Genomic DNA, 922746 nt, shown 5'->3' on the forward strand with positions numbered 1-922746 from the left:
CCAACACTAAAAACACAAAATTCTTGTTTTTTTCCCCAGTAGCTTTCTGTTCTAAGTTTGTTACCGTAAGTCCCTTCCACTTCGCCAAAAATTCCAACAGAAGAACCAGTAAAAGTATTGTCTAAAACAAGGCATAGATCTGAATAGCCGATCAAATCAGATATAGAACCTTTCATATCTCTAAATGGAAAAATCTCAGTAAATCGTTCTGATAATTTATAACTTAAACTAGAATCATTTCCTGAAACATAAAATGAAAACAAATCTAAATCTTTGTTAAAACAAATTGCATATAATCTTTCTAACCTTTCAATTAACTCAATTATTATATGACCTCCGATTTTTTGATTAAATAGGCTAGCAAAGAAATACTGTACACCCCAGTTCCTAATGTAGGTTTCGATTTGATCAAAAAAATTAGGTGGGAGATTCCCCCTAAGCAAGCTCAATGACCAAACAGGGAAATCTTGAAATCTTCTTGGAGAGTACATTAAGTTTTTATGGCTATGTATACATTTTAAAATACTATAAAAATGCGTAGCCCAATACGACTTGTTATCAGTGATTATAATTGGGCTGATAGGCGTAAGAATGCTTTTTTTGCCACTTCTCATCGTGTACTTATAATCCTTTCTTTAAGTTGGCTAACAATGTTAATCAACGAGCGATTGAATTGTTTTTCAACCTTAAGTCGCCTCGTTTCTATAAATGATATACTTTTACCATTTATCCTAACTAATTGCTATTTCTGTGTTTTAAATTCAGATGGTTAGCTCGTTTTGGAAAAAAAGATCCAATCGCTCATTTTCCTGACTATACGTGAAGGGGGTAAATAAGTAACCGATAAGGATAGGTGTCGAGCATCTGTTTATCGCTCATATCCAAATGTGTAATAAGTAATTCAAACCCGCCTCGGCGGGTTTTTTATTATTTCTCTGTCAATCGTTTGAATTTCTCATGTAGCGATTGCGGGTAAAGCTCAGTATAAACCTGCCATAGCACATTTAACGATCGGTGCCCTGTTACCTGGGCTACTTCTTCAATACTGAATCCCGCTTCAAATAACCGGCTGGCACCTTCGCGGCGCAAATCGTGGTAGCGCAAATCCTCAATACCCAATGTATTACGAACCCGCTGGAAACCCGCAGACACTGATTTAGGGTTATATGGAAACACTCTTTCATCTGTCCGTGGTTGCCGCTGTAATATCGTCCAGGCATCGCCAAGCAGCGGAACGGACATGTGATTACCGGTTTTTTTACGCGGATCTTTTCTGTCTCTTACCAGCACGCTGCGGTTTTTTTCATCTACATCAGACCACAGAATTTTGCACACTTCCCCGATCCGCATGCAGCTCAGTATGGAAAAATCCAGAATATTGACAAAGGGTATTTTCCCTTCCCGGTGCTCACTGCGGGCTTTTAGTCCTTCTTTCAATCTGGTTAATTCATCGTCCTGCGGCCGACGACTGCGGCGCTGTGATTTTCCGATCAACCCCATCTGCAGGAGCTGTGGCCTCGCTTCGTGAGAAGGGCAATCGGTGTATTCGATACCGTAAACAGGTTTTGCTGATCGCAGTACAGAAGTGAGATAACTTACATCGTGGTTTATCGTTGATGGTGATGCACCGGCAGCCGAACGTGACCGGCAGTGCTCTACTACATGATTAACTGATAACTCAGGGAGAGGCAGCGCGGCCAGTTCTGAATCAAAAAGCATGTTCAGCACGTACTTTTTGGTACGGCCTGCCTTGCCGCCCATTTTAGGATCATTGATATATTTGAAAATCAGATCCCGTACTGTGAGTTTTGTGACATCGTCAGGGTTAGGAATGCCGTGCTGCTCTAATTCAATAACCCGCCGTGTACCCCATGTTTTCGCATGAGCCTGTTTTGTGAATGTCCGGTTTTCCCGGTAGATGTATTTACCTTTTTCTTTTACACCTACCGTACACCGGTACCGATATGAACCATCAGCGCGTTGCCGTTTCTCTATGCTATAATAGGCCATCAGTTATATGTTCCTTTATTCAGGTCCCCAAACATCAGGGGTGCTGGTAGGGGTGCCAATAAAGAAAAAATACACTAAAAAGACCTAGAATGCACCAAAATACACCAACAGAAAAAACCACTGAAAACCAGCAGTTACGCACCACCGGCGGCTATAAGAACCTTAACCGTTTCTCCGTGGCACCGATGCTGGACTGGACTGATCGCCATTGCCGTTATTTTCACCGTAAACTCAGCCGCCACGCGCTGCTGTATACCGAAATGGTGACCACCGGGGCGATTCTGTTCGGGAAAGGGGATTATCTGGCGTATAACGAAGCGGAGCACCCGGTTGCATTGCAACTCGGCGGCAGTGACCCGGCGGCACTGGCTCAGTGTGCGAAAATCGCACAGGAACGCGGTTATGATGAAATCAACCTGAATGTCGGCTGTCCGTCTGACCGTGTGCAGAACGGGATGTTCGGTGCCTGTCTGATGGGCAATGCGTCACTGGTGGCGGATTGTGTCGCAGCAATGCGGAATGTGACAGATATTCCTGTTACCGTTAAAACCCGGATCGGGATTGATGATCAGGACAGTTACGAATTTTTGTGTGATTTTGTCGGTACCGTGGCGGAGCGCGGCGGTTGTGAGATGTTTGTCATCCATGCCCGTAAAGCCTGGCTCTCCGGTCTGAGCCCGAAAGAGAACCGTGAGATTCCGCCGCTGGATTATCCTCGTGTATATCAATTGAAAAAAGATTTTCCGCATCTGACTATGGCGCTTAACGGCGGGATAAAAACATTGGAAGAGGCGAAAACCCATCTGCAGTATATGGATGGCGTGATGGTCGGGCGTGAGGCATATCAGAATCCGTCAATCCTGGCACAGGTGGATAATGCCCTGTTTGATGCGGCACTGCCGGTGACCGATACGGTCGCGGCGGTGGAAGCGATGTATCCTTATATTGAGGCGGAACTGGCGACAGGGACTTATCTCGGCCATATCACCCGCCATATGCTGGGGATTTTCCAGGGGATCCCGGGGGCGCGTCAGTGGCGTCGTCATCTGAGTGAAAATGCCCATAAAGCCGGGGCAGATCTGCGTGTGATTGAAGCGGCACTGGAATTTGTTACCCGAAAAAATATAACTGAATAATTATCAGATGAATAATGAACTCTCTGAACAGAGAGTTTATTTTGTTTCAATTATAATGAATCAAAGAAACGGTTATAGCATGCGATGATATAACTGATTTGTGCATTGAATGCGTCTTTGATTTCGTCTTTCTGTTCCGGTGTTTCAGCTTTCTTTTTCAGAATAAAAAAGCTTTCCTGCATTAATTGTACAGTGACATCTGCAGATTTTTGAAATGCAGATAAGCTATTGTTTTTACCGTAACATTCAAGAATGGCATCAAAGCGTTTATCCGCTTCATCACGAATCATCTGGAATTCAGCGTTTGTGATTCTGTCATCCTGATAGATGAAATCAACAAGATGGTTTATTTCCGTATTATTCATAATCATTCCTTTTATTAGTGAAAGAGAAATAAGAATAAATATCCGGTGTTAAACAATCAATAAAAATAAATATACAAATTTAATATGAACCAGAGGTATTTATTAATAAAAACCCTCATTTAATAACGAGAGTTTTTATTATTAATTAAATAATATATATCTTAAGGAATTAAGATACTGGATCCGGTCGTTGCACGGCCTTCCAGGCGTTTGTGTGCCAGTGCGGCGTCTTTCAGCGGGTAAACCTGATCCGCAGGGATGGAAATAGTCAGCTTACCGCTCAGGATCAGATCAAAAATTGCCTTGCTGGCTTCGTTAAGTTCTTCACGGTTGGTGATGTAACCAAAGACAGAAGGGCGGGTCACATACAGTGAGCCTTTCTTATTTAAGATCCCCAGGTCAACACCGGTGACCGGGCCGGAGGCGTTGCCGTAGCTGACCATCAGGCCGCGGCGCTTCAGGCAGTCCAGTGACGGCAGCCAGGTGTCTTTACCGACAGAGTCATATACCACACCGACTTTTTCACCGTCAGTGAGTGCCAGCACCCGCTCAACAATGTCTTCTTTATTGTAGTTGATGGTTTCCCAGGCACCGGCGGCTTTGGCTTTCTGCGCCTTTTCATCAGAACCCACGGTACCGATCATCTTCGCGCCCAGCGCTTTGGCCCACTGGCAGGCGATTTGTCCGACACCACCGGCAGCCGCGTGGAACAGGAAGACTTCCCCGGCTTTTACCTCATAGGTTTTGCGCAGCAGATAAAACGCGGTCAGACCTTTCATAAAGCAGGCAGCAGCCGTTTCAAAGCTGATACCGTCCGGCAGAATGGCGAGCTTTTCTTCCGGCACGTTATGGATTTCGCTGTACGCACCCAGCGGAGACTGTCCATAAACTACGCGGTCACCGACTTTAATGTGTTTTACGTTTGCACCGGTTTTCACCACCACACCAGCGGCTTCAGAGCCGACACCGGAAGGGGATACCGGCGCAGGGTACAGGCCGCTGCGGAAATAGGTATCAATATAGTTCACACCGATTGCTTTGTTTTCCACCTGAACTTCACCCGGTGCCGGATCTGCCGGCGTAAAGTCACGATAAACCAGCACATCGGTACCGCCGGGTGCATCAAATTCAATACGTTTAGCCATGGAGGGAACCTCATTCGGAAAAAAAGAGTGACCACTTACCTGCAAACAGCGCAGAAACAGTAAGCGGGACAGTTAATCATATGATTTATTGTATTTGGCATAATTGCATGTCACTGAAAATTACTCAAGCTTCGTGCAATCAGCGGCAAAGGAGGGCTATACTACCCGCTCTGTCCCGTTCAGGGACGCAGGTATTCTCCCCGGCAGACGCACTGATAAGTAAGAGAGTTTCATGGCCAGATATCCCAAGGACACCAAGACCGACAAACCCCGTGACCATCAGATGGAAGGGCTGAAATTACCGCCGCATTCCCTGGAAGCCGAGCAGTCCGTTCTCGGCGGACTGATGCTGGACAACGAGCGTTGGGATAATGTCTCTGAACGTGTGACCGGCGAGGATTTTTTCAGCCGCCCGCACCGGACGATTTTCAGTCAGATGCAGCGCCTGCTCGAGCAGGGACGGCCGATTGACCTGATCACTCTGTCTGAAGCACTGGAAACCGGCGGCGAGCTGGAAAATGTCGGTGGTTTTGCCTATCTGGCAGAACTTTCGAAAAATACGCCAAGTGCGGCGAACATTAATGCTTATGCTGATATCGTCCGTGAACGTGCGGTGATCCGCGATATGATTTCTGTCGCCAATGAGATCGCCGATGCCGGTTACGATCCGCAGGGGCGTTCCAGTGAGGATCTGCTCGATCTGGCGGAATCCCGCGTGTTCCAGATCGCCGAAAACCGTGCCAATAAAGATGAAGGGCCGAAGGGGATCGAGGCGATTCTGGAAGAAACCGTCGAGAAGATCGAAAAACTTTATGCTCAGCCGCATGACGGGGTGACCGGGGTATCGTCCGGGTATCAGGATTTGGATAAAAAGACCGCTGGTCTGCAACCTTCTGATTTAATTATTGTTGCGGCGCGTCCGTCCATGGGGAAAACCACCTTCGCCATGAACCTGTGTGAAAACGCCGCCATGACCGAAGAAAAACCGGTGCTGATTTTCAGCCTCGAGATGCCCGGCAACCAGATCATGATGCGTATGCTGGCTTCCCTTTCCCGCGTTGACCAGACCCGTATCCGTACCGGGCAGCTCGATGATGAGGATTGGGCGCGCATCTCCAGCACCATGGGTATTCTGCTGGAAAAGCGCAATATGTATATTGATGACTCTTCCGGCCTGACCCCGACCGAAGTCCGTTCCCGCGCACGGCGGATTTTCCGTGAGCACGGCGGCTTAAGCCTGATTATGATCGACTACCTGCAATTAATGCGCGTACCGTCTCTCTCTGATAACCGTACCCTGGAAATCGCTGAGATTTCCCGCTCCCTGAAAGCACTGGCCAAAGAATTACAGGTACCGGTGGTCGCGCTGTCCCAGCTGAACCGTAGTCTGGAACAACGTGCCGATAAACGCCCGGTAAACTCCGACCTGCGTGAATCCGGCTCTATCGAGCAGGATGCCGACCTTATCATGTTTATCTACCGTGATGAGGTGTATCACGAAAGCAGTGATCTGAAAGGCGTGGCTGAAATCATTATCGGTAAGCAGCGTAACGGCCCTATCGGAACCGTCCGTCTGACCTTCAACGGCCAGTGGTCGCGTTTTGATAACTATGCAGGGCCGAGTTATGACGATGAATAAACCGTCTGAATATAGTACGGACGGCATAATAACCCTGATAACAAACAAGACATCAACAACCCCTAACCAAGGAACCCCTATGAAAGCGGCAACAGCCGTCATTGACCGTGGTGCGCTGCGCCACAACTGGCAGCGGATCCGGGAATTGGCACCGGACAGCCGTCATGTTGCGGTGGTCAAAGCAAACGCCTACGGCCACGGATTAGTCGAAATCGCCCGTGAACTCAATGAGGCGGACGCGTTTGCGGTGGCGCGTCTGAGCGAAGCGCACGCGTTGCGCGCCGGTGGTATTGTTAAACCTATCATCTTACTGGAAGGTTTTTTCGATGCGGCGGATTTGCCGGTGATTGTTGCCAGTCGTCTGGAAGTGGCGGTTCATTTTGAAGAGCAGTTAGTGGCGCTGGAGCAGGTGCAGTTATCGGATCCGGTGAAAGTCTGGATGAAAATTGATACCGGTATGCACCGTCTCGGCGTGCGTCCGGAAGAAGCAGAAGCGTTTTATCAGCGGTTGTGTAAATGCAAAAACGTACAGCAGCCGGTGAATATCATCAGCCATTTCAGCCGCGCTGATGAAGATGACGCACAGCCGACAGAAGCCCAAATCACCCGCTTTATGGCATTTGCTGCTGATAAACCGGGGGAAAAATCGATTTCCGCGTCCGGTGGTATTCTTTACTGGCCGCAGGCGCACCTCGACTGGGTTCGTCCCGGGATCATTCTGTACGGCGTGTCACCGAAAAGCGGTACCGAAGCCGGTGATTACGGCCTCAAACCGGTGATGACCCTCAAATCCCGCCTGATTGCTGTGCGTAAACATAAAGCCGGGGAAGCGGTCGGTTACGGCGGTACCTGGGTCAGTGATCGTGACACCTGCCTGGGTGTGATTGCCGTCGGTTACGGTGATGGCTATCCGCGCAGTGCGCCATCCGGCACACCGGTGGTAATTAACGGGCGCCGTGTTCCCATTGCCGGGCGTGTTTCCATGGATATGATAACTATCGACCTGGGGCCGGATTGCAGTGATAAAGCGGGTGATGAAGTCATTTTGTGGGGGGATTCACTGCCGGTAGAGCAAATCGCAGAAGCCAGCGGTATCAGCGCCTATGAACTGATCACCAAGCTGACCTCCCGCGTGGCAATGGAATATCTGGACGAATAAAATCTGACGCGATATGTTCTGATAGTGAGAAAAATTACAATCAGGAGTATCGCTTGTGTTCGAACATGTAGACGCCTACGGCGGCGACCCGATCTTAACGCTCGTTGAGCATTTCAAACAGGATCCCCGGAAGGAGAAGGTCAATCTCAGTATTGGCCTCTATTACGACGATTCCGGGGTGACTCCGCAACTGAACAGCATCGCACAGGCGAAACAGCGCTATAACGCGCAGGATACCGGGGCCTCCCTGTATCTGCCGATGGAAGGTTTTGCTCCTTACCGCAGCGCGGTACAGACGCTGCTGCTGGGCGATGACAGCGGGCTTATCCGCGAAGGCCGCGTGGCGACGATCCAGACTCTGGGCGGATCCGGTGCACTGAAGATCGGCGCGGATTTTCTGCACCGTTATTTCCCGGGATCGGATGTCTGGCTCAGTGATCCGACATGGGAAAACCATCAGGCGATCTTTGCCGGAGCAGGATTTAAAACTCATTATTATCCGTATTTTGATCCGCAGACCAAAGGTGTGAAGTTTGACGAGATGCTGGCAACATTTGAGACGTTACCGGCAAAAAGCGTCATTTTACTGCATCCGTGCTGCCATAACCCGACCGGTTCCGATCTGACACCGGAGCAGTGGGACAAAGTCGTCGCGGTGGTGAAAAAGCGGGAGCTGATCCCGTTCCTGGATATTGCTTATCAGGGCTTCGGCGGCGGTATGGAAGAGGATGCTTATGCTATCCGCGCCATGGCGGCGGCAGAGGTACCGTGTTTCGTCAGTAACTCGTTCTCAAAAATTTTCTCACTGTACGGTGAGCGTGTGGGCGGGTTGTCAGTCCTCTGCCCGACACAACATGAAGCAGAGCGGGTGCTGGGTCAGCTGAAAGCGGGTGTGCGCCGTGTCTATTCCAGTGCACCGTCTTACGGGGCAAAACTGGTCTCTGAAGTGCTGAATGATACTGCGCTGAAAGCACAGTGGCTGGCGGAAGTGGACACCATGCGCAGCCGGATCGCAGAGATGCGGACAGTGCTGGTGAATACACTGAAAAACACATTGCCGGAGAAGAACTTTGATCATCTTCTGCATCAGCGCGGGATGTTCAGTTACACTGGGTTCAGTCCGGAGCAGGTTACCGCACTGCGTGAGCAGCATGCGGTGTATCTGGTCGGTTCCGGGCGTGTCTGTATGGCGGGGGTGAACCGTCATAATGTGGATGCGATTGCGCAGGCTTTTGCGGCGGTCAGCCGTTAATCCTCAGCAATGAAATGATGATGCGCGGAATAATTCTGTTCCGCGCCTGTTTCAGCGTAGCTGACTGTCTTTACTGCCGCGCCGGTTATAGCCGCTGAATGCGGCCTGCTTTTTATCCGCTTCTGCCTGACAATTCACACACAACTGCACACCGGGTATTGCATCACGCCGCGCCTGCGGGATCGGGTCACCGCACTCTTCACAAAACAGCGCGCTTTCCCCTGTCACCAGCTGGCTGCGCACCCGCGCGACCGCATCATCCAGTGTGGCATCAATCTGCTCCTGAACAGCAGAATCACTTGCCCATCCGCTTGCCATGTCCGCCTCCTGTTTCCGGTGGTTGCCTGATACTTTATTTTATCACGGGTTGCTTATTATTTCACCAGCACGGAAAGCGGACAAAAAAAATACCGCAGCGAACGCTGCGGTATTTTCAGAATCAGAAAAGATTAATATCCTCTTTTCAGGATCGGCTTCAGGAAGCGGGCGGTGTGTGAGCGTTCACATGCCGCCACCTCTTCCGGGGTACCGGCGATCAGGATTTCACCGCCGCCGCTGCCGCCTTCCGGACCTAAATCCACAATCCAGTCCGCAGTTTTAATCACATCGAGGTTATGTTCGATAACCACAATACTGTTGCCCTGGTCGCGCAACTGATGCAGTACCGCCAGCAGTTGTTCGATATCCGCGAAGTGCAGACCGGTGGTCGGCTCATCGAGGATATAGAGTGTCTGCCCGGTGCCGCGTTTGGAGAGTTCCTTCGCCAGTTTCACCCGCTGCGCTTCACCACCGGAGAGGGTTGTTGCCGACTGCCCGAGGCGGATGTAAGACAGTCCGACATCCATCAGGGTCTGTAATTTACGCGCCAGCGCCGGGACGACATCGAAGAATTCGCGGGCTTCCTCGATAGTCATATCCAGCACTTCGTGGATATTTTTCCCTTTGTATTTCACTTCCAGGGTTTCGCGGTTATAGCGTTTGCCTTTGCACTGGTCGCACGGCACATACACATCCGGCAGGAAGTGCATTTCCACTTTCAGTACGCCGTCACCCTGACAGGCTTCGCAGCGGCCGCCCTTGACGTTGAAACTGAACCGTCCCGGTGTGTAACCGCGTGAGCGGGATTCCGGTACGCCGGCAAACAGTTCGCGGACAGGCGTAAACACGCCGGTATAGGTCGCCGGGTTTGAGCGCGGGGTCCGTCCGATCGGGCTCTGGTCGATATCAATGACTTTATCAAAATGTTCCAGACCTTCGACAGACTTATACGGTGCAGGCGTAATGGTGGTCGCGCCGTTGAGCTGTGTCTGGGCAATCGGGAACAGCGTGTCATTGATCAGGGTGGATTTCCCTGAACCGGAAACCCCGGTGATACAGGTAAACAGGCCGACCGGCAGATTCAGGGTCACATTTTTCAGGTTGTTGCCGCAGGCACCGGTGATGGTCAGCATTTTGGCCGGATCGGCCACATTGCGTTTTTCCGGGATACTGATCCTGCGTTCGCCGCTGAGGAATTTCCCGGTCAGGGAATCCGGCGTGCCGATAATATCCTCCAGTGACCCCTGGGCGACAATCTCCCCGCCGTGAACACCCGCGCCCGGGCCGATATCGATAATATGATCAGCGGCGCGGATAGCATCCTCATCATGCTCCACCACAATCACGGTATTACCGAGATTGCGCAGATGAATCAGGGTTTCCAGCAGGCGGTCATTATCGCGCTGATGCAGCCCGATTGACGGCTCATCCAGCACATACATCACACCGACCAGACCGGCACCGATCTGACTGGCAAGGCGGATACGCTGAGCCTCGCCGCCGGACAGGGTTTCTGCGGAGCGGGAGAGTGTCAGGTAATTCAGGCCGACGTTAACCAGGAACTTCAGGCGATCCTGAATCTCTTTCAGGACTTTTTCGGCGATTTTCGCGCGCTGGCCGCTGAATTTCAGGTTATTAAAGAAATCCATCGCATGTCCGATGCTGAAATCAGAAATCTGCGGCAGCGTGGTGTTATCGACAAACACAAAGCGGGCTTCTTTTTTCAGACGGGTGCCGCCGCAGGAAATACACGGACGGTTGCTGATATATTTGGCCAGTTCCTCGCGCACTGCCATGGATTCCGTTTCTTTATAACGGCGCTCCATATTGTGCAGCACACCTTCGAACGGATGATGACGGACTGTCACATCACCCCGGTCATTGGAATATTTAAACTCAATGGATTCACGGCCTGAACCATTGAGGATCACTTTCTGAATTTTGGCCGGTAACTCTGAATACGGGGATTCAATATCAAACTTATAATGATCCGCCAGGGACATCAGCATCTGATAATAATAGAAATTACGGCGATCCCAGCCGCGGATAGCCCCGCCGCCGAGTGACAGATTCGGGTTCTGCACCACGCGATCCGGATCGAAAAACTGCTGAACACCCAGACCGTCACAGGTCGGGCAGGCACCTGCCGGGTTGTTGAAGGAGAACAGGCGCGGCTCCAGCTCACTCATGCTGTATCCGCAGACCGGGCAGGCAAAGTTCGCTGAAAATACCAGCTCTTCGGCGCTGTTATCTTCCATATCGGCGATAATGGCCGTACCGCCGGACAGTGTCAGTGCAGTTTCAAAGGATTCCGCCAGGCGCTGTGTCAGATCATCCCGGACTTTAAAACGGTCAACCACCACTTCGATGGTGTGTTTGATCTGTAATTCCAGTTTCGGCGGATCAGAGAGATCACAAATCTCCCCGTCGATCCGCGCACGGATATAGCCCTGTGCCGCCAGGCTATCGAGCAGTTTGGTGTGTTCGCCTTTGCGCTCTTTGACGACCGGCGCCAGCAGCATCAGGCGTTTGCCTTCCGGCAGGGTCAGAACATTATCCACCATCTGACTGACCGTCTGTGCCGTCAGCGGAATATCGTGATCCGGACAGCGCGGCTCACCCACACGGGCAAACAGCAGACGCAGATAGTCATGAATTTCAGTAATTGTTCCCACGGTGGAACGCGGGTTATGGGAAGTGGATTTCTGCTCGATGGAAATTGCCGGGGAAAGCCCTTCAATATGATCCACATCCGGTTTTTCCATCAGCGACAGGAACTGACGCGCATAGGCGGACAGGGATTCCACATAGCGGCGCTGCCCCTCGGCATAGAGTGTATCAAAGGCAAGGGACGACTTCCCGGAGCCGGATAACCCCGTGATAACAATCAGTTTATCACGCGGAATAATGAGGTTGATATTCTTCAGATTGTGGGTGCGGGCGCCCGTATATCGATATTATCCATGTACCACTTCCCGGGAGTTTCAGATAGCGAACAATTTATTCAGCCTGATATTATTGCACATAATTTACTGAATGGATATCCAGTATCAGAAGAAATCTGTGTATAATCTCAGCAGCATTTGCCTGACAGCTGATTGTATTTTGCGCAGCAGATTTTAGAGAAGACACGCAAATCTGCAAAGGAAATCACGGCAAAAGATTACCGTTTCAAAAAAGCCACTCAGACGTGTTAGACTAGATCCTTATATGTTTTAAACAATTTCATCGGGAGTATTTCATGGCCAGCAGAGGCGTCAACAAAGTCATTCTTATCGGGAACCTGGGTCAGGATCCGGAAGTGCGTTACATGCCTAACGGCGGTGCGGTTACCAACATCACACTGGCGACATCAGAATCATGGCGTGATAAACAAACCGGCGAAATGAAAGAGAAGACCGAATGGCACCGTGTGGTGATCTTCGGCAAACTGGCAGAAATTGCCGGTGAATATCTGAAAAAAGGTTCACAGGTTTATATCGAAGGTTCACTCCAGACCCGCAAATGGCAGGATCAGAGCGGCCAGGAGCGTTACACCACAGAAGTCGTGGTGAATATCGGCGGCAGCATGCAGATGCTGGGCGGCCGCAGCGGCGGTGGCGACAATATGTCTCAGGGCGGCGGCTGGGGTCAGCCACAGCAGCCACAACAATCCCAGCAGTTCAGCGGCGGCGGCAACCCGCGCCCGGCACAGCAGCCGGCAGCAGCAGCGCCGCAAAGCAATGAACCGCCAATGGATTTCGATGACGATATTCCGTTCTGATCCGGATCCGCTGAAAGTACCCTGCATCTGCGGGGTATTTTTTTGGCCGGATTTTCTGACCGCAGCCCGGAACAGACAAAAAAAATACCCTTATGTCGGTGACAGTAAGGGGTGATGTCTCATGCCGTTGGATGAACACATGAGATTGCCCGGGGTTAACAGGCAGTGTAGCTTATGTTTTTATAAGTCCTGTTTTTATCCTGTTCGTCTTATTTTTCATCATAACGGGTGTTTTTATTATAAGTGTCTGTCGTAATCGGATGTATGCTTGCGCTTATTAAAGAAAAAACCCAATAAAATCATTGGGTATCAATAAGTTATATACTCAATTTTTATAAAAATGCGATAAGAGGCTTAAAGAGCATGTGTCGGATTACGTTTTATCGGTAAACCTGAAACGTGACAATCACGATAGTAATTATATGTGATTTAAATCACATAAAAATGGTTGTTTTGGCCTGTTTTGTAATTTTAATGTAATTTTAAAGCTTATTTGTAACAAATGAATCACATTAAAATGATGTTTTTTTCCGGACTGGCCGGATGAGTAAAGCCGGACTTTTATCCCATTGAGCAATAAAACTGATAAAGAAACGGTTTTTAGTGACTGACAGCGATAATGTGAACACACGCTGCTTCCGGTTATTTCACTGCAATATATTCCGCTGCAATTTCCTTAAATTGAGTTTTATAGCTCCGCGTTATGATTACCTTTCCTTTTTTATCGCTGTTTTCCTTGTGAAATAGTGCTGTTTCACACTGCTGAAGTAAATTGGATATTTTAATATATATTTATAAATCAATTTGTTAGTTGTTTTTGGGTTTTATGGCAGTGATTTATCAGTGATGGCGATCACAATTCAGCGGCTGAATAAAAAATAAATGAAAAAAGGCTTGTACAGATTTCATTCTTATGTTTTTTTAAAGTACGAACCGAATTTATTCATACACAATTTACTGTTGAGAGATATCCCGTGAAACCATTCACCCGTCCGCAAAACGTACTACTAACAACCGCGCTATCAGACGCGGTTGTCGTCGTGCGTGTGGTAGTGGTGGTGGTCGTCGGCAGCGCGCCGTAACGGGCTGGGATCAGCAACAGGATCACTAACCCCGCCGGCGTAAACCGAGCGGGGTTTTTTTATGTCAGGCTCCGCGAAACTGAACCGGTTGTTAAGAAAAGGATGATGTTATGGGAGCTTCACAGCAGACTCAGGCAAAAACCCGGATGACGGGGGCGGAATTAATTATCCGCATGTTAGAACAGCACGGGATCACCTCTGTGTCCGGTATTCCGGGCGGGGCGGCACTGCCGCTGTATGATGCGCTGGGCAACAGCCGGATCCGGCATATCCTCGCCCGCCATGAGCAGGGTGCCGGGTTTATCGCACAGGGTATCGCCCGCACCACCGGCAAAGCGGCGGTGTGTATCTCCTCAAGCGGGCCGGGCGCGACCAACCTGATGACCGCCATTGCGGATGCCAAACTGGATTCCGTTCCGCTGGTCTGTATCACCGCCCAGGTGTCCTCGCCGATGATCGGCACCGATGCCTTCCAGGAAGTGGACACTTACGGCATGTCTATCCCTATCACCAAACATAACTACCTGGTGCGCAATGTTCAGGATCTGCCGGGCATTATCGCAGATGCATTCCGTATTGCGGAATCCGGCCGTCCGGGTCCGGTCTGGGTAGATGTGCCGAAAGATGTTCAGGCCGCCATCATTGAGATTGATGAATTACCGCCAATCATGCCGAAAGATCCGTTACCGCTGTTTGATGCGGAAAAAGTCACTGAAGCTGCCGTGATGATTAATCAGGCAAAACGTCCGATTTTGTACATCGGCGGCGGTATTGTGGCTTCGCAGTCCCAGCAGCTGGTGCAGAGCTTCGCCGAGCGTGCCGGGTTGCCGACCACCATGACACTGATGGGATTAGGCACCATTCCGCAGCAGCATCCGCTCTATCTGGGAATGTTAGGGATGCACGGGGCGCGTTATACCAATATGATTTTGCAGGAATCGGATTTGCTGATTGTGGTCGGGGCGCGCTTTGATGACCGCGCGATCGGCAAGGCGGAGCAATTCTGTCCGGATGCCAAGATTATTCATGTGGATATCGACCGTGCGGAGATCAGCAAGATCAAACAACCGGATATCGCGATCAACGCGGATGCCGGTCAGGTTCTCGCCATGCTGCTGCCGCAGATTGAGGTGAATGCCCGTCAGGCGTGGAATGATCATATCGCGCAGATCAAACAGGAGTTCCCGCTGGAGCAGATTAATAAATCCGATCCGTTAAGCCATTTCGGACTGATCGCCGCCGTGGCGGATGCGGTGGATAATGATGCCATCATCACCACTGATGTCGGTCAGCACCAGATGTGGGTGGCGCAGGCGTATCCGTTATGCCGTCCGCGTCAGTGGCTGACCTCCGGCGGGCTCGGAACGATGGGCTTTGGGTTACCGGCGGCGATTGGTGCCGCACTGGCAGAGCCGTCACGCAAGATAGTCTGCTTTACCGGTGACGGCAGTATTATGATGAATATCCAGGAGATGGCGACCGCCGCCGAGCATAACCTGGATATCAAAATTATTCTGATGAACAACCAGGCGCTGGGGATGGTTCACCAGCAGCAGACACTGATGTTCAACGAGCACATTGTGGCATCTGCCTATCCGTATCAGACTGATTTTGTGACAATTGCCAAAGGCTTCGGATTACACACCTGTGATCTGAATAAAGAGAGTGATCCGCATGCTGCATTGCAGGCGGCGATTGAGCGTCCCGGGCCGTGTCTGATCCACGCATTAATCGATGTCAGTGAAAAAGTGTGGCCGATGGTATTGCCGGGTGATGCCAATATCGATATGGTCACAGCCTGATGACGGAGAACAGAATCATGGAAAAAAATAATCAGCCTATCGCTCTGGAACTGGTTGTCCGCAACCACCCCGGTGTTATGACGCACATTTGCGGTCTGTTTGCCCGCCGGGCGTTTAACGTGGACGGTATTCTGTGTCTGCCGCTGCCGGGACAGGATCACAGCCATATCTGGCTGCTGGTGAAATCGGATGATCGACTAAGCCAGATGGTCAGTCAGGTGGAAAAACTGGAAGACGTGCAGGATGTGAAATACAACGAAGACATCAGTATCTTTGAGCAACTGAATAAATACATTCAGTAGAATGATAAAACCGGGCAGATAAGCCCGGTTTTTTGTCTGCGGTTACGGCGATGTCTGGCCGATATGGGAATAGGACATAATCAGCGTGCCGCTCAGCTCGCCTTCCATACAGATATAAGAGTGGGGAATATCACAGGAAAACGCATAGAAATCCCCCGGTTCCAGCAGCACAGTCTGATCTTCATTAAAGCGCATCATCAGCGTACCCTGATGGATAAGAATATGCTCATGGGTGCCGGTGCTGTGCGCGGGGCTGTTAATAATTGCGCCGCGGATCATCTTCAGGTGCCAGATCTCCGAAATATTCCCCATGCCGACACGGAATTTAAAATCTTCCGCATATTCCCCTTTAAAGACTTTATTTTTTTCGTAACGGGGATAACCTTCATTACTGGCGGTAAACAGATCCCCCAGCGGAAAACGCAGTGCGACGGCAATGGCCTCCAGTGTATCGATACGCGGATTGGAATCACCGGATTCCAGTTTGGACAGCGCGGCTTTCGAGATGCCGGAGAGTTTTGAAAGATCATTGAGCGACAGGTTACGCGCCTGACGCAGCAGTTTGACCTTCTGGCCGATGTGGGCACTGGTTTTTAGCATAATGTAATTGATACCAATGAAATTTGCAGGGAAACCCTGTTAGTATTGCACACTTGTTGTACAACGGTAAGCCGTGATTTTCCGGAAAAACAGATCTGACGGGTGATACTATCAGATGAAAGCGTCCGGCATGGTGATAATTAACATATGTCATTAAACGGGTGCTCACCATGATCTATACCCTGCCATGGGCAGATTTTTTCATCTGTTTTACGGTTCTCTTCTTCGGTTATCTGGTCTTCGGCATGGTCGGCTTCGGCTCTGCGCTGATCTCAAGCCCGGTACTGGCCTTCTTTATTCCTGTCTCACACATTGTGCCGATGCTGGCGCTGATGGATCTGGGCGCGGCGGTGATTAATGTCACCCGCGACGGGCGCAAAGCCGATTTTGCCGAGCTGAAGTGGATGGTGCCGCTGATGATAGGCGGCAGCCTGATTGGCGCGGCGATTCTGCTGAAAACACATCCGGATTTGCTGGCCGTGTTCCTCGGGGCATTTATTGTTCTCTATGCACTCTATTCCCTCTTTATTAAGAAGGCGGTGAGGCATTACCCGCAGAAATACATTATTCCGTTCGGGATCGGCGGCGGTATTCTGAGTGCACTGTTCGGGGCGGGCGGGTTTGTCTATGCCATCTATTTTGCCGGGCGGATTGAGGATAAAAACCGCTTCCGCATCACGCAGACTACCCTGATCGGCTTCAGTACATTAACCCGCGTGATTATTTTCCTGATCATGGGGATTTACTGGAACAGCGAAATCGCCATTACCGCGCTGCTGTTTCTGCCCGCCATGGTGGCGGGAATTGTCCTCGGGCGGCATATCACCATGCGCATCCCGAAAGAGGCATTTTTCCGTTTTCTGAATATGGTGATCCTGCTGGCCGGGCTGACGTTGCTTATCAGCAACCTGGTGCACTGACCGCCGTCAGCGCAGCACTTTTTTAGCACATTGCCGGGCACGCAGCTGTTCGTCCGGGGTTTTACTTTTACTGAAGCAGTCGCGGTAGCGGGCGGCATAGGCACTGTATTGCGCCTGTGCCTCCGCCAGCGGCAGGGACAGCAGGTGGTTGATAAAAGTAAAACTGCCGATCTCCGCATGCTGATAATCCACCGGATTTTTCCATTCCCCGCCCCAGCGGAGAAAACCGTGACTGAAAACCAGCGGCAGCACGTTTTCCATTTTTCCGTTACGGATATTTTCTCTGTTGGTCAGCGCTGTGGCAGATTGCGGCGGACTGATGGTCACACGGCCGTTTTTGTCGCGGAAGCGGTAAGGGTTTTGCTGCGGATTAATATCGATCGCCATGCCGTAAGCGTGTTTTGACCAGGCTTTCTGACTTGCCTGACGGCGGCCGTTAAATGCTGACGTATTATTGGCGGCCATGGATGCCTCATCATCGCCGCCGAAGGTCTCTATCGGCAGCACACTGTGCAGCGGGAATTTTTGCCGGTACAACTCATCAAACAGCGCTTCCGTTTCGGGGGCAATAATATCGGCGACAGTAATGGTGCCGGTGCGGGTTTCGCCCTCAAAGGTGATAAACCGGACATCCACATTGACCAGCCGTTCACAGGGCACTGGGTTTTCCGGCGTGATAATACCCAGCGCTGTCATGGCGCGGCAGGTGTCCGGGCTGAGCGGGGTGATCGCCGCCTGTGCTGCCGGTAATGCAGAACAGAGCAGGCTCACAGGGAGGAGAAAAGCGGTCAGTTTCATCATCTATTCCGTCATCAGGCACCGGGACGGATGATGATAACCCGTCAGCGGCACAGAGGTGAAAAAATTCCCGGATTTGGCCTTGATTATCAGGATTTTTCCTAAGATAATCGTTTGCCTCAAAAAATCACATCTTTTCTCTGTAAAAAGCCAAACGTTTGCGTCGTGTGTGTCCGGTTTTTCTATCCGGAAACCGGCGGATTTTTTCTGAAAACGCAATCGGTTACGTGATGTGACACAAAATTCATTAACACAGGTGATGACATGTCTGCGACACAGCCGCAAAGCGGGTGCAAATTAGACCAATTTTTTAAACTGACTGAGCGCGGCACTACTGTCCGCCGTGAAGTTCTGGCCGGGCTGACCACATTCCTGGCGATGGTGTACTCTGTGATTGTTGTGCCGGGCATGCTCGGCCAGGCGGGGTTCCCGCATACGGCGGTCTTTATCGCCACCTGTCTGGTGGCCGGGTTCGGCTCCCTGCTGATGGGGTTATGGGCAAATCTGCCGATGGCTATCGGCTGTGCGATTTCCCTGACCGCCTTTACCGCATTCAGCATGGTACTTGGTCAGAATATCCCGATCCCGGTCGTACTGGGCGCGGTCTTCCTGATGGGGGTGCTGTTTACCCTGATCTCTGTCACCGGTATCCGGACATGGATTTTGCGCAATATCCCGATGGGTATTGCCCACGGCACGGGGATTGGTATCGGTCTGTTCCTGCTGCTGATCGCCGCCACCAATATTGACCTTGTGGTCAAAAACCCGGGTGCGGGCATGCCGGTGTTACTGGGGGATTTCACCTCTTTCCCGGTGATGATTGCACTGGCGGGTCTGGCGGTGATTTTCGGTCTGGAACGCCTGAAAGTGCCGGGTGCAGTACTGCTGGTGATTATTGCGATTTCCGTTATCGGGCTGATTTTTGACCCGAATGTGAAATATCAGGGCTTCTTCAAACTGCCATCCCTCGGTGATGACGGGCTGTCACTCTTTTTCAGCATGGATATCATGGGCGCACTGAAGCCGGTGGTTCTGCCGACGGTACTGGCGCTGGTTATGACAGCGGTGTTTGATGCGACAGGCACTATCCGTGCGGTCGCCGGTCAGGCGAATCTGCTGGATAAAGATAATCAGATCATTAACGGCGGTAAAGCCCTGACGACAGACTCGGTCAGCAGCATTGTGGCCGGTGTTGTCGGCGCGGCGCCTGCGGCGGTGTATATCGAATCTGCGGCCGGTGCCGCGGCGGGTGGCCGTACCGGGCTGACCGCAACCGTGGTCGGGGTGCTGTTCCTGCTGATCCTGTTCCTCTCTCCGCTTTCTTATCTGGTTCCGGCCTATGCCACGGCACCGGCGCTGATGTATGTCGGCCTGCTGATGCTGAGCAATGTCAGCAAACTGGATTTCGGTGACTTTGTCGGCTCTATGTCCGGTCTGCTGTGTGCGGTGTTTATTGTTCTGACCAGTAACATTGTGACCGGGATTATGCTGGGCTTTGCCTCACTGGTTATCGGCCGTATCGCCGGGGGTGAATGGCGTAAGCTGAATATCGGCACTGTTCTTATCGCAGCGGCACTGGTGGCGTTTTATGCTGGCGGCTGGGCAATTTAAGTGATAAATCACCACTTAACGGATGCTGGTGGTGACGATACGCTTTATTTATACGATTTGTCTCAAAATACTAATTAATTGCCCGAATTAATGGCCTGAGAAGATAAAATAGCAGTGGCGGATAACGCATCCGCCGCTGCTTTTTTTTGTATGATAGTGGCAACCGGCGGTAATTTTTTCTCCTCTGGGGTCTTATTGCGGTTTTTTTGCCGTTATTAACAGTATCTTTTTGTCAGCGGGCTGATTAAGCCCTAAGTTCAGTAAGGGTAATATGGAAATATTCTTTACGATTCTTATTTTGATTCTGGTCGTGTCGGTGTCCGGTGTTCTCACCAAAATGATCCCGTATCGTATTCCGTTACCCATCATTCAGATCGCGATGGGGGCCCTGCTTGCCTTCCCGCAGTTTGGTCTGCATGTCACGTTCGACCCTGAACTGTTTCTCGTCCTGCTGATACCGCCGTTGCTGTTTGTTGACGGCTGGAAAACCCCGACCCGGGAATTTATGCAGAAAGGGCGGGAAATCTTCATCCTGGTGCTGTTCCTGGTGCTGGTCACCGTTATCGGCATCGGGTATCTGATCTACTGGCTGATGCCGGGGATTGAGCTGATCCCGGCCTTTGCCCTTGCGGCGGTGCTGTCTCCGACAGATGCCGTGGCGCTGTCGTCGATTGTCGGCAAAGGGCGCATTCCGAAACAGATGATGGGCATTCTGGAAGGGGAGGCGCTGATGAATGACGCCTCCGGCCTGGTCGCGCTGAAATTTGCCGTGGCGATTGTCATGGGCACGATGATTTTCTCCGTCACCGGTGTCACGCTGGAATTCTTCAAAGTCGCAATCGGCGGCCTGCTGGCGGGGGTGGCAGTTACCTGGCTGTACAGTAAGTCGCTGCGCCTGATGAGCCGCTGGAGCGGGGATGACCCGGCCACGCAAATCGTCTTTATGTTACTGCTGCCGTTCGCCTCTTATCTGATTGCGGAACACATCGGTGTGTCCGGTATCCTGGCGGCCGTGGCGGCGGGGATGACCATCAGTAAATCCGGAGTTATCCGCAATGCGCCGCTGGCGATGCGTCTGCGGGCGGATAATGTCTGGGGAATGCTGGAATTCGTCTTTAACGGTCTGGTCTTTATTATGCTCGGCCTGCAGTTGCCGGGAATTTGGCAGGTGTCGGTGATTGAGGCGGAGCTGGATCCGACCGTCGAAACCTGGATGCTGTTTACCGCCGTTATCGTTATCTATTTTGCTCTGCTGGTGCTGCGTTTCTGCTGGCTGTGGATGATGAAAACCGTCAGCCGCCTGACCTTAAAACGCAAACCGCTGGATTTCACCTTCTACACCACCCGTGAACTGTGGCTGGCATCATTTGCCGGGGTGCGCGGGGCGATAACCCTGGCAGGTGTGCTCTCTATCCCGCTGTTCCTGCCGGACGGCACACCGTTCCCGGCGCGTTATCAGATGGTGTTTATCGCCGCCGGGGTGATTATCTTCTCGCTCTTTATGGGAGTGGTATCGCTGCCGTTCCTGCTCAAAGGGATGCATGTCGGGGATAAACAGGCGGATGCCAATGAAATCCGTGCGGCGAAAGCGGCGATGGCGGAAGTGGCGATTGTCAGTATCGGCAAGATGGAAGAGCGTCTGTCCGCCAGTTCGGACGAGGCGCTGGATGCGGAAGCTATCAGTGAAGTGGCCTCCAGAGTGGCCGGGCATCTCAGGCGGCGTACTGCCGGTGATGATGAGATGGAATATAATCTCCAGGTGGAAGATCTGGAACGCCGTTTCCGTCTGACCGCACTGCGTGCCGAGCGCGGGGAGCTGTATCACCAGCGTGCGACCCGTAATATCAGCAATGAAACCCTGCAGCTGCTGCTGCATGACCTGGATCTGCTGGAAGCCCTGCTGGTTGAGAAAGAAACATAACCGATGCCGTTACTGATTATTACCACAATTCTGTGGGCCGCATCGTTCAGCCTGATTGGCGAGTATCTCGCCGGTCAGGTGGACAGCTGGTTCTCTGTGTTAGTCCGTGTGTCGCTGGCGGCACTGGTTTTTCTGCCGTTTCTGCGCTGGCGCGGGATCGCCCCGAAAGTCATTCTGATGTATATGGCGGTGGGCGCCTGTCAGCTCGGCATTATGTATCTCTTTGTTTTCCATGCCTACAATTACCTGACTGTCGCGGAATTCCTGCTGTTTACCGTGCTGACCCCCCTGTATGTGACACTGATTTATGACCTGCTGGAGCGGCGTGGTCTGCGCTGGGGTTATGTGTTCAGTTCGCTGCTGGCGGTGATTGGTGCGGCGGTGATCCGCTATGATCATCTCAGTGATTCTTTCTGGACGGGGCTGATTCTGGTACAGCTGGCGAATATCTTCTTTGCTATCGGTCAGGTCGGTTACAAGCGGCTGATGGAAGTGCATCCGCTGGTGCAGCGCACGGCGTTTTCCTGGTTCTACCTCGGTGCCTGTGTGGTGGCGCTGGCGGGCTGGCTGCTGTTCGGTAATTTCGCCAAAATACCGTCCACGCAGTTACAGTGGGGTGTCCTGCTGTGGCTGGGAATAGGTGCTTCCGGAATCGGCTACTTTATGTGGAACTACGGCGCCACACAGGTGGACGCCGGAACACTCGCGATCATGAACAACATGATGGTTCCGGCGGGATTACTGGTGAACTTTGCCATCTGGCAGCAGCATCCAAACTGGCTCACGTTCAGCATTGGCGCAACCCTGATTGTGGCATCCCTGTGGGTGCACCGGGTATGGATACTGAAGCCGTCTTTACAAAAGGCAGATTGTCCACCGCGTGCTGACGCGTCGCGCGAATAAACGACTCAACAGCCGGCTGGCGCTGTTCCCCGCTGCGGTTTGCGGCATACAGCCGGCTCCACAATCCTTCACCTAAGGTTTTGGTCACCACCATTCCCTGTCTTTCAAAATTCTCCACCGCCCAGTGCGGCAGTGCGGCGATCCCCATGCGGGCGGCGACCATCTGGATCATCAGCAGGGTGTTATCCACGGTTTTTATCTGAGGGGAAACACCGGCCGGTTGCAGGAAACGCCGCCAGATATCAAAGCGCTGACGCTGTACCGGATAAATCAGCAGGGTTTCTGCGGTCAGATCCTGCGGCTGGATATGCAGACGGCGGGCCAGCGGATGATCCGGTGCCACCACCAGTTTCACCTCATAATCAAACAGCGGCGTGTATGTCAGCTTCCCGTTGTGCTGCTCATCAATATCGGATGTCAGCACCACATCGAGTTCGCGTTTCAGCAGTTCCGGCTGCGGATCAAAACTGACCCCGGAAGTGAAATCGACATTAATCTGCGGCCAGCTTTCGCGGAAATGCGCCAGTGCGGGGGTAAGCCACTGAATGCAGCTGTGGCACTCAATCGCCACGCGCAGCGCGGTCAGTCCCGGCTCATTGCATTCACGGATGGCATCTTTCACCAGCGGCAGTACCTGCTCCGCCAGCTGTAACAGTACCTGTCCCTGCGGGGTGAATTGCAGCGGCTGGGTTTTGCGGATAAAAATCCGGTAGCCGAGCCGGTGCTCCAGTTCACTGAACTGATGGGAAAGGGCGGATTGTGTCTGATGCAACGCACCTGCTGCTCCCGCGAGCGACCCTGACTGATTCAGTGCCTGAATCGTTTTTAAATGTTTTATTTCTATCATGAGGAACCTTCAGGTTAGCGATGAAGAATTTGCGCTTGTTTCTTATACAGTACCCGTTGATTATGGATGTGTAAACATCTGGATGGCTAAATGATAGGATTTTTTATGACGACACATAATCACACTCTGGGTTTTCCGCGCATCGGTCTGAAAAGAGAACTGAAAAAAGCGCTTGAAGGTTACTGGGCAGGACAGATTTCACAGGATGAACTGCGCGATAACGGCCGTGAATTACGCCGCCGTCACTGGCAGCTGCAAAAAGAGGCCGGGGTTGAATTATTACCGGTCGGGGATTTCGCCTGGTACGATCATGTTCTCGGCACCAGCCTGCTGTTCGGTAATGTGCCACCACGCCATGCCGGTGCCGACGGGAAAATTGACCTCGATACCCTGTTCCGTATTGCCCGCGGCCGTGCACCTTCCGGTGAACCGGCGGCTGCGGCGGAAATGACCAAATGGTTTAATGCCAACTATCACTACATTGTGCCGGAGTTTCAGCGCGGGCAAACCTTCACCGTGAGCTGGCCGCAGCTGTTTGACGAGGTGGATGAGGCGCTGGAGCAGGGCTTTGCGGTTAAACCAGTGCTGCTCGGCCCGGTAACCTATCTGTGGCTCGGCAAAGTGAAAGGGGCTCAGTTTGACCGCTTATCATTACTGCCGTCACTGTCAGAAGCCTATAAAAACGTGCTGGAAAAGCTGGCGCAGCGCGGTATTGAGTGGATTCAGATTGATGAACCGGCTCTGGTGCTGGATCTGCCGCCGGAGTGGCAGGATGCTTACCGTACGGCATATGATGCTTTGCAGGGACATGCAAAACTGCTGCTGACCACTTATTTTGACGGAGTAAGCCATCACTTACCGCTGATCCGTGAGTTACCGGTGCAGGGGCTGCACGTCGATTTTGTCGCGGGCAGTGATGATATTCAGGCCATCCACGACGCATTACCGGCCGACTGGCTGCTCTCTGCCGGCCTGATTAACGGGCGCAACGTCTGGCGTGCCGATCTGCGGCAGAAATATGATGTAATCGCCCCGCTGGCCGGAAAACGTGACCTGTGGATCGGGACATCCTGCTCATTGCTTCACAGCCCGATTGACCTGCGTGATGAAACCAAACTGGATGAAGAAGTCAAAAGCTGGTTTGCCTTCGCACAGCAGAAATGTGAGGAACTGGCATTGCTGACCCGCGCGGTCAATAGCGGCTCGGCAGATGATATCGCCGCGCTGGCGGAATACAGTGCCCCGATTACCCGCCGCCGTGATTCTTCCCGTGTTCACAATGCTGCGGTGGCTGCCCGGCTGGCGGCGGTAACCGCCCGCGACAGCGAACGCGCCGCGCCGTATGCCGAACGCGCAGAGGAACAGCGCCGCCGTTTTAACCTGCCGCTGTGGCCGACCACCACAATCGGATCTTTCCCACAAACCACGGAAATCCGCGGGCTGCGTCTGAACTTCAAAAAAGGGAATATCGATAAAGCGTTCTACCGCACTAATATCTCTGAACATATTAAGCAGGCGATTAATGAGCAGGAACGGCTCGGACTGGATGTGCTGGTTCACGGCGAAGCGGAACGTAATGACATGGTGGAGTATTTCGGCGAGCATCTCGACGGCTATGTCTTTACGCAGAACGGCTGGGTGCAGAGCTACGGCTCGCGCTGTGTGAAACCGCCGGTGATTATCGGTGATATCAGCCGTCCGGAACCGATCACCGTTGACTGGGCGACCTACGCGCAATCCCTCACCAGCAAGCCGGTGAAAGGCATGCTGACCGGGCCGGTAACCATTCTCTGCTGGTCATTCCCGCGTGAAGATGTCAGCCGTGAAACCATTGCCAAACAGATCGCTCTGGCGCTGCGTGATGAAGTGGACGATTTGCAGAAAGCCGGGATCGGTATTATCCAGATAGATGAACCGGCACTGCGCGAAGGGCTGCCGCTGCGCCGGGCAGAATGGGCGGAGTATCTCACCTGGGCGGTAGATGCCTTCCGGCTGAATGCGGCGGTCGCGGATAATGACACCCAGATCCACACCCATATGTGTTACTGCGAATTCAATGACATCATGGATTCTATTGCGGCACTGGATGCGGATGTGATCACCATTGAAACATCACGCTCGGATATGGAACTGCTGGAAGCATTTGAAGATTTCGATTATCCGAATGAAATCGGGCCGGGTGTTTATGATATTCACTCGCCGAATGTGCCGGAAGTGGAGTGGATTGAAGCCCTGCTGCGCAAAGCGGCGGATAAGATTGCGGTGGAGCGTCTGTGGGTTAACCCGGACTGCGGCCTGAAAACACGCGGCTGGGATGAAACCCGCAAAGCCCTGGCGAACATGGTGGAAGCGGCGCGCCGTCTGCGGGAAAATCCGCTGACATCCCGCTGAGTTTATTTATATATAAAGAAGAAAAAAGCCGGTCAGTAATGACCGGCTTTGTGTTATGTGCTGTCAGCTGACCGGACGGAAATCCGGCCCGCTGAAGCAGCGTGTCGCCCGGCCGCGCTCGATCTGGTGATGTGACCGGTGGCGCTCGCCGTTCAGTGATGCGGACTGCTGTTGCTGATATTGGCTCAGATGCCATTCAATCAGGCGGCAGGCCAGTTTTTTGTTGGCGTGCTGGCTGCGTTCAGACTGCACTTTAACCGAGATACCGGTGGCAATGTGCGTGGCACGGACAGCGGATTCTGTCTTATTCACATGCTGGCCGCCCGGCCCCTGTGATTTCAGACGTTCAAAGACAATCTCACTGTCTGATACTGCCTGCGGTGCAGTAAAACGACGGATGCCGATAAACCAGTTTTTACGCCGGTGTTTCGGGCGGAGCGGGCTGGCACACTGCCACTGCAATGTCCCGCACCAGCGATCCGCCAGAGCATCCGCATGTTCTCCGTCCAGTGACAGCAGGGCGGAATGCAGGCCGTGCTGTGACGGCATTTCCTCCGCAAAGATCACTGTGACCGACGACTGTGCAGCCTCCTGCAAAAAGAGGCGCAGCGCGTGCTTCACCGCCAGACAGCACTCTTCCGGGCCGTGAGCGGCAGAAAACTGTAATAACATCAGCAGCACTCCCCGCTCGTTTTGTAGGTCAGCAACGGTTTCAGCCGCGCCACCACGGTAATCAGCCCGGCACCTGACAGGCTTTCAATCACAGTCTCAATGGATTTATAGGACTGCGGTGCTTCCTCATAAATCAGCTGCTTATTAGCGCAGATCACCCGGCTGCCGAGATCGGTACGGGATAACTGCGCCGGGGTATAGCGGTGAGAAAGGCGTCCTTTGCACTCGGTGCGCATCCATTTACGTCCCGCGCCGTGCGCGAGAGAGTAAAGGCTGTCAGCGGTTGCATGTGGTTTCACCAGATAACTGTAATCACCGCGTGAGCCGGGGATCACCACATAATCATGATCCACCGGGGTTGCCCCTTTCCGGTGCAGCCAGCCGTTACGGCCGTTCACCGTGCAGGCTTCCACCAGGTTGTGATTGATATCGAGTATTGCCTCACCGTTGGTACGCAACTGCTGCATCATCCGCAGTGCAATCAGCGCCCGGTTGTGCTGTGCAAAATCCAGCGCCTGCTGATGTGCTGCCAGATATTCCGCCGCTTCCGGCGTGTTCTCTGTCAGCCCGTCGTGGCTGAACTGCTCAACATGATGACGCAGAACCATCTGCCCCAGCCCGCGTGAACCGCTGTGAACCAGCAGTATCACACGCTGTTTATCCAGCCCGGACGCGGCAAACAGGCCGTCATCACAGACCTTATCGATTTGCTGAAACTCAGCAAAATGATTCCCGCCGCCGACAGAAGACAGAGAAGCGGCAAACGGATGTGATGCGAAGTGATCGCTCACATGCTCTGCCAGCCAGTCTGCGTCCGCATGGTCATGCATGCTGCGCAGTTGCTTTTCAGCTTTGTCCGCGTTGAGTTTGCTGACTTTCAGCTCAGTCTGATACAGCGCCATACCGCAGCCGATGTCGTTACCGACCAGCGCGGGATAAAAACGGCCTTCAGAGAAAAATGCCGCACCCACCGGATAGCCTCTGCCGGGATGCAGATCCGGCATACCGGCAACAGCCGTCATACCCGGTAATTGTGCGGTGGTGATCAGTTGTTGGATCGCGTTACTTTCGATCCACGTCGCATCCGAGGCGATATAAGAGACGCCCGGCGCGACAAAATGCATATAATTGCCCATAATCCATTCCGGAAAATAGTGAAAATTTGGGTTTATGGCGGGCAGTCAGGAAGAAACAGAGAGGTAACAGGGACGGGTAATACGGGGAAATAACGCTGTAATACCGGTGTGATAATCAGTTCTGCAAGAGCCCGCAAAGAGTGCACAGTAATGTTGTCATATGAACCTCCTTACGTTCTGAAAGTGATTGTCAGCACGCATCGCGTGCCGGAATGGTGCGGATAGTAGAGTGAGGCGGATAAAAAATCAACCTGTGTTTTGTTTTTTCAGAGAGCAGTACGGCGACATTTTCAGCATAAACCGTTGTTTATGTGATTTGAATCTCATTTTTATGTAATTGATTCATCGTCATGTATCAATGAAGTGATAATAATCACTAAATTTTGTGTGGTGACACGTTACAGTGTCCTCAATAATCATTTTTTTCGCTAAGGAGTTCAGGATGGCTGATGTATTTCATTTAGGTTTGACTAAAGCAGATTTACAGGGTGCGACGCTGGCTATCGTACCGGGCGATCCGAACCGGGTCGAAAAAATTGCCCGCCTGATGGATAATCCTGTTCATCTCGCGTCTCTGCGTGAATTCACCTCATGGCGCGGCGAACTGGACGGCAAAGCAGTAATCGTCTGTTCAACCGGTATCGGCGGCCCGTCCACCTCTATCGCGGTGGAAGAACTGGCACAGCTGGGGATCCGCACGTTCCTGCGTATCGGTACCACCGGTGCGATTCAGGAAAACATTAATGTCGGTGATGTCCTTGTGACCACGGCGGCTGTGCGCCTGGATGGTGCAAGCCTGCATTTCGCACCGATGGAATTCCCGGCCGTGGCTGACTTTGAATGCACCACCGCGCTGGTCAATGCGGCGAAAGCAGCCAAAGCAACAGTTCATATTGGTGTGACCGCTTCTTCTGATACTTTCTATCCGGGCCAGGAGCGTTATGATACCTTCAGCGGCCGTGTGACCCGCCGGTTCAAAGGATCAATGAAAGAGTGGCAGGAAATGGGCGTGATGAACTTTGAAATGGAATCCGCCACACTGCTGACCATGTGTGCCAGCCAGGGGCTGCGTGCCGGGATGGTTGCGGGCGTTATCGTTAACCGCACCCAGCAGGAAATTCCTGATGAAGCGAAGATGAAGAAAACCGAATCCAATACCCTGGATATTGTGGTGGAAGCCGCCCGTCATCTCATCTGATCGTCACCGGTTTCATGAATCAAGCCGTATCGCCGGGTTTTCCGGTGATGCGGCTTTTTTTTAATCATTCATTCTGTAAATCTGATACAGTGATCGTGCCGAACATACTGATAATAATGATAAAGAGGTATCAATGACCAGACAGCCATTACCGCATCCTTCTGTATTGCCGCTCGACGGCGGGATCAATTTTCGTGACCTGGGAAACAAAGTGCTGCCGGACGGCAGTAAAATCAAACCCGGCCTGCTGTTCCGTGCCGGGGCGCTGGATCGCCTGAGCGACAACGACTTAACCCGCCTGACAGAGCAGAATCTGTTTCAGATCCTGGATTACCGCGACAGCGGCGAAATTGCTGATAAACCGGATCGTCTCTGGAATGGCGCGCTGTACACGAACGCACCGGCAAATCCGATGTCAAAGGAAGTGGATGCTAACCTTGAGAAACTCGGCAATGAAGCGCTGACGGGGTTTGATCCGAAAGCTTTTATGCTGCGCCTCTATGAACTGCTGCCGCTGGGCAACCCTGCGTATCATGCACTCGGCGATATGCTGCGCAACCCGGAAAAAGGCGGCATTGTGCAGCACTGTGCGGTCGGTAAAGACCGGACCGGTGTGGGTTCGGCACTGGTGCTGTTTGCACTCGGCGCGGATACCGATATGGTGATGGAAGATTACCTGCTGACCAATGACACGCTGGCACCTTACCGCCATGAACTGCTGGCGGAACACGCGAAAACCATGCCGGAAGCGGTGGTGGAGAAATTCGCCTATGTTTACTCCGTACAGCCTGATTTCCTGAATACCGCACTGAAAAGTATTCACTCTCATTATGGCAGTATTGATACCTGGCTGGCGAAAGATATCGGGCTGACAACAGCAGTCCGCGACAAAATCCGCAACCATTTCCTTGAGTAATATCAGACAATAAGGGGGATTTTCTGGCACCGGCAGATATTATCACCACCGTTACCGCATTTGTCCGTGAACATGAGATCTGGGCATTGCCGATCGTTTTCGTGCTGGCATTCGGTGAATCTCTCGCATTCCTTTCCCTGTTGTTTCCGGCAACAGTGATTCTGCTCGGAGTCGGGGCGCTGATCGGGGAGGGAGGGCTGAATTTTCTGCCGGTCTTCCTCGCGGCGGCCACCGGTGGCTTTTTCGGCGACTGGATCTCCTATTACATCGGCTACTACTACAAGGATAATGTCCGTCATATGTGGCCGATTTCCCGCTCCCCGCAAACCCTGGTCAGAGGACATCAGTTCTTTGAAAAATGGGGAATATGGGGTGTCTTTTTCGGGCGCTTCTTCGGGCCGTTCCGTGCGGTGGTACCGCTGGTGGCGGGGATCTGTGCAATGCCGCAGCGTCATTTTCAGCTGGCGAACCTGTCTTCTGCCGTGATCTGGGCATTCGGCCTGCTGGCCCCCGGCGCGTTCGGGCTGAAATGGATGGCTGGGCTGATGGGCGGATAGCGCCGCATTTTCACCGGATTACATTGATTTTTGCGTGGCGCGCCGAAAAAAACGGCGGACAGCAAAAAGACAGTGGACATCTGTACAGTGCTATTTTACCGTAAGCGGCGTAAGTGACTCGCGGAGGAGACGGCCATCGTGGATATTCAGTGGCTTTATGGTTTTATCGGCATTCTGAGCGGTATTCTGCTGGGCGGCGGTGTGGTCTGGTTCAGCCTGCAACAGCGGCTGGCGGACAAAAACCGGCTGTTACAGGATAATATTGCGCAACTGGCTCTGCTGGATGAAACCCGGCGTCAGGCTGCATACTGGCAGCAGGCCAGGGAGCAGAGTGAACAGTCACTGGAAAATGCCCGTCATATCAGTGCACAACAGGAAGCGGAAATCCGTGAGCTGACCACCCGGCTGGAAGAAAGCCGCCTGGCCGCCGAAGAAAAACAGCGGTTGCTGCTTAACAGTGAGCAGCGCCTGAATACTCAGTTTGAAAACCTGGCCGCCCGTATTTTTGAACAGAGCGGCCGCCGGACAGATGAACTCAACCGCCAGAGCCTGTCCATGCTGCTGCGCCCGTTCCGTGAACAGCTGGATAACTTTAACCGGCAGGTGCAGGAAAGTTACAGCCAGGAAAGCCGCGAGCGCCACACTCTGACACATGAAATTCAGCGCCTGCAGCAGCTCAATCTGCGGATGGCGCAGGAAGCCGTCAATCTCACCAATGCCCTGAAAGGCGACAACAAAATGCAGGGGAGCTGGGGGGAAACTATTCTTGCCCGTATCCTGGAAGCCTCCGGTCTGCGCGAGGGGCATGAATTCGCCACTCAGGTCAGTCTGAAAAATGAACAGCAAAGCCGTTATCAGCCCGATGTGGTGATTTACCTGCCGCAGAACAAACAGGTGATTGTGGATGCCAAAGTGTCGCTGGTGGCCTACGAGCGTTACTTCAACAGTGACACCCCGGAAGCCCGGCAGACGGCACTGACGGAACACATCAACTCTGTGCGTCAGCACATCCGCGGCCTGAGCCGCAAAGAATATCAGGATCTCAGCGGGATTAACTCGCTGGATTATGTACTGATGTTTATCCCTGTCGAACCGGCATTTCTGGCGGCGGTCGGGCAGGAGAGTGTATTGCTGGATGAAGCCCTCAGAAGCAATATCATGCTGGTCAGCCCGTCCACACTGCTGGTGGCGCTGCGGACAATCGCCAATCTCTGGCGTTATGAACATCAGCATGAAAACAGTCAGGCAATTGCACAGCGTGCCGCCCGTCTCTATGACAAACTCCGCCTGTTTACCGAGGAAATGGACGGTATCGGCCAGGCGCTGGATAAAGCCCAGAATACCTATCACGGGGCGATGAAAAAACTGACCACCGGCCGGGGAAATCTGCTGTCACAGGCAGAAAGCTTCCGTGAGCTGGGCGTTGAGGTAAAACGCCCGCTGGATGAAATTCTGGTGCAGAAAGCCCGTCTCAGTGAACAGCAGGATACCGCTGCGGATGAACTGCCTGAGGAGCAGGCTAATTTCGCAGAACAACACAATGGGCATAGGGTTTTGCGGTAAAGGCTGATACACTTTTCCGATCACTAATTCATGCACACAGGCAAAACAGGCAAGAAGAGAATGGAAGAGCAATCCCGGGATACAATCGATTTTGGTTTTCGTACTGTTAACAGAAACGAAAAAGCAGGTATGGTGGCAAACGTCTTTCATTCTGTTGCCGCAAAATACGATCTGATGAATGACCTGATGTCTTTCGGCATCCATCGTGTCTGGAAACGTTTTACTATTGATGCCAGTGGTGTCCGCCGTGGTCAGCGGGTGCTGGATCTTGCCGGGGGAACCGGTGATTTCACTGCAAAATTCTCCCGTATGGTCGGCGAAAACGGTCAGGTGATCCTCGCGGATATCAACGATTCCATGCTGAAAATGGGCCGGGAAAAGCTGCGTAACCACGGGGTTGTCGGCAATGTGAATTATGTTCAGGCGAACGCCGAAGAACTGCCGTTCCCGGATGACTACTTCAACTGCATCATCATCTCTTTCGGGCTGCGCAATGTCACCGATAAAGACAAAGCACTCCGTTCCATGTTCCGTGTGTTAAAACCGGGCGGCCGCCTGCTGGTGCTGGAATTCTCCAAACCGGTGATTGAACCGCTGAGTAAAGTATATGACGCATACTCCTTCCACGTGTTGCCGCGTATCGGGCAGGCGGTTGTGAATGATGCGGACAGCTACCGCTATCTTGCCGAATCCATCCGCATGCATCCGGATCAGGAAACCCTGAAAGGCATGATGGAAAATGCCGGATTTGAGCATGTTTCCTACACCAATATGACCGGCGGCATTGTGGCGCTGCATAAAGGATTCAAATTCTGATATGGCTGATACGTTTGCAGAAAATATCCCGTCTCCTGTCAGTCCGCAGGCACTTTACCCTGTGGTTGCCGGATTTCTGGAAACGGTACTCAACCGGCTGTTGTACAGTGAAAATGTACTGAAACCGGCCCGCGCCCGTCTGACCGGCAAAACACTGACCCTCAGGCTGACAGAGCCGGATATGCAGTTCACGCTGATCTTCAGTGAAAAACAGCTGGATGTGATTTCCCGCTGGGAAGACCCGGCAGACTGTGTGCTGCAAACCCGTTTTCTCACGCTGCTGAAACTGAAAGACAAACAACAGCTTTCAGCTCTGATCCGGCAGGGTGATGTCATTATTGACGGCGATATGCAGGTCATTCAGCACTTTTCAGCACTGCTGGATATGGCGGAATGGGATCCGGCACATTATCTGGCACCGTATACCGGCGATATTGCCGCACAGACACTGACTCAGATTGCCGTAAAAGGCGGGCAGTTTATCCGTCGGGCGGTATGCCGTCAGCAGGAATATCTGACCGGCGCGCTCACCCGTGAGTGGGCACTTGCTCCTTCCGCGCTGGAAGCCGCTCATTTCTGTGATGAAGTTGCGGATGCTGCACAAACCGCAGATGAACTTGAGATGCGCCTCGCCCGTCTGGAAAAAAAAAAGCAGGAACCGGGTATGAGACCGAGTGAAATAAAACGCCTCTATTTTATCATCCGCACTCTCCTGAATTACGGGCTGGATGAACTGATCCCTAAAAACCGTCTGAGCTGGGCAATCCGTCTCTGGCGCCGTTCACTGTTCTGGATGCCGAACAAGCATAAAGACAAAGTGCTGGGTGAGCGTCTGCGTCTGGCTCTTCAGGAACTGGGGCCGGTGTGGATAAAGTTCGGTCAGATGCTCTCCACCCGCCGGGACTTGTTCCCGCCGGCCATTGCTGACCAGCTGGCACTGTTGCAGGATCGCGTTTCATCATTTGACGGCAATCTGGCAAAGAAAACCATTGAAGATGCCCTGGAAGGGCCGGTGGAAACCTGGTTTGATGATTTTGATATCACACCGCTGGCATCCGCCTCGATTGCTCAGGTGCACACTGCAGTTCTGAAAGAAAACGGGCAGGCGGTGGTACTGAAAGTGATCCGTCCGGATATTTTGCCGGTGATCCAGGCTGATATTCATCTGATGTACCGGCTGGCGAACATGGTTCCCCTGTTACCGGACGGCAGACGTCTGCGGCCGAAAGAGGTCGTTCGCGAGTATGAAAAAACACTGCTGGATGAGCTGAATCTGCAACGCGAAGCGGCTAATGCTATTCAGTTGCGGCGTAATTTTGAAAACAGCCCGATGCTCTATGTGCCGGAGGTTTATCCGGATCTCTGCCGTGAAAATGTGCTGATCATGGAGCGTATCTACGGCATTCCGGTTTCTGATATTGCGGCTCTGCATGAGCAGGGCACAAACATGAAACTGCTGGCCGAGCGTGGCGTGCAGGTCTTCTTCACGCAGGTTTTCCGTGACAGCTTCTTCCATGCGGATATGCATCCGGGCAATATTTTTGTCAGCCGTGAGCATCCGGACGATCCTCAGTATATCGGTATCGACTGCGGTATTGTCGGTTCACTGAATAAAGAAGATAAGCGCTATCTCGCGGAAAACTTTATTGCCTTCTTCAACCGTGATTACCGTAAAGTGGCTGAGCTGCATGTGGATTCCGGCTGGGTTCCGCCGGATACCAATGTGGAAGATTTTGAATTTGCTATCCGTACGGTGTGTGAACCGATTTTTGAAAAACCGCTGGCAGAAATCTCTTTCGGTCATGTGTTGCTGAACCTGTTCAATACCGCCCGGCGCTTTAATATGGAAGTTCAGCCGCAACTGGTTTTATTACAGAAAACCCTGCTGTATGTTGAGGGGCTCGGACGCCAGCTTTATCCGCAGCTGGATCTGTGGAAAACCGCGAAACCATTCCTTGAATCGTGGCTGAAAAGTCAGATTGGCGTGAAAGCCGTGATCCGTAGTATCAAAGAAAAAGCACCGTTCTGGGCGGAAAAACTACCGGAATTACCGGAACTGGTGTATGACAGTCTTAAACAGCAGCGCCGTCTTCAGTCCGGTGTTGAGCGGCTGGCAGAGCAGATGAAACAGCAGCAGGCTGCTCAGCGGAAAGCAAATTTCTCACTGGGTATCGGTGCGACATTGTTTGTCTGTGCGAGCTTATTCTATCTGGCCGGAGCACCGGTTGCACCCTGGGTTCTGATGTTTTTTGGTATACTTACCTGGGTAACAGGATGGTGGCAATCCGGTAAAATGAAGTAAAGATTGAGTTAAAGCAAGGTTTCAGCCTATGTCGTGTATTTCCGTATACGGCTGTGGTTGTATATAATGAAGTAAGTAGGTCCATATCAATTTGAGGTAAAACTAATGGCCGGTATTAATATTTGGCAATTGTTAATTATTGCTGTGATTGTTGTACTCCTGTTCGGAACAAACAAACTCCGTACTCTGGGATCTGATTTAGGTGCATCTATCAAAGGCTTTAAAAAAGCTATCGGTGATGAAGATCAGAACAAAGCAGATACAACAACAGCCGGAAAAGACGCGGATTTTGAACAAAAAAATATCGCAGAAAAGAAAGCTGATTCAGCTGAGCAGCCAGAGAATAAAAACAAAGAGCAGGTATAACCCGTGTTTGACATCGGTTTTGGTGAACTGATCTTAGTATTGGTTATCGGACTTGTGGTTCTGGGACCTGAACGCCTTCCGGTTGCTGTGAAAACAGTAGCCGGCTGGATCCGTGTGATGCGTTCAATGGCTGCCAATGTGCAGAATGAACTGACGCAGGAACTCAAACTTCAGGAATTGCAGGATAACCTGAAAAAGATGGAAGAGCAGGCCGGTAAAGCCATTTCACCTGAATTGAAGGCGTCGATGGATGAACTGAAAGAAGCAGCTGATACATTACGCCGCTCTTATCAGGAACCGGTGGATACACTGAAAAAGCAGCTCGACCCGGAAGCACTGGCCGATCAGGAACTTGAAATTCCGTCTGTCCGTCCGGCATCAGCCGGCACTCCGGCGTCGGAAAATCCGGCTCCGGCAGCACCATCTCCGGCCGTTGCTGAGGAAGCCCCTGTCCGGCCATCACCGGAAGTCAGTGATACAGAACCTGCACCGTCACCGGTAACCGTTGCTGCGTCAGATTCACAGAAACATTAATAGATTACGGTAAAAGTACGTTATGGCTGTTGAAGACACGCAACCGCTGATCACTCATTTAATCGAATTACGAAAACGCATTCTCAACAGCCTGATTGCAGTCTTTGTTGTGTTTGTTGCGCTGGCGTATTTCTCAAATGATATCTATCAGCTGGTATCCTCGCCGCTGGTGAGCAAACTGCCGCAGGGTTCGAACATGATCGCAACGGATGTTGCATCACCGTTCCTGGCGCCGATTAAGCTGACCATTATGGTCTCCATTTTTATTTCGGCACCGTACATCCTGTATCAGGTCTGGGCTTTTATTGCACCGGCGCTGTATAAGCATGAACGCCGGTTGTTAATGCCGCTGCTGTTTTTCAGCACCGTGCTGTTTTATATGGGGATGGCATTCGCGTATTTTGTTGTCTTCCCGCTGGCGTTTGGTTTCTTTACCTCGACAGCACCGCAGGATGTGGTCATTGCGACAGATATTAATAACTATCTCAGCTTTGTCATGGCGCTGTTTATGGCGTTTGGTATCTCCTTTGAGGTGCCGATTGCCATTATCCTGTTGTGCTGGAGTGGTGCGACGACTGTTGCCTCACTGAAGCAGAAGCGGCCGTATATTCTGGTCGGGGCTTTTGTGGTGGGAATGCTGCTGACACCACCGGATGTGTTCTCGCAGACGCTGCTGGCTATCCCGATGTATCTGTTGTTTGAAATCGGTGTGTTCTTTGCCCGTTTCTATGTACCGCGCAGTAAAGCACAACCGCAGGATGAAGAAGCCGAAGAGTAATGCGATACTGCTTCAGGTAAAAACCGCCTTAATAACAGGGCGGTTTTTTGTTTCCGGGTGACGGAGATACTCAGAGTTTCCGGATAAAGCTGGTGTTATCCACTTTTTTGGTCAGCTCTTTACTGATCAGCGTCAGCAGCAGCACGGAGCGGGTGTCGCCGTCCGGCTCCTGATAAATCGCTTCCAGGCCTTTAAACATCCCTTCAGTGATTTCCACAATATCTCCGGGCTGCGGAACATTTTGCTCTGACAGGCTGACACATTCGGCATTTTTCAGCTCTTCAATCAATGATGCGGGAACAACGGCAGGCAGTGGTCCGAAACGGACGAAATGATTGACGCCGCGCGTTGAGTTAATCGTGGTTGTATGAATAGTCTCGGGATCAAAAGAAATAAACAGGTAATTCGGGAACAGGGGCTCATTGACCGTCACACGTTTGCCGCGAACCACTTTTTCAATATTCGCCATCGGTGTCAGGCATTCCACCTGCTGCCGCTGCAAATGTTCCATTGCCCGCGGAAGTTGTCCGCGTTTGCAGTACAATAAATACCAATCCTTCATTACGCTATCCAACACAAACGGGGGCTTATATAAAGCCTGATAATAACAAATTTGTTTTACTATGAATGCAACAAATGGTGATTTAAGACAAATGAGTGTGAATTCAGTCCCTTATTTGAGTTGCTTTTTACCGTAGAATGATGTCATTTAATGAGTTATAAACTAATTATCATATTTATAATGACAGAATAATAAGGGCAATGTCGATGGACATTTTTTTACTCAGTAACGGCAAACTTTCCGGTAATCCGCAATGGCTCAGCTATGCACAGGAGCGCATCCGGGCAATGATAAAAACCCGCGGGATCCGCTCTGCGGTACTGATTGCATATGCCGTTATCCGTGCAGATCACGACCAGCGTGCCCGTGAACTTTCCGAAGCGCTGGGCATTGATGTTACCTGCATCGAACATTTTGATTCCCCGGTTCAGGCTGTCGAAAATGCGGAATGCATTCTTGTCAGCGGCGGAAATACCTGGCTGCTGAATCAGTTACTGCATGAGAATGGCCTGGTTGTGCCAATCCAGCGCGCGATTCGTGAACGGAATATTCCGTATATCGGCTGGAGTGCCGGGTGTAACGTTGCCACGCCGAGCATCCGGACCACCAATGATATGCCGGTACGTAACTGTGTGGTGATGCCGTCTCTGGGGCTGTTCCCTGTTCAGATTAACCCTCACTATATTGATGCGGTCATCAGCGGCCATATGGGTGAAACCCGTGATGAGCGGATTGCGGAATTTTGTGCCATCAATCCGGATGAGATTGTTGTGGCGCTGCGTGAAGGCAGCGGCTTCCATATCACCGGAAATGAGCTGCACTACTTCAGCGGCAAAAATGAAGGATTCAAACTCTTTCAGCACAACAAAACATTCCCGGAACAATTTGATACCAGCGCCCTGGCAGACCGGGTTCCGTTCCGCTGCTGTTGATCCCTGTACTTGTAACAGTGGGCGGGATTCCTATAATGGAGTCCCTTCCACCTGCTGACAGATTAATAACATAATGAAATATCGGGACCTGAGAGATTTTCTCACCATTCTGGAAAGTCAGGGCGAGCTTAAACGGATCAAAACTGAAGTCGATCCTTACCTCGAAATGACGGAAATTGCTGATCGCACACTGCGTGCGGGCGGCCCTGCATTGCTGTTTGAAAATCCGAAAGGTTATTCAATGCCGGTGCTCTGTAATCTGTTCGGCACAACCAAACGGGTTGCGATGGGAATGGGGCAGGAAGATGTCAAAGCACTGCATGATGTCGGTAAACTGCTGGCTTTCCTGAAAGAACCGGATCCGCCGAAAGGGTTCCGTGATCTTATCGATAAGCTGCCGAAGTTTAAGCAGGTTCTCAATATGCCGACCAAACGGCTGAGTTCCGCACCGTGTCAGACGCATGTTTTCACCGGCGATGACGTGGATCTGACAAAAATCCCGGTTATGCATTGCTGGCCGGATGATGCGGCACCGCTGATTACCTGGGGACTGACCGTCACCCGGGGGCCGTTTAAAGATCGCCAGAATTTAGGTATTTACCGCCAGCAGGTTCTGGGGAAAAATAAACTGATTATGCGCTGGTTATCGCATCGCGGCGGCGCACTCGATTTTCAGGAATGGTGTCAGGCACACCCGGGGGAACGTTTCCCTGTTGCGGTGGCCTTGGGCGCTGATCCTGCGACAATTCTCGGTGCGGTGACGCCGGTTCCGGATACCTTATCCGAATACGCCTTTGCGGGGTTACTGCGCGGTAATAAATCCGAAGTGGTGAAATGCATTTCTAATGACCTGGAAGTTCCTGCCGGTGCTGAAATTATCCTTGAAGGGTATATTGAGCCGGGCGAAACCGCACCGGAAGGGCCGTACGGGGATCATACCGGTTATTATAATGAAGTGGATTATTTCCCTGTCTTCACGGTCACACATATTACCCAGCGTGATGAACCTATCTATCACTCAACCTATACCGGTCGTCCGCCGGATGAGCCGGCAACTCTGGGTGTGGCACTGAATGAAGTGCTGGTGCCGATTCTGCAGAAACAGTTCCCTGAAATTGTCGATTTTTATCTGCCGCCGGAAGGGTGTTCATACCGCCTGGCCGTTGTCACCATGAAAAAGCAGTATGCGGGACATGCAAAGCGGGTCATGATGGGAGTCTGGTCGTATTTACGGCAATTTATGTACACTAAATTTGTCATTGTCTGCGATGATGATATCAATGCCCGTGACTGGAATGATGTGATCTGGGCGATCACCACCCGGATGGATCCGGCCCGGGACACTGTCATGATGGAGAATACCCCGATTGACTATCTCGATTTTGCATCTCCGGTATCGGGGCTGGGGTCGAAGATGGGACTGGATGCAACAAATAAATGGCCCGGCGAAACCTCGCGCGAGTGGGGCAAACCGATTGTTATGACCGATGAAGTCAGACAACGTGTTGACGCCATATGGGACGAATTAAATATTCTCGATAATTGAGGGAGCACATGGCAACGTTAAACTGCAAAGTTACCTCTGTTGAATCTATAACGGATACGGTATACCGCATAAAATTATTACCGGATGGTGATTTTTCATTCAAAGCCGGGCAATATCTGATGGTGGTGATGGATGAACGGGATAAGCGCCCGTTCTCAATGGCATCCGCGCCGTCATCCCGGCAGGAAATTGAGCTGCATATCGGAGCATCCGAATTTAATCTTTATGCGATGGCGGTGATGGACCGGATCCTGGATAACCGCCGGGTGACCATTGATATCCCGCACGGCAAAGCCTGGTTCCGGGAAAACAGTGACGCACCGATGCTCCTGATTGCCGGAGGAACCGGTTTTTCTTACACCCGTTCTGTTCTGCTGGCGGCACTGGAAGAAAATTCGCAGCGTGATATCACGTTTTACTGGGGTGCCAGAGAGCATGTTTATCTCTATGACCTCGGTGAATTGCAGGCTCTCGCCGAAACACATCCGAACCTGAAAATTATCCCTGTTGTTGAACAGCCGGATGATACCTGGCGCGGGCGCACCGGTACTGTGCTCAGTGCGGTGCTGGATGATTTTGGTTCACTGGCCGGAAAAGATATCTATATTGCCGGTCGTTTTGAAATGGCCAAAATCGCCCGCGAACGTTTCTGCCAGGAGCGTGGTGCAGATGCCGGCCGCCTGTTTGGTGATGCATTCGAGTTTATTTAAAGAAAATCCCGCCCCCTGACGGCGGGAGTATGCTGATAACAGGTCAGCTAAACAGTTAAAGCAGTATCAGCGACGTATTGTGCCGTGTGATGAAGCAGAAAACGTCGCTGTTATTTATAACGTTCTCAGTGATCAGCTGCGGACACGTTCAATCACGGTTGCTATCCCCTGACCGAAACCAATACACATCGTTGCCAGGCCGAACTGCGCATCCCGCTGCTCCATGACCGTCAGCAGTGAATTGATAATCCGGGTGCCGGAACAGCCGAGCGGATGCCCGAGTGCAATCGCGCCGCCATGCAGATTCACTTTGTCATCATAACAGTCAGATAATCCCATACCTTTCAGGCAGGCAAGTGCCTGTGCCGCAAATGCTTCGTTCAGTTCGATAACATCAATATCTGCCAGCGTCAGCCCGGCCTTTTTCAGAACTGCCTGTGTTGCCTGTACCGGTCCGTATCCCATCAGTGCCGGTTCACAGCCGGTAACACTCATCGCCCGAATCACCGCCCGCGGAGATAAACCATGCTCACGGGCATAGTGCTCCCCGGACAGCAGAGTTACGGATGCACCATCTGAGATTGCTGAGGAATTACCGGCGGTGACTGTACCGCTGACCGGATCAAATACCGGACTCAATGCCGAAAGTTCAGCAAGACTGCCGTTATCGCGTACGGTTTCATCCCGGGTGGCAATGACAGGTACTCCGGCCTGGTTATGACCCTGAACCGGATGGATTTCACGGCTGAATCTGCTATCACGGAATGCCTGTGCGGCCCGCTGATGTGAACGCAGAGCAAATTCATCCTGTGACTCACGGCTGACAGAAAACTGTCGTGCCAGTGCTTCGGCTGTCAGCCCCATCATGCCGGACGCTTTGGCCGTGTGCAGTGCGGCAGCCGGATTGATATCGATACCCTGTGTCATCGGGATATGACCCATATGTTCAACACCTCCTGCAAGTGCCAGTTTACCGTCACCGGTCTGAATCAGGCGGGCGGCATCATGCAGGGCCTGCATTGATGAACCGCACAGGCGGTTCACAGTGACGGCAGGCACGGTGTGCGGGATCTCTGTCAGCAGGGCGGCATGACGGGCTATGTTAAACCCCTGTTCCCCGGTCTGCTGCACACACCCCCAGATAATGTCATCAATATCGGCTGCATTGATATTGTTACGCTTTATCACTGCACTCATCACTTCTGCTGAGAGTGTGTCCGCACGGACATGCCGGAATATACCGTTTTTTGAGCGGCCCATTGAGGTGCGGAGACCATCAATTATCATGACTTTTTCCATATAAACCTCACTGTGCAGTAACAGGGTGACTATCCGGTTGCGGATAATAAGGAGTGTTATTAACAGCATGTGCCCGCAGACTGTCCGGAATGGTATAAAGCGGACCCAGTGTGCTGTATTGCTCTGCTTTTTCACAGAAAGCGCGGGTGCTGGTATCATCCAGATAACGGAAAATACCTCCCCGGAACGGCGGAAAACCAAGGCCGTAGACCAGAGCCAGGTCTGCTTCTGCCGGGCTGCTGATAATGCCTTCCTCGTAGCAGCGGATAACTTCGTTCACCATCGGAATCATCAGGCGGTCGATAATCTCGTCTGCAGTAAAGTCACGGGGCGTGCGTCCCAGTGGTGCAAGCACTTCTTCGAGCTGCTCATCGGGCTGTTTCTGCAGGTGGCCTTTGCCGTCATCAATATGGCGGTAAAACCCGAGGCGGCTTTTTTGCCCCAGCCGTTTCAGTCCGGCAAACAGACTGATGACATTGTGCTCTTCAACGACCATCCGGCCCGGATAGCCCTCAGCCATCACATGCTGTACATGATTAGCCGTATCCAGTCCGACAACATCGAGCAACAGCGCCGGTCCCATCGGCCAGCCGAATTCCTGTTCCATCACACGGTCAACCGTTTTAATATCCGCTCCGCCGGAGACCAGCAGAGAAAAGGCGTTCAGATACGGAAACAGTACCCGGTTGATAAAGAATCCCGGACAATCTCCCACCACAACCGGTGTTTTTCCCATTTTGTGGGCGTAGTGCACCACAGCGGCGATTGTATCGTCTGAGGTTTTCTCTCCCCGGATCACTTCAACCAGCGGCATTTTAGGTACGGGATTGAAAAAATGCATTCCGCAGAAATTGTGCGGGCGTTTCAGCGCCTGAGCCAGTTCACTGACAGGGATCGAAGAGGTGTTTGATGTCAGAATGCAGTGTTCACTAACCTGTTGTTCAATATCTGCCAGCACTTTTTGTTTGATGACTTTGTTCTCAACAACCGCTTCAACCACTATATCGCAGTCACTGAGTTCATTATCATGGCGGACAGGGTGGATAGCGGCGCGTATTCCGGCGGCCTGAACCACGGTCATTTTTCCTGACTGACACTGTTTTTCCAGCAATTTTACGGCTTCATCAATACCGGCCTGCAATGCGGCGGGCTGAATATCTTTCAGGTGTACCGGAATACCGCTGTAAGCTGACTGGTAAGCAATACCGCCACCCATAATACCGGCACCGATAACAGCGGCCTGTTCCGGGGCATCACGTAATACCGTCTGCTGGCGGGTAAGGCCTTTAACATATTGTTCATTCAGGAAAAGTGAGACCAGAGCCCCGGCGGTGAGTGTCCGGGTCAGTGGTACAAAATGCGCGGTTTCGCAGCGCAATGCTTCATCGCGCGGGAGTTTCGCTCCGGCTTCAATTCCGTTTACTGCAGCCATCGGCGCCGGGTAATGTTTTCCTGCCTTTTGCCGGACAAGGGCTTTGGCCGTGATAAGGCTCATCTGTAATTCTGCAGGGTGCAGCTGTAACGCCGCTTTTTTCTGCTGCCGTTGTGCCTGCCAGTTAGTCCGGCCACTGATCGCCTGCTCCAGCAGCATCAGTGAACCGTTAATCAATTCATCATCCTGTACAATGCCATCAGTCAGTCCGAGTTTCAGCGCTTCACCGGCAGTCACAATTTTCCCCTGTGTGATAAGTTCAAGGGCATTATCACAACCAATCAGGCGGGGCAGACGGACTGAGCCGCCGAAGCCCGGCATTATCCCGAGTTTGGTTTCCGGCAGGCCGATACGCAGATCGTCAGTGGCGAGGCGGTAGTCTGTTGTCAGTGCGCACTCGCACCCACCGCCGAGTGTGAATTTCCGCAGTGCGGCGACAGTAGGCACGGGCAGATCTTCAATCCGGTTAAACAACCGGTTGGCGAAATTCAGCCACTCGGTCAACTGTTCCGCCGGTGCATTAAACAGAGTCAGAAATTCTGTAATATCCGCGCCCAGGATAAAGCTCTCTTTGGCGGAGGTAATAATCAGGCCTTTCAGCTGCGGTGTTTGTTCAAGGCAGGCAACGGCTTCATCCAGTGAGGCAATTGTCCGGGTATCCAGTTTGTTTATCGCTCCCTGCGCATCAAAAACAAGTTTTGCAATTCCTTCTTTTTCCCAGCTGACCTTCATTGATTCACTGTGATAAAGCATACGGTTCTCCTTAAATATTGCATCGCTCCCGTAAAGGATGAGAACACCATGTGGTATGACCAGATAGAGTAATTGTGATTTTTTTGTTAACGAAAGCAAATAAAATGATGATTTTTTGCGCTGAAGATCACGCAAAATGTCTCAATATGCAGAAACAGAAAAGAAAAACGTCGTGACGCGCCGAAGATTCCCGGTAAATAACCGGGGATGACATAGCCTGCCATATCCATAATCGCGGAGATCATGCTAAGCTTTTGTCACTATCATAATGAAAAAAGGTCAATTCCCATGGAAAAAATGGCATCCCTCTACCGTGAGCACATCGCAACATTATTACAGCGTACCCGAGATATTCTTGCGCGTGAGAAACTGGACTCGTTACTGATCCACTCCGGTGAACCGATACGCATTTTTCTCGATGATCGTGACTATCCCTTTAAAAGTAACGTGCATTTTAAAGCGTGGGTGCCGGTAACTGATGTACCGCATTGCTGGCTGTGGACTGACGGCGTGAACAAACCGAAATTATGGTTCTATTCCCCGGTTGATTACTGGCACAGTGTTGAGGCGTTACCTTCTTCTTACTGGACAAACGATGTTGAGGTTATTCATCTGAAGAATGCCGGTGATATTGCCTCCATGCTGGCATCACAGGATAAAACCCGCACTGCGTATATCGGGCCGAATACCGATCGTGCCGCAGCGCTGGGGATCAGCAGCAATCATATTAACCCGAAAGCGGTGCTGGATTTCTTTGCGTTTCATCGTTCATATAAAACAGATTATGAACTGGCCTGCATGCGTGAAGCACAAAAAATGGCGGTTAACGGGCATCTTGCCGCACATGAGGCTTTTTTATCCGGCCTGAGTGAATTTGATATCAATATGGCGTACCTGATGGCAACCGGCCATCGTGATACTGATGTACCTTATGACAATATTGTTGCTATTAATGAAAACGCCGCTGTTCTGCACTACACCAAACTGAATAAAAACGCACCGCATACACGGCACAGCTTCCTGATCGATGCCGGTGCGGAATTCAATGGTTATGCCGCAGATTTAACCCGGACATATGCTGCTGATGCTGACAGCGATTTCGCACAGCTGGTATCGGATTTGAATGATGAGCAGCAGTCACTGATCGGTGATATTAAAGCCGGGGTCCGCTATACCGATTACCATATTCAGATGCATCACCGCATCGCGAAACTGCTGAAAAAATATAAAATAATCACCGGAATGTCTGAGGAAGCTATGGTCAGTGAAGGGGTAACCACACCGTTCCTGCCGCATGGGCTTGGCCATCCGCTGGGTCTTCAGGTTCATGATGCTGCCGGGTTTATGCAGAATGATCAGGGTGAGCATCTGGCGGCACCGGCAATGTATCCGTTCCTGCGCTGCACCCGTATTCTGGAGCCGCGCATGGTGCTGACCATCGAGCCGGGACTGTATTTTATTGAGTCTCTGCTGGCACCATGGCGTGAAGGTAAGTTCAGCCAGCACTTTGACTGGAAACGTATTGAGCAGTTTAAACCTTGTGGCGGTATCCGTATTGAGGATAACATTATTATCCATGACAACAGTGTGGAAAATATGACGCGGGATCTGAATCTGCCGTAATGAAATCGTACCTTATACCGGCTGAGCCGGTTATGTTTACTGAAGAGATAAAAAAAAAGCCGTTTCATCACCCTGTTGCAGCATACGGACGGGGTGGATGAAGCAAAGCAATTTATTCAGTCTGTCAAAGATGAATATCCCGATGCCCGGCACCATTGCTGGGCATTTGTTGCGGGGCGTCCGGATGATTCTCAGCAACTGGGATTTTCTGATGACGGTGAGCCGACCGGAACAGCCGGTAAACCGATGATTGCACCGCTGCTCGGCAGCGGAATCGGGGAAATTACGGCGGTGGTTGTCCGCTATTTCGGCGGAATAAAATTAGGCACCGGCGGGCTGGTCCGTGCATACGGCAGCGGGGTTCAGCAGGCACTGAAACTGCTGGTAACGAAAACTAAAATCCCGCAGGTGATCTGTGAAATAACCTGTGATTACAGCTTTATCAGCCAGGCAGAATTAGTGGTCCGGCAGGTGGATGGTACGATAATCAACAGTGATTTCGGTTCGGATGTGACGTTACGTATTTCGATTCCTGCTACCTTACTGAGTGAGGTTAGTGATAAATTACGTGACCTGAGCCGGGGGATGTTTGAGCTTAAATGCCCTGATGACACCACCGGAAACTGATTTCTGAGGACTCTGCTGCAATGCATTTTCGCGCCATAACCCGTATTGTCGGGTTACTTGTCATTATTTTTTCTGTCACCATGATCATTCCCGGGATTGTGGCGCTTATCTATAAAGACGGTGCAGGTAAAGCATTCAGTCAGACATTCCTGGCAGCACTGATTATCGGTCTGCTGCTCTGGATCCCGAACCGCAATAAAAAAAGTGAGTTAAAACCGAAAGAAGGTTTTCTGATTGTGGTGCTGTTCTGGACGGTGCTGGGCAGTGTCGGGGCATTACCTTTTATTTTTTCTGAGCGCCCGAACCTGTCGGTGACAGATGCGTTTTTTGAATCATTCTCCGGGCTAACCACAACGGGTGCCACCACACTGGTCGGGCTGGACACGCTGCCCAAAGCGATTTTATTCTACCGGCAGATGTTACAGTGGCTGGGCGGGATGGGGATCATCGTATTAGCCGTCGCTATCCTGCCGCTGCTGGGTGTCGGGGGAATGCAGCTGTACCGGGCGGAAATGCCGGGGCCGCTGAAAGATAATAAAATGCGCCCGAGGATTGCGGAAACAGCAAAAACCCTCTGGCTGATTTATGTGTTCCTCACCATCGTCTGTGCAATTGCCCTCTGGTTTGCGGGGATGGATGTTTTTGATGCGATATCCCACAGCTTTTCCACTATCGCCATCGGTGGGTTTTCCACTCATGATGCCAGTATCGGTTACTTTAACAGTCCGGCAATTAACACCATCATTGCCATTTTCCTGCTGATCTCAGGCTGTAACTATGGCCTGCACTTTGCGGTACTGACCGGGCGTAGCCTGGGAGTTTACTGGCGGGATCTGGAATTCCGGATGTTTATTTCCCTCCAGTTCGTGCTGGTCGTGATCTGTGCGTTGGTTTTGTGGAAGTTTGATGTCTATGCTACGGAGGGACAAACCCTCAACCAGGCGTTTTTCCAGGTTGTCTCGATGGCGACAACGGCCGGGTTCTCCACTGACAGTTTCTATAAATGGCCGCTGTTCCTGCCGATGCTGCTGCTGTGTGCGGCATTTGTCGGCGGATGTGCGGGGTCAACCGGCGGTGGTCTGAAGGTTATCCGCATTATGCTGCTGTTCCTTCAGGGGGCGCGTGAACTAAAACGCCTTGTGCATCCGAATGCAGTTTACACCATCAAGCTGGGCCGCCGGGCATTGCCGGAACGCATTATCGAAGCTGTCTGGGGATTCTTCTCCGCGTATGCTCTGGTCTTTGTGGTCAGTATGCTGTTACTGATAGCGACAGGTGTTGATGAGTTTTCCGCTTTCTCTGCGATAGCCACCACACTGAATAACCTGGGACCGGGGTTGGGTACGCTGGGTGAGAACTTTACAACCCTGAATCCGGGCGGGAAATGGATTCTTGTCGTGACGATGTTATTTGGTCGTCTGGAAGTCTTTACTTTGCTGGTATTGCTGACGCCGACGTTCTGGCGTGATTAACGGAGTGTTTCATGTCGTACTTGTTGCTTTATTCCGGCCATGACGGGCAGACAAAAAAAATCATTACTGAAATTGCCCTGCATTTACGCAAAGCAGGGGCAGAGTGCGATGTCCGCTCTTTGCAGGATAATCAGCCGCTGAATCTGGCGCCGTATGAGAAGGTGCTGGTCGGGGCATCTATCCGCTACGGTCACTTTAACCGGGCGCTGGATAAATTCGCGAAGTTGCACGCGGTGCAGCTGAATCAGATGAAAACCGCATTCTTTGGTGTGAACCTGACTGCCCGTAAACCGGAAAAACGGACACCAGAGACAAATGTGTATGTCCGGAAATTCCTGGCCGCGACACCCTGGAAGCCGACAGCCTGTACTGTATTCGCCGGGGCATTGCTGTATCCGCGTTACGGCTGGTTTGACCGGATGATGATCCGTCTGATTATGAAGATGACAAAGGGTGAGACAGATACCACCAAAGAAGTGGAATACACGGATTGGCAACAGGTTGAGGCATTTGCTGCAGAGTTTGTTCAGATTTAAAGCAAATCACCGGCATTTTGCCGGATAAAACACCGTTGTGGTGAAAAAATTGGCAAACAGAAAAAAAGTTGAAATAAACACTTGCGTGATCTCAGCGAGTGTCTATAATGCGCCCTCACTGACACGGAACAACACGCTGAGAAGCGCGCCGACAGTAGAGAAAAGCGAAAAAAGTTGAGAAACAACGCTTGACTCGAAGGGGCTGGAAACGTAATATACGCAGCCTCGCAACAACGCAGAAGACCGGCAACGGCAGCGAAGGTTGCAACTGCTCTTTAACAATTTATCAGACAATCTGTGTGGGCACTCGCAGGACATATCACAAAAAATATTATTTTTGAGAAGTCTTGAAGAGTGACCAATACAGCAGCTTAGAAATAAGCAGCAGTAAACAGTTTAATTCTTTGAGCATCAAACACTTTTAATTGAAGAGTTTGATCATGGCTCAGATTGAACGCTGGCGGCAGGCCTAACACATGCAAGTCGGGCGGTAACAGGGAGAAGCTTGCTTCTCCGCTGACGAGCGGCGGACGGGTGAGTAATGTATGGGATCTGCCTGATGGCGGGGATAACTACTGGAAACGGTAGCTAATACCGCATAATGTCTTTCGGACCAAAGCGGGGGACCTCCGGGCCTCGCGCCATCAGGATGAACCCATATGGGATTAGCTAGTAGGTGAGGTAACGGCTTACCTGAGGCGACGATCCCCTAGCTGGTCTGAGAGGATGATCAGCCACACTGGGACTGAGACACGGCCCAGACTCCTACGGGAGGCAGCAGTGGGGAATATTGCACAATGGGCGCAAGCCTGATGCAGCCATGCCGCGTGTATGAAGAAGGCCTTCGGGTTGTAAAGTACTTTCAGTCGGGAGGAAGGTGTCAAGGTTAATAACCTTGGCAATTGACGTTACCGACAGAAGAAGCACCGGCTAACTCCGTGCCAGCAGCCGCGGTAATACGGAGGGTGCAAGCGTTAATCGGAATTACTGGGCGTAAAGCGCACGCAGGCGGTTGATTGAGTCAGATGTGAAATCCCAGGAACACCCGGGAATTGCATCTGATACTGGTCAGCTAGAGTCTTGTAGAGGGGGGGAGAATTCCATGTGTAGCGGTGAAATGCGTAGAGATGTGAAGGAATACCGGTGGCGAAGGCGGCCCCCGACAAAGACTGACGCTCAGGTGCGAAAGCGTGGGGAGCAAACAGGATTAGATACCCTGGTAGTCCACGCTGTAAACGATGTCGACTTGGAGGTTGTGCCCTTGAGGCGTGGCTTCCGGAGCTAACGCGTTAAGTCGACCGCCTGGGGAGTACGGCCGCAAGGTTAAAACTCAAATGAATTGACGGGGGCCCGCACAAGCGGTGGAGCATGTGGTTTAATTCGATGCAACGCGAAGAACCTTACCTACTCTTGACATCCAGAGAACTTAGCAGAGATGCTTTGGTGCCTTCGGGAACTCTGAGACAGGTGCTGCATGGCTGTCGTCAGCTCGTGTTGTGAAATGTCGGGTTAAGTCCCGCAACGAGCGCAACCCTTATCCTTTGTTGCCAGCGCGTGATGGCGGGAACTCAAAGGAGACTGCCGGTGATAAACCGGAGGAAGGTGGGGATGACGTCAAGTCATCATGGCCCTTACGAGTGGGGCTACACACGTGCTACAATGGCGTATACAAAGGGAAGCGACCCCGCGAGGGCAAGCGGAACTCATAAAGTACGTCGTAGTCCGGATTGGAGTCTGCAACTCGACTCCATGAAGTCGGAATCGCTAGTAATCGTAGATCAGAATGCTACGGTGAATACGTTCCCGGGCCTTGTACACACCGCCCGTCACACCATGGGAGTGGGTTGCAAAAGAAGTAGGTAGCTTAACCTTCGGGAGGGCGCTTACCACTTTGTGATTCATGACTGGGGTGAAGTCGTAACAAGGTAACCGTAGGGGAACCTGCGGTTGGATCACCTCCTTACCTATGTTGATACAGAATGTGAGTGTTCACACAGATTGTCTGATAGAAAGAAGCAGATACCGGGAATAGGCTTGTAGCTCAGGTGGTTAGAGCGCACCCCTGATAAGGGTGAGGTCGGTGGTTCAAGTCCACTCAGGCCTACCAAAACCGAATTGATACTGCGTTATGAAAAGACTCGTTTACCTTAGTAAACTTCGCCTTTCCATGCCTTGTCTCAATGCGGTTTCCTCTTTTCATGATGAAAAGGACACGCCCGGAAAACCAAATAATGGGGCTATAGCTCAGCTGGGAGAGCGCCTGCCTTGCACGCAGGAGGTCAGCGGTTCGATCCCGCTTAGCTCCACCATTATCTGATATCTGAAAAATAATTCAGAGTTTACCGGAAACGGTATGCTGTGAATTATTATGCTCTTTAACAATCCGGAACAAGCTGAAAAATTGAAACAATCAATATTATCACCGAGGTAATATTGATGAGTCTCTCAGCCGAACAACACGAAAATGTGAAGACGTTTTTGCGTGAGTTATGAGCGAGCAGTCCTCAGTTCACGAAGGACGGAGCACAGCAAGCGGAGCATACATCAGTATGTGAGCATTGCGAGCACCGCCCGACAAAGAAATGAGGGGCGCGCAGCCATAACCCCACAGAAACACTCAGTCGAAACACCTTCGGGTTGTGAGGTTAAGCGAATAAGCGTACACGGTGGATGCCTAGGCAGTCAGAGGCGATGAAGGACGTGCTAATCTGCGATAAGCGCCGGTAAGGTGATATGAACCGTTATAACCGGCGATTTCCGAATGGGGAAACCCAGTGTGATCCGTCACACTATCATTACCTGAATACATAGGGTAATGAAGCGAACCGGGAGAACTGAAACATCTAAGTACCCCGAGGAAAAGAAATCAAACGAGATTCCCCCAGTAGCGGCGAGCGAACGGGAGCAGCCCAGGACCTTAATCAGCATCAGTGTTAAGAGAACAGTCTGGAAAGGCTGGCCACAGCAGGTGATAGCCCTGTATCTGAAAGCACTGGTGTTGTGAGTCCGATGAGTAAGGCGGGACACGTGTTATCCTGTCTGAATATGGGGGGACCATCCTCCAAGGCTAAATACTCCTGACTGACCGATAGTGAACCAGTACCGTGAGGGAAAGGCGAAAAGAACCCCGGCGAGGGGAGTGAAAAAGAACCTGAAACCGTGTACGTACAAGCAGTGGGAGCACCTTTATGGTGTGACTGCGTACCTTTTGTATAATGGGTCAGCGACTTATATTCTGTAGCAAGGTTAACCGAATAGGGGAGCCGCAGGGAAACCGAGTCTTAACTGGGCGAATTAGTTGCAGGGTATAGACCCGAAACCCGGTGATCTAGCCATGGGCAGGTTGAAGGTTGGGTAACACTAACTGGAGGACCGAACCGACTAATGTTGAAAAATTAGCGGATGACTTGTGGCTGGGGGTGAAAGGCCAATCAAACCGGGAGATAGCTGGTTCTCCCCGAAAGCTATTTAGGTAGCGCCTCGTGAACTCATCTCCGGGGGTAGAGCACTGTTTCGGCTAGGGGTCATCCCGACTTACCAACCCGATGCAAACTGCGAATACCGGAGAATGTTATCACGGGAGACACACGGCGGGTGCTAACGTTCGTCGTGAAGAGGGAAACAACCCAGACCGCCGGCTAAGGTTCCGAAAGTCATAATTAAGTGGGAAACGAAGTGGGAAGGCTCAGACAGCCAGGATGTTGGCTTAGAAGCAGCCATCATTTAAAGAAAGCGTAATAGCTCACTGGTCGAGTCGGCCTGCGCGGAAGATGTAACGGGGCTAAATTATGCACCGAAGCCGCGGCAGCGATATGTAAATATTGTTGGGTAGGGGAGCGTTCTGTAAGCCTGTGAAGGTGACCTGTGAGGGTTGCTGGAGGTATCAGAAGTGCGAATGCTGACATAAGTAACGATAATGCGGGTGAAAAACCCGCACGCCGGAAGACCAAGGGTTCCTGTCCAACGTTAATCGGGGCAGGGTGAGTCGACCCCTAAGGCGAGGCTGAAAAGCGTAGTCGATGGGCAACGGGTTAATATTCCCGTACTGGTGGTAACTGCGAAGGGGGACGGAGAAAGCTAAATCATCCGGGCGACGGTTGTCCCGGTTTAAGCGTGCAGGTGGACTGACCAGGCAAATCCGGTCGGTTGTTAACACTGAGGCGTGACGACGAGCCACTACGGTGGTGAAGTGATTGATGCTCTGCTTCCGGGAAAAGCCTCTAAGCTCCAGGTTACCATTAATCGTACCCCAAACCGACACAGGTGGTCAGGTAGAGAATACTCAGGCGCTTGAGAGAACTCGGGTGAAGGAACTAGGCAAAATGGTGCCGTAACTTCGGGAGAAGGCACGCTGGCATTAGGTGAAGTGGTTTACCCACGGAGCTGAAGCCAGCCGCAGATACCAGCTGGCTGCAACTGTTTATTAAAAACACAGCACTGTGCAAACACGAAAGTGGACGTATACGGTGTGACGCCTGCCCGGTGCCGGAAGGTTAATTGATGAGGTCAGCCGCAAGGCGAAGCTTCTGATCGAAGCCCCGGTAAACGGCGGCCGTAACTATAACGGTCCTAAGGTAGCGAAATTCCTTGTCGGGTAAGTTCCGACCTGCACGAATGGCGTAATGATGGCCAGGCTGTCTCCACCCGAGACTCAGTGAAATTGAACTCGCTGTGAAGATGCAGTGTACCCGCGGCAAGACGGAAAGACCCCGTGAACCTTTACTATAGCTTGACACTGAACATTGAGCCTTGATGTGTAGGATAGGTGGGAGGCAACGAAGTGTGGACGCCAGTCTGCACGGGAGCCATCCTTGAAATACCACCCTTTAACGTTTGATGTTCTAACCCGGGTCCATAATCTGGATCGGGGACCGTGTCTGGTGGGTAGTTTGACTGGGGCGGTCTCCTCCCAAAGAGTAACGGAGGAGCACGAAGGTTGGCTAAGCATGGTCGGACATCATGCGGTTAGTGCAAAGGCATAAGCCAGCTTGACTGCGAGAGTGACGGCTCGAGCAGGTACGAAAGTAGGTCTTAGTGATCCGGTGGTTCTGAATGGAAGGGCCATCGCTCAACGGATAAAAGGTACTCCGGGGATAACAGGCTGATACCGCCCAAGAGTTCATATCGACGGCGGTGTTTGGCACCTCGATGTCGGCTCATCACATCCTGGGGCTGAAGTAGGTCCCAAGGGGTATGGCTGTTCGCCATTTAAAGTGGTACGCGAGCTGGGTTTAGAACGTCGTGAGACAGTTCGGTCCCTATCTGCCGTGGGCGCTGGAAGATTGAGAGGGGTTGCTCCTAGTACGAGAGGACCGGAGTGAACGCACCACTGGTGTACGGGTTGTGATGCCAATTGCATTGCCCGGTAGCTAAGTGCGGAAGAGATAACCGCTGAAAGCATCTAAGCGGGAAACTTGCCTCGAGATGAGTCTTCCCTGACCCTTTAAGGGTCCTGAAGGAACGTTTGAGACTAAGACGTTGATAGGCTGGGTGTGTAAGCGCAGCGATGCGTTGAGCTGACCAGTACTAATGAACCGTGAGGCTTAACCTGACAACACCGAAGGTGTTTTGAGTTGAGAGACGATTAGAGAGATTTTTCAGCACAGTGAAGAGGCAGAAGTCATTCACTGTGAAAGCTTGTTTTGGATTGAAATGAATTTGCCTGGCGGCCGTAGCGCGGTGGTCCCACCTGACCCCATGCCGAACTCAGAAGTGAAACGCCGTAGCGCCGATGGTAGTGTGGGGTCTCCCCATGTGAGAGTAGGGAACCGCCAGGTTATTATTAAGTGAGGGTGCAGATTGCATCAGTCACACAGAGATACGCGGAGCGGTAGTTCAGTTGGTTAGAATACCTGCCTGTCACGCAGGGGGTCGCGGGTTCGAGTCCCGTCCGTTCCGCCAACATTTAGGGGCGTAGTTCAATTGGTAGAGCACCGGTCTCCAAAACCGGGTGTTGGGAGTTCGAGCCTCTCCGCCCCTGCCATTTACTTGATAAGTAATAACTAAAGATCTTTATTTATTAATAGCCCGGTTCGTTATGAACTGGGTTTTTTATTATCTGAATTTCGCCTTCTTATGTATCGTATCCTGCCGAATTTCCTTTCTTTTTTGCAACCACTCCTTTCAATGCAACAGTTACTTACCGCACTATCTATCTTTAAAATCATCAGTAACCGGCGTTATACCGGTATTGCGATTAATTGGCCGATAAGTCCCTGCTGATCACTGTTCTGTAGCCAGACAGCGTACAGAGGCTTTGTAATCAGGTCATTATCCACGGGGTTCAGTTCGGGATATATTTTTTTCCAGTGTGCCGGTAAATAAGTGACAGATGATGTCACTGACAGTAATTGTTTTGCCTGAAAAGCAGACGATGTTGTCAGAACCGGAGACTGGCAGCGGGTGAAAACAGCCTCATCATGCTGCTGAAAATCTGCACTCCATTCCAGGCGGATAAGGCCCGGAGGATTTTCTGCCGACAGCGGTTGTATGCTGAACAGCTGAAGTGTGATTTCTCCGACAATCTCACTTTTCAGTTCATCCATTTTTGGTTGTTCAGTAGAGATCAGTAAATCCAGCTCCCGTGCATGTAATTGTTTTACCAGAGACTGGCGGGATGCGATTCTGGTCTCCAGGCGCAGATCTGCATGTGATTGGTAGATCTGTCCGAGCCAGGGGGTCAGACAAGCTTCCCACAATGATGCAGTCGCTCCGATGGAAAGCGGGTTGTGTACAGAGGCATGATTAATTTCCTGTTTTGCCAGTTGCCAGGTATTGATCAGCGCTTCGGCATAAGGTACTAACCGCTCGCCGGCGGCTGTCAGGCGGATATTATTCCGGTGGCGGGTAAAAAGATTTGCCCCGAGATTTGTCTCTAACTGCCTGATCCTAAAGCTGACTGCAGATTGTGTAAGGTATAAGGATTCAGCCGCACGCCCGAAGTGACGGGTTTTACTGACCTCCAGAAAGGTTTTCAGTAATTCTGTATCCACTGGTATCTCCAAAAATTTTTGTCGTTATGATTTAAATATTTTGTTTTACAGAATCCTAATGCTATCTAATACTCCGCGCCATAAAGAGTATGTCAGTAGAGAATTAGGAGTGTGTCAGATGGCAGAAAGCTTTATCACGACTAATCGTTTTTTTGATAATAAACATTATCCTCGTGGTTTTTCACGCCATGGTCATTTCACCATAAAAGAAGCTCAGTTACTTGAGCGCCATGGTTTTGCTTTCAACGAACTGGATATGGGTAAACGCGCCCCCCAGACGGACGAAGAAAAACAGTTTGTTTCTGTATGCCGTGGTGAGCGTATGCCGGAAACAGCAGAAGAAAAAGTGTGGATTAAGTATCTGGAGCGTATTCGCAAACCAAAACGCTTCCACACGCTGTCCGGTGGTAAACCTCAGATCGATCCGTCGGAAGACTATACCGACACAGATGATTAATATCATCAGAAATAATAAGTTAAAAGGGGCATTCGTGCCCCTTTCTCTTTTTAAGAGACCGCCTGCTGCAATTTATGGATTAATCTGTCCATTACCCGGTAACTGAGTGCTTCCAGTATATCTTTTCGTGATACCTGTCCTCCTTCATCCCGCAGATCGGCAATAGTTCTGCTGACGCGCAGTATACGGTGCCATGCCCGCACAGACAGATTAAGTTGCGTCAGTGCATCCTCAAGAAAACGGGCATCCTGTGCTGATAGTGCACACACCTCCTCTGTTTCTTTGCCTGACAGTCCCGCATTCAGTTTTCCCTGCCCGTTACGGCGGTATTGTTGTTGTCGTGCGGACTGTACCCGTGCTTTTATCTGCTCATGAACCGGCAGATCTTTTTCTGTCCGGCTCAATGTTCCTGGTGGCAGCATCGGTACTTCAATTGATAAATCAAACCGGTCCAGAAACGGTCCGGAGATGCGGGAAAGATAACGCAGAAGCTGCTGAGGGCCGCTGCGGTTATGTATGCCCTGATAGTGGCCTGTCGGGCTGGGATTCATCGCAGCAATAAGCTGTATACGGGCAGGAAAACACACTTTTGCTTTAGCTCTGGAAATAATGATTTCTCCGGATTCAAGCGGTTCACGCAGAGAATCCAGTGATTTACGGGAGAATTCAGGGAGTTCATCAAGAAAAAGGATGCCGTGATGTGCCAGCGATATTTCTCCCGGCAGCGGAATACTGCCGCCACCGGTGAGTGCCGCAGAGGATGCGGTATGATGTGGTGCCCTGAACGGACGCTGGGGCCATTTATTTTGTTCTGATGAGGTTTGGGTCAGGCTCCGGATTATCGCCACGTCAAGAGCTTCCTGCGCGGTTAACGGCGGGAGCAGTGTTCCCAGCCGGCTGGCCAGCATGGTTTTTCCGGTACCGGGCGGGCCGAGCAGGAGCAAATTGTGCCCGCCGGCTGCACTTATTTCCAGAACCCGTTTGGCGTGTTTCTGGCCGGTAATATCATCAATACTTGTACCGTTATCATTTTCTGTTTTTCCCGCCAGGTGGCTGTTTTCATTCAGTTCCTGCTGCTGATGAAAAAAAGCAGCAACCTGCAGTAAATTATCCGCCATCAGCGCCGAACCGGCAGGCAGAATACATAATTCATCATTATGCTGTTTTGATACCACAGCCTGCCTTCCTGACTGACGGGCGGCCAGTACTGCCGGTAATATGCCGCGGCAGAACCGGAGTTCTCCTGAAAGGCCTAATTCCCCCGAAAATTCATAATTCTCTGCTAATTTTGCGTCTATTTGCTCTGAAGCTGAGAGTATGGCAACAGCGATAGGTAAGTCATATCTCCCGCCTTCTTTGGGCAAATCCGCCGGGGCAAGATTGATAGTGACCCGCTTTGCCGGAAATTCAAATCCGCCGTTGATCAGGGCACTGCGGACCCTGTCTCTCGACTCTTTAACAGCGGTTTCCGGTAATCCCACCAGTGTTAATCCGGGCAACCCGGCGCTGATATGTGCCTCGACGGTGACCAGCGGTGCTTCTGTCCCGATCATGGCACGGGTATAAACAATAGCAAATGACATCAGGTCATCCTGCAGTTACATAAACGAATTATCATGATGGTGATTTTTTCCATCATTTCGCAGCAAAATTCCGTTTTTTACGATGTATATCGACAGATTTTATGTATGTTGCATAAAAGTGATTTCTGTTCTGCGTGTTGCATGGAAAAACCGGGCGGCGGGGAATTAATTTCCGGGTTTCAGAATAAAAAATCTGCCACGCTTTCCATTGTGCTCCCGGGAATAGTGTTCAGAGGAAAAGTAAGTTGTACCGGAGAATGCCCCGTTTTTTCGGTGTTGTTCCGGAAGTAACGATTTTGGCAGAGGAGGATACCGCCGGATAAAAAAATAGCAGTGAAACATATCGTTAATAATGGTAGTTCACTGAATTTTATGGATTTTTATTCTTGTTGTTAAAAAAAAGACAAATAGCCGTTGTCAGGAATTCGATAACATGATAACTCTAAAATAAAGAGACCAACTGAATACGGCAGACAGAAGAATTTATCCATGAATAAGATTGTCCGAGTGATTAGCCTAATTATCGTGAGCGTGGTGGTGATTATTATCCCACCGTGCGGGGCTGCACTCGGATACGAAAATGGCTGATACGAGCCAGGATCTCACGAGAACCCCGCACCGAAAGGCGCGGGGTTTTTTTTAACCTTAACTTTATGATTTTTCACTGAAAAGAAAACGGCGGACTAAGGAGTCACACATGAACGGGGCACAGTGGTTAGTGCAGGCACTACGAACACAGGGCGTTGACACTGTGTTCGGCTACCCGGGCGGGGCGATCATGCCGGTCTATGACGCGCTGTATGACGGTGGTGTGGAGCATGTGCTCTGCCGTCATGAACAGGGGGCGGTTATGGCGGCAATCGGCTATGCACGGGCAGGGCAGAGAACGGGTGTATGTATCGCAACATCAGGGCCGGGAGCAACAAACCTTATCACCGGGCTGGCGGATGCACTGCTTGATTCAGTACCTGTTGTTGCCATCACCGGACAAGTAGGTTCATCACTGATTGGTACGGATGCCTTTCAGGAGATCGATGTGCTGGGGCTGTCTTTGTCATGCACAAAACACAGCTTCCTGGTTGAATCAATTACTGATTTGCCGCGAATTATTACCGAGGCTTTCGCGATTGCTGCAGGCGGGCGTCCGGGGCCGGTACTCATTGATATCCCGAAAGACATTCAATTACAGATTAGTGAATTTACCCCGTATTTTCTGCCGGTAAATAATGCAGAACCTCTGTCGCAGACGGCTCTCTCCCGTGCCCGGCAACTGATGCGGGAAAGCCGGAAGCCGGTGCTGTATGCCGGTGGTGGTGTCGGAATGTCAGGTGCCGTTGCACAGCTGCGGGCGTTTCTGGATGAAACCGGGATGCCGGCGGTGAGTACCCTGAAAGGGCTGGGGGCGGTCTCTCCGGATTATCCGTATTACCTCGGTATGCTCGGGATGCACGGGGCAAAAGCAGCGAACTTTGCAGTTCAGGAGGCGGATCTGCTGATTGCGGTCGGAGCCCGTTTTGATGACCGGGTAACCGGCAAGCTGAACGCATTTGCCCCGCATGCAAAGGTGATCCATGTGGATATCGATCCGGCCGAGCTGGATAAATTACGGCAGACACATGTTTCTCTTGCCTGTGATGCGAAACAGGCTCTGCCGCTGCTGTCACAGCCGCTGTCATTCCCCGCCTGGCAGCATCACGTGAAGGAACTGAAAGCAGAGCACGCTCCTGACTATTCACATACCGGTGACAGTATTTATGCGCCGCTGCTGTTATCTCAGGTCTCTGCGGCCAAACCGGCGGATTGTGTGGTGACAACGGATGTCGGACAGCACCAGATGTGGACGGCTCAGCATATGACGTTTGACGGTCCGGAGAATTTTCTGACATCCGGTGGTCTGGGTACGATGGGGTTTGGTTTACCGGCAGCGATCGGGGCACAGATTGCCCGCCCGCAGGCAACCGTGCTGTGTGTTTCCGGTGACGGCTCTTTCATGATGAATGTGCAGGAACTTACCACCATCAAACGCAAGCGCCTGCCGGTCAAAATTCTGCTGCTGGATAATCAGCGTCTCGGCATGGTGCGTCAGTGGCAGGAACTGTTTTTTGATAAGCGTTACAGCGAGACGGTACTGGATGACAATCCTGATTTTGTTGCCCTGGCGCGCTCGTTTGATATCCCGGGACAGCTGGTGACTGAAAAATCAGCGCTGCCGTCTGCGATTAATACCCTGTTACACCATCAGGGCCCGTATTTATTACATGTCGCCATCCGTGAAGAAGATAACGTCTGGCCATTAGTACCGCCGGGAGCGGGTAACGAACATATGTTGGAGAGCTCATTATGATGCAGCATCAGTTAGCAATTCAGGCACGTTCATGCCCGGAAATCCTGGAACGGGTTCTGCGTGTTGTGCGCCACCGCGGATTTAACGTCTGTGCCATGAAAATGGATCTGGCGAAAGGTTCCGAAGGTGATAATGTAAACATTGAGTTAACAGTTTCAAGCCTGCGGCCGCCGGCCCTGCTCTGTACACAGTTAGTTAAGCTGGCGGATGTGGCGGATGTCGAAGTTCTCACAAAAAATACACAAAATTATCAACATATTAGCTGTGCAGTATAAAGGAAAATTACAATGACAAAAAAAGCTGATTTTATTTGGTTCAATGATGAGATGGTTCCGTGGGCAGAAGCAAAAGTGCATGTTATGTGTCATGCCATGCACTACGGGACATCTGTTTTTGAAGGGATCCGCTGTTATGAGTCTCATAAGGGCCCTGTCGTTTTCCGTCATCGCGAACATATGCAGCGCCTGCATGACTCCGCCAAAATATATCGTATGCCGGTAGAATATTCAGTTGATGAATTAATGGAAGCCTGCCGCGCCACGCTGCGCAAAAATAATTTATCCAGTGGTTATATCCGTCCGCTGGTCTTTATCGGTGATGTCGGTATGGGTGTTAACCCGCCGCAGGGCTATAAAACCGATGTCATCATCGCGGCATTCCCGTGGGGTGCTTACCTGGGTGAGGAAGCGCTGGATGCAGGGATTGACGCGATGGTGTCATCCTGGAACCGCGCAGCCCCTAACACCATTCCGACAGCGGCCAAAGCAGGCGGTAACTACCTGTCCTCGTTACTGGTCGGCAGTGAAGCCCGCCGTCACGGTTATCAGGAAGGGATTGCGCTGGATGTGAACGGTTATATCTCTGAAGGGGCGGGTGAAAACCTGTTTGAAGTGAAAAATAACATTATCTTCACTCCGCCATTTACCTCTTCCGCACTGCCGGGTATTACCCGTGATGCGATTCTGACCCTGGCAAAAGAGCTGGGTTATGAAATCCGTGAGCAGACGCTATCCCGCGAATCACTCTATCTGGCGGATGAAGTCTTTATGACCGGTACTGCGGCGGAAGTTACGCCGGTACGCAGTGTTGACGGTATTCAGGTGGGTATCGGCCGCTGCGGACCGGTTACCAAAGAGATCCAGCAGGCATTCTTTGGCCTGTTCACCGGGAAAACAGAAGACAAATGGGGCTGGTTAGATCCGGTAAATCCATAATAACGAAACAGATTTGCAGGCGGGTCGTTCCCCCGCCTGATTTTTGCAAACACGGGAGATTACAATGCCTCAGTACCGTTCGGCGACAACAACGCATGGCCGCAATATGGCGGGTGCGCGCGCATTATGGCGTGCGACAGGAATGACAGATGCCGATTTCGGCAAACCGATTATCGCGGTTGTTAACTCATTCACACAATTTGTTCCGGGTCATGTTCACCTGCGGGATCTGGGTAAACTGGTGGCAGAGGAAATTGAGGCCGCCGGTGGCGTGGCCAAAGAATTCAATACCATTGCTGTGGATGACGGGATCGCCATGGGGCACGGCGGGATGCTTTATTCTCTGCCGTCACGCGAACTCATTGCCGATTCTGTGGAATACATGGTGAATGCACACTGTGCGGATGCCATGGTTTGTATCTCCAACTGCGACAAAATTACTCCGGGAATGCTGATGGCCTCACTGCGCCTGAATATCCCGGTTATTTTTGTATCCGGTGGCCCGATGGAAGCCGGTAAAACCAAACTGTCTGATCAGATAATCAAGCTGGATCTGGTGGATGCCATGATCCAGGGTGCAAATCCTGATGTTTCCGATGCGGACAGTGAACAAATCGAACGATCGGCCTGCCCGACCTGCGGCTCCTGCTCCGGTATGTTTACCGCGAACTCGATGAACTGCCTGACCGAAGCGCTGGGCTTATCTCAGCCGGGGAACGGCTCGCTGCTGGCAACTCATGCTGACCGCAAAAATCTGTTCCTTAATGCCGGACGCCGGATTGTGGAAATCACCAAAAAATATTACGAGCAGGATGATATCCGTTTTCTGCCGCGCAATATCGCCACCAAAGCAGCGTTTGAGAATGCGATGACCCTGGATATCGCCATGGGCGGTTCAACCAACACAGTTCTGCATCTGCTGGCGGCGGCACAGGAAGGGGAAGTTGATTTCACAATGACGGATATTGATCGTCTCTCCCGTGCGGTGCCGCATTTATGCAAAGTCGCGCCGAGCACGCAGAAATACCATATGGAAGATGTACATCGCGCCGGCGGGGTAATTGGTATCCTGGGCGAGCTGGATCGCGCCGGGTTACTGCACCGGGAAGTCAGTAACGTGCTGGGAATGACCCTGCCGGAGTTACTGGCGGCGTATGATATTACACTGACGAAAGATGATGCGGTGAAACGGATGTATTCCGCCGGTCCTGCCGGAATCCGCACAACAAAAGCATTCTCACAGGACTGCCGCTGGCCGTCCCTGGATGATGACCGCAAAAACGGCTGTATCCGCAGCAAAACCCATGCCTACAGCCAGGATGGCGGGCTGGCGGTACTGTCAGGCAATATTGCCGAAGATGGCTGTATTGTGAAAACTGCCGGGGTGGATGAGGGCAGCTTAACCTTTACCGGACCGGCAAAAGTGTATGAAAGTCAGGATGATGCGGTAAAAGCGATTCTCGGCGGAGAAGTTGTTGCCGGGGATGTGGTGGTGATCCGCTACGAAGGGCCGAAAGGCGGGCCGGGTATGCAGGAGATGCTGTATCCGACCACCTACCTGAAATCAATGGGCCTGGGAAAAAGCTGTGCGCTTATCACTGACGGTCGTTTCTCCGGCGGCACTTCCGGGTTATCCATCGGCCACGTTTCGCCGGAAGCGGCCAACGGCGGGCTGATCGGGCTGGTTCAGACCGGGGACATTATTGCCATCGATATTCCGTCACGGCAGATTTCACTGAAAGTGGATGAGCAAACTCTGGCAGCCCGCCGCACAGCGGAAGAGGCACGAGGTGAAAAAGCCTGGTCACCGCAGAACCGTGAACGTCAGGTCTCTTTTGCGTTGCGTGCATATGCACTGCTGGCGACCAGTGCTGATAAAGGCGCGGTACGGGATAAAAGTAAACTCGGGGGTTAGGGATGACCGCAAAACAACCATTGTCTGCTCAGCCGTCAGCGGCTGAGTATGTGAGAGCGGCCTTCAGTGCCTCCGTTTATGATGTCGCTCAGGTCACGCCGCTGCAACTGATGCCGAAGCTGTCGGCACGGCTCGGCAATACCATTTCAGTGAAGCGGGAAGACAGGCAGCCCGTGCACAGTTTTAAGCTGCGCGGCGCGTATGCCATGATTGCGGAGCTGACAGAAGAACAGAAACAGCGGGGCGTAGTGACGGCATCAGCCGGAAACCATGCTCAGGGCGTGGCGTTATCTGCCGGGAAAACCGGGGTGAAAGCCCTGATTGTGATGCCGGTGGCGACGGCGGATATCAAAGTGGATGCGGTTCGCGGGTTCGGCGGCGAAGTGGTTCTCCACGGCGCTAATTTTGATGAAGCAAAAGCACATGCACTGGAGCTGGCCGCATCCCTCGGGATGACGTTTATTCCGCCGTTCGATCACCCGTCGGTGATCGCCGGTCAGGCCACTATCGCTCTTGAACTGTTACAGCAGAATGCCAGGCTCGACAGAGTCTTTGTACCGGTCGGCGGTGGCGGACTGGCCGCCGGGGTGGCGGTGTTTATTAAACACCTGATGCCGGACATTAAAGTGATTGGTGTCGAGGCAGAAGAGGCGGCTTGTCTGAAAGCCGCACTGGATGCCGGACATCCGGTCGAGTTACCGAAAGTCGGGCTGTTTGCCGAAGGTGTGGCAGTCAAACGGATTGGTGATGAGACCTTCCGTCTATGTCAGCAGTATCTGGATGATGTGATTATGGTGGACAGTGACGCCATCTGCGCAGCTATGAAAGATCTGTTTGATGATGTGCGGGCAGTGGCGGAGCCTTCCGGGGCACTGGCGCTGGCGGGGATGAAAAAATACATTCAGCAGCACAATATTCAGGGGGAAAATCTGGCACATGTGCTCTCCGGTGCCAATGTGAATTTCCATGTGCTCCGTTATGTGTCAGAGCGGTGCGAGCTGGGAGAACAGCGTGAAGGCGTGTTCGCGGTGACGATCCCGGAAGAGAAAGGCAGTTTCCTGCGGTTTTGTCAGGCGCTCGGCCCGCGTGTGGTGACCGAGTTTAACTATCGTTACAGCGGTTCAGATGAAGCTTCAGTATTTGTCAGTGTCCGTGCCGATGAGGGCCCGGGCGCACGGAAAACCATTCTGGACGGTCTTTCCGCCGCCGGGTTCAGTGCGACAGATTTGTCGGATGACGAAATGGCGAAACTGCATGTCCGCTATATGGTGGGTGGCCGCCCGTCAGCATCGTTGCAGGAGCGGCTGTTCAGTTTTGAATTCCCGGAAGCACCCGGCGCACTGCTGAAATTCCTGGAAACACTTGGTACACACTGGAATATCACCCTGTTCCATTACCGCAGTCACGGCACGGATTATGGCCGCGTACTGGCAGCTTTTGAAATACAGGAAGGGGATGTGCAGTTTGAGCAGCATCTGAATGCTCTCGGCTACGACTTCCGCGATGAAACCGGCAATGCTGCATTTGCCCGTTTCCTGGCCCCGCAGTTATCCGGGGTGGCGCGGCAGTAGTTGCCAGAAGGCTCTGATCAGCGGCTCATGCAGCCGCTTGTTCAGTGTGCAGACGCCCAGCTCAAACGGCGCAACCATCGAAATATTATCGAGTTGCAGGATCCGGCTGCGGATTGCGTCCGGGCTATTCTCCACTACCACATTCGGGATCAGCGCGATACCGCAGCCCAGTGCCACCATCGATACAATCGCTTCATGGCCGGACACCGTGGCATAAATCTGCGGATCCTGAATCCGGTGTGTTTTAAACCATAAATCAATCCGTTTACGTGACGGGCCATGCTCCGGAATGATAAACGGGATATTTTCCCAGTCGGGCACCGGCTGTACCGCCTGTTGTCTGACCGGGCATGGTAGTGCGGGCGCTATCAGTGACAGCGGGATTTCGCCTATCTGGTGAAAGCGGACATTATCCGGCAGTTTTTCCGGTTTTCCGGCGATACCGAGATCCGCGTCCTGTGACTGCACTTTTTCCACTGCATCCGCCGCGTCCCCGGTGGTCAGCTTGATTTCCACCTGCGGATGTTCTGCCCGGAACTGGTCGAGGATCTGCGGCAGATGGCTGTATGCGGCAGTGACGGAACAAAACAGACGTAATTCCCCGGTCAGTGACGGGCTCTGATGATTAAGCGCATGTTGCAGCTGCTGGTATTGCAGCACTGTTTCCTGCGCAAATTTTTTCAGCTGTTCACCGGCGGCTGTCAGCTGAACAGTGCGGTTATCCCGCAGAAACAGCGGATGCCCGAGAGATTCTTCCAGCCGCTGGATCTGCCGTGAGAGTGTCGACGGGCTGATATACATGGCGGCCGCGGTTTTGCCGAAATGGCAGCTCTCCGCAAGATGTAAAAACAGTCTGAGTTCCCGGATATCCATCACAACCTCTCAGGGGATTACGTTTTAGTCATTATGTTGCATAAATTGCATCGCTATCTTGTGAATATATCAATTTAAGCAATGAAAATCATGACATATAGTCAATATAAATAAAGGGTATATCACCCCGGTAAATAACGAAATCAGTGCTGCGAAGACAGCAATCTGAGCAAACACAATACACGGAGTCACCATGGCGAATTATTTTAATACACTGAATTTGCGCCAGCAGCTGGCGCAGTTAGGCAAATGCCGGTTTATGGCACGCGAAGAATTTGCGGACGAGGCTGGGTATCTCAAAGGCAAAAAAGTGGTGATTGTCGGCTGTGGTGCACAGGGGCTGAACCAGGGACTGAACATGCGCGATTCCGGGCTGGATATCGCCTATGCACTGCGTCAGGAAGCGATCGATGAGAAGCGCACCTCATGGCGCCGCGCCACCGAAAACGGTTTTACCGTCGGCACGTATGAAGAACTGATCCCGCAGGCTGACCTGGTGGTTAACCTGACACCTGACAAACAGCATTCTGCGGTGGTTAAGGCGGTTCAGCCGCTGATGAAATCCGGCGCAGCGCTGGGTTACTCACACGGCTTCAATATTGTTGAAGTCGGCGAAACCATCCGCCCTGATATCACGGTTGTGATGGTGGCACCGAAATGCCCGGGTACAGAAGTGCGTGAAGAGTACAAGCGTGGCTTTGGTGTTCCGACACTGATTGCAGTCCATCCGGAAAATGATGCCAAAGGTGAAGGTCTGGCGATTGCCAAAGCCTGGGCTGCGGCAACCGGCGGTCACCGTGCGGGTGTTCTGGAATCATCCTTTGTTGCAGAAGTTAAATCTGACCTGATGGGCGAGCAGACTATCCTCTGCGGTATGCTGCAGGCCGGTTCTCTGCTCTGTTATGACAAAATGGTTGCTGACGGCGCGGATCCTGCGTATGCAGGTAAGCTGATCCAGTACGGCTGGGAAACCATTACAGAAGCGCTGAAACAGGGCGGAATCACACTGATGATGGACAGATTGTCCAACCCGGCAAAAGTCCGTGCTTATCAGCTGTCTGAAACCCTGAAAGCACAGATGAAGACTCTGTTTGAAAAACATATGGATGACATCATTTCCGGCCATTTCTCCTCAACGATGATGGCGGACTGGGCGAATGATGATAAAAATCTGCTGACCTGGCGTGAAGAGACCGGCAAGACGGCATTTGAAAACTATCCGGATTCTGAGCAGAAAATCAGTGAGCAGGAATATTTTGACCACGGTGTTGTCATGGTCGCAATGGTGAAAGCCGGTGTTGAGCTGGCATTTGAAACCATGATTGACGCGGGGATCATTGCGGAATCTGCCTATTATGAATCACTGCATGAACTGCCGCTGATTGCCAACACCATTGCCCGTAAGCGTCTGTATGAAATGAACGTGGTTATCTCCGATACCGCAGAATACGGCAATTACCTGTTCTCCTTTGCAGCAGTGCCGTTACTGAAAGACTTTATGGCATCACTGCAGCCGGGTGACCTGGGTAAATCCGGCGCGGACCACGGTACGGATAACGCGCAGCTGCGTGATATCAATGAAGCAATTCGTCAGCATCCGATTGAAACTGTGGGTAAAACCCTGCGCGGCTATATGACGGATATGAAACGTATCGCGGTCGGCGGCTGATAACAAAATTGTTTAATGATGAAATGAGACGGCACCTGCGGGTGCCGTTTTCCGTTTTAATGAGCGGCGTCCGGTTACACTTCTGCTGTACCTTTCTGCTACAATTCCCTCCTGTTCCAGTATTGAGTCGAGTTAACAGCGCGTATGAAATTAAATCCCGGTCAGCAGCAGGCCGTTGAGTATGTTCAGGGCCCGTGCCTTGTGCTTGCGGGGGCCGGTTCCGGCAAAACCCGTGTGATCACCAATAAAATTGCGCATCTGATCCGCAATACCGGCTATCAGCCGCGCCAGATCGCGGCGGTGACCTTTACCAACAAAGCCGCGCGGGAAATGAAAGAGCGTGTTGCACAAACCCTGGGGCGCAAAGAGGCCAAAGGGCTGATGATTTCCACATTCCATACCCTGGGGCTGGAGATTATCAAGCGGGAATATAAAGCGCTGGGGATGAAAAGTAATTTCTCCCTGTTCGACGATCAGGATCAGCTCGCGCTGCTTAAAGAGCTGACGTTTGATCATCTGGAAGAAGATAAAGAGTTACTGCAACAACTGGTCAGCCAGATCTCAAACTGGAAGAATGCCCTGCTGACGCCGGAACAGGCAAAAGGACTGGCGCGATCAGAGCGCGAACATACGTTTGCTGAGTGTTACCGCCGCTACGAACTGCATCTGAACAGTTGTAATGTGCTTGATTTTGATGACCTTATCACCAAACCGACACTGCTGTTTGCCCGTGATGAACAGGCGCGGGAGCGCTGGCAGCAGCGTATCCGTTATCTGCTGGTGGATGAGTATCAGGATACCAACACCAGTCAGTATCAGCTGGTGAAATTGCTGGTCGGTAAACGCGCGTATTTTACGGTCGTGGGTGATGATGATCAGTCAATTTATTCATGGCGCGGCGCACAGCCGAAAAACCTGGTGCAGCTGAGCAAAGATTTTCCGGAGTTGCGGGTGATCAAGCTGGAGCAGAATTACCGCTCGTCCGGCTGTATTCTGAATGCAGCGAATATCCTGATCGCTAATAACCCGCATGTGTTTGAAAAACAGCTTTTTTCAAATCTCGGTTATGGTGATCCGATGAAAGTGATCACCGCGAATAATGAAGATCATGAAGCAGAGCGGGTGGTCGGGGAGCTGATCGCCCATCACTTTATCAATAAGACCGATTATAAAGATTACGCGATCTTATACCGTGGCAACCATCAGTCGCGGATCTTTGAAAAAATGCTGATGCAAAACCGGATCCCGTACCGGATCTCCGGCGGAACCTCTTTCTTTTCCCGTCCGGAAATTAAGGATTTGCTGGCGTATCTGCGTGTGCTGACCAATCCGGAAGATGACAGTGCTTTCCTGCGCATCGTGAACACGCCGCGCAGGGGTATCGGACCGGCCACTATCCAGAAACTGGGTGAGTGGGCCAATACGCGGGATAAAAGCTTGTATCAGGCCAGTTTTGACCTCGGACTGGGGCAGACACTTTCCGGTCAGGGGCTGGCGGCGCTGACGAATTTCACCGGCTGGCTGGCGGAGGTGGAAAAATTGGTTGAGCGCGAGCCGCTGATCGCGGTGCGGGATTTACTGCACGGCCTGGATTATCAGAGCTGGCTCTTCGAAACGTCGGCCAGCCCGAAAGCCGCTGAGATGCGGATGAAAAACGTCGATCAGCTGTTCAGCTGGATGGCTGAAATGCTGGAAGGGGATGATCTCAACGAGCCGATGACGCTGGCTCAGGTGGTTACCCGCTTTACGCTGCGCGACATGATGGAGCGCGGCGAGGAAGCAGAGGAGTTGGATCAGGTGCAGCTGATGACGCTGCATGCCTCCAAGGGGCTGGAATTTCCGTATGTTTTCCTGGTGGGCATGGAAGAGGGGATTTTGCCGCATCAGTCCAGTATCGATGAGGATAACGTGGATGAAGAGCGGCGTCTGGCCTATGTGGGGATAACCCGCGCTCAGAAATCCCTCTTTTTTACCCTGTGCCGTGAGCGCCGCCAGTATGGTGAGCTGATCCGCCCCGAACCGAGCCGGTTTCTCTATGAACTGCCGCAGGATGATCTGCACTGGGATGACGGCAAAAAAGTGGTGAAAACCGCCGAAGAGAAACAACAGGCCGGGCTGCGCGGTGTGGCCGGGCTGAAGGCGATGCTGGCTAAGAAAAAGGAAGAAAACGGATGAGGGAATCACTCAGAGCAGAAACGATGATCCGGAATGACTGACGGAAGCCGGATCACGTTGAAAAGGCTCATAAAATTAAAGCCCTGATAGTGTCCGGAAACGGATAATCAGGGCTTATTATTTATCAGCCGAGAGTGGACGGCTTCTGTTCTTCCAGCATCAGTGACCACTGCACATAACTCTGCCACTGAATTTCCTGCTGTAATGCTTCCGCGCGCAGCGGATGCAATTGCTGCCAGCCGACCGGCAGTGTGATAATCAGCCCTTCCGCAGACGCCCGGATGCGCAGTGACGGCAGCGTGTCATCACGGCGGCGGCTGGCAAAAATAATCGCCAGACGCAGCAGACGACACAGGCAACCGGCTTCACGCGGTGTCAGCGCATTTTGCTGATTGAGAGAATGGATATCCAGCGGGCCGCTCTGATTGCGCAACAGCACCGCTAACAGGCGGCGTTGTGCCGGTGTGAAACCGGGTAAATCCAGATTACTGACCAGATAACCGGCATGTTCCGGGCCTTTGCGGAAATCAACACTCAGCCCGATTTCATGGATCAGAGAGGCGCTACTGAGCAGTTCACGGCAGCGGATATCCAGCTGCCAGGCGGTCGCCACCTGCTGAAAAAAGTGATCCGCTAACTGACGGACACGTTTACCCTGGTCGGCATCTATCTGAAAACGCTTCTGAATATTTTTCAGTGTCCGGGTGCGGATGTCCTGCTCTACCGGCAATTCCAGCATGCCGTAGACCAGCCCTTCACGCAGTGCACCCCCGGCGAGTGTCATGCCGTCAATGCCGAGCGTTTCAAAAATCGCGATAAGAATGGCCAGCCCGCTCGGGAATACCAGTGCCCGTTCCAGCGTCAGCCCTTCAATCTCCAGCTCTTCCAGTTTGCCGCACTCAATCGCTTTGCGTTTGAGCTGCTGCAGTTTCGGCAGGGTGATTTGTTCATCCATGCCCTGGGCAATCATGATTTCCTGAAGTGCCTGGACAGTACCTGATGCGCCGACACACACCTGCCAGCCCTGCTCCAGAAGTGCGGGAGCAACCGGGGCGATAATATCGCGGGCAGCCTGTTCGGCACCGGCGAAATTCTCGGTGGTCAGGGAGCGATCGGTAAAATAGCGCTCCAGCCAGGTGACGCAGCCCATCTCCAGGCTGAACAGGGCGGTGGTCCGGGTGCCGCTGCCGGTCACCAGTTCGGTACTGCCGCCGCCGATATCGACCACCAGGCGTTTGTCTGACCCGCCGGTGGTGTGGGCAACGCCCTGATAAATCAGACGTGCTTCTTCCTCACCCCGGATAACTGTGACCGGATGACCGAGGATCTCCGCTGCTGTTTCCAGAAATTCACCGGCATTTCTGGCCAGGCGCAGGGTGGCTGTCGCCACCACGCGGATCTGGGAATCCGGGATATCCTGCAGATGTTCGGAAAACAGACGCAGACACTGCCAGCCGCGGGCCATCGCTGCCGGAGACAGGATATTCTCTTTATCCAGACCGGCCGCCAGACGAACCTTGCGTTTTATCCGTGACAGTACCTGAATACTGCCCGCAATCTCCCGTACCACCAGCATATGAAAGCTGTTGGAACCCAGATCGATGGCAGCATAAAGCGAGGACGATCTCAGCATGGCAGCCTTCAGCGTTTGGTGCGGTTATTGTTATGACGCGGCCCGTTGCTGCTGCGGCGCGGCATATTACGGCGGTTCTGACCACCCCCGGTGCGCGGCGGACGACGGCGGCGCTTCGGCACCGGCAGATCAGTCAGCAGTGCATCGCTGTTGTATTTACTGACCGGAATCGGATGGCCGGTATATTCTTCAATCGCAGGCAGATTCAGTGCGTACTCTTCACAGGCCAGGCTGATGGAGTGACCACTTTCCCCGGCACGCCCGGTACGGCCGATACGGTGAACGTAATCTTCACAGTCATCCGGCAGATCATAGTTAAAGACGTGAGTTACTGACGGGATATGCAGACCACGGGCCGCAACATCCGTTGCCACCAGAATATCCAGATTACCGAGAGTGAAATCCTCGAGAATACGCAGACGTTTTTTCTGCGCCACATCGCCGGTCAGCAGGCCGACACGGTGGCCGTCAGCCGCCAGGTGCGCCCAGATATCTTCACAGCGGTGTTTGGTATTAGCGAAAATAATGCAGCGATCCGGCCACTCTTCTTCCAGAAGTGTCTGGAGAAGGCGCATTTTTTCTTCGTTGGACGGATAGAATAACTCTTCTTTGATCCGGTGACCGGTACGCTGTTCCGGTTCAATTTCAATGTATTCCGGGTTGTTCATCTGCTCAAATGCGAGCTCACGGACGCGGTAGGAAAGTGTCGCGGAGAACAGCAGGTTCATACGCTCGGCACATGGCGGCATATGGCGGAACAGCCAGCGGATATCTTTGATAAAGCCGAGATCGTACATACGGTCAGCTTCATCGAGAACGACAACCTGAATGGCGCTCAGGTCGAGACGGCCCTGTTTGGCGAAGTCGATTAAGCGCCCGGTGGTGCCGATAATCACATCGACGCCTTCATCCAGCACTTTGATTTGTTTGTCGTAGCCGTCACCGCCGTAAGCCAGGCCGGTTTTCAGCCCGGTAAGCTGAGACAGTGGTTCGGCGTCGGAATGGATCTGAACCGCGAGTTCGCGGGTCGGGGCCATAATCAGCGCACGCGGCTGATTGATTTTGCGGCCTTCCGGTGCCGGATGGGTAAGTAAATGATGAAACGTTGACGTCAGAAATGCCAGCGTCTTCCCTGTTCCTGTTTGTGCCTGTCCTGCAACATCCCGGCCGTTGATCGTCAGGGGAAGTGTCAGCGCCTGAATAGGCGTGCAGTTATAAAAGCCCTTAGAATCAAGCGCTTCTACCACTTTAGTATGCAAGGCGAAGTCAGAAAACTTCTTGTCTGTTAAATGTGTTTTGCTCATATTTAGGTAGAATATCAGTTTAATGTTGCGTTACGGAAGTCTATTCGCTGAAATAGGTAAATCCTATCATTAAATAATGGTAGACTAACCGGGTATCGTACAAATTTTGGAGTGGAACAATGAGCGATAAAATTATTCACCTGACTGATTCCGTTTTCGAACAAAGCGTATTAAAAGCAAACGGCCCTGTGCTCGTTGATTTTTGGGCAGCCTGGTGTGGCCCGTGTAAAATGATTGCCCCTATTCTAGACGAAATCGCCGACGAATATGCAGGGAAAATCACTATCGCAAAACTGAACATCGATGATAACCCGCAGACAGCGCCGCAATACGGCATCCGCGGTATCCCGACATTACTGCTGTTCAAAGACGGCGTGGTGAAGGCAACGCAGGTTGGTGCGGTATCCAAAACCCAGCTGAAAACCTTTATCGATAACAATATCTGATAGCCGGTTTCAGCATATGTCGTTAAGATGTCCTGCGGGAACGTGAATTAATCCTTGTTCACCCGCTGGACGTCTTCTCTGAAGCATGATAAGTTAGCGCCAGCTGATCAGGTATCGCTGAAGCTCCTCAGACAGCATAGCATACTGACAACTCTGTAGTGTCTGAAAGTCTGTTATCTCCGGATACATCAAGGTATCCGATATCCCGGTCCCGGTGTCCGGTTATCCCTCGGAGATAAATCTAATTTGCGGGAATGTCACCCAATTTGTTCTCCCAAATAGGATGTGCATCACATCTTGCCCTGTGCCGGGTGTTCACAGTCAGCCTTGCAGACGATTACCTGGAAATGCAAAAATATTCGTATTAACAGTGAAAATCGGTTTTGTAAAAAATTAACCTGGTAACGATAACGTTACCGTATTATTCACGTTCATAATTCGAGATACACCCCGAGTCAAAGAACCCACCATTATGAATCTTACCGAATTAAAGAATACGCCGGTATCAGAGCTGATTACTCTTGGCGAAAATATGGGGCTGGAAAACCTGGCCCGCATGAGAAAACAGGACATCATCTTCTCTATCCTCAAGCAGCACGCGAAGAGCGGCGAGGATATTTTCGGTGACGGTGTGCTGGAAATATTGCAGGACGGCTTTGGTTTCCTCCGCTCTGCTGACAGTTCATACCTCGCAGGTCCTGATGATATCTACGTTTCTCCCAGCCAAATCCGCCGTTTTAACCTCCGTACCGGTGATACCATTTCAGGTAAAATCCGTCCGCCGAAAGAAGGTGAGCGCTATTTTGCCCTGCTGAAAGTTAACGAAGTTAACTTTGACAAACCTGAAAACGCCCGCAGTAAAATCCTGTTTGAAAACTTAACTCCACTGCACGCAAACCGTCGTCTGCGTATGGAGCGCGGTAATGGTTCAACAGAAGATTTAACCGCCCGTGTTCTTGATCTGGCTGCTCCTATCGGCCGTGGTCAGCGTGGTCTGATTGTGGCACCGCCGAAAGCCGGTAAAACCATGCTGCTGCAGAATATCGCGGCCAATATCGCACATAACTACCCTGACTGTGTGCTGATGGTTCTGCTGATTGACGAACGTCCGGAAGAAGTGACCGAGATGCAGCGTCTGGTCAAAGGTGAAGTTATCGCATCCACCTTTGATGAACCAGCTGCGCGTCACGTTCAGGTCGCGGAAATGGTTATCGAGAAAGCCAAACGCCTGGTTGAGCATAAAAAAGATGTCATCATCCTGCTCGACTCCATTACCCGTCTGGCCCGTGCCTATAACACCGTGGTTCCGTCCTCCGGTAAAGTACTGACCGGTGGTGTGGATGCTAACGCCCTGCATCGTCCTAAGCGTTTCTTCGGTGCTGCGCGTAACGTGGAAGAGGGCGGAAGCCTGACTATCATCGCAACGGCGCTGGTTGATACCGGGTCGAAGATGGATGAAGTTATCTACGAAGAGTTTAAAGGTACAGGTAACATGGAATTACACCTGTCCCGTAAGATTGCAGAAAAACGTGTCTTCCCGGCGATTGATTACAACCGTTCCGGTACACGTAAAGAAGAGCTGCTGACCACTCAGGACGAACTGCAGAAAATGTGGATCCTGCGCAAAATTATCCATCCGATGGGTGAGATTGATGCGATGGAGTTCCTGATTAACAAACTCGCGATGACGAAGACCAACGAAGAGTTCTTCGACTTCATGAAACGCTCGTAGCTTTTTGACGACACTTTATAACTAACGCCGCATGCATTGTGGCGTTTTTTTTTTACCGATTATGTCAGAAACCCCTGTGCGGCAAGGCATGGTATGTTTCTTGCATATATTATTTTGCCCGGTAATGGCAGGTTCTGCACGGTGATATCGGCCGGCAGGGATAATAAAAATATCAGAAAGGGTTGTTGTGAATCTCACTATGTTAACTGAACTCCTAATCATATTTGTGTTCGCCACAGCGACGGTCTTTGTTGCCCGTAAGGCTGGCGTCGCTGTCGGTTTGGTGGATAAACCCAATTACCGCAAAAAGCATCAGGGACTGGTCCCGCTGGTCGGCGGAATATCGATTTTTATCAGTGTCTGCTTTGCTTTCCTCATCAGTGATGAGTTTATTGCGCATAAATTTATTTATCTCGGGTGCGCCGGTGCACTGGTGCTGGTCGGGGCGCTCGATGACCGGTTTGACCTCAGTGTGAAACTGCGGGCCGGTGTTCAGGCAGTGGTTGCTATCATTATGATGGTGTTTGCCAACCTGAAAATCGACAGCCTGGGGCATGCATTCGGGCCGTGGGAACTGACACTCGGGCCGTTCAGCTATGTGCTGACACTGTTTGCGGTATGGGGCGCGGTGAATGCGTTCAATATGGTGGATGGTATCGACGGGCTGCTCGGCGGGCTTTCCTGTGTCTCTTTCGGCGCATTGGGGATCCTGTTTGCCCTGAGCGGTAACAGTGGCCTGGCATTCTGGTGCTTTACCTTTATCGCTGCCATTCTGCCGTATATCTGCTTTAACCTCGGACTGTTCGGCCGCCGCTTTAAAGTGTTTATGGGGGATGCGGGCAGTACGCTGATCGGGTTCACCATTATCTGGCTGCTGACATCGGCCTCACAGGGCGGGGAGCCGCATGCAATTAATGCAGTGACCGCACTGTGGATTATCGCCATTCCGCTGATGGATATGGTGGCGATTATGTACCGCCGTCTGCGCAAAGGGATGAGCCCGTTTTCACCGGATCGCCAGCATATTCATCATCTGATTATGCGTTCCGGGTTTACGTCCCGTGAATCCTTTGTGGTGATAACCCTTGCTGCGGCAGTATTAGCGGCCATTGGTATTGCCGGACAGGTCCTCAGCTTTGTCCCTGAGTGGGTGATGCTGGCACTGTTCTTGCTTGCTTTCATTATGTACGGCTACTGCATAAAACGCGCCTGGAAAGTTGCCCGTTTTATCAAACGCCACAGACGCCGCGTGCGTCGCAAATCGGTCACACACTAAATTTTTAACCACAGAGGCACATGTTGATATGCGTTCAGAAAATACTCCGGACCCGCAACAAACGCAGTATGACCAGGAATTAGATATCCGCGCGTTATTTATGTCGTTATGGCGCGGAAAATTATGGATAGCCGGGATGGCGGTTGTGTTTGCGCTGGTTGCATTGGGTGCCAGTTATTTTATGCAGCAGAAGTGGAATTCCACGGCGATCACTGATTATCCGACCGTTAATAATTTAGGCGGATATTATTCCCAGCAGCAATTTATGCGTAATCTGGACACGCATCTGAATGCCGCTCAGGAATCTTCAGCACTGCTGCCGATCCCGAATGAGGCCTACCAGGAATTTATTACCCAGGCGGCATCTTATGATACCCGCCGTGATTTCTGGTTACAGACGGATTACTACAAGTCCCGCATGGAAAATGATGCCAAAGCAGATGCGGCACTGCTGGACGAAATGATCAATAACATCACGCTGACCCCGCGTGATGATACGAAGAAACTGGTGAATGACACGCTGACGCTGACAGCGGAATCTGCAGCGGACTCCGCGAAACTGCTGAGTCAGTATGTGGATTTTGCCAACGCGCGTGCGGCTCAGAATCTTAACGATGAGCTGAAAGGGGCGTGGGCAACGCGGTCACAGTCACTGAAAGCACTGGTCAAACGCCAGAAGATGGTGGCGGAATCACTGTATCAGCGTGAAACCGGACAGCTGAAAAATGCTATCGCGGCTGCACAGAAACAGGGGATCAGCCGCAGCCGGACAGATGTGCCTGCGGAAGAACTGCCGTCCTCCCAGCTGTTCCTGTTAGGTACGCCGATGTTACAGGCGCGTCTGGAGACACTGGAAGCCGCCGGACCGGAGTTTGACAAAGATTACGAGCAGAACATTGCCATGCTGTCGACGCTGAATGTCGGTCCCGCGCTGGAAGATAACTTCCGTGCCTACCGCTATCTGCGGACACCGGATGAGCCGGTAAAACGCGACAGCCCGCGCCGTGCCTTCATGATGATTATGTGGGGCTTTATCGGTGCTCTGACCGGTGCCGGTGTGGCGCTGGTCCGCCGCCGTCCGTAACGGTTGCGGCAGAATAACCGGCCGGGGCGTTGTTCCCGGCCTGTTTTAAGGCGGGTAACCGCCACCGGCCGGAAAGCCGGATATCATATAAAATAAAAGAGACTCTCAGTGAAAGTATTGACTGTATTTGGTACCCGCCCGGAAGCTATCAAAATGGCTCCGCTGGTACATGCGCTGGCAGCGGATCAGGCTTTTGAGGCAAAAGTCTGTGTGACCGCGCAGCATCGTGAAATGCTGGATCAGGTATTACACCTTTTTGAGATCACACCGGATTATGATCTCAATATTATGCGCCCGGGACAGGATTTAACTGATATTACCTGTCGTATTCTTGAGGGTTTGAAGCCGGTTCTGGCCGACTTTAAACCGGATGTCGTTCTGGTTCACGGCGATACCGCAACCACCATGGCAACGAGCCTGGCGGCGTTCTACCAGCGTATCCCTGTCGGTCATGTGGAAGCCGGTCTGCGCACCGGAAACCTGTACTCACCGTGGCCGGAAGAAGCCAACCGCAAAATTGCCGGACACCTGGCGATGTACCATTTTGCGCCGACACAAAATTCACGCGAAAACCTGCTGCGTGAAGGTATCCGCGACAATCATATTTTCGTCACCGGCAATACGGTGATTGATGCGCTGCTCGCAGTCCGTGACCGCATCATGCAGGACAAAGCCCTGCTGGCGCAGCTGGATGCACAGTATCCGTTTATCGACAGCAGCAAAAAAATGATTCTGGTCACCGGGCACCGTCGTGAGAGTTTCGGCGGCGGGTTTGAGCGGATTTGTCACGCGCTGGCGGAGATTGCCACGACCCATCCGGAAGTCCAGATTGTCTACCCGGTTCACCTCAATCCGAATGTCAGTGAGCCGGTAAAACGGATCCTGCATGATATCAGCAATATTGTGCTGATCAGTCCGCAGGATTACCTTCCTTTTGTCTACCTTATGAACCATGCTTATATGATCCTGACCGACTCAGGCGGCATTCAGGAAGAAGCACCGTCATTAGGTAAACCGGTTCTGGTGATGCGTGATACCACCGAACGTCCGGAGGCGATTGACGCCGGGACTGTTCGTCTGGTCGGCACTGAAACCGGCACTATCGTTCGTGAAGTAACGCGATTGCTGACCAATCCGGCGGCTTATCATGAGATGAGCCGTTCACATAACCCTTACGGGGACGGAAAAGCGTGCCAGCGTATTCTTGAAGCATTGAAAAACAATCAGGTGACATTATGAGTTTTGAAACTATTTCTGTTGTCGGTCTGGGTTATATCGGTTTACCAACAGCGGCAGCTTTTGCCTCCCGTCAGAAGAAAGTGGTTGGTGTGGATGTGAACCAGCATGCGGTTGATACCATTAACCGTGGTGAAATTCATATTGTGGAGCCGGACCTGGGTGCGGTTGTGAAAACAGCTGTGGAAGGCGGTTTCCTGAAAGCCTTCACCAAACCTCAGCCTGCTGATGCGTTCCTGATTGCCGTACCGACACCGTTTAAAGGTGATCATGAGCCGGACCTGGCCTTTGTGCAGTCTGCGGCGGAATCTATTGCCCCGGTACTGAAAAAAGGTGACCTGATTATTCTCGAATCCACCTCGCCGGTCGGTGCGACTGAGCAGATGGCTGAGTGGCTGGCAGCGGCACGTCCTGATCTGACTTTCCCGCAGCAGGCGGGTGAAGAATCGGATATCGATATCGCCTACTGCCCTGAGCGTGTGCTGCCGGGCCAGGTGATGGTCGAACTGATTAAAAACGACCGTGTGGTTGGCGGGATGACACCAAAATCCTCAAAACGCGCCAGTGAACTCTATTATATCTTCCTGGAAGGTGAGTGTGTCATCACTAATGCACGTACGGCTGAGATGTGCAAACTGACCGAAAACAGCTTCCGCGATGTGAACATTGCGTTTGCGAATGAATTATCACTGATTTGTGCTGACCAGGGCATTAATGTCTGGGAACTGATCAGCCTGGCAAACCGCCATCCGCGTGTGAATATCCTGCAGCCGGGTCCGGGTGTCGGCGGCCACTGTATCGCAGTTGACCCGTGGTTCATCGTGGCGCAGAACCCGAAACAGGCCCGTCTGATCCACACTGCGCGTCTGGTTAACGACGGCAAACCATTGTGGGTTATTGATCAGGTAAAACAAGCAGTTGCTGATTGCCTGACTGAAACCGGCAAACGTGCCAATGAAGTGACGATTGCCTGCTTTGGCCTGGCATTCAAACCAAATATCGACGATCTGCGTGAAAGCCCGGCGGTTCAGGTCACCAAAATGGTGGCAGAGTGGCATGCAGGGAAAACTCTGGCGGTTGAGCCGAATGTTCATGAACTGCCGGGCAAACTGAAAGGTCTGACAGAGCTGGTCTCCATCGAAAAAGCGATTACTGACGCGGATATTATTCTGCTGCTGGTCGATCACACGCCGTTCAGAGGCATTCCGGGCAGCCAGATCCCGCAGAAATGGATCATCGATACCAAAGGAGTATGGCGTTGAAACGTATTTTAGTGACAGGCGGAGCCGGTTTTATCGGCTCTGCGGTTGTTCGTCATATTATCCGTGATACTGCTGACAGTGTGGTGGTGGTGGATAAACTGACCTACGCCGGTAACCTCGAATCACTGGCACCGGTGGCGGCTGACCCGCGCTATGCCTTTGAACAGGTGGATATCTGTGACCGCGCGGCGCTTGACCGCGTGTTCGCACAGTATCAGCCGGATGCAGTGATGCATCTGGCGGCGGAAAGTCATGTTGATCGCTCCATCGACGGCCCGGCGGCGTTTATCGAAACCAACATTGTGGGCACTTACACACTGCTGGAAGCTGCGCGCCATTACTGGACGGGACTGGATGCGGAGAAAAAATCCGCATTCCGTTTCCACCATATTTCCACCGACGAAGTTTACGGTGACCTCGAAGGGCCTGACGGCTTTTTCACAGAAACCACACCGTATGCACCGAGCAGCCCGTACTCTGCCTCCAAAGCCTCCAGTGACCATCTGGTACGCGCCTGGCAGCGGACTTACGGCTTCCCGTCTGTGATCACCAATTGCTCAAATAACTACGGGCCGTACCACTTCCCGGAAAAACTGATCCCGCTGGTGATTCTCAATGCGATTTCCGGCAAACCACTGCCGGTTTACGGTAAAGGTGAGCAGATCCGCGACTGGCTGTTTGTCGATGACCATGCCCGCGCCCTGTATACCGTGGTGACACAGGCAAATATCGGTGAAACCTACAATATCGGCGGCCATAACGAGCGCAAAAATATTCAGGTGGTGGAAACTATCTGTGAGCTGCTCGAAGAGCTGCATCCGCAGAAGCCGGCCGATGTCGCGAAATACAGTGACCTTATCACCTATGTGACAGACCGCCCGGGCCATGATCTGCGTTATGCGATTGATGCGGACAAAATTGAGCGCGACCTGGGCTGGCGCCCGCAGGAAACGTTTGAGTCCGGTATCCGCAAAACTGTGGAATGGTATCTGAATAATGAAACCTGGTGGCGCCGGGTGCAGGACGGCTCGTATGCCGGACAGCGTCTGGGACTGGGTCAGGATAAGTAAGAGGCTGGTATGAAAGGAATTATTCTGGCGGGCGGCTCCGGAACCCGGTTGCACCCGATCACCCGCGGGGTGTCAAAACAGCTGCTGCCGATTTACGACAAGCCGATGATCTACTATCCGCTGTCCGTGCTGATGCTGGCCGGGATCCGCGAAGTCCTGATCATCTCAACACCGGAAGATCTGCCGTCATTCCGCCGTCTGCTGGGGAATGGTGATCAGTTCGGCATCTCTCTGAGCTATGCGGAACAGCCGTCGCCGGACGGCCTGGCACAGGCCTTTATCATCGGTGAGGAATTTATCGGTGATGACAGCTGCAGCCTGGTGCTGGGCGATAATATTTTCTTCGGCCATGCATTCAGCCCGAAACTGAAAAGTGTCGCAGCCCGGACGCAGGGCGCGACTGTTTTCGGCTACCAGGTGATGGACCCGGAACGTTTCGGGGTGGTGGAATTTGATGATGAATTCCGCGCGCTGTCGATTGAGGAAAAACCGGTTCATCCGAAATCCAACTGGGCGGTTACCGGATTGTATTTCTATGATAATCAGGTGGTTGATATCGCGAAGCAGGTGAAACCGTCTGAGCGCGGCGAACTGGAAATCACCAGTATCAACCAGATGTATCTGGAGCGCGGCGAACTGAATGTTGAGCTGCTCGGCCGTGGTTTTGCCTGGCTGGACACCGGTACTCACGACAGTCTGATTGAAGCCAGCACCTTTGTACAGACGGTTGAAAAACGTCAGGGCTTTAAAATTGCCTGTCTGGAAGAGATTGCCTGGCGCAACGGCTGGCTGAATGACGAACAGGTGGCAGAATCCGCCCGTCAGCTGGCGAAGACCGGTTATGGTCAGTATCTGAAGAATTTACTCCATGTCCGTCCGCGCCAGTATTGAGCATCTCGCCTGGGAAAGTGACTTTTTTGCCCTGAAAACGGCAAAACTGGCATTTTCCCCGGACGCAGCACCACTGTCTGCGGCAGATTTCGCGCCGTATGAGCTGGTGCAGGCCAAAATCAGTGCCGGGGATAACGCGGCACTGGACGGTTTATCGGCACTCGGCTTTTCCCTCGCAGAAAGTGAGGTGGATTTTGCATTGTCACTCAGGAGTGGCACAGAAAATGCAATGTCTGACAGTACACTCTGTTATGCGGATGAAACGGATATCCCGGTGATAAAACAGGCGGCGGCACAGGTTTTCAGCCAGAGCCGTTTCCGTGCGCCGTGGTACCGGCCGGATGACAGTGCCCGCTTTTATGCGGTGTGGGCGGAAAAAGCGGTACGCGGGACATTCGATAAAGATTGTCTGCTCATCCGCAATAAAAACAATGAGATTGCCGGGTTTGTCACTCTCCGTCAGACAGATGAACGCAGCGCCCGTATCGGGCTGCTGGCGGTACTGCCGGGCAATCAGGGTCAGGGTATCGGCCTGAAATTAATGTCGGCGGCGCAACAGTGGTGTGCAGAACATCACTGCCGTGTATTACGGGTTGCAACACAACTCAGTAACCTTGCGGCAATGCGCCTTTATACAAAAAGCGGTGGTGCGGTTGACAGCACTGCCTACTGGTTATACCGAGGATGCAATGATTCCATTTAATAAACCACCTGTAGTCGGCACTGAAGTTGAATATATGCAGCAGGCCATGAAAAGCGGCAAGCTGTGCGGTGACGGTTCGTTCACCAAAAAATGCGAAGAGTGGATGGAAAAACGGTTCGGCAGCGCCAAAGTCCTGCTGACCCCGTCCTGTACAGCCTCACTGGAAATGGCGGCAATTCTGCTGGATATCCAGCCGGGTGATGAAGTTATCATGCCGAGCTATACCTTCGTCTCCACCTCCAACGCCTTTGTGTTGCGTGGTGCAAAAGTGGTATTTGTTGATATCCGTCCGGACACCATGAACATCGATGAAACCAAGATCGAAGCGGCTATCACGGATAAAACCAAAGCGATTGTACCGGTGCATTATGCAGGCGTGGCCTGTGAAATGGACATCATCATGGCGCTGGCGAAGAAATATAACCTCTTTGTGGTGGAAGATGCCGCGCAGGGCGTGATGTCAACCTACAAAGGCCGCGCGCTGGGCTCTATCGGCCATATCGGTTGCTACAGCTTCCACGAAACCAAAAACTACTCCTCCGGCGGAGAGGGTGGTGCCACTCTGATTAACGATCCGGCGATGATTGGCCGTGCGGAAATCATCCGTGAGAAAGGCACCAACCGCAGCGAATTCTTCCGCGGACAGGTGGATAAATACACCTGGCGTGATATCGGCTCCAGCTATCTGATGTCTGACTTACAGGCCGCATACCTGTGGGCACAACTGGAAGAAGCGGAAAAAATCAACGAGCGCCGTCTGGCATTCTGGCAGATTTACTATGATGCCCTGACCCCGCTGGCACAGGATGGCCTGCTGACACTGCCGGTTGTTCCGGAAAATCTGGAGCAGAACGCGCACATGTTCTACATCAAACTGAAAGATGTGGCAGAGCGCACCGCATTCAGCGAGTACATGAAAGCCAATGACGTGCTGACCGTATTCCACTATGTGCCGCTGCACAGCTGCCCGCGGGTATGGAGTTCGGCCGTTTCCACGGTGAGGATATCTTTACCACCCGTGAAAGCGAGCGTCTGGTGCGTCTGCCGATGTTCTACAACATGACAGAAGAAGAGCAGCAGCGCGTGATCCACCTGATTAAGGGCTTCTTCGCGTAGTATGTCCCTCGCTAAAGCCTCTGTCTGGACCGCCGGCTCCACCCTGATCAAAATCGGGGCGGGGCTGCTGGTCATTAAATTAATGGCTCTGACATTCGGCCCGGCCGGTATCGGCCAGGCACTGAACTTCCGCCAGCTGATTACGGTGCTGGGGGTATTGTCAGGTGCCGGTATTTTTAACGGCGTGACCAAATATATCGCCGAGCACCGTGATGATGCGGAAAAACGCCGGGCGGTATTAGGTACGTCCTCAACTCTGATTCTGGTGTTTTCGACACTGCTGGCGATTGTGTTTCTGCTGTTCAGCAGACCAATCAGCATGGCGCTGTTTGACGGCAATGATGCCTATCAGGATGTTGTTGCGGCGGTGGCCTTTATCCAGATGGGTATTGCTTACGCCAACTATTTTCTCGCGATTATCAAAGGATACCGGGATGCGGCCGGCAATGCGCTGGCGCTGATCGCGGGCAGTCTGATCGGTGTCACGGCGTATTATCTCTGCCAGCGCTGGTGGGGCTATGACGGTGCACTGGCCGGGCTGGCACTGGTGCCGGCGCTGATTATTATTCCGGCTTTTGCCATGCTGCTGCGCCGCCGCCATTTCCCGCTTTCTGAGCTGAAACCGGCCTGGGATCGGGCGATTGCATCCCATCTGGGGAAATTCACCCTGATGGCGCTGATGACGGCGGTCACACTGCCGGTGGCGTATATCATGATGCGGAACCTGCTGGCCTCCCGCTACAGCTGGGATGAGGTAGGGATATGGGGTGGCGTGACCAGTATTTCGGACGCTTACCTCCAGTTTATTACCGCGTCGTTTTCTGTCTATCTGCTGCCGACATTATCGCGGTTACAGGCAAAAAGTGATATCCGCCGTGAGATCATCAAATCACTGAAATTTGTGTTACCGGCGGTGGCTGCGGCCAGTTTTATGGTCTGGCTGCTGCGTGATTTTGCTATCTGGCTGCTGTTCACGGATAAATTTACCGGTATGCGCGACCTGTTTGCCTGGCAGCTGGTCGGTGATGTCCTGAAAGTGGGTGCTTACGTTTTCGGTTATCTGGTGATTGCCAAGGCCGCACTGCGGTTTTATATCCTCACGGAAGTGACCCAGTTTGCTTTACTGACGCTGTCCGCGTACTGGCTGATTCCGGCACACGGTGCCGTCGGCGCGGCACAGGCCTATATGCTGACATATATTATCTACTTCCTTTTGTGTTGTAGCGTATTTCTGATCTATTGCAGGCGAGCATGACAACTTTAATTCACGTTTTAGGATCTGATATCCCGCATCATAACCAGACCGTGCTGCGCTTCTTCAATGATGTGCTGGCACCGCAGCTGCCGCGTGAGGAAATGCCTGAATTTATGGTTGTTTCCACTGCCGGGCAGCTTCTGGCGCAATATCCCAACCTGGAACTGGATGTCTGGCCGGATAAAAAAAGCCTGGCGAATGCCGTCACAGCGAAAGCAAAACGTGACCGGCAGTGCCGCTTTTTCTTCCATGGTCAGTTTAATGCCCTGATCTGGCTGGCATTATTATCAGGAAAAATTAAACGTCATCAGTTTTACTGGCATATCTGGGGCGCGGATTTGTATGAGGATTCCCGTCAGCTGAAATTCAGACTGTTTTATCATCTGCGCCGGCTGGCGCAGAAGCGGGTCGGTCATGTATTCGGCACGCGCGGCGATTTAAACTATTTTGCTCAGTTTTGCCCGAAGATCCCGGCTGACCTGCTCTATTTCCCGACGCGGATGGATCCCTCTCTGACGGTTTTAACGCCGCCTGAGCCGCGTGGTGACGATAATATGATGATCCTGCTGGGTAACTCGGGTGACCGTTCAAACCGCCATAAAGAGGCGCTGACGCGCATTCATGAGCAATTCGGGGAGAAGGTGAAAATCATTATCCCGATGGGCTATCCGGAAAACAACGGGGACTATATTGCGGAAGTGGATGCTTTCGCGCAGCAGCTGTTCCCTCAGCAGCAGGCGGAGATCCTGAAAGACAAGATGGATTTTGATATCTATCTGAATCTGCTGAAACAATGTGACCTCGGCTACTTTATTTTTAACCGCCAGCAGGGGATCGGCACACTGTGTCTGCTGATCCAGTTCGGTATTCCGTTTGTGATAAGCCGTCAGAACCCGTTCTGGCAGGATATGACCGAGCAGCAGGTGCCGGTTCTGTTTTACGGTGATGACGTGACGCCGGACGTGGTGGCACAGGCGAGGGAACAGCTGTTCGCCCTCGACCGTGAAAAAATTGCCTTCTTCAGCCCGAACTTTGTGCAGGGCTGGGAGCAGGCACTGGCCGCTGCGCAGGAGACACAGGCATGAGTCAGTTTGATTTCATCGGGCTGTTTGCCGTCTGGTTTATCTCGCTGGCCTTTATTCTGCTGCTGACCTACCGTGAATTCCGCCGGGTCCGCTTCAGTTTTAATATCTTTTTCTCCATGCTCTATCTGCTGACCTTCTTTTTCGGCTTCCCGTTTACCTTTGCGCTGGTGTTCCAGTTTGATGTGCAGGTGGTGCCGCCGTCCGCGCTGTTGCAGGCGCTGCTGGCGTCAGTCAGTTTCTATGCTATTTATTATGTGGCGTATAAAACCCGGCTGCGCAGACCTGACGCGGTTTACAGCGGTACGCCGCTGTTTTCCATGAACAAAACAGAAACCCGGCTCACCTGGCTGCTGCTGGCGGCGATTGCCGTCGCGACTGCCGGTATTTTCTTTATGGAAAACGGGCTGCTGCTGTTTAAACTGAAAACCTACAGTCAGATTTTCTCGAGCCAGGTCACCGGCGTGGCGTTAAAGCGCTTTTTCTACTTCTTTATCCCGGCGATGCTGGTGGTGTTCTTCCTGAAACCCACATTCCAGCGCTGGATTTTCTTCCTGATCACCACGGTGGCGTTCGGGATTATGACCTATGTGATTGTCGGCGGTACCCGCGCCAACATCATTATCGCGTTTGCGCTGTTCCTGTTTATCGGCATTGTGCGCGGCTGGATTTCGCTGTGGATGCTGGTCAGCGCTGGGGTCTTCGGCGTGGTGGGGATGTTCTGGCTGGCACTCAAACGCTACAGCCTGGATGTCAGCGGGGCAGAGGCGTTTTACACGTTCCTCTATCTGACCCGCGATACCTTCTCGCCGTGGGAAAACCTCGGCCTGCTGCTGAATAATTACGACAAAATTGAGTTCCAGGGGCTGGCGCCGATTATCCGTGACTTCTATGTATTTATCCCGTCCTGGCTGTGGCCGGACCGGCCGGATACCGTACTGAATGCGGCAAACTATTTTACCTGGGAAGTGCTGAACAACCATTCCGGGCTGGCGATATCCCCGACCCTGATCGGCTCGCTGGTGGTGATGGGCGGCTTCTGGTTTATTCCGCTCGGTGCGGTGGTGGTCGGGCTGATAATCAAATGGTTCGACTGGCTGTATGAGCTGGGCAAACGGGAGACAAACCGTTACAAAGCGGCCATTCTGCATGCATTTTGTTTCGGCGCGATATTTAACATGATTGTGCTGGCCCGCGAAGGAATGGACTCATTCGTTTCCCGCGTGGTGTTTTTCTGTCTTATTTTCGGCTTTTGTCTGGTGGTGGCGAAATTACTGTACTGGCTGTTCGAAACGGCCGGACTTATCCGCCATTATGTGATTTCAAAGGGCAAACGCACCCGTCTTTCATCGTAAGGAATTAGCATGGAACCGTTATCTTCTGATGCCGGCAGCGCGGAAACTATCCCGCAGTATTCTATCCGTAACCACCCGATTCAGGGTTTCCGGAATCAGGCACATTTTCTGGATTATCTGTTTAAGGACGGACAGATCAGAACCGGTACACTGGTGGCCATTAATGCTGAAAAAGTCATGACCGCCGAACAGGATGAGGCGCTGCACACACTGCTGAGCAACGCGGAATATCTGTATGCGGACGGGATCAGCATTGTTCGTGCTATCCGCCGCAAATACCCGCAGGCGGATGTCTCGCGGATTGCCGGGGCGGATTTGTGGGAAGGGCTGATGGAACGCGCCGGGCAGGAAAACACGCCGGTGTTTCTGGTCGGCGGCAAGCCGGAAGTGCTGGCGGAAACCGAAGCCAAACTGAAAGCACAGTGGAATGTCAATCTGGCAGGCACGCAGGATGGTTATTTCACCGTAGAACAGCGTGATGTCCTGTTTGAGCGTATCCGCGACAGCGGCGCAAAAATCGTGACAGTGGCAATGGGCTCGCCGAAACAGGAAATCTTTATGCGCGACTGCCGTAAGATCCACCCGGATGCCCTGTATATGGGCGTGGGCGGTACTTACGACGTCTTTACCGGTCATGTGAAGCGTGCGCCGAAGGTGTGGCAGAACATGGGACTGGAGTGGCTCTACCGCCTGTTATCACAACCGACCCGCTTCCGCCGTCAGTTAAAACTGCTGAAATTTCTGGGTTATTACTACGGTAATAAATTATAATTGCCCCTGTCCGGGCGGCTTTTTGCGGGAAAATGCTCTCTTTATCAGCAAAGCGGGTAAAGACTGAGCAAACAATACATTTGTGAAAAAAAGCACTGGACAGACGGATGAGAAATCCGTACTATCCTCTCCCGCAACGGCGCAAAGCGCCCGTAGCTCAGCTGGATAGAGCGCTGCCCTCCGGAGGCAGAGGTCTCAGGTTCGAATCCTGTCGGGCGCGCCATTATGCGTGTAAGAGTTACGGTATAGTATTTCGTTGTTGTAAGTAGTAAAATGTTGCGATGTTATGGTGGCTATAGCTCAGTTGGTAGAGCCCTGGATTGTGATTCCAGTCGTCGTGGGTTCGAGTCCCATTAGCCACCCCATTTAATAACATGTAACATGACTGTAGTGATGAACCTGCGAGGGTGGCGGAATTGGTAGACGCGCTAGCTTCAGGTGTTAGTGTTCTTACGGACGTGGGGGTTCAAGTCCCCCCTTCGCACCATCATCATGAAAAGTCAGCCTTTCGGCGAGTAGCGCAGCTTGGTAGCGCAACTGGTTTGGGACCAGTGGGTCGTAGGTTCGAATCCTATCTCGCCGACCATATTCAGAGAAAGCCCCGCTTACAGCGGGGCTTTTTCGTTTCTGCGGTTTCTGTTTTTTCCTGTCCTGCTTTTCTTCCCGCAGCCATTCCGCAGCTGATTTTTGTTTCTTTTGTGCTGATGCTAATGTGGTGTTCAGGCAGACAAAAACACACGCGTTTCCCGTGAAACCGCCGGTACTAATGGTGTTTGATAATTTCGATATAAATCATTATTTTATGATTGTTGTATAGATCCGGCGACAACAGGCATAATGCATGTCGCCAAAATGAGACATTTAATCTATTGATATATAAAGATTTAAATAATGCTGTCAGAAAACGTCGCAAAACAGAGACACTGCGGACAGATTTGCATCAGTGATTGATAAGCAGAAGGCAGGATAAAAAAAATAAACCCACGGGAACCGTGGGAGATCGAGAAGGCGTAAAAGTTGGCACGTCTTGTGCATTACATCAGGGTGTAGATGCTCATCTCATTTCTTATGTTTGCGTAAGCTTCATAAACCCGGAGATGACGCAGAGCTAAATTCGGTGCCTATTGTCCGGGTTATCGATGTAAAAGATCCCGAAATCTTTACATCACCAACAGGACGTAACGTTGAGTGAGGCACCATCCGTCTGTAGACCTGATTGTATTTTATACACCTATCGTTTCGCGATAGGTGTTTTTTTATGTCTCATTCTTGCCATCAATAATGTATTCCGTCAATCCCTTTTAATGATGTTCCGGCATAAAAAAAGCCAATCCGGCAGGATTGGCTCTGTGTGATAAAAAAGAATCCGCCTGTGCTTATTCGCGGGGCGTTTTTTCATCCGGTAACGTCAGGGTATTGAGCAGGGCATTACGGCGGATCATGGCAGATTCCTCATACTTTTTCTGCTTATCCAGCACATCGGCCAGCCAGGCGGCATCATGCGTGTCCTGACGGGCGCTCAGGGCAGATTTAAAGTATTTCTCCGCATCTTCCCAGCGTGTTTCCTGCATGGCTAACTGCCCGAGGGTACTGTTGAGCAGCGGCTGATCCGCATCTTCCTTCTGCATCTGGTTCAGCACCTTGCGGATGGCTTTCGGATTGTCTGTCCGGATCTGCGGCAGCAGCATCAGCAGGCGCTGATCTTTCTGACGCTTCAGTCCGTCGAGCACCACCGCTTCTGCATCCGCCATATCATCACCGGCGATAAAGTGCTGCGCGGCCGCCACGGCCATCTCCGGATTGTGGCGCAGATGGCGGCTGAGATTTTTCCACCAGTGACGCAGGGCATCGCTGCCGTCCTGATCCGCAACCTGCTGCATCATACCGAGCCAGGCACGGATTTCAGTCTGTTCGACCTGCTCATCCGTAAATTCGCCGGATTTTTTCATCTGCGGCAGAATGGCGATCAGGGATTTCCAGGCACCGGAGCGCGCATACACCTGTTCCGCCAGGCGAAGTACTTCCGGATGGCGCGGTGCGACTTCCAGCAGATTGTCGATAGCGGTTCTTGCCGCCGGAATTTCATCGCGGCTCAGCAGAATACGGGCGCGGGTGATATCCACCGGTAGCTGATGGCGCCCGGCCAGCTCGGAAGCCCGCTCCAGATACTGATTGGCGCGGAGATTATCGCTGCGCTGCTGTGCTGCTTCCGCTGCCAGCAGATAGTTGACCAGCGGTTGCTCGGCATTATCTGCACTGCGGCTCAGTAATTTTTCCACCTGACGGAAATCCCCTTCCGCCAGTTTGAGCAGCGCATCGTTGGTCAGCGCACGGGCGCGGTTGCGTTTATGACCGCCAAACCAGCCGAGGGTGCGGGAGCTGCCGCTTTTCAGACGACGCCAGCACCAGCCCAGCAGCATCAGAACCGCCTGAAGTACCAGGAAGATGATGATCAGGCCGGTGACACTGGTTTCAATATCAAAATTATTGGTCTGGATCAGGACATAACCCTGATGTCCGGCCATCAGCGGGCCGACAATAATCCCGGCAATCAGGATAAGAAACAGAATAAAGACTTTAAACATCTGTTATCCCTCCTGTTGCGGTGCGGCTTCCGGCTGTGCCGGTGCAGCAGCAGGTGTTTCCTGCGGTGCCTCAGCCGGTGCCGGCGGCGGGGTTTCATCGTTGAGCAGGCGGCGGATGCGGGTCTGTACCAGTTTATCCAGCAGCGGCTGGCTGGTCAGGCTGTCCGGCGCACTCATTGAGATCGGCTGGGCGGCCAGCGCATCCACTTCGGCCAGGAAGGCGGCGTTGGTCGGATCGCTGTCAGAGAAATAGGCACGGACCCAGGTGGAGACCGCATCCAGTGACTGTTTGTAGCTCTCTTCCTGGTGACGCGGCACCGCCTGAGCAGCGATCAGCAACTGGGCGCGGATATTCTCACGGACATAAATGTCCTGATTCGGTGCCAGCAGCGGAGCAGAGGTGTTGTCACGGCGGCGGATGGTGATGAAATCACTCATAAACCCTTTCCAGCTTTTGGTCAGGTTAGTGCGCCAGTCCGCGACGGAGGAGGTCAGCCCTTCACTGTCACTGCTGTCCATCGGCGCGCCGTCACGGCTGCCGTCATCCAGACGCAGATTATCCACCTGACCGGCAAGCTGGTTCAGGCGCAGGATCGTGCCGTCAAAATCGATCTGACTGACGGCGGAGAGTGCCGTAATGTCATTACGCAGTGCGGTGCGCACATCCAGCAGACCCGGATCGTTCATTTCGGCGAGACTGGCATCGGCATTTTTCAGCAGTACCATCGCGGTGACCACATCCTGGTCATTCCACAGTTTGCGCTCTGCCATTTTGACCAGGAAATCCGCCTGGGCCAGCAGCCAGCTTTTCACATCGGTACTGGACAGCGCGGTGACACGGCTGCGCAGTAAATCCAGCTCGTGTTTCAGAGCCTCTTCCTGCTGCTGATGCTGTGTGCTGAGCGCAGACTGCTGCGCGATAAATTCCTGCATCTGTTTTTGTGTCTGCTGTTGTTCCTGCTGCAGCTGCGCCATCTGAGATTTCAGTTGTGCATTTTCCGCTTCCAGGTTTTTCGACAGGGTCTGAGTACCGGCCTGTGAGGCATACCAGACACCGCCGCCGATCAGCAGGATAACGGCCAGAGCGATAGCACCGCGCAGAAAGCCGGAGGGCTGTTCTTCCTCAGCGGCAGGCGGGGTTTTCCGTGGCTGCGGCGCTTCCGGTGCCGGTTTCGGCGCGGTATCAGCCGGTTTGCTGTCAGCCGCCGGTGTTTCCGCCGGTTTTTTATCAGACGCCGCTTTGTCAGTGACGTTTTTTGCGGTCGCTTTTTTCCCGGCAGTTGTGTCTTTTTTCTCTGCCTGCGGATCAGTACTGATTACGGCATCCTGTGTCTCAGGTACATCAGCCGATCCGGTTTTTTTTTCGTGTTCCGTCATTCGTGGCGTCCCATGTCTGTTCATTGAAGAGCCTGAAGTAAGGCTTCATTATCTGCACCGGCGGCGACATCAATATTCTGCCAGCCCAGTGATTGTGCGATAGCTGCCAGTCTGTCACTGACAACAATAATCCGGCATTGCAGCAGCCAGCCGAGGTGCGCGGCCGGTATCAGCTGCCGCAGCAGGTGCAGCATTTCGCCGCTGGTCACGACCAGCGTCTGAACCTGTTGCTGCTGCCACAACAGGGCGCATTCCCCGCCGTCGTAATTTACGGGTTCGCGGCGGTAACATTCACAGTAATCCACCACTGCGCCCCGTTCGCGCAATGTCTGTGCCAGATGCTCTCTGCCGCCGTTACCGCGCAGCAGAAGTGCGCGGCGGCCGGTCATATCCTGTAAGTCCGGCAGGGTCAGCAGATGTTCGCTGGTTTCCCCGCCGGGCATAAAGGCGGCGGGTAATCCGGTCAGTTGTTCAAAGCAGTTAGCGGTTGACTGACCAATCCCATAATAGCAAAGCTTATCAGACCACAGGTAATTCTGTTGAATAAGCTGTTCATTTGCGTGATAAACCGCATTCTTTGACAGCAGAAAAAGGGCATCTCCGGGAGAAAGTACCTCTGTTTTGGCAATCAGCAGCGGCAGCTCATGTCCCGGGGAAATACGGATGAGCGGGGCAGAAAGGGCATCCTGCCCGCGTGAGCGCAGGGCGCTGACCAGGGCTTCACCGGCCGGTGAGGGACGGGTGACCAGGATGGTCATGCAGGCGTGTGCCCCTGATAGACTTCCGTCAGGATAGCCCGTGCGCCGTTATCCAGCAGTTCCTCTGCGAGAGAAACCCCGGCAGCAGCGGCATCCTGCGGGTCGCACAGGCGTTCACCGCGGACAATTTCACTGCCGTCCGGTGCGCCGACCAGCGCGCGCAGCCAGATTTTATCCCCCTGCCAGATAGCATAACTGCCGATAGGCACCTGACATCCCCCTTCCAGCCGGGTATTCATGGCGCGTTCAGCGCGGACACAGATATCGGTCTGCGCGTGATTCAGGGCGCTGAGTAAAGAGCGGGTGCGTTCATCATCCAGTCGGCACTCAATCCCGACCGCACCCTGACCGACAGCGGGAAGGGACTCTTCCGGCGGCAGCGCACAGCGGATGCGTTCATCCAGTTTCAGGCGCTTCAGCCCGGCAACCGCCAGGATAATCGCGTCATAGTCGCCGTTATCCAGTTTGCCCAGCCGGGTGCCGACATTACCGCGCAGGTCACGGATCACCAGATCAGGGCGGCGTTCGCGCAGCTGGCACTGACGGCGCAGACTGGAGGTGCCGACGATACTGCCGGGCGGCAGGGCATCCACACTGTCATAATGGTTGGAAACAAAGGCATCGCGCGGGTCTTCCCGCTCACAGATAGTGACTAATCCCAGTCCGTCCGGGAAATCGACCGGGACATCCTTCATGGAGTGCACGGCGATATCCGCCCGGTTTTCCAGTAATGCCAGTTCCAGTTCTTTGACGAACAGCCCTTTGCCGCCGACTTTCGCCAGCGGTGTGTCGAGAATAATGTCACCTTTGGTGACCATCGGGACGAGCTCGACGTGCAGCCCGGGGTGGCGCAGTTCCAGTTCCTGTCTGACAAATTCGGCCTGCCACAGTGCAAGCGGGCTTTGACGGGTGGCAATACGCAGAGATTGAGTGGTCATGATAATTATCAGGGATCCTTGTCTTTTTATCCGGTGTTTTTTTATGTGAAACATAGCCGGAAAAATAAGAAAAACTGCCTTTGTTTTATCATTTTGCTGATAATTTTTCCAGTTACGTGACGAGACCTGCCCGGCAGATAACAACGAAAAAAGACGATCAGTGAATAAATAGTCTCAGGCGGGTGGCAGGAGTCTGTCAGTAAATAATTAAAACATATTTTAAATAATAAAAATATTTTGCAATTATAAAATTGTATTAATTAAATCGATTCAATTTAAATAACTATTTCATAGCATTATTAAAATAAATAAAAACGCCCTGAGTGAGTAAGCAGTATTACTTTTTCGGTTAAAAAGTGTACAAAAACAGAAACACACCGGTTTTCCCGAATATTTCCTTAGATTTTTTGTGTGTATCCCGGTGATTTTCAACGAAAATATATATTTTACAATTAGTTATCCGGCTAATAACAACTTTGAGTAATCGTGCCTTTTTTAGTGCGAAGCTTTACCCTTTGGCCCGAAGGTGTTAGATTGATCACGTTTCCGGCAATTTAACTTTGGTTCGATTCTTATCATTTTTCAGTATTACCTTATCAGTCTGTATTCATACACGTATAAAGCCGGGCATCAGGTCGTTTCCAGTTACATGAAATAACATCAGGCGAATCCTTTGTATCTTTATATTGAAACACTCAAGCAGCGTTTGGATGCAATAAATCAGCTCAGATCTGAGCGCGCGACCATCGGGATGAGTCGTGCGTTTAAAGACGTGTACAGTCTGCTGCCGGTACTGCTGCATCATCACCATCCGGATATGCCGGGCTATGTGCCGGGTAATGTGCCGCACGGTGTCTGTTTCTGGGCGTCCGATGATTACCAGTCACACTGGCTGGCGGAGTTTTCCCGTCAGCACGGAGAGTGTCTGCCGTGCAATGCCGGCGGCGAACTGCCGATTACCGGTATCTATTCCATGGGCAGCACCTCGTCTGTCGGCCAGAGCCACTCTTCTGATCTCGATATCTGGGTCTGTCATCAGTCCTGGCTTGATCACGATGAAAAACAGAACCTGCGCCGCAAATGCACACTGATTGAAGAGTGGGCAGCCGCAAAAGGTATCGATGTCACTTTCTTCCTGATCGATGAAAACCGTTTCCGCCACAATGCCAGCGGCAGCCTCAACGGTGAGGACTGCGGCTCGACCCAGCATATTTTACTGCTCGATGAATTTTACCGGACCGCCGTGCGGATGGCCGGTAAGCGTCTGCTGTGGACCATGGTTCCGGCAGAAGAAGAACATCACTATGATGAATATGTTCTCTCCCTTTATGCGCAGGGTGTATTAACCCCGAACGAGTGGCTGGATCTGGGCGGTCTGGGCGAATTGTCCGCGGAAGAGTACTTCGGTGCCAGTCTGTGGCAGCTCTATAAGAGTGTGGATTCCCCGTATAAAGCCGTGATCAAAAGTTTACTGCTGGAAGCTTACTCGTGGGATTACCCGAACGGGCAGCTTCTGGCAACTGAGTTTAAAAAGCATCTGCATGCCGGTGAGATTGTTCACCACGGCCTGGATGCTTACGCGATGATGCTCGACCGCGTCACCCGTTATCTGAAAGCTATCAATGATGAAACCCGCCTTGATCTGATCCGCCGCTGTTTCTACCTGAAAGTGTGTGAGAAGCCACCTGCGGATGTCAGTGAACGTGCATCATGCGGTTGCTGCGGCTGGCGCTGCCAGGTACTGTCTGAGATGGTGAAAGGCTGGGGCTGGTCCCCGGAACGGCTGGCGGTGCTGGATCGCCGTAATGCCTGGAAAATTGAGCAGGTGCGGGATGCGCACAATGAGCTGCTCGACACCATGATGCAGAGCTACCGCAACCTTATCCGCTTTGCGCGCCGCAATAATCTGAGTGTCAGTGCCAGCCCGCAGGATATCGGGGTGCTGACACGGAAACTGTATGCCGCTTTCGAGGCGCTGCCGGGGAAAGTCACCCTGGTCAATCCGCAGATTTCGCCGGACTTGTCAGAAGAGAATCTGACCTTTATTTATGTTCCGCCGGGCCGCGCTAACCGCAGCGGCTGGTATCTGTATAATCAGGCACCGACAATCCATACCATCATCGGCCATCAGCCGCTGGAATATAACCGCTATCTGAATAAGCTGGTCTCCTGGACTTACTTCAACGGCCTGCTGACTGACAGAACCCGCGTCTATATTCATAACGGTGAGTCACACTGCGACGAGCAGAAACTGCACGAACTGGTGCATGATGTATCGCAGAATTTCCCTATCCGCCTGCCTGCCCCGACACCGCGTGCGCTGTACAGCCCGTGTGAAATCCGCCATCTGGCGATTATTGTCAATCTGGAGCAGGATCCGACCGCAGATTTCGCCGAGCAGGTCGTGCATTTTGATATGAGCAAGCTGGATGTGTTCAGCTTCGGTCAGGAGCAGAAATGCCTGGTCGGCAGTATTGATCTGCTGTACCGCAACTCCTGGAATGAAGTGCGCACACTGCATTTCAGCGGTGAACAGTCGGTGCTGGAAGCCCTGAAAACCATTCTCGGCAAGATGCACCAGGATGCCGCACCGCCGTCCGGCGTGGAAGTATTCTGCTACAGCCGCCATCTGCGCGGGCTGATCAGCACCCGCATCCGCCAGCTGGTTTCCGAATGTATTGAACTGCGCCTGACCACCAACCGTCAGGATCCGGGCCGCTTTAAGGCACTGCGTCTGGCCGGTCAGACCTGGGGGCTGTTCTTTGAGCGCCTTAACGTCTCGGTGCAGAAACTGGAAAATGCTGTGGAATTCTACGGTGCGATTTCCAACAACAAACTGCGCGGGTTTCCGGTGAAAATCAGCACGGAAACCGGTCATCTGCCGGATGTGGTGGACGGCTATGCCAGTGAGGGGATTATTCAGTTCTTCTTTGAAAACCGTGATGATAACGGCTTCAATATTTATGTGCTGGATGAATCAAACCGGGTGGAAATCTATTCCGGCTGTGAAGGCAGCAAAGAAGACCTGATCCGGGATGTCAGCCGGTTCTATTCCTCTTCTCATGACCGCTTCACTTACGGTTCCAGTTTTATTAATTTCAATCTGCCGCAGTTTTATCAGATCCTGAAAACGGACGGTAAAACACAGGTTACGCCGTTCCACAGCACGATGTTCTCTCAGCCTGTTGCGGAAGAGCCGCGTGATACCGCGTATCCGGATTTTCATGCTGATGTCCGGCCGTTACAGTATCAGGCCGCCGGGCAGCGCGGCTGATATGCGACGGCACAGAACCTGTGCCGTCAGTCTGACTCTCAGAAGCTGAACGGTTCGCCGCTCTGCTCGCTGATGGCCTGTGCCAGCATGGCAAACAGCTCGCCGCCGCTGCGGTCACAAATCCATTTATCTGATTTCAGATCAAAATGATAGCCGCCGTTACGTGCCGCCAGCCAGATCTGATGAAATGCTTCCTGCTTGTTGATGATAATTTTTGAGCCGTTTTCAAAGCTCAGGGTCATCACACCGCCGTTGGTTTCGCAGTCAATATCCGCATCACCGTCGTAATCATCTAATTTTGCTTCAATATCCTGCAACAGCGCATCCGCTGTCCGGTGAAATTCTGTATCGTTCATCGTCATTTCCTATTTGCTTTTCGACATCTAACTGCGATTATAGAGGGTATTGACCGATGATTAACAGGCATGACTGTAAATGAAGAAAAAAAATGATCTGTGCGGTATCCGCCGTGATGCTGCTGACCCTGTCCGGCTGCGGACTGAAAGGCCCGCTTTACTTCCCGCCGGAAGAGCCTGCCGCCGCGAAAAGCGCGCCTGCAGCCAAGCCTGCGGCAGAGCAGTCTGCTGTGCAGACTGACAACGCTGAGCCCGGCAAAACGCAAAAATGACCACCGGATAACCCCGGTTACTGAGGCGTAAACAGGATCTGAACATGCAGTTCACCAAAATGCACGGCCTGGGTAATGATTTTATGGTGGTGGACGCCGTCACCCAGAATATCTATTTTTCTCCGGAGCTTATCTGCCGTCTGGCAGACCGGCACACCGGTGTCGGCTTTGATCAGCTGCTGGTGGTGGAAGCGCCCTATGACCCGGAACTGGATTTTCACTACCGCATCTTTAACGCCGACGGCAGTGAAGTGGCGCAGTGCGGCAACGGCGCGCGCTGTTTTGCCCGGTTTGTCCGCCTCAAAGGGCTGACCAACAAACGGGATATCCGTGTCAGCACGCAGTCCGGACGCATGGTGCTCACGATTGCCGATGATGACAATGTCCGCGTGAATATGGGCGTGCCGGAGTTTGAACCGGCGCTGGTACCGTTCCGCGCGGTCAAAGAAGAGAAAACCTATATTATCCGCGCCGCTGAACGCACGGTTCTGTGTGGTGTGGTGTCGATGGGCAATCCGCACTGTGTTATCCAGGTGGAAAGCACGGAAACGGCGGAAGTTGAGGTTATCGGCCCTGTTCTGGAAAGCCACGAGCGTTTCCCGGAGCGGGCAAATATCGGCTTTATGCAGATCCTGTCGCGTGACCATATCCGTCTGCGCGTATACGAGCGCGGTGTCGGTGAAACACAGGCCTGCGGCAGCGGCGCCTGTGCGGCGGTTTCTGTCGGGATCCGCCAGGGCCTGCTGGCTGAAAATGTGCAGGTGGATTTACCCGGCGGTACCCTGTTTATCAGCTGGGAAGGTGAGGGAAAACCCCTGTTTATGACCGGCCCGGCCACGCATGTATATGATGGTGTTATCCATCTTTAATCATCATAAAGAGGATAAATAGCAATGGACAGTCAACAGGATACGGCCGTATTTGCCCCTTCCGGAGAGCCGGATGAGGCGGCGGTGCTGGCGTATCTGAAAGCGCATCCGGATTTTTTCATCCGCAATGCCGCGCAGATCACTGACATGACCATCCCGCACCCGGTAAAAGGTGCGGTCTCTCTGGTGGAGTGGCAGCTCGGACGCCAGCGTGAGCGGATAGGCACGCTGACGGATGATCTGATGCAGCTGATGATACAGGCCCGTGAAAACGAACACCTGTTCTCGCGCCTGCTGAAACTGCTGGCGTCGCTGTCCGCCGCGACTTCTCTTGATGATTTTTCCGAACGCCTGAATCAGTGGGCGAAGGGGCTGAAACTCAGTCATGCCAGAATCCGTCTGTTTACTGACAGCTGGCGGCTGGGTGCGCCGTTCCGTCATCAGGATCTGGCCTTATCCCGCGCACACTTTGAAGCCATCCGTCTCTCCCGCTTCGGGGATCGCAACCATTATCTGGGACAACTGACAGCCCCTGAAATTCAGCTGCTGCTGCCGGACAGTGCATTTGTCGGTTCAGCGTCTGTATCGCTGCTGGGCGGACAGCATGACCTCGGTGTAGTGATATTTGTCAGCCGTGACAAGCAGCACTATCAGAAAGATATGGGTACCGCGATGCTGGAACAGGTAGCCTATTTCCTGCCGCAGCTGCTGCAGCGCTGGGTGGAGCTGGCATGACGGACAGCGCGGCAGATGACCTGCTGGTCACGGCAGAACAGTTTCTGCAGTATCTGCGGGTAGAGCGCCGGTTAAGTCCGGTCACGATTACCAATTACCGCCGCCAGCTCACCGCGCTGGCGGAAATGATGGCCGCCGGTAAACTCCGCTGCTGGGCACAACTGGAACCGGCAACAGTGCGGATGCTGGCCGCAAAAAGCCGCCGTAACGGGTTACAGCCCGCCAGTCTGGCGCTGCGTCTTTCCGCTCTCCGTTCATTTCTTGACTGGCAGGTCAGTAACGGCCTGCTGCCCGCCAATCCGGCCAAGGCTGTCAGTGCCCCGAAACAGGGACGGCACCTGCCGAAAAATATGGATGTGGATGATATTACCCGGCTGATGGATATCAGCAGTAATGATCCGCTGACCGTGCGTGACCGTACCATGCTGGAAGTGATGTACGGCGCGGGGCTGCGTTTATCGGAGCTGGTCGGGCTGAATACCGGGGATTTTGACCTGGCCACCGGCGAAGTGCGGGTGCTGGGGAAGGGCAGCAAAGAGCGCAAAGTGCCGCTCGGCAAAACGGCAGTTGCCTGTCTGGAGCGCTGGCTGCCGCTGCGTGAGCTGTATGACCCGGAAGACCGGGCGGTGTTTATCTCCACCAAAAGCGGTAAGCGGATTTCAGCGCGTAATGTGCAGAAACGGTTTGAATACTGGGGCCTGCACCAGGGGCTGAACAGCCATCTGAACCCGCATAAACTGCGCCACTCCTTTGCGACTCATATTCTGGAATCCAGCGGCGATCTGCGTGCCGTGCAGGAATTGCTGGGGCATGCTAATCTGTCCACCACGCAAATCTATACCCATCTGGATTTTCAGCATCTTGCCAATGTGTATGATGTTGCACATCCGCGGGCCAAACGAGGAAAACCGTAATGCGTTTTTACCGCCCCCTTTCACCTGTCCGCGCCATGACGTTCGATCTTGACGACACGCTGTATGATAATCGTCCGGTGATGGATAAAACCGAGGAGGAGGTCATTGCGTTTATCCGTCAGTATGATCCGCGTTTCAGTGAATTACCGGCTGACTATATTAATGTGTTCCGTGACCGGATCCGCCGTCAGCAGCCGGAGATTTTCCATGATGTCAGCCGCTGGCGTCTGCTTTCCTGGCGCACCTTTTTCCTGCATTACGGCTATACCGCCGCCCGTGCTCAGGCTGGGGCGGATGCAGTGATGGCGCATTTTGCGCAGTGGCGCAGCCGTATTGATGTGCCGCAGTCCACGCATGACACGCTGACTGCGCTGGCGGCCAAAATTCCGCTGGTGGCGATCACCAACGGCAATATGGAGCCGGAAAAATGCGGGCTGGCAGATTATTTTACTTTTATTCTCAAAGCCGGTCCCGACGGGCGGGCAAAGCCGTTCTGCGATATGTACCGCACGGCGGCGCAGCGGCTGGCTCTCCCGGCAGAAAATATCCTGCATGTCGGTGATAACCTGAATACCGATGTGGAAGGTGCGCTGTGCAGCGGCATGCAGGCCTGCTGGATCAACCTTGACGGCCGTGATGTTTATCACGACCCGGAAACCCGCCTGCTGCCGCATATTGAAATTACACAGTTGGATTCTTTAACCGGACTGTTATAATTTTATCTGTATAAAAAACCAGTTCTTCCGGATCCGGCTGTCCGGAAGGCGCTTTTTCTTTCGCGGCGCTGCCGCACAAAACACTGATGGAAATTATGGACGTCTCTTATCTGCTTGAAAGCCTTAATGATAAACAGCGCGAAGCGGTGGCGGCTCCCCGCTCAAACATGCTGGTGCTGGCGGGTGCCGGTTCCGGAAAAACCCGGGTGCTGGTGCACCGTATCGCCTGGCTGCTGGCAGTGGAGAATGCGTCTCCGTTTTCGGTGATGTCAGTGACCTTTACCAACAAAGCGGCGGCGGAAATGCGCCACCGTATTGAAGAGCTGGTCGGTACCAGTGAGGGCGGGATGTGGATCGGGACGTTCCACGGCCTGGCACATCGTCTGCTGCGGGCGCATCACCTTGATGCCGGATTACCGCAGGATTTCCAGATCCTCGACAGTGAAGATCAGATCCGCCTGATCCGCCGTCTGATCAAAGCCATGAATCTCGATGAAAAACAGTGGCCGGCCAAACAGGGCTGCTGGTATATCAATGGTAAAAAAGATGAAGGATTGCGGCCTCAGCATGTTGAGAGCTACGGCAACCCGGTGGAAGCCACCTGGCTGCGGATCTACCAGGCCTATCAGGAAGCCTGCGACCGTGCGGGGCTGGTGGATTTTGCCGAGCTGCTGCTGCGCGCACATGAATTGTGGCTCAACAAACCGGCGATTTTACAGCACTACCGTGACCGTTTTACCAATATCCTCGTGGACGAATTCCAGGACACCAACAGCATCCAGTACGCCTGGGTGCGCATGCTGGCGGGTGATACCGGCAAAGTGATGATTGTCGGTGATGATGATCAGTCTATCTACGGCTGGCGCGGGGCGCAGGTGGAAAATATCCAGCGCTTCCTGAAAGATTTCCCGGGTGCGACCACTATCCGCCTCGAGCAAAATTACCGTTCCACCAACAATATCCTGAAAGCGGCGAACGCCCTGATCTCGCACAACAGCGACCGGCTGGGGAAAAACCTCTGGACGGACGGTGAGGACGGCGAGCCTATCTCTCTGTATTGTGCCTTTAATGATCTGGATGAGGCGCGTTATGTGGTCGGACGCATCAGACAGTGGCATGAGAACGGCGGGGCGCTGGCGGACTGCGCGATTCTCTACCGCAGTAACGCCCAGTCCCGTTTACAGGAAGAGGCGCTGTTACAGGCCGCGCTGCCGTACCGTATTTACGGCGGCCAGCGCTTCTTCGAGCGCCAGGAAATCAAAGATGCGCTGGCGTATCTGCGCCTGATTTCAAACCGTCATGACGATGCCGCATTTGAGCGTGTGGTGAACACCCCGACACGCGGGATCGGCGACCGCACCCTGGACGTGGTGCGTCAGACTGCCCGTGAGCGGGAACTGACCCTCTGGGAAAGCTGCGGTGTGCTGCTGGAAGAAAAAGCACTGGCGGGACGCGCTGCCTCCGCGCTGGGGCGCTTCCTCGAGCTGATCAATCTGCTGGCGCAGGAAACTGACGGCCTGCCGCTGCATGTGCAGACTGACCGCGTGATCCGCGATTCCGGACTGCGGGCACACTATGAGCAGGAAAAAGGTGAAAAAGCCCAGGCGCGGATCGAAAACTTAGAGGAACTGGTGACCGCAACCAACCAGTTCAGCTATCAGGATGCTGACGAAGGGCTGACGCCGTTACAGGCATTTCTGTCCCATGCCGCGCTGGAATCCGGCGAAGGTCAGGCGGACCGCTATCAGGATGCTGTCCAACTGATGACACTGCACTCCGCCAAAGGGCTGGAGTTCCCGCAGGTCTTTATCGTCGGGGTGGAAGAGGGCATGTTCCCGGGCATGATGTCGATGGAGGAGAGCGGCCGTCTTGAAGAGGAGCGGCGGCTGGCCTATGTCGGTGTGACCCGTGCCATGCAGAAGCTGACTCTGACCTATGCCGAGACCCGCCGTCTGTACGGCAAAGAGGTGTATCACCGGCCATCCCGTTTTATCGGTGAACTGCCGCCGGAGTGTGTGGAGGAAGTGCGTCTGCGTGCTACCGTATCCCGCCCGGTTAATCATCAGCGGCTCGGCACACCGATCACCGCCAATGACAGCGGTTATACCCTCGGGCAGCGTGTCCGTCATCCGAAATTCGGGGAGGGCACTATCATCAATATGGAAGGTAACGGCGAGCATACCCGCTTACAGATAGCCTTCCAGGGTGAAGGGATCAAATGGCTGGTGGCCTCCTACGCCAAACTGGAAAAACCCTGATCTCCCGCAGAGTAAGGTGTTAATCGGATAATAACCGGTTGACACCCTTTTTCATCTGCGCATAACATGCGCACACTTTTTCTTTTCCTTTCGTTCCCGGAGGCCGCATACCATGCTGAGCGCATTCAGAGTTGACAATAAGCGTTTGCAACGTCTTGATTTAGAAGAGGGCGACGCCCTGACAGATGCGCTGTGGGTGGATATTTCGGAACCGGAAGAGCATGAACGGCAGCTGATTCAGACTCAGTTCAACCAGGAACTGGCAACCAGCCCGGAACTGGATGATATCGAAGCCTCCGCGCGTTTCTTTGAGGACGATGACGGGCTTCACGTCCACTCCTTTTTCTATTACGAAGATGCGGACGACCACGCCGGAAACTCCACTGTGGCATTTACCCTGCGTGACGGGCGTTTATACACGCTGCGTGAGCGGGAACTGCCTGCTTTCCGCCTGTACCGTATGCGCGCGCGCAAACAGACCATGCAGGACGGCAACGGTTACGAAATCCTGCTGGATCTGTTTGAAACCAAAATCGAGCAGCTGGCGGATGAAATCGAAAACATCTACAGCAATCTGGAAACACTCAGCCGGGCGATTATGAAAGGCAAGCAGGATGATGAGTTCGATAAAGCCCTGTCTGCCCTGGCCGAGCAGGAAGATATCGGCTGGAAAGTCCGTCTGTGTCTGATGGATACCCAGCGCGCGCTGAACTTCCTGGTCCGCCGTACCCGTCTGCCTGCGAATCAGCTGGAGCAGGCACGCGAAATCCTGCGCGATATCGAATCCCTGCTGCCGCACAATGAATCCCTGTTCCAGAAAGTGAACTTCCTGATGCAGGCGGCGATGGGCTTTATCAATATCGAACAGAGCCGCATTATCAAAATCTTCTCCGTTGTTTCTGTGGTATTCCTGCCGCCGACACTGGTGGCATCGAGTTACGGGATGAACTTCAAATTTATGCCGGAGCTGGACTGGTCGCTGGGGTATCCTGCTGCGATCGGGGTGATGGTTGCCGCTGCACTCGCGCCGTATCTTTACTTCAAACGCAAGAACTGGCTGTAACAGCCTTCCTCAGAAAAACGTGAACTCAATGCCCTTTGCAATCAGCATGTAAAGGGCGGTCCAGACCCCGGCGGACAGCAGACAGGTCACCAGTACACGGGTCTGTGTGAAACGCAGCAATCCGGCCGCCATCGGGATCAGATAGCGCAGCACCGCAATAAACCGTGAGGTAAACAGGATCAGCAGCCCGCTGGTCTGAAGCCGTGCCTGGGCTTTACCGAGGGCGGTTTTGTATTTCGCCATCAGTCCCGGAAAATAGTTGCGGGTGATAATCAGACGGCCGAGATAATACGAAATCATCGAACCACAGGCCGCGCCCAGCGTAATCACCAGCCAGATAATCACCACCGGAACGACCGGAAATGCCAGCGTCACTACCGTCATCAGCATGACAGAGGCGGGCGGCAGGACAGATGAGAGAATAATCGTGGATTTGCTCAGGGCGATAACAAACAGAATGGCCAGCAGCCAGAGCGGGTGGTCGTGCAGTACCGCCAGATGATGCGTGATCCAGTCCATAATTATCCTCCCGGTGACAGCGCCGGCAGATCCGGCGCTGTCTCACAGGATATCACGCTTTTTTGTAGCGGTGGCGCTGGGTGTACAGTGCATCCAGGGTAAAGACAATCAGTCCCGCCCAGATAAAGGCAAAGGTTACCAGCCGTTCGGCGGAAATAGCCTCGCCATATGCGGTGGTCGCCAGCACAAACATCAGGGTCGGACCGATGTACTGGAAGAAGCCGAGCGTGGAGAGACGCAGATGGTTAGCGGCCTCGGTAAACAGCAGCAGCGGCACGGTGGTGATAATCCCGGCGGCAATCAGCAGCAGATTCAGCGTCAGGCTGTTCATGGTCATATTGCTGGTGGCGCTGTTGGCAAAGAAAAGCAGATAAATACCCGCAACCGGCAGCAGCCACAAGGTTTCCACCAGCATCCCGCCCTGGGCATCCACCCCTAGTTTTTTGCGCAGCAGACCATACAGGCCGAATGTCATGGCCAGACTCAGCCCGATCACCGGCACAGTACCGAACTGCCAGAGCTGGATCAGCACGCCGGTAAAGGCGAGACACACGGCAAACCATTGCATACGGCGGAAACGCTCACCGAGAAAGAGCATTCCGAACAGGACGTTGACCAGCGGGTTAATAAAGTACCCGAGACTCGCTTCCAGCATATGGTTGTGGTTCACCGCCCAGATATAGATCAGCCAGTTAGAGGCGATAATACAGGCGGTCAGCGCGAGGATCATGATTTTCTTCGGCTGGCGGATAATCTGGCGGATACGCGGCCACTGGCGTGACACGGTGATCAGCAGGATCATAAAAAAGAATGACCAGATAATCCGGTGTGTCAGGATCTCATCCGCAGGCACCTGTTGGATCAGTTTGAAATACACAGGGGCAATACCCCAGATAAAGTAAGCGCCGAGAGCACAAAGGACGCCTTTTACGGTCTGTTGCTGGCTCATGATAGTCCAAGTCTGAAAGAAAGAAGAAAAGAAGATGCCTGCCGGCGCGGTCACTCTCGCATTGATACTACATAGTTACAACGTGAATAATCACGTCATTAATTAATTATTCGTAAAATGTGATCGCCTGCGATACGCCGGATGGCGGCAAAGACGTTAAAAAGATGTGAAAGTGTAACGCGCATCACAAAATTACACCAGAAGGTGTGCGCAAAAAAACTCAGCACCGATCGAATATTATCACCGTCCGTGCGGATAGTCTGTTATCTGATGGCAAACTGAGCTAGCATAGAAGCATCTTTTCACCGGCAGAATGCACTGCCCGGATTTCTGTTTCACCTGAGGAGCTGCGTGTCTACCGCTGAAGTCATCAATACCCTGCCCGACGCTGACGCTATCCTGCGCCAGGTCTTTGGTTATCAGCAATTCCGTGCCGGACAGTCCGATATTATCGATACCGTGACCGGCGGACGCGATTGTCTGGTGGTCATGCCGACGGGCGGCGGGAAATCACTGTGTTATCAGATTCCGGCACTGATGCTGCCGGGGCTGACAGTGGTGGTGTCACCGCTGATTTCCCTGATGAAAGATCAGGTCGATCAGCTGCGCCTGCTCGGGGTGGAAGCCGGTTATCTGAATTCGGCACAGACCGCGCAGGAACAGCAGAAGGTACTGGAAGGGTGTCACAATAACCGCATCAAACTGCTGTATGTGGCACCGGAACGCCTGCTGATGAGCAGTTTTATCCGCCAGTTACAGCAGTGGCAGCCGTCGCTGCTGGCGGTGGATGAAGCGCACTGTATCTCTCAGTGGGGACACGATTTCCGGCCGGAATACTGCGCGATAGGCGAGCTTCGCCAGCATCTGCCGGGTGTGCCGGTGATTGCCCTGACGGCCACCGCCGATAATACCACCCGTTCTGATATCTGCTCGCGGCTGCGCCTCAGTGACCCGCTGATCCACATCAGCAGCTTTGACCGCCCGAATATCCGCTACACGCTGGTGGAAAAATATAAAGCGTTTGATCAGCTGTGGATGTTTGTCCGTGGTCAGAAAGGCCAGTGCGGTATTATTTACTGTAACAGCCGTAATAAAGTGGAAGATGTCGCCGCCCGTCTGCAAAAGCGCGGACTGAGTGTCGCGGCGTATCATGCCGGCCTGGATAATTCACAGCGTGAATGGGTCCAGGATGCTTTCCTCAAGGACAACTTACAGGTCGTGGTCGCCACGGTGGCATTCGGGATGGGGATTAACAAATCCAACGTCCGTTTTGTCGCGCACTTTGATATCCCGCGCAATATTGAGTCCTATTATCAGGAAACCGGCCGTGCAGGACGTGACGGGGTCAGTGCGGAAGCGGTTCTGTTTTATGACCCGGCGGATATGGCGTGGCTGCGCCGTTGTCTGGATGAAAAACCGGCCGGGCCGCAGAAAGATATCGAACAGCACAAGCTGAATGCCATGGGCGCGTTTGCCCAGGCACAGACCTGCCGCCGTCTGGTATTGCTCAATTACTTCGGTGAGAACCGCCAGACACCGTGCGGTAACTGCGATATCTGCCTGGATCCGCCGAAACAGTATGACGGGCTGGTTGAGGCACAGCAGGCGCTGTCCTGCATCTACCGCGCCGGGCAGCGTTTTGGTCTGGGGTATATTGTGGATGTGCTGCGCGGCTCGAATAATCAGCGGATCCGTGAATACGGACACGACAAACTCGCGGTTTACGGTATAGGCAAAGATAAAAGCCAGGAACACTGGGTCAGTGTGCTGCGCCAGTTGATCCACTTAGGGCTGATAACGCAAAACATCGCCAATTATTCTGCGTTACAATTAACCGAATCCGCCCGTCCGGTTCTGCGCGGCGAAGTACCGCTGCAACTCGCGGTGCCGAGGATCCAGAATATCAAACCGCGTCAGACTGCCCGCAGCTACGGCGGTAATTACGACAAAAAACTGTTCGCGAAATTGCGCAAGCTGCGCAAATCCATTGCGGATGAGGAAAATATCCCGCCGTTTGTGGTGTTTAACGATGCCACACTCATTGAAATGGCGGAACAATGCCCGGTCAGGGCAAATGATTTACTCTTGATAAATGGCGTCGGAGAGCGGAAACTGGAACGATTCGGCGATGCATTTATGGCCCTTATCCGCGAGCATCTCACCGGATTTGATGACTAAAGGAGCACCCTATGCTGCCACCGGATACCCTGAAAGCAAGCTGGCTGGAACGCGAAGCGGAGTATTCCGCCTTTGTGAACGGCCCGTTACTTGATTTCTGGAGCAACCGGGATGAGCGGACATTTCAGGGCACGGATGATGTCACTATCCGCTATGTGCAGTTTACCGATCCTGCGCATGACAAAGTGCTGGTGATCAGCTCCGGACGCAGCGAAAGCTACGTCAAATATCCGGAAGTTCTGTACGATTTTTTCCACCTCGGTTTTGATGTCTTTATTATGGATCACCGGGGGCAGGGGCTTTCCGGGCGGATGCTGGATGATCCGCAAAAAGGCCATGTCGAGCGTTTTGACGACTATATTGATGATTTTTCTCAGTTCACCAACATCGCGCTGGCGGAGAAAAATTACGCTTACCGCTATGCACTGGCGCACTCGATGGGCGGTGCGATACTGGGCGGTTATCTGTTGCGCGAGCCGGACACCTTCCGTGCCGCGGTATTATGTGCCCCGATGTTCGGTATCAATTTACCGATGCCGATGTGGCTGGCGAATATGATTGTGAACCGGGCTGATAAACGGCCGTCGGAACGCAATGAGTATGCGGTATCAACCGGGAAGTGGCAGCCGTTGCCGTTTTTAATCAACATGCTGACCCACAGTTACCCGCGGTACCGGCGTTACCTGCGCTGTTATGCTGACTATCCTGCTTTACGTCTCGGCGGACCCACGTATCACTGGTTACGCGAAAGCATTGATATCGGACAAAAGATAATTGCGCAGGCGGGAGAGATAAACACCCCGCTGATGGTGCTGATGGCATCAGAGGATAAGGTGGTGGACAATCGGGAGTTGCTGGCTTTCTGCGAAAAGCGCCGTAAAGCCCGGACAGGACAAGAAGAAGAACATATGCCTCTGACGTTTGAGGGAGCTTATCACGAGATCCTGTTCGAAGAAGACGCGTTGCGCGCTGTCGCGCTCAATGCGATTTGTCATTTTTTCGGACTCCACTAATCAATTTTCAGGAATTTGCATATGTATCATGTGGTTGCTTCAGATTTAGACGGAACGTTATTATCACCTGCCCACAGTTTGACCCCCTACACCAAGGAAACCCTCCGCCTGCTGACCATCAATAAAGGCGTGCATTTTGTTTTTGCCACCGGCCGCCATCATGTGGATGTGGCGCAGATCCGTGATGCACTGGGAATTGACGCGTTTATGATCACCTCCAACGGCGCGCGGGTACACAACACCAAAGGTGAGCTGGTATTCAGTCATGATGTGGATCCGGATGTGGTCCGCGAGCTGTGCCTGATGGAGTTTGATAACCCGGATATCCTCACCAACTATTACCGGGGTGACGGCTGGATGATCAACCGGGAAAGCCCGGAACAGAAAGAGTTTTTCCAGGAATCTGTTTTTATGTATGAGCTGTTTGACCGTAATGATTTTCCGGTTGATCAGGTCTGCAAAGTCTACTTTACCTGTGACGATCACGAGAAACTTGTCGCGCTGGAAGCCAAAATCCGCGTGCGTTTCGGCAATAAAGTGAATGTCAGTTTCTCTCTGCGCAGCTGTCTGGAAGTGATGGCCGGAGGTGTCTCTAAAGGTGAGGCGCTGCAGCAGGTCGCGGAATCACTGGGCTACCGCCTGAATGACTGCATTGCTTTCGGTGACGGTATGAATGACCGCGAAATGCTGGAAATGGCCGGAAAAGGCTGCATTATGGCGGGAGCACATCAGCGCCTGAAAGATATTCTGCCGGAAATGGAAGTGATTGGCTCTAATGCGGATGATGCGGTTGCTCATTATCTGCGCCGGTTATATCAGCAGTAATTTTTATATTCAGATCAACAAAAAAGCCGCCGGAAAATAAATCCGGCGGCTTTTTTGTTTCTGGGAGTATTATCAGGAAAATGCCAGGAACGGCGACACACAGAGCAGCATCCCGGTAAAAATAATCAGATACAGGGAGATGCCTTTATATTTATGCAGCATCGGGACTTTATAAACCAGATAAGCCGGAATCAGACAACCGACCATCCCGAAAATCGGACTGCATATTGAGGTAAAGCTCAGTACCGGTGCGTTGAGAATAATGGCGCCCCAGGCCAGCAGCACCGCAAATACCATAATGCCGTATTTCACCAGGGTTTCATTAATCCGCTCCGCAGGCATCATGCGCTGCAGAATATTCATCACAATCCCTTGCGTGGCTTCGCGGAACCCGAGATATACCCCGAAGAACGCCGTCATAACCGCAAAAATATTCAGCATTACGCTGACCACAGTTACCCAGCCGCCGGGGAAGAATTTAGCGGCGATTGCCAGTGCGGAAATATTCTGCTGATAAGCTTTAACCGCCTCGTCATGACCCATTGCCAGGGTAAAGGAAACGGCATAGAAAAAGACGGTACAGAACAGGATAATAAAGGCGATATTCATTGCCCGCAGGGCTTTAAAGCGGGCCACTTCCCGGTTCACATTCTGATTGCGGAATGAAATGACCATCGGGCTGAGAGTCTGAATAAACAGAATGGATGTCAGGGTAAACGGCAGTGTAATAACCGCTTCTTTAATTAAACGGCCAACCGGCGGCAGTGAGCCGATATTATACAGGTGCCACATGCCCACCATCGATATACCGAGTGCGGCGACAATAAACAGCTTGGTCAGCACCATAAAACTGGATAATTTAAATAACAGCTTTTCGCCGCGTGAAGAGATAGCGACCAGCAGGCAAATCAGAATTAATCCGTACCACGGACTGTCGGATAATAATCCTTCTGTCACACCGAAAGTCTGGAAATAAGACGCACTGTCATTTGTGATGGCAGTGGAATAAACAAACATCCAGATCACCAGCATAATAAAATACAGCGCTCCGAGTAATATCCCCCAGTTTTTACCGAGATAACCGGTAATCACACTCGGATAGTCTTTACATTCCGGGGATTCCGCGAGCGTGTTAATAAATAACCGCTGGAACAGATACATGGCCGGATAGCCGATAACGGAGGATAGCAGGAAAACCCATAACCCCATCAGACCGACCTGAACCGGTAAGAAAACAATACCGGCGCCGATAGCCATCCCGATGCTCATAATAACCCAGCCGGCGTCGGTACCATCAAATTTGGTCGCTGCACGCCACTGCTCTTCACTCATTCCGGAATTTTCCGCTGCGGAACGTGTCGTATTTATCGCCATAAATAACATCCTTAATGTTTAAATCTTAAACAATGTTGTTCTTAACGGGTGCGATTTAAACAACGTATTATGTAATAACGTTTTGTTATCAGCAGGCTTATTTTTTAATATCTTTATCATAAAGGATGTAAATCAGAAAAAATAATGCTTTTTAGAGAGAGGTAAAGTGATATCAGGAGAAAAATTTTCTCCCGGACAGCAATAATCATGATTAAACGTGGTATGAAGCAAACGGCGCAATCATTAATATTGCTTATCAGGTATAAATTTACGTGAAGAAGTGATTTTATAAAAAATGAGAGCTCTGTGGCATACGTGATACTGACCCCGGAAATGAACAAAGCGTGAGCTGTTCCTGTAGTATCCGGGGGGCGGTTCTGTTATATAAAAACGATTACGGATAAACAAGGATGTAATATGACGAAGATATTCCGGATGATTTGAATCAGAAGTATGGTCAATAATAAATACTGACTATCAGGAAATATCAGGTGAAAAAAATAGTATTGCTTGTGTGCTTTACCTTTTCGGTCAGTGCATTCGGTTATATTACTTATGACCCGAACGATCCGAATATAAAAGCCGTGTGCAGAGACGGCTCTTATTCTACCTCAAAAGGACGCGGCACCTGTTCACATCACGGCGGAGTGGATCACTATCTGTGATATCACAATCCGCCGGATTTCCGCATCGGGTTACGGCCCGACAGATTTTTTGTGCCGCTGCGCAGAATATTTCCCACCATATCCACACGCGCCTCAAATGGCGGGAACGGCAGGATGATATTGTTTTCCGCGAAGCTGCGCAGGATATTCTGATGGATCTCATGACGCGCCGGCAGGCGGTGTCCCATTTCAGCGGCGTAGGCGCGCAGTTCGAAAATCTGAATACCCTGTTGTAAATCAACCAGATAAGCTTCCGGATTTGGCGTGTCCAGAATCATTGCCGAGTCCTGTGCCGCCATCAGCAGCAGAATAGTGACCTGCTCCGGATTGGCTTCCGCCGGGACCGGGATGGTCAGGACGATACGGGTGACGGTATCTGAGAGTGACCAGTTGATAAACTGCTCGGTAATAAAGGCTTTGTTCGGGACGATAATCTCTTTGCGGTCCCAGTCTGTCAGCGTGGTGGCGCGGGTGTTGATGCGCGTGATGCTGCCGGTCAGGTCACGGATGGTGACGGTATCGCCGATACGGATCGGTTTTTCGAACAGGATCATCAGGCCGGAAACAATGTTGGCGAAAATCTCCTGTAAACCAAAGCCCAGCCCGACACCCATTGCAGTGACAAACCACTGCATTTTCGACCATTCAATGCCGATCAGCGAGAAGCCGACAATCCCGCCGACCAGGGTAATACTGTATTTGGTCAGCGTGGTAATCGCGTAACCGGTACCCGGAGTCAGATCGAGATGCTGTAACAGCGCCAGTTCCAGCAATGCGGGAAGGTTCCGCACCAGCTGCGTGGTGATGATAATCACCAGAATGGCGACAAAGACAGAGCCGAGCGTAATCGGCTGGAGGGTATCCACACCGTTGATACTGCTGCTGACATCCCAGAGCCGGATATTTTCCAGGAAGGAGAAGGCGGTGTGCAGTTCAGACCAGAGCAGAATACAGGATACCAGGGCAATCATGGTCAGAATCGAACGGACCAGCCCGACTGACTGCGCACTGATGGTATCGAGGTCAATGACCTGCTCTTCAATATCAATCACACCTTCCGCGCTGTTGGCATTACTGTTGACGCTGCTGTCATCATCACTTTTTGCCCGTTGTGCCAGGATTTCAGCACGGCGCTGTTTGGCACGTTCAAAGGCGATACGGCGGCGCTGGATCAGCATCCAGCGGGTGATAATGTTGTAGACCACCAGCAGCATAAACCAGATGGCGACCGAGGTTTCCAGGCGGCCGAGCAGTGCCTGTGAAGTCGCGAGATAGCCGAGCAGAGCGGCAATCGCCGCCACTACCGGTGCCAGCAGGAGCAGCCACCACATTCCTTTGCTGACGGCATTGTCGCCGCTGCCGTGGCGGTCAAGATAGAGCGGAACTCCCGCACGGCGCAGGCTGCTGGTAATGATAAATAGCGCGGCACACAGCAGCAGGAAGCAGAGACGGCCGAGTGTCGGGGCAAACTCCCGGTCATTGAAGTATTCAAAGGTGGTCATTGCCATCATCAGCGGCACAATGACAAAAATGGAAAGCTGATAGAAACGCATTGCCCGTTTAACGCGGGCTTCCGGCCAGCGGAACTGTGCGATAAACAGCCCGTTAGGCCGGGCAAAGGTTGCGCAGAACATAAACAGCCACAGCACCGGTGTGGTGGCGCTGACACCGTCACCGATCGCTTTTGCCATCGGGTACTGCCAGGCATTCTGTAACCCGTAGCCGATAGCGGACCACAGTACCGGCAGCGGCAGAGAGACAAGCACAGACCAGAACAGCGTGCGCAGTGTGATGGAAAAGCGATCCAGTGTTACTTTACCGATACGCTGACTGGTTCTGTCCAGAAATGCCTGATAGTGACGGCGGTAGTTCAGGCCGAAAATCGCCAGCAGCAGGGTGCCGATGATATAGAGCGAAATCTCTTTGTTCTGCCACGAGAACATAGTTTTAAATGCACCGCCGAGCTGCGCTAGGGTATCCAGGGACAGCAGCTTGGTCAGGCTGGTCAGTATCTCAATCGGGTAATTGAGGTAAACCGGTGTGGCATCCGCCACCCAGAACAGATAGCGGTGGGTGTCGTCGCGGACTTCAATCAGCACATCACTAAGCTGACTGGTGGTCACTTTGAGCTTGGTCAGCTCCAGAATTTCAGTATCGTAACCGGAGAGCAGGGAGCCGAGCAGCTCTTTGCGGTTCTGAATCAGCTGCTGATAGAGGGAAGCCTGATCCGGCGGGAGGGAGGCTGTTTGTGACGTATCCGGTTCATTATTATTACCGGACAGGGCATCGAGCATATTTTCATATTTCAGACGCTCAACACGCAGGTCGGTAATCTCTTTATCCAGCTGCTGCGGTTTCGGCATGTCCGGCAGGCGGCTGAGCTGTGCCCGCAGGGCTTCCCCCAGTGCGGTTGAGCCGTTCAGCCACTGTGCCTGCTCCTGAATGGTGCCGAGTACCTGACGCGCTTTCTGGATATCGGTTGCCGCCTGGCGCTGCATCTCTCCGATATCACTCATGTGCGCGGCCTGATCATTCAGCACCTGCGACAGTTCGCGGTTAATATCAATCTGTTCTTTCAGGTACGGCGGTAAATCACCGGCCTGTTCGGCCAGCAGTTCGGTGCGTTCCAGCGCCAGTTCCGCTTTCTGCTGACGTTTGCCGTTGAGCACACTGCGCAACTGCTGAAGTTCGAGATCCAGCCGCTGATAGCGTTTACGCAGCAGTTCAAGGCGGATGCGGGTCAGTTCCTGGCGGTTATTGGCAGATAGCTGAGCCAGTTCCAGCTCATTGACCGTTGCCTTGCGTGCCTGCACTTCTGCGGCGGCCAGCGTGGCCTGAGCTTCGGCAAGCGGGGTCAGCGGGGTTGCGAGTCCCTGCTGGCGGGAGGTGGCTTCATTCAGGAGACGGCGGGCTTCGGACTGCTGCTGGGGCAGGAGGGTCAGAGAATCGCTGATTTCGCGGTTTTTGTCCTGCTCCTGCTGTAACAGCCGTCCCTGCTCCAGTAACTGTCCGCTGAGCTGGATAGCCTGCTGCTCAAGGTCGCTGATAGGGCGGGTGGTCAGAATTTTGGCCGGGGAATCACTCTCTTCCAGCAGTTGCTGGCGTAATGCCCTGACCAGCTTCGGGAAGTTATCGATGGTGTCCTGATAGCTTTGTGCGCGTTCATCCGCAGCTTTGCTGTCTGTCAGCCAGTTCAGGGTCGCCTGTAACGCCTGAGCCATCTCAATATCTTTCGGATCTTTGCTGCTCTCAATCCGCTTCAGTTCCTGGCGGATCTGCGGCTCGTTAATATCCGATGCCGCATATACCGCTGTCAGCGGGGAGAAAAGAAAAACCGCCAGTAAAAATGAGATAATCAGGCGCACAGGGGAGAGTCCTCAGTTAGTGGCAGCGGCGTCTGGTTGTGACGGGCATGCAGGGCTTTCTTCCGCGCAGGCGGCATCATCCGCCGTAATGCGGGTGGCCAGCAGTTCACCCATACGGGTGGAAACGCCGTTTGCCAGTGCACTGTTCAGTGCCACTGTATCCGCCGGGAACAGGTTGATCACGGTGGAGCCGAGCTTAAAGCGGCCCATCTCTTCGCCTTTTTTCAGGTTTACCGCACAGACGCTGTCGTGTGCCGGATAAGTCCAGCGGCGGACAATCCCTTCACGCGGCGGGGTGACCATACCGCACCAGACGGTTTCCATACTGCCGACAATCGTGGCGCCCACCAGAATCTGCACCATCGGGCCGAAATCCGTGTCAAATACACAGATCAGACGCTCGTTACGGGCGAACAGGTTCGGGACATTGGCGGCGGTCAGCGGGTTAACGGAGAACAGGTCGCCCGGGACATAGATCATTTCACGCAGATGGCCGTCACACGGCATATGCACGCGGTGGTAATCACGCGGAGATAAGTAAGTGGTTACAAACTGCCCGTTGCGGAACAGATCCGCCAGCTGCCAGTTTCCGGCGAGCAGGGCTTCCAGGGTGTAGTTATGCCCTTTGGCCTGTAAAATCTGATCGTCACGGATAAGCCCCAGCTGACTGATGGTGCCGTCTGCCGGCAGTGCCAGGGTTTCGCTGCCCTGTACGATCGGGCGGACTTCCTCTTTCAGTGCGCGGATAAAAAACTCATTGAAGGTACTGTAAGCGATAAACTCGCTCTCTTTCGCTTCCTGCATATCCACTTTGTAGGCTTTGGCGAATGCTTTGATCACCAGCTGTGTCAGCCAGCCAAGTTTTTTGTTGGCAAAGCGGCCTGCCAGCTGAGTAAGACACTGTTTAGGCAGCAAATATTGTAATTTTATTTTAAGAGTATCCAGCACATCGACCTCTGGTATTGTTTGTTATCTGCCGGTTTTTCCGGCGAATTCTGAACAAAAGGGGGCTATTGTACCTGTGCTTATTGCGCTTGTCAGTCTTCACCGGCCGTAAAATTACGGCGTGGTTTCACCTGTGCCATACTTTCCAGAATACGGTGATAATTTTCAAAGCGTTCCGCACTGATTTCGCCGTTCTCCACAGCTTCGCGCAGCGCACAGCCCGGGTCATCCCCGTGTTTGCAGTCACGGAATTTACAGCCGCCGAGATAATCGCGGAATTCCGTATATCCCTGAGTGACCTGTTCCGGTGTCAGGTGCCACAACCCGAATTCACGCACTCCCGGTGAGTCGATCACATCCCCGCCGTGCGGGAAATGATACAGCCGTGAGGCGGTGGTGGTGTGCTGACCCAGCCCGGAAACATCAGAAACGTTATTGACCAGGATATCCGCGTTTTCCGGCAGCAATGTATTGAGTAGGCTGGATTTTCCGACACCGGATTGTCCGGCGAAGATGGAAATCCGTCCGGCAAGTGCTGCCGTCAGTGCATCAATCCCCTCGTTGGTGTAGCCGGATACTTCCAGCACACGGTATCCGATATTACGATAGATATTCATTAAATCATTGACCTGGTCGCGGCTTTCGTCATTCAGCAGGTCAATTTTGTTGAGCACAATCAGTGGTTCCACACCGAGTGTTTCGCAGGCGACCAGATAGCGGTCAATAATATTGAGTGATAATTCCGGTAAAATCGCGGAAACAATCACGATCTGGTTGATATTGGCGGCGATCGGTTTAATACCGTCATAAAAATCAGGACGGGTCAGTACCGATTCACGTTCATGCACTGCCTCAACAATCCCGTTAACACGGCCTTCTTCGTTATTCTGCAACGCAGCACGCCAGACCACGCGGTCACCGGTGACCAGTGATTTGATAGTGCGGCGCAGGTTGCAGCGCTGTACCGAGCCGTCTGCGGCTTCAATATCCGCATGCTGCCCGAAACGGCTGATTACCTGTCCTTCCTGAGCCTCACCGAACAGGCTGTCCTCAGGCTCCGGGCGGTTCTCTTTGCGCAGTTTGCGCTGCTGGTTTGCCTGAACACGCCGTACCTGACCTTTGGAAAGTTTTTGTTTAGCCAACGAAACCTCGTCTGTTTTGACACCACGTAAAGAAGAAAGTGCCCGCCGGGGTGACTCGCGGCAGGGCGGATTACGCGCTATGATACACCATTCATTTTACCCGTCATCATTCAATCCGTGTGAACAAAAAACAGGCGGATACTCAGGTAACTATAGGATACAACATGGCAAAAAGTGAACAGAACCTTATCTGGATCGATCTGGAAATGACCGGACTTGACCCGGAACGTGACCGGATTATCGAAATCGCCACCATTGTGACAGATGCAAACCTGAATATTCTGGCGGAAGGCCCGGTTCTGGCGGTACACCAGTCTGATGAACAATTAGGTCTGATGGATGACTGGAATGTCCGCACACACGGCGCCAGCGGGTTAACTGAACGTGTCCGCGCCAGCACGTATTCCGACGCACAGGCAGAGCAGGCCACTATCGCGTTCCTGGAGCAGTGGGTGCCGCAGGGCGCTTCTCCTATCTGCGGTAACAGTGTCGGCCAGGATCGCCGTTTTCTGTTCCGTTATATGCCGGCGCTTGAGCAATATTTTCACTACCGTTACCTGGATGTCAGCACCCTGAAAGAGCTGGCCCGCCGCTGGAAACCGGAAGTGCTGGACGGCTTCACCAAGAAAAACACCCACCAGGCGCTGGATGATATCCGCGAGTCAATCGCGGAACTGGCTTACTACCGCGAAACCTTTATCCGCCTGTGATAAAAAACGGTGGCTGATTTTCAGCCGCCGGTCGGTTAATATTAGTTCAGGTTGCGTGTTTTATAGCATATTTGCCGGTTTTATCGGCATCTGAACAAAAAAATTCATTTTTTCGTGCCGGAGGGCTTGCCAGAAAATGAATTTTTCGTATAATGCGCTCCCCGTACCGAGATAGATTTTCAATCGAAAGCGGTGCGGGCAAATTGCAAAATATGCGGGAATAGCTCAGTTGGTAGAGCACGACCTTGCCAAGGTCGGGGTCGCGAGTTCGAGTCTCGTTTCCCGCTCCAATTTTGCAGATTGTCAGGTAATATACCGGTTGTGACGCGGGAATAGCTCAGTTGGTAGAGCACGACCTTGCCAAGGTCGGGGTCGCGAGTTCGAGTCTCGTTTCCCGCTCCAATTTTCAGATAGTCAGGTATATACCGTTGTGATGCGGGAATAGCTCAGTTGGTAGAGCACGACCTTGCCAAGGTCGGGGTCGCGAGTTCGAGTCTCGTTTCCCGCTCCAATCTTTTTCTTCTCTTCAGTCCCCCCGAGCATTATTTTCTGAATAAAATCCTTTGCGTGATTTCTGTTACCGGTTCTGCCGGGAAAACTGCTGTGCGGTGCAAATAATCATCAGTCACAGTTATCCGCAGCACAAAACCGTCCACACTGAACTTTTGCTGATAATTTAATCTGTTAGATGCTTTTTTTTTGTAAATACGGGGAAAAGTCTTGCTAATCCCGGCGTGGTGAAATAGAATTTGCGCCCTCTCTGACGAAGGGCAGATGAACGATCACCAGCGGTGATTATTCAGACAGTGAAAGATTACCACCGGCACTTTCTGCACTATCTTTATGTCAGTTTCTGCTTTTCATCACCTTTCATGGGGTGATTAAGTCAAACAGGGGCAATTTTTTTGTCCGGATGTCATTTTTTATCCACAGCGCTGCGGGGCATGTTATTCACATCCCGGGGGTTCTGACACACTTTTCTGCACAGAGTTATCCACAGGCCGGTTTTGTCGGCTGAATCACAGAATTTCGCGAAATACCGAACGACGGTATATTTAATATATTGATATTTATATGTTAATTTAATTTATGTGAATTGTGTGACGGCTCTCTTGTATTTTTTCTTCACATTGATAGGCAAGGTCTTTTTATATTATTCACAACACTGAATATTGTGGATAACTTAACGGGATTATGAGGCGGGATCAGGCGTCGCGCGGCAAACCTTTGGAAATGGCGCGGATAAGACGTTTTTGCTGTGAAGTCTGTATTTCGATACGTGATTCATCTCTCTTGGCATACTGGCGGGCAACCGCCCAGAGGATATGCTCATCAAGCCAGTCAGCCAGTCCGGTTTTTTCTGTCAGTGCAATAATAATTTTATCTTCATACGGCGCGTTGCCGAGAGCGACACTGATATTTCTCAGCCAGCGCAGATACCCGATGCGCCGGATAGCCGAACCTTCTGTCACCCGCAGGAAGGTGGCTTCATCCCAGGCGAATAAATCCAGCAGTTCCGGGGTGTGCAGACGCTTGCGCGGCGAGAAATCCGCCTCGTCTGTCAGTTGTGAAAAACGGTTCCACGGGCAGATAAGCTGGCAGTCATCACAGCCGTAAATGCGGTTTCCCATCAGCGGGCGGAATTCTTCGGGGATAGCGCCCTCCAGCTCAATGGTGAGGTAGGAGATACAGCGGCGCGCATCGACAGTATAAGGCGCGACAATCGCCTGAGTCGGGCAGGTGGTCATGCAGGCGACACAGCGGCCGCATTGTTCTTCAACCGGGATATCAATCGGCAGCGGCAGGTTGATCAGCAGCTCGCCGAGGAAAAACCAGGAGCCTGCTTCACGGTTTAAAATAAGTGAATGCTTACCAACCCAACCAAGGCCCGCTTTAGCTGCCAGTGGGCGTTCCAGTACCGGTGCTGAGTCAACAAACGGGCGGTAGCTGAGGGTATTTCCCAGAGCCAGTTCATCACACTCAGCCTGAATCCGCTCTCCCAGCTGCTTCAGGCGCTGGCGCAGAAGCTTGTGATAATCACGCCCCAGCGCATAACGGCTGATATAACCCTGCTCCGGGTTTTGCAGTACGGCAGCAAAGGACGCTTTGGCGGGCAGGTAGTTCATCCGCACACTGATCACCCGCAGCGTGCCCGGCAGCAGTTCATGCGGGCGCGCGCGCATCATGCCGTGGCGTGCCATCCAGTCCATCTCTCCCTGATAGCCTGCATCCAGCCACGCCTGTAACTTCGGCTCTTCCGCGCTGAGATCTGTATCGCAGATACCGACCTGCTGAAAGCCGAGTTCGCGTCCCCATTGTTTGATCCGGGCGGCGAGCTGGTGTAAATCAGGGTGAGTGTTCATTGGTGAGTGTTTACTTACATTGCAGGTGTGATGGTGAATGGTGCGGAGTTTATCACAGACCGTCCGGCACAAAAACTGCGCATTATTGTCGTTTTTTCGCACGCCGTTATGCAGGTATGTCACCGGAATGTGGTATGTTTAACGGATTACACGCTCAATTATTTCAATAAAATAACCTGTGACGACAACGAGAATGAAAGAACGTCTGTTTACGCTGGCAGATGAAGCTGCCACTGTCGCGCTCGGCCGTGCACTGGCACAGCAGAGTCAGCGCGGATTTGTCCTGCATCTTTTCGGCGATCTGGGGGCCGGAAAAACCACCTTCAGCCGCGGCTTTCTTCAGGCGCTGGGGCATCCCGGCCATGTGAAAAGCCCGACTTACACCCTGGTCGAGCCCTATGAGCTCTCACCACGTCCGGTCTATCATTTTGACCTGTACCGCCTGGCGGATCCGGAAGAACTGGAATTTATGGGGATCCGCGATTACTTCGGGGAAAACACCGTCTGTCTGGTTGAATGGCCGCAAAAAGGGGCCGGTTTTCTGCCGGATGCAGATTTGGAATTGCACTTACGGTATGATGGTGAAGGACGGGAAGCCCGTTTTACCGCCCGTTCCCCTTATGGTGAAGAACTCCTGGATAAGTTAGCGGAGATGTGAGGAATTACCGATAATGAATGCATATCTGACACGGAAATCTGATGTGGCTGCCGTTTCATGGCTGACGGCGCTGTTTTTCTGCGTGAGCCTGCTGTTAAGTGCAGCCGGGCACGCTGCGTCCCTGACGGGCATCAATGTGAACAACAACGGTTCGCAGGGCACATTACAGCTCAGTTTTGATGGCAAACCGCAATATAAACTGTTTCCGCTGCATGACCCGGAGCGTCTGGTGATCGACATCCGTCAGCCGCAGAAAATTACCGGTCTGCCGATCAATCTGAATAACGGGCTGATTAAAGTGGTCAGAGAGAGCCGTGCGCCGGATGCTCAGCATCAGCGTATCGTGCTGGAACTGGCGGATAAAAACAGTTTCCGCGATGCTGCGGATAACAGCGGCCTGACCATCACGCTGACCGGCAAAAACAGTTATAGCGCAGCCCCGGTGGCTGCCGCACAACCGGTCACCACCACAAGCGGCAAACCGCTGCGCATGAACAGCGGCAGTGCTGCTCCGGCGGCAGCGGCTCCGGCAGCAACCACTCCGGCTGCCGTACCGGCACAGGCAAAAATCCCGGTGGTACCGACAGGTAAACTGCCGAAAAACAGCCGTCAGGTCGTGGTGGCGATTGATGCCGGACACGGCGGGAAAGACCCGGGCGCTATCGGCCAGAACGGCCTGAAAGAGAAAAACGTCACTATCAGTATCGCCCGCAAGCTGGAAAAGCGTCTGAAAGATGACCCGATGTTCAAACCGGTACTGACCCGTGACGGCGATTATTTTATCTCGGTGGCCGGACGCTCCGAAGTGGCGCGTAAATTCGGCTCCAACATGCTGGTGTCCATCCACGCAGATTCCGCACCAAACCGTACCGCGACCGGTTCGTCAGTCTGGGTGCTTTCCAACCGGCGGGCAAACAACGAATTAGGTAACTGGCTGGAACAGAGCGAGAAACAATCCGAACTGCTCGGCGGTGCCGGTGATGCACTGGCAAACGGTGCGGATCCGTATCTCAGCCAGGCGGTACTGGATTTGCAGTTCGGTAACTCCCAGCGTGTCGGTTATGCCGTGGCGCAGGACGTGATCCGTCAGCTGCGCCAGATAGGTAAAGTCCACAAAGGCACGCCGGAGCATGCGAGCCTCGGGGTGCTGCGTTCACCGGATATTCCGTCCATTCTGGTGGAAACCGGCTTTATCAGTAACAGCACTGAAGAACAGCTGTTAGGATCTGACACTTACCAGGAGCAGGTCGCTGCCGCGATCCACGGCGGGTTACGCGCATACTTTACCGCGAACCCGTTACAGGCAGCGCCGTCCAAATAACAGGAGAACGGGGGCAATTATGGCGATCCGGATTTTACCGCCGCAGCTGGCAAACCAGATAGCCGCAGGCGAAGTGGTTGAGCGCCCGGCATCGGTGGTGAAAGAACTGGTGGAAAACAGCCTGGACGCCGGTGCCACCCGTATCGATATTGATATTGAGCGCGGCGGCGAAAAGCTTATCCGCATCCGTGACAACGGCTGCGGTATTGCCAAAGACGAGCTGGCGCTGGCGCTGGCCCGTCACGCCACCAGTAAAATCGCCACACTCGATGATCTCGAAGCCATCATGAGCATGGGGTTCCGGGGTGAAGCGCTCGCCAGTATCAGCTCCGTATCACGCCTGACCTTTACCTCCCGCACCCGTGACCAGAACGAAGCCTGGCAGGCATATGCCGAAGGGCGCGAAATGGCGGTGACGCTGAAACCGGCGGCACATCCGGCGGGCAGTACGGTGGAAGTGCTGGATCTCTTTTTCAATACTCCGGCGCGGCGCAAATTCCTGCGTACTGAAAAAACCGAATTCGGCCACATTGATGAAGTGGTGCGGCGTATCGCGCTGTCCCGTTTTGATGTGGCCATTAATCTCACCCACAACGGTAAACTGATGCGCCAGTACCGTCCGGTTAAAGCGGAAGATCAGCAGGAGCGCCGGCTCGGGGCTATCTGCGGTACTGCGTTTATGCAGCAGGCGCTGGCGGTAACCTGGTCTCACGAAGAGCTGGAGATCCGCGGCTGGGTGGCTTCACCGGCAGAATACAACGGCCCGGCGGATTTACAGTATTGCTATGTTAATGGGCGGATGATGCGCGACCGCCTGATCAACCACGCCATCCGCCAGGCCTATGAAGACCGGCTGAGCGGCGATCAGCAGCCTGCCTATGTCCTTTACCTGACTATTGACCCGCGTCAGGTGGATGTGAATGTCCATCCGGCCAAGCACGAAGTGCGTTTTCATCAGGCGCGGCTGGTGCATGACTTTATTTATCAGGCGGTGCTCAGTGTGCTGAAACAGCATGAGCAGCCGGTCTCTCTGTTTCAACCTGATCCGTCTGCACCGCAGACACAGCATGTGCCGGAAAACCGTGCGGCAGCCGGTAAAAATATCTTTGAGCGTGAGGAAGCACTCACACCGCCGCCGCACCGGGAAACCACTGGGGGCGGCGCGTCTCACAGCGGCCACAGCAGCGGAAAACCGGCATATTCTGCGGATAAACCCGTTTACAGCCCGAAAGAAGCCGGAATATATCAGTCACTGATGCAGACACCGGCAGAAACCCGGCCGCAGCTGTTTCCGGAAAAAAGCACTTTTCTGTCAGAAAACCGGATCAGCGCCGCAAGTGAGCCGGTGACGGAAAAAAGTGAGCGTGTAAGTTTTGGTAAAATCCTTACGCTTTATCCGCCGTGTTATGCGTTAATTGAGACAGATGCAGGTATTGCGCTGTTTTCCCTCAGCAAAGCATCACATTATCTGCGTTGTCAGCAACTGATCCCGGGAGAGCAGGGACTGAAATCCCAGCCGCTGATGATCCCGCTTCAGATGGCATTAAACGCACAGGAGTGTGAGACATTTACGCAGTTTGCCGGGGTATTGCGTACTTTCGGTATAGAAGGCTCAGTTTCCCGTGGAAAAGCGACGATTCGTACGGTATCGTTACCGCTTCGTCAGCAAAATTTACCGCATCTTATCCCTGAATTACTGCGTTTCCTGGCTGATAACCCGGAGGGGGATGAGAAAGCCATTGCGTCGCGGCTGGCAGAGATGCTGGTCAGTGAACCGGCGGCTCAGAGCAAAGCCCAGGCAGTGCAGCTGCTGGCCGATGTGGAGCGGCTGTGCCCGCAACTGGTGCGCAGACCGCCGGCAGATTTATTGCAATTAATTGATTTAACTGAGGTCGTTGCAGCATTACGTCATGAGTGAACAGAATCATCATAAACCCGCAGCCCTGTTTCTGATGGGGCCGACGGCTTCAGGAAAAACCGCGCTGGCGATTGAACTTCGTCAGCACCTGCCGGTGGAAATCATCAGTGTGGATTCCGCACTGATTTATAAGGGGATGGATATCGGGACCGCAAAACCCGATGCTGCCGAACTGGCACTTGCCCCGCACCGGCTGATTGATATTCTCGACCCGTCAGTGGCCTATTCCGCCGCCGATTTCCGCCGTGATGCGCTGGCGGCAATGCATGAGATAACCGCGCAGGGAAAAATTCCGCTGCTGGTCGGCGGAACCATGATGTATTTCAAAGCATTGCTGGAAGGATTATCGCCGCTGCCGTCCGCTGACCCGGAAATCCGGGCACAGATTGAGACGCGGGCGGCACAGGAAGGCTGGCAGGTTCTTCATGATGAACTGAGCCGGATTGACCCGGTCGCCGGGACGCGGATCCACCCGAATGATCCGCAGCGGCTCAGCCGGGCACTGGAGGTATACTATATCTCCGGCAAAACAATGACAGAACTGACGGAAACTGCAGGGGAGAATTTGCCCTTTAATGCTTATCAGTTTGCCATTGCACCGGCAGATCGTAAAATATTGCATCAGCGAATTGAAATGCGTTTTCAGATGATGCTGAAGGCCGGTTTTGAGGACGAAGTCCGTGCGCTGTATCAGCGCGGGGATCTTCATCCGGATTTGCCGTCGATCCGTTGTGTCGGCTACCGCCAGATGTGGTCATATCTGGCAGGAGAAATCAGTTATGATGACATGGTGTATCGGGGCATTTGCGCCACCCGTCAGCTTGCCAAGCGGCAGATGACGTGGTTGCGGGGTTGGGAAGGTGTTCAGTGGCTCGACAGTGAACAGCCTGAACAATCTCTTAAAGCCGTTATGCAGGTTCTTCGTGCATAGCGCCGTTGATTGTGTACAATTAACGGGTTACGAAAGTTTTTGAGTAGTTATTTTTCGAACCCAGCTTGGGTTTCATTTAAAAAACAACAAAATAAGGAAAATACAGAATGGCTAAGGGGCAATCTTTGCAAGATCCGTTCCTGAACGCATTACGTCGCGAAAGGGTTCCGGTTTCTATTTATCTGGTCAACGGTATTAAATTACAGGGTCAGATCGAATCATTCGACCAGTTTGTTATTCTGCTGAAAAACACGGTCAGCCAAATGGTTTACAAACACGCGATCTCTACCGTCGTACCTTCCCGTCCGGTTTCTCACCACAGCGGTGGCGCAAACCCGGGGACCGGCGGCAGCAATTACCACCAGTCAGCCGGTAACGGTGGTGCGCAACAGGATACTGATGGCGCTGAATAAGTCAGTGTGCAGTTATCAATCGCGGAAAAACATAGGTAGGGAGACTTTACCTGTGTTTTTTCCTGCGTGTTTTTCACTCAGCCTGAGAGGTTCTGCCGTTGTTTGACAGGTATGAAGGCGGTGAACGGGCCGTACTGGTCCACATATTTTTCTCACAGGATAAGAACACTGATGATCTCAGTGAATTTGAATCCCTTGTGACATCCGCGGGAGTGACACCTGTTCAGATAGTCACCGGCAGCCGCAGCGCCCCGCACCCGAAATATTTTGCGGGTGAAGGTAAAGCGGAAGAGATTGCCGATGCTGTCACCGAAAGTGAAGCCGATGTGGTGCTCTTTAACCATGCCTTAAGTCCGGCGCAGGAACGCAACCTCGAGCGTTTGTGCCAGTGCAGGGTGGTTGACAGAACCGGGGTTATCCTCGATATCTTCGCCCAGCGGGCACGGACACATGAAGGTAAATTACAGGTGGAACTGGCGCAGTTACGCCATCTTTCCACGCGTCTGGTCCGCGGCTGGACGCACCTTGAACGTCAGAAAGGCGGGATTGGTCTGCGGGGGCCGGGTGAGACTCAGCTTGAGTCCGACCGCCGGATGCTGCGGGATAAAATCAAACAGATTTCAGGGCGTCTCGAAAAAGTGGAACGCCAGCGCGGACAAGGCCGTCAGGCGCGCAGTAAAGCGGATATTCCGACGGTGTCTCTGGTCGGTTACACCAACGCCGGGAAATCCAGTCTGTTTAATCACATAACTGATGCGAAAGTCTATGCTGCGGATCAGTTATTTGCGACACTCGATCCGACCCTGCGGCGGATTGATGTCGATGATGTCGGCACGGTGGTGCTGGCGGATACGGTCGGGTTTATCCGTCATCTGCCGCATGATCTGGTGGCGGCATTTAAAGCCACGCTGCAGGAAACCCGCGAAGCGACACTACTGCTTCATGTGGTCGATGCGGCGGATAACCGTGTGGATGAAAATATTCATGCGGTTAATGCAGTTCTGGAAGAGATTGATGCACATGAAATTCCGGTTCTGATAGTGATGAATAAAATCGATATGCTGGACGATTTCGAACCGCGTATCGACAGAAATGAGGATAACCTGCCGGTCAGGGTCTGGCTTTCAGCACAGACCGGAGCAGGGATCCCGTTGTTGTTCCGGGCACTGACGGAACGCCTTTCCGGTGAGATCGCACACCTGGAATTGTGTCTGCCTCCGTCGGAGGGTCGTCTGCGCAGCCGTTTTTATCAGCTTCAGGCGATTGAACGCGAGTGGCTTGATGATGACGGCCGGATTTGCCTTGAAATCAGGCTGCCCATTGTTGACTGGCGCCGCCTCTGCAAGCAGGAACAACAGTTAGCCGATTACGTTATCTGATTATCAGCGGCGTAATATATTAATTGAGAGCGCGTTTTTGTGCTCTTAGCCCTGAAAAACCGATCATAAAAGAGTGGAGCGAAGGCATGGCGTGGAATCAGCCCGGTAATAACGGACAGGACCGCGACCCGTGGGGGAGCAGCAATAAAGGCGGCAACTCCGACGGTAACAAAGGCGGCCGGAACCGTGGGGCATCTGATCTCGACGATCTGTTCCGGAAAATGAGCAGAAAACTCGGTGGTCTGGGTGGCGGTAAAGGCGGAAACAATAACGGGCAGTCCGGTGGGAACAATCGTCCTCCGGTACAGTTCGCGGGCGGACGTATTATCAGTCTCGCTATTGCCGCCGTTGTTGTTGTCTGGGCCGCAACCGGCTTCTATACGATTAAAGAAACGGAGCGCGGCGTGGTTACGCGTTTCGGTAAATTCAGTCATGTGGTTCAGCCGGGTCTGAACTGGAGACCGACCTTTATTGATCGCGTTACTGCGGTCGATGTGGCGACCGTCCAGGATCTGGCCACCAACGGTATGATGCTGACCGCTGACGAGAACGTGGTCCGCGTTAACATGAACGTGCAGTTCCAGGTAGTGAACCCGGAAGATTACCTCTTCAGCGTCACTAACCCGAACAACAGTCTGCGTCAGGCGATGGACAGCGCGGTGCGCGGGGTTATCGGTAAGTTCACCATGGAGAAAATCCTGACGGCGAACCGTACCGTGGTCCGTAACGAAACCCAGAAAGTCCTCGAAGAGACAATCAAGCCTTATAAAATGGGGATAGCGATTGTCGATGTCAACTTCCAGGAAGCGCGTCCGCCGGCTGAAGTTCAGGCTTCATTCGATGACGTGATTGCCGCGCGTGAAAACGAACAGCAGTCCATCCGTGAAGCGGAAGCTTACTCGAACGAAGTTCTGCCGCTGGCAAAAGGTAATGCGCAAAGTATGATCGAAAGCGCACAGGCGTATAAAGCCAGTATCGTGCTGAAAGCGCGCGGTGAAGTGGCCAGCTTCTCGAAAATGCTGCCGGAATACCGTGCGGCACCGGATATCACCCGTGAACGTCTGTACATTGAGACAATGGAACGTGTGCTGAGCAATACCCGTAAAGTGATTGCCAATGATAAAAGCAACAGCATGATGGTGCTGCCGCTGGATCAGATTATGCGTGAGCAGAGAGCCGCCTCTCAGGCTGCACCGGCGAAAGCTGCTGCCACACCATCATCCGCACCGGCAACACAGGCACCTGCAGGCCGTCAGGCACAAAACAGCAGCCAGAATCCGAATGTACCCGCTGAATACAACAACACGTATGATCTCAGCAGTTCGGGTATCCGTGGTAACACTGAACGCACAGGGAGACAATAATCATGCGTAAGTATTTAGCCGTTATTGTTATTCTGGTTTTAGGCGTTCTGTATGCGTCTGTCTTTACCGTTCAGCAGACCGAGCGTGGTATTGTGCTGCGCTTTGGCAAAGTTCTGCGTGATGCGGATAACAAACCGATTGTGTATGAGCCGGGTCTGCATCTGAAAGTGCCGTTTATTGAAACAGTGAAAATGTTGCCTGCCCGTATCCAGACACTGGATATCCAGGCTGACCGTTTCCTGACAAACGAAAACAAAGACCTGATCGTCGATTCCTACCTTAAATGGCGGATTAGTGATTTCAGCCTGTATTATCTCGCAACAAACAGCGGTAATATTAATCAGGCTGAAAACCTGCTGAAACGTAAATTCAGTGACCGTCTGCGTTCTGAGTTCGGTCGTCTGAGCGTGAAAGAGATTGTGACGGATTCCCGCGGTACATTAACGACGGAAGTCAAAAATGCACTGAACGAAGGGAGCTCCGGTAACGATCCGCAGGCAACTGATGCTGATAACGCTATTGCCGATGCGGCAGCGCGTGTTCAGGAAGAAACCAAAGGCGCACAGCCGCAGGTGAATCCGAACAGTATGGCGGCGTTAGGTATCGAAGTGGTGGACGTCCGTATCAAGCAGATCAACCTGCCGGCGGAAGTCTCCGAAGCTATCTTCCAGCGTATGCGTGCAGAACGTGAAGCAGTGGCGCGTCGTCACCGCTCACAGGGTCTGGAAGAAGCCATGAAGATTCGTGCGGTGGCAGATAAAACCCGTACTGAAATCCTGGCCGAAGCGGAGCGCCAGTCACTCTCCCTGCGTGGTGCGGGTGATGCGGAAGCCGCTAAACTGTTTGCGGATGCATTCAGTCAGGATCCGGATTTCTATGCGTTTATCCGAAGCCTGCGTGCTTATGAGCAAAGCTTCAAACCCGATGGCAACGACATTATGGTGTTAAGCCCGGATACGGATTTCTTCCGTTACATGAAGGCACCGACATCATTGCGTCCGGCTTCAGGCCAGTAAGTCCGGTAACTGCATAACCGGTACTGAAAAATCGTCAGCATGCTGATGGTCGCACTCTGATGAAGAAAGCCCGCTTAGGCGGGCTTTATTATGGACATTGATCAGGTGACTTTCATAAAGTGGATAAAAAGTGCTGAAAGGGCGGTCATGAGATGCTAGAATCCTTTTTTAAGCAACCAGGTAAAAACGAAATGGGTAAGAACGTTGTCGTATTGGGCACCCAATGGGGTGACGAGGGCAAGGGCAAAATCGTCGACTTGCTGACTGAACGGGCTAAGTATGTTGTTCGTTATCAAGGTGGCCACAACGCGGGTCACACTCTGGTTATCAACGGTGAGAAAACCGTCCTGCATTTAATTCCGTCAGGTATTCTCCGCGAAAACGTCGTCAGCATCATTGCTAACGGTGTTGTACTCGCACCCGATGCACTGCTGAAAGAAATGACTGCACTGGAAGAGCGTGGTGTTCCGGTGCGCGAACGTCTGCTGATTTCTGAAGCATGTCCGCTGATCCTCCCTTATCATGTTGCGCTGGATAATGCCCGTGAGAAAGCACGCGGCGCGAAAGCTATCGGCACAACAGGGCGCGGTATCGGGCCTGCATACGAAGATAAAGTTGCCCGTCGCGGTCTGCGCGTGGGTGATCTCTTCGATAAAGAGACCTTCGCTCAGAAACTGAAAGAAATCCTTGAGTATCACAACTTCCAGTTAGTGAACTACTACAAAGAGCCTGCGGTTGACTATCAGAAAACCCTGGACGAAATCATGGCAGTTGCGGATATCCTGACCGGTATGGTTGTGGATGTGTCTGATCTGCTGTACAAAGCCACCGTTAACGGTGAGCTGGTGATGTTTGAAGGCGCGCAGGGTACACTGCTGGATATCGACCACGGTACCTATCCGTATGTGACTTCCTCAAACACCACTGCCGGCGGTGTTGCCACCGGTTCTGGTTTAGGTCCGCGTTATGTGGATTATGTCCTGGGTATCATCAAAGCTTACTCAACCCGCGTGGGTGCCGGTCCGTTCCCGACCGAACTGTTTGATGAAACCGGTGAATACCTGCGTACCAAAGGCCAGGAGTTCGGTGCGACCACCGGACGCAGCCGCCGTTGCGGCTGGCTGGACATCATTGCTATCCGCCGCGCTGTGCAGATCAACTCCCTGTCAGGGTTCTGCATGACCAAGCTGGATGTGCTGGATGGTCTGAAAGAAGTGAAAGTGTGTGTCGGTTACCGTTTACCGAATGGTGAAATCATCGAAACCACACCACTGGCTGCGGATAACTGGGAAGGCATCGAGCCTATCTATGAAGTCATGCCGGGCTGGACTGAAACCACATTCGGGGCGAAGAGCCGCGAAGAACTGCCTCAGGCAGCACTGGATTACATCCGCCGCATTGAAGAACTGACAGGCGTTCCTGTTGATATTATTTCAACCGGTCCGGATCGTTCTGAAACGATGATCCTGCGCGACCCGTTCGACGCATAAGATCGTTCAGGTGATACCAGTCAGGGCCGGGCATGTTTGTCCGGCCTTTTGTTTTCTGACGCCGGGGGTTCTGGCTATGTGATGACAGGAAATCCGGCGTTTTTAACGACAAATTTTGCTTAATAAGCAAAAGACACACATAATGATTATCCATTACTTATCATGTGATCCCCCGCGCGGGATGACAGAATTCCCGGGGTAAAATGTGCAGTTAACCAGTTTTACAGATTATGGCTTGCGGGCGCTGATTTATATGGCGTCACTTCCTGATGGTAAAATGACCAGTATTACGGAAGTGACAGACGTTTACGGCGTATCGCGTAACCATATGGTCAAGATAATTAACCAATTGAGCCATTTGGGTTATGTCGAGGCGATTCGCGGCAAAAATGGCGGGATCCGCCTGGGAAAACCTGCTAATACTATAGGTATCGGTGAGGTTGTCCGCGCGCTCGAGCCGTTAACACTGGTGAACTGCAGCGGTGAATTCTGTCACATTACTCCGGCATGCAGACTGAAATCGGTACTGAATAAAGCCATCCGGGAGTTCTTACAGGAACTGGATAAACACACGCTCGCTGATATGGTGCAGGACAATCAGCATCTTTATAAATTGTTACTGACGGACGAATAACGCCGTTCAGAAACCACGGAGGATACAATGTCAGTGGAAAAACAATCAAACGACCCTTATCGTGAGCGCGAAGCGGAAAAATATGATTCCCCGATCGCGAGCCGTGAATTTATTCTTGAAACTGTCCGCCGCCACACCAAACCGGTGAGCCGCGAAGATATCGCACAGGAACTGGGGATCACCGGTGAAGAGGCTCAGGAAGCCCTGCGCCGCCGTCTGCGCGCTATGGAGCGTGACGGGCAACTGGTCTTTACCCGCCGTCAGTGTTACGCACTGCCGGAGCGTCTTGATTTAATTAAAGGAACCGTGATCGGCCATCGTGATGGCTTCGGGTTCTTGCGTGTCGAAGGACAAAAAGACGATCTCTACATCCCGCAGGATCAGATGAAATTATGCATCCACGGGGATGTGATCCTGGCCCAGGTGATGGGGGCTGATCGCAAAGGCCGCCGCGAAGCGCGCGTTGTACGTGTGACCGAGCCGAAAACCGGCCAGATTGTCGGCCGTTACTTTACCGAAGAAGGCATGGGATTTGTCGTGCCGGATGACAGCCGTTTGTGCTTCGATATTCTGATCCCGAAAGAGTCAATTAACGGCGCACGGATGGGGAATATCGTGGTGGCGGAACTGACCCGCCGTCCGGGCAAACGGGTGCAGGCGCTCGGCGTTATCACCGAAGTGCTGGGCGAGAAAATGGGTACCAGCATTGCGGTGGATATTGCCCTGCGCAAACATGAAATTCCGTTCACCTGGCCTGCTCAGGTGGAACGTCAGGTCGCGGATATCCGCGAGGAAGTACCGGAATCCGCCAAAAAAGGCCGTGTTGATTTGCGCGATCTGCCGCTGGTCACTATCGACGGCGAAGATGCCCGTGACTTTGATGACGCGGTACACTGTGAAGCCAAACGCGGCGGTGGCTGGCGTCTGTGGGTGGCGATTGCTGACGTCAGTTATTATGTGCGTCCGCAGACGGCACTGGATGATGAAGCCCGCAGCCGGGGAACCTCGGTTTACTTCCCGTCACAGGTCGTACCGATGCTGCCGGAAGTGCTGTCGAATGGTGTCTGTTCACTGAACCCGCAGGTTGATCGCCTGTGTATGGTGTGTGAAATGACCATTTCGGCGAAAGGTAAGCTTTCCGGTTACCGTTTCTATGAAGCGGTAATGAGCTCCCACGCCCGTCTGACCTATACCAAGGTGTGGAAAATCCTCGAAGGGGATGAAGAGCTGCGCGAACACTATGCACCGCTGGTAAAACACCTGGAAGAGCTGCACAAACTCTATAAAGCACTGGCGGAAGCCCGTGACGAGCGCGGTGCGATTGCCTTTGAATCCGAAGAAGCGAAATTTATTTTCAATGCGGAAAAACGCATTGAGAGCATTGAACCGGTACTGCGCAACGATGCACACAAACTGATCGAAGAGTGCATGATCATGGCGAACGTTGCGGCGGCACGCTTTGTTGAGAAAAACAACGAACCGGCGCTGTACCGTGTGCATGATCGTCCGAAAGAGGACAGCGTCATCAATCTGCGCACCGTCTTTAATGAGCTGGGTCTGACCCTGCCGGGCGGCCTGACACCGGAGCCGAAAGATTACGCCCGTGTCATGCTGGAAGTGGCGGAGCGTCCTGACCACGAGTTGTTACAGACTATGCTGCTGCGTTCGATGAAACAGGCGATTTATGATCCGGACAACCGCGGTCACTTCGGTCTGGCGTTACCGGCGTATGCCCACTTTACCTCACCAATCCGCCGTTATCCGGATCTGAGTCTGCACCGTGCGATTAAGTACCTGCTGGCAAAAGAACGCGGCGAAGGGAAATCGCAGACCGGCGCGTGGCATTACGATATGCAGAGTATGCTCCAGCTCGGTGAGCACACTTCCATGACGGAGCGCCGTGCCGATGAAGCCACCCGTGACGTGGCAGACTGGCTGAAGTGCGACTTTATGCAGGACCAGGTGGGTAATGTCTTTACCGGGCTTATCACCAGTGTGACCGGGTTTGGTTTCTTTGTCCGTCTGAATGACCTGTTTATCGATGGTCTGGTACACGTATCAACACTTGATAACGATTACTACCGCTACGATAATGTCGGCCAGCGTCTGATTGGTGAATCCTCCTCCAATGTGTACCGCCTGGGTGATGAAGTTGAAATCCGGGTGGAAGCGGTGCATATGGATGAGCGCACCATTGATTTCGCGCTGATTTCCACCACCCGCCGTGCCCGTAATGAAGGCAAAACCGCAAGAACCCGGGCGAAAGCCGGGGAGAAAGGAGATAAGCGCCGGGACGGTAAGAAAGGGGATCCCCGCCGTGACAAAAACTTCGAGCCGGACAGTGCATTCCGTAAGAAGAAAAAAGACGACGGCCCGAAAGCCCCGAAAGGTAAAAAATCAGCCCGGACCAAAAAAATCGAGGCAAATATAAAGGCGAAACGCGCGAAGAAAAAAGCTGAGAAGTAACCGCCTTTGATTTGAATTTTCCCACAATGAGGCATTGCGCCTCATTGTGTTTTATTGTCCCGCAACAAACGGAACGTTATGAGTGAAATTATTTATGGTATCCACGCTGTGGATGCTTTGCTGGCGCGTGATCCCAGCCGTTTTCTTGAAGTCTTTATCTTAAAAGGGCGTGAAGACCGCCGCCTGACCCCGGTTGTGCATGCTCTGGAAGCGGCAGGTGTCCGTGTGCAGATGGCCAGCCGTCAGTGGATGGACAGCCAGACCGAAGGTGCCGTCCATCAGGGGATTATCGCCAAAGTCAGAGGCGGCCGTCAGTATCAGGAGCAGGATCTGCCTGATCTGCTGGCTGAGCATGAGACTCCGTTCCTGCTGGTACTCGACGGCGTGACTGACCCGCATAACCTGGGGGCCTGTCTGCGTACCGCCGATGCCGCCGGTGTACACGCGGTGATCATCCCGAAAGACCGCTCCGCGCAGCTGAATGCCACGGCGAAAAAAGTCGCCTGTGGTGCGGCGGAAAGCGTACCGCTTATCCGTGTCACTAACCTGGCCCGCACACTGCGTCAGCTGAAAGACGAAAATATCTGGGTTGTCGGCACTGCCGGTGAAGCCACCCATGATCTGTATCAGAGCAAAATGACCGGCCCGGTGGCGCTGGTGATGGGCGCGGAAGGGGAAGGCATGCGCCGTCTGACCCGCGACCTGTGCGATGAACTGATCAGCATTCCGATGGCCGGGTCAGTCTCTTCCCTGAACGTCTCGGTGGCAACAGGTGTCTGCCTGTTTGAGGCCGTGCGTCAGCGCGCAAAATAATCCCGCATCACACACTTATTACCTTGTCTTTTGGGACGGGTATGAGTATAGTTATGCGTCAAATTTTTCAGCCGCACTTAAACAAGTTCCTTGCCTCTCAGGGTTGCGGTTGCCCGGACAGGAGGCTAATAATCCGTAAGGAGCACTACTAATGCGTCATTACGAAATCGTCTTCATGGTTCATCCGGACCAGAGCGAACAAGTACCGGCAATGATCGAGCGTTATAAAACTGCTATTACTAACGCAGAAGGTCAGATCCACCGTCTCGAAGACTGGGGTCGTCGCCAACTGGCTTACCCAATCAACAAACTGCACAAAGCGCACTACGTTCTGCTGAACGTTGAAGCTCCGCAGGAAGTGATTGACGAGCTGGAAACTATTTTCCGCTTCAATGATGCCGTTATCCGCAGCATGGTTATGCGCGTTAAGCACGCGGTGACTGAACCTTCTCCAATGGTTAAAGCGAAAGACGAACGTCGCCCGCGCGACATGTCTGACGACATTGAAGAAAATGATGAAGCTGAGGAAACTGAAGAGTAATAACGGTGTCCGCTAACCGTCTGGTGTTATCCGGCACAGTGTGCAGGGAACCCATCCGGAAAGTCAGCCCGGCCGGAATTCCGCATTGTCAGTTTGTGCTTGAGCACCGCTCACAACAGCAGGAAGCCGGACTCACCCGGCAGGCATGGTGCAGAATGCCCGTGGTTGCCAGCGGACAGACGATCCAAACCATTACTCGCAGTATAACGGTCGGCAGTCAGATAACCGTTCAGGGATTCATAAGCACCCATCAGGGGCGAAATGGATTATCAAAACTGGTTCTTCATGCCGAACATATTGAATTGATAGATTCTGGAGACTAGCCATATGGCACGTTATTTCCGTCGTCGTAAATTCTGCCGTTTCACCGCAGAAGGCGTTCAAGAGATTGATTATAAAGACATCGCTACGCTGAAAAACTACATCACTGAAAGTGGTAAAATCGTACCAAGCCGTATCACCGGTACCAGTGCGAAATATCAGCGTCAGCTCGCTCGTGCTATCAAGCGTGCACGCTACCTGTCTTTACTGCCTTACACTGATCGTCATCAGTAATCGGCACAGTCCATTAATGACTTTAAGAGGATAAGGTAATGCAAGTTATTCTGCTTGATAAAGTAGCAAACCTGGGCAGCCTGGGCGACCAGGTAAATGTTAAATCTGGTTATGCACGTAACTACTTAGTACCGCAAGGTAAAGCAGTTCCTGCAACCAAGAAAAACATCGAATTCTTCGAAGCACGCCGCGCAGAACTGGAAGCTAAATTAGCTGACGTTCTGGCAGCAGCACACGCTCGTGCAGAAAAAATCAATGCCCTGGGCGTTGTGACTCTGTCTTCCAAAGCGGGTGACGAAGGTAAACTGTTCGGTTCTGTCGGTACCCGTGACATCGCTGATGCTGTAACTGCAGCAGGCGTTGAAGTGGCGAAAAGCGAAGTTCGTCTGCCAAACGGCGTTCTGCGTACTCTGGGTGATCACGAAGTTCACTTCCAGGTTCACAGCGACGTGTTTGCAGAACTGAATGTGAAGATTGTTGCTGAGTAATCTCTGATTACACGGTAAACATCTTTGAAAGACGCTGGCTCAGGCCAGCGTTTTTTTTTGCAGTAAAAACCGGTGTTAAGAGCGGCGGTAACTGCCGTCTTTCTGTCGCTTAAAGGTGGCGGACTGCCCGTTAGCCTTATCAATCCTCAGCACAGAGACCGTATTTCCCTTTCCTTTGGTCACACTGATTTTATCCCCTGCCTCCACCTGATTAAGCGGCTTCTGCGGCCCCTCAACGGCTGTCATGCGAAATAAGTCATCCACCGGTAACCCGTTGCTGCGAAAGACCTGGGCGATGGTCTGGCCCTTTTTGAGGGTGAAACGCAGTGCATCTGCCTGTGCAGGCACCGCAGCAGGAGCAGACTCTGCACTAACCGGCGGTGGTGTGGTCGCCGGTTGCGGAGCCGGTTCGGTATTCAGTACACCAGGCGGCAGATTATCCGGCAGCGGCAAATCCGGGATATCGGATGGTGCCTCCGGTAGTGTGCCGGTCTGTTCAGCTATCAGGTCACCTAACGGATCTGCCGGTGGCGTCAGTGTGATATTCTGAGGCGGAACGGTCACCGGCGGTTTCTGCGCGGCAGGCCAGAAAAACAGGATCAGCATGATAATCAGCGCAATGGCGGCGATAGCGTAAAGATGGCGCTTTGGCAGTAGTCTCATCATAATCTCCCGCTGTTCAGCATGAATAATTATCATCCGGTATTATTCCAGTGTAGCAGCAGACTTACTGAAATTATTCGGAATTAGTCCTGTTTTATAAATTGATTGTGCTGTTTTCCGGGAATCACCGTGTTGCATCAGCTTTCACTGATTATCGGGTTTACCGGGGTACATCCTGCTGTTATGCTTGTCCGTCTTACTTATTACTCAGGTATCTCTCATGACACAACCGACTTTTGACACGATGGAAGCACAGGCAAGCTACGGAATCGGCTTACAAATCGGCCAGCAATTACAGGAATCCGGACTGAGCGGATTAGTACCGGAAGCCATCCTGGCCGGTATCACCGACGCACTGGAAAATAACCAGCCGGCTGTGGCGGTGGATGTTCTGCATCGTGCCCTGCGTGAAATGCATGAGCGTGCTGATGCTGTCCGCAATGAAAAACAGGCTGAGCTGGTTAAAGACGGCATGCGTTTCCTGGAAGAAAACGCGAAGAAAGAAGGCGTTTCCACCACTGAAAGCGGCCTGCAGTTCTCTGTCATTAATCAGGGTGACGGCGCTATCCCGGCCCGCACTGACCGTGTCCGTGTTCACTACACCGGCCGTCTGATCGACGGTACTGTGTTTGACAGCTCTGTACAGCGCGGCCAGCCGGCAGAATTCCCGGTAAACGGCGTGATCGCAGGCTGGATTGAAGCACTGACCCTGATGCCGGTCGGCTCCAAATGGGAACTGTATATCCCGAGCAACCTGGCTTACGGCGAGCGCGGTGCCGGTGCGGCAATCCCGCCGTACAGCACACTGGTATTCGAAGTGGAGCTGCTGGAGATCCTGTAATCTCTCTTTGTCAGCAATAACAGAATATGCGAAATGGCCGGTTTTCACCGGCCATTTTTATTTCTATACTCAGGTCTCCGGAGACGTGAACAGGATTACGCGACTCACTAACCGTTCTGTGAAAGAGGTGAAGGATGCTCAATCAAATTTGTCTGCTGGCCCGGCGGGCGGGCGATGCAATCATGGATATCTACCATCATCCCGACACACTGACCATCTCCGCCAAAGCGGATAACTCCCCCTTAACCGCTGCGGATTTAGCTGCGCATCACATTATCGTGCAGGAACTGAAGTCTCTGACACCGGACATCCCGGTGCTGTCAGAGGAAGATCCGCAGCCGTGGTCTGAGCGGCAGCACTGGACACAATACTGGCTGGTGGATCCGCTCGACGGCACCAAAGAATTTATCAGCCGCAACGGTGAATTTACGGTCAATATTGCCCTGATTTCAGACGGCGTACCGGTGATGGGCGTGGTGTATGCCCCGGTACCGGACGTGCTCTATCTGGCAGAAGGCAAACACGCCTGGCGTGAGCGGGGCGGGCAGCGGATGGCTGTCAAAGTGGTGAATACAGATCTGCCGATGGTGGTGATCAGCCGTTCACATCAGGATGCGGAACTGGCGGATTATCTGGAGCAACTGGGGCCGCATGAAACCCGTGCTATCGGTTCATCCCTCAAATTCTGTCTGGTGGCGGAAGGTAAGGCGCAGCTCTATCCCCGTTTTAACCCGACCCACATCTGGGACACGGCGGCCGGACATGCCGTTGCACTCGCGGCCGGAGCGCATATTACGGACTGGAGCGGAAAAACGCTCGACTATACACCGCGTGAATCACTGATAAACCCGGGGTTCCGTGTCAGCAGTTTCTGACTGCCATTTTATTCCTGAATAACAGTGTAATTTGCATGGTTATGCAAATTACACTGACTTTTCCCCGCCTGTTAAATTCCGTATCTGCTGACATTAATCCCGTTATTTCAGCCTCACATTATTTATAAAACTTATAGTAATTATGAGGTTATTATTTCATTGTTATAGTGTGACGGGGATCGATTTTCACTCTGATTTGTGAAGTAAATCGTAGTGAAGTGTCATTTTATGTAAAAATAGTGATTAAATCATTTGATTAATGAACCCGGGTGGTAGAATTGAGTCATACCTTAGGCATGAAAGAAAAGGTAAAGGGGAGGACATAAGTACGATGAAAATTTTCGCCCGTTACAACCCGGCTCAGATCGCCCGCTACGTGAAAACCTTATTCCGTGGCCGCCTGTATATACAGGGGATGGGCGCGTTTGAATTTGACTACGGCAAGATTTTACCGCCGAAAATCAGAGACAAACGCCACCTGAGTGCAATGAGTGAAATTAATCAGCAGGTATCGTTGCTGCAGGCGCAGCTGGCGTAACCACAATACCTGTCTGATGAAGAAGGGTTAGTTTTACGGTTTCTGGTGCTGTTCGTTGTGTGCCACGTCAGACTGACCCTCTTTGCCGCTTTCCGCCGCTGACGGACGCGGGACAACCGGTGCATCCGGGATCCGTGTAACCAGCAGCTGGTCAATCTTGTAGTTGTCGATATCCACCACTTCAAACTTAAAGCCCGAGAATTTCACGGAATCGGTCCGTTTCGGGATACGGCGCAACTTATACATCAGGAAACCGGCGATGGTTTCGTAGTTGCTGTCATCCGGGAACTCATCAATATCCAGCACCCGCTGCACATCCTCAATCGGTGTACCGCCTTCAATCAGCCAGGAATTTTCATCACGGGCAACAATCTGTTCTTCCTGTCCCTGACCGACCAGATCCCCCATCAGGGTAATCATCACGTCATTGATAGTGATAACACCCATCACCATGGCGTATTCATTCAGAATGATAGCGAAGTCTTCCCCGGCATTTTTAAAGCTCTCCAGGGTGTCTGACAGGCTCAGAGTGTCCGGGATCATCAGTGCCGGGCGGATCTGCACACCTTCATGCAGATTCAGGCTCTGGCCGTTCAGCACACGGTTGAGCAAATCTTTGGAATCGACATAACCGAGCACATGATCCAGACCGCCGTCGCACACCAGAAATTTTGAGTGCGGCTGCGTGGAGATCTTCTCTTTGATGCTCTCTTCGTTTTCCTGCTTGTCGAAATAGACCACGCTCTCACGGGAGGTCATAGCAGACGGCACAGTACGGGATTCCAGCTCAAACACGTTTTCGATCAGTTCGTGCTCCTGCTTGCGCAGCACACCGGCGACCGCACCTGCTTCCACCACCGCGTAAATATCATCAGAAGTGATATCTTCATTTCGCGCCAGCGGGATTTTGAATAATTTAAAGAACAGGTTGGATAATCCGTTAAACAGCCAGGCCAGCGGGCGCAGTACTGTCAGGCAAAAACGCATCGGCTGGACAATCCGGATGGCGACCGCTTCCGGTTTGATCATCCCGAGACGTTTCGGGGTCAGATCCGCCAGCAGGATAAACATGGAGGTCACGATAATAAATGACAATACTGAGCCGAGCTGCTGTGCGGCGGCATCGGCCATAAAATTGCCGAACAGGGTGCGCAGCGCCGGTGAAAAGGCCGATTCACCGACAATACCGGCGAGGATCGCCACGGCGTTCAGGCCGATTTGCACCACGGTGAAGAACATCCCCGGTGCTTCCTGCAAACGGAGCACATGGGCGGCATTGGTATTGCCTTCGTCAATCATGACTTTGAGTTTGATACGCCGCGAGGCGGCCAGTGATATTTCAGATAACGAAAAGAATGCGCTGATCGCGCAGAGTAACAGGACGATTAATAAACTATTTAACATATAAGTTCCGAATGGCCGGCACGATTGCCTCTGGGCGCGCTGTTGTTGATTATGCGTGGCGACCGGTTATTTTAGATATATAGAGCATAAGTATCGGATATTAAAAAAGAAAGGCGCACAGAACATCCAATTTGTCTGTGCGCGGATGTGCAGTATAGCACCGGAACGGGAAAAGCGGCTAGTTTCTCAGCGAAGGCGGAAGACAAACACCGATCCCGCCGAGCCCGCAGTAGCCTTCCGGGTTCTTATCCAGGTATTGCTGGTGGTAATCCTCCGCCACATAAAACGGGCCGAGCGGGCGGATGGCTGTGGTGATACTGCGGCTGTCGTTGTTCTCATTCATCGCCTGCTGATACTGCTCACGGGAAGCAAGTGCCTGCACACGCTGGCTGTCAGACTGAGTATAAATTGCAGAACGGTATTGTGAGCCGATATCGCCGCCCTGTTTCATGCCCTGTGCCGGGTCGTGGTTTTCCCAGAACAGACGCAGCAGATCGGCATAGCTGATAACGGACGGGTCATACACAATGCGGACGGCTTCAGCATGACCGGTGTTGCCGGTGCAGACGCCTTCATAGGCCGGGTTCTTTGTCGTACCACCGGTGTAACCGGCGGTGGTGCTGTACACGCCCGGCTGCTGCCAGAACAGGCGCTCCACGCCCCAGAAGCAGCCCATAGCGAAATACGCGGTATCAAAGCCGTCAGGCACATGGTTCACATCATGGCCGGTTACGGTATGGCGCGGGCTGATGGTCAGTGCCACAGCGCTGTCCGGCAGTGCATCAGCGGCGGAAACAGGAGATACAACAGTGTCCTGCGGGTATTGAGTGGTGTTTTGTGTCATTTGCGGTGGCTCCTGTTTTAAGAATAATCGGTGCATTATCAGCAGATTTCAGGTTATTTATCTTATGTATCTATAGTAAACTTCAAATTATTTTCATTTATACCCTTATTCATTCACATTACCGCTTCGTTGGCTGTATTCTGAATGAATAAAGGTATATCTCAGTCAAATCGCAGAAATTCAGGAGTTGATGTGATCCGGTACCCTCTTGTTTGTGTTGTCGCTGTGTCTCTCACATCCCCTCTGGCATATAGTGCAAATCTTCGCTTAAAAGTGGAAGGGCTCAGCGGGCAACTTGAAAAAAAATGCAAGAGTCCAGCTTTCCACTATCACGACCGATGAGGTCGTGGCTGACGGCCGTTTTCGTGCCCGGGTGGAAAAAGCCATCAAAGAGGGGCTTCGTCCGCTGGGGTATTATGAGCCGGTGATCACCTTTGATTATCAGGACAATGCACCGCCTGCACGGCCGGTGTTGTATGCCCGTGTCGTCCCGGGGGAACCGGTTAAAATTGCCGGGGTTACCGTGGATATCGAAGGCGCGGCAAAAACCGATCCCGCATTCAAAAAATTCATTACCAAAAATACACCTGAAACCGGGACTGTCGTCAATCACGGCGAGTACGAAAGTTTTAAAAGCGGATTATCCGGGCTTGCCTTAAAACGCGGCTATTTTGATGCCGAAATGGAAAAAAGCCAGCTCGGCATTGCGCTTTCCCGTCATGCGGCCTACTGGGATTTTGTGTTCAACAGCGGCAAACGATACCGTTTCGGGAAAGTGAATTACCAGGGCTCGCAAATCAGCGATGAATACCTGGAAGGTTTGGTGCCGTTTAAAGAAGGCGATTACTACACCTCTGATCAACTGGCAGAATTTAACCGTCTGCTGGCGGAAACCGGCTGGTTCCAGTCCGCGATCGTCACCCCGGATATTGCAAAGGCCCGGGCGGATAACAGTGATTATCTGACCATGGATGCCTCATTCACTCCGCGCGCGCAAAACTTTGTCGAGCTGGGCGGCGGCTTTGCCACCGATGTGGGGCCGCGTGTTCAGGCGAAATGGAATAAGCCGTGGGTGAATTCCAGCGGCCACAGCCTGACCTCCAGTATCAGCCTGTCCGCGCCGGAACAGATTATTGATACCTCTTACCGCATCCCGCTGAAGGTCAACCCGATTGAGCAGTATTACGCCGTCTCCGGCGGGTATAAGCGTACCGATCTGAATGATACCAAAGCCGATACTGCGACAGTCAGTGTTTCCCGTAACTGGGATTTATCCACCGGCTGGCAGTACGGTATCAATATGCGCTGGAGTCTCAGCCACTTTACCCAGGCGGATATCACCAACACCACCATGCTGCTCTATCCGGGGGTGAATGTCAGCCGTGTCCGTTCGCGGGGCGGGATGATGCCGTCCTGGGGGGACAGTCAGCGCTACTCAGTGGATGTTTCCAATGAAATGTGGGGCTCGGATGTGGATTTTTCCATTTTCCGCGCCCGTAACGTCTGGGTGAGAACGCCGTGGGATGGTCACCGCTTTGTGATGCGCGGCAACCTCGGCTGGATTGAAACCAATAATTTCGACAAGGTTCCGCCGGATCTGCGTTTCTTCGCCGGTGGCGATGGCAGTATCCGGGGTTACCGTTACAACAAAATCTCACCGGAAGATTCTGACGGCAAACTGACCGGGGGCTCGCGGCTGGTGGTCGGCTCGCTGGAATACCAGTACAACGTAACCGGAAACTGGTGGGGCGCGGTGTTTGTGGACAGCGGTGAAGTGGTGAACGATATCAAACGGAGTAATTTCAAAACCGGTGCCGGTGTCGGGGTGCGCTGGGCATCGCCGGTCGGACCGATCAAATTTGACCTTGCCGCGCCGGTAGGTGATAACGAAACGAAAAATATCCAGTTTTACATCGGCTTGGGGGCAGAACTCTGATGAAATGGCTGAAGTATCTGAAATGGCCGGCAATCATTCTGCTGGTCCTCATTCTGCTGATTGGCGGCACACTCGGCTGGATCCTGGGCACACAGTCCGGCCTGCATTTTGCACTGAATCTTGCACCGCGTGTGGTTTCCGGCCTGGCTATCGGTCAGGTTGAGGGTGATCTGCGTAATCTGACCCTGAAGCAGGTGAAATACACCATGCCGGGTATTGATGTCAGCGTGGATAAGGTCAACCTGGCGCTGCGCCTGAGCTGTCTGAAAGACATGACACTCTGTGTTGAAAACCTCAGCACGGACGGCACGCGCGTTGCTGTCGATACGGCAAAACTGCCGCCGTCAGAAGAAACTCCGCCGTCAGAGCCGCTGACAGAGCTGAATGCGCCGCTGACCATTTTCCTGGATTCTCTCTCTGTGACCAACACACAGGTCACCGTGGATGATATGGCGGTAAATCTGGATACCTTCCGCACCGCCATGACCTGGCAGGGCGACCAGTTGACCCTGAAACCAACGGTAATTAATGCCCTTTCTGTTGTGCTGCCGAAAAGTGACCCGGCTGCGGCAGAAGAACCGGCGCCGGCAGCGGATGCACCGGAAAAGCCGTTAGGTGAAACTATCAGTGAGATTTTTGCTCAGCCGATGCTGGCGGAACTGCCGGAGGTTATTCTGCCGCTGAATATCTCAGTGGAAGGTATTTCCGGTGAGAACTGGCAGGTGAGCGGTGATGCGCCGGTAACCCTCAATTCCCTGCACCTGGCACTGTTTAACAAAGGGCAGGTGCTGACCCTCAGTGATCTGTCTGCGGATGCGCCACAGGGCAATATCGCGGTCAGCGGGGAAGTGGCGCTCAGTGAAAAATGGCCGGTGGCGTTGTCGGTGAAAGGCCATGTCCGTGATTTTGAGGAATTCAGCGGGCAGGATCTCGATCTCACCCTGAACGGCGGGCTGCTCGATGAGCTGAAACTGGCGCTGGCACTGAAAGGGCCGGTCAATGCCACGCTGGATGCACAGACCAACCTGACACAGGCCGATCTGCCGCTGCTGCTGACCCTGGAGAGTCAGAAAGTCAGCTGGCCGCTGACCGGTGAGGCGGATTATCAGCTTGATGGCGTGAAACTGCGCCTTAACGGGAAAGTGAGCGGTTACGACCTCTCCCTGCGTTCGGATATCAAAGGAAAGGACATCCCGCCTGCGCTGCTGACGCTGGATGCGAAAGGGAATACTGAACAGCTGAATCTTACCCGGCTGCGCCTGAATGCGTTACAGGGCTTTGCGGAAGTGACCGGGGTGGCGGACTGGCAGAAAGCCATCAGCTGGCAGGCGGTTCTGACGCTCTCCGGGCTGAATACCGCAAAAGCCTATCCGGAGTGGCCGGCCAAAGTGGACGGCAAAATCAGTACCCGGGGCAGCCTGTACGGCGGTAACTGGGAGCTTGAAATCCCGGATATCACCCTTGACGGCAAAGTGAAAACCTATCCGCTGAAAGCGCGCGGTAATGTGAAAGGTAACGCAGGCGGTCAGTGGACAATCCCGGATCTGAAACTGGCACTGGGTAACAATAAACTGGATGTGCGGGGCGAGCTGGCAGATGCCTGGAAGCTGGATGCGGATATCAATGCACCGGCGCTCGGCGGCCTGGTTCCGGGGCTGGCGGGAACGGTCAAAGGGAAGCTCAATGTCCGTGGCAATATGGAAAAACCACAGATCCTCGCCGACCTGGCTGTTCACAGCCTGAAATGGCAGAACGATCTGTCGGTGGCGGATGCGAAAATCAAAGGGGATATCACCTCCGCAGAGCAGATCAAAGGCCAGCTGGATGTGACGGTGAATCAGCTGAAGCAGGCCGATCTGGTGATCAGCAACCTGACCCTGAATGCCAAAGGTACCGAAGCACAGCACCAGCTGAAACTGACCATGAAAGGCGAGCCGGTCTCGGCACAACTGATGCTGAACGGCGGATTTGACCGTAAAACCGAAACCTGGAAAGGTACGCTGAATAACACCCGCTTTGACACACCGGTGGGTGAATGGTCGCTCAGCAAGGTAATGGCGCTGACTTATCTGAATGAAAAACAGGAAGTGACTATCGGCACCCATTGCTGGGTGAATCCGGATGCCCGTATCTGTGTGCCGAAACCGATCACCGCAGGAGCTTCCGGTAATGCATCGGTTGCCCTTGAACGTTTTGATCTGGCGATGATTAAACCATTCCTTGGCCCGGATACCCGGCTGGATGGTGTATTCAGCGGTAATGCCAATGTCCGCTGGTTTGCGGACGGCTCACAGCCGGTGGTGGATGCATCCCTGAAAGGCAACGGTGTGAAGGTGGTGCAGAACCTCGACGGCACGAATCTGCCGGTCGCGTTTGACACCCTGACCATGACCACCGCCATGAAGAACGGCAAACTGAATCTTCAGTGGCTGATTGCTATTGCCGGTAACGGAAAGATTAACGGTAATGTCCAGATTTCTGATCTGGAGAAACGCCGTCAGCTGAGCGGGAATGTCGGGATCGATAATATCTCGCTGGATCTGCTGAAACCATTGCTCGGCAAAGGGGATAAAGCTACCGGGCGGCTGAATGCGGGGCTGCGTCTGGGCGGTAATGCTGCATCACCGCTGCTGTTTGGCCAGCTGGGATTATCAGATCTCGCCGTCAGCGGCCGTCTGCTGCCGTTTGATATCACAACCGGCGGACTGACCGTGAATTTTGATGGTGCCCGTTCTGATCTCAGCGGAAACATCAAAACGCCGGAAGGGTATCTCAACCTCAGTGGTAACGCGGACTGGCGCAGAATGGATGCCTGGAGTGCACGGATCTTCGCACAGGGTGACAAACTGCGCGTTTCCCTGCCGCCGATGATCCGGATTGATGTCAGCCCGGATCTGGTCTTTGAGGCGACACCGTCGATGCTGAAACTGGACGGTACGGTCAATATTCCGTGGGCGCGGATCACCGTGCATGAAGTACCGGAGTCCGCCGTCAGCGCCACATCCGACGAAGTGATGCTGGATGACAACTTACAGCCAATCCGTGAGAAACAGACCAGTATTCCGATCCTGAGTAATCTGCGGATCCATATCGGTGATGATGTGCTGCTCGATGCCTTTGGTCTGAAAGCAAAACTCACCGGAGATCTGAAAGTCGCCCAGGATAAACAGGGGCTGGGGCTCAACGGCCAGGTGGATATTCCGCGCGGGCGTTTCCATGCTTACGGGCAGGATCTGCTGGTGCGCAAAGGACAGATCCTGTTCTCCGGTCCGGCTGATCAGCCGTTCCTTAATCTGGAAGCTATCCGTAACCCGGATAACACTGCTAACGGCGTGATCGCGGGTGTCCGGGTGACCGGGCTTGCCGACAGACCGAAAGTGGAAATATTTTCTGATCCGGCCATGTCCCAGGAAAATGCGCTCTCTTATCTGCTGCGCGGTGAGGGGCTGGATTCCGGTGACGCAGACAGTTCGCAGATGACATCCATGCTTATCAGCCTAGGGGTGGCACAAAGCGGGCAGTTAGTCGGAAAAATTGGTGAAACATTCGGTATTTCGGATCTGGCGCTGGATACCCAGGGTGTGGGCGATAAGTCGCAGGTTGTGGTCAGCGGTAAGATAACCAACGACCTGCAGGTAAAATATGGTGTCGGTATATTTGACTCCTTAGCGACCTTAACGTTACGCTATAGGTTAATGCCCAGGTTATATCTGGAAGCGGTGTCTGGTGTTAACCAGGCGATCGATCTGCTTTATCAGTTTGAGTTTTAATATATGCGAGTGATCGTTTATGGCAGTTTGCGGCAGAAACAGGGCAACCATCATTGGATGACCTATGCCGCCCTGCTGGGAGAATATACGCTTGAAGGCTATGACCTGTATGATTTGGGACACTATCCTGCGGTGGTACCGGGAACCGGTTCGATCGAATGTGAAGTGTACCGGATCTCCTCGTCGATCCTGACTGAGCTGGATGAATTAAAAAAAGATGGTCAGGATTACCGGCGTGAACTGGTTTCAACGCCGTACGGCAGTGCCTGGATTTACTTATATCAGCGTCCGGTGGACGGACTGGTGAAGATAAATTGCGGGGACTGGCTGAAACGGCACGAGGCAGAAGGCCCGGAAAGCGAATGATTTCCCTGTGAATAAAAAAACCGCTGTGAAAACAGCGGTTTTTTTTGTCTCTGAAACGGACTGCGGATTATTTTTTCGCAGCGCGTTCGAAAGAAGCAATGATTTCAGCTTTGGCGGCAGCAGCATCTTCCCAGCCGTCAACTTTCACCCATTTGCCTTTTTCGAGATCTTTGTAGTGCTCGAAGAAGTGAGTGATCTGAGCTTTCAGCAGCTCAGGCAGATCGTTCACATCTTTAATGTGATCGTATTCTTTGCTCAGTTTGGTGTGCGGAACCGCAACCAGTTTGGCATCTTCACCGGATTCGTCGGTCATTTTCAGCACGCCGACAGGACGGCAGCGGATCACTGAACCCGGCTGTAACGGATACGGAGTCGGAACCAGCACGTCTACCGGATCACCATCCAGAGATAAGGTGTGGTTGATGTAACCGTAGTTACACGGGTAGAACATAGCGGTTGACATGAAACGGTCAACAAACAGTGCACCGGATTCTTTATCAACTTCGTATTTAATCGGATCTGCGTTGGCAGGGATTTCGATAACAACATAGATATCTTCTGGCAGCTCTTTACCTGCCGGAACATTATTCAGGCTCATGAACGGATTCCTTAATCTTCAGAACAAATAGCGTGGCGGATATTATAACGAAAAAAAGGCGGTGGTATACCGCCTTTTCCTTCGCTTACTGTTGGTTACTTCCCGTTTTCGTCCGGGAATTCCGCCATAAAGCTTTCGGCTTTCTCTACCATTGAGCGGGTACCGACAAAGTACGGTGAACGCTGGTGGAGTTTTTCCGGAATGATATCGAGGATACGGTTCTTACCGTCACTCGCTTTACCGCCAGCCTGTTCCGCGAGGAATGACATCGGGTTGCACTCATACAGCAGACGCAGTTTGCCGTTCGGGTGGCTTGCGGTGCTCGGGTAGATGTAAATTCCGCCCTTGAGCAGGTTGCGGTGGAAATCCGCCACCAGAGAGCCGATATAACGGGTGGTGTACGGGCGGTCAGTGGCCGGATCTTCTTCCTGGCAGTATTTGATGTATTTTTTCACGCCAACAGGGAAACGGATGTAGTTCCCTTCGTTGATGGAATACATTTTACCGTTTTCCGGGAATTTCATATCCGCCTGGCACAGGCAGAACACACCCAGAGACGGGTCATAGGTGAAGGCGTGAACACCGTTACCGGTGGTATAAACTAGCATGGTGGAAGAGCCGTAAACCACATAACCGGCAGCAACCTGGCGGTTACCCGGCTGGAGGAAGTCAGCTTCGGTGACCGGCTGGCCCAGCGGGGTGATACGGTGATAAATAGAGAAAATAGTACCGACTGACACATTCACATCAATATTGGATGAGCCGTCGAGCGGATCCATCAGAACCACATATTTGGCGTTTTCCGCACGGCCGCCCTCAAAAACAACAATGTCGTCTTCTTCTTCGGAGGCAATACCGGCAACTTCACCACGGGCTTTCAGCGCGGCTTTCAGTTTCTCGTTGGCATAGAGATCCAGTTTCATCTGGACTTCGCCCTGCACGTTTGAGATACCATTAGTACCAAGGATATCAACCAGCCCGGCTTTGTTGATATCACGGTGAATAATCTTAGCGCCTAACTTAATCGCGGAGAGGAGTGCAGTCAGTTCTCCGGTGGCGTGAGAAAAGTCCTGCTGTTTTTCGACGATAAATTCGCCTAATGTTTTCATGACGTACGTCCTGAAGTGGGTGAAATAAAAGTATTACGAAAGCGGTTGCCCGTAAACGCGGGTGCAAGTTTAGCCAAAGAAAATCATAATTGATAGGCTAATCCGTTTCAGTTCTTTTGAGAGATGGTTAGAATAGTGACCAACGTCATGCTATTGGATAAAAAATAATGCATATTCATATTCTCGGTATCTGCGGCACCTTCATGGGCAGCCTGGCTATCCTGGCCCGTGCACAGGGGCACAAAGTGACCGGTTCGGATCAGAATGTCTACCCGCCGATGAGTGATTTACTGACAGAGCAGGGGATCGAGCTGATTCAGGGTTATGACCCGGCTCAGCTGACGCCGCGCCCGGATATGGTGGTGATCGGCAATGCCATGAAACGCGGAAACCCGTGTGTCGAGGCGGTGCTGAACCAGGGAATTCCTTACACTTCAGGGCCGCAGTGGCTGCATGACCATGTACTGCCGGAGCGCTGGGTGCTGGCGGTTGCCGGGACTCACGGCAAAACCACCACTGCAGGTATGCTGGCGTGGATTCTGGAAGACTGCGGCTATCAGCCGGGCTTTCTGATCGGCGGTGTCCCGGGGAACTTTGATGTTTCCGCCACGCTGGGTAACAGTCCGTTCTTTGTTATCGAAGCGGATGAATATGACTGTGCATTCTTTGATAAGCGCTCAAAATTTGTTCACTACAGCCCGCGCACACTGCTGCTCAACAACCTCGAGTTTGATCACGCGGATATCTTTGAAAACCTCGCGGCGATTGAAAAACAGTTCCATCATCTGGTACGTGTGGTGCCGGGTGACGGCAAAATTATCGCCCCGGCGCAGGATGCCAATCTGAAACAGGTGCTCAGTATGGGCTGCTGGAGTGAGGAAGAATACACCGGCGACAACGCCCGCTGGCAGGCAGAGAAAGTCACCAACGACTGCGGTGAGTTCGATGTGCGTTATGACGGTGAAATCAGCGGTCGTGTGACCTGGGGACTGGTGGGCGAGCATAATATGCAGAACGCCCTGATGGCGGTGGCTGCCGCACATCACGTCGGTGTGCCGGTCGCGGAAGCCTGCCGTGCGCTGGGTAAATTTATCAATGCCCGCCGCCGCCTTGAGCTGCGCGGTGAGGTGAACGGTATCAGTGTCTATGATGACTTTGCGCATCACCCGACGGCGATTCTGGCCACATTACAGGCACTGCGCAGTAAAGTCGGCGGTACAGCCCGCATCCTCGTGATTCTGGAGCCGCGTTCAAACACCATGAAAATGGGGATCAGCAAAGACGATATCGCGCCTGCGCTGGGTCGTGCGGATGAGGTCTTTATTTTCCAGCCGGCGAATATTCCGTGGCTGGTCAGTGAAATTACCGAACGCTGTGTACAACCGGCATACTGGAGCGGTGACCTGGATGCACTGACCAATATGGTGGCCGAACATGCACAGCCGGGGGATCATATCCTGGTGATGAGCAACGGCAGCTTCGGTGGTATCCACGATAAACTGCTGGAAAAACTGAAGTAATCTGAGCAAGAATAAAAAACCGCGCGGTGCATCAGTACCACGCGGTTTTTTTATGATTAACGGCGGATTACAGTTCCTGCTCGAACAGGGCGAGAATCGCTTCGTAGAGCTGTTCTGTGGTGAAATCTTTGGCCGGTGTCGAGAAAATAGTGTCATCCCCGGCGATACTGCCGAGAATGCCCTCGGATTTGCCGATGGAGTCCAGCAGACGGGCAATCAGCTGTGCTGCTCCCGGACTGGTACGGATAACCACAACCGAGTCATTGTAATCAATATCCAGCACCAGGTTTTTTAACGGGCTGGTGGCTGTCGGAACACCCAGTTCCGCAGGCAGACAGTAAACCATTTCCATTTTCGCGTTACGGGTGCGGACAGCACCGAACTTGGTCAGCATCCTGGAAATCTTGGACTGGTTAATATTCTCAAAGCCCTCTTCCTGCAGGGCGGTGACGATCTCCCCCTGAGAGCTGAATTTCTCTTCTTTCAACAGCGCCTTAAACGCTTTGATCAGATCTTCCTGTTTAGAAGGTGCGCGCATAGTCTTTCCTGCAAATTTGGATACGAACCTTATTATTATGCGGAAAAATGCATTTTTATGCAAATTAAACCCTGTGGTCTGACCGGGGGAAACCGCATTAATGGTCAAAACTGGTGATCAGCTCACGTAATTGACATTGCTTATGACTCTGACTGGGTTATCACCGGAGGTAAATATATTGTTAATTAAATGAGGTTGTTATCAGTTACGCATCGGTATATTAACGTGCATGACTATAAGTGCACTTAAAGTAAAATAATTGTCAAAATAGTGTTCCTTATCTCATTAACAGATAAGCGATTTGTTTAGAATGGATAACAATAGACAAACAGATTCAAATGCGTGAATATGCAATCAGTCTGTTAAAATATTGTATTCACAGCCCTCATGCACGGATTGGCGCCTGATGCGCAATCGTGCTAACCGTCCCAAGTTAAGGAGTCTCAGGATGAAAGTTGCAGTTCTCGGAGCAGCAGGTGGTATTGGTCAGGCTCTCGCCCTTCTTCTTAAAACCCAGCTTCCTTCAGGTTCAGATCTTACTTTATATGATATCGCACCGGTCACACCGGGTGTGGCAAAAGATCTCAGCCATATTCCGACCGATGTCCGGATCACCGGATTCGCGGGAGAGGATCCTACCCCTGCATTAGAAGGCGCGGATATTGTCCTGATTTCTGCCGGTGTGGCCCGTAAACCCGGCATGGATCGTTCTGATCTGTTTAATGTTAACGCGGGGATCGTCCGCAATCTGGTGGAAAAAATTGCCAAAACCTGTCCGAAAGCATTAATCGGCATTATCACCAACCCGGTGAACACCACAGTGGCGATCGCGGCAGAAGTGCTGAAAAAAGCCGGTGTGTATGACAAAAATCGCCTGTTCGGCGTGACCACGCTGGACATTATCCGTTCCAACACCTTTGTGGCGGAACTGAAAGGCAAGAAACCACAGGAGCTGGAAGTGCCGGTTATCGGCGGCCACTCCGGTGTGACCATTCTGCCGCTGCTGTCTCAGATCCCGGGTGTCAGCTTCAGCGACGCGGAAATCGACAGCCTGACCAAACGCATCCAGAACGCCGGTACTGAAGTGGTGGAAGCCAAAGCAGGCGGCGGGTCCGCAACGCTCTCTATGGGCCAGGCAGCCGCGCGTTTCGGCCTGTCACTGGTTCGCGCCATGCAGGGTGAAAGCAATGTGGTGGAATGCACTTATACCGAAGGTGACGGCAAATACGCCCGTTTCTTCGCCCAGCCGGTCGTGTTAGGCAAGAACGGTGTTGAGAAGCGTCTGGACATTGGTTCACTCAGTGCATATGAAGAGAAAGCACTGAACGGCATGCTGGATGTGCTGAAGGCCGATATTGCGCTTGGTGAGAAATTTATTAACAGCTGAATTATTAAATAGTTGTATTTATTTTTTTGAGCCGTAAATAAAACCGCTAATTACGATTAGCGGTTTTATTGTTTTTATAAGTATATATTGAAATTAATTAGTTACCTTCACTCTTATTTTCCTATCTAATAATTCACCTGTGATAGAATTAAAATAACGGCTGGGCCAAATCTCTGACGGATGGACGGCGAGAAAGTCTGCGATGAGCCATTCACCCTTCGGCCACGGCCGGGAAAGCGCGTTAGCAAGCGTTGAGGAGCTGAGTCCCGCACTGCGCGACAAGGCGGCCAGGGTTGTCCCCCGTTTCTTCAGCGATGCAATTATATCAGCAGGGTGCCAGTCAGATTTACCGGAATCCATATATTGAGTCCTTTTTATTTTAGATTAATGTTGTGTTAGTGGTATAAATAACGGGTTGCCATCACATTAAAGATGAACCCAATTCGTTATTAAGAAAATAAAATACCATTATTTTTCTAAATATTTTCTTAAATTTTTTCTTAAAAATATCTTTTTTGAACTCTGTTACAGAATTAAGAAACAGAATGAAAATGGGCAGGTAACACAAAGGAATGAATGAAGTAAGCATATTTACTTACTTAACATAAGGAGTTTGTTGATGAAACAAAAGCGGTTTTTACCTGTTATCAGGCGTGATACGCCAGCAGCAGCACTGAGTCGGATCTCATTTTCTGCCCGGTGGTCATTGTAGTCAGTGTTTACCGTTATTGTAATAAAATATGCCGATTATTCACAAAAAGATGATGTTTTATCCTTGCGTTTGTAAAATATTCTCGTGAAAATCGGAATGAATCCGGAAGCTGTTGAAAAATTCAGTGTAGCTAAAGCATTTGTCATTTTTAGGAAAGTGCCCGGCAAATTCACGCAGTTTAAGCACGGAAATTGCCGATTTTTTGCTGAAAATGGGTTGCAGGAGAAAAGATGAAAAAAGAATGGTATTCCGCGAAGGAATTGGTTGGTTTGGCGGGCTTGCCATCATCTCCTCAAGGTGTCAACCTGATGGCGAGACGGGAAGGCTGGCATCAGCGGCGCAAGCGCGGCGTGCAGGGAAAAGCAGTCGAATACAGTATCGATAGTCTGCCGGATGAAGTTCAGGCGATCCTGCATGCATGTGATAACAGCGCGAGCTATCAGGCGAAACGGCAGGATGCGTTTCTGATCTGGGTGGAAGCCTATTATCAGCTGACCAGAGAGGAACGGGAGAAAATTGTCACGTTCATTCTGCGGGAAGGGCTGGCTAAACTGATCCAGCATCTTGATGCACAGGAGCTTCCGGGCAGCCGGGAGCCGGACGAAAAACCGGAATAAAAAAACGGGATCTGTGAAGATCCCGTTTTCTCATGCAATGATCAGGCTGAGCGGCGGACTGCGATATGGGCCAGGCCGGCCAGTGCATCTTTGTACTGTGAGTCCGGCAGTGCGGACAGGGCTGCGATAGCTTTGTCCGCTTCTTCTTCGGCGCGGGCATAGGTGTAAGCCAGAGATCCGCAGCGCTTCATGGTTGCAAGAACCTGCTCCAGCAGGTGACGTCCGTTACCCTGTTCAATCGCCTGACGGATCAGCGCGGATTCTTCCGCATTACCGTTGTGCATGGCGTGGAGCAGCGGGAGCGTCGGTTTGCCTTCGTCGAGATCATCCCCGGTATTTTTGCCGAGTGTCGCGTTATCCGCATCATAATCCAGAACATCATCGATCAGCTGAAACGCGGTACCGAGAAAGCGGCCGTAATCCTGAAGGGCCTTTTCCTGTTCCGGTGTGGCACCGGCCAGAATTGCCGCAGATTGTGAGGCAGCCTCAAACAGGCGGGCAGTTTTGCTGTAGATAACCTGCATGTAATCCGCTTCGCTGATATCCGGATCGTTGCAGTTCATCAGTTGCAGCACTTCTCCTTCCGCGATCACGTTTGTCGCTTCTGACATCAGTTTCAGCACACGCATGGAATCCAGATCCGTCATCATCTGAAAGGATCGTGTGTAGATAAAATCCCCGACCAGCACACTGGCGGCATTGCCGAACACTTCGTTGGCTGTCTGTTTGCCGCGGCGCATGTCGGATTCATCCACCACATCGTCGTGCAGCAGGGTGGCGGTATGAATAAATTCGATCAGAGCCGCCACCTGAATATGTTTGTCGCCGTCATAGCCCAGAGCCCGGCCGGTCAGCACAGCGATCATCGGGCGGATCCGTTTCCCGCCGCCGCTGATAATGTAGTAACCCAGCTGGTTGATAAGCGATACGTCCGAGGTCAGCTGTTTTTGAATCTTTTGATTGACTGCGGTCATATCATCCGCAGTCAGCGCGATTATTTGTTCTGAGTTCATATGACTTGCTTTAACCTTGTTTTTGACATCCCGATCAAAGGTAATGGTTTATGATAGCAGCGTTTTTTTATATTTTATGATTGTACTGTAAAAAAGCTGCAAATAAACGGCTATCTGTAAAGTGACGTTTTTTTACCATTAGATCGTTTTCAGCACTTGTCATTTGCAGCGTTTTTGCGTAAAATCCGCGCCCTATTGTGAATAATTTTATAGTGCACTCTGAGAATCAAATTTTATGGGGTGTGCGGAAAGCGGAGTTAATATGTACGCGGTTTTCCAAAGTGGTGGTAAACAACACCGGGTCAGCGAAGGTCAAATCGTTCGCTTGGAAAAGCTGGACATCGCAACAGGTGAAACTGTTGAGTTTGACCAGGTTCTGATGGTTGCAAATGGTGAAGACATCAAGATCGGCGCTCCAGTCGTTGAAGGTGTTAAAATTAAAGCTGAAGTGGTTACACACGGTCGCGGCGATAAAATTAAAATCGTTAAGTTCCGTCGTCGTAAACACAGCCGGAAACAGCAGGGCCACCGTCAGTGGTTCACTGATGTTAAAATTACCGGTATCGCTTAAGTTAATAGGAGAGCAGATCAATGGCACACAAAAAGGCTGGCGGCTCGACTCGAAACGGTCGCGATTCTGAAGCAAAACGTCTGGGTGTAAAACGTTTCGGTGGTGAAGCTGTATTAGCAGGCAGCATCATCGTTCGTCAGCGTGGTACTAAATTCCACGCAGGCAGCAACGTAGGTTGCGGTCGCGACCACACTCTGTTCGCGTTAGCTGACGGAAAAGTCAAATTCGAAGTTAAAGGCCCGAAAAACCGTAAATTCATCAGCATCGAAGCTGAATAAGTTTTTCACGTCTTAACCGAGTCCGAAAGCCCTGCAAACCTTTTGCAGGGCTTTTTATATGCGTAAAACGTCATCCCGGGTCATACTGAACCGGTAGTCCGGACACGGCAACGTTACGGAGAAAAGTAATGAAATTTGTAGATGAAGCTAAAATCCTGGTTGTGGCAGGAGATGGCGGCAACGGATGCGTGAGCTTCCGTCGCGAAAAATATATTCCGAAAGGCGGACCAGACGGCGGAGACGGCGGCGATGGCGGTGATGTATACCTCCAGGCCGATGAAAACCTCAATACCCTGATTGATTACCGTTTTGAAAAATCATTCCGCGCTGAGCGGGGTCAAAACGGCCAGAGTCGTGACTGTACCGGTAAACGGGGCAACGATATCACGATTAACGTGCCTGTAGGCACCCGTGTGCGCGATATGACCACCAATGAGGTACTGGCGGACATGTTGCAGCACGGACAGCGTCACATGGTTGCCAAGGGCGGATTTCACGGCCTGGGTAACGCACGCTTTAAATCATCCGTTAACCGTGCACCGCGTCAGCGCACCATGGGTACCCCGGGCGAAACCCGCGAACTCATGATGGAACTGATGCTGCTGGCTGACGTCGGGATGCTGGGGATGCCGAATGCCGGTAAATCCACCTTTATCCGTTCTGTCTCTGCGGCAAAACCAAAAGTGGCGGACTATCCGTTCACCACACTGGTACCGAGCCTGGGTGTGGTGCGGATGGATAATTCACAGAGCTTCGTGGTCGCGGATATCCCGGGACTGATCGAAGGCGCATCTGACGGTGCCGGTCTGGGGATCCGTTTCCTGAAACATCTGGAACGCTGCCGCGTGCTGCTGCACCTGATCGACATCTGCCCGGTGGATGAAAGTGATCCGGTGGAAAATGCGAAGATCATTGTCGGCGAACTGGAAAAATACAGTGAGAAGCTGGCAGAGAAGCCGCGCTGGCTGGTCTTCAACAAAGTCGATCTGATTGATCCTGAAGAAGCGAAAGCCCGTTCTCAGGCGATCGCGGATGCACTCGGCTGGGAAGATAAATTCTATATGATCTCTGCGGTTAATCACGAAGGCGTGAAAGCACTGTGCTGGGATCTGATGGAATTCCTCAACACCCATGCCCGCGAAGCAGTGGCCGAAGTACCGGCTGCGGACGCGAAAGTGGACTTTATGTGGGACGATTACCACAAAGAACAGCTTGAGCAGGCAGAAGACGATGATGACTGGGACGACGACTGGGATGAAGACGACGAAGAAGGTGTCGAGTTCATCTGGCAGAAATAATCGTCAGAATCCTGAGCAAAGAAAAACCCGGTGAATACGCCGGGTTTTTTATTGCCGTTAGTTTTTCAGCAACTCAGTAATTACGGTATAAATCTTTATACAAATGCCCTTCAAAGCGGACCAGCGGCACACGGCGGCTGCGCTGCTCGGCAGGCGGGACGGCATAAGCGGAAATAAACTGCACGAACGCAATGCGCTGTCCGCTGGCGGTGGTGAGGAATCCGGCCAGGTTATACACGCCCTGTAATGAACCGGTTTTGGCGGAAAGCTTACCGTTAACGCCCGCTTCTGTCAGACCGCCGCGGTATTGCAGTGTGCCGTCATAGCCGGAGAGCGGCAGCATTTTGATAAATTGCAGCTGATCATCATGTTTGGCTATAAATTGCAGCACTTCCATCATGGTTGCCGGGGTGATCAGGTTGTGACGGGACAATCCGGAGCCATCCACCATTACGGTATTGCCCATATCAATACCGGCTTTCTCTTTCAGTACCTGACGGACGGCCTGCTGGCCGGAACGCCAGGTGCCCGGCACGCCGTAATAGCTGCGGCCGATGGTGCGGAAAACTTCATCGGCAATCATATTGTCGGATTTTTTCAGCATTTTGGTCAGCAGAGCATGCAGCGGAGCGGATTGTGTTTGTATCAGTACGGTGCCCGGCTGTTCCGGGTGGGTCTGACGGCGGACATTGCCGCTCAGGGTGATCCCTGCATGGATCAGTTCATTTTTGACGATCGCCCCGGCGTAGCTTGCGCCGTTCTGGACACCGAATGCCAGCGGCAGCGGTTCGCTGCGCTGATTCATACAGCCGGTGATGGTATAGCGGTTCAGTTCACCCGGCACCACATCCAGCTCACAGAAACGCCCTTCGGCAGAGCCGCGTTCGAGGGTTTTGACCTCACTGAACATATTGACCGGATAATACTCCGAGGTGCGGATATAGGCGGTATCGCCGGGTTTTTCCCCCGGGTACAGCGTCACTGAAAAGCAGTTACGGTCGATGATTGCAGCACCCGGCGGGGCACTGAAGCACTGGGTTAAATCATTCCACACCCAGCCCGGCGCTTTGTCATGACTGGCAAAGGCAGAGATATCGATCACCAGATCACCGTCGATGGCCTGTACCCCGGCTTTACGCAGTTCATTGACCATATTGCGGATCTGCTGGCGGGTGAGGGTCGGATCACCGGTAAAACGGGTGATTAAATCCCCTTTCAGGGTAGTGCCCTCAACATGTCCTTTGGTTTCCAGACTGGTGGTAAAACGGAAATCCGGCCCCAGCTGTAACAGGGCGGCAAGTGCCGTCACCACTTTCTGGGTACTGGCGGGCAGCGCCATCTGCTGCCCCTGATATTCCACGATTGGCTGAGAATCGCCCACCCGCTGCGCAATCATCGCCAGGTTTGTACCGGCGGGCAGATATTGGGTATATTGTTCGACTGGGGTGGCTGCTGCACCTGCAGCCAGTAATACTGACAATCCCATCGCATATGCGAGCCGGGTAAAAACATTCATTGAGCGACCTATCCATCACAATCGGGGGTGAGAGCCCGTTATACTAAAGCCACGGACCGGTAAAAGTAAACGATGACCCGCATTGCGCTCCGGGATAGAATACCGGGACAGGATCTCAGTTCAGCCCGCGCGGATAACGCGTCAACCGCGCTGACAGCATCCGCAGTGCGATGGCCGTATCAGCGCAGATTTACACGGTTTTACTTAATAGTAGTGTGCCACACATGGCGCATAAGGTACTGTTATCGTTTAATCAGGATGATATGACTATTACTTAGGAATGATTCAGAGGTAGAGAATGAAACAAATCCCTATGACGGTACGCGGCGCAGACCAACTGCGTGAAGAATTAGAATTTCTCAAAAATGAGCGCCGTCCGAAAATTATCGCTGATATCGCGGAAGCCCGCGAGCACGGCGATCTGAAAGAAAACGCAGAATATCACGCCGCCCGTGAGCAGCAGGGTTTCTGTGAAGGCCGTATTCAGGAGATCGAAGCCAAGCTCTCCAATGCGCAGGTGATTGATGTCACCAAAATGACCAACAATGGCCGGATTATTTTCGGTGCGACTGTTACCGTTTTTAACGTCGCAACGGATGAAGAGCAGACTTACCGCATCGTGGGTGATGATGAGGCTGATATCAAATCAAACCTGCTGTCAGTGAACTCTCCGATTGCCCGCGGCCTTATCGGTAAAGAGGTTGACGACGTGGTTGTCATCCAGACACCGGGCGGTGAAGTTGAGTATGAAGTCATCAATGTGGAATACCTGTAAGCTGCGTCGTAAAAAAACAGCACAATACGGATATTTCATCAGAAAAATGCAGTGAAAGGCGTTTTTACTGAACTTTACATTCGGGTGGCAGAGCACTGAGGCGGCCCGGATATGAAGAAAATCTGAAAGGAATGCCACCGGCCGGACGATATCGTCAGAAATCATCTGCCGGTGGCATTTTTTTTTAAATATGCAATTATCATTTAGGTAAAATGATCTTCCGGGCTTCCGACGGACGGTAGAGCACCAGAATTTTACCGATAATCTGCACATTGTAAGCACCGGTTTCACGCACAATCGCATCTGCAATCAAGGTTTTCATTTCACGGTCTTCGCCCGCGATTTTAACTTTGATAAGCTCATGATGTGTAAGAGCCACTTCAGTTTCTGCGAGTACGCCTTCAGTCAGACCGTTGTTGCCAATCATGACAACCGGGTTCAGATGATGAGCGAGTGCTTTCAGGTGCTGGACTTGTTTTTTAGTGAGGTTCATCGTTTTTTTTGCTTAATAACTATTGAAAACGGTGTATTCTACCGCCATATCATGCTTATCACCATCATTAGGTGAGGAGTACTGTCTGCGGTAACGGGACTTTTCGTCCGGTTATGCGAAAAAACTGAGTCAGAAATAACAGGTTAGTCGGAAAACACAATGGCCAATAAAAAACGTTCAGCAAGCTCCGGGCGCTGGTTACAGGAACATTTTAGTGATAAATATGTTCAGATGGCGCAAAAAAAGGGGCTTCGCTCTCGTGCCTGGTTTAAGCTCGAAGAAATTCAGCAGGGCGATAATATTTTCAGACCGGGTATGACTATTGTGGATCTGGGTGCAGCACCCGGCGGCTGGTCACAATATGCTGTTAATCACATCGGTCAGTCAGGGCGCGTTATTGCCTGTGACCTGTTACCGATGGATCCCATCGTCGGCGTGGATTTCCTTCAGGGCGATTTCCGTGACGAAAACGTGCTGAAAGCTCTGCTGGGGCGCGTGGGGGATAAAAAAGTCCAGGTTGTTATGTCAGACATGGCACCAAATATGAGCGGAACTCCGGCTGTTGATATTCCGCGCGCGATGTATCTGGTTGAGCTGGCACTTGATATGTGCCGTTCTGTTCTGGCACCGGGGGGCAGTTTTATTGTTAAAGTCTTTCAGGGAGATGGCTTTGATGAGTACCTCCGGGAGGTTCGCTCCCTGTTCACGAAAGTGAAAATCCGTAAACCCGATGCTTCGCGGGCCCGATCGCGTGAAGTATACATTGTAGCGACAGGGTGGAAAGTGTAGTACCCTGTGCGTTATTTGTTAACACAGATGTAATAAGAGGTTAATCCCTTGAGTGACATGGCGAAAAACCTAATTCTCTGGCTGGTCATCGCGGTAGTGCTGATGTCGTTGTTCCAGAGTTTTGGCCCAGGCGATTCAAACAGTCGTAAGGTGGACTACTCTACCTTCATCACTGAGTTAGCACAGGATCAGGTGCGCGAAGTCCGTATTTCCAATCGTGATCTTAACGTCAGTAAAAAAGACGGCTCCAAATACACGACGTACCTGCCGATGCAGGACAATCAGCTGCTTAACACCATGCTGAACAAAAACGTCACTGTGGTCGGTGAACCACCGGAAGAGCCGGGTATCCTGACAACCATTTTCATTTCCTGGTTCCCGATGCTGCTGTTAATCGGCGTCTGGATCTTCTTCATGCGCCAGATGCAGGGCGGCGGCGGTAAAGGTGCGATGTCCTTCGGTAAAAGTAAGGCACGCATGCTGACCGAAGATCAGATCAAAACCACCTTTGCGGATGTGGCCGGTTGTGATGAGGCTAAAGAAGAAGTTGGTGAGCTGGTGGAGTATCTGCGTGAGCCGAGCCGCTTCCAGAAACTCGGCGGTAAAATTCCGAAAGGTATTCTGATGGTGGGGCCTCCGGGTACCGGTAAAACGTTGCTGGCAAAAGCGATTGCCGGTGAGGCGAAAGTACCGTTCTTCACCATTTCCGGTTCTGACTTCGTCGAAATGTTCGTGGGTGTGGGTGCGTCCCGTGTCCGTGATATGTTCGAACAGGCGAAGAAAGCAGCCCCATGTATCATCTTTATCGATGAAATCGACGCCGTCGGCCGTCAGCGTGGTGCGGGTCTGGGCGGTGGTCACGATGAACGTGAGCAGACACTGAACCAGATGCTGGTTGAGATGGATGGTTTCGAAGGTAACGAAGGTATCATCGTTATCGCGGCAACCAACCGTCCGGATGTGCTTGACCCTGCGTTACTGCGTCCGGGCCGTTTCGACCGTCAGGTCGTGGTCGGTCTGCCGGATGTGCGCGGCCGTGAGCAAATCCTGAAAGTGCATATGCGCCGTGTGCCGTTATCGCCGGACGTTGAACCGTCTGTGCTGGCGCGTGGTACACCGGGCTTCTCCGGTGCGGATCTCGCCAACCTGGTGAACGAAGCTGCGCTGTTTGCGGCACGCGGTAATAAACGCGTTGTGACCATGGTCGAGTTCGAAAAAGCAAAAGATAAAATCATGATGGGTGCGGAACGCCGCTCTATGGTGATGACAGAAGAGCAGAAAGCCTCGACTGCCTACCATGAAGCCGGTCACGCTATCATCGGTCGTCTGGTGCCGGAGCATGACCCGGTACACAAAGTGACCATTATTCCGCGCGGACGTGCACTGGGTGTGACCTTCTTCTTACCGGAAGGGGATCAGATCAGCGCCAGCCGTCAGAAACTTGAAAGTCAGATCTCCACCCTGTATGGCGGCCGTCTGGCGGAAGAGATTATCTACGGGCCGGAAAATGTGTCCACAGGCGCATCCAACGACATCAAAGTGGCAACTAACATTGCCCGTAACATGGTGACGCAGTGGGGCTTCTCTGAAAAACTGGGGCCGTTACTGTATGCGGATGAAGACGGTGAAGTGTTCTTAGGCCGTTCTGTGTCAAAAGCACAGCACATGTCTGATGAAACTGCCCGGACTATCGATGAGGAAATCCGCGGGATTATTGAGCGCAACTACAAACGTGCGCGTCAGATCCTGATGGATAACCTGGATATCCTGCACACCATGAAAGATGCATTAATGAAATATGAAACCATTGATGCACCACAGATTGATGATCTGATGAACCGTGTGCCGGTCCGTGAACCTGCGGGCTGGGAAGGTGACAAGCCGAAAGCGGATACCCGTCCGCCGGAAAGCAGTAACCAGGTTCCGGTTCAGGAAGCACCTGAATCATCAGATGACAACAATGCTGCGCCGTCTGAAGACGACAACAAGCAGTCATAATTCATCATTCAGTTGTATGAAGCAGTAATATGAAAAACCCGGCGGAAAATCTGCCGGGTTTTTTTATATCTTTATCCCGCAGGAGTCAGGCATTACAATCACCTCACGATTGAAATAATAAACAGTAAGAAGGCCGGATTATGAAACTTACCGCACGCGGTCAGACACTTTCGCTGGCAACGCCGCAGGTGATGGGGATCCTCAATGTGACCCCGGATTCATTCTCAGACGGCGGTACACACAACACCCCCGCCAAAGCACTGGAACATGCCCGGAAAATGATTGCGGAAGGCGCGACGATTATTGATATCGGCGGTGAATCCACCCGTCCCGGAGCAGCAGAAGTCAGCCCTGAGCAGGAAGCGGAGCGGGTTATCCCGGTTGTGGCAGCGATTGCCCGTGAGTCGGATGTCTGGATTTCAGTGGATACCTCAAAAGCGCTGGTGATCCGCGAAGCCGCAAATGCAGGGGCTCATATTCTCAATGATATCCGCTCATTTAGTGAGCCGGGGGCATTACAGGCGGCGGCACAGAGCGGCCTGCCGGTTTGTGTGATGCATATGCAGGGAGAACCGCGTACCATGCAGCAGGCACCGCACTATCAGAATGTGGTGCGTGAGGTGTATACGTATCTTGAAGCGCAGGTGGCACGCTGTGTGGCGGCCGGAATTGAAAAAAATCACATAATTCTCGATCCGGGCTTCGGTTTCGGAAAAACACTGGCGCATAATTATCAGTTATTGGATAAATTAGACCTGTTTCATAACCTGGGATTACCGGTTCTTGCCGGAATGTCACGAAAATCTATGATTGGCCAGCTGATGGATATTCCCCCGGATGAACGGGTTGCCGGCAGCGTGGCCTGTGCAGTGATTGCCGCGATGAAAGGTGCACAGATTATCCGTGTTCATGATGTGAAAGAAACTGTCCAGGCCATGAAAGTGGTGGAAGCAACCCGTTTAGCGAAGGAAACAAACGACAATGAGTGATCGCAAATACTTTGGTACTGATGGCATCCGCGGAAAAGTGGGTGACAGCCCGATTACCCCTGATTTTGTGCTCAAACTGGGCTGGGCAGCCGGGAAAGTGCTGGCACGTCACGGCTCACGTAAAATTATTATCGGTAAAGATACCCGTATTTCCGGCTATATGCTGGAATCCGCACTGGAAGCCGGTCTTGCCGCCGCAGGGTTATCCGCTTCATTTACCGGCCCGATGCCGACACCGGCGGTCGCTTATCTGACCCGTACTTTCCGTGCCGAGGCCGGTATTGTTATTTCCGCCTCTCATAACCCGTATTATGACAATGGCATCAAATTCTTCTCCATCGACGGCACCAAGCTGCCTGATCACGTGGAAGAAGCGATTGAAGCCGAGATGGAAAAACCACTGACCTGTGTGGAATCCGCCGAACTGGGCCGTGCAAACCGTATTGTGGATGCTGCCGGCCGTTACATCGAATTCTGTAAAGGGACATTCCCGAACGAGCAGAGCCTGAACGGGCTGAAAATGGTGATCGACTGCGCACACGGCGCAACCTATCACATCGCACCGAACGTATTAAGTGAACTGGGTGCGGAAGTGATTGCTATCGGCTGTGATCCGAACGGTATCAACATTAACGAAAAATGCGGTGCAACGGATGTCCGTCAGTTACAGGAACGTGTTCTGGCTGAAGGCGCAGATGTCGGCCTGGCATTTGACGGTGACGGCGACCGCCTGATCATGGTGGATCACCTGGGTGAAAAAGTGGACGGTGACCAGATCCTGTTTATCATTGCCCGCGAAGCACTGCGCCAGGGACAACTGCGCGGTGGTGCTGTCGGCACACTGATGAGTAACATGGGGCTGGAGCTGGCACTGAAACAGCTGGGTATTCCGTTTGAGCGCGCGAAAGTCGGCGACCGTTACGTGCTCGAAAAACTCCAGGAAAAAGGCTGGCGTCTGGGTGCGGAAAACTCCGGTCACATCATCCTGCTGGACAAAACAACCACCGGTGACGGCATTGTGGCAGGTCTTCAGGTGCTGAGTGCGATGGTGCGCAACAACATGAGCCTGCACGACCTGTGCAGCGGCATGAAACTGCTGCCGCAGGTGCTGGTGAATGTCCGCTTTGCCGGTCAGCACGACCCGCTGACAAGCGAGGAAGTCACCCGCGTGGCACAGGAAGTGGAAAAAGAGCTGAACGGCAAAGGCCGTGTGCTGCTGCGTAAATCCGGTACCGAACCGCTGATCCGTGTGATGGTGGAAGGGGAAGATGAAGCGCAGGTCACTGCAATGGCAAACCGCATTGCAGACGCGGTGAAACGCGTATAATTATTTATGATGTGAATGACAGAGCCGGAAAAAATTATTGCGGTTTCCCCCCGGCTCTGTCAGAATCCGCCCCTTATTGTTGTTTTTTTCCGCAACCGGTGCGCCTGGCTTAAAATAGACTTGCGCGTGCGCGTTTGTTTGGTTAGTATTCTGACCCGCTCAGCAAGGTAATTAGGTTTATCTGTGAGTGTGCAGATTGATACCGAATCAGTCGGTATACCGTACGAGGAATAGGTACACGTTTATGTATACAGCTCTCTTAGTCGTTTTCTTACTTGTTGCGATTGCCTTAGTCGGCATGATCTTAATGCAGCAGGGGAAAGGTGCGGACATGGGTGCTTCGTTCGGTGCAGGCGCGTCTGCAACACTGTTTGGTTCTTCGGGTTCAGGTAACTTCATGACCCGTACCACAGGCATTTTAGCAACACTGTTTTTTGTACTGAGTTTGGTTCTGGGCAATATGACCAGCAATAAAACCGGTACAGGCAGCAAGTTTGATAATCTCGCTCAGCCGGTGCAGACAGAACAGAAAACAGATGTTCCCGCAGCACCAGCAGCTCCTAACAGCGATATTCCGCGCTGATTGTTGCAAGTCTGAAGTAAAAGTTTTAAACGGGATTGATACACACCATCAGTCAGTCCCGTAAAAAAGAGCAGTTCAGTGCCGAGGTGGTGAAATTGGTATACACGCTACCTTGAGGTGGTAGTGCCTACAAAACGGGCGTACGGGTTCAAGTCCCGTCCTCGGCACCATTTAGTTTCACACTTGCGTTTTGCAGGTGATCAGCGTAGAATTTTTCACGTTTCGAACGCGGGATGGAGCAGCATGGTAGCTCGTCGGGCTCATAACCCGAAGGTCGTCGGTTCAAATCCGGCTCCCGCAACCACTTCTTATAACAAATCGTTTTTTCCAATGTTGATTGTATCAACAACTCTTACGTTATCCCTGATTTGGAAAAAAGATTAAGAAGTGTGATGTACACAGGGTCCAGTTGCATAAAGCCCCGAAATTTCGGGGTTTTTTGTTATCAGTCAACAGAGATACTGGGCGTTATGCCCTTTTTTTATGTCCCGGGGGTGGTCTTGTCCACATTAGAGCAGAAATTAACAGAGATGGTCACTGCACCTGTCGAAGCACTCGGTTTTGAGCTTGTCGGCGTGGAGTTTATCCGCGGCCGCGTGTCAACACTGCGTATTTTTATTGATAGTGAAGAGGGTATCACTGTTGATGATTGCGCGGACGTGAGCCACCAGGTCAGTGCCGTTCTTGATGTTGAAGATCCTATTACAACCGTTTATAACCTTGAGGTTTCGTCTCCGGGTATGGAGCGTCCGTTATTTACGGCTGAACATTATCAGCGGTTTACCGGTGAGGAAGTCTCACTGACTTTACGAATCGCAATGCAGAACCGTCGCAGATGGCAGGGTATTATCAAAGCCGTCGACGGTGAAATGATCACGGTTACAGTGGATGGCAAAGACGAAGTGTTCGCACTTGGCAACATCCAGAAAGCTAACCTGGTACCCCACTTTTAATATAAAGTTCAAAAGAGGCAACTAGGATGAATAAAGAAATTCTGGCTGTTGTTGAGGCAGTTTCTAACGAAAAATCGCTTCCTCGTGAGAAAATTTTTGAGGCTCTGGAAACTGCGCTGGCAACCGCCACTAAGAAAAAATACGAACAGGAAATTGATGTTCGTGTGGAAATCGACCGTAAATCCGGTGATTTTGATACCTTCCGCCGCTGGATGGTGGTAGAAGAAGTCACTCAGCCGACCCGTGAAATCACACTGGAAGCGGCTGATTATGAAACGCCGGGCATTCAGTTAGGCGAATATATCGAAGATCAGATTGAATCTGTCACCTTCGACCGTATCACTACTCAGACCGCAAAACAGGTTATCGTACAGAAAGTACGCGAAGCTGAGCGTGCGATGGTGATTGATCAGTTCCGCGAGCAGCAGGGCGAAATCATCACCGGTGTGGTGAAAAAAGTGAACCGCGAAAACATTACCCTCGATCTGGGGAATAATGCGGAAGCAGTCATTATGCGCGAAGATATGCTGCCGCGTGAGAATTTCCGTCCGGGTGACCGTATCCGCGGAGTTCTGTATGATGTTCGTCCGGAAGCCCGTGGGGCACAATTATTTGTGACCCGTTCCCGTCCGGAAATGCTGGTCGAATTATTTAAAATCGAAGTGCCGGAAATCGGCGAAGAGATTATTGAAATTAAAGCGGCTGCCCGTGATCCCGGTTCCCGTGCGAAAATCGCGGTGAAGACCAATGACAAACGCATCGACCCTGTCGGGGCATGTGTGGGAATGCGCGGCGCCCGCGTTCAGGCCGTTTCCGGTGAGCTGGGCGGCGAGCGGATTGATATCGTGTTGTGGGATGACAACCCGGCGCAATTCGTGATTAATGCAATGGCTCCGGCAGATGTTGCATCCATTGTTGTCGATGAAGACAAATGCACAATGGACGTTGCTGTGGAAAGCAGCAACCTTGCACAGGCCATTGGCCGTAACGGCCAGAATGTGCGTCTCGCTGCACAACTGCTGAAAAAACATCGTGGTGATGACAAATGGGAACTGAACGTCATGACCGCGGAGGAACTTAACGCGAAACACCAGGCGGAAGCACACGCTTCCATTGAAACTTTTGTTAAGCATCTCGACATCGATGAAGATTTCGCAACCTTATTAGTGGAAGAAGGTTTCTCCACACTGGAAGAACTGGCGTATGTGCCGGTCAGCGAACTTCTGGAAATCGACGGCCTCGAAGAGGAAACCGTTGAAGTCCTGCGCGAACGTGCAAAAGCCGCTTTAACAACGCTCGAACTGGCACAGAAAGAGAGCCAGTCAGGTACCACACCGGCGGATGATTTGTTAAACCTTGAAGGCATGGACCGCACACTGGCATTCACCCTGGCTTCCCGTGGTATTTGTACCCTTGAAGATCTCGCAGAGCAGGGTATCGATGACCTCACGGATATCGAAGGTCTGAATGATGAGAAAGCAGGTGAACTCATCATGGCAGCGCGTAATATCTGTTGGTTTGGCGACGATGCATCTTAATTTGTAGCGGGAAGGAGCAGCATGACAGAATCGGTAAAATCACTGGCAGACGAAATTCAGACTTCCGTAGAGCGCCTGGTACAGCAGTTTGCTGATGCCGGCATCAAAAAAACGGCGTCTGATAACGTTTCCCAGCAAGAAAAAGAGGCCCTGCTGGCCCATCTGAACCGCGAACAGGGCGGGGCAAGTCAGCCGGGTAAATTAACACTTCAGCGCAAAACTCGCAGTACGCTGAGTGTTCCGGTAACCGGTGGCAAGAGCAAATCGGTTAATATTGAAGTCCGCAAAAAACGCACATATGTAAACCGCGATGCCGCTGAACAGGCAAAAGCCGCGGAAGAGCAGGCACAGCGTGAAGCGGAAGAGCAGGCAAGACGCGAAGCTGAAGAGCAGGCCCGTCGTGAAGCCGAAGAAAAAGCCAGACAAGAGGCGCAAGCCAAACGTGAGGCTGAAGAAAAGGCAAAACGCGAAGCGGCAGCAGCGAAAGTAACTGAACAAGCGGCAGAACCGGCTAAGCGTGAAGCAGCGGAAAAGAATAACGTGAAAGAAAATAAAGCGAAATCAGCCCCGGCTGATACCCGGGAAAACAGCGAAAAAGTGCGCCGCGAAGCCGAAGCCGCTGAAATCAAACGCAAAGCTGAAGAAGAACAGCAGCGCAAACTTGAAGCTGAAGTGAAACGTGCAGCTGAAGAAGCGCGCCGTCTGGCCGAAGAAAACGGCGAGAAATGGTCTGCTCCTGTCAGTGAAGAAACAGAAAGCGCGGACTATCACACCACCACCTCTGCTCACGCCCGTGAAGCGGAAGATGAAAGTGATGCGAAAGTTGAAGGTGATAACCGCGGCCGCGGCCGTGGCGCGAAAAACGTCCGTCAGAAGAAAAATAACCGTCACTCTGAGAAAGCCGATCGCGAAGAAGCCCGTGCGCAACTGCCGCGCGGTAAGAAACAGCGTAAAGGCAGCTCACTGCAGCAGAGCTTTAACAAACCGGTTGCAGCGGTTACCCGTGATGTGGTTATCGGTGAAACCATCACTGTTGGCGAATTAGCCAACAAGATGGCGGTGAAAGGTTCTCAGGTCATTAAAACCATGATGAAGATGGGCGCCATGGCGACTATCAACCAGGTGATTGACCAGGAAACCGCACAACTGGTTGCCGAGGAAATGGGTCACAAAGTTATCCTGCGCCGTGAGAACGAGCTGGAAGAAGCGATCCTGAACGACCGTGACATGGGTGAAGCACAGGCTGAACCACGTGCGCCGGTTGTGACCATCATGGGTCACGTTGACCACGGTAAAACCTCATTACTGGACTATATCCGTTCCACCAAAGTCGCCTCCGGCGAAGCGGGCGGTATTACCCAGCACATCGGTGCTTACCATGTGACCACCGATAAAGGCGCTATCACGTTCCTGGATACTCCCGGACACGCCGCGTTTACCTCCATGCGTGCCCGTGGTGCGCAGGCAACGGATATCGTTGTCCTGGTTGTCGCAGCGGACGATGGCGTGATGCCGCAGACTATCGAAGCTATCCAGCATGCGAAAGCTGCGGGTGTGCCGGTTGTGGTTGCGGTGAACAAAATTGATAAACCGGAAGCCGATCCGGATCGCGTACGTAACGAACTGTCTCAGTACGGCATCCTCTCTGAAGAGTGGGGCGGTGAGACTCAGTTCATCAGCGTTTCCGCGAAGAAAGGTATCGGTATCGACGATCTGCTCGACGCTATCCTGCTGCAGGCTGAAGTTCTCGAACTGAAAGCAGTGCGTGCCGGTATGGCGAGCGGTGTGGTTATCGAATCTTACCTCGATAAAGGCCGTGGTCCGGTCGCCACTATCCTGGTACAGAGCGGTACACTGAACAAAGGCGATATCGTGCTGTGCGGCTTTGAATACGGCCGTATCCGTGCGATGCGTAACGAACTGGGTCAGGATATCACCGAAGCGGGTCCGTCCATTCCGGTGGAAATCCTGGGTCTGTCCAACGTACCGTCTGCCGGTGATGAAGCGACCGTTGTCCGTGACGAGAAGAAAGCCCGTGAAGTGGCACTCTATCGTCAGGGTAAATTCCGTGATGTGAAACTGGCACGCCAGCAGAAAGCCAAACTGGAAAACATGTTTGCTAACATGGAAAGCGGTAAGGTTTCTGAACTGAACATCGTTCTGAAGACTGATGTGCAGGGTACCTGTGAAGCTATCACCGATTCACTGATGAAACTGTCAACTGATGAAGTCAAAGTGAAAATCATCGGTTCCGGTGTGGGTGGTATCACTGAAACTGACGCCACGCTGGCTGCGGCATCCAACGCGATTATCCTCGGCTTTAACGTCCGTGCGGATGCATCAGCGCGCCGCCTGATTGAAAGCGAAAGCGTTGACCTGCGTTACTATTCCGTAATCTACAGCCTGATTGATGAAATCAAACAGGCAATGAGCGGGATGCTGGCGCCGGAATTCAAACAGGAAATCATGGGTCTGGCAGAAGTCCGTGATGTGTTCCGTTCACCGAAATTCGGTGCCATCGCCGGTTGTATGGTGACGGAAGGAACTATCAAACGTAATAACCCTATCCGCGTTCTGCGTGACAACGTGGTTATCTATGAAGGTGAGCTGGAATCTCTGCGCCGCTTCAAAGATGACGTTGCTGAAGTCCGTAACGGGATGGAATGTGGTATCGGTGTCAAGAACTACAATGATGTCCGCCCGGGAGACATGATTGAAGTCTTCCAGGTGATTGAAGTTCAGCGAACTATCTGATCACCTGACGGTATGACATAACATGATATAATTGGGGGGCTTATGGCCCCCCGAATTTTCAGGAGAGAAACTATGGCGAGAGAATTCAGCCGTACTCAGCGCGTTTCACAGGAAATTCAGAAAGAAATTGCGATTATCCTGCAGCGTGAAATTAAAGATCCCCGTGTGGGGATGGCAACGGTATCCGGCGTGGATTTATCCCGCGATATGGCCTATGCCACGGTATTTGTCACCTTTCTGAACTTTATGGATGAAGACCATAATTCAGAGCAGGTGAAAACAGGTATCAAAGTCTTAAATGATATTTCCGGCTACATTCGTTCCCTGCTGGGGAAAGAGATGCGCCTGCGCATTATTCCGGAACTTAAATTTGAATATGACAGCTCTCTGGTCGAAGGGATGCGTATGTCTAACCTGGTGTCTGATGTGATCAAACACGACCTGGATATGCGTAAATCTGCGGACGACAAAGAGGGTAACTGATGGCACGCCGTCGTCGTGGCCGTAATATTAACGGCATTGTCCTGCTGGATAAACCGCAGGACATTTCATCCAATGATGCATTGCAGAAGGTCCGCCGTCTGTTTAATGCCGCCAAGGCCGGTCACACCGGCGCGCTGGATCCGCTGGCGACCGGTATGCTGCCGGTCTGCCTCGGTGAAGCAACCAAGTTTTCACAGTTCCTGCTGGATTCCGACAAACGTTACCGCGTGATTGCCCGCCTGGGGCAGCGTACGGACACCTCAGACTCACAGGGTGAGGTGATCAGTGAGCGCCCGCTGTCATTCACGGCGGAACAGCTTGCGGCTGCCCTGGAGTCATTCAGGGGCGATACCTTACAGGTACCGTCCATGTATTCCGCGCTCAAGCATCAGGGACGTCCGCTGTATGAGTATGCCCGCAAAGGCATCACCATAGAGCGGGAAGCCCGCCCGATCACGGTGTATGAACTGCTGTTTATCCGCCATGAAGGGGAAGAGCTGGAGCTGGAAATTCACTGCTCGAAAGGCACTTATATCCGCACTATCATTGATGATCTCGGTGAGAAACTCGGTTGCGGTGCTCACGTGACTATGCTGCGCCGGCTGCAGGTGGCCACGTATCCGGCAGAACGGATGGTGACACTGGAGCAGCTTCAGGAAATGCGCCGTGTGGCGGATGAGGCTGAAACTCCGCTCGAAACCGCACTGGATCCGCTGCTGCTGCCGATGGATACCGCCGTGTCACATTTCCCGCAGGTCAATCTGACGGACGTGACTGCCGGGTATTTTAAGCTGGGGCAGCCGGTACGGGCTCCGCACGACCTGGCACCGGAGACATTAACCCGCGTAACGCAGGGTGATGATGCCGCCTTTATCGGCCTTGCGGTGATCAGTGAGGACGGGCTGGTGGCACCGCGCCGTCTTGTTGTGGAATACACGGAATAAGCATTGCCGCATCTTGCGTTCAGGGCGCAGGCGGCGTAGAATAACGCGGCAATTTCCCTGAGATGCTGAATTAGAGATCGGCACTCATTTTTATTAATCAAAGTATATTTGGAGTTCTATTATGTCTCTAAGCACTGAAGCGAAAGCGAAAATTGTCGCTGATTTCGGTCGTGGCGAAAACGACACCGGTTCAAGCGAAGTTCAGATCGCGCTGCTGACTGCACAGATCAACCACCTGCAGGGTCACTTTGCAGAGCACAAAAAAGATCACCACAGCCGTCGTGGTCTGCTGCGTATGGTTGCTCAGCGTCGTAAGCTCCTGAACTATCTGAAAGGCAAAGACTTAGCAAGCTATACCTCAATTCTTGAGCGTCTGGGCCTGCGTCGCTAATTCAGACAAGTTTCAGTGGAAAGGGGCCGACGGCCCCTTTTCTTCTGAATGCGGCACACTGAGCTGTTGCCGCAATAATAACGATTCTTCGGTACAGCTATTCGCGCGGCTAATGAGAGCACTTTCCGGCAGCAGGAAAAGGTTGTCATTAGTCGCGAGGATGTATCTGAAGGAACCATTTCACTACTTACCCCTGCCGGGGTGAGAGACCCAGAAGGATATTATTTTGTTAAATCCGACAATCCGTAAATTCCAGTATGGTCAGCACACTGTCACTATCGAAACCGGCATGATGGCCCGTCAGGCGACAGCAGCTGTAATGGTTAACATGGACGACACCGCGGTATTCGTTACCGTTGTCGGCCAGAAAAAAATGAAACCGGGCCAGGACTTCTTCCCGCTGACCGTAAACTATCAGGAGCGTACTTACGCTGCCGGCCGTATTCCGGGGAGCTTCTTCCGCCGTGAAGGCCGTCCGGGCGAAGGCGAAACCCTGATCGCACGTCTGATTGACCGTCCGTTACGTCCGCTGTTCCCGGAAGGTTTCCTGAACGAAGTTCAGATTATCGCAACCGTGGTGTCTGTGAACCCGCAGGTTAACCCTGATATCGTGGCAATGATTGGTGCCTCAGCGGCGCTGGCACTGTCAGGTATTCCGTTCAACGGCCCGATTGGTGCGGCACGTGTTGGTTTCATCAATGACCAGTATGTTCTGAACCCGACCACTGACGAATTAGCGGTAAGCAAACTGGATCTGGTTGTTGCCGGTACCAAAGGTGCGGTTCTGATGGTTGAATCAGAAGCACAGCTGCTGACCGAAGAACAAATGCTGGGTGCGGTCGTGTTCGGTCACGAGCAGCAGCAGATTGTTATCGAAAACATCAACGCACTGGCCGCTGAAGCCGGTAAGCCGAAGTGGGACTGGCAGCCTGAGCCTGTTAACCAGACTCTGCGTGACCGCGTTGCTGAACTGTCTGAAAAAGCGCTGGGTGATGCTTACCGTATCACTGAGAAACAGGATCGTTACGCACAGGTTGATATCATTAAAGATGCAACCATCAGTGCACTGGAAGCTGAATTTGCCGCACGCGGCGAAGAGCTGACCGGCGAACTGAAACATGAAATCAGCGACATCCTGGCTGCGGTTGAGAAATCTGTTGTCCGTACCCGTGTTCTGAACGGCGAGCCGCGTATCGACGGCCGTGAAAAAGACATGGTCCGCGCACTGGATGTCCGCACCGGTGTTCTGCCGCGTACTCACGGTTCTTCTCTGTTCACCCGTGGTGAAACTCAGGCGCTGGTAACAGCAACGCTGGGTACTGCCCGTGATGCACAGACTCTGGATCAGGTAATGGGTGAAATCACTGACACCTTCCTGTTCCACTACAACTTCCCTCCGTACTGCGTGGGTGAAACCGGTATGGTCGGTTCACCGAAGCGTCGTGAAATCGGCCACGGCCGTCTGGCGAAACGTGGTGTGCTGGCAGTGATGCCGTCTCAGGAAGAATTCCCGTACACCGTGCGTGTGGTTTCAGAAATCACTGAATCCAACGGTTCTTCTTCTATGGCGTCAGTCTGTGGTGCATCTCTGGCACTGATGGATGCAGGTGTTCCTGTGAAATCAGCGGTTGCCGGTATCGCGATGGGTCTGGTGAAAGAAGACGACAAATTCGTGGTTCTGTCTGATATCCTCGGTGATGAAGACCACCTCGGCGACATGGACTTTAAAGTTGCGGGCAGCCGTGACGGTATCAGCGCCCTGCAGATGGATATCAAAATCGAAGGTATCACCAGCGAAATCATGCAGGTGGCTCTGAACCAGGCCAAAGGTGCGCGTCTGCACATCCTGGGCGTGATGGAACAGGCTATCAACTCACCACGTGCTGATATCTCTGAGTTTGCACCGCGCATTCACACCATCCGCATCAACCCGGACAAAATCAAAGACGTTATCGGTAAAGGCGGTTCTGTGATCCGTGCCCTGACCGAAGAAACCGGCACCACTATCGAAATCGAAGATGACGGTACTGTGAAGATTGCTGCAACTGACGGCGATAAAGCGAAGATGGCTATCCGCCGTATCGAAGAAATCACCGCAGAAGTGGAAGTCGGCCGTATCTATAACGGTAAAGTTGTCCGTATCGTTGACTTCGGTGCTTTCGTGGCTATCGGCGGCGGTAAAGAAGGTCTGGTGCATATTTCTCAGATCGCTGACAAACGCGTTGAAAAAGTATCAGATTATCTGGAAATGGGTCAGGAAGTACCGGTCAAGGTACTGGAAATCGACCGTCAGGGTCGTATCCGCCTGAGCATGAAAGAAGCAGTCAGTCAGGATGCAGCTCCGGCTTCGGATGCAACCCCTGATGCAAATAACGCTGAATAAAATTTGACGTAAGTCGTGGCGTCCTGTAAAAAGGGCGCCATTCGGCAAAAAAAGCAAAATGCACTCGGTTATTGTCAGTCAGAGGATTATCCTTTCAGGGATCTGACTTCGGGAGTAGGAAATGAATTTTTTTCTGCGTTGGTGGAGCATTGCAGCTATAATTTTTATCGCAGGATGCAGCAGCGGTAAAAACTGGCACTCCGGGGATTTACTTGCAGTACCCCTGCAACCATCATTACAGCAGGAAGTGATCCTCGCCCGAATGGAACAAATACTGGCAAGCCGGTCATTAACTGAGGACGAGTACGCCCAGCTGCTTTATCAGCGTGGTGTGTTGTACGACAGCCTCGGATTGCGTGCATTGGCACGTAACGATTTTACTGTTGCGTTATCAATGCGTCCGGATATTCCGGAGATATTTAATTACCTGGGCATTTATTTTACGCAGGCAGGCAACTTTGATGCTGCCTATGAAGCGTATGATTCTGTATTAGAGCTTGATCCAACTTATAACTACGCGCGTATGAACCGCGGTATTGCCCTGTATTACGGGGGCCGGTATCCGGTGGCGCGGGATGATTTGCTGGCGTTTTATCAGGATGATCCAAACGATCCGTTCCGCTCGCTGTGGCTTTATCTCGTCGATAAAGAGATAGATCCGAAGAAAGCACTGACCGATTTACGTCAGCGCTATCAGCAGGCGAAAGGCGGACAATGGGGCTGGAATATTGCTGAATTCTATCTCGGCGACATCAGTGAAAAGACACTGCTTGATCGGCTGAAGGAATTCTCAACGGATAACACTTCGCTCGCTGAACATCTCAGTGAAACCTACTTCTATTTAGGTAAATACTACCTGAGTCTGGGGGATACGGACAGCGCTGAAACGCTGTTCAAGCTGACGGTTGCCAACAACGCACACAATTTCGTTGAGCACCGCTACGCATTGTTGGAATTAGCTCTGTTAGGTGATGAAGAACAGGACCTGACGGATTCAGATCCACAATAGCTGACGAACACACTTCAACCCGTTAATTTTTCACCATCGCGAAAGTGATGGGGGGATGTTTTGTTCGTTTTATAATTTTATTTGAGCCAGTTCACACTTTTAAATGAAAACAACCGACATGCTTTCCGATGGGTTGTGTAGACTGGCCGCCATTTTGTATGAGGCACCTTTACATGACCACTGAGACTGAAATCTCTTTTGCTGACATTGGTTTATCAGCTGATATTTTGACTGCACTGGACGACCTGGGCTACGAAAAGCCGTCCCCGATCCAGCAACAATGTATTCCGCACCTGCTTGCCGGACGTGATGTCCTGGGTATGGCACAGACAGGTAGTGGTAAAACGGCGGCATTCGGCCTGCCGTTACTGAACAATATTGATCCGAACCTGAGAGCACCACAGATTCTGGTGCTGGCACCGACCCGCGAATTAGCGGTCCAGGTTGCGGAAGCCTGTACTGATTTCTCCAAACATATGCGTAACGTGAATGTGGTCGCCCTGTACGGCGGTCAGCGTTATGACGTCCAGTTACGTGCTCTGCGTCAGGGGCCACAGGTGGTTGTCGGGACTCCGGGCCGTCTGCTGGATCACTTAAAACGCGGCACCCTGGATTTATCCAACCTGAAAGGTCTGGTACTGGACGAAGCAGATGAAATGCTGCGTATGGGCTTCATCGAAGACGTTGAAACCATCATGAGTCAGATCCCGGCAGAGCACCAGACAGCACTGTTCTCTGCAACTATGCCGGAAGCTATCCGCCGCATTACCCGTCGTTTCATGAAAGATCCGCAGGAAGTGCGCATTCAGACCAGCGTAACCACCCGTCCGGACATCAGCCAGAGCTACTGGACTGCTTACGGCGCACGTAAGAGCGAAGCACTGGTCCGTTTCCTGGAAGCGGAAGATTTTGATGCGGCGATTATCTTCGTCCGTACCAAAAACGCGACTCTGGAAGTGGCTGAAACCCTGGAGCGTAACGGCTACAACAGCGCAGCACTGAACGGTGACATGAACCAGGCACTGCGTGAGCAGACGCTGGAGCGCCTGAAAGACGGTCGTCTGGATATCCTGATTGCAACAGACGTTGCAGCCCGTGGTCTGGATGTTGAGCGTATCAGCCTGGTTGTTAACTACGATATCCCGATGGATGCGGAATCTTATGTTCACCGTATCGGCCGTACCGGTCGTGCGGGCCGCGCCGGCCGCGCTCTGCTGTTCGTTGAAAACCGCGAACGCCGCCTGCTGCGCAACATTGAACGCACCATGAAACTGACCATCCCTGAGGTAGAATTACCGGATGCAGAGATGATCAGCCAGCGCCGCCAGGAAAAATTCGCTGCCACTATCCATGCAGAAATGGAAAGCAGCAACCTGGATCAGTACCGTGCACTGCTGAAAAAACTGGTTCCGGCAGACAGCGATGAGTCTGACGCAGATATCGATATGGAAACTCTGGCTGCTGTTCTGCTGAAAATGGCAGAAGGTGAGCGCAAACTGATCCTGCCACCGGATGCACCACGCCGTCCGCGCCGTGAGTTCAATGATCGTGATGATCGCCGCCGCAATGATCGCAACGACCGTTTCGGTGATCGCCCTGAGCGTGGTGATCGTCCGCGCCGTGAACGCCGTGACGTGGGTGATATGGAACTGTACCGCATTGAAGTGGGCCGTACCGATGGTGTTGAAGTCCGTCACATTGTGGGCGCGATTGCTAACGAAGGTGATATCAACAGCCGTTACATCGGTAACATCAAACTGTTTGATACTCACTCAACTATCGAATTACCCAAAGGTATGCCGACTGACCTGTTACAGCACTTCACCCGTACCCGTGTGATGAACAAACCAATGAACATGACATTAGTCGGTGATGCGAAGCCGTTCAACCGTGAACGCCGCAGCGGTGGTAATGACCGTGGTGGTAACGGTGGCCGCAGTTTCGGTGGTGGTAACCGCCGTGACGGTGAGCGTTCTGACCGTGGCAACAGCGATCGCCGTCCGCAGGGCGAGCGCCGCAGCTTCCGCCGCGAAGAAGGCGGAAACTCCGCACCACGTCGTCGTAGCAATAATGATGCATAATTGATTCTCTGAATCATAAAAAGCCCGCCGGGATATCCCTGCCGGGCTTTTTTTATGCGTCCGGATTTTGGTATTAAATCAGCCCCAGCGCTTCCTTCAGGGGTCTGAGGTAGCGGCGGCTGACCGGAATGGTTTCATCGTTACTCAGGATCAGCTCGGCCTGGCCGTTATCGCCCAGCAGGATTTCCCGCAGACGGGTCAGATTGACCAGATACTGCCGGTGGCAGCGCAGCAGCGGGGTACGGGTTTCCAGAGTACGGAGTGTCAGCTCGGTAAATCCTTCCTGGCCGTGTGCGCTCATCACAAACACGCCGCTGATGCGGGAATTGACATACACCACATCCTCAACCGGCATCAGCCAGATACGGTTGTGCCCGCTGCACGGGATATAGCGCAGTTGCTCTGTCTGTTCCGGGGTCTCCGCCGGGCGGATCTGCCCCTGGCGCAGCCGGTTCAGGGTTTTGTCCAGGCGCTCTTTTTCCACCGGTTTGAGCAGATAATCAAACGCATCCTCCTCAAAAGCCTGTAAGGCGTACTCTTCAAAGGCGGTGAGAAAGACAATCGCAGGCCGGTGGCCGGGATCGAGCATACCAACCATTTCCAGCCCGGTGACACGGGGCATCTGAATATCCAGAAACACCACGTCCGGCTTCAGGCGGTGAATTTTTCCGATGGCATCAATGGCGTTGGTGCATTCACCCAGGATATGGATGTCAGGATACGCATCAAGCAGTAATCGCAGGTTTTCCCGGGCCAGTGGCTCATCATCAACAATTAAAACATTCATTGTGTCATTATCATTTTTTTAGTTATCAGGCGGTGCTGCCGCACCTGCCGGTGAGTCGAAGGGTAAGGTCAGAATAATGGTTGTTTTTACTTCCGGCTCGCAGTGAACACTGAGGCCGTATTGTTTACCATAGCGGACTTTGATGCGTTTATCGACCAGCCCCATGCCGAGCCCGTCACTCATCCCGGTCGGCTGATACAGCCCGGCGTTATCGGCAATCAGGATGACAAGCGTATTGCCCTCCGCCCGTGCGCTTATGGTAATTTTTCCCTGCTCAAATATCTGTGATGTACCATGTTTTATCGCATTTTCCACAATGGGCTGTAACGAAAAGACCGGCAGACTGGCTTGTTTCAGCGCATCCGGAATGGCGATATCCACACTGAGCTGCTCACGGAAGCGGGCTTTCTCAATCTGTAAGTAAGCATTCACATGCTCAATTTCGGCCGCGAGAGTGGCTATCTCCCCCGGCCGTTTTAAGTTTTTGCGGAAAAAGGTGGAGAGATTCTGCACCAGATGCCGCGCCTGTTCCGCATCGCGGCGGATCACGGCCTGTAAGGTATTGAGGGCATTAAACAGGAAATGCGGATTCACCTGGGCATGCAGCAATTTTACCTCTGTTTCCAGTAGTGACTGCTTACTTCGCTCAAACTGCCCGGCCAGAATCTGAGCTGACAACAGGCTGGCAATCCCTTCTCCCAGCGTGCGGTTAATGGAGCTGAACAGGCGGTTCTTCACCTCATACAGCTTGATGGTACCGACCACCTGCTTATTCTCCCCGGTCAGCGGGATAACCAGCGTAGAGCCGAGTTTACAGTGCGGATTGATCGAACAGCAGTACGGTGTTTCGTTGCCGTCGGCATAGACCACTTCATTATGGGCAATGGCCTGCCGGGAGTAACGCGAGGCAATCGGCGTGCCCGGCAGATGGTGATCCGCCCCGACACCGATAAACGCCAGCAGTTTTTCCGTATCCGTGATAGCCACGGCGGCGACATTCAGCTCATCATACAGCACCTGTGCCACCTGGCGGCTGTTGGTCTCGTTAAATCCCTGGCGCAGCACGCCGTCTGTACTGATCGCCAGTTTCAATGCCTGGGCGGAAAAGGCACTGGTGTATTTTTCAAAGATAGCGCGTCTGTCCAGCAGGATACGGATAAACATAGCGGCACCGATGGTATTGGCGATAATCATCGGTGCGGCAATATCTTTCACCAGATTCAGCGCTTCATTAAACGGCCGTGCCAGTAACAGAATAATCGCCATCTGCGCCAGTTCGGCAACAAAGGTCACACCGGCCGCTGTCCAGGGATTAAACAGTTTGTTGATCTGCCCGCGCTTCATATAGTAGCGGTGAACCAGGCCGCCGATAAGCCCCTCGACAATAGTGGACACCATACAACTGAACGCCGTCATCCCGCCGAGAGAATAGCGGTGCAGCCCGCCGGTAAAACCGACCAGCAGCCCGACAGACGGTCCGCCGAGCAACCCGCCGAGTACGGAGCCGATAGCCCGTGTGTTGGCGATGGAATCATTGATATTCAGTCCGAAATAGGTGCCCATGACACAGAAAACGGAGAAAATCAGGTAGCACATCAGCTTGTGCGGCAGGCGGACAGTCACCTGTAAGACCGGCAGCACCAGCGGCGTTTTGCTGAGCACCCAGGCGATAACCAGGTACACACACATCTGCTGAAGCAGCAGGAAAATCAGGTTGTAGTCATACATTTTTCTGTCGGATCACTTGCCGGAGGAGAATTATTTGTAACTATCTGAGATTTTATATTAAAAATAGTTGTGTAACAGGTGTGTGAGGCTAAGATTGAAGGTATTATGCTGTGATCTGGCGCACAAATATCTTAACGGTTTCAGCTGAAATCAGTGATACTGAAACCTTCCCCTTTCTTCATCGTTTTATCCAGAACAATTTCATTCGGGATGATTCCATTTCGAATAGTTTCACAAGTGATAGTTAAGGCCGAAATCAAGAATGAAAAAAAAGAACAATCTATCTGATCCTGCTGATGCTGGTCTTAATTGCGATGGCTGCACTTTTTCGTGCCCACAACCAGTATCTTTTATTACAGGGTGAAGTCGATGCACCGGAGGTTATTGTCTCCTCGAAAGCCAAAGGACGTGTTGTTGAGCGTCTGATTGAGCGCGGTGACGACGTTAAACAGGGACAGGCGCTGATTCGCCTGACCAGCCCGGAGCTGGAAGCACAGGTCGCCTCGTTGGTGGCTGCCCGCGATCAGGCTCAGGCGCAGTTAACCGAGTCCCTGAACGGCACGCGGGAAGAGAGCGTGCGCAACTATGCTGCACAGCTGGCGAAGTCTCAGGCTGAGCTGGCGAATGCACAGCGTGATTTTCAGCGCATGAGCAGCATGGCCGGTAGAGGTTATGTGTCAAAAACCGAGCTTGATCAGTCCCGCCGTGCCCGTGATGTGGCGCAGCAGGGTGTACTGGCCGCCAAAGCTCAGCTCGACCAGGCGAAAAACGGCGACCGCACCGAGCAGCGTCAGCGTTACGAAGCGGCACTTCGCCAGGCAGAACAGAAACTGGCGGAATTAAAAGTCCAGCAGGATGAACTAACAGTTACCGCGCCGGTGACCGGGGAGATCGGGCCGGTTCCGGCTGAAATCGGGGAGCTGTTTAATGCAGGCAGTCCGCTGGTAACGATTATCCGCCTGCCGGAAGCGTATTTTGTCTATAACCTGCGTGAGGATATTCTCGCGGATGTGAAAAAAGGCGACAAAATCACCCTGACGGTACCGGCACTGAAAAATCAGGAAATTGAGGCAGAAGTCCGCTATATCGCCCCGATGGGGGATTACGCCACCAAACGCGCCACCCGTGCCACCGGGGATTTTGATCTGAAAACCTTTGAGGTGCGTCTCTATCCGGCACAACCTGTGGACGGGTTAAGACCCGGCATGAGTGCACTGTGGCGCCGGGATAAGTAAGGTGTCACGATGAGAATACCGGTTATCTGGTACAGCTTTCGCCACGCCTTCACACAGGAAACCCGGATGGCTATCCGCAGCCCGGTGTTCCACTGGCTGAGCTGGTTATTTCCGCTGATCTTATTCACACTGATCAGCGCGAACTTTTCAGAGGGAACACTGCTGAATCTGCCGGTCTCTGCGGTGGATTATGACCACAGTCCGCTCTCGCGGACGCTGGTGCGCAATCTGAACGCTGCTTCACACGCCAGTATCACGCCGCGGGATGATCCTTCGGCAGCACTGGAGCGGATGGGCAGTGCGGAAGATTACGCGATCCTGATGATCCCGAAACGTTTTGAAAGTGATGTGCTGGCCGGAAAGCAGCCGACAGTCCGGATGTATTACAACGGGTTATTTTATGCCTCCGGCAGCTATGCGATTCAGGATTTCAGCGGGCTGATAGCAGAACTGAATGCACAGTACCGCACTGTCCTCGCGTCAGAAACGGGCAAGACGCTGCCGAAACTGGCACAGGTGACGATGTCATACGACAGCCTGTTCAATGCCAGCGGCAGTTATATTTATTATCAGCAGTTTGCCGCCACCATCCATATGCTTCAGTTATTTGTTGTCACGCTGACTATTTACAGTATGTCGCGCGGTACCATGCTGCTGACGCTTAAACCGCTGTTCAGTGGTGTTCTGGGGAAACTGGCACCGTATACCCTGTTTTTTACCGCTCTGCTGATGGTGGAACTGGCTGCCCTGGTGACGTTTTCCGGCGCCAAGGTGGCAGGTAACCCGCTGTATATGCTGTTTATCGGCTTCTTTTATGTCATGGCGGCACAGAGTATCGGCCTGCTGCTTTACACATTCACCAGCAATGCGCTGATGGCTTACAGTATGATTGGTATGCTGGTCAGTATCGCCATGGCGTTTTCCGGCATGGCGGTGCCGGAGCTGTCGATGATCCTGCCGGCCAGGATTATCTCTAACCTTGAGCCGCTGACTCACGCACTCAATGCGATGTTTGATATCTTCCTGCGCGAAGTGTCGCTGCTGCATATTCTGTATGTCTGTGCATTATTGCTGATTTATCCGGTAGCCAATGCCTTTTTTGTCCGTAACCGGTTACCGAAACGGCTGGCATTGCAGGGAGGTGCGGTATGAAACTCTATTTTCAGACGTTCCTGAAAGTCCTGCTGGGAATGCTGGCAAAACCGATGTGGATGCTGCTGGTGGTTTCACTGTGTGTGATGAGCCTGGTGTATGTCCGGCCGGTCTTGTGGGATCTGCCTGTCGCCGTGATTGACCAGGATCACTCCGCAGCCAGCCGCTCACTGATCCGGCAGCTGGATGCAACCGCCAAAGTGGAGCTGCACGGTTATGACAACCTGGAGACGGCACGGCGCGATATGATTATGCGCGAGTTATTCGCCATCATTATTATTCCGACTGATTTTGAGCGAAATATTCTCCAGGGTAAAAATATCACTGTCCCGGTATTCGGGGATGCGACGAACCGTCTGGCCAGCGGGCAGATCCAGCAGGAGCTGAGCAAGGCATATCAGGAGTTGCTGGGGGGCTATAACACCCGTATTTTGCAGGATGCGGGCTATACACCGGAACAGGCGTCACTGATTATTTCACCGATACAGTCAGAAACGGTGGCTATGTATAACCCGGGTGTCAGCTTTGCGGCGATTGTGTTCCCCGGTCTGCTGGTCATGTTATTACAGCACTCCCTGCTGATAGCCTGTGTCCGTGTCAGTATCGCGGTGCGCAGTACGCCGAAAGGTAAACCGCCGCTGGCGGTGTATCTGGGGGCGCTGAGCGCACTGCTGCCTATCTGGCTGTTTCTCTCGACGGTCTTCTTTGCCCTGTGGCCGTGGGTGCTGGGATACCGCCAGGAAGCGCCGATGTATGAACTATGGCTGCTGACATTCCCGTTCCTGCTGGGAGTACTGGGACTGGGCAAACTGGTTACTGAATGTCTGCGCAGTGTGGAGATGATTTACCTGACACTGGCCTTTGTCACCACACCGGTCTTTTATATGTCAGGCACCATCTGGCCGTTACAGGCTATGCCGGACTGGGTGCGGTTTATTGCTTCCGCACTGCCGTCCACCTGGGCGACCAAAGCGATTGCCGGGATCAACCAGATGGATTTACCGTTCAGCAGCGTGCAGAACGATATTATTATGATGCTGGTGCTCGGGATTATTTATACGCTGCTCGGGGTATTTATCGGTATGTTGCGTGACGGGGAATTACGGCGTATTACGCATTCCCTGCGACGGTTATTCCGGCGGAAAAAAAGAGCCCGTTAAATAAAGGAAATCCCGTTCTCACGGTTTTTGTGGGAAAAGAGGATCAAGGTACGCAACGTGAGGCATAACGCCGGTAAAAACGGGCGCGCAGATATCGCGCCCGTTCTGTTTTGTTACTCAATACCCGCGATCAGCGATATTTCCATACAGGCGCCGAATGGCAGTTGTGCCACAGTGAGTGCATTGCGGCTGTGATAGCCTTTCTCACCGAAAACATCATGGAAAACCTGTGAACAGGCATTCGCCACCACATGGGGATCGGTAAAATCCTGTGTACCGTTAATCATGCAGTTCAGGTTGATGATCTTTTTAATCTTATTCAGGTCACCAACCGCGCCCTGCAGTGTCCCGAGCAGGTTAACAGCCAGCTGACGGGCAATTTTCTCACCCTGTGCAATGGTCAGATCCGCCCCGAACTTACCGGTATTTAACTGCTCCCCGGTTTTGGATAAATGGCCGGAGAGGGTAATGGTGTTATCAAAAATCACATACGGCTGAAATTCTGCATCCGGTACAACGACCGGCGGCAGTTCAATATTCAGTGCTTTTAAACGGGCATAAACATCAGTCATGGTTATTTCCTTCCGTTATTCCACCAGTTCCAGGCCCGCCACTTTACGCCAGTAGCCATTGCAGTTTTGTGCCTGTACCAGATCCAGCGGCTGTGCGCCGGTTTCATTCTGACGGAAATGGTCGATGACGGCCAGATCGCCCGGCGCATCCGGGGAGATCCGCACGATATCCACCAGTCCCTGCATGGAGCGCAGATCATTGCCGAGGTTATAGCAGTAACCGCTCTGGGTCTGGATCCCGTTAAGGACAAAGACCTGCTGATTTTCCTGCGAGAGGACTTTGCGTCCCTGCGGATAGTTGATACAGCAGGTTTCGCAGTCATCTTTGGCGCGGTTTTCCGAACGGGCGGTGAAGCAGCGGGCGGAATAGGCCAGCGGCAGATGGCCGTAGCTCATCACTTCCACTTCAAATTTGTCGCGGATCCCCAGCTCTTCACATTGCTTCAGCAGGTTCACCAGCCAGTCACGGGACAGCTCCACCGGCATGCACCAGCGTGTCATCCCCTGTTTTTGCAGAATTTTCAGCGCCGGGGCGTTATAACAGTTCAGGCCGTGTCCGGCGACAAACGGCAGCCCGCGCTCGTGCAGCATATTAATCACGCCGAAATCATGGGCTTCGATCATAAATTCGCCGTTATCCACCAGTTTGGCGATCTCTTTCAGCTCGGACGGGGCCTGTAACAGTGCCAGCGTGGAGATAACCACCTGCTTGCCGCTTCCGGCAACTGTTTTAGCGAGATTTATCCAGTCATCCGGTTTCATTTCCCGGCGTTTGCTGCACACGGTTTCGCCGAGATAGATAATATCCGCACTGCTTTGCATTGCCTGCTGATAAAACTGTTCCAGTGTTGCTTTCGGCCAGTAATAGAGGACTGAACCTAATGAAAATTGCATCGTTTTTCTCTCCGTTACTGCCATTTGCGGTGATAGGCACCGAGTGTGGTCTGGCGTCCTTCTGACATGCCGCCGAGGGTCTGCATCCACGCGGCATCTGGCGCATAGTTGTCCGGATCGGCTTTGCAGCGGTCAATCGCCTGACGCCATACTTTCGCCACATCAGTCACATAGGCCGGGCTGCGCTGGCGGCCTTCAATTTTCACTGAGGCGATATTCGCTGCCATCAGTTCCGGCAGCAGTTCCAGGGTATTAAGGCTGGTCGGCTCTTCCAGGGCATGGTAAGGCTTGCTGTCCACGCAGTAGCGGCCTTTGCAGAGTGTCGGGTAACCGGCGTTCTCATCCGCGCCGTAGCGGTCAATCAGCACATCATTCAGGCGTGATTCCAGCCCCTGCGGGGTCTCCTGCCAGCGGACAAACCGTGCCGGAGAGCAGGCACCGACGGTATTCGGGGATTCCCCGGTCAGGTAGGAGGAGAGGTAGCAGCGGCCTTCCGCCATAATGCACAGGCTGCCGAAAGCAAAGACTTCCAGCGGCACCGGGCTGGTGCGTGCCAGCTGTTTTACCTGATGGATAGAGAGCACACGCGGCAGCACAATACGGTGCACATCAAAGTTGCGCTGATAGAAACGGATAGCTTCGGTATTGGTGGCGGATGCCTGTACAGAGACATGACGCTCAATGTGCGGATAACGCTCCGCAGCATATTCCAGCATGGCGATATCCGCGAGGATCAGGGCGTCCGCCCCCAGTTGGGCGGCCATATCCACCGCCCGCTGCCAGCGGCTGAAACCGTCCGGATGGGCAAAAGTGTTAATCGCGATATGCAGGTGACGCCGGTGGCTGTGAACATAATCCACCGCCTCGGCGAGTTTCTTTTCAGTAAAATTCAGACCGGCGAAGTGACGGGCATTAGTATCATCTTTCAGGCCGATATAAACCGCATCTGCGCCATTATCAATGGCGGCTTTCAGTGCGGGTAAATTACCGGCAGGACACAATAGTTCCATGGTGAGACTCTCAGACTGAATAATAAAAATGATCGGAAATTGTAAATGGCAGGCTAAAAAAGGTATTGACCTGAGGCAGGTTAGTGAACATTTACCGCAAAAAATCACCTGGTTTGCGGATATAAAAGCGGGATGTTCTCTGCGGCAGGAAGAAAATCGGGTATATAATAGAAACAATGACACGAAAAATTGACCGGAATCCTGAGTTATTTCTGCAGATTCTGGCACAATGGCGCAGTAATTCAGATTAAGGAGTCAGTACGGTGTTTGCCAAAATTCGTTCCTCGCTCGTACACAACGGGCCGGCGTTATTGCGGTTCCCGCTGAAATTAACGCCGTTTACCCTGCAAAAACAGGTTCTTCAGCAGGTTCTGGCGCGTCAGTTTGAAGAGGCGCTGACAGAAGGCGATCTCGATTTTCTGGAAAATAAATGGCTGAAGGTGGAAGTCCGTGACTTGGCGCTTCACTGGTATATCAGTAACCGTGACGGCCGTCTGGTGGTCAGTGCGGATGAACAGGAGGATGTCAGCTTCAGCGGTAATGCTAATGATCTGGTGCTGATCGCGGCCCGCAAAGAGGACCCGGATACCCTGTTCTTCCAGCGCCGTCTGCGTATTGAAGGGGATACCGAGCTGGGTCTGTATGTCAAAAACCTGATGGACTCGATTGACCTCGATGGTATGCCGCCGCTGCTGCGCAGTGCATTAATGCAGCTGGCTGAGTTTATTCAGGCCGGGCTGGCGGAAGACGGGGATAAATCGCAGGCAGTGGTGACCTCATGCTGATCCGCACAGAAATTCCGGTTGATGCCGCCGGTATCGATGCACTGCTGCGCAGCGCATTCGGGCGTGACAACGAAGCTGATCTTCTGCATACACTGCGGGAAGACGGTCTGCTGACCCTGGGTGTGGTCGCCACCGATGATGAAGGGCAGGTGGTCGGTTACGCCGGTTTCACGCCCGTGGATGTGGAAGGCGAGGATTGTCAGTGGGTCGGACTGGCACCGCTTGCGGTGGCAGAGGCTTACCGTGGTCAGGGCATTGCGAAGCAGATGGTTTATGAGGGGCTGGACAGCCTCAATGAGTTTGGTTACGGCGCGGTTGTGGTGCTGGGGGATCCAGAAGTTTACGGTAAGTGGGGATTTAAACCGGCAGCAGAGTTTGATCTGCACTGCAAATGGCCGGATACCGCACCGTATTTCCTGATCTATCCGCTGGAAAATGATGCCGCAGACCGTTATCACGGGCTGGTTAATTTCTCACATCATTTTGACAGCTGTGAATAATCACCACCGTTAAGATATGTCGTCAAATCGGAAGGCTGGTCACTGACCAGCCTTTCTTTTTTCTGTTTTGTCAGTTGCTTGACCCGGTATTCTTCTTTTGACGCGATTGAACGATCCGCCAGAGCGGCCTGATATACCACATGCAGCCCTGTTTTCCCCCGCAGATATTTCGCCCCCTTTCCGGACTGATGTGTTGCAACTCTTTGTGCGACATCACGGGTGATCCCTGTGTAAAGATATCCGGATTCTGTCCTGATTATGTAAAGGAACCACGTATTTTTGTCTGATGCTATCGTCATTTTTGCTTAATCGTGCCTTTTTATGTTTGTATGAAAGGCGAATATTTTGTTGATTTTAGTCGGGTAATAGTCACGCAAGTAACTAATTAATCAGTAGTATTTCACATGATAGTTCTTCCCGGTGATTAATTAAAATTTTTATCATCAAAATAATTGAATAAGTATGGCAAAAATAGCTAATTTTCTTTCCGCCGGAAAGCGCATAGTATGACTCACATCACAAAGAGAGACAAAAATGTCTCATGATACTAACGATATTCTGAGGAATAAAATTATGAAAATTTCTGCAATCATCCCTGCTGTTTTAGCGTTAAGTGCTGTTTCATTTGGTTCTTTTGCTGCAACTGAAGTTCAGCACAGCACTCAGGCTCCGGTCGGTGTTGTCTCTGTCAGCGATGTTGATACCCTGGCTGATGTGACCGCTGCCTTATCCAAAAAAGCTGATGAAGCTGGTGCAACTTCTTTCCGTATCACCTCTGCAGGTGGTGAAAACCTGATGGGCGGTACAGCAGAACTCTATAAATAATCCCTGAGATTTGTCATACAATACAGCCCGTCTGACGGGACTGTCTGAACCAGCACCGGATGATATACTCTGTCAGCCGGTGTGGTTTTATTGGGGGTACTGTATGGAATTACCGCACGATTCAATCCTGTCTTATCTGAAGAAAAATCATGTCTTTACGCTGTGTGCCACCGCCGGAGATGACCTGTGGTGCGCTTCCTGCTTTTATGTCGCGGACACCGGCGCAATGATGCTTTATTTCCTCACTGAACCGCATACCCGGCACGGTACGCTGATGCAGCAGAATCCGCTGGTGGCGGGAACCATTTCCGCACAGACGGTGACCGTGGCAAAAATCCGCGGGATCCAGTTCAGAGGAGAGATTACGACATTGTCAGCGGAAGAGGAAAAGCAGGCGAGAGCCGTTTACTGCCGACGCTTTCCGGTAGCTATTGCTGCCAAAACCCCGTTGCGGGGGTTGCGGCTGGATGAGATAAAGATGGTGAATAATACGCTGGGGTTCGGAAAGAAACTGCACTGGTCGCGGTTCAGCGCGGGTGTCAGCGCAGATAGTGAATGACCTGGTTACTGCTGCCGCGCCAGATCAGCATCGGGTCATGCAGATCCTGTACAAATTTCCCGTCGACTAACACATTGATATGCTCAATGACTTCCCGCTGGGCATCATTCAGTTCATCCAGTTTATAACCTGTCCACATCCAGATATCTTTTTCCGGCGGGCACTCGCGGCGGATGCGCTGCACCAGTGCCAGAATCTCCGGCACATTGTGCGGATGCAGCGGATCACCACCGGACAGTGTGATCCCCTGACGTTTTACGCGGGTATCACAGAGGTCGGCGATAATCATATCTTCCAGTTCCCGGGTGTACGGCACACCGGAATCAGTGCGCCAGGTGCTCTGGTTATAGCAGCCGCGGCACTGATGCACACAACCGGAGACAAACAGGGTGCAGCGTGTACCCGGCCCGTTGACCACGTCAACGGGATAGTACTGATGATAATTCACTGCATTACCCCAGTTGGCCGTTATTCAGGTGTTTAACGCGGCGCTTCACTTCTTCCTGCTTACCGGCGTTAAACGGACGGGCATCCGGGCTGCCGAGGTAACCGCATACACGGCGGATAACAGAGACGCGGGAAGCATCGTGGTTGCCGCATTTCGGGCAGACAAAGCCTTTGCTGGTACAGTTAAATTCACCGGCAAACCCGCATTCATAACACTCATCAATCGGCGTGTTGGTTCCGTAGTACGGAACTCGGTCGTAGCTGTAATCCCAGACATCTTCCAGTGCTTTCAGGTTGTGCTGGAGGTTCGGGTATTCGCCGTAGCAGATAAAACCGCCGTTCGCCAGTGGCGGATACGGTGCTTCGAAATCCAGTTTATCGTACGGATTGACCTTCTTCTCCACATCCAGGTGGAAGCTGTTGGTGTAGTAACCTTTGTCAGTCACACCCGGGATAATCCCGAATTCGGCGGTATCCAGGCGGCAGAAACGGTCACACAGGTTTTCACTCGGGGTGCTGTAGAGGCTGAAACCGTAGCCGGTTTCATTTTTCCACTCGTCTGTTGCACGACGCAGACGTTCCACGATGGCGACACCGAGGGCGCGGCGCTGTTCGTCGTCATACATGTGCGTTTCAGTGCCGGTCAGGGCATTGATAGTTTCATGGATGCCGATGTAACCCAGTGAAATCGAGGCGCGGCCGTTTTTAAAGATTTCGGTGACGGAGTCATCCGCTTTCAGACGCACGCCGCAGGCACCTTCCATATACAGGATCGGCGCGACACGGGCTTTGACATTTTCCAGCCGTGCGATACGGGTCATCAGGGCTTTTTTGGCAAGCACCAGACGCTCATCCAGCAGTGACCAGAAATCCGCTTCACTGCCCTGTGATTCAATGGCAATGCGTGGCAGGTTCAGACTGATAACCCCGAGGTTGTTACGCCCGTCGTGGATCATTTCACCGTTCTCTTCATAGACACCGAGGAAGCTGCGGCAGCCCATCGGGGTTTTAAAGGAGCCGGTCACTTTCACTACCTGGTCGTAGTTCAGGATATCCGGATACATCCGCTTGCTGGCGCATTCTAACGCTAACTGTTTGATGTCATAGTTCGGATCGCCGTACTGGTGGTTCAGGCCTTTTTTAATGGCGAAAACCAGTTTCGGGAATACCGCTGTTTTGTGATTTTTACCCAGACCAGCAATGCGGTTACGTAAAATTGCCTGCTGGATCATGCGGGATTCTTTTGAGGTGCCCAGCCCGAAGCCGAAGGTGACAAACGGCGTCTGCCCGTTGGCGGTGTGCAGTGTGTTGACTTCATATTCCAGTGACTGGAAGGCGTCGTAACACTCTTTTTCTGTACGGGCATTGGCGTAGCCTTCCGCATCCGGAATCTGCCATTCTTTTGCAGTTTTCAGATGTTTGTTATAGCTGGCAGTGACAAACGGTGCGAGAATTTCGTCGATACGGTTAATGGTGGTGCCGCCGTAAATATGGCTGGCCACCTGGGCAATAATCTGTGCTGTTACCGCCGTCGCGGTAGAGATGGACTTAGGCTGTTCTATCTCAGCGTTACCCATTTTAAAGCCATGAGTCAGCATGCCTTTTAAATCGATCAGCATACAGTTAAACATCGGGAAGAACGGCGCGTAGTCCAGATCGTGATAGTGAATTTCGCCGCGTTCGTGCGAAATTACAACATCACGCGGTAAAATATGCTGTTTTGCGTAGTGTTTGGCAACGATACCCGCCAGCAGGTCACGCTGTGTCGGGATCACCTTGCTGTCTTTATTGGCATTCTCGTTGAGAATGGACATATCACTCTGTTCAACCAGTCCGCGGATCTCGTTATTCAGGCGGCCGCGCAGTTCACGCGCCACGTCACGATCATGACGGTATTCGATGTAGGTTCTGGCTAACTCTTTGTAATCACCGGACATTAACTGGTTTTCAACGGCGTCCTGTATCTCACCGATATCGACCTTTTTCCGGTCACCCAGCAGGGAGGCTACCCGGGAGGCAACCTGAGAGCAGTAGTCATCATCATTAACGCGTGCGGCTTTGGCGGCTCTTTTAATGGCATCCCGGATGCGTGATTCATCAAAATTTACCTGACATCCATCACGCTTAATCACGATAGTGTGCACTTTGCTTCTCTCCGGCAGTTTGGTTATCCACAGGGCAAAACCTGTCATAATGCGGCTTCATGGCGTTGTGGATAACACTGTGAATAAATACTATATCTAGTGTGCTTTGTATTATATAGCACTAGATATAGATTTCCTCCGGAATAAGGCGATTGAAATTGATTTAAGTCAAAGAATTCTGGCGACATCAGGCAAACCGCACACTCCGGTTAAGTGTAAAAATGTGCGGTTTGATTGCTGAAAATTATATTAAAAGTTATTTCTGTCACTTATCAGCGCTGTTTTTATCGTCTTTGAAGACGAAAACATAACCGATGCAGGCGGTGAGCAGTACGCAGATCCCCGCAGCGATAGCCAGCAGGAACCCGGCATCAATGCCGTAAGTATCAATGATCATACCGACTCCGGCAGAGCCGAGTGCCACACCGACCGCCAGCCCGGTGATGAGCCAGGTAAAGCCTTCTGTCAGCATATTAGGCGGTGCTTCACGCTCGACAAAGCCGATAGCGAGGATCATGGTCGGTGAGAAGAAGAAACCGGCGACAAACATGGTCAGCCCCAGCCCGGTCAGGTTGGTGACCAGCAGCAGCGGCAGGGTGGTCAGCAGTGTGGCGGCGGCGGTAAAGACGAACTGTTTTGTGTAGCTGAACGGCAGTCGGATAGCACCGAAGATAAACCCGGCGATACAGGAACCGGCAGCATAGACAGACAGAACGTAGCTGGCACCTTCCGGATACCCCTGTGCATTGGCGAAAGCGACAGCCAGTACATCCACGGTCCCGACAATCACCCCGAGTGCAAGCAGTACCACCATCAGCAGCTGAATCGCAGGCAGGCGCAGCACGGTACCTTTTGCCAGCCCGTCGCGTTTGTGCACCGGCGGTTCAGTCCGTTTCTGACAGACCACCAGCGCGGTACCGATTACCAGAAAAATAATTGCCGCCAGCGGACCGGCCTGCGGGAACAGCGCGATACAGAGTGTGACTGACAGCGGCGGCCCGATAATAAAGCTGATTTCATCCAGCACCGACTCAAAGGAATAAGCAGTCTGTAAACGCGGGTCACCTTTATAGATATGTGTCCAGCGGGCGCGGATCATGGCAGGCATGCTCGGGATCGCCCCGACAAAAACAGCAGACAGCCAGATTGCCCAGTCAGGAGCATCATAAACCGTACATAACAGCAGGGCGGCAGTCGCGGGAACACTGATCACCAGCGTTTTCGGCAGGATCCGGCTCTGTCCGTAGCGATCCACCAGCCGGGCGATCAGCGGGGCGCAGAATGCCGCTGAAAAGGTATAAACAGCCGCAGTTACCCCGGCCATAAAGAAAGAATCACGCAATTGGGCAATCATGGTAATGATCCCAATCCCCATCATGGAGACGGTCATCCGCGCGATAAATCCCGCCCCTGAAAAGGCTTTGGTGCCGGGATGCTGAAAGATGACGCGATAAGAGCTGAACATAACAACCTCACAGATATCCGTTATATTACAGGCGGATATAATTTTTAACTGCCGGAGATAGCCGGCTGTAATGCAATTAACATACATTGCGTATGTGAATCTATTGACATACGCGATGTATGTCAATAAAAAAGTGCTATAATCCCCGGCTGAAAGAGCTGACCGCAGGAGTAATGAAATGAGCCACAAGCCACGTGCAGAGATGATAGAAGAAACGCGGACCAAGCTTATCCGTGCTGCACGCCAGCAGTTTGGTAAGGCCGGGTACGCCGCGACGGTGATGGATGATCTGACGGCTCAGGCGGGCCTCACCCGGGGGGCGCTGTATCATCACTTTGGTGATAAAAAAGGGCTGTTTCTGGCGGTGCTGCAGGATCTGGATCGTGAACTCGATGTGCGCCTGGATACCGCAGAAAAAGATGAAGCTGATGAGTGGTCCGCTTTTAAATTCCGCTGTCAGGGCTATCTGGCAATGAGTCTGGAGCCGGAAGTTCAGCGGATTATGTTCCGTGATGCGGCCTCGGTACTGGATTTTTCCATTCTCAAATCCCACGAACTGGCCTGTGTGCAGGGGATCACCCGGCGTCTGACACACCTGATGGAAACCGGATGGATAAAACAGGTGGCACCGGATGTGCTGGCACTGTTTATTAATGGCGGGCTGTATGAATGTGCGATGTGGATTGTGCACAGTGATGATCCGCAGGCCACTTATGAAAAGGTCAGAGTCTCTTTTGATCAGCTTCTGGAAAATTTACGGGTATAAAAAAACCCCGCACCTGGCAGGGTTTTCATTATCGTTCTCAGAAAGCGCAGTGATTATTTACGGACTGCGATTGCTTCGATTTCTAATTTAACGTCTTTTGGCAGACGCGCAACTTCAACGCAAGAACGTGCAGGGTATACTGCTTTGTGCTCATCAAAGAAAGCAGCGTATTCTGCGTTCACAGTAGCAAAGTCGTTCAGATCTTTAACGAAAACAGTTGTTTTCACGATATCCGTAACTTTCAGACCAGCCTGTTCGATGATAGCTTTGATGTTGTTCAGTGACTGGCGTGCCTGAGCTTTAACATCGTCAGCAACTGCACCTGTTTTCGGATCAACAGGGATCTGACCTGAAGTCATTACCATGTTACCCAGGTCTACTGCCTGTACATACGGGCCGATTGCTGCTGGTGCGTTTTCTGTTGCGATTACTTTAGTCATTACGGACTCCTGTAGGATGATTATTGCTGTTAAGCTTTTAAAAACGCCATCATTATAATCGTCTGATTTTCCCGGACAACTGACCTGGATCTATCTTATTGGTTATTAATGATTGCGTGGTGATCAAATTCTTTCTCACAGTACTTACAGATTAACACAATTTCCTGTGCAATGGACTTAACAGTAAAGCTGCTTTCCACCGGCTCATTGTGACTGATGCAGTTGCCGTTCGGGCAGACAATCACCCCTTCAATGCGTTCCGGCAGGTTAATCGGCAGTTTTTTAACCACCTGATAATCTTCGATAATATTAATTGTGGCTTTAGGGGCATAAAAACCGAGCTGGTTGGCCTGCTCCGGTGTCAGGAAGGTATCTTCCAGTTTAATCAAATCCTTACGACCCATATTGTTGGACGGCAGATTCAGCCCGATAGTGATACGGCTGTCCGTCTCGGTCAGGCGGAAAAAGGAGAGCAGTTTAAATCCCACATTTGCCGGGATATGGTCGATAACGGTGCCGCATTTGATGGCTTCAACCAGTAATTTATGATCCTGAGTCATGATGTGCTCCTTAAGCCGGGAAAGTTTCGTTTAACACCAGAGATAACAGTGCCTGACGGGCAAAGATCCCGTTACCGGCCTGCTGGAAGTAGTACGCGTAAGGCGTTTTATCCACATCCGGGGTTATCTCATCGATGCGCGGCAGCGGGTGCAGCACTTTCAGGTTCGTCTTCACATTGGCCAGATCAGCCGCACGCAGCACAAACTGGGCTTTGACATTGGCGTATTCCGACGGGTCAAGGCGCTCTTTCTGCACGCGGGTCATATACAGCACATCCAACTGCGGAAGTACCTCATCAATAGAATGATGTTCGCTGTACGCCACACCGTTTTCATCCAGCATATGCAGGATGTGATTCGGCATTGCCAGTGCCTGCGGAGCAATAAAATGCAGGTGGTTGCCGCTGAATTTTGACAGTGCCTGTGACAGCGAATGCACAGTGCGTCCGTATTTCAGGTCACCGACCATGGCGATATGCAGGTTTTCCAGGCGGCCCTGGGTTTCCTGAATGGTAAACAGGTCAAGCAGGGTCTGTGTCGGATGCTGGTTCGCACCGTCACCGGCGTTGATCACCGGTACCTTACCGGAAAACTCAGACACCAGCCGCGCGGCCCCTTCCTGCGGGTGGCGCATCACGATGGCATCCGCGTACTGACTGATCACGCTCATGGTGTCCGCCAGGGTTTCGCCTTTTTTGCCCAGCGAGGTGTTACTGCTGTCTGAAAAGCCGACAACAGACGCGCCCAGGCGCTGAATGGCGGTTTCAAAAGAGAGCCGCGTGCGGGTTGAGGCCTCGAAGAAACAACTGGCGATCACCTTTTGCTTCAGTAATTCAGGCTGAGGGCGTTGTTTCAGCGCCGCGGCAGTGTTTAATACCAGTTCCAGCTCATCACGACTGAGATCGTTAATCGAGATGATATCGCGCAGGTATAACGGATTTGCCATTGGGGTCTCCTCATGTTTCGGCCAGGCAAAAAAAAACCCCTCAAATGAGGGGTTCTGAAATAAATACGGGGGAATGGCAGACATTGCCGCGCTGCGGCTGTCCGTGATATGTCACATTGTCCGGCACCGGCTTTACGGTGCTGATAATCACAATGACCATTGTTTCCTCCCGACAAAATTGCGGGGCATTATACGTAACCTGCAACCGGACGCAAGCGTTTGGTATCACTTTTTTGAGTGAAATTTATGCAACGCTGCCGGTGAGTCTAAAATTGTATGTTTTTTGAAAGAGATGCAACCATCACTGCTTTGATGGAATGCAGCCGGTTTTCTGCCTGGTCAAACACCACACTGTGTTTTGATTCAAATACCTCATTGGTGACCTCAATACCGCTGGTAAAACCGTACTCTTCCGCGAGGGATTGCCCCATGGTGGTTTCCGTATCGTGGAATGCCGGCAGGCAGTGCATAAAGATAACATCCGGATTGCCCGTTTTATCCACCACATCCTGATTCACCTGATACGGTGTCAGCAGTTTGATCCGCTCAGCCCAGACTTCTTTTGCTTCGCCCATGGAGACCCACACATCGGTGTACAGCACATCCGCATCTTTCACGCCTTCTGCCACATCGGCGGTCAGGGTGATTTTACCGCCGGTAAGTTCAGCGGCTTTGCGGCACTGTGCGATAAGGGTTTCTGACGGCTGACACCCGGCCGGCGCTACCAGGCGGACATCCATCCCGGTTACGGCAGCCATTTCAGCGATGGTATTGCCCATGTTATTACGGGCATCGCCTAAATATGCAAATTTCACTTCGGACAGCGGTTTTTTCACATGTTCCTGAATGGTCAGTAAATCCGCAATCAGTTGTGTCGGATGAAACTCATCAGTCAGCCCGTTCCAGACCGGAACACCGGCGTATTTCGCCAGCGCTTCGGCGGATTTCTGGGAATAGCCGCGAAACTGAATGCCGTCATACATCCGGCCCAGTACCCTGGCGGTATCTTTGATCGACTCTTTATGGCCTATCTGGCTGCCGGATGAGCCCAGGTATGTCACCTGTGCGCCCTGATCGTAAGCACCCACTTCAAAGGCACAGCGGGTCCGGGTGGAGTCTTTTTCAAAAATCAGCGCAATATTTTTGCCTTTTATCAGCGGCTTTTCCGAGCCGGTTTTTTTGGCATGTTTCAGATAAGCAGAAAGATTGAGCAGTTCTTCGATGTCGGCAGGTTTATAGTCAAGCAACCGCAAAAATGACTGTTGATAAAATGGGTTCATATCCGTATCTCCGATGAATTTATATTCAACATAAATCAATAAAAATTCAATTGCAACACCGGCGGGAAATTCTTTTTTATTATGGGTGGCTCAATTGGCGCGGCTGTGGGAGAATGCGCGGGTATCACTTATCAGAGGACATGGCCATGTCAGAATTAGATGCGTTTTTAGAAGAACAGCGCGAAGAAACCCGTGCGATTATTGCAGAACTGCTGGAAGACGGCAGCGATCCTGATGCGCAATACACCATTGAACACCATTTTTCGAGTGAGAATTACGACAAACTGGAAAAAGCGGCAGTTGAAGCTTTCAAACTGGGTTATGAAGTGACAGATGCCGAGGAGCTGGAAGTGGAAGGCGGCCAGGTGGTGTTATGTTGCGATATCATCAGTGAATGCGGGCTGACGGCGGAACATATCGATGCTCAGGTAGAGCAGCTGGCGCGTCTGGCAGAAAAAATGGATGTGGATTACGACGGCTGGGGCACCTATTTCGAAGACCCGGATGCCGAGGATGAAGATGATGACGATGCTGATGAGGCGCCGTTACACTAATCATCTGCCATGACTGAAAAACCTGCCGCGGCAGGTTTTTTTGTGTCTGTATGTCAGGGGATCAGGCAGTAAAGACTTTCAGCATCCGGACTTCACAGTCGCTGTGGCCGGTGTCACCCAGCGGGGCATCAAGGAAGATAAACCCGAGTTTTTCATACAGCTTAATGGCGGCCTGCAGGTCAGCGGTGGTTTCCAGGTAGCACTGGCTGTAACCTTCCGCTTCGGCAAATTCCAGTGCCTGGAGGGCGATTTGTTTCGCCAGACCTTTGCCGCGCAGGCGGGAGGAGATATACATTTTCTGTAATTCAGCGGTTTTCCCGTCACCACCGGCAAGGCCGGAAACGCCGCCACCGCCGAGGATTTCCCCATCCATCTCAATGACCCAGTATGCGGCACGCGGCTGGCTGTAAACCTCATATAATGAATCAAGAATCGGGTCAGCGACCGCAAAGCCTTTGTCTGCGGTCAGGCCGTGTTCGGCAGAGACCTCACGGATAACCTGTGCGATGCCGGGGTTATCTTCCGGACGGATCAGACGGAGGGTGTAGTTTTCTGTTGTGCTGCTTGTCATGGATATCATTATCTCATTATTTTTATTGTGAAAAGTAAAGCCGGGGGAATAAACCTGAGGGGCGATTACTGTGGATATCGTATGAAACGATAAATAAGATAATAAATAATTATCACGCAAAGTAAATACGCAGAATGGGGGATAAAAAAAACCAGCCCGGAGGCTGGTTTTGCTACTCATTCCGTCAGGATCACAGTGCTGCGATCGTGGCTTTCTGAGCAATCAGTTTTTCTTTCGCTTCACGGTTTGCCGCAAGACGCTCGCGCTCTTTGGCTACAACAGCTTCCGGCGCACGGCTGACAAAGCCGTCATTCGCCAGTTTGCCTTCGATAGCCGCGATCTCTTTCTCCGTTTTTTCCAGCTCTTTATCCAGACGCGCCAGTTCGTCGTCTTTATTGATAAGATCAGCCATCGGGATCAGGATTTCTGCGCCTTCCACCAGCTTGGTCACGCAAACCGGTGCAGTTTCGCCTTCAGCCATCACACGGACGGATTCCAGACGCGCCATCGCTTTCAGGAAGTTGCTGTTTTCCGCGACACGGCGCTGTGCATCAGCACTTGCCCCGCGCAGCATCACTTCCAGCGGCTTGCTTGGTGCGATATTCATTTCAGCACGAATATTACGTACCGCAACGATTGTCTCTTTGATCCACTCCAGGTCACGCAGTGCCTGCTCGTCGTTCAGAGAGGCATCATATTCCGGGAACGGCTGCAGCATGATGGTATCGCCTTCCGCGCCGGTGACGACTTTCACGCGCTGCCAGATAGTTTCCGTGATAAACGGAATAATCGGGTGTGCGAGACGCAGCAGGGATTCCAGTACGGTGATCAGGGTATGACGCGCTGCACGTTTCTGTGCATCGGTACCTTTATGAACGGCCGGTTTGGACAGCTCAAGATACCAGTCACAGAACTGGTTCCAGGTGAATTCATACAGAATATTAGACGCAATATCAAAGCGGTAGGTATCCAGCGCTTCGCGGTATGCTTTCACGGTATTGTTGTATTCCGCGAGTATCCAGCGGTCGGCTAGGGAGAATTCCATCTCACCGCCGTTCTGACCGCAGTCTTTCTCTTCGGTATTCATCAGCACGAAACGGCTGGCATTCCACAGCTTGTTACAGAAGTTGCGGTAACCGGACAGACGTTTCATATCCCAGTTGATGTCACGGCCGGTAGAGGCCAGCGCCGCCAGGGTAAAGCGCAGGGCATCGGTACCGTGGGCTTCAATCCCTTCCGGGAACTGTTTTTCAGTCCGTTTGGCGATTTTTTCCGCCATCTGCGGCTGCATCATGTTACCGGTGCGTTTTTCCAGCAGTTCAGGCAGAGAGATACCGTCGATCATATCCAGCGGGTCAATGACGTTCCCTTTGGATTTCGACATCTTCTGACCTTCCTCATCACGGATCAGACCCGTCATGTAGATGGTTTTGAACGGGATCTGCGATTTACCGTTTTCATCTTTGATGAAATGCATGGTCATCATGATCATGCGGGCGATCCAGAAGAAAATGATGTCGAAGCCGCTGACCAGCACGCTGGTCGGGTGGAATGCTTTCAGTTCCGGGGTGTTTTCCGGCCAGCCCAGGGTGGAGAATGTCCACAGACCGGAGGAGAACCAGGTATCCAGCACGTCTTCGTCCTGGCGCAGTTCAACCATCGCCGGGATATTGTTTTCACGGCGGACTTCGTCTTCGTCGCGGCCGACATACACGTTACCCTGATTGTCATACCAGGCCGGGATACGGTGACCCCACCACAGCTGACGGGAGATACACCAGTCCTGAATATCACGCATCCAGGAGAAGTACATGTTTTCGTACTGCTTCGGTACGAACTGAATATCGCCGTCTTCCACCGCTTTGATGGCTTCTTTTGCCAGCGGGGCAGTGCGCACATACCACTGGTCGGTCAGCATCGGTTCGATAACCACGCCGCCGCGATCGCCGTAAGGTACGGTCAGGTCGTGCGGTTTGATCTCTTCCAGCAGGCCGAGCTCTTCGAACTCTTTGACGATCGCTTTACGGGCAGCGAAACGCTCCATGCCACGGTATGCGGCCGGGATTTCACTGCTGCAGGCGTCAGTCACTTCGCCGTTGGTATCAAACACTTCGGCTTCGGTACGGATGTTGCCGTCGAAGTCCATGATGTTAATCATGGTCAGCTGGTGGCGTTTACCGACTTCATAGTCATTGAAGTCATGTGCCGGGGTGATTTTCACACAACCGGTGCCTTTTTCCATATCAGCGTGTTCATCACCGAGGATCGGAATGCGGCGGTTGACGATCGGCAGAATGATTTCTTTGCCGATCAGATCTTTGTAACGCGGATCTTCCGGGTTAACGGCCACGCCGGTATCACCGAGCATGGTTTCCGGACGCGTGGTGGCGACCACCAGGTAATCTTTACCGTCTGCGGTTTTCGCACCGTCTGCCAGCGGATAACGGATATGCCACATGAAGCCTTTGACTTCGCGGTTTTCCACTTCCAGGTCAGAAATTGCGGTGTGCAGTTTCGGATCCCAGTTCACCAGACGTTTACCACGGTAAATCAGGTTATCTTTATACAGGCGGACAAACGCCTCTTTTACCGCAGCTGACAGGCCGTCGTCCATGGTGAAGCGCTCGCGCTCCCAGTCCACGGAGTTACCCAGACGGCGCATCTGGTTGGAGATATTACCGCCGGATTCCGCTTTCCATTCCCAGATTTTATCGATAAAGCCTTCACGGCCGTAATCGTGGCGGGTTTTGCCTTCTTCGGCGGCGATTTTGCGCTCAACAACCATCTGTGTCGCGATACCGGCGTGGTCAGTCCCTGACTGCCACAGGGTGTTTTTGCCCTGCATGCGCTGGTAGCGGATCATGGTATCCATAATGGTCTGCTGGAAAGCATGGCCCATATGCAGGTTACCGGTGACGTTCGGCGGCGGGATCACGATACAGAAGCTTTCTTTGTCTGTTCTGCCGTTCGGTTTGAAATAGCCGCTTTTTTCCCAGTGGGTATAAAGAGGACCTTCGATTTCCGTTGGATTATAGGTTTTATCCAGGGACGGCTCGCAGGCCTGTTGGGTGTCGGTTGTCTTTTCCATTTTTAATCTTTGTTTATCAGTAAGCTGGCGGCGTGGCCATGGTCATCGTAAAGCCGACGCTGCGATAGATTTTATATCGCTCGCGCGCCAACTGTTTTAAGTGTTCATCGATAGGCACAAAGTCTATCACTTCACGGAAGGTTGTCGCAAAATCTGTGAACTGCGGCAGCAGGGCTATCAGTAAATCCCGCGGGGAATTTCCGCGTTTCTGCGGCCAGCACAGTTCAACCGGTGCGCCGTAACGCGGGCCTTCTCCGGCCAGATTATGCGGAACAAAGGCATCGGGCTCCCGCGCCCAGAGGGCTTCGTCCAGTTTCTCCGCCTGCTGTTGTGACTCACAGGCGATAAGCACCCGTTTCCCGCTGCGCCAGGCTTCACCCGCCAGATGACAGGTCAGCCACTCGTGGGCCTCAAGGTCATCAAAAGGGGATGGCTGTTCCATCAGGTAGAAGGTGGCGTTTTTCATAATATCTCTGATAGCAGAAAAGGGGATTGCTCAGGATAGCACAATCCCCCCCGTTACCTTTATGCTTTTTCCGGGCCGCAAAGGCCCGGTAATTCCGGTCAGTCGTCGGTGCTGATACCCGCACGATTTAACAGGAATTGTGACAGCAGTGCAACCGGACGACCTGTCGCACCTTTGTTTTTTCCGGAGCGCCATGCGGTTCCGGCGATATCCAGATGCGCCCAGTTATAACGGGTGGCAAAACGGGACAGGAAGCAGCCCGCGGTGATAGCGCCGCCGAGACGGCCGCCGGTGTTTGCCAGATCCGCAAAATTGGACTCGATCTGCTCATAGAACTCTTCTGCCAGCGGCAGACGCCATGCACGGTCACCCGCCTGTTCAGAGGCATTCAGTAACTCGTGCGCCAGCGGATTGTGGTTTGCCATCAGGCCGCTGAAGTGGTTACCGAGTGCAACCATGCAGGCGCCGGTCAGTGTGGCGATATCAATCACCGTTTCCGGATCAAAACGTTCGGCGTAGGTCAGGGTGTCACACAGTACCAGGCGGCCTTCCGCATCGGTATTGAGCACTTCCACCGTCTGGCCGGACATGGTGGTGAGGATATCCCCCGGACGATAGGCATTGCCGCCCGGCATGTTTTCACAGCCCGCGAGAATCCCGATCACATTGAGCGGTAAACCCAGCTCCGCCACCACGCGCATCACGCCGTAAACGGTTGCCGCGCCGCACATGTCGTATTTCATCTCATCCATGCTGTCAGCCGGTTTGATGGAAATACCGCCGGAGTCAAAGGTCAGGCCTTTGCCGACTAACACGATCGGACGCGCTTCCGGATCCGGATTACCTTTATATTCAATCACCGACATCAGGGATTCATTACGTGATCCCTGGCCGACGGCCAGATACGCCAGCATGCCCAGCTCTTTCATCTGCTCTTCGCCGATGACACGGGTACTGAGCACCGGAGAGTTGCTGTCTGCCAGCTGACGTGCCTGAGATGCCAGATAAGCGGCATTACAGATGTTCGGCGGCATATTGGCCAGATCTTTCGCGGCTTTGATACCGGCGGCAATCGCCAGACCGTGGCTGATCGCTTTCTCACCGGTCGGCAGTTCGCGGCGGGTCGGTACATTGAAGACCAGCTTGCGCAGCGGACGGCGTAATTCGGTTTTGTTACTTTTCAGCTGATCAAAGACATAGAGAGATTCTTTGGCTGTTTCAACCGCCTGCCGGACTTTCCAGTAGTTATTGCGGCCTTTGACATGTAACTCGGTCAGAAAACAGACGGCTTCCATTGACCCGGTTTCATTCAGGGTATTGATGGTCGTCCGGATAATCTGTTTGTACTGGCGTTCATCCAGTTCACGTTCTTTCCCGCAGCCGATTAACAGGATACGCTCGGACAGGACATTCGGGACATGGTGCAGAAGCAGTGACTGCCCGACCTTGCCCTCCAGCTCGCCGCGGCGCAGCAGAGCACTGATGTAGCCGTCGCTGATTTTATCGAGCTGCTCCACCACAGGAGACAGACGACGCGGTTCGAAAACCCCGACCACAATACAAGCACTGCGCTGCTTTTCCGGGCTGCCGCTTTTTACACTAAACTCCATGCGCTCTCCTGAATCTTAAAGACAAAGACAACTGCTGCCGCTAAAATGTAGCGTTCGCACTAATCTGCACCATCGATTATAAACAGTTTATGATAAGCTGTGTGCGCACTTTATGAGTCCTGAATCTCATGAAAATTCCGTTTCTTTCCTGACAGGAAGGAAAAAGCGTAGTCTGATACCGGAATCATCCTCAGGCCGGCAAAATAATGCACACAAATAGTCAACACAGAACGAAGTTAGCTATTTTCATGCAAAAACACAAGTTTTCACAGGCGTATTAAGCGTGATCATTATTAGATATCTGGTAAGAGAAACATTAAAAGCACAGATTGCGATTCTGTTTATCCTGTTGCTTATCTTCTTTTGTCAAAAACTGGTTGAAGTCCTGGGTGCCGCCGTTGAAGGCAGCATCCCGGCCGGACTCGTCGTGTCACTGCTGGGGCTGGGTATCCCGGAGATGGCGCAGCTCATACTGCCGCTGAGCCTCTTCCTCGGGCTGCTGATGACCTACAGCAAACTCTATACCGAAAGCGAAATCACCGTGATGCATGCCTGTGGTCTGGGTAATAATGTGCTGGTGAAAGCCGCTATGATCCTGGCGTTCTTTACCGCCATCGTGGCGGCTGTCAATGTAGTCTGGCTGATGCCGTGGTCATCCCAGTATCAGGAAAAGGTACTGGAGGAAGTCAGAGCTAACCCTGGTGTGACCGCGATGGTCGGCGGGCAGTTTAAAGTCTCTGATGACGGCAGTATGGTGCTCTATCTCGGGGATGTTGACGGTAATAAGTTCACTAATGTCTTTATTGCCCAGCTCTGGGCGAGAAACGAACAGCGTCCGTCCATTGTGGTGGCGGACGGCGGTCATATGACCGAAAAAGAGAACGGTAATCAGGTGGTGGTGCTGGATAAAGGCACCCGTTATGAGGGAACCGCGTATCTGCGTGATTTCCGGATCACGGATTTTACCGATTATCAGGCAATTGTTGATCACCGTGATGCAAAAACCGGTGACAGTAACTACCAGCAGATGACCTTGTCTGAGCTATGGAAAGAGACAGACAAAGCAGCCCGTGCGGAATTCCACTGGCGTCTGACGCTGATTTTCTCCGTGGTGGTGATGGCGCTGATGGTAGTACCGCTCTCCGAGGTAAACCCGCGTCAGGGGCGTGTACTGAGTATGCTGCCGGCGATGCTGCTGTATCTGATTTTCTTCCTGCTGCAAAGCTCGCTGCGTTCAAGCGGCGAGAAGGGCAAGCTGGATCCGATGGTCTGGCCGTGGGTGGTTAATCTCAGTTATCTGGCTCTCGCGGTGGTACTGAATCTGTGGAATACCACAGCTGTCCGCCGTCTGCGCTTTGGCTCTGCCCGTGTTCAGGGGGTTGCCTGATGTTTAAAGTACTTGTTCTTGACCGCTACATCGGGCGGACGATTCTGCAATCCATCATGATGACCCTGTTTATGCTGGTGTCATTATCCGGGATTATCAAATTTGTCGATCAACTGCGCAGAGTCGGCCAGGGGGAATACTCCACCTGGGATGCCGGGCTGTATACCATCATGAGTATCCCGAAGGATATTCAGATTTTCTTCCCGATGGCAGCACTGCTCGGGGCTCTGATGGGGCTGGGTGCACTGGCGACCCGCAGTGAGCTGGTGGTGATGCAGGCTTCCGGTTACAGCCGCCTCCAGGTGGCGGGTTCGGTGATGAAAACCGCTATCCCGCTGGTGATCCTGACCATGATTGTCGGTGAATGGCTCGCGCCGTCCGGTGAGCAGTGGGCACGTAACTACCGTGCACAGAAAACAAGCGGCGCGTCTCTGCTGGCAACCAACCGCGGGATGTGGGCCAAAGACGGCAGTGACTTTATCTATATCCAGCGCGTTGACAGCGAAACCCAGCTCAAGGGCATCACACTGTACCGGATGAACGACGACCACAAACTGAAATCTATCCTCAGTGCGGCGGCGGCGGACTACAATTCGGATTCCGATACCTGGACACTGAGTCAGGTACAGGAATCCATTCTGCAGGATACTTATGTGATTGCCGGTGAGCAGAAACTGTCCATGACCTGGCAGACGCAGATGACTCCGGAAAAACTGAGTGTGGCCGCACTGGACCCGGAAGCATTGTCGATAAGCGGCCTGTATCAGTATGTTGATTATTTACAGCAGAGCGGACAGGACGCGGGACGTTATCAGCTGAACCTGTGGAAAAAGGTGTTCGCACCGCTTTCTGTGGCGGTCATGATGCTGATGGCGCTGTCGTTTATCTTCGGGCCGCTGCGTTCGGTAGCGATGGGCGTGCGGGTTGTGACGGGGATTGCCTGCGGATTCGTGTTCTACGTTTCCAATGAGATTTTCGGCTCTCTCAGCCTGACCTATAAGTTCCCGCCGCTACTGGGTGCACTGCTGCCGAGCCTGCTGTTCCTGGCGATCAGTTTATATATGCTGATCAAACGTAAGTAAGCAGTTACGGACATCCGAATCCGGAGCCGGTCAGTGCATACTGACCGGCTCTGTCATTTCAGCGGCCGGTAATCTGTTCCCAGCTGAGATTAAAACGGGCCAGATACTTCCGCAGCCGGTCAGCATCATTGGGTTGTTTCTTCTGCTGACGGGAAACGGCAAACAGTGTGCGACCGGCATCAGAAAGTGTCTGTGAACGGCGGCAGACGGCAATTACAGTTTCCAGCTGCTGACGATCAAATAAATCAATTTCACCCACCCCGGCAGGCAACGTCACCGCTGTTTCCGTGCTGTGCCACTGATTTTTCAGCCGTTCGGTTTCTTCCTCCACCAGTGCGGTGGTGATCCGCCCGTTCTCTGCAAAGGTTGCCATCCGCGTGACAGAGGCACTCAGTTCACGGAAGTTACCGCGCCACAAAGCCGGTGGTGAGCAGGCAAAGGCGAGGTAGTGCTGCCTGGCGTCGGTATCAAACCGGACACGGGTCTGCTGATCGCGGCTGTATTTCGCCAGCTCATAATCCACGTTCGGCTCAATATCCTCGCGCCGCTGTGCCAGTCCCGGCAGTGCAAAGGTCCACATATTGATGCGGGCGTATAAATCCTCACGGAACAGCCCTTCGCTGACCCGCTGTGCCAGATTGCGGTGTGTGCCGGCGATCAGGGAAAAATCACTCTCTGTTTCATGATCCGAGCCGTAAGGGAAAAATCGTTTTTCCTCAATGGCTTTCAGCAGCATTGCCTGTTCGTCGGCGCCCAGCTCGGCAATCTCATCCAGAAACAGGATCCCGCCGTCCGCCTCTTTCAGCAGTCCGCCGCGCGCCTGAATTGCTCCGGTGAATGCCCCTTTCTCATGGCCGAACAGGGCGGACATGGCATTATCGCCGCGCAGTGTGGCGCAGTTCACCTCCACAAAACGCCCTTTTACCTGATGGCGGCTGCGGCGCAGTTCATAAATCCGCCGTGCCAGGAATGATTTTCCGGCACCTGTCGGCCCGGTCAGCAGAACAGGGGCGGCGGAGCGCAGAGCAACACGCTCGATTTTATCGATCATGGTATTAAATCCGGCATTGCGCGTGGCGATGCCGGACTTCAGAAACGCGACCTGTGCCTGCTGCTCTTTCTGAAAGCGTCCGGTGATCTGTGTATAGCGGCTGAGATCGAGGTCAATAATGGTATACACCCCGGCAGGATCTTTATCCCGCGCATCATGGCGCGGGGCAGTCTGGATAAGACGCGCGGGCAGATAGCTGGCTTCGGTCAGCAGGAACCAGCAAATCTGCACCACATGGGTGCCGGTGGTGATATGCACCAGATACTCTTCATTTTCAGTATCAAACGGGTAGTGAGTGGCAAAGTCCAGCAATGCGGTATATACCTGCTCAAAATCCCACGGGTCGGCAATATCCACCTCGCGCAGCATCACTTCAGTCTGCGGGGAGGCCTGCTCTATATCCTCTTTTACCCGGCCTGCGGTCTGCATATCACCCGGCTGATAAACCAGCTCAAAGCGGTCAATATGCAGATCCGGCTGCTGACACAGCCCGATACTCGGCCGCCATTTATGCCAGCGGTTGGCTTTCTTGCCGCGCCGGTCAAGTACCGTGCCGAGAACACCAATCACAACGTTTTTCTTTGTGGATGACATGGTTTATCTTTCCGGATAAAAGACGATATTAAAAGATAAAAACAGCATACGGGATTTCAGAGCAGGATGTTATCTTAAAAATCGATGTAATTAATTATTCTTTAAATATCATAAAGATAAATAAATTTTTCCGATTAAACAAAACTGGCACACTTATCGCAATACTACCGGTACCAAACGAAAGGAATGTAAAAATGATAAGTCGTGATTTTAATGAACTGATTCAGGAAAACAGTGCGCCGGTAAAATTGTGGACAAACGGTGTACCGGTGGATCCGAAAGCGGTACTGCAATTGCAGAATACGGCAAAAATGCCCTTTATTTTTAAACACCTGGCGGTAATGCCGGATGTGCATGTCGGTAAGGGATCGACTATCGGCAGTGTTATCCCGACCAAAGGCGCGATTATCCCGGCCGCTGTCGGGGTGGATATCGGCTGCGGAATGATTGCGGTGAAAACCTCACTGACTGCGTCTGATCTGCCGGACAGTCTGCAAAATATCCGCTTTGCCATTGAGGCCGCGGTACCGCACGGACGCACCACCGAACGCCACGGACGGGATAAGGGAACCTGGAAAAATGTCCCGGATATTGTCGATAACCACTGGATGCAGCTGGATGAGCAGTTCCGCCGTATCTGCGATAAATACCCGAAACTGCGTAATACCAACAACTACAAACATCTGGGAACGCTGGGAACCGGGAACCACTTTATCGAACTGTGCCTGGATGAGACAGATTTTGTCTGGGTGATGCTGCACAGCGGGTCACGCGGTGTCGGTAATGCTATCGGCAACCTGTTTATCTCGCTGGCACAAAAAGATATGCAGACGCACATTGCCAATCTGCCGGATCGCGATCTGGCGTATTTCGAAGAGGGAAGCGTGCATTTTAACGATTATATGGAAGCGGTCGGCTGGGCGCAGGATTTTGCCCGTCATAACCGCGAAGTGATGATGCACCGCGTGCTGGAAGCCCTGTCCCGTGAAATCACCAAACCGTTCACCACACAACAGGAAGCCGTAAACTGCCACCATAACTATGTGCAGAAAGAACAGCATTTTGGTGAGGAAGTTCTGGTAACACGAAAAGGGGCGGTATCGGCACAAAAAGGGCAGATGGGGATCATCCCGGGCTCTATGGGCGCGAAAAGCTACATTGTGCGCGGACGCGGAAACGAAGAAAGCTTCTGCTCATGCAGCCATGGTGCAGGTCGTGTGATGAGCCGTACCGAAGCGAAAAAACGCTTCTCAGTGGCAGACCAGCAGCGCGCTACTGCTCATGTGGAGTGCCGTAAAGACAGCGATGTGATCGACGAGATCCCGATGGCGTACAAAGATATCGATGCGGTGATGACCGCACAGTCATCACTGGTGGAAATTGTGCATACACTGCGTCAGGTGGTGTGTGTGAAGGGGTAAGGAAACAGTCACTGCATATACAGAACATGCCCGCGCCTGATGCGGGCATGCTCTTTTGTATCACAGGTAATTACGGGTATGCAGATCTGCCAGGGAGCGGACCAGGTCATTGACACCATTTGGTAACGGACTGAATTTACTGCCGTCTTTGCGGGTCATCACCACGAATACACCGATATTTTTCTCCGGTATCATCGCCATATAGGTATTAAATCCGCCGCCGCCGCCGGTTTTCTGATAAATCGCCGGAATATCCCCGACCGGCGCCAGATACACCCAGCCGAGACCCAGACCGTCAGCCTCACCGGCAACGTCCATCCCTTTAATTTCATTCAGATGACCACGTTTAAAATAGATGGTCTGCTCTTTGGTGGCTGTCGCTTTGCGCTGTGTATTGCCGGAAGAGAGGAAGCGCTGCATCCACTTCTGCATATCCGCCGGGGTGGAATACACCCCGCCGCTGCCGATAGCCGCCAGCGTGCTGTAACAATCACTCGGTTTAAACCCGACCATCAGCCGCTTACACTGCGCGGCAGACGGATTATAGGTCGTATCTTTCATACCCGCCGGTTGTGTCACATAGTGGCGGAACAACTCGGTATACGGACGATTTCCGGCTTTTTCCAGGGCATCTGCCAGTAAATCATAGGCCAGGTTGGAATACGCAGCTTCCGTTCCCGGCTGAGCCGTCAGTTTGGCGGTTTTCAGCCAGGTCCAGCGCTGATCGCGGCTCGGCCAGGTAAACACCGGACGCCCCCATTTCCCGCCGGGCTGCTCACGCGGCAGAATACTGGTATGACTTGCCAGGTGGAACAGGCGGATCGGCTTGCCGTTATAGGACGGCACGGAGGACTGTTTATAACTGTATTTCTGCAGCGGATCATTGAGATTGACCAGGCCGTCATCCGCCATCTTCACCATCACTTCGCTGGTCATCAGCTTACTGACAGACGCAATGCGGATCAGCGAATCCGTCCGTGGCTTAATACCATTTCCGGGACGGGTCTCGCCGTAGCTGCGGTGAAAAACTTCGTTATTATCAATCACCACCATAAACATACCGCGGGCATCGGTTTCGGAGAAAATCTTCTCACCGATCTCATCGACCAGCTGTGGTGCCAGCTTCAGCGCTTCCGGATTGCTTTCAACAATAGACCAGTCAAGCGGCGGACGTTCGGCAGACGCTGTACTGTGTTTCTCCGGCTGCGAAGAACAGGCGGACAGCGCGATAGCCAGCAGCGACAACGGCATCAGGCGCACAATATGACGGTGTAATTTACTCATGATAATTCAACAGCCTTCCATGCAGACACAGGGATATGACACTGTAAGTCAGTTATTTTTTGAAGATACGTAACAGGATACCAATGACGATACCAATAAAAATACCTGTCGCAACCCATCCGGCAAAGCCCATACCCACCTCACATTTATCGGGAACCGGAGAGGATTATATAAGCAATTGTATTGATGTCTATTCATCCGGGGCACAATCGCGGTAAATAAAAAAATATTATTATTCAGTGCGGAAATAAAGCAGAAAGCGCCCGTCGCCGCACAAACCCCGTATCCTGCTGAAACGCCGTCTTTTTAACCACTCAGCAAACCGCCTCTGTGATAGTTGTTGCACCACAGAGTGCCGCAAGTATAATAACGACGTTTTCCAGAACACACTTCTGTGCCGGAGTGGCGGAATTGGTAGACGCAGTTGATTCAAAATCAACCGCCCACGGGCGTGCCGGTTCGATTCCGGCCTTCGGCACCATCGGAACATCAATAGACGTCAACGGACGTCTTTTTTTGTGCCTGAATTCCAGTATCCGCAAGGCTTTCATCGCTTTTTCACTCAACCTAAGTCAACCTGATTCAATCAACATCAACTTACTGATGCGGGTACAACTGCGGGTATATCCCAGTTCGATAATGTTTGTACCCACACAGAACCCTTGAAAGGATACTCATCATGGCTCTGAGTGATGTGAAAGTTCGTTCGGCTAAGCCTGAAGCTAAAGCCTATAAACTTACTGACGGTGAAGGCATGGTGTTGCTGGTTCACCCTAACGGCTCCAAATACTGGCGGCTTCGTTATCGCTTCGGCGGTAAAGAAAAGATGCTCGCGCTAGGGAAGTATCCTGAAGTTTCGTTAGCTGATGCTCGATCGCGGCGAGACGAAGCGCGTAAGCTTTTAGCGAACGGCGTCGATCCCAGTGAAAACAAGAAAGCGGTTAAGGTAGAACAGGAGCAAGAGGCGATAACGTTTGAAGTGGTCGCCAGAGACTGGCATTCCAGTAATCAGAAATGGTCTTCGGCGCATAGCGCTCGTGTATTAAAAAGTCTCGAAGATAATCTCTTTGCTGTCATCGGTAAGCGGAACATTACGGAACTGAAGACACGAGATCTGCTTGTCCCCATCAAAGCGGTGGAGTCATCTGGGCGTCTTGAAGTTGCCGCCCGTTTACAGCAGCGTACTACCGCGATTATGAGGTTTGCTGTGCAGAGTGGTTTAATCGACTACAACCCCGCGCAAGAGATTGCCGGTGCGGTGGCTACGGCGAAAAGACAGCATCGTGCTGCTCTGGAACTCAATCGTATACCTGAACTGCTTCACCGTATCGATCACTATTCTGGAAGACCGTTAACCCGACTGGCGGTTGAACTCACTTTGTTGGTTTTCATCCGTTCAAGCGAGCTGCGTTTTGCCCGCTGGTCAGAAGTGGATTTTGAAACGGCCATGTGGACGATCCCCGGTGAGCGTGAACCACTGGACGGTGTTAAACATTCACAGCGTGGTTCAAAGATGCGGACGCCCCATCTTGTTCCCTTATCGCGGCAGGCTCTAGCCATTTTGGAAAAGATCAAAAGCATGAATGGGAGCCGAGGGCTGATTTTCTTAGGCGATCACGATCCTTGTAAGCCGATGAGTGAGAACACTGTGAACAAGGCTTTACGAGTGATGGGCTATGACACGAAAACGGAAGTCTGTGGGCATGGTTTCAGGACAATGGCCTGTAGCTCATTGATTGAATCGGGTCTATGGTCGAGGGATGCCGTAGAGCGGCAGATGAGCCATCAGGAGCGTAGCTCTGTTAGGGCTGCCTACATCCATAAAGCGGAACATCTGGGGGAGCGCAGATTGATGCTGCAGTGGTGGGCGGATTATCTGGATGCGAATCGGGAGATAGGGGTAAGTCCGTTTGATTTTGGAAAGTAACACCAAAATATTTTTCTATCATGAATTCGCAAGATAAATGAGAATAATCATGAGGTTAGTCAGCCCATGATGCATAGCGACAATGACATCGTGAAAAAGTAGTACGACGCTACTGTTGCATAAATTCTCTGTAACCTGTTATAGTCTTCTCACTGACCTAGTACGACGCTACTACCTAGGTAAGAGAGGGAGTAAATAGCAGCGGCAACTGCTATTTACCCGAAACATTCTGGCCAAAACCGCTATGAGAGGCTCTAACAAAATGAACGAGAAAAAATATCAATCCCTGCGTAAAAAGTCAATAAGTAAGGGGGGGAATATGGCTTGTATTGTTATGCTGGTACACGCGCTCTCCTTTTCCTCATTGCAGATGGATTTAGATGTACGTGTGGGGGATGTGAATTGGAAACACTCGATTGTGCTTAAAACTACTGGAGGAAAGGGAGAGTAATCTCCCTAACTTACTTATGCATAAAACTGTTACATTAGAGAGTGTTGCTGAGATCCGCTTAGGGATGCCCTTTAAATCGGCGATACAAGATGCTGGTGAGCAAGGCTCCTGTTATCTTATCCAGACGAAAGATATTGGACTTGACGGCATTTTAGATCTAAGTGCTTTAACCTCTGTTATCCCAGAGGGTAATCCTGAGAAGCATTATCTTATCCCTAATGATATTTTATTACGTCTGCGGGGGCCTGTGTTTTCTGCTGGGATTATCGAAGGAAATTTAGGCAAACCAATCATTACGTCCAATCAGTTAGCAGTAATTAGATGTAATGATAATCTAATACTGCCACATTATTTACATTGGTATATAAACTCTACTTCTGGAAGTAAACATATTCGCAGTTTGAGTGAAGGTACGAGTATTAGTAAACTTAATTCAAAAACAGTTTCTAAAATGACTGTTAAACTCCCAAGTTTGAGGGTTCAAGAAAAGATTGGTTCTATTAATAGAAACTGGAATAATCAAAAAACAGTTTATAATTCACTAATACAAAATGGCGATATGCTCTTTGATGGTATATGTGAAAGTATCATTAATAGCGAGGAGTTAGAAAATGAGTGAGATGAAGGCGCTTCATGAATCACTTTTACGTGCTTGTGATTTGTTTAGAGGGAAAATTGACTCATCTTCTTATAAAAATTATATATTTTCAATGTTATTGCTGAAATATATTTCTGATGTTAAGGTTGACTATGAATATGATTTAATTAATGAAGAATATTCTGAGTTGTTAGAGATTGTTTCTCGAGTACCAGAGGATGCGAGTTTTTATAAAATATATCATGAGGCTAAGAATCATGGTGATTATATTGGAGAGAGGATTGACGACTCGCTGAAATTAATTGATCAGGCTATTGACTCGGTCTGTCAAAGTAGAGGTGGTTATTTATTCGAGTCTATACAATTTGCGACGGTTAATTTTGGTGCAAGATCAGCGAGAGATCGAATGCTTGTTAATTTACTCGCTATTTTTGCACGTCCTGAAATGAATTTTGGTTATATCCAAGGTGGTAATGAAAAGATAAAAGTAGCATGTAGATATCTTTTTGAAAAGATTGCATCTGACTCGGCGATGAGGGGTGGAGATTTTTATACTCCAGAAGGCATTTCATTACTATTTGCAGAGTTATTGCAGCCTAAGGATGGAGATAGTATTTGTGATCCTACTTGTGGATCTGGTTCTCTTTTAATTACCCTAGGGGAAAAAATAAAAAAATCCTTTAAAAGCAATAACTATACTTTGTTTGGTCAAGAGGCTAATAGATCCAGTTGGGCCTTGGCTAAAATGAATATGATTATCCATAACGAAATTAATAGTCGAATAGAATGGGGGGATGTAATATCTAATCCTCAGCTTCTGGATACAGATAATAGATTGATGCAGTTTGATGTAGTTGCTTCTAACCCTCCATTCAATATTATCGGTTGGAATCATGATGATTTAGTACATAATGATTATGGTCGTTTTAATTTAGGTTTTCCACCTCAGTCTAAGGGTGATTATGCCTTTATTTTGCACATGATTTCAACACTTAAAAGTGCAACTGGTAGAATGGCCATACTGGTATCTCACGGGGTATTGTTCCGTGGAGGTCAAGAGGAGAGTATAAGGAAAAATTTAGTTAGTGAAGGGTTGTTAGATGCGGTAATAGGTCTACCAGATAGGTTGCTTCTTGGGACAGGGATACCATGCGCCATTTTGATCTTCAGGAGAGATAAAAAACATTCTAATGTTGTGTTCATCGACGCATCTGATTTGGCTAAACCCGTAAAGGGGCGCAATTTAATAACAAATGAAATCATTGAGAAGGTATCAGAATGCTACTTTGAAAGAAGTAGTATCAGTAATTTTTCACATGTTGCTTCTTTTGATGAAATACAAGAAAATGATTTTAATTTAAATATATCTCGGTATGTTAAGAAGCATGAAGAGCAGGCTTTTGTTGATCTTGAGAGCTTACGTCAACAGCGTGAGGAACTACTATCAACATTACATGAATTAGAAAGAGAAATGAAAGATTTTATTGATAATTGATAATTGATAATTGATAATTGATGGAGATGGTTGATGCAATAGTATCAACCATTTTCTGATTAAATTTCAATATCCCCAGTGATTATAAGCCAAGGGCATCTTATTCAACTTAGCTCTGTGTTCTCGCCAGTTTGGCAAGTGAATACTCATCAGGCCGATAAAACGCTCATTGTGCTTGCGTTCGTGTAGATGAACTAGCTCGTGAACCACAATGAATTCAAGGCATTCAGGAGGTTTTTTCACCAATTCGAGATTGATCCAGATACGTGCGGTTTGGGGGTTACAGCTACCCCATTTAGTCTTCATTCGCTTGATGCCAACATAACTGGCTTCAACTTTAATTTCCTGCTGCCATTTTGCCATTAACTTAGGCAGTCTTTGTTTTAAAATACCGCGATACCACTGGTTGAGAACAGCTTCCCGCTGGGCCGTATCATAATGTGGAGGTACTTTCATGCGTATCCAACCACCCTGAAGTTTCACTTCAGCGGGCTTATCTACTAAAACTACATCTAGCCGATATCCTCTTCCCCAAAGATAGTGTGTTTCACCACTACACATTTCTCGTTCACTCTGGCGAGGCTGAGCCAGAAATTGTGCTTGCTGCTGTCGAATCCAAACCAGCCTTCTGACTACAGCCATCCTGATCGCTGTGTTTGACAGTGAGACGGGGGCTGATACTCGTACTCGGCCATCCGGAGGCAGTACGCTGATATGCAAGTTTTTAATTGGCTTACGCTGCAAATCGAAAGTGAGCTCACCAAAGGTAACCAATGACATCAGCGGTACTCCTTCTGAGCCTTCACCAGGGCCATTACATCGGCGACCGTCACTGAATAACCTTTGATCTCTTCCGCGATAGCGAAACTAATCTCGCGTTCTTTAAAACGATCCCCATACCAGTCGGCCTTTTTGGTGTGACGGACTGCAGTATCTATCTTTGTCACCAAGACTTCATCCTGCCCGAGGTTGTCAAACAACGCTTTCTTGGCGAGGGTATCAATACTTGCTGGATAAGTACTTTTACTACCTGACTGCGGATGTTTAACCTGCTTCGCCAGTTCACGTACGTGCTCCAGATACTCCTGATAGGAGATAGCCTGTTGACGACGAAGTGCGATCAGTTCATCAAGCAATACCGACATTTTTTCGTAGTATTTCGGGTTGACGGGGTTTTCATCAACAATAGTTCTGCGAACGTTATTTTCAATCGCTTCAGCCATGGCCTCCTGGTTGCCACGCATGTCGGCTGGAAGTCCATCCAGTGCTTCTTCTCCGCGTTCAATAATCAACTCAAGCAGTCCTAGTTCCTCAAAATCCATAAGGGTTTCACTAGGATCGGCATCCACCCAAAGATCCAGCATCTGCCGCATCCCTGGCTCGAATTGCTTCATGTCCACGAAATCGCCACTGGCTATTTTGATTTCATCGCGGACTTTTGTGTAAAACTCAACATCGATGCGGATTTGAGCTGCCTGCTGCTCGCTATAACCAGCATCTGTTAGTTCACCTGCCAGATTGGTAAAAGCGCGAATAAGCTTCGCCACGGATTGGTACAATGTTAGACGTAAAGCTTCTTTCTCAGATATCTGCTCTATTGACGCCCCTGATTCTCCACAGAAATAATGCTGATAATCAAGTTGATTACGTGGCATTTTAACTGGCTCGCAAAGGGTGCGAACGGCATCCAGAGCACCATCCAGATCGATTTTTGCCTGTTGCAATCGATCCTTCAGTAAACCGGCTACATCTTCTTTGTCGTAGCCGTCGAAGGCTTCTGCAGTGTAGTCCTGAACTGTTTTTTCCAATGAGCGGAAAAGGTCTTTATAGTCGACAATATAGCCGTATTCTTTATCTTCACCATCCAACCGGTTAACGCGACATATCGCCTGGAAGAGGTTGTGATCGGCCATTTTCTTGTCGATATATAGGTAAGTGGCTGACGGAGCATCAAAGCCAGTCAATAACTTATCAACGACTATCAGAAGGCGCATCTGGCCCGGTTCTTTGATGAATCGTTGTTTGACCTCTTTTTCGAAATCACTCACACGTTTGGCTGCTTCAGCCTCAGGCTGTTCAAAATACTCCGCAAGCATTTTGCGATAGATGTTGTACTTGGCCAGTTTCTCAGTCAGTCCTTCGCCGCTCTCCTCGCCTTTAATCTCACTGGCATTTGGCTGGTAGCTCGTCACAATCGCACATTTACCGGCAAAACCAGCTTCACTAAACATCTCATAGCATTTACAGGCCTGATAGACGCTGGAACAAACCAGCATGGCGTTACCACGGCCGTCGGCGAGTCGTGGTTTTTGTTCGAAATCGAGAAGGATGTCCGCGACAATCTGTTCTAGTCGCGAGCGGCTCGACAATAGCTTCTGCATTGATGCCCATTTCTGCTTGAGTTGCTGCTGGCCAAGGCGAGAAAGTTTAGATGTCTTAGCATCAAACCACTGGTCGACTTTTTTCTGCGATTTGACCCGCTGATCGATGTCACGAGCTTCGTAGCGCAAGTCCAGTACAACCCCATCATTGACTGCTTCATCAAATTTATAAGTGTGGATATAAGGACCGAAGACCTCCACTGACTTTTTCTTATCCTTCTTCATCAGTGGGGTGCCGGTGAAACCGATAAATTGCGCATCTGGCAGAATGCTTTTCATTGCTGAATGCAATTTGCCGGATTGGGTTCGGTGGCACTCATCCACAAACACGAATAATTTTCCCTTCGGATTAAAATCGGCAGGGATGTTACGTTTTATCTGTTCAATGAAATCGTCAGTGTCTGCATCTTTGTCTTCCTCCTCTTGGCGACCAAATTTATGTACGAGCGAGCATATAAGCCAGGGTTTGGTTTGATTCAGACGAGTCACCAGATCTGCGCCGCTTCTGGTGCGAAGGATCTCTTCTTCCACACCGTTAAACACTTTCTCGATCTGTTCATCAAGTTCTGTACGGTCGGTAATGATCAAAACTCGGCTGTCGGTAATATTTTCTCTGATCCATTTTGCTAGCCAAACCATAGTCAGACTTTTACCACTGCCCTGGGTATGCCAGATAATCCCGCCTTCATTGCGTTGAATAAAAGGTTTCGTTGCAGTGACGCCAAAATATTGGTTATGACGGCAGGTTTTCTTCACTCCAGCATCGAAAACAATAAAGTCGTGGATCAATTCCAGCAGGCGCTGTTTATTGCATATCTGAGCCAGGTGGAGATCAAGCATGTTGGTGTAAGGTGATTCAGCGGTTTCTTTCCATTGAAGGTAATATTTCTCCGGCGTTTCGATTACACCATAGCGAAGCCCTTCTAAATCATTACCGGCCATCACCAGTTGGATGGTAGTGAAGAAGTTGCGAATGAATGCTTTTTGCTGATTATCGAGGTTTTGGCGGATGCCCTCTGAAACTGAAACTGTAGAACGTTTTAGCTCAATGACACCAAGCGCAATACCGTTAACATACAGCACCAAATCCGGGCGCTTTTTATTTTCACCGTTGTAGGTCACTTCTTCAGCTATAGCAAAATCATTGGCTTCTGGATTTTTCCAGTCCACCAACCACACGGTTTGATTCTGCTCACCAGCACCTTCTTTATCCTTCACGCCGTAGCGTAGCAGGCGATACACCTCTTTGTTTGCATCATAGAGGATACGACCTTCACCGAGGCTTGCGGCTCGATCCAGTTGCCGTAATGCTCTGGCTATTAGTACTTCTGAAACGCCGCGCTTTGTTAACCAGGCAGAAACTAAGCCTGGTTCAATATTCCGGTTGTCTTCTCGTTTATGCCAGTTACCAAGATAGTGATAACCGAGATGTTTGGTGAATAACTGGATAACACGTTTTTGTGTTATGCGTTCACGTTGGCCAACACTGTTCATAACACCTCCCTTAATACGCTATCACTACCACCAGCACTGGTTAACACTGCCAGCATTTCCGCTTCGTGAGTGGCGATTTCTTCTTCCCCCCACTGATTGTTCTTCTTCATCAGCTCGATCATGGCGAGCAGTTTCAGACTATCAATTTCATTCCGTTCCAGACTCGCTTCGAAGTGCTCTTGCTTTTGTTTTGGCTGGAAATTACTCAATCGCGAATTCTTGTTGTGGCTAATCAGACTGAGGTTGCCGAAGGTATGCAACGATGTATCTGGTAATGTCCTATAGCCATCCATGGGGTGCTGGGGATAGAAATGCTCTACCGAGCTTCGGAAGGTAAATTCGAAACGTTTGACTACTTCAGCTTTATGTCTGTCACGGCACCAGAGTAAGTAGTCCAGGTAATTGAATACCAGGTTGTTTGCTATCATCCCAAAGCGCATCTTCTTATTAATCTTGTCCGACAGTACCACAGGTTGGAGATGTAGCTCTTTACCGTAGATAATCTCAAAATATGATTTTGGTTCTTGTTCTGCCAGGAAGTTTTGAAAGACAAACGAGGAGGCGAGATGCTCCAGATACCCGAGGTACTTCCTTGCATCTATCTGGTTTTCAGCGGAATGGGCATTAAACAGATAGTATAAAGCTCCATTCAACCAGTGTTTATAAACCAGAGTAGGGGTTGAAACGTGGAATGCGGAAAGCAGCATCAAAATCTGTCGGTTGATGCTGGTACTGTTACCCTCATCTTCATTAAACGTATTGGTATAGCTGGTGCTCTTTTCCGAATACCAACGCAGGCGTTTCAAACTCCAGCTATCGCTACCTTTGGCGAACTCTCGTTTTATCACGAACTGATCAAAAAGATATTTGCATTTGAGAAGTGCAAAGACAAAATCCTGTACTGCTTTAACTGGGTCATTCTGCTTTAACAGCCGAAGCTCGAACTGTTCGATTAATTGTTTGTCGTCAAGCGGAACATCTACTCTGTTCTTGCCTATGTTGCTGCAGACACGCAAAACATGAAGCAGGAAGTTGGAGAAGTTGATAACACTATTAAAACGCTCTGAGCTACCTTCATCTTCGTCACCTCTATCACCACTTATGGTTGAAGATGACTTGATAATGTCAGCCAGTGTGCGGTTTGTTTGGTTCTCTCTTGTACCAAGCGCCGAAGCCGATGGGATAAGCATGCCAGCTAGAGAATTAAAATCAGCAGGCACAAATCGCCCCCAATTTTCCAGCCCAAATAATTGATGACGTTCGGCTGGTGTAAAACCGTACTGGACATAACGTTCCATGTTGGAGCAAGCATCCCAAACTCGTGAGAGGGTGTTCAGGCTGCTCTGTCGATCTTGCTGGTCCGTTATCTCGTTGAGTACCGCCATTAGTCGTGCTTTCACAACCTCATGCTTTTCGAGTTGCTCACCTCGGTTGTTCATCACCTCAAAAAAATGATTGAGGTCGGTATCGGCAGGCACTTCTATTCGGGCAATTTGTACATGGTCGAACAGGTAGGTACAGAAATGATTTAATGACTCGCCAACCAGTTTCAAGTCGCGTAGTACCTTACCAATAAGTTCATAGCCATTGATCAGCCCTTCGTTAAATTCCTTGCTCCGCAGTTTATGCGGTTCCACACCTTGCCAGAGTCGTTCAAATGTTTCGCCAGACTTGGGCCTGCTCTCAAACCCTAAGTTAATCCCTTGGTACCAGCCCATATCCAAGGTGGACCCTGCTTGTTTTTTTAACCAGTTAGCCAGAAGGGATAGGGTAGTGAAACGCTGTTGTCCGTCGATTATCTCTGCGTGCCCATCAGGACGAGTGAACACGACCAACGTACCGATGTAGTAAGTTTGAGGGTATAGGTTATGCAGGCTTTTTTGCTGGTAGTCGAGTATGTCCTGTACAAGTTGAGTGATTTCACCCTCTCCCCAGGCATAGTTACGCTGGTACATGGGGATAAGATAACGAGATGCATCGCCCAGTAATGATCTGACCGTAAAGGATGTTACCTTTGCATCACTCATAGTAGTTCATCTCCTTGAACAGCCTCACCAGCTCATCTTGCTCATAGTTACCGGTACGGCGGTTATTATTATTTTCTGAAGCCCGAATTGTGGGTAATGGTATAGATAGCACATCACCAGGTACTCTGGCTTCTTTGATTACCCGGAACAGATTATTTTCCAGCACGTACTTATCCATAGTCGCTAGCTGTACCACCTGCTGTCGGATTCGGCATCTATAGGCCCAGATAAAGCTTTTTTCAATCGCTGCAGATAAGGACTGCCCGCCAAATTTGTCGATATAAAAGATCAGAGCACAATCAAACATAGTGCGTATATATTGATCCCCTGTTCGATAGCGATTGCGATAGCTATTTAACGTTCTTAGTATCTGAGTTGCCATTTCACCAAGGATTACGCCCTGAATCATTAACGGCTTTTGACTATGAGTGCTGGCATGTTCACTGGCGATAATTGCCGATACCTGTTGCTGGTAGTGTTCTGCCATTTCGAAAAAGCGTCTTCCATTGATAATCATCTGATCGAGATGGAAAGGGAAACGCATTTTCTGGCCGTCAATCTTGCGCTGGTATTGATTGTTATAGTCATCAACAAAATGGTGAGCCATACGCAAAGATTCCACATAAGGGAACTGACCAATCTGGTCAAGGTTGATCCCTTTGAATAAGCCAACCTCATCCTTACCAAAGAAGCGAGCTGAATTCCCCTGTGACCACTGACGTACTCTGTAGAGATAGGATGCGAAAAGATTAGCCAGGTCATCGCTGGGCAATCCTTCCCAATGGGCAACGGATTCAGCTTTTAGCTCTGCCTCATGGCTGGCGAATTCACGTAGATGGAAGGCTTTAAGCAGATCGTGAGGATCCAGATCCCGTCCACGGGCATTTTGTGAGTCGAAAAACTGAAAGGCTTCAGACAAGTCAGTTAGTACAAAGGCCACAACTTGGCAGCGATTGAGAAGAAAATCGATATGCTGCTCGCTAAATTCTCGGTGGCAAACCCGGCGTTTTAGCTCTTGATAATTCTGGTGCAGATTGTGTTCCGAGACCTGGCTAGCAAAGCGCTGTCGCTCCATAAAGCCTTTAACAGTGGGCATTATCTGGACTAGCGTTTCCCGCAAATCTCTGCGTTCCAATCCAGCAAGTCGGGTTTCGATAATGGCCCATACGGCCAGCATTAATGTCAACGTTCGTTGCTGGCCATCGACGATATCGAGCTTGTTTTTTTCATCACTTTCGGTGTGATGAAACACCACTGAGCCCAACCGATAAGCCGATTTATCAAGATGGCTATCAATATCGGCAAACAGTTCGCTGATATTTTTGACCGTCCATTTATAAGGACGCTGATAGGCCGGAATGGTTACGTCAGTCAGGCTCAATAGACTCTTGACCGACAGAACTGTCTTATCAAGGGCATGTGTCATGGTTGGCGATCCAATGGTAAACGAATACGCCCGGTCAGCAGCTGTTGCATCATGCCCTGTTTTATATCGCGAATCTTGGCGAGTTTTTGCTCTAATGCCTCGAGTTCAGCATCCATATCTAAGAGGATGGTGGCGATAGCAGTTTGTTCTTGATCGCAGGATGGCATTGATATTATAAAACCAGATAGGTCTTTATTTGTTATCTGGTTAATAGTCGCCCCCATGGTTTCATCTATTTGGTTGTGAATTAAATTAGATTGAAATTGGTAGAAAATAAAATCATGAGCTTTTGTTCTATATATAGCCATAAAGGCACCAAAAGCGCATCCTTCAGCCGCGTGATCGATTAAAGCACATTTTCCGATTAGTTTGCGGCTCCCATTTCTGACGCAAATTAAAATATCGCCTTTCCTTACGATGACTCTCTCGGGTAAGTCCATATTTACAAAAACGTTATCTTGATATGCTAGCTTGTTATTCTGAACGTTTGATGAACGCAATACTAATGTACCTGTATCGGAAACATCTCGAGGGCTATATGTAAGGCCAATGATACATTGACCTATTTCTCCCAATTTTACGCATATCCAATCTTCAGGAATGAGCCCTAGCTCACTAGGTTTATTACCCTTGAGTACCCCATCCGGGTGTTTAGCGAATTGTGGCAAGCGGGTACGACCAGTCAGCAGCTGCTGCATGGTGGCGGTTTTAATGGCCTGTTTTTTGGCGATTAACTTCTCAAGTTCTGTAATCAGCGCATCTGTATCGGAAAGCACACCAGCGATGGCTATTTGCTCTTTTAATGATGGCCATGCAATTTTGCAATTACCAAGAGCTACTCCAGTTAATTGTGGAACACCGCTACTTTCATTGAATACATCAACTGCATGATTAATATAATTGGACAGAAATATGATATTCCCTTTAGGGAATAAGACGATCAAACGGCCAATTGCGCCGAACCCTCCAGACCTACAAATTGCGGTACCAAGCCCTACACCGCGCCCAACGACGGTGACAGCATCCATTAAATATTCGGCATAATCGTAATATCCATATATACCTGGCTCATCTACAGTATTCGAAAATACTGGATAACAGAATTTATTGTCAAATTCTGTCGACATTCTCTTCTCATTGACGTCTTTACCAACTCGGATGTCAGCAATTTCATGAATTGAAACAACATCCCAATCCTCTGGAATGAGTCCTAATTCAGTTAGTCTAAAGCTTGTCGTAACAGACTGTTGCGGTGAAGCAATCGATTCTTTACTTTGCATTTTTTCTGGGTTATTGATCATTTCTACTCCAGCCCCATCGCCTTCAGATGAGCCGCGACTTTCGCTTCCAACTCAGCCACACTTTGGGTGAGAATAGGTAGTGTAGAGTTATAACGTTCCTCCAGATTTTTTACACGATTTGCCAGCCTCTGAGTTACTCGCTCAATCTCCGCTTCCAGAGCACCTGTCAGGCTTGCTTTCCATTTATCCTGCACCAGAAGAATTTTTATGTCGTTTTCAGTGAGTTTTGAGTAATAAGCAAACACTGCAAGATCAAGCTTTTCCTGCGCTTCTTTATGCGCTTTTTTGGCTTTGGTTTCAGCATCAAACAACGCCTGAGCAGTTTTCAGTACTACTTTTTCGTCTTTATCCGTGGCCACTTTGAATCGTGCTTTAATGCTGGCAGCAGTTACTTTCTCTTTGTCATTCATTGCATCAGAAAGTAGCCCATCATCACCGATGTTTTCTTCAAGGAAGCTTTCAAGTGCTTGCGCAGCGTCATCATAAGCGACTTGAAGTTGATCAAGCATCTGCTGCTCAGAAGCTAAATAGCGAGCCACTAAAAGGGCTGGTGGCAACAGTTCAGCCTTATACTTTTTCTTACCTATCACTAGATCCGGCATTTCTTTTAGTTTTTCGCCTTTTTCGACAATAAGCTCGCGAAGCACTTTGCCCGCCAGCCAGCCATCCTGACTCAGAACATAAACATCGTCCTGCATGACATCCATCCAGTAGTCCATCAGTAACTGATAGATGGCGTAGTTCTCTAGCAGAGGCACATCAGCGGTAGTTTGTGAATCATAAGCAGCAAGAAGCCGCTCGCCAATTTCTTCAATTAGCTGTTTAGGTGAGTCACCGCGAGCAATTTCGTCAAGCTGACAACCAGCAAACCATTTTTCAAAGGGTATCAGTGCACCAGTTTTAAAAGCAGCAAATTCCGGGTGTGCCTGGATAGTGCTCTTAACTTCACTTGCTTCGACCCGGGCATTGCTATAACCAGGCCGGGCAGGTTCGAATAGATCCTGGCGTAAAGTTGGGAAAATTTTCCAGTAAGCACTGAGAGCGTCAATATCGCGATCGGGAATGCCACCAGCCAAATGGCCTGAAAGGTCGTGCAGATCTTCCGGATCGCTGCTGTCGATATAGCGAGGGATATTGAGGTTGAAGTCGTTGGCCGCAATTTCTGACAGCGGGACCATGCGACTGAAGCGGGGGATTTCCTGCTCGCGATTAAACGCATCGACAATTTTATGGATGTCCTGGGCGCGCAGGCGATTTTTATTGCCGTCTTTAATAAAGCCCTTACTGGCATCGATCATAAAGATGCCTTGCTGACTCTCGCCATTAGCGTTGAACGCTCGGAGCTGGGCATCTTCTTTATCGATGACAATGATGCATGCTGGGATACCCGTGCCGTAGAACAAGTTAGCGGGCAGGCCAATGATGCCTTTGATGTAGCCCTGCTTGAGTAGATTTTCACGAATACGTGCTTCAGCATTGCCACGGAACAGAACGCCGTGAGGCAGGATCACTGCGCCCTTACCTGTGCTCTTGAGACTCTTGATGATGTGCAGCAGGAAAGCATAGTCGCCGTTCTTTTCGGGTGGGGTCCCCCAGACAAAACGGTCAAAAGTATCGTTCGCAGCATCCAGCCCGCTGGTCCAGTTTTTGTTGGAGAAAGGGGGGGTTAGCTACAGCAAAGTCGAAGGTTTTAAGGTTATCGTTGCCATCCTTCCAGTGTGGATCGGCTAAGGTGTTACCTTTCCAGATTTTAGCGGTGGCGTTGTCATGCAGGATCATGTTCATGCGTGCCAGTGCGCTGGTCGCATAATCCATCTCTTGGCCATAAATGGTCAGCCCTTTCGGACCGGCTTCGTCACTGGCTTTCAACAGCAGTGAGCCTGAACCACAGGTAGGGTCATAAACGGTAGCATCTTGTGGTGTCTGTTTACTGATGCCAATCACTTTCGCCAAAATGCGTGACACCTCTGCTGGGGTGTAAAACTGCCCCTTGGATTTACCTGATTCTGTAGCAAAGTGACGCATTAAATATTCGTAGGCATCGCCCAGCAGATCGTCTCCATCAACGCGGTTGGCTGAGAGATCCAACCCTTCGAAGATTGCCACCAGCTTGGAAAGACGGTCGATCATTTCCTTGCCTTTACCCAGCTTGTCTTCATCATTGAAGTCGGCAATGTCGATAACACCTTTTAGGTCATTAGCTTCAGCCAGTAATCTGATGGTTTTATTAATTTTTTCGCCAATTTCTTTGTTGCCCTTGAGAGCAACCATATCGTCGAAACTTGCACCTTCCGGCACTTCAATCATCGCGTAAGGGTTGCCCTTAGCTTTGTCAGAGACGTACTTCATAAACAGTAGGGTCAACACATAGTCTTTGTACTGTGAAGCATCCATTCCGCCACGTAACTCGTCGCAGCTCGCCCAAAGGGAGGAGTAAAGTTCGTTCTTCTTGATAGCCATATGGTGTCCGGTGAAAACAATGCATGTAACGCGGCAAAGAGGTGACGACACAATCGTCCAAATAGTTTCTGCCCCGTAAGAATTTACGACAGAGTTTATCAAGTTGGTGGGGCTTCGACCATGGCCTCAGTCACGATAAACTCTGACACCTGATCTCCGCTTCAAATCAGCGACAGGAACCAATGAACATTCAGGTAATTGTAAGTATCCCGATAAAACGGATCATTCACTCCCAAAGCTCAACCACATCATAATTTCTATAATATATTGCATCTTCACACCTTAAACACCTGCTTACGATGCCAGCCGATGTATTGTTCTGCCGGCCATAAGGATTCATCATGCGGCAGATGTAACAACTGGCCGTTTCGCTGCCAGAACAGGTTGTCGACGACAGGGCTGCGGCTGACACCGGCGGATATACGGATAGTCAGATTTTCATCTAATCCGAATGCACCCATATCAAATGCATCGTGGTGAAGAGAACACAATGCCAGACCATTGTGTACCACACACGGGCCACCGTAGGCTTTCCAGTGAATATGCGCAGCTTCAATACCCACCAGCGCACCATCCAGGCGGAGGTCATAGCCGCAGAAAGCGCAGCGGGAGTGATAAGCACGCAGTATGATGTCTCTGAAATGCGGATCGCGGTTCTTTGTCCGGTCAACAAAATCCAGGCCAAGTTGGTTGGCAAGGATCCGCTGGATACTTTCCGGGAAACGGTTTGTCAGAATTTGCTGGGCCAGTTTGTCAATTAATTCCGGGTGTTCACGTAATTGCCGGTAGGCGGCTTCATCAAAGCCGCCTGATACGTGATTATCAATCAACTCTTTCTTTGTCGGCTGCGTGTTACCCCTGCGGTGTTTGCAACCTTCCGCATCGGTGATTTCCCAGAAACCATCACTCCTGAGCCGCCAGAAAGGCATATTAGGGTAGTCAGTGCATCGTTTGGGGCCAAACTCTCTCAGCAGGCGGGTCAGTGGTTCGTGGATTTCCCGGCCATAATTGAACAGACGCGGATGCTCCGCTTTATACTGCGAAAGCACATACAACAGCAGTAACGGCTTATGAGGGGCGCATATGTCACCCTGGCGCCACACTGAAATGCTGGCGATGGCGGATTGCAGTGTTTCGGGAGATATCATGATAAGAATGAACCGGGTAACATATTTATATAACTGCGATCATGCTCGTAAAACTGGTGAATTTCAATGGAGGGTGTCACGTTAACAGGAGGAAAAGACTGATGTTTTCGTCTGGTTATACTCACACAAACATCAAATTCACCGAAAGTATAAGCGCCACATAAGCAGCCATAAAAATATAGGGTGTTATTAACAGGAGTGATAACAGAAACAATATAATACCTAAAAGCCGGTCAGATGAGATGGATGAAAGCCAGAGGATGAACAGGGAGGTGATAAAAATCACTGTGATATCAATGTATTTATAGACAGAAAAAATAGCATCGACCAATATCATTTCTCCCTGATGATTATTATCCCGTTGTCATCCTTAACATACTCAAAAATTGAAAATTTTCAATGTTTTCAGCGCGTTTGCTGTTACAAAAATTATAACAATTTCAATAGAATATTGATTATATTTACCGCATTGATATCTGCTGTAAACCAGACCTCCCTGAAAACAAAAAAAGACGAAGATCCCTCTTCGTCTTTTTACTTACAGCATCTCACAGATTAAAAGCTGAAACGGTATCCGCCGTTAATCTGGTACTGATCAAACCGGTTGCCGGTTGAGCTGTCAGCTTCTGCATACAGGGTATGTTTTTTGCTGATATTGGCGCTGATGCCCAGTCCGTTGTTCCACCAGTTTCCTTTGAAGCTGTGTGCTTCGCGGGAGCCGTTCAGTTTATAGTCGGTGTTGCCCTGAAACTCTCTGACAAAACCGGTTTTCAGGTAAACGTTGATCTGGCTGTCACCGGTGGTGGTTTCATAGCCGATCAGTGTACCGGCGCGTCCGATGGTGGAATCGTAGCTGCCGAGGTCGATTTTCAGGCCGTTGCTGGCGTGAATACCGGTTGAATCCTGATGGCTGTAGGTCAGCTGTGCCTGCGGTTCGATATAGAATCCATTACCGGCCCGGCTCAGGCTGAACTTCCGGCCTGCTTCCGCTGATAAACTGACCCCCGTTGAGCTGCCGTCGCCGCTGACATTATTGTTCTGGCTGTCCGATACGCTGAATTTATTTTTCAGCCGGGAGACCTTGGCAATACCGTCAACATAGAAACCGTTATCCGCCATATAGGTGGTGTAAAGTCCCAGATGGTATGAACGGACAGTGCCGTCCCCGCCGCGATAGTCCGGTGAGCCCTGCGTTAAGCCCGCAAAGGTACCGATATACAGCGGTGTGTCCGGTGAGATACGTTTATCAAAGCCCAGCTGTGTACCGCCGTAGGTCATGTCAAATCCGCTCATTTTGCCGCCGGCAAAGGAGTTGAATTTACCGCCGAAGCCTCTCAGCCATGCATTATTATCCCCGCCGTTCTGACGCAGATCACCCATGCGCTGCATCAGTGTCTGGGTCTCTGCGTAGTTAATCAGATAGCCCACGTTCAGGAAATTACCGCCTGCATCCGCCGTGGTGGTGATCGGTGGTTTTGGTTTTTCCGGTTCCGGCTCTGGTTCCGGATCAGGATCCGGGACTACCGGCGGCGGAACGTAGGCACCTGATGAGTACAGTTCCCAGTTATTGCCGTTCTTGCGCACATCATACAGATAACCGCCTAACTCGACTTCAGACGTTGAAGTAAAGCTGGCTGCGCCGTCTGCGGTTTCCACAACGGTCAGAATTTCATTCCCGGTTGTGGCCAGGCTGCCGCGGTTTAATACAGTTAATGAATAATCACCGGCGCTGGTCCCGGTTACCACCAGTTTGTCACCGGCGTTGTTGACACCATCACCGTCACCGACAATATCAGTCCGCAGCGTGAATGCGCCGTTGCCGCTGAGGTTGGCGATACTCAGCGTTGAGTAACCGGTGTCGGATAATCTGTGCGATAAATCGACGGTGGTATTATTCAGTACCAGATTATCGAGGTTGGAATCATCCGTGACATTCCAGCGGCTGTTGTCCATGGTGACATTCAGCAGGCCGCCGTTGACGTTATCGCTGTAAGCGTTCCCGGTCCACTGTGAGCCGGAAGCCATATCCACATTGATCAGGCCGCCCCGTGACTGAATACCGCCGTTGATCAGCATTTTACCCGTTGCATTAATCCGGCTGGCGGCATAGCCGTCATTGTGCTGGGTGGCGATCGCTATCTGATCAGCGGTTGCCATATTAATGGTCAGGTCGCCGGTCAGATCAATCTGGCTGTTGGTCATGGCATAGACACCACGCGTGCCTGCGGCACCCGTCACCGAGATATTATCACCGGTCATGACACCGCCGCCCAGCGCCCACAGTCCCAAACCCAGGCTGCCGTTGCGGTCAATCGTAATATCGGTGTTTGCCAGGTTGATTTTAGCACCGGAAAACTGTGCTGACGCACCGTAAGAGCCTCCGGAGAAAATTGTATTACGGTTATCCGCCGTACCGGTAAAGTTGATGGTCGTACCTGAGCCGTTGGTGACCAGACCACCGCCCTGTTCAGAATACATATGGCTGCCGGCACCGATATTGGCGGTTCCGCCGCGAACTTCCAGCGCGTTGGCATTGCTTCCGCGGGCGATAATTGTCAGGGCATCTGCTTTGATGTCACCAAAGCTCCAGATACCGTGGGCGTTATCGCCGTTGGTCATAATTTTGCTGTCAGTACCCAGATCAACAATCGAGTTTCTCTGGATATTCATGCCGTATGCACTGGATCCCTGTGCATCGATAGTCAGGTTAGTGGCAGTAAAATAGGAAGGGCCATTGGATGCGGTGCCGTTCAGGCCGTCGATACGGATACCATAGCTTCCGGTACCGTTGGTTTTAATCGTACTGCCGCTGCCCAGATTGACGTTACTGCCGTAGTCTGCGATGGACAAGCCGATACCGTTGTTACCTTTGGTTTCAACAGAAAGGCGGTCAGCGGTCAGGGTGGAGGCATTGCTGACCACGACACCGCCTGCCATGCCGTTACCGGTTCCTTCCACTTTAACACTGCTGCCGGTTCCCAGGTCGGCCTGTACCTTTTTACCGGACAGGCTAATACCGCTGGCACTTTTACCGTTTACATCCACGGATAAACCATTGGCCTTTAATACGCTGTTATCTCCCTGAATAACCACGCCTTTGGCGTATTTGTCCGCGTCTGTCACATTCACAGTCACGTTATTGCCGAGATTGATAGTTCCGGCACCATTGTTGTAGGAGTTCAGGACACCATAGCGGTTTCCGGATCCATCCCCGGTATCGCCGGTGATCCGGTCACCGTCGTTAACCGTAATATTGGTGCCGCTCTGGCTGCCGATATCCGCAGCCTGTGCTGTCTGTAAACAGACCGCAGTACTCAGGCTGAGAAGCCCGGCAGCCGCTAACCAGCCCCGCAGTGAGAGGGCGGTATAGCCAGAATGAGGGGATCGCTGATATCCCCTGATAAACAGATTAATATTCATAACATTCCTTTTCATAATTTTTATTTTCCAAAAACACATAAAAATTATGTAAATAAGATATTTTTATTATCATTATTATTGATGTGAGGCAGGAAACAGGATGTATCTTCCTGATGCATAACAACAATAATTAACGGACTAATTGGCTGGTATTTACCAGTTCCCGGTGGTGTATTTGCTGAAAAAATCATGTTTCGTATCAGATATACGGGTAAAAAATTCAGCAGGTGTTATATTAAATACAGCAAGTATATTAATGAGTGTTGAGACTGATATTTCACTCGTGGCATTTTCATAGCGGGAGATCTGTTGCTGGCTGATTCCCAGTTCTGCGCCAAGAACAACGCCGCTCATTCTTTTTTCTTTACGTAACTTTCGGATCAGTGCGCCTACATCATGCAGTAATATCTGATTATTTTTCATAATAGATTCCACTCCCCGGGCCATAACAGGATTCAGGTGTGATGTGTTTACTTATATGACAGCGGTGCTGATTCAGCAGGGAGAAATATTAATTAACGCGAAAACAAAAACCGTAATATCCTGTAATACATTATTACAAATCCGGATGTAATAATATTAATTGCAGTTACCCGTCTGCTGCGTATAAATAATTACCATCTGGTAATGAAATATACAAGACATGTGAAAACATAAAAAATTGTTATTAACGATCGATATTTCACTTATGATAGGTAAAAACTATCATCAATTGATTATTGATCGGTTTTAGCGATCTTTTACATATTGGCTGAGTAAGTAAAAATCCTTGTATTGCGTTTATTGTTTTCTATCTTTTGCATATTATTCAATTTGTTATATTGTAACCCGTCATTTTGGCTGAAATAAAAAGAAGGGAAAATCATGGTTCGGGTTTTCCGGATCGCGCTCGTAAAAATGTGATACTTTTCACACAAATACTTACACTTTTCTTTCCGGATTAGGCAGATCATTTGTCTGATGTTTACCGTGTGACGTGTTTTCCCCGGCGTTATTGGCTTTTTATATAGCAATCAGCAACATTCCTTACTGTGGCGGAGCGGAATCCGGTTTCTTATGCTTTTCAGGGCCTGAAATCCGTATTTATCGCTGTGTTTTTTCCCCGGGGAATATTGTTTTTACCGGCAGATTAATAACAATAAAATGTGGGTTTTATTGTATTTTTGGAGTGGTTTAAAATGCGTGTTTTTGAAGGGGATAATGAAGTGGTAATGTGATGGCAGTAAGTATTACAATGCATCTGTTTAACGGTTTTTTATCTTTACTGCTATTTTTATTTATTTAACGGGGATGCAGCGCATCTGTCACAGTTACATCCTGAAAGGATATTTACCGGTATATTTATTTTTCTGTCAGCCAGTGGTTATGGGTATTCTCCGTTTGTGGTAACGCATTATTCTGAGTTTGGTTTTCGTCAGGTGAAATATTGCGTGTATTTTCCGGTAATGGTGTCAGTGTGGCTGTAACATAAGTAACCCAGCCGACTCTGGCGCTGGTTATCTGATATCCGCTACCGGCTTTTTCTGCCTGGCGGGCTATTTTGGCTTCTGCGTCAGATAATGTATCCCCCCAGGCAGTAACTGTTTGTGCAAAACCGGAAGCCGAAATAAAAAGCAGAACCGGGAATGCAATTATTTTCAGGGTATTCATTATCATTATTTCCTCTGCCGGTGAGTTACCGTAAAGATATTAATAAGGAAACTGTACTGCGGATAAATGGTAAAAGAAAGTGCATAAATGGCGGATGCTGTATTTTTGCATCCGCCTTATGGCAGGGAGGGTTGCTGTTATTCTCCGGAGAAGGCCGCGGCAAATGCCGGGTTTAACGTCAGGCTGTCTAAATACGCTTTCATGGCCGGAGAGATAGCAATTAAGTCATGTTTGGCCAGGAACATCAGGAAATAGCCGATGTAAACATCAACGGCGGTCATGGTTTTACCGCATAAATACGGTGCTGCATCAGCTAATCCGGTTTCCAGGCAGGCCATTACGCGGTCAAAGGAGCCGAACCCTGACATTTTCTGTTCTTCTTCTGTCAGAACCAGACCCATTTCTTTGGCGGTGAAAGCGGCTTCAACCGGACCGGCGGTGAACAGGAACCAGCGGTAATAGGTGCCGCGTTCCGGAGCATCAACCGCCGGTGCAAAGCCTTTTTCAATGAATTTATCGGCAAGATACATGCAGATGGCGGCTGTTTCAGTGATAACACGGTCGCCGTCGGTTAATGCCGGCACTTTACCCATCGGGTTGATAGCCAGATATTCCGGGGTATGCATATCCGCACCATAATCCAGTTCCACGCGCTGATACGGTACATCCAGAATTTTCAGAAATAAATCAACGGTATTCCCGCGTGACATTGCATTGGTATAAAGTGTCAGTCCGCTCATGATGCTCTCCTGTTTAGTGTGTTGAGGCACCATCATAGGTGAGGGGAGTGTCAGAATCTGTCAGGAGGGATGCAGAGGACTTCTTTACGCCAGCGGTCGAGCAGGTATTTTTTCGGGTACGGCAGTTTATCGGTTAATATTTTACAGGATTGAATTCTGTCGAGCCGGAAGTGCCGGTAGCTCTGACGTAATTCACACCAGGCGGCCAGCACCTGCACCTCTTTCATATAACCGATGGCAATCGGCCAGATAATCCGGTTGCTGGTCTGGGCCTCTTTATCCTGATAACACAGTTTGATTTTCAGCTCTTCCCGCAGACTGCGGCGCAATTCCCCGGCAATGATATTATCGACCTGTGTCAGCTGTGAGGCGGGCACAAATAATGTGCTGTCACTGAATACGGCGCGGGATTCATGTTCCACCACAGCGTTGATTTTATTTGCCGCGCGGGCAGCGGAGGCTTTCAGCTCATCATCCGCATTACTCTGTACCCAGCGTAACCCGAGAATTAAGGCTTCCAGTTCATTGACATCAAATATCATCGGCGGCAGCAGTAATCCGGATTTCATCTGATAACCGAGACCGGCTTCACCGGTAATTTCAGCACCCTGGCAGCGCAGGGTTTCAATATCCCGGTAAACGGAACGCACACTGATTTGTAATTGCGAGGCGAGGGAATCCGCCGTGACCGGATAACGGTTCTCTTTCAGGATCTGTAATAAGGTGAGTAAGCGCTGGGTGCGTGTCATAAGGTATCAGCCTGGCGTGATAGTTAATCCGGAGTCCGTAATACTGCCTGAAACAGCACTGCTTATCAGCCAGGTTTTTATTAATGTCAGCAGCATCGGGTCAGATAATTTTGTTTTCCCGGTCAGGGCACATTCCCAGATGATTAATGTGCGTAACCCCATGCGGTGCAGTTCTGCGATATATTTTTCATCGCGGATTTTATTCTCTGATAATTTTTTTTGCCAGAATGCGGTCCGTGTGGCGGGAAGCCGGAATTTGTCACAATCGTGCATGTGCCAGAAACAGCCGTGAATAAAGATAGCCGTCCGCCATTTTGCCATCCATATATCGGGTTTGCCGGGCAAATCTGCCGGATATAACCGGAAACGGAAGCCGTTATGATGCAACAGCTTTCTGACATGATGCTCCGGTCTGGTGTCCCGGTTGCGGATGGCGCGCATATTCCGGGAGCGGGTTTCTTTGTCATGTACATCCATCGGATTTTCAGCCGCTGATTTCAGGAATAAGCCCAGATTACCCTATTTCGCCGGGAAAATATGCGCCGCGCCGCCGGAAGATTATTTTACCGGCGGTATTGCACCGGCCCGGACTAATGCCGCCGTGAGTTGTTCAGCTATGGCTTCGACAACAGTCATACAGACGGAGTTGCCGAATTGTTTATAAATCTGCCCCTGGGAAACAGAATCGGTAATATAGTTTTCCGGAAATCCCTGGAGGTTCGCACATTCACGCGGGGTGAGTTTGCGCGGGTTTTTACCGTCCCGCGACTGGTCAATCAGGATCTCAGAACCGTCTTTATAATAGCGGGCGCTCAGGGTATTGGTATATTCGCTGTTTTTATTAAACAGGCAATATCCGAAGCCGTTACCTCTGGCTTTATGTTCTCTTTTGCGTTTCTGATGGCCGGCCCATAATTTATCGGAGATGGTAAAACGATCTTTTTTATAGCGCACCGCATCTTCCGCCAGCGCTTTTTTGCTCTGGAGAATATCACCGAGACAGGTAGGCTGATGAGTCGGTTCCGGCCAGGAAAATAAGGTGTCAAAGTCCGCATCCGGAAACTGGTCGCGGTCAAAACCGATAATAAAAATACGCTCGCGGTTCTGCGGAATACCAAAATCGGCAGCACGCAGCACGCGGAAATCAACCCAATAGTTCAGTTTTTGCGACAGCGCGCTGCGGGTCTCTTCACTCAGCGGAATATTATCCGGCACAGTCTGTTCATACTGTCCGCGCAGAATATCGAGGATAGTCTGTAATGTCCGGCCGCCGTCGTGGCCACGCAGCTGTTTGACGTTCTCCAGCAGAAACGCCTTCGGCCGTTTCTCTGTCATGATGCGCTGGACTTCAAAGAACATGGTACCGCGGGTGTCGTTAAACCCCTGACGCGCACCCGCCTGTGAAAATGCCTGGCACGGAAAACCGCCGAGAAGAATATCGTGATCCGGAATATCTTTTGCCGCGATCCTGGTGATGTCGCCGTCAGGCATCTCACCGAAATTGGCAAAATAGGTGCGCTGGGCGAATTTATCCCACTCAGAGGTAAACACACAACGACCGCCCTGTTGCTGAAAGGGCAGGCGGATCCCGCCGATGCCGGCAAAAAGATCGATAAAAGTGAATCTGCAATTATCCTCGGGTGACTGCCGGAAAGGGGCGTCCTCTGGGTGTTTTTTCAAAATCATCTCCGGTTCGGGAAACAGCCGCCGGGCAGTGCGCCGGTTTTATCCCGGCACTATATCACTGCCCGGGGCTCCGGGAAACAGGAAGGCCGGAAAAACAGGTATGTCCGGCGGGCGCGGAAACTGGTATATGTTGTCTCTCTGTATTAATTTGTTCTTAGCGTAACTATTTCAGGGGGAATGAAAATGCCTGTAACCAATCCGGATGTTCTGAAGCTCCGTTTATTAGGCGATATGTATGATGACAGCTATTTCCCGGACCATCTGGTGAAGCAGGGAGAGGAGATTCTTCTGCGTCTGTGTGAGGTGCTGGAAAACAATCCGCCGGACGACCTGGCGGCGCTGTATGTGCTGACACAGCAGGCGACAGAGGAATTTAATGATTTGCAGGATGCGTTTGATGAAGCAGGCAGTGAGATTGAAACCGTTGCCCGGGATTCTATCGGCGAATCCTTTTACCTGATTGCCCGTGCATACGGCTTTGAGGATGCGGACCCGGAGGAGCTTATCGCAACGCGGGACTGGTAATTCAATAACAATAATGAGGTGATCATGAATCACAAATCCGGTGGGCTGAAGATAGACGGAAAGACCTTACTGAATCATTTGCAGGAACTGGGAAATGCCGGGGCGGATCCGGTAAAAGGCGGGCGGACGCGGACAGCGCTGACCGATGCGGAAAAGCAGGGGCGTGACCTGGTGGTCAGCTGGATGAAAGCGCTGGATCTGGTGATCCGTATTGATCAGATCGGAAACATTTTCGGCACACTGCCGTCAGTTTCCGGAAACAGCGATACCGCGCCGCTGATGATAGGGTCACATATCGATACGGTGATTAACGCCGGGGCACTGGATGGCTGCTACGGCGTGCTCAGCGGCCTGGCGGTAGTCCGGGCCTTCCGGGAAGCCGGTGTGCTGCCGTCCCGTCCGATCACGGTGGCGGCATTCACTAACGAAGAAGGTGTGCGTTTTCATCCGGATATGATGGGCTCGCTGGTGTATGCGGGCGGTTATCCGCTGGAAGATGCTCTGAATGCGGTGGCCACTGACGGTGCAGTGCTGCGTGATGAGCTGGAACGCGCCGGTTATGCGGGCAGTATGGTGCCGGGCAGCATTGTGCCGCACGAGTATCTGGAACTGCATATTGAGCAGGGACCGGTGCTGGAGGCGGAAGGATTACAGATCGGGGTGGTGGAGAGCTTACAGGGTATCTCGTGGCAGAAAATCACCATCACCGGCACGGCAAACCATGCCGGAACCACGCCGACACGGCTGCGTCATGATGCCGGATATGCGGCAGCGAAGCTGATCACCTTTCTGCGCGAAGGCATTTCTCAGAAAAACGGGGCCACATTAACCACGGTGGGGACGATTGCTTTTGAGCCGAATGCGGTTAACGTGATCCCGGGCTCGGCAACGTTCACCATTGATATGCGGGACCCGGACGAAGAGCGCCTGCAATGGGCGGAAGGGCAGATCCGCGATTATCTGGCGGTGTTATCAGAGCAGGAAGGGGTTACGGTCTCAGCCCGTCAGTTGGCGCGTTTTCAGCCGGTGGTGTTTGATAAAACCCTGGTCAGCTGTGTGGAGAATGCGGCCAGAGCCGCCGGGAGTGCATACCGTCGTATGCCGTCTGGTGCCGGACATGATGCGCAGATGATTGCGCGGATAGCGCCGGCAGCGATGATTTTTGTGCCGAGTAAGAACGGAATCAGCCATAACCCGGCTGAATATACCGAAGATGCTGATCTGATACGCGGCGCACAGGTACTGCTGGATACGGTGATACTGAGACTGGCAGAGCCGGTGTAAGTTATCCCGGCAAAACGGCGGCATCCGGGCGGATGCCGCCCGGTGAATTATTTTACCGCTGCGGGCTGTTTGCCCCGGCTGACCAGCAGCCAGACTGCCACACAGACAATCAGCGCACCGAGGAAGAAATTCGGGCTGAGTGTCTCATCAAGCACAAGATAACCCCACAAAATACCGAACGGCGGGATCAGAAAGGTCACTGTCAGTGAGCGCATCGGGCCGATATCCGCAATCAGGCGGAAATAGAGAATATACGCCACTGCCGTACAGAGCAGCCCCACCGCAATCACACTGCCCCAGACCATCGGCTGTGCCCAGTTAACCGCCGGGCCGGTCGTGACACTGAAACCGAAAAACGGCAGCAGGAACAGCGTGGCACCGAGCTGGCTGCCGAACGCAACCAGACGGGCATCCAGACCGCCTTTTTCACTGATCCAGCGCCGCGTCAGGAATCCCGCCAGCCCGTAACAGGCGGTGGCAAGCAGACAGGCGGCCACGCCCCATAATAAATGGGCGGAAGACTGACTTTCCCCGACCGTGGTGATCACCACAATCCCGGCCAGTCCCATCATCACCCCCAGCCATTTGCGGGCGGTCAGGGTTTCGGCAAAGAAAGCAAAGCCGATCAGCGCCCCCATCAGCGGCGTGGTGGCGTTGAGAATGGCGGAGTAACCGGCCGGCAGCCACTGCGCGGCCAGACAGTACATAAAAAAGGGAATGCCGGAGTTAATCACGCCCAGTAATAATGCCGGTTTTAATTTTCCGTCAAACCGGAAGGTGCGGCGCATGATAAGGAGGATCACCAGAAGTCCGGCACAGCCGAAAAAGACACGCAGAAAGGCCGTGTTAACCGCGCCGAACTGCGGGGAGGCCACCCGCATAAAAAGAAAGCTGGCACCCCAGATGGCCGCCAGCAGGGTAAGCCGCAGATAGTCCGCAGGTCGCATGGGATTCCTTATCTGAAAATCAGTGAGTTAAGAGGGAAGTATCCGGTTCCGATTATACCACAGTGAATAGTCACCCCCTGAAAATCAAATATAAAAAGCAAGCGGGGAATATTTCTTCTTGTGATAATCATTCTCAGTCAATATTATCAGCAGCCTGATAATGAACTTTTTTGATCTCCACAGGAAAGATACCAATGCGCATCCGCTCTCTCTGTCTTCTGACACCCTGCCTGACCCTGTTAATCACACCGGATGTCCTGGCGGCAACTTCTGCCGATTCCGGCGAACCGATTGTGGTCTCTGCTTCGCGCAGCTACCGGACAGTTTCTGAAATGGCCCAGACCACCTGGGTCATTGATAATGCGGATATCGCGCAGCAGGCGGAAGGCGGCAAAGAGCTGAAAGATATCCTGGCGCAGCTGATCCCGGGGATGAGTGTCAGCGGCCAGGGGCGGACAAACTACGGCATGAATATGCGCGGGCGCTCTATGATTGTGATGGTGGACGGTGTGCGCCTGAATTCATCACGCAGTGACAGCCGTCAGCTGGATTCGATTGATCCGTTCAATATCAATCATATTGAAGTGATTTCCGGTGCGACCTCCCTGTACGGTGGCGGCAGCAGCGGTGGTCTGATTAATATCGTGACCAAAAAAGGTCAGGAAGAAAAACAGGTTGAGGTTCAGATCGGCGGCAAAAGCGGGTTCCGCAACGGTTCGGATCATGATGAAAACGTGGCTGCCGCAGTCAGCGGTGGTAATGATCAGGCTTACGGACGCTTATCTGTGGCTTATCAGCGTTACGGCGGCTGGTATGACGGCAAAGGCCGCGAAATCCTGATCGATAACACCCAGACCGGGCTTCAGTATTCTGACCGCCTGGATGTGATGGGCTCCGGAACTCTGACGATTGATGACCATCAGTCACTGGAACTGATGGCGCAGTATTACAACAGTGAATCTGACGGCAAACACGGGATCGATCTGGGCAAAGATTTTGCGGCGGTACTGGGAAAAGACACTGCGCATAACAGCGACAAACTGGATTCTGACCGGATCCCCGGCACCAAACGCCATATGGTGAACCTGCAGTACAGCAACAGTGACCTGCTGGGACAGGATCTGGTGGCGCAGGCGTATTACCGTGATGAAACCCAGACCTTCTATCCGTTCCCGGCGCTGGGCGGTAAAAAGCCGGATTATGTGGTCAGCAGCATCAGCGCATCAGAGCAGAAAACTGATTTCTACGGCGGTAAAGTCACCTTTAACAGCAAGCCGCTGGATAACCTGACACTGACGTACGGCGCGGATGCCGAGCATGAAAAATTCAGTGCCAACCAGAAGTTCTTTAATCTGCAGAAAGCGAAGGAAAGTAACGGACTGACCCTGGATTCCGCCTACAATACCGGGCGTTATCCGGGCTATACCACCACCACGATGGCGGCGTTTCTGCAAAGCAGTTATGACATCAACCTGCTGGTGACCCTGAGCGGCGGTATGCGTTATCAGTACACGAAAAACAAAGTGGATGATTTCACCGGGTATCAGCAGCAACAGCTGATTGCGGAAGGTAAAGCCACTTCAGCGGATGCGGTACCGGGCGGGGAAACGGATTACAACAACCTGTTATTTAATGCCGGGGTGCTGCTCAACCTGACCGACACACAACAGACCTGGTTTAATTTCTCCCAGGGCTTTGAAATCCCGGATATCGCCAAATTCTACGGCACCGGCAATTACGGTTCGCCGGTCAGTGGTCATTATCCGCTGCTCAACAGTGTGAACATCAATGATACGCGGGTCAAAGGTATCAAAGTCAACTCCTTCGAACTGGGCTGGCGTTACACCGGGGACAGCCTGCAAACCCAGCTGGCGGCGTACTATTCACTGTCTGACAGCAGCTACGACATCAATAAGAAAGATATGACTATCTTCCTGAAAGATGACAAACGCCGGATCTACGGTGTGGAAGGGGCGGCGGATTACGCGATCGCAGATACTGACTGGCGTGTCGGGACTAATTTCAACCTGATCAAATCCGAGACCAAAGCGGGTGATCAGTGGGAAAAATGGAGCGTGAAGTTTGCCAGCCCGTCAAAAGTCACCGCGTATGTGGCCTGGGAGCCGTCAGACTGGACACTGCGTCTGCAAAGCCAGCAATCTTTCAGCCTGACCGATGCGGACGGGGAGAAACTGGACGGATATAACACCGTCGATTTCCTCGGCAGCTATCAGTTACCGGTCGGTAAAGTCAGCTTTGCGGTCGAAAACCTGCTGGATAAAGATTACACCACCGTGTGGGGACAGCGCGCACCTATCCTGTACAGTCCGGCGTACGGCGCACCGGACTTATACAGCTATAAAGGGCGCGGCCGCACATTCGCACTGAATTATCTGGTGACATTCTGAGGCCCGTTTTATGCGTATATTCATAGTAATGATGACGCTGCTGCTGAGCACGGGAGTCCGTGCTCAGACGCAAATTGTCACCGATTTACAGGGACGGTCAGTGGCGGTGAATACGCCGGTCAAGCGGCTGTTTCTTGCGGATGCCCGTGACATTCTGGCGGTGGATATTGCGGCGGGGAAAACCCATTTTTCCTCTCTCAGCGGATGGAGTGATACCCTGGCGCATTATGCGCCGGATCTGGAAGCAGCATATCTGGAGGCCGCGCCGGAACTGGCGCGGTTACCGGTTCTGCCGAAAAGCAAAGACGGTACTTTTACAACGGAAAACCTGTTGGCACTGTCGCCGGATGCGGTACTGATGCACAAATCCTCCTACGGGCTGATGAAAAGTACGAACCTGCTGCCGCAACTGGAAGCGGCGGGTATTCCGGTGATTTTTATCGATTTCCGCAGTGACATGACAGAAAACACCCCGAAAAGTATTCAGCTTATCGGCACACTGTTTGAAACCGAAGGGCGCGCCGCGGAGTTCTCGGAATACTACCGGCTTAAACTGGCCGCACTGCGTCAGCGTCTGCCGGAGCAAAAACCGTCCGTGCTGATTGAAAGCAATGCCGGGTTATTCGGCAATGACTGCTGCCGTTTATACGGACGTACCGGATTCGGCGAACTGGCGGAGATTGCGGGTGGTGATAACCTGGTGCGCGACACGATGCCGGCAAACGGCGCGGAAAGCAGCATTGAAAATATTCTGCATCTCAACCCGCAGTTCTATGTGCTGACCGGTGCGGACTGGAAACAGTATAACCGCCGTTCAGAGGCGGTCACGCTCGGGTACGGCGCACCGGCAGAACCGGCGCAAAAAGTGATGAATGCGCTGATGAACCGCCAGGGATTAGCCTCACTGGAGGCGGTGAAATCACAGCACGTGATGGCGGTTTACCATAATTTCTACAACAGCCCGCTGAATATTTTTGCCGCCGAAGCACTGGCTGCATTTTTCCATCCGCAGGCATTCAGTGACCTGAATCCGCAGGCGGAAATGGTGTCATTCCATCAGCGGTTTACGGCGATCAGCGGTGCCGGGACGTTCTGGGTGACGATGCAGTAATTATCCGTTTATCAGCAAAAACAGCACAAAAGCCCGGCACAGAAAACAGTGTTGCCGGGCTTCTTTTTTTATCACCGGTTAAAAATAAATCAATTTTGCCCCTCAATTTGATCCGCCCCGCAAAGTGACGACTCAACACCCTCAAAAATGTGATGAACATCTTATTTTCACCAGTGAAAATATGACTCAGGCCACATATTCAGCCCGGAAAATAAAAACAGCGAAATTATCAGTAAAAAGTAATTATATGAATTAACTGGATTATTTTTTGCTTTACACGATAAAGCGTTATTTCAGGCAAACGAGATCGGCTTCACATTCTTAAAACCGGAATGTGATCTTCGTCGCTATTTATTTAGGCGTAAATAAGCCATCTTTAAAATAAGAAAAAATCACATCAGGAGTTCGGTTTTGGATATTCATTTTGAGAGCGGGCTGTTATCCCTGAATCAGAATTTTGCATCTCCGGAAGAGGGCATCCGCTATGCCGGTGAGTTGCTGCAAAAATCAGGCGCATGTACCCCTGATTATATTGAGGAAATGATCCGCGTATATCATGAGTTCGGCCCGGTGATTGTGCTGGATACCGGGGTGGCGATGCCCCATGCGAGACCGGAAAAAGGGGCATTAAAAACCGCGTTCTCCGTGGTGGTGACCGGCACACCGCTGGTATTTCATCATGAGGAGTTTGATCCGGTCAATGTCATTATTGCTATCAGCGCGACAGATTCAGATACCCATATTCATCTGATTCAGACCGTGGCTGATCTGATTGAAAATAATATTACTGAGTTTGTAAAAGAGAATAACAAAGAACAGATTTTACAGTTTATCCGGACGTCGATAGAGAGGACAGCATGATTAAAATAAGAACAGTGTGCGGCAATGGTATCGGCAGCTCATTAATGGCCGCCAATAACGTGAAGAAAATTTGTGAGGAGATGGGCATAAAAGCCGATGTGGCTTCAGTGGATTTTGCGAATGCCGTGGGTGAGAAAGCGGATCTGTATGTCACGATTAAAGAGCTGGCATCACAATTTCCGCCGCAGTGTGAAGTTGCCGTGATCCGCAGTTATGTGCATAAAGCCAAAATTGCGGAAGATATTAAAGACGCTTTACTGAAACTGAGTCAGTCCTGATAGTTCATTCTTTTTACAGGAATTAAATTATGGCTTATATTCTCTCATTCCTGACTGAGATATTCAGTCAGCCTGCCTTTCTTATGGGGATTATCTCCCTGGTGGGGTTACTGGCATTACGGTCACCGGTCAATAAATTATTAACCGGGACATTAAAACCGATCCTCGGTTATTTAATGCTGAGTGCAGGTGCCGGTGTTATCGTGGCAAACCTGAATCCGCTCGGTGGTATTATTGAAGCCGGTTTTAATATCCGGGGGGTTATTCCGAATAACGAAGCGATTGTTTCTGTTGCCCAGAAATTACTGGGTGTGGAGACAATGAGTATTTTATTACTCGGCTTTATTTTCAACCTGGCGATTGCCCGTTTCACCAAATATAAATATATCTTTTTAACCGGCCACCACTCTTTCTTTTTAGCCTGTTTATTCTCGGCAGTATTACAGGCCGCGAATTTCAAAGGCTGGGAAATGGTTATTATCGGCGGTTTCCTGCTGGGTGCCTGGTCAGCTATTTCACCGGCAATCGGACAGCGTTATACCAAGCGCGTTACTGAAGACGGCGGTATTGCCATGGGGCACTTTGGTTCCCTCGGTTATTACCTGTCTGCCTGGATTGCGGCGAAAGTCGGTAAAGCAGAAAACTCATTTGCGGATACTGAGATCTCCGAAAAATGGGGCTTCCTGCGCGATACCACAGTAACAACCGGTATTGTGATGGTCGTGATTTATCTGGTGTGCAGCATCGTTGCCGGTTCCGCTTATATCAGCACCATCACTGAGCAGAATATGGTGATCTTCTCCATCCTGACCGGTCTGCAGTTCGCGGTGGGTGTGGCGATTGTCTACAGCGGTGTGCGTTTAATCCTGGGTGACCTGGTGCCTGCGTTCCAGGGTATCAGCCAGAAACTGATCCCGAACTCGATTCCGGCGGTTGACTGTGCTGTCTTCTTTACCTTCAGCCCGACTGCGGTGGTAATCGGTTTTATCAGCTCCTTTATCGGCGGCCTTGTCGGCATGCTGATGCTGGGTGGTCTGGGTATGGCGCTGATTATCCCGGGCATGGTGCCGCACTTCTTCTGCGGCGGTACATCCGGTGTATTTGCGGACAAACTGGGCGGCAAAAAGGGCTGTATTATCGCCTCCTTTATCGGCGGTATTTTCCTCGCATTCTTACCGGCCATGCTGTTACCGGCGCTGGGCAACCTGGGCTTTGAAAACAGTACCTTTGCAGACTTTGACTTCGCGGTGTGGGGCATTGTTATCGGTGAAGCCTTTACCCACTTCGGTCAGATTGCGATTTACCTGATTTGTTTTGTTCTGGTTCTGGCATTACTGGCGCCGTTTGCCTTTAAATCAGTCAAAGTGGTGGGGGATACCCTGAGCTATGACGAATTAATGGAAAAAGACCGCGCACATAAGTAAATATGATACTGACGAAAGGTTTTAAGGAGTTGTTATGGCAGTAATTTCTGTCGGTTTATCCTGCTTCGACCAGTTCTTCTTTCTTAACCGCTGGCCGGAGGAGAATACCAAAAATTTCTCCGGCGATTTTATTGAAAGCGGCGGCGGACCCTGTGCCAATGCGGCATGGTTACTGGGATTGTGGGGAGAGGATATTTATTTTACCGGACACCTGAACCACGATATCTACGGTCAGAAAATTATTGATGAGTTTCATGATGTGGGTGTGAATACCGATTACGTTATTTTTAACGATGAAATGATCACACCGCTGGCATCTGTATTAGTGAATCAGTTAAATGGTTCCCGGACAATTATTACGCGCAAGCTGGTCTCTCCGCCGCGTATGACATTTGAAGAGAAACTGAAAATTGATGAGCTGATTACCCGCCTGACACAGGAGGATAAAGGGGAAGTCATCACGGTATTAATTGATGGTCATGAACCGGAGCTGAGTGAATATATTCTGACCCGTCTGCCTGATGCCCGCGTCGTGATGGACGCGGGGTCACTGCGGGAAAGCAATTTAAATCTGGCGAAATATACCGATTATCTGGTCGCCAGTGAAAACTTTGCCCGTGATCTGATTGAGATTGATAAATTCACCACCGATATTCAGTTAAAAACGGCATTAACGGAACTGAATAAACTGGCCCGGGGTGAGGCATTTATTACGCTGGGTGAGAAAGGCTGTGCGTATCTGCAAAACGGAATGCTGACAATATCACCGGCATTTATCTGTAATGCGATTGATACAACAGGAGCCGGTGATATATTCCACGGCGCATTTACGTACGGAGTTCATTATAACTGGCATATTGAGAATATTATTTTATTTGCCAGTCTGTCAGCAGCCATCTCAATTGAGAAAAAAGGGGTGCGCGAATCAATGCCGGATTTGGCGGATGTCCATAATGCGGTGAATAAATACGAAAGAAATCTGAAACACTATTTTGATTAAATTCTGATTTTGATTAATTCTGGTTTTTGATTAAATTACAGTTATACGCCAACAAGGGGAAATCCGATGTTAGTTTCGATGGAGAATATGCTCAATCGTGCATTTGCACGCCAGTACGCCGTCGGCCAGTTTAATATTAATAACCTGGAGTGGACCGGAACGGTATTAAAAGTTGCACAGCAACTGCGTTCCCCGGTTATTTTAGGTGTCTCCGGCGGAACCATAAAACATATGCTCGGGCTGAAATGTATTCACGATATTGTGGTGAATGCAATGGAGTTTCTGGAAATAGATGTGCCGGTGGCGCTGCATTTGGATCACGGTCAGTCTTATGAAGCCTGTGAAGCGGCAATTAAAGCCGGTTTCAGCTCCGTGATGTTCGACGGTTCACATATGCCGTTTGCCGAAAACCTGGCAATCACCAAACGTCTGGTGACTTACGCGCACCGCCGTGGTGTGTCTGTGGAAGCAGAGCTGGGCACCATCGCGGGCAGTGAGGACGGAATTGTGAATTCTCACGTCATTTATGCGGACCCGGCAGAGTGTCAGAAGCTGGTGGAAGAAACCGGGGTGGATTGTCTGGCGGCGGCGCTCGGCTCGACTCACGGGCTGTATAAAGGCAAGGCGAAGCTCGGCTTTGCGGAAATGCAGCATATCGCGCAACTGGTGAAAGTGCCGCTGGTACTGCACGGCGGAACCGGTATTTCAGACGAGGATATGAAGAAAGCGATTTCACTCGGTACGGCGAAAATCAACGTTAATACGGAAAATATGTATGCGTGGTGCCTGTCCGTGAAAGAGCAGTTTGAACAGCAGGGCGCGCATGATATCAACGACCCGCGCAAAGTGATTATGAAAGGATTGCAGCCGGTCGCGGAGCGGGTGGAAGAGCGGATGCGTTTGTTCGGCTCTGCCGGGCAGTCTCTGTAATCCCGTCAGACTCTGTGGTGGCCGCCGCTCAGGCGGTCACCGGGGATTGGGTCAGATAATCTTTGGCGTTAGTAATAATGGCTTCTGAAATCCGTTGTAATGTTCCTGATTCCGGCTGGTAACGGTGCCAGTAAAGCTGTTTTTGCTGTACCAGTTCCGGCACCAGGTTAATCATCCGTCCGGATTCAAGCTCATGTTTAATCTGATGTTCCGCAATCATACAGCAGGCGGAGTTTTGCAGTACCAGCTGAATATAGGCCTCTGATGACGGCACGATATGGCTGTTCAGGCTTCCCGGCGTTAACCGGAAATACTCCTGCAAAAAGATATGGTGCATATCTGAGGAATGGTTAAAGGACACCACCGGTGCCCGCAGCAGGGCTTCTTTAGTCACTCCGTTACTGAAATATTTTTCCGCAAAAGCCGGGCTGGATACAAAGATATAATCCATCGCGCCCAGATAATCACAGGTTCCGCCGACAGCCGGCAGCGGCTGCATACTGATTGCCCCGACCGCTTCCCCTTTGAGCAGGTAGTCGAGTGTCCGGCTTTCATCATCCACTTTAATATCCAGACGAATGGCGCGGTCATCCAGTATCGGCTTGATAGCGGATAAAAACCAGGTCGCGAGGGAGTCGGCGTTAATGGAGATAGGGATGGTGACCACATGGTTGCCGCTTTCATTATCAAAGGCATCATGCTCAATCAAATCAACATGATACAGAAGGCCCAGCAGCTTTTGTCCGAGTTCGGTCGGTTTCGGCGGCACGGTGCGTGTCAGCAGCAGGGAACCCACCTGATTTTCCAGCTGTTTTACCCGCTGGGACACCGCAGACTGCGTGATAAAGAGTTTCGCTGAGGCTTTCTCGAATCCCTGCTCTTTGATAATCAGATCCAGCAATCTCAGTGATTTATAATCGACATTCTTCATGGAAGCCCTGCGGTGGTGGCGAAAAGTACGGCTATTCTACACGAAAAGGGCGGCGGGAGGAAAAGCGCCGGTACAGAGGCACCGGCGCACAAGCAGAGTCAGTCAATGGTCATAATAATGGATATATTACCGATAAAAGGCCCGGCTTCCACCGGCCCGGTGGTTTCCAGTGTGCTTTTCAGCAGTGCGTTTGCTTCATAATCCCCGCGTACATAAACCGGTACACCACCGCCGGACGAGTTCAGCGGATAGCCGTTCAGTGTCAGTCTGCTGTAGAGATTGTTTTTCAGTCTCAGCCGGGATTCCGTATCACTCACGGAGTAGATCCGGACAGTGGCATCTTTGCTGCATTTCATTCTCAGATACTGGCTGGCCTGATTGCCGTTAATTTCATTATCCGGTATCCGGCCATGATCGAGAATGGCGCTCGGATAGTCAGCCGTAAAACTGCAAATTCCGCCCGGCGGGGGAGCTACGCCGCAGACAGAATCCGGATACATATAACCGTTACCACCGGTCGGGCTGCTGGTTAAAAAGAGGGTCACACATTCGTTACGGATAGCGTCACCTTTGTGATTGGTCTGCCCCTCAAACGGCAGTCCGCCAAAACAGTTATTATAAATATAGTTATAAACAGCTGTGGCATCCGGCAGTGTCATCAGGTTCATATTCCGGCAGCGCCCCTCAAATTCGCTGTTATTACGGGAGGATACCCCACCCCGGTCTGCGTTTGTGTGGCGGTGATTAATATTGGCGTAGCATTTTTTTGTCAGACCGACTTTCACACAAGGATGCACGCTGCCTGCCGGCGGCGGAGTCCAGGCAGTAATCCGGTAGTAATAATCGATATCTGCCGGTTTACCTTCAGAGCGGGTAATATAGCTGTACAGTGTTGCCTGTGCAGGCAGCACAAATAAAAGGAGAGTGGTCAGCACAGTGAGATAACGGAGGATCTTGGTCATACCGGCCTCAGAAATAGTCGATAGTCAGAAACGCGGTGGAATTAAACGCGCCGTACTTAATGGTTTTACCGGTTTTTGCTTTCGGATCAACCTGCAAAAAAGCGGTAAAACGGATGTTGTTCTCACCGTTTCCGGCGATAGTAATGGCGTTGGAAAACTGATTCAGCGGGATCAGCGGAATATTATCTGTCCGCACTCCGATGGCAAACCCGCCTGCGTCACTGGACGGATCCAGCGCCAGATAGGACGGCATATCCGGGGTCCCGGTCCCGGTGAATTTAATCTTAAACCGGTTCATATCCGTGATATCGCAGTCAGACAGGATCAGAGAGAATGATTTGCGGACCTCAACCCCCTCATACAAATCCGGCAGGGAAACATCACTGAAATCCACCACCAGATCTTTATTTTCCGGTAACAGCGTGCAGGGGTCATTGTACAGTTCGCCGATCACGCGCAGGTTATCGGCGGCATGTCCCGCCGGAATAAAGGCAGCGGAGAATATCAGTGCAGCGCTGAATAACAGACTGAAATCAGCAGGGTGGTTCATCAGAAATACTCCATTGTCACAGTGCCGGTGCCGCTGAAGGAGCCGGGCGTGACTTCCCCGTCCGGGTTTTTGGTCAGCACAATGGTCAATGTCAGATGGTGGCTGTTCACCAGCTGTGCCTTGCCCAAATTCAGTCTTACCCCGGCGAGTTCAATATTAAAGCCCAGGTTGTTCTGGTTGGTTTTCACCAGTTTGTTATTGAACTGTGCCCGCGGCCCGTCAACGGTGAGGAAATATTTGAAATTCTCTGAGTCCTGCTCACAGACAAAGGGGATATCCACATCTCTGCGGATATCTGATTTTTCCAGCGTTTTTATCTGGATGCGCTGAAAATCGACCAGGATTTCCTCGTTGTTATTCACTTTACAGGGCGGTGGCGGCTGAAGCTTTCCGGTGATCCGGATATTGGCGGAACTGTGTGCTACCCCTGTACCGGCATACACCGGCAGAGCAAAACAGGACAGCATCAGGGCTGTGATTAAATGTCGCATCACAATTCCTTATTCATAATCGATATGGATGGTGGCCGTGACATTGAATTCACCGGCAGGCAGTTTCACCGATGGTTTTTTTGCCAGAATCACCATAATTTCGGGTTGTACCGGATACTGAATGGTCATCTTTTCATTCAGCGGCATCAGTTTGTTATCTGCCAGGAATTTCACCGCGAGGTCACTGACGCTGGTGGAAAGATAGCGCGAATCGACGGAGGATGAGGTGCCGGTGATATACAGCTTCATGGCCCGGGCGCGGTTATCCTGGCACTCGATCCGGTAATCCAGTTTTTCACGGTAATTATCGTTGTCTATCCGGGTGGTGGTGACATCTTTGAAATCAATCAGGGTATTATTGCCCTGATTAATTTTGCAGGGCGCGATAAATATCTCCCCCCGGACATACACATCGATATAAGTGTAAGAACCGCCGGAGACCATCAGCGGCAGGCACAACAGTGCCGCGCAGCCGGTACGGAAAAGCATGGTCAGTGTCATCGGCGGTTCCTCCTGTTAATTATTTACTGTCTGACTGCACGGTACAGCTGCTGCCGGCACAGCTGAATTTCAGTGGTTTGGTATCACCGTAGTCATTGACGTAATAAACAACCGGCGCATTACCCAGCGCCGGAGCACTGAAAGACGCGGAGGCTTTTGGTGATACCATCACCGGCTCAAATTTCACTTCTTTTCCGCCGGTGGCATCCAGACGGGTAACTGAAAGATGGTACGGCGTGGTGTTTTCAATGGTGTACTGCCCGCCGTTCTGCGACAGACGGATGCCATCCGCACCGGCGATTTTTTCCATCCGCTCCTGAACCTGAATCGCTTTCGGGCGGTAGAACAGTTTGATCTTGGTTTGCAGGGCAATCTGCAGCACGTTACTTTTCTCAACGGCCGGCGGAATTTCACGGACATTCAGATAAAAGACCGATTCGCGGTCAGCCGGTAATGAGGCGGCTTCCGGAGAGAGCTGCACTTTAATCTGGCTTTTGCGGTCAGGCTCAATCCGCTGCACCGGCGGAGTGACAAATACCGGTGATGTGATTTTCTGCCCGGTACTGTTCTCAATCCAGGACTGCGCCAGATACGGTTTGCTGAGGTGCTCATTGGTGACCGTCAGCGGCACAGCTTTATCACCTTCGTTATAAATAACACGGGTTCTGTCGAGTGCGATGGCGGCTCCGGCGGTTACCGGAATGGCGGCCAGGGTAGTCAGTGCGGCACAGAATAAGGTGGTCACTTTTCTCATGTTAAGGTTCCTTACGGATTCATCTGTTAATTCTGTAAAATACATACCGGTGCCGCCGGATTTACTGGCATGGCAGCAGCATATTAAACTGAACGTTATCATCCTTTATTTCCGGGATCCGGACAGTACATTGTGTCTGCCCGTTCCAGGCTACAGTCAGCTTCTGGCCCGGTTGTATCCCGGTCAGATAAGCCGATCCGTTATCGGCCACAATGCCGATCTCCGCATTTTTGTCATTCATGACAGAGGCGCCGAATGGCGGATGAGTATTATCATTCATAGCAATAATACCCATGATTTTATAGCCTTCGACAACATTAAATTTCCGGTAACCGATCGCGCCGGAGGTCAGTGTTGCCTGCTGCACGGATGTCAGGGCTTCGGCATTATCCGGCATGGCATCGAGATCAAGAGACAGCTGGCCGCGTGAGTAGGCCGTCGCGGTCGGGATAATCGCTTTCCCGAAGGCGTTGGTCCGTACTGCTTTGCCGGTACCGCGCACATCAATATCTGATGTTCCGCTGGTATCCACCAGAATGCGCGGTGCCATACTGTTGCCGCTGCGGTGGAATGCCGCGCCTTCACGGGTCAGGGTAAAGCCGCCGCGTGACTGGCCGGATACCGTAAGAACGTTATCCTGAATATAGGTTCCGCTCAGTGAAAGGTAGTTATTCCCCCCTTCATTGGTATAGAAACCGGCGAGGTTGACTTTGCCGTCGCCTTCACCGGCAGACAGTGAATAGTTACTCGAATTATCAATATCAGTGTAATAGTTAACGTTATTACTGTGAGAGTTCTTATTGTAACTGCCGCTGTAGCTGAACATGCCTTTATTATCATCAAGCGGAACAGAGAGGCTGGCGTAGACGCCGTTATCTTTTGTTGAATCCGATTCTGTCCGGTAGGCTGACATACTCATGCTGAGGTTCTTTTTCTCTCCCCAGTCAAAGTTGCGGGAGAGGGTCATGCTGTAGTTATTGATGCTCGCTTTATTCCAGAATGTCTGATGACTGTAGTTCAGATAGACGTTCATGCGCAGAGACGGGAACACCTTGTTAAAGATGATGTTATACATCTCTTTGCTGTTGTCGGTATTACCGCCGCGGTAACGCAGATCGACAAACTGGTTCATGGTCATGTAATCCCGCTCCGAGAAGCGGTAACCGGCGAAGGTCAGCTGACTGTTAATGGCATCGAATTCTTTGGAATAGGTGATGCTGTAAGAGCCGCCGGTTTTATTTTGTTTATCTGCAAAATCACCCATGTTTGCCCGGGAATAGGAGACTTTCGCGGAAAATACCCCGAATGGTGCGATATCCCGGCCTATCCCGAAAGACACGTTCTGGTAATCCGTCGCCGCCAGTACGCCGCCGAACAGCGTGGTGTTGTTGCTCATCCCCCGGGAAAAACTCCCTGTACCGAATTCCGGGCCTTCGGTTTTGTGATCGTCTGACAGCGGTTTACCGGCCGCCAGTTTAAACAGGAACTGGCCGGGACGGGTCAGCATCGACAGGCGGGATGTTTCGATGGTGAAATGCTGTTCGCTGCCATCCTGCTCTTTAATGGTGACATTCAGTGTACCGTCACCGATGTAGTTCATATCACGGATACGGAACGGTCCTTTACTGACCTGCTCCTGATAAATGATACGTTCACCCCGGCGGATGATCACGGTGGCGTTGGTGCGGGCAACCCCGGCAACTTCCGGCGCATAACCGCGCAGCAGCGGCGGGAACATATTTTCATCGGTTTCCATGCTCATGCCGATGTAGCGGAAGCTTTCAAACAGTTCTGAGGTCAGATACTGTTCACCGAATATCAGACGGGCGCTGAGATCCCGGAGTGCCCGGTAAGCGTAGATCTGGTTCCAGCGCCAGCGTTTTGAGTGCTCCGCGCTGTCGCCGCCGGTCGCCTGCCATTCCGCACGCACACGCCATGCACCGAGGTTGACGCCGGTATCACCGTAGCTGACTACATCCGTCTTGCTGCTTTTATCGTTATCACTGCCCGGCTGGTATTTGCTGTGCGTGGCGGTGGCGTTATAGTCGAATAAAAATCCGGCGATACCGTCATCCCAGCGCTCCGGCGGATCCCATGACGGATCGCTGTAGGCCATATAGGCCTGGGGGATCCGGATATTGAGTTTATTATCCGCGATATCACCCGTTGCCTGCATATCAGGAATGGTACGGATATCAAGGCACTGCAATTTATCCTGCGCTGTCCAGCTGACTTTATTCTGCCACTCTTCTTTCATGGCAAGTTATGCAAATAATTCAGGGGTAATACAGGGGACTGTTATTTCAGGATCATATTCCGGGATATAAAAAAGGATATTCTCATCACTGGTAATAACATTATTATTGAGTTTAGTTGCCAGAAGATAAGTACCCGGCATAACATAATTAGCCCGGCTGAATTTTGAAAAATCAATTTCCTGACTGTCTGAGTCTAAAAATGATGTATTAAAGTTAACGGCTTCTTCAGCAAATGCGGTATTTATCTGAATAACTGCAACCACAGAAGCTGTAAATATTTTAATTGTTGTTCTGAGCTTCATGAGATATGCCAGCCACCGCTAATCTATTATGCAGTGGCGGGAGCTATCCTTGCAGACCACTGCATATATTGAAAAGAACTATTCAGTAACTATCCTGTTATTGATAGAAAATCTGGAAGTTAACCGGGGTATCGAAGGGACCGGTAGTAGCCTGTTCACCGGCAACTGCAGACTGGTTACCTTTTACATACGCTGCAAAGTTCAGCGGAGTGATTTGATCACGGCCACCGTTCAGGGTGTATTTTTCAGCAGGGAAACGTGAACCCAGTTCGATAGCTTTACCGCCGCTGTCTGTCAGTGCGATACCGGCATTCTGGATTGAACCCAGACCAACATATTTGGATGTTGCAGTACCGTCTTTCAGTTCAACTGTTGGTGCAGTGAATTGAATCTGCGCAGTTTTATACGTGGTGGTATCACAGTTTTTCAGTTCGATATTGAATGTTTTGCTATCTGTACGGTAAGTACCGGTAGTCAGTTCGTTACGGCTGATTTCACCGAAATCCACTGTCTGATCCAGGAATTTACTGTCGATAGAGCAAGGCACGTTATTAATGAAGCCTTTAAAATGCACGGTACCGAGACCGCTTTTTACTTCTGGTGGTTGCACAGGATCTTCTGCCATAGCAGTACCCGCAGCAAATAAAGATCCCAGAACTACTGAGAGTAATACTTTCTGAAGTTTCATGTTATTTCCTTTATCAGGGATATTCGTCAATATTTAAGAATAATCTGTTTTATTTATATTATTAAATAAATAATCCTGTGAGGCTCAAGTCGGGATAATTTAATAATAATTCTGAGCAATATTCTTTGAATACCGCAGTATTATCATAATTGTTTATTAGAGTGTCAATTGTCATGCAAATACTGCTATTTTTTATATTGCGATAACATTTAAATTTAAATATTATTACCCGGGTAAGAAATGAAATTATATATTGCATATGAACAAAACTCTTTCACGGAAACTGACTAAAAAATAGCGGATTGTTTGGTGTCATTTCCTGTTTGCTTTTTTCATATGTTACATTAAGTCATATTTATAGTGATTAAATGTAATTAGTTAACTAATGGTCATGCATTTAACCACTAATCCCAATTTTAATATGCTCATCACAGGACATAATCACTATTTACAAAAAGTGTTTGATTTTAATCATATACAAAAGTGATTAGTTTTATTGTTTAGTTTTATCGCAATAATTAATCAGAGAGAAAAATGGATTACAGCCGAAAATAAATAATGCAATTTTATTTATAATTATAGCAACGGTGATGTCAGTCACACGGCATACTCATCTTAAGATGTAAGGCGTTATCCGTGATTTAGGATATTGCAGCCTGCATCACAGTTAAGAAAATTTTATTTATTATCCGTGGTGTTTACATGAGGGTATACTCTGATACCGATGTGTTTTTTAAGTAATTATGCGTGAGCAAATGCAAAATATTTCTGAGACCTGATGAAACAGATTTACGGACAGAAAAAGAAACCCACAATCCGGTAACAATTAAGCAACGCAATTAGGCACTCAGCGATCAATTCTGCTGTGTTTACCCGGGTTTTCTGCGTTTGTGTGAAAAACAGCCTGCCGGAGGAATACCAGCGGATGAAACCCGTTCAGTACAACGCGGTTTTCCGGATTTCTGTGCTGAGGGCCGGGTTAATAGTCAATATTGTGACCTGTGTCCATATTGATAAAATAATGTGATCTACATCTGATTTATTCATGTTATCCGTTACAATGGTGATTTTTTACTGCCAGTCAAATATTTTGCCATAACGGTGATTGGAAGGTGTAATAAGATGTTCATCCCGGTACCTCCTGAATAAATTCAGTATTAAAACGGGGTTTTCATCATTATATAAAATCATTCTCATTAAAATCAGCGGACCGGAAAATTAAAAAAACAGGAGCCGCTTCACATTATTGTCTTATTTGAATATTTCTCTTTTTATTTTAATCAAAACCAATATCACTTATCGAATAATGTTTTTCACAAAATTATAGCATTTTATATCACATTGAAATTTAACGAATTATCTATTAATTAGTAACCCGAAATAAGTAGTCAGGACAGGGTTAATCAATAAATATTAATTTATTAATTTATGGCATGCCCAAAAGGCATGGCTGAGGAATTTTCGGAATATTGTCAGGAAAACAGTCCCGCGGGTAGTATGAATATGGAAAGGGTACGTTTTTTATATAAATACACACGAGTAATTCTCAATAACAATTCCTATAAAGGTAACACTATGGATATATTAAAAGATAGTAAGTTGCTTTTGGTTAGCTTATTTATCATTCTTCTTGCGGAAGCGATAGGGCAAATTAAAATCAGTCTGGTGATGGTTTTTCCGATGCTCTACTCCATGCTGATGGGTGGTATTATCAGCTTTCCGAAATTTAAAATCCTCAACGAAAAGAACATGGCGCATGCGACCTCTATCATGAGTGTGGCACTGGTGATCCTGATCGCCAAGCTGAGTACTTCCGTCGGGGCCTCCTGGGAAAAAATCATTCAGGCCGGTGGTGCGCTGGTTCTGCAGGAAGTGGGCCACTTTATCGGTACCATTATGCTGGGTCTGCCGCTGGCGATTATGTTAGGTATGGGCCGTGAAGCGGTCGGTGCCACCTATTCTGTCGGCCGTGAGCCGAACATCGCCATCATCGAAGCCAAATACGGCTTAAGTTCGCCGGAAGGCCGCGGTGTCATGGCAATGTATATCTGCGGTACGCTGTACGGTGCTGTCTGGATGGGGATCCTCGCGAGTGTGATCGCCGGTCTGGACATTCTCAGTCCGCTTGCTCTGGCAATGGGTGCGGGTGTCGGCAGCGGCTCGATGCTGGCGGCGGCGGTTGCCCCTCTGCTGGAACTCTATCCTGACCAGGCTGCGGATATTCAGGCGTTCTCGTCTTCCGCGAACCTGATGTCTTCTGTGTTAGGTCTGTACATCTATATTTTCTTCTCCTTACCGTTTGCGTCTTATCTGTACAACAAACTGAAAAGAAAACGTGCAACGGCGTCTGCGGATACTGAATAAGGATAACTAATCATGAAAAAGATGACAGAAATAGCCATAATCCTGGTTCTGGTGGTGTTCTTTACCGCGCTCGGCGATGCAGTCGGCGGGTCAATGTACGGCCGTGGTGAGTTCGGGCAGGTGTTCAGCGATACACTGCTGGCGATGACACTGCTGGGCGGTATGTCCTTCGCGGCATACCTGATCGCGATGATCCCGCCGTTAGGCAAACTGCCGGTGATCTTCTGGGTTTCCCTGATCGCCGCCGGTCTGTGTTCACCGCTGTTCCCGTATGACAAAGAAATGATTGCCATGACCGGTAAAGTCTCTATCGCGGTTATCAGTACCACAGTACTGGCCTTCGCGGGTCTTTCACTGGGTAAAGATATCGATAAATTCAAAGCGATTTCATGGCGCATTATCCCGGTGTCACTGGCGGTATTCTCCGGGACATTCTTATTTGCCGCACTTATCGGCCAACTGACGCTCACATGGAGTGGCGTTATCTGATCAGAGGGGAATATTCAGCATGACAATGACCAAAGAACAACTGAAAGCCAAAGTCTGCGAAGCGATTGCCGCCCGCAAGGGTGACATTAAAAAACTGGCAGAGAATATCTGGGCAGAGCCGGAGCTGGGTTATAAAGAGACCCGCACAGCGAAGAAAGTCGAAGCGGCATTTGATTCTCTGGGTGTCAGCTACCGTAATCAGCTGGCGCTCACCGGGGTCAAAGCCCGCCTGAAAGGCGGAAAAGGCAATAAACGCAGTGTCGCGGTGATCGGTGAGCTGGATGCCATTATCTGTGCTGAACACCCTGATGCGGATGACCAGACCGGTGCGGCACACTGCTGCGGTCACAATGCGCAGATCGCCAATATGATGGCGGTCACCATGGGGCTGGTGGATTCCGGGGCGATGGAATATCTGGCGGGGGATGTAGTGCCCTTCGCCGTTCCGGCTGAGGAATATGTGGAACTCGCTTACCGCAACAAGCTTATCGAACAGGGCAAAATAAGTTATATCGGCGGTAAGCCGGAGCTGATTTCCCTCGGTGAGTTTGATGATGTGGATATGGCGATGCAGATCCACCTGACCAGCGTCAAACCTGAGCGTGACAACGGATTTATTGAAATCTCCACCACCACCAACGGCTTTATCGGCAAGCTGATTAATTACAAAGGCAAACCGGCACATGCTGCGGCGGCACCGCATATGGGGATTAACGCCCTGAATGCGGCAATGATGGGTATCATGGGTGTGAATGCTATCCGTGAAACCTTTCAGGAGAAGGATTATATCCGTTTCCACCCGATCATCACCCAGGGCGGTGATCTGGTGAACGTGACCCCGAGTGATGTGCGCATGGAAAGTTATGTCCGTGCCTCAAACGTGCCGGCAATGATCGATGCCAACGAGCGTATTACCCGTGCGCTGGTGGCTGGTGCCATGTCTGTCGGTGCCGAAGTGGAAGTGAAAGATTTACCGGGCTATCTGCCGCTGTACAACAATGACGTACTGAATGATCTGTTACAGCAGAATGCGGAAGGTCTGATTGGTGATGAAAATGTCTGGGTTGCCGAGCATATGACCGGCAGTACTGACACCGGGGATCTGTCCCATATCATGCCGGTCAGTCATCCGTGGATTGGTTCAGTGCGCGGCGGGCTGCACGGCAAAGATTATGTCGTTTTTGATGACGACATGGCCTATATCCGTCCGGCTCAGATGATGGCAATGACAATTATTGATTTGCTGTTTGATGATGCCGCCGGTGCGGAATCCCTGATGGCGGAATATAAGCCGCTGATGAGTAAAGAAGAGTACCTCTCGTTTATCAGTTCCTTTAAGAACTGATCATCCCCCTGAAGGCCCGGAAACGGGCCTTTTTTATAGGATATTACTGCCATTACTTCAGCGGCATAATATATTCGATAGCACCGGATTTATTTGCCACCCAGTCATACAGACGCTGGCCACGGGTATTATCTTTATGGGTGTGCCAGTAGAGACGGCCGCACGGACGTGCCAGTGCCTGCTGCTGTACAAACTCAATCAGCTGTTTGCCGATATGCTGGCCGCGCACAGACGGATCCACATACAGATCTTCCAGGTAACAAAACTCTTTTTCCGCCCAGGTGGAGCGGTGATAGAGATAATGCACGAACCCTATGACTTTGCCGTTCATCCGCGCCACGGCGCAGAACATCGGTTCTTTTTCATCAAAGAAACGTGACCAGCTGGTCAGTGTGACTTCTTCCGGAAAGCTGACTTTATAAAATTCCTGATAGGCCAGCCAATGCGGCAGCCAGCCCGCATAATCATTCTGTGTGGCAGGCGCCACTGTCACCAGATCCGGTACGGATGATGTCATTGTATTATTCATGGTGTTTCCCTCATTATTCTGCATTCTGCTGTTGTGAAGAAAACGCGCGTTTTCCGTGATGTGAAGAGTACGTGTTATTTTGGTTCTTTATAAGATACACTTTTTATATTTTTAACAGATCCACTTTAGGCCACTATGCGAAAATCCGGCGCGGCAGCGTTTCCCGAATTACTGACAGGTAACGGGATCATCAAAGATCAGGTGTATCACGCTCTGCGTGAGGCGATCCTCAGCGGCCGCCTGCATGCGGGCAGCAAAGTGCCGTCCGGGCGGGCGCTGGCGGAGATGATGGGGATCTCCCGTAACTCGGTGATTGCCGGGTTTGAGCGGTTGCAGGATGAGGGTTATCTCATCACCCGGCGCGGCGCGGGTACCTTTGTGGCGGATAATCTGCCGGATCACGCCATCAGCGGTCCGGTGGCATCCCCGGCGGATGAAACCGGAGAACTGGTGACCGCCAATATCAGCCCGCTGGCAGAAACATTGCTGTCGCAGCGCGTTGCATCCGGAGCGCCGTCCGATGCATTGTTTATGGTCGGTACCGGATGTGTGGATCTGTTTCCGCATGATGTCTGGGGGCGGCTGCTAGGCCGTGTCTGGCGTCAGTCCCGCTATGCGCTGCATACGCACAGTGAGCCGCACGGCTACCCGCCGCTGCGCCGGGCAATCTGTCATTATGTCCGTGCCACCCGCGGATTGCAGTGCGATGAGGATCAGATCCTGATTGTCAACGGTACCCAGCAGGCGATTAACCTGACAGTGCAGACGCTGTTACAGCCCGGGGATGAGGTCTGGCTGGATGATCCGGGCTATGACGGTGCGCGCGGGGCGTTTTTATCACAGCGGCTGACAGTGCGTCCGGTACGGGCGGATGAAGAGGGCATGGATGTGTATGACGGCCTGCGCCGCTGGCCGGACGCGAAACTGGTGTTCACCGCGCCGTCACATCAGTTTCCGGGCGGCGGTACACTCAGCCTGGCCCGGCGTTCGGCGCTGCTCTCCTGGGCGGCAAAGCACCATGTCTGGATCTTCGAGGATGATTATAACGGGGAGTTCCGTTATGCCGATCGTCCGCTTCAGGCATTGCAGGGGCTGGACAGGCATCAGCGGGTGATTTATGCGGGAACATTTTCCAAAATGCTCTATCCCGCCTTCCGGCTGGGATTTCTCGTCGTACCGAAAGCGCTGATCCCGGCCTTTGAGGTGACAAAATATTATGCCGATACCGGCTGCGGCTATCTGGAGCAGGCCACGCTGACCCGGTTTATTAATGAAGGTCACTATGCACGGCATGTCCGCCGGGTGCGCAAAGCCTGTTATGAGCGGCGGCAGGCGGTGACGGATGCCATTAATCAATACCTTCCTGAACTGCTGGATATTGTGCCGAGTGACTCGGGGATCCACCTGTTATGCAGGATGAAAAACGGTGTTCCGGCACAGACGGTGATTCAGGCAGGACGGCAGTGCGGCATGGGCATGCAGCCGCTGGCCCGTTACTGCCGTCCGGATGCACCGCAGGAAGGGGTATTATTCGGGTTTGCCGCCTATCCGGCGGAGAAACTCACCGATGGCATCCGCCGCCTCGCGGAGGCGTTACAGGCTCAGGGTGTGGTGACGGTTTAGAACAGATTCAGTGTCATCATCACTGCGCTGCACAGGATAAGGATCAGCGTGGCGTACTGAAAAGCGCGATCCGGCATCCGCGTGAGCAGAATTTTGGTCAGCGGCATACTGAGCAGGGACCCGGCAAACAGCCACAACGCGAGACGGACATCCGTGTGTCCGTCCTGCATATAGGCAATAGCGGAAGAGCCGGAGAGCAGGGTGGTGACAAAAATAGAGGTGCCGATAGCCTGACGGATATCCATCTTTGCATAGCGCAGCAGCATCGGCAGCACCACAATCCCGCCGCCGACCCCCGTTGCCCCCAGTACCACACCGGCGGTGATCCCCGGCAGCAAAAGCTCCCGTACTGACATGGGGGTTTCAGCCGTATCCGCCGGTAACGGAGGCGGGAAAAACATCCGCTGAATAAACAGCCACAGTGAAAACAGGATCGCCGCCACGACCAGCAGATTAATACTCTTTTCTGTGATCGCCTGCCAGGCCGGTACCGAGGCAAGCCATGTCACCAGCAGACTGGCACCGAAGGTGGCGGGCAGCATAATCCCCAGCACAATCATGGCGCGCCGGAGCGGAATATTGCCGAGTTTGTAGTGCAGCCAGGAGGAGGCGACCTTCATCAGCATGGAGAGAAGATTGGCGGTGGCGACGGCCATCAGGGCATTCATGCCGTAGAGATACGTCAGGATTGGCAGCACTATCACTCCGCCGCCGACACCGGTGGTGCTGATAATCAGCCCGGTTAAGGCGCCTGTGATCAGTGTTGTGATAATAGCCATTGTCCTTTCCCCGGGCCGGAACAAACAGGGGAGTTATCATACCCCATGGCGGGCGGATAAATACACTTAAGGATAATTCCGGTCAGGATTTCTCATTTTTTGCGCTATGATCACAACGGGTTTCCGGTGATTAAATAAAGGATGAGTCATGAAAAGGGGCGTATTTTTATCTGTGGTGATTGCATTGCTGGCCGGATGTAAGGAAACCCCGCCGCCTGCACCGGACGGATATTATGTGATTGATGATATTACCGTCACGTATGATAACCCGGCGGATAATGCGCCGGAGAACAGTGATCCGGAAAAAAATGTCAAAGCCGCCATCCGTGACACCATGGTCAGCCTGAAAGACTCCACATTTTTCTGGTTTGAGCCGGGCAGAGTCACGGTGGATAACAGCGGCAACCGTTTTGACAGTGATATTCATGGCGATACCTTTGATCTGAATAATATACAGACGACCTGGACATCACCGGACAGCGGACAAACCGTCTATCTGACCACGGAAAAAGAGGGCGCGTGCGGCTTTTTTAACTGCACCCTGAAAATGACCCTTTCCCGCGCCGATCACACCTCCGAAAAACTGGCCGGAATGAAAGCGGTGTCTGATGTCAGAGCCGCCTCCTATGAAGCTTATCTGGAAACACAGCGTCAGTATTACAAAGAGAACGGCTTCCCGCCGGTTCCCGGTGACACCATCAGAATGACAGAAAATATCTCAGTCACCCTGCCGGAAACGATGGCTATCGACCTGAAAAAGCAGGAGGGCGGCGATTATGTCCGCGATATCGGCGGTCTTCATATTGAAAGCGATGATGATAATACGGAGATTTACCGCTTCCGGGATCCGCTCAGTGACGCGGAAGGTATTATTCATCTGGTGAAAGTCCCGAAATACCGCTGGCGTTTTGATGAATGGCTGAATCAGCAGAAAGGCATTATCTATCAGGAAGAGAACGGCGCGATCTATTACAACCGCTGGGGTAAGCCGGAATGCACCTATTTCCGCTATGACCAGAAAGAGCGGCGCTATGTGATTATTGTGGCGGAAACTGCGGATCAGATGATGATGCAGCAGATGTACAGTATTGCGCGATCTGCCGGGAAAAACCCGCCACCTGAAGCGAAAAGCAATAAATAAGTAAAAAAATGCCCGGCGTCGCCGGGCATTTACGTTAATTATGACTCTTTGGTGCTGATATAGATGTTTTTCACTTCGGTATAGGCATCCAGCATCATTTTATGGGTTTCCCGTCCCAGCCCGGAGTTTTTATAACCGCCGAACGGGGCATGAGCCGGCAGCTCATGATAGGTATTCACCCACATACGGCCGGTTCTGACCGCTTTCGCCACACGCAGTGCGCGGTTGATATCCTGTGTCCAGACCGCACCACCCAGCCCGTACTCGGAATCATTTGCCATCGCGACAACTTCATCTTCATCACTGAACGGGATCACCACCAGTACTGGTCCGAAAATTTCTTCGCGGGCAACCCGCATCTGATTGGTGACATTGGTGATAATCGTCGGCTTCATAAAGAACCCGGCATCCAGCCCGTCACTGGTCAGGCGTTCGCCGCCGGTGAGGATGGTGGCACCCTCTTTTTTCGCCAGTTCCACATAGCTGAGGATGGTATCGAGCTGTCCCTGACTGACCTGGCTGCCCATCTGAGTGTCTTTCGCCATCGGATCGCCGACTTTGACAGATTCAAAACGGGCTTTCAGTTTTTTCAGGAACTCATCGTGAATATCTTTGTGCAGGAACAGGCGTGAACCGGATTCACAGGCCTGACCCTGGTTCATCAGGATCGCGATAGCTGCATATTTGACGGCTTTTTCCATATTGGCATCCGGGAACACGATATTCGCCGATTTACCGCCCAGTTCCAGAGTGGCCGGGATCAGTTTTTTCGCGGCGGCAGCAGCAACAGTGTAACCAACGCTGGTGGAGCCGGTGAACGCCACTTTGTCCACATCCGGATGGTCAAGAATCGCCTGGCCGACCACAGAGCCGCGACCGGTAACAATATTAATCACCCCGGCAGGCAGCACATCATTCAGGATGCGGCCCAGTTCCAGCAGGGTCAGCGGGGTCAGGCTGGCCGGGTTTATCACCACGGTATCTCCGGCGGCAATGACCGGCGCCAGTTTCCAGGCTGCCATCAGCAGCGGGAAGTTCCACGGGATAATCTGACCGACAACGCCGAGCGGCTCACGGATCACCAGACTCAGGGTGTTTTCGTCCAGTACATCGGCCTGGTCGGAATGGGCGCGGATAGCCCCTGCAAAGTAGCGGAAATGGTCAATCGCGGCCGGTAAATCGATGGAAATGGCCTCATTATACGGCTTACCGTTATCGAGGGATTCCAGGGTGGCGAAGCGTTCTTTTTCGGCTTCCAGACGGTCGGCAATTTTCAGTAACAGTTGCTGACGTTCCGCAGGAGAGGTATGGCGCCAGGTTTCAAAGGTCTTTTTGGCGGCGGCAACCGCTGTGTTGACATCCTGCGCGGTACCGGCCGGATAATCTGCCAGTAATTCACCGGTTGCGGGGTTAAATGTCTGGCTTTTAGCGTGATCACTGCTTTCGACCCACTGGCCGTTAATCAGCATTTTGTAGGATGGCTGAGGACGCAAAGCCTGTTCTATATCTTTCAGTTTAATCATTATTTTCTCCGTTCTGTCCGGGTGACTGATGAGCGCCGGAACGGCCTCATCGGGACAACAAGGCGTAAATACATGAGAACGTAACTGCACGTATTTATTAACGTCCTTAAACATTACCATATCAAACTATTAACGTGGCAATGAATTTGGCTATAACTGCAAAAGGCAGCATTAATTACCAAATTTATTTTTTTGCCATATTGAATAGAGTTATGGTATACAGTAATCATATTTGATTACATTTGGTGCGGACGATAAACTGAAAAGAAAACATTGGGATGAAGGATGAAGGAAACCATATAATTATTGTGCATGTCTTTCAGAAAAAAAACGCAGAAAACACCAAAGCAGGTGCTAGAGTTAGCACATGAGAGAATGAAAGAAATGATAAGGAGGCTGAAATGAGTCGTAATGATGATTATGATTTAGTCCCTTTTGAAGAGCTGAAAAATACATTACTTAAAGATCCTGAAGTCATTGATGCACTGGATGAAATTCAGGCACGAAAAGTATTGCTGGATACATTAAAAGCAGCGAGAAAAGCCCGGAAAATTACCCAGGCTGAAGTGGCTGAAAAAATGGCGACGCAAAAACAGAATATTTCCCGCCTGGAAAAAGGGGACTATGACCCGCAACTGGGAACATTGATTCGTTATGCAGACGCCATTGGCGGACGATTATCTTTTGATTTTCTGCCTGTAATTTCGGAGTCTGTCTGATAATACCGGCGGTTACCTTGCCGTTATACAGCCAGCAAAAGCCGCCCGGCAAACAGCAGCAGAATAGTGCCGATGACATTGTCGAACAACCGGCTGTGTGCGAGGAACCGCTCACGGATACGCTGGTGTGAGAACAAAACGGAAACGGCCATAAACCAGGCCGCATTCACGCCGCACATCCACACGCCGTAGAACAGTTTCACCGTCACCGGCGTGGACGGACTGACCAGCGTGGTGAACATGGCCAGGAAAAACAGCATCGCTTTCGGGTTGGTGGCGTTGGTCAGAAATCCCATCCAAAATGCCTTGCCGGCCGTTTGTACCGGGGCGCTATCCGGGCTCTCCGGGGCGATAGCGGCACTTGCGCCTTTACTGCGCAGAAACTGAATGCCCAGCCAGATAAGATAAGCCGCACCAATGTATTTCGCGGTATCCATCAGCCACGGTGTGGCCTGCATCAGGGCTGTCACACCAGCCAGCGTGTACACCACATGCACGGAAATCCCGGCGCCAATGCCGAGTGCTGTCATCAGCCCGGCTTTGCGTCCGTGATAAATACTCTGGCGCAGCGTCACGGCAAAGTCCGGCCCCGGCGAGACAACAATGAAAAAATGGACGAGCGCAAGCGCCAGAAATTCACTCTGGTTGAACAGATTCATCATAACCTCAGCAGATTAACAGGGGCGGCGGGAGTGCCGCCGCAGAGAGACAGGCTCCGTCAGATGACGTCGTACTGAACGGACAGAACGCCCTTTTTGGTTTTCACGGATTTCAGCACCAGTGTGCCGATCTCGCCGAGTGACTGCACATGCGTGCCGCCGCAGGAGTAAGGCTCAAAATCCGCAAAACGGATCTGAAACATACCGTCCTCATCCTGATAGTGATGGCAGGGGTGATCTGCGTCGATCAGCGCCTGACAGTGGCGGCGGACATCTTCCGGATCCACGATCACCGGGGAACCGGCAGGAATATATTGGATCCGTCCTTCATCCGGCCAGTGATGTCCTTTGGTCGGCTTCCAGCCGAAAGTTTCCATCACATGAGAGAGCAGGTGCCCGCCGGTATGCAGCCGCGAGTGCAACTGACGTTTCTCTGCATCGACATTCATCTGAACTTCACCGGGGGCGACCGGTATATCGGTGTAATGAATGATACCTTCCGGCATAAAAGCGGTGTGAATAACAGTGGCGTCACCGAGTGTGCCGGTGTCTCCCGGTTGCCCGCCACCCTGCGGATGGAACAGGGTTTTATCGAGGATAACCGCATAGCGCCCGTCCTCTGCCGGACGGCATTCCAGGACAGTGGCGGAGCCCCGTAAGGCGCGGCTGGTCAGATAGCATTTTTCTGTCATGGTGATGTGTGCCTCATTATTATTGTGTCGTGTTGTCTGACATTGTATTGCAGGCACTGTCATATGATAATACGGCAAAAATGCAAAGGATTTATTCCCTGTGATCACAAATGAAACCCTCGCATTACTCGAGGAAATGGCGGTATTTGCCAAAGTGGTGGAAACCGGCAGTTTCTCGGAAGCTGCCCGGCAGCTCGGCGCGACACCGTCTGCGATCAGCCGTGCGGTCTCGCGGCTGGAGCGCGCACTCAATACCCGGTTATTGCAGCGCACGACCCGCAAGCTGCGTCTGAATGAGAGTGGCAAGGCGGTATATCAGCACTGTCAGGCGCTGGTGAATTCTGCGGGAGCGGTGATGAGTGCCAGCGGGCAGTTCAGTGAAACACCTTCCGGGCTGGTGCGTCTGGGCGCCCCGAAAGCACTGGGCTATTTTATGGTGCATCCGCTTATCAATGAATTCCTCGCAACGAATTCCGGTGTGAATGTGATGCTGCGTCTGGAAGATCGCTATATGGATCTGATTGATGAGGAAATCGATCTTGCCATCCGTATTACCAATGAACCGCCGCCGGGGCTTATCGGCAAGCGGCTGTTTACGGTCAGTCATATTTTATGTGCCACGCCGCAGTATCTGGCGGAATATGGCACTCCGTCTCATCCGCAGGAGCTGAAGGATCACAGCTGCCTGTTCCTCAGTGAGGAAGCGGCAGATACCCGCTGGCGTTTTCAGCAGGGGAATAAAGTGGTGTCTGTGAATGTGCACGGGCGTTATTCATCAAACCACAGCGGGGTGCGGCTCGGCGGGGTGAAATCACATCTCGGGATCGGCGGGCTGCCGGTATTTACGGCGCGTAAATCGCTGGAGAGCGGGGAGATTGTGCAGGTTCTGCCGGACTGGACGTTTAAAACCCGTTACAGCGGGGATGCCTGGCTGCTTTATCCGCCGTCGCGTTATCAGCCGCCGCATATGATGGTGTTTATTGATTATCTGGTGAAAAAAACTGCGGACATAAAAAAAGCGCCTTAAAGGCGCTTTTTTTGTATCTGTCTGATTAATCAGAATGCTTTGCTGTATTTTGCAATGATAGCAGCAGCACGGGTCAGATTAGAGAAGAAAGTTTTGATACTTTTCATAATGAACTCCTGCTTTGAATTAGTTGAGTAAGCGTGTTTTGCTTCGATGGGGGTATGATACCAGTTTTGTGATGTGGGTCAACATTAAATTCAACTATTTTTTAATGATTACAAAATCATTTTAATAACAAAAAAGCAGTGAAAAATAGCAAAAGTGAATATCATAACCGGGATAAAACAGTGTGTTTCTGCTGGCTATGATTTACTGAATTGATTTAGCAGGATTTTTTAATCAGTAAAAAGATGTTGAAGATGTTAGCGGCACGTTACTGCATCAGGAAAAGCGGAGAGTGCGTCGTTGTGCCGGTCAGTCGCTTCAACTTTTGTTGCAGGCCGGATCGCAGGCAATAAAAAAGCGCCCTGAGGGCGCTTTTCTTATATCTGTCTGATTTAATCAGAATGCTTTGCTGTATTTTGCAATGATAGCAGCAGCACGGGTCAGATTAGAGAAGAAAGTTTTGATACTTTTCATAATGAACTCCTGCTTTGAATTAGTTGAGTAAGCGTGTTTTGCTTCGATGGAGGTATCATACCAGTTTTGTGATGTGGGTCAATATTAAATTCAACTATTTTTTAATGATTACAAAATCATTTTAATAACAAAAAAGCAGTGAAAAATAGCAGAAGTGAACATCAGAACCGGGATAAAACAGAGTGTTTCTGCTGATTGTGATTTACTGAATTGATTTGTAAGAATTTTTTAGTCGACAGAAAGATGTTGAAAATGTTAGTGACACGTTACGGCGGCAGAGAAACCGGTTGTTTTGCCTCTGAAGCGGTAATCTGTTTCAACTTTTTTTGAAAGAATAACACGGTGATAAAAAAAGGGGTGGCCGGAGCCACCCAAAACTGTGCATTTAAAGGATGAGACTGTTGTTGTTAATTAATGGCGGTTGCGCACTAACTGGTAGCGGCGCGTAATGTATTCAACCGGCGCACTCCAGATATGCACCAGACGGCAGAACGGGAAGATCAGGAACAGTGTCATACCCAGCACCAGGTGCATGCGGAAGATAAAGGCAACCCCTTCCAGATGCTCTGATGCACCCCCCTGAAATGTCACGACAGACTGTGCCCAGCCGACCAGTTTCATCATCTCGCTGCCGTCAGTGTGCTGTGCGGAGAACGGAATGGTGCCCAGTCCCAGAATTACCTGGATCACCAGCAGGGTGATGATCAGGATATCGCCCGCAGATGATGTCGCACGGACGCGCGGGTTGGTCAGACGGCGTTTGAGCAGCAGACCGCCGCCGATCAGCGTCATCACCCCGCAGGTGCCGCCCGCCACCATCGCCAGCATCTGTTTCTGCGCCACAGTGATAAACGGCTCATACATCCAGTGCGGCGTCAGCATGCCGACGAAATGCCCGAAGAAGATACCGAGGATCCCGACGTGGAACAGGTTGGAAGCCAGACGCATCCCTTTTTTATCCAGCATCTGACTGGAACCGGCACGCCAGGTGTATTGTCCGTAGTCATAACGCAGCCAGCTGCCGATGATAAACACCGCGCCCGCGATATACGGATAGATATCAAAGAAAAACGTATTCAGGAAATTCATGGAGTTACTCCTTTCGCCGCAGGGGGAACCGGCGCGTCACCCACCTGAATGTAATTCGGGGCGACACTCTGTGAAAAACGACGCTCATGCTGTGTCAGAACAGAATTGTCACAGCCTTTATCGGCCAGGAATGTCACCTGTTCTTCTTCCCAGACCGCATCCAGTGCAGCCGGGGTGTCATCACGGGCTTCACCGTCCACCTGACGGGTCAGTGAGCTGAGTGTCAGGTCGCTGTCCGCCATGGCCAGCAGCAGGCTGAACAGTTCATGGTAATGACTTTCGCGCTGACGCAGCCGCTCACCGAGCAGGGCGAGGATCGGCGCGATGTCTTTCAGCCCCTGACAGGCCTGTTCCGGCGGCATAACAGAGAGATATTCCAGATAAACCGGCAGGTAATCCGGCAGTTCGCGGCTGCTGAGGGTGATCCCGGCCTGCTCATACTGCTCCAGCAGGGACACCATTGCCTGGCCGCGATCGCGTGACTCACCGTAAACGTGTTCAAACAGCAGCAGAGAGGTGGCCCTGCCGCGATCAAACAGTTCACTGTAGCGTGCCTGACTGTCGAGCAGCGGCTCAGCGGTCAGTTCAGCGACGAAGTACATCAGTGCGGCGGCCTGAGTCAGGCGCAGCTCGTGCGCCTGTTCAATCTCTGCAATCAGTTCGTCGCGGTGTCCCCAGAGCTCCTCATTCGGGTAATCCAGCAGGCAGCCGATAATTTTTAAGCTGATCATGATGAATGCCTCTCTGAGATTGGTGCATCTGCCGGTGTTTTCTGCGTGATATCAATGGCATCGATACGGCGGCTGTTAAACAGGTTAAATTTGGTATCGCTGCCGTGGCAGCCGTCACCGAAGCTGAATCCGCAGCCGTTGCGCTCAGGGAATGCCTCGCGGGCCAGTTCGCGGTGTGATGACGGGATCACAAAGCGATCCTCATAGTTGGCGATAGCCAGATAGCGGTACATTTCCTGTGCCTGGGCTTCTGTCAGACCGACTTCTTCCAGCGCACTGATATCGCGGGTTTTATCCACGGTTTCAGCACGTTTGTAGTGACGCATGGCCAGCATCCGTTTCAGGGCACGCAGTACCGGCGCGGTATCCCCGGCGGTCAGCAGGTTGGCGAGGTACTGAACCGGGATGCGCAGACTTTCCACATCCGGCAGTACGCCGCTGTGCGGCAGCATACCCGCATCGCTGACAGACTGAATCGGTGACAGAGGCGGCACATACCAGACCATAGGCAGGGTGCGGTATTCCGGGTGCAGCGGCAGAGCAAGTTTCCACTCCATTGCCATTTTGTAGACCGGCGATTTCTGTGCCGCGTCAATCACACTCAGCGGAATGCCGTCTTTCTGCGCCTGGCGGATCACTTCAGGGTCGTTCGGGTCGAGGAAGATCCCGAGCTGACGCTCATACAGATCTTTTTCGTTATCCGCGCTGGCCGCTTCTTCAATGCGATCCGCATCATAGAGCAGCACACCGAGGTAACGGATACGGCCCACACAGGTTTCCGAACAGACGGTCGGCTGACCGGCTTCGATACGCGGATAGCAGAAAATACATTTCTCGGATTTGCCACTTTTCCAGTTGAAGTAGATTTTTTTGTACGGACAGCCGGTCAGGCACATACGCCAGCCGCGGCATTTGTCCTGATCGATAAGGACGATGCCGTCTTCCGCACGTTTGTAGATAGCGCCGCTCGGACAGGTCGCGACACAGGCCGGGTTCAGACAGTGTTCACACAGACGCGGCAGATACATCATAAAAGTCTGCTCAAACTGGCCGTACATCTCTTTCTGCATGTCGGCGAAGTTTTTGTCCGCGCTGCGGCGGCTGAACTCACCGCCGAGGTCATCTTCCCAGTTCGGGCCGTTTTCGATTTTTGTCATGCGCTGACCGGTGATCAGTGAGCGCGGACGGGCGGTCGGCAGATTGCCTTCCGGGGCATTTTTCAGATGATCATAGTCGTAAGTGAACGGCTCATAATAATCATCCAGCTCCGGCTGGTCGGGGTTGGCGAAGATTTTTGACAGCAGGCCGATTTTGTTACCCATACGCGGCACCAGTTTGCCGCGGATGTTTTTGATCCAGCCGCCTTTCCATTTTTCCTGGTCTTCCCAGTTATGCGGGTAGCCCAGGCCGGGTTTGGTTTCGACGTTGTTGAACCACGCGTATTCCACACCTTCGCGGCTGGTCCAGACGTTTTTACAGGTGACAGAGCAGGTATGGCAACCGATACATTTATCCAGGTTCAATACCATGCCGACTTGGGAACGTATCTTCATTATGCTTTCTCCTGCCCGCTCAGGGTCTGTTGATAACCATCCTGCTCACCGTCGAGCCAGTCCACATTTTTCATTTTGCGGACTACCACAAACTCGTCGCGGTTGGAGCCGACAGTGCCGTAATAGTTAAAGCTGTATGCCAGGTGGCTGTAGCCGCCGATCATATGAGTCGGTTTCGGGCAGACACGGGTGACGGAGTTATGAATACCGCCGCGCATACCGGTCACTTCCGATCCCGGCAGGTTAATCTGACGCTCCTGGGCGTGATACATAAAGATCATGCCGTCCGGGATACGCTGGCTGACAATCGCACGGGCAGTCAGTGCGCCGTTGCTGTTGAAAGCTTCGATCCAGTCGTTATCCTCAATGCCCAGCGAGCGGGCATCGTCCTCACTCAGCCATACCACCGGGCCACCACGGCCGAGGGTCAGCATCAGCTGGTTGTCGCTGTAGGTGGAGTGAATACCCCATTTCTGGTGCGGGGTCAGGAAGTTCAGGGCTTTCTCCGGATAACCGTTCGGTTTTGCGCCCAGCAGCGGTTGTGCCGCACGGGTATCCACCGGCGGACGGTACACCACCAGAGACTCACCAAATGCACGCATCCATTCATGATCCTGATACAACTGCTGACGGCCGCTCAGGGTACGCCACGGGATCATCTCGTGAACGTTGGTGTAACCCGCATTATAAGAGACATGCTCATCTTCGAGGCCGGACCAGGTCGGGCTGGAGATGATTTTGCGCGGCTGCGCCACGATGTCGCGGAAGCGGATTTTTTCATCTTCTTTATGGATGGCAAGATGCGTATGGTCGCGGCCGGTCACTTTACCGAGCGCATCCCAGGCTTTCACCGCCACATGGCCGTTGGTTTCCGGTGCCAGTGACAGCACGACTTCTGCCGCATCAATCGCGGTTTCAATTGCCGGGCGACCTTCCGCTGCGCCCTCAGTGCGGGTGCGGTTGAGTTTTTTCAGGAAATCGACTTCTTCCTGAGTATTCCAGCTGATACCTTTCCCGCCGTTGCCGAGTTTATCCATCAGCGGCCCCAGCGAGGTAAAGCGGGCATAGGTGTTCGGATAATCGCGCTCCACCACCATCAGGTGCGGTGCGGTTTTCCCCGGGATCAGGTCACATTCGCCTTTTTTCCAGTCCTTCACATCAAACGGCTGCGCCATTTCGGCAGCGGAGTCATGCTGGATTGGCAGCGTAACAATATCCGTCTCTTTACCCAGGTGGCCCGGGCAGAGTTCAGAGAAGGATTTGGCGATCCCTTTGTAGATTTCCCAGTCGGTTTTGGATTCCCAGGCCGGATCGACCGCAGCGGTCAGCGGATGAATGAACGGATGCATATCCGAGGTGTTCATATCATCTTTTTCATACCAGGTGGCGGTCGGCAGCACGATATCGGAGAACAGACAGGTGCTGGACATGCGGAAATCGAGTGTCACCACCAGATCCACTTTTCCTTCCGGGGCATTATCCACCCATTCCGCTTCTTCCGGTTTCACGCTGCCCTGTTCGCCGAGATCTTTACCCAGCAGACCGTTTTCGGTGCCGAGCAGGTATTTCAGCAGATACTCATGGCCTTTACCGGCGGAGCCGAGCAGGTTGGAGCGCCAGATAAACAGGTTACGCGGGAAGTTCTGCGGATTATCCGGCTGTTCCGCCGCAAAGCGGATAGTGCCGCTCTTCAGGGCTTCTGCGGTGTAAGCCTGCGGATCCTGACCGGCTTCTTTTGCTCTCGCCGCGATAGTCAGCGGGTTCACGTTCAGCTGCGGTGCGGACGGCAGCCAGCCCATGCGCTCAGCGCGGATGTTGAAGTCCAGCAGGCTGCCGCTGAAGCGGGATTTATCCGCCAGCGGGGAGAGAAGCTCCTGCGGCTGAACAGTTTCATAACGCCACTGGCTTGAGTGGTTATAGAAGAAAGAGGTGCTGTTCATATGACGCGGTGGGCGTGACCAGTCAAGCCCGAACGCCAGCGGTAACCAGCCGGTCTGCGGACGCAGTTTTTCCTGGCCCACATAGTGTGACCAGCCGCCGCCGCTCTGGCCGACGCAGCCGCAGAACACCAGCATATTGATGATGCCGCGGTAGGTCATATCCATGTGATACCAGTGGTTGATACCGGCACCGACGATCACCATTGAACGGCCGTGGGTTTTCTCGGCGTTATCGGCAAACTCACGGGCAATGCGGGAGATGTGATGCTGGCTGACGCCGGTCACTTTCTCTGCCCAGGCTGGGGTATAGGCCTTGATTTCACTGTAATCCGCCGCGCAGTTCACATCGTCCAGGCCGCGATCGATACCGTAGTTGGCGAGGGTTAAATCGAAAACACTCGCCACACGGACTTCACTGCCGTCTGCCAGACGTACCACTTTCACCGGCAGTTTGTGCATCAGCACTTCATCCAGTGCCACACCTTCAAAGAACTCATTTTCAATGCCGCCGAAATACGGAAAAGCGACATCAGCAACTTCATCGTGCTTATCCAGCAGGCTCAGCTGCATGGTGATCTCATCACCGCTCTTGCCGTCACGCGGCTCTAGGTTCCATTTACGGGATTTGTCCCAGCGGAACCCGATAGAGCCCTGTGGTGCCACCAGTTGCTGACTGTTCTCATCAATGGCAATAGTTTTCCACTCAGCATTTTCTTTCTCGCCGAGAGAATCCACCAGATCAGATGCCCGCAGCATACGGCCCGGCACATAGCCGCCTTCCGCACGCGGATCCAGCATCACCAGCATCGGCATATCGCTGTAAGTGCGGACATAACTGGTGAAGTATTCCGCCTGACGCTTCGCGTGGAACTCATTGAGGATCACATGACCCATCGCCAGTGCAACGGCACTGTCTGTACCCTGTTTCGGGTTCAGCCACTGGTCACACAGTTTGGCGATTTCAGCATAATCGGGCGTGATCGCGACAGTTTTGGTACCTTTATAACGAACTTCGGTGAAGAAGTGCGCATCCGGGGTACGGGTCTGCGGGACGTTGGAACCCCAGGCAATCAGATAAGAGGAGTTATACCAGTCTGCTGATTCCGGCACGTCAGTCTGCTCACCCCAGGTTTGCGGGGAGGCCGGCGGTAAGTCGCAGTACCAGTCATAGAAACTCAGGCAGGCACCGCCGATCAGGGATAAATAACGGGCACCGGAAGCATAGGAGACCATCGACATCGCCGGGATCGGCGAGAAGCCGATAATACGGTCAGGGCCGAACTGTTTGGCAGTCACAATATTGGCTGCCGCAATCATTTCATTCACTTCCTGCCAGTCGGAGCGGACAAAACCGCCGCGGCCGCGTGCCTGTTTGTAGCTTTTGGCTTTTGCTTCATCATTAATAATGGATGCCCATGCATCGACCGGATCCGTGTGCTGCGCTTTGGCTTCGCGCCACAGTTTGATCAGGCGTTTGCGTACCATCGGATACTTCACGCGGTTTGCGCTGTACAGATACCAGGAATAGCTGGCACCGCGCGGACAGCCGCGCGGCTCATGATCCGGCAGATCAGGACGGGTACGCGGGTAGTCCGTCTGCTGCGTCTCCCAGGTCACCAGCCCGTTTTTCACATAGATTTTCCAGCTGCATGAACCGGTACAGTTCACGCCGTGGGTGGAACGGACAACTTTGTCATGCTGCCAGCGGCTGCGGTAACCATCTTCCCAGTCGCGGTTGACATTCAGCTCTTGTCCGTGGTCGCCGGAGAAGGTTTCCCCGCGCTGCTTAAAATAACGGAATCTGTCTAAAAACTTGCTCATTCGGTAATCCCCCGATAAGCGCCGGGCGCTCACATTGCTCTGATTATCAGAATTGAATTAATTATTTTTTACGGCCGTATACCAGCCATGTGGTCAGAATGCAGACCACATAAAAGACAACGAACACTTTCATTGCACCGGCAGGTGAGCCGGTCAGTGTCAGTGAAATACCAAAGGCATTCGGGATAAAGAACCCGCCGATAGCGCCGATGGCAGAGATAAAACCGAGTGCGGCAGCACTTTCGGTGATAGCTTCATGCTGGGCTTCTTTTTCGGTACCGCCCTGTGCCAGCACGCGCTCAGTGGTGATTTTGCGGAACACCACCGCAATCATCTGGAAAGTAGAGCCGCTGCCGAGACCGGCAGTGAAAAACAGCACCATAAAGACGCCGAAGAAGGCGGCAAATGAACCGGCATCATTTTTGCCCGGCAGTGTGAAGAACAGCAGGAATGCGAATACCGCCATGACCACAAAGTTAATAAAGGTCACGCGGATACCGCCGAATTTATCGGAGAGGAAGCCGCCCAGCGGACGGGCCAGCGCACCCAGTAACGGGCCGAAGAAGGCGAATTTCAGGATAACGATATCCGGGAACTGGGTTTTCGACAGCATGGCAAACCCGGCGGAAAATCCGATAAATGAGCCGAACGTGGAGAGATAGAGGAAGCTCAGGATCCACAGATGTTTGCGTTTCAGAACCGGTAGCTGCTCTTTTAACGAGGCTTTGTTGGCAGAGAGGTCGTTCATCCCCAGCCAGGCTGCGGTGGTAAACAGCAGCAGGAACGGCACCCAGATCCACGCGGCATTCTGTAACCACAGCTCAGAGCCGTCCGGCTGGGTCACGCCGGTGCCGCCCATAAAGCTGAACACACCGAATGTCACAATAAATGGTGCGACCAACTGCATCACACTCACTCCGAGGTTACCCAGCCCGCCGTTGATACCCAGAGCTCCGCCCTGTTTCGCTTTCGGGAAGAAGAAGCTGATATTCCCCATACTGGAGGCAAAGTTTGCCCCGGCGAAGCCGCACAGCAGGGCGATAATCACAAACACCGCATACGGCGTTGACGGGTTCTGCACCGCGAATCCGAGCCACACACACGGCACAATCAGGATCAGGGTACTGAACGCAGTCCAGCGGCGGCCGCCGAAAATCGGAATAACAAAGGAGTAAGGAACGCGCAGGAGTGCCCCGGAAACAGACGGCAGCGCGGTCAGCATAAACAGCTGATCGGTGGTAAAGTTAAAGCCGACTTTCGGGAGATTGACGGCAACGGCGCTGAACAGCATCCACACACAGAATGCCAGTAACAGGCAGGGAACGGAGATCCACAGGTTGCGTGATGCAACCCGGTGCCCGCTCTCTGTCCAGAATTTTTCATCTTCCGGGCGCCAGTCGGTAATGACGCCCGCTGATGCCTTGCCTTCGGAGATCTGAGCCATAATACACCTCAAAATTATGCTGAAATTAAAGGCGTTTTACGTGGGTTATAAGGTGCTGATACTGATCTTAATCAAAGGGTGAACCGATTGATTTTTAAGCGCAAAACCGTCATTCTACTTTAGGGGTACGGTTGTTAATCTGATGAAAATACGTAAAATCAAACGGTTAGTATCATTATGATTAGTGTGGGTTATAACAGCTAATCCCTCAAGGTTTTAAGGGGTACTACTTTGGTGGTAAGTGTTTTTTCGGAGAAATCGGAGAGAATAACCGGTCAGTTCAGAGGAGCATCAGTGCATGCTGAAACACACATCTATTCTTACCCAAATCACCGGTTTTATGGTGCTGCTTACCGTCTTTGCGGTGATTGGCATGGGGCTGACCAATCAGATCACGGAAAGTGTGCAGGGCAATGCGCACGCGATTAATAAATCCGGCACATTGCGGATGCAGAGTTACCGTTTCCTGTCTGAAATCCCCCTGACCGCACATTCACAGCAGTATCTTGATGATTTCGAATCCGATTTAACCCTGCTTGCCGGAATGAAAGCAGTCAGTCCGGCCAAAATACAGCAGCAGTTTCTCTCTGTGGAACAGACCTGGCGGCAAAAGCTGCGTCCGGCACTGGAAGCGGCAAAACAGCCGGAAGAGGCCCGAGCGCTGGTGGCCGCGTTTGTCAGTCAGATTGACAGCCTGGTGTCGGCTATCGATCACCAGACTGAATCCACCATCCGGCTGGTGGCGGCCATTCAGCTGGTCTTTATCGCGCTGATGATTTTACTGCTGCTGTTATCGGCGCGGCATTTCCGCCGCCGGATCCTCCATCCGTGGCAGCGGCTGCTGGCGCAGGCAGATGCGATGGGGCAGGGGAATTTTCAGCCGCGCTTTGCGGATTATGACCACCGCGATGAAATCACCATGATCGGCAATACCCTCAACCGTACGGCAGAGGAACTGTCTGCGCTCTACGGGGAGCTGGAATCTCGGGTGGCGGTCAAAACACAGGATTTACAGGAAAAAAACCAGATGCTGGCCTTCTTATATAAGAGCGGGCAGCGGCTGAATAACACCAATGACCTGACCACTCAGCTGACGGATATTCTGCGTGATCTGCATCAAATCATGCCGGAAGGCGCACTGTGCCTGCGGATTTTTGAGGATAATAACGCCACCCGTTTTACAGAAATCGGTGACTGCGGCTGCGTGCCGTCACAGACACAGGAACAGCTGACCTGGAATCTGAGCGGGCCGATTAACCGTTACGGGGTATTGACGCTTCTGTTACCGGCCGGACAGCAGCTGAACAGTGAGCAGCAGAATATGATGCAGATGCTGAGCAAACAAATTATTTCAGCCTTTGCACTGGCTTATCAGCATGAGCAGCAGCAACAGCTGATTCTGATGGATGAGCGCTCAGTGATTGCCCGCGAACTTCACGATTCTATCGCGCAGTCGTTATCCTGTCTGAAAATTCAGATAAGCTATCTACAGATGCATTCCGCGCAGATCCCGGAAAATTGTCAGACACTGCTGATCGAAATGCGCCAGGAAGTAAACGGTGCTTATCATCAGCTGCGTGAGCTTCTGACCACTTTCCGCCTGAAACTGACTGAGCCCGGGCTGCTTGCCGCGCTACAGAGCACGCTGGAGGAGTTTGAGCAGCGGATGGGTTACCGCATCGGTTTTGATTTTCAGCTCTCCGGGCGCCAGGTCTCCGCGCACCAGACCATTCATGTGGTGCAGATTGTCCGCGAGGCGCTGAGCAACATCCTCCAGCATGCCAATGCGTCGAGGGCGCAGGTAATATGCCGGTCAGAAGACCAGATGATTTATATCAGCGTGGAAGATAACGGGGAAGGGATCCCGGAACATCCGGAAAAAAATAACCATTACGGGTTATCCATCATGCGGGAACGGGCAGCCACACTGCACGGAACCTGCCGGATAACCACACGGGAACAGGGCGGCACTCAGGTGCTGATAAGCTTTCCCGCCAATACAACTATAAGAATAAATGAAGACGATTCAGGAGCAAGGTAAACAATGACGAACAGAATACTTTCGGCCGGAGAGATTATACTCAGTGATCCGGATGAAGCCGCTGACCCGGCCTCTCCCTCCACGATCCTGCTGATAGACGATCACCCGATGCTGCGTAACGGCGTCAGGCAATTAATCAGCATGGAGCCGTCACTGACTGTGGCCGGTGAAGCCGGGAATGGCCGCGACGGCATTGCGCTGGCGGAATCACTCGATCCGGATCTGATTCTGCTGGATCTGAATATGCCGGAAATGAACGGCTTTGAAACCCTGGATATTCTGCGGCGCAAACCGCTCTCCGGCCGGGTGGTGGTGTTCAGTGTGTCCAACTACCGGGAAGATCTGATTACGGCACTGCGCCGCGGGGCGGACGGCTATCTGCTCAAGGATATGGAGCCGGAAGAGCTGCTGGTGGCACTGCGTCAGGCGGCCGCCGGTAAAATGGTGGTCTCCCCGGCACTGACCGAAGTGCTGGCAGGCGCGCTGCGTGAGGTGCGCAGTGATGATGAGCCGGATATCAACAGCCTTACCCCGCGTGAGCGCGATATACTGAAACTGATTGCTCAGGGGCAGCCGAATAAAATGATCGCCCGTAAACTGGATATCACGGAAAGCACGGTAAAAGTGCATGTAAAAAACCTGATGAAAAAAATGAAGGTAAAATCACGGGTGGAAGCAGCGGTATGGGTGTTGCAGAACAAATAGTACCGGTATCTATCCGGCCTCTCTGTATAAAGGAACAGATTATGATTATTGCAGCACACCGCGGCTTTGCCGCCCGTGCACCGGAAAACACGATGGCGGCATTCCGGCAGGCTGCGGAGTTTGGCTGTCTGTGGATTGAAACCGATGTTCAGCTCAGCGCTGACGGCGTGCCGGTGCTGATCCACGATGAAACTGTGAACCGCACCACCAACGGCAGCGGGAAAGTGACGGATCTGACCTTACGCGAACTGCGGGCACTGGATGCCGGGTTATGGGCGGGGGAGGTATACCGGGGGGAAAAAATTCCGCTGCTGACCGACCTGCTGGTGCTGGCGGAAGAATCCGGATTGCATCTGAACCTGGAACTGAAAACCGAGCTGACAGACAGCGACCACGCAATTGCCCGGTTGTGTGAAGCCACCGCAGCAGTACTTGAAATGCAGAATTTCCCGGCAGAGCGGATTCTGTTTTCCGGCTTTGATACCCGCACACTGCGCCATATGCACAAACGGATGCCGCACATCCGGCGCGGACAGCTCTGGGAAAAAATTCCGCCGCAGCCTCTGGCACTGCTTCAGGAGATTGACGCGTTCAGTGTGCATTGCGACTGGCTGTTTCTGCGGGAAGAAACGGCGAAATCGCTGAGAAAGGCCGGTTATCAGATCTTTTGCTATACACCGAATTATCCGGAGCTGGTCGCGCATTATGCGGACTGGGGAGTGGGAATGCTGATAACGGATAACCCTGCAATATACAGGGACGAAAATCGTTTTTCTTAATGCTATATTGCATCAGTATTACACCGGCCTCTTCCGACAGGCCGGTGTTTTTATTTTGACTGGCGAAAATACAAGTTATTGGAGTTATATTTAATAAATCATAATAAAATTCTTTTTATTATTATCAGATGAACAAAAAGAGGATAAAAACTGTAACAAAGTGATACAGGTTTAATCATACAGGGAGTTATCTCAAATATCCTTTTTCTGACACCATCATTACCCATCCTGTTTGTTTTTATATAATGAACTGAAATTACATGACTATTTTCCCTGTTATTACTATTTGTGGTTACTCACAGATAGATTTCACCAATTGTTCTTAAGGCAACGAAAGAGGAATGATTATTTGCATGACTGCTCCGGATTCACTTATTCTTTACCCGATCTGATAGTGATGATTTATCGGTATTATTTTGTTATCAGTGATTTTATTGCTGCTGAATAACCAGGATTAAACTCACTTAATTTGTATTTGGCTGAATGATATCAACTGAAAATAAAAGGCAGTGGCTGGCTTCTTTTCCGATAAAGGATGCAGTAATTAACAGGGATCGTTACCTTTCCGGTCTGATTCTCCGGTGGATATAGTGTGTAATAACGGGATTTTTATGTTTATTACTATCGTTAATTATTCCGGATAAACCTAAAAGGAGTTAAATATCCCGGGTAAATCAGGTTTTGCTATGTGTGATAATAATATATCTCTATTGAAAGAAGTTGGTTTTTTCTTAAAAAGAAGGCGAAAAAGTCAGGGATTAACAGGTTCGGAAGTGGCTGAGAAACTGAATATCAGTCAGCAGCAGATATCCCGCTATGAACGCGGGCTGTCGGTGCTCAGTCCGGATGTCATGCTCAGGTATTGTGCGGCGCTGGGAATGACGGAGCGTGAGATCAGCGAACTTTTCTCCATTATCAGCACCCATTATCAGTCTGTTATTTCCGGACCGGAAGATACAGATGACACTGATAACCCGTAATGCTGACTATCCAACTGTTATGACTCTCCCTTTACGCGTGTATTTAATATCACCAACCTTTTTCTGTCTGATGACATCTGAATGCTGTTAATAATATGTTGCATTAACTTCATATCATCAGCAGGCAGGTGTTTTTATTAAACCTGTAATTTCTCTCTGTAAGAGTTAATTTTATAAATAGGAATGAATGAAAATGATGATTAACAAAAAAGCACTCGTTGTAGCCGGGCTTTCACTGGTTATTTCTGCCTGCTCAACATCACCGGTAAAGAAAAACACGGCAGCAGTTAAAAACCCGCCGGTAAAACAGCAAACCCGTTCCGCGACACCTAATGTGACCGGTAATAACGCGGCACAGGCGTATGTGGGAAGTAAACAAATTGCATCTCAGGGGATTGTTATTGCATCCACCAATAACGCCTGTGTGGACGGATTTAATTTTCTTAAAGGCGTAAATCAGGCTGAATTTAATGATTTCTCATCAAGCTACGGACGTATTAATCAGAACTATACCTTCTTAAACGTCAATAAAGAGATTATGGATAAAGACTCCCGTGAAGTGTTATCCATGACACTGAATAAAAAACTGGACACCTTATGTACCAAAGTTCAGTACGCAGGTTTCATTGGTGTGAAGGATAAAATAAAAGCACTTTCTGATATTTAATTTTTTTTTGGATTTTTAATCTTATTTCGGGGATGTATTCATGCCTGTGACTTCGTATTACTCAAAAACAAAGAGGGTAACAGCCTATCTGTTACTCTTTTTGCAGTTATTTTTTCCGGTGTCGACGGCAACATTATCTGTTGCCTACGCGGCAGAACATGACAATGAATTAATCATGTCAGAAACATTTGACGGACTTAATGCATTGATGGATACATCTCCGAGTCCGGCTCCGCCTCCGAAACCACAGGGCGGAAAAACCGCTTCCGGCAGCACTCTGAGCGGTGAGGGATTTACCGTTGAGATGCCGTCCGGCAGTGAATACGGCGTGATGCCGGCTGGTTCGGACAGTGGCTTTATCTCCGGACAGAACGGCATGCCGTTCCCGATGAGTGTCAGCACGCTGCCTGACCCGGCGAACCCGGCACCGCGCGATAATACCGTGCGGACCGATGATATCTTCAGTGCCTTGCCGACCCTCGGTCTGCCGGATATTTCTCCGGAAGATGAAGCGGCACAGAATGAAGCCCGTCTGGCGGGTAACGCCTCACAGGCCGGGCAGATCCTCTCCAGTGAGGATGCGGTGGATGCATCTCTCGGCTATGTGCGCGGTATCGGTGAAAACCTGCTTAACCAGCAGGTGAATGACTGGCTGAACCAGGTGGGCCACGCCCGTATTCAGTTCGGCAGCAATAAAACCGGTGATGCGGATGTACTGGTCCCGTTAGTTGATAATCCGAACAGCCTGTTCTTCTCACAGATCGGGCTTCGCGCTAATGAAGAACGTACCACCACCAACCTCGGTCTGGGCTATCGTCAGTATGAAGACGGCTGGATGTGGGGGGGTTAACAGCTTTTATGACTACGATATCACCGGCAGTAACTCGCGGGTCGGTGTCGGCGGTGAGTTATGGGCCAATTACCTGAAGTTTGCGGCTAACGGCTACTTCAGGGTAACAGACTGGCACCAGTCAAAACTGCACGAAATGCGCGATTACGATGAACGCCCGGCTAACGGGTTTGATATCCGTGCGGAGGGCTATCTGCCTGATTATCCGCAGTTAGGCGCATTTGCAAAATATGAACAGTACTTCGGTGACGGCGTCAGCCTGGCCAGTACCACCTCTTCCGGTGAACTGAAAAGTAACCCGTCGGTCTCCACCATCGGGCTCAGTTACACCCCGTTCCCGCTGATCACGTTCAAAGGTCAGACATCCCGTGGTGATTCCAACGACAGCCAGATTGGAATGGAACTTTCCTACCGTTTCGGCGTGCCGCTGTCACAGCAGCTGGATACCGACAATGTTGATCTGATGCGTAACCTGGCGGGTAACCGTTACGACTTCGTCGACAGAAACTACAACATTGTGATGCAGTACCGTAAGCAGGAACTGCTGCGGATTGCCCTGCCGCCGACACTCAACGGTGAAGCGGCACAGACACTGCCGGTGACGGTCAGTGTGCTGAAAGCCAAATACGGTCTGAAATCTCTGCGCTGGTCAGCGCCTGAACTGCTGGCAAACGGCGGTGAAATCAAACAGACCGGGCTGACCACGGCAGATATTACGCTGCCGGAATATATTTTTATGGATCGTAACGGCGGGCCGCAGGGCTACCGTGTGACCGCTGTCGGTGAAGATAACGAGGGTAACCCGTCCAACACCGCAGAAATGTGGGTGAATGTTATTCCGTCAGTGGAAACCATCACCAAACTGACCGTCACGCCGAACCAATCCTTAATCGCCAACAACAGTGACCAGTTTACCGCTGTGGCGCTGTTACAGAATGACAAGGGCGAAGTGCTGCCGAATAAAGCAGTGACTTTCAGCGTTTCCGGTCTGAAAAATCCGGAAGGCGTGACCATTTATGATGCGGACGGCAACAGCGGCCAGACACTGACCGTGATCTCCGGGCCGGACGGCACGGCAACCGTGAAAATTATCAGTAAATCCGCCGGTAAAGGATTGCTGAAAGCCAAAATGCGTAACGGTAACAGCCGTACCGAAGCAATCACCTATATTGCTGATATCAATACAGCAAAAATTAAAACCCTTGAATTAACCAATAACAAAGCAGTGGCTGACGGCCAGGCGAAAAACATCGCTGTGGCAACGGTGACTGACCAGTTCGATAACCTGGTGGAAAACTTCCCGTTAACGTCCAGAGCGGATAACGGTGCGACAGTCGCGGATCCGAACCAGCAGACTGACAGCAACGGCCAGGTCACTATCCGGTTCAGCAGTGAAACGGCCGGGGATTCCAAACTGGTGGTTGAGGGAACGGGCACGTCGAAGAGTGTGACAGCACAGTTTATCGCGGATATCAGTACCGCGAAGATTCAGAGTGTTGTGGTAACTCAGGATAATTCGGCGGCGGATGGTAAAGCGAAGAACAGTGTTCTGGTAACCGTCACTGATAACCGCAACAACCCGATCGCCGGTGCACCGGTGACAATCAAAGTACCGGGAACTGCCGGTTATCTGACTCAGCCTGCCGGTGGTCTGACAGACAGTAATGGTCAGTTGCGGGTGAATATCACCAATACCAAAGCGGGTCAGGATAACTATACCTTCAGTATCAATGACAGCCGTGAAACTGCGGTTCTGACCTTTGTTCCGGATCTGTCCACCGCAACCATCACGTCCCTGATCAGTGACAAGAAAGCCATTATTGCTGACGGTACTGAGCAGGCGATGCTGACCGTGACGGTGAAAGATGCCTTTAATAACGTGATCCCGGGTAATACCGTTAACCTGACAACCACACTCGGCCAGCTTAGTGATCAGAATGTCGTTACCGGCAGCAACGGTGAGGCAACCTTTACACTGACCGGTACCCGTGTGGGTGATGCGACTGTCCGTGCGATCAACGCCACAGACGCAGCCGGTAAAACCACCGTTGTCCGTATCACACCTGATAACAGCTCGATGGCTGTCCGCAGTGTGCTGTTAAACGGTGATCAGACAACCAAAGTTGCCAACGGTACAGATAACTTCACCTATACCGTCCTGGTTCAGGATAACAATGGTAACCCGATCCAGGGTGTCCCGGTTACTGCATCCGCAGATAATCCGGCAGCAGTTGTACTGGTAACAGGCACTACCAATGCGGAAGGTAAAATCACCATTACCTTAGCCGGTACCAATAAAGCGATGGACAATGTTCTTGTCAGCGCGGCGCTGGACGGCGGGGTAAGTGTGGATGCGGATAAGAGTGTTAACTTTATCTATAACATCGACACCGCGAAGGTCAGTAAAGTCACGCTGAACGGCGATGTCACTCAGAAAGTGGCTGATGGTCTCAGCAGCTTTACCTATACCGCGCAGCTGGTGGATAGTAATGGTAACCCGATCCGTCAGGCAGATCTGGATGTGAAGTGGACGCAGAACAAAGGCAGCGATGTGGTGCTGTCGGCGGAAACCAGCAAAACCAACGCAGACGGTGTGGCGACTATCACTCTGATCTCCACCACCAAAGTGGCGGATAACATCCGTGTCAGTGCGCAGTATGCCGGTACGCCGGTTATTCAGGCGGATAAAGCCGTCAGCTTTATTTATAACGTTGCCTCAGCCAGAGTCAGCAAGGTGGAACTGAACGGCAGTGTGACTGAAAAAGTCGCCGATGGCCTCAGCAGCTTTACCTACACGGCACAACTGGTGGATGAGAACAACAACCCGATCCGTCAGGCGGATCTGGATGTGAAATGGACGCAGGACAAAGGCAGTGATGTGGTGCTGTCAGCCGCAACCAGTAAAACGGATGCGGACGGTAAAGCCGTGATTACTCTGACGTCGACCAAAAAAGCAGCGGAGAATATCCGTGTCAGTGCACAGTACGCAGAAACGGCTGTGGTACCGGCAAACAAAACTGTCAGCTTTATCTTCAACATTAATATGGCCAAAGTCGGCACTGTGGAGCTGAATGGCGCTGTCACGGAGAAAGTGGCAGACGGCACCAGCAGCTTTACCTATACCGCACAGTTGGTGGACAGCAACGGTAACCCTGTCCGCAAAGCAAACCTGGATGTGAAATGGATCCAGGATAAAGGTGCGGCGGTAAAACTGTCCTCCGTTGTCAGTAAAACTGATGCCGATGGTAAAGCGACTATCACGCTGATTTCGACCACCACGGCGGTGGACGATGTCCGTGTCAGCGCGCAGTACCAGGAAACGGCAGTCGTGCCGGCGGATAAAACCGTCAGCTTTATCTATAACATTGCCTCAGCCAAAGTCGGTTCCGTGACTCTGGAAGGCGATGTGGTACAGAAAGTGGCGGATGGTGTCAGCTTCTTTACCTATACCGCGCAACTGGTGGACGGCAACGGGAACCCGGTTCGTCAGGCCGATCTGGTGGTGAACTGGAGCCAGGATAAAGGGACGGATGTTGCTCTGTCGGCCACAACCAGTAAAACGGATGCCACCGGTAAAGCAACCATCACTCTGACTTCCACCAAAAAAGCCGTGGATGATGTCCGCGTCAGTGCGCAGTACGCAAGTACCGCCAAAGTGGATGCGAATAAGCTGATCAGCTTTATCTTTGAACTGACCTCCGCCAAAGTCGGTACAGTTACCCTCAACGGTGATGTGACGGAAAAAGTTGCTGACGGTGTGAACGCCTTTACCTACACCGCACAACTGGTGGACGGCAACGGTAACCCGATCCGTCAGGCCGGTCTGGATATTAAGTGGACGCAGGATAAAGGCAATGATGTGACGTTGTCTGCTGTCAGCAGTAAAACCAACACGGATGGTCAGGCCACAGTCACACTGACGTCGACTACAAAAGCGGTGGATGATGTCCGTGTCAGCGGGCAGTACGAAAGTACCGCCAAAGCGGCAGCGGATAAAACGGTCAGCTTTATCTATAACGTTAATCTGGCCAAAGTCAGCACTGTGACCCTTGACGACGCTGTTATTGAAAAAGTGGCGGATGGTGTGAATACCTTCACTTACACCGCGCAACTGGTGGACGGCAATGGTAACCCGGTCCGTCAGGCCGGTCTGGATGTGAAATGGACGCAGGACAAAGGTAATGATGTCGTGCTGTCTTCGGCAACCAGTCAGACCAATGCCGATGGTAAAGCGACCATCACCCTGAAATCCACCACAAAAGCCGTCGATAACGTCACGGTTAAAGCACAGTACAAAGAAACGGCTGAGGTTGCTGCGGATAAGACGGTCAGCTTTATCTATGAACTGAGTTCAGCCAAAGTCGGTACCGTGAAACTGGACGGCACTGTCACGCAGAAAATCGCGGATGGCACCAGCTTCTTTACCTATACCGCACAGGTTGTGGACGGTAATGGTAACCCGGTCCGTAAAGCGGATCTGGTGGTGAACTGGACGCAGAACAAAGGTAACGATGTTGCTCTGTCGGCCACAACCAGTAAAACCCGTGCTGATGGTACAGCCACTATCACGCTGAAATCGACAACCACTGCGGTGGATAATGTCACCGTCAGCGGGCAGTACGAAAGTACAGCTGCTGTGGCGGCGGACAGAAATGTCAGCTTTACCTATGAACTGACTTCAGCCAAAGTCGGTACCGTGACCCTGGACGGCGATGTGGTGCAGAAAGTGGCAGATGGCGTCAATGCGTTCACCTACACCGCACAGCTGGTGGACGGTAACGGTAACCCGATCCGTCAGGCAGATCTGGTGGTGAACTGGACGCAGGACAAAGGCAATGCAGTCGTGCTGTCAGCGACAAGCAGTAAAACGGATGCCACCGGTAAAGCCACTGTCACACTGACATCGACCACAACTGCCGTTGATAACGTTACAGTGAGTGCACAGTACGAAGATACCGCGAAAGTGGCAGCGAATAAGGCCGTCAGCTTTATCTTTGAACTGACGTCAGCCAAAGTGGGCACCGTGACCCTGGAAGGCGATGTGGTACAGAAAGTGGCGGATGGTGTGAATGCCTTCACTTATACCGCACAGCTGGTTGACGGCAACGGTAACCCGGTTCGTCAGGCGGATCTGGTGGTGAACTGGACGCAGGACAAAGGTAATGATGTGGCGCTGTCGGCGACAACCAGTAAAACGGATGCCACCGGTAAAGCCACTATCACCCTGACCTCCACCAAAAAAGCAGTGGATGATGTACTCGTCAGTGCACAGTATGCCGGTACAGCCAAAGTGGATGCCAATAAGCTGGTCAGCTTTATCTATGAGCTGAGTTCAGCCAAAGTCGGTACCGTGAAGCTGGACGGCGATGTGGTACAGAAAGTGGCGGATGGTGTGAATAACTTCACCTATACCGCGCAACTGGTCGATACCAACGGTAACCCGATCCGTCAGGCGGATCTGGTGGTGAAATGGACACAGGATAAGGGCAATGATGTCGTGTTGTCTGCTGAGACCAGTAAAACCAATGCGGACGGTAAAGCAACCATCACGCTGACCTCGACCACCAAAGCCGTTGATACCATCACCGTGAGTGCGCAGTATGAAAGCACCGCGAAAGTGGCGGCGGATAAGACGGTCAGCTTTATCTATAACCTGACATCCGCACACGTCAGTACTGTGACGCTGAAAGATGATGTAACAGAGAAAATTGCCGATGGTGTGAATACCTTTACCTACACTGCACAACTGGTGGATGGCAATGGTAACCCTGTCCGTCAGGCAAATCTGGATGTGAAATGGACGCAGGACAAAGGCAGTGATGTCACGCTGTCAGCGGCAACCACTAAAACGGATGTCAACGGTCAGGCGACGGTCACCCTGAAATCAACCACCAAAGCGGTGGATACCATCACGGTGAAAGCGCAGTACAAGGAAACCACCGAAGTTGCGGCGAATAAGACTGTCAGCTTTATCTATAACATGGCGTCAGCCAAAGTCGGTACGGTGAAACTGACCGGTGATGTGGTGCAGAAAATTGCTGATGGGGCAAATAACTATACCTTCACGGCGCAGTTAGTTGATAACAATGGTAACCCGATCCGTCAGGCTGATCTGGTGGTGAAATGGACGCAGGATAAGGGCAATGATGTTGCGCTGTCGGCCACAACCAGTAAAACGGATGCGGACGGTAAGGCTGTTATCACCCTGACCTCCACCAAAAAAGCCGTTGATACCATCACCGTGAGTGCGCAGTACGAAAGCACGCCGGTTGTGGCAGCCGATAAGACGGTCAGCTTTATCTATGACCTGGCGTCAGCGCATGTCAGTACGGTCGCGCTGGGCGGTACAGTGACAGAAAAAGTCGCGGATGGCGTGAGTTACTTCACTTACACCGCACAACTGGTGGATGTGAATAACAACCCGATCCGTAAAGCAGACCTGGATGTGAAATGGACGCAGGATAAAGGCACGGATGTGACGCTGTCGGATGTAACCAGCAAAACGGATGCCACCGGTAAAGCGACGATTACCCTGACTTCCACCACAAAAGCGGTCGATACCATTACCGTGAGTGCGCAGTATGAAAGCACCGCGAAAGTGGCAGCGAATAAAACCGTCAGCTTTATCTATAACCTGACATCCGCACACGTCAGTACTGTGACGCTGAAAGATGGTGTGATTGAGAAAATTGCCGATGGCGTGAATACCTTTACCTACACTGCACAACTGGTGGACGGTAACGGTAACCCTGTCCGTCAGGCAAATCTGGATGTGAAATGGACGCAGGACAAAGGCAGTGATGTCACACTGTCAGCGGCAACCACTAAAACGGATGCTGACGGTCAGGCGACTGTCACCCTGAAGTCAACCAAAAAAGCGGTGGATACTATCACCGTGAAAGCTCAGTATCTGGATACCACCGAAGTTGCGGCAGACAAGACGGTCAGCTTTATCTATGACCTGGCGTCAGCCAAAATCGGTACCGTGAAACTGACTGGTGATGTGGTACAGAAGGTGGCCGATGGTGCGAACAACTTCACCTACACCGCTCAGGTGGTGGATGCTAACAACAACCCGGTACGCAAAGCGGATCTGGTGGTGAAATGGACGCAGGACAAAGGTAACGATGTCGCGTTGTCAGCAGCGACCAGTAAAACGGATGCTGATGGCCGGGCAACCATCACCCTGGTTTCCACCACAACAGCGGTCGATACCATTACGGTGAGTGCACAGTATGAAAGTACGCCGGTTGTGGCAGCCGATAAGACGGTCAGCTTTATCCATGACCTGACGTCAGCACATGTCAGCACAGTGATCCTGGATGGTGATCTGGTTGAGAAAGTGGCAAACGGTACGAACAACTTTACCTATACCGCGCAGTTAACGGACAGTCACGGCAACCCGATACGCCAGGCGAATCTGGATGTGAAATGGACGCAGGATAAAGGTACGGATGTTGTGCTGTCAGCGACAACCAGTAAAACGGATGCTGAGGGCCGGGCAGTTATTACGCTGAAATCGACGACCAAAGTGGTTAAAGATATCACTGTGAAGGCTCAGTATGCTTCGACTGCTGAAGTGGCAGCCAATAAGACGGTCAGCTTTACTTATGACCTGGCATCAGCGCACATCGGTAAGGTAACGCTGGATGGTGATCTGATTGAGAAAGTGGCAAACGGCACCAACATCTTTACCTATACCGCACAGCTGGTGGATGCCAATAACAACCCGGTCACACAGGCGGATCTGGATGTGAAATGGACACAGGATAAAGGCAGTAATGTCATCCTGTCAGCGGCAACCAGTAAAACGGATGCGACCGGTAAAGCGGTTATCACGCTGAAATCGACCACCAAAGCGGCTTATGATATCAGTGTCAGTGCTCAGTACCTTGAGACCGCACAGACTGCGGCTGACAAAACCGTCAGCTTCACAGCGGATCTCGCAACGGCGCACATTGCATCGGTCAATCTGAAAGGGGAAGTCACCCGTAAAGTGGCCAACGGGACAAATACCTTTATATTTGTTGCCACGGTACTTGACGGGAACGATAACCCGGTAAGGGATGTCGCGCTCACCTGGGAGGGCAGTGCACCAACAACCACAACACTGACCGCGGCTGCGCCGAAGACGGGTGTTGACGGAACGGTGGAAGCCACACTGACGAGTTCGATGACACCAACGTATGACATTGTTGTTTCGGCCAAAATGGACGGACAGAACAAGGTTAATGCAAATCTGACCGTGTCTTTTGAAGAGTTGTTCAAGAGTACAATCACCGTTGTGGATGCCGGTAAAACAGGTACCGTGGTTATTCCGGGAGCGAGAATTGAAATCTATTCCGAGAATAAAGGTGAAAAACTGGTTGATGAGCTGACACCGTCCAGCGGTAAGATTCAGGTTGAACTGGTGGCAGGACGGTATGCGATTGTTATTACGAAAGATGGCTTCAGAACCTATGATGATTTCATTGAGATTCGCTCAGGTCTCGATCTTAATTACCAGTACGGTCTGATCCAGATGGGTAATAATGATGCCAAGATTATTGTCCAGTGGCTGGAAAATAATCCGAAGGATCCGGATGCCTATATTAAAGTGCCTGACGGAACGGTGGTCTTCCGTGGTAAGAAAGATTATGACGGGGTACATCTCGACAGGGATAACACATCCGCTCCGGGTCTTGAAACGATTACCATCGAGAAGTTTAAGCCGGGCACCTATACCTATGCTCTGGAATGCTACAATTGTACCTGGTCAAACTTTAATAATACCGATACAAAAGTATCAGTACATATTAATGACCGTGTAACGCTGGCATCGGGAACCGCACCTGATACTTATGTTGAATCTCCGCGGAATGCCTCAGGTACGAGCACCAAATTCTGGCGTGTACTTGAAGTTAATGTGGACAGCAATAACGTGGTCAGTGTGAGACTGTTGCAGACATACTCCTCTGCCATGTAACGCAGAAGATTGGTAATGATAAAATAAGCCGTTCAGACCACAGGATAATACGTGATCTGTATCTCATAATCTGATACGACGGTAATATAAGGAAAAGCTCCGGTATGACAGCCGGAGCTTTTTATTTTGTGTGAACAGAGGAATAACATTGGTATCAGCGAAGCAGGTGTGAGCAATCCCGGTGAGCATATAGTATTTCAGATATTCAGATAGTTTTTCCCGGCAGATATACATTTATTCAGAGCAGCAGATTTATATCAGATGATAATACTGGGTGACGGGATTTAATAAGTGAAATACGCGTTTTTATACTACTAATCCGGAATGGAATACCACGGATAATGATAGTTACCAACGCAATAATTTGTTAATAATTAGTGTGTTACAATGGTATTTTTGTGAAAAAACATAATGAATGTGTAACAGAGTGCTTCAAACGTAATCGCGAGAGGAGTGGGGGGGATATTTAGGATAAATCGTATTTATTGTGTAAAAACAGTCACTTCAATTTAACTTACTGATGTAATTAGTAAATTTGACTTATTATGCTATTTTTTGGGTATGAATAAATTTTTATTGATAGGTTTAATCTATTGTTCGATTTGAATGGAGAGGTGAATAAAAATTTGCACACACCGCCATAAGTCATTTACTCTTTACATGAAAATAAAATAACTTATATAAAGAAGGTTATTAACGATAACAGGTAAATGGCGACAAAATGATCTTCGCGATCGTCTTGTAATACCAATTTTCCCGGCGATAAGAAAAAGAAATACAGCTGACATATCAGTGACGATAATGTTTATCCGTACACAGGATAGCAGAGAGCATTAATCTCTGCCGCTCTGATATTGTTATCAATAAAATAGTTAACTACTTAACAAAATGAATGCTGAAAATAGCATTTTTACTCTCACGTGGAGTGAAAATGTATTATCATGCTTATCTTTTTTAACTGAAGAAGGAGGTGTCTTAAACAGGCATGCAGTATATTAGTTTATCTTTTCAGTGATTATCATTATTTCACATGGCATATAAAACAGAATGCATATTGTTTTATTTATAATAAATAGTAGTCAGAGTGTAATGTAGTCGTCAGGAGGATTTGTGATTAAAAATATTCATCCTATTTCCAGCGTAATAGGCCAGGCTCTTAAAAATAAACGCCGACAGCTCGGGTTATCCGGTATTGAACTTTCAAAAATCTTAAGTATCAGTCAGCAACAGATCTCCCGTTATGAAAGAGGCGTGAATTGTTTTAACCTGGATATGCTTATGCGCTATTTTGCTGCTCTTCAAATGACACCAAACGATGTTAATAATTTATTCTCGGTATTAGGAAGCTATTACCATCATAAGGTCGGAGAGCATGAAGGAAGAATAGAACAATCGTACTATAATGATTACGGAAAATGATTTAAACAATAATAAAGTATATTTATACAGAAATAATGCATAAAACCATTATGATGGGGATATCGTCGGTACTTATTGATAAATTATTTTATCATCATTAACTCTGAAAATCCGGGACCGGGACATATTTATGTTTATGTCATATAAAAAATTTAATATGAAAAAAATAAGATTATATCTGCTGTTTTCCTTACCGTTTATTTTTCCGGTTTCAGTTGCAGTATCCTCTGCATCAAAACCGGTGGTCAGACAATCTGAGCCGGTAATATCGGAAACAATAGAGGGTATAGGGGCAGTTGTCGCCGTGTCTCCGGATGATCTCAGAAACCGCTTTTTATCCGGCAGACGGGGCATGCCGTTTCCGATGGATCTGACCACACTGCCGGAGCCTGCCGGAAAAGTGCCGCCCGGCAGCCGGATCCCGCACAGTGATGTGTTCAGTACATTACCGGCGGTTCCGGTGCAGCGCGATGAATCCGGTGATCAGTTTTACTCGGATGAGATCGCCGGTGCCTGGCAGGCATTCTTCGATAACAACGGGTACGATGTACAAACCGGATTCGGCGGTGACCTGGAAAAAGATCTGAAAAATAATCAAAAAAATAACTTATTAAATACCAGCAGTTATATGGTTATCTATGATGAGAAACCATAGGTTTATCTTATGCAGTTCTGTTCAGATGTATTTGTTGTCACTTTAAACCTGAACATCAGGAGGAACTATGATTTTTGATGATATGAAAACTGATTTGGCAAATATAATGAAAAAATTTGTTAAACAGGATTGTGATATTAAATATCACTATGACGGTGATAACGTCGTGTTTTATATCGATGAAGAGAATGGTGTGCATATCCAGATCAATATAAATTGTATCAGTGATGTGCCGGTATACCAGTAAGCATAAAGACGCTGAACGAATGAAAATACATTTGTATTTATACAGTCTCTGGTTTCTCTGGGGAGGAGTACTGATAGCGATTATCTCTTCCGGGAGAAAATTGTATTTTCATATGAGCATCTATTTTTTGCTTCTCTTTGTATTATTTTTCATCACAACAGGAAGGCGTTTTTTTATGGCATTATTCAGACAAGACGATAAAAAAGATAAAGCAGAACCCGTAAAAGCGGAACCGGTAAAAGCAGAACCGGTAAAAAATGAACCAGCCGGTAAAAGTATTACCATTGTGGGAACCGGCTGTGAAATAACCGGCGATATGACTCCCGGGGGGAATATTGAAATATACGGGAAAGTGAAAGGGAATATCAATGCCGGTGCTTTTAAAGTTTCTGTTATGGAAAAAGGCGTTATTGAAGGTGATGTGACTTCGGAGCATGTTTCAATCAATGGTCTTATGATGGGCACCTGCTGTGCTAAAAATACGGAAATTTTACAAAAGGGCGAACTTAATGGCGTGTGCCGCGCTGAAGCATTTTCCATTATTACCGGCGGGCGTTTTACCGGCCAGTCCGAACCTTATAAGAGTAATAAAGTAAACCCTGATATCGTTGTTGCCGGTAAAGAAAAGACAATAAATCAAAAATAATCTTTACCCCGGCACACTGTTAACGGATAAAGGAAAAATGAAAATATATTCCCGGATTTTGATAGCGCTGCTTTTTATCCCGTTACTTTGTTCTGCGGGGACGCCGCCGCAAAATGTTGAGCTGCTGAGTATAAAAGCAGGGCAGGGAGAGACAAATGCTCAGTTTTTACTGGGAACGTTGTATCTCACCGGACGTTACGGTGTGAACAAAGATATTGAAAAGGGAAAGTATTATTTGCTTATTGCGGCCGGAAAAGGCGATTCAGATGCAAAACGTTTTTTGGCGCTTCAGTATTATAATGAAAAAAACTATTTTGCATTTCTTAATCTGTTTTCTGAGTATTGCCTGGATATTATTGAACAGAACCCTGACTGATAATAAACAGAGACTAAAAAGGCTTGTATTAACTGCAAGCCTTTTTTATTTATGAACCGGCATTCAGACTGGATTTTTTCTTGATTGAGCGGAATGCGCTCAGTTTGATATCACTGCATACCTTCCCGAGTTTTATCGTCAGGCTGTTTTTCATATAAATTTTAATATCATTGTCCATGATGCTTTCATTTTCCCGCAGGAAATTAAACTCATTCATCACTTCACTGTATTTTCCGGATAATACACGGTAATCATTGGCATTCGTTTTACGCAGCAGATACATATCATCAATACAGCTGTCGCTGGTGGAATTCTGTGCCGGAGCAGGGAGCAGTTTTACCGGCACGGCCGCAGGTTGCGCGGGCTGAGAGGCCATTTGCCGTGATGGGGTGGTACAGCCGGACAATGTGGTCAGTAATCCCGAAATCAGAATTAATGTTTTAAAACGCATGATAACTCCTCTGGCGGGTATATATTGTATCTGATTTTAAAAACAGAGAGGGCTATACATTAAAGTATGTCTGCGGTGTTTGTATATGAATAGAGTGTGACGAAATAAACATAATATTATCGTGTTTTTATTGGGTATTTGGCAATAAATATACCAATGGTTATGTTTTTTATTATTAAATTTGTCGTAACGCAATATAAGCAATTCCTGGTGCAGAGGATATGATTACATACACGTTATAAGAGTGATAATAAGCATCATAGTATATATATAACCGGTATTTCCCTGCAGAGTAAATAAAAATATGTTCCCGCTGTGCTCTGTTATGTCGTGACAGGAAACAGTCTTTTCCAAAACGGAAAACGTCCTTTTACCAATCATCAGTAGGGTAAGGAAAAACAGATAGTTACAATCCCGCAGATGACTTTCTGACGGGGATAGTGTGATGCTTAAATATGTGATTTTCAGCTTCTGGATTGTGCTGATGTACCCGCTAGGGGTGGATTTGCATCTGACCGGTATTCCGCAGATTGCCGTGGATCTGAATGCCCCGGAAAGCTCGCTGCATACAGCATTCTCCATATATCTTGCCGGAATGGCGGCCATGATGCTGATTGCCGGATGGTGTGCTGACCATATCGGGCGCAGACCTGTGGCACTGGCTGGTGCCGTTATTTTTTGTCTGGCTTCGGTAGCTGCCGGGTCCGCTGTCACCACCGGGTTTTTCCTCGGCGCCCGTTTTGCCCAGGGCGCCGGTGCCGGGTTCTGCTATGTGGTGACGTTTGCCCTGCTGCGTGATGTCCTTCCCGGCCCGGCACGGACAAAAGTCCTCTCTATGATGAACGGAATTACCTGTATTGCGCCGGTGCTGGCGCCGGTAATTGGTTTTCTTATCCTGCTGTATTTTCACTGGTCTGTGATGTTTTACTTTTCTGCGGGCTATGCATTGGTGAGCATTATTTTCTGTCTGTTCTTTATTAAAGAGACCCGGCCGGATAAACACACGGCGGAAACAGCGGCAGCAGCCGGAGACGAACAGCCGGAAGGTTTTCTGAATGCTTTTTTCCTGACACGACTGGTGATTTCCTGCCTGGGAATGGGCGTGATCCTGACTTATGTGAATGTATCGCCGATTATTCTGATGGGACAAATGCAATTTACATCCGGTCAGTTTTCAGCGGCGATGGCGTTGCTTGCCATGGTCAGCATGAGTGTCTCTTTTTCCATGCCGAAAATTATCGCTGCCTTCAGCAGTGATGCCATTTTATATACCGCGCTGGGCTTGTTCCTGCTCAATGCCGCGCTGCTGGGAATATTTTTGTCCGGTGCGGAATACACGCTGATACTGATTATTGTGTTTGGCTTGTGCGGTGCCGGCTTTTCACTGATGTTCGGGATTATCATGAGTCAGGCGCTGTCGCCGTTTGCAAAACGTGCCGGTGTGGCCAGTTCTGTGCTGGCCATTGCCCAACTGAGTTTTGCCTCACTCTATATCCGGCTGATGGCCGCCGCGGAAACCGGCGCGGTGGCAATGCTGCTGATTATTCTGCTGACAACCGCGTTGGCGGGTGCGATATTACTGAGACGATATCCTGTCAGCAGCGGAAACCGCCGGGCGCTTTATGAATAAATCACTGCACCGCCTCGATTTAAATCTGCTTATCATCCTCCAGTATCTGCTGGAAGAGCGGAGCGTGAGCCTGGTTGCGGCCCGGCTGGCAGTGACCCCTTCGGCGGTCAGTAAAGCGCTGACCAAACTGCGTACCTGGTTTGATGATCCGCTGTTTATCCGCAGTCCGCAGGGGTTAATACCGACACCGCTGATGCTGCGTCTCGAAGGCGTGCTGCCGGAATTTCTGCATACTGCCAAATCAGTGGCGGAGATCCGCGACAGCGATAACCCGAAAGGGGTTCAGTTCCGTCTGCTGATGGAAGAACCGCTGAACCTGATCATGCTGCATGATCTGGCGGTCACGATCCTGAATCACTATCCGGAGTCGGCGGTCAGTATCCGTGACTGGGATTATAACTCACTCAGTGAGGTGATTGCGGGAGAGGCGGATATCGGGCTGCTCGGGCGTGAAAGCTACCCGAAGTCGCGGGAGAGCATCAGCGCGATCCCGGATATTGTCAATTTTGATCTGCTGTTCACAGACAGGCCGCTGGCGTTTATCCGGCGCGGACATCCGCTGCTCAGTGAGGCGTGGACAATCAGTAATCTGATCAAATACCCGCATATCAGTACGGAATATGCTAACCGGATCCCGTGGGCGCTGGATGATTTGCTGCATGATCTCGGTTATTCGCGTCAGATCCGGCTCTCTTATTCTTCTTTTGAACAATCATTGCAGATGGCCGCGCATCCGGGACATGAACTGATCACCTGTGCACCGGGCTACTGCCGCCACTATGTGACGAAATTTCAGCTGGATCTGGAGTGCCGCCCGCTGCCGTTTGATGAGTCGTTTTACCGGCAGCTGGATATTCCGTTTCTGATGCTCTGGCATAAACGCAACGCGCATAATCAGAAAACCCGCTGGCTGCGGGAACAAATCCGGCAGAGTGTAACGGCGTTTACCGGGGAATAAAAAAAAGGCATCCGCCCCCGGATGCCTTTGGGTACAACAACTGAACAGCGGACTATTCAGCGGTTCTGGTACTGGTGCGGATCAGGTAATCAAAGGCACTGAGTGATGCTTTGGCCCCTTCGCCTGCCGCGATAATAATTTGTTTGTACGGCACGGTGGTACAGTCACCGGCACCGAACACCCCTTTAATGCTGGTTTCGTTACGGGCATCGACCACAATCTCACCCATCGGGTTCAGATCCAGTGTTCCTTTCAACCACTGCGTATTCGGCAGCAGGCCAATCTGAACGAAAATCCCGGCCAGTGTCAGTGTGTGAAGCTCACCGGATACGCGATCTTTGTACTGTAAGCCGGTCACTTTGCTGCCGTCGCCGAGCACTTCGGTGGTTTGTGCATTCACAATGATATCCACGTTTGCCAGGCTGCGTAATTTCTGCTGTAACACCGCATCGGCTTTCAGTTCCGGGGCAAATTCCAGCAGGGTGACGTGTTCCACCACACCGGCCAGGTCGATAGCCGCTTCCGCGCCGGAGTTACCGCCGCCGATCACTGCCACAGATTTCCCTTTGAACAGCGGGCCGTCACAGTGCGGGCAGTAAGTTACCCCTTTGGTGCGGTATTCCTGCTCGCCCGGAACGCCCATGTTACGCCAGCGGGCACCGGTACTGATAATGACGCTGCGCGCTTTCAGTGTCGCACCGGACGCAGTCTGTAACTGATGCAGGCCGCCTTGTTCTGTGGCCGGGATCAGTGCGGTGATGCTCTGGTTATCAATCACATCTGCAGTGTAATCTTCCACATGCACTTTCAGTGCCGCCGCCAGTTTTGCGCCTTCGGTTTTCGGCACGGAGATATAGTTTTCAATATCCACGGTATCCAGCACCTGGCCGCCGAAACGCTCACCGATAAGTCCGGTACGGATCCCTTTACGGGCGGCATACACGGCAGCGGATGCCCCGGCAGGGCCGCTGCCGACAATCAGCACTTCATACGGCGCCTGCTGATTCAGCGCATCGGCTGCGCGTTTACCGGCGTTGCTGTCCACTTTATTGACGATTTCCGCCAGTGTCATACGGCCCTGACCGAACTCGTTGCCATTCAGGAAAACCGCCGGCACGCCCATGATATTGCGTTCGGTGATCTCATTCTGAAACAGACCGCCGTCAATGGCCGTGTGTGTGATATCCGGATTAAGCACCGCCATCAGGTTCAGTGCCTGCACCACATCCGGGCAGTTATGGCATGAAAGTGAATAATAGGTCTCAAAATGGAATTCACCTTCCAGATTACGCACCTGATCCAGTAATTCCTGTGCTTCTTTCGACGGATGACCGCCGACTTGTAACAGTGCTAACACCAGTGAGGTGAATTCATGACCCAGCGGGGAACCGGCAAAACGGATACCCTGAGTCTGTCCCGGATTTACAATCAGGAATGAAGGCTTGCGTGCAGACGCGCTGTTATCTTCGCGAACAGTAATCTTCGGCGATAACTCAGCGATTTCCTGTAATAATGTCCTGATTTCACCGGACTTAGCACTGTCGTCAAGGGTTGATACCAGCTCAACCGGACGGGTTAATTTTTCGAGATACGCTTTAAGCTGCGCTTTCATTGTGTTATCGAGCATGATTATTCCCTTAAAAAATCGGGTGCAATGCACCCGATAACAGTAAATAAGAAAGAAGACGGAGAGGGGGTCTTAAATTTTACCGACCAGGTCCAGTGACGGAGACAGAGTCGCTTCACCTTCTTTCCATTTTGCAGGACAGACTTCACCCGGATGGCTGGCAACATACTGAGCCGCTTTTACTTTACGCAGCAGGTCAGATGCGTCACGGCCGATACCTTCAGCGGTGATTTCAATCGCCTGGATGATACCCTGCGGGTCAACAACGAACGTACCGCGGTCAGCCAGACCTTCCAGTTCACGCATATTTTCGAAGTTACGGGTCAGTGCGCCGGTCGGGTCACCGATCATGGCATATTTGATTTTGCCGATGGTTTCTGAGCTGCTGTGCCATGCTTTGTGGGTGAAATGGGTGTCAGTGGAGACAGAGTAGATGTCCACGCCCATTTTCTGGAATTCGTCGTAATGGTCAGCCAGGTCGCCTAACTCAGTCGGGCAGACAAAGGTGAAGTCAGCAGGATAAAAGAAGAAAATGCTCCATTTGCCTTCGGTGTCTTTTTCGGTGACTTCGATGAATTCACCGTTTTTGAATGCCATGTTTTTGAAAGGTTTGATTGGGGTATTAATTAAAGACATAGATGATTCCTCCTGTTTCGTTGAAAATAACAATACGGGAAGCTACGCGGGGAAGCCAATGGCTTGCTGCTATCGATGTGATAGGTTTTATCTAACGATGGGTTTATTTTAATAGTTTACAGCGCCAAAACGGCAGATATTGCGCACGGACAATAAGATCGCATTCCTGTTTGAAAATGCATTCAATCAGGGGGATGATTGTTAAGATATGTATGAATAAAGATGAACAAAAAATTAGTGGCGTGATGACGTTTCAGCTTTCATTTTAAGGTCGCTGTGTTTATTATGCCCTCTTCTTTTTTTGACGGCGTAACTGGTTTTGGGCATTGGCCATAAGTAGACCAATCTGCTTTAACAGTCTTTTTTCAGTTACGGTTCTATCTGCATGACCTCCGGGATAGAGTGAATAGCATAAATGACTGAGACAACCTCTCTGACACCACTTGTCACCCTGAAAGGGCTGAGCAAAAGCTTTGATGACAAGAACATAATTAAGCATTTCGACCTCACAATTAATCATGGTGAGTTCGTCACCATTCTGGGTCCGTCCGGGTGTGGTAAAACCACGGTTTTACGGTTAATCGCCGGGCTTGAGGATGCGGATGAAGGCACTATTATGCTCGGCGACCAGGATATTACCCATATCCCCGCTGAACAGCGCCATATCAACACTGTTTTCCAGAGTTATGCCCTGTTTCCGCACATGACGGTCTTTGAAAACGTCGCGTTCGGGCTGCGCATGCAGAAAACCCCGGAAAATGAAATCACACAGCGCGTGGAAGAAGCCCTGAAAATGGTGCAGCTGGAAGATTTCGCCGGGCGCAAACCGGGTCACCTTTCCGGCGGACAACAGCAGCGTGTTGCCATTGCCCGTGCGGTGGTGAATAAACCGGAAGTGCTGCTGCTGGATGAATCCCTCTCCGCGCTGGATTACAAACTGCGCAAACAGATGCAGAGTGAACTGAAAGCCCTTCAGCGTCAGCTGGGGATCACGTTTGTGTTTGTCACCCATGACCAGGAAGAGGCGCTGACCATGTCTGACCGTATCATTGTGATGCGTGACGGCAGGATCGAGCAGGACGGCACACCGCGTGAAATCTACGAAGAGCCGAAAAACCTGTTTGTGGCGCAGTTTATCGGCGAGATAAATATCTTTGATGCGGATGTTCTGCACCGGATCGATGAACAGCGGATCCGCGCAAATGTCGAGGGGCACGAGTGTGATATTTACACCACCCTGGATGTCACACCGGGGCAGCGGGTGCATGTGCTGCTGCGTCCGGAGGATCTGCGCGTTGAAGAGATCCATGATAATGAGCCGATTGCCGGGCTTATCGGCTATGTCCGCGAGCGCAACTATAAAGGAATGACGCTGGACTCCGAAGTGGAGATGGAAAACGGCAAACGGGTGATGGTCAGTGAGTTCTTTAATGAGGATGATCCGGATGTGGATCACTCACTGAATCAGAAGATTGCGGTGACGTGGGTCGAAAGCTGGGAGGTGGTGCTGGGCGATGAAAATGACGCGTAAACCATTCCAGACTATCGTGATCACGGGGATTGTCGCCTGGTTACTGCTGTTTGTTTTCCTGCCCAATCTGATGATCATCGGCACCAGTTTCCTGACACGCAATGACGCGAATCTGGTCGATATGGTCTTTACCCTCGACAATTACCGCCGCTTGTTTGACCCGATGTACGCACAGGTAATGCTGCACTCGTTCAATATGGCGGTGATTGCCACGGTCTGCTGCCTGCTGATCGGCTATCCTTTTGCGGCGTTTATTGCAAGGATGCCGCAGAAGTACCGGCCACTGATGTTATTCTTGCTGATAGTTCCGTTCTGGACAAACTCGCTTATCCGCATTTACGGGCTGAAAATATTCCTCAGCACGCGCGGCTATATGAATGAGTTTTTATTATGGACCGGACTTATCGATAAACCCTTTAAGCTGATGTATACCTCTGAAGCGGTGGTGCTCGGGCTTATCTATATTCTGCTGCCGTTTATGGTGATGCCGCTTTACTCCAGTATTGAAAAGCTCGACAAATCTTATCTGGAAGCGGCGCGGGATCTGGGGGCAAATAAATGTCAGACCTTCTTCCGCATTATTCTGCCGCTGACCATGCCGGGTATTATCGCCGGTTGTCTGCTGGTACTGTTACCGGCGATGGGGCTGTTCTATGTGGCGGACCTGATGGGCGGGGCGAAAAACCTGCTGATTGGTAACGTGATAAAAAGTCAGTTCCTGAACATCCGTGACTGGCCGTTTGGTGCGGCAACCAGTATTTTCCTGACCGCAGCGATGGGGCTGCTGCTGTATGTCTATTACCGTGCGGCAAAAATGTTAAATAAGAAGGGTGAACTGGAATGATAGGACGCCTGTTACGCGGTGGTTTTATGACCATCATCTATGCTTATTTATACATCCCGATTGTCATTCTGATTGTGAACTCCTTTAACTCATCCCGTTTCGGGATCAACTGGCAGGGGTTCACGACTGACTGGTACAGTACACTGGTCAATAATGACAGCCTGTTGCAGGCGGCGGGTCATTCACTGACGATGGCGATTCTGTCTGCCACATTTGCCACGGTTATCGGTTCACTGACAGCGGTGGCACTGTACCGCTACCGGTTCAAAGGAAAACCGTTTGTCGGCGGCATGCTGTTTGTGGTGATGATGTCACCGGATATCGTGATGGCAATCTCCCTGTTGGTACTGTTTATGATCCTCGGGGTGTCGCTCGGTTTCTGGTCATTGTTGTTCTCGCACATTACCTTCTGCCTGCCGTTTGTGGTGGTCACGGTCTATTCGCGGCTGAAAGATTTTGACGTGAAAATGCTGGAAGCGGCACGGGATCTGGGCGCCGGGGAATTTACCATTCTGCGCAAGATTATTTTACCGCTGGCGTTACCGGCGGTGATTGCGGGCTGGCTGCTGAGCTTTACCCTGTCGATGGATGACGTGGTGGTTTCCTCATTTGTTACCGGGCCGAGCTATGAAATTCTGCCGCTGAAAATCTATTCGATGGTAAAAGTCGGGGTTTCACCGGAAGTGAATGCGCTGGCCACGATTTTAATGGCACTTTCGCTGTTTATGGTCATCATCAGTCAGCTTGTGCTGCGTGACCGCTCACACAAACAGCAGTAACCTTTCTGTTACCGGCGCGGTCTTCAGCGGATCCGCCGGTTTATTTTGTGAATAATCCCGTATTGCCGCAGAATTTTCAATTCTGTTACCGTTTTATGACGTAATCGTTGCTTTACCCCCCGCTTTTCCGCTTTTATAATTGCTCTGCGTAATTAACAAAGGGGGCGTTACCGCCTGTGATATTCACTGATTAACCCGGGTTGAGGGAAACACTGAAATGAAAAAGTGGTCCTTACTGCTTGGTGCCGGCATTCTGGCAGCGGGCTTGAGTTCAGCATCAGCAGATGACAGTAAAACACTCTATTTCTATAACTGGACGGAATATGTTCCGCCGGGGCTATTAGAGCAGTTTACCAAAGAGACCGGAATCAAGGTGATTTACTCCACCTATGAATCCAACGAAAGCATGTACACCAAACTGAAGACCTATAAAGACGGGGCTTATGACCTGGTGGTGCCTTCAACCTATTTTGTCGCCAAAATGCGTCACGAGGGGATGCTGCAGAAGATCGATAAATCAAAGCTGAGTCACTTTGATAATCTGGATCCGAATCTGCTGCACAAACCGTTTGATCCTGAAAATGATTACTCGATCCCGTATATTTGGGGGGCAACTGCTATCGGGATTAACGGTGACGAGATAGATCCGTCATCTGTGACCTCCTGGGCCGATCTGTGGAAACCGGAGTACAAAAACAGCCTGCTGATGACCGATGATGCCCGCGAAGTGTTCCAGATTGCCCTGAGCAAACTGGGTTATTCAGCAAATACCACCGACCCGGCTGAAATTGAGCAGGCGTATAAAGAGCTGCAAAAACTGCGTCCGAATATTTTAGCGTTTAACTCCGATAACCCGGCCAACCCGTTTATGGAAGGGGAGGTGAATGTCGGGATGATCTGGAACGGCTCCGCTTATGTGGCGCGTCAGTCCGGCCTGAATATTGATGTTGTCTGGCCTGAGGAAGGCGGTATCTTCTGGATGGACAGTCTGGCTATCCCGGCTAATGCCAAAAATCCGGAAGGCGCACATAAGCTGATTGATTTCCTGCTGCGTCCGGAAATTGCGGCACAGGTCGCACAGACTATCGGGTATCCGACCCCGAACCTGGCGGCGAAAAAACTGCTCCCGGCTGAGATTGTGAATGACAAATCACTTTATCCGGATGAGGAAACTATCCGCAAAGGGCAGTGGCAGGATGATGTGGGTGACGCCAGCGTGCTTTATGAAAGCTATTATCAGAAGCTGAAAGCCGGTCGTTAATGTTACTGACGATAAAAAAAGCACCTTCGGGTGCTTTTTTTATGCCTGCAATAAAGTGACATAACCAAAATGATTTCATTGTAATGAAATTTTTGTGAAGTATGACATCGATATTAAACTAAATTTAAATATTACGTCATAATTAAAACGAAATTATTCATAACTTTTAGTATTTCGCGAGAAATACTTTGTTTTTATTTGAAATTTTAATATATAAAAAATATATCTTTTAAGTAATTTTACTTAATTGAATTTACGACTTATAGAGAAAATAGGCAGACATTATGGAAACTTCCGATTTTTATGCAGTCTTAGGCCACAGAATCCAATCAAGACGTAAAGAACTCGGGATTGTTACGGTTAAATTAGCGCAAAAACTGAATATCAGTCAGCAGCAATTTAACCGTTACGAACGCGGTGTCAGTAAAATCAGTCTGCATCATCTTATTGAATTATCTGAATTATTATATGCGCCGGTCGAATGGTTCCTCAGTGGTAAAGCTGAAGCATCAGAACATCCGCATGAACCGCATATTCAGATGCGTTCAAATCAGTTCAGAGCAGAAACAGTATTACTGAACGGCAAACAATTTATTTAAATCAAGATATTTTTTCTGTTGTTATCAATTCTGATACGACAGGCATTATCAGCTAAACGCAGTAAGCCAGTCATCTTTGTTATTATTCTGGTCAAAATCAGCGGAAAGTACATCCGGTGCTAATCCCAGCTGTTTTTGATTCACCATCTTAAGAAGGTATTGTTGGTAAAAGGCATAATAGTTCACAGCTTCGGCGCCAACCTGGCTTACTGATTTGCACATTTCCGTATCAGAATATTCCGGATTTTTAATTAACTTATTTTCAACAGCAATTAATAACTTTATTTTTTCTTGTATATTATTTCCGGTATTGTAGCCATCAATACCTACTAACCCCATTCCCCGATAAATATCTTCCTTTTTATTATAATTAGTTATAAGCCAGTCATGCAATCGTTTGGATTTTTCATTATTTTCGTCAGGGTTAATATCCGCCTTTCCGGCTGTCATTTCTGTTCTCATATTTATTGTCCTTTTTTGTATAATTATAAATATTCACCGGAGATATCCGCCGGGCTATCCGGAACAACACGGGCATTTATTTGTGTTATTTTTTCACGGGCAAACGTTTCCGGTGTCAGATAAAGTAATTTTTTTCCGGTACGTAATATGATGTTACGACTGAAATGAAAAGAAACCGGTACAGTGAAATCCGGATATTCAGTCATTTCTTTTTTAAGCTCAGCCGGCAGGATTAATTCACATTCACTCTCCGCGGCAAACTGTTCAAGCAACTGATGAATCAGCTGAAAACGTATTTTTGTATCATCAAAAAATGCAGTCAGCTCTTTTTCCAGACCGGAAACTGCAACGGCGAGGTTTTGGTGAATGACAGATTTATACTCATTCACCACACGCATCAGTTCCGGCATCGTCTGTGCCAGCCCCTGCTGAAAACCGGCATCAAATCCGGTTTTGCGATGTTGTTCTGCAGTATCTTCCGCCTGTTTTATCAGGCGGGCAGCGTGCTGGTTTGCCTGCCGGGTCAGGTTACTGAGGCGGCAGAGGGCAGAGACATGGCGATCTTTAATCAGCACACCGTGTCTGATATGTGACAGCAGGGAATCAGGCAGTGAACGGCACATAATGTAATACCAAAGGTAAAAGTGAATCGGGCAGATGCGGAAGCCGGATGTCTGCCGGTGACAAGGATGCATCCGTCATCAGCTGAAAGCGGGCTGCCAGCGCAGGAGAAAAACCGGATAATAACTGTGTCATGGCAATCTGGCCGGACAACGCTGCAGGGATATCCGGCAGTGCCTGTACTTGCGGCCATGCCGGCATCGGCAGCACGGAGATCAGAGATAAAAATGCCTGTTGTGATAAATCCGGCACGGTATCATCCGGCAGGCTGTAAGCCCGGCGGATAAAAATATCCAGGTAACGGCTGGCAGCCGGAAGCTGCGGCCAGTGGCGCATCAGCGGGATAACCAGCGGGGAGAGCAGGTCAAAGTCTTTCTCACGCGGCAGCCGGTAGTGATCCATAATGGCTGCATTCTGCATTCTGCGGTAAGACGCAGATTGTGCCGCCGCCGGTAATCCGCCGAACAAGCGGCTGCTGTGCAGATAATCCGCCGGCTGGTACATCACCCGCGTGACCGCGCCCTGTATATCAAACCGGTCATTCATGCTGTTTTACCTTCCGCCGCATCAGAAATGCCCGTAATTGTGCACGGCAGAAATAACCGGCCGCTGCCAGCATTATTCCTGCCGGAAACAGCAGAAAAAGCGGGGACAGTCCGGCTGCTTCCGGCTGAGGCGGCAGATCAATAACCGGTTTCCCGGGATACAGAAGGACAGAAACGGTTTCTTCGGTCAGCCCGTTAAAGGCATTCATCACAAATGTCTGAATATCCCGGGTGAATTGTGTTTCATCTTCAATACCGGAATGGTAGATCAGCACAGAGGCGCGGGGTGTTTCCGGTTTTTTCCGGGAGTTTCCCGGGCCGGACAGCGGATAACTGAGGTGAACACGGGCTCCGGTAACCGCATCAAATGAGAGCAGCGATTGCTCCAGCCGTTGTTCAATGGCCGAAATCAGGCGGGCTTTTTCTGACTGCGGAGAGGCAATCAGTGAATCTGACGGAAAGATCCCGGCAATCTCAATCCGCTCATTACTGGGCAGGTGATATTCCTGCAAAATATGAATGGCCTGACGGCTCTGCTCTTCCGGTACTGAAATGGTAAACAGCCCTTTTCCCTGCGGGACTTTTACTGCCTGAATCTGGTGTTTATGCAGTGCAGCCAGCACTTCATTCGACTGACGCTGATTCAGCGACGACAGAATCGTACCTTCTTTACAGCCGCCGAGCAGCAGACTTATTCCGCTTATTATTAATATAAATATTATCTTGTGCATCACTGACCTTTAATTACGGTATCTGCAGCATTCAGGGTCAGATGCAGCATACGGGAATAAAAACTGATCTCGGTATGCCATTTGGCCATTACGGCCTGGTTTTCCAGCATCATCATGACATCACTGGTGGCCGGGGCTGTTTTTCCCGTGTTCAGTGCTTGTGTTTTCCGGCGCAGGTCTTTTTTTGCGGTTCCCGGTAATATCAAATTCTGATGAGCTGACTGCTCACGGTCATTGAGATCGGCCAGTAATTCAGTGATCCCGGTGATCGTTGTGACAGGTAAAATCCGGTTAAATGATGACATCATACAATCCTTGTTATGGTTAATGGCAGGCGGGTAACCTGCCATTTTTACGTCATAAATCAGCGCATATTGCCGATTGGTGTTGAGAGGTTTTCTTTATGCTGGCGGATCATTGCTGAAAGTGCCGAGCACTTTATATTCAGCGATGAGGAACAGGCCTGCAGCATTGCCATATCGTAGGCATTGGCCGTGTCTTTATTGCCAGACTGTAAATTATTCATCAGCGTATTCAGTTTCACATTATCTTCATGAATCGGTGATTTGAATTGTTTTAGCAGGGTGGTAAATGTTATTGCATCATTTTTATTTGCTATATCAGGCATAAATATCCTTATTTATTAGTCAGAGGTGAATTGTGTATGACTATCAGACAGGTGAATATAATTTACTGATCCATATACTCCCGGCGGTGTATCACGGTATGGCATTTCCCTGTACTGTACCAGCGTGTTTCCCGGTGCTGAGAATATCGTGGTGTTGATATCCTTTATAATATTGTCTGTTTCCTTATCTCTCCTTTTTTCGCCATAAATGATAATGTTGTTACCTGATTTTTTCACAGAGTATCTGATTAACAGATTGCTGAATCTGTTATTTATTAATTTGATTATATCATCAAATGAAAAATATTGTATGGCAATGTCTTTTCTGAATATATCCGGGATGATTAATGGTTTTTTTTTATCATCGCGGTGTATATATGTAATCTCTTTTTTATGATAAAGATCATGAGTCAGAATGATATCACCATCATTTATTTTTAATTTTGATTTATTTATTATATGAATTTTATAGCTAGGCATTTTATTTCTGATGATATTAATTAATTTTTCATCAGAGGATAAAATAAGAATATTATTTCCGTTAATGATGTAATTATTGTCTTTAATGTACTGACTTATAATATTTTTGCTATCTATATTAGCCGGATTCCCATTTTTATTGCTATCGTACTGAAAGAGCATAAATCCGGTTACCGGTATGATAAATAACAGAAGTATTACAGACAGAAGATAGCGCGGGACAGCGCGCTTTGTCGTTTTTTCATATAACATGATGTTTTTACGCCATTTATCCTGTTGTTTTTTTATGGCGAAAAGGACTTTCCCCTGAAAAATAAAGGGGGCGTTATAATTGATTTCTTGTATTACTAATTCACCATCACAGGTTTTAAAAGAGACGTGATAGTTGTTTTCATATAACTCTGCTTCTGTTTTTTCAGGCAGTGGTTCTGCACCTGTGAGATTCAGGTTAATCAGGTCGTCGTCATGGTTAATTGTACTGTTGATGCAGTATCTTCCGGAGGGAATGGTTATTTCTTCCTTTGGTTCCTTATCGGAAATTGTTATCAGGGTATAAAGGTTTTGCATCAGTGTATCCCGGTCATTAAATCATAAGTATAATAATTTAAATTTATAGTGTATTCTTGGTATTCAAATGGTAGTTAGTTTTATAAAAAAATGGTAGTAAAAGATAGTGTAATGTCTTAAATTCATCACTAAATTTTAGTTCGTTCAGTAACAGTTTGCTGCTTTACAGATGGTTATTATCTATGCTGATACAAGGATGGTTTAATTTATATGAAAAAGGAAAGTCAGATATATATTTATAATGATATATACAAAGTGAATGGATGCGGAGAAAACAGTCAGGCTGACTACTGCTTTCCGCTGTCGAAATGTATAAAACTACTGGCATTTATAGATTGCCATTATCATTTATCCCGGGCAGATAATAATGAAGTTGCGGATAACAAGGTTTGTCCTGATTATGAGATTATTTTTCCGGTTCAGGGGGATGCAGATAATCCGGAATACCGGATTGTCTGTGAAATACTGAATGAAAATAGTGTAATAAAAACATTTTTTAATACACTGCGCCACTCTGAGCATTACTGGCTGGTGAAACACCTGATCAGCGCAGCGGATTGTAAAAACAGTAATATCAGGGATATCAGTCAGCGTTACGGGTTATCCGGTACTCACTTCAGACGCCTGTGCCAGCGCTATATCGGCAATCAGAGTAAATACCAGTTACGTCACTGGCGCGGCGTGGCATCAGTGCTGGATATCCTGGTAAAAGAGCATTCACTGACCCGGATCGCGGCAGATAACGGCTACTGCTCGGCATCGCATTTCTCAAATGAAATCAAAATATTATTTGGCATGTCTCCCCGGAAAATAAGGAATTTAAATCATGCGGTTAAAAAATAGCACCGGGGGGGGTGTTCTGCCTTTTTTTCTGCCTGTTTTCTTTGCCGGTCATGGCGGAACAAACACTGTTATACGAAAAAAAACCGCCGCAACAGGCGCAGTATGTGGCGAAAGAAACACGGCTGGATCATTTTTTTTGATGCGCTGGCAGGAAAGCTGGATGTCATAATTATTTCGTCTGATGCGGTGAAAAAGAAGAAGATCTCCGGCACTTTTGATTTATCCGACCCGCAGGCGGCGCTGTCGCAGATGCTGAAAACCATGGCGCTGGTGTCATACCGGGAAAACCGCACACTCTATATTTACAGCAGCAATGAAGTTGAATCTTCCATGCTGACGCTGAATGCGGTAACCCGCAATGAACTGACGACTTTTCTGAAACAAACCGGGCTGTTTGATGCGCAATACCCGCTGACATCTGACCGGCAACAGCGGATTTTGTATGTAACGGCTCCCCCGCGCTATCTGGCACTGATCCGTTCTGCGGCGGACGCACTGGAGGCACAGTACAGTGTACAGGAGCAGGGAATTACGCCGGAAGATGAGCATATTCAGCTGGTTAAGCTGGAACATAGTTTTGTGCAGGACCGGGAAATTACCTCACGGGGGAAAAGCCTGATACTCCCGGGAGTGGCGTCCGCATTGCGGGAGTTACTGGATTCCGGACCTGCGGCAAAAACCGGACTGGTACCGCAGGATGCTGGACAGGACGATATTCAGCCGGCTGAAACTGTCTGGCTGGGCGGTGAGCGGGTGCGGATTGTGCCGCTGCAGGGGGAAAACAGCCTGCTGTTAAAAGGGAACCGTAATGCACTGCACTTAATCAATCAGCTGATCAGACAACTGGATACTGCCAAACCGCAAATCGAGTTATCACTGTGGATTATTGATGTATCAAAAAATGAAGCTGACCAGCTGGGGATCAACTGGCAGGCAGATTACGGTACAGGAAAAATGAAAGTGGCTTTTAATTTCAGTGAGCTTAATCAGTTCACCGGTTTTTCTTTTTTCAGCAAGATCAGAGCATTGTCCGCAAAGGGACAAGCCAATATGGTGTCCCGTCCGATTATTCTGACTCAGGATAACACCCCGGCGATTTTTGATAATAACACCACATTTTACAGTAAGTTACAGGGCGAGAGAACATCATCTCTGGAAAGCATCACTTACGGCACAAAGGTGAGTGTGACACCGCGGATCGCCAATCAGCGGAAATCCGTGGAGATGATTATTGAGCTTGAAGACGGCGCACAGAAAAAGGACGCTGACGGAGCAGGCGGTGAAGATGCCCTGCCGGTGATTAACCGCACGAATATCAGCACAATAGCCAGGGTCGCACAGGGAAATACACTGCTGATTGGCGGCTACACGCGGGAAAATACCCATCGCCATAACGATAAAATTCCGCTGCTGGGTGATATCCCGCTGGCAGGGCGGTTGTTTCAGTTTGAATCAGTGAAGACAGAAAAAATGGTCCGGCTTTTTTTGTTGCAGCCCCGTATTCTGCAACAGGATTTTTTCAGCGATACAGAAATTACCGGACATATTCCGTTTAATTATAAGAATAAACAAGGTATTAAGATGATTCAAAAACTGAAGCAGGACTATTGATATGATAAATGGTTTACCCGGCGCACCGGTGTTCAGTCCGTTTGTGGCACCACAGAAACAGCAGAATAATGCTGCAGCAGAACAGCGCCCGGCGGAAAACCAGACGGAAAACCATGCCGAGCAGATGATGGATGTGATGGATGATATGGCCATGGCACTGTCACAATTTAACCGGCGGCAGTACGGAAAAGAGGATCACATCAGCCAGTTACCGGCATCAGAGCAGAAAAACAGTGCTGAGGGTGCGGAAACAAAACTGGACCGGGTCGTTAAGTGGTTTGCTGCTTCCGGGCGCTCAGTTCGTGAGTTTCTCGATTATGTGCGCAATTTATTTCCGGATCCCAGTGATTATGTCATGGCACTGCGTTCCCTGTTGCGCAAACTGCCGTTTTCTGCGGAGGAAGCCGCCGAAATTGATGCAGAAATTGAGCAGTTACTCCACGGAGAATTTGCACAGGAAACCCGCGCAGGGATCAATATCGCACTGAAAATCCGCCAGTATGTACCGGTAACACTACTGGATTGCGCGCAGCTGAGAATGGTATACCGCAGTTATATCAGCTGGAAATTCGACATACTGTATCTGTGGAAAGTGTGGCTGGAGCAGTACCGGAAAAGCCGGGTCAGAAGCCTGCTGTGTTATGTCCGTGACTCGCTGGTGTGTGATATGGCGGCAGCACTGCCCAGTTGCAGCCATCACAGTGAGTTCGGGGAATTGACAACCCGTCTGCATACCCTGAATCAGCTGATTTCCCTGAATGATATGTTTCATCAGAAAATTACGTCTCTGAACTGCGCGGAACCGGTACTGGCGGATGAGCAGCGGCTGAATCAACTGCTGATTTCAGGCTTGGGTGATCCGGATGCATTTCAGTCAGAAACAGAATCGTTGCTGGCGGCGGCAGAAAATGACAAAAACAGACCGCTTATTTTACAGCGCCTGATTGTGATTTTTGGTGAGATACCGGATGTCCTTTTTCTGCCGGAAACAGGCAAAGAGCAGGTGGTTTCTTTTCTGAAAGCCCTTATGAGCAAAACTATTAATATCTTATAACTTTCACCGGCAATGGATTGCTATGCTGACAACTTTTATTAATGCGATCAAAAGCAGGCCGGAGATCGCGGTACTGCTGATTATGGTGATGGTGATCGCTATGCTGATCATTCCGCTGCCGAAAATGCTGGTCGATTTTCTGATCGGGCTGAACATCGTTATTTCCATCCTGATGTTACTGCTCTCTTTCTATATCACCCGGATTCTGGGGTTTACCTCTTTCCCGGCACTTTTGCTGATCACCACACTGTTCCGGCTGGCGCTGTCCATCAGTACCAGCCGTCTGATCCTGCTGGATGCGGATGCCGGGAATATCATTCAGTCATTCGGTGAATTTGTTATCGGCGAAAATATTGTGGTCGGATTTGTGATTTTTGCCATTGTCACCGTGGTGCAGTTTATTGTCATCACCAAAGGGTCGGAGCGTGTGGCGGAAGTGGCGGCACGTTTCTCTCTCGACGGTATGCCCGGCAAGCAGATGAGTATTGATGCAGATCTGAAATCCGGCCTGATTGATAATGAAGAGGTGCGCAAACGCCGGAAAGAGCTGGAGCAGGAGAGTCAGATGTACGGTGCGTTTGACGGCGCGATGAAGTTTATCAAAGGGGATGCAATCGCCGGAATTGTCATCATTTTTGTGAATTTTGCCGGCGGAATTGGTATCGGTGTTGCGCAGATGTCGATGCCGTTCAGTGAAGCGCTGAGTACTTACACACTGCTGACGATCGGGGATGGCCTGGTGGCACAGATCCCGGCGTTGCTGATTGCCATCAGCGCCGGGTTTATTGTCACCCGGGTCAGCGGCACAAATCAGAATTTAGGGGCCAATATTGTCAGGGAGCTGTTTTCCCATGATTTTACCCTGATAGTGACCGCTGTTCTGGCGCTGTGTATGGGAATGCTGCCGGGGTTTCCGGCTGGTGTTTTCGGTCTGCTGGCTGCCGGGCTGCTGTTGTTTTACGGAATGCGCCTCAGACAAAATAAGCAGAAGCAGGCATCTGATCCGGCAAAAAGCCGCTCTGACAGCCGTTCTCCGGCGGTATCTGCGTCGTCTGCGGGGGATTTTGCACCGCGCGGACTGACGGCGGAAAATAATGAAGCGATTCCGCTGATTATCACCCTCCACACCTGTTATCAGGCTATGTTTGAAAAACAGAAGATGACGGCATGGTTGCAGGAGGAATTTGCCTTCCGTTTCGGTTTCTTTTTACCCGGCATCATTATCAATTACAGCCGTGAGATACCGGAAAATAAATCGGTGATCTTAATTAATGAGATTCAGTCCGGTGTGATTTACAGCTATCCGGATAAATACAAAGTGACAGAAATAAATGATGCCTTTGAGTCACTGGATATTGAACCGTTCGTGATTGAGCCGGAAGGCGGGGAGAAAACCGTCTGGACGGATAAAAAACACGATGAGATATGCCGGGCAGCCGGCATGAGAACAGAACCCGGTGTTATGGTATTTTTCAATGAATTCAGCCGGATAATGACACAAAATATTCAGGAGCTGCTTGGCATCCAGGAAACCAAAACATTGCTGGATAATATTGAGAATAAATATCCGGAGCTGCTGAAAGAGTGTTACCGCTATTTATCTGTTCAGCGTATTGCGGATGTCTTTCAGCGGCTTATCGCTGAGCAGATCTCTGTCCGTAATATCAAAATTATCCTCGGCGCACTGGTGCAGTGGGGGCAGAAAGAAAAAGATCCGCTGGTACTGGTTGAGCACGTCCGCAGCCACCTGGCCCGTTACATCTCAGCGCATTTTGCCTGTGATCAGGTCCTGCGGGCGGTGGTGCTGTCAAACCCGCTGGAGGAGATGATCCGTCAGGGGATCCGCCAGTCTGCCGGAGGTACTTTTATCAATCTCGAACCGGCGCAGCTGGATCATTTTTATGATGCGATGTCATTGGTGATGACGCCGCTGCGGCACCGGCGGGATATTGTTTTCCTGACGGCAATGGATGTCCGCCGCTTTGTCCGGAAACTGACTGAAATGCACTATCCGGGTATTGCCGTGCTGTCATTTTCTGAAATTGTTCCGTCGGCACAGGTGTCGGTGATTGATTCTGTTTAATGTCATAACAAGGAAACTGAAGATGGATCTTGCAACACTGGTTACAGAAGGAATGAAGCTTATCGGACGCGGCGATTTGGTGCCGGAGACAGCGGCTTTGGATAATCATTCGACAATCTCATTATCGCTGGGGGAACAGCAGGTCATTCATATTGCGGTGGTTGATGAATATCCGGTTATCTGGATGCCGTTGCAGACTGATTTACCGGCATTGCGGCCGGAGGTAAAAGGCGGTTTGCTGGATATTCTGACAGAAGAACCCGCCCCTCTGTTTTATCCGGGCTCACCGGCGCTGCGGCAGACAGATAACGGTGCGGAGCTGGTCGGATGTTTCAGTCACAATGCTGTCAGCGGCGCGGAACCTTTTGTGCAGGCGCTGGATCAGTTTGTCCGCCTCAGTCAGCAGTGTCACACACTGATCCTCAGAGGCTGACGATGCTGAATGCACTGCTCAGTCAGCGGGCATTTCCGGTGCATATCCGCGGGTATTATCTGGAAGCGCCGTTGCCGGATGTCTTTATCGGGGAAATTTGTCTGTTATGGCAGGATGTTACCTGTCGCGTACTGCTCGGCCGGGCTCAGGTGGTGGGCTTTAATGAACACAACACGCTGCTGAGTCTGATCGGACAGGCCGCCGGGCTGACACTGACAACGGTTATCGCACCGACGGGTAGTGCAGTAACACTGACATTCACACCGCAAATTCCGGGCTCGGTGATTGATCCGTCCGGTAATACCCTGGCCCGTCTGAGTGAGATAACAGAGCCGGATAACCGGAGTATCATCCGCCCCGTCAGCGGTGAGGCGCCGGATGTGCTCTCCCGGCAGCGTATCACGGAGATTTTGCCGACCGGTGTGAAAGCCATTGATGCTCTGCTGACCTGCGGAAAAGGCCAGCGGCTGGGGATTTTTGCCGGTGCCGGCTGCGGTAAAACCGTGCTGATGAATATGCTGATTGAGCATGCGCAAGCCGATATTTTTGTGATAGCCCTGATTGGCGAACGCGGCCGGGAAGTGACCGAACTGATTGATGAACTGCGCAACAGCCCGCAGGCGGCAAAATGTATCCTGGTCTGCTCGACATCCGATAAACCGGCGGTTGACCGCTGTAATGCGGCGCTGGTGGCAACCTCACTGGCGGAATATTACCGTGATGAGGGGAAAGAGGTGATCCTCTTTGTTGATTCACTGACACGCTACGGGCGGGCGTTAAGGGATGTGGCACTGAGTGCCGGGGAAGTTCCTGTCAGGCTGGGGTATCCGGCATCGGTATTTGAGCAGTTACCGGCACTGCTGGAGCGCCCGGGGGCGACGAAAACCGGCGTGATCACGGCTTTCTATACTGTTTTACTTGATAGCGAGAATGAGCCGGACGGCTTTGGCGATGAAGTCCGTTCCATTCTCGACGGACATATTTATCTCTCCCGGCGACTGGCGATGCAGAATCACTATCCGGCGATTGATATCCCGGCCAGCATCAGCCGTGTCATGTCACAGATTGTTTCACCGCAGCATCTGGCGGCTGCCGGGCATTTCCGGACACTGCTGGCGAAACAGAATGAGCTGAAACTGCTGGTGGAGCTAGGAGAATATAAACCCGGGCTGAATGCGGAGAATGATAAAGCGGTTGAGCTCACTCTGCCGATGCGCCATTTTTTGTGTCAGTCACCGGCGGAATCCGTTGCGGCGGATGAAACAGGCAGATTACTTGAACAGCTCACACAATGAATTACAGCAACTGATCGCGCATTTCAGTCTGAAAGAGCGCTGTGTCCGGGCGGCACTGGCACAGCTGCACCAGCGCTACCGGCAGGAACAGGAAAATAAAGATAAGCTATTGTTGTTAATCAAAGGATTAGAACAGCAGATCCTTGAGTTTGAATGCCGCGGATTATTATCGTACACCGCACTGAATGAACTCAGGCGCAAACAGGCAATCTATCGTAAACAGATCCCGGATGTCCGTGCCAGAGTGGATGAATCATCCCTTCAGCTGGCGCAAATCTCGGATGATATTGCTGAGAGTAATAAAACAATAAATAATCTGAGAAAGAAACTTATTAAGTTTGAACAATATAATAAACAATGAATTTATTTTTTAAATATAAGCAGGACGCTGTAATGAATATTAATCGTTGTTGCCCGGAAGCTGAGCAAGATTTTCCGGAAGGTCATGTTAATCAACGGGTGACTGATTTTTTATCCGGAATGACAAAAAATAAAAAAGAAAATAAACATGACAGTGCTATCCCGGTGATTTATTCACTATTCTGTCCGTATGATGATAAATGTTATCATGGCGATATATTATATCCCGGGGGGATGATAAAAAATCATAGCAATCATCACCGGAAAGTTCATGATGTTATACTGGTATATCCGGAAAATAATAAAATAAAGAACAGTATATTCAGGGATAATGTCGCCACGGAACCTTCCGGTGATATCTCACATAACATGCCATCAGCGGATAAACCAAAAAACGTTCCGGCAGAGGAGGAAGATTATTCAGGCGCTGATATCTCAGCAGAAGAAAAGATACCGGCGGGCAGTGCAACAACTGAGTTACCGGAAATACCGTTTTTTCTGAACCATCCGCCTCCGGGGATAAAGACGGAAGTAAAAAATCAGCCATTGCGGCATTATGAACAGGGAAGAGGTACTCAGGAAAAAATACCCCTGTTCGTTTACCATACGGAGAAAAATGCGTTATCTCCGGCGTACAGCAGAGCTGATTATTATTGCTCTTATCATTTCAGACAGAAATATCAGCCACCGGAACCGGTTCATATTTACAGAGATAATCCGGGAGGGTTTAAATTAGAAACATATTCAGAATCCCTGAAGCGACGACTGAAATCAGCAGTAAATATAAACGGAATTGATAATATTGATATAATATAAGCGGATGAAATAAATGCATTATGATACCCATCAGATAATGGACTATCTGAGCTGTTATCTGCCGGAAAAAAAAGAAAATACCAAACGAACGATAAAATGTCATTTTATTAATACCCAAAATATACTGGAGGTATTAATTGATGTTGAATCCTTTCTTTCTGAGCTGATTGGCGAAAATACAATTCCCTGGGAAATCGTACCGGAAAATTATCTTATTGAACTGCTGAATGAGAACAGGAAAGAGATCCGGCTGCCTTTTTTTTCAGCGGAGAGTTATTTTCCTGAGTTCCGGACGGAAAACATCGCTGTTAATCCAACCCGTAAACTAGCTTTCTGTCAGGGAAATATTGATTTCACTCTGATTGGCGCCCGTGGCCGGTTTGATATTAATGGCCCGCCACTAACCCCAGATCTCTCTGTTCCGGTGAATGCCGGGATTTATATCGGTTCAACCCGGACATTCACGGGTGTGATTCAGCAAATCAATGAAGGCGATATCCTTTTTATTACACAATACCAGCGATTTCTGAGAGCAGGAGGCTATTTTCAGATGACACTGAAACAGGAGCAGGAGGACACGGTTATCACCGGACGCGGAATTATTCCGGAAGTGCCGGCTACCACAGCGGAAACGGCAGTTTTTGACAGCCGCAGAGTGCCGGTTCAGGTGGATTTCCTGCAGTACCGCAGAGTGTTTCCGTTATCGGAACTGATGGCGCTGCAACCGGGCGATACACTGCCGCTGCCGGCGGCGGATAATCACCTGATCACGCTGGAAATCAGCGGGCAGCGTTTTGCACAGGGGGAACTGGTACGTATCGGGGAACAATACGCCGTGGAAATTCATCATATCTTTCATAAGGGTGAATGATGACTGACAGCGCTGTTTCGATGATGCTGATGCTGGCCGCAGCATCTGTTCTGCCCTTTATTCTGGCGGCCGGAACCTGCTACCTCAAATTTTCCATTGTTTTTGTGATGGTGCGCAACGCCCTGGGGGTTCAGCAGGTGCCGTCAAATATGGTACTCAATGCGATTGCGTTTATTCTGGCGATGGTGGTGATGTTTCCGCTGGTCAGTAAAACCTATGCGTATGTTAATGAAAATCCGGTGGAATTATCTCAGCCGGAATCACTGTCGCGTTTTACGGATGAGGGGTTACAGGATTACCGGGACTATCTCTTCCGTTATGCCGATAAACCTCTGCTGTATTTTTTTGCGCAAACAGACGTTGATGAGGATGCTGAACCGGAACTGAGTGATGCCCGTGATATCGCATTCTTTCCCCTGCTGGCCGCCTATGCGCTGGGGGAAATCAAATCTGCTTTTCTGATCAGCTTCTATCTCTATCTGCCGTTTATCGTGATTGATCTCGTGGTGTCCAGCGTTTTGCTGGCGCTGGGGATGATGATGATGAGCCCGGTCACACTCTCTGTACCGATCAAACTGATCTTATTTATTGCCCTTGATGGCTGGTCGCTGTTATCCACCAGTCTGGTGTCTCAGTATCTCGAACTTATGGACATATAACATGGATGTGATTTATGCAGCGGATAAAGGAATTTATCTGGTGATTATGTTATCGCTGCTGCCGGTGAGTGTGGCGACCGTCGTGGGTCTGACGGTCGGCCTGCTGCAGACTGTCACGCAGATCCAGGAGCAGACACTGCCCTTCGGGCTGAAATTGATTGCTGTGTTTGTCTGCATCCTGATGCAGCTCAGCTGGCTGGGGGATTCGATGCTCAGTTATGCCCGTGAAATGTTCTCACTGGCGCTCAGCGCAACAGCGGCAGGTTAGTTCCCGGTGTCGTTATTCTCCTGGCTTCATGACCTTTTTCAGAACGCGCTGTTAAGTAGTGTGCGGTTATTTGCGGCGTTCTCTTTTTTGCCGTTTCTGAATGATAAATTTATCCTCAGCCGGACCACGCGGGGCATTATTATTTTTCTCATGGCGCAGTGTCTCAGCGGAAATGGAGACTACCCGGCGGCAGAGTTCTCAGTGGTCAATATACTGAGTGAGATCATTACCGGCATGGTAATGGGGTTGGTTTACAGCACGCCGTTTTTTATTTTTTCCGCCTTCGGTGAATATATTGATAACCAACGGGGGGCGAATATCAGTGATACCGCTGATCCGACAACAGGGACCGATGCATCACCGTTTTCCACCTTTATGAATCTGTTTTCTGTCTCGTTTTTTTTGCTCAATGACGGTTTTGTGTTACTGATGACATCCGTTCAGGATAGTTTCCGGTTGTTACCGCCGGGTACATTGCTGACGGAAATCCATTATGCGGCGGTATTTGACTGGCTGACAAACAGCCTGTCACTCTCTTTGCTGTTTTGTATGCCGGTACTGATTATATTATTTATTTCTGAAGTCAGCCTGGGCATTCTGGCCCTGTACAATTCACAACTGAATCCGTTTTCCTTATCACTTTCAATAAAAAGTATTATTGCCTTTCTGCTGGCGCTGCTGCTGTTTCGCAGCACAACAATGACGGATGTGACAGTGCTGTTTGATACTTCCCCTCTGACTCACTTTTTGAGGGGGAACGATGGCTGAAAAAACCGAAAAACCCACCAGTAAGAAACTAAAGGACGAATCGAAAAAAGGGAATACGTTCAAATATAAAGAACTGCTCTCCACAACCGGCTATGTGACGGGAATAGCGTATCTGCTTTACGTTGCTGACTGGTCAGCATTCTCCCGTTTTTATCAGACGGTATTGCGTAATGTGAATCACTTGTCACTCTCTGTTTATATACAGATGTTATCGGATATCTTTTTTCAGATGGTGTTACCGCTGATTATATTATGCGGAGTGAGTGTCAGCTTTGTTTCTCTGATGCAGACCCGTTTTGCTGTTGCGACGGAAGCGATTAAATTTGATTTAAAGAAAATTGATCCCATCGCCGGATTCAAACGGATTTTTACCAAAAAATCCCTGAAAAATCTGGTAAAAGCACTGATATCACTCATTGTGTATTTATCTGCCGGTTATACCTTTATTACTCTGTATACCGGCGATATTTATCAGTTAATTACGGCACTTTTCTCTGAAGTGAGTGAGAGCTTTCTCTATTTCACCGGCCACTATATCTTTATTTTTATCCTGCTGCTGATGCCACTGCTGGTGGTTGATTACATCGTTGAATATTTTTTCTTTTTTAATGACATGAAAATGGAAAAGCATGAAGTTAAACAAGAGTATAAAAACAGCGAAGGTAATCAGGAAATAAAATCAGCCCGCAAACAGCAGCACAGAGAATTGCTGAATGCGGAAACCAAAGCATTGATAAAGAATTCGGATATCGTGGTGGTTAACCCGACGCATATTGCCGTTGCTATCTATCTTGATCCGGAAAACGGCGTTATGCCGCTCATTACCGTGAAAGAGAAAGGCGTGTATGCGCTGGCTGTGCGCTGCTATGCCGAAAAGCACAGGGTGCCGGTTGTCCGGGATATCCGCCTGGCCCGGACGTTATTCCGGAAATATCATGTCTTTGACACCATTATTGATGATGATCTGGATAAGTTTCTCGATCTCTTACTGTGGCTGAATGACGCAGAGCAGGCTGCACTTGCCGATAGTGAACCGCACTAATATGTATCAGCAGGATGGTGCTGAGGCGTATTTTATGAAAGTGATTATCAGCCGGGTCAGATAGTATTGCCTGACTTGATAATCCAATATTATTAAGGGGTTTTTGTTATGGATGACAATACAGATTTTGATATTAAATCTCTGATCGGGAATATTTTTTCTCATCTGGAAAGTGGAAACATTTCTGATCTTCTGATGCCAAAGAATAATGAGGATTTTTCGGATGTTTATTCTCTGGCGTGTGATTATTATGATAAAGGGCTTATAGAACAAGCTGAGAATATTTTTCGTTCACTCTGTTTATATGACTTTAGCAATGTGGATTATTTACTTGGATTAGCTGCAGTTAAACAGGTGCAAAAACAATATCAGAAAGCGATTAATCTTTATAGTTTAGCTATTAATTTAGATGAAAACAATGCATCGATATATTTGTATGCAGGACAATGCTATTTATACACAGGTGAGAAAGAATCAGCGATAAGCAGCTTCAATCATTGCCTTTCATTAGCGTGTAATGATAATGAGCGGGAACAAGCAATACATTATATATCAATGCTGGAAGGTGGATTATGCGTTTGGAAAATAGGTTGAAAGTAAATAAAGAAGTTGATGATCTCAGTTATAATTCCTCATTGCATAATGATTTTATGAGGCTTAGGATAATATATGATGCGCTCACGGTTACAGAGAGAATTCCGTATGATGATGCTGTGAAATATATAAGAGAATACTACGATATAGTAAATGATAGTAACTTTAAGAATAATATTAAAAATAAGGTTATAATGCATGAAGAGTGTGAGGGATTGATTAATAAAACGAGGGTGATTGTTGATAGAATTGAACAAGAACAGATTAAATCTATGGCGGGTAGATTTTGGGAGCACTTTTATGAAGATAAAGTAAAACAAATTTATAGCGAATTAGATAGGATTAATTATATTCTGTCGGATCCTGACACTACAAGAGAACAAGCATTAAAAGAACTTGAAGCATATGATATATTAATGAAGGATAAAGAAAATATAAAGGCAATTAATAATGCTGGTGATAATATTTCAGAGAAAATAAGATTGATAAATAAAGGTATTCAGGAGTATTTTATCATTAGGGATATGGTCACATTTGGTTACTTTGTTGAGAGAATGGATAATGTCAGTGTGTATGCTTATGATATTTCAGTTAAATATCAGCGCGAAGGTATGAACAAATATGTTGATTATTATAAAAGCGTAGCAACAAAATTAAATACATTTGGTGATTATATTGATGAGCCCATCAATGATGGAAAGCAGAATAAGGTATATAAAAGAAAGTTTTATACTGAATTATACAACACTATGAAACCTTATTTTTATTATGGAGATTCTGTTGGCCATACTTTATATACAGGTAGTATGAAGATAGTTAAGGTCGGTGACGATAAATTTAATGTTCTGGTTGATGATAAAGTAATAGAAGAAAATTTATCATATAAAGATGCATATGGAAAAATGGAATATTTCTTTTCTTGTCATGAGCCGGTTATTAAAGGGACTAAATTATGTAAAATATTTAAACCCGTACTGGATGAATTTAATAATGTTATTGGCTTAGAAGGGAAGGTTGAACAGTTTCTATTTCCTTATGAACTTTATAGTTTTATGGACTTAGCAAGCGATGAAAAAGGACTTAATCGTATAAATGAAAATTTTGATAAATGTTTCAAGGATAAATCACCAGATTTATCAAGGTGGAATAATGTTAATGAAAAATCAATAGCGGCTACCAGTGATGTAAAATATACCAGGGAAATTTTGAAAAAAAACTATGATGCAGGATTCATTAGTTATTATGAAAATGAAGAAGAAAGAAATGAATATTCTAAGTTTTATCAACATGAAATAAATAGTATGAATCAAAAAATAGATGGGGCTAAGAAAGGACTTCAATTAACGTTGGATGAATACACTCAGCGGTATAACACTATAAATAGTAACTATGACAATATGCTGAGAACAATTACAACAATGATTAGCGAATTGGCTCAGGAATTAAAGGGATTTTTAAGATTCTGATATAAAAAGGGAATTGTATGACTGTAATTATTGATAAAACATCAGATTTTGGTGTTTTAAATACCACAACGTCAAGTGAAAGTGTAAATAAAAATTCAGGTGCAAATAAACAAAATCGTGTTAACGATCCTATCGGAGAGTTTAGCAAGGTGATGGTTAGTGATGTTAGTAAAAAATCAACATCAGCTAATGATGGAAAGAAAAAATCAGAATTAAATAAACCGAAATTGGATAACCCAAAGTTAAATAAAGATACCGCAGGCAGTGAAAGTACTACGGAAAGTAAAAATACCCCGGAAAGTAAGGATACCACAGACAGTAAAGATACTACGGGTAAGAAAAAAGGTGGATTTTCACTTAATGAATTACATTCATTGCTGACGGTTTTTTATTCTGAAGAGAAATTTAAAATTAATTCAAGAGCTCATGGGTACAATCTTAAATTCATCAAGGAATTATGGTCTGATAATAAAGTAAATCAATTATCAGAGCTTATTTCTGAATCCGGGGATTTGATTAATGACCATATTGAAGCAACGGCAGAGTATTATTTCTCACAAATGGGCAGTGAGCTGTTGGGAAAGATGCCGGATGGTGAGCTGAAAAATAAATTAACCGGTAATGGTGTTGATAAGTTTAAAAGTAAAGATGAAATTTCTTTATATTTAAGAAGTAAAACAAATGCCGATGAAGTTATTAAAAATATCAATTCGGAGTCAGTGCTTTATAAGGATAAAACCAAGTTATTTAAATCATTTTCTGATGAGATGAATAAATTTCCTGTGCTGGGTGATGAACTCGGTTCTCTCATTGCCGGAAATCGTGAGGAGATTACGGCTGAATTAAATTCATTACATGAAATGGCCGCTCTTCAGGATGAAGCGAAAGATATTGTGAAAGATATTTCTGATATATTCGGCTCTCAGCGTAAGTCTGATATGAATTATAGTAAATCATTAACTATTTTGATGGGTAAAATAGCAGATCTGCGGAATAAGCTAGCACAGCGTAAACTTGAAAATGATCGTCTTATAGCCACAATTCAGCAAAAAACATTGCAGGATAAAACCGATGCTGACGGAGCTGAAATGGCAAAAAAAATAAAAAAAGCAGAGCGTTTACAGGCCCTTTTTAAATGGTTAGGGCCATTATTGATCGCATTAATGGTTATATTAACTGCTCTGACTGGTGGTTTACTGGCAAAAGCACTGGCCGCAGTGATTGTGGTTGTCACTATTATTAGTGAAATTGTTAAGGCGGCGGGTGGCCCGGATATTATGGCAACAATAATGACACCGGTGACAAAATTGGTGGAAGTTGTCCAGAAGTTTATTAAAGATATGGCTATGAAAATTGGCCAAAAACTTGGGCTGCCACCGGCTGAGTTAAAAAAACTGGAAGAAAAAATGGAAATTATTGCCATGGTACTTGCAGTTGTTGTTGTGATGGCGGTGTTTGCTGCTGCAGGTGCTGTTGCCGGAAAAGTTATCGGTCAGGTGGTATCAGAATCGGTAAAGGAAATATTGAGACAGGTAATGGTGGAGGTTAAAAGATTATTAATTTCAATGATGCTGACATCTACTGTCGTTAACGGTATAAATTCAGTCACTCAGGCAGAACTTAATAAAGATGTAATGAAATTAAACGCTGATATAGATTTAGATCAGGAATTACTGGATAAGTTGATGGAATTGATGGAAAAAATAATGGCAGCTTTTTCAGAATCACAGCAGGATTTAAATAAAATGAAAGAGCAGTTAGGTAAGATAGGAAAAGACGATTTTCAGCGTAAGAAGGCTATTATACAGTCAGGGCCATTAGCTGTTTAATTTAAAAAGGAATTTATTATGACGACGATAACCACAGCAAATAATACGAAGCAGGTTTATTCACCGGAAATTGATAGTATTATTTCAGTAAAAAAAGATTTACAGGAAATAAATATTGATCCTGAAGTTATAAAAGAGATTACAAAAAATAACAGTATAAAGAGCACAGAAGTTACAGATGAGCAAATTTCTGCTGAGATCCGTACCCGTGCAGGCTCGCTGATGCCCTCTCTGTTATCTGTCAGTGATCAGAAATGGATGAAATTAGCCATAGAATTATGCAAAGTACTGAATGATGATTCACTGAGCCAGCAGGAACGCCAGAATAAGCTGGATGTAGCTGTTATTGAACTGGCAAAAGAATTAAAAAATATGAAATATAAGGAAGCCGAACTTCAGGTCAAAGCAGCCGTCACCGGTGCGTTAGTTTCTATTGGTATTTCTATTGTCGGTGCTGCTATGTCAATAAAGGGGATTGATGTGGCTAATCCGACGGCACCGACACCCGGCGGAATAGCGGGGCAGGCCATGTCCGGACTGTCCCAGCCGGTTAGCCAGGTATTCGTACAATTTATTCAGAAGCAGGTTACTGAGTTACAGGGTGATGCTGAAGTTGTTCGCGCGCAAAAAGATCTGAAGCTGAAAAGCGGTTCCGTTCATGGTAAAGCTTCTAATGACGCGCATGAATTAAATAAAAAAGTAATGGATATGTTTAACCGTTATCTTGATAACAAGCAGGCGACATCTGGTAACTTGCTTAATAATATGCGGACATAATCTCTTCTGTGCTCATAAATCCGGGCCGCTTCTGACAGCGGCTTTTTCATGTTCTTTCTCATCATGAAGAAAATTCATCATGTTTTGCCACTTCGGTTTTGATCCCGGCAGTGAATACCGGTATAACAAAGGAATGTCTAAACGTCTGGACGTCTAAATAAAAATATTCACCTGTGCGGTAAGGAAGAACACATGAAACTTGAAACGCTCTCTGTCCATGCCGGTTATTCACCGGATCCGACCACTAAATCTGTCGCGGTTCCTATCTATCAGACCACCTCCTACGCCTTTGATGACACGCAGCACGGCGCGGATCTGTTTGATCTGAAAGTCCCAGGGAATATCTATACCCGTATCATGAACCCGACCAATGATGTGCTGGAGCAGCGTGTGGCGGCTCTGGAGGGCGGAATTGCCGGGCTGGCGGTGGCATCGGGCATGGCGGCGATCACCTATGCGATCCAGACCCTGGCCGGAGTCGGCGACAATATTATCAGTGTCTCCAAACTCTATGGCGGCACGTATAATTTGTTTGCGCATAATTTTCCGCGCATCGGGATCGACGTCCGTTTTGCTGATCATGATGATTTCGCACAGCTGGAATCCCTTATTGATGACAATACCAAAGCCGTTTTCTGCGAAACCATTTCCAACCCGGCGGGGCATATCGCGGATATTGAAAAACTGGCGGAAATCGCTCACCGTCACGGTGTTCCGCTGATTGTGGACAACACCGTTGCCTCTCCGGCGCTGTGCCGCCCGATTGAATTCGGCGCGGATATTGTGGTGCATTCATTGACCAAATATATCGGCGGACACGGTTCATCACTGGGCGGGATTGTTATCGACTCCGGAAAATTCCCGTGGCAGCAGCATGCGGATCGCTTTGCGGTACTGAATACCCCGGATCCTTCCTACCACGGTGTGAACTACAGTGAGCACTTCGGTGCGGCGGCATTTATCGCCCGCTGCCGCGTCGCGCCACTGCGTAATACCGGCGCAGCTCTGTCGCCGTTTAACAGCTTCCTGATTCTGCAGGGACTGGAAACACTGGCGCTGCGCATGGAACGTCATACCGAAAATGCCCTGCGTGTTGCGCAATACCTGCAACAACATCCGCAGGTTGCCTGGGTGAAATATGCGGGTCTGGCGGATAGTCCGGAACATGCACTGGCGAAGAAATACGTGCAGGGCACGCCGGCATCAATTATGTCTTTCGGTATCAAAGGCGGGGCAGAAGCGGGAGCGAAGTTTATCGATGCCCTGAAACTGATTGTCCGTCTGGTCAATATCGGTGATGCGAAATCCCTGGCCTGCCATCCGGCCACCACCACTCACCGTCAGCTGAATGAAGCCGAACTGGCCCGTGCCGGGGTATCACAGGATATGATCCGTTTATCCGTCGGTATCGAGCACATTGATGACATCCTGGCGGATATCAGTGCGGCACTGGACAGTGCGAAATAATATTGACAATCAATAAAATATAACCATAACAATATGTTCCGGAGATAGTATGAGAAAAATTATTGTATCGGCACTGCTCGCCTGCACCACATTACTGGCCGTGTCCTGCTCGCAGAATGATGATGAAAAACCACTGAAAGTGGCGATTAACACCGGGCCGGATCAGGCTATCTGGGAAGAAGTGGTCAAAGTTGCCAAAGAGAAGCAGGGGCTGGATGTTGATGTTATCGCCTTCAATGACTATGTCCTGCCGAATGAAGCGCTGCGCAACAGTGATGTGGATGCCAATGCGTTCCAGACCGTGCCGTACTATGAGGCGCAAAGCAAAGAACGTGGCTATCAGTTTGAAGTTATTGGTAAAACCTTTATCTTCCCGATAGCGGCATACTCAAAGAAAATCAAATCCGCAGCCGAGCTGCCGGATGGCGCAACAGTGGCTATCTCTAACGAAGCCACTACGCTCGGCCGCAGCCTGCTGCTGTTACAGGCTCAGGGGCTGATTAAACTGAAAGACGGCGTCGGTTATCTGCCGACCACCCTGGATATCATTGAAAATCCGAAGAAACTGAAGTTTGCGGAGATCGATACCCCGCAACTGACACGCACCCTGGATGATCCGGATGTGTATCTCTCCATTATCAACAATAATTTCTCATCTCAGGTCGGATTATCCGCCGCCCGTGACGGTCTGTTTATGGAAGGGGCTGATTCCCCGTATGTGAACCTGATTGTGGTCAGAGCAGCAGATAAAGATAATGAGAAGCTGAAAAAACTGGTCGCGGCATTCCAGAGTGATGAGGTGCTGAAAAAGGCCGATGAAGTGTATAAAGGCGATGCTGTCCGGGCCTGGTAAATGCGCGTCATCCTTCCGCCCATAGCGGTGTTGGCCGCATTCAGGGGCACCTTGCTCTGAACGGAATGATTTAGTGTATTGAGATCTGCAGGCACAGGTGACGGGTAAAGAAAACAGAAAGCATGCGAGCCATGGATGGCGAGCCTGAGCGCACACGGAAGTGTTTACAGCGACTTTCTGTTTTTGCCCGTTGCCGGTGAAGGCACCGTAATCCCGAATCCCGGTTTTACTCTTTCATCCTTATCTTGAATCCCCGGCGGATTGCCTGAATAATAGTCGCCACTGAGATAAGGAAAATACGATGAAACAACTGATTATCGGATTACTGGGTGTGGTGGTGCTGGTCGGCGTACTGCTGGTCTCCAATTACAACAGCATCCAGACACAGGACGAAGCGGTGACTGCCTCCGCCTCTGAAATGCTCAACCAATACAAACGCCGCGCGGATCTGATCCCGAACCTGGTGAAAACCGTGCAGGCTTCCTCTGACTTTGAACGTCAGGTCTTACAGGATGTGGTGAATGCCCGGGCAAAAGTCGGACAGATGAATATCAGTGTCAGTGATCTGAGTGACCCGGCGCTGCTTGCTAAATTCCAGCAGGCGCAGACTGAACTGGGATCCTCGCTCTCCCGCCTGCTTGCAGTATCAGAACGTTATCCGGATCTGAAAAGTAACGCACTCTACAGCGACTTAATGGTACAGCTGGAAGGCAGTGAAAACCGGATCGCTGTGGCGCGCGGCCGCTATATCGAAAGTGTCCGTGAATACAACACCACTATCCGTAAATTCCCGGCCGTGATTATTGCTAACTACATGGGATACACCGGCAAACCTAACTTCAGCGTTGAAAATGAAGCGGAAGTCACAACAGTTCCGGATGTGCAATTTCAAAAATAAACCGGCTGAACATGATTAACTGATGGCAGGATAAATTGAGTTTCCGGGCAAAATCCGTTAGAAGGAGAGGATAATACTAAGGAGTTATCGTGATTACCGAAGAGTTTCTCTCCAATAATGTGCTCAGCCTGATTGTGCTGGTGCTGTGTCTGCTCGGTTCCGGCGGGCTGATGATTTATAACCGCAAACGGGAAAAAGGCGAGCATGCCACATTAGTGCATGTTTCCCAGTTTATCATGTGGGCGCTGGGAGTCATTATCCTCGGCGATTTCGCCGAGCAGGGAATTGACCACTTTCAGTGGCGCTTTATCACTGCAGATACGGTCGGGATGATCTGCACCACACTGATTGTGCTGATGCTGATCCGCAAATTGTTCCTGATGATAAACCGCCTGGCCGCCGCACAGATCAAACGCGGCAGCGATATCACCTCGGCACATATTGTTTCCCGCGTACTGAAAATCCTGATTGTGATTGTGGTGTTCCTGTTCTACGGCGAACACTTCGGCATGAGCCTGTCCGGCCTGCTGACCTTCGGCGGTATCGGCGGCATTGCTATCGGTATGGCGGGGAAGGATATTCTCAGCAACCTCTTCTCCGGCATCATGCTCTATTTTGACCGCCCGTTTAAAATCGGTGACTGGGTCAGTTCGCCTGACCGGCAGATAGAAGGGACGGTGGTGGAAATCGGCTGGCGTATCACCAAAATTATTACCTTTGATCACCGCCCGCTCTATATTCCGAACTCGCTGTTCTCCTCCATCAGTGTGGAAAATCCGGGGCGCATGACCAACCGGCGGATCAAAACCACCATCGGGCTGCGCTATGAAGATGCGGAGAAGATTTCGCAGATTGTCAGTGAAATACGCGCTATGCTGAAAGCCGAAAGCAGCATTGACCAGCACCAGACATTGCTGGTCTATTTTGATGAATTTGGTGATTCCGCCCTCAATATTATGGTGTACTGCTTTACCAAAACCACGGTCTGGGCAGAGTGGCTGGCAGCACAGCAGGCGGTGTATCTGAAGATTATTGAGATTGTACACCGCAACGGTGCGGACTTTGCTTTCCCGAGCCGGACACTCTATATGGAACACAACAGTGTCTCCCGTGAACCGCCGGGAGTGTGATCTGACACCTTGCACCATCCCCCTTGTTTCCGTTATTGTGCCGCCGGTTAATTCCTGAGACGTTCATCAGAGGCGGCACAATATGGCGAAATATTTTTCCATCGGTGAGATGGCAAAGCTCCATAAAATCAGCATTCAGACACTGCGTTATTATGACCAGTTGGGGCTGTTCCGCCCGGTGTATGTCGATCAGGAAAGTAACTACCGCTATTACACTATCGATCAGTTTTCTCAGCTGGATATTATTAAGTATCTGAAATACCTGGGTATGCCGCTGAAAGAGATCAAACACCGCCTGGAAGACAGCGACACACAAATTCTCAGCCTGCTGACCCGGAAAATTTCCGTGGTGGATGAGAAAATCCGCGAGCTGGAGCTGATTAAAAAAGTCCTCTCCACCAAAAAAGAGACACTGGAAAAAGGGATTGATACCGACAGTATCGGCAAAATCACCCGCCGTTATATTCCGCGCCGTCATATTTTATCGATGAATTATGAGCCCGGTCTGAGCTTTGAGGAGACCATGGAGTTCTCACGGCGGCAGATTGCCAATATCCTCGAGGAAAACATTTCTATTTTCTACGGCGGCGTCAGTGGCCTGGTTTCCCGCGAAGAATTTCTGGCCACACAGCAGGTGCATTACCTGAACAGTTTTGTGATTGTCGAGCGCGACCTGTTTAATCCGCAGGTGCAGGACAAAATTACAGAAATTCCCGACGGTGAATTTATCTGCCTGATGTATCAGGGGCCTTACAGCGAAAATACGGCAGCATTTAAGGCGCTGACGGATTATGCGGAATACAAACGCATTCCGGTGGATGACATGATGTATGAAATCCCGGTGATTGACCCGCTTTCCACCAATGATCAGCGCCAGTTGCTGACAGAAATCCAGATCAAAGTGAAGCGGCGTGAAATTGATACCCGCTGCCTGGTGTAAAACTCTACCCCTACTATAGGTATTAATGCTTTCAATACAGAAACAGGCTGATATTCTTCAGCCTGTTTTGCTTTTCTCCACCGTATAATTACCCGTTTTGTGATGCGCATCTACTATCTCTGAATTGACTCTATAGTAGCTGGAGAGTCTATAGTTATCCACATTACAGCAATGGTTAAAAAGGTCGTTACCGCCACACTATTACCCCCGCTGATCCTGAATCAGCAACCCGAACTCACTAATGATAATAAATGATGACATGCGGATCAGAGTGCTGATCTCATGAGGAGTCTGTTGTGCAAAAAAATACTGATTATGATTTGGAAACCAAACTGATCCACCAGGGTCATTCACCGGATCCGGCCACCGGCGCGCTGGCCAGTCCTATCTACCAGACTGCCACATTTGCGGCGCATTCTGTGGAGCATTTCGAAGAACTGTGCCGGACATGGGGCTATGTCTACAGCCGCGAGTGCAACCCGAACCTGACTGAGCTGGAAAGCAAACTGGCGATGCTGGAAGGGGCGGACAGCGCGATTGTCAGCGCATCCGGCATGGGGGCGATTGCCTCAACCCTGCTGTCACTGGTGAAAACCGGCGATCATATTGTCAGTGCGGACGGGATCTTCTCCCACACCCGCCTGCTGATGACAGAACTGCTGGCAAAATTCGGCGTGGAAATCACTTTTGTTGATGCCACGGTCAGTGACAACATCCGCGCTGCCATGAAACCGGCGACAAAACTCGTGTATGTGGAAAGCCCGCTTAATCCGTCTCTGGAGCTGGTGGATATCCGCGCGGTGGCAGACATTGCCCATCAGAACAAAAGCCTGCTGATTGTTGACAGCACCTTCTGTACGCCGATCCTGCAACGCCCGCTGGAGCTGGGTGCAGATCTGGTGGTTCACAGCCTGACCAAGTTTATGAACGGTCACGGTGATACCCTGGGCGGCGCGGTTATCGGCTCCCGTGAGCTGATCGAACTGATCAAATGGCCGGGATTATGCTGCTTTACCGGCGCGGCGCTGGCACCAAACAATGCCTGGATGATTATGCGCGGAATGAAAACCCTCGATATGCGCATGAAAAAACACTGTGAAAACGGTCTGGCACTGGCGGAGTTCCTGACATCTCAGAGCGAAATCGAAGAAGTACGCTACCCGGCACTGAAGAACCATCCGCATTATGAACTGTGTCAGTCACAGATGAACGGCCTCGGCGGCGGTATTGTCTCTTTCCGTCTGAAAGAGGACATTCACGGCCTGACCCGCGACCAGGTGAGCCGCAAATTTGTGAACTCCCTGAAACTGACCACCATTGCCACCAGTCTGGGTGAAGAGCACACCCTGGTCCAGATGAACGGCGAAAACCTGATCCGTATTGCTGCCGGACTTGAATCAGCAAAAGACATTATTGCGGATTTCCGCCAGGCCCTGGATGCAGTTCACGGCTGATAAAAAGAGATAATAATTATGGCAAATCACATGGCAAATCAATCCCGCGTCAGACGGATGCTGATTCTGTTTCTGCTGGCATTCGGCACTACCGCAATGTACAGCCTGCCTTACCTGAAGTCTTCGTTCTATGATCCGATGCAGCAGGCGCTGGGGCTGACACACATTGAGATCGGTAACCTGCTCAGTCTGTATGGCCTGATCGGTATGTTTTCCTACTTTTTCGGCGGCTGGTTTGCGGATCGTTTTTCACTGCGCAACCTGATCACCTTCTCGCTGATCGCCTCCGGGTCACTGGGATTCTGGTTTGCGACCTTCCCGTCGTATAACACGATCCTGCTGATCCACATTCTGTGGGGTGTCACGACGATCCTGACATTCTTCGCCGCATCGATCAAAGTGGTGCGGATGCAGGGTACGGAGAAAGAGCAGGGGCGGATCTTCGGGTTCTACGAAGGGTTATCCGGTGTGTCCGGTACACTGATCTCGTTTGTTGGTCTTTATTTCTTCGGCAAATTTGCCGAGGCGGCAATCGGCTTCCGTTACGTCGTCTGGCTTTACTCCGGCGCTTCTGTGATCTGCGGCGTGCTGCTGTTCTTCCTGATCGCGCACCGCAGCAGTACCACTGACAGCGGCGAACCGGAAGAAAAAACCACATTCCGTTCGCTGATGAGTGTGGTGAGCATGCCGAAGGCGTGGCTGATCGGGCTGATTATTTTCTCCACTTATGTGGTGTTCTCCAGCCTGACGTATCTCAGCCCGTATCTGTCACAGGTATATGTGGTACCAATTACCCTGGTGACGGCGCTGTCGATTATCCGCACCTATGTGATCAAAATGGTGGCCTCTCCGGTGGCGGGGATCGTGACGGATAAAGTCGGATCATCTATCAGTGTGATGTTTGTCGGCTTTATCATCATGGCCGTGAACTGTGCTCTGTTCCTCGTGATCCCGAAAGGTAACGCCTTTATGTGGTTTGCGGTGGTGAATATGGTGGTACTGAGTGCGTTACTGTTTGCCTTCCGCGGTATCTATTTTGCCTCTGTTGCAGAATCGAAAATCCCGATGAAAACCACCGGCGCGGTGGTGGGTTTTGCCTCCTTTATCGGCTTTTCCCCGGACGCGTTCTATTATTCCGTTGCCGGCTACTGGCTGGATAAATACGGCGAAACCGGCTACAGCTATATCTTTATGCTTTCGGTCGCCTGTGCGCTGCTGGGTGTGGTGGCAACCTTCCTGCTGCGTCAGATCAACCGCCGGGAAGCGGCGGGCGGCGGAATGACACTCTCTCCGTCAGTCTGAAGATACAGAAAGCCCCCCGAAACGGGGGGGCTTTGCACAAAAAGCGTCCTGCTGATTAATAGCGGTATTCCACGCCCAGCCAGAAGTTACGGCCTTCTTCCATATAGCCGTTGGTGTACCCGTAGGATTTATCAAACAGGTTATTGACGGAGGCATTGGCGGAAATGCCGTAACCGAAGTCATAATCCACGCGCAGGCCGGTAAGAGCATAACCGGCCACTTTGTCATTATTGTCGTTATACTGATAGCTCCAGGCACGGAACTCTTCGGACAGGGTGATCGACAGCGGCTCTATCGGTGTGACTTTCACCCAGGCATACATTTTATGCTTCGGCAGCCCTTCCGCATGATCAACATCTTTCGGATCACTGTGGATGTAGCTGTAGTTGATCCCGGTTTTCAGCCAGTCACTGACTTCGCCTTTCACGCCCAGATCCAGTCCGGTGTAATCCACACGGCCACTGTTCTGGTTCTGGAAGTAGCGGTCACCGTTTTTAATCACTGTGTGCGCGAGGATCGCATCATCCACGCGGTTGTGATAGATGCTGGCCTGGTAGCCCCATTTATCGGTGATATTCCCTTCATAGGTTAAATCGAAGGTCAGTGCGCGTTCGGCTTTCAGGTTCGGGTTAATGATACCCAGCGAACCGTCTTTTGGTTTTTCAGTGGTATAGCGCTCTTTCTGTGTCGGGAAGCGGCTGCGGTCAGACACGGAAAACCGCACGTTGTCCTGGTTGGCGAAGGTGTATTTTGACATCACTTCCCAGTTAAACGCGTGCTGATCATTATCATCCGCACCTTTATCCGCCTGACGGCTTTCACGCCAGTCATAACCGATGGCACCGATAAAATCGAGATCAGACGTGGCTGCCCACTGGTATTCGGTGGCGACAGAATAAGTGCGATCTTTGTAACGCAGAATATTCCCGTTACGTTGTTTCTGTGCGCGGTGAACGTCATCTTTCCAGTGTGCGGAGAATGACAGCAGATCGCTTTCGCGCATGTCGATCCCTAACTGGAGAGAGGCGCCGTTGCTGAAATCATCGTAATAGCTGTAATCGTACCCTTTGCCGTCTTTTTTATACATCAGCAGGGTATTTTCAAACTTGTCATGGAACAGACGACCCTGGAGATTTACGCCGTCTGTCAGCTGAGTGGTACTGTTGAAATAGTAGCTCTCTTTGTTGTAATCCGGCCATTCCCACCAGCTGTATTTGCCTTTGCCCGGCACCGCAGACGGCGAACTGTCTTTGCTGCCATCCTGCTTCAGATAGGTAAAGACATACTGATCGGTTTCACGCGGGGTCCAGCCCACTTTCACCATGCCGCGTTTATCATCGGATGAGGAGTGCGCACGGCGGCCGTTGCTGCCAGCCAGGGCATTGTCATCATCGGAGCCCGGCAGGCCGAGGAAACGCTGTTTGTACTGGCTGCCGCTGACCTGGATAAACCCGAGGTCGCTGCGTGCGCCGACACGGGCGCTGGTGTTATAGGCATTATCCGCGCCGCGTGCGAAGCCCTGGCTGAATGATACGTTGGCCTCAAACGGTTTTTTCGGGGTGGCGGTGGTGAGGTTGATTGCACCGCCCATCAGGTTCGGGCCCTGTAACAGCGAGGTATAACCTTTGCTCACCTCAATACTTTCCAGTTCGCTGGTCATAAAGCGGCCGAGGTCAAGGTTGCCGTCATACGGGACATAAGTCGGGATCCCGTCGAAGAACACCGGCACCTGGCGGCTGTCAAAACCACGGACTTTAACGGTCAGCTCATTACGATTGCCGGATTTTTCGAGAACCACACCCGGCATGGTGCTGATGGCTGTCGCCGCATTGGTTTTGTTCAGCGACTGCATCTGCGGCTGTGTGATGACATCCGGATTGGAGGCCACCGGGCTGCCCCAGACGGTCAGAATATCTGCGCTTTCTGCCTGTACCGCAGGCGCGGTTGCCAGCAGAATAGCTGAGCAGGGTAGAGTTCGTTTCATTGTTATTTTTCCTGTTACCGATATGTATTTATTTATATAACGACTTGCAAAACAAAAGGATAAAACGGCCGGTTCAGTGACCTGACCGGTTTATCCCTTAACTCACTATAAGGTTGTGTGGTTTTCCGTCAGCGCGGATATAACCGGACTTTAATATCCGCCGGGGACGCATAATACGGCGCGGACGTGACAAACAGCTTCACGCCGGTATCCGCATACTGCCCGATGGTCTCTGCATTCAGCCCGCCTGCAGCAGACAGTGTGCAGTCCGGTGCCAGCACCGCCGCGTCTTTGACGAGACGGCGGATATCATCAGGACTGAATTTATCCAGTTGCAGCACATCAGGGCGGCCTTTCAGCGCCTGATAAGCTTCATCCGGATTGTCCGCTTCGGCAATAATGGTCTTTTCCGGGGCTTCACGGCGCAATGTTGCAATCGCTGCACACCAGTTTTCCGGCTCTGCCAGGAAACGGCGGTGATTGGCAAACAGCAGAATAGTTTCCGCGCAGCCCTGACGGTGAATAATGCCTTTCCCGGCCAGTACAGCAGCGGTTGCCAGCAGCTTGGTACCGGGGATATTTTTACGGGTGCAGGCCAGCTGTGCGTCCGGCTGATACTGACGAAGGGTATCCACCATGCAGCGGGTCATCTGTGTCACGCCGCTGCTCCACTCAATCACATTCTGGACAATCTTCCAGCCCTGATGCAGTGCTTCCGCACGACCGGTTGCGGTCAGCAGCAGAGCGCCTGCTTCCGTATGATCGCCGTCATTAGCGTGTAATTGTGTCTGTAATCCGAGTTTTTCCAGTAACTTCTGACCCAATGTCAGCCCGCTGACATAACCGGCCTGCTTGCGGGAAAAGTGCATTTCCCCGCTCTGTGCGCCGATGCCGAGTGCGCGGGTGGTGAGATCACCGTAATGGATGTCCTCCAGCAGGAGGCTGTCCAGAAAGGCATCACTGTAGTAGATCACTTCTGACCTCCCGGCAGCAGCAGGGCGGATTCCGGTACCACACTCCAGGAAACCATGGCCCAGTCGCGGGTGGCCGGCACCACCGGCAGGCCGTCAGCCGCCTGCTGGTCGTAATAGCGGCGCAGCAGTGTCATTTCATGGTCATCAAGCTGTCCCAGCGACCAGATCACACCTTCGGCAAACTGCTCAAAGGTCATATTGTCGCGGCTCTGGCAGTTCGGACTGCGGATAAATTCCACATCCGGATGAATGCCGAGCTGGTTGAGAATATTCACCGCGTAAATATAAGTCGGCAGTGTGACCGGTGTGCGGCCGATGGCGCGGATCACGCGGATATCGACAAATGTCGGGCTGACAGTGTGGGTGGTGTAAACCCGCAGCCGCGCGTGACGGTTCAGTTTCAGCAGCGCGGCCTGTAAATCCATCACCAGGGTGGAGCGGGAAGCCACAGCGATATCGCACGGCGGCAGGGCTGACCAGTCATCTTCCCAGGCGCAGTGACGGAAGGTGACGTGTGAGCAGCCCTGAGTCTCAGCCCGCTGACGCGCGACTTTCAGCATCCCTTCGCTGTAATCAATACCGGTGACCTGCTCAAAGCTGTCCGCCAGCTGCAACGCGACAGAGCCTGGCCCGCAGCCGACATCCAGCAGCGTTTTCGCGCCGGTGGTATCGACAATCTCTTTAAAGCGGATCAGGTAAGGATCGGCGGGGTTCGCACAGCTTTGTGCCATTTTCTCCGCACGTTTATCCCAGTGTTCCGGATCTTTGCGGGTACGTTCGGCCTGTGCGAGATGGTCGCGGTAGAGTTGTGCGAAATCGATATCATCAATAGTCATGAGCATCCCTTATAAGCTGGCTGCGCGAAGTGGGCAGCAATATGTTCTGGTGTCACATGATAGAGTGCCGCCAGGGTTTCCGGTGTGAGCAGCGCGGCAGGTTTATCCTGGCAGGCGGGGCTGTCTTTGCTGAGCATCACAATGCTGTCTGCCACGGCGGCCGCATGCTGCGGGTGGTGGGTGGACATCAGCACGGTGATCCCTCTCTCACGTAACTGTTCGATTTTATTCAGTAATTTTATCTGATTGCCGAAATCGAGGCTGGCCGCCGGTTCATCCATAATCAGCAGCCCCGGCTGTTGTACAAGGGCGCGGGCAATCAGTACCAGCTGTTTTTCCCCGCCGCTCAGGCAGGAATAGGAGCGCTGTGCCAGATGGGCGATCCCCATATGATCCAGTTCCTGCTCTGCCATCTGCCGTTCAGCGCGTCCCGGGGCGGCAAACAGGGAGAGATGGGCACTGCGTCCGAGTGCGACCATATCCGCCACCCGGAAAGAAAACGGCATATTGTGCGCCTGCGGCACATAGGCAACGCGGCGGGCGAGTGCGGCGGCACTCCAGTCACGCAGCGGTGTGTTATCAATGCGGATCTCCCCGGCCTTTGGTGGTAACAGGCCGAGCAGGGTTTTCATCAGCGTGGTTTTGCCGCAGCCGTTGGCACCGAGCAGACAGATAATTTCTCCCTGATGTAATTGCAGATTTATGTCAGTGAGTATTAACTTCTCTCCGTAGCCGACCGCCAGGCCGCGGGTGGTCAGGACATCGCTCATCCGTTCCTCCGGGTCTGCAACAGCAGAAAAATAAAGAAAGGTGCGCCGACCGCAGATGTCAGAATGCCGAGCGGCAGTTCAATCGGGGCAATGGTGCGTGCCAGTGTGTCTGTCAGCAGCAGCATGATGGCGCCGATCAGCAGTGACACCGGCAACTGGTGGCTGAAGTTAGCACCCACTAACAAGCGGGTGATATGCGGGACAATCAGCCCGAGCCAGCCGATAATTCCCGCGACAGAGACCGCACTTGCGGTGATCAGGGTGGCGGAGGCAATAAAAATCAGCCGCGTCACGGTGACATTCAACCCGAGTGCGCGGGCTTCTTCATCACTCAGGCTGAGCAGATTCATACGCCAGCGCAGCAACAGAAGCGGCACCATCCCGGCGAAAATCAGCGGGGCGGTGGTTTTAATATCATCCGGTGAAATCGCGGACAGGCCGCCGAGCAGCCAGAAGGTCATGGCGGGCAGTTGGGTATAGGGATCGGCCAGAATTTTCATCAGGGAAATGGCCGAGCCGCACAGGGCACTGACAGCGATCCCGACCAGCACCAGCGCCAGTACCGGATCATGCTGACGCGCCAGCCGGGCGACAGAATAGACCAGGGCAACCACACACAGCCCGCCGGTGAAGGCGAACAGCTGGATAGTGAGCATTGACTGACCTGCAAAAATTCCTAGGATCGCACCAACCCCGGCACCTGCGGAAACACCCAGGATATCCGGTGAAACCAGCGGGTTACGGAACATGCCCTGATACGCCGCCCCGGCTATCGCCAGTCCGCCGCCGATAATCAGTGCGGCGGCAATGCGCGGCAGACGGATTTGCCAGAAGACTGTCATATCACGGCTCAGCGCCGGATCATCCGCGCCGCTGTTGCCGGTGATTTTCGCCTGCACCACATCCCACAGTTGCTGCGGAGTCAGTGAGAACTTACCAACATTCAGAGCAATGCCGGTGACCAGCACCAGCAGCACAAGCAGTAACAGGGTTTTGGCGGAGGTGGTCATCGGGCGGATAACAGACTGTTAATCTGTGCCTCCGGCAGCGGAGAGCGATAGAACAGGCTGAAAAACAAACCAGTGTCTGCTTTCAGATCGGTACTCTCCGGTTCAAACTGTGCCTGAAGGCGGCGCAGCCCCAGCAACCGGTTCAGTCCCGGCGGGCTGTCGAGCCAGCCGAACGGCAGCCCGGCATAGTAAAAGACCTGTTTATTCTTCACTGCATCCAGGCTCTGCCAGACCTCACCCTGCATAATGGCATCATACGTCACGGCATCCTGGGCGATAATAAAATCCGGGTTCCACTGCAGTAACTGTTCGAAAGAGACTTCCGCCAGCCCCTGCATATCCGGGACATCCGCGACATTCTCAAACCCCAGTAATTCCGGGGCTTCGCTGTGAATCGAACCACGCAGACCGGTTTGCAGGCCTTTCGCGCCGCGAGCCAGATAAAAACGGCGTTTGTGTGTCTGACGATCAGCAAAAGCAGCAGCATCCAGCAGCCATTTTTCCGCCAGTTGTGCCTGTTGTTCCGTGCGTTCTGTTTCCCCCAGCAATGCACCGGCCTGACGCAGCAGATCCGGGGTTTGTGTCAGATTGCCGGACAACAGAATATACGGAATGCCGGTCTGGCGGCTGAAACGGGCGGCCTGTGAACGGTAAGTGTCATCGGTCAGCCCGCTGTCAACAATCACATCCGGCGCCAGCGCCAGCAGGGTTTCCGGGGAGAGGGTACTGCCGCGTCCGGAGAGGCGTCCGGTGACCGGCAGCGCGCGCCAGCGGGGGGCAAAATACGGGTTATTTTTTACTGACAGGGAGGCGAAGCCCGGCAGTTTTTCCGGGCGACCGCAAACAGCAGCTGATCAGTCGGCGGGCCGCTGCTGACCACACGGTGAATGGCTTCCGGCGGCGGAAGCTGACCATAAATAAAGACCTGAGAGGCAGTTTCCGGCGCGGCAACGGCTGACAATGCCGGGAAAGTGAACAGCAGTGCGCAGCAGAAAAGAAATCCGGAGCAGGGGCGGTTAAGTGTCATCGTGATCAGTCGTCATTATCGTTATATGTATTGTTATACAGCGGGACGTTAGCGCAGAGCATGAGGTGAGTCAATAAAATCAGCGGTAAATAGGGAAGTAAGTCAAAAGAAGGTAAAATTCCGGGTGGAATACGGTATAACTACGGCCTCTTTCGGCGGATATGACGACACACAGACCAGTCTGTATTAAGATAAGCACTATGAAGAAAAAACGCCCTTCGTTACAGGACGTGGCTGACCGCGTTGGTGTAACCAAAATGACTATCAGCCGCTTTTTGCGTAACCCCGAACAGGTTTCCGAAAAACTGCGCGGCACGATTGCCCGTACCCTTGATGAACTGGGGTATATCCCGAACCGGGTGCCGGATATTTTATCCAATGCCACCAGCCGGGCTATCGGCGTGCTGCTGCCCTCGCTGACCAACCAGGTGTTTGCGGAAGTGATCCGCGGTATCGAAACCGTGACGGATGCGGCCGGTTATCAGACAATGCTGGCGCACTACGGCTATCAGGCGGAGAAAGAAGAAGATCGCCTGGTCTCCCTGTTGTCTTACAATATCGACGGCCTGATCCTGGCCGAACGCACCCACACCCCGCGCACCCTGAAAATGCTGGCCACCGCCGGTATTCCGGTGGTTGAGCTGATGGACAGCGTCTCCCCCTGCTATGATTCCGCCGTCGGGCTGGATAACCGGCTCGCGTCATTTGAAATGACGCAGGCCATGATTGCACGCGGCTGCCGCCGTGTGATTTACCTCGGCGCGCGCCATGACGAACGGACATTCATGCGCCTTCAGGGTTATGAACAGGCTATGCGGGATGCCGGGCTTGAACCGGGCAATGTGATGACGCAGGAAAGCTCCTCGTATTCGCTGGGGGCGAGACAACTGCACCAGGTCAGAGCTGATTATCCGGATGCTGACGGGCTGTTCTGTACCAACGATGACCTTGCTATCGGTGCTGTTTTTGAGTGTCAGCGCCTCGGGATCCGCATCCCGCAGGATCTGGCGGTTGCCGGGTTCCACGGCCATGATGTCGGCCGTGTGATGACCCCGAAACTGGCGAGTGTCCTCACACCCCGTGATCTGATGGGCCGCCGTGCGGCAGAAGTGCTGCTGGCACGTCTGCGCGGCGAACTGCCGCCTCAGCAGATAGTGGATGTCGGCTTCGAATTATTACCGGGAGAGAGTATTTAACGGCTCCCGGCCCTTCCTGAAGTGACAGGAATTTCATTTGAGATAACTGTCACAATTTGTTCATCCGAAAACAGTGTTTGATTGCATTGTAACCATATCCGTTGGTAATGTTACCGGTAATAGTTACCGGTAACATATCCGGTGATAATGACCGCATAAGAGGAATTGTTATGAGTGATAGCCAAAAACCACATCACGCCTTTGTTTTGATGGGGGTTTCCGGCTGCGGAAAATCCGCTGTGGCTAACGGGGTTGCTACCGGGCTGAATGCGGCCTTTCTGGACGGGGATTACCTGCATCCGCGTGCCAATATCGAAAAAATGGCGGCCGGGCACCCGCTGAATGATGCCGATCGTGAACCGTGGCTGAAAGCCATCAACGACGCGATTTTTGCTATGCAGCGGACCAATGAGCTTTCGGTGATTGTCTGTTCGGCGCTGAAAAAAAGCTACCGCGATATCCTGCGCCGCCAGAATAAAAACCTGTCATTTATCTGGCTGAAAGGGGATTTTGAGCTGATCGAAAGCCGCCTGAAAGCCCGCAAAGGGCATTTCTTCAAACCGGAAATGCTGATCACACAGTTTGATACCTTAGAAGCACCGGACACTGCCGCAGAGCAGGATGTACAGGTGCTGGACATTCAGCCGCCGCTTGAGGATGTGATCGCGGGCGCGGTTCAGATTATCAGACAGGTTTCCGGAGGTCAGTCATGACAACATTAACCCTGGTGTTAACCGCCGCCGGGTCGGTATTACTGCTGCTGTTCCTGGTGATGGTGGCGCGGCTGCATGCGTTCGTGGCACTGATGATTGTGGCTATCGGCGCGGGGCTGTTTTCCGGCATGCCGCTGGAGCAGATCACACAGACCATGCAGAACGGCATGGGCGGCACGCTCGGTTTCCTGGCGATAGTGGTCGCGCTCGGGGCGATGTTCGGCAAAATCCTGCATGAAACCGGCGCACTCGACCAGATAGCTGTCAAACTACTGAATTCCTTCGGTGAAAAACGGGCGCATTACGCGCTGGGGATCGCCGGGCTTATCTGCGCTCTGCCGCTGTTCTTTGATGTGGCGATTGTCCTGCTGATCGGTGTGGTCTTCGCTGTTGCCCGTCGTACCGGCGGTAACGTGGTGCGCCTGGCTATCCCGCTGTTTGCCGGTGTGGCGGCGGCTGCCTGCTTCCTGCTGCCGGGACCGACCCCGATGCTGCTGGCAGACCAGATGAATGCAGATTTCGGCTGGATGATCCTGATCGGCCTGTGTGCGGCGATCCCGGGTATGATCCTGGCAGGACCCCTGTTCGGTAACTTTATCAGTAAGTTTGTCACCCTGGAGCTGCCGGAAGACCTGACTGAACCGGCTCTCGGACAACACAAGATGCCATCGTTTGGCCTGAGCCTGGCGCTGGTACTGTTCCCGCTGGTGCTGGTCGGTCTGAAAACCATTGCTGCGCCGATGGTGGATCCGGATTCAAAACTGCACGCCTGGCTGGTGTTTATCGGACACCCGTTCCTGGCGATCCTGATTGCCTGTCTGGTGGCGATTTACGGCCTGGCAATCCGCCGTGGCATGAGCCGCAATAAAGTCATGGAAATCTGTTCTGCTGCTATTCAGCCAGCCGGGATTATCCTGCTGGTGACCGGTGCCGGCGGTGTGTTCAAACAGGTGCTGGTGGATTCCGGCGTAGGTCCGGCACTGGGTGAATCACTGATTGGTGCGGGGCTGCCGATTGCTGCTGCCTGTTTTGTCCTCTCTGCCGCCGTCCGTGTGATCCAGGGCTCTGCAACCGTTGCCTGTCTGACCACCGTCGGTCTGGTACTGCCGGTTATCGGTGAACTGGGCTATTCCGGCGCACAGCTGGCGGCTCTGTCTGTTTGTATCGCGGGCGGCTCTATTGTGCTGAGCCACGTGAACGACTCCGGTTTCTGGCTGTTCGGTAAATTTACCGGTGCCACCGAAGCACAGACCCTGAAGACCTGGACACTGATGGAAACCATCCTGGGAACCACCGGGGCGCTTGTCGGTATGCTGTTCTTCGCCTTCCTGTAACACTTCTGTTTTCACTCTCCGGCAGCGGGTTATTAAAATCCGCTGCCGTTTTTATCACTCCCCGCCGTCTGCATAAAGCCTCCGTTTTCTCCGCCGATAGTTAATGTGTCCCCGGCGGCAATCTGCGCTATTTCCCTGAGTTGTGTTATCTGTCTTAACCGGAATTAACATGCTGAATATAATGAAAAAATGGTTTTTTCTGCAAAAGAAACAGTCCGCAATCCCCGGGGAAGTGCCGGCGGTTTTTCCGGAACCGGCAACGCGAGCGGTGATGGCAGACAGTGATGAACAGCAGTGCGTTCACGGTGAAATTTTGTGCCGGCATTTGCTGGAGGGTATGGCGGTGATAGAAATTATCCGCAATTCTCTGCTGGATTCCGGCACCCGGCTTGCCGGGGAGCAGGGCACTCTGGATGAAATCGCGCTGCATAACAGTGAAACACGCCGCTACATGCAGGAGTTGTGCAGTGTGCTGGATGATATCAGTGAGCACGCGGATAAAGGGCTTGATTACACACAAAAGCTGATCTCAGTGCTGGGGCAGATTAATCAGAACATTAATAATATCGAACGACTGGCCAACCAGACGAACCTGCTGGCGGTTAACTCAGCGATTGAAGCTTCCCATGTCGGCAGCCGGGGGGCCGGGTTTTCGGTCATCGCCCGGGAAATAAAACAATTATCCGGCGAAATTCAGAACGAAGCCATCAATATCACCGCTTTTACCGGCAAAATAAAGTCACATGCCAACTCGATTTATACGGATGCGGAAGATAACCAGAAGCTGGTGAGCTGTATCCGTAATATTGCGGTTCAGACGGACGAACGCTTACAGAGTATGATCACCATTTCTTCGCGGATGGAGGCGATCATCCGGTTTGTGGCGGTGCAGCAATTTCTCAATACCGTCAAACTGGATCATGTTATCTGGAAAGGGGATATCTACCGCCGCCTGCTGGACGGAAACGCTGATTTATCGGTTAATGACCACACACAGTGCCGTCTCGGCAAATGGTATTACGCGGACGAAGGACAGCGGTTTACCGGCCATGATGCCTACCGGAAACTGGAAAGGCCGCACCGGCTGGTACATCTTTCCGGGCGCCTGGCGCTGGAAGCCCGGGCGAAGGGCTCACTTCATGATGAAGAACTGCATTTGTCGGCAATGGAAGATGCCAGCCGCGAAGTGATTGAAAACATCGATGATCTGCTGGTATCGATCAGTTACTGAAAGAAAAACCCCCGGAATCCGGGGGCTGAGTGAACATCGCTGTCGGGTAAACGGGCGGTGTTTCAGAGGTGGTGATGTAAAAACTCACTCAGTTCAGAGCGGGTGGGTGCGCCGTCAGAGCCCGGGCGGCTGACCACAATGGCCGCCACCGCATTACCGGTCCGTACGGCATCCGTGAGCGGTTGTCCGCAGGCCAGTCCGGCGAGAACACCGGCACAGTGGCTGTCTCCGGCGGCAATGGTATCGGCTACCGGCACTTTGTACGCCGGGATTCTGACCGGCTGTTGTCCCGGCTGGCACACCACAGCGCCTTCTTTATCAAAGCGGGCGATCAGCGGCAGGCCGTAGCTGTCGGCAAACGCCTGTGCATCGTCTGTCTGTATCTCAGACTGTTTTCCGCCCTGCGGATTGAGCTGTGCCAGCTCATCACGGTTGACGGTCAGCAGCGGTTTTTTCGCCAGCAGCTTTTCAATAAAGTCCGGATCAATGTCCCGCAGACGCGGACCGAAATCCGCAAACAGGGTTTTATCCGCACTCTGTGCCAGCAGCCAGTTGCGCAGCGGCGCGCTTTCCGGACTGACCAGTTCGTAACCGGAGACATAAATCAGGGCATTGTCCGGTACCGGAATTTGTGCGAGCAGCGCGTCACTCCAGTGCTGCTCACAGCCTTCGATGGTGATGAATGTGCGTTCTTTGCTTTCCTCCACCAGCGCCAGACACCAGCCGTTATCGTGCGTCGGATGGCGCAGCAGAACCGGCAGATTTTCCTTTTCCATCGCGGCGGTGACCTGTTTTCCCCAACTGCCGTTTCCGGCGGGAATGCCATTGACCGGTGTAATACCGAGACGGCTCAGCGCGCGGGCGACATTAAAGGCGCAGCCGCCGATCTGCTGCCCGAGCGGCAGGGCGCTGATATCATCCCCGCTGTGCGGCAGTGCATTCACTTCCAGCATCACATCGCCGAAAGCCGCGCCGATAACCACGACCGGGCGCTGTGGTGTCAGTAATGTTACATCCATCAGTTCCGTTTAACTCCGTACCGGTTTTATCATCAGTGTCAGGCGGTACGCCGCCATGCTCACCAGGAAGGAGACAAACAGCCCCAGACTGGAATTCTCAAACACACCGGTGGCAAACGGTCCGTTAATAAAGCCGGTGTTGGTGACCAGCAGCCCGGCAACCGAGCCGCCGAGCCAGCACAGGAAGGTCGGCCAGATAACCCCGGTGTCGCCGTAGAGCGAAACTTCGTCGTAACCGGCGGTTTTGTGTTTGCAGTAGTAATCGGTGATAAAAATCGCCGCCCAGGATGCGAGGAACAATCCGCAGAACACCAGGAATGAAATAAACGGCCCGAGGAAATCACCGGAAACAAACAGAACATAAATCGCGATCGCCAGCACAATCACGCCATCAAGAGCAACGGCGGTGCGCTGTTTGAGTTTGATGCCCATGCTCAGCAGGTTGAGACTGGCGGAATAGAGGCTGAGGACGGCGATAGTGACAATCCCTGCCACCGCAGCGGCCAGATACGGCACCGCCATCCAGGACGGCAGCAGACCGCCGATTGCGGCAATCGGGTTCTCTTCCGCTGCCAGATCAGGCAGTTGCGCGGTCAGCAGAATACCGGTCAGGATCAGAAGTAACAGCGGCAGTGCGGCCCCGCCGACCACTGAGCCGAAAATACGGCTGTGGGATGAGGACGGGCTCTGGTCACGGCTGTAATCTGCCCCGGCAATCGCCCAGCTGATCCCGGTTCCGGCGGCGATAATGGACACCGCAGGCAGGAAACCGGTGATCCAGTTACCGGAAGGACGGCTGATCAGCGCCTGCCAGTCTGCGGTCGCAAGCAGCCAGAGGACGACAAACAGGGTCATCGCCCCGAAAATACGCGTGATCCATTTCTGCATCAGCAAAACGGTGTTCTGCCCGAGAATACTGACCAGCACCGTCAGTCCGCCGAACAGTATCAGCGCGATAGCGGTCATCAGGTGTCCGCTGCCCAGCCCGATGGCGGTGAACAGCGCCGCCAGGGTCAGGGTGCCGGTGATGATATTCACCGCTTCCCAGCCCATCAGGTTAAACCAGCAGAAAGCCGTCGGCGCGATATTACCGCTTTTGCCGAAGCTGGCGCGGGAAAGGGTGAGGGTGGTGGTCCGGCCGATTTTACCGGCGATACTGGTGATCCCCACTAAAATAAAGGAGGCGACACCAACCACTGCCGCTAAAACCGACTGAAAGAAGGACAGCCCGAACGACACAATAATCGCGCCGTAGACCACGCCGAGAATGCCGATATTAGCGGCACACCAGACAAAGAACAGTTCGGCGGGTTTTTTGGTCTGCCGGGAAGGCGGGATCAGGCCGATCCCCAGTTCTTCGATGGTCGGATCGGTTTTGTTCAACGCTGAAGGTACAGATTGCTGACTCATGACATCATCCTGTTCGTCGCGGCATACTCCTGTCTGAACTGTGCCAGACGGCGGGCATACGGCGTAAAATCGATATTATTTGTATGATTTATCAATGCGATACTGTCAGCATCAAAACTGTCAATGCCGTGAATTGCGCCGCAGATGGCCGTCGCCATGGCACCGATGGTGTCCGTGTCGCCGCCGAGATTTGCAGCCAGTACCGCACAGCGTACGGGATTGGTGTTGGCTAAATCCGCGAGTGCAATTGCACACGGGATAGACTCAATATTATCCATACCGGCGCCGACTATCTCATAGAGATCGGTCAGTGCCTGCTCTTCGTCCGTGCGCCCGCGGACCACATTGAGGGCGTACATAATCCTCCGTCCCAGCAATGGGCTGAAGGTGGACTCAAACCGGCGCTGAACAGTGTCAGCCAGCGGTATGACAGCCTGTTTTATCGCAGACCAGTCAGTGCCCTCAACAGCCAGACTAACGGCCCGCGCAATCACAACAGCACCGGCAATGGCGATATCGGATTTGTGGGTCGGCAGACAGGAGAGCCTGACCTGCTCAATAAAACGATCTGTATTATATGATGGCATCAGGCAACCGACGGGCGCGACACGCATCGCGGAACCGTTGGTCACACCATTTGCCTCTATTTTATCTAAAGGTATTCCCTGGTGTATGGCATTCAGCGCAGCTTTTGATGTCGGCCCCAGAATATTTTTTTCAAACGCGTTTATCCGGGTGGCCCACGCCATTATGTGACGGGCGATCGTCTGCGGGACGACAGCACCGTGCTCCTCAATAATGGCATCCATCAGGGCAACACACTGACTGGTGTCATCGGTAAATTCCCCGGCAACAAACTCGTTGGCGGCAATATTCTCCTCAGGCCCCGGCAGGAAAGTATCAATCCAGCCGAAGTGCTGACGGACCCGGCTCTTCGGCCAGAGTTCCGACGGCATGCCCATGGCGTCCCCGGTTGCCTGCCCGTAAAGACAACCGAGAATACGTTTTTCTGTCACATTTAACGGGACTGCTGCTGATTGTGTCATTTATTATTATCTGAACTGGTGTTGAATGAATTAAGAACAACAAATCATATTATTGGTATAAAACTGCTGTGGAGCCTTTGTCTTTATAGAGTATATAATAGACGACAAATAAGTCCAGTTGTAGTCCAGTTGGATTGATTTTAATCAGTATGTGATAGCGGACACAAAAGTTGCTACACTGTTTTCAGCCGTTATCCGCAGCATGACAGGAACCTATTTGTGGAACATGATTTTCTCACTTTTTTACAGCACAGGCTTGATCAGCAATCAACTGTTCCGTTATATCTTCAGCTAAAACAAGGGATTGAAGAAGCCATCACACAAAAGCAGCTGACGCACGGTTGTGTTCTGCCGTCTGAACGCCGTTTGTCGCAGTCGCTGGGGGTATCCCGCGTTACGGTGGTGAAGGCACTGGACTTACTGCTGAAACAGGGCCTGGTGGTGAAACATCACGGCAAAGGCACGCAGATTAATCTGCCGGTGCAGTACAACCTGTCCGGCGGCGGTTTTTCCGCGCAGGCCGCCGGCAGCGGCAAGGTGTCCAACCGCTGGCTTATTCGTCAGCTGGACTCTGTGCCGGACTCACTGGCCCCGGAACTGGAATTATCCGCAGGTGATACGATGGCGGTGATCAAACGTGTCCGGCTGGTGGATGATATTCCGGTCTCGCTGGAAACCATGTTTATCCCGGAGGCGTTTCTGCCGCGTCCTGATCTGCTGGACGGTTCTCTGTATGCGCACTGGCTGGCGCAGGGAATTGAGCCGGATGTGCAGGAATATGCTCTCTCTATCTGTCACCCGACCGCGGAGGAGGCAAAACTGCTTTCTATTCCGCCGACAGCCTCACTGATGAAAATTATCCTCAGAAGCCGCGACAAGCTGGGCAGGGTGCTGGAGTACGGTACGGCTATCTGCCGCAGTGATTTTTATCATTTCCACTTTACTGTAAAAGCCTGAAAGCAAAAAAGCACTGTAAAAACAGTGCTTTTGTTTATATTACGTTGCTGTTTATCAGGCCATCGCAGTGATGGTTTTATTCAGAAACGCATTGGCGAGGGTGTCTGCGGTGAGGGTTTCATTGGTGTTCGCCGCCAGATCCCACAGGCCGACCTGGCCGTCACGGTTGAGCGTCACGATGTAACGGCAGCCGGATTTCAGCGCATTGCTGTGCTGACGCTTCAGTTTGGCACTGGTGAAATCATTGAGGATTTTATATTGCGGCAACTGATGGCGCAGTGTGTTAGCCAGTAACAGCGCTTCCACATTCTGTGCCGGATCTTCATAAGTCACCACAATATCCGGCTGATTCACAATATCTTTATCCAGGCCGAGAGTCTGGATCAGCAGTAACAGCCGTTCGATCCCGATAGCAAACCCGGAAGCCGGTAACTGTTTGCCGCTGAACAATTCAACCAGACCATCGTAACGGCCACCGCCGCAGACTGTCCCCTGTGAACCCAGCTCTTCCGTGATCCACTCAAATACGGTACGGGTGTAGTAATCCAGTCCGCGGACCAGACGCGGGTTGACCACATAAGCAATATTTTCACTGTCCAGCAGACGGCGCAGATCATCAAAGTGCTGCTGTGATTCCTCACCGAGGAAGTCCAGCAGGCGCGGTGCTGCTTCAATCATCTCCTGCATATCCGGGTTTTTGCTGTCCAGGATACGCAGCGGGTTGGTTTCCAGACGGCGCAGGCTGTCCTCATCCAGCAGCGCTTTGTGCTGCATAAAGTAATTCACCAGCTGCTGACGGTGCTCTGAGCGCTCTTCCGGTGTCCCGAGGGAGTTAATCTCAAGGCGGACGTGTTTATCCACGCCGAGCGCCTTAAAGATATCTTTCACCATAAAGATAAGCTCTGCATCCACATCCGCCCCCGGCATGCCGAAGGTTTCCACCCCGAACTGAGTGAACTGACGCAGACGGCCTTTCTGCGGACGCTCATAACGGAACATCGGGCCCTGATACCACAGGCGCTGCGTGGTGTTGTAGCACATGTTGTTCTCAATCACGGTCCGGACGCAACCACTGGTACCTTCCGGGCGCAGGGTGATGTGCTCGCCGCTTTTATCGAGGAAGTTATACATCTCTTTTGAGACGATATCGGTGGATTCACCGACCGCGCGCTCAAACAGGGCAACCGGTTCCAGAATCGGCAGCCTGACCTCCTGATAGCCGTAGCGGGAAGTGATATTCCGGATCCGGTTTTCCAGCCACTGCCAGACCGGTGTTTCTTCCGGAAGCACACTTCTCATCCCTCTGATTGACTGAATCTTTTCCATTTTTAGTCCTCTATATACAGTTTCTCTGTGAGAAATTCCGGCTGTCATCATTGTCAGCCGATAACGCCATCTCAGCGGTCTGCTCAGCGCAGATCCCCGGGATGTACGACAGGGCGAGCCCGGGACGGGGATCAGTAGTGTTTTTTTCGCGGCGCATAATAAAAAACAGATACAGCGGAATGGTAAACATCTGCAGCACCATGCCCCAGAACAGCGGTTTGGTGCCGGCGCCTGTCAGCGCGACCATAATGAATCCCAGACCAATCAGGCTCAGAGTGGCGTAAATAATAAAGGTGCGCCCGTACTGCATTTTTTTGGCGATCATGGCGATCGGCAGGGAAATCACAGCAAATGCATACGGGATCAGACTGGCGGAGACCGCAAGAATAATGATATTGCGGAACTGCTGTTCCAGGCTTGGTGAGATGGTGAGCAGCAGCACGGCGCTCATCATCCCGGCGGTACAAATCAGCCCTTTATACGGCACGCCGTGGCGGTTCACATCAGCAAAAAAACGCGGGAATGTGCCTTCTTCCGCCGCAGAGCTGGGAACTTCAGTCTGTAAAATCTGCCAGCCCGGTAATGCACCGAAGCAGGCAATAATCGCGAGCGCAGAGATAATCTGTCCCGCATGTTCGCCCCACAGATAACGGGCGGTATCAGCAAACGGTGCGGTGGAGTTAACAAGCTGTTCGTGGGGCAGGATCCCCATCATGACATTGGTGGAACTGAGATAGCAGGCGGCAGCAATAACCAGCCCGATAATGGTTGCCAGCGGAATATTGCGGTGCGGATTAGTCACCTGGGCGGATGAAACCGACGCGGATTCAATTCCCAGATAGCCCCACAGCGAAATCGCGGCGGCGGCAAAAATAGCATCTGTGTTACTGGTCTGAGTAACATTAAAACTGGTGATATAACGTGTGTAATCAAAACTGGTCCAGCCGAAAATACTGATGCTCAGAATAACGGTGAGCATACAAAGGCCGGTAAAAATCTGCGCATAGCCGACGACTTTTGCGCCCTGCAAACCCAGCAGAACGAAAGCCCAGAGAATAATAATTGCGGTAATAGCGGCGTAAAGCGGAGTGTGAAGCTGCGGAAAGAAATAAGAGAGATAACCGACACCGGAGATCAGTAAGGCACAGTTGCCTATCCAGGTCGAAAGCCAGTAAAAAAGTGATGTCTGTAACCCGATATACTGCCCGAATGTCCGTCCGATATTGGCAATCACACCGCCTTTACAGGGGGAGATTTCACCGGTCTTGGCGAACACCAGCGCCAGTGCCAGTACGCCGCAGAAGGTCAGCAGTCCGCCCCACAGCGCGATGGAACCGATATGCGCGAGGGAGGAGGGTAACATAAACACGCCGCTTCCCATCATATTGGAAGCCGTCATAATGATCAGGGCTGTCAGGCCCATGCGGTGGGTGGATTTACCATTGGGAACCATACCATTTTGTCCTCACAGAAATACTCCAGCTGCGGATGAGGGAGCAAAAAATCTCACGATCAGAGAACTGAGCCGTGTTTTTTGGTCTTTTTTCTTGCATCATCCTGTGTCGCTGTATAGGTTAGAGAGCGTTGCCGGCAGGATTGGCGTCTGCGCCGGCAACGAACCGTAAGGGGGCAGTGGATAATTACCACTGCCTTTTTTTATGCCGCGTGTAAGTTAAAATCCGCGATAACGTCGTCGATCAGTTTGTCGATCTGCGCGGTATCCAGATGGTGCGCGGTGGTGATCAGGTGAGCCACGTCGCCGGACGTTGCCAGGCAATGTTCTCTCCAGACGCGTTCTGACGGGCAAGGGAACACAACAGTAATGGAGTTTTTGTTGCGCCATGCATTGATACCGGCTTTCTGCATACGGTCAACAGCGTACTGAGCCATATCCAGACTGCGGGTGATGCGGCGTTTCCATTCCTCAGTTGAATGTGAACGGATAGCTTCCCACAGCATCAGTGGTGTGTGACCGTTACGTGAACCGGTGATGGTTTTGTCGTGTGCGGAGATGTAGTCGATTTCAACAGAAATACGATCCACGTTTTCTTTCTTCGCAACAACGATACCGCAAGGGATTGGCGAACCAATCATTTTGTGGCCGGAAACACCGATTGAGTCGATACCGTCAGCAAAAGTGAATGGCTGTGCATCATCAACGAATGGCAGGATCATGCCGCTCAGTGCCGCATCAGCGTGCAGGTAGTAATCTTCACGTTTGATACCGGCTGCTTTCAGGCGTTTCTGGATTTCAGCGATATCATCAATAGCACCGCGGACAGTGGTACCGATGTTAGCGAAAATGATCGGATGCGCTTCTTTATCGTCAGCGATTTTTTTCATCAGATCGTCATAGTCGATTTCGCCGTTTGGCAGAGATTCAACAACCTGAGATTTGATACGCAGTAATTTAACGATTTTCGCAACGGAATAGTGAGTATCTTTTGAATAGTACAGGGTACCGTCAGGGAAGATTTCACGGCCCAGGTAGCAACCGAACATGTTACCTTCGGTACCGCCGTTGGTCACATAACCCCAGCTTTGTTCAAACGGAATTTTGAACAGGTCTGCGAAATACTCCATCACTTCTTTCTCGAAATCGAAAGAGTTCAGCAGGTAGTTGCAATATTCGCCCCAGTCACCGCAGTTGTTGATGGAGAAACGTAAGAAACGTTCCAGGTTGGTGTAATCGAAATCTGCTGATTCAGGATAGCCGATGTTGAAATACTGGTTTTTTACGCAATAAGCCCAGAATGCATCAAGTTTGTTTTGATCATTGATAGACAGAGTCATACTTAATTACCTCTTGTTTTTCAAAAGTTAAGACTGTGAAGCGGAGCAAATCACGCTTTGTTTTGTTCGTCGTTGATGTACAGAATCTCGTTGCCTTTTTTCGCACGGCCTGCGGCCACGAAGCTGAACAGCGGGATAGTGATTGACATCATGACCAGACCCCAGAACATAGAATCAGAACCGGAACCTAACAGGGCAAAGACACAGTAGATAATGCCGATAACCACCAGGACGTTATAGAAAATGAAGGTGCTGCCGCGGTTCATTTTTTTGGAAACCATGATGATTGGCAGAGAAATCAGTGCGTACATGTATGGCAGCAGGGATGCGAAGACAGACATCAGAATGACGATTTCGAACTGTTTGGCCAGGTTTGGTGACGCGGTCATTAACAGCACCAGGCTCATCAGCACACCGGTGAAAATCAGGCTTTTCATCGGAACGTCATTTTTGTTCACATCGGAGAAGAATTTAGGGAACAGACCCTGGTTTGCACCGGCACGCGGACCTTCAGACTGCAGGATTAACCAGCCGGAGATAGAACCGAAGCAGGCGATGATACTCAGGATAGAGGCAACAGTACCGGCAGTTTCACCGAACATGTAACGGGCAGCATCCGCAAACGGCGCAGCAGAGTTAACCAGTTCTTCGTGCGGAACCAGACCCATGATAACGGTGCAGCTGCCGACGTAGCAGACTGACGCAATCAGCAGACCATAAACGGTTGCACGCGGTACAGTGTATTCCGGTTTGTCCACCTGGCCGCTGGAAACCACAGCAGATTCAACACCCAGGAAGCCCCACAGCGCGATAGATGCCGCAGTGATAATGGCAGTGGTATCGCTTTTACCGGTACCGTTATAAACCTGAGTAAACATCTGCGGATCGAACCAGAACCAGCCGATGACACCGACACCCAGAACAACAACCAGCATGCAGCTTGCAGTGAATGACTGCGCACGACCGGCGACACGGGCACCGAAACTGGCTAATACCACGAAGCCCCACAGAATCGCGATAGCAACGACGCTGCCGATAGCAGGGTTTTTCAGTTCAGGGAAGAAGTAGCTGAGGTAACCGACACCGGCAACCAGCAGCGCGACGTTACCGACCCAGGCACTGATCCAGTAACAGACAGTGGTCTGGAAACCGATAAACGGACCGAAAGCATCGCTGGCGTAAGCCACGATACCGCCGTTACGCGGTGTGATAAGACTGGTTTTGGCGAAAACTAAGGCTAATGCGATAACACCAATGATTGTAAATAACCATCCCCATAAGGAGATGTAACCGACGCCCGCGAGGTTAGTCGGCAGCATGAACACACCGGAACCCATCATATTTGATGCGGTTACCAGGGTCAGCGCGACCACCCCCATTTTATGGGCGGAACTGGCACTCATGTTTCCCATAATGCTTTTCCTGTAATGATTGTTTAATTGGAAAGGTGCACCCGATGACAATTACCGAGATACGGGAAACTTAATTTTTAAATGTCGTTCTAAATTTGATATCGATCAAAAAAAAACAGCGCTTCTATAACAGTTTCAGCTGAAAATGAATATTTTATGTGCCGTTTTGCAGTAAGTGACTCTGTCCCCCTTTTTTGACGTGAATAATCGGACTTCTGGTGTGGTTATTATTTTACTTTTGTCATGTGTTAATTAACAAAGCAGGTAAGTAAAAAATAAATATACTTTTTTCAATACGATAAAAAAGAATGGCATTCAAAAATAAAAACGGGTTTTATGATATGAGTTAAAATAATAAAACCGGTTTTATATTATATTACTCATTAGATAAATTTATTATTTTTAGCGATTGGAGCGCTGACCTATGCCAAGAAGAGAGCGCCTTTATTTCCCTGGATTACCACAGCTGATTAAACTTAACGGGCACAATCATGAAAAACTCTTTCAGGAAGAGAATGATTACGCCCGCTTTCTGACCTGTGTGGACAGGTCTTTAGAATCATACAATTGCGAGCTTCATGCCTATTCACTTCAGGCAGATACGGTATTGTTGCTGCTGACACCAAAATCAAAAGAAGATTTAAGCCGCTTTATACAGCACATCGGACGCCAGTATGTTCCTTACTACAATAATAAATATCAGCGTACCGGGGCATTATGGGACCGGCGTTATAACAGCTGCCTTATTGAAGCAAACTCCTATTTTCTTTTAGTCTCTCAATATGTTGATACATTCACATCCGACCAGTCGGAATATAATGATAAACATAACTTAAATTATTCAAGTTACGGTCATAACACCGGGGAATGCACTATTCCGAGAATGACTGAACATCAGTGTTATTTGCAATTAGGTAAAACACCGGAAGAGCGCGGGATCCATTATCAGCATTTTTTATATACCACTATCAGCCAGTCTGTTATTGAGCGTATTCAAATCTGTCTGAATCAGAATTGCGTACTGGGCACCAATCAGTATTGCCAGAAACTGGAATTTGAAGTGAACCGGACAGTACGCCCGCATCAGAGCGGACGGCCGCGCAAACATTACAGTAATGATGTGGCGGACTGGATCTGGCTGGAAAACCGCGCCTCTAAGCTGCTGGCACGCTACTGTTATCAGGAGATCCGCTTTCCGGTGCTGGAATACTGGGATGACCATATGAAGAATGCCGCGGCATTCGCGGATGATAACCATAACGGCCCCAAACTCAACTGCAGCCATCCGGCACTGCTGCGCGGTGAGGGTACGATGGGCTGTCTGCGGGTGATCGCACAGCATCAGCGTTTACAGTCAAAAAGCAAATTATGGTATATCGGTGCGATGTTCCGGAATGTGGCCGGGCAGAAACAGGATTTTGAACAATATCACCAGATCGGTGTGGAAGCATTCGGCTACGATAATATTGATATCGAGCTGGAACATATTTTAATGCAGTATGATTTTTTCAGTTCATTACACCTTACGCCGTACATTGAATTAAAAATAAATACCGCCGGCAGCGAAGAAGAATTCAGCCGGTTTCGTCGGGCACTGAGAGAGTATTATCAGCCGTTTCTGCCATTCTTTGAGGAGCCGTGGCTGGTTAAACTGAAAGAGAAACCGGAGCAGTTATTATCCACACCGCACAAGCTGCTGGATATCGTTAATAAAAAAGCGCCCCGGCTCAGTGAGTTTCTCTCTGAGGCTTCCGCCGCCCGCTTCCGTCAGTTGCTCGAATCCCTCAACCGCCTGAAAATTCCGTACAGTGTGACGCCGGGACTGTATCCGGTGAATAATTACTGTCACACCCTGTTTGAATGGCGCACCACGCATCCTGACAGCCACGATGAGCTGTTATGCCGCGGCGGCCGTTATGATGCCAGTGCGTCGCATCTGCTGGATAAACAGGTGGCGGTCAGCGGTTTTGCGTTTATGCTCGACCCGATTATTTTCCTGATCCGCAAATGTCACAAGCAACTGCTGCGTCAGAATGCGACCGATGTGGTGCTGATCCCGGAAAACACCCGTGCCGCCGGGCATGCGCTGATGGTCGGCCGCCGTCTGCGGATACTGTTCCCGCATTTCACCATTAAAAATGACTGCTCGGGGATGCGGATCAGTACCTGCCGCAAGAATGCGGAGCGCAACGGCAGCCGTTTTATCATTGTGGTGCCGTCAGAGGATGACAAAGCGCTGGAGCTGACTGATAAAGACAACGGAATGATTCAGTTTGTGAATGAGAATGCCATGATCGGTGTGCTGGGACACAGCGTAAACTGCTGAGGGGAGAGGATCCGCAGATATAATCAGCTTATCTGCGGATAACCTGTTACTGCTGGCTGAGGAGAGATTCCAGCGCGTTATAGAGTGCTGTTGCGCTCTTTTCATAACCCGGACCGGAGAGATGGACTTTGTCCGGCCGTGCCAGATCACGCAGCACCCAGCTGTTAATTGCACAGTCGCCGCCCATGAACTGCTGCCAGTCCCAGTAGAGCAGACCTTCACTTTTCGCCACAGACTGCTGAATCCGCATGACATTGTGCAGATTGGCAGGCTGCTGTGAGCGGCAGTCAGGCGCGGTTTTGTTCTTGATACTGTCGCCCGGGCCGACCAGCAGGATCACCGCATCCGGCATGTTGCTGCGGATACTGCGCACCACATTGGTCAGTTGCTGACGGTAGAGATCCAAATCCAGCGTGTCATTAAAGGCTTCATTGGTACCGTAAGCCAGGATCACCATTTCCGGATCGGTCTGTGCCAGGGTATTCACCCACTGCGGCTGCCATTTTCCCGTCATGGCAATTGTCGCGCCGTTGATACCGACAGACGAGAGCATCACGCCCGGATGGCTGCGGGTGATAAACCAGCCGCCGATATTCAGCGGGCTCTGCTCATTCGCGGTGATTTCTGCCGGGAAGGTTACCGGTACACTGTCAGAAAAACGCCATTCTGAGGACGGTGCCAGGTTCAGCGTGCCGCCTTTGCCGCCGCGTACCGTAACGGAGGCCGGGTAGCCGGTCTGGTACAGCACCTGCATATCATACTGATAAGAGGACGGATTGCGCTCTTTCATGGTCAGGGTGCTGTGTGAGGTCAGCGGCGAAATAACAAAACCGCCCAGCGGGAAGTTTGGTGCATCATCTTTCCGGCTGGTCAGGAATGACCACTGATTTTTCGGCTCGGTGAAGACAAAGTTTGCCGTGCGCTGTCCGGCGATAATGCTCGGCGGCACAAAGCCGATCCCCGCGTTGCCGTAACGCGCCTGGAATTTGTCACGCAGCGTGCCGGAGAAAAAATCCGCTGCTGTATGGGAATCGCCAATCTGGACAATATGGACACGCGCGGACGGATCCCGCAGGCGGTGTGCCAGGCGGCTGAGGTTCGGATCGCCGTAGTTGGTCAGATCATTACGCGACACCGGCGGTGGTGTCTGCGGCTGTATCCACGGCTTATCCGCATCGTTCTGGCAGGAGAGCAGGGAGAGCGCTGCGGCAAACAGGGCTCCCGCACCGGCCAGTTTAAGGTGCCACGACGGGCGTTTTTGTTGTTTCATCATGTGTTTCTGTTTTTTCCTGCTGCGCCGGGGTTTCCTCCGGCGCAGCATTAAATTTAATCAGATCAAATACCGTGTCAGCGATGGCTTTCTGACCTTTGTAGGTAAAGTGAATACCGTCGCCGCTGCGCAGCTTGATAGTGCTGCTGCCGTCACCGGGGTAATCTGAATAGATCTTATCCTGATATTTGAAAATGGTATTCGCGGACAGCCAGATTTCACCGGCATTGTTAATTTCCGACTGATAGACCCCGCTCAGATAGTGTACACCATCTGACAGCTTGTCTTTGCGCATATTCGGCGGTCCTATCCATATGACGTCCACATCCTGTATCCGGGCCGTTAACAGAATATCCTGAATCCGTTTACGGTACTGCGCCTCCCACTCCGGAGACATAAAGCGCAGATAGCGCCCGCCGCCTTCCGGCGGCATGTCCCACGGGTCATTCGGGCCGAGGAAAACCACCATCAGGCGGATATCCGGGTTGGCTGCCAGCGTGGTTTTGACAGTTTCCGGCCAGTTGAAAAACTTCGGATACGTCAGGCCGGTACTCTGTTTGCTGAGGTTGATACTTTCAATGCCGTAGGTTTTGGCCAGACGGGATTGTAACACAGGTGCAACGCCCTGCATGAGGGAATCGCCCACGAAGAAGACTTTATCACCGGCTTCCAGATCAATAATTGATTTCGGTGTTTTTTTCGTCAGAATGTGTTCCGCAACCTGCTCCGGGTTCAGTTTCAGCACAGAATTACCGATCACCGGACGCTCCCGGTTCAGCAGCTCAGGGAAGGTCACAGACAGTGCAGCAGCCGGATAACGGTAGCCGTTGATAAAATGCAGCCCGACCTGAAACTCCTCCGGAAACGCGGTATTGCCGGGGACAGCCTCTTCCGCTTCCTCAACGATATGGTTGCCCTGTGCATAGGTCCACAGGGTCTCTCCGGCCGCCACCACGCCTTCCTGAAGGTAACCCCCCAGATCCCACGCGTAATGCCCCTCCAGCTTCGCCCACGGCGCAGGCTGGTGGTAGGTCTGTTCCCAGTAACGGGCCAGCGGGTTCTGGTTCAGCCAGACCAGTGCCACGGTTGCGGTCAGCACAATAAAGACGACCTTCAGTGCCCGCTCGAGATTTTCTGTAAAATCAAAAATTCGCATAGATAAAACCCGGCATTCCTGAAGGAGAGAAAATAAAGACCAGCGTCATAAAGAGCGCGAGCGGTAAAGGATACCAGATCCATGAGATCCGCTGGTAATAGTGTCCGGCGCGGTGATACAGGCTGACACACAGCGGATAGATAAACAGCAGCAGCCAGAAGGCGATAATCAGCGGCGCACTGGCCATGACAGAGGCAATAAAGCCGTCAGCGGTCAGTTGCGTCAGCATGGTGACAGCATCACTGAGCGTGGCGCTGCGGAAGAAAATCCAGGTCAGGCAGAGCACATGGAAGGTGAAAATCCGGGCGGTCCAGACCTCGGTTTTCTGCCACAGGGTTTCCGCAGGTTCTGTGCGCGGCGGCAGCAGTTTGTGTTTGATATTCATCAGCACAATACCCAGGCCGTGCAGTGCGCCCCAGATGATAAACGGCAGCCCGACACCGTGCCAGATCCCTGAAATTACCATCGCGATAAAGGCATTGAGGTTCATCCGCAGCCAGCCCTTGCGGTTACCGCCGAGCGGGATATAAATATAATCGCGGATAAAGGTCGACAGACTGATGTGCCAGCGCGCCCAGAACTCTTTGAGGTTGGTGGCAAGATACGGCGCACTGAAGTTCAGTGGTACCCTGAAACCAAGCAGCATGGCAATCCCGGTCACCAGGTTGGTATAACCGGAGAAGTTAAAATAGATATTCCAGGCATAGGCGTACACCGCCACCAGAATCTCACCGGCGCTGTAGTTGACCGGCGAACTGAAGACCGGGTTGGCAAAGTTTTCTGACAGATAAGCACTGAATAAAAACAGTTTCACCATCGCCAGGGTGATCAGCAGCAGGGCTTTTTTGTAATCAATAATTTCCCGCGAGGCCGCCTGTACTTGCGGCATAAATGCTTTGGCGCGGTTTATCGGACCGGCGACAATGCTCGGGAAGAAGCAGAGATAAAGCACCACATCCAAAAAGGGGGCTTTTTCAATCTCTTTGCGGCAGACCGACACCACATAGCTGACAGAATGGAACGCGTAGAAGGATAACCCCAGCGGTGCCAGCACCGAAAGCACCGGCAGTTCAACCTCCACACCGGCCTGCAACAGCGCACTCTGGAGAGATTCCTGCATAAATCCGTAATATTTGAATACCGTAAAACAGCCGATGATCCCCGCCGCCAGCAGGCTGTACACTGCACGGGCGGACAGGCGGCTGCCCAGGACATTCGTCAGCAGATAAATAAACAGGGTATATCCGGCCAGCACATACGCGAAGCTTGCCTGAAATGAGAAGACAAACAGATAACTCGCCGTAATTAAAAGGATATTCTGTAAACGGGTCTTTTTTTGACAGAGCCAGTAAATCAGAAAAAAGGCAGTAAAGGAGGCAAGAAATTCAAATGAAAAGAAATTCATATCAGGCTCTGTGCAGGCTTGTTGAAAATGTCATAATTAGCGTGCTGAGTATAATATAAGTTATCAACCACGATTCAATAAGAATGATGAGAAGGCATAAAAAAACCCGCGTAATACTCAGATTAACGCGGGTTTTCGGGTGTCTGTTACGGTGAACAGAACGATTATGAGTTTTGGGCTACCTTCTGTGCCGATGTGATCAGTGTTTTGTTACTGTCATACATCTGGCGGAGGTAACGGTTATAAGCATCTCCCTTCTGCGAATAACCTTCCAGCTGACTGATAAGTTCCGGTGTGCTCAGTGAGTCATCATCACCCAGACGCTGTTTTGCCCTTTCTGAACGCAGTGAATTATAAGCACGATGCGTATTCAGATTCTTCATGTAAGCAGTGACACTATCCTCAATAGTGCTGTATGCGTAGTAGCCCTGAACCTGTCCGGCTTTGGCACTACAGCCCCGTCCGCAACGCATACCAAAAAGGTTATTGTTGGACTGAGCCAGTTTTGATGTTCCCCAGCCTGACTCGGTTGCCGCCTGTGTGGCAACGAAGTGGGTGGGCAGGATATCGACACGGCTCAGGAGCGCGTTCCAGTTGGTGCGCTTAGGCGAGCTGCATGTCATATCATAGCTCCGGCAAAGCTTTCCGAGCTTTGCAATATCACTCTGTGACCAGTGTTTGGCATTCCGGCGTTCCAGTAACCAGGTGCGGTCATTCATGATTTCGCGATTCACTTTGTCAATCGCAGGGACAATGGCATTTAAAAACGCTTTCTTACGGGGTGTACCTGACGCGTATTTCTTCAAATCAGGCAGCGTTTTTTGCAGCTGCTTGTTTTGATGCGAATACGGCAAGCTTGTCGTGGTACTGGTTGAGGCAAAGCCCGAACCGGTAAAGAATAGTAAAATCAAGAAAGCGAAGACTGCATTTGTCCTCATCGAAAGAGAGGGCATTGCTTTTTCCTCGTTTTATTGTCTGAACAAAAATCGAACGAATACTAGCAAAATAGAAAAACCAAGGCCAGCCTTATTATCCATCGTTTAATATTAATCGGGTATGCTTTGGCAGGATAAAATTCTGTTTTCTGATTTTATGTATGTCTATTAGTAAGTTAAAACGGACATCAAACGGCTGCGGATTTTAGCAAAAATGGCGGAATTATCCGGAAAATTAATGTTTTTTACGCAGTGTCCTGCCCTGTTTTCACTTTTTTCTGCGGTTTTTACCGGCCATTTTTATCAGAATTTATGATTAGTAGTACTCGAAATTGAGGATTGCCGTGGTATTGATACGGCCTGCACTGAGCCGGGCGGCATCATAGACATAGTAATACGCCCAGAGATTAAAGCCGTTATTTACTTCAATAAATTTGTCCTTTCCCCATTCAAACAGATAGGAATCCGCACGCGGCTGCCGTCCCGGCGGGTTGATCACCAGTGCACTGTTGTCATTGGTATCCGCATAACGGCCGACGCGGATCCCCACCCCCTGTGCCGCGCCCTGTGAGGTATCAATGAGGGTTTTCATATCCCGCAGCCAGACCTGGTTGCTGGCCAGATAGGCTTTTACCGGACGGCTGGTGCGGCCGTTCAGGCGATCCCGGCAGGAGATATCCAGATGGAAACGTGTCATCCCGGCGGTTGTATTACGCAGCAGCTGTGCCCGGTCCACCTGCGGCAGTTCGACTAATAAATCCGCATTATCAAAGGTACAGGTGGTTTCACGGGGCTGATAAATGACATCCAGCGGCTGCAGGAACAGATCCTCATTATGCTCCGGCCAGTGTCCGGTCAGCAGATAAGTGAGGATATCCAGCCCGAGACGGACAAAGAACTGAAGGATGCCGACCCGTGTGGTGTCAGCGGCGATCACCGCGCCGTCAAAACGGTACTGGCTGCCGGGCACCGTCACATCACTGCGTGAGTTCTGCGGTATCACCCGTGCACTGAGGGTGAAACGTGCCTGAAGGCGGTCCGCCGGGTACGGATTCCTGCTGTAAGCGAATTTTTGGGTGCTGCCGGGCTGGAGATCGATTACCCGGAACTCGACCGGATAGCGGCCGTTCTGAAAACCGACCACAATGGAACGTTTTTGCAGGTAAGAGGCGTTGGAGACGCTGCTGCTGTAGCCGTTACAGCTGAATTCCCCGCTGTAGCGGGTATTAAAATAGAGGGTGGTCTCTGTCTGACGGTAAAAGGTTTCCGACAGATCAGCCGTCAGCGGCGGCACCTGTTTGTTGCCGTCGTTGTAGCACTCCGCCTGCGCATAACCAGTGATCAGCATCAGCAGACCGGCAAAAAAATGGGTTTTTCTGAGCATCGGTGATGTCTCCTTTATTCTGCACAGGGCAGAGGCGCACTCTGCGGATCCGGCGTGAGTGTGATGCGGCAGTAGCCGCTGTCCGTATCTGTCAGGCGGACATTGATCTGTTCCGGCCGCGTTTCGCTTCTTATATAAAGGAGGCTGTTCTGCCCGACATAGCCGATGCTGTTATTGTTCCCGTCAGTGACTTCTGTACCGAACGGCAGCGGTCTGCCGTCCCGGCGCACGGCATGCAGATAAAATTCCTGCCGGGTATCCGTTCTGAAGTTCACGAGTGTCACCGCCCCGGCGTAAGGCACGATATCCTGCACATTGCCCAGCAGTTCCGCAGCATCTTCCGGTGCCTGTGAGGCATCCAGGATCAGCGCGTTTTTGCGGTAAGCGGACAGATACGGCACCAGCACCTGTCCCTGTGTGTTGGTGGTGACATTGCGGTCATTGTTCACGATAGCATTGGCGGTGCCCGGTACATTCACCACAGCAAAGGTTTCCCCCGGCTGATTTGCGGTGAGAATACCGCCGGGCCAGGCCACCACACTGCCGGTGGCTCCGGCTCCCAGCTGGCGGTAACGGCCGGATTCACTGTAAGAAGCGTTCAGTGTCGCCGGGGTCGCCCGGTAGGCAGCACTGGTGCTGAAGGTGGTACCGCCGGATTGCTGATGCGCGGCATTCACGTTATAACTCAGCGCGTTACTCTGCCCGGCGGTGCCGCTCAGGCCGATATTGCTGCTCTTATAGCGGCCTTCTTCCGTCATGCTGTTTGCGGTCAGATACACCTTGTGGCCGGACAGGGTCAGCGGAACGGAGAGTGTCAGGTTAATCCGTGTCTCTTCATTATTATTACTGCCGGCGGGATTGTTACTGTCTTTGCTGTAACGGGTCCGGCCTGCGCTGAGGGTATAATTAATATCCTGCCAGTTATTGGCATAACCCAACTGATATTCACGGGTGTTGCCCTGACCGCCCCAGTAATCACGCAGTGTACCGGCGAGATAAACCGAGCCGTAATCCGCACCGATCCGCTGGTTGATATTGATATTAAAGGTACTGCGCTGGCGGTAACTCTGTGACTGCGGGGAGAGATCGCCTGTAATGTCCTGCCGGTTAAGCAGTTCCTGATACTGTACCGCATCTGTCAGGCTGAAATAACCGCTGGTGGAATAACGGTAAGCCGCCAGTGAAAAATTGGTATTGGTCTGATGAATAAAGCGGCTGTAAGCCACTTTGTAGCTCTCACCCCGGTAACGCGGCATGTCCTGACCGAAGCGGGCATCGGAGTGCGTGATATCCACGGATAATGCACCGATCGGCAGGTTAAACCCGCTGCCGAGCAGAAACGCCTGATAATTTTCCGCCGCAATCACGCCGCCGTAGCCGGTCAGCGTGTTATTAATGCCGTACTGAAGATTAAGCTGCGCAAAATCCGGATGATAAGCGGTATCTGTCAGACGGACTTCACCGGCATTCAGCTCATATTTAAAGAGTCCTTCCTTTAACATATTCGGCACAGCGGAGAAGGGCACCATAAAGCGGTTAATTTGCCCGTCCGCTTCATTCACTTCCACCTGCAGATCCCCGCCTGAGCCGGTCGGCAGCAGGGAATCGACCACAAACGGGCCGGGCGGCACGCTCTGCTGCCAGATAAGCTGTGAATCCTGATAGATTCTGACCAGTGCGTTGGTCTGTGCCACGCCGCGCACGACCGGGGAAAAGCCCTGCCAGGCATCGGGATACATGCGCATATCCGTTTTCAGGGTCGCGCCACGGAAACGGACAGAATCGAACAGTTCGTTGGAGGTGTAGCTGTCGCCGGCCCGGAAATCAGATTTGATTGCCGGAAAACCACGCTGCAGGTAACGGGTGTTGTTATTCCATTGCGTGCTTTGTCCGCTGCTGTAGGTCACTGAGGATTGATCCCGCAGCTGCCAGCCGGCCAGATTCAGACCACTGCTCAGGGTCAGATAAGCATTGTCGTTATCACTGCCGTCACGTTTATTGGTGGCGTGATAATAGTTAGCGTTATAACTGACCATCGCGGCATTAATGCCCTGATCCCACCGCGACGGGTCGACATATCCTTTAAGTACGGTATTCAGCATTGCCTGCGGCACATTCAGTGCCAGCTGAAACTGTCCGGTGTTCAGGGTATAACTCTCCGGCGGCACCAGACTGCTCAGCACGACATAGCCGTCTTCATCCGCCTGCGGCGGCGGTGTACTGTCACGAAGTCCCAGTTTCGGTACATCATCCTGCGGGATCAGAATCGTGTGTCCGCTCTGTTGCAGACGCAGCGGAAATCGTCCCTTCCATTCTCCGTTCACACTGATTTCAACGGTGTATTCACCGTCGGGCAGGGTATCGTCGCGATCAAAGCGGGACAAATCCGCTTTGGCGGAATCACCGTAAAGGAAGTTGGTATTAAACCCGGCCCCGGCTGCCGGTGTGCTGAGCAGCACCGGCAACAGTGAAACAAGGGCGGAAAAACGGCGGACAGGGCGCGGCATCAGGCGGCTGTTCAGTTCAGTGACAGCGGATAGGTATTGATGGCACCGAAATCGTCGATCAGTGTCAGCGAATAGTGATTTCCGGCCGGTAATCCGGCTGCGGCAGGCAGCGTAAACTGAGAATAAGGTGCAATCATCGTGCCTTCTTCCGCCAGATCACGGCTGTTCGCGGTCTCTTTCAGGCCGAGAATATTAATATGATACGGAGAATCATTTTTCAGAATATAGTGCTGGCCGTCACGGGTGAATGTCAGACGGGTGTGGGCTTTATCCGCGCTCAGCGTCAGGCCGGAAGGGCGGTAAAACAGTTTGATGCGGGAGCGGATAGCAATCTGCATCATGTTTTTATCGGCACTGTTTTCCGGCAGCGGCGGAATATCCAGTAAATTCAGATAAAACAGGGACTCTCTGTCAGCCGGAAGCTGTACCGGGGTCATTTTCACCCGCAGCTGCTGACCATTTTTACCGTCGATTTTTACCACCGGCGGTGTCAGGATAAACGGAACATTCGCCGTTTCCGGCGTGGAATCGGGGTTGCCGTCATCAATCCATGCCTGGACTAATGCCTGCTGTGCTCCGGTGTTAAATAATTGTACCGGAACCTCTTTACTTCCCTGCGGATAAATAACACGGGTGGAATTAATAATAACGTTTGCCGGACTGACAAATGTCACTGTTAATAACAACAATGTTAAGATGATTTTTTTCATGATGTGTATTTTCAAAAATCAGGCCCCTGAATTAAAGAGGCCTGAAAATATCAGAAGTAAGACAGATTATATGTCAGCATGGTATTGATTTTACCCGGCTGAGCAGGTTCGCTGCCGACTTTGTAATATTTTGCATAGAACTGCATAACACCATTATCAGCAATGATTTTTGTATCGTATGGCGTGTTTAAATTAATAACTTCATCACTTTTCTGTGATGTTAACGCAATACCGACATTTTTATGATTACCTTTCTCATCCGTTTCCTGGTTGATCAGGTAATTACCGTTATTGGCAATAAGGTTGGTGGAGGCGAAATTAATATGCAGTGATTTTTTATCTTTATCACTGGCGTTACAGTCTGATAACTCGAGAGAAAATGCTTTCTTTCCTTCCTCGATTGCGCCGGAATGTGTGATCTGATTGACAGTAATTGGATCTAATAATACCGACATGTTCGCATTACCGTTATTAATGGTGCAGGTAGCATCAGTAATAAAGCCGGTGAAATTGATTGAACCACCGGATGCGGTAGTTGCCGCAGACGCAGAGTTAGCAACAAAAATAAGGGAAAGAGACGCTGCAAGAGCGAATTTTTTATTCATTATCCTCTCCGGGATGGAATATATAATAAATACGGAAACGAAATTAATTACGCTTTCCGTAAATTTATTTTTAGTCATAGTGATTTTTAGCCGATTCTGAAAAAACAAATCAGCAGGGTTTATTTAGTTAGTAGCATCAATAAGAAATAATTTCCCCAGTAATTTTTTATTACCGTTAACGGGAAAGAAGATTCTTATACATCAGAATGGAAGGCATAACTAAAACGAAACAGAGTATATAACCATGAAATGATTAATTGAAGTATTTTTCTGATTTACGAATTAAAAGGTGAGTTTTCTCTGTAATATCCGGATACAGATAGTTACTTATGGTTTTATATACTGCATTTTTATGTTATTGCGATGTTATGCATTGATTGTTGTTAATATTTTTAAATATTCATTTAATATATGTTAAAAAATGAAGTATTTAATATTATTTTTTCTTTATGATTATTGATTGCAACAATTAAGAATAATTATCATTAGCGATATTAACAACGTAAAATCAAGCACTCAGAATGCTCCCGGTAATGATTATCGGCACATTCACAGGGAACTTTAATTATTTTCAACTTTATTTTAAGTGCAGCAGGATAACTATCGGAATAGACTGATAACGAATGTAATTATTTATATGGCGATTATTTCAGGCGGGAAAAAAGCAGCGGGCAGCGTTGCGGCTGCCCGGGCAGGATCAGTTTTTGTTCTGTTTATGGAAAGCCAGACGTTCTTCAAAATAGGCTTTCAGGTGAGATGCCAGCCCGTGGATTTTGTCATCCAGCTGACGAACCAGAAATTCATCGCTGTTCATATCATCAACCCGCTGCATCGCGAGGTCATCAACATATACTTTTTCTTCCTGGGTCAGTTGTGCCATTGTCTGTCTCTCTGAATATAGTGTGAATATGGTATGTTATCACGATTTTAACGGATAACACGCAGGTGTCACGATGGATGAAAAACAACTTTATCATTATGCCATATGGCTGCTGGGACGGCGGGAATATGCCGGCGCGGAACTGACCCGCAAACTGAAACGGAAAATTGCTGAAAAGCAGGAAACCTCCCCGACGGAAGAGCATGTTCTGCCACGGGTGATGGCGCGGCTGACAGACTCACAGTATCTGGATGATACCCGCAGTATCGCGCTGTTTTTTCAGGCCGGTGTGAGAAAACTGCACGGACCGGTGCGGATCCGTCAGGAATTACGTCAGAAAGGGTTTGACGGTGAATTGATTGATGCGGTTTTTTCCGCGCAGGAGACCGACTGGTTTGAGCAGGCCCGTGAGGCAAAAATGAAGAAATTCGGGGAAAGCAGCCCGGCAGACTATAAAGAGAAGCAAAAACAGATGCGTTACCTGATGTACCGGGGTTTCACATCTGATCAGATTTATGAACTGTACTGACGTGCAGGCATTATTTATTTTTATTCAGTGCCTGTTGTATGGCGTCATGGTAACGGTGATACAGAAAATCCGTATTGAGCCCCGCCTGCTGCATCTGTAATGCCAGCAACCGTAACCGCTTGTTTGTCTGCTCATATTCTGCGCTGTCCGGCGGCAGAGCGGACAATAAATCCGCCAGTGAAACCGCCTCCTGCCGGGCCAGTAATGCCGGGGGAAGATATCCTGCATTTTTCAGCAACCGGTAGCCCACCCGCAGTTCAGGGGGAACATGGCTGTCATCATCCAGTGTGAGCGGCTTACCTTCTCCTGCCAGTCCCTGTAATTCTCCGCTTTCAAGCGCCGCCTGAATATGGCGCTCAGCCAGTGTGTCAAAAATCGTCATGCTGCGTCCGTTTCCCCTGTTACCTGTTGTCACTTCCTTATTATAACAGAGCCTGATTTTGCCGTATAAATAACCTGTTTTATGCATAAATGCACTATTTACCGCTGCATAATAACTGAATCAAATTCAGGTCTGTAATGCATGAAAATGCATTTTCTGGTGAAGGGACATTTGTTTTGGGTACGATCTGAGTAGTACCTGCTGTTTGTATCGTTATACGTATTAAATGCGTATTTGATCGTGGGGAAGTGCTCTTCTGCGTTTCTCCTGCACTGCTATTTTTCACTGCTATTTTTGGTTATATGACGAAAATAGTGTGCTTAACCGCTTAAATAAGGCAAAGCTCTTACTTTAAACACTTCAAATAAGTAATTTAGCTTAATGATAACGGAGGTGCCTTCCCGCTGGCAGCGCTTTTTGTTATTTTTTTGTTTTATTTGTGTTTGTTAATTGATCGGCAGTTTACTGTGATTTGTATCACGAAAGCTGCTTGTGAGTTAAAGTCTGTACGCGTTTAATACGTAAAATGAGCTATTTGTGCTTTTTGTAAAAAATAATCCAAAAAAAGCTAAAGTTTTTTAAATTCATATTTCATGAATAAAAATTCACGTAATAATGTAACGGAAGTATGCATTACGTTATGTTTGGAAACAAATTGAATGAATTATACATTGCAAAATGATTAGTTAATAAATCCAAAAATAAATCTTATTATAAATTAAGTATTCGATTATTTTAGTTATTGACACATTAAATGTCAGTGAGTGGCTGTATTCGGGTGAGGGAAATCAAAAAAATAATCAGTACTACCTATAAGTAATTACGCGTCCAATTTGTAATTTTGTGGTTATTTATCTTTTTATGATCATTTTGTAGTGAATTTCGCTTAGGATGATTCCTAAAACCGCTATAGACATTCGAAATCCCCTCTCTATAATACGCCGCCGATTCAACCATAAGTAAAATTTTCTGAGTCCGGATACAGGGCAATTCAGGTGAACGTTAAATAAATTAATTAAATAACCCAATTACGCTGATAACCGTCAGCCGCTCAGGTGACGGCACATTTTTTTTCTGTGATGCATTAAATGCGTCAGGGTTTTCTGCACCTGGAATTTCCTTATTCACGTCCTTCAATTTTGAGAAAAATAAACAATGAATAAAATATTCAAAGTCGTAAAAAATCAACGGACAGGGAATTCTGTTGTCGCATCTGAATTCGCAAAGGGTGCAAAGAAAGGAAAAAAACTGGCGCTGTTATCACTGGCAATGCTGATGGGCTGCGGGCTGAGCGTGTCTGCACCAGCAGCTGACCCTGCGGGCCAGTGGTTAGAAACTGAGTATCGCCCTGCGCAATATGACAGCACAACTAAAACGTGGGTAAATAATTCAAACGAAAAAGAACAATCCCGGGTTATTAATGACGGCAGCGTTAAAGATCTTAATTTAAATAATGAAAAGACGAAATTCACCAATAATCTTGATTATCATGAAACCTGGTTTTCATTGCAGGAATTATGGGCGAAAAACACGGATGCAAATAAGGTTATTTCGATTACCGAATACCGTGATGGTGTGGCAGTTCCGGGTGATGCATCCCTGAATGCGATCGAGGACTGGCAGGTCCCGGACAACCCGTCAGCGATGGAAGAGATTACCTGGAAGAAGGAAGACGGGGAAACTGCCGTCATGCAGGCCTACAACACCGATGCCTTCAAAAAAACCATCGATCCGCAGTTGGGTGTCTATCTGCTGGAAAAACAGCCGGAATTATCCCCGTTCTATCATCTGACACTGGCAGAAGTTAAAGACGGTACGCTGAATATGACAGCGGCTGACAATGTTGACTGGAATATCAATTACATCAAAGACAGTTCACTGTTTGTGGCGGCCGCAGACAGCGGAAAATCCGCGACTATTGATACCACCAGCAAACTTCACGTTACGTTCGGTGAAGCTTACGGCATGTATTTATCTTCCGGTGAATACAAATACACCTTCCAGCCGCAGAATGAACTGGTTGAGAGTGTCGCTATCCCAAAAGAGCTGAACGGGTTCACATCGAAAGGAAAAACGTATGCCCTTGGTGACACTTTTGCCATCGGCAATGCACAGGGACTGGCGGCGTATAACGCGTTACTGATTGACGCAGTAACACATAACGTATTACCCGGGGCGGAATACAAAGCGCTGATTGAAGCGACGGTTGTCCCGCGTCCGCAGGATAAAGATTATTTTGACGTTAATATCGACCTGAAAGGTCTGGAAGATAAAGATATCCGTCTGAATGACGCCATTACCGCCAATATCGGCAGACGCTCCATTTTTGAGGCCGCCGGTGACGGCAGTGTGCTGAATATTAAAGACGGTGCGGATATCCGTGGTGAAACTTCATCAAATTCAGGTCGTTATCGTGCGTACCATATTTTTGCGCATGATGGCGCAAAAGTATTCCATGATGCCACAACCTCTGTGCCGAATTACAAAGGGCAGAATGCGTTAATCGACAATGCGGAATTTACCAACCGCGGTACGTTACTGCTGGGCGACGGTAAAACCCGCATCTACGGTGATCAGGTCACCGGTGAAAATGCACACTATACCAACCTTGGTACCATTGCCGTTGAAGCCTTCAACCTCGTCAATAATGATCCGACAGATAAAGATGTAATTGCCAACACCGGTGTGACTGCATCCGGCGGTTCTCTGGTCACCAACGAAAAGGGCGGCAAACTGCTGCTGGGGCAGAAAGGGATCGGCAAAAATGAAGGAACCGTGACCGGCGTGCAGGTCAAGGGCGCTTCATTTATCAATAACGGCGATATTCTGATGGGTAAAGACGATGTCAGCCTGTCCGGCGGCCGTGAAGACGATACCTGGGATATGCGGATTATGTCGAACGCCGTGGCTGCACTGCTGGATGAAACCGCAAAAGCCGGTGAAAAATATGCGATTGAAAACAAAGGAAAAATCGATATTAACAAAGGTGTCAGTAATGCGGTCGGCATTAACGTGGCATCAACGCCGAACCGTAATGCGGATTCACAGCTGACTGTCGTTAACAACGGTGAAATTGATGTGGCGGGTACCAATACTGTTGGTATGCGGGTGTCAGGCACGAACCGTGTTAAGGATGTTATTGAAAACAACGGCACGATTAATGTTTCCGGGGCAGGCTCGATTGGCCTGCTGGCGCTGGGCGACAGCACGATTACTCACCACGGGCAGGTGATTGCCACCAACAACGGAACCACCACCGGCGGCACCAAACCGGCACGCACTACCGGGGTACGCGCGGATGATGCGAAAGTGATTATCGACGGCGGAACCGTTGAGCTGAAAGGCAATAACACCGTCGGGGTCTTTGCCCGTGTGGGCGGTGAAATCGACCTTAACAGCGGTCACGTTATTTTTGATAAAAACTCCATTAACCAGACCGGTTACTGGATCGCCGGGCGTAAAGGGGCAGATGAAACCTTCAGTTCGCGGATCAATTTCGGCGCAAGTGATGTAGCTCTGACACTGGATAATAACGATTCCACGTTATTCCGTGTTGACCAGAAAGCGCAGTTCCTGGGTGACAGCAGCAAAGGCACAACTTATACCTTTGATATCAACGGCGAAAAAAGCCGTGGTTTCTATATTGCGGATAACGGTACTGAAGTAAAAACCGGCAATATGCAACTGAATGTCAACGGGAACGACGCGACCGGGCTGTATCTGGCTAATGGTGCCGGGGCGGACGGTAAGGTTGTTCTGGATAAAGAGACTACCATCAGTGTTACCGGCGAAGGCGGAACCATCGCGGTGATTGACGGTAACTATTACGATATTAATGGTAATGCGACCGGGAAAAAATCAGATAAAACCACACTGACTTCAAAAGCACACCTGAAATCAGGCGGAACCGATGACAATATCGCGAAAAACGCGATCGGTTATAAGCTGATCAACGGCGGTGTGCTCAATCACGACGGTAATATTGATTTCAGCAAAGCGGATAACGCCACCGGCATCCGTGTGGAAACCGGGACGGTTAATAACACCACCGATATTACCGTGAATGGTGTGGGTGTTGATATTTACGGCCGGAATTCCGTGGTAAATAACACCGGTAATATTACCGCCAATAACGGTACCGCCGCAGTCCGTCTGAATAAAGATGCCTCAATGACCATCGGCGGCAAAGGTAAGATCCTCGGTGAAAACTCGGCGGATGCGGTACGGGCCCATTCCGGCTCAAACGTGAAACTGGATAACGCCAATATTGAAGTCACCGGCAGTGGCAGCGGTCTGCATCTGCTGAATACAGATGATGACAGCGGCGCGTTTAAACTGTCCGGCACCGGCACCATCAATGTCAGCGGTGAGAATGCCTCCGGTCTGAAGCTGGAAGCGGATGACGGCAAAGGCGGGGTGATGATGGCGAAAAGCAAGCTCGACACCTCCGGCGCCGGCGGCACCACTATCAATGTAAAAGATAAGGGCGGCAACGGTATTGTGACCAATACTTCCGGTGATGTTATCAGCGGAATGAATGTGAATATCGAATCAGCAGAAGGGGAATCCGCACTGGTGGTGCTTGGTGGGACTAAAAACATCACACAGAGCGGCAAACTGACGTCAGCATCTGACCACAGCGTGGTGGATCTGACTGCGCTGAGAAACGATTTCAGCTTCACCAACAGCGGCACTGTGACTGCCGGTGCCAGCGGTATGGCGGTGGATGCACATCAGAACAGCAATATCCGCTTCACCAACGGCGGCACGATCAGCGGAAAATCGGTGCTGGGCGGCGGTAATAACACCATCGCGCTGAGCGGTAACACCAGTGATATCGCGACAGGCCACGGTGATAACACCATTGAAATGCTCGGAAAAGCGGTAACCGGCATTCTGACAGCCGGTAACGGCAACAATACCGTGACACTGAACGGCGGTACCAAATTACAGACCGGTACTGTCGGTAATGGTCAGAACAATGTGATTCTGAAAAATGTCTCTGAAGCACAAAGTGATGCCCTGTTCGGCAATCTGAAGGCGGGCAGCGGCAAACAGGATGCGCTGACGCTGCAGGGAAAAGCGAGCCACTATGTATTACAGGACAGCAGCAAAATCAGCGGCTTTGAAAAACTGAATATTGAGGAAGGCCGTTTTGAACTGCGCAATACCGATATCACGCTGAATGAACTGACAGCAGATGACGGTATCACCGTAAAACAGGGCGGTGAGCTGTTTATCAATCAGAATAAAGCCGATACCTTTGCCCATCAGTTGCAGGGGGATGGTCTGGTCACCACCTCAACAGCGGGTCAGGCGTTTGACTTTAATAATAAGAGCGCGGCTTTTGCGGGGGATAACTTCACCGGCACGCTGCGTCTGACAAACGGCACATTTGATATCGCCGGTGACAACACCCGCGCGCTGCAAAAATCCCGTCTGGATATCGGTGATAAATCTGTTGCAACCGTCCGCGCAGGCGTCGGCACACAGTCATTTGATCGCCTGGCAATGAGCGGCGGGACACTGGCCTTTAACGACAATATCACCGGCAGCAGCAAGGCGGATGGTCATCTCAGCGTGAACTCCCTCGAACTGGACAACGCGAAAGGCACTGTTCAGGTGAAAGCGGACGGTTTTGATAATCTGCCAACGCCGTCAGCGGATAACAAAGTGCCGCTGCTGGAGCAGGATGAAGGGGATTCCGTGGTTCAGCTGGTCAATGCCGGTAAAGCCTCGGATTACACCGGCGGGCTGAATCTGCAGCTGACGGATAAAGACGGTAATGTGATCCCGTCAAATACGAAGACAGAACAGGATCTGCGCCAGGACGGCAAAGTGGTGGCGAAAGGCACCTATGATTACGACTTACAGACCAGTGCAAACGCCGGCGGTAAAGCGGACGGGTTGTATGTGGCTTATCAGCTGACCGAAGTGGATCTGCAGGGCAAAGGCAGTGATGCACTGGTGCTGGCAGCACAGTCCGGAAAATCCGGATCGGCGGCTAACCTCGGGGCGAAAATCACCGGACAGGGCGACCTGGCAATTGATACCGCGAGTGAATACGTCACGCTGTCTAATAATAACAATGATTACACCGGCAGCACGTTTGTCCGTCACGGCAAATTACGGGCAGAAGCGGATAATGTGTTAGGGAATACGCAGTTACTGGATCTGGCATCCGGTACCGCAGTTGAACTGACCAGCACAGCCGGTGCCGGTACAGAGCAGACCGCCGGGAAACTCACGTCTGCGGTAAACAGCCTGGTGGCATTGGGTAACGGCAAACTGACGGTGAAAAACGGCGGTGAGGTAAACGGTTCTCTGAGCGGTACTCAGGCGGGTCAGCTGGTGGTGAATAATGACACACTGACTGTCACCGGGGCAAATAGCGGGATGCATTCCGCAGTGACTATCGATCAGCCTGCACAGGTCACTATCCGTAATATCGCGGGTCTGGGAGACAGCCTGGTCGCCGTGGCGGGTACACTGCGCACGGAAGGCGCGCAGGGTCTGCTGCGTAATCAGCTGACCGGCAGCGGCACCACCGAAATCGCACAGAAATCGGATGCTCAGCTGACGGCAGATAACAGCGGGTTCAGCGGACGTTTCACCACGGATGCAGACAGTACACTGCGTGCCTCACAGGCAGAGCATATCGGCAGCGCGGCAATTGAAAACGCCGGTACGCTGGTGCTGACGCACAATGACGGCAAACAGCCGTGGGATCTGACCAACAGCGTCACCGGGGCAGGGACACTGGTGAAACAGGGCGCGGGCCGTATCACGCTGACAGATAAATCGGCGCAGTACACCGGTGCAACGGAGATTGAGAACGGCACATTACAGGCGGGGAGCTATGATTCCGCGCTGGTGATGAACAGCCGTCAGGTGAATATCGGTACTCAGGGAACATTTGCCGGACAGGGTACACTGAAAGGCAGCGTGAATAACGCCGGTCAGTTCTATGTCGGTGAATTGGATAAGAAAGATCTGGGACAGGCAACGGATTACCGCGTTGACGGCAACTTTGTCAACAACGGCGGCAGCATCTGGCTTGCGAGTCAGAAAGAAACTGAAAGCCGTCTGAATGTCGGCGGGGATTTCACTGCGAACGGCGGTTCGATCACACTGAATACCGTGCTGAACAGAGGTCATGAAGACACAATGACTGACCAGCTGGTGGTTGACGGTAATGTGTACACCGGGAAAAACGGCGCGACCACGCTGAACATTAATAATGTTGGTGGCGAAGGTGCAGATACCCTGAAACAGCCGGATGCGATTAAAGTGGTTCATGTCGGCGGAAAATCCGATAAAAATGCCTTTAAACTGGGCGGGCCGGTTGCTATCGGGGTATACGAATACCTGTTACACAAAGGGTATAAAGATGACAGCTGGTATCTCGACTCTTTCGATACCAATGTTTATCCGCCGGATGAAAACAAGGAAGATCCGAACCGTAACGTGAACCCGGAAATCGGCGGACACATGGCTAACCGCACGGCGGCACTGGGCATGTTCTCCATGACCCTGCATGATCGCCTGGGCGAGCCACACTATGCCGACAGCTTTAAAGGGGATGAAAACGCCTCTTCTGTCTGGCTGCGTATCACCGGGGATCGTCAGCGTCAGGATGCGGTCAGCCGTTCACTGCGTCTGAAAGGGGATACCTACACCACCCAGCTGGGCGGCGATATTATCAACTGGAACAATGATGCACAGGACACCACGATCCGCGGCGGTATCATGGGCGCAATCGGTAAGTCTGATTACACCAGCAGCGCCAAACGGACCGGTACGAAAGCTGATGCGAAAATTGATCGTGCTTACAGTGTCGGTTTATACGGCACCTGGTATCAGAACCGCGAAGATGAAAACAATGCCTATGCGGATGTCTGGGCACAGTATTCCTGGTTTGATAATAAAGTCTCCATGGCCGGCAGTTCATCGGATTATAAGAGCCGCTTAGTCAGTGCTTCTGTTGAAACCGGCTACAGCATGGCGGTGTACAAACCGGATGCGGATAAACAGTGGCTGTTAACACCGCAGGCGCAGGTTATCTTTAATTCGTATGATTCTGATGACAGCAGCAGCGGCACCGGTCTGGTGATGAAAGGCGGGCGCAGTAACAGTGTGGATACCCGTCTGGGGGCCCGTCTGACCTACGCAAACCAGAAGCAGTCAGATAAATCCGCGCAGCCGTTTGTTGAGGTAAACTGGCTGCACAGTACGGCGAAGAGTGATATGACCTTTAATAAACACTACACCTTCAGTGATGATCGTCCAGCGAACCGGTTTGAGATCAAAGCCGGTGTGGAAGGGCAGATTTCACCAAACTGGACAGTCTGGGGTAACGTTTCTCATCAGATGGGCGCGGATGATTACTCCGGTGACCGTGCGATGATCGGCGTGAAATACCAGTGGAAATAAGCTGAACCGCTGAGATAAAAATCCCCCTGTGTTGCCACAGGGGATTTTTTTTTATCAATAACGTTCCTGATGTCAGCGCCGCGGCGCGAAAGGGTAACGAACAGTGTGAAATCAGTTTGCAGAAGCAGGTTCTAATTTGATTTTTGTTTCTTTTTCTTCTGACAGTGCCTGCTGGCGGTTACGTTCCAGTTCCAGCGCACCGAAGTGAGACAGAATACAGAAGATGATACAGCAGACGATACCGCCTAACAGCAGATAGAAACCGCCGTGCCAGCCCATACGGTCAACAATGAAACCGAACAGGGTGGTGCCCAGGGTTGCACCCAGGATGTAGCTCATGAAACCGCGTAAACCTACCGCAGAACCGACCGCGAAGCTCGGGACGATTTCCATGGTCTGCACGGATGCCAGGAACTGAGGCACATAAATCAGGCAACCGACAACCGCAGCGAAGAAGGTGACGACGGCCAGGGACTGGCTCTGCCAGTAACCGATCAGGCAGAAGAAAATCAGGGTCATACAGACGATCGCCAGCGGCATTCTGCGGCCTTTGAACAGTTTGTCTGTCAGCCAGCCTGCCAGCAGGGTGGACGGAATCGCAGCCCATTCGAAGAACAGGAAGGCCACACTCATCTGATCTTTGCTGAAGTTTTTCTCGGTCAGCAGGTAAATCGGCAGCCAGCTGATGATCCCGAAACGAACCATGTACACGAACACGTCAACAAAAGAGACATACCAGGCGTTTTTGTTTTTCAGTACATAGGTGCAGAAAATCTGAAATGCAGACATATTTTCCGGAGACTGCTCTTTCTGTGCATCAGATAACACCACTTTTTCTTCCGGCATCATTTCTGCCAGTGCAGGTAAGCCTTCCTGTTCCGGAGAACCTTTACCCAGCAGCAGGACGATCACAGCGAAGACTACGGCGATAACTGCCGGAACCGCGTAGCTTGCCGCCTGCCAGTGCTCGGTACCGAGAACCGCGAAAGCCGCACCCACGATTGGCGCAACGATACCGCCGCCGACGTTGTGGGAGATATTCCAGAAAGCCCCGATACGGCCGCGTTCACGGCGCGGGAACCATTTGGCGATAGTAATAAAAGAAGGACCGACGCCCATGCCCTGGAACAGACCGTTGAGGGCAACGAAACCGACGAACAGCCAGAACGCGCTGCTGAAGCCCATACCGAGGTTAACAACGGCACAGAGGATCAGACCAAAGGCCATAAAGGCTTTCGGGCTGGCTTTATCCGCCAGGCTGCTCATAATCCCTTTGCTGATCCCGTAAGTGATCAGCATGCAGCTGGTTAACATACCGATCTGCGTTGTGGTCAGATCGAGGTTTTCTTTCAGATACGGTGTGGAGAGCGTAAAGTTATTGCGGACAATATAATACGCTAAGTAACCGAGGAACACGCTGAGCAATGCCTGAACACGATAACGTTTGTAAGTGGCGGGCACTTTTCCGGGTGCTACTTTATTTTTTGCCATAGCCGGCTTTAAAAATGACAGCATAATTTCACCTGCAGAAATGTATTTTAAAATAGGATTACTGTGTGTATGGTCGTTTTTTTTCTGACAGGGTTATCATGTTCCGGCTGAATAAATATCTCAATATCATGCTTTTGGGTCACTTTTGACTCAATATTAAATATAAAAGGCATAAACTGACACAAATAAGTTTATTTATATGTTTATTTTGTATCAGTATGAAATGAAAGAAAAAATTAATAAAACAAATGATAAGTGAAAATGAATTAACAGCTTTTATATTGAACTGTAAGGATTTTATTCTTGTTTTGTTGTTATGGTGATTTATTGCTATTATTATTTCCTGCTATTATTATTTCCTGCATTGTTATTATCTGTTTATGGCGATGATTTAAAATATCAGGCCGGTTACCGTTCCTGTTAGTTATTTTATTTAATATCTGCGGCGCAGATGCCGGTAAACAAACGGGTAATATTTGTCTCAAACGGACTTTTGCGACAAACTGAAAAAGATGTCATTTTTATGATGTGAATCACACCCCGCAAACGAATACAGAACCCAGCTTATGCCACAACGCCGAATCCGCCGCTTTGCGGCCAGTATGATAACCGCCGCCGTACTGATGTTCAGTCTGTCAGCCACGGCGAAACCGGATGAACTGGTGATCGCCACCACGTTTTCACCGGAAGCAACAGCCCATATTATCAGCAGCTGGCAGCAGCAGCCCGGTGCTGTCCGTATCCGGACCATTAACCGCACCAGTGCGGCACTGGAGCGTCTGCTGGATACCCCGGCACTGGAAGATGTGGATCTGGTGGTGACATCCTCGCCGATGTTATTACAACATCTGCAGGAACATGACCGGCTGGCGGAACTCACGGATCTGCCGGAGGTCTCCCGGCGTCTGGTACCGCTGCGGCTGCGCGATAATGCGGCAGCGGTGGCGTTTTCCGGTTACGGCATTCTGGTGAATAAACGGCGGATGGCGGAAAATAATCTGCCGGTTCCGGCATCGTGGGATTCCCTGACCGACAGCCGCTATCAGGGGTTGCTGCTGATGAGCAGCCCGTCACGTTCGGATACCTATCATCTGATGGTCGAATCGCTGTTACAGCAGCGCGGCTGGGATGAGGGCTGGGCATTGCTGCTCAATGTTTCCGGGAATCTGGCGACTATCTCATCACGCAGTTTCGGTGTGGCGGACAAAATCAAAGCAGGGCTGGGCGGTGCCGCGCCGGTGATTGATAACTACGCCTGGCTGCTGCTGGGCGATCCGGAGCTGGCCTTTAATTATCTGCCGGATTCCGCGACATCCCCGACCTTCGTCGCGATAAGCCGTCACAGTCTGAATAAAGACAAGGCCCGCGCCTTTATCCGTTTTTTGCTCAGTGAACAGGGGCAGAACGTGCTGGCGGACAGCAGCACCGGTAAATATCCTGTCACACCGCTGCCGCAGGGAAATCCGCGTGAGCCGGTGCAGCGCCGCCTGCTGAATTCCCCGCATCAGATGGATGAGAATCTGGTGCTCAAACGCCAGCGTATGGTACAGCAGCTGTTTGATACCGCGATCACCTTCCGTCTGACGGAATCCATCGACGCCTGGCGTGCCCTGTATACCGCCGAAGCCCGCGTGAAACGCCCGCTGCCGCATATCCGTGCTCTGCTGACCGCCATGCCGGTCTCTGCACAGGAGAGTGCCGACCCGGCCTATTACTCACGTTTTGACGATAACCGCAAAGCGGAGGAAGAGTATATCCGCTGGCAGCAGTTCTTCCGCGAGCAACAGCGCAAAGCGATTTCGGAACTGGAGAAAGTCCGGTGAAACAGCGTATTGCCCGTTATATCGGCCGTTTCAGTATCAGCGCGATCCTGCGCGGCGCGTTTGTTATCGGCACGCTGATGACACTGATTGTCAGTTGTGTGAGCCTGTACGCCTGGCAGGCGCAGAACCGTCAGATCCGCTACGCGCTGGGGGATTATTTTCCGCGTATTCAGGCGTCGTTTCTGATCGAGGGACAACTGAACACGCTGGTGGATGAGCTGAATGAGTTCCTGAAAGCGCCGGATACTGCAGCACGTCTGCAGCTGCGCAACCAGATCACGCTTCATTTATCACAGATCGAAGCGATCAACCGGAAACTGAGCGGCGAGGATCAGGTACAGATCGCCGCGATTGTGCAGCAGGGACAGGCGCTTTTGCAGCGTCTCGATAATGCCCTGTATACCCTGTTTCTGGCGCGGGAGAATGTAAATACGCTGTCTGCGCGGATTGCCTGGCTGCATGATGATTTCAGTACCGAACTCAGTTCGCTGTCACAGGATATCAGCTGGCAGCAGGGCTCTCTGCTGGATCAGACAGAGCAGGATCCGTCCCGGGCTATCGCCCTGCAGGGCAGTCTGCGCAAAGTGCAGGGGGAGTTACAGCTGATTTATACCCTGGCACGGCTGGAGGGGCAGATTATGGATGATCTGACCGGGCGTCTGCGGGATGAACAGAATGAAAGTACGGAAAGCAGCGCAGATTCGCACAGTTATGTCCGTTATCTTTCCTATCTGAAGTCCGGTGCGGAATCAAACGAAACGGCGTCGGATATGTATCCGAGCACCGTGACACTGCGCCAGACTATTGATGAACTGCTGGATATCGGTCTGTCTGACAGCAAAATGCCCGGTGTGCTGAAAGATTACCGCGCGGCGAAAGCGGAGCTGGCGGCCGCCACGGCAGAAAAAGATCGCATTCTGGAGCGGTTCCGCACTCAGCTCGATGTGCAGCTTGATAACAGCCACAGCCAGTTACAGTCTCTGAATCACCATCTGTCCGGCATTATGAGTTACAGCGGCATTATCATTATTATTACTGCGCTGCTGGCGTTATTACTGGCCGTGATCTTTAACCACTATTTTATCCGCACCCGGCTGGTCAGGCGTTTTACAGTGCTGAATCAGGCAGTTGCACGGATAGGACACGGTGATCTGACCGCGGAAATCCCGGTTGAGGGGCGCGATGAAATCGGCCGTGTGGCCATGCTGCTGCGCCAGACACTCGGCCAGATCAACCGGCAGAAAGCGCAGCTGGAACAGGAAATCACCGACAGAAAAGCCATTGAGGCCAATCTGCGGGCTACACAAAATGAGCTGATTCAGACGGCGAAACTGGCCGTGGTCGGGCAGACCATGACCACCCTGGCGCATGAAATCAATCAGCCGCTGAATGCATTATCCATGCACGTTTATATGGCGAAGCGGGCACTGGCGGCGGAAGGAAATACCAATGCCGTGAATGCCCTGAATAAATCCGCGCAGCTTATTACCCGGATGGACGGCATTATCCGCTCTCTGCGCCAGTTTGCCCGGCGGCGGGATGACGGCGCGACACTGCAGCCGATTGATTTGCATCAGAGCATTCAGGATGCGTGGGATATCCTCGCATTACAGAACAAAATGCGCGATGTCACCCTGCACCAGCCGGACTTTCTGCCGCAGGTGCAGGGGGATGCTATCGGCATACAGCAGGTGCTAGTCAATATGCTCTCCAATGCACTGGATGCCTCACCGGCAGCAGCTGAAATTGTGATTGATTTTACAGAGTCCGCCGATGAGATTTCTCTCTTTATCAGTGATAACGGCTGCGGCTGGCCGATGGCGCTGGCGGACTCACTGATGAAACCCTTCACCACCAGTAAAGAAATCGGCCTCGGGATCGGCCTGTCTGTCAGCAGCTCCATTATGCAGCAGCTGGGCGGCAGCCTGCGGATCGCATCCACGCTGACCCGCCACGGATGTGTGATCCTGTGTTTTAAAAAGGTAACTGAATATGCTTGATGATAACTACGATATCTTATTAATAGATGATGATACGGATGTCCTGGAAGCTTACTGTATGCTGCTGGAGCAGGCCGGATATCGTGTTTATGCCTGTCATGACCCGCTGGCGGCAAAAGAGCTGGTTCACCGCGACTGGTGCGGTATTGTGCTCAGTGATGTCTGTATGCCGGGGTGCTCAGGTATCGATCTGATGGCATTGTTCCTGGAAAAAGACAAATATCTGCCGGTGCTGCTGATCACCGGCCACGGTGATGTGCCGATGGCGGTGGAAGCCGTCAAACAGGGGGCGTGGGATTTTCTGCAGAAACCGGTGGATCCGGAGCATCTGCTGACCCTGACAGAAAAAGCTCTGGCAGCCCGCAAACAGCGGGTAACCCAGCGCCGCTGGAGCTCAGAGCAGCTGACACTGAATCTTGCTGGTGAGAGTGAATGGACAGAGCACGTCCGCCAGCAGTTGCGCGGACTGGCGGAAACCCGTGCTGCGGTCTTTCTGCATGGTGAGCCGGGGAGCGGCCGCACCTATCTGGCGCGCTACCTGCATCAGATAAGCAGCAATAAATGCGGGCCGCTGGTCATCAAAACCCTGCTCAGTGATGAGGAGATCCCGCTGGATGCCTGGCTGGATGAAGTGACGGACGGCACACTGGTGATCAAAAATATCGATCTGATGCCGCTCAGCCAGCAGCGCTGGCTGGTACAGCATATCCGTCAGGAGCAGCGGATATTCCGTCTGATCGGGATTGCCGACACGCCGCTGATTATGCTGACCAAACAGCAGAAGATTATCGCTGAGCTCTATTACTGTTTCTCCATGACACAGATTGCCTGCCTGCCGTTGTCCCAGCGCAAAGCCGATATTGCACCGATATTCCGTTACTATCTGGAACAGGCCTGTTCCCGTCTGAATCATCCGCTGCCGAACCTTGCGGAGCCGCTGGTGAAAAAACTGACCCGCCGGCACTGGCCGGGCAATGTCAGTGAACTGGCGAATGCGGCGGAGCTGTATGCGGTCGGGATTATGCCGATGGGCGATACCGCGAACCCGCTGCTGCCGTCCGTGGCACCGACTGCGCTGGACCAGCGGGTGGAGAGCTATGAGCGGCAGATTATCACCGAAGCCCTGAATATCCACCAGGGGCGAATTAACGATGTCTCAGAGTATCTGCAAATCCCGCGTAAAAAACTCTATCTGCGGATGAAAAAGTACGGGCTGGACAAGCATCACTACCGTATATGACATAAATTAATCTGATGGTTTTTACCCGTAAGCCGGTTTGTATAAAATAAACCGGCTTTTTTATTTGTTTTCATCCGGGTTTAATTTAAAATTTTTGAATGATTTATTCGTATTATTTTAACGATGACGTTAATAATCAAATATAACGACTATCACCAATGTTAATATCAAAATTAGCGATTCGTGCGCTTTACCTTATTGCTGTTTAACAATAAATGCTTTGGTTTTGAAACTATTTGTCACATTATCCATGCAATAAGTGCTTTTTTTGACATATCTTGCTATTTAGCGTCAATCGGGGCTGAGATCGTGTTGTAATATGAACTTTCAGGGTGAATAATCTACAAGGCTCTGTGTAAATAGGGTCAGAGAGTAGTGGTTAATATAATAGGAATATAAAATGAAAAAGACATTATTAGCTGTATTAGTCCCGCTCGTTGCATTAAGCGGCGCTGCAAACGCGGCAGAGATTTATAACAAAGACGGTAATAAACTGGATCTGTACGGTAAAGTCGATGTTCGTCATTTATTCAGCGACAATGACCACTATGGTGACAGCCAGAACGGTGATGACTCCCGTTTCCGTATCGGTATCAAAGGTGAAACCCAGATCACTGATCAATTAACCGGCTTTGGTCGTTTCGAAAACGAAATCAAAACCAACGGTACTGAAGGCGACAACAAAAACAAAGTTCGTTTAGCCTACGCTGGTCTGAAATTTGCTGAGTTCGGTTCACTGGACTACGGCCGTAACTACGGTGTTATCTATGACACCAACGCATGGACCGATGTGCTGCCAATCTTCGGTAACGACACCATGACTCAGACCGACGTCTACATGACCGGTCGTGCTGCAAACCTGCTGACTTACCGTAACTCTGATTTCTTCGGTTACGTTGACGGCCTGAGCTTCGCATTACAGTATCAGGGCGCGAACGACGATAACTCTATCTCAAGCCGTGGTACCAGCGATTTCCGTGACCCGACCAGCTATGATAACACTGCTAACGGCGACGGTTTCGGTTTCTCCACCGCGTATGACATCGGCTGGGGTGTGAGTGTTGGTGGTGCGTACTCAAGCTCCGCACGTCCTGACGGTCAGAAATACAACCAGGCAAGCGGCGCTCTGGGTGACCGTGCAGAAGCATGGAACTTCGGTGCTAAATACGACGCTAACAACCTGTACCTGGCAGCAGTTTACGGCGAAACCCGTAACATGACTCACTACGGTACTAACGACGACAACCGTGGCTTAACTGCTAACAAAACTCAGAACATCGAGTTAGTGGCTCAGTATCAGTTCGATTTCGGTCTGCGTCCGTCCATCGCTTACCTGCAGTCTAAAGGTAAGAGCCTGAGCGGCGGTTACGGCGACGACCAGGACCTGGTTAAATATGTTGATTTAGGTGCGTACTACTACTTCAACAAAAACATGTCTGCTCTGATCGACTACAAAATTAACCTGTTAGACGAAAACGACTTCACCCGTGGTTCCGGTATCAATACCGACAACGTACTGGGCTTAGGTTTAGTTTACCAGTTCTGATTTAATTCAGAGAACGTATAATGAAAAAGGAGGCGAAAGCCTCCTTTTTTTATATCTGAAAATCAGTGAAATAATCACTTTTGAAAACTTTTTAATCGTGTGAGTTATTATTCCACTTTTTTTCAGGCAGTAAAAAAGGAGGCGGTTGCCTCCTTTTTTGGCTTATTGCTTGTAATTTGAATCGACACAGACAAATCACCAATAAGAATTTGTTCGAACGTTGTAATAATAGTTCATTTCAGAATAAAACATTTAACTATTGATGTGATTTTAGGGTTTCATTTATTAATTTTTTGCTTATGATTAATTGATACATAATGTAAGTAAATATGAATAATATTTTTGATGATTTGCTCTGTAATGTCAGGCTGGTTACCGATCAGATTACTTTATGTATTGTGCCGGTGAACCGGCACATCAGAAGGGTTATGCAACCCGGACATCCCCGATCCGGCGCAGGGCATCCGTGACCAGATCCCAGAAGCGGGAGTGATCCAGTTTTACCGCCACCTGTGTCGGACAATCCGCCGGAGCCGGCGAACGGAAATCCGCAACGGTCATACCGAGAGTCAGTGTGCCGGTCAGCTCCACGTCCAGCGGTACTTTGCGGGTGGTCATCACGGACGGATCGATCACATACGCGACCGCGCAGGGGTCATGTACCGGCGGGTAATCAAATCCCTGGGCGCTTTTGTACATGGTGCCGAAAAATTCCAGCAGTTCGAGCACAAACTGTGCCGGTGCTGTGCCGACTGCCGCAATTTTGCTGACAACCTCCGGGGTTGCCAGCGCCTGGTGTGTCAGATCCAGCCTCACCATGGTGAGCGGCCAGCCCGCATTAAACACAATATGTGCCGCTTCGGGATCAATTTTGATATTGAATTCCGCAACCGCACTCCAGTTGCCGGTGTGATAGCCGCCGCCCATCAGCACCACCTCTTTGACCCGGTCAATAATACGCGGCTCCAGCCGGGCGGCCAGCGCGATATTGGTCAGTCCGGCTGTCGGTACCAGGGTAATGGTTTTCGGCGGATGTGCCATGATGGTATCAATGATCAGCTGCACTGCATGGCGCGAATCTAATGTCAGCACCGGCTCCGGCAATACCGGTCCGTCGAGGCCGGAATCGCCGTGAATATCCGGCGCGGTTTCAATCTCGCGGATCAGCGGGCGCGGGCAGCCCGCCGCAAAAGGAATACCGGTAATACCGGCAATACGGGCAACCGCCAGCGCATTGCGTGTCACTTTCTCCAGTGTCTGGTTACCGACCACTGTGGTGACCGCCAGCAGATCAATCTGCGGATTACCGTAAGCAAGTAATAGTGCGATGGCATCATCATGGCCGGGATCGCAGTCAAGAATGATTTTTTTCTTCACATATTCCTCTTTATCTGTCCGTTTACATTCACCGCTATGTTACATACTCTGCGCCCGGAAAAATAATAAGCCGCCCGAAAATCTGAGCGGTGCCCGGGTAATCACAGGAATAACACAATAACGGCGGAGAATAATGCCTGTTTACGGGAACAGAGAAAGTTCAGAGACAGGTGGCCGGATTATCCGCGGAGAGGATCCCAGATTTGCTGAAAACGTTTGGAATTACTGGCGGTATAAATAACGGTATGGGAAATATTCCGGTGTCCCAGATAATCCTGAATCAGACGGGTATCACGGCCGAGATCCGCAAGGGAATAGCCGCAGGCATGGCGCAGCATATGCGGATGTGGTGCCACGGATATATTGGCAGCCCTGCCGTACTGTTTTAATAAGGTATGAACCTGCTGACGGGAAATAGCCCCGCTTTTCTGCGATAAAAATACCCATTCCAAATCCCGGTTACGCCAGGTATTTCTTATATTCAGCCACGACACCAGCGCATTATATTCAATATCAATAAGCGGTTGTGTGGTGGAAAGCCCGCCTTTCAGACGCCGGACATAAATAAGGCGGCTGTCCAGATCAATATCAGAAAGTGACAGATGACATAATTCACTGACGCGGAAACCGTGCAGATAGCACATTAAAATCATGCAGTAATTCCGTTCGGCATACCGGCTTTTCCGGGCTTCTTTCAGGATGGCGTCAACTTCATAACGGGTCAGAAACTTACGTTTGTCCATGATTTATTCCTGTTTATTGTCCGATAAGTTCATAAAAACCAGAGATATCACTATAGCAAGTAATAAAAATGAATAAAGACAACGGACAGGAAAGAAAGTACTACAAAGTGTTTACGTATTGACAATATATTCATAAAAACCAATCAGCAATTGGCTTTTTTTAATCTGAGACAGATCAATTTAAGGCCATTGTACAGAGGTAAATATTCTTAATTTTAAAAAAGACAAAATACATCAAATTGTTTGTAATTATCACTAAAGGTTTTCCCTTAGTCAAATATTGATGTGTCAGCCAAATTAGCAACACATAACTCATTAATTTTTAAAAGGTTAATATTTTCTTCTGCCGGGCAGAGGCTGCCTGCTTCACCGCTGTCATTATTTTTGACAGTGCTTAAAAACAGAGAGGGGTAGAAACGCGATATTAACCTGTTTTGCGTGATAAAAAAGAACAGCTTTCTTAATTTTTATTCGATAACAGCCATTCATTCTTAACGGGACATTTTGATGTATTTTGTCCCGTTTTTTCATATATCCGGATAACGGAACAGACATATTCATCAAATAACGATAACGCCGCGCGGTTTCATATTTCCGCGTGTGACCGCGTTATTTTTAATATCAAAAAAGCAGAACGTAATATAGGAAATAACATGACTTTGAATAAATTAGCATTAGTGCTGGGCTTTGGTATGTCTGTGGTTGCAGGTGCGGCATCTGCTGCTGATCAGGGACACGGTACTGTTAAATTCACCGGTTCAATTATTGACGCGCCTTGCTCTATTACGCCTGATACCGAAAACCAGACTGTTCCGTTAGGCCAGATCTCCACTGCCGCACTGAAAGACGGCGGCCGCAGTAATTCCCGTGATTTTAAAATCGCATTAGAGAATTGCACCACAGAAACCTACAAAACGGTACAGACCACTTTCACCGGTTCTGAGGCGGCTGATATTCTGGCCGGTTCCCTGGGTATTGAGGGGATTGCCAAAAACGCGGCGGTTGTTATTACTGATGCGGGCGGCAAACAGATCAAATTAGGCACACCAAGCGCGGCGCAGGCTCTGCGTGACGGTAATAACGACCTGAACTTCGCAGCGTATTTACAGGGTTCTGCTGCTGAAGCCGCTGTTCCGGGTGACTTCACCGCTATCGCAACATTCGCACTGACTTATCAGTAATTAATGCCGGTACGGCTCAGGGATGAACCGTGCCGCTTTTCAGTTGCGTGCGTTCAGCGGAGGCAGGAAATGGTGAGCAGAATCATCCCTCAGGGAGTGCTGATAACAATAGTGTGTTTTTCCTCTTATACAGCGGCAGGTGAAACGAAACAGGATGCAAAAACCAGTCTGCGTTTCGGTGCGGTACAGATGCAGGGCACGATCCTCGAGCCGGTCTGCACTATTTCCACCGCCAGCCGTGAGCAGGCCGTGGCGCTGACCGATGTTTCTGTTCCGCAGTTGCGTGATGAAGGGCAGGGACCCGCAGACTACTTCTGGATCAGGCTGGCGGAATGCACCGTGCAGCCGGTGAAAGGCGGTGCGGCGGATAATCTCCGTTTCCGGGTCACGTTTGAGGGGGCTGAACAGGACGGACGTTTTCAGCTGACCGGCTCCGGCAAAGGGGCTTCCTTATCGATTTCAGACCGCAACGGGAATGAGGCGGTTCCCGGCAAACCCTTACCGCCCGCAGATATTGATCTCAATAATATGGCGCTGCGATATCAGGCGCGTCTCGTGAAAAACAGTGATGAACTTCAGTCCGGTTATTACCGGGCAACAGTGGGTTTCAAGCTGGAATATTATTAAACCGAGCTGACTGGATCCATTATGGTAATTCCGCTGAGTACCGTCTCCCGCCGGAGACTGACAGTGCTGATTTCATTAATTCTGACCGGTATCCCGCAGGCAGCTTATCCGGATAATCAGGATGTTGAATTTAATACTGATATTCTTGATGTAAACGATAAACAGAATATTGATCTGTCCGATTTTTCCCGTGCCGGCTATATCATGCCCGGCACCTACGACTTTTTTTATCCGGGTAAATAACAGTGAGTTACCTGACAGTTATCCGGTCTCTTATATTGTGCCGCCGGATGATCCGAAAGGCAGTGCCGCCTGTTTATCCCCGGAGCTGATAGCGCAGGCCGGACTGAAACCGGAATGGGCAGAGCGCCTGCGCTGGTGGAATAACGGCAAATGTCTGGATACGGCGTCACTGCCGGGTATGTCGGTGTCACCGAAACTGGCGGACAGCGAGCTTATCCTGACACTGCCGCAGGCTTATCTGGAATACACCGCCGCTAACTGGGATCCGCCTTCCCGCTGGGATGAGGGAATTTCCGGCGTGCTGTTTGATTACAACGTGAATGCCGGTATTAATGACCCGGCACACGGCAAACAGACACAGCAGGTCACCGGGAACGGGACCGCCGGGGCAAACCTCGGGGTCTGGCGTGTCCGTGCCGACTGGCAGGCGAATCTCCGTCACACCACCGGTTCCGGGGATCGCTCCGAACATAACTGGACATGGAGTCAGACCTATCTCTACCGGGCGATTGCCTCATTACAGGCAAAACTGACGATGGGGGAAACCTTCTCGCGCTCGGATATTTTCGACAACTTCCGCTATATCGGGGTCAATCTGGCCACTGATGACAATATGCTGCCGCCGAATCTGCGCGGCTATGCACCGGAAGTGACCGGCGTGGCGAAAACCAATGCCAAAATTACCGTCAGCCAGCAGGGGCGGGTGATTTATGAAACTCTGGTCGCGCCGGGGCCGTTCCGTATTCAGGATATTAATGATGCGGTCAGCGGCAAACTGGATGTCCGGGTGGAGGAGCAGGATGGCTCTGTACAGTCATTTCAGATGGATACCGCCAGCATTCCTTACCTGACCCGTCCGGGCCGGGTGCAGTACAAACTCGCCGCCGGGCAGCCGTCCGAAATCGGCCGTCACGGGAAAGGCCCTGTCTTTGGTATGGGGGAATTCTCATGGGGGATCAGTAACGGCTGGTCATTATACGGCGGCTCCCTCGTTGCCGGGGACTATAACGCCGTTTCTCTTGGTGTTGGTCGTGATTTGATGGCCTTCGGGGCCATCTCTTTTGATGCCACCCAGTCTTTTGCCCGTCTGCCGCAGGAAGACAAACAGTATCGCGGCGGCTCATACCGCCTGAGTTATTCCAAACGGTTTGAGGAGCTGGACAGCCAGGTCACGTTCGCCGGATACCGTTTCTCCGAGCGCGACTTTATGAGCATGAATCAGTATCTGGATCGCCGCTACAGCGATAACCGCGCGGATAACAATAAAGAGCTGTACACCATCATGTTCAGCAAGCAGTTCCCGGATATCGGGCTGAGCACCTATCTGAACTACAGCCACCAGACTTACTGGAACCGGCCGGATAACGACAACTATAACCTGTCGCTGGCGAAGTATATGGATATCGGCAGTTATAAGAACATCAATATCAGCTTATCCGCTTACCGCAATAAATATCAGGATAAGAATGATGACGGGGTATATCTCAATATCAGCATGCCGCTGGGGGATCGCGCCACGGTCAGCTACAACAGCATGATCAACCGTCATGGTAATTCTCATAACGTCAGTTATTACGACCGTCCGGATGATAACAACAGTTACCGCCTCGGTACTGGTCTGAGCAGCAACGGCAAAGCCTCCGTTGACGGCTATTACATGCACTATGCTGACAGCGCGCTGGTCACCGCCAGTGCCGGACATATTGACGGGGAATATACCTCCGCATCGCTCTCGCTTCAGGGCGGGGTGACAATGACACCGCAGGGCGGGGCATTCCACCGCATCAATATGCCGGGCAGCGCCCGTCTGCTGGTGGATACCGGCGGTGTGGCGGATGTGCCGGTCAGAAGTACCGGGGCACTCAGCTATACCAACCGCTTCGGGAAAGCCGTTCTGCCGGATATGAATAATTACTTCCGCAACAGTGCCGCCATCGATATCAACAAACTACCGGAAAATGCGGAAGCACGTCGTTCTGTTCAGCAACTGACGCTGACAGAAGGCGCCATCGGCTACCGTCAGTTTGATGTGCTGTCAGGACAAAAAGCCATGGCCGCTATCCGTCTGGCAGATGGCAGCGAGCCGCCGTTCGGCGCGGTGGTGACTTCGGCGGATAACCGCGAACTGGGGATCGTCAATGACGGCGGGCAGGTGTATCTCAGTGGCATTAACAGCGGGGATATTCTGACGCTGCGGCGCGGCAGTGAGGCTGCGTGCCGGATGACGGTGCCGGAGCTTGCGCCGGGACACGCGCTGTACACCCTGTTGCTGACCTGCGGCGCAGAGCCGCAATCCGTCCCGGAAAAACCGCAGCCGGTTGCGCTGCCGTCTTCCCCGCCGCCGGCTGACCGCCCGCAGCAGGGGAAATGGCTGAATATCACAGGCCGGGCAGACCCGGCACCTTCCACACGTAACGAAATGAGTGATTCATTATGATGTCAGTTAAACAAACCCGTCTCTCTGTTCTGGCCGTTGCCGCTGTATTGCTGGCCTCAGCACAGTCGCACGCGGCTATCGCGCTGGACAGAACCCGTGTCATTTTCAACGGGGCAGAGAAATCTGTCAGCCTGAATGTCAGCAATCTGAATAAAGAGCTGCCGTACCTGGCGCAGGGATGGATTGAGGATCAGAACGGAGAAAAAATTTCGTCACCGCTGGTGGTTTTGCCGCCGGTGCAGCGTATTGAGCCGGGTGATAAAAGTCAGGTAAAAATTCAGGCATTACCGGCGATCGCCGCACTGCCGCAGGACAGGGAAAGTGTCTTCTATTTCAATCTGCGGGAAATTCCGCCGCGCAGCAACCGGCAGAATGTCCTGCAAATCGCCCTGCAGACCCGCATCAAACTGTTTTACCGCCCGGAAGCTATCTATGCCTCACAAACGGATCTGACTAATCCGTGGCAGGAAAAAATCACCCTGACGCGCCGTGGTGATCACTATGAAGTCCATAACCCGACTGCGTATTACGTGACGATTGTGGATGCGCTCAGCGGGCTGGGCGGCAAAAGCCTGAACGGGTTCTCCCCGCTGATGGTGGCACCGAAAAGTCAGGGCACACTCGGCCTGAGTGCAGCCGCTCTCGGCAGTGCGCCGGTGCTGAGTTATATCAACGACTACGGCGGCCGCCCGCAGTTGCAGTTCAGTTGCAGCGGCGCAGAGTGCCGTGTGACAAAAACGGCTGCCGGTAACTGAACAGACAGGGGATAAACCATGGATGAGCGGATCAGAAAACAGCGTTTCCTCCGGCGGATACTGGCGGTTGTGCTCTGTATCTCAGCGGGAAGTGCTGCGGCACTGCCGGAGCGGGTGGCCGGTATCCGGGGCGTGCCCGGGATCACCTATGTCACTATCCGCGGCAATGTGATTGCGCCGCCGCCGTGTGTCATCAACAACGGCAATACCATTCTGGTGGATTTCGGGGAGGTGATGAGCACCCGCATTGACGGCCAGCGCTACAAACAGCCGGTTAATTACACGGCGGAGTGCACAAAGATGCCGACCAATGCCATGACGCTGGCTATCACCGGCAATACCGCCGGGTTTGATGCCGGATTATTACAGACTGAAATTGCCGGGCTGGGGGTGCGCATGCTTTATCAGGGACGGCAGCTCAATCCCGGTGAAAAAGTGAAATTTACTTATCCGGTCTTCCCGGCGCTGGAAGCGGTGCCTGTCCGCGATATGACGGCGGTGCTGACCGGCGGGGATTTCTCGGCGGTGGCAACACTGGAACTGGATTATCAGTAAGGAGCCAGACCATGGCAATACATTACCGGCGGTTACTGATGCTGCTGCTGTGTGCCGCAGCGGGCAGCGCAGCCGCCCCGAACATGAAGCTGTTTGGCACGCTGCTGGTGCCGCCTGCCTGCACAATCAGTGATAACGGCGTGATCGATGTGTTTTTCGGTGACAACGTCGGCGTGCATAAAGTGGATGGCGTCAATTACACCCGGGCGGTCAATTACACCCTGGTGTGTGAGGACAATATTAAAGGCTGGGATCTGGGATTGTCGGTTACCGGTCCGGTCAGCGGGTTTGATGATGCGGCCTTACAGACCAATATTCCCGACCTGGCGATTCACCTGACACAAAACGGAAAGCCCTTCACGCTCAACAAACGCATTGCGGTATCACCGGATAACCCGCCGGTGATTCAGGCGGTGCCGGTAAAACGGCCGGGCAGCACACTGCCGGAAGGTGCATTTGATGTGACCGCTACACTGCTGGCGGAATATCAGTAGGAGCAATGCAATGAATGAAACAATAAGGCGCTTTTTTATCAGTACCTGCGGTGTATTTCTGTTATCACTGCCGGGGGCGGATGCCGGGGCGGTTCCTGACAACCTGTATTTTCACGGTACGCTGGTGGATGAACCCTGCACGATACATCCGGGGGATGAAACCGTGGAACTGCCGTTCGGCAATATTCCTGATAAAAACCTGTACGCCTATCAGCGGACACCCTCAAAGGATTTCCGGATCCGGCTCTCGGAGTGTGACACCTCTATCGGCAGGCGGGTGACAGTGATGTTTGCCGGGGATGAGAATCCGTTTATCAGCGGTGCGCTGGCGATAAGTCCGGGCAGTCAGGCGGAAGGCATTGCAGTCGGGCTGGAAAATGCGGACGGCACGGCGCTGGCGGTCAATGAGGTGTCACCGCAGATCACGCTGAATGACGGACTGACGCTGCTGAACTTCCGCGCCTATGTGCAGGGAGAGCCGGATGCGCTGGCAAATAAAACCATTAAACGCGGGCCGTTCAGTGCCATTGCGACATTTCATCTCAATTATGACTGACGGGTAACTGAGGCTCGCTATGAACAGATTTATGAAAATAATTGCGGCGCTCGCGCTGCTCTGGTCCGCTTCGGCGGGGGCATCGATTTTCTCTTATATCACCGAATCCTCGGGGACACCATCGAATGCCATTTACACCTATATTATCGAGCGCTGGGATCCGGAAGATCCTTCGGCTCCCAATCCCTGCTACGGCTGGTCTGTCTGCTGGATCAATATCAACCACAAACACGATGTTGACGGTTCACCGGGCTCTTCCACCAAATCGATTGTCCGTGTGGAAAAGCTGAGAACACTGGCGGAAGTGCGGGATGCGGTTCTGAACAATATCTCGCTGCCGTATAACGGCACAGCGAAGCATGTCGGCCCGGCGCTGAATTCCAATCAGGAATGTGTGGGGCTGTTTTATGAATCTGAATCAGGCGGCTGGTCGAAAAACGGACGTCTGCTGCCCGGTTCACTCTGTGGTATCGCCCCGCCGCCGGTGGGCGCCTGTGAGGTCACCAGCGGCTCTGTGATCCTGGATTACGGGGATATTGATGAAGTCAGTCTGCCGGATGCGGCGCGTAATAAAAGCATCACTGTCACCTGTAATCTGGATATGAATATCCTTGTGATCGCCTCCGGCTCAGACAGCGGCCGTGTCCCGCTGCGGCCGGATAACAGCCTGTACGCGGATCTTTATCTCAACGGCAATCCGGGAGAGCAGGGGGCACCCATTCATGTCCCGGCCGGTGGTGCGACTCAGGTGGATGTGAAATCGGTGCTGAAAGTGAACGGGCGGGTTGCGCCGGGCGCTTTCGAAGGTTCCGGCTCCATCATTCTTGTTATGCCGTAATTTCTTATTTTCTCTCACAGTGCTGCGGAAACCTGCAGCACTGTGAGCCCGGAGTGAGACTGAAATATGATTACAGAAGATACTGATTTAACCGTTAATAAATCTGTCGGCTACCGGATCTTCCGCAAGCGGAAAGAGCTGGGCTGGTCCGGCAGCCGCCTGGCCGATCATCTCGGGATCAGCCAGCAGCAGTTCTCGCGCTATGAGCGCGGATGCAGTCAGATTAATGTCAGCCTGCTGGTCAGGGCGGCAGAAGTGTTACAGACACCGGTCAGCTGGTTTTTCGCTGACTGTCCGGAAGCGCGTTCATACCGGGAGTGCTTCCGGGGAAAAGCGGATATTTATACGGCGGAATCTGTTCCGGAGTATGGATTATCCGCACCCTCCCGGTACAAAAGGAAACCGGATGAAGGAAAACAGACGTAAACACCTGATGCAGTCTGAGGTGGAAAAAATGATGACAGCGGCGGAAAACGGCCGTGATCCGGAGCGGAATACCTGCCTGCTGTGGATGTGTTTTATCCACGGCTTCCGCGTCAGTGAACTGGGACAACTGAGCTTATCGGACATGGATGTTGCTGCCGATAACCTTTATATAAAGCGGCTGAAAAACGGCCTTTCCACCACCCACCCTCTGAGCGGCACAGAAAAAGCCTTACTCACCCGCTGGCTTAACTGCCGCACCCGTTATCCCCGCGCTGCTGAAAATCACTGGTTGTTTTTATCTCATAAAGGCGGACATCTTTCCCGCTCCCGTATTTACCGGATATTAAAAGAGCTGGGGGAAATGGCCGGGCTGCCGGTGGCGGTTCATCCGCATATGCTGCGTCATGCCTGCGGTTATGCACTGGCAGATAAAGGGGCAGACACCAGGCTGATTCAGGATTATCTCGGACACCGCAACATTCAGCATACTGTGCTGTACACCGCAGCAAATTCGGGGCGCTTTCGCGGGCTATGGGACTAGAATAATGTAACATAATAAACCAAAGTGTCGCTATATTATTTGTTGTCTGTTTAATGGGCAATATTTAAATTTAAAATACATCAAAATAAGTTCATAGTTCCGTCAAAACCTCTGTAAGTCTGTTTTTTAATCAAAAATAGTTTATTTTTTAAGTAAAAAATGCCCGTTTTTTATCCTGTGCGGAATTTTCTTAACGATTCGTGCTGGCCGGTTCTGATATAAAATTGCAATATCCCGTCTTTTTTCCGGCCCGTTTCACCTTCCTTTCTTTTTGGTCTCTGCCAAATCAATTTTTGCCATCCGGTAAATTTATACATTTCAGCGTGATACGTAAAACGCAACATTTTGGTTTATTTCGTTGCGTCACGGGGATGAAAAGTAGCCGTCCGGAACGGGCGCTGATGACGAAATAAACCGGATAACCGGGCGGATCATAAATCCGCTGGCGGTGAAACGGTGCAGGCAGTTCCGGAACTGCATCAAAAACGCACAAAAGCAAAACGTTGCTTATATATGCCTTATGTCGGCATTTTTATCTAAAAACGAGCAGATCAGGAATTTTGATATGAGTATGAAAAAAGTGGTTCTCGCACTGGCAGTTTCTTCCGCAATGGCAATGACTGCACAGGCAGCAAATCAGGGCGGCGGCAAAATCAACTTCAATGGTGAAGTGATTGATGCGGCGTGTTCTATCGATGCAAACAGCCTGAAACAGACTGTTGAACTGGGCAGCGTGGCTAAAGTGCAACTGGCGAAGGGCGGTAAATCTACTCCGGTTGATTTCACCATTCAGTTACACAACTGCGATATCACCGACAAAACCACCACAACAGTCACCTTTAAAGGTGTTGCAGGCGGCGCTGCGGCAGACGGTCTGGATAAAGCCTTTGGGGTCAGCGGCCCGGCGACCGGTGCAATGGGTGTGGTCGTGACGGATGCGGGCGGTAAAGTGATCGCTCCGGGGGCAGCATCATCCGCATTTACCTTAAACGAGGGTGATAACACGCTGAACTTTAAGGCGTATATGCAGGGTGCAACAACGGCTGTCACCGTTGCACCGGGTGCTTTCACCGCAACAGCCGACTTCCTGATGGACTATCAGTAATCGGGGTCAGTGTACTTTACCCGTACCGGATATCCGGTACGGGGATCCGGCGGAGAGCAAGCGTGAAGTCAAACATACTCAGTACCGGACTGCTGGCAGTCTGCCTGACTGCTTATGCGGCAGAGGGTGAACGGCAGACCGGGCAGGTCTGGTTACAGGGATTTGTTCTGGACTCCTCCTGCACTATCAATATGCAGGATAAATATCAACGGATTGAAATACCGCAAGTTGCCGCCACCGCATTATATCAGCGCGGATACAGTCCGGCCTTTGCCTTTGCTGTCCGGCTGGAAAACTGTCTGTTGTCAGCGGATGACAAAAATCTGCGGATAACCTTTACCGGACCTTCGGACAGCAACGGATTGTTTGCAGTCAGCGGGGAGGCAGAAGGTGTCGGGATTCAGCTCAGCCGGGAAGAGGGTTCGGTGATCATACCGGGAAAAGCTGTGGCACTCCCGGATATACCACAGACAAAAAATATCACACTGAACTACCGGTTACGGCTGATTGCTGATCGCAAATCACTGAAAACAGGGGCATACCGGTCGACTGTTAATTTCAACCTGGATTATTTGTGATGAATGCCAATGTATTTGCGCCGGGCTGCGGAGTATCACGTCCGGCGGTGCGGTTAAAACCGCTGACATTTCTGATCCTGCTCTCTCTGTTTTCTGCGGCGGTACAGGCAGAGGACATTACAGAATTCAATACCGAGGTATTGGATCTGAATGAGCGCGGAGATATCGATTTATCACAGTTCTCTCAGGCGGGTTATGTGATGCCGGGAACCTATTCCCTGGCACTTAAGATCAATAACAGCATGCTGGCAGAGCGGCAAATCCGTTTTCTGGCCCCGGATAATGACCCGCAGGGCAGCATGGCCTGTATTACGCCTGATATGAGCGAAGAGCTGGGACTGACCTCATCTGCAAAAGGGGATTTGACCTGGTGGCATAACGGAGAGTGTGCGGATCCGGCATCACTGCCCGGGATGACTCTGCGGGCGGATTTTGCTGCCGGGGCACTGCGTGTCAGTCTGCCGCAGGCCTATCTGGAATATACCGCAGATAACTGGGATCCGCCGTCACGCTGGGATGAGGGAATTGCCGGTTTTATCCTTGATTACAACCTTAATACACAACTGACAAAACAGCGCGAGGCCGGACACAGTGACCGGCAGGACATCAGCGGTAACGGCACCACCGGGCTGAATGCCGGTGCCTGGCGTCTGCGTGCGGACTGGCAGGGGCGCTATTCGCGTACTAATCATGAATCGGATCAACGCTGGGACTGGAACCGGTTTTACGCTTACCGCGCCATTGCACCGCTGCGGGCAAAATTAACACTGGGGGAAAATTATCTCACCTCCGGCATGTTTGACAGTTTCCGCTATACCGGTCTGGCACTGGACACGGATGACATGATGCTGCCGCCGAATCTGCGCGGCTATGCACCGGAAGTGTCCGGGGTGGCGAAAACCAATGCGCGCGTCACCGTGAAACAGCAGGGACGGGTGATTTATGAAACCACGGTTGCCGCCGGGCCGTTTCAGATCCGTGATTTAAGCAATGCGCTGTCCGGCAAACTGGATGTGGAAGTGGCGGAGCAGGATGGTTCAGTACAGACCTTTCAGGTGGATGCGGCGAGTGTACCGTATCTGACCCGTCCGGGACTGGTGCGTTACAAAGTGGCGCTCGGTAAACCCTCGGAATATGACCACCGTGTCAAAGGACCGGAGTTTATCAGCAGTGAGTTTTCATGGGGTATCAGTAACGGCTGGTCTGTTTACGGCGGCGGGTTATTTGCCGGTAAATATAATGCTGTCTCGGCGGGTATCGGCCGTGACCTGCTGATGCTGGGGGCATTATCCGCCGATATCACCCAATCCCGCGCGTCACTGCCGGACGGTGAAACCAAAAAAGGCGGCTCTTACCGGCTGAGTTATTCCAAACGGTTCGATGCCACCAACAGCCAGGTCACCTTTGCCGGATACCGGTTTTCAGAGCGGGATTTTATGACCATGTCGCAATATCTGAATGCCCGTTATCACAATTCAGCGGTAACGGGTAACGGCAAAGAGATGTACACCATGACATTCAGTCAATCGCTCAGCTCGCTGAATACCAATGTGTACCTGAATTTTAACCACCAGACTTACTGGGATCGCCCGGCAAGTGATAACTGGAATGTTTCCACCTCTCATTATTTTGATATCGGGCAGGTGAAAAATATCAGTCTGAATTTATCGGCTTACCGCAACCGCCACGAAAACGGACGCGATGACGGGATGTATGTCGGGCTGTCTGTGCCGTGGGGGGAGAGTGGTAGTTTTGGTTACAGCGGACAATTCAGTAAAGGGCAGAACAGTCACTCGGCGGATTATAGTGACCGGATTAATGAGCGGACAAATTACCGTCTCAGCACAGGAGTGACCGGCGATCACCGGGTCACCGGTAACGGTTATATGAATTATCGCGGCGATAAAGCGGAAGTAACCGCAACTGCCGGATTTTCCGGTGAACGCTACAGTGCGGCCGGGCTGTCTGTACGCGGCGGGTTTACCGCCACCGCCGAAGGTGCGGCACTGCACCACAGTGGTGTGATGGGCGGAACACGGATGCTGGTGGATACCGGCGGAGTAGCTGATGTTCCTGTCCGGGGCGGAGGCGCTGAAACCACAACCAACTATTTCGGTAAAGCGGTGGTCAGTGATGTCAGTAACTATTACCGCAGTAGTGTCAATGTGGATCTGAACCGGCTGGGGGAAAACGCCGAAGCCACCCGTTCTGTCGTGCAGGGCACGATGACGGAAGGTGCTGTCGGTTACCGCCGCTTCGGTATTGTCTCAGGACAGAAAGCGATGGCGGTACTCAGCCTGGCTGACGGAGATGTTCCGCCGTTCGGGGCTGTGGTTCAGAACCACGATCATATACAGACCGGGATGGTCAGTGAAGATGGCATGGTCTGGCTCTCCGGTATCAATCCGGAAGAGACAATGCAGGTGTCATGGGGCGGGGATGTTCAGTGTGAAATCCGTTTCCCGGCGACGATCCCGGACGGAAATCTGCTGTTGCCGTGTGTCTCTGCGTCGAATCCGGTACCTGAAAAGTCAGAAAAATCAGTAAAAACAGAAAAAATATCCCGTTGGCTGACAGATGCTGACGCGGAAAACACCAGAGAGAGTAAGCAATGAAGAATCAATACAACCGTTTTACTTCACGAAGCCTTCCGGTACTGATACTGGCCGGTATCCTGGCTGCGCCGGCAGGACAGGCGGCGATTGCACTGGACAGAACCCGTGTCATTTTAAACGGCAGTGAACGGGCGGAAAGTGTTGAAATTTCTAATCAGAATAAAGAGTTACCGTATCTGGCTCAGGCATGGATTGAAGATGCACAAGGTAACAAAATCAAAGATCCGCTGGTGGCGCTGCCGCCAATCCAGCGGGTGGAAGCCGGTGAAAAAAGCCAGGTAAAAATTCAGCCGACAGCGGCAATGAAGATGCTGGCGCAGGATAAAGAGAGTCTTTATTACTTTAATCTGCGGGAGATCCCGCCGAAAACGGACAAAGCCAACACATTGCAGATTGCCTTGCAGACCCGTATCAAACTGTTTTATCGTCCGGCGGGCTTAGTGGTGGCGCAGAATGCAAAGCCATGGCAGGAGAGTATTACCCTGACACGGCAGGGGGATAAATACACGGTGAATAATCCGACACCGTATTACGTGACGATCTCCTCGGCATCGGCGGCTTATAAAGGAAAAGATATCAGCGGTTTCAATGCATTAATGATTGCGCCAAACAGCAGTGAAGTTCTCGGCGGCAATGCCGCATCACTGGGGAGTGCGCCGGTACTGGGTTACATCAATGATTACGGCGGTCGTCCGAAGATGATTTTTGCCTGTCAGGGCAATACCTGCCGGGTGAGTGAAGTCAAACCGGGCTGATGCGAAACCGCAGACCAGGAGCAGAGAAAGTGAAGAGATTCATTCCGTGTATGGCTGTGCTGTGTTCCGGTCTGCTGATGTGTTCAGCGGTACACGGCGCGGATGTTGAAGTAAAAGGACAGTTGGTGTTTGAACCATGCACCTTATCGCAGGCGAGTGAAAATATCTCTCTGCCGTTCGGCACAATAGTCAAAAACTATTTTTATACCGCAGACCGGACGCCGCCGGAGCCGTTCACCATTGAGCTGGAGGGGTGTGATACCACCATTGGCTCTGACGCCTATGTCACTTTCCGGGGGGCCGAAAGTATCGCACTGCCGGGACTGCTGGTACCTGATAACGGAACATTACCCGGGCTTGCCATCGGTATTGAAACGCCGGAAGGAAAGTTGCTTGCACTGAATAAAACCAGCCCGGCATATACCCTGAGTGACGGCACAACCACGCTGAATTTTCAGGGGTATGTGCAGGCAGAGCCGGATGCTATCCGTGATAAGACGTTGGTGACCGGTGATTTATCAGCGACAGCCACATTTGAAATCACCTATCCGTAAGCCTGCCCGGCGGATCACAGACAGGACAGTATTATGACATTCATAAAACGTGCGCATACCTTACTACTGGGCGGGCTGTTATCAGCCGCAGTAAGTCTGACAGCATTTCCCGCATCGGGTAAAACCGGTGATGAAAACCGGCTGAAAATAAATATTTCGGGCACGGTGGTGGCCACCGGACGGTGTATTTTCAATAATCACTCTTCACAGGATATTGATTTTGGTGATGTGCGTTTTTCTTCGGTGGCGGGCGTGAATAATATTGAAGGCCGCTATCTCAGAAAGCTGGATGTGGCAATGACGTGTGTCGGTGATACCGCCGGTACTACCCGCTTTCGCATGAATACAATAAAAGGATCGGCTATCGCTGATGGCAGTTACGAATCGCTACCGGTGACTGTCGGCGGTGTTCAGGCGGCCAATCCAAACCTGGCTGTCCGTTTATTCGTGAACGGTAAACAGCAAAGTATTAATGAGGATTTTATTGTGGATGTTCAGTGGCTGCCGACGCTGGAAGCGGAACTGGTTCAGCTGCATCCGGATGATAATACCTGGACAAACGGTCAGTCGGTTGAATCTCACGCCACATTAGTGATGAGTTTTGATTAGCCGGGGATGCTATGAATAGAAATAAACTGTTATCAGCGCTCACGTTATTAATGACACTTCCTGCTATGGCAGGTGAAGGGCAGCTTGGTACTGATAAAACCTTTAATTTTTCCGGCACATTGCGCGCCATGACCATTTGCCGGGTGAATAATGACCAGATAATTACCGCCGATTTTAAAAATGTCGGTATCAATAAACTGGAAACAGAAGTCTACAGCCTGCCGCTTGATTACACACTGGATTGCCCCGGTATAAAACCGGCCAATACGCTGCGGATGACTTTTATGACATCCCGCCCGTCGGCATCTGATTCTTCGGCGATCGAAAGTGATGTCAGTGGTTTACTGGTACGGATACTGAAAGACGGGCAGCCGCTGGAATTAAATAAATTCTTCAAAATAGATGATGCTGCGCAGCCGCCAAAACTGGAAGCACAGTTGGTGAAAGTACCGGGCACAGACTTAACACAGTCCCCGTTCCGGGCCACCGGTACGCTGGTGGCGGAATATTGGTAGGAGTGAATGATGAATAAATTAATGATACGCGGGGCGGCACTGTTTTTTCTGCTGATAGTGTCGCAGCATGTATTTGCCAGGGGGTGGATGGGGGCTGCTGCCTGTATTCCGGGGATATGAAATCTTTACTGTTTCGGATACCTGCGACTGGCGTTCTTTTAAAAATGCATATTACGCAAAAGGGCAGCCTATTGAAGCCCGCCCTTCGGAAAATAATAAGGGAGATGATACATCGTTTGTACCGAAGTCTGGTAATTATGAAATGAAAATGTATTGGTGCTCACTGCCGTACAATATGGATACATGTAATAAGGCTAATGGTTCCGTTTTATTATCCGGCGGTGTTGTCAGGCTGGAGAGTTCAAAAAACCTGAGGTCACAACAAGTCGTAACATCAGCAAAAAAAACAATAGCACCCAATAAAGGAGGGTACTGTATTACTCTCTCTGATGTCGACACCGGGTATGAATATAAAGGAAAAATGGGCTATGGCCCTGACGGGCGAGGTAAATTTTGTGCTGATGCACATGAATTGCCTGTCGAACCCCCGAAATGCACCCTGAACGGCGGTACGGATCTGGACGTTCAACTGGGAAAATTAGAACGCAGTGACATTCCGGTAAAATCCGGGACATCATCCGCTATGGTGACAAAGGATATTTCGGTCAATTGCGAGGGCAATGTTGAATATAACGCCAATATGAAACTGGAGTTCACCCCGATCTCCGTCAGCAATGAACAGATAATCAGCACGTCAACCACAGGTCTGGGTGTTGCTGTGTTATATAATGGCAGGACGGTTCAGCCCGGAAAAACGTTTCCGCTCAGTTATCAGCCCGGTATTCATACTCTGACCCTGGGGTTTGAGGCAGTACGTGACCCGGCAATGGCCGTGGCGGATCTGAAAACCGGTGATTTTACGGCGAATGCTGTTTTGGTTTTCACGGAGCAGTAATCACAATTTAATACTGCGGAACCGGGCCACATTACTGGCGGTATATAACACGGTGTGCTGAATATTACGGTGACCGAGATAATCCTGAATTAACCGGGTGTCTGTTCCTCTGTCCGCTAATGCATAACCGCAGGCATGGCGCAGCATATGAGGATGTGCCGCAATATTCAGATCGGCGGACAATCCGCTGTCGCGGATAATCCTGAATATTTGCTGGCGGGATAACCGCCCGCCTTTGCGGGAAAGAAAAAGCCAGGGTTCGGCATAATGTACAGATGCATTCCGTTGTTCCAGCCACTGTATCAGTAATTGATATTCAAGGGACTGTAAGGGCTGATTGGTGCTTAATCCGTTTTTCAGCCGGGTAATATGAATGGTTTTTTCATCTATATTAACATCACTGAGCATTAATCCGGTCAGTTCACTGGCCCGTAATCCGTGACTGAAACAAACGGCAATCAGACATTGATTACGAATATGGTTAATTGAGTCAGGTAATGATGCTATTAAGGAATGAACCTCCTGTTCACTCAGGTGTTTTCGTTCTTTCATGGAATATTCGGTATGGTTATTAAGGTCAGGTTTTATTATTTATCTGACGTTATCACAAAATAAACAGATATCCTATTTCGTATTGTTATGGAATTGATGTTGTTAATGAGTGAAATTGATCAATTATTGCTGATTTATCTGATGGTAATAACATTTTTTGTTATCTGACTTTCATTTTATTGTTGTGTATTGTGTTTTTTATTGCTTTTTTTCTTTGTTTTAACCGGAATTATCTGGCTATTGATAGGTGTTTTTTTTATTTTTACTGGTGAGATAAATTTAAATTTATTCAGGTGGTAAATTTAAATTTATTTGTATTTTCTTCCCGAATGTATTTCCGGGAAATGTTATTTCTGAAGGTAATAAATATGACAGATATTCTATATGATTCCGATATGGCATCGGTAAACCGTGCTGTCGGTGACCGGCTTTTTTGCAGACGAAAAGCGCTGGGTTATTCCGGACAGCAGATTGCTGCCTGTCTGGGGATCAGTCAGCAGCAATTATCCCGTTATGAACGGGGGCAAAGCCGGATTAATGTCGGCCTGCTGGTCAGGGCAGCAGATATTTTAAAGACACCGGTCGGCTGGTTTTTTGCCGGGTGTCAGGACAACGCTTTATATGAAGAAAGTCTCAGTGTTCAGTCTGATATTTATACAGCGGCATCAGTGACATCAAAATCAGAATATCTCAACTGAGAGAAAGCGGCTCCGCCGGTATTGCGGAGCCTCAGATTGTTGGCAAAGTCCGGGAAAAAACAGGCCGGGATTTTGTCAGCAATCTTATATCAGAACATCAGCTCTTTTTCACAAACTCAGATTTCAGTTTCATCTGACCAAAGCCATCGATTTTACAATCAATATTGTGGTCACCTTCCACTAAACGGATCCCTTTGACTTTTGTGCCGATTTTCAGCATGGATGAGCTGCCTTTGACTTTCAGGTCTTTGATGACTGTCACGGCATCGCCGTCCGCCAGTAAATTGCCGTTGGCATCTTTGACGATCAGTTCGTCGCTTTCCGCTGCCGGTTCGGCATCATTCCATTCGTGGGCACATTCAGGGCACACATACATTGCACCGTCTTCATAGGTGTATTCAGAATTACATTTCGGACATGAAGGTAATGACATAATGAGACTCTCAGATTTTCACAATGGGGAGCAGCAAATTGTCACACGATGGGGTGATATTTGCCCGTGGTTATGTGCACTGTCTTCAGTGCGGCCGCCAGTATAGCGGGATCGGCACCTTTTTGCAGCTTTTACCGGATAAAGAGTGTGGTTATCGCCTTTTCCGGCTCCCGGACAATAAACAGGTAAATAACGCAATAACAGCCTCCGGTTTCCTGAAAAATCCGCCAGTGCTGATAATCACCGGAGTTTATCTTTTTTTTCGGAATAAGTACTCAGGGGGAGTACATAATTACGCAGCGGACTCTTATATATTGAAACTGCATTATTTTAATAACCGGTTTCTGACTTCTTTATTTATTTGTCTGTGGCACATCAGGAGTGAAATATGCGTAACGTTGTCCGTTCTTTATTATTGTCTGCGGCGCTCGTGGCCGGGTCGTTAAATACCGCCTTTGCCGATCCGCATTTAAATTTTGCCTGGCCGGTGAATGTGGGGCCGCTGAATCCGCATCAGTACGCGCCGAATCAGATGGCCGGACAAACCATGGTGTATGAGCCGCTGGTCCGTTATATGAATGACGGAACCGTAAAGCCCTGGCTGGCGGAATCATGGACAGTTTCGGATGACGGTAAAACCTATATTTTCACATTACGTGAAGATGTGAAGTTCTCCAACGGCGAAAAATTTGATGCCGCTGCGGCCAAAGCAAACTTTGATGCCATTCTGGCAAACCGCGAGCGTCACGCCTGGCTTGAACTGGCTAATCAGATTACGGCGGTTGAGGATATCGCGCCGAATCAGTTAAAAATCACCCTGAAAGATGCTTATTATCCTATTCTGCAGGAGCTGGCGCTGCCGCGTCCGTTCCGCTTTATTGCACCGTCGCAGTTTAAAGACGGCGGCACCAAAGACGGTATTATTAAACCGATCGGCACCGGCCCGTGGATATTAACGGAATCCCGTCTGAGTGAGAAAGATGAATTTATCCGCAACGAATCGTACTGGGGTAAAAAACCGGTTTATGAATCCGTTACGTTTAAAGTAATTCCTGACCCGAATACCCGTGCCGTGGCATTTGAAGCCGGTGAGGTGGATTTATTATATGGCACGGACGGTATTATTTATCCGGACACCTATCAGCGCTTTAAAAATATGCCGGGCTATACCACCAAACTCTCTGCACCTCTGGAATCACTGGTGCTGGCTATCAATACCAAAACCGGGCCGACCCGTGATTTAGCTGTGCGTAGAGCCATTAACCACGCGGTTGATAAAGATAAAATGATTGAAAAGGTGCTGTATGGCACACAATTAAAAGCTGACACCCTTTTCTCAGAAAATGTGCCGTATGCAGACGCCGGTTTAACACCGTATGCCTATAACGTTGAAGAAGCGAAATCCCTGCTGGAAAACGCCGGCTGGAAAGCGAAAACTGAAAACGGTATCCGTGAGAAAGATGGCGAGCCGCTGGTGGTGGAGCTGAATTTTGTCGGTACCGATGCGGTGGCGAAGTCGATTTCTGAAGTGGTTCAGGCCGATCTGCGCCGCGCCGGGATTGATGTGAAGCTGGTCGGGGAAGAGGAAAGCAGTATCTATTCGCGCCAGAAAGACGGGCGCTTCGGAATGATTTTCAACGGCACATGGGGCGCGCCGTTTGACCCGCATGCGTTTGTCAGTTCCATGCGCATTCCGTCTCATGCCGATTATCAGGCACAACAGGGGCTGGCAGATAAAGCGGAAATCGATGCCAAAATCACACAGGTGCTGACCACCACGGATGAAAAACAGCGCCGTGCGCTGTATCACGACATTCTGACCCGTCTGCACGAAGAAGCGGTTTATCTGCCGCTGACCTACATCACCGCCATTGCGGTGGCAAAACCGGAAATCGGCGATGTGCCGTTCAGCGCGATGTCGAATGAGATCCCGTTTGATCAGCTGACACCGGCTGCGAAGTAACAGGTCCGCGATTATGATGCGATTTATTTTCCGGCGGGTGCTGCTGCTGATCCCGATGCTGCTCGGCACCTCGCTGTTTATCTTTCTGATCCTGCGCCTGGGGCCGTCTGACCCCGCGCTGGATTATCTGCGGCTCTCCAAAATTCCGCCGACCCCGCAGGCGGTGGAAAGCGCCCGTGAGCTTCTCGGTCTCGATAAGCCGATCATGACTCAGTATTTTCACTGGCTGTCTGACGCGCTGCATCTGGATTTTGGTATCTCTTATGCCACACAGAAACCGGTGCTGCCGGATCTGCTCTATTTCCTGCCCGCCACACTGCAACTGGCGGGGCTGGCACTGGCGCTGACTATTATTCTGTCTGTGCCGATGGGGATGCTGGCGGCGCGTTACCGCGAAAAATGGCCGGATCAGCTGGTGCGGGTGATTGCGTTTATCGGGGTTTCCATGCCGAATTTCTGGCTGGGGTTCCTGCTGATCCTGCTCTTTTCGATTCACCTCGGCTGGCTGCCGCCGATGGGTAAAGGGGAAGCAAAACACCTGATCATGCCGGTCATTGCTATCTCGCTGATGTCACTGGCGATTAATGCCCGGTTGCTGCGGGCAAGCATGCTTGAGGTGGCCGGGCAGCGCCATGTCCGTTATGCGCGGCTGCGCGGGTTATCTGAAATGACAGTGGAGCGCTCACATATTCTGCGAAACGCCTGGCTGCCGGTGATCACGGCTATCGGTATGCATATCGGGGAACTGCTCGGCGGCGCGCTGATTATCGAGAGTATTTTCAGCTGGCCGGGTGTGGGGCGCTATGCGGTCTCTGCCATTATGAACCGGGATTATCCGGTGATTCAGTGCTTTACCCTGCTGATGGTGGTGATTTTTGTCCTCTGTAACCTGATTGTGGATATTATTTATGCGATTGCGGATCCCCGCATCCGCCTCTCTGCGGAGGGTATCGAATGAGCGATATGATACTGAAAGCCCCTTCCGCCTGGCGGACACTGAGCCGCAATCTTTTGTTGTGGTTTGCGCTGTTTGTGGTGGCACTGCTGGTACTGGCCATGATTGCCGGGCCGTGGATCTCCCCGCATGATCCGGATCTGGTGGAGTTATCAAACCGCCTTCAGGAACCGGACAGTCAGTACTGGCTTGGTACTGACCATCTCGGGCGTGATATTTTTTCCCGTCTGATTGCCGGGGCGCGGATTTCTCTCGGCACTGTCGCTATCACGCTGGTGATTATTATGACGCTCGGACTGGTGATCGGCGGCATTGCCGGGTTTACCGGCGGACGGACGGATCAAATCATCATGCGGTTTACCGATGTGTTCCTGACATTCCCGACACTGGTACTGGCACTGTTTTTAATCGGCATCCTCGGTACCGGGCTGACAAACGTGATTATCGCGATCGCACTGTCACACTGGGCGTGGTATGCGCGGATTGTCCGCGGGATCATCCTCTCGCTGCGCCACCGGGAATTTCTGCTGGCCGCACGTCTGAGCGGCGCCGGGAATGTGCGGATCTTTCTCCGGCATCTGTTTCCGGCCACCATTTCCCAGCTGATCGTGCTGGCGACTCTGGATATCGGCCACATGATGCTGCATGTCTCCGGGCTGTCATTCCTCGGGCTGGGCGTGGCGGCACCCACCGCAGAGTGGGGCGTGATGATCAGCGATGCCCGTCAGTTTGTCTGGACATCACCGATGCTGATTTTCTGGCCGGGTTTAATTTTATTTTTCAGTGTGATGGCGTTTAACATCCTCGGGGATGCTCTGCGTGATCGTCTGGATCCGACACTGAGGGCCGGGACATGTCATTAAATCATTCTGTATTGGAGGTCAGCCATCTGTCGGCGGGGTATCTGCATAATAATCATGCCCATTTCCTGATTTCTGATCTGTCATTTTCACTGCGGCGCGGCGAAGTGCTGGCGCTGGTCGGCGCGAGCGGCTCCGGCAAATCCATGACCTGCTCTGCGCTGCTGGATGTACTGCCGCCGGGTGTGCAGAAAACACAGGGCACTATTTTGCTGGACGGACAGCCGGTCACCGGACAGGCTCTGCGCGGCAGGGAAGTGGCGTCGATCATGCAGAACCCGCGCAGTGCATTTAACCCGGTGCGGACCATGCATCAGCATATTACCGAAACACTGAAGGCCACCCGGCAGCCGCTGCATGATATTGATAAACGCATCCGCGATGTGCTGGCGGAAGTGGAACTGGGGGACAGTGAGCATATCCTGAAGCTCTATCCGTTTGAGATGAGCGGCGGCATGTTACAGCGGATGATGATCGCGATTGCGATCCTCAGCGACGCGCCGTTTCTGTTTGCTGATGAGCCGACTACCGATCTGGATCTGGTGGTGCAGATGAAAATTCTCGATTTGCTGGATCATATAGTATCTGACCGGCAGACCGGGCTTTTGCTGATCACCCATGATATGGGTGTGGTGGCGCGTCTTGCCGATCAGGTGGCGGTGCTGTCAGACGGGAACATTATTGAAACCGGCCCGGTGGAGGATATTTTTTCCCGGCCGCGCTCACCGGTGACCCGCAATCTTATTTCTGCACATCTTTCATTGTATGATCTGGAGCTTTCCGCATGACATTGATCTCTGTTGAACACCTGAGCAAAAGCTACCAAAGCCATTCACTGATGGGAGCGGGAAAGCCGCGCTGTATTCTCGATGACATTTCCCTGACCCTGAATGAAGGGGAGACCGTTGCCCTGCTCGGACGCAGCGGCTGCGGAAAAAGCACGCTGGCACGTCAGATCTGCGGGCTGGAATATCCGGAAAAAGGGGATGTTTTTTACCGCGGAATGCCGGTGCGCAAACTGGATAAAAAACAGCTGCGGCAGTTCCGTTCGGAGATCCAGATGGTCTTTCAGGATCCGCCGGGGGCGGTTGATCCACGTTTTACCCCGGAGCAGATTATTGCCGAACCACTGAAATTGCTGACCTCACTGGATGAAACACAGCGCAAAGCCCGGACTGCGGAACTGCTGGATATGGTGGAACTGCCGCTGTCAGTACTCGGCAAACTGCCGTCGCAGATCAGCGGCGGACAGTTACAGCGCATCTGCATTGCACGGGCGCTGGCCCCGGATCCGCGTCTGATCATCCTGGATGAAGCGGTATCAAACCTGGATATTCATCTGCAGGCATCTCTGCTGACACTGCTCGGGCAGTTACAGAAAACGCAGGGGATTGCGTATCTGTTTGTCACACATGATCTGCGGCTGGTCAGCCGGTTTGCCGCACGCGTGGTGGTTATGGATGAGGGCAAAATTGCAGAAACATCGCCGCAGGGGTGTATTGAGCAACTGCGCCATCCGGCATCACTGGCACTGAAAAATGCAGTATTGCCGCCATTCCCGTCTTCCCACCGGCGAAAAACGGTATCCGTCTGATAAAAAAAAAAAAAGCGCCGTGATATTAACAGGGCGCTTTTACTCATTATTTACGGTTTATACTTTACCGGAGCAACTGCATTTGGCGGCAGTCTCTTTGTTATGATGAACATCTGTGCCGCAACAGGCATCAATGGCTTTATTGATAATATCCGCCAGCTTATTGACGGTGGAAATAATTGAGGAAAGCTGTTCACACACATCGCGGCAGTCTGCATGTGAATGACCGTTATCCGGAATCACCGGCGGCGTCAGGCTGTCACAGAGAATTTCCTGTAATACCAGCAGGAAGTTCGCGATACCGGTGGTGTAGATATAAGAACGCCCGCCGGTCTGCTCTGCCAGCCGCTGATACTCCTTTGTCACTTTGTCTCTTTCCGCAATCGACGGGAAGCGATCAAGGTTTTCCGGGCGGTCATCCGGGGTTCCCTGATAGGTGTAAACTTTGACGCCGTGAAGCTGCGCGACACCAATAGCCTCACTGTTTTTCGTGACAGCGGCACTGGTCAGTATTCCGCCGCCGCCTTCCATGCCTTCATCACCCAGTACAAAAATGGCGCGCCGGGCGCCGGGACGCCAGTCAAAATATTTACTGGCATCAATAACCGCACGGCATAAATCCTCCTTATTCCCGGCATGATCGCGGCCATCGGCTTCGGTAAATGGTTTTCTGGCCTGTAAGTTTCCCTCGGATGCGCCTTTGCCAATCAGATAATCACTCACTGTCTGATCAAACTTTGTTCCGGCCCAGGTACCCTGAATGCCCAGGAAAGTTGCCCGCAACTGAGACGGACAGCGGGCAGCCGCTTTCTCTATCGCTGCGTCTATTTCACGGCTCAGATCGGCGGACTCATCTGACATTGAGCCGCTGGTATCAATAATCACCACCAAATCCAGTGCGATATCACTGTTACCGCCCATGACCTGTACTACCGGGTCAATACCGGCTGCCGGTGCAGACAGATCCTGTGTGTTGAGATCCTGATTCATTGTTTTTCCTCTGTGTTTATTGCAGGTGTGTTTTCTGTGCAATTTGTTGCGCAGAGGGGCAGTATCTTTTTATTTCTCAGGGATGTATTTCCTAAAAAATAACAGAATCAGTTTATTTAGTGAGGGGGAGTCATGGCCCCGGTGACAGTGGCATGGCCGGGGCAGAAGGTGTGGTTATTTTTACAATAAAAAATCGGGTTTATTAATATTTTTATTTAAAAACAATAAATTATCTATGTCCAATAAAGTATGAACAGTATCTGATGAATCATATTGTTTTCTGAGTTCATTCAGAAAAACGATCAGTGAGATATCCAGTGCTGTGAGTATCCGGAACAGCAGGCTGACCGTCAGATTCCCTTTACCCAGCTCATAGCGGGAAACCTGTTGCTGACTGATTTCAAGTGTAAAGCCTAACTTCTCACCGCTTATTTTTTTTCAGCTTACGAAATCTGTACAGCACCTCCCCGATATTTTTATTGAGTAAATCTGAATCTATGCATTGATATTTCTGCACCATTTATCTCCGTAGATTAAATCTGTCATAACAGGAATGGTTGTTATTCCCGGTAAATAATTACCGGTTGTGTTTTCTTGTCTTATTAACATGTCTGGTGTTTTTTTCAAAAAAAAGGAATTGTGTATCTAATGATTAAAATTAAATAACACATGTTATTTTTTGATGCAAATATAATCTTGGTATGTTTTATTATTTTCATAAATTTACATATTTGGTATGTAGTTTAATCACTTTTATTTGACACAGCGCAAAATATAAAGAATTTCTCATGTTTTACATGAATTTTTTGTTGAATTTTTTTTATTCGATCTTTTCGTGACATTGTCTTACAAGACATGTTAAGCAAATCGTGAGCATAAAATGCGTTATTTTGTCTGTAATAATGGGCGTTTTTCAGTATATTTCGCCATCAGTATAATGTGACAATATTAAATTATCGCTTGTTTTACAGTTGTTTGTATTGTTTTTATCACAGGGGGAGTGTGATGGCAGCGGTATTATTTTATTGTTAAATTTTATGCGGTCACGCGTTAAAAAAACAAACATCTGTAACAAAATTCTGTTTGTTTTAATTTCAATGCATTAAATTTTGTGTAAATTGCGATTAAGTAGTATTTCATGCTATTGTTAATCCAATTATAGATAAATAAAGAATAAACATTCTGTGGATTTTGTTACTAAGTAATGTTTACTTACATCTTTCATATTAATTCATTGAAATATCAGTTAAAAATAATCAAAACAATTTATTAACATCATTATCATAAAAATATCTTATCTATTATCGTGGTTGTAATAACAGATAAACACACGTAATGTGTAACGTAAATATAACCTGAATTATTTCTGATAATAATATTTATCTGCTGACTTTATATATTAATAAAGCCGAATGGATTTTATTTAATTGTTTTTTAACTTTTGTATCCTGCTTTTATTTTTGCGCCGGGAGGCTTTCCCTTATGAAAAAATATAAATCTGTAAAAAGATTCGCATTGCCGGTATCTATTATACTGGGGTCGGGATTATATTCACTTCCCGGTATAGCGGATCCCTGTACATCGGTGACAGACGGCGACGGAAAAAAATACCTGACCTGTACCTCCACTATTTATTATTACAATTCCGGTGAGCACGGCGGAACGGCATTATCCGATTATGCGAGTGTGACTATCAATACTACGCCGGAAGCGTCAATCTCGCCACTCCAGGGCTGGGCGGTTTACGGGAACAGCAGCACCTATAATTTCAATGAGCTGAATATTGAGACCAGCGGCGCCAAATCTGACGGTATCGTGACAAAAAACGGTGCCAGTAAAATCAATATTGATAAATTAACCATTAAAACCACCGGTTCTTCCGCTGATGGTCTGAACGTCGGCAAAGAGAGTAACGGCACGGTGATTACCGTGGGTGACGATGCCTATATTGATGCATTCGGGATGGGGGTGCGTGCTAACTCATCAACTACCGGCACCAACGAGAACCTGATTACCCTCGGGAAAAATGCGGTCATTATTTCGCACGAAGCCGGCAGTAATCTGGAATTTCTGGGACGCGAATTAGGCACCGGATATGCGGTTTACGCCGGGAATACCAACTCCGCAGCAACCGGGGATGCCCGTGTGGTGATCGGCGATAACAGCACCATTGTGGCAAACGGCGGCTCTGCGCATGCGGTTTATGCCAACAAAGGCGGTATTATCGAACTGGGTTCAACGAATATCCGCGCCGAAGGCACGACGGCACACGGTATTTATGCCGAAGCCGGATCGAAAAAGGTCGGTGGTGCAACAGTTACTGCGGGCAGTCAGGTATATCTCGGTGGTGATACCACCATTAATGTGGTCAGTGACGGCCGGAAATTTGCCCTGTATGCCAAAGGGGCGGATTCACAGATATCCTCTTCTGATCGTCTGTCCGGTGACAGCATCCGCAGTGTATTCACCGTTGACGGTGATATGAAAGCAGAGACAAAAGGGATTATTGATCTGCAGATGGCGGATAACAGCCGGTTCACCGGCAGTACCAACTCACTGGAATATAACGCGGCAGGCGCGCCGAATACGACCACAAACGGTACCATTAATCTGGATATTGCCGGTGCCAGCAGTATCTGGAATATGACCGCTGATTCAGTGCTGTCAAACCTGACACTGACCGGTGCGACACTCCGTTATAACTCTCCGGATGATCTGAGCGATCCGGACGCCTTTGTACCGAAAACACTGACCGTGGCTGGTGATTACACCGGTAACGGAGGCCACCTGATTATGAATACGGTGCTGAACGGGGATGATTCACCGACTGATAAACTGCTGATCAAAGGTAATTCTGCCGGAACCACTACCGTCAGTTTTGTGAATATCGGCGGGCAGGGCGGGCTGACCATACTCAACGGCATTGAAGTTATCACGGTTGACGGTATTTCTGACGGTACTTTCACTCAGAACGGGCGGATTGTTGCCGGGGCGTATGATTATTATCTGGGACGCGGTAAAAACGGCAATGAGAATAACTGGTATCTGACATCAGATTACAGCCCGGTGACACCGGAACCAGAGCCGGAACCGGAGCCAAAACCGGAACCGGTAGTCCGCCCGGAAGCCGGGGGATATATCAATAACCTGTATATGGCAAATAACCTGTTTAATGTGCGTCTGCATGATCGTCTCGGTGAAACCCAATATACCGATGTACTGACCGGTGAGCGCAAAGTTACCAGTCTGTGGCTGCGGAATGTGGCCGGACATTCAACCGTGAAAAGCGGCGACGGACAGTTAAAAACCGGGACAAACCGTTATGTGGTACAACTGGGCGGGGATATCGCACAGTGGTCTGATAATGATCTTAACCGCTATCATATCGGGTTAATGGCGGGTTACGGCCGCATCAGCGGCAAGACCACAAACCATGTGACAAAGACCAGAGCCAAATCTGACGCAGATGGTTACAGTGCCGGGATCTACGGTACTTACTACGCGAATGAAGCGGATAAAAGCGGTCTGTATGTTGACAGCTGGGTGCAGTACAACTGGTTTAAAAACCGGATTAACGGAGACGAATTACCGGAAGAAAAATATAATTCTGACGGTATCACGCTTTCCGCCGAAGCCGGATACAGTTTCCTTATAAATGAAACACAGGGCAGTGATGGCAGTACCAACCGCTGGTTTATTCAGCCGAAAGCACAGGTGACCTATATGGGTGTGAAAATGGATACCCATACAGAGCGGGGCGGTACCCGCGTATCGGCGACCGGTGAAGGGAATATTCAGACCCGTCTCGGGGTAAGAGTGTACGGACTGGGACAGGCGTTGCAGGATAAAGACAATGATCGTCACTTCCAGCCGTTTGCTGAAATTAACTGGCTGAATAACAGTAAGATGACGGGCGTATCCATGGACGACGATCACGTTGGTCAGTCCGGCACCCGCAATATCGGTGAAATTAAAGTGGGGATTGAAGGACAACTGACCCGCAATGCGGACATCTGGTTTAACGTGGCGCAGCAGGCCGGCAGTGATCATTACTCGGATACACAGGGTATGTTAGGTCTGAAATACCGCTTTTAACTGTCAGTAACATCCGGCCGGGATAACAGGAATACTGTTATCCCGGCTTTTTTGTGTCCGGCGCTGATAGTGACTTAATCATTACCCCAGCGGTTGAGAAATTCAGCGATATCATCGATACGCTGTTTATCGATACCGGCTTCAGCCGCCATCTTTTTCTGGGCTTCCTCACTGATTTCTTCATTGTTCGTCAGACAGGTGATCAGTAACTGAAAATAGTGCGCCAGTCCGTCATACTCCTGCTCTTCAACCGGCTCTTCCGATTCCAGCGCGTACTCATCAGCGATATCGTAGTATTTATCCGGTACTATATTTTCCATAAATTCCTCCGGGGCTAACGCCGGTGTCAGTGGTTTGTATCACACCATTGTATCCGATCCGGATCCATTTTCGCACCTCACCCGGCGCTCCATCGTTATATAATATGATCTTTCCGGAAACGGATGGCGACCAACACGTATACCGGCTCAGGTTTCTTTTCTTGAAAGTTGTGATTTAAAAAAGGAATAAATGAGAGGAAAGATAAAAAACCGGAAAATTGCGCCTTAAAAATGATATCACTAATACAAATGTAGCTGTATTAACCGACCGGTATGCGGCAAAGCAGCGAAATTAAATCACCTGTTGTGCCGGAAGGGCACAGAGTTGATTGTGGTTGTATCCGGCGGGGACAGAAAACTTGTTTTTACAGAACCCTGAAAAGCAAAAACCCGCCATAAGGCGGGTTCTTTGAATAGTGGTGCCCGGACTCGGAATCGAACCAAGGACACGGGGATTTTCAATCCCCTGCTCTACCGACTGAGCTATCCGGGCAACGGGGCGCATTAAACCGTATTCCGTGGTTTGCGTCAATGCCTTTCTGTCAAAAAACCATAAAAAAAGTGTGAGTGTGCTCTTTTTATGCAGAATGCGGACGCAATTTATGCATGTGGTGAATAAATCAGCTGAGTGCGCCGTTTTTACGGCAACGGGCGATAGTCAGCACATCTTCTGCCAGCCGCCGGGCGGTGGCGATATCATCGGTACTGCGGGATATCAGCAGTTTGCTCAGGCATCCTTCCAGAATCAGTTCCAGCTGACGGGCCACCATATCGCAATCATCAATATCCAGCTCTCTGAGCAGCTCTGTGGTAAATGCAAAGGCACTTTGTTTCTGCTGGCGGGATAACTGATGGATAGGGTGATCCGCATCAGGAAAGGCGCTGCTGGCCGCAATAAACAGACATCCCGGAAAACGGTTTTCGCGGACACGTTCCGCCAGTGCCGTGTAACGGGCAAGCAGTTTATCTTCACAGGACAGCGACTCATCCAGCAGAATGCGGCGCTGCCAGATATCAATCTGATTACCGTGGTAACGCAGGCAGTCGTAGAGCAGGTCATTACGGGTCGGCCAGAAAATCCGCAGGCGTTCGGGATCAATGTCCAGGTTATCGTTGAGGGTGGCTTCAGACATCAGAAGGCCGTGGTTTTCCAGCAGACTCAGTGCCTGATTGAGGACGTCTTCACGTTGCACAGCAGGTTCTCCCTGATAAAGGCATATGATCCAGAATAACGTGAGTGCTGATGAAAGGCGAGAGACGCAGGTAAATAAAATCCGCCCCGGAGGGCGGATTTATCAGTGCAGGGAATTACAGAACGACACTGCCGATCAGGAAGCCGAAGCAGACCGACAGTGCGACACCAATGGTGCCAGGGATAAAGAACGGGTGGTTGAAGACCAGTTTGCCGATACGGGTGGTACCGGTGTCATCCATCTGAACCGCCGCGACCAGGGTCGGGTAGGTCGGCAGGATAAACAGACCGGAAACCGCAGAGAAAGAGGCAATGGCAGTCAGTGGTGTAACACCCAGCGCCAGTGCCATCGGCATCAGCGCTTTGGCGGTGGCGGCCTGTGAATAGAGCAGGGCAGAACAGAAGAAGAAAATAACCGCCAGCAGCCACGGATGCTGCGTGATTAAATCACCGGCAGTCAGTTTGATCCACTCCAGATTTGCCTGAACGAAGGTATCGCCCAGCCACGCCACACCCAGGATACAGATACAGGCGCTCATCCCGGCTTTAAAGGTACTGGAGTTCAGGATGATATCCGTCTCTACCTTGCATATCAGGGTAATAAGTGTCGCGACACTGAGCATGATAATCAGAATGGCGTTGGTGGTGGACATAATCGGTTCAGACAACAGCCCGACACTCTTACTGTTGACAACCGCAAAGACCACAACGGACAGGACACCGAGCAGGAACAGGAGAACAGACAGTTTGGCAGCTGGTTTGATGGCAGCTTTTTCACTGCGGTTCAGTTCCACCACGCCTTCAGCAAGACGTTTCTTAAAGACCGGGTCATTGGCGAGTTTGTCATCAAACAGCCAGGACACAATAAAGGACATCAGGATGATCGCGACAAAGGTGGATGGCAGCAGGATCATCAGCAGATGCAGGTAACTGACGCCCATCGGCTCCATGACCGATGACATATACACCACCGCCGCTGAAATCGGTGATGCGGTGATCCCTATCTGCGCGGCCACAACGGCGGTGGAAAGCGGACGGGAAGGTTTAATCCCCTGTTCTTTGGCAACTTCGGTGATCACCGGCAGGGTTGCCAGTGAAATATTACCGGTTCCGGCAAACAGTGTCAGAAAATAGGTGACGATCGGGGCGAGGATGGTGATATAGCGCGGATTGCGGCGCAGCAGTTTTTCAGTCTGCTGAACCAGATAATCCAGCCCGCCCGCGACCTGCATGGCAGAGATTGCAGCGATAACAGCCATTATAATGGAGATAACGTCGAACGGGATGCTGCCCGGTTTCACGCCGATGGCGGCGAGGGCAAGAACCCCCAGTCCGCCGGCAAAACCGATACCTATCCCTCCGAGGCGCGCCCCGAGATAAATGGCCAGCAGTACGATAATAAATTCGATGGCTAGCATAAGTGCTCCTGTAAAATCCCGTAGAAAAATGTTAAATTTTTGTAGTAGGGTAATAAAAAAGCACGTTACCTTGCGATGACGTGCTTTTGTGTTCTATGTATTTCTTATTATTATATTAGTCATCAAAGCGTTTTGCTTTATAGGCCGGATTCTTTAAGTTCTCAATTGAGAAAATATCATCCAGCTCAGCTTCTGTCAGAAGACCGCGCTCCAGAACCACTTCGCGCACACTCTTGCCGGTTTCCGCACAAATCTTACCGACGATATCCCCGTTATGGTGACCGATGAACGGGTTCAGGTAAGTCACGATACCGATAGAGTTGAACACATACGCTTCACAAATTTCTTTGTTGGCGGTAATACCGGAAACGCATTTCTCACCCAGGTTGCGGCAGGCGTTGCTCAGCAGAGAAATAGATTCAAACATCGCCTGGCCGATAGCCGGTTCCATCACGTTCAGCTGTAACTGACCTGCTTCGGCAGCCATGGTGACGCAGACGTCGTTACCGATGACTTTGAAACACGCCTGGTTTACCACTTCCGGAATCACCGGGTTCACTTTTGCCGGCATGATAGAAGAACCCGCCTGCATTTCCGGCAGATTGATCTCTTTGAGACCCGCACGCGGACCGGAGGAGAGCAGACGCAGGTCATTACAGATTTTGGAGAGCTTCATGGCCAGGCGTTTCAGCGCACTGTGCAGCATCACGTAAGCACCGCAGTCAGACGTTGCTTCGATCAGGTCTTCTGCCGGTACACACGGCAGGCCGGTCACTTCCGCCAGTTTTTCCACCGCCAGTTTCTGATAGCCCGGTGCGGTGTTCAGCCCGGTACCAATCGCGGTGGCGCCGAGGTTAACTTCCAGCACCAGCTGAGCGGTGTGATGCAGGTTTCTGATCTCTTCTTTCATCAGGATGGCAAAGGCGTGGAATTCCTGGCCTAATGTCATCGGAACGGCATCCTGTAACTGGGTACGGCCCATTTTCAGGATATCTTTGAATTCATCGGATTTGGCATCAAAGGTGCCTTTCAGATACTCAACAGATTTAATCAGCTGGGTAATTGAATTGTAGACAGCGATACGGAAGCCGGTCGGGTAAGCGTCGTTGGTGGACTGGGCTTTGTTCAGGTGATCATTCGGGTTGAGGAACTCATATTCCCCTTTTTTATGGCCCATCAGTTCCAGGCCGATATTTGCCAGTACTTCGTTTGTGTTCATATTCAGTGAAGTACCGGCACCACCCTGGAAAACATCCACAGGGAACTGATCCATACATTTACCGTGGATCAGGACTTCATCGCAGGCTTTGATGATGGTATCCGCAATCGCACGCGGAATAGTGTGCAGTTCTTTATTCGCCATGGCAGCGGCTTTTTTCACCATCACCATGCCACGGATAAATTCCGGGACATCATTGATTGTACGGTCGCTGATATAGAAATTTTCGATAGCCCGCAGTGTATGGACACCATAATACACATCGTCCGGTACTTCGCGTTTACCCAGCAGGTCTTCTTCGATACGAAAATTATTTGACATGAGAACCTTCTTTGATTGAATGGTTGTCTTACTTAATAGTAAAGACAGCAATTATATTATTTTGTCCGATATTAATAGAGAGTATCACTTAGTTTATTGCATTCTCAGTGATGATATTCTGTATTTGCGTTGAATCCTTTTAGCCAGATCACTTATTAACTGAAATGTTTGCACTATTATCACTCTTATGTGCGATAAATCACAAATATCATGTGCGATTCCGGCACATGCCGCGCTTGAAAACGTCTGAAATGACCCCATCATTATGAACATCCATGACTAAAAATCGAATTTACAGCGCGTCTCTTAGAAGTAGTTCACAAAGGCTGACAAAGGGGCGGTTTTTTACATCACAGTGCACCACATAAGGAAGACGTTATGCGTTGGTTACCCCTTATCCTCATTTGTCTGCTGATCTATATTGAGGCGGTCATTTTTGTTCACGTGGCATCCGCCATCGGTGTGTTTATGACACTGGTGCTGGTGGTGCTGACATCCTGTCTCGGCGTATCTCTGGTGCGCAATCAGGGAATGCGTAATCTGAGTCTGATTCAGCAGAAAATTCAGGCGGGTGAGAGCCCTGCGGCAGAGATGATCAAAAGCGTCTCTCTGGTGCTGGCCGGTATCCTGCTGGTCCTGCCGGGCTTTTTCACCGATTTCTTAGGGCTGCTGCTGCTGCTGCCGCCGGTACAGAAACTGCTGGTGTCCCGTGTGCTGCCGTTTATCCGCGTGTATCAGCCGCGGACGAACCCGTTCGCCGGTAACGCGGCAAACCGGGGGAATGTGTACGAAGGGGAATTTGAGCGCCGGGGTGACACTCCATCTCAGCGGCTCAACCAGTCACCGGCGTCACACAACGATGATAATCCGCAGGATAAACCCTGATATCTGAACAGTTTGGACAGAGACCGTGAAATTTCGTATTTTTTTCATCTCTGCCCCCTTGAACTTGTCCGGAACTGACCCCATCTGCTCAAACATGGCAATGGTATTAGTATCCGGCCTGAACCTTTAATCCACGTTATTTGATACGGATTTTTTTACAGGAGATCTATCAATGAAAATTCGTCCTTTGCACGACCGTGTTATTGTTAAGCGTAAAGAAGTTGAAGCGAAATCAGCGGGCGGGATCGTCCTGACCGGTACAGCGGCAGGTAAATCGACCCGTGGTGAAGTGCTGGCAGTAGGTAACGGTCGCATCCTGGAAAACGGCGAAATGAAACCACTCGACGTTAAAGTCGGTGATATCGTGATTTTCAATGATGGTTACGGCGTAAAAGCTGAAAAAATTGATAATGAAGAAGTGCTGATTATGTCTGAAAGCGACATCCTGGCGATTGTCGAAGCATAATTACACCGTACTGGTTGTACTCAGATCTTCTTAAACCATAAAAGCATTCGAAGGAATAGAAATAATGGCAGCTAAAGACGTAAAATTCGGTAACGACGCCCGTGTTAAAATGCTCCGTGGTGTCAATGTTCTGGCAGACGCAGTAAAAGTTACTTTAGGTCCGAAAGGCCGTAACGTTGTGTTAGACAAATCATTCGGCGCACCGGTTATCACTAAAGATGGTGTGTCTGTTGCGCGTGAAATCGAGCTGGACGACAAGTTCGAAAACATGGGCGCACAGATGGTGAAAGAAGTTGCCTCCAAAGCGAATGACGCTGCGGGCGACGGTACCACCACTGCAACCGTACTGGCTCAGTCTATCATCACTGAAGGCCTGAAAGCCGTTGCTGCGGGCATGAACCCGATGGATCTGAAACGCGGTATCGATAAAGCCGTTGTTGCAGCCGTTGAAGAACTGAAAAAACTGTCTGCACCATGCTCTGATACCACTGCAATCGCGCAGGTAGGTACTATCTCTGCAAACTCCGATGAAACCGTCGGTAAACTGATTGCGGAAGCGATGGATAAAGTCGGTAAAGAAGGCGTTATCACTGTCGAAGAAGGCACCGGCCTGGAAGACGAACTGGATGTTGTTGAAGGTATGCAGTTCGACCGCGGTTACCTCTCCCCGTATTTCATCAACAAACCGGAAACCGGTTCTGTTGAGTTAGAAAACCCGTACATCCTGCTGGTCGACAAAAAAATCTCCAACATCCGTGAACTGCTGCCGGTTCTGGAAGGCGTTGCCAAAGCAAGCAAACCGCTGATGATTATCGCGGAAGATGTTGAAGGTGAAGCACTGGCAACACTGGTGGTTAACACCATGCGCGGTATCGTGAAAGTGGCTGCGGTGAAAGCACCGGGCTTCGGCGACCGCCGTAAAGCGATGCTGCAGGATATCGCAACCCTGACCAACGGTACTGTTATCTCTGAAGAGATCGGTATGGAGCTGGAAAAAGCAACTCTGGAAGACCTGGGTCAGGCAAAACGTATCGTTATCAACAAAGATACCACCACTATCATTGATGGTGTGGGTGACGAAGAGACTATCGCTGCACGCGTTGGTCAGATCCGTCAGCAGATCGAAGATTCAACCTCAGATTACGACCGTGAAAAACTGCAGGAGCGCGTAGCGAAACTGGCAGGCGGTGTTGCTGTCATCAAAGTCGGTGCGGCAACTGAAGTTGAAATGAAAGAAAAACGTGCCCGTGTTGACGATGCTCTGCACGCAACCCGCGCAGCCGTTGAAGAAGGTGTGGTTGCCGGCGGCGGTACTGCATTAGTCCGCGTTGCGGCTGCTCTGACTGCCCTGACCGGTGATAACGAAGATCAGAACGTGGGTATCCGTGTTGCGCTGCGCGCAATGGAAGCACCTATGCGTCAGATCGTTGAAAACGCAGGTGAAGAACCATCTGTTGTTGTTAACACCGTGAAAGGCGGCAAAGGTAACTACGGTTACAACGCAGCAACCGAAGAATACGGCGACATGATCGCAATGGGTATCCTGGATCCGACTAAAGTAACCCGTTCTGCTCTGCAGTTCGCCGGTTCTATCGCGGGCCTGATGATCACCACTGAAGCGATGATCACTGAACTGCCTAAAGACGACAAAATGGATTTAGGTGCAGCTGGTGGTATGGGCGGCATGGGCGGCATGGGCGGCATGATGTAATCATGTAGTCTGACTGCAATTGTTTGCTGAAAAAGCCTGTAAACTTATAGTTTACGGGCTTTTTTATTAACTTCATTTTTTAGTGCATCCCATAATATCCTGATCTCTTCCCCTTCTTCAACTCAAGTATTTCAATTTTTTCCGGCGTGATAGGGGATGCTTTCGGTGTTTTGCACGCTCACTCATCCCGCAACTGTGTCATTGTGGAAAGCCCGATATTTATGGCTTCAGCCGCATCCGCTACCGTATAATTCTGGTCCACAACTAACTGAGTGGATTCACGTCTGAATTCTACACTGAGATTTTAAAGCACCTATGTTGTTCTGAGGCGAGCATATCACCTCTGTTCAGGTAGCCAAATTTATTAAACCACTACAGGTTAACAGAATATTTGAAATGTAGAGCTCTGTAACCGAACAGAAGGTTATCTACTTTTATATTTGTAATATTGCCATATATAAAACGAAGGGTATTATTTCAGTATGTCATATTGTTAATGTGACATACTGTATGCGTTACAATAGTGGATAAAAAACAATTAATCACGTAGTGAAATCATTTATTATTAAGGGCATATGATGTCTGAAACTCTTCACCGCACAGGCGATACTGCTGGAGCCTATGTTCTCAAGTCTCTCGAGGATATGCGTCGTAAACTATTAGACCTTACTGCACGTAATAGATTGCTCAACTTTCCGATTGATAAAAAGCATTCTTCACTACGTATTATCAACGAATTGCCCGATCAGCTTTATAAAACCTTAATAGGCGATAAAGTGATGCAGTTTGTGCCAGTACCCGATCCTACAAAAGCTCAGCTTCAACAATATGGCTATCTGGGGAAAGATGAAAAGCAGTGTGAAATTAGTCTTAAGGCTGCACCGGATGCGAAAGCTTGGGCTGAAAAATTAGGTTTACGTACTGATTTTGAGCTGTTTACTGAGGCTCAGCCTAATGTGTCTAATTATGAGTATCAGGTGATTAAGAAAGCCAGAAATACTATTGAGCAGTATCTGCAAAATAATAATGGCCTGCTTTCTGGAATTCGTCGTGCTGGAGTCAATGCAGATTTACCAACACAACAGCTTGCTATGTTAATCCAAAAACTTGGTTATAAGGATCTTGGTGAGTTTGAGCGTGACACTAAGGCGGGGATACCACTAAGAACTGCAAGTATTCAGGCATCTTTGACTGATGATGATATCCAAACGCTTCACTTCCCATCAGAACTTGAGGCGCTGCTGCGCTCTATTCATGGTAAAGCGAAAACCTCTATCGAGGAGACTGGAGCTGGCATCCTTTATTTGGCCTTAGGATTTCTTGAATGGTATGAGTCTGATGACTCTAATAAGGAAAGATATGCGCCGTTGTTTGTTATTCCGGTTACTCTTGAAAGAGGAAAGTTGGACTCGGAAGCTGGGCTTTATCGTTATCACCTGAGCTATACTGGTGAAGATATTCTACCCAATCTGTCTCTCAGAGAAAAATTACAGAGTGATTTTGGTATTGCGCTGCCTGTACTTGATGAAAATACGCTTCCGGAAGCTTACTTTCAGCAGGTGCAGGCGATCATTGAGAGAAATAAACCACGCTGGTCGGTTCGTCGTTATGGTGCATTGAGCTTACTCAACTTCAGTAAAATGCTGATGTATATCGACCTGGATCCAGCCCGCTGGCCCGCTGGCGAAAAAAAATATTGCTAATCATGAAGTGATAAAACGCCTTTTCACATCGCAGACGGGAGAAGGTGGGAGTTCAGGTGTTTCAGCTGAATACATGATTGATGAGATAAACCAAATCCACCAGCAATTCCCATTGATTGATGATGCTGATAGTTCTCAGCACAGTGCATTGATTGATGCGGTTATGGGGAAAAGTCTGGTGATTGAAGGGCCTCCAGGTACGGGGAAGTCACAAACAATAACTAACCTAATAGCCGCCGCTATTTTAAACGGTAAAAAAGTCTTGTTTGTCGCTGAGAAGCTTGCCGCTTTGGAAGTCGTTAAAACACGTCTGGATAAAGCGGGTTTGGGAGATTTTTGCTTGGAATTACATAGTAATAAATCTCATAAGCGAAAAGTGTTAGACGAAATTCAAAAGCGTATTAATAACCGGTCATTGGATACTCCCCCCCTTCATATTGAGTCAGAGATTGCTCGTTATGAAGAGTTAAAACGCGAATTAAATGATTATGCTTACGAAATTAATCAGCCATGGGAAAATACAGGCCTTACTATTCATGAAATATTCACTGGTGCGTCTCGTTATCGCCGAATGCTCAATATTGAACCGAAAGATTTACATATCGAGGGGTTATCTGGGAAAAAACTCGACCACTTTGCTCAATTGAGACTTAAGGATCAGATCGATTCATTTGTTAAAGTTGTTCATGAATTTCGCTCCCAACTGGGGGAACAAGCACAGCTTTCTGATCACCCGTGGTACGGGGTTAATAATCTAGAAATTCAGCTGTTTGACAGTAACGGTATTGTTGCTAATTTAGAGAAATGGCAATCTGGGTTGAGTAGATGGCAGCAGAGTATTGGAATTTTCTTCGGAAAATATGAATTATCGAAAGAACAGCTGAATACTCTTACTCTGCAGCAGCAGTTTGTCGATGACTCTTGTCGTCTTCCTGCTTTATCTGAATTACTTAACTTTGATGCATTCAAACAACTAAACGAAGATAATAAGCACCAATTAAGGGAATGGTTACATAATTTTGAAGCAGTCCAATCGATCTATAAAGAGATGGCGAATCATCTTATTGCCGAGAAACTTAAAGCTCTAGAGGTTGCTATAGAGCTCCCTTATTTTTCTGATATTCCAAAAGATTTTGGCGTTTCTGAAAATAGCACGATTGGTGATGTTGCCAGATTTATCCTTTCTTTTGAACATCTAAACTCAGCTTTTGAGCAACATTGGGTTAATCTGTCAGATTTAATTAATTCACTGCCTGCAGTGCTGTCTTCAAAAATGACACCCGATCTACAGGGATTTAAATACATTGTTGAACTTATCGATCTTGTCGTTCAAATTCCTCCGGAGTTACTTAAGCAACGTCACGAATGTTTCGATGATGACGAAATAGACGATATATTAGATAATTTGGCAGGGCATATCACGCCGCTGATTAGTGCTCATGAGACTTTAAAAGTGCACTTTAAACTCGACGCAATACCTCATGAGGAAGAGCTCAAAAGTATTGAGTCAGAGTTGGCACGTTCGGGTATGTTCAGTTGGTTAAGTGGTTCGTGGAGACAGGCTAAACAATCATTGTTGAATTTATCCCAAGGGGTGAATGTTCCTTGGAAGGTGCTCTATAATCATTTGCCCTTATTACGTCAGTATGTGTCTGGGCTGCGTGAGTTAGAACAAGAAAATTTCAGTCGTGATTTAGGAGATAGCTATCAGGGTATTGATACTCCGCTTGATAGTTTGAAGCAGCTAAGAAAATGGTACAAAAGCGTCAGGATGACGTGGGGGGTAGGTTTTGGTCCTAATGTTGCGTTGGGCAGTGCCTTATTGGTTCTTGATAGCCAACTGATAAAAGGTATTCATCAGCTCAAGCATCAGGGTATTGCCGATGATATCAATATCAGCATCAGAAAATTATCCGAACTCCATCAGTTTCTACCTAACATCGATGCTTTGAAAGATGGAAAAATAGTATTGATTGGTGATAGCAACGGGTTAAAAGAAATTAATGGAAGGCTGATTAGTGCATTGGCACCTGTGCAGCAATGGTATAGAAATGATGCTATGTCGTTGCGCGATGTAAAAGAAAAAACTGCTTTGCTATGTAAATTACAGCTGATGCAAAACCAGCTTAAGGAAAAACCATCCCCTGAAGAGCTTTTTGGTGCACAAGAGCAGCTTCATTTTGGTTTTGAAAAGAAAAATGATTATGCACATTCGGTGATAGTAAATACTTTGGCATTTGATGATGCAATAAAGAAGAATATTCAATCTGAAGTGCTACTCAGCATCATCAAACGTCTTGGGGATAAATGCCATCTGGATATCCTTTACGATGACTTGCTCCATCTTAGAGAAATATGGCAAAGCCACCTTGCTCAGAGAGAAAACTTTATAGCGGAGACTCAGCTCGATATCGCACAATGGCAGTTCCGTTGTAACGACAGCTTGGCGGAGCTTATTACACGAAATGATGAAGCAATAGTTAAACCCCGCTGGCTGAACGGTTGGCTCAACTTTAACCGTGTGGCAAAAGAAATACACGATCAGGGACTTCAACTTATTCAAAATGCAGTATTTAACCGCGTATTACCGGTTGAGCAGATAGAAACAGGTTTAATGATGACGATTTACGATCAATTGGCTCGAGAGATTGTGATTGCTCGTCCACATTTGGTACGTATTTCTGGTAATCAGAGGTCTGTTTCTCAACAGACCTTCCGTATGTATGATAAGAAACTGAAGCTATTGCAACGCCAGCGTATAGCATCGATTATTGCCCGTAATCAGGTTCCACAAGGGAATTCAGGCGGGAAAAAATCCGAGTACACTGAGCTCGCGCTGATCAATAATGAACTCGGTAAAAAAATGCGCCATGTCCCAATCCGACAACTTATCAATCGTGCGGGGAGGGCATTAATCCAGCTTAAACCCTGTTTTATGATGGGGCCGATGTCAGTAGCTAATTACCTCCAGCCAGGAGAAATTGACTTCGACTTGGTGGTAATCGATGAAGCTTCTCAGGTCAAACCTGAAGATGCACTGGGTGTCATCGCTCGCGGTAAACAAATCGTCGTAGTCGGTGATCCAAAACAGTTGCCTCCAACTAGTTTCTTCGATCGGGCTGATTCGGATGACGGAGAAGATGAGGATATTGCGGCAGTTAGCCTGACAGATAGTATCCTCGATGCTTCATTGCCTCTATTTCCAATGCGCCGCCTTCGGTGGCATTACCGTTCACAACATGAAAATTTGATTGCTTATTCTAATCGTCATTTCTACGACAGTGATTTGGTGGTCTTCCCCTCACCTAATGCGCAATCGGCAGAATATGGCATTAAATTTTCACATGTGAAAAATGGCCGTTTTATCAATCAGCACAATATAGAAGAAGCGAGAGTTATCGCTTTGGCTGTGGCTCAACATGCGATGGAGTATCCTCAGCAATCATTGGGTATTGTGGCGATGAACTCTAAACAACGCGATCAAATCGAGAGAGCTGTTGATGAGCTATGCCGTGAAAACCCACTGATAGATACTGCAATTGGTAAGCTGAGGGAGCATGCCGACCCTATTTTTATCAAGAACCTTGAGAACGTTCAGGGGGATGAGCGAGATGTCATCTTCATCTCCTTTACTTATGGGCCCGGAGAGGCTGGCGGGCGTGTATTTCAACGTTTTGGTCCTATCAACTCAGATGTTGGTTGGCGTCGTTTAAATGTACTCTTCACTCGTTCTCGTAAGCGCATGCATGTATTTAGCTCAATGCATGCTGATGATATCCAAGTAGCAGAAAGTACAAAGCGCGGGGTTAAAGCTTTACGCGGTTTCCTACACTTTGCTGAAAAAGGCAATATGGATGGTGTAGGAATTTCTACAGGAAAAGCTCCGGACAGTGATTTTGAAATATCGGTGATTGATGCATTGAAAACTGCAGGCTTTGACTGTGATCCACAAGTGGGTGTTGCAGGCTTCTTTATAGATATTGCTGTTCGAGACCCAGGTAAACCTGGCCGTTATTTGATGGGAATTGAATGTGATGGGGCAACTTATCACTCCGCAAGATCAGCACGCGACCGAGACCGTTTGCGACAAGAGGTCTTGGAAGGCTTAGGTTGGACAATTTCTCGCATATGGTCAACGGACTGGTTCAGTAATCCAGATGAAGTTCTTGGGCCTATTATCCGAGAATTGAATCAACTCAAAACAACACATACAGAGGCTCAAATAATTGTTGAAGAGCATTTCTCTGGTGTATTGGTCGATGATAAATACTCTAAAGCTGAGGACGTAGTCGATTATAGTCATGTGTCCGAGCCCTTGCATTCTCGTTTAGAAAGATTTGCCCAGGAAATCATTGCAGCTGAGTTTCCAAATGTCTCCTCAGAGCATCGTTTGTTGAGACAATCGATGATTGAAGCTTTAGTTGAGCACCAGCCTCTTTCTAAGTCTGAGTTTGTTGAGCGTATTCCCAAGTATTTACGAGATGCCACTGAACCTAAAGAGGCCAGAATGTTCCTTGATGCGGTTCTCGAAATTATTGATGGGCATGATGTGGCGGTGGGATTTTAATCAGGGGGTTTTATTTTATTTAAGGATTAACTCATTGTAAATCAAAGGATTGGTTGTTTTTGTTCAACATGATGTAATCATGTAGTCTGACTGCAATTGTTTGCTGAAAAAGCCCGTAACCTGATTGGTTACGGGCTTTTTTTTGTCTGTCCGGTTTGTATTTTATAATATCCCACTGTTTATCATCATTATGAGGTATTATTGAGAGATACCGCTGCTGAAATGGGGGAGTGCCGGATATGCTGGATTTTCTGAAGAATTACGACAACTTAACCGTCAGTGAGAAGAAAGTATTAAAATATCTTACGGAAAATATTGCCGATATTCCCTGGTTAAATATTAATGAATTAGTCGCCAAAACGTTTGTTTCCAAAACGGTGATTATCAATTTATCTCAGAAATTAGGTTTCAGCGGGTTTAAAGAACTTAAATTTCAGATTAACAATCATATCCTCTCACAAAATAAAGCAGAGAAAAAAGCACCTGCATCCTATAAAAAACAGCTCGAGAATAATATTCATAAGACCTTCACACTGATTAATGAAGATCAGATCCGCGATTGTGCAAAAACATTGCGCGGTTCACGGAATATCTTTCTGGTGGCACGGGGAACCAGCAAGGCAGTCGGTTACTATCTGGAGCATTTATTATTTTCGCTGGGACTGCACTGCTTTTTTATTAATGATTATAACCTTTCTGACTCCTTTACCCGCCTTGTCAGCAAAGATGACACTGTGATTTTTATCTCCCTCTCCGGCGGAACCAAAAAGATCATTGAAACCGCAAAAATCGTTCAGCTGAAAGATGCCCATATCATCAGTATGACCGCCTTCCACACGAATGAACTGACCACATACGCAAATAACACACTCTTTTGCTTCTCTGACAGTTATGACACCAAACGGGATGACTCAAAGTCTAGAACAGGGTTTTTTATCCTGGTGGATTTATTAATTAATGAGCTGGAAAGTTTGCTGTAAATAAACTCATTATTTAGCTTAAGTTGAATTGAATGCTTTTTGTTCAATAATTCCTGCTGTTTTTAAAAGAATCGTTTATTCAGAAAATCATTAACAAAACGTCTTAAAAATTATTATCATCCTGATTTTTAAATCATTATCGCCTGAAAATGACCCGGGTCATAATTTAAGACCTGAGATAATATTTAAAACCGTACCATCATTTCATTTCAAAAAGGCAATGCTAGTATTCCGAGTAATGTCAATATTCTTCATCGCAAGGAAACACTATGGCTAAAAGAAAATTCGGAGAGTCGATCCAGCGCTTTGGCCGGACACTGCTCCTGCCAATCGGGGTTCTGGCTCCGATAGGTATGATTCTGGGGATCAGTGGTGCATTAGTGCAGACCTACATGATTGCCCGGTTTCCTTTCCTCGGAAATGAAACGGTTAACGCACTGCTTGTCAGTATCCGCTCTATTGCGGGCGTTATTTTTGACAATATTCCACTGCTCTTTGCCATGGGGGTTGCCTACGGGATGAGCCAGCGTGATAAGGGGATCGCGGTCTTTGCCTCTGTGGTGGGGTATTTGTCGCTGATTATCACCATGAATATCTGGCTGGTACTCACCGGTAAACTGGCGGATCCGGCCATTATGGGGCAGGTGGGGCAAATTAAGGTTCTGGGGATCCAAACCTTAAATATCAGTGCCGCCGGGGGGATCATCACCGGTCTGATTGCCGCCTGGGCAACGGATAAGTTCTATAACCTTGAACTGCCGACTGCCTTCGCTTTCTTCTCCGGTAAAAAATCCGTTTCCATCATCATGGTCGGCCTGATGATTATGGTCGGCGCGACATTACCGTTTATCTGGGAAGTGCTGGTTCAGGGGCTGATGAAGCTCTCTGCTGTCTTTCTGAGTCCTGTCGGTCCGTTCTTTACGGCGGGCGGTGAGCGTCTGTTTATTCCGTTCGGTCTGCACCACGTCTGGAACGTGCTGTTCAGATTTACCGAAGCCGGCGGTACCTATGTGATTGACGGACAAACCTATGTCGGTGTTGTTCCGGCGCTGACTGAAGTGTTATTCAAACAGGGCCCCGGAACTGAATACTGGGCGATGATGCCAAGCCTGACGCGCTTTATGGCGCAGCAGCAAATGCTGGTCACACTGTTCCTGTTCCCGGCAATTGCATTAGCTATCTATAAAACATCGAAGAAAGAGAACCGCGCGGAAGTGAAATCCATGCTGGTGACGATGGTACTGACCGCCATGCTCGGTAACGTCACGGAACCGCTTGAATTTACCTTCGTGTTTATCGCACCGCTGCTGTATTTAATTTATGCCATCATCGTGGGTATTGGTGCGGTATTGCTGTCATTCGCCGGTGTCGCGATTGGTTATATCCGCGGAACCATCTTCGATTTCACGATTTTCGGCCTGCTGTACGAACGTACTAACTGGATATTCCTGGTGCTTATCGGTACCGGTCTGGCGGTGGTGACGTTCTTTATCTTCCGCTGGGCTATCCTCCGGTTTGATATTAAAACGCCGGGCCGTGAAGAATCCAGCAATCTGAAAAACACGTTAATTAAAGAAAAACGTTATGGTGAAATTGCGGAAATTCTTATCGAGGCGTTAGGCGGAAAACAAAATATCCGTAACGTTGATAACTGTATTACCCGTATGCGTATCGATATCGCGGAAGTGAATAAGATTGATAAAGAGTTAATGTCGGAATCAGGATGTACTGCATTCTTCTTTCCATCGGCAAACCACGTCCATGTTGTTTACGGACCGAAGGTTGAATTTGTCCGCAATGCTGTTGATGAAGCAATGAAGAAATAAAAGGATATATGATGAGAGCTTTATATGATTCTAAAAGTAAAACCATCGATGACCGCGGTATAAAAGCGCTGCTGTCAGATGAGGCCAAATACAATACCTGGCTGATGTTTGAATCAGTGTTAGCTCAGGCACAGGCGGAACTGGGGTTTATTCCCCGGTCTGCTGCCGATGAAATTAAAGAAAAGGCGGTTATTGAGAATATCGATTTCGAAGAGATGAGCCGTATCTATCAGAAAATCGGTCATGGCTTCGTACCATTTTTAAAAGTATTAGTGAATGCCTGCTCGGAAGAGAGTGGTAAATATATCCATTACGGTATTACCACCCAGAATATTCAGCAGAGTTCACAGCTGTATATGATGAAGACAGTGCATAATAAATTTATGCTGCTGTTAAGCGAGATCCTGGAAAATTTATCGCGTCTTGCAGAAAAAACCAAACACATGGTGATGCCGGGCAGGACACACGGCCGTCATGCCATTCCTATCACTTACGGCTACAAAGTGGCGGTGTGGATCAGCGATTTTATTGATTGCAGCCAGCGCATGAAAGAGTGTGAAAAACGCGTATTCACTATCATGATGGGCGGTGCGGTCGGGGCATTTAACACCATGCCGGGTATCGGTCTGGAAGTCCAGAAACGAGTTGCTGAACTGACAGGCATGCATGCGATGGAAGTGCCGTCCCGCAACCTGAGCACCCATAAACTGGAGTATATGGCGAACCTGGCGCTGATGGCGAATATCTGCCACAAAATCGGTGAGGAAGTTTACAGCACCACGCTGGAAGAGATCGCGGAAGTTTCCGAAGGCTTTACCAGGGGTACTGTGGGCAGCAGCACTATGCCGCACAAAATTAACCCGAAACTGGCCAAAGGCATTATTGCGAACTCCCAGAAACTGTACTCACTGCCGGGTGTCGGCATGTACTCCGCTGTCAGACCGTATGAGGGTGACAGCAGCTCTTATATGTTATTCGACGGACTGATCGAGGAAGCACTCGAACTGACCACCGAAGTGCTGCTGAGAACAGAAGAGCTCACCAGAACCATCGTACCTCATGAAGAGAGAATGCTGCACAACGTCATGAGAAACAAAGGGCTGGATAACACTGAATACGTGATGATGAAAATGGCGGAGAAGCTGGGCAAGGATAAGGCGCATTCATTATTGTATGAGGAAGCGATTAAAACCGCTGCAGATGGTGAGGATTTCTACACAAACCTGACGAAAAACGACACTATTACCGCTGCCTTCAGCAATGAAGAAATCAAAGCAATGTTAGATCCGCGCGCGTATATTGGTCTGTCCGTCGAAATCGCCGAAAAAGAAGCGAAACGTGGTTCAGATGCCGCTCAGAAAATTAAAAAAGACTATCAGTAAATTACCGGGCTGACACAGGAAAAACCAAACCGGCACTCTGAGGAAACTCAGGTGCCGGTTTTTTTTATGCATAATTTGCGGCTGATTGCGATCAGCGGGTGGTTTTCAGCGATTAGTTTTTGAAGTCGCTGCCACAAAGTGGTTAAATTAGCTGTATAAATTTTTTCCAACCGTGAATGAGGAAAACTATGCGGATTAAAATGTTACCCGGTGCTCTGGCACTGTTATTACTGGCAGGCTGTACGACCACGAACGAACTGAGCTCCGCCGGATCACAGGTCCGCTTTTCCGAAGAGCAGCCACCGGCAGAATGTCAGAAATTAGGTGAGGTTACCGGTGTACAGAGCAACTGGATGACCGGCGTCGGTAACGAAAGCAGCTCCATGCGCGGTGCGGCAAATGACCTGCGTAACAAAGCCGCTGCAATGGGCGGTAACGTGATTTATGGTCTCGGCAGCCCGGCAGAGTCAGCGATTGTGTCCAGCCTGATCCCGGTGGATAGCAAGCTGACGGGTCAGGTATTTAAGTGCCCGTAATTTCGCGTCATCCTTCCGTCCATAGCGGCGTTGGCTGCGCTCAGCGGCCCGGGTCACATACTGATGTATGCTCCCCGTGCCTCTTCACTTGCCGCCTTGCTCTGAACGAAATGATTTAGCGAAATGTTTTGATGGGATAAAGAAAAGCCACCGTCAGCATGAACGGTGGTTTTCTTATTCAGATGCGAAAAGCGCGGGCGGCGGGTAAAGAAAACGGAAAGCATGCGAGCCATGGATGGCGAGCCTGAGCGCACAGGGATGTGTTCACAGCGACTTTCTGTTTTTACCCGCCGCTGGCGCAGACTCCGTAATCACAGTCTTAAAGTGCTAGCAGCGACTTTCTGCTTTTACCGGTTATCAGCATGGCACCGTAATCACGGTTTGTTGTATCTGTATTTACAAAAACGCATGAAAAATCAGCCAATCTTCACTGCCGCAGTCGCAATAAATGTCGGCAGATAATTATCGATAACAAAACGCGGGTTCGGTTGCCAGTCCTCATAAAAATCGGTCAGATGAAAACCGGCTTTCAGTTGTCCGCCGATCAAATCTGTCAGGGAATGGCCAAACACAAAAGCTTCCTGCCGTGCCTGCTTCTCTGCCACCTGCTCCGGTGTTAATGCTGTCAGTTCAGAAAACGGCATTTTATATGCTGGTTTTATAATGCCTTCTTCGCGGTATTTCGCATCACGATCGCCGACAAAGACCACTGAATTAAAGAAACTGGCCAATAGTGTGCCGCCGGTTTTCAGTACGCGGTGGCATTCACGCCATACCGGATTCACATCCGGGATATACAGATTGGAAATCGGATGGAACACGCAGTCAAAAGTGCCATCCGCAAATGCGCTGAGATCCCGCATATCGCCCTGTACCGCCTTAAGTGTCAGCCCGTCGCGCCGGGCAACCTGACGATCGTGCTCAAGCTGTTTATCTGATAAATCAAACACTGTCACATCCGCACCGGCGGCAGCCAGTACCGGGGCCTGCTGACCACCGGCAGAGGCCAGACAGAGAATGCGTTTACCTTTTACATCCCCCAGCCAGTCTTTCGGCAGCGGCTGCGGGGTGAGATGCACATCCCAGTTTCCTTGTTTGGCAGCCGCAATCAGCTCTGCGCTGACCGGTGTTGACCACGCCTGTTGTTGTTCCGCCTGTTTATCCCACGCGGCCTGGTTTGAGGTTAAAAAATCCGTCATAATTTTGTACTCCATAATACATAATGTACGCAATTTAACCTGTCTGAAGTTACCTGTAAAATACTATTTCTTCAGATGACCGTGTTTACGTGGTAATACTCAGCTCTGACGCAGACGGAGATCGATCGGTGTTTTACTCGGCTCACCACCGATTTCCCGGGTCAGACGTGGCACCAGATACCCGGAAATACGCGGCAGAAGATCATGCATGATGCGGCGTGCTTCATCATCACTGATCAGAAAATGTCCCGCACCCTGTACTTTATCCAGCACATGCAGGTAATAAGGCAGAATACCGGCGTCAAACAGCGCATTACTGAGCTGTGCCAGCACCTCTGCATTGTCATTCACATCACGCAGAAGAACGCTCTGATTGAGCAGGGTAACGCGGCTTTCACGCAGCTGATTCATTTTTTCTTTCAATGTATCGTCGATTTCATTCGCGTGATTGATATGTGTGACTAAAATTATCTGTAGCCGTGAATCGCGGAAACGCGCGGTCAGTCCCGGCGTAATGCGTTCAGGGATCACGACAGGCAGACGGCTGTGAATGCGCAGCCGCTGAATATGGGGAATCGCTTCCAGTTGCGTCAGCAGCCAGTCCAGTTCATGGTCTTTTGCCATCAGCGGATCACCGCCGGAGAAAATGATTTCATTGAGTTCAGGATGGTTAGCGATATAATCGAGCGCCTGCTGCCAGTTATGTCTGGTGCCTTTATTGTCCTCATACGGGAAGTGACGGCGGAAACAGTAGCGGCAGTTGACCGCGCACCCGCCTTTCACTAACAGCAATGCCCGGTTGTGATATTTATGCAGTAGTCCCGGAACAACACTATGTTGTTCATCCAGCGGATCGTCAGAGAACCCCGGGGTCAGGTCAAATTCAGCCCTGTGTGTCATGGTCTGAAGTAATAACGGATCGCGCGGATTGCCTTTTTCCATTTTGGCGATAAAAGGACGGGGGACACGCAGAGCAAACAACCGGCGGGCATCAGTACCGGCACGCCAGTTTTCGTCCTGTTCCAGACCTAATATTGCCAGCAGTTCTGTTGGGTTAGTGACAGAATCAGTGAGTTGATGCAGCCAGACTTCTCGGGCGGGTTGTTTTTGGGTTACAATATCGACCATTTTTTTGGCTATGCCATTTATTTAAAATTAGAGGATTTCCATGGCTACTTATAGTACCAACGAATTTCGCCAAGGTCTTAAAATTATGTTAGACGGCGAACCTTGCGTGGTTGTTGAAAGTGAGTTTGTTAAACCGGGTAAAGGTCAGGCATTCGCCCGTGTGCGTCTGCGTAAACTGATCTCCAACAAACTGCTGGAGAAAACCTTCAAATCAACAGACTCTGCGGAAGGCGCTGATGTCATGGATCTGAACCTGACTTACCTGTACAACGACGGTGAGTTCTGGCACTTCATGAACAACGAAACTTTCGAGCAGCTGGCTGCGGATGAGAAAGCTATCGGTGATAACGCCAAATGGCTGATCGACCAGGCTGAATGTATCGTTACCCTGTGGGACGGCCGTCCTATCGCGGTTACCCCGCCAAACTTTGTTGAGCTGGAAATCACGGAAACCGATCCGGGCCTGAAAGGTGATACTGCCGGTACCGGCGGTAAACCAGCGACCCTGAGCACTGGTGCAGTGGTTAAAGTACCTCTGTTCGTGCAGATTGGTGAAGTGATCAAAGTTGACACCCGTTCAGGTGAATACGTTTCCCGCGTGAAATAAGATTACGTGATGAATTACAAAACCGCCGCTGAATCAGCGGCGGTTTTTTTATATTCAGTAATATTCATAACGGTAACGCTGAATGGTTTGTAAGACCGGCTCCGGATTGTCATCCGCAGAATAGCCGTAATAATCGGCGATATAATTTTTTTGCAGCAGACAGTTACCGTGATGATCCCATTGTTCACAACGTTCGGTGAGTACATTCAGCAGTTCGCTGCCGCTGTAAATAGAGATCAAAGTGACTGATGGCCACGGCTGAGCAGTGTAAGTAAAGCGGGTCTCTGAGGAACCGGAGCCACGGGAAACGTGTGACAGGCGGCCTTGTGAATCATAGCGGTAAAAGAGACTTTCTGATTTTTCTCCGTCCGTTTTCACCTCATCCATACTGTGGAGCCGGCTGTTTTCCCAATTGATACGGGCAGTAACGGCATCCTCCTGTTCATCGTCACCGGTATTTTTATTCAGTAAGGTATAGCCGGCAATCTGTCCTTTATCATTTATCGTCCGGGTGATGTCTGTCTGTGAATTAATGTGTTTACCGTGAAATTTGTATTCTGCTGTGCCGGTCAGGTGAAGCGGATTATCCGGATCTGTTTTGTACTGTTCTTTCCGGTAAACATCCGGGCTTATCAGATAGTACATCTGCTGCTCATACTGCGTCACGGCACCGCACGGTGACAATGTAATGGTGGTTTCGCTGCTGCCGTAAGATTTTTGTTTGTTATTGCGTGTGGTAACAACGGATTTGACCGGCCCGTTCAGATACAGGCCGGTGATAATATAGGTATTTTCCCGGTTCAGCTGACGCTGTGCGTCCGTACAACTGCTGTCGTCTGCCATTGCTGCGGACAGCGGCAGGCAGAGCGCCAGCAGGGTAACTGTTTTTCTCATCCTTAAATTCTCTCTCTGTATCAGCGGATGAGGTTACTGTATCACCGATAGCAGAGATTATTTTTATTATTAATCCCGCCGTCGGATGATGTCACACCGGAACAGCCGAGAATGGTATCGAATAATTCATGATGGAAAAATGTCCGCGTCCGGCTGTTTTCTTTCAGGTTATCAAACAGGGACGGGTTATTTTTTATGTAGTTATCTGACATCCAGACAATAAACGGCACACGGAACTGCTCCGGCGGGGCAATATGCCGTGGCGTACCGTGCAGGCGCATCCCGTTATTTTCGCCCAGGGATTCCCCGTGATCGGAGGTATAAAAGACAATCGCATTTTTATCTTTTAATTTTTCGGTCAGATCATGCAGAAAATGATCGGTGTATAAGATCGAATTATCATAAGCATTGATCTCTTCCTGTATGCTGCATTTGGTTCCTTCCTCTGTGCATTCCGGCATATATTTGCGGAATTCAGGCGGATAACGCTTGGAATAAAGATGATGTGAGCCTTTGGTATGTAAAATAATCAGGTTCTGCCCCTGTTTTTTACGGGCGAGCATATCATCAACTTCATCCATCAGTAATTCATCACGGATAGCTTTGCCCGGCGTTCTGTTCTGAGCGGTGATCATCTCACGGATCAGATAATTATCCAGGTCGAGCCGGTTATAGAACCAGACTTCACTTTGCATGGAAAACAGCTCGGAATAAAAGCCGTTCTGTTTCATCACAGAGAAAACATTATTTTCGGTAACTGTCCGCTGTTCGTTATCTTTTACGCCGCCTTCACGCACAAACATGCAGCGCAGCGATAATTTGGTGGAGGTATCACAGGACTGACCTTTAAAGGCGATAACGTTTTTATCGGCAGATAATAATGGCGTTGTTTCCCGTTCATAACCGAGTAATTGCATATGATCCCAGCGGGCGGTTTCGCCTATCACGAAAACCACATATAAATCGTCATTCTGCGGCGCCGGAGTGTAAGTAAATTCATCGGCCGGGTCGAATAAATCAATTTCATTAAAGGTATCGTCATATTTGACCACCGCATACTGTACCAGCGGCACAATCCAGTTGGTCGGTAAATAGGAGTAACTCAGCTCTCCGCCATAACTCGACACATCAATACTGCCGTTCATTTCAATTTTTTTCTGATTGGCATCCGCCAGTTTTAAATAACCGAAAATCAGAACCGGAATAACAATAAATGTAAACAGAGCGAGTGCCCGGCGGCGTGATGCCGTTTGTATGCTTGTTTTTTTTGCCGACCAGATCAGAAATAAAGCCGGAATGGAAAGCAGTGAGAACCAGAGATAAAAATGCCCGCCGACCGCTTCCTGTGACAGTTCAACACTGTCCGTGGCCAGCGTGGAGACTAAAATACCATAACCGATAATCACGTCATAAAACATCACGTAGTAACTGACAGCGATACTGACCAGAATAATAAAGCTGCTCAAAATCTTAAAACTCAGTAATCCGGTTTGGGCAATGAGCCGGAACAAGAAGAAGCTGAACAGAACATTGGCAAAAATTTCAGCAATCAGATAAAGGGAACCATAGTCTCCGGCCAGTAATAACTGGTTCTGAGCACGGGAAAAATACACGGTGTAGTTGAGAAAAAAGCCCAGAAACAGGGCAAGAACAGCAGAAACAACAAATTCATTTCTTAGTGTGTTTAATAACGGACGTATTGGCATCGGGTACATCACTTCATCGCTAAAGAGAGTTAGAGAAACGATCGGTTACTTGGTTCAATATTTATTCATTAATCATCTGCATCATAACTGATGACAGCAGACCGCATGACATTTTTGTCGTCATTAGTGTCGAACCGACAGTTATCCGCCCCTGAAAATTACGACAATATACTGATAAATATCCATTTTTACACATGGCATGAAAAATGCTTAGCAAGGGTATCAAACTATATGACTCGTCTGATTTTTCTGGAGGGTGGGGCGAATGAATCGCTTTGTTATTGCCGACCCGCATCTTTGTATCGGATGTAATACCTGTATGGCGGCCTGTTCTGAGACGCATAAACAGCAGGGATTACAAACACATCCGAGATTGAATGTGGTGAAAATCGGGGAACTGACCGCGCCGATGCTTTGTCGTCAGTGTGATGATGCTCCGTGTGCCCGTGTGTGTCCGGTGAATGCCATTACACACGAAAATGACATGATCGTGCTGAATGAAAGCCTGTGTATCGGCTGTAAACTGTGCGGTCTGGTCTGTCCGTTCGGGGCTATCACCCCGTCAGGCAGTAAACCTGTCGATATGCCGGATTTCTTTGAGCAGTATGTGCCGAAAGAGATGCTGCTGGATGTGCCGGACAGCCTGCCGACTATGAACCCGTTCCTGGCATGGAATGCCGGTATCCGTAATATCGCGGTGAAATGCGATTTGTGTGATTTCAGTGAAGAAGGACCGGCGTGTGTGAAAGTGTGCCCGACCGATGCCCTCCATCTCGTTGAAGAGAATCAGCTGGAAAACGAAAGTGCGAAACGTCGTACCGCGTCTGTCGATGCGATGCCGCCGGAGTTCGACATTTTCGTCTCAGGACAGGAGAGCAGAAAATGACATCTCTTGAATTACTCTTATGGTCCGTTGCCCTGTATACCGCCGGCGGTTTTATTTCGCTGCTGTTTAAACAGCAGGAAAAAATGGCAGTGTATGTTGCCGGGATCACGGCGATTGCCGGCGGGATCCTCGGTTTATTCAGCGCCGTTCCGGTGCTGATGAGCGGCGAAACACTGACGTTTTTCGCTCAGGGACCTTTCCCGTTCGCCCATTTTGTCGTCCGCCTCGACAGTCTCGCCGCCTTTATGGTGATGGTGATTTCGCTGCTGGTGACCGTCAGTGCTCTGTATTCCCTGAACTATGTGCAGGAATATCTGGGACGCGGCGCGTGGAGCATGGGTTTCTTCCTGAACCTGTTTATCGCCTCCATGGTTGCTCTGGTGGTGATGGATAACGCCTTCTGGTTCATCATTCTGTTTGAAATGATGTCGCTGGCCTCCTGGTTCCTGGTGATCGCGGATCAGGATGACAAATCCATCCGTGCCGGTCTGCTCTACTTCTTTATTGCTCACGCCGGTTCTGTGCTGATCATGATCGCCTTCTTCCTGATGTGGCGCGAAAGCGGCAGTCTGGATTTCGATTCCTTCCGTCAGCTCTCACTGTCTCCGGCGATGGCGTCAGTGGTCTTCCTGCTGGGCTTCTTCGGCTTCGGTGCCAAAGCGGGTATGTTACCGCTGCACAGCTGGCTGCCGCAGGCTCACCCGGCTGCACCGTCTCATGCTTCCGCACTGATGTCCGGTGTGATGGTGAAAATCGGTATCTTCGGGATTATCAAAGTCGGTATCGACCTGCTGGGTGCAACCCAGGGCTGGTGGGGTATCGTGGTACTGGGCTTCGGCGCGGTCTCTTCTGTTCTCGGCGTTATGTATGCGCTGGCAGAGCACGATATCAAACGTCTGCTGGCGTGGCACACCGTGGAAAACATCGGGATTATCCTGATGGGGGTCGGTGTGGCAATGGTTGGTATGGCGAATGATATGCCGGTGCTGGCGACGATTGGTCTGCTCGGCGCGATTTATCACCTGCTCAATCATGCGGTGTTTAAAGGTCTGCTGTTCCTCGGCGCCGGTGCGGTGATTTACCGTATCCACACCCGTGATATGGAAAAAATGGGCGGCCTCGCTAAACTGATGCCGCTGACCGCAACCGCGTTCTTAATCGGTTGTATGGCGATTTCCGCGTTACCGCCGCTCAACGGCTTTGTCAGTGAGTGGTACACCTATCAGTCACTGTTCTCAATGAGCCATGACGGCACATTCATCATGAAAATCAGTGGTCCGATCGCCATTGTGATGCTGGCGATTACCGGTGCGCTGGCGGCGATGTGTTTCGTGAAAGTGTACGGTGTCAGCTTCTGCGGCGGTCCGCGCAGTGAAGCCGCCACTCATGCCCGCGAAGTACCGTGGACAATGACTGCCGCAATGCTGATTCTGGCTGTGGTGTGTGTGCTGCTGGGTGTTGGTGCGAGTGTGATTGCACCGGTGCTGGCGAAAGTGGCGATGACCCTGACCGCAGGCACGGATGTGACAGTGGCACAGGGCGCGATGCTGGTACCGGATTCCGCTGCTCAGGCCATGATTTCACCGGCCATGACATTCCTGTTACTGCTGGCACTGCCGCTGATCCCGTTCATCATCTATCTGGTCTTCAAAGGCAAACAGATGAACTTCCGCCGCAAAGGCGATGCCTGGGCGTGTGGTTATGCCTGGGAACGCGATATGTCCGTATCTGCCGGTGGCTTTACCCAGCCGCTGCGCTCAATGTTTGCACCGCTGTACCGCATGCGCAAACAGCTTGATCCGTCAGCCCGTCTGGCTCACGCCTTAGACGTGACCAAAGCCGGAGCCGGAAAAGTCGAGCCATTCTGGGATGAACGCATTATTTATCCGCTGGTGCGCGGGATTAACCGTTTCGCCAAACGCATTCAGTGCCTTCAGGGCGGGGATTTCAGACTTTACTGTCTGTATGTCGTGGCCGCGCTGGTTGTTCTGCTTGTTGTGATTGCGGCGTAAGGAGAGAAACCATGTCGATTCAGGATACACCTACATTGATGACGGGGCTCTTCGCAGTGGTTCAGGCGATTTTCCTGCTGCTGCTGACGCCGCTGTTTACCGGCATCTCCCGTCAGATCCGCGCAAAAATGCACTCCCGTCAGGGGCCGGGCATTATGCAGGATTACCGTGACATTACCAAATTACTGAAACGCCAGTCCGTGGCACCGCGTGATTCCGGATTTATTTTCCGGGTGATGCCGTATGTGCTGCTCGGCAGCATGCTGCTGCTGGCGATGGCGCTGCCGGTTGTTACCACAACGTCACTGTTCAGCGGGGCAGGCGACCTCATCATCATCTTATATATTTTCGCGCTGTTCCGCTTTTTCTTCTCCCTGTCCGGTCTGGATACCGGCAGCCCGTTCGCCGGTATCGGTGCCAGCCGTGAGCTGACCCTCGGCGTGCTGGTGGAACCGATCCTGTTCCTCGGCCTGCTGGTGGTTGCGCTGATTGCCGGTTCGACCAATATCGGCAGCATCAGTGCCGTGATGAGTCAGGGCTGGGTATCACCGACCGCTACTTTCCTGGCCATGCTGGCCTGTGGTTTTGCGACCTTTATCGAAATGGGCAAAATCCCGTTCGACGTCGCGGAAGCCGAGCAGGAACTGCAGGAAGGGCCGCTGACCGAGTACTCCGGTTCCGGTCTGGCGCTGGTGAAATGGGGGATCGGTCTGAAACAGGTGGTTGTGGCAGTCCTGTTTCTCTCGATTTTCTTCCCGTTCGGCAGTGCATCCGTTCTGACCGCAGGCAGTCTGCTGCTGGCGCTGGGACTGATGCTGGTAAAACTGCTGGTGATTTTCGTTCTGGCATCGCTGGTCGAAAACAGTCTGGCCCGTGGTCGTTTTCTGCTGACGCATCATGTGACCTGGTTAGGATTCGGCGTGGCTGCGCTCGGATTCGTGTTCTATCTCACCGGTCTGTAAGGAGCGATAAAGCATGTTAGAAAATATTGCACTGGCGACCCTGCTGATTCCGTTTGCCGGGGCGTTGCTGGTCAGTGTCCTGCCGACGCGCATGGCCCCGTGGCTGAGTACCTTAGTCGCGCTGCTGGCCTCTCTCGGTACGGCGGCACTGGGCTGGCTGTATCTCGACGGCGGTAAGATCGCCACCACTCTGGAACTGGTTCAGGCCGGTAATATCGCACTGTTCGGCTTTACCGTTGACGGCGTGAGCACTCTGATTGCGTTCGCGGTGGTGTTCCTCGGCTTCCTGATTTGTCTGTACTCCACCGGCTACCTGACTGAAGGTAACCGCGAGCACGCCCACGGGCCGACCCGCCGCTATTATGCTTTCCTGCTGATCTTTATCGGTGCGATGGCGGGCGTGGTACTGTCATCCACGATTCTGGGGCAGTTACTGTTCTTTGAAATCACCGGTGGCTGTTCATGGGCGCTGATTGGTTACTACCAGACAGAAAAAGCCCAGCGTTCCGCAATGAAAGCGCTGCTGATCACACACGTTGGTTCTCTCGGCCTGTTTATGGCGGCGGCAACCCTGTTTATCAGCACCGGCACGTTTGCCCTGAGCGCGATTAACCAGCTGAATGAAGCACAAAGCCTGATCGTCTTCGGCGGGATCCTGTTTGCGGCATGGGGTAAATCAGCCCAGCTGCCGTTACAGGCCTGGCTGCCGGACGCGATGGAAGCGCCGACACCGGTGAGTGCGTATCTGCACGCCGCGTCTATGGTGAAAGTGGGCGTTTACATCTTTGCCCGCAGCATCATGTCCTCTGACCATGTGCCGGAAATCATCGGCTGGGTTGGCGTGGTGATGGCCGTTATCACGCTGGTGTATGGTTTTATGATGTATCTGCCGCAGAAAGATATGAAACGTCTGCTGGCATGGTCAACCATCACCCAGCTGGCGTATATCTTCCTGGCGCTGTCGCTGTCCATCTTCGGATCCAAAGAAGCCTTTGACGGCGGTATCGCGTACATCTTTAACCATGCGTTTGCCAAGAGTTTGTTCTTCCTGGTGGCCGGTGCACTCAGCTACAGCTGCGGGACCCGTATGCTGCCGCGTCTGCGCGGTCTGTCAAAACGCTATCCGCTGCTGGGGGTTGGTTTCTGTGTGGCTGCGCTGGCGATTGCCGGTGTGCCGCCGCTTAACGGCTTCTTCAGTAAATTCCCGATTTTCGCGGCCGGTTTCGCGTTATCTGAACAGTTCTGGATCTTCGCGCCAATCATGGTGCTGGTGCTGATTGAATCCGTTGCCAGCTTTGCCTGGCTGCTCTACTGGTTCGGCAAAGTTGTGCCGGGCGAGCCGAGCGAAGACGTGGCAAACGGAACTCCGGTTCCGGCAGCAATGCAGTGGGTTATCGGCCTGCTGATTGTGATGTCGTTCTGTTCAAGTGTTATCGCCGTCATCTGGCTCGGTTAAGGGAGAGAAAGTATGACTGGTTCCATTATTGTGAACAATCTGGCGGGGCTGATGATGATCACCTCGCTGCTGGTCATCGGGGCGAAGCGCCCGGTGGCTTCCTGCTGGTTCTATGCACTTCAGTCGCTGGTGCTGGTGGCGATTTTCGCCACACTGTCACAGACACTGGATGCACCGCAGCTGGGCATGTGGGCGATCACTGCCTTCGCGACCAAAGTGGTGCTGGTGCCGCTGATTATGGGCTATGCCTTCCGCAAACTGTCTGATCCGACCGCCAACGGCGGCGTGATAAGCCCGGCCTGGCTGATGCTGGCTGCGGCGGTGATTGTGGTGCTGTGCTGGTTTGTGGTTGAACCTGTGAAACTGCCGATGGTGGCGGATCTGAAACCGGCACTGGCGGTTTCCCTGGGGCACTTTATGCTGGGCTTACTCTGCATCGTGACACAGCGCAACATCCTGAAACAGGCATTCGGTTACTGCCTGATGGAAAACGGATCGCACCTGACACTGGCTCTGCTGGCGTATAAAGCGCCGGAGCTGGTGGAAATCGGTATCGCGACGGACGCCATTTTCGCTGTGATTATCATGGCGGTGCTGGCACGTAAAATCTATCGCACGCTCAACACACTGAACGTGGATCAACTGACCGCGCTGAAGGGGTGATGAGATGAGTCAAACCATGTTGTTAACGTTATTAATGGCAACGCCGCTGGTGATTTCACTGCTGGCATTTGCCTGCCGCCTGGCGGGCGGCGGGGCGAAAGGTGTGGTCACTCTGGTACATACCATCGGTATCTCCCTGATGCTCGTCTTCTCGCTGTGGATGGTGTACACCATCAGTGCGGAAGGTGATTTGCTGATGGCGAACCGCTGGATCCACCTGGACAGCCTGGCCGGATTATTCCTGGCGATCCTCGGGATTGTCGGTTTCCTGACCGGTCTGTACTCTATCGGTTACATGAACCACGAAGTGAATGATGGTGAAGTGAGTGTGGCAACACTCTGTAACTATTACGGTTTCTTCCACCTGTTCCTGTTCACCATGCTGCTGGTGATCACCAGTAACAACCTGATCCTGATGTGGGCGGCAGTCGAAGCCACCACACTCAGCTCTGCGTTCCTGGTGGGTATCTACGGACAGCGCTCTTCCCTGGAAGCGGCGTGGAAATACATCATCATCTGTAGTGTGGGTGTGGCATTCGGTCTGTTCGGTACCATCCTCGTGTATGCGAATGCGGCGAGTGTGATGCCGGATCCGGAACTGGCTATCTTCTGGACCGAAGTGCTGAAACATACCGCGCTGCTGGATCCGACCCTGATGCACCTGGCCTTTGTGTTTGTGCTGATTGGTTTCGGTACCAAAACCGGTCTGTTCCCGATGCACGCCTGGCTGCCGGATGCGCACAGTGAAGCGCCGAGCCCGGTCTCCGCGCTGCTGTCTGCGGTTCTGCTGAACTGCGCACTGCTGATTATCATCCGTTATTACATCATTATCACCTCGGCTATCGGCGGGGAATTCACTCAGACACTGCTGCTGGTCTTCGGGCTGCTCTCTGTGGCGGTGGCGGCGTTCTTCATCCTGATCCAGCGTGATATGAAACGTCTGCTGGCGTACTCCAGTGTGGAAAACATGGGGCTGATTGCTGTGGCGCTGGGTATCGGCGGTCCGCTGGGTGTGCTGGCCGCGCTGCTGCATACACTGAACCACAGCCTGGGCAAAACCCTGCTGTTCTGCGGTTCCGGTAACGTGTTACTGAAGTACGGCACCCGTGATATCACGGTGGTTAAAGGGATGCTGCGCACCATGCCGTTTACGGCAGTTGTCTTTGCGGGCGGCGCGCTGGCACTCGGCGGTATGCCGCCGTTTAACGTGTTCCTCAGTGAGTTTATGACTGTGGTTGCGGGTCTGGCAGCGGATCATTTCTGGCTGACACTGCTGCTTTTGATCCTGCTCACTATCGTCCTCGGCGGGTTGGTTAGAATGGTATCGAAAACCCTGTTCGGCGCACAGCCTGACTGCGTGTCACGCGGCGAGGCAGGGATCCTGACGACATTGCCGATGGCCATCCTCATTGTACTGATGCTGGTGATGGGCACACACATTCCGCAGCCGGTCAGCCGTCTGCTCGAAAATGCCGCCACTATTGTCCTGACGGACAGTGCATTACCAGGTACAGAATTAACCACCCCGGACTACCGCTGGCCGTGGGGTGTTGATACAACATCCACATCATCGCAGGAGAAATAAACGTGAGCTATCAGAATTACACAGATACCCTTCAGGGCGTTCGTAAAGGCGCGGGCTATCTGGCACAGGTCCGCGAGAAATTTCCCCATGCGGTGCTGGAAGAGGAGTGGCAGACTGCCAACCAGCTGACCATCACCATCAAAACAGAAATGCTGCCGGAAGTGGTGGAGTTTCTGTACTACGGCTGCGGCGGCTGGCTGCCGGTGCTGTGGGGTAACGATGAGCGTCCGCTGAACGGGCAGTTCGCGGTTTACTATGCACTCTCTATGGAAGAGGGTGAAAAATGCTGGGTGACCGTGAAGGCGTATGTCAGCCCGATCACCCAGGAATTCCCGTCTGTCACACCGCGCGTACCTGCTGCGGTGTGGGGCGAGCGTGAAATCCGCGATATGTACGGGCTGCGCCCGGTGGGTCTGCCCGATGAGCGCCGTCTGGTGCTGCCGGATGACTGGCCGGATGATCTCTATCCGCTGCGCAAAGACACCATGGATTACCGTCAGCGCCCGGCACCGACCACCGATACCGAAACTTACGAGTTTATCAACGACAGCAAAAAAGATGCGCGCGTTGTGCCAATCGGCCCGCTGCACATCACGTCTGATGAACCGGGTCACTTCCGTCTGTTTGTTGACGGGGAGCGGATTGTCGATGCGGATTACCGGATGTTCTACGTCCACCGTGGTATGGAAAAACTGGCGGAAACCCGTATGGGGTATAACGAAGTCACTTTCCTGTCTGACCGCGTGTGCGGCATCTGCGGCTTTACCCACAGCGTGGCGTATACCACTTCTGTGGAAAACGCCCTGGGGATTTATGTGCCGCAGCGTGCGCACACTATCCGCAGCGTGCTGCTGGAAGTGGAGCGTCTGCACAGTCACCTGCTGAACATCGGTCTCGCCAGTCACTTCACCGGCTTTGATACCGGCTTTATGCAATTCTTCCGTGTGCGTGAAAAATCCATGACCATGGCCGAGCTGCTGACCGGTGCCCGTAAAACTTACGGTACCAACCTGATCGGCGGTGTGCGCCGTGACTTCCTCAAAGAGCAGCGGGTGAAAACCATTCAGCTGGTCCGCGAGATGCGTGCGGATGTCACTCAGCTGGTGGATATGCTGCTGAGCACGCCGAACATGGAACAGCGTACCGTCGGTGTCGGCCGTCTGGATCCGCAGGTTGCCCGTGATTACAGTCCGGTCGGCCCGATGATCCGCGCCAGCGGCTTTAAACGTGACGTTCGTTTTGATCATCCGTTTGCCGACTACGGCAACCTGCCGAAAACCCTGTTTACCATGGACGGCTGTGATGTTTACTCCCGTGTGATGGTGCGTGTCAAAGAAGTGCTGGATTCACTGTCCATGATTGAATACGCGCTGGATAACATGCCGGAAGGGCCGATTCTGACCGAAGGCTTTACCTATCAGCCGCACAAATTTGCGCTGGGTTACACCGAAGCACCGCGCGGGGAAGATATCCACTGGAGCATGCTGGGTGATAACCAGAAACTGTTCCGCTGGCGCTGCCGTGCGGCGACTTACGCCAACTGGCCGGTGCTGCGCTACATGCTGCAGGGCAATACCGTTTCCGATGCGCCGCTGATTATCGGCAGCCTTGACCCTTGCTACTCCTGTACTGACCGCGTGACGCTGGTGGATGTGAAAAAACGCAAAGCGAAAACCGTGGCGTACAAAGAGATCGAGCAATACAGCATCGATCGCAAACATTCACCGCTGAAATAAGCCGGAGGGAATACCATGTTTAAACTGTTTAAAACCCTCCGCAATGCGGGGACAGCAACAATCAAATACCCGTTCAAACCACTGGAAGTGGCGCACGGGTTCCGTGGTAAGCCGGAATATGTGCCGGAGCAGTGCATCGCCTGCGGTGCCTGTATTTCAGCCTGTCCGGCAAACGCCCTGACGATGGAAACTGACCTGGAAAGCGGTGAGCGCCGCTGGCAGTTATTCCTCGGCCGCTGCATTTATTGCGCACGCTGCGAGGAAGTCTGCCCGACCAGAGCTATCCATCTGACTGAGGAGTTTGAAACGGCGGTGATGAATAAGGCGGATCTCTATATGAAAGGGACATTCCGCTTACAGCACTGCCGCCAGTGCGGGGAAGCCTTCGCACCGAAAAAATCCGTGGAATATGCCATGGCGCTGATGGTGGCGTCAGGTGTTGAAGAGAGCGGAATTGAAGCATTGCGGCCGATGTATGAAACCTGTCCGTCCTGTAAGCAGAAAAATAATCTGCTGAACAATGACCGTCAGAACTTCCGTCTGCATATTGAGGGAGAAAAATCATGAGTTTGCCTGAAATTCCGGTGAACCATCATGTCAGCGAACCGCTGAAGGTGGATGAGCAGGTGGCGAAACTGAAAAGCACGCTGCTGAAAGATATTAAACGTTCAGCATATGTTTACCGTGTGGACTGCGGCGGCTGTAACGGCTGTGAGATTGAGATTTTCTCCGCGATTACCCCGGTCTTTGATGCGGAACGTTTCGGGATCAAAGTGGTGGCCTCGCCGCGTCACGCGGATATTCTGCTGTTTACCGGTGCGGTAACCCGCGCTATGCGGATGCCGGCACTGCGGGCGTATGAATCCGCACCGGATCCGAAAATCTGTATCTCTTACGGTGCCTGCGGCTGCGGCGGCGGTATCTTCCATGACCTGTACTGTGTCTGGGGCGGCAGTGAGCACATCGTGCCGATTGATGTCTGGATCCCGGGCTGCCCGCCGACACCGGCAGCAACCATCTACGGCTTTGCTGTGGCTCTGGGTCTGCTGAACCAGAAACTGAAAGGCCAGGATCATGTCGAGGAAGACAATGAACGCGTTCAGCTGCTGCTGCCGTCTATTCCGCTGGCAACCCGCGTGATGATTGAGCGTGAGGCACGCCGCCAGGCCGGGTATTATCAGGGGCGCGAAATCAGTGACCGCTTCCTGACACTGCTGGAAAATGCCACACCGGAGCAGGTGAAAGGCACAATGCAGACCTGGATGGATGAAGAGCAGGATCCGCGTCTGCGCGAAATTGTGAACCGTCTGGTGACCGTATTACAACAAGGAGGCATTCATGCCTGAACAGACACCCGATCATGCAGGTACTGACGGAAAAGTGATCTTCTGGTCGCTGAGACAGAAATTTGTCGACAGTGACGATGATGTGCCGGAAGAGGCTCAGCAGGTGATGTATTACTCACTGGCAATCGGCCACCACGTTGGCATGATCGATTGTCTGAATACGGAGCTCATCTGCCCGCTCAGCGGTTATCAGTCCTGGGTGAATGCGCTTCCCGAAGGGGAGGCGCGCCGCAAATTGCAGGGGCTTATCACCTTCGGTGAAATCAATATCGATTCCACGCATACCAATATGCTGGCACTGGCACTGGATCCGCTGACGAAGAATAAAAATCCGGACTTCCGCGAATGGAGTGCCACGCTTATCCGCCTGCTGGGGGAAATTGAGCGTGAACCGGCAATTTACCTGATAGTGAAGCGCCGCCCATGAGTGAAATGACTGCAAAAAATGTGATGCTGGCGGTCGGTAACAGCATGATGGGGGATGATGCAGCAGGACCAATGCTGTTTGATCTGATGGATACGAATCCGGTTGACGGCTGGATCGCTGTTAACGGCGGCAGTGCACCGGAGAATGTGGCGCACCAGGTGCGGGCACTGAAACCGGAACGTCTGCTGATTGTGGATGCGGCGGATATCGGCCTGAATCCCGGAGAGATCCGCATTATTGACCCGGATGATATCGCTGACATGTTTATCATGAGCACGCATAATCTGCCGCTCAACTTTCTTATCGATCAGCTGAAAGAAGATATCCCGGAGGTGATTTTCCTGGGTATTCAGCCGGATCTGGTCGGGTTTTATATGCCGGTCAATGAGAAAGTCACCCGTGCTGTACAGCAGGTTTATGACGCGCTGCCGGGCTGGGAAGGATTGGGCGGATTTACGTTATTTGAAGGTGAGGAAGAAGACGAGTGAGTCAGTTTCTCTGATTATCACAGGAACCGCCGCAGAAATCCGGCGGTTTTTTTTATGGATATGCGGATTTAAGGCCGGTATTTGATATCCGGCCGGTGCATTTTTTCTTATGGTCTGAGTTTTCTTTCTGAGAGTAAAAATACCATGAAAAAAATCGCTGTTATTATCCCGTTTGTCTTACTGCTGTCTGCCTGTGCCACCAAACAATACCCGCAGGCCGCAGCGGTATCCGGTGAGGAATCTGCCTTAATGAACTGTCATGATATTAAAACGGAAATTGCCAAAACCCGCAGCATTCAGCAGGACATTGAGAAAACCGGTGAATTTGACGGTAAAACGATATTAGGGTTTCTGGGGGATTTTGGTATCGGAAACGGGATTGCCAAAGGGGATGCCCGCGAAAAAGTCTCTGCCCGTCTGGGGCAACTGATGCGTTTACAGGAAAATAACTGCCGCTGATGCATAAAAAAATACCGCAAAATTTTGCGGTATTTTTATCTGAGATCCGTTGTGCGGCTCAGCAGCATTTCGGGCCGCCTTTGCTGCCGTAACGGGCATCCTGACGATCGCGGAAAAACTCTTCATAGGTCATCGGTGTCTGATCAGGATGGGTGTTTTTCATGTGTTGTACATAGTTATCGTAATCCGGCACACCAATCATCATTTTGGCGGTCTGACCGAGATAACGTCCTGCTTTTGCGAGAGTATCAAACATAATTATGACCCTGAACCTGTTGCGTACGGAGGAGCGGCAGTTGCCTGCCGCTCCTTATTTCACCAGTATATCAGATTTTAGTGAGCGGATTTGCTGTTTGCCACTAAATCAAGATAATTTTCCGGCATTGGCTCGTACGGTGTTTCGTTGTCCGTCGGTTTGTCGGATTTCAGAGCTTTCAGCGCGGTCTTCAGTGAGAAGACAGCCAGCACCACCACAACAACCATAAAGAACAGTGTCAGACCGGCATCGAGACGGTTGTTAAACACCAGCTGTGACAGCTGCGACGCGCTGTACTGCGACGGGATGTTACCGCTGTCAATCATTGCCTGGAATTTATTCGCTACCGCCAGGAAACCGACACGGGCATCTTCGCTGAACACTTTTTCCCAGCCTGCGGTCATGGTACAGATTAACAGCCATGCCATCGGCACCAGGGCTACCCAGGCGTAAGCCTGGCGTTTCATCTTGAACAGCACCACTGCGCACAGCATCAGTGCCATACCGGCCAGCATCTGGTTGGCGATACCGAACAGCGGCCACAGGGTGTTAATACCACCGAGCGGATCCACCACACCCTGATGCAGGAAGTAACCCCACGCCAGCACACACAGCGCGGTGGCGATCAGGTTGGCAGGCAGGGAATCGGTCCGTTTCAGCGCCGGGGAAATCACACCCAGTAAATCCTGTAACATAAAGCGGGCGGAGCGCGTACCGGCATCCACGGCCGTCAGGATAAACAGGGCTTCAAACAGGATGGCGAAGTGATACCAGAAGGAGACATCCATCAGGCCGCCGAGCGCCCCGTGCAGAATATAGGCCATACCGACGGCGAGTGTCGGTGCGCCCCCCGCGCGGGAGATAATGCTCTGTTCGCCCACTTCATTGGCGATATTGGTTAAGGTTTCCGGGGTTATCTGGAAGCCCCAGCTGCTGACCACACTGGCGGCAGACGCGACCACATCAGTGGTACCGGCCGGTGCCAGCATTGCCATCGGGCTGTTCATGGCGAAGTACACACCCGGGTCGATCACACAGGCGGCAACCAGTGCCATAATCGCCACGAAGGATTCCATCAGCATGCCGCCGTAACCGATAAAGCAGGCCTGGTTTTCGTTAGCCAGCATTTTCGGTGTGGTGCCGGAGGCAATCAGGGCGTGGAAGCCGGAGACCGCACCACAGGCAATAGTGATAAACAGGAACGGGAACAGATCCCCCGCCCAGACCGGGCCGGTGCCGTCGACAAATTTAGTCAGTGCCGGCATTTCCAGCATCGGGCGCATAATCAGGATACCGATCGCCAGACCGACGATTGTCCCGATTTTCAGGAAAGTCGACAGATAATCACGCGGTGCCAGCAGTAACCAGACCGGCAGAACCGCCGCGACAAAGCCGTAACCGACCAGCATCCAGGTCAGCTGCACGCCGTCATAATCAAAATACGGTGCCCAGGTCGGGCTTTCGGCTACCCAGCCGCCGGAGATAATGGCGAACACCAGGAAAATCAGACCGATAACAGAGACCTCCCCGACACGTCCCGGGCGGATGTAGCGTGTGTAAATCCCCATAAAGAAGGCGAGCGGGATGGTAAAGGCAACGGTGTAGGTTCCCCACGGGCTGTGGGTCAGGGCTTTCACCACGATCATGGCGAGAACGGCGAGGATAATCACCATAATCATAAAACAGGCGATCAGCGCGATAACACCGGCGACATTCCCCATCTCCTCTTTGACCAGTTCCCCGAGGGAGCGGCCGTTGCGGCGGGTGGAAACAAACAGCACCATAAAGTCCTGTACTGCCCCGGCTAACACCACACCGGCGAGCAGCCAGAGCATGCCCGGCAGATAACCCATCTGTGCCGCAAGTACCGGGCCGACCAGCGGGCCTGCACCGGCGATAGCGGCAAAGTGGTGGCCGAACAGCACTTTTTTGTCTGTCGGTACATAATCAAGCCCGTCATTATTTTTAAAGGCGGGGGTCATGCGGGTTGCATCGACTTTCAGCACTTTTTCAGCGATATACAGTCCGTAATAGCGGTATGCCACCAGATAAATACAGACGGCGGCAACGACTATCCAGAGCGCGTTGATCTGTTCGCCTCTGTTCAGTGCGATATACCCGAGGGCAAAGGCACCGACAATTGCGAGCAGCACGCCGGCAAGTTGTTTGAACGCTTTCATAGATTTCACCTGTCCGAATGAGTAAAGAGGAGTAGTTTCAGTTTGTTATTATCCAATTGTACGGGAGAGGAATAACACTTATTTGACTTAGTTCCCAGCAGTAACCTGCGGATAAGATGGATTTATTTCATTATTGTTAGGTTAATCACTGTTAGCGGAATGTAGCGTGATTGTGGTTTCAGGGAGATGATAAGTGTGCGGAGTAAACCCTGATATTCAGAGGGGATATTGGCTGAATAGCCCCTCTGAACCGGGCCGGTATTAAACGTGTTTTACTGCGTTGATCATGACATTCGCTTCAGGATGTCCATGACATGGGTAATATCCTGTTCCGGATAGGATGTTGTCACCCTCGTGCTGAAATCAAATGAACGGTGAACGATATCGTCGATATCTACTGAGCCGGAAGATTTTGCAGGAGATGTGTGTTTTTTCTCTTCAGCGATACGGAGTACCTGTGCTCTTGTCTCTTCTCTGATGGCACTGAAATCCAGAGGCATTTCGGTGTATTTATCACATAACAGTGTATTATAAATATTCTCAGTCAGTGCGTAGTATATATCTGACCGGATTTTCCCCGTCATCATTGTTGTGAGTTTATCATGACTGTTAAGTATGTCAGTTTTATATGCGGAGTATTGTTCAATTAATTTTTTTGTTTCATCATTACTTAACGTTTTTTTTATATGGTTGGCCAGTTCTTTTTTTAAATTATCTGACATTTCAGGCATTTTTTTAGTAAAGTCGTGACTTAACTGTTTTTTTATCCCCGGCTCATTAATTTCGTTAGTCAGGATATTATTAAGCTTAAGAACGGACGGAGTGGAGCAGTTAATCCCGGGTTTTTCCAGCTCTTTGTTTCCGAGATGTTTTTCTTTAACAATATCAATTATTTTGTCCAGTTCTTCTGGTGTTGTCACAAGCTTTTTCTCTGCATACATCAGGTCAACTTCCCGTTTGATAATATTTACCGGTATGATACTTTTTTCCTGGGTAAGCCATTTTTTCACACCATCATTAATTTCTTTTTGTCTGTTTTCTGATTTTTCGTGGTTATTTCCGGCGCCGGGAATTGAGAGTTCTGATTTATAAACAAAGGATAATATCTGCCTGCTCAGAGTTGTGGTGTCGACATCAATATTGACGTAGTTTCCTGTAAGTTTGACATTCGTATTTTGCGGTGCGCTTAACCGATCCAGTAGTTTTTTCAGAAAAGGTATTTTTGACATGTCCTTCAGGTTGTTTTCTTCCGGGATTATTCTTTGAGTGCCGGATAGTTTGTTAACTAAATTCATTTTTATGATTTCCTTCCATATGTAAAACCAATGATTTTATTTTTAATTAAAATAATTTCTTTAATAAAAGAAAGATCATGGATTTTTTATAACTCCTGATTATATTCCAATTATGAAATAAATTTTTAATATGAATAATATATGAAAGTAATAGTAATGACGGTTTGTCATGATGAGATCATCATTTCATTAATCAGGAAACAGAGATGCAGGATTTATCCCCGTTTCACCGCACAGCCATGATGCTGCTGCGCCATATCAGGCTTGACGCCCCTCAGCCCGCTGCTGATCAGCATACATTTATGTTAACAATTGACAGCCGGTATTCATTATCTCTGGCCGTCATTGATGAGACAGACTGGTATCTGTCAGCAAATACCGGGGAATTACCACACATTACGCAAAATAATGAATTGCTGCAGAAAGTCCTGAAGCTGAATACGTTAACACAGCTTTCCGGGCAACCGGTGATTTCCCTGAATGAGAAAAATGAGTGGGTGATCTGGAGTCGTCTGTCACTGAATGGTACAGAAGATAGCCATATTATTGAATTATTTGAATATATTTTAAAGTCAGCGGATTACCTGCTGGATCTTCACTAATCACAGAGGGAGTTACTATGGGACCAATACAGGGACATCAGGCGATTCAGACCCTGAACAATGATATTTACGGTTCAGCGGGCAGTAACAGCTCATCATCGTATGTCAGTTCATCCGGGATTAAATCCGTTTTATTAAATGCATGGAATGCCGTTAAATCCGCTGTTTCCGGTATGTTGTCATCATTTGGTCTGCATCTCAGCGGACAGCAGGGCAGTGATAAACCGGGCAGAGAAATTGTGATGGATATGTCTTCACGGCCGGCGCAGCCGTTACCGGTTGATATTCAGTTTGATAATGATATTTATGAGAGCAGTGGCGGGAATGTTTATGATTCGGTTTCATCACCGGGACAGGGTTCACTGAGTTCGTCATTATCGGCATTTGAATCAGAGAATCTGTATGAGGAAATCGGTACCGGTCAGATACACACTCTGCCTGAGATTCCGCCGCCGGTAAATCTTTCGACCCATCCGTCATTATCTGCATCGGAGTCAGAGCATCTGTATGAGGAAATCGGTGCTGGTCAGATACACACTCTGCCTGAGACTCCGCCGCCGGTAAATCTTTCGACCCATCCGTCATTATCTGCATCGGAGTCAGAGCATCTGTATGAGGAAATCGGTGCTGGTCAGATACACACTCTGCCTGAGACTCCGCCGCCGGTGAATCTTTCAACCCATCCGTCATTATCGCGGTTACCCGGCCCTGATGACGATATTTAGGCAGAGCCGCGTGACAGTCTGAAAACAGTCAATGAGGCGCAATCAGAGGCAATATAGCTGATAAGTACATCGATGGATGATAATTATGCTGTTCCGTAGGATGTTATGAGTGCGGGCAGTACACCGGAGAATGATCCGCGGGGAGACAGTGACTATGATACTCCGTGGAAATTGCAGCCGGATCAGCAATTACAGCCAGGATTCGTGAAAGACTGAACACACTGTAACGTCACAGGTCAGTCTGCCCGTAAAACCCGGGCGGACTGACTGTTTATTCTCTTCAGACCGCTTTTCTGCGGGTCAGCAGTGTCACCAGACGTTTGCCGAATACCGTCAGAATCAGGCCCGCCATAATAAAGCCGAGACCGGCGAACTGCATCATGGTGATGGTTTCCCCCAGCAGCAGCGCACTGCTGGCAATCCCGGCAAACGGCACCAGCAAAGCAAACGGCGTGACACGCCAGGTTTCGTAGCGGCCCAGCAGACGGCTCCATAAGGTATATCCCACAAAGGTGGAGAGATAAGCGAGATACATAATCGCACCCACGGTCAGCAGGCTGATATGGGAAATACTGCTGACAATCGCGTCCGCACCTTCCATCCACAGCGACATCAGGATAAACGGAATAATCGGTACCAGCGCACTCCAGGCCACCAGTGACATCCCGTTACAGTCCGGTGTCTCTTTCATAATGATACGGTTGCAGATATTACCGCAGGCCCAGGAGAAGCCCCCGGCCAGGGTCATCATCAGTGCCATCAGCGGAATGTCGGTCAGACTGCCGCTGTCCCCGCCTTTCGCCAGCACGGTTAAACCGGCCACAGCGACAATAATGCCGATTACCTGGCTGATTTTCAGCGACTCTTTCAGAATCAGGCCACCCAGAACAATGGTGAAAAAGACCTGGGACTGCAATACCACAGAGGCGATCCCGGCCGGCATCCCGGCTTTGACCGCACTGAACAGAAAGGCAAACTGGCCGAAGCAGATGGTCAGGCCGTAAATAACCAGGCGGCTCAGGGCGATTTTCGGGCGCGGAATAAAGAAGACGGCAGGCAGGGCCACAAACAGAAAACGCAGTGCCCCGAGAAACAGCGGCGGAATGCCGGTGACACCCACTTTGATCACCACGAAGTTCACCCCCCAGATCACGGCGACCAGCAGGGCGATTAAAATATCATTAATTTTCATATCAGGTTTTTATCTCTCTTTTATTATTTTGATAATACGCGGAGCCACGCGCAGTATCAGACAGGAAGCGCCGTGAAAAATTAAGTCATTGTTAGTGTCATTGTAAAACAGCACCGGGGAACCGATATCAACAGTCAGCGGGAAATTATTCGTAAACTGTTATGAAATACGGGAAAAACCGGCGGTGCGGATGATTGATCACCATCATATTGTACTTCTTTAACACAGTTATAATTCATCATGCAATTGTAAAATTGTTCTGAAGGGACGTGTCTGCGTCAGTGTCGCTGTCTGACACCGAGCAGAACCGTTCGACATTTTTGACGATCCCGTCGGTGCCATCGCCTGTCATGGTTATAACAAAAAAATTAAAACAAAATATATTCAGTAAGTTAAAAGGATTTTATTTCAGCTTTAAAATTGGCATAAACCCTGCATGACTGGTGGTGATAAGGCGGTATTTATCCGCTAAGAGAAGATATAGGAGCAATGTTGATGGAAAAAGTCATCACCGTCTGCCCGTATTGCGCCTCAGGCTGTAAAATTAACCTGAAGGTGGAGAACGGGAAGATCATTGGCGCGGAGGGCGCGAATGGTCACACCAATGAAGGAGAGCTCTGCCTGAAAGGGTATTATGGCTGGGACTTCATTCATGACACCAAGATTTTAACCCCCCGCTTAAAGACCCCCATGATCCGCCGTCAGCGTGGTGGCAAACTGGAACCGGTCTCCTGGGAAGAGGCGATTGAGTTTGCCAGTTCCCGCCTGTTGGCTATCAAAGAGAAGTACGGCCCGAAAGCGATTATGACTACCGGTTCATCCCGTGGTCCGGGTAACGAAGCCAACTTCGTGATGCAAAAATTTGTTCGTGCAGCAGTCGGCAGTAACAATATTGACTGCTGCGCACGTGTCTGACACGGCCCTTCGGTTGCAGGTCTGCAGCGTTCGGTCGGTAACGGCGCAATGAGTAACTCAATCGTCGAGATTGAGGATACCAAATGTATTTTTATCTTCGGTTACAATGCCGCAGATTCACATCCTATCGTCGCCCGTCGTATTGTTAAGGCGAAAGAGAAGGGTGCACAAATTATTGTCTGTGACCCGCGCTATATTGAATCAGCGCGTCTTGCTGACATTCATTTGGCACTGAAAAACGGTTCAAACATTGCTCTTATCAATGCGTTAGCGCATGTGATTATTGCGGAAAACCTGCACGATAAAGCCTTCATTGACGGCCATACCGAGCAGTTTGAGGAATACCGCAAGCTGGTTGAGCCGTACACACCGGAGTCCGTGGAAGCGATCACCGGTCTGAAAGCTGAGGATATCCGCAAAACGGCCCGTATGTATGCGAAAGCTGAAAATGCGGTCATTCTGTGGGGTATGGGTGTGACGCAGTTCTATCAGGGTGTGGAAACTGTCCGCGCACTGACCAGTCTGGCGTTACTGACCGGCAACCTGGGTAAACCGCATGTCGGTGTCGGCCCGGTCCGTGGTCAGAACAACGTTCAGGGTGCCTGTGATATGGGCGCACTGCCGAACACACTGCCGGGCTATCAGTATGTGGAAGACAAAGCCGCACTGGAGAAATTTGCCAAATTCTGGGGCATCGAAAAAATGCCTGCCGAAAACGGTATTCCGCTGAGTGAGGTTCCGCACTTTATCGACGAAGGCGTACTGAAGGCGCACTACGTGATGGGTGAGGATCCGCTTCAGACTGAACCGGATCTGGCCACTATCCGCCGCACCTTCGATAAACTGGAGCTGCTGATTGTCCAGGATATCTTTATGACCAAAACCGCGTCGATTGCTGACGTGATTTTCCCTGCCACCTCCTGGGGGGAACATGAAGGTGTGTATACCGCAGCGGATCGCGGGTTCCAGCGCTTCTATAAAGCGGTTGAGCCGGTCGGCGATGTGAAACCGGACTGGGAAATTATCAGTCTGATGTCCACTGCCATGGGTTATCCGATGCATTACAACAACACCAAAGAGATCTGGGATGAGTTACGTGAACTCTGCCCTATCTACTATGGTGCGACCTACGAGAAAATGGCGGACCTGGCTTATATCCAGTGGCCGTGCCGCGATGTGGCGGACAGCGATCAGGGTACAGAATACCTGTACGACGGCGGTATCTTTGATACTCCGAACGGCAAAGGTCAGTTCTATACCTGTGAATGGCGTGCGCCGATCGACCAGGTCAGTGATGACTACCCGATGGTGCTGGCAACTGTCCGTGAAGTGGGGCACTACTCCTGCCGCTCCATGACCGGTAACTGTAAGGCACTGGCGGCACTGGCGGATGAGCCGGGCTATATTCAGATCAATACCGCAGATGCTGCGGCACTGGGGATTAAAGATCAGGAACTGGTCTGGGTGGCATCCCGTCAGGGTAAAGTTATCACCCGCGCGAATGTCAGTGAACGTCCTAACAAAGGGGCGGTTTACATGACCTATCAGTGGTGGATTGGTGCGTGTAACGAGCTGGTGGCGGAAAACCTCAGCCCGATTACCAAAACACCGGAATATAAATACTGTGCTGTCCGCGTCGAACCGATTGCGGATCAGAAACAGGCTGAGCATTATGTTGTTCAGGAATATACCGGTATTAAGCGCCGTCTGCGTGAAGCAGCGGAAGGGTGTTAATCCGTTCGTCTTAATATGATAAAAAACCGGCGCTCAGAAATGACCGCCGGTTTTTTTATATTTTCATTTTTTGTTTAATTATGATGTCAGTCGTATTCAGTTTCTGAATTTTGATCACATATTATTGCCTGAAAAATAAATGAACATATTACGACAGATATTCTGTTTCTTTTGCGATATGTTTTTATTTGCGAGATATTCTTATTTCAGTGGCTGCAGTTTAAATATCAGCTTAGTGATTATCTTCTTCGAATATATCCTGTACAGAAATACCTAACCGCTGCATACGGGATAATAATGTTGTCCGTTTCAGTCCCAGACGGGTTGCGGCACCCCGGGCACCGGCAACAACGCCGTTGGTGGCCTTCAGGGCAGCAATAATCCGGTCGCGCTCTTCGTCATCATTCTCCGGTGCAGCTGTCTGCATCCGTTTTTCCAGTGAGCTCGGGGTTTCCAGCGCCGTTTTCAGGCGTGAATGCTTTGGGATATTCAGTTCATGTAACTGAATGTTAAGGGTATTCCCGCGCGTCAGGATCACCGCCCGTTCAATCACATTTTCCAGTTCACGCACGTTGCCGGGCCACGGATAGCGGCTCAGCTGCTCCAGGGCATCACGCGGAATGCAGTCGATATTGCGGTTCATCCGGCGGGCAATCTTCTGTGTGAAGTAGGTCGCCAGCAGCGGAATATCCTCCGGACGTTCGCGCAGCGGCGGGATCCAGATAGGGAACACATTCAGCCGGTAGTAGAGATCTTCGCGGAACTCGCGCTCATCGGTCATGGATTTCAGGTTGCGGTTAGTGGCGGCAATCAGCCGCACATCCACCGGAATCACCTTATTACCGCCGATGCGTTCAATTTCCCGCTCCTGTAACACCCGCAGCAGTTTGGGCTGGAGATCCAGCGGCATATCGCCGATTTCATCGAGGAACAGGGTGCTTTTATCCGCCATTTCAAAGCGGCCGATATGAGTGGTGGTCGCGCCGGTGAAGGCGCCTTTGTCATGGCCGAACAGGTCGCTTTCCAGCAGCCCGGACGGGATGGCCGCGCAGTTCATTTTGATCATGCTGCGGTGATGGCGGTCACTCAGACGGTGGATGGCGCGGGCGATCAGCTCCTTCCCGGTGCCGGTTTCGCCGAGGATAAGCACGGTGCTGTCACTGGCGGCAACCAGATCCACCTGCTCCAGAATGTTGCGCATGGCATCACTCTGGAAAATGATTTCACTGAAACTTTCGTTGTTGTGAATCTGTTCGTTCAGCCACAGGTTTTCATGCTTGAGGCTGTCTTTCAGCCGGGTGATCTCTTCATAGGCCGCAGCATTATCCACCGCAATGGCAAACCGGGCGGCTATCTGCTTGAGCAGATTACAGTTATCGTCAGTAAAAATATGATTATTTTCATGAGATAATATCAGAACGCCCAGCGGCTTATGGTTAAATGCCAGCGGCAGCAGCAGGGTTTCTGTCATGCCCTGCGCACAGACATGCTGATACAGCGGATCCTCTGTGGCACTGTCGAGTGTCAGGCGCATCGGCTGGTTACTGTCCAGAACCTGTGCCAGATCAGGATGCAGTTCATCCAGATGATATAATGTCTTTTCTGCGGGTTTGCGGGCCTGGTAATAGCTGGAATAACAAAGATATACAGCAGAACTGTAATTATCACACAATGCAATGCTTATCTGGCTCAGCCCGAAAAACCGGTGGATCTCGCGGGAGACCTCAGCAACCAGGCCGTCCATCTCCAGATGGGAAAGCACTGAGTTGGTGATATCTACCAATATCCGGTACTGGTCACGTTCATGGCGTATGTGTTCGGTCTTGTCAGTGTTGTCCACAACGTCTCCGCTCGTCTTCGTCTTTCACATTCCTGATCAGGACGGATTGCTCTTAAAATTAATTCCCCTCTGCGTAGTTATAGGTATAAATAAGGTGCAGAGAGGTAATAGCCATTATTGTAATGACTCTGTAAGAAAAGAATATCGCTGTCTGATTTAAGTTTGATCCAATCCCCTATTTTTCGGAGGGATGAAAACCTAATATATTATGACACATATTGATGATAGAAATTATCGTCAAAAATGTCGAACTGTGTGACGAATATTCTCATTATGACACACAGCGCGGCAGCATTATTTATTAATACGCTGATTTCACTGAAATTAAAAAAAATGCCAGACTGGCACGATGCATGCTTATTTCCTGATTATTCTAACCAGAGGACGGCTGCACCGGAGTGCCGGATGTGAAGTCGCCGCGTATCATTCAGGAGAGTATGATGAACCGTTTCATCATTGCAGACCCAAAAAAGTGCATTGGCTGTCACACATGTGAAGTCGCTTGTGTTGTTTCGCATCAAGAGCAGGAAACCGGTATTGAAACAGTGGTGAAAGATGAATTCTTTCCCCGTATTCATGTGATGAAAGGGTACACCATCAGTACGGCGGTTGTCTGCCGTCAGTGTGAAGACGCACCGTGTGCCAATGTCTGCCCGAACGGCGCTATCAGCCGTAAAGATGATTTTGTGTATGTCGATCAGACCAAATGTATCGGCTGCAAAACCTGTGTAATTGCCTGTCCTTACGGCACCATGGAAGTGATCAGCCGTCCTGTTGCACAACAGATCACCGCGCTGAACACCATTCCGCAGTATCGCGCGGAAGCCCACAAGTGTGATTTATGCCATACCCGTGCGGGCGGACCTGCCTGTGTGGAAGTGTGCCCGACTCATGCATTAATGGTGGTTGACCGTAATAAAATGGATGAGATTGTCAAAGAACGCCGCCGCCGCGCCGCATTTGAAATGCCGGCCGACCTGATGTCCTGAGGGCAGACGGATGCATGAGGTGACGTTATGCCAGAATGCGCTTGATATTATCGAGCAGCAGGCAAAACAGAGCGGGGCGCAGCGCGTCACCGCTGTCTGGCTTGAACTGAGTGCGTTATCCTGTATCGAAGAAGATGCCCTGCATTTCTGCTTTGATATCGTCTGCCGTGATTCACTGGCGGAAGGGGCTGAACTGCATGTCACCACCGTCCCGGCGCAGGCCTGGTGCCGGGAGTGTCAGAAACCGGTCAGTGTGGCCGGATTTAACACCGGATGTCCGCACTGCGGCAGCCATAACCTGCAGGTGGACAGCAGTGATGCCATGCAGGTCAGACAAATCGAAATTCAGTAGTCCGGTAAGGACTTATCAGTCAATCAGGAGCCGGTTATGTGTTTAGGTATTCCCGGGCAAATCGTTGCCGTGGGTGACTCTGTAACAGACAATGCGCAGGTGGAAGTGTGTGGTGTCAGACGGGATGTGAACATCGCACTGGTTTGTGAAGGTGAGCCATCAGAAATGCTGGGGAAATGGGTGCTGGTTCATGTCGGTTTTGCCATGAGCATTATCGACGAACAGGAAGCCCGCGATACGCTGGATGCATTACTGGCTATGGAAAGTGTCGAAGAGGATGTGTCGTATTTTTTACGTGGTAATGCGTAGCGGTATGCTGTCCGGTTATCCTGCTGAAACACCTGTTCTGACAGGTGTTTAATTCCGCTGTTTTCTGCCGTATCCCTCCGTTCTGTTATTCTTCCGCAAGACTGTTTTTTTATTCAGGACATGGCTTTTCTGCCGGTCTGATAATGCTGTTACCCATCGGATTCTGAATTATCTTAGAGGGTTGGTGCCAGTATTCAGTACCGTATCTGTGCTTTTATGGTTTCTGAAAAAACAGAACAGGGGATACTCATTATCCCGGCTGGCATACTGCGCCGGTGTGCGGCCTGATGAATGATCCGGCCGGATTTATCTGTCATAACGGCCTCTGGCACCTGTTCTGGCAGTGGAACCCGTTTGGCTGCGAACATAAACATGCGTGCCGGGGGCACTGGTCTTTGGCGGATCTGGTCAGCTGGACAGATCCGCCTGTCGCGCCGCAGTCTGGTCAGTGGTGACTGGCAGCACCGCTACTGGCAGCTTAACCGTGCGGAAGTGGCCTGACGGCAGATAAAAAAAGACCGGCGTTTAAGCGCCGGTCTTTTTATGACAGACAATGATTACAGCGTGATGACACCAATCACGGCCATCACACTGAGGATGGTTGCCAGGCCGTAAAAGACCCAGCGTCCCGCAGGAACATGAATTTTCAGGTCATGCATGCAGTGGTGGATACGGTGAAGCGCACACCACAGCGGCAGGATAATCATCAGCAGCAGGAACGCTTTGCCGATAAAGCCCTGGCAGAAGGCCAGGATACGGCTGTAACTGAGCATATCCGGTGCCACAGCAAACGGGACCAGAAAAGCCAGCAGCACAATAACGGCCGGTGAAACAATGGCACTCCACATGCCGCCTGCGCCAAACAATCCCCAGAAAACCGGTTCCTGTGAGCGTTTCGGATTCGGATTAATCATATCAGTTTCCTTCCTTATCACAGTAACGCAACGGCCAGAATGACGGCGTTAACAATGAGGGTCACCACCCAGAGCAGACGGACAATCGGCTCCGGTCCCATTTTTTCGTCTTTGATAACAATATTGACGGCTTTCGGTGCCAGCTGGAACCAGGTCACCGTGTGCAGCAGGGTACCGGCCAGAGTCAGGATATTAACCAGTACCACCACCGGATTCTGCAGGAAGTGGACATACCCTGCCCAGTCCGCCGGGCCGCCCTTAAGACAGTAAACGCCGTACATAACCAGCAGACTGAACCAGAGCTGGACCACTGCGGTGCCTTCCCGCAGCATGTAAAAACGGTAAAAACCGAGTTTATTCCACCATGTCGGTGTCATTTCACGCACATAAGGCTTACGTTTGGTCGTCATTTCTCTCTTCCTTATTGTGGTTTCAGACGGGCAATAATGTAATCTTCCGCACTGGCGGCTTTACCCTGCTGAATAGCGGCTGCCGGGTCCACATGTTTCGGACAGACTTCCGAGCAGTAACCCACGAAGGTACAGGTCCATACGCCGTTATCGCCGTTGATTTGTTTCATCCGCTCTTTTTTGCCGTGATCGCGGCTGTCGGTGTTATAGCGCTGTGCCAGTGTCAGCACACCCGGGCCGAGGAATTCCGGATTCAGACCAAACTGCGGACAGGCCGCGTAGCACAGACCGCAGTTAATGCAGCCGGAGAACTGATGGTATTTTGCCATCTGTCCCGGAGTCTGGTTATTCGGGCCTTCGGACGGTTTGCGGTCATTGCCGATAATATAAGGCTTGATAGCTTCCAGGCTCTCGATAAAGTGCGTCATATCCACAACCAGGTCGCGTTCGATCGGGAAGTTGCCGAGTGCCTCAATGTCCATGCCCTGCGGATATTCGCGCAGGAAGGTTTTACAGGCGAGCTTCGGCACCTTATTGACCATCATGCCGCAGGAGCCGCAGATAGCCATCCGGCAGGACCAGCGGTAGGAGAGATCCGGCGCCAGGTTGTCTTTGATATAGCCCAGCGCATCCAGCAGTGAGGTCTGCTCATCGTAAGGCACCTGATACGTGACAGCATGCGGCTCATTATCCGTTTCCGGGTTATAGCGCATCACTGACATTTTCAGCATTTTCATCTCAGCCATTGACGTTTTCCTTCTCTTTTGCCGCCTGTTCAGCCGCTGCCGCTTCACCACCGTAGACACGTTTTGCCGGGGCGGATTTGGTTATCTTCACATCACTGTATTCCAGATGCGGCGAACCGTCCGGATTGTGGAAGGCGAGGGTGTGTTTCAGGAAATTGACATCGTCGCGCTCAGTACAGCCTTCATCCAGACGCTGGTGCGCACCGCGTGATTCTTTACGGTTAAAGGCGGAGTGCGCCATACATTCCGCGACATCCAGACCAAAGCCCAGCTCAATAGTGTAGAGCAGGTCGGTATTGAAGACAGAAGAGCGGTCAGTGATTTCAACGCGTCTGAAGCGCTCTTTCAGCTCAGCCAGTTTATCGATGGTTTTCTGCATCAGTTCCGGTGTGCGGTAGATACCGCAGCCTTCTTCCATTGCCTCACCCATCTCATCACGCAGTTTTGCCCAGTTTTCAGAGCCTTTCTGGTTCATCAGCGCTTTCAGATTGTTTTCAATGTCAGCGGTGCGGGCATCGATAGCATTACTGTTGGCAGCGTGTGTTTCCTGTGCGTGCTTAGCCGCTTCTTCCCCGGCCAGACGACCGAAGACCACCAGTTCCGCCAGGGAGTTGGAACCGAGGCGGTTAGCGCCGTGCAGACCGACGGAGGAACACTCACCGACAGCAAACAGCCCTTTGATGCGGGTTTCACAGCGCTGGTCGGTTTCGATACCACCCATGGTGTAGTGCGCGGTCGGACGGACAGGGATCGGCTCTTTGACCGGGTCCACGCCGACATACGCTTTCGCCAGCTCGCAGATAAACGGCAGGCGCTCCAGCAGTTTTTTCTCGCCGAGATGACGCAGATCCAGATAAACCACATCACCACGGTTGGTTTTGATAGTCCGGCCTTTGCGCCACTCGTGCCAGAACGCCTGGGAGACTTTATCGCGCGGGCCGAGTTCCATGTATTTGTTTTCCGGATGGCCGAGCGGGGTTTCCGGCCCCATGCCGTAATCCTGCAGATAGCGGTAGCCGTCTTTGTTGACCAGAATACCGCCTTCGCCCCGGCAGCCTTCTGTCATCAGAATACCGGAACCCGGCAGACCGGTCGGGTGATACTGAACGAATTCCATATCCCGCAGCGGCACGCCGTGACGGAAAGCCATTCCCATTCCGTCGCCGGTAACAATCCCGCCGTTGGTGTTATAGCGGTAAACACGACCGGCGCCGCCGGTGGCCATAATCACGGAATTGGCGCGGATCTGAACTTTTGTCCCTTCCATCATGTTGAGTGCCACCAGACCGCGCACATGGCCTTCATCCACAATGATATCGAGGACAAAATGCTCATCAAAACGCTGGATCTGAGGGTATTTCAGAGAGGTCTGGAACAGGGTGTGCAGCATATGAAAGCCGGTTTTATCGGCGGCAAACCAGGTCCGCTCGATTTTCATACCGCCGAAACGGCGCACGTTGACGGAACCGTCTTCTTTGCGGCTCCACGGGCAGCCCCACAGTTCCAGCTGGGTCATTTCTGTCGGACAGTGTTCGACAAAATACTCCACCACATCCTGCTCACATAACCAGTCGCCCCCGGACACCGTATCACTGAAATGATAATCATAGGAATCATGGGATTGTGTCACAGCCGCAGAGCCACCTTCTGCGGCCACGGTGTGACTGCGCATCGGGTAAACTTTTGAGATCAGAGCAATTTTCAGGTTCGGGTTAGCTTCCGCAGCGGCAATCGCCGCCCGCAGCCCTGCACCGCCTGCTCCGATAATTGCGATATCGGCATTAAAGGTTTGCACTGTGCTTCTCCATTGTTCAGGTAAATCGAAAGTTAAAATGTAAAAACGAAATCTGAAACGGGTACTTAAAATTGTTATCAGTAACCGAATCCTTTCAGTTGATAAAAACGCTAATCATTTTCGGTTACTGACTGGTTATAAAATCACATTCTGTTCAAAGTATAGCGAATAGCTGATCGTTTAAATTTGATATAACCAAGGGTTTTAAGCGCTAATTTTGCATTTTTGCGGATGAATAACCGGATATTTCAGGTAATCACCTAAGTAATTACTTGTGTGTAGTTATTTTGTTTTATTCCGGTTACATAAAATATACAGGGTAAACATATAATTAGCGCTAAAAGCATAGCGTATATCAGCGGCGGCACAATAACTAAATATCAGAGGTGTGAATCAGGCAGAAAACAGGCGGAAAATCAGTCGGTTTACGGGTATTTCCTGCGGGAAAATCCGGATGTTGCGTATATGTGATATTCATCACGACTATGGATTATTTCGCTCTTATTTTTGGTGTTTTGTTTTCGTTTTTGCTCATTATCAATCACAAAGGAAGGAAAAACGGCTAAGCTATAACCATAATAAAGGAACATGACTGAGAGGAACCCATGTCTGATTCACCTGTCAATGAAGCGGATGTCATTATCATCGGCGGTGGCGCAACCGGTGCCGGGATGGCGCGGGACTGTGCCCGGCGCGGCCTGCGCACTCTGTTACTGGAGCGGTTTGATATCGCGACCGGCGCGACCGGCCGTAACCACGGCCTGCTGCACAGTGGTGCCCGTTATGCGGTGACGGATCCGGAATCCGCCCGGGAGTGTATTTCGGAAAACCGGATCCTGCGGCGCATTGCCCGCCACTGTGTTGAGGAAACAGACGGCCTGTTTATCACACTGCCGGAAGATGAGATGGCGTACCAGGCCACGTTTATTGAAGCCTGCCGCGCAGCAGGTATTGATACTCAGGTGATGTCCCCGCAGGAGGCACTGCGTTTTGAACCGTCGGTAAACCCGGCGCTGCTGGGTGCGGTTAAAGTGCCGGACGGTACCGTGGATCCGTTCCGTCTGACTGCCGCCAATATGCTGGATGCGCGGGAGCACGGTGCGCAGGTGCTGACTTATCACGAAGTCACGGATGTGCTGCGTCAGGGCGACCGGGTGACCGGCGTGCAGGTTTATGATCATCAGAATCACCGCCGTTATCCGCTGTATGCGCCGGTGGTGGTTAATGCGGCAGGGATCTGGAGTCAGCGTATCGCCGGTTTTGCCGGGGTGAATATCAGCATGCTGCCTGCCAAAGGATCACTGCTGATCCTCGGGCACCGCCTTAACCAGCGTGTTATTAACCGCTGCCGCAGACCGGGGGATGCGGATATTCTGGTGCCGGGAGATACCATTTCCCTGATCGGCACCACTTCTGTTCATATTCCTTATGATGATATTGACAATATGATTGTCACGGCGGACGAGGTCGATACTCTGATCCGTGAAGGCTCACGGCTGGCTCCGGCGATGGCGCAGGCGCGTATTCTGCGGGCGTATGCCGGTGTCCGTCCGCTGGTGGCGGCGGATGACGACCCGACCGGGCGCAGTATCAGCCGGGGGATTGTGCTGCTGGATCATGAAAAACGCGACGGACTGCGCGGCTTCCTCACGATCACCGGCGGCAAGCTGATGACTTACCGGCTGATGGCGGAGTGGGCGACAGACGCGGTGTGCGCGAAGCTGGGTATAACGGCGCACTGTTCCACGGCGGAGGAGCCGCTGCCGGGCTCGGCGCATTCGGCGGAACAGACATTGCGTAAAGTGATCTCCCTTCCTGCCCCGTTACGCGGATCGGCGGTGTACCGTCACGGCGATCGCGCGGCAGAGTTGCCGCACTCCACGCGGCTCGATAAAAGCCTGGTCTGTGAGTGTGAAGCGGTCACTGCCGGTGAGGTGCGCTATGCCACCGAAAGCCTGACGGTGAATAACCTGCTGGATCTGCGCCGCCGCACCCGTGTCGGCATGGGCACCTGCCAGGGCGAGCTGTGTGCCTGCCGTGCGGCGGAGCTGCTGACTCAGCTGAAAGTCACCACTGCTGAAAAATCCGAGACCGAACTGATGCACTTTCTGAATGAACGCTGGAAAGGTGTGCGTCCGGTGGCGTGGGGAAATGCGCTGCGGGAGAGTGAATTTACCGGCTGGGTGTATCAGGGATTGTGCGGGCTGGAAAACAGCGGGACAGAAGAACAGGGAGAGCAGAATGAAATATGATGTGGTTATCGCGGGCGGCGGCCTTGCCGGTCTCTCCTGCGGTGTGAAACTGGCAGAGAGCGGACTGAGCTGCGCCATTATCAGCGCCGGACAGAGCGCGCTGCATTTCTCATCGGCGTCACTGGATCTGCTCTCGGCGCTGCCGGACGGGCAGCCGGTCACGGAGCCGCTTTCGGCACTGGCGGCGCTGGCACATCAGGCGCCTGCTCATCCTTACAGTGTGATAGGGGAAAGCGCGGTGCGCCGCTGCGTGTCACAGGCAATGTCGCTGTTACAGCAGGATACTTTACCGTTACAGGGATCGGCGGAGTGTAATCACTGGCGTCTGACCCCGGCCGGACAATGGCGGATGAGCTGGCTGACACCGGATGTGGTGCCGGTTCTCTCCGAAAAAATGACGGCAGGCTGGCAGCCGGCTGCGGTTATCAGTATTACCGGTTTTCTTGATTTTCAGGCGGAAATGGCTGCCGCCGCACTGACCCGTCAGGGATATCCCGCGCAGGCGTATACCCTGCATCTGCCGTGCCTGGATAAATTACGCAATAACCCGAGTGAGTTTCGCTCTGTCAATATTGCCCGTGTGCTGGATTTACCACAGAACCGGCAGGAGCTGGCTGATGAACTGGCGCAGTGCGGGATCACAGAACAAACCCTGATTTTACCGGCCTGTTTCGGGGAGGAAAACAGTGACGGAATTACCTTTTTACAGCAGCAGCTGAATAAAGCCGTTTATCAGTTGCCGACCCTTCCGCCGTCACTGTTGGGGATCCGTCTGCATCAGGCATTACTGCGCCGTTTCCGCCGTGCGGGCGGATTTGTGATGCCGGGGGACAGTGTCATTTCTGTCCGCCGTGACGGTGAGCGGATCACACAGCTATTTACCCGCAATCACGGTGATATTCCGGTGCAGGCTGAGCAGTTTGTGCTGGCGACCGGCAGTTTCTTCAGTAACGGGCTGGCGAGCGATATTGATCATATTTATGAGCCGCTGCTGAATCTGAATCTGACTGAAACATTGCCGCGCCGGGAATGGACATCGGCAGATCTGTTTGCCCGTCAGCGCTATCTGGAGGCCGGGGTGGCGACAGATGCATATCTGCATCCGGCGGATGCGCACGGCACTATCACTAACCTGTATGCCGCCGGGGCGGTACTGGGCGGGTATAACCCGTTACAGGAGGGATGCGGGGCGGGTGTTTCTCTTGTCACTGCGATGTACGCAGCGGAACAGATTCTGGCGCAGATTGGCGTGGTGGTAACGGAGGCACAGGTATGAGTACGGGACAAACACAGTTCGAGAACTGCATCAAATGTACAGTCTGTACAACTTACTGCCCGGTGGCGAAGGTGAATCCGGATTATCCCGGCCCGAAACAGGCGGGGCCGGACGGCGAGCGGCTGCGCCTGAAAGACGCCATGCTGTATGATGATGCGCTCACCCTCTGCACCAACTGCAAACGCTGCGAAGTGGCGTGCCCGTCAGATGTCCGTATCGGGGATATTATCGCCCGCGCCAAACTGACGTATTCTCCGTCACGGCCTAAGATCCGCGACGCAATTCTGAGCCACACCGATCTGATGGGATCACTCTCCTCGCCGTTTGCGCCGGTGGTTAATACCATCACCGGCCTGAAACCGGTGCGCAAACTGCTGGATACTGCTCTGAAAATTGATCACCGCCGCGAGTTGCCGAAATATTCTTTCGGTACTTTCCGCCGCTGGTACAAAAAACAGCAGGAAAAACAGGCAAAATTCGGCGAACAGGTCGCGTACTTCCACGGTTGTTATGTGAATTATAACCATCCGCAGCTCGGTAAAGATGTGATTAAGGTCTTTAACAGCATGGGGATCGGCGTGCAGTTGCTGGAGCGGGAAAAATGCTGTGGTGTGGCGCTGATCGCTAACGGTTTTGCAAAGCAGGCAAAAAAACAGGCGGCGGTGAATGTGGAATCCCTCACCAAAGCCATTGTTGAACAGAAGATGCCGGTGATTGCGACATCCTCCACCTGTGCTTTTACCCTGCGGGATGAATATCCGCATATCCTGGATGTGGATACCGCGCCGCTGCGCGATAACATAGAGCTGGTGACCCGTTATCTTTACCGGCTGATGCAGGACGGGCGCAAGCCGGTGCTGCGCCACACGCCGCTGAAAGTCGGTTATCACACGCCGTGCCATATGGAAAAAATGGGCTGGACGGCCTATTCCCTTGAGCTTATCCGCTCAATTCCGGGGGTGGAACTGATCGTGCTGGATTCACAATGCTGTGGTATCGCCGGAACTTACGGGTTTAAAAAGGAAAACTACGAAACATCTCAGGCGATTGGTTCCCCGCTGTTCCGCCAGATAGAGGAAAGCGGTATTGATCTGGCGATCAGTGACTGTGAAACCTGCAAATGGCAGATTGAGATGTCCACCAGCAAAAAATGCGAACACCCGATATCTCTGCTGGCGCGGGCGCTGGCATAAATAAAGGATGACAGAAACCGGCTGAATATTACGTATAAACCGCATTTTCTATTCACTTTCCTCTTCCGCCCGGTGCTAGCATCGGGCGGATTTTTAAAGAAGATGATAAAGATATTGAGAGGAAAATGAACAACTTCGCATCACATTCAGTCACTAAATATATTATTGCCGTCTCCGTGGTATTCCTGCTTTCCGCCTGCTCAAGCCGCCTGCCGGATCACACCGAACAATCTGATTTTCTGAGTGACTATCAGCGCCTGACTGAAACAGAAACAGCTTCCGGCGAGGTGATTAAATCCTGGCGTGCTGACGATTTCACCGCAGAAAGCCCGAAAACAAAGCTTATCTTTACGCCGGTTGTGTTTAAGCCGCTGAATGAAAATAACAAAATGGGTAAACAGTTTATGACTGTACTGCTCAATTACACCAATCAGCAGATCAAAAGTGAGCTGGCAAAACGGTATCAGCTGACAGAAACTGCCGCACCGGGTGTGCTGCGTTTTGAGGGCGTGGTTACTGCCGTTAAGGTCACCAACAAAGATTTCAAACCCTATGAGGTCTTACCGGTGATGCTGATTGTCGCCGGAACACAGCTGGCAATCGGTAACCGTGATGCGGATACGTCAATGTATTTTGAATGGAAAATCACCGATTCCGTATCAAAAAAACCGTATCTTGAAGCGATCCGCAAAAATAAAGGTGAGCAGATGAGTAATAAGGATCAGACCATCACCTTACAGGAACTGAAAGCAGCGGTTGATACGATCGCCGCAGAGATCCTGCCCGCCGCATAATGAATACCGGCGGCGGATTACAGACAATAACGCCCGGTTATCCCGGGCGTTATTGAACAGAATAATAAGCAGATTAATACAGCCAGTCGCGACCCATGCGGTCAGCAGCCATAATAGCGGCATAGACCTGGTCAGAATCGACTTCAAACGGCATGTTGTAGATGGTTTCGTTGTCCGCGCAGCTCAGCTCGGCAACCGCCATCACTTTCTCTTCCAGCTCGGTACCGATGCTGTCCACACCCAGTTCTTCCAGGGTGATTGGCAGACCGACCTGGGCACAGAATTCCAGTACGGTTTCCAGCTCTTCCGCCGGGGCATTTTCCAGTACTAACTGTACGAGGGTGCCGAATGCCACTTTTTCACCGTGGTACATGTGGTGGCACTCTTCCAGCGCGGTAAAGCCGTTGTGGATAGCGTGTGCTGCCGCAAGACCGGCACTTTCAAAGCCCAGCCCGCTGAGCAGGGTGTTGGCTTCAATGATGTTTTCCACCGCTTTGGTGCTGACTCCGGCTTCCACCGCCAGTTTGGCTTTGATGCCGTCGCTGAGCAGAGTATCAAAGCAGAGATTCGCCAGTGCCAGTGCCGCCAGTGTGGTACTGCCGCCGGCCATAGTGGCTTTTCCGGCTGCACTGCATGCACGCGCCTCAAAGTAAGTGGCCAGAGCATCACCCATTCCGGCAACCAGCAGACGTGCCGGCGCGCGGGCAATGATATTGGTATCCATCACCACCACGTTCGGGTTCTGCGGATAGAACAGGTAGCTGTCGAACGCACCGAGTTCATTATAGATAACGGACAGTGCGCTGGTCGGCGCATCGGTTGATGCGATAGTCGGGGCAATGATCACCGGCAGTTTGGCAAAATGCGCCACGGCCTTGGCGGTATCCAGTGTTTTACCGCCGCCCACACCCAGTACCGCCTGGCATTTGTGGTTTTTCGCCAGTTTGGTCAGACGGTCGATCTCCTCGTGAGTACACTCGCCGCCGAAGGTTTCAAAGACACCGCTGACTTCGTATTCGCTCAGGCTGTCATTCACAATATCGCCCACCAGCTCGCGGACAAATTTATCAGCAATCACCAACGTTTTTTCCGCTAATGGTCTGATGTATTTACCCACATGGTAAAGCGCGTCCGGACCCTGAATGTATTTGGCCGGGGATTGGATCACTTTTAACATACTCAAACTCCTGAATGCATTCGCGTTATGGTGTCAGTGAGGGATATTCCGTCTGAATCAGACTAACAGTTACAGTAACGGATATGTGAGAGCTGACGCACTGTACGGGCCGGGAGCACGGGGGCAGATCGGGAAAATGTGATACAGACGACAGCGCAGAGGCAGGATAGCGCCTCTGCGTGTCAGAAAAATGAACAATCAGTGATGCGCGGGCAGGGAGCCGTCAGCGCGTTGCGCAAAAAAAGAGCGCAGGATCAGATTAAGCAGTACGCCGTAAGCCGGCAGGAAGAACAGCATGCAGATAGTGACTTTGAAACTGTAATCCACCAGGGCGATTTCCACCCAGTTTGCCGCCATAAACGGATCGGTACTGCGCCAGAAGGCGATAAAGAAGAAGGCCAGGGTATCGATCAGGTTACCGACAAACATCGCGGCAGCCGGTGCCACATACCAGCGGCGGTTCTGACGCAGGCGGTTAAAGACATTCACATCCAGAATCTGTCCGAGGGCATAGGCCATAAAGCTGGCGGCGGCAATCCGCGCCACAAACAGGTTGAAGTGTGACAGTGCCTCAAAACCGGCCCATTCCCCCTGAAAGAACAGGGCGGAGACCACATAGGAAATCGCCAGAGCCGGGATCATCACCGAGGTAATAATCCGCCGTGCCAGCGGTGCGCCGTAGATACGGACGGTCAGGTCAGTCGCCAGGAAAATAAACGGAAACGTGAAAGCCCCCCAGGTGGTATGGAAGCCGAAAATGGTGATCGGCAACTGCACCAGGTAGTTACTGGAGGTAATGATCAGAACATGAAAAAGTGATAACCAGATAAGCGCAGTGCGCCGCTGGCGGGTAGATAAATCAAACATATTGTACCTTTTTGGTGGTTGGGGTGAGGGAACCCAATAATCTCAGCGCGCAATAATACGCCGTTTGCGCAACAAAAGCAAAGGACTCTCCCGGAGGGAAAACGGCCCGGAAGATTAAAAACACAGAAGCGGCGCCGGGCTTTTATTTCCGGTATAATTCCCGGATTCGTTACTTAACAGGACAATCATGATGTCTGATACTTTTTCCTGTGCCGATAAAACACTCGACACACTCGGGCTGCGCTGCCCGGAGCCGGTGATGCTGGTGCGTAAAACCATCCGCGGGATGAATACCGGTGAAGTTTTGCTGGTGGTGGCGGATGATCCGGCAACCACGCGGGACATTCCGGGGTTCTGCCGTTTTATGGAGCATGAGCTGGTGGCCCAGGAGGCTGAAACCGCGCCGTACCGCTATCTGATCCGCAAAAAAGAGAGTGCGCTGTAATCCATCTTTCAGGGACTGAACCATGCTTGACCGCTTTGATACCTTTCTGCTGGTGCAGAAACGCTCGTCTCTGACCGGCTGGCGCCGGTTTATCCTTGAATTCTGGTTTTTTGGTCTGAAAGAGGCACGGGCGTGCTTGTTTGCCGCCTTCTTTTTCCTCGCCCTGTTTCTGGTGCCTGCCGCCGGTGTCGCCGGGATCCCCCGTTATGATTTTCTGCTGATCCTGGCGGTCCTGTTTCAGGCTGCTATGGTGTGGAAAAAGCTGGAAACCACGGATGAACTGAAAGCCATCTGTATTTTCCATGTGGTCGGTTTTGTCATGGAGTTGTTTAAAACCTCATCCGCTATCGGTTCGTGGAGTTATCCTGATGAGGCGTATACCAAATTATGGAATGTGCCGTTATTCACCGGGTTTATGTATGCGGCTGTCGGCAGTTATGTGATTCAGGCGTGGCGCTTCCTGAACGTCCGGATTGAAAACTTCCCGCCGTACTGGCTGGCGACCCTGATTGCGCTGGCGATTTATGTGAATTTCTTTGCTCATCACTTCACCGGCGATTACCGCTGGTATCTCACCGCCTTTATTCTCGGGCTGTATGCGCGGACCATGGTTTATTACACGCCGTATGATAAAGAGCGCAAAATGCCGTTGTTACTGAGTTTTGTGCTGATCGGCTTTTTTATCTGGCTGGCGGAAAACTTCGGTACCTTTTTCGGTGTCTGGCAGTATCCGAACCAGATCGGGGCGTGGGCGACCGTGCATGCCGGAAAATGGGCATCCTGGTCGCTGCTGGTGATTGTCACCTTCACGATTGTGGCCTATCTCAAGCACATTAAAGCCACGATCCTGGTGGTGAGATAAAAAAAGGGATGCCGCAGCATCCCTTTTCAGTCAGTAACCCGTGGTTATTTTTTCATGACCCGCAGCAGGCGGACAGCGTTGGCGGTCACCAGTGCGGTCGCACCGGAGTCAGCCAGAACCGCAACCCACAGGCCGGTCAGCCCCATCAGGGTGGTGACCAGGAACACGGCTTTCAGACCCAGAGCGATAGTAATGTTCTCGCGGATAATCTTACGGGTGGCCCGCGACAGCGTGATCACTTCGGCAATGCCGGTCAGGCGGTTGTGAGTCAGTGCGGCATCGGCGGTTTCCAGTGCCACATCGGTCCCGCTGCCCATGGCAACCCCGATACTGGCTGCTTTCATTGCCGGGGCATCATTGATACCGTCGCCGACCATCATGGTGTGATGTTCATTATTCAGCGCCATCACCGCTTTGACTTTATCTTCCGGCATCAGTCCGGCACGGAAATCCATGCCGATGGTACCGGCGATAGCAGCGGCTGCACGCGGGTTATCCCCGGTCAGCATCACGGCGCTGACACCCATCGCTTTCAGCTGGCTGATGGCTTCAATGGCATCACTGCGCAGCGTATCCTGCATGGCGATAAGTCCGGTCAGCCGGTTACCTGCAACCACAGCAACGACCGTTTTCCCTTCATTTTCCAGCCGGGTCACTTCTGCCGCAGCGGCATCGGTCAGCAGGCCGTCTGCCAGTTTACCCGGTGCGCTGACCAGGATGGTCACACCGCTGAGTTCACCTTCAACCCCTTTACCGGCATGGGCTTTACGGTTTTCCGCTTCGGTGATAGTCAGCCCCAGAGCTTCAGTGCGCTCCAGAATCGCTTTGGCTAACGGGTGATGTGATCCGCTTTCCACGGCGGAGGCAAACGTCAGCACATCCGCATCACTGTGACTATTCAGGGCAACAATATCAGTCACCTGCGGTTTACCCTCTGTCAGCGTACCGGTTTTATCCAGCGCGACAGTGGTCACGGTACCCAGCTGCTCCAGTGCGGCACCGCCTTTGATCAGCGCACCACGGCGGGTGGCGGCGGCCAGCGCGGAGGTGATAGCCGCAGGGGTGGAAATTACCAGTGCACACGGACAACCAATCAGCAGCAGTGTCAGACCACGGTAGATCCACGGATACCATTCCTGGCCCATAAACAGCGGCGGAATAACAATCACCAGGGCGGAGAACAGCATAATCATCGGCGTATAGTAGCGGCTGAAACGGTCGATAAAGCGTTCGATTGGCGCACGGCGCTCTTCCGCTTCCTCAATCAGTGTCAGAATACGGTCGATGGCATTCTGACCCTGCTCGGAGACCACTTTCATCTGCACTGCGCGATCCACTGACAGCGAACCGGCAGCCACTTTTTCACCCTGTGCCCGCTCAACCGGGACGGATTCCCCGGTCAGGGCGCTTTCGTCAAAGCTGGCAAACTCACTGAGAAGTTCGGCATCTGTCGGCAGACGGCCGCCAGGTGCGATTTCAATAATGTCGCCGGGACGCAGCTGTGCAACCGGCACGGATACTTTCTGCCCGTCCTTAATCACCACCGCATCTTCCGGCACCAGCGCCATCAGCGCGCTGACTCCCCGCCGTGCACGGCCTGCCGCATAGGATTCCAGCATTTCGCCCAGCAGGAACAGCAGGATAACCATGGCCGCTTCTTCAGTGGCGCCGATAATTATGGCGCCGACTGCCGCGACCGTCATCAGCGTTTCAATCGCAAACGGGGTGCCGGAGCGGATAAGACGCAGCGAGCTTTTGGCGATCGGGAACAGCCCGATCAGCGTTGAGGCGATAAAGGCGTATTTGCCGAACTCCGGGTTCACAAACTCCAGCGCGTAGCTGAGGGCAATCAGCACCGCCAGAATCAGCATCGGCGTTGCCTGTTTCAGCAGGCTCTGCTCTTCTTTTTTCTTCGGTGCGGCACTGCTGCCGTTCAGATCCCAGAGGACAAATCCGGCCTGCTGAACAGCACTGGTCACATCCGCGCGGACATCCCCGGCGGCATCCACCACCAGTTTTTCGGTGGCAAACATCACTTTTGCCTGGGTGACCGCCGCAATTTTCAGAACGGCAGTTTCAATCTTGCGCGCACAGCTCGGGCAGTCCATCCCTTCCACCTGCCAGTTGTAACGCTGGCTGCCGCTTAATTCAGGCAGTGCGGTATCATCCGGGGCGGCGTGATCGTGTGAACAGCAGCTGCCGTGTGCGTGTTCATGACCGGCGTGGTCATGGTCATGTTCAGAATGCGCATGATCGTGCGGGGCATGACCATGCGCACGGGACTCATCGTCGTCGTGTTCCGGATGTTCATGCTCACTGTGATCGTGTGCGGTATGGTCGTGTGACTGATGAGCCTGTGACTCACTTTTTCCGCCGGTGGTGCAGGCAGATTTGCTGCCGCAGCAGTTGCTGGTATGAGTATGCTCATGATGTTCTTTGTTCGGGTGCATAAACACCTCCCTGTTCAACGGTGAGTTGATGTTAATTTTTCTCATTAACAGGAAGTGTACACATTGGAGTCTACTCCAGAGTCAACAACAGGGGCGCATAATTATTGGCAAATTGTGCGCTCCTGTTGTCAGGGGCAGAATTACATCAGCGTGATAGCGCGGACAATCAGGAAATGCCCGAGGAAATAGAAGGTGGAATACACCGCTTTGGCCAGTTTAAAGGTAAACAGGAAGCGGTTAATCAGCCACAGGATCAGGTTCAGCACCAGACAGAATGCCCCGATCATCAGGGAGAAGTTGTAATCGGTACCCAGCCCGAAGAACTGCTCTCCGGCAAGCCAGCCCATCACCAGCGCACTGAGCAGCGCCGTCAGCACCGGTACTTTATGATCGCCGAGTTTGTACCAGAGCAGCGCGAGTACCGCGATGGCAATCACCGGCACGGCAATCATCAGCGGAATATAGAAGGTGAAATTATTGAGCAGGGCGAAGCTCAGGGCATAGAGCAGATAAAACACGGCACTGGTATACAGTGACAGGTCGATTTTATTATCAGCAACCAGGCGGATGGTATCGGAGACAATGGCCACTAACAGCCCGACACACACCAGATACCCGGAGATATCCAGCCCGTAATCCCCGCTCCACGCCCACAGCAGCAACAGCAGCAGGGTGACGGGACGGAAAACCCAGCGCTGCCAGTTTGGTCCCCGGTAGGCGGCGTCGATATAGAGCCAGCCGGAAAAAAGTACAGCAATAAATGGCCAATTCATAGGGTGTCCTTGAGGTATGTTGATGGCGATTAACACCTGAATATTTGATAATATCCCGTATTTACAGAACACGATCAACCAGATTGCAGGAAAACAACCATACTCATGAACAAATTCGGTTTGTTAGGTTTTATTGTCGCCGCTTTGATTATTATCCTGGCGACCCGCCGCTTCTTTGAACAGCGCAAACAAAATGAGATAAACGATCATTCTGCGGTGGTGACATATCAGGTCACGGTGACAGAGAAAAAGGATTATCCGTACCCGAATATGCGTTCCCGTGAGCGGGATGTGGTTTTCCCGGAAACCTTCCGTTATGAGGTGCATTTCACGCCGCTGTCGGGGAAAACCATTGTGGTGTACATCAAAGAGGATGAATATAAAGAGATTACCCTGCATTCACGCGGAACGCTGTCAATGCAGGGGACGCGGTTTATCCGTTATGAGCCGCTGCGTTGATCAGGGTTTATCCTGATCTTTCAGTTCTGCCTGCTGGCGGCGCAGCAGGGCGAGCAGTTCAAACACACCGAATAAAAAGACACGTACTTTACCGGCGGCTGTCAGTTTCTTATCCTGCGGCTGACCGGCATTGAACAGCGACATCAGCAGCCCGTGCATCACCACCATAAAAAAGGTGGCGATATGCATAAAGATATTCAGCGGTTTCGGGAACGGATGCACCAGGCTGAAAATCAGAAAACCCCAGACGGCCAGCATCAGTATGCGGCCAATATTAATCAGGAACATACGGACTCCTGTTCAGTCGTCTGCGTCTGACGCAGATAAAGACGATACGCAACCTGGCCGGCCACCTTCTCCCGGTGGCACACCCAGTTACCCGGAACAACCAGTGTGTCTGATTCCGCCTCGGCTTCAATGTAGATCATTGCTTCCGGGCTGAGCCAGTTATTCTGCTCCAGTAAATCAACGGTTTCCTGAAGCAGCCCTTTACGGAACGGCGGGTCGAGAAACACCACATCAAACGGTGTTCCCGGCTGTGCCAGAAACTGTAGGGCGCTCTGATTAACGACAGTCGCCTGTTCACATTTGAGCAGACGCGCATTGGCGCTGATCTGAGCCGCAACAGCGCGGTTGAGTTCCGTAAATGTCACGGCGGAGGCATAGCGGGAAAGCGCCTCAAAACCGAGTGCGCCGCTGCCTGCAAACGCATCAAGACAGCGTGCGCCGTTAATCACCGGCATCAGCCAGTTAAACAGGGTTTCGCGCACGCGATCAGTGGTCGGGCGCAGGCCGTCATGTGTCAGAACCGGCAGTTTACGTCCGCGCCAGAGACCGGCGATAATGCGGATCTGCCCTTGTGGTGCGGTTTGAGCTTTTTTAACCATAACCTTCGTAACTTATTAATTCTGAAATTATTAATTCAGAAATATGAATAACAGACGGGAAAACAGCGGAATATTATACGCAGGTTTTGTAAAAATTCGTTTAAATTTAATATGAAATTACGGAAAGCCGATGCGCAACCATCCTGTGAAATGATAGACTGCGTCTGATTTGCAACTAATGATGATAAAGACGCCATATCTGCTCAGGATTTTCCGGACATACCGTGCCGGAAGGTGACGGGTGGCAGTATGCAAGGAGTATAGTGGCTGTGGCAAAAGAGAAGAAAAAAGGTTTTTTTTCCTGGCTGGGTTTTGGCCGTAAAGAAGAAGATGAACAGGCGCAGCAGGAACAGGCGGCTCAGGAAGAACAGGCACGTTTAGCCGAAGAGCAGACTCGTCGTGATGCAGAGGCGGCTGAACAGGCGCGTTTAGCCGAAGAACAGGCCCGTCGTGATGAAGAAGCGGCTGAACAGGCGCGTTTAGCCGAAGAACAGGCCCGCCGTGATACAGAAGCGGCTGAACAGGCGCGTTTAGCCGAAGAGCAGGCCCGCCGTGATGCGGAAGCGGCTGAACAGGCGCGTTTAGCCGAAGAGCAGGCCCGCCGTGATGCAGAGGCAGCGGAACAGGCTCGTCAGGCAGAAGAACAGGCCCGTCGTGATGCGGAAGCCGCGAAACAGCAGCGTCTGGCAGAAGAAAGACGTCAGGCGGAAGCCGCGAAGCAACAGCGTATCGCGGAAGAAAAACGGCTGGCCGAAGAACAGGCTACAGAGCAGCAGCGCGCCGAAGAAGAACAGCGCCGTCTGAAAGAGCAGGCACTGCGTGACGCGGAAATTGCGAAACAGCAGCGTATCGCGGAAGAAAAACGGCTGGCCGCAGAGCAGCAGCGTGCGGAAGAAGAACAGCGCCGGGCTGAAGAGCAGGCACTGCGTGATGCGGAAGCGGCAAAACAGCAGCGCATCGCGGAAGATAAACGCCGTGCGGAAGAAGAAGCCGCAGAACAGCAGCGTTTAGCACAAGAGCAGAAACAGCGTGATGCCGAAGCCGCTGAACAGGCGCGTCTGGCCGAAGAACAGCGTCTTGCGCAGGAGGAAGAAGCCCGCCGTCTCGCGGAAGCCGAAGCGGAAGCACAGGACGCGGCACTGGTTGAAAATGAATCTCCGGCACCGGCGGACACGCAGGAAAGACCGGCAAAAGAAGGGTTCTTTGCCCGTCTGAAACGCAGCCTGGTGCGCACCCGTGAGAATATCGGCTCCGGTTTCTTCGGGATCTTCCGTGGCAAAAAGATCGATGACGATCTGTTTGAAGAGCTGGAAGAACAATTGCTGGTGGCCGATGTCGGTGTGGAAACCACCCGCAAGATCATCACCAGTCTGACTCAGCATGCCAGCCGCCGTGATCTGAAAGATGCGGAAGCCTTATTCGTTAAACTGCGCGAAGAGATGGGCGAGATCCTGGCAACAGTCGATAAGCCGCTGGAAATTGAAGATAAAAAACCGTATGTGATCCTGATGGTCGGCGTCAACGGTGTCGGTAAAACCACCACCATCGGTAAAATGGCACGTCAGTATCAGGCTCAGGGTAAATCTGTCATGCTGGCTGCCGGAGATACCTTCCGTGCAGCTGCGGTGGAACAGCTCCAGGTCTGGGGCGAGCGCAACAATATCCCGGTGGTGGCACAGCACACCGGCGCGGATCCGGCCTCGGTGATTTTTGATGCCATTCAGTCCGCCAAAGCCAAAGGGGTGGATGTGCTGATTGCGGACACCGCAGGGCGTCTGCAGAACAAAGCACACCTGATGGAAGAGCTCAAGAAAATCGTGCGGGTGATGAAGAAACTTGATGAAGATGCCCCGCATGAGATTATGCTGACATTAGATGCCAGTACCGGACAGAACGCTGTCAGCCAGGCGCGTCTCTTTAATGAAGCGGTCGGCCTGACCGGGCTGACTCTGACCAAACTTGACGGAACGGCGAAAGGCGGTGTGATCTTTGCCATTGCAGACCAGTTCGGTATTCCTATCCGGTATATCGGGGTGGGTGAAGGTATTGAAGATCTGCGTCCTTTCAAAGCCGGTGATTTTATTGAGGCACTTTTTGCCCGGGAGGATTAATCATCCATGATTCGCTTTGAACACGTCAGTAAAGCCTATTTAGGCGGCCGTCAGGCGCTCCAGGGGGTGGATTTCCATATCCGCCCGGCGGAGATGGTCTTCCTGACCGGCCATTCCGGCGCAGGAAAGAGTACCCTGCTGAAACTGATTTGTGGGATTGAGCGACCCAGTGACGGCACCATTTTATTTGACGGCCACAACATCAGCCGTCTGAAAAACCGTGAAGTGCCTTTCCTGCGCCGCCAAATCGGCATGATTTTTCAGGATCACCATCTGCTGCTGGATCGCACGGTATATGACAATGTGGCGATGCCGCTGATCATTGCCGGTGCCAGCCCGGAAGATATCCGCCGCCGCGTCAGTGCCGCGCTGGATAAAGTCGGTCTGCTGGATAAGGCCCGTAACTTCCCGGTCCAGCTCTCCGGCGGTGAACAGCAGCGCGTGGGCATTGCCCGTGCGGTGGTCAATAAACCGATGGTGCTGCTGGCGGATGAACCGACCGGTAACCTGGACAGTGAGCTGTCAGAAGGCATTTTACGGCTGTTTGAAGAGTTTAACCGTGTGGGTGTCACCGTACTGATGGCAACACACGATATCATGCTGATTGAACGGCGTAATTACCGCGTGCTGACACTGAGTCAGGGACGCATGGCGGGAGGTCATCATGGCTAAACAACCGCGTAAACCCGTAAAAAAAAATGCCGTCCAAAGCCAAAGCGCTGAAAGGCGGCTGGCGGGAACAGTGGCGGCATGCGTGGGTAAACACGCTGGGCGATATGCTGCGCCAGCCGCTGTCAACACTGCTGACAGTGATGGTGATTGCAATCTCCCTGACACTGCCGAGTGTCTTTTATATCGTCTGGAAAAACGTCAGCCATGCGGCGGAACAGTGGTATCCGACCCCGCAACTGACCGTTTATCTGGATAAAGGTCTGGATGAACAGGGCGGTCAGAAACTGGCGGACGAGCTGAAAGCGCTCGACGGCGTGGAGAGCGTTAATTATCTCTCCCGCGACCAGGCGATAACCGAATTCCGCGCCTGGTCCGGATTCAGTACCGCGCTGGATATGCTGGAAGAAAACCCGCTGCCGGCAGTGGCTATCGTCACACCGAAAGTGGATATGCAGAGCAGCGAAACGCTCTCCACCCTGCGTGATCGTGTCACGGCACTGTCCGGGATTGATGAGGTGCGGATGGATGACAGCTGGTTTGCCCGGCTGGCAGCACTGACCGGCCTGGTGGGGCAGATTGCCTCGCTGATTGGCGTGCTGATGGTTGTGGCCCTGTTCCTGGTGATTGGCAACAGCGTGCGGCTCAATATTTTCAGCCGCCGCGAAACCATCAATGTGATGAAACTGATCGGCGCGACAGACGGCTTTATTCTGCGTCCGTTCCTCAACGGCGGCATGCTGCTCGGGGCGTTCGGCGCAATATTGTCACTGGTGTTATCCTCTCTGCTGGTCTGGAAACTGGGTGATGTTGTGACCGATGTGTCCAAAATTTTCGGCACCACATTTGCACTGACCGGGCTGGACTGGGACGAAGCACTGCTGATTGTGCTGGTGTCAGGTATGATTGGCTGGGTTGCCGCCTGGCTGGCAACGGTCCGCCATTTACGGAATTTTATGCCGCAGTAACTGTCTCACTATCCGGCGGGGCATTATCCCGCCGGGTATCCCGCATCACCGGTTTACATTCAACCAAATGACAACGCCGGCACTAAGTGATAGGCGTAACTCTGTCCTGTGTTGTACACTATTCACCATTACCGTCTGCCGACGTCATTTTTATTTGTACTGAGGACTGAATGACTAAAGATACGCAATTCCCTGTTTTAGTTCCGCAAGGGAGCATTGAGGCCTATATCCGGGCAGCTAACCAGTATCCGATGCTGACAGCCGAAGAAGAAAAAGAGCTGGCTGAGCGTCTGTATTATGACGGCGACCTTGAGGCCGCGAAAAAACTGATCATGTCGCATCTGCGGTTTGTTATCCATGTCGCCCGCAGTTATTCAGGTTATGGCCTGCCTCAGGCGGATCTTATCCAGGAAGGCAATATCGGGCTGATGAAAGCGGTGCGCCGTTTTAACCCGGAAATGGGTGTGCGCCTGGTGTCGTTTGCGGTTCACTGGATCAAAGCTGAAATTCATGAGTATGTGCTGCGTAACTGGCGCATCGTTAAAATCGCCACCACCAAAGCACAGCGCAAACTGTTTTTTAATCTGCGCAAATCCAAAAAACGTCTGGGCTGGTTTAACCAGGACGAAGTGGAAATGGTGGCGAAAGAGTTGGGGGTAACCAGCAAAGATGTGCTGGAAATGGAATCCCGTATGGCGGCGCAGGACATGGCATTTGATATGTCCGATGACGACGACGGCGATCACCCTGTGGTGGCACCGGCACTGTTCCTGGAAGATAAATCCTCTGATTTCGCGGATGAAATCGAGGAAGATAACTGGGATAACCACGCCACGGACAAACTCACCCTGGCGATTGATTCACTGGATGAGCGCAGCCGTGACATTATCCGTGCCCGCTGGCTGGATGATGACAGCAAAACCACCCTCCAGGAACTGGCGGATAAATACGGCGTTTCTGCAGAGCGCGTCCGTCAGCTGGAAAAAAATGCCATGAAAAAACTGCGCGAGGCGATTGAGGGCTGATAACAATGCTCCCGTTTCCGCCGCAATCTGTTATGGTAGCCATAGTATTTTCTGATAATCACTGACGGGGATATTATGGCTTTTTCGTCTGAAGACAAGGCAGTTTTACTGGCAGTAAAGGGCGTGGGCACGAAAGTTATCGAGCGCCTCGAGCAGATGGGTTTTTCTGACCTTAATCAGCTTGCCGCCGCAGATGCCCAATCCCTGCTGAGTGCCGGTGCGGCACTCACCGGCTCCACCTGCTGGCGCAACAGTCCGCTGGCCAGAAAAGCCATTGAGTCTGCCATTGCGGCAGCACGCCAGGCACAGAATCCGTCCTGATATGACACCGGTTCAGCTCGATCAGCGCACCGCCCGGCTGATTGTTCAGCGGGCGATGCAAATCCTCAGTTACTCCGTGAATGTGATGAACGCACAGGGAGTGATTATTGCGTCCGGTGACCCGCAGCGGGTCAATCAGCGTCACGAGGGCGCGGTGCTGGCGCTGACAGAAAACCGGATTGTGGAAATTGATGAAGCCACTGCTGCCACGCTGAAAGGCGTGAAACCGGGCATTAATCTGCCGGTGATTTTCCGTGATACCATGGTGGGTGTGGTCGGGATTTCCGGCAAACCGGATGAAGTGCGCAACTACGCCGAATTGGTGCGCATGGCTGCGGAGCTGGTGCTGGAGCAGGCCGATCTGCTGGAAAAATCCCAGTGGGATCGCCGTTACCGCGATGAGCTGGTCAGTCAGCTGATAAGCCCGGAGCAGCAGCCACAGTCAGTAAAATCTATCGCCGCCTATCTCGGGATCTCCCCCGATAAACCCCGCATAGCCCTGATCCTCGCGTTGCCCGCGCCGGATCACGAGCAGTTTCATCGTCTGGTGGATTATATTGATAATCTGAAAATGGATCTGCTGGTCAGTATCCGGGGAATAAATTCTCTGGTGGTGCTGAAACCGGTGGCCTGTGATGCGGATTTTCAGCCGGTCTCCCCTGTACAGAAGCAGTTACAGGCGCTGCGGCGTCAGTTGCCGGATCTGCTGATGTATGTCGGTGGTTTCTTTCACGGACATAATGGTCTGCACCGCTCCTGGCAGAGTGCCTGCGCCGTGCAGCAACTGGGACAGACCCCGGCGTACAGTCGCCAGAAAACCATTTTTTATGATGAAGTTAAATTACCCGCGCTGTTACAGGGATTTCAGGAGAGCTGGCAGGCCGCTGAACTGGCTTCTGCCTGGCAGAAACTGAAAGCGGCGGACAGCCGCCGTGTGTTGTGCCATACCCTGAAGACCTATTTTGATCAGAATTGTGATCTGTCTCAAACCACAAAAACGCTGCATATTCACACAAATACTCTCCGTTACCGCCTTCAGCGTGTTGAATCGATTACTGGCTTGAATATCAGTAAATTAGAATCAATGATTCAGCTTTATTTTGGTATTCTGACCGATCTGTGATTTGTACGTTTGTACAAAATACGCGGTTTCAGCCCGTTCTTTTTTGTCGGAACCTCTCAAGCTTAACCTGATGGCTGCCGCCATAATGCATCCTGTTCTGTCCGAATAATCATAACTACAGCAGGAGTCTGCACATGGTGACTGTTTCAGCTTTGGGCGCAATGGTTGCGCTGGTCGTGGCGATAGGGTTAATACTGAAAAAAGTACCGCCGGTATACGGGATGATGGCGGGGGCGCTGGCCGGAGGATTGGTCGGCGGCGCGGATCTGGTGCAGACGGTGACACTGATGGTGACCGGTGCCCAGGGGATCACTAACGCGGTGCTGCGTATTCTGGCGGCGGGTGTGCTGGCGGGGGTACTGATTGAGTCCGGTGCGGCAAATACTATTGCGGAAACCATTGTCCGCAAAGTGGGTGAGAAGCGGGCGCTGCTGGCGCTGGCGGTAGCCACTCTGTTACTGACAGCCGTCGGTGTGTTTATCGACGTGGCGGTTATTACGGTTTCACCGATTGCACTGGCGATTGCGCACCGCGCGGATCTGTCCAAAATGGCGATTCTGCTGGCGATGATCGGCGGCGGTAAAGCGGGTAACGTGATGTCACCGAACCCGAACACCATTGCGGCGGCAGATAACTTTAACGTGCCGCTGACATCACTGATGGCGGCGGGGATTATCCCGGGTATTTTCGGGCTGATCGTGGCATATTTTCTGGCGAAACGTCTGGTTCACCGTGGTTCAAAAGTGACACAGGAAGAGCTGATTGCGGCTCACCATGACGGCAGATTGCCGGGATTTTGGGCAGCGATGAGTGCACCGCTGGTAGCTATTTTTCTGCTGTCACTGCGTCCGATCGCCGGTATCAGCATTGACCCGCTGATCGCGCTGCCGGTCGGCGGCCTGGCCGGTGCGCTGATTATGGGGCGTATCCGTCAGTCCAACCACTTTATTACCTCCGGGCTGAGCCGGATGGCACCGGTGGCGATTATGCTGCTGGGGACCGGAACCCTGGCGGGGATTATCGCCAACTCCGGCCTGAAAGATGTGTTAATTAACGGCCTGACGGCGTCCGGTCTGCCATCCTATCTGCTGGCACCGATTTCCGGGGCACTGATGTCAATGGCAACCGCGTCCACCACAGCAGGTACGGCGGTGGCGTCTGCGGTATTCAGCTCCACGCTGCTTGATCTGGGTGTGAGTGCGCTGGCCGGGGCGGCGATGATCCACGCCGGTGCGGTGGTGCTCGACCAGATGCCGCACGGCAGCTTCTTCCATGCGACCGGCGGCAGTGTCAATATGCAGGTTCATGAGCGTCTGAAATTACTGCCTTACGAAACCATGGTGGGTCTGGTGATCGCTATTGTCTCCACACTGATTTTCGGTGTCTTCGGGTTTGGCGGGTAAAAGGAATTAAGTATGAAAATAGTGATTGCTCCGGATTCATTTAAAGAGAGTCTGACCGCCCTTCAGGTCGCCGATGCGGTGGAAGCGGGTTTCAGAACCGTTTTCCCGGATGCGCAGTACATCAAGTTGCCGATGGCGGACGGTGGCGAGGGCACAGTGGTCTCCATTATTGAAGCCACACAGGGAACACTGAAAGAAACCGAAGTTACGGCCCCGCTGGGGAATAAAGTGACCGGGTTTTACGGGCTGTCCGGTGACGGTAAAACGGCCATTATTGAGATGGCCGCAGCTTCCGGGTTACATCTGGTACCTCCTGCACAGCGGGATCCGCGTGTGACCACCACCTTCGGCACCGGGGAACTTATCCTGGCAGCACTGGATGACGGTGCGGAGAAAATAATCCTCGGCATCGGCGGCAGTGCCACCAATGACGGTGGTGCCGGGATGATGCAGGCGCTGGGGGTGGTATTCCGCGATGAACAGGGGAATTCACTGCCGTTCGGCGGCAGTGCGCTGGCAAAACTGGCTTCCGCGGATCTATCCGGGCTGGATCCGCGTCTGGCGAAAACAGAGTTTGTGGTGGCCTGTGATGTGAATAATCCGCTGTGCGGGCCGAAAGGAGCATCCGCCACCTTCGGGCCGCAGAAAGGCGCGACACCGGCGATTGTCAGCGAGCTGGATGCGGCGCTGCGTCATTACGGGGAGGTAATTGAATCCCTGACCGGTAAGTCACTGAGTGATGTCGCCGGTGCCGGAGCGGCAGGCGGCATGGGCGTTCCGCTGATGGCATGGCTTGATGCGCGGATGCAGCCGGGAATTGAGATGGTGATCGAAACACTGGATCTGAACTCGGTGGTGAAAGATGCTGACCTGGTGATCACCGGGGAAGGACGGATGGACAGACAGACGATTCAGGGAAAAACCCCGGCGGGTGTGGCGAAAGCTGCAAAAGCACGGGGAATTCCGGTGATTGCGCTGGCAGGCGGGATGAGTGACGACTATGCCGTCGTGCATGAGCACGGTATTGATGCCGTGTTCTCCGTGATCCCGCGGATTTGCTCTCTGGATGAGGCACTGGCACAGGCGGCGGTTAATATTGAAGTGGCCGCCCGCAATATCGCTGCTGTACTGGCGATGAAAATAGGATAAATCAGTAATATTCGTAGCGGGATTCCGGCGTGATCCCGCTGCTCTGAATGGCGGCGGAGCCTTCTAACTGAATGGCTTTGATCATGGTCTGTAATTCGCAGTTTCCGTACGGATCCCATTTATAACAGGTGTAGGCGAAACCAGCCGGTTATTCTGATAGCGGTAGCGGGTTTCTGATTGCCGGGATTGGTTATCCGGTATTGTTTTATAGGATTCTGTCAGGCTGACGATCCGGTTTTTCCGGCACGATCTGCGTGGTTTGCGTAATCGTAATCGGCACCTGACCTTCTTCTATCGCCATTTCCCGGTATTCATAATCATATTGTGTCAGATTGCTGCACGGACCGAAGTGCAGTTTTTCTTTCACCCACAGGATAAGCCCCATCGGGCGGTAAGACGTGATAGTGATTTATTTTACCGGCCCGTAATATTTCGCACCGGTAATAATAAATGTATTTTGCCGGTTAATATCCTGTGCCGCATCATCACAGCGGCCGGGGGTTGCGGCCACAGCGGTCAGCGGCAACGCAAAAGTGAGCAGGAGCATGCCCGTTAGTTTATTCATGTCGCGGACCATTCCATCAGTCATAGTGAACAGAAAACCCGGATCAGGATAGATCAATCAGTAAACTGAATCAGATAACGGGTTAATACTTCGCCGGATGAATCTAATAATAAAGAGAGATAATTGCTATCGGAATAGTGGGGAAAACTATTTTTCCGGCGGTGAATTTCCGCATTAAGTTATCCTTAACGAATCATTAACCAGTTTATAACACTGTTTTTTGCCGAAAAAAACACCCGATTTTAACCGGATATTATCCTGTTAATGATGCAATAATCTCCTTTTCTGATTTGCTTTTCAGAATAAAAATCCTGTTTAATGAACTGAAAATAAAGCATTAATTAATGTAATGCGACTCATTATAACGGAATTCCGAAAATACCGCACATGCTGACCGTCCGGTCACTGCAAAGCTAACCGATGGGGATGTTCTGATGAAAAAAACAATGAAAATGGCAATCATTGCCGGAGCTGTATCCTGTGCATTAAGTGCAGCGGCGTACGCTGAAGATATTAAAGTTGCGGTGGTGGGCGCTATGTCCGGACCGGTCGCACAATACGGTGATATGGAATTTACCGGCGCCCGCCAGGCGGTTGAGGACATCAACGCCAAAGGCGGGATTAACGGCAATAAACTGGTGATCACCGAATACGATGACGCCTGTGACCCGAAACAGGCGGTGGCGGTCGCCAACAAAGTTATCAATGACGGCATGCGCTATGTGATCGGGCACCTCTGCTCCTCCTCCACACAACCTGCGTCAGATATTTATGAGGATGAAGGGATCCTGATGATCACCCCGGCGGCAACCAATGCGGATTTAACCACGCGCGGTTACAACCTGATCATGCGTACCACCGGCCTGGATTCTGACCAGGGCCCGACCGCAGCAAAATATATCCTCGAAAAAGTGAAACCGCAGCGCATTGCCGTGGTGCATGACAAACAGCAGTACGGTGAAGGCCTGGCGCGTTCCGTGAAAGACAATCTGAACAAAGCCGGAGTGAAAGAAGTGCTGTTTGAAGGGGTGACGGCGGGTGATAAAGATTTCTCCGCGCTGGTGGCGCGCCTGAAGAAAGATAATGTCGATTTTGTCTATTTCGGCGGCTACTACCCGGAAATGGGACAGATTTTACGCCAGGCAAAACAGGCGGGGCTGAATATCCGCTTTATGGGACCGGAAGGCGTGGGTAACTCCTCACTCTCCAACATTGCCGGTGACGCATCCGAAGGCATGCTGGTGACGCTGCCGAAACGCTATGACCAGGTTCCTGCCAACAAACCGGTGGTGGATGCCCTGGCGGCGAAGAAACTGGATTCCACCGGGCCGTTCGTCTGGACAACCTATGCGGCATTACAGTCCCTGACTACCGCGATGCAGCGCAGCGGCAGCATGGAACCAGCGGATCTGGCCGCTGATCTGAAAGGCAAACCGGTTGACACCGTAATGGGCGAACTGAGCTGGACACCAAACGGGGATCTGAAAGGTTTCGAGTTCGGCGTATTTGAATGGCACAAAGACGGAACCTCATCACCGCTGAACTGATCCGCAGCGGTGACTGATGCGGGCAGTGTGTTTCAGGGGAGTGCGCTATGTCAGAACAATTATTATATTTTACGCAGCAATTGCTGAACGGATTAACGCTGGGAAGCACCTATGCCCTGATCGCCATCGGTTACACCATGGTGTACGGCATTATCGGTATGATTAACTTTGCCCACGGCGAAGTGTATATGATCGGCAGTTACGTCTCGTTTATTGTGATTGCCGGGCTGATGATGCTGGGGATTGATGTCGGCTGGTTGTTAATTACCGCTGCATTTATTACAGCGATAATTATTGCCAGTGCCTATGGCTGGAGTATCGAACGGGTCGCTTACCGGCCCGTCCGTCACTCAAAACGGCTGATTGCCCTGATTTCGGCGATCGGGATGTCCATTTTTCTGCAAAACTTTGTCAGTCTTTCCCAGGGCTCCCGCGATCTCGCGCTGCCCGGGCTGATTAACGGCCGCTGGACCTTCGGGGAGAGCGGCGGTTTCTCGGCCACGGTTTCTGCCATGCAGATCACTATCTGGGTGGTGACGGTGCTGGCAATGCTGGCGCTGACCCTCTTTATCCGTTACTCACGGATGGGACGCGCCTGCCGTGCCTGTGCGGAAGATCTGAAAATGGCCGGTTTACTCGGGATCAACACCGATCGCGTGATTGCACTGACCTTTGTGATCGGTGCGGCGATGGCGGCGGTGGCCGGGGTGCTGCTGGGGCAGTTTTACGGCGTGATCAACCCGTACATCGGCTTTATGGCCGGGATGAAAGCCTTTACCGCAGCGGTTCTCGGCGGGATCGGCAGTATTCCGGGGGCGATGATCGGCGGGGTGATCCTCGGTGTATCAGAAGCCATGACCTCCGCCTACTTCAGTACGGAATATAAAGATGTGGTTTCATTCGGCTTGCTTATCCTTGTGTTACTGGTGATGCCGACCGGGATCCTCGGGCGTCCGGAGGTTGAAAAGGTATGACAAAATCTCACTGGATCAACGCCATTGTCGCCACCGCAACGCTGTTTGTGCTGGCCTCCGTGATGATGGGGCTGCAATTGTCCCTCGATGGCACCCGTCTGATTGTCCGCAACGCCGATGCTGTCCGCTGGGAGTGGATCGGTACCGGCTGTGTGATTGTCTTTATTTTTCAGCTGGTGCGCCCGTCACTGAAAAAACTGACGGCGCGTCTGCCGAAAAGCAGCTGCTCATTGCCGGGTTTTGACGGTTCCACCAATACGCAGAAAATTATTGCCGGGCTGATTATTCTCGCTGCCATTATCTGGCCGTTTATGGTGTCACGCGGCAGTGTGGATATCGCCACCTTAACCCTTATCTATGTGATGCTCGGCCTCGGGCTGAATGTGGTGGTCGGGCTGTCCGGCCTTCTGGTGCTGGGCTACGCCGGATTCTACGCCATCGGTGCCTACACTTACGGGCTGATGAACCACTATTTCGGCTGGGGGTTCTGGCAGAGTCTGCCGCTGGCCGGTATTGCCGCGGCGCTGTCCGGGCTGCTGCTCGGCTTCCCGGTGCTGCGGTTGCGCGGGGATTATCTGGCGATTGTGACGCTCGGTTTCGGGGAAATTGTCCGTATTCTGCTGCTGAATAATACGGAGTTTACCGGCGGGCCGAACGGCATCAGTCAGATCCCGAAACCGACCCTGTTCGGGCTGGAGTTCAGCCGGACCGCCAAAGAGGGCGGCTGGGATACGTTCCATAATTTCTTCGGCCTGGCGTATGATCCGGGCGATCGTATTATTTTCCTGTATTTGGTCGCATTGCTGCTGGTACTGGCAACACTGTTTATTATCAGCCGGTTACTGAGGATGCCGCTGGGCAGGGCCTGGGAAGCGCTGCGTGAGGATGAAATCGCCTGCCGTTCGCTGGGACTCAGCCCGACACGTATTAAACTGACGGCATTCACCATCAGTGCGGCCTTTGCCGGGGTGGCGGGAACCTTATTTGCCGCCCGTCAGGGCTTTATCAGCCCGGAATCCTTTACCTTTACGGAATCAGCCTTTGTGCTGGCTGTTGTGGTGCTGGGAGGGATGGGCTCACAAACCTCGGTGATTCTGGCCGCCGTTATCCTGGTGGTTTCCCGGGAAATGATGCGCGATCTGAATGCTTACAGCATGCTGTTGCTCGGGGCGCTGATGGTGCTGATGATGGTCTGGCGGCCGCAGGGATTACTGCCGGTGTCGCGCCCGCACCTGAAAGTCAGCACAACGGATGCGGAAAAAACCGGAGGTGCGCAATGACCGATACCTTATTGCAGGTCTCCGGCCTGACCATGCGTTTCGGCGGGTTGCTGGCGGTGAACAATGTGTCGCTGGAACTGAACCGGGGCGAAATCGTCTCTCTGATCGGCCCCAACGGCGCGGGAAAAACCACGATCTTCAACTGTCTGACCGGCTTCTACAAACCGGCGGACGGGCAGATCCTGCTGCGCGGAAAACCGGTGCAGGGATTATCCGGACAGGCGATTGCCCGTCTCGGCATGATCCGCACCTTCCAGCATGTACGTTTATTCCGGGAAATGACGGTGATTGAAAACCTGCTGGTGGCACAGCATCAGCATCATAAAAGCGGATTACTCGCCGGGCTGCTGACGCTGCCTTCATTCCGCCGTGATCAGCGCGAAGCCACGGAACGCGCAGTGATGTGGCTGGACAGAATCGGGCTGACGTCACTGGCAAACCGGCAGGCAGGTAACCTGGCGTATGGTCAGCAGCGGCGGCTGGAAATCGCCCGCTGTATGGTGACCCGGCCGGATATTCTGATGCTGGATGAACCGGCGGCCGGGCTGAACCCGAAAGAAACGGACGATCTGGATGCACTGATCGCGGAACTGCGGGCGGAGCACGGCGTGTCTGTCCTGCTGATCGAACATGATATGAAACTGGTGATGGGAATTTCAGACCGGATCTATGTGGTGAACCAGGGAACGCCGCTGGCAAGCGGCACCCCGGCGGAGATCCGCAACCACCCGGACGTGATCCGCGCGTATTTGGGGGAGGCATACTGATGCTGGAATTTAATAATGTCTCCGCGCAGTACGGCAAAATTCAGGCGCTGCATGAAGTCAGCCTGTCGGTGCGTAAAGGGGAAATAGTCACCCTGATCGGCGCGAACGGTGCGGGGAAAACCACGCTGCTCAGCACGCTGTGCGGGGAGCCGCGGGCGACCACCGGCGAGATCCGCTACCTCGGGGAGAATATCACGGCACTGCCGACGGCGCAGATCATGCGCAAAGACATTGCACTGGTGCCGGAAGGGCGGCGGGTGTTCGGGCGGATGACGGTGGAAGAGAATCTGGCCATGGGCGGATTTTTTGCATCCAAAACGCAGTATCAGGCACGGATTGCTCAGGTATATGAGCTTTTCCCGAGGCTTCAGGAGCGCCGCCATCAGCGGGCGGGTACCATGTCCGGCGGTGAACAGCAGATGCTGGCTATCGGCCGTGCGCTGATGAGCAGCCCTCAGCTGTTACTGCTGGATGAACCGTCCCTCGGGCTGGCGCCGATTATCATCATGCAGATTTTCGATACCATCCGTGAACTGCGTGATGCGGGTATGACTATCTTCCTGGTCGAACAGAATGCCAACCAGGCGCTGAAACTGGCAGACAGAGGTTATGTGCTTGAAAACGGGCGGGTCGTACTGGAGGATACCGGTCAGGCACTGCTGGTGAATGAAGCGGTCAGGAGTGCCTATCTGGGCGGCTGATCGGATGACGGTTTTCCGGAAAAAATCTGACGGAATTTGTCCTCATTTTCTGTCAGATTTCTGACCCACGGGCAGGCTTCCGGCTCACCGTTTTCACAGGAGGCTTTCATCAGTGCCACACCTTTTTCGTAATCCTGCGCCACGCCGTGTCCCCGGAGATACATCATCGCGAGGTAAAACTGAGCGGAGCCGTGTGACTGTGCTGCTGCTCTCTCATAAAAACTCCGGGCAATGGCGCAATCACCGCGTTCACAACCTTTTCCGCGATAATACATCACCCCCGGCTGATAAAGCGCATCCGGCTGATTCTGTGATGCGGCTTTCTCGAACCAGACTCTGGCTTCCTGTAATGCTGTCACGGAGTGATTGCTGAGCAGGATCAGTTTTCCCAGCTCATTCTGGGCATAAGGATTGTTCTGTTCCGCCGCTTTCCGGTACCAGTATTTGGCCTGCACAATATCCTGTTTTGCGCGGAAGGTATCGGCCAGCGTTATCTGAGCAGTAATATTGCCGCTCAGTGCTCTGGCTTCGATCTGCTGTATTGCTGTCTGTTTTGCCTGAAGCGGGGCGGCGGCAAACAGTACGGCAAACAGGAGTCCTGCGGTTATGGCGGTTTTCATTACACATCCTGTTATTGATTTTCCTGCGGATATCACGCCCTGAACATGATCAGTGTAAGGGGCGGATAAGTCCGGGTAAATCAGTCCGGGACTACGTATTTATGGGCGGATGCCCTCTGATGGTGCACTGTAATGGTGCAGGGCGGTATTTTCCGCAACGGAAACCGGCGGATCCGGCGGGCAGCAAAAGAGGAATGATTATTGCAGCAATGATAACTGACTGCCGGGGCTTTCCCGTTTGCAGCGATAAGAGGCACTAATGACTGAATATAATTTTGTAATAAAAACGGATGATTTATCCTCACCACAAACCGGCGCACTGATTGCTCTGCATTTACAGGGGATGGCACAGAATACGCCGCAGGAGCATGTTTACGCGCTCGGTAAAAACGGCCTGCGGGCGGATAACATCCGTGTCTGGAGTGTATGGGCCGGTGACCGTATCGCAGCGGTCGGGGCGCTGAAACAAATTTCCGCCGCACAGGGCGAAATAAAATCAATGCGGGCTCACCCGGATTTTCGCGGCAAAGGAGCGGGTAAACTGCTGTTACTGCATATTATTGCACAGGCAAAACAGAGCGGCATGACGTGCCTGAGCCTGGAGACCGGCTGCCATCCGGATTTTGAACCGGCACTGGCACTGTACCGGCGCTGCGGTTTTCAGGCCGGATCGGCGTTTGGTGATTATCAGACCGGTGAACATAATCAGTTTTTCCATCTGGATCTTTGATAACAGGGCGGGTTTACGGAAACCCGCATTTTTATACTTTTTTTTATACCTTTCCCGCCGAATTTTGCGACATCTTTGCACCCGCTTTTCTAGACTCAATGATGAATACCTCACACATGTAAGGACAAGTTATGAGTCTGGCTCTTATTGCAGGCATCGCCGGTACATTACTGCTGCTGGCATACCTCCTTTATGCCCTGATTAATGCGGAGAAATTCTGATGGCCGCGAATGCCTTTTTACTTATCGCCGGGTTTCTGATTGTTTTGCTGATTGCGGCAAAACTGCTCAGTAACCTGCTGGTCTGCTTTATTGACGGTACACCGCTGCCGGTTCTGCGCCGTGTGGAAGGTGTGCTGTGGCGCTTTGCGGGGATTGGCCGCGACGAGATGCGCTGGCAGGGATATCTGACAGCACTGCTGCTGTTTAATGCGCTGGGACTGATTTTCCTGACGGCGATCCTGATGCTGCAGGCGGATTTACCGCTCAATCCGCGTCACTTCCCGGGGATGTCATGGGATCTGGCGCTGAACACGGCGGTCAGTTTTGTCACTAATACCAACTGGCAGTCTTACAGCGGAGAATCCGCAGTCAGCTATTTCAGTCAGATGGCCGGACTGACAGTACAGAACTTCCTGTCTGCCGCCACCGGTATTGCTGTGGCGTTTGCCCTGATCCGCGCTCTGTGCCGCCGTTCTGTGCAGACACTCGGCAATGCGTGGGCGGATCTGACCCGTATCACGCTGTGGCTGCTGCTGCCGCTCTCCGTGATTATTGCGCTGTTCTTTATTTCGCAGGGCGTGATTCAGAACTTCCATGACTACCAGACCATTATCACCCCGGAAGGCGTGCAGCAGGTGCTGCCGATGGGGCCGGTGGCCTCCCAGGAAGCGATTAAACTGCTCGGTACCAACGGCGGCGGCTTCTTCGGTGCCAACTCAGCGCATCCGTTTGAAAACCCGACCGCACTGACCAACTTTGTGCAGATGCTGGCGATTTTCCTGATCCCGGCGGCACTCTGTTTTGCATTCGGGCGCTGTGCCGGTAACCCGGGCCAGGGCCGTGCACTGCTGGCCGCGATGACCATTGTCTTTGTTGCCGCCGCTGTGGCGGTGATGTGGAGCGAAACTCACGGTAATCCGGCTTTTGCGGGGATGGGGATCGACAGCACCTTCAATATGGAAGGGAAAGAGAGCCGCTTCGGTATCCTTGCCACCGGGCTGTTTGTGGCCGTGACCACCGCCGCCTCCTGTGGTGCGGTAAACAGTATGCATGACTCCCTGACTCCGCTGGGCGGTCTTGTGCCGCTGTGGCTGATGCAGATCGGTGAAGTGATCTTCGGCGGTGTGGGTGCCGGTTTCTACGGAATGATGCTGTTTGTTTTCCTCGCCGTTTTTATCGCCGGACTGATGATTGGTCGCACGCCGGAATACCTCAGCAAAAAAATCGAGGTGCGGGAGATGAAACTGACCGCGCTGGCGATTCTGGTCACCCCGGCGCTGGTTCTCGGCGGCACGGCACTGGCGATGATGACGGAGGCCGGACGCGGCGCGATGCTCAATCCGGGCGCTCACGGCTTCAGTGAAGTGCTGTATGCCCTCTCATCCGCTTCAAATAATAACGGCAGTGCCTTTGCCGGACTGAGTACCAACACTCCGTTCTGGAACCTGCTGCTGGCATTCTGCATGCTCGCGGGCCGCTTCGTGGTGATTGCGCTGGTGATGATGCTGGCAGGCTCGCTGGTCAGCAAAACCATCCGGACCGCCGGGGCAGGCACACTGCCGACAACCGGGCCGCTGTTTACCGGGCTGCTGATCGCCGCAATATTGCTGATCGGCGCACTGACCTTTGTTCCTGCACTGGCACTGGGGCCGGTGGCGGAATTTCTTGATTTACTTAAGTGATTGACGGGAGAACACCATGAGTCGTCAGACACAGCGATTATTTGAACCCGCACTGGTGCGCCGCGCACTGCCGGATGCATTCCGCAAGCTCTCGCCGGTGGTGCAGTGGCAGAACCCGGTGATGTTTATTGTCTGGTGCGGCAGCCTGCTGACCACACTGCTGGCCGCCGGGATGTTCAGCGGATTTATCAGCGGTAACGGCGGATTTACCCTCACCGTCGCCCTGTGGCTGTGGTTTACCGTGCTGTTTGCCAACTTCGCCGAAGCGCTGGCGGAAGGGCGCAGCAAAGCGCAGGCCGACAGCCTGAAAGGAATGAAAAAAACCAGCCGCGCACGGCGTCTGCATGCGGCACAGCGCGACAGCGGTTTTGATATGGTCTCCGCTGATACCCTGCGCAAAGGGGATTTGGTACTGGTGGAAGCAGGGGATCTGATCCCGTGTGACGGTACCGTGCTGGAAGGCGGTGCATCTGTGGATGAGAGCGCCATTACCGGTGAATCCGCGCCGGTGATCCGCGAATCCGGCGGCGATTTTGCTTCTGTTACCGGCGGTACCCGGATTCTGTCCGACTGGCTGATTATTGAGTGCAGTGCCAACCCGGGTGACAGCTTCCTTGACCGCATGATCAGCATGGTCGAAGGTGCGAAACGCAGCAAAACGCCGAATGAGATTGCCCTGACCATCCTGCTGGCCGCACTGAGTATTGTGTTCCTGCTGGCGGTGGCGACACTCTGGCCGTTTACCGCCTATACCGGCCATCCGGTCACTCTGACAGTGATGATTGCCCTGCTGGTCTGTCTGATCCCGACTACCATCAGCGGCCTGCTTTCAGCTATTGGTGTGGCAGGGATGAGCCGTATGCTGGCCGCCAATGTCATCGCCACCAGCGGCCGTGCAGTGGAAGCTGCCGGGGATGTGGACGTGCTGTTGCTGGACAAAACCGGCACCATCACACTGGGTAACCGCCAGGCCTCTGCTTTCCTGGCTGCACCCGGTGTGGATGAAAGAACGCTGGCAGATGCAGCTCAGTTGTCATCACTGGCGGATGAAACCCCGGAAGGACGCAGTATCGTGGTGCTGGCAAAACAGCGTTTCAGCCTGCGGGCGCGTGATCTGGAAAGCCTGAATGCGACTTTTATCCCGTTTACCGCCCAGACCCGCATGAGCGGCATCAATGTGGACGGGCGCACTATCCGTAAAGGTTCTGTCGATGCTATCCGCCGCTATATTGAGGCTAACCACGGTCATTTTCCGGCACAGGTCGACAAACTGGTGGAAGAGGTTGCACGCAGCGGCGGAACCCCGCTGGTAGTGGCCGAAGAGCATCGCGTGCTCGGGGTGATCGCCCTGAAAGATATCGTAAAAGGCGGGATCCGCGAACGCTTTGCACAACTGCGCCAGATGGGGATCAAAACTGTGATGATCACAGGGGATAACCGGCTGACGGCTGCGGCGATTGCTGCCGAGGCCGGTGTGGATGATTTCCTGGCGGAAGCCACCCCGGAAGCCAAACTGGCGCTGATCCGTCAGTATCAGAAAGAAGGGCGGTTGGTGGCAATGACCGGCGACGGCACCAATGATGCGCCGGCACTGGCACAGGCGGATGTCGCGGTGGCGATGAACTCGGGCACCCAGGCGGCGAAAGAGGCGGGGAATATGGTCGATCTGGACTCCAACCCGACCAAGCTGATTGAGGTGGTGCATATCGGTAAACAGATGCTGATGACACGCGGCTCGCTGACCACGTTCAGTATCTCCAATGATATCGCCAAGTATTTTGCCATTATCCCGGCGGCGTTTGCGGTGACCTATCCGCAGCTGGATGCACTCAATATCATGCGTCTGCACTCGCCGGATTCCGCCATGTTAAGTGCGGTTATCTTCAACGCCCTGATTATTGTCTTTCTGATCCCGCTGGCGCTGAAAGGGGTGCCGTACCATGCCCTGAGCGCCGCACAGATGTTACGCCGTAATCTGTGGATCTACGGACTGGGTGGCCTGGTTGTGCCGTTTATCGGTATAAAATTGATAGATATGTTACTGACCCTGACAGGGTTAGTATAAGGATAAACAATGAGTCAGATACGTCCCGCAATCATAATATTTCTGGTTCTGGCACTGGTAACAGGGGTATTTTATCCTCTGCTGACCACCTCGCTCGGGGAGTGGTGGTTTGCCCGCCAGGCCAACGGCTCACTGATTGAAGTGAATAACGAAGTCAAAGGCTCGGCGCTGATCGGCCAGCAGTTCACACAGCCCGGTTATTTTCACGGACGCCCGTCAGAAACAGCAGAGCATCCGTATAACGCCCTGAGTTCCGGCGGCAGCAACCTGAGCACCGGCAACCCGGAACTGTTACAGCGGGTGGCGCAGCGGGCAGAAACATTAAGGGCGGAAAACCCGGATGCTTCCCGCCCGGTGCCGGTTGACCTGGTGACCGCCTCTGCCAGCGGGCTGGATCCGGATATCTCTCCGGATGCCGCTTACTGGCAGGCCGCGCGGGTGGCCAAAGCGCGTAATATGACACAGGCGGAGGTGGAGAAACTGATCCGCGAACATATCACCACTCCGGTGCCTGCGTTTACCGGTGTGCCGGTCGTGAATGTGCTGGCACTGAATCTGGCGCTGGATGCACATGCGGCGGACAAAACCAGCCTGAACTAACGGAAGGACAGCATTATGTATGATGAGCCACTGCGTCCCGATCCTGACCAGTTACTGGCACAGGTCACAGAGCGCCCGCGCGGGAAACTGAAGATTTTCTTCGGTGCCTGTGCGGGTGTCGGGAAAACCTACGCCATGCTGAAAGAGGCGCAGCGGCTGCGTGAGCAGGGCATTGATGTGCTGGCCGGGGTGGTGGAAACCCACGGCCGCAGTGAAACCGCTGCCTTGCTGGAAGGGCTGCGCATCCTGCCGCTGAAAAAGCATAACTACCGGGGGCGGCAGGTGGCGGGGTTTGATCTCGACCGCGCGCTGGCGATCCATCCGGCGGTGATCCTGATGGACGAACTGGCGCACACCAACATCCCCGGCGCCCGCCACCCGAAACGCTGGCAGGATGTGGAAGAGCTGCTCAATGCCGGGATCGATGTCCTCACCACCATCAATGTGCAGCACCTGGAAAGCCTGAACGACATTGTCGGCGGCGTGACCGGTGTTCGTGTGCGCGAAACCGTACCGGACCCGGTGTTTGATGCCGCCGATGAAATCGTACTGGTGGATTTAACGCCGGACGACCTGCTCGACAGACTGCGTGAGGGAAAAGTGTATCTCCCTGCTCAGGCGGAGCGGGCGATCGAGCACTTTTTCCGCAAAGGCAATCTGCTGGCACTGCGTGAACTGGCGCTGCGGCGGACCACTGACCGTGTCGATGAACAAATGCGTGCCTGGCGGGAGCGGAAAGGTCAGGAGAAAGTCTGGCACACCCGGGATGCGATTCTGGTCTGTCTGCGTCCGGACGGCGGCAATGAAAAACTGGTGCGTGCCGCAGCCCGGCTGGCGGCACGGCTCGGCAGTGACTGGCATGCCATTTTTGTCGAAACCCCCGCACGGCATAAGCTGCCGTCACCGCAGCGGCGTACTATCCTCACCACCCTGTCGCTGGCGCAGCAACTGGGAGCCACCACGGCAACGCTGGCGGAGCCGGAAGAGGGCCGCGCGGTGATCCGCTATGCGCGTGAAAATAACCTCGGCAAAATTATGATTGTCCGCCATGAGCGGACATCCTGGTGGCGGCGCGACAAATTACAGGAACAGCTCAGCCGTAGTGCCGCTGATCTGGATGTGGTCATGATCGCCCCGCAGGACCGGCAGCCGGAAAACCGTGAGAAATTCAGCGACAACCGGCCGTTCCTGGATAAACACAAAACCGATTTACAGGGTTGTGTTGTCGCGGCACTGATTTGCGCCGTCACTACCCTTATGGCGCATCACTGGCTGATGGCCTTTGATAACGCCAACCTGGTAATGCTCTATATCCTGGGCGTGGTGGTGGTGGCGCGGTTTTACGGGCGCTGGCCTTCTGTGTTTGCCACCATTATTAACGTTATCAGCTTTGATATCTTTCTTATCAACCCGAAAGGCACGCTGGCCGTTTCGGATATGCAGTATCTGCTCACCTTCGCGGTGATGATGACCGTCGGGCTGGTGATCGGCAGCCTGACTGCCGGTGTCCGCTATCAGGCCAGGGTGGCACGTTACCGCGAGCAGCGCACCTGGCATCTGTATGAAATGTCGAAAGCGCTGGCGGTGGCGCGGGAATCTGATGATATTGCCTCTGTCAGTTGCCACTTTATCAGCCACAGCCTGCATGCCCGCTGCGAAATGCTGCTGCCGGATGAGCAGGGTAACCTGATCCCGGCAGGGGGCGGGGTGGCGGATAACGGCCGTGACGATGCCATCATCCGCTGGAGTTATGACAAAGGCCAGCCCGCCGGGTTCGGCACCGGTACTCTGCCCGGTGTGCCGTATCAGATCCTGCCGGTCTGCACGACAGAGAAAGTGTACGGCGTGGTGATTGTGGAGCCGTATAACCGCCGTCAGCTGCTGATCCCCGAACAGCAGCGGCTGCTGGAAACCCTGATCCTGCTGGCAGCGGGGGCGCTGGAACGCCGCACGCTGACAGAACGCGAGGCGCAGTCGCGGCTGGTCAGTGAACGCGAGCAGGTGCGCAACTCGCTGCTGGCGGCGCTGTCCCATGATCTGCGCACGCCGCTGACTGTACTGTTTGGTCAGGCGGAGATCCTGACGCTGGATCTGACCAGCGAAGGTTCACCGTATGCCGCGCAGGCCAATGAGATCCGCCAGCATATCCTCAGCACCACGCGGCTGGTCAATAACCTGCTGGATATGGCGCGGATCCAGTCCGGCGGCTTTAATCTCAATAAAGAGTGGCTGCCGCTGGAAGAGGTGATCGGCAGTGCCCTGCAAATGCTGAAACCGCGTTTTGATACGGATTCGGTGCAGATTGACCTCAATGACCCGATGCAGCTGATTTGCGCGGACGGCCCGCTGTTTGAACGGGTGTTGATCAATCTGCTGGAAAACGCGATAAAATATGCCGGGCCGCAGGCGCAGATTGGCATCCGCTCGCGGTTGTCGGACAATATGATTGATATTGAAGTGTGGGATAACGGCCCGGGCATCCCGGCCGGACAGGAAGCACAGATATTTGAGAAATTTTCGCGCGGCCAGAAAGAATCCGCCATTCCGGGGATCGGCCTCGGGCTGGCTATCTGCCGGGCGATTGCGGAAGTGCACGGCGGCACTATTTTAGCCGGAAACCGTGACGGGGGTGGCGCAAGCTTCCATATCCGTCTACCCTGTGAAGACCCGCCCGTGATTGATGAAGATGATAACCCGTTGTGACCACTGTACTGATTATTGAAGATGAAAAAGGGATCCGCCGCCTTCTGCGCACTGCGCTGGAAGGGGATTCTGTGCGTGTGTTTGAAGCGGAAGACCTGGCACGCGGGCTGGTGGAAGCGGCGACCCGCAAACCGGATCTGGTGATCCTTGATCTGGGTCTGCCGGACGGTGACGGCATCACCTTTGTGCAGGAGTTCCGTCAGTGGAGTTCTGTGCCGGTGCTGGTGCTTTCCGCCCGTGACAGTGAGCATGACAAAATTGCCGCCCTGGATGCCGGGGCGGATGACTATATGACCAAACCCTTTGGTGTCGGGGAGTTACAGGCGCGGCTGCGGGTGCTGATGCGCCGCTATCCCGGCAGTGAAAAAAATGATCCTGTTTATGAATTCGGGGATATCTGTGTGGATATTGCCGGGCGTCAGGTCAGGAAAGGCGGGGAGGAAGTGCATCTCACACCGATTGAATTCCGCCTGCTGACCATTCTTATCGGCCACAGCGGCAAAGTACTGACTCAGCGGCAACTGCTCAATGAAGTGTGGGGGCCGAACGCCGTCGAACACGCCCACTACCTGCGTATTTACATGGGACATCTGCGCCAGAAACTGGAAACGGATCCGGCCCGTCCTCAGCATTTCATCACCGAAACCGGTATCGGTTACCGGTTTGTATCCATCCCCTGAATACTTCCCCGGCGATTTTTTTACCCCCGTCACTGTTATAGAAAAACTGTTCTGTTTTCCGGCAGTTTTTATTGTTTACATCAAAAAATTGTTATTTTGTGCGCTTTATAGTGAAACCAGGTGATACAGACCCACGGATTTTTAAGTACCTAAAAGGAGTTAGTTATGGATTTTGCTATCCAGCTTGTCGTGGTATTGATCTGTCTGTTTTACGGGGCGCGCAAAGGCGGGATTGCCCTGGGTTTGCTGGGCGGGATAGGCCTGGTGGTGCTGGTTTTTGTCTTCCACTTAAAGCCCGAAAAGCCGCCGGTGGATGTGATGCTGGTGATTATTGCGGTCGTGGCGGCATCGGCTACGCTGCAGGCTTCCGGGGGACTGGATGTGATGCTGCAGATAGCAGAACGTCTGCTGCGGCGTAACCCGAAATATGTCTCGATTGTGGCGCCGTTTGTGACCTGTCTGCTGACTATTCTGTGCGGTACCGGGCACGTCGTCTACACCATCTTACCTATCATTTATGATGTCGCGATTAAAAATAATATCCGCCCGGAAAGGCCGATGGCGGCCAGTACAATAGGCTCCCAGATGGGGATAATCGCCAGCCCGGTGTCGGTTGCGGTGGTCTCCCTGGTCGCCATGCTGGGGGATGTGACCATCAACGGCAAACATCTGAGCTTTGTTGACCTGCTGGCGATCACCATTCCATCCACCCTGATCGGGATACTGTGCATCGGTATCTTCAGCTGGTATCGCGGTAAAGACCTGGATAAGGATCCGGAATTTCAGTCATTTATCGCAAAACCGGAGAACCGGAAATACGTCTACGGCGATACCGCCACCCTGCTCAATAAAAAATTACCGGCCAGTAACTGGCTGGCAATGTGGATCTTTCTGGCCTCTATCGCGGTCGTTGCATCACTGGGGGCATTTTCGTGGCTGCGGCCGGTTTTTGACGGCAAGCCGCTGTCGATGGTTTTGGTGATTCAGATCTTTATGCTGCTGGCAGGGGCATTAATTATTATCTTTACCGATACCAAACCGGCATCTATTTCGAAGAATGAAGTATTCCGCTCGGGGATGATCGCGATTGTGGCGGTTTACGGTATCGCGTGGATGGCGGAAACCATGTTCGGTGCTCACCTTGAGCAGATTGAGGGTGTGCTGGGATCGCTGGTCAAAGAGTATCCGTGGGCTTACGCAGTGGTGCTGCTGCTGGTGTCCAAGTTTGTCAACTCGCAGGCGGCGGCTCTGGCGGCAGTGGTTCCGCTCGCGCTGATGATCGGGGTCAATCCGGCTTATATTGTGGCATCCGCACCGGCCTGTTACGGCTACTATATTCTGCCGACCTACCCGAGTGACCTGGCGGCTATCCAGTTCGACCGCTCAGGTACCACCAAAATCGGGCGCTTTGTGATTAACCACAGCTTTATTGCGCCGGGACTGATCGGTGTCGGGGTTTCCTGTGTGTGCGGCTGGTTCTTTTCCGCCATGTACGGTTTTCTCTGACAGCCATCCGGAACAGTGATAACGGGCAGTCATGCCCGTTATCTGCCCGTTAATCATTAAGATACTGAAGACGGCGTTCCGGCAAGCTGAAAGACACCAACCATCTCATTGAGTGTACCGGCCTGCTCATTCAGGGAGGAGGCTGCGGCAACAGACTGTTCCACCAGGGTGGCATTCTGCTGGGTAGCGGAATCAATCAGCCCGATAGCACTGTTGATCTGAGTGATCCCGTCAGTCTGTTCATGACTGGCGTGGCCTATCTCATGCAGTAAATCAGCCATCTGGCTGACGTTACTGACAATACCGCGCAGTGATTCAGCGGCTTCCTCCACCAGTTGCAGCCCCTCGCGGGTCTGACCGGCAGAGTTTTCAATCAGGGTGCGGATCTCACCGGCTGAATCGGCACTGCGCTGTGCCAGCAGGCGGACTTCACCGGCCACCACCGCAAAACCGCGTCCGTGCTCACCGGCTCTGGCGGCTTCCACAGCGGCATTCAGCGCCAGAATATTGGTCTGGAACGCAATAGAATCAATCAGATTGATAATATCTGACATCCGGGTGGCCGTCGTGTTGATCATACGGATTTTATCCGTCACCTGCTCCATCATTTCGCCGTTGTGTTTCACCACCCCGGCGGTATCCGCCGACAGTGCGGTTGCCTTAAGAGTATTGGCGGCGGTATTTTTCACTGTCGCGGTGATCTGTTCCATTGAGGCGGCAGTTTCCTCCACTGACGCGGCCTGTTCTTCCGTGCGGGCGGCCAGGTTCTGGTTACCGGCAACAATCTGCTCTGCGGTGGCAGACAGGCTGACTGCGCCGTTTTTCACCTCTGTTACGATATCCTGCAAATGAACCTGCATTTCAGCCAGGGCATTAAGCAGCACCCCGGTTTCATCATGATGTGTGACATTGACCTGCTGTGTCAGATCCCCCTGTGCAATGGCGCGGGCAAGCGTGACGGCTTTGTCCAGCGGACGGGTGATACTGACCACAATAATCCGCGCCAGTACGGCACTGATGATGGCACTGATGATAGTCAGAGTGATCAGCAGGAGGCGGTTGGTTTTGAAATTACTTTCCACCTGATTTCCCGCCTCTTTCATATGCGCATCCTGAATGGCGATTAACTGCATCACATTGTCGCGGTAAGCGCGCTGAATACCGGCTGTGGTATTCACCATCTCATTGATTGCAGAGGCTTCATCTCCGTTTTGTGAAAACTGAACCATACGGCGCTGTGAGGTGAGGTACTGCTGGCGGACTGAGCGGATCTCTTTCAGGATGTTCTGAGATGCCTCATCCTTCAGCGTCTCATTAAATTCATCCAGAATCAGGGTGATTTTTTTACTGGTTTCAGAAGCACCGGCGGCCAGCTGACGAATCTGAGGATTTTTATCATCCAGCAGCAGGAGTTGCTGAATGCCGACAAAATCATGAAAATAATCAATCAGTAAGTTTGCTTTTACCGTGATCGGATAATCCTCGTCCAGGATATCGCGGATGCCGTCATTGGCGTTATTCAGGCTGACAACCGACAGTGTGGCGCTGATGACCATCAGCAGAATGGAAAAGCCAAAAGCCACGAAGAGTTTCGTACTGATTTTAATGCTGCGCAGAAGCATCATTCCTCCGGATACTCAGTAAATGACTGGTTATCGGAAACTATAGAGAAAACTTTATCAATTAATTAAATTAATTTATAAGCACATGACAATAACAGCAGAGATAACAACGGGTTGGTTTGGTTATTTTTCTTCGGGAGTGATCTTTCCGGGGGATTATTTCAGTGCTTAAGACCTTTATTTTATACTTTGTTGATGTTTTGTGCTGAGTTTTTATGTCAGTACGGCGCAAAAAATGAGGTAAAAACGCGCGGATTTCTTATTTTTTCCTGTCAGAAATCACGGGGTATTTTGCTGAAAAATAAGAATTATTTTCTTTTTTATCCCGGAAGGGAGAATAAACGTGTTTTTTTCCCGGAAAATGAGATGGATTTTATGCTGCCGATTTACAGGTTGATTTTATAATCAGATTATAATGTACTGTATAGTACATTTTTGATATTAACCAGAGAGGCCTGCATGGAAAAGAATAAAAAAATCATTCGCGGCGGCACAATCATCACAATGGATGATGCCACCGGCGATATTATCAACGGCGCGATACTGATCGAGGGCAACCGGATCAGCGCAATCAGTGCGGATATACAGGCATTTGATCACCACACCGATGCGCAGGTGATTGATGCACAAGGGGCGATTGTCACTCCGGGCATGATCGATGCGCACCGCCATAACTGGATGGCACTGTTCCGTGGTGTTTCGGCGGAAGAGTCGTTACCGGCATTTCTTATCAATACCTTCCATGCATTCGGCGCAATGATGACGGCAGACAATATGTATGCGGCGGTTCTGAACGGTAATATCAGCGCTCTGAATGCCGGTACGACAACGGTTTATGAGGTGAATGACTGTGTTAACTCACCGGAACATGCCGCTAATGCTGTTGCTGCTATGAAGGACAGCGGCATCCGTGGTGTCTACGGTTATGGTATGCAGGTGTATGATTTTAAACCCGCCGGTTTTGCTTCCATGGATGCACGGCGTGATTGTGCCCGTGAGATCTCTGAAACCCTGTTCCGCGACCAGGATCGGCTGACAGCCGGGATGCTGATTTCCGATCCCGGTACGGTGCCGTTTGCTGAATCGGCAAAACAGATCCGTCTGGCGGATGGTCTCGGCCTGAAACACGCCTCACACACCGGGGCGGCCAAAACCTCGGTTCTGCTGCGTGGTTTGCGTGAACTGGACGACCACGGTTTACTGCTGCCGGGACATATCCACGCCCACAGTAACGGGCTGACCGGCGAAGACTGGAAACTGATCGCCAAAAGCGGCGGCCATGTGGCGAGCACGCCGTCCAGCGAGTTACAGATGGGGATGGGGTTCCTGCCTTATCAGCCTTGTGCGGAGTATGGGATCCCGTTTGCACTCGGAACGGATTTCACCGGTGTGACAACAGATGATCTGTTCACTCAGATGAATATGGCACTGCAGATTGAACGTGCACTGGCGAATGAAAAAGTACATCAGCGCGATACTATGCCGTTTGAAATTACCCCGACTGTCCGCGAGGCTCTGCACTGGGCGACCCTCGGCGCAGCACAGGTGCTGGGCATGGAAAACGAGATCGGCTCGCTGGTGGCCGGGAAAAAAGCGGACATCATTATTATCCGCCACAGAGATGGTTTTGTGGCACCGGTGCACGCCGCAGGCAGTGTGGTGCAGATGACACATACCGGTGATATCGATACTGTGCTGGCCGACGGTGTGATCCGCAAACAAAACGGCATGCTGACCGGTTTTGATCTTCCGGAAGTGACCCGGTTATCCCGTAACGCTCTGGCTGAGCTGGAAACACGCATCCGCGACCGGAAAATCCTCAATGCACAGGAAGTGGAAGCGTTCTTCCGTCTGGCTGAGCGGATGGCCTCCTTCCACTTCGCACAGGCTTACAGTGATGAATTTTTTACTCAGGCGATGAATAAGGCCTGATGTGCAGTGCGCTGCGGCGGGCAGCGGTCTCTCTTAGTGATCCCGCCTTTTCGGGGATTCCGGTTTATTGCGGAATCCCCCTTTTTATCTGTTTTACCAGTGAAGGGTCAGTGTGGTGGTTATCTGCCGGTCATTGCCCCAACTGCATGCTGCATCCGTAAAGCAGGCAGATACATAGTGTTTATTGAACAGGTTATTGATATTCAGCGCGATCTCCGCATCTTCAAGAGCCGGGAGGTTATCAAGCCGGTAGCGCAGCATCATATCCGCCACGGTATAGGCGGGAACAGTGAAGCTGTTGGCATCATCCCCCTGTGTTTTGCCGTTATAGCGTACGCCGCCGCCGATAGTCAGGCCGCTGAGCGGCGTGGTGTCAAAGGTATAATCTGTCCACAGAGAGGCGGTATGCGCCGGTACCATCGCGGGGTGATGATTGGTATTCTCCGCCTGCTGACGGAAACGGGTATCGGTATAAGCATAGCCGGCGATCAGGTTCCAGTTGTAGGTCAGCGCCGCTTTGGTTTCCAGCTCAATCCCCCGCGAACGGATTTTTCCGCCCTGCACACTGAAAAACGGATTCAGCGGGTCACGGTGCAGGTTATTGTCTTTGGTCAGCTCATAAACGGCGAGTGTGGCAGACAGCGCGGCATTTTCCGGCAGGTATTTCAGCCCGGCTTCATACTGTTTACCCCGTGACGGATCCAGCGGTTTGCCGCTGACCGTGGCCGCAGTACTTGGCTCAAAGGATTCGCTGTAGCTGAAATACGGAGCGAAACCATAAGGCAGCTGATAGTTCACACCGCCGCGCCAGGTAAACTCGTGGTCAGTCTGGTGATGAGTGGTATCACCGCTGATGTTATCGCGGCCGCGGGATTTGCTGGTGTTTTCGTCATAACGGCCGCCGAGGGTGAATGTCCAGTCCTTCAGAAAGAGCTGATCCTGGGCGTAGATCCCGATTTGGTGGTTTTTATTTATTGCTTTCGAATTTATCCCCGGGATGATTGTCAGATTGCCGTATTGCGGGGATCGCAGATCCAGCGGGGCAGCAACACCGACCTCATTAACCATCCGGTTGCGCAGCTGTGAGTAATCCACACCTGTCATCAGGGTATTGCGCCAGCCGTGGCCGCTGATGTTGTGGATGACATGGGTATCAGTGACCAGGCCGGACAGCCGTTCGTCATTACGTATATGGCTGCGGGCAAGCATTGATGAGAGCTCCTGCTTTGGCACGCCGTAACAGGCCGCCGGATTGCTGCTGCATAATCCGCTGCCGTAAATAGTGCGCCAGTTGGTGCTGATCTGCTGGTAACGCACGCCCTGATGCAGTGACCAGTTATCATTGAATGTATGATCAAACTGCCAGCCGATCAGCCGCTGCTGCCGTTCAAAGCGGTTATAGCCCGGCTCGCCTTCGTTAAAACCGGTCGGCAATTTCCCGGCAGCGCCGCCGTCAACGGTACCTTCACGCGGCAGCCAGCCGTAATAGCCGTTACGCGGCGCATTCATGGCCTGGGCGGTAAGCAGTAAAAAAGTGGTATCATCCGGCTGCCAGAGATAAGAACCCTGTAAAGCATAATACCGTTCCCGCTCCCCCTGTTGCTGTTGGTGCTGGTCATGCAGTGTGCCGGTCAGGCGGTAAGCCTGTGTTTCCTCATCATTCAGGGCATCACTGAGATCAAACCCGGTCTGCCACAGGTGGTGATTCCCCGCCTGTAAGCGGATTTCCCGCAGCGGGTTCATCTGCGGCCGTTTGGAGGTCATGGTGACCACGCCGCCCGGATTGGATTGCCCGTAAAGCACAGAAGCCGGGCCTTTCAGCACATCAATCCGCTGCATAAATTCCGGCAGCATCCTGCTTTCCGCATACATATCCCCCTGAACTTTTAATCCGTCCAGATAGATATTCTGGCTGACATTATGGAAGCCGCGCATCATCACACTGTCGAAAACGGATGAACTGCCGGAGGTGCCGGTCACTACGCCGGGTGTGTATCCCAGTGCCTGTTTCAGTGTGGCAGGATTGCGGGCGGTGATTTCCTCCTCACTGATCACGGAGACCGAGGAAGGGACTTTATTCAGCGGCGTGGCCGTTTTGGTGGCGCTGTCGCTGTGTGTGGCGCGGTATGTGCCGTTATTTTCCAGCGGACTGACGGCAGGCGGCGCGGCGGTGACCACGATTTCATCTTCAGCGGCGTGGCAGACACCGGCAACCAGTAAAGCCGCCAGCGAAAGCCGGAACAGGGAAGTGCGGTAAAGTGCAGTCATACATCTTATCTCATTGAATGATAATTATTACCGTCACAAAAGGCATGTGTGCGGATGACGGCTGTGATAAATAATGAAAAAGGCTGCCGGAGCAGCCATCAGGGTTAATACAGGTGATTACGCCGCATCATTCTGCGGATGCGGTTTCTTCAGGAAGAAGGCGAAAACCAGTGATAACAGACCGAGCAGCAGGCTCAGCCAGAATACGGCATGGATCCCCGACGCCAGTGCCGCGGTTGCTGTCTGCTGTGTTGCTGCCGCATCACGGTAAAAAGACATCAGAGAGATGGCCGATGCGGTACCGACGGCGCCGGCTACCTGATAAAAGGTATTCCAGACAGCAGAGCCATCAGCATATAACCGGGCGGGTAAAGCACTCATCGCGGTAGTCTGCGCGGGCATAATCACACAGGTGACACCCAGACACAGGAGCATAAAAGCGGCGACAATCTGCCACACTGGTGAGTTCTCCCCGACGGCATACAGAAACAGCGCAGAACTCATCAGCATAAACAGGGAGCCGCAGACCACAAACGGGCGCGAGTCAAACCGGTTATAGAGAAAACCGATAAGTGGTGAGAACAGTACGTTGATAATATTGCCCGGCAGCAGCAGGATCCCGGCCATTGCCGCGCTCAGCATCAGCACATCTTTCAGGAATACCGGAAGAATAATCGCGGCGGAGAGCACACTCATCATGCTCAGGATCATCATGATCAGGCCAATAATAAACAGCGGATTACGGAACACATCCGGGTGGATCATCGGCATCGCCATGTGCGTCTGACGGCGGGCAAATACGGCAAGGCAGAGAACCCCCGCCAGCAGGGAACCCCAGACAGCGGGATCACGCAGGCTGTGTTCCGCCAGGATAGCCAGCCCGTAGATGATGCCGCTGAATCCGGCGGAGGAAAGCAGGAGAGACAAAATATCAATACGCGGTCTGGTGATATCACCAATCGGCGCAATAGACTTCACGGCAAGTAAAATGATGGCGGCATAGACCAGCGCACTGAGCCAGAAAATGGCATGCCAGCTGAACAAGGTGATAATAAAGCCGGAAATTGTCGGCCCCAGCGCCGGTGCCAGGGTAATGGCAATCCCCACCATTCCCATCACCATCCCGCGCTGATAGACCGGGAAAATGAGCAGTGCGGCACTCATCATCACAGGCAATATCACCCCGGTACCGACGGCCTGAATAACCCGCCCCAGAAGCAGTACCGCAAAACCGGGGGCCAGTGCGGCAATCAGACAACCGGCGAGCGACACACACAGCGCCGTGAGGATCAGTACCCTGGTATTAAACCAGCGCACCAGAAACGCCGACACCGGCACAAACACCGCCAGGGTCAGCAGATAGCCGGTCACCAGCCACTGTGCCTGACCGGCGGAGAGAGAGAACTGGCTCATCAGATTGGTGAGCGCCATATTTAATGCGGTTTCCCCGAACAGACCGGTAAATGTCCCGGCCATCAGTACGCTCAGCATCATTTTCGGGTAGCGTACCTGTATTGCTGCCTCTGTAGTCACATTCTTATCCTATTATTTCATCAACCAAGTTGACGAAAAGGAAAGTAACGCACTTTGCGACAATGGTCAACTTAGTTGACGAAGTGTTTTTGGTATACTGCACAAAAAGGAAAGGGGGAGCGCGTGAAAATTGCATTAAACGACCTGGATTTTATTGACCTTATCAGTGAGCGGCACACACTGCTCCGTGAGCGGATTGATGCGCTCTGGAATGTCCGGAGCGAAATTCACATGAGTAATTCGGAGTGGTACATTTTATCGAGGGTGTATGACCAGCCGGTATCCATAGCCGATATTTCCGCGACAGTGACCATCTCCCGTCAGGCGATTCATAAATTCATCCGACAGATGGAAGAGAAGGGATTAATCACCATCTTTGATGTTCAGGGCAGTAAAAAGCTCAAGGGGGTGAAAATGACACCGCACGGGCAGCAATGCTATGACGCTTATGAGGCCATCAAAACCGGATTGTGTGATGAAATTGGTGCTGCTGTCGGACAGGACAATCTCGCGCTGATCGTCCGGTTATTTCAGCAGCCCTGGTTTGATGAGAAACAGTAACGCCTTTTCTGCTGCGCGGAAAAGGCGTTTTCGTTCAGGTATGGTCTGCGGCAGAGAGGCGGGTGAACAGTCAGCGGAGCAGCACATCGGTCAGTGCGGCATCATCCGCCGGGTTCAGCTTTGCGGCTTCTTTCCGGAAATGCTGCCACAACACCCCATTCTGCGCGGAAATTTGCCGGTGCAGTCGCTGTGCTGCTTCCAGCTTGCCGCTGATATCCTGCGGATCCGGAAAACGCGGCAGCGGCTGCCCGTACAGGCACAACAGGTCATCCTGCAGCTGTGAAATTTGTGACGGTACAAAATTCAGTAATTTCCCGCTGTGTATCAATGCCGGGGAATTCTCCGCCTGAACTGCCTGTAATGATTGATGTAATGCCTGCTGCAGTGTGTTCATTTCTCTCTCCTGATATCCGGGCTGCTGTACCGGGGATAGTAGCGGACAGGAAAATCAATGCTTCGCTGCCCGGCGAAATATCTGCGGTTATCATGGAAGAGGAAAAGAAACAGAACACTCCGGTTGTTGCTTTTTAATTGTGCTTATCCCGGGAGAAGGAAAAGGGGGGATTAAAATTTCTCATATAATCATGCATATAAGAAGCTTCCATATAATAATAGATACTGATTATCCATATATAACTCCCTTTATATTCTGAACAGCGGTGCGTACAGAATCCTGTCCGCTGCGCAAGCCGTTACAGTATTATTAAACACAGCGGGGAGAGGAAAAACAATGAGGCAGAATTACTTATGATAAAGGCAACAAAAAAGCCCTTTCAGTTATCCTGAAAAGGCTTTTCGATTCAATGCATTAAACGGTATTACTTAGTTCATGCCGTATTTTTTCAGTTTTTTTACGCAGAGTACCGCGGTTGATACCCATCATCAGGGCAGCGCGGGTCTGGTTACCACGGGTGTATTGCATCACCATGTCCAACAATGGCTGTTCAACTTCAGCCAGTACCAGCTCATACAGTTCATTAACATCCTGACCGTTTAATTGAGCAAAATAGTTCTTCAGTGCTTGCTTAACTGAGTCACGTAACGGCTTTTGAGTTACCTGATCTTGTGAATTTACAGTAGCAACGGTTAGTACGTCAGAATTTACGCGTTGTTCGAACATAGTTCTGTCAGCTCTTTTCTTTATTTACGCAAAAAATTTTCAAAATATGCCTCCAACGCCTCCAGCTGTTCGCCGGCATCCTCAATGGCGTTGAATGTGCGCCGAAACTGAACATCAGGTGCATGTTCCTGCATATACCAGGAAACGTGCTTGCGGGCTATGCGGGCTCCCTTGCTTTGACCGTAAAAGTCGTGCAATTCCCGCACATGCTCACACATTATGCGTTTCACCTCTGCACCGAGCAGGGGCGGCAACAGTTCGCCTGTGTCCAGATAGTGCTGGATTTCCCGGAAGATCCAGGGTCTTCCCTGAGCAGCACGACCAATCATCAGCGCGTCTGCGCCGGTGTAGTCCAGTACTGCTCTGGCTTTAAGCGGGTCAGTAATGTCGCCATTGGCAATAACCGGGATGGCAACAGTCTGCTTAACTGTCCGGATGTTGTCGTATTCGGCTTCACCATTAAACAGACAGGCGCGGGTCCTGCCATGGATCGTAAGAGCCTGAATACCGCAACGCTCGGCCAATTGGGCAATCGTGACACAGTTCCGTTCTTCCGGTGACCAGCCGGTGCGAATTTTCAGTGTGACGGGCACGTCCACCGCATTAACCACCGCTTTCAGAATCTCTTCCACCAGCGCCGGATAACGCAGCAGGGCGGAGCCTGCCAGCTTACGGTTCACTTTTTTTGCCGGACACCCCATATTGATATCGATGACCTGCGCACCACCGGCAACATTAATCTTTGCCGCGGCCGCCATTTCACCGGGATCATTACCGGCTATCTGCACAGAACGGATACCTGGCTCATCACTGTGTACCATGCGTAATCTCGATTTGTCCGTCTTCCAGACCTGAGGGTTGGAAGAGAGCATCTCTGAGACGGCCATACCCGCGCCCATTTCATAGCACAACGACCGGAAAGGCCGATCGGTGATGCCTGCCATAGGGGCCGCGATAAGGCGGTTTTTCAACTGGTATTGTCCGATACGCATAGACGAAGAAGTGTGGCCATACTGTGACTGCAAGGGCGCGTATATTACGCATTTTTTCAAAGATATGAAAGGACAAACTTTGAGCAAATCGACCTTTACGGCGAAATTTTTTTTTATTGCTTTTTTCAGATTTTATTAATTAATGTTTTGTAACAATAAGTTAGCGTAAAATAGCATACAGTGCGGTTTTCTGATTTAATTTTCAGAATAAAATGCGTTTGCGTGAAACTGCTTAAAATATATTCACTGAATCACGCAAATGCACGATTTATATACCAAAAAGTAAGAATATCAGCCGCATTTTGTCGCGGTAATCCGGCACCATTCTTCTTTTTCGGCAATCTCATCAATCTCAAAGACGTCACGGTAAGCATCTGCCACACCTTCCGCCTGAGTGGCGAGCACACCGGATAACCCGAGTAATCCGCCGGCCTGCGGCAGTGCGCCGATCACCGGAGCCAGTTCACGCAGCGGGCCGGCCAGGATATTGGCCACCACAACGTCCGCAGAGAGCGTCTGAGGCTTTTTATCAGAGAGGTAAAGGGTCAGCCTGTCTGAAACGCCGTTGCGCTCTGCGTTGTCCCTGCTGGCCTGAATCGCCTGCGGATCGATATCGATACCGATAGCTTCTTTCGCACCCAGTTTCAGGGCGGCGATCGCCAGGATCCCGGAGCCGCAGCCGAAATCGATCACGGTTTTACCGTTCAGATCCAGCCCGTCGAGCCATTCCAGGCACAGAGAGGTGGTAGGGTGGGTACCGGTGCCGAATGCAAGGCCGGGATCGAGCATCACATTGACCGCATCAGGGTCAGGGATCTCACGCCAGCTCGGGCAGATCCACAGGCGCTGACCGAAACGCATCGGGTGGAAGTTATCCATCCACTCGCGTTCCCAGTCTTTGTCTTCAATCTGTTCGATCTTATGGACAAAGTTTTCGCCGAGCAGCGGGTGCTGCTGTAATTGCGCAACAACGGCTTTCATGTCCGTTTCAGCGTCATACAGGCCGATCACGTCGGTGTCGCCCCACAGGCGGGTTTCCCCCGGCAGCGGTTCAAAAATCGGGGTGTCGTGGCTGTCCTGAAAGGTAACGGAGACCGCACCGGTTTCAGTCAGTTCATCACCGATAACTTCGGCATCAGCACCGGTGGAATTTAATCGTATTTGGATCCAGGGCATAACATACTCTTTATAAAAAGCTCTTTATAAAAAAGCCCCTGTTTGACAGGGGCCTGAGAAAGAAAAGCGACAGAAAATCAGACCTCGTGCAGGCCGAGTTTCTTCTCCAGATAATGGATGTTGGTGCCGCCTTTACAGAAGTTCTCATCATTCATAATCAGCTGGTGCAGCTCGATATTGGTTTTGATACCGTCGATAATCAGTTCCGCCAGCGCATTCTTCATACGGGCGATAGCAATTTCGCGGGTTTCACCATAGGTGATGAGCTTACCGATCATTGAATCATAATACGGCGGTACAGTATAACCGGCGTAAATATGAGACTCCCAGCGGACACCGAAACCACCCGGAGAGTGGAAGCGGGTAATTTTGCCCGGGCTCGGTAAGAAGGTGTGCGGATCTTCGGCATTGATACGGCATTCGATCGCGTGACCTTTTACTTTGATATCTTCCTGTTTCACAGAGAGCGGCAGGCCGGATGCGACACGCAGCTGCTCTTTGATCAGGTCAACACCGGTGATCATTTCAGTAACCGGGTGCTCTACCTGAATACGGGTGTTCATTTCGATGAAATAGAACTCGCCGTTTTCAAACAGGAACTCAAAGGTACCGGCACCACGGTAGCCGATATCGATACAGGCTTTGGCACAGCGTTCGCCGATGCTTTTGCGCAGCGCCGGAGTGATACCCGGTGCAGGGGCTTCTTCCACCACTTTCTGGTGACGGCGCTGCATGGAGCAGTCGCGTTCAGCCAGATAAACAGCATGGCCCTGACCATCCGCCATAACCTGGATTTCAACGTGACGCGGGTTCTCAAGGAATTTTTCCATGTAAACCATGTCGTTGTTGAAAGCCGCTTTGGCTTCGGCTTTGGTCATTGCAATCGCTTCTTCCAGATCTTCATCATTGCGGACAACGCGCATACCGCGTCCGCCGCCGCCGCCGGAGGCTTTGATGATGACCGGGAAACCGATACGTTTGGCAATGGTGTGGTTCAGCGGCATATCGTCGCTGAGCGGGCCGTCAGAGCCCGGCACACACGGAACGCCGGTTTCTTTCATCGCACGGATAGCAGAAACTTTGTCGCCCATCAGGCGGATGGTTTCAGCTTTCGGGCCGATAAACGTGAAGCCGGAGCGTTCAACCTGCTCGGCAAAATCAGCGTTTTCAGATAAGAATCCGTACCCCGGGTGGATGGCCTGTGCGCCGGAAATTTCAGCAGCAGAGATAATGGCCGGGATATTCAGATAACTTTTCGCAGAGGCTGCCGGACCGATACAGATGGTCTCGTCAGCCAGCAGAACGTGTTTTAAATCACGATCCGCAGAAGAGTGAACAGCGACCGCTTTGATCCCGAGCTCTTTACAGGCCCGCAGGATCCGCAGTGCAATTTCACCCCGGTTGGCAATAAGGATTTTTTCCAGCATGATTCGCCCCGTTATTCGATGACGACCAGTGGCTCGTCAAATTCGACAGCATCGCCGTCTTTTAACAGAATTGCTTTAACCACACCGGCTTTGTCAGCTTCGATCTGGTTCATCATTTTCATGGCTTCGACGATGCACAGGGTGTCACCGACATTGACCTGTTTACCGACTTCAATAAAGGCTTTCGCATCCGGGCTTGGTGAACGGTAGAACGTACCCACCATCGGAGAGCGGACCACATGGCCGGCAATCTCTTTTTCCGGCGCCGGATCAGCAAGACCTGCGGATGGTGCAACAGCGGCTGCCAGGGCAGGCTGCTGAACAGGTGCGCTGTATTGCTGTGGTACGGCCATAGCCTGAACCGGTAAAGCGCGGCTGATGCGTACTGACTCTTCGCCTTCAGAAATTTCCAGCTCAGAAATACCGGACTCTTCGACCAGCTCGATCAGTTTTTTTATTTTACGAATATCCATGAGATGATTCCGTACTCTTAGTGTTGAGTTAATTGTGACAGACGGTGAACCGCTGCCTGTAAAGCATAACGGTAGCCTTCCGCACCCAGCCCGCAGATAACGCCGGTGGCGATATCAGAAAGATAAGAGTGGTGACGGAACGGCTCCCGTGCGTGTACATTCGACAGATGGATCTCGATAAACGGGATGCTGACGGCCAGCAGGGCATCACGCAGAGCCACACTGGTGTGAGTGAATGCGGCCGGGTTTATCAGAATAAAATCGGTGTTTCCCCGTGCAGCATGAATTCTGTCGATGAGTTCGTGCTCGGCGTTGGATTGCAGGTGGCTTAGTGTAACGCCACACTGACCGGCATCGCGGGTCAGCGTTGTAACGATATCCGCGAGAGTGAGCGTCCCGTATTTATCGGGTTCCCGCGTGCCCAGCAGGTTAAGATTCGGGCCGTTCAGTAACAATATATGATAACTTTCGGTCATCCTGCTGCCATCTCCTGCAATCTAACGTAAACGCACAAGATAACGCGATGTTAATGTGTTGTCACCTTTTTCTCACCACCGGTAATATTAATTATTACGGAGGAAGGGCGACATTATAAACATTTCATTGCAGTTCGCAGCAAAATACTGGTCTGAACAGACCGGAACCGGCACAAGGCTGACCAGTTAATCATACGTATTATCTGTCTGCATCCTGTATCCGTTTGCTGATAGTAGTCTGCCTGCCGGTCTTTTAACAGGTACGCCCGGAGGTCAGGGTGCTTTTCTGCCGGTGTGCTCACATAACCGGCGTTCCGGAGGCGGATCTTACGTAAGATGAACAGCGCAGGAATAAGCCGTTGTGAATAGTTGTCTGCCGTTGTGGTGCGTTATAGTGCATCCGCACCGGCAGATTGGCAAGTCCCGGAAATATTATGGCGCTGAATACGGACAGAACGGGATATAACGGGTCTGTATCCGGGATACGGATATTTATATTTCAGGTTATTTTGAGATTATTCTGAGTAAAGGGTGCTGCTGATTCATCATAATCCGGTGAATAACCCGGTATTTTTGCCGTCTTATCTGTGATTAAGCAGATGGTTTTAATGCGAAGATAGAGGTAGCGGGCGTCAGGCCGATTGTAAGATTGCGTATATTATATAGAATCCGGTTGAACTTGATGCATAGTTACAGGTCAACTGTTCGGAAGTTTGCAGGAATTAATGAAAAAAGAGGGCAACTGCCGGATTTTTTACATTAATTTTAATCTGCCTGCGCGTATTTCCTCAAATATGTGAAAAAGTCTGCGTTTTTATGCAGCTTTATACTGCGCAGTATATAAAAATTATCTAGAATAGACCGCTCCCTGATGTGATGTGGACACGCTGTTGGCAAGGTGCAATCTGTGGCTTGTCGCAAAGAAACGTGGTTGGTAAAGTAGACGGGTTTTTCCCCGTCCCCGGCTTGCAGGATTATCCTTTTGTATGTTTAAAAAAAATTCGTGGCATGTTTTCCAACGACCTGTCGATTGACCTGGGTACAGCCAATACCCTGATTTATGTCAAAGGACAAGGCATTGTTCTGGATGAACCGTCTGTCGTGGCTATCCGCCAGGATCGTCCGGGTTCAACCAAAAGTGTTGCTGCTGTTGGTCATGAGGCCAAACGCATGCTGGGTCGTACCCCCGGCAATATCGCAGCAATCCGTCCGATGAAAGACGGTGTTATCGCTGACTTTTTTGTGACCGAGAAAATGCTCCAGCATTTTATCAAACAGGTTCACAGTAACAGTTTTATGCGCCCGAGCCCGCGTGTTCTGGTGTGTGTGCCGGTCGGTGCAACCCAGGTTGAACGCCGTGCCATCCGTGAATCCGCGCTCAGCGCCGGTGCACGTGAAGTTTATCTGATTGAAGAGCCGGTTTCGGCGGCTATCGGTGCCGGTTTACCGGTATCAGAAGCGACCGGTTCCATGGTGGTGGATATCGGCGGCGGTACTACCGAAGTGGCGGTTATCTCCCTGAACGGTGTGGTTTATTCCTCCTCTGTCCGCATCGGCGGCGACCGTTTCGACGAAGCTATCATTAACTATGTGCGCCGTAACTATGGTTCACTGATTGGTGAAGCAACCGCAGAACGCATCAAACACGAAATCGGTTCGGCTTACCCGACTGACGAAGTGCTTGAGATTGAAGTCCGCGGCCGTAACCTGGCTGAAGGGGTTCCGCGCGGTTTCACCCTGAACTCCAACGAAATTCTGGAAGCCCTCCAGGAGCCGCTGACCGGTATTGTCAGTGCCGTCATGCTGGCGCTGGAACAGTGCCCGCCGGAGCTGGCATCTGATATCTCCGAACGCGGAATGGTGCTGACCGGTGGCGGCGCTCTGCTGCGTAACCTGGATCGCCTGCTGATGGAAGAAACCGGGATTCCGGTGATCGTCGCGGAAGATCCGCTGACCTGTGTCGCCCGCGGTGGCGGCAAAGCACTTGAGATGATCGACATGCACGGCAGCGATCTTCTCAGTGAAGAATAAGCGGACTCCCGTCCGTTCAATACTGCAGGCCGGGGGAGTCCGCTCCCCCAGCTCGCCGGATACACACTCTGTCTTCCCGGACGGAATTACTGTAGTGCCTGATATCGCATCCTATGAAGCCGATTTTTAGCCGGGGGCCTTCCCTTCAGATTCGCATTGTTGTTGCGGTTATTTTTGCCATCGGACTGATTGTGGTTGATAACCGGATTGATGCTTTTACCAAAATCCGTAACTATCTGGATACGGCGGTCAGCCCGTTCTATTTTTTAGCCAACGGCCCGCGTCAGTTACTGGACGGTATCTCTGATAACTTTGCCACCCGCGAGCAGCTGGAATTTGAAAACCGCGCTCTGCGCCAGGAACTGCTGGTTAAAAGCAGTCAGAATCAACTGCTTGAACAATTTAAGCAGGAAAATGCCCGGCTGCGTGAGCTGCTCGGTTCACCGCTGCGTCAGGATGAGCACATGATGGTCACCCAGGTGATGGCGGGAGCCAACACCCCGTACCGTGACCAGGTGGTGATCGACAAAGGCAGCCGTGACGGCGTGTATGACGGCCAGCCGGTGATCAGTGATAAAGGTGTGGTGGGGCAGGTGATTGCCGTGTCTCAGTTAACCAGCCGTGTTCTGCTGATCTGCGATACCACTCACGCACTGCCGATTCAGGTGCTGCGTAACGACATTCGCGTCATTGCATCCGGCACCGGATGTACTGACGATTTACAGCTTGAACCACTGCCGAACAATATTGATATCCGCGTGGGGGATGTGCTGGTCACCTCCGGCCTCGGCGGCCGTTTCCCGGAAGGTTACCCGGTCGGGATCGTCTCTTCGGTAAAAGTGGATAATCAGCGCGCTTATACCATTATCAGTGCCAAACCGACGGCTGACCTTCAGCGTCTGCGTTATCTGCTCTTATTATGGGGCGGAGACAGCAACCCGCGTGAGCCTTCCGGCCCGTCTGAGGTGTACCGCGCGGCCAACGAACGTATCATGCAGGTTATGCCGCAGGTGATCCCGTCTGTCCAGACGCCGGAAACTGACCCGGCTGCGGCAGCCCCGGACGCACCTGCCGCTCCGGCACCTTCCGCCGGAACGACACCACCGAAACCGGCCGGACCTAAACCCGCACAGCCAAAACCGGCAGACACGCCAGCCACTGCCGCACCGGTCGCTCAGGATCCGGCTGCTGATTCCGCACCGGCCCGGCCGCTGAGGATGAGGCCGCAACAATGAATACCTACCGGGGACAAAACCGGATTATTGTCTGGCTCTCCTTTCTGATAGCACTGGTACTGCAAATCATGCCCTGGCCGGAGCAGATTCAGTTTTACCGTCCGTCGTGGGCGATGCTGTTTCTTATCTACTGGGTGATGGCGCTGCCGCACCGCGTCAGTGTCGGCTCCGCTTTCTTTCTCGGCATGATCATTGACCTGATTGAAGGTTCCACGCTCGGCGTGCATGCCCTGAGCCTGTCTATCGTCACCTATCTGGTCTCATTCAGACATCAGCTGCTGCGCAATATGGCGCTGTGGCAGCAGTCGCTGGTCATTATGGTGCTGTCAGTGCTGATGCAGTTCTTTGTTTTCTGGTCAGAATTTTTATTGTCCGATATTGTGTTTCATCCGGAAGTCTTCTGGAACAGTCTGGTCAATGGTATCTTATGGCCATGGATTTTTTTATTACTGCGTAAGACCCGCCGTCACTTTTCTGTTCATTAATCAGGGAACGGCGGCGTGATACGTTAACAAAACGTCAGGACCCCTGAATGCTGCCGATTTACCTTGCTTCAACCTCTCCCCGCCGCCGGGAACTTATCCGGCTGCTGAATGTTCAGTGTGAAACACTCTCCCCCTGTATCGATGAAATCCGCCGTGACGGTGAACCCGCTGCGGATTACGTGGTACGTCTGGCGCGGGAGAAAGCACAGGCCGGGGTGGCACTGGCAGCAGAAGAGCGGCCGGTTATCGGCTCTGATACCATTGTGGTGCTCGGTGGTGATATCCTGGAGAAGCCCCGCGATGCGGCACATGCCTTTGCCATGCTCAACGCACTGTCCGGCTGCACACATCAGGTGATGACGGCGGTCGCGGTTTCTGATTGTTTCCGGACACTGAGTACATTGATTGTGACAGATGTGACATTCCGCCGGTTATCAGATGACGAAATAAACGAGTATATTCAGACAGGTGAGCCGATGGACAAAGCCGGTGCTTACGGCATCCAGGGCCTGGGCGGGCGCTATGTCCGCAAAATTAACGGTAGCTATCATGCTGTGGTGGGATTACCGTTAGTGGAAACCGAAGAATTAATTAAGCGGTACACGGATACCCTGAACGGGGTTGTACCGGAACATATTGACGGGAAAGAAATACCATGACAGCCGAGCTTTTAGTCAACGTGACCCCGTCTGAAACACGGGTCGCTTATATTACCGGCGGGATCCTTCAGGAAATTCATATTGAGCGCGAGGCTAAACGCGGTATCGTCGGCAATATCTATAAAGGGCGTGTGAGCCGGGTGCTGCCCGGTATGCAGGCGGCCTTTATCGATATTGGCCTGGATAAAGCAGCCTTTCTGCATGCCTCGGATATTATTCCGCATACGGAATGTATTTCCGGGGATGAAAAAGAGAAATTCCGCACCCGCGATATCGGGGAACTGGTCCATCAGGGGCAGGATATTATTGTGCAGGTGGTCAAAGATCCGCTGGGCACCAAAGGTGCGCGTCTGACCACCGATATCACGCTGCCGTCCCGCTACCTGGTGTTTATGCCGGGCGCCTCTCACGTAGGGGTTTCCCAGCGCATTGAGAGCGAAGAAGAGCGCGAGCGCCTGAAAAACATTGTGGCGGGTTATTGTGATGAGGACGGCGGTTTTATTATCCGCACAGCAGCGGAAGGGGTCGGGGAAGAAGAACTGACTTCTGATGCCGCGTTCCTGCGCCGGTTGTGGACCAAAGTTATCCAGCGCAAAAAACGCAATACCACCCGTACCAAAATCTACGGTGAACTGGCGCTGGCACACCGCATTCTGCGGGATTTTGCCGGTGAGTCACTCGACCGCATCCGGATTGACTCCCGCCTGAGCTTTAAAGAGTTACAGGAATTTGTGGATGATTACATCCCGGAAATGACCGCCAAACTGGAACTGTACCAGGGCAGTCAGCCGATTTTTGATCTCTATGATACCGAAAATGAAATCCAGCGGGCGATGGAGCGCAAGGTCGAAATGAAATCAGGCGGATACCTGATTATCGACCAGACGGAGGCGATGACCACCATCGATATCAACACCGGTGCGTTTGTCGGGCACCGCAATCTGGAAGAAACTATTTTCAATACCAATATCGAGGCCACCCAGGCGATTGCGCGGCAGTTACGTCTGCGCAACCTCGGTGGTATCATTATCATTGATTTCATTGATATGACCGATGAGGATCACCGTCGCCGGGTGCTGAGTTCGCTGGAACTGGCGCTGGCCAAAGATCGCGTGAAGACCACTATCAACGGTTTTTCACAGCTCGGACTGGTGGAGATGACCCGCAAACGCACGCGGGAGAGCCTCGAACATGTCCTGTGCGAGAAATGCCCGACCTGTCAGGGGCGCGGCAGTGTCCGCTCGGTGGAAACGGTCTGCTATGAAATTCTGCGCGAGATTGTCCGCGTGCACCATCTGCTGGATGTTGATCGCTTCCTCGTCTATGCCTCACCGGCAGTGACTGAGGCATTGCAGGGGGATGAATCCCATGCCCTGGCAGAGGTGGAGATTTTTGTCGGTAAACAGGTTCAGGTTCGCGCCGAACCGCTCTACAGCCAGGAACATTTTGATGTCGTCATGATGTAATTCATTGGCGGTATACTGCCGGATATAAGCGGATATCCGGTTCCGCCGGCCTTGACAGCTGCAGGAGAAGGAGAGCCAGTGAGGCGACTGCCCGGGATTTTACTGACATGTGTGATTGTGATGGTGATTGCTGCAGCACTGGTGCTCGGCGGTCTGCGCTATCTGTTGCCTCAGATTAATGAATACCGCCCGCAGATCGAACAAAAACTCTCACAAATGACCGGTGCCACGGTCAGAATCGGTGAAATCAGCGGCCGCTGGCAGGGATTCGGCCCGGCGCTGACACTCCGTGACCTGACTGTTACCGCTCCGGACGCGGACATTTCAGCCGAAAAAATCGACCTATCCCTGGATATCTGGCGGACGTTATTCCGTTTTCAGGTCAGTTTCCGTGATCTGACATTCTGGCACATGAAGCTGGATTACAAACAGCCGCTGAGCAGTGACGGCAGCAGTATTGAAACCGATGATGCGATGTCCGGTCTCTGGCTGGAGCGCTTTGATAATTTTGATCTGCGCGACAGTGAAATCCGTTTTCTCACGCCGTCCGGCGATCCTGCCACTTTGCTGGTTTCCCGTCTGTCATGGCTCAATCAGAGCAAACGCCACCGCGCTCAGGGGGAGATCAGTCTCTCCTCGGTGAATAACCCGCGCGGCTGGCTGCAGGTGCGTCTGGATCTGCGGGATGTGAACGGTCTGCTGGATGAGGGAACGGTCTACCTCCAGGCGGATGATATTGATATGACGCCGTGGTTCAGCCGCTGGCTGCGCGACAACACCGGGCTGAACAAGGCCGGTTTCAGCCTGGCCGGCTGGATGACGGTGGAGAAAGGGATGGTCACCCGGGGCCTGGTCAGACTGAACTCCGGCGAGGCGGACTGGCTGGTCGGCAAGGACACGCACACCCTGGAAGTTCAGGATCTTCTGGTGCAGATGCGCCGCCAGGGGGAAGGCTGGCTGTTTAATATCCCGGATCTGCTGAATCTGAAAACTGACGGGCAGCAGTGGCCGGAGGGCAGTCTGTCACTGCTTTATATCCCGCCGTCGGCCAAATACGGCGGCAATCCGCATCTGCGTATCCGCGCCAATGATATTGAGCTGGCGCGTCTGAGCAGCATTGTGCCGACGTTCTCTTTCCTCACCAATGATATTGTCAAAGCCTGGCAGGAGCGCGAGCCGTCAGGTCTTATCCGCGATTTTGCCCTTGATATCACCCCGGCCGCCCCGGAAAACCTCGAACTGGATGTTTCCTGGCAGGATGTCAGCTGGAAAGCACGGGAGGAATTACCGTCGGTATCTCATTTCAGCGGCGTATTGCGCGGCGGGCAGGCACGCGGCATTCTGCGTTTTGCCCTTGATGACAGTGTGCTGGACTACCGCCCGATGTTTACCGCACCGTTGGCGGTATCAGAAAGCCGCGGACAGGTGCAGTGGAATAATACGGACGGCAACTTCAGCCTCTGGAGTGATAATTTAGATCTGCAATCCGGCGCGCTGCGGGCGAACGGCAACTTCCGCTATCAGCATGATAAGGACCGGCCGCCGTCTCTCGGGATCCTCGGCGGCGTGACCCTGACGGATGCCGGGGAAGCCTGGCGCTATTTCCCGGTACCGCTGATGGGGGAATTCCTGAGCGAATACCTGACACAGGCACTGATTGCCGGGAAAGCGGAAAATGCCACGGTGATATTTCAGGGTAACCCGGCAGACTTCCCGTTCCGCAAAAACGAAGGGCAGTTCCAGATTTGGGTACCGCTGCGTGACGCCACCTTTAAATATGATCAGGAATGGCCTGCCCTGATAAACATGGATGCGGATCTGAACTTCCATAACCAGGGTCTGTGGATCAGTGCACAGGAAGCAAAACTGGGCGAGGCCACTGCCCGCAATCTGAAAGCGGATATTCCGGATTTCATGGTTGAGCGCCTCTATATTCAGTCTGATATTGAAGGCAAAGGCGAATCACTGGGTAAATATTTTGATCAGACACCGATGAAAAGCTCTATCGGCAATACCCTGGAGCAGCTGAAAATCGGTGGTGAGGTTAAGGGTGATCTTAAACTGGAAATCCCGCTTAACTTCAATGAGATGGTGCGGGCGACCGGGCATGTTAATCTGAAAAATAATGATATTGATGTGGTGCCGCTCGGCAGCACACTCAAAGGTGTCAGCGGACAATTCCGCTTTGATAACGGCGACCTGGAAAGTGACCGCATCACGGCGCACTGGTTCGGTCAGCCGCTGAATATCCGCTTTACCACCAAAGAAAATCCGTCTGATTTTGCCGTCAATATCGATCTGGACGGTAACTGGCAGATGAAGGGCATCGACGGCATACCGGCGGCCATAAAACAGCACGTAACCGGTTCGTTCCCGTGGACAGGGGTGGTGAACATTGCCCTGCCGCAGAAAGGGGAAATGAGCTACACCGTGGATCTGGAAGGTCAGACCGGCAAACTGACCAGCAGCACCTTACCGGCTGTCCGGCGCTGGGCGGCGGAGAGCGGCACACTGAATGTGCATGCCACCGGGACAGAACACACCCTGAAAGCCGGGGGAACCGTCGGCAAATCGTTCAGCGTCCTGACGGACTGGCGGCTCGGCGATATTCTCACGCTTAATGGTGCGGCAATCGTTCCGGGCACAAAAGTGCCGGAGAAAGTCACGCCGGATGTTATCAGTATTGCCCTGCCGCCGATCAGCGGTGAGGAGTGGGTCGGTGCGCTGGCCGTTGCCGGTCAGAATCACCAGCAGCCTGCCTCACTGAAACTGCCGGGAAATATTGATATTTCCGCCCCGTATGCGGATTTTGCCGGACAGCGCTGGAATCAGGTGAAACTGCGCATTCATCCGCAGGAAAACGGCTGGCTGCTCAGTTCGGATAGTCAGGAGCTGCGCGGGGATATCCGCATTCCGGCTTCCGGACCGTGGCAGGCAAGTATTGATTATCTCTACTATAATCCGGAGTCGATTCAGAATGCGCTGCCGGAATCGCAGCGTAATCAAACCACCAAAACGGATTACCGCGTCGGCAGCTGGCCTGCGGTCACACTGCGCTGTGAAGCCTGCTGGGTAAGCGGCCTGAATATCGGTACGGTGAATGCGAAAGTCTGGCCGGAAAATAATTCATTGGTGCTGGATGCGGCAACCGTCAAAAACAGTGCCAGTGAACTGACACTCAGCGGCCGCTGGGATGCCGGTCCGGAGCCATTGTCGCACTTTAAAGGTCAGTTTAAGGGGCCGGTCTTTGATAATATGGCCGCCTATTTCGGGGTACTGGTGCCTATCACCGGCTCACCGTTCAATGTGGATTTTGACCTGAGCTGGCGGGATGTTCCCTGGTCGCCGGATGTGGCAACCCTGAACGGTATTATCAGCACGTCGCTCGGCAAAGGGGCGATTGAGCGGATGGGCGGCGGTAACGCCGGTAAACTGCTGCGGCTCGTCAGTTTTGATGCATTACTGCGCAAATTACAGCTCGATTTTACGGATACTTTCAGTAATGACTTCGTTTTTGACAGCATACGCGGTAAAGGCGTGATAAAAGATGGTATTTTAAAGACAACCGATACCCGCGTGGACGGATTAATGGCGGATATCAGCTTCAGCGGTTCAGTTTATCTTGTGGAGCGTCGTATTGATATGTCGGTGGTTGTCACACCGGAACTCTCTGCGACGGTCGGGGTGGCGACAGCTTTTGTGGTTAACCCGATAGCCGGAGCGGCAGTCTTTGTGGCCAGTAAGGTACTCGGCCCGCTCTGGAGTAAAATTTCGGTGATACGGTATCACCTGAGCGGCAGTTTAGAAGAGCCGAAGATAGATGAAGTTTTGCGTCAGTTAAAGGAGACCCGGGAATGAAAAACGCAAATGTGGCTTTATTGCAGCTGTGCAGCGGCACAAATATTAAACACAATTTGGCGCAAATCGAACAACAGATCAAACAACTGCCTGATAATATCAAACTGGTGATGACACCGGAAAATGCGCTGATTTTTGCATCAGGCAATACTTATCAGAAGTATGCGGAAGTGCAGGGCGAAGGCCCGCTGCAGTCAGCAGTCGCTGATATGGCGCGTCGTTACGGAGTGTGGATCCTGGTCGGTTCGATGCCGATGATCAGCCGTGAAGACCCGGCACGTATCACCAGCAGCAGTCTGCTGTTTGATGATAAAGGGGAAATCAAAGCCCGTTACGACAAAATTCACATGTTTGACGTGAATATCGATGATGAGCAGGGTTCATACAATGAATCAAAAATCTTCCAGCGCGGCGAGCACATCACCGTGGTGGATACCCCGGTGGGTCGTCTCGGTATGACCATCTGTTATGATCTGCGTTTCCCGGGCCTGTTCCAGGCACTGCGTGAGCAGGGCGCGGAGATTATCTCTGTTCCGGCGGCCTTTACCCGGCTGACCGGTAAATCCCACTGGGAGCCACTGCTGCGCGCCCGTGCGATTGAAAACCAGTGCATTATCCTGGCACCGGCACAGGTCGGTGTACACGGCACCCGCCGCACATGGGGACACACCATGGCTGTTGACGGCTGGGGCAAAGTGATGAAGAAAAATACGGATGCGGTGGCCGCCATCGGCGTGGATATCCGTCCGGACAGCTTAACCTCAATGCGTGAGCAGATCCGCGTGGTGAAACATAACCGTTTCCGCCCGCAGCTGACCTCACTGATTGAGAAAAACACCACAGGTAAAGAGTAAATTATGAGTTTTTCAACTGTCAGCAATCATCTGCTGACCGCCCATGATCTTGATGAACAGGATCTCTTTTCTGTCCTCACACAGTTAGCGGATCGCCATATTGATTATGGCGATCTGTACTTCCAGAGCAGTTTTCATGAAGCCTGGGTGCTGGAAGATAAAATTATCAAAAACGGCTCTTACAATATTGACCAGGGTGTCGGGATCCGCGCCGTCAGCGGCGAGAAAACCGGCTTTGCCTATGCGGATCAGATAAGCCTGACCGCATTACAGCAGAGTGCATCCGCCGCCCGCAGTATTGTCCGTGAGCAGGGTAACGGTAAGGTGCAGAGCCTGCACCGTGTCAATAACACGGCACTCTATGCTGCACTTGATCCGCTGCGCGCAATGCCGCGTGAGGAAAAAATCGCGCTGCTGCACCGCCTTGACCGTGTGGCCCGTGCGGAAGATCCGCGAGTGCAGGAAGTGAATGCCAGCCTGACCGGTGTCTATGAAGAAGTGCTGGTAGCGGCCACTGACGGCACACTGGCGACGGATATCCGTCCGCTGGTGCGCCTGTCTGTCAGTGTGCTGGTGGAAGAGGACGGTAAACGCGAACACGGCGGCAGCGGCGGCGGCGGTCGTTTCGGTTATGAATATTTCCTCGGTACGGAAGACGGTGAGATCCGCGCAGACCATTTTGCCCGCGAAGCGGTGCGCATGGCGCTGGTGAATCTCTCTGCTGTTGCGGCACCGGCCGGGTTAATGCCGGTTGTGCTGGGCGCGGGCTGGCCGGGCGTGTTACTGCATGAAGCGGTCGGTCATGGCCTGGAAGGAGATTTCAACCGCCGTGGTGCTTCGGTATTCAGCGGAAAAATCGGTCAGCAGGTCACATCATCACTCTGTACCATTGTTGATGACGGTACTATCGGTGATCGCCGCGGGTCACTGGCAATTGATGATGAAGGGGTGCCTGGACAGTATAACGTCCTGATCGAGAACGGTATTCTGAAAGGTTATATGCAGGATAAACTCAACGCCCGTCTGATGGGAGTTGACCCGACCGGTAACGGCCGTCGTGAATCCTATGCTCATCTGCCGATGCCGCGCATGACCAACACCTATATGCTGGCCGGCGAAACGTCGCCGGAAGAGATTATCGCCAGTGTGAAAAACGGCCTGTATGCTCCGAATTTCGGCGGCGGTCAGGTGGATATCACCTCCGGTAAGTTTGTGTTCTCGACATCCGAAGCGTATCTCATTGAAAACGGTAAAATTACCAGACCGGTGAAAGGCGCGACACTGATTGGCTCCGGTATTGAAGCCATGCAGCAGGTATCGATGGTCGGTAATGACCTGAAACTGGATAAAGGTGTCGGTGTCTGCGGTAAAGAAGGCCAGAGCGTACCGGTGGGGGTCGGTCAGCCGACGCTGAAACTGGACAGCATTACCGTCGGCGGAACGGCCTGATGATGCAGAAATACGGCACGCTGGTGATTGTTCTGATTGTGGCGGTCTCCGCCTGGCTGGCGGGGTTACCGGGGCAGTTTATCGAAACCCGTCCGTCAGAGCCGGTACCGCAGCATACAGAACAGCCGCAGAGCATTGATGCCCTGACAGCACAGTCACGGGTGGTCAGCTATGTGCAGCAGCACCAGCGTCTGCCGGATTACTATGTGACGAAAAAAGCCGCCCGTGATGCGGGCTGGCAGCCGTCAAAAGGTAATCTCTGTGAGGTGATGCCGGGTAAAGCTATCGGCGGTGACCGTTTCGGCAACCGGGAAAAAGGGCTGCCGGATGCGCCATCACGCCAGTGGTTTGAGGCGGACATAAACTATAACTGCGGCCATCGCGGCAGTGATCGTCTGCTTTATTCCAGTGACGGGCTGATTTATGTCACCACTGATCATTACCGTTCGTTTCAGCAGGCCAATTAACCCATGACACCTGATATCAGCATTGTGCGTTTTGACTTCCGCACCATCCGGACAACAGACGATTTTTATCAGCAATTCAGTGATAAATTTCAGCTGCCGTACTTCGGGTGTAACACGGATGCACTGTGGGATATGCTGACAGGCGGGATTGATCTGCCGGTGATACTGGCGTTTGAACATATTACCGCACGGCAGCGGCGGCTGTTTTCAGCCATTATCGGTACCTGCCGGGATGCGGAAGAAGAGTGGCCGGGGGATATTCAGCTGGTGCTGACCCCCCTGACCATGACGGCGGATTAAGCGCTTTCTGCCAGTTCTTTCAGATACTGGAACAGCTGGCGGTAAGCTTTCGGCGGTTTATTGCCTTCGCGCTCTTTTTTCGCATTACGGATAAGCGCACGCAGCTGCTGGCGATCAAGGTGCGGGAACAGCGCAACGGCTTCTTCCGTCACGGTGTCATCACCGGTGACCAGGCGTTCGCGCAGATCTTCGAGTTTATGCAGCAGGACAACCTGCTGGTTATGGCGGTTTTTCAGTTTGTCGAGTGCCGTGGTAATCGGCTCCGGGTCACGGGCCCGCAGCAGTTTACCGATGAGCTGTAACTGACGGCGCAGACCTTCGCGCTTGATTTTTTGTGCAAGCAGGATGGCTTCGAGCAGTTGTTCATCCAGCGGAATACGTTCCAGCTGGGTTTTGCTCAGTGCAACCAGTTCAGCGCCGAGTTTTTTCAGGACTTCAGCATCGCGTTTAATTTCGCTTTTGCTGACCCAGATTATCTCGTCATCCTCTTCCTCCTGAGGAAGTGCATCGGGTTCTTCAAACCAGTCTTCAGGCTGCTTTGCCATAATAGTATTTCCTGTGGCGAAACACAGAGCGGCGGGTGCCGGATGATCTCTGTGTTTGTGAGTGTTAACATTTGATTATTGCGTATTGTAACCGGGGAAAAGGCCGGATAACACCTATTCAGCTCTCTGATTAGCTGACGGCCCCTTAATTTATTGAATTGGAACCTGATTGATGAATATCACTTCTCAGATTATGGCGCAGCGTACGCGCCTGGAACAAGCGGTTTCGCAGGCACTGAGTATTGCACAGAAAGGGTGTGACAGCGCCGAAGTTGCTGTCAGCAGAACCACCGGGATGAGTGTGAGCACCCGTATGGGTGAGGTGGAGAATGTCGAGTTTAATAGTGACGGCGCACTGGGGATCACGGTATATCATAACCAGCGCAAAGGCAGTGCATCCTCCACAGATTTAAGCGAAGAGGCGATTGCCCGTACCGTACAGGCAGCGATCGACATTGCGAAATATACATCTGAAGATCCGTGTTCGGGCCCGGCAGATCGCGATTTACTGGCTTTCGAGGCTCCGGATTTACAACTGTTTTATCCGTCCGAAGTGAGCGCTGACCAGGCTATCGACTATGCCGCCAATGCGGAAAAAGCCGCACTGAGTGCCGACCCGCGCATCACCAACACAGAAGGCGGCAGCTTTAACAGCCATTACGGCATCCGTGTGTTCGGTAACACGCTGGGTATGCTGCAAAGCTACTGCAGCAGCCGTCACTCCATGTCCGCTTGTGTGATCGCGGAAGAAAACGGCGATATGGAGCGTGATTACGCCTATACCATCGCACGTAAACTGGATGACCTGAAATCCGCACAGTGGGTGGGTGAAGAGTGTGCCCGCCGGACACTGTCCCGCCTCGCACCGCGCAAACTGGCAACACAGAAAGCGCCTGTGATTTTTGCCCCGGAAGTGGCAACCGGTTTGTTCGGGCATCTGGTCGGCGCGATCAGCGGCACCTCCGTGTACCGCAAATCCACCTTCCTGCTCGACAGCCTCGGTAAACAGATCCTGCCGGACTGGCTGACTATCCGCGAACTGCCGCATGTGATCGGCGGACTGGCCTCCACCCCGTTTGACAGCGAAGGGGTCCGGACAGAAGATCGCCTGATTATCGAAAACGGTGTGCTGAACAACTGGCTGATGACCACCTACGCCGCCCGTAAACTGGGGCTGAAGAGCACCGGCCATGCAGGCGGGATCCACAACTGGCACATTGCCGGTCAGGGGCTGGGATTTGACGACATGCTCCGGGAAATGGGCACCGGTCTGGTGGTTACCGAACTGATGGGACAGGGTGTCAGCGGTATTACCGGTGATTACTCCCGCGGCGCATCCGGTTTCTGGGTGGAAAACGGCGAGATTCAGTATCCGGTCAGTGAAATCACCATTGCCGGAAACCTGAAAGACATGTGGGCCAGCATTATCGCCACCGGCGACGATATTGAAACCCGCAGCAACATTCAGTGCGGCTCAGTCTGGCTGCCGGAAATGAGTATTGCGGGGCAGTAAGTGTGTCACTCCCGGAGCCGGAGTGTCCGCCTCCGGGAGTGAAAATGCAGAAAACAGCAGCGATTATCGCGAAAACAGCCAGTAAGTCCCAGTTTCCGGTACAGACAGGAACCGCCGGTTCATTTCATCCAGTGTCTTCTGCGGATCAACATCAGAAAAGAGATCCGGGTGCAGTTCCCGCGCGAAAAACTCCGCTGCCAGCAGATGCCACGGGCTGAGATAAACATGATGCCAGAGTGCGGCGGTCCGTCCTTCCCGGACAGCAGGCAGTGCGGCAATCACCGGATCTTTCTGTAATTGTTCCTGCAGGCTTTGCCGGGCGGTGTCAGGGCGGAGATCCGGCCCCAGTTGTAACTGCCCCCGGTTATCCCTTCCGCCGCTGCCGGTCACCAGATAATATTCCGGATTATCCGACAATACCTGCTCCGGGCTGAGCCGTCCGAAAACACCACTGAACTTCCCTGCTGCAATGTTATCCCCGCCGGAAAAGGCCAGTAAATCGGCCAGATTTCCGGAAGCTGCAGTCGTGCAGCATTCTGCTTTTTTCCCGAGATGTAACTGCAGCAAAACTTTGGGGCGATGCGGATTGTGCATAGCCAGACGGTTGCGGATCACATCCATATGCTGCTGATAAAACGCAATAAAAGCGGCAGTTTTTTCCTGCCGGTTCAGGACTTCGCCCAGTGTTTTCAGTGACGGAACTGTATTCCGCAACGGATCCACCCTGAAATCCAGGTAAATCACCGGAATACCGGCGGCTGCGGTCTGGTGTGCAAACTGCGTTTCATCAGGACGGGTTTTGGCATACACCGGCATAATAATCAGATCCGGTTGCAGGGCGATGATTTTCTCAATATTAAGCTGTGAAAAATTATCGTTCCCGACAATGGTAATATCCCTGATCGCCGGAAATGCAGCCGCATATTTTCCCCATGTCTGCGAATCGAGTCGCTGTAAATCAGCCGGCCACCCGACGACACGCGCCGCCGGATTACCGGTTTCGATCAGTGCCAGGGTATAGAGCATCCTGCTTTCACCGAGTACTATCCGCTGCGGATCATCCGGAACCGTGACTGTCCGCCCGAGACTGTCCGTAACGGTTTTTGCCCCGCACAGCAGCGAAAATGCCATCAGCAGCAGCCCGGAAAAGAGATGTTTCATATCAGAAGTCCACTGAGGCATTCAGGAACAGGGTGCGCGGCTCTCCGGCGATGACACGCAGGTTTCCCGCGCTGGACGCATAGTATTCCCTGTTCAGCAGATTGTTCACATTCAGTTTCAGTTGGGTCTCATGTCCGCTGACAGTCCCGTTCCACGCGGCGAAAGCATCTGTGACGGTATACGCCGGCAGGTAAAAACTGTTTTCCGGATCACCGGCACGTTTGCCGACATAGCGTCCGCCGCCGCCGAAGCGCAGTTCACCCGGTAAGCCCGGTACAGTCAGGGTATGCGTCAGATACAGGCTGCCCATATTGCGCGGGGCATTGACCAGCTGGTTACCGACATTCTGGGGTTTCAGATTATCTTCTTTAATCTGCGTTCTGTTGAGGCTGTAGTTTGCCGCTATCTGCCATCCCGGCGCAAATTCGCCGTTAATTTCCAGTTCCGCACCTTCCGAGCGGGATTTCGGGATATTCCGGTTCAGGCCGTTCATAAAGATGGACATGTCTTTTTCATCAATACGGTAAAGGGCAAAGGTCGTCAGCATCGTTGGTGTTGTCTGCCATTTTGCACCCAGTTCGTATGTCTGACCTTTTTCAGTGGAGGCCACATTGCCGTCATCATCCACCTGTGCGGAAGGGGTGAAGGATTGGCTGTAACTGCTGTAAAGTGCCAGTTCCGGTGTGAGTTTGTAGACGACCCCGGCCTGCGGAACAAATTCAGAACCGCTGTCATTGAGTGTTGTCTGATGGTTTATCCATCCGCTGCTGCCATTTTGCGTATAGCGCTGCAGACGGCCTCCGAGCACGACAATCCACTGGTCATTCAGATGGATACTGTCTTTGGCATAGAGTGAACTGCTGTACACCGTGGCGCGCAGGTTGCTTTTTGCGTCATCGGCGGTTTTATCTGTGGTGACCGGTGATTCGCCGTATACCGGATGGTACATATTGAATTGTTTTGACGGCTTGCCGCGGAAGGACCAGGCTTTGTAGGTTTCGTTCTTTTCGTAATCAGCCCCGAGCGTGATGTCATGCCGCATACCGGCGAGTTCCGGTGTACCGCTGATATCCCAGCCGATATAGGTGGTTTGATGATTAAAGCCACGGTTGGCATCAGCACGGCGGGTAACAATTCCGGTCTCCGGGTTGATAGCCGTCGCGCGGACCTCATTACTGTCGTAGCGGCGCTGCATCCACGCATACTTAATTCCGGTTTCCCAGATGCCGTCAAATTCCTGCCGGTATTCTGCGGTCAGACGTTTATTTTTCCCGTATGCGTGATTAGCGTTGTCATCTATCCGTTCATTATAAGGAATACGGATCGGGCTGCCGCCGATAAAAGCGGTTCCGCGATCGTAAGGCACATCGAATTTATTTTCGGTATAAGCCACATTGAACGAGGCGCTGTCACCGAGCCAGCTCAGGGAAGGCGCCAGCAACGTGTGCTGATCTTCCCCGAAATTGCGCCAGTAATCTTCATGGCGGCGTTCTGCTATCAGCCGGACTGCCACGCCATTGCCGAGAGGGCCGGTCACATCAATCGTACCGGTACCGCCGCCGTTGCTGTTTGTCCGTCCGCTGATGCGTCCCTGCCACTGATACTGTGGTTTTTTGGAGATCAGGTTTATCACGCCGCCCGGATTCAGAATACCGTAAAGCAGGGAAGAAGAGCCTTTCAGAACATCAACACGTTCAGTAGTGGCATCCATCGCCAGCCCCTGGTTGCTGCGTACCCCGTCGATAAACACAGAGCCGTCCGTATTGGAGCCGAAGCCGCGTTTGACAAACCCGTCCTCAATGCCGCCCAGCGTGTTGCCCTGAGTTACACCGCTGACAAACTTCACTGCGTCATCCACTGAAGTGACATTAAAGTCACGGATCAACTGCGGCGTGACAATACTGATGGATTGCGGCGTTTCATTACGCGGGGTCAGTGTTTTCAGAGTGGAATAGACATTATCCCCGCTGTAACTCCCTTCGCGGTCTTGCGGGGCGGCAGTGACAACCAGAGTATCATCGGCGGCAACCGCATGAAAAACAGGAATAAAGATAAAGGGGAATGTCAGCACAAACCGAGAACAGCAATGCGGTCTGCGTAAATGCGCAGCAGATTTCATGTGTGAGTCTCAATATCAGAAGAATAAACAGCCAAAATAAAAACGGAATGATATTGATAATGATTACTATGCGCAATAATTTTTGTGATAATCATCCGTGAAGGGCGAGGCGGAAATAAAAATGCCGCAGCGGAAGAAGCCGCTGCGGCATGATTAACTTGCGTTATTGAATTGTGTTGTACGGATGATATTCAGACTGCCAGCAGCATAAAGCCCCGCCACAGTAATAACAGCTGCTGTTCAAAACCCAGAATGACCGGAAATCCGCCCGGAGCTCCGCTCATACCAAACAAAGATGTCAAAGAATAGGCAGCCATGATCAGTTTCCTTCAGGAAATAAAGAGAGAAACATCATGCAATAAAGGTGTGAAGAAAGGAACCCCTGAGGAAGCTGCGCCCGCAGATTGCCTGAAACGGACGCAGAACCGGCTTAAAGCGGATTAACGGTGTAACTCACCGGCAGCTTCAGGCTGATAGATAATTTCTGATACTTTTACGCGCGTTGCTTCACCGTTCGGCAGTTCCCATGAGATCTCATCACCGACAGAAAGCCCGAGTAACGCAGCTCCCAGTGGTGCCATCACAGACAGCTGTTCAGCACTGTCTTTCAGTGAAGCCGGGTACACCAGGGTACGGATACTCTCTTTCCCGCTCGATAAATCTTCAAAGCGGATGCGGCTGTTCATCGTCACGACCGTGGCTGGCATTTCTGCCGGCGGCAGGATTTCCGCGCGATCCAACTCTTCATTCAGGGCTTCGGCAACCGGACTGTCAGCATAAGCCGGCTGTTCCAGCAGCATATCCAGACGCTCCGCGTCCAGTTCATTAATAATTATATTGGGCTTTTTCATACCACACTCCAAATCATTTCCAATACAAAAGAACACCCCCCACACCAGAAGGAGGGGGGTGCTCATTTGATAATTAATCTGATAGTAGGCTGTTCTCCCCCGAAAGGAAAGAGATCAGGATCACGAACCGCCGGGCTGCGTGAACGAAACAGCGTATCAGTTTTCTTTAAGTAAAATATTTCGGTTAGTATAACTAATCTTCATCAAAACCTGAATCAAAAAGGGAAATAATTGCCTCAATGGCAGAATTTTCATCAGGTCCTGTTGCTTCCACTTCAATAAAACTGCCCTGTTCGGAATCCAGCATCAGCATGGCGAGCACACTGTCTGCCCGGGCTTCTTCATTTTGCTTATTACGGAATACCACCGTTGACCGGAAGGTCTGGATCAGTTCAAACAGTTTCATGGCCGGCCGGGCATGCAGCCCCAGCCGGTTTTTGATTTCAACCTGACAACGGATAGTCATGGATTATTTCCGCTTTTCCAGTGTCCGGTGGCGCGACTGCACGTTTTTCCCGCGTGAGCGGAAGTAATCCGCCAGTTGCTCCGCCACATAGACAGAACGGTGTTTCCCGCCGGTACAGCCGATAGCGACGGTCAGGTAGCTGCGGTTGTTGGTTTCCAGCATCGGCAGCCACAGTTCCAGATAACTGCGGGTCTGGTAAATAAAGTTATGTACTTCCGTATGGCGGTCGAGGAACGCCGCCACCGGTTTATCCAGACCGGTCATCGGACGCAGTTTCGGATCCCAGTGCGGGTTCGGCAGGAAGCGGACATCAAACACATAATCCGCATCAATCGGAATGCCGTGTTTAAACCCGAACGATTCGAATACCATGGTCAGCTCGCGTTCGCGTTTGCCGAGCAGACGGGTTCTCAGCATTTCTGCCAGTTCATGCACTGACATTTCAGAGGTATCGATAATCAGATCCGCACGGGAGCGCAGCGGCTCCAGCAGATCGCTTTCCTCATCAATAGCGCTTTCCAGCGAGAGATTTTTACTGGAAAGGGGATGCAGACGGCGGGTATCACTGTAACGGCGGATCAGCGTATTGCGATCCGCATCCAGGAACAGCAGCTGGGGTGAGAAACTGTCCGGTAATCTGGTCAGGGCTTCCTCAAACACCTCCGGAGACTCCGGCATATTGCGGACGTCAATACTTACTGCGGCAGAGGTATCGCGTGTTGCCAGGGTAGCGGCAAGCTCCGGCAGAAGAGTGACCGGCAGGTTATCAACGCAGTAGAAACCCATATCTTCCAGCGCCCGCAGGGCAACAGATTTACCCGAACCAGAGCGGCCGCTGACAATCATCAGCACCATGAGGGGACTCCCTATCGTTTCTCTTTCAATGGCAATACGCCATTATCCGTTGTCGTCAGCCGGTTATCATCACTCAGTGATGATACTGTACAGCTCTTCATCGCTTTGCGCCTGACGCAACCGGCGGCAGAGCGCTTTGTCAGCCAGTTTTTTGGCCACTAACGACAGTGTGTGTAAATGCGTCTGACACTGATCAGACGGAACAAATAACGCAAACAGAATGTCCACATTCTGATTATCAATCGCATCAAACGCGATAGGTTGCTCCAGGTGTAAAAATACGCCGCAGGCGGTTTGCGCCTCGCTTTTGTCCAGTTTTCCGTGGGGGATGGCAATCCCGCCACCGATACCGGTTGTCCCGACTTTTTCCCGTGTAAGGAGTGCCTCAAACAGCGTGTTTTCCGGCAGCGCCAGCGCGGTGGCAGCCAGTTCACTGATAATCTCCAGCGCGCGCTTCTTACTGGTACAGTGAATATTATTGCGTGTACAGCTGATACTCAGTACATCGCTCAGGGACAAATTTGCTTCGTTATTCATTTCATTGTTCACTTAGGATCAGAATCCCGGCAACCACCATGGTAACCGGGATCAGAGCACTGCTTTTTCCTGAGAAAATTCAGACTGTTAATTCAGTCATGCACCCGGGTGCAGAAAATTTACCGGTTTCTCAGTTTTTCTTTGTGTTTGGACAACTGACGGCCGAGTTTTTCTGCCATCTCATCAATTGCCGCGTACATATCCTCTTTTTCCGCTGAGGCGTGAAGATCCGCACCGTTTACCTGAGCCGTTGCCTCCGCAATTTTACTCACCTTTTCAATCCGCAGGATCACCTGAACGCTGTTAATTTTATCGAAAAACTGCTCCAGTTTCTTACACTTGGCTGTCACAGTCTCACGTAATGCGTCTGTAATTTCAACGTTGTGGCCGGTAATTTGTAATTCCATAGTGTCTTCCTTCTCAATGTGTATCAAATCAGCTGTTTACGCTGATTTGAGGGCGGGATGGATAACGACTCACGATATTTCGCGACAGTACGTCTGGCGACCTGAATGCCCTGTTCGGCAAGCATATCGGTCAGTTTGCTGTCGCTGAGCGGTTTCGCCGGATTCTCGGCGGCAACCAGTTTTTTCACCAGTGCACGGATGGCTGTGGAGGACGCCTCGCCCCCGCTGTCAGTACTGACGTGGCTGGAGAAAAAGTACTTCAGTTCAAAGATCCCCCGCGGACTGTGCAGAAATTTCTGTGTTGTCACCCGGGAAATGGTTGATTCATGCATCTCAACCCGCAGTGCGATATCTGCCAGCACCATGGGCTTCATATATTCTTCGCCCTGTTCAAAGAACGCCTGCTGCTCTTCCACAATACAGGTCGCGACTCTGAGCAGAGTATCGTTCCGGCTTTCCAGACTTTTAATGAGCCACTTTGCTTCCTGCAAATTGTTGCGGATAAACTGACTGTCACTCTCACTGCGGGCCCGCGAACCCATTGCGGCATAGTGATTATTGACCCGCAGACGGGGAATGCTGTCGGAATTGAGTTCCACTACCCAGCGTTCGCCGTGTTTTTTCACGAGGACGTCAGGAATAACATACTCTGATTCTCCGGTGTTGACTACCAGGCCCGGACGCGGTTCCAGCGACTGGATCAGATCAATAGCGGATTTCAGTGCCTCTTCTTTCAGTTTGGTCACCCGGCCCAGGGTCCGGAAATCCCGGTTCCCCAACAATGCCAGATGCTGATCAGCGATAGCAAGGGCTTCTTTCAGGCTCGGGGTTTCCGGCGGCAGAATTTTCAGCTGCACCATCAGACACTCCCGCAGGTCGCGGGCGCCCACACCCACCGGATCAAAACGCTGGATGCGCTTGAGTACGGCTTCCACATCTTCGGTGGTGACTTCATCGTCACCGATACTCAGGCGGATATCATCGACAGAAACGGTCAGATAGCCGGTTTCATCAATCGCATCGATGATTGAGAAGGCAATTGCGGCATCGGTTTCGGTAAAGGGGGTCAGGCGGGCCTGCCAGATCAGATAATCCTGTAAGGTTTCGGTGGTTTCACCCTGATAGAGCGGCAGTTCATCGTCGCCGTAATCATTGCCGGTGCCGGACGGTGTACCGGCGGTGTAGATTTCTTCCCACTGTGCATCCAGCGGCAGATCATCCGGCATGGCGGTCTGTTCGAGAGCCTCGGCGCTGTCCAGCTCTTTCTGTGGTTCAGATTCAGCCGGCGTGTCAATTTCCTGATGGTTATCATCAAGTTCCAGCAACGGGTTAGATTCCAGCGCCTCGCGGATCTCCTGCTGGAGTTCAAGCGTGGAAAGCTGCAACAAACGGATAGCCTGCTGAAGTTGTGGCGTCATCGCCAGTTGCTGGCTGAGTTTAAGCTGCAGACTCTGCTTCATTACGGACACGGGCTCCTTACGGCATTACAGGCGGAAACCTTCGCCTAAATAAACACGTTTAACCTGCTCATTATTCAGAATGGATTCCGGGCTGCCGTGGGCAATCATATGGCCCTGGCTGACAATATAAGCCCGTTCACAGACATCCAGTGTTTCGCGGACGTTGTGGTCAGTGATCAGGACGCCGAGCCCGTAATCACGGAGGTGCTGAATAATCTTTTTAATATCAATAACAGAAATCGGGTCAACACCGGCAAACGGTTCATCCAGCAGGATGAATTTCGGGTTGGCGGCCAGCGCGCGGGCAATTTCCACACGGCGGCGTTCACCCCCGGACAGTGATTGCCCCAGGTTATCGCGCAGATGGCTGATATGGAACTCTTCCATCAGCTCTTCCGCCCGCTCCCGGCGTTCATCATTGTTCAGATCTTTGCGGATTTCAAGCACCGCCATCAGGTTCTGCCATACCGTCAGACGACGGAAAATAGAGGCTTCCTGAGGCAGATAGCCAATCCCTTTGCGGGCACGTTCATGCAGCGGCAGCAGGGAGATATCTTCATCATCGATGCTTATCGCACCGGCATCACGGGGAACAATACCCACGACCATATAGAAGGTCGTGGTTTTCCCGGCACCGTTCGGGCCGAGCAGCCCGACGATTTCGCCGGAGCTGACTTCAAGCGTCACATCTTCGACGACTTTGCGCCCTTTGTAGGCTTTGGCTAATTTGCTTGCAGTTAATTTTGCCATAAATCGTTACTTACCTTTCTGGCCGGTTGCCGCCGGGCCTTTTTCCTGAAGTTGTGACGGCAGCAGTACGGTAGTCACCTGTTTGCCTTTGTCACTGAATGCCTGCATCTGCTGTGTCGGCACCACGTAGGTAATCTTGTCACCGGTGATATTGCTGTCCAGCTGTTCCAGGTAGGCATTACCGGTCAGCGTGACCAGTTCATTGGCCATTTCGTAACGCAGTTTGCTGCCGCGTCCTTTGATTGGCTTACCGTTATCCTGCATCTGGTAGAAGGTCACCGGATTACCGAATGCTTCGATCACCATTTTATTGGAATCGCCGCCCGGACGGGTGACCACCACTTTGTCAGCGCGGACATCAATTGTTCCCTGTTTTACCACGACATTGTCAGTAAATGTGGTGATATTTTTTTCTAAATCAAGGGCTTGTTTTAATGATGTTACCGTCACCGGCTGCTGTGTATCTTCTTTTAACGCCAAAGCAGGGACACTGACGGCCAGAATTGCTGTTGCAATCAGAGTATTAAGGATGTTTGCTTTCATTTGGGATCTCATAGTAAGTCTGTACATCTTTGATCAGTTCCGCATTACGATTGCGTAAATTACCCCGCATCTGCAATCCGACGGAACGCAGTCCTGTTCCCGTGATGGTGACTTTATCGTCAGAACTCACATCCTGGGTTGTCAGATTGACTTCGGCGTTATCCGTGGTGATCTGCCTGAGCTGTGTATCGGTGGTCAGGCTGTCAACCTGCACATCACCGTATAAATATAACATTCTGTCATTGGTTAATTTGGCCCGCTTTGCACGAATCGTCCAGGTGGCGGTTTTATCAGGGTCGTAGGTGGTCAGCACCGGATTAGTAAACCAGGTTATTTTTTCCTGAGCAAAGTTCTGCACATCATCCGCATTCAGCCGGTACGCCAGCAGCCCTGTCGGCTCGTAAGCCAGGGTTGAGGACGTTTGGGTTTTATACGTCGGCGTACCGTCTTCCACAATCTTACCGTCGGTGTCACCTGAACGGGTGACCGACAGGTTCCAGCCGAGCAGACCGAGGGCGATAAGCGCCAGAATAATGATCAGCCAAAGCTTAAATTTACTCATGAGATCCCTGATAAAGCCATTATAACCAATGAAATTCTCTTCAGACGGACAGGCCTCTGGCCGCATCCAGCTTATTTTGTGCCAGCAGAATCAGATCGCACAATTCGCGGACAGCCCCGCGGCCGCCTGCAATCTGTGTAACATAATCCGCTTTGGGTAACAATAACGGGTGGGCATCCGCCACTGCGGCGGATAAACCGACCTCTGCCATGACCGGCCAGTCAATCAGGTCATCGCCGATATAGGCGACTTCGCCGGGGCGAAGTACCAGTTTATCTAATAGTTCGCGATACGCCAAAAGCTTATCGCTCTGTCCCTGGTAAAGATGTGTAATTCCGAGTGTATTGGCACGATCTTCCAGTAATTTGGCTTTACGACCGGTAATTATCGCCACCTCCACTCCGGAGGTCAGCAGGCAGTGGATACCGTAGCCGTCACGGACATTAAATGCTTTCAGTTCTTCACCGCTGTTGCCCTGATAAATCAGGCCGTCAGACATCACGCCGTCCACATCACAGATAAGAAGCCGTATTTTAGCGGCTTTTTCCATAACTGTTTGCGCTATCGGGCCATAGCAGGTGTCAATAGTGGTAATTTGTGTCATCGTCAGTCCTTACACCACTCCGGCCTGGAGCAGATCATGCATATGCAGTACGCCGAGCAGTTTATCACCTTCTGTGACTAATAAAGAGGTGATATGACGGGACTGCATTAAATTCAGTGCCTCAACCGCCAGGGTATTGGCTTTGATGCGGATCCCGCCCGGGGTCATCACATCGGCAATCTGGCAGTTATTGAGGTCTGTGCCCGCATCGAAAATCCGGCGCAGGTCACCGTCAGTGAAAATGCCCTGAATAATCATGTCATCGTCACAGATAACCGTCATACCCAGTTTTTTACGGGTGATTTCCACCAGTGCTTCGCGCAGTGAGGCGGTTTTCGGCACACGCGGGATATCATCCCCGGTGTTCATCAGGTCGGAAACCAGTAACAGCAGTTTGCGGCCGAGCGCGCCGCCCGGATGTGAGAGGGCAAAATCTTCAGCGGTAAAGCCGCGCGCCTGTAATAAGGCAATCGCCAGCGCGTCACCCATCACCAGTGTGGCGGTGGTGCTGGTGGTCGGCGCAAGGCCGAGCGGGCAGGCTTCCTGCGGGACTTTAATACACAGATGAATATCCGCTGCTTTTCCCATAGTACTGTCCGGGTTGCCGGTCATGCAGATAAACGGGATGTTCTGACGTTTGATAACCGGGATCAGCGCCTGAATTTCTGAGGATTCACCGGAGTTTGAAATTGCGATAACCACATCTTTCTTTGTGACCATCCCCAGGTCGCCGTGTGCGGCTTCACCCGGATGCACAAAGAAGGAAGGGGTACCGGTGCTGGCAAATGTCGCGGCCATTTTGTGGCCGATATGACCGGATTTTCCCATCCCCATGATGATCACTTTGCCTTCACAGCGGAATATCAGTTCACAGGCTTTATCGAAATCATCATTAATATACTGTTCGAGTGACGCGAGACCTTCACGTTCAATCCGGAGGACACGTTTACCTGTTAGTTGAAAATCAGTTCGGGACATCAGTTTTTTCTCACTTTCAGTATCTGTCTGTGTATTAATGGCTGACGCTTATCAGCCGGTAAAAAGGCTTATCAGCCAGGCGGTGAACGCACTGAGCAGAATAATGCCTTTCAGCCGGTTCAGCCGCTGGTTCCGGCCGGCCGCAAAGAAAATAAATAACACACCGGCCGCGATCATCACGGCGAAATCGGTCATAAAACTGTCTGCTGCCATCGGCGCGGTGGCTAATAACGCCGGGATCCCCGCAACGACCGTGGTATTAAACAGTGTCGCGCCGATAAGATTCCCCAGCGCGATATCTTTTTCACCTTTGACCGCCGCCGCAATCGTGGTGCACAGTTCCGGCAGACTGGTACCGACAGCCAGGATAGTCAGTCCGGTGATGCGCCCGCTGATCTCCGCATAGCGGGTGAATGCAGAGGCGTTATCGATCACAATCCGGACCGCCACCGGCATAATCAGCAACCCGGCGACCAGCCACAATAAAGCAACCGGCAAATTATTTTCCTGCGGCAGTTCATGGTTTTGTTCAGTAGTGAAGCCGTCATACTGATCCCGCCGCGCCATTGCGGCAATTTTCACCACCAGCCAGAGACTGGCGAGCCCCGCAAGCACCAGAAACCCGCCCTGAACCCGCGTGATACCGCCGGACCAGATAAACAGCCCGAACAGCGCCATTACGGCCAGCATCAGCGGAAGCTCACGGCGCAGCACCGCCGACTGCACACTCAGCGGGCGGATAAGGGCGGCGAGGCCTGCAATCAGCAGTAAATTGGTAATATTGGATCCGATAATGGTGCCGAGCGCCAGATCCGGCTGCCCTTCAAGCATCGCACCGGCGGAGGTCAGCAGTTCCGGCAGCGACGTACCGGGACCGGCCACCAGAATACCGGTGATAAACGGGGAGATGCCGAGAGAACGGGAGAAAACCGCCGCACCGTACACAATCCGGTCAGAGGCATAAACCAGCAGAATCAACCCGGTCAGTAAAAGGATGCTGGTAAGTAACATGGCTCTCCTCCGGGCTGAAAAACAGTCAGAAATAATGAAGTACGGGAAATTGAGGGTATTGTACGGGCTGAGGCGCAAAAGTAAAACAGACGTTTTGCGCCCGGCGGGGGCGTTAATGTTAAATGCTGATATACTTGTGTATCACGCTGTTTATACCCCGTTACTCAGGGGTGATAAATAATTCAGACAGTAACACCCGCATTTAAAGGCGAAAACTGCCGGATTTTTTTATATTATGATGGGTCAGTCCTGTATGTGTTGCAGAAACACAAAAAACATAACGTTAAGGTTGTGAGGTCATGAACCGACAGACGGAAAATATTATTGAGATCCGGAACATGTGCTTCCGGCGCGGTTCGCGCATGCTGTTTAATGATATCAGCCTGGATGTGCCGCGCGGCAAAGTGACCGCGATTATGGGGCCGTCCGGGATCGGGAAAACCACACTGTTACGCCTGATTGGCGGGCAGTTACGCCCGGACAGCGGCGAGATCTGGTTTGACGGCGACAATATCCCGGCACTTTCCCGCAGCAGACTCTATCAGTCGCGCCGCAAAATGAGCATGCTGTTTCAGTCCGGCGCATTATTCACGGATATGACAGTCTATGACAACGTGGCGTTCCCGCTGCGCGAGCATACCCGTCTGCCGGAATCCCTGATCCGGACAACCGTGATGATGAAACTGGAAGCGGTTGGTTTACGCGGGGCGGCAAACCTGATGCCGTCAGAACTCTCCGGCGGGATGGCACGGCGTGCGGCACTGGCGCGGGCCATTGCTCTGGATCCGGATCTTATCCTGTTTGATGAGCCGTTTGTCGGCCAGGATCCGATTACCATGGGTGTGCTGGTAAAACTGATTGATGAACTCAATCAGTCGCTGGGTGTAACCTGCATCGTGGTCTCTCACGATGTGCCGGAAGTGCTCAGTATTGCGGATAAGGCTTATATCGTCGCGGAGCAGTCCGTTATTGCACAGGGCACCGCAGAAGAGTTGCAGGAGAACACCGAACCGCGTGTGCGCCAGTTCCTGGATGGTATTGCTGACGGACCGGTTCCTTTCCGCTATCCGGCGGGTGATTACCAATCAGATTTATTAGGATAAACGAGACATGTTGACACAGGCACTTGCTGCTTTGGGACGCCGCGCGTTAGCGACATGTGCGTCTTTCGGGCGGTCAGGATACATGCTGTTCCGTGCGCTGTTCGGCAAACCGCAGTTTGCCCGGCAGTGGCCGTTGCTGCGCAAGCAGCTGTACAGCGTCGGTGTGCAGTCCCTGCTGATTATTTCAGTATCCGGGCTGTTTATCGGGATGGTTCTGGCCTTACAGGGATATCTGGTTCTGAAAACCTTCAGTGCGGAAGCCAGCCTTGGCATGATGGTGGCGCTGTCGCTGCTGCGTGAACTGGGGCCGGTGGTGACCGCACTGCTGTTTGCCGGACGCGCCGGTTCTGCGCTGACCGCGGAAATCGGGCTGATGAAAGCCACAGAACAGTTATCCAGCCTGGAAATGATGGCGGTGGATCCGCTGCGCCGTGTGATTGCACCGCGTTTCTGGGCCGGTTTGATCAGTATGCCGTTGTTATCCATGATTTTTGTCGCCGTTGGTATTCTTGGCGGGGTCATGGTCGGGGTGGACTGGAAAGGGATCGATGAAGGTTTCTACTGGGCTTCCATGCAGGCCAATGTGGACTGGCAGAAAGATGTGATGAACTGCATTTACAAGAGTGTGGTTTTCGCCTTCACCGTCACCTGGATTGCCCTGTACAACGGGTATGATGCTATTCCGACGTCTGAAGGGATTAGTCGGGCAACAACACGCACGGTCGTTCATTCATCGCTTGCCGTGTTAGGGTTAGATTTTGTGCTTACGGCACTGATGTTCGGGAATTAAACAATGCAAAGCAAGAAAAATGAAGTTTGGGTCGGGCTTTTCGTCTTAATTGCCATTGCGGCGATTATCTTCCTGGCACTGAAAGTGGCGGATATCCGCTCTGTCGGCAGCGAAAAAACCTACCGCGTGTCTGCCACCTTTGATGATATCGGCGGTCTGCAGGCCCGTTCACCGGTAAAAATCGGCGGTGTGGTGATTGGCCGCGTCAATGACATCCGTCTGGACAAGGACTATAAACCGGAAGTGACGCTGGATATCTACAGTCAGTATGACCAGATTCCGGACACCAGTTCGTTATCTATCCGCACCTCCGGTCTGCTGGGTGAACAGTATCTGGCGCTCAGTAAAGGGTTTGAGAATACAACCGATCCGGATCTGCCGATGACTGAAATGCTGAAAGACGGCAGCCGTATTCAGGACACCAAACCGGCGATGGTGCTGGAAGATTTAATCGGTCAGTTCCTGTATAAGAGCGGCGACGGCGAAGGGGGTAATACCCCGGCACCGGCTGCACAGCACTGATACGAAAAGTAATGTAAAAACGGATATTTTTGCCCGCAGAGGCAGACATCCTGCATAATACTGTTTACCGAAGACACCTTCACGGCGGAAAGTGCCGGTGATTAATCAGGAGTTGATTATGTTTAAGCGTTTACTGATAGCGGCGATGCTGGTGGTGATGGCCCCGTTTGCCGGAGCTGTTGACCAGACAAATCCGTATACACTGATGAACGATGCGGCGGCGAAAACCTTCAGCCGTCTGAAAGCCGAACAGGCGCAAATCCGGCAGAACCCGGACTATCTGCGCACTGTTGTTCAGGAAGAATTACTGCCGTATGTGCAGATCAAATACGCCGGTGCACTGGTGTTAGGCTCTTACTACAAAGATGCGACGCCGGCACAGCGTGATGCTTACTTCAAAGCCTTTGAGGCTTATCTGGCACAGGCATACGGCCAGGCACTGGCAATGTACACTAACCAGACTTATCAGATTGATCCTGCACAACCACTGGGTGATAAAACCATCGTGGCTATCCGTGTGACACTGACAGAGCCGGCAGGGCGTCCGCCAATCCGTCTGGATTTCCAGTGGCGTAAAAATACCAAAACCGGTAACTGGCAGGCTTATGACATGATTGCCGAAGGCGTGAGTATGATCACCACCAAACAGAATGAGTGGGCATCTATTCTGCGTCAGAAAGGGGTTGATGGTCTGACTGCGGAGCTGGAACGCAGCGCGAAAACCCCGATTACCCTGGATCAGAAATAATGACGGCTGCGCTGACGTGGGAAAAACAGGGTGAAACGCTCGCCCTGAACGGGGAACTGGATCGCGATACACTGCTGTCGTTCTGGAATGCACGTCAGCAGCAGATGAGCGCCGTGCAGACGGTGGATGTTTCCGGTCTCAGTCATGTGGATTCTGCCGGGCTGGCCATGCTGGTCCGTCTGCGGGGAGAGCGCCCGGAAGCGCCGTTTGTGTTATCCGGAGTAAGCGCTAACTTGCAGATGCTGATGTCACTCTACGGCGTTGAGTTTGAATTCAGTCAGAACGCGTGAATTTAAAATAATGTAAATAACGGCGCGACAGATACATATTTGCCGTTATTTTCCGTAAGGTAACTGCCTCCGGTTGTGTCACCACAGCCGGAGGCATTTTTAATGGTTTAAGAGCGGGGCATATTCGATTACGATAGTGCCTATAACACACAATCTGATAACCAATTTGAGAAATTATGGATACGAATGAAATCAAACAGGTGCTGATGGATAAGTTAGCACTTACTGACGCAATTGTGACCGGTGACGGCAGCCATTTTCAGGTGATCGCGGTCGGCGATCTTTTTGACGGCATGAGCCGCGTTAAACAGCAGCAGGCCGTGTATGCGCCGCTGATGGAATATATTGCGGATAACCGTATCCACGCGTTGTCTATCAAAGCCTATACCCCGGCTCAGTGGGAACGGGATCGTAAACTGAGCGGGCTGTAACCGCGGCGGCTGACAATGCAGTGACAAGTAACGCGGCAGCAATTAATGATAATGAGAGTGTCTACAGATGGATAAATTTCGGGTAAAAGGTCCTTCCGTTCTTCAGGGCGAAGTGACTATCTCAGGGGCAAAAAATGCAGCATTGCCTATCCTGTTCGCTGCAATTCTGGCGGAAGAACCGGTTGAATTACACAATGTGCCGGAACTGCGGGATATCGACACCTCTGTGAAGCTGTTAACGCGGTTGGGTGCAAAAATTGAGCGCAAAGGAACCACACTGCGTGTGGATGCCTCTGCAATTAATGAATATTGTGCACCTTATGATCTGGTCAAAACCATGCGCGCATCTATCTGGGCGCTGGGGCCGCTGGTGGCCCGTTTTGGTCACGGTCAGGTTTCTCTGCCGGGCGGCTGTGCTATCGGTGCCCGTCCGGTTGATTTGCATATCACCGGTTTAGAGCAGTTAGGGGCGAAAATCACCCTCGATGAAGGGTATGTCAAAGCGGAAGTGGACGGTCGCCTGACCGGTAACACTATCGTGATGGACAAAGTCAGCGTGGGTGCCACCATCACGATTATGTGTGCGGCAGTCCTGGCGAAAGGCAAAACCGTTATCGAAAACGCGGCCCGTGAACCGGAAATTGAAGACACCGCTGCATTCCTGAATGCGCTGGGTGCCAAAATCACCGGCGCAGGGACTGACCACGTAGTGATTGAAGGTGTTGAACGCCTCGGCGGCGGCTCTCACACCGTTGTGCCGGATCGTATCGAAACCGGGACATTCCTGATCGCAGCGGCAGTTTCACGCGGTAAAATTCTGTGCCGTAACGCCAAGCCGGATACACTGGATGCGGTGCTGGCCAAGCTGCGCGAAGCCGGGGCGGAAATCGAAACCGGTGACGACTGGATAAGCCTTGATATGAAAGGGCAGCGTCCTAAAGCGGTCACTTTCCGTACCGCGCCGCATCCGGGCTTCCCGACAGACATGCAGGCGCAGTTCAGTCTGCTGAATCTGGTGGCGGAAGGCTCCGGTATGATCACGGAAACCATCTTTGAAAACCGCTTTATGCACATTCCGGAACTGATCCGTATGGGGGCTCACGCGGAAATCGAGAGTAATTCTGTGCTGTGCCACGGCGTGGAAAAACTGTCCGGTGCTCAGGTGATGGCGACCGACCTGCGTGCATCGGCAAGCCTGGTGCTGGCGGGTTGTATCGCGGAAGGTACCACAATCGTCGATCGTATTTATCATATCGATCGCGGTTATGAGCATATTGAAGAGAAATTACGCGGCCTGGGTGCGGATATCGAACGCATTCATTCAGCGGAGTAATTCTCTGATGTAAGCCATAAACAGAAAAGAGCGGATATCCGCTCTTTTTTTGTGTCTTATTCCTGTCCGCCGGGGGAGGGAGTGAACTCCTCGATGGTCACATCGACAGACCGCATCTGACCATTGCGTAACAGGGTGACCGGCACAACACTGCCCGGGCTCAGTTCCGCCACCTGATCCATCATTTCGAGTGGTGAGGTGCTCGGTTTGTTATTGACGCTGGTGATGATATCCCCGACCTGAATCCCGCCTTTATCCGCCGGGCCGTCACGGGCAACCTGAAAGACCCGCAGACCGGTTATCTGATTGATATCACTGTTGTTAGTCCGGATCGGCGGCAGCTCTTTGGAGGTGATGCCGATATACCCCCGGATCACACGGCCGTCTTTTATCAGTTTATTCATAATGCGCAGGGCAAGCTCTGCGGGGATCGCCAGCCCGATGCTGTCACTCATCCGTGACGGATCATTGCTGTCGTAAGACATGGTATTGATGCCGACTAACTCGCCTTCGGTATTGACGAGTGCGCCGCCGGAGTTACCGGCCATAATCGAGGCATCAGTCTGGAGAAAATTCTGGCGGCGGGTCGGACTCAGCCCGACACGGCCCATTGCACTGATAATGCCCTGGTTAACTGTCTGCCCGACATTAAACGGGTTGCCGATCGCCAGCACCACATCACCCACATGAGACTGACGCTTCGGGTTGATCGGGATCACCGGCAGTTTATCGGTGGTATTGATTTTCAGCACCGCGAGGTCGGTCAGATCATCCGCGCCGATCAGCATGCCTTCATACAGGCGGCCGTAATTACCGTATTGCAGGGCGATCAGGATCTGATCGGCGTTTTTAATGACGTGCTGGTTAGTCAGGATATAACCCTGATCATTCATGATCACACCGGAACCGAGGGAGGTCATTTCGGGACCCTGCTGGGAGAGGCTGCCCATATTACTGCTGTAAACATTGACCACGGCAGGCGCGGCGCGGCGTACCGCTTTGTTGTAGCTGACCGGTTCGTCATTATTAAACAGATGGGTAAACCACTGGGTCACAAATTGCGGGCGAATAGACGGGACACTGACCAGAAGCAGGGCAGCCACGAGAAGTCCCATAAAAACGGAGCGCAATAATTTAAACCACATAGTCCTTAACCGGTGTTGTGAGTACGGGAAGCAGATACTTCCGGCAGAATAGCATAATCCGGGGAAATTATATGTGTGTAATTGCGGTATTTTATGATGTGGTACAAATAAACAGGTGCGGTATCAGACGGTTATTTATCACTGACGGTTATGAGTCTGTCAGCCGCCGGTCACTGACAGTCTCATGTGGTACAGCCGGTTAAACGGGTTTATCCCCCATCACGGTTGCTCTGTGCATAATGCGGTGAAAATCGCCGTAATCAAAACTGGCGAGATGCTGGGTGCAGCGGTTATCCCAGACCGCCACATCGCCGTCCTGCCAGTGCCAGCGGACAAAATATTTCGGCTGTGTGCTGTGTTTAAACAGGAACGTCAGCAATGTATCACTCTCTTCCGGGCTTAATTCACAGATCCGGCTGGTAAAACCTGCGGTCACAAACAAGCCCTTCTTCCCGGTGACCGGATGGGTTCTGACCAGCGGATGACGTCTCGGCGGGAAATCGCGGCGGGCTTTTTCCAGCGCGGCTTTGGCTTCCCCGGTCTGCGCAAAACGGCTGTCCGGAAAAGAGAGGCTGATATCATGTTCCGCCGTCAGGCCGGATAAAAATTCCTGCAACGGCGGTGATAAATCATCATAAGCCCGGGTCAGGCTGGCCCACAGAGTATCGCCGCCGAAAGGGGGAACCTGTACCGCGGATAACACACAGCCCATGGCCGGTTTTTCCAGAAATGTCACATCAGTGTGCCACAGTTCGTTATCCTTCAGATCAAGCAGGTGGCTGTCGAGCACAATCAGTTCCCGCACATTTTTATGTGAAGGAAAAACCGGATGTATATGCAGTTCTCCCAGCGCAGCGGCAAAGTCCCGCTGAGCTTCCGGTTTGATATACTGCTGGCGGAAAAACAGCACCTGATGTTCCAGTAAGGCATCCTGTAATACGGCCAGCGTGGCGGCATCCGGTGTCAGGTTAAGATCAATGCCGCTGACGTGCGCGCCGATAGCGGGTGTTAATTGTCTGATATCCATATTCATTACCTCTCTGTCGGTTAAGATTCTTTGCCGTACCACGGCACTAATGCCTGCTGCAAATGACGCAATGCCAGTTCGATGGCGAGTGCCACCACGGCAATCACTGCGATACCGGTGATGACAATACCGGTGTTAAGAAACTGCGCGGCGGACTGCACCATAAACCCGAGCCCCTGCTGTGCCGCGACCAGCTCTGCCGCCACCAGGGTTGACCAGCCCACGCCGAGACCAATCCGGATCCCGGTCAGCATCTGCGGCAGTGCTGACGGCAGGATCACATATCTCAGTACCTGAAGCCGGTTTGCTCCCAGTGACTGCACGGCGCGGATCCGGTTTCCCGGCGCGGCCATAATGCCCTGCATCGTTGAAATCAGGACCGGAGCGAGAATCGCTAACCAGATCAGCAGGATCTTGGTGGTTTCCCCGATCCCGAACCAGATAACAATCAGCGGCAGGTAGGCGAGCGGGGGAACCGGGCGGTACAGTTCAACCACCGGATCCAGTATTCCGCGTATCCGTGAACTCAGCCCCATCAGTACCCCCAGCGGGATCCCGGTGATAACCGCCAGAAGCAGCGCTTTGAGCATGCGGTCAAGGCTGGCCGCCAGGTGCTGCCACAGCGTGGCATTCATGTAACCGGATTCGGATAACGCCAGAAACTGGTGTCCTATCTGAGCAGGGGCGGGTAAATAGAGCGGATTAACCCACTGAAATGCGGTAATCAGCCACCAGCCGGTAATCAGCACGGATAAACTCACAATGCTGAGTAATAAACGGCTGTGGCGGGGTTGTTTATTTCCGGTTATATCTGCCATTGATGTCACTCCGTGTCCGTTAATTAACCGCGCTGATACGCCATTATTTTGTCTGACAGTGTGTCGCGGTGATGAATAAACGCCGGATCCGATTTAATCTCACGGATACGCCGTCCCTGCGACCATTGTTTATAAAACGGGGGTTCTTCTCCGGATATTATCCGGCCGGGATACGGCGCCATTAATATCAGCTTTGTGGCCATTAACAGTGCCTCTTCAATATCATGAGTAATAATAAAAAAGGCACTCTGCTGTTTTTGCCACAGCGTCAGAATTAAGGATTGCATCTGTTCTCTGTTGGCGGCATCGAGTGCGCCGAAGGGTTCATCCATCAGAATAAAATCAGACTTTACAGCCAGTGCCCGTGCAATACCGACCCGCTGACGCATACCGCCGGAGAGTGACCAGATATTGTCGGTAATAGCATGCAGTAATCCGACTTTTTGCAGGTTTTCTTCGACAATCGCTTTTTCTTCCTGCTTACCGAGCTTTTTAATTTTCAGTCCCAGTGCGACATTTTCATAGACATTCAGCCAGGGCATCAGTGCGTCATTCTGAAATACCACGGCTCTGTCAGAGGCGGGATGCTGAATGTCGTTTCCGTTCCGCGTTATTTTTCCGCCGGAGGGCGTTAAAAACCCGGCAACAATATTCAGCAGCGATGTTTTTCCGCAGCCGGAAGCGCCGAGAATAACGGTAATACCGTTATCCGGAATGGTTAAATTAATACCGGATAAGGTTGTCTGCGGCTGACCGTGATAAACCAGATCAATATTCTCCAGTACGATATCTGCCATTATTATTTCCCCGCCGCTGTGGTGACGGCCTCCGTATTGATATTTCCGGCATAGGAATCTTTAACCGAATCAATACTGCCCTGCTGCTGTAAAAACAGCGCGGTATTGCGGATATCATCCGCCAGGGTGGTCGTCAGGATCTGTTTTTGTTCTTTCAGAACGGGATAATCACTACCCGCCATCACGCCTGGTACATCTTCCGGGCGGGCACCGGTCAGTCGTGCAATTTTGCCTGTGATGTCAGGAAAGTCCGCAATAGTATTTTTGTTCCGCTGATACCACTGAACCTCAATATCAGTAACGGCGGCAAACTGCGCCAGAACATCAGGATGCTGTGCAGCAAATTTGCTGTCCGCGACCCACAGGTCATAGGTTGGTTTACCCCATGCCCGTACGTCGCGGCCGGAAATCAGGATCTGTCCGTTTGCTTTCAGCTGACTTAAGGCCGGTTCCCAGACATAGGCTGCATCAATATCACCTCTCTCCCATGCTGCGGCAATCTCAGCAGGCCGCAGATTAATCAGCTGTACCGATTTTTCATCAACATTCAGGTTCTCCAGTGTCGCAAGCAGGCTGTAATGGGCCGTGGAGGTAAAAGGTACGGCAATTTTCTTACCGGCCAGTCCGCCTGACGGATTACGGTCATTGCGGACAATCAGTGCCTCGGCGGAGTCAGGAATGCCGGAAATATAAAAAACCTCCACCGGCAGTCCGCGGCTGGCGGCAACAGTAAACGGCGCGGAGCCCATATTGGCGATATCCGCCTCACCGGCAGCCAGGGCGGTCAGCACATCCGCGCCGCTGTCGAATTTTTTCCAGATAATCTGTTTACCGGTGGCGGCCTCATAGGCGTGGTTTGCCTGTGCAATTTTGCCGGGATCGATAATCGCCTGATAAGCGATCACCACCGGTTTTTCAGTGGTTGCCTGTGGTGCAGGCGCTTTCTGGCTGTAAATAAATGCGCTTATCACCGCCAGCGCCGCCAGTAAGGACAAAATGACCTTTAATTTATTTTTTTTCTGAGGCTGATATAACGACATTATTTTCTTCCGTTATGAAGTCATGAGTAGTTATCTATTTAGTGTCAGAGAATATATTCCGGGAAAGAATTACTTTTTATATTGAAATGCCTTTTTGTTATACATGAATAATATTCCCGCTGAAGATCATTTTTCAATTAAAAGGAAGGGTGAGAAATTCGTTATTTTTTACGTGTAATTCATTGTTTGTCTAAGTGTGAATTCCGAAAATATACGATTAATGAATAATCGTCATGATATATCAGATTATTTAGTTATGAGTTATGGCTTTATTTTCTTATTCTCAATAAGCCGTAATACGATAACCTGGGAAATAACGGAATAATAACCACAATGAGCAATGCGGGAGTAACAGGACTATGGCAGCACAGATATTACCGGAACAGGTATTTCCGGTTTCTGCGGAGCAGCTTGCGGCTTTGCAGACGGTAACAGCAGATTTTACCTCTCAGCAACTGGCCTGGTTATCCGGTTATTTGTGGGGACGGGGAAGTACGTCTGTGCAGACAGCTATTCTACCGGCATCAAATACAACAGACAGTGACATTATTACCATTATTTCCGCGTCACAAACCGGTAATGCACGTCGCGTATGTGAAGAATTAAAAACGCGTTTTCTCAGTGAAAAATTTGCGGTTAATTTGGTAAACGCCGGAGAATATAAATATAAACAGCTCGCCCGGGAGAAGATTGTCATTATTGTGACATCCACTCAGGGGGACGGTGAACCACCGGAAGAAGCGGTGGCGTTTTATAAATATCTGCATTCATCAAAACGCCCGGATCTCAGCGCAACAGCGTATGCCGTTTTCTCGCTGGGAGATTCGTCATACGAAAAATTCTGTCAGGCGGGTATTGATTTTGATACTCAGCTGGCAAAAGCCGGGGCAACCGCACTTGTGCCGAGAGCGGATGCGGATGTGGATTATCAGCCTGCGGCAGCGGCGTGGACAGACGCACTGACACAGGTGCTGAAAGAGAGAGGTATTGCCGCGGGTAATCCGCCGCCGGTGGTTGTACCGGCGGTCAGTGCCACTGAAAACCGTTACAGCAAAGACACACCGCTGACAGCATCTCTCTCTGTTAATCAGAAAATTACCGGCCGCAATTCCCTGAAAGATGTGCGGCATATTGAAATTTCCGCAGGGGATTCCGGTCTGCATTATCAGCCCGGGGATTCCCTCGGGGTCTGGTTTGAGAATGATCCGGCACTGGCGGATGAAATTATCAGCCTGCTGCATGCAGATGCGGCAACGGAGATCACAGTGTCCGGCAATACCTGCACATTGCGCGAGGCGCTGATCCGGCATCTGGAGCTCACACAGAATAACGGGGTGACGGTCAGCAAATACGCACAGTTATCACAACATGACGCGTTATCTGCACTGATCAGTGATAAGCAGGCCGCGCTGTATTACGCGCAGAAAACACCTGTCGCGGAAATGCTGCGTCAGGCGCCTTCCCGGCCTTCAGCGCAGGCTTTCGCCGGTATTCTCCGGCCGCTGACCCCGAGACTCTATTCCATCTCATCATCACAGGCAGAAGCGGACGATGAAATTCATCTGACCGTCGGCGTGGTGCGTTATGACACAGATGGCCGGGCACGGACCGGCGGGGCTTCCGGGTTTCTCGCCGATCATATACAGGAGGGCGGGGATGTGCGGGTTTTCATTGAGTCTAATGATAATTTCCGACTGCCTGCCGACCCGGATGTGCCGGTCATTATGATCGGTGCGGGCACCGGTATTGCGCCGTTCCGTGCCTTTATGCAGCAACGGGAAAATGACGGTGCCTCCGGTAAAAACTGGCTTTTCTACGGCAATCAGCATTTTACCGAGGATTTTCTGTATCAGACCGAATGGCAGCGCTATGTGCGTGATGGTGTGCTGACCCAGATCTCGCTGGCCTGGTCGCGGGATAAACCGGCGAAAACCTATGTTCAGGACAAACTGCGCGAGCAGGGAGCGGACGTGTGGCGCTGGATTGAGGACGGCGCACATATTTACGTCTGCGGTAATGCGGGCCTGATGGCCAGTGATACCGAAGATGCATTACTGGAGATCATCAGCCGGTACGGTAACCGGGATCATGAATCAGCCGATGAGTTTTTAAGTGAGCTGCGCACAGCGCGCCGGTACCAGAGGGATGTCTATTAATGAGCGATAAATACAACGGGCCTTTAATCGTGGAAGGCAAACTGAGCGACAGCGAAAGAATGAAGCGCGACAGCAACTATCTGCGCGGCACCATCAAAGAGGATCTGAAAAATGGTCTGACCGGCGGATTTGAAGGGGATAACTTCCTGCTGATCCGCTTTCACGGCATGTATCAGCAGGATGACAGGGATATCCGGGCGGAACGCACAGAACAGAAACTGGAGCCGCGTCACGCCATGATGCTGCGCTGCCGTTTGCCGGGAGGTGTGATCACACCGGAACAGTGGCTGAGAATAGACAAATTTGCTGCAGAACAGACGCTGTACGGCAGTATCCGGATCACCAACCGGCAGACCTTTCAGTTCCACGGCATTCTGAAAGGGGATGTCAAACCGGCGCATCAGATGCTGCATGAGGCGGGGCTGGATTCACTGGCAACCGCCAATGATGTGAACCGCAATGTGCTCTGTACCTCGAACCCGGTTCAGTCCGGCCTGCACCGTGAAGCGTATGAGTGGGCGAAAAAAATCTCTGAGCATCTGCTGCCGCGCACCCGCGCTTATGCTGAAATCTGGCTGGATAAAGAAAAAGTGGCGGCAACCGATGAGGAACCGATCTTAGGTGAAACCTATCTGCCGCGTAAATTTAAAACCTCAGTGGTGATCCCGCCGCTGAATGATGTTGATCTGCACGCTAATGATATGAATTTTGTGGCGATTGAGGAAAACGGTAAACTGATTGGTTTTAATGTGCTGGTGGGCGGCGGCCTGGCGATGACTCACGGTGATACCGCGACTTTTCCCCGTCTGGCCAGTGAGTTCGGCTTTATCCCGCTGAAAGATACCCTGGCGGTGGCAGAGGCGATTGTCACCACTCAGCGCGACTGGGGAAACCGGACGGAACGCAAAAATGCCAAAACCAAATACACGCTGGAGCGGGTGGGGGTTGACACATTTAAACAGGAAACCGAACGGCGTGCCGGTATCACGTTTTCCCCGATCCGCCCGTATGAATTTACCCTGCGTGGTGATCAGATCGGCTGGTTAAAAGGGATTGATGACCACTGGCATCTGACGCTGTTTATTGAAAACGGGCGTCTGATTGATTTGCCGGGCAAACCGCTGAAAACCGGCGTGGCGGAAATCGCCAGAATCCACCGGGGAGATTTCCGGTTAACCGCCAATCAAAACCTGATTATTGCCGGTATTCCGGAGGCGGAAAAATCCCGTATCGAATCCCTTGCGCGGGCACACGGCCTTATCAGCGACAATGTCACACCGCTGCGGGAAAACTCAATGGCTTGTGTGTCATTCCCGACCTGTCCGCTGGCAATGGCGGAAGCGGAGCGGTTTCTGCCGGAGTTTGTCACAGAGGTTGAGAAAATTATGTCCTCGCACGGCGTGGGAAATGAAGAGATTGTTCTGCGGGTCACCGGTTGCCCGAACGGCTGCGGAAGAGCCATGCTGTCGGAGGTGGGATTGGTCGGCAAAGCGCCGGATCGCTATAATCTGCATCTCGGCGGTAACCGCACCGGCACCCGTATCCCGCGCATGTACCGCGAAAATATCAGCTCAGCGGTGATTTTATCGGTGCTTGATGAGCTTATCGGACGCTGGTCACAGGAGCGGACGGACGGGGAGGATTTCGGCGATTATCTGATCCGCGCCGGGGTGGTAAAACCGGTTCTGAATTCCGCCGTGGATTTTTATGAGGCAGGTGCTGCCTGAAATAAAAAACCGCGCCGTTTTACGCGGCGCGGTTTCTGTATTCACAGCAAAAATGTATCAGCGGCCGGCATTATTCAGCAGCAGATAAATATTGTCGTCGCCGCGTAAAATATTCAGTGCCAGCACGCTTGGCTTGCCGTCGATAATTTTGCGCAGTTCAACAATGGTCATCACACGCTGGTTGTTGACGCCGATAATCAGGTCTCCCGGCTGAAGGCCGGACATGGCCGCCGGAGAATCTTTCTGTACCGCGTCAATATTCACGCCTTTATTACCCTCTTTATTACTGCCGTTGCTCAGGGTTGCGCCCTGAAGCAGAGTGGTCAGGTTTTCCGCTTTGGTGGTCTGCCCTTCGCTGTCATCCAGGATCACGCTGACTTCCAGCGGTTTGCCTTTGCGCAGCAGACCGATTTTCACTTCTTTACCCGGTGCGGTGGTACCGATTTTGGCTCTCAGTTCCGCAAAGCTGCTGACGCGTTTGCCGTCAACTGAGACCAGCACGTCACCGGACTTAATCCCCGCTTTGGCAGCGGCGGATTTCGGGATCACTTCACTGACAAACGCCCCGCGCTGAGCTTCCACACTCATTGCCTTGGCGATATCTGCGTTCATTTCAGCACCGCGGATGCCGAGGGAGCCGCGTTTGACTTCACCGGTGGCAATCAGCTGTGAGGTCAGGTCTTTGGCCATGTTACTCGGGATAGCAAAGCCGATCCCGATATTACCGCCGCCCGGTGCCAGAATCGCGGTGTTGATACCGATCAGTTCACCGTTGAGATTGACCAGCGCACCGCCGGAGTTACCCCGGTTGATGGAGGCATCGGTCTGGATAAAGTTTTCCAGCCCTTCCACATTCAGACCGCTGCGGCCTAATGCTGATATAATCCCGGAGGTCGCGGTCTGACCCAGACCAAACGGGTTCCCGACAGCAACGGTGAAATCACCGACGCGCAGTTTATCGGAATCCGCCAGGGTGATGGCGGTCAGGTTCGGGGCATTTTTCACCTGTAACAGGGCAATGTCGGTCTGCGGGTCACGGCCGATTAAGGTCGCGTCATATTTGCGGCCGTCATTGAGCTGGATCTGAATTTTATCCGCATTCTGAATAACGTGGTTGTTGGTCAGAATATAGCCTTTCTGTGCATCAATAATGACACCGGAACCCTGTCCCTGGAACGGACGGACACTTTCCTGCTGTGACGGCATATTCGGGCCGAAGAAGAATTTAAACTCTTCCGGCACCTGCTGGCGGGCAACGGCGGTACCGGAAACTTCCACGCTGACCACAGCGGGCAGCACTTTTTCCAGCATCGGTGCCAGGCTCGGCAGAGATTCGCCGGTGGCCATTTTGGCCGGTAAGGCCGCATTTGATACTGCAGGCAGCGTCGCGAGGGATAACCCGAGGCTGATGGCAACAGCACTGAGCAGGTTTTTTTTTTTTTTATTCATCATTCGTTTTGTGTCTCATCAATTAATAAGCTGAATCTGCAGGCATGAGAAGCCGCAGCATACGCAGATACTCCTATGACTCTATGTGTGTGTAAAAGTTCCTCATTCAACGGAAATAAAACAACCTTTACAAGGCTTTACGTGAACTGAAGATTAGTGTGGGGAATGGTTTGGAAGACTGTATTAAGCGGCTGAATTCAGGCGAAAAAAAAACCGCAGTCGCCTGCGGTTTCAATGATTAGCTTTCTTTGTTTTCGACGGGACGGAACAGGCCGGATGAGCCGTCTGAATAATCACGCGGCGGCATTTTTACCGGCGCCTGGTCATTATCGGCCTCAGCTTCCGTCAGGCGGTAGCTGAACGGATTATCCTGTGCGGACAGTTCCGGCATAAGTTCTGATGAACTTTTCGCCATGTGCTGATATAACTGGCGGTAATCTTTCGCCATATTATCCAGCAGTTCTGCACTGCGGGCAAAGTGGCTGACCAGCTCTTTGCGGTACTCTTCCAGTTCGGCCTTGTTTTTTTCCAGGTCCCGTTTCATGGCTTCCTGCTCTCTGAACTTAGAACTGCCCAGACGAACGGCCAGCGCACCAATGATTAAACCAACTGCTAATCCGATGAGTGCATATACCCAAATCATGGCTACTCCTTTAAGTGCATCATGCGCGTTAGAATCTGTTGTCACTATAACCGGATTTGCTGTCCGGGGGGAATAGTGAAGGTAAGGCTTTCCGGCATTATCCCGGATTTCCGGGTATAATACCCGCCGCTACATCATAAAAATCTCAATAAAAACCTCTGATAATATTAAGGGATTACCGTTTATGAGCACAACACCGCGTGAGTTGTATCAGCAGGCACTGAACGGCAGCGGATTTGCGCCGGACGACGTGCAGCGGCGTACCGTTGACCGGCTGACAGAGATGCATCAGGCGCTCCTGATGCGCACACCATGCTCCCCTGAGCCGGAAAAAGGGCTGCGCGGCACCCTGAACCGCTGGCTGAAAAAAGCCCCCGCGCCGGTGAGTTGTCCGCCGGTGCAGGGTATTTATATGTGGGGCGGGGTCGGGCGCGGCAAGACCTGGCTGATGGATCTGTTTTATGACAGCCTGCCCGGGCCGCGTAAGCTGCGGCTGCATTTCCACCGCTTTATGCTGCGGGTGCATGAGGAGCTGACGGCGCTTCAGGGACATGAAAATCCGCTGGAGAACATTGCCGACGGCTTTGCACAGGAAACGGATGTTCTCTGTTTCGATGAATTTTTTGTCTCCGATATCACGGATGCCATGATCCTCGGCACTCTGCTGGAAGCCCTGTTTCAGCGCGGTATCGCGCTGGTGGCGACCTCCAATATCCCGCCGGATGATCTGTACCGTAACGGATTACAGCGCGCCCGGTTTCTGCCGGCCATTGATCAGATCAAAAAATACTGTGATGTGCTGAATGTGGATGCGGGGATTGATTACCGTCTGCGCACGCTGACTCAGGCCCATCTGTGGCTGACCCCGGCGGATGCGGAAACGTCAGCGGCAATGGACAGCATGTTCTCCCGGCTGACCGGCGGACAGAAAGCCGGTCAGGCGGCGCTGACCATCAATCACCGTCAGCTGCCGGTGGTGCGGGAAACGGATGGTGTGCTGGCGGTGACTTTCCGGACACTGTGTGAGGATGCGCGCAGCCAGCTCGACTATATTGCGCTGTCGAAAATCTATCACACCGTGCTTTTGTATGAGGTTCCGGTGCTGACCACGGAAAATGAGAATGCGGCGCGGCGTTTTCTGGCGCTGGTGGATGAGTTTTATGAGCGAAAAGTAAAACTGATTATTCAGGCGCAGAGCGGGATGGATTCTCTCTATCAGGGGCAGTTATTGTCCTTTGAGTTCGCCAGATGCCTCTCCCGGCTGCAGGAAATGCAAAGTGAGGAGTACCTGAAACTGCCGCATCTGGTATAATGCGCCCCCCTGAAAAGGGTTTCGGGGAAATTTTTTTAATTTGGGGTCGATTTTTTGCAGGGACTTCTCTATAATCTTGCGACCCCACGTTACAGCGGTTTTCTTTATTTCCCAAAGAAGACTGCAACTAGCGCCAGATGATTCTGCTCGAAGGGGTAGGTTTACTGGACAAGCGTCGTGTGAGCCTCAGTTTCTGAACATTGGTTCACCAACATGTAACTTATTTATTGGGTAAGCTTTAATGAAAACTTTTACAGCTAAACCAGAAAGCGTACAACGCGACTGGTTCGTTGTTGATGCAACCGGCAAAACTTTAGGCCGCCTTGCAACTGAATTAGCCCGCCGTCTGCGCGGTAAGCACAAAGCGGAATATACTCCTCACGTTGACACCGGTGATTACATCATCGTTCTGAACGCAGAAAAAGTTGCTGTAACCGGCAACAAGCGTACAGACAAAGTGTACTATCGCCACACTGGCTACGTTGGTGGTATTAAGCAAGCGACCTTCGAAGAGATGATCGCACGCCATCCTGAGCGCGTTATTGAAATCGCTGTGAAAGGCATGTTGCCGAAAGGCCCTCTGGGTCGTGCAATGTACCGTAAACTGAAAGTTTACGCAGGTAACGAGCACAATCACGCGGCACAGCAACCGCAAGTTCTGGACATTTAATCGGGATTATAGGCAATGGCTGAAAATCAATACTACGGCACTGGTCGCCGCAAAAGTTCATCCGCTCGTGTCTTTATTAAGCCGGGTAGTGGTAACATCGTCATCAACCAACGCAGCCTCGAAAACTATTTCGGCCGCGAAACAGCACGCATGGTAGTTCGCCAGCCGCTGGAACTGGTTGAAATGTTAGAAAAACTGGACCTGTACATCACTGTTAAAGGTGGTGGTATCTCTGGTCAGGCAGGCGCAATCCGTCACGGTATCACCCGTGCTCTGATGGCGTACGACGAATCTCTGCGTTCTGAGCTGCGTAAAGCAGGCTTCGTAACGCGTGATGCACGTGAAGTTGAACGTAAAAAAGTGGGTCTGCGCAAAGCACGTCGCCGTCCACAGTTCTCCAAACGTTAATCACTGGTTTCGTTGGAATACAAAAAACCCGCCATCGGCGGGTTTTTTTTATAACCGTATAACTGCCGCAAATTATCCCGACATAACCTGTAATTTCATGTTTATTTCATGAATCTGTCCCTGTTAACCCCCATTTTTAGTGTTTTTGAATGATTTTTTGCCCTGACTCACCCTAAGTTGAGCAAAATCTGGTAAACTGGCACAAACATTTTTCTCGCCCCTGAACACACTGCCGCGCGCCCGGATTGGCGCGCTGTGGTTTTCTTTCCCGGATTCAGTGAGAGATTACAGGTAGGAATGGCGTAGTGCGCTGTTCATTCCTTTATTTTGATAAACTTGGAGGTTTTCATGGCTGTCGCTGCCAACAAACGTTCGGTAATGACTCTGTTCTCCGGCCCGACCGATATTTTCAGCCACCAGGTACGGATTGTACTGGCGGAAAAAGGGGTAAGTTTTGAAATTGAGCATGTCGAAGCAGGCAATCTGCCACAAGACCTGATCGATCTGAACCCATACCAGACGGTACCGACACTCGTGGATCGCGAGCTGACCTTATATGATTCACGTATTATCATGGAATACCTTGATGAGCGTTTCCCGCATCCGCCGCTGATGCCTGTTTACCCGGTGATGCGTGCGCAGAGCCGTGTGATGATGCACCGCATCGAGCAGGACTGGTACTCGCTGATGAATAAAATTGAAAAAGGCTCTGCCCAGGAAGCGAACCAGGCCCGCAAACAGTTAACGGAAGAGCTGGTTGCTGTCTCGCCGGTATTCAAAGAATACGCGTATTTCATGAATGAAGAATTCAGCCTGGTGGACTGCTATCTGTCTCCGCTGTTATGGCGTCTGCCGGTACTGGGTATCGACCTGTCCGCACGTCCGTCTTCTGATACCAAACACCTGCAGTTCTACATGCAGCGCGTGTTTGAGCGTGACTCTTTCCTGGCTTCCCTGACGGAAGCTGAGCGTGAGATGCGTTTACAGTCACGGGGTTAACCGCTGATGGATATTCAGGAATTAACACCGCGCCGCCCTTATCTGCTGCGGGCGCACTATGAATGGTTACTGGATAATGAACTGACACCCCATCTGGTGGTGGATGTGAACACCCCCGGTGTGAATGTGCCGATGGAGTATGCTCAGGATGGTCAGATTGTCCTGAATATTGCACCGCGCGCTGTGGGTAATCTGGAAATGACCAACGAGTGGGTCGGTTTTAATGCCCGTTTCGGCGGTGTTCCGCGCCAGGTGGATGTGCCGATGGCTGCCATTATTGCGGTCTACGCCCGTGAAAACGGTGCCGGGATGATGTTTGAGCCGGAAGTGGCTTATGAGGCTGCGGAAGAAGAAGATATTCTGACTCCGGCAGTGGATAACATCACCCTGATCCACGACGAACCGGTAAAACCGGCGGAAGAAAGCACCGACGGGGATGACCCGGAGCCGCCGAAACCACCGCGTGGCCGTCCGAACTTACGTGTCGTGAAGTAACAGACCGATAAATAAAAAAGACCGCGAAAGCGGTCTTTTTTGCATTTAAGGCAGCATGATCAGGTAATTACTCTGCTCATACGTGCAGATAATCGAGAATACTTTCTGCCGCCCGGCGGCCTTCGGCAATGGCGGTAACCACCAGATCCGAGCCGCGTACCACATCCCCGCCGGCAAAAATACCGCTGACGGAGGTTTCAAACGGATAAGTTGCCTGTGCCGGGGCGCTGATCCGGCCCTGCTGATCCCGTGTGACACTGAGAGCGTCCAGCCACGGCATCGCGTGCGGCCGGAAACCGAACGCGATAATGACCGCATCGGCATCAATAACAAAGGCGGAATTATCATCCGTTTCAATCTGACGGCGGCCGCTGCTGTCCGCATCACCCAACCGGGTGGTTAATACGCGGACACCACAGGCGTTACCCGTTGCATCGGTTTCAATGGCGGATGGCTGACAGTTAAAACGGAAATTAACCCCTTCCTCTTTGGCATTTTTCACCTCACGGCGCGAGCCCGGCATGTTCTCCTCATCCCGGCGGTACACACAGGTCACTTCTGCAGCACCCTGACGGATGGCGGTCCGCAGGCAATCCATTGCCGTATCTCCGCCGCCGAGTACCACGACGCGTTTATTCTTCAGGTCAATAAACGGAGCGGAATCATCATCCGGCAACCCCATCACCTGACGGGTATTGCCGATCAGATACGGCAGGGCGCTGTACACCCCGGCGGCATCTTCATTTTTCAGCCCGCCGCCCATCGGCTGATAGGTGCCCGCACCAATAAAGACGGCATCATAATTCTGCTGTAACTCACTGAGCGTGATCTCTTTTCCGATCTCGGTATTCAGCTGAAACTCCACGCCCATCTCTGTGAACAGCTCACGGCGGCGCTGCATAATGGATTTTTCCAGCTTAAACGACGGAATACCGAAGGTGAGAAGCCCGCCGATTTCCGGGTGTTTATCAAACACCACCGGGGTTACGCCGTTGCGGATCAGCACATCGGCACAGGCCAGCCCGGCAGGACCGGCGCCAATCACCGCGACCTTTCTTCCGGTCGGACGGACAGCGGAGAGATCCGGTTTCCAGCCCATCTCAAAGGCTTTATCGGTGATATAACGTTCAATATTGCCGATGGTGACCGCGCCAAACTCGTCATGCAGGGTACAGGCACCTTCGCACAACCGATCCTGCGGACACACCCGGCCGCACACTTCCGGCAGGCTGTTGGTCTGGTGTGACAGCTCTGCGGCCTCAATAATCCGGCCTTCCTCCGCCAGCCGCAGCCAGTTGGGGATATAGTTATGTACCGGGCATTTCCATTCACAGTACGGATTACCACAGCCGAGGCAGCGGGTCGCCTGCTCTTTCACCTGCGGCGGCGAAAACGGCTCATAAATCTCGATAAATTCGGTTTTACGGAGTGCCAGCGGCAGCTTTTGCGGATCCGTACGCTGTAATTCAATAAACTGATAAACATTGCGGCTCATCTTGATTCCCCTTACTGTGCCCGGATCCGTAATTCAGTGTCTGCGTGGCGGGTTACCCCGGCAAGTGCATAAATATCCGCAGATTTCGGCTTGACGAGGATAAACCGCCCGGCCTGCTCTGTCCAATCTCTGAGAAGTGCGTCTGCTCTGGCGGAACCGGTCAGGCGGCGGTGGTCTTCCAGCATGCCGCGCAAATGTTCCTGCAGAACCGGCAGCCCGCTGATATCGCGGGTTTCCGCCATTTCAGGATTGACATGTCCGGCGGCGGTGCCGTCCTCATCATAGAGATAAGCGAATCCGCCGGTCATCCCGGCCGCGAAGTTAATTCCGGTTTTGCCGAGCACACAGACAATCCCGCCGGTCATATATTCACAGCCGTTATCACCGACGCCTTCGACCACCGCCAGTGCGCCGGAGTTACGGACAGCAAAGCGCTCTCCGGCACGGCCTGCGGCATAGAGTTTGCCGCCGGTGGCACCATACAGACAGGTATTTCCGGCAATTGTGGTGTCGTGAGCGGCAAAGGCAGAACCCGGATGCGGATGCAGAACAATCTGCCCGCCCGCCATGCCTTTACCGACATAGTCGTTGGCATCGCCCGTGAGCGTCAGTTCAATCCCGGCGGCATTCCAGACCCCGAAACTCTGCCCGGCGGTGCCGGTAAAATGCAGTTTCAGCGGCGAGGCGGCGATCCCGCTGTTGCCGTACAATTCCGCCACAAAGCCGGAGAGCGCAGCCCCCACCGAGCGGTCGGTATTGCGGATATCATAATAAAAGGCACGGGATTGCTGTGTCTGCACACAGGTCCGGGTATCTTCCAGGATGCGGCGGTTCAGTTCCCCCTTATCAAACGGCGGGTTAGTTTGAGAGCAGAACAGTGCCGCACCTTCATGCGGTACCGGAGAGACCAGTAAATCGGACAAATCCAGTTTCTGCTGCCGGGCAGTGGTGCCTTCAATTCTGACCAGCAAATCAGTACGGCCGATAAGGTCGGTCAGTTTTCTCACACCCAGTTGCGCCATCAGCTCACGGGTTTCCTGTGCAATAAAGCGGAAATAGTTCATTACCCGCTCCGGCAGGCCGTGATAGTGATCGCGGCGCAGCGTTTCATCCTGGGTTGCCACGCCGGTGGCGCAGTTATTCAGGTGGCAGATACGCAGATATTTGCAGCCGAGGGCAACCATCGGGCCGGTGCCGAAACCGAAGCTCTCCGCGCCGAGAATGGCGGCTTTAATGATATCCAGCCCGGTTTTCAGTCCGCCATCTGTCTGTAAGCGGATTTTATGGCGCAGACCGTTGCTCACCAGTGCCTGCTGGGCTTCTGCCAGCCCCAGCTCCCACGGGGTACCCGCGTATTTGACAGAGGTGAGCGGACTGGCGCCGGTGCCGCCGTCATATCCCGAAATGGTGATGAAATCGGCATAGGCTTTGGCCACACCGGTAGCAATGGTGCCGACGCCCGGTTCAGAGACCAGTTTGACGGAAATCAGTGCTTCCGGATTGACCTGTTTGAGATCGAAAATCAGCTGTGCCAGGTCTTCGATAGAGTAAATATCATGGTGCGGCGGCGGGGAAATCAGGGTGACGCCGGGCACCGAATAGCGCAGCGAGGCGATATACGGCGTGACTTTATCTCCCGGCAACTGGCCGCCTTCGCCGGGTTTTGCGCCCTGTGCCACTTTGATCTGGATAACCCGCGCGCTGCGCAGATACCCCGGTGTCACACCAAAGCGGCCGGAGGCCACCTGTTTGATTTTAGAGTTTTTTTCTGTGCCGAACCGCGCCGGGTCTTCTCCGCCTTCGCCTGAATTGGAGCTGCCGCCGAGCCGGTTCATGGCGACAGCCAGTGCCTCATGGGCTTCCGGGCTGAGGGCACCGATAGACATGGCGGCGGTATCAAAGCGGGAAAACAGGGATTCAGCCGATTCAGTTTCATCAATGCTGATGGGGTGCGTGTCCGTGCGCAGTGCCAGCAAATCGCGCAGCATAGCCGCCGGACGACCGTTTACCAGGGCAGCATAATGCTGATAATCCGCATAATGTCCGCTGTGAACCGCTTTTTGCAATGTTGCGATCACATCCGGGTTATAAGCATGATATTCACTGTTATGAATGTATTTCAGCAAACCGCCCGCATCGAGTGGTTTGCGCGGCAGCCAGGCGAGGCGGGACAGATTATGCAGATCCTGCTGAAAATCACTGAAATCCGCGCCGCCGATCCGGTTCGGTACACCCCGGAAGCAGAGCTCTGCCACAGAATCACTCAGGCCGACTGCTTCAAACAGTTTGGCACAGCGGTAGGAGGAGACAGCAGAGATCCCCATTTTGGACATGATTTTATACAGTCCTTTGTTGATACCGTTGCGGTAGTTGAGCAATACCTGTGCCGGTGAGTGCGTGAGGACGTTATCACTGCACAGTTTCAGCAGGGATTCACAGGCAAGATAAGGGTAAATGGCGGTGGCACCGAATCCGAGCAGCACAGCAAAATGATGCGGGTCACGGGCACCGGCGGTTTCGGCGATGATATTGGCGTCACAGCGCAGGCTCTGGCTGACCAGCCGTTGCTGTACCGCGCCTACCGCCATCGATGCCGGGATCGGCAGGGTGTCCGGGGAAATCTGCCGGTCACTCAGTACCACCAGTACAGTACCGGCGCGGACAGCGGCTTCCGCATTATCACACAGGGTGCGGATCGCCTGTTCCAGTGTGGTTTCCCGCGGATCAAAACAGAGTGACAGATGTTCTGCACGGTAATAATCCGGATCACGGCTCAGTAATTGTTCGAAATCCGTGTGCATCAGCACCGGTGAGGCCATACTCAGCCGGTGTGCCTGGCCTTCCGCTTCGCAGAAGACATTCATTTCCCGGCCGATGCTGGTGGCGAGCGACATAACATGGGCTTCCCGCAGCGGATCGACCGGCGGGTTGGTTACCTGGGCAAACTGCTGGCGGAAATAGTCATAAATCAGGCGCGGGCGGGCGGAGAGTACCGCAAACGGGGTATCATCCCCCATTGAGCCTACCGCTTCCTGGCCGTTTTCCCCCAGCACCCGCAGAACCTGCTCCAGCTCTTCCAGGGTGTACCCGAACTGTTTCTGATACACCGCCAGTTGTGCATCACCGAAGGCGCGCTGCGGCGGTGTTTTATTCATCAGATCCTGATACGGCGTGAGCCGCACAACATTTTTCTCCAGCCACGCCTTGTACGGATGACGGGTTTTGAGATCGTTATCGGTCTCGCGGGTATGCAGAATGCGGCCTTCCTGTGTATCAATCACCAGCAGTTCCCCCGGCCCGACCCGGCCTTTTTCCGTGACCTCATCCGGCTGGTAATCCCAGATACCGATCTCAGAGGCGCAGGTGATCAGTTTGTCTGTGGTAATGACATAGCGGGCAGGGCGCAGCCCGTTGCGGTCGAGGTTACAGGCGGCATAGCGCCCGTCAGAGATAACAATCCCGGCCGGGCCGTCCCACGGCTCCATATGCATGGAGTTAAAATCAAAAAAGGCGCGCAGATCATCATCCATATCCGGGTGATTCTGCCAGGCAGGCGGTACCAGCAGCCGCATGGCACGCACCAGATCCATTCCGCCGTTAAGAAACAGTTCCAGCATATTATCCAGTGAGCTGGAATCCGAACCGGTTTCATTAACAAACGGGGCGGCGGTGATGAGATCCGGGATCAGCGGCGTGCGGAATTTGTAAGCACGGGCACGTGCCCATTCGCGGTTACCGGTGATAGTGTTGATTTCGCCGTTATGAGCGAGATAGCGGAAAGGCTGTGCCAGCGGCCAGCGCGGAACAGTATTGGTTGAAAAGCGCTGGTGAAACAGACAGATAGCAGATTCCATTCTTAAATCGGCCAGATCCGGATAAAAACGCGGCAGATCGGCGGCCATGCACAACCCTTTATAAATCGTCACCAGATTGGACAGGCTGCAGACATAAAAATCCGGGTCGCTGATGCGCTTTTCAATCCGGCGGCGCGCCATAAACAGGCGGCGTTCCAGATCCCGTGCCCGCCAGCCTGCGGGAGCATTGATAAAGACCTGCTCAATCTGCGGCATACCGGCGAGGGCGATTTCGCCGAGGATCTCCGGTCTGACCGGCACTTTACGCCAGCCTGCGATAAACAGTGTTTCGTCCGCCAGCTCTTCTTCGATAATATCGCGGCAGGCTTGTGCAATGACCGGATCCTGACTGAGAAACAGCATCCCGACTGCATAATTACGCGCCAGCCGCCATTCATTCTCTGCAGCAATCATCTGAAAGAAGCGATCGGGTTTTTGTAATAACAAACCGCAGCCGTCCCCGGTTTTGCCGTCGGCGAGGATCGCACCGCGGTGCTGCATCCGCGCCAGCCCGCTGATGGCAGTACGCACGACTTTGTGGCTGGGTTGTCCTTCGAGGTGGGCAATCAGGCCGAAACCGCAGTTGTCCTTATCCTGTGACGGGTTATAAAGCATAAGTGGCCCCTTTTGCATGTCTCACATTAGGCCGCATTTCTGCGGCAAAGCTGTTTCCGGGCCTCAGTCAGCCCTGCTGACGACAGATATCTCAGCAAAGGGTATTGTGATGTGTGTTTGTGCCGCGACCGGCAAGCGAATAATTATTATATCGGTGCTGACCACAGGTGATCCGGAACGTCGTTTTTCAACTTACCGGGAAATACGGTGACGGTCAAATATCAGGTAACTGACAGTATGTGAGCATGGTTTTTGCGATAATTTAATGAAAAAAAACTATTTTCAGGATTTTAATCCGCTGTTTCCGCAACCGGAGTACCGATTTTTTGTGTGATGTACATCACTATTTTTTGCGGGTTATTACCGCGCAGCATGGGCATTTTTATTTATAACCTGATTTTATCTGCTCTGTTTCTGCTAATTTGCAGATAAATGTCGTGTTTTTAATTTTATTCAGATAAAAAAACAGTACCGGGTGGTAATCCGGCCATATTATCCGGCTGAGGATGCCTGTAACGCCGGCTGATTTGATTTTTTACTTAATCCGCGCCGGAAACGCTGTGATCCGCCAATTTTACGTTATGATACTAACCCTCATTCAGCGGGTGGAGCAGGTATGAAATTGCTACGCGGTTTAGCACAATATTATGTTGATTTACTGATGAAACTGGGCCTGGTCCGGTTTTCGTTATTGCTGGCATCGGGACTGGTGGTGCTGGCGATGGTGGTGCAGATTGCTGTCACCATGCTGCTTCAGGGGGAAGTACAGAGCATTGACCTGGTGCGCTCTGTCTTCTTCGGCCTGCTGATCACGCCGTGGGCGGTCTATTTTATGTCTGTGGTGGTTGAACAGCTGGAGGAATCCCGCCAGCGCCTGTCCAGACTGGTCAGTAAACTGGAAGTGATGCGCAAGCGGGATCTCGAACTCAATGAACAGCTGAAAGAGAACATTACCCAACTGAATCAGGAGATTACCGAGCGCGAAAAAGTTGAGGATGAACAGGTTGTTCTGCTGGATAAACTGAAGAAAGAGATCAGCCGCCGCGAACAGACCCAGCTCGAATTTGAACAGCAATCTGTCCTGCTGCGCTCCTTCCTTGATGCTTCGCCGGACCTGGTGTATTACCGCAATGAGAAAAATGAGTTTTCCGGCTGTAACCGCGCGATGGAACTGCTTACCGGCCGCAGTGAAAAACTGCTGCGCGGCCTGACCCCGCGCGATATTTATGAACCGGAAATCGCTGATAAGGTGATGGAAACGGATGAAAAAGTGTTCCGTCATAATGTTTCGCTCACCTATGAGCAGTGGCTGGTCTACCCGGACGGACGCAAAGCCTGCTTTGAGCTGCGCAAAGTACCGTTCTATGACAGTGTCGGCAAACGCCACGGCCTGATGGGCTTTGGTCGTGATATCACTGAGCGCAAGCGTTATCAGGAAGCGATTGAAAACGCCAGCCGTGAGAAAACCACCTTTATCTCCACCATCAGTCACGAACTGCGTACGCCACTGAACGGGATTGTCGGGCTGAGCCGCATTCTGCTGGATACGGATCTCAATCCGGAACAGGAAAACTACCTGAAAACCATTCATGTCAGCGCCGTCACCCTCGGCAATATCTTCAATGACGTGATTGAGATGGACAAACTGGAGCGGCGCAATGTCCGCCTCGATACCCAGCCGGTCAATTTCACCGAATTTATTTCTGATCTGGAAAACCTGTCCGGGCTGCTGGTGCAGCCGAAAGGGCTGCAGTTCACTCTCGACCTGATCCAGCCGGTACCGTCTGTGATCATGGCGGATGGCACCCGTCTGCGCCAGATCCTGTGGAATCTTATCGGCAACGGCGTGAAGTTCACCCGCGAAGGCGGTATCACGGTGAAAGTGTGGCGTGAAGCCAATGATATGCTCTGCTTTGAGGTGCGGGATTCCGGTATCGGCATTCCGAAGGATGAGCTGGAAAAAATCTTCGCCATGTATTACCAGGTAACGGACAGCGCGGGCGGACGCCCTGCCACCGGTACCGGTATCGGCCTGGCGGTCTCCCGCCGTCTGGCGCAGGCGATGGGCGGTGATATCACCGTGACCAGTGAGCCGGGCAAAGGCTCCTGCTTCACGCTGTCGGTCTGTGCACCTGCACAGGAGGCTCCGGAGGAGGAGGAAGATGACGGCCTGCTGCTGCCGGCCCTGAATATCCTGCTGGTGGAGGATATCGAGCTGAATGTGGTGGTGGCGCGCTCTGTCCTGGAGAAACTGGGGAACACGGTGGATGTCGCGATGAACGGCCGTGACGCGCTGGCGATGTTCTCACCGGAGGAGTACGACCTTGTGCTGCTGGATATTCAGCTGCCGGATATGAGCGGACTGGATATCGCCCGTGAGCTGCATCAGCGTTATCAGGCGGATGATTTACCGCCGCTGGTGGCACTGACCGCCAATGTGCTGAAGGATAAAAAAGAGTATCTGGACGCCGGTATGGATGACGTGCTGAGCAAACCTCTCGCTGTGGGCGCTCTGACGCAGATGATAGCGAAATTCTGGGGAGACGGTAGTGAGGCACTGCCTGCGGAGGAAAGCGGCTCAGCGGCGTCTGAGGACGTGTATGCGCAGTCACTGGATCTGGAGATGCTGAATCAGTACATCGAACTGGTGGGACCGAAACTGATTGAAGACAGCCTGGATGTGTTTGAAAAAATGATGCCGGGCTATCTGGCGATCCTCAATTCCAACATGGTGGCGAAAGACCGCAAAGGCATTGCGGAAGAGGGACATAAAATCAAAGGCGCCGCCGGGTCAGTCGGGCTTATCCATCTGCGGCAGGTTGCACAGCAGATTCAGTCACCGGAATTACCGGCATGGGACGATAACGTGCAGGAGTGGGTCGATGAACTGAATCACGATTGGGAAAGTCAGGTGGGAATTTTAAGAAACTGGCTGGCAAATCGCAGGTAAAAAATAACCCCAACCGAGGTTGGGGTGCGCGAATACTGCGCCAACACCAGGGAAACTGGTTCACCCGCGACAACTATTTATCGTTATTTAGGCGAGTGATGAAATAGGCTCTTACATCATACAGGCTTCAACATAGCAAAGATAAGTATTTTTGTTACAAGATTCATTAAAAACTGTGATGAAGATTGGTGTTTGCACCTCTAAAGGGTTAAGCATTAATCTACTACAAAAGGAGTCAGATATGAAATCTGTTGGTATCGTTTTAAGCGGATGCGGTGTTTTCGACGGTAGTGAAATCCATGAATCCGTTCTTTCGCTGCTCAGTTTAACCCAATCCGGCGCACAGGTGTATTTTTTTGCACCGGATGAACCTCAACGCACTGTTATCAATCATCTTTCCGGTGAGGAAAAATCAGAAAAGCGCAATATGCTGGAAGAGTCAGCACGGATTTCACGCGGAGAAATCCGTCCGCTGGCCGAAGCGGATGCGTCACAGCTGGATGCACTGATTGTTCCGGGCGGTTTCGGTGCGGCAAAAAATCTGTGCGATTTTGCCGTAAAAGGTGCTGACTGCGAAATAGATAAATATTTTTTACTATTGACGCGTGGGATGTTATCTCAGGGCAAACCGATGGGATTTATGTGTATTGCACCGGTGATGATCCCGAAAATCGTTAATTCATCAGTACAACTTACCATTGGCAATGATTCTGATATTGCGGCGGCGATCGCGGAAATGGGCGGCGTACATGTCAATTGCACGGTGGATAATATCGTCGTAGATGAAACCCATAAAATCGTGACAACCCCAGCCTATATGCTGGCTGAGAATATCGCACAGGCACAGATCGGGATTGATAAACTCGTGAAGAAAGTGCTCGGAATGGCCTGATAAAGAATGAGGAAAATGATGGGGAGGATATTGCGGTTTCTGCGAAAAATAGTTGTTTTTGTTATGTTGTTATGGGTAACAATGATAATTTTGTTCGCGTTCCTCCCTGTCCCTTACTCTATGGTGATGCTGGAAAGGCAGCTTTCGGCATGGTCAACATTCAATTTTTCTTATGTCGCTCACAGTACATGGGCGGGTGAAGACGCTATTTCCCCGCAGATGAAGCTGGCGGTGATTGCGTCTGAGGATCAGAATTTCCCGCACCACCACGGTTTTGACTTTGGTGCTATCTCCGACGCACTGTCAAAAAGCGGTAAGAAAGGCAGGGCGGCACGCGGTGCATCCACACTGAGCCAGCAGACGGTCAAGAACCTGTTTCTGTGGGATGGCCGCAGCTGGGTACGAAAAGGGCTGGAAACGCTGCTGACGCCCGGTATTGAGCTGGTCTGGTCAAAGTCACGGATCCTGACGGTGTATCTCAATATCGCGGAGTTCGGGCCGGGAATTTTCGGTGCCGAAGCGGCGGCGCAGCACTTTTTCGGCAAAAGCGCGAAAAATCTGACGGCGGCTGAGGCTGCATTACTGGCTGCCGTGCTGCCGAATCCCCACCGGTTGCATGCGGATAAACCTTCCGCGTATCTCCGCCAGCGTCAGCAATGGATATTGCATCAGATGCAGTTGCTGGGCGGAACAACGTTCCTGAAGAAAAATAATCTGGCTGATAATTAGCCGCAGTATAATGAATTTATCTTACTGATTTGTTTTTTTACAAAAATGATAAGTAAATATAATAATGACCGTAGCTCAGACTGTTTTGGTATAATATTCTTATTATTTGTTATTTATTGATATATCCTGCATTTTATCTGCATTCAGGCGGATGAGCAGAAAGCAGGCATCCGGCACGGGCATAAAAAAACCTGACATTAAGTCAGGTTTCTTATCGGTTTCCGAAAGCAGACGGAATTAATTCAGCCAGGTAAAGGCGGTGGTGACTTTTTTCGCGCCATCCGTTTCACTGGCTACTTTCGCCGCGGCAGCCCCTTCCTGACGGGTAACCACCCCTAACAGGAAAATCTCACCGTTTTCAGTGATTACCTTGATATTCGCGGATTTTACCGCATCACTGGTCAGCAGCTTAGAACGGACTTTTGTCGTAATCCAGGCGTCTTTGGAGGCAGTCCCCAAATCAATCGGTGTTCCCTGGCGGACTTCGTTATACACCAGTTCGGTACCGTCCACTTTGGCGGCAATCTCTTTTGCCCGCCGAGCCAGAGAGAGATCTTCCGCCTGACCAATCAGCAGGACTTTCCCCTGATAAGCCACCGGAATAATCCGCTGCTGTTTGATATCTTTATCTTTATTGAGCTGGCCGCTGACACGGGCTTCCAGTGTGCCGTCATCGACCTGTGTGCCGACAGAACGGGGGTCTGATGCGGCTTTGGTCGCAACTGCCGCAGATCCGACAAGTGCTGCGCCGATACATCCCTGTAACAGTAACGCGCTGCAGATTAGTGCTGCCACGGGCACAATTCTCATAATATCTCCTTAGTCTTCCTGGTGGGGGAAAAGGGTATTGTCGATTAAATCACATAAACAATTCACCGTCAGCATATGCACTTCCTGTATGCGGACACTGTGCTGTGAGGGTACGCGGATTTCCGCATCACGCGGACCCAGCAGACCAGCCAGCTCCCCGCCGTCGTAGCCGGTCAGGGCCACAATGGTCATATCACGGGTCACCGCAGCTTCAACCGCTTTGATAATATTGCGGCTGTTGCCGTGTGTGGATATCGCCAGCAGCACATCACCGGTCTGGCCGATGGCGCGGACCTGCTTGGCATAAATTTCATCCTGCTGCCGGTTGGCGGCGATTGCGGTCATCACCACATTATCCGTATTCAGTGCCAGTGCGGGCAGGCTCGGGCGTTCGGTTTCAAACCGGTGGATCATACTGGTGGCGAAGCGCGAAGCTGTCGCCGCCGACCCGCCGTTACCGCAGCAGAGGATTTTATTGCCGTTGAGCAGCGACTGAACCATCATCATGGCCGCCCGGGAAATAGCATCCGGCAGGGCTTCTGCGGCTGCAATCTGCGTCTGAATACTTTCAGTAAAACACTGTTTAATTCTGTCTAACACGTATAAGTCCTGCTATCAGCAACGGATAACGACATTAACAAAAGTCGGCGTGACCAAAGGCATTTTTCAGCCAGTCGATATGGTCACCGGTTATGGCGCAAATGTCAAAACGGCAGTCACAGGTCAGCATACTCAGCTGTTGCTGAGATAACCAGCAGGAAGCCGCATAAAGTAAGCGGCGCTGTTTGGTTTTTGTGACACTGGCAGCCGCTCCGCCATAGTGTGCATTGCGGCGGTAGCGGACCTCGGTAAACACCCAGGTGCCGCTGTCCCGCATAATTAAATCAATTTCGCCCCGGCGGAAACGGACATTCTGCGCAACAAATGTCAGTCCCTGCTGTTCCAGCCAGCGCCGGGCAAATTGTTCATGACGACGGCCTGTCAGCCATGCAAGCATAAATACGTTCCCTGTATATCAGCAATATAAAGGTGACATCCTGTCACCTGTAAAATTCAGACAAAGACTAGTTTGCGGCACCCAGCGGGGCAAGATTACCCTGCTTAAACTCCAGCCACGGCAGGTGACGGTAAACGGTGCAGTTATCAGTGACAGTGATGTCTCCGCTGGCGCCATTCATGCGCAGAGTATGACGCTGCATATCACCGAACTGATTCGCCAGACGCCATGCATCCATGCCCATCGCATAGAGGCGGACACGGGTATAGTCGTTGCCGAATTTCCCGGCTGCCTGACTCAGTAACTGCGGATTACCGCCCGCAATCAGCGGGATATCTGTCAGTTTCAGCCCTTCCATTTCAAACTGAAAATCTTTGCCGGTTCCGGCTTTATTGCTGCGGGAGCTGGCATAAAACGCCGGGCGTCCGCGCGCACTGGTGGCAAATTCCAGCGCCGGTTTGATGTAAATCAGCTGATCAGAGGTGGCGATAATATAGACAGAGTCCACACCGCCGCTGACAGGCTGCGGCTGTACCACGGTACCGTCCGGCTGCGCTGCCGCTGATGAGGATGGCTGCACCGGCACGCCGGTCAGTGAAAGTGAACTGCCCGGATTGCCGGAGAAGGTCTGATGCAGTACCAAGCCACCACCATTTTTCTGCCACTCATCGGCAAAGCTTTGTGCGATCCGGCGGCCGAAGCTGTTATCCGGTGTCAGTACCAGAGGAGCAGTTTTATTATCCTGACGGATAAACTGTGCGGCGTTGCGGGCTTCATCTTCCGGTGAAAGTGAGAAGTAGCAGACATTCGGACGGGCGATTGGTGTATCTAATTCATTGAGCGCCAGAATGTTCAGCGGGGTGTTTGCGGTTGCCAGTGTGGCCACATCCCCTTTGAGCAGCGGCCCGACAATCAGGTCCATGCCGTCAGCCTGTGCCTGCGCCAGCAGAGTTGCCAGCGGTTTGCTGTCGGTATCATAGATTTTCACGTCAGTGACAGTGCGGGACTCGCCGCTGTACGGCAGTGCCTGCGGGGCAGATACCGGACTTGCGGCGGTTGCGCCGTCTGCGGTGCTGTCATTTGACGGTGCACCGTTTGCTTCATCCGGTGCGGTGATATCTTTATCCGGATCTGCCGGGCTGAGGGTGGTCTGTGCCGGAACGGCGCTGACCGGCTGTGCGGCCGGAACATCAGCAACCCGGTAACCGGTACTGTATACCGCGCCGTTTTGTGCATCAGTAAAGCCCTGACGGATAGCATCACCCATCAGTTTCGCCTGGCCGCTCAGCGGCAGGAACAGGGCAACGCGGGCATTTTTACCGGTCTGGCCGTAGGTGCTGCTCAGGGTCTGGATAAGGTCCTGCGGCAGGGATTTGGCGGCCGGGTTATCCGGGTAACGGATTTGCCAGTCACCCAGTGCGGCGGAAAGCGCTTTCAGATCCTGCTGGTTGTTCTGATACAGAATAAGCAGATCAACCCAGCCCTGTAAGACGCTTTCATCAGCGTTAACCTGAATGTTATTGCGCTCTTCGGGGGTAAAACGTGTTAGCATCAGCCAGGTTTCATCAATATTCTGCTGATGTGCATCCGGATCAGTGAGCAGCGGCTCCTGAGCGATATAAGCACGGATTGCGTCAACGGACGGCTTTCCGGCGGCTGCATCAATAATCTTCTGATATTGCTGAACCTGTGTTTCCGGCTGGCCTTTGCCGGCTGTGCCCGCATGCCGGTTCTCAAGTGTACAGCCTGAGAGAACCAGCGTGGAAAAGAGTGCGGTACAAAGTAATTGCCTGCGGTAACGCGATAAAGTTAAGGAAAACATACTGTACCCGGTTATAGTTTTCTGAAAGCTCAATTCTAATGTGATCATCTGGACGAAACAATGAATCAACCTAATCAAGCCGTGGTTGCGGCAGCGACACTTTATGTTGTGCCGACACCGATCGGTAATCTGAATGACATCACAGCACGTGCTCTTGAGGTGCTCACGAATGTCGATCTGATTGCAGCGGAAGATACCCGGCATACCGGCTTATTACTTTCGCACTTCGGTATTAATAACCGGTTGTTTGCGCTGCATGATCATAATGAACAGTATAAAGCAGATCAATTAATTACCAAATTACAGTCCGGGATCAGTATCGCATTAGTGTCCGATGCAGGTACACCTTTAATTAACGATCCCGGTTACCATCTGGTCCGCCGCGCCCGTGATGCGGGGCTTACTGTGATCCCGCTGCCCGGTGCCTGTGCGGCTGTCACCGCGCTGAGTGCTGCCGGTCTGCCTTCTGACCGTTTTTGTTACGAAGGATTTCTGCCGGCCAAAACCAAGAGCCGTCAGGACACACTGCGGGCACTGGCCGATGAACCGCGCACGCTGATTTTTTATGAATCCACTCACCGTATTCTGGACACACTGGCCGATATGGTCACCGTCTGGGGGGAAGACCGTTATGTGGTGCTGGCGCGGGAGCTGACCAAAACCTGGGAATCCATTCAGGGAAAACCGGTCGGGGAACTGCTGGCCTGGATTAAGGAAGACGAAAACCGCCGCAAAGGGGAGATGGTGCTGATTGCGGAAGGTGCTAAGCCGGTGCAGGATGAGGAATTCAGCCCGGAAATTCTGCGTGCGCTGGCGATTGTGCAGAAAGAACTGCCGCCGAAAAAAGCGGCTGCGGTGGTGGCGGAACTGTACGGCGTGAAGAAAAATGCTCTTTACCGTTACACCCTGGACGGGGATTCTGCCGCAGAGTGATGCCTTTTCCGCCATCCGCTCTTCCGGAGCGGAGTTATTCTGTACATCAGCGGGAAAGCTGCTTATAATCCGCAGCGGAGTCAGCCAGGCAATCGCTGCTTTATCGTAGTCCCTCCGGGAGACGGGTAAAGGGGAGGAAAGTCCGGGCTCCACAGGGCAGGGTGCCAGATAACGTCTGGGAGGCGCGAGCCTACGACCAGTGCAACAGAGAGCAAACCGCCGATGGCCCGTAAGGGCACAGGTAAGGGTGAAAGGGTGCGGTAAGAGCGCACCGCGCGGCTGGTAACAGTCCGTGGCACGGTAAACTCCACCCGGAGCAAGGCCAAATAGGGGTTCATATGGTGCGGCCCGCACTGAACCCGGGTAGGCTGCTTGAGCCAGTGCGTGAGTGCTGGCCCAGAGGAATGATTGTCCACGACAGAACCCGGCTTAACGGCTGACTCCTCACTATCACAACCCCGCGTCTGACGCGGGGTTGTTTCATTTCAGGCCGTGTGTCAGGCCAGAATATCAATAAGCAGTGCCCGGCAGGGCGTTTTCGCCTGAAAGGTCACTTCCCGGCTGTCCTGAATAAACGCGCCGTCACCGCATTCAATTATCCCCTGTTTCTGCCCGTCATCCGCCGTCACTGTACCGTGAACCGACTGATAGAATGCCCGTTTACCGTACAACGGCAGTGTCAGGGATTCACCGGCAGGAAGCAGGATATGGGAAATCCGCACCCCCTGCTGTAAATCAAGACTGCCGTCTTCACCATCCGGCGAGGCAATCAGCTGTACCGGCTGCTGTGTCAGCATCAGTTTTTGTGAACTGCCGCGCAGGCTGCCGCGTGCAGCTTTCAGCCAGATCTGAATCCGGGTCAGCGGTGATTTCTCACAGGGATTGGTTTCAGTGTAACTGACATCCCTGCGCGGTGAGAAAAACAGACACTCATCCTGTCTGCTCTCCAGATACAGTCCGTCATTATCACGAATATCGTGCTTCCCTCTGAGGATCAGGTTTACAATATCCACATCGGGATAGGATTTGGGCTGGAAACCGGCACCGGGAGCCAGTACCTCCTGATTCAGTGCTTTCAGCGGGCCGTACCCCATAAATCCGGGGTCAAAATAGTGCCCGAAAGAGAAAGCATATTTCGCCTGTAACCAGCCATAGTCGGCGGACCCGGCCTGTCCGGCGGTTCTGTGTATAATCATAATGGTCTGCCTGTTATTCTACATGGTGAAATAATAAAGGGCTGGACGCTGAATTGTTAGCCAGTTAATCTGGTGGCGACATTCAAAATTTCTGACTGAGATAATGATGAGTAAAGACAAAGCGTTAACGCTGGAATCATTGCGCGTGATGGATGCCATCGACCGCCGGGGAAGTTTTGCGGCGGCGGCGGAAGAACTGGGGCGTGTACCGTCCGCCCTGAGCTATACCATGCAGAAACTGGAAGAAGAGCTGGATGTTGTTCTGTTTGACCGCTCGGGTCACCGGACAAAATTCACTAATGTCGGGCGGATGCTGCTGGAGCGCGGCCGCCTGCTGCTGGAAGCGGCGGATAAACTGACCAGTGATGCGGAAGCACTGGCAAGAGGCTGGGAGCCGCACCTGACCATCGTCTGTGAGGCGCTGATCCCGACGGCCTCGCTGTTCCCGCTGGTGGACAAACTGGCACAGAAATCCACCACTCAGCTGACTCTGGCCACCGAAGTGCTTGCCGGTGCCTGGGAGCGGCTGGAAACCGGGCGTGCCGATATCGTGATTGCGCCGGATATGCATTTCCGCACTTCTTCTGAAATCAACTCCCGCCCGCTCTATTCTGTGGTGAATGTGTATGTGGCGGCACCGGATCACCCGATCCACAAAGAGCCGGAGCCGTTATCCGATACCACCCGGGTGAAATACCGGGGAATTGCCGTGGCGGATACTGCCCGCGAACGTCCGGTACTGACGGTGTTACTGCTGGACAAACAACAGCGCCTGACGGTCAGTTCTATTGATGATAAACGTCGTGCCCTGCTTGCCGGACTGGGTGTGGCGAGCATGCCGTACCCGCTGGTGGAAAAAGATATTCAGGAAGGCCGCCTGAAAGTGATCGGCTCCGAATACAGCCATGAAACCAATGTGATTATGGCGTGGCGCCGCGACAGCATGGGTGAGGCCAAAGCCTGGTGTCTGCGGGAAATTCCGAAATTATTCAGCGGAAAATAAACCGGCACTATCACCGGTCATTATCAGATACCTGCCCGGCTATCCGCGGCAGGTATTTTTTTGTGTGCCGGAGGGCGGTTGCGGTATCTGCCGGGAAATGCGTTAATCAATAATAGGAACAACAGCGATTGACCGGTGATATGTATCCGTTAGCATTCAGTGAATATTCACCGGCAATAAAAGGTATGTCATCAGTGTATTTGCAGGAGGCAGCGTGGATCTGAAACGGTTTATGTCAGATGTCAGTTTCGCATTTGAACACGATCTTATCGAAAAAGTGATTTACATTAATCTGGAATCCCGGCCGGATCGCAAAGACGACATTCTGGAAGCACTGAAAAATATTGAAATCCCTTATCAGAAAATTATCCGCTTTGATGCGGTTGAGAAAAAACCGGGATTTCTGGGATATGCGCTTTCTCATGCCGCTGTGATGAAAATGATCGCTGAAAATGACTGGGGACCGGTGCTGGTTGTTGAGGATGACTGCAATTTTTATTGCGATGATGAACATATTCTGCAGGCTAATCTCTTTTTATCCGCGCTTCAGAAAAGAGAGTGGGATGTTGCATTATTAGGCGGAAATTATTACAACGTTTATGAGCATGAAGCGGATATTTGTTCTCTCAGCCTTAAATATGCATATTGTGCCAATGCCTATATTGTGAACCGGGGTTATGCGGAAAAAATGATGCATATTTTTGATAAATCTGTTCAGAAACATCCGCCGGAGCGGATGTTTCACAATAGTATTATTTATTATATTGCTGTGTGGCTTTGCCTGAATGCAATTACCATTTCTTTTTCAGTAAATAATCGATACTGAATTTACCCGGTCCGGTAACAGCCAGCAGTAAATAACCGCCTGCAATGGTAAAGTTTTTCATAAACATTAACTGGTTGGCACCTTCCGCAAAATTACTGTGGAACAGCAGGGCGGTCAGCACAGTAAAACCAAAGGTGAAAATCGCGGTTGTGCGGGTTAAGAAACCAAACAGGATGGCCAGGCCGCCGCCCAGTTCAAGCAGAATGGTTAACGGCAGCAATGCCCCCGGAACACCCATTGCCTGCATATATTGCTGAGTTCCTGCATAAGCATCCCCTAATTTGCCGTATCCGGCCACAATAAATAAGACAGGCATCATGATACGTGCGACTAAAATAGCGTAGTTGTTCATTGTTAGATCCTTATTAGCTCAACAATACTGAATAGTAAATATGACGATTGAGTCACATATTCTTTTGTTTAAATGGCACGATATGCCAATCCGTTTCGTTGGGATAATAGTAAGTGCGAATGAGAAGGATTGTTAGCAAGAATTCTTAATAAACAACATCAAAAATTTTGAATCCGGGGGGCGGGATACGTCAGTTCTGCCTGTTACGGGGGAAACTGCTCTGAAGTGTGCGGAAAACACCCCACAGTCCCAGGGCGCGTTGTCCCCAGCGGATAAGTTTTTTCGGATGGCGGACAGCAAAGACGGAAAACAGGCTGACACCGGCGACAACCAGCGGACGCAGTTGTGACAATGTTTGCCAGGTGCGGTCAAATGATTCGGTTTTTTTCAGCCACTGATCCGTGGCCTGTGACAAATCGCTGCGCTGGGCAGCGATAGTGTCAATCAGTGCCTGCTTTTTGCGGGCGCGTTCAGCACGCAGATGCTTATTCATGATCCTGCTCCTGCTTTTTTCTTTCCAGCAGTTGCCTGTCGATCGCCAGCTGTTCGCGGGTTGCGCCCAGCAGGGATGAACGGCGGGCTTTGCGGACGGCCCACAGGGCGAAAATCAGTGCCCCGCCGAGCAGAACAGATGTCATGATAATCACCGCGGTCAGGCGGTACACAGGATCAACGGCCCACATAACCAGAATCATCAGGCTCATCAGACCGAATGCTGTCAGCAGCAGAGCGGCACCGGCCAGCAGAATCAGCTGGATCAGGTTGGATTTCTCTTCCTCCAGCTCAGTGGCGACAAGCCTGAGCCGGGTTTCTGCCATGCTGATAACGATGGCGGCGATACGTGTCAGTGTATCAAGGAGCCCTTTGCCGGGCCCCTGCGGACGCTCCTGATCGGTCATAATTCAGCGGCGGGCCAGTAAAACACCTAACACCACACCGACAGCGGCACCGATACCGACTCCGGTCCACGGATTTTCGCGGACATAATTATCGGCTTTGCCTGCGATCTCTTTTGTCTGCTGCACAACCTGCTCTTTCCCTTCCGCGAGGCGGGTACGGGAATTTTCCAGCGCGGCCTGTGCTTTTTTCTTCAGTGAATCCACTTCTTCTTTGGACTTACTTTCTGCCGTATTCAGCACAGATTCCAGGGTGTCAGCCAATGATTTCAGTTCAGCGCGTAACTCTTCATTTGTATGATGTGACATAGGAACTCCTCGTGGTGGTTATAGCGTAACAGATTCAAAGTAACCGCTTTTTATCTGCAATTAAAGGTAAATTATAGTTTATTTTCCGGTATTGTTCTGCACACTGCGGGTGATGGCGGGGTAATTCAGAGGAAATGACGCTGAAACGGCGGACAGAGAGATAATGTTTCCCGGCCGGGTGCTGTAATTGCACCGGCCGGAAAAATAGTCTGGTAATTTATTGTGCGTGAGTGTCGTCAGACGTTTTTGTCCGCTTGCGTTTCCACACCACCCACAGGCTGGCGAGTAAACCAAAGACCAGCAGCACCACCGGGATCAGCATCAGAATATTCATCAGATGATGCTCATATTTTCGGAAAATCGGGCTGATACCGAGGCAGTAACCGAGAGACGTTAAAATACCGACCCACAGGAAGCCGCTCAGCCAGTTGAAGAACTGAAAACGGCGTGAATTCAGACCGGCGATCCCCGCCAGCATCGGCAGCAGGGTACGGACAAACGCCAGAAAACGGCCGACTAACAGCGCCGCAAGGCCGTGACGGTGGAATAAACTGTGTGCCCGCTGATGGTAATGCGGCGGCAGATGAGACAGCCAGCCTTTCACTATTTTGGTATTACTGAGCCAGCGCCCCTGTAAATAGCCCACCCAGCAGCCGAGACTGGCACCGGCGGTGAGGACAATCAGGGTTGTCGGGAAATCGAGAGTATCTTTGGCGATCAGTACCCCGACAAGAATCAGCAGGCTGTCGCCGGGTAAAAACGCAGCGGGAAGCAGGCCGTTTTCCAGGAAGAGAATGGCAAACAGCATAATGTAAATCGCCCACAGCAGGGACGGGTTTGACAGGGTTTCATAGTCCTGATGCCAGAGGGCGAAAAAAAGTTGCTGCATTGTTTCCATCAATTATTCCCGGATCTGAAGTAAGCTTATTTCATGTTATGGGGCATTTCTGCGGATATGACCGGAACCCCTGATATATACACTGGTAAATCCGGCCACTTTAGCAAATTAGGGGTAGCGGAGACAGTGAATTTTTCCCGCAGCCCCGAAACAATATTAAGATTAAATTCAGCCTTTTGCAGATTATATTTTACGGGAAATCAATAAGTTCTGTAATGAAATGTCAATTACCGGTCAAACCTGCTGTAAATGAAGGATTTTTCTTAAATAATGTTATGTTGAACATCTGTTTTATTTTCCGGCTGCGGCAGTTGCAGGCGTTCACAGACGGCCTGCGCCACATTATCCAGTAACTGATAACGGCGGCGGTATTCGGCACGTTTTTTACTGGCTATTTCATCAATGGGTTTACGCGGCAGGGTCAGCGGTATTACATATTCGTGCTGCGGATTGGCGGTGCCACCGACAGATTCCCAGAACGAATTATAATCGGCCACCCATTGTGTCAGTTTTTTATGGCGGTAACGGCGGCTGCGGTAAATATGGGTCTCATTACTGGTGGCAATAATCTGCTGACACTGAAACAGTGAGGCGATAAGGCAGATAACTTCCGTCAGAATGCGTTTAGGGAATACACCGTGACAGTTTTTAGTCGCCGCCCGGATAGCATTGTGAGCCTGCTCACTGACGCCGCCCTGGAGCGCGCCGATAAACAGTGACCGTTTTTCATTCAGGTTCAGCAGGGTGAATGCACTGCGGGCCAGGATCTCACCGGCATCATCCCGCATTTCCAGCGTCAGCTCGCCCTCTTTGTTAAATGCATCCTGCACATCCAGCCAGAGGTGACAGAGGCTCTCTTTTCCTTCAACCGGGCAGAGATAAAACTGCTCATTGCTGTAGATACGGCTGAATACAGCCGGTGGCAGAACGGCTTTGGTGATCCGGTAATGGTCGCAGATAGCCGCCGATTTGTTTTTCCGGTGAAAATTAATGCTCAGATACGGGCGCTGTAATTTGGTCGGCAGCAGCGGCTGCTTTTTCAGAATAGCATCACAGCAGGCAGTGTTTGTCAGGCCGGACAGGTATTTCATGGTGGACAGCGGCATAAACAGGCTGCGGGCCGCGAATTTTAAGCGGTTACGGGCGGAGTCCCAGTGCATACCGGGACAGCATTCTTTGGTGAGTAGTTGTTTGAACAGCAGGAGGCCGGACATAGTAGTGCCTTTAATGAATGAAATTATTACACAGTGAAACAATTCACCCATTTTAACGGCAGAATAAAGATAAAAATTAAAAAAAAGCTTATCGCCGGGCAGCAGTCTTAACGGAATTTAAGGATTCCGTGGAAATCCGGCTGTTACAAAAATACAACAATTGGTTGTATTATCACCGGTAAATACGATGAAAATTGAATTATGATTTAAAATCATACTGTTATTCGTGTATTTGCTGCCACTGACGGAAAACGGGCTGCCGGGATTCATTAGTAATATTCAGGGGATTTTTATTATCCGCCGGTATTTTATCTTGCCGGAGGGAATAACCACTGCAAAAAACGGAAAAACCGGCAAAATAACCGTGGTTTTTCAGCAGAAGAGAAATAACAACAGAGAAAAATAGTAATGAAAACTAAACAATATTAATGAACCGCCTTCTTGTTTCTGTTAATAATTTGTAATTTGCTTCGTTTTGCGGGATATAAAACTGTATTTTAACTTAATTTATGAATTTAAAAACTGAATTATGTTTATTTTACAGAGTAAAAAATTGTGATCATGTTGGCATTTATGAAAAATTATTAGTCATCATAAAATGCATTGAATGTATATATGTTATTGATATTTATAATTTTATTATTAATTTCGTAACGTGATTTATAGTTCTGAGATCATTTAAAATGCAATGAATTTGGCGCAAAGTAATGACATTACCTCAGCGTAATTTACTATTTTGGAGCTCATTGTGAATCAGTCAGAACTTATCACGCTCGCCTCTGCGAATGCGTTAAATAAAGATTTCGAAGTTAAATACCAAAACGTCATCAGTGATTTCTTCAGCCGGGATCCCGGCAAATGGCCGATTTTTAATCACCCGCAAATTCAGGCAATTACTCAGTTCCGCCAGACCACCGACGCGGATGTGCAGCAGATCAACCGCTATCCGCAGGGTAAGGATCTTTTTGCACAACTGGCCGGTGAGTCACATGTCCGTCAGAACGTGATCCGTCCGGGAGAAGGGCAGGATGATTTACTGGTGTTTGCGTCCGCGCTGTGCAAAAACTGGGAAAACCCGCTGGCCGTGGAAAACGTTATCGCCATGCCGTCAGACCCGGCAGTTTACGGCTCTATGCTGGGCTTGCTGGGTAACCCGAACATGGTGTACTGCGAATACTCCGGTGTGGCGGATAACATGGAAAAAACCGTTATCCGTAAAGTGGCCAATCTGATTGGCTATGATGCGGACAAAGCATCCGGTCTGTTCACCCAGGGCGGAACCATGTGCAATCTGTACGGCTATCTCTTCGGGATCCGTAAATCGCTGAAACAGTCAAAACATCTCGGGATGTCCGTTGATCAGGATTTCCGGATCATCAACTCACAGGGCGGTCACTACTCCAATATGACTAACCTGTCCCTGTTAGGTGTGGATATCACAAATAAAACAATCCGTATCCGGGTGGCGTCAGATAACACCATTGACCTGGCGGATCTGGAGCAGCAAATCCGTGCCTGCTATACCGTCCACTGTAAGATCCCGGTGATCCTGCTGACCGCGGGAACAACCGATACCTTTGGTGTCGATGAAATCAAACAGGTTTATGATCTGCGCAACCGCCTGTGTGAAGAGTTCGAAATTACAGAAAAACCGCATATTCACGTGGATGCGGCGGTCGGCTGGCCGATTATTTTCTTTATTGATTATGATTTTAACACCAACCCGCTGGCGATTAACGATGCCACCCTGGCTGGTCTGCGTCACAATGTTGAGAAATTTAAACAGCTGAAATATGCAGATTCCATCACTATCGACTTCCACAAATGGGGTTATGTGCCGTATACCTCGAGTCTGGTGATGGTGCGTGACGGTGATGATTTCAAAGCACTGGAAAATGACCCGGAAAACTTCACCTATTTTGAGCATGCGCTGGAAGGACAGACTCACCTGCAATCCACCATTGAATGCAGCCGCAGCGGTGTCGGTGTGTTCGGGGCTTATGCCGGATTGCATTATCTGGGGGTTGAGGGTTATCAGACCATCATTGCGCACTGTCTGCAAAATGCGAACTACATGCGCAACCAACTGCTATCCATGGGCAATGCCTGTGTGATGGTGCCGGAAAACCAGGGGCCGAGTGTCGGTTTCCGTCTCTATTCACCGAAACTGGTGAATGATCCGCAGGCAATGTTTGCACACGAACTGACCTGTGCCGGAGATAAAACGGCCTATGACATGATGGTGCGCAACAGCCGCTGGCATCGTGAGCTGTTCCTGAAACGCGGTAAAGCAGGACTGTTTACCAACTGGGTGGATTCTATCGCCTGCTCGGCCTATGCGGAGCATAACCGGTTCGCGTATATTCCGGGGGAAAAGGCGGTCTTTATGAACCCGGTGACGCAGCGTCATCACATCGATGCGTTTGCAAAAATGCTTAAAACCATGAGTGCAGAATAAAAAAGGGTGTTTTTTTCTTTTCTGTTTGTGGTATAAGAGAAAAAGAGCGTCACGGCAGTGTCATATAACGGCACTGCCTGTGAAGCAAAAATTAATGATTTTCAGAGAAGAGTAAACCGATGAACCGCATGATGAACCGTCAGCTAAGCCTAAACCTACTACTCAGTTAGGTGGCTTCGTTTATCTGTTTTTCTTCATAAGCCACCAGTAAGGTGGCTTTTTTGTGCGTGTAAACCTGCTGGTGGAACTGTTTTTTTCGGGAGAGTTCCTATGATGTCAGGTTTTACCGCAAGGATTATTATCAGCGCAGTTTCACGATCGGTCTGTTGTTCTGCCGCCGCTTCTGTCTCTCAGATAACACAGCAGGAGGCCGTATGAGTCAGCAATGGACATCCCGTTTTGGTCATATCTTAGCCGCTGCCGGGTCTGCCATCGGCATCGGCGCCATCTGGAAATTTTCGTATGTAGCCGCCAATAACGGCGGTGGCGCCTTCCTGGTTGTTTTCCTCTTATTCAGCTTTGTTATCGGTCTCGCGGTATTACTGGCTGAAAATATCCTCGGCAGCAGCACCCGCAGTGAAGCCGTCAACGCCTTTAAAAAAATGATGGGACGCCACTGGGCGTGGATCGGGGTTATCGGCGTATTCAGCTCCTGGTGTATTTACAGCTTCTACAGCGTGGTCGGTGGCTGGACTATCGGTTACACCGTGATGGCTGCCGCCGGAGAGCTGAACATTACTGACAGCAGCCAGCTGACCGGCATTTTCACCCGCTTTATCAGTAACCCGTGGTGGCCGGTGATTGCCCACCTGGTGTTTGCGGGGATGACCTGCTTTGTGGTACTGGCCGGGGTGCAGCGTGGGCTGGAAAAATCCGTGAAAGTAATGATGCCGTTACTGTTTATTATTATGATCGTGCTGATTATCGTCGGGATAAGCTTACCGGGCTCATCCGCCGGACTGAAATTATTCCTGTATCCTGATTTCAGCAAACTGACCGGCAAAGGCGTGCTGGATGCGCTGGGGCTGGCTTTCTTCTCCCTCTCTATCGGTCTGGGGATCCACATTACATACAGCGCGTATTTGTCTGATAACAAAAGCATTGCCAACTCCAGTATGTGGGTGGTGATCCTCTCGTGCATGGTGTGTGTGCTGGCCGGACTGATGATTTTCCCTGCATTAGCGGCGGCCGGTCTGGAAGCGAATGCCGGTCCGGGTCTGACCTTTATGACCATGCCGGTGTACTTTGCCCATCTGCCGGGCGGATCTGTGCTGGCAGTGACGTTCTTTGTCCTGTTGCTGATGGCGGCGCTGACATCTGCTATCTCACTGCTGGAGCACATTGTGGCGTATGTTCAGATGCGTTTTCAGTGGACACGCCGCAGAGCGGGCCTGGTGGTGACGGCATCGATTATGTTGATGGGGATCCCGGTGTCATTATCTTTTGGGCCGTTAAGTGATGTGACGCTCGGCGGGAAAACGATTTTTGATATCCTCGATTACCTGACATCCAATATTCTGATGCCGCTGTTCGGTATTGCTGTCTGCCTGATTTTCGGCTGGTCACGTAAAGCGAATGCGCTGATTCCGGAAAATATTACCGGACTGAAACGTCAGAGTTTATTACTGGTCTGGCGTTATGTGGGACCGATCTGTATCGGTGTGATTCTGGTACACGGTCTGATCAGTTAGTAACAGATAGAAAAACGGCCCGGGATCCGGGCCGTTGTGTTTTACTGACTATCAGAACCGGTAATTCCCCCCGGGAAGCCGCTGAATGAGCGGGCGGCATCGGTTTTGATGCTCATCTCATTAAAAAAGACAGAAAGGATTAAAATGAAATGATTGTTTCAGGTGATCATCACTATTAAAACGAATAATAAACAGAATATAAATTGTCCGCCTACGTATAAATAGCTGACTGTTTTACAAGGATAATCGTCTTATTATGCATTTTCAGGTGTTATTCACTATTTTTACTCTTTTTGTGGTGATAATAGCTGATTAATTAGATTTGATTTATCCCGGAAGAAAAATAAGATATTTAATATTAATTGATTTAAATCAAAACAAATAACTCTCCATATTATGGAAATTGATTTTTTTAGTGATAAATAACTGCGTGACTTTATTGAAAATAGCATTTATTTGAGCTTAACCGATTAAATAACACCGGATGAGAATGTATTTCATTTTTATTTTAAATGGCTGTGGTTATGTGAAATTCATTATTCACCCTGATTCAGTTAATTCTGAAAACACGCAGGGTTGTATCTGAATAACGGGTGAGAAGCAGATGGTAAATGCTGCCTGTTTTCCTGTCGGTAGTGAAAAATTCCGCCATTCTCATTGCGGGTAGCCGGTGCGCTATATATTAAATTGATATAAATTAATAAAACCGATAAATAGATTAAATGTTAAAAATAGAAAAAATTCTCATTATCTGTAAAATAATATTTCAGATTTTATTTTTTTGTTTATTGATTATGTTCCGTGTCTCAGTAATTTAATAATAACCGGATTATATTAATATTAAATTAACACAACGGAATATAGAGAATGATCGAAGATAATACCTTTATTACTTCTGATATCACTTCTGAGGGTATTGACCGGCGAAGCTTTCTGAAACTCTGTGCGGCCTTAGCGGCCACCATGGGTCTCAGTGCAAATGCATCTGCCGAAATCGCGGCGTCCGTCAGCCGTAAGGATTGCCCCCCCGTCATCTGGATATCTGCACAGGAGTGTACCGGTTGCACTGAGTCCCTGCTCCGGGCGACGCACCCGACCATCGAAAATCTCATCCTTGATATGATTTCGCTGGAGTACCACGAGGTACTCTCGGCGGCATTCGGTCATCAGGCGGAAGCCAACAAGCACAATGCGATTGAGAAATACAAAGGCAAATATGTGCTGGTGGTGGACGGCTCTGTACCGCTGAAGGATGACGGCATTTACTGCATGATTGCCGGCGAGCCGATTGCCGACCATATCCGCCGGGCGGCGGAGGGCGCTGCCGCGATTATTGCCATCGGCTCCTGTGCCGCCTGGGGCGGCGTGGCTGCCGCCGGTGATAACCCGACCGGCGCGGCATCACTGGAAGCGGTTCTGCCCGGTAAAACCGTGATTAATATTCCGGGCTGCCCGCCTAACCCGCATAACTTCCTGGCAACGGTTGCTCATATCATCACTTACGGCAAAGCCCCGGGGCTGGATGATAAAAACCGGCCGCTGTTTGCTTACGGTCGTCTGATCCACGAACACTGCGAGCGCCGCGCTCACTTTGACGCCGGACGTTTTGCCAAAGCATTCGGCGACCACGGTCACCGTGAAGGCTGGTGCCTCTATCACCTCGGCTGCAAAGGGCCGGAAACGTACGGCAACTGCTCCACATTGCAGTTCTGTGATGTCGGCGGTGTGTGGCCGGTGGCTATCGGGCATCCCTGCTATGGCTGTAACGAGGCCGGCGTGGGCTTCCACAAAGGGATCCACCAGCTCGCCGGGGTACAGAACCAGACACCGCGTTCTGAAAAACCGGATGTGGAGCTGAAAGAGGGCGGTTCGGTATCGGGCGGCGCTATCGGGCTGCTCGGCGGCGTGGTCGGGCTGGTGGCCGGTGTCAGTGTGATGGCTGTCCGTGAGCTGGGCCGCCAGCAGAAGAAAAACCGGTCCGGCGATCCGCGGGGAGAGTAACTGTGAACAGGCGTGACTTTATTAAAGTGGCTTCCGGCGGGGCATTACTGTTAGGTAATACATCCGTGAGCCACGCGGCGGCGGAGAACCGCCCGCCGATCCCCGGTGCGCTCGGCATGCTGTATGACTCCACTCTGTGTGTCGGCTGTCAGGCGTGTGTGACCAAATGTCAGGATATCAATTTCCCCGGCCGTAACCCGGAAGGGGCGCAGACGTGGTCCAACAATGACAAGTTGTCGCCGTACACCAACAACATTATCCAGGTGTGGATGAGCGGTACCGGCGAACACAAAGACCAGGAAAAGGACGGTTATGCCTACATCAAGAAGCAATGTATGCACTGTGTGGATCCGAACTGTGTCTCAGTCTGCCCGGTCGGTGCGCTGAAAAAGCATCCGGTTACCGGCATTGTGCATTATGACAAAGACATCTGTACCGGCTGCCGCTACTGCATGGTCGGCTGCCCGTATGATATACCGAAATACGATTACGACAACCCGTTCGGTATGATCCACAAGTGCGAACTCTGTAACCAGAAGGGTGTTGAACTGCTCGATAAAGGCGGTTTACCCGGCTGTGTGGAAGTGTGTCCGACCGGGGCGATTATCTTCGGCACCCGCGAAGATCTGATGAGCGAGGCGAAAAACCGTCTCGGGCTGACAGCCGGAGAGGAATATGCCTATCCGCGCCAGACACTGAAAACCGGCGATAACTACAAACATCCCGTGTCTTCCTATTATCCGCATCTGTACGGCGAAAAAGAGGGTGGCGGAACTCAGGTGATGGTACTGACCGGCGTGCCGTATAAAAATCTGCAACTGCCGGAACTGGCAGAGCTCTCTACCGGAGCCCGTTCTGAAAACATCCAGCACACCCTGTACAAAGGGATGATCCTGCCGCTGGCGGTACTGGCCGGGCTCACTGTGCTGGTGCGCCGCAACAGCAAAAATGACACTCACGACGGAGGTGATGATCATGAGTCATGATCCCAAACCCCTCGGCGGCAAATTATTCAGTAAGCCGATCATCATTTTCGGGCCGCTTGTTATCCTCTGTGTTCTGCTTATCGTCAAACGTCTGGTCTTCGGGCTGGGGTCAGTCTCTGATCTGAACGGCGGCTATCCGTGGGGGATCTGGATTGCGTTTGACCTGCTGATCGGCACCGGTTTTGCCTGCGGCGGCTGGGCGCTGGCGTGGGCGGTGTATGTGTTCAACAAAGGGGAATATCACCCGCTGGTGCGTCCGGCGCTGCTGGCGAGCCTGCTGGGATATTCACTGGGCGGATTGTCTATCACCATTGACCTCGGCCGTTACTGGAATATGCCGAACTTCTTTATTCCGGGTATTTTCAACGTCAACTCCGTCCTGCTGGAAACCGCGGTCTGTATGACGATTTATATCGGCGTGATGGCACTGGAACTGGCACCGGCATTCTGTGAGCGTATGGGCTGGAAAGTCTCCCTTAAGCGGTTGAACAAAATCATGTTCTTTGTGATAGCGCTCGGCGCACTGTTACCGGCTATGCACCAATCTTCGATGGGCTCCCTGATGATTGCGGCGGGCTATAAAGTGCATCCGTTGTGGCAGAGTTATGAAATGCTGCCGCTGTTCTCTCTGCTCACCGCCTTTATTATGGGATTCTCCATTGTGGTATTTGAAGGCTCCCTGGTACAGAGCGGCCTGAAAGGCAACGGCCCCGATGAAAAACGCCTGTTCGGCAAGCTGGCACTGACCGTCAGTGTGCTGATGGCACTGTTTCTGGTGCTGCGCTTCGGGGAGCTGATCTACCGCGGCAAGCTCGGACTGGCTTTCGCGGGGGATTATTACTCTGCACTGTTCTGGTGCGAGATTGTGCTGATGGCGATTGCACTGGCGGTCTTCAGTATCCCGGCGTTCCGCCGTGACTCCCGGTTGCTCTACATTGGCGCACTGAGCATGATGCTCGGCTGTGCGGCATGGCGTCTCGCCTATTCATTGCTGGCGTTTGATCCCGGCAATGGCTATCACTACTTCCCGACGACGGAAGAACTGTTAATTTCCATTGGTTTCGTGGCTGTTGAGATCTGCGCTTACCTTTTCCTGATCCGCCTGTTACCGATACTCCCTGCAGTCAATAAAACCGCAGCTCACCCTTATCATGAGGCAAGCAAGTCATGAGCCAGAGAATTACGATTGATCCGGTTACCCGTATCGAAGGACATTTACGCATTGACTGTGAAATCGGCGATGGTGTGGTCACCAAAGCCTGGGCGTCAGGCACCATGTGGCGCGGAATGGAAAAAATTGTCAAAGGGAAAGATCCGCGTGATGCGTGGATGATCCTCCAGCGTATCTGCGGCGTCTGTACCACCACACACGCGCTGGCATCAGTACGTGCCGTGGAAAATGCCCTGAACCTGGATGTGCCGGTAAATGCGCAGTATATCCGCAATATCATTCTGGCGGCGCACACCACCCATGACCATATCGTCCACTTTTATCAGCTCTCCGCGCTGGACTGGGTGGATATCACCTCCGCGCTGAAAGCGGATCCGGCAAAAGCCTCTGCCATGCTGAACGGCGTTTCTGACTGGCCGCTCAACAGTACGCAGGAATTCGTCAGAGTGCAGGATAAAATCAAAGCACTGGTGGAGAGCGGGCAACTGGGGATTTTTGCCAACGGCTACTGGGGACACCCGGCGATGCAGTTGCCGCCGGAAGTGAACCTGATTGCGGTTGCGCACTATTTACAGGCGCTGGAATGCCAGCGCGATGCCAACCGCATTGTGGCACTGTTGGGCGGCAAAACGCCGCACATTCAGAACCTGGCTGTCGGCGGCGTGGCAAACCCGATTAACCTCGATGGTATCGGCGTGCTGAACCTGGAACGTCTGATGTATATCAAATCATTTATCGACAAGCTGAATGATTTCGTTGAGCAGGTTTATAAAATTGATACTGCGGTCATTGCTGCATTTTACCCGCAGTGGTTTGAAACCGGGCAGGGCGCGGTGAACTACCTGAGCACCCCGGAATTCCCGACCGACGGCAAAAACGGCAGTTTCCTGTTCCCGGGCGGCTACATTGAAAACGCTGATTTAGCGACCTTTCGCCCGATCGATTCCCAGACGGATGCTTTCCTGCTGGAAGGGATTCAGGAAAGTTCGCCGCACTCCTGGTATCAGGATGAAGCGCCGCAGAAACCGTGGGAAGGCACAACCGAGCCGAAATACACCGGCTGGGATCCGGACGGCAAATACTCGTGGGTGAAATCGCCGACCCTGTACGGCAAAACCGTGGAAGTCGGCCCGCTGGCCAATATGTTCTGTAAACTGGCGGCAAAACACCCCGGCACAGCCGAAAAACTGAATGAAATTATCGCGGTTTACCAGACCCTGACCGGCAACACCCCGGAGGTGAAACAGCTGCATTCCACACTCGGGCGGATTATCGGCCGTACGGTGCACTGCTGTGAATTACAGGCGGTGTTGCAGAACCAGTATGCCGCGCTGATCGCCAATATCGGTACCGGGGATCATATCACTTATGTGAAACCGGAATTCCCGGCCACCGGCGTGATAAAAGGCGTGGGTTTCCTGGAAGCACCACGCGGCATGTTATCGCACTGGGTGGTGATCAAAGACGGCGTGATTGAGAACTATCAGGCGGTGGTACCGTCCACCTGGAACTGCGGGCCGCGCAATCACGATAATGTGGCGGGGCCGTATGAGCAGTCGCTGGTCGGGCTGAAAATTGCTGATCCGGAAAAACCTCTGGAAGTGGTGCGCACTATCCACTCATTCGACCCGTGTATGGCATGTGCGGTTCATATTGTTGATGTTGATGGCCGTGAAACGGTATCAGTGAAGGTGCTGTAATGCGGATTCTGGTATTAGGTGTCGGCAATATTCTGCTGACTGACGAAGCTATCGGTGTGCATATCGCGGAAGCACTGGCGGAGCGCTATATCCTGCCGGATTATGTGGAAGTGATGGACGGCGGCACGGCGGGGATGGAACTGCTCGACAGCATGGCCGGGCGGGATCATTTGATTATCACTGACGCTATTGTGACGGCGAAAAGCGCCCCGGGCACCATCCGCATTCTGCGGGATGAGGAGGTTCCGGCACTGTTCACTAATAAAATCTCCCCGCATCAGCTGGGGTTATCCGATGTCTTGTCCGCGCTGCGGTTTACCGGGGAATTCCCCGCCAAACTGACGCTGGTGGGCGTGGTTCCGGCCTCGCTGGAGCCGGATATCGGTCTGACCCCGCAACTGCAGGCTGCCGTTGAACCGGCACTGCAGCAGGTGCTGGCTGTACTGCGTGAATCAGGTGTTGAGGCGGTGAAGAAGGAGACGGCAGATGTCTGAGGATATTCAGGGCTTTATGCACAGCCCGGCAGAACAGATCCGCAACGCGTTTGAAAAAGTAGCGGCGGATACTATGCACGATCTCACCTTCCTGCACCCGTCAATGCCGGTTTATGTCACGGAACTGACGCTGTTTGAAGGGCAGTGGACGGGTTGTGTGATCACGCCGTGGATGTTCAGTGCCGTGATTTTTCCGGGGCCGGAGCAGCTCTGGCCACAGCGTAAAGTCAGTGAAAAAATCGGTCTGCGGTTGCCGTACGGCATCATGACATTCACTGTCGGTGAGCTGGAGGGCGTATCTCAGTATCTGGCGTGTTCGCTGCTGTCGCCGCTTCCGCATACACTGTCACCGCAGGAAGGGATGCGGCTGGCGGATGACAGTGCGCGTATGCTGCTTTCACTGCCGGTCACGGACCCGGATGCTCCGGCGATGGCCGGGCGCAGGGCGCTGTTTACCGGAAAACCGGTACCCCGGCATGCATGAGTTATCCCTGTGCATGAGTGCGGCGGACATTATCCGCGAACAGGCTGAACAGCACGGCATTGCGCGGGTAATGGATGTCTGGCTGGAAGTCGGCGCACTGGCGGATGTTGAGGAGAGTGCACTGCATTTCTGTTTTGATATCGCCTGCCGTGATACCGTGGCGCAGGGCTGCACACTGCATATTGATGTTATCCCGGCACAGGCATGGTGCTGGGATTGCAGCCGCGAGGCCGAAATCATGCAGCATGCCGGATGCTGTCCGCACTGCGGCAGTGAACGGCTGCGCATCAGTGAAGGTGATGATTTGCGGGTAAAAAGCCTGGAAGGTGAGTGAGTTTTACGCCGCCGCCGTATTCAGCAGCCAGCGGGCGAATTGCTGCATGGCCGGGGTTTCCGTACGGGACTGTAACCGCGTCAGCCAGTAGCCGCCGAGGGTGATTTCTGCGGCAAACGGCTGTACCAGTGCGCCTGACTGTAACAGGCGGCTGAACATACATACCGGTGCGATCGCTACCCCGGCACCCAGTTGTGCCGCTTCGGCCATGGCCAGTGAGGTGTCAAACACCATGACCGGCTGTGACGGGGAAGGCGGTGTGCCACCCGAACAATCCAGCCAGCGGCTCCATTCATCCCGGCGGAATGAGCGCAGCAGCGTGAAGCGGTGAACATCATCCGGCTGCTGTAACTGCTCTGCAATGGCCGGTGAGCACAGCGGGGCGTGTGGTGCACTGAAAATCAGTTCCGCATCCGATTCATGCCATGCGCCGTTACCGAAACGGATCGTATAATCATGCCCTTCCGCCGCCGGATCCACATGATTGTTATGGGTGGAGATATGCAGATCAATATGCGGATGGCTGTCATAAAATCCGGCCAGACGCGGCAGCAGCCAGCCTGCGGCAAATGTTCCCACCGCACCGACTTTCACCCGCTCACGGAACTGCCCGTGAGAAAAACACTCCAGAGTATCCGCAATCCGGTCAAACGCCTCATTGAGCACCGGCAGTAATCCCTCACCTTCATGGGTCAGCACCAGTCCGCGTGAGACGCGGGTAAACAGCACACAGCCGAGTTGTTCTTCCAGAGCCCTGACCTGCTGGCTGACGGCGGCATGGGTGACATTCAGCTCAATCGCCGCACGGGTAAAACTGAGATGACGGGCGGCGGCCTCAAAGGCGCGCAGCGGGTTAAGGGGGAGATAACGTCTGACCATAATCCACCTGTAAGTTTTTCTTTAGGCTCTTGTTATAATTAACCGTTTGTTCTGTCCGGTGAATCTGACGATACTTGCCGCCGTCACTCACACACGGAAGGTTAATTCTGATGAAAAAATCGTTATCTGCAACACTGATTTCCGCTCTGCTGGCGTTTTCCGCCCCGGGGTTTTCTGCCGCTGATAATGTCGCGGCGGTGGTGGACAGCGCCATTAAACCGCTGATGGCACAGCAGGATATTCCCGGGATGGCGGTTGCCGTCTCCGTAAAGGGTAAGCCCTATTATTTCAATTATGGTTTTGCCGATATTCAGGCAAAACAGCCGGTCACTGAAAATACACTATTTGAGCTCGGATCTGTAAGTAAAACTTTCACAGGTGTGCTGGGTGCAGTTTCTGTGGCGAAAAAAGAGATGGCGCTGAATGATCTGGCGGCAAAATACCAGCCGGAGCTGGCTCTGCCGCAGTGGAAGGGGATCACATTGCTGGATCTGGCTACCTATACCGCAGGCGGACTGCCGTTACAGGTGCCGGATGCGGTAAAAAGCCGTGCGGATCTGCTGAATTTCTATCAGCAGTGGCAGCCGTCCCGGAAACCGGGCGATATGCGTCTGTATGCAAACAGCAGTATCGGCCTGTTTGGTGCTCTGACCGCAAACGCGGCGGGGATGCCGTATGAGCAGTTGCTGACTGCACGGATCCTGGCACCGCTGGGGTTATCTCACACCTTTATTACTGTGCCGGAAAGTGCGCAAAGCCAGTATGCGTACGGTTATAAAAACAAAAAACCGGTCCGCGTGTCGCCGGGACAGCTTGATGCGGAATCTTACGGCGTGAAATCCGCCTCAAAAGATATGCTGCGCTGGGCGGAAATGAATATGGAGCCGTCACGGGCCGGTAATGCGGATCTGGAAATGGCAATGTATCTTGCACAGACCCGCTACTATAAAACCGCCGCGATTAACCAGGGGCTGGGCTGGGAAATGTATGACTGGCCGCAGCAGAAAGATATGATCATTAACGGCGTGACCAACGAGGTCGCATTGCAGCCGCACCCGGTAACAGACAACCAGGTTCAGCCGTATAACCGTGCTTCCTGGGTGCATAAAACGGGGGCAACAACTGGTTTCGGCGCCTATGTGGCCTTTATTCCGGAAAAACAGGTGGCGATTGTGATTCTGGCGAATAAAAACTACCCGAATACCGAAAGAGTCAAAGCCGCACAGGCTATTTTGAGTGCACTGGAATAATTTTTTCCCTGAACAGGCCCCTGCGGATACGCCGGGGCCGTAATTTAAGATTATTCCTTATACAATAATTTGCTTTATGGGCTGTTTTATGGAGGATGAGAGTATCGGGCACTGACAGCTTCCGGCTGAACCGGATTTCACTGTGTGCTGCGGCAAACTGATGTCAGTCTCAACACACAGAGGAAAATGTTGTCATGGACGTTCTGCGTTTTATCCTCCGCTTACCTTTTATTTTGCTGCGTCTGGCGGCTCGCAGTCTTGTTTATCTCTTTACTCTGCTGGGTTTTCTGCTGCGCCCGTTCACCGGACGGATCCGCTGGGCGGTGCCGGGCTGGGTGACCTTTGCCGGTAATCAGCTTGCCCGGCTGGAGCGGGGTGTAAACCGCTATCCGAAAACCATATCTGCCTTATTATTGCTGACTGCTGCGGTGGCAGCGGGCAGTTATTACACCTGGCACTGGTATCAGAACAAACCGAAGCCGGTGGATGTTGCGCCGCTGGTGGTGCAGGATATTTCCGCGTCTGTGCAGCGCCCTTCGGCGGTTAATTATAACCGTGACGATAATTCAGCGCAGATTGTGGTGGTGACATTCTCCCGCTCTGCCGCACCGGTGACACTGATCGGCAAACCGGTCACGGCCGGTATTACCCTGACCCCCGCAATGGAAGGTGAGTGGCAGTGGCGTAATGACCGTAAGCTGGTATTCACGGCGAAAAAAACCTTCCCGATGGGGAAAACCTACACCGTCGATATGGATGCCAAAACACTGCTGGCTCCGCAGGTGGCGTTAACAGAGAAACAAAAAACCTTTACCACCCCTGAGTTTTATTATCGCGGCGGCCGGGCGGAGTTCTATCAGGATCCACAGGATCCGATGAAAAAACACGCCATTATCGGCCTGACCTTCAATGCCCCGGCAGATGTCAAAAATCTGGAATCGCGTCTGTCCATGACCCGTGACGGCAAGCCGGTGCCGTATACCGTCACTTATGATGATAAAAAACTCAAAGCCTGGATCCACTCCGGGCAGCTGGCACTCAATGATACAGACAGCGAAGTGTTGCTGACAGTCAGAGCCGGTGTCGGGGCGGCCGTTCCGGCCAATACCACGGACAAAGATGAAACCTTCCGCGTGATCGTGCCGAACCGCTACAGTCTGGATGTGACGGGCATCGATAGTCAGCTGGTGGAATCAGATGACGGAAAAGATCGCCGCGCCCTGATTGTGTCATTCTCTGACCCGGTGAATGAAAAACAGATCACAAAAGCGGTTCGTGCCCGTCTGCTGCCGGAAAAACACCCTGATTATAATTCTGAGGGGATTTACGACGACTGGAAATCAGACGATATCAGCGAAAAAGTCATCACATTATCAGAGCCGGTCACGCTGACCCCGGATGACAGCGAGCAGGAGAATCAGGCAGCATTCAGCTTCAGTTATAACGCCCCGGCCAACCGCTGGCTGCTGGTGGAGATCACCGGCGGTATGAGTTCGGCGGGCGGTTATTATCTGAAAACATCACGCTATCTGCCGGTACGCATCCCGGATTACCCGAAAACACTGCGTTTTATGTCTGACGGGGCACTGCTGTCGATGAAAGGTGAAAAACAGATCACCGTCGCGGCACGTAACTTCCCGGGCCTGCAGCTGGATGTGAAACGGGTGATCCCGGGCCAGTTACAGCACATCGTCTCCTTTAAGGATAAAAACTTTACCTCAACGGATTTTAACCGCCTGAGTGATGAATACTTTACGGAGCACTTTACTTACCAGACGGCGCTGTCTGCCGCCAACCCCGGCGATATTCAGTACAAAGGTATCGACCTGAGCAAATACCTCTCAGCTGACCCATCCGCAAAACGCGGCATATTCCTGCTGAGCCTGCGGGCGTGGGATCCGGCTAAACCGGCGGAAGCCCCGAAAGCGGAAAGCTATGACGAAGGGGATGAGGATTACGAAGAGGATGCGGTTCTCGACTCGCGCTTTGTGGTGGTCACTGATATGGGGATCATCGCGAAATCCTCCCCCGACGGCTCGCGGGATGTGTTCGTGCAGTCCGTGTATACCGGTGAGCCGGTCAGTGGCGCGAAAGTTTCTGTAGTGGCCAAAAACGGCACCACACTGCTGAGCCGGACAACCGGCAGTGACGGTCACGCCGCATTCCCGCCGCTGCATGATTTCCGCAATGAGCAGATGGCGGTAATGTTCCTGGCGGAAAAAGAGGGGGATGTCTCCTTCCTGCCGGTCAATGCCTGGTATGACCGCCAGCCGGATTTCTCGCGCTTTGATATTTACGGCGACGAAACCCCGGAAGATCCGCGCACCCTCAGCAGCTATCTCTTCTCAGATCGCGGTATTTACCGGCCGGGGGAAACCTTTCATGCAGGTCTTATCACCCGCACCTATGACTGGAAAACTCCGCTGACCGGTATTCCGCTACGGGCGGAGATCCGCGACCCGCGTGATACTCTGATGCATTCACAGCAGATTATTCTGGATGCCACCGGTTTCAGCGAACTGAGCTACACCACATCGGAAAACTCTCCGACCGGCGACTGGAATATCTATCTCTATCTGGAAGGTAAAGATGAGAATGACCTGCGTCTGCTCGGTACCACCACCGTGGTGGTGAAAGAGTTTGAGCCGGACAGCATGAAAGTGGCACTGAAACTGACGCCGGATCGTCAGCAGGGCTGGGTGAAACCGGAGGAATTACAGGCGGCGGTTGATGTGCAGAACCTGTTCGGCACCCCGGCGCAGAACCGCCGTATCGCGACAAAAATGACTATGCGGCCGGTTTATCCGTCATTCACGCAGTATCCGGATTACCGTTTCTATGAAAACAGCCGCAGTACGGATAACTTTGAAACCCAGCTGGAAGAGCGTACCACCGATGAAAACGGTGCCGCCCCGCTGGCGTTAGGGCTGGAAAATTACGCGGAAGCGACCTATCAGTTACAGCTGTTCACCGAAGCGTTTGAGCCGGGCAGCGGCCGTTCAGTCACGGCAGCAGCGCGGGTACTGGTCTCCCCGCATGATTCTCTGGTGGGTATCAAAGCGGACGGCGACACGGATTACATCAGTAAGGATGCAGTGCGGATGCTGAATCTGATTGCGGTGGATCCGTCACTGACCCGCATCGAAAAAACCAATCTGAAACTGGTGCTTCTGGAACAGAAATACATTTCTGTACTGATGCGCCAGCCGTCCGGGGTCTTCAAATATCAGTCCAGACTGAAAGAAACCCGGATTGATGAGCAACCGCTGACTATCAGCAGCGCCGGCACTGATATCACACTGAATACCTCGAAACCCGGTCACTTTATCTTACAGGCGGAAGATGCGGACGGTAATGTGCTGAACAGAACCGACTACACCGTCGCCGGTAACGCGAACATCACCCGCTCGCTGGATCGCAATGCGGAACTGCAGCTGACGCTGAATAAAGAGGAATATAAACCGGGTGAAGAGATTGAAATTGCCGTCAGCGCGCCGTACACCGGCAGCGGTATTATCACCATTGAGCGCGACAAAGTGTATCAGTGGGTATGGTTCCGTGCAGACACCACTAACTCAGTGCAGAAAATCCGCGTACCGGCAGAACTGACCGGCAACGGCTATGTTAACGTGCAGTTTGTCCGTGATATTAACTCCGATGAAATCTTTATGAGCCCGCTGAGCTTCGGCGTGCAGCCGTTCCGCGTCAGCCATGAGGCGTTTAATGCGGGGATCACGCTGGCATCGCCGGACGTCATGAAACCGGGTGAAAACCTGGCGGTTCATGTGAAAACCACCTCGCCGCAGAATGTGGTGGTCTTTGCCATTGATGAGGGCATATTGCAGGTGGCGCGTTACCGCCTGAAAGATCCGCTCGACTATTTCTTCCGCAAACGGGCGCTGGAAGTGAAAAGCACTCAGATCCTCGACCTGATCCTGCCGGAATTCAGCAAAATGATGGCGCTGACCGCAGCACCGGGCGGGGATGCCGGAGAGGGAATCGATCTGCATCTTAACCCGTTCAAACGTAAGCGGGATGAACCGGTAGCGTACTGGTCGGGGATCACCGCCGTTGATGGCGACGCGGTCTTTAATTATCAGGTGCCGGATTATTTCAACGGTAAGATCCGCGTGATGGCAGTATCGGTTTCACCTGACCGCATCGGCCACACACAGAGCAGCACCACGGTACGGGATGATTTTGTGCTGACGCCGAATATTCCGGCCATGGTCTCCCCGGGGGATGAATTTGATGTCTCCCTCGGTATCGCCAATAACCTGACCGGCCTGAACGGTGAAGCGGTGCCGCTGGATGTCACCGTCAGCGCCGATCCGGCACTGGAAATCACCGGCAGCAGCCATGAGCAGATCACGCCCGGTGAGAAGAAAGAAACGGTATTGTCGTTCCGCCTGAAAGCCAATGCGCTGCCGGGCACGGCGGATATTACCTTCCGCGTCACTTCCGGGGATAAATCGGCGGTCCGCACACAGAATCTGTCGGTCCGCCCGGCCTCGGCTTACCGCACCCGTTCGTCTCTCGGACGGATGGACGGTAAACAGCAGCGGGTGACGGCGCTGCGGCAGATGTTTGATAACTATGCCAAGCGGGATGCGCGGGTCTCATACTCGCCGATGGTGATGAGTGAGGCGCTGTCGCAGTATCTGGATAATTATCCGTATAACTGTTCGGAGCAGATCACCAGCCGCGCCATTCCGCTGCTGTTCAGTCAGCGTAATCCGGAAATCAGCACACTGCAGTCACAGACGGAAATCCGCAAACAGCTGCAACAGACCATGACCACACTGCTGACGCGGCAGAACGGTCAGGGTGGTATCGGCGAATGGCAGGCGATGCCGGAAACCGATCCGTTTGTCACACTGTATGTGGTGCAGTTCCTGCTGGAAGCACAGGATGCGGGCTATCCGGTGCAGGAATCGCTGCTCGGCTCCGCCAATATTTACCTGAAGAAAGTGGCGGCGAACCCGATGCTCAATACGCAGGATGATCTGCGGATGCGCGCCTTTGCTGTCTACCTGCTGACCCGTCAGGGCGAGGTGACCACCGGACTGCTGGCTGAAGTACAGACACAGATGCAGAGCAGTTATCCGGACTCCTGGCAGGATGACCCGGGCGCGCTGTATCTCGCGGCATCCTACAAAATGCTGAAGATGGATAAACAGGCGGATATGATGCTGGCGCCGACCTGGAAAGCCCTGAACTCGGCTTACAGCAAAGCATGGTGGACACGGAGCTACCTCGATCCGCTGGTGCAGGACAGCACACGGCTCTACCTGATTGTCCGTCACTTCCCGGAAAAAGTGTCTGCTATCCCGCCGCAACTGCTGGAAAACATGGTGCTGCGCTTTAAAGATGAGCGTTACACCACCTATTCAGCGGCCATGAGTATTCTGGCAATGGAATACTACAGCCGTCATATGCAGCAGAGCGGGGCACAAGCCGGTGAACTCACTATCAGCGTTCTGAAAGGCACAGAAGCGCCTGAAGTGATTTCGGTGATGAAAAATGCCTCTGCGACCGGAAAATTCAGCGACGGTGTCAGTGAAATCCGCTTTGATAATCCGTCGGATAACCCGGCCTGGTATGTGGTGACAGAATCCGGTTTTGATCGCACACCGCCGCAGGCTGCGGTGGCGAAAGGGCTGGAAATCAGCCGTGATTACCTGAATGAAAAAGGTGAGGTGATAACCAGTGCGGCACAGGGCGAAAAAGTCTATGTCCGTCTGCATATCCGCGCCAATGCCAGACAGGGGCTGAATAATATTGTGGTGGCGGATCTGCTGCCGGGCGGGTTTGAGGTGGTGCGTCAGGATCCGGAAGCGGCGGACAGCCTGCAACTGTCACAGCTCCCGTTCAGCACCGGCCGCCGCTGGGTACCGGACTTCAGTGATGCCCGCGAGGACAGAGTGCTTATCTACGGCAGTGCCGCGGCGGATAGTCAGGAGTTTATCTATCAGATAAAACCGGTGAATACAGGGCGATTTATCATTCCGCCGGCGTTCGGCGAAGCCATGTATGACCGGGAGATTCAGGCGCAGTCTGCGGCAGCCGGGGTATTTACGGTTCTGCCGCCTGCCGCAGATAAACCCTGAATGCACGGGCGGTATCGGTCAGAATGAGCGGCATCCGGCGTGTAATACAGAATCTGGCGGCAGTAATTATCCTGCTGGCGCTGTTTCTGACCGGATTCCGCCTCTGGCCGCATCCGCCGCTGTCAGAAGGTGTGCCTCTGTCGGTTGCCTATTATGACCGCAACGGCACACTGCTGCGCCTGACGCTGGCAAACGATGACCGCTACCGGCTGTGGACACCGCTGGAAGAAATGTCCCCGCTGCTGACAGAGGGAACGCTGCGTTATGAGGATCGCTGGTTTTATCTCCACCCCGGCTTTAACCCATACAGTCTCACGCGCGGTTTTTTTGTCAGTTATATCAGCGGGGAGCGGCTTCAGGGCGGCTCAACCATCACCATGCAGCTGGCACGGATGCGCTGGCATCTCAACACCCGCACCCTGCGGGGGAAAACCGAACAGATCCTGCGGGCTGTGCAGCTGGAACTGAGCTATTCCAAACACGACATTCTGGAAGCCTATCTTAACTATGCCCCCTATGGCCGGAATATTGAGAGCGCCGGGGCAGCCTCACTGGTCTATTTCAATAAAAAACCGGCGGATTTAACGCTGCCGGAAGCCCTGACGCTGGCGGTACTGCCGCAGTCGCCGGGATATCGTGTCACACCCGGAGGTGCGGATATCAGCCAGCCGCTGATGCAGGCACGCAACCGGCTCTGGCAGCACTGGCGGCAAGAGCATCCGGACAATGAAAACATGGCGGCACTGTTTGAACTGCCGCTGATGCTGCGTCAGCCGGAACAGATGCCTTACATCGCCCCGCATCTGATTGAGCAGATAGCCCGGCAGAACCGGTTCAGTGCTGAAAAACCGCAGACGGTGGTTACCACGCTGGATGTTAATCTTCAGCGCATTGCCGAAAAACAGGTGGCTGCTTTTATCGCCCGCCGTCAGCAGGCGGGGCTGCATAATGCGGCGGTGCTCCTCGTCGATACCCGTGATATGGGCGTGCGGGCGCTGGTGGGATCGGCGGATTATTACAACACGGAGATCCACGGCCAGGTGAACGGCACCAACGCCAAACGCTCTCCCGGCTCGGCACTGAAACCCTTTATTTACGCTCTCGGGCTGGAGCAGGGCGTACTGCATCCGCTGACCATTCTTAAAGATGTGCCGTCCACTTTCGGCAGCTACGCGCCGGAGAACTTTGATCTGCGCTTTATGGGGCCGCTGCCGGCAACACAGGCACTGAACTACAGCCGTAATATTCCGGCGGTGGATATCGCGGCAAAACTCAGCAAACCGAATCTCTATCAGTTTCTCCGTCTGGCCGGGCTCTCCGGGATGGCGGGAGAAAAACACTATGGGCTGTCGCTGGTCCTGGGCGGCGGTGAAGTGACCGCGCAGGAGCTGGCAAAACTCTATGCGATCCTCGCAAACCGGGGCGTTCTGCGCCCGCTGCGGATGACCGAATCCGAACAGCCCGCTGCGCCGGTCCGTCTGCTGAGTGAGGAAGCGGCATTTATCACCCTGGATATGCTGGGGCAGCACCGTCGTCCCGGTAACACCCTCGCGCAAAAACCGATGACACTGCCGGTGTACTGGAAAACCGGCACGTCCTGGGGATTCCGTGATGCCTGGAGCAGCGGTATCACCGGACCGTATGTGCTGGTGGTCTGGCTCGGGAACTTTGACGGCACCGGAAACAGTGCGCTGATTGGCGCGGAAGCTGCCGCACCGCTGTTTTTCAATATTATCGACAACATTATGGCGGAGTATCCGGCACTGCGGGAACCGGACTTTCCGCTGCCGGAGAACCTCCGTCAGGTGGAGGTTTGTCTGGCCAGCGGCAACCTGCCGACGCAGTGGTGTCAGCGGCGGGGCAAAACCTGGTTTATCCCGGGCAAATCTCCCATTGCGGTTGATTCCATCTACCGCCCGGTGGCGACGGATAAAATCACCGGCGATGTGGTCTGCCCGCCTTATGATCCTGCACAGGTGAATATTGATATCTATGAATACTGGCCGTCTGACCTGGCACGGGTATTTGCCCTGGCCGGTCTGCCGAAGAAAACCCCGCCGTCTGTCGCACACTGCAAAGGCGGCAACAGCCTGATCGGCGGTACTCCGCCACAAATTACCTCTCCGCTGCGCAACACCACTTACACACTGCGACGGACAGCAAAACAGCCATCCTCCCTGTTTTTTACCGCCACCGCCGATAATGACAGCAGTGTGATTTACTGGTTTGCCGGTGATGCATACCTCGGTAACAGCACCAGCCGCCGCCCGCTGGAATGGAAACCGGAAGCCGCCGGACGCTACCGTATCCGCGCCGTGGATGACCACGGCCGCGCAGATTCACGGATTATTCAGGTGGATATTCTGGGGGTGAGGGACAGGTAAATTGTAAACACCCTCCGGAACAAATCACATTCCGGGAGGGTGCTGATAATAAAACCGCTTATTTATTTTTTATCGCTGATACGGGAAAAATCCCACTCTTTTAAAGCTTCTGCGGCATCTTTATTGCCGTATTTTGCCGACAATATCAGGTTATCCCGTGCTTTGCGCAGATCATCATCGCTGCCGGTACCGGCCATTTTGTGATAGTACATCCACGCGACTTTATATTTCGCCATTTCATGATGATTGCCCTGTTCAAGAGAGGTCATTTCATAATAGCGGGCAGCCTGCGGATAATCTTTTTCCAGCCCGGCCTGACCGAAATAGAGCATATCCCCGGCGAGGTGTGCGGTATTGCTGTCACCCAGTTTTGCTCCCGCATCAAAATACGCGAGGGCTTTTTTACCGTCGACCGGGATCCCGCGCTCATTCGGTTTGCGGTAGAGATTACCCAGCACGTTGTAAGCACGGGCGTACCCGTTTTTACCGGCCAGCTCATAGTAATAGATCATTTTTTCCGTATCTTCCGGAACGCGTTCGCCACGGGCATAGTTTACCCCCAGCGAGAATGCCGCCGGGCCGTCACCGCTTTCTGCTTTTTGCCGCTTCGCTTCAATTTCCTGTTCATAACGACCGTATTGCTCATACACCTGCTTTTTCTTAATACGCTGCAGCACGGTTTCGCGTTCTGCATCCGTCAGTGTGGCGATAAGGTCGTCCCCCTCCCGGGAGCTGACACCGGCAAGTGAGCCGTAGTAATAGGCTTCTGATGCATTCTTCTTCGCTATCTGCGCGTCATACATACCTTTCAGGGCATGTGTGTTGTTATACGTCAGTGAGCGGGTATACCACGCGATAGCTTTGTCAGGATCCGGTGCCCGGCGACAGAAGCCTTCAAGCCACGCATCACCCATCGCTTTGGTCCGGTCTTCCGGCGGCATAAGCATATGGTTATCGGTATTTTCCGGATAGTCCGATTTTTTCAGCCACTCCGTCAGATACTGCTCCGCTTTAGCGGGATCGGCATCGTCACGGCGGCAATATTCCGGCGACATATAGTATTCGTAGAGTGTTTCTGTGGCAGAAATATCGCCGTTATCATGGCCTTTTTGCAGATAAGACAGTGCTTTATCCATGTCATTATTCTGCTGGTAATAATAGAACAGGGCGATTTGTGCATCGGTCCGTTTATCTGCCTCTGATTCCAGCAGTGTGAGATATTTTTTGTTGTCTGCCTTATACAGATAGCTGCCGTTGTCATCTCTGAGAGTGCCGCGATACAGCTGAGTCAGTGCTTCAAACGCGGCTTTTGACACCTCTTCATCACTGTTTTTCAGACCGTTTTCCACCCGGGTGATAATACCGGTCCACTCCGGTGAATCCTGTGTAATGCGGTTCTCTCTGAGCTGCATGATGGCCAGCATGGTATCGGAGCAATTGTCACCTTTCTCCGCGCCACGGCGTAATACCGCCATTTTACCGTTATTGGTTTCAGTCGCTCCGGCCAGAGCGCAGAATGCAGGCAGATAACCGCTTTCCGCGCTTTTTTCAAACCAGTAACGGGTGGTATCATAATAGCCGCTGCTCTTATAGTGTTCCCCGGCGGCGTTCATGGCGCTGCTGTCTCCGGCCAGTGCCGGTTTTATCGTGCTCTCATAGAATGCGATATTTTCTGATACATCACGCGGCCCTTTGTAGGCACGTATCAGGACAATGGCTTTATCCCAGTCCGGTGTGATAATCCGTCGCTGTGTCTCTTTATCGTACTCTCCCTTTTCATAGGTATCTGCCAGCAGGATTGTGGCATAGTTATGACCGGCATCTGCTGCCTTTTGCAGGTATGGCAGGGCTTGCAGCAGATCTTTTTGTGTGCCGCGCCCGAGAAAATAAGCATAACCGGTTTCATAAGCAGCATTTGGGCTTTCATCCGCCAGTTTTACATTTATTTCAAACTGATCCATTGCTTTCAGCTAGTGAGCACCGTAATCACCGGCTTTGCTGAAATAATAACGGGCTTTCTGACGATCTGCGCTGACAAGATTGCTGCCCTGCAGGTACTGTGTACCCAGATCACGCAGATAGCTGTTATTGCCGGTTCCCGGGAGTTTGTCATACAGCGACAGAAGCAATTTTTTATCTTCCGGACTGAGCGTGTCTGCGTTTTTGTAGTCATCAATCAGTGTGGTGACAGCATTTTCGTTACCGCCTTCGGCTGCCATTTTCAGGTAATACCGTGATTTTTCCGGATCCTGAATCAGGCCGTGGTTGCCGTTCCTCCAGGCATAAGATAATTCATAGGCGGCTTCAGCATCCCCTTTCTGTACGCGGGCATTCAGGTCTGCCAGGGTGTCACGGCTCTTTTTGACTTTGCTCAGGCGTGATTCTGTGAAACGGTAATCGCGATCAGGAATTTTTTCGTACCAGGCGACGGAGGTATTCAGGTCAGCTTTTACACCGTATTTACCTTCATAATAGATCTCGCCCAATTCATACATACAGGCCCATCCTCCGGCATCGGCACACTGTGTCAGCCGGGGCACAATATCGCGTTCTGTCAGTCCGGTTACCTGCAGAAACGCCTGATTCAGGTTACTTTGTGTGCCGGAGCGGGTCGCGCTCTTCAGACGATTCACAATGTATTCACCGGCGTCCGTGTTGCCCAGCGCTGCCGCTTTCATCATCAGTTCAATATCCGGACGCAGGATCTCATCGGTCATGTCCGGTTTATCTTCCGCATCTTCCAGTTTCAGCTTCGCATAGTAATACGTGACAACCGGATCCTGACCCAGCAGCGGTTCAATCAGTTTCTGCGCTTCAGCGTTATTATCCCGCAGGGCAAGCAGGACCCAGAATTGCCTGGCTAGGAGATTGTTTTTACCTTCGGAGAATACAATCTGCGTGACATCATGCCATTCTTTTTCCGTCAGCAGGGAGCGGGCATATCCGCTTTTCATTATTTCCAGCGCCAGCTTTAAAGCCTGTTCATTATTGCCGGTATTGAGAGAAATAAGCGATTTTGCCAGGTGAACATCGGCACTGGGGGTATATTCGCCGGCTTTCAGATACAGTTCCATAGCCTGTTTACGGTTTTTTACCGGATCTTCCTGCAACAGATAATCGGCATAAAAATACGCCTGGCGGTAGTTATCATTTTCTTCGATATCTTTTTTCAGGAACGCGATAATCTCTTTTTCATCAATCTCACCGCCGGTATCAAAGGAAAAATAGAGATCGGTTAAACGCCGGTAAGCCTTATCCTGAAAATAGGGATCTCTCAGCAGCGATTTATAGATCCCGACCGCTTTTTTCATATCCTGCTCAACACCGATACCTCTGGCATATTTATAGGCCAGTTGATCCTGTGAATCCGGCAGGGGAGATAATTCAGCCGATTTTTTATTCAGTTCAAAGGCGCGAACCGGATCATAAATATTCCCTTCCTGGTCACCGTAACGTGCGGAAGCCAGCATCAGCGCCTCCGGGTCATCCGGATATTTTTCCAGTAGTTTGGCTAAATAGGCAGATACCTGTGCGTTGGTGTCGTTATCCGGAAACTGATAGCTGTCGGCAATATCCTCAATAATGTTGATTAATGCATCGTGATGTCCGGTATTCGCGGCCTGTTTCAGGTATTTCGCCGCCCGCTCCCGGTCATAACCGAAGGCATCATCAAAACGGATATTACGGTGGATTTGATAGAGCAGATAAAGGGCATCGGGATATCCGGCATCAGCTGCGGCTGTCAGATATTCAGGGTTTGTTTTGGTATCAAGATACCAGGTATAAAGGGCTTTCGGATCTTTTTGATTAATCAGCGGCTGTAAATAGCGGAGGGCTTTTTCTTTATCTGCGATAACACCCGTTCCCTGCATATAAGTGTCATAGAGGGCATAACGGGCATACTGATTGCCGTTCTCTGCCATTTTTTCCAGTTTTGCCAGCCGGGCGGTTATTTCATCTGCCGTTTCTGAGCCGAAAAGGGATAATGCTTTCGGCATCAAATCATCTTCATTGAGTGAGCTGATTTGTGAAAATGCCATATAGCGGTATTTTTTTGCCTGTCCCGGATCGGCTTCTATTCCGTGACCGCCTTTTTCATATATTCCGGAAAGCAGCATAGCAGGCAGGGTAAATTGCTCGCTGAGTAACGGTGTCAGAATATCAACCGCTTTTTTATAATCTTTATCATATTCATACGCGATATAACCCAGCGCGAATTTTGCAAAAAACGATCCCTGATCTGCGGCCGCAGTCATATATTTCCGCGCCTGTTCTGCATCTGACGGAATATTGCCGTATTTATCGAGGAGATAAATAGTGCCCAGTAATTCCTGAGCCTCACGGACACCGGCCTGTGCCGCAGCCTTCAGGGAGGTAATACCGTACTGATCCTGTGCGGTATCTTGTGTTATACCGTGATAGCGGTAATAACCGAGGTTGTATAAGGCACTTTTATTACCGGCGTTTGCGGCCCGTTCCAGCCACTGATAACCCAGCAACGCATTGGCCGGTACATCATAGCCGTTGAGATACATTACAGACAATGCATAGGCTGCCTGCGGATTATGTTCCGCCTCTGCGGAAAAATAACGGAATGCCCCGTCAGTATCCCCGGATAAATACAGCTCATAGCCTTTATCTGCCGGGGTGCTGCCGGACGTCACTGAATACGTCAGCCAGGCCCCGCCGGACAGTGCAATAGCAATAAGCAGAGCAAGCCCCAGTTTACGTTGCTTTGTCATATCAGTCCTTATACGGATTAATCTTAAATAAACAGTAAGACAGAAAATAAAAATTTCACTTAGTGTAACGGAATGGAGAGGTAATTCAATGTTATCCGGCCAACAGAAAAATAAATGAAAACAGCCTGTTATTATCGGAGAATATCCGGTGTAATCGGTTTTTTGATGCGGAAAAATCGTTATCTGAATAACAAACGGGAGATGATACAAAGAAGCGAAGTTTGGGCGGAAAATTAACCTGACAAAGAAGATTTAATATATTGCATTCGTTTCCGAGAGATATTCAGAATAACAATATCCCTGAGATTTATGAATATCATTAGTAAGGTTTGCAGGGATATTTGCATTACCTGCCTGATATTGGCACACAAATCAAAAAATTGGTGGATCACTTTTGCGACACTCAGCACCTGATGTAAAAAAGCCACCCTGTGAAGAGTGGCTTAATACACTGATAAATCAGTAAAAATTTGGTGGCCCCTACTGGACTTGAACCAGTGACCAAGCGATTATGAGTCGCGTGCTCTAACCAACTGAGCTAAGGGGCCGAAGTGGGTGAGATTATACTGCCAGTTGTCTGCGGGGTCTAGCGTTTCTTGTCTATCTGACTGTTTTATGAGCGGAATATTGCCTGTCAAAAATGATTTCTGAATATCAATTGTGTAAGTGAATTACTTCTTGTCCGGCAATGAATAAGCATAAAAAAAGGCGCCGTTAAACGGCGCCTGATAATGCTCTGATCCTGAAGCGGATTATTCGTCCAGGAAGCTGCGTAACACTTCAGAACGGCTCGGGTGGCGCAGTTTGCGCAGTGCCTTCGCTTCAATCTGACGGATACGTTCGCGGGTAACGTCAAACTGTTTACCCACTTCTTCCAGCGTGTGGTCAGTATTCATATCAATACCGAAACGCATACGCAGAACTTTCGCTTCACGCGGGGTCAGGCCGGCCAGCACTTCGTGAGTTGCGGAACGCAGGCTCTCTGAGGTGGCTGAATCCAGCGGCAGTTCGAGGGTGGTATCCTCGATGAAATCCCCTAAGTGCGAATCTTCATCATCACCAATCGGTGTTTCCATTGAGATTGGCTCTTTGGCGATTTTCAGCACTTTGCGGATTTTATCTTCCGGCATCAGCATCCGCTCTGCCAGTTCTTCCGGTGACGGCTCACGGCCCATCTCCTGAAGCATCTGACGGGAGATACGGTTGAGTTTGTTGATAGTCTCAATCATATGCACCGGGATACGGATAGTACGCGCCTGGTCCGCGATAGAGCGGGTAATCGCCTGACGGATCCACCAGGTGGCATAGGTTGAGAACTTATAACCACGACGGTATTCAAATTTATCAACCGCTTTCATCAGACCGATGTTACCTTCCTGAATCAGATCCAGGAACTGCAGGCCACGGTTGGTGTATTTTTTCGCGATAGAGATAACCAGACGTAAGTTCGCCTCAACCATCTCTTTTTTCGCACGGCGGGCTTTCGCTTCACCGATAGACATGCGGCGGTTAATATCTTTGACCTGTTCAATGGTCAGGCCGGTTTCTTCTTCAATCTGACGCAGACGTTGCAGGCTGCGTTCAACTTCTTCCGCGACATCCTGCAGTTTTTCAGACCACGGTTTGTTCATCGCGACAGCAGCAGTAAACCAGGAATCACTGGTTTCATTGCCGGTGAACAGGGTGATGAAGTTTTTCTTCGGCATTTTGCTCTGCTCAACGCAGAGTTTCATGATGTAGCGTTCCTGCTGACGGACACGATCCATCATTTCACGCATGTTGTTGACCAGATGGTCAAACTGCTTCGGAACTAAACGGAACTCTTTGAAAACTTCAGAGAGCTGCTGGATTTCCGCATTGGTGTTCGGGTGGTCGCGGCCGTGAATTTTAATCTGCTGACGCGCTTTTTCATGCTGCACACGCAGCGCTTCGAATTTCTGACGAGCCAGTTCAGGATCGATGCTGTTATCGTCATCGCTGTCACTGTCATCCTCTTCTTCTTCGTCTTCGTCGTCGTCATCTTTGTTTAATTCTTCGGCCGGCAGCTCAGAACCGATGTTGGTTGCGGTTGGTGCCAGATCTTCTTCCGCGTTCGGGTCAACAAAGCCGGTAATCAGGTCAGAAAGACGGACTTCGCCTGCTTCAACGCGGTCGTACTGATCGAGTAAATACGTGATTGCCTCAGGATATTCAGCAACGGAACACTGAACCTGATTGATGCCATCTTCGATGCGCTTGGCAATGTCAATTTCGCCTTCGCGGGTCAACAGTTCTACCGTCCCCATTTCACGCATATACATACGTACAGGGTCAGTGGTCCGGCCAATTTCCGATTCTACACTTGAGAGGACTTGTGCTGCAGCTTCGGCTGCATCATCATCGGTGTCTGTTGAATTCTCTGCCAGCATCAGATCATCAGCATCAGGTGCTTCTTCCATTACCTGAATGCCCATGTCATTGATCATCTGGATAATATCTTCGATCTGATCAGAATCGACGATATCTTCAGGCAGATGATCATTGACTTCAGCATAGGTCAGATAGCCTTGCTCCTTACCACGGGTGACAAGAAGTTTCAGCTGTGACTGCGGGTTTTGCTCCATAAGACGGTATCCACACTTCTGAGTATTTAGGTTTGTGTTGGTCGGCAAAACAACTTAGCCAGCAACAATAACAATCAAGGATTTCTTTTCTTCGGCCATGAACCTTGGTGACATGGCATGCAGGGCTGTTCCTGCTGTCTGCGGCACTTAAGCCGTTATATTCATCATAGTTTAATAATAATACTTATTGCCGGACCCGCACGAGAAGACTCACTTCATTGCGCTCTTCAGGGGTCAGACCTTCTGTCCGCTCTTTGGCGATCAGGAAGTTAAATCTGTCATTGAGAGCAGATACCACCAGATGATTTAAGGCATCTTTGAAGGTTTTTTCTGCTATCTCATCTATCTCTATATCGTTCCATCCGGCCAGTTTTTCAAGCTGTGGCGCTAATTTATTATCACGGTAGTGTTCCAGTAACTGACCGGTGGTCAGCCCGGGCTGTGATAAACAGGTATCAATCAGCTCCCTGAATAATGAAAAACCGGCAATACGGCTGGTATCAATGGATTCCAGCGGCGGCACTAATTGTGCAAACTGCGGATTCTGCACCAGCAGGGCAATCAGGATCCGCATGGTAGTCGGTTTCAGTTTCGGAGCCTGATAACCGGGACTGTTTTCACTCTGGCGGACCGCCTGTTTGAGCTGCGTGATATCCGGTAATCCGAGTAAATTGCCCAGATCCTGCAATAAAAACGCCTGTTGGGCTTCACCCGGCACGCGGCTTATCAGCGGCATGGCGAGGGCATTCAGCTTGCTGCGCCCCTCCGGGGTGCTCATATCCACCTGGCGCAGCAGGGTATCGAACAGAAACTGAGACAGACTGTGTGCCTCATTCTGCCGCTGCTCGAAGGCTTCACGGCCTTCGCGGCGCACCAGTGAATCCGGATCGTCGCCGTCCGGTAAAAACATAAAACGAAGCTGCCGCCCGTCATTAAGATGGGGAAGAGCAGTTTCGAGTGCCCGCCAGGCGGCTTCACGTCCGGCGCGGTCTCCGTCATAACAACAAATTATGGTATCAGATGTCCGATAGAGCAACTGTATGTGCTCTGCCGTTGTCGATGTCCCGAGTGAGGCCACCGCATAATCAATACCGAACTGTGCCAGGGCAACCACATCCATATAGCCTTCCACCACAAGGATGCGGGACAGTTCGCGGTTATTCTGCTGCGCTTCATACAGCCCGAATAACTGGCGGCCCTTATGAAAAATATCGGTTTCCGGTGAATTCAGGTATTTCGGCAGTGCGTCATCAAGAACACGTCCGCCGAAGGCAATTACCCGGCCGCGCCGGTCGCGGATAGGAAACATCACACGTTCCCGGAAACGGTCATAGCAGCGGCCGTTATCATTGACCACTAACATGCCGGCATCCAGCAACTGCTGACGATCATCCTCACTGCGGGCAAAGCGTTTGAGAACGTTGTCCCATCCGGCGGGGGCATAGCCGATTGCAAACCGGCTGATAATTTCCTGACTCAGACCCCGGCGGTTCAGATACTCACGGGCATGACCGGCGTTATCGGCCTGTAATGCATGGCGGTAAAAGCTGTCCAGTTTTTCCATCAGCTGATACAGGTTCTGGCGCTGATGTTTTTCTATCTGGCTGCTGCCGCTTCCGGTTTCATAAGGAACATCCAGCCCGTGCATTGCTGCTAATTCTTCGATCGCCTCGACAAACTCGAGCCGGTCATAATTAATTAAAAAATCAATAGCATTGCCGTGGGCACCACAGCCGAAGCAGTGGTAAAACTGTTTATCGCTGCTGACTGTAAAAGAGGGAGTTTTTTCGTTGTGGAAAGGACAACACGCCTGGTGATTTTTACCGTGTTTTTTCAGCGGCACCCTGACATCGATAAGATCGATGATATCGGTTCTCGCTAATAAGTCGTTGATAAATGTGCGTGGAATGCGCCCGGCCATAACCCCTTTTTCGCCTGTCTGATAACGATAATAAGCCGCGCTTCCTTCCGGAAACACGGCCATTAACTGCAACTACTGCGGTCTGACTAAGTTGCGGCGCGGCCGCAGCGATTAGTACAGACGAGTGCGACGTGCGTTTTCGCGAGCCAGTTTCTTAGCGTGACGCTTAACAGCAGATGCTTTAGCGCGTTTACGTACAGTCGTTGGTTTTTCATAAAACTCACGACGACGTACTTCAGCTAATACGCCTGCTTTTTCGCAGGAACGTTTGAAACGACGCAGTGCAACGTCAAATGGCTCGTTTTCACGTACTTTAATTACCGGCATGTGCCTCTCACCTCAATAAATAGGTCTGTACTGGCGTTATGCCAGTTGTCTTTAAAATGGTGCGGAATTTTACTTCAATGTGACCCACGTTGTAAAGTGCTGTGGATAATCAGACAGAGAAATACCCCGGATATGGTCAGGTGTTACCGCCAAGACCGGATCCGCACACCCGACAGGGGTTTTACAGAGGGTGCAGATTATAGCGGATACGCGGCGATTTGTCAGCAACAGAAATCCGTTATGCAGGGGAAAAGTATGTGGATAACTGTGTTCATCCTGTGAATAAGCGGTTTTTGCTGAATAAAAATACGGCAGAAAAGCCCCGTATTTCACCTTAATACCTGTCAGCACGCCATTATGGTGATACACTGCACTCTTTGCGGAGACGGATTTGCTTCCTGCTGTCCGCCGCCAGTCCCGTCAGTTTTTGTTCCAGCGAGTTAAGTCCCATGCGAGTGTTAGGCATTGAAACGTCCTGCGATGAAACCGGAATCGCAATTTATGATGATGAAGCCGGTTTGCTGGCTAATCAGTTATACAGCCAGATCAAAGTCCACGCAGATTACGGCGGCGTGGTGCCGGAACTGGCATCCCGTGACCATATCCGGAAAACGGTGCCGCTGATTCAGGCTGCGCTGAAAGAAGCCGGTCTGACGGCACAGGATATTGATGCGGTGGCCTATACCGCAGGACCGGGGCTGGTCGGGGCGCTGATGGTCGGGGCAACAGTCGGCCGTGCGCTGGCGTTTTCCTGGGATGTCCCGGCGGTGCCGGTTCACCATATGGAAGGCCATCTGCTGGCACCGATGCTGGAAGAACATCAGCCGGAGTTTCCGTTTGTCGCGCTGCTGGTATCCGGCGGTCATACGCAGTTAATCAGTGTGACCGGTATCGGTGAATACACGCTGCTGGGTGAATCTATCGATGATGCAGCCGGTGAAGCCTTTGATAAAACAGCCAAATTACTGGGACTGGATTATCCGGGCGGGCCTGCACTGTCACGCATGGCAGCACAGGGCACGCCGGGACGTTTTACCTTCCCGCGTCCGATGACCGACCGGCCGGGGCTGGATTTCAGCTTCTCCGGGCTGAAAACCTTTGCCGCTAATACCATTCATCAGAATGATGATTCAGACCAGACAAAGGCGGATATCGCCCGTGCTTTTGAAGATGCGGTGGTCGATACGCTGGTGATCAAATGCAAACGCGCGCTGGAGCAGACCGGCTTTAAACGGCTGGTGATGGCTGGCGGCGTGAGTGCAAACCGCACACTGCGCGAATGCATGGCGCAGACACTGCAAAAACTGGGCGGAGAAGCGTTCTATGCCCGCCCTGAACTGTGTACGGATAACGGTGCGATGATCGCGCTGGCCGGGATGATCCGCTTCAAAGGCGGTATGCGCAGTGAATTAGGCGTGACTGTCCGTCCGCGGTGGCCGCTGGCTGAGTTACCGCCGCTGGACAAATAATTTCCGGACACAAAAAAGGCGCTTCAGCGCCTTTTTTAATCCTCTTTTTCCTGCTCTTTCGCTTCCTGGATTATCTCTTTATCCGTTTTGGCCCGCTTTTTCTTCAGCTTCTGCCAGATACGGCTTTCCTGTCCGCGCCACAACCGCTGAATATTGTCATGATGGCGGATAAGCACCAGGCAGGAGAGCATGGCAACCGGGAAGGTAAACTCCGGTTTGAACCACCAGACATAAAACGGTGCTACCAGCGCACTGACAATCGCGCCTAATGATGAGTAACCACTCAGCAGCACGGTCAGCAGCCAGGTTCCGGCGACCAGTCCGGTCAGATCCCAGCCGATGGCGGCAATCGAACCAAATGCCGTTGCCACGCCTTTTCCGCCTTTAAAGTGGAAAAATACCGGATAAATATGGCCTAAACAGGCGGCAATGGCGATAATGCCGAGGTAAAAATACGGTATTTGCAGGAGGTAAGCGAGCCAGACCGGCAGCATACCCTTGAGTACGTCGCAGATAAGGACACCGGCAGCCGCCAGTTTGCCGCCGATGCGCAGCACGTTGGTCGCCCCCGGGTTTCCGGAGCCGTGATGCCGCGGATCCGGCAGTCCCGCAAGACGGCAGATCAGGATCGCACTGGAAATTGATCCCAGCAGATAAGCGAAGATGATCATACCAAGCGCGATTCCACTCATGCTTCTCTCCTGACAGACGGTAAATTACAGTTATTGGCCTCCATGGATAATACGCATATTTCATGGGAAGTGATATCCGATGAGCATAAAAAAAACGAGGTAAATGCGGATGGATGTTGTTTTTATTAAGAAACTTGTTGTTTTTACAACGATTGGTGCTTACGACTGGGAAAAGGATATTACGCAGAAATTAGTGCTCGATATCGAAATGCACTGGGATAACAAACGCGCATCTGAGAGTGACGATGTGGAACATTGTCTCGATTATGCCAGCGTCAGCACTGCAATTCTGGATTATGTGCAGACAAGACAGTTCGCTCTGGTGGAACGTGTGGCGGAAGAAGTGGCGTCATTATTACTGACTGAGTTCGGCACCCCTTGGGTTCGTATCCGCGTGGCCAAACCGGGTGCGGTGGCACAGGCGGAAGAAGTGGGTGTCATTATTGAACGAAGTGCGGCCTGATGTTGTCATAATGCCGTCAGCGGAACTGTCATAAAAGCGCTGAGGGTGTCATGAAATTGTCACACTTGCGTCATATGCTGTTCTCCGTATCCGGCATTCCCGCGTCCGGGAGTGCCTTATTTTATCTGCCATACAGGGCGTTATATGGGCGATATCACAAGTTTACTGCATGCATTGATTCTCGGGGTTGTTGAAGGATTAACCGAATTTCTGCCGGTGTCATCAACCGGTCATATGATTATTGTTGCTGAGCTTATCGGCTTTACCGGCGATAAAGCAAAAACGTTTGAAGTGGTTATCCAGCTCGGTTCCATCCTGGCGGTGGTTTTCCTGTTCTGGCGGCGGATGTTTGCCCTTATCGGTATTCACTTCGGCCGGGTTCCCCATGAAGGACAGACTCAGGGAAAACTGAATTTACTCCACATTATTATTGCTATGTTACCGGCGGTGGTTCTCGGTTTACTGCTGCGGGATCAGATTAAGTCTCTGTTTAATCCGGTGAATGTGATGTACGCGCTGGTTGCGGGCGGTATCCTGCTGATTGTGGCTGAAGTCTTTAAGCCGAAGAAGGTGCAGGCTACTGGTCTTGATGATATCAGCTACCGTCAGGCGTTTGCCATCGGCTGTTTCCAGTGCCTGGCTCTGTGGCCGGGATTCTCCCGTTCGGGTGCCACCATCTCCGGCGGTATGCTGATGGGGATCAACCGTTACACTGCATCAGAGTTTTCCTTTATTCTGGCCGTACCGATGATGATGGGCGCGACAGCACTGGATTTATACAAGAGCTGGCATTTCCTGAGCAACTCGGATATTCCGATGTTTGCGGTCGGTTTCCTGGCTGCGTTTATTGTGGCGCTGATTGCCATGAAAACCTTCCTGTCACTGATTAAACGTATCTCCTTTATCCCGTTTGCTATCTACCGCTTTATTGTGGCTGCTGCCGTTTACGTGGTGTTTGTCCACTGAGTTTCGCGTAAACACATCACTCTTTGCGCAGGGAAAATCCATCTGACCTGCGCAAAGTCAAAGCGGGCACTCCGCAGATTTGCTACTAATATAATTAATAACGGATACATAAAAGCTGGTAATGGTTTACCGGCTTTTATGTGTAATATTTTATTTATGTTGACTGCCCGACACAGCGTGATCAGATGCTCCGCACCTGTCACGAGTCTGACCACAATGCCGCGCCGGAGCCAATAAATCGAGCAGGAGTCAGGATTATGTGCAGCACATGCGGTTGCAGCGAAGGAAACGTGCAGATTGAAGGTCACAGCCACGACCACCACGGCCATGATCACCATCATCATGAACATGACAACCATTCCCGCCCCGTCATCATTCATCACCACCACTATCATCATAACGGCGATGTGAATCACTATTATTATGACGGCCGTGAAGCCGGTGAAGAGCATGCTCACGGATACAGTCATGAGCACAGCCACGGACATGAACACACTCATGATCACGGGCACGGCCACAGCCATTCTCATGAGCACGAACATGCTCACGACCATCATCATTCACATGAACACGACCACGGTCATGACCATGCAGCGGCTTTTGCGCCGGTAATTGATAAAGACAATATGCATTACGGGATGGGCGAAGCGGGCACACACGCGCCGGGCCTGACCCAGAAACGGATGGTGCAGATTGAGATGGGGGTGCTGGATAAAAACAACCAAATCGCCGTCCATAACCGCGAACATTTACAGGAGCAGGGCATTCTGGCGCTGAACCTGGTATCCAGTCCCGGCTCCGGCAAAACCACATTACTGACCCGCACACTCAATTACCTGAAAGACAAAGTTCCATGTGCTGTGATTGAAGGCGACCAGCAAACCACCAATGATGCTGAGCGGATCCGCGCAACCGGCGTACCGGCGATTCAGGTCAATACCGGCAAAGGGTGTCACCTGGATGCGCAGATGGTGCATGACGCCATGCATCACCTCGGACTGAAAGATAACAGCCTGTTATTTATCGAAAATGTCGGTAACCTGGTCTGCCCTGCCGGTTTTGATCTGGGTGAGCAGCATAAAGTGGCAATTCTGTCAGTAACAGAAGGTGAAGATAAACCACTGAAATACCCGCATATGTTTGCTGCCGCAGACCTGATGCTGATTAACAAAATCGACCTGCTGCCGTATGTGAATGTCAATATTGAAGCCTGTGTGAATGCGGCACGCCGTGTGAATCCGGATATCGATGTCATTGTTCTGTCTGCCACTACCGGTGAAGGAATGGATGAATGGGTTGCCTGGTTACAGGAGCGCCTGAGCAAGGTGAATCAGCAGCGCGGTGCGGCGGAATAAGGGATTTCTATGCGTTTTGTTGATGAGTTCCGTGATCCGGCACTGGCAGAAAAACTGCTGGCGCAGATCCGGGAAGAGATGGCTTCGTGGCCGCATCCGCTGAAACAGCCTTTGCAGATTATGGAGGTGTGCGGCGGTCATACTCACGCCATCTTTAAGTTCGGGCTGGATAAACTGCTGCCCGATTCCGTGGAATTTGTTCACGGGCCGGGCTGCCCGGTCTGTGTGCTGCCGATGGGGCGTATTGATGCCTGTCTGGAAATCGCGGCCCGCCCGGGGGTGATTTTCTGCACTTTCGGGGATGCCATGCGTGTTCCCGGTCGCGGCGGTTCGCTGCTGGATGCCCGCCGTCACGGCAGCGACATCCGCATTGTCTATTCCCCGCTGGATGCACTGACTATTGCCCGCGATAATCCGGATAAAGAGGTCGTCTTCTTCGCCCTTGGTTTTGAAACCACCATGCCGGGTACGGCGGCCACGTTACAGCTGGCGAAAAAAAGCGGACTGATAAATTTCACCGTTTTTTGTCAGCACATCACCATTATCCCGACGCTGCGCACACTGCTGGAGCAGAAAGATGTGTTTATCGACGGCTTTATCGCGCCGGGGCACGTCAGTATGGTGATTGGCTGCACGCCGTATCAGCCGCTGTGTGATGAATTCGCCAAACCGTTTGTGGTGACCGGCTTTGAGCCGCTGGATCTGCTGACAGCTATTCTGATGGTTATCCGCCAGCTGAAAAAGCAGGCACAGGACAAACACGCGCCGATGGCGGTGGAAAATCAGTACAGCCGCATTGTGCCGGAGCAGGGAAATCTGCTGGCACAGAAAGCACTGGCGGAAGTCTTTGAACTGAAAGCCAGCAGTGAGTGGCGCGGACTGGGTAATATCGCGGACTCCGGTATTCAGCTGACACCGGCTTACTATGAATTTGATGCTGAACGCCGCTTCCGGCCGCAGCCGCAGTCTGTTGCCGATAACCCGCAGGCGCGATGCGGGGATGTATTAACAGGCCGCTGCAAACCGGCGGACTGTCCGCTGTTCAGCAACGCATGCACACCGGAAACGGCACTCGGCGCACTGATGGTCTCCTCTGAAGGGGCTTGCGCAGCTTATTATCAGTATCGGCGCGGAGAATAACATGAAACCTATTACTGAAATCACCCTGGCCCAGGGCAACGGCGGACAGGGGATGCAGCAACTGATTGACTCCCTGTTTTTGCAGGCATTTTCCAATCCGTATCTGAATGAAAAAGAAGATCAGGCACGAATACCGCTGGCGGAATTACAGGCCGCCGGTGATCGTCTGGCGTTCAGCACCGACAGCTATGTCATTGATCCGATTATTTTTCCCGGCGGCAATATCGGCAAACTGGCCGTGTGCGGCACAGCGAATGATCTGTCTGTCGGTGGCGCAATCCCGCGCTACCTCTCCTGTGGATTTATCCTTGAGGAGGGGTTGTCGTTTGACATTCTCTCTCAGCTGGTCAGCAGTATGGCGGAAGCCGCAAAAGCCAACGGTATTCAGATTGTGACCGGTGACACCAAAGTGGTGCCGCGCGGTGCGGCAGACAAAGTGTTTATCAATACCGCCGGTATCGGTGTGATCCCGCATCAGTTGAACTGGGCAGCAGCACAATGCCGTCCGGGGGATAAAATTATTGTCAGCGGCACACTGGGTGATCATGGTGCGGCGATCCTCAATCTGCGCGAGAACCTCGGGCTGGATGCTGATCTGCGCAGCGACTGTGCGGTTCTGGAGCCGATGCTTGCACCTTTGCGGGCGATTGACGGCATCAGAGCTGTCCGTGATGCCACCCGTGGCGGCGTCACCGCTATCCTGCATGAGTTTGCCGATGCTTCACAGTGCGGTATGAATATCGAAGAACAGAAACTGCCGCTGAAAACTGCAGTACGTGGTGTGTGCGAGCTGTTGGGGCTGGAGGCACTCAATTTTGCCAATGAAGGTAAAGTGGTGATTGTCACAGCCCCGGAAGCCGAAGCCGCCGTGCTGGCAGCCCTCCGTAACAGCCCTCTGGGTCAGGACGCCTGTACCATCGGGCAGGTAACAGAAGCAAAACAGGTGAAAGTGCAGGGGATTTTCGGCGCGACCAGGCTGTTGGATCTTCCGTATAACGAGCCGCTGCCCCGCATCTGCTGATCTGCGAATCTGCGTCATCCTCCGGCCTGTGGCTGTGTTGGCTTCGTTCGGCTACCCCGGTCACATACTGGTGTATGCTCCCGGGGATATCCTCACTTCGCCGCCTTGCCACAAACCGGATGATTTAGCAGATTGATTTTTCTGTTTTCTGTTTTTAACAGAGTTGAAGTACATGAGGGGTTAACCGGCAAAAAAAGGAAAGCGTCAAGCGCCAGGGATGGCGCGATCCGAGCGAACAAGGATGTGTCAGCGTCTTTCCGCTTTGCCGGTTATCCCGCTGCCCGAATCTGAAAGAAGATGGTTTGATGTTTTATTCTTTTCGGCACACAGTGAGTATTCAGAAGACCTGACCGGTAAAAAAAAGAAAGCATAAAGCGCCGAGGACATGCCAGTATTTTTAAAAATATTAATAAGCGAATTATCTTATACAGGAGTATGATTCTCCGGTGGATCACATATAAAGATCCTACTGGTACACACGTACTCCGACATCGATTCCCGACGCTGTCGGGATTTTTTTTGGTAAAAAAATGAACTGGTCTACATTTAAATCAACGTATCTTGTCAGGTTCTGGCAGCCGTTGCCCGCAGTGATCGCCGCCGGCATCTTATCCGCATACTACTTCGGATTAACAGGCACATTCTGGGCGGTCACCGGAGAGTTTACGCGCTGGGGCGGACACATTCTGCAACTGTTCGGTGCTCATCCGGAAAACTGGGGGTATTTTAAGGTGATCGGTTTGCAGGGCTCGCCCCTGGATCGTATCGACGGCATGATGATTATCGGTATGTTTGCCGGTTGTATCGCCGCTGCCTTATGGGCTAACAACGTCAAAATCCGCCTTCCGCAACACAAAATCCGTATCTGGCAGGCCGTTATCGGCGGCATTATCGCCGGTTTCGGGGCACGTCTTGCAATGGGGTGTAACCTGGCAGCCTTCTTTACCGGTATCCCGCAATTCTCCCTCCATGCCTGGTTCTTTGCACTGGCAACCGCCGCAGGCTCTTACTTCGGCGCAAAATTTACGCTGCTGCCGATGTTCCGCATTCCGGTCAAACTGCAAAAAGTCAGCAAAGCCTCACCGCTGACACAGGATTTGCAGCGGGCGAAACGCCGTTTTCGTCTTGGTATGCTGATCTTCCTGCTGTGTGTCACCTGGTCTCTGTTCACGCTGTTTAAATCCCCGAAACTCGGCATGGCAATGCTGTTTGGCATCGGGTTTGGTCTGCTGATTGAACGGGCGCAAATCTGTTTTACCTCCGCGTTCCGTGATGTCTGGATCACCGGGCGTACCCAGATGGCGAAAGCGATTATCCTCGGTATGGCGGTCAGTGCCATCGGCATCTACAGCTATGTGCAACTGGGCGCAGAGCCGAAAATCTTCTGGGCAGGCCCTAACGCCGTGATCGGCGGACTGCTGTTCGGCTTCGGTATTGTGCTGGCAGGGGGTTGTGAAACCGGCTGGATGTACCGTGCCGTGGAAGGTCAGGTGCATTTCTGGTGGGTCGGTCTGGGCAATATTATCGGCGCGACGATCCTGGCTTATTACTGGGATTCCGTGGCACCGTGGCTGGCGACTGACTACGACAAAGTCAACCTGCTGGATACCTTCGGCCCGGCTGGTGGTCTGCTGGTTACTTACGGATTACTCGCCTTTGCCTTTATCCTGTTACTGATGTGGGAGAAACGTTTCTTCCGCCGGAAAAACCAGGCTGACACTGTCGCCGCTGCCGCACATTAAGGAGCACACCATGAATACCGAAAATACTGCAATTGTGCCGGATTACCGGCTGGATATGGTCGGTGAGCCGTGCCCGTATCCGGCAGTGGCGACTCTTGAAGCCATGCCGTCACTGAAACCCGGAGAGATCCTGGAAGTGGTGAGTGACTGCCCGCAATCCATCAACAATATCCCGCTGGATGCCAAAAACCACGGCTACACCGTGTTATCCATCCAGCAGGACGGGCCGACGATCCGCTATCTGATACAGAAATAATGCAGTTCCGGGCGCCGGTTATCTGCCGGTGCCCGTCAGCGTTTCAGTAATGCCACCGCAGCACGGATCCGCGCCTGTACCGGGTAACCCGGTGCCGGTGGTGCCAGTTTCAGGGCAATCTGGCGCAGCGGCTCTGCCATTACCATCGATAACAGCAAATCACTGGTTTGTGCTGCATCCGGCAGCGGCAGAAACGCCTGATGCCGGGACAGCCATTCCGCCAGCAGTGCACGTCCGCGCTCAATACCGCAGGCCTGATAGCGGGTCAGCAATAACTCCCGGCCGGGAAATTCACTGCTCAGCAGACAAAATAATCCCGCCGCCTCAGCACTGAGCACCTTGTGGCTCATGATGGTCAGGTTGTTTTCAAGCAGCTGATAAAATTCATCTTTAGTCTTTGCATCCTGCATAAACAGCGGCACAAAGGAATCCGTCCAGCCGCGCACTATCTGCTCCGCCAGATCTTCACGGTTATCAGCGAACCGGTACAGCGTCTTTTTGGAGACACCCGCCTGTTTTGCCACCGCATCCATCGTCATCGAGGAATATCCCTGTGATAACAAAAGGCTAAGTGATGCCTCCCGGATTTTTGCAATCAGTTCTTCTTCCGGAACAACCGGACGGCCACGTCCGCGGGATTCTGTGGCTGGTTCATTATTAGCCATACGTGCGATCCTCAATTGACAAATGCCCGTTACGGGACAATATTAATTAGGAAACGAATTGCGTTTCCTAATTATGGAGTATACGTCATGTCAGCGAAAAAACAAAATTTACCCCGGGCACCGGATGATATTAACCAGTTATTATCTCCTGAACCACTGTGGATGGAAATGGGCCTGGAACGCAGCGAAGAAGGGCTGCTGACGGTGTCTGTCAGAACCGACCTGCACGGTTGTAAAGGGCGGATGCTGGAGTGGTGGTTCACGTTTTTTGAAACCACGCAGCATATCCGCTGGTGGCACCCGCATGATCATGTGGCACATCACGGCTGGGATTCCGTCTGGAAAAAAGGGGAAAATTATATCGGGGCGACAATCCGCGCGGTTGAGTCTCTCGGGTCGATCCCGCCGGTCGGCGCGACACTGAAATTCAACGATGCACAGGATTTCTTTGATGCGGATAAACTGGCCGCCGCGCGGCAGACTCATCAGATTTCCGGTGCTGTTTGCGCCCATATCGGGTTCGGGGATGATGTGAAAACCGATACGCTGGGTTACCCGATCGACGGAAAAATGCTGCATATAACTTATGATACAGAGTTCGGATGTGTGCTGCGCAGCCGGTTTTTACTCGGAGCGTCACTGGCGGATCCGCTGACGGAACTGCCGGATGAGATTGGTTTCGGGCTGATGAAGCACTGCTATAACGAGTTTACTTACTTGTCCCGTTTTCTGCCGTCGCTCTATTACGGCGAGCACGGTAATGATGAAAAAGCCCCGCTGCCGTGGGCATAACAGCGGATATCAGCGGGAGCCTGTTACCGGGCTTCCCGCAGATCTTATTTTCAGTGTTCCGCTTCACCGCCGAGGGCGGCAATGGTATTGCTGATCAGCGCACTCAGTTCGCCGGTCATCAGGACAAAATCAGCATCAAACCGCTGAGCAAAATCCTCGCGGTCGATATCTTCATTTTTGTCTTTTAAATCATCACTGTATTTCAGGCGTTTAAAGGAACCGTCATCAGACATCAGGAACTGAATCCGCTCTTCCCAGTCCAGTGCCAGTTTGGTGACACATTTTCCGGCTTCAATGCAGGTGGCGATTTCGTCTGATACCAGATCCTGTTTCTTACAGCGGATCACGCCGCCGTCTTCCAGAATGGCTTTCAGTTCAGCTTCATCCATCAGGGCAAAACCGGTTGGTAAATCACCGGAGCGCACCCATTCGGTCAGCGTCAGTTCAATCGGGTCTTTGGTGGTCAGCGGGATCACCGGCAGAGAGCCGAGTGTTTTACGCAGCAGGGCAAGGTTATCTTCCGCCCGTTTGGCACTGGCCGCATCGACGATAATCAGGCCGCGTTCCGCATCAATCCAGATGGCGGTCTGGCTGAAACGGCTGAAGGCACGCGGCAGCAGAGCATGAACCACTTCATCTTTCAGGGAATCTTTTTCCGTTTTCTTCAGTTTGCGATGCTGCTCATGTTCCAGCTTTTCAATTTTCGCCTGCAATTCCTGTTTAATTACCGGCGATGGCAGCATTTTTTCTTCTTTTTTAGCACAGATAAGGATCTGTTTACCGGCAGCGTGAGTCAGTGCATCACCCCGGGAGCCCATCGGCGAAACCCAGCCGGTTTTCATCATATCCTGACTGCCGCACGGCGTGAATGCCATGTGTTCCAGCTGTTTTTCCAGCTCATCGGCAGACAGCGGAAACGGCGAGCTAAGGCGGTAAACGAGTATATTTTTAAACCACATCGGACAGTCCTGTTTTATGATGCGCGGTCATTGCGCGGTGAGAATTGCATCCCGCTATGATAACGGATCTTGCCGCGTTGCTCTAATGCCTTCGCGCGGAAACTTGATTGTCAGGCCGCTGCCCTGCATTATCAGAGGTATGAAAGACAGAGCGTAAATCCACAGCAGAAGGGGACAGTATGCGGATCGGTATTGATTTGGGCGGCACCAAAATTGAAGTGATCGCACTCAGTAATGAGGGGCAGGAATTATTCCGTAAACGAACGGATACGCCGCGTTTTGACTATCAGCAAACATTACAGGCGATTGCCGGGCTGGTTCACGATGCAGAAACCGCCACCGGAGAGACCGGCACTGTCGGAGTAGGGATCCCGGGAACACTGTCGCCGGTCACCGGACGGGTAAAAAATGCTAATTCGGTCTGGCTGAACGGTCAGCCGTTTGATGCGGATCTCAGTGCATTACTGCAACGGGAAGTGCGGGTGGCAAATGATGCAAACTGCCTGGCGGTCTCCGAAGCGGTTGATGGTGCAGGCGCAGGGTTTCCGGTCGTTTTCGCGGTGATTATCGGTACCGGCTGCGGTGCGGGGATTGCCCTGAACGGACAGGTTCACAGCGGTGGTAACGGTGTGGCCGGGGAGTGGGGACATAACCCGCTGCCGTGGCAGGATGAAGCCGACCGGCTGTTTAAAGGAATGGAGGATTGCTATTGCGGCAAACAGGGTTGTACCGAACTGTTTATCTCCGGCACCGGTTTTATGGCTGATTATACCGCGCTGACCGGTGAGGTCTGCAAAGGTGCGGAGATCATCCGTCGTTTGTCACAGGGCGACTTACCGGCTGAACAGGTGATGGTGAATTATGAGCAGCGGCTGGCAAAAGCGCTCGGCCAGGTCGTGAATATGCTGGACCCGGATGTGATTGTGCTGGGCGGCGGGATGAGTAACGTCGATCGCCTGTATCAGACGGTACCGGCGCTGATGCGCTCCCGTGTTTTCGGTGGTGAGTGCGATACGCCGATCCGCAAAGCGGTGCACGGTGACTCCAGTGGTGTCCGTGGTGCGGCGTGGCTGTGGCCGAAAGCCTGATAAAAAAAAGCCCGCACAAGGCGGGCAAGGCATATTTTAACACGATAACAGAAGGTAATAACGGCGCTTTATGACAGGTAAAGCGCCTGATGCGTCCGGGAACAGCTGCGCTTAATACGCGGCTGAGTCCGGAAGATTAGTTGAAGATTCTGAAGCGGCTTTCATCATCCATAAAGGCTTTTTCGCCGGCTTCCTGTTCAATGGAACCGAACACTAACTGTGCGCGCAGTTTCCAGTCAGCCGGGATATTCCAGGCTTTGCTGACCTGCTCATCAATCACCGGGTTGTAGTGCTGCAGGGAGGCACCGATATTCTCTTCGGACAGTGCAGTCCAGACAGCAAACTGTGCGATACCGCTGGCCTGTTCAGACCAGATCGGGAAGTTATCCGCATACAGTGCGAATTGTTCCTGTAAGCCTTTGACAACGGACTGGTCTTCAAAGAACAGCACAGTACCGGCACCGGACAGGAAGGCATTATCAATTTTACCTTCGGTCGCAGCAAACGCGTCTGCCGGGACAATGGCGCGCAGTGCGTCTTTCACGATATTCCACAGTTTTTTGTGGTTCTCACCAAACAGCACCACGACGCGGGATGATTGTGAGTTAAACGCAGTCGGGCTGTGTTTCACAGCTTCTTTGATGAGCGCGGCGATACGATCCTGAGAAACAGGCAGATTATTACCAAGGCTGTAAATTGTTCTGCGTTTTTTAATTAACTCGATAAATGAATTAGACATGTTACTCTCCGTTAAATTTTTTGTCGGAAAAACCGGTTTCCGCGCTCTCTTCAGTTCATGATGAACAGCATATAAGCAATGAATCAAAAAACATACCGAAAATATTTAACCTTATGTTTCAAAAAATTCGGCCGACAGAAAAATTTCCAATAAATATCATTGAATTAATCATTGTGTGCTGACAGCGTGAAAATATCACGCCGTTGTAACACGATATTCCGGCGATAATTTACTGATCCCGAGTCCGTTCATTTTTCTGACAGAGATCTGCACTGCAATACGTTCTTTCATAGCTTCAATATGGCTGATAACGCCGATGGTTTTCCCGGTGGCATTCAGGTTATCGAGCGCATCCAGCGCGATATCGAGAGTTTCCTGATCCAGCGTGCCGAAGCCTTCATCGAGGAACAGGGATTCAATCTGTGTCTTATGACTGACAAGATCAGATAAGGCCAGTGCGAGCGCCAGACTGACCAGGAACGTTTCCCCGCCGGAGAGGGTTTTGGTATCACGCTGAGTGTCTGCCTGCCAGGTATCGGTGATTTGCAGCTCCAGGCTGTCTGCCGTTTTGCGCTGCAACACATAGCGGCCATGCAGTTTCTCCAGCCGCCGGTTCGCCAGGTGGATCAGATAATCCAGCGTCAGTCCCTGAGCAAAGCGGCTGAATTTGGCACCATCGGCAGAGCCTATCAGCATGTTGAGGCGGCTGCGGTCGGTGACGTCCTGCTGATGCCGGGTGATTTTATCCAGTAAATCGCGCTGCTGTACCCGCAGATTGTCATCCGCCGTCAGCCGCCCGCGCAATTCCCCCTGACGGCTGCTCAGTTCCCGCAGTTGCTGTGCGGCGGCGGTATGTGATTCTGTCAGCTGTTGCCGGGACTGTTCGCGGAACGGCTCCGGTTGGGCGGACAGGTGCTGCTCCAGCGCGGTTCTGGCATCCCCGAGACTGGTGGCGGCTTTCAGTTGTGCCTGGTTAAGCGCTGTTTCCAGCGCCTGTAACTGTTGGTGTTCCTCTTCACTGAGCAGGGCGGCGAGGAAATCAGCCTCACCGGCAAACGGGCTTTCTGCCAGTTGCTGCTGAAAAACCTGCTGATTGTGGTGGTGCTGCTCCTGTGCATCCAGAATCTGCTGTTGCAGCCGCTTTTCTTCCCCCCGGAGCCCTGCGAGGTTTTGTTGCAGGCTGTCGCGCTGCTGTATCAGGGTTTTCAGGCGGTTTTCCGTTTCCTGCTGCTGATAAAGCAGTTTCTGTAATTCCGTGCTGATATTTTTATCACCGAACAGTGCCTGCCGTTGTTCCGTGACGGCGTTGTGCTGTTGTTGCAGTGCAGCCAGTGCGGTGGACTGTTCTGCCAGTTGTGTGGTCAGTTTTGCCTGCTGAGCCTCCAGATTTTGCTGCTGTGCGGTCAGTTCCGCGAGTTGCTGTGCACTTTGCTGTATCTGCTGTTCATTTGCGGCGAACTGATCACTTTCCTGCTGACGCTGCGCCAGCCACTCAGCGGTTTCTGCCGGTGAGGGAATGGTGTAACCAAAGGCGGTCACTGTTTGTGTCAGTGAGGTTTCCAGCGTCTGTTGCTGCTGATAAAGCTGCGTCAGACGGGCGGCCCGTTCCGTCTGCTGCTGTGACAGAAACTGCTGTTCCTGAGTATTGCGCTGTAATGCCTGTGACAGCCGTTCACATTCAGCCTCTTCCGCCTGTAACCGGTTTTGCAGTGTTAATACCTGAGTTTCCAGGGCATGGCGGGCTTCCTGAGCCTGCTGTTGCTGCTGATACAGCCCGTCATAATGCTGAGTGATGTCATTCAGCGATGCCGGGGAATCTGTCAGGGAGTCAAATTCGCCCTCAAGACAGATTTTCTGCCACTGTGCGGTATGGGCCGCGAGGATCTCTCCGGTTTCCTGCAGTGTACTGCTCAGTTTTTCGTGTTGTGTGCGGGTAAACGCTAGCTGAGATTGCTTCGCTGCCAGTGTTTTCTCGGCCTCTCTGGCAGTGTGTGTCAGTGCTTCCAGGCGCTGTGCGGTTTCATCCGGTACTACCTGCTGATAGTCTGTGACCGACGGATGATCGGTACTACCGCACAAAGGACAGGGCTCTCCGGCCTGTAAACGCTGACGCTCCGACTCCAGCCGGACAATGGTTTGCTCCAGCTGATAACGGGCTGTCAGGTCACGCAGATGTGTCTGCTGGTCGGTCAGAACCGGTTCCTGATGTGCAATCCAGTCTGTCAGCGTTTTAATTTCTTCCTGAGAGGCATGCTGTTGTTGCAGAAGATTTTCCCTGTTACGGGTCAGCAGGGTGATTTCCGGTGCCAGAGATGCCAGCTTTTGCAGTAATCCGAGCTTTTCACCGGTCTGTTGCAGTTGTGTGGTTAACTGCGGATCCGGTTTAGTCTGCCGTGCCTGCTGTAATGTGGTCTGTAAGGCGGTCAGTTCTGTTTTCAGCGGCAGAACAGACTGATTGCGGACAGCCAGTTTATCTGTCATTTCTGTGTGTGCTGCGGTCAGTGACTGTTGCTGAACCTCCCCCGCCTGCTGCTGTTCTGTCAGTGCGGAAATCTGAGTCCGGTATTCCTGCCGGGTGTGCAGCTCATGCCGCCACTGAGCAATTGCTGACGGAAGTTGTGCTTTCTGCACATTTTCCTGTCTGAATTGTGTGCTGCGCGCATAACTGTCACGGGTTTGCGCCAGTTGTTGCTGAAGTTGTGCTGACTGGTTTTGCAGTGCCTGTTGTTCCTGCAACTGTGCCTGATATTGCTGTTTCAGTGCATCAGACTGGCTGTTGAGCAACTGCAGCCGGTTATCCAGCGGCCTGATTTCGTTCTCTGCCAGTGTTTCCAGTTGCTGATACTGCTGTTTCAGCCCGGTGAGTAACTGTTGCTGCTCCTCACACTGACTGCTCAGCGGCTGCAGCGAACGGGTGGTGCTCTCTGTTGTTTGTGTGAGCTCCTGCATACGGGTGGTCAGCTGTGCACTTAAAGCAGCACTGTTCTGCACCGCCTCTCTGGCCGGGCGCAGTTTTTCCGCAGGTTTGGCGCGGGCAAGCCGGTCAAGCTGCGGCCGGGCATCCTGTATCTGCTGCATAACAGTGGCATGCTGCTGTTGCCGCTGTTCTGTTTCTGTATTCAGTGTGTCGCGGTGCTGCCACCATTGCAGTGCGGTCTGTAACTGTGTCTGGCGGATAAGCTGAGCCTGCTCGTCTGTCTGCAGTGTGGTCAGTTCAGCCTGGCACACGAGCCGTTCATCATCTGTCATCAGCCGGATAGCGCCGGTCTGCGCTTCCAGCAGAGACAACGCCTGTTGTGCGGCTTTGTAGTCTTCATAAACCTGACGGGAAATCAGCCGGTAAATTTCCGTGCCGGTGAGTTCTTCCAGCAAATCTGCCCGTTCATTATCATCGGCATTCAGAAAGGCAGCAAAATTCCCCTGTGATAACAGCACAGAACGGGTAAAACGGGCAAAATCCAGGCCGGTGATCTCAATAATGCTCTCCCTGACCTGAGTCAGTTTGTCAGAGAGGATTTTTCCGGTGGCGCACTCAGCCAGTTCGGCTTTCGGCGGCTGAAGATTACCGTCGGCTTTATCTCTGGCGCGCCGCTGGCTCCAAAACGCGCGGTATGCTTTTCCTTTGACGGAAAATTCCACTTCGGCCAGACATTCCGCTGTATGGCGGGTCATCACATCATTCTGGGATGCGGATGTTTTTACGCGCGGAGTTTCATGGTAGAGCGCGAGACAGATGGCATCGAGTAACGTGGTTTTTCCGGCGCCGGTCGGGCCGGTGATGGCAAACAGTCCGTTTCCGGCAAAGGGTTCTGCCGTAAAATCAATTTTCCATTCGCCCTGCAGTGAATTGATATTTTTAAACCGTAATGTCAGGATCTTCATTCACTTTTTCCTTTCCGGCTGTCTGTACGGGTATTGTTTTTTCTGCTGATACCGGTACTGGTTTCACTGCTGTCACTCTCTGTCCGGTCACGAATCTGCTCACAAACGCGGCGGAAAAGGGTGGTGAGACGCGGAATATCCTCTTCTTCGGTATCACTGAGTGCCAGACGCCGGGCAAAAACATCGTCCGGAGTCAGCTCATTCAGGGTTTCACGCAGGGCTTCGCTGTTGTCTGCGGTTATCTGCCTGCGCTCACGCCGCAGCAGGATCACTTCTGCGGCCAGCGGCTCTGTCAGTGCCTGAATGCGTTTCTGAATATCCGGCAGGTAATCCCGCCCGGCGATTTCGATGTCCAGCCAGACCGGCTGTGTATGTTCATCACGGGGCGAAAACTGTTCAAGCGCCTGACTGATGGCATCCAGATCGCCTTTCAGGCAGACCATCGGCTGAAAACAGGGAACCGGCACCGTATCAATCGCCGTAATGCTGTTGTTATCCAGTGTGAGCAGAAAAACACTTTTTTCCTGGCCGGATTCATCAAAACTGAGCGGGACGGGGGAACCGCTGTAACGGATGGTGCCGCTGTCACCGATGGACTGTGCGCGGTGAATATGCCCGAGGGCAATGTAGTCCGCAGGCGGAAACGCACCGGCCGGGAAGGCATCCAGTGTGCCGATATAAATATCACGGACAGATTCCGATGTTTTGGCACCCACGGTTGTCAGGTGACCTGTCATAATGATCGGAACTTCCGCGCCCAGTTCACTCCGTTTTGCCACCGCTCTGTCATAAAGAGACTGATAATGTGTCTGTATGGCGGTCAGCAGCGCCAGTTGTTTCTCTGCTTCGGATTGTCCGGCCTGACTTTCCAGAATATCGCGCGGCCGCAGAAACGGCACAGCACAGACAATCGCGCCGGGCTTATTCTGCTTATTATAAAGCACGATCAGATCCCGCGCCGGATCCGGCCGGGCAATCACATCCGCATTCAGGCAGGCCATCAGTTCGCGGGATTCATTCAGTGTGGCAACGGCATCATGATTACCGGCAAGCACAATCAGATGACAGCCGGTCTGTTGCAGTTGTGCAACAAAACGGTTATACAACTCACGGGCGTAACTCGGCGGGGAGGCGGTATCAAACACATCTCCGGCGACAATCAGGGCATCTGCCTGCTGTTCTTTTATCAGGTTTATCAGCCAGTCTGAAAACTGCAGATGTTCCTGTAACCGGTTTTTAGTGTAAAAATATTGTCCGAGATGCCAGTCTGATGTGTGAATGATTTTCATATATACGGTTATTCCTGCCGGGCGAACTGAATGCGCATTGCGTTAGGCGGTTTACTGAAAACAGAGTATAACGGAAATCAGGCGGTAAAAATAAATATTGGATGAATATCCAGTATATTACGATCTGACACGCATTTTGTGTGTAGTATGTCAGTTTAATGACATTATCTTTGCGGTGCAGGCTGAGGTATCGGCTGATATTCATAAATCTGTCACAAAAGTGACGCATAATCGCGGCACTGTCTGATGAAATGAAATTAACGGTAAACAGGGAACGCCATGGCAAGACGAATTTTAGTCGTTGAAGATGAAGCACCTATCCGTGAAATGGTCTGTTTTGTACTGGAGCAGAATGGCTATCAGCCTATCGAGGCCGATGATTATGATGCGGCCATTGCCCGGCTGGTGGAGCCTTTCCCTGATCTTGTCCTGCTGGACTGGATGATCCCGGGCGGTTCCGGTATTCAGGTTATCAAACATATGAAACGGGACAGTCAGCTGCGGGAAATTCCGGTGATGATGCTGACGGCGCGCGGTGAAGAGGAAGACCGTGTCAAAGGTCTGGAAACCGGCGCGGATGATTATCTGACCAAACCCTTCTCACCGAAAGAGTTAGTGGCCCGTGTTAAAGCGATTCTGCGGCGCATCTCCCCGATGGTGGCAGATGATCTTATCGCCATGAACGGCCTGACACTCGACCCGGCATCCCACCGCGTAACCAGTAATGAGAATCCGCTGGAAATGGGGCCGACCGAATTCAAACTGCTGCACTTCTTTATGACTCATCCGGAGCGGGTTTACAGCCGTGAACAGCTGCTCAACTATGTCTGGGGCGAGAACGTCTATGTTGAGGACCGTACGGTGGATGTGCATATCCGCCGCCTGCGCAAAGCGCTGGAAGCGGACGGACACGATAAAATGATACAGACAGTCCGGGGAACGGGTTACCGCTTCTCTGTCCGTTACTGATAATAATGTTAAACCGCAAGAGGATCGCGCGTGCTTGAGCGTCTTTCGTGGAAAAAAATTGTACTGGAATTACTGGTTTTCTGCCTGCCGGCACTCTTTTTGTCACTTTTTTTCGGCTATACCGGCTGGTTTCTTGCCGGTGCCCTGTTTGCCGCTGCTGTCTGGCACAGCTATAACTTACTGAAACTGTCTGACTGGCTGTGGCTGGACCGCAGTATGCTGCCGCCGCCGGGCCGCAGCAGCTGGGAGCCGATTTTTTACGGTATCTACCAGCTTCAGCAGCGTAACCGCAAGCGCCGCCGCGAACTCGCCACCCTGATCAAACGCTTTCGCAGCGGGGCAGAATCCCTGCCGGATGCGGTGGTGATGATGACAGAAGACGGCAATATTTTCTGGTGTAACAAACATGCCCAGCACCTTCTTGGTTTTCGCTGGCCGGATGATAACGGGCAGCATATCTTTAACCTTCTGCGTTACCCGGATTTCAGCCGTTATCTGACCGCAGGCGATTATACCCTGCCGCTGACGCTGGAACTGAATAACGGCAGCATGATGGAATTGCGCATCATGCCGTATTCAGAAGGGCAATTACTGATGGTTGCCCGCGATGTGACGGAAAAGCGCCGTCTTGAAAACTCGCGGCGTGATTTCTTTGCCAATGTCAGTCATGAACTGCGCACGCCGCTGACGGTTTTGCAGGGCTATCTGGAAATGCTCGCGGATCAGGATTTTGATAATCCGATGAATAAAAAAGCGATTCTGACCATGCAGGAGCAGACCCGCCGTATGGACGGCATGGTTAAACAGCTTTTGCAGCTCTCAAAAATTGAAGTGGCTGTTAAAAGCGGGCTGGATCAGGTCGTGGATGTGCCGGGGATGCTGATAATGCTTCAGCAGGAAGCCGTGACGCTCAGCCGGGGCAACCATGACATCCGCTTTGCGGTGGATGACAAACTGAAGATTTTCGGGGATGAGGAAGAACTGCGCAGCGCCATGTCGAACCTGGTGTATAACGCAGTGAATCACACGCCGGAAAACACCCTGATTGAGGTCAGCTGGGCGCTGCGTAACGGTAACGCGGTGTTCAGTGTGAAAGATAACGGTCCGGGCATTCCGGCGGAACATCTGTCCCGCCTGACGGAGCGTTTTTACCGTGTGGATAAATCCCGCTCGCGGCAGACCGGCGGCTCCGGTCTGGGGCTGGCGATAGTGAAACACGCTTTACAGCATCACCACACCCATCTGGATATTACCAGCAAACCCGGGCAGGGAACGGAGTTCAGTTTTACCATTCCTGCGCGGCTTATCGCTAAATCTTCTCATTAAAGCGGCTTTTGCCGCTTTCTTTATTTAATCGCTGCTAATTTCAGCAGATTTAAAATGCCTGATTAAAATATAAACAAATCATATAGTGTTTATTGAAGCTTACATAACAGCAATCGCTGCTTTGGAAATAGACTTCGGTATATAGTTCTGGTTTTTGCTTTGACTATTGCCTTTCTGCGCTATAAAAGTTTTACTTGTAGTGAGTTATTGGCAAATATCACTGTTTTTTAAATATAATCACTATAGTTATTAACTTAATATGAATAACGTAGTGCTAACAGATTGTTAAAACAGCAGGAGATAGCGTCGGTGACAGATCAGGGAGTTGGATTTTTATTTCCGATATTTTTATTGAATATTTCACATTAAATTAACAGTAACAGACAAAAATAATATGGCGCATCGTTTAACTTCACGAGATATTTTAGCCTTAGGTTTTATGACCTTCGCGCTGTTTGTCGGGGCGGGAAATATTATATTTCCCCCAATGGTCGGCCTTCAGGCCGGCGAAATGGTCTGGACGGCGGCAGCCGGGTTCCTGATCACCGGCGTTGGTTTACCGGTTCTGACCGTGATCGCACTGGCAAAAGTCGGCGGCGGTATTGAGGCACTCAGTACACCAGTCGGTAAATACGCCGGGCTGCTGCTGGCTGTTGTGGCCTATCTGTCCGTCGGGCCGCTGTTTGCCACGCCGCGTACAGCCACCGTTTCTTATAAAATCGGGATTGCGCCGCTGGTTGGCGGGGAATCTGATATTTCTCTGCTGATTTACAGCGTGATCTACTTTGCCTGTGTGATCGGTATTTCCCTGTATCCGGGGAAATTGCTGGACAGCGTCGGCCATGTGCTGGCACCGGTTAAAATGCTGGCTCTGGCTATCCTCGGGGTGGCTGCGGTAATGTGGCCGGCCGGTGATGCTATTATGGCAACGCCGGAGTATAAAGAAATGGCATTCTCCAACGGGTTTATTAATGGTTATCTGACCATGGATACCCTTGGTGCAATGGTCTTCGGGATTGTCATTGTTAATGCCGCCCGTTCGCGCGGAGTGGAAAACTCCTCACTGCTGACCCGCTATACCATGTGGGCCGGGCTGATTGCCGGTGTGCTGCTGACACTGGTTTATCTGGCACTGTTCAAATTAGGGGAAAACAGCGGGTCGATTATCCCGAACCCTGCCGATGGTGCGGAAATTCTGCATGAGTATGTCCAGTATACTTTCGGTAACTACGGCAGCTTCTTCCTGGCGGTACTGATTTTTGTGGCCTGTATGGTAACGGCGATCGGCCTGACCTGCGCCTGTGCGGAATTCTTCAGCCGTTATCTGCCGATTTCTTACCGTACTCTGGTGTGGATCCTCGGTGCGTTCTCCATGGTGATCTCCAACCTGGGGCTGAGCAAGTTGATTGCATTCTCCATTCCGGTGCTGGTATCCATTTATCCGCCGTGTATTGTGCTGATCCTGCTGAGTTTCACACTGCGTTTCTGGAAAAAACCGGGACGGGTGGTTGCGCCGGCAATGCTGGTCAGCCTGATCCTCGGGACGATGGGTGCTCTGAAAGCCACTAAAATGTTCGGCCCTTATATGCCGTCATGGATTGAGTCGCTGCCGTTCTTTAAATATGACCTGGCGTGGCTTGCGCCGTCACTGGCGGTGCTGGTGGTTTCCATTGTGGTTGATCGCCTGATGGGCGCTGAGCCGGAAGTGAATCACAAACACGCCTGATAGTCCGGATTATAAAAATACCCTGTCATGTGCGGGTATTTTTTTTGCCCGTTATTCAGGCACAAAAAAACCAGCCCGCAGGCTGGTTTTTGTATCTCTTAACTGCCGGAACTTACAGTTTGCCGGAGTTCTTTTTCAGGAAGTCAGCAACGCCTTTCGGAGATGCATTCATACCTTCCTGACCTTTTTCCCACTGTGCAGGGCACACATCACCGTGCTCTTCGTGGAATTGCAGTGCGTCAACCATACGCAGCATTTCGTCTACGTTACGGCCCAGCGGCAGGTCGTTGACGACCTGATGACGGACAACACCGTTTTTGTCCACCAGGAAAGAACCGCGCAGAGCAACACCGGCTTCCGGAAACTCAACACCGTAAGCCCGCATGATGTCATGTTTGATATCCGCAATCATCGGATACTGAACCGGACCGATACCGCCATCGTCGATAGCAGTATTACGCCATGCGTTATGAACAAACTCTGAGTCCATAGACACACCAATCACTTCCACACCGCGTTTTTTGAATTCTTCATAGCGGTGATCGAATGCGATCAGCTCAGAAGGGCAGACGAAAGTGAAGTCCATCGGCCAGAAGAAGATAACAGCCGGACGGCCGTTCAGGTGTTTTTTCAGATTGAAGTTATCAACAATTTCACCGTTACCCATAACGGCTGCAGCTGTAAAATCGGGGGCTTGACGGGTTACCAGAACCATAATTTACTCCTGTAAGATTATATAGAGTATGGCAATAAACAACAGACAGAATAAAGAATCCGGGGATGGTATTAAAGATCATAATACCGATTAATATAATAGGTTTTACCTATCAATAGTTCATTATTCTATCTGCTACCCGAATAAGATAGAGTTATTTGAGTAAAGTTCAAGTGCTAATTGTGTGAATGAACGTAAAAACCGTTACTGACCTGTAAACGGCTTTGTCACACTGTCCATCATCTGCGGATAGAAGCGGAAGAATATCTTTTCAAGAGACTGATAATTATCGGTAAAATCCTGATTTGTCTCCCTGAGCGCGGCAAGTTTCGGACGTCGTTTTGCCATCCCCGCCAACACCTGTCCGATATAGGGGATCTCCTGATAACGGATTAACCAGCGCTGCGGCCACATAAACTCATTCAGCTCCTGAAATTTCACCGGCGTGAACGCCAGTTGCGGTTCAATCACTGCGCGGACGTGTTGTGTGAAATCGGTCAGCGACGTTTTCGGTTCAAACTGAGACCAGTGCAGGGAAAGAAAATGATCCCAGACCACATCCAGCGTGATCGGCGCGTAGCGGCGGTATTCCGGGCGGAACAGCTGACGGGCTTCCCGCACCAGCGGGTGTGAATCGGTCAGGGTATCAATACGCCGGTGCAGCCGGATCCCCGCCGCGACCGGTGCGCTGTACTGTTCTTCCGGTGTGCCGCGGACAAAATCGGCCATCAGATTGCCGAGAAAACTGCTGTTTGCCAGTGAGGCAAGGTGGAGATGTGCGAGAAAATTCATAATACCGCAGCCTTTTATTCCGCCGTCGGCGGGTTATTTCTTGCGCCCTGCTTACCGGGGCACTAGACTATTGCGCCTGTTTTTCTTTTTGAGATGAAACCGAGAATCTCATGCGTGTTGCCGATTTTACTTTTGAACTGCCGGACGAACTGATTGCCCGCTACCCGCAGGCGGAGCGGAGCAAGTGTCGTCTGTTATCGCTTGATGGTATCAGTGGTGAACTGAACCACGGTATCTTCACCGAAGTGCTGAATAAACTCAATCCCGGTGATCTGCTGGTATTTAATGATACCCGCGTGATCCCCGCCAGAATGTTCGGCCGCAAAGCCTCCGGCGGAAAGATTGAAGTGCTGGTGGAGCGGATGCTGGATGAGCACCGTGTACTGGCGCATGTCCGCGCATCGAAAGCACCGAAAGAGGGTGCGGAGCTGCTGCTGGGCGAAGATGAGAGCGTGAAAGCCACCATGGTGGCGCGTCACGATGCGCTGTTTGAAATCCGTTTTGATGATGAGCGCGATGTGCTGACCATTCTGAATCAGATTGGTCATATGCCGCTACCGCCTTATATTGACCGCCCTGATGAAGAGTCGGATCGCGAGTTATACCAGACCGTGTATAATGACCGCCCCGGCGCGGTGGCCGCACCGACTGCCGGGCTGCACTTTGATGAGCCGCTGCTGGCGGCACTGCGCGAAAAAGGCGTGGAAATGGCCTTTGTCACCCTGCATGTCGGGGCGGGTACTTTCCAGCCGGTGCGTGTGGATAACATCGAAGATCACATCATGCACTCCGAATATGCGGAAGTGCCGCAGAATGTGGTTGATGCCGTGCTGGCGTGTAAAGCGCGGGGTAATAAAGTGATTGCGGTCGGCACAACATCCGTGCGCTCCCTGGAAAGTGCGGCGAAAGCGGCACAGGATGCACTGATAGCGCCATTCTTTGATGATACCCAAATCTTTATTTATCCGGGATATGAGTATCAGGTGGTGGATGCGCTGATCACCAATTTCCATCTGCCGGAATCCACGCTGATTATGCTGGTTTCCGCCTTTGCCGGTTATCAGCACACCATGCAGGCGTATGAAGCGGCGGTGCGTGAACGTTACCGTTTCTTCAGCTACGGGGATGCGATGTTTATTACCCGCAACCCGCAGGCGAAATTTGAAAAAGTTGGTCACGACGACTGATATACTACAGAATTATTGATCCGGCAGATTTCAGCGACTGCTGACTGACTGCCGCTAATTAAACATCATCAGACTGTTTTTCTGATGCCGGAGGTTTTGTGAAATATGAACTGCAGACGACAGACGGCCGTGCGCGCCGTGGTCGCTTAATTTTTGATCGTGGCGTTGTTGAAACCCCTGCATTTATGCCGGTGGGGACTTATGGCACAGTGAAAGGGATGACACCGGAAGAAGTGAAAGAGACCGGTGCGCAAATCTTATTAGGCAACACGTTCCATCTGTGGCTGCGTCCCGGCCAGGAAATTATGAAACTGCACGGCGATCTGCATGACTTTATGCAGTGGAAAGGCCCGATTCTGACTGACTCCGGCGGTTTCCAGGTGTTCAGCCTGGGCGCAATGCGCAAAATCAAAGAAGAAGGTGTCCATTTCCGTAACCCGATCAACGGTGAAAAAATCTTCTTAAGTCCTGAAAAATCGATGGAAATTCAGTACGATCTCGGGTCTGATATCGTGATGATTTTTGACGAGTGCACACCGTATCCGGCGGACTGGGACTACGCGAAGAAATCCATGGAAATGTCTCTGCGCTGGGCTAAACGCAGCCGTGACCGTTTCGATGAGCTGGGTAACCCGAATGCGCTGTTCGGTATCATCCAGGGCAGTGTTTACGAAGATTTACGCGATGTGTCTGTGAAAGGACTGGTGGAAATCGGATTTGATGGGTACGCTGTGGGCGGTCTGGCTGTCGGCGAGCCGAAAGAAGATATGCACCGGATTCTCGAGCATGTCTGTCCGCAGATCCCGGAAGATAAACCGCGCTATTTAATGGGCGTGGGTAAACCGGAAGATCTGGTGGAAGGTGTGCGCCGCGGTATTGATATGTTCGACTGCGTGATGCCGACCCGTAATGCCCGTAACGGTCATCTGTTTGTGACGGACGGCGTGGTAAAAATCCGTAATGCGAAGTATAAATCAGATACATCGCCGCTGGATGCGGAATGTGACTGCTATACCTGCCGCAATTATACGCGTGCTTACCTGCATCATTTGGATCGCTGTAATGAAATCCTTGGCGCGCGCTTAAATACCATTCATAATCTGCGCTACTATCAGCGTCTGATGGCGGGTATCCGGCAGGCAATTGAAGAAGGCCGTCTGGAAGCATTTGCCGCTGAATTTTATCAGCGGATCGGGAAACCCGTTCCGCCGTTAAGTGAGTGATTTCCCCGAAACGGGATCACCCGGTGGTGTATAACATAGGCGATACACCACCGGCAGGTTTATCTGCCTGATAATTATGTGAATAACAAGAGGATAGTTTGATGAGTTTTTTCATTTCTGACGCAGTAGCATCAACCGGTGCAGCCGCTTCTCAGGGCAGCCCGATGTCTCTGATTGTTATGCTGGTCGTTTTCGTGCTGATTTTCTACTTCATGATCCTGCGCCCGCAACAGAAACGTGCTAAATCACACAAGCAATTAATGGACTCCATCACCAAAGGTGATGAAGTGTTAACTACCGGTGGTCTGATCGGTCGTGTGGCTAAAGTGTCTGACACCGGCTACATCGTTCTGGAACTGAACGAAACAACTGAAGTAACCATCAAACGTGATTTCGTCGCAGCAGTTTTACCGAAAGGTACACTGAAGGCGCTGTAATCTTCCTGTAGTATGATTTTCCCGAAGGGACTGCCGTGTTAAACCGTTATCCTTTGTGGAAGTATCTGATGCTGATCGCTGCGATCCTCATCGGTTTGCTTTATGCGCTTCCAAACCTGTATGGAGAGGATCCGGCTGTTCAAATCACTGGCGCGCGGGGAACCGCCGCCAATGAACAGACCCTGGATCAGGTCCGGACCATTTTAGAAAAAGATCAGATCGCGAGTAAGTCGGTCGCACTGGAAAACGGTGTGATACTTGCCCGTTTCTCAAATCCTGATATCCAGTTACGTGCCCGTGAAGAGCTGGTGAAAGGCTTAGGTGAGCAATATGTTGTTGCCCTGAACCTTGCCCCGGCGACACCGAAATGGCTGACCGCCGTGGGTGGCGAGCCGATGAAACTGGGTCTCGACCTGCGTGGTGGTGTTCACTTCCTGATGGAAGTGGATATGGAAACCGCGCTGGGTAAACTGCAGGAGCAGAACCTCGACGGTATCCGCTCGCTGCTGCGTGAAAACAGCATTCCGTTTGCGTCTGTCCGCAAATCAGCGGATTACGGCGTGGAAGTCCGCTTCCGTGATGATGCATCACGTTCCGAAGCCAGCTCGCTGTTATCTAAACGCCTGCGCGATTTAGTCTTCAAAGACGGTACAGATAACACGCTGACCGCCGTAATGAGCGACCAGCGCTTAAGTGAAGCGCGCAGCTATGCTGTCATGCAGAACATCACTATCCTGCGTAACCGTGTTAACCAGCTCGGTGTTGCCGAGCCGCTGGTACAGCGTCAGGGTGCGGACCGCATCGTGGTGGAATTACCGGGTATTCAGGACACCGCACGGGCGAAAGAAATCCTCGGGGCAACTGCCACCCTGGAATTCCGTCTGGTCAACGGTGCTGTTGACCCTGCCGCTATCGAAGCAGGCCGTATCCCGGGTGACACTGAAGTGAAATACACCCGTGACGGACGCAAAGTCGCCCTGTACAAGCGTGTGATTCTGACCGGTGACCACATTACTGACTCCACTTCACAGAGTGATGAGTACGGTCAGCCGCAGGTCAGCATCTCGCTCGACAGCGCCGGTGGTAACACCATGTCCGATTTCACCAAGGATAACCTGTATAAGCCGATGGCGACCCTGTTTGTCGAATATAAAGACAGCGGGCGTAAAGATGCCGCAGGCCGCTCAATCCTTGAGAAAAACGAAGAAGTTATCAACATTGCCAATATTCAGTCCCGTTTAGGATCAAACTTCCGTATCACCGGGATTGATAATGCCAATGAAGCACGTCAGTTATCACTGCTGCTGCGTGCCGGTGCCCTGATTGCACCAATCCAGATTGTGGAAGAGCGGACCATCGGGCCGACTCTGGGTCTGCAGAATATCGAGCAGGGCCTGGAAGCGTGTCTGTGGGGGCTGATGGCCTCAATTCTGTTCATGGTGATCTACTACCGTAAATTCGGTCTGATCGCGAGCAGCGCGTTACTGGCGAACCTTATCCTGATTGTCGGGGTGATGTCGCTGTTACCGGGCGCTACGCTGACCATGCCGGGGATTGCGGGGATCGTGCTGACCCTTGCGGTTGCGGTTGATGCGAACGTTCTGATAAACGAACGTATCAAAGAGGAACTGCGCAACGGGCGTTCTGTCCAGCAGGCAATCCATGAAGGGTACAAAGGCGCCTTCTCAAGTATTATCGACGCAAACTTAACCACACTGATTACTGCTGTCATTCTTTACGCGGTCGGTACCGGTTCGATTAAAGGGTTTGCGATTACGACAGCCATTGGTGTGGCAACCTCCATGTTTACAGCGATTATCGGTACACGTGCCATCGTGAACCTGCTGTATGGCGGTAAACGTATTAATAAGCTGTCTATTTAAGGAGCACGTTGTGGCACAGGATTATACTGTTGAACAATTAAACCACGGCCGCAGAGTCTATGACTTTATGCGCTGGGACAACGTGGCATTTACCATCTCGGCACTGCTGCTGATTGCCTCTGTGGCAATCATCGGCGTGAAAGGGTTTAACTGGGGTCTGGACTTTACCGGCGGTACCGTCATTGAAGTTAACTTCAGCCAGCCGGCAGATCTGGATAAAATCCGTGATACCGTTGCGCAGGCAGGGTTTAAAGATCCGCTGATCCAGAACTTCGGCAGCAGCCGTGACATCATGGTACGTCTGCCGCCGGCAGAAGGTACTGCGGGTCAGGAACTGGGTAAAACCGTTATCAATGTGATCAATAAAAACATTGATGAGAGTGCGGTGGTCAAACGTATCGAGTTCGTCGGCCCGAGTGTGGGTGCGGAACTGGCTCAGACCGGCGCAATGGCGCTGATCGCGGCATTAATCTGTATCCTGATCTATGTGGCGATGCGGTTTGAATGGCGTCTGGCGTTAGGTGCGGTTATCGCGCTGGCGCACGACGTTATCATCACCCTCGGCGTACTGTCGCTGTTCCATATTGAGATTGACCTGACCATTGTGGCATCCCTGATGTCGGTTATCGGTTACTCACTGAACGACAGCATCGTGGTATCTGACCGTATCCGTGAGAACTTCCGCAAAATCCGCCGTGGTACCTCGTATGAGATCATGAACGTTTCCCTGACTCAGACGTTAAGCCGTACCATTATGACATCGGCAACCACCCTGTTAGTGGTTCTGATGCTCTATATCTTCGGTGGTGCAATGCTGAAAGGCTTCTCGCTGGTCATGCTGATTGGTGTGTCTATCGGTACGATTTCCTCAATCTACGTGGCGTCTGCGCTGGCCCTGAAACTGGGTATGAAGCGTGAGCACCTGATTGTGCAGAAAGTGGAAAAAGAAGGCGCGGACCAGGAATCTATCCTGCCGTAATTTCTGCCGCGAAAAAACATAAAACACCCTGCATGTGCATGCATGCAGGGTGTTTTTTATGTATAAACAGGGTAAACTACCGCAACAGTTCATTGACCCGCAGGATAATTTATGCATTGCCCGTTTTGCTCCGCCGTTGATACCAAAGTCATCGACTCACGCCTGGTGGGTGATGGTTCTCAGGTCCGCCGCCGCCGTCAGTGCCTGGAATGCCACGAACGTTTTACCACGTTTGAGGTCGCCGAGCTGGTGATGCCGCGTGTGGTCAAAAGTGATGACAGCCGAGAACCGTTTGACGAAGAAAAACTGCGCCGCGGTATGCAGAAGGCGCTGGAAAAACGCCCCGTCAGCTCTGACGATATCGAAACCTCCCTCAGTCACATCAAATCGCAGTTACGGGCTACCGGCGAACGGGAAGTCTCTGCTAAGTTTGTCGGCGAACTGGTGATGAGCGAGCTGAAAAAGCTGGATAAAGTCGCGTATATCCGCTTTGCGTCGGTTTACCGCAGTTTTGAGGATATCCGTGAATTCGGCGAGGAAATTGCCCGCCTGCAGGACTGAACATGATGCATTCTGATGAATTTTATATGGCCCGCGCCCTTGAACTGGCGGCGCTGGGTCGTTTTACCACAGCGCCGAACCCGAATGTCGGCTGTGTGATTGTCCGTGACGGCGAAATCGTTGGTGAAGGTTACCATCAGCGTGCCGGTGAACCGCATGCGGAAGTGCATGCGCTGCGTATGGCCGGTGATAAAGCACGCGGTGCCACCGCGTATGTCACACTGGAGCCGTGCAGTCATCACGGCCGTACACCGCCGTGTGCCGAAGCGCTGATAAATGCCGGCGTCAGCCGGGTGGTGGCCGCTATGCAGGATCCGAATCCGCAGGTGGCCGGGCGCGGTCTGTTTAAACTGCGCGAAGCGGGTATTGAAGTCAGTCACGGCGTACTGATGCAGGAAGCGGAAGCCCTGAATAAGGGCTTCTTTAAGCGGATGCGTACCGGTTTCCCGTATATTCAGCTGAAAATGGCTGCGTCGATCGACGGCAAAACCGCATTAGCCAACGGCGAAAGCCAGTGGATCACCTCAAAAGCCGCGCGGCAGGATGTGCAGCAGTTCCGTGCACAGGCCGGGGCGATTTTATCCACCAGTGCCACGGTTCTGGCAGATGATCCGGGCCTGACTGTCCGCCATGCGGATTTCCCGGCATCGCTGCAGCAGAGCTATCCGGAGACGGATATCCGTCAGCCGGTGCGGATTATCACAGACAGCCGTCAGCGGGTGACCGCTCAGCACCGCGTCACACAATTGCCGGGCAGTTGCTGGCTGGCGCGGACCGCTTCTCAGCCGGATAACTGGCAGGGCAACGTTGAGGAAATGATCCTGCCGGAGAACGGCTGTGGTGTTGATTTGGTTCTGCTGATGATGCAGCTCGGCAAACGCAATATTAATCATATCTGGACAGAGTGCGGCTCACATATGGCGGGCGCACTGCTGAAAGCCGGACTGGCGGATGAAATCGTGCTTTATCTGGCACCGAAGATTCTGGGCAGTGATGCGCAGGATCTCTTTACACTGCCGCCGCTTGCGCATCTGCGTGATGCGCCGCAGTTGCGGATCGACGACTGCACGATGGTCGGGCCGGATCTCCGCCTGCGGCTGACCCCGGTTTATTAACCTCTGAATTTACGCCGGAATTTAATTTTTATTCCGGAGTTTGAAAAACACAGGCGCGGCGACGGAAAGAATGTGATAAAATCCGCGCCCCGCAGTATGAAACTCGTAAGAAGGAAAGGCTATGAACGTCATTAAAGGTGTTGTCAGTGCGCCGGGTGCGCGTATCGCCATCGCAATTGCCCGCTTTAACAACTTCATCAACGACAGCCTGTTAGACGGTGCGGTTGATGCGCTTGAGCGTATTGGCCAGGTCTCCTCTGAGAACATTACAACGGTCTGGGTGCCGGGTGCTTATGAACTGCCTCTGGCAGTGAAAACACTGGCTGATACCGGAAAATATGACGCTATTATTGCACTGGGTACTGTTATCCGCGGCGGCACCGCACATTTTGAATATGTGTCCGGTGAATGCAGCTCCGGGTTATCTGCCGTTGCGATGAACAGCTCGATTCCGGTTACTTTCGGGGTGCTGACCACCGAAAATATTGAACAGGCCATTGAACGTGCGGGAACCAAAGCCGGTAACAAAGGGGCGGAAGCCGCGATGACCGCGCTGGAAATGATTAATGTAATTAAAGCCATCAAAGGCTGAATCCGGATTTTAGTAAGGGGATATGTGTGAAACCTGCAGCTCGTCGTCGTGCTCGTGAATGTGCCGTTCAGGCGCTTTATTCGTGGCAGTTATCCGGCAATAATATTGCGGATGTTGAATCAGAATTTCTGTCAGAGCAGGATGTCAAAGACGTTGATGTCGCCTATTTTCGTGAGCTGTTCTTCGGTGCGGCAACGAATGCGGTGCGCCTTGATGCACTGATGGCTCCGTACCTCTCCCGCCAGCTGGAGGAGTTAGGTCAGGTGGAAAAAGCGGTTCTGCGTCTGGCGATGTATGAATTAAGCTACCGTGAGGATGTCCCTTACAAAGTGGTTATCAACGAAGCGATTGAACTGGCAAAAGTGTTCGGCGCGGAAGAGAGCCACAAATTTGTCAATGGCGTGCTTGATAAAGCCGCGCCAAATGCCCGCAGAAAGTAATCATCTGATACTTTTATGCACGGACATAAATGACATGATATAAAAGAGGCCGGTTTAACCGGCCTTTTGTCTTTATCTGATTGCGGAATTTCTGATTATGGCTTGTGGTGAATTTGATCTCATCCGGCGTTTTTTTGACCGGCAGCACTATTACCGCCGGGACGTTGAACTGGGTATCGGGGATGATTGCGCTCTGATGACCGTAGCGGAAAAACAGCAGGTTGCTGTCAGCACGGATACCCTGGTGTCCGGTATTCATTTTCTGCCTTCCGTTTCTGCCCGTGATCTGGCGTGGAAATCCCTTGCTGTGAATTTAAGTGATCTGGCCGCTATCGGCGCGGATCCGGCCTGGGTTTCCCTGGCGCTGACACTGCCGTCCATTGATGAAGCGTGGCTGGGTGAGTTCAGCGACAGCTTCTTTGAGCAACTGAATTATTACGGTATGCAGTTAATCGGCGGCGATACCACACGCGGCCCGATGAGCCTGACATTGACGGTTCATGGTCTGGTCCCGGCCGGGCGGGCGATGAAACGCGCCGGTGCCCGTAACGGCGACTGGATCTATGTCACCGGCACACTGGGTGACAGTGCCGCCGGACTGGCGATTTTACTGGGTGAGCTGCAGCCCGAAGACCCGGCACACAAAGAATATCTGCTGAAACGCCATCTGCGTCCGCAGCCGCGTATCCTGCAGGGACAGGCGCTGCGCGATCTCGCATCCTCTGCGATAGATATCTCTGACGGGCTGATTTCCGATCTCGGCCATATCCTGAAAGCCAGCCGCTGCGGTGCCAGGATTGAACTGGATAACTTACCGATGTCTGAGGCACTGAAAGCCTGTTCATCACCGGAGCAGGCTCTCGCCCGTGCACTGGCGGGCGGTGAGGATTATGAACTGTGCTTTACCGTTCCGGAAATCAATCGTGGCGCACTGGAAATGGCACTGGCACACACCGGCGCACCTTTCTGCTGTATCGGGCAGATGAAACCGGAGAGTGACGGCATCCGCTATTTCAGTAAAGGTGAGGAAGTAAAACCGGCCCTGAGCGGGTTTGACCACTTTGCGGTGAAAGCGGCTGCGGAGTAAGCGGCAAAGACATTATTGATGACATAAAAAACCCTGCATCAGCAGGGTTTTTTGTGTCCGGAAGGATAATCAGGCTTTTGCCAGATACGCTTCGATCGACTTCTGAATATGCTCTGCATCCAGGCCCATATCGCTGCGGATCTCTTCCTGGTCGCCCTGCGGCACATAGCTGTCCGGCAGGCCGATATTGAGCACGGGCACCGGCTTGCGCTGCGCCATCAGGAATTCATTCACACTGCTGCCAGCACCGCCCATAACGGCGTTTTCCTCGACAGTCACCAGTGTGTCATGGCTCGCTGCCATCTCCAGGATCAGGGCTTCATCCAGCGGTTTGACAAAACGCATATCCACCACGGTGGCATTCAGGTTTTCTGCCGCTTTCAGGACTTCTTCCAGCAGGGTACCGAAGACCAGAATTGCGGTTTTCTCCCCTTCACGGCGCACAACACCTTTACCGATCTCAATCTGAGTCAGTGGCTGGAGTGTGGCACCACAGCCGCCGCCGCGCGGATAACGCACCGCAACCGGGCCTTTGCCGTAGTGATAACCGGTGTGCAGCATCTGGCGGCACTCGTTTTCATCACTCGGGGTCATGATCACCATGTTCGGCAGGATGCGCAGGAAGGAGAGATCAAACGCGCCCTGGTGTGTCGGACCGTCGTTGCCGACAATCCCGGCGCGGTCGATAGCAAACAGGACCGGCAGTTTCTGGATCGCGACATCGTGGATCACCTGATCGTAGGCGCGCTGCAGGAAGCTGGAGTAAATCGCAACAACCGGCTTGTAACCACCGATAGCCAGTCCGGCGGCAAAGGTGACGGAGTGCTGTTCAGCAATCGCGACATCAAAATACTGATCCGGGAAGGATTTGGAGAAGCGTACCATACCGGAACCTTCGCGCATGGCAGGGGTGATCGCCATCAGTTTCGGGTCGTGCTCTGCTTCTTCACACAGCCAGTCACCGAAGATTTTTGAGAAGGTCGGTTTGGACGATTTACTTTTCGGCAGTGTGCCGGTTGACGGATCAAACTGCGGTACGGCGTGCCAGCTGATCGGATCTTTTTCAGCCGGTTCATAACCGCGCCCTTTTTTCGTCATAATATGCAGGAACTGAGGACCTTTCAGGTCACGCATATTTTTCAGGGTCTGGATCAGTGCCAGTACATCGTGTCCGTCTACCGGCCCGATGTAATTGAAGCCCAGCTCTTCAAAGAAGGTGCTCGGCACCACCATGCCTTTGATGTGTTCTTCGGTTTTCTTCAGCAGATCCTTGATAGGAGGCAGGCCGGAGAACACTTTCTTTCCGCCTTCACGCAGTGTGGTGTAGAGCTTGCCGGAAAGCAGCTGCGCCAGGTGGTTGTTGAGGGCACCGACGTTTTCGGAGATGGACATCTCGTTGTCGTTGAGGATCACCAGCATGTCGGATTTGATATCCCCGCCGTGGTTCATTGCCTCAAAGGCCATACCGGCGGTGATCGCGCCGTCGCCGATCACACAGACGGTTTTGCGGTTGCGTCCCTCACGGGCAGCGGCAACCGCCATCCCGACACCGGCACTGATGGAGGTGGAGGAGTGACCAACACTCAGAACATCATATTCACTCTCTTCACGCCACGGGAAAGCATGCAGCCCGTTTTTATGGCGGATGGTGTCAATGCGGTCACGGCGCCCGGTCAGGATCTTGTGCGGATAGGCCTGGTGGCCGACATCCCAGATCAGGTTATCAAACGGAGTCTGATAGACATAATGGAGTGCCACGGTCAGTTCAATCGTGCCGAGACCGGAGGCAAAATGCCCGCTGGAACGGCTGACGCTGTTTAACAGATATTGCCGCAGTTCATCGCAGAGTTTCGGTAAACTCTCTTTCGGTAACAGACGCAAATCATCAGGCGTCTCAACGAGTGCCAAAGTCGGATATTTAGCGATATCAATACTCATGTAATGCTCACTAATTCTTATTAAAGTTTCTGAAAATACCGGAACGTGCCGGACGGATTAGCTGTTACGTTCAATCACAAAATTAGCAAGTTCACGCAGGGTTGCTGTGTTGTAATGATGTTCTTCAAGCTGTGAAAGCGCAGCCAGTGATTCCTGATAAAGCGCCTGTGCTTTATCCTGAGCCGCTTTCAGCCCGAGCAGTGACGGATATGTGCTCTTCCCGTGAGCGGCGTCGCTGCCCTGGCTTTTTCCGATCACATCCGTATGACCGATAACATCCAGAATGTCATCCTGAACCTGAAACGCCAGGCCGATAGCCTGTGCGTAAGTGTCGAGAGCCGGTAATACGGCATAGCCTGCTTCACCGGCACTCATCGCGCCCATACGGACGGAAGCACGGATTAAAGCACCGGTCTTATGGTTATGTATTTGTTCCAGCGCATGAATACCGATGTTTTTTCCTTCCGCTGCCAGATCAAGTGCCTGGCCGCCGCACATTCCGCCAAGACCGGCGGCATCCGCCAGTTCGGCGATCATCGCCAGACGGTCCTGCGGGCGGACATCCGGCATCGGCCGGGCGGCGAGAATTGCAAATGCCTGGGTTTGCAGGGCATCCCCCGCCAGAATAGCATTCGCTTCACCAAAGGCGACGTGGCAGGTTGGTTTGCCGCGGCGCAGTGTGTCGTCATCCATGGCCGGTAAATCGTCATGGATCAGGGAATAGGCGTGAATGCACTCAATGGCTGCTGCCGGGGCATCCAGGTTTTCAGCCGTCACACCAAACATTTCACCGGTGGCGTACACCAGGAACGGGCGCAGACGTTTTCCGCCGAGCAGGGCGCCGTAATGCATGGCTTTACCCATGTCGGTGGCGGCGAACGGCAGTGTGGTCAGGATCTCATCAAGAACGTGATCAACACGCTCTCTGGCCTGTGTCAGTTGGTTGCGGAATGTTTCGGGAGTTTGTTCTGGCATGGTCATTCTCGTTCACACAGGAACCGCCGGATCCGGGCGGTCAGTCGTTTTCAGGTGTAAAATCGCTCAGCGGGGCGTTTTCATCATCATTCAGCAGGATCTGAACCCGCTGTTCGGCTGCCATCAGGGTTTTCTGGCTGGTGCGGGTCAGTGCGATACCGCGTTCAAACTCGGCCAGGGCTTCTTCCAGCGGCAGGTTACCCGCTTCCAGACGGGTGACGATCCCTTCAAGGGCATCGAGTGATGCTTCAAAGCTCAGTGCATCGGTTTTCGTTGCGGATGTTTTTTTGGTCATGGTCTGTTTTTCAGTGATGTTGCATTTATGTCGCAAATAATTCCTAGTTTACACTTTTCAGTGAAAATTGTGCCTTTCATTTACGATTTTTACGGGGCAGATCGAGATATGGTGATATACTGCCGCCTTTCAATTTCATCAACGGGGATTGCCGCTGCCTGACACCGGCTGCTCCGTCCTTTGCAAATCAAGCCGATAGCCAGTAAACCGTTATGAAGTTTATCATTAAATTATTTCCTGAAATTACCATCAAAAGCCAGAGTGTCCGCCTGCGCTTTATTAAAATTCTGACCAGTAACATCCGTAATGTGCTTAAAGATCTGGCCGAAGATGTGGCGGTTGTCCGTCACTGGGACTATCTTGAAGTCCGCGTGAAGAAAGAAGAGCTTGGCGAAGGTGTGGCTGACCGCCTGACCCGTATTCCCGGTATCCACCATATTTTACAGGTGGAAGAGCGCGCATTTACCGATCTGCATAATATTTATGAGCAGACCTTCGAAATGTATGCCGCATCACTGGAAAACAAAACCTTTTGTGTCCGCGCCAAGCGCCGTGGTAAGCACCCGTTCAGTTCCATTGAGCTGGAGCGCTATGTCGGTGGCGGCCTGAACCAGCATATTCCGTCCGCGAAGGTAAAACTGACGCATCCGGATGTGACGGTGAATCTGGAAGTGGAAGATGACAAACTGATCCTCGTGGTACGCCGTCTGGAAGGGATCGGTGGTTTCCCGATCGGGACTCAGGAAGATGTGTTATCTCTGATCTCCGGCGGGTTCGATTCCGGTGTCTCCAGCTATATGCTGATGCGCCGCGGCTGCCGTGTTCACTACTGCTTCTTTAATTTAGGCGGTGCGGCACATGAAATCGGTGTGAAACAGGTGGCGCATTACCTGTGGAACCGCTTCGGCAGCTCGCACAAAGTCCGCTTTGTGGCAGTGAACTTTGAGCCGGTGGTGGCAGAAATTCTGGAAAAAGTGGATGACGGCCAGATGGGCGTGGTGCTCAAGCGGATGATGGTCCGTGCGGCATCCCGTGTCGCGGAACGCTATGGCGTGCAGGCGATTGTGACCGGCGAGGCGCTGGGACAGGTTTCCAGCCAGACGCTGACTAACCTGCGCATGATCGACAACGCGACAGACACCCTGGTGCTGCGTCCGCTGATCTCACACGACAAAGAAACCATTATCAATCTTGCCCGTCAGATCGGTACTGAAGATTTTGCCCGTACCATGCCGGAATTCTGCGGCGTGATCTCGAAAAACCCGACTGTGAAAGCGGTGAAAGAGAAAATCGAAGCCGAAGAAGAGAAATTCGACTTTGCGATTCTGGATGATGTGGTGCTCAACGCGCAGAACATGGATATCCGTGTGATCGCGCAGCAGAGTGAGCAGCAGGTTACTGAAGTGGAGATGGTATCAGAACTGTCTGCCACCGATGTGGTGCTGGATATCCGCTCGCCGGATGAACAGGAAGCGCATCCGCTGAAAATTGAGGGAACGGAAGTGCGCACACTGCCGTTCTACAAGCTCAGCACTCAGTTCGGTGATTTACCGGCGGAGACCACTTATCTGCTCTACTGCGATCGCGGGGTGATGAGCCGTCTGCAGGCGCTGTATCTGGCAGAGCAGGGCTATACCAATGTGAAGGTGTATCGTCCCTGAGTCGCAGCTGTCATTTATTTCTGAACCCCGCCTCTGTGGAGGCGGGGTTTTTTATTGTCTTTTTTCAGAGTTTAAGGGATACCGTTGTGCCGGTTCCGGCACTATGCTGTCCGGCAGCAACCTATATTACTGACGGGGTTTCAGAATGAAAAACAGTGCGCTTCAGGCACCGGCAAGCCGTTTTGTCTATGTTATTGTTATTGTGGTGGCGCTCCTTCAGGGGCTTACACTGAATGCAACATCCGATTACCTTATCCGCAGTTCGTGGCAGGTGCCGGGGTCGCTGGTCTGGCTGCCGATGCTGCTGGCGCTGTTTGTGCCGTCGGTATTCAGTTATCTGATTAACCGTTTTTCTTCGGCGGCACTCTGGGCAGGGCTGCTGCTGACTGCCGTTCTCTGTGTCTGGATGAATTTCTGGTATCTGAGTGAGGCAACGGCGGGCCACACCCGTGAGCTCTCTTCACTCATTCCTCTGATGGTACTGCTGTTCTGGCTGATTCTGCCGTGGTTTCAGTTGCGGCAGTTGTCCGGCTCGTGGAACCCGGATTATGTGCTGCTGACAGAGCAGTATGTCAGAAATACCGTGCTGGGTGCGCTGGCGGGGCTTATCGGCCTGCTGGTGATGGGAATGCTGTTTCTGGCGGTTTACCTGTTCCGGATTGTGAATCTGGAATTTCTCAGTGACTGGCTGAATGATTCTCTGTATTTCTGGATGAGTTTCTGCCTCGGGTTCAATATCAGCCTTGTGTTTATCCGGACGGTATTCACGTTCAGCACCGGAAAAATCGCCGGTTATGTGGCGCGGGTACTGTTACCGCTGCTGACTGTTATCGGTGTGATTGCGGCAGGCGGATTGCTGTTATCCGTGGTGACCGGCGTCCGTGTCAGCGGGCTGGGTTCATTCACCATGATCTGGTTTGTTTCGCTGAATATCCTGCTGCTGAATCTGGTTTACGGTAATGAATGTGTGCCACGTTTCCGCTCATGGCTCAACGGACTGGTACTGGCCGGTGTGCTGTTGCTGAACGTTTTTTCGCTGTTATCGGTTTACGGCATTCTGGTGCGTGTTAATCAGTACAGCTGGAGTATCGACCGGTTATACGGATTTTGTATCGCCCTGTTCCTGGCGGTGGTCGTGCTGGCGTACAGCGCGGCACTGTTATGGAAACGCAGCGGATGGGCCGGATTGCTCGGGCCGGTCAACAAAGCCGGATTACTGATACTGATGGCGATTATCCTGGTGATCAGCAGTCCGCTGGCGGATTTTAAACAGATCACGGCAAACAGTATTCTGGCGGGTATTGAAAAGGGCAGAATCAAAGTCACCTCTGATATCCGCTATACCCTGGAAGACCTGGGTAAACGGGGAGAGGCGGTACTCGCGATGCTGAATGAAAATCCGGAATACAGTAAAGCACTGACATACTCCTCTTATGATCAGGATAACCGCCGGACACTGCGGGAGGTAATGCTCACAGTAGCGGGCAGCCCGGCGCTGCCGGAATCCTGGTGGGAAGGAAAATATGATGTGACACGCGCCTGGTTCTGTACTGAATCCTCCGCAGGCGGGGAGTGTCTCGGCTTTATGGCGGATGCGGATGGCGACGGACAGGATGATGCGCTGGTCTGTGTCAGCGGTTATTCTGATTTATCGTTCTATTGTCAGATCTGGCAGCAAGCCACGGAAGTCACAGACGGTCAGCCGGATAAACAGGTCTGGGAAGAGCGTGATTACCAGGATATTCAGTATGCCTCTGAAGAAGAGAAGCAGGCGGCCTGGGCAGCGCTGAAAGCGGGACATTATTCACTGAAACCCAAAGTCTGGATGATGGTGGTTCCGGAGCCTGAAAAGGGTGCAGAACCGGAACAGGCTCCTGAGGTAATACAGGAGCCCGCAACACCGGCTCCGCTTGTTATTCAGCCCTGATCAGCCAGCGTGCGGTAAGGGGTATCCTGATAATCCCATATCCCCGGCGGCAGTACTAATTCTGCCGCCACTTTTGCTGCGGTTTCCTGTCCGCAAAGACGCTCTGTCAGACGCAGGGCAAAATCGATGGCGGTGGCCGGGCCCTGGCTGGTAAGCAGGTTAACGCGCTCATCAAAATAGACCCGCTGATTGACCCACTGTTTTGCCGGTATTTTATCTTCCAGCGCCGGATAGCCGGTCATATTGCCGAGCGGAAACAGGTTGTGGGTCACCAGAATGACAGACGGCGCTGCGCAGATAGCGGCAACAATGTGCCCGTCACAATGCATACGGCGGATTTTTTCAATCACCAGCGGGCTGTCACGCAGATTCTCCGCGCCTTTCAGGCCACCCGGCAGCACAATGGCATCAAACGGGGTGTCCGCTACCCGCACCAGCGGCACATCGGCCATAATGCGGATCCCGCGTGAGCCGGTGATCAGGCAACTGCCGTCATCATTGGCACTGGCGAGTGTGACCGTTACACCGGCACGCACCAGCAAATCAGCGGTGGTGACGGTTTCGGTTTCTTCGCAGCCGTCAGCGAGACAAATGAGAACTGAAGGGGGCATTTTGTTCCTCTTTTTGTTTGACGAGGCTGTAAACGTGAATATGTTCCGGCAGCAGGATCCCGTGATAACGGGCACGTTGCAGCAGATAGCCGGTGATGTAATCAATTTCGGTATAACGGCCGTAAAGAATATCCCGGCGCATGGATGAGCTGTGATCCGCGGTTTTTTCAATCACATGAAGAATATATTCATAGATATTATCACCGTCAGTGTGGATCCCTTCGCGCAGCATCACTTCAGCAGCTTCATCACACAGTACGCGGATTTGCGGCAGGTGCGCCAACAGTCCGCCGTTTTTGCAGTCATAGATAACGGTGAGCGGAGAAATAACGCAGTTCACGGCGAGTTTTTGCCAGCTGGCCGCATCGATTTCATCATGCCAGGCCACATCCGGCAGTGCATCATGCAGAATATCCGCCAGATGGCCGTAATGACGGGCGCGTTCATTCACAGGGCCAATATGGGTCAGTCCCCGGCGGCTGTGATGCAGCAGGCCGTTTTCTTCATATGCGCCGTGGGAGGTGATGCCGGTCAGCAGCGGATTCGGGCAGGGGGATAACTCACGCGCCACGCCCATGCCATTGTGCAGCAGTAACACCGGGCAGGATTCCGGTATCTGCGGCAGCAACTGATTGACCGCTTCGGAGGTTTGCCAGGCTTTCAGGCAAACCAGTAATAATTCGGTTTGTGCGAGGAATTCCGGATCGTTTGTGGTAAATTGCCCGTAAAACGGCTCCCCGTTCAGAGAGTCAATATTCACATTCAGGTAGGGCTGGGGAATACGCATCCATCCCTGCACCTCATGATTGCCTGACAGTGCAGCGAGCCAGAGTTTCCCGATTGCGCCGCAACCCAGTACTGTTATTTTCATAAGGACTCCGGACAGCGAAAAAGATGTGAGCAATATCACTGAATAGTACCACTTTTTGGCCGTTTGCACCTTAGTAAATATAGCGGGAAATATAGTGCTTTTGTTGGTCTGATAAACCCGGTATTATGCCGGTCAGTTGAATATAGGGAGGTCTTCCGATGCCATCATTTGATATTGTTTCTGAAGTTGAATTACATGAAGTGCGCAATGCCGTGGAAAACGCACAGCGTGAAGTGACCAGTCGCTGGGATTTCCGCAACATTACCGCCACGATTGAGCTCAATGAGAAAAATAACAGTGTTAAAATGACCAGTGAATCTGATTTCCAGGTCAATCAGCTGGTTGATATTATGCGGGAAAAACTGGCGAAACGCGGAATTGACGGTGCGTCTCTGACTGTACCGGATGAGATTGTTCACAGCGGTAAGCTGTACAGTGTTGAGGCAACCCTGTTACAGGGGATCGATGCTGCACTGGCGAAAAAGATCGTCAAGCTGATCAAAGACAGCAAACTGAAAGTGCAGGCGCAAATCCAGGGAGAAGAAGTCCGGGTGACCGGCAAATCCCGTGATGATTTACAGTCTGTAATGGCACTGGTACGCGAAGGAAAACTGGGGCAGCCTTTCCAGTTCAAAAACTTCCGCGACTGAGTGTTATCCGGCAACCTGCATCAGTACGGTTGCCGGTTCCTGTCAGCCCTGTAAAACGGCCTCAAGTTGTTTGCGGTTTGACAGTCTGGTATCTGTTTTCACATACACCGCCCGTTCCTGCGCAATAATCACTACATCACTCACACCCGGCTGTTCGCGTAATTTCACAGCAATATCCGGATTATTTACGTCATTTTCCGGTAACTCCAGACGCAGACTGCTGACATACGGCGGCTGACGCAGTGTCAGACTAACAGCCAGCCAGATGAGTGTCAGTATCAGACCACCGCCGAAAACCGTTACCGCACCATTGATGCCGTAGAGCAGGCCGCCGAGGCTGCCGCCCAGTGCCACGCCGATAAACTGGCTGGTGGAGTAAATCCCCATCGCCGTCCCTTTGTAGCCCGCCGGCGCTTCTTTGCTGATCAGTGACGGCAGAATCGCTTCCATCACATTGAAGGCGATAAAGAAAATCTGTAATCCGCCGTAAAGCAGCCACAGGTTTTTGTCTGCCAGCAGAAACACGATTTCTGCCAGCGCCATCATGATTACGCAACTGACAAAAACCTGCTTCATTTTGCGGTACTTTTCCGCATAAATAATAAACGGCAGAACAGACACAAAGGCGATCAGCATCGTGTACAGATACGCCTTCCAGTGAGATTCCCGCGCCAGCCCGGCATCACTCATTACCAGAGGAAGCGCGACAAAGGTGGCCATCAGCAGGGTGTGCAGGGCGAGGATCCCGAAATTCAGCCGGGCGAGCTGCTTATCCATCAGCACCTGCTTAATCGCGCCTTTTACCACGGCGGTTTCTCTGTTCTGACGGTGCTCTTTGTTGTCCGGCACCACATACAGGGTGACGAGGATCCCGAGGAAGGCGAGCAGGGCAATACCCCAGAACAGGCCGGACAGACCGATGATATCCGCCAGTACCGGGCCGAGTACCAGAGCAACTGCAAAGGTGATCCCGATACTGATGCCGATAAACGCCATCGCTTTGGTGCGGTTTTGTTCGCGGGTGGTATCGGACAGTAATGCCATGACGGCAGCAGATATCGCTCCTGCGCCCTGGAGCGCCCGTCCGGCAATCACACCGTAGATAGAGTGGCTGAGTGCGGCAACAATACTGCCCGCCATAAAAATAATCAGCCCGCCGACAATCAGCGGCTTGCGGCCGATTTTGTCAGAAAGCAGGCCGAAGGGGATCTGGAAGATGGCCTGGGTCAGGCCGTAGACACCAATGGCAAAGCCTATCAGGGTGCTGGTGGCGTCTTTAAAATCGAGTCCGAACGTGGTGATAACAGGCAATACCATGAACATGCCGAGCATGCGCAGAGAAAATACCGAGCCTAAACCCCAGGTCGCGCGACGCTCAAGCGGGGTCATTTTATTATCGTTCATGGGATAACCTCAAAAAGACAGACACCACATTCTAATGAGATTTGTGGTTTTTACTAAACACAAAATGGCAGGGGAGCCCTGCCATTTTGTTATTACAGAAAGTGTGTGTTAACGACTGTAGGCCAGCAGAACATCACCGGAGACGCTGGGGTCAACAGACATCATCACACTGAGTGACGTGATAGCGACAATGGAGAACACGAACAACTTACGCGCCCAGACACGATCATTGGTTGTCTTATAGCCCGATAACGCCATGCCCAGCCACCAGACACTGACCGCTGCGGCGACAATCAGGTACTTATATCCCGCATACCCGCTGATGGCGAGCATCAGTGTGGCAAACATAAAGGCGATGATGTACAGGATAATGTGGTTTTTCGCCACAGAAATACCTTTAATCACCGGCAGTACAGGGATATTGGCCGCCTGGTAATCTTTGAAACGGAAGATGGCAATCGCATAGGAGTGCGGCATCTGCCATAAACTGAAGATTAACAGCAGGATCAGTGCGCCGGTATCAAACTGGTTTGTCACCGCGCAGTAGCCGATAACCGGCGGTGCGGCACCGGACAGACTGCCGACCAGTGTGCCGTAGACCGATTTGCGTTTCATGTACAGGCTGTAAACCCCGACATAAACCACAAAGCCGACAACAGCAATCAGCATTGCCACCGCATTGGCTGCCACTAACAGCAGCACCATGCCGGCAATACCCAGCACAGAGGCATAAACCAGACTGATTTTCGGGTCAATAAGCCCTCTTACCAGAGGGCGGTTTTTCGTGCGTTCCATGACGGAGTCGATGTCGCGGTCGATGTAATTGTTAAAAACACAACCGGAGGCCACGACCAGCGAGACACCGAGCAATGTCGCAATGAACAGGGGGTAATCAATGTCACCTTTGGAGGCGAGCAGGAATCCCCCGACCACAGAAATTAAATTTCCGAAAATAATTCCCGGTTTGGTCACTTGCAGGTATTGCTTCATCATATCGGCAACTCTTAATCAACCATCATATTGATGTTCAGGTTGTACATAATCCACAGTGAACCCACGACCACGATACCGATAATGAGGAGCGTGAACAGGAACGCAATCAGGTTCCAGCGCTCTTCAGACGCGGTATTCATGTGCAGGAAGCACACCAGGTGAACAAGAATCTGAACAACAGCAGTAATCACAACAGTCGCCAGCAGAACAGATGTTGAGGCGGTTCCCTCAATCACCATATAAAACGGGATGACTGTCAGAATGACCGACAATATAAAGCCGATCAGATAGGTTTTCACACTACCGTGGCTTGCCCCGGTACCGGCTGTATTTGAATGACTCATTACAGTGCCCCCAACAGATAAACAACGGTGAACACACAAATCCAGACCACGTCCAGGAAGTGCCAGAACAGGCTTAAGCAGTTCAGGCGGGTTTTATTCACTTCGGTCAGGCCGCGGCGGCTGGTCTGGATGATCATGATGATGATCCAGATAAGACCGGCTGTGACGTGAAGACCGTGTGTTGCCACCAGGGTGAAGAAACCGGACAGGAAGCCGCTGTGGTCAGGGCCGTAACCTTCGCTGATTAATTCATGGAATTCATAGATTTCCATCGCTACGAAGCCGAGGCCGAACAGGAAAGTCACAAATAACCACAGATTAACCTGACCCACCTGATTGCGGTTCATTGCCAGCATGGCAAAGCCGTAGGTGATACTGCTGAATAACAGCAGGAAGGTTTCCACCAGTACAAACTGTAAGTTAAAGATCTCTTTGCCGGTCGGGCCGCCGGCGGTGCCGTCTTTCAGCACCACATAAATGGCGAACAGACTCGCAAACAGAATCAGGTCACTCATCAGGTAGACCCAGAATCCGAAGACCTTGGTCGCACCTGCATCGTGATGCCCATGATTATCATGGGCGTTATTATGTTGAGTCAGGGTATTAGTTGACATTATCCACACCTGCCTTGCTCAGTTGTTCGTAGTGGGCGTTTTCGATTTTTTCGACTTCAGCCACAGGAACATAGTAATCCACATCTTCGTCGAAGCTTTTTGCAATCCAGGTGACGATCATGCCGGCGAAACCGACAATCGCGAGCCACCAGATATGCCAGATCATGGCGAAACCAAAGATCAGGCTGAAACCGGCGATAATCACACCTGCTGCCGTGTTTTTCGGCATATGAATTTCTTCATATTTTGCAGGACGTTTATGCGCGGTGCCTTTTTCTTTCATATCCCACCATTCATCACGGGACTGAACATCCGGTACTTCAGCAAAGTTATAGAACGGAGGTGGTGAAGAGGTTGCCCACTCCAGCGTGCGGCCGCCCCACGGATCCCCGGTAAGGTCGCGGTTCTGGTCACGGTCACGGATACTGACGTAGAACTGAATAACCTGGCACAGAATACCGACACCGATAATCGCCACGCCGACGGCTGCGATTAACAGCATGGTGTGGAAGGTCGGGTCAATGTTCTGGCTGATACGGCGGGTCATTCCCATGAAGCCCAGCACGTAAACCGGCATAAAGGCAACAAAGAAACCGATGAACCAGCACCAGAATGCGCGGACACCCCATTTTTCGTTCAGGGTGAAACCGAAGGCTTTCGGGAACCAGTAAGCGGTACCGGCGAAGCAACCGAAGACCACACCGCCGATGATGACGTTATGGAAGTGTGCAATCAGGAACAGGCTGTTATGCAGGACAAAGTTTGCCCCCGGCACGGCCAGCAGAACCCCGGTCATACCACCGACGGAGAAGGTGATAATAAAGCCGACCGTCCAGAGCATCGGGGTTTTGAATTCGATACGACCCTGATACATGGTAAACAGCCAGTTGAATATCTTCACCCCGGTCGGAATGGAGATGATCATCGTGGCGATACCGAAGAAGGCGTTGACGTTCGCACCGGAGCCCATGGTAAAGAAGTGGTGCAGCCAGACGATAAAGGACAGTACGGTAATCGCGATAGTTGCCCATACCAGTGAGGTATAGCCGAACAGGCGCTTTTTCGAGAATGTCGCAGTGACTTCAGAGAAGACCCCGAAGACCGGCAGAACCAGGATATACACTTCCGGGTGGCCCCATGCCCACACCAGGTTGATGTACATCATCATGTTGCCGCCCATATCATTGGTGAAGAAATGGGTGCCCAGGTAGCGGTCTAATGTCAGGCCGGTTAAGGTGACAGTCAGAATCGGGAACGCGGCGATAATCAGGATATTGGTACAGAATGCCGCCCAGGTGAAGACCGGCATTTTCATCATCGACATGCCCGGCGCGCGCATACGCAGTACGGTGGCGAAGAAGTTCACCCCGGTCAGCAATGTACCGATACCGGATATCTGGAGACTCCACAGCCAGTAATCGACCCCGACGCCCGGGTTATATTCCAGTCCCGACAGCGGCGGATAGGCCAGCCAGCCGGTCTGTGCAAATTCCCCGATACCCAGAGAGATATTCACCAGCATCACGCCGACTACAAAGAACCAGAAGCTCAGGGAGTTCAGGAACGGGAAGGCGACGTCACGGGCGCCGATCTGTAACGGCACAACCAGGTTCATCAGGCCGACAACAAACGGTGTCGCGACGAAGAAGATCATAATAACGCCGTGGGCGGTAAAGATCTGGTCGTAGTGTTCAGGCGGCAGGAATCCGGCTTCACCGGCAGACGAAAGGGCCTGCTGGGCGCGCATCATTATGGCGTCAGCAAAACCACGGATAAGCATCACCATTGAAACGATGATGTACATAATACCGATTTTTTTATGGTCAACGGTGGTCAACCATTCAGTCCATAACCACGTCCATTTGCGGAAGTAGGTGATAAGACCGACAAGTGCAGCACCACCCAGAATGATACCCAGTACCGTAATTACAACGATAGGCTCATGCAGGGGGATGGCATCCAGTGTTAATTTTCCGAACATGCTTTACCCCTCATTCCCGGCATGAGCTGCAGGCATATGGCTGCTGTGTTCATCTGCGCTCATGTTCATCATTGAATGGCTTTCGCCTTCGTGTGTCTTCCCGGCACCGTGGCCGCTGTGACCAAATTTGTTAATGGTGTCCACAAACAGGTTTGGTTTGACAGCGGAGAAATAGACAACCGGGTTGTTCACACTCGGTTTTGCCAGTGCGTCAAACGCTTCGGTGGTGGTCAGGGTGTCCGGTGAGGCTTTCACCTTCGCAACCCATTCATCGAAGGCTTCGCGTGTCGGGGTGGCAGTGGCGGTAAATTTCATGTCAGAGAAACCGTGGCCGCTGTAGCTGGCAGAAATGCCTTTGTACACGCCCGGTTCTTCCGCAATCAGATGCAGTTTGGTCTGCATACCTGCCATCGCATAAATCTGGCCGCCTAACTGCGGGATGAAAAACGAGTTCATCACAGAATCAGAGGTGATTTTGAAATTGACAGGAACACCGACAGGGAATGCGATCTCATTGACAGTGGCAATGCCTTGATCCGGATAGATAAATAACCATTTCCAGTCCATTGAGATAACCTGGATGGTGACAGGCTCCTGGTCACTGACCAGCGGCTTGTACGGATCCAGCTCATGGGTGGTTTTCCATGTAATGGTACCCAGGATCAGAATGATAATGATCGGAACAGTCCAGACGACCAGCTCGATTTTATTGGAATGCGCCCAGTCAGGACGGTAAGTTGCTTTTCTGGTTTCCCGGTAACGCAGGGCAAAAACGATTGCCATGATAATGACCGGAATAACCACAATGAGCATCAGACCAATGGCGGTTAAAATCAGTGTTTTTTGCTCAGCACCGATAGTGCCTTTCGGGTTCATCAGTGCCATATCGCATCCGCCCAGCAAAAGTGCAGATGCGAGCAGCGAGATTACCCCAATACTCTTTTTGTAGTTCATAAGTCTCATCCAACGACCCCAAAAACAAAGGTACTCAAGTACTCTTGTCGTTTCATCAGTCCGCACATATTACGGCAAGGTAAGATCAGTGTAAATATATGTAATAAGATTGGTTGGTTTGTTGCCTCTTTATGTTAAAAGGATCACAAGTGAGCCAATTTTTGTGAAATCGTGAAATAAAAATCACAATTTTAACAATCAGGAGACAAATTTATATTTAAGCTTAGATTAGGGAAGGAAATACCGAAAGGATGAAACACTGATTATTACACTTTATATGACGTAATGGTGAAATTTTTTTGTTCAGAAACAGTTTCCTGGTAAAAAATACGGGGGGATTTTGCCCCCCGCAGCGGAAAAATGTGATCTAGAAGTTATATTTTATGCTGTAAACCACAGCCTGCTGGTAAAAGTCCTCACCCAGTTTGTTATCCGCATAGCGGTACTGAATGCCGGTTGTCACTGACGGAACCGGTGTCCACCATAAGGCCAGCGCGCCGTTGACGCCGTCACGCCCGCCGTTGCCGTAACGATCGTTGCGGTTAAGCTCGATTTCGTTCCAGTTGGTGACGCTGAATTTTTCATTCCACAGGTTAAAGTCATAACCGGCAACCCAGCCGAGAACATAACCGTTGTTACCGCTGTAAAACGTTTGATCAACATAGTGCAGGGCAGCAAACGGTTTAAACCATAACCCGTTGAATTCAGTGTTATAACCGATACCGTACAGGGTGTTCACTTCATGGAAGTTACCGCCGTTACCCGGCAGAGAGTAGGTACCGTAAACATGACCGTAGGCGTTGAAACCGGTATCACCGAGGTAGATACGCGCCGTGGTTTTGAAGGTGTAACGCTGGTTATCACCGGCATCGGAATCGTTTTTACTGTTAAACGCGTTCTCGAGGTCGAAGAAACCATAGAGCTCACCCCAGCTGAAACCGGCACCGCCCTCAAGCTCCAGATACGCAAAGTCATCCTTATGCGTGCTGTTGCCGCTCTTGTGAGTGGTATGCGGAGTCCAGTCCAGATAGTTCATGCTGACGTTAGCAAATCCCCACTGATATTCAGCCTGCGCAGAAAACGCGGCGGTTGCAGCGATCAGGGCTGCAATAGTCGTTTTTTTCATAATTTATTAGCTGTTTATTTGGTCGTTAAAGAGTACAGAAGTCAGAAGTAACAGCGCGAATATAGGGTGAAGGCACAAAAAGGAAAATGGGTGATGTGACGTATTTGTGGTTTTGAATGTAATTTTAAGAAATAAATTACAAAAATTGTGACTTACATCTAAAATTAAACATAAAAAAAGCCGGTAAAAACCGGCTTTATAAACTTTTGATTGAATTTTTTCTGATATTCGTAACAGCCTGTCAGGCCAGTTTATCGCGGCGGAGTGCACAATAATCGAGCAGCCCGCCGAGGAACAACCCGGCAATACCGATATTCAGGCCGTAAATAAACAGGTCGCCTTTCAGCGTGTCCGGAATAAAGCCCGGAGTCAGTTCAAATACCCCGGTCAGCAGCAGGATCAGGCTGGCTGCGAACAGTACTGCGGTGATACCGAGCAGTGACATCGCCGTCCGGTAGCCGTTGCGGAAGTGCTGCCTCGGCAGAAACTGCTCCGTTTTCTGGGTGTATAGCAGCGTTTTGCGGCACAACATCAGCAGCAGCAATCCCGGAATTGCGGCAAACACGGTGAACAGATAGAACCAGCTCCAGCCGTAGGCCTCCACCATCCAGCCGGCAAACGGGCCGGTATAGACGCGGCCGACAGCAGACAGTGCTGACAGCAGGGCAAACTGTGTGGCGGAGAAGGACCGGTTACAGAGTGTCATCAGCAGGGCGACAAAGGCGGCTGTGCCCATCCCGCCGCAGATATTCTCGATAAATACCACGCCGCCCATCATATAGATATTTTGTGGTGTGACAGATAACACCCAGTAGCCGAGGTTGGAAAATCCCTGCAGGATCCCGAAGAACATCAGGGATTTAAACAGGCTCCAGCGCTGCATCAGATAACCGCCGTACAGGGCCCCGACAATCGTGGCGGCCAGCCCCAGGGTTTTATTGATAAGTCCCACTTCGTCCGGACCGAACCCGGCTCCGCGGATCAGAAACGGCGTGCTCAGTGTCAGGGCGAAGGCATCCCCCATCTTATAAAGGACAATCAGCAGTAACAGCAGCCAGGTGTTGTTACGGGAAAAAAACTCCGCCAGCGGCTCCCGGACAGCCTCACGCAGTGTGCGCGGCGGCGGGGCATCGGTTTCCGGCTCTTTTGCGCGCAGTGTGGCGAACACACCAATCAGCATCATCGCCGCCATCAGCAGGTACATATTCTGCCAGCCGGTATAACGGTGGGCGATAAACAGCGCCAGCCCGCCGGAGAGCAGCATGGCCAGCCGGTAACCTAAGGTTGATATCGCAGCCCCGGTACCGCGATCTTTCGCGGACAGCAAATCCGTTTTATAGGCATCAAAAATGATGTCCTGTGAGGCGGAGCAGAAAGCGACAATCGCGGCGGCAGCAGCCAGCCACCAGAGGTGTTCCGTCGGTTTCAGCATCCCCATACCGGCGATACTGACAACCAGCAGGAGCTGGGTGGCGATCATCCAGCCGCGGCGGCGTCCGAGGAACGGCAGCTGGTAGCGATCCATAAACGGTGCCCACAGGAATTTAAACACATAGGCCTGGCTGACAAGGGTGAAAAACCCGATGGTCCTGATATCCACGTTTTCGACGGTGATCCAGGCCTGGAGTGTGCCGCTGGTCAGTGCCAGCGGTAATCCGGATGCGAAACCGAGCAGTAAAAGAATACGGGCATTACGCTCGCTGTAAGTCGCCCAAATACTCCGGAGCATGATTATCCTCACACGCCGCAGACTGCGGCGCATTGACAGTGACTGAAAACTGCGGGCCGCCCGGCGTTATCCGGCAGCAGGCGGCACGGCAGATTAGTAGCGGGTGTTCTGCTTAATGAACTGGCTGATTTGGGTATCCTGAGCCATGTCCGCGACGATATCGCTGAGTGCGCGGTTAAAGGCGTCAGTGATTTTTTCATTGCTGGCGCTTAACGGGCCCTGCACATTATAGCTGGTGCGGAAAGTCCGGCTCTTTGTGCTGTTATTCTGCGCGGTGGCGAGAATGGTAATATCAATATTGACGGTGATATTATGGCGCAGGCTGCCTTCCTGTACATCCGCCTTAAAGGTATTGATGGAAATCTGCACATTGGCATTTGCCGGTGAGCCAATCATAAAACCGCGCGCTGTCATCTGTTTTTCCAGGGTTTCCTGCATCAGGAAACGCAGGTCACGGGATGGGCGCAGCTGTGCCAGCTGGCCGTTACGGCTGAATTCGGCCAGAGTCTGTGACGGGCGTTTATCCACACCGGTAATCGAGATAGTGGCGGCACCGAGCGTCGGATCCGCAGACGGTAATTTCATCACCGGTTCAATGGACAGGGTGTTGGACGGCGCCTGACACCCGGCCAGTAAGAGCATTGCGAACAGCGGGAGGAGGTATTTTTTCAACATAATATGAATCCGTTACAAGTTGTTGAAGTCAGTCACAGCACCGGATAAACGCCGGGGTGTGAGTGTTCGGCTTAACGCATGATGATAATCGGCTTTATCCGCGAATGGTATGGATTTTGATAAAAAACTCACTACACTGAGCTTTCTCTGAAAGCCAGTATTGACCGGAAGGATAGTTATGTCGGCATCATTTCATGCTGTAATGCAGCAGCGTATTGAAGAAAAACTGAATCACGCGCTTGCGCCTCATTATATCAGTGTGGTGAATGAGAGCAGCCAGCACAATGTTCCGGCGGGATCGGAAACCCATTTTAAGGTGGTGGTGGTCAGTGAGACCTTTGCGGGCATGCGCCCGGTGGCACGTCACCGTCATATGTACACGCTGCTGGCTGATGAGCTGGCTGGCGGGGTTCACGCTCTGGCGCTGCATACTTATACCCCGGATGAGTGGAATCACAGTCAGGGCGGGGTGAATCCGTCCCCGCGTTGTCATGGTGGCGGAAAGTAAGCCGCTGTTTGAGTGAAAAAGCAGCGCACAGCACAAAATTTAACAGAAAAAGGGTGAAATTCAGACTCTTTTGTCTGCACTTCTCGACGCGGCCTGTCAGCATCGCTATAATGTCGCGTCTGAAATTCCGTATGGTTTCGGGACGCTTCTGAATATAAGGGAACTCGGTTTTTAAATGCGACCGCCCCGGTTCATTATCGTTTCACACAGGCATCGGGCCGGTGTGAGATATGGAGTTGACCGAGCAATAGACTTTTTTGAGGTAATAAGATGCAAGTTTCTGTTGAAACGACTGAAGGCCTTGGGCGTCGTGTATTAATCACCGTTCCTGCAGCCGATATTGACAAAGAAGTAACTAAACAATTAGCTGAAATCGCCAAGAAAGCACGTATCGACGGTTTCCGTAAAGGTAAAGTGCCGCACAACATCATCAAACAGCGTTACGGCGATGTGGCGGTTCAGGATGCACTGAGCGACCTGATGTCACGTAACTTTGTCAGCGCTATCATCGAAAACAAAATCAACCCTGTCGGCGCGCCTGACTACAAAGTTGATGAGCCGTATAAAGAAGGTCAGGATTTCACTTACACTGTTGAGTTCGAAGTCTTCCCTGAAATTGAGCTGAAAGGTCTGGAAACAATCGAAGTTGAAAAACCGGTTGTTGAAGTTAAAGACGAAGACATCGACGGCATGGTTGAGACTCTGCGCAAACAGCAGGCTGAGTGGAAAGTGACTGAAGGCGCAGCTAAAGCTGACGATCGCATCACTATCGACTTCACCGGTTCTGTTGACGGCGAAGAGTTCGAAGGCGGCAAATCTTCTGATTTCGTCCTGGTCATGGGCCAGAATCGTATGATCCCGGGCTTCGAAGACGGTATCGTGGGTCACAAAGCCGGTGAAGAATTCGACATCGAAGTGACATTCCCGGAAGATTACCACGCTGAAAACCTGAAAGGGAAAGCAGCGAAATTCGCTATCAGCCTGAAAAAAGTGGAAGAGCGCGAACTGCCGGAAATGACTGAAGAGTTCATCAAACGTTTCGGTATCGGCGACGGTTCCCTGGAAGGTCTGAAAGCGGAAATCCGCAAAAATATGGAACGCGAACTGAAAAACGCAGTACGCAACCGTATCAAAACCCAGGTTATCGACGGTCTGCTGAAAGCAAACGAAATCGATGTACCGAAAGCAGCTGTTGACAGCGAAATCGAAGAACTGCGCCGTCAGGCGGCACAGCGTTTCGGTGGCTCTGAAAAACAGGCGATGGAACTGCCTCGCGAACTGTTTGAAGGTCAGGCTAAGCGCCGTGTAATGGTTGGTCTGCTGTTAGGCGAAGTGATTTCTTCTAACGAACTGAAAGCCGAAGACGATCGCGTTAATGCGCTGATCGACGAAATGGCATCAGCGTACGAAGATCCGGCTGAAGTTGTGGAATACTACAACAAAAACAAACAGATGATGGATGGTATCCGTAATCTGGCACTGGAAGAGCAGGCTGTTGAAACTGTTCTGGCGAAAGCAAAAGTGACAGATAAAGAAACCGGCTTCACTGATCTGATGAACCAGGTTCAGGCAGCAGGTTAATCCTCTCTCTTTGTGAACGGCCGAAGGCTGTTTATCTGATATAAAACCGCAGGCAATGTGTATTGTCTGCGGTTTTTTCGTCATTTCTGACAATATTCCTTGAAAACTGCGGTGGTTATCCCCCATATTTGCCATACAGGGTATCTGCCGGACAGTATATGCTGCTTATGTGACCGGATCGCGTATAGCGCATGGTCATCGCACCGGATCTCAAGTAAAATAACCGGTATCCGCCAGGCACCAATAAAATTCAATCAGGAGATGGACATGTCATATCACGACAATCAGGATACTTTCGCACCCAACATGGCGCTGGTGCCGATGGTTATCGAGCAGACTTCACGCGGTGAACGCTCCTACGATATCTATTCCCGTTTATTAAAAGACCGTATTATCTTTTTAACCGGCCAGGTTGAAGATCATATGGCAAACCTGATCGTGGCACAGTTACTCTTCCTGGAAGCTGAGAACCCGGAAAAAGACATCAGTCTTTATATCAACTCGCCGGGCGGCGTGATCACCGCAGGGATGTCCATTTATGACACCATGCAGTTCATCAAACCGCAGGTCAGCACCATCTGTGTGGGCCAGGCCTGCTCAATGGGTTCTTTCTTACTGGCGGCAGGTGCGCCGGGCAAACGTTACTGTCTGCCGAACTCCCGGGTGATGATTCACCAGCCGCTGGGCGGCTATCAGGGACAAGCCACTGATATTGAAATTCATGCTCAGGAAATTCTGAAAGTGAAAGCGCGCATGAATGATTTATTAGCTCACCATACCGGTAAATCCGTTGAGGAAATTCAGCGTGATACCGAGCGTGACCGCTTCCTGTCCGCGAAAGAAGCGCAGGAATACGGTCTGGTTGACCATATTTACACACACCGGTAAGTAACACAGGCACTGCCCGTATCCTGCCGGGCGGCAGGGTACTGCGGTGCTGTGACATTTTTTGCGGCTCACAGGCGGTGAGCTGTACTGATTAAGTGAGGTTTACTGATGACAGACAAACGCAAAGACGGTTCAGGAAAGCTGCTGTACTGCTCTTTCTGCGGAAAAAGTCAGCATGAGGTTAAGAAACTGATTGCCGGCCCGTCAGTGTATATCTGTGATGAATGCGTTGATTTATGCAACGATATTATCCGTGAAGAAATTAAAGATCTGATCCCGGCCCGTGGCAGTGAGCGCAGTGAACTGCCGACGCCTCATGAAATTCGTCAGCACCTCGATGACTATGTCATTGGTCAGGAACTGGCTAAAAAAGTGCTGGCAGTCGCGGTATACAACCACTACAAACGTCTGCGCAACGGCGATAAAACCGCTGACGGTGTGGAACTGGGTAAAAGTAACATTCTGCTGATCGGCCCGACCGGCAGCGGTAAAACCCTGCTGGCTGAAACTCTGGCCCGCTACCTGGATGTGCCGTTCACCATGGCGGATGCCACCACACTGACCGAAGCCGGTTATGTGGGGGAGGATGTCGAAAACATCATTCAGAAGCTTTTACAGAAATGCGACTATGATGTGGAGAAAGCACAGCGCGGTATCGTCTATATTGATGAAATCGATAAAATCTCCCGTAAATCAGATAACCCGTCGATTACCCGTGATGTTTCCGGTGAAGGCGTTCAGCAGGCTCTGCTGAAACTGGTTGAAGGGACTATCGCTGCTGTTCCGCCGCAGGGCGGGCGCAAACATCCGCAGCAGGAGTTTTTACAGGTTGATACCTCGAAAATTCTGTTTATCTGCGGCGGGGCGTTTGCCGGTCTGGATAAAGTGGTCGGTCAGCGTCTGAACACCCGTTCCGGTATCGGTTTCGGTGCGGAAGTGCGCGGCGAGAAAGACAAAGCGACAGAAGGCGAATTACTGGCTCAGGTTGAACCGGAAGATCTGATCAAATTTGGTCTGATCCCGGAATTTATCGGCCGTCTGCCTGTCGTGGCAACGCTCGGTGAACTGAGTGAGGATGCGCTGATTCAGATCCTTCAGGAACCGAAAAACGCGCTGACAAAACAGTATCAGGCGCTGTTCAGCATTGAAGATGTTGAACTTGAGTTCCGCCGTGAAGCACTGATTGCCATTGCGAAAAAAGCCATGAACCGTAAAACCGGTGCCCGTGGTCTGCGTTCCATCGTTGAGGCTGCGTTGCTCAACACGATGTATGATTTACCGTCGATGGAAAATGTCGAAAAAGTGGTTATCGATGAAAACGTGATAACCAACCAGACCGAACCGATGCTGATTTACCGCAAACCGGAAGCTCAGGTTTCCGGCGAGTAACGGAAAGTTAGCGCAGTTGTTATCAATATTAACTAAATGAGGGAATTTTCCCTCATTTTGCTTTTCTTACTAAATAAAGTGTTGAATGTGAGAAATGCATCCCCATATATTGATTATTCTATGGAGTGGAACCCGTGATAACGCGTTTCACGACGTTCCCAACAAGGCGTAAGCTAAACGAAGAGAGTGCTCTATGAATCCTGAGCGTGCTGAACGCATTGAAATCCCGGTACTGCCTTTGCGCGATGTGGTGGTCTACCCCCACATGGTTATTCCTTTATTTGTCGGGCGCGAAAAATCTATCCACTGTCTGGAAACAGCGATGGATATGGATAAAAAAGTGCTGCTGGTAGCACAAAAAGAAGCGTCAACGGATGAGCCGGGCGTCAATGATTTATTTTCCGTCGGGACAGTCGCGTCTGTATTACAGATGCTGAAACTGCCGGACGGCACCGTCAAAGTGCTGGTCGAAGGCCTGCAACGTGCGCATATCAAAACATTAAGTGACAACGGCGATTTCTTCTCTGCCCAGGCAGAGCTGATGGAATCCCCTGTCGTGGACGAGCGCGAGCAGGAAGTATTGCTGCGCACGGCGATCAACCAGTTTGAAGGCTATATCAAGCTGAATAAAAAGATCCCGCCGGAAGTCCTGACATCTCTGCACAGTATCGACGATGTCGCCAAACTGGCTGACACTATCGCTTCCCATATGACACTGAAATTACAGGACAAACAGTCTGTTCTGGAAATGTCAGATGTGGTTGAGCGTCTCGAATATCTGATGGCGATGATGGAATCGGAAATCGATCTGTTACAGGTTGAGAAACGCATCCGTAACCGCGTCAAAAAGCAGATGGAAAAAAGCCAGCGCGAGTACTATCTCAATGAGCAGATGAAAGCTATCCAGAAAGAACTGGGTGAGATGGACGACGCGCCGGATGAAGCAGAAGCGCTGAAACGCAAAATCGAAGAAGCGCAGATGCCGAAAGAGGCAAAAGAGAAAGCCGAAGCGGAATTACAGAAACTGAAAATGATGTCGCCGATGTCAGCGGAAGCGACGGTTGTCCGCAGCTATATTGACTGGATGATTCAGGTTCCGTGGGTCAAGCGCAGTAAAGTGAAAAAAGATCTGCTTAAAGCGCAGGAAATCCTCGACAGTGACCATTACGGCCTGGAGCGGGTGAAAGAGCGCATCCTTGAATATCTGGCGGTACAAAGCCGTATCAGCAAAATCAAGGGGCCTATCCTGTGCCTCGTCGGACCGCCGGGGGTGGGTAAAACCTCTCTGGGGCAGTCCATTGCCCGTGCAACCGGCCGTAAATATGTCCGTATGGCGCTGGGCGGCGTGCGTGATGAAGCGGAAATCCGCGGTCACCGCCGTACCTACATTGGTTCTATGCCGGGTAAACTTATCCAGAAAATGGCAAAAGTTGGCGTGAAAAACCCGCTGTTCCTGCTGGATGAAATCGATAAAATGTCATCGGATATGCGCGGCGATCCGGCTTCCGCACTGCTTGAGGTGCTGGATCCGGAACAGAATATAGCGTTTAACGATCACTACCTGGAAGTGGATTACGATCTGTCCGACGTCATGTTTGTCGCGACATCCAACTCCATGAATATTCCGGCACCGCTGCTGGATCGTATGGAAGTGATCCGTCTGTCCGGTTATACGGAAGATGAGAAACTCAACATTGCCAAGCGCCACCTGCTGCCGAAGCAGATTGAGCGCAACGCACTGAAGAAAACCGAGCTGCATATTGATGACAGCGCGATCCTCGGCATTATCCGTTATTACACCCGTGAAGCGGGCGTGCGCGGACTGGAGCGTGAAATCTCCAAACTGTGCCGTAAAGCGGTGAAACAGCTGCTGATGGATAAGACACTGAAACACATCGAGATTAATCAGGACAACCTGAAAGATTACCTGGGTGTGCAGAAAGTGGATTACGGCCGTGCTGATACTGAAAACCGTGTGGGCCAGGTTACCGGTCTGGCGTGGACAGAAGTCGGCGGTGACCTGCTGACCATCGAAACCGCAGCGGTTCCGGGTAAAGGGAAACTCTCCTACACCGGTTCACTGGGTGAAGTGATGCAGGAATCTATCCAGGCAGCGTTAACCGTGGTGCGTGCCCGGGCGGATAAATTAGGGATCAATAATGATTTCTATGAAAAACGCGACATTCACGTCCACGTACCGGAAGGTGCAACACCAAAAGACGGCCCGAGTGCCGGTACCGCAATGTGTACCGCACTGGTTTCCGCACTGACCGGTAACCCGGTACGTGCGGATGTGGCGATGACCGGGGAAATTACCCTGCGTGGTCTGGTGCTGCCAATCGGCGGTCTGAAAGAAAAACTGCTGGCAGCACACCGCGGCGGCATTAAGACTGTTCTGATTCCGGACGAAAACCGCCGTGATCTGGAAGAAATTCCGGATAACGTAAAAGCGGATCTGGATATTCATCCGGTTAAAACAATAGATGAAGTTCTTTCACTTGCCTTAGTGAATCCTGCTTTTGGTATGGAAGTGGTAAGTAAAAAGGCGTAGGAAATAGTGACCTGCGTCAAGAAGTTCAGATAAATAAAGGGCTGACAGGTACTTTAGGACTTGTCAGCCTTTTTTTGTCCCGCTAATTTAGCGAACATTCTTACGAAACATGCGAAGTCTGCAATCTTGCCAAGAGCGAAAAGGCTTGATATAACGGCTGTGGCTGTCAGGAACATACTTCGTAAATCCGGGCCGAAAATTCTGAAAGGGGATGATAATAGTGAATAAGTCACAATTGGTCGATAAAATTGCTGCAGACGCTAATATTTCTAAAGCTGCGGCTGGTCGCGCGTTAGATGCAATTATTGGTTCAGTAACCGATTCTCTGAAGGGCGGGGATGACGTGGCTCTGGTTGGTTTCGGTACTTTCACTGTTCGTGAGCGTGCAGCACGTACAGGCCGTAACCCGCAGACCGGAAAAGAGATCAAAATCGCCGCTGCGAAAGTCCCGGCTTTCCGTGCAGGTAAAGGTCTTAAAGACGCAGTAAACGGCTGAGTTTTTCCTCAGGCACCGGGATATTTATCTGTCCCGGGCACAAAAACCGTATAAAGCTAAACAGGAAGCGCATCAGAATGATGCGCTTTTTTTTGTTTTAGGGCATAATTTCCCCTGACCTGATTTTTCTTTTACCAAAGCGGAGTTTGGATTTCTTATGATGGAAAACCTGCGCACAGCGGCGAACAACCCTGTGATTAAAATTGTCTTCGCCATCATTATCCTGTCATTTATTCTGACAGGTGTGGGTGGTTACCTCGTCAGCGGTTCTAACTATGCTGCCAAAGTGAACGATACTGAAATATCGGTCCAGCAGTTAGAGCGCGCCTTCCAGGAAGAGCGTAACCGCCAGCAGGCTCAGCTGGGTGATCTGTTCTCGCAGTTAGTCAGCACCGAAGAGGGCGTTAAACAAATCCGTTCTCAGGCGCTGAACCAGATGATTGACACCATTCTGCTGGAACAGTATGCACGGAAATTAGGTATCACCGTCAGTGATGACCAGATTATCAGCGCAATTCGTCAGGAGCCTGATTTTCAGGTTAACGGTCAGTTCAGCCAGCAGGCGTATGAGACATTCCTGTCCCGTAACGGTATCACCGGTGACAACTACGCAACTTATCTGCGCAAGCAGATGATTCAGGCACAGCTGGTTCAGCCGTTTGTGCGTGACTCATTTGTGCTTGATTCCGAAGTGACCAATGCCGCAGCTGTTTTACTCCAGTCACGTACCATCCGTACCGCGACACTGGATCTGGCTTCTGCTCAGGCAAAACAGACCACAACCGATGAAGAGCTGCAGGCTTATTACGCGAAGAATAAAAACAGCTTCATTGCGCCGCAGTCCTTAAAAATCAGTTTTGTTGAGCTGGATGCCGCGAATATCCAGGACAACACATCAGTCACTGAAGAACAGATTCAGGACTACTACGACAAAAATATCCCGCGTTTTACTGTGCCGGCAAAAGGCGAGTACAGTCAGATCACCCTGGCGACGGAAGATGATGCCAAAGCGGTACTGAATGAACTGAAAAACGGGGCGGATTTCAAAACCCTGGCTAAAGAAAAATCCACTGATAAACTGACTGCCCGTAACGGCGGCGTGATCGGCTGGATGGAAGATGCTGCGCTGATCCCTGAAATTAAAGGTGCCGGGCTGACAACCGCCGGTCAGATTTCAGAGGTTCTGAAAGTGGATAACGGCTACGCGATTTTCCGTCTGGATGTGTACGAGCCGGAAACCGTCAGACCGCTGGCGGATGTGAAAGAAGAAGCCACCCGTCTGGCCAAAGGCGAAGCGGCAAGCAAAGCCTTCTTTGACCTCCAGCAGAAAGCCAGTGAAGCTGCTGCGAACGATAACGAATCCCTGATGGGTGTTGAGCAGGCAACCGGCGTTAAAGCTGTACAGACTGACTGGTTTGCCCTGAACAGTCTGCCGGATGCGGTTAACTATCCGGAAGTGTTAAAAGCATTAACGGAAAACAAACTGTTTGATGAGAAAGGACCTTCCGGTGCTAACTCTGACATCATCACCGTTTCCGGTGACCGTGCCTTTGTGATCCGTGTTGATGAATATCGTCCGGAAGCAGTGGAATCCTTTGAAAAAGTGAAGTCAGACATTGACGCGCTGGTGAAGCGCAGCAAAGCGGAAGCCGCGCTGAATGCGGAAGCGGATAAACTGCTGACGGCACTGAAAGAAGGTAAAGGCGACGCCGCGTTAACAGAAGCCGGTGTGAAATTCGGTGCAGAGCAGACTGTTCAGCGCCTGAATCCGTCAGACCCGGTTATCAATGCTGCCTTTACCCAGCCGCATCCTGCGGACGGTAAACCGACCTACAGCCGCACCATTGACGGCAAGGGTAACATTGTTCTGGTACAGCTGGATAAAGTCACAGCCGGTACGGCAACAGATCAGGAAAAAACTGAGCTGCGTACAGTGCTGCGTCAGCAAATGGCGTCCACTGAGCTGGAATCATTACTGCTGAACCTGCGTGCTAACGCAGATATTGATGTGAGAAATATGAACTAAAATTTTTCGATCTGTACCGAAAAATAAAATGTCGTTTTACATCATCTGAAAGGCTGCGTTCGCAGCCTTTCGCATTTCTGTTCTGAAAATCCCCCGGCAGAAAAAAATTTTTGCGACACTCCGTTTCGTGCTAAACACAAAAGGAGAAATAGCATGAAAACAAAATGGACATCTGCATTATTATTAACATCAGCACTGTTAACCGGCGGTTTTTTCAGTACTTCCGCACTGGCTCAGGCTGCACCACCGGCAGACAGTGCGCAGGTTCAGCAGTCTGTTGCACAGGAAACAAACCGCATCAGCATTAATACCGCGACTGCGGAAGAACTGGCCCGGGAACTCAGTGGTGTCGGGCCGAAAAAAGCACAGCGGATTGTGGAGTACCGCACGGAAAACGGACCATTTACTTCTGCGGAACAACTGAAGGATGTATATGGTATTGGTGAGCGTATTTTTACGATGAACAGCGATAAGATAGAGTTGTAATATCAGCAGAGGCTGATTTCCCTTCCCCGGGCTGACGGGGAAGGGAATACCGGAAACAGAGTAAAGGGAGAGATATTATGAGCACCACAATTAAAGTGATTGGCTACCATATTGATGCCTTCGGACATGTTAACAATGCGCGTTATCTGGAGTTTCTGGAGGCCGCCCGCTGGGACTGGCTGGAAAGCTACGATGCTTACCGCTGGTTCAAACAGATGGATATCGCCGTGGTGGTGGTGAATATCAATATTAACTACCGGCTGCCGGTGTATGTGGGAGAGCGGCTGGTGATAGACAGCTATTTACAGCACGCGGGGCAGAAAAGCGGTGTTCTCAAACAGATAATTACCCGTCAGGAAGATAAGCAGGTTGTGGCGGATGCGGAAGTGACCTTTGTCTTTGTAAATATGAAAACCGGTAAAGCGATCCCGATTGAAGGGGAGATCCGCGATAAATTTGAGTTGCTGACGGCACCGAAAGAGGACTGATCACCGTCAGAGCAGAAGAGCGCCCGGCGGGTTGCCGGGCGTAACAGGCACTTAATGCAGGCCGGTAATTTTTTTCATGGCGGCCATAACAGCACTGCGATCAGCAAGATAGCTGTCCAGTCCGTTGCGGCGCAGATGGCAGGCGGCGCATTCCCCGCAGCCATCCCCCTGAATGCCGTTATAGCAGGTCAGTGTTTCTGTGCGGACGGTATCCAGTTGTCCGTAATAATCAGCCAGCGCCCAGGTTTGTGCTTTATCCAGCCACATCAGCGGGGTTTCAAAGCGGATATCACGGGCAAGACCGGCGTTGACGGCTTTGTTCAGTGCTTTGACAAACTCGTCCCGGCAATCCGGATAACCGGAAAAATCGGTTTCACAGACACCGGTGATAATCGCTTCTGCATTGACCTGATAAGCATAAATCGCCGTCAGGGTGAGAAACAGGATATTACGGCCCGGGACAAAGGTATTCGGAATATCACTTTGTTCACTTTCACTGAACCCGGGCACCGGGATGTTATCACGGGTCAGGCTGCTGACCGCCAGTTCATTCAGCAGAGAGACATCCAGCACCTTATGTGCCGCTGCACCCAGTTTCAGGCTGAGTTTACGGGCAACGTCTATTTCCTGACTGTGGCGCTGTCCGTAATCAAACGTCACACAATGCACTTCATCATAGTTGCGTAGTGCCTGAATCAGGCAGGTTGTGGAGTCCTGCCCGCCACTGAATACGACCACAGCACGTTTCATCGGTAAACCTCATTATAAAAAGATAAGGTTTATGGTAACGGCTGCATCACCATTTGGGTAGTGTTGCCTGTGCGTCAGTCAGATCGCCGATGTTGTCTGCCACCCACTGCGGGTTGTAATAGGTGTCCGGATAGCGTTCGCCGCTGTCGCAAATCAGTGTCACAATTGAGCCGGTCTGTTGCTGTTCATGCATCTGTTTCGCCAGTTGCAGTGCGCCCCAGACGTTGGTACCGGTGGAGGCACCGGTGCGGCGGCCGAGCAGTTTTTCCAGCCAGTAAAGGGTGGCGATACTGCACTGGTCACTGACTTTGATCACATCATCAATCACGCCCGGGATAAAAGACGGTTCTGCGCGCGGACGGCCGATGCCTTCAATCTTACTGCCGGTATCGCAGCGCAGATGCGAGCATTTCTGATGGTAGCAGTCATAAAAAACAGAGTTTTCAGGATCGACGACAACCAGTTTTGTGTCATGTCCCTGATAGCGGATAAACCGGCCGAGCGTGGCAGAAGTACCGCCGGTACCTGCGCTCATCACAATGTAACGCGGTACCGGATGGGCTTCCCGTGACATCTGACGGTAAATACTTTCGGCAATATTGTTGTTGCCGCGCCAGTCAGTGGCACGCTCGGCATAGGTGAACTGATCCATATAGTGGCCGCCGGTTTCGCGGGCCAGGTGCTCGGATTCTGCATAAATCTGCGCACTGCTGTCCACAAAGTGGCACTGTCCGCCGTAGAACTCAATCTGTTCAATTTTGCGGCGTGCGGTGCAGCGCGGCATCACGGCGATAAACGGCAGGCCGAGCAGACGGGCGAAGTACGCTTCAGAGACAGCGGTGCTGCCGGAGGACGCTTCAATCACCGGTGTGCCTTCGCGGATCCAGCCGTTACACAGGCCGTACAGGAAAAGCGAACGCGCCAGGCGGTGTTTCAGGCTGCCGGTCGGGTGAGTGCTTTCATCTTTGAGATATAATGAAACCCCCGGGTAAACGGGTAATTCCAGCGGGATCAGGTGGGTGTCAGCACTGCGCTGATAATCGGCCTGAATGGCATTAATGGCGGATGTGGTCCATTGGGTTGTCATGTAGTATCTCCTCACGGTCTGTTGATGCATCTTAGCAATTCTGTGAGAGAAAAGGCTTTTTCTATTTTCTGTATCATGCATGATATGGAGAAATTTATTCTCTCTGGTGGTGATATGTTAGATAAAACAGACCGTAAATTGTTACAACTTTTGCAGGAAGATGCTGCATTATCACTGAACACCCTGTCCGAAGCGGTGAACCTGACATCCACTCCCTGCTGGAAACGGCTGAAACGGCTGGAAGATGAAGGGTATATCCGCAAACGTGTGGCGCTGCTGGACCCGGAGAAGCTCGGGCTGGGACTGACGGTGATCGTCATGATCAAGACACAGCACCACAGCAGTGAGTGGTATACTCAGTTTGTGGAATTTGTTCAGCAGATGCCTGATGTGGTGGAGTTTTACCGGATGGCCGGGGAATTTGACTACATGCTGCAGGTCGAGGTGGTGGACATGAAATGCTTCGATCATTTTTACAAAAAACTGGTTAACGGTGTGCCCGGTTTAATTGATGTGACTTCCAATTTTGCGATGGAGCGCATAAAGTACACCACCGCATTGCCGATTCCGGAGAAATGCAAAGCGGACTGATTATTAACCTGAGATGTTATACGGGATCCTGTGAGATTATTTGCCCAATTAAAATGGTATTTCCTCAGTGAATGGCGGCGCTATACCGGTGCGGTCACTTTTCTGATCATTATCGCGGTGTTACAGATCCTGCCGCCGCGCTTTGTCGGCATCATTGTTGACGGCGTGACCAAAGAGACGATGACCACCACCACGCTGTGGGGCTGGGTCGGCGTGATGCTGCTTATCGCACTGGTGATTTATATTCTGCGCTATATCTGGCGGGTCTGGTTATTCGGTGCCTCCTACAAGCTGGCGGTGCGTCTGCGTCAGGATTTTTATCAGCAGTTCAGCCGCCAGTCTCCGGCCTTTTATCACCGTTACCGGACCGGTGACCTGATCGCCCGCAGTACCAATGATGTGGACAAAGTGGTGTTTGCCGCCGGAGAGGGGGTGCTGACGCTGGTGGATTCTTTTGTCATGGGACTGGTGGTCCTGCTGACGATGAGTATTGAGATCAGCTGGCAGCTGACACTGCTTTCCCTGCTGCCGATGCCGCTGATGGCTCTGGCTATCAAACGTTACGGGCAGCAGCTGCATCAGCGCTTTAAAACAGCGCAGGGTGCATTTTCCTCCCTGAATAACCACGCGCAGGAAAGCCTCAGCAGTATCCGGATGATTAAAGCTTTTGGCCTGGAAGATCATCAGTCTTCCCGGTTTGAATCCGTTGCGGCGGAAGCCGGACGCAAAAATATGCATGTGGCACAGATAGATGCCCGTTTCGACCCGACCATTATAATGGCTATCGGGATGTCAAACCTGCTCGCGGTTGCCGGCGGCAGCTGGATGGTGATGCAGGGCACACTGACGCTCGGCGGGCTGACCAGCTTTATTATGTATCTCGGGCTGATGATCTGGCCGATGCTGGCATTAGCCTGGATGTTTAACATTGTGGAGCGCGGCAGCGCGGCCTACAGCCGGATCCAATCTCTTCTTGAAACCCCGCCGGTACTGGCGGATGGTACAGAATCCCCGCAACCGGGACGCGGCGAGCTGTCCGTTGCCGTGAATGAATTCTGCTATCCGGAAAGCCGCCGGGCGGTTCTGCATGATATCCGTTTTACCCTCAGACCGGGCCAGCTGCTCGGGTTGTGCGGTCCGACCGGCTGCGGTAAATCCACGCTGCTGGCACTAATCCAGCGTCATTATGATGTGACAGCGGGAACCATCTGTTTTCAGGGCAGACCGCTGCCGGAACTGACCTTCGCCGGCTGGCATGCCCGGCTGGCGGTGGTGAATCAGACGCCGTTTCTGTTCTCCGATACTATCGCCAATAATATTGCGCTGGGGCGGCCCGGGGCGACACAGGAAGAAATTGAACACGCGGCCCGGCTGGCCAGTGTTCATGATGATATTGAACGATTGCCGCTCGGTTATGAAACTCAGGCCGGTGAGCGGGGCGTGATGCTGTCCGGCGGGCAGAAACAGCGGATCTCCATTGCCCGTGCTTTGCTGATGGATGCGGAGATCCTGATCCTCGATGATGCACTTTCCGCAGTGGACGGGCAGACGGAATACCGGATCCTGCAAAATCTGCGGCGCTGGGGGGAGGGCCGTACGGTGATTATCAGTGCGCACCGGCTCTCGGCGCTGACTGAAGCCGACAATATTCTGGTGCTGCAACAGGGCGGTATCAGTGCACAGGGGCGTCATCAGGAGCTGATTAATCAGAACGGATGGTATCGCGAAATGTATCATTATCAGCAGTTAGAGGCCGCGCTCGATGAGTGAACAGACCCGCCCGGAAGCGGCAAAAAACCTGTGGCCGTCGCTGAAACGTCTGCTCGGCTATGGCCGTAACTACCGCCGTCCGATGGCCGTTGCCATTGTGATGCTGTGGCTGACAGCCATTGCTGAAGTCGCCGCACCGGTTCTGGTGAGCTATTTTATCGACAATATGGTGGCGAAAAATCAGATTGTCCTGTCAGTGACATTATTGCTGGTGGCCGGGTTTGTCGCCTTACAGATTGCCGCATCGCTGCTGCACTATTTTCAGCTGATTTATTTCAATCAGGCCGCTGTCGGCGTGGTCCAGACACTGCGCGCCGATGTGATGGATGCCGCACTGCGCCAGCCGCTGAGTGCATTTGACACCCAGCCGGTCGGGCAGCTGATCTCCCGTGTCACCAATGATACGGAGATGATCAAAGACCTGTTTGTCAACGTGCTGCCGACACTGTTCCGCAGCGTGGCGCTGATTGTGGTGATGCTGATCGCCATGTACTCCCTGGAGTGGCGGATGGCGCTGGTGGCAACCGCGATGTTCCCGGCGGTGATGCTGGTGATGTGGATCTATCAGCGGCTGAGCACGCCGATTGTGCGCCGGGTGCGCAGTTATCTGGCCGATATTAACGATGGTTTCCATGAAATTATCAGCGGCATGACAGTGATTCAGCAGTTCCGCCAGCAGGCGCGTTTCGGGGAAAGGATGTTTGCCGCCAACCGCCGTCATTATGAGGTCAGAATGGCGGCACTGCGGCTGGACGGCATTTTGCTGCGTCCGCTGCTGAGCCTGTTTTCGGCGGCGATCCTCTGTGGTCTGATGTTATTGTTCGGGGTTGAGGGCACCGGCGTTATCGGCGTCGGGGTGTTATATGCGTTTATCACCTACCTCGGGCGGCTGAATGAACCGCTTATCACGCTGACATCCCAGCAGTCTGTTTTACAGCAGGCGGTGATTTCCGGTGAGCGTGTTTTTGAGCTGATGGACAGCCCGCAGCAGAAATACGGGGCAGATGATCAGCCGCTGACCGGCGGCAGTATCCGTGTATCACACCTGACATTTGCCTATCAACCCGGAAAACCGGTGCTGCGTGATATCAGTATCGATGTGGTGGAGCACAGTTTTGTCGCCTTTGTCGGGCATACCGGCAGCGGGAAAAGCACACTGGCAAACCTGCTGATGGGCTACTATCCGTGGCAGGCCGGGGAAATCAGCCTCGGCGGGCGTCCGCTGGAACAATTCTCACATAAAGCACTGCGGCAGGGCATCGCGATGGTGCAGCAGGATCCGGTCATTATGGCCGCCTCTTTCCGCGACAATATCACCCTCGGACGGGATATTGATGATGTGCGCATTCACCGGGTGCTGGAGATGGTTCAGCTGAGTGAGCATGTCTCACAGCTTGAATACGGGCTGGATACCGAACTGGGTGAGCAGGGTAACACCTTGTCTGACGGGCAGAAACAGTTGCTGGCCATGGCACGGGTGCTGGTGCAGACCCCGAAAATCCTGATCCTGGATGAGGCAACCGCCAATATCGATTCCGGTACTGAGCAGGCTATCCAGAAAGCCTTACAGCTGATCCGCCGTGAAACCACACTGGTGGTGATTGCACACCGACTGTCCACGATTGTCGATGCGGACACCATTTATGTGCTCAACCGCGGCGAAATGGCGGAATCCGGCTCTCACCGGGCGTTACTGGCAGAGAAGGGCCGCTATTACCAGATGTATCAGCTGCAGCAGGTCGGGGAATCACTCAACGCCCCGGAAGAGAACTATACCCCTGCACTATAATTGTGAGATCGTTCACATAAACAGGTGCATGATGCTGTAAAAAAGTGCAATCTCCGCCTCACAGGAAAAGGTGTCTGATGAATCAGACACCTTTTTTATTTCCATCTTTTTGTTATTAATAGATTTAATTTCCATTCTGCTTATTGGCATCACTTTTGCAACTTGCCCTCAGGACACCAGCAACCTGAAGCGGAGAATGCGATGAAAATGATAATGGCCATCATCAAGCCTTTTAAACTTAATGACGTCAGAGATGCGCTGAACGAAGAGGGTATTCAGGGATTAACTGTACTGGAAGTACGGGGTGCGGGCAGACAGAAGGGGCACACTGAGCTGTACCGGGGGGAGGAGTACAGCACGGATTTTCTGCCGAAGACGCAGCTTACGATTGTTGTGCCTGATGATTCTCTTGATCGCATTATTGAGGCAATTTGCCGCTCGGCATATACCGGCAGTATCGGTGACGGGAAAATATTTGTTTCAGACATTACTCAGGCGGTGCGGATCCGTACCGGTGAACAAAATGATGAAGCTATTTAAACCGCGCGGAGATGCTCAGATGATGAAACGAAAAATGGTCTTGCCTGTTGTGATGTCCGCGGTGCTGCCGCTTCCGGCATTCAGTGCAACGGAAGGAATGGAGCGTGCGGATAATGGTTTTATGCTGATTTGTGCCGCACTGGTGTATTTTATGACACTTCCCGGTATCGCGCTGTTTTACGGCGGACTGGTACGACGTGAGAATGTGTTATCAGTCATGACACAGGTGATTGTCAGCTTCGCGCTGGTGCTGCTGTTATGGGTTTTTTATGGCTACAGCATGGCATTTTCTGACGGAAATGGGGTGATTGGCGGTCTGTCTCATGCATTTCTCAGCGGGATCACGCCTGTCAGTAACAGCGGCAGTATCAGCCAGCTGACACATGTTATTTTCCAGGGCTCTTTTGCGGCAATTACTGTTGCACTTATCACCGGTGCGCTGGCAGAACGGATCAAATTCACGGCCTTTCTGTTGTTCACCGTTATCTGGTTCTCTCTGGCTTATGTACCGATGGCGCATATGGTTTGGGGCGGCGGCTGGCTGGCGGAAGATGGTGCACTGGATTTTGCCGGGGGAACCGTTGTGCATATTAACGCGGCGGTTGCCGGGTTAGTTGGTGCTTACATATTGGGACCGCGCCTGTTACCGGGGAAAACCGCGACCAAACCGCACAGTCTGCCGATGGTCTTTACCGGCACGGCGATCCTTTATATCGGCTGGTTCGGGTTTAATGCCGGATCGGCCGGAAAACCGGATGGTATTGCAGCACTGGCTTTTCTGAATACCGTGATTGCGGTGGCGGCGGGCGTGCTGGCGTGGGTGATTGCAGAGTGGTGCATGCGGGGTAAGCCCTCACTTCTCGGTGCGTGTTCCGGCTGTATCGGCGGTCTGGTCGGGATCACCCCGGCGGCCGGGACGGTGGGCGTCGCGGGGGCGATAGTTATCGGCCTTATCAGCGGTATTGCCGGTTATTGGGGCGTCACTGCACTGAAGCGCCGCCTGAAAGCGGATGATGTCTGCGATGTCTTCGGGATCCACGGCGTCTGCGGTATTGCGGGCTGTCTGCTGACCGGCGTGTTTACTGCGTCCGCTCTCGGCGGTACCGGTTATGCAGAAGGTGTCACTATGCTGCATCAGGTATGGATTCAGGCGGAAAGCATCCTGGTTACTGTGCTCTGGAGCGGAGTGATTACTTACATCGCATTCAAATGCGCGGCACTGACAACCGGTGTACGCTGCACAGAAGAAGATGAGATCAGCGGGCTGGATATCAGTACGCATGGTGAACAGGCCTATAACCGCTCATAGCTGAAAAAAAGTAAGCCCCCGCTCACCGATGTACAGCGGGGGCTTTTTTACCGCAGGCGCTTAAATATCCCGCAAGCGCAGAACGCCTTCCTGTACAGTAGATGCAACCAGCACGCCGGTCTGATTATAGAAGTGACCACGGACAAACCCGCGTCCGCCGGACGCTGTCGGGCTTTCCACGGCATACAGCAGCCATTCATCCAGCCGGAACGGGCGGTGATACCACATGGAATGATCAATCGTGGCAATCTGAATTTCCGGCTGCATAAAGCCGTAGCCGTGTGGCTGGAGGGCAGTCGGCAGGAAATTGTAGTCAGAAGCATAACTGAGCAGATACTGATGCAGCGCCTGATCATCCGGTATGGTGCCGTTGGTTTTCAGCCAGGTATAACGCACCGGCGGATTCTCCGGGTTCTGAAACGGGCTGTAAAAACGCACCGGCCGCCATTCAATAGCCTGCTCACGCAGGAACAGTGCCTGCATTTTCGGTGGCAGATTCGCGGCGATCTTGCGGGCAATATCAGTTTCAGAGGCGAGTTCGTCAGGGCCCGGAACTTCCGGCATGGCATTCTGATGCTCAAAACTGCTCTCTTCCCCCTGGAAAGAGGCGGTCATATAGAAAATCGGTTTTCCGTTCTGAATCGCGCTGATACGGCGGGCACTGAAACTTTTGCCGTCACGCAGATTTTCCACATCATAAATAATCGGTTTATGGCTGTCGCCGGGGCGCAGAAAATAGCTGTGGAATGAATGAACGCGGCGATCAGCCGGAACAGTCTGTCCCGCTGCATACAGTGCCTGTCCGGCAACTTGTCCGCCAAAGACCTGCGGCAGGCCGAGATCTTCACTTTGCCCCCGGAATAACCCGTCTTCGAGTTTTTCGAGTGCCATCAGGTTTATCAGATTTTCTAATGCCAGGCTCATGGTTACCCTTATTAAGTATTTTCAGCAGGAACCGGTCATTCTAATCGCTGTCAGTGCAATTGAAAAATGATAAACCGCCGTTATGTGTGGTTCCTGACCGGCAGAGGTATGTCGTTGTGTCAGTAGTGTGTAAAAATACAGCGGTCAGCACCAGTTGCCTTGCTATTTCAGTGCTGATCCCGGATAATGGCACAGCCTCATTATTGAGGGTTCCTATGGGGGCTTTGTTGGTTCTCCCGCAACATGAACTTGTTAACTCGGTCAGGTCCGGAAGGAAGCAGCCATAGCAGGGGAATTGTGTGCCGGGATGTCGCTGGCAAGGCCCCCACCCATTTCTGTTGTACCCGTCTCTGTGATTATCCCGTTATTGATACTGTTTGCCTCTGTTTGCACAGCGAGTTTCTTCCGTTATTCATCCGGCGCATATTATTCATGTATTCATAATTTAACATTATCCCTGTCCGCACAAACTCCGGCATTCAGCGGGCAACATCAGATATAAGGATATAGCAATATAGGTAAAATTTGTTTTATGTTCTTAGTGTAAAAGAGAGAGTTTCACATAAAATCGCATGTTCAGGTAAAAATCTTATTTTTGATTTAACCCATTATAGTGGTAAACAGTGAAAATGAAATTTTCGCTATACATTGAGTTTAATAAATGGGTATCGTCATTTAATAATCTGGTGAGTGAAACAAACATAAAATATATGCTTTTGTTATAAATTATATCTGTATCGTAATATACGTAAAGAATAGCGGGATAAATAGCGGGCATGATCGGAAGCCAAAGTCAGTCAGCTGTGCCTTTGGCCCGGGATCACTAAAAATAAGACTATTGCCTGAAAGAGAGGCGGTTACAGCAGTTTGAATTAACGGACAAATTTCCAGACAGATGCCGGGATTTTGTCATACAGTTTATTCATGGTTAATTCGGCCAGACGATGATCGGCTGCTGAATAAAAAACCTCCAGCTCATCATCAGTCAGTTCATATTTGTTCTTCTCAATGACACGTTCCAGTGTTTCAATAGAAGTGCACTTACGTAAGCGCATGAGATAGTCCAGTTTAGTCATCATATGTTATCTTCTTGCTGAGTTGTTAGTACGCAATATACTGATATATAAATCTGTATTCCGTTAGTGGACGAGATGCCCCTCGCTGGTCAGCATGCTGCTTACCAGTGATGCCATCTTCTTCCATTCCTCAACGTCATTAAACGAAACTTCCATCTGACCAAACAGCGCGTAAGTTTCATCGATGTATTCATCGACAAATGAGATGAGATCCTTATTTTGTGTATGTTTTATCTTAAAACTCCAGGCCACGTCAGCAATGTAACCTAATAATTCGTTAAGTTTTAAGTTTGAATCTGAGGCTAAATCATTAACCCAATAATTATTGCTTCTGATGAGGGTTTGTGTGCCTTCACGGCAAAGTTCATCACACAGATACTTCAGTACCGCAATATCGTAATTTCGTGGAGAATACTCGTCCATAATCACCTCCTGAATGTAACCGGGAATGATAAGGCGCTGAAAAACGTTAAATTATAATTAACACATGAGTAAGTTATTACGTTATCGACGTCGGTGTATTATATATATCATCAGCCTTTAGTTATAAATAAAGGTAATGTAAAGTTCCGTTCAGCACAAGCGGATAACCAGACGCTGATTACGTGTTAATCTGTTTCAGTCAGTGAACGTGATGTTCCGGAAAAAGATGTGAATAAAAAGGTGTGAGTTAACCCTGTTAGTAATATAACACTATTTCCGCTCTTGTCACTAGCCAAAATACAAAAAAAGTAAATTTAAATGCAGAATAAATGCGCTGATACACAGGTTATAATTACTCATCTGCTTAAATTTACTGAATTTTTATGGGAAAGGGCAGGTGATGAATCATAACGTGTTATGACAAAACCTTACATTTGCAAAATGTTATAATTTACATTCATCTATTGTTTATTTAAGTTTTTCTTACTCAAATTTAAAAATATTCATCATGTCAAAAAAATAAAAAAGGTCACTAATGTGACCTTTTTATGTTTAAGCAGGATTAAAATCCGTCAGGACTATCGCTCTTTTGCGTTACCGCATGAGCATGCTCAATGTCCTCATTCTTCTTACTGAAGCGGCGGCGGATAACCACATAGAAGACCGGTACGAAGAAGATAGCCAGTGAGGTTGCGGCGATCATACCACCGAACACACCTGTACCTACGGCGTTCTGTGCACCGGAACCGGCACCGTTACTCAGGACTAACGGAATAACCCCGAGCATAAAGGCCAGTGATGTCATCAGGATAGGACGCAGACGCATCTTAACGGCTTCCAGTGTTGCTTCAATCAGCCCTTTACCTTCTTTCTCCATCAGGTCTTTGGCGAATTCCACAATCAGGATGGCGTTCTTCGCCGACAGACCGATGGTTGTCAGCAGGCCGACCTTGAAGTACACGTCGTTTTCCAGCCCGCGTGCATGGGTCAGCAACAGCGCGCCGATAACCCCGAGCGGAACGACCAGCATAACAGAGAACGGAACCGACCAGCTTTCATATAACGCTGCCAGACAAAGGAAGACGATAATGAGTGAGATGGTATACAGTGCAGGCGCCTGGTTACCGGACATTTTTTCCTGATAAGACATACCTGTCCACTCAACGCCGAAGCCCGGCGGCAATTCTTTTGCCAGGTCTTCCATCAGGTTCATCGCATCACCACTACTTTTACCCGGTGCGGCACTCCCCTGAATCTGCATAGCCGGTAAACCGTTGTAACGCTCCAGACGTGGTGAACCAAATGACCACGGATCTTTCTTCGTATCAACAAAGGCGGAGAACGGAACCATCTGACCGTTGTTATTGCGGACATACTGTTCAGAAATATTCTGAGGAAGCATACGGAATTGTGCATCACTCTGAATATAGACTTTTTTGACACGTCCGCGATCGATAAAGTCGTTGACGTATGTTCCGCCGAACATGGTGCTCATTGTCGCATTGATAGTGCTGATGTCCACACCTAATGCTTCAGCTTTCTGCTGATCAACATAGAGATGATACTGAGATGTATCTTCCATCCCGTTCGGACGAACCTGAACCAGCATATCCGGATGTTTGCCTGCAAGTCCCAGTAACTGGTTACGGGCCTGAGTCAGAGCTTCATGTCCGTGGTTTGCATTGTCCATCAGTTCAAGGTCAAAGCCGCTGGATGTGCCGAGCTCAACAATTGCCGGAATGTTGAACGCATAAATAATTGCGCCTGAATTCTGACTGAATTTCGCGTTGGCACGGCCGACAATAGCTTCCACTTTATCTTCTTTCGCTTTACGTTCATCCCAGTTTTTCAGGACAACGAAAGCCAGACCCATGTTCTGTCCCTGACCGGCGAAACCGAAGCCGTTAACGGTAAAGGCAGATTCCACCACATTCTTCTCAGTATTAATGAAGTAATCACTGACTTCATTAAGGACAACCTGAGTCTGTTCCTGTGTGGAGCCCGGAGGTAACTGAACCATGGCAAGGAATACCCCCTGGTCTTCTTCCGGTAAGAAGGAAGACGGCAGACGGACAAACATCACAATCATGGCTGCAACCAGCACAACATACAGCAGCAGATAACGACCGGTACCGCGCAGCATGCGACCCACGCTGTCAGTATAGTGGTGAGTCTGTTTCTCAAAGATCCGGTTGAACCAGCCGAAGAATCCGGTCTGAGCACCGTGGCTGCCCTGTTTGATAGGCTTCAGCATGGTGGAACACAGGGCCGGTGTCAGAATTAATGCCACTAATACTGACAGGATCATGGCTGATACGATAGTTACAGAGAACTGACGGTAAATTGCCCCGGTTGAACCCCCGAAGAAGGCCATCGGAATAAATACCGCAGAAAGCACCATGGCGATACCCATCAGGGCACCCTGAATCTGCCCCATCGATACTTTTGTGGCTTCTTTCGGCGGCAGGCCGGTTTCCTGCATAACACGTTCAACGTTTTCCACCACCACGATGGCGTCATCCACCAGCAGGCCGATGGCCAGCACCATCGCGAACATCGTCAGGGTATTTATCGAATACCCGAAGGCGGCAAGAACGGCGAATGTACCTAATAACACGACCGGAACAGCGATAGTCGGGATCAATGTTGCACGGAAATTCTGCAGGAACAGATACATCACCACAAACACCAGCATGATTGCTTCGACCAGTGTTTTCACCACTTCGAAAATGGAGATTTTAACGAATGGTGTTGTATCGTATGGATAAACAACCTGCATTCCGTCCGGGAAATACGGTTGCATTTCAGCCAGTTTTTCACGAACTGCGTTTGCTGTATCCAGGGCGTTGGCCCCTGTGGCAAGTTTAACCCCGATACCGGCAGATGGTTTACCGTTATAACGCGCGATAATCCCGTAGTTCTCTGCACCGAGTTCCACATAAGCAACGTCTTTCAGACGGACAACAGAACCGTCAGTATTCACGCGCAGCATGATTTCCTGGAACTGCTCAGGAGTATTCAGCCGGGTCTGTGCAATGATCGATGCGTTCAGACGCTGATCTTTAACAGAGGGCGTTCCCCCGAGCTGACCGGCAGCAACCTGGTTGTTCTGAATTTTAATCGAATTGATAACATCGACAGTGGTCAGGTTGTACTTCACCAGTTTATCGGGATCGAGCCAGATACGCATGGCGTACTGGGTACCGAAGAGCTGGGTTTCCCCCACACCGGTTACACGGCTGAGCGGGTCTTTCACGTTTGAACCGACATAGTCCGCAATATCATCCTGCGTCATGTCTTTATCATCGGAAATAAACGCGGCAACCAACAGGAAGGAGCTGGTTGATTTCTGAACCGTAACCCCCTGTTGCTGCACTTCCTGCGGCAGTAACGGCATAGCCAGCTGCAGTTTGTTCTGTACCTGAACCTGGGCAATATCCGGATCGGCGTCAGCTTCAAAGGTCAGCGAGATACTCATGTTACCTGCTGAGTCACTGGTTGAAGACATGTACACCATTTTGTCGATACCGTTCATGTTCTGTTCGATAACCTGGGTTACCGTATTCTGAACCGTCTCGGCATCCGCACCCGGATAGGTTGCGGAAATCGAAATCGCCGGCGGGGCAACAGTCGGATACTGTGCCACCGGCAGTTTCATGATCGCCAACAGACCTGCAAGCATGGTAATAATGGCGATTACCCATGCAAATATCGGTCTTTCAATAAAAAACTTTGGCATGAATCACTGACTCCTTATTGGGACTTCCTGGCAGATTCAGTTTCTTTCGGCGCAGCTGTTGCCGGCTGTGCATTTAAATCCACCTCTGTTGCCTTAACGACAGCACCCTGCTTGATTTTCTGGAAGCCTTCGACAACAACACGTTCGCCGTTATTCACACCGGCGGTAACCAGCCATTTGTTACCATATGCCTGGCCGACAGTGACCGGACGGACTTCGATTTCGTTTTTGGCGTTAACCACGTTAACCACTGCGCCGCCTTTTGCAGTACGGATAACCCCTTGCTGCGGAACCAGGATAGCGTCAGGACGCACACCTTCATCCACACGGGCGCGGACAAACATGCCCGGCAGCAGGGATTCCTGCGGGTTAGGGAATACAGCACGCATGGTGATGGAGCCGGTGGTTTCGTCGACAGTCACATCGGAGAATTCCAGATAACCTTTATGGGTATAATCTTTGTTTTCAGCTGTCACCAGGCTGACCGCAACTTTGCCCTGTTCTTTATCCACGGCACCGCTGGCGATTTCGTGTTTCAGACGCAGATAATCATCGCTGGACTGGGTCACATCCACATAGATAGGGTCAATCTGCTGAACCAGTGTCAGCGGCTGGCTCTGACCTGTTGCCACTAATGCACCTTCAGTCACGTTTGATTTACCGGACAGACCGGAAATCGGTGAGGTGACTTTGGTGTAGTTCAGGTTGATTTGTGCTGTCTGAACAGCTGCCTGTGCAGCCCGGACCGCAGCCTGAGCCTGTGCATGTGTGGAGACAGCCTCATCATAATCCTGGCGGCTGATATAGTTTGTTCCCAGCAACGGTTTATAGCGGTTCACTGTCAGGCGGGCCAGTTCGGCATTCGCTCTGGCTTTTGCCAGTTCAGCCTGCGCGCTGTTCAGCGTGGCCTGAAAAGGAGCCGGATCAATTTGATAGAGCGATTCGCCTTCTTTGACGTCACTTCCTTCTTTGTAGTTGCGTTTTAAAATAATGCCGCCGACCTGAGGGCGCACTTCCGCGATGCGGTAAGCAGAAGTTCGTCCCGGCAGTTCCGTGCTCACTGTCAGTGGTGCAGCTTTCAGTGTGACGACTTTAACATCCGGCGGTGGCATTTCGCCCCCTTGCTTCTGCTCTTCACCACATCCGGACAGCAGAAAGCTCCCGGACAGAACGAGCATCGCCAGAGGTAGAACGCCTCTGTTTTTTCGCATAGTAAACCTCTATAAAATGTCGATTTTTAACCGGTAAATATGGTTGATTAACTAATAAATCAGCGTGCTATAATACAAACATACACGAATGTATGTAAATTAACTTCAGATGACACAGGCCTTACATGGCACGAAAAACTAAACAACAGGCCGGAGAAACCCGCCGGCAGATTATTGATGCCGCGTTAACCGCCTTCAGTGAGCAGGGCGTGTCTGCGACGTCATTAGTGGATATTGCAAAGCAAGCAGGTGTGACCCGTGGTGCGATCTATTGGCACTTCAAAAATAAAGTTGATCTGTTTACTGAAGTCTGTTCGATAACCGATACGAAAATTGGCTTTATTGAACAAGAGTATCGGGCAAAATACCCGGATAATCCACTTTTAGTGTTTAAGAAAATATTAATTTACATTCTGACGTCTGTGGCTTCTGATCCCAAAATGCGGGCTATTCTGAGCATTTCATTTCATAAATGTGAATTTACCGGTGAAATGAGCGAATTAATTACCATCAGACAAAATTTATATGCTGCGGAATACTCAAGAATAGAGTCGTTCCTGATTGAAAGCGTTACACTGGGGCTGCTGCCGTCAACCCTCGATCTGCGCCGTGCGGCTATCATGCTGCGCGGAATGATAACCGGGCTGTTAGAAAACTGGCTCTTTTCCAGCGAGAGTTTTAATATCAGCGGGCAGGCTGAATATTTGGTTGACGGTTATCTGGATATGTTAATGCTCAGTAAAAATATGCAGCTACCGCCGGCAGACGCCTGATTTACATTTTATAACATTAACCTTAAGGATATCATGTATGAAGCCTGTATTAATTATTGCCAATGGCGCTGCGTATGGCAGTGAATCTTTATTTAACGCACTGCGTCTGGCAATTGCGATTAAAGAGCAGGACAGTCAGGTGCCGATGAATGTTTTTCTGATGTCAGATGCGGTGGTCGCCGGGTTACGCGGTCAGCAGCCGAAAGAGGGTTATAACCTGAAACAGATGCTGGAGATCCTGGTGGCACAGAAAACAGACATCAGGCTGTGTAAAACCTGTACCGATGCCCGCGGTATCACTGAGCTTCCGCTGGTGGACGGCGTGCAGGTCGGGACACTGGCCGAGCTGGCGCAGTGGTCACTTGATGCAGAAAAAATCATTACCTTTTAATCAGATAACCTGAAACAGACAGCCGGGGAAGGGCAGATACAGGTGGATATTATTATGAAGCGAATCAGCCGTGTCCCGGCTTCCGGTCTGCTGAGGCCGATTTTCCTCCGTCTTTTTACCTGTTTCATATTTCTGCTGCCGGTGCTGGTTCAGAACAGCGCGGTGGCGGCCGTACAGGATATTCCTGACCGCAACACCATTCAGACCGAACTCAATGCCCTGAATAACCGCAAAGAACAGACTGCCGCTGATAAGCTGTCAGTGCAGGATCTGGAGCGGGCGCTGGTGTTTTATGACAATCTCGATGCCCTGAAAGAAAAATCACAGGCACTGAAAAAACGGGTGGATGAAGCCCCGAAACTGTCAGATCAGGTCACACAAAAATTAACGCAGATAAAATCATTAACTGATGAAGGACTGGCGGAATACCGGGCCTCCATTGAAAATCTGCCGCTCTCGCAACTGGAGCTGAAACTTAACAGCACCCTTGAGGCGTTGCAGACCGCACAGAATAACCTCTCTTCTTATAATAGTGATCTGATTGCTCTCCAGACTCAGCCTGAGCGCGCACAGAATATTATGTACGGTAATGTGCAGCGTCTGCAGCAGATCCGCGTCCTGCTGAATGATTCGATGGCGGCCCAGAAAGTGCTGCGGCCGACGGAAATTGAAGCCCTTCAGGTGGAGCAGTATTACTTACAGCAGCAGATTGATTATCAGAAACGGGCATTACAGTCGAACACCCAGTTACAGAATCTGCTGCAGGTGCAGCGTGACTATGTGGTGGAGCGCATCAAACAGCTGGAAAGTAATATTGATGTAATTCAGGAAACGGTCAGCGGCAAGCGGCTGGATTATTCGGAAGAGGCGGCCAAAGAGGCGCAGAGTTCGGATGATACCCAGCGCAATATGCAGGATGATCCGCTGGTGCAGCGTGAAATCGCGCTCAACCATGATTTAAGTGAAAAGCTGGTCGCCGCCACCCGCGATAATAACCAGCTGGTGCAGCGCACCATTAAGGTACGCAGTATTCTGGATCGCGCACTGCAATCCGAGCGCAACCTCAAAGAGCAGATTACCGTGCTGCGCGGCAGCCTGCTGCTCTCCCGTATCCTGTTTAAAGAGCAGATCTACCTGCCGCCGGATTTGCTGATTAAAGATTTGCCGGACCGGATTGCGGACATGCGTCTGGCGCAGTTTGAAATCAACCAGCAGCGCGACAAGCTTTATCAGCCGGACAACTTTGTCAGCACCATGATTGACGAGTACGCCAAAACCCATGATATGCCGGCGACCGCAGCAGAGCTGCGGGCTCAGAAACATGCGCTGATGCAGGTGGTGTCTGTCCGTCAGGATTTATTGGATCAGCTGAATACCCAGATGGGTAACCAGATTTCCCAGGCGATTAACCTGCAGCTGGATCAGACTCAACTGGTCACCGTGGTGGCCTCACTGGAGAAAACCCTCGCGCAGCAGATTTTCTGGGTCAACAGTAACAAACCGGTCAACCTGGCCTGGTTCCAGTCCTTCCCGGGCGCGGCCAAACAGGAACTGACGTCACTGGATCTGAACTGGTCGCTGCAAAGCCTGATCAACGGTTTTGTCGATTCCCTCTTTATTACTATTCCGCTGCTGATTATTGCGCTGCTGCTGCGTTTCGGCACCAAGAATATTGATACCAAACTTGCTGAAATTAATGCTGATGTCGGGCGGCTGAAAAAAGACCGCCAGATCTACACACCAATGGCGCTGGGACTGATGCTGATCAAAACCCTGCCGTCCTCACTGTTTGTGATTGCCTTCGGCTATTTCTGCCTGAAAACCGGCAGTGCGGATTCCGCACTGATGTGGACTATCTCCCGCCAGCTGGCTCTCTTCTGGGTGCTGTTCGAGTGGAGTTACCGGATTATGAAACCGGAGGGAATTGCAGTCACACACTTCGGGATCGATCCTGAAATCTGCCGTACCGGCCGCCGCAGACTGGTGCGCCTGGCGCTGCCGCTGCTGCCGATTATGCTGTGGGCGGCTTACGGGATGGAATACCCGCTGCGCCTGGTGGATGATGTGATTGGTCAGCTGGTGGTGCCGGTGGCACTGGTGTTTGTCTTTGCATTCACATTGCCGTTCTGCATTGAAATCTGGCGCGAGAAGGGCTCTCATCTGGTGCGGGCGTTCCTGCTGACTTTACTGACATTCTCCCCGCTGGTACTGGTGGTGCTGGTCGGGCTGGGGTATTACTACACGGCACTGCGCCTGAGCAGCCGCTGGATAGACAGTCTCTATCTGCTGCTGCTGTGGTATATCGTCTATCATACCAGTCTGCGCGGCCTGGCACTGGCGGCACGGCGTCTGACCTATCAGCGTGCGCTGGCCCGCCGGCAGAAACAGCAGGTTCAGCATAAAGAGCAGCATGAGGGGGATGATGTCCCGGATGTGATTGTGGAAGAGCCGCCGATGTCGATGGAGCTGATTAACCAGCAGTCACTGCGTCTGACCTCGATGGTTCTGTTTATTGTCTTTGCAGCGGCGTTCTACGGCATATGGTCTGATTTTATTACCATTTTCTCCTTCTTTGACAGTATCACGCTGTGGCATTACAACGTCGATACCGCGCTGGGGAATGTGGTGGAGGCAATCACGCTCGGGGATCTGATCCTGTCTGTCCTGATTGTGGTGGTGTCCTGGATAATGATGCGCAACCTGCCCGGTCTGCTTGAAGTCCTTGTACTCTCGCGGCTCTCGCTGCGCCAGGGCACCTCGTACGCTATCACCACCATTCTGACTTATCTGATTGTCGGGATCGGGACGATTGCCGCGTTCGGCACCCTCGGGGTGTCGTGGGGTAAATTACAGTGGCTGGCAGCAGCCTTAACCTTCGGTCTCAGCTTCGGGTTACAGGAAATCTTTGCTAACTTTGTTTCGGGTATCATTATTTTGTTCGAACGCCCGATCCGTATCGGCGATACCGTCACTATCGGTACTTTCTCCGGTACGGTTAACAAGATCCGCATCCGTGCGACCACGGTGATTGATTTTGACCGCAAAGAAGTCATTATCCCGAACAAAGCCTTTATGACCGAGCGCCTGACCAACTGGTCACTCTCTGATACGGTAACGCGGATTGTGATTAATGTCGGTGTGGCTTACGGCTCGGATCTGGCGAAGGTGAAAGAGGTCTTGCTGAAAGCGGCTACGGATAACCCGAAAGTAATGACCGACCCGGCGCCGGGTGTGTATTTCACCGAGTTTGGTGCCAGCAGCCTCGATCACCAGCTGCGTTTCTATGTGCGCACTATCGGCGACCGCAGTGCCACCACGGATGAAGTGAACCGCGCGATTGACCGGATGGCGCGCGAAAACGATATTAATATCGCCTTCAATCAGCTGGAAGTGTATCTCCACGATCAGAACAGCGGCAAAGAAGTACAGGTGCAGGGAAAAGAGAAGGATGACGGCGCTCAGCCGGCCTGATCGTTCTCTGTATCGCGCAGTTTGTTTTCATAATCGCGGCGGACAATCTGTAACGCCGCGAGCACGGTTGCGGCCGGGATGCGGTTCTCTTCCAGCAGACAGATAAGATCGACCGCCAGTTTTACCTCATCGGGGGCATTTTCAAGACTCATGGGGTATCCGGTATCTGATTAAAATTCGGTGCCGTCGTGGCGTTCAATCTGCCGCTCTATGCGCTGTAAAGCCTGACGGCAGCGGACAAGGCGTCCGGCCAGAGCCGCCAGCTCTTTCTGGATTTTTTGCTGTTCGGCAAAGGTCTGTGCGCGGCCGAGTGCCAGTTCGCGGTCATCGGTCATCTGAGCCAGGCGGCGCTCATAATCCTGATGCTGCGCCAGACGCTGATACAGATCCACCTGGCTGTCCCGTTTCACATAGCTCTGTTCTTTCTGGCGCAGCGCCTGAGTGGCGGCCTCGCGGTTCAGTGCCGCAATCTGGGCGACAATTTTTTCCGCCAGAAAACGTACCTGTTCAGCCCGGTTTTCATCCGCACACTGCGCCAGCTGGTCAGTATGGTGCAGTAATTCATCCATGCACAGGCGCAGGGTTTTATTACGGGCGGCGAACAGGGTATCATCGAAGCGGCGCTGGCTCAGTTCCCGGTCTGCTATCGGGGCAATCTGCTCTTCCAGCGCGCTGATTTTCTGCCGCAGCGCCTGTAACAATTGTCTGGTGTTCATTATCCGCCTCAGTGAAATGTGCCCGGGATCGTTGTTGAGGATCTGTTGAGGATCTATAGTTGCAGAAGCATTTTTTAGTCTGTTTGATATAAAACAACAAATAATCGGCAAAGTCACGGGATACGGTTGCAATTTTCCCCTGATTTGCATAGATTCTGAGGTTTCGTGTTATCTCTATGGCACCCATTATGAGCGCAACTGCTGAACAACTGCAATTTATTAAAGAAAGTATCCGGACTATCCCTGACTATCCTAAGGAAGGGGTACTGTTTCGCGACATCACCACATTACTGGCCAATCCGGAAGCCTATCGTCTGACGATTGATATGCTGGTGGAGCATTTCGCAGACAAAGGGATCACCAAAGTCGTGGGCACTGAAGCCCGTGGATTCTTATTCGGCGCACCGGTTGCGTTACGTCTGGGTGTCGGCTTTGTGCCGGTCCGCAAAAAAGGGAAATTACCGTGTGGTACCCTCAGCGAGACCTATGATCTGGAATACGGCACTGATACCCTGGAGATGCATAAAGACAGCATCAGCAGTGGTGACAACGTGCTGGTTGTCGATGACCTGCTGGCCACCGGCGGTACCGTCAATGCGACTATCCGTCTGATCCGTCGTCTGGGCGGTGAAGTGCATGAAGCAGCCTTTATTATCGGCCTGCCTGATCTCGGCGGCGCGGAACGCCTTGAAGCGGAAGGTGTGCACAGCTTCTGCCTGCTGGAATATGCCGGCGGCTGAGTCTCTCCCCGTATTAAACGCAAACTCAGCCTCGCCCATTGTGGTGAGGCTGTGGTAGCATGATGGAAAATCATGTTCACTCTCTGCGGAATCCATGAGCTATCAAGTCCTTGCCCGTAAGTGGCGACCACAAACATTTTCACAGGTTATCGGTCAGCAGCATGTTCTGACAGCGCTCGCAAACGGGCTGGAACATCAGCGGCTGCATCATGCCTATCTCTTTTCCGGTACCCGCGGGGTCGGAAAAACCACCCTGGCACGCCTGTTTGCCAAAGGTCTTAACTGTGAACAGGGCATCACGGCCACGCCGTGCGGTAAATGCCAGAACTGCCTGGAAATTGAGCAGGGGCGGTTTGTTGATCTGATTGAGATCGATGCCGCATCGCGCACCAAGGTGGAAGATACCCGTGAACTGCTGGATAACGTCCAGTACGCCCCGTCGCGCGGGCGTTTCAAAGTCTATCTTATCGACGAAGTTCACATGCTCTCCCGTCACAGCTTTAATGCGCTGCTGAAAACCCTGGAAGAGCCGCCGGAGCACGTCAAATTCCTGCTGGCAACCACCGATCCGCAAAAACTGCCGGTGACGATTTTATCCCGCTGCTTACAGTTCCATCTCAAAGCGCTGGATGTGGATCAGATCAGTCAGCAGCTCGATACCATTCTGACCGCAGAACAGATTGAAAACGATGCCCGTGCACGGCTGTTACTGGCCCGTGCCGCAGACGGCAGTATGCGTGACGCGCTGAGTCTGGCGGACCAGGCGATTGCCCTGGGGGCCGGAAAAGTGACCACCGACGTGGTAACGCAGATGCTCGGCACTCTGGACGACGAACAGCCGCTGACTATCCTGGAAGCCCTGGTGAAAGGGGATGGCGTTCAGGTGATGAACGGCGTGAATGATGCCGCATCACGGGGCGCGGACTGGGATAACCTGCTGACAGAAATGCTGGCCGCGCTGCATAAAATCGCCATGCTGCAACTGCTGCCGGTACAGGATAACAGTGCCGGGGTGACAGAAGAACGTCTGCGCATCCTGGCCCGGGCCATTGCCCCGGCGGATCTGCAACTCTATTATCAGACACTGCTGGTCGGCCGCAAAGAGCTGCCGTATGCCCCTGACAGACGCATGGGTGCCGAAATGGCGCTGCTGCGCGCACTGGCATTTCATCCGCGTAATGTGATTGATGAAGTGATCACCGCGCCGTCCGTGGCACCGGTTTCCCTGCCGTCACAACCGCAGACAGCGGCACCGGACGCACCGGCGCGCAGCATACCGCCGGCGATACCGCAGGAAACGGAAAACAACCCGACCGCCCAGTTGCTGAAAGCCCGTGACGCACTGAACCGGCAGGAGATCCCGCCGTCAAAAAAGTCTGAGCCGGTTACCTTAACTGAAAAGGGTAAACCGGCGAACTCAGCACTGGAGCGACTCGCTGCCGTGACTGAAAACCGCCGGGGCCGTGCTGTGTCTGCACCACAGCCGAAAGCATCCGGTAAACCGCAGCCGTATCAGTGGCGTCCGCAGAAACAGGATGAACCGGAAGAGAAACTCCCGGTTGCGCGGCCGAAAGATATCAAAAAAGCCCTTGAGCACGAAAAAACGCCGGAAGTGGCTGAAAAACTGGCTGTTGCTGCCCGGGAACGGGATCCGTGGGCGGCGGATATTGATAAAATGCAGCTGCCGAAACTGGTGCAGCAACTGGCGCTGAACGCGGTGAAAGAGCAGACCGGGGAAGACAGTATCTGTCTGCATCTGCGCACCTCACAGCGCCACCTGAATTCAAAATCAGCACACAGCGTGCTGAGTGATGCACTGAGTGAACTTTATGGTAAAGTTATCAGTCTCACAATTTGTGAAGACGATGATGTCAGCATGAAAACGCCGCTGGAATGGCGGCAGGCTATCTATGAAGAGATGCTGGCGCAGGCGCGTCAGTCCATTGTGACGGATAAAACCATTCAGACTCTGCTGACCTTTTTTGATGCGGAACTGGATGAAGAGAGTATCCGGCCTGTTTAACCACCTTGCGTTAGAATACGCAATTTAGTCAAAGAGAGAAAACTATGTTCGGTAAAGGCGGTTTGGGCAATCTCATGAAACAAGCCCAGCAAATGCAGGATAAAATGCAGCAGATGCAGGAAGAGATTGCAAATACGGAAGTCACCGGTGAATCCGGTGCAGGCCTGGTTAAAGTGACTATCAACGGCGCACATAACTGCCGCCGCGTGGAAATCGATCCAAGCCTGATGGAAGACGACAAAGAGATGCTCGAAGATCTGATTGCTGCCGCATTCAATGATGCCGCGCGTCGTATCGACGAAACCCAGAAAGAAAAAATGGCGTCAGTCTCCAGCGGAATGCAGCTGCCGCCGGGCTTTAAGATGCCGTTCTGATGCAAACCAGTCCGCTTCTTGAAGCACTGATGGACGCCCTGCGCTGCCTGCCGGGCGTCGGGCCGAAATCGGCACAGCGTATGGCGTTTCAGCTGTTACAGCGCGACCGCAGCGGCGGGATGCGTCTGGCACAGGCACTGACCCGTGCCATGTCGGAAATCGGCCACTGCCGGGACTGCCGGACCTTTACCGAGCAGGAACAGTGCACTATCTGCGCCAACCCGCGCCGTCAGCAGACCGGTCTTATCTGTGTGGTTGAAAGCCCGGCGGATATCCACGCGATTGAGCAGACAGGGCAGTTCTCCGGCCGCTACTTTGTGCTGATGGGACACCTGTCACCGCTGGACGGCATCGGTCCGATGGATATCGGGCTGGATAAACTGGAGGAGCGGCTGTCTCAGGAAACCATCACTGAGGTGATCCTGGCTACCAATCCGACAGTGGAAGGGGAAGCCACTGCCAACTATATTGCGGAAATGTGCGCGCAGTATGATGTTTCCGCCAGCCGTATCGCCCACGGCGTACCGGTCGGCGGTGAGCTGGAAATGGTGGATGGCACGACCTTGTCCCACTCCATCGCCGGACGTCAGAAAATCCGTTACAACAGCGATTACTGACGGCGGTTTCTGCCTGTTACCCGGACAGACGGCCTGTGCCGTCTGTCACTTTTCCTCAGAATTGTCACAAAAAATTCCCCGTTTGCCTTGAAAACCCAAAGACCGGCCCCACCTGATTTTTATCCTGTTTTTTTTCGTTGATAAGTCAGTCTGAGGTTATTCATGAGTCTGCAAGAACAAGAAACCCGTGGTTTTCAGTCAGAAGTAAAACAACTTCTGCAGTTAATGATCCACTCACTTTATTCCAACAAAGAAATTTTCCTGCGCGAGCTTATCTCCAACGCTTCTGATGCGGCCGATAAGCTGCGTTTCCGTGCCTTATCCGACAGTTCACTGTATGAAAATGACGGTGATCTGCATGTCCGGCTGTCCGCTGATAAAGAAAAGCGCACTCTGACCATCAGTGATAACGGTATCGGGATGACCCGCGATGAGGTCATCGACAACCTGGGTACCATTGCCAAATCCGGCACCAAAGCTTTCCTGGAATCACTCGGCTCTGACGCGGCCAAAGACAGCCAGCTGATCGGCCAGTTCGGGGTGGGCTTCTACTCCGCTTTTATTGTGGCGGACAAAGTCACTGTGATCACCCGTGCGGCGGGTGTGCCGTCTGATCAGGCGGTGTTCTGGGAATCTGAAGGGGAAGGGGATTACTCCATCGCCAAAACCCATAAAGATTCACGCGGTACCGAAATCACCCTGCATTTCCGTGAAGGGGAAAATGAGTTCCTCGATGACTGGCGTCTGCGCTCGGTTATCGGCAAATATTCCGACCATATTGCGCTGCCGGTGGAAATCGAAAGCAAAAATGAAGAAGACGGCACCGTTATCTGGGAGAAAATCAACAAAGCTCAGGCACTGTGGACGCGCAATAAAAACGACATCAGTGATGAAGAATATAATGAGTTTTACAAGCATCTCTCCCATGACTTTGCGGATCCGCTGACATGGGCGCATAACCGCGTGGAAGGGAAGCAGGAGTACACCAGTCTGCTCTATATCCCGTCCGTGGCTCCGTTTGACCTTTGGCACCGCGACCAGCGCCGTGGCCTGAGCCTGTATGTCCAGCGCGTGTTTATCATGGATGACGCGGAACAGTTTATGCCGAACTATCTGCGCTTTGTGCGCGGCCTGATAGATTCCAATGATCTGCCGCTCAACGTTTCCCGTGAGATTTTACAGGACAGCGCCGTCACCCGCAGCCTGCGCAGCGCCCTGACCAAACGTGTTCTGCAGATGCTGGAAAAACTGGCCAATAATGACGCGGAAAAATACCAGACATTCTGGCAGCAGTTCGGCCTGGTTCTGAAAGAAGGTCCGGGCGAGGACAGCTCCAATGCGGAACTGATCGCCAAACTGCTGCGTTTTGCCAGCACGAAGGAAGACACCTCCGCGCAGACCGTTTCCCTGGCGGATTATGTATCCCGCATGGCGGAAGGTCAGGAGAAAATTTACTACATCACCGCAGACAGCTATGCGGCTGCGAAAAACAGCCCGCACCTGGAACTGTTCCGTAAGAAAGGCATTGAAGTGCTGCTGCTCTCCGATCGTATCGATGAGTGGATGATGAATTACCTCAATGAATTTGAGGGTAAAACCTTCCAGTCTGTCAGCAAAGCGGATGAATCGCTGGAAAAACTGGCGGATGAAGATCCGGCAGCGAAAGAAGAAGCGGATAAAGAGCTGGCTCCGTTTGTTGAGCGTGTGAAAACACTGCTCGGCGACCGTGTGAAAGAGGTGAAACTGACCCATCGTCTGACCTCCACCCCGGCGATTGTCACCACCGACGCCGATGATATGAGCACTCAGATGGCGAAACTGTTTGCCGCCGCCGGCCAGCAGGCACCGGAAGTGAAATATAACTTTGAGCTGAACCCGGAGCATCCGCTGGTGAAACTGGCCGCAGAACAGCAGGACGAAAGCCGCTTTGCCGACTGGATCAATCTGCTGCTCGACCAGGCACTGTTTGTTGAACGCGGAACCCTGGAAGATCCGAACGAATTTGTTTCCCGGATGAATAGTCTGTTATTAGGCTAAAAACAGGCGTTCCCGCGCCGGGTGAGCACAATCGCGCATAACCCGCTTAAAAACCACATGATTTCATGACGATCATGTGGTTTTTTTATTGAAATGAGGAAAAACGAACGTCAGAGTTTCCCCGCTTTTCTTGAGTCCATACCCTGACAAATGGTATGGTAGCTTGTTTTTATCCGAATTATAAAAAAGCAACCAGCAAGGGGTTTACGCAATGCGTATTATTCTGCTCGGCGCTCCGGGCGCCGGTAAAGGGACTCAGGCTCAGTTTATCATGGAAAAATACGGGATCCCTCAGATCTCGACGGGTGACATGCTGCGTGCAGCAGTGAAATCCGGCAGTGAATTGGGTCTCCAGGCAAAAGAACTGATGGACAACGGCAAATTAGTGACTGACGCATTAGTTATCGCACTGGTTAAAGAGCGCATCAAACAGGATGACTGCCGTAATGGTTTCCTGCTGGACGGGTTCCCGCGTACCATTCCGCAGGCAGATGCAATGAAAGAAGCCGGTATCACCGTTGATTTCGTTCTGGAATTTGATGTTCCGGATGAAATTATCGTTGACCGTATTATCGGCCGCCGCGTACATGCGGGCTCAGGCCGTGTGTATCATGTAAAATACAATCCGCCGAAGACAGAAAATAAAGACGACGTGACCGGTGAAGAACTGACCATCCGTAAAGATGATCAGGAAGAGACCGTCCGTAAGCGTCTGGTGGAATACCATCAGCTGACTGCACCACTGATCCAGTACTATCAGAAAGAAGCTCAGATGAGTGACGTGAAATACAATCGTATTGACGGCACCCGTCCGGTAAGCGAAGTCAGTCAGGAATTAGCCCGTATTCTGGGTTAATCCGGCACTTATTTCTGTCAGGCAGCCAAACGGCTGCCTTTTTTTATCCTGCGCCGCCGGTGAACCAGCAGCCAACGAACCTGCGGACAAAAGGATGAAGAACATGAAGAACATGGCAGAAAAGAATAAGAATCATTATATACAATGCATTACCCTGACAATCATTCTCAGTTGCTGACAGGATTTTCTGATGACAAATCAACACAAACGCGGCGTTTTACTGGTTAACTTAGGTACTCCGGATGCACCGGAAACCCCGGCGGTAAAACGCTATCTGAAGCAGTTCCTGAGTGATCCGCGTGTGGTGGATGTCTCTCCGCTGCTCTGGCAGTGTATTCTGCGCGGTATTGTGCTGCCGTTCCGCTCGCCGCGTGTGGCGAAGCTTTATCAGTCTGTCTGGATGGAAGAGGGTTCCCCGCTGCTGGTATACAGCCGCCGTCAGCAGGCGGCACTGGCGGCACAGATGCCGGGCACACCGGTGGAGCTGGGAATGAGCTATGGTTCACCATCACTGGAATCCGCCGTTGATGCCCTTCTGGCACAGGGGGTGACACATCTGGATGTCCTGCCGCTGTACCCGCAGTATTCCTGCTCAACCACCGCTGCGGTGTTTGACGGGCTGGCGGATATCTTTAAACGCCGCCGGACATTCCCGTCACTGCATTTTATCCGCAGTTACGCGACACACCCGCTCTATATTGAGGCACTGGCGCAGTCAGCGGAGGCCGCATTTGCGGAGCACGGGGTGCCTGACCGGCTGATTTTATCCTATCACGGTATTCCTGTCCGTTATGCGAAAGAGGGTGATGTTTACCCGGCAGAATGTGAGGCCACGACGACATTGCTGCGGGAAAGGCTCAATTTTCCGGCTGAACATATCATGCACACTTATCAGTCCCGTTTTGGCCGTGAGCCGTGGCTTACGCCTTATACTGATGAAACAATGAAGTTATTACCCTCAAAAGGCGTGAAATCTGTTCAGGTGATGTGCCCGGGATTTTCGGCTGACTGCCTGGAAACGTTAGAGGAAATTAAGGAACAGAATAAAGCATTATTTTTGTCTTCCGGCGGGGCGGAATATCATTACATTCAGTCCCTTAATGACGCTGATATTCATATAAAGCTGTTGCAAGAGTTGGTTGGCTAGTTTTTTCGCATTCCAATCTGGAATAGTCCGAAATATACCACTGTTATGCGTAGAATTTTAAGAAATTAATGTTAACATTAATCATGTAACAATTAATTAGCTGAAAATGACAGATATTATTGTTCATTTTAAGTGAAATTCAGTACTTCATCGCAGACAGGACAGGTGCTACGGACATGGTGAATGAGAAGGGTTCAGTGAACCTGAATAATGACGAGATCGATATTATTGATCTGCTGAAACTGTTATACCGCCATAAGGTTTTTATCGTCATTGTGACCGTATTATTCGCTGCCGCCGGGTTCGGTGTCTCCAAAATACTGCCGCAGAAATGGACCAGTACCGCCGAAGTGACGGCAACAGAGCTTCGTGACATGCCGGAGCTGGATAAAGTCAGCCAGCAGATGAATGCACTCAATGTGACTGCGGTATCTGATCTGCCGGCTGCATTTAATGTGTTCGGTACTGTCTGGCAGTCGCCGTCAGTACAGGAATCATTCCGCCTCTCACAGGGCGATACTGCTGTTTCCGGCTCTTTTGGTTTTCAGAAAACGGACGGCGATATACTGAAACCGGCTACTGCCAAAGTGACCTTCACTGCGGCAGATCCGCAAACAGCACAGCAAATGTTGTCGGATTACCTCGATTACACCGCACAATACAGTCAGAATGTGATGCAGACGCAGTTACAGGAAAACCTGGCCGCTGCGCTGAGTGCCGGTCAGAGTCAGTATAATGTGGCGCTGGTGAGAGCGGAACATCAGCGGGAGCAAACGCTGGCTTACCTGGCTGCAGCTGAACGGGTTGCACCGGCGGCGGCATCTGTTCCGCCTCAGAATCCGGAAGCTGACCCGGTTGCCTCTTACAGTGCCATGGGGCGTCCGGCAGTGATGCAGATGAGAGACTCCCTGAAAGCTCTGGATTTACCGGCTGTGGATGCGGAACTTCTGGACAGAGCCTATGCGCTGAAAACCATCAAAAGTATCGCGCCTTTCTCACTGAACATTGTTCCGTTCACCGTGACCGAGTCCCCGGATCTGCCGGTGGTGAAAGACGGCCCCGGCACTAAAATGTATCTCATCGCATCCGCCTTTTTAGGGTTTATTCTGTCAGTGATGGCGGTTTTCGCATGGAATATGTTTGTTAACAGAAAAAAATCAGCATAATTTCCGGTTGAGCGGACATTGAGGGTTCTGTCCGCTCACATTCTTCCCCGCGTTATGATAAAATACGCCATCTTTTTTTCCGGCCATGAACCTTTATGAAATTCCCCGGCAGACGCAAATCCAAACACTATTTCCCGGTCAGCCTGCGTGACCCGTTATTACAGCCTGTCCAGCTGATGAAAGATGATGAAAATACCCGCGCGTATATCGTTGGTATTGATCAGACGCTGGTGGATATCGAAGCCAACGTGGATGATGATTTTATCCGCCGTTATCAGCTCAGCCGCGGGCATTCGCTGGTGATTGAGGATGATGTGGCTGAAGAGCTGTACCGTGAGCTGATTGAGCGTTCGCTGATCACCCATGAATTTGCCGGTGGTACTATCGGTAATACCCTTCACAATTATTCTGTTCTGGCGGACGACCGTTCTGTGCTGCTGGGCACCATGTGCAATAATATTCAGATTGGCAGCTATGCCTATTATTATCTGTGCAACACCTCCAGCCGTATGGATCTCAACTATTTACAGGGTGTCGACGGACCGATTGGCCGCTGTTTTACCCTGATCAGTGAAAACGGTGAGCGGACATTTGCCATCAGCCCCGGGCTGATGAATCAGCTGCGTCCGGAAAGCATTCCGGAAGCGATAATTGCTGAAGCCTCCGCGCTGGTGCTGACGGCTTATCTGGTGCGCTGCAAACCGGGCGAACCGATGCCGGATGCCACCATGAAAGCTATCGAATATGCCCGGAAACATGATGTTCCGGTGGTTCTGACTCTGGGTACCAAACATGTGATTGCGGAAGATCCGCAGTGGTGGCGTGATTTCCTTGCGGAAAATGTCTCTGTGCTGGCGATGAATGAAGAAGAAGCGCTGGCACTGACCGGCGTTGCCGACCCGCTGCTGGCGTCAGATAAAGCCCTGGACTGGGTGGATCTGGTGCTGTGTACCGCAGGTCCTGCCGGGTTATATATGGCAGGTTATTCAGAAAAAGAATTTATGCGCGAAACCACCCACCCGCTGTTACCGGGCGCGCTGGCGGAGTTTAACCGTTATGAATTCAGCCGCGCAATGCGTCAGAAAGATTGTCAGGATGCGGCGCGGGTCTATTCCCATATCGAACCTTATATGGGTGGCCCGGATAAGATAATGAATACCAACGGTGCCGGCGACGGGGCATTATCCGCATTGCTGCATGATATTACGGCCAACAGCTATCACCGGATGAATATCCCGAACTCCAGTAAGCATCAGCGCCGTTATCTGACATACTCTTCACTCGCGCAGGTCTGCAAATATGCCAACCGTGTCAGCTATCAGGTGCTGATTCAGCACTCACCGCGTCTGACCAAAGGGTTACCGGACCGGGAAGACAGCCTGGAAGAGTCATACTGGGAACGCTGATAAAATAACTGAAAAAAATGCCGGAATTATCCGGCGTTTTTTTATCAGAAATAACAATATAAATGTCAGACAGAATTAATATTTATATGTTATCGAACATAATTATAAGGTGTGATATTAAAATTAACTTAAATGGAAAATAATTCATCTTATAATGATGTCCAGCGTGATGTAAAAATAATCTGAATCCCGTAAATAAAAGATCATAATATCTGTTATGATCATGTATTCTGATAAATCCATATCATCCGGATGAGTGTCTTTTTCTCCAGAGGAGGTGTGATGCCTGACGCCGGCCAGTATTTTATTGTAGTATTACTGAGTTTTGTAAATGTCATCTGTTTCAGGGGGGTAATACTAAAACAAAAAATAGAGTCATTATATCCATATTTATATCAATATTATTTGTCACTGTATTTCCTCTTTTAAAATTGAGTATATTAAAAGAAATGTATTTCAATTTTTCATTTTTTACAGATATTAATTATGCTATCGCGATCATTACAGGAGGTGTTATTAATCTGATCTCACTATGGGTATCAGACTCTGTAAAAAGGATTAAATAATATGAAATTATTAATTAAGCATCAATAAAAAGCCCGGATAAACCGGGCTTGTATTTCTGTTGATTAAAACAAATTATGCCGACGGATGCGGATTCTGGTTCTCCGGAGCAGCATCTGCTTCAGGTTTGCGCAGCATGTCATGCAGTGAGCGGCCTTCCGTCTCGGTTTCTGCCGCCGGATTGATATTGACCGGGCAGCCGAACTCATGATCCGTCTGGTTTTCAACCAGCAGTGTGCTCATCGCACGGGCAATTTCAAACTCACCAATCACCACACGGTTTGCGCCACGCTCCATAATATAAGTGCGCTCGTCATCATAATGCGCGCGGACAATAATCGTCATATGTGCGTTCATGGCACGGGCTTTGGCGACAATCTCACCGGCCTCATAGCCGTTCGGAATGGTCAGCAGCAGCGCACTGGCGCAATCGGCACGGGCAAGCTCCAGCACATCCTGTGCCACCGCATTCCCCATCACGGAAGGGAAGCCGCGTTCCGCAAGCTCTTCAAAGCGGGCGCGGGTATCTTCCACCACCACAACCGGATACCCTTTATTATGCAGTTTATCCGCCAGCATCGCACCGACGCGGCCATAACCGACAATAATAGTATGTCCGCAGATATTGACCGGCACCTGAGTGATTTCTTCCAGCGTTTCCTCTTCCTGCTGCTCTTCCGGCGTTTCGGTTTTTTCCAGATAGCGGTCCAGCAGCGTGAACAGCACCGGGTTGAGCATGATAGAGACAATAGCACCGGCCAGGATCAGGTCATTGGCCTGGCGGTTGAGGACTTCCAGCGTGACTCCCATTCCCGCGAGGATAAAGGCGAATTCCCCGATTTGCGCGAGACTGACGGCGACTGTCAGGGCTGTCCGCCGGTTATGGCCGAACATCCTCACCAGCAGCAGGGCGGCGGCGGATTTACCGATGATAATAATCGCCAGCACACCGAGCACACCCAGCGGATGGTTAATCAGCACCATCGGGTCAAACAGCATTCCGACAGAGACAAAGAACAGTACCGCGAAGGCATCACGCAGCGGCAGGGTATCCTGTGCGGCACGATGGCTGAGTTCTGACTCATTGAGCACCATACCGGCAAAGAACGCGCCGAGGGCAAACGAAGCATCAAACAGCGCGACAGCGGCATAAGCAATACCCAGCGCCAGCACCAGTACTGCCAGGGTAAACAGCTCGCGGGAGCCGGTAGCGGCTGTTCTGGCGAGTAACCACGGGATCACGCGGCGCCCGATAAAAATCATAATCAGGATGAATGCCACGACCTTACCGATAGTGATGCTCAGGCTTATCAGCAGATCTGATGTGCTGGCACTGGCCTCCGGGTTATTAATGATAGAGGCGGCAGCCGGTAACAGCACCAGGGTTAACACCATGGCGAGGTCTTCAACAATCAGCCAGCCGATGGCTATCTGACCGCGCTGGCTCTCTATCAGCTGCCGCTCTTCCAGGGCGCGCAGCAGCACCACGGTACTCGCGGTGGATAAGCTCAGACCAAATACGATCCCGGCAAATAATCCCCAGCCGAACAGACTGGAAAGGCCGAGACCTAAAATAGTTGCGACGGCTATCTGACAAATAGCACCCGGAATGGCGATGTTTTTAACCGCCAGCAGATCTTTCAGTGAAAAATGGAGCCCGACCCCGAACATCAGCAGAATAACCCCGATTTCCGCCAGTTCCGGTGCCAGTGATGTATCGGCAACGAATCCCGGGGTAAAAGGGCCTGCTAACACACCCGCCGCCAGATAACCCACTAACGGGGAAATCTTTAACCGCTGCGCTAACATACCGAGTAAATAAGCGAGAACGAGACCGCCAACAATAGTTGTGATAAGAGGCGTTGAATGCACTTTTTTCATTCTCCTTTTGATTAGTGGTGTGAACGGATGTGGGTTAGCTATAAATATAATACATGTTTTCGTGACATAAATCGCGTTAAAAATATAACTAATTATGTAAAAAACAGGACTTAACAGCAGATACCATTCAGCTTTGATTATTTTCAGCGTATTCTGCTCTTTGTGATCCCCGTGCGCACCATCATTGATTTACTTTAATCTTCAATATTATTGTTAATTAACAGATTATTAAGTGTCTTTAGTCTGTTTTTGCTATCGATGCAGATGTATTTATAAAAATCAGCTGAAAAATACAGGTTTAATTGCAGTTTTGACGCCGGTAACAGCGTGGTAATATCTCAGCGGTATAAAATAACCACACTGATACGCGGTGGATGAACAGGCATTTATTCTCTGTTGTATATTGATATTTAACGATTTTCTAAGGATGCGTTATCGTATTTGTGCGGATCCGCTAAATGACAAAACATTGAGTCAGATCGCACTTTCTTGCCGTGTTTATCATAACCGGTGTAAAAATTTGTGAATTTTCATCATACTTTCAGCAGAACGCCGGAGAGAGTTGTTTCTGTGCCGGTATCATCATTCAGACACACAGGGAATGACCATGACATTTACACTGAAAACCACAGCCTGTGCGCTGGCGGTATCCGCAATGCTTTTTCCGGCGCTGGCGAATGCCTGGGAAAAAGATAAAACCTACGACATCACTATTTTGCACACCAATGACCACCACGGCCATTTCTGGCAGAACGATCACGGCGAATACGGCTTATCCGCCCAGAAGACCCTGGTGGACGGTATCCGTAAGGAAGTGGAAGAGAAGGGCGGCTCACTGCTGCTGCTCTCCGGCGGGGATATCAATACCGGCGTGCCGGAATCCGATTTACAGAATGCCGAGCCGGATTTCAAAGGGATGAATCTGGTCGGTTATGATGCGATGGCGCTGGGCAACCACGAGTTTGATAATCCGCTGGAAACGCTGCGTACTCAGGAAAAATGGGCCACATTCCCGTTCCTGTCCGCCAATATCTATAAGAAAAGCACCGGTGAACGCCTGTTTAAGCCGTATGCCATGTTTGATAAGCAGGGGGTAAAAATTGCGGTAATCGGCCTGACAACGGATGACACAGCGAAAATCGGTAATCCGGGGAACTTCCCGGACACTGAATTCCGTGTCCCGGCTGAAGAAGCCAAAAAAGTGGTTGAAGCCCTGCGCGAAACGGAAAAACCGGACATCATTATCGCTGCCACCCACATGGGGCACTACGATGACAGCAATCACGGCTCCAACGCCCCCGGGGATGTGGAAATGGCACGCAGCCTGCCGGCCGGTTATCTGGATATGATTGTCGGCGGTCACTCGCAGGATCCTGTCTGTATGCAGCCGGAAAACAAGAATTACAAAATTGCAGATTACGTACCGGGCACCCCGTGTGCACCGGACAACCAGAACGGTACCTGGATTGTACAGGCACATGAATGGGGTAAATATGTCGGACGTGCGGACTTTCAGTTCCGCAACGGCGAATTCACGCTGAAACACTATCAGCTTATCCCGGTGAATCTGAAGAAAAAAGTCACCAAAGAGGATGGCACATCAGAGCGGGTGTATTACACCAGTGAAATCACCGAAAGCCCGGACATGCTTAAACTGCTGACACCGTACCAGGAAAAAGGCAATGAGCAGCTGAATATCAAAGTCGGCTCGGTTGACAGCAAACTGGAAGGTGATCGCAGCAAAGTCCGTTTTGAACAGACCAGTATGGGGCATCTTCTGCTGGCCGCACAGAAAGAGCGCGCAAATGCCGATTTCGCTATTATGAGCGGCGGTGGTGTGCGTGACTCCATCGAACCGGGCGATATTACCTATAAAAATGTGCTGAAAGTGCAGCCGTTTGCCAACGAACTGGTGTATGTCGATTTCAAAGGCAGCGAAGTGCTGCCGTATCTGACCGCCGTGGCAAATATGAAAACGGATTCAGGTGCTTACGCACAGTTTTACAATGTCGGTCTGACACTGAATAAAGACGGCTCTGTGAGTGATGTGACGATTGACGGCAAACCGCTGGATCCGGCAAAAACCTACCGCATGGCGACACTGAATTTCAATGCGATCGGCGGGGATGGTTATCCGAAAATTGATTCTCACCCGGGCTATGTCAATACCGGCTTTGTCGATGCGGAAGTACTGAAAGGGTATATTGAAGCTTATTCACCGCTGAAAGCGGCAGATTATGAGCCGAAGGGCGAAATTATTTATAAAAACAAATAATTGATTATGACTGTCATAAAAAACCGGGGGTGAACTCCGGTTTTTTATTCGTGAGAGTTATGAAATAAGTTAATTATTATATTTTATGTATACAATTAATTGTTTTTTAATGAATTGTTTTTATTGTGAAAATTTAAAATAAAGCGTGTTTTGCTACGATTGGCTCTTCCTGATTTGTTCATTATTTTTAGAATAAGTGCCTGTCCGTGACGAAGATCTCAGAACCGGACAGATATCCCTCCTCTCAAAAGGACACTATTAATGAACAAAACAGAAAACACCTTACATAAAAAAACACCGTCGGTGACGGTACTGGGCAACCGGGGGCAGGCGGTACGCGATATTGTGTATCACCGCCATCCGGATACCCCGGATAAAACTGATGAACGCATTACCCGCCATCAGTTTGATGCGCGCGGTTTTTTGCAGCAGAGTGCTGATCCGCGTATGCAGGCGTCCGGGCTGAGCAATTTCCGCTATATCACCTCACTCTCCGGACAGGTGCTGCGTACGGAAAGCGCGGATGCGGGAACATCACTGGCATTGAATGATGCGGCAGGGCGACCGGTGATCAGCATCAGTCAGATCCGCACGGATAACGGGCAGGATGACCGCAGCCGGGCCGTGACACAGACTTTCCGGTATGAAGGTGCGGATTCAGCCGGGCGCCCGCTGAGTATCACGGAACAGACTGCCGGGCAGAAAGCTCAGGTGACTGAATGTTTTGTGTATGCAGGCAACAGTGAGGCGGAGAAAGCAAAAAACCTCGCGGGGGTCTGTACACACCATTATGATCCGGCCGGACTGATGCAGACGGAGAGTATTGCGCTGACCAAAGTGCCGCTGTCAGTGACCCGTCAGTTGCTGAAAGATGCGGATAATCCGGTTAACTGGCCGGAAAGCAATCCGGAGAGTTTGCTGTCAGCCGAAAAATACACCACACAGACCACGGCAGATGCGACCGGTGCGGTGCTGAACACCACGGATGCGGCGGGTCATCAGCAGAAAGTGACTTATGATATCGCCGGATTACTGAGCACCAGCCGGGTGACAGTGAAAGGCGGCGCGGAAAAAATCATTATCAAATCTGTGACGTATTCCGCTGCCGGGCAGAAACTTCGTGAGGAGCACGGTAACGGCGTAGTGACCACTTACACTTATGAACCGCAAACCCAGCGCCTGATTGCCGTCAAAACCGAACATCCGGCACGGAAAAATGTATTTCAGGATCTGCGCTATGAATATGATCCGGTCGGTAATGTGCTGTGTGTGACGAATGACGCCGAGGAGACGCGCTTCTGGCATAATCAGAAAGTGGTGCCGGAAAATAAATACACCTATGACACGCTGTATCAGCTGGTCAGTGCCACCGGGCGCGAGATGGCTAATGCCGGGCAGCAAAGCGGTTCCCTCCCTGATATTTCCCCGTTTGATAAAGCCAGTTACACCAATTACACCCGCAACTATATCTATGATCGTGCCGGGAATATGACACAGATCCGCCATACAGCACCTGCGACCAATAATAACTACACCACGGATATCACGGTCAGTCAGCGCAGCAACCGCGCGGTACTGAAAACCCTGGCGGACACGCCGGAGAAAGCGGAGGCCCTGTTCACCCCGGGCGGACAGCAGACACAGTTACAGCCGGGACAAACCCTGTCCTGGACAACACGCGGCGAGCTGCAACAGGTCACGCCGGTGGTGCGTAACGGTGCTGCCGGTGATCGCGAAAGCTACCGTTATGATGCGGGCAGTCAGCGTATCCTGAAAACTGCCGTACAGAAAACCGGTAACAGCACACAGACACAGCAGGTGATCTATCTGCCGGGGCTGGAGCTGCGAAGCGGAAAAGAAAATTATCAGGTGATCTGCGCCGGTGTTGCCGGGCGGGCACAGGTACGGCTGCTGCATTGGCCGGATGGTAAAAAAGATCATCAGCGGTTCAGTTACGACAATCTGATCGGCAGCAGCGGCCTGGAAACGGACGGCGACGGTAAACTGCTGAGTCAGGAAGAATATTATCCGTTCGGCGGCACAGCGGTGCTGGTGGCCGGTGCGGACAGCGGCATTGACTACAAAACCCACCGTTATTCCGGCAAAGAGCGGGATGCGACCGGGCTGTATTACTACGGTCACCGCTATTATCAGCCGTGGGCAGGGCGCTGGTTGAGCTCAGATCCGGCGGGAACCGTTGACGGACTGAATCTGTATTCAATGGTGGGGAATAATCCGGTGTCGTTTTTTGATACGAACGGATTAAGCCGGACGCAGCAAATAAATGATTATGCAGAATTTATGGGGGCGGCAAAAGCGGCAATTCATAAAATTCACACCTATATTGATGCTCTGGCGAATCCATCCCGTATGGCCGCTGCTGAGCTACGTTCTGTAGCGAGAAAAGCAACGACGTACGGACTTAAAACAGCCGGCGGTATTGGCGGGGTTGCAGCAGGTGTTGCAATTGCGGCTTCTGTTACTGTTGCTCTTCCTGTCGTGGCGCCGGTTGTTATCGGTACTGCAACTGTGGGGGGGGATCATAGGGGGGGATAGCCGCCGGAGTTGCCAGTGAAAAAGCATTTGATCTGGGGGTCAATGCTATTTTTGACAAAAATAAATTCCAGCCGACCCGGGTTCAGACCAGGAAAATGCAGGAATCACTGGCACAGGCCGGTGGAAATTTCTTTGCCAATCAGGTTAAAGGCCAGCTTGATTTAAGAGAACAAATAAAAACACACGGGTCAGCAAAAGCAGCTTCAGCACTGGAAGAGGTTCTGGATCTGGGCGTTAAGCTTCCTGTAAAAGCACTTTTGGATACAGGATTGGAGCTCAATGATTTCAGAGGAATAACGATAGCAAAAAGGGATAAAATCACAGGTGTTCTGGATGCAGTCTCTTCCGGACTGTCATCTGATAACCACAATGAAATTATGGGACTGTTTGATGATAAAGGGACTGACAGTGTCAGAAAATATGGTACGCTGAACACAGGGCGGATTTTCCGTATGAGTTATACAAAAGATAAACTTTCTGATATGCGGACTGAGTTACTGACCAGAGTCAGTGATGTCAGGAGAATGCTGAATAATCCGGATATTTATAAAGGAAAAGCAGCAAAAGCTCAGGTTTCCGGGGAAGCATTGTTTTTCCATCAGAAAACAATAACCCGCAGAGCATCAATTTGATTAATAAAATATGAATTAACAAACTACGCTGTAATATTTGTAATTATTTTTGAGTAATTGTAATAATCAGAAAGCACTCCGGCTGGAGTGCTTTCTGAATAATAAAATAATGTAAATTTATCTTATTATCCGGCGTTATGATTTTTAATATGTTGATTATAATTATTTATTTTTACTGTCAGTTCCCCGCCATCAGTTTGATATCCGAGAGTTTTTTCAGCATAACACCGGCCCTTGCTATTACTTAGTTACCGTGGGTATTGAATCTAATTTATTATTTAATGCGTGCATTAATATCTTTGCTTTACTATTTAAGGTTAATTTATTGAGTGTTATGGAATTTATTTGTTGAATTATTATCGATGGTTTTTTTCTTGATATTTTTTTTGTTATTTTTTTTTATTTTTCCTAAAATAAACAACTATCCGCCGGGGCAATATCAGATTTGTGCGGATATTTATTCCCTTAATAAGGACACTATTAATGAGCAAAACAGAAAACACGTTACATAAAAAAACACCGTCGGTGACGGTACTGAGCAACCGGGGGCAGGTCGTACGCGATATTGTGTATCACCGCCATCCGGATACCCCGGAGAAAACCGATGAGCGCATTACCTACCATCAGTTTGATAAACGAGGATTTTTAGAGAAGAGTGCTGATCCGCGTATGCAGGCATCCGGGCTGAGCAATTTCCGCTATGTCACCTCACTCTCCGGACAGGTGCTGTGTACGGAAAGCGCGGATGCAGGAATATCGCTGACACTGAATGATGCGGCAGGGCGACTGATGATCAGCATCAGTCAGATCTGCACGGATAAGGGGCAGGATAACTGCAGCAAGGCCGTGACTCAGACTTTCCGGTATGAAGGTGCGGATTCAGCCGGGCGTCTGCTGAGTATCACTGAACAGACCGCCGGGCAGAACGCTCAGGTAACTGAACGTTTTATGTATGCAGGCAACAGTGAGGCGGAGAAAGCAAAAAACCTCGCGGGTATCTGTACACACCATTATGATCCGGCCGGGCTGATGCAGACGGACAGCATTGCGCTGACCGGCGTGCCGTTATCCATAACCCGTCAGTTGCTGAAAGATGCGGATAAGCCGGTTAGCTGGCCGGAAAGCAATCCGCAAACATTATTATCTGCTGAAAAATACACCACACAAACCATTGCAGATGCGACCGGTGCGGTGCTGAACACCACGGATGCGGCGGGTCATCAGCAAAAAGTGACTTATGATATCGCCGGATTACTGCGCACCAGCCGGGTGACGGTGAAAGGCGGGACGGAAAAAATCATTATCAAATCTGTGACGTATTCCGCTGCCGGGCAGAAGCTGTGTGAGGAGCACGGTAACGGTGTAGTGACCACTTACACTTATGAACCGCAAACCCAGCGCCTGATTGCTGTCAAAACCGAACATCCGGCACGGAAAAAAATATTTCAGGATCTGCGTTATGAATACGATCCGGTCGGCAATGTGCTGTGTGTGACCAATAGCGCCGAGGAGACGCGATTCTGGCATAATCAGAAAGTGGTGCCGGAAAACCGATACACCTATGACACACTGTATCAGCTGGTCAGCGCCACCGGGCGCGAGATGGCCAGTGCCGGACAGCAAAGCAGTTCCCTCCCTGATATTTCCCCGTTTGATAAAGCCAGTTACACCAATTACACCCGCAACTATATCTATGATCGTGCCGGGAATATGACACAAATCCGTCATTCAGCACCGAAGACCGGCAATAACCACACCACGGATATCACCGTCAGCCAGCGCAGCAACCGCGCGGTACTGAAAACCCTGGCGGACACGCCGGAGAAAGCGGAGGCCCTGTTCACCCCGGGCGGACAACAGACACAGTTACAGCCGGGACAAACTCTGTCATGGACTGCGCGCGGCGAGCTGCAACAGGTTACGCCGGTGGTGCGTAACGGTGCCGCCGGTGACTGTGAAAGCTACCGTTATGATGCGGGCAGCCAGCGTATTCTGAAAACCACCGTGCAGAAAACCGGTAACAGCTCACTGACACAGCAGGTCATCTATCTGCCGGGGCTGGAGCTGTACCGCGGAAAAGAAAACTATCAGGTGATCTGCGCCGGTGTTGCCGGGCGGGCACAGGTACGGCTGCTGCACTGGCAGGACGGCAAAAAAGATCACCAGCGGTTCAGTTATGACAATCTGATCGGCAGCAGCGGCCTGGAAACGGACGGCGACGGTAACCTGCTGAGTCAGGAGGAATATTATCCGTTCGGCGGCACAGCTGTGCTGGTGGCCGGTACGGACAGCGGCATTGACTACAAAACCCACCGTTATTCCGGTAAAGAGCGGGATGCGACCGGGCTGTATTACTACGGCTACCGCTATTATCAGCCGTGGGCAGGGCGCTGGCTGAGTTCAGATCCTGCGGGAACCGTTGACGGACTGAATCTGTATTCAATGGTGAGGAATAATCCGGTGTCATTTTCTGATGAACAGGGGCTTGTTGCTTATCCGCGCACACAAATTCCCGGAACATCTCTTTATCAACCGGGTATCAGTACAGGCAGTGACAGGGAAATTCGGGGCGCTAAGTTGATACCTCCGGCAGCGAACACGGTTACTGAATTATTTAAAGGAGAACCCGTCAGGCTGGATGATGTATTAGCTGACAGTACATTACAGCAAACACCTCTGCTTACTGACCTGATTAACCCGGCGAAGGTAAAAATGGACAGTTCGACGCGAAGTTCTCTTTCTGCCGTTAAAGGCGGAATAATGGAATTTAATGCTGTTCATATACCGGCCGGAAATAACGGTATCAATGCATTACGGATTATTGATACCGAAACATCGGCTTTCCAGAGGGGGAAAGGAACAACATTAGCATATTGGGTTCCGCAAGGAGGATATGCGGATATTCCTGCCCATCCTGAAAATGGTCAGCCTCAGTTGGTATTCACGCCGGGGTTCAGCGGGTGTTCGTTTGTTGCTGATAAACTGGATGATATGACTATCAGGGTACGACATGTTCAGGGAGGTAAAGAAGATGCCGAGTATAACAGATTACATGCGTCTGAGCATGGGCATGGAATGATTGGAGCAATGGAATATCGCGACTACGGATATCATGAAAACTACAGCGGAACAGTTCTGGAAAATATCCAGGGATCAGCATTTATGAAATATGAAGGAGACTCATGGCAAATTAAATACCAGCGCCTGAAAAATGCACCGGGTATTGTTTCTATGGGTGAAAAAACATCCGGAATAGTAAGAAAACAACAGGGGCTTAAGCTCGAAATCCGCCATAGCAGGGAACGCAGTGTTGTTGGTACTGGTTCTGTTCCTTTAATGCATTGATGAAAGATTGTTGTAATAATAAGCTAAAAAGCACTTCCCCCGGGAAGTGCTTTTTTCTGTGTATCAGTCCCGTTTCGCCACCGGGGCAAATTTCCCGTCCAGCACTTTTGCCAGATCCTGCGGTGCCAGTTCGATATCCAGGCCGCGTTTGCCGCCGGAAACAAAAATAGTGGCAAATTCCTGTGCGCCCTCATCAATCAGGGTCGGCAGACGTTTTTTCTGTCCCAGCGGGCTGATCCCGCCCACCAGATAGCCGGTGACTTTCTGTGCATTCACCGGGTCAGCCATTTCCGCTTTCTTCACACCAAGGGCTTTGGCTACCGCTTTTAAATCAAGCTGTTCTGATACCGGGGTGACTGCCACGGCGAGATGTTTATTATCACCGTTAAGCGCCACCAGCAGGGTTTTGTATACCTGACGGGCATCGAGATTGAGTTTGCGGACCGCTTCATCACCGAAATTATGATCATTCGGATCATGTTCATACGGATGGAGGGTGAATGAAATCCGGTTTTTTTCCAGAAGTTTTACAGCCGGTGTCATAGGTCTTTCCTTGCAGATAATTCAGACGGCAGTGTCACAAGGCCTGCCAGTTTAACACAAAATGGACGGCAGATTATGGTCGCCGTAAAGATGCAGTGCGCCGACCGCTACCACATAATTGCCGGGCGGCAGCTGTATCAGCCTGGTTTTCCAGGCGTCGTTGCGGCTTATCATCAGATGCTGATACGTCTGCTCGCTGAAGGTGGCGGGCAGCGGCTGCGCGAGTTTTTCCGGCCGGTAATCCAGCCACCAGCCGAGCATAATCTGAAGTGCGCGGGCATTGTCATGCCAGTAGGCCAGGGTATCTTCCAGCAGGCTCAGCCCTTCGTCCGGGAAATCCAGCAGCATCTGTAACTGTGCCTGTGTGCCTTCCAGCTCAAAAACGGGGATATTCTGTCCGTGAGCGGCATTGAGCATCTGATAATCAATGCCGTAATGCGGACGCAGCCCCAGGCTTTGTGCCTGGGCGGACTGCAGGATCAGCGCCACCTGCCAGGCGGGCAGGGTATCCAGCGTCTGTACCGGCTGACGCTGTTCCTCACAATAGCGGCGGTAGTCATCTCTCAGGTGCTCCGGTAAGCGCTCACTTACCGGCAGACGGGGGAATTCAGGGTCCTGTCCCGGGAACGGCGGTGCCGGACGGGTGATATCCGCTTCCACAATCAGGCCATCAGCACGATTGATTCTTTCCAGCAGCGGGCCGGGCAGCGGGTACATGGCTTCCGATCCCATATGAATACTGCCTACCAGATGCAGTGAGATATCCCCGGGCAATGTGAGTTCAACCGAAGGCCAGGTGCAGCCACCCTGCGGATCAGGCGGGATAAGGTAATCTTTCAGCCGGCGGAACAGTGTTTTCATGACGACTCCTGTCGTGAAACGATACCTTAGTTGACTGCAAGCGCGGGCTTTTTTCAACCCTGATAAGTAATATCCGGTTAATTAACAGGAAAAAAATAAGGGAGCGAATTATTCGCTCCCTTATCAGGTCAGAGATTAATCTTTCGGTTTAAAACGTAACAACCGGTTGGCGTTACTGACCACGGTAATGGATGACAGCGCCATGGCTGCCCCTGCCACTACCGGATTCAGCAGAGTGCCGGTGAACGGGAACAGCACCCCGGCGGCGATCGGGATCCCGAGGGTGTTATAAATAAAGGCACCCAGCAGGTTCTGTTTCATATTACGCAGTGTCCCTTTCGAGATAGCCACCGCATCGGCCACGCCGTGCAGGCTGTGGCGCATCAGAGTGATTGCTGCCGTTTCGATGGCAATATCACTGCCGCCGCCCATCGCGATCCCCACATCTGCCCGTGCCAGCGCAGGTGCGTCATTGATACCGTCACCGACCATGGCGACACGGCGTCCGGCCTGCTGTAATTTTTCAATGGCAGCGGCTTTGCCGTCCGGCAGTACACCGGCGATTACTTCATCAATCCCGGCTTCTTTGGCGATAGCCCGGGCGGTTACTTCGTTGTCCCCGGTCAGCATCACCAGACGGTAACCCTGTTTGTGCAGACGCGCCAGCGCACTGACACTGTCCTCACGCAGCGGATCACGGATGGAAAGAATCGCCGCGATGTTGCCGTCAACCGCCAGCATCACCGGAGTCACGCCTTTACCGGCCTGGGATTGCACCAGTGCATCCGCCTCACCGGCAGTGCTGATATTCTGTGCCTGCATCAGTGCATGGTTACCCAGCAGCAGTGTCCGGCCTTCAGACTCCCCGCTGATCCCCATACCCGCCAGGGTACGGAACTGAGTAACAGACGGCAGTGTCAGCTCTTTCGCACGTTCAGTGATAGCGCGGGCCAGCGGGTGATTAGAACCGCTTTCCAGCGCCGCCGCGAGACACAGGACATCATCGTCACTGAAACCATTAAAGGTATGGATCTCCGTTACCTGCGGCATGCCTTCGGTCAGGGTTCCGGTTTTGTCGAAAACAATGGTGTCGAGGGTGCTTGCCTGCTGTAAAGCATCGGCATCCCGTACCAGCACACCAAACTCAGCGGCACGTCCGACCCCGGAAATAATTGACATCGGCGTTGCCAGCCCCAGCGCACACGGACAGGCGATAATCAGTACCGTGGTAATAATGACCAGTGCATAGGTTATCTGCGGCGCAGGACCGAAGAAGTACCAGACAGCACCGGCGATCAGGGCGATAACCACCACAACCGGTACAAAAACGGCTGAGATTTTATCTGCCAGTTGACCGATTTCCGGTTTACTGCTCTGAGCCTGACGCACCAGTTTAATGATGCGTGCCAGTGTGGTTTTGCTGCCGACAGCGGCGGCACGAAACAGTACGGTGCCGTCCTGCACGGTGGTTCCGGCAGAAACGGTATCACCGGTGGTTTTCTGCTGCGGGATTGGCTCCCCGGTCAGCATCGCCTCATCCATCCACACTTTGCCTTCCGTGATCTCACCATCGACCGGCACGCGGTCACCGGTGGTCAGGCGCAGGATCATCCCCGGCTGCACATCTGCCAGCGGTACATCCTTTTCCCCTTCCGGTGTCACCACACGGGCGGTCGGCGGAGTCAGATCCAGCAGGCGCTCCAGTGCTTTTGACGAACGCTGGCGGGCACGCTGCTCCAGCATATGCCCCAGGTTTATCAGACCGATAATCATGGCGCTGGCCTCGTAATAGAGGTGACGCGCCTGCGGCGGGAATACATCCGGCCAGAGGTTTACAGTGATGGAATAGAGCCATGCGGCACCGGTGCCGAGAGCCACCAGGGTATCCATCGTTGCACTGCCGTTTTTCAGGGATTGCCAGGCGCTGCGGTAGAAATGCCCGCCCGCCAGAATCATCACCGCCAGGGTGACGATCCCGATAGTCAGCCAGATCCCGTTGTTCGCCGGGGTCAGCATCATATTGTCGCCGATCATCCCCCAGATCATCACCGGGATACCGACCGCCAGTGCCAGAGCAGCCTGCCAGCGGAACCGCTTCATATTGGCGACAGCCACTTCCTGCTGGCGCTCACGGCGTTTGGCGTCATCCTGAATCAGCTCCGCGCCGTAACCGGCTTTCTCCACAGCGGCGATCAGCGCCTCTGCAGAGGCGTGCCCGGTGACCAGTGCACTGCGTTCCGCGAGGTTAACGCGGGCATTTTCCACGCCGTCCACACTGAGCAGCGCTTTGTGTACTTTGCTGACACAGCTTGCACAGGTCATGCCGTCGAGCAGGAAGGAGAGACTGTCGTCATCCTCTTCAATCACCGGCATGGCAGGGGTATTGTCAGGGGTGGCCGGAATGTCGCAGTGCTCCGCTGCCGCAGCCTCAGTCTGAGACGGCGTCAGCGGTTCAGATTTTGGGGAGGCGTTTTCTCCTGCCACCGCCGCCTGAAAACCGGCGGCTTCCACTGCGCTGATTAAGGTCTGCGCATCGGCGCTGCCGTACACTTTTGCCTCTTTGGTATCAACGACCGCAGCCGCAACACCGTCAACCGCTTCTAATGCACTTTGCGTTTTCGCTGCACATTTCATACAATTCAGCCCGGAAAGCTGTAAAATTGTACCGGGTTTGTCTGCAATCTGAGCTTCGTAACCCGCTTCTTCGATAGTACTGATGAGGGATTGCGCATCCGCATCGCCGGTCACTTTGGCGAAATCAAGGGTGACCACCGCAGATTCAACATCCGGGCGGGCGTCGAGAGCTTTTTTCACACTGCCGGTGCAATGTCCGCAGGACAGCCCCTGTAACGCAAGAATAGTGGTATTAGCCATACTTTTTTTCCTTACATGTTTCGCATCATCACGCCGCATATCAGCACACGGCGCAAGAGAAAAAATTCTGTTCGGGGGAACGGGAATTTTGATTTACGATGATGGTAAACCTTCCCTCAAGGGTAAGGTCAAGGAGAAGTTATGAATATCAGCGATATTGCACAAAAAACGGGTTTAACACCAAAAGCAATCCGTTTTTACGAAGATAAATCTTTGATCACGCCACCGGAACGGGGTGAGAACGGATACCGGTATTTCAGTGAACGGCATGTGGATGAACTGACTCTGCTGCGCCAGGCAAAAGAGGTCGGGTTCACGCTGGATGAGTGCCGCGAGCTGTTATCGCTGTTCCGTAATCCGAACCGCCACGCGGCGGATGTGAAATCGGCGACACTGGGCAAAGTGAAGCAGATTGAGAAAACCATTACGGAGCTCACGGCTATCCGTGACCGCCTGCTGGCACTGGCTGATTCCTGTCCCGGGGATGACAGCGCAGAGTGTCCGATCATCGATCATCTCTCCGGATGCCGCCACAGCAAACCTGCCTGCCATAAATAATCCGTCTGTTTTGTGCGTCTGCCCGCCGGGCAGACGCCGTCTTACATCCTGTCAGTTAAGTTTTTCTTATTTCTGCCGATAACAGATAAAAGCACGGCTCTTTTTCATCCGGCGTTATACCGGAGAAAACCGGCATTTCTGTCCGCTGCGGCGGTAACCGGCGTAAAGGATAAGTAAGACGAATTGACCAAACTGCTGACATTATTACGCCGCATATTATTATCAGGGCTGTTTTTTTGCCCGACATTATATGCCGCACCTTTCCCTGCTGCTGCGGAAAATCCGGGCGCTGATGCCTCGCGCCGGGCGATGCAGGATGCCGGACAGCAGGTCAGTGATCTGCTGGAACAGCAGACTTACCGGCAACTGAGCAAGCCGCAGACAACGATCACCCCCACAGAGCCGTTACTGCGTGCGGCAGAGAATGAACACTGTCTGCCGGTCAGCGGCGTGTATCTCTCCGGTATCACACTGTTATCTCAGGACGACCTACGCTCACTTTCGCCATTGCCCGCAGACTGTATCCGCAGCCGTGACATTAATGTGCTGGTGGCGGAACTGATGGAGCGGTATCTGGATAAAGGCTATATCACCGCCCGGATCCGCTTTCTGCCGGTCAACGATTATCACGAGCTGGGGATCGGCGTGACGGAAGGAACCGTGGAGCGAATCGACAGCACGGATCGCGGTGTTAATACCGCTCTGCTGTTTCCCGCTCTGACCGGCAAACCGCTGAAAATCACCGAACTGGAGCAGGGGCTGGATCAGGCAAACCGCCTGAAATCCAACCATGTCACTATGGATATTCTACCCGGCAGCGCACCGGGAGGATCGGTGATCCGGCTGGTTAATCAGCGCGGCACTCCGGCCGGGTTTTCTATCAGTGCAGATAATTACGGGCAGAAAAGTACCGGACGCAATGTTATCCGCGCCGCAGTCACCGCAGACAGCCCGGCAGGATTATCTGATTTTGTCAGCCTGAGCGGCTCTGCCACAACCGATAATCCGGCGGCGCGTTACAGCCGCTCTGGCATGCTGTTTTACTCCGTACCTTACGGCGCACTGACGATCAGCACTTACGGCAGTCTTTCCCGTTACCGCATCACTCAGGCGCTGCGCTATAACCACGTCATTCTTAGCGGGGACAGCGCTCAGGCCGCACTGCGGGCGGATTATGTCATCTTCCGTAACCGCTCACGGATTGATTCCCTGATGGCGCAGATGACTTACAAACGCAGCCGCAACTACCTCAATGACACACTGATTGGCGTCAGCAGCCCGTCCCTGAGTATCGCCGAAGCCGGTTACACCGGGCTGATTCTGGTACCGGGCGGTGTTATCAGCACCTCTTTATCAGCGGAGAAGGGCACCACACTGTTCGGGGCAGCTACCCGGAACACCATGCCGGGCTCGGATCCGCAATACACCAAAGGCAAATTCTCACTCAGTTATATTCAGCAGTTTTCGCTGTCGGAAGACGCGTATCTGTTCAGCAGTCATCTGGCCGGTCAGTACACACAGGATCACCTCCCCGGGGGGGAGTGGCTGACACTGTCGGATAACAGTGCGATCAGAGGGTTTCACGACGGCTCGTTATCGGCGGATAAGGGATGGTACTGGCAAAACACCCTTTCCCGCCGTTTTGTCCGGCAGGGGATCACGGTAACACCCCGCGCCGGTGCGGACTACGGACGGGTTATGGCTCAGACCGGGCAGGCGGGATGGCAGTCTGCCGCGGGTATCGCCGCAGGGGTTAATGTCAGTTACGGCGACGCACAGCTGGATGCGCAAATCAGCCGCGCCCGGACCTCTGTGGCGGCACTGCCCGCACAGGACACCCTGTTTTCCCTGCGCCTGGGATATCAGTTCTGATCTGCTCCGTCAGTCGTTGGATGGTAAGGAAATACAATGAAAAAAGAACGCTTTAAACTCTCTTCGTCAGGTAAGGTGGCCGCGTGGATAGCACTGGCCTTTGTCACGCTGAACAGCGCAGCTGCAGGGATTGTGGCGGACGGCGGCCCGGACGGCCCCGGGGTTTCTCAGGTAAACGGAACGGATATTGTTAATATTACAGCACCGAACAGTAACGGGCTGTCTCATAACCAGTATCTTGATTTTAATGTGGATAACCGGGGCGCGGTCTTTAATAACGCCCTGACCGCCGGGCAGTCGCAACTGGCGGGTATGCTGGAGGCCAACAAAAACCTGAACGGGCAGGCCGCCGGGGTGATCCTCAATGAAGTGGTCAGCCGTAACCCCTCTCTGCTGCTGGGCCAGCAGGAAGTGTTCGGCATGGCGGCGGATCTGATCCTCGCCAACCCGAACGGGATCAGCTGTCAGGGCTGTGGTTTTATCAACACCAATAATGCCGGGCTGATCGTGGGTAATCCGCTGATTGAGAACGGAATGATCAGTGCATACAGTACGCTGGATAACACCAGTTCACTGACGATCGGAAATAACGGGATCACGACCGGTAAAGTGCTGGATCTGGTTGCGCCTGCGATTAATGCCGACGGGGAGATCCGCGCGGCGGCACTGAATGTGATCACCGGGAACAATACCGTTTCCGCTGATATGCAGACTATTTCCGCCGGGAAAAACGCGGTTCCGCTGGACAGCTATTATCTGGGCGGCATGCGCGTCGGTAAAATCCGTCTGGTGAATACCGCACAGGGCAGCGGTGTGAAACTGGCCGGTAATATTGATGCTGTGAATGGTTTCGATGCTCAGTCTCAGGGCGCTCTGACACTCACCGGCGCACAGGTCACCGGCGGGGATATCCGCCTGAGCGGTGATACGCTGCGTACCGAAGGACAGCTGCGCAACGAACATCAGCGGACAGAAGACAAACGCAGCGGGCAATCCGTCACCGGCGAAACCAGGCAGGGGCGCTACACCCGCACCTCACTGGACGGCAAAAACATCACACTGGTGGCACAGCAGGAAGCCCGGCTGACCGGCACTGATCTGCACGGGCTGGAGATCGCCGTTCATGCCGGCTCCATCACGCTCGACAGCGACCAGGTTGCACAGTCAGACACCCGTACCACAAATCAGTGGAAGATGTCGTGGGAAAATAATGAAACCCGCAAAGATGAAAGCATCCGGCAGGAAACCAGCAACCTCCGTGCTGACGGTGATATCCGTCTGGCAGCCAAAACCGGTGATATTACCCTGAAAGGGGCAACACTGGCGGCCGGATCGCATCTCAGTGCGGATGCCAAAGGGGATATCCGGCTGGAGAGCGTGACTGACTCCCGCACTCAGACGGTGTCCGGCAATAAACGCAATGAGACGGCAAAACTGCTCAGCGGCACACACGGCGATGTCACGTCAAAAGAGCAACTGGTGAAAACGGAACTGACCGCAGGCGGCAATCTGGGACTGAATGCCGGTCATGACATCCGGGCTCAGGCGGTACAGGTACACGCCGGACAGGATCTGATCATCAACACCGGTAATAATCTCACCATCGGTACGCAAACGACGACACAGCATCAGGGGCATACGGAGAATATCACCTCCTGGGGCGGTATCGGCGGCGGCTCCCGTGAAAACCGGGCCACCACGGAAGAGACGGCGCACGGCTCTGACGTTACCGCAGGCGGTAAGCTCTGGCTTTCCGGCGGTAACGGCGTCACTGTTACCGGCAGCAAGGTAAAAGGCACACAGGACAGTCTGGTGCAGACCGGACAGGGCGCGCTGGTGATTGAAAACGGCATCAGTCGGACGGCGAAACACATTGATAACCGTGATGGCGGCGCGTTTAACATCACCCGCAGTACCCTCCGTGAAAACAGTGAAGATACCCGCGTTGAGCGCAGCGAGCTGAAATCAGAAGCTGACCTGCGGCTGGCCGGGAAAAATGATATCACCATCGCCGGAAGCCTGATTGAAAGTGCGGGCACACTGAAAATTGATACCCTTGGTGATATCAATGTCCGTGCGGCACAGGCACAAAAACAGTCTGACAAAACAGAAACCACACTCAAAATCAGCGGCTATGCCAAAGAGGATGAGGACAAACAGTACCGCGCCGGTCTGGATATCAACCATACCCGCGACACGCAAAAGCAGGATTCTGTCACGCAGCAGGGCAGTGAACTCAAAGGCGGCAGTGTCTCTGTCACCGCCGGAAATGATCTCACCCTTACCGGCTCTTCTCTGACCACCACGCAGGGGGATGCGGCGCTTTCCGCTGAAAATATCACCCTGAACGCAGCGGATAACCGTGAAACCCGGACACAGCAGAAAGGGGAATCACACGGCGGTATTTATCTGACCGGCGGCATGGATAAACTCGGCGGCGGTCTGAGCGGCGGTCATACTGAAACCGGTAAGACACAGGAGCAGCATCAGGCGGTCACCTCCGGCACACAGGTACAGGGTAACCTCACCCTGACCGCCGGTAAAACGCTCTCGCAGGAAGGCGCATCACACACGGTGGGCGGCGCTTATACGGAAACTGCGCAAAACTCGGCGCACCGGGCGGCTCACAACAGTGATCGCACCACGGAAACCCGTAAAGGCGGCGAAGGCAGCCTTGGTGTTTCGCTGGATTACAGCAAAGTCTCCCGTCCGCTGGCCAAAGCCGGTGAAAATATTTCGGAAGGCAATATTGCCGGGGTGGCGGACAGCACCGCTGCCACCGGACTGCCGGATATCGGCGTTGACCTGAGCGGTAAAGGGGAAAACCGGCAGACCATCAGTGAAAACACACAGGCAAAAACCACCTCTGTTAATGCAGGATCGGTTGCCGTGAACACCACGGATCGTGTTCTTGATGAAGGAACACAGTACCGGGCGGATAACGGCGGTATTGCGATCAGCACCGGCGATTATCAGTCTGCGGCGGCAGCGGATACACATCATCAGTCGGAATCTGTGACTGAGGGCAAAGGAAGTCTGCGTGTGGCAACATCCACCGGACAGGATGTTGCGATCAGCGCGGAAGGCAGCGGCGGTCATCGTCTGGCAACTGAGAGCAGCAGTAAAGCGGTGACCGGTTCGCTGTCGGCGAAAGGGGATATCTCTGTGCAGGCGGGGCGTGATGCGGCATTGCAGGGCGATACACTGCGCAGTGAGGAAGGGCTCGTTTCTGTCCGTGCCGGTGATAATCTGACGCTGGATCAGGCGGGTGATACCCACAGCAAAACCGTCAGCGGCTATGATGCCGGGGCGAAGGTAAATGTGGAATCGCTCAACCTGAAAAATGCCGGTGGCGGTCTCAGCGGCGGACGTGAGGTGTACAACGAAAGCGGCACAACGGCGAAAACCGGCGTGATTGAGGGCAAAACCGGCGTGGTATTACAGGCCGGAAACGACCTGACCGCTAACGGTACTAATGTCAGCAGTGGCGGGGATGTGACGGTGAAAGGCGGACACAACACCCTGCTTGACAGCGCGGAGAGCACGAATACCATCTCCGGCCATCAGTGGCACGGTGGTGTTCAGGCTAATGGCGGTAAAACAGAGATCGGCAGCAAACCCGGCGGCGGTGCGGATTTCAGTATCAGCAAACAATCTGAAAACGTGACTGACCAGCGCGGCGGCAGCCTGCGCAGCGGCGGTACTGTTTCTGTTTCTGCGGACGGTATGCGGGATGATGCGCTGCATCTGAAAGGTACGCAGATTGATGCACAAAATACCGCGCTGACCGCCCGTGACGGCGGTATTGTGATTGAATCGGCACAGAAAACCACGGACAAAGCCAACTGGAATGCGGGCGGAAACCTGAATATCGGCACCTCGCGCAGTACAGAAAATCCGGAAACCGGTTCGCGGCATAATATCAGTGCCGGTCTGAAGGGCGGGATCGATAATCAGCAGACGGTAACGCAGAAAAATGCCCTTGCTGACAGCGGAAATCTCACGCTGAACAGCCGCAATGATACGCAGATCCGGGGTGGAAAACTGACGGCGGATACCATCAGCGGGCGTGTCGGCGGTGATTTGATCGTGGAAAGCCGGACTAACACCGAATCTGTTCTGAAAGTTGACGCGGATCTGTCGGCGGCACATACCAATGATGAGGGCAGCAGTACCACCTCAAAACTGGCCAATGCCGGTACACCGAAGTTTGCAGATGACATCAAAGCGGGTCTGGAAAACGGACTGGATAAAGCGGCAGATTCTGTACGGGAAAATGCCGGAGCCGGTGCTGGTACGGTGGCGGACAAGGTGAAATCCGGCCTGACATCCCCGTCCGGGATGAACGGCAATGTTAAAGCGTCCTTCGAAACCCGTTCCGCAGAACAGGTGGGACAGCAATCCGGTCTGACCGCCCGTGAACAGGGCAAACTGCGTACCGGCGGCAGCACTATCCTGACCGGCGCGGTGCTGGACGGTCTGCCGGATGGCGGGAACACCGAAATGCGCTCTGTGGCGGTCAAAGAGACCGGCACCCGCATTCACGGCGAACTCCCGCTCAATGCCGGACAGGCTGTCAGCGCGGTTAAGGACGGAATTGTAAACGGAAAATCCCCGGTCGGTATTTCTGTCACTAATGATCACAGCAGTGTGAACAGTAAAGTGAAGTAATTATTAGTTTATTCAGTAAGATAAAACGGCTCCCTGCGGAGCCGTTTTTTAATATGACAATCCGGCGTGGTTTAAAAATTGTTTATATAACTGTGGTTATGATCAGGGTTATCAGTTCGGCTGTACTTAATCTGATTGTGGAACGACTACGGTATGACTACACTATCGTCTGTTTATTCACCTGCTTTGAGGGCTGGTTATCTCTAAAGTGGAATATGTCAGAGCAAAAATTGATCCGAAGCTGAAAGCAGAAGCGATTGAAACGCTTGAATCGATGGGCTTAACAGTGAGTGACGCGATAAGAATGTTGATGATTCAGATTGTTGAACAGAAAGCGATGCCATTTTGTGTGAAAAGTACACAATATCGTCATGCTGCACGTATCCGGGCCGCAATAGAAGAGTTGGAGTGCGGGAAAGGCAAAAAATTTGACAGTATTTCAGATTTAATGGCGGATCTGCAGGATGGCAAGGACGATTGAACGTTCATCTCAGTTTAAAAAAGATTATAAACGGGAAGTTAAGGGTATTTACCGTATGATGTTAAATGACAGTCTACAGAACATCCTGAATATATTGGTAAATGATCTCCCTATACCTGAAAAATACGCTGATCATCCGCTTAAAGGAAATTGGCGTACATTTCGTGATTGCCACCTCTATCCTGATTTGATTTTGATTTATAAAAAATAAGGTGATCGCTGTCTGAAATTGGCTCGCCTCGGATCTCACAGTAAAATTTTTTAATTTTTACCTCAGGCAAAATAGATTACCTCTGTTTCTCTTTTTTGTTTCCGATCAATTCCCCGCTGAAAAAATAATCCGTAATTTTAACCAAAACACTTATCCGTGATTAAATCGCAAATTAGTGAAATGCACCATATTTTGCGAATAATTCAGTGATTGACTTTGCATTATGCGATCTGCGTAAAAGAAAATTCAGTGGGTAATGGATAGCGTAAGCGCAATTTATAACTCAATGGAAGGTGTTCTCTATGAAACGTAGTGTTTTATCTCTTGCTGTGGGTGCTGCACTGGTGATTTCTGATGCAACGGCGTGTACCACTATTTTTGTCGGTGAAAATGCGTCTTCAGATGGTGCGCAATATATTGCCCGCAATGAAGATATGAATCCGGCAAACCCGAAAGTTTTGCAGGTGAATCAGGAAAAAGTAAATAAAGACACTGAGTTTAAAACCAACTTAAATAAATTCACCTATACCCTTCCGGAAAAGGCAATGCGTTATACCACTATCCCGGAATGGAATGATAAAGGTCAGTTCCGTTTCAGTTCCAACGGCTTTAATGACGCCGGTGTCGGGATCAGTGCCACAGAAACTATTTTCGCCAATGAAGCTTCATTAAAAATTGACCCGTATGTTGAAGATACCGGGATTATTGAAGATGCTATTCCGGATGTGGTATTACCGTATGTCTCTTCCGCAAAAGAAGGGGTGATGCGGTTAGGGAAAATCATTGAGGAAAAAGGGGCCGGTGAAGGTTTCGGCGTGGCCTTTATTGATAAAGACGGGATCTGGTATCTGGAAACCGGCAGCGGCCACCAGTGGATGGCAGCAAAAATCCCGGCCAATACCTATTATGTCACTGCAAACCAGGGCCGCCTGGAAAAATTTGATATGAATGACAAAGAAAATTACCTGTCATCCCCGACACTGATTTCCTTTGCCGAGAAAAATGGCTTATATGATCCGAAAAAAGACGGTGAGTTTAATTTCAAAAAAGCCTATACCAAAGATGACGCAAAAAGTGACGGTTATTACAACTATCCGCGAGTGTTAGTGCTGCAGAAAATGTATAACCCGGAAATTAAAACTGACTTTAAAGATGTGAAATCCAATGATTTCCCTGTCTTCTTAAAACCGGCGAAAAAACTGGGGCTGGAAGATATTAAAGCCGGACTGCGCAACCATTATGAAAATGTCGGTACATCTCCGTATGCAACCACCTATCCGGATACCACTAAACGACCAATCTCGGTATTCAGAACCCAGCACTCCCATATTTTACAGGTACGCAAAGATTTACCGAAAGAAATCGGGAATGTCCGTTATATTGCCTTCGGTATGCCGACATTATCCGTTTATGTCCCGGTATATTACGGCCCGGACAGCTACGTGGAAGCTTATACCATCGGTTCACCGCAGGCGGATAACGCCTCCGCACACTGGAAATTCCGTAAATTACAGACACTGGCGATGATCGACTTTAATAAATATTCGAAAATTGTGCAGGCGGAATACAGCAAACAGGAAGCTGAGTTTGCCAAAGAACAACAGGCAATGGAAAAAGAGTATCTGAGTATTTATAAAACAGACCCGGCGAAAGCCAAACAGCTGTTACAGGACTTCCAGAATAAAGTCATGCAGGATGCATTAAATACCACGGATAAACTGACCAATATTATTATGCAGGATTTGACCAATTCCGTGAACGAACGCTACCGCTTTAAAGGCGCGTGATGCGGGAGTACATAAAAAACGGCCTCTGTTACCAGAGGCCGTTTTGAGATGGTCTTTCCGGTCAGTTACCGGCTGACAGCCCGGACCGTCAGTGTAATGCCGTCAACGGCAATCACTTCCACTTCCGTACCGGCAGGCAGTGCCGACTGGCTGTAGACACGCCAGCTGCCGTCTGCCAGACGGATGCGGCTGTAACCGTCTTCCGTCTCTGCCAGCAGTGCGGCACGCAGGCCGATCAGCTTATGATTGACCTGATTCGGCGAACTGCTGTCATTACGCTGGCGGCGGCGCTGAAAATTACGCCACAACACCGCACAGATCACCGTCATCACCGCGAAGATAATACCCTGCCACTCGAGACTGAGCCCCGGCATAATCCACACCAGAAGCGCGACAACCAGTGCCGCCACGCCACTCCAGAGCAGATAACCGCCGGTACCGAGCATCTCCAGAATCAGCAGGATGCCGCCGAAACAGAGCCAGAACCAGACCGCCTGTGATGCGATCATCTCAATCATGCGGATTTACCCTGACCTTTAGTGTCTTTTGACACATTGAACATTTCAGCCACACCGCCGATAGCGCCCATCAGGTTGCTTGCTTCCAGCGGCATCATAATGACTTTGCTGTTTTCCGCCGCACCGATTTTGGTCAGTGCATCGGTATATTTCTGTGCCACGAAGTAGTTAATAGCCTGCATATTACCGTCAGCGATAGCATCAGATACCATCTGTGTGGCGCGGGCTTCCGCCTCTGCCGCACGTTCACGGGCTTCCGCTTCCAGGAAGGCGGACTGACGCAGACCTTCTGCTTTCAGGATCTGAGACTGTTTTTCACCTTCTGCTTTCAGAATCGCGGCCTGACGTATACCTTCCGCTTCAAGAATGTCCGCACGTTTGGTACGCTCCGCTTTCATCTGCGCGTTCATCGCGGAGATCAGTTCTTTCGGCGGACGCACGTCACGGATTTCGATACGGGTGATTTTAATCCCCCACGGGTTGGTAGCCTCATCCACAATGTGCAGCAGGCGGGAGTTGATGGAGTCACGCTGGGATAAAATTTCATCCAGCTCCATCGAACCCAGCACGGTACGGATGTTGGTCATGGTCAGGTTGATGATAGCCAGGTCCAGGTTGCTGACCTCATATGCGGCACGCACCGGATCCACCACCTGAATAAAGCAGACGGCATCGATGGTGACGTTGGCGTTATCGCGGGAGATAACTTCCTGTGACGGAATATCGAGAACCTGTTCCATCATATTGATTTTACGGCCGACACGGTCAATAAACGGCACAATAATATGCAGACCCGGTTGCAGGGTTTTGGTGTAACGGCCAAAACGCTCAACTGTCCACTGATAGCCCTGTGACACGGTTTTAACACCGGTTGCCACAATAATAATTGCGATGAGAATAATAATCGGGACAAAACCCAGTGAGAACAAATCCATGAGCCAAAATCCTTATCAGTAATGAGTGGGTTAAATAATTCAGTAAAGCAATTAATTAGTACAGTAACGAGTATAGCTTACGACGATAAGATGCGGCAGTACTGTCTGCGGTTCCCATTGCCGCCATAATATCCATCATGGTTTTGCGCACCTGACCTTCCGCAGCCGCCAGATCCTTCTTCAGGAAGCTGAATAACAGGGCCAGTGCTTCATCATTGCGGTGCACTTCATGCAGTTTCAGTGCCAGCTGTACCGCGAGCTCTGCATTCTCCGGATCCGCCGCAAAGGTATTTTGCAGTTCCTGGATTTCCGGGGTGTCTGCGGCCTGCTTTTGTAACTCAATTTGAGATAAGAGACCATGATAGCGCGTATCCTGATCCTGAATCGGGACGGACTTCAATACTTTTTCAGCTTCTTCTGACAGCTTCACTTCCATCAGTGTCTGTGCCAGCAGCAGGGTGATTTCGCTGTTATTACTCTCAGCCTGGTGTGCTTCACGCAGCAGCGGCAGAGCAGCCTGAAAATCGCCGGCTTCAATCAGTTCAATGGCCTGACCGGTTTTGATTTCAGATTCGGACGGCAGGAATTTGGCCAGGAAATTACGGACAGTCTCTTCATTCTGCGGCCCCTCAAAACCGTCGACCGGCTGCCCCTGATGGAACAGATAGGTGGTCGGCACCGCACGCAGGCCGAACTGTGAGGCGATCATCTGCTCGGTATCGCAGTTCACTCTGGCGAGGATCATCATCCCGGCATAGTCAGCCGCCACTTTTTCCAGAATGGCGCCCAGTTCCTGACACTGCGGGGACTGTGCGGAATGGAAGAAAAAGACCACCGGCACCTGCATTGAAGATTCAATAACCTGGCGTAAATTGGTTTCGTTAACGTCTGTGATATGTGCGTTTGATAACATATTCATTCTCTTAATAAATTGGCGGACTTTCTATTAACATCTGGGCGCAGCGCGGCATTTCAAGCGGCGGCGGATTTTTTGTTCAGTATTTTATCCATCAGCCACAGCGGCAGCAGGCGTCTGAGCCACATCACTATTACGGTAAGACCCGTAACAGGATAGCGTATTTTCGGGTGCGGGTGCTCCAGGGCGTGGATGACTTTTTTCACCACATCCTCCGGTTTACCGGTAAACAGGCTGGCAATTCCCGGATTTTTTACCGGTTTATCCTGCATCGTTTGTGTGACATTTTCGGTAAAGCGGGTAGTGATCGGCCCCGGTTCAATCAGGCTGACGCGGATCCCGCTGCCGGACAGTTCCATCCGCAGGGCATCAGACCAGGCTTCCAGCGCGTATTTACTGGCGGCATAGGCACCGCGCCCGGGCGTGGAAATCAGCCCCATTACCGAGCTGGTCTGGATGATCCGGCCTTCACCGGCCTGTTTCATAGCGGGCAGCAGCAGGGTGGTCAACTGGTGTGTGCCGAACAGATTGGCGGAAAACTGTTTTTCCAGATCTTCACGGCTGACGGTGTCCAGCGGGCCGTACAGACCAAAACCGGCATTATTGAACAGGCCGTACAGGCGGTTATCTGTCAGTGCCAGCACCTGCTCTGCGGCACGGGCAACACTCTGCGGGCAGTCCAGATCCAGCTCCACCGGCTCAAACCCGAGGCGCGCCATTTCAGCCAGATCTGCCGGTTTGCGGCAGGCGGCCAGCACACGGTAGCCCCGCTGTTTCAGTGTGTTAGCCGCGCATAGCCCGATACCGCTGGAGCTGCCGGTGATCAAAACTGCTTTTTGCATTTCTTTACCTGCTTAACTGCTTATAAATTATGGATAAATCATTTAGGATAGTCTGACACCCGTTACTGTAAGTAAGGCAGCAGTGTTTTATCCATCCAGTCAGTCACATAAGGCTGTGCTGCCGCGTTCGGGTGTATGCCGTCATCCTGAATCCACTGCGGATTGGTGACGACCGCTTCCATATAAAACGGGATCAGCGGAACGGCATTTTCCTGTGCCAGCGCCGGATAGAGCGCCGAGAACCGCTCGGTATAGCGTTTGCCGTAATTCGGCGGAATGCGGATCTGCATCAGCAGCGGTTTCGCCCCGGCGGCCTTCACTGCATCAATCGCAGCCTGAAGGTCAGTGCGGGTTTGTGTCAGCGGCAGACCGCGCAGGCCGTCGTTGGCACCCAGTTCAATCAGTACCCATTGCGGCCGGTGCTGCTCCAGCAGTGCGGGCAGACGGGCAAGTCCCTGAGCCGCCGTATTTCCGCTGATACTGCCGTTTATCAGTGTGATACCGTTACCGGCCTGTTGCCAGCGTTGTCCCAGCTGTGCCGCCCACGCCTCTCCGGCCGGAAGGCGGTAACCGGCACTCAGGCTGTCCCCCAGTATCAGTAATGTTCCGGCGGCATACAAATTCCCGCTGAACAGCAGCAGAAAAAGGAAACAGAGATGGCAGCGGAGCCTATTCTTGAAATTGATCATCTTATTAAGCGCGTCGGTCAGGGTGAAAATGAGATCACTATATTGCAGGGTGCCGGGTTGGTTGTCGAGCCTGAAGAAACAATCGCGCTGGTGGGGGAATCCGGATCCGGAAAATCAACCCTGCTCGGCATTATCGCCGGTCTGGATGACGCGACCTCCGGTGAGGTGAAACTGCTCGGGCAGTCACTGCCGCAGCTGGATGAGGAAGCGCGGGCAAAACTGCGGGCGCGGGATGTCGGTTTTGTGTTTCAGTCCTTTATGCTGATCCCGACCCTTAATGCCCTGGAGAATGTCCAGCTGCCTGCGCTGCTGCGCGGTGAGTCCGAATCCGTCAGCCGGGAGAATGCAGAGCAGCTGCTGATCCAGCTAGGGCTGGAAAAACGCCTGAAACATATGCCTGCCCAGCTTTCCGGCGGGGAACAACAGCGCGTGGCCATCGCCCGTGCATTCTCGACCCGGCCGAAAATTCTGTTTGCCGATGAGCCGACCGGCAACCTCGACCGCCGCACCGGCGACAAAATTGCCGATTTGCTGTTTTCGCTCAATCGCGACTACGGCACCACCCTGATTCTGGTCACGCATGATCTGACCCTCGCTGCCCGCTGTCAGCGGCGGCTGAAACTGTCGGACGGTAAGCTGGAGGAACTGGCATGATCTGGCGCTGGTTCTGGCGGGAGTGGCGTACGCCGTCTCTGCTGGTGGTCTGGCTGTCACTGACCCTGGCGGTGGCCTGTGTGCTGGCACTGGGACGTGCCGGTGATCGTATTAATCAAAGTGTGAACTATCAGAGCCGTGACTATCTGGCCGGTGATCTGGTACTGCGCGGCTCGCATCCCGCGGATGAAACCTGGCTGAAAAAGGCACAGGAAAGCGGCCTGGCGCTCAGTCAGCAGATGAGTTTCAACACCATGGTATTTGCCAATGACGTGCCGCAGCTGGTGTATGTCAAAGCGGCGGATGACGCTTATCCGCTGTACGGCGAGCTGGAAACCGACCCGCCCGGCCTGAAACCGGCCCGGGGAGAGATTTTGATCGCGCCGCGTCTGGCAGAGCTGCTCTCGGTAAAACCGGGACAGATGCTGGAAGTGGGGGATACCGATCTGAAAATCGCCGGTTTCCTTATTCAGGAGCCTGACAGCGGTTTTAACCCGTTTCAGATGGCGCCCCGTGTGCTGATCAATTTACAGGATGTGGAAGCCACCGGTGCCGTACAGCCGGGCAGCCGCCTGACCTACCGCGATATGTTTGCCGGTGCGCCGGATGCGGTGGCGGTGTTTAAACAGCAGTATGAAGATGCGCTGCGGATTGACCAGCGCTGGGTCACCCTGAAACAGGAAGGCGGGGCGCTGGCGAAGTCGATCGATCGCGCTCAGCAGTTCCTGGTGCTCTCTGCGCTGCTGACATTGTTGCTGGCGATCGCCGCAGTGGCGGTTGCTATGTCGCATTACTGCCGCAGCCGTCACACCCTGATTGCCGTACTGAAAACACTCGGCGCCGGGCGGCGCGAGCTGCGTTACTGGGTGGTCGGCCAGTGGGCGGTGCTGATGGCGGCAGCAATGGTTGCCGGATCTCTGCTGGGACTGATTTTTGATGCAATCCTGATGAGCCTGCTGGCACCTCTGCTGCCGAAGGCGCTGCCGGATCCGGGATTATGGCCGTGGGCGTGGGCACTGCTGACACTGCTTGCCATCACGTTGCTGGTGGGCGCACGGCCTTACCGCCAGCTGATGCTGACACAGCCGACCCGCGTACTGCGTGATGATGTGGTGGCGCCGGTCTGGCCGCTGCGCTGGTATCTGCCGCTGGCGGTGCTGATTGTGGCAGGCGGGCTGGCGGTGCTGACCAATGCCTCGTTTCTGCTCTGGGCGGTGCTGGCCGGGGTGGTATTGATCGCCGCACTGCTGGCGGTGGCCGGTTACGGCGGATTATGGCTGCTGGCAAAAATCCCGTTCCGTGCGCTGAGTCTGCGCCTGGCTGTCCGCCGTCTGCTGCACCAGCCCGGCCAGACACTGGTACAGACCGGGGCGTTCGCGCTCTCCTTTATGCTGCTGGGATTGCTGGTGATGATCCGCGGTGATCTGATCGGGCGCTGGCAGCAGCAACTGCCGCCGGACACGCCGAACTATTTTCTCGTGAATATGACGGAAGAACAAATAACGCCGGTCAATCAGTTGCTGGCGTCACACAACGTGACACCGTCGGAATATTACCCGGTGGTGCTGGCGCGGCTGTCCGGCATTAACGGCGAAACTGCGCTGGCATGGGCGGATGCGCGTGATCCGGGCAACAACACGGTCCGCCGCGAACTGAGCCTCACCTGGCTGGAATCGCTGCCGCCGCTCAATGAACTGGTGGACGGCACCTGGCCGCCGAAACCCGGGGAAGTCTCCATTGAGATGGAAGTGGTCAAAGAACTCGGGCTGAAAGTCGGGGATACCCTGACCTTTACCGGTGATACCCGGCCGTTTACCGTGACTGTCAGCAGTGTGCGGCAGGTGGACTGGGAAAGTATGCGGCCTAATTTCTTCTTCATCTTTAATCACGCCTCGCTGGAAAACCAGAGCGCCATGTGGCTGACCAGCTTTCACTATGACGGTAATGACGGGTTAATCACCCAGATGAACCGCAAGTATCCGTCCATCAGTATTTTTGATACCGGCTCGATGCTGAAACAGATCCAGACCATTCTCGCGCAGGTCAGCCGTGCGCTGGAAGCGATGGTGGTACTGGTGCTGATTTGCGGCGTGCTGTTATTACTGGCACAGATCCAGGTGGGGATGAACCAGCGCCGGACCGAGCTGGTGGTATACCGCACGCTCGGGGCCGGTAAACGCCTGTTGCGGCGCACGCTGTGGAGTGAGTTTGCCTTGCTGGGCGCGATGGCCGGAGTGGTCGCGGCGCTCGGAGCGGAGACAGCCCTGTGGCTGTTGCAGACCCGCGTGTTTGATTTTCCGTGGCAGCCGCAGTGGCCGCTGTGGGTCGGGCTGCCGCTGGCCGGTGGTTTTCTGCTGTCACTCTGCGGCAGTGTGCTGGGGATCCGCCTGCTCGGGGATTCTCAGCAATACCGCCGCCTGCAGAGTTAGTCCGGCGACGATGTGTATGCTCTGACCGGTTTGTGTTGTGGTGGCCGCATAAAGAATGTGGCCGCCAGAATCACAATCACCGGCAGGGCAATCAGCAGAAACGCAGGGGTAAAGCTGCCGCTGTAATCCTTGACGGCACCGGCAAAGAATGGTGCCAGACAGGCAAAGGTGGAAATCAGGTTCACCACAGAGAACAGCTCCAGATACGGACCACGGCCGAAATAGTTTGCCAGCAGCACGCTGGAGGCCAGGAATGTCATGCCGTAACCAATCCCCACCAGTACGGTAAACAGGATCAGCAGCGGCCAGCTGGTCGCGATACTCAGTGTCAGCACACCGAATGTGATAGTGGCGAGGCTGATAATCAGCAGTTTTTTCGGCTCCAGCCACTCTCCGATAGCGCCGCCCGCCAGACGGGAAAAGGCGTTAATAAAGGCCATAGTACTGAGCAGTGTGGCGGCAACGGTTTCACTGAACCCCTTATCCATAATATGCGGCACGGCAAAGCTGTTTACGGTGAATCCGCACCATAAAAACGCGGTATAAGAGGCGGCGATGACATAAAACTGCCAGGTTCTCAGCGCCTGACGGGCGCTCCAGCGCGCCTGACTGCGGTAGATACGGGAACTCTGTTTTTTCTGCTGCCACATCACGGCACGGGCGTGAGTGATCTCACGGCGGCCTTCCCGCATCACCAGCAGGGTGATCAGAGTGACAACGGCCAGCGTCAGGGCGGAGATCAGCCAGTGGATCCGCCAGGAGCCGAACACATGCGCGGCGAGAAAATAGATCCACGGCCCGACCACACCGCCCAGCCCGCCAAGAGTAAAGTAAAAACCAAACGCCAGCGACTGACGGCTGAACAGCCGCGAAATTACATAAGTGCCGGGAACAGTAGCCATAAAGGTAAAACCAATCCCGAGAAAGGCGGTGCCGATAAAATAGCGCTGAATTGACTGTGTGGTGTACAGGCTGTAAAACCCGGCCAGAAACAGCAGCAGCCCGGCCAGCAGCGTCAGGCGAACATTGGTTTTACGGATGAGAAGACTTGGCAGAAAGCTGGATAGCCCGCAGGTCAGCCCGAGCAGGGTGAATCCGAAACCGGCGTCTGTCCAGCTCCAGTTCAGCTCTCTGAGCATGCCGGGTAAGACCACGCCTAATGAGGTAAAGGTGGTGGCAGTGGTGAGGAAATAAACCAGCCCCAGCAGGGTGAGTATAGTCCATTGATAAACAGGACCTAAGCGGCGATCTGACGAAAACATCCCGGCTCCGGATACGGCGTAAAAAGCAAAATGCCCGGCTGAACACCGGGCATCAGAATGGGGCTATTGTCGCCGGAAACCGTGCCGACTACCAGCTTAATATTGTTTTTGCCCAGTCCGCAGAGGATTGATATTCCGGCGGTAAATCCTGTGCCAGCCCGCTGAGTGCCGAGATAAGCTGTGCCGGATCCGGATGAGTCAGGTTAATGTGACCGACCTTACGCGCCGGGCGCACTTCTTTGTCATACCAGTGCAGATGCGCCAGCGGTTGTGCCAGCCACTGTGTATTCAGCTCTGTGCCGATAATATTCACCATGACCGCCGGGGCGGTGACAACCGGCTGCGGCAGCGGCAGATCCAGAATCGCCCGCAGATGCAGCTCAAACTGGCTGACGGACGCACCGTTTTGTGTCCAGTGGCCGCTGTTATGCACTCGCGGTGCCAGTTCGTTGATCAGCAGGCCGTCTTCTGTGACAAAACACTCCATAGCCATCACACCGGTATAATCCAGCTCAGTGAGGATAGCCCCCAGCATCTGCTCAGCCTGTGTCTGAAGCGGGTTTTGTGTCTGCGGGAAGGCCACGCTCATACGCAGAATGCCCTCTTCGTGATGGTTTCGGGTCAGCGGGTAAAACACACATTGCCCGGCGCGGTTACGGGCACCGACCAGCGACACTTCGCCGGAAAACAGAATGCCTTTCTCGGCAATACATTCGCCGTAAATCTCCGGCGGCAGAGTAGCTTCATCACCGGGACGCACCCGCCACTGACCGCGTCCGTCATAACCGCCGGTGCGGCGCTTGACGATGACAAAGTCCCCGAGACGGGCAAAAATGTCCGGCCATTCATCCGGAGAGGAGAGCGGCTGCCAAGGTGAGGTGGCGAGATGCAGGTCATCCATCAGCTGTTTCTGCGGCAGGCGGTCTGCCAGGCGCGGAAAAATATCGCGGTTGATAAAGGCAGGGTGCTGCTCCAGCACCTGTGTCAGCGCGGTCTGCGGCCACTGCTCGATTTCAGCGGTGATCACGCTGTGCTGATAAGGGACGGCTTCCGGCTCGGCATCTAACCCGACCGGATAAACCGAAATCCCCAGCGGCTCACCGGCCTGGCGCAGCATCCGGCCCAGCTGGCCGTTTCCCAGAACACACACCGGTTTCATCAGTTGGCCTCCCGCGGATCCGGGTGGCTGAGGACATCATCGGTCTGCGCATTGCGCCAGTCTGTCAGGCGGATAAGCAGCGCCTCATCATGCAGGGCGAGGATCTGTGCGGCGAGCAGGGCGGCATTGGCGGCACCGGCTTTGCCGATAGCCAGCGTACCGACCGGAATGCCTTTCGGCATCTGCACAATGGAATAGAGACTGTCGACACCGCTGAGCGCGGCACTCTGCACCGGCACACCCAGCACCGGTACGAGGGTTTTCGCCGCCAGCATCCCCGGCAGATGCGCGGCACCACCGGCACCGGCAATGATCACATCAAACCCGTTCTGTTTTGCGGTTTCAGCAAAGGAAAACAGTTTGTCCGGCGTGCGGTGCGCGGAAACCACTTCTGTGTGATAAGGCACCTGAAGCATATCGAGGATCGCTGCGGCGTGTTCCATGGTGCTCCAGTCACTTTTGGATCCCATAACAATAGCCACTTTGGCTGCCGGTGAGTGTTGTTGCGAAGAGGCGGCGTTCATGTTTTCGGTGCTCCTGTACATCCCGCGTCACGAAAATTGACAGACGTCCGGCCGTTGGCCGGTTAAGAAGACGGGCATAATATCACGGTAAATCACGAAGGAAAACGTTTGCGTCACGGATTTTTCACAAATACGGGGAGATAACGGCTCAGAACGGAAAGAAGATCAGTGAAATGCTGTCCGGGGTGATTTTAAAGGCAGAACCCTGTGAGTGCCACGCGCCGAGGACACCGCGAAAGTGCGTTTCGCCGTCAGCGGAGACATCATGCACCGCAGGACGGTGAGTGTGGCCGTGGATCATCCAGCGGGTCCGGTACTGACGGAATGCCTTCATCACCTCGTTCTGATTCACATCCATAATCGCTTCGCTTTTGCGCTGATTGGCAGACTGACTGCCCGCGCGCATTTTCTTCGCGATTTTCAGGCGCAGCGACAATGGCAGCCACAGAAACAGGCGCTGGATCCACGGAGTGTGAACACGCTGGCGATAATGCTGGTAGTCCGTATCATCCGTGCAGAGGGTATCGCCGTGCAGGATCAGGATCTGATGCCCTTCGGCTTCAATCACCTGTGTATCCGGCAGCAGGGTCATGCCGCACTGACGGGCATAGCGCTCACCCAGCAGGAAATCACGGTTGCCGCAGATAAAGAAGATCTTCACGCCGCTGTCACTGAGGGATTTCAGTGCATCAGCCACGGTTTTATGCAGCGGGTTCGGGTCATCATCACCAATCCAGTAATCAAAAAAATCACCGAGGATATAGAGCTGTGATGCGTGAACAGCCTGTTCCCGCAGGAAACGAAGAAAGCCGGCGGTGATCGCCGGCTCCTGCTCATTTAAATGCAAATCTGCAATAATAAGCGTGGTCATACTTACTCAGAAACAGTCACGCTTTCGATGATCACATCTTCGCGCGGCACATCCTGGTGCATACCGCTGTTGCCGGTTTTGACCGCTTTGATTTTGTCCACAACATCCATACCTTCAACCACTTCAGCAAACACGCAGTAGCCCCAGCCACTTGGTGTTTCTGAACGGAAGTTCAGGTAGTCGTTGTCAACCACGTTAATGAAAAACTGTGCAGTGGCGGAATGCGGATCGTTGGTACGGGCCATCGCCAGGGTGCCGCGGTTGTTTTTCAGACCGTTGTTGGCTTCGTTTTTGATCATACCGAGAGTCGGTTTCTGCTTCATGCCCGGTTCAAAACCGCCGCCCTGGACCATGAAATCATTGATAACACGATGGAAAATGGTGTTATTGTAGAAACCGTCTTCACAATATTTCAGGAAGTTTGCGACCGTTTCCGGTGCTTTATCCGCGAACGTCTTAATGACGATATCACCATGATTTGTATGAAAAGTTACCATAATAATTTCCTGCTGCTTATATTATAAAGGCAATAATCTGCCGTTTTTATCTCCGGGGTGTGTTATATCATACTCACTAATCTGCGTCAGTATTTGTTATAATCACCGGGTTTTACAGGGTCTTTCTTGCATTTGCAGGGTATTCGCGTTTCAATAACCTGACCTGTCTCAGATTATGATCCCCGCAGACAGATATAAAAAATAAAGTATTTATTATCAATTAATTAACAGAAGTCACCATCAACACGTACAGACTTTTAATGGAATAGTCCTATGCTGAAAATTTATAACACCTTATCAAGACAAAAAGAGGAATTTAAGCCCATTAACCCCGGTAAAATCGGGATGTACGTGTGTGGTATCACTGTTTACGACCTGTGTCATATCGGACACGGGCGGACATTTGTCGCGTTTGACACCATCGTGCGCTATCTGCGTCACGCCGGGTATGATGTGAACTATATCCGCAACATCACGGATGTGGACGACAAAATTATCAAACGGGCGAATGAAAATAACGAAACCTGTGATCAGCTGGTGGATCGCATGGTGGCGGAGATGCACCGCGATTTCGATGCCATGAACCTGATGCGCCCGGATTCAGAGCCGCGCGCCACACATCACATCAAAGAGATTATTGAGATCACGCAGTTACTGCTCGATCGCGGTCATGCCTATGTGGCGGACAACGGGGATGTGATGTTTGATATCAGCAGTGACCCGGAATACGGCCTGCTGTCACGCCAGGATCTGGAGCAGCTTCAGGCCGGTGCCCGTGTCGAGGTGGCGGATGTGAAACGCAACCCGATGGATTTCGTGCTGTGGAAAATGTCCAAACCGGGTGAGCCGTCATGGGAATCCCCGTGGGGCGCAGGCCGTCCTGGCTGGCATATCGAATGTTCCGCGATGAACAGCAAACAGCTGGGCACACATTTTGATATTCACGGCGGCGGTTCTGACCTGATGTTCCCGCACCATGAAAACGAAATAGCGCAGTCCACCTGTGCCCACGACGGCCCGTATGTCAATTACTGGATGCACTCCGGTATGGTGATGGTTGATAAAGAGAAGATGTCAAAATCCCTCAATAACTTCTTCACCATCCGTGATGTGCTGGGCTATTACGACCCGGAAACGGTGCGTTACTTCCTGCTGTCCGCACATTACCGCAGCCAGCTCAACTACACAGAAGAGAACCTGAAACAGGCGCGTACTGCTCTGGAGCGTTTCTATACCGCACTGCGCGGCACAGATAAAGATGCGGCGGTCGTGGTGAATGAGGAATTCGCAAATCGTTTCCGCGATGCGATGGATGATGATTTTAACACGCCGGAAGCTTACTCTGTGCTGTTTGATATGGCGCGTGAACTGAACCGTCTGAAACAGGAAGATATGACTGCAGCAAACGGCCTGGCAGCACAACTGCGCCAGCTGGCCGGTGTGCTGGGGCTGCTGACTCAGGATCCGGAGCAGTTCCTGCAAAGCGGTGCGCAGAGCGAAAGTGATGAAGATGCAGCGAAAATCGAAGCACTGATCAAACAGCGCAATGATGCCCGCGCCTCAAAAGAGTGGGCGCTGGCCGATGCGGCCCGTGATGCTTTAACCGACATGGGTATTGTGCTGGAAGATGGCCCGCAGGGTACCACCTGGCGCCGTAAGTAATCGTTATTACATTCTGACTGAAAAGCCCGGCATTATTCACTGCCGGGTTTTTTTATATTATTTTATTTTTACCGGGCAGGCATAACCGCCGGTTATCCGCTATTCTGTTACAGCACCTGCTTTATTGTGTGATGTCTTTGTCGTACTTTTATATTAAAAATAAAGGAAGCATCTGATGAGTAAAAATATGTTAGCTATGCTGGTGGCATCTGTCTGTGCATTCGGCGCAATGACGGCATCTGCCGCCGGACTGTCAGATAATATGAAAACGCTGAACGCGAATCTGCAGATTGTTGAAAAAACAGATGACGCGGCAGCGCTGAAAACTGCACTGACCGACATGCGTGCTGCGGCACAGAGTGCCAGAGAAGAATTACCGGCCAAACTGAAAGGTAAAGCGGCGGACAGCGCAGAAGTGAAGGATTACCATCACGGTTATGATGTTCTGACCGGACAAATTGATGAAGCACTGAAGCTGACGGAAGAAGGTAAAATTCCGGAAGCAAAAGCCATGGCTGAACAATTTAAAGCCACCCGTGGTGAATACCACAAGAAATACCGTTAACAACTGATATAAATACCATTTTCCGTATTAAAAACGCCCGGTCATGATTGCCGGGCGTTTTGTTATTCAGCGGCTGATAATCAGTCCCGTTTGCGCGGCATCATGCGCAGCAGGGTATTATCTTTCCAGAAGTAGTGATGAGCCAGTGCGGCGGCGGCATGCAGGCCGATAATAAAATAACCGGTATTGGCAACGATCTCATGAATATTCTGTATGCTGTACGCGAGATCTTCATCCGGCGCGGCGGAGACCGGCATCGGGATACCGAATAATGACCAGTCATAACCGTTCAGATATTTAATACTGAAACCGAGTACCGGTAACAAAATAAATATCACAAAGATTATCAGGTGCACCAGATGGGATAAGCCGGTTATCATCGGTGACGGTCTGGGAATAATAGCCGGTGCGCGGTGCTTTATTCTGACGGCCAGCCGGACAATCATCAGTATACCGACAGCGATACCGCAACTGTAATGCAGCCCGGCCAAAATACTTCTCAGTGGTTCGTCAGCATTGTCCCGTAACAGGGCGCTGATATAAACGACAATCACAAGCAGGAAAATAAACCAGTGCAGGGCAATCTGCACAGGCTGAAATTTTTGTGTTTTCATTTTTTGCGGCTCTTATTATACGGATAAAAAAACCAGAGGCAGTGCTCTGGTTTATTCGCAGATTACGATTATTCAGCCACCTTTACCTGCTCACCGGCAAATTCCACCACTTTACCGGCGGTGATTTTGCAGCGCTTGCGGGTTTCCGTTTCACCGTCAACAGTCACCTGACCATCAGCGATAAATTGTTTGGCGGCGGCACCGCTGTCGGCCCAGCCCTGAATTTTGAGCAGGTCGCACAGCTCAACATGCGGATGGCCGTCAAGATTAAAAATATCCATTGTTACTCGTCCTTATCGTGAAATTCTTCGCAGGCCTGTAATGTATTCTGAATCAGTGTGGCGACCGTCATCGGCCCGACACCGCCCGGCACCGGGGTTATCCACTCCGCACGTTCAGCGGCTTCGGCAAAATTCACATCGCCGACCACTTTGCCGTTTTCCAGACGGTTAATGCCCACATCAATCACAATTGCGCCGGGTTTGATCCACTCACCCGGAATAAAATTCGGTTTCCCGACCGCCACAATCAGCAAATCCGCGTGTTCAACATGGTGACGCAGATTGGTGGTAAAGCGGTGAGTGACAGTTGTGGTGCAACCGGCCAGCAGCAGCTCCAGGCTCATCGGGCGGCCGACAATATTGGATGCGCCGATAATCACGGCATTCAGACCAAATGTATTGATATTGCAGCGCTCAAGCAGTGTCACAATACCGCGCGGTGTGCACGGGCGCAGATTCGGCGCACGCTGACACAGGCGGCCGATATTATAAGGATGAAAACCGTCGACGTCTTTATCAGGATGAATGCGTTCAATCACTTTGACATTATCAATGCCGGCAGGCAGCGGAAGCTGAACGAGGATCCCGTCGATAGTATTATCATTATTCAGTTCATCAATGAGATGGAGGAGTTCAGCTTCGCTGGTGGTATCGGGGAGGTCATAAGAGCGTGAAATAAATCCGACTTCTTCACATGAACGGCGTTTGCTGGCGACATAAATCTGCGACGCGGGGTTCTCACCGACCAGGATAACGGCAAGACCGGGAGCCCGTTTTCCGCTGGCAATCCGTTGCTGAACTTTTGCGGCAACTTCGGCACGTATGGTCGACGCAATCGTTTTCCCGTCTATAATTTTTGCTGACATCGTGTAAAAATCCATAAAACAGATAAAAGATGGGCACTATTCTGTCAGAACATTTTCCGTCTGTCAGTTATGTTTTATTAAGGTGTCAGAAAGTAACTGCCGAAGATAACTGATTTTCTGATTGACTCGCTGCGTCGCAGCCGTATAATCCACGGTGCATCAAGCAGTTAACCCGCTGTTTTTTTCCTCAGCGCGCCCTTAGCTCAGCTGGATAGAGCAACGGCCTTCTAAGCCGTAGGTCACAGGTTCGAATCCTGTAGGGCGTACCATTCCGAAGTCAATGGACATCAACCGATGTCTTTTTTTATGTCTGAAATTCAGTTAATTAGCTGATTTTAACTTTTCTTCGTTCAACTGACATCCACCTATATCAACCTAAATCAAGTAATATTTGTTGGCATATGCGTTGGTACATACAGGTTCAATGAATTCTTTTACCAACACAAACTCATGGGAGTTCCTATACGGCACTAACAGATGTGAAGGTAAGAACGGCAAAGCCTGCCGATAAAGGATACAAACTAACTGACGGTGAAGGAATGCACCTTTATGTGCATGCTAATGGTTCTAAATACTGGCGGTTACAATAATAGTTTATGGGAAACATATTCGATTTGACGCATGTGTTTTTTAGAGGTAATTTAAAAAAAAGATTACAGAGGTACACATGGAACCATTACAACTGTTTAAAATTTTAGGTGACCAAACCAGACTGGATATCGTGCTATTGCTAAAAGCATCCGGGGAGTTATGTGTCTGTGATATCTATACGGCCTTGAATTTATCGCAACCAAAGACATCCCGGCATCTGGCAATGCTAAGAGAATCAGGTCTTTTGCTCGATTCAAAACATGGCAAATGGGTTCATTATCGTTTATCTCCTGCATTACTACCGTGGGTGAAAAGTATCATTGATGTCACTTACGCCACAGAGAAAAATAGAGTTGCAGATTTGCTTAAGAGCTTGGAGACAAAAGAACCTGCGGGTAGCTGTTCTGTATAAAAATTTTTAAGCTAACATATTTGGAAAAACATATGTAAGGTTGAGCGATGAAAAAACTAGAAGTATTTGATCCCGCATTATGCTGTAGCACCGGTGTTTGCGGAACCGAAGTCGATCAAGCATTGGTAGACTTCGCAACAGATGTGGATTGGTTAAAAAAACAAGGAGCAAGTATAAGGCGTTTTAATTTAGCGCAAGAGCCTATGGAGTTCGTTAACAACACAAAAGCAAAAACATTTTTGGAAACCGCAGGTGCCGGGTCACTTCCGCTATTGATTCTTGACGGTGAGATTGTGCTGACTGGTCGATACCCAAAACGACATGAGCTAGCCAGATGGTTTGGTATTCGACCGAATATTGAAAAAGCTGAAATTGTTAAATCGTGTTGTGGTAATGGTAAAACGTGTTGTTAACAGGAGCAATAAAATGAAATTTTTAGATAACACACCTAATTATTTATTTTTTACTGGAAAAGGTGGTGTGGGTAAAACCTCTGTTTCCTGTGCGACAGCAATTAAGTTGGCTGAAAAAGGGAAAAAAGTTTTACTGGTGAGCACTGATCCAGCTTCTAACGTTGGGCAAGTATTCTCTCAATCGATAGGCAACAATATTAAGCCAATAACATTGGTTCCAAATCTATTTGCTATTGAAATAGATCCTCAAGCCGCAGCCGAAGAATATCGAAACAAAATTATTAATCCAATCAAAGAAAGTTTACCTGAAGCGGTAATTCAAAGTATTACGGAACAGCTATCAGGTGCCTGTACCACAGAGATTGCAGCTTTCGATGAATTTACCGGGTTGTTAACCAATACCGAAATTACAGAGCAATTTGACCATATCATTTTTGATACCGCACCAACGGGGCATACCATCCGTTTATTACAACTCCCGAGTGCATGGAGTGATTTTATTAGTAACAATCCTGATGGCGCGTCATGTTTAGGGCCAATGTCTGGTCTTGATAAACAACGTGAGCAGTACAGCATGGCGGTGGAAGCGTTGAGTGATAAATCACTGACAAGGCTGGTCTTGGTTGCACGACCTCAGTCTGCCGCATTGAGGGAAGTCGCGAGAACCTATAGCGAGTTGTCATCTCTGGGTATCAAAAATCAGCAATTGGTTGTCAATGGTGTTTTCCCTGAAACGGCGGTGACTGAAAATGATAAGTTATCCCATGCGCTCTACTCTCGTGAACAAGCGGCATCAGAGTCTATGCCGGAAGCACTACGCTCGTTACCTGTCGATATTCTTTATTTACAAAATATCAATATGGTGGGTGTCGATGCACTGAAGCAGTTGTTATCTGATGACATGCCACAAATTCCAACTATTACCCCTACAAAACAACCTATTTCTTTACCTACCTTGTCAGAACTGGTTGGTGAAATATCTCAGCAACAGCATGGGCTGATTATGTTAATGGGCAAAGGTGGTGTAGGGAAAACAACGATTGCGGCATCAATCGCAGTTAAATTGGCAGAAAAAGGGCTTGATGTACATCTGACCACATCTGATCCGGCCGCGCATATTGAATCAACCCTCGATGGTGTTTTACCCAATCTTCAGGTTAGCCGAATTGACCCTGTCGCTGAAACTGAGCGTTATCGTAATTATGTCTTAGAAACCAAAGGGAAAGATTTAGATGAAGAGGGGCGTGCATTACTTGAGGAAGATTTACGCTCTCCATGCACAGAAGAAATCGCGGTATTTCAGGCTTTCTCTCGCATCATTAGAGACGCGGGTAAACGTTTTGTCGTCATGGATACTGCACCGACCGGGCATACATTATTACTTCTGGATGCAACAGGGGCATACCATAAAGAAATTGTTAAAAAAATGGGCGAAAAAGGCCACTATTTAACGCCGATGATGCAATTACAAGATCCTGAACGCACTAAAGTTATTATTACGACACTCGCTGAAACTACGCCTGTGCTTGAGGCGGAGAACTTACAAAATGATTTAATTCGGGCAGATATACATCCGTGGGCGTGGGTGATCAATAACAGTCTGTCTATCACGGAAACAATATCACCATTGTTACTTTCAAGAGCAGAACAGGAAGTCGCTCAGATTGAAAAGGTGACATCAACATTGGCAAAACGTGTTGCTATTGTTCCTTTGCTTGAAACAGAGCCTGTGGGGATATCTGCATTAAGTCAGCTCGCAGAATAAGTTTTATTTTCTAAAAATAAAAGGTGCGGAAAAGTACCTTTTAAATGAGGTTGTTATGTTTATTGCCGCATTCATTTTTATTTTAACGATCACCTTTGTTATTTGGCAACCCAAAGGACTGGGTATTGGCTGGAGTGCTACAGCAGGGGCTGTATTGGCACTGATCTTTGGTGTGATCAGTTTCCAGGACATCCCGATTGTCTGGAACATTGTTTGGAATGCCACGGCGACATTTGTTGCCGTAATTATCATTAGTCTACTTTTAGATGAAAGTGGTTTCTTTGAATGGGCTGCATTACATGTTGCCAAGTGGGGCGGGGGTAAAGGAAAACTGTTATTCAGTTATATTGTGTTACTTGGAGCAACGGTTGCAGCCTTATTTGCCAATGATGGCGCAGCATTGATATTAACGCCCATTGTGATTGCGATGTTATTGGCACTTGGTTTCAACAAAGGCACGACATTAGCATTTGTCATGGCTGCCGGGTTTATTGCAGATACGGCGAGCTTGCCGCTGATCGTTTCGAACCTCGTGAATATCGTTTCTGCAGACTTCTTTAATATTGGATTTACTGAATATGCATCGATTATGGTGCCAGTGGATATTGCAGCAATTATTGCAACATTAGCGATGCTGCATTGGTTTTTCCGCAAAGATATTCCTAAACAATATGATGTTACCAAACTGAGTGAACCGACTTTAGCCATTAAGGATATGACAACGTTTAAAACAGGTTGGCTGGTATTGGTACTGCTGCTTATTGGTTTCTTTGTCTTAGAACCATTAGGTATTCCAATCAGTGCAATTGCGGCTATTGGCGCTTTAATTCTTTGGGTAATTGCAGCCAGAGGCCATACGATTAATACCAAAAAAGTATTACGCGGAGCACCGTGGCAAATCGTCATTTTCTCTTTAGGTATGTACTTGGTTGTTTATGGTTTAAGAAATGCAGGGTTAACCGATTATCTTTCTGAAATGCTCAATTACCTTGCAGACAAAGGGTTATGGGTTGCAACAATTGGTACGGGATTTATAACTGCATTTTTATCCTCAATAATGAATAATATGCCAACGGTATTAATTGGTGCCCTGTCCATTGAAGGAAGTGAAGCATCAGGGTTAATTCAGCAAGCAATGGTTTATGCTAACGTGATTGGTGCCGATTTGGGTCCGAAAATCACACCAATAGGTAGTTTGGCTACATTGCTGTGGCTGCATGTTTTATCGCAAAAAAACATGACCATTACATGGGGATATTATTTCAAAACCGGGATTATCATGACTATCCCTGTGCTCATTGTCACACTCGTTGCTTTAGTACTTCGACTTTCACTGTTAAATTAAAGGTAACTTCATGAATGAGATCACTATCTATCATAACCCCAATTGTGGCACTTCGCGTAACACCCTTGCAATGATCCGCAATAGTGGCGTTGAGCCAACGATTATTTATTACCTGGAAACACCTCCGGCTAAGGATGTGTTAGTGCAACTTATTGCAGATATGAAAATTACAGCGAGGGAGCTATTACGAAAAAATGTTGAGCCGTATAAGCAATTAAATTTAGAAAATAACCTTTATTCCGATGAGCAATTGATCGATTTTATGTTGCACTACCCGATACTGATTAATAGGCCGATTGTCGTCACTCCGCTGGGCGTAAAGTTGTGTAGGCCTTCAGAGGTAGTGTTAGATATATTGCCTAATCAGCAACAAAGTGAATTTATCAAGGAAGATGGTCAGATAGTGATTGGTAGTCACGATGTAAAAATGTAAATTTTCCCTTTCTTTGCCCGCGATATCCGTTACAGCAATGATTTTGTCACAGAAGGCAGTGCTGACGGCAAAGTCGATTTTACCTTTATCTGCGAATAAACCGGTGCCGGAAATTCCCCGGATAAAAAAGCATGGTATTTACCAGACAACCGGTCTATATTATTCCGCATGACAGAGGTAAAGACGCAATGACATCAGTAATCACAAAACCGAAACGGGGACGGCCGCCGAAAAATCATGATGCGGGTGCGGATGTAAAAAAAAATGCTGATCCGCAGTGGCATGGAGATGTTTACCGAAAAAGGGTATATGACATCGGATATCAACGGGATCCTGAAAAAGGTCGGTGTACCGAAGGGCTCTTTTTATTATTACTTTGACAGTAAAGAGCAGTTTGGTCTGGAAATCATGCGTAATTACGACAGCTATTTTTCCCGTCTGCTGGATAAATGTTTGTCTGATATCACGCTGCCGCCACCGGAAAGGTTACGGGCATTTTATCTGACCGCCAAAGCCGGGATGGAAAAATACCACTGGCAGCGCGGGTGTCTGGTGGGGAATCTCGGTCAGGAAGTGACCAGCCTGCCGGCGGGGTATTGTGAAATACTCGATGAGATTATTACCGGCTGGCAGAAGAAAGTGGAAATCTGCCTTCTTGAAGCACAGAAACAGCAGCTTATTTCCGCTAAAACAGATTGCAGGCAAATGGCGGCTTTTTTCTGGACGGGCTGGGAAGGGGCGGTAATGCGTGCCAAACTGACCCGCAACAGTGAACCGCTGGATCTGTTTATCACTGTTTTTATGACGCAGATACTGGCTGAGAAAGCCTGAGAGATTGTTGCAGAATAATTTATTAAATATCGCCGTTGTTAACACGTCGGTGAGTATTTAATAAATTTTTTTACAATTAACCAGACAACTGGTCTATATTCATAAAAGGATAACACCATGTTTAACTGCATTCTGATTGAAAATACTGACGGCTATACCGCAAAGCTGGCTCAGCTCGATGAATCACAACTGCCGGATCACAATGTGACTGTGCAGATTGACTACTCCACGCTGAACTATAAAGATGGCCTGGCGATTACCGGCAAAAGCCCGGTTGTGCGCAGTTTCCCGATGGTTCCGGGGATTGATTTTGCCGGTACCGTGACCGAAAGCAGCTCTGAACACTATAAAGTTGGCGACAAAGTACTGCTCAACGGCTGGAGTGTCGGTGAAAAATACTGGGGCGGACTGTCTCAGGTGGCAAAAGTGAAAGACAGCTGGCTGACACCGTTACCGGCCGGGATGAGTACAAAGCAGGCGATGATGATCGGTACCGCCGGTTACACGGCAATGCTGGCGGTTCAGGCGCTGCTGAAACAGGGGATCACCAAAGAATCAGGCAAAGTACTGGTGACCGGTGCCAGCGGCGGCGTGGGCAGCTTCGCGGTTTCTCTGCTGTCAAAATTAGGTTTTGAGGTTATTGCTTCCACCGGCCGTACGGCTGATACCGCGTATCTGATCGATACCCTGGGCGCATCTGAAATCATGGATCGCAACGAGTTATCCGTACCGGGCAAACCGCTGACCAAAGAGCGCTGGGCGGCAGCGATTGACAGTGTGGGCAGCCACACGCTGGCCGGTGTCTGTGCCGGTACTCAGTATGGTGGCGTTGTGGCGGCCTGCGGCCTGGCACAGGGCATGGATTTTAACGGGACTGTTGCACCGTTTATCCTCAGAGGCGTGAGCCTGATCGGTATCGACAGTGTGATGCGCCCGCAGGCAGATCGTGTGGCGGCATGGAAACAGCTGGCAGAACTGACTGATCCGGCACAGCTGGAAACCATCAGCCGTGTGATCCCGTTAAATGAAGCGATTCCGGCGGCACACAGCTTACTGAACGGTGAAATCCGCGGCCGTGTCGTTGTTGATGTGAATAATTAATATTGTCTGACCCGCAGTATCCGTAAAAGAACATCCGGCAGAACCCTTCCGCCGGGTGTCCGGTTTACAAAGTCAGCACTATTAAGTGCTCTTACATACTACTCATAATCACTTATCAGCGATAGATGTATTATCGCTGCCATGAATATACCATAACTGCTGTTCCCGGAATATTGTCCCGGATTGTCCTCTTCCATCAATAAACGTGCTGTTAACGTTATATTTCCCTGTTTTTATACCGGAAGCAGTATTAATGACATGTATTTCCCCTTCTGAAGGCATAATCATCACGGCCGTATCCGGGGCATCCGGTATCACAGATTATTATCATTATTCGTCTGACGGGCTGCATTTGCTCATTTCTGTATTTTATGAATAATAGCGATGTAAAAAGATATGACTAATACATAAAGCAGTATTTATAAAAACGACATTAACTAAGAATTATCTTATAGGGATGAGACATGCAAATGATGCAGGCAGTAAATCCGGTCAAACTGAAGTCAGTTATAAAATTGATTATTGTTGCCGTTATTCTCCTCGTCGCGGGAGTGGTTACTTTTAATTCGTATACTATTGTGCAGGATGGTTCGGTAAAAGTCGGAACCTTTTTAGGTAAGGTCAACCCGGTCGCTTATGATGCCGGGCTGCATTTTCCGATTAACCCGTTTATGACATTTGATACTTATTCAACAAAAGATATCCGCGTATCACTGAAAGAGTTACGTGTACCCTCACAGGACAAACTGAAATCCATCGTGGATATTACGGTAATGCTCCAGTTCGATGGCGCTAAAGCCCCCATTCTCCGTATTAACGGCGGTACAGAAAGTGAAGCACTGGATAAATATGTCCGCCAGAAACTGATTTCCACGATTCTGGAATTCGGGAAAGATGTTGCCAACGCACAGGATCTGTATACCGCAGATACCCAGCGGAAATTACAGGAATCTATCCGTGATGCCATTCAGGGTTATGCTTCACCTTACGGCTATACGATCAAAGAGATTATGATCCAGGATATTACGCTGCCGGAAGTGGTTCAGGAGCAGGTTGTGAATACCAAGATGCGTCAGGAGCAGATAAACCAGGCAAAAGCGGAAGCAGAGAAAGAGCGTGAACTGGCTCAGAAAAAAGTGGTTATCGCACAGGCAGAGCGTGAGTCCGCAGAACAGCAGGCACTTGCCCGTGAGCGTAATGCCCAGGCCAGCTCTTATGCAATGCGTCAGGAAGCCGATGCACGTTTATATGCCGCTCAGAAAGAATCAGAAGCGAACGCCGTGTTACAGCAGACAATCACCCGCGAAATGATTAACTGGAAGCAGCTTGAAATAGAACAAATTAAAGCAGAGAAATACAAAGGTGAAGTGCCTAATATTGTTGTTGGTGCAGACTATGACGGAAAAATGATCATGGATATGCGCTCACAACAATAAAAAATAACTGCCCGTTACCGAAAACCCGTCATATGACGGGTTTTTTATTTATATGGAATTTTTGATGCTTAAATAAGGTATTGGTTTATCTTTATATCAGATAAAAACCTGCCGGGCGATGGTCAGAAAGGAACGGTAACAGCGTTACGATTTCAGTCTCCGGCAAAGCACTGCTGATGTCAGAGCAACACCCGCAGCATGATGATATCAGTACTCTGCTGGCATTATTTTCATCTGAAACTCCGGCAACCTGTGCGGAAAGTGAAATCAACCATGCTTTCTTATGCGTTACAGGCGGAATGCATGGCTGCACTGGTGGCGGATTTCAGATATCGGAGTAATAAATATTGGTTTATCTCTTCATTAAAATAATCAGTAGGATATCGGATGAATAATAGATAATTCTAAAATAATAATTTTATTTGTTATTTTAAAGATTATTTTATTATTCAGATAAAATAACTGATTATTAAAAGGATTGATAATGAAAGAATTAAGTCATGCTGAAATTGAACTGGTTTCCGGTGCCGGATGTGTTCAGGACACTATCACCGACCTCGGAAAAAAACTCGGTGACTGGGGTTTTGAACTGCTCGGGCCTTATCTGACGGCAGACCTGCCGGTGTTCGGTAAAGTCAGCCTCAAAGACGCATACCCGGGGCTGGGCAGGGAAGTCGGCGGAAAAGTGGGTTCGGCTGTCGGCGGTTTTATTGAGGATAAATTAGGCGGCATTGTAGATCTCGGTGGTATTTGTAAATAATACGCTGATAAAGTAATAGTATAAATGGTGATCCTCTGCGGAATATACCACAGAGGATCCTTGATATATAAATAGTTATCATCGGAATCGCCGGTGTTTTTCCCGGCTGACGACAGAGCAGGAATGTTATTTTGATTCATAATAAAACCTGAATATTTTACGATAATATAGTATAATTTCTTAAGAAAATATATACTTGAAAAGTGATGTGAAATTGCAGTTTTTCCTGTTGAGCTGATAAATAATAATTATTTTCTGTCAGTATATTAACTATATTATTTTCCGCTGTAACAACGATTGATTTTTATTACATCCTTCCCTCTGTTCATTATCAGCAGTCAATTCATCTAAAATAAGTACCGTGATGACTATGTTCAGACGAAGTCATAAATAATGAAAGGGAAATCTAAATATGAAAGAGTTAAGTATTCTGGAAATTGAAGCAGTTTCTGGTGCCGGTTAATTAATACTATAACCCGCATTATTGACTGTTCCGCAGTCAATATCATATTTTGAGGGAATTCATTATTTTATGAATTCCCGTTTTTTTATCTTTTCCCTGATACTGACGGCCTTTTATTCACCGGATAACCGCAGGCAGGGTTTATTGTGTTCCGCAAAGCCGCATTCGATAACCGAAAAATGAAATGGCGGGGTAAGGCCTTATTATTACCCGGTATTCCGCTGTGGCTGATTATAGTATGCAGTTTTCTGTTTTTAATGGTTTTTCTGACCTTTATCTTGTCCGGCAGCTATACGCGGCGGGTCAGTGTGACCGGAGAAATCACCACCAATCCCCGGGCTGTTACTGTATATGCAGGTGTGCAGGGATTTATTACCGGGCAATATGTGAATGAAGGGCAGATTATCCGCAAAGGGGATCCGGTTTACCGTATTGATACCAGCAGAGCCACAGCCAGCGGTGTGGTCAGTGAAAATCAGCGCCGTGAAATTGAAAATCAGTTACAGCATATCCGTGATATGACCGCCCGTCTCAGAGATAACAAACAGACCACTCTGGCCTTGCTCGAAAAACAAAAGTCCCTTTATGCACAGGCACAGTTGCGATCTGCCGGGATTATTGAACGGGCACAGGAAGGGATCCGCATTATGAAGCAGAATATGGATAATTATCATCATTACCGGGAAAGCGGGCTGATAAATAAAGATCAGTGGCTGAATCAGGCTGCGCTTTATTATTCTCAGCAAAACAGTCTGCTGGGATTAAGCGGACAGAATGAACAGAATATTCTGCAGGTTACGTCTCTGGAAAGCCAGATCCTGACTCAGGCGGCAGAATTTGATAACCGGATTTATCAGCTGGAATTACAACAGTCTGAGCTGATGAAAGAGCAGGTGAATAATGACGCGGGTGGTGAGATTATCGTTCGTGCCCTGACAGACGGCCGTGTGGATTCCCTTGGCGTGACCGTCGGTCAGATGGTCAATCCCGGTGATACCCTGCTGCAGATCCTGCCGGAAAATATCCGTCAGTACTGGCTGGCGCTCTGGGTGCCCAATGACGCACTGCCTTATCTGAATGTCGGTGACGCGGTGAATATCCGTTATGAAGCTTTCCCGGCAGAAAAATTCGGCCAGTTTGCCGCCACCATTCAGGTGATTTCCAAAACCCCTGCCTCTGCACAGGAAATGATGACCTATGCCGGGGCGCCGAAAGTCAGTCAGATGCCGCAGTCCATCCCCTATTACAAAGTGATTGTACGTCCGGAAAAACAGATGATCGCCTATGACGGCCGCGAACTCAGCCTGCAAAACGGCATGAAAGCCAATACCACCCTGTTTCTGGAAAAACGCAAAATCTATCAGTGGATGGTATCGCCATTCTATGACATGAAACAGAGCGCCTCCGGGCCAACAGGAGCAGACACACCATGACAGAACGGACGCTGTTATCTGACCGGGAGGCTGTATGCGCCGTTTATCCCTGAAAAACCTGCTGGAAAAACTCGATCTCAGTCTGCGTCAGCGCATTCCGGTGATCCACCAGACCGAGTCCTCTGAGTGCGGCCTCGCCAGCCTGGCCATGATTTCCGCCCATTACGGCAAAAGTATCGATCTGATTTCCCTGCGCCAGCAGTTCAATCTCTCCGCGCGGGGCGCGACCCTGGCCGGACTGACCGGCATGGCCGCCGAACTGGGCATGACCACCCGCGCGCTGTCACTGGATATGGACGACCTGCCGAACCTGCGCCTGCCGTGCATTTTACACTGGGATTTCAATCACTTTCTGGTACTGGTGAAAATCAGCGGCAACAAATTTATCCTGCATGACCCGGCCTATGGCCGCCGGGTGGTCGGTATTGAGGAAATGTCGCGCAATTTTACCGGCGTGGCGCTGGAAGCCTGGCCCGGCAGCACCTTCACCAGGCAGGAGGTGGTGAAAAAACTCAGCCTGCGCAAGCTGATCGGCAATATTCACGGGCTGAAAAAAGCGCTGCTGAAAATCTTCGCGTTCTCCGTGGTGATTGAGGCTATCGGCCTGATTATGCCGGTCGGCACACAGCTGGTGATGGACCATGCTATTCCTGCCGGAGATCAGGGGTTACTGTCCCTGATTTGTGTCGGGTTACTGTTCTTTATTCTGCTGAAAGCAGCGGTCAGTATGTGCCGCGCCTGGGCCAGTGTGATTATGGAAACGCTGATCAACGTCCAGTGGCAGTCCGGATTATTCACCCATCTGCTGCGGCTGCCGCTCAGCTATTTTGAGCGGCGCAAACTCGGGGATATTCAGTCCCGTTTCGGCTCGCTGGATATTCTGCGTACCACCTTTACCACCAGCGTGGTCGGGGCGATCATGGACGGTATCATGCTGATCGGCGTGTTTATCATGATGATCCTCTACGGCGGCCATCTCACCTGGATTGTGCTCGGGTTTACCGCCGTATATATCGGGCTGCGGCTGGCGACCTACCGTTATTACCGCCAGCTGTCAGAGGAATCGCTGATCAAAGAGGCGCGCGCCGGGTCGTACTTTATGGAATCCCTCTACGGCATCACCACGGTGAAAACCCAGGGAATGAGTGACCGCCGGGGTAATCACTGGCTGAATCTGAAAGTCGATTCCATCAACACCGGCATCCGCCTGACCAAAATGAACCTGATGTTCGGCGGGGTGAATACCTTTATCATGGCCTGTGACCAGATTGCCATTCTGTGGATTGGTGCGGGTCTGGTGATCGACAACGCCATGACCCTCGGGATGTTTGTCGCGTTCAGCGCCTACCGCGAGCAGTTTTCCGACCGCGCTGCCTCCATCATTGAGTTCCTGCTGCAGCTGCGCATCATGAGCCTGCACAATGAGCGTATTTCCGATATCGCCCTCAACGAACAGGAAAATAAAAAGCCGGATGTGCCGTACGAGCCGCAGATGCAGGCCGCCGGGCTGGAGACCCGCAACCTGGCGTACAGTTACGACAGCCAGTCCGTACCGATCTTCCGCGATAATAATCTGTCGGTTGCCCCCGGTGAAAGTGTGGCGATAACAGGGCCGTCCGGCTCGGGAAAAACCACGCTGATGAAAGTGCTGTGCGGCCTGTTTGAGCCATCGGATGGCAAGGTATTCATTGATAACATTGAGATCCGCCAGCTCGGCGTCAATAACTACCACAAAATGATCGCCTGCGTGATGCAGGACGACAAACTGTTTTCCGGCTCGATCCGCGAAAATATCTGCGGTTTCACCGAAAATCGCGACGAACAGCTGATGATTGCCTGTGCGCAGGCCAGTTATATTCATGACGTGATTATATCGATGCCGATGGGCTATGAAACACTGATAGGAGAGCTGGGCGAAGGACTGTCCGGCGGGCAGAAACAGCGGATCTTTATTGCCCGCGCCCTGTACCGCAAGCCCCGCATTCTGTTTATGGACGAGGCCACCAGCGCACTGGATAAAGAGAGTGAATCTTACGTCAATCAGGCGATCCGCCAACTGCCGATCACGCGGATTATTATTGCGCACCGCGAGTCGACGATTGAGTCAGCGGACCGCATTATTTTTCTCGGCGGGAAAAACAATAAATAAAGCCACGAAAATATAACCGGAAATAATAACCTCAGGATATGTATTTTATATTACCGTTAATATTACAACTCTTGTGGCATTTTCTGAATTTTATGCAGAATATCCGGAATCTGTTGTATTTATCTGGTCAAACCGCTGAACCGGGCCAACGAAGCCCTGCGTGAGCGCTGATCCTGTCAGTCAGCCCCGCATATCACAGTGTGATATGCGGGGCTTTCTCTTTATTTGTCATGTGAATGCTTAACAGTATACTGATACCTTAAGGCAGCCGTCCGCTTGCTGACGGTACTCTCTCACTGACAAGGCAGGTGACACCATGACAGACAGACAAGAGGTCTTACCCCAGCGTATCAGCGCGCGGATTAAAGATGTCGGCGGCGTGCCGGTATCCCGTGCATTACCGGTAAAAGAGCGCCGTCAGATAGGCGCCTGGTGTTTTCTGGATCATGCCGGTCCGGCAGTTTTCAAAGGGGATGACGGCATGAAAGTCGGGCCGCATCCGCACATCGGCTTACAGACGTTCACCTGGATGCTGGAAGGTGAGGTGCTGCACCGGGACAGCCTCGGATCAGAGCAGATTATCCGCCCGGGACAGGTGAATCTGATGACAGCCGGACGCGGTATCACACATACCGAAGATTCCGCCGGCAGAAATGCCCGTCTGCATGCCGCCCAGCTCTGGATTGCCTTACCTCCGGCGGATAGCACCATCGCGCCGCGCTTTGACCACTATCCTGATTTACCTGTCTGGCATCATGACCAGGTGAGTTTCACATTACTGACCGGCGAATATGGTGATCACCGTTCGCCGGTTCTGCATTTTTCCCCGCTGATCGGCATGGATTTGCTGGCACAGCAGGCAACACAAACCACACTCGATACCCGGCCGGACTTTGAATACGGCCTCTTTGTGCTGGAGGGCCAGCTGACATACCGCGGTGAAGTTTATACCGCCAATGAGCTGGTGTATGTCGGTGAAGGGTTGTCCTCTGTCACACTGACACTGATGAAGGGCTCGCGGTTGCTGTTGCTGGGCGGTACACCGGTGCAGGAACGGATAATGATGTGGTGGAATTTTGTCGGCTACGACGTACAGACACTACAGCAGGCTGTCAGTGACTGGAACAATGGCGATATCCGGTTCGGTACTGTTGAAAATGACCCCCGCGAGCCGCTGCCCGCACCATCGTATCCCGCATCCCGCCTGTAACAGGCAATAGCTGATACACTCTGAATGCAATAATTCTTATTAATGATAGTTGAAATGATTGGCATTCAGAGTGCAGTATTATCCCGTATTTCACGCTAGAATAAACCAGTTAATGGTCGTTATGTTGCTGAACTGAACATAACTTTTCTGTTGTTCCATAACTGAGGTGAACTATGAAAGCAGCTGTTGTCGCAAAAAATAAGACCGTAGAAATCAAAGAGAAAACATTACGCCCTCTGAAATATGGAGAAGCCCTGCTGAAAATGGAATGCTGCGGCGTGTGTCACACTGACCTGCATGTAAAAAATGCTGATTTTGGTGATGTCTCCGGTGTGATCCTCGGGCATGAAGGTATTGGTGTGGTGACGGAAATCGCGGAAGGGGTCACCTCACTGAAAGTCGGCGATCGTGCCAGTGTTGCATGGTTTTTCCGTGGCTGCGGCCATTGTGAATACTGTAACAGCGGCAAAGAAACTTTCTGCCGTGAAGTTAAAAATGCCGGTTATACCGTGGACGGCGGTATGGCGGAAGAGTGCATTGTGACTGCGGATTATGCGGTAAAAGTGCCGGATGGTCTGGATTCAGCCGCGGCGAGCAGTATTACCTGCGCCGGCGTCACCACTTATAAAGCAATTAAAGTTTCCGGCATCAAACCGGGTCAGTGGCTGGCGATTTACGGTCTCGGTGGATTAGGCAACCTGGCGCTGCAATATGCCAAAAACGTCTTTAATGCCAAAGTGATCGCTATTGATGTCAATGATAAACAACTGGCACTGGCAAAAGAGATGGGCGCCGATCTGATCCTGAATCCGAAAACCGATAATGTCGATGAAATCATTCAGAAAGACCTCGGCGGCGCGCATGCAGCGGTCGTTACCGCAGTAGCCAAATCCGCATTTAACTCGGCGGTCGGCAGTGTCCGTGCCGCAGGGCGTGTTGTGGCGGTCGGTCTGCCGGTGGAAACCATGGATCTGAGTATTCCGCGTCTGGTACTGGACGGTATCGAGGTTGTCGGTTCGCTGGTGGGAACCCGCGAAGATCTGAAAGAAGCATTCCGTTTTGGTGCCGAAGGCAAAGTGGTACCAAAAGTGGCGATGCGCCCGCTTGAAGACATTAATGCCATCTTTGAAGAGATGGAGCAGGGCAAATTTACCGGCCGTATGGTCATTGATTTTAAAAACAAAAAATAATCGATCCGGTTATTTGCTGCAATATCCTTTAGCCGCCCGCCTGCGGGCGGTTAATGAGATGACCCCCCCCCCCCCTGTGAGCGGTATGCTGACAGGGTGTTTTTCTTTCAGGAGAGGCCATCATGCAAAGCGTTGTTGCACAAAAAATTCACGCGAACCAAACTGATTGAATTTTTAACGGGATGTTCATCAGTGACGATTGTGACGGAAGCCTGTGCCGAAGCTATATATGAGACAGCATCCCGTCCGTCTGTGAGATTTGTAAAACCGCGAACGGAATCCCGGCAGGTTATGCAGGCTTTGCATCCTGGCTCAGTTACTGCTCCGATAGCATGATCATTACCAATATTTAATGGTTCAGATATGGGCGAATGGGCGCTGCTGCACTGGATGGAAAAAGCTCAATATAAATATCAACGGATTAAATTATAAAGAAAAGCCGGTTAATAAAATACTGAAAAACTTTAAGTGCCCGGCGGATATTTAAACAATAGATATTTATAAGTAAGAGTATTCAGTTTCTTATTTAATTGTGAGGTTTTTCTGTTAATTATCAGAGCGATTTTCTTATATTGATAAATGGCTGCTTATTATGAAAATAAAGACAATTTTTTCAGGGTTGGAAAATGGTTCGGGAAGAAATAAAATTAAAGGTAATCAAGTAATTCAGCGTATTAGCCGCCAGTGAAGCCAATTAAATATCAATCAATCGCTTAACAATAGAGTGATTACAAAGCAAATCCCATGGTACTTTGTTGTCCCGGTATCAGAAAAGAAAGACGCGTTTTATCTCGGTGCTTTCAGTTTTCTCTGTGATGATAAATGCGTGGTTCTGTACATAAAGGTTGCGGATAAATGGATAATCAGACACCTGAGTATGGTATCAAATATTATTTTCTGGTGTTCCCGGATAACGATATTACTCTCCGCTGCGGGAATCAGTTCTCCTGAAACCCCGGTTTCAGTTTAATAACAACGGGTATGAACAGTATCAGTGGCCGGGAGACTATGATGAACCGGCTGTCGGTGAGTTTCTGGCGCGTGTCCGCAATGAGGAGCAGGGGGGCCGGGCTCCCGGGCTCCCGGGCTGCCGGTTCCGGTGAAATATACGGTGATACACGGCTATCAATGTGATAACCGGGATTATTAAATTGAGAAGGCAATCGATTGTCATGCCGTGAGTCCTGAAAAATTACATTTCACAGGGGTAATAAAAATGCGGCGGGTATCTCGTTTTTAATGGCAAAATGCGTCAAAAAACCGGAATCCGGTCACGAAACACAGCATTTATGCTGATAAAAAATCGCGCTGGTCTGAATTTTGCTCAATCGTTTAAATGATGAACAGATACCCGGGCCGGGTTCGTCATCATAGTGAGACACCCTGACGCCAGGGGTCATTTTCCGAGATCTTCGAATCGAAGCCGGGGAGTCCCGGTTGTAAGGGAGTCTGTTTCATGAGCAATCATAGTGTGGATCAAGCACAGGAACCGGTTAAGCCCGTTATTGACGAAGTTGAAGAAATATTACCTGCGGGAAAACTGATGATGCTGGGATTACAGCACGTACTGGTGATGTATGCCGGTGCAGTAGCGGTACCGCTGGTTATCGGTGACCGGCTGGGGCTGAGCAAGGAAGTGGTGACACTGCTTATCAGTTCGGATCTGTTTTGCTGTGGTATCGTGACACTGTTGCAGTGTATTGGTATCGGGAAATTTGCCGGTATCCGTCTGCCGGTGATTATGTCTGTGACGTTCGCGGCGGTGACGCCGATGCTGGCTATCGGTGCCAACCCGGATATCGGCCTGATGGGGATTTTCGGCGCCACCATTGCGGCGGGGGTACTGACAACGCTGATAGTCCCGCTGATGGGAAAACTGATGCCGCTTTTCCCCAATATGGTCACCGGTATTGTGATCACCTCTATCGGGCTGAGTATCATGCAGGTGGGGATCGACTGGGCTGCCGGGGGTAAAGGTAACCCGGAATATGGTCATCCGCTCTACCTCGGTATCTCATTTGCGGTTCTGCTGTCTATCCTGTTTATCACCAAATTCTGTAAGGGTTTTCTCTGTAATATCTCGGTATTACTGGGGATTATCTTTGGTTTTGTGTTGTCGCTGATGTGCAATGAGGTCAGTTTCGACGGCTATGCGGATGCGCCCTGGTTCAAACTGGTTACCCCGATGGCGCTGGGAACACCAACGTTTGAGCCGATTTCCATTATCACCCTCAGTGTGGTGCTGCTGATTGTCTTTATTGAATCGATGGGGATGTTCCTGGCGCTCGGGGAAATCGTCGGCCGTCCGGTCGGAAAAGATGACATTGTGCGCGGACTGCGGGTGGACGGGATCGGGACAGTTATCGGTGGTCTGTTCAATAGTTTCCCGCATACCTCATTTTCCCAGAACGTCGGGCTGGTGGGCGTGACAAAAGTCCACAGCCGCTGGGTGTGTGTAGTCTCCGGATTTATCCTGATCATCTTTGGTCTGCTGCCGAAAATGGCGGTGGTGATTGCCTCTATTCCGCAGTTTGTGCTCGGCGGGGCGGGGCTGGTGATGTTCGGCATGGTACTGGCGACAGGGATCCGCATTCTGTCCCGTGTTGATTACAGTGGCAATAATTACAATCTCTATATTGTGGCGATAAGCCTGGGGGTCGGGCTGACACCGACACTCTCCGGTAATTTCTTTGCCAAACTGCCGATGTTCTTACAGCCGCTGCTGCACAGCGGGATCCTGCTGGCCACTGTCAGTGCGGTGATCCTGAACCTGTTCTTTAATGGTTATCATCCGAAAAAAGAAAGCCCGGCAACGTGATCTGACTCACTAAGCATAACCCGGAGTGGTGATTGACACCGATGCAGAAAAGCATCGGTGTTTTTTTATGGACGGGCGTATACTGGATTATCAGTAAGCACAATTATTGGCAATCTAAATCATATCAGTAAGGCCGTACTATGAGTGGAATCATCACGGAGCATGAACCTTTCGGCACATTACTGGGCTATGCGCCCGGCGGTGTGGCTATCTATTCCTCTGACTACGATACCATCACGGAAGCAGAGAAAGAGGATGATATTTCCTTCCGCAGTTATATCGGAAATGAATATATGGGATACAAATGGCAGTGTGTGGAATTTGCCCGCCGCTTCCTGTATCTCAATTACGGTGTGGTGTTTACCGATGTCGGTATGGCGTACGAGATTTTTTCCCTGCGTTTTCTGCGTCATGTGGTGGATGACAGTATTCTGCCGCTGCGTGCGTTTAAAAACGGCTGCCAGCAGGCGCCGGTAGCGGGGGCATTGCTTATCTGGCAGGAAGGGGGCGAATTTAAACGCACCGGTCATGTGGCGGTGATAACCCAGGTGTGTGCGGATAAAGTCCGGATTGTGGAGCAGAACGTCATCCACCATAAACTGCCGCGCGGTCAGCAGTGGACCCGCGAGCTGCCGATGCATGTCAAAGACGGTTATTACACCCTGTCAGATACTTTCACGGATACACAGATCCTCGGCTGGATGATCCAGACAATTGATGATGAGTATGCCTGGACCGAACCGGCGGTTAACCCCGCGCTGATGACACTGCACGCCGCCCGTCTGGATGAGAAAGCCGATTTCACCGGTAAATGGCTGGATGAATCGGATCCGATGGAAAAAGCCTATGTCAAAGCCAATCACGGCCACAATCTGAATGCGGATCCGCATGAATATTTCACCATTTCAGAGACTGCCGAAAATGCACTGATGCAGGCAACCAACGAAGTCCATCTGATGTACCTGCACGCCACGGAGAAAGTGCTGAAAGATGACAATCTGCTTAAATTATTCAATATCCCGGAAATCCTCTGGCCGAGACTGCGGCTCTCCTGGCAGAACCGGCGTCACGATATGGTGACCGGCAGACTGGATTTCTGCATGGATGAGCGCGGTCTGAAAGTGTATGAATACAATGCGGATTCTGCCTCCTGTCATGCAGAAACCGGGGTGATTATTAATAAATGGGCGAAACAGGGCGGGCTGACCGAAGGCTGGGATCCGGGGGAACGCCTGTCAGAAATGCTGGCGGATATCTGGAAACACACCTCGGCCAAGCCGTTTATCCATATTATGCAGGATAAAGACAGCGAGGAAGATTATCACGCCCTCAATATGGCGCGGGCCATCACGGCGGCAGGGTACGGATACCGGGTCATTCACGGGCTGGATGAACTGAGCTGGAACGAAAGCGGACAGGTCATCGACGGTGAAGGGCGCGTGCTTAAATGTGTCTGGAAAACCTGGGCGTGGGAAACGGCGCTGGAACAACTGCGTCAGGAAAGTGAAAGCGACCGGACATACTCCGCACTGCCTATCCGTACCGGCCATCCGCGTCATGGAGATGATGTGCGGCTGATTGATGTGCTGCTGCGCCCGGAAATCCGTGTATTTGAGCCACTGTGGACGGTGATCCCGGGCAACAAAGCGATTCTGCCGATCCTGTGGTCGCTGTTCCCGCATCATCCTTATCTGCTGGATACAGAATTTGAACTCAGTGACGAACTGCGCCGGACCGGTTATGCGGTTAAACCGATCGCCGGACGCTGCGGCAGCAATATCGGGCTGGTGGATCACCGCGACGAAGTGCTGGATGAAACCTGCGGCCGTTTCGGTGAGCAGGAAAACGTCTATCAGCAGCTCTGGTGTTTACCGAAAGTGGCAGGCCGTTATATCCAGATGTGCGCCTTTACTGTCGGCGGCCACTACGGCGGTGTCTGTCTGCGTTCGGATCCGTCTCTGGTTATCAAAAAAGAGAGTGATATTGAGCCGCTGCGGGTTCTGGAGGATAAGGACTTTCTGGCGGAGAATTGATTTCTTACAGTGATACCTTTCCCGGGCAGCTCCCGTATTCACCGGTGGCTGCCCGTTTTTATATCCTTTTGATCTGATTTATGTTTCCTTTCTTTCCGCGATAACACGCCTTTCCCGTATAAAAATCAGGGTTAAAAAACAGTGGTCAACCACGATAAAAATCATTATTGTTATATTATAACATAACAAAGTGAGGCGACCATGAAACCCGATATTCATCCGGATTACCGGACAGTCATCTTCCACGACACCGCAGCAGACGTGTATTTCAAAGTCGGATCCACTATCAGAACGGAAAGAACCATTGAGTTTGAAGGGCAGACTTATCCTTATGTCACCCTGGATGTCTCATCTCATTCTCATCCGTTCTATACCGGCAAACAGAAAACACACTCTCAGGAAGGGAATGTGGCCCGTTTTGCCAAGCGCTTCGGGCGTTTTGTACATTAAAAGAAGAGGAAAAACCGATGCAGGTATTAAGTTCACTGAAAAGTGCGAAACAGCGTCATCCGGACTGTAAAATTGTCCGTCGTCGCGGTCGTATCTATGTGATTTGTAAGTCCAACCCGCGTTTTAAAGCCGTACAGGGGTGATTATGACAGCTAAATCAGTTCTCCCGTTACTGTTACTGGCGGGATTATTCAGCGGTGCGGCGGTGGCACACGGACACCATCACGACAAACCGCAGACAGAAGCACAGCGCAAGGCCGCAGAAGGGATTTTTGCTGATAAGGATGTCAAAGACCGGCAACTGAGCGACTGGGATGGCGTCTGGCAGTCTGTTGAGCCTTACCTGGCCAGCGGCGAGCTGGACCCGGTGATGCAGGCGAAAGCCGCGAAGAACGGCGATAAAACGGCAGAAGAGTATCGCGCTTATTATACAAAGGGATATAAAACCGATGTGGATATGATTGGTATTGAAAATAATATCATCGAATTCCATCGCGGGGATAAGGTGGATCAGTGTGAGTATCAGTATGCCGGTTACCGGATCCTGAATTACACCTCCGGCAAGAAAGGGGCACGTTATCTGTTTGAGTGCAAAGATAAAAACAGTCATGCGCCGAAATATATCCAGTTCAGCGACCATATCATTGCACCGGAAAAAGCGGGTCATTTCCACCTGTATATGGGCAATGAGTCCCAGGAGGCACTCCTGACTCAGCTGGACAACTGGCCGACCTATTATCCTTATACAATGAGCGGAAAAGATATCGTTCACGAAATGCTGCATCACTGACAGCAAAGCTGCGCAGCAATATAAAACCGGCAGCCCGGAAACAATCTCTGTTTCCGGGCTGTTTTGTTATTTCATTAACAGATGAATATAAAACTTGATTAATCGTGTCAGTTAAAAATAAAATAAGAATAAGCGATTCAGCAAGCCAGATTAAACAGATTTTCCGCAATAAACATCAGGTCTTTTTTGTTTTTATTTCAGGCTTATTTATTTGATATCAGTCACAGTATTTATGTAACGATAAAGGGCGCATTTCAGCGTTGTTATTCTAAGGTCATGAAAACAAACAGATGTTTGCTTATATAACAACCCGCACATAACAGATTGATAGATATGAAAATTATTTTTAATTAAATCCTCTTTTTTTGATGGTTATTATTTTGTGTTTTTTATTTTATTTTTGAAGATATAAAAAACATGATCTCCCTCCGGTTTTTCTGCTGAAAACGCACTCTCCTCATTTTACGATCATCCCTTAAATTCCGGCGAAATCTTTATTTCAGCGCTTTACTTTGTAGCGGACAAAAAATAAAACAAGCACATGTTTAATAACCAACAAGTGTCCGCTTATGACCAGTCGAGAAAAACAAATCCTTCAGATCCTCCGGCGTGACCCGCTCATTCCGCAGCAGGAACTGGCCGGTGTATTAGGTATCAGCCGCTCTGCGGTGGCCGGACATATCATGAATCTGATGAATAAAGGCTACATCAAGGGTAAAGGATACATCCTCTCCGAGCACCGCTATGTGGTGACTGTCGGTTCAGCCAATATGGATGTTTGTGGTTATTCTGACCTGAATCTGGTGTATGAAGATTCTAATCCCGGTCACATTAAATGTTCACCCGGCGGGGTCGGGCGCAATATCGCCCAGAATATTGCCCTGCTGGGCTGTGAGTCTCATTTTATCTCCGTTATCGGTGATGATTTCTACGGTAACACCCTGTATGAGCAGGCAAAACTGGCCGGTGTGAATGTCAGTAATCTGCACCGCCTGCACGGGGAAACCACCTCCACCTACCTGTCACTGCTGGATCCGCAGGGTGAAATGATCACCGCGATCAATGACATGCGCATCCTGGAAAAACTGACCCCGGCGTTACTGGCAACCTCCCGCGACCTGATCCGGCACGCCGGTGTGCTGGTGGCGGACTGCAATCTGTCAGAAGGCGCGCTGGAGTGGCTGTTTACCAATGCGGGCAATGTACCGGTCTTTGTCGATACCGTTTCCGCGTTCAAAGCAAACAAAATCAAGCCGTGGCTCAGTCATATCCACACCCTGAAACCGAACCGCTTTGAGGCGGAAATTCTCACCGGTATCAAAGTGGAAAACAAACAGGATGTGGTGCGTGCCGCCAATGCCCTGCATGAGCAGGGGGTACAGCGCATTGCCCTGAGTATGGGCGGCGAAGGTGTTTATTACAGCGAGGCGGGCGGTGAAAACGGCTGGTCGAAGCCGTTCAGTGTCCACATTGTCAATGTGACCGGTGCCGGTGACGCCATGATGGCAGGCCTTGCCCGCTGCTGGCTCGAAGGCGAGCCGCTGTCACAGAGTATCCGTTTTTCCCAGGGCTGCTCCGCCCTGACGCTCGCCAGCGAGCTGACAAATAATCCCGGTCTGTCAAAAGACAGTGTTCACAAACTAATGGAATCACAAGCATGAAAACTCAACAACTGAACGCAGAATATCTGGATATTTCCCCTGAGGTTGCACAGGCGCTCGCGGAGAAAAAGCCGGTTGTGGCACTGGAATCCACCATTATTTCTCACGGCATGCCGTATCCGGACAACGTGAAAATGGCACTGGAAGTTGAACAGCGTATCCGTGACAACGGTGCGATCCCGGCAACGATTGCGGTCATTAACGGCCGCATGAAAGCGGGTCTGTCTCATGATGAGATTGAGATGCTCGGCAAAGAAGGCCACAAGGTGATGAAAGTGAGCCGCCGCGACCTGCCGTTTGTTATTGCTCAGGGCATCCACGGTGCGACGACCGTTGCCTCCACCATGATTATCGCGGAAATGGCCGGGATTGCTGTTTTTGCCACCGGCGGGATCGGCGGTGTGCACCGTGGTGCGGAACACACCTTTGATATCTCAGCGGATTTACAGGAACTGGCGCAAACCAATGTGGCGGTTGTCTGTGCGGGTGCCAAATCTATCCTGGATCTGGGGCTGACCACAGAATATCTGGAAACCTACGGCGTACCGGTTGTCGGCTATCAGACGGATAAATTACCGGCATTCTTCTGCCGTGAAAGCGAATTTCCGGTCACCATCCGCATGGAAACCCCGGAAACCGTGGCAAAAGCACTGCACGCCAAGTGGGCGACCGGCCTGAACGGCGGCATGGTAATTGCCAACCCGATCCCGCATGAGTTTGCAATGCCGGAAGAAACCATCAACAGTGCGATCGCACAGGCAGTACGCGAAGCGGATGAGCAGGGCATTAACGGCAAAGCAAGCACACCGTTCCTGCTGGCCCGTGTGGCGGAACTGACCGGCGGTAACAGTGTTAATTCCAATATTGAGCTGGTGTTCAATAACGCGAAACTGGCTGCCCGTATCGCTTCCGCTTATCAGCAACTGTAAGCGGCTGACCGGTTACCGGTCATAACAACGAATGAAATACCAGACCCGGTAAGGTGCTGATCTCACAATCAGCCTTTACCGGGCATTGCAGCATACAACTGATGAGTATAATAACTACGGGGCCGGATTATGGATTTATTACGGAGTTTGGCGGGGATCGGCGTTTTATTACTGATAGCATTTCTTTTTTCGGTGAATAAACGGAAAATCAGTCTGCGCACTGTCGGCGCGGCACTGCTGTTACAGGTGGCACTCGGTGCCATCATGCTGTATATCCCGGCGGGGAAATGGTTTATTCAGACCATCGCGTCGGGTGTGAACAACGTTATTGCCTACAGTGACGCGGGCAGTTCCTTTATTTTCGGCAGCCTGGTCGGTCCGAAAATGGACGTGTTATTTGACGGAGCCGGGTTTATCTTCGCATTCCGCGTTTTACCGGCCATTATCTTTATCACTTCTCTGATCGCGATTTTGTATTACCTCGGCATTATGCGCTGGGTGATCAACGTTCTGGCGTATGTCTTCCAGAAGACCATGAAAATCAGCAAGATCGAGTCCTTTGCTGCGGTGACCACCATTTTCCTCGGTCAGAATGAGTTACCGGCGGTACTGAAACCCTTTGTCAGCCGGATGAATAACAATGAATTATTCACCGTGATTTGCAGCGGCATGGCCTCCATTGCCGGGTCAATGCTGGTGGGTTACGCCGGACTGGGTGTGCCGATTGAATATCTGCTGGCGGCGTCTCTGATGGCGATTCCGGGCGGGATCCTGTTTGCGCGGATGTTAAGTCCGGCGACACAGGAATCCACCGTGGAATTCACCGAAATCTCCTTTAGTGAAAAACGACCAGCCAGTATTATTGAGGCGGCGGCAGGCGGTGCGATGCTCGGGCTGAAGATTGCCGTCGGCGTGGCAACGGTGGTGCTGGCGTTTGTGGCACTGATTGCCCTGATTAACGGACTGATTGGCGGCCTCGGCGGCGTTATGGGTTTTGAGGGCGTCAGCCTGCAAAGCCTGTTCGGCTATATTTTCTCACCACTGGCGTATCTTATGGGCGTGAGCAGTGAGCACATTGCGCTGGCAGGCAGCCTGATCGGCGAAAAACTGGCGATCAACGAGTTCGTGGCCTATGTGGATTTCTCTCCGCATTTACACGACGGCACACTGGATGCCAAAACGATTGCAGTGATCTCCTTTGCCTTATGCGGTTTTGCCAACTTCGGCTCGATTGCGGTAGTGGTCGGGGCGTTCAGTGCGGTTGCGCCGGAGCGGGCATCTGATATCGCCCGTGTCGGGATCCGCGCACTGCTGGCGGCGACATTATCCAACCTGATGAGTGCCACCATTGCCGGATTGTTTATCGGCCTGGCCGTGGCACCGGGTGTCTGACCGGTTCAGATGAATGTCCGGTATTTACAGACGCTTCCTTATAAAGGAAGCGTCTGTTACCAGCTGATACGATTCAATTTTTTTTATTCCGCTTAAGACCGCGTCAGGTCAAAAAAACAAATCCCGCTCCCCGTTAAAGTAAAAAAAAATCCGGTAGCCCTGTTGCGCGTGTGTTATTGCCTTCCTGCATCCGCAGAATTTGACCCGCCCCGCAAAATGACCATAAAACCGACAAAGAAGGGCCGAATGTGCCCGGTTATTGCATGGTTACCAATACCGAAAACCCGGAAAGCGATAGGTGAACATGAACAAATGTATAGTTGCGGACAGCCAGAAATGCATCGGGTGTCACGCCTGCGAAATTGCCTGCGTTGTCGCGCATAATGATCACCACTGGCCACATGACAGCCGTGATTACGCCCCCCCGTATCCGTGTCATGTTCAAAGAGAGTGACAGCCTCGCTGTCACCTGCCGCCAGTGCGAAGACTCCCCCTGTGCCGCTGCCTGCCCGGTGGATGCCCTGTATGTGGCGGACAATATAGTCAAACTGGATCAGGAAAAATGTATCGGCTGTAAAAGCTGTGTGCTGGTCTGCCCGTTCGGGGCGATGGAAATGGTGATGACGTTCGATCACTCGCACGAACTGGCGCAGAAATGCGATTTATGTGATACCACCGGCGGGTCGCCCGCGTGTGTGGCTAACTGCCCGACCAGCGCACTCAGCATCCTGGATGAACACAAACTGGTGATCCTGCGCAATGACCGCCTGATGCGGGCAGCCACCGGTGCATACAACCAGGCGCGTCAGTCGGAAATCCGTTTTGAGATCCTCAAACGTCCGCCGCGTGAAGGAACAAAGAAACAGAGTGCGGCCCTGCGTAAAAATCATTTCGGCGAAATCTATATCGGGCTGAATGAACAGTGTGCCGGTTATGAAAGTGAGCGCTGCCTGTACTGCTCACAAAAGGCGATGTGTAACCTGTCATGCCCGCTGCATAACGCTATTCCGGATTTCGTCCGTCTGGTGCGCGAAGGCAAAATTATTGAGGCGGCGGAGCTGAGTAACTCCACCAGCTCGCTGCCGGAAATCTGCGGCCGTGTCTGCCCGCAGGACAGATTGTGTGAAAGCCGCTGTACGCTGCGTAACCACGGCGGCGCGGTCACTGTCGGGAACATCGAACGCTATATCACAGATACCGCCTTTGAGATGGGCTGGCGTCCGTCTGTGGCGGAGGATGTGGTTCCGCGTCCGGAACGTGTCGCGATTATCGGTGCCGGACCGGCCGGGCTGGGCTGTGCGGATGTGCTGACCCGTGCCGGGGTGAAAGCTGAGGTGTTTGAGCGCCATCCGGAAATCGGCGGACTGCTGACCTTCGGGATCCCGCCGTTCAAGCTGGACAAACAGCTGATGGCACAGCGGCGGCAGATTTTCACGGATATGGGGATCACCTTCCATCTGAACTGTGAAGTCGGCAAAGATATCCCGTTCAGCCGCCTGATGAGCGAGTATGATGCAGTACTGCTGGGTGTCGGCACCTACGGCATGATGAAAGCCGGGCTGGAACATGAGGATTCCCCGGGCGTGGTGCAGGCACTGCCGTTCCTGATCGCCAGTACCCGCGAAGTGATGGGCCTGCCGGTGGCGGATGAATATCCGTGGATTGATGTGGAAGGGAAAAAAGTGGTGGTGCTCGGCGGCGGTGATACTGCGATGGACTGTGTCCGTACTGCTGTCCGCCGTGGTGCTGAGAGTGTTATCTGCGCCTACCGCCGTGACGAGGCCAGTATGCCGGGCTCGAAGAAAGAGGTGATCAACGCCCGCGAAGAGGGTGTGGAATTCCTCTATAACGTGCAGCCGCAGTTTATTGACCGCACTGAGCAGGGAGCCGTCAGCGGTATCGGGCTTATCCGCACACAACTCGGTGAACCGGGGTCGGATGGCCGCCGTCGTCCGAAACCGGTGGAAGGGTCTGAATTTATCCTTGATGCGGATGTGCTGATTATGGCGTTCGGCTTCCAGTCTCATCCGATGCCGTGGCTCAGCGGTCATAATGTCCAGCTGGATAAATGGGGACAGATTAAAACCGGCGGTAATGGCCGTATGAGTAACCAGACCACCAACCCGAAAATCTTTGCTTCCGGTGATGCGGTGCACGGCGCGGATCTGGTGGTCACCGCTATGGCTGCCGGTCGTCAGGCCGCCCGCGAGATGCTGAGCATGTTCGATGAACAGGCACAGTCACCGCAGGCGATGGTCAGTAACGCATAACAGAGAGCAGTAAAAAAAACCGCGATAATGATTATCGCGGTTTTTTACGGGCAGAAACCAGAAGGGTCAGATAACGCGTTTGTTCTCCGCGCTTATGGCCATATCCGGCAGGTCACGCTCTGCATCCGGGATATCCAGCATGGCTTCCAGCTCGTCAGCCAGCATATCCGGCTCTTCCTCATTAGCCGCACCACGCGGTTGTCCGACAGGGATCAGCAGATTCAGGATAATCGCTGTCAGACCGCCGACACAAATCGGGTTCTCGGCAAGAATATATAAAGACGGCGGCAGGATGCTGAAGATCTGCGGGTCATAAGAAACACCCAGCCCGAGACCCAGGGATGTTGCCACAATCAGGGTTTCGCGGCGGCGCAGGCCGTTGGAGATAATAATGCGCAGCCCGGCAATGGCAATCATGGAGAACATCAGTGTCATTGCCCCGCCCAGTACCGGTGCCGGAATAGTGGTAAAGAACCAGCCGATACTCGGGAACAGACCGAGGAACACCAGGATCACAGCAATAAAGCGCCCGATATAACTGGAGGCCACACCGGTCATCTGGATCACACCGTTGTTCTGGGCAAAGGTGGTCAGCGGCAGCGAGCCGAGAGCTGACGCGATAACGGACACCACACCATCCGCCATTACACCGCCTTTCAGCCGGTTCTGGTACACCTCACCTTTAATCGGCTGATTGGACACCATGGCTGTCGCTGTCAGGTTGCCCACCGCTTCCAGCACGCTGAGGATATAAATAATAGCGACCACCAGGAAGTGGGTGAAATTAAATGAGAAGCCGAATTTAAACGGCACCGGTACCGTAATAAACGCAGTGTTCTGATAGGTGCTGAAATCCACCAGTCCGAGGAACAGTGAGGCGATATAGCCCGCCACCAGGGCAATGGCGATCCCGCCCATCCGCAGCAGCGGGCTCTTGCAGCAGTTAAAGCCGATCACCACCAGCAGGACCAGTAATCCCACACCGATATTTTCATAGTTGCCGTATGTGCCGGCTGATTTGGCGGAGAAACCGCCGCCGAAGTCGATAATCCCGACCTTGATAAGGCTCAGGCCGATCATCAGCACCACCACGCCGCTGACAGTCGGGGTGATTATCCGGCGCAGATAAGGCAGCACAAAAGAGGAACCGACAACCAGGAAAGCACCGGCGAAAGAGACGCCGAGCAGAGAGGACAAAATCAGTTCTTCGTGGATCCCGTCACTGCGCATGGCGGTGCCGATGGCAATCATGGCAGTCACAAATGAGAAGTTGACGGACTGAATGGATAACAGGCCGGAGCCCATCGGCCCGTAGCGGTTAACCTGTATCCAGGTGCCGATGCCGGAGGCAATCATAACCATAGAAACCAGATAAGCTGTGGTATCGGCGGATAAATCCAGGGCTTTGCCCACAATCAGGGCAGGCATCACCATCGGAACAAACAGGGCCAATAAATGGGTTACCGCACCAAGAAGGGCCTGGAAAAACGGGGGCTTGTCGTCCAGCTGATAGATTAGATCAGAGGTTGGATGATTGAGATCTGACATCCTTCTCTCCTTTATAATAAATGGAATGAGAGGTCATACGTCGGCCTCAGCGGATCGTTTGGTACAGGGAATAAAGCAATAACTGAACCAGCGGCGCGACAAAGAAATAAAAATGTGAGAGATCTCTTAAATCATCTGCGATTTGTGAAACGTGTCACCGGGGATTTGCGAAAGGCTTTCCGTACCGGTCAGCCGGGCGGGAGAAAAGCAGAGTGAACAGGGTTTGTACAGTATGAGAATGATATCATCTCATTTTGATAATGAAACGGCAGTGATAATGGTATCCCTCCGGAACCTTATGCCGGAAGGAGATGCAGATACCCTGCAGAGTGACTATCGCGTTAATTAAATTTTATTTAAATAAGATATTTCCATTTTTTGTTAATGGAATTATATTAGAAATTAGTTTATTAAATTATGAATGCTAATTAAGAATGTGCAATTATCTTAAATAAACCGGCAAAGGTAAAAGTGAATTACGTTATTTTGCTGATATTCATTATGTAAATTAATGTTTTCATGTTGTTTTTTTTGTTATGTCATCAGCATGTTATTGTTCAGGGTAAATAATTCCGGTATAGTCAGGTTATAAATATGATTTTTATAATCAATGTGTTGTATGTATTTTGATGAAATTGCGGATTATTCATGAGATGAGTATTATCCTAAAAATACGGCAGTATCATATAAAATAATTTGGCCTTAAATTTTATCAAAATAATCATATGACATGCTCGTCCGGATTTTTTGTCTGTTTGTATCAATAACGCGGTGTTTTATTGTGTGTTTGCATAGTTCATCATTTTTTTATGTCATAAACAAAAGAAGAAATACTAATAAAAGGAATGAAGGTGAAAAATCAAGCTATTTACGCATAAAGCTAATCCATTTCTTATTGACGATATATTTTATGATGATAATTTTTAACTTCAATAGGGACTGAGTTATGTTTATTTTCTTTCTGGTAAATATATTCCTTGTTTTAAACTGAGCATTTTCTTATTGGTCTTTGTGTTTTTTAAATGTAAATTGAAATTGTGTTTACGTTATTATTCTCAGTTTTAATTAAGTATCGGGATGTTGTTTTATAACTCACGCCCGGCGTGAACTGTAAATTAATCTTCAGATATCTCACTGAAAATATTAAAAAATGCAGTTATTACAGATGTTTCTTATAACCGGAGTGTTATAAGTTAATATGCCCGCAAGGATGCGAATATAATCTGACTGACTCGTTATTATCTTAAAAAAATAAAGGAATTATTTTTTAATGATTTAGCGGGATAACGGATATATCCCGCGGGGACATAAACGGATGTTACCGGACAAAGTTGCCCGGTGTAAACGGACTTACCACACGGATGTATTATCAGGGAGCCTGTGTTTTATCATCACAGGTAATAAAAGGATTTACCCCGGGAAGGGAACGGTAAAAGGAATTTACCGTTACAAGGAAGTAAGAGCGGACAGGTGTCATGCCCCGATGCTCTGATGAAAACGGACTTTCACTGCAGTGCGCATGACAAATCAGAGCAGTTAAGTGTTGTCAGTACAAGGTAAAACATCGGTAATTATGGCGATCCTGTTGACGGAATACAGCAAGGTCGCCAATTTTTTTCTGTTACCGGGCGTTTTTCAGACGATTTACCGCTTCCGCCAGCAGTGCACGCGGCGTACCGAAGTTAATCCGCAGATACTGTTCACCATCCGCCACATAATGACTGCCGTCCTCAACCACCACGCCGGTCTGCCGGGCATAATCCAGAGTCAGTTCCGTCGCTGTGCGTCCGGTGGCGCTGATATTCACCCAGGCGAGGTAAGAGGATTCCGGCTGCATCATCTGCCAGTCCGGGAAATGCTCCGCAACGGCCTGTGTCAGATAATCCGCATTGCCTCTCAGGTAGCGGTTCAGCTCATCCAGCCAGTCAGTGCTGTTGTTGTAAGCCTCAATAATGCCCCATACCCCGAACAGATTAGGTGAGGTAATGGAATTTTTCTCCAGCTGACGGCGGAACTGTGCCCGCAGTGCCGGGTCGGGAATGATGCTGTAAGAGGTTTTCAGCCCGCCGAGGTTAAAGGCTTTGTTCGGTGAGGTCAGGAGGATCAGATTCTCCGGCGCTGCACATCCCGGGCGCAGACAGCCGGTGAAGCTGCCGTACAGCACATGTTCCGCATGCACTTCATCAATCACCAGCAGCACACCGTATTGCAGACACAAATCCGAGACCTGTTTTATTTCCGCCGCCGTCCAGATACGGCCGGACGGATTGTGCGGCGAGCAGAACAGCCAGACTTTCGGCCGGTGTTCGCGCATCTGCGCCTCAATATGGTCAAAATCAAGGTGATAGCGGTTATCCCGCGCCACCAGCGGATTGGTCAGCACAGTAACATTTTGCCGGGTCACGGCATGGGCGAACGGATCATACACCGGTGTATTCATCATCACACAGTCGCCCGGCTGACAGAATGCCTGCACCAGATAGTGCAGGGTGGAAACCGTACCGTAACTGAGTGTCACCCACTCCCGCAGAACCGTGACCTGATGGCGCTCTGCCTGGAAGCGGACCACCGCATCGTAAAATTCATCAAAGCACCAGGTGTAGCCGAAGGTACCGTGCTGTGCCACCTGCGTGAACCGCTCAATCACCGCCGGCGGGGATTTGAAATCCATATCCGCTATCCACAGCGGAATGAAATCCTGCGGGACCTCCCCGAAGCGGGAACAGACATACTGATGATCCCATTTCCGGCAGCGGTCACTTTTGCGCTCAATTATTTCATCAAAATCGTACATGCTCAGTTCCTGTTAAATTAAAGCTTCAATGCCGGATTTCACACTCTGCACCTGCGGGCCGATAATTACCTGCACACTGTGGGCATCCAGTACCACCACAGAGAGGGCACCGGCTTCTTTCAGGGTTTTCTGATCCACCTTGTCCATATCTTTCACCACCAGACGCAGACGGGTGATACAGTTATCCAGCGAATCAATATTCTCTTTGCCGCCGAGTGCGGTGAGGATCAGGTTGTGATCGTATTTGGCTTTGCCGCGTGCTTTTGTATTGGCTTTCACCGCCTGTTCGGCACCGTCAGCGGCATCTTCACGGCCCGGCGTTTTGACATCATGCTTCAGAATGTACCAGCGGAAGACAAAGAAGTAGATAGCGAACCAGATAATCCCGACCGGGAACACCAGATACCATTTGGTGGCCGTTCCCTGCATGATGCCGAAGATCAGCAGATCGAGAATCCCGCCATCGGTGTTCCCGATTGTCACGCCGAGCAGTGCCATCACCAGCAGGGCAAGGCCGGACATAATAATGTGGAAGATATAGAGCACCGGTGCGATAAACAGGAACAGGAACTCAATCGGCTCGGAAATCCCGGTCACGACGGAAACCAGTACCCCGGACAGTAATAACCCTTTGATCACCGGACGGTTCTCCGGTTTTGCGGTGCGGTAGATAGCATAAGCGACCGCAGGCAGACCAAAGATAAAGGTCGGCATAAAACCCTGTGACAGGAACGCGGTGACATGCGGGCTGAACGGCAGACCGGCTTTCAGTTCGGCATAGAAAATATTCAGTGCCCCGGCGACTTCATAACCGTCAACAAATTCCGTGCCCCCGGCCGGGGTAAAGCGCACCATCGCCAGCAGAATATGATGCAGCCCGAACGGCTTGAGCAGCAGCACGCCGACACCGTACAGGAACGGGCCGAAAACATCTGTGCTCTGAATAATATGGCCGATCCCGGCAATGCCCATAGCGACATATTTCCACAGGAACGGGATCGCGAGGCCAACCAGTGACAGTGTCAGCGCGGTGATAATCGGCACAAAACGGATGCCGCCGAAAAACGCGAAAGCATCATGCAGAACGGTATCCTGGAACCGCTCATGCAGGAAATAGGTGATAACACCGACCACAATCCCGCCCAGCACGCCCATTTCGAGGGTCTGGATCCCCAGTACCACCGACTGCCCGACCTGCTTCATCATCGCCGGGTCGGCAAGCTGGTGGGTGACGGTCAGGTAATAGTTGATGCTCATGTTCATCAGCATATAGCCGACAAACCCGGCAAAGGCGCCGACCGCTTTGTTACGGTTCGCCAGTCCGAACGGAATAGCCATGGCAAACATCACCGGCAGATAGGTAAAGGCAAAGCCGCCGACCATCGCCATAAAGCCGAAGGTCAGCTGAACAAATTCATTACCGAGAAACGGAAAACTGCTGATAGCGGAAGGACTGGTGACCGAACTGCCTATCCCGAGTAATAACCCCATGAATGCCAGTAACGAGACGGGAAACATAAAGGTTTTCCCGAGACTTTGAAAAAATTCCCAGAGTTTGGATTTAAACGACTTTTCCTGCGACATCGTAGAGTACTCCTCAGCTTCTTTATAATTTATTGGTTAAGGGGTGTTACGGGACAGTATTTTTTATTGTTGTTTTTTTTATTATTTTTTTCGCAGATGAAAAAGGCGGCACTGCGGGGGAACACAGTACCGCCTGACGGGTTACAGAAGCTGACCTTCCGCACCACAGACCCTGATTTTATCGCGGACCACCGCTTTCATGGCATCCATACCGACCCGCATGTAATAGCGCGGATCATTGCCGTCCGGATTCTCCGCAAACCAGGCGCGGACCGCTCCGGCAAAGGCGATTTTCAGCTCGGTGGCGACATTGACTTTGCACACCCCCAGCTCAATGGTGCGGCGGACATCCGCATCCGGCACATCACTCGCGCCGTGCAGCACCAGCGGGATATCCGTAATACTGCGGATTTTTTCCAGCCGGGCAAAATCAATTTTCGGACGGCTGGTATACAGGCCGTGAGCGGTACCGATAGCCACTGCCAGGCTGTCGATGCCGGTCAGTTGTGCAAAACGGCGCGCTTCATCCGGGGAGGTCAGAAAGGCACTTTCCGCATCCACATCCATATCATCCTCAACGCCGCCGAGACGGCCGAGTTCCGCTTCCACACTGCAATCCTGACTGTGGCAGAAATCCACCACGGATTTGACCAGCGCGACATTCTCCTCAAACGGAAAATGACTGCCGTCGATCATGGCACTGCGCACACCCTGACCGACTTTGGTGCGGATATCGTCAAGAGTTTCGTGGTGGTCAAGATGCAGCGCGACCGGCATGGAAAACGAGCGGGAATAGGCGTCACACAGTGCATAAATTTCCGGGAAGCTGATGTGTTTAAAGGTGCCCGGCGTGCCCGCCAGAATCACCGGTGCGCGCAGTTCCGCACAGGCTTCCAGAATGGCCTGAATAGTTTCGGCGTTATGGATATTAAACGCAGGAACCGCGTAGCCGTTGGCCTGTGCATGTGTGAGCAGATATTTGGTTGAGATGATCCCCATGATTACGCTCCTGTGTTCTGGTTATTGAAGGGGTGAATAATCACGCCCTGAACAACGCGGTTAACGGTGCCGCTGGCAGACGGGGTATCCGGTGTGATCCCGGTTCTGACAGACTGACTGAGGGCAAATAACTGTGCATACGGCAGGAAACAGAACAGCAGTTCTGTATCACTGAGGGCATCACCGGCAGGCAGATAGCAGTGTGTCCCGGCGCTGATGGCGTCATCCGGCAGATCGGCTATTGCGACCACCTGTTTGGCGATCCGGTCACGGCGCAGTTCGGCCAGCAAATCCAAATCATACTGACGGGTGTAAGGCTGGTTTGAGATGTACACAACCACCAGAGTGTCGCCGTCGACCAGAGATTTCGGGCCGTGGCGGAAGCCGGTCGGCGTGTCATAAAAGGCGGCGATTTGCCCGGCGGTCAGTTCCAGCAGTTTGAGAGCGGATTCCCGCGCCAGTCCCTGGAAGCTGCCGCTGCCGAGGTAAACCACGCGTTTAAACGAATCATTACCCGGCAGGATTTGTCCGCAGTTTCCGTGAGCGGCGAGAATATCCCGTGCCCGCTGCGCCACAACGGCAAAACGGTCTGTGCTGAACGTCTGCGGGGCGAGGACGGCGAGACAGCTGCACATCATTGAAGTGATGCTGCTGGTCATGGCAAAGGCTTTGTCATTGGTCTGCGGCGGCATCAGCAGAGCAAAACCGTTATCACTTCCCTGTACGCGCTGATACAGATGCCCCTCTTTATTACAGGTGATCACCAGATGAGAGCAGCGGGCAACACACTGATTAGCGAGGTCAAACGCGGCAACACTTTCCGGGCTGTTACCGGAACGGGCAAAGGAGACCAGCAGCACCGGCTGTTGCTCAGGCAGATAATCCGCCGGATTGGTGACGATATCGGTTGTCGGGATCGCCGTGACGCTTTTGCCGGTCAGGCGGCGCAGTACGGGAGAAATCATCTCGCCGATAAAGGCGGAGGTTCCGGCACCGGTCAGAATGATGCACAGGTTGTCCTGAGCCAGCAGCGGTGCCAGAAAAGCATCCAGCTGTGCGCGTTGTGAGTCGATTGAGTGTAATGCACTCATCCAGCAATCAGGTTGCTGGAGGATCTCCGTTTCCGTCCAGGTGGAATAGCGGGGTGTGGCGGCAGAAAGAGGGTCGTGCATAGCTTCATCCTTTACATGACGTTCAGCCGAAAGTGAAATGAATCAAAAGATCACCCGATCCGTCATTACCTTTCAGTTGGTTTCGTTTTGAGGTTTTATTTCAATTTACAGGAAGGAAAACGAAGGATCAATGCAGTAATGAAAAGAAAACGAAAAGTGTGATTTGCGCCACAAGTGAAATGATTAAGCTATTGTTTATTAGTAAGTTATGTAAAAGCACCCGGTGGATAAACATAAGGAAAAGAAAGGCGCGGAGAGATCCGCACCTCAGAATGAAAGGAAATCAGCGTACCGGTTGTCCGTGGATCCAGGTTTGTGTTACCCGCCAGTCACTGTTCAGGTTATTGAAATGCGCCCGTTTTCCCGCCGAGATACTGCCGTGTGTCGCGGTGATCCCCAGCAGTTGTGCCGGTTGCAGGGACGCCATGCGGATGGCGGTTTCCGGCAGCGTGCCGGTATCATTAATCATCCGGCTGACCGCGTCATCCAGTGCCAGGGTGCTGCCCGCCAGGCCGCCGGAGGCCGTCCGGACAATGCCTGCTTTCATCGTGACATCATGGCCGCAGATATCATAAATGCCGTCCGGCTGCCCGGCCGCCCGCATGGCATCGGTGATCAGCACCGTGCGGTGTGCGGCGCACTGACAGACAATCCGCATCACTGCCGGGTGGACATGATGCCCGTCAGCGATAAGTTCCAGCCAGGCGCGCGGGTCGGATAGTCCTGCTCCTGCCATGCCCGGCTCGCGATGATGCAGGCCGGTCATGCCGTTGAAACAGTGAACCAGCCCGTCAGCTCCGGCATCGAGAGCCGCCAGAGTCTGCTCATAGGTGGCGGCACTGTGGCCGAGCATTACATTCAGCCCGCGCCGTTTCAGATGACGGATGGCATTCAGCGCCTCCGGCTTTTCCGGTGCCAGTGCGACTACTTTCAGTGTGCCTGCCGCATCGGTAATCAGCGTGTCCAGCTCACTGATCTGTAATTCACGGAACAGCTCCGGCGAGTGCGCACCTTTGTTCTGCGGGGTGAAATACGGCCCTTCCAGATAACTGCCGAGCACTTCCGCCACCGGCTCTGTGGTGGTTTGCTGCTGACAGTAGCGGGCGATCCGCCCGAGGGTGCTGCGCAGATCCGGCAGCGGGGCGGTCACCGTGGTGGCGAGCCACGCGGCGACGCCCTGTTGTGCTTTGAAAGCGGCAATGGTTTTCAGCGCCTGCGGGTTATCATCCATCACATCCATACCCTGTCCGCCGTGGACATGGGTATCAATGTAAGCCGGGCAGAGCTGCTCTGCATCAAACTGTGTTTCTTTTGCCGCCAGCGGCGTGATAGCGGTAATGATGCCGTCTGATACCGTCACCGCCTGATTTTCCCGCCAGCCGTATTCTGTCAGCACACGGCGGGCGCGGATTTGCTGAATCATATGCCTTCGTCCTCAGTTTCACAGCAGCGTTCGCGTTGTAACTCGTCTGTCAGGCTGGTTAATCCGCGGTGACCACAGGCCAGTGCTTCGCGGCGGAACTCAGCCGGAGAGAGAGAATCCCGCTCCAGCGCCATTTCCAGCAGTAACTGCAGATTAGTGCCGGTGATCACTTCGCGGTCTTCCCGGCCCTGTGACAGGGTGGCCGCCACGCGGAACGGCGTACCGCCGAGAATATCGGTCAGGAAAATCACACTGTCACAGTGTGACATCAGCGCCAGTGTGGCTTCCAGTTCCTGTGTCAGGCGGGCGGTGGTGGATTCCGCCGGAAAATCAACCGCCGCGAAATCCTCCTGTTCCCCGATAATCTGTAACATGGCTTTTTCCAGTCCGGAGGCAAAGCCCCCGTGACCACATAAAATAATTCCCGGCATCAGTGACTCCTTTTATCACAGGAAATGGGCGAATTTACCGATAATACCCAGCGCCACGGTCAGTACAATCAGGCGCAGCGGGCTCCAGCCACGGCGTACCAGCCAGAACATTGACAGGGTGTATACCAGCGGCAGGAAAGCAGGCATCAGCTTATCAATCACATCACTCTGCAATTTCACCACCGCATCACCGGCGGTAATCTCCAGTGTGGTTGAGAGCCGCACATAAGTGGCCACCAGCGCGCCGATCACGGTCATCCCGACAATCGAAGCCGCATGGCCGACTTTTTTGGTATTGGCTTTGATAAGCGGGATGGCGGCAACCCCCATCCGGTAAGCATAGTGCGCCAGGCCGAAACGCAGCCCGAAGTGCACAACGTTAAACATCACCAGGAACACCACAGCACCGAGAATCGAGCCCTGTAATGCGAGACTGGCACCGATACCGCCGCAGATAGGCAGCAGGGTCAGCCAGAACATGGCGTCGCCGATCCCGCCCAGCGGCGCACCCACCGCAATTTTGGTGCTCTGGATGCTGTTTACATCCTGTTTGGAGCGTTCCATTGCCAGGATGATGCCGATAACAAAGGTCACCAGGAAAGGGTGGGTATTGAAGAATCCCATATGGCCTTTCATGGAGCGTGCCAGATCACGCGGATTGGTGTGGATTTTTTTCAGTGCGGGCAGTAAACCGTACAGCCAGCCCGCCGCCTGCATCCGCTCATAGTTAAAGGAGGCCTGTAACAGCAGGGAGCGCCACGCGACCCGGTTGATATCTTTGCGGGTCAGTTCCGCGCCGGTGCTCTGATCTTCATACACGTTCTGGTTACAGTCTGCCGGCAGTAAGGTTTCCGCTTCTGCGGCAGATGAATGATTTTTTTCAGATGCCATCTTCAAATTCCTCGTGTGACGGTTGTGCCGGTTCGCTTTCTGCCGGTTTGCGGACGAAATCGATCATTGCCATCGCCAGTGCGGCGGCAGCGATTGCCAGAACCGGCAGCTGAAGCCAGGCCGCGCCGACAAATCCCAGAATAAAATAAGGAATGTAGGCATTTTTCATCATGATTTTCAGCAGAACGGCAAACCCGATGGCAGGCATAATGCCGCCCGCGACACCCAGTCCGTCAATTAAGCGGGCAGGGAGTACATCAATCAGGGTTTTGGCGTGATCCGCCCCGAAATAGATCGGCAGGAAGGCACAGAGAAAATAGAACGTACCGAGCGCCAGCAGGGCAAGGTAGTTGATGCGCTCAATCCCCCGGGTATCGGCATTGGCAGCCATTTTGTCACAGCGCGACATCACACCGGACATGACCGAGAACAGGAAGGTGATCCCCATCTGCACTGCCACGGCAAACGGCACTGCAACACCGACCGCCACTTCCGGTTTGACCCCGGTGGAGATAGCAAAGGCAGTCCCGACAATGGTACCGATAATCACGTTCGGCGGTTGGGCACCGGCCAGCGGCGCGAGTCCCATCCAGACCAGCTCCAGTGTCCCGCCGGTCAGGATCCCGGTATTGAGATCACCGAGGATCAGACCAACCACCGGCCCCAGCACCACCGGACGGTGAATGTGGGTGAGCCCGTTAAACAGATCCAATCCGGCAATAAAGGCTACCAGCCCGAGAGCGATAGCTTGTAACAGACTGATTTCCATACATGTATCCTCAGAGCAGTTTAAACAGATCCTGCGCCGGTTCTGTCGGTACGCCCTGGATATAACAGGCGACACCGGCCTCGTTAAGCCCGCGGAATGCGGCGATATCCGCCTCATCCACAGACACGGTTTTGGCAATCTGACGCTTGCCTTCGGTATAGTGAATATTGCCGACGTTAATGCGTTCCACCGGAACACCGCCTTTCACCAAGGTCAGAAAATCTGCCGGCGTTTTGCAGACCAGCAGAATTTTCTGGCGGTCAGCAGCTTTATGAATATTGTCGATCACCTTCTGCAGCGGCCAGAAACGCACGGCAATCCCTTCCGTCAGCACCATTTCCATCAGGTTTTGCTGCAGCGGATCTTCTGCCACCTCATCATTGGCGACCAGCACCAGGTTGGCACCGGCAAATCCCACCCACTGGACACCAACCTGTCCGTGGATTAACCGTTCATCAATACGACTTAACACAATATTTGGCATGGCTGTTTCTCGCTCTTATCGGCAGGCATGGTTTTACAGGCATCGTGATAGTGACGCAGCACAGTCTGAATGTGTGCGATGATTAACTCTTCCGGTGCGGCGGAGATCGTTCCGGCACGTACCAGCGGATACTGTAACGGCAGATACTGGCTGATCAGCGGCAGCGGGATCGCCGTTTCTGTCAGGTTTTCCAGCAGACGGGTCACTGCCGCGCTGATGGTCTCATCCGGCCAGTAATAGCGGATGCGATCGGAATAGCTGTAGCTGCGGGCAAGACGGCGGGTCTGCTCATCACCGGTGTAATAACTCTGCCAGTAGCCCGGTTGTTTCAGCATGACATCTTCCAGCACCTGACGCAGCCCGGAACGTACTGCCGGAGCAACCAGCTCATCCTCTATACCGGCGAGGGCATACAGTGCTTCACGCAGGGCGAAGGTCAGACCGGGACCGACTTTCAGAATCGCAAAGTGATCGTCAACTAATTGACTGAGTGCATGCGGGGTCTGGTAATCCGTGGAGTGCGCCTCGTACACCAGATGGTCATGATGTGTGACCATCTCACTCAGGGCGCGGGCTTTTTCCGAGCGGTAATCAATAACATTATTATGATCAAATTCCACCCCCGGCTGTACCACCAGCCCGGTAATGCGCGGCCAGATATCCGTGAGCTGATGCCGCGCAAATGCGTCCTGATGTGCGGCGATAGTGGCGGATGCAGCCTGCGGCGTGGTAACCGCCAGCTCATTCAGCTCTTCGTGAGCCCCGCCCGGCACCGGCACTTCCGTACCAATCACATACACCAGGTCGCGGACGCCGAAATGTTTCTCACAGGTTTCCTCGGCAATTACCGCCAGGCGTGCGGCGCGCTGTGCGACGATTTCATCCGTCAGTGGAACCGGATCACCGGCACAGGACATACTGCAGTCGAGGTGAATCTTTTTGAACCCGGCAGCAACATAAGTGCGGATCAGCTCATCGGCTTTTGTCATGGCGTCTTCAGCCGGCTCATTCTGCCAGCGGTTCGGCCCGAGGTGGTCGCCGCCGAGGATCAGATTTTCACGGGGAAAGTGATGTTCATCAGCCAGCTTCCACATAAAATCACGGAAGTCAGCCGGTGTCATGCCGGTATAACCGCCGAACTGATCCACCTGATTGGAAGTTGCTTCAACCAGTAACGGCGTTTGTTGTTCACGGGCAAAACATACCGCTGCTTTCAGAACATACGGATGGGCGGAACAGACAGCATAAATCCCTGTTTTCTCACCCCGTTTGTGACGGGCAACGATATCAGTTAAAAGTTTCACTTTCCTCTCCTTACAGCCGGATGTGGTTTGTTTTTGTTTCGATGTCTGAATAACATACTGCTATACAGGAAAAAGAAAACAAAATGAAAGGTTGTGAAATCCAGATCTTCATCACAAAAGAAATATAATGAAAGGATTAATTCCTGAGTCATCTGGTGTTCACCCTTTTTATGGGCTTGCATTCCGGACAAAGAAAAGCGTTAATATGCCAAACGAAATGAAACGAAAGATTTTTCAAATGAATGTTAAGGATAAAATCATGAACAGTCCGGATGCCGGGACGGATAACCGGGTGATGGGAACGAGCGGGCGGCGTGAGCATATCATCCAGCTTTTGCGCACCCACGGCAGTGTTCAGGTGAATGAGCTGTCGCAGCAGTTTCACGTTTCCACAGTGACTATCCGCAATGACCTCGCTTTCCTCGAAAAACAGGGGATCGCGGTGCGTGCCTATGGCGGCGCACTGATTTGTGAGGGGGTTTCACCGGTCAGTGAGCCGTCGCTGGAGGATAAAAGTACCCGCCACACCACTATCAAACGCAATATTGCGGCGGTGGCCGCCGAGCTTATCCGGCCGGGGCTGCGTGTGATTCTGGACTCCGGTACCACGACGTATGAGATTGCCCGTCAGCTGCGCCACCATCAGGATACGATCGTGATGACCAACGGCATGAATGTGGCGAATGCCCTTCTGGAAGCACCGGGAGTGGAGCTGCTGATGACCGGCGGCCAGCTGCGGCGTCAGTCGCTCTCTTTTTACGGCGATCAGGCGGAGCAGTCATTGCAGAATTATCACTTTGATATGCTGTTTCTCGGGGTGGATGCGATTGATCTGGAGCGCGGTATCAGCACGCATAATGAAGATGAGGCACGGCTCAACCGGCGGATGTGTGAAGTGGCCGGACACATTGTGGTGGTGACGGATTCCAGTAAATTTAACAGTTCCAGTCTGCACAAAATAATCGATACCCAGCGTATTGATACCATTATTACTGATGACGGTATTCCGGAAGCGAGCCTGACAGGGTTACGCCGGATCGGCACAGAAGTGATTCTGGTGAAGGGATAAGAAAAAACAGTGGTGTATCTGTTCACATACTTTCTGTGTTGTTGTGAATGAATACCCGCGACTCATTTGTGAGTGGCGGGTATTCGCCTTCATTTCATCACTGATGGTAATTAATTACCAGTTATCCCGGTAAGCAAATGCCACCTGATAATCGTATTTACCCAGATCAATTTTATGTTTAAGGTGATTCTGAAGATAAGGCACCCACGCGGAAATAACATCAAACCAACCGTTATTAATGATATTTTCTGTCGGGTTGACTGTCTGAGTAATCACAGTGTCGTCATCCCCTAAATCTACTGAATATTCCTTATCAATAAAGTCTTCCGTTTTTTTATCAAACCATTGTAAATGTACTTTCAATCCCATGATGTTATCTCCTTATAAATATTTTTTGATATTACGTTCCGGATCAGCGGGTTTCAGTTGTTTGCCCGTTTTCGGGTCAAATGCTCCAAGATGCTGGCCGTCACTGGCTCTATACCCCTCCAGCTCACCGTGCTGATAGTCCCACTCGTAGATTTTACGGCCTTTATCCCCAACCCAGCGTGCGCGTTTACCTGCACCACCTTGTTTAGGCGTTTTCTTTTTACCTGGTTTTAATTCCCCCAACCCTTTAATTTCTTCAACATCTGGTTCAGGGTGGTAACTATGACCTTTATCCTTAACACCCTGACGTTTTTTTTTCTTCTTCCGCTTTTTTAGCCTCAACATAAGGCTTTACCTGCCACTCCTTCCGCGTCACCGAAATATAAACCGGCTGATAATCATCGCCGAAAACAATAAACGCATGATGGGTTTTTCCGCTGTCCGGCTGAGGAAGATAATGCTCTGCGGCCGGAAGTTCCACACTTTTTGAGGGGGGAACCTGCTTACCTGATGGTGACACCATTCTTATCCGCAGCGGCTTCATACCCGGGACAACCTCTGCGGTATACACATTCGGTTTCTTCGTTTTTTGTGCCGTGATGACCGGAATATCCGTATTTTCCGCCATTGTGAGTGCAACCGTGTGCTCCTGCTTAACGGCATCCACCACACCCTGTGCCACAACCATTGCGGGAACCGTTTTTTGTCCCCTGATGTCTGCCGGTTTTACCGTGGTGACCAGTTCAGACGGCAGCGTGACAACCATATCCGCCTGCCTCATATCGACAAGTTTCGCACGGTTTAAATCAATAAGGGGTCCGGCACCCTGATATAATTCAGCGTTCCCCATTTTAGTCGGCCACAATAATGCGGCAATACCGGTTATCCGCCCCGCCAGGGGTAATGTATCTCTCAGTCCTGCCAGCAGAGCACTGAAATCGAAAGACTGAATCCAGGATGCAATGGTTGCGGCCAGAGTGCCGTTAACCGGAAAAATTAATGCACTCCGGCCGACTGCTGCGGCACTGCTGAGATAGACCATCCGCTCCGGTTCCCTGCGTGCTTCATCGAGATATTCTTTCAGGATGGACGGGCGGTTGCGACCGGGATACTGGAATACGTTAAAATTATCAATAGACGGCCACTCTTCACTCTCACAAGGGGTGCTGTATACAGTAACTTTAATATGGGGCGTACCGTCTGAAGGGTCATGCTTATCTGACATTAAAAGCTCCTTTTTTATTTAAAAATCCGTTTAATTCGCTATGTCTGTAACCTGTAAAATCTACTGCAAGCCTCACTACTAATAGTATCAAAGTAATTTCGGGGGTAACTTATTTTATATAGTTATCATGTGATTAAATTTTGTTTTATGTTTTTTGCAGATAGGGCTGAATGCCAACAAAGCATTATGTGAGAAAAACGGGTTTTAATATCCGGATGCCGCGGGGGCTGCATCCGGATCACCGGAGAGTTAAAACGAGTACAGTGTTGCTACTGATTCACCGAGTTTTTTTGCCAGATCGGATGCGGCATAGCGCTCCGTAATGATTTCAATATAGGCGGCGCGGTCACCGGTTTCCGCTTCCCGGATTGCCTCATCCAGCTCCGTGCAGGTGGTGACGCGGCGGCAATACCAGTTATCGCATCCCAGCGCCTGTGGCAGTTGTGCGTAACGCCACTGCGGCAGGTCGTTATAAACGGCTTCCGGGTCTTTGCACAGCAGGCGCTCAATGAGATAGCCGTCATTATTCAGCACGAAAATAAGTGGTTTCAGACCAAAACGGCCAAACTGGCTGATTTCCTGGGCAGTCAGCTGGTGTGAGCCTTCCCCGGTGATCAGAATCAATCTGTGATCAGGCGCCGCGATGGCGGCTCCAACGGCCGCAGGTGTTGCCCAGCCGATTGATCCCCATAACGTCTGGTTATGGAATTGCGCTCCTTCCGGCAGCAGTGCAAAGCCAAGCCCCATTGAAACCGTACCGGTTTCAGCGATGATAATGTCGTTTTTTCTGAACAATTGCTCAAAACGGGGATACAGATACGGCGGGGTAATATTACCGGAAGCGTCAGCCACCGGTTTACCCAGCCCGGTTGCTGCCGGAATATGACATTCCCGGTGCGGAAGTCCGGCGGCCAGGGCAGGCAGCAGATCCCGCATATACACATTCTGCCAGATTTTTGCGCCGACCCGGACATGATCCGCCATAATGCTGATCAGCTTTTCCGGTGCGATATCAGCAGTAAAACTGCCGGTGTTAAAGTCTGTCATCACCGCTCCGATACCCAGCACACAGTCACTGTTTTCAACAAATTCCCTGACCTGCGGATTCATCAGATGACCGTTATACATCCCGGCGTAATGCGGGTCGGATTCACTGATGATGGCTTTATCCATAAACATGGTGGCGTATGGCAGCCCGGTCTGACGGATAAGCGCCTGTACGTCATCAATCAGTCCGGAACGTGCGGCCAGCATGCCCGGCAGGATACAGGCGGACGGGCTGTCCGCCAGTTTTGCCCTGATCGCGGCAACCGCTTCAGTGAGCGCGGTTTTGTCACTGACCGGTTGTGCCGGTGCGGTAAGGTGTTCCGGTATCTGAACCGGCTGTGTGGCGTAATCAAACGGGAAACCCATATAGACCGGACGGCGCTCGCGCAGAGCGGCAGCAATCAGGCGTTCTGTCTCCGCCACACAGTTCTCCGGGGTCATTATGGCGTGGGCACAGGAAAGGCGCTGCCCCAGTTCACAGAACAGGCTGAAATTGCCATCGCCCAGGGTGTGATGCACCAGGCGGCCACTCTTTTGTACACCACTGGCAGGCATGCCGACCAGATGAAAAACCGGCAGGTTTTCCGCATACGAACCGGCAATACCGTTGATCGCGCTTAATTCACCCACGCCGAACGTGGTGGAAAGCGCCGCGGCGCCCTTGATACGCGCGTAGCCATCTGCGGCATAGGCGGCGTTCAGTTCGTTACAGTTACCAATCCAGCGTTGTGTGTTACCGTCGCAGACCGCATCTTCAATGGGGAACGCAAAATCTCCCGCGACACCGAAAACATCGGTGATGCCCAAATCTGCCAGACGGCTTAAAACATGCTCAATTACGCTTTTTGTCATTGTTATCTTCTCCGATCACACCGTTTATTCAGAACGAACCACGTGTTATGGCGATCATTTCTAGTGGTTCTGCGGTATAAATGGAAATGGTATATAATCATCAGCGTGATAACTTTTTGTTATAGGACAGCAGAAACATGGATATACGTGCACTCCGCTACTTTACAGAGGTGGTTCAGTACAACGGATTCAGCCGGGCGGCAGAGGCGTTGTTTGTCACGCAACCCGCCATCAGCCGCAGTATTCAGAAGCTGGAGCACGAACTGGGATTTCCGTTACTGGTCCGTGATACCGACGGGGTGACGCTGACCGATGAAGGGGCGATTCTGTATGAGCACGCGCGACGGATTCTGGTGCAGTTTCAGTGTATGAACAAAGCATTACAGGATAAATCCGGCCCGCTGACCGGCACACTGAATGTGGGATTACCGCCGGTTATCGCCTCGACCTGGTTTGCCGGGATCATCATGGCGTTTACGTCCCGCCATCCGCAGGTGGAACTGAAGATTTTCGAACTGGGCACGAAACAGATGGCCGAAGCGATGACCGACGGTACGGTGGAAACCGCTGCGGTGATGCTGCCGTTTGATGAGCAGCTATTTGAGCTGCACCGTTTCGCCACCGACCGGCTGATGCTGCTGGTGAATCATCAGCACCCGCTGGCGGCAAAAAAACAGGTGAGCTTTGCGGAGATTATCCGTGAGCCGTTTGTGTTTTTCTCCGAAGCATTCCGGATAAACGACCTGGTGCGCAGCGCGTGCGGGATTTACAGCACGGAACCGGTGGTAGCAGGACGGAGCAATCACCTTGATCTGATCCTTGCGATGGTCAGGGCGGGGGTGGGGATCACGCTGCTGCCGGACAGCATGTGGCGTGAACGCACGGCTGATGGTCTGGTACTGCTGCCGGTGACCGACCCGGTGCTCTCCTACGATCTGGCACTGGCCGGTGTGCGCGGCGGGTATCAGAGCCGCAGCTGCCGTGCGTGGAATGCACTGGCGATGGAAATACTCGGTATTCCGTATGTAACCGGTGCCGGCCATTTACTGTAAATACAGTATATAAACCACAAATAACAGCAGCATAATGAAAATCAGTGCCGGGCCGGTGAAGTGTAATCTGACCGGGCGCGGCTCCTCTTCCGGGGTCAGCGGGCGCGGTGGTGCTTTTCTGCGGGGATAGGGTGGCGGGGGAGACGGTTCTGCGGAATAGATATCAGACAGTTCGAGGTGATATTTTTTCATAAATATCCGCGCTTTTGAAAAGGCGTTCGCGGCTTCATTCTCATTACCGGCATTTTCGGCAAGAGACATCAGCTTTCTGACTTTTTCAACCACCTTTTCTCTGTCATCCATTATTTCACATCGCACATTTATCCGGCAGATAAGCCTATCATACGGTGAATTAATCAGAGGGGAAGGATGAATACGGCGTTGCGGGATATTCAGCGGTTCATGCCGCTTTCCGGACATGACTTTTTTGAATTGTGTATAAAACGGCCTGACCAGGGGAAATTGCGGATAAAAAAAACGCCGCCTTCATAAGAAGACGGCGGAGTGTATTTATTTACGGGCATCCAGTAACTGCTGCGCGTTTTCTTTGGTGACCTGAGTCCACGGAATCGCGTAACGTTTGTCTTTACCGTCATTCCATTTCAGCTGGTCAGCATACTGAACCCAGATTTTGGACTGTGGCTCATATTTGTCACCTTTGACTGCTTTCATCGCCAGATCGATAGAGCCCTGCATCTGTGCATTTGCGTCCTGGAGGATGGAGACCATTTCGCCTTCCTGAACAGAGCGGATAGCATCAGACACGCCGTCAACGCCGGCAATGGAGAAATCATTCACATTCAGACCGGCAGATTTGATTGCTTCGATCGCACCCAGTGCCATTTCGTCGTTCTGTGCAATAACACCACCGATTTTACCACGGTGTTTCTGTAACCAGTTTTCCATCAGCGGCATCGCTTCCGCGCGTGACCAGTTAGCCGTTTTGCGCTCCAGTACTTTCACTTTACCCGGACCACATTCTGCGATCGCTTTGTCATTACCTTCGCCGCGCTGAATTTCACCGCTGCCGCCTTTCGGCCCTTCGATAATAACCACGTTACCTTCACAGTTCATTTTTTCCAGAACCGCTTTGGCTTCCATATAACCGCCGAGGACGTCATCAGACACCACTTCTGCGGTCATTTTGTCGGTGTTCAGACGGGCGTTGGTGACGATAACCGGGATTTTGGCGTCATTTGCCATAGTGACCACGTCGATATTCGCTTCATAATCCATCGGGTTGATGATGATAGCGTCGGCTTTGGTCTGGATTGCGGTTTCCGCCTGGTTGTTCTGAACCATCGGATCATAACGGCCATCATAAACTGTGATGATCGCTTCACCGTTTTTCACAGCCGGATGCTCTTTTGCGGATTTTTCCATTAACTGGACAAATTCAGCTTTCATGCCGTACATCAGAACGGCAATTTTCACCGGATTGTCCTGTGCCGCAAATGCCTGTCCGCCCATCATCAGGGCTGTCAGTGCAGCGATTTTGGTCAGTTTTTTCATGGTCATTCCTTCATTGTGTAGGGTAGTTTTGCTTTTGTTTTTTGCTGTTTTCGTCTTTTTTACGCTTCATCCTTCAGCCTGTGGCAGACTGAAAGAATCCGCGTGGTGCTGCCATCAGTCACGGCGTTGCTTACGTGACGGATCCAAAAGTACGGCGATCACAATTAATGCGCCTTTGATAATCTGCTGGTAATACGACTGCACGCCCAGCAGGTCGAGACCGTTATTCATCACACCGATAATTAACACGCCGAACAGGGTGCCGACTAACGTCCCCACACCACCGGCCATACTGGTACCGCCGATAACCACCGCAGCGATTGCATCCAGCTCGTAGGCGCTGCCTGCACTGGTCTGTGCTGACCCGGTACGGGCAGTCAGAATCAGCCCGGCAATACCGGCTAACGCGCCACACAGGGTATAAACCAGCACTTTAATTTTAATCACGCTGATACCGGAGGTTCTGGCGCTTTTCGGGTTGCCGCCGACGGCATACACATAACGGCCGAAGGTGGTTTTATTGAGTAAAATCCAGGCCAGAATAAAGATAACCGCCAGGATCACCACCGGTACCGGGATATCCAGGATATAGCCGTTACCCAGCCAGCGGAAATCACTGTTGAGCTGGGAAACCGGGTTACCGTCAGTGGTCAGCAGAGTCAGACCGCGTGCCGCAGACAACATCCCCATGGTGACGATAAACGGCTGAAGGTTGAATTTCGCCAGGATAGTCCCGTTGAGCAGACCACAAATGATACCGATGCCGAGTGCGATAATCATCGGGATCATCACGGCATTCGCGGTATCACCGATAGCCAGGCCGGTGTTGCTGGTGGCAAACCGCGCCGCCACAATCCCGCTCAGTGCCAGCACCGAACCGACAGAGAGGTCAACACCGGCGGTGATGATGACGAAGGTCATCCCGATGGCGAGAATACCGTTGATGGAAATCTGACGCAGGATAATCAGCATGTTGTCCTGACTCAGAAAATAGTTATTGGTCCATTCGCCGCGGGCGACCTGAACTTCACCGACAACCGCCACAATCAGACACAGCACAAAGAACGCCAGAATGATGCCGTATTTGTGCATGTTTTTCTTGTTACGGGCGATAAATGAGACCCCTGGTGCGGGTGCAGTATTTGTTGTAGTCATGGTCACTTCTCTTTATTCATGCATACGTTGGCGGGTGAGATCACACCGCAAGTTTCATTAAATCAGTCTGGGTGGCAGTGGCGGCGGTCAGCTCTCCGGCGATCCGTCCGTCACGGAAAACAATAATCCTGTCACTCATCCCGATAATCTCCGACAGCTCAGAAGAGACCATCACAATGCCTTTGCCCTGTAAGGCGAACTCAGACATAAACTTATAAATTTCTTTCTTGGCACCGACATCCACGCCGCGTGTCGGCTCATCGAGCAGCATCACATCCGGCTCGATCAGCGCCCAGCGTCCCAGAACCACTTTCTGCTGGTTACCGCCGCTGAGGTTCCCGACCAGCTGATCCGCATCCGGGGTTTTGACATTGAACAGTGTGATCATGTCGTCTGCACGGGCACGCTCTTTGCGGTCATGAATAAAGCCGCCGGTACTGATGGCACCAAATGAGGCGATATTGATATTTTCATTGATGGAGCGGCCCAGCATCAGTCCGGTATCTTTGCGGTCTTCAGTGACATAGGCGATCCCGGCATTAATGGAATCTTTCGGTGTGTGTTTGTCGAGGAAGCGGTCACCAATTTTTATGGTGCCTTTATCGGCGTGTTCGATGCCGAAAATCAGGTCGAGGAACTCAGAACGGCCGGAGCCGACCAGCCCGTAAATTCCCAGGATTTCGCCTTTTTTCAGCGTCAGGCTGATGTCCTGCACCTGGTCATCGCGGGACAGTTCCCGGACTTCCATAATGGTTTCATCTGTCGGCTCGTTAAATTTGGCGAACTCATCTTTGATCTCACGGCCGATAATCAGCTCAATCAGCTTCTCGCGGGTAATATCCGCCAGCGGGCCGTCGGTGATAAAGGTACCGTCACGGAAAATGGTGAAGGTATCGGCTATCTGAAAAATCTCGGACAGGCGGTGTGAGACATAAATAATGCCTTTACCTTTTTCCGTCAGGCGGGTGATGACATCGAAAATCTTCTGCGCATCCTCCTCGCCGATGGCGGAGGTCGGCTCATCCATAATGATGATATCCGCATCCGCGTGGGAGAGGGCTTTGGCGATTTCGACCAGTTGCTGTTCCGCCACACTCAGGTTGCGCATTTTTTCTGACGGGGAGATATCAAAATGCAGGTCGGTCAGCAGTTCAGCGGTCTGCCGGTTGAGCTGTTTAAAATCGACAAACCCGAACCGGCGCGGCTCCCGCCCCAGCCAGATATTTTCCGCCACGGTCAGATCAGGAATGGAACTCAGCTCCTGCTGAACAATGGCGATACCGGCGTGCAGGGCTTCGATCGGCTGATGAAACTCACAGCGTTTGCCTTTGACATAGATTTCCCCCGCATCCGGGCGGATAAAGCCCATCAGGATGCTCAGGAACGTGGATTTACCGGCGCCATTCCCGCCGCACAGGGCGTGAATGGAACCTCTTTTCAGTGAAAACTGCGCGTTCTTCAGTGCAACAACCTGACCAAAGGCTTTGCGCACCCCTTCAACCCGCAGTAATTCCTCATTGTCAGCGACAGTGGCTGTCATACGGTGACCTCCGGGTATTCTGATGTCAGTAAAGCAAGGTAGTTCTGATACAGGGACTCATAAACCGCCACATTCGCCGGATCCGGCTGTGTGCGGCTGCTGTCATCCAGTTGCACAAAGCGGTCGCAGAGAGCGGCCAGCTGTGCTTCCGGTGCGCTGTCTGCGCTGAGGGTGTCACACCAGATTGCCTGAACCGCTGCACCCAGCGCTGCCGCTTCCTGGTTGGTGACGCACACCACCGGTGCCGCCATGATATCCGCGACAATCTGACGCCATTTCACGCTGCGGGCACCGCCGCCGGTCAGACGGATCTCACTGGTGGTAATTCCCTGCTGACGGAACAGATCGATACCGAAGCGCAGCCCGTAAGTGGCACTTTCCACCACGGCCAGGCTCAGGTTCTGCGGAGTCAGGTTGCTGCCGTCCATATTGTGAAGGCTGGCGCGGGCTTCGGGTAACTGAGGTACGCGCTCACCATTAAAGAACGGCAGCATAATAAGACCGCCTGCACCGGGTTTACTGCTGTTCAGTGCATCATTAAAGGCCTGAATATCCATGCCTAATAAGGACTGAACCGTAGTGGTGGCGGAGGTGACATTCATGGTGCAAATCAGTGGCAGCCAGCCGTTGCTGGAGGAGCAGAACCCGGCGATCATCGCGGAATCCGCCACAACAGGTTGTTCGGCAAAGGTAAACAGCGTACCGGAGGTGCCGAGGCTCATCGTAGTGATGCCCGGACGGATATTTCCGGTGCCGATGGCGGCCATCATGTTATCGCCGCCGCCGGATGCCACGCGGGTTTCCGGGGAAATACCGAGCTTCGCCGCGATCTCCGGACGAACCGTGCCGATGATTTGCTCTGCGCGCACCAGCGGCGGCAGCGCCTGCCATAAGCGGCCTTCCGGATCGATAAGATCAGCGGCGGCCTGATCCCACTCACGGGTACGGATATTGAGCAGCCCGGTCCCGGAGGCGTCTCCGTACTCGGCACAGGCCTGTCCGGTGAGCCAGAAATTCAGGTAATCGTGCGGCAGCAGTACATAACGCAGCTGTTTCCACAGTTCCGGGTGCTGCTGTTTAAAGCGGATAATTTTTGACACGGTATAGCCGGTCTGCGGCAACACACCCAGGCGGTCAAGCGCGGCCTGTTCACCGCCCAGTGCATCAATAAACCACTGATTTTCCGCACTGGTCGAGGTATCACACCACAGTTTGGCAGGTGCAAGTACCGTACCGTCATGACTGACAGGTACAAAACCGTGCTGCTGGCCGGAAACGGCAAGGGCGCGGATATCCCGCCCGTCAATTCCGGCGTTTTTAATCGCCTGAGCAAACGCGGTTTCCAGCGCATCAGTCCACCAGACGGCTTCCTGTTCACGGCTCCCGTCTGATTCGCTGATCATCGGGTGAGGGGCTGAGCCCTCACCCAGAATACGCGCGGTCCGGTTATCGGCAATAATGACCTTGGTGCTTTGTGTTCCGCAGTCAATACCGGCATAGAGCGTCATGGTTTACTCCATTTCCAGCACAATTTTCACATCAGTCGCACGGCCTTCGGCAGCACGCTCATAGGCTTCGACACTGTCTTTGAACTTGTAGGTTGCGGACAGCAGCGGAGCCACATTCAGTTTGCCGGAGCTCAGCAGACGGATGGTGCGCGGATACATATTGGCGTAGCGGAAAATAGTTTTGAAGGTCACTTCTTTCGCCTGTGCCGCCACGATATCCAGCGGTGCCGGGTCGATAGGCATGCCGACGAGAACTGCGGTGCCGCCCGGGGCGATATGATCAGAGATGGAGGCAATAACCGGTTTCGCGCCGCTGCACTCAAACAGGACGTTCACGCCTTCGCCGCCGGTCAGCTCACGGACTTTATCCGCCAGTGCCTGCTGGTCTTTGCTGTTTACTGCGTGCAGACCCTGATATTTCTCAGCCACCTTCAGTTTTTCATCAAACACATCACAGATGATGACATCTGAACAGCCGCCGGCCAGTGCGCACAGCGCGGTAATGATACCGATAGTCCCGGCACCGATAACCAGACCGATATCGCCCGGTTTGATCCCGGCTTTGGTCGCGGACTGCATACCGATTGCCAGCGGCTCAACCATTGCGCCCTGGGCAAAGGAAACGTTATCAGGCAGTTTAAAGGTGAAGGCGGCAGGGTGGATCACGCTTTCACGCAGGCAGCCGTCGATTGGCGGGGTCGCCCAGAAACGGACGGCAGGATCAAGGTTATAGATACCGGCACGGGATTGCGGGGACTGCAGATCCGGAATACCCGGTTCCATGCACACGCGATCGCCGACTTTCAGGTGTTTCACATTTTTACCGGCTGCAGTGATCACACCGGACGCTTCGTGACCCAGCACCATCGGTGCCTCAACCACAAACGGCCCGATACGGCCATGCTGATAATAGTGAACGTCGCTGCCGCAGATACCGACAGTGTGGATTTTAATCTCAACATCGTCGTCGCCAAGTACTTCATTGCTCTGCCAATCCTGAATGGCGATTTTCCCTGCTTTCTCTAATACTAATGCCTTCATGATCATTTCCTTTCATTAAAATGATATCGATATCATTACTATGATGCGGATAATAGAGCAATATTTATTATAATTATGTGATGATGGTTAAACTTTTATTAAATAAAGTCTGATCTACTCATGTAGTATTCGGCAAAGGGTCTTCCGGGTCACATCTTTGCTATCTGTGACAAGGCTATAATGATAACGATATCATTCAGGAGAGAGGCAGATGAATAAACAGCCGTATATCGCGGAATCACTGGCGGTTCTGGAACAGGCACATATCATTCTGACAGAAGCGGAACAGCAGCATATTGAAATTGCTCACTTTAATCTGCCGGATTATCCCCGCTCGGGCCTGCAACTGCTCACGTACTGCAACAGCCCGCTGTACTGCGCCAAAGAGCTGGTTCTCTTTGCTGACCAGACCTGTCCGGAGCACCGTCATCCGCCGTACAAAGACCGGCCGGGTAAGCAGGAAACCTTCCGCTGTCGCTGGGGTGAGGTGTATCTGTTTGTGGATGATCCTGCGCTGACACTGAATCAGGATGCTCAGGGCAATCCGGTCTGCCGTCCGCCGCAGGGGGATGAGGAATGGTACACCTGTGACCGCTTTATTCTGCTGCGGCCGGGAGAGCAGTACACCATCATGCCGGATACCCGCCACTGGTTTAAAGCCGGGCCGCAGGGCGCGGTGGTGTCGGAGTTCTCCACAGAAAACACCGATGAATACGACATTTTTACCGATCCGCGGATAAAAAGACTCGAGTGTTAAAAAGTTGTTAGTGTCGGTTTAAGTAATAAAAAGCGTGTTTTTCACGTGACTGAATCGATTTAGATGATATTATAATGGTATAAAATGATACGTTGCTGCTAAGGAGAGAAAATTGGCGGAACCCCGGACACAGAAAGTCACACTGGAAAATGTGGCCGCTATTGCGAATGTCAGTAAGATCACCGCATCCCGCGCATTTTCGCAGCCGGATAAGGTTCACCCGGAAACTCTCAGGCGTATTCTCGATGCCGCAGATAAAATCGGTTATGTGGTGAATGCGGCGGCACGCAGCCTGCGCGCGAAATCCTTCCGTACCATCGGTATTGTCAGCCCGGACATGAGCAACCCGTTTTTCGGCGGGCTGGCCAAGCGCATCACCCTGGAAGCCTATAACGCCGGGTATGACACGCTGATGTTTGACTCCTATGAATCCCGTGAAAATGAAGCGCGTATCATTGATAAGCTGATTGGTTACAACGTGGATGCCATCATTCTGTCCGTTGTCTCCGCCGAAAGGGTGTATCGCCCGGCGTATATGAAACAGCTGGAACTGCTCAATATTCCGGTGATCCTGGTTGACCGTGAGCTGGATGCCAAGGCATGCAGCGGCGTTTACATCGATAATCTCGACTGCGGATTGCAGGCAGGGCGCTATCTGCTGTCACAAAAAGCGGATAACGTGGTGATTGTCTCCGGCCCGGAAGATTCCAATGTGGCCCAGGATCGCGTAACCGGCATGGTGGCCGGTCTGCACGGCCAGGTCAGCAGCGTTAATGTGCTGCATGCGGACTTCCTGATGGATGAAGCCTTTAAAGTCACCGATCATTACCTGAAATACCATCCCGCGCCGGATTATTTTGTCGGCTGCAATAACCAGATCTCACTCGGGATTATCAAAGCTTGTATCCGCCACAACCTGATCCCGCAAAAAGATGTCTCGCTGTTCAGCATCGATGAAGTCTCTCATGCCGATATCTACGGATTCAACTTCCCGTGCATTTCTCATGATCTTCAGGAAATTGCCTGGCAGGCCATCAATATGGCAGTGCGGCGGGCGACCGATCGCAGCGCCCCGGCGAGCAAGGTGGTTGTGCGCGGTCTCCTCAAATCCTGAATCCGCGTCATCCTTCCGCCTGTGGCTGTGTTGGCTTCGTTCGTCCCCCCCCGGTCACATACTGGTGTATGCTCCCGGGGAATCCTTCCCTTGCCGCATGCCACAGACGAAATGATTTAGCGAATCTGCGTCATCCTCCACTCTGTGGCTGTGTTGGCCGCACTCAGAATTCCGGGTCACATACTGGTGTATGCTCCCCGGAATTCTTCCTTTGCCGGTTATCCCGCCGCCCTGGTTTGAAAGAAGATGGTTTTATTCTTTCCGGCGGCGGCTGCACTTTGCCGGCACTCAATGTTGGCAGCAATACCCCGCCTCTATGCCATCGCACTGATGGTTTTGCGGAAGCGCAGCAAAGCCGCACCAAAAAACGCGCCGCCGATAATGATCAGATAAATAAACTGCGGCCAGACGATCAGGAAATCCGCGCCCCGGTAGAGAATAGCCTGTGCCAGGCTGACAAAGTGTGTCGTCGGCATGGTCTGCATAATATCCTGCACAAACTGCGGCATACTTTCCCGCGAGGTCATCCCGCCTGATAACATATTCAGCGGCAGCAGCACCATAATCATCAGCAGCCCGAACTGCGGCATCGAACGGGCGAGCGTCCCCATAAAAATTCCGATGGAGGTGGTGGCAAACAGACTCAGCGCCACCCCGCACATAAACAGCGTAATTGAACCCTCTATCGGCACCTGCAGCAGAAAGCGGACAATCAGCAGCAGCGAGCCGAGTGAGGCAAGCAATACCACCAATCCCATCGACCAGACTTTGGACATCATGATTTCAAACGGCGTCACCGGCATCACCAGCAGATGCTCAATTGTGCCGTGTTCCCGCTCGCGGATCAGTGCCGCCCCGGTCAGGACAATCGACAGCATCGTGATATTGTTGATAATCGCCATTACCGATCCGAACCACATCTGATTCAGGTTCGGGTTAAAACGGGCGCGGATATCCAGATCCACCGGCAGCACCGTGTTTTGCCGGTTTTTAGCCAGAAAAGTATTCACCTCCCCGGTAACAATATTCTGAATATAACTGTTGCCGAGAAACGCCTGGCTCATGCGGGTGGCATCAACGTTCAACTGAATGGCGGGACGGCGTCCGGCCAGCACATCACGCTGAAAATTCGGCGGAATATCCATGGTAAACGTGTAGGTGCCGCTGTCCATCAGGCCGTCCATCTGACTGATATCAATATCTGCCGGGGCCAGAAAATAGGGCTCGTAAAAGCTGTTGATAATGCGCTCGCTGAGCTGAGAGCGATCCTGGTCCGCAATGGCAATCGGTGCCAGATGCAGCGAACCGGAGGTCACCGTCGCCGAGGAATAGATTGATACCGTGAATGCAAACACGATCAGTGCCAGCATTGCTTTATCCCGCATCAGGCTGCGCAGCTCTTTCATGCCGAGATAGATAATATTCTTCAGTGTCCGCATGTTATCCCTCCTGCTTTTTCAGGAAAAAGATGCTGCACCCGAGAACAACCGGAATAGTTATCAACAGCGGAATAAAGGCCTGATACAGATCGATAAGCCCCAGCCCCTTGGAGAAGGTTCCCCGGGTAATGGTCAGGAAATGAGCGGTCGGGTAGATGTGCCCTATCCAGTAACCCATACCTTCCAGTGATGAAACCGGGTCAATCATTCCGGAAAATTGGGTGGCCGGGATCAGGGTAATAATCGCGGTCCCGAAAATTGCGGCAATCTGGCTCTTCATAAAGCAGGAGATCAGCAGCCCCATGCTGGTGGCAATGGTGATATAGCAGAATGCGGCGAGTGTCACCGTCAGCAGACTGCCCTTGAACGGCACTCCGAATACCCAGACGGAGAGGGCGCAGAGCAGGAAAAAGTTAAACATCCCCAGCACGATATAAGGCACCTGTTTGCCGATTAAAAACTCTGTTTTGGTCACCGGCGTGACATAGAGATTGATAATCGACCCCAGCTCTTTCTCCCGCACCACACTAAGGGCGCTGAGCATTGCCGGTATCATCATCAGCAGCAGCGGGATCACCGCCGGAACGATAGCAGGCAGACTTTTCACATCCGGGTTATAACGGTAACGGGTTTCGATATCGATGGCAGAGCGCAGCGGGTTTGCCACCGGCTGTTTTGATGCCATGCGGGTCAGCCAGTTGAGATGCATAGCCTGCACATAACCGCGCACCGTTTCAGCCCGGTTCGGCATGGCGCCGTCCACCCAGACACCCAGTTTCACATCATGGCCTTTGGCGATATCACGGGCAAAATCCGGCGGAATTTCAATCGCCACCGCGATTTCCCCGGCGCGCATCCGGCGCTCCATATCGTCATAATTTTGCAGCGGCGGCTGTTCGATAAAGTAGCGCGAACCGGAGAGATCCTGCACATAGTTCTGGCTGGTGGTGGTCTGGTCGCGGTCGAGCACGGCAAAACGCAGATTTTCCACATCCATACTGATGCCGTAGCCCATAATAAACATCAGGATCACTGTACCGAGCAGCGCCAGTGTCAGCCGCACCGGGTCGCGGCGCAGTTCCAGCCCCTCACGCAGACTATAACTGAACAGACGGCGCAGACTGAAACGGCGCTTCAGTGCCGTGGCCGCCGCTTCGCCGCTGTCGGCGGGTAATTCCGGCGCTTCCGGCGGCGGGGCATCATCCTCAATTCCCGAGGCTTTTTTCAGATAATCAATAAAGACGGCTTCGAGGGTATCAAATTCACTGCCGGCAACCAGGTTTTCCGGCGAGTCCGTCACCAGTACTTTCCCGGCGTGCATCAGCGACATACGGTCACAGCGGGCGGCCTCATTCATAAAGTGGGTGGATATAAAAATCGTCACACCGTCTTTGCGTGATAAATCCACCATCAGATCCCAGAACATATCGCGGGCAATCGGGTCAACGCCGGATGTCGGTTCATCGAGGATCAGCATTTCCGGACGGTGAATCACCGCCACGGCCAGCGATAAACGCTGGCGTATCCCGAGCGGTAACCCCTCCGGCATGGCATCGGCGACATCCGTCAGTTTAAAGCGCGTCATCATTTCATTTACGCGGTCATCAATTTCGTTTTCCGGCACATGGAACAGTTTGGCGTGCAGTACCAGGTTTTGTAAAACCGTCAGCTCACTGTAGAGGGAAAATGCCTGCGACATATAACCGACACGCATCCTGGTATTCAAATCTTTCGGATCGACCTCCTGACCAAACAGCCACGCTTTACCCTCTGTGGCCTGCAACAGCCCGGTGAGCATTTTCATGGTGGTGGATTTACCGCAGCCGTTGGAGCCGAGGAAACCAAAGATCTCTCCTTTCGGGATGCGGAAACTGACGTGGTCAACGGCGGTGAAACTGCCGAAGCGCATGGTCAGATCCTGTGCCTCGATAGCAATCTCTTCATTGTCCTGCTCCTTGCGCGGCGGGATCACCACCGCTTTGTGATCTTTGCGTTTTTCTTCCGGCAGCAGAGCGATAAAGGCGGCTTCCAGCTCATCAGTCTGTGTCTGCGCTTTCAGTTCACGGGCGTGTCCTGTCGCCAGGATTTTGCCGTCGTCCATTGCGACCAGGTGATCAAATCGTTCCGCCTCTTCCATATAGGCTGTCGCCACCAGCACACTCATATTTTGCTGGCGTTCGCGGATGCGGTCGATAAGCTCCCAGAACTGGGCGCGGGAGAGGGGGTCAACACCGGTGGTCGGTTCGTCGAGGATCAGCAGTTCCGGGTCATGGATCAAGGCACAGCACAGTCCGAGCTTCTGTTTCATCCCGCCGGAGAGTTTTCCCGCAGGGCGGTCGCGGAACGGGGCGAGCCCGGTGCTGGCGAGGAGATCGTCAATCCGCAGACGACGTTCTTTCTCAGACTGGCCGAACAGCCGCCCGAAAAAATCCACGTTTTCAAACACCGACAGGGTGTGATACAGGTTTTTCCCCAATCCCTGCGGCATATAGGCAATACGCGGACATACCGCGCGGCGGTGCTCTTCTTCGCGGATATCACCGCCCAGCACAATCACATTACCCTGCTGCACTTTACGGGCACCGGCAATCAGGGAAATCAGGGTGGATTTCCCGACACCGTCCGGCCCGATCAGCCCCACCATCTGCCGGGCGGGGATGTTCAGCGTGATATCATCAAGGGCGCACACATCACCGTAATGATGCGTAACCTGTTCCAGGGTGACGATTGCGGTGTCGGAATGCTGTTTTGATGATGTCATTGAGGTAATTTCACCTCCAGGTCAGCCGGCCAGTCCTGCTTCGGGTCAAGCCGGATATAAGCGCGTCCCGGCAGACCGGTTTTCACATATTCCAGATGTTTTTCCAGCAGTTCGGGGGCGATACGCGCACGAACACGGAACATCAGTTTCTGGCGCTCATTATCTGTTTCCACAGTTTTAGGGGTAAACTGCGCGACACTGGCGACATACGAGGTTTTCGCCGGGATCACCAGGTCCGGAGCGGCATCAAGAACAATATGCACATCACTGCCGATGCCCGCCTGTCCGGCCTGTTCGGTCGGCAGGAAGAACGTCATATAGACATCGCTGAGATCGACCATATTCACCACACGGCCACCGGCACCGAGCACTTCACCCGGTTCGGCAACGCGATACTGAACACGGCCGTTGCGCGGCGCTTTCAGCTGGCTGTCATCCAGATCCGCTTCAATCCGGTGTTGTGTCGCCAGAGCGGCATCCACTTTGGTCTGTGCCTGGATAATACCGGACTGTGCGGCATCAATCGCCGCAGAAGCCGCTGCCACCTGAGCTTTCGCCGCTTCCACAGCAGCACGGGCACCCTGCACAACAGCAAGGTCATCATCCACCTGCTGAACAGATACCGCGTTGGTTCTCACCAGTGCCTGTGAACGCGTCAGACGCTTCTGCGCGGCAGTCAGTTCTGCGGTACGCTGGCGTACCATCGCCTCTGCGGCAGCTTTCTCACTTTTCCGCTGAGCCAGTGCCGAGCGCGAGGAAATCACATTACTGTCCGCCTGGCGGTACTGCGCCTGAGCCTCGCTCAGCTGCGCCTCGAGAGTCCGGGTATCCATCTGCGCCAGCACATCCCCGGCGCGGACAAAATCCCCTTCTCTGACATTGATGGTGCTGATGCGTCCGGCGGTTTTGGTTGAGATATCAATTTCCGTTGCCTCGATCCGTCCGTTGCTCTGAGCGAAGCCCGCAGGCAGCCCCGGGCTTTGCAGCATGCGGAACAGGTAGCCGCCGCCGGCAAGGACAATGATCAGGATGAGATAAAAAATCCACGTTTTACGTTTTGATTTTTGCATAGATACCGTGATTACCCTTCTTATGGAAAATAATGAGATAAGCACAACAGCAGCATTTCAATATCAGGCTCGCAAATAATGATGCTTTTAATTTTCAGAACGATGACATTAAATGCTGACAAAGAAAGCATAACCGGATCAGCAGGATAAAGCTGCCGTATATATCACATTCACTGTAAACGGCAGAATACAGCGCCGGGGGATTACACGAATTGCACTGGTTTTTTATCTGACACAGGGATTTTTTACGCCGGAGGCTATCAGTCAGGGGAGTTTGTTTGCTAAAATTTGTCTCTTTCCTTTCCGATAATGACTAATATCTGCGGGATGCAGCCGGAAATATCCTGCTGCATCCTGCTCTTTTGAGTAAATGAGCTTATGTCGCAAAATACCAACACAGTGCCGAAAGTCGGTTTCGTTTCTTTAGGCTGCCCGAAAAACCTGGTGGATTCCGAGCGGATTCTGACTGAACTGCGCACGGACGGCTATCAGGTTGTGCCAAGCTATGATGATGCCGATGTGGTGATCGTCAATACCTGCGGTTTCATTGACAGTGCTGTGCAGGAATCCCTGGAAGCAATCGGCGAGGCACTGGCGGAAAACGGTAAAGTGATCGTGACCGGGTGTCTGGGTGCGAAAGAAGACCAGATCCGTGAAGTGCACCCGAAGGTGCTGGAAATCACCGGTCCGCACAGTTATGAGCAGGTGCTGGCGAATGTCCGTAAATATGTGCCGAAACCGGCGCATGATCCGTTCACCAGCCTGGTACCGGAGCAGGGTGTGAAACTGACGCCGCGCCATTACGCGTATCTGAAAATTTCTGAAGGCTGTAATCACCGCTGCACATTCTGCATTATTCCGTCCATGCGCGGCGATCTGGACAGCCGTCCTGTCGGTGAGGTGCTGAGTGAAGCGCAGCGCCTGGTTGAAGCCGGTGTGAAAGAACTGCTGGTGATCTCCCAGGATACCTCTGCCTATGGCGCTGATATCAAACACCGCACCGGTTTCCGCGATGGTCTGCCGGTGAAAACCAGCATGATCGGTCTGTGTGAGCAGTTATCCCAGCTCGGTGTGTGGGTGCGTCTGCATTACGTTTATCCGTATCCGCATGTGGATGATGTGATCCCGCTGATGGCAGAAGGCAAAATCCTGCCGTATCTGGATATCCCGTTACAGCACGCCAGCCCGCGTATTCTGAAACTGATGAAACGCCCGGGTGCCGTTGAGCGCACACTGGAGCGTATCAAACGCTGGCGTGAAATCTGCCCGGAACTGACACTGCGTTCCACCTTTATTGTCGGCTTCCCGGGTGAAACCGAAGAAGACTTTCAGATGCTGCTGGACTTCCTGACTGAAGCCCGTCTGGATCGCGTCGGCTGCTTTAAATACAGTCCGGTGGAAGGGGCACATGCCAACGAATTACCGGATCAGGTGCCGGAAGAGATCAAAGAAGAGCGCTATCACCGCTTTATGCAGTTACAGCAGCAGATCTCCGCAGAGCGTCTGGCTGAAAAAATCGGCCGCACACTGCCGGTGATCATTGATGAAGTTGATGAAGAAGAGGGCGCTGTCGGCCGCAGTATGGCGGATGCGCCGGAAATCGACGGTATGGTATATCTCAACGGTGAATTTGATGTGCAGCCGGGGGATATTGTGATGGTGAATATTGAACATGCCGATGAGTATGATCTCTGGGGCAGCGTGGTGCGCGAAGCATGACAAACAGTGACAACCGCCTGACCGGACGCCTGATGTTCGGTAATGACCCGGTTCTGCAGGCCGCATGGCTCTATTATCAGTCCGGTCTCAGTCAGACGGAGGTGGCTGATGCGATGGGGATTTCCCGCGTGACCGTGGTGAAATACCTGCAGACGGCCCGGGAAAACGGTGTGGTGCATATCAGCCTGGATATGGCGCGTTACAGCCGCATCGATATGGCGTTGTCACTGAAAAAAAAGTTCAATCTGACCAATGTGCTGGTGGTACCGGACAGCCCGGTTACGGAGGCGGCGGCAGATTCCGCCCGCTGCCGGGAAAACATGGCACAGGCGGCCGGGGTGTATCTCAGTCAGGTGATTGAGGACGGGGATGTGCTCGGCGTGGCCTGGGGACGGACAATTCACCATATGGCGAAGTGTCTGACACCAAAAGTCATCCGCAATATGACGGTATTACAGATGCTCGGTTCCGTGCCGTCGCAGCCGGATTTCACCACGGTGGAATCGTCCTCGCTGATTGCCGGAAAGTTCGGCGGTGAGTGTGCGTATCTGCATGTTCCCGCGATTGTCAGCTCTGCGGAGCTGGCAGATGCACTGCGCCGTGAGCCTATCATTCAGGCAAACTTTGCTCAGCTGGATCGCTGCACCAAAGCACTGTTTGTGGCCGGAAATGTCACGGAAGAGAATCCGTTGATCCGTGCCGGCGTGATTACGGCGGAGGAAATGACCGATTTCCGCCGCAAAGGGGCTGTCGGGGTTATTTGCGGACGTTTTTATGATCAGGCGGGTGAGCCGCTGGATACCCATACGGATGCCCGCATCCTCGGTATCAGGCTGCCGCAGTTGCGGAATATCGCACGGCGGATTTTTATTGCCACCGGTGAACAAAATATCGCCGCCACCCGCGGGGCACTGTATGGCGGATATGTTTCTGATTTGATTGTTGATCCGCTGATCGCAGCACATTTGCTGTCAGATAAATAAGTGCAAAAACCGCCGGAAGGCGGTTTTTTTACATCAGAGCATCAATATCGCCGGTTACTGTTTTTCCGCTGCTGCTTTTTCTTCCGGTGTGCGGGTATCTCCCTTACCGTTGTTCAGCAACTGAATAGCACAGTCCATATATTTATCCGCACCGGCCTGAATCAGCTCGTGGTTAAATGCAACTGCGGGTGCACTGTCCTGCAATGCGGTCACATTGATATCACCGTTAAACTGCTTGTTTAAATCGACTTCGCCTTCAATCGAGACATAGTAAGCAATGCCGTCCGGCAGATAGCGTCCGCACTCTTCAATGCTTTTTTCGCTGAATTGCGGGGATTTTTTTGTGGCGGCACATCCGGACAGGAGAAGAACGGCAGAAGCAAACGCAGCGTAACAAATGACTTTTTTCATAAAAACCTTAAATAACAGATACATTAAGATTTTAATTATATTGCAAATGATTATCATTTAAAATAATTAATTACGTAAGGTGACAAAAAACGACGCATTGCGCCGTTTTCTGCCGCCGGTAATTACTATTTTCCGGTTTTCAGTCCGTAGGTTTTGAATTTCCCCAGCACCCGCTGCATCTCCTCCGCACTCAGTACCGGTACATCCGGCGTGATGGCGCGGACTTTCAGATACAGCGCGGAGAGCACTTCAACCTCATGCGCCAGCCACAGCGCTTTTTCCAGGTTGACTTCCATCGCCAGCATGCCGTGATGCTGCATAATCAGAGCCTTACTGGTTTTAATCCCTTCCGCAATAATATCAGCCAGTTCGTGTGTGCCGAAGGTGGCATACGGCACACAGGGGATATGGTCGGTTCCGGTCACGGCGACCATATAATGGATGGCCGGAATGGATTCATTGAGAATGGATACCGCCGCTGTATTCAGAGCGTGATTATGGACCACCGCATTCAGCTCAGGACGCGCCTGATAGCAGCTCAGGTGAAAGTGCCATTCGCTCGACGGGATTTTATCCGCCTCTGCCTGGCCGGTACTGTCCATATACACAATGCTGTCCGGGGTCAGTTTTTCATAAGGCACGCCGCTCGGGGTGATCAGCATGCCGTCCTGCCAGCGGGCGCTGACATTACCGGACGTCCCCTGGTTGAGCCCGCTTGCGTTCATCTTCAGACAGGTATCGATAATCTGTTGTGCCAGTTCAGTACGGGTCATGATCACACCTCATACTCAGACGGCCACATCTCCGGGAACATGCCTTTCAGCCCGGCCGGGGAGGCATCACAAATGCCGCGTTCGGTGATAAGCCCGGTGACATACTCCGCCGGAGTGACATCAAAGGCATAGTTACCGCAACGGGTGCCCGCAGGTGCAGTATTCACCCAGCTGCGGGTACCTTCCGGTGTGATGCCGAAAACATGTGACTGTTCCTCACCGGCACGCTGTTCAATCGGGATCTCTTTTACCCCGTCCCACACGGTAAAATCGAGGGTCGGTGACGGCAGCGCTACATAGAACGGCACATTGTTCGCTTTGGCCGCCAGTGCTTTCAGGTAAGTGCCGATTTTATTGCAGACATCCCCGCGAGCAGTGGTGCGGTCAGTGCCGACAATACACATATCCACTTCGCCGTGCTGCATCAGGTGCCCCCCAGCGTTATCTGCAATCAGGGTATGCGGCACACCGTGCGAGCCCAGCTCAAAGGCAGTCAGTCCGCCCTGGTTGCGCGGACGGGTTTCATCCACCCAGACGTGAATATTAATGCCTTCATCATAAGCCTGATAAATCGGTGACAGCGCGGTGCCCCAGTCAACGGTAGCCAGCCAGCCGGCATTACAATGGGTCAGGATATTCACCGGCTCACCCGGTTTTTTGCGGGCGGCGATGTCGCGGATAATTGTCAGGCCGTGTTCGCCGATGCGGTGACAAATTTCCGCATCTTCATCAGCGATTTCAGCGGCAATACGGTATGCGGCGTCACCGCGCTCAGCCGCAGGAAGTGGTGTCAGGGCACCGCAGATTCTGTCCAGCGCCCATTTCAGGTTGATCGCGGTCGGACGGGTGGCAACCAGCACGTCATAAGCGTTTTTCAGGGCGGCATCACTGCTGTCACGGTGCATCGCCAGCGCCACGCCGTAAGCAGCCACAGCACCAATCAGCGGTGCGCCGCGTACCCACATATCTTTGATGGACGTTGCGGCTTCCTCCATCGTCGTCAGTGTGATGATACTGACTTCAAAAGGCAGTTTTGTCTGATCAAAAATACAGACATCAATACCATTATCTGCGGGCCAGACGGAACGGTAATGTTTTCCGTTAATTTTCATTATATAACCTCGTGTGCAGGTGACGCTTAACAATAAGAAAGAAAGGCTTCGACATCGGTAAAGCTGTGATAATGGCGCGCGTTGACAATCAGCTCCCGCGCCAGTTTCAGGGCTTTGCGCTCAAGTACCGCGCGTTTGTCCGCATCAGCAATGGTTTTGAAATCAGCAACTCCGGCAAACCCGAGCAGGCGGCGGTTGATTTCCAGCCCGGCATTGACCAGCGTGTCCTGAAACAGTTCTTCGAAGAAGCTGTCCTGAGCGGCTTTCAGGAATTTGTCATCAAACAGGCCGTCCTGGTACAGCTCACGCGGCCAGGCATCGCCCTGTGATTTTTCGGCCCACAGGCGGCGGAATTCAGTCTCAAACGTATTCCAGGTCTGGCTTATCTGCGATAACAGCCATTGCTGATAGCGCACGGTCTCTTCCTCTGTCTTCCGGTGTCCGGGCTGAGAAAACCAGGCCATATATAAGTTACCGGCATAGTTGCCGGTATCAAACGCCATCGGCCCCATAAAACTGAATTCAGGATCAATAACCTGAACAGAGTCAGTGCCAATCATGACGGATCCAGAGTGCAAATCTCCGTGCAGCAGCGCCTGTGACTGTGTCATAAATTTGTACTTATAGCGCATCGCGACCTGCACCATTTCTCTGTCCAGCATCACGGCATTTGCATCGCGGTCAAGCTGCGGAGAGGTGTGATTATTGCGCGGCGCCGGGAAGTAAGGTTCGGTAAAAATCAGATCTTCGGTGATTTTGCATAATTCATGGTTAGCGGAGAACTGTGCGGTCAGGGCTTTTTTCTCCTGTGCCGCCATGCCGATATCCGAGGTATGGAACAGAGTTTGCGCCATAAACAGGCCGATTTTCTCCGCCAGCTGAGGGACATATTCTCCTGCAATCAGTGCTTTACGCAGAATGATATGGTCAGCGAGGTATTCCATGGCAAACAGCGCCATGGCTTCGTCATAGAAATAGACATCCGGCACACTGTCAGGCGCGAAGCGCTTTTCCTGTGATAACGCATGGTATTCGAAATAATTACGCTGCAAAGAGAGTTTCCAGGATTCACCGGCCGCACGGACATACGGCAGTGATTGCTTGACCACCAGAGTCCGCTCACTGCCTCTGACAATAAACACCAGATTGAGATTACCGTCACCGACTTCCTCTGTCTGCCAGGATTCCGGCGTGCCGCCTGGTAAAATGTCATCCGGTAAATGTGCGGACAGGTAAGCGGGAAGGGTGCCACAGGTTAGCGGGGTATATCCGGCAGGGGTTTTTTGCGTCATAAGATAACCTCAGAAACAGAGATAAATGGCTACATATGTAAATTATAACTATACATATGTATTTTTTCTGTGATGCAACTAACACATAGCCGGAAATAGCCTTTCTTAAGCAGGTGATAAGGAAGTAATATAAATATTTCTTAAGTATTTTCACGCAATTATTTTTATGAAATACCGGGGTATATTATTAACCGATATTCAGTGAACGGTATTTTTCAGAAATACGTTTAATCTTATTAAGATTCTATTTTGATATTAATTGTGATCGGGTAGGTATTATTACATTAAACAGACGTATTGATATTGCAAAGAATACACCTATAAGGTTAAATCCCGATTACTAAGACTGAAGATGCCGGTTATTCATGACTGTTGATTTTTATTTTTTAAATTTCATGTTGTTATGAGGTTATTGAGCCGCTGATAAGTAAGCGGATGGCAGACTCTGAAAAACAGAATTTTTTGTTATCACGTTGTCAATATAAGTGAATGAGAATCTTATGGAGACAGGAATCTATATATCCCTGTGTCGGAACACGGATTAAAGAAAAGCGAAAATACTTAGGATTAAGTATCGTCCGGTTAGCGGAAGACATGGGAATAACGCAGCAGCAATTTAACCGTTATGAACGGGGAATAAGCCGGATTAGTATACATTATCTGATGTATCTGGCAGAAATGTTCCATGTTCCGGTGGATTACTTTTTCGATCAGGAATAGTTTATCCCCGCTAAGTAGTGACACCGTACCACCTGTATGTGAGAATAGCCGGCAATTAACATCGCACTGGTTGCTAATTGCCGGTCGGTCATTTGTGGTAATAGGGTCACAGGTATAATGTCACGCGAATTCTTCCGAAAAGTTGCGGATAAGCAACATATAAAACTTACTTACATCACTCATTTCTATTGTAATCAGCAAGATATTTCTGAAGTTATCAATTTGCTTCGTGAATATGAAAGCATGCCAGCATCCGTGCTGGACTATGTTCAGTTTGTCATTGTTGATGACTGCTCCCCGCTTGAGTATGAAATTCCTGAATTTGATTTAAATCTGACATGGCTGCGGATCACAACCGATATTCCGTGGAACCAGGGTGGTTCCCGTAATCTGGGGGTGACCTATGCGGCGTCAGACAAAATTCTGATGACCGACCTGGATCATGTCCTGCCGGTTTCGACGTTTACTTATCTGATTAATGCGGCAAACCCGGGCCGGACATTCTATAAACTCTACCGCCGGGGTGAGCAGGGGAATCTCCGTAAAGGGCATTCCAATCTGTTCTTTATGTCCCGCGCCCGCTTCTTCCGTTTTTACGGTTATGATGAAGAGTTTTGCGGCCATTACGGCGCGGAAGATTACCGTTTTGTGAAACTGCAGAAATATCACGGCTCCCGTCAGCGCTACCTGCCGAAATCGGTGTATGCCACAGAGCGGATTGTGGATCGTGATAAGTCTTATCATACGCTGGACAGAAGTCTGGAATACAACACGCCGGTTGATAAACGCAAGCATGAGGAAGTCTGCACGTATGGTGCGGAATCCGGTCATTCCCGGCTGTTCCTGGATTTTGAATGGAAAATTCTGCGGTCGGTCTGCCGTACATCGCCGGTAGTCCGGGAGAAAAATCCGGGCTGGAAAGCCCGCTGGTGGCTGCGCTGGTTATTTGCGCCGCTGGCAAAATAAAGCAGCATAAAAAAAGCGCCCATCGGGCGCTTCTTTGTATCTGTCTGATTTATCAGAATGCTTTGCTGTTTTTAGCAATAATAGCAGCAGCACGGGTCAGATAAGAAAAGAAAGTTTTGATGCTTTTCATAATAAACTCCTGCTTTTGAGTAAGTGATTAAGCCTGTTTGGCTTTGATGGCGCTACTATACCATTTTTGTGATGAATGTCAAATTTTATATAAACTTTATTTTAAGATATTAAAATTGTCTTTAACTACGGCAGGACTCACAATAACCGGTGATCTGCAGATCAAAAAAAAGCGCCCATCGGGCGCTTTTTTTGTATCTGTCTGATTTTAATCAGAATGCTTTGCTGTATTTTGCAATGATAGCAGCAGCACGGGTCAGATTGGAAAAGAAAGTTTTGATGCTTTTCATAATGAACTCCTGCTTTTGAATTAGGTTGGTAAGCTGTTTTGCTTCGATGGATGTATCATAGCATTTATGTGATGTTCGTCAACTTTTTTATCAAAAATATTTTTAAATATTAAAATTATTTTTTGGTAATATCCGCCGGATTGCGGATTTTCCTGCATTCTGGTTATAACTCAGTCCGATTCAGTCTTACAAAATCCCGCTATATAAGATTTTTCCGGTTTAATATTTTATATCGATATAAAAATGACAGTTAAATTAATAAGTTATTGACTTAATTTGATTAACTTAAACAAAATATTTGTCCGATATGGCCGGAAAATTCACGTAAAGTATCCCGCTGTTACTGAAATGTTATCCGTATGGAACAGCAAAGGGTATTTATCAATGCAATGGAAAAATAGTGCGCAACGGTACGGGCACCTCTCCGTTCTGCTTCACTGGGGCGTGGCAATCACCGTTTACGGGATGTTTGCACTGGGGCTGTGGATGGTTTCGCTGGGTTACTATGATGTCTGGTATCACCGCGCACCGGAGATCCATAAGAGTATCGGGATCCTGCTGTTTATTGTGCTGGCTGTCCGCATGATCTGGCGCTGGCTTTCCCCGCCGCCGCCGGCATTATCCACTTACAGCCGGTTTACCCGCATCAGTGCCGCACTGGCGCACTGGCTGCTGTACGGTATTTTGTTTGCCATTCTGATCACCGGCTATTTTATCTCAACGGCAAATGGTCAGGCGATATCGGTTTTCGGCTGGTTTGATGTACCGGCCACAGTGACAGACGGCGCAGAGCAGGCGGATACCGCCGGTACGGTTCACCTGTACCTTGCCTGGTCGGTTGTTGTGTTATCGGCGCTGCACGCGCTGGCGGCACTGAAACATCATTTCTTTGATAAAGACGCCACATTAAAACGCATGCTGGGCATGAAACCCTGAACGGGCTGCCCGTAATTTTATTATGACGGAGTGAATATGATGCTGAAGAAAGCACTGGTTGGTTTAAGCGCAGGTATGATGCTGCTGGGTTCCGGTGCGGCAATGGCCGACACCTATAAGATAGATAAAGAAGGGCAGCACGCCTTTGTGCAGTTCCGTATTCAGCACCTGGGTTACAGCTGGCTGTACGGGACATTTAAGGATTTTGACGGCACATTTACCTTTGATAAGGCCGACCCGGCAAAGGATAACGTGGATGTGACCATCAAAACCGGCAGCCTGGATACCAACCATGCTGAGCGTGACAAACATCTGCGCGGCGGGGATTTTCTGAATACAGAGAAAAATCCGGAAGCAAAATTTGTTTCAACCAAAGTAGAAAAGAAAGGCGACGACTTTATTATCACCGGTGATCTGACGCTGAACGGCGTGACCAATCCGGTTACTCTGGATGCAAAACTGACCGGTGAAGGCAAAGATCCGTGGGGTGGTTACCGCGCCGGTTTTGAGGCAACGGGGAAAGTCTCACTGAAAAGCTTTAATATTAAAGCCGATCTGGGACCGAAGTCTCAGGATGCTGAACTGATTATTTCCGTTGAAGGCGTAAAAATCTGATTATTTTTACAATCTGAACAATTATCGGGGCCTGCAATAGCAGGCCTTATTAATTTGTGTCACTATCACTTTCAGTGATAACTCAGCGTATCAGAGGAAAGTGCGTGAATAAAAAACTCAGCTTATTATTGGTTCTTATTGTTGCCGTGGTCTTTGCCGGTGCCGGTTATTATATGGGTAAGCGGGATAATGTTTTTTCTGTCACCGCCGTCAGTAAAGACGGAGCGGCAACACAAAAATCACTTGAAGCAGAGATGATGTCGGAATCGATGCAGTTTGTTGAAGTGGTAGGCAAAATTTCCCCGGAAAAATATAAAGGCCTGAAGAGTAATATCAGGAACTATGACACCATGACCCGCGAGCAGAAAGTGGCATGGATGAATGATATCGCCGGGATGACGGCAGTGTTATTAATTGACCGGATCCCGTATGCCTCTGATGATGCCCTGAATGCCTTCGCCGGGGCGGTAAAAGAGCAGGCGGAAGGTTATCTGGTAAAAGATCCGTCCGGACAGCAGTGCTTTAATAACTTTTTCCCGGCACTGAATAAATTCCCGCAGAATAAAGCGCAGTTTACCTATAATGAAGCCGATATCCGGATGCTGAAAACCGTGAATCTGATCCTGACATCATCACTGGAAGACCGGAATACCGGTAATGTCCCGGCGCAGGAAGCTTATAAGGTATTAGGGGATGTTTATCAGAAACTGTCAGAAAAATACGGTGATAAAGTGATGTTGCTGAGTGACCTGAATAAAGGCGCGGAAGACCCGGTCACCACCTGTCTGATTGTCGGCGATTTTTATGACTTATTCACGAAAGAACCGAATAAAGCGGCTACCGCTGAGGCGCTGCGTCTGATTTTGTCTCAGTAAATATCTCCGGGTACCGGATAATAACCGCAGCGTTTATGACTCTGCGGTTTTTTTATGTCCGGCGGACAGAAACGGAAATGTGCAAATCGTGCTGTTTTCTGTATCCGGATAAAAAACAAACACATTTCAGTAAAACACGATACTTTGTTTAAGAATCGGGAAAGGTAAACAGAAAATACTCTGATACCCGAAAATGAACCGGGCAGACGAATAATCAGGGGATTTTTACCGTAATCGCTTTTTATGTGTTCTGTCTCTGTCACTGAGAGTGCAGAAATAAGTATCAAAATATGCAGCGGATATTACTTAAATATCTGATTATTTCCCTATATTCATTTGCTGTTCATCATAATCCGATAAATAAGTTACATATTTTATTGTGTTCAGCAGATGTTTTGTTTCTGTTTATATTGTTTTCGGTTTTCCCCTGTAATATTTCACTTACCGTTACTTTTATAGTGATTCAGGCTATTCTGTGCGCAATATTTTTGGCTTAACTTTATTACCGGGGTATTTTGATGGACAACACATCAGCGCAGTCTTCTGCTGCCCAGCCTTCTGACAAAAAAACATCGTCATCCAATCCCGCCAGACGAAAAATCTGGCTTGCGGGAACGTCACTCCTCTTTATTGTGCTGCTCGCCGGCTATCTTATTTACTGGTTCATGGTGCTGCGTTATCAGGAATATACCGATGACGCCTACGTGGTGGGCCTTCAGGTGCCGATCGTCGCACAAACCACCGGTAATGTGACACAGGTGAATTTTGAGAATACCGATCTGGTGCATGCCGGGGATGTGCTGGTAGTGCTGGATAAAACTAATGCTGAACTGGCTTACGCGCAGGCCCGTCATGATCTCGCGGCCACGGTGCGGCAGACTCAGGAACTCTATTTTAACCGCGACCAGCTCGGTGCGGTTATCGCCCAGAAACAAGTGATGCTGAATCAGGCACAGAATGACTATGCCCGCCGCAGTGTGTTAGGACAGCGGGGGACTATCTCCAAAGAAGATTTACAGCACTCACGGGAAGCGGTTGAAGAGGCGCAGGCATCCCTGAATGCGTCTGTGCAGCAACTGAATGCCACCAAAGCCCTGCTGAAAACCACGGCGCTGGCGGATCAGCCTGCGGTGCTGCAGGCGGCGGATAAAGTCCGTGATGCCTGGATTAACTTACAGCGCACGGAAATCCGCAGTCCGTTTACCGGGTATGTCTCCCGCCGCAACGTGCAGGTCGGGGCTCAGGTCAGCCCGAATGCCTCACTGATGGCGATTGTACCGGTCGAACCGGTCTGGATTGATGCCAACTTTAAGGAAACGCAGCTCAGTAGTGTGCGTATCGGGCAGCCGGTCACCATTACCAGTGATTTTTACGGCGATAAAGTGACCTTTAACGGCACGGTAGCCGGGCTGGATATGGGTACCGGCAGTGCCTTCTCTCTGCTGCCTGCGCAGAATGCCACCGGGAACTGGATCAAAGTGGTGCAGCGTCTGCCGGTCCGGGTAGAGCTGGATCCGCAGCAGGTTGCCAGATATCCGCTGCGTATCGGGTTATCGATGAACGTGACTATCGAAACCAAAAATACCGATGGCCCGGTTCTGGCCAATGTCCAGCGTGATACCCCGGCCTTTAAGAGTGATGTGCTGATCCCGGATCTGGCACCGGTCAATGCGGTGATTGCACAAATCATTACCGATAACGCCAGTTAATCAGCGCGGGGCTTTATTGTGGCTAATCAACCATTAACAGGCATGAAACTGGTCTGGGCGACCATCGCGCTGTCGATGGCCACCTTTATGCAGGTGCTGGACTCCACTATTGCCAACGTGGCGATCCCGACCATTTCCGGCGATCTCGGTGCTTCTGTCTCTCAGGGCACCTGGGTTATTACCTCATTCGGGGTATCCAACGCGATTTCCATCGCGATTACCGGGTTTCTGGCCAAGCGTTTCGGGGAAGTACGGGTGTTTATCTGGTCCACCGGGCTGTTTACCCTGACGTCACTGCTGTGCGGGTTATCAGAAAGCCTGGAAATGCTGATTTTCTTCCGCGTGTTACAGGGCGGGGTGGCCGGGCCGATTATCCCGCTCTCACAAAGCCTGCTGCTGAAAAGTTACCCGCCCGCCAAACAGAATACCGCGCTGGCACTCTGGTCGATGACCATCATTCTGGCGCCGGTGTTCGGGCCGATTATGGGCGGCTATATCAGTGATAACTTCCACTGGGGCTGGATTTTCTTTATCAACGTACCTATCGGTATTGCGGTGGTACTGGTCAGCCTGATGCTGCTGCGCGGTATGGAATCGAAGGTGACAAAGGTTCCGCTCAATGTGATTGGCTTGTCGCTGCTGGTGGTCGGGATCGGCTGTCTGCAAATCCTGCTGGATAAAGGGAAAGATCTCGGCTGGCTGGAGTCAGATGAAATTGTCGCACTGGCCATTATTGCAGCCGTTGCGCTGGTCTTCCTGGTGATCTGGGAACTGACGGATAAAAACCCGATTGTCGAGTTGTCGCTGTTTAAGTCGCGTAACTTTACCATCGGCACACTGTCGGTCAGTCTGGCGTATATGGTCTATTTCGGCGCAATTGTACTGCTGCCGCAGCTGCTCCAGGAGGTGTACGGCTATACGGCTGAATGGGCAGGGCTGGCGCTGGCGCCTATCGGGCTGGTGCCGATACTGATTTCCGCGTTTGTCGGTAAAATCTCCAATGTGGTGGATTTGCGCTGGATTGTAACCTTTAGTTTCGTGGTGTATTCCGTCTGTTTCTACTGGCGCGCCTATACTTTCGAGCCACAGATGGGGTTCTATGCCTCGGTCTGGCCGCAGCTGGTGCAGGGTTTTGCAGTGGCCTGTTTCTTTATGCCGCTCACCACCATCACGCTTTCCGGTCTGCCGCCGGAGAAACTGGCCTCGGCCTCCGCGCTGGCCAATTTCTTCCGGACACTGGCGGGATCTATCGGTACATCGATCACCACCACGCTGTGGAGCCGTCGCGAATCGTTACATCATTCTCAGCTTACGGAATCCATCACCGCGTATAATCCGGAATCGGTACAGATGTATCAGGAGATGGCGCAGCACGGGTTATCAGAAGCGCAGACCTCCGCCTATCTGGCGAAGGAAATTACCGCCCAGGGGCTGATTATCAGTGCCAATGAGATTTTCTGGCTCTCCGGCGGCGTCTTCATCGGATTGATTGTTCTTATCTGGTTTGCCCGGCCGCCGTTTGCCACAAAATCCTGATAAGGACTACAGTAATAAGGAAGCGTAACCGGTAAGCTGCCGGTTGCCGGACGCAATGAAAAGGGGTTTTTCATGACATTTAAGCGAATTATACTTGCCGGTGCGGTCGCGTCGGCCACATTACTGGCTGTCCAGATTGCTTCCGCCTGCACCCGGCTGGTGTATCTCGGGGATGATGCGCAGGTGATCACTGCCCGGTCAATGGACTGGAAAAGTGATGTCGGTACCAATTTATGGATCTTCCCGCAGGGGATGGAACGCGATGGTGCCGCCGGGCCGAATTCCGTGAAATGGGTGTCAAAATACGGCAGCGTGGTGGCTTCCGGCTATGATGTTTCCACCACCGACGGCATTAATGAAAAGGGATTGTCCGCAAACCTGCTGTGGCTGGTCGAATCCGTGTATCCGACACCGGAAAGCAACAAACCAACCCTGAGTATCTCTGCCTGGGCACAGTATGTGCTGGATAACTACGCGACCGTTGAAGAAGCGGTTACCGCGCTGGAAAAAGAGCCGTTCGCAGTGATCACCGATAAAGTCCCGGGTGAAGAGCGCCTGGCGACACTGCACCTTTCATTATCCGACGCTTCCGGTGACAGCGCCATTATTGAATATATTGATGGTAAGCAGGTAATTCATCACAGCCGTAAATATCAGGTAATGACCAACTCTCCGGTATTCAGCGAGCAACTGGCGCTGGACAGCTACTGGCAGCAAATCAACGGCACCGTGATGCTGCCGGGCACCAACCGTTCCGCTGACCGTTTTGCGCGCGGGTCTTTCTATATTAATGCGATTCCGAAAGCGACCACGCCGAATAAAGCGGTGGCGTCTGTATTCAGTGTGATCCGCAATGTGTCTGTGCCGTTCGGGCTGAATACCGAAGAAGAGCCGAATATCTCTTCCACCCGCTGGCGTACGGTGGTGGATCACAAACGTCAGATTTATTTCTTTGAATCGGCGCTGACACCCAATATCTTCTGGGTTGACCTGAAGAAAGTGGATTTCAGCAAAGAAAACGGCAAAGTGAAGAAACTGGATTTGGGTCCTGAACAGCAAAACATTTATTCCGGTGATGTGGCAAAGGATTTCACCGATGCTAAACCGTTTGTCTTTCAGGGGATAAACGAAGTTATCGCCCGTCAGAAATAAAAGTCATTTACGCCTCACCGGAAAGGATATAAGATGTATTTAAAATGCATCTTTAAGGTGAGGCGTAAAATGGAAAACTTAGTCTGCTATAAAACCCTGCCGGTCTGGCAAAAAACCACTATCCCGATGGCCTTTACGGATCGCCATAATACGGCGGAAGGTACATGGGCGCAGCTGACGGTTCTGGCGGGGGAGATGGATTTTGTCGTTTTCGGTGAAAATGGCGAAGAGACCCGCTACCACTTTGATACCGCGCATCAGCCGCCGCGTCTTGACCCGCAGGTGTGGCACAAAATTGAATCCGTCAGTGATGATATTTCCTGTCAGCTTGCCTTCTGGTGTCAGCCTGAAGATGAATTCTATAAAATCCACGGACTGACCCGTCCGCACTCCGAAGTCCGTGAACTGGTGACAATGACAAAACCGGGTAAAACACTCGATTTAGGCTCCGGACGCGGGCGCAACAGCTTTTTCCTGGCGCAGCTCGGTTATGACGTGACGGCCATGGATATCAATCCGCAGCACATTCAGGCGATTGAGGATGTGAAAGCCACTACGGGGATCAGCAATATCCGCACGCAGATGTATGACATCAACCAGCATGCGTTGCAGGATGATTACGATATCATTATTTCCACTGTGGTGCTGATGTTCCTGAAAAGAGAGAATATTGCCGCGATCATCGCCGATATGCAGGCGCATACCCGCCCGGACGGGTATAACCTGATTGTCTGCCCGGTGGAAACAGAGAATATGCCGTATGATGAACTGCCGTTTGACTGCTTCCTGAAACCGGGCGAGTTATCCGGTTATTATGCGGACTGGGAGATCCTGAAATACAACGAAAACCCGGGACATCTGCACCGCACTGATGCGGCAGGCAACCGGATCCGATTAAATTTTGCCACCCTGATTGCCCGCAAAAAAGCCTGATTAATATTACCCCCGCGGCGCGTCACCGGTTTTTTCCGGCGGCGTGCCGTTCTGCATCAGGATCCGCTCCAGCAGTACCGAATACAGCGGACGTCCGCCCAGATACTGCGCCAGCAGTGTTGCCCCCAGACATGTGATAATCATCGGCAGGATCAGCTGATAGTTATCGGTCATCTCCAGTACCAGCACAATACCGGTCAGCGGCGCACGGACGGTGGCGGCAAAGAGCGCCCCCATCCCCGCAATGGCGAAGGTCGCCGGTTCAATCTGATACTGCGGAAACAGCAGCATGGCGGCATAGCCGAAGAAACTGCCGAATAGTGTGCCGAGTGCGAGTGTCGGCGCGAAGATCCCGCCCGGCGCACCGGAACTGAAGCAGATAACCGTGGTGAGCACACGGAACAGGAAGATCATCAGAATACCGGTCAGGGAGTAGTGCAGTGCGGCGACATCCGGGATCACCGCGAATCCGCCGCCGGTTACCTGCGGCCAGTACAGCCCGGCAATACCGCATAGTCCGCCAATCAGACCGCCGGTAGCAACAAAACGGGATGTTTTATCCTGATAAAAACGGCGGAATTGTGTCTGCATGGTGAGCAGAAAGCGGTTAAACATCACACCAATCACACCGAAAACCATTCCCAGCACCAGATAGAGCCAGAGAGTATTCAGCGGGGCGGCATGGTATTTGCCGATATCCAGAATCGGCGCGCCGCTGTTAAAGGTCTGAAAAACAATGCTCGACATGATCACGCCGATAAAAACGGCTTTGATGGAAATCAGGCTGTAACGGAACTGCGGACGCATTTCCTCAATGATAAACAGGATCCCTGCGAGCGGTGCGTTAAAGGCGGCGGTCAGACCGGCGGCGGCACCGGTGGCCAGCAATGTGTGGCGGGATTCCTGGTTTTTCACCCCGGCCAGCGCACTGACCAGCCCGCTGATATTTGCCCCTAACTGCACGGTCGGGCCTTCACGCCCCAGCACCATACCGGAGCCGAGAGTACCCAGCCCGCCGATAAATTTTACCGGCAGCACCCGCCACCAGCGTACCGGGCGGACATCCTGCAATGCCCCTTCAATTTCCGGGATCCCCGACCCGCCGGATTCAGGCGAAAAACGCCGCACCAGCCAGTAACCTGACATGGCCAGCAGGGCGGAAACAATAAACATCAGCGGGATAAGTATTTCTTTATTATCTGTCAGTGAAGACAGAGAGCTGACCCGGTATTCACCAACCCAATTGACCCCGCGTTCAAACAGCACACCGGTAAAACCGGCGAGTGCGCCGACGGCAGCCGCCAGCAGCAGGACAGTAACAGGGGCGAGATTGCGTTCTTTAAGGCGTTTGAGCACACGATAACGGCGTTTAAGCGTGGCTGTCGTATGCGGTAAAGCATCTGACATGGCTGAACATGATCCATTCTAAATAAAAATTAATCACTATTTTAATTCAATTTGTGACAAGTGACACCCTTCACAGATTCAAAAATCCAACGCAAATCCGGACATTTTTTGTTCGCATTCCCGGCATTTTTCCGCTTTATTAATAAATGATAAATAAATGTTATTTATATGTAATGCGTAAAATAAAAAAGTAACAGGGCCGGTCAGGAGGGGTGAATGGATTTGATAACAGAGTGGCTGGGCGCGCTGAACGGCGTGGTATGGGGTGTGCCGATGCTGGTGGGAATACTGGGTGTCGGCTTATATATGCAGATTCGGCTGGGTTTTTTGCCGATTCGTAAACTGGGAACCGGGTTCAGATTATTATTTCAGCGCAATGAATCACGCGGGGAAGGGCAGATCTCCCCGTTTAACGCGCTGATGACGGCATTATCCGCCACTATCGGCACCGGCAATATTGCCGGTGTGGCAACAGCAGTGGTGATGGGCGGGCCGGGGGCGCTGTTCTGGATGTGGATGACGGCACTGGTGGGTATGGCGACAAAATACTCAGAAGCCGTGCTGGCGGTTCGTTATCGTGAAGTGGATAAATACGGGCAGTATGTCGGCGGCCCGATGTATTACATCAAAAACGGCCTCGGCCCGAAATGGGTCTGGCTGGGAACACTGTTTGCGGTATTCGGTGCCTGTGCCGGGTTCGGTATCGGGAACACGGTTCAGGCCAACTCGGTGGCGGATGTGCTGGAGAGTAACTTCGGCATCAATAAATGGGTGACCAGCGTGGCGCTGGTGCTGCTGGTCGGTGCGGTACTGATTGGCGGGATCCGCCGTATCTCAGACGTGGCCGGTAAACTGGTACCGTTTATGACCGTCGGCTACTTTGGTGCCGGTCTTGTGGTGCTCGCGCTGAATATCAGTGAAATTCCGGCGGCGTTTTCCCTCATTATTACTTCTGCCTTTACACCGGTGGCGGCACAGGGCGGGTTTGCCGGGGCGACCGTCTGGGCGGCTATCCGTTTCGGGGTGGCGCGCGGCGTATTCTCCAACGAGGCGGGTCTGGGCAGTGCGCCGATAGCGCATGCTGCCGCGAAAACCCAGAACCCGATCCGTCAGGGGCTGATCGCCATGCTCGGTACCTTTATTGACACCATTATTGTCTGCTCGGTAACCGGCCTGACCATTGTCATTATGGGCGGCTGGCTGACAGCGGAAACCGGTGCCACACTGACCGCTTCCTCTTTCAAAGCGGCGATTCCGGGCGGAAACTATATTGTGGCGATTGCACTGACGATTTTTGCCTTCACTACAATCCTCGGCTGGAGTTTTTACGGTGAGAAGTGCGTCCAGTATCTGTTCGGCGTGAAGGCGATTAAGGTTTTCCGTGTGCTGTGGCTGATAGCACTACCAATTGGCGCCACACAGTCTCTGGAGTTTGTCTGGCTGCTGGCGGATACCCTGAATGCCATGATGGCGATCCCGAACCTGATAGCACTGATCTTATTAAGCCCGGTGGTATACCGTCTGACGCGTGACCACATCCGGGATGTTAATGCGGACAGTATTGATATGGCGAATGAGTTATATCAGAAGAAATAACGGTGGGAATTGTAAATAACGGGCAGGAAACTGCCCGTTATTTTTCTGATGCAGCAACTGATGTGATGATCAGGGTTGCAGCCAGAACAGGCCGCTGCCGTCCAGAGCGGTAAAGGTTTTATGCAGCATCAGGCTGTCTGCCTGCGGATCGAGCTCAGGAAACAGTGCCGGATGCAGCATTTTGGCAATAGCTTCCACCGCAATAATATTGAATGGAGTGTCATAGTATTGCTGATACAGTGCCAGTACCTGTTTCTGCTGATACGCCGTGAGATACTGCAGTTTCGGCCGTGCCATCAGTTTTTCCAGTGCCGGTACAGCCCGCTCCTCAGAGCCGGTATAGCCGAGCGGTACTGAAGCACTGCCTTTGCGGGTATTTTCCCAGTCGGCGACGGTCATCAGATAAAACTGCGGGTCAGCGGCAATAATCTGTTCTTCACTCACCTCACCGCCCATACCGTTTTTAAACCAGTCTGCACCGAGGTTATGACCTCCCGCAGCGGCAACAAACTCCCCGAAGTTACCGTTACCAAAGGTTTTACAACAGCTGTTTTCCCCGGCAAGACCCGCCGCTCGTTCAATAAAGACTGTGGGCTTTTTGTCTTCCGGAATATTTGCAACCCGCGAGCGGATAAGATCCAGCCGCTCGCGGTAAAAATCATTAAATGCTGCCGCCTGTTTTTCCTGCCCGAAGACCTGCCCCAAAAGCGTCATGCTTGGCATGGTGTTTTGCAGCGGATACTGACGGAAATCGATAAATATCACCGGAATACCGCTTTTCTCCAGCAAATCCAGGGTGCCGCTTTCGGTCAGTTTACTTTGCAGTCCGGTATCGAAAATCACCAAATCCGGCTGATAAGTCAGCGCTTTTTCGACACTGAAATCCGATGTGTAAGGGTTCGGAAATACCGGAATATCTTTCAGCTGCGGAAATTGTTTTTCATAAGCCATGCGCAGATCCGGTGCTTTTTTGGTCAGTGCATCATCCCATGCCGCAATACCTTTCAGCGGTTCAGACGGATGCAGAATATTCAGCGCAACCAGTACCCGGCTGTCTGCCAGCATGATACGGGATACCGGGGCATTGACGGTGACTGTCCGCCCGGCAATATCCGTCACCGTTATCAGTTCCGCTGTTGCATTGAGCGGAAACAGTGCCGCGAGTGCGGCACAAAGGGTGATGATAAGGGCCGGAAAACGTCCGGCAGCGTGGAATATGCGTTTCATTATATGAATGACCTTTAAAACTTCACGGAAGCCTGTGCAAAGAAGGTGCGCGGCTGCCCGGCGTAAATGCCGTAGTTATTATCTGTTGAACGGGTAAAGCTGGCCTGATCAAACAGGTTTTTCACCCCGGCGGCAAGTGTCAGATCTGACCATTGCGGGCCGAAATGATACTCCGCACGCGCATCCCACATCATATAGCCCGGAATAATGCCGTAACGTCCGTCTGCACTGCCTTCGGTAATGTAATTTTTCCCGGTTCCCGGTGACTGCTGTTTTGACTGCGCATAGGTGTTGAGATTCCACACCCAGTTTCCGGTTTCATAGCGGGCACCGGCAGTAAAGAGCTGGCGGGAGTAGAACGGCAGATCTTTATCCGCAAAATTACCGCGTTTGCTCACTGCTTTTGTGTAGGTATAAGTGCTGTAGATACTGACGCCGTCGAGCCATTTCGCGGTTTCACTCAGGTCATAATTCAGTGCCAGTTCTACCCCCTGATGGGTGGTCGCACCGAGGTTGGTCCAGCCGGTCGAGTTTTCAATGTATTGCAGCTGATCATTGAAATCGATATAGAACAGGGTCATTTCCGCAGACAGCAGACCATCATCAAACCGTGTACCGGCTTCATAGTTATGGGCTTTTTCCGCACTCAGGCCGTTTGCCGGATCATTACCCGCGCCGCCGGTATTGAGCTGGAAATATTGCAGGCTGCCGAATGAGCTGCCGGCGTTGGCGAACAGTTTCCACTGATCATCAATATGATAAATCACCGACAGTGCCGGTAACGGTTCGCTGTAGCTCTTGCTGCGGAACTGGTTACGGAAACCGTCATCGAGATGAATTTTTATATTTTCATAACGCAGGCCGGGAATAACCGTCCAGTTACCAACATTAATGGTGTCATCGATATAGATGGCATGGGCCTCTGTACCGCCGGAGGTGTGCTGATAGTAGCTGTCGGTCTGAGGGCGTGAGCTTTGAGAACCGGTCGGATACCAGCCGGAGCGGTAGGCTTTTTCATCCGCCGTTTCATTCAGATAGCGGTAACCCAGGGTGATTTCGTGGGACTGGTTATCAAAGCGGAACAGCTGTGAATAGCTCGGTTCAATGGCGTAAGCTGTGTAGTGACGCGGATAGGAAACAAGGCGGCTCTTACCGGCACTCGCATTTGTTCCCTCACTTTCAATATAACTGCCCCGGTAACTTTTGCTGAACCAGGTCAGTAATTCAAACTGTTTATCATCTTCCTGGTGGCGGTATTTAAAGGACATATCCTGACGGTTGCCTTCAAAACGGTCAAACGGACGGACAGACTGGTAAGGATCGGCTTTGTACTGTGCCTCTGTCAGGCCGCCCGGCATCCCGGATTGCGCATGGTAATAGTGAAAGTTTGCCAGCAACTCATCAGTGTCACTGAAGGCATAGCGGGTTTTCAGGATGATGTCATCAATATCGGTATTGTCATTATTCTTGCGGTAGCCCTGGCCGTGCAGACCGGAGTAGAGCAGCAGCGCACCTGCAGAACCGTCTTCTTTTGAGCCACCGACAGAGGCATCGGTCAGGGTTTTCAGCCCGCCGGTGCGTGCACCCTGTGTTTTGACGGACGCGGAACCGCTGAAGGTTTCCGGGATCGGTTTAGTGACAAAGTTAATCACGCCGCCGACGTTTTGCGGCCCGTAGCGGACAGAGGTGGCACCGCGCATCACATCAATGCTGCTGATTGAGCCTAACGAGAGTGGTGACATCGATAACTGCGGCTGCCCGTAGGGGGCAGCGGCCAGCGGAATACCGTCGAACAGAATGGTGGAACGCGGGGAAAGCCGTGCCGGAAGCCCGCGGATACCGACATTGAGTGAAACGTCACTGCCGCCGGTGCCGTTACTGTCCCGCACCTGAACACCCGGAATACCACGCAGGGCGTCCGCTATGGTTTCTGCCCCTGACTCATCGATTTGTTTTTTGGTTTTGATGGTCCGTGCGCCGCCGTGGTTCAGCAGCGTATCGCTGTTATCAGTGTTATCCAGCCAGTTGCCGACAACCACAACCGGGTCTTCGGTATCTGCGGTGGCGGCGATACTGCCACCGCTGATAACAGCGAGCGCCAGTGCCAGCGGCGTGAGGCGGGCAGGGCGGCAGGATGCGTTACAGGAATCAGTCATCACTCAGTTTTCCGTGAGAATTTAAGAAGACAAATGATAATAATAACTATTACCTGTGCGCAATAATTTTTTAACGGAAAGTTACTAATATGCTGATTTTTTGGTTCGAAATTCGGGGGTTAAATGATAGTCGTGAGAATTATTTTTGGTGTGAATGTGATCTTGCTGTTTTAGCGGGGAAAGGGCGGTTTTATGGATTAATCCGCCTGTTTTATTCTTTCGTTCCACATCTGGATGCAAGTGCATTTATCCATCTTCTGGTCAGTTGCCTTACCGGTTTATATCACGCCACCTTACCCCAAAATACCGGATAATTCCTTACTCCATATTGCATCTGTAAATAATGTAAATGTTAATCATTCGCGATAGTGATGTGTCGTGCCGGTTAATTTTTGCTTTAGATCAAGCAAAGGAATGATAGTCAGGAAAACCCCTTTTCACCGGTCTGAAATGGCGTATTCTTATGTTGCATATAAAATACAACTTATAAGGAAGCAAGAGCATGTACTGTGTGCAATGTGAACAAACGATGCGTACACCGGTGGGTAATGGCTGTGCCTATGCCCAGGGCATGTGCGGTAAAACCGCAGAAACATCTGACTTACAGGATCTGCTGGTGGCAGTACTGGAAAGTCTTTCAGCGTGGGCGGTTGCTGCGCGTGAATCAGGTATCATCGATCACGACACAGACAGCTTTGCGCCGCGTGCATTTTTCTCCACATTAACTAACGTTAACTTCGATTCTGAGCGCATCATCGGTTATGCGCAGGAAGCGGTTGTGATGCGTGACAGCCTGATGAAACGCTGCCTGGCGAAAAACCCGGCACTGGTTCTGAATCACCCGTTAGCAAACCTGCAACTGAAGGGCACGGATATTGCGTCACTGGTGAAACAGGCGGATGAATTTGCCCTGAATAAAGATAAGCAGGCTATCGGTGATGATATCCACGGTCTGCGTATGCTCTGCCTGTACGGCCTGAAAGGGGCGGCGGCATATATGGAGCACGCCCATGTGCTGGGCAAATACAGTGATGAGATTTACGGCCAGTACCATGAAATCATGGCGTGGCTCGGTACTGATCCGTCTGATATGGGTGAGCTGCTCAACCAGTCCATGGCGATTGGTATGATGAACTTTAAAATCATGGAAATGCTGGATGCCGGTGAAACCGAAGCTTACGGTCACCCGACGCCGTCTTCCGTGAACGTCCGTCCGGTGGCAGGTAAAGCGATTCTGATCTCCGGTCATGACCTCAAAGATCTGCATATGCTGCTGCAACAGACAGAAGGCACCGGTGTGAACATTTACACTCACGGTGAAATGCTGCCTGCACACGGCTATCCGGAACTGAAAAAATACAAACATCTGGTCGGTAACTACGGCAGTGGCTGGCAGAACCAGCAGACTGAGTTTGCCAAATTCCCGGGCCCGATTCTGATGACCTCCAACTGTATTCTGGATCCGAATCCGGGCAGTTATACCGACCGTATCTGGACCCGCAGTATCGTCGGCTGGCCGGGCGCGAAACACCTGACCGGTGATGATTTCAGCGATATTATTGCGCAGGCTCAGGCGATGGACGGCTTCCCGTACAGCGAAATCGAGCACCTGATCACCGTCGGTTTCGGCCGTGAAACGCTGCTCAATGCCGCCGATACAGTGATTGACCTGGTGGCGACCGGCAAACTGCGTCATGTGTTCCTCGTCGGCGGATGCGACGGCAGCCGCGGTGAACGCAGCTACTACACCGATTTCGCCCGTCAGGTTCCTCAGGACTGCCTGATTATGACTCTGGCCTGCGGTAAATACCGTTTCAACAAACTGGATTTCGGTACCCTGGAAGGATTACCGCGCCTGCTTGATGTCGGTCAGTGCAACGATGCGTACTCCGCGATTATGCTGGCGGTGAAACTGGCTGAGAAACTGGGCTGCGGCGTCAATGATCTGCCGCTGACACTGGTGCTCTCCTGGTTTGAACAGAAAGCGATTGTGATTCTGCTGACCCTGCTGGCGCTGGGTGTGAAGGATATCTTCACCGGCCCGACTGCTCCGGCATTCCTGACTGACAATCTGCTGAATGTACTGAATGAAAAATTCGGTATGCGTCCGATTACCACTGTTGAAAATGATTTACACGCTGTGTTAGGCGCGTAATTGCTGTAACTGTTAGCACCGGAGAGGGCGGTCACGCCTTCTCCGGCACGGAGTCAGGAGAGCCCGATGACAATGCCGACGTCTTTATGTCCGAACCGCATGCAGGTCCATTCTGTCAGGCAGGAAACCCCGGATGTGTGGACTATCAATCTGATTAACCACGATTTTTATCAGTATCACGCAGGGCAGTATGCGCTGGTGAGTATCCGCAACAGTGATGAGACACTGCGTGCTTATACCTTATCCTCCACACCGGGACTGAGCCCGTTCCTGAGCCTGACGGTGCGCCGTCTGGATGACGGACAGGGTTCCGGCTGGCTGACCGGCGAGGTGAAACCGGGTGATTACCTGTGGCTGTCTGATGCACAGGGTGAATTTACCTGTGATGCCCGCCCGGCAGAGCGCTATCTGATGCTGGCCGCCGGTTGCGGCGTGACACCGGTGATGTCGATGACCCGCTGGATCCTGCACCGTCAGCCGGAAAGTCAGGTGACGGTGATTTTCAACGTGCGTGATAAACAGCAGGTGATTTTTGCTCAGGAATGGCAGCAGTTGCTGACTGCATTCCCGGCCCGTCTGCGCCTGATCCTGATGGTGGAAAACAGTGATGAGACGGATGAATTGTTATCCGGCCGCCTGTCAGAAGAAAAACTGAAGGCGCTGATCCCGGATATCGCACGGCACACGGTGATGACCTGTGGTCCGGCGCCGTATATGAAGAATGTGCAGACATTCTGTCAGGCGCTGAATGTGGATCCGGGCAGCTTCTTTATGGAGCGTTTCGGGCCGGAGCCGGAAGCGGAAGCCGGAGAGCAGATGGTCACCATGACCATTCAGTCCCCGCTGCGTCAGGTAAAAGTACCTGTCGGTATGACCCTGCTGGCAGCGATGGAAGCTAACAGTGTACCGGTGATGGCGGCCTGCCGTGCCGGTGTCTGCGGCAGCTGTAAAACCCGCGTCCGCAGCGGTGAATACACCACCACCAGCACCATGACGCTGACCCCGGAAGAGATTGAACAGGGTTATGTTCTGGCGTGCAGCTGTCAGATTCAGGGCAATGTTGAATTAGCCTGATTGAGAATCATTCTGTATAATTGCAAAAAAGCGCCGTTTTCAGCGGCGCTTTTTCTGTTTCCGGCGGATAAACGCCGGGTTTCCGCTATGCTGTAAATGTGATCATAATAAAAAAGGATTTTCAGCAATGAATAAGACAGAGTTTGTAGCCCGCGCCCTGACTGACGTTCTCGGTGAACATATCGGTGATGAATCCCTGGTTGAACAGTATTTTTCCCGTGATTATGTTCAGGTGGTGAATGGTCAGACAATTGAATTCCCCGCATTTCTTGCCCATCTTAATGCCCTGAAAATGGCAACCCGCAGTATTACCATTGAGATTAAATCCATCGCTGAAGGCGGGTCCTGTGTGCACACTCAGCATATCGCGAAAGCTGAAAAAGTCAGTGGCGAGCACGCCGCCTTTGAGGTTTTCGCCTGTTTCCGTCTGGCAGACGGTAAAATTGTCCGCTGTGAGGAAGTGACACGGCAGCTGACCGGTGATGAGAGCGATAATGATCTGGGTTCCCGGACCTGATTTGTAACCTCAATGGTTTCTAAACGAAATAGTAATAGTCCTCGCCATATAATTTCTGAGAGTTATAATTCGCGCCGCATTTAAGGTGCAGTATCTCGTTAGGCGAGGCTCCTATACAAACAAAGGTTGCTGATCTGACGACGTCGAGAGACGCCCAAGATTAGGACAGGTTATATCGAACAGAAGGTATAACCCGAAGTAACTTCCCGCAGTCTGCGGGATACGTTGTATAGTGCTAAAACCGAGACGTGAGATAGCCTACGCATTCTCTCATCTGGTTTCGCCCCTATTGGAGTGCTGTTTGAAGTCCATAACAGACATTAGGGTCACACATCATGAAGTTAACCAACTACGAAAAAGCGGACGCGCTGGTCATTTCCGCGCCATCCGTTAATCCGCCACACCATACCGATCGTCCGCAGCGTAATGATGAAGACGCAGTCAGTGCTTACATGAGTCAGGCGTATATCCGCGTGACCGTGTCAGACACGATTGCTGCCGTCAAACGCACCCTGCGTGAGGAACTGGAAGGTGAGCAGATCCCCACTTATTTATATGTACTGGATGAGGATAATTACCTGAATGGTATCCTGCCGGTCAAAGCCCTGCTGACCGCAGCGGAAGATATGTTTGTCGCCGATGTGATGCGCCAGACGTATTTTTCGGTGTCACCGGAGCAGTCCCGGCACGACGTGTATGAGCTTATCAACAACAGCGGGATTGATACTGTGCCGGTGGTGCAGTTCGGCAAGCTGGCCGGTATTCTGCGTCCGCAGGATATCGCGGAGCTGATTGAGGATGAAAACACCCAGGATGCGGCATTACAGGGCGGCTCCCAGCCGCTGGATGAGCCTTATCTGAGCACCAGTCCGTTCACGCTGTGGCGTAAGCGCGCAGTCTGGCTGCTGATGCTGTTTGTGGCGGAAGCCTATACCGGTACGGTGCTCAAGGCATTCGAGGAGCAGCTGGAAGCCGCTATCTCGCTGGCTTTCTTTATCCCGCTGCTGATCGGCACCGGCGGTAACAGCGGTACTCAGATCACCTCAACCCTCGTCCGTGCCATGGCACTCGGGGAAGTGAGCCTGCGCAATATCGGTGCGGTGCTGCGCAAAGAGCTGTCCACGTCACTGCTGGTCGCCTTTACCATGGGATGTGCGGGGATGATCCGTGCCTGGTTCCTGGGGGTCGGGCCGGAAGTGATGATGGTGGTCAGCCTGACACTGGTGTGTATCACGGTCTGGAGTGCGGTGGTGTCTTCTATTATCCCGATGGTGCTCAAGCGTCTGAAAGTGGATCCGGCAGTGGTTTCCGCTCCGTTTATTGCCACACTGATTGACGGCACCGGGCTGATTATCTACTTCGAGATGGCCAAACTGATTATGACTGATCTGGTGTAAGGTCGCACGGGGATGATATTGCAGCTGCACTGTTATCCCACACCAGCGTACTTTTACAGTGACGGCACAGGTACTGACTTTCCCCGCGCAACACTTTGTTATGGCGGCGGACAGTCAGTTCATGTGCCGTTTTGCATTGGCAGCGGTAAGTGAATGTCCGGGCGCGGACAGACGTCACATCAAAGCGGTGTGTACGGACGGCCGGAACACCCAGCACCTCTGTCATCATCCACTGCCATTCCCGCCCGTGAGGCGCCACGCGTCCGAAACGGCGGTAAACCAGCAGATGCGCCAGCTCGTGAGGAACCACATCCTGTATAAATCCGGGGCCGTTTTCCGTCAGTAACACCGGATTGAGGCGGATTTCCCATGTTTGCAGGCAGGCGCTGCCGGCGGTGGTGCCGCGCTGACGGTAGTTCAGCTCAGGCTCCGGATAATCCGTCTTCAGCACCCGGCAGGCGCGGGCCAGATAATCACGCAGGGTCTGCATGCAGGCCTGCTGTAATGCGGTGGGGACTCGGGTCGGTTTCATAGCCGGAAGCTTAGCGATACTGACGTAAAGCTGCAACCGTTATCAGCATGTTGTATATGTTGCAAAATAATATTATATTTAATTATATAATGTAGTAAGGAATAAATTCATGACACCAACACTGCTTACCGATATGCAGGAAGCCGCCACCGGCGTTGCTGCCCTGCTGAAAACACTGGGGAATCCGGATCGTCTGCTGCTGCTCTGTCAGCTGAGTCAGGGGGAATGCAATGTCAGCGAACTGGAGGAGCGGACCGGCATCAATCAGCCGACGCTGTCACAGCAACTGACGGTTCTGCGCAATGAAGGACTGGTGCACACCCGGCGTGAGGGAAAACGTATCTATTATTCCGTGGCAGATGAAAAAGTCCTGATATTGCTCACCACGCTGTATCAGCTTTATTGTCCTGAAAAACAAGGAAAATAATATGATTATTGATAGCGCGGCTTTTACGCCGGTCAGTGCGGCACTGGGCGGACTGATGATCGGCATTGCGGTTGCTGTACTGTTACTGTTTAACGGGCGGATTGCCGGGATCAGCGGGATCTTCGCCAATATGTTCACAAAGCAGAGCGGCTGGCGGATAGCGTTTATTGCCGGGCTGGCAGGGGCACCGTGGGTTTACAGGTTGTTTGCCGGTCAGCCGGATGTGGTGATCGCTGCGGATTATCCGCTGCTGATTGCGGCCGGTCTGCTGGTCGGTTTCGGCACGCGGCTGGGTAACGGCTGTACCAGCGGACACGGTATCTGCGGTATGGCGCGGTTATCAAAACGATCATTTGCTGCCGTGGCGGTGTTTATGGTCAGTGCTTTTCTGACTGTCTGGCTGATGAAATAAGGATACGCTATGCCTGTTATCACTGCATTAATCAGCGGGATTTTGTTCGGCCTCGGTTTGCTGGTGGCCGGGATGGGTAATCCGCAGAAAATTCTGGCGTTTCTGGATATTACCGGCAACTGGGATCCTTCACTGTTGATCACCATGGCGGTAGCGATGGCGGTCAGTATGGTTGCCTTTACGGTGGCTAAAAAACGTAAAAAGACCGTATGCGGCACGCCGCTTGAGTTACCGGCGAACAGTAAAATTGATAAACGGCTGCTGACCGGCGCACTGCTGTTTGGTATCGGCTGGGGGCTGGCGGGGATCTGCCCGGGACCGGGGATTGTTTTATCCGGGATGCTTAGTATCAAAGGGCTGGTATTTACTGCGTCAATGATTGCCGGGATGGTGATTTTTGCACTGTATTCATCACGGCAGTGCAGTAAATCATAATGTATTTACGGATTCAGAACATAAAAAAACCGGCTGAAAAGCCGGTTTTTTGTGCCTGTTAATATAACAGGGAATTATTTCAGACCAGCGGCTTCGCGCAGCTGCTCTGCTTTGTCGGTTTTTTCCCACGGGAACTGAGGACGCCCGAAGTGACCGTATGCTGCGGTTTCCTGATAAATCGGGTGCAGCAGATCCAGCATCTGAATCAGACCGTACGGACGCAGGTCGAAGAACTCGCGCACCAGCAGCGTAAGTTGCTGGTTGGAAACTTTACCGGTACCGAAGGTTTCTACCATAATGGACGTCGGCTCTGCCACGCCAATTGCGTAGGAGACCTGGATTTCACAGCGGTCAGCAAGACCGGCAGCGACAATATTTTTTGCCACATAACGGGCCGCATAGGCTGCGGAACGGTCAACTTTTGACGGATCCTTACCGGAGAATGCGCCGCCGCCGTGACGTGCCATGCCGCCGTAGGTATCGACGATGATTTTACGGCCGGTCAGACCGCAGTCACCCATTGGTCCGCCGATAACAAAACGGCCGGTCGGGTTGATGAAATATTTGGTGGTCGGATCCAGCCACTCAACCGGCAGAACCGGTTTGATGATCTCTTCCATCACCGCTTCATGCAGATCTTTCTGTGAGATATCTTCAGAGTGCTGGGTTGACAGCACAACCGCATCAATCCCGGCGATTTTGTTGTCATCGTAACGGAAGGTGATCTGGCTTTTCGCATCCGGACGCAGCCACGGCAGCGTACCGCTTTTACGTACCTGAGCCTGACGCTCGACCAGACGGTGAGCATAGGTGATTGGTGCCGGCATCAGCACGTCAGTTTCGTTTGAGGCATAACCAAACATCAGACCCTGGTCACCGGCACCCTGCTCAAGCGGGTCAGCGCGGTCAACGCCCTGGTTGATGTCGGCAGATTGTTTGCCGATAGCACTGATTACCGCACAGGAATCAGCATCGAAGCCCATGGATGAGCTGGTATAGCCAATCTCACGGACAGTACGGCGCGTGATTTCCTCAATATCAACCCATGCCCTGGTGGTGATTTCACCGCCGACCAGAACCATACCGGTTTTGACATAGGTTTCGCAGGCAACACGCGCTTTGGGATCTTGTTCTAAAATCGCATCAAGGACTGCATCCGAAATTTGGTCGGCAATTTTATCCGGGTGTCCTTCAGATACGGACTCAGAAGTGAAAAGATGTGTAGTCATTATTTTTCTCTACCTTAAGTGAAGTGAACTTTCGGTACATTGATGGATGTATTAACTTCTAGACGGCTATTCTAATGTATAATCGGCAGTGGTTCCAGAAATTTTATAGTGCCTCCGGTTTTTCCGCTGGTTTTTTTCACTTTTCAGAATGTGTTACGTGACTGTTTTTATTTTTTACACTTATCCGTCATTTTGATTTTGCATTTTTGTGTCATAACCGGTATAAACTGCGGCCAGTAGCTGTGAATTTTTCTTCAGTTATAAACGGCAGAAACTCAGGTTTTCTGTATGATTCAGGCGGGGGTTACGGTGTGTAATCCTGTGTGGGGGTAAATGGGTTAATGAACCATTATCTGCTGCTTGTTGACGTTCAACAGCCACGTGCTTTACAGCATGTGTCCGCGTCTTTTTCTGTTCTCTCTTCCTCTCTGACTGACACGTGCTCTGCACGGTGTTTTCCGTATCCGTTACACTCAAACAGACCGGATAACGCAAGCAGGCGGGTCACTCTGCGGTAAGCCCGTAAATCTGTGTCCGGTTTTTGCCGGATGATGTAATCCATTTTGAATTTTTACTTGTCAACAGGACAGATTTATCCCACGGTGAAGGGGGATAGGCGTATGTCAGCCATACAGGTAAGTTTCACTCCAGAATCAGGAGATGACTAATGAATGATAATATCGCGCTGAAGATGCAGCAGACCTATAACATCGCATACTGGGGCGGCAGCTATTACGGTGTGAATGACCTCGGTCATGTCACCGTCTGCCCGAATCCGGAGATGCCGCAGGCCGCCGTTGATCTGGCTGAGCTGGTTAACCGTGTGCAGAAAGAGCGGGAGCACATCCGTCTGCCTGCATTATTCTGCTTTCCGCAGATTTTGCAGCATCGTCTGCGTTCGATTAATGCCGCGTTCCGCCGTGCCCGCGAATCCTATGGTTACAAAGGTGATTATTTTCTGGTTTACCCGATTAAGGTCAACCAGCAGCGGCGCGTGATTGAAACCCTGGTCAATGCCGGGGAGCCGCTGGGACTGGAAGCCGGTTCCAAAGCAGAGCTGATGGCGGTACTGGCGCACGCCGGTATGACCCGCAGTGTGATCGTCTGCAACGGCTATAAAGACCGCGAGTATATCCGTCTTGCCCTGATGGGCGAGAAACTCGGTCACAAAGTGTATCTTGTGATTGAAAAAATGTCTGAAATCGCCGTGGTGCTTGAGGAAGCGAAAAATCTGGATGTGGTACCACGCCTGGGCGTGCGGGCGCGTCTGGCGTCTCAGGGATCCGGTAAATGGCAGGCCAGCGGCGGCGAGAAATCCAAGTTCGGTCTGGCGGCCACCCAGGTACTGCAGCTGATTGATATGCTGCGTCAGGCAGACAGCCTGGAGAGCCTGCAGCTGCTGCATTTCCACCTCGGTTCGCAGATGGCGAATATCCGCGATATCGCCACCGGTGTCCGTGAATCAGCCCGTTTCTATGTCGAACTGCATCAGCTGGGTGTCAATATTCAGTGCTTTGATGTCGGCGGCGGCCTCGGGGTGGATTATGAAGGTACCCGTTCGCAGTCTGACTGCTCTGTGAACTACGGGCTGAATGAGTATGCCAATAATGTGATCTGGGCTATCGGCGATGCCTGTGAAGAGCACGGCCTGCCGCACCCGACAGTTATTACCGAATCCGGCCGCGCCCTGACGGCGCACCATACCGTACTGGTATCCAATGTGATCGGTGTGGAGCGCAACGAGTTCTCCCCGGTGGCGGCGCCTGCCGAAGACGCACCGCGTCCGGTTGCCAGCCTGTGGGAAACCTGGGAAGAGATGCAGAGCAAGGGCAATACCCGCTCTCTGCGCGAATGGCTGCACGACAGCCAGCTCGACCTGCATGATATTCACACCCAGTACGCGCAGGGCATGCTGTCCCTGACTGAACGCGCCTGGGCAGAAGGGCTGTATCTGAATATCTGCCGCCGTATCCAGCAGGATCTCGATCCGGGTAACCGCGCACACCGTCCGATTATCGATGAACTGCAGGAACGCATGGCGGATAAATTCTATGTGAATTTCTCGCTGTTCCAGTCACTGCCGGATGCGTGGGGGATTGATCAGCTGTTCCCGGTACTGCCGATTGAAGGGCTGGATAAGCCGCTGGATCGCCGCGCGGTGCTGCTGGATATCACCTGTGACTCCGACGGTATTATCGACCACTATGTGGATGGTGACGGGGTGGCGACCACCATGCCGATGCCATCTTATGACCCGGAAAATCCGCCGATGATGGGCTTTTTCATGATTGGTGCTTACCAGGAAATCCTCGGCAATATGCATAACCTGTTCGGCGATACCGCTGCACTGGATGTGTATGTCGGCGAAAACGGTCAGGTGCGCTATCTGGAAAGTGAAGAGGGCGATTCCGTGGCGGATATGCTTCAGTATGTGAAGCTGGATCCGAAAATTCTGCTCGAACGCTTCCGTGATCAGGTGAAAATCTCTGATCTGGATGAAGAGGAGCAAAAGGCCTTTACCGAAGAGTTCGAGAGCGGCCTGTACGGTTATACCTATTTAGAAGATGAATAATACCCGGCGGGATAATACGTCCGGCTTTGTGTCAGTAAGACATTAATAAAGGAATCATTATGATTAACAGCACATTAGGTAATCAGACCGATAACTCACTGGTCTCTAATGCGTTTGGTTTTCTCCGCCTGCCGCTGAATTTCCAGCCGTACACCAGTGACGCTGACTGGGTGATCACCGGTGTTCCGTTTGATATGGCGACCTCCGGCCGTGCCGGTTCCCGTCACGGACCGGCAGCCATCCGTCAGATTTCAACCAATCTGGCCTGGGAAGGTAACCGCTGGCCGTGGACATTCGATATGCGCGAGCGCCTGAATGTGGTGGATTGCGGTGATCTGGTGTTCGCGTTCGGTGATGCACAGGACATGAGTGATAAGTTACAGGCGCACACAGAAAAAGTGCTGGCGTCCGGTAAAAAATGTCTCTCTTTCGGGGGCGATCACTTTGTGACTCTGCCGCTGCTGCGCGCGCATGCCAAACATTTCGGTAAGATGGCGCTGGTGCATTTCGATGCCCATACCGACACTTACGGCAACGGCAGCAAGTTTGACCACGGCACCATGTTCTATCACGCCCCGAATGAGGGACTGATTGACCCGGCGCATTCCGTGCAGATTGGTATCCGTACCGAGCATGAAACAGATAACGGTTTCACCGTGATCGATGCGGCGCAGGTCAATGACCGCACCGTGGATGATGTGATTGCTCAGGTGAAAGCGATTGTCGGTGATATGCCGGTTTATCTGACCTTCGATATCGACTGTCTGGACCCGGCATTTGCCCCGGGCACCGGCACACCGGTTATCGGCGGGCTGACAACAGATCGTGCGCTGAAACTGCTGCGCGGCCTTCAGCCGCTCAATATCGTCGGCATGGATCTGGTGGAAGTGGCACCGGCGTATGATCAGTCCGATATCACGGCACTGGCCGGCGCAACTATCGCACTGGAAATGCTCTATCTCCAGGCCGCGAAAAAAGGCTGAAACCGGTTTCACCACCGTTAAAACAAAAGACCCGCACTGCGGGTCTTTTTGCATTTCAGTGAAATTATTTTTTCTTCGCGTATTTCAGTGAATCCAGCGCGACGGCAAAAATAATGATGCTGCCCTTGATAATATACTGCCAGTACGGGTTGATGCCGATATAGGTCAGGCCGTAGTTTATCAGGGTAAAAATCAGCACCCCGGTCACCACACCCAGCACAGTCCCGACCCCGCCGGAGAAGGACACGCCGCCCACCACACAGGCCGCGATGGCATCCAGCTCATACATAAAGCCGAGGTTGTTGGTTGCACTGCCGATACGTCCGGCTTCCAGCAACCCGCCGAAGGCATAGAACACGCCGGATAAGGCGTAAATCATAATCAGGTTCAGGCCGACATTCACGCCGGACACTTTAGCCGCTTCCGGGTTACCGCCGATGGCAAAAATGTTTTTGCCGAAGCGGGTTTTATTCCACAGGATCCAGACAAAAAAGACGGCTATCGCGGCATAGAACGTAATATATGACAGCTTAAAATCACCGAAACGGATAAATCCCTGGGCAAATTCAGAGAATTTCGGATCAAACCCCGCTACCGGTGAAGCACCGACAGAGTCGTAATACAGGGAGTTGATACCGTAGACGATGATCATGGTACCGAGTGTGGTAATAAACGGCGTGACATTGAGATAGGCAATAATCAGGCCGTTAACCAGACCGATAACTGCTCCGACCGCACACACCAGCAGGATCACCATCGGAATAGACCAGGTTTCCATCTGCGGGAAAACTTTGTTCACGTTTTCCATGGATTGCAGCAATGTCGCCGCAATCACCGCCGCCAGCCCGACCTGGCGCCCGGCGGATAAATCCGTACCCTGGGTGACAATCAGCCCCGCGACACCCAGCGCGATAATAATCCGCACCGAGGATTGGGTGAGGATATTACTCAGGTTCATCAGGCTGAGGAATGTCGGATCCTGAATGATAATAATCGCCAGTAAGACCAGCAGAACCACATAAATCCCCCCGTCCTTCAGATAGGACAGGAAGCTTTTTTTATTTAATGCTGCGCTCATTGTTAATATCCTTAAAGGTGAAGGGAGGCGAGACGTAAAATCTCACTCTGCGAAGTGTCACGGGTGTTGACGATACCGGCGACCTCACCGTTGCTCATCACCAGAATCCGGTCTGTGATCCCCAGCAGTTCCGGCATTTCGGAGGAAACGATAATGATCCCTTTTCCTTTTTTGGCCAGTTCAGTAATCAGCTGATAAATCTCAAATTTTGCCCCGACATCAATACCCCGCGTCGGTTCATCCAGCATTAACACTTCCGGTTGTGTCAGCAGCCAGCGGCCGATAATTACCTTCTGCTGATTTCCGCCGGACAGCGAGCCTATCTGGGTGTGATGGCCGGGGGTTTTCACCCGCATGGCATCAATCACCCACTGGGTATCACTTTTCATTTTGCTGTTATCCAGCAGACCCAGTTTATTTTTATATTTGCCCATGTTTGAAATCAGCGAGTTAAAGCTGATATTTAACCAGGCATAGATTCCCGTGGCGCGGCGCTCTTCGGTGACCAGTGCGAAACCGTGATTAATGGCTTCATTCGCACTGTTGTTCTTAATGGTTTTCCCCCTCAGCGTGATGGTGCCGGAGGATTTCTCGCGGATCCCGAACAGGGTTTCGAGAATATCCGTCCGCTTGGCACCGACCAGACCGGCGATACCGAGGATTTCCCCCTGATGCAGATCGAAACTGATATCGCGGATAGACGGCTGGCGCAGAGACGTCAGGTTTCTGACTTCCAGCATGACATCTCCCGGCGTGCTCTGTTTTTCCGGGAAACGCTGGCTGAGTGTGCGCCCGACCATGGCGGCAATAATATTATCCATCGTCAGCCCTTCGAGGGGCTGTGTGGAGATCCACTGGCCGTCACGCAGAATGGTTATCTCATCACAGAGACGGAAAATTTCTTCCATTTTGTGGGAGATATAGACGATGCCGCAGCCGCGATCTTTCAGCTTGCGGATAATGGTAAACAGATGATTGACTTCTTTTTCGGTCAGGGAGGAGGTCGGCTCATCCATGATCACAATTTTTGCGTTATAGGAAAACGCCTTGGCGATTTCGATCATCTGCATTTGCGAGACGGACAGATTGCGGACTTTTTCCCGCGGATCGATATCGATATCCAGCTCATCAAAGATGGCCTGGGTGTCTTTCAGCATCTTGTTCTGATCGACAAAAAACCCTTTGGCGGGATACCGTCCCAGCCACATGTTGTCCATCACCGAGCGCTGAAGCACCAGGTTCAGCTCCTGATGCACCATGGACACGCCGTGTTCCAGTGCCTCTTTTGAGCCTTTAAAATCGATTTCCTGTCCCTGAAACAGGATGCTGCCGCTGTCTTTTTTATAAATCCCGAAAAGGCATTTTAATAATGTGGATTTACCGGCACCGTTTTCGCCCATCAGGGCATGAACGGAGTGCGGTCGTACCCGTAAATTGACATTATCGAGTGCCTTAACGCCGGGAAATGATTTATTGATATGCATCATTTCCAGCAGATATTCGCCTGAGCTGTCGGCCATACATACACCTGGCTAATGTTATCGTTCCGGACACGCCCGCAGCACGGATGCTGCGGGCGGAAAGAATCACCGCTTATTTTATAAACTGTGACAGGTTCTCTTTATCCACGCCGACATACGGCACACGGATAACATTGTTTTCAATCTTGTAGCTGGTGCCTTCCGCTGCCGGTTTGCCTTCCGCCAGGTTTTTGGTGATAGCCATGGTGGCTTTCGCCTGGTTTTCCGCGTCATTCAGCACCGTACCGGCCATTGCCCCGGATTTCACCATTGAGAGGGCTTCCGGCAGCGCATCCACACCAAAGACCGGGATATTGGTTTTGTTGTGTGCTTTCAGGGCTTCAACCGCGCCCATTGCCATCGCGTCATTGTTGGCAATGACCACTTCGATTTTGTCTGCATTCGGGCCGGAGAGCCATGCATCCATTTTATCTTTGGCCTGTGCGGTATCCCACATCGCGGTATCGAGCTGAAGCTGCTCTGTCGGGATACCTTTCTCATTCAGGGTTTTGACTGAATAGGTGGTGCGGGCTTCCGCATCCGGGTGACCCGGCTCACCTTTGATCAGCACATACTGAATTTTGCCGTCTTTGTTCAGATCCCACGCCGGGTTGGCTGCCCAGTGTTTGGCAATCAGCTCACCCTGGATAACCCCGGATTCTTTGGAGTCGGTACCGACAAACCAGGCTTTGTCGTAGCTGTCGAGGGCTTTGCGGGAAGGCTCTTTGTTGAAGAACACCACCGGAATATCATTGGATTTTGCTTTGTCGATGATCACCGGGGCGGCGGCAGGGTCAACCAGGTTGATCGCCAGTGCTTTAACGCCCTTGGCCAGTAACACATCAATCTGATCATTCTGTTTGGACTGGTCGTTTTGTGAATCATTCATCAGAAGGGTGATTTCCGGTGAATTTTTTGCATCTTTTTCAAGGGCTTTACGAACGATAGACATAAAGTTGTCATCGTATTTGTAGATGGTCACACCAATACGGGTATCAGCCTGTGCCTGTGCCGCAGCACCAAACAGCATGGCGGCGGCAACGCCTGCCAGGACAAAATGCTTCTTCATTCTCTGCCTCCGGGTCGGGGGATAGGGTACAGTTTTTATTTATGACGCCACCTGTTATTCAGAGGAAAGGCAGGGGCGGTGTTTATCATTCTTCCGGCAAATGATAATAATAATTTATAAATAAAACGGCATGCCGGTAAGAAGATGGCAGAACCTGGGACATGACGATAACGTCAGGAAACGCCCGGATCATAAAATGAGAGTTGTTATCCGTCTGTGAATAGACTCACAGATTGAAAACGTTTACATGGAGAAAGATCACCGGTAGGCAGAAGAGTGACGGATAACCAGGGTTGGCATAAACACATGCGGCTCCGGCGGCGGCAAAGTGCCGGCGGCACCCGCTAAGGCAAGTTCTGTCGCCAGCATGGCCATGGAGACCACCGGGTAGCGTACTGTGGTCAGCTTCGGAGTGGTGAAACGGGCGGCGGGAATATCATCAAAGCCGATCAGGGAAAACTGCTGCGGCACGCGGATACCGTTTTCATTCAGCACCGACATAGCGCCGGCCGCCATGGCATCGTTATAGGCAAACACAGCGGAGAGTGCCTGATTACGGCTCAGCAGCTCTATCATGGCGGCCTCACCGCCGTCAGAATCCGGCGAACCGGCGGCATACCAGGCTGCACCAGTTGTCAGTCCGGCGGCTTTCATGGCACGGGTATAACCCTGATAACGCAGGGTATTATCTTCTATCTCATGGGTGGAGCCGAGATAACCAATGCGCTGATGCCCCTGAGAGATCAGCAGACGGGTCGCCATTTCCCCGCCGGACAGGTTATCCAGCCCGACACAGCGGTGCTCAAAACCGGGAATAACGCGGTTAATAACGGTCATGCCGGGCACCTGACGGAGAAAATCACTCAGTTCCGCATCACTGAGCGCTTTGGAATGCACCACCAGTGCGTTGCAGCGCTGGCGGATCAGAACCTCTATCGCATGGCGCTCCTGTTCGGCCTGATGGTAGCCGTTGCCGATCAGCACATGCTTGCTGTGCTGCTGGGCGACTGTGTCCACCGCTTTGACCAGCGCGCCGAAAAACGGGTCGGCCACATCCATCACCACCACGCCGAGAATATCACTGCTCTGGCTGGCCAGTGCCTGTGCATTGGCGTTTGGCCGGTAATCCAGCTCAGTCACGGCGTTCATCACCAGTTCCCGGGTCTCTGAGCGGGTGGCCGCCGTATTGTTCAGCACACGGGATACCGTGGCAACGGAGACACCGGCGCGTTTTGCAACATCACGGATAGTTACGGGGTGTATAGATGTCATCAGAAATTACAGGTCAGAGGTAATGAAACATGTTGCCATCTTAACCCGGAGTGCGTGATGACCGTGTGATTCATCTCACAGCAAAAGAAAGCGTTTACATTGATTTTTTCGGATTATCCGCCTGTAACGGGAAGCTGAATCCCTTCACCAGAGTCTGTAACAGCGTTTTGGGTTACATTCACTGAAATTATTAATATATAAATGATACTGATTGTTTTGTTTCCGGCGGGTGGGTTATGCAGGACAGGGAATGTTACGGAATGAGACTCCGATGAATTTTGTTACAGCGATGTGTTGTCACATGGCAGGACAGTTGCTCATTATGTGCTTACCGGCTTGCAACCCTGGTAAAAACGCGTATGTTTTTAAATGAGTATTAATATCATAACGAAATACCTCACTCATAAGGAGCACATCATGGCACTAACGGGTAAAGTGGTTCTGGTTACCGGCGCTGCACAGGGGATTGGTCGTGGTATTGCACTGCGCTTAGCCAAAGAAGGGGCGGATATCGCGCTGGTGGATCTGAAAGAAGAAGGGCTGGCGAAAGTCAAAAAAGAAGTGGAAGCCCTGGGCCGCAAAGCGGCGGTATTCACCGCAGATATCAGTCAGCGCGATCAGGTTTTTGCGGTTGTTGATAAAGCAGAACAAGCATTGGGCGGTTTTGATGTTATCGTCAATAACGCCGGTATTGCACAGGTTAAAGCCATTGAAGATGTGCTGCCGGAGGATATGGATCGTATTTTCCGCATTAACGTCGATGGCACGATGTGGGGAATTCAGGCCGCTGCGGCCAAATTCAAAGCACGCGGACAGAAAGGGAAAATCATTAACGCCTCATCCATTGCCGGGCATGATGGTTTTGCCTTACTCGGCGTCTATTCCGCCACTAAATTTGCGGTCCGTGCACTGACACAGGCGGCGGCCAAAGAATTTGCCAGCAGCGGGATCACCGTGAATGCTTACTGTCCGGGGATTGTCGGCACGGATATGTGGGTGGAAATTGATGAACGTTTCTCTGAAATCACCGGTGCGCCAAAAGGGGAAACCTACAAAAAATATGTCGATGGTATCGCGCTGGGCCGCGCTCAGACTCCGGATGACGTGGCGGCACTGGTTGCCTTCCTGGCAAGCGACGACTCGGATTACATCACCGGCCAGGCGATTCTGACCGACGGCGGGATTGTTTACCGCTAAATTACTGCGTTGATATTCACAGACATCCGCCGCATGCTGAATGCGGCGGATTTTTTTTTGTATACTGATCCGCAGGATAACGCTGCGGGTGACAGGCATGAAATACGATCTGAATGACCTCTATTATTTTGTGAAAGTGGTGGAATACGGCGGATTTTCCCCGGCGGGCGAGGCGCTGGGTATTCCGAAATCCAGGCTCAGTCGCCGTATCGCTGATCTGGAACAGAAACTGAATATTTCACTGATCTACCGCTCCACCCGGCAGTTTCATGTTACTGAGATCGGACAAACCTTCTACCAGCAATGCAAAAATGTGATTGATGAGGCGGAGATCGCCGAAGAGATTATCTGCTCGGTACAGGGACATCCGCGCGGCAGCGTGAAGTTTTCCTGTCCGGTCGCGCTGTTACAGGCCTATCTTCAGGATCTGCTGACAGATTTTATGGTGAAATACCCCGATATTGATGTGCAGATCCTGGCAGTTAACCGTCCGGTGGATGTGATCAGCGAAGGGTTTGATCTCGCACTGCGGGTGCGCTCCCTCCCGCTGGATGATTCCGGGCTGACCATGAAAGTGCTGGGCTATTCGCGGCGTATCCTGGTTGCTTCACCGCTGTTATTTACCGGAAAAGCGGCACCTCAGCATCCGGACGAACTGACAGAATTCCCGATCCTCGCCAACAGCGAACAAAAACAAAACTACACGCTGACACTGACCGGCGAAGACGGCAGCAGCATCACCAAACACCTCACAGCACGCCTCGCCACCACTGATGTCATGACACTGCACCGCGCGGCATGCAAAGGGCTGGGCATTGCCCGTCTGCCGGAAGGTGTGGTTCTCAATGATTTGACTGCCGGACGGCTTGTCCGTGTTCTGCCGGGCTGGCAGTTCCCGCAGGATGTGATCCACGCGGTTTTCCCGTCCCGCAAAGGGCTGTTACCCGCCGTGCAGGCACTGCTGAATTATCTGGCGGAACGTGTGCCGCAGACGGCGGCGTTTTCGGGGACGGGGGAATAGTGAGGCAAATAATCATTCTATTCGCCTCAGTTAGTGAGTAGAATAGCGATGTTATTCTACTCATCGGAGGCAGTATGTGGATATGGGAGCATCATAGCTGGCCCGGATTTACGTATGATTTACCGCAGTTATTGCCGCTGCTGCGGGAGGCTGCTTTTCTTCAGGGTGATTTATACGGCAGTAATAAAGCGCTTGAGCTTGCTGAAGATAAGACACTGGATACGATTCTGGCAAATATTATCTACTCAAGTGATATTGAGGGGGAAAAACCGGATGCCCGTTCTGTCAGATCATCACTGGCTAATCACCTTGGTATTTCTGAGGAGGTCTCTTATCCGGCGGACAAACGTACGGAAGGTCTGGTGGAGTCAGCGCTGGATGCAATCAATAATCCCGGTGAACCGCTTTCTGCGGCTCGCCTTCTGAAATGGCATACCTGGTTATTCCCCGAAAATGACACCCTTTTTAACCGGACAACCGGCGGGTGTTTCCGTTCCGGGGCTGTTCAGGTGGTATCCGGCAGGCTGGATAAACCGGTCATTCATTTTGAGGCCCCTCCGGCGGAACGGGTGGAGTCAGAAATAAACGCATTTATCGCCTGGTTTAATGAAAGCAGAGATAACGCCGGTATTGACCCCGTTTTACGGGCAGGCATTGCCCATTTGTGGTTTCTGACTATTCATCCTTTTGAAGACGGGAATGGCCGGATTGGGCGTCTTATTATGGATCTGGCACTGGCTCAGGCAGAAAACAGCACTGTGCGGTTGTATGCAATGTCACAGACCATCAATGAGCACCGCAAAGAATATTATAATGTGCTGGAGCAGACACAACGGCAGGGAACGGACATTACGCCGTGGCTGGAGTGGTTTGTGAAAATGCTGGTTGTGTCTGTCGGCGCAACGCTGGCGCAAATCAGGCGGACACTGGAAAAAAACAGATACTGGCACCGGTTTGATCAGAACCGGCTGAAACCTGGGCAGGCTAAAGTACTGAACCGGATGCTGGACGGTGATTTTGCTGACGGTATTAATAACCGGCAGTATATGTCAGTAGCAAAAGTCAGCCGCGCCAGTGCAACACGGCATCTGGCTGACTTGGTTGAGTCCGGTTATCTGACGGAAAGTGAAAGTGGCGGGCGCAGCAGCCGCTATTGTCTGAATAAGGGATAATAAGAGAATGAGGCAAATAACCACGCTATTCGCCTCATTTTGTGAGGCAAATAGCGGTCGTATTTGCCTCATCGGTCTTACTCAGCGGGGATATGTCCGAAACGGCCGCTGTTGAAATCCTCAATGGCTTCGCGGATTTCCTGCTCGCTGTTCATCACAAACGGGCCGTAACCGACAACCGGCTCATCAATCGGCTCGCCGCTGAGGAACAGGACAACCGCATCTTCGGTGGCTTCCAGCAGAATTGTGCTGTCAGTGCCGTCCAGGATCATCAGCTCGCCGGTGTGCAGTGGTGCGCGGCTGTCGACATAAATACTGCCGTGCAGAACGATCAGTCCGGCGTTGCGGCTGGCTTTTGCCGCCAGTCCGGTGACTTTTCCGGCTTTCAGGCGCAGATCCCACACATCCATTTCCGTGAAGGTCCGGGCCGGACCGCGTGCTCCGGCATATTCTCCGGCGATCACCCGTAATGTCCCGGCGTCATTCGGCAGTGCCACTGCCGGAATGGCGTTATTTTCCAGTAACTGATAACCCGGTGCGGCGGATTTTGCGGAAGCAGGCAGATTCACCCACAACTGCACCATATCCAGCGTGCCGTCTTCCCGCATAAAGCGGTCAGAATGGTATTCCTGATGCAGAATACCGGATGCCGCAGTCATCCACTGCACATCCCCTTTACCGATCACACCGCCCTGACCGGTGGAATCGTGGTGAGCCACCTCGCCGTCATAGACGATGGTCACGGTTTCAAAGCCGCGGTGCGGGTGCTCACCAACTCCCCGGTTGGCGCCTTCTGATGGCGGGAAATCCGCAGGACCGGCACGGTCGAGCAGAATAAACGGGTTCAGATGTTTGCCGTGATTGCTGTAGGAAAACATCTGGCTGACCGGAAATCCGTCGCCGACCCAATGGCCTTTCGGTGCGCGGTAGGTGCCGATAATGTTTCTCATGATGTCTCTCCTGATAATTATGTATAAACAGATAATAAGGGCGCGAACTATCAGGGAGTAGTCATGAAAACGGGTTTCACTGTTGCAGAAACAGAACAGTCAGCCCCGGGTTATCCGGTGTGTAATGATTCCCGGCACCACTGAGCCAGCCGGGCGATCGCATCCTCCACGTCCTTATCACAGCCGAACCCGGCGTTGAGCCGGAAGCAGCGGTCGTAGCGGCTGTCGGTGGCAAAGATATGTCCCGGCGCGATGCCGATCCCCTCCGCGCGGGCATTGAGAAACAGTTCCCGCACATTCAGGCTGCCTTCCGGCATGGTGACCCACAGAACATAGCCGCCTTCCGGTTCGGTCACGGTGGTACCCGGCGGAAATTTCCGCAGCACAACCCGGCGGATGTTTTGTACCTGTGCCGCCAGTTCACGGCGCAGGCGGCGCAGATGAGCATCATAGCCGCCGTTACTCAGCAGTTCGCTGATGGCCGCCTGCGGCAGGACCTGAGAGCCCATCGAGGAGGTGTATTTGAGGGAGGTGATTTTGCGCATGTAATGCTGACTGTGAACCCAGCCGATACGCACGCCGGGTGCGATGGTTTTGGAAAATCCGCTGCACAGAATGACATTGTGACTGAATGCCCGCATCGGGAACGGGCGCTGCCCGCCGAATGCGGCATCACCGAAAGTATCATCCTCAATAATGATCACACCGTTTTCATCCGCCTGACGGGTTATCTCCGCTTTGACTTCATCCGGAATCGTTTTGCCCAGCGGATTATTGACGTTGGCGAGTGTCACAAAAGCTTTTACCGCTTTGCGGCGGAACAGGGCGGTGAGTTTATCGCAATCGACATAACCGTTTTCACAGGCATCCACTTCGGTCAGCCGCAGATTGAGATTACGCAGCATCTGCAGCAGTACAAAGTAACAGGGGGATTCCACTGCCACCGCATCCCCGGGGCTGAGCGTGGCGCGCAGTGCCAGTGATAAGGCTTCAATACAGCCGTTGGTGATAAGCAGGGTTTCCGGTGTGATATGGCAACCGTAACTGACTGCGCGGCGGGCGATTTCCTCTTTCAGCGGTGCATAGCCGGTGCCTTTGACCGAATCCCCCAGCAGGAACGGCTTGCTGTAACTGAGCTGACGCATGATAAGACTCAGTTTTCTGACCGGATAGAGTTCCCGCCGCCCGTTAGCCAGATCGAGCCGGACACGGCACTCTTCGCCGACCATCGACATATGCAGTTCCGTCTGTTCATCCAGCGGGGCAAAATCGGCGGTGTGTGTCTCTGTACTGCGGTTTTCCGCAGCGGCAGGCTGAACCGGGGCGACAAAAAAGCCGGATTTCGGCCGCGCCACGGCAACATGCTCATCTTCCAGCGTGCGCAGCACTTTCAGGGCGGTGGTCAGGCTGACATTGTACTGTGCGGCCAGAACACGGACGGACGGCAGACGGCTGTCCGGCGGTAAAACGCCCTCGCGGACAGCCTGTTTTATCTGATCGGCCATCTGCCGGTAGCGCGGAAGCTGTACCATCTGTTCTGCCTCATTCTTACGGGTTCTGTGTGTTTCTGTAAGAGTACGTTGAGAGTAAATTATGACGCAAGGGTTTCTCCGGCTGACTGTGAGGTTTATATGACAACATTTGACAAAATTACCCGTTTACTGGATTCACGGGCGGTTTCCTTTGAGGTGATCGAACATCCGGCGGAAGGCCGTTCTGATGCGATAAGTAAAATCAGGGGAAATAAACTGAGCCAGGCGGCGAAAGCGATGGTGTTACAGGTTACCGGCAGCACACCGGACATCCGCTATGTGCTGGCGATTGTGCCGGGCGACTGCAAAGTCAATTTTAAAAATGCCGCGAAACTGGCGGGCGGGAAGAAAGCCTCATTTGCCGCACCGGAAACAGCACAGGCGCTGACCGGCTGCCCGATGGGTGCGGTCCCGCCGTTCAGCTTTAATGACGAACTGACGCTCTATGTTGATAAGCGTCTGACCGGTGCCGGACGGGTATTTTTTAATGCCGGTGAACTGGTGAGATCGGTGTCTCTGGCAGCGGATGACTATTTCAGTGTGATCGGTCATGATCGCATTGCGGATATTGCGGTACCTCCCGCCGCAGAATAACAATGATAACGGAGAATAACGATGGAATATTGTGTTGCTGAACTGACGGATATGGATCAGGTAAAAGCCTTATTAAAACGTTATCATCTGACCACCATCAGTGATGAAGACAAGCCGGACGGTTTTGTCACCACACAGATGAGTGATGAACAGATGACGGATCTGATTGAAAACGAGCAGGGATTATTTGTCGCCAAACAGGACGGAAAGGTGGTGGCGTTTGTGATGGCGGCATCCTGGCAGTACTGGTCACCGTGGCCGCTGTTTGCCCATATGATTGATAAACTGGGTGATTATGAGTTTGCCGGTCAGACGCTGACCACAGAGAACTCGTATCAGTACGGCCCGGTCTGTATTGATGCATCACTGCGCGGGCAGGGCGTGCTGGAAGGACTGTTTGCTTTTGCACTGGAAAAAATGTCGCAGCGGTTTGATATCCTGGTGACCTTTATCAACAAGGTGAACCCGCGCTCTTATGCCGCGCACACCCGTAAGCTCGGGCTGACGGTGCTGGATGAGTTCGGATTCAATAATAACCATTATTACTGGCTGGTCTGCGAAACCCGCTGAATAATCCGGAAAAATAAGAAACCCGCCGCAGCCGCTGAATAATCAGAGCTGCGGCGGGCTTTTCAGAAATGATTATACTAATTCTTTCACGTCGAAGTTAACTTCACCGCTTAAATCAGCATCATAATCAACGCCATCGAGACCAAAGCCGAATAAACGGAGGAACTCCGCTTTATAGCCCTGATAGTCGGTTAAATCGTTGATATTATCATCTGTCAGCTGCTGCCAGATTTCACGGCAGGTGTTCTGCACATCATCGCGTAATTCCCAGTCATCCAGGCGCAGACGCTGTTTTTCATCGGTTTCCGGCGCAGAACCGTTAAACAGTTTAGTAGCAAATAAGCGCTGAGTCTGTTCAATACAACCTTCGTGAATGCCTTTCTCTTTCATGATCTTAAACACGATAGAGATATATAACGGCATAACAGGAATAGCGGAAGAGGCCTGAGTCACGACAGATTTCAGAACGGCAACATACGCCGCGCCGCCTTTGGCCTGCAGTTTCTGATTAATCGCTGCTGCTGCGCGATCCAAATCTTCTTTTGCTTTGCCCAGCGTACCGTGCCAGTAAATCGGCCATGTTAAATCGGTACCGATATAGGAGTAGGCAACAGACTGTGCATTATCCGCCAGAACACCGGCTTCCTCTAATGCATTCATCCACAGTTCCCAGTCCTGGCCGCCCATGACTTTAACGGTGTCTGCGATTTCCTGCTCATTGGCCGGTTCAACAACGGCTTCGATCAGCACGTCTTTGTTGGTATCGAGCGCGACAGATTTGTACGGTTCGCCGATAGGTTTCAGGGCGGAACGGACAATTTCACCGGTTTCCGGCATTTTGCGGACCGGAGATGCCAGAGAATAAACAACCAGATCGATCTGATCCAGATCCTGTTTAATTAAATCAATAACGTTCTGACGGCATTCATCAGAGAAGGCATCACCGTTAATGCTTTTTGCATACAGGCCTTCTTCTTTGGCGGCTTTATCAAAAGCGGCTGCGTTGTACCAGCCGGCAGAACCGGTTTTGTTTTCACTGCCCGGCTTTTCAAAAAATACACCGATAGTCGCTGCACCGCTGCCGAAAGCGGCATTGATACGGGAAGCCAGACCGTAACCGGTGGATGCACCAATCACCAGAACCTTTTTAGGCCCGTTTTTCAGTTCGCCGCAGGATTTCACACGGGCGATTTGCTCACGAACATGGGCTTCACAGCCCGCCGGGTGAGCGGTAGTGCAGATAAAACCACGAATTTTAGGTTTGATAATCATAGTTATTTTTTCTTGGTAGCCAACAATCAGGGGGTAATATACCTGATCTTCTCAGTTTACTTAAGACAATGCAGCGATAAACCCGCAGAGCAGACCAGTTAATTCCCGCTTTGTTATCCGGAATGCGGTGTATTTTATTATTGTGACGGACTGATCCATTTTCTGCCGGATAGCCTCCGGTATTTCCGCTATGATAGCCGTCATCATAACGGACAACCCGTCAGCGGAGTTACTGTGGCATTTGACATTTTCCGGAATATCCTGCATTACGGCTGCCATTTTCTGGTGCCGGTTCTGTTTGCCCGGCTGTTCTGGCGGCAGCACTGGAAAGCGGCGGCGATGATTATGATTGCCACTATGGTGATGGATGCGGATCACCTGCTGGCAGATCCTGTCTTTGACCCGGACAGATGCAGTGTCGGTTTTCATCCGCTGCATACTGTGTGGGCGGCGATTGTGTATCTTATTCTGCTGCTGATCCCGTCATGGAAAGTACGGGCGGTGGCGGTCGGCTGCCTGTTCCATCTGTTTACCGACGGGATGGATTGTTACATGGGTAGTCTGAAGTAGGGCACGGAATATGCGGCGGTGCAGGCATTAAAAAACCCGCCGGGGGCGGGTTTTTGTGCGGCTGAGATCATCAGAACGGATTTTTCAGTGCAGGGACCGGGACTTCCGCTCCCGGTAAACTGACTGCCGGGGCTTTGATATCAAGCGTTGGCGCGGAGGTTCCCGGAGCGGAGATGCCCACTTCCGGGGCCGTGATTGACGGTGCGTCAACATCCACAGACGGCATGGCGGATTCCGCCGCTGACGTGACCTCTTTCTTCACGGATGACATCCGGCTGTTTTCAGCCTGCGGGCGTGCCGGAGGCACTTTCCCGTTACGATCAGAGGAAACCGGTGTGCTTTGTTGTCCCTGCGGGGCGGTTTGTCCGCTCTGTCCCCCGGCGACCGGTTGTGCATCCGGCCTGCGCATCTGACCGTTATCCGGCCTGAACTGTTCCGCACCGGTCTCTTTATTCACCATTGTGCCGTCAGACGGTGCACCGGAAACCATCCCCGGGTCACTGTGCGGCTGCCGTTGCGCGACACTTTCGCGGCTCAGCAGGTACGGCTTACAGTGCCTTAATCTATTAGTGTTATCCGAAGCGTGACAGGGATAGAAATAAAAAGCCCGGCGAAGGTGCGCCGGGCAGGAATATGAACATAAAATGTTTATTCGGATAAACTGTCTTTCATTACTTTTTGGAAAGTTTCCCATCCGCAATAGCCGTTTTTATCAACCGGACAGTTTTTCAGTTCCAGTGTGACTTTTTGCGGCGGAGTTTTTAAAGAAAGATAACTGTTATTCCGCAGCTGATCAGATGACTGGTAAATATAATCAATCTTCACATAGGATTTATTATCCGCTTTATTTGTCCAGCGCTGGAACACTAATTTGCCGCCGATTGGCGTATGTTCATACTGTTCCGGCAACTGATACGGTTTAAATTCCAGGGCGGAGAGCAGGGAGGCGATATTGGAATCATGCCCGGCCAGGAAGGTAAATTTCGCTTCACTGCCCGGCGCAGCGGCGGCAAAGTGCTGATTAATATAGTTCAGCAGCGGATGTGCCACGTTTTTCGCGATAATACGCGGGGTGAAAAGAGATTCCTGATAGCCGTTTTTCAGGGTATTCAGCGCAGTCCACTGCTCCGGCGTGGTGACTTCGCCCCAGGCGACCTGGTCTGCCGGGAAACCTTCATAATATTGCAGGTCGATGGCATCCACCGCAGAGTTTGCCATTTTCAGCGGGCCTTTCACGCCCGGCTCTTTGCCGGCTTCAATAATAAAGCTGTTTTTGCCGTCGGCCAGTGAACAGAGTTTGTTGGTTTTGCACTGTTCTGAGTCTTTGATATTCAGCACCTTATTCAGTGCCTGATAACCCGGTGTCAGATCCAGCCCTTTATAATGACTCTCCATTGCAGCGAGGGCAGTCTGTTTAAACTCTGCGCTGTCATTGGTGATGATCGGGTTAAACACCGGATCCATGGTGCCGATTTCCGGCTGGTGGTTCACGGTGACGGTACAGCCCGGGAAAGCACCGGCGGTAAAGAACTGCGCGGTGGCAATCGTGCGCTGAAGGCTGTTGGCGTAGACATTCAGCTCTTTTTCACCGGTCGGGCACAGGGTGTCCGGCAGCAGTTTGTTCTCATCCAGCCACTCGCGGAAATAGTGGCCCATATAGACTTCCAGTGCGCCGCCTTTGGTGGTCAGATAACCGCTCTGCGCATCCCACGCAGGCCAGGTTTTATCGGTGATTTCGGTCAGAATACCGGTATTCACAATCGGCGTGCGCAGGTTGTGGCGGCTCATCACCAGAACCTGTTCCAGTGTCATATCAGCGGAGGAGGTATCAGCAAAAGCGGGCAGGGCGGGAGTCAGTAATGCGGCTGCAAGTGAAAGCGTCAGTAAGGTTTTTTTCATCCGGAACACTCCTGTTGTCATTATTTTCGAACCGATATTAATGACTGAAGCGATTCATATTTACCGGGAGCAAACTCCCAAAACAGTGATCAGCACCGGAAATAGCGCTTAAGTAAAGGTGCGGTGAAATTTTTCTTCAGATAAAAGCCTCTGGGCAGTGTTTGTATCGTTTGCCCGTGCGGACCGATAGCTTCTGTGAGTGCCCGGCTGTTGGCTGCTTTCGGGCGGATCTGCATTACCTGACCATGACGGGCGGTGATCTGCTCCACTTTCCCCAGCACAATCATATCCATCAGCTCTTCCCAGTCCGCGCGCAGCAGGCGTTCCTCCTCCTCCGACGGCGACCACAGCAGCGGTGAACCGACACGGCGCTCTGCCAGCGGGATATGACGCGCACCTTCCACCGGCACCCACAGCACGCGGGAGAGCTTATGACGCACATGACAATCCGCCCAGGTAACGCCGCTGTTGCCGGTCAGCGGGGCGACACAGACAAAGGTGGTTTCCAGCGGCACGCCGGATTCATCCACCGGAATGGTTTTCAGCTCCACCCCGAGGTGAGCAAAATCCTGCTCTGCCTTGCTGCCTGCATCCGCGCCCAGCCAGTATTCCAGCAGCATGCCGACCCAGCCTTTATCGCGACGCAGATCCGGCGGCACCGGTATACCGGCACAGCCTGCCAGCTCACCGAAAGTGGCACCGGCAAGGGATTGGGCGCGGCTGAGCAGCTCTGATTCACTGGCCGGGGGTAACGGCGGCTGAAAAAGTTGTGTCATGTTATATGCTTAAAAGTTGAACAGTGTTATCAGGTAAAATAATACATAGGCATGAATGAAAAATAAATATTATCTAATTTATTGATATATAGCTATTAATTTTCGCCACCGCAACAAGTACAGAAGGTTGTGCACCAGCATCCTCAGACAATAAACAGGATCTTACACTGAGTTATCCACAGCTTTATGGGATAAGTGAAAAACAGCCTCACTACTGGTTTGATTTACAGGCTTGACTTCCGCCTGTTTTCGCGTTTCAGCAGGGGTTTTGCTCAAGGATAAGTCACAATCTGTGGATAACACCGGGTGTGGTTATTTTTTGTGCTGTGTAAGTCTGTGAAAAAAAATGCCGGTGTTTTTTTCAGATGATTCTCTGTTTTTATTTCCGTACTGATATGATTTAACAGGGTTTATTTAAAGATTGTGATTTTATCAACAGGGGGCAGTTAAAAACTATACCCCCATTACCCTTGCGTTTTTCACAACTATATCCACAGAAAACGTGAATAAAAGCCGGTTTTTTATCAGAGGGTGTTTATAACTTTGCCTTTTTCTGTGAATTAACTTTCCGGGGGGATAAACCAGGCGGATTTAAAATCAAACCAGCCGAAGGTATTCATTTTGACGCCCCGCATACTGCGCTGCCCCTGTAATTCAAGCCAGTGATGGAACAGCGGGAACAGCATCTGCCTGTCAATGACCTGCTCACACCATGCCGCCAGAGACAGGGAACGCTGCCGCCATTGCTTCAGCGGCGCACGCAGATCATCGCCCAGACAGCGGCGCAGCAGCGGCAGCTCGTACAGGGTGGCGAAAACCGAAAAATCCAGCGGCTTATAAAAGTTGGCGGTCGCCAGCCAGAAATCACTGTCACAATCGCCGTTAAACCAGGTGTCGTAATCAGTGATATTAATCGTCAGTTTTACACCCTGTTCTGCCAGTAACTGCTGCAATAATTTGCCGATAGCATGGTATTCGTGATGATCCTGATAATAGGTCAGTGTCAGCTCTGTCAGGTCAGCCGGTTTTTCACAGGGCGGGATAAGTTTGCTGTGATGCCAGCGCAGCAGCAGCCCGTAAGCCGGCCACCAGTGGCGCTGATACAGGGGTTCACAGTGATAGAGCAGATTGACGGGGGTCATCAGGCTGTTGAGCCAGCGGCGGATATCTTCCCGCTCTCCTTTTGCTGAACGCGTGTCGTGCAGCAGGAAATAGCATCCTTCCTCCATCCGGCTGTCGAGAGAATCCCGCTCCGGCCCGTCCGCACCGATATGCAGGGTGGTGCAGACCATTTTTTCTTCCAGCTCCGGCACCACCAGTACAGAAACTTCGTCGAGCAGGGCACGGAAGCCGTAATAGTGGTCAAAGGCACGGATTGTCAGTTTGCGGTCATTGTTACAGATCACCTGATACGGGCCGGTGCCGACAGGGTGGCGGGCAAAATCCGGCAGTTCCTGCCATTCATGGGGCAGAATGGCGGCGTGCGGGCTGCCGGTCAGTACCGGGAACCAGCTGTCGGTCTCATTCAGTGTGATATCGATAATGTAAGGCATATCGGAACGGACAGTGCGGATATGGCTGAACAGCCGATGTGTGTCACGCAGGCGCTCAAAAGAGGAAATGATATCCACCATCTGCAACTCACGGCCGTGATGGAAAAATATCGCCGGGCGCAGCCAGAAACGCCACTGTTTGTCGCCGGTCTGCTGCCAGTGATGCGCCAGCGCCGGGACAGCTTCCCCGTTTTCCTCATTTATTGCCGTCAGTCCGTTAAAAATCTGGCTCAGCAGATGGACTTCCGAGCGGCGTAGCGGCGAGCCGGGCAGTAAATTATAAAAAGGTCGGTAATAGACAATGCGCAGCAGACTTTTTCCCTGCCGGAAGCTGCGCTCCAGCTGGGATAACACCATCTGGCGCATCGCGTCCTTATCATTGACCATCGCCACCAGTTTTTCGATATTGTCCTGTTCGATCAGCTGTTCGGCACGGGCGTGCTGGAGGTCCCGTCCGCTTTGCAGAAAACAGAGACGTGAGCGCTTACCCCGTCCGGTTTCTGCCTGCCAGCTGAGCCAGCCCGCTGTCTGCATACTGCTGAGCAGAGAGCGGACATGACGGCGGGAACAATGCAGGATATCGGCGATCTCCTGAAGCGTGGTATCGGTCTCCTGTCCCTGATGATGCTGCCACAGGCGGATAAACTGGTGCTGGAGGCGTGGTGTGCTCATAAAAGAGGAACTCCGGTCGGTTTTCTGTCCATTTTTATTTCCGTATATTACGTCCATACTCAATGTCATTAAAGCAGCTCATGACGTCAGTGTGATACCTGACTCACTCCCGATTCTTGAGTAATGGTGACTTTTACCGCCAGCCGAAAGGCTGGTTTTTTTCTGTCCGGTGATCCGGAAAAAGAGGCGGGGAAAACGGGGAAAAAAGCTGCCATCACAAAAGGGGGTGATGGCAGGGGTTCAATGGTGGAAATGGATCCGGTTATCAGTTCATAAATGCAGGCAGTTTTTCCTCAAAACGGGAAATCATGTCGTCATGCTGTAAGGTGAGGCCGATACTGTCGAGGCCGTTCATCATGCAGTGACGACGGAAGGTATCAACACTGAACGGATATTCCAGCTCACCGGCGATCACTTTCTGGTTCTCCAGATCAACAATAATCTGTGCACCTTCTGTTTTTTGTACCCAGTCAAAGAGCGCATCAATCGCGTCTTCGGGTAATTTCACCGGCAATAATTGGTTGTTGAATGAGTTACCGTAAAAAATATCCGCAAAGCTGGGCGCAATCACCACTCTGAAGCCGTAATCTGTTAAGGCCCACGGCGCGTGCTCACGGGAGGAGCCGCAGCCGAAGTTTTCACGGGCCAGCAGAATGGATGCACCCTGATAACGCGGGGCATTGAGGACAAAATCCGGGTTCGGCACCTGTCCGTCATCATCGAGAAAACGCCAGTCATTGAATAAATGCTGCCCGAAGCCGGTGCGGGTCACTTTCTGCAAAAACTGTTTCGGGATAATGGCATCGGTATCCACGTTGGCGGCATCCAGCGGTGCGGCAATGCCCTGATGTACAATAAATTTTTCCATGGTTTTCTCCCTCAGCGCATCTCAATGGTACGGATATCGGCGAAACTGCCGGTGACGGCGGCCGCAGCGGCCATGGCCGGGCTGACCAGATGCGTGCGTCCGCCGCGCCCCTGGCGGCCTTCAAAGTTGCGGTTGCTGGTGGAGGCACAGCGCTCCCCCGGTGCCAGACGGTCATTGTTCATCGCCAGACACATCGAGCAGCCCGGTAAACGCCATTCAAACCCGGCATCGGTGAAGATTTTATCCAGACCTTCCGCTTCCGCCTGGGATTTCACCGGCCCGGAGCCCGGAACCACTATCGCCTGCACACCCGGTGCGACTTTGCGCCCTTTGGCGACGGCAGCAGCCGCGCGTAAATCCTCAATCCGTGAGTTGGTGCAGGAGCCGATAAACACCTTGTCGATTTTCACATCGGTTAATTTTTTGCCCGGTGTTAAATCCATATACGCCAGCGCTTTTTCTGCCGAGGCTCTTTCCACCGGGTCGGTAAAGCTCTCCGGTGCGGGAATGGCCCGGCTGATATCAATCACCTGACCGGGATTGGTGCCCCAGGTGACCTGCGGGGCGATATCGGCAGCATTGATAATAATTTCCGCGTCATATTTCGCATCCGGATCACTTTTCAGGGTCTGCCAGTAAGCCACAGCTGCATCCCAGTCCGTGCCCTGCGGGGAGAACTGGCGGCCTTTCAGGTAATCAAAGGTGGTCTGATCCGGCGCAATCATTCCGCCTTTGGCACCCATTTCTATCGCCATATTACAAACCGTCATCCGGCCTTCCATGGAGAGCGCTTCAATGGCGTCGCCGCAGAATTCCGCGATATAACCGGTGCCGCCCGCGCTGCCGGTGTGACCGATAATCGCCAGTACAATATCCTTGGCGGTGATACCGGGGGCAACTTTGCCGCGCACTTCAATTTTCAGGGTTTTGGCCCGTGCCTGTTTCAGTGTCTGGGTAGCTAACACATGTTCCACCTCGGAGGTGCCGATACCGAAGGCCAGCGAGCCGAATGCGCCGTGGGTGGCGGTGTGGGAGTCACCACAGACAATGGTCATGCCAGGCAGGGTGATGCCCTGTTCCGGCCCCATCACATGCACAATACCCTGAAACGGATGGTTCAGATCATAGAGACGGACACCAAAGGCCTCACAGTTTTTGATCAGCTCCTGCATCTGGTTACGGGCCATTTCACCACAGGCATTGATATCTTTGGTCTGCGTGGAAACGTTGTGATCCATGGTGGCGAAGGTTTTTTCCGGGCGGCGCACCGGGCGGTTTTTTGCCCGTAATCCGTCAAACGCCTGCGGAGAGGTCACCTCATGCACCAGGTGGCGGTCGATATACAGGATCGGTGTTTCGTTTGCTTCTTCACGAACCACATGGGCATCATATAATTTCTGATATAAAGTTTTTCCTGTGCTCATCTTAAGCCCCTTCTGTAATCAAACGCGCGATAATGTCGCCCATTTCGTCTGTGGTCACACTCTTGCCGTTTCCGGCCACATCCCGGGTGCGGTATCCGGCATTCAGTGCCTGATTGACCGCATTTTCGATGCTGTCCGCCGCTGCATCCTGCCCGCAGCTGAAGCGCAGCATCATGGCAGCGGATAAAATCTGGGCCACCGGGTTGGCAATATTCTGCCCGGCGATATCCGGTGCAGAGCCGCCTGCCGGTTCATACAGACCGAATTTTTTCTCATTCAGGCTGGCGGACGGCAGCATGCCCATGGAGCCGGTGATCATGGCGCACTCGTCGGAGATAATGTCGCCGAACAGGTTGGAGCAGAGGATCACATCAAACTGCGACGGATCTTTGACCATCTGCATGGCGGCGTTGTCTATATACATGTGCGACAGCGCGACATCCGGATACTCTTTGGCGATTTCTGTTACCACTTCGCGCCATAATACGGAACTTTGCAGTACGTTGGCCTTATCAATCGATGTTACCTGGCCACGGCGTTTTTGGGCGGAGGCAAAGGCGATACGGGCAATACGCTCGATTTCAAAGCGGTGATACACCTCGGTATCATAAGCACGCTCATATTTACCTTCGCCTTCACGGCCTTTAGGCTGCCCGAAATAGATCCCGCCGGTCAGTTCGCGGACACACAGGATATCGAATCCGCGTGCGGCGATATCACTGCGCAGCGGGCAGAACGCTTCCAGCGCAGGATAGAGCCGTGCCGGGCGCAGGTTACTGAATAATTTGAAATGTGCCCGCAGCGGGAGCAGAGCGCCGCGCTCCGGCTGGGAGTCCGGCGGCAGTTTTTCCCATTTCGGGCCGCCGACAGAGCCGAACAGTACCGCATCGGCCTGTTCGCAGCCTTTCAGTGTGGCCGGCGGCAGCGGGTGGCCATGGTTGTCGATGGCAATGCCGCCGACATCATATTCACTGGTGGTGATGGGCAGGTTAAAGCGGGTGCGCACCGCATCCAGCACTTTAATCGCCTGCGCCATAATTTCAGGGCCGATTCCGTCGCCCGGTAAAACTGCAATATGAAATTGTTCCGACATAATTACACCGCTTCCTTTGTCTCTGTATTGTTGTTATGAGTATCGTTGTGCATGTTGTTATCTGACTGTATACGCCGTTTTTCTTCTTTTACCTGTCCGGCGCGCCAGATGCTGTTGATGGCGTGGATCATGGCCTGGGCGGAGGATTCAACAATATCGGTCGCCAGCCCCATACCGTGGAATTTACGGCCTTCATACTCCACCACGATATTCACCTGACCCAGTGCATCCGTTCCCTGACCTTTGGCAGTCAGCTGATAGGCGGTGAGGGTCAGCGGGTAACCCGCGATACGGCGGATGGCTTCATAAGCCGCATCCACCGGGCCGTTCCCCTGGGCGGATTCCGAGATAATGTCATCCCCGGCCTGCATTCTGACCATCGCGGAGGCTTTGACACCGGTACCTGACTGGGTGTTGAGGAACGCCAGCGAGAAATGTTCCGGCTCCTGGTGCTGCTGCTTCATAAACACCAGCGCTTCCAGGTCGTAATCGAAAACCTGACCTTTCTTGTCCGCCAGTTGCAGGAAGTCGGCGTATAATTCATCCAGGTTATAGTCACCTTCCTGATAACCCATTTCCGCCATCCGGTGTTTCACCGCCGCGCGGCCGGAACGGGAGGTCAGGTTGATTAAGTTATCTTTCAGGCCGATGCTGTCCGGCGTCATGATTTCGTAGGTTTCGCGGTTTTTAATCACGCCGTCCTGGTGAATACCGGAGGAGTGGGAGAAGGCATTGCTGCCGACCACGGCCTTGTTCGGCGGTACCGGGGTGTTGCATAACTGGCTGACCAGCTGGCTGGTGCGGTAAATCTCTTTGTGATTGATCCCGGTGCGCACGCCCAGCATTTTTTCCCGCACTTTAATCGCCATAATCACTTCTTCCAGCGCACAGTTCCCGGCGCGTTCGCCTAACCCGTTGATCGTACCTTCAATCTGGCGGGCACCGGCCTGTACGGCGGTGATGGAGTTGGCAACGGACATGCCCAAATCATCATGGCAGTGGACAGAAATGATGGTTTTGTCGATATTCGGCACGCGGTTGAACAATTCACTGATAATGCCGCCGAACTGGTACGGTGTGGTGTAACCGACGGTGTCCGGAATATTGACCGTGGTGGCTCCTGCGTTAATCGCGGCTTCCACAATACGGCATAAATCATCGATATCGGTGCGCCCGGCATCTTCGCAGGAAAACTCAACGTCATCGGTAAAGCGGCGGGCATGTTTAATCGAGCCGACCGCCATATCGATGATGTCAGCAAAGGTCTTGCGCAGTTTGGTTTTGACGTGAATACCGGAGGTGGCGAGCACCATATGCAACCGGAAGGCTTCCGCGACTTTCAGGGATTCCGCTGCGGCATCAATATCGCCGATCACACAGCGGGATAATGCCGCGATACGGCTGTTTTTGATTTCGCGGGCGATAGTCTGCACTGACTGAAAATCACCGGGAGAGGAGACAGGGAAACCGGCCTCAATAATATCAACCCCCATGCGTTCGAGCTGGAAAGCAATCTGTAACTTCTCTTTGACACTGAGACTGGCCTGTAATGCCTGCTCCCCGTCACGCAGTGTGGTATCAAAAATGATGACGTTATCGCTCATGTTGTGATCCTCTCGGTTATTTCTTGTTCTGTTTTCCGGTTTGCAGGTATAAAAAAACCCGCGACATTGCGCGGGTTTTTCAGGTCTCAGGGAGAAAGTTATGAGGAACTTCCGGCCACGAACCCGCCACGCGCAGTTAAGGCGATAATTAGCAGGCTGTTTAGGCGGAAAGTGAAAGACATAGTAATAACCTTCTCAGTAAATTCAGTGGCACGGAGCACAGGGCTTATCCGTGGCGATGTATTATTGATACTGAATATAAAATGCCCTGTCAACTCACGAGGTTCGCCGGAGATTCCGGTCAAAGGATAAAAAAAGCACAAAAAGCAGATAAACTGACTAATTTATAAAAATTAATCAGCGTTTTCATCTATAAGCCAGCTAAATAATTGGGCTAATATTTTTGCAGATTTTTTTACGGAGAATCAGAATCAGTTGAGTAGGCGGGTAACAGGGGGGCCGGCGGTCAGGCAGCCACCGGTAACCGGTGAGATATTCATTGAACAGTTTATTCTTTCCGTTATGTCAGTAAAAAAAAATCGGATTTTTTATGCTGACAGAAGACAATTTTATTATGAATAAACACAATCTTTGTTTTATTATCTCACTGCATGGAAACTAAATGAATAAAGCGGTATTGATTTATTACTGGCATGAATAATTTACTGGCTTTAAATATTTAAATAGTATGCATTGTGATGATGATGCGCACCCGCGTATTCAGAACCATACAAGGAAGAGACTCAATTATTAATTGGATAATCAATTGAGATAATAGATTTCAATTTTGTATTGATCTGCCGTTTCATCATGGCGGCAGGTGGCTTATTGAAGTCATTATAATCATTTATTGGAGTTTAAGATGACTGAATACACCTCAGTGGCAGATGTAAAAAAAGAATCCGGTGAAACACAGCTGCGTAATGTGGATCTTAATCTGCTGACTGTTTTTGATGCGGTTATGCAGATGCAGAATGTGACCCGGGCTGCTGAACTTTTAGGTATGTCGCAACCGGCTGTCAGCAATGCGGTGTCAAGACTTAAAGTTATGTTTAATGATGAATTATTTGTCCGTTTCGGACGGGGAATTCAGCCGACAGCGCGCGCCAAACAGCTGTTCGGGCCGGTCAGGCAGGCATTGCAGCTGGTGCATAATGAGCTGCCGGGTGCCGGTTTTGAACCGGGCAGCAGCGAGCGGACATTTAATCTGGCCATCTCCAGTCCGCTGGATATCCGCCTGACAGACAAAATAATCGAACAGGTTAAACTTCACAGTGAAAATATCGATGTTAATATTCAGTCTTATATGAATTCACATATCGAGAATAACCTGAAATACCAGGAAACCGATTTTGCTGTCAGTTATAATCGTTTCGATAAACCGGATTACAGTCATCACTTATTATTTAATGATCAGTTATCACTGGTCGCCGCCCGTAACCATCCGCGTATACAATATACAGTAACAGAGAAACAAATATTTACCGAGCAGCATGCTGTCGTGTCACTGGATTTAATTGATTCATTCAGTTCACCGTATTATGAAAATAATGAATTACTCCGGGCTATTGTTTATCAGGGAACCAATTTAGTCAGTGTACTGAATATTGTCTCTAAAACAGAGCTGGTGGCGATTGCACCGAAATGGCTGATTCAGCTCTATTCTCATGTGCTGCCGATTCAGGAAGTGCAGCTGCCGTGGGATAAAGTCAGCCGTCCGGCGTTTCTGATCTGGCACGAGGCGTGTACCCGCGATAAAGGGCATCAGTGGATGAAGGCACTGCTGTCGCAGTTCACACATCATATGTAATCGGTCATTTAATTTATTTCCCGCCCCGTCAGGCAAATGTACCTGCCGGGGCTTTTTTGTGATCCCGTCATTGCAAAGATAACTAAATTTGCTTTTGTTCCCGGAGACAACAGGCTACACTTGCGGAAAAATTTAAGCGTACAACTGTAAGCTGAAAAATTATTACATAACGTGAAACCGTACAGTCTGACGGCTCAGTAAAGGAAACGCGTGTGACAACAACAAATTTGCATCACTATCATTTAGTGACGCGGCTGCAACAGCAAAAACAGCGCCGGGGTGACAAAATCGCACTGCGACAGTGGTGTGAACAAGGTCAGCATATCGATTTTACCTGGCAGCAGGCCGGGGCGTTCAGTGAAAACCTGGCGGAAGCCCTGCTGGCAGAAGGGGTTGAAGTGCAGGAAAATGTCGCCATTTTCTCGCATAACAGCGCTCTGTGGACATTAACCGACCTGGCGATTCTTCAGTGCCGTGCCATTGTGGTGCCGCTCTATGCCACCAGCAGTGATGACCAGGCGGCCTATATTCTTAATGATGCGCAGGTGCGCATTCTGTTTGTGGACGGTCAGAAGCAGGCGGAAATTGCCCTGTCACTGCTCTCTCTCTGCCCGTCGCTGCAAAAAATCATCATAATGAACCCGGAAAACACGGCAATCCCGTCGCATCCTGCGGTCTGCACACTGCGTCAGTTTATGAACGGCCACGATGGCAGTTACGCCGCAGAGCTGCGTCAGCGCATCGCTGATTGTTCCCTTGATGATCTTTTCACCCTGATTTACACCTCCGGGACCACCGGCGAGCCGAAAGGCGTGATGCTGGATTACCGCAACATGGCCGCCCAGCTTTATCTGCATGATGAGCGGCTGACACTGACCGAAGATGATGTCTCACTCTGCTTCCTGCCGCTGACGCACGTTTTTGAGCGCGCCTGGAGTTTCTATGTGATGCACACCGGCGCACTGAATGTCTATCTCAGTGATACCAACCTGGTGCGCAAAGCGATGGTATCGGTGAAACCGACCGTGATGTGTGCGGTGCCGCGTTTCTATGAAAAAGTATTCAGCGGTATTTACGAAAAAGTGGCACAGGCGCCGTGGTATAAACGGGCGTTATTCCACTGGGCGGTACGGACCGGTAAAAAGACTCTCGATGCACAACAGCGCGGTGAAAAACAGTCATGGCTGGCCGCGCGGTGTGATCAGTTCGCACAGAAAAAAGTGCTCGGTAAACTGCGTGATGTGCTCGGCGGCAATGTCCGTTTCTTACCGGCGGCGGGGGCGCGGCTGGATGATGAAATTATCCGCTTTTTCCTCGCCATCGGCATTAACATCAAATACGGCTACGGCATGACAGAAACCTGTGCCACGGTATCCTGCTGGGAAAACAGCGGTTATCAGCTCGGCTCTATCGGTGTGCCGCTGCCGGATGTGGAAGTGCGTATCGGTGAGGAAAATGAGATTCAGGTACGCGGGCCGGTGGTGATGCGCGGCTATTACAATAAGCCGGAGGAGACCCGTCAGGCCTTTACGGCTGATGGCTGGCTGCGGACCGGTGACGCCGGTGCGCTGGATGAGCAGGGCAATTTGTTTATCACCGAACGCCTGAAAGATCTGATGAAAACCTCGAACGGCAAATATATTGCGCCGCAGATGCTGGAAGGCACGCTGGGTCAGGATCGCTTTATCGAACATATCGCGGTGGTGGCGGATGCACGTAAGTTTGTCTCCGCACTGATTGTGCCGTGCTTTGATACTCTGGAAGAGCACGCCCGGGCACTGAATCTGAAATACCATGACCGGATGGAACTGCTGAAAAACAGCCAGATTGTGGCGCTGTTTGAAAGCCGTCTGAAAGAGTTGCAGAAAAATATCGCAGCCTTTCATCAGGTTAAGCGTTTTACACTGCTGCCGCAGAATTTCTCCATGGAGCTCGGCGAACTGACACCGACCCTGAAACTGCGCCGTAAAGTGATAGCCCAGCGCTATCAACGCGAAATTGAGTCCATGTACACGGACTGATTGCTGTCCCTGACGGCACTGCCTGTTTCCTGTGCAGTGCCGTTTTTATATCCCGCCGGTTTTTCCCCCGCTCTCAGTGAACTCTGCTTTGTGATTTGCCGCCGCAGGTATGATCGTCTGCGGATCCTGTCATTTCCTTTATTCCTGTGGTTTTCCGCTTTTTGCGTCCCGAAAAACGCATTTGCCAGCACTGTCATTTTATCGTTATGTTAATCCTCAGATAACTAAAAACAGACAAACACATCACTTGCAGTTACAACCCGCAATCACGGGCAGGAGAGCATTTATGGAGAGGTTGACAGGGGCAGAAATGATCGTGCGCTCCTTAATTGATGAGGGCGTGTCACACGTATTCGGCTATCCGGGCGGTGCTGTTCTGGATATTTATGATGCACTGCATACGGTGGGTGGTGTCGGGCACATTCTGGTGCGTCACGAGCAGGCCGCCGTGCATATGGCGGACGGCTATGCCCGCGCGACCGGTAAAACCGGCGTGGTGCTGGTCACTTCCGGTCCGGGTGCGACTAACGCCATTACCGGTATCGCCACCGCGTATATGGATTCGGTGCCGCTGGTGGTGCTGTCCGGCCAGGTGGCGAGCGCGCTGATCGGCAACGATGCCTTCCAGGAAGTGGATATGGTGGGCATTTCCCGCCCGGTCGTGAAACACAGTTACCTGGTCCATGATGTCGCGGATATTCCGGCCACCATCAAAAAAGCATTCTATCTGGCACAGAGCGGCCGTCCGGGACCTGTGGTCATCGATTTTCCGAAAGATATTGTCCAGCAGCAGCATGAGTACAGCTACCCGTCACGGGTCAGCCTGCGCTCCTATAACCCGACCGGAGCCGGTCATAAAGGGCAGATCAAACGCGCGCTTATCACACTGATGCAGGCGAAACGCCCGGTAATGTATATCGGCGGCGGTGCTGTCAGTGCCGGATGCAGTCCGGAGATTTTCACCCTTGCGGATAAACTGCGTCTGCCGGTGGCGCTCTCCCTGATGGGGCTGGGCGCGTTTCCGGGCACTCATCCGCAGTGTGTCGGCATGCTGGGTATGCACGGGACATATGAAGCAAACAATACCATGCATCACAGTGATGTGATTTTTGCCGTCGGTGTCCGTTTCGATGACCGGACCACCAATAACCAGGCGAAGTACTGCCCGCAGGCAACCATCATTCATATCGATGTCGATCCGGCGTCTATCTCCAAAACCGTGGCAGCGGATATTCCGATCGTCGGTGATGCGAAACTGTGTCTCGCGCAGATGCTGTTACAGCTTGAATCTCTGACCGATGAACAGGATCCGGATGCACTGTGCGACTGGTGGCGGCGCATTGATCAGTGGAAAGCGAAACAGTGTCTGGCCATTGATGAGAGCGGTGAGAAAATCAAGCCGCAGACTGTGATCCGCACCCTGTGGGAACTGACGGAAGGGAAGGCGTATGTTACCTCCGATGTCGGTCAGCATCAGATGTTTGCCGCACTCTATTATCCGTTTGATGAACCGCGCCGCTGGATCAATTCCGGCGGGCTGGGCACGATGGGCTTCGGGTTACCGGCGGCACTGGGTGTCCGGCTGGCGAAACCGGATGATATGGTGGTGTGTGTCACCGGGGACGGTAGTATCCAGATGAATATTCAGGAACTTTCCACGGCATTACAGTTCGGGCTGCCGGTACTGGTGCTTAATCTTAACAACCGCTTTCTCGGTATGGTGAAGCAGTGGCAGGATATGGTTTATCACGGCCGTCACTCACACTCCTATATGGAATCGCTGCCTGATTTTGTCCGCCTGGCAGAGGCTTACGGGCATGTCGGTATCAGTATCAGTGATAAAGCCACGCTGCGTGAACAGCTTGCGGAGGCACTGCGCATTGTCCGCGAAGAGAAACGACTGGTGTTCGCCGATGTGATGGTGGATGAGAAAGAGCATGTTTATCCGATGCAGATCCGCAATGGCGGAATGGATGAAATGTGGTTAAGCAAAACGGAGAGGACCTGATCATGCGCCGGATTCTGTCAATTTTATTAGAAAACGAAACAGGGGCGCTGTCCCGTGTGGCAGGGCTTTTTTCCCAGCGCGGGTATAATATCGAAAGTATCACCGCCGCCCCGACCGATGACCCGTCACTGTTCCGTCTGACCATCCAGACCAAAGGCGATGCGCGGGTGCTGGAGCAGATTGAAAAGCAGCTCAATAAGCTGGTGGATGTGTTCCGTGTCACAGAACTGACCTCTGCCACTCACATTGAGCGTGAGGTGATGCTGGTGAAATTACAGGCCAGCGGCTACGGGCGGGATGAGGTCAAACGCAGTACGGATATCTTCCGCGGACAGATTGTCGATGTGACCGCGACGCTTTATACCGTGCAACTGACCGGCACCAGTGAAAAGCTGGATGCCTTCCTGGATGCGGTGCGCGGCTTCGCGGAAATTGTGGAAATTGCCCGCTCCGGCATCGTCGGGATGTCGCGCGGCGATAAAATAATGCGGTGAAATATTCGCGGTGAAAGGGTAAACTGATCACTCTTCTTATTTGGCCCGTTGTTCGGGCCGTTTCCTGATTTGTAAGGGGTTAACGTGAAACTGGATGAAATCGCCCGCCTTGCCGGTGTGTCGCGCACGACGGCCAGTTATGTCATCAACGGAAAAGCAAAACAATATCGTGTGAGTGACAAAACTGTCGAAAAAGTGATGGCGGTGGTTCGTGAACATAATTACCATCCGAATGCGGTGGCTGCCGGTCTGCGTGCAGGCCGTACCCGCTCTATCGGACTGGTGATCCCGGATTTGGAGAACACCAGCTACACCCGCATCGCAAATTATCTGGAGCGCCAGGCGCGCAGCCGTGGTTATCAGTTGCTGATTGCCTGCTCTGAAGACCAGCCTGACAACGAAATCCGTTGTGTGGAACACCTGTTACAGCGTCAGGTGGATGCGATTATCGTTTCCACCGCACTGCCGCCGGAGCATCCGTTCTATCAGCGCTGGGCAAACCGCTCCCTGCCGATTGTCGCGCTTGACCGCGCACTGGAAAATGAGCACTTTATCAGTGTGGTCGGGGATGACTTTGAGGACGCCAAAATGCTGGCATCCGAATTGCGTCAGTTCCCGGCAGAATCGGTGGTATATCTCGGCGCGTTACCGGAACTTTCCGTCAGTTTCCTGCGTGAACAGGGATTCCGTGAAGCCTGGGAAGGGGATGCACGTAACGTGAATTTCCTCTATGCCGACAGCTATGAGCGTGATGCCGCCGCCAAAGCGTTTGATACCTGGCTGGAAAGCAATCCGATGCCGGATGCGCTGTTTACCACCTCATTTGCCCTGTTACAGGGGGTGATGGATGCCACGCTGGCCCGCAGCGGCCGTCTGCCGGGGCAACTGGTGATCGCGACCTTCGGTGATCATGAACTGCTTGATTTTCTTGAGTGTCCGGTACTGTCCGTGGCGCAGCGTCACCGTGATATTGCGGAGCGTGTGCTGGAGCTGGTACTGGCAAGTCTGGATGAAAAACAGAAACCGGCTGCGGGTATCACCCGGATCCGTCGTGATCTGTGCCGTCGCGGAAGTCTGAGCCGCCGGTAATATTCAGGCAGTAAAATCATTATTTTTACCGATACCTGTACGGAAACGTATAGGTATTTTTGTTTAGTTTGTCCGGAAACAGATGAAAAACCCTTTTTGAGAGGAATCCTAAGAATTTTTTTTCAATTCTGCTGATTGACAGAAATTGACAATTTTCACACTACACCTTTCATTCCCCGGAAATTCACTTACTCCAATTAAGGGTATATGCCGCAGAATATCATTAGCCCGGTTTTGTGACAGTTATGCTATTGATAAACTGAATATTAAATTTTCAAATATCAAATAATCACGCTGTGTAACAGAAAGTAACAGCACAGATGACCGGAACAAAAATCCCGGGGTCTTTGCGGTGATGGTGAATTTTTATCCTGAAAGTGAGGGACACCTCGCAAAAATGCATCTTTCTTTCGCCAGATTCGGTATAATTTGCCCCGGTTAGCCGAGTGCGTATTATGTGAATTTTTTTCTGATTTGAATCAGTGTGTTACCTCACTTCTGTTCCCTGAAGCAAAAAATCCCATATTTTCTCACCCCTTTATTCCCCGACAGCGGAAACGAAACCTTGTCAGCTCTGGCTTGACAAGCTTTTCCTACCATTCGTAAACTCTGTTGGTGGGGAATTGTGGGTGAAAGTGGTAATTCAGGGCAAAACTGAGCGGAGAAACGAATGTTTCGCGGGGCAACACTGGTTAATCTTGACAGCAAAGGGCGCATAACCGTACCGGCACGGTACCGGTCGCTGCTTGCTGAAAAGTCGGAAGGTCAGATGGTCTGCACTATCGATCTCCACCAGCCGTGCCTGCTGCTTTACACCTTACCGGAGTGGGAACTGATCGAACTGAAACTGGCACAATTGTCCACCATGGATCCCACAGAGCGCCGTGTTCAGCGCCTGTTGCTGGGCCATGCCACGGAATGCCAGATGGACAGTGCGGGACGTCTTTTGTTAGCCGGTACACTGCGCACACATGCGCGGTTAACCAAAGAAGTCATGCTGGTCGGGCAGTTCAACAAGTTTGAGCTGTGGGATGAGCAGACGTGGTATCAGCAGGTACAGGATGATATTGCTGCCGGGCAGACGGCATCCGGACCTTTATCCGCCCGGTTACAGGATTTATCACTTTAAATGGCAGAGAGTCAGTTTCAGCATACCAGTGTTTTACTGGATGAAGCCGTTAACGGATTACAGATCCGCGAAGACGGCATTTATATCGATGGCACATTCGGCCGCGGCGGGCACTCCCGCCTGATTTTATCAAAACTCGGTCCGCAGGGGCGTCTGATCGCCATTGACCGGGATCCGCAGGCGATTGCCGCTGCGGCACAGATTGACGACCCGCGTTTTTCCATTATTCACGGCCCGTTTTCCGGTATCGCCGGTTATGTGAATGATCTGGAACTGGGCGGACAGATTAATGGCGTTTTGCTGGATCTGGGTGTGTCCTCCCCGCAGCTGGACGACGCGGAACGCGGATTCTCCTTTATGCGTGACGGGCCGCTGGATATGCGGATGGATCCGACCCGCGGGATCTCCGCTGCACAGTGGCTGACTGAAGCCAAAGAAGAAGATATTGCGTGGGTGCTGAAAAATTTCGGCGAAGAGCGTTTTTCGAAACGGATTGCCCGCGCGATTGTTGAACGCAATAAAACCGAAGAGCCGCTGACGCGGACAAAACAGCTGGCGGATTTAATTGCCGCTGTGTCTCCGGTGAAAGAAAAGCACAAGCATCCGGCGACCCGCAGCTTCCAGGCTATCCGCATTTATGTCAACAGCGAGCTGGATGAGATCCGCCAGGCGCTGACCGGCGCACTGGGCATTCTGGCTCAGGGCGGCCGGTTATCGGTTATCAGCTTCCACTCGCTGGAAGACCGGATTGTGAAGCAGTTTATGCGTGATGAAAGCCGCGGACCACAGGTGCCGCACGGATTACCGCTGACGGAAGAACAACTGAAAGCGCACGGCACACCGGCACTGAAACTGGCCGGAAAAATGAAACCGTCAGAGCAGGAAATCAGTGTTAACCCGCGTGCCCGCAGTTCGGTACTGCGCTTTGCGGAGAAAGCATGACCACAGAACGGCACAATTTAGCCCGCGTTATTTGTCGTGACCTGCTGCGCCACGGATTTATCCCTGCGATTTTATTTATCGCAGTGATCGTCAGCGCGATTTTTGTGGTCATCACGGCACATAAAACACGTCTGCTGACCGCAGAGCGGGAACATCTTGTGCTGGAGCGTAACTCGCTGGATATCGAATGGCGTAACCTGATTCTGGAAGAGAACGCCCTGGGGGATCACAGCCGTGTTGAGCGCCTGTCCGTTGAGCGTCTCAGTATGCAGCATGTGGATCCGGCAAACGAAAAAATTGTCGTAACAAAATGACGAAGGCATGAAAAGCAGAAAAGCAGCAGGCAAAACGCAGGGCGGTGCCCGTATCAAACGTCCGGAAGAAAAAGCCAGTTTTATCAGCTGGCGTTTTGCGTTGTTATGCGGCGGTATCGGGCTTGCCCTGGCCGCCCTGCTGATCCGGGTCGCGTATTTACAGATTATCAACCCGGACATGCTGGTCAAAGAGGGCGATATGCGCTCGCTGCGCGTCCAGGAGATCCCGACCGCACGCGGTATGATCAGCGACCGTATGGGGCGTCCGCTGGCGGTCAGTGTGCCGGTAAACGCCGTCTGGGCTGATCCGAAAGAGTTAGCCGACAAAGGCGGGGTAGGGGATGACACCCGCTGGCGCGCACTGTCCGAAGCGCTGAATATCCCGCTCGAACAGGTGAAAAGCAAAGTCACGGCGAATCCGAAAGGCCGCTTTGTCTATCTGGCGCGTCAGGTGAACCCGACCATCGGCGATTATGTGAAAAAACTGAATCTGCCGGGGATTTATTTACAGGCGGAATCAAAACGGTATTACCCGTCCGGCTCTGTGACTGCTCACATTATTGGTGTCACCAATATTGATGATGAAGGGATTGAAGGGGTCGAGAAAAGCTTTGACCGCTGGCTGACCGGGGTTCCGGGGCAGCGGACAGTCCGTAAAGATCGCGGCGGTCGTGTTATTGAAGATACTATCGCCCGCGAAAGTCAGGCCGGACACAACCTGACACTCAGTATTGATGAGCGTTTACAGGCGCTGGTATACCGCGAAATCAGCAGTGCGGTGGCACTGAACAAAGCGGAATCCGGCACGGCGATTCTGGTGGATGTGAACACCGGGGAAATTCTGGCGATGGCGAACAGCCCGTCCTATAACCCGAACAACCTCCAGGGCACGCCGAAAGATGCTATGCGTAACCGCGCTATCACCGATATTTTTGAACCGGGCTCGACGGTAAAACCGTTGGTGGTGATGACAGCACTGCACAACAACATCATCAAACCGAACAGCGTGGTGAATACTTATCCGTACCGGATCAGTGGTCATGAAATCAAAGACGTGGCGCGTTATGCCGAACTGACCATCACCGGTATTTTACAGAAGTCGAGTAACGTAGGTGTCTCAAGACTTGCGTTAGCGATGCCCGCTCAGGAACTCGTGGACGTCTATTCGCGTTTCGGGCTGGGAAAACCGACCAATCTGGGGCTGGTCGGAGAAAGCAGTGGCATATACCCAAGTAAAAAAACACGGTGGTCTGAGCTTGAAAGGGCCACCTTTTCTTTCGGTTACGGGCTGATGGTAACACCGTTACAGTTAGCACGGGCCTATGCAACAATCGGCAGTTTCGGGATTTACCGCCCGCTGTCCATCACAAAAGTGGATCCGCCGGTGCCGGGCACCCGCGTCTTCCCTGAGCCGGTGATGAAAACCGTGGTTCAGATGATGGAAAGCGTTGCGTTACCGGGCGGCGGCGGAACGCGCGCTGCGATCAAAGGGTACCGCGTGGCCATTAAAACCGGGACCGCGAAAAAAGTGGGCGATGACGGCAAATACGTGAACCGTTATATCGCTTACACCGCCGGGGTTGCACCGGCAAGCCGTCCGCGTTTTGCACTGGTTGTGATTATCAACGACCCGCAGGGCGGCAAGTATTACGGGGGTGCGATCTCTGCACCGGTATTCGGTGCCATCATGGGCGGTGTTCTGCGGACAATGAACGTGGAACCCGATGCGCTGACACCGGAAGAACAAACTAATGAAGTGGTTATTAATAAACCAAAAGAGGGTACAAGTGGCAGATCGTAATTTGCGCGATTTACTCGCGCCGCTCGGTGTTGATGCACCGGCTAAGGCGTTACGTGATATGACCCTGGACAGCCGCAAAGCGGCTGCCGGTGATCTGTTTCTGGCGGTTAAAGGCCACCAGTCCGACGGACGTCACTACATTCCTCAGGCCATTGCCCAAGGTGTGGCTGCTGTGGTCGCGGAAGCGGATGGTGCGGCGGAAGACGGCAGTGTGCAGGTTCTGCATGGTGTACCGGTGGTGTATCTCAGCCACCTGAATGAAAAATTATCCCGCCTGGCCGGTGAGTTTTATCACCACCCGGCGGAACGCCTGAAACTGATCGGCGTGACCGGCACTAACGGTAAAACCACCACCACCCAGCTGCTGGCGCAGTGGACTCAGGCGATGGGCGAAACCAGTGCCGTGATGGGAACGGTGGGTAACGGGCTGCTCGGGCATGTGATCCCGACTGAAAACACCACCGGTTCAGCTGTTGATATCCAGCTCGAGCTGGACAAACTGGCGAAAAAAGGTGCCACAGTGGCGGCGATGGAAGTCTCCTCTCACGGACTGGTACAGAGCCGTGTGGCGGCACTGCCGTTCCGGGCTGCGGTCTTTACTAACTTAAGCCGTGATCACCTCGATTACCACGGTGATATGGCCAACTACGAAGCCGCCAAATGGCTGCTGTTCTCAACCCATCACAGCGAACAAAAAATTATTAATGCGGATGATGAGACAGGGCTGAAATGGCTGGCAAAACTACCGGAAGCGGTCGCGGTCACGATGGATGATAATCTGCCGGCCGGCTGGCAGGGGCGTTTCCTGAAAGCGGTTTCTGTGGATTACCACGACAGCGGTGCGCACATCACCTTTACCTCAAGCTGGGGCAATGGTGAGCTGGACAGCCCGCTGATGGGCGCCTTTAATGTCAGTAACCTGCTGGTGGCTGCGGCAACCCTGCTGGCACTGGGTTATGACCTGAATACACTGCTGCGCGCTGCAACCGCGTTAACACCGGTCTGCGGCCGGATGGAAGTCTTCACGGCGGATAACCGCCCGACGGTTGTTGTCGATTACGCTCACACCCCGGATGCGCTGGAAAAAGCACTGAGTGCGGCGCGTCTGCATACCAAAGGTAAACTGTGGTGTGTCTTCGGCTGCGGTGGTGATCGCGACAAAGGCAAACGTCCGCTGATGGGCGCAATTGCCGAGCAGGAATCCGATGTGGTGGTGATCACCGACGATAACCCGCGCAGCGAAGAGCCGCAGGCGATTATCAATGACATTATGGCCGGGCTGGTTGATACCTCCCGTGCACTGCCGATCCCGGGCCGTGCGGAAGCCGTCACCTTTGCGGTGATGCAGGCAAAACCGGATGACGTGGTGCTGGTGGCCGGAAAAGGGCATGAGGATTATCAGCTGGTCGGCAACCGCCGTCTGGACTACTCCGACCGCCTGACCGTCGCCCGCCTGCTGGGAGTAATGGCATGATCCCGTTCTCCCTCGCTGATATCGCACAACTGACCGCCGGGGAGCTTATCCTCAGCGGCCACGCGGCATCAGAACGGATTGAGAGTGTCACCACGGACAGCCGTACTATCGGTGAACGTGCGCTGTTTATCGCCCTGGCCGGTGAACGTTTTGATGCTCATGATTTTATTGCGGATGTGGCAGCGAAAGGTGTTGCCGCCGTCCTGGTGAACCGCCGGATGGACGTGAACTGTCCGCAGATTATTGTTAAAGATACCCGCCTTGCGCTGGGGGCGGTGGCGAAAGGCAACCGTGACCGCAGTCAGGCGAAAGTGGTGGCGCTGACCGGTTCGTCCGGCAAAACGTCTGTCAAAGAGATGACGGCGGCGATTTTACAGCAGGCAGGCGAAACCCTGTTTACCGCCGGTAACTTTAATAATGATATCGGCGTACCGCTGACATTGCTGCGCCTGACAGAAAAACATCAGTTTGCGGTGATTGAGCTGGGTGCCAACCACACCGGCGAAATCGCCTATACCGCTGCCATGACACACCCGCAGACCGCACTGGTGAATAACCTGTTTGCCGCCCATATCGGCGAGTTCGGTTCCGCAGAAGCCATCGCGCAGGCAAAAGGGGAAATTTTCACCGGACTGACTGACGAAGGCACCGCTGTCATTAATCTGGAAAGCAATGATGTCACTCACTGGCAGGCACATCTGACCCCGCGTCAGACCCGCTGGAGTTTCTCCGTTGATCCGCACCCGCAGGCCGATTTTTACGCGGCAGATGTGGTGATGAACCCGCTGACCACTGACTTTACCCTGCACACACCGGCAGGCAGCACCGCTGTCACCCTGCCGCTGCCGGGCCGTCACAATATTGCCAATGCTCTCGCGGCGGCGGCACTGGCACTGTCTGCCGGGGCAACACTGGCGGATATCCGCAGTGGTCTGGCACAAACCAGCGCCGTACCGGGACGGTTATACCCGGTTGAACTGGCACCGGGCAAGCTGATGATTGACGACACTTACAATGCTAATGACGGCTCAATGATTGCGGCAATCCGTGTGCTGGCACAATTACCGGGTTACCGCGTGCTGGTTGCAGGGGATATCGGCGAGCAGGGCGGTTACGCCGAAGAGAGTCACCGCAGAGTCGGGCAGGCTGCCCGTGATGCCGGGCTGGATGCGGTGTTCACCGCAGGTCAGTTCAGTCATTTTATCAGTGATGAGTGTCAGGGACACCATTTCGCTGACAAAACAACCCTCATTGCTGCGCTGGCACCTCTGGTGGCACAGCATTCATCAATTTCAATTTTAGTTAAAGGTTCACGCAGCTCCGCAATGGAAGAAGTTGTGCACGCCTTGCAGGAGAATGTCCCATGCTGATTTGGCTGGCTGAGTATCTGGTGCAGTTTCATACCGCGTTTAACGTCTTCTCTTACCTGACGTTCCGCGCCATCGTCGGCCTGCTGACCTCGCTGATTATCGCATTATGGATGGGGCCGCATGTGATTGCGTATCTCCAGAGAATGCAGATTGGCCAGGTTGTCCGCAGTGAAGGGCCGGAATCGCACTTCAGCAAGCGCGGTACCCCGACCATGGGCGGCATGATGATCCTGTTCTCCATCGCCATTTCTGTTCTGCTGTGGGCGCGTCTGGACAACCCGTATGTCTGGTGTGTGCTGCTGGTGCTGATCGGCTACGGTATTGTCGGCTTTATCGATGACTACCGCAAAGTGGTGCGCAAAGATACCAAAGGGCTGATTGCCCGCTGGAAATATTTCTGGCAGTCCGTGCTGGCGCTGACTGTGGCGTTCAGTATGTATGCCATCGGTAAAGATACCCCGGCAACCCAGCTGGTGGTGCCGTTCTTTAAAGATGTGATGCCGCAGCTGGGTGTGCTGTATATCCTGCTGGCGTATTTCGTGATTGTCGGCACCAGTAACGCGGTGAACCTGACTGACGGCCTCGATGGTCTCGCGATTATGCCGACCGTCTTTGTGGCTGCCGGGTTTGCGCTGGTGGCGTGGGCGACCGGTAACGTGAATTTCGCGCATTATCTGCATATCCCGTATCTGCCGCATGCCGGGGAACTGGTGATTGTCTGCACCGCGATTGTCGGGGCAGGGCTGGGCTTCCTGTGGTTTAACACCTATCCGGCACAGGTCTTTATGGGTGATGTCGGTTCATTGGCACTCGGCGGCGCGCTGGGTACCATTGCTGTTCTGCTGCGTCAGGAATTCCTGCTGCTGATTATGGGCGGTGTATTCGTGGTGGAAACTCTGTCGGTGATTTTACAGGTCGGATCCTTCAAATTACGCGGTCAGCGTATTTTCCGGATGGCACCTATTCATCACCATTATGAATTAAAAGGCTGGCCTGAGCCGCGGGTGATTGTCCGCTTCTGGATTATCTCCCTGATGTTAGTGCTGATCGGTCTGGCGACACTCAAGGTACGTTAATCATGACGAATTATCAGGGGAAAGACATTGTGATTGTCGGGCTCGGTTTAACCGGGCTTTCCTGTGTGGACTTTTTTCTGTCACGCGGCGTTACGCCGAAGGTGATGGATACCCGCATCTCCCCGCCCGGCATCGATAAGCTGCCGGACAGCGTTCAGTGTCACTGCGGTGGTCTTGAAGCGCAGTGGCTGCTGGATGCAGACCTGATTATCGCAAGCCCGGGAGTGGCGGTCAGTACCCCGCAACTGCAGGCAGCGGCGCAGGCCGGTGCGGAAATTATCGGCGATATTGAATTATTTGCCCGCGAAGTGACTGTCCCGGTTGTGGCGATCACCGGCTCAAACGGCAAAAGCACCGTGACCTCCCTGGTGGGGGAAATGGGGCGCTGCGCCGGTCTGCGTACCGGTGTCGGCGGTAATATCGGTCTGCCGGCGCTGGAACTGCTGAAAGACGATTACGAGCTCTGTGTGCTTGAGTTATCCAGTTTTCAGCTGGAAACCACATTCAGCCTGAAACCGGCGGCGGCCACTGTTCTGAATGTCACGGAAGATCATATGGATCGCTACCCGCAGGGGCTGGAGCAGTACCGTGCGGCAAAACTACGTGTCTATCACGACGCTGCCGTCTGCGTGTATAACGCGGAAGATGCACTGACACAGCCCGGCTGTGATTGTGACCGCGCAGAATATGTCAGCTTCGGTGTTGAAACCGGGGATTACTGGCTGGATACCGATGAGCAGGCACTCTGCTTCTGCGGTGAAAAAATTATTAACTGCAGTGAGATGATCCTGCACGGCCAGCATAACTACTGTAATGCCCTGGCAGCTCTGGCGCTGGCAGATGCGGTTAATATCCCGCGTGAAGGCGCACTGAAAGCTCTGCGCACATACAGCGGTCTGCCGCACCGTTTTCAGTTGGTGCATGAATCTGCCGGGATCCGCTGGATTGATGATTCCAAAGCCACCAACGTCGGCAGTACTGAAGCGGCGCTGAACGGCCTGCAGGTGGACGGCTGTCTGCATCTGCTGCTCGGCGGTGACGGTAAATCAGCGGATTTCTCTCCGCTGCTGCCGTACCTGAGCGGCGAAAAAATCCGTCTTTACTGCTTCGGGCGTGACGGCGAACAACTGGCGCAGCTGCGTCCGGATGTCTCTCTGCTGACAGATACCATGGAGCAGGCAATGCGGGCACTGGCGCCGTCACTGGCCGCCGGGGATATGGTGCTGTTATCACCGGCCTGTGCGAGCCTGGATCAGTTCCGTAATTTTGAAGAGCGCGGGCGTGAATTTGCCCGTTTGGCACGGGAGTTAGCGGCATGAGATTCCCCGGATCACAGCGTTTTAAAAACTGGATGATCGGCGAGCGTAACGGCGAGTTCAGTACGGTCGTGATGTATGACCGGACACTGCTGTGGTTTGCACTGGGACTGGCCGCGATTGGCTTTGTGATGGTGACTTCCGCCTCTATGCCTGTCGGGCAGCGTCTGGCGGATGATCCTTTCTATTTTGCCAAGCGTGACGGCGGCTTCTTAATTTTTGCTTTTATTATCGCTGCGGTGATTATGCGGTTCCCGCTGGAAATGTGGCAGCGCTACAGCACATTACTGCTGATTGGTACGATCGGCGGGCTGATTGTGGTACTCGGCGTGGGCAGCTCGGTTAACGGGGCATCACGCTGGATAGCTATCGGGCCGATGCGTATTCAGCCTGCGGAAGTATCGAAACTGGCACTGTTTGTTTATCTCGCGAGCTATCTGGTGCGCAAGGTGGATGAAGTCAGAAATAACTTCTGGGGATTCTGCAAGCCGATGGGCGTGATGTTTGTGCTGGCGGTGTTACTGCTGTTACAGCCGGACCTCGGTACCGTGGTGGTACTGTTTGTCACCACACTGGCGCTGCTTTTCCTCGCCGGTGCCAAAATGTGGCAGTTTATCGCGATTATCGGCGGCGGTGTCGCGGCAGTGGTGCTGCTGATTATTGCCGAACCTTACCGTATGCGGCGTGTAACCTCCTTCCTTGACCCGTGGGAAGATCCGTTCGGCAGCGGTTACCAGTTAACACAGTCACTGATGGCTTTCGGGCGCGGTGATTATCTCGGTCAGGGGCTGGGCAACTCCATTCAGAAAATGGAATACCTGCCGGAAGCGCATACCGACTTTATTTTTGCCATCCTCGGTGAGGAACTGGGGTATTTCGGTGTGATCCTGGTGCTGCTGATGGTCTTTTTTGTCGCATTCCGCGCCATGGTTATCGGCCGCCGCGCACTGATGATCGACCAGCGTTTTGCCGGTTTTCTGGCCTGTGCCATCGGCATCTGGTTCAGCTTCCAGGCCCTGGTTAACGTCGGTGCAGCCTCCGGCATGCTGCCGACCAAAGGGCTGACGCTGCCGCTGATCAGTTACGGCGGCTCGAGTTTAGTGATTATGACCACAGCCATTGCCTTGCTGCTGCGGATTGATTTTGAAACACGCCTGGCAAAAGCCCAGGCATTCTCAAGGAGAGCGCGATGAGTAATAAAGCCCCCCCGTCTGATGGTGATGGCCGGTGGTAGTGGCGGACATGTCTTTCCGGGGCTTGCGGTTGCGCACTATTTACAGAGTCAGGGCTGGGAAATCCGCTGGCTGGGTACCCGTGATCGGATGGAAGCTCAGCTCGTGCCGAAACACGGCATTGATATCGATTTTATTGAGATTACCGGTCTGCGCGGCAAAGGCGTGAAAGCGCTGCTCACCGCGCCGTTCCGTATCGCGAAAGCGGTAAAACAGGCGAAAAAAATTATGTGTGACTACCAGCCTGATGCCGTGCTCGGCATGGGCGGGTTTGTTTCCGGTCCCGGTGGTGTGGCCGCCTGGCGCTGTGGTATTCCGGTGATCCTGCATGAGCAGAACGGTGTGGCCGGGCTGACCAACGGCTGGCTGTCGAAAATCGCCACCACAGTATTACAGGGATTCCCGGGAGCGTTCCCGCAGGCTCCGGTGGTCGGTAACCCGGTGCGGGAGGATATCCTCAGTCTGCCGTCCCCGGCAGAACGCTTTGCCGGACGTGAAGGGCCGGTCCGCATTCTGGTGATCGGCGGCAGTCAGGGCGCCCGTATCCTGAACCAGACCCTGCCGGAAGTGGCCGGGATTATGGGGGATGCAGTCTGTATCCGCCACCAGGCCGGCAAAGGCAGTGCGGAAAGCACACAAGCGCTGTATAACGCGCAGAATGCGTCAGACAGTGTGACAGTCACAGAATTTATTGATGACATGGTTGAAGCTTATACCTGGGCGGATGTGGTTATCTGCCGCTCCGGGGCGCTGACCGTCAGTGAGATCGCGGTGGTCGGGCTGGGTGCGATTTTTGTGCCGTTCCTGCATAAAGACCGCCAGCAATACTGGAATGCGCTGCCGCTGGAACAGGCGGGTGCTGCGGTTATCATGGAACAGCCGTCCTTTAATGCACAGGCGGTGGCAGAGCAGTTACGCGAGTGGGACAGACCACGCCTGCTGACCATGGCGGAAAAAGCACGGAGTGTCGCAATTACCGATGCCACCAAACGGGTGGCGGATGCAATTATCGCGGCAGCGAAAAAACACTAACGAATTGATATAGCGAAGAAATAACGTGAATACACAGCAATTGGCGAAATTACGATCCTTCATTCCGGAAATGAAACGTGTCCGGCACATTCACTTTGTCGGTATCGGCGGTGCCGGTATGGGCGGGATAGCGGAAGTGCTGGCGAACGAAGGTTATGAGATCAGCGGGTCTGATCTGGCGCCGAATGCGGTAACAAAACAGCTGACTAACCTGGGCGCGACGATTTATTTCAATCACCGTCCGGAAAACGTGGCAGACGCCAGTGTGGTGGTGGTATCCACCGCCATTTCAGCGGATAACCCGGAAATCGTTGCGGCGCGTGAAGCCCGTATTCCGGTGATCCGCCGCGCGGAAATGCTCGCGGAACTGATGCGCTTCCGTCACGGTGTGGCGATTGCCGGTACTCACGGCAAAACCACCACCACGGCGATGATTTCCGGTATTTACGGCCGCGGCGGCCTGGATCCGACCTTCGTCAACGGCGGGCTGGTTAAAGCTGCCGGTGTGCATGCGCGTCTCGGCTCAAGCCGTTACCTGATTGCGGAAGCGGATGAAAGCGATGCTTCTTTCCTGCATTTACAGCCGATGGTGGCCGTGGTCACCAATATCGAGCCGGATCACATGGATACTTATCACGGTGATTTTGAAACCCTGAAAGACACCTTTGTGAATTTCCTGCACAACCTGCCGTTCTACGGCCTGGCTGTGGTGTGTATGGATGATGCGGTTATCCGCGAAATCGTACCGCGTATCGGCCGTTATGTGATTACCTACGGTTTTCATGAGGATGCGGATGTCCGTATCACAGATTTTGAACAGCGCGGCTCACAGTGCTTCTTCACCGTTCACCGGGAGAATCTGCCGGATCTGACTGTGGAACTGAATGCACCGGGCCGTCACAACGTCCTGAATGCCACCGCGGCGATTGCGGTCGCGACAGAAGAAGGCATTCCGGATGAAGATATCCTGGCCTCTCTGCGTGAATTCCAGGGTACCGGGCGCCGTTTTGATTTCCTCGGCAACTTCCCGCTGGAGCACGTCAACCAGAAAGAGGGCAGTGTGATGCTGGTGGACGATTACGGCCATCACCCGACCGAAGTGGATGCGACTATCAAAGCGGCAAGAGCAGGCTGGCCGGATAAGCGGATTGTGATGGTGTTTCAGCCGCACCGCTACACCCGTACCCGTGACCTGTATGATGATTTTGCCAACACGCTGGATCAGGTCGATATCCTGCTGATGCTGGATGTGTATGCCGCCGGTGAGCCGGTCATTCCGGGGGCGGACAGCCGCTCGCTGTGCCGCACAATCCGCCAGCGCGGTAAGCTGGATCCGATTCTGGTCACCGAACCGGGCAAAATTGCAGCGGTTCTGGCACAGGTTCTTGAAGATAATGATTTAATACTGGTTCAAGGCGCCGGAAATATCGGTAAAATAGCGCGTACATTGGCTGACACAAAATTACGACCGGTTTTGAGTGAGGATAATTAAGAATGACTGAAAAAGTCGCGGTACTGATGGGCGGTACATCCGCAGAACGTGAAGTCTCCCTGGCTTCAGGTGCGGCGGTGCTCGCCGGTTTAAAAGAAGCCGGTATTAATGCATTCGGTGTGGATACCAAAGAGTATCCGGTTACCCGTCTGAAGGAAGACGGTTTTACCAAAGTCTTTATCGCGCTGCACGGCCGCGGCGGGGAAGACGGCACACTGCAGGGTTGCCTGGAGCAGATGGGACTGCCGTACACCGGAAGTGGTGTCATGGCCTCCGCACTCTCTATGGACAAGCTGCGCACCAAACAGCTGTGGGCGGGCGCAGGTCTGCCGATTGCGCCGTATTTCGCCATCAGTGCAGCCCGTTTCGCGCAGATCAGCGATGAAGAATTACAGCAGGGTGTGGCACCGCTGGGTTATCCGGTGATTGTCAAACCAAGCCTGGAAGGTTCAAGTGTCGGTATGTCCAAAGTGGATAATGCGCAGGCGCTGCGTCCGGCACTGGAAGAAGCGTTTAAACACGACAAAGACGTGCTGGTGGAAAAATGGCTGAGCGGCCCGGAATTCACCGTGGGCTTCCTCGGTGAGCAGATGCTGCCGTCTATCCGTATTCAGCCGGCGGCGGTGTTCTACGACTACGAAGCCAAATATATTTCTGACGACACACAATATTTCTGCCCGGGCCTCGAAGGGGCACGCGAGACAGAAATCCGTGAGCTGGCAAAAGCTGCTTACAAAGCCGTGGGCTGTGAAGGCTGGGGCCGTGTGGATGTGATGCTCGACAGTGACGGGCAGTTCTACCTGCTGGAAGTGAACACTTCCCCTGGTATGACCAACCACAGTCTGGTGCCGCAGGCGGCGCGTCAGGCAGGCATGAGCTTCTCCGCTTTTGTGGCGGACGTTCTGGCACTGGCGGACTGATATGTCACAGGCTGCACTGAATATGCGTGAACCGGATCCGGATTCGGATTATGACGGTTCACGTCCCAGTAACGGCACATACCTTGCCGGACTGCTGTTTTTCCTGATGGTGCTGGGAACGCTGGTCTGGGGGGGGCTGATGGTGCTGAACTGGATGAAAGATGCAGACCGCCTGCCGATGTCAAAACTGGTATTAACCGGTGAGCGCCATTACACGACAAACGATAATGTGCGCAAAGCGGTGTTATCCCTCGGGACGCCCGGCACGTTTATGAAACTGGATGTCAATGAAGTACAGCAGCAGCTGGAACGGATCCCGTGGTTACGTCAGGTCACTGTGCGCAAGCAGTGGCCGGACGAATTAAAAATTCATCTGGTCGAGTATGTGCCGTATGCACGCTGGAATGACTCACAGATGGTTGATGACGCCGGGCGGGTTTTCAGCCTGCCGGCGGAACTGACAGAAAAAGATTCTTTCCCGATGCTCTACGGGGCACAGGGCAGTGAACAGGATGTACTGAGCGGGTATCGTGAAATGGCGCAGCAGCTCAGCGGGACAGGGCTGAAAATCAAATCAGCTTCAATGTCACCGCGTCATGCCTGGCAGCTTGTGCTGGATAATGATGTCCGGGTTGAACTCGGACGGCTGGATACCAAAGGCCGGTTACAGCGTTTTATCGAACTGTATCCGACCCTGACGCAGGAACAGGACAAACGGGTTGATTATGTCGATCTCCGCTATGACAGCGGTGCTGCGGTCGGCTGGGCGCCATTGCAGATCGATCCTTTCGCAAACGGACATTAAGACATAACAGGTAAAGAAGGCGGGCAGAATAACAATGATCAAAGCAACGGATAGAAAATTAGTCGTCGGCCTCGAAATAGGCACCGCCAAAGTATCTGCGCTTGTTGGTGAAATTCTGCCGGACGGTGTGGTGAACATTATCGGTGCGGGTAACTGCCCGTCACGCGGAATGGACAAAGGCGGCGTCAATGATCTGGAGTCGGTGGTAAAATGCGTTCAGCGTGCCATCGACCAGGCGGAACTGATGGCGGACTGCCAGATATCATCAGTCTATCTGGCGTTATCCGGCAAACACATCAGCTGCCAGAATGAAATCGGTATGGTGCCGATTTCAGAAGAAGAAGTGACCCAGGAAGATGTGGAAAATGTGGTGCATACGGCGAAATCTGTCCGTGTCCGCGACGAGCACCGTGTTCTGCATGTGATCCCGCAGGAATATGCCATCGATTACCAGGAAGGCATTAAAAATCCGGTGGGATTATCCGGTGTGCGGATGCAGGCGAAAGTGCATCTGATCACCTGTCATAACGACATGGCAAAGAATATTGTCAAAGCCGTTGAGCGTTGCGGACTGAAAGTTGACCAGCTGATTTTTGCCGGTCTGGCATCAAGCTTCGCGGTACTGACGGAAGATGAGCGTGAGCTGGGTGTCTGTGTCGTGGATATCGGCGGCGGCACCATGGATATGGCGATTTACACCGGCGGCGCACTGCGTCACACCCGTGTTATCCCGTATGCAGGGAATGTGGTGACCGGCGATATCGCGTACGCCTTCGGCACGCCGCCGAATGATGCGGAAGCCATTAAAGTCCGTCACGGCTGCGCGCTGGGGTCTCTGGTCAGCAAAGACGAAACCCTGGAAGTACCGAGTGTCGGCGGGCGTCCGCCGCGCAGTTTACAGCGCCAGACATTAGCCGAAGTGATTGAGCCGCGTTACACCGAATTACTCAATCTGGTTAATGACGAAATTTTGAAAGTGCAGGAACAATTACGTCAGCAGGGTGTCAAACACCATTTGGCCGCTGGTATCGTGCTGACAGGTGGTGCGGCTCAGATTAACGGACTGGTTGAGTGCGCCCAGCGTGTTTTCCATACACAGGTTCGTATCGGACAACCGCTTAATATAACCGGCTTAACGGATTATGCGCAGGAACCGTATTACTCTACAGCGGTAGGGTTGCTGCATTACGGAAAAGAATCTCACCTGGTCGGCGATACCGAGACAGAAAAACGTGCCTCGGTGGGCAGTTGGTTTAAAAAATTAACTGGCTGGCTCAGAAAAGAATTTTAATTTGTATTAAGGCTGGCGATAATAGCCGCCATATAAGAAAGGCACAAAACGGAGAGAGATTATGTTTGAACCGATGGAATTGACCAACGACGCGGTGATTAAAGTCATCGGCGTCGGCGGGGGCGGCGGTAACGCTGTTGAGCATATGGTCCGTGAACGCATCGAAGGCGTTGAGTTCTTCGCTGTGAATACGGACGCTCAGGCGCTTCGTAAAACCGCCGTCGGCCAGACTATCCAGATTGGTAACGGAATCACCAAAGGCCTGGGTGCGGGTGCAAACCCGGAAGTGGGCCGTAACGCGGCGGAAGAAGATCGCGAAGCGCTGCGCAATGCACTCGACGGTGCGGACATGGTCTTTATCGCAGCCGGTATGGGCGGCGGTACAGGAACCGGTGCGGCACCTGTTGTTGCTGAAGTTGCCAAAGAGCTGGGCATCCTGACTGTTGCTGTGGTGACCAAGCCGTTCAACTTTGAAGGCAAAAAGCGCATGGCATTCGCCGAGCAGGGGATTACTGAGTTATCCAAGCATGTTGACTCACTGATCACCATCCCGAATGACAAACTGCTGAAAGTATTAGGCCGCGGGATCTCACTGCTGGATGCCTTCGGTGCCGCCAACGACGTGTTACGCGGCGCGGTCCAGGGTATCGCAGAACTGATCACCCGTCCGGGCCTGATGAACGTTGACTTTGCGGACGTCCGTACTGTGATGTCAGAAATGGGTTACGCGATGATGGGCTCCGGCGTGGCGCGCGGTGAAGACCGTGCGGAAGAAGCTGCCGAAATGGCGATTTCCAGCCCGCTGCTGGAAGATATCGACCTGTCAGGTGCGCGTGGTGTGCTGGTTAACATCACCGCGGGCTTTGACCTGCGTCTGGATGAGTTCGAAACTGTGGGTAACACTATCCGTGCATTTGCATCGGATAACGCGACTGTGGTTATCGGTACTTCCTTAGACCCTGAAATGAACGATGAACTGCGTGTGACTGTGGTCGCGACCGGTATCGGCATGGACAAACGTCCTGAAATCACGCTGGTAACCAATAAAGCGGTGCAGACCAACAACATGGAACATCGTTATGCACAAATGCAAAACAGCATGACCAGCATGGATGAGAGCAAATCAGTGGCACAGGTTGTCAACGATTCTTCAGCCCAGAGCAATAAAGAACCGGATTATTTAGATATCCCGGCTTTCTTACGCAAACAGGCTGATTAAACCGAAAAGATTTGCATCTCCGCTTTTTGTGCTAAACTATCTCCCTTGTCATTAGTTTATAATGACAGGGAGACAGTTAATCAAACGAGACAGAAACGATGATCAAACAAAGAACATTAAAGCGTATTGTTCAGGCTACGGGTGTAGGTTTACACACCGGCAAAAAAGTTACGCTGACAATGCGTCCGGCACCGGCCAATACCGGGATCATCTATCGCCGTACTGATCTTAATCCGCCTGTCGATTTTCCGGCAGATGCGAAATCCGTGCGTGATACGATGTTATGTACTTGTCTGGTAAATGAAGACAACGTACGTATTTCCACGGTTGAGCATTTGAACGCAGCACTGGCCGGACTCGGCATTGATAACCTGGTTATCGAAGTCGATGCCGCTGAAATCCCGATTATGGATGGCAGCGCAAGCCCGTTCGTATTCCTGTTACTGGATGCCGGTATTGAAGAACTGAGCAGTGCGAAGAAATTCCTGCGTCTGAAAGAGACCGTCCGTGTTGAAGATGGTGATAAGTGGGCTGAACTCTCTCCGTTTAACGGTTTCAGCTTAGATTTCACTATCGATTTCAACCATCCGGCGATCGATTCCAGCACTCAGCGCTACGCGATGAACTTCTCTGCGGAAAACTTTGTCCGGGATATCAGCCGTGCACGTACCTTCGGGTTCATGCGGGATATTGAATATCTCCAGTCCAAAGGCTTATGTTTAGGCGGAAGTTTTGACTGTGCCATCGTGGTGGATGATTACCGCGTACTGAATGAAGATGGCCTGCGTTTTGAAGACGAATTTGTCCGTCACAAAATGCTGGATGCTATCGGTGACCTGTTTATGTGCGGCCACAATATCATTGGTGCCTTTACCGCATTCAAATCCGGTCACGCACTGAATAACAAGTTACTTCAGGCTGTTCTGGCTAAAGAGAGCGCCTGGGAACTCGTGACATTCGAGAACGAAGCACAGATGCCGGTTGCATTCCGTGCACCGTCAACCGTACTGGCGTAATCAGGTCATGGCGCCACAGCTCGTTGCTCTGACCCTGACACTCCTGTCACTGACGTTATTTACCAAATAACCGTCTGCTTAATCTGCTGCACTGGTACTCTCTCCGGCCAGTGCAGCCAATTTCTCCAGCTTCTTCCTCAGTTTTTCCGGACTTCTCTGCGCCAGCGCTTTCAGTGAATTGGCACTCTCCGCACTTAATCTCCGTCCCGGCTCCGCTGTTTTTTGCCCTCTGCTATCTGAATTGCTGCTTTTATCACCACCCGGTAACCCTGTTGCTGATGATTTCATCAATGACGGATTGATTTTGATGTCGATGGCCGATAATGATGGTAAAATCTCCCGGCGCAGTGCAGAACGCAGTGCGGGAAGTTCGTAACGCAGCCGGGTCATCTGTGCCGCATTAGAGACTTCCAGAATTAACAGTTGTTTGCGATAATTAGCCACGCGGCAGTGTGGTTTAAGCATCGCAGGCAGCAGCGCCAGAACGGCGCGGTTGAGTTTAAGTAACACGACAGCACGCTGCTGAATACTTTTAAGGGTATTATTATCCTTAGTCCCGCTTTCCAGCAGGCTTTCAAGGGAAACTGGCTGACTGTCGCGCATCACATATACTCCGGATCTCGTGAGGGAAACACTATTTTAAATCTTTGGCGGCAATTTGGCAGGCGTTATTTCTGGTGCCATCTCTTTATCGGGATTGTGGCGACCGGTTTTGGCCTGCCTGCGGTACTGAACAGTGGTGATGTTACCACAGCCGGTACCGGGACAACACAAAACCGCCAGAGTCAGGCATTATCCGCCTTTGACAGCCTGTTCCTGCAAAGCAGCCAGCCGGCGAGAACCTCACAGAACGTTAATTACTGGCAGCAGCATGCTGTCCGTAATGTTATCCGCCAGATTTCCTTTGCATTTTCCTGTCCGGAAGATGCCTCAAAAGATAATACCCCGGCAGAAGACCGGCATGATGCCTCCGCACAAAATATGCTGGCGGCACTGTATGCCATTCTGACCGACTCCCCGGCTCTGCCTGTTTATCATCCGGCAGTTCTGCCGCAGCGTATTGCTGTAGTTAACCCGTCTCCGTCTTTTTCGGTTCAGTGGATTGCCCGCACCGGCGGCATCCGTGCCGGTCCCGTACAATCAGCGTAGTTCCTCAAAAAAATTATTAACACATTGATTATTAACAAGGCCTGATTGTGCCTGAACAGAGACGTTTATTATGCTGGTAAAATTACTGACCAAAATCTTCGGCAGCCGGAATGACCGTACTTTACGCCGCCTGCGCAAATCCGTGGAAGCTATCAACCGGATGGAACCTGAGTTCGAAAAACTCAGTGATGATGAATTAAAAGCCAAAACACAGGAATTCCGTGATCGCCTGGCCAAAGGTGAATCCGAGCAGGATATCTTACCGGAAGCGTTCGCCACGGTACGTGAAGCCAGTAAACGTGTATTTGGTATGCGTCACTTTGATGTCCAGCTGATCGGCGGCATGGTGCTGAACGAACGCTGCATCGCTGAGATGCGTACAGGTGAAGGTAAAACGCTGACCGCAACACTGCCTGCTTACCTCAACGCCCTGTCCGGCAAAGGGGTTCACGTGGTGACAGTGAACGACTACCTCGCCCAGCGTGACGCCGAAAACAACCGTCCGCTGTTTGAATTCCTCGGTATGACCGTCGGTATCAACCTGCCGGGCATGCCTGCACCGGCCAAACGCGAAGCGTACGCTGCGGATATCACTTACGGTACCAACAACGAATACGGTTTTGACTATCTGCGTGACAACATGGCGTTCAGCCCGGAAGAGCGTGTACAGCGCAAACTGCACTACGCGCTGGTGGATGAGGTTGACTCCATCTTAATCGATGAAGCCCGTACCCCGCTGATTATCTCCGGTCCGGCAGAAGACAGCTCTGAGCTGTACATGAAAGTGGATAAACTGATCCCGCGTCTGGTCCGCCAGGAAAAAGAAGATTCCGACACTTTCAAAGGTGAAGGTCACTTCTCTGTGGATGAGAAAACCCGCCAGGTCACACTGACCGAGCGTGGTCTGGTGCTGGTGGAAGAGCTGCTGTCTGAAGCGGGTCTGATGAATGAAGGTGAATCCCTGTACTCACCATCCAATATCATGCTGATGCACCACGTTATGGCGGGTCTGCGTGCGCACTCCCTGTTTGTCCGTGATGTCGACTATATTGTCAGCGAAGGTGAGGTTATCATCGTCGATGAGCACACCGGCCGTACCATGCAGGGCCGCCGCTGGTCTGATGGTCTGCATCAGGCAGTGGAAGCCAAAGAAGGTGTGGAAATCCAGAATGAAAACCAGACACTGGCTTCCATCACTTTCCAGAACTACTTCCGTTTATACACCAAACTGGCCGGGATGACCGGTACAGCGGATACGGAAGCGTTTGAATTCAGTTCAATTTATAAACTCGATACCATTGTTATCCCGACTAACCGTCCGATGATCCGTAAAGATTTACCGGATCTGGTTTATATGACAGAAGCTGATAAATTCAATGCCATCATTGAAGATATCCGCGAGCGTACCGCAGCCGGACAACCGGTCCTGGTGGGTACTATCTCTATCGAGAAATCAGAGCTTATCTCCAACGCACTGAAAAAAGCCAAAATTGAACACAGCGTGCTGAACGCCAAATTCCACGCCATGGAAGCGGATATCGTTGAACAGGCGGGTCGTTCCGGTCACGTGACTATCGCCACCAACATGGCGGGTCGTGGTACGGATATCGTGCTGGGCGGCAGCTTACAGGCGGATCTGGCGGCGCTGGACGAGCCGACAGAAGAGAATATCGCTGCGGCGAAAGCTGCATGGCAGGAGCGTCACGATGCCGTTCTGGCGGCAGGCGGTCTGCATATCATCGGTACTGAGCGTCATGAATCCCGCCGTATCGATAACCAGTTACGCGGTCGTTCAGGTCGTCAGGGTGATGCCGGTTCTTCCCGCTTCTACCTGTCTATGGAAGATGCGCTGATGCGTATTTTCGCCTCTGACCGTGTTACCGGCATGATGCGCAAACTGGGTATGAAAGAAGGTGAGGCGATTGAGCATCCGTGGGTAACCAAAGCGATTGCCAACGCACAGCGTAAAGTGGAAAGCCGTAACTTTGATATCCGTAAACAGCTGCTGGAATACGATGATGTGGCAAACGACCAGCGCCGTGCTATCTATACCCAGCGTAATGATCTGCTGGATAACGGGGATATCAGCGAAACTATCGACAGCATCCGTGGTGACGTATTCACAACAGTTATCGATGCACACATTCCGCCGCAGTCTCTGGAAGAAATGTGGGATATCCAGGGGCTGGAGAAACGTCTGGAACAGGATTTCGACTTACATCTGCCAATCAAAGAGTGGCTGGATAAAGAGCCTGAACTGCACGAAGAAACCCTGCGTGAGCGCATCCTTGACAAAGCGGTAGAAGTTTACAAAGCCAAAGAAGAGATTGTCGGCGCTGAAATGATGCGTCACTTCGAGAAAGGCGTGATGCTGCAAACCCTGGATACCCTGTGGAAAGAACACCTGGCAGCAATGGATTACCTGCGTCAGGGGATCCATCTGCGCGGTTATGCACAGAAAGATCCGAAGCAGGAATACAAGCGTGAATCTTTCTCCATGTTTGCTAACATGCTGGAAGGTCTGAAATATGAAGTAGTCAGCACCATTTCCAAAGTTCAGGTCCGCATGCCGGAAGAAGTGGAAGCACTGGAGCAGCGTCGTCGTGAGGAAGCTGAACGTCTGGCACAGCGTCAGCAGCTCAGTCATGAAAATGACAATGCTGCGCTGATGACCAAAACTGAAGCGGAAATGGCATCGGGTGTCCGCAAAGTCGGCCGTAACGATCCATGCCCTTGCGGTTCCGGTAAGAAATACAAGCAGTGCCACGGTGCACTGAAATAATCAGTCCTGACAGACGATTAGCATAATAAAGTAAAAAGGCGGGGGAACCCGCCTTTCTTCTGTAAATAAAACGGACAGAACATGATGGAAAAAAAACACTTACGTATTGCCGCCGGCGTTATCCGTAATGCAGAAGGTGAGATATTTATTGCTCAGCGTCCGCTGAAATCTCATATGGGCGGTTACTGGGAGTTTCCCGGCGGTAAGCTGGAAGCCGGAGAGTCACCGGAGCAGGCGCTGGTGCGGGAGCTGGAAGAAGAGCTGGGTATTGTTGCGGTTCCCGGTGAACTGTTGCAGACGGCAGAACATGAATTTCCGGATCGCCTGATCACCATTTATTTCTTCCTGGTGGAAGAGTGGCAGAATGCGCCATATGGCCGCGAAGGTCAGCCATCCCGCTGGGTAAAACAAACAGCACTGATTGCTGAGGAGTTCCCGCCGGTTAACCGGGGAATTGTGGCATTGCTGACAGAATAAGATTCAGAGGTACGGCGGCGGCTGTTTTAATTCAGCCGCTGCCGGATTAATCAGTACGGTGAACTGTCTTCCGGTTCACTCCAGGCTTCACTGTCAGAAAGGTCACTCTGACTGGCAATCCGTTTTTCTTCCGCAGCCCACTCCCCGAGATCAATCAACTGACAACGTTTACTGCAAAACGGGCGGTACGGACTTTCCGGTCCCCAGACAACTTCTTTTTTGCAATTCGGGCAGTTAACGATAATAGCTTCTGACATAACATCCTCCCTGTCAGCAACAGGCAATTTCAAACGGTAAAGTAGCCGGTATTATACCGTGTTCGCTGTCGGTATGCAGGAAGCGTATGGCAAAACGTGTTTTATGGCCGGAGACCTGCGGGTAAATCAGGAAATCAACCGGCAGACGCAGACGCAGTAAATCCGCTCCTTCCGCATTATCCTGATAAAAACCGTTATGGCTTTCAGCCGCAACAAATGGTGCGGACTGACGCAGCAGGGTCAGCAGGCTGCCGAGTGCATTTTGCAGCGGCTGCAAACCTTCAATCCAGGCGGCCTGTGTGGTATCACGGACACTCTGCGGCAGATTCAGCCACAGATGAAGGTAGGGCAGATCAAACCCGCAGCATCCGCCCGGGATACTCAGCCGCTGACGGACAATACCGATTATTTTATCTTCTTTCAGGTGCTGGGCGATGCGGGGCGCTTTGCTCAGTTCAGCGGCTTTTTGTTTCAGTTCGTCAGAAAACCCCCGGATCAGTGCCTGGTCAGCATTGGGGGCTTCTGCCCACATGGCCAGTTTTTTTTGCTGCTTTTCCAGCTCTTTTAAAATTTCCGAACGGACTTCACCGCGATCAATCACTTCAATAAATTCCGCGACGGCCCGGAAGAATGCCAGGCTGGACGGCAGAGAGTCCAGCGGGGAGAGCGTACTCATTTGCTGAAGTGATGTTTCAATGCGCAGCCATGAACGGGTTCGTTCGTTTAAAGGGTGTTCAAAAATAACAGACTGACGGATTTCGCTCATGGGTGTTCCTGTTTTGGCTGACGGGCCAATGCTGTATAAAGTTCGTGCAGTGCAAGGACGCGGGGCATCAGCGGCTCATCGTTATCATGATTTGTCAGGATATCATCGGCAACGGCCAGACGTTGTTCACGGGATGCCTGCGCCCGCAGAATATTTTCGGCATGCTCAGCGGAAACGCCGTCACGGCGCATTGTCCGGGCGACTTGTTCGTGCGGATGAACATCCACAACCAGCACGCGATCCGCAAGGGAAGCAAGGTTATTTTCAACCAGAAGAGGAACCACCCAAAGGGCATAAGGGGCAGTGATATTGTTCAGCTGGCGCCGGGTTTCCTGATGGATAAGCGGATGCAGTAACTGATTGAGCCAGGTTTTTTCCGCGGGGTCTGCAAAGATCTCCCGGCGCAGTGCTGCTCTGTCCAGTGTGCCGTCTGCAGCCAGAATCCGGGTACCGAAGTGATCGGCAATAGCCTGTAATGCGGGCGTTCCCGGTTCAACCACCTGACGGGCAATAATATCCGCATCTGTCACAGGGACCCCGAGACGGGCAAACATATCCGCAACGGTACTTTTTCCGCTGCCGATACCTCCGGTTAACGCAACAATATAAGCCATTGTATTTCTGTCCTGATTGAAACAACGGGTAAATTGTACCTGATGAAATTAATTTCGCCTATGGCAAATAAGCGATGAATACAGAGATATTTCACAGGTTTGAATTTTTTTAATCTGTTTCTTTAAATTATGAATAGTTTTATCAGACTAAAACTTCACCGAGCCGGAATAAAGGTAAATACATTGCAATTAATAAAACAGCAACAAGAATTGCCAGCAGGATAAACAGTACCGGCTGGAGTATTTTAAAAAATGTCTGAATTTGGTTTAAGGCGAGAGATTTAAACCAGTCTGCGGTATAGAGAAAAAAGTGTCCGAATTGCCCGGTGGCTTCACCGGTGGCAATCAGCTCATGGCACAGAGATGGGAATAACCCGGATTGTTTAATTGATTCACTGAATGTTTTCCCGTGAAGCAAGTCCTCCCGTATCACAGTTAATGCCTCTTTATATAACGGATGTGTTGTTGTCATAATAAGTGTATTAATACCCGAAATAAGTGTAATGCCTGATTGTTGTGTTATTGCCAGTATCCGGAAAATATGAGAGACACAGCTGAAGATAATAATGTTTCCGATAAACGGAATACGCAGAATACAGGTTGATTCTGTTTTTTTTATATCCGGATGTCTTCGCCGAAATACATGATAAATAAATATAATTGCAGTCATTATACCCATTGCCGGGATTGTGTAACCGGTAATAACACCAGAAACCCGGATCAGCCATTGCGTCAGAGCCGGAAGTTCCGCACCGAATGAGGTATATATTTTTGCAAATTCAGGAATAACAAACAGAAACATTAATGTGATCATCAAAAAGCAGACAACTAACAATGCAACGGGATAGCGGATTGATTTAATTAATGCAGCCCGGTGATCCCGGTTACTCTGAATATGCTGTGCAATCGTGTGAAGGCACTCCGGCAATTTTCCTGTCTCCTCCCCGACAGTGGCCATCTGACAATAAAAGGAATCAAATAAACCGGGGTACTGCATTATTCCCTGAGTAAATGTTTTTCCCTGCTGAAGTTGTCTGATAAGAGCACGGACTACTTCTTTCCAGAGCGGGTGACTGCATTCACCTGCCAGTAGTGTGAGCGCTTTCAGTAACGGTAATCCCGACGTCAGTAATGTTGCCAGCTGCCGGGTAAAGTGCAGCAGATACTGTTTTTCTTTTTGTGAGCAGACCAGCCGTTTGCGGCAAAACAGTGATACAGGTGTGATGCTCTGCGAAATCAGCTGACTGACAGCATTATTCTCTGAAGGTGAGATAAGCGTTCCGGTCACCACCTTGTCAGCGGGTGTCAGACCGGACCAGTCATACAGCCGGTAAATTTGCATGGCATCACTCCTGTTGGTCAGCGGATGTTAAATATCCTGCATATGGTAAATCTCATTGAGTGTGGTTACCCCTGATTCCGCCAGCGCGATACCGGCATCAAACAGTGAACCGGGTAATTCACCGGCAGAAGAAGACATTGTGTGTTGCGGAGTGAGAAATGCAAAGCAGGCGGTACGCCCGTAATAGCCTGAAAAGCAGTGATCACAACCGTTTGCCTGCCACGGGGTGAGTTGATGTGTTTTTCCGCTGCTCAGTATCACGGTTTCTGTTTTCTGTTTCTGCGTTTTACAGCGCGGACACAACAGGCGGACCAGACGCTGTGCAATGATCAGTTTGATGCAGGTTTTCATGAAATATTCATCAATACCCAGTTGCCTCAGTCGTGAATATGTATCCTCCGCAGAGTTTGTATGCAGAGTGGACAGCACCAGGTGACCGGTATGAGCTGCTTTGATTGCCATCTCGGCGGTGGGTTTATCCCGGATTTCCCCCACCATAATGACATCCGGATCCTGACGCAGCAGGGCCCGCAGGATGGCGGCGAAGCCCAGCTCAATTTTGGGGTTTATCTGCGTCTGGGTGATCCCCCGCAGCGGGATTTCCACCGGATCCTCAACACTGCAGATATTCCGGTTATTCTGATTCAGGTACTGCAGGCAGCCGTAGAGTGTGGCAGTTTTTCCGCTGCCGGTGGGACCGGTGAGCAAAATAATACCGGTGGCACTGCCCAGACCTGTATGCAGCGTTTCCAGTTGCCGGGCCGTCAGCCCGGATTTTTCCAGCGCCAGATTCTGCGTGGTGCTCAGCAGGCGCAGTACGACTTTTTCACCATAAATTGTCGGCAGTGTGGCAACACGGACAGCATAGCGGGTGTTATTTTCCAGCCACTCAAACTGCCCGTCCTGGGGTAACCGTTTTTCGGCAATATCGAGGCCGGAAATGATTTTGATGCGGATAATTATCTCACTACTGATTTCCGGTGGCGGTGAATTCAGCGTATGCAGTTGCCCGTCGATTCTGGCACGGATCCGGTAACCCTGTTGTGCCGGTTCAATGTGAATATCGGAGGCCCGTTTGGCAATGGCTCCGGCAATCAGCTGGTTAACAAACCGGACAGCGGCGGATTGCTGTTCTGCCGGCCAGGTATCTGTCTCCGGCGCCCGGCGGGGATCCTGCGCCGGAGGCGGGGCAGGCGGCGGCAGTGGTGAACCGGTACCTGTACAGTTATTGCCGGTATCCGCAGAGACCGGCGTGTTTGTCTCCGGGGTTACGCCGGGGAAAAGGACCGGCTCCGGCAGCGGGGTATTGCGGCGGCAGTAGGCCAGTTTTTCACTGTGCCACAATTCAATGTCCACCCGCTTACCGGCCAGAAACCGGATAGCAGACACAATATCTCTGCGCGGCTGCTGTGCGGCAGCAACTCTGACGGCATCGGGGTTATAGTCAATCAGCATCAGTTCATTGCGCTCACAAAGTGCATGAACTTCAGCCAGTAAGAGTTGTTCTTCCCCGCCGGTACGGGTGACAGGGGCGGGTGCAGCTGTTTGCATAATGAATTCCTTTTCATGTCAGTAGTTACTTGATGACGTCAAGACAGATTTTTTTCAGTGCGTCTTCTTCGCTGTTACAGTCGGTTGTCCAGACCGTGATACCGTTAAGCGGATTTCTTACCGGGGTAGTGCTGACCGTCAGCGCAGCCAGTGAACTGTTTCCCTGTACCGTCACAACACCGTTTTCCGCTTTGACGGATTTGATGTAGCGCCCCGGAGTATCAGCCGGAATGGTGCCCGACCCGCTGTTGCATCCTGCAAAAGAGGGATTATCAAAACTGCACAGTTCCACGCTGGTTTTAAACGCGGTAACCGTGCGCAGCACGTCAATCAGTGCTGCCTTCCGGATATAGTTCTGATAGCCGGGAACCGCGATGGCACTGAGAACGGCCACAATGGCAACCACCACCATCACCTCGATTAATGTGAATCCGCGCTGGTTCATACAGATGCTCCTTTTTGTGTCTGTGAAAGAGGTACTTATTTAGCGTGATGCACTTTATTCAATGACGGGTCGGCAAAAAAGAGAGGTCTCCGGATTTCTCGGTACAGATGGAAAACTGCGGTGTAACATTTGAGAAATGCAGATTTTTTTTTCGGTCTGACACGCAAAAATCTGTCGTGAAAAATCAGTACTCCCCGGAAAGGGGGGAAGACACGTATACTGTGCGGCACAAAATGATATTTATTATGTGATTGAATAACGGTTTTTTGCTCAGGAGAACGAATGGATATTCAGGATGGTTGGCTGACCACAGCGCGCCGGGTGATTTCACCGCATCACGATACCCGGCCGGAACAGGTGACTCCCCGTTTACTGGTGATCCACAATATCAGTCTGCCGCCGGGACAGTTCGGTGGTCCGTATATTGACCAGCTTTTTCAGGGCACGCTGGACCCGGATGCACATCCGTTTTTTGCTGAAATACAGGCGCTGCGGGTTTCCGCACATTGCCTGATCCGCCGGACCGGGGAAATTGTGCAGTATGTGCCTTTTGATGCACGGGCCTGGCATGCGGGGGTTTCCTGTTATCAGGGTACAGAAAAGTGTAATGATTTTTCCGTCGGTATTGAGCTGGAAGGCACGGATACCCGACCTTTTACGGATGAACAGTACCGCGCACTGACTGCGGTGACACAGGTGCTTCTGGCACACTATCCGCAAATAAAAGGGCATATCACCGGACACAGTGATATTGCGCCGGGGCGCAAAACGGATCCCGGTCCCTGTTTCGACTGGAACCGATACAGGAATTCACTGAATCCGGCAGACGTTCCGGCTGAATAATCAGTAAAATTTCGCAGATATGACTGACGTGAAATTTTCCTGTTTACCGGTTCCCTGCTAGAATTAGCATTCCGGTAACCTGTTACTGATTAAATGCGTCTGGTGAGTATCGTTACAGCGGAAACAATCTGGCCGGGCTCTGTGAAGCGGAAAATCATCAATAAGATGCGGTGAAAATGCACAAAAAGTGATTATTTATCCGTCGATCTGGTCACTGTAACGGTTCAGTTTGCGTATTTATCTGAATTTTAAACGTTAAATTCTGTAACATTCACGATGCAGCATTTAAACGTATCAGTTATCAATTTATGCTAAAATTTAAAAAAAAATTGTTAAAACTTGCTGGTTTTTATGATTTAGCTCAAGGTCTTTATAGACAGTTGGTGAATACTTTGTTACTTTAAGACCCTGTAAAAGAAATTGGTATTACCAATTGACTACAAAACCCATGAAGCAATATTTATCCATGTTGATGGTTCTGATGCAAATATGGCTTACAGCAAAATCCGCCAACCAAAATTAGCCGACGTGATCGAGCAGCGGCTGGAACACTTAATCCTCGACGGCACTCTGAGCCCGGGGGAGAAGCTGCCGCCTGAACGCGAGCTGGCCAAACAGTTCGACGTCTCACGTCCCTCACTGCGCGAAGCAATTCAAAAACTTGAAGCGAAAGGCTTTCTGCTGCGCAGACAAGGTGGCGGCACATTTGTACAGAGCAATCTCTGGCAAAGCTTCAGTGACCCGCTGGCCCAGCTGCTGGAAGGGCATCCCGAATCTCAGTTTGATCTGCTGGAAACCCGTCATGCCCTCGAGGGTATTGCTGCCTATTATGCCGCACTGCGGGGAACCGAAGCGGATTTTGTCCGTATCACCAACAGCCATCAGGCGATTGCCGATGCCCGCGACGCCGGGGATGTGGAAGCCGAATCTCAGGCTGTCCTGCAATATCAGCTGATTGTCACAGAAGCCGCACATAATGTGGTGCTGTTACATCTGCTGCGCTGTATGGTGCCGATGCTGGAAAAAAATATCCGGCAGAACTTTGAATTCTTATATACCCGGAAAGAGATGCTGGCGATGGTCAGCGAGCACCGGGAACAGGTATTCCGGGCCATTATGAGCCGGTCGCCGGAGGTTGCGCGGGAAGCATCCCACCGCCATCTGGCATTCCTGGAAGACGTATTGCTGGATATGAGCCGTGAACACACCCGCCGGGAACGTTCACTGCGCCGTCTCCAGCAGTATACAGAATAAATCAGTAATGGTTTTGGGGCTTACAGATCCCTGAATGCTGCGTCTGTAAGCTGACCTATGCATCAGCGGCAATATATAGCCGGGCCTATCTTCACGTCGCCCGCCACCGTTAAGACGGGATACGTGAAGATAGGCTCCGAATATCATTAGAAACAGATAAACTATAAGGAATACACCATGTCAGACATTTTGAACAATGACGTGGATCCGATCGAAACCCGCGACTGGCTACAGGCGATCGAATCGGTCATCCGTGAAGAAGGTGTTGAGCGTGCACAGTTCCTGATTGATCAGGTTCTGAATACTGCCCGTCAGGGTGGTGTGAGTGTTGCAGCAGGTGCTGCGGCCCGTAACTACATCAACACCATTCCTGTTGAGGATGAACCTGCCTACCCGGGCAACCTGGAGCTGGAACGTCGTATCCGTTCTGCTATCCGCTGGAACGCTGTCATGATGGTCCTGCGCGCATCCAAGAAAGATCTGGATCTGGGCGGTCACATGGCATCTTACCAGTCTGCGGCTACCATGTATGAAGTGTGCTTCAACCACTTCTTCCGTGCGCAGAACGAAAAAGACGGCGGTGATGTTATTTATTTCCAGGGCCACTTAAGCCCGGGCTACTACGCACGCGCATTCATGGAAGGTCGTCTGACCGAAGAGCAGCTGAACAATTTCCGTCAGGAAATCGGCGGCAAAGGTCTGCCTTCTTATCCGCACCCTAAACTGATGCCTAACTTCTGGCAGTTCCCGACCGTTTCTATGGGTCTGGGGCCGCTGGCGGCTATCTATCAGGCTAAGTTCCTGAAATATCTGGAACACCGTGGTCTGAAAGACACTTCCGAGCAAACCGTTTATGCCTTCCTGGGTGATGGTGAGATGGATGAGCCGGAATCTAAAGGTGCAATCAATATCGCTGTCCGCGAAAGCCTGGACAACCTGATCTTCGTTATCAACTGTAACCTGCAGCGTCTTGACGGCCCTGTAAACGGTAACGGTAAAATCGTTAACGAAATGGAAGGTATGTTCGCAGGTGCCGGCTGGCAGGTAATCAAAGTCATGTGGGGCGGCCGCTGGGATGAACTGCTGAAGAAAGATACCAGCGGTAAACTGATCCAACTGATGAACGAAACCGTTGACGGCGACTATCAGACATTCAAATCCAAAGACGGTGCTTACGTCCGTGAACACTTCTTCAACCGCTATCCGGAAACTGCTGCATTAGTCAAAGACTGGACTGATGAGCAGATCTTCGCACTGAACCGCGGTGGTCACGATCCGAAGAAAATGTTCGCTGCACTGAAAAAAGCGCATGACACCAAAGGTAAACCAACTCTGATCCTGGCCCAGACCGTTAAAGGTTATGGTATGGGTGATACCGCTGAAGGTAAAAACATCGCTCACCAGGTTAAGAAAATGAACATGGAAGGCGTGCGCCATCTCCGTGATCGTTTCAATATCGATGTGGCTGATGATCAGCTGGAAAAACTGCCGTTCATCAAGTTTGACGAAAACTCTGAAGAGCAGAAATACATGATGGAACGCCGTGCGGCACTGCATGGTCCGGTTCCTTCACGCCGTTCTCATTTCGATGAGAAACTGGATATTCCTGCACTGAGCGATTTCAGCCAGTTACTGGAAGAGCAGAGCAAAGAAATCTCCACCACTATCGCGTTTGTGCGTGCACTGAACGTGATGCTGAAAAACAAATCCATCAAAGAACGCATCGTGCCAATCATTGCTGACGAAGCACGTACATTCGGTATGGAAGGTCTGTTCCGTCAGATCGGTATCTACAACTCCAAAGGTCAGCTGTATACCCCGCAGGACCGTGAGCAGGTTGCTTACTACCGTGAAGATGTGAAAGGTCAGATCCTGCAGGAAGGTATCAACGAACTGGGTGCAGGTGCATCCTGGCTGGCAGCTGCGACTTCTTACAGCACCAACAACCTGCCGATGATTCCGTTCTACATCTACTACTCAATGTTCGGTTTCCAGCGTATCGGTGACCTGATGTGGATGGCAGGCGATCAGCAGGCACGCGGCTTCCTGATCGGCGGTACCTCAGGCCGTACCACCCTGAACGGTGAAGGTCTGCAGCACGAAGACGGCCACAGCCACATTCAGTCTCTGACTATCCCTAACTGCCTGTCTTATGACCCGTCATTCGCGTACGAAGTTGCGGTCATCATGCAGGATGGTCTGGAGCGTATGTATGGTGAAGCTCAGGAAAACATTTACTACTACATCACCACGCTGAACGAAAACTACCACATGCCTGCAATGCCGGAAGGTGTTGAGGAAGGTATCCGTAAAGGTATCTACAAGCTCGAAACCCTGACCGGTGATAAAGGCAAGGTACAGTTACTGGGTTCAGGTGCGATTCTGCGTCATGTGCGTGAAGCAGGTCAGATTCTGTCTTCTGAGTACGGTATCAGCTCTGATATCTACAGCGTAACCTCGTTCACCGAACTGGCCCGTGAAGGTCAGGATTGTGACCGCTGGAACATGCTGCATCCGTCAGAAACCCCGCGCGTGCCTTACATCACTCAGGTGATGAACGATGCACCTGCTGTGGCGTCCACTGACTGGATGAAACTGTTCGCAGAACAGGTTCGCGGTTATGTTCCTGCTGACCAGTACCGTGTACTGGGTACTGACGGTTACGGCCGTTCAGACAGCCGTGATAACCTGCGTCATCATTTCGAAATCGATGCCGGTTACGTTGTTGTTGCTGCTCTGGGTGAGCTGGCTAAACGTGGTGAAGTTGACGTGAAAGTGGTTGAAGAAGCCATTAAGAAATTCAGCATCAACCCTGAAAAAGTTAACCCGCGTGTGGCATAAGAGGTAAAAATTAATGTCTATTGAAATCCATGTGCCCGATATCGGTTCAGATGAAGTTGATGTAACAGAAATTCTGGTCAGTGTCGGCGATAAAGTAGAAGCAGAACAATCACTCATCACCGTTGAAGGTGACAAGGCGTCGATGGAAGTTCCGTCTCCGCAGGCAGGGGTTGTTAAAGAAATTAAAGTGGCTGTGGGCGACAAAGTCAGCACCGGCTCTTTCATCATGGTATTTGAAGCAGAGGCCGCAGCAGCGGCTCCTGCTCCGGCAGCTCAGGCTGCCGCACCGGCTGCTCCGGCGGCGGCTGCCGCATCCGCACTGAAAGAAGTTCATGTGCCGGATATCGGCGGTGACGAAGTTGACGTGACTGAAATCATGGTCAGCGTCGGCGATACCGTGACTGAAGAACAGTCTCTGATCACCGTTGAAGGCGACAAAGCGTCAATGGAAGTTCCGTCTCCGATGGCGGGCGTGGTTAAAGAGATCAAAGTTGCTGTCGGCGATAAAGTCAGCACCGGTTCCCTGATCATGGTCTTTGAAGTTGCGGGCGCAGCACCGGCGGCACAGCCTGCCGCAGCCGCTCCGGCTCCTGCAGCAGCGGCACCTGCCGTGGCAGCAGACAAAGAAATCCATGTACCGGATATCGGCGGTGATGAAGTTGACGTGACTGAAATCATGGTCAGCGTCGGCGATACCGTGACTGAAGAACAGTCTCTGATCACCGTTGAAGGCGACAAAGCCTCAATGGAAGTCCCGTCTCCGATGGCCGGTAAAGTTAAAGAAATCAAAGTAGCCGTTGGCGATAAAGTCAAAACCGGCTCTCTGATCATGGTATTCGAAGTAGCGGGTGCAGCACCTGCTCCGGCAGCACAGCCAGCCGCCGCCGCACCTGCGGCCGCAGCACCGGCGTCTGCACCGGCAGCGAAAGCCGCTCCGGCAGCAGCTCCGGCTGCGGGTAATGACTTCGTTGAGAACGATGCTTACGTTCACGCAAGCCCGGTTATCCGCCGTCTGGCCCGTGAATTCGGTGTGAACCTGGCGAAAGTCAAAGGCACAGGCCGTAAAGGCCGTATCCTGCGCGAAGACGTTCAGGCTTATGTGAAAGATGCGGTGAAACGCGCTGAAGCGGCTCCGGCTGCAGCTGGCGGCGGTTTACCAGGCATGCTGCCATGGCCGAAAGTGGACTTCAGCAAGTTCGGTGAAGTGGAAGAAGTTGAACTGAGCCGTATTCAGAAACTGTCCGGCGCTAACCTGAGCCGTAACTGGGTGATGATCCCGCACGTTACGCTGATGGACGAAGCAGACATCACTGATGTTGAAGAATTCCGCAAACAGCAGAACAAAGAAGCTGAGAAGAAACAGCTGGGCGTGAAAATCACTCCGCTGGTCTTTGTGATGAAAGCCGCTGCCAAAGCGCTGGTCGAAATGCCGCGTTTCAACAGCTCTATCACCGAAGATGCACAGCGTCTGATTCTGAAAAAATATGTCAATATCGGTATCGCGGTAGACACCCCGAACGGCCTGGTTGTTCCTGTCATTAAAGACGTGAACAAAAAAGGTATTCTGGAACTGTCTTACGAACTGGCTGAAATCTCCAAAAAAGCCCGTAACGGTAAGCTGACTTCTTCTGATATGCAGGGCGGATGTTTCACCATCTCCAGCCTGGGCGGTATCGGGACAACCGGTTTCGCACCGATTGTTAACGCACCGGAAGTGGCTATCATGGGTCTGTCACGTTCATCCATGAAACCGGTATGGGACGGCAAACAGTTTGTTCCGCGTCTCATTCTGCCAATGTCACTCTCCTTCGACCACCGTGTGATCGATGGTGCTGACGGCGCCCGCTTCATCACGCTGATTAATCAGTACATGAGCGATTTACGCCGCCTGGCGATGTAAGCAATTACACTGAGACCGGTGCAGAGCCGGTCTCAGTGGCGCAGGCTGAAACGTGCTCATCCCGGATAACGGGAGTCAGGTCACAGAACTGCGCCTTTCCAGGTTGTTAACAATTTTGTAAACTGCTCTCAGTGTGTACGTCCCGGTGGAATATATGTCGTCTGACCCGCCGGACAAACAATTAAGAGGTCACGATGAGTACTGAAATTAAAGCCCAGGTCGTTGTACTTGGTGCGGGCCCTGCAGGGTATTCAGCGGCTTTCCGCTGTGCTGACTTAGGTCTGGAAACTGTCCTGATTGAACGCTATTCAACCTTAGGTGGTGTCTGCCTGAACGTAGGTTGTATCCCGTCTAAAGCATTACTGCATGTTGCTAAAGTGATCGAAGAAGCGAAAGCGCTGGCTTCTCACGGCATCGTGTTCGGCGAACCGCAGACCGATATCGATAAAGTCCGTCTGTGGAAAGAGAAAGTTATTTCTCAGTTAACCGGCGGTCTGGCCGGTATGGCGAAAGGCCGTAAAGTGACTGTTGTGAATGGTCTCGGCCAGTTCACCGGCGCAAATACTATCGAAGTCAACGGTGAGAAGGGTAAAACCACCATCACGTTTGACAACGCGATTATTGCTGCGGGCTCACGCCCGATCCAGCTGCCGTTTATCCCGCACGAAGATCCGCGTGTCTGGGATTCAACTGATGCACTGCAGCTGAAAACCGTCCCGGGCCGTCTGCTGGTCATGGGTGGTGGTATCATCGGTCTGGAAATGGGTACCGTATACCACGCGCTGGGTTCACAGATTGATGTTGTTGAAATGTTTGACCAGGTCATTCCTGCGGCAGACAAAGATATCGTTAAACTGTTCACCAAACGTATCAGCTCCAAGTTTAACCTGATGCTGGAAACCAAAGTGACTGCCGTTGAAGCCAAAGAAGATGGTATCTATGTCACAATGGAAGGCAAGAAAGGCCCTGCAGAACCACAGCGTTACGACGCGGTTCTGGTGGCTATCGGCCGTACCCCTAACGGTAAACTGCTGGCGGCTGATAAAGCCGGTGTTGAAGTTGACGATCGCGGTTTCATTCACGTTGACAAACAAATGCGCACCAACGTGCCGCACATCTTTGCTATCGGCGATATCGTCGGTCAGCCGATGCTGGCGCACAAAGGTGTTCACGAAGGTCACGTGGCAGCCGAAGTTATCTCCGGTCTGAAACACTACTTCGATCCGAAAGTGATCCCATCTATTGCCTATACCGAACCGGAAGTGGCATGGGTTGGTCTGACCGAGAAAGAAGCGAAAGAGAAGGGCATCAGCTACGAAACAGCAACCTTCCCGTGGGCAGCTTCCGGCCGTGCAATCGCGTCTGACTGCGCTGAAGGTATGACCAAACTGATTTTCGACAAAGAATCTCACCGTGTTATCGGTGGTGCGATTGTCGGTACTAACGGCGGCGAGCTGTTAGGTGAAATCGGCCTGGCTATCGAAATGGGTTGTGATGCGGAAGATCTGGCACTGACCATCCACGCTCACCCGACGCTGTACGAATCAATCGGTATGGCGGCTGAGATTTACGAAGGCAGCATCACTGACCTTCCGAATCCGAAAGCGAAAAAGAAAAAGTAATCAGTAGACCCGGTAACCACGTTGTTACCCGGCTGAAGATAAAAATCCGGCTGCCTCTGGCGCCGGATTTTTTTTATTCCCCGCTGTCAGCACCCGCCTGTGTATTCATAGACAAACCGGTATTATTCAGATATTAATAATTTCAGCGTGCTGACCGACGTTCCCGGTGCAGCAGAACTACGCAAACGACCGTTTTTTGCATTTCCGGCGTAATCAATAATCGTGCAGATTCCTGTTTAAAACGGCATAACACTGGTGAAACGGGTAAGCAGCAAGTTTAATTCACTAATGTTATTCAGCTCACAAATTGTTTATGTTGCTTTAATGTGAATGAATTAACAATGTGTTTAAATTTTGATATGCTGAAACCCCGTTGCCGGGCACTCATAAAAAACACAAAGCAAGGAGTACGTCGTGCTGGAAAATTACCGCAGGCACGTTGCCGAACGTGCAGCACAAGGGATCGCCCCTAAGCCATTGGAAGCCGCTCAGGTTGCTGAGTTAGTCGAATTACTGAAATCTCCGCCGGCAGGCGAAGAAGCGTTTCTTGTTGATCTGATTACCAACCGTGTACCGCCGGGTGTTGATGAAGCCGCGTATGTGAAAGCCGGTTTTCTGGCCGCTCTGGCAAAGGGTGAAGCACATTCACCGCTGATCTCCGCTGAAAAAGCCGTTGAATTACTCGGAACCATGCAGGGTGGTTATAATATTCACGCCCTGATTGAATCCCTCGATAACGAAAAACTGGCCCCTGTGGCCGCCAAAGCGCTCTCTCATACTTTACTGATGTTTGATAATTTCTATGATGTGGAAGAAAAGGCGAAAGCCGGTAATTCCTATGCACAGAAAATTATTCAGTCCTGGGCTGATGCAGACTGGTTCCTGGAGCGTCCGCAGCTGGCAGAAAAACTGACCGTCACCGTCTTTAAAGTCTCCGGTGAAACCAATACCGATGATCTGTCACCGGCACCGGATGCCTGGTCGCGTCCGGATATCCCGCTGCATGCTCTCGCGATGCTGAAAAACCCGCGTGACGGTATTGATCCGGATGAACCGGGTAATATCGGTCCGGTTAATCAGATCGATCTGCTCAGCAAAAAAGGGTTCCCGCTGGCCTATGTCGGTGATGTGGTCGGTACCGGCTCTTCCCGTAAATCCGCGACCAACTCCGTGCTGTGGTTTATGGGGGATGATATCCCGTATGTGCCGAACAAACGCGGCGGCGGTATCGTGCTGGGCGGCAAAATTGCCCCGATTTTCTTCAACACGATGGAAGATGCGGGTGCTCTGCCGGTGGAAGTGGATGTCAGCAACCTGAATATGGGGGATGTGATCGACGTTTACCCGTATAAAGGTGAGATCCGCAATCATGACACCAATGAACTGCTGGCGACATTTGAACTGAAAACCGATGTGCTGCTGGATGAGGTCCGCGCCGGTGGCCGTATCCCGCTGATTATCGGCCGTGGCCTGACCGCCAAAGCCCGCGAGTCTCTCGGTCTGCCGCATACGGATATTTTCCGTCAGGCGAAACCGGTTGAGAAAAGCAGCCGCGGTTTCTCGCTGGCTCAGAAGATGGTCGGCCGTGCCTGCGGCGTGGCAGGTGTTCGTCCGGGCGAGTACTGCGAGCCTAAGATGACCTCTGTCGGCTCTCAGGACACCACCGGGCCGATGACCCGTGATGAACTGAAAGACCTGGCGTGTCTTGGTTTCTCAGCGGATCTGGTGATGCAGTCTTTCTGTCACACAGCCGCTTATCCTAAACCGGTGGATGTAAATACTCACCACACTCTGCCTGATTTCATTATGAACCGTGGCGGTGTGTCGCTGCGTCCGGGGGACGGTATCATCCACTCCTGGCTGAACCGTATGCTGCTGCCGGATACCGTGGGTACCGGTGGTGACTCACACACCCGTTTCCCTATCGGGATTTCCTTCCCGGCCGGTTCCGGTCTGGTTGCTTTTGCAGCAGCGACCGGCGTGATGCCGCTGGATATGCCGGAATCTGTGCTGGTGCGCTTTAAAGGAAAAATGCAGCCGGGGATCACACTGCGTGATCTGGTGCATGCCATCCCGTATTACGCTATTCAGCAGGGCCTGCTGACGGTGGAGAAAAAAGGGAAGAAAAACATTTTTTCCGGTCGTATCCTGGAAATTGAAGGTCTGCCGACACTGAAAGTGGAACAGGCGTTTGAGCTGGCGGATGCCTCTGCCGAGCGTTCTGCGGCGGGTTGTACCATCAAATTGGATAAAGCGCCGATCACAGAATACCTCAATTCCAACATCGTTCTGCTGAAGTGGATGATTGCGGAAGGTTACGGCGATCGCCGTACCATTGAGCGCCGTATTCAGAGCATGGAAAAATGGCTGGCGGATCCGCAGTTGCTGGAAGGTGATGCGGATGCGGATTACGCAGCGGTGATCGAAATCGACCTCAATGACATCAAAGAGCCGATTCTCTGCGCGCCGAATGATCCGGATGATGCTCGTCTGCTGTCTGACGTGGCAGGCAGTAAAATTGATGAGGTCTTTATCGGCTCCTGCATGACCAACATCGGGCACTTCCGCGCGGCGGGTAAACTGCTCGACAGTCATAAAGGCCAGCTGCCGACCCGCCTGTGGGTGGCACCGCCGACCAAGATGGATGCCGCTCAGCTGACAGAAGAGGGCTATTACAGCATCTTCGGTAAGAGCGGTGCCCGTGTTGAGATCCCGGGCTGTTCACTGTGCATGGGGAACCAGGCGCGTGTGGCGGATAACTCAACGGTTGTTTCCACCTCCACCCGTAACTTCCCGAACCGTCTGGGTACCGGTGCCGATGTGTACCTGGCCTCTGCGGAACTGGCGGCGGTGGCTTCCCTGCTGGGGCGTTTACCGACACCGGCGGAGTATCAGACCTTTATGGATAAAGTGGATGAGACGGCGGAAGATACCTACCGTTACCTCAACTTTGACCAACTGAATGAGTATACCAAAGTCGCGGATGGCGTGATTTTCCAGACTCAGGTGTGATAGTCAGCATCTGAATCAGTCCGCAGTTTTATTACCGGCGGGAGACAGCAACCACTGTCTCCCGTTTTTTATACCTGTTATCCGGTTAATTACGGTATCAATGTACCTGGAAACGGGATAACCCGCTAAAATAAGAGCAGGTGTTGCATACGTGACAGCGGTAAAGCATTAACAAGAGGTATACAGCGATGGATTATGAATTTTCCCTCGGGATCGACGGGAACGTGATAGTTAAGCTGTCAATGGATCACGAAGCGATCGGTCACTGGCTGAATGAAGAAGTGAAAGGGGATCTCTCGGTGATTGATGAGATAACCGTGGCATTTGACAGTATTAAAGGGCGGGAACAACAGTGGCAGCGAGTGGGGCATGAATACACTTTGCTGATGGATGATGAGGAAATCATGATTAACGCGAATCAGATTACCTTTGAAACAGATGAGCCGGACGAAGGCATGAGTTATTACGATAATGAAAGTATTGCATTCTGCGGCACAGCTGACTTTATGATTTTACTGGAAAACTATCGTAAATTTATTGTGACCGGCGGGCAGGGCTGAGAATTTTTATTCTGAAATTTTCATTTGTTACGGTAATATAAACCAGAGGTTCTTTACCCGGGGCGATAATCGGTCGGTTATTGCAACAATGTTGTTTTTCTTTATTTCCGGTAACTTATGAGGTGGATGAATGAATGAACAAATCCTGACGGACGGCCTGAATCAGGCAACCGGATGGCTGGCAAATAATCAGGCATTGCTGCTGGATTATGCAGTGAATATTGTGGCTGCCGTACTGACCCTGATTATTGGTCTGTTTGTGGCAAAAATGGCTGCTAAAGCGGTTTCCCGCCTGCTGGCAATGCGCGGCGTGGATGTCACTGTCTCTGATTTTCTGTCCGCGATGGTTCGCTATGCGGTTATTGCCTTCACACTGATTGCGGTGCTGGGACGTCTCGGCGTACAAACCGCATCTGTGATCGCGGTGCTCGGTGCGGCAGGTCTGGCCGTTGGTCTGGCATTGCAGGGGTCACTCTCTAACCTCGCGGCTGGCGTGTTGCTGGTGGTTTTCCGTCCTATCCGTGCCGGAGAATATGTGGTTATCGGTGCGTCAGAAGGGACGGTTCAGAATGTGCAGATTTTTTCCACCACACTGCGCAGCGCAGATGACAAAATCATTGTGATCCCGAACGGTAAAGTGATTGCGGGTGATATTATTAACGTGACCCGTGAACCGGATCGCCGCCGTGACATTATTGTCGGTGTGGCCTACAACGCGGATATTGATCAGGTCAAAGAGATTCTGACAGAGATCGTCGCGGCTGACCCGCGTGTCCAGAAAGAGAAAGGCATCGTGGTGCGTCTCAATGAAATGGCGCCGTCTTCTCTGAATTTCGTTGTCCGCTACTGGACAAAAAACGGCGATTTCATGGATGTATACTGGGATCTGCTGGAAAACTTCAAGCGCGCACTCGATAAGCATAATATCGGCATTCCGTTCCCGCAGCTTGATGTGCATATGCATCAGAATAGTCAGCAAACACAGGCATAACAGGTGTATATTATCAGCGGTGCCCCTTTCGGGTGCCGCTTTTTTTTGCCGTACTGTGAGAGATTATGATGAGCGAGCATTTACTTCATTTTATTCCTGAGACACTGAGTTATATCCCGGATGCTGAGCAGCAACAGGCTGCGGAGCAGTATCTGAGTGAGTGGATGGCGGCTGACGATATTATGCATCAGGCGGATCCGGACGTTATGTTCTGGTCCGGCAGTGAAAATTTCCGTTATCCGCTTTGCCCTGTCTGCCGTAAGCCGGTTTCCGGTGTCTGGTGGGGCGCACAGATGAATGCGATTTTTGCGGTCACCGGACAGGCGCGTATCTCGGCGGCACTGACACCACGTAATACCCCCTGCTGCGGGGCGCCGGTCGTTATTCCGGATATGGATTACGATGAAACCGGTGGTCTTGCGTGTTACGGGCTGACCGTCCGTTATAACAACAGTTTTATTGTCTGCATGGATAACGGGCGTGATGAAATTATCCGCCGTGTGAGTGAATGTCTCGGTACACCGGTGCGTCTGGTCTGGGAGTGGATCTGACAGCATTTTTCCGTGTGTTATTAGCCGCAGTAATGGTCCATTAATGGTATTAATTTCACTAATACTGAAATCCCGGTAATATTCATTCCATCCGGCGTGGATTGAATAATTATCGGGATTTTTTGCATGTTATCGACTTATTTTCAGGGGTTATTACTTGGCGCAGCAATGATACTGCCGCTCGGGCCGCAAAACGTATTTGTATTACAGCAGGGGAGCCGTAAACAGTACCATCTGATGAGTGCATTTTTATGCACGCTGAGTGATGTTTTACTGATCACGGCCGGGGTCTTCGGCGGCAGTGCGCTGCTGAGCCAGTCAGTGTGGCTGATGGCATTGGTTACCTGGGGCGGCGTGGCGTTTTTGCTGTGGTACGGCTGGGGGGCACTGCGGGCAGTTTTTACCGCTGATACCGCGCTGACCATGCAGGAACAGGTGGTCCGCAGTCGCTGGCGGGTGATTATGACGCTGGTGGCTGTTACCTGGCTGAATCCGCATGTTTATCTGGACACCTTTGTGGTGCTGGGCAGCATCGGCGGGCAACTCGGTTCTGATATGCGGATCTGGTTCACCGCCGGGGCAGTCTGTGCATCAATATTGTGGTTCTTCGGCCTGGCGCTGCTGGCGGCATGGTTCTCTCCGGTGCTGCAAAAACCGGTTTCACAGCGGATTATCAATCTGTTTGTCGGTTCGGTGATGTGGTATATCGCGATACAATTAGCTTTAAAAGGATTGAATATTTCTTATTAATCCGAAATATTGTTTCGTCAGAGTGTGGTAGTGTTACTAATTCCGGCATAACATTCTGTTATGTGACCGGTTTAAAACAGAAGGAGGATATGTGAAACTGAAATCTCTTGCTCTTGCCGCTATGGTTGCCCTGGGTGGTTACGCGGCAGCTGCTCAGGCAGCGGAAACGCCGGCAGGCCCGCATATTTCAACCTCCGGCAGCGCCGTGATCCAGGCTGAGCCTGATATGGCGACACTGTCCATCAATGTGACAGTAAAGGAAAAAGATGCGTCAGCCGCCAAAGCACAGGCAGATAAACGTGTGGCGCAATATTTTGATTTCCTGAAAGCACAGGGAATTGAAAAGAAAGACATTAATGCGGCCAATATCAGTACCAGTCCGGATTATGTCTATGACAAAGAGAAAGAAGAGTCCGTTATCCGTGGTTATAACGCCTCACGCTCTGTGACAGTGAAAGTGCATGACCTGAACAAACTGAACACACTGCTCGACGGTGCGCTGAAAAGCGGGCTGAATGATATCAGTGCCGTTGAGTTCGGGGTGAATAATCCGGAGAAATACCGTGAAGAAGTACGCCAGAAAG

The 922746-nt window shown here is 51.7% G+C and carries 782 protein-coding genes, 17 tRNA genes, 3 rRNA genes, 2 other RNA genes, 17 pseudogenes and 1 riboswitch (2 of these 822 running past the window's edge); of the genes and pseudogenes, 501 read left to right on the plus strand and 320 right to left on the minus strand.

What is annotated here, in order from left to right; translation table 11 throughout:
* Together JL661_RS00600 and JL661_RS00605 are read right to left on the minus strand one after the other, a co-directional pair.
* Window positions 1-614, minus strand: the 5' portion of a protein-coding gene (locus JL661_RS00600; RefSeq protein ID WP_024475195.1) for a hypothetical protein. Its footprint begins 331 nt before the window's first position; only the first 614 of its 945 coding nucleotides appear in the window; it begins with the start codon at window positions 612-614; its stop codon lies off the left edge, out of view.
* 313 nt (window positions 615-927) lie between these two features.
* Window positions 928-2010, minus strand: coding sequence for a tyrosine-type recombinase/integrase (locus JL661_RS00605; protein WP_062773495.1), 1083 nt, complete (start codon window positions 2008-2010; stop codon window positions 928-930).
* Window positions 2011-2099: 89 nt separating this feature from the next.
* Here JL661_RS00605 and dusA point away from each other — a divergent pair, with 89 nt between their 5' ends.
* Window positions 2100-3146, plus strand: coding sequence for a tRNA dihydrouridine(20/20a) synthase DusA (gene dusA / locus JL661_RS00610; RefSeq protein WP_036418952.1), 1047 nt, complete (start codon window positions 2100-2102; stop codon window positions 3144-3146).
* Between the two features lie 50 nt (window positions 3147-3196).
* On the opposite strand, the gene JL661_RS00615 is transcribed toward dusA, so the two are convergent.
* Entirely contained in the window at window positions 3197-3511 is a 315-nt protein-coding gene (locus JL661_RS00615; protein WP_004241541.1) for a hypothetical protein, read from the minus strand.
* Window positions 3512-3672: 161 nt separating this feature from the next.
* Window positions 3673-4656 (minus strand): quinone oxidoreductase, encoded by a 984-nt coding sequence (locus JL661_RS00620; protein WP_004238260.1) that lies wholly within the window; start codon window positions 4654-4656, stop codon window positions 3673-3675.
* A 232-nt stretch (window positions 4657-4888) separates the two neighbouring features.
* Here JL661_RS00620 and dnaB point away from each other — a divergent pair, with 232 nt between their 5' ends.
* The 3 genes from dnaB to JL661_RS00635 all read left to right on the plus strand — a co-directional run bounded on the left by dnaB (window position 4889) and on the right by JL661_RS00635 (window position 8706).
* Window positions 4889-6295 (plus strand): replicative DNA helicase, encoded by a 1407-nt coding sequence (dnaB, locus tag JL661_RS00625; protein ID WP_015422419.1) that lies wholly within the window; start codon window positions 4889-4891, stop codon window positions 6293-6295.
* Window positions 6296-6374: 79 nt separating this feature from the next.
* Window positions 6375-7454, plus strand: a complete 1080-nt coding sequence (gene alr, locus JL661_RS00630) for an alanine racemase (RefSeq protein WP_036418946.1) — start codon at window positions 6375-6377, stop codon at window positions 7452-7454.
* 55 nt (window positions 7455-7509) lie between these two features.
* Window positions 7510-8706, plus strand: a complete 1197-nt coding sequence (locus JL661_RS00635; RefSeq protein WP_036418943.1) for an amino acid aminotransferase — start codon at window positions 7510-7512, stop codon at window positions 8704-8706.
* 51 nt (window positions 8707-8757) lie between these two features.
* Here JL661_RS00635 and JL661_RS00640 read toward each other — a convergent pair whose 3' ends face one another.
* Window positions 8758-9024, minus strand: a complete 267-nt coding sequence (locus JL661_RS00640; RefSeq protein WP_036418940.1) for a DksA/TraR family C4-type zinc finger protein — start codon at window positions 9022-9024, stop codon at window positions 8758-8760.
* Between the two features lie 131 nt (window positions 9025-9155).
* A pseudogene (gene uvrA / locus JL661_RS00645) lies at window positions 9156-11989 on the minus strand (excinuclease ABC subunit UvrA).
* A 276-nt stretch (window positions 11990-12265) separates the two neighbouring features.
* On the opposite strand from uvrA, the gene JL661_RS00650 reads away from it, so the two are divergent.
* From JL661_RS00650 to ilvN (JL661_RS00660), 3 genes are all read left to right on the plus strand, one after another.
* The gene (locus JL661_RS00650) at window positions 12266-12787 is read left to right on the plus strand and encodes a single-stranded DNA-binding protein (protein WP_004238253.1); all 522 of its coding nucleotides are present in this window, start codon (window positions 12266-12268) and stop codon (window positions 12785-12787) included.
* Between the two features lie 1192 nt (window positions 12788-13979).
* A complete protein-coding gene (gene ilvB, locus JL661_RS00655; RefSeq protein ID WP_062773497.1) occupies window positions 13980-15671 on the plus strand; it encodes an acetolactate synthase large subunit in 1692 nt (563 codons plus the stop codon).
* 17 nt (window positions 15672-15688) lie between these two features.
* Entirely contained in the window at window positions 15689-15973 is a 285-nt protein-coding gene (gene ilvN, locus JL661_RS00660; protein ID WP_004238249.1) for an acetolactate synthase small subunit, read from the plus strand.
* A 42-nt stretch (window positions 15974-16015) separates the two neighbouring features.
* Here ilvN (JL661_RS00660) and JL661_RS00665 read toward each other — a convergent pair whose 3' ends face one another.
* Complete coding sequence (locus tag JL661_RS00665) at window positions 16016-16573, minus strand: helix-turn-helix domain-containing protein (protein WP_004238248.1); 558 nt, start codon at window positions 16571-16573, stop codon at window positions 16016-16018.
* A 170-nt stretch (window positions 16574-16743) separates the two neighbouring features.
* Between JL661_RS00665 and JL661_RS00670 the strand changes: the two genes are divergently transcribed.
* Entirely contained in the window at window positions 16744-17493 is a 750-nt protein-coding gene (locus tag JL661_RS00670; protein ID WP_004241554.1) for a sulfite exporter TauE/SafE family protein, read from the plus strand.
* A 6-nt stretch (window positions 17494-17499) separates the two neighbouring features.
* On the opposite strand, the gene JL661_RS00675 is transcribed toward JL661_RS00670, so the two are convergent.
* A complete protein-coding gene (locus tag JL661_RS00675) occupies window positions 17500-18294 on the minus strand; it encodes a M15 family metallopeptidase (RefSeq protein WP_064483639.1) in 795 nt (264 codons plus the stop codon).
* A 261-nt stretch (window positions 18295-18555) separates the two neighbouring features.
* On the opposite strand from JL661_RS00675, the gene JL661_RS00680 reads away from it, so the two are divergent.
* The 3 genes from JL661_RS00680 to JL661_RS00690 all read left to right on the plus strand — a co-directional run bounded on the left by JL661_RS00680 (window position 18556) and on the right by JL661_RS00690 (window position 22726).
* Entirely contained in the window at window positions 18556-19902 is a 1347-nt protein-coding gene (locus JL661_RS00680; RefSeq protein WP_004238244.1) for an NCS2 family permease, read from the plus strand.
* A gap of 271 nt (window positions 19903-20173) precedes the next feature.
* Window positions 20174-21823, plus strand: a complete 1650-nt coding sequence (locus JL661_RS00685) for a Na+/H+ antiporter (protein ID WP_004238243.1) — start codon at window positions 20174-20176, stop codon at window positions 21821-21823.
* Between the two features lie 3 nt (window positions 21824-21826).
* Window positions 21827-22726, plus strand: coding sequence for a carboxylate/amino acid/amine transporter (locus JL661_RS00690; RefSeq protein ID WP_015422422.1), 900 nt, complete (start codon window positions 21827-21829; stop codon window positions 22724-22726).
* Here JL661_RS00690 and metR read toward each other — a convergent pair.
* On the minus strand, window positions 22611-23573 hold the full coding sequence (gene metR / locus JL661_RS00695) for an HTH-type transcriptional regulator MetR (RefSeq protein WP_004241557.1): 963 nt from the start codon (window positions 23571-23573) through the stop codon (window positions 22611-22613). The two genes, JL661_RS00690 and metR, sit on opposite strands and share 116 nt — an antisense overlap.
* Window positions 23574-23678: 105 nt before the next feature.
* Here metR and metE point away from each other — a divergent pair, with 105 nt between their 5' ends.
* A complete protein-coding gene (gene metE / locus JL661_RS00700) occupies window positions 23679-25964 on the plus strand; it encodes a 5-methyltetrahydropteroyltriglutamate--homocysteine S-methyltransferase (protein ID WP_062773506.1) in 2286 nt (761 codons plus the stop codon).
* A gap of 63 nt (window positions 25965-26027) precedes the next feature.
* Here metE and prfH read toward each other — a convergent pair whose 3' ends face one another.
* Together prfH and JL661_RS00710 are read right to left on the minus strand one after the other, a co-directional pair.
* Window positions 26028-26636 carry a peptide chain release factor H gene (gene prfH, locus JL661_RS00705; RefSeq protein ID WP_004238240.1) on the minus strand — a complete coding sequence of 203 codons (609 nt, stop codon included), beginning with the start codon at window positions 26634-26636 and terminating at the stop codon, window positions 26028-26030.
* A complete protein-coding gene (locus JL661_RS00710; protein WP_036418921.1) occupies window positions 26636-27772 on the minus strand; it encodes an RNA ligase RtcB family protein in 1137 nt (378 codons plus the stop codon). The genes prfH and JL661_RS00710 overlap by 1 nt, the downstream gene beginning before the upstream one ends.
* Before the next feature lie 442 nt (window positions 27773-28214).
* On the opposite strand from JL661_RS00710, the gene udp reads away from it, so the two are divergent.
* The 10 genes and pseudogenes from udp to tatC all read left to right on the plus strand — a co-directional run bounded on the left by udp (window position 28215) and on the right by tatC (window position 36802).
* Window positions 28215-28970 carry a uridine phosphorylase gene (udp, locus tag JL661_RS00715; protein ID WP_004238238.1) on the plus strand — a complete coding sequence of 252 codons (756 nt, stop codon included), beginning with the start codon at window positions 28215-28217 and terminating at the stop codon, window positions 28968-28970.
* A 133-nt stretch (window positions 28971-29103) separates the two neighbouring features.
* Window positions 29104-29886 carry a tyrosine-protein phosphatase gene (locus tag JL661_RS00720; RefSeq protein ID WP_036418918.1) on the plus strand — a complete coding sequence of 261 codons (783 nt, stop codon included), beginning with the start codon at window positions 29104-29106 and terminating at the stop codon, window positions 29884-29886.
* A gap of 23 nt (window positions 29887-29909) precedes the next feature.
* The gene (locus JL661_RS00725) at window positions 29910-30443 is read left to right on the plus strand and encodes a DedA family protein (protein ID WP_036418915.1); all 534 of its coding nucleotides are present in this window, start codon (window positions 29910-29912) and stop codon (window positions 30441-30443) included.
* A 138-nt stretch (window positions 30444-30581) separates the two neighbouring features.
* Complete coding sequence (gene rmuC, locus JL661_RS00730; RefSeq protein ID WP_062773509.1) at window positions 30582-32006, plus strand: DNA recombination protein RmuC; 1425 nt, start codon at window positions 30582-30584, stop codon at window positions 32004-32006.
* 60 nt (window positions 32007-32066) lie between these two features.
* A complete protein-coding gene (gene ubiE / locus JL661_RS00735; RefSeq protein ID WP_004238233.1) occupies window positions 32067-32822 on the plus strand; it encodes a bifunctional demethylmenaquinone methyltransferase/2-methoxy-6-polyprenyl-1,4-benzoquinol methylase UbiE in 756 nt (251 codons plus the stop codon).
* A gap of 1 nt (window position 32823) precedes the next feature.
* Window positions 32824-33405, plus strand: a pseudogene (locus JL661_RS18715) (ubiquinone biosynthesis accessory factor UbiJ); the annotation flags it as partial.
* An 81-nt stretch (window positions 33406-33486) separates the two neighbouring features.
* Window positions 33487-35124: a ubiquinone biosynthesis regulatory protein kinase UbiB gene (gene ubiB / locus JL661_RS00740; protein ID WP_004238231.1), complete on the plus strand. Its 1638-nt coding sequence runs from the start codon at window positions 33487-33489 to the stop codon at window positions 35122-35124.
* A 105-nt stretch (window positions 35125-35229) separates the two neighbouring features.
* Complete coding sequence (gene tatA / locus JL661_RS00745; RefSeq protein ID WP_004238230.1) at window positions 35230-35490, plus strand: Sec-independent protein translocase subunit TatA; 261 nt, start codon at window positions 35230-35232, stop codon at window positions 35488-35490.
* 3 nt (window positions 35491-35493) lie between these two features.
* Window positions 35494-36024 (plus strand): Sec-independent protein translocase protein TatB, encoded by a 531-nt coding sequence (tatB, locus tag JL661_RS00750; RefSeq protein ID WP_036418908.1) that lies wholly within the window; start codon window positions 35494-35496, stop codon window positions 36022-36024.
* Between the two features lie 22 nt (window positions 36025-36046).
* Entirely contained in the window at window positions 36047-36802 is a 756-nt protein-coding gene (tatC, locus tag JL661_RS00755) for a Sec-independent protein translocase subunit TatC (RefSeq protein ID WP_004238228.1), read from the plus strand.
* Between the two features lie 70 nt (window positions 36803-36872).
* Here tatC and rfaH read toward each other — a convergent pair whose 3' ends face one another.
* Window positions 36873-37364 (minus strand): transcription/translation regulatory transformer protein RfaH, encoded by a 492-nt coding sequence (gene rfaH / locus JL661_RS00760; RefSeq protein WP_015422426.1) that lies wholly within the window; start codon window positions 37362-37364, stop codon window positions 36873-36875.
* Window positions 37365-37570: 206 nt separating this feature from the next.
* On the opposite strand from rfaH, the gene pepE reads away from it, so the two are divergent.
* From pepE to fre, 3 genes are all read left to right on the plus strand, one after another.
* A complete protein-coding gene (pepE, locus tag JL661_RS00765; RefSeq protein WP_015422427.1) occupies window positions 37571-38296 on the plus strand; it encodes a dipeptidase PepE in 726 nt (241 codons plus the stop codon).
* A gap of 73 nt (window positions 38297-38369) precedes the next feature.
* Window positions 38370-39842, plus strand: coding sequence for a 4-hydroxy-3-polyprenylbenzoate decarboxylase (gene ubiD / locus JL661_RS00770; protein WP_004238225.1), 1473 nt, complete (start codon window positions 38370-38372; stop codon window positions 39840-39842).
* Between the two features lie 8 nt (window positions 39843-39850).
* On the plus strand, window positions 39851-40552 hold the full coding sequence (gene fre / locus JL661_RS00775; protein WP_004238223.1) for an NAD(P)H-flavin reductase: 702 nt from the start codon (window positions 39851-39853) through the stop codon (window positions 40550-40552).
* Between the two features lie 132 nt (window positions 40553-40684).
* Here fre and fadA read toward each other — a convergent pair whose 3' ends face one another.
* Both fadA and fadB read right to left on the minus strand, forming a co-directional pair.
* The gene (gene fadA / locus JL661_RS00780; protein WP_004238221.1) at window positions 40685-41851 is read right to left on the minus strand and encodes an acetyl-CoA C-acyltransferase FadA; all 1167 of its coding nucleotides are present in this window, start codon (window positions 41849-41851) and stop codon (window positions 40685-40687) included.
* 7 nt (window positions 41852-41858) lie between these two features.
* Window positions 41859-44036, minus strand: coding sequence for a fatty acid oxidation complex subunit alpha FadB (gene fadB / locus JL661_RS00785; RefSeq protein WP_004238219.1), 2178 nt, complete (start codon window positions 44034-44036; stop codon window positions 41859-41861).
* A gap of 288 nt (window positions 44037-44324) precedes the next feature.
* Between fadB and pepQ the strand changes: the two genes are divergently transcribed.
* From pepQ to JL661_RS00840, 11 genes and pseudogenes are all read left to right on the plus strand, one after another.
* Window positions 44325-45659 carry a Xaa-Pro dipeptidase gene (gene pepQ, locus JL661_RS00790; RefSeq protein ID WP_062773513.1) on the plus strand — a complete coding sequence of 445 codons (1335 nt, stop codon included), beginning with the start codon at window positions 44325-44327 and terminating at the stop codon, window positions 45657-45659.
* Window positions 45659-46286: pseudogene (locus tag JL661_RS00795) on the plus strand (IMPACT family protein). Before pepQ ends, JL661_RS00795 begins: the two are co-directional and overlap by 1 nt.
* A gap of 20 nt (window positions 46287-46306) precedes the next feature.
* Window positions 46307-47758 (plus strand): Trk system potassium transporter TrkH, encoded by a 1452-nt coding sequence (trkH, locus tag JL661_RS00800; protein ID WP_036418904.1) that lies wholly within the window; start codon window positions 46307-46309, stop codon window positions 47756-47758.
* An 11-nt stretch (window positions 47759-47769) separates the two neighbouring features.
* Window positions 47770-48294 (plus strand): menaquinone-dependent protoporphyrinogen IX dehydrogenase, encoded by a 525-nt coding sequence (gene hemG / locus JL661_RS00805; RefSeq protein WP_015422429.1) that lies wholly within the window; start codon window positions 47770-47772, stop codon window positions 48292-48294.
* Window positions 48295-48716: 422 nt separating this feature from the next.
* Window positions 48717-50257: ribosomal RNA gene (locus JL661_RS00810) — 16S ribosomal RNA — on the plus strand.
* A gap of 67 nt (window positions 50258-50324) precedes the next feature.
* Window positions 50325-50401 (plus strand) — tRNA-Ile (locus tag JL661_RS00815).
* Window positions 50402-50527: 126 nt separating this feature from the next.
* A tRNA-Ala gene (locus JL661_RS00820) sits at window positions 50528-50603 on the plus strand.
* A 334-nt stretch (window positions 50604-50937) separates the two neighbouring features.
* Window positions 50938-53845 (plus strand): 23S ribosomal RNA (locus JL661_RS00825).
* Between the two features lie 110 nt (window positions 53846-53955).
* Window positions 53956-54071: ribosomal RNA gene (rrf, locus tag JL661_RS00830) — 5S ribosomal RNA — on the plus strand.
* Together the 16S, 23S and 5S rRNA genes with 4 tRNA genes alongside form the textbook arrangement of a ribosomal RNA operon.
* Before the next feature lie 47 nt (window positions 54072-54118).
* Window positions 54119-54195 (plus strand) — tRNA-Asp (locus tag JL661_RS00835).
* Between the two features lie 6 nt (window positions 54196-54201).
* Window positions 54202-54277, plus strand: a tRNA-Trp gene (locus JL661_RS00840).
* A gap of 196 nt (window positions 54278-54473) precedes the next feature.
* On the opposite strand, the gene hdfR is transcribed toward JL661_RS00840, so the two are convergent.
* Window positions 54474-55286, minus strand: a complete 813-nt coding sequence (hdfR, locus tag JL661_RS00845) for an HTH-type transcriptional regulator HdfR (protein ID WP_004241297.1) — start codon at window positions 55284-55286, stop codon at window positions 54474-54476.
* A 118-nt stretch (window positions 55287-55404) separates the two neighbouring features.
* Here hdfR and JL661_RS00850 point away from each other — a divergent pair, with 118 nt between their 5' ends.
* Window positions 55405-55743: a MaoP family protein gene (locus JL661_RS00850; RefSeq protein ID WP_004234373.1), complete on the plus strand. Its 339-nt coding sequence runs from the start codon at window positions 55405-55407 to the stop codon at window positions 55741-55743.
* Window positions 55744-55793: 50 nt separating this feature from the next.
* Here the strand turns inward: JL661_RS00850 and JL661_RS00855 are convergent, their stop codons facing one another.
* Complete coding sequence (locus JL661_RS00855) at window positions 55794-57326, minus strand: YifB family Mg chelatase-like AAA ATPase (protein WP_004234375.1); 1533 nt, start codon at window positions 57324-57326, stop codon at window positions 55794-55796.
* Window positions 57327-57815: 489 nt separating this feature from the next.
* On the opposite strand from JL661_RS00855, the gene ilvL reads away from it, so the two are divergent.
* The 6 genes from ilvL to ilvA all read left to right on the plus strand — a co-directional run bounded on the left by ilvL (window position 57816) and on the right by ilvA (window position 64370).
* Window positions 57816-57914, plus strand: a complete 99-nt coding sequence (gene ilvL, locus JL661_RS00860) for an ilv operon leader peptide (protein ID WP_079549161.1) — start codon at window positions 57816-57818, stop codon at window positions 57912-57914.
* Window positions 57915-58023: 109 nt separating this feature from the next.
* Window positions 58024-59670: an acetolactate synthase 2 catalytic subunit gene (gene ilvG / locus JL661_RS00865; protein ID WP_046024124.1), complete on the plus strand. Its 1647-nt coding sequence runs from the start codon at window positions 58024-58026 to the stop codon at window positions 59668-59670.
* Window positions 59667-59945 carry an acetolactate synthase 2 small subunit gene (ilvM, locus tag JL661_RS00870; protein ID WP_004234381.1) on the plus strand — a complete coding sequence of 93 codons (279 nt, stop codon included), beginning with the start codon at window positions 59667-59669 and terminating at the stop codon, window positions 59943-59945. The genes ilvG and ilvM overlap by 4 nt, the downstream gene beginning before the upstream one ends.
* 12 nt (window positions 59946-59957) lie before the next feature.
* Complete coding sequence (locus JL661_RS00875; protein ID WP_004234382.1) at window positions 59958-60884, plus strand: branched-chain amino acid transaminase; 927 nt, start codon at window positions 59958-59960, stop codon at window positions 60882-60884.
* A gap of 64 nt (window positions 60885-60948) precedes the next feature.
* Entirely contained in the window at window positions 60949-62799 is a 1851-nt protein-coding gene (gene ilvD / locus JL661_RS00880; RefSeq protein ID WP_004234383.1) for a dihydroxy-acid dehydratase, read from the plus strand.
* A gap of 2 nt (window positions 62800-62801) precedes the next feature.
* Window positions 62802-64370: a threonine ammonia-lyase, biosynthetic gene (gene ilvA / locus JL661_RS00885; protein WP_062772167.1), complete on the plus strand. Its 1569-nt coding sequence runs from the start codon at window positions 62802-62804 to the stop codon at window positions 64368-64370.
* On the opposite strand, the gene ilvY is transcribed toward ilvA, so the two are convergent.
* Window positions 64347-65243 carry an HTH-type transcriptional activator IlvY gene (gene ilvY / locus JL661_RS00890; RefSeq protein ID WP_032099210.1) on the minus strand — a complete coding sequence of 299 codons (897 nt, stop codon included), beginning with the start codon at window positions 65241-65243 and terminating at the stop codon, window positions 64347-64349. The two genes, ilvA and ilvY, sit on opposite strands and share 24 nt — an antisense overlap.
* A 193-nt stretch (window positions 65244-65436) precedes the next feature.
* Between ilvY and ilvC the strand changes: the two genes are divergently transcribed.
* Together ilvC and rep are read left to right on the plus strand one after the other, a co-directional pair.
* The gene (gene ilvC / locus JL661_RS00895; RefSeq protein ID WP_004241304.1) at window positions 65437-66912 is read left to right on the plus strand and encodes a ketol-acid reductoisomerase; all 1476 of its coding nucleotides are present in this window, start codon (window positions 65437-65439) and stop codon (window positions 66910-66912) included.
* Window positions 66913-67056: 144 nt separating this feature from the next.
* Entirely contained in the window at window positions 67057-69087 is a 2031-nt protein-coding gene (rep, locus tag JL661_RS00900; RefSeq protein WP_036418223.1) for a DNA helicase Rep, read from the plus strand.
* A gap of 124 nt (window positions 69088-69211) precedes the next feature.
* Here rep and gppA read toward each other — a convergent pair whose 3' ends face one another.
* The gene (gppA, locus tag JL661_RS00905) at window positions 69212-70720 is read right to left on the minus strand and encodes a guanosine-5'-triphosphate,3'-diphosphate diphosphatase (RefSeq protein ID WP_004234389.1); all 1509 of its coding nucleotides are present in this window, start codon (window positions 70718-70720) and stop codon (window positions 69212-69214) included.
* Between the two features lie 8 nt (window positions 70721-70728).
* Window positions 70729-72024, minus strand: a complete 1296-nt coding sequence (gene rhlB / locus JL661_RS00910; RefSeq protein WP_004241310.1) for an ATP-dependent RNA helicase RhlB — start codon at window positions 72022-72024, stop codon at window positions 70729-70731.
* A 119-nt stretch (window positions 72025-72143) separates the two neighbouring features.
* Here rhlB and trxA point away from each other — a divergent pair, with 119 nt between their 5' ends.
* The 18 genes and pseudogenes from trxA (at window position 72144) to JL661_RS01000 (ending at window position 87889) form a co-directional block, all read left to right on the plus strand.
* Window positions 72144-72470, plus strand: a complete 327-nt coding sequence (gene trxA / locus JL661_RS00915) for a thioredoxin TrxA (protein WP_004241312.1) — start codon at window positions 72144-72146, stop codon at window positions 72468-72470.
* 472 nt (window positions 72471-72942) lie between these two features.
* Window positions 72943-74202, plus strand: coding sequence for a transcription termination factor Rho (rho, locus tag JL661_RS00920; protein WP_004234397.1), 1260 nt, complete (start codon window positions 72943-72945; stop codon window positions 74200-74202).
* 199 nt (window positions 74203-74401) lie between these two features.
* Entirely contained in the window at window positions 74402-75478 is a 1077-nt protein-coding gene (gene wecA, locus JL661_RS00925; RefSeq protein WP_004234399.1) for a UDP-N-acetylglucosamine--undecaprenyl-phosphate N-acetylglucosaminephosphotransferase, read from the plus strand.
* A gap of 28 nt (window positions 75479-75506) precedes the next feature.
* The gene (wzzE, locus tag JL661_RS00930; protein WP_004234401.1) at window positions 75507-76562 is read left to right on the plus strand and encodes an ECA polysaccharide chain length modulation protein; all 1056 of its coding nucleotides are present in this window, start codon (window positions 75507-75509) and stop codon (window positions 76560-76562) included.
* Between the two features lie 108 nt (window positions 76563-76670).
* On the plus strand, window positions 76671-77801 hold the full coding sequence (wecB, locus tag JL661_RS00935) for a non-hydrolyzing UDP-N-acetylglucosamine 2-epimerase (protein ID WP_015422325.1): 1131 nt from the start codon (window positions 76671-76673) through the stop codon (window positions 77799-77801).
* On the plus strand, window positions 77798-79060 hold the full coding sequence (wecC, locus tag JL661_RS00940; RefSeq protein ID WP_004241317.1) for a UDP-N-acetyl-D-mannosamine dehydrogenase: 1263 nt from the start codon (window positions 77798-77800) through the stop codon (window positions 79058-79060). Before wecB ends, wecC begins: the two co-directional genes overlap by 4 nt.
* Complete coding sequence (gene rffG / locus JL661_RS00945) at window positions 79051-80130, plus strand: dTDP-glucose 4,6-dehydratase (protein WP_174525719.1); 1080 nt, start codon at window positions 79051-79053, stop codon at window positions 80128-80130. The genes wecC and rffG overlap by 10 nt, the downstream gene beginning before the upstream one ends.
* A 9-nt stretch (window positions 80131-80139) precedes the next feature.
* Window positions 80140-81021 carry a glucose-1-phosphate thymidylyltransferase RfbA gene (rfbA, locus tag JL661_RS00950; protein ID WP_004234406.1) on the plus strand — a complete coding sequence of 294 codons (882 nt, stop codon included), beginning with the start codon at window positions 80140-80142 and terminating at the stop codon, window positions 81019-81021.
* Window positions 80999-81724 carry a dTDP-4-amino-4,6-dideoxy-D-galactose acyltransferase gene (gene rffC / locus JL661_RS00955; protein WP_004234407.1) on the plus strand — a complete coding sequence of 242 codons (726 nt, stop codon included), beginning with the start codon at window positions 80999-81001 and terminating at the stop codon, window positions 81722-81724. Before rfbA ends, rffC begins: the two co-directional genes overlap by 23 nt.
* Window positions 81711-82840, plus strand: a pseudogene (gene rffA, locus JL661_RS00960) (dTDP-4-amino-4,6-dideoxygalactose transaminase). The gene rffC and the pseudogene rffA overlap by 14 nt, the downstream one beginning before the upstream one ends.
* A gap of 1 nt (window position 82841) precedes the next feature.
* Window positions 82842-84095, plus strand: coding sequence for a lipid III flippase WzxE (gene wzxE, locus JL661_RS00965; RefSeq protein ID WP_004234409.1), 1254 nt, complete (start codon window positions 82842-82844; stop codon window positions 84093-84095).
* Window positions 84092-85180 (plus strand): TDP-N-acetylfucosamine:lipid II N-acetylfucosaminyltransferase, encoded by a 1089-nt coding sequence (locus JL661_RS00970; RefSeq protein ID WP_004234412.1) that lies wholly within the window; start codon window positions 84092-84094, stop codon window positions 85178-85180. Before wzxE ends, JL661_RS00970 begins: the two co-directional genes overlap by 4 nt.
* Window positions 85177-86532: an ECA oligosaccharide polymerase gene (gene wzyE / locus JL661_RS00975; RefSeq protein WP_004234414.1), complete on the plus strand. Its 1356-nt coding sequence runs from the start codon at window positions 85177-85179 to the stop codon at window positions 86530-86532. Before JL661_RS00970 ends, wzyE begins: the two co-directional genes overlap by 4 nt.
* Window positions 86533-86541: 9 nt before the next feature.
* Window positions 86542-87303, plus strand: coding sequence for a lipopolysaccharide N-acetylmannosaminouronosyltransferase (gene wecG / locus JL661_RS00980; RefSeq protein WP_062772164.1), 762 nt, complete (start codon window positions 86542-86544; stop codon window positions 87301-87303).
* 146 nt (window positions 87304-87449) lie between these two features.
* A tRNA-Arg gene (locus JL661_RS00985) sits at window positions 87450-87526 on the plus strand.
* A gap of 66 nt (window positions 87527-87592) precedes the next feature.
* Window positions 87593-87668 (plus strand) — tRNA-His (locus JL661_RS00990).
* 36 nt (window positions 87669-87704) lie between these two features.
* A tRNA-Leu gene (locus JL661_RS00995) sits at window positions 87705-87790 on the plus strand.
* Window positions 87791-87812: 22 nt separating this feature from the next.
* Window positions 87813-87889 (plus strand) — tRNA-Pro (locus JL661_RS01000).
* A 790-nt stretch (window positions 87890-88679) separates the two neighbouring features.
* On the opposite strand, the gene JL661_RS01005 is transcribed toward JL661_RS01000, so the two are convergent.
* The 4 genes from JL661_RS01005 to hemC are packed head-to-tail and all read right to left on the minus strand — an operon-like array spanning window position 88680 to window position 92961.
* Window positions 88680-89888, minus strand: coding sequence for a heme biosynthesis HemY N-terminal domain-containing protein (locus JL661_RS01005; protein ID WP_004234418.1), 1209 nt, complete (start codon window positions 89886-89888; stop codon window positions 88680-88682).
* Between the two features lie 3 nt (window positions 89889-89891).
* Window positions 89892-91265 carry a uroporphyrinogen-III C-methyltransferase gene (gene hemX / locus JL661_RS01010; protein WP_062772161.1) on the minus strand — a complete coding sequence of 458 codons (1374 nt, stop codon included), beginning with the start codon at window positions 91263-91265 and terminating at the stop codon, window positions 89892-89894.
* A gap of 20 nt (window positions 91266-91285) precedes the next feature.
* Entirely contained in the window at window positions 91286-92023 is a 738-nt protein-coding gene (gene hemD / locus JL661_RS01015; protein WP_062772158.1) for a uroporphyrinogen-III synthase, read from the minus strand.
* Entirely contained in the window at window positions 92020-92961 is a 942-nt protein-coding gene (gene hemC, locus JL661_RS01020) for a hydroxymethylbilane synthase (protein WP_015422323.1), read from the minus strand. Before hemC ends, hemD begins: the two co-directional genes overlap by 4 nt.
* A 673-nt stretch (window positions 92962-93634) precedes the next feature.
* On the opposite strand from hemC, the gene JL661_RS01025 reads away from it, so the two are divergent.
* On the plus strand, window positions 93635-96235 hold the full coding sequence (locus JL661_RS01025; RefSeq protein WP_004234427.1) for a class I adenylate cyclase: 2601 nt from the start codon (window positions 93635-93637) through the stop codon (window positions 96233-96235).
* 38 nt (window positions 96236-96273) lie between these two features.
* Here the strand turns inward: JL661_RS01025 and cyaY are convergent, their stop codons facing one another.
* The gene (gene cyaY, locus JL661_RS01030; protein ID WP_024474233.1) at window positions 96274-96591 is read right to left on the minus strand and encodes an iron donor protein CyaY; all 318 of its coding nucleotides are present in this window, start codon (window positions 96589-96591) and stop codon (window positions 96274-96276) included.
* Window positions 96592-96683: 92 nt separating this feature from the next.
* Between cyaY and lptM the strand changes: the two genes are divergently transcribed.
* The 7 genes from lptM to corA all read left to right on the plus strand — a co-directional run bounded on the left by lptM (window position 96684) and on the right by corA (window position 103418).
* Window positions 96684-96863: an LPS translocon maturation chaperone LptM gene (gene lptM / locus JL661_RS01035; protein ID WP_218481003.1), complete on the plus strand. Its 180-nt coding sequence runs from the start codon at window positions 96684-96686 to the stop codon at window positions 96861-96863.
* Window positions 96864-96907: 44 nt separating this feature from the next.
* On the plus strand, window positions 96908-97732 hold the full coding sequence (dapF, locus tag JL661_RS01040) for a diaminopimelate epimerase (RefSeq protein WP_004234433.1): 825 nt from the start codon (window positions 96908-96910) through the stop codon (window positions 97730-97732).
* Between the two features lie 24 nt (window positions 97733-97756).
* The gene (locus JL661_RS01045; RefSeq protein ID WP_036413192.1) at window positions 97757-98467 is read left to right on the plus strand and encodes a DUF484 family protein; all 711 of its coding nucleotides are present in this window, start codon (window positions 97757-97759) and stop codon (window positions 98465-98467) included.
* Window positions 98464-99381, plus strand: coding sequence for a tyrosine recombinase XerC (gene xerC, locus JL661_RS01050; protein WP_004234436.1), 918 nt, complete (start codon window positions 98464-98466; stop codon window positions 99379-99381). Before JL661_RS01045 ends, xerC begins: the two co-directional genes overlap by 4 nt.
* Window positions 99381-100097: a 5-amino-6-(5-phospho-D-ribitylamino)uracil phosphatase YigB gene (gene yigB / locus JL661_RS01055; protein ID WP_032098202.1), complete on the plus strand. Its 717-nt coding sequence runs from the start codon at window positions 99381-99383 to the stop codon at window positions 100095-100097. The genes xerC and yigB overlap by 1 nt, the downstream gene beginning before the upstream one ends.
* A 95-nt stretch (window positions 100098-100192) precedes the next feature.
* On the plus strand, window positions 100193-102355 hold the full coding sequence (uvrD, locus tag JL661_RS01060; protein WP_445928355.1) for a DNA helicase II: 2163 nt from the start codon (window positions 100193-100195) through the stop codon (window positions 102353-102355).
* Between the two features lie 112 nt (window positions 102356-102467).
* On the plus strand, window positions 102468-103418 hold the full coding sequence (gene corA, locus JL661_RS01065; RefSeq protein ID WP_004241337.1) for a magnesium/cobalt transporter CorA: 951 nt from the start codon (window positions 102468-102470) through the stop codon (window positions 103416-103418).
* A gap of 9 nt (window positions 103419-103427) precedes the next feature.
* Here corA and JL661_RS01070 read toward each other — a convergent pair whose 3' ends face one another.
* The gene (locus tag JL661_RS01070; protein WP_004234447.1) at window positions 103428-103937 is read right to left on the minus strand and encodes a DedA family protein; all 510 of its coding nucleotides are present in this window, start codon (window positions 103935-103937) and stop codon (window positions 103428-103430) included.
* Window positions 103938-103989: 52 nt separating this feature from the next.
* Window positions 103990-104886, minus strand: a complete 897-nt coding sequence (gene rarD / locus JL661_RS01075) for an EamA family transporter RarD (RefSeq protein ID WP_004234449.1) — start codon at window positions 104884-104886, stop codon at window positions 103990-103992.
* A gap of 351 nt (window positions 104887-105237) precedes the next feature.
* On the opposite strand from rarD, the gene recQ reads away from it, so the two are divergent.
* From recQ to yigL, 3 genes are read left to right on the plus strand one after another with little or no spacing between them, the layout of a single operon-like run.
* Window positions 105238-107064, plus strand: coding sequence for an ATP-dependent DNA helicase RecQ (gene recQ / locus JL661_RS01080; RefSeq protein WP_015422321.1), 1827 nt, complete (start codon window positions 105238-105240; stop codon window positions 107062-107064).
* Between the two features lie 11 nt (window positions 107065-107075).
* Window positions 107076-108077: a lysophospholipase L2 gene (pldB, locus tag JL661_RS01085; protein ID WP_004234454.1), complete on the plus strand. Its 1002-nt coding sequence runs from the start codon at window positions 107076-107078 to the stop codon at window positions 108075-108077.
* A 21-nt stretch (window positions 108078-108098) separates the two neighbouring features.
* Window positions 108099-108902 (plus strand): sugar/pyridoxal phosphate phosphatase YigL, encoded by an 804-nt coding sequence (yigL, locus tag JL661_RS01090; RefSeq protein ID WP_004241342.1) that lies wholly within the window; start codon window positions 108099-108101, stop codon window positions 108900-108902.
* 72 nt (window positions 108903-108974) lie between these two features.
* On the opposite strand, the gene JL661_RS01095 is transcribed toward yigL, so the two are convergent.
* The gene (locus tag JL661_RS01095) at window positions 108975-110285 is read right to left on the minus strand and encodes an SLC5/6 family protein (protein WP_004234458.1); all 1311 of its coding nucleotides are present in this window, start codon (window positions 110283-110285) and stop codon (window positions 108975-108977) included.
* 482 nt (window positions 110286-110767) lie between these two features.
* On the opposite strand from JL661_RS01095, the gene JL661_RS01100 reads away from it, so the two are divergent.
* Window positions 110768-110941 carry a DUF3761 domain-containing protein gene (locus tag JL661_RS01100; protein ID WP_004241344.1) on the plus strand — a complete coding sequence of 58 codons (174 nt, stop codon included), beginning with the start codon at window positions 110768-110770 and terminating at the stop codon, window positions 110939-110941.
* Between the two features lie 2 nt (window positions 110942-110943).
* On the opposite strand, the gene mscM is transcribed toward JL661_RS01100, so the two are convergent.
* The 3 genes from mscM to rsgA form a co-directional block, all read right to left on the minus strand.
* The gene (mscM, locus tag JL661_RS01105; RefSeq protein ID WP_062772149.1) at window positions 110944-114306 is read right to left on the minus strand and encodes a miniconductance mechanosensitive channel MscM; all 3363 of its coding nucleotides are present in this window, start codon (window positions 114304-114306) and stop codon (window positions 110944-110946) included.
* 12 nt (window positions 114307-114318) lie between these two features.
* Window positions 114319-115254 carry an archaetidylserine decarboxylase gene (asd, locus tag JL661_RS01110; RefSeq protein WP_015422318.1) on the minus strand — a complete coding sequence of 312 codons (936 nt, stop codon included), beginning with the start codon at window positions 115252-115254 and terminating at the stop codon, window positions 114319-114321.
* Between the two features lie 89 nt (window positions 115255-115343).
* Complete coding sequence (gene rsgA / locus JL661_RS01115; RefSeq protein ID WP_004234465.1) at window positions 115344-116393, minus strand: small ribosomal subunit biogenesis GTPase RsgA; 1050 nt, start codon at window positions 116391-116393, stop codon at window positions 115344-115346.
* Window positions 116394-116557: 164 nt separating this feature from the next.
* On the opposite strand from rsgA, the gene orn reads away from it, so the two are divergent.
* The 4 genes from orn (at window position 116558) to JL661_RS01135 (ending at window position 117614) form a co-directional block, all read left to right on the plus strand.
* Window positions 116558-117103, plus strand: a complete 546-nt coding sequence (gene orn, locus JL661_RS01120; RefSeq protein ID WP_004234467.1) for an oligoribonuclease — start codon at window positions 116558-116560, stop codon at window positions 117101-117103.
* Between the two features lie 214 nt (window positions 117104-117317).
* Window positions 117318-117393: transfer RNA gene (locus JL661_RS01125), tRNA-Gly, on the plus strand.
* A 36-nt stretch (window positions 117394-117429) separates the two neighbouring features.
* Window positions 117430-117505: transfer RNA gene (locus tag JL661_RS01130), tRNA-Gly, on the plus strand.
* Window positions 117506-117538: 33 nt separating this feature from the next.
* Window positions 117539-117614 (plus strand) — tRNA-Gly (locus tag JL661_RS01135).
* Between the two features lie 694 nt (window positions 117615-118308).
* On the opposite strand, the gene queG is transcribed toward JL661_RS01135, so the two are convergent.
* Window positions 118309-119466 (minus strand): tRNA epoxyqueuosine(34) reductase QueG, encoded by a 1158-nt coding sequence (queG, locus tag JL661_RS01140; RefSeq protein WP_062772147.1) that lies wholly within the window; start codon window positions 119464-119466, stop codon window positions 118309-118311.
* A gap of 193 nt (window positions 119467-119659) precedes the next feature.
* On the opposite strand from queG, the gene tsaE reads away from it, so the two are divergent.
* The 16 genes from tsaE (at window position 119660) to rplI (ending at window position 135453) form a co-directional block, all read left to right on the plus strand.
* Complete coding sequence (gene tsaE / locus JL661_RS01145) at window positions 119660-120124, plus strand: tRNA (adenosine(37)-N6)-threonylcarbamoyltransferase complex ATPase subunit type 1 TsaE (protein WP_004234473.1); 465 nt, start codon at window positions 119660-119662, stop codon at window positions 120122-120124.
* Window positions 120125-120137: 13 nt separating this feature from the next.
* Complete coding sequence (locus JL661_RS01150) at window positions 120138-121445, plus strand: N-acetylmuramoyl-L-alanine amidase (protein WP_080737666.1); 1308 nt, start codon at window positions 120138-120140, stop codon at window positions 121443-121445.
* A 19-nt stretch (window positions 121446-121464) separates the two neighbouring features.
* The gene (gene mutL / locus JL661_RS01155) at window positions 121465-123363 is read left to right on the plus strand and encodes a DNA mismatch repair endonuclease MutL (RefSeq protein WP_004241360.1); all 1899 of its coding nucleotides are present in this window, start codon (window positions 121465-121467) and stop codon (window positions 123361-123363) included.
* Window positions 123356-124294, plus strand: coding sequence for a tRNA (adenosine(37)-N6)-dimethylallyltransferase MiaA (miaA, locus tag JL661_RS01160; RefSeq protein WP_049247011.1), 939 nt, complete (start codon window positions 123356-123358; stop codon window positions 124292-124294). The genes mutL and miaA overlap by 8 nt, the downstream gene beginning before the upstream one ends.
* A gap of 107 nt (window positions 124295-124401) precedes the next feature.
* Window positions 124402-124707: an RNA chaperone Hfq gene (hfq, locus tag JL661_RS01165; protein ID WP_004241361.1), complete on the plus strand. Its 306-nt coding sequence runs from the start codon at window positions 124402-124404 to the stop codon at window positions 124705-124707.
* A 98-nt stretch (window positions 124708-124805) separates the two neighbouring features.
* The gene (gene hflX / locus JL661_RS01170; RefSeq protein WP_004234480.1) at window positions 124806-126086 is read left to right on the plus strand and encodes a ribosome rescue GTPase HflX; all 1281 of its coding nucleotides are present in this window, start codon (window positions 124806-124808) and stop codon (window positions 126084-126086) included.
* Between the two features lie 86 nt (window positions 126087-126172).
* Window positions 126173-127450, plus strand: a complete 1278-nt coding sequence (gene hflK, locus JL661_RS01175; RefSeq protein ID WP_004234483.1) for an FtsH protease activity modulator HflK — start codon at window positions 126173-126175, stop codon at window positions 127448-127450.
* 2 nt (window positions 127451-127452) lie between these two features.
* Entirely contained in the window at window positions 127453-128466 is a 1014-nt protein-coding gene (gene hflC, locus JL661_RS01180; protein ID WP_004234484.1) for a protease modulator HflC, read from the plus strand.
* A gap of 191 nt (window positions 128467-128657) precedes the next feature.
* Window positions 128658-129956 (plus strand): adenylosuccinate synthase, encoded by a 1299-nt coding sequence (locus tag JL661_RS01185; RefSeq protein ID WP_004241362.1) that lies wholly within the window; start codon window positions 128658-128660, stop codon window positions 129954-129956.
* Between the two features lie 205 nt (window positions 129957-130161).
* Window positions 130162-130590 (plus strand): nitric oxide-sensing transcriptional repressor NsrR, encoded by a 429-nt coding sequence (gene nsrR / locus JL661_RS01190; RefSeq protein WP_004241364.1) that lies wholly within the window; start codon window positions 130162-130164, stop codon window positions 130588-130590.
* 27 nt (window positions 130591-130617) lie between these two features.
* Window positions 130618-133056 (plus strand): ribonuclease R, encoded by a 2439-nt coding sequence (gene rnr, locus JL661_RS01195; protein WP_004234492.1) that lies wholly within the window; start codon window positions 130618-130620, stop codon window positions 133054-133056.
* Window positions 133057-133134: 78 nt separating this feature from the next.
* The gene (gene rlmB, locus JL661_RS01200) at window positions 133135-133869 is read left to right on the plus strand and encodes a 23S rRNA (guanosine(2251)-2'-O)-methyltransferase RlmB (protein WP_004234494.1); all 735 of its coding nucleotides are present in this window, start codon (window positions 133135-133137) and stop codon (window positions 133867-133869) included.
* Between the two features lie 151 nt (window positions 133870-134020).
* The gene (gene rpsF, locus JL661_RS01205; protein WP_004241366.1) at window positions 134021-134410 is read left to right on the plus strand and encodes a 30S ribosomal protein S6; all 390 of its coding nucleotides are present in this window, start codon (window positions 134021-134023) and stop codon (window positions 134408-134410) included.
* Window positions 134411-134415: 5 nt separating this feature from the next.
* Window positions 134416-134733 carry a primosomal replication protein N gene (priB, locus tag JL661_RS01210; protein WP_045139169.1) on the plus strand — a complete coding sequence of 106 codons (318 nt, stop codon included), beginning with the start codon at window positions 134416-134418 and terminating at the stop codon, window positions 134731-134733.
* Window positions 134734-134737: 4 nt separating this feature from the next.
* Window positions 134738-134965: a 30S ribosomal protein S18 gene (gene rpsR, locus JL661_RS01215; protein ID WP_004234502.1), complete on the plus strand. Its 228-nt coding sequence runs from the start codon at window positions 134738-134740 to the stop codon at window positions 134963-134965.
* A 38-nt stretch (window positions 134966-135003) separates the two neighbouring features.
* The gene (rplI, locus tag JL661_RS01220) at window positions 135004-135453 is read left to right on the plus strand and encodes a 50S ribosomal protein L9 (protein WP_004234503.1); all 450 of its coding nucleotides are present in this window, start codon (window positions 135004-135006) and stop codon (window positions 135451-135453) included.
* Window positions 135454-135528: 75 nt separating this feature from the next.
* Here rplI and JL661_RS01225 read toward each other — a convergent pair whose 3' ends face one another.
* Window positions 135529-136119 carry a LysM-like peptidoglycan-binding domain-containing protein gene (locus JL661_RS01225; protein WP_225310132.1) on the minus strand — a complete coding sequence of 197 codons (591 nt, stop codon included), beginning with the start codon at window positions 136117-136119 and terminating at the stop codon, window positions 135529-135531.
* Between the two features lie 217 nt (window positions 136120-136336).
* Here JL661_RS01225 and bamJ point away from each other — a divergent pair, with 217 nt between their 5' ends.
* The 3 genes from bamJ (at window position 136337) to JL661_RS01240 (ending at window position 138370) form a co-directional block, all read left to right on the plus strand.
* The gene (gene bamJ / locus JL661_RS01230; RefSeq protein WP_004241369.1) at window positions 136337-136957 is read left to right on the plus strand and encodes a BamJ family beta-barrel-assembly machinery protein; all 621 of its coding nucleotides are present in this window, start codon (window positions 136337-136339) and stop codon (window positions 136955-136957) included.
* A 134-nt stretch (window positions 136958-137091) separates the two neighbouring features.
* On the plus strand, window positions 137092-137832 hold the full coding sequence (gene cysQ / locus JL661_RS01235; protein ID WP_004234507.1) for a 3'(2'),5'-bisphosphate nucleotidase CysQ: 741 nt from the start codon (window positions 137092-137094) through the stop codon (window positions 137830-137832).
* 331 nt (window positions 137833-138163) lie between these two features.
* Window positions 138164-138370, plus strand: a complete 207-nt coding sequence (locus JL661_RS01240; RefSeq protein ID WP_004234508.1) for a DUF1107 domain-containing protein — start codon at window positions 138164-138166, stop codon at window positions 138368-138370.
* 33 nt (window positions 138371-138403) lie between these two features.
* Here the strand turns inward: JL661_RS01240 and paeA are convergent, their stop codons facing one another.
* On the minus strand, window positions 138404-139774 hold the full coding sequence (gene paeA / locus JL661_RS01245; RefSeq protein WP_004234510.1) for a polyamine export protein PaeA: 1371 nt from the start codon (window positions 139772-139774) through the stop codon (window positions 138404-138406).
* A 178-nt stretch (window positions 139775-139952) separates the two neighbouring features.
* Entirely contained in the window at window positions 139953-140618 is a 666-nt protein-coding gene (gene msrA / locus JL661_RS01250) for a peptide-methionine (S)-S-oxide reductase MsrA (protein ID WP_062772144.1), read from the minus strand.
* 192 nt (window positions 140619-140810) lie between these two features.
* On the opposite strand from msrA, the pseudogene tamA reads away from it, so the two are divergent.
* From tamA to JL661_RS01265, 3 genes and pseudogenes are all read left to right on the plus strand, one after another.
* Window positions 140811-142554: pseudogene (gene tamA, locus JL661_RS01255) on the plus strand (autotransporter assembly complex protein TamA).
* Window positions 142554-146324 (plus strand): autotransporter assembly complex protein TamB, encoded by a 3771-nt coding sequence (gene tamB / locus JL661_RS01260; protein WP_062772141.1) that lies wholly within the window; start codon window positions 142554-142556, stop codon window positions 146322-146324. The pseudogene tamA and the gene tamB overlap by 1 nt, the downstream one beginning before the upstream one ends.
* Window positions 146325-146327: 3 nt before the next feature.
* The gene (locus JL661_RS01265) at window positions 146328-146690 is read left to right on the plus strand and encodes a gamma-glutamylcyclotransferase family protein (protein WP_015422315.1); all 363 of its coding nucleotides are present in this window, start codon (window positions 146328-146330) and stop codon (window positions 146688-146690) included.
* Window positions 146691-146757: 67 nt separating this feature from the next.
* Here JL661_RS01265 and ppa read toward each other — a convergent pair whose 3' ends face one another.
* Window positions 146758-147288, minus strand: a complete 531-nt coding sequence (gene ppa / locus JL661_RS01270; RefSeq protein ID WP_004234518.1) for an inorganic diphosphatase — start codon at window positions 147286-147288, stop codon at window positions 146758-146760.
* 95 nt (window positions 147289-147383) lie between these two features.
* The gene (gene fbp / locus JL661_RS01275) at window positions 147384-148397 is read right to left on the minus strand and encodes a class 1 fructose-bisphosphatase (protein WP_004234520.1); all 1014 of its coding nucleotides are present in this window, start codon (window positions 148395-148397) and stop codon (window positions 147384-147386) included.
* A 167-nt stretch (window positions 148398-148564) separates the two neighbouring features.
* On the opposite strand from fbp, the gene mpl reads away from it, so the two are divergent.
* Complete coding sequence (gene mpl, locus JL661_RS01280) at window positions 148565-149917, plus strand: UDP-N-acetylmuramate:L-alanyl-gamma-D-glutamyl-meso-diaminopimelate ligase (protein WP_062772138.1); 1353 nt, start codon at window positions 148565-148567, stop codon at window positions 149915-149917.
* Between the two features lie 67 nt (window positions 149918-149984).
* On the opposite strand, the gene argR is transcribed toward mpl, so the two are convergent.
* Window positions 149985-150455 (minus strand): transcriptional regulator ArgR, encoded by a 471-nt coding sequence (argR, locus tag JL661_RS01285; protein ID WP_004234524.1) that lies wholly within the window; start codon window positions 150453-150455, stop codon window positions 149985-149987.
* A 448-nt stretch (window positions 150456-150903) separates the two neighbouring features.
* Here argR and mdh point away from each other — a divergent pair, with 448 nt between their 5' ends.
* Complete coding sequence (gene mdh, locus JL661_RS01290) at window positions 150904-151842, plus strand: malate dehydrogenase (protein WP_024474260.1); 939 nt, start codon at window positions 150904-150906, stop codon at window positions 151840-151842.
* A 93-nt stretch (window positions 151843-151935) separates the two neighbouring features.
* Here the strand turns inward: mdh and JL661_RS01295 are convergent, their stop codons facing one another.
* Window positions 151936-152202 (minus strand): helix-turn-helix domain-containing protein, encoded by a 267-nt coding sequence (locus tag JL661_RS01295; protein WP_015422314.1) that lies wholly within the window; start codon window positions 152200-152202, stop codon window positions 151936-151938.
* Between the two features lie 582 nt (window positions 152203-152784).
* Between JL661_RS01295 and JL661_RS01300 the strand changes: the two genes are divergently transcribed.
* Window positions 152785-153171 carry a DNA-binding protein gene (locus JL661_RS01300; RefSeq protein ID WP_004241382.1) on the plus strand — a complete coding sequence of 129 codons (387 nt, stop codon included), beginning with the start codon at window positions 152785-152787 and terminating at the stop codon, window positions 153169-153171.
* A 41-nt stretch (window positions 153172-153212) separates the two neighbouring features.
* Here the strand turns inward: JL661_RS01300 and ispB are convergent, their stop codons facing one another.
* Complete coding sequence (gene ispB, locus JL661_RS01305) at window positions 153213-154184, minus strand: octaprenyl diphosphate synthase (protein ID WP_004234531.1); 972 nt, start codon at window positions 154182-154184, stop codon at window positions 153213-153215.
* 262 nt (window positions 154185-154446) lie between these two features.
* Between ispB and rplU the strand changes: the two genes are divergently transcribed.
* The 3 genes from rplU (at window position 154447) to cgtA (ending at window position 156331) form a co-directional block, all read left to right on the plus strand.
* On the plus strand, window positions 154447-154755 hold the full coding sequence (gene rplU, locus JL661_RS01310; RefSeq protein ID WP_004241383.1) for a 50S ribosomal protein L21: 309 nt from the start codon (window positions 154447-154449) through the stop codon (window positions 154753-154755).
* A gap of 20 nt (window positions 154756-154775) precedes the next feature.
* Window positions 154776-155033 carry a 50S ribosomal protein L27 gene (gene rpmA, locus JL661_RS01315; protein ID WP_004241388.1) on the plus strand — a complete coding sequence of 86 codons (258 nt, stop codon included), beginning with the start codon at window positions 154776-154778 and terminating at the stop codon, window positions 155031-155033.
* 128 nt (window positions 155034-155161) lie between these two features.
* The gene (cgtA, locus tag JL661_RS01320; RefSeq protein WP_004234535.1) at window positions 155162-156331 is read left to right on the plus strand and encodes an Obg family GTPase CgtA; all 1170 of its coding nucleotides are present in this window, start codon (window positions 155162-155164) and stop codon (window positions 156329-156331) included.
* A gap of 73 nt (window positions 156332-156404) precedes the next feature.
* On the opposite strand, the gene dacB is transcribed toward cgtA, so the two are convergent.
* Window positions 156405-157817, minus strand: coding sequence for a serine-type D-Ala-D-Ala carboxypeptidase (gene dacB / locus JL661_RS01325; RefSeq protein WP_170927037.1), 1413 nt, complete (start codon window positions 157815-157817; stop codon window positions 156405-156407).
* A 328-nt stretch (window positions 157818-158145) separates the two neighbouring features.
* Here dacB and greA point away from each other — a divergent pair, with 328 nt between their 5' ends.
* Window positions 158146-158622, plus strand: coding sequence for a transcription elongation factor GreA (gene greA, locus JL661_RS01330; protein WP_015422313.1), 477 nt, complete (start codon window positions 158146-158148; stop codon window positions 158620-158622).
* A 199-nt stretch (window positions 158623-158821) separates the two neighbouring features.
* Here greA and yhbY read toward each other — a convergent pair whose 3' ends face one another.
* Window positions 158822-159115, minus strand: a complete 294-nt coding sequence (gene yhbY / locus JL661_RS01335; RefSeq protein ID WP_004234544.1) for a ribosome assembly RNA-binding protein YhbY — start codon at window positions 159113-159115, stop codon at window positions 158822-158824.
* Between the two features lie 159 nt (window positions 159116-159274).
* On the opposite strand from yhbY, the gene rlmE reads away from it, so the two are divergent.
* From rlmE to JL661_RS01420, 17 genes are all read left to right on the plus strand, one after another.
* A complete protein-coding gene (gene rlmE, locus JL661_RS01340) occupies window positions 159275-159904 on the plus strand; it encodes a 23S rRNA (uridine(2552)-2'-O)-methyltransferase RlmE (RefSeq protein ID WP_004234546.1) in 630 nt (209 codons plus the stop codon).
* A gap of 48 nt (window positions 159905-159952) precedes the next feature.
* Window positions 159953-161902 carry an ATP-dependent zinc metalloprotease FtsH gene (ftsH, locus tag JL661_RS01345; RefSeq protein WP_004234548.1) on the plus strand — a complete coding sequence of 650 codons (1950 nt, stop codon included), beginning with the start codon at window positions 159953-159955 and terminating at the stop codon, window positions 161900-161902.
* 140 nt (window positions 161903-162042) lie between these two features.
* Window positions 162043-162891 carry a dihydropteroate synthase gene (gene folP / locus JL661_RS01350; protein ID WP_004234549.1) on the plus strand — a complete coding sequence of 283 codons (849 nt, stop codon included), beginning with the start codon at window positions 162043-162045 and terminating at the stop codon, window positions 162889-162891.
* The gene (glmM, locus tag JL661_RS01355; protein WP_004234551.1) at window positions 162884-164218 is read left to right on the plus strand and encodes a phosphoglucosamine mutase; all 1335 of its coding nucleotides are present in this window, start codon (window positions 162884-162886) and stop codon (window positions 164216-164218) included. Before folP ends, glmM begins: the two co-directional genes overlap by 8 nt.
* A gap of 244 nt (window positions 164219-164462) precedes the next feature.
* On the plus strand, window positions 164463-164801 hold the full coding sequence (secG, locus tag JL661_RS01360) for a preprotein translocase subunit SecG (protein ID WP_015422312.1): 339 nt from the start codon (window positions 164463-164465) through the stop codon (window positions 164799-164801).
* A gap of 80 nt (window positions 164802-164881) precedes the next feature.
* Window positions 164882-164971, plus strand: a tRNA-Leu gene (locus tag JL661_RS01365).
* Between the two features lie 57 nt (window positions 164972-165028).
* A tRNA-Met gene (locus tag JL661_RS01370) sits at window positions 165029-165105 on the plus strand.
* A 196-nt stretch (window positions 165106-165301) separates the two neighbouring features.
* The gene (gene rimP / locus JL661_RS01375) at window positions 165302-165754 is read left to right on the plus strand and encodes a ribosome maturation factor RimP (RefSeq protein WP_004241392.1); all 453 of its coding nucleotides are present in this window, start codon (window positions 165302-165304) and stop codon (window positions 165752-165754) included.
* A gap of 26 nt (window positions 165755-165780) precedes the next feature.
* Window positions 165781-167292 (plus strand): transcription termination factor NusA, encoded by a 1512-nt coding sequence (gene nusA / locus JL661_RS01380; protein ID WP_062772135.1) that lies wholly within the window; start codon window positions 165781-165783, stop codon window positions 167290-167292.
* Window positions 167293-167313: 21 nt separating this feature from the next.
* Window positions 167314-170046 (plus strand): translation initiation factor IF-2, encoded by a 2733-nt coding sequence (gene infB / locus JL661_RS01385; RefSeq protein ID WP_004234560.1) that lies wholly within the window; start codon window positions 167314-167316, stop codon window positions 170044-170046.
* 72 nt (window positions 170047-170118) lie between these two features.
* The gene (gene rbfA / locus JL661_RS01390; protein ID WP_036418187.1) at window positions 170119-170529 is read left to right on the plus strand and encodes a 30S ribosome-binding factor RbfA; all 411 of its coding nucleotides are present in this window, start codon (window positions 170119-170121) and stop codon (window positions 170527-170529) included.
* A complete protein-coding gene (gene truB / locus JL661_RS01395) occupies window positions 170529-171473 on the plus strand; it encodes a tRNA pseudouridine(55) synthase TruB (protein WP_004234566.1) in 945 nt (314 codons plus the stop codon). Before rbfA ends, truB begins: the two co-directional genes overlap by 1 nt.
* A 121-nt stretch (window positions 171474-171594) precedes the next feature.
* Window positions 171595-171864: a 30S ribosomal protein S15 gene (gene rpsO, locus JL661_RS01400; RefSeq protein WP_004234569.1), complete on the plus strand. Its 270-nt coding sequence runs from the start codon at window positions 171595-171597 to the stop codon at window positions 171862-171864.
* Between the two features lie 226 nt (window positions 171865-172090).
* Window positions 172091-174247 carry a polyribonucleotide nucleotidyltransferase gene (gene pnp, locus JL661_RS01405; protein ID WP_004234571.1) on the plus strand — a complete coding sequence of 719 codons (2157 nt, stop codon included), beginning with the start codon at window positions 172091-172093 and terminating at the stop codon, window positions 174245-174247.
* Between the two features lie 121 nt (window positions 174248-174368).
* A complete protein-coding gene (gene nlpI / locus JL661_RS01410) occupies window positions 174369-175256 on the plus strand; it encodes a lipoprotein NlpI (RefSeq protein WP_004234572.1) in 888 nt (295 codons plus the stop codon).
* 118 nt (window positions 175257-175374) lie between these two features.
* Window positions 175375-175440 (plus strand): hypothetical protein, encoded by a 66-nt coding sequence (locus tag JL661_RS18620; RefSeq protein WP_225875391.1) that lies wholly within the window; start codon window positions 175375-175377, stop codon window positions 175438-175440.
* Window positions 175430-177337, plus strand: coding sequence for a DEAD/DEAH family ATP-dependent RNA helicase (locus JL661_RS01420; protein WP_004234573.1), 1908 nt, complete (start codon window positions 175430-175432; stop codon window positions 177335-177337). Before JL661_RS18620 ends, JL661_RS01420 begins: the two co-directional genes overlap by 11 nt.
* 73 nt (window positions 177338-177410) lie before the next feature.
* On the opposite strand, the gene btsR is transcribed toward JL661_RS01420, so the two are convergent.
* Window positions 177411-178124 carry a two-component system response regulator BtsR gene (gene btsR / locus JL661_RS01425; RefSeq protein ID WP_004234574.1) on the minus strand — a complete coding sequence of 238 codons (714 nt, stop codon included), beginning with the start codon at window positions 178122-178124 and terminating at the stop codon, window positions 177411-177413.
* 18 nt (window positions 178125-178142) lie between these two features.
* Window positions 178143-179852, minus strand: coding sequence for a sensor histidine kinase (locus JL661_RS01430; RefSeq protein ID WP_036413162.1), 1710 nt, complete (start codon window positions 179850-179852; stop codon window positions 178143-178145).
* 296 nt (window positions 179853-180148) lie between these two features.
* Here JL661_RS01430 and JL661_RS01435 point away from each other — a divergent pair, with 296 nt between their 5' ends.
* From JL661_RS01435 to JL661_RS01445, 3 genes are read left to right on the plus strand one after another with little or no spacing between them, the layout of a single operon-like run.
* Entirely contained in the window at window positions 180149-181087 is a 939-nt protein-coding gene (locus JL661_RS01435; RefSeq protein ID WP_218481007.1) for an HlyD family secretion protein, read from the plus strand.
* A 9-nt stretch (window positions 181088-181096) separates the two neighbouring features.
* On the plus strand, window positions 181097-182239 hold the full coding sequence (locus JL661_RS01440) for an ABC transporter permease (protein WP_004234577.1): 1143 nt from the start codon (window positions 181097-181099) through the stop codon (window positions 182237-182239).
* Window positions 182236-183399, plus strand: coding sequence for an ABC transporter permease (locus JL661_RS01445; RefSeq protein ID WP_036418181.1), 1164 nt, complete (start codon window positions 182236-182238; stop codon window positions 183397-183399). Before JL661_RS01440 ends, JL661_RS01445 begins: the two co-directional genes overlap by 4 nt.
* Before the next feature lie 113 nt (window positions 183400-183512).
* Here JL661_RS01445 and JL661_RS01450 read toward each other — a convergent pair whose 3' ends face one another.
* Genes JL661_RS01450 through ubiU form a run of 3 tightly spaced genes read right to left on the minus strand, consistent with a single transcriptional unit; the run spans window position 183513 to window position 185875 of the window.
* Complete coding sequence (locus JL661_RS01450) at window positions 183513-183971, minus strand: RidA family protein (RefSeq protein ID WP_062772132.1); 459 nt, start codon at window positions 183969-183971, stop codon at window positions 183513-183515.
* A 15-nt stretch (window positions 183972-183986) separates the two neighbouring features.
* A complete protein-coding gene (locus JL661_RS01455; protein ID WP_062772129.1) occupies window positions 183987-184865 on the minus strand; it encodes a U32 family peptidase in 879 nt (292 codons plus the stop codon).
* Between the two features lie 14 nt (window positions 184866-184879).
* Window positions 184880-185875 carry a ubiquinone anaerobic biosynthesis protein UbiU gene (ubiU, locus tag JL661_RS01460; protein ID WP_004234583.1) on the minus strand — a complete coding sequence of 332 codons (996 nt, stop codon included), beginning with the start codon at window positions 185873-185875 and terminating at the stop codon, window positions 184880-184882.
* A 263-nt stretch (window positions 185876-186138) separates the two neighbouring features.
* Here ubiU and ubiT point away from each other — a divergent pair, with 263 nt between their 5' ends.
* On the plus strand, window positions 186139-186660 hold the full coding sequence (gene ubiT / locus JL661_RS01465) for a ubiquinone anaerobic biosynthesis accessory factor UbiT (protein WP_004241402.1): 522 nt from the start codon (window positions 186139-186141) through the stop codon (window positions 186658-186660).
* The gene (locus JL661_RS01470; RefSeq protein ID WP_062772126.1) at window positions 186654-187160 is read left to right on the plus strand and encodes a GNAT family N-acetyltransferase; all 507 of its coding nucleotides are present in this window, start codon (window positions 186654-186656) and stop codon (window positions 187158-187160) included. The genes ubiT and JL661_RS01470 overlap by 7 nt, the downstream gene beginning before the upstream one ends.
* Here JL661_RS01470 and JL661_RS01475 read toward each other — a convergent pair.
* Window positions 187139-187459 carry a GIY-YIG nuclease family protein gene (locus JL661_RS01475; protein ID WP_062772123.1) on the minus strand — a complete coding sequence of 107 codons (321 nt, stop codon included), beginning with the start codon at window positions 187457-187459 and terminating at the stop codon, window positions 187139-187141. The two genes, JL661_RS01470 and JL661_RS01475, sit on opposite strands and share 22 nt — an antisense overlap.
* 274 nt (window positions 187460-187733) lie before the next feature.
* Between JL661_RS01475 and JL661_RS01480 the strand changes: the two genes are divergently transcribed.
* Window positions 187734-187985 carry a YdgH/BhsA/McbA-like domain containing protein gene (locus tag JL661_RS01480; protein WP_004241405.1) on the plus strand — a complete coding sequence of 84 codons (252 nt, stop codon included), beginning with the start codon at window positions 187734-187736 and terminating at the stop codon, window positions 187983-187985.
* Between the two features lie 103 nt (window positions 187986-188088).
* Complete coding sequence (locus tag JL661_RS01485) at window positions 188089-188544, plus strand: YhbP family protein (protein ID WP_036418231.1); 456 nt, start codon at window positions 188089-188091, stop codon at window positions 188542-188544.
* Here the strand turns inward: JL661_RS01485 and nrdG are convergent.
* The 3 genes from nrdG to JL661_RS01500 form a co-directional block, all read right to left on the minus strand.
* Complete coding sequence (nrdG, locus tag JL661_RS01490) at window positions 188525-188992, minus strand: anaerobic ribonucleoside-triphosphate reductase-activating protein (protein WP_004241407.1); 468 nt, start codon at window positions 188990-188992, stop codon at window positions 188525-188527. The two genes, JL661_RS01485 and nrdG, sit on opposite strands and share 20 nt — an antisense overlap.
* A 4-nt stretch (window positions 188993-188996) precedes the next feature.
* On the minus strand, window positions 188997-191183 hold the full coding sequence (gene nrdD, locus JL661_RS01495) for an anaerobic ribonucleoside-triphosphate reductase (protein WP_051997336.1): 2187 nt from the start codon (window positions 191181-191183) through the stop codon (window positions 188997-188999).
* Window positions 191184-191400: 217 nt separating this feature from the next.
* Complete coding sequence (locus JL661_RS01500; protein WP_062772203.1) at window positions 191401-192600, minus strand: MFS transporter; 1200 nt, start codon at window positions 192598-192600, stop codon at window positions 191401-191403.
* Window positions 192601-192778: 178 nt separating this feature from the next.
* Between JL661_RS01500 and JL661_RS01505 the strand changes: the two genes are divergently transcribed.
* Entirely contained in the window at window positions 192779-193366 is a 588-nt protein-coding gene (locus JL661_RS01505; protein ID WP_004241409.1) for a TetR/AcrR family transcriptional regulator, read from the plus strand.
* 53 nt (window positions 193367-193419) lie between these two features.
* On the opposite strand, the gene ridA is transcribed toward JL661_RS01505, so the two are convergent.
* The 4 genes from ridA to argF form a co-directional block, all read right to left on the minus strand.
* Window positions 193420-193806, minus strand: a complete 387-nt coding sequence (gene ridA / locus JL661_RS01510) for a 2-iminobutanoate/2-iminopropanoate deaminase (protein ID WP_004234600.1) — start codon at window positions 193804-193806, stop codon at window positions 193420-193422.
* A gap of 95 nt (window positions 193807-193901) precedes the next feature.
* Window positions 193902-194366, minus strand: a complete 465-nt coding sequence (pyrI, locus tag JL661_RS01515) for an aspartate carbamoyltransferase regulatory subunit (protein ID WP_004234606.1) — start codon at window positions 194364-194366, stop codon at window positions 193902-193904.
* Window positions 194367-194376: 10 nt separating this feature from the next.
* The gene (gene pyrB / locus JL661_RS01520) at window positions 194377-195312 is read right to left on the minus strand and encodes an aspartate carbamoyltransferase (RefSeq protein ID WP_004234607.1); all 936 of its coding nucleotides are present in this window, start codon (window positions 195310-195312) and stop codon (window positions 194377-194379) included.
* A gap of 266 nt (window positions 195313-195578) precedes the next feature.
* Window positions 195579-196592, minus strand: a complete 1014-nt coding sequence (gene argF / locus JL661_RS01525; RefSeq protein ID WP_062772200.1) for an ornithine carbamoyltransferase — start codon at window positions 196590-196592, stop codon at window positions 195579-195581.
* A gap of 140 nt (window positions 196593-196732) precedes the next feature.
* On the opposite strand from argF, the gene rraB reads away from it, so the two are divergent.
* Entirely contained in the window at window positions 196733-197146 is a 414-nt protein-coding gene (gene rraB / locus JL661_RS01530) for a ribonuclease E inhibitor RraB (protein ID WP_004234609.1), read from the plus strand.
* A 61-nt stretch (window positions 197147-197207) separates the two neighbouring features.
* On the opposite strand, the gene JL661_RS01535 is transcribed toward rraB, so the two are convergent.
* From JL661_RS01535 to pepA, 4 genes are all read right to left on the minus strand, one after another.
* Complete coding sequence (locus JL661_RS01535; RefSeq protein ID WP_036421653.1) at window positions 197208-197717, minus strand: GNAT family N-acetyltransferase; 510 nt, start codon at window positions 197715-197717, stop codon at window positions 197208-197210.
* Between the two features lie 190 nt (window positions 197718-197907).
* On the minus strand, window positions 197908-200763 hold the full coding sequence (locus tag JL661_RS01540; protein ID WP_146256429.1) for a valine--tRNA ligase: 2856 nt from the start codon (window positions 200761-200763) through the stop codon (window positions 197908-197910).
* Between the two features lie 58 nt (window positions 200764-200821).
* Window positions 200822-201271, minus strand: coding sequence for a DNA polymerase III subunit chi (locus JL661_RS01545; RefSeq protein WP_004234612.1), 450 nt, complete (start codon window positions 201269-201271; stop codon window positions 200822-200824).
* A 98-nt stretch (window positions 201272-201369) separates the two neighbouring features.
* Window positions 201370-202881 carry a leucyl aminopeptidase gene (gene pepA, locus JL661_RS01550; RefSeq protein WP_004234614.1) on the minus strand — a complete coding sequence of 504 codons (1512 nt, stop codon included), beginning with the start codon at window positions 202879-202881 and terminating at the stop codon, window positions 201370-201372.
* Between the two features lie 283 nt (window positions 202882-203164).
* Here pepA and lptF point away from each other — a divergent pair, with 283 nt between their 5' ends.
* On the plus strand, window positions 203165-204268 hold the full coding sequence (gene lptF, locus JL661_RS01555; protein WP_015422306.1) for an LPS export ABC transporter permease LptF: 1104 nt from the start codon (window positions 203165-203167) through the stop codon (window positions 204266-204268).
* Window positions 204268-205350 carry an LPS export ABC transporter permease LptG gene (lptG, locus tag JL661_RS01560; RefSeq protein ID WP_004234617.1) on the plus strand — a complete coding sequence of 361 codons (1083 nt, stop codon included), beginning with the start codon at window positions 204268-204270 and terminating at the stop codon, window positions 205348-205350. The genes lptF and lptG overlap by 1 nt, the downstream gene beginning before the upstream one ends.
* A gap of 58 nt (window positions 205351-205408) precedes the next feature.
* Here lptG and rtcR read toward each other — a convergent pair whose 3' ends face one another.
* Complete coding sequence (gene rtcR, locus JL661_RS01565) at window positions 205409-206995, minus strand: RNA repair transcriptional activator RtcR (protein ID WP_062772117.1); 1587 nt, start codon at window positions 206993-206995, stop codon at window positions 205409-205411.
* A 194-nt stretch (window positions 206996-207189) separates the two neighbouring features.
* On the opposite strand from rtcR, the gene JL661_RS01570 reads away from it, so the two are divergent.
* On the plus strand, window positions 207190-208416 hold the full coding sequence (locus JL661_RS01570; RefSeq protein WP_004234619.1) for an RtcB family protein: 1227 nt from the start codon (window positions 207190-207192) through the stop codon (window positions 208414-208416).
* A gap of 60 nt (window positions 208417-208476) precedes the next feature.
* Here JL661_RS01570 and ampH read toward each other — a convergent pair whose 3' ends face one another.
* Window positions 208477-209700: a D-alanyl-D-alanine-carboxypeptidase/endopeptidase AmpH gene (gene ampH, locus JL661_RS01575; RefSeq protein WP_024474288.1), complete on the minus strand. Its 1224-nt coding sequence runs from the start codon at window positions 209698-209700 to the stop codon at window positions 208477-208479.
* A gap of 396 nt (window positions 209701-210096) precedes the next feature.
* On the opposite strand from ampH, the gene JL661_RS01580 reads away from it, so the two are divergent.
* From JL661_RS01580 to JL661_RS01600, 5 genes are all read left to right on the plus strand, one after another.
* Window positions 210097-210181, plus strand: a tRNA-Leu gene (locus JL661_RS01580).
* A gap of 198 nt (window positions 210182-210379) precedes the next feature.
* Window positions 210380-211627: a tyrosine-type recombinase/integrase gene (locus JL661_RS01585; protein WP_062772114.1), complete on the plus strand. Its 1248-nt coding sequence runs from the start codon at window positions 210380-210382 to the stop codon at window positions 211625-211627.
* 262 nt (window positions 211628-211889) lie between these two features.
* On the plus strand, window positions 211890-212078 hold the full coding sequence (locus tag JL661_RS01590; protein ID WP_001003202.1) for a hypothetical protein: 189 nt from the start codon (window positions 211890-211892) through the stop codon (window positions 212076-212078).
* A 16-nt stretch (window positions 212079-212094) separates the two neighbouring features.
* Entirely contained in the window at window positions 212095-212697 is a 603-nt protein-coding gene (locus JL661_RS01595; protein ID WP_062772111.1) for a restriction endonuclease subunit S, read from the plus strand.
* On the plus strand, window positions 212690-214171 hold the full coding sequence (locus JL661_RS01600) for an N-6 DNA methylase (protein WP_062772108.1): 1482 nt from the start codon (window positions 212690-212692) through the stop codon (window positions 214169-214171). The genes JL661_RS01595 and JL661_RS01600 overlap by 8 nt, the downstream gene beginning before the upstream one ends.
* Before the next feature lie 66 nt (window positions 214172-214237).
* Here the strand turns inward: JL661_RS01600 and JL661_RS01605 are convergent, their stop codons facing one another.
* From JL661_RS01605 to JL661_RS01670, 14 genes and pseudogenes are all read right to left on the minus strand, one after another.
* On the minus strand, window positions 214238-214951 hold the full coding sequence (locus tag JL661_RS01605; protein ID WP_062772106.1) for a M48 family metallopeptidase: 714 nt from the start codon (window positions 214949-214951) through the stop codon (window positions 214238-214240).
* Window positions 214951-218046, minus strand: coding sequence for a type I restriction endonuclease subunit R (locus tag JL661_RS01610; RefSeq protein WP_062772103.1), 3096 nt, complete (start codon window positions 218044-218046; stop codon window positions 214951-214953). The genes JL661_RS01605 and JL661_RS01610 overlap by 1 nt, the downstream gene beginning before the upstream one ends.
* Window positions 218043-220073 carry a DUF262 domain-containing protein gene (locus JL661_RS01615; RefSeq protein WP_062772100.1) on the minus strand — a complete coding sequence of 677 codons (2031 nt, stop codon included), beginning with the start codon at window positions 220071-220073 and terminating at the stop codon, window positions 218043-218045. Before JL661_RS01615 ends, JL661_RS01610 begins: the two co-directional genes overlap by 4 nt.
* Entirely contained in the window at window positions 220066-221499 is a 1434-nt protein-coding gene (locus tag JL661_RS01620; RefSeq protein WP_062772097.1) for a DUF262 domain-containing protein, read from the minus strand. Before JL661_RS01620 ends, JL661_RS01615 begins: the two co-directional genes overlap by 8 nt.
* On the minus strand, window positions 221496-222800 hold the full coding sequence (locus JL661_RS01625; protein ID WP_073970171.1) for a restriction endonuclease subunit S: 1305 nt from the start codon (window positions 222798-222800) through the stop codon (window positions 221496-221498). The genes JL661_RS01620 and JL661_RS01625 overlap by 4 nt, the downstream gene beginning before the upstream one ends.
* A gap of 2 nt (window positions 222801-222802) precedes the next feature.
* Window positions 222803-225260 (minus strand): annotated as a pseudogene (locus JL661_RS01630) (type I restriction-modification system subunit M).
* Window positions 225261-225535: 275 nt separating this feature from the next.
* The gene (locus JL661_RS01635; protein WP_062772091.1) at window positions 225536-226408 is read right to left on the minus strand and encodes a phosphorothioated DNA-binding restriction endonuclease; all 873 of its coding nucleotides are present in this window, start codon (window positions 226406-226408) and stop codon (window positions 225536-225538) included.
* A gap of 555 nt (window positions 226409-226963) precedes the next feature.
* Window positions 226964-229828 (minus strand): autotransporter outer membrane beta-barrel domain-containing protein, encoded by a 2865-nt coding sequence (locus tag JL661_RS01640; RefSeq protein ID WP_062772085.1) that lies wholly within the window; start codon window positions 229826-229828, stop codon window positions 226964-226966.
* A 153-nt stretch (window positions 229829-229981) separates the two neighbouring features.
* Window positions 229982-230251, minus strand: coding sequence for a helix-turn-helix domain-containing protein (locus JL661_RS01645; RefSeq protein WP_062772194.1), 270 nt, complete (start codon window positions 230249-230251; stop codon window positions 229982-229984).
* A 918-nt stretch (window positions 230252-231169) separates the two neighbouring features.
* Complete coding sequence (locus JL661_RS01650) at window positions 231170-231478, minus strand: YdgH/BhsA/McbA family protein (protein ID WP_062772079.1); 309 nt, start codon at window positions 231476-231478, stop codon at window positions 231170-231172.
* A gap of 137 nt (window positions 231479-231615) precedes the next feature.
* Window positions 231616-232218 (minus strand): glutathione S-transferase family protein, encoded by a 603-nt coding sequence (locus JL661_RS01655; RefSeq protein ID WP_032098165.1) that lies wholly within the window; start codon window positions 232216-232218, stop codon window positions 231616-231618.
* Window positions 232219-232268: 50 nt separating this feature from the next.
* Window positions 232269-232967 carry a helix-turn-helix transcriptional regulator gene (locus JL661_RS01660; protein WP_036418059.1) on the minus strand — a complete coding sequence of 233 codons (699 nt, stop codon included), beginning with the start codon at window positions 232965-232967 and terminating at the stop codon, window positions 232269-232271.
* A gap of 6 nt (window positions 232968-232973) precedes the next feature.
* Window positions 232974-233444 carry a very short patch repair endonuclease gene (locus JL661_RS01665; RefSeq protein ID WP_004234669.1) on the minus strand — a complete coding sequence of 157 codons (471 nt, stop codon included), beginning with the start codon at window positions 233442-233444 and terminating at the stop codon, window positions 232974-232976.
* Window positions 233445-233525: 81 nt separating this feature from the next.
* Entirely contained in the window at window positions 233526-234647 is a 1122-nt protein-coding gene (locus JL661_RS01670; RefSeq protein ID WP_036418061.1) for a DNA cytosine methyltransferase, read from the minus strand.
* Window positions 234648-234836: 189 nt separating this feature from the next.
* Between JL661_RS01670 and JL661_RS01675 the strand changes: the two genes are divergently transcribed.
* Together JL661_RS01675 and JL661_RS01680 are read left to right on the plus strand one after the other, a co-directional pair.
* Window positions 234837-235178, plus strand: a complete 342-nt coding sequence (locus tag JL661_RS01675; protein ID WP_015422291.1) for a DUF5713 family protein — start codon at window positions 234837-234839, stop codon at window positions 235176-235178.
* Window positions 235179-235202: 24 nt separating this feature from the next.
* Window positions 235203-236462, plus strand: a complete 1260-nt coding sequence (locus JL661_RS01680; RefSeq protein ID WP_004234678.1) for a Zn-dependent hydrolase — start codon at window positions 235203-235205, stop codon at window positions 236460-236462.
* 47 nt (window positions 236463-236509) lie between these two features.
* On the opposite strand, the gene JL661_RS01685 is transcribed toward JL661_RS01680, so the two are convergent.
* The gene (locus JL661_RS01685) at window positions 236510-237409 is read right to left on the minus strand and encodes a DMT family transporter (protein ID WP_004234679.1); all 900 of its coding nucleotides are present in this window, start codon (window positions 237407-237409) and stop codon (window positions 236510-236512) included.
* Between the two features lie 194 nt (window positions 237410-237603).
* On the opposite strand from JL661_RS01685, the gene JL661_RS01690 reads away from it, so the two are divergent.
* The 7 genes from JL661_RS01690 to fba all read left to right on the plus strand — a co-directional run bounded on the left by JL661_RS01690 (window position 237604) and on the right by fba (window position 245421).
* Window positions 237604-239817 carry a TonB-dependent siderophore receptor gene (locus JL661_RS01690; RefSeq protein ID WP_062772076.1) on the plus strand — a complete coding sequence of 738 codons (2214 nt, stop codon included), beginning with the start codon at window positions 237604-237606 and terminating at the stop codon, window positions 239815-239817.
* A gap of 10 nt (window positions 239818-239827) precedes the next feature.
* Complete coding sequence (locus JL661_RS01695) at window positions 239828-240928, plus strand: ABC transporter substrate-binding protein (protein WP_062772073.1); 1101 nt, start codon at window positions 239828-239830, stop codon at window positions 240926-240928.
* A 411-nt stretch (window positions 240929-241339) separates the two neighbouring features.
* Entirely contained in the window at window positions 241340-241789 is a 450-nt protein-coding gene (locus tag JL661_RS01700; RefSeq protein ID WP_004234684.1) for a PTS sugar transporter subunit IIA, read from the plus strand.
* On the plus strand, window positions 241786-242067 hold the full coding sequence (locus JL661_RS01705; protein ID WP_004234686.1) for a PTS sugar transporter subunit IIB: 282 nt from the start codon (window positions 241786-241788) through the stop codon (window positions 242065-242067). Before JL661_RS01700 ends, JL661_RS01705 begins: the two co-directional genes overlap by 4 nt.
* A gap of 29 nt (window positions 242068-242096) precedes the next feature.
* Complete coding sequence (gene ulaA / locus JL661_RS01710) at window positions 242097-243491, plus strand: PTS ascorbate transporter subunit IIC (protein ID WP_004234688.1); 1395 nt, start codon at window positions 242097-242099, stop codon at window positions 243489-243491.
* Between the two features lie 34 nt (window positions 243492-243525).
* Window positions 243526-244491 (plus strand): carbohydrate kinase family protein, encoded by a 966-nt coding sequence (locus JL661_RS01715; protein WP_004234690.1) that lies wholly within the window; start codon window positions 243526-243528, stop codon window positions 244489-244491.
* Between the two features lie 66 nt (window positions 244492-244557).
* Window positions 244558-245421 (plus strand): class II fructose-1,6-bisphosphate aldolase, encoded by an 864-nt coding sequence (fba, locus tag JL661_RS01720; RefSeq protein WP_004241136.1) that lies wholly within the window; start codon window positions 244558-244560, stop codon window positions 245419-245421.
* A gap of 28 nt (window positions 245422-245449) precedes the next feature.
* Here the strand turns inward: fba and JL661_RS01725 are convergent, their stop codons facing one another.
* From JL661_RS01725 to JL661_RS01760, 9 genes and pseudogenes are all read right to left on the minus strand, one after another.
* Window positions 245450-246352, minus strand: a complete 903-nt coding sequence (locus JL661_RS01725; protein ID WP_046894329.1) for a LysR family transcriptional regulator ArgP — start codon at window positions 246350-246352, stop codon at window positions 245450-245452.
* Between the two features lie 98 nt (window positions 246353-246450).
* Window positions 246451-247314 (minus strand): MrpH family fimbial adhesin, encoded by an 864-nt coding sequence (locus JL661_RS01730; protein ID WP_036410145.1) that lies wholly within the window; start codon window positions 247312-247314, stop codon window positions 246451-246453.
* 7 nt (window positions 247315-247321) lie between these two features.
* Window positions 247322-247864 carry a fimbrial protein gene (locus tag JL661_RS01735; protein WP_024474325.1) on the minus strand — a complete coding sequence of 181 codons (543 nt, stop codon included), beginning with the start codon at window positions 247862-247864 and terminating at the stop codon, window positions 247322-247324.
* Window positions 247864-248355 (minus strand): fimbrial protein, encoded by a 492-nt coding sequence (locus JL661_RS01740; protein WP_024474326.1) that lies wholly within the window; start codon window positions 248353-248355, stop codon window positions 247864-247866. Before JL661_RS01740 ends, JL661_RS01735 begins: the two co-directional genes overlap by 1 nt.
* Window positions 248356-248364: 9 nt before the next feature.
* Complete coding sequence (locus JL661_RS01745) at window positions 248365-248856, minus strand: fimbrial protein (protein ID WP_062772070.1); 492 nt, start codon at window positions 248854-248856, stop codon at window positions 248365-248367.
* Window positions 248857-248875: 19 nt separating this feature from the next.
* Window positions 248876-249610, minus strand: coding sequence for a fimbrial biogenesis chaperone (locus JL661_RS01750; RefSeq protein WP_004234702.1), 735 nt, complete (start codon window positions 249608-249610; stop codon window positions 248876-248878).
* Window positions 249611-249671: 61 nt separating this feature from the next.
* Complete coding sequence (locus tag JL661_RS01755) at window positions 249672-251726, minus strand: fimbria/pilus outer membrane usher protein (protein WP_247718692.1); 2055 nt, start codon at window positions 251724-251726, stop codon at window positions 249672-249674.
* Window positions 251703-252170: pseudogene (locus tag JL661_RS18625) on the minus strand (FimD/PapC N-terminal domain-containing protein); the annotation flags it as partial. The pseudogene JL661_RS18625 and the gene JL661_RS01755, both read right to left, overlap by 24 nt.
* A gap of 97 nt (window positions 252171-252267) precedes the next feature.
* Entirely contained in the window at window positions 252268-252858 is a 591-nt protein-coding gene (locus tag JL661_RS01760; protein ID WP_062772067.1) for a fimbrial protein, read from the minus strand.
* Window positions 252859-254433: 1575 nt separating this feature from the next.
* On the opposite strand from JL661_RS01760, the gene JL661_RS01765 reads away from it, so the two are divergent.
* Genes JL661_RS01765 through JL661_RS01775 form a run of 3 tightly spaced genes read left to right on the plus strand, consistent with a single transcriptional unit; the run spans window position 254434 to window position 257056 of the window.
* Window positions 254434-255222, plus strand: coding sequence for a DUF3100 domain-containing protein (locus JL661_RS01765; RefSeq protein ID WP_004241147.1), 789 nt, complete (start codon window positions 254434-254436; stop codon window positions 255220-255222).
* A gap of 12 nt (window positions 255223-255234) precedes the next feature.
* The gene (locus tag JL661_RS01770) at window positions 255235-255711 is read left to right on the plus strand and encodes a hypothetical protein (protein WP_004234713.1); all 477 of its coding nucleotides are present in this window, start codon (window positions 255235-255237) and stop codon (window positions 255709-255711) included.
* A 19-nt stretch (window positions 255712-255730) separates the two neighbouring features.
* Window positions 255731-257056: an amidohydrolase gene (locus JL661_RS01775; protein WP_073970170.1), complete on the plus strand. Its 1326-nt coding sequence runs from the start codon at window positions 255731-255733 to the stop codon at window positions 257054-257056.
* Between the two features lie 52 nt (window positions 257057-257108).
* Here the strand turns inward: JL661_RS01775 and JL661_RS01780 are convergent, their stop codons facing one another.
* Window positions 257109-257585, minus strand: a complete 477-nt coding sequence (locus JL661_RS01780) for a GNAT family N-acetyltransferase (RefSeq protein ID WP_036421613.1) — start codon at window positions 257583-257585, stop codon at window positions 257109-257111.
* 135 nt (window positions 257586-257720) lie between these two features.
* Between JL661_RS01780 and pdxR the strand changes: the two genes are divergently transcribed.
* On the plus strand, window positions 257721-259208 hold the full coding sequence (pdxR, locus tag JL661_RS01785) for a MocR-like pyridoxine biosynthesis transcription factor PdxR (protein ID WP_046024147.1): 1488 nt from the start codon (window positions 257721-257723) through the stop codon (window positions 259206-259208).
* Here the strand turns inward: pdxR and JL661_RS01790 are convergent.
* On the minus strand, window positions 259205-259987 hold the full coding sequence (locus JL661_RS01790) for a sulfite exporter TauE/SafE family protein (protein ID WP_004241156.1): 783 nt from the start codon (window positions 259985-259987) through the stop codon (window positions 259205-259207). The genes pdxR and JL661_RS01790 overlap by 4 nt on opposite strands.
* A 148-nt stretch (window positions 259988-260135) precedes the next feature.
* Between JL661_RS01790 and JL661_RS01795 the strand changes: the two genes are divergently transcribed.
* Complete coding sequence (locus JL661_RS01795) at window positions 260136-261128, plus strand: hypothetical protein (RefSeq protein WP_004234719.1); 993 nt, start codon at window positions 260136-260138, stop codon at window positions 261126-261128.
* A gap of 38 nt (window positions 261129-261166) precedes the next feature.
* Here the strand turns inward: JL661_RS01795 and JL661_RS01800 are convergent, their stop codons facing one another.
* On the minus strand, window positions 261167-262651 hold the full coding sequence (locus JL661_RS01800; RefSeq protein WP_004241158.1) for an aldehyde dehydrogenase family protein: 1485 nt from the start codon (window positions 262649-262651) through the stop codon (window positions 261167-261169).
* Window positions 262652-262963: 312 nt separating this feature from the next.
* On the opposite strand from JL661_RS01800, the gene JL661_RS18580 reads away from it, so the two are divergent.
* Complete coding sequence (locus tag JL661_RS18580) at window positions 262964-263056, plus strand: hypothetical protein (RefSeq protein ID WP_345739886.1); 93 nt, start codon at window positions 262964-262966, stop codon at window positions 263054-263056.
* Window positions 263053-263370, plus strand: coding sequence for a helix-turn-helix domain-containing protein (locus JL661_RS01810; RefSeq protein WP_004234724.1), 318 nt, complete (start codon window positions 263053-263055; stop codon window positions 263368-263370). The genes JL661_RS18580 and JL661_RS01810 overlap by 4 nt, the downstream gene beginning before the upstream one ends.
* 23 nt (window positions 263371-263393) lie before the next feature.
* On the opposite strand, the gene JL661_RS01815 is transcribed toward JL661_RS01810, so the two are convergent.
* Window positions 263394-264032, minus strand: coding sequence for a LysE family translocator (locus tag JL661_RS01815; protein ID WP_174525718.1), 639 nt, complete (start codon window positions 264030-264032; stop codon window positions 263394-263396).
* A gap of 56 nt (window positions 264033-264088) precedes the next feature.
* A complete protein-coding gene (locus tag JL661_RS01820) occupies window positions 264089-264721 on the minus strand; it encodes an alanyl-tRNA editing protein (RefSeq protein WP_062772064.1) in 633 nt (210 codons plus the stop codon).
* 100 nt (window positions 264722-264821) lie between these two features.
* Between JL661_RS01820 and JL661_RS01825 the strand changes: the two genes are divergently transcribed.
* A complete protein-coding gene (locus JL661_RS01825) occupies window positions 264822-265748 on the plus strand; it encodes a LysR family transcriptional regulator (RefSeq protein WP_218481009.1) in 927 nt (308 codons plus the stop codon).
* A gap of 990 nt (window positions 265749-266738) precedes the next feature.
* Here the strand turns inward: JL661_RS01825 and narI are convergent.
* The 5 genes from narI to JL661_RS01850 all read right to left on the minus strand — a co-directional run bounded on the left by narI (window position 266739) and on the right by JL661_RS01850 (window position 274905).
* Window positions 266739-267416: a respiratory nitrate reductase subunit gamma gene (gene narI / locus JL661_RS01830; RefSeq protein ID WP_004234733.1), complete on the minus strand. Its 678-nt coding sequence runs from the start codon at window positions 267414-267416 to the stop codon at window positions 266739-266741.
* Window positions 267413-268147, minus strand: a complete 735-nt coding sequence (gene narJ, locus JL661_RS01835) for a nitrate reductase molybdenum cofactor assembly chaperone (protein ID WP_004241166.1) — start codon at window positions 268145-268147, stop codon at window positions 267413-267415. The genes narI and narJ overlap by 4 nt, the downstream gene beginning before the upstream one ends.
* Entirely contained in the window at window positions 268144-269700 is a 1557-nt protein-coding gene (gene narH / locus JL661_RS01840) for a nitrate reductase subunit beta (protein ID WP_004241167.1), read from the minus strand. The genes narJ and narH overlap by 4 nt, the downstream gene beginning before the upstream one ends.
* Window positions 269700-273461, minus strand: a complete 3762-nt coding sequence (locus JL661_RS01845) for a nitrate reductase subunit alpha (RefSeq protein ID WP_062772061.1) — start codon at window positions 273459-273461, stop codon at window positions 269700-269702. The genes narH and JL661_RS01845 overlap by 1 nt, the downstream gene beginning before the upstream one ends.
* 61 nt (window positions 273462-273522) lie before the next feature.
* Window positions 273523-274905, minus strand: coding sequence for a NarK family nitrate/nitrite MFS transporter (locus tag JL661_RS01850; RefSeq protein ID WP_004234739.1), 1383 nt, complete (start codon window positions 274903-274905; stop codon window positions 273523-273525).
* Between the two features lie 298 nt (window positions 274906-275203).
* Between JL661_RS01850 and narX the strand changes: the two genes are divergently transcribed.
* The 12 genes from narX (at window position 275204) to JL661_RS01910 (ending at window position 293235) form a co-directional block, all read left to right on the plus strand.
* Window positions 275204-276946: a nitrate/nitrite two-component system sensor histidine kinase NarX gene (gene narX, locus JL661_RS01855; protein WP_062772058.1), complete on the plus strand. Its 1743-nt coding sequence runs from the start codon at window positions 275204-275206 to the stop codon at window positions 276944-276946.
* A gap of 3 nt (window positions 276947-276949) precedes the next feature.
* Window positions 276950-277651 carry a two-component system response regulator NarL gene (gene narL / locus JL661_RS01860; RefSeq protein WP_004234744.1) on the plus strand — a complete coding sequence of 234 codons (702 nt, stop codon included), beginning with the start codon at window positions 276950-276952 and terminating at the stop codon, window positions 277649-277651.
* A 41-nt stretch (window positions 277652-277692) separates the two neighbouring features.
* Complete coding sequence (locus JL661_RS01865; protein WP_004234746.1) at window positions 277693-278430, plus strand: glycerophosphodiester phosphodiesterase family protein; 738 nt, start codon at window positions 277693-277695, stop codon at window positions 278428-278430.
* Between the two features lie 773 nt (window positions 278431-279203).
* A complete protein-coding gene (locus JL661_RS01870) occupies window positions 279204-279410 on the plus strand; it encodes a helix-turn-helix domain-containing protein (RefSeq protein WP_051456253.1) in 207 nt (68 codons plus the stop codon).
* Between the two features lie 193 nt (window positions 279411-279603).
* Window positions 279604-280077 carry a hypothetical protein gene (locus JL661_RS01875; RefSeq protein WP_225310129.1) on the plus strand — a complete coding sequence of 158 codons (474 nt, stop codon included), beginning with the start codon at window positions 279604-279606 and terminating at the stop codon, window positions 280075-280077.
* A 175-nt stretch (window positions 280078-280252) separates the two neighbouring features.
* The gene (locus tag JL661_RS01880; protein WP_218481010.1) at window positions 280253-280927 is read left to right on the plus strand and encodes an inverse autotransporter beta domain-containing protein; all 675 of its coding nucleotides are present in this window, start codon (window positions 280253-280255) and stop codon (window positions 280925-280927) included.
* Window positions 280854-289892, plus strand: a complete 9039-nt coding sequence (locus JL661_RS01885) for an Ig-like domain-containing protein (protein WP_218481012.1) — start codon at window positions 280854-280856, stop codon at window positions 289890-289892. Before JL661_RS01880 ends, JL661_RS01885 begins: the two co-directional genes overlap by 74 nt.
* Window positions 289893-291002: 1110 nt before the next feature.
* Window positions 291003-291311 (plus strand): helix-turn-helix domain-containing protein, encoded by a 309-nt coding sequence (locus tag JL661_RS01890; protein WP_004241177.1) that lies wholly within the window; start codon window positions 291003-291005, stop codon window positions 291309-291311.
* 352 nt (window positions 291312-291663) lie between these two features.
* A complete protein-coding gene (locus JL661_RS18235; protein WP_225310128.1) occupies window positions 291664-291966 on the plus strand; it encodes a hypothetical protein in 303 nt (100 codons plus the stop codon).
* A 106-nt stretch (window positions 291967-292072) separates the two neighbouring features.
* A complete protein-coding gene (locus JL661_RS01900) occupies window positions 292073-292213 on the plus strand; it encodes a hypothetical protein (RefSeq protein WP_223302422.1) in 141 nt (46 codons plus the stop codon).
* A 175-nt stretch (window positions 292214-292388) separates the two neighbouring features.
* The gene (locus tag JL661_RS01905) at window positions 292389-292859 is read left to right on the plus strand and encodes a bactofilin family protein (RefSeq protein WP_062772050.1); all 471 of its coding nucleotides are present in this window, start codon (window positions 292389-292391) and stop codon (window positions 292857-292859) included.
* Between the two features lie 37 nt (window positions 292860-292896).
* Complete coding sequence (locus JL661_RS01910; RefSeq protein WP_004234764.1) at window positions 292897-293235, plus strand: tetratricopeptide repeat protein; 339 nt, start codon at window positions 292897-292899, stop codon at window positions 293233-293235.
* Between the two features lie 49 nt (window positions 293236-293284).
* Here JL661_RS01910 and JL661_RS01915 read toward each other — a convergent pair whose 3' ends face one another.
* Window positions 293285-293686, minus strand: coding sequence for a hypothetical protein (locus JL661_RS01915; protein WP_004234767.1), 402 nt, complete (start codon window positions 293684-293686; stop codon window positions 293285-293287).
* 445 nt (window positions 293687-294131) lie between these two features.
* On the opposite strand from JL661_RS01915, the gene JL661_RS01920 reads away from it, so the two are divergent.
* Window positions 294132-295316 carry an MdtL family multidrug efflux MFS transporter gene (locus JL661_RS01920; RefSeq protein ID WP_062772047.1) on the plus strand — a complete coding sequence of 395 codons (1185 nt, stop codon included), beginning with the start codon at window positions 294132-294134 and terminating at the stop codon, window positions 295314-295316.
* Complete coding sequence (yidZ, locus tag JL661_RS01925) at window positions 295309-296274, plus strand: HTH-type transcriptional regulator YidZ (RefSeq protein ID WP_032099010.1); 966 nt, start codon at window positions 295309-295311, stop codon at window positions 296272-296274. The genes JL661_RS01920 and yidZ overlap by 8 nt, the downstream gene beginning before the upstream one ends.
* A gap of 52 nt (window positions 296275-296326) precedes the next feature.
* On the opposite strand, the gene ahpF is transcribed toward yidZ, so the two are convergent.
* Window positions 296327-297901 (minus strand): alkyl hydroperoxide reductase subunit F, encoded by a 1575-nt coding sequence (gene ahpF / locus JL661_RS01930; RefSeq protein WP_024474354.1) that lies wholly within the window; start codon window positions 297899-297901, stop codon window positions 296327-296329.
* Between the two features lie 72 nt (window positions 297902-297973).
* The gene (gene ahpC, locus JL661_RS01935; RefSeq protein ID WP_004234783.1) at window positions 297974-298537 is read right to left on the minus strand and encodes an alkyl hydroperoxide reductase subunit C; all 564 of its coding nucleotides are present in this window, start codon (window positions 298535-298537) and stop codon (window positions 297974-297976) included.
* A 415-nt stretch (window positions 298538-298952) separates the two neighbouring features.
* On the opposite strand from ahpC, the gene potA reads away from it, so the two are divergent.
* The 5 genes from potA to JL661_RS01960 all read left to right on the plus strand — a co-directional run bounded on the left by potA (window position 298953) and on the right by JL661_RS01960 (window position 303551).
* The gene (gene potA, locus JL661_RS01940; protein WP_004234784.1) at window positions 298953-300068 is read left to right on the plus strand and encodes a spermidine/putrescine ABC transporter ATP-binding protein PotA; all 1116 of its coding nucleotides are present in this window, start codon (window positions 298953-298955) and stop codon (window positions 300066-300068) included.
* Window positions 300052-300912: a spermidine/putrescine ABC transporter permease PotB gene (gene potB / locus JL661_RS01945; protein WP_004241187.1), complete on the plus strand. Its 861-nt coding sequence runs from the start codon at window positions 300052-300054 to the stop codon at window positions 300910-300912. Before potA ends, potB begins: the two co-directional genes overlap by 17 nt.
* On the plus strand, window positions 300909-301691 hold the full coding sequence (potC, locus tag JL661_RS01950; protein WP_004234794.1) for a spermidine/putrescine ABC transporter permease PotC: 783 nt from the start codon (window positions 300909-300911) through the stop codon (window positions 301689-301691). The genes potB and potC overlap by 4 nt, the downstream gene beginning before the upstream one ends.
* Before the next feature lie 217 nt (window positions 301692-301908).
* Window positions 301909-302952 (plus strand): spermidine/putrescine ABC transporter substrate-binding protein PotD, encoded by a 1044-nt coding sequence (gene potD, locus JL661_RS01955; RefSeq protein WP_004234795.1) that lies wholly within the window; start codon window positions 301909-301911, stop codon window positions 302950-302952.
* Window positions 302953-303236: 284 nt separating this feature from the next.
* Window positions 303237-303551 carry a helix-turn-helix domain-containing protein gene (locus JL661_RS01960; RefSeq protein WP_032099012.1) on the plus strand — a complete coding sequence of 105 codons (315 nt, stop codon included), beginning with the start codon at window positions 303237-303239 and terminating at the stop codon, window positions 303549-303551.
* Between the two features lie 48 nt (window positions 303552-303599).
* Here the strand turns inward: JL661_RS01960 and JL661_RS01965 are convergent, their stop codons facing one another.
* Genes JL661_RS01965 through JL661_RS01995 form a run of 7 tightly spaced genes read right to left on the minus strand, consistent with a single transcriptional unit; the run spans window position 303600 to window position 307585 of the window.
* Window positions 303600-304013, minus strand: coding sequence for a hypothetical protein (locus JL661_RS01965; RefSeq protein ID WP_062772044.1), 414 nt, complete (start codon window positions 304011-304013; stop codon window positions 303600-303602).
* Between the two features lie 23 nt (window positions 304014-304036).
* On the minus strand, window positions 304037-304636 hold the full coding sequence (locus JL661_RS01970) for a hypothetical protein (protein WP_004234798.1): 600 nt from the start codon (window positions 304634-304636) through the stop codon (window positions 304037-304039).
* Entirely contained in the window at window positions 304617-305180 is a 564-nt protein-coding gene (locus JL661_RS01975) for a hypothetical protein (RefSeq protein ID WP_062772041.1), read from the minus strand. The genes JL661_RS01970 and JL661_RS01975 overlap by 20 nt, the downstream gene beginning before the upstream one ends.
* Window positions 305173-305910 (minus strand): type III secretion system inner membrane ring lipoprotein SctJ, encoded by a 738-nt coding sequence (gene sctJ / locus JL661_RS01980; RefSeq protein WP_004234802.1) that lies wholly within the window; start codon window positions 305908-305910, stop codon window positions 305173-305175. The genes JL661_RS01975 and sctJ overlap by 8 nt, the downstream gene beginning before the upstream one ends.
* Window positions 305910-306218 (minus strand): hypothetical protein, encoded by a 309-nt coding sequence (locus JL661_RS01985; protein WP_225310127.1) that lies wholly within the window; start codon window positions 306216-306218, stop codon window positions 305910-305912. Before JL661_RS01985 ends, sctJ begins: the two co-directional genes overlap by 1 nt.
* 56 nt (window positions 306219-306274) lie before the next feature.
* Window positions 306275-306538, minus strand: coding sequence for a hypothetical protein (locus JL661_RS01990; RefSeq protein WP_004234804.1), 264 nt, complete (start codon window positions 306536-306538; stop codon window positions 306275-306277).
* 15 nt (window positions 306539-306553) lie between these two features.
* Window positions 306554-307585, minus strand: a complete 1032-nt coding sequence (locus tag JL661_RS01995; RefSeq protein WP_049246618.1) for a hypothetical protein — start codon at window positions 307583-307585, stop codon at window positions 306554-306556.
* 255 nt (window positions 307586-307840) lie between these two features.
* On the opposite strand from JL661_RS01995, the gene JL661_RS02000 reads away from it, so the two are divergent.
* The 24 genes from JL661_RS02000 to JL661_RS02115 all read left to right on the plus strand — a co-directional run bounded on the left by JL661_RS02000 (window position 307841) and on the right by JL661_RS02115 (window position 332398).
* The gene (locus JL661_RS02000; RefSeq protein WP_223302421.1) at window positions 307841-308428 is read left to right on the plus strand and encodes a helix-turn-helix domain-containing protein; all 588 of its coding nucleotides are present in this window, start codon (window positions 307841-307843) and stop codon (window positions 308426-308428) included.
* A 102-nt stretch (window positions 308429-308530) separates the two neighbouring features.
* The gene (sctC, locus tag JL661_RS02005) at window positions 308531-310039 is read left to right on the plus strand and encodes a type III secretion system outer membrane ring subunit SctC (RefSeq protein ID WP_247718674.1); all 1509 of its coding nucleotides are present in this window, start codon (window positions 308531-308533) and stop codon (window positions 310037-310039) included.
* Between the two features lies 1 nt (window position 310040).
* Complete coding sequence (gene sctW / locus JL661_RS02010) at window positions 310041-311093, plus strand: type III secretion system gatekeeper subunit SctW (RefSeq protein WP_062772035.1); 1053 nt, start codon at window positions 310041-310043, stop codon at window positions 311091-311093.
* 22 nt (window positions 311094-311115) lie between these two features.
* Complete coding sequence (locus JL661_RS02015) at window positions 311116-313176, plus strand: EscV/YscV/HrcV family type III secretion system export apparatus protein (protein ID WP_049242825.1); 2061 nt, start codon at window positions 311116-311118, stop codon at window positions 313174-313176.
* A gap of 22 nt (window positions 313177-313198) precedes the next feature.
* On the plus strand, window positions 313199-313609 hold the full coding sequence (locus JL661_RS02020) for an InvB/SpaK family type III secretion system chaperone (RefSeq protein WP_004241203.1): 411 nt from the start codon (window positions 313199-313201) through the stop codon (window positions 313607-313609).
* A 2-nt stretch (window positions 313610-313611) separates the two neighbouring features.
* Window positions 313612-314904, plus strand: a complete 1293-nt coding sequence (gene sctN, locus JL661_RS02025; RefSeq protein WP_036418100.1) for a type III secretion system ATPase SctN — start codon at window positions 313612-313614, stop codon at window positions 314902-314904.
* Window positions 314885-315265 (plus strand): hypothetical protein, encoded by a 381-nt coding sequence (locus JL661_RS02030; RefSeq protein WP_004234815.1) that lies wholly within the window; start codon window positions 314885-314887, stop codon window positions 315263-315265. Before sctN ends, JL661_RS02030 begins: the two co-directional genes overlap by 20 nt.
* Window positions 315266-315297: 32 nt before the next feature.
* The gene (locus JL661_RS02035) at window positions 315298-316080 is read left to right on the plus strand and encodes a hypothetical protein (RefSeq protein ID WP_062772188.1); all 783 of its coding nucleotides are present in this window, start codon (window positions 315298-315300) and stop codon (window positions 316078-316080) included.
* Between the two features lie 13 nt (window positions 316081-316093).
* Window positions 316094-316951, plus strand: coding sequence for a FliM/FliN family flagellar motor switch protein (locus JL661_RS02040; protein WP_004241207.1), 858 nt, complete (start codon window positions 316094-316096; stop codon window positions 316949-316951).
* 20 nt (window positions 316952-316971) lie between these two features.
* A complete protein-coding gene (locus JL661_RS02045; RefSeq protein WP_370598151.1) occupies window positions 316972-317610 on the plus strand; it encodes an EscR/YscR/HrcR family type III secretion system export apparatus protein in 639 nt (212 codons plus the stop codon).
* 1 nt (window position 317611) lies between these two features.
* On the plus strand, window positions 317612-317878 hold the full coding sequence (gene sctS / locus JL661_RS02050) for a type III secretion system export apparatus subunit SctS (RefSeq protein WP_004234819.1): 267 nt from the start codon (window positions 317612-317614) through the stop codon (window positions 317876-317878).
* A 6-nt stretch (window positions 317879-317884) separates the two neighbouring features.
* Window positions 317885-318646: a type III secretion system export apparatus subunit SctT gene (gene sctT, locus JL661_RS02055; RefSeq protein WP_015422275.1), complete on the plus strand. Its 762-nt coding sequence runs from the start codon at window positions 317885-317887 to the stop codon at window positions 318644-318646.
* Window positions 318639-319688 carry an EscU/YscU/HrcU family type III secretion system export apparatus switch protein gene (locus tag JL661_RS02060; RefSeq protein WP_062772033.1) on the plus strand — a complete coding sequence of 350 codons (1050 nt, stop codon included), beginning with the start codon at window positions 318639-318641 and terminating at the stop codon, window positions 319686-319688. The genes sctT and JL661_RS02060 overlap by 8 nt, the downstream gene beginning before the upstream one ends.
* A 108-nt stretch (window positions 319689-319796) precedes the next feature.
* A complete protein-coding gene (locus JL661_RS02065) occupies window positions 319797-320282 on the plus strand; it encodes a tetratricopeptide repeat protein (RefSeq protein ID WP_036418103.1) in 486 nt (161 codons plus the stop codon).
* The gene (locus JL661_RS02070) at window positions 320261-321748 is read left to right on the plus strand and encodes a hypothetical protein (protein WP_036418104.1); all 1488 of its coding nucleotides are present in this window, start codon (window positions 320261-320263) and stop codon (window positions 321746-321748) included. Before JL661_RS02065 ends, JL661_RS02070 begins: the two co-directional genes overlap by 22 nt.
* Window positions 321749-321765: 17 nt before the next feature.
* Window positions 321766-323577, plus strand: coding sequence for a YopB/SseC family type III secretion system translocon subunit (locus JL661_RS02075; protein WP_004234827.1), 1812 nt, complete (start codon window positions 321766-321768; stop codon window positions 323575-323577).
* 18 nt (window positions 323578-323595) lie between these two features.
* Window positions 323596-324354, plus strand: a complete 759-nt coding sequence (locus tag JL661_RS02080) for a hypothetical protein (RefSeq protein ID WP_004234829.1) — start codon at window positions 323596-323598, stop codon at window positions 324352-324354.
* A 192-nt stretch (window positions 324355-324546) separates the two neighbouring features.
* The gene (locus tag JL661_RS02085; RefSeq protein WP_004241218.1) at window positions 324547-325821 is read left to right on the plus strand and encodes a bifunctional O-acetylhomoserine aminocarboxypropyltransferase/cysteine synthase; all 1275 of its coding nucleotides are present in this window, start codon (window positions 324547-324549) and stop codon (window positions 325819-325821) included.
* A 49-nt stretch (window positions 325822-325870) separates the two neighbouring features.
* Complete coding sequence (locus JL661_RS02090; protein WP_024474377.1) at window positions 325871-326674, plus strand: MetQ/NlpA family ABC transporter substrate-binding protein; 804 nt, start codon at window positions 325871-325873, stop codon at window positions 326672-326674.
* A gap of 301 nt (window positions 326675-326975) precedes the next feature.
* Window positions 326976-327572: a LemA family protein gene (locus JL661_RS02095; RefSeq protein WP_024474378.1), complete on the plus strand. Its 597-nt coding sequence runs from the start codon at window positions 326976-326978 to the stop codon at window positions 327570-327572.
* A gap of 92 nt (window positions 327573-327664) precedes the next feature.
* Window positions 327665-328702 (plus strand): mechanosensitive ion channel family protein, encoded by a 1038-nt coding sequence (locus JL661_RS02100; protein ID WP_412098830.1) that lies wholly within the window; start codon window positions 327665-327667, stop codon window positions 328700-328702.
* 82 nt (window positions 328703-328784) lie between these two features.
* On the plus strand, window positions 328785-329642 hold the full coding sequence (locus tag JL661_RS02105; RefSeq protein ID WP_024474379.1) for a MerR family transcriptional regulator: 858 nt from the start codon (window positions 328785-328787) through the stop codon (window positions 329640-329642).
* 296 nt (window positions 329643-329938) lie between these two features.
* On the plus strand, window positions 329939-331096 hold the full coding sequence (locus JL661_RS02110; protein ID WP_062772028.1) for a trans-sulfuration enzyme family protein: 1158 nt from the start codon (window positions 329939-329941) through the stop codon (window positions 331094-331096).
* A gap of 30 nt (window positions 331097-331126) precedes the next feature.
* A complete protein-coding gene (locus JL661_RS02115; RefSeq protein WP_051456172.1) occupies window positions 331127-332398 on the plus strand; it encodes an MFS transporter in 1272 nt (423 codons plus the stop codon).
* 55 nt (window positions 332399-332453) lie between these two features.
* Here JL661_RS02115 and JL661_RS02120 read toward each other — a convergent pair whose 3' ends face one another.
* The 6 genes and pseudogenes from JL661_RS02120 to JL661_RS02145 form a co-directional block, all read right to left on the minus strand.
* Window positions 332454-334382 (minus strand): TonB-dependent receptor plug domain-containing protein, encoded by a 1929-nt coding sequence (locus JL661_RS02120; RefSeq protein ID WP_062772025.1) that lies wholly within the window; start codon window positions 334380-334382, stop codon window positions 332454-332456.
* Between the two features lie 128 nt (window positions 334383-334510).
* Window positions 334511-335356: a ModD protein gene (gene modD / locus JL661_RS02125; RefSeq protein ID WP_004241224.1), complete on the minus strand. Its 846-nt coding sequence runs from the start codon at window positions 335354-335356 to the stop codon at window positions 334511-334513.
* Window positions 335353-336192: a class I SAM-dependent methyltransferase gene (locus tag JL661_RS02130; protein ID WP_004241226.1), complete on the minus strand. Its 840-nt coding sequence runs from the start codon at window positions 336190-336192 to the stop codon at window positions 335353-335355. Before JL661_RS02130 ends, modD begins: the two co-directional genes overlap by 4 nt.
* The gene (locus JL661_RS02135) at window positions 336189-336962 is read right to left on the minus strand and encodes an ABC transporter ATP-binding protein (RefSeq protein WP_004234844.1); all 774 of its coding nucleotides are present in this window, start codon (window positions 336960-336962) and stop codon (window positions 336189-336191) included. The genes JL661_RS02130 and JL661_RS02135 overlap by 4 nt, the downstream gene beginning before the upstream one ends.
* Window positions 336959-337972 carry a FecCD family ABC transporter permease gene (locus tag JL661_RS02140; RefSeq protein WP_024474386.1) on the minus strand — a complete coding sequence of 338 codons (1014 nt, stop codon included), beginning with the start codon at window positions 337970-337972 and terminating at the stop codon, window positions 336959-336961. Before JL661_RS02140 ends, JL661_RS02135 begins: the two co-directional genes overlap by 4 nt.
* Window positions 337969-338999: pseudogene (locus JL661_RS02145) on the minus strand (ABC transporter substrate-binding protein). Before JL661_RS02145 ends, JL661_RS02140 begins: the two are co-directional and overlap by 4 nt.
* Window positions 339000-339199: 200 nt before the next feature.
* Between JL661_RS02145 and gntR the strand changes: the two are divergent.
* The 4 genes from gntR to JL661_RS02165 all read left to right on the plus strand — a co-directional run bounded on the left by gntR (window position 339200) and on the right by JL661_RS02165 (window position 343473).
* Window positions 339200-340195: a gluconate operon transcriptional repressor GntR gene (gene gntR, locus JL661_RS02150; protein ID WP_062772019.1), complete on the plus strand. Its 996-nt coding sequence runs from the start codon at window positions 339200-339202 to the stop codon at window positions 340193-340195.
* A 170-nt stretch (window positions 340196-340365) separates the two neighbouring features.
* The gene (gene gntK, locus JL661_RS02155; RefSeq protein ID WP_004241234.1) at window positions 340366-340908 is read left to right on the plus strand and encodes a gluconokinase; all 543 of its coding nucleotides are present in this window, start codon (window positions 340366-340368) and stop codon (window positions 340906-340908) included.
* Complete coding sequence (gene gntU, locus JL661_RS02160; RefSeq protein ID WP_004234850.1) at window positions 340905-342242, plus strand: gluconate transporter; 1338 nt, start codon at window positions 340905-340907, stop codon at window positions 342240-342242. The genes gntK and gntU overlap by 4 nt, the downstream gene beginning before the upstream one ends.
* Before the next feature lie 169 nt (window positions 342243-342411).
* Window positions 342412-343473 (plus strand): methyl-accepting chemotaxis protein, encoded by a 1062-nt coding sequence (locus JL661_RS02165; protein ID WP_046025010.1) that lies wholly within the window; start codon window positions 342412-342414, stop codon window positions 343471-343473.
* A gap of 62 nt (window positions 343474-343535) precedes the next feature.
* Here the strand turns inward: JL661_RS02165 and JL661_RS02170 are convergent, their stop codons facing one another.
* From JL661_RS02170 to JL661_RS02180, 3 genes are read right to left on the minus strand one after another with little or no spacing between them, the layout of a single operon-like run.
* Window positions 343536-344492, minus strand: a complete 957-nt coding sequence (locus JL661_RS02170) for a PfkB family carbohydrate kinase (RefSeq protein WP_004234852.1) — start codon at window positions 344490-344492, stop codon at window positions 343536-343538.
* A gap of 9 nt (window positions 344493-344501) precedes the next feature.
* Window positions 344502-345902: a purine-cytosine permease family protein gene (locus JL661_RS02175; protein WP_004234853.1), complete on the minus strand. Its 1401-nt coding sequence runs from the start codon at window positions 345900-345902 to the stop codon at window positions 344502-344504.
* On the minus strand, window positions 345899-346918 hold the full coding sequence (locus JL661_RS02180) for an ADP-ribosylglycohydrolase family protein (protein ID WP_112548151.1): 1020 nt from the start codon (window positions 346916-346918) through the stop codon (window positions 345899-345901). Before JL661_RS02180 ends, JL661_RS02175 begins: the two co-directional genes overlap by 4 nt.
* Before the next feature lie 249 nt (window positions 346919-347167).
* Here JL661_RS02180 and JL661_RS02185 point away from each other — a divergent pair, with 249 nt between their 5' ends.
* Window positions 347168-347905 (plus strand): GntR family transcriptional regulator, encoded by a 738-nt coding sequence (locus tag JL661_RS02185; protein ID WP_004241238.1) that lies wholly within the window; start codon window positions 347168-347170, stop codon window positions 347903-347905.
* 54 nt (window positions 347906-347959) lie between these two features.
* Here JL661_RS02185 and hisS read toward each other — a convergent pair whose 3' ends face one another.
* The 4 genes from hisS to hdcC all read right to left on the minus strand — a co-directional run bounded on the left by hisS (window position 347960) and on the right by hdcC (window position 353436).
* The gene (gene hisS / locus JL661_RS02190; protein WP_004241239.1) at window positions 347960-349231 is read right to left on the minus strand and encodes a histidine--tRNA ligase; all 1272 of its coding nucleotides are present in this window, start codon (window positions 349229-349231) and stop codon (window positions 347960-347962) included.
* A gap of 10 nt (window positions 349232-349241) precedes the next feature.
* Window positions 349242-350684 (minus strand): amino acid permease, encoded by a 1443-nt coding sequence (locus JL661_RS02195; protein WP_062772016.1) that lies wholly within the window; start codon window positions 350682-350684, stop codon window positions 349242-349244.
* A 203-nt stretch (window positions 350685-350887) separates the two neighbouring features.
* The gene (locus JL661_RS02200; protein ID WP_004234859.1) at window positions 350888-352024 is read right to left on the minus strand and encodes a histidine decarboxylase; all 1137 of its coding nucleotides are present in this window, start codon (window positions 352022-352024) and stop codon (window positions 350888-350890) included.
* A gap of 50 nt (window positions 352025-352074) precedes the next feature.
* Window positions 352075-353436: a histidine-histamine antiporter gene (gene hdcC, locus JL661_RS02205; protein WP_004241242.1), complete on the minus strand. Its 1362-nt coding sequence runs from the start codon at window positions 353434-353436 to the stop codon at window positions 352075-352077.
* 424 nt (window positions 353437-353860) lie between these two features.
* Here hdcC and JL661_RS18245 point away from each other — a divergent pair.
* Both JL661_RS18245 and JL661_RS02210 read left to right on the plus strand, forming a co-directional pair.
* Window positions 353861-354214: pseudogene (locus JL661_RS18245) on the plus strand (transposase); the annotation flags it as partial.
* A 126-nt stretch (window positions 354215-354340) separates the two neighbouring features.
* Entirely contained in the window at window positions 354341-355762 is a 1422-nt protein-coding gene (locus JL661_RS02210) for an ATP phosphoribosyltransferase regulatory subunit (protein WP_225310133.1), read from the plus strand.
* Between the two features lie 46 nt (window positions 355763-355808).
* Here JL661_RS02210 and JL661_RS02215 read toward each other — a convergent pair whose 3' ends face one another.
* The 9 genes from JL661_RS02215 to JL661_RS02255 form a co-directional block, all read right to left on the minus strand.
* Complete coding sequence (locus JL661_RS02215) at window positions 355809-357035, minus strand: SGNH/GDSL hydrolase family protein (protein ID WP_225310125.1); 1227 nt, start codon at window positions 357033-357035, stop codon at window positions 355809-355811.
* Complete coding sequence (locus JL661_RS02220; protein ID WP_062772013.1) at window positions 356998-358188, minus strand: SGNH/GDSL hydrolase family protein; 1191 nt, start codon at window positions 358186-358188, stop codon at window positions 356998-357000. Before JL661_RS02220 ends, JL661_RS02215 begins: the two co-directional genes overlap by 38 nt.
* Window positions 358175-359593, minus strand: coding sequence for an MBOAT family O-acyltransferase (locus JL661_RS02225; RefSeq protein ID WP_062772010.1), 1419 nt, complete (start codon window positions 359591-359593; stop codon window positions 358175-358177). Before JL661_RS02225 ends, JL661_RS02220 begins: the two co-directional genes overlap by 14 nt.
* Window positions 359594-359757: 164 nt before the next feature.
* On the minus strand, window positions 359758-360546 hold the full coding sequence (locus JL661_RS02230) for a protein bax (protein WP_024474400.1): 789 nt from the start codon (window positions 360544-360546) through the stop codon (window positions 359758-359760).
* A gap of 298 nt (window positions 360547-360844) precedes the next feature.
* Window positions 360845-361912 (minus strand): fimbrial protein, encoded by a 1068-nt coding sequence (locus JL661_RS02235; RefSeq protein WP_062772008.1) that lies wholly within the window; start codon window positions 361910-361912, stop codon window positions 360845-360847.
* Between the two features lie 14 nt (window positions 361913-361926).
* Window positions 361927-364419 (minus strand): fimbria/pilus outer membrane usher protein, encoded by a 2493-nt coding sequence (locus tag JL661_RS02240; RefSeq protein ID WP_062772006.1) that lies wholly within the window; start codon window positions 364417-364419, stop codon window positions 361927-361929.
* Window positions 364420-364430: 11 nt separating this feature from the next.
* Entirely contained in the window at window positions 364431-365144 is a 714-nt protein-coding gene (locus JL661_RS02245) for a fimbrial biogenesis chaperone (protein ID WP_225310124.1), read from the minus strand.
* 35 nt (window positions 365145-365179) lie between these two features.
* Window positions 365180-365734, minus strand: coding sequence for a fimbrial protein (locus JL661_RS02250; RefSeq protein WP_004241255.1), 555 nt, complete (start codon window positions 365732-365734; stop codon window positions 365180-365182).
* 697 nt (window positions 365735-366431) lie between these two features.
* On the minus strand, window positions 366432-366614 hold the full coding sequence (locus JL661_RS02255) for a hypothetical protein (RefSeq protein WP_004234871.1): 183 nt from the start codon (window positions 366612-366614) through the stop codon (window positions 366432-366434).
* A 73-nt stretch (window positions 366615-366687) separates the two neighbouring features.
* Between JL661_RS02255 and JL661_RS02260 the strand changes: the two genes are divergently transcribed.
* A complete protein-coding gene (locus JL661_RS02260; protein ID WP_036418124.1) occupies window positions 366688-367143 on the plus strand; it encodes a regulatory protein RecX in 456 nt (151 codons plus the stop codon).
* A 10-nt stretch (window positions 367144-367153) separates the two neighbouring features.
* Here JL661_RS02260 and JL661_RS02265 read toward each other — a convergent pair whose 3' ends face one another.
* Window positions 367154-367525, minus strand: a complete 372-nt coding sequence (locus JL661_RS02265) for a DnaJ family domain-containing protein (RefSeq protein WP_062772003.1) — start codon at window positions 367523-367525, stop codon at window positions 367154-367156.
* Between the two features lie 1155 nt (window positions 367526-368680).
* On the opposite strand from JL661_RS02265, the gene JL661_RS02270 reads away from it, so the two are divergent.
* The gene (locus JL661_RS02270; RefSeq protein ID WP_062772000.1) at window positions 368681-375958 is read left to right on the plus strand and encodes an autotransporter outer membrane beta-barrel domain-containing protein; all 7278 of its coding nucleotides are present in this window, start codon (window positions 368681-368683) and stop codon (window positions 375956-375958) included.
* Between the two features lie 111 nt (window positions 375959-376069).
* Here the strand turns inward: JL661_RS02270 and pgtP are convergent, their stop codons facing one another.
* Window positions 376070-377473, minus strand: a complete 1404-nt coding sequence (gene pgtP / locus JL661_RS02275) for a phosphoglycerate transporter PgtP (RefSeq protein ID WP_015423009.1) — start codon at window positions 377471-377473, stop codon at window positions 376070-376072.
* A gap of 542 nt (window positions 377474-378015) precedes the next feature.
* On the opposite strand from pgtP, the gene JL661_RS02280 reads away from it, so the two are divergent.
* The 4 genes from JL661_RS02280 (at window position 378016) to JL661_RS02295 (ending at window position 384058) form a co-directional block, all read left to right on the plus strand.
* Entirely contained in the window at window positions 378016-379272 is a 1257-nt protein-coding gene (locus JL661_RS02280) for an ABC transporter substrate-binding protein (RefSeq protein ID WP_004234877.1), read from the plus strand.
* A gap of 77 nt (window positions 379273-379349) precedes the next feature.
* Window positions 379350-381272 (plus strand): two-component system sensor histidine kinase PgtB, encoded by a 1923-nt coding sequence (gene pgtB / locus JL661_RS02285; protein WP_247711757.1) that lies wholly within the window; start codon window positions 379350-379352, stop codon window positions 381270-381272.
* Window positions 381265-382512, plus strand: coding sequence for a two-component system response regulator PgtA (gene pgtA / locus JL661_RS02290; RefSeq protein WP_004234891.1), 1248 nt, complete (start codon window positions 381265-381267; stop codon window positions 382510-382512). Before pgtB ends, pgtA begins: the two co-directional genes overlap by 8 nt.
* A gap of 400 nt (window positions 382513-382912) precedes the next feature.
* A complete protein-coding gene (locus JL661_RS02295; protein WP_004241268.1) occupies window positions 382913-384058 on the plus strand; it encodes a porin in 1146 nt (381 codons plus the stop codon).
* Window positions 384059-384484: 426 nt separating this feature from the next.
* On the opposite strand, the gene uriH is transcribed toward JL661_RS02295, so the two are convergent.
* Entirely contained in the window at window positions 384485-385435 is a 951-nt protein-coding gene (uriH, locus tag JL661_RS02300; protein WP_062771997.1) for a uridine-preferring nucleoside hydrolase UriH, read from the minus strand.
* Window positions 385436-385614: 179 nt separating this feature from the next.
* Window positions 385615-386178 (minus strand): tyrosine-type DNA invertase, encoded by a 564-nt coding sequence (locus tag JL661_RS02305; protein WP_004234895.1) that lies wholly within the window; start codon window positions 386176-386178, stop codon window positions 385615-385617.
* Between the two features lie 653 nt (window positions 386179-386831).
* On the opposite strand from JL661_RS02305, the gene JL661_RS02310 reads away from it, so the two are divergent.
* The 18 genes and pseudogenes from JL661_RS02310 to JL661_RS02395 all read left to right on the plus strand — a co-directional run bounded on the left by JL661_RS02310 (window position 386832) and on the right by JL661_RS02395 (window position 402517).
* The gene (locus JL661_RS02310; protein ID WP_004234897.1) at window positions 386832-387359 is read left to right on the plus strand and encodes a fimbrial protein; all 528 of its coding nucleotides are present in this window, start codon (window positions 386832-386834) and stop codon (window positions 387357-387359) included.
* A 69-nt stretch (window positions 387360-387428) separates the two neighbouring features.
* Window positions 387429-387986, plus strand: coding sequence for a fimbrial protein (locus JL661_RS02315; protein ID WP_015423006.1), 558 nt, complete (start codon window positions 387429-387431; stop codon window positions 387984-387986).
* Between the two features lie 21 nt (window positions 387987-388007).
* Window positions 388008-390666: pseudogene (locus JL661_RS02320) on the plus strand (outer membrane usher protein).
* Window positions 390663-391421 (plus strand): fimbria/pilus periplasmic chaperone, encoded by a 759-nt coding sequence (locus tag JL661_RS02325; RefSeq protein WP_004234901.1) that lies wholly within the window; start codon window positions 390663-390665, stop codon window positions 391419-391421. The pseudogene JL661_RS02320 and the gene JL661_RS02325 overlap by 4 nt, the downstream one beginning before the upstream one ends.
* Before the next feature lie 18 nt (window positions 391422-391439).
* The gene (locus JL661_RS02330) at window positions 391440-391976 is read left to right on the plus strand and encodes a fimbrial protein (protein ID WP_004234902.1); all 537 of its coding nucleotides are present in this window, start codon (window positions 391440-391442) and stop codon (window positions 391974-391976) included.
* Window positions 391977-391987: 11 nt separating this feature from the next.
* Window positions 391988-392470, plus strand: a complete 483-nt coding sequence (locus JL661_RS02335) for a fimbrial protein (RefSeq protein WP_004234905.1) — start codon at window positions 391988-391990, stop codon at window positions 392468-392470.
* Between the two features lie 10 nt (window positions 392471-392480).
* Entirely contained in the window at window positions 392481-393026 is a 546-nt protein-coding gene (locus tag JL661_RS02340) for a fimbrial protein (protein WP_004234907.1), read from the plus strand.
* 19 nt (window positions 393027-393045) lie between these two features.
* On the plus strand, window positions 393046-393864 hold the full coding sequence (locus JL661_RS02345) for an MrpH family fimbial adhesin (RefSeq protein WP_004234909.1): 819 nt from the start codon (window positions 393046-393048) through the stop codon (window positions 393862-393864).
* A gap of 66 nt (window positions 393865-393930) precedes the next feature.
* The gene (locus JL661_RS02350) at window positions 393931-394290 is read left to right on the plus strand and encodes a helix-turn-helix domain-containing protein (protein WP_004234910.1); all 360 of its coding nucleotides are present in this window, start codon (window positions 393931-393933) and stop codon (window positions 394288-394290) included.
* A complete protein-coding gene (locus tag JL661_RS02355) occupies window positions 394271-394831 on the plus strand; it encodes a tyrosine-type DNA invertase (RefSeq protein WP_015423005.1) in 561 nt (186 codons plus the stop codon). Before JL661_RS02350 ends, JL661_RS02355 begins: the two co-directional genes overlap by 20 nt.
* Before the next feature lie 565 nt (window positions 394832-395396).
* The gene (locus tag JL661_RS02360) at window positions 395397-395936 is read left to right on the plus strand and encodes a fimbrial protein (protein ID WP_062771994.1); all 540 of its coding nucleotides are present in this window, start codon (window positions 395397-395399) and stop codon (window positions 395934-395936) included.
* A 62-nt stretch (window positions 395937-395998) separates the two neighbouring features.
* Window positions 395999-396514, plus strand: a complete 516-nt coding sequence (locus JL661_RS02365) for a fimbrial protein (RefSeq protein ID WP_004241283.1) — start codon at window positions 395999-396001, stop codon at window positions 396512-396514.
* A complete protein-coding gene (locus JL661_RS02370; protein ID WP_062771991.1) occupies window positions 396514-399129 on the plus strand; it encodes an outer membrane usher protein in 2616 nt (871 codons plus the stop codon). Before JL661_RS02365 ends, JL661_RS02370 begins: the two co-directional genes overlap by 1 nt.
* Window positions 399126-399884 (plus strand): fimbria/pilus periplasmic chaperone, encoded by a 759-nt coding sequence (locus JL661_RS02375; protein ID WP_062771988.1) that lies wholly within the window; start codon window positions 399126-399128, stop codon window positions 399882-399884. Before JL661_RS02370 ends, JL661_RS02375 begins: the two co-directional genes overlap by 4 nt.
* A 29-nt stretch (window positions 399885-399913) precedes the next feature.
* A complete protein-coding gene (locus JL661_RS02380; protein ID WP_225310123.1) occupies window positions 399914-400438 on the plus strand; it encodes a fimbrial protein in 525 nt (174 codons plus the stop codon).
* Window positions 400439-400471: 33 nt separating this feature from the next.
* A complete protein-coding gene (locus JL661_RS02385; RefSeq protein ID WP_004241287.1) occupies window positions 400472-401047 on the plus strand; it encodes a fimbrial protein in 576 nt (191 codons plus the stop codon).
* Window positions 401048-401058: 11 nt separating this feature from the next.
* Window positions 401059-401562, plus strand: a complete 504-nt coding sequence (locus JL661_RS02390; protein WP_036422393.1) for a fimbrial protein — start codon at window positions 401059-401061, stop codon at window positions 401560-401562.
* A 67-nt stretch (window positions 401563-401629) separates the two neighbouring features.
* On the plus strand, window positions 401630-402517 hold the full coding sequence (locus tag JL661_RS02395) for a fimbrial protein (RefSeq protein ID WP_218481014.1): 888 nt from the start codon (window positions 401630-401632) through the stop codon (window positions 402515-402517).
* Here JL661_RS02395 and JL661_RS02400 read toward each other — a convergent pair whose 3' ends face one another.
* Window positions 402518-403069 (minus strand): tyrosine-type recombinase/integrase, encoded by a 552-nt coding sequence (locus tag JL661_RS02400; RefSeq protein WP_032098506.1) that lies wholly within the window; start codon window positions 403067-403069, stop codon window positions 402518-402520. It abuts the gene before it with no gap.
* A gap of 368 nt (window positions 403070-403437) precedes the next feature.
* On the opposite strand from JL661_RS02400, the gene JL661_RS02405 reads away from it, so the two are divergent.
* Window positions 403438-403767, plus strand: coding sequence for a helix-turn-helix domain-containing protein (locus JL661_RS02405; protein ID WP_004241291.1), 330 nt, complete (start codon window positions 403438-403440; stop codon window positions 403765-403767).
* Window positions 403768-403864: 97 nt separating this feature from the next.
* On the opposite strand, the gene JL661_RS02410 is transcribed toward JL661_RS02405, so the two are convergent.
* Window positions 403865-404200: a zinc ribbon domain-containing protein YjdM gene (locus JL661_RS02410; RefSeq protein WP_004234936.1), complete on the minus strand. Its 336-nt coding sequence runs from the start codon at window positions 404198-404200 to the stop codon at window positions 403865-403867.
* A 388-nt stretch (window positions 404201-404588) separates the two neighbouring features.
* Here JL661_RS02410 and nikA point away from each other — a divergent pair, with 388 nt between their 5' ends.
* The 5 genes from nikA to nikE are packed head-to-tail and all read left to right on the plus strand — an operon-like array spanning window position 404589 to window position 409572.
* A complete protein-coding gene (gene nikA, locus JL661_RS02415) occupies window positions 404589-406163 on the plus strand; it encodes a nickel ABC transporter substrate-binding protein (protein WP_032098507.1) in 1575 nt (524 codons plus the stop codon).
* A gap of 13 nt (window positions 406164-406176) precedes the next feature.
* Window positions 406177-407121: a nickel ABC transporter permease subunit NikB gene (gene nikB, locus JL661_RS02420; RefSeq protein WP_032098508.1), complete on the plus strand. Its 945-nt coding sequence runs from the start codon at window positions 406177-406179 to the stop codon at window positions 407119-407121.
* A 5-nt stretch (window positions 407122-407126) separates the two neighbouring features.
* A complete protein-coding gene (nikC, locus tag JL661_RS02425) occupies window positions 407127-407981 on the plus strand; it encodes a nickel ABC transporter permease subunit NikC (RefSeq protein ID WP_203235842.1) in 855 nt (284 codons plus the stop codon).
* Entirely contained in the window at window positions 407972-408766 is a 795-nt protein-coding gene (gene nikD, locus JL661_RS02430; protein ID WP_062771979.1) for a nickel import ATP-binding protein NikD, read from the plus strand. Before nikC ends, nikD begins: the two co-directional genes overlap by 10 nt.
* On the plus strand, window positions 408763-409572 hold the full coding sequence (nikE, locus tag JL661_RS02435) for a nickel import ATP-binding protein NikE (RefSeq protein ID WP_004234949.1): 810 nt from the start codon (window positions 408763-408765) through the stop codon (window positions 409570-409572). The genes nikD and nikE overlap by 4 nt, the downstream gene beginning before the upstream one ends.
* 57 nt (window positions 409573-409629) lie before the next feature.
* Here nikE and JL661_RS02440 read toward each other — a convergent pair whose 3' ends face one another.
* Together JL661_RS02440 and JL661_RS18250 are read right to left on the minus strand one after the other, a co-directional pair.
* Window positions 409630-410562, minus strand: coding sequence for a hypothetical protein (locus JL661_RS02440; RefSeq protein WP_062771976.1), 933 nt, complete (start codon window positions 410560-410562; stop codon window positions 409630-409632).
* 180 nt (window positions 410563-410742) lie between these two features.
* A complete protein-coding gene (locus JL661_RS18250; protein ID WP_345739890.1) occupies window positions 410743-410994 on the minus strand; it encodes a helix-turn-helix domain-containing protein in 252 nt (83 codons plus the stop codon).
* A 1152-nt stretch (window positions 410995-412146) separates the two neighbouring features.
* On the opposite strand from JL661_RS18250, the gene JL661_RS02450 reads away from it, so the two are divergent.
* Window positions 412147-414657 carry an autotransporter outer membrane beta-barrel domain-containing protein gene (locus tag JL661_RS02450; RefSeq protein ID WP_225310121.1) on the plus strand — a complete coding sequence of 837 codons (2511 nt, stop codon included), beginning with the start codon at window positions 412147-412149 and terminating at the stop codon, window positions 414655-414657.
* Window positions 414658-414731: 74 nt separating this feature from the next.
* On the opposite strand, the gene JL661_RS02455 is transcribed toward JL661_RS02450, so the two are convergent.
* From JL661_RS02455 to aspA, 5 genes are all read right to left on the minus strand, one after another.
* Entirely contained in the window at window positions 414732-414977 is a 246-nt protein-coding gene (locus JL661_RS02455; protein WP_004241511.1) for a DUF2543 family protein, read from the minus strand.
* A gap of 417 nt (window positions 414978-415394) precedes the next feature.
* Window positions 415395-415470, minus strand: a tRNA-Phe gene (locus tag JL661_RS02460).
* Between the two features lie 127 nt (window positions 415471-415597).
* Window positions 415598-416170: a division control transcriptional repressor DicD gene (dicD, locus tag JL661_RS02465; protein WP_004240606.1), complete on the minus strand. Its 573-nt coding sequence runs from the start codon at window positions 416168-416170 to the stop codon at window positions 415598-415600.
* A 115-nt stretch (window positions 416171-416285) separates the two neighbouring features.
* Window positions 416286-417587, minus strand: a complete 1302-nt coding sequence (locus JL661_RS02470) for an anaerobic C4-dicarboxylate transporter (RefSeq protein WP_004234961.1) — start codon at window positions 417585-417587, stop codon at window positions 416286-416288.
* Between the two features lie 115 nt (window positions 417588-417702).
* A complete protein-coding gene (aspA, locus tag JL661_RS02475; protein WP_036418728.1) occupies window positions 417703-419127 on the minus strand; it encodes an aspartate ammonia-lyase in 1425 nt (474 codons plus the stop codon).
* A gap of 378 nt (window positions 419128-419505) precedes the next feature.
* Between aspA and JL661_RS02480 the strand changes: the two genes are divergently transcribed.
* From JL661_RS02480 to groL, 3 genes are all read left to right on the plus strand, one after another.
* Window positions 419506-420012 carry an FxsA family protein gene (locus tag JL661_RS02480; RefSeq protein WP_004234964.1) on the plus strand — a complete coding sequence of 169 codons (507 nt, stop codon included), beginning with the start codon at window positions 419506-419508 and terminating at the stop codon, window positions 420010-420012.
* Between the two features lie 172 nt (window positions 420013-420184).
* Window positions 420185-420478: a co-chaperone GroES gene (locus tag JL661_RS02485; RefSeq protein ID WP_004240601.1), complete on the plus strand. Its 294-nt coding sequence runs from the start codon at window positions 420185-420187 to the stop codon at window positions 420476-420478.
* A 64-nt stretch (window positions 420479-420542) separates the two neighbouring features.
* Window positions 420543-422189: a chaperonin GroEL gene (gene groL, locus JL661_RS02490; RefSeq protein ID WP_004234968.1), complete on the plus strand. Its 1647-nt coding sequence runs from the start codon at window positions 420543-420545 to the stop codon at window positions 422187-422189.
* A gap of 112 nt (window positions 422190-422301) precedes the next feature.
* Here groL and JL661_RS02495 read toward each other — a convergent pair.
* A pseudogene (locus JL661_RS02495) lies at window positions 422302-422451 on the minus strand (IS3 family transposase); the annotation flags it as partial.
* Between the two features lie 313 nt (window positions 422452-422764).
* Here JL661_RS02495 and JL661_RS18255 point away from each other — a divergent pair.
* From JL661_RS18255 to JL661_RS02520, 6 genes are all read left to right on the plus strand, one after another.
* Complete coding sequence (locus tag JL661_RS18255; RefSeq protein ID WP_247718677.1) at window positions 422765-423892, plus strand: DUF4011 domain-containing protein; 1128 nt, start codon at window positions 422765-422767, stop codon at window positions 423890-423892.
* A 7-nt stretch (window positions 423893-423899) separates the two neighbouring features.
* Complete coding sequence (gene hhe, locus JL661_RS02500) at window positions 423900-428459, plus strand: DUF4011 domain-containing anti-phage protein Hhe (RefSeq protein WP_345739887.1); 4560 nt, start codon at window positions 423900-423902, stop codon at window positions 428457-428459.
* Between the two features lie 239 nt (window positions 428460-428698).
* Entirely contained in the window at window positions 428699-429439 is a 741-nt protein-coding gene (locus tag JL661_RS02505) for a MurR/RpiR family transcriptional regulator (RefSeq protein ID WP_004234972.1), read from the plus strand.
* Between the two features lie 269 nt (window positions 429440-429708).
* The gene (locus JL661_RS02510; RefSeq protein ID WP_004234974.1) at window positions 429709-431265 is read left to right on the plus strand and encodes a PTS transporter subunit EIIC; all 1557 of its coding nucleotides are present in this window, start codon (window positions 429709-429711) and stop codon (window positions 431263-431265) included.
* 11 nt (window positions 431266-431276) lie between these two features.
* On the plus strand, window positions 431277-432647 hold the full coding sequence (locus JL661_RS02515; RefSeq protein ID WP_032098528.1) for a class-II fumarase/aspartase family protein: 1371 nt from the start codon (window positions 431277-431279) through the stop codon (window positions 432645-432647).
* A 188-nt stretch (window positions 432648-432835) separates the two neighbouring features.
* The gene (locus JL661_RS02520) at window positions 432836-433183 is read left to right on the plus strand and encodes a DUF4156 domain-containing protein (RefSeq protein WP_004234982.1); all 348 of its coding nucleotides are present in this window, start codon (window positions 432836-432838) and stop codon (window positions 433181-433183) included.
* A gap of 53 nt (window positions 433184-433236) precedes the next feature.
* On the opposite strand, the gene JL661_RS02525 is transcribed toward JL661_RS02520, so the two are convergent.
* The 3 genes from JL661_RS02525 to epmB all read right to left on the minus strand — a co-directional run bounded on the left by JL661_RS02525 (window position 433237) and on the right by epmB (window position 435510).
* On the minus strand, window positions 433237-433416 hold the full coding sequence (locus JL661_RS02525; RefSeq protein ID WP_150974935.1) for a hypothetical protein: 180 nt from the start codon (window positions 433414-433416) through the stop codon (window positions 433237-433239).
* A 183-nt stretch (window positions 433417-433599) separates the two neighbouring features.
* A complete protein-coding gene (locus tag JL661_RS02530; protein WP_036424123.1) occupies window positions 433600-434382 on the minus strand; it encodes a class I SAM-dependent methyltransferase in 783 nt (260 codons plus the stop codon).
* Window positions 434383-434481: 99 nt separating this feature from the next.
* On the minus strand, window positions 434482-435510 hold the full coding sequence (epmB, locus tag JL661_RS02535; protein WP_004240597.1) for an EF-P beta-lysylation protein EpmB: 1029 nt from the start codon (window positions 435508-435510) through the stop codon (window positions 434482-434484).
* Window positions 435511-435550: 40 nt separating this feature from the next.
* Here epmB and efp point away from each other — a divergent pair, with 40 nt between their 5' ends.
* A complete protein-coding gene (efp, locus tag JL661_RS02540; RefSeq protein ID WP_004234989.1) occupies window positions 435551-436117 on the plus strand; it encodes an elongation factor P in 567 nt (188 codons plus the stop codon).
* 54 nt (window positions 436118-436171) lie between these two features.
* On the opposite strand, the gene JL661_RS02545 is transcribed toward efp, so the two are convergent.
* Both JL661_RS02545 and eptB read right to left on the minus strand, forming a co-directional pair.
* A complete protein-coding gene (locus JL661_RS02545; protein WP_004234991.1) occupies window positions 436172-437011 on the minus strand; it encodes a hypothetical protein in 840 nt (279 codons plus the stop codon).
* Between the two features lie 41 nt (window positions 437012-437052).
* Window positions 437053-438726: a kdo(2)-lipid A phosphoethanolamine 7''-transferase gene (gene eptB / locus JL661_RS02550; RefSeq protein WP_004240595.1), complete on the minus strand. Its 1674-nt coding sequence runs from the start codon at window positions 438724-438726 to the stop codon at window positions 437053-437055.
* A 256-nt stretch (window positions 438727-438982) separates the two neighbouring features.
* Here eptB and JL661_RS02555 point away from each other — a divergent pair, with 256 nt between their 5' ends.
* The 12 genes from JL661_RS02555 (at window position 438983) to JL661_RS02610 (ending at window position 450737) form a co-directional block, all read left to right on the plus strand.
* Window positions 438983-439603 carry a 4Fe-4S dicluster domain-containing protein gene (locus JL661_RS02555; RefSeq protein ID WP_004234994.1) on the plus strand — a complete coding sequence of 207 codons (621 nt, stop codon included), beginning with the start codon at window positions 438983-438985 and terminating at the stop codon, window positions 439601-439603.
* Window positions 439600-441615 (plus strand): hydrogenase 4 subunit B, encoded by a 2016-nt coding sequence (hyfB, locus tag JL661_RS02560; RefSeq protein ID WP_004234996.1) that lies wholly within the window; start codon window positions 439600-439602, stop codon window positions 441613-441615. Before JL661_RS02555 ends, hyfB begins: the two co-directional genes overlap by 4 nt.
* 11 nt (window positions 441616-441626) lie before the next feature.
* A complete protein-coding gene (locus JL661_RS02565; RefSeq protein WP_024474456.1) occupies window positions 441627-442577 on the plus strand; it encodes a respiratory chain complex I subunit 1 family protein in 951 nt (316 codons plus the stop codon).
* 13 nt (window positions 442578-442590) lie between these two features.
* Complete coding sequence (locus JL661_RS02570) at window positions 442591-444033, plus strand: hydrogenase 4 subunit D (RefSeq protein ID WP_024474457.1); 1443 nt, start codon at window positions 442591-442593, stop codon at window positions 444031-444033.
* A 12-nt stretch (window positions 444034-444045) separates the two neighbouring features.
* Window positions 444046-444696 carry a hydrogenase 4 membrane subunit gene (hyfE, locus tag JL661_RS02575; RefSeq protein WP_004235001.1) on the plus strand — a complete coding sequence of 217 codons (651 nt, stop codon included), beginning with the start codon at window positions 444046-444048 and terminating at the stop codon, window positions 444694-444696.
* 4 nt (window positions 444697-444700) lie between these two features.
* Window positions 444701-446281, plus strand: a complete 1581-nt coding sequence (locus JL661_RS02580) for a hydrogenase 4 subunit F (RefSeq protein ID WP_024474458.1) — start codon at window positions 444701-444703, stop codon at window positions 446279-446281.
* Window positions 446282-446283: 2 nt separating this feature from the next.
* On the plus strand, window positions 446284-448017 hold the full coding sequence (locus JL661_RS02585) for a hydrogenase large subunit (protein ID WP_024474459.1): 1734 nt from the start codon (window positions 446284-446286) through the stop codon (window positions 448015-448017).
* A gap of 15 nt (window positions 448018-448032) precedes the next feature.
* Window positions 448033-448584 carry a hydrogenase 4 subunit H gene (gene hyfH / locus JL661_RS02590; protein ID WP_004235005.1) on the plus strand — a complete coding sequence of 184 codons (552 nt, stop codon included), beginning with the start codon at window positions 448033-448035 and terminating at the stop codon, window positions 448582-448584.
* On the plus strand, window positions 448581-449363 hold the full coding sequence (locus tag JL661_RS02595; protein ID WP_004240591.1) for an NADH-quinone oxidoreductase subunit B family protein: 783 nt from the start codon (window positions 448581-448583) through the stop codon (window positions 449361-449363). Before hyfH ends, JL661_RS02595 begins: the two co-directional genes overlap by 4 nt.
* On the plus strand, window positions 449356-449790 hold the full coding sequence (locus JL661_RS02600; RefSeq protein WP_062771970.1) for a formate hydrogenlyase maturation HycH family protein: 435 nt from the start codon (window positions 449356-449358) through the stop codon (window positions 449788-449790). Before JL661_RS02595 ends, JL661_RS02600 begins: the two co-directional genes overlap by 8 nt.
* Window positions 449787-450278, plus strand: coding sequence for a hydrogenase maturation peptidase HycI (gene hycI, locus JL661_RS02605; protein ID WP_024474461.1), 492 nt, complete (start codon window positions 449787-449789; stop codon window positions 450276-450278). The genes JL661_RS02600 and hycI overlap by 4 nt, the downstream gene beginning before the upstream one ends.
* Window positions 450279-450422: 144 nt before the next feature.
* A complete protein-coding gene (locus tag JL661_RS02610; protein WP_062772179.1) occupies window positions 450423-450737 on the plus strand; it encodes a hypothetical protein in 315 nt (104 codons plus the stop codon).
* 58 nt (window positions 450738-450795) lie between these two features.
* Here JL661_RS02610 and JL661_RS02615 read toward each other — a convergent pair whose 3' ends face one another.
* From JL661_RS02615 to JL661_RS02625, 3 genes are all read right to left on the minus strand, one after another.
* Window positions 450796-450993: a YbdD/YjiX family protein gene (locus JL661_RS02615; RefSeq protein WP_004235011.1), complete on the minus strand. Its 198-nt coding sequence runs from the start codon at window positions 450991-450993 to the stop codon at window positions 450796-450798.
* A 77-nt stretch (window positions 450994-451070) separates the two neighbouring features.
* On the minus strand, window positions 451071-453173 hold the full coding sequence (cstA, locus tag JL661_RS02620) for a pyruvate/proton symporter CstA (protein ID WP_004235012.1): 2103 nt from the start codon (window positions 453171-453173) through the stop codon (window positions 451071-451073).
* A gap of 284 nt (window positions 453174-453457) precedes the next feature.
* The gene (locus tag JL661_RS02625; RefSeq protein ID WP_136344293.1) at window positions 453458-454468 is read right to left on the minus strand and encodes a hypothetical protein; all 1011 of its coding nucleotides are present in this window, start codon (window positions 454466-454468) and stop codon (window positions 453458-453460) included.
* A gap of 206 nt (window positions 454469-454674) precedes the next feature.
* Between JL661_RS02625 and JL661_RS02630 the strand changes: the two genes are divergently transcribed.
* Together JL661_RS02630 and JL661_RS02635 are read left to right on the plus strand one after the other, a co-directional pair.
* Entirely contained in the window at window positions 454675-455070 is a 396-nt protein-coding gene (locus JL661_RS02630; RefSeq protein ID WP_032098532.1) for a type III secretion system chaperone, read from the plus strand.
* Window positions 455071-455087: 17 nt separating this feature from the next.
* The gene (locus tag JL661_RS02635; protein ID WP_046024762.1) at window positions 455088-455795 is read left to right on the plus strand and encodes a hypothetical protein; all 708 of its coding nucleotides are present in this window, start codon (window positions 455088-455090) and stop codon (window positions 455793-455795) included.
* A 280-nt stretch (window positions 455796-456075) separates the two neighbouring features.
* Here JL661_RS02635 and JL661_RS02640 read toward each other — a convergent pair whose 3' ends face one another.
* Entirely contained in the window at window positions 456076-456987 is a 912-nt protein-coding gene (locus JL661_RS02640; RefSeq protein ID WP_004236215.1) for an O-acetylserine/cysteine exporter, read from the minus strand.
* Window positions 456988-457482: 495 nt separating this feature from the next.
* Here JL661_RS02640 and fdhF point away from each other — a divergent pair, with 495 nt between their 5' ends.
* Complete coding sequence (gene fdhF, locus JL661_RS02645) at window positions 457483-459636, plus strand: formate dehydrogenase subunit alpha (RefSeq protein WP_079549326.1); 2154 nt, start codon at window positions 457483-457485, stop codon at window positions 459634-459636.
* 232 nt (window positions 459637-459868) lie between these two features.
* Here fdhF and JL661_RS02650 read toward each other — a convergent pair whose 3' ends face one another.
* Entirely contained in the window at window positions 459869-461476 is a 1608-nt protein-coding gene (locus tag JL661_RS02650; protein ID WP_004240587.1) for a sigma 54-interacting transcriptional regulator, read from the minus strand.
* Window positions 461477-461916: 440 nt separating this feature from the next.
* Here JL661_RS02650 and hydN point away from each other — a divergent pair, with 440 nt between their 5' ends.
* The 4 genes from hydN (at window position 461917) to JL661_RS02670 (ending at window position 463581) form a co-directional block, all read left to right on the plus strand.
* Window positions 461917-462465 carry an electron transport protein HydN gene (gene hydN / locus JL661_RS02655; protein WP_036418740.1) on the plus strand — a complete coding sequence of 183 codons (549 nt, stop codon included), beginning with the start codon at window positions 461917-461919 and terminating at the stop codon, window positions 462463-462465.
* A gap of 10 nt (window positions 462466-462475) precedes the next feature.
* Window positions 462476-462817, plus strand: coding sequence for a hydrogenase maturation nickel metallochaperone HypA (gene hypA, locus JL661_RS02660; protein WP_049241618.1), 342 nt, complete (start codon window positions 462476-462478; stop codon window positions 462815-462817).
* A gap of 36 nt (window positions 462818-462853) precedes the next feature.
* Window positions 462854-463126, plus strand: a complete 273-nt coding sequence (hybG, locus tag JL661_RS02665) for a hydrogenase maturation factor HybG (protein WP_004236222.1) — start codon at window positions 462854-462856, stop codon at window positions 463124-463126.
* 287 nt (window positions 463127-463413) lie between these two features.
* Complete coding sequence (locus tag JL661_RS02670) at window positions 463414-463581, plus strand: hypothetical protein (RefSeq protein ID WP_004236223.1); 168 nt, start codon at window positions 463414-463416, stop codon at window positions 463579-463581.
* Window positions 463582-463683: 102 nt separating this feature from the next.
* Here the strand turns inward: JL661_RS02670 and frdD are convergent, their stop codons facing one another.
* From frdD to frdA, 4 genes are read right to left on the minus strand one after another with little or no spacing between them, the layout of a single operon-like run.
* On the minus strand, window positions 463684-464040 hold the full coding sequence (frdD, locus tag JL661_RS02675) for a fumarate reductase subunit FrdD (RefSeq protein ID WP_004236224.1): 357 nt from the start codon (window positions 464038-464040) through the stop codon (window positions 463684-463686).
* A 17-nt stretch (window positions 464041-464057) separates the two neighbouring features.
* Window positions 464058-464450, minus strand: a complete 393-nt coding sequence (gene frdC / locus JL661_RS02680; protein ID WP_004236225.1) for a fumarate reductase subunit FrdC — start codon at window positions 464448-464450, stop codon at window positions 464058-464060.
* 11 nt (window positions 464451-464461) lie between these two features.
* Entirely contained in the window at window positions 464462-465196 is a 735-nt protein-coding gene (locus JL661_RS02685; RefSeq protein ID WP_004236226.1) for a succinate dehydrogenase/fumarate reductase iron-sulfur subunit, read from the minus strand.
* Entirely contained in the window at window positions 465189-466991 is a 1803-nt protein-coding gene (gene frdA, locus JL661_RS02690) for a fumarate reductase (quinol) flavoprotein subunit (protein WP_015422988.1), read from the minus strand. Before frdA ends, JL661_RS02685 begins: the two co-directional genes overlap by 8 nt.
* Before the next feature lie 605 nt (window positions 466992-467596).
* Here frdA and glpA point away from each other — a divergent pair.
* The 4 genes from glpA to JL661_RS02710 all read left to right on the plus strand — a co-directional run bounded on the left by glpA (window position 467597) and on the right by JL661_RS02710 (window position 472506).
* Window positions 467597-469243, plus strand: a complete 1647-nt coding sequence (gene glpA, locus JL661_RS02695) for an anaerobic glycerol-3-phosphate dehydrogenase subunit A (RefSeq protein WP_036423999.1) — start codon at window positions 467597-467599, stop codon at window positions 469241-469243.
* Window positions 469233-470519, plus strand: a complete 1287-nt coding sequence (glpB, locus tag JL661_RS02700) for a glycerol-3-phosphate dehydrogenase subunit GlpB (protein ID WP_062771967.1) — start codon at window positions 469233-469235, stop codon at window positions 470517-470519. Before glpA ends, glpB begins: the two co-directional genes overlap by 11 nt.
* Window positions 470516-471712, plus strand: a complete 1197-nt coding sequence (glpC, locus tag JL661_RS02705) for an anaerobic glycerol-3-phosphate dehydrogenase subunit GlpC (protein WP_062771964.1) — start codon at window positions 470516-470518, stop codon at window positions 471710-471712. Before glpB ends, glpC begins: the two co-directional genes overlap by 4 nt.
* A gap of 125 nt (window positions 471713-471837) precedes the next feature.
* Entirely contained in the window at window positions 471838-472506 is a 669-nt protein-coding gene (locus tag JL661_RS02710; RefSeq protein ID WP_062771961.1) for a DUF3313 domain-containing protein, read from the plus strand.
* 73 nt (window positions 472507-472579) lie between these two features.
* On the opposite strand, the gene JL661_RS02715 is transcribed toward JL661_RS02710, so the two are convergent.
* Both JL661_RS02715 and JL661_RS02720 read right to left on the minus strand, forming a co-directional pair.
* Window positions 472580-473683 carry a glycerol dehydrogenase gene (locus JL661_RS02715; RefSeq protein ID WP_004236232.1) on the minus strand — a complete coding sequence of 368 codons (1104 nt, stop codon included), beginning with the start codon at window positions 473681-473683 and terminating at the stop codon, window positions 472580-472582.
* 198 nt (window positions 473684-473881) lie between these two features.
* Window positions 473882-474550, minus strand: a complete 669-nt coding sequence (locus JL661_RS02720) for a 7-cyano-7-deazaguanine/7-aminomethyl-7-deazaguanine transporter (RefSeq protein ID WP_062771959.1) — start codon at window positions 474548-474550, stop codon at window positions 473882-473884.
* Window positions 474551-474740: 190 nt separating this feature from the next.
* Between JL661_RS02720 and tusA the strand changes: the two genes are divergently transcribed.
* Window positions 474741-474995, plus strand: coding sequence for a sulfurtransferase TusA (tusA, locus tag JL661_RS02725; RefSeq protein ID WP_004240576.1), 255 nt, complete (start codon window positions 474741-474743; stop codon window positions 474993-474995).
* A 22-nt stretch (window positions 474996-475017) separates the two neighbouring features.
* Window positions 475018-475857: a DUF817 domain-containing protein gene (locus tag JL661_RS02730; protein ID WP_036418752.1), complete on the plus strand. Its 840-nt coding sequence runs from the start codon at window positions 475018-475020 to the stop codon at window positions 475855-475857.
* 44 nt (window positions 475858-475901) lie between these two features.
* On the opposite strand, the gene JL661_RS02735 is transcribed toward JL661_RS02730, so the two are convergent.
* Entirely contained in the window at window positions 475902-478307 is a 2406-nt protein-coding gene (locus JL661_RS02735) for a zinc/cadmium/mercury/lead-transporting ATPase (protein WP_062771956.1), read from the minus strand.
* Window positions 478308-478447: 140 nt separating this feature from the next.
* On the minus strand, window positions 478448-479080 hold the full coding sequence (locus tag JL661_RS02740; protein ID WP_004236242.1) for a lysoplasmalogenase: 633 nt from the start codon (window positions 479078-479080) through the stop codon (window positions 478448-478450).
* A 105-nt stretch (window positions 479081-479185) separates the two neighbouring features.
* Between JL661_RS02740 and JL661_RS02745 the strand changes: the two genes are divergently transcribed.
* Window positions 479186-479539: a DUF2500 domain-containing protein gene (locus JL661_RS02745; RefSeq protein ID WP_004236243.1), complete on the plus strand. Its 354-nt coding sequence runs from the start codon at window positions 479186-479188 to the stop codon at window positions 479537-479539.
* Here the strand turns inward: JL661_RS02745 and JL661_RS02750 are convergent, their stop codons facing one another.
* Complete coding sequence (locus JL661_RS02750) at window positions 479540-479827, minus strand: DUF1145 family protein (protein WP_004236245.1); 288 nt, start codon at window positions 479825-479827, stop codon at window positions 479540-479542. It lies immediately after the preceding gene.
* Window positions 479818-480426: a 16S rRNA (guanine(966)-N(2))-methyltransferase gene (gene rsmD, locus JL661_RS02755; RefSeq protein ID WP_004236246.1), complete on the minus strand. Its 609-nt coding sequence runs from the start codon at window positions 480424-480426 to the stop codon at window positions 479818-479820. The genes JL661_RS02750 and rsmD overlap by 10 nt, the downstream gene beginning before the upstream one ends.
* 269 nt (window positions 480427-480695) lie before the next feature.
* On the opposite strand from rsmD, the gene ftsY reads away from it, so the two are divergent.
* From ftsY to JL661_RS02795, 8 genes are all read left to right on the plus strand, one after another.
* Window positions 480696-482537, plus strand: coding sequence for a signal recognition particle-docking protein FtsY (gene ftsY / locus JL661_RS02760; RefSeq protein ID WP_062772176.1), 1842 nt, complete (start codon window positions 480696-480698; stop codon window positions 482535-482537).
* A gap of 6 nt (window positions 482538-482543) precedes the next feature.
* Entirely contained in the window at window positions 482544-483209 is a 666-nt protein-coding gene (ftsE, locus tag JL661_RS02765) for a cell division ATP-binding protein FtsE (protein ID WP_004236250.1), read from the plus strand.
* A gap of 26 nt (window positions 483210-483235) precedes the next feature.
* The gene (ftsX, locus tag JL661_RS02770; RefSeq protein ID WP_218481016.1) at window positions 483236-484174 is read left to right on the plus strand and encodes a permease-like cell division protein FtsX; all 939 of its coding nucleotides are present in this window, start codon (window positions 483236-483238) and stop codon (window positions 484172-484174) included.
* Window positions 484175-484344: 170 nt separating this feature from the next.
* On the plus strand, window positions 484345-485199 hold the full coding sequence (gene rpoH, locus JL661_RS02775; protein WP_004236252.1) for an RNA polymerase sigma factor RpoH: 855 nt from the start codon (window positions 484345-484347) through the stop codon (window positions 485197-485199).
* 75 nt (window positions 485200-485274) lie between these two features.
* Window positions 485275-485520 (plus strand): hypothetical protein, encoded by a 246-nt coding sequence (locus JL661_RS02780; protein ID WP_004236253.1) that lies wholly within the window; start codon window positions 485275-485277, stop codon window positions 485518-485520.
* Between the two features lies 1 nt (window position 485521).
* The gene (locus JL661_RS02785) at window positions 485522-486643 is read left to right on the plus strand and encodes a sugar diacid recognition domain-containing protein (protein WP_062771953.1); all 1122 of its coding nucleotides are present in this window, start codon (window positions 485522-485524) and stop codon (window positions 486641-486643) included.
* 134 nt (window positions 486644-486777) lie between these two features.
* Window positions 486778-488046: a GntP family permease gene (locus tag JL661_RS02790; protein ID WP_004236255.1), complete on the plus strand. Its 1269-nt coding sequence runs from the start codon at window positions 486778-486780 to the stop codon at window positions 488044-488046.
* Window positions 488047-488058: 12 nt separating this feature from the next.
* Window positions 488059-489195: a glycerate kinase gene (locus tag JL661_RS02795; protein WP_062771950.1), complete on the plus strand. Its 1137-nt coding sequence runs from the start codon at window positions 488059-488061 to the stop codon at window positions 489193-489195.
* 205 nt (window positions 489196-489400) lie between these two features.
* On the opposite strand, the gene JL661_RS02800 is transcribed toward JL661_RS02795, so the two are convergent.
* Both JL661_RS02800 and JL661_RS02805 read right to left on the minus strand, forming a co-directional pair.
* Window positions 489401-489562, minus strand: coding sequence for a hypothetical protein (locus tag JL661_RS02800; protein WP_155275483.1), 162 nt, complete (start codon window positions 489560-489562; stop codon window positions 489401-489403).
* Window positions 489563-489604: 42 nt separating this feature from the next.
* Window positions 489605-489760 carry a hypothetical protein gene (locus tag JL661_RS02805; protein WP_155724827.1) on the minus strand — a complete coding sequence of 52 codons (156 nt, stop codon included), beginning with the start codon at window positions 489758-489760 and terminating at the stop codon, window positions 489605-489607.
* 434 nt (window positions 489761-490194) lie between these two features.
* Between JL661_RS02805 and JL661_RS02810 the strand changes: the two genes are divergently transcribed.
* The 5 genes from JL661_RS02810 to livF are packed head-to-tail and all read left to right on the plus strand — an operon-like array spanning window position 490195 to window position 495029.
* The gene (locus JL661_RS02810) at window positions 490195-491307 is read left to right on the plus strand and encodes a branched-chain amino acid ABC transporter substrate-binding protein (RefSeq protein WP_004236258.1); all 1113 of its coding nucleotides are present in this window, start codon (window positions 490195-490197) and stop codon (window positions 491305-491307) included.
* Between the two features lie 47 nt (window positions 491308-491354).
* A complete protein-coding gene (gene livH / locus JL661_RS02815; RefSeq protein WP_004236259.1) occupies window positions 491355-492281 on the plus strand; it encodes a high-affinity branched-chain amino acid ABC transporter permease LivH in 927 nt (308 codons plus the stop codon).
* A complete protein-coding gene (locus tag JL661_RS02820; RefSeq protein WP_004236260.1) occupies window positions 492278-493561 on the plus strand; it encodes a high-affinity branched-chain amino acid ABC transporter permease LivM in 1284 nt (427 codons plus the stop codon). Before livH ends, JL661_RS02820 begins: the two co-directional genes overlap by 4 nt.
* The gene (gene livG / locus JL661_RS02825) at window positions 493558-494328 is read left to right on the plus strand and encodes a high-affinity branched-chain amino acid ABC transporter ATP-binding protein LivG (protein WP_062771947.1); all 771 of its coding nucleotides are present in this window, start codon (window positions 493558-493560) and stop codon (window positions 494326-494328) included. The genes JL661_RS02820 and livG overlap by 4 nt, the downstream gene beginning before the upstream one ends.
* Complete coding sequence (livF, locus tag JL661_RS02830; RefSeq protein ID WP_036423974.1) at window positions 494328-495029, plus strand: high-affinity branched-chain amino acid ABC transporter ATP-binding protein LivF; 702 nt, start codon at window positions 494328-494330, stop codon at window positions 495027-495029. Before livG ends, livF begins: the two co-directional genes overlap by 1 nt.
* On the opposite strand, the gene JL661_RS02835 is transcribed toward livF, so the two are convergent.
* Window positions 495014-495649 (minus strand): tetratricopeptide repeat protein, encoded by a 636-nt coding sequence (locus JL661_RS02835; protein WP_052697388.1) that lies wholly within the window; start codon window positions 495647-495649, stop codon window positions 495014-495016. The genes livF and JL661_RS02835 overlap by 16 nt on opposite strands.
* Window positions 495650-495908: 259 nt before the next feature.
* On the opposite strand from JL661_RS02835, the gene JL661_RS02840 reads away from it, so the two are divergent.
* The 8 genes from JL661_RS02840 (at window position 495909) to JL661_RS02875 (ending at window position 505836) form a co-directional block, all read left to right on the plus strand.
* Window positions 495909-496379 carry a GNAT family N-acetyltransferase gene (locus JL661_RS02840; RefSeq protein WP_046024758.1) on the plus strand — a complete coding sequence of 157 codons (471 nt, stop codon included), beginning with the start codon at window positions 495909-495911 and terminating at the stop codon, window positions 496377-496379.
* Window positions 496380-496510: 131 nt separating this feature from the next.
* Window positions 496511-496600: a K(+)-transporting ATPase subunit F gene (kdpF, locus tag JL661_RS02845; protein WP_015422983.1), complete on the plus strand. Its 90-nt coding sequence runs from the start codon at window positions 496511-496513 to the stop codon at window positions 496598-496600.
* Window positions 496600-498282 (plus strand): potassium-transporting ATPase subunit KdpA, encoded by a 1683-nt coding sequence (gene kdpA / locus JL661_RS02850; RefSeq protein WP_004240554.1) that lies wholly within the window; start codon window positions 496600-496602, stop codon window positions 498280-498282. The genes kdpF and kdpA overlap by 1 nt, the downstream gene beginning before the upstream one ends.
* Window positions 498283-498298: 16 nt before the next feature.
* Window positions 498299-500347, plus strand: a complete 2049-nt coding sequence (kdpB, locus tag JL661_RS02855; RefSeq protein ID WP_004236266.1) for a potassium-transporting ATPase subunit KdpB — start codon at window positions 498299-498301, stop codon at window positions 500345-500347.
* Window positions 500348-500356: 9 nt separating this feature from the next.
* On the plus strand, window positions 500357-500947 hold the full coding sequence (gene kdpC, locus JL661_RS02860) for a potassium-transporting ATPase subunit KdpC (RefSeq protein ID WP_004236267.1): 591 nt from the start codon (window positions 500357-500359) through the stop codon (window positions 500945-500947).
* A gap of 15 nt (window positions 500948-500962) precedes the next feature.
* Window positions 500963-503650, plus strand: a complete 2688-nt coding sequence (gene kdpD / locus JL661_RS02865) for a two-component system sensor histidine kinase KdpD (RefSeq protein ID WP_036416544.1) — start codon at window positions 500963-500965, stop codon at window positions 503648-503650.
* Complete coding sequence (gene kdpE / locus JL661_RS02870) at window positions 503647-504330, plus strand: two-component system response regulator KdpE (RefSeq protein ID WP_004240553.1); 684 nt, start codon at window positions 503647-503649, stop codon at window positions 504328-504330. The genes kdpD and kdpE overlap by 4 nt, the downstream gene beginning before the upstream one ends.
* A gap of 165 nt (window positions 504331-504495) precedes the next feature.
* Complete coding sequence (locus JL661_RS02875; protein WP_062771944.1) at window positions 504496-505836, plus strand: anaerobic C4-dicarboxylate transporter; 1341 nt, start codon at window positions 504496-504498, stop codon at window positions 505834-505836.
* Window positions 505837-505892: 56 nt separating this feature from the next.
* Here the strand turns inward: JL661_RS02875 and JL661_RS02880 are convergent, their stop codons facing one another.
* Window positions 505893-507458 carry a methyl-accepting chemotaxis protein gene (locus JL661_RS02880; RefSeq protein ID WP_036416547.1) on the minus strand — a complete coding sequence of 522 codons (1566 nt, stop codon included), beginning with the start codon at window positions 507456-507458 and terminating at the stop codon, window positions 505893-505895.
* 459 nt (window positions 507459-507917) lie between these two features.
* Here JL661_RS02880 and JL661_RS02885 point away from each other — a divergent pair, with 459 nt between their 5' ends.
* Window positions 507918-509390, plus strand: a complete 1473-nt coding sequence (locus tag JL661_RS02885) for an amidohydrolase family protein (protein WP_004236276.1) — start codon at window positions 507918-507920, stop codon at window positions 509388-509390.
* A 93-nt stretch (window positions 509391-509483) separates the two neighbouring features.
* Here JL661_RS02885 and fhuA read toward each other — a convergent pair whose 3' ends face one another.
* Together fhuA and JL661_RS02895 are read right to left on the minus strand one after the other, a co-directional pair.
* Window positions 509484-511658 carry a ferrichrome porin FhuA gene (fhuA, locus tag JL661_RS02890; protein ID WP_046024754.1) on the minus strand — a complete coding sequence of 725 codons (2175 nt, stop codon included), beginning with the start codon at window positions 511656-511658 and terminating at the stop codon, window positions 509484-509486.
* Window positions 511659-511775: 117 nt separating this feature from the next.
* Window positions 511776-513191 carry a DHA2 family efflux MFS transporter permease subunit gene (locus tag JL661_RS02895; RefSeq protein WP_225310120.1) on the minus strand — a complete coding sequence of 472 codons (1416 nt, stop codon included), beginning with the start codon at window positions 513189-513191 and terminating at the stop codon, window positions 511776-511778.
* A gap of 123 nt (window positions 513192-513314) precedes the next feature.
* Here JL661_RS02895 and JL661_RS02900 point away from each other — a divergent pair, with 123 nt between their 5' ends.
* Window positions 513315-513752 (plus strand): MarR family winged helix-turn-helix transcriptional regulator, encoded by a 438-nt coding sequence (locus JL661_RS02900; protein WP_004240547.1) that lies wholly within the window; start codon window positions 513315-513317, stop codon window positions 513750-513752.
* 70 nt (window positions 513753-513822) lie between these two features.
* Here JL661_RS02900 and JL661_RS02905 read toward each other — a convergent pair whose 3' ends face one another.
* The 7 genes and pseudogenes from JL661_RS02905 to aroQ form a co-directional block, all read right to left on the minus strand.
* Window positions 513823-514146, minus strand: a complete 324-nt coding sequence (locus JL661_RS02905; protein WP_062771938.1) for a hypothetical protein — start codon at window positions 514144-514146, stop codon at window positions 513823-513825.
* A 428-nt stretch (window positions 514147-514574) separates the two neighbouring features.
* Window positions 514575-514872, minus strand: a pseudogene (gene fis / locus JL661_RS02910) (DNA-binding transcriptional regulator Fis).
* Window positions 514873-514892: 20 nt separating this feature from the next.
* Entirely contained in the window at window positions 514893-515864 is a 972-nt protein-coding gene (gene dusB, locus JL661_RS02915; RefSeq protein WP_062771935.1) for a tRNA dihydrouridine synthase DusB, read from the minus strand.
* A 291-nt stretch (window positions 515865-516155) separates the two neighbouring features.
* On the minus strand, window positions 516156-517040 hold the full coding sequence (prmA, locus tag JL661_RS02920) for a 50S ribosomal protein L11 methyltransferase (protein WP_032097981.1): 885 nt from the start codon (window positions 517038-517040) through the stop codon (window positions 516156-516158).
* A 77-nt stretch (window positions 517041-517117) separates the two neighbouring features.
* Window positions 517118-518467, minus strand: coding sequence for an acetyl-CoA carboxylase biotin carboxylase subunit (gene accC, locus JL661_RS02925; RefSeq protein WP_004240542.1), 1350 nt, complete (start codon window positions 518465-518467; stop codon window positions 517118-517120).
* Window positions 518468-518478: 11 nt separating this feature from the next.
* Complete coding sequence (gene accB / locus JL661_RS02930; protein ID WP_004236288.1) at window positions 518479-518940, minus strand: acetyl-CoA carboxylase biotin carboxyl carrier protein; 462 nt, start codon at window positions 518938-518940, stop codon at window positions 518479-518481.
* A 17-nt stretch (window positions 518941-518957) separates the two neighbouring features.
* The gene (gene aroQ, locus JL661_RS02935) at window positions 518958-519416 is read right to left on the minus strand and encodes a type II 3-dehydroquinate dehydratase (RefSeq protein ID WP_004236289.1); all 459 of its coding nucleotides are present in this window, start codon (window positions 519414-519416) and stop codon (window positions 518958-518960) included.
* A 1008-nt stretch (window positions 519417-520424) separates the two neighbouring features.
* On the opposite strand from aroQ, the gene mreB reads away from it, so the two are divergent.
* The 10 genes from mreB to JL661_RS02985 all read left to right on the plus strand — a co-directional run bounded on the left by mreB (window position 520425) and on the right by JL661_RS02985 (window position 532220).
* The gene (mreB, locus tag JL661_RS02940; RefSeq protein ID WP_218481018.1) at window positions 520425-521447 is read left to right on the plus strand and encodes a rod shape-determining protein MreB; all 1023 of its coding nucleotides are present in this window, start codon (window positions 520425-520427) and stop codon (window positions 521445-521447) included.
* 113 nt (window positions 521448-521560) lie between these two features.
* Window positions 521561-522682, plus strand: coding sequence for a rod shape-determining protein MreC (mreC, locus tag JL661_RS02945; RefSeq protein WP_036416556.1), 1122 nt, complete (start codon window positions 521561-521563; stop codon window positions 522680-522682).
* On the plus strand, window positions 522679-523167 hold the full coding sequence (gene mreD / locus JL661_RS02950; RefSeq protein WP_004236292.1) for a rod shape-determining protein MreD: 489 nt from the start codon (window positions 522679-522681) through the stop codon (window positions 523165-523167). The genes mreC and mreD overlap by 4 nt, the downstream gene beginning before the upstream one ends.
* A 47-nt stretch (window positions 523168-523214) precedes the next feature.
* The gene (locus JL661_RS02955) at window positions 523215-523826 is read left to right on the plus strand and encodes a Maf family protein (protein WP_049245713.1); all 612 of its coding nucleotides are present in this window, start codon (window positions 523215-523217) and stop codon (window positions 523824-523826) included.
* Window positions 523823-525292, plus strand: a complete 1470-nt coding sequence (gene rng, locus JL661_RS02960) for a ribonuclease G (RefSeq protein WP_004240537.1) — start codon at window positions 523823-523825, stop codon at window positions 525290-525292. Before JL661_RS02955 ends, rng begins: the two co-directional genes overlap by 4 nt.
* 78 nt (window positions 525293-525370) lie before the next feature.
* Window positions 525371-529150, plus strand: a complete 3780-nt coding sequence (gene yhdP / locus JL661_RS02965) for an AsmA2 domain-containing protein YhdP (RefSeq protein WP_062771932.1) — start codon at window positions 525371-525373, stop codon at window positions 529148-529150.
* Window positions 529147-530004, plus strand: a complete 858-nt coding sequence (gene nit1, locus JL661_RS02970) for a deaminated glutathione amidase (protein WP_004236296.1) — start codon at window positions 529147-529149, stop codon at window positions 530002-530004. Before yhdP ends, nit1 begins: the two co-directional genes overlap by 4 nt.
* Before the next feature lie 3 nt (window positions 530005-530007).
* Window positions 530008-531453, plus strand: a complete 1446-nt coding sequence (tldD, locus tag JL661_RS02975) for a metalloprotease TldD (RefSeq protein ID WP_049245721.1) — start codon at window positions 530008-530010, stop codon at window positions 531451-531453.
* Window positions 531453-531920 carry a ribonuclease domain-containing protein gene (locus JL661_RS02980; protein WP_004236298.1) on the plus strand — a complete coding sequence of 156 codons (468 nt, stop codon included), beginning with the start codon at window positions 531453-531455 and terminating at the stop codon, window positions 531918-531920. The genes tldD and JL661_RS02980 overlap by 1 nt, the downstream gene beginning before the upstream one ends.
* Before the next feature lie 3 nt (window positions 531921-531923).
* A complete protein-coding gene (locus tag JL661_RS02985) occupies window positions 531924-532220 on the plus strand; it encodes a barstar family protein (protein WP_004236299.1) in 297 nt (98 codons plus the stop codon).
* On the opposite strand, the gene yjgA is transcribed toward JL661_RS02985, so the two are convergent.
* Complete coding sequence (yjgA, locus tag JL661_RS02990) at window positions 532217-532765, minus strand: ribosome biogenesis factor YjgA (RefSeq protein ID WP_004236300.1); 549 nt, start codon at window positions 532763-532765, stop codon at window positions 532217-532219. The two genes, JL661_RS02985 and yjgA, sit on opposite strands and share 4 nt — an antisense overlap.
* 172 nt (window positions 532766-532937) lie before the next feature.
* Between yjgA and pmbA the strand changes: the two genes are divergently transcribed.
* Window positions 532938-534278, plus strand: a complete 1341-nt coding sequence (pmbA, locus tag JL661_RS02995; RefSeq protein ID WP_004240526.1) for a metalloprotease PmbA — start codon at window positions 532938-532940, stop codon at window positions 534276-534278.
* A 63-nt stretch (window positions 534279-534341) separates the two neighbouring features.
* On the opposite strand, the gene JL661_RS03000 is transcribed toward pmbA, so the two are convergent.
* From JL661_RS03000 to JL661_RS03065, 15 genes are all read right to left on the minus strand, one after another.
* Complete coding sequence (locus tag JL661_RS03000) at window positions 534342-535439, minus strand: ABC transporter substrate-binding protein (protein ID WP_062772173.1); 1098 nt, start codon at window positions 535437-535439, stop codon at window positions 534342-534344.
* A gap of 1 nt (window position 535440) precedes the next feature.
* On the minus strand, window positions 535441-537558 hold the full coding sequence (locus tag JL661_RS03005) for a TonB-dependent siderophore receptor (protein WP_036416558.1): 2118 nt from the start codon (window positions 537556-537558) through the stop codon (window positions 535441-535443).
* 191 nt (window positions 537559-537749) lie between these two features.
* Window positions 537750-537875 (minus strand): hypothetical protein, encoded by a 126-nt coding sequence (locus JL661_RS18525; RefSeq protein ID WP_004240521.1) that lies wholly within the window; start codon window positions 537873-537875, stop codon window positions 537750-537752.
* A 123-nt stretch (window positions 537876-537998) separates the two neighbouring features.
* Window positions 537999-538409: a nucleoside diphosphate kinase regulator gene (gene rnk, locus JL661_RS03010; protein ID WP_004236307.1), complete on the minus strand. Its 411-nt coding sequence runs from the start codon at window positions 538407-538409 to the stop codon at window positions 537999-538001.
* Between the two features lie 193 nt (window positions 538410-538602).
* Window positions 538603-538875, minus strand: coding sequence for a PTS phosphocarrier protein NPr (gene npr, locus JL661_RS03015; protein WP_004240520.1), 273 nt, complete (start codon window positions 538873-538875; stop codon window positions 538603-538605).
* A 3-nt stretch (window positions 538876-538878) separates the two neighbouring features.
* Complete coding sequence (rapZ, locus tag JL661_RS03020) at window positions 538879-539730, minus strand: RNase adapter RapZ (protein ID WP_004236309.1); 852 nt, start codon at window positions 539728-539730, stop codon at window positions 538879-538881.
* Window positions 539731-539799: 69 nt separating this feature from the next.
* Window positions 539800-540267 (minus strand): PTS IIA-like nitrogen regulatory protein PtsN, encoded by a 468-nt coding sequence (gene ptsN, locus JL661_RS03025; protein WP_004236310.1) that lies wholly within the window; start codon window positions 540265-540267, stop codon window positions 539800-539802.
* 119 nt (window positions 540268-540386) lie between these two features.
* The gene (gene hpf, locus JL661_RS03030) at window positions 540387-540674 is read right to left on the minus strand and encodes a ribosome hibernation promoting factor (protein ID WP_004236311.1); all 288 of its coding nucleotides are present in this window, start codon (window positions 540672-540674) and stop codon (window positions 540387-540389) included.
* Between the two features lie 23 nt (window positions 540675-540697).
* Window positions 540698-542134: an RNA polymerase factor sigma-54 gene (rpoN, locus tag JL661_RS03035; protein ID WP_046024748.1), complete on the minus strand. Its 1437-nt coding sequence runs from the start codon at window positions 542132-542134 to the stop codon at window positions 540698-540700.
* A 24-nt stretch (window positions 542135-542158) separates the two neighbouring features.
* The gene (gene lptB, locus JL661_RS03040) at window positions 542159-542884 is read right to left on the minus strand and encodes an LPS export ABC transporter ATP-binding protein (RefSeq protein ID WP_004236313.1); all 726 of its coding nucleotides are present in this window, start codon (window positions 542882-542884) and stop codon (window positions 542159-542161) included.
* A gap of 6 nt (window positions 542885-542890) precedes the next feature.
* The gene (lptA, locus tag JL661_RS03045; protein WP_004236314.1) at window positions 542891-543427 is read right to left on the minus strand and encodes a lipopolysaccharide ABC transporter substrate-binding protein LptA; all 537 of its coding nucleotides are present in this window, start codon (window positions 543425-543427) and stop codon (window positions 542891-542893) included.
* A complete protein-coding gene (gene lptC / locus JL661_RS03050) occupies window positions 543408-543989 on the minus strand; it encodes an LPS export ABC transporter periplasmic protein LptC (RefSeq protein WP_004236315.1) in 582 nt (193 codons plus the stop codon). Before lptC ends, lptA begins: the two co-directional genes overlap by 20 nt.
* Before the next feature lie 40 nt (window positions 543990-544029).
* A complete protein-coding gene (kdsC, locus tag JL661_RS03055) occupies window positions 544030-544593 on the minus strand; it encodes a 3-deoxy-manno-octulosonate-8-phosphatase KdsC (RefSeq protein WP_062771929.1) in 564 nt (187 codons plus the stop codon).
* Window positions 544594-544602: 9 nt separating this feature from the next.
* Complete coding sequence (kdsD, locus tag JL661_RS03060) at window positions 544603-545571, minus strand: arabinose-5-phosphate isomerase KdsD (RefSeq protein ID WP_062771926.1); 969 nt, start codon at window positions 545569-545571, stop codon at window positions 544603-544605.
* Between the two features lie 51 nt (window positions 545572-545622).
* Window positions 545623-546582: a calcium/sodium antiporter gene (locus tag JL661_RS03065; protein WP_032097977.1), complete on the minus strand. Its 960-nt coding sequence runs from the start codon at window positions 546580-546582 to the stop codon at window positions 545623-545625.
* Window positions 546583-546881: 299 nt separating this feature from the next.
* Here JL661_RS03065 and mlaF point away from each other — a divergent pair, with 299 nt between their 5' ends.
* The 7 genes from mlaF to murA all read left to right on the plus strand — a co-directional run bounded on the left by mlaF (window position 546882) and on the right by murA (window position 551799).
* Window positions 546882-547685: a phospholipid ABC transporter ATP-binding protein MlaF gene (gene mlaF / locus JL661_RS03070; protein ID WP_004236320.1), complete on the plus strand. Its 804-nt coding sequence runs from the start codon at window positions 546882-546884 to the stop codon at window positions 547683-547685.
* A gap of 7 nt (window positions 547686-547692) precedes the next feature.
* Complete coding sequence (gene mlaE, locus JL661_RS03075) at window positions 547693-548475, plus strand: lipid asymmetry maintenance ABC transporter permease subunit MlaE (protein ID WP_015422977.1); 783 nt, start codon at window positions 547693-547695, stop codon at window positions 548473-548475.
* Between the two features lie 3 nt (window positions 548476-548478).
* Window positions 548479-548997, plus strand: coding sequence for an outer membrane lipid asymmetry maintenance protein MlaD (gene mlaD / locus JL661_RS03080; RefSeq protein ID WP_004240509.1), 519 nt, complete (start codon window positions 548479-548481; stop codon window positions 548995-548997).
* A gap of 118 nt (window positions 548998-549115) precedes the next feature.
* Entirely contained in the window at window positions 549116-549745 is a 630-nt protein-coding gene (gene mlaC / locus JL661_RS03085; protein WP_004236324.1) for a phospholipid-binding protein MlaC, read from the plus strand.
* Entirely contained in the window at window positions 549745-550035 is a 291-nt protein-coding gene (gene mlaB / locus JL661_RS03090; RefSeq protein ID WP_004236326.1) for a lipid asymmetry maintenance protein MlaB, read from the plus strand. The genes mlaC and mlaB overlap by 1 nt, the downstream gene beginning before the upstream one ends.
* A gap of 176 nt (window positions 550036-550211) precedes the next feature.
* Window positions 550212-550466, plus strand: a complete 255-nt coding sequence (gene ibaG / locus JL661_RS03095; protein ID WP_004236327.1) for a BolA family iron metabolism protein IbaG — start codon at window positions 550212-550214, stop codon at window positions 550464-550466.
* 67 nt (window positions 550467-550533) lie between these two features.
* Window positions 550534-551799: a UDP-N-acetylglucosamine 1-carboxyvinyltransferase gene (gene murA, locus JL661_RS03100; protein WP_004236328.1), complete on the plus strand. Its 1266-nt coding sequence runs from the start codon at window positions 550534-550536 to the stop codon at window positions 551797-551799.
* 56 nt (window positions 551800-551855) lie between these two features.
* Here murA and degS read toward each other — a convergent pair whose 3' ends face one another.
* The 5 genes from degS to JL661_RS03125 all read right to left on the minus strand — a co-directional run bounded on the left by degS (window position 551856) and on the right by JL661_RS03125 (window position 556626).
* On the minus strand, window positions 551856-552944 hold the full coding sequence (gene degS / locus JL661_RS03105; RefSeq protein WP_004236329.1) for an outer membrane-stress sensor serine endopeptidase DegS: 1089 nt from the start codon (window positions 552942-552944) through the stop codon (window positions 551856-551858).
* 199 nt (window positions 552945-553143) lie between these two features.
* Window positions 553144-553971 carry a taurine dioxygenase gene (gene tauD / locus JL661_RS03110; protein WP_369749900.1) on the minus strand — a complete coding sequence of 276 codons (828 nt, stop codon included), beginning with the start codon at window positions 553969-553971 and terminating at the stop codon, window positions 553144-553146.
* Window positions 553972-553991: 20 nt separating this feature from the next.
* Window positions 553992-554789: a taurine ABC transporter permease TauC gene (tauC, locus tag JL661_RS03115; RefSeq protein WP_036416561.1), complete on the minus strand. Its 798-nt coding sequence runs from the start codon at window positions 554787-554789 to the stop codon at window positions 553992-553994.
* 23 nt (window positions 554790-554812) lie between these two features.
* Window positions 554813-555586, minus strand: a complete 774-nt coding sequence (locus tag JL661_RS03120) for a taurine ABC transporter ATP-binding protein (protein ID WP_036416563.1) — start codon at window positions 555584-555586, stop codon at window positions 554813-554815.
* Between the two features lie 2 nt (window positions 555587-555588).
* Window positions 555589-556626 carry a taurine ABC transporter substrate-binding protein gene (locus JL661_RS03125; RefSeq protein WP_062771923.1) on the minus strand — a complete coding sequence of 346 codons (1038 nt, stop codon included), beginning with the start codon at window positions 556624-556626 and terminating at the stop codon, window positions 555589-555591.
* A gap of 359 nt (window positions 556627-556985) precedes the next feature.
* Here JL661_RS03125 and cysJ point away from each other — a divergent pair, with 359 nt between their 5' ends.
* Both cysJ and cysI read left to right on the plus strand, forming a co-directional pair.
* Window positions 556986-558782 (plus strand): NADPH-dependent assimilatory sulfite reductase flavoprotein subunit, encoded by a 1797-nt coding sequence (gene cysJ / locus JL661_RS03130; protein ID WP_062771921.1) that lies wholly within the window; start codon window positions 556986-556988, stop codon window positions 558780-558782.
* The gene (gene cysI, locus JL661_RS03135; RefSeq protein WP_004236339.1) at window positions 558782-560509 is read left to right on the plus strand and encodes an assimilatory sulfite reductase (NADPH) hemoprotein subunit; all 1728 of its coding nucleotides are present in this window, start codon (window positions 558782-558784) and stop codon (window positions 560507-560509) included. Before cysJ ends, cysI begins: the two co-directional genes overlap by 1 nt.
* 57 nt (window positions 560510-560566) lie before the next feature.
* Here cysI and degQ read toward each other — a convergent pair whose 3' ends face one another.
* Both degQ and zapG read right to left on the minus strand, forming a co-directional pair.
* Entirely contained in the window at window positions 560567-561961 is a 1395-nt protein-coding gene (gene degQ / locus JL661_RS03140; protein WP_036412945.1) for a serine endoprotease DegQ, read from the minus strand.
* Window positions 561962-562196: 235 nt separating this feature from the next.
* Window positions 562197-562601, minus strand: coding sequence for a Z-ring associated protein ZapG (gene zapG / locus JL661_RS03145; RefSeq protein WP_004236342.1), 405 nt, complete (start codon window positions 562599-562601; stop codon window positions 562197-562199).
* 184 nt (window positions 562602-562785) lie between these two features.
* Here zapG and zapE point away from each other — a divergent pair, with 184 nt between their 5' ends.
* From zapE to sspB, 5 genes are all read left to right on the plus strand, one after another.
* Entirely contained in the window at window positions 562786-563913 is a 1128-nt protein-coding gene (gene zapE / locus JL661_RS03150; RefSeq protein WP_062771918.1) for a cell division protein ZapE, read from the plus strand.
* Between the two features lie 241 nt (window positions 563914-564154).
* Window positions 564155-564583 (plus strand): 50S ribosomal protein L13, encoded by a 429-nt coding sequence (rplM, locus tag JL661_RS03155; RefSeq protein ID WP_004236344.1) that lies wholly within the window; start codon window positions 564155-564157, stop codon window positions 564581-564583.
* 15 nt (window positions 564584-564598) lie between these two features.
* Window positions 564599-564991 carry a 30S ribosomal protein S9 gene (rpsI, locus tag JL661_RS03160; RefSeq protein WP_015422974.1) on the plus strand — a complete coding sequence of 131 codons (393 nt, stop codon included), beginning with the start codon at window positions 564599-564601 and terminating at the stop codon, window positions 564989-564991.
* Between the two features lie 348 nt (window positions 564992-565339).
* Entirely contained in the window at window positions 565340-565990 is a 651-nt protein-coding gene (gene sspA, locus JL661_RS03165) for a stringent starvation protein SspA (protein WP_004236347.1), read from the plus strand.
* A gap of 6 nt (window positions 565991-565996) precedes the next feature.
* Window positions 565997-566485 carry a ClpXP protease specificity-enhancing factor gene (gene sspB, locus JL661_RS03170; protein ID WP_004240493.1) on the plus strand — a complete coding sequence of 163 codons (489 nt, stop codon included), beginning with the start codon at window positions 565997-565999 and terminating at the stop codon, window positions 566483-566485.
* 76 nt (window positions 566486-566561) lie between these two features.
* Here the strand turns inward: sspB and JL661_RS03175 are convergent, their stop codons facing one another.
* Together JL661_RS03175 and gltB are read right to left on the minus strand one after the other, a co-directional pair.
* A complete protein-coding gene (locus JL661_RS03175; RefSeq protein ID WP_036423943.1) occupies window positions 566562-567980 on the minus strand; it encodes an FAD-dependent oxidoreductase in 1419 nt (472 codons plus the stop codon).
* Window positions 567981-567991: 11 nt separating this feature from the next.
* Window positions 567992-572449: a glutamate synthase large subunit gene (gene gltB / locus JL661_RS03180; protein ID WP_062771915.1), complete on the minus strand. Its 4458-nt coding sequence runs from the start codon at window positions 572447-572449 to the stop codon at window positions 567992-567994.
* A 661-nt stretch (window positions 572450-573110) separates the two neighbouring features.
* On the opposite strand from gltB, the gene arcB reads away from it, so the two are divergent.
* The 3 genes from arcB (at window position 573111) to mtgA (ending at window position 577020) form a co-directional block, all read left to right on the plus strand.
* Entirely contained in the window at window positions 573111-575399 is a 2289-nt protein-coding gene (arcB, locus tag JL661_RS03185) for an aerobic respiration two-component sensor histidine kinase ArcB (protein WP_370598155.1), read from the plus strand.
* A gap of 241 nt (window positions 575400-575640) precedes the next feature.
* A complete protein-coding gene (gene elbB / locus JL661_RS03190; RefSeq protein ID WP_004236355.1) occupies window positions 575641-576291 on the plus strand; it encodes an isoprenoid biosynthesis glyoxalase ElbB in 651 nt (216 codons plus the stop codon).
* Between the two features lie 63 nt (window positions 576292-576354).
* Window positions 576355-577020 (plus strand): monofunctional biosynthetic peptidoglycan transglycosylase, encoded by a 666-nt coding sequence (gene mtgA / locus JL661_RS03195; RefSeq protein ID WP_370598019.1) that lies wholly within the window; start codon window positions 576355-576357, stop codon window positions 577018-577020.
* A 237-nt stretch (window positions 577021-577257) separates the two neighbouring features.
* Here the strand turns inward: mtgA and dolP are convergent, their stop codons facing one another.
* The 4 genes from dolP to JL661_RS03215 form a co-directional block, all read right to left on the minus strand.
* Window positions 577258-577830, minus strand: a complete 573-nt coding sequence (gene dolP, locus JL661_RS03200) for a division/outer membrane stress-associated lipid-binding lipoprotein (RefSeq protein WP_004236357.1) — start codon at window positions 577828-577830, stop codon at window positions 577258-577260.
* Between the two features lie 9 nt (window positions 577831-577839).
* A complete protein-coding gene (diaA, locus tag JL661_RS03205; protein WP_004240488.1) occupies window positions 577840-578430 on the minus strand; it encodes a DnaA initiator-associating protein DiaA in 591 nt (196 codons plus the stop codon).
* Between the two features lie 34 nt (window positions 578431-578464).
* Window positions 578465-578827, minus strand: a complete 363-nt coding sequence (locus JL661_RS03210) for a YraN family protein (protein WP_049243337.1) — start codon at window positions 578825-578827, stop codon at window positions 578465-578467.
* A 67-nt stretch (window positions 578828-578894) separates the two neighbouring features.
* Window positions 578895-580649, minus strand: coding sequence for a penicillin-binding protein activator (locus tag JL661_RS03215; protein WP_062771912.1), 1755 nt, complete (start codon window positions 580647-580649; stop codon window positions 578895-578897).
* Window positions 580650-580709: 60 nt separating this feature from the next.
* Here JL661_RS03215 and rsmI point away from each other — a divergent pair, with 60 nt between their 5' ends.
* A complete protein-coding gene (gene rsmI / locus JL661_RS03220; RefSeq protein WP_024474533.1) occupies window positions 580710-581582 on the plus strand; it encodes a 16S rRNA (cytidine(1402)-2'-O)-methyltransferase in 873 nt (290 codons plus the stop codon).
* A 76-nt stretch (window positions 581583-581658) separates the two neighbouring features.
* Window positions 581659-582030: RNase P RNA component class A (rnpB, locus tag JL661_RS03225), an RNA gene on the plus strand.
* Between the two features lie 49 nt (window positions 582031-582079).
* On the opposite strand, the gene JL661_RS03230 is transcribed toward rnpB, so the two are convergent.
* The gene (locus JL661_RS03230; RefSeq protein WP_004236363.1) at window positions 582080-582778 is read right to left on the minus strand and encodes a pirin family protein; all 699 of its coding nucleotides are present in this window, start codon (window positions 582776-582778) and stop codon (window positions 582080-582082) included.
* A gap of 106 nt (window positions 582779-582884) precedes the next feature.
* On the opposite strand from JL661_RS03230, the gene JL661_RS03235 reads away from it, so the two are divergent.
* Together JL661_RS03235 and JL661_RS03240 are read left to right on the plus strand one after the other, a co-directional pair.
* Window positions 582885-583781: a LysR family transcriptional regulator gene (locus tag JL661_RS03235; protein ID WP_015422972.1), complete on the plus strand. Its 897-nt coding sequence runs from the start codon at window positions 582885-582887 to the stop codon at window positions 583779-583781.
* Between the two features lie 214 nt (window positions 583782-583995).
* Window positions 583996-584607 (plus strand): glycosyltransferase family 25 protein, encoded by a 612-nt coding sequence (locus JL661_RS03240; RefSeq protein WP_062771909.1) that lies wholly within the window; start codon window positions 583996-583998, stop codon window positions 584605-584607.
* On the opposite strand, the gene JL661_RS03245 is transcribed toward JL661_RS03240, so the two are convergent.
* The 6 genes from JL661_RS03245 to JL661_RS03270 all read right to left on the minus strand — a co-directional run bounded on the left by JL661_RS03245 (window position 584573) and on the right by JL661_RS03270 (window position 588276).
* Window positions 584573-584959, minus strand: a complete 387-nt coding sequence (locus JL661_RS03245; protein ID WP_004240479.1) for a DoxX family protein — start codon at window positions 584957-584959, stop codon at window positions 584573-584575. The genes JL661_RS03240 and JL661_RS03245 overlap by 35 nt on opposite strands.
* 190 nt (window positions 584960-585149) lie before the next feature.
* The gene (locus tag JL661_RS03250; protein WP_004236367.1) at window positions 585150-585452 is read right to left on the minus strand and encodes a YqjK-like family protein; all 303 of its coding nucleotides are present in this window, start codon (window positions 585450-585452) and stop codon (window positions 585150-585152) included.
* Window positions 585445-585858 carry a phage holin family protein gene (locus JL661_RS03255; protein ID WP_004236368.1) on the minus strand — a complete coding sequence of 138 codons (414 nt, stop codon included), beginning with the start codon at window positions 585856-585858 and terminating at the stop codon, window positions 585445-585447. Before JL661_RS03255 ends, JL661_RS03250 begins: the two co-directional genes overlap by 8 nt.
* Window positions 585859-585861: 3 nt before the next feature.
* The gene (locus JL661_RS03260; RefSeq protein ID WP_004236369.1) at window positions 585862-586164 is read right to left on the minus strand and encodes an ElaB/YgaM/YqjD family protein; all 303 of its coding nucleotides are present in this window, start codon (window positions 586162-586164) and stop codon (window positions 585862-585864) included.
* A 217-nt stretch (window positions 586165-586381) separates the two neighbouring features.
* A complete protein-coding gene (locus JL661_RS03265) occupies window positions 586382-587062 on the minus strand; it encodes a DedA family protein (protein WP_004236370.1) in 681 nt (226 codons plus the stop codon).
* A gap of 263 nt (window positions 587063-587325) precedes the next feature.
* Window positions 587326-588276 (minus strand): VirK/YbjX family protein, encoded by a 951-nt coding sequence (locus JL661_RS03270; protein ID WP_004236371.1) that lies wholly within the window; start codon window positions 588274-588276, stop codon window positions 587326-587328.
* Between the two features lie 748 nt (window positions 588277-589024).
* Between JL661_RS03270 and JL661_RS03275 the strand changes: the two genes are divergently transcribed.
* From JL661_RS03275 to hypA (JL661_RS03315), 9 genes are all read left to right on the plus strand, one after another.
* Complete coding sequence (locus JL661_RS03275; RefSeq protein ID WP_004240468.1) at window positions 589025-590734, plus strand: pyridoxal phosphate-dependent decarboxylase family protein; 1710 nt, start codon at window positions 589025-589027, stop codon at window positions 590732-590734.
* A gap of 374 nt (window positions 590735-591108) precedes the next feature.
* Window positions 591109-592425: a sodium-dependent transporter gene (locus JL661_RS03280; protein WP_004236374.1), complete on the plus strand. Its 1317-nt coding sequence runs from the start codon at window positions 591109-591111 to the stop codon at window positions 592423-592425.
* 867 nt (window positions 592426-593292) lie between these two features.
* Window positions 593293-594426: a hydrogenase 2 small subunit gene (hybO, locus tag JL661_RS03285; RefSeq protein WP_004236377.1), complete on the plus strand. Its 1134-nt coding sequence runs from the start codon at window positions 593293-593295 to the stop codon at window positions 594424-594426.
* Between the two features lie 2 nt (window positions 594427-594428).
* On the plus strand, window positions 594429-595412 hold the full coding sequence (gene hybA, locus JL661_RS03290) for a hydrogenase 2 operon protein HybA (protein ID WP_015422969.1): 984 nt from the start codon (window positions 594429-594431) through the stop codon (window positions 595410-595412).
* A complete protein-coding gene (gene hybB, locus JL661_RS03295) occupies window positions 595402-596583 on the plus strand; it encodes a Ni/Fe-hydrogenase cytochrome b subunit (protein ID WP_062771906.1) in 1182 nt (393 codons plus the stop codon). Before hybA ends, hybB begins: the two co-directional genes overlap by 11 nt.
* Complete coding sequence (hybC, locus tag JL661_RS03300) at window positions 596580-598283, plus strand: hydrogenase 2 large subunit (protein WP_004236380.1); 1704 nt, start codon at window positions 596580-596582, stop codon at window positions 598281-598283. Before hybB ends, hybC begins: the two co-directional genes overlap by 4 nt.
* Window positions 598283-598777, plus strand: coding sequence for a HyaD/HybD family hydrogenase maturation endopeptidase (locus JL661_RS03305; RefSeq protein WP_024474545.1), 495 nt, complete (start codon window positions 598283-598285; stop codon window positions 598775-598777). Before hybC ends, JL661_RS03305 begins: the two co-directional genes overlap by 1 nt.
* Window positions 598770-599261: a hydrogenase-2 assembly chaperone gene (gene hybE, locus JL661_RS03310; RefSeq protein ID WP_004240459.1), complete on the plus strand. Its 492-nt coding sequence runs from the start codon at window positions 598770-598772 to the stop codon at window positions 599259-599261. The genes JL661_RS03305 and hybE overlap by 8 nt, the downstream gene beginning before the upstream one ends.
* Window positions 599254-599595: a hydrogenase maturation nickel metallochaperone HypA gene (hypA, locus tag JL661_RS03315; RefSeq protein ID WP_062771903.1), complete on the plus strand. Its 342-nt coding sequence runs from the start codon at window positions 599254-599256 to the stop codon at window positions 599593-599595. Before hybE ends, hypA (JL661_RS03315) begins: the two co-directional genes overlap by 8 nt.
* Window positions 599596-599598: 3 nt before the next feature.
* Here the strand turns inward: hypA (JL661_RS03315) and ampR are convergent, their stop codons facing one another.
* A complete protein-coding gene (gene ampR / locus JL661_RS03320) occupies window positions 599599-600474 on the minus strand; it encodes a LysR family transcriptional regulator AmpR (RefSeq protein WP_062771899.1) in 876 nt (291 codons plus the stop codon).
* A gap of 110 nt (window positions 600475-600584) precedes the next feature.
* Here ampR and JL661_RS03325 point away from each other — a divergent pair, with 110 nt between their 5' ends.
* The 3 genes from JL661_RS03325 to pbpC all read left to right on the plus strand — a co-directional run bounded on the left by JL661_RS03325 (window position 600585) and on the right by pbpC (window position 610218).
* Window positions 600585-601724 carry a class C beta-lactamase DHA-22 gene (locus JL661_RS03325; protein ID WP_062771895.1) on the plus strand — a complete coding sequence of 380 codons (1140 nt, stop codon included), beginning with the start codon at window positions 600585-600587 and terminating at the stop codon, window positions 601722-601724.
* A gap of 194 nt (window positions 601725-601918) precedes the next feature.
* Window positions 601919-607834, plus strand: coding sequence for an alpha-2-macroglobulin (locus JL661_RS03330; RefSeq protein ID WP_062771892.1), 5916 nt, complete (start codon window positions 601919-601921; stop codon window positions 607832-607834).
* A gap of 23 nt (window positions 607835-607857) precedes the next feature.
* A complete protein-coding gene (gene pbpC, locus JL661_RS03335; RefSeq protein WP_004236388.1) occupies window positions 607858-610218 on the plus strand; it encodes a penicillin-binding protein 1C in 2361 nt (786 codons plus the stop codon).
* Window positions 610219-610280: 62 nt separating this feature from the next.
* Here pbpC and JL661_RS18260 read toward each other — a convergent pair whose 3' ends face one another.
* From JL661_RS18260 to rpsU, 6 genes are all read right to left on the minus strand, one after another.
* Window positions 610281-612179: a tetratricopeptide repeat protein gene (locus JL661_RS18260; protein WP_062771889.1), complete on the minus strand. Its 1899-nt coding sequence runs from the start codon at window positions 612177-612179 to the stop codon at window positions 610281-610283.
* Window positions 612180-612188: 9 nt separating this feature from the next.
* Window positions 612189-614960: a tetratricopeptide repeat protein gene (locus JL661_RS18265; protein ID WP_062771886.1), complete on the minus strand. Its 2772-nt coding sequence runs from the start codon at window positions 614958-614960 to the stop codon at window positions 612189-612191.
* A 471-nt stretch (window positions 614961-615431) separates the two neighbouring features.
* Window positions 615432-615508 (minus strand) — tRNA-Ile (locus JL661_RS03345).
* 204 nt (window positions 615509-615712) lie between these two features.
* Window positions 615713-617563, minus strand: coding sequence for an RNA polymerase sigma factor RpoD (gene rpoD / locus JL661_RS03350; RefSeq protein WP_004236392.1), 1851 nt, complete (start codon window positions 617561-617563; stop codon window positions 615713-615715).
* Window positions 617564-617747: 184 nt separating this feature from the next.
* Window positions 617748-619484 (minus strand): DNA primase, encoded by a 1737-nt coding sequence (gene dnaG / locus JL661_RS03355; protein ID WP_024474555.1) that lies wholly within the window; start codon window positions 619482-619484, stop codon window positions 617748-617750.
* 111 nt (window positions 619485-619595) lie between these two features.
* On the minus strand, window positions 619596-619811 hold the full coding sequence (rpsU, locus tag JL661_RS03360; protein ID WP_004240446.1) for a 30S ribosomal protein S21: 216 nt from the start codon (window positions 619809-619811) through the stop codon (window positions 619596-619598).
* A gap of 449 nt (window positions 619812-620260) precedes the next feature.
* On the opposite strand from rpsU, the gene tsaD reads away from it, so the two are divergent.
* On the plus strand, window positions 620261-621280 hold the full coding sequence (gene tsaD, locus JL661_RS03365) for a tRNA (adenosine(37)-N6)-threonylcarbamoyltransferase complex transferase subunit TsaD (protein WP_062771881.1): 1020 nt from the start codon (window positions 620261-620263) through the stop codon (window positions 621278-621280).
* Between the two features lie 35 nt (window positions 621281-621315).
* Here tsaD and plsY read toward each other — a convergent pair whose 3' ends face one another.
* Complete coding sequence (gene plsY / locus JL661_RS03370) at window positions 621316-621972, minus strand: glycerol-3-phosphate 1-O-acyltransferase PlsY (protein WP_004240442.1); 657 nt, start codon at window positions 621970-621972, stop codon at window positions 621316-621318.
* Between the two features lie 109 nt (window positions 621973-622081).
* Between plsY and folB the strand changes: the two genes are divergently transcribed.
* The 7 genes from folB to yedF all read left to right on the plus strand — a co-directional run bounded on the left by folB (window position 622082) and on the right by yedF (window position 628915).
* Entirely contained in the window at window positions 622082-622435 is a 354-nt protein-coding gene (gene folB / locus JL661_RS03375; protein ID WP_049243310.1) for a bifunctional dihydroneopterin aldolase/7,8-dihydroneopterin epimerase, read from the plus strand.
* Window positions 622436-622579: 144 nt separating this feature from the next.
* Window positions 622580-623401, plus strand: coding sequence for an undecaprenyl-diphosphate phosphatase (bacA, locus tag JL661_RS03380; protein WP_004236400.1), 822 nt, complete (start codon window positions 622580-622582; stop codon window positions 623399-623401).
* A 257-nt stretch (window positions 623402-623658) separates the two neighbouring features.
* A complete protein-coding gene (hypB, locus tag JL661_RS03385; protein WP_071592725.1) occupies window positions 623659-624756 on the plus strand; it encodes a hydrogenase nickel incorporation protein HypB in 1098 nt (365 codons plus the stop codon).
* Between the two features lie 9 nt (window positions 624757-624765).
* A complete protein-coding gene (gene hypD / locus JL661_RS03390; RefSeq protein ID WP_049243307.1) occupies window positions 624766-625896 on the plus strand; it encodes a hydrogenase formation protein HypD in 1131 nt (376 codons plus the stop codon).
* Between the two features lies 1 nt (window position 625897).
* Window positions 625898-626917 (plus strand): hydrogenase expression/formation protein HypE, encoded by a 1020-nt coding sequence (hypE, locus tag JL661_RS03395; RefSeq protein WP_049243306.1) that lies wholly within the window; start codon window positions 625898-625900, stop codon window positions 626915-626917.
* Between the two features lie 530 nt (window positions 626918-627447).
* Window positions 627448-628659, plus strand: a complete 1212-nt coding sequence (gene yedE / locus JL661_RS03400) for a selenium metabolism membrane protein YedE/FdhT (RefSeq protein ID WP_004236404.1) — start codon at window positions 627448-627450, stop codon at window positions 628657-628659.
* 10 nt (window positions 628660-628669) lie between these two features.
* Window positions 628670-628915, plus strand: coding sequence for a sulfurtransferase-like selenium metabolism protein YedF (gene yedF, locus JL661_RS03405; RefSeq protein ID WP_004236405.1), 246 nt, complete (start codon window positions 628670-628672; stop codon window positions 628913-628915).
* A gap of 35 nt (window positions 628916-628950) precedes the next feature.
* Here yedF and JL661_RS03410 read toward each other — a convergent pair whose 3' ends face one another.
* On the minus strand, window positions 628951-629580 hold the full coding sequence (locus JL661_RS03410; RefSeq protein WP_062771875.1) for a TetR/AcrR family transcriptional regulator: 630 nt from the start codon (window positions 629578-629580) through the stop codon (window positions 628951-628953).
* Between the two features lie 87 nt (window positions 629581-629667).
* On the opposite strand from JL661_RS03410, the gene JL661_RS03415 reads away from it, so the two are divergent.
* Entirely contained in the window at window positions 629668-630372 is a 705-nt protein-coding gene (locus JL661_RS03415; RefSeq protein WP_062771872.1) for a DAPG hydrolase family protein, read from the plus strand.
* 50 nt (window positions 630373-630422) lie between these two features.
* Here JL661_RS03415 and rdgC read toward each other — a convergent pair whose 3' ends face one another.
* Window positions 630423-631331, minus strand: a complete 909-nt coding sequence (gene rdgC, locus JL661_RS03420; protein WP_004240426.1) for a recombination-associated protein RdgC — start codon at window positions 631329-631331, stop codon at window positions 630423-630425.
* Between the two features lie 179 nt (window positions 631332-631510).
* On the opposite strand from rdgC, the gene mak reads away from it, so the two are divergent.
* The gene (gene mak, locus JL661_RS03425; protein WP_062771869.1) at window positions 631511-632419 is read left to right on the plus strand and encodes a fructokinase; all 909 of its coding nucleotides are present in this window, start codon (window positions 631511-631513) and stop codon (window positions 632417-632419) included.
* A 136-nt stretch (window positions 632420-632555) separates the two neighbouring features.
* Here the strand turns inward: mak and JL661_RS03430 are convergent, their stop codons facing one another.
* From JL661_RS03430 to sbcD, 3 genes are all read right to left on the minus strand, one after another.
* Window positions 632556-633158 carry a nitroreductase family protein gene (locus JL661_RS03430; RefSeq protein WP_004236410.1) on the minus strand — a complete coding sequence of 201 codons (603 nt, stop codon included), beginning with the start codon at window positions 633156-633158 and terminating at the stop codon, window positions 632556-632558.
* 195 nt (window positions 633159-633353) lie between these two features.
* Window positions 633354-637040, minus strand: a complete 3687-nt coding sequence (locus tag JL661_RS03435) for an AAA family ATPase (RefSeq protein WP_062771867.1) — start codon at window positions 637038-637040, stop codon at window positions 633354-633356.
* Entirely contained in the window at window positions 637037-638329 is a 1293-nt protein-coding gene (gene sbcD, locus JL661_RS03440; RefSeq protein WP_024474570.1) for an exonuclease subunit SbcD, read from the minus strand. The genes JL661_RS03435 and sbcD overlap by 4 nt, the downstream gene beginning before the upstream one ends.
* Before the next feature lie 279 nt (window positions 638330-638608).
* Here sbcD and phoB point away from each other — a divergent pair, with 279 nt between their 5' ends.
* The 3 genes from phoB to brnQ all read left to right on the plus strand — a co-directional run bounded on the left by phoB (window position 638609) and on the right by brnQ (window position 642350).
* Complete coding sequence (gene phoB / locus JL661_RS03445; RefSeq protein ID WP_024474571.1) at window positions 638609-639298, plus strand: phosphate regulon transcriptional regulator PhoB; 690 nt, start codon at window positions 638609-638611, stop codon at window positions 639296-639298.
* A gap of 30 nt (window positions 639299-639328) precedes the next feature.
* Window positions 639329-640624, plus strand: a complete 1296-nt coding sequence (gene phoR, locus JL661_RS03450; RefSeq protein ID WP_049240347.1) for a phosphate regulon sensor histidine kinase PhoR — start codon at window positions 639329-639331, stop codon at window positions 640622-640624.
* 394 nt (window positions 640625-641018) lie between these two features.
* Window positions 641019-642350: a branched-chain amino acid transport system II carrier protein gene (gene brnQ / locus JL661_RS03455; RefSeq protein WP_015422964.1), complete on the plus strand. Its 1332-nt coding sequence runs from the start codon at window positions 641019-641021 to the stop codon at window positions 642348-642350.
* Between the two features lie 112 nt (window positions 642351-642462).
* Here brnQ and JL661_RS03460 read toward each other — a convergent pair whose 3' ends face one another.
* Window positions 642463-643065 (minus strand): peroxiredoxin C, encoded by a 603-nt coding sequence (locus JL661_RS03460; RefSeq protein WP_004240420.1) that lies wholly within the window; start codon window positions 643063-643065, stop codon window positions 642463-642465.
* A gap of 204 nt (window positions 643066-643269) precedes the next feature.
* Entirely contained in the window at window positions 643270-643857 is a 588-nt protein-coding gene (locus tag JL661_RS03465; protein WP_062771866.1) for an acyl carrier protein phosphodiesterase, read from the minus strand.
* A gap of 110 nt (window positions 643858-643967) precedes the next feature.
* Here JL661_RS03465 and queA point away from each other — a divergent pair, with 110 nt between their 5' ends.
* From queA to thiL, 10 genes are all read left to right on the plus strand, one after another.
* Window positions 643968-645044, plus strand: coding sequence for a tRNA preQ1(34) S-adenosylmethionine ribosyltransferase-isomerase QueA (gene queA / locus JL661_RS03470; RefSeq protein WP_004236420.1), 1077 nt, complete (start codon window positions 643968-643970; stop codon window positions 645042-645044).
* 98 nt (window positions 645045-645142) lie between these two features.
* Complete coding sequence (tgt, locus tag JL661_RS03475) at window positions 645143-646267, plus strand: tRNA guanosine(34) transglycosylase Tgt (protein WP_004240418.1); 1125 nt, start codon at window positions 645143-645145, stop codon at window positions 646265-646267.
* Window positions 646268-646368: 101 nt separating this feature from the next.
* Complete coding sequence (gene yajC / locus JL661_RS03480; RefSeq protein ID WP_004236424.1) at window positions 646369-646704, plus strand: preprotein translocase subunit YajC; 336 nt, start codon at window positions 646369-646371, stop codon at window positions 646702-646704.
* Between the two features lie 35 nt (window positions 646705-646739).
* Window positions 646740-648587 carry a protein translocase subunit SecD gene (secD, locus tag JL661_RS03485; RefSeq protein WP_004240417.1) on the plus strand — a complete coding sequence of 616 codons (1848 nt, stop codon included), beginning with the start codon at window positions 646740-646742 and terminating at the stop codon, window positions 648585-648587.
* A gap of 10 nt (window positions 648588-648597) precedes the next feature.
* The gene (gene secF / locus JL661_RS03490; protein ID WP_004240415.1) at window positions 648598-649566 is read left to right on the plus strand and encodes a protein translocase subunit SecF; all 969 of its coding nucleotides are present in this window, start codon (window positions 648598-648600) and stop codon (window positions 649564-649566) included.
* Window positions 649567-649677: 111 nt separating this feature from the next.
* Entirely contained in the window at window positions 649678-650127 is a 450-nt protein-coding gene (nrdR, locus tag JL661_RS03495) for a transcriptional regulator NrdR (RefSeq protein WP_004236428.1), read from the plus strand.
* Between the two features lie 5 nt (window positions 650128-650132).
* Window positions 650133-651242 (plus strand): bifunctional diaminohydroxyphosphoribosylaminopyrimidine deaminase/5-amino-6-(5-phosphoribosylamino)uracil reductase RibD, encoded by a 1110-nt coding sequence (gene ribD / locus JL661_RS03500; protein ID WP_036416862.1) that lies wholly within the window; start codon window positions 650133-650135, stop codon window positions 651240-651242.
* 121 nt (window positions 651243-651363) lie between these two features.
* Entirely contained in the window at window positions 651364-651834 is a 471-nt protein-coding gene (gene ribH / locus JL661_RS03505; RefSeq protein ID WP_004236430.1) for a 6,7-dimethyl-8-ribityllumazine synthase, read from the plus strand.
* Between the two features lie 26 nt (window positions 651835-651860).
* Window positions 651861-652274, plus strand: a complete 414-nt coding sequence (nusB, locus tag JL661_RS03510) for a transcription antitermination factor NusB (protein WP_004240412.1) — start codon at window positions 651861-651863, stop codon at window positions 652272-652274.
* Between the two features lie 97 nt (window positions 652275-652371).
* Window positions 652372-653361 carry a thiamine-phosphate kinase gene (thiL, locus tag JL661_RS03515; RefSeq protein WP_004240411.1) on the plus strand — a complete coding sequence of 330 codons (990 nt, stop codon included), beginning with the start codon at window positions 652372-652374 and terminating at the stop codon, window positions 653359-653361.
* Window positions 653362-653430: 69 nt separating this feature from the next.
* Here the strand turns inward: thiL and dxs are convergent, their stop codons facing one another.
* Genes dxs through xseB form a run of 3 tightly spaced genes read right to left on the minus strand, consistent with a single transcriptional unit; the run spans window position 653431 to window position 656569 of the window.
* Window positions 653431-655299 (minus strand): 1-deoxy-D-xylulose-5-phosphate synthase, encoded by a 1869-nt coding sequence (gene dxs / locus JL661_RS03520; protein ID WP_062771864.1) that lies wholly within the window; start codon window positions 655297-655299, stop codon window positions 653431-653433.
* Window positions 655300-655356: 57 nt separating this feature from the next.
* The gene (ispA, locus tag JL661_RS03525) at window positions 655357-656280 is read right to left on the minus strand and encodes a (2E,6E)-farnesyl diphosphate synthase (RefSeq protein ID WP_004236435.1); all 924 of its coding nucleotides are present in this window, start codon (window positions 656278-656280) and stop codon (window positions 655357-655359) included.
* Window positions 656281-656314: 34 nt separating this feature from the next.
* Window positions 656315-656569, minus strand: a complete 255-nt coding sequence (gene xseB / locus JL661_RS03530) for an exodeoxyribonuclease VII small subunit (protein ID WP_004236437.1) — start codon at window positions 656567-656569, stop codon at window positions 656315-656317.
* A gap of 212 nt (window positions 656570-656781) precedes the next feature.
* On the opposite strand from xseB, the gene thiI reads away from it, so the two are divergent.
* Both thiI and JL661_RS03540 read left to right on the plus strand, forming a co-directional pair.
* Entirely contained in the window at window positions 656782-658230 is a 1449-nt protein-coding gene (thiI, locus tag JL661_RS03535; protein ID WP_004240408.1) for a tRNA uracil 4-sulfurtransferase ThiI, read from the plus strand.
* Window positions 658231-658375: 145 nt separating this feature from the next.
* A complete protein-coding gene (locus JL661_RS03540; RefSeq protein WP_062771862.1) occupies window positions 658376-660157 on the plus strand; it encodes a DUF7057 domain-containing protein in 1782 nt (593 codons plus the stop codon).
* Here JL661_RS03540 and yajL read toward each other — a convergent pair.
* Both yajL and panE read right to left on the minus strand, forming a co-directional pair.
* A complete protein-coding gene (gene yajL / locus JL661_RS03545) occupies window positions 660148-660768 on the minus strand; it encodes a protein deglycase YajL (protein ID WP_062771859.1) in 621 nt (206 codons plus the stop codon). The genes JL661_RS03540 and yajL overlap by 10 nt on opposite strands.
* Window positions 660737-661639 (minus strand): 2-dehydropantoate 2-reductase, encoded by a 903-nt coding sequence (panE, locus tag JL661_RS03550; RefSeq protein WP_024474583.1) that lies wholly within the window; start codon window positions 661637-661639, stop codon window positions 660737-660739. The genes yajL and panE overlap by 32 nt, the downstream gene beginning before the upstream one ends.
* A gap of 158 nt (window positions 661640-661797) precedes the next feature.
* On the opposite strand from panE, the gene JL661_RS03555 reads away from it, so the two are divergent.
* Window positions 661798-662289 (plus strand): YajQ family cyclic di-GMP-binding protein, encoded by a 492-nt coding sequence (locus JL661_RS03555; protein WP_004236442.1) that lies wholly within the window; start codon window positions 661798-661800, stop codon window positions 662287-662289.
* 42 nt (window positions 662290-662331) lie between these two features.
* Here JL661_RS03555 and JL661_RS03560 read toward each other — a convergent pair whose 3' ends face one another.
* The 9 genes from JL661_RS03560 to JL661_RS03600 form a co-directional block, all read right to left on the minus strand.
* Window positions 662332-663693 (minus strand): MFS transporter, encoded by a 1362-nt coding sequence (locus tag JL661_RS03560; RefSeq protein ID WP_062771856.1) that lies wholly within the window; start codon window positions 663691-663693, stop codon window positions 662332-662334.
* Between the two features lie 108 nt (window positions 663694-663801).
* Entirely contained in the window at window positions 663802-664686 is an 885-nt protein-coding gene (gene cyoE, locus JL661_RS03565) for a heme o synthase (protein ID WP_062771853.1), read from the minus strand.
* Between the two features lie 11 nt (window positions 664687-664697).
* Window positions 664698-665030: a cytochrome o ubiquinol oxidase subunit IV gene (locus JL661_RS03570; protein WP_004236445.1), complete on the minus strand. Its 333-nt coding sequence runs from the start codon at window positions 665028-665030 to the stop codon at window positions 664698-664700.
* The gene (locus JL661_RS03575; RefSeq protein ID WP_024474586.1) at window positions 665030-665644 is read right to left on the minus strand and encodes a cytochrome o ubiquinol oxidase subunit III; all 615 of its coding nucleotides are present in this window, start codon (window positions 665642-665644) and stop codon (window positions 665030-665032) included. The genes JL661_RS03570 and JL661_RS03575 overlap by 1 nt, the downstream gene beginning before the upstream one ends.
* Window positions 665634-667625, minus strand: coding sequence for a cytochrome o ubiquinol oxidase subunit I (gene cyoB / locus JL661_RS03580; RefSeq protein WP_004240399.1), 1992 nt, complete (start codon window positions 667623-667625; stop codon window positions 665634-665636). The genes JL661_RS03575 and cyoB overlap by 11 nt, the downstream gene beginning before the upstream one ends.
* 3 nt (window positions 667626-667628) lie before the next feature.
* A complete protein-coding gene (gene cyoA, locus JL661_RS03585) occupies window positions 667629-668588 on the minus strand; it encodes a cytochrome o ubiquinol oxidase subunit II (protein WP_024474587.1) in 960 nt (319 codons plus the stop codon).
* A 358-nt stretch (window positions 668589-668946) separates the two neighbouring features.
* Window positions 668947-669705 carry a nucleoside-specific channel-forming Tsx family protein gene (locus tag JL661_RS03590; protein WP_004236449.1) on the minus strand — a complete coding sequence of 253 codons (759 nt, stop codon included), beginning with the start codon at window positions 669703-669705 and terminating at the stop codon, window positions 668947-668949.
* A 241-nt stretch (window positions 669706-669946) separates the two neighbouring features.
* Entirely contained in the window at window positions 669947-671434 is a 1488-nt protein-coding gene (gene ampG / locus JL661_RS03595; RefSeq protein ID WP_015422961.1) for a muropeptide MFS transporter AmpG, read from the minus strand.
* A 93-nt stretch (window positions 671435-671527) separates the two neighbouring features.
* Window positions 671528-672109, minus strand: a complete 582-nt coding sequence (locus JL661_RS03600; RefSeq protein WP_004240394.1) for a YajG family lipoprotein — start codon at window positions 672107-672109, stop codon at window positions 671528-671530.
* A 178-nt stretch (window positions 672110-672287) separates the two neighbouring features.
* Here JL661_RS03600 and bolA point away from each other — a divergent pair, with 178 nt between their 5' ends.
* The 9 genes from bolA to JL661_RS03645 all read left to right on the plus strand — a co-directional run bounded on the left by bolA (window position 672288) and on the right by JL661_RS03645 (window position 682522).
* Complete coding sequence (bolA, locus tag JL661_RS03605; RefSeq protein WP_062771850.1) at window positions 672288-672617, plus strand: transcriptional regulator BolA; 330 nt, start codon at window positions 672288-672290, stop codon at window positions 672615-672617.
* 270 nt (window positions 672618-672887) lie between these two features.
* Complete coding sequence (gene tig / locus JL661_RS03610) at window positions 672888-674198, plus strand: trigger factor (RefSeq protein WP_004236454.1); 1311 nt, start codon at window positions 672888-672890, stop codon at window positions 674196-674198.
* A 267-nt stretch (window positions 674199-674465) separates the two neighbouring features.
* On the plus strand, window positions 674466-675086 hold the full coding sequence (gene clpP / locus JL661_RS03615) for an ATP-dependent Clp endopeptidase proteolytic subunit ClpP (RefSeq protein WP_004240392.1): 621 nt from the start codon (window positions 674466-674468) through the stop codon (window positions 675084-675086).
* Between the two features lie 108 nt (window positions 675087-675194).
* Window positions 675195-676475, plus strand: a complete 1281-nt coding sequence (gene clpX / locus JL661_RS03620; RefSeq protein ID WP_004236456.1) for an ATP-dependent protease ATP-binding subunit ClpX — start codon at window positions 675195-675197, stop codon at window positions 676473-676475.
* Window positions 676476-676668: 193 nt separating this feature from the next.
* Window positions 676669-679026 (plus strand): endopeptidase La, encoded by a 2358-nt coding sequence (gene lon / locus JL661_RS03625; RefSeq protein ID WP_024474593.1) that lies wholly within the window; start codon window positions 676669-676671, stop codon window positions 679024-679026.
* Window positions 679027-679246: 220 nt separating this feature from the next.
* Complete coding sequence (gene hupB / locus JL661_RS03630) at window positions 679247-679522, plus strand: nucleoid-associated protein HU-beta (protein ID WP_004240390.1); 276 nt, start codon at window positions 679247-679249, stop codon at window positions 679520-679522.
* A gap of 157 nt (window positions 679523-679679) precedes the next feature.
* Window positions 679680-681548 (plus strand): peptidylprolyl isomerase, encoded by a 1869-nt coding sequence (ppiD, locus tag JL661_RS03635; protein ID WP_004236459.1) that lies wholly within the window; start codon window positions 679680-679682, stop codon window positions 681546-681548.
* A gap of 153 nt (window positions 681549-681701) precedes the next feature.
* The gene (locus JL661_RS03640) at window positions 681702-682034 is read left to right on the plus strand and encodes a ComEA family DNA-binding protein (protein WP_004236460.1); all 333 of its coding nucleotides are present in this window, start codon (window positions 681702-681704) and stop codon (window positions 682032-682034) included.
* A 77-nt stretch (window positions 682035-682111) separates the two neighbouring features.
* A complete protein-coding gene (locus tag JL661_RS03645; RefSeq protein WP_004236461.1) occupies window positions 682112-682522 on the plus strand; it encodes an acyl-CoA thioesterase in 411 nt (136 codons plus the stop codon).
* A gap of 51 nt (window positions 682523-682573) precedes the next feature.
* On the opposite strand, the gene queC is transcribed toward JL661_RS03645, so the two are convergent.
* Together queC and JL661_RS03655 are read right to left on the minus strand one after the other, a co-directional pair.
* A complete protein-coding gene (queC, locus tag JL661_RS03650) occupies window positions 682574-683272 on the minus strand; it encodes a 7-cyano-7-deazaguanine synthase QueC (RefSeq protein WP_004236462.1) in 699 nt (232 codons plus the stop codon).
* A gap of 46 nt (window positions 683273-683318) precedes the next feature.
* On the minus strand, window positions 683319-684359 hold the full coding sequence (locus tag JL661_RS03655; protein WP_004236463.1) for a PLP-dependent cysteine synthase family protein: 1041 nt from the start codon (window positions 684357-684359) through the stop codon (window positions 683319-683321).
* A 114-nt stretch (window positions 684360-684473) separates the two neighbouring features.
* Between JL661_RS03655 and JL661_RS03660 the strand changes: the two genes are divergently transcribed.
* From JL661_RS03660 to amtB, 5 genes are all read left to right on the plus strand, one after another.
* Entirely contained in the window at window positions 684474-684950 is a 477-nt protein-coding gene (locus JL661_RS03660) for an Lrp/AsnC family transcriptional regulator (RefSeq protein WP_024474599.1), read from the plus strand.
* Window positions 684951-684980: 30 nt separating this feature from the next.
* Window positions 684981-686720: a SmdA family multidrug ABC transporter permease/ATP-binding protein gene (locus JL661_RS03665; protein WP_036416661.1), complete on the plus strand. Its 1740-nt coding sequence runs from the start codon at window positions 684981-684983 to the stop codon at window positions 686718-686720.
* Window positions 686713-688509, plus strand: coding sequence for a SmdB family multidrug efflux ABC transporter permease/ATP-binding protein (locus tag JL661_RS03670; protein ID WP_062771847.1), 1797 nt, complete (start codon window positions 686713-686715; stop codon window positions 688507-688509). The genes JL661_RS03665 and JL661_RS03670 overlap by 8 nt, the downstream gene beginning before the upstream one ends.
* A 201-nt stretch (window positions 688510-688710) precedes the next feature.
* On the plus strand, window positions 688711-689049 hold the full coding sequence (locus JL661_RS03675) for a P-II family nitrogen regulator (RefSeq protein WP_004236467.1): 339 nt from the start codon (window positions 688711-688713) through the stop codon (window positions 689047-689049).
* Between the two features lie 19 nt (window positions 689050-689068).
* Window positions 689069-690358, plus strand: coding sequence for an ammonium transporter AmtB (gene amtB / locus JL661_RS03680; RefSeq protein WP_036422539.1), 1290 nt, complete (start codon window positions 689069-689071; stop codon window positions 690356-690358).
* Window positions 690359-690418: 60 nt separating this feature from the next.
* On the opposite strand, the gene tesB is transcribed toward amtB, so the two are convergent.
* The gene (gene tesB, locus JL661_RS03685) at window positions 690419-691282 is read right to left on the minus strand and encodes an acyl-CoA thioesterase II (protein WP_062771844.1); all 864 of its coding nucleotides are present in this window, start codon (window positions 691280-691282) and stop codon (window positions 690419-690421) included.
* 225 nt (window positions 691283-691507) lie between these two features.
* Here tesB and ffs point away from each other — a divergent pair.
* Window positions 691508-691604, plus strand: an RNA gene (gene ffs, locus JL661_RS03690) — signal recognition particle sRNA small type.
* Window positions 691605-692154: 550 nt separating this feature from the next.
* Here ffs and JL661_RS03695 read toward each other — a convergent pair.
* The 4 genes from JL661_RS03695 to JL661_RS03710 form a co-directional block, all read right to left on the minus strand.
* Window positions 692155-692358 carry an HHA domain-containing protein gene (locus JL661_RS03695; protein WP_024474604.1) on the minus strand — a complete coding sequence of 68 codons (204 nt, stop codon included), beginning with the start codon at window positions 692356-692358 and terminating at the stop codon, window positions 692155-692157.
* A 63-nt stretch (window positions 692359-692421) separates the two neighbouring features.
* Window positions 692422-692781, minus strand: coding sequence for an Hha toxicity modulator TomB (gene tomB / locus JL661_RS03700; protein ID WP_004236473.1), 360 nt, complete (start codon window positions 692779-692781; stop codon window positions 692422-692424).
* Between the two features lie 562 nt (window positions 692782-693343).
* Window positions 693344-696520: an efflux RND transporter permease subunit gene (locus JL661_RS03705; protein WP_004240375.1), complete on the minus strand. Its 3177-nt coding sequence runs from the start codon at window positions 696518-696520 to the stop codon at window positions 693344-693346.
* Window positions 696521-696534: 14 nt separating this feature from the next.
* Window positions 696535-697731 (minus strand): efflux RND transporter periplasmic adaptor subunit, encoded by a 1197-nt coding sequence (locus JL661_RS03710; RefSeq protein ID WP_015422955.1) that lies wholly within the window; start codon window positions 697729-697731, stop codon window positions 696535-696537.
* 125 nt (window positions 697732-697856) lie between these two features.
* Between JL661_RS03710 and acrR the strand changes: the two genes are divergently transcribed.
* The 3 genes from acrR to mscK are packed head-to-tail and all read left to right on the plus strand — an operon-like array spanning window position 697857 to window position 702366.
* The gene (gene acrR / locus JL661_RS03715) at window positions 697857-698504 is read left to right on the plus strand and encodes a multidrug efflux transporter transcriptional repressor AcrR (RefSeq protein ID WP_004236476.1); all 648 of its coding nucleotides are present in this window, start codon (window positions 697857-697859) and stop codon (window positions 698502-698504) included.
* Between the two features lie 37 nt (window positions 698505-698541).
* On the plus strand, window positions 698542-698895 hold the full coding sequence (locus JL661_RS03720) for a DsrE/DsrF/TusD sulfur relay family protein (protein ID WP_024474607.1): 354 nt from the start codon (window positions 698542-698544) through the stop codon (window positions 698893-698895).
* 54 nt (window positions 698896-698949) lie between these two features.
* Complete coding sequence (gene mscK, locus JL661_RS03725; RefSeq protein WP_081113469.1) at window positions 698950-702366, plus strand: mechanosensitive channel MscK; 3417 nt, start codon at window positions 698950-698952, stop codon at window positions 702364-702366.
* On the opposite strand, the gene rsmS is transcribed toward mscK, so the two are convergent.
* Window positions 702354-702518 (minus strand): pleiotropic regulatory protein RsmS, encoded by a 165-nt coding sequence (rsmS, locus tag JL661_RS03730; RefSeq protein WP_004236479.1) that lies wholly within the window; start codon window positions 702516-702518, stop codon window positions 702354-702356. The two genes, mscK and rsmS, sit on opposite strands and share 13 nt — an antisense overlap.
* 18 nt (window positions 702519-702536) lie before the next feature.
* Complete coding sequence (gene priC, locus JL661_RS03735; protein WP_004236480.1) at window positions 702537-703082, minus strand: primosomal replication protein PriC; 546 nt, start codon at window positions 703080-703082, stop codon at window positions 702537-702539.
* A gap of 176 nt (window positions 703083-703258) precedes the next feature.
* Between priC and apt the strand changes: the two genes are divergently transcribed.
* The 9 genes from apt (at window position 703259) to JL661_RS03780 (ending at window position 713448) form a co-directional block, all read left to right on the plus strand.
* On the plus strand, window positions 703259-703822 hold the full coding sequence (gene apt, locus JL661_RS03740; protein WP_015422953.1) for an adenine phosphoribosyltransferase: 564 nt from the start codon (window positions 703259-703261) through the stop codon (window positions 703820-703822).
* 94 nt (window positions 703823-703916) lie between these two features.
* Window positions 703917-705845, plus strand: a complete 1929-nt coding sequence (gene dnaX / locus JL661_RS03745; RefSeq protein WP_004236482.1) for a DNA polymerase III subunit gamma/tau — start codon at window positions 703917-703919, stop codon at window positions 705843-705845.
* A gap of 44 nt (window positions 705846-705889) precedes the next feature.
* Window positions 705890-706219, plus strand: coding sequence for a YbaB/EbfC family nucleoid-associated protein (locus tag JL661_RS03750; RefSeq protein ID WP_015422952.1), 330 nt, complete (start codon window positions 705890-705892; stop codon window positions 706217-706219).
* Window positions 706219-706836: a recombination mediator RecR gene (recR, locus tag JL661_RS03755; RefSeq protein WP_004236484.1), complete on the plus strand. Its 618-nt coding sequence runs from the start codon at window positions 706219-706221 to the stop codon at window positions 706834-706836. The genes JL661_RS03750 and recR overlap by 1 nt, the downstream gene beginning before the upstream one ends.
* 162 nt (window positions 706837-706998) lie before the next feature.
* Window positions 706999-708873, plus strand: a complete 1875-nt coding sequence (htpG, locus tag JL661_RS03760) for a molecular chaperone HtpG (RefSeq protein WP_062771841.1) — start codon at window positions 706999-707001, stop codon at window positions 708871-708873.
* A 211-nt stretch (window positions 708874-709084) separates the two neighbouring features.
* Window positions 709085-709729: an adenylate kinase gene (gene adk / locus JL661_RS03765; protein ID WP_004236486.1), complete on the plus strand. Its 645-nt coding sequence runs from the start codon at window positions 709085-709087 to the stop codon at window positions 709727-709729.
* 190 nt (window positions 709730-709919) lie between these two features.
* A complete protein-coding gene (hemH, locus tag JL661_RS03770) occupies window positions 709920-710876 on the plus strand; it encodes a ferrochelatase (RefSeq protein WP_036416668.1) in 957 nt (318 codons plus the stop codon).
* Between the two features lie 176 nt (window positions 710877-711052).
* A complete protein-coding gene (locus JL661_RS03775) occupies window positions 711053-712042 on the plus strand; it encodes a Wzz/FepE/Etk N-terminal domain-containing protein (RefSeq protein ID WP_032097918.1) in 990 nt (329 codons plus the stop codon).
* A gap of 95 nt (window positions 712043-712137) precedes the next feature.
* Window positions 712138-713448, plus strand: coding sequence for an inosine/guanosine kinase (locus tag JL661_RS03780; RefSeq protein WP_004236489.1), 1311 nt, complete (start codon window positions 712138-712140; stop codon window positions 713446-713448).
* Between the two features lie 639 nt (window positions 713449-714087).
* Here JL661_RS03780 and ybaL read toward each other — a convergent pair.
* A complete protein-coding gene (gene ybaL / locus JL661_RS03785) occupies window positions 714088-715893 on the minus strand; it encodes a YbaL family putative K(+) efflux transporter (protein ID WP_036416674.1) in 1806 nt (601 codons plus the stop codon).
* A 607-nt stretch (window positions 715894-716500) separates the two neighbouring features.
* On the opposite strand from ybaL, the gene ushA reads away from it, so the two are divergent.
* The 4 genes from ushA to JL661_RS03805 all read left to right on the plus strand — a co-directional run bounded on the left by ushA (window position 716501) and on the right by JL661_RS03805 (window position 724701).
* On the plus strand, window positions 716501-718168 hold the full coding sequence (ushA, locus tag JL661_RS03790; protein WP_062771838.1) for a bifunctional UDP-sugar hydrolase/5'-nucleotidase UshA: 1668 nt from the start codon (window positions 716501-716503) through the stop codon (window positions 718166-718168).
* A gap of 261 nt (window positions 718169-718429) precedes the next feature.
* Complete coding sequence (locus JL661_RS03795) at window positions 718430-720724, plus strand: RHS repeat-associated core domain-containing protein (protein WP_425593539.1); 2295 nt, start codon at window positions 718430-718432, stop codon at window positions 720722-720724.
* 95 nt (window positions 720725-720819) lie between these two features.
* A complete protein-coding gene (locus JL661_RS03800; RefSeq protein ID WP_218481019.1) occupies window positions 720820-721356 on the plus strand; it encodes a hypothetical protein in 537 nt (178 codons plus the stop codon).
* Between the two features lie 483 nt (window positions 721357-721839).
* Window positions 721840-724701, plus strand: coding sequence for an RHS repeat protein (locus tag JL661_RS03805; protein WP_062771832.1), 2862 nt, complete (start codon window positions 721840-721842; stop codon window positions 724699-724701).
* A gap of 63 nt (window positions 724702-724764) precedes the next feature.
* Here the strand turns inward: JL661_RS03805 and ybaK are convergent, their stop codons facing one another.
* The 3 genes from ybaK to copA form a co-directional block, all read right to left on the minus strand.
* The gene (ybaK, locus tag JL661_RS03810; protein WP_004237643.1) at window positions 724765-725244 is read right to left on the minus strand and encodes a Cys-tRNA(Pro)/Cys-tRNA(Cys) deacylase YbaK; all 480 of its coding nucleotides are present in this window, start codon (window positions 725242-725244) and stop codon (window positions 724765-724767) included.
* 51 nt (window positions 725245-725295) lie between these two features.
* A complete protein-coding gene (locus JL661_RS03815) occupies window positions 725296-726105 on the minus strand; it encodes a TraB/GumN family protein (protein WP_004237644.1) in 810 nt (269 codons plus the stop codon).
* A 135-nt stretch (window positions 726106-726240) separates the two neighbouring features.
* Entirely contained in the window at window positions 726241-728979 is a 2739-nt protein-coding gene (gene copA / locus JL661_RS03820; RefSeq protein ID WP_062771829.1) for a copper-exporting P-type ATPase CopA, read from the minus strand.
* A 141-nt stretch (window positions 728980-729120) separates the two neighbouring features.
* Here copA and cueR point away from each other — a divergent pair, with 141 nt between their 5' ends.
* The 6 genes from cueR (at window position 729121) to JL661_RS03850 (ending at window position 738559) form a co-directional block, all read left to right on the plus strand.
* Complete coding sequence (cueR, locus tag JL661_RS03825; protein ID WP_004237647.1) at window positions 729121-729537, plus strand: Cu(I)-responsive transcriptional regulator; 417 nt, start codon at window positions 729121-729123, stop codon at window positions 729535-729537.
* A 183-nt stretch (window positions 729538-729720) separates the two neighbouring features.
* Complete coding sequence (locus JL661_RS03830) at window positions 729721-731409, plus strand: ShlB/FhaC/HecB family hemolysin secretion/activation protein (RefSeq protein WP_062771826.1); 1689 nt, start codon at window positions 729721-729723, stop codon at window positions 731407-731409.
* 36 nt (window positions 731410-731445) lie between these two features.
* Complete coding sequence (locus tag JL661_RS03835) at window positions 731446-736080, plus strand: hemagglutinin repeat-containing protein (RefSeq protein ID WP_062771823.1); 4635 nt, start codon at window positions 731446-731448, stop codon at window positions 736078-736080.
* 208 nt (window positions 736081-736288) lie between these two features.
* A complete protein-coding gene (locus JL661_RS03840; protein ID WP_225310119.1) occupies window positions 736289-736561 on the plus strand; it encodes a type II toxin-antitoxin system RelB/DinJ family antitoxin in 273 nt (90 codons plus the stop codon).
* Window positions 736545-736772 (plus strand): type II toxin-antitoxin system YafQ family toxin, encoded by a 228-nt coding sequence (locus JL661_RS03845; protein ID WP_004237651.1) that lies wholly within the window; start codon window positions 736545-736547, stop codon window positions 736770-736772. Before JL661_RS03840 ends, JL661_RS03845 begins: the two co-directional genes overlap by 17 nt.
* A 302-nt stretch (window positions 736773-737074) precedes the next feature.
* Entirely contained in the window at window positions 737075-738559 is a 1485-nt protein-coding gene (locus tag JL661_RS03850; protein ID WP_004237652.1) for a C69 family dipeptidase, read from the plus strand.
* Between the two features lie 65 nt (window positions 738560-738624).
* On the opposite strand, the gene JL661_RS03855 is transcribed toward JL661_RS03850, so the two are convergent.
* The 5 genes from JL661_RS03855 to tesA all read right to left on the minus strand — a co-directional run bounded on the left by JL661_RS03855 (window position 738625) and on the right by tesA (window position 742459).
* The gene (locus JL661_RS03855) at window positions 738625-739077 is read right to left on the minus strand and encodes an NfeD family protein (protein ID WP_004237653.1); all 453 of its coding nucleotides are present in this window, start codon (window positions 739075-739077) and stop codon (window positions 738625-738627) included.
* Window positions 739074-740012 (minus strand): SPFH domain-containing protein, encoded by a 939-nt coding sequence (locus JL661_RS03860; RefSeq protein ID WP_032099238.1) that lies wholly within the window; start codon window positions 740010-740012, stop codon window positions 739074-739076. The genes JL661_RS03855 and JL661_RS03860 overlap by 4 nt, the downstream gene beginning before the upstream one ends.
* A gap of 55 nt (window positions 740013-740067) precedes the next feature.
* A complete protein-coding gene (locus JL661_RS03865; RefSeq protein WP_015422944.1) occupies window positions 740068-740925 on the minus strand; it encodes a co-chaperone YbbN in 858 nt (285 codons plus the stop codon).
* A 59-nt stretch (window positions 740926-740984) separates the two neighbouring features.
* Window positions 740985-741770 carry an SDR family oxidoreductase gene (locus JL661_RS03870; protein ID WP_062771820.1) on the minus strand — a complete coding sequence of 262 codons (786 nt, stop codon included), beginning with the start codon at window positions 741768-741770 and terminating at the stop codon, window positions 740985-740987.
* A 62-nt stretch (window positions 741771-741832) separates the two neighbouring features.
* Complete coding sequence (gene tesA / locus JL661_RS03875) at window positions 741833-742459, minus strand: multifunctional acyl-CoA thioesterase I/protease I/lysophospholipase L1 (protein WP_032099246.1); 627 nt, start codon at window positions 742457-742459, stop codon at window positions 741833-741835.
* Here tesA and ybbA point away from each other — a divergent pair.
* Together ybbA and ybbP are read left to right on the plus strand one after the other, a co-directional pair.
* Window positions 742427-743113: a putative ABC transporter ATP-binding protein YbbA gene (ybbA, locus tag JL661_RS03880; RefSeq protein WP_004237659.1), complete on the plus strand. Its 687-nt coding sequence runs from the start codon at window positions 742427-742429 to the stop codon at window positions 743111-743113. The two genes, tesA and ybbA, sit on opposite strands and share 33 nt — an antisense overlap.
* Entirely contained in the window at window positions 743110-745542 is a 2433-nt protein-coding gene (ybbP, locus tag JL661_RS03885; RefSeq protein WP_062771818.1) for a putative ABC transporter permease subunit YbbP, read from the plus strand. Before ybbA ends, ybbP begins: the two co-directional genes overlap by 4 nt.
* Here ybbP and JL661_RS03890 read toward each other — a convergent pair.
* The 5 genes from JL661_RS03890 to ppiB all read right to left on the minus strand — a co-directional run bounded on the left by JL661_RS03890 (window position 745539) and on the right by ppiB (window position 749855).
* Window positions 745539-746804, minus strand: coding sequence for an MFS transporter (locus JL661_RS03890; RefSeq protein ID WP_004237662.1), 1266 nt, complete (start codon window positions 746802-746804; stop codon window positions 745539-745541). The two genes, ybbP and JL661_RS03890, sit on opposite strands and share 4 nt — an antisense overlap.
* A gap of 88 nt (window positions 746805-746892) precedes the next feature.
* Complete coding sequence (purK, locus tag JL661_RS03895; protein WP_062771816.1) at window positions 746893-747963, minus strand: 5-(carboxyamino)imidazole ribonucleotide synthase; 1071 nt, start codon at window positions 747961-747963, stop codon at window positions 746893-746895.
* Window positions 747963-748487, minus strand: a complete 525-nt coding sequence (purE, locus tag JL661_RS03900; RefSeq protein ID WP_032098360.1) for a 5-(carboxyamino)imidazole ribonucleotide mutase — start codon at window positions 748485-748487, stop codon at window positions 747963-747965. Before purE ends, purK begins: the two co-directional genes overlap by 1 nt.
* Before the next feature lie 148 nt (window positions 748488-748635).
* Window positions 748636-749358, minus strand: coding sequence for a UDP-2,3-diacylglucosamine diphosphatase (locus JL661_RS03905; protein WP_004237665.1), 723 nt, complete (start codon window positions 749356-749358; stop codon window positions 748636-748638).
* A 2-nt stretch (window positions 749359-749360) separates the two neighbouring features.
* On the minus strand, window positions 749361-749855 hold the full coding sequence (gene ppiB, locus JL661_RS03910; protein WP_004237667.1) for a peptidylprolyl isomerase B: 495 nt from the start codon (window positions 749853-749855) through the stop codon (window positions 749361-749363).
* A gap of 273 nt (window positions 749856-750128) precedes the next feature.
* Here ppiB and cysS point away from each other — a divergent pair, with 273 nt between their 5' ends.
* Together cysS and cybC are read left to right on the plus strand one after the other, a co-directional pair.
* Window positions 750129-751517 carry a cysteine--tRNA ligase gene (cysS, locus tag JL661_RS03915; RefSeq protein ID WP_004241002.1) on the plus strand — a complete coding sequence of 463 codons (1389 nt, stop codon included), beginning with the start codon at window positions 750129-750131 and terminating at the stop codon, window positions 751515-751517.
* 175 nt (window positions 751518-751692) lie between these two features.
* Window positions 751693-752082, plus strand: coding sequence for a cytochrome b562 (cybC, locus tag JL661_RS03920; RefSeq protein WP_004237672.1), 390 nt, complete (start codon window positions 751693-751695; stop codon window positions 752080-752082).
* An 80-nt stretch (window positions 752083-752162) separates the two neighbouring features.
* Here cybC and cybB read toward each other — a convergent pair whose 3' ends face one another.
* From cybB to folD, 3 genes are all read right to left on the minus strand, one after another.
* Window positions 752163-752696: a cytochrome b561 gene (cybB, locus tag JL661_RS03925; protein ID WP_036416701.1), complete on the minus strand. Its 534-nt coding sequence runs from the start codon at window positions 752694-752696 to the stop codon at window positions 752163-752165.
* Between the two features lie 68 nt (window positions 752697-752764).
* Window positions 752765-752977: a ribosome-associated protein YbcJ gene (gene ybcJ, locus JL661_RS03930; RefSeq protein WP_004237674.1), complete on the minus strand. Its 213-nt coding sequence runs from the start codon at window positions 752975-752977 to the stop codon at window positions 752765-752767.
* 2 nt (window positions 752978-752979) lie between these two features.
* Entirely contained in the window at window positions 752980-753843 is an 864-nt protein-coding gene (folD, locus tag JL661_RS03935; RefSeq protein WP_004241000.1) for a bifunctional methylenetetrahydrofolate dehydrogenase/methenyltetrahydrofolate cyclohydrolase FolD, read from the minus strand.
* Between the two features lie 192 nt (window positions 753844-754035).
* On the opposite strand from folD, the gene JL661_RS03940 reads away from it, so the two are divergent.
* From JL661_RS03940 to acuI, 9 genes and pseudogenes are all read left to right on the plus strand, one after another.
* Window positions 754036-754112, plus strand: a tRNA-Arg gene (locus JL661_RS03940).
* A 159-nt stretch (window positions 754113-754271) separates the two neighbouring features.
* A pseudogene (locus tag JL661_RS03945) lies at window positions 754272-754430 on the plus strand (Arm DNA-binding domain-containing protein); the annotation flags it as partial.
* Window positions 754431-754510: 80 nt separating this feature from the next.
* Window positions 754511-754846, plus strand: coding sequence for a metalloregulator ArsR/SmtB family transcription factor (locus tag JL661_RS03950; protein WP_015422942.1), 336 nt, complete (start codon window positions 754511-754513; stop codon window positions 754844-754846).
* 47 nt (window positions 754847-754893) lie between these two features.
* The gene (arsD, locus tag JL661_RS03955; protein ID WP_024474765.1) at window positions 754894-755259 is read left to right on the plus strand and encodes an arsenite efflux transporter metallochaperone ArsD; all 366 of its coding nucleotides are present in this window, start codon (window positions 754894-754896) and stop codon (window positions 755257-755259) included.
* Window positions 755260-755272: 13 nt separating this feature from the next.
* Window positions 755273-757024 carry an arsenical pump-driving ATPase gene (arsA, locus tag JL661_RS03960; RefSeq protein WP_015422940.1) on the plus strand — a complete coding sequence of 584 codons (1752 nt, stop codon included), beginning with the start codon at window positions 755273-755275 and terminating at the stop codon, window positions 757022-757024.
* A gap of 55 nt (window positions 757025-757079) precedes the next feature.
* Window positions 757080-758369 (plus strand): arsenic transporter, encoded by a 1290-nt coding sequence (locus JL661_RS03965; RefSeq protein WP_046024944.1) that lies wholly within the window; start codon window positions 757080-757082, stop codon window positions 758367-758369.
* Between the two features lie 10 nt (window positions 758370-758379).
* Complete coding sequence (gene arsC, locus JL661_RS03970; protein WP_015422939.1) at window positions 758380-758802, plus strand: arsenate reductase (glutaredoxin); 423 nt, start codon at window positions 758380-758382, stop codon at window positions 758800-758802.
* 264 nt (window positions 758803-759066) lie between these two features.
* A complete protein-coding gene (gene acuR / locus JL661_RS03975; RefSeq protein ID WP_487250681.1) occupies window positions 759067-759633 on the plus strand; it encodes an acrylate utilization transcriptional regulator AcuR in 567 nt (188 codons plus the stop codon).
* Window positions 759634-759750: 117 nt separating this feature from the next.
* Complete coding sequence (gene acuI / locus JL661_RS03980; protein ID WP_004237682.1) at window positions 759751-760734, plus strand: acrylyl-CoA reductase (NADPH); 984 nt, start codon at window positions 759751-759753, stop codon at window positions 760732-760734.
* A gap of 108 nt (window positions 760735-760842) precedes the next feature.
* On the opposite strand, the gene JL661_RS03985 is transcribed toward acuI, so the two are convergent.
* Window positions 760843-761022, minus strand: coding sequence for a hypothetical protein (locus JL661_RS03985; protein WP_004240997.1), 180 nt, complete (start codon window positions 761020-761022; stop codon window positions 760843-760845).
* A gap of 176 nt (window positions 761023-761198) precedes the next feature.
* Here JL661_RS03985 and JL661_RS03990 point away from each other — a divergent pair, with 176 nt between their 5' ends.
* The 16 genes and pseudogenes from JL661_RS03990 to JL661_RS04065 all read left to right on the plus strand — a co-directional run bounded on the left by JL661_RS03990 (window position 761199) and on the right by JL661_RS04065 (window position 781718).
* Window positions 761199-762170: an SPFH domain-containing protein gene (locus JL661_RS03990; protein ID WP_004237684.1), complete on the plus strand. Its 972-nt coding sequence runs from the start codon at window positions 761199-761201 to the stop codon at window positions 762168-762170.
* Between the two features lie 484 nt (window positions 762171-762654).
* Complete coding sequence (locus tag JL661_RS03995; RefSeq protein WP_004237685.1) at window positions 762655-762930, plus strand: hypothetical protein; 276 nt, start codon at window positions 762655-762657, stop codon at window positions 762928-762930.
* Window positions 762931-763539: 609 nt separating this feature from the next.
* Complete coding sequence (locus tag JL661_RS04000) at window positions 763540-764826, plus strand: HlyD family secretion protein (protein ID WP_062772660.1); 1287 nt, start codon at window positions 763540-763542, stop codon at window positions 764824-764826.
* 34 nt (window positions 764827-764860) lie between these two features.
* Window positions 764861-766975, plus strand: a complete 2115-nt coding sequence (locus tag JL661_RS04005) for a peptidase domain-containing ABC transporter (protein WP_062772663.1) — start codon at window positions 764861-764863, stop codon at window positions 766973-766975.
* A 316-nt stretch (window positions 766976-767291) separates the two neighbouring features.
* Window positions 767292-768185, plus strand: coding sequence for a pirin family protein (locus JL661_RS04010; RefSeq protein WP_004240988.1), 894 nt, complete (start codon window positions 767292-767294; stop codon window positions 768183-768185).
* A gap of 173 nt (window positions 768186-768358) precedes the next feature.
* Complete coding sequence (adhP, locus tag JL661_RS04015) at window positions 768359-769375, plus strand: alcohol dehydrogenase AdhP (protein WP_004237690.1); 1017 nt, start codon at window positions 768359-768361, stop codon at window positions 769373-769375.
* Between the two features lie 96 nt (window positions 769376-769471).
* A pseudogene (locus JL661_RS04020) lies at window positions 769472-769681 on the plus strand (IS110 family transposase); the annotation flags it as partial.
* A 1150-nt stretch (window positions 769682-770831) separates the two neighbouring features.
* Window positions 770832-772193: a nucleobase:cation symporter-2 family protein gene (locus tag JL661_RS04025; RefSeq protein ID WP_004237693.1), complete on the plus strand. Its 1362-nt coding sequence runs from the start codon at window positions 770832-770834 to the stop codon at window positions 772191-772193.
* A gap of 140 nt (window positions 772194-772333) precedes the next feature.
* Complete coding sequence (gene gss, locus JL661_RS04030; RefSeq protein ID WP_062772666.1) at window positions 772334-774226, plus strand: bifunctional glutathionylspermidine amidase/synthase; 1893 nt, start codon at window positions 772334-772336, stop codon at window positions 774224-774226.
* Window positions 774227-774427: 201 nt separating this feature from the next.
* Window positions 774428-774676, plus strand: a complete 249-nt coding sequence (locus tag JL661_RS04035) for a type B 50S ribosomal protein L31 (protein WP_004237695.1) — start codon at window positions 774428-774430, stop codon at window positions 774674-774676.
* A 17-nt stretch (window positions 774677-774693) separates the two neighbouring features.
* The gene (ykgO, locus tag JL661_RS04040; protein WP_004237696.1) at window positions 774694-774819 is read left to right on the plus strand and encodes a type B 50S ribosomal protein L36; all 126 of its coding nucleotides are present in this window, start codon (window positions 774694-774696) and stop codon (window positions 774817-774819) included.
* A 2-nt stretch (window positions 774820-774821) separates the two neighbouring features.
* The gene (gene zinT, locus JL661_RS04045) at window positions 774822-775466 is read left to right on the plus strand and encodes a metal-binding protein ZinT (RefSeq protein ID WP_024474783.1); all 645 of its coding nucleotides are present in this window, start codon (window positions 774822-774824) and stop codon (window positions 775464-775466) included.
* A gap of 569 nt (window positions 775467-776035) precedes the next feature.
* Window positions 776036-777127, plus strand: coding sequence for a PfkB family carbohydrate kinase (locus JL661_RS04050; protein WP_004237698.1), 1092 nt, complete (start codon window positions 776036-776038; stop codon window positions 777125-777127).
* Window positions 777124-778056 carry a pseudouridine-5'-phosphate glycosidase gene (locus JL661_RS04055; RefSeq protein WP_004237699.1) on the plus strand — a complete coding sequence of 311 codons (933 nt, stop codon included), beginning with the start codon at window positions 777124-777126 and terminating at the stop codon, window positions 778054-778056. The genes JL661_RS04050 and JL661_RS04055 overlap by 4 nt, the downstream gene beginning before the upstream one ends.
* 129 nt (window positions 778057-778185) lie before the next feature.
* Window positions 778186-779448 (plus strand): NupC/NupG family nucleoside CNT transporter, encoded by a 1263-nt coding sequence (locus JL661_RS04060; protein ID WP_004237700.1) that lies wholly within the window; start codon window positions 778186-778188, stop codon window positions 779446-779448.
* 304 nt (window positions 779449-779752) lie between these two features.
* A pseudogene (locus JL661_RS04065) lies at window positions 779753-781718 on the plus strand (FAD-dependent oxidoreductase).
* Window positions 781719-781784: 66 nt separating this feature from the next.
* Here JL661_RS04065 and JL661_RS04070 read toward each other — a convergent pair.
* From JL661_RS04070 to kbaZ, 11 genes are all read right to left on the minus strand, one after another.
* Window positions 781785-783266, minus strand: a complete 1482-nt coding sequence (locus tag JL661_RS04070; protein ID WP_049241981.1) for a nucleobase:cation symporter-2 family protein — start codon at window positions 783264-783266, stop codon at window positions 781785-781787.
* 1621 nt (window positions 783267-784887) lie between these two features.
* Window positions 784888-786060, minus strand: a complete 1173-nt coding sequence (locus JL661_RS04075) for a MalY/PatB family protein (protein WP_049247191.1) — start codon at window positions 786058-786060, stop codon at window positions 784888-784890.
* A gap of 12 nt (window positions 786061-786072) precedes the next feature.
* Window positions 786073-787644, minus strand: coding sequence for a maltose/glucose-specific PTS transporter subunit IIBC (malX, locus tag JL661_RS04080; RefSeq protein ID WP_004237705.1), 1572 nt, complete (start codon window positions 787642-787644; stop codon window positions 786073-786075).
* 141 nt (window positions 787645-787785) lie between these two features.
* Window positions 787786-788643 carry a tagatose-bisphosphate aldolase subunit KbaY gene (gene kbaY, locus JL661_RS04085; RefSeq protein ID WP_004237706.1) on the minus strand — a complete coding sequence of 286 codons (858 nt, stop codon included), beginning with the start codon at window positions 788641-788643 and terminating at the stop codon, window positions 787786-787788.
* A 2-nt stretch (window positions 788644-788645) separates the two neighbouring features.
* Entirely contained in the window at window positions 788646-789815 is a 1170-nt protein-coding gene (locus JL661_RS04090) for an SIS domain-containing protein (RefSeq protein WP_062772674.1), read from the minus strand.
* Between the two features lie 283 nt (window positions 789816-790098).
* Window positions 790099-791238 (minus strand): N-acetylglucosamine-6-phosphate deacetylase, encoded by a 1140-nt coding sequence (gene nagA, locus JL661_RS04095; RefSeq protein WP_036416727.1) that lies wholly within the window; start codon window positions 791236-791238, stop codon window positions 790099-790101.
* Entirely contained in the window at window positions 791235-791669 is a 435-nt protein-coding gene (gene agaF, locus JL661_RS04100) for a PTS galactosamine/N-acetylgalactosamine transporter subunit IIA (protein ID WP_004237711.1), read from the minus strand. The genes nagA and agaF overlap by 4 nt, the downstream gene beginning before the upstream one ends.
* Before the next feature lie 15 nt (window positions 791670-791684).
* Window positions 791685-792560, minus strand: a complete 876-nt coding sequence (gene agaE, locus JL661_RS04105) for a PTS N-acetylgalactosamine transporter subunit IID (protein WP_004237712.1) — start codon at window positions 792558-792560, stop codon at window positions 791685-791687.
* Window positions 792550-793329: a PTS N-acetylgalactosamine transporter subunit IIC gene (agaW, locus tag JL661_RS04110; protein WP_004237713.1), complete on the minus strand. Its 780-nt coding sequence runs from the start codon at window positions 793327-793329 to the stop codon at window positions 792550-792552. Before agaW ends, agaE begins: the two co-directional genes overlap by 11 nt.
* Before the next feature lie 10 nt (window positions 793330-793339).
* Window positions 793340-793813 (minus strand): PTS N-acetylgalactosamine transporter subunit IIB, encoded by a 474-nt coding sequence (gene agaV / locus JL661_RS04115; RefSeq protein ID WP_004237714.1) that lies wholly within the window; start codon window positions 793811-793813, stop codon window positions 793340-793342.
* Window positions 793795-795117 carry a tagatose-bisphosphate aldolase subunit KbaZ gene (gene kbaZ / locus JL661_RS04120; protein ID WP_062772677.1) on the minus strand — a complete coding sequence of 441 codons (1323 nt, stop codon included), beginning with the start codon at window positions 795115-795117 and terminating at the stop codon, window positions 793795-793797. The genes agaV and kbaZ overlap by 19 nt, the downstream gene beginning before the upstream one ends.
* A gap of 259 nt (window positions 795118-795376) precedes the next feature.
* On the opposite strand from kbaZ, the gene JL661_RS04125 reads away from it, so the two are divergent.
* Entirely contained in the window at window positions 795377-796186 is an 810-nt protein-coding gene (locus tag JL661_RS04125; protein ID WP_032098344.1) for a DeoR family transcriptional regulator, read from the plus strand.
* 114 nt (window positions 796187-796300) lie between these two features.
* Here the strand turns inward: JL661_RS04125 and JL661_RS04130 are convergent, their stop codons facing one another.
* From JL661_RS04130 to JL661_RS04145, 4 genes and pseudogenes are all read right to left on the minus strand, one after another.
* On the minus strand, window positions 796301-796555 hold the full coding sequence (locus JL661_RS04130; protein WP_004240967.1) for a colicin E3-like toxin immunity protein: 255 nt from the start codon (window positions 796553-796555) through the stop codon (window positions 796301-796303).
* A gap of 12 nt (window positions 796556-796567) precedes the next feature.
* Window positions 796568-796879 (minus strand): annotated as a pseudogene (locus JL661_RS04135) (colicin E3/pyocin S6 family cytotoxin); the annotation flags it as partial.
* Window positions 796851-797780, minus strand: a complete 930-nt coding sequence (locus JL661_RS04140; protein WP_218481023.1) for a colicin-like bacteriocin tRNase domain-containing protein — start codon at window positions 797778-797780, stop codon at window positions 796851-796853. The gene JL661_RS04140 and the pseudogene JL661_RS04135, both read right to left, overlap by 29 nt.
* A 249-nt stretch (window positions 797781-798029) precedes the next feature.
* On the minus strand, window positions 798030-799679 hold the full coding sequence (locus JL661_RS04145; RefSeq protein ID WP_049247195.1) for an alpha-keto acid decarboxylase family protein: 1650 nt from the start codon (window positions 799677-799679) through the stop codon (window positions 798030-798032).
* Window positions 799680-799816: 137 nt separating this feature from the next.
* Here JL661_RS04145 and JL661_RS04150 point away from each other — a divergent pair, with 137 nt between their 5' ends.
* Complete coding sequence (locus JL661_RS04150; protein WP_049241999.1) at window positions 799817-800731, plus strand: LysR family transcriptional regulator; 915 nt, start codon at window positions 799817-799819, stop codon at window positions 800729-800731.
* Here the strand turns inward: JL661_RS04150 and JL661_RS04155 are convergent.
* The 6 genes from JL661_RS04155 to JL661_RS04180 all read right to left on the minus strand — a co-directional run bounded on the left by JL661_RS04155 (window position 800723) and on the right by JL661_RS04180 (window position 807487).
* A complete protein-coding gene (locus JL661_RS04155) occupies window positions 800723-801034 on the minus strand; it encodes a DUF2786 domain-containing protein (protein ID WP_162268136.1) in 312 nt (103 codons plus the stop codon). The two genes, JL661_RS04150 and JL661_RS04155, sit on opposite strands and share 9 nt — an antisense overlap.
* Window positions 801035-801241: 207 nt before the next feature.
* The gene (locus JL661_RS04160; protein ID WP_223302461.1) at window positions 801242-802204 is read right to left on the minus strand and encodes a substrate-binding domain-containing protein; all 963 of its coding nucleotides are present in this window, start codon (window positions 802202-802204) and stop codon (window positions 801242-801244) included.
* 153 nt (window positions 802205-802357) lie between these two features.
* Window positions 802358-803398, minus strand: a complete 1041-nt coding sequence (locus JL661_RS04165; RefSeq protein ID WP_004237724.1) for an ABC transporter permease — start codon at window positions 803396-803398, stop codon at window positions 802358-802360.
* 40 nt (window positions 803399-803438) lie between these two features.
* A complete protein-coding gene (locus JL661_RS04170) occupies window positions 803439-804938 on the minus strand; it encodes a sugar ABC transporter ATP-binding protein (protein ID WP_004237725.1) in 1500 nt (499 codons plus the stop codon).
* Complete coding sequence (gene xylB / locus JL661_RS04175) at window positions 804935-806446, minus strand: xylulokinase (RefSeq protein WP_064483273.1); 1512 nt, start codon at window positions 806444-806446, stop codon at window positions 804935-804937. The genes JL661_RS04170 and xylB overlap by 4 nt, the downstream gene beginning before the upstream one ends.
* 3 nt (window positions 806447-806449) lie before the next feature.
* On the minus strand, window positions 806450-807487 hold the full coding sequence (locus tag JL661_RS04180) for an NAD(P)-dependent alcohol dehydrogenase (protein WP_015422928.1): 1038 nt from the start codon (window positions 807485-807487) through the stop codon (window positions 806450-806452).
* 211 nt (window positions 807488-807698) lie between these two features.
* On the opposite strand from JL661_RS04180, the gene JL661_RS04185 reads away from it, so the two are divergent.
* Window positions 807699-808244, plus strand: a complete 546-nt coding sequence (locus JL661_RS04185; protein ID WP_004237728.1) for a D-lyxose/D-mannose family sugar isomerase — start codon at window positions 807699-807701, stop codon at window positions 808242-808244.
* A gap of 112 nt (window positions 808245-808356) precedes the next feature.
* The gene (locus tag JL661_RS04190; protein WP_062772686.1) at window positions 808357-809358 is read left to right on the plus strand and encodes a LacI family DNA-binding transcriptional regulator; all 1002 of its coding nucleotides are present in this window, start codon (window positions 808357-808359) and stop codon (window positions 809356-809358) included.
* 314 nt (window positions 809359-809672) lie between these two features.
* Here the strand turns inward: JL661_RS04190 and JL661_RS04195 are convergent, their stop codons facing one another.
* The 3 genes from JL661_RS04195 to JL661_RS04205 are packed head-to-tail and all read right to left on the minus strand — an operon-like array spanning window position 809673 to window position 814628.
* Window positions 809673-810797: an ABC transporter permease gene (locus JL661_RS04195; RefSeq protein WP_004237730.1), complete on the minus strand. Its 1125-nt coding sequence runs from the start codon at window positions 810795-810797 to the stop codon at window positions 809673-809675.
* Window position 810798: 1 nt separating this feature from the next.
* Window positions 810799-813558, minus strand: coding sequence for a ribosome-associated ATPase/putative transporter RbbA (gene rbbA / locus JL661_RS04200; RefSeq protein ID WP_062772689.1), 2760 nt, complete (start codon window positions 813556-813558; stop codon window positions 810799-810801).
* The gene (locus JL661_RS04205; protein WP_062772692.1) at window positions 813555-814628 is read right to left on the minus strand and encodes an HlyD family secretion protein; all 1074 of its coding nucleotides are present in this window, start codon (window positions 814626-814628) and stop codon (window positions 813555-813557) included. Before JL661_RS04205 ends, rbbA begins: the two co-directional genes overlap by 4 nt.
* Before the next feature lie 378 nt (window positions 814629-815006).
* On the opposite strand from JL661_RS04205, the gene rimO reads away from it, so the two are divergent.
* Together rimO and JL661_RS04215 are read left to right on the plus strand one after the other, a co-directional pair.
* Window positions 815007-816347, plus strand: a complete 1341-nt coding sequence (gene rimO / locus JL661_RS04210; RefSeq protein WP_004237733.1) for a 30S ribosomal protein S12 methylthiotransferase RimO — start codon at window positions 815007-815009, stop codon at window positions 816345-816347.
* Entirely contained in the window at window positions 816344-817330 is a 987-nt protein-coding gene (locus JL661_RS04215; protein ID WP_004237734.1) for a sugar-binding transcriptional regulator, read from the plus strand. The genes rimO and JL661_RS04215 overlap by 4 nt, the downstream gene beginning before the upstream one ends.
* 54 nt (window positions 817331-817384) lie before the next feature.
* Here JL661_RS04215 and JL661_RS04220 read toward each other — a convergent pair whose 3' ends face one another.
* From JL661_RS04220 to mtnK, 4 genes are all read right to left on the minus strand, one after another.
* Complete coding sequence (locus JL661_RS04220; RefSeq protein WP_015422927.1) at window positions 817385-817741, minus strand: hypothetical protein; 357 nt, start codon at window positions 817739-817741, stop codon at window positions 817385-817387.
* Between the two features lie 125 nt (window positions 817742-817866).
* On the minus strand, window positions 817867-818514 hold the full coding sequence (locus tag JL661_RS04225) for an L-fuculose-phosphate aldolase (RefSeq protein ID WP_062772695.1): 648 nt from the start codon (window positions 818512-818514) through the stop codon (window positions 817867-817869).
* Between the two features lie 2 nt (window positions 818515-818516).
* The gene (mtnA, locus tag JL661_RS04230) at window positions 818517-819626 is read right to left on the minus strand and encodes an S-methyl-5-thioribose-1-phosphate isomerase (RefSeq protein ID WP_004237737.1); all 1110 of its coding nucleotides are present in this window, start codon (window positions 819624-819626) and stop codon (window positions 818517-818519) included.
* A 26-nt stretch (window positions 819627-819652) separates the two neighbouring features.
* The gene (mtnK, locus tag JL661_RS04235; protein ID WP_062772698.1) at window positions 819653-820918 is read right to left on the minus strand and encodes an S-methyl-5-thioribose kinase; all 1266 of its coding nucleotides are present in this window, start codon (window positions 820916-820918) and stop codon (window positions 819653-819655) included.
* 489 nt (window positions 820919-821407) lie between these two features.
* Here mtnK and JL661_RS18530 point away from each other — a divergent pair, with 489 nt between their 5' ends.
* The 9 genes from JL661_RS18530 to tehB all read left to right on the plus strand — a co-directional run bounded on the left by JL661_RS18530 (window position 821408) and on the right by tehB (window position 830779).
* A complete protein-coding gene (locus JL661_RS18530; RefSeq protein WP_062772701.1) occupies window positions 821408-821638 on the plus strand; it encodes a helix-turn-helix domain-containing protein in 231 nt (76 codons plus the stop codon).
* A gap of 117 nt (window positions 821639-821755) precedes the next feature.
* A complete protein-coding gene (locus JL661_RS04245) occupies window positions 821756-822604 on the plus strand; it encodes a glycosyltransferase family A protein (protein WP_004237741.1) in 849 nt (282 codons plus the stop codon).
* An 803-nt stretch (window positions 822605-823407) separates the two neighbouring features.
* Window positions 823408-823959 carry a cytochrome b gene (locus JL661_RS04250; RefSeq protein WP_015422926.1) on the plus strand — a complete coding sequence of 184 codons (552 nt, stop codon included), beginning with the start codon at window positions 823408-823410 and terminating at the stop codon, window positions 823957-823959.
* A gap of 39 nt (window positions 823960-823998) precedes the next feature.
* The gene (locus JL661_RS04255) at window positions 823999-824574 is read left to right on the plus strand and encodes a YceI family protein (RefSeq protein ID WP_032098366.1); all 576 of its coding nucleotides are present in this window, start codon (window positions 823999-824001) and stop codon (window positions 824572-824574) included.
* 104 nt (window positions 824575-824678) lie between these two features.
* On the plus strand, window positions 824679-825449 hold the full coding sequence (locus JL661_RS04260; protein ID WP_004240944.1) for a hypothetical protein: 771 nt from the start codon (window positions 824679-824681) through the stop codon (window positions 825447-825449).
* A gap of 518 nt (window positions 825450-825967) precedes the next feature.
* Window positions 825968-827158 carry an EmrA/EmrK family multidrug efflux transporter periplasmic adaptor subunit gene (locus tag JL661_RS04265; protein WP_004237750.1) on the plus strand — a complete coding sequence of 397 codons (1191 nt, stop codon included), beginning with the start codon at window positions 825968-825970 and terminating at the stop codon, window positions 827156-827158.
* 42 nt (window positions 827159-827200) lie between these two features.
* Window positions 827201-828694, plus strand: a complete 1494-nt coding sequence (locus JL661_RS04270) for a DHA2 family efflux MFS transporter permease subunit (protein WP_004237751.1) — start codon at window positions 827201-827203, stop codon at window positions 828692-828694.
* 72 nt (window positions 828695-828766) lie between these two features.
* Complete coding sequence (locus JL661_RS04275; protein WP_062772704.1) at window positions 828767-829846, plus strand: linear amide C-N hydrolase; 1080 nt, start codon at window positions 828767-828769, stop codon at window positions 829844-829846.
* A gap of 69 nt (window positions 829847-829915) precedes the next feature.
* Window positions 829916-830779, plus strand: a complete 864-nt coding sequence (gene tehB, locus JL661_RS04280) for an SAM-dependent methyltransferase TehB (RefSeq protein WP_036416747.1) — start codon at window positions 829916-829918, stop codon at window positions 830777-830779.
* 6 nt (window positions 830780-830785) lie between these two features.
* Here the strand turns inward: tehB and clcA are convergent, their stop codons facing one another.
* Window positions 830786-832186, minus strand: coding sequence for a H(+)/Cl(-) exchange transporter ClcA (clcA, locus tag JL661_RS04285; protein WP_004237754.1), 1401 nt, complete (start codon window positions 832184-832186; stop codon window positions 830786-830788).
* Window positions 832187-832402: 216 nt separating this feature from the next.
* Between clcA and JL661_RS04290 the strand changes: the two genes are divergently transcribed.
* Window positions 832403-833782 carry an alanine/glycine:cation symporter family protein gene (locus tag JL661_RS04290; protein WP_024474815.1) on the plus strand — a complete coding sequence of 460 codons (1380 nt, stop codon included), beginning with the start codon at window positions 832403-832405 and terminating at the stop codon, window positions 833780-833782.
* A gap of 69 nt (window positions 833783-833851) precedes the next feature.
* On the opposite strand, the gene JL661_RS04295 is transcribed toward JL661_RS04290, so the two are convergent.
* Window positions 833852-835009, minus strand: coding sequence for an ABC transporter substrate-binding protein (locus JL661_RS04295; protein ID WP_036416749.1), 1158 nt, complete (start codon window positions 835007-835009; stop codon window positions 833852-833854).
* Between the two features lie 14 nt (window positions 835010-835023).
* On the minus strand, window positions 835024-837165 hold the full coding sequence (locus JL661_RS04300) for a TonB-dependent receptor family protein (RefSeq protein WP_036416752.1): 2142 nt from the start codon (window positions 837163-837165) through the stop codon (window positions 835024-835026).
* Between the two features lie 502 nt (window positions 837166-837667).
* Between JL661_RS04300 and hcp the strand changes: the two genes are divergently transcribed.
* From hcp to JL661_RS04320, 4 genes are all read left to right on the plus strand, one after another.
* On the plus strand, window positions 837668-839320 hold the full coding sequence (gene hcp, locus JL661_RS04305) for a hydroxylamine reductase (protein WP_062772707.1): 1653 nt from the start codon (window positions 837668-837670) through the stop codon (window positions 839318-839320).
* A 66-nt stretch (window positions 839321-839386) separates the two neighbouring features.
* A complete protein-coding gene (hcr, locus tag JL661_RS04310) occupies window positions 839387-840394 on the plus strand; it encodes an NADH oxidoreductase (protein ID WP_046024155.1) in 1008 nt (335 codons plus the stop codon).
* 127 nt (window positions 840395-840521) lie between these two features.
* The gene (locus JL661_RS04315) at window positions 840522-840911 is read left to right on the plus strand and encodes a nuclear transport factor 2 family protein (RefSeq protein WP_004237761.1); all 390 of its coding nucleotides are present in this window, start codon (window positions 840522-840524) and stop codon (window positions 840909-840911) included.
* Between the two features lie 87 nt (window positions 840912-840998).
* Window positions 840999-841171, plus strand: a riboswitch (M-box (ykoK) riboswitch).
* Window positions 841172-841246: 75 nt separating this feature from the next.
* On the plus strand, window positions 841247-842308 hold the full coding sequence (locus JL661_RS04320; protein WP_004237762.1) for a magnesium transporter: 1062 nt from the start codon (window positions 841247-841249) through the stop codon (window positions 842306-842308).
* Here JL661_RS04320 and JL661_RS04325 read toward each other — a convergent pair.
* On the minus strand, window positions 842289-842840 hold the full coding sequence (locus tag JL661_RS04325) for a SprT family zinc-dependent metalloprotease (protein WP_004237763.1): 552 nt from the start codon (window positions 842838-842840) through the stop codon (window positions 842289-842291). The two genes, JL661_RS04320 and JL661_RS04325, sit on opposite strands and share 20 nt — an antisense overlap.
* Before the next feature lie 109 nt (window positions 842841-842949).
* On the opposite strand from JL661_RS04325, the gene JL661_RS04330 reads away from it, so the two are divergent.
* Genes JL661_RS04330 through JL661_RS04340 form a run of 3 tightly spaced genes read left to right on the plus strand, consistent with a single transcriptional unit; the run spans window position 842950 to window position 844114 of the window.
* Complete coding sequence (locus JL661_RS04330; protein WP_004237764.1) at window positions 842950-843267, plus strand: ArsR/SmtB family transcription factor; 318 nt, start codon at window positions 842950-842952, stop codon at window positions 843265-843267.
* Window position 843268: 1 nt separating this feature from the next.
* Window positions 843269-843679 carry a YeeE/YedE family protein gene (locus JL661_RS04335; protein ID WP_004237765.1) on the plus strand — a complete coding sequence of 137 codons (411 nt, stop codon included), beginning with the start codon at window positions 843269-843271 and terminating at the stop codon, window positions 843677-843679.
* A 9-nt stretch (window positions 843680-843688) separates the two neighbouring features.
* On the plus strand, window positions 843689-844114 hold the full coding sequence (locus JL661_RS04340; protein ID WP_004237767.1) for a DUF6691 family protein: 426 nt from the start codon (window positions 843689-843691) through the stop codon (window positions 844112-844114).
* A gap of 74 nt (window positions 844115-844188) precedes the next feature.
* On the opposite strand, the gene metK is transcribed toward JL661_RS04340, so the two are convergent.
* Complete coding sequence (gene metK / locus JL661_RS04345; RefSeq protein ID WP_004237769.1) at window positions 844189-845343, minus strand: methionine adenosyltransferase; 1155 nt, start codon at window positions 845341-845343, stop codon at window positions 844189-844191.
* 667 nt (window positions 845344-846010) lie between these two features.
* Here metK and speA point away from each other — a divergent pair.
* Entirely contained in the window at window positions 846011-847915 is a 1905-nt protein-coding gene (gene speA / locus JL661_RS04350; protein WP_004237771.1) for a biosynthetic arginine decarboxylase, read from the plus strand.
* 59 nt (window positions 847916-847974) lie between these two features.
* On the plus strand, window positions 847975-848898 hold the full coding sequence (speB, locus tag JL661_RS04355; protein WP_004237772.1) for an agmatinase: 924 nt from the start codon (window positions 847975-847977) through the stop codon (window positions 848896-848898).
* A 64-nt stretch (window positions 848899-848962) separates the two neighbouring features.
* Here speB and mglC read toward each other — a convergent pair whose 3' ends face one another.
* The 4 genes from mglC to galS form a co-directional block, all read right to left on the minus strand.
* Window positions 848963-849976 carry a galactose/methyl galactoside ABC transporter permease MglC gene (gene mglC / locus JL661_RS04360; protein WP_004237773.1) on the minus strand — a complete coding sequence of 338 codons (1014 nt, stop codon included), beginning with the start codon at window positions 849974-849976 and terminating at the stop codon, window positions 848963-848965.
* An 11-nt stretch (window positions 849977-849987) separates the two neighbouring features.
* Complete coding sequence (gene mglA / locus JL661_RS04365; RefSeq protein ID WP_004237775.1) at window positions 849988-851496, minus strand: galactose/methyl galactoside ABC transporter ATP-binding protein MglA; 1509 nt, start codon at window positions 851494-851496, stop codon at window positions 849988-849990.
* Window positions 851497-851569: 73 nt separating this feature from the next.
* Window positions 851570-852565 carry a galactose/glucose ABC transporter substrate-binding protein MglB gene (gene mglB / locus JL661_RS04370; RefSeq protein WP_024474827.1) on the minus strand — a complete coding sequence of 332 codons (996 nt, stop codon included), beginning with the start codon at window positions 852563-852565 and terminating at the stop codon, window positions 851570-851572.
* A gap of 258 nt (window positions 852566-852823) precedes the next feature.
* On the minus strand, window positions 852824-853837 hold the full coding sequence (gene galS / locus JL661_RS04375) for an HTH-type transcriptional regulator GalS (RefSeq protein WP_004237778.1): 1014 nt from the start codon (window positions 853835-853837) through the stop codon (window positions 852824-852826).
* A gap of 417 nt (window positions 853838-854254) precedes the next feature.
* Between galS and JL661_RS04380 the strand changes: the two genes are divergently transcribed.
* The 3 genes from JL661_RS04380 to JL661_RS04390 all read left to right on the plus strand — a co-directional run bounded on the left by JL661_RS04380 (window position 854255) and on the right by JL661_RS04390 (window position 857227).
* Window positions 854255-855034: an acetoin reductase gene (locus JL661_RS04380; RefSeq protein WP_004237779.1), complete on the plus strand. Its 780-nt coding sequence runs from the start codon at window positions 854255-854257 to the stop codon at window positions 855032-855034.
* Between the two features lie 97 nt (window positions 855035-855131).
* Entirely contained in the window at window positions 855132-856055 is a 924-nt protein-coding gene (locus JL661_RS04385; RefSeq protein ID WP_032098324.1) for a LysR substrate-binding domain-containing protein, read from the plus strand.
* Between the two features lie 74 nt (window positions 856056-856129).
* Window positions 856130-857227 carry a Fic family protein gene (locus tag JL661_RS04390; RefSeq protein ID WP_062772709.1) on the plus strand — a complete coding sequence of 366 codons (1098 nt, stop codon included), beginning with the start codon at window positions 856130-856132 and terminating at the stop codon, window positions 857225-857227.
* Window positions 857228-857304: 77 nt separating this feature from the next.
* Here the strand turns inward: JL661_RS04390 and JL661_RS04395 are convergent, their stop codons facing one another.
* Together JL661_RS04395 and JL661_RS04400 are read right to left on the minus strand one after the other, a co-directional pair.
* Window positions 857305-858177 (minus strand): pirin family protein, encoded by an 873-nt coding sequence (locus JL661_RS04395; protein ID WP_062772712.1) that lies wholly within the window; start codon window positions 858175-858177, stop codon window positions 857305-857307.
* Window positions 858178-858287: 110 nt separating this feature from the next.
* The gene (locus JL661_RS04400; protein ID WP_062772715.1) at window positions 858288-859709 is read right to left on the minus strand and encodes an aminotransferase-like domain-containing protein; all 1422 of its coding nucleotides are present in this window, start codon (window positions 859707-859709) and stop codon (window positions 858288-858290) included.
* Window positions 859710-859808: 99 nt separating this feature from the next.
* Here JL661_RS04400 and JL661_RS04405 point away from each other — a divergent pair, with 99 nt between their 5' ends.
* Together JL661_RS04405 and JL661_RS04410 are read left to right on the plus strand one after the other, a co-directional pair.
* Window positions 859809-860303: a YbaK/EbsC family protein gene (locus JL661_RS04405; RefSeq protein ID WP_004237785.1), complete on the plus strand. Its 495-nt coding sequence runs from the start codon at window positions 859809-859811 to the stop codon at window positions 860301-860303.
* 21 nt (window positions 860304-860324) lie between these two features.
* Window positions 860325-860873, plus strand: coding sequence for a GNAT family N-acetyltransferase (locus tag JL661_RS04410; RefSeq protein WP_004237786.1), 549 nt, complete (start codon window positions 860325-860327; stop codon window positions 860871-860873).
* A gap of 72 nt (window positions 860874-860945) precedes the next feature.
* On the opposite strand, the gene fabV is transcribed toward JL661_RS04410, so the two are convergent.
* On the minus strand, window positions 860946-862145 hold the full coding sequence (gene fabV / locus JL661_RS04415) for an enoyl-ACP reductase FabV (protein ID WP_062772718.1): 1200 nt from the start codon (window positions 862143-862145) through the stop codon (window positions 860946-860948).
* Window positions 862146-862379: 234 nt separating this feature from the next.
* Between fabV and JL661_RS04420 the strand changes: the two are divergent.
* Window positions 862380-862712: pseudogene (locus JL661_RS04420) on the plus strand (DUF6122 family protein); the annotation flags it as partial.
* A 73-nt stretch (window positions 862713-862785) separates the two neighbouring features.
* On the opposite strand, the gene JL661_RS04425 reads toward JL661_RS04420, so the two are convergent.
* The 8 genes from JL661_RS04425 to leuA all read right to left on the minus strand — a co-directional run bounded on the left by JL661_RS04425 (window position 862786) and on the right by leuA (window position 872604).
* Window positions 862786-863205, minus strand: coding sequence for a RodZ family helix-turn-helix domain-containing protein (locus tag JL661_RS04425; RefSeq protein ID WP_046024162.1), 420 nt, complete (start codon window positions 863203-863205; stop codon window positions 862786-862788).
* A gap of 158 nt (window positions 863206-863363) precedes the next feature.
* Complete coding sequence (agp, locus tag JL661_RS04430) at window positions 863364-864614, minus strand: bifunctional glucose-1-phosphatase/inositol phosphatase (RefSeq protein ID WP_015422921.1); 1251 nt, start codon at window positions 864612-864614, stop codon at window positions 863364-863366.
* Window positions 864615-864703: 89 nt separating this feature from the next.
* Window positions 864704-865390 carry a DNA mismatch repair endonuclease MutH gene (gene mutH, locus JL661_RS04435; protein WP_062772724.1) on the minus strand — a complete coding sequence of 229 codons (687 nt, stop codon included), beginning with the start codon at window positions 865388-865390 and terminating at the stop codon, window positions 864704-864706.
* A gap of 560 nt (window positions 865391-865950) precedes the next feature.
* Window positions 865951-867615, minus strand: coding sequence for an HTH-type transcriptional regulator SgrR (gene sgrR, locus JL661_RS04440; RefSeq protein WP_062772727.1), 1665 nt, complete (start codon window positions 867613-867615; stop codon window positions 865951-865953).
* 265 nt (window positions 867616-867880) lie between these two features.
* The gene (gene leuD / locus JL661_RS04445) at window positions 867881-868483 is read right to left on the minus strand and encodes a 3-isopropylmalate dehydratase small subunit (protein ID WP_062772730.1); all 603 of its coding nucleotides are present in this window, start codon (window positions 868481-868483) and stop codon (window positions 867881-867883) included.
* Window positions 868484-868494: 11 nt separating this feature from the next.
* A complete protein-coding gene (gene leuC, locus JL661_RS04450; protein WP_004238442.1) occupies window positions 868495-869907 on the minus strand; it encodes a 3-isopropylmalate dehydratase large subunit in 1413 nt (470 codons plus the stop codon).
* A gap of 1 nt (window position 869908) precedes the next feature.
* A complete protein-coding gene (gene leuB / locus JL661_RS04455) occupies window positions 869909-871000 on the minus strand; it encodes a 3-isopropylmalate dehydrogenase (RefSeq protein ID WP_062772733.1) in 1092 nt (363 codons plus the stop codon).
* A gap of 2 nt (window positions 871001-871002) precedes the next feature.
* The gene (gene leuA / locus JL661_RS04460) at window positions 871003-872604 is read right to left on the minus strand and encodes a 2-isopropylmalate synthase (protein WP_004238444.1); all 1602 of its coding nucleotides are present in this window, start codon (window positions 872602-872604) and stop codon (window positions 871003-871005) included.
* 862 nt (window positions 872605-873466) lie between these two features.
* Between leuA and leuO the strand changes: the two genes are divergently transcribed.
* From leuO to lpxC, 21 genes are all read left to right on the plus strand, one after another.
* Window positions 873467-874414, plus strand: a complete 948-nt coding sequence (gene leuO / locus JL661_RS04465; protein ID WP_024474841.1) for a transcriptional regulator LeuO — start codon at window positions 873467-873469, stop codon at window positions 874412-874414.
* A gap of 212 nt (window positions 874415-874626) precedes the next feature.
* Window positions 874627-876435, plus strand: a complete 1809-nt coding sequence (locus tag JL661_RS04470) for an AMP-dependent synthetase/ligase (RefSeq protein WP_024474842.1) — start codon at window positions 874627-874629, stop codon at window positions 876433-876435.
* 286 nt (window positions 876436-876721) lie between these two features.
* Window positions 876722-878443, plus strand: coding sequence for an acetolactate synthase 3 large subunit (gene ilvI / locus JL661_RS04475; protein ID WP_062772736.1), 1722 nt, complete (start codon window positions 876722-876724; stop codon window positions 878441-878443).
* A 2-nt stretch (window positions 878444-878445) separates the two neighbouring features.
* Window positions 878446-878937, plus strand: coding sequence for an acetolactate synthase small subunit (gene ilvN, locus JL661_RS04480; protein WP_004238450.1), 492 nt, complete (start codon window positions 878446-878448; stop codon window positions 878935-878937).
* Between the two features lie 84 nt (window positions 878938-879021).
* Window positions 879022-880026 carry a catabolite repressor/activator gene (gene cra / locus JL661_RS04485; RefSeq protein WP_004242044.1) on the plus strand — a complete coding sequence of 335 codons (1005 nt, stop codon included), beginning with the start codon at window positions 879022-879024 and terminating at the stop codon, window positions 880024-880026.
* 670 nt (window positions 880027-880696) lie between these two features.
* Complete coding sequence (gene mraZ, locus JL661_RS04490; RefSeq protein ID WP_004238452.1) at window positions 880697-881155, plus strand: division/cell wall cluster transcriptional repressor MraZ; 459 nt, start codon at window positions 880697-880699, stop codon at window positions 881153-881155.
* A complete protein-coding gene (gene rsmH / locus JL661_RS04495) occupies window positions 881156-882097 on the plus strand; it encodes a 16S rRNA (cytosine(1402)-N(4))-methyltransferase RsmH (RefSeq protein WP_004238453.1) in 942 nt (313 codons plus the stop codon).
* The gene (gene ftsL, locus JL661_RS04500; RefSeq protein ID WP_004238454.1) at window positions 882094-882411 is read left to right on the plus strand and encodes a cell division protein FtsL; all 318 of its coding nucleotides are present in this window, start codon (window positions 882094-882096) and stop codon (window positions 882409-882411) included. The genes rsmH and ftsL overlap by 4 nt, the downstream gene beginning before the upstream one ends.
* Before the next feature lie 7 nt (window positions 882412-882418).
* Complete coding sequence (ftsI, locus tag JL661_RS04505) at window positions 882419-884212, plus strand: peptidoglycan glycosyltransferase FtsI (RefSeq protein WP_004242042.1); 1794 nt, start codon at window positions 882419-882421, stop codon at window positions 884210-884212.
* Window positions 884199-885686, plus strand: coding sequence for a UDP-N-acetylmuramoyl-L-alanyl-D-glutamate--2,6-diaminopimelate ligase (gene murE, locus JL661_RS04510; protein WP_024474844.1), 1488 nt, complete (start codon window positions 884199-884201; stop codon window positions 885684-885686). Before ftsI ends, murE begins: the two co-directional genes overlap by 14 nt.
* Entirely contained in the window at window positions 885683-887056 is a 1374-nt protein-coding gene (gene murF / locus JL661_RS04515; RefSeq protein ID WP_036415485.1) for a UDP-N-acetylmuramoyl-tripeptide--D-alanyl-D-alanine ligase, read from the plus strand. Before murE ends, murF begins: the two co-directional genes overlap by 4 nt.
* Complete coding sequence (mraY, locus tag JL661_RS04520) at window positions 887050-888132, plus strand: phospho-N-acetylmuramoyl-pentapeptide-transferase (RefSeq protein ID WP_004238458.1); 1083 nt, start codon at window positions 887050-887052, stop codon at window positions 888130-888132. Before murF ends, mraY begins: the two co-directional genes overlap by 7 nt.
* A gap of 2 nt (window positions 888133-888134) precedes the next feature.
* Window positions 888135-889451, plus strand: a complete 1317-nt coding sequence (gene murD, locus JL661_RS04525; protein ID WP_004238459.1) for a UDP-N-acetylmuramoyl-L-alanine--D-glutamate ligase — start codon at window positions 888135-888137, stop codon at window positions 889449-889451.
* Window positions 889448-890641 carry a cell division protein FtsW gene (gene ftsW, locus JL661_RS04530; RefSeq protein ID WP_004238460.1) on the plus strand — a complete coding sequence of 398 codons (1194 nt, stop codon included), beginning with the start codon at window positions 889448-889450 and terminating at the stop codon, window positions 890639-890641. Before murD ends, ftsW begins: the two co-directional genes overlap by 4 nt.
* A gap of 21 nt (window positions 890642-890662) precedes the next feature.
* Window positions 890663-891712 (plus strand): undecaprenyldiphospho-muramoylpentapeptide beta-N-acetylglucosaminyltransferase, encoded by a 1050-nt coding sequence (gene murG, locus JL661_RS04535; protein WP_218481026.1) that lies wholly within the window; start codon window positions 890663-890665, stop codon window positions 891710-891712.
* A gap of 25 nt (window positions 891713-891737) precedes the next feature.
* Window positions 891738-893204: a UDP-N-acetylmuramate--L-alanine ligase gene (gene murC / locus JL661_RS04540; protein ID WP_024474849.1), complete on the plus strand. Its 1467-nt coding sequence runs from the start codon at window positions 891738-891740 to the stop codon at window positions 893202-893204.
* Between the two features lie 2 nt (window positions 893205-893206).
* Window positions 893207-894124 carry a D-alanine--D-alanine ligase gene (locus JL661_RS04545; RefSeq protein ID WP_004238463.1) on the plus strand — a complete coding sequence of 306 codons (918 nt, stop codon included), beginning with the start codon at window positions 893207-893209 and terminating at the stop codon, window positions 894122-894124.
* Window position 894125: 1 nt separating this feature from the next.
* Window positions 894126-894929, plus strand: coding sequence for a cell division protein FtsQ (ftsQ, locus tag JL661_RS04550; protein ID WP_062772741.1), 804 nt, complete (start codon window positions 894126-894128; stop codon window positions 894927-894929).
* A gap of 34 nt (window positions 894930-894963) precedes the next feature.
* A complete protein-coding gene (gene ftsA / locus JL661_RS04555; protein WP_004238465.1) occupies window positions 894964-896220 on the plus strand; it encodes a cell division protein FtsA in 1257 nt (418 codons plus the stop codon).
* 61 nt (window positions 896221-896281) lie between these two features.
* Complete coding sequence (ftsZ, locus tag JL661_RS04560) at window positions 896282-897439, plus strand: cell division protein FtsZ (RefSeq protein WP_004238466.1); 1158 nt, start codon at window positions 896282-896284, stop codon at window positions 897437-897439.
* Window positions 897440-897537: 98 nt separating this feature from the next.
* Window positions 897538-898455, plus strand: a complete 918-nt coding sequence (lpxC, locus tag JL661_RS04565) for a UDP-3-O-acyl-N-acetylglucosamine deacetylase (RefSeq protein ID WP_004238467.1) — start codon at window positions 897538-897540, stop codon at window positions 898453-898455.
* Between the two features lie 78 nt (window positions 898456-898533).
* On the opposite strand, the gene JL661_RS04570 is transcribed toward lpxC, so the two are convergent.
* Entirely contained in the window at window positions 898534-899058 is a 525-nt protein-coding gene (locus JL661_RS04570; protein ID WP_004238468.1) for a DUF721 domain-containing protein, read from the minus strand.
* Window positions 899059-899061: 3 nt separating this feature from the next.
* Between JL661_RS04570 and secM the strand changes: the two genes are divergently transcribed.
* The 3 genes from secM to mutT all read left to right on the plus strand — a co-directional run bounded on the left by secM (window position 899062) and on the right by mutT (window position 902863).
* Entirely contained in the window at window positions 899062-899604 is a 543-nt protein-coding gene (secM, locus tag JL661_RS04575; protein WP_036415476.1) for a secA translation cis-regulator SecM, read from the plus strand.
* Window positions 899605-899674: 70 nt separating this feature from the next.
* A complete protein-coding gene (secA, locus tag JL661_RS04580; protein WP_062772744.1) occupies window positions 899675-902386 on the plus strand; it encodes a preprotein translocase subunit SecA in 2712 nt (903 codons plus the stop codon).
* 84 nt (window positions 902387-902470) lie between these two features.
* A complete protein-coding gene (gene mutT / locus JL661_RS04585) occupies window positions 902471-902863 on the plus strand; it encodes an 8-oxo-dGTP diphosphatase MutT (protein ID WP_062773018.1) in 393 nt (130 codons plus the stop codon).
* Between the two features lie 50 nt (window positions 902864-902913).
* Here mutT and yacG read toward each other — a convergent pair whose 3' ends face one another.
* The 6 genes from yacG to ppdD form a co-directional block, all read right to left on the minus strand.
* A complete protein-coding gene (gene yacG / locus JL661_RS04590) occupies window positions 902914-903120 on the minus strand; it encodes a DNA gyrase inhibitor YacG (protein ID WP_004238472.1) in 207 nt (68 codons plus the stop codon).
* A gap of 13 nt (window positions 903121-903133) precedes the next feature.
* Window positions 903134-903886, minus strand: a complete 753-nt coding sequence (gene zapD / locus JL661_RS04595; RefSeq protein ID WP_049241255.1) for a cell division protein ZapD — start codon at window positions 903884-903886, stop codon at window positions 903134-903136.
* Window positions 903883-904500, minus strand: a complete 618-nt coding sequence (coaE, locus tag JL661_RS04600) for a dephospho-CoA kinase (protein WP_004238475.1) — start codon at window positions 904498-904500, stop codon at window positions 903883-903885. The genes zapD and coaE overlap by 4 nt, the downstream gene beginning before the upstream one ends.
* Before the next feature lie 142 nt (window positions 904501-904642).
* Window positions 904643-905842, minus strand: a complete 1200-nt coding sequence (locus JL661_RS04605; RefSeq protein ID WP_036415473.1) for a type II secretion system F family protein — start codon at window positions 905840-905842, stop codon at window positions 904643-904645.
* A gap of 27 nt (window positions 905843-905869) precedes the next feature.
* Window positions 905870-907393, minus strand: a complete 1524-nt coding sequence (locus tag JL661_RS04610; protein ID WP_032098306.1) for an ATPase, T2SS/T4P/T4SS family — start codon at window positions 907391-907393, stop codon at window positions 905870-905872.
* Window positions 907394-907418: 25 nt separating this feature from the next.
* A complete protein-coding gene (gene ppdD, locus JL661_RS04615; protein ID WP_036416798.1) occupies window positions 907419-907838 on the minus strand; it encodes a prepilin peptidase-dependent pilin in 420 nt (139 codons plus the stop codon).
* Window positions 907839-908120: 282 nt separating this feature from the next.
* Here ppdD and ampD point away from each other — a divergent pair, with 282 nt between their 5' ends.
* The 11 genes from ampD to JL661_RS04670 form a co-directional block, all read left to right on the plus strand.
* Window positions 908121-908681 carry a 1,6-anhydro-N-acetylmuramyl-L-alanine amidase AmpD gene (gene ampD, locus JL661_RS04620; protein WP_046024172.1) on the plus strand — a complete coding sequence of 187 codons (561 nt, stop codon included), beginning with the start codon at window positions 908121-908123 and terminating at the stop codon, window positions 908679-908681.
* 489 nt (window positions 908682-909170) lie between these two features.
* Complete coding sequence (gene pdhR / locus JL661_RS04625; protein ID WP_015422916.1) at window positions 909171-909935, plus strand: pyruvate dehydrogenase complex transcriptional repressor PdhR; 765 nt, start codon at window positions 909171-909173, stop codon at window positions 909933-909935.
* A 177-nt stretch (window positions 909936-910112) separates the two neighbouring features.
* Window positions 910113-912776: a pyruvate dehydrogenase (acetyl-transferring), homodimeric type gene (gene aceE, locus JL661_RS04630; RefSeq protein WP_004238362.1), complete on the plus strand. Its 2664-nt coding sequence runs from the start codon at window positions 910113-910115 to the stop codon at window positions 912774-912776.
* A gap of 13 nt (window positions 912777-912789) precedes the next feature.
* Window positions 912790-914676: a pyruvate dehydrogenase complex dihydrolipoyllysine-residue acetyltransferase gene (gene aceF / locus JL661_RS04635; RefSeq protein WP_004238361.1), complete on the plus strand. Its 1887-nt coding sequence runs from the start codon at window positions 912790-912792 to the stop codon at window positions 914674-914676.
* Window positions 914677-914870: 194 nt separating this feature from the next.
* Complete coding sequence (gene lpdA / locus JL661_RS04640; RefSeq protein ID WP_004238360.1) at window positions 914871-916298, plus strand: dihydrolipoyl dehydrogenase; 1428 nt, start codon at window positions 914871-914873, stop codon at window positions 916296-916298.
* 414 nt (window positions 916299-916712) lie between these two features.
* Window positions 916713-919310 carry a bifunctional aconitate hydratase 2/2-methylisocitrate dehydratase gene (acnB, locus tag JL661_RS04645; protein WP_049246361.1) on the plus strand — a complete coding sequence of 866 codons (2598 nt, stop codon included), beginning with the start codon at window positions 916713-916715 and terminating at the stop codon, window positions 919308-919310.
* Between the two features lie 188 nt (window positions 919311-919498).
* Complete coding sequence (locus tag JL661_RS04650) at window positions 919499-919870, plus strand: YacL family protein (protein WP_004238358.1); 372 nt, start codon at window positions 919499-919501, stop codon at window positions 919868-919870.
* 130 nt (window positions 919871-920000) lie between these two features.
* Entirely contained in the window at window positions 920001-920861 is an 861-nt protein-coding gene (mscS, locus tag JL661_RS04655) for a small-conductance mechanosensitive channel MscS (RefSeq protein ID WP_004238357.1), read from the plus strand.
* 65 nt (window positions 920862-920926) lie between these two features.
* A complete protein-coding gene (locus JL661_RS04660; protein WP_004242015.1) occupies window positions 920927-921412 on the plus strand; it encodes a hypothetical protein in 486 nt (161 codons plus the stop codon).
* Between the two features lie 126 nt (window positions 921413-921538).
* The gene (argO, locus tag JL661_RS04665; RefSeq protein WP_004238353.1) at window positions 921539-922162 is read left to right on the plus strand and encodes an arginine exporter ArgO; all 624 of its coding nucleotides are present in this window, start codon (window positions 921539-921541) and stop codon (window positions 922160-922162) included.
* A 91-nt stretch (window positions 922163-922253) separates the two neighbouring features.
* On the plus strand, window positions 922254-922746 hold the 5' portion of the coding sequence (locus JL661_RS04670) for an oxidative stress defense protein (protein WP_015422914.1). 233 nt of this gene lie beyond the right edge of the window; 493 of the gene's 726 nt are visible here — the first part of the coding sequence; it begins with the start codon at window positions 922254-922256; its stop codon lies off the right edge, out of view.

The sequence above is a fragment of the Morganella morganii genome, from assembly GCF_019243775.1.
Lineage (GTDB): Bacteria > Pseudomonadota > Gammaproteobacteria > Enterobacterales > Enterobacteriaceae > Morganella > Morganella morganii.

Coding starts and splice junctions, on each gene's coding strand:
- hypB (WP_071592725.1), top strand. CDS start 623,659: ATGTGCAGCACATGCGGTTGCAGCGAAGGAAACGTGCAGATTGAAGGT.
- hflK (WP_004234483.1), top strand. CDS start 126,173: ATGGCGTGGAATCAGCCCGGTAATAACGGACAGGACCGCGACCCGTGG.
- udp (WP_004238238.1), top strand. CDS start 28,215: ATGGCTGATGTATTTCATTTAGGTTTGACTAAAGCAGATTTACAGGGT.
- ftsW (WP_004238460.1), top strand. CDS start 889,448: ATGAGATTCCCCGGATCACAGCGTTTTAAAAACTGGATGATCGGCGAG.
- adk (WP_004236486.1), top strand. CDS start 709,085: ATGCGTATTATTCTGCTCGGCGCTCCGGGCGCCGGTAAAGGGACTCAG.
- JL661_RS03995 (WP_004237685.1), top strand. CDS start 762,655: ATGAAAGAATTAAGTCATGCTGAAATTGAACTGGTTTCCGGTGCCGGA.
- leuC (WP_004238442.1), bottom strand. CDS start 869,907: ATGAGCACAGGAAAAACTTTATATCAGAAATTATATGATGCCCATGTG.
- nikD (WP_062771979.1), top strand. CDS start 407,972: ATGTCATTAAATCATTCTGTATTGGAGGTCAGCCATCTGTCGGCGGGG.
- brnQ (WP_015422964.1), top strand. CDS start 641,019: ATGGCGCATCGTTTAACTTCACGAGATATTTTAGCCTTAGGTTTTATG.
- acuI (WP_004237682.1), top strand. CDS start 759,751: ATGTTTAACTGCATTCTGATTGAAAATACTGACGGCTATACCGCAAAG.
- JL661_RS04610 (WP_032098306.1), bottom strand. CDS start 907,393: ATGCAAACAGCTGCACCCGCCCCTGTCACCCGTACCGGCGGGGAAGAA.
- cysI (WP_004236339.1), top strand. CDS start 558,782: ATGAGCGATAAATACAACGGGCCTTTAATCGTGGAAGGCAAACTGAGC.
- rlmB (WP_004234494.1), top strand. CDS start 133,135: ATGAGTGAAATTATTTATGGTATCCACGCTGTGGATGCTTTGCTGGCG.
- JL661_RS03855 (WP_004237653.1), bottom strand. CDS start 739,077: ATGATTGAGATGATCGCATCACAGGCGGTCTGGTTCTGGCTCTGTTTC.
- hemD (WP_062772158.1), bottom strand. CDS start 92,023: ATGACCATCCTGGTCACCCGTCCCTCACCGGCCGGTGAAGCCCTGGTC.
- agaV (WP_004237714.1), bottom strand. CDS start 793,813: ATGCCAAATATTGTGTTAAGTCGTATTGATGAACGGTTAATCCACGGA.
- xerC (WP_004234436.1), top strand. CDS start 98,464: ATGACGGACAGCGCGGCAGATGACCTGCTGGTCACGGCAGAACAGTTT.
- JL661_RS02595 (WP_004240591.1), top strand. CDS start 448,581: ATGAGTTTGCCTGAAATTCCGGTGAACCATCATGTCAGCGAACCGCTG.
- ilvN (WP_004238450.1), top strand. CDS start 878,446: ATGCGCCGGATTCTGTCAATTTTATTAGAAAACGAAACAGGGGCGCTG.
- accC (WP_004240542.1), bottom strand. CDS start 518,467: ATGCTGGAAAAAATCCTTATTGCCAACCGGGGTGAAATTGCACTGCGG.
- rhlB (WP_004241310.1), bottom strand. CDS start 72,024: ATGAGCAAAACACATTTAACAGACAAGAAGTTTTCTGACTTCGCCTTG.
- JL661_RS01045 (WP_036413192.1), top strand. CDS start 97,757: ATGGACAGTCAACAGGATACGGCCGTATTTGCCCCTTCCGGAGAGCCG.
- thiL (WP_004240411.1), top strand. CDS start 652,372: ATGGCTTGTGGTGAATTTGATCTCATCCGGCGTTTTTTTGACCGGCAG.
- JL661_RS01595 (WP_062772111.1), top strand. CDS start 212,095: ATGCATAAAACTGTTACATTAGAGAGTGTTGCTGAGATCCGCTTAGGG.
- JL661_RS01750 (WP_004234702.1), bottom strand. CDS start 249,610: ATGAGAAAAGTGACCACCTTATTCTGTGCCGCACTGACTACCCTGGCC.
- acrR (WP_004236476.1), top strand. CDS start 697,857: ATGGCACGAAAAACTAAACAACAGGCCGGAGAAACCCGCCGGCAGATT.
- dacB (WP_170927037.1), bottom strand. CDS start 157,817: ATGGGATTGTCAGTATTACTGGCTGCAGGTGCAGCAGCCACCCCAGTC.
- nlpI (WP_004234572.1), top strand. CDS start 174,369: ATGAATTTTTTTCTGCGTTGGTGGAGCATTGCAGCTATAATTTTTATC.
- JL661_RS02840 (WP_046024758.1), top strand. CDS start 495,909: ATGACTGAATATAATTTTGTAATAAAAACGGATGATTTATCCTCACCA.
- JL661_RS03985 (WP_004240997.1), bottom strand. CDS start 761,022: ATGATTATGCCTTCAGAAGGGGAAATACATGTCATTAATACTGCTTCC.
- ispB (WP_004234531.1), bottom strand. CDS start 154,184: ATGAACTCAGAACAAATAATCGCGCTGACTGCGGATGATATGACCGCA.
- rdgC (WP_004240426.1), bottom strand. CDS start 631,331: ATGTGGTTTAAAAATATACTCGTTTACCGCCTTAGCTCGCCGTTTCCG.
- JL661_RS01885 (WP_218481012.1), top strand. CDS start 280,854: ATGAAGAACGTACCACCACCAACCTCGGTCTGGGCTATCGTCAGTATG.
- btsR (WP_004234574.1), bottom strand. CDS start 178,124: ATGAATGTTTTAATTGTTGATGATGAGCCACTGGCCCGGGAAAACCTG.
- dolP (WP_004236357.1), bottom strand. CDS start 577,830: ATGAGAATTGTGCCCGTGGCAGCACTAATCTGCAGCGCGTTACTGTTA.
- mtnA (WP_004237737.1), bottom strand. CDS start 819,626: ATGAAAATTAACGGAAAACATTACCGTTCCGTCTGGCCCGCAGATAAT.
- JL661_RS01655 (WP_032098165.1), bottom strand. CDS start 232,218: ATGAGCGGACTGACACTTTATACCAATGCAATGTCACGCGGGAATACC.
- ybbA (WP_004237659.1), top strand. CDS start 742,427: ATGGCAGCGGAGCCTATTCTTGAAATTGATCATCTTATTAAGCGCGTC.
- priC (WP_004236480.1), bottom strand. CDS start 703,082: ATGAACACCAGACAATTGTTACAGGCGCTGCGGCAGAAAATCAGCGCG.
- pyrB (WP_004234607.1), bottom strand. CDS start 195,312: ATGGCAAATCCGTTATACCTGCGCGATATCATCTCGATTAACGATCTC.
- tauC (WP_036416561.1), bottom strand. CDS start 554,789: ATGGCAGATATAACCGGAAATAAACAACCCCGCCACAGCCGTTTATTA.
- JL661_RS01845 (WP_062772061.1), bottom strand. CDS start 273,461: ATGAGCAAGTTTTTAGACAGATTCCGTTATTTTAAGCAGCGCGGGGAA.
- JL661_RS02170 (WP_004234852.1), bottom strand. CDS start 344,492: ATGGATGTAACATTACTGACACCACAGCGCCCGGTCGTGGTTATCGGC.
- potD (WP_004234795.1), top strand. CDS start 301,909: ATGAAAAAGTGGTCCTTACTGCTTGGTGCCGGCATTCTGGCAGCGGGC.
- JL661_RS02040 (WP_004241207.1), top strand. CDS start 316,094: ATGCATTATGATACCCATCAGATAATGGACTATCTGAGCTGTTATCTG.
- rpoN (WP_046024748.1), bottom strand. CDS start 542,134: ATGAAGCAGAGTCTGCAGCTTAAACTCAGCCAGCAACTGGCGATGACG.
- recR (WP_004236484.1), top strand. CDS start 706,219: ATGCAAACCAGTCCGCTTCTTGAAGCACTGATGGACGCCCTGCGCTGC.
- coaE (WP_004238475.1), bottom strand. CDS start 904,500: ATGGCTTATATTGTTGCGTTAACCGGAGGTATCGGCAGCGGAAAAAGT.
- JL661_RS02805 (WP_155724827.1), bottom strand. CDS start 489,760: ATGAATAAACTAACGGGCATGCTCCTGCTCACTTTTGCGTTGCCGCTG.
- JL661_RS00665 (WP_004238248.1), bottom strand. CDS start 16,573: ATGCTAAAAACCAGTGCCCACATCGGCCAGAAGGTCAAACTGCTGCGT.
- trkH (WP_036418904.1), top strand. CDS start 46,307: ATGCATTTTCGCGCCATAACCCGTATTGTCGGGTTACTTGTCATTATT.
- ybcJ (WP_004237674.1), bottom strand. CDS start 752,977: ATGGATATTTTTAATCTTGACGGCCATCCGCATGTTGAGCTGTGCGAC.
- JL661_RS02045 (WP_370598151.1), top strand. CDS start 316,972: ATGATGCTGATGCTGGCCGCAGCATCTGTTCTGCCCTTTATTCTGGCG.
- wzzE (WP_004234401.1), top strand. CDS start 75,507: ATGCGTTCAGAAAATACTCCGGACCCGCAACAAACGCAGTATGACCAG.
- cueR (WP_004237647.1), top strand. CDS start 729,121: ATGAATATCAGCGATATTGCACAAAAAACGGGTTTAACACCAAAAGCA.
- JL661_RS03775 (WP_032097918.1), top strand. CDS start 711,053: ATGGTGAATGAGAAGGGTTCAGTGAACCTGAATAATGACGAGATCGAT.
- dnaX (WP_004236482.1), top strand. CDS start 703,917: ATGAGCTATCAAGTCCTTGCCCGTAAGTGGCGACCACAAACATTTTCA.
- rbfA (WP_036418187.1), top strand. CDS start 170,119: ATGGCGAGAGAATTCAGCCGTACTCAGCGCGTTTCACAGGAAATTCAG.
- hybB (WP_062771906.1), top strand. CDS start 595,402: ATGAGTCATGATCCCAAACCCCTCGGCGGCAAATTATTCAGTAAGCCG.
- ilvL (WP_079549161.1), top strand. CDS start 57,816: ATGAATAAGATTGTCCGAGTGATTAGCCTAATTATCGTGAGCGTGGTG.
- JL661_RS01640 (WP_062772085.1), bottom strand. CDS start 229,828: ATGAATATTAATCTGTTTATCAGGGGATATCAGCGATCCCCTCATTCT.
- JL661_RS00690 (WP_015422422.1), top strand. CDS start 21,827: ATGCCGTTACTGATTATTACCACAATTCTGTGGGCCGCATCGTTCAGC.
- JL661_RS02015 (WP_049242825.1), top strand. CDS start 311,116: ATGCTGACAACTTTTATTAATGCGATCAAAAGCAGGCCGGAGATCGCG.
- JL661_RS03865 (WP_015422944.1), bottom strand. CDS start 740,925: ATGTTATCAAACGCACATATCACAGACGTTAACGAAACCAATTTACGC.
- lpdA (WP_004238360.1), top strand. CDS start 914,871: ATGAGTACTGAAATTAAAGCCCAGGTCGTTGTACTTGGTGCGGGCCCT.
- JL661_RS03950 (WP_015422942.1), top strand. CDS start 754,511: ATGGAACCATTACAACTGTTTAAAATTTTAGGTGACCAAACCAGACTG.
- mtgA (WP_370598019.1), top strand. CDS start 576,355: ATGTTGTTATGGGTAACAATGATAATTTTGTTCGCGTTCCTCCCTGTC.
- mdh (WP_024474260.1), top strand. CDS start 150,904: ATGAAAGTTGCAGTTCTCGGAGCAGCAGGTGGTATTGGTCAGGCTCTC.
- galS (WP_004237778.1), bottom strand. CDS start 853,837: ATGACATCTATACACCCCGTAACTATCCGTGATGTTGCAAAACGCGCC.
- zapG (WP_004236342.1), bottom strand. CDS start 562,601: ATGATTTGGGTATATGCACTCATCGGATTAGCAGTTGGTTTAATCATT.
- JL661_RS02750 (WP_004236245.1), bottom strand. CDS start 479,827: ATGTTCCTGATTAATATTGGCCGCATACTGATGCTGGCCGTCTGGGGT.
- secA (WP_062772744.1), top strand. CDS start 899,675: ATGCTGGTAAAATTACTGACCAAAATCTTCGGCAGCCGGAATGACCGT.
- JL661_RS02745 (WP_004236243.1), top strand. CDS start 479,186: ATGAACAAATTCGGTTTGTTAGGTTTTATTGTCGCCGCTTTGATTATT.
- ftsZ (WP_004238466.1), top strand. CDS start 896,282: ATGTTTGAACCGATGGAATTGACCAACGACGCGGTGATTAAAGTCATC.
- JL661_RS01735 (WP_024474325.1), bottom strand. CDS start 247,864: ATGAACCACCCTGCTGATTTCAGTCTGTTATTCAGCGCTGCACTGATA.
- JL661_RS02410 (WP_004234936.1), bottom strand. CDS start 404,200: ATGTCATTACCTTCATGTCCGAAATGTAATTCTGAATACACCTATGAA.
- JL661_RS03965 (WP_046024944.1), top strand. CDS start 757,080: ATGTTTATTGCCGCATTCATTTTTATTTTAACGATCACCTTTGTTATT.
- speB (WP_004237772.1), top strand. CDS start 847,975: ATGATTAACAGCACATTAGGTAATCAGACCGATAACTCACTGGTCTCT.
- hybC (WP_004236380.1), top strand. CDS start 596,580: ATGAGCCAGAGAATTACGATTGATCCGGTTACCCGTATCGAAGGACAT.
- JL661_RS01445 (WP_036418181.1), top strand. CDS start 182,236: ATGAAACTCTATTTTCAGACGTTCCTGAAAGTCCTGCTGGGAATGCTG.
- JL661_RS03255 (WP_004236368.1), bottom strand. CDS start 585,858: ATGACCGATCAGGAGCGTCCGCAGGGGCCCGGCAAAGGGCTCCTTGAT.
- rplI (WP_004234503.1), top strand. CDS start 135,004: ATGCAAGTTATTCTGCTTGATAAAGTAGCAAACCTGGGCAGCCTGGGC.
- infB (WP_004234560.1), top strand. CDS start 167,314: ATGACAGAATCGGTAAAATCACTGGCAGACGAAATTCAGACTTCCGTA.
- JL661_RS02220 (WP_062772013.1), bottom strand. CDS start 358,188: ATGCGAATTTTTGATTTTACAGAAAATCTCGAGCGGGCACTGAAGGTC.
- purE (WP_032098360.1), bottom strand. CDS start 748,487: ATGAACGCCGCCTCTTCGCAACAACACTCACCGGCAGCCAAAGTGGCT.
- JL661_RS01905 (WP_062772050.1), top strand. CDS start 292,389: ATGGCATTATTCAGACAAGACGATAAAAAAGATAAAGCAGAACCCGTA.
- pepA (WP_004234614.1), bottom strand. CDS start 202,881: ATGGAGTTTAGTGTAAAAAGCGGCAGCCCGGAAAAGCAGCGCAGTGCT.
- JL661_RS01585 (WP_062772114.1), top strand. CDS start 210,380: ATGGCTCTGAGTGATGTGAAAGTTCGTTCGGCTAAGCCTGAAGCTAAA.
- queG (WP_062772147.1), bottom strand. CDS start 119,466: ATGAACACTCACCCTGATTTACACCAGCTCGCCGCCCGGATCAAACAA.
- lpxC (WP_004238467.1), top strand. CDS start 897,538: ATGATCAAACAAAGAACATTAAAGCGTATTGTTCAGGCTACGGGTGTA.
- hcp (WP_062772707.1), top strand. CDS start 837,668: ATGTACTGTGTGCAATGTGAACAAACGATGCGTACACCGGTGGGTAAT.
- tldD (WP_049245721.1), top strand. CDS start 530,008: ATGAGTTTTTCAACTGTCAGCAATCATCTGCTGACCGCCCATGATCTT.
- ftsX (WP_218481016.1), top strand. CDS start 483,236: ATGCCGTCCAAAGCCAAAGCGCTGAAAGGCGGCTGGCGGGAACAGTGG.
- glpC (WP_062771964.1), top strand. CDS start 470,516: ATGAGTACGGGACAAACACAGTTCGAGAACTGCATCAAATGTACAGTC.
- hflC (WP_004234484.1), top strand. CDS start 127,453: ATGCGTAAGTATTTAGCCGTTATTGTTATTCTGGTTTTAGGCGTTCTG.
- JL661_RS02085 (WP_004241218.1), top strand. CDS start 324,547: ATGAAACTTGAAACGCTCTCTGTCCATGCCGGTTATTCACCGGATCCG.
- lptB (WP_004236313.1), bottom strand. CDS start 542,884: ATGGCAAAATTAACTGCAAGCAAATTAGCCAAAGCCTACAAAGGGCGC.
- JL661_RS01795 (WP_004234719.1), top strand. CDS start 260,136: ATGAAAAGGGGCGTATTTTTATCTGTGGTGATTGCATTGCTGGCCGGA.
- livH (WP_004236259.1), top strand. CDS start 491,355: ATGTCAGAACAATTATTATATTTTACGCAGCAATTGCTGAACGGATTA.
- JL661_RS04315 (WP_004237761.1), top strand. CDS start 840,522: ATGAATAAGACAGAGTTTGTAGCCCGCGCCCTGACTGACGTTCTCGGT.
- JL661_RS00605 (WP_062773495.1), bottom strand. CDS start 2,010: ATGGCCTATTATAGCATAGAGAAACGGCAACGCGCTGATGGTTCATAT.
- JL661_RS01570 (WP_004234619.1), top strand. CDS start 207,190: ATGATAAGTCGTGATTTTAATGAACTGATTCAGGAAAACAGTGCGCCG.
- pyrI (WP_004234606.1), bottom strand. CDS start 194,366: ATGACTCAGGATCATAAATTACTGGTTGAAGCCATCAAATGCGGCACC.
- JL661_RS02720 (WP_062771959.1), bottom strand. CDS start 474,550: ATGTTTGATTTATCTACCCGCCAGCGGCGCACTGCGCTTATCTGGTTA.
- rapZ (WP_004236309.1), bottom strand. CDS start 539,730: ATGGTGCTGATGATTGTCAGCGGCCGCTCTGGTTCGGGTAAATCTGTT.
- queA (WP_004236420.1), top strand. CDS start 643,968: ATGCGTGTTGCCGATTTTACTTTTGAACTGCCGGACGAACTGATTGCC.
- JL661_RS01645 (WP_062772194.1), bottom strand. CDS start 230,251: ATGAAAAATAATCAGATATTACTGCATGATGTAGGCGCACTGATCCGA.
- nikB (WP_032098508.1), top strand. CDS start 406,177: ATGATGCGATTTATTTTCCGGCGGGTGCTGCTGCTGATCCCGATGCTG.
- phoB (WP_024474571.1), top strand. CDS start 638,609: ATGGCAAGACGAATTTTAGTCGTTGAAGATGAAGCACCTATCCGTGAA.
- JL661_RS04215 (WP_004237734.1), top strand. CDS start 816,344: ATGACAAACAGTGACAACCGCCTGACCGGACGCCTGATGTTCGGTAAT.
- JL661_RS01150 (WP_080737666.1), top strand. CDS start 120,138: ATGAATGCATATCTGACACGGAAATCTGATGTGGCTGCCGTTTCATGG.
- JL661_RS04185 (WP_004237728.1), top strand. CDS start 807,699: ATGAATAAACAGCCGTATATCGCGGAATCACTGGCGGTTCTGGAACAG.
- clcA (WP_004237754.1), bottom strand. CDS start 832,186: ATGTCAGATGCTTTACCGCATACGACAGCCACGCTTAAACGCCGTTAT.
- JL661_RS02985 (WP_004236299.1), top strand. CDS start 531,924: ATGACACCTGATATCAGCATTGTGCGTTTTGACTTCCGCACCATCCGG.
- rpoH (WP_004236252.1), top strand. CDS start 484,345: ATGACTAAAGATACGCAATTCCCTGTTTTAGTTCCGCAAGGGAGCATT.
- mlaE (WP_015422977.1), top strand. CDS start 547,693: ATGTTGACACAGGCACTTGCTGCTTTGGGACGCCGCGCGTTAGCGACA.
- JL661_RS02095 (WP_024474378.1), top strand. CDS start 326,976: ATGAAACAACTGATTATCGGATTACTGGGTGTGGTGGTGCTGGTCGGC.
- tsaE (WP_004234473.1), top strand. CDS start 119,660: ATGAAAGAACGTCTGTTTACGCTGGCAGATGAAGCTGCCACTGTCGCG.
- JL661_RS01610 (WP_062772103.1), bottom strand. CDS start 218,046: ATGAACAGTGTTGGCCAACGTGAACGCATAACACAAAAACGTGTTATC.
- rplU (WP_004241383.1), top strand. CDS start 154,447: ATGTACGCGGTTTTCCAAAGTGGTGGTAAACAACACCGGGTCAGCGAA.
- JL661_RS01625 (WP_073970171.1), bottom strand. CDS start 222,800: ATGATCAATAACCCAGAAAAAATGCAAAGTAAAGAATCGATTGCTTCA.
- JL661_RS02195 (WP_062772016.1), bottom strand. CDS start 350,684: ATGGTTCCCAATGGTAAATCCACCCACCGCATGGGCCTGACAGCCCTG.
- tamB (WP_062772141.1), top strand. CDS start 142,554: ATGAAATGGCTGAAGTATCTGAAATGGCCGGCAATCATTCTGCTGGTC.
- JL661_RS02105 (WP_024474379.1), top strand. CDS start 328,785: ATGGCGAAATATTTTTCCATCGGTGAGATGGCAAAGCTCCATAAAATC.
- kdsC (WP_062771929.1), bottom strand. CDS start 544,593: ATGACACAAATTACCACTATTGACACCTGCTATGGCCCGATAGCGCAA.
- hybO (WP_004236377.1), top strand. CDS start 593,293: ATGATCGAAGATAATACCTTTATTACTTCTGATATCACTTCTGAGGGT.
- JL661_RS01960 (WP_032099012.1), top strand. CDS start 303,237: ATGGAAACTTCCGATTTTTATGCAGTCTTAGGCCACAGAATCCAATCA.
- clpX (WP_004236456.1), top strand. CDS start 675,195: ATGACAGACAAACGCAAAGACGGTTCAGGAAAGCTGCTGTACTGCTCT.
- JL661_RS00620 (WP_004238260.1), bottom strand. CDS start 4,656: ATGGCTAAACGTATTGAATTTGATGCACCCGGCGGTACCGATGTGCTG.
- JL661_RS02545 (WP_004234991.1), bottom strand. CDS start 437,011: ATGAGAAAAACAGTTACCCTGCTGGCGCTCTGCCTGCCGCTGTCCGCA.
- JL661_RS04405 (WP_004237785.1), top strand. CDS start 859,809: ATGACAACATTTGACAAAATTACCCGTTTACTGGATTCACGGGCGGTT.
- adhP (WP_004237690.1), top strand. CDS start 768,359: ATGAAAGCAGCTGTTGTCGCAAAAAATAAGACCGTAGAAATCAAAGAG.
- elbB (WP_004236355.1), top strand. CDS start 575,641: ATGAAATCTGTTGGTATCGTTTTAAGCGGATGCGGTGTTTTCGACGGT.
- ilvA (WP_062772167.1), top strand. CDS start 62,802: ATGACCGCAAAACAACCATTGTCTGCTCAGCCGTCAGCGGCTGAGTAT.
- hybE (WP_004240459.1), top strand. CDS start 598,770: ATGTCTGAGGATATTCAGGGCTTTATGCACAGCCCGGCAGAACAGATC.
- ubiB (WP_004238231.1), top strand. CDS start 33,487: ATGAGACCGAGTGAAATAAAACGCCTCTATTTTATCATCCGCACTCTC.
- hemX (WP_062772161.1), bottom strand. CDS start 91,265: ATGACGGAACACGAAAAAAAAACCGGATCGGCTGATGTACCTGAGACA.
- JL661_RS02875 (WP_062771944.1), top strand. CDS start 504,496: ATGGATTTTGCTATCCAGCTTGTCGTGGTATTGATCTGTCTGTTTTAC.
- degQ (WP_036412945.1), bottom strand. CDS start 561,961: ATGATGAATAAAAAAAAAAAAAACCTGCTCAGTGCTGTTGCCATCAGC.
- rpsI (WP_015422974.1), top strand. CDS start 564,599: ATGGCTGAAAATCAATACTACGGCACTGGTCGCCGCAAAAGTTCATCC.
- JL661_RS02370 (WP_062771991.1), top strand. CDS start 396,514: ATGAATGCCAATGTATTTGCGCCGGGCTGCGGAGTATCACGTCCGGCG.
- JL661_RS03640 (WP_004236460.1), top strand. CDS start 681,702: ATGAAAACAAAATGGACATCTGCATTATTATTAACATCAGCACTGTTA.
- JL661_RS01820 (WP_062772064.1), bottom strand. CDS start 264,721: ATGACAGAAAAATGCTATCTGACCAGCCGCGCCTTACGGGGCTCCGCC.
- cstA (WP_004235012.1), bottom strand. CDS start 453,173: ATGAAAGCGTTCAAACAACTTGCCGGCGTGCTGCTCGCAATTGTCGGT.
- secG (WP_015422312.1), top strand. CDS start 164,463: ATGTATACAGCTCTCTTAGTCGTTTTCTTACTTGTTGCGATTGCCTTA.
- narI (WP_004234733.1), bottom strand. CDS start 267,416: ATGAATTTCCTGAATACGTTTTTCTTTGATATCTATCCGTATATCGCG.
- miaA (WP_049247011.1), top strand. CDS start 123,356: ATGAGTGAACAGAATCATCATAAACCCGCAGCCCTGTTTCTGATGGGG.
- cyoA (WP_024474587.1), bottom strand. CDS start 668,588: ATGAGACTTATGAACTACAAAAAGAGTATTGGGGTAATCTCGCTGCTC.
- JL661_RS02080 (WP_004234829.1), top strand. CDS start 323,596: ATGACGACGATAACCACAGCAAATAATACGAAGCAGGTTTATTCACCG.
- truB (WP_004234566.1), top strand. CDS start 170,529: ATGGCACGCCGTCGTCGTGGCCGTAATATTAACGGCATTGTCCTGCTG.
- thiI (WP_004240408.1), top strand. CDS start 656,782: ATGAAGTTTATCATTAAATTATTTCCTGAAATTACCATCAAAAGCCAG.
- ilvN (WP_004238249.1), top strand. CDS start 15,689: ATGGAAAAAAATAATCAGCCTATCGCTCTGGAACTGGTTGTCCGCAAC.
- JL661_RS02075 (WP_004234827.1), top strand. CDS start 321,766: ATGACTGTAATTATTGATAAAACATCAGATTTTGGTGTTTTAAATACC.
- JL661_RS00855 (WP_004234375.1), bottom strand. CDS start 57,326: ATGTCATTTGCTATTGTTTATACCCGTGCCATGATCGGGACAGAAGCA.
- copA (WP_062771829.1), bottom strand. CDS start 728,979: ATGGCTAATACCACTATTCTTGCGTTACAGGGGCTGTCCTGCGGACAT.
- arsA (WP_015422940.1), top strand. CDS start 755,273: ATGAAATTTTTAGATAACACACCTAATTATTTATTTTTTACTGGAAAA.
- JL661_RS02115 (WP_051456172.1), top strand. CDS start 331,127: ATGGCAAATCAATCCCGCGTCAGACGGATGCTGATTCTGTTTCTGCTG.
- ftsA (WP_004238465.1), top strand. CDS start 894,964: ATGATCAAAGCAACGGATAGAAAATTAGTCGTCGGCCTCGAAATAGGC.
- JL661_RS02200 (WP_004234859.1), bottom strand. CDS start 352,024: ATGACTCTGTCTATCAATGATCAAAACAAACTTGATGCATTCTGGGCT.
- JL661_RS02470 (WP_004234961.1), bottom strand. CDS start 417,587: ATGCTAGCCATCGAATTTATTATCGTACTGCTGGCCATTTATCTCGGG.
- mtnK (WP_062772698.1), bottom strand. CDS start 820,918: ATGACGCAAAAAACCCCTGCCGGATATACCCCGCTAACCTGTGGCACC.
- JL661_RS03695 (WP_024474604.1), bottom strand. CDS start 692,358: ATGACTAAACTGGACTATCTCATGCGCTTACGTAAGTGCACTTCTATT.
- JL661_RS00670 (WP_004241554.1), top strand. CDS start 16,744: ATGATCTATACCCTGCCATGGGCAGATTTTTTCATCTGTTTTACGGTT.
- arcB (WP_370598155.1), top strand. CDS start 573,111: ATGAAACTGGGCCTGGTCCGGTTTTCGTTATTGCTGGCATCGGGACTG.
- JL661_RS02345 (WP_004234909.1), top strand. CDS start 393,046: ATGAACAGATTTATGAAAATAATTGCGGCGCTCGCGCTGCTCTGGTCC.
- agaE (WP_004237712.1), bottom strand. CDS start 792,560: ATGGCATCTGAAAAAAATCATTCATCTGCCGCAGAAGCGGAAACCTTA.
- rimO (WP_004237733.1), top strand. CDS start 815,007: ATGTCGCAAAATACCAACACAGTGCCGAAAGTCGGTTTCGTTTCTTTA.
- nagA (WP_036416727.1), bottom strand. CDS start 791,238: ATGATTCAGCAAATCCGCGCCCGCCGTGTGCTGACAGAATACGGCTGG.
- JL661_RS03570 (WP_004236445.1), bottom strand. CDS start 665,030: ATGAGTCATTCAAATACAGCCGGTACCGGGGCAAGCCACGGTAGTGTG.
- nusA (WP_062772135.1), top strand. CDS start 165,781: ATGAATAAAGAAATTCTGGCTGTTGTTGAGGCAGTTTCTAACGAAAAA.
- JL661_RS01995 (WP_049246618.1), bottom strand. CDS start 307,585: ATGCAAAACCTTTATACCCTGATAACAATTTCCGATAAGGAACCAAAG.
- JL661_RS01880 (WP_218481010.1), top strand. CDS start 280,253: ATGTCAGAAACATTTGACGGACTTAATGCATTGATGGATACATCTCCG.
- ppdD (WP_036416798.1), bottom strand. CDS start 907,838: ATGAACCAGCGCGGATTCACATTAATCGAGGTGATGGTGGTGGTTGCC.
- rpsO (WP_004234569.1), top strand. CDS start 171,595: ATGTCTCTAAGCACTGAAGCGAAAGCGAAAATTGTCGCTGATTTCGGT.
- JL661_RS18260 (WP_062771889.1), bottom strand. CDS start 612,179: ATGGATCAGTTTGAAATAAATGTAAAACTGGCGGATGAAAGCCCAAAT.
- mreB (WP_218481018.1), top strand. CDS start 520,425: ATGTTTTCCAACGACCTGTCGATTGACCTGGGTACAGCCAATACCCTG.
- JL661_RS04055 (WP_004237699.1), top strand. CDS start 777,124: ATGAAAACTCAACAACTGAACGCAGAATATCTGGATATTTCCCCTGAG.
- sctW (WP_062772035.1), top strand. CDS start 310,041: ATGATAAATGGTTTACCCGGCGCACCGGTGTTCAGTCCGTTTGTGGCA.
- xylB (WP_064483273.1), bottom strand. CDS start 806,446: ATGACGCTCTATGCCGGTATTGACTGCGGAACACAAAGCACCAAGGTC.
- ampG (WP_015422961.1), bottom strand. CDS start 671,434: ATGCTCCGGAGTATTTGGGCGACTTACAGCGAGCGTAATGCCCGTATT.
- JL661_RS01500 (WP_062772203.1), bottom strand. CDS start 192,600: ATGTTCAGCTCTTATCGCGTCATCTTTCAGCATCCCGGCACCAAAGCC.
- pdxR (WP_046024147.1), top strand. CDS start 257,721: ATGCGAAAATCCGGCGCGGCAGCGTTTCCCGAATTACTGACAGGTAAC.
- JL661_RS01740 (WP_024474326.1), bottom strand. CDS start 248,355: ATGCGACATTTAATCACAGCCCTGATGCTGTCCTGTTTTGCTCTGCCG.
- JL661_RS04025 (WP_004237693.1), top strand. CDS start 770,832: ATGAGCAATCATAGTGTGGATCAAGCACAGGAACCGGTTAAGCCCGTT.
- acuR (WP_487250681.1), top strand. CDS start 759,067: ATGCTGATCCGCAGTGGCATGGAGATGTTTACCGAAAAAGGGTATATG.
- aceE (WP_004238362.1), top strand. CDS start 910,113: ATGTCAGACATTTTGAACAATGACGTGGATCCGATCGAAACCCGCGAC.
- JL661_RS04075 (WP_049247191.1), bottom strand. CDS start 786,060: ATGTACGATTTTGATGAAATAATTGAGCGCAAAAGTGACCGCTGCCGG.
- JL661_RS04410 (WP_004237786.1), top strand. CDS start 860,325: ATGGAATATTGTGTTGCTGAACTGACGGATATGGATCAGGTAAAAGCC.
- JL661_RS18235 (WP_225310128.1), top strand. CDS start 291,664: ATGCCGTTTCCGATGGATCTGACCACACTGCCGGAGCCTGCCGGAAAA.
- JL661_RS03860 (WP_032099238.1), bottom strand. CDS start 740,012: ATGGATTTGTTCTCACTGGGTTTTGTCCCGATTATTATTCTCATCGCA.
- aceF (WP_004238361.1), top strand. CDS start 912,790: ATGTCTATTGAAATCCATGTGCCCGATATCGGTTCAGATGAAGTTGAT.
- JL661_RS00685 (WP_004238243.1), top strand. CDS start 20,174: ATGGAAATATTCTTTACGATTCTTATTTTGATTCTGGTCGTGTCGGTG.
- mlaD (WP_004240509.1), top strand. CDS start 548,479: ATGCAAAGCAAGAAAAATGAAGTTTGGGTCGGGCTTTTCGTCTTAATT.
- JL661_RS03795 (WP_425593539.1), top strand. CDS start 718,430: ATGAACAAAACAGAAAACACCTTACATAAAAAAACACCGTCGGTGACG.
- mlaC (WP_004236324.1), top strand. CDS start 549,116: ATGTTTAAGCGTTTACTGATAGCGGCGATGCTGGTGGTGATGGCCCCG.
- JL661_RS04400 (WP_062772715.1), bottom strand. CDS start 859,709: ATGGTACAGCTTCCGCGCTACCGGCAGATGGCCGATCAGATAAAACAG.
- cybC (WP_004237672.1), top strand. CDS start 751,693: ATGAGTAAAAATATGTTAGCTATGCTGGTGGCATCTGTCTGTGCATTC.
- JL661_RS04385 (WP_032098324.1), top strand. CDS start 855,132: ATGAAATACGATCTGAATGACCTCTATTATTTTGTGAAAGTGGTGGAA.
- JL661_RS01975 (WP_062772041.1), bottom strand. CDS start 305,180: ATGAATGACCGGTTTGATATACAGGGCGCGGTCACGCGGGTGATGTAC.
- JL661_RS04195 (WP_004237730.1), bottom strand. CDS start 810,797: ATGCGGACACTGAAGAATATTATCTATCTCGGCATGAAAGAGCTGCGC.
- JL661_RS02880 (WP_036416547.1), bottom strand. CDS start 507,458: ATGCTTCTGCGCAGCATTAAAATCAGTACGAAACTCTTCGTGGCTTTT.
- ahpC (WP_004234783.1), bottom strand. CDS start 298,537: ATGTCTTTAATTAATACCCCAATCAAACCTTTCAAAAACATGGCATTC.
- rarD (WP_004234449.1), bottom strand. CDS start 104,886: ATGAGCCAGCAACAGACCGTAAAAGGCGTCCTTTGTGCTCTCGGCGCT.
- dusA (WP_036418952.1), top strand. CDS start 2,100: ATGCACCAAAATACACCAACAGAAAAAACCACTGAAAACCAGCAGTTA.
- JL661_RS02625 (WP_136344293.1), bottom strand. CDS start 454,468: ATGAATTTAGTTAACAAACTATCCGGCACTCAAAGAATAATCCCGGAA.
- mlaF (WP_004236320.1), top strand. CDS start 546,882: ATGAACCGACAGACGGAAAATATTATTGAGATCCGGAACATGTGCTTC.
- narX (WP_062772058.1), top strand. CDS start 275,204: ATGCTGAAACACACATCTATTCTTACCCAAATCACCGGTTTTATGGTG.
- JL661_RS02280 (WP_004234877.1), top strand. CDS start 378,016: ATGCCACAACGCCGAATCCGCCGCTTTGCGGCCAGTATGATAACCGCC.
- JL661_RS04380 (WP_004237779.1), top strand. CDS start 854,255: ATGGCACTAACGGGTAAAGTGGTTCTGGTTACCGGCGCTGCACAGGGG.
- JL661_RS03655 (WP_004236463.1), bottom strand. CDS start 684,359: ATGACAACCCAATGGACCACATCCGCCATTAATGCCATTCAGGCCGAT.
- nrdD (WP_051997336.1), bottom strand. CDS start 191,183: ATGACAGGTTTTGCCCTGTGGATAACCAAACTGCCGGAGAGAAGCAAA.
- tomB (WP_004236473.1), bottom strand. CDS start 692,781: ATGGACGAGTATTCTCCACGAAATTACGATATTGCGGTACTGAAGTAT.
- JL661_RS04165 (WP_004237724.1), bottom strand. CDS start 803,398: ATGACTACAACAAATACTGCACCCGCACCAGGGGTCTCATTTATCGCC.
- JL661_RS02820 (WP_004236260.1), top strand. CDS start 492,278: ATGACAAAATCTCACTGGATCAACGCCATTGTCGCCACCGCAACGCTG.
- rpsU (WP_004240446.1), bottom strand. CDS start 619,811: ATGCCGGTAATTAAAGTACGTGAAAACGAGCCATTTGACGTTGCACTG.
- lptM (WP_218481003.1), top strand. CDS start 96,684: ATGATCTGTGCGGTATCCGCCGTGATGCTGCTGACCCTGTCCGGCTGC.
- JL661_RS02580 (WP_024474458.1), top strand. CDS start 444,701: ATGAGTCAAACCATGTTGTTAACGTTATTAATGGCAACGCCGCTGGTG.
- JL661_RS03805 (WP_062771832.1), top strand. CDS start 721,840: ATGAGCAAAACAGAAAACACGTTACATAAAAAAACACCGTCGGTGACG.
- JL661_RS03780 (WP_004236489.1), top strand. CDS start 712,138: ATGAAATTCCCCGGCAGACGCAAATCCAAACACTATTTCCCGGTCAGC.
- JL661_RS04290 (WP_024474815.1), top strand. CDS start 832,403: ATGGATTTGATAACAGAGTGGCTGGGCGCGCTGAACGGCGTGGTATGG.
- JL661_RS04320 (WP_004237762.1), top strand. CDS start 841,247: ATGAAGTTAACCAACTACGAAAAAGCGGACGCGCTGGTCATTTCCGCG.
- bamJ (WP_004241369.1), top strand. CDS start 136,337: ATGACACAACCGACTTTTGACACGATGGAAGCACAGGCAAGCTACGGA.
- JL661_RS04570 (WP_004238468.1), bottom strand. CDS start 899,058: ATGCGCGACAGTCAGCCAGTTTCCCTTGAAAGCCTGCTGGAAAGCGGG.
- hemG (WP_015422429.1), top strand. CDS start 47,770: ATGTCGTACTTGTTGCTTTATTCCGGCCATGACGGGCAGACAAAAAAA.
- rng (WP_004240537.1), top strand. CDS start 523,823: ATGACAGCCGAGCTTTTAGTCAACGTGACCCCGTCTGAAACACGGGTC.
- JL661_RS02610 (WP_062772179.1), top strand. CDS start 450,423: ATGAAAAAAATCGCTGTTATTATCCCGTTTGTCTTACTGCTGTCTGCC.
- corA (WP_004241337.1), top strand. CDS start 102,468: ATGCTGAGCGCATTCAGAGTTGACAATAAGCGTTTGCAACGTCTTGAT.
- hypA (WP_062771903.1), top strand. CDS start 599,254: ATGCATGAGTTATCCCTGTGCATGAGTGCGGCGGACATTATCCGCGAA.
- JL661_RS03005 (WP_036416558.1), bottom strand. CDS start 537,558: ATGAAATCTGCTGCGCATTTACGCAGACCGCATTGCTGTTCTCGGTTT.
- gltB (WP_062771915.1), bottom strand. CDS start 572,449: ATGCTTTATAACCCGTCACAGGATAAGGACAACTGCGGTTTCGGCCTG.
- JL661_RS03845 (WP_004237651.1), top strand. CDS start 736,545: ATGGCAAGGACGATTGAACGTTCATCTCAGTTTAAAAAAGATTATAAA.
- wecC (WP_004241317.1), top strand. CDS start 77,798: ATGAGTTTTGAAACTATTTCTGTTGTCGGTCTGGGTTATATCGGTTTA.
- JL661_RS03230 (WP_004236363.1), bottom strand. CDS start 582,778: ATGATTATACACAGAACCGCCGGACAGGCCGGGTCCGCCGACTATGGC.
- JL661_RS03250 (WP_004236367.1), bottom strand. CDS start 585,452: ATGAATAAGCATCTGCGTGCTGAACGCGCCCGCAAAAAGCAGGCACTG.
- JL661_RS01910 (WP_004234764.1), top strand. CDS start 292,897: ATGAAAATATATTCCCGGATTTTGATAGCGCTGCTTTTTATCCCGTTA.
- JL661_RS04180 (WP_015422928.1), bottom strand. CDS start 807,487: ATGAAGGCATTAGTATTAGAGAAAGCAGGGAAAATCGCCATTCAGGAT.
- hycI (WP_024474461.1), top strand. CDS start 449,787: ATGAGTGAAATGACTGCAAAAAATGTGATGCTGGCGGTCGGTAACAGC.
- cysQ (WP_004234507.1), top strand. CDS start 137,092: ATGCTCAATCAAATTTGTCTGCTGGCCCGGCGGGCGGGCGATGCAATC.
- plsY (WP_004240442.1), bottom strand. CDS start 621,972: ATGAGTGGAATCGCGCTTGGTATGATCATCTTCGCTTATCTGCTGGGA.
- JL661_RS01005 (WP_004234418.1), bottom strand. CDS start 89,888: ATGTTTAAAGTCTTTATTCTGTTTCTTATCCTGATTGCCGGGATTATT.
- JL661_RS04325 (WP_004237763.1), bottom strand. CDS start 842,840: ATGAAACCGACCCGAGTCCCCACCGCATTACAGCAGGCCTGCATGCAG.
- JL661_RS01420 (WP_004234573.1), top strand. CDS start 175,430: ATGACCACTGAGACTGAAATCTCTTTTGCTGACATTGGTTTATCAGCT.
- aspA (WP_036418728.1), bottom strand. CDS start 419,127: ATGTCAAATAATTTTCGTATCGAAGAAGACCTGCTGGGTAAACGCGAA.
- fadB (WP_004238219.1), bottom strand. CDS start 44,036: ATGCTTTATCACAGTGAATCAATGAAGGTCAGCTGGGAAAAAGAAGGA.
- tsaD (WP_062771881.1), top strand. CDS start 620,261: ATGCGAGTGTTAGGCATTGAAACGTCCTGCGATGAAACCGGAATCGCA.
- yajC (WP_004236424.1), top strand. CDS start 646,369: ATGAGTTTTTTCATTTCTGACGCAGTAGCATCAACCGGTGCAGCCGCT.
- JL661_RS18255 (WP_247718677.1), top strand. CDS start 422,765: ATGATGTCTGAAACTCTTCACCGCACAGGCGATACTGCTGGAGCCTAT.
- JL661_RS03990 (WP_004237684.1), top strand. CDS start 761,199: ATGCAAATGATGCAGGCAGTAAATCCGGTCAAACTGAAGTCAGTTATA.
- ilvC (WP_004241304.1), top strand. CDS start 65,437: ATGGCGAATTATTTTAATACACTGAATTTGCGCCAGCAGCTGGCGCAG.
- JL661_RS02525 (WP_150974935.1), bottom strand. CDS start 433,416: ATGGCTCGCATGCTTTCCGTTTTCTTTACCCGCCGCCCGCGCTTTTCG.
- lptC (WP_004236315.1), bottom strand. CDS start 543,989: ATGAGTAAATTTAAGCTTTGGCTGATCATTATTCTGGCGCTTATCGCC.
- rsmD (WP_004236246.1), bottom strand. CDS start 480,426: ATGGTTAAAAAAGCTCAAACCGCACCACAAGGGCAGATCCGCATTATC.
- JL661_RS02325 (WP_004234901.1), top strand. CDS start 390,663: ATGATGTCAGTTAAACAAACCCGTCTCTCTGTTCTGGCCGTTGCCGCT.
- ribH (WP_004236430.1), top strand. CDS start 651,364: ATGAACGTCATTAAAGGTGTTGTCAGTGCGCCGGGTGCGCGTATCGCC.
- JL661_RS01440 (WP_004234577.1), top strand. CDS start 181,097: ATGAGAATACCGGTTATCTGGTACAGCTTTCGCCACGCCTTCACACAG.
- JL661_RS02740 (WP_004236242.1), bottom strand. CDS start 479,080: ATGAATTGGCCATTTATTGCTGTACTTTTTTCCGGCTGGCTCTATATC.
- mglB (WP_024474827.1), bottom strand. CDS start 852,565: ATGAAGAAGCATTTTGTCCTGGCAGGCGTTGCCGCCGCCATGCTGTTT.
- cysS (WP_004241002.1), top strand. CDS start 750,129: ATGCTGAAAATTTATAACACCTTATCAAGACAAAAAGAGGAATTTAAG.
- cyoB (WP_004240399.1), bottom strand. CDS start 667,625: ATGTTCGGAAAATTAACACTGGATGCCATCCCCCTGCATGAGCCTATC.
- yajL (WP_062771859.1), bottom strand. CDS start 660,768: ATGCCCCCTTCAGTTCTCATTTGTCTCGCTGACGGCTGCGAAGAAACC.
- nit1 (WP_004236296.1), top strand. CDS start 529,147: ATGAAAAACGCAAATGTGGCTTTATTGCAGCTGTGCAGCGGCACAAAT.
- JL661_RS00970 (WP_004234412.1), top strand. CDS start 84,092: ATGACAACTTTAATTCACGTTTTAGGATCTGATATCCCGCATCATAAC.
- mreD (WP_004236292.1), top strand. CDS start 522,679: ATGAATACCTACCGGGGACAAAACCGGATTATTGTCTGGCTCTCCTTT.
- hpf (WP_004236311.1), bottom strand. CDS start 540,674: ATGGAATTACAAATTACCGGCCACAACGTTGAAATTACAGACGCATTA.
- efp (WP_004234989.1), top strand. CDS start 435,551: ATGGCTACTTATAGTACCAACGAATTTCGCCAAGGTCTTAAAATTATG.
- JL661_RS04245 (WP_004237741.1), top strand. CDS start 821,756: ATGTCACGCGAATTCTTCCGAAAAGTTGCGGATAAGCAACATATAAAA.
- pgtP (WP_015423009.1), bottom strand. CDS start 377,473: ATGCTGTCATTTTTAAAGCCGGCTATGGCAAAAAATAAAGTAGCACCC.
- ushA (WP_062771838.1), top strand. CDS start 716,501: ATGACATTTACACTGAAAACCACAGCCTGTGCGCTGGCGGTATCCGCA.
- JL661_RS02400 (WP_032098506.1), bottom strand. CDS start 403,069: ATGAAAGAACGAAAACACCTGAGTGAACAGGAGGTTCATTCCTTAATA.
- JL661_RS01225 (WP_225310132.1), bottom strand. CDS start 136,119: ATGATGAGACTACTGCCAAAGCGCCATCTTTACGCTATCGCCGCCATT.
- JL661_RS02730 (WP_036418752.1), top strand. CDS start 475,018: ATGCTTGACCGCTTTGATACCTTTCTGCTGGTGCAGAAACGCTCGTCT.
- JL661_RS03260 (WP_004236369.1), bottom strand. CDS start 586,164: ATGTCACATCATACAAATGAAGAGTTACGCGCTGAACTGAAATCATTG.
- orn (WP_004234467.1), top strand. CDS start 116,558: ATGGCAAAAAGTGAACAGAACCTTATCTGGATCGATCTGGAAATGACC.
- JL661_RS01965 (WP_062772044.1), bottom strand. CDS start 304,013: ATGAGAACAGAAATGACAGCCGGAAAGGCGGATATTAACCCTGACGAA.
- JL661_RS03435 (WP_062771867.1), bottom strand. CDS start 637,040: ATGAAGATCCTGACATTACGGTTTAAAAATATCAATTCACTGCAGGGC.
- JL661_RS04155 (WP_162268136.1), bottom strand. CDS start 801,034: ATGGATGACAGAGAAAAGGTGGTTGAAAAAGTCAGAAAGCTGATGTCT.
- JL661_RS02355 (WP_015423005.1), top strand. CDS start 394,271: ATGAAGGAAAACAGACGTAAACACCTGATGCAGTCTGAGGTGGAAAAA.
- JL661_RS03215 (WP_062771912.1), bottom strand. CDS start 580,649: ATGTTTTCCTTAACTTTATCGCGTTACCGCAGGCAATTACTTTGTACC.
- JL661_RS03125 (WP_062771923.1), bottom strand. CDS start 556,626: ATGTCGTTATATCAGCCTCAGAAAAAAAATAAATTAAAGGTCATTTTG.
- hyfB (WP_004234996.1), top strand. CDS start 439,600: ATGACATCTCTTGAATTACTCTTATGGTCCGTTGCCCTGTATACCGCC.
- ftsQ (WP_062772741.1), top strand. CDS start 894,126: ATGTCACAGGCTGCACTGAATATGCGTGAACCGGATCCGGATTCGGAT.
- JL661_RS03540 (WP_062771862.1), top strand. CDS start 658,376: ATGAAAAACAGTGCGCTTCAGGCACCGGCAAGCCGTTTTGTCTATGTT.
- JL661_RS02135 (WP_004234844.1), bottom strand. CDS start 336,962: ATGAGCGATGTCCTGACCACCCGCGGCCTGGCGGTCGGCTACGGAGAG.
- argO (WP_004238353.1), top strand. CDS start 921,539: ATGTTATCGACTTATTTTCAGGGGTTATTACTTGGCGCAGCAATGATA.
- dusB (WP_062771935.1), bottom strand. CDS start 515,864: ATGCGTATCGGACAATACCAGTTGAAAAACCGCCTTATCGCGGCCCCT.
- ilvI (WP_062772736.1), top strand. CDS start 876,722: ATGGAGAGGTTGACAGGGGCAGAAATGATCGTGCGCTCCTTAATTGAT.
- JL661_RS02305 (WP_004234895.1), bottom strand. CDS start 386,178: ATGGACAAACGTAAGTTTCTGACCCGTTATGAAGTTGACGCCATCCTG.
- JL661_RS04340 (WP_004237767.1), top strand. CDS start 843,689: ATGCCTGTTATCACTGCATTAATCAGCGGGATTTTGTTCGGCCTCGGT.
- rpoD (WP_004236392.1), bottom strand. CDS start 617,563: ATGGAGCAAAACCCGCAGTCACAGCTGAAACTTCTTGTCACCCGTGGT.
- yhbY (WP_004234544.1), bottom strand. CDS start 159,115: ATGAACCTCACTAAAAAACAAGTCCAGCACCTGAAAGCACTCGCTCAT.
- JL661_RS02810 (WP_004236258.1), top strand. CDS start 490,195: ATGAAAAAAACAATGAAAATGGCAATCATTGCCGGAGCTGTATCCTGT.
- leuD (WP_062772730.1), bottom strand. CDS start 868,483: ATGGAAAAATTTATTGTACATCAGGGCATTGCCGCACCGCTGGATGCC.
- prmA (WP_032097981.1), bottom strand. CDS start 517,040: ATGCCCTGGATCCAAATACGATTAAATTCCACCGGTGCTGATGCCGAA.
- JL661_RS02360 (WP_062771994.1), top strand. CDS start 395,397: ATGAGTATGAAAAAAGTGGTTCTCGCACTGGCAGTTTCTTCCGCAATG.
- purK (WP_062771816.1), bottom strand. CDS start 747,963: ATGAAACCGGTGTGTGTTCTGGGAAACGGCCAGCTGGGCCGGATGCTG.
- JL661_RS18530 (WP_062772701.1), top strand. CDS start 821,408: ATGAGAATCTTATGGAGACAGGAATCTATATATCCCTGTGTCGGAACA.
- pepQ (WP_062773513.1), top strand. CDS start 44,325: ATGGAAAAAATGGCATCCCTCTACCGTGAGCACATCGCAACATTATTA.
- mutH (WP_062772724.1), bottom strand. CDS start 865,390: ATGACACAACTTTTTCAGCCGCCGTTACCCCCGGCCAGTGAATCAGAG.
- metR (WP_004241557.1), bottom strand. CDS start 23,573: ATGATAGAAATAAAACATTTAAAAACGATTCAGGCACTGAATCAGTCA.
- JL661_RS00615 (WP_004241541.1), bottom strand. CDS start 3,511: ATGAATAATACGGAAATAAACCATCTTGTTGATTTCATCTATCAGGAT.
- JL661_RS04130 (WP_004240967.1), bottom strand. CDS start 796,555: ATGGGATTGAAAGTACATTTACAATGGTTTGATAAAAAAACGGAAGAC.
- JL661_RS02615 (WP_004235011.1), bottom strand. CDS start 450,993: ATGTTTGATACTCTCGCAAAAGCAGGACGTTATCTCGGTCAGACCGCC.
- JL661_RS03560 (WP_062771856.1), bottom strand. CDS start 663,693: ATGAACGATAATAAAATGACCCCGCTTGAGCGTCGCGCGACCTGGGGT.
- uvrD (WP_445928355.1), top strand. CDS start 100,193: ATGGACGTCTCTTATCTGCTTGAAAGCCTTAATGATAAACAGCGCGAA.
- kdsD (WP_062771926.1), bottom strand. CDS start 545,571: ATGTCCCGAACTGATTTTCAACTAACAGGTAAACGTGTCCTCCGGATT.
- leuA (WP_004238444.1), bottom strand. CDS start 872,604: ATGAGCGATAACGTCATCATTTTTGATACCACACTGCGTGACGGGGAG.
- yedE (WP_004236404.1), top strand. CDS start 627,448: ATGAACTGGTCTACATTTAAATCAACGTATCTTGTCAGGTTCTGGCAG.
- kdpF (WP_015422983.1), top strand. CDS start 496,511: ATGAGTCTGGCTCTTATTGCAGGCATCGCCGGTACATTACTGCTGCTG.
- potC (WP_004234794.1), top strand. CDS start 300,909: ATGATAGGACGCCTGTTACGCGGTGGTTTTATGACCATCATCTATGCT.
- JL661_RS01875 (WP_225310129.1), top strand. CDS start 279,604: ATGATGATTAACAAAAAAGCACTCGTTGTAGCCGGGCTTTCACTGGTT.
- mpl (WP_062772138.1), top strand. CDS start 148,565: ATGCATATTCATATTCTCGGTATCTGCGGCACCTTCATGGGCAGCCTG.
- JL661_RS02570 (WP_024474457.1), top strand. CDS start 442,591: ATGTTAGAAAATATTGCACTGGCGACCCTGCTGATTCCGTTTGCCGGG.
- ubiU (WP_004234583.1), bottom strand. CDS start 185,875: ATGGAACTATTGTGTCCTGCCGGTAATTTACCCGCACTGAAAGCCGCC.
- ahpF (WP_024474354.1), bottom strand. CDS start 297,901: ATGCTCGATAACACAATGAAAGCGCAGCTTAAAGCGTATCTCGAAAAA.
- potB (WP_004241187.1), top strand. CDS start 300,052: ATGAAAATGACGCGTAAACCATTCCAGACTATCGTGATCACGGGGATT.
- JL661_RS02225 (WP_062772010.1), bottom strand. CDS start 359,593: ATGAATTTCTTTTCATTTGAATTTCTTGCCTCCTTTACTGCCTTTTTT.
- nikE (WP_004234949.1), top strand. CDS start 408,763: ATGACATTGATCTCTGTTGAACACCTGAGCAAAAGCTACCAAAGCCAT.
- mutT (WP_062773018.1), top strand. CDS start 902,471: ATGGAAAAAAAACACTTACGTATTGCCGCCGGCGTTATCCGTAATGCA.
- msrA (WP_062772144.1), bottom strand. CDS start 140,618: ATGACACAAAACACCACTCAATACCCGCAGGACACTGTTGTATCTCCT.
- JL661_RS02130 (WP_004241226.1), bottom strand. CDS start 336,192: ATGACTATTGATGATATCGATTTCGCACAACTCTACCGCGACCATCTC.
- frdD (WP_004236224.1), bottom strand. CDS start 464,040: ATGATTAATCCGAATCCGAAACGCTCACAGGAACCGGTTTTCTGGGGA.
- ppiB (WP_004237667.1), bottom strand. CDS start 749,855: ATGGTAACTTTTCATACAAATCATGGTGATATCGTCATTAAGACGTTC.
- JL661_RS02215 (WP_225310125.1), bottom strand. CDS start 357,035: ATGATGAAACAACAAAAACGCCCGTCGTGGCACCTTAAACTGGCCGGT.
- mreC (WP_036416556.1), top strand. CDS start 521,561: ATGAAGCCGATTTTTAGCCGGGGGCCTTCCCTTCAGATTCGCATTGTT.
- JL661_RS03270 (WP_004236371.1), bottom strand. CDS start 588,276: ATGTCCGGCCTCCTGCTGTTCAAACAACTACTCACCAAAGAATGCTGT.
- hfq (WP_004241361.1), top strand. CDS start 124,402: ATGGCTAAGGGGCAATCTTTGCAAGATCCGTTCCTGAACGCATTACGT.
- mak (WP_062771869.1), top strand. CDS start 631,511: ATGCGGATCGGTATTGATTTGGGCGGCACCAAAATTGAAGTGATCGCA.
- JL661_RS01900 (WP_223302422.1), top strand. CDS start 292,073: ATGAAAAAATTTGTTAAACAGGATTGTGATATTAAATATCACTATGAC.
- JL661_RS01240 (WP_004234508.1), top strand. CDS start 138,164: ATGAAAATTTTCGCCCGTTACAACCCGGCTCAGATCGCCCGCTACGTG.
- ilvM (WP_004234381.1), top strand. CDS start 59,667: ATGATGCAGCATCAGTTAGCAATTCAGGCACGTTCATGCCCGGAAATC.
- rlmE (WP_004234546.1), top strand. CDS start 159,275: ATGGCCAATAAAAAACGTTCAGCAAGCTCCGGGCGCTGGTTACAGGAA.
- sctS (WP_004234819.1), top strand. CDS start 317,612: ATGGATGTGATTTATGCAGCGGATAAAGGAATTTATCTGGTGATTATG.
- JL661_RS02335 (WP_004234905.1), top strand. CDS start 391,988: ATGGCAATACATTACCGGCGGTTACTGATGCTGCTGCTGTGTGCCGCA.
- JL661_RS03590 (WP_004236449.1), bottom strand. CDS start 669,705: ATGAAAAAAACGACTATTGCAGCCCTGATCGCTGCAACCGCCGCGTTT.
- hyfE (WP_004235001.1), top strand. CDS start 444,046: ATGACTGGTTCCATTATTGTGAACAATCTGGCGGGGCTGATGATGATC.
- JL661_RS03720 (WP_024474607.1), top strand. CDS start 698,542: ATGAAGCCTGTATTAATTATTGCCAATGGCGCTGCGTATGGCAGTGAA.
- JL661_RS03065 (WP_032097977.1), bottom strand. CDS start 546,582: ATGTTACTTACCAGCATCCTTTTACTGACCGGGTTGATTCTGCTGGTT.
- rffG (WP_174525719.1), top strand. CDS start 79,051: ATGGCGTTGAAACGTATTTTAGTGACAGGCGGAGCCGGTTTTATCGGC.
- JL661_RS01605 (WP_062772106.1), bottom strand. CDS start 214,951: ATGTCATTGGTTACCTTTGGTGAGCTCACTTTCGATTTGCAGCGTAAG.
- hyfH (WP_004235005.1), top strand. CDS start 448,033: ATGTTTAAACTGTTTAAAACCCTCCGCAATGCGGGGACAGCAACAATC.
- glpB (WP_062771967.1), top strand. CDS start 469,233: ATGAAATATGATGTGGTTATCGCGGGCGGCGGCCTTGCCGGTCTCTCC.
- murG (WP_218481026.1), top strand. CDS start 890,663: ATGGTGATGGCCGGTGGTAGTGGCGGACATGTCTTTCCGGGGCTTGCG.
- JL661_RS01455 (WP_062772129.1), bottom strand. CDS start 184,865: ATGCAATTTTCATTAGGTTCAGTCCTCTATTACTGGCCGAAAGCAACA.
- hdcC (WP_004241242.1), bottom strand. CDS start 353,436: ATGGGAAACATGAGTGCCAGTTCCGCCCATAAAATGGGGGTGGTCGCG.
- JL661_RS02630 (WP_032098532.1), top strand. CDS start 454,675: ATGCAGGATTTATCCCCGTTTCACCGCACAGCCATGATGCTGCTGCGC.
- leuB (WP_062772733.1), bottom strand. CDS start 871,000: ATGTCGGAACAATTTCATATTGCAGTTTTACCGGGCGACGGAATCGGC.
- JL661_RS03705 (WP_004240375.1), bottom strand. CDS start 696,520: ATGCCAAAGTTTTTTATTGAAAGACCGATATTTGCATGGGTAATCGCC.
- lptG (WP_004234617.1), top strand. CDS start 204,268: ATGTTTAAAGTACTTGTTCTTGACCGCTACATCGGGCGGACGATTCTG.
- JL661_RS00875 (WP_004234382.1), top strand. CDS start 59,958: ATGACAAAAAAAGCTGATTTTATTTGGTTCAATGATGAGATGGTTCCG.
- kdpA (WP_004240554.1), top strand. CDS start 496,600: ATGGCCGCGAATGCCTTTTTACTTATCGCCGGGTTTCTGATTGTTTTG.
- JL661_RS03890 (WP_004237662.1), bottom strand. CDS start 746,804: ATGTTTTCGTCAGATCGCCGCTTAGGTCCTGTTTATCAATGGACTATA.
- alr (WP_036418946.1), top strand. CDS start 6,375: ATGAAAGCGGCAACAGCCGTCATTGACCGTGGTGCGCTGCGCCACAAC.
- sbcD (WP_024474570.1), bottom strand. CDS start 638,329: ATGAAAATCATTCACACATCAGACTGGCATCTCGGACAATATTTTTAC.
- JL661_RS03410 (WP_062771875.1), bottom strand. CDS start 629,580: ATGGCTAATAATGAACCAGCCACAGAATCCCGCGGACGTGGCCGTCCG.
- greA (WP_015422313.1), top strand. CDS start 158,146: ATGAAACAAATCCCTATGACGGTACGCGGCGCAGACCAACTGCGTGAA.
- JL661_RS01435 (WP_218481007.1), top strand. CDS start 180,149: ATGCTGGTCTTAATTGCGATGGCTGCACTTTTTCGTGCCCACAACCAG.
- sspB (WP_004240493.1), top strand. CDS start 565,997: ATGGATATTCAGGAATTAACACCGCGCCGCCCTTATCTGCTGCGGGCG.
- ilvG (WP_046024124.1), top strand. CDS start 58,024: ATGAACGGGGCACAGTGGTTAGTGCAGGCACTACGAACACAGGGCGTT.
- JL661_RS03575 (WP_024474586.1), bottom strand. CDS start 665,644: ATGTCAACTAATACCCTGACTCAACATAATAACGCCCATGATAATCAT.
- pdhR (WP_015422916.1), top strand. CDS start 909,171: ATGGCTTACAGCAAAATCCGCCAACCAAAATTAGCCGACGTGATCGAG.
- apt (WP_015422953.1), top strand. CDS start 703,259: ATGGCACCCATTATGAGCGCAACTGCTGAACAACTGCAATTTATTAAA.
- aroQ (WP_004236289.1), bottom strand. CDS start 519,416: ATGACCGAAAGTTATCATATATTGTTACTGAACGGCCCGAATCTTAAC.
- ispA (WP_004236435.1), bottom strand. CDS start 656,280: ATGACCATGCCAGAACAAACTCCCGAAACATTCCGCAACCAACTGACA.
- JL661_RS04070 (WP_049241981.1), bottom strand. CDS start 783,266: ATGTCAGATCTCAATCATCCAACCTCTGATCTAATCTATCAGCTGGAC.
- JL661_RS02635 (WP_046024762.1), top strand. CDS start 455,088: ATGGGACCAATACAGGGACATCAGGCGATTCAGACCCTGAACAATGAT.
- JL661_RS01915 (WP_004234767.1), bottom strand. CDS start 293,686: ATGCGTTTTAAAACATTAATTCTGATTTCGGGATTACTGACCACATTG.
- JL661_RS01600 (WP_062772108.1), top strand. CDS start 212,690: ATGAGTGAGATGAAGGCGCTTCATGAATCACTTTTACGTGCTTGTGAT.
- glpA (WP_036423999.1), top strand. CDS start 467,597: ATGTCTGATTCACCTGTCAATGAAGCGGATGTCATTATCATCGGCGGT.
- JL661_RS03245 (WP_004240479.1), bottom strand. CDS start 584,959: ATGAACAACTACGCTATTTTAGTCGCACGTATCATGATGCCTGTCTTA.
- livF (WP_036423974.1), top strand. CDS start 494,328: ATGCTGGAATTTAATAATGTCTCCGCGCAGTACGGCAAAATTCAGGCG.
- JL661_RS01070 (WP_004234447.1), bottom strand. CDS start 103,937: ATGGACTGGATCACGCATCATCTGGCGGTACTGCACGACCACCCGCTC.
- JL661_RS04265 (WP_004237750.1), top strand. CDS start 825,968: ATGGACAACACATCAGCGCAGTCTTCTGCTGCCCAGCCTTCTGACAAA.
- JL661_RS01450 (WP_062772132.1), bottom strand. CDS start 183,971: ATGACTGATGTTTATGCCCGTTTAAAAGCACTGAATATTGAACTGCCG.
- JL661_RS04060 (WP_004237700.1), top strand. CDS start 778,186: ATGGATTTATTACGGAGTTTGGCGGGGATCGGCGTTTTATTACTGATA.
- JL661_RS00720 (WP_036418918.1), top strand. CDS start 29,104: ATGACCAGACAGCCATTACCGCATCCTTCTGTATTGCCGCTCGACGGC.
- tusA (WP_004240576.1), top strand. CDS start 474,741: ATGTCTGATACTTTTTCCTGTGCCGATAAAACACTCGACACACTCGGG.
- JL661_RS02060 (WP_062772033.1), top strand. CDS start 318,639: ATGGCTGAAAAAACCGAAAAACCCACCAGTAAGAAACTAAAGGACGAA.
- wzxE (WP_004234409.1), top strand. CDS start 82,842: ATGTCCCTCGCTAAAGCCTCTGTCTGGACCGCCGGCTCCACCCTGATC.
- JL661_RS02405 (WP_004241291.1), top strand. CDS start 403,438: ATGACAGATATTCTATATGATTCCGATATGGCATCGGTAAACCGTGCT.
- JL661_RS02255 (WP_004234871.1), bottom strand. CDS start 366,614: ATGGCACAACTGACCCAGGAAGAAAAAGTATATGTTGATGACCTCGCG.
- leuO (WP_024474841.1), top strand. CDS start 873,467: ATGACTGAATACACCTCAGTGGCAGATGTAAAAAAAGAATCCGGTGAA.
- trxA (WP_004241312.1), top strand. CDS start 72,144: ATGAGCGATAAAATTATTCACCTGACTGATTCCGTTTTCGAACAAAGC.
- JL661_RS01715 (WP_004234690.1), top strand. CDS start 243,526: ATGGCAGTAATTTCTGTCGGTTTATCCTGCTTCGACCAGTTCTTCTTT.
- JL661_RS18525 (WP_004240521.1), bottom strand. CDS start 537,875: ATGGCTGCCTATTCTTTGACATCTTTGTTTGGTATGAGCGGAGCTCCG.
- ampD (WP_046024172.1), top strand. CDS start 908,121: ATGGATATTCAGGATGGTTGGCTGACCACAGCGCGCCGGGTGATTTCA.
- JL661_RS03235 (WP_015422972.1), top strand. CDS start 582,885: ATGAGTAAAGACAAAGCGTTAACGCTGGAATCATTGCGCGTGATGGAT.
- eptB (WP_004240595.1), bottom strand. CDS start 438,726: ATGTACCCGATGCCAATACGTCCGTTATTAAACACACTAAGAAATGAA.
- JL661_RS02565 (WP_024474456.1), top strand. CDS start 441,627: ATGTCGATTCAGGATACACCTACATTGATGACGGGGCTCTTCGCAGTG.
- JL661_RS02090 (WP_024474377.1), top strand. CDS start 325,871: ATGAGAAAAATTATTGTATCGGCACTGCTCGCCTGCACCACATTACTG.
- JL661_RS02295 (WP_004241268.1), top strand. CDS start 382,913: ATGAAAAAGACATTATTAGCTGTATTAGTCCCGCTCGTTGCATTAAGC.
- argR (WP_004234524.1), bottom strand. CDS start 150,455: ATGCGCGCACCTTCTAAACAGGAAGATCTGATCAAAGCGTTTAAGGCG.
- arsD (WP_024474765.1), top strand. CDS start 754,894: ATGAAAAAACTAGAAGTATTTGATCCCGCATTATGCTGTAGCACCGGT.
- JL661_RS00650 (WP_004238253.1), top strand. CDS start 12,266: ATGGCCAGCAGAGGCGTCAACAAAGTCATTCTTATCGGGAACCTGGGT.
- bolA (WP_062771850.1), top strand. CDS start 672,288: ATGTCGGCATCATTTCATGCTGTAATGCAGCAGCGTATTGAAGAAAAA.
- pmbA (WP_004240526.1), top strand. CDS start 532,938: ATGAATATCACTTCTCAGATTATGGCGCAGCGTACGCGCCTGGAACAA.
- JL661_RS04145 (WP_049247195.1), bottom strand. CDS start 799,679: ATGACAAAAAGCGTAATTGAGCATGTTTTAAGCCGTCTGGCAGATTTG.
- ibaG (WP_004236327.1), top strand. CDS start 550,212: ATGGATACGAATGAAATCAAACAGGTGCTGATGGATAAGTTAGCACTT.
- tatA (WP_004238230.1), top strand. CDS start 35,230: ATGGCCGGTATTAATATTTGGCAATTGTTAATTATTGCTGTGATTGTT.
- fadA (WP_004238221.1), bottom strand. CDS start 41,851: ATGGAAAAAGTCATGATAATTGATGGTCTCCGCACCTCAATGGGCCGC.
- JL661_RS04005 (WP_062772663.1), top strand. CDS start 764,861: ATGCGCCGTTTATCCCTGAAAAACCTGCTGGAAAAACTCGATCTCAGT.
- JL661_RS02530 (WP_036424123.1), bottom strand. CDS start 434,382: ATGACGGATTTTTTAACCTCAAACCAGGCCGCGTGGGATAAACAGGCG.
- yigB (WP_032098202.1), top strand. CDS start 99,381: ATGCGTTTTTACCGCCCCCTTTCACCTGTCCGCGCCATGACGTTCGAT.
- JL661_RS01780 (WP_036421613.1), bottom strand. CDS start 257,585: ATGAATAATACAATGACATCATCCGTACCGGATCTGGTGACAGTGGCG.
- JL661_RS02120 (WP_062772025.1), bottom strand. CDS start 334,382: ATGAAACGAACTCTACCCTGCTCAGCTATTCTGCTGGCAACCGCGCCT.
- yedF (WP_004236405.1), top strand. CDS start 628,670: ATGAATACCGAAAATACTGCAATTGTGCCGGATTACCGGCTGGATATG.
- nikC (WP_203235842.1), top strand. CDS start 407,127: ATGATACTGAAAGCCCCTTCCGCCTGGCGGACACTGAGCCGCAATCTT.
- JL661_RS02785 (WP_062771953.1), top strand. CDS start 485,522: ATGACACCGGTTCAGCTCGATCAGCGCACCGCCCGGCTGATTGTTCAG.
- wzyE (WP_004234414.1), top strand. CDS start 85,177: ATGAGTCAGTTTGATTTCATCGGGCTGTTTGCCGTCTGGTTTATCTCG.
- JL661_RS02505 (WP_004234972.1), top strand. CDS start 428,699: ATGCTGGATTTTCTGAAGAATTACGACAACTTAACCGTCAGTGAGAAG.
- JL661_RS03850 (WP_004237652.1), top strand. CDS start 737,075: ATGAAACGTAGTGTTTTATCTCTTGCTGTGGGTGCTGCACTGGTGATT.
- JL661_RS01695 (WP_062772073.1), top strand. CDS start 239,828: ATGCGTATATTCATAGTAATGATGACGCTGCTGCTGAGCACGGGAGTC.
- JL661_RS04335 (WP_004237765.1), top strand. CDS start 843,269: ATGATTATTGATAGCGCGGCTTTTACGCCGGTCAGTGCGGCACTGGGC.
- JL661_RS04255 (WP_032098366.1), top strand. CDS start 823,999: ATGCTGAAGAAAGCACTGGTTGGTTTAAGCGCAGGTATGATGCTGCTG.
- JL661_RS04035 (WP_004237695.1), top strand. CDS start 774,428: ATGAAACCCGATATTCATCCGGATTACCGGACAGTCATCTTCCACGAC.
- zinT (WP_024474783.1), top strand. CDS start 774,822: ATGACAGCTAAATCAGTTCTCCCGTTACTGTTACTGGCGGGATTATTC.
- rplM (WP_004236344.1), top strand. CDS start 564,155: ATGAAAACTTTTACAGCTAAACCAGAAAGCGTACAACGCGACTGGTTC.
- frdC (WP_004236225.1), bottom strand. CDS start 464,450: ATGACGACCAAACGTAAGCCTTATGTGCGTGAAATGACACCGACATGG.
- JL661_RS02455 (WP_004241511.1), bottom strand. CDS start 414,977: ATGGAAAATATAGTACCGGATAAATACTACGATATCGCTGATGAGTAC.
- JL661_RS01480 (WP_004241405.1), top strand. CDS start 187,734: ATGAAAATTTCTGCAATCATCCCTGCTGTTTTAGCGTTAAGTGCTGTT.
- hisS (WP_004241239.1), bottom strand. CDS start 349,231: ATGGAAAAGATTCAGTCAATCAGAGGGATGAGAAGTGTGCTTCCGGAA.
- sctC (WP_247718674.1), top strand. CDS start 308,531: ATGTGGCGAAAGAAACACGGCTGGATCATTTTTTTTGATGCGCTGGCA.
- JL661_RS02250 (WP_004241255.1), bottom strand. CDS start 365,734: ATGAATAAAAAATTCGCTCTTGCAGCGTCTCTTTCCCTTATTTTTGTT.
- JL661_RS02510 (WP_004234974.1), top strand. CDS start 429,709: ATGGCTAAAAGAAAATTCGGAGAGTCGATCCAGCGCTTTGGCCGGACA.
- gppA (WP_004234389.1), bottom strand. CDS start 70,720: ATGCTGAGATCGTCCTCGCTTTATGCTGCCATCGATCTGGGTTCCAAC.
- fre (WP_004238223.1), top strand. CDS start 39,851: ATGGCAACGTTAAACTGCAAAGTTACCTCTGTTGAATCTATAACGGAT.
- rho (WP_004234397.1), top strand. CDS start 72,943: ATGAATCTTACCGAATTAAAGAATACGCCGGTATCAGAGCTGATTACT.
- agp (WP_015422921.1), bottom strand. CDS start 864,614: ATGAAAAAAACCTTACTGACGCTTTCACTTGCAGCCGCATTACTGACT.
- JL661_RS04425 (WP_046024162.1), bottom strand. CDS start 863,205: ATGGTTTCCGGTGCACCGTCTGACGGCACAATGGTGAATAAAGAGACC.
- JL661_RS01800 (WP_004241158.1), bottom strand. CDS start 262,651: ATGATTAAACTGAAAGATATAGAACAGGCTTTGCGTCCTCAGCCATCC.
- JL661_RS02330 (WP_004234902.1), top strand. CDS start 391,440: ATGGATGAGCGGATCAGAAAACAGCGTTTCCTCCGGCGGATACTGGCG.
- mlaB (WP_004236326.1), top strand. CDS start 549,745: ATGACGGCTGCGCTGACGTGGGAAAAACAGGGTGAAACGCTCGCCCTG.
- JL661_RS02790 (WP_004236255.1), top strand. CDS start 486,778: ATGGTGACTGTTTCAGCTTTGGGCGCAATGGTTGCGCTGGTCGTGGCG.
- JL661_RS01690 (WP_062772076.1), top strand. CDS start 237,604: ATGCGCATCCGCTCTCTCTGTCTTCTGACACCCTGCCTGACCCTGTTA.
- kdpD (WP_036416544.1), top strand. CDS start 500,963: ATGTATGATGAGCCACTGCGTCCCGATCCTGACCAGTTACTGGCACAG.
- JL661_RS01430 (WP_036413162.1), bottom strand. CDS start 179,852: ATGTATGACTACAACCTGATTTTCCTGCTGCTTCAGCAGATGTGTGTG.
- JL661_RS04220 (WP_015422927.1), bottom strand. CDS start 817,741: ATGAAAAAAGTCATTTGTTACGCTGCGTTTGCTTCTGCCGTTCTTCTC.
- JL661_RS02240 (WP_062772006.1), bottom strand. CDS start 364,419: ATGCCGCGCCCTGTCCGCCGTTTTTCCGCCCTTGTTTCACTGTTGCCG.
- JL661_RS03600 (WP_004240394.1), bottom strand. CDS start 672,109: ATGTTGAAAAAATACCTCCTCCCGCTGTTCGCAATGCTCTTACTGGCC.
- narL (WP_004234744.1), top strand. CDS start 276,950: ATGACGAACAGAATACTTTCGGCCGGAGAGATTATACTCAGTGATCCG.
- sgrR (WP_062772727.1), bottom strand. CDS start 867,615: ATGAGCACACCACGCCTCCAGCACCAGTTTATCCGCCTGTGGCAGCAT.
- rpmA (WP_004241388.1), top strand. CDS start 154,776: ATGGCACACAAAAAGGCTGGCGGCTCGACTCGAAACGGTCGCGATTCT.
- JL661_RS03305 (WP_024474545.1), top strand. CDS start 598,283: ATGCGGATTCTGGTATTAGGTGTCGGCAATATTCTGCTGACTGACGAA.
- kbaY (WP_004237706.1), bottom strand. CDS start 788,643: ATGGGGATCATCTCAACCAAATATCTGCTCACACATGCACAGGCCAAC.
- JL661_RS03325 (WP_062771895.1), top strand. CDS start 600,585: ATGAAAAAATCGTTATCTGCAACACTGATTTCCGCTCTGCTGGCGTTT.
- JL661_RS01095 (WP_004234458.1), bottom strand. CDS start 110,285: ATGTTATTTATGGCGATAAATACGACACGTTCCGCAGCGGAAAATTCC.
- JL661_RS01850 (WP_004234739.1), bottom strand. CDS start 274,905: ATGGCTCAGATCTCCGAAGGCAAGGCATCAGCGGGCGTCATTACCGAC.
- tatC (WP_004238228.1), top strand. CDS start 36,047: ATGGCTGTTGAAGACACGCAACCGCTGATCACTCATTTAATCGAATTA.
- cyoE (WP_062771853.1), bottom strand. CDS start 664,686: ATGATGAAGCAATACCTGCAAGTGACCAAACCGGGAATTATTTTCGGA.
- JL661_RS03660 (WP_024474599.1), top strand. CDS start 684,474: ATGTTAGATAAAACAGACCGTAAATTGTTACAACTTTTGCAGGAAGAT.
- ftsI (WP_004242042.1), top strand. CDS start 882,419: ATGAAAAGCAGAAAAGCAGCAGGCAAAACGCAGGGCGGTGCCCGTATC.
- JL661_RS02955 (WP_049245713.1), top strand. CDS start 523,215: ATGCTGCCGATTTACCTTGCTTCAACCTCTCCCCGCCGCCGGGAACTT.
- JL661_RS02600 (WP_062771970.1), top strand. CDS start 449,356: ATGCCTGAACAGACACCCGATCATGCAGGTACTGACGGAAAAGTGATC.
- JL661_RS03675 (WP_004236467.1), top strand. CDS start 688,711: ATGAAAATGATAATGGCCATCATCAAGCCTTTTAAACTTAATGACGTC.
- JL661_RS02350 (WP_004234910.1), top strand. CDS start 393,931: ATGATTACAGAAGATACTGATTTAACCGTTAATAAATCTGTCGGCTAC.
- JL661_RS01985 (WP_225310127.1), bottom strand. CDS start 306,218: ATGATGTCATCATTTAACCGGATTTTACCTGTCACAACGATCACCGGG.
- JL661_RS03000 (WP_062772173.1), bottom strand. CDS start 535,439: ATGAAACATCTCTTTTCCGGGCTGCTGCTGATGGCATTTTCGCTGCTG.
- rnk (WP_004236307.1), bottom strand. CDS start 538,409: ATGAAAAAGCCCAATATAATTATTAATGAACTGGACGCGGAGCGTCTG.
- murD (WP_004238459.1), top strand. CDS start 888,135: ATGACGAATTATCAGGGGAAAGACATTGTGATTGTCGGGCTCGGTTTA.
- murF (WP_036415485.1), top strand. CDS start 885,683: ATGATCCCGTTCTCCCTCGCTGATATCGCACAACTGACCGCCGGGGAG.
- rfaH (WP_015422426.1), bottom strand. CDS start 37,364: ATGAAGGATTGGTATTTATTGTACTGCAAACGCGGACAACTTCCGCGG.
- JL661_RS01865 (WP_004234746.1), top strand. CDS start 277,693: ATGATTATTGCAGCACACCGCGGCTTTGCCGCCCGTGCACCGGAAAAC.
- hemH (WP_036416668.1), top strand. CDS start 709,920: ATGACAAATCAACACAAACGCGGCGTTTTACTGGTTAACTTAGGTACT.
- JL661_RS03175 (WP_036423943.1), bottom strand. CDS start 567,980: ATGAGCCGCAATGTTTATCAGTTTATTGAATTACAGCGTACGGATCCG.
- yjgA (WP_004236300.1), bottom strand. CDS start 532,765: ATGGCAAAGCAGCCTGAAGACTGGTTTGAAGAACCCGATGCACTTCCT.
- lon (WP_024474593.1), top strand. CDS start 676,669: ATGAATCCTGAGCGTGCTGAACGCATTGAAATCCCGGTACTGCCTTTG.
- JL661_RS04395 (WP_062772712.1), bottom strand. CDS start 858,177: ATGAGAAACATTATCGGCACCTACCGCGCACCGAAAGGCCATTGGGTC.
- JL661_RS02265 (WP_062772003.1), bottom strand. CDS start 367,525: ATGACGATTTTTGACACACTGGCTGAGCGCCATATTCAGGCGGCGCTT.
- rep (WP_036418223.1), top strand. CDS start 67,057: ATGAAATTAAATCCCGGTCAGCAGCAGGCCGTTGAGTATGTTCAGGGC.
- kdpB (WP_004236266.1), top strand. CDS start 498,299: ATGAGTCGTCAGACACAGCGATTATTTGAACCCGCACTGGTGCGCCGC.
- JL661_RS02140 (WP_024474386.1), bottom strand. CDS start 337,972: ATGACCACCTCCGCCAAAACCCTGTTACTGCTTGTGCTGCTGGTGCTG.
- cyaY (WP_024474233.1), bottom strand. CDS start 96,591: ATGAACGATACAGAATTTCACCGGACAGCGGATGCGCTGTTGCAGGAT.
- JL661_RS02310 (WP_004234897.1), top strand. CDS start 386,832: ATGACTTTGAATAAATTAGCATTAGTGCTGGGCTTTGGTATGTCTGTG.
- mraZ (WP_004238452.1), top strand. CDS start 880,697: ATGTTTCGCGGGGCAACACTGGTTAATCTTGACAGCAAAGGGCGCATA.
- JL661_RS02795 (WP_062771950.1), top strand. CDS start 488,059: ATGAAAATAGTGATTGCTCCGGATTCATTTAAAGAGAGTCTGACCGCC.
- JL661_RS01545 (WP_004234612.1), bottom strand. CDS start 201,271: ATGAAAAACGCCACCTTCTACCTGATGGAACAGCCATCCCCTTTTGAT.
- folP (WP_004234549.1), top strand. CDS start 162,043: ATGAAACTTACCGCACGCGGTCAGACACTTTCGCTGGCAACGCCGCAG.
- degS (WP_004236329.1), bottom strand. CDS start 552,944: ATGTGGTTTAAATTATTGCGCTCCGTTTTTATGGGACTTCTCGTGGCT.
- JL661_RS03120 (WP_036416563.1), bottom strand. CDS start 555,586: ATGGCAGATATCGTACTGGAGAATATTGATCTGGTTTATCACGGTCAG.
- mglA (WP_004237775.1), bottom strand. CDS start 851,496: ATGGCCGACAGCTCAGGCGAATATCTGCTGGAAATGATGCATATCAAT.
- rnr (WP_004234492.1), top strand. CDS start 130,618: ATGTCAGTGGAAAAACAATCAAACGACCCTTATCGTGAGCGCGAAGCG.
- JL661_RS02640 (WP_004236215.1), bottom strand. CDS start 456,987: ATGAAAATTAATGATATTTTAATCGCCCTGCTGGTCGCCGTGATCTGG.
- pgtB (WP_247711757.1), top strand. CDS start 379,350: ATGACACTGATTGTCAGTTGTGTGAGCCTGTACGCCTGGCAGGCGCAG.
- JL661_RS04150 (WP_049241999.1), top strand. CDS start 799,817: ATGGATATACGTGCACTCCGCTACTTTACAGAGGTGGTTCAGTACAAC.
- livG (WP_062771947.1), top strand. CDS start 493,558: ATGACCGATACCTTATTGCAGGTCTCCGGCCTGACCATGCGTTTCGGC.
- tauD (WP_369749900.1), bottom strand. CDS start 553,971: ATGGATATCAGACAATTAACACCCGCTATCGGCGCGCACGTCAGCGGC.
- JL661_RS03330 (WP_062771892.1), top strand. CDS start 601,919: ATGGACGTTCTGCGTTTTATCCTCCGCTTACCTTTTATTTTGCTGCGT.
- folD (WP_004241000.1), bottom strand. CDS start 753,843: ATGTCAGCAAAAATTATAGACGGGAAAACGATTGCGTCGACCATACGT.
- JL661_RS00710 (WP_036418921.1), bottom strand. CDS start 27,772: ATGGGCAATTATATGCATTTTGTCGCGCCGGGCGTCTCTTATATCGCC.
- JL661_RS04605 (WP_036415473.1), bottom strand. CDS start 905,842: ATGCAAATTTACCGGCTGTATGACTGGTCCGGTCTGACACCCGCTGAC.
- JL661_RS02735 (WP_062771956.1), bottom strand. CDS start 478,307: ATGCACCCGAACAAAGAACATCATGAGCATACTCATACCAGCAACTGC.
- JL661_RS02715 (WP_004236232.1), bottom strand. CDS start 473,683: ATGTTAAAAGTGATCCAATCCCCGGCCAAATACATTCAGGGTCCGGAC.
- JL661_RS01265 (WP_015422315.1), top strand. CDS start 146,328: ATGCGAGTGATCGTTTATGGCAGTTTGCGGCAGAAACAGGGCAACCAT.
- JL661_RS01705 (WP_004234686.1), top strand. CDS start 241,786: ATGATTAAAATAAGAACAGTGTGCGGCAATGGTATCGGCAGCTCATTA.
- JL661_RS01535 (WP_036421653.1), bottom strand. CDS start 197,717: ATGACAAGCAGCACAACAGAAAACTACACCCTCCGTCTGATCCGTCCG.
- JL661_RS03265 (WP_004236370.1), bottom strand. CDS start 587,062: ATGGAAACAATGCAGCAACTTTTTTTCGCCCTCTGGCATCAGGACTAT.
- kdpC (WP_004236267.1), top strand. CDS start 500,357: ATGAGTCAGATACGTCCCGCAATCATAATATTTCTGGTTCTGGCACTG.
- ilvD (WP_004234383.1), top strand. CDS start 60,949: ATGCCTCAGTACCGTTCGGCGACAACAACGCATGGCCGCAATATGGCG.
- tehB (WP_036416747.1), top strand. CDS start 829,916: ATGGAAAACTTAGTCTGCTATAAAACCCTGCCGGTCTGGCAAAAAACC.
- ybaL (WP_036416674.1), bottom strand. CDS start 715,893: ATGAAAAAAGTGCATTCAACGCCTCTTATCACAACTATTGTTGGCGGT.
- JL661_RS00680 (WP_004238244.1), top strand. CDS start 18,556: ATGTCTGCGACACAGCCGCAAAGCGGGTGCAAATTAGACCAATTTTTT.
- prfH (WP_004238240.1), bottom strand. CDS start 26,636: ATGTTATTACAGTTTTCTGCCGCTCACGGCCCGGAAGAGTGCTGTCTG.
- JL661_RS03815 (WP_004237644.1), bottom strand. CDS start 726,105: ATGAAAACACTGTTCCGCCGGCTGAAAGATTACCTTATCCCGCCTGAT.
- JL661_RS01475 (WP_062772123.1), bottom strand. CDS start 187,459: ATGACGATAGCATCAGACAAAAATACGTGGTTCCTTTACATAATCAGG.
- JL661_RS01770 (WP_004234713.1), top strand. CDS start 255,235: ATGAAAAAGATGACAGAAATAGCCATAATCCTGGTTCTGGTGGTGTTC.
- JL661_RS04010 (WP_004240988.1), top strand. CDS start 767,292: ATGACAGACAGACAAGAGGTCTTACCCCAGCGTATCAGCGCGCGGATT.
- ridA (WP_004234600.1), bottom strand. CDS start 193,806: ATGACTAAAGTAATCGCAACAGAAAACGCACCAGCAGCAATCGGCCCG.
- JL661_RS01505 (WP_004241409.1), top strand. CDS start 192,779: ATGAGCCACAAGCCACGTGCAGAGATGATAGAAGAAACGCGGACCAAG.
- wecG (WP_062772164.1), top strand. CDS start 86,542: ATGGAACCGTTATCTTCTGATGCCGGCAGCGCGGAAACTATCCCGCAG.
- JL661_RS02555 (WP_004234994.1), top strand. CDS start 438,983: ATGAATCGCTTTGTTATTGCCGACCCGCATCTTTGTATCGGATGTAAT.
- ilvB (WP_062773497.1), top strand. CDS start 13,980: ATGGGAGCTTCACAGCAGACTCAGGCAAAAACCCGGATGACGGGGGCG.
- JL661_RS02780 (WP_004236253.1), top strand. CDS start 485,275: ATGGCTTTTTCGTCTGAAGACAAGGCAGTTTTACTGGCAGTAAAGGGC.
- JL661_RS02685 (WP_004236226.1), bottom strand. CDS start 465,196: ATGGCTGAGATGAAAATGCTGAAAATGTCAGTGATGCGCTATAACCCG.
- JL661_RS04660 (WP_004242015.1), top strand. CDS start 920,927: ATGATGAGCGAGCATTTACTTCATTTTATTCCTGAGACACTGAGTTAT.
- JL661_RS02385 (WP_004241287.1), top strand. CDS start 400,472: ATGACATTCATAAAACGTGCGCATACCTTACTACTGGGCGGGCTGTTA.
- JL661_RS01815 (WP_174525718.1), bottom strand. CDS start 264,032: ATGATGAATCTGTTCAACCAGAGTGAATTTCTGGCGCTTGCGCTCGTC.
- ybbP (WP_062771818.1), top strand. CDS start 743,110: ATGATCTGGCGCTGGTTCTGGCGGGAGTGGCGTACGCCGTCTCTGCTG.
- JL661_RS04170 (WP_004237725.1), bottom strand. CDS start 804,938: ATGACAGCCACTGTCGCTGACAATGAGGAATTACTGCGGGTTGAAGGG.
- cgtA (WP_004234535.1), top strand. CDS start 155,162: ATGAAATTTGTAGATGAAGCTAAAATCCTGGTTGTGGCAGGAGATGGC.
- JL661_RS02340 (WP_004234907.1), top strand. CDS start 392,481: ATGAATGAAACAATAAGGCGCTTTTTTATCAGTACCTGCGGTGTATTT.
- potA (WP_004234784.1), top strand. CDS start 298,953: ATGACTGAGACAACCTCTCTGACACCACTTGTCACCCTGAAAGGGCTG.
- JL661_RS01635 (WP_062772091.1), bottom strand. CDS start 226,408: ATGATATCTCCCGAAACACTGCAATCCGCCATCGCCAGCATTTCAGTG.
- xseB (WP_004236437.1), bottom strand. CDS start 656,569: ATGACCAAAAAAACATCCGCAACGAAAACCGATGCACTGAGCTTTGAA.
- JL661_RS04050 (WP_004237698.1), top strand. CDS start 776,036: ATGACCAGTCGAGAAAAACAAATCCTTCAGATCCTCCGGCGTGACCCG.
- JL661_RS01680 (WP_004234678.1), top strand. CDS start 235,203: ATGAATCACAAATCCGGTGGGCTGAAGATAGACGGAAAGACCTTACTG.
- JL661_RS01775 (WP_073970170.1), top strand. CDS start 255,731: ATGACAATGACCAAAGAACAACTGAAAGCCAAAGTCTGCGAAGCGATT.
- JL661_RS01620 (WP_062772097.1), bottom strand. CDS start 221,499: ATGACACATGCCCTTGATAAGACAGTTCTGTCGGTCAAGAGTCTATTG.
- JL661_RS03415 (WP_062771872.1), top strand. CDS start 629,668: ATGTCAGCGAAAAAACAAAATTTACCCCGGGCACCGGATGATATTAAC.
- agaF (WP_004237711.1), bottom strand. CDS start 791,669: ATGCCGGGAATTATTTTATGTGGTCACGGGGGCTTTGCCTCCGGACTG.
- hydN (WP_036418740.1), top strand. CDS start 461,917: ATGAACCGTTTCATCATTGCAGACCCAAAAAAGTGCATTGGCTGTCAC.
- JL661_RS03670 (WP_062771847.1), top strand. CDS start 686,713: ATGAGTGAACAGACCCGCCCGGAAGCGGCAAAAAACCTGTGGCCGTCG.
- JL661_RS01660 (WP_036418059.1), bottom strand. CDS start 232,967: ATGACACGCACCCAGCGCTTACTCACCTTATTACAGATCCTGAAAGAG.
- JL661_RS01765 (WP_004241147.1), top strand. CDS start 254,434: ATGGATATATTAAAAGATAGTAAGTTGCTTTTGGTTAGCTTATTTATC.
- zapD (WP_049241255.1), bottom strand. CDS start 903,886: ATGAGCGAAATCCGTCAGTCTGTTATTTTTGAACACCCTTTAAACGAA.
- tesA (WP_032099246.1), bottom strand. CDS start 742,459: ATGATCAATTTCAAGAATAGGCTCCGCTGCCATCTCTGTTTCCTTTTT.
- cybB (WP_036416701.1), bottom strand. CDS start 752,696: ATGAAAACACAAAAATTTCAGCCTGTGCAGATTGCCCTGCACTGGTTT.
- rsmH (WP_004238453.1), top strand. CDS start 881,156: ATGGCAGAGAGTCAGTTTCAGCATACCAGTGTTTTACTGGATGAAGCC.
- JL661_RS02375 (WP_062771988.1), top strand. CDS start 399,126: ATGAAGAATCAATACAACCGTTTTACTTCACGAAGCCTTCCGGTACTG.
- agaW (WP_004237713.1), bottom strand. CDS start 793,329: ATGGAAATCAGTCTGTTACAAGCTATCGCTCTCGGGCTGGTAGCCTTT.
- tig (WP_004236454.1), top strand. CDS start 672,888: ATGCAAGTTTCTGTTGAAACGACTGAAGGCCTTGGGCGTCGTGTATTA.
- nikA (WP_032098507.1), top strand. CDS start 404,589: ATGCGTAACGTTGTCCGTTCTTTATTATTGTCTGCGGCGCTCGTGGCC.
- JL661_RS03800 (WP_218481019.1), top strand. CDS start 720,820: ATGCAGGAATCACTGGCACAGGCCGGTGGAAATTTCTTTGCCAATCAG.
- JL661_RS02235 (WP_062772008.1), bottom strand. CDS start 361,912: ATGCTCAGAAAAACCCATTTTTTTGCCGGTCTGCTGATGCTGATCACT.
- nrdR (WP_004236428.1), top strand. CDS start 649,678: ATGCATTGCCCGTTTTGCTCCGCCGTTGATACCAAAGTCATCGACTCA.
- dnaG (WP_024474555.1), bottom strand. CDS start 619,484: ATGGCCGGGCGCATTCCACGCACATTTATCAACGACTTATTAGCGAGA.
- rpsF (WP_004241366.1), top strand. CDS start 134,021: ATGCGTCATTACGAAATCGTCTTCATGGTTCATCCGGACCAGAGCGAA.
- JL661_RS04300 (WP_036416752.1), bottom strand. CDS start 837,165: ATGACTGATTCCTGTAACGCATCCTGCCGCCCTGCCCGCCTCACGCCG.
- JL661_RS04650 (WP_004238358.1), top strand. CDS start 919,499: ATGGATTATGAATTTTCCCTCGGGATCGACGGGAACGTGATAGTTAAG.
- JL661_RS01745 (WP_062772070.1), bottom strand. CDS start 248,856: ATGACACTGACCATGCTTTTCCGTACCGGCTGCGCGGCACTGTTGTGC.
- JL661_RS02230 (WP_024474400.1), bottom strand. CDS start 360,546: ATGCCCTCTCTTTCGATGAGGACAAATGCAGTCTTCGCTTTCTTGATT.
- JL661_RS01470 (WP_062772126.1), top strand. CDS start 186,654: ATGCTGATCCGCACAGAAATTCCGGTTGATGCCGCCGGTATCGATGCA.
- JL661_RS03750 (WP_015422952.1), top strand. CDS start 705,890: ATGTTCGGTAAAGGCGGTTTGGGCAATCTCATGAAACAAGCCCAGCAA.
- cysJ (WP_062771921.1), top strand. CDS start 556,986: ATGGCAGCACAGATATTACCGGAACAGGTATTTCCGGTTTCTGCGGAG.
- JL661_RS02885 (WP_004236276.1), top strand. CDS start 507,918: ATGGAAAAGAATAAAAAAATCATTCGCGGCGGCACAATCATCACAATG.
- hypE (WP_049243306.1), top strand. CDS start 625,898: ATGAAACCTATTACTGAAATCACCCTGGCCCAGGGCAACGGCGGACAG.
- JL661_RS03430 (WP_004236410.1), bottom strand. CDS start 633,158: ATGTCTAATTCATTTATCGAGTTAATTAAAAAACGCAGAACAATTTAC.
- JL661_RS18580 (WP_345739886.1), top strand. CDS start 262,964: ATGTCTTTCAGAAAAAAAACGCAGAAAACACCAAAGCAGGTGCTAGAG.
- JL661_RS03280 (WP_004236374.1), top strand. CDS start 591,109: ATGAGTCAGCAATGGACATCCCGTTTTGGTCATATCTTAGCCGCTGCC.
- dapF (WP_004234433.1), top strand. CDS start 96,908: ATGCAGTTCACCAAAATGCACGGCCTGGGTAATGATTTTATGGTGGTG.
- JL661_RS02670 (WP_004236223.1), top strand. CDS start 463,414: ATGAATGATCCGGCCGGATTTATCTGTCATAACGGCCTCTGGCACCTG.
- JL661_RS01730 (WP_036410145.1), bottom strand. CDS start 247,314: ATGACCAAGATCCTCCGTTATCTCACTGTGCTGACCACTCTCCTTTTA.
- rraB (WP_004234609.1), top strand. CDS start 196,733: ATGGCCATGTCAGAATTAGATGCGTTTTTAGAAGAACAGCGCGAAGAA.
- JL661_RS01810 (WP_004234724.1), top strand. CDS start 263,053: ATGAGTCGTAATGATGATTATGATTTAGTCCCTTTTGAAGAGCTGAAA.
- yigL (WP_004241342.1), top strand. CDS start 108,099: ATGTATCATGTGGTTGCTTCAGATTTAGACGGAACGTTATTATCACCT.
- groL (WP_004234968.1), top strand. CDS start 420,543: ATGGCAGCTAAAGACGTAAAATTCGGTAACGACGCCCGTGTTAAAATG.
- ppiD (WP_004236459.1), top strand. CDS start 679,680: ATGATGGAAAACCTGCGCACAGCGGCGAACAACCCTGTGATTAAAATT.
- JL661_RS00640 (WP_036418940.1), bottom strand. CDS start 9,024: ATGGCAAGCGGATGGGCAAGTGATTCTGCTGTTCAGGAGCAGATTGAT.
- JL661_RS02070 (WP_036418104.1), top strand. CDS start 320,261: ATGCGTTTGGAAAATAGGTTGAAAGTAAATAAAGAAGTTGATGATCTC.
- JL661_RS03645 (WP_004236461.1), top strand. CDS start 682,112: ATGAGCACCACAATTAAAGTGATTGGCTACCATATTGATGCCTTCGGA.
- pgtA (WP_004234891.1), top strand. CDS start 381,265: ATGCTTGATGATAACTACGATATCTTATTAATAGATGATGATACGGAT.
- JL661_RS04275 (WP_062772704.1), top strand. CDS start 828,767: ATGACATTTAAGCGAATTATACTTGCCGGTGCGGTCGCGTCGGCCACA.
- mutL (WP_004241360.1), top strand. CDS start 121,465: ATGGCGATCCGGATTTTACCGCCGCAGCTGGCAAACCAGATAGCCGCA.
- JL661_RS04330 (WP_004237764.1), top strand. CDS start 842,950: ATGACACCAACACTGCTTACCGATATGCAGGAAGCCGCCACCGGCGTT.
- JL661_RS04125 (WP_032098344.1), top strand. CDS start 795,377: ATGAACAGTCCGGATGCCGGGACGGATAACCGGGTGATGGGAACGAGC.
- pldB (WP_004234454.1), top strand. CDS start 107,076: ATGCTGCCACCGGATACCCTGAAAGCAAGCTGGCTGGAACGCGAAGCG.
- JL661_RS18265 (WP_062771886.1), bottom strand. CDS start 614,960: ATGACAAAGCAACGTAAACTGGGGCTTGCTCTGCTTATTGCTATTGCA.
- rpsR (WP_004234502.1), top strand. CDS start 134,738: ATGGCACGTTATTTCCGTCGTCGTAAATTCTGCCGTTTCACCGCAGAA.
- ribD (WP_036416862.1), top strand. CDS start 650,133: ATGCATTCTGATGAATTTTATATGGCCCGCGCCCTTGAACTGGCGGCG.
- JL661_RS02390 (WP_036422393.1), top strand. CDS start 401,059: ATGAATAGAAATAAACTGTTATCAGCGCTCACGTTATTAATGACACTT.
- gntK (WP_004241234.1), top strand. CDS start 340,366: ATGAGTGATAGCCAAAAACCACATCACGCCTTTGTTTTGATGGGGGTT.
- JL661_RS02270 (WP_062772000.1), top strand. CDS start 368,681: ATGAATAAAATATTCAAAGTCGTAAAAAATCAACGGACAGGGAATTCT.
- JL661_RS02835 (WP_052697388.1), bottom strand. CDS start 495,649: ATGAAAACCGCCATAACCGCAGGACTCCTGTTTGCCGTACTGTTTGCC.
- npr (WP_004240520.1), bottom strand. CDS start 538,875: ATGACTATCCGTTGTCAGGTTGAAATCAAAAACCGGCTGGGGCTGCAT.
- rbbA (WP_062772689.1), bottom strand. CDS start 813,558: ATGACATCATCAAAACAGCATTCCGACACCGCAATCGTCACCCTGGAA.
- yidZ (WP_032099010.1), top strand. CDS start 295,309: ATGAATAAATCACTGCACCGCCTCGATTTAAATCTGCTTATCATCCTC.
- JL661_RS02395 (WP_218481014.1), top strand. CDS start 401,630: ATGTATTTGCCAGGGGGTGGATGGGGGCTGCTGCCTGTATTCCGGGGA.
- JL661_RS02480 (WP_004234964.1), top strand. CDS start 419,506: ATGCGTTGGTTACCCCTTATCCTCATTTGTCTGCTGATCTATATTGAG.
- JL661_RS01485 (WP_036418231.1), top strand. CDS start 188,089: ATGGAATTACCGCACGATTCAATCCTGTCTTATCTGAAGAAAAATCAT.
- ykgO (WP_004237696.1), top strand. CDS start 774,694: ATGCAGGTATTAAGTTCACTGAAAAGTGCGAAACAGCGTCATCCGGAC.
- JL661_RS01590 (WP_001003202.1), top strand. CDS start 211,890: ATGAACGAGAAAAAATATCAATCCCTGCGTAAAAAGTCAATAAGTAAG.
- hypD (WP_049243307.1), top strand. CDS start 624,766: ATGCGTTTTGTTGATGAGTTCCGTGATCCGGCACTGGCAGAAAAACTG.
- ampH (WP_024474288.1), bottom strand. CDS start 209,700: ATGAGTAAATTACACCGTCATATTGTGCGCCTGATGCCGTTGTCGCTG.
- sctN (WP_036418100.1), top strand. CDS start 313,612: ATGCTGAATGCACTGCTCAGTCAGCGGGCATTTCCGGTGCATATCCGC.
- bacA (WP_004236400.1), top strand. CDS start 622,580: ATGGGCGATATCACAAGTTTACTGCATGCATTGATTCTCGGGGTTGTT.
- amtB (WP_036422539.1), top strand. CDS start 689,069: ATGATGAAACGAAAAATGGTCTTGCCTGTTGTGATGTCCGCGGTGCTG.
- gntU (WP_004234850.1), top strand. CDS start 340,905: ATGACAACATTAACCCTGGTGTTAACCGCCGCCGGGTCGGTATTACTG.
- epmB (WP_004240597.1), bottom strand. CDS start 435,510: ATGGTCGATATTGTAACCCAAAAACAACCCGCCCGAGAAGTCTGGCTG.
- JL661_RS01920 (WP_062772047.1), top strand. CDS start 294,132: ATGCTTAAATATGTGATTTTCAGCTTCTGGATTGTGCTGATGTACCCG.
- JL661_RS04250 (WP_015422926.1), top strand. CDS start 823,408: ATGCAATGGAAAAATAGTGCGCAACGGTACGGGCACCTCTCCGTTCTG.
- rffC (WP_004234407.1), top strand. CDS start 80,999: ATGTCCGTCCGCGCCAGTATTGAGCATCTCGCCTGGGAAAGTGACTTT.
- clpP (WP_004240392.1), top strand. CDS start 674,466: ATGTCATATCACGACAATCAGGATACTTTCGCACCCAACATGGCGCTG.
- JL661_RS01760 (WP_062772067.1), bottom strand. CDS start 252,858: ATGAAACTTCAGAAAGTATTACTCTCAGTAGTTCTGGGATCTTTATTT.
- JL661_RS03835 (WP_062771823.1), top strand. CDS start 731,446: ATGAAAAAAGAACGCTTTAAACTCTCTTCGTCAGGTAAGGTGGCCGCG.
- ubiD (WP_004238225.1), top strand. CDS start 38,370: ATGAAATATCGGGACCTGAGAGATTTTCTCACCATTCTGGAAAGTCAG.
- mscS (WP_004238357.1), top strand. CDS start 920,001: ATGAATGAACAAATCCTGACGGACGGCCTGAATCAGGCAACCGGATGG.
- JL661_RS02515 (WP_032098528.1), top strand. CDS start 431,277: ATGAGAGCTTTATATGATTCTAAAAGTAAAACCATCGATGACCGCGGT.
- JL661_RS01295 (WP_015422314.1), bottom strand. CDS start 152,202: ATGGATTCCGGTAAATCTGACTGGCACCCTGCTGATATAATTGCATCG.
- mscK (WP_081113469.1), top strand. CDS start 698,950: ATGAAGCGAATCAGCCGTGTCCCGGCTTCCGGTCTGCTGAGGCCGATT.
- JL661_RS01790 (WP_004241156.1), bottom strand. CDS start 259,987: ATGGCTATTATCACAACACTGATCACAGGCGCCTTAACCGGGCTGATT.
- JL661_RS03465 (WP_062771866.1), bottom strand. CDS start 643,857: ATGAATTTTCTCGCACATCTCCACCTTGCCTCACTGGCAAACAGCAGT.
- metE (WP_062773506.1), top strand. CDS start 23,679: ATGACGACACATAATCACACTCTGGGTTTTCCGCGCATCGGTCTGAAA.
- yacG (WP_004238472.1), bottom strand. CDS start 903,120: ATGTCAGAAGCTATTATCGTTAACTGCCCGAATTGCAAAAAAGAAGTT.
- wecA (WP_004234399.1), top strand. CDS start 74,402: ATGTTAACTGAACTCCTAATCATATTTGTGTTCGCCACAGCGACGGTC.
- JL661_RS01675 (WP_015422291.1), top strand. CDS start 234,837: ATGCCTGTAACCAATCCGGATGTTCTGAAGCTCCGTTTATTAGGCGAT.
- pbpC (WP_004236388.1), top strand. CDS start 607,858: ATGAGCGGCATCCGGCGTGTAATACAGAATCTGGCGGCAGTAATTATC.
- JL661_RS04205 (WP_062772692.1), bottom strand. CDS start 814,628: ATGCAAAAATCAAAACGTAAAACGTGGATTTTTTATCTCATCCTGATC.
- narH (WP_004241167.1), bottom strand. CDS start 269,700: ATGAAGATACGTTCCCAAGTCGGCATGGTATTGAACCTGGATAAATGT.
- htpG (WP_062771841.1), top strand. CDS start 706,999: ATGAGTCTGCAAGAACAAGAAACCCGTGGTTTTCAGTCAGAAGTAAAA.
- lptA (WP_004236314.1), bottom strand. CDS start 543,427: ATGAAAGCAAACATCCTTAATACTCTGATTGCAACAGCAATTCTGGCC.
- hypA (WP_049241618.1), top strand. CDS start 462,476: ATGCATGAGGTGACGTTATGCCAGAATGCGCTTGATATTATCGAGCAG.
- glmM (WP_004234551.1), top strand. CDS start 162,884: ATGAGTGATCGCAAATACTTTGGTACTGATGGCATCCGCGGAAAAGTG.
- mraY (WP_004238458.1), top strand. CDS start 887,050: ATGCTGATTTGGCTGGCTGAGTATCTGGTGCAGTTTCATACCGCGTTT.
- fhuA (WP_046024754.1), bottom strand. CDS start 511,658: ATGACTGCACTTTACCGCACTTCCCTGTTCCGGCTTTCGCTGGCGGCT.
- sctJ (WP_004234802.1), bottom strand. CDS start 305,910: ATGCACAAGATAATATTTATATTAATAATAAGCGGAATAAGTCTGCTG.
- pepE (WP_015422427.1), top strand. CDS start 37,571: ATGGACATTTTTTTACTCAGTAACGGCAAACTTTCCGGTAATCCGCAA.
- JL661_RS02020 (WP_004241203.1), top strand. CDS start 313,199: ATGGATCTTGCAACACTGGTTACAGAAGGAATGAAGCTTATCGGACGC.
- JL661_RS02065 (WP_036418103.1), top strand. CDS start 319,797: ATGGATGACAATACAGATTTTGATATTAAATCTCTGATCGGGAATATT.
- ppa (WP_004234518.1), bottom strand. CDS start 147,288: ATGAGCCTGAATAATGTTCCGGCAGGTAAAGAGCTGCCAGAAGATATC.
- folB (WP_049243310.1), top strand. CDS start 622,082: ATGGATGTTGTTTTTATTAAGAAACTTGTTGTTTTTACAACGATTGGT.
- ybaK (WP_004237643.1), bottom strand. CDS start 725,244: ATGACACCGGCTGTAAAACTTCTGGAAAAAAACCGGATTTCATTCACC.
- ftsL (WP_004238454.1), top strand. CDS start 882,094: ATGACCACAGAACGGCACAATTTAGCCCGCGTTATTTGTCGTGACCTG.
- accB (WP_004236288.1), bottom strand. CDS start 518,940: ATGGATATTCGTAAAATAAAAAAACTGATCGAGCTGGTCGAAGAGTCC.
- zapE (WP_062771918.1), top strand. CDS start 562,786: ATGAGCACAACACCGCGTGAGTTGTATCAGCAGGCACTGAACGGCAGC.
- hybG (WP_004236222.1), top strand. CDS start 462,854: ATGTGTTTAGGTATTCCCGGGCAAATCGTTGCCGTGGGTGACTCTGTA.
- ampR (WP_062771899.1), bottom strand. CDS start 600,474: ATGGTCAGACGTTATCTCCCCCTTAACCCGCTGCGCGCCTTTGAGGCC.
- JL661_RS03710 (WP_015422955.1), bottom strand. CDS start 697,731: ATGCGAAAAAACAGAGGCGTTCTACCTCTGGCGATGCTCGTTCTGTCC.
- JL661_RS02035 (WP_062772188.1), top strand. CDS start 315,298: ATGAATATTAATCGTTGTTGCCCGGAAGCTGAGCAAGATTTTCCGGAA.
- fbp (WP_004234520.1), bottom strand. CDS start 148,397: ATGAAAACATTAGGCGAATTTATCGTCGAAAAACAGCAGGACTTTTCT.
- JL661_RS04140 (WP_218481023.1), bottom strand. CDS start 797,780: ATGTCAGATAAGCATGACCCTTCAGACGGTACGCCCCATATTAAAGTT.
- JL661_RS01615 (WP_062772100.1), bottom strand. CDS start 220,073: ATGAGTGATGCAAAGGTAACATCCTTTACGGTCAGATCATTACTGGGC.
- JL661_RS01725 (WP_046894329.1), bottom strand. CDS start 246,352: ATGAAGAATGTCGATTATAAATCACTGAGATTGCTGGATCTGATTATC.
- dxs (WP_062771864.1), bottom strand. CDS start 655,299: ATGAGTATTGATATCGCTAAATATCCGACTTTGGCACTCGTTGAGACG.
- JL661_RS04545 (WP_004238463.1), top strand. CDS start 893,207: ATGACTGAAAAAGTCGCGGTACTGATGGGCGGTACATCCGCAGAACGT.
- murA (WP_004236328.1), top strand. CDS start 550,534: ATGGATAAATTTCGGGTAAAAGGTCCTTCCGTTCTTCAGGGCGAAGTG.
- arsC (WP_015422939.1), top strand. CDS start 758,380: ATGAATGAGATCACTATCTATCATAACCCCAATTGTGGCACTTCGCGT.
- JL661_RS01970 (WP_004234798.1), bottom strand. CDS start 304,636: ATGTGCCGTTCACTGCCTGATTCCCTGCTGTCACATATCAGACACGGT.
- JL661_RS01185 (WP_004241362.1), top strand. CDS start 128,658: ATGGGTAAGAACGTTGTCGTATTGGGCACCCAATGGGGTGACGAGGGC.
- JL661_RS02905 (WP_062771938.1), bottom strand. CDS start 514,146: ATGAACACACTGCAGCAGGCATTACATCAATCATTACAGGCAGTTCAG.
- JL661_RS02980 (WP_004236298.1), top strand. CDS start 531,453: ATGATGCAGAAATACGGCACGCTGGTGATTGTTCTGATTGTGGCGGTC.
- JL661_RS04090 (WP_062772674.1), bottom strand. CDS start 789,815: ATGCACGACCCTCTTTCTGCCGCCACACCCCGCTATTCCACCTGGACG.
- JL661_RS01685 (WP_004234679.1), bottom strand. CDS start 237,409: ATGCGACCTGCGGACTATCTGCGGCTTACCCTGCTGGCGGCCATCTGG.
- ftsE (WP_004236250.1), top strand. CDS start 482,544: ATGATTCGCTTTGAACACGTCAGTAAAGCCTATTTAGGCGGCCGTCAG.
- narJ (WP_004241166.1), bottom strand. CDS start 268,147: ATGATCAGCTTAAAAATTATCGGCTGCCTGCTGGATTACCCGAATGAG.
- fabV (WP_062772718.1), bottom strand. CDS start 862,145: ATGATTATCAAACCTAAAATTCGTGGTTTTATCTGCACTACCGCTCAC.
- queC (WP_004236462.1), bottom strand. CDS start 683,272: ATGAAACGTGCTGTGGTCGTATTCAGTGGCGGGCAGGACTCCACAACC.
- JL661_RS02260 (WP_036418124.1), top strand. CDS start 366,688: ATGGATGAAAAACAACTTTATCATTATGCCATATGGCTGCTGGGACGG.
- JL661_RS04160 (WP_223302461.1), bottom strand. CDS start 802,204: ATGATGGGCGGACAGGCATTTGCGGCACAGGACAATCCGGTGAAAATT.
- gntR (WP_062772019.1), top strand. CDS start 339,200: ATGAAGAAAAAACGCCCTTCGTTACAGGACGTGGCTGACCGCGTTGGT.
- hcr (WP_046024155.1), top strand. CDS start 839,387: ATGACAATGCCGACGTCTTTATGTCCGAACCGCATGCAGGTCCATTCT.
- JL661_RS01990 (WP_004234804.1), bottom strand. CDS start 306,538: ATGCCTGATATAGCAAATAAAAATGATGCAATAACATTTACCACCCTG.
- dnaB (WP_015422419.1), top strand. CDS start 4,889: ATGGCCAGATATCCCAAGGACACCAAGACCGACAAACCCCGTGACCAT.
- JL661_RS00850 (WP_004234373.1), top strand. CDS start 55,405: ATGGCAGAAAGCTTTATCACGACTAATCGTTTTTTTGATAATAAACAT.
- JL661_RS02165 (WP_046025010.1), top strand. CDS start 342,412: ATGCTGAATATAATGAAAAAATGGTTTTTTCTGCAAAAGAAACAGTCC.
- JL661_RS01665 (WP_004234669.1), bottom strand. CDS start 233,444: ATGGATGTACATGACAAAGAAACCCGCTCCCGGAATATGCGCGCCATC.
- ilvY (WP_032099210.1), bottom strand. CDS start 65,243: ATGGATATCCGGGAACTCAGACTGTTTTTACATCTTGCGGAGAGCTGC.
- argF (WP_062772200.1), bottom strand. CDS start 196,592: ATGAACCCATTTTATCAACAGTCATTTTTGCGGTTGCTTGACTATAAA.
- metK (WP_004237769.1), bottom strand. CDS start 845,343: ATGACTACACATCTTTTCACTTCTGAGTCCGTATCTGAAGGACACCCG.
- rfbA (WP_004234406.1), top strand. CDS start 80,140: ATGAAAGGAATTATTCTGGCGGGCGGCTCCGGAACCCGGTTGCACCCG.
- JL661_RS03460 (WP_004240420.1), bottom strand. CDS start 643,065: ATGGTTCTGGTAACCCGTCAAGCCCCCGATTTTACAGCTGCAGCCGTT.
- JL661_RS01755 (WP_247718692.1), bottom strand. CDS start 251,726: ATGGCCTACAGCGATCCGTCATGGGATCCGCCGGAGCGCTGGGATGAC.
- JL661_RS03210 (WP_049243337.1), bottom strand. CDS start 578,827: ATGCTTGCATGGCTGACAGGCCGTCGTCATGAACAATTTGCCCGGCGC.
- hemC (WP_015422323.1), bottom strand. CDS start 92,961: ATGACCACTCAATCTCTGCGTATTGCCACCCGTCAAAGCCCGCTTGCA.
- rtcR (WP_062772117.1), bottom strand. CDS start 206,995: ATGTCATCCACAAAGAAAAACGTTGTGATTGGTGTTCTCGGCACGGTA.
- JL661_RS04390 (WP_062772709.1), top strand. CDS start 856,130: ATGTGGATATGGGAGCATCATAGCTGGCCCGGATTTACGTATGATTTA.
- JL661_RS03905 (WP_004237665.1), bottom strand. CDS start 749,358: ATGACCACGCTTATTATTGCAGATTTGCATTTAAATGAGCAGGAGCCG.
- JL661_RS02485 (WP_004240601.1), top strand. CDS start 420,185: ATGAAAATTCGTCCTTTGCACGACCGTGTTATTGTTAAGCGTAAAGAA.
- paeA (WP_004234510.1), bottom strand. CDS start 139,774: ATGTTAAATAGTTTATTAATCGTCCTGTTACTCTGCGCGATCAGCGCA.
- ptsN (WP_004236310.1), bottom strand. CDS start 540,267: ATGAATAACGAAGCAAATTTGTCCCTGAGCGATGTACTGAGTATCAGC.
- JL661_RS01650 (WP_062772079.1), bottom strand. CDS start 231,478: ATGAATACCCTGAAAATAATTGCATTCCCGGTTCTGCTTTTTATTTCG.
- speA (WP_004237771.1), top strand. CDS start 846,011: ATGAATGATAATATCGCGCTGAAGATGCAGCAGACCTATAACATCGCA.
- JL661_RS02520 (WP_004234982.1), top strand. CDS start 432,836: ATGCGGATTAAAATGTTACCCGGTGCTCTGGCACTGTTATTACTGGCA.
- JL661_RS04225 (WP_062772695.1), bottom strand. CDS start 818,514: ATGACCCGTACTGAACTGGCACAACAGATTATCGATACCTGTCTGAAG.
- JL661_RS02440 (WP_062771976.1), bottom strand. CDS start 410,562: ATGAATCAGGATCTCAACACACAGGATCTGTCTGCACCGGCAGCCGGT.
- JL661_RS03870 (WP_062771820.1), bottom strand. CDS start 741,770: ATGCAAAAAGCAGTTTTGATCACCGGCAGCTCCAGCGGTATCGGGCTA.
- JL661_RS02315 (WP_015423006.1), top strand. CDS start 387,429: ATGGTGAGCAGAATCATCCCTCAGGGAGTGCTGATAACAATAGTGTGT.
- mglC (WP_004237773.1), bottom strand. CDS start 849,976: ATGAGCGCAGCATTAAATAAAAAAAGCTTCCTGTCCTATCTGAAGGAC.
- gss (WP_062772666.1), top strand. CDS start 772,334: ATGAGTGGAATCATCACGGAGCATGAACCTTTCGGCACATTACTGGGC.
- tesB (WP_062771844.1), bottom strand. CDS start 691,282: ATGAGCCTGGCATTAGAAAATCTGATAAACCTGATGGCACTCGAAAAA.
- JL661_RS02710 (WP_062771961.1), top strand. CDS start 471,838: ATGAACAACTTCGCATCACATTCAGTCACTAAATATATTATTGCCGTC.
- JL661_RS04270 (WP_004237751.1), top strand. CDS start 827,201: ATGAAACTGGTCTGGGCGACCATCGCGCTGTCGATGGCCACCTTTATG.
- JL661_RS02175 (WP_004234853.1), bottom strand. CDS start 345,902: ATGAGTCAGCAATCTGTACCTTCAGCGTTGAACAAAACCGATCCGACC.
- ubiE (WP_004238233.1), top strand. CDS start 32,067: ATGGAAGAGCAATCCCGGGATACAATCGATTTTGGTTTTCGTACTGTT.
- panE (WP_024474583.1), bottom strand. CDS start 661,639: ATGAAAATAACAGTACTGGGTTGCGGCGCAATCGGGAAACTCTGGCTC.
- JL661_RS04295 (WP_036416749.1), bottom strand. CDS start 835,009: ATGAAACGCATATTCCACGCTGCCGGACGTTTTCCGGCCCTTATCATC.
- rsmS (WP_004236479.1), bottom strand. CDS start 702,518: ATGAGTCTTGAAAATGCCCCCGATGAGGTAAAACTGGCGGTCGATCTT.
- ulaA (WP_004234688.1), top strand. CDS start 242,097: ATGGCTTATATTCTCTCATTCCTGACTGAGATATTCAGTCAGCCTGCC.
- JL661_RS01300 (WP_004241382.1), top strand. CDS start 152,785: ATGAAAAAAGAATGGTATTCCGCGAAGGAATTGGTTGGTTTGGCGGGC.
- rsmI (WP_024474533.1), top strand. CDS start 580,710: ATGAATCAACCTAATCAAGCCGTGGTTGCGGCAGCGACACTTTATGTT.
- fba (WP_004241136.1), top strand. CDS start 244,558: ATGTTAGTTTCGATGGAGAATATGCTCAATCGTGCATTTGCACGCCAG.
- malX (WP_004237705.1), bottom strand. CDS start 787,644: ATGTCGCAGGAAAAGTCGTTTAAATCCAAACTCTGGGAATTTTTTCAA.
- sspA (WP_004236347.1), top strand. CDS start 565,340: ATGGCTGTCGCTGCCAACAAACGTTCGGTAATGACTCTGTTCTCCGGC.
- JL661_RS03555 (WP_004236442.1), top strand. CDS start 661,798: ATGCCATCATTTGATATTGTTTCTGAAGTTGAATTACATGAAGTGCGC.
- JL661_RS00675 (WP_064483639.1), bottom strand. CDS start 18,294: ATGATGAAACTGACCGCTTTTCTCCTCCCTGTGAGCCTGCTCTGTTCT.